The 922,746-nt window shown below is 71.6% G+C and carries 763 protein-coding genes, 12 tRNA genes, 18 pseudogenes and 3 riboswitches (2 of these 796 only partly in view); of the genes and pseudogenes, 398 read left to right on the top strand and 395 right to left on the bottom strand.

What is annotated here, in order from left to right; translation table 11 throughout:
- Positions 1-297 carry the beginning of an acyl-CoA dehydrogenase family protein gene (locus ACQPY0_RS41340; protein ID WP_432973810.1) on the bottom strand. It extends 852 nt beyond the left edge of the window, so only the first 297 of its 1,149 coding nucleotides appear in the window; the start codon lies at positions 295-297; its stop codon lies off the left edge, out of view.
- A gap of 39 nt (positions 298-336) precedes the next feature.
- Between ACQPY0_RS41340 and ACQPY0_RS41335 the strand changes: the two genes are divergently transcribed.
- From ACQPY0_RS41335 to ACQPY0_RS41275, 13 genes and pseudogenes are all read left to right on the top strand, one after another.
- Entirely contained in the window at positions 337-1,119 is a 783-nt protein-coding gene (locus ACQPY0_RS41335) for an SDR family oxidoreductase (protein ID WP_432973808.1), read from the top strand.
- Between the two features lie 80 nt (positions 1,120-1,199).
- Positions 1,200-2,702, top strand: a complete 1,503-nt coding sequence (locus ACQPY0_RS41330; RefSeq protein ID WP_432973806.1) for a class I adenylate-forming enzyme family protein — start codon at positions 1,200-1,202, stop codon at positions 2,700-2,702.
- Entirely contained in the window at positions 2,699-3,889 is a 1,191-nt protein-coding gene (locus ACQPY0_RS41325) for a thiolase family protein (protein WP_432973804.1), read from the top strand. The genes ACQPY0_RS41330 and ACQPY0_RS41325 overlap by 4 nt, the downstream gene beginning before the upstream one ends.
- Positions 3,886-4,365 carry a Zn-ribbon domain-containing OB-fold protein gene (locus ACQPY0_RS41320; protein WP_432973802.1) on the top strand — a complete coding sequence of 160 codons (480 nt, stop codon included), beginning with the start codon at positions 3,886-3,888 and terminating at the stop codon, positions 4,363-4,365. The genes ACQPY0_RS41325 and ACQPY0_RS41320 overlap by 4 nt, the downstream gene beginning before the upstream one ends.
- A 143-nt stretch (positions 4,366-4,508) precedes the next feature.
- Positions 4,509-5,570, top strand: a complete 1,062-nt coding sequence (locus ACQPY0_RS41315) for an alcohol dehydrogenase catalytic domain-containing protein (RefSeq protein ID WP_432973800.1) — start codon at positions 4,509-4,511, stop codon at positions 5,568-5,570.
- Positions 5,567-6,331 carry a crotonase/enoyl-CoA hydratase family protein gene (locus ACQPY0_RS41310; RefSeq protein WP_432973798.1) on the top strand — a complete coding sequence of 255 codons (765 nt, stop codon included), beginning with the start codon at positions 5,567-5,569 and terminating at the stop codon, positions 6,329-6,331. The genes ACQPY0_RS41315 and ACQPY0_RS41310 overlap by 4 nt, the downstream gene beginning before the upstream one ends.
- A gap of 28 nt (positions 6,332-6,359) precedes the next feature.
- On the top strand, positions 6,360-7,580 hold the full coding sequence (locus ACQPY0_RS41305) for a dihydrolipoamide acetyltransferase family protein (protein WP_432973796.1): 1,221 nt from the start codon (positions 6,360-6,362) through the stop codon (positions 7,578-7,580).
- Complete coding sequence (locus tag ACQPY0_RS41300) at positions 7,577-8,566, top strand: thiamine pyrophosphate-dependent dehydrogenase E1 component subunit alpha (RefSeq protein ID WP_432973794.1); 990 nt, start codon at positions 7,577-7,579, stop codon at positions 8,564-8,566. Before ACQPY0_RS41305 ends, ACQPY0_RS41300 begins: the two co-directional genes overlap by 4 nt.
- The gene (locus tag ACQPY0_RS41295; RefSeq protein WP_432973792.1) at positions 8,563-9,543 is read left to right on the top strand and encodes an alpha-ketoacid dehydrogenase subunit beta; all 981 of its coding nucleotides are present in this window, start codon (positions 8,563-8,565) and stop codon (positions 9,541-9,543) included. The genes ACQPY0_RS41300 and ACQPY0_RS41295 overlap by 4 nt, the downstream gene beginning before the upstream one ends.
- Positions 9,543-10,727: an NAD(P)/FAD-dependent oxidoreductase gene (locus ACQPY0_RS41290; protein ID WP_432973790.1), complete on the top strand. Its 1,185-nt coding sequence runs from the start codon at positions 9,543-9,545 to the stop codon at positions 10,725-10,727. Before ACQPY0_RS41295 ends, ACQPY0_RS41290 begins: the two co-directional genes overlap by 1 nt.
- Positions 10,724-11,475: pseudogene (locus tag ACQPY0_RS41285) on the top strand (2-oxoacid:acceptor oxidoreductase family protein); the annotation flags it as partial. The gene ACQPY0_RS41290 and the pseudogene ACQPY0_RS41285, both read left to right, overlap by 4 nt.
- 46 nt (positions 11,476-11,521) lie before the next feature.
- Positions 11,522-11,707, top strand: a complete 186-nt coding sequence (locus ACQPY0_RS41280; protein WP_432973788.1) for a hypothetical protein — start codon at positions 11,522-11,524, stop codon at positions 11,705-11,707.
- A gap of 776 nt (positions 11,708-12,483) precedes the next feature.
- Positions 12,484-13,140, top strand: coding sequence for a recombinase family protein (locus ACQPY0_RS41275; RefSeq protein WP_432973786.1), 657 nt, complete (start codon positions 12,484-12,486; stop codon positions 13,138-13,140).
- A gap of 10 nt (positions 13,141-13,150) precedes the next feature.
- On the opposite strand, the gene ACQPY0_RS41270 is transcribed toward ACQPY0_RS41275, so the two are convergent.
- The 8 genes from ACQPY0_RS41270 to ACQPY0_RS41235 form a co-directional block, all read right to left on the bottom strand.
- Positions 13,151-14,464 (bottom strand): erythromycin esterase family protein, encoded by a 1,314-nt coding sequence (locus ACQPY0_RS41270; protein ID WP_432973784.1) that lies wholly within the window; start codon positions 14,462-14,464, stop codon positions 13,151-13,153.
- Entirely contained in the window at positions 14,451-15,275 is an 825-nt protein-coding gene (locus ACQPY0_RS41265; protein WP_432973782.1) for a MerR family transcriptional regulator, read from the bottom strand. The genes ACQPY0_RS41270 and ACQPY0_RS41265 overlap by 14 nt, the downstream gene beginning before the upstream one ends.
- Positions 15,276-15,598: 323 nt before the next feature.
- The gene (locus ACQPY0_RS41260; RefSeq protein WP_432973780.1) at positions 15,599-15,874 is read right to left on the bottom strand and encodes an ATP-binding protein; all 276 of its coding nucleotides are present in this window, start codon (positions 15,872-15,874) and stop codon (positions 15,599-15,601) included.
- A 328-nt stretch (positions 15,875-16,202) separates the two neighbouring features.
- Positions 16,203-17,894: a tannase/feruloyl esterase family alpha/beta hydrolase gene (locus ACQPY0_RS41255; RefSeq protein ID WP_432973778.1), complete on the bottom strand. Its 1,692-nt coding sequence runs from the start codon at positions 17,892-17,894 to the stop codon at positions 16,203-16,205.
- A gap of 425 nt (positions 17,895-18,319) precedes the next feature.
- On the bottom strand, positions 18,320-18,820 hold the full coding sequence (locus ACQPY0_RS41250; RefSeq protein ID WP_432973776.1) for a hypothetical protein: 501 nt from the start codon (positions 18,818-18,820) through the stop codon (positions 18,320-18,322).
- Positions 18,801-20,042: a type IV secretory system conjugative DNA transfer family protein gene (locus tag ACQPY0_RS41245; protein WP_432973774.1), complete on the bottom strand. Its 1,242-nt coding sequence runs from the start codon at positions 20,040-20,042 to the stop codon at positions 18,801-18,803. The genes ACQPY0_RS41250 and ACQPY0_RS41245 overlap by 20 nt, the downstream gene beginning before the upstream one ends.
- Entirely contained in the window at positions 20,039-20,995 is a 957-nt protein-coding gene (locus ACQPY0_RS41240) for a M48 family metalloprotease (RefSeq protein WP_432973772.1), read from the bottom strand. Before ACQPY0_RS41240 ends, ACQPY0_RS41245 begins: the two co-directional genes overlap by 4 nt.
- Positions 20,996-21,277 carry a hypothetical protein gene (locus ACQPY0_RS41235; RefSeq protein WP_432995919.1) on the bottom strand — a complete coding sequence of 94 codons (282 nt, stop codon included), beginning with the start codon at positions 21,275-21,277 and terminating at the stop codon, positions 20,996-20,998. It lies immediately after the preceding gene.
- A gap of 193 nt (positions 21,278-21,470) precedes the next feature.
- On the opposite strand from ACQPY0_RS41235, the gene ACQPY0_RS41230 reads away from it, so the two are divergent.
- From ACQPY0_RS41230 to ACQPY0_RS41205, 6 genes are all read left to right on the top strand, one after another.
- Positions 21,471-21,764 carry a hypothetical protein gene (locus ACQPY0_RS41230; RefSeq protein ID WP_432973770.1) on the top strand — a complete coding sequence of 98 codons (294 nt, stop codon included), beginning with the start codon at positions 21,471-21,473 and terminating at the stop codon, positions 21,762-21,764.
- Positions 21,761-22,810 carry a zeta toxin family protein gene (locus ACQPY0_RS41225; RefSeq protein ID WP_432973768.1) on the top strand — a complete coding sequence of 350 codons (1,050 nt, stop codon included), beginning with the start codon at positions 21,761-21,763 and terminating at the stop codon, positions 22,808-22,810. Before ACQPY0_RS41230 ends, ACQPY0_RS41225 begins: the two co-directional genes overlap by 4 nt.
- Positions 22,811-23,217: 407 nt before the next feature.
- Positions 23,218-23,985 carry an IclR family transcriptional regulator gene (locus ACQPY0_RS41220; protein ID WP_432973766.1) on the top strand — a complete coding sequence of 256 codons (768 nt, stop codon included), beginning with the start codon at positions 23,218-23,220 and terminating at the stop codon, positions 23,983-23,985.
- A gap of 420 nt (positions 23,986-24,405) precedes the next feature.
- A complete protein-coding gene (locus ACQPY0_RS41215) occupies positions 24,406-25,839 on the top strand; it encodes an extracellular solute-binding protein (RefSeq protein ID WP_432973764.1) in 1,434 nt (477 codons plus the stop codon).
- Complete coding sequence (locus ACQPY0_RS41210) at positions 25,836-27,833, top strand: ABC transporter permease subunit (protein WP_432973762.1); 1,998 nt, start codon at positions 25,836-25,838, stop codon at positions 27,831-27,833. The genes ACQPY0_RS41215 and ACQPY0_RS41210 overlap by 4 nt, the downstream gene beginning before the upstream one ends.
- A 115-nt stretch (positions 27,834-27,948) precedes the next feature.
- The gene (locus ACQPY0_RS41205; RefSeq protein WP_432973760.1) at positions 27,949-28,818 is read left to right on the top strand and encodes a fumarylacetoacetate hydrolase family protein; all 870 of its coding nucleotides are present in this window, start codon (positions 27,949-27,951) and stop codon (positions 28,816-28,818) included.
- Here the strand turns inward: ACQPY0_RS41205 and ACQPY0_RS41200 are convergent.
- The 3 genes from ACQPY0_RS41200 to ACQPY0_RS41190 all read right to left on the bottom strand — a co-directional run bounded on the left by ACQPY0_RS41200 (position 28,800) and on the right by ACQPY0_RS41190 (position 33,535).
- On the bottom strand, positions 28,800-29,330 hold the full coding sequence (locus ACQPY0_RS41200; protein WP_432973758.1) for a hypothetical protein: 531 nt from the start codon (positions 29,328-29,330) through the stop codon (positions 28,800-28,802). The genes ACQPY0_RS41205 and ACQPY0_RS41200 overlap by 19 nt on opposite strands.
- Positions 29,331-29,942: 612 nt before the next feature.
- Complete coding sequence (locus tag ACQPY0_RS41195; protein ID WP_432973756.1) at positions 29,943-32,189, bottom strand: polysaccharide lyase 8 family protein; 2,247 nt, start codon at positions 32,187-32,189, stop codon at positions 29,943-29,945.
- A complete protein-coding gene (locus ACQPY0_RS41190) occupies positions 32,189-33,535 on the bottom strand; it encodes a LamG-like jellyroll fold domain-containing protein (RefSeq protein ID WP_432973754.1) in 1,347 nt (448 codons plus the stop codon). The genes ACQPY0_RS41195 and ACQPY0_RS41190 overlap by 1 nt, the downstream gene beginning before the upstream one ends.
- 169 nt (positions 33,536-33,704) lie before the next feature.
- Here ACQPY0_RS41190 and ACQPY0_RS41185 point away from each other — a divergent pair, with 169 nt between their 5' ends.
- From ACQPY0_RS41185 to ACQPY0_RS41120, 14 genes and pseudogenes are all read left to right on the top strand, one after another.
- On the top strand, positions 33,705-34,634 hold the full coding sequence (locus ACQPY0_RS41185) for a hypothetical protein (protein WP_432973752.1): 930 nt from the start codon (positions 33,705-33,707) through the stop codon (positions 34,632-34,634).
- Complete coding sequence (locus tag ACQPY0_RS41180; RefSeq protein ID WP_432973750.1) at positions 34,631-35,860, top strand: enolase C-terminal domain-like protein; 1,230 nt, start codon at positions 34,631-34,633, stop codon at positions 35,858-35,860. Before ACQPY0_RS41185 ends, ACQPY0_RS41180 begins: the two co-directional genes overlap by 4 nt.
- A gap of 153 nt (positions 35,861-36,013) precedes the next feature.
- On the top strand, positions 36,014-37,138 hold the full coding sequence (locus tag ACQPY0_RS41175; protein WP_432973748.1) for a GntR family transcriptional regulator: 1,125 nt from the start codon (positions 36,014-36,016) through the stop codon (positions 37,136-37,138).
- Positions 37,135-38,139: a Gfo/Idh/MocA family protein gene (locus ACQPY0_RS41170; protein WP_432973746.1), complete on the top strand. Its 1,005-nt coding sequence runs from the start codon at positions 37,135-37,137 to the stop codon at positions 38,137-38,139. The genes ACQPY0_RS41175 and ACQPY0_RS41170 overlap by 4 nt, the downstream gene beginning before the upstream one ends.
- A complete protein-coding gene (locus ACQPY0_RS41165) occupies positions 38,136-38,900 on the top strand; it encodes a sugar phosphate isomerase/epimerase family protein (RefSeq protein ID WP_432973744.1) in 765 nt (254 codons plus the stop codon). The genes ACQPY0_RS41170 and ACQPY0_RS41165 overlap by 4 nt, the downstream gene beginning before the upstream one ends.
- Entirely contained in the window at positions 38,897-39,913 is a 1,017-nt protein-coding gene (locus tag ACQPY0_RS41160) for an NAD-dependent epimerase/dehydratase family protein (protein ID WP_432973742.1), read from the top strand. The genes ACQPY0_RS41165 and ACQPY0_RS41160 overlap by 4 nt, the downstream gene beginning before the upstream one ends.
- Entirely contained in the window at positions 39,913-40,971 is a 1,059-nt protein-coding gene (locus tag ACQPY0_RS41155; RefSeq protein WP_432973740.1) for a dihydrodipicolinate synthase family protein, read from the top strand. Before ACQPY0_RS41160 ends, ACQPY0_RS41155 begins: the two co-directional genes overlap by 1 nt.
- Positions 40,950-41,981, top strand: a complete 1,032-nt coding sequence (locus tag ACQPY0_RS41150) for an acyltransferase domain-containing protein (protein WP_432973738.1) — start codon at positions 40,950-40,952, stop codon at positions 41,979-41,981. Before ACQPY0_RS41155 ends, ACQPY0_RS41150 begins: the two co-directional genes overlap by 22 nt.
- A gap of 46 nt (positions 41,982-42,027) precedes the next feature.
- Positions 42,028-43,515, top strand: coding sequence for an ABC transporter substrate-binding protein (locus ACQPY0_RS41145; protein WP_432973736.1), 1,488 nt, complete (start codon positions 42,028-42,030; stop codon positions 43,513-43,515).
- A gap of 62 nt (positions 43,516-43,577) precedes the next feature.
- Complete coding sequence (locus ACQPY0_RS41140) at positions 43,578-44,543, top strand: carbohydrate ABC transporter permease (RefSeq protein WP_432973734.1); 966 nt, start codon at positions 43,578-43,580, stop codon at positions 44,541-44,543.
- Between the two features lie 2 nt (positions 44,544-44,545).
- Positions 44,546-45,391: a carbohydrate ABC transporter permease gene (locus ACQPY0_RS41135; RefSeq protein WP_432973732.1), complete on the top strand. Its 846-nt coding sequence runs from the start codon at positions 44,546-44,548 to the stop codon at positions 45,389-45,391.
- A gap of 101 nt (positions 45,392-45,492) precedes the next feature.
- On the top strand, positions 45,493-47,049 hold the full coding sequence (locus ACQPY0_RS41130; protein ID WP_432973730.1) for a hypothetical protein: 1,557 nt from the start codon (positions 45,493-45,495) through the stop codon (positions 47,047-47,049).
- Between the two features lie 73 nt (positions 47,050-47,122).
- Positions 47,123-47,903 (top strand): annotated as a pseudogene (locus ACQPY0_RS41125) (L-serine ammonia-lyase, iron-sulfur-dependent, subunit alpha).
- Positions 47,904-47,965: 62 nt separating this feature from the next.
- Positions 47,966-49,198: a hypothetical protein gene (locus ACQPY0_RS41120; protein WP_432973728.1), complete on the top strand. Its 1,233-nt coding sequence runs from the start codon at positions 47,966-47,968 to the stop codon at positions 49,196-49,198.
- A 214-nt stretch (positions 49,199-49,412) separates the two neighbouring features.
- On the opposite strand, the gene ACQPY0_RS41115 is transcribed toward ACQPY0_RS41120, so the two are convergent.
- Positions 49,413-50,261 carry a hypothetical protein gene (locus ACQPY0_RS41115; protein WP_432973726.1) on the bottom strand — a complete coding sequence of 283 codons (849 nt, stop codon included), beginning with the start codon at positions 50,259-50,261 and terminating at the stop codon, positions 49,413-49,415.
- Positions 50,262-50,407: 146 nt separating this feature from the next.
- Positions 50,408-50,605 carry a hypothetical protein gene (locus ACQPY0_RS41110; protein ID WP_432973724.1) on the bottom strand — a complete coding sequence of 66 codons (198 nt, stop codon included), beginning with the start codon at positions 50,603-50,605 and terminating at the stop codon, positions 50,408-50,410.
- A gap of 126 nt (positions 50,606-50,731) precedes the next feature.
- Between ACQPY0_RS41110 and ACQPY0_RS41105 the strand changes: the two genes are divergently transcribed.
- The 12 genes from ACQPY0_RS41105 to ACQPY0_RS41050 all read left to right on the top strand — a co-directional run bounded on the left by ACQPY0_RS41105 (position 50,732) and on the right by ACQPY0_RS41050 (position 95,448).
- Positions 50,732-51,562, top strand: coding sequence for an ABC transporter ATP-binding protein (locus ACQPY0_RS41105; RefSeq protein ID WP_432973722.1), 831 nt, complete (start codon positions 50,732-50,734; stop codon positions 51,560-51,562).
- A gap of 77 nt (positions 51,563-51,639) precedes the next feature.
- The gene (locus ACQPY0_RS41100; RefSeq protein WP_432995576.1) at positions 51,640-52,596 is read left to right on the top strand and encodes a FecCD family ABC transporter permease; all 957 of its coding nucleotides are present in this window, start codon (positions 51,640-51,642) and stop codon (positions 52,594-52,596) included.
- 91 nt (positions 52,597-52,687) lie between these two features.
- Positions 52,688-53,713 carry a FecCD family ABC transporter permease gene (locus ACQPY0_RS41095; protein WP_432995574.1) on the top strand — a complete coding sequence of 342 codons (1,026 nt, stop codon included), beginning with the start codon at positions 52,688-52,690 and terminating at the stop codon, positions 53,711-53,713.
- Positions 53,714-53,841: 128 nt separating this feature from the next.
- A complete protein-coding gene (locus ACQPY0_RS41090) occupies positions 53,842-54,102 on the top strand; it encodes an MbtH family protein (RefSeq protein WP_432973720.1) in 261 nt (86 codons plus the stop codon).
- Positions 54,103-54,121: 19 nt separating this feature from the next.
- Positions 54,122-55,675, top strand: a complete 1,554-nt coding sequence (locus ACQPY0_RS41085) for an amino acid adenylation domain-containing protein (RefSeq protein ID WP_432973718.1) — start codon at positions 54,122-54,124, stop codon at positions 55,673-55,675.
- Positions 55,672-57,984: a phosphopantetheine-binding protein gene (locus ACQPY0_RS41080; protein WP_432973716.1), complete on the top strand. Its 2,313-nt coding sequence runs from the start codon at positions 55,672-55,674 to the stop codon at positions 57,982-57,984. The genes ACQPY0_RS41085 and ACQPY0_RS41080 overlap by 4 nt, the downstream gene beginning before the upstream one ends.
- On the top strand, positions 57,984-59,588 hold the full coding sequence (locus ACQPY0_RS41075) for a (2,3-dihydroxybenzoyl)adenylate synthase (RefSeq protein WP_432973714.1): 1,605 nt from the start codon (positions 57,984-57,986) through the stop codon (positions 59,586-59,588). Before ACQPY0_RS41080 ends, ACQPY0_RS41075 begins: the two co-directional genes overlap by 1 nt.
- 74 nt (positions 59,589-59,662) lie before the next feature.
- On the top strand, positions 59,663-60,685 hold the full coding sequence (locus ACQPY0_RS41070) for an iron-siderophore ABC transporter substrate-binding protein (RefSeq protein ID WP_432973712.1): 1,023 nt from the start codon (positions 59,663-59,665) through the stop codon (positions 60,683-60,685).
- A gap of 69 nt (positions 60,686-60,754) precedes the next feature.
- On the top strand, positions 60,755-79,096 hold the full coding sequence (locus ACQPY0_RS41065; RefSeq protein ID WP_432973710.1) for an amino acid adenylation domain-containing protein: 18,342 nt from the start codon (positions 60,755-60,757) through the stop codon (positions 79,094-79,096).
- On the top strand, positions 79,093-93,591 hold the full coding sequence (locus ACQPY0_RS41060; RefSeq protein WP_432973708.1) for an amino acid adenylation domain-containing protein: 14,499 nt from the start codon (positions 79,093-79,095) through the stop codon (positions 93,589-93,591). Before ACQPY0_RS41065 ends, ACQPY0_RS41060 begins: the two co-directional genes overlap by 4 nt.
- Positions 93,591-94,550, top strand: a complete 960-nt coding sequence (locus tag ACQPY0_RS41055) for a methionyl-tRNA formyltransferase (protein WP_432973706.1) — start codon at positions 93,591-93,593, stop codon at positions 94,548-94,550. The genes ACQPY0_RS41060 and ACQPY0_RS41055 overlap by 1 nt, the downstream gene beginning before the upstream one ends.
- 1 nt (position 94,551) lies before the next feature.
- Positions 94,552-95,448, top strand: a complete 897-nt coding sequence (locus ACQPY0_RS41050; RefSeq protein ID WP_432973704.1) for an alpha/beta fold hydrolase — start codon at positions 94,552-94,554, stop codon at positions 95,446-95,448.
- Here ACQPY0_RS41050 and ACQPY0_RS41045 read toward each other — a convergent pair.
- The 4 genes from ACQPY0_RS41045 to ACQPY0_RS41030 form a co-directional block, all read right to left on the bottom strand.
- Entirely contained in the window at positions 95,412-97,166 is a 1,755-nt protein-coding gene (locus ACQPY0_RS41045; RefSeq protein WP_432973702.1) for an ABC transporter ATP-binding protein, read from the bottom strand. The genes ACQPY0_RS41050 and ACQPY0_RS41045 overlap by 37 nt on opposite strands.
- On the bottom strand, positions 97,163-98,842 hold the full coding sequence (locus ACQPY0_RS41040; RefSeq protein WP_432973700.1) for an ABC transporter ATP-binding protein: 1,680 nt from the start codon (positions 98,840-98,842) through the stop codon (positions 97,163-97,165). The genes ACQPY0_RS41045 and ACQPY0_RS41040 overlap by 4 nt, the downstream gene beginning before the upstream one ends.
- 28 nt (positions 98,843-98,870) lie before the next feature.
- The gene (locus ACQPY0_RS41035) at positions 98,871-100,202 is read right to left on the bottom strand and encodes a salicylate synthase (RefSeq protein WP_432973698.1); all 1,332 of its coding nucleotides are present in this window, start codon (positions 100,200-100,202) and stop codon (positions 98,871-98,873) included.
- A gap of 74 nt (positions 100,203-100,276) precedes the next feature.
- Positions 100,277-101,647 carry a lysine N(6)-hydroxylase/L-ornithine N(5)-oxygenase family protein gene (locus ACQPY0_RS41030; protein ID WP_432973696.1) on the bottom strand — a complete coding sequence of 457 codons (1,371 nt, stop codon included), beginning with the start codon at positions 101,645-101,647 and terminating at the stop codon, positions 100,277-100,279.
- Between the two features lie 445 nt (positions 101,648-102,092).
- Between ACQPY0_RS41030 and ACQPY0_RS41025 the strand changes: the two genes are divergently transcribed.
- Positions 102,093-102,404 carry a hypothetical protein gene (locus ACQPY0_RS41025; RefSeq protein WP_432973694.1) on the top strand — a complete coding sequence of 104 codons (312 nt, stop codon included), beginning with the start codon at positions 102,093-102,095 and terminating at the stop codon, positions 102,402-102,404.
- Between the two features lie 524 nt (positions 102,405-102,928).
- Here the strand turns inward: ACQPY0_RS41025 and ACQPY0_RS41020 are convergent.
- Positions 102,929-104,959 (bottom strand): hypothetical protein, encoded by a 2,031-nt coding sequence (locus ACQPY0_RS41020; protein WP_432973692.1) that lies wholly within the window; start codon positions 104,957-104,959, stop codon positions 102,929-102,931.
- Between the two features lie 315 nt (positions 104,960-105,274).
- On the opposite strand from ACQPY0_RS41020, the gene ACQPY0_RS41015 reads away from it, so the two are divergent.
- Entirely contained in the window at positions 105,275-105,643 is a 369-nt protein-coding gene (locus ACQPY0_RS41015) for a hypothetical protein (protein ID WP_432973690.1), read from the top strand.
- Between the two features lie 442 nt (positions 105,644-106,085).
- Here ACQPY0_RS41015 and ACQPY0_RS41010 read toward each other — a convergent pair whose 3' ends face one another.
- Positions 106,086-106,772 (bottom strand): response regulator, encoded by a 687-nt coding sequence (locus ACQPY0_RS41010; protein WP_432973688.1) that lies wholly within the window; start codon positions 106,770-106,772, stop codon positions 106,086-106,088.
- Positions 106,773-106,800: 28 nt separating this feature from the next.
- A complete protein-coding gene (locus ACQPY0_RS41005; protein WP_432973686.1) occupies positions 106,801-108,027 on the bottom strand; it encodes a sensor histidine kinase in 1,227 nt (408 codons plus the stop codon).
- 275 nt (positions 108,028-108,302) lie between these two features.
- On the opposite strand from ACQPY0_RS41005, the gene ACQPY0_RS41000 reads away from it, so the two are divergent.
- Positions 108,303-108,749 carry a DUF6326 family protein gene (locus ACQPY0_RS41000; RefSeq protein WP_432973684.1) on the top strand — a complete coding sequence of 149 codons (447 nt, stop codon included), beginning with the start codon at positions 108,303-108,305 and terminating at the stop codon, positions 108,747-108,749.
- Positions 108,631-109,056, top strand: coding sequence for a DUF6326 family protein (locus ACQPY0_RS40995; protein ID WP_432995572.1), 426 nt, complete (start codon positions 108,631-108,633; stop codon positions 109,054-109,056). The genes ACQPY0_RS41000 and ACQPY0_RS40995 overlap by 119 nt, the downstream gene beginning before the upstream one ends.
- Before the next feature lie 602 nt (positions 109,057-109,658).
- Here the strand turns inward: ACQPY0_RS40995 and ACQPY0_RS40990 are convergent.
- Positions 109,659-110,366, bottom strand: a complete 708-nt coding sequence (locus tag ACQPY0_RS40990) for a TetR/AcrR family transcriptional regulator (protein ID WP_432973682.1) — start codon at positions 110,364-110,366, stop codon at positions 109,659-109,661.
- A gap of 50 nt (positions 110,367-110,416) precedes the next feature.
- On the opposite strand from ACQPY0_RS40990, the gene ACQPY0_RS40985 reads away from it, so the two are divergent.
- The 4 genes from ACQPY0_RS40985 (at position 110,417) to ACQPY0_RS40970 (ending at position 116,130) form a co-directional block, all read left to right on the top strand.
- Entirely contained in the window at positions 110,417-111,298 is an 882-nt protein-coding gene (locus ACQPY0_RS40985) for an NmrA family NAD(P)-binding protein (RefSeq protein ID WP_432973680.1), read from the top strand.
- Between the two features lie 403 nt (positions 111,299-111,701).
- The gene (locus tag ACQPY0_RS40980) at positions 111,702-114,500 is read left to right on the top strand and encodes a CHAT domain-containing protein (protein WP_432973678.1); all 2,799 of its coding nucleotides are present in this window, start codon (positions 111,702-111,704) and stop codon (positions 114,498-114,500) included.
- Between the two features lie 36 nt (positions 114,501-114,536).
- A complete protein-coding gene (locus tag ACQPY0_RS40975) occupies positions 114,537-114,857 on the top strand; it encodes a hypothetical protein (protein ID WP_432973676.1) in 321 nt (106 codons plus the stop codon).
- Positions 114,858-115,350: 493 nt separating this feature from the next.
- On the top strand, positions 115,351-116,130 hold the full coding sequence (locus ACQPY0_RS40970) for a glycosyltransferase family 2 protein (protein WP_432973674.1): 780 nt from the start codon (positions 115,351-115,353) through the stop codon (positions 116,128-116,130).
- Positions 116,131-116,432: 302 nt separating this feature from the next.
- Here ACQPY0_RS40970 and ACQPY0_RS40965 read toward each other — a convergent pair whose 3' ends face one another.
- A complete protein-coding gene (locus ACQPY0_RS40965) occupies positions 116,433-118,259 on the bottom strand; it encodes a hypothetical protein (protein ID WP_432973672.1) in 1,827 nt (608 codons plus the stop codon).
- 313 nt (positions 118,260-118,572) lie between these two features.
- On the opposite strand from ACQPY0_RS40965, the gene ACQPY0_RS40960 reads away from it, so the two are divergent.
- Positions 118,573-119,220: a TetR/AcrR family transcriptional regulator gene (locus ACQPY0_RS40960; RefSeq protein WP_432973670.1), complete on the top strand. Its 648-nt coding sequence runs from the start codon at positions 118,573-118,575 to the stop codon at positions 119,218-119,220.
- A 690-nt stretch (positions 119,221-119,910) separates the two neighbouring features.
- Here ACQPY0_RS40960 and ACQPY0_RS40955 read toward each other — a convergent pair.
- Positions 119,911-120,510, bottom strand: a complete 600-nt coding sequence (locus ACQPY0_RS40955) for a class I SAM-dependent methyltransferase (RefSeq protein WP_432973668.1) — start codon at positions 120,508-120,510, stop codon at positions 119,911-119,913.
- A 215-nt stretch (positions 120,511-120,725) separates the two neighbouring features.
- On the opposite strand from ACQPY0_RS40955, the gene ACQPY0_RS40950 reads away from it, so the two are divergent.
- Both ACQPY0_RS40950 and ACQPY0_RS40945 read left to right on the top strand, forming a co-directional pair.
- Positions 120,726-121,853, top strand: coding sequence for a sensor histidine kinase (locus tag ACQPY0_RS40950; protein ID WP_432973666.1), 1,128 nt, complete (start codon positions 120,726-120,728; stop codon positions 121,851-121,853).
- Positions 121,854-121,855: 2 nt separating this feature from the next.
- Positions 121,856-122,479: pseudogene (locus ACQPY0_RS40945) on the top strand (response regulator transcription factor); the annotation flags it as partial.
- Between the two features lie 574 nt (positions 122,480-123,053).
- Here the strand turns inward: ACQPY0_RS40945 and ACQPY0_RS40940 are convergent.
- Positions 123,054-123,650 carry a DUF4291 domain-containing protein gene (locus tag ACQPY0_RS40940; protein ID WP_432973664.1) on the bottom strand — a complete coding sequence of 199 codons (597 nt, stop codon included), beginning with the start codon at positions 123,648-123,650 and terminating at the stop codon, positions 123,054-123,056.
- Between the two features lie 757 nt (positions 123,651-124,407).
- Between ACQPY0_RS40940 and ACQPY0_RS40935 the strand changes: the two genes are divergently transcribed.
- From ACQPY0_RS40935 to ACQPY0_RS40925, 3 genes are all read left to right on the top strand, one after another.
- The gene (locus tag ACQPY0_RS40935) at positions 124,408-124,791 is read left to right on the top strand and encodes a hypothetical protein (protein ID WP_432973662.1); all 384 of its coding nucleotides are present in this window, start codon (positions 124,408-124,410) and stop codon (positions 124,789-124,791) included.
- A 290-nt stretch (positions 124,792-125,081) separates the two neighbouring features.
- A complete protein-coding gene (locus tag ACQPY0_RS40930; protein ID WP_432973660.1) occupies positions 125,082-125,357 on the top strand; it encodes a hypothetical protein in 276 nt (91 codons plus the stop codon).
- Positions 125,358-125,431: 74 nt separating this feature from the next.
- Entirely contained in the window at positions 125,432-125,938 is a 507-nt protein-coding gene (locus ACQPY0_RS40925; protein ID WP_432973658.1) for a GNAT family N-acetyltransferase, read from the top strand.
- A gap of 216 nt (positions 125,939-126,154) precedes the next feature.
- On the opposite strand, the gene ACQPY0_RS40920 is transcribed toward ACQPY0_RS40925, so the two are convergent.
- From ACQPY0_RS40920 to ACQPY0_RS40900, 5 genes are all read right to left on the bottom strand, one after another.
- On the bottom strand, positions 126,155-126,970 hold the full coding sequence (locus ACQPY0_RS40920) for an ATP-binding cassette domain-containing protein (RefSeq protein WP_432973656.1): 816 nt from the start codon (positions 126,968-126,970) through the stop codon (positions 126,155-126,157).
- Positions 126,963-127,976 (bottom strand): ABC transporter ATP-binding protein, encoded by a 1,014-nt coding sequence (locus ACQPY0_RS40915; protein WP_432973654.1) that lies wholly within the window; start codon positions 127,974-127,976, stop codon positions 126,963-126,965. Before ACQPY0_RS40915 ends, ACQPY0_RS40920 begins: the two co-directional genes overlap by 8 nt.
- Complete coding sequence (locus ACQPY0_RS40910) at positions 127,973-128,839, bottom strand: ABC transporter permease (RefSeq protein ID WP_432973651.1); 867 nt, start codon at positions 128,837-128,839, stop codon at positions 127,973-127,975. Before ACQPY0_RS40910 ends, ACQPY0_RS40915 begins: the two co-directional genes overlap by 4 nt.
- A 125-nt stretch (positions 128,840-128,964) precedes the next feature.
- Positions 128,965-129,906, bottom strand: a complete 942-nt coding sequence (locus ACQPY0_RS40905) for an ABC transporter permease (RefSeq protein WP_432973648.1) — start codon at positions 129,904-129,906, stop codon at positions 128,965-128,967.
- Between the two features lie 32 nt (positions 129,907-129,938).
- Positions 129,939-131,468, bottom strand: coding sequence for an ABC transporter substrate-binding protein (locus ACQPY0_RS40900; protein ID WP_432973645.1), 1,530 nt, complete (start codon positions 131,466-131,468; stop codon positions 129,939-129,941).
- Between the two features lie 263 nt (positions 131,469-131,731).
- Between ACQPY0_RS40900 and ACQPY0_RS40895 the strand changes: the two genes are divergently transcribed.
- From ACQPY0_RS40895 to ACQPY0_RS40885, 3 genes are read left to right on the top strand one after another with little or no spacing between them, the layout of a single operon-like run.
- Positions 131,732-132,895 carry a PrpF domain-containing protein gene (locus ACQPY0_RS40895; protein ID WP_432973642.1) on the top strand — a complete coding sequence of 388 codons (1,164 nt, stop codon included), beginning with the start codon at positions 131,732-131,734 and terminating at the stop codon, positions 132,893-132,895.
- Positions 132,896-132,906: 11 nt separating this feature from the next.
- The gene (locus ACQPY0_RS40890) at positions 132,907-134,028 is read left to right on the top strand and encodes a serine hydrolase domain-containing protein (RefSeq protein WP_432973639.1); all 1,122 of its coding nucleotides are present in this window, start codon (positions 132,907-132,909) and stop codon (positions 134,026-134,028) included.
- Positions 134,025-135,005 (top strand): serine hydrolase domain-containing protein, encoded by a 981-nt coding sequence (locus ACQPY0_RS40885; protein ID WP_432973636.1) that lies wholly within the window; start codon positions 134,025-134,027, stop codon positions 135,003-135,005. The genes ACQPY0_RS40890 and ACQPY0_RS40885 overlap by 4 nt, the downstream gene beginning before the upstream one ends.
- A gap of 10 nt (positions 135,006-135,015) precedes the next feature.
- On the opposite strand, the gene ACQPY0_RS40880 is transcribed toward ACQPY0_RS40885, so the two are convergent.
- A complete protein-coding gene (locus ACQPY0_RS40880) occupies positions 135,016-135,948 on the bottom strand; it encodes a LysR substrate-binding domain-containing protein (RefSeq protein ID WP_432973633.1) in 933 nt (310 codons plus the stop codon).
- A gap of 185 nt (positions 135,949-136,133) precedes the next feature.
- Between ACQPY0_RS40880 and ACQPY0_RS40875 the strand changes: the two genes are divergently transcribed.
- A complete protein-coding gene (locus tag ACQPY0_RS40875; protein ID WP_432973630.1) occupies positions 136,134-136,955 on the top strand; it encodes a DUF4158 domain-containing protein in 822 nt (273 codons plus the stop codon).
- On the opposite strand, the gene ACQPY0_RS40870 is transcribed toward ACQPY0_RS40875, so the two are convergent.
- The gene (locus ACQPY0_RS40870; protein ID WP_432995917.1) at positions 136,853-137,089 is read right to left on the bottom strand and encodes a hypothetical protein; all 237 of its coding nucleotides are present in this window, start codon (positions 137,087-137,089) and stop codon (positions 136,853-136,855) included. The genes ACQPY0_RS40875 and ACQPY0_RS40870 overlap by 103 nt on opposite strands.
- A gap of 306 nt (positions 137,090-137,395) precedes the next feature.
- On the opposite strand from ACQPY0_RS40870, the gene ACQPY0_RS40865 reads away from it, so the two are divergent.
- The gene (locus ACQPY0_RS40865) at positions 137,396-137,683 is read left to right on the top strand and encodes a hypothetical protein (protein WP_432973627.1); all 288 of its coding nucleotides are present in this window, start codon (positions 137,396-137,398) and stop codon (positions 137,681-137,683) included.
- On the opposite strand, the gene ACQPY0_RS40860 is transcribed toward ACQPY0_RS40865, so the two are convergent.
- Positions 137,671-138,003: a hypothetical protein gene (locus tag ACQPY0_RS40860; RefSeq protein WP_432973624.1), complete on the bottom strand. Its 333-nt coding sequence runs from the start codon at positions 138,001-138,003 to the stop codon at positions 137,671-137,673. The two genes, ACQPY0_RS40865 and ACQPY0_RS40860, sit on opposite strands and share 13 nt — an antisense overlap.
- Positions 138,004-138,344: 341 nt before the next feature.
- On the opposite strand from ACQPY0_RS40860, the gene ACQPY0_RS40855 reads away from it, so the two are divergent.
- Positions 138,345-140,705, top strand: coding sequence for a TOTE conflict system archaeo-eukaryotic primase domain-containing protein (locus tag ACQPY0_RS40855; protein ID WP_432973621.1), 2,361 nt, complete (start codon positions 138,345-138,347; stop codon positions 140,703-140,705).
- A 38-nt stretch (positions 140,706-140,743) separates the two neighbouring features.
- A complete protein-coding gene (locus ACQPY0_RS40850; RefSeq protein WP_432973618.1) occupies positions 140,744-141,310 on the top strand; it encodes a Uma2 family endonuclease in 567 nt (188 codons plus the stop codon).
- Positions 141,311-141,775: 465 nt separating this feature from the next.
- Here the strand turns inward: ACQPY0_RS40850 and ACQPY0_RS40845 are convergent, their stop codons facing one another.
- Together ACQPY0_RS40845 and ACQPY0_RS40840 are read right to left on the bottom strand one after the other, a co-directional pair.
- Positions 141,776-143,416, bottom strand: a complete 1,641-nt coding sequence (locus ACQPY0_RS40845) for an SWIM zinc finger family protein (RefSeq protein WP_432973615.1) — start codon at positions 143,414-143,416, stop codon at positions 141,776-141,778.
- A 227-nt stretch (positions 143,417-143,643) separates the two neighbouring features.
- Positions 143,644-144,018 (bottom strand): hypothetical protein, encoded by a 375-nt coding sequence (locus tag ACQPY0_RS40840; protein WP_432973612.1) that lies wholly within the window; start codon positions 144,016-144,018, stop codon positions 143,644-143,646.
- 129 nt (positions 144,019-144,147) lie between these two features.
- On the opposite strand from ACQPY0_RS40840, the gene ACQPY0_RS40835 reads away from it, so the two are divergent.
- Positions 144,148-144,983 (top strand): IS5 family transposase gene (locus tag ACQPY0_RS40835; protein ID WP_432995570.1). Its coding sequence is split into 2 segments (ribosomal slippage): positions 144,148-144,436 and positions 144,436-144,983, totalling 837 coding nucleotides; the frame shifts between segments, so codons are not numbered across the junction.
- Here ACQPY0_RS40835 and ACQPY0_RS40830 read toward each other — a convergent pair.
- The 3 genes from ACQPY0_RS40830 to ACQPY0_RS40820 all read right to left on the bottom strand — a co-directional run bounded on the left by ACQPY0_RS40830 (position 144,976) and on the right by ACQPY0_RS40820 (position 148,669).
- Positions 144,976-145,644 (bottom strand): zinc-ribbon domain-containing protein, encoded by a 669-nt coding sequence (locus ACQPY0_RS40830; RefSeq protein WP_432995568.1) that lies wholly within the window; start codon positions 145,642-145,644, stop codon positions 144,976-144,978. The two genes, ACQPY0_RS40835 and ACQPY0_RS40830, sit on opposite strands and share 8 nt — an antisense overlap.
- Before the next feature lie 213 nt (positions 145,645-145,857).
- Entirely contained in the window at positions 145,858-147,255 is a 1,398-nt protein-coding gene (locus ACQPY0_RS40825) for an IS1380 family transposase (protein ID WP_432971092.1), read from the bottom strand.
- 97 nt (positions 147,256-147,352) lie between these two features.
- Positions 147,353-148,669: a zinc-ribbon domain-containing protein gene (locus tag ACQPY0_RS40820; protein ID WP_432973609.1), complete on the bottom strand. Its 1,317-nt coding sequence runs from the start codon at positions 148,667-148,669 to the stop codon at positions 147,353-147,355.
- Positions 148,670-148,675: 6 nt separating this feature from the next.
- Here ACQPY0_RS40820 and ACQPY0_RS40815 point away from each other — a divergent pair, with 6 nt between their 5' ends.
- From ACQPY0_RS40815 to ACQPY0_RS40800, 4 genes are all read left to right on the top strand, one after another.
- Entirely contained in the window at positions 148,676-149,455 is a 780-nt protein-coding gene (locus ACQPY0_RS40815) for a hypothetical protein (RefSeq protein ID WP_432973606.1), read from the top strand.
- 169 nt (positions 149,456-149,624) lie between these two features.
- The gene (locus tag ACQPY0_RS40810; RefSeq protein ID WP_432973603.1) at positions 149,625-149,963 is read left to right on the top strand and encodes a hypothetical protein; all 339 of its coding nucleotides are present in this window, start codon (positions 149,625-149,627) and stop codon (positions 149,961-149,963) included.
- A gap of 164 nt (positions 149,964-150,127) precedes the next feature.
- Positions 150,128-151,024, top strand: a complete 897-nt coding sequence (locus tag ACQPY0_RS40805) for an abortive infection family protein (protein WP_432973600.1) — start codon at positions 150,128-150,130, stop codon at positions 151,022-151,024.
- Positions 151,021-151,674, top strand: a complete 654-nt coding sequence (locus ACQPY0_RS40800; protein ID WP_432973597.1) for a hypothetical protein — start codon at positions 151,021-151,023, stop codon at positions 151,672-151,674. The genes ACQPY0_RS40805 and ACQPY0_RS40800 overlap by 4 nt, the downstream gene beginning before the upstream one ends.
- A gap of 108 nt (positions 151,675-151,782) precedes the next feature.
- Here ACQPY0_RS40800 and ACQPY0_RS40795 read toward each other — a convergent pair whose 3' ends face one another.
- Positions 151,783-151,941, bottom strand: a complete 159-nt coding sequence (locus tag ACQPY0_RS40795; protein WP_432973595.1) for a hypothetical protein — start codon at positions 151,939-151,941, stop codon at positions 151,783-151,785.
- A 64-nt stretch (positions 151,942-152,005) separates the two neighbouring features.
- Here ACQPY0_RS40795 and ACQPY0_RS40790 point away from each other — a divergent pair, with 64 nt between their 5' ends.
- The 5 genes from ACQPY0_RS40790 (at position 152,006) to ACQPY0_RS40770 (ending at position 164,926) form a co-directional block, all read left to right on the top strand.
- A complete protein-coding gene (locus tag ACQPY0_RS40790) occupies positions 152,006-153,034 on the top strand; it encodes a DUF4238 domain-containing protein (RefSeq protein ID WP_432973592.1) in 1,029 nt (342 codons plus the stop codon).
- Between the two features lie 131 nt (positions 153,035-153,165).
- The gene (locus ACQPY0_RS40785) at positions 153,166-156,042 is read left to right on the top strand and encodes a protein kinase domain-containing protein (RefSeq protein ID WP_432973589.1); all 2,877 of its coding nucleotides are present in this window, start codon (positions 153,166-153,168) and stop codon (positions 156,040-156,042) included.
- Positions 156,043-156,103: 61 nt separating this feature from the next.
- Entirely contained in the window at positions 156,104-159,910 is a 3,807-nt protein-coding gene (locus tag ACQPY0_RS40780) for a hypothetical protein (protein ID WP_432973586.1), read from the top strand.
- 462 nt (positions 159,911-160,372) lie between these two features.
- Positions 160,373-163,720 (top strand): NERD domain-containing protein, encoded by a 3,348-nt coding sequence (locus ACQPY0_RS40775; protein WP_432973583.1) that lies wholly within the window; start codon positions 160,373-160,375, stop codon positions 163,718-163,720.
- Positions 163,721-163,765: 45 nt separating this feature from the next.
- A complete protein-coding gene (locus tag ACQPY0_RS40770) occupies positions 163,766-164,926 on the top strand; it encodes a hypothetical protein (RefSeq protein ID WP_432973580.1) in 1,161 nt (386 codons plus the stop codon).
- 117 nt (positions 164,927-165,043) lie between these two features.
- Here the strand turns inward: ACQPY0_RS40770 and ACQPY0_RS40765 are convergent, their stop codons facing one another.
- The 3 genes and pseudogenes from ACQPY0_RS40765 to ACQPY0_RS40755 all read right to left on the bottom strand — a co-directional run bounded on the left by ACQPY0_RS40765 (position 165,044) and on the right by ACQPY0_RS40755 (position 166,463).
- Positions 165,044-165,394, bottom strand: a complete 351-nt coding sequence (locus tag ACQPY0_RS40765) for a YaaC family protein (RefSeq protein ID WP_432973577.1) — start codon at positions 165,392-165,394, stop codon at positions 165,044-165,046.
- A gap of 284 nt (positions 165,395-165,678) precedes the next feature.
- Positions 165,679-165,933: pseudogene (locus ACQPY0_RS40760) on the bottom strand (YaaC family protein); the annotation flags it as partial.
- Between the two features lie 170 nt (positions 165,934-166,103).
- Positions 166,104-166,463: a hypothetical protein gene (locus ACQPY0_RS40755; RefSeq protein ID WP_432973574.1), complete on the bottom strand. Its 360-nt coding sequence runs from the start codon at positions 166,461-166,463 to the stop codon at positions 166,104-166,106.
- A 666-nt stretch (positions 166,464-167,129) separates the two neighbouring features.
- Between ACQPY0_RS40755 and ACQPY0_RS40750 the strand changes: the two genes are divergently transcribed.
- From ACQPY0_RS40750 to ACQPY0_RS40735, 4 genes are all read left to right on the top strand, one after another.
- Positions 167,130-167,591 (top strand): hypothetical protein, encoded by a 462-nt coding sequence (locus tag ACQPY0_RS40750; protein WP_432973571.1) that lies wholly within the window; start codon positions 167,130-167,132, stop codon positions 167,589-167,591.
- Between the two features lie 1,068 nt (positions 167,592-168,659).
- Positions 168,660-169,121 carry a MarR family winged helix-turn-helix transcriptional regulator gene (locus ACQPY0_RS40745; protein ID WP_432973568.1) on the top strand — a complete coding sequence of 154 codons (462 nt, stop codon included), beginning with the start codon at positions 168,660-168,662 and terminating at the stop codon, positions 169,119-169,121.
- Positions 169,118-170,398 (top strand): pyridoxal-dependent decarboxylase, encoded by a 1,281-nt coding sequence (locus tag ACQPY0_RS40740; protein WP_432973565.1) that lies wholly within the window; start codon positions 169,118-169,120, stop codon positions 170,396-170,398. The genes ACQPY0_RS40745 and ACQPY0_RS40740 overlap by 4 nt, the downstream gene beginning before the upstream one ends.
- 40 nt (positions 170,399-170,438) lie before the next feature.
- Positions 170,439-172,067 carry an amidase gene (locus ACQPY0_RS40735; RefSeq protein ID WP_432973562.1) on the top strand — a complete coding sequence of 543 codons (1,629 nt, stop codon included), beginning with the start codon at positions 170,439-170,441 and terminating at the stop codon, positions 172,065-172,067.
- A gap of 156 nt (positions 172,068-172,223) precedes the next feature.
- Here ACQPY0_RS40735 and ACQPY0_RS40730 read toward each other — a convergent pair whose 3' ends face one another.
- The gene (locus tag ACQPY0_RS40730) at positions 172,224-172,910 is read right to left on the bottom strand and encodes a MarR family winged helix-turn-helix transcriptional regulator (RefSeq protein ID WP_432973559.1); all 687 of its coding nucleotides are present in this window, start codon (positions 172,908-172,910) and stop codon (positions 172,224-172,226) included.
- Between the two features lie 315 nt (positions 172,911-173,225).
- The gene (locus ACQPY0_RS40725) at positions 173,226-173,795 is read right to left on the bottom strand and encodes a dihydrofolate reductase family protein (RefSeq protein WP_432973556.1); all 570 of its coding nucleotides are present in this window, start codon (positions 173,793-173,795) and stop codon (positions 173,226-173,228) included.
- Between the two features lie 509 nt (positions 173,796-174,304).
- Between ACQPY0_RS40725 and ACQPY0_RS40720 the strand changes: the two genes are divergently transcribed.
- The 4 genes from ACQPY0_RS40720 to ACQPY0_RS40705 all read left to right on the top strand — a co-directional run bounded on the left by ACQPY0_RS40720 (position 174,305) and on the right by ACQPY0_RS40705 (position 182,340).
- Positions 174,305-175,690 (top strand): IS1380 family transposase, encoded by a 1,386-nt coding sequence (locus tag ACQPY0_RS40720; RefSeq protein WP_432972463.1) that lies wholly within the window; start codon positions 174,305-174,307, stop codon positions 175,688-175,690.
- Between the two features lie 215 nt (positions 175,691-175,905).
- Positions 175,906-181,110: an RHS repeat-associated core domain-containing protein gene (locus ACQPY0_RS40715; protein WP_432973553.1), complete on the top strand. Its 5,205-nt coding sequence runs from the start codon at positions 175,906-175,908 to the stop codon at positions 181,108-181,110.
- Positions 181,107-181,622 (top strand): hypothetical protein, encoded by a 516-nt coding sequence (locus tag ACQPY0_RS40710; protein ID WP_432973550.1) that lies wholly within the window; start codon positions 181,107-181,109, stop codon positions 181,620-181,622. Before ACQPY0_RS40715 ends, ACQPY0_RS40710 begins: the two co-directional genes overlap by 4 nt.
- Positions 181,623-181,641: 19 nt before the next feature.
- Entirely contained in the window at positions 181,642-182,340 is a 699-nt protein-coding gene (locus ACQPY0_RS40705) for a hypothetical protein (RefSeq protein WP_432973547.1), read from the top strand.
- 639 nt (positions 182,341-182,979) lie between these two features.
- Here ACQPY0_RS40705 and ACQPY0_RS40700 read toward each other — a convergent pair.
- The 10 genes from ACQPY0_RS40700 to ACQPY0_RS40655 form a co-directional block, all read right to left on the bottom strand.
- Positions 182,980-184,014 (bottom strand): threonine aldolase family protein, encoded by a 1,035-nt coding sequence (locus ACQPY0_RS40700; RefSeq protein ID WP_432973545.1) that lies wholly within the window; start codon positions 184,012-184,014, stop codon positions 182,980-182,982.
- A complete protein-coding gene (locus tag ACQPY0_RS40695) occupies positions 184,011-184,913 on the bottom strand; it encodes an alpha/beta fold hydrolase (RefSeq protein WP_432973542.1) in 903 nt (300 codons plus the stop codon). Before ACQPY0_RS40695 ends, ACQPY0_RS40700 begins: the two co-directional genes overlap by 4 nt.
- Positions 184,910-186,676: a non-ribosomal peptide synthetase gene (locus tag ACQPY0_RS40690; RefSeq protein ID WP_432973539.1), complete on the bottom strand. Its 1,767-nt coding sequence runs from the start codon at positions 186,674-186,676 to the stop codon at positions 184,910-184,912. The genes ACQPY0_RS40695 and ACQPY0_RS40690 overlap by 4 nt, the downstream gene beginning before the upstream one ends.
- Positions 186,673-187,929, bottom strand: a complete 1,257-nt coding sequence (locus ACQPY0_RS40685) for a cytochrome P450 (protein ID WP_432973536.1) — start codon at positions 187,927-187,929, stop codon at positions 186,673-186,675. The genes ACQPY0_RS40690 and ACQPY0_RS40685 overlap by 4 nt, the downstream gene beginning before the upstream one ends.
- Positions 187,930-187,961: 32 nt before the next feature.
- Positions 187,962-189,173, bottom strand: coding sequence for a hypothetical protein (locus ACQPY0_RS40680; protein ID WP_432973533.1), 1,212 nt, complete (start codon positions 189,171-189,173; stop codon positions 187,962-187,964).
- A gap of 2 nt (positions 189,174-189,175) precedes the next feature.
- Positions 189,176-189,592, bottom strand: a complete 417-nt coding sequence (locus tag ACQPY0_RS40675; RefSeq protein WP_432973530.1) for a MarR family winged helix-turn-helix transcriptional regulator — start codon at positions 189,590-189,592, stop codon at positions 189,176-189,178.
- 653 nt (positions 189,593-190,245) lie between these two features.
- Positions 190,246-190,860: a hypothetical protein gene (locus ACQPY0_RS40670; protein ID WP_432973527.1), complete on the bottom strand. Its 615-nt coding sequence runs from the start codon at positions 190,858-190,860 to the stop codon at positions 190,246-190,248.
- Positions 190,857-192,260 carry a hypothetical protein gene (locus ACQPY0_RS40665; RefSeq protein WP_432973525.1) on the bottom strand — a complete coding sequence of 468 codons (1,404 nt, stop codon included), beginning with the start codon at positions 192,258-192,260 and terminating at the stop codon, positions 190,857-190,859. Before ACQPY0_RS40665 ends, ACQPY0_RS40670 begins: the two co-directional genes overlap by 4 nt.
- 757 nt (positions 192,261-193,017) lie before the next feature.
- Positions 193,018-194,076, bottom strand: coding sequence for a tyrosine-type recombinase/integrase (locus ACQPY0_RS40660; protein ID WP_432973523.1), 1,059 nt, complete (start codon positions 194,074-194,076; stop codon positions 193,018-193,020).
- The gene (locus tag ACQPY0_RS40655; RefSeq protein ID WP_432973521.1) at positions 194,073-194,540 is read right to left on the bottom strand and encodes a hypothetical protein; all 468 of its coding nucleotides are present in this window, start codon (positions 194,538-194,540) and stop codon (positions 194,073-194,075) included. The genes ACQPY0_RS40660 and ACQPY0_RS40655 overlap by 4 nt, the downstream gene beginning before the upstream one ends.
- Before the next feature lie 364 nt (positions 194,541-194,904).
- Between ACQPY0_RS40655 and ACQPY0_RS40650 the strand changes: the two genes are divergently transcribed.
- From ACQPY0_RS40650 to ACQPY0_RS40640, 3 genes are all read left to right on the top strand, one after another.
- Positions 194,905-197,940 (top strand): ATP-binding protein, encoded by a 3,036-nt coding sequence (locus tag ACQPY0_RS40650; RefSeq protein ID WP_432973519.1) that lies wholly within the window; start codon positions 194,905-194,907, stop codon positions 197,938-197,940.
- Positions 197,937-199,136: a response regulator transcription factor gene (locus tag ACQPY0_RS40645; RefSeq protein WP_432973517.1), complete on the top strand. Its 1,200-nt coding sequence runs from the start codon at positions 197,937-197,939 to the stop codon at positions 199,134-199,136. Before ACQPY0_RS40650 ends, ACQPY0_RS40645 begins: the two co-directional genes overlap by 4 nt.
- Before the next feature lie 493 nt (positions 199,137-199,629).
- Positions 199,630-200,616 (top strand): hypothetical protein, encoded by a 987-nt coding sequence (locus ACQPY0_RS40640; protein ID WP_432973515.1) that lies wholly within the window; start codon positions 199,630-199,632, stop codon positions 200,614-200,616.
- Positions 200,617-200,713: 97 nt separating this feature from the next.
- Here the strand turns inward: ACQPY0_RS40640 and ACQPY0_RS40635 are convergent, their stop codons facing one another.
- Positions 200,714-201,214, bottom strand: a complete 501-nt coding sequence (locus ACQPY0_RS40635) for a hypothetical protein (RefSeq protein WP_432973513.1) — start codon at positions 201,212-201,214, stop codon at positions 200,714-200,716.
- Positions 201,168-203,213: an NACHT domain-containing protein gene (locus ACQPY0_RS40630; RefSeq protein WP_432973511.1), complete on the bottom strand. Its 2,046-nt coding sequence runs from the start codon at positions 203,211-203,213 to the stop codon at positions 201,168-201,170. Before ACQPY0_RS40630 ends, ACQPY0_RS40635 begins: the two co-directional genes overlap by 47 nt.
- A gap of 416 nt (positions 203,214-203,629) precedes the next feature.
- Here ACQPY0_RS40630 and ACQPY0_RS40625 point away from each other — a divergent pair, with 416 nt between their 5' ends.
- Positions 203,630-203,788, top strand: a complete 159-nt coding sequence (locus ACQPY0_RS40625) for a hypothetical protein (protein WP_432973509.1) — start codon at positions 203,630-203,632, stop codon at positions 203,786-203,788.
- Positions 203,789-204,544: 756 nt separating this feature from the next.
- Positions 204,545-206,014, top strand: coding sequence for a restriction endonuclease (locus ACQPY0_RS40620; RefSeq protein ID WP_432973507.1), 1,470 nt, complete (start codon positions 204,545-204,547; stop codon positions 206,012-206,014).
- 367 nt (positions 206,015-206,381) lie between these two features.
- Here ACQPY0_RS40620 and ACQPY0_RS40615 read toward each other — a convergent pair whose 3' ends face one another.
- The 4 genes from ACQPY0_RS40615 to ACQPY0_RS40600 are packed head-to-tail and all read right to left on the bottom strand — an operon-like array spanning position 206,382 to position 212,858.
- Positions 206,382-206,504 (bottom strand): hypothetical protein, encoded by a 123-nt coding sequence (locus ACQPY0_RS40615; RefSeq protein WP_432973505.1) that lies wholly within the window; start codon positions 206,502-206,504, stop codon positions 206,382-206,384.
- Positions 206,505-206,560: 56 nt separating this feature from the next.
- A complete protein-coding gene (locus ACQPY0_RS40610; RefSeq protein WP_432973503.1) occupies positions 206,561-209,782 on the bottom strand; it encodes a helicase-related protein in 3,222 nt (1,073 codons plus the stop codon).
- Positions 209,779-211,590, bottom strand: a complete 1,812-nt coding sequence (locus tag ACQPY0_RS40605) for a phospholipase D family protein (RefSeq protein WP_432973501.1) — start codon at positions 211,588-211,590, stop codon at positions 209,779-209,781. Before ACQPY0_RS40605 ends, ACQPY0_RS40610 begins: the two co-directional genes overlap by 4 nt.
- A gap of 11 nt (positions 211,591-211,601) precedes the next feature.
- Positions 211,602-212,858 carry a DUF6361 family protein gene (locus tag ACQPY0_RS40600; protein WP_432973499.1) on the bottom strand — a complete coding sequence of 419 codons (1,257 nt, stop codon included), beginning with the start codon at positions 212,856-212,858 and terminating at the stop codon, positions 211,602-211,604.
- A gap of 155 nt (positions 212,859-213,013) precedes the next feature.
- Here ACQPY0_RS40600 and ACQPY0_RS40595 point away from each other — a divergent pair, with 155 nt between their 5' ends.
- From ACQPY0_RS40595 to ACQPY0_RS40580, 4 genes are all read left to right on the top strand, one after another.
- A complete protein-coding gene (locus ACQPY0_RS40595; protein ID WP_432973497.1) occupies positions 213,014-213,220 on the top strand; it encodes a DDE-type integrase/transposase/recombinase in 207 nt (68 codons plus the stop codon).
- A 220-nt stretch (positions 213,221-213,440) separates the two neighbouring features.
- Entirely contained in the window at positions 213,441-213,758 is a 318-nt protein-coding gene (locus tag ACQPY0_RS40590) for a hypothetical protein (protein WP_432973495.1), read from the top strand.
- A gap of 506 nt (positions 213,759-214,264) precedes the next feature.
- Positions 214,265-215,356, top strand: a complete 1,092-nt coding sequence (locus ACQPY0_RS40585) for a DUF5677 domain-containing protein (RefSeq protein WP_432973493.1) — start codon at positions 214,265-214,267, stop codon at positions 215,354-215,356.
- Positions 215,357-215,478: 122 nt separating this feature from the next.
- Complete coding sequence (locus ACQPY0_RS40580) at positions 215,479-215,610, top strand: hypothetical protein (protein WP_432973491.1); 132 nt, start codon at positions 215,479-215,481, stop codon at positions 215,608-215,610.
- Positions 215,611-215,688: 78 nt separating this feature from the next.
- Here the strand turns inward: ACQPY0_RS40580 and ACQPY0_RS40575 are convergent.
- Positions 215,689-215,944 (bottom strand): annotated as a pseudogene (locus tag ACQPY0_RS40575) (transposase); the annotation flags it as partial.
- A gap of 59 nt (positions 215,945-216,003) precedes the next feature.
- Complete coding sequence (locus ACQPY0_RS40570; RefSeq protein WP_432973489.1) at positions 216,004-216,894, bottom strand: hypothetical protein; 891 nt, start codon at positions 216,892-216,894, stop codon at positions 216,004-216,006.
- Positions 216,895-216,912: 18 nt separating this feature from the next.
- Between ACQPY0_RS40570 and ACQPY0_RS40565 the strand changes: the two are divergent.
- Positions 216,913-218,223: pseudogene (locus ACQPY0_RS40565) on the top strand (ISL3 family transposase).
- Here the strand turns inward: ACQPY0_RS40565 and ACQPY0_RS40560 are convergent.
- The 6 genes and pseudogenes from ACQPY0_RS40560 to ACQPY0_RS40535 all read right to left on the bottom strand — a co-directional run bounded on the left by ACQPY0_RS40560 (position 218,220) and on the right by ACQPY0_RS40535 (position 224,742).
- Positions 218,220-218,552 carry a hypothetical protein gene (locus ACQPY0_RS40560; RefSeq protein ID WP_432973487.1) on the bottom strand — a complete coding sequence of 111 codons (333 nt, stop codon included), beginning with the start codon at positions 218,550-218,552 and terminating at the stop codon, positions 218,220-218,222. The pseudogene ACQPY0_RS40565 and the gene ACQPY0_RS40560 overlap by 4 nt on opposite strands.
- Positions 218,553-218,714: 162 nt before the next feature.
- Positions 218,715-222,269, bottom strand: a complete 3,555-nt coding sequence (locus ACQPY0_RS40555; protein WP_432973485.1) for an NB-ARC domain-containing protein — start codon at positions 222,267-222,269, stop codon at positions 218,715-218,717.
- Between the two features lie 217 nt (positions 222,270-222,486).
- Entirely contained in the window at positions 222,487-222,645 is a 159-nt protein-coding gene (locus tag ACQPY0_RS40550; RefSeq protein ID WP_432973483.1) for a hypothetical protein, read from the bottom strand.
- Between the two features lie 206 nt (positions 222,646-222,851).
- Positions 222,852-223,945, bottom strand: a pseudogene (locus ACQPY0_RS40545) (IS110 family transposase).
- A gap of 244 nt (positions 223,946-224,189) precedes the next feature.
- Positions 224,190-224,393, bottom strand: coding sequence for a hypothetical protein (locus tag ACQPY0_RS40540; RefSeq protein WP_432973481.1), 204 nt, complete (start codon positions 224,391-224,393; stop codon positions 224,190-224,192).
- Between the two features lie 61 nt (positions 224,394-224,454).
- Entirely contained in the window at positions 224,455-224,742 is a 288-nt protein-coding gene (locus ACQPY0_RS40535) for a hypothetical protein (protein ID WP_432973479.1), read from the bottom strand.
- A 126-nt stretch (positions 224,743-224,868) separates the two neighbouring features.
- Between ACQPY0_RS40535 and ACQPY0_RS40530 the strand changes: the two genes are divergently transcribed.
- The gene (locus ACQPY0_RS40530) at positions 224,869-226,809 is read left to right on the top strand and encodes a hypothetical protein (RefSeq protein ID WP_432973477.1); all 1,941 of its coding nucleotides are present in this window, start codon (positions 224,869-224,871) and stop codon (positions 226,807-226,809) included.
- Between the two features lie 55 nt (positions 226,810-226,864).
- Here the strand turns inward: ACQPY0_RS40530 and ACQPY0_RS40525 are convergent, their stop codons facing one another.
- The gene (locus ACQPY0_RS40525) at positions 226,865-227,155 is read right to left on the bottom strand and encodes a hypothetical protein (protein WP_432973475.1); all 291 of its coding nucleotides are present in this window, start codon (positions 227,153-227,155) and stop codon (positions 226,865-226,867) included.
- A gap of 139 nt (positions 227,156-227,294) precedes the next feature.
- On the opposite strand from ACQPY0_RS40525, the gene ACQPY0_RS40520 reads away from it, so the two are divergent.
- Positions 227,295-227,924 (top strand): DNA-binding response regulator, encoded by a 630-nt coding sequence (locus ACQPY0_RS40520; protein ID WP_432973473.1) that lies wholly within the window; start codon positions 227,295-227,297, stop codon positions 227,922-227,924.
- Here ACQPY0_RS40520 and ACQPY0_RS40515 read toward each other — a convergent pair.
- On the bottom strand, positions 227,917-230,436 hold the full coding sequence (locus tag ACQPY0_RS40515) for a tetratricopeptide repeat protein (RefSeq protein WP_432973471.1): 2,520 nt from the start codon (positions 230,434-230,436) through the stop codon (positions 227,917-227,919). The two genes, ACQPY0_RS40520 and ACQPY0_RS40515, sit on opposite strands and share 8 nt — an antisense overlap.
- A gap of 310 nt (positions 230,437-230,746) precedes the next feature.
- Positions 230,747-234,625 (bottom strand): hypothetical protein, encoded by a 3,879-nt coding sequence (locus tag ACQPY0_RS40510; protein ID WP_432973469.1) that lies wholly within the window; start codon positions 234,623-234,625, stop codon positions 230,747-230,749.
- 941 nt (positions 234,626-235,566) lie between these two features.
- Between ACQPY0_RS40510 and ACQPY0_RS40505 the strand changes: the two genes are divergently transcribed.
- The gene (locus tag ACQPY0_RS40505; protein WP_432973467.1) at positions 235,567-237,651 is read left to right on the top strand and encodes a hypothetical protein; all 2,085 of its coding nucleotides are present in this window, start codon (positions 235,567-235,569) and stop codon (positions 237,649-237,651) included.
- A gap of 272 nt (positions 237,652-237,923) precedes the next feature.
- Here ACQPY0_RS40505 and ACQPY0_RS40500 read toward each other — a convergent pair whose 3' ends face one another.
- From ACQPY0_RS40500 to ACQPY0_RS40485, 4 genes are all read right to left on the bottom strand, one after another.
- Positions 237,924-238,811, bottom strand: a complete 888-nt coding sequence (locus tag ACQPY0_RS40500; RefSeq protein WP_432973465.1) for a tyrosine-type recombinase/integrase — start codon at positions 238,809-238,811, stop codon at positions 237,924-237,926.
- Entirely contained in the window at positions 238,801-239,286 is a 486-nt protein-coding gene (locus ACQPY0_RS40495; RefSeq protein ID WP_432973463.1) for a hypothetical protein, read from the bottom strand. The genes ACQPY0_RS40500 and ACQPY0_RS40495 overlap by 11 nt, the downstream gene beginning before the upstream one ends.
- A gap of 126 nt (positions 239,287-239,412) precedes the next feature.
- A tRNA-Leu gene (locus tag ACQPY0_RS40490) sits at positions 239,413-239,496 on the bottom strand.
- A 230-nt stretch (positions 239,497-239,726) separates the two neighbouring features.
- Entirely contained in the window at positions 239,727-240,323 is a 597-nt protein-coding gene (locus ACQPY0_RS40485; protein WP_432973461.1) for a hemerythrin domain-containing protein, read from the bottom strand.
- A 208-nt stretch (positions 240,324-240,531) separates the two neighbouring features.
- Between ACQPY0_RS40485 and ACQPY0_RS40480 the strand changes: the two genes are divergently transcribed.
- The 4 genes and pseudogenes from ACQPY0_RS40480 to ACQPY0_RS40465 all read left to right on the top strand — a co-directional run.
- Positions 240,532-240,816 carry a hypothetical protein gene (locus tag ACQPY0_RS40480; protein WP_432973458.1) on the top strand — a complete coding sequence of 95 codons (285 nt, stop codon included), beginning with the start codon at positions 240,532-240,534 and terminating at the stop codon, positions 240,814-240,816.
- A 74-nt stretch (positions 240,817-240,890) separates the two neighbouring features.
- Positions 240,891-242,204 (top strand): M20/M25/M40 family metallo-hydrolase, encoded by a 1,314-nt coding sequence (locus tag ACQPY0_RS40475; protein ID WP_432973455.1) that lies wholly within the window; start codon positions 240,891-240,893, stop codon positions 242,202-242,204.
- A gap of 62 nt (positions 242,205-242,266) precedes the next feature.
- The gene (locus ACQPY0_RS40470; RefSeq protein ID WP_432973452.1) at positions 242,267-242,977 is read left to right on the top strand and encodes a hypothetical protein; all 711 of its coding nucleotides are present in this window, start codon (positions 242,267-242,269) and stop codon (positions 242,975-242,977) included.
- A gap of 248 nt (positions 242,978-243,225) precedes the next feature.
- Positions 243,226-243,288, top strand: a pseudogene (locus ACQPY0_RS40465) (hypothetical protein); the annotation flags it as partial.
- A 132-nt stretch (positions 243,289-243,420) separates the two neighbouring features.
- Here the strand turns inward: ACQPY0_RS40465 and ACQPY0_RS40460 are convergent.
- Positions 243,421-244,560, bottom strand: coding sequence for a cellulose binding domain-containing protein (locus tag ACQPY0_RS40460; protein WP_432973449.1), 1,140 nt, complete (start codon positions 244,558-244,560; stop codon positions 243,421-243,423).
- Positions 244,561-244,703: 143 nt separating this feature from the next.
- On the bottom strand, positions 244,704-245,180 hold the full coding sequence (locus ACQPY0_RS40455; protein WP_432973446.1) for a hypothetical protein: 477 nt from the start codon (positions 245,178-245,180) through the stop codon (positions 244,704-244,706).
- A 184-nt stretch (positions 245,181-245,364) separates the two neighbouring features.
- Here ACQPY0_RS40455 and ACQPY0_RS40450 point away from each other — a divergent pair, with 184 nt between their 5' ends.
- Both ACQPY0_RS40450 and ACQPY0_RS40445 read left to right on the top strand, forming a co-directional pair.
- The gene (locus tag ACQPY0_RS40450) at positions 245,365-245,544 is read left to right on the top strand and encodes a hypothetical protein (protein WP_432973443.1); all 180 of its coding nucleotides are present in this window, start codon (positions 245,365-245,367) and stop codon (positions 245,542-245,544) included.
- A 315-nt stretch (positions 245,545-245,859) separates the two neighbouring features.
- On the top strand, positions 245,860-246,639 hold the full coding sequence (locus ACQPY0_RS40445) for a hypothetical protein (protein ID WP_432973440.1): 780 nt from the start codon (positions 245,860-245,862) through the stop codon (positions 246,637-246,639).
- Between the two features lie 15 nt (positions 246,640-246,654).
- Here the strand turns inward: ACQPY0_RS40445 and ACQPY0_RS40440 are convergent, their stop codons facing one another.
- From ACQPY0_RS40440 to ACQPY0_RS40425, 4 genes are all read right to left on the bottom strand, one after another.
- On the bottom strand, positions 246,655-249,198 hold the full coding sequence (locus ACQPY0_RS40440) for an EAL domain-containing protein (RefSeq protein WP_432973437.1): 2,544 nt from the start codon (positions 249,196-249,198) through the stop codon (positions 246,655-246,657).
- Between the two features lie 91 nt (positions 249,199-249,289).
- The gene (locus tag ACQPY0_RS40435; protein ID WP_432973434.1) at positions 249,290-249,481 is read right to left on the bottom strand and encodes a DUF5703 family protein; all 192 of its coding nucleotides are present in this window, start codon (positions 249,479-249,481) and stop codon (positions 249,290-249,292) included.
- A gap of 12 nt (positions 249,482-249,493) precedes the next feature.
- Complete coding sequence (locus ACQPY0_RS40430) at positions 249,494-250,585, bottom strand: YncE family protein (protein WP_432973431.1); 1,092 nt, start codon at positions 250,583-250,585, stop codon at positions 249,494-249,496.
- Between the two features lie 22 nt (positions 250,586-250,607).
- Entirely contained in the window at positions 250,608-251,579 is a 972-nt protein-coding gene (locus ACQPY0_RS40425; RefSeq protein ID WP_432973428.1) for an aldo/keto reductase, read from the bottom strand.
- Positions 251,580-251,697: 118 nt separating this feature from the next.
- Between ACQPY0_RS40425 and ACQPY0_RS40420 the strand changes: the two genes are divergently transcribed.
- The 4 genes from ACQPY0_RS40420 (at position 251,698) to ACQPY0_RS40405 (ending at position 254,947) form a co-directional block, all read left to right on the top strand.
- Complete coding sequence (locus ACQPY0_RS40420) at positions 251,698-252,744, top strand: LLM class F420-dependent oxidoreductase (protein WP_432973425.1); 1,047 nt, start codon at positions 251,698-251,700, stop codon at positions 252,742-252,744.
- A gap of 61 nt (positions 252,745-252,805) precedes the next feature.
- Positions 252,806-253,510 carry an MSMEG_4193 family putative phosphomutase gene (locus tag ACQPY0_RS40415; protein WP_432973422.1) on the top strand — a complete coding sequence of 235 codons (705 nt, stop codon included), beginning with the start codon at positions 252,806-252,808 and terminating at the stop codon, positions 253,508-253,510.
- Between the two features lie 51 nt (positions 253,511-253,561).
- Positions 253,562-254,137 (top strand): DUF3090 domain-containing protein, encoded by a 576-nt coding sequence (locus ACQPY0_RS40410; RefSeq protein ID WP_432973419.1) that lies wholly within the window; start codon positions 253,562-253,564, stop codon positions 254,135-254,137.
- A gap of 78 nt (positions 254,138-254,215) precedes the next feature.
- Positions 254,216-254,947: an SCO1664 family protein gene (locus ACQPY0_RS40405; RefSeq protein WP_432995566.1), complete on the top strand. Its 732-nt coding sequence runs from the start codon at positions 254,216-254,218 to the stop codon at positions 254,945-254,947.
- A gap of 209 nt (positions 254,948-255,156) precedes the next feature.
- Here ACQPY0_RS40405 and ACQPY0_RS40400 read toward each other — a convergent pair whose 3' ends face one another.
- The gene (locus ACQPY0_RS40400; RefSeq protein WP_432973416.1) at positions 255,157-255,522 is read right to left on the bottom strand and encodes a VOC family protein; all 366 of its coding nucleotides are present in this window, start codon (positions 255,520-255,522) and stop codon (positions 255,157-255,159) included.
- Positions 255,523-255,635: 113 nt separating this feature from the next.
- Positions 255,636-256,457: a MerR family transcriptional regulator gene (locus ACQPY0_RS40395; protein ID WP_432973413.1), complete on the bottom strand. Its 822-nt coding sequence runs from the start codon at positions 256,455-256,457 to the stop codon at positions 255,636-255,638.
- A 122-nt stretch (positions 256,458-256,579) separates the two neighbouring features.
- Here ACQPY0_RS40395 and mshC point away from each other — a divergent pair, with 122 nt between their 5' ends.
- Entirely contained in the window at positions 256,580-257,830 is a 1,251-nt protein-coding gene (gene mshC, locus ACQPY0_RS40390; RefSeq protein ID WP_432973410.1) for a cysteine--1-D-myo-inosityl 2-amino-2-deoxy-alpha-D-glucopyranoside ligase, read from the top strand.
- Positions 257,831-257,838: 8 nt separating this feature from the next.
- Here mshC and ACQPY0_RS40385 read toward each other — a convergent pair whose 3' ends face one another.
- The 3 genes from ACQPY0_RS40385 to ACQPY0_RS40375 all read right to left on the bottom strand — a co-directional run bounded on the left by ACQPY0_RS40385 (position 257,839) and on the right by ACQPY0_RS40375 (position 261,441).
- Entirely contained in the window at positions 257,839-258,720 is an 882-nt protein-coding gene (locus ACQPY0_RS40385) for a DUF6999 family protein (RefSeq protein ID WP_432973407.1), read from the bottom strand.
- Entirely contained in the window at positions 258,717-260,429 is a 1,713-nt protein-coding gene (locus ACQPY0_RS40380) for a 3-oxoacyl-[acyl-carrier-protein] synthase III C-terminal domain-containing protein (RefSeq protein ID WP_432973404.1), read from the bottom strand. The genes ACQPY0_RS40385 and ACQPY0_RS40380 overlap by 4 nt, the downstream gene beginning before the upstream one ends.
- Before the next feature lie 145 nt (positions 260,430-260,574).
- Positions 260,575-261,441: a LysR family transcriptional regulator gene (locus ACQPY0_RS40375; RefSeq protein ID WP_432973401.1), complete on the bottom strand. Its 867-nt coding sequence runs from the start codon at positions 261,439-261,441 to the stop codon at positions 260,575-260,577.
- A 74-nt stretch (positions 261,442-261,515) separates the two neighbouring features.
- On the opposite strand from ACQPY0_RS40375, the gene ACQPY0_RS40370 reads away from it, so the two are divergent.
- The 3 genes from ACQPY0_RS40370 (at position 261,516) to mctP (ending at position 264,440) form a co-directional block, all read left to right on the top strand.
- Positions 261,516-262,424: a threonine ammonia-lyase gene (locus tag ACQPY0_RS40370; RefSeq protein ID WP_432973398.1), complete on the top strand. Its 909-nt coding sequence runs from the start codon at positions 261,516-261,518 to the stop codon at positions 262,422-262,424.
- Between the two features lie 132 nt (positions 262,425-262,556).
- Entirely contained in the window at positions 262,557-262,778 is a 222-nt protein-coding gene (locus ACQPY0_RS40365) for a DUF3311 domain-containing protein (protein WP_432973395.1), read from the top strand.
- Positions 262,779-262,784: 6 nt separating this feature from the next.
- Positions 262,785-264,440 carry a monocarboxylate uptake permease MctP gene (gene mctP, locus ACQPY0_RS40360; protein WP_432973392.1) on the top strand — a complete coding sequence of 552 codons (1,656 nt, stop codon included), beginning with the start codon at positions 262,785-262,787 and terminating at the stop codon, positions 264,438-264,440.
- A gap of 1 nt (position 264,441) precedes the next feature.
- On the opposite strand, the gene ACQPY0_RS40355 is transcribed toward mctP, so the two are convergent.
- Positions 264,442-265,236, bottom strand: a complete 795-nt coding sequence (locus tag ACQPY0_RS40355; RefSeq protein WP_432973389.1) for a GntR family transcriptional regulator — start codon at positions 265,234-265,236, stop codon at positions 264,442-264,444.
- A gap of 136 nt (positions 265,237-265,372) precedes the next feature.
- Between ACQPY0_RS40355 and ACQPY0_RS40350 the strand changes: the two genes are divergently transcribed.
- On the top strand, positions 265,373-266,587 hold the full coding sequence (locus ACQPY0_RS40350; RefSeq protein WP_432973386.1) for a pyridoxal phosphate-dependent aminotransferase: 1,215 nt from the start codon (positions 265,373-265,375) through the stop codon (positions 266,585-266,587).
- Positions 266,588-266,634: 47 nt separating this feature from the next.
- Here the strand turns inward: ACQPY0_RS40350 and ACQPY0_RS40345 are convergent, their stop codons facing one another.
- Positions 266,635-267,516 (bottom strand): PAC2 family protein, encoded by an 882-nt coding sequence (locus ACQPY0_RS40345; protein ID WP_432973383.1) that lies wholly within the window; start codon positions 267,514-267,516, stop codon positions 266,635-266,637.
- Between the two features lie 147 nt (positions 267,517-267,663).
- On the opposite strand from ACQPY0_RS40345, the gene ACQPY0_RS40340 reads away from it, so the two are divergent.
- The 4 genes from ACQPY0_RS40340 to ACQPY0_RS40325 all read left to right on the top strand — a co-directional run bounded on the left by ACQPY0_RS40340 (position 267,664) and on the right by ACQPY0_RS40325 (position 274,119).
- Positions 267,664-269,316, top strand: a complete 1,653-nt coding sequence (locus ACQPY0_RS40340; protein ID WP_432973380.1) for a DUF2142 domain-containing protein — start codon at positions 267,664-267,666, stop codon at positions 269,314-269,316.
- Between the two features lie 9 nt (positions 269,317-269,325).
- On the top strand, positions 269,326-272,838 hold the full coding sequence (metH, locus tag ACQPY0_RS40335) for a methionine synthase (protein WP_432973377.1): 3,513 nt from the start codon (positions 269,326-269,328) through the stop codon (positions 272,836-272,838).
- A gap of 94 nt (positions 272,839-272,932) precedes the next feature.
- A complete protein-coding gene (locus ACQPY0_RS40330) occupies positions 272,933-273,304 on the top strand; it encodes a BlaI/MecI/CopY family transcriptional regulator (RefSeq protein WP_432973374.1) in 372 nt (123 codons plus the stop codon).
- Positions 273,301-274,119 (top strand): M48 family metalloprotease, encoded by an 819-nt coding sequence (locus tag ACQPY0_RS40325; RefSeq protein WP_432973371.1) that lies wholly within the window; start codon positions 273,301-273,303, stop codon positions 274,117-274,119. Before ACQPY0_RS40330 ends, ACQPY0_RS40325 begins: the two co-directional genes overlap by 4 nt.
- A gap of 55 nt (positions 274,120-274,174) precedes the next feature.
- Here the strand turns inward: ACQPY0_RS40325 and ACQPY0_RS40320 are convergent, their stop codons facing one another.
- Positions 274,175-274,759 carry a YczE/YyaS/YitT family protein gene (locus tag ACQPY0_RS40320; protein ID WP_432995564.1) on the bottom strand — a complete coding sequence of 195 codons (585 nt, stop codon included), beginning with the start codon at positions 274,757-274,759 and terminating at the stop codon, positions 274,175-274,177.
- 289 nt (positions 274,760-275,048) lie between these two features.
- Positions 275,049-275,435, bottom strand: coding sequence for a hypothetical protein (locus ACQPY0_RS40315; RefSeq protein ID WP_432973368.1), 387 nt, complete (start codon positions 275,433-275,435; stop codon positions 275,049-275,051).
- A gap of 147 nt (positions 275,436-275,582) precedes the next feature.
- Between ACQPY0_RS40315 and ACQPY0_RS40310 the strand changes: the two genes are divergently transcribed.
- Both ACQPY0_RS40310 and ACQPY0_RS40305 read left to right on the top strand, forming a co-directional pair.
- A complete protein-coding gene (locus tag ACQPY0_RS40310) occupies positions 275,583-276,548 on the top strand; it encodes a ketopantoate reductase family protein (protein ID WP_432973365.1) in 966 nt (321 codons plus the stop codon).
- Positions 276,549-277,090: 542 nt separating this feature from the next.
- Positions 277,091-277,729 carry an HAD family hydrolase gene (locus ACQPY0_RS40305; protein WP_432995562.1) on the top strand — a complete coding sequence of 213 codons (639 nt, stop codon included), beginning with the start codon at positions 277,091-277,093 and terminating at the stop codon, positions 277,727-277,729.
- Between the two features lie 55 nt (positions 277,730-277,784).
- On the opposite strand, the gene ACQPY0_RS40300 is transcribed toward ACQPY0_RS40305, so the two are convergent.
- The 7 genes from ACQPY0_RS40300 to ACQPY0_RS40270 all read right to left on the bottom strand — a co-directional run bounded on the left by ACQPY0_RS40300 (position 277,785) and on the right by ACQPY0_RS40270 (position 288,005).
- Positions 277,785-280,337: an ABC transporter permease gene (locus tag ACQPY0_RS40300; RefSeq protein ID WP_432973362.1), complete on the bottom strand. Its 2,553-nt coding sequence runs from the start codon at positions 280,335-280,337 to the stop codon at positions 277,785-277,787.
- A 6-nt stretch (positions 280,338-280,343) separates the two neighbouring features.
- Positions 280,344-281,111, bottom strand: coding sequence for an ABC transporter ATP-binding protein (locus ACQPY0_RS40295; protein ID WP_432973359.1), 768 nt, complete (start codon positions 281,109-281,111; stop codon positions 280,344-280,346).
- A gap of 218 nt (positions 281,112-281,329) precedes the next feature.
- Positions 281,330-283,882 carry an ABC transporter permease gene (locus tag ACQPY0_RS40290; protein ID WP_432973356.1) on the bottom strand — a complete coding sequence of 851 codons (2,553 nt, stop codon included), beginning with the start codon at positions 283,880-283,882 and terminating at the stop codon, positions 281,330-281,332.
- Positions 283,883-283,887: 5 nt separating this feature from the next.
- The gene (locus ACQPY0_RS40285) at positions 283,888-284,667 is read right to left on the bottom strand and encodes an ABC transporter ATP-binding protein (protein WP_432973353.1); all 780 of its coding nucleotides are present in this window, start codon (positions 284,665-284,667) and stop codon (positions 283,888-283,890) included.
- A 91-nt stretch (positions 284,668-284,758) separates the two neighbouring features.
- Positions 284,759-285,364 (bottom strand): LuxR C-terminal-related transcriptional regulator, encoded by a 606-nt coding sequence (locus tag ACQPY0_RS40280; protein WP_432995560.1) that lies wholly within the window; start codon positions 285,362-285,364, stop codon positions 284,759-284,761.
- Positions 285,365-285,429: 65 nt separating this feature from the next.
- Positions 285,430-286,641 (bottom strand): sensor histidine kinase, encoded by a 1,212-nt coding sequence (locus tag ACQPY0_RS40275; RefSeq protein ID WP_432973350.1) that lies wholly within the window; start codon positions 286,639-286,641, stop codon positions 285,430-285,432.
- A 917-nt stretch (positions 286,642-287,558) separates the two neighbouring features.
- The gene (locus ACQPY0_RS40270) at positions 287,559-288,005 is read right to left on the bottom strand and encodes a hypothetical protein (protein WP_432973343.1); all 447 of its coding nucleotides are present in this window, start codon (positions 288,003-288,005) and stop codon (positions 287,559-287,561) included.
- Positions 288,006-288,025: 20 nt separating this feature from the next.
- Here ACQPY0_RS40270 and ACQPY0_RS40265 point away from each other — a divergent pair, with 20 nt between their 5' ends.
- A complete protein-coding gene (locus ACQPY0_RS40265; RefSeq protein WP_432973340.1) occupies positions 288,026-288,511 on the top strand; it encodes a hypothetical protein in 486 nt (161 codons plus the stop codon).
- 396 nt (positions 288,512-288,907) lie between these two features.
- Here the strand turns inward: ACQPY0_RS40265 and ACQPY0_RS40260 are convergent, their stop codons facing one another.
- Positions 288,908-289,777, bottom strand: a complete 870-nt coding sequence (locus tag ACQPY0_RS40260) for a RecB family exonuclease (RefSeq protein ID WP_432973337.1) — start codon at positions 289,775-289,777, stop codon at positions 288,908-288,910.
- 160 nt (positions 289,778-289,937) lie between these two features.
- Here ACQPY0_RS40260 and ACQPY0_RS40255 point away from each other — a divergent pair, with 160 nt between their 5' ends.
- From ACQPY0_RS40255 to ACQPY0_RS40245, 3 genes are read left to right on the top strand one after another with little or no spacing between them, the layout of a single operon-like run.
- Positions 289,938-291,062, top strand: a complete 1,125-nt coding sequence (locus tag ACQPY0_RS40255; protein ID WP_432995558.1) for a M50 family metallopeptidase — start codon at positions 289,938-289,940, stop codon at positions 291,060-291,062.
- Positions 291,059-292,006 carry a tRNA (adenine-N1)-methyltransferase gene (locus ACQPY0_RS40250; RefSeq protein WP_432973334.1) on the top strand — a complete coding sequence of 316 codons (948 nt, stop codon included), beginning with the start codon at positions 291,059-291,061 and terminating at the stop codon, positions 292,004-292,006. The genes ACQPY0_RS40255 and ACQPY0_RS40250 overlap by 4 nt, the downstream gene beginning before the upstream one ends.
- Positions 291,984-292,553, top strand: coding sequence for a hypothetical protein (locus ACQPY0_RS40245; protein ID WP_432973331.1), 570 nt, complete (start codon positions 291,984-291,986; stop codon positions 292,551-292,553). The genes ACQPY0_RS40250 and ACQPY0_RS40245 overlap by 23 nt, the downstream gene beginning before the upstream one ends.
- Before the next feature lie 332 nt (positions 292,554-292,885).
- On the opposite strand, the gene ACQPY0_RS40240 is transcribed toward ACQPY0_RS40245, so the two are convergent.
- Positions 292,886-293,176 (bottom strand): ferredoxin, encoded by a 291-nt coding sequence (locus ACQPY0_RS40240; protein ID WP_432995556.1) that lies wholly within the window; start codon positions 293,174-293,176, stop codon positions 292,886-292,888.
- A 210-nt stretch (positions 293,177-293,386) separates the two neighbouring features.
- Here ACQPY0_RS40240 and arc point away from each other — a divergent pair, with 210 nt between their 5' ends.
- From arc to prcA, 5 genes are all read left to right on the top strand, one after another.
- Positions 293,387-295,153 carry a proteasome ATPase gene (gene arc / locus ACQPY0_RS40235; protein WP_432973328.1) on the top strand — a complete coding sequence of 589 codons (1,767 nt, stop codon included), beginning with the start codon at positions 293,387-293,389 and terminating at the stop codon, positions 295,151-295,153.
- A gap of 116 nt (positions 295,154-295,269) precedes the next feature.
- Positions 295,270-296,787 carry a depupylase/deamidase Dop gene (gene dop, locus ACQPY0_RS40230; RefSeq protein ID WP_432973325.1) on the top strand — a complete coding sequence of 506 codons (1,518 nt, stop codon included), beginning with the start codon at positions 295,270-295,272 and terminating at the stop codon, positions 296,785-296,787.
- A gap of 47 nt (positions 296,788-296,834) precedes the next feature.
- Positions 296,835-297,050 carry a ubiquitin-like protein Pup gene (locus tag ACQPY0_RS40225; RefSeq protein WP_392809369.1) on the top strand — a complete coding sequence of 72 codons (216 nt, stop codon included), beginning with the start codon at positions 296,835-296,837 and terminating at the stop codon, positions 297,048-297,050.
- Between the two features lie 892 nt (positions 297,051-297,942).
- Positions 297,943-298,782, top strand: coding sequence for a proteasome subunit beta (prcB, locus tag ACQPY0_RS40220; RefSeq protein ID WP_432973321.1), 840 nt, complete (start codon positions 297,943-297,945; stop codon positions 298,780-298,782).
- A gap of 46 nt (positions 298,783-298,828) precedes the next feature.
- The gene (prcA, locus tag ACQPY0_RS40215) at positions 298,829-299,662 is read left to right on the top strand and encodes a proteasome subunit alpha (RefSeq protein WP_432973318.1); all 834 of its coding nucleotides are present in this window, start codon (positions 298,829-298,831) and stop codon (positions 299,660-299,662) included.
- A 580-nt stretch (positions 299,663-300,242) separates the two neighbouring features.
- Here prcA and ACQPY0_RS40210 read toward each other — a convergent pair.
- From ACQPY0_RS40210 to rfbB, 5 genes are read right to left on the bottom strand one after another with little or no spacing between them, the layout of a single operon-like run.
- Positions 300,243-302,156, bottom strand: coding sequence for a hypothetical protein (locus ACQPY0_RS40210; RefSeq protein ID WP_432973316.1), 1,914 nt, complete (start codon positions 302,154-302,156; stop codon positions 300,243-300,245).
- A 4-nt stretch (positions 302,157-302,160) separates the two neighbouring features.
- On the bottom strand, positions 302,161-302,862 hold the full coding sequence (locus ACQPY0_RS40205) for a glycosyltransferase family 2 protein (RefSeq protein WP_432973313.1): 702 nt from the start codon (positions 302,860-302,862) through the stop codon (positions 302,161-302,163).
- Positions 302,849-303,262: a DUF2304 domain-containing protein gene (locus ACQPY0_RS40200; RefSeq protein ID WP_432973310.1), complete on the bottom strand. Its 414-nt coding sequence runs from the start codon at positions 303,260-303,262 to the stop codon at positions 302,849-302,851. The genes ACQPY0_RS40205 and ACQPY0_RS40200 overlap by 14 nt, the downstream gene beginning before the upstream one ends.
- Positions 303,259-304,137 carry a dTDP-4-dehydrorhamnose reductase gene (gene rfbD, locus ACQPY0_RS40195; RefSeq protein ID WP_432973307.1) on the bottom strand — a complete coding sequence of 293 codons (879 nt, stop codon included), beginning with the start codon at positions 304,135-304,137 and terminating at the stop codon, positions 303,259-303,261. The genes ACQPY0_RS40200 and rfbD overlap by 4 nt, the downstream gene beginning before the upstream one ends.
- Positions 304,134-305,126, bottom strand: coding sequence for a dTDP-glucose 4,6-dehydratase (rfbB, locus tag ACQPY0_RS40190; RefSeq protein ID WP_432973304.1), 993 nt, complete (start codon positions 305,124-305,126; stop codon positions 304,134-304,136). The genes rfbD and rfbB overlap by 4 nt, the downstream gene beginning before the upstream one ends.
- Before the next feature lie 73 nt (positions 305,127-305,199).
- Here rfbB and rfbA point away from each other — a divergent pair, with 73 nt between their 5' ends.
- The 5 genes from rfbA to ACQPY0_RS40165 are packed head-to-tail and all read left to right on the top strand — an operon-like array spanning position 305,200 to position 308,956.
- A complete protein-coding gene (gene rfbA, locus ACQPY0_RS40185; RefSeq protein WP_432973301.1) occupies positions 305,200-306,069 on the top strand; it encodes a glucose-1-phosphate thymidylyltransferase RfbA in 870 nt (289 codons plus the stop codon).
- 59 nt (positions 306,070-306,128) lie between these two features.
- Positions 306,129-306,728: a dTDP-4-dehydrorhamnose 3,5-epimerase family protein gene (locus ACQPY0_RS40180; protein ID WP_432973298.1), complete on the top strand. Its 600-nt coding sequence runs from the start codon at positions 306,129-306,131 to the stop codon at positions 306,726-306,728.
- 35 nt (positions 306,729-306,763) lie between these two features.
- The gene (gene pafA, locus ACQPY0_RS40175; RefSeq protein ID WP_432973295.1) at positions 306,764-308,122 is read left to right on the top strand and encodes a Pup--protein ligase; all 1,359 of its coding nucleotides are present in this window, start codon (positions 306,764-306,766) and stop codon (positions 308,120-308,122) included.
- A 34-nt stretch (positions 308,123-308,156) separates the two neighbouring features.
- On the top strand, positions 308,157-308,378 hold the full coding sequence (locus tag ACQPY0_RS40170) for a hypothetical protein (protein WP_432973292.1): 222 nt from the start codon (positions 308,157-308,159) through the stop codon (positions 308,376-308,378).
- Positions 308,375-308,956, top strand: coding sequence for a hypothetical protein (locus ACQPY0_RS40165; RefSeq protein WP_432973289.1), 582 nt, complete (start codon positions 308,375-308,377; stop codon positions 308,954-308,956). The genes ACQPY0_RS40170 and ACQPY0_RS40165 overlap by 4 nt, the downstream gene beginning before the upstream one ends.
- Before the next feature lies 1 nt (position 308,957).
- Here the strand turns inward: ACQPY0_RS40165 and ACQPY0_RS40160 are convergent, their stop codons facing one another.
- A complete protein-coding gene (locus ACQPY0_RS40160; RefSeq protein WP_432973286.1) occupies positions 308,958-310,043 on the bottom strand; it encodes a DUF3866 family protein in 1,086 nt (361 codons plus the stop codon).
- A 105-nt stretch (positions 310,044-310,148) separates the two neighbouring features.
- Between ACQPY0_RS40160 and ACQPY0_RS40155 the strand changes: the two genes are divergently transcribed.
- From ACQPY0_RS40155 to ACQPY0_RS40130, 6 genes are all read left to right on the top strand, one after another.
- A complete protein-coding gene (locus ACQPY0_RS40155; RefSeq protein WP_432973283.1) occupies positions 310,149-311,153 on the top strand; it encodes a helix-turn-helix transcriptional regulator in 1,005 nt (334 codons plus the stop codon).
- A complete protein-coding gene (locus ACQPY0_RS40150) occupies positions 311,150-312,097 on the top strand; it encodes a helix-turn-helix transcriptional regulator (protein ID WP_432973280.1) in 948 nt (315 codons plus the stop codon). The genes ACQPY0_RS40155 and ACQPY0_RS40150 overlap by 4 nt, the downstream gene beginning before the upstream one ends.
- A 10-nt stretch (positions 312,098-312,107) precedes the next feature.
- Positions 312,108-312,362: a hypothetical protein gene (locus ACQPY0_RS40145; protein WP_432973277.1), complete on the top strand. Its 255-nt coding sequence runs from the start codon at positions 312,108-312,110 to the stop codon at positions 312,360-312,362.
- A gap of 191 nt (positions 312,363-312,553) precedes the next feature.
- Positions 312,554-312,820: a Sec-independent protein translocase subunit TatA gene (gene tatA / locus ACQPY0_RS40140; protein WP_432973274.1), complete on the top strand. Its 267-nt coding sequence runs from the start codon at positions 312,554-312,556 to the stop codon at positions 312,818-312,820.
- Positions 312,821-312,900: 80 nt separating this feature from the next.
- The gene (gene tatC, locus ACQPY0_RS40135; protein WP_432995554.1) at positions 312,901-313,836 is read left to right on the top strand and encodes a twin-arginine translocase subunit TatC; all 936 of its coding nucleotides are present in this window, start codon (positions 312,901-312,903) and stop codon (positions 313,834-313,836) included.
- A 998-nt stretch (positions 313,837-314,834) separates the two neighbouring features.
- On the top strand, positions 314,835-315,725 hold the full coding sequence (locus tag ACQPY0_RS40130) for a diacylglycerol kinase (protein ID WP_432973271.1): 891 nt from the start codon (positions 314,835-314,837) through the stop codon (positions 315,723-315,725).
- Between the two features lie 234 nt (positions 315,726-315,959).
- Here ACQPY0_RS40130 and ACQPY0_RS40125 read toward each other — a convergent pair whose 3' ends face one another.
- Together ACQPY0_RS40125 and ACQPY0_RS40120 are read right to left on the bottom strand one after the other, a co-directional pair.
- The gene (locus tag ACQPY0_RS40125; protein ID WP_432973268.1) at positions 315,960-316,334 is read right to left on the bottom strand and encodes an Hsp20/alpha crystallin family protein; all 375 of its coding nucleotides are present in this window, start codon (positions 316,332-316,334) and stop codon (positions 315,960-315,962) included.
- A 123-nt stretch (positions 316,335-316,457) separates the two neighbouring features.
- The gene (locus ACQPY0_RS40120; RefSeq protein WP_432973266.1) at positions 316,458-317,198 is read right to left on the bottom strand and encodes an HAD family hydrolase; all 741 of its coding nucleotides are present in this window, start codon (positions 317,196-317,198) and stop codon (positions 316,458-316,460) included.
- A gap of 21 nt (positions 317,199-317,219) precedes the next feature.
- On the opposite strand from ACQPY0_RS40120, the pseudogene ACQPY0_RS40115 reads away from it, so the two are divergent.
- The 4 genes and pseudogenes from ACQPY0_RS40115 to ACQPY0_RS40100 form a co-directional block, all read left to right on the top strand.
- Positions 317,220-319,167 (top strand): annotated as a pseudogene (locus ACQPY0_RS40115) (DEAD/DEAH box helicase); the annotation flags it as partial.
- Between the two features lie 77 nt (positions 319,168-319,244).
- A pseudogene (locus ACQPY0_RS40110) lies at positions 319,245-319,985 on the top strand (DEAD/DEAH box helicase); the annotation flags it as partial.
- A gap of 100 nt (positions 319,986-320,085) precedes the next feature.
- A complete protein-coding gene (locus ACQPY0_RS40105; RefSeq protein ID WP_432973263.1) occupies positions 320,086-321,027 on the top strand; it encodes an MHYT domain-containing protein in 942 nt (313 codons plus the stop codon).
- A gap of 620 nt (positions 321,028-321,647) precedes the next feature.
- Complete coding sequence (locus ACQPY0_RS40100; RefSeq protein ID WP_432973260.1) at positions 321,648-324,128, top strand: glycogen/starch/alpha-glucan phosphorylase; 2,481 nt, start codon at positions 321,648-321,650, stop codon at positions 324,126-324,128.
- Between the two features lie 14 nt (positions 324,129-324,142).
- On the opposite strand, the gene ACQPY0_RS40095 is transcribed toward ACQPY0_RS40100, so the two are convergent.
- The gene (locus ACQPY0_RS40095) at positions 324,143-325,054 is read right to left on the bottom strand and encodes a 5'-3' exonuclease (protein WP_432973257.1); all 912 of its coding nucleotides are present in this window, start codon (positions 325,052-325,054) and stop codon (positions 324,143-324,145) included.
- Between the two features lie 13 nt (positions 325,055-325,067).
- Positions 325,068-326,015 (bottom strand): anti-sigma factor RsbA family regulatory protein, encoded by a 948-nt coding sequence (locus ACQPY0_RS40090; RefSeq protein WP_432973254.1) that lies wholly within the window; start codon positions 326,013-326,015, stop codon positions 325,068-325,070.
- 223 nt (positions 326,016-326,238) lie between these two features.
- Here ACQPY0_RS40090 and ACQPY0_RS40085 point away from each other — a divergent pair, with 223 nt between their 5' ends.
- From ACQPY0_RS40085 to ACQPY0_RS40075, 3 genes are all read left to right on the top strand, one after another.
- The gene (locus ACQPY0_RS40085; RefSeq protein WP_432973251.1) at positions 326,239-327,342 is read left to right on the top strand and encodes a M24 family metallopeptidase; all 1,104 of its coding nucleotides are present in this window, start codon (positions 326,239-326,241) and stop codon (positions 327,340-327,342) included.
- 175 nt (positions 327,343-327,517) lie between these two features.
- Positions 327,518-328,654: an acyl-CoA dehydrogenase family protein gene (locus tag ACQPY0_RS40080; RefSeq protein WP_432973248.1), complete on the top strand. Its 1,137-nt coding sequence runs from the start codon at positions 327,518-327,520 to the stop codon at positions 328,652-328,654.
- Between the two features lie 29 nt (positions 328,655-328,683).
- The gene (locus tag ACQPY0_RS40075; RefSeq protein WP_432973245.1) at positions 328,684-329,124 is read left to right on the top strand and encodes an Lrp/AsnC family transcriptional regulator; all 441 of its coding nucleotides are present in this window, start codon (positions 328,684-328,686) and stop codon (positions 329,122-329,124) included.
- A gap of 432 nt (positions 329,125-329,556) precedes the next feature.
- Here the strand turns inward: ACQPY0_RS40075 and ACQPY0_RS40070 are convergent, their stop codons facing one another.
- A complete protein-coding gene (locus ACQPY0_RS40070; RefSeq protein ID WP_432973242.1) occupies positions 329,557-331,236 on the bottom strand; it encodes a hypothetical protein in 1,680 nt (559 codons plus the stop codon).
- A gap of 258 nt (positions 331,237-331,494) precedes the next feature.
- Positions 331,495-332,184, bottom strand: a complete 690-nt coding sequence (locus ACQPY0_RS40065) for an HAD family hydrolase (RefSeq protein ID WP_432973239.1) — start codon at positions 332,182-332,184, stop codon at positions 331,495-331,497.
- A gap of 36 nt (positions 332,185-332,220) precedes the next feature.
- Here ACQPY0_RS40065 and ACQPY0_RS40060 point away from each other — a divergent pair, with 36 nt between their 5' ends.
- Positions 332,221-332,793 carry a histidine phosphatase family protein gene (locus ACQPY0_RS40060; RefSeq protein WP_432973236.1) on the top strand — a complete coding sequence of 191 codons (573 nt, stop codon included), beginning with the start codon at positions 332,221-332,223 and terminating at the stop codon, positions 332,791-332,793.
- A gap of 111 nt (positions 332,794-332,904) precedes the next feature.
- Here ACQPY0_RS40060 and ACQPY0_RS40055 read toward each other — a convergent pair.
- The 11 genes from ACQPY0_RS40055 to ACQPY0_RS40005 form a co-directional block, all read right to left on the bottom strand.
- A tRNA-Cys gene (locus ACQPY0_RS40055) sits at positions 332,905-332,975 on the bottom strand.
- A 15-nt stretch (positions 332,976-332,990) separates the two neighbouring features.
- Positions 332,991-333,063, bottom strand: a tRNA-Arg gene (locus ACQPY0_RS40050).
- A 1-nt stretch (position 333,064) separates the two neighbouring features.
- A tRNA-Tyr gene (locus ACQPY0_RS40045) sits at positions 333,065-333,145 on the bottom strand.
- A 55-nt stretch (positions 333,146-333,200) separates the two neighbouring features.
- Positions 333,201-333,273, bottom strand: a tRNA-Asn gene (locus ACQPY0_RS40040).
- Between the two features lie 11 nt (positions 333,274-333,284).
- A tRNA-Met gene (locus ACQPY0_RS40035) sits at positions 333,285-333,364 on the bottom strand.
- A 78-nt stretch (positions 333,365-333,442) separates the two neighbouring features.
- A tRNA-Glu gene (locus ACQPY0_RS40030) sits at positions 333,443-333,517 on the bottom strand.
- A gap of 16 nt (positions 333,518-333,533) precedes the next feature.
- A tRNA-Leu gene (locus tag ACQPY0_RS40025) sits at positions 333,534-333,606 on the bottom strand.
- Positions 333,607-333,617: 11 nt separating this feature from the next.
- A tRNA-Gly gene (locus tag ACQPY0_RS40020) sits at positions 333,618-333,692 on the bottom strand.
- A 20-nt stretch (positions 333,693-333,712) separates the two neighbouring features.
- Positions 333,713-333,784, bottom strand: a tRNA-Asp gene (locus ACQPY0_RS40015).
- A gap of 20 nt (positions 333,785-333,804) precedes the next feature.
- Positions 333,805-333,878, bottom strand: a tRNA-Glu gene (locus ACQPY0_RS40010).
- Between the two features lie 12 nt (positions 333,879-333,890).
- A tRNA-Ala gene (locus tag ACQPY0_RS40005) sits at positions 333,891-333,962 on the bottom strand.
- A gap of 439 nt (positions 333,963-334,401) precedes the next feature.
- On the opposite strand from ACQPY0_RS40005, the gene ACQPY0_RS40000 reads away from it, so the two are divergent.
- Positions 334,402-334,905, top strand: a complete 504-nt coding sequence (locus ACQPY0_RS40000) for a hypothetical protein (protein ID WP_432973233.1) — start codon at positions 334,402-334,404, stop codon at positions 334,903-334,905.
- A 52-nt stretch (positions 334,906-334,957) separates the two neighbouring features.
- Positions 334,958-336,544, top strand: coding sequence for an LLM class flavin-dependent oxidoreductase (locus ACQPY0_RS39995; RefSeq protein ID WP_432973230.1), 1,587 nt, complete (start codon positions 334,958-334,960; stop codon positions 336,542-336,544).
- Here ACQPY0_RS39995 and ACQPY0_RS39990 read toward each other — a convergent pair.
- Positions 336,541-337,464 carry an SDR family NAD(P)-dependent oxidoreductase gene (locus tag ACQPY0_RS39990; protein ID WP_432973227.1) on the bottom strand — a complete coding sequence of 308 codons (924 nt, stop codon included), beginning with the start codon at positions 337,462-337,464 and terminating at the stop codon, positions 336,541-336,543. The two genes, ACQPY0_RS39995 and ACQPY0_RS39990, sit on opposite strands and share 4 nt — an antisense overlap.
- 193 nt (positions 337,465-337,657) lie before the next feature.
- On the opposite strand from ACQPY0_RS39990, the gene ACQPY0_RS39985 reads away from it, so the two are divergent.
- Complete coding sequence (locus tag ACQPY0_RS39985) at positions 337,658-338,227, top strand: TetR/AcrR family transcriptional regulator (RefSeq protein ID WP_432973224.1); 570 nt, start codon at positions 337,658-337,660, stop codon at positions 338,225-338,227.
- Positions 338,228-338,497: 270 nt separating this feature from the next.
- On the opposite strand, the gene ACQPY0_RS39980 is transcribed toward ACQPY0_RS39985, so the two are convergent.
- From ACQPY0_RS39980 to ACQPY0_RS39940, 9 genes are all read right to left on the bottom strand, one after another.
- Entirely contained in the window at positions 338,498-338,989 is a 492-nt protein-coding gene (locus ACQPY0_RS39980) for an LURP-one-related/scramblase family protein (RefSeq protein WP_432973221.1), read from the bottom strand.
- A gap of 28 nt (positions 338,990-339,017) precedes the next feature.
- Positions 339,018-339,746: a class I SAM-dependent methyltransferase gene (locus ACQPY0_RS39975; RefSeq protein ID WP_432973218.1), complete on the bottom strand. Its 729-nt coding sequence runs from the start codon at positions 339,744-339,746 to the stop codon at positions 339,018-339,020.
- A gap of 61 nt (positions 339,747-339,807) precedes the next feature.
- The gene (locus ACQPY0_RS39970) at positions 339,808-342,228 is read right to left on the bottom strand and encodes a DUF4132 domain-containing protein (RefSeq protein WP_432973215.1); all 2,421 of its coding nucleotides are present in this window, start codon (positions 342,226-342,228) and stop codon (positions 339,808-339,810) included.
- 5 nt (positions 342,229-342,233) lie between these two features.
- Entirely contained in the window at positions 342,234-342,659 is a 426-nt protein-coding gene (locus ACQPY0_RS39965; RefSeq protein ID WP_432973212.1) for a hypothetical protein, read from the bottom strand.
- A gap of 29 nt (positions 342,660-342,688) precedes the next feature.
- Positions 342,689-343,387 carry an SDR family oxidoreductase gene (locus tag ACQPY0_RS39960; RefSeq protein WP_432973209.1) on the bottom strand — a complete coding sequence of 233 codons (699 nt, stop codon included), beginning with the start codon at positions 343,385-343,387 and terminating at the stop codon, positions 342,689-342,691.
- 307 nt (positions 343,388-343,694) lie between these two features.
- Positions 343,695-344,621, bottom strand: coding sequence for a superoxide dismutase (locus tag ACQPY0_RS39955; protein ID WP_432973206.1), 927 nt, complete (start codon positions 344,619-344,621; stop codon positions 343,695-343,697).
- A gap of 50 nt (positions 344,622-344,671) precedes the next feature.
- Complete coding sequence (locus tag ACQPY0_RS39950) at positions 344,672-346,726, bottom strand: methyl-accepting chemotaxis protein (protein ID WP_432973203.1); 2,055 nt, start codon at positions 346,724-346,726, stop codon at positions 344,672-344,674.
- A gap of 78 nt (positions 346,727-346,804) precedes the next feature.
- A complete protein-coding gene (locus ACQPY0_RS39945; RefSeq protein ID WP_432973200.1) occupies positions 346,805-347,281 on the bottom strand; it encodes a C40 family peptidase in 477 nt (158 codons plus the stop codon).
- A 614-nt stretch (positions 347,282-347,895) separates the two neighbouring features.
- Positions 347,896-348,420 (bottom strand): hypothetical protein, encoded by a 525-nt coding sequence (locus ACQPY0_RS39940; protein ID WP_432973197.1) that lies wholly within the window; start codon positions 348,418-348,420, stop codon positions 347,896-347,898.
- 24 nt (positions 348,421-348,444) lie between these two features.
- Between ACQPY0_RS39940 and ACQPY0_RS39935 the strand changes: the two genes are divergently transcribed.
- The gene (locus tag ACQPY0_RS39935; RefSeq protein ID WP_432973194.1) at positions 348,445-349,272 is read left to right on the top strand and encodes a serine hydrolase; all 828 of its coding nucleotides are present in this window, start codon (positions 348,445-348,447) and stop codon (positions 349,270-349,272) included.
- 9 nt (positions 349,273-349,281) lie between these two features.
- Positions 349,282-350,109, top strand: coding sequence for a transglutaminase domain-containing protein (locus ACQPY0_RS39930; protein WP_432973191.1), 828 nt, complete (start codon positions 349,282-349,284; stop codon positions 350,107-350,109).
- Positions 350,110-350,137: 28 nt separating this feature from the next.
- On the opposite strand, the gene ACQPY0_RS39925 is transcribed toward ACQPY0_RS39930, so the two are convergent.
- On the bottom strand, positions 350,138-354,298 hold the full coding sequence (locus ACQPY0_RS39925; RefSeq protein ID WP_432973188.1) for a hypothetical protein: 4,161 nt from the start codon (positions 354,296-354,298) through the stop codon (positions 350,138-350,140).
- Between the two features lie 18 nt (positions 354,299-354,316).
- Positions 354,317-355,153, bottom strand: coding sequence for an esterase/lipase family protein (locus tag ACQPY0_RS39920; protein ID WP_432973185.1), 837 nt, complete (start codon positions 355,151-355,153; stop codon positions 354,317-354,319).
- 137 nt (positions 355,154-355,290) lie between these two features.
- Here ACQPY0_RS39920 and ACQPY0_RS39915 point away from each other — a divergent pair, with 137 nt between their 5' ends.
- Complete coding sequence (locus tag ACQPY0_RS39915) at positions 355,291-356,088, top strand: sugar nucleotide-binding protein (protein ID WP_432973182.1); 798 nt, start codon at positions 355,291-355,293, stop codon at positions 356,086-356,088.
- 138 nt (positions 356,089-356,226) lie between these two features.
- The gene (locus ACQPY0_RS39910) at positions 356,227-356,571 is read left to right on the top strand and encodes a hypothetical protein (RefSeq protein WP_432973179.1); all 345 of its coding nucleotides are present in this window, start codon (positions 356,227-356,229) and stop codon (positions 356,569-356,571) included.
- 104 nt (positions 356,572-356,675) lie between these two features.
- Here ACQPY0_RS39910 and ACQPY0_RS39905 read toward each other — a convergent pair whose 3' ends face one another.
- From ACQPY0_RS39905 to ACQPY0_RS39890, 4 genes are all read right to left on the bottom strand, one after another.
- Positions 356,676-357,926: a hypothetical protein gene (locus ACQPY0_RS39905; RefSeq protein WP_432973176.1), complete on the bottom strand. Its 1,251-nt coding sequence runs from the start codon at positions 357,924-357,926 to the stop codon at positions 356,676-356,678.
- Between the two features lie 65 nt (positions 357,927-357,991).
- Positions 357,992-358,150, bottom strand: a complete 159-nt coding sequence (locus tag ACQPY0_RS39900; protein ID WP_432973173.1) for a hypothetical protein — start codon at positions 358,148-358,150, stop codon at positions 357,992-357,994.
- 344 nt (positions 358,151-358,494) lie between these two features.
- A complete protein-coding gene (locus ACQPY0_RS39895; protein WP_432973170.1) occupies positions 358,495-359,028 on the bottom strand; it encodes a hypothetical protein in 534 nt (177 codons plus the stop codon).
- The gene (locus tag ACQPY0_RS39890) at positions 359,006-359,620 is read right to left on the bottom strand and encodes a hypothetical protein (protein ID WP_432973167.1); all 615 of its coding nucleotides are present in this window, start codon (positions 359,618-359,620) and stop codon (positions 359,006-359,008) included. Before ACQPY0_RS39890 ends, ACQPY0_RS39895 begins: the two co-directional genes overlap by 23 nt.
- Positions 359,621-359,761: 141 nt before the next feature.
- Here ACQPY0_RS39890 and ACQPY0_RS39885 point away from each other — a divergent pair, with 141 nt between their 5' ends.
- Positions 359,762-361,432, top strand: a complete 1,671-nt coding sequence (locus ACQPY0_RS39885; RefSeq protein WP_432973164.1) for a hypothetical protein — start codon at positions 359,762-359,764, stop codon at positions 361,430-361,432.
- On the opposite strand, the gene ACQPY0_RS39880 is transcribed toward ACQPY0_RS39885, so the two are convergent.
- The 6 genes from ACQPY0_RS39880 to glgC are packed head-to-tail and all read right to left on the bottom strand — an operon-like array spanning position 361,420 to position 370,473.
- Positions 361,420-361,860 carry an SRPBCC family protein gene (locus ACQPY0_RS39880; RefSeq protein WP_432973161.1) on the bottom strand — a complete coding sequence of 147 codons (441 nt, stop codon included), beginning with the start codon at positions 361,858-361,860 and terminating at the stop codon, positions 361,420-361,422. The two genes, ACQPY0_RS39885 and ACQPY0_RS39880, sit on opposite strands and share 13 nt — an antisense overlap.
- 10 nt (positions 361,861-361,870) lie before the next feature.
- Complete coding sequence (gene glgB / locus ACQPY0_RS39875; RefSeq protein WP_432973158.1) at positions 361,871-363,979, bottom strand: 1,4-alpha-glucan branching protein GlgB; 2,109 nt, start codon at positions 363,977-363,979, stop codon at positions 361,871-361,873.
- A gap of 8 nt (positions 363,980-363,987) precedes the next feature.
- Complete coding sequence (locus ACQPY0_RS39870; protein ID WP_432973155.1) at positions 363,988-365,325, bottom strand: maltokinase N-terminal cap-like domain-containing protein; 1,338 nt, start codon at positions 365,323-365,325, stop codon at positions 363,988-363,990.
- A 9-nt stretch (positions 365,326-365,334) separates the two neighbouring features.
- On the bottom strand, positions 365,335-367,035 hold the full coding sequence (gene treS / locus ACQPY0_RS39865; protein WP_432973152.1) for a maltose alpha-D-glucosyltransferase: 1,701 nt from the start codon (positions 367,033-367,035) through the stop codon (positions 365,335-365,337).
- A 35-nt stretch (positions 367,036-367,070) separates the two neighbouring features.
- Positions 367,071-369,182 (bottom strand): maltotransferase domain-containing protein, encoded by a 2,112-nt coding sequence (locus tag ACQPY0_RS39860; RefSeq protein ID WP_432973149.1) that lies wholly within the window; start codon positions 369,180-369,182, stop codon positions 367,071-367,073.
- 55 nt (positions 369,183-369,237) lie between these two features.
- Positions 369,238-370,473, bottom strand: a complete 1,236-nt coding sequence (glgC, locus tag ACQPY0_RS39855) for a glucose-1-phosphate adenylyltransferase (RefSeq protein WP_432973146.1) — start codon at positions 370,471-370,473, stop codon at positions 369,238-369,240.
- A gap of 62 nt (positions 370,474-370,535) precedes the next feature.
- On the opposite strand from glgC, the gene glgA reads away from it, so the two are divergent.
- Entirely contained in the window at positions 370,536-371,729 is a 1,194-nt protein-coding gene (glgA, locus tag ACQPY0_RS39850) for a glycogen synthase (protein ID WP_432973143.1), read from the top strand.
- Here glgA and pcaD read toward each other — a convergent pair.
- On the bottom strand, positions 371,714-372,481 hold the full coding sequence (pcaD, locus tag ACQPY0_RS39845; RefSeq protein ID WP_432973140.1) for a 3-oxoadipate enol-lactonase: 768 nt from the start codon (positions 372,479-372,481) through the stop codon (positions 371,714-371,716). The genes glgA and pcaD overlap by 16 nt on opposite strands.
- Before the next feature lie 189 nt (positions 372,482-372,670).
- Between pcaD and ACQPY0_RS39840 the strand changes: the two are divergent.
- A pseudogene (locus tag ACQPY0_RS39840) lies at positions 372,671-374,503 on the top strand (ATP-dependent Clp protease ATP-binding subunit); the annotation flags it as partial.
- 96 nt (positions 374,504-374,599) lie between these two features.
- Positions 374,600-375,505 (top strand): hypothetical protein, encoded by a 906-nt coding sequence (locus ACQPY0_RS39835; RefSeq protein WP_432995552.1) that lies wholly within the window; start codon positions 374,600-374,602, stop codon positions 375,503-375,505.
- Positions 375,506-376,076: 571 nt separating this feature from the next.
- Here the strand turns inward: ACQPY0_RS39835 and ACQPY0_RS39830 are convergent.
- From ACQPY0_RS39830 to ACQPY0_RS39810, 5 genes are all read right to left on the bottom strand, one after another.
- A complete protein-coding gene (locus ACQPY0_RS39830; protein ID WP_432973138.1) occupies positions 376,077-376,955 on the bottom strand; it encodes a hypothetical protein in 879 nt (292 codons plus the stop codon).
- Positions 376,956-377,578: 623 nt separating this feature from the next.
- The gene (locus ACQPY0_RS39825; protein WP_432973135.1) at positions 377,579-378,886 is read right to left on the bottom strand and encodes a nickel/cobalt transporter; all 1,308 of its coding nucleotides are present in this window, start codon (positions 378,884-378,886) and stop codon (positions 377,579-377,581) included.
- Between the two features lie 32 nt (positions 378,887-378,918).
- Positions 378,919-380,196 carry a hypothetical protein gene (locus ACQPY0_RS39820; protein ID WP_432973132.1) on the bottom strand — a complete coding sequence of 426 codons (1,278 nt, stop codon included), beginning with the start codon at positions 380,194-380,196 and terminating at the stop codon, positions 378,919-378,921.
- 57 nt (positions 380,197-380,253) lie between these two features.
- Positions 380,254-381,870 (bottom strand): DUF4331 domain-containing protein, encoded by a 1,617-nt coding sequence (locus ACQPY0_RS39815; protein ID WP_432973129.1) that lies wholly within the window; start codon positions 381,868-381,870, stop codon positions 380,254-380,256.
- A gap of 635 nt (positions 381,871-382,505) precedes the next feature.
- A complete protein-coding gene (locus tag ACQPY0_RS39810; RefSeq protein WP_432973126.1) occupies positions 382,506-383,264 on the bottom strand; it encodes an SAM-dependent methyltransferase in 759 nt (252 codons plus the stop codon).
- A 315-nt stretch (positions 383,265-383,579) separates the two neighbouring features.
- Here ACQPY0_RS39810 and ACQPY0_RS39805 point away from each other — a divergent pair, with 315 nt between their 5' ends.
- The 4 genes from ACQPY0_RS39805 (at position 383,580) to ACQPY0_RS39790 (ending at position 385,800) form a co-directional block, all read left to right on the top strand.
- Positions 383,580-384,401, top strand: coding sequence for a SigB/SigF/SigG family RNA polymerase sigma factor (locus ACQPY0_RS39805; RefSeq protein WP_432973123.1), 822 nt, complete (start codon positions 383,580-383,582; stop codon positions 384,399-384,401).
- A gap of 109 nt (positions 384,402-384,510) precedes the next feature.
- On the top strand, positions 384,511-384,669 hold the full coding sequence (locus ACQPY0_RS39800; RefSeq protein ID WP_432973120.1) for a hypothetical protein: 159 nt from the start codon (positions 384,511-384,513) through the stop codon (positions 384,667-384,669).
- A 364-nt stretch (positions 384,670-385,033) separates the two neighbouring features.
- A complete protein-coding gene (locus ACQPY0_RS39795) occupies positions 385,034-385,555 on the top strand; it encodes a hypothetical protein (RefSeq protein WP_432973117.1) in 522 nt (173 codons plus the stop codon).
- Complete coding sequence (locus ACQPY0_RS39790) at positions 385,504-385,800, top strand: methylenetetrahydrofolate reductase (RefSeq protein ID WP_432973114.1); 297 nt, start codon at positions 385,504-385,506, stop codon at positions 385,798-385,800. Before ACQPY0_RS39795 ends, ACQPY0_RS39790 begins: the two co-directional genes overlap by 52 nt.
- 5 nt (positions 385,801-385,805) lie before the next feature.
- Here the strand turns inward: ACQPY0_RS39790 and ACQPY0_RS39785 are convergent, their stop codons facing one another.
- Positions 385,806-386,774, bottom strand: coding sequence for a GlxA family transcriptional regulator (locus ACQPY0_RS39785; protein ID WP_432973111.1), 969 nt, complete (start codon positions 386,772-386,774; stop codon positions 385,806-385,808).
- Between the two features lie 75 nt (positions 386,775-386,849).
- Here ACQPY0_RS39785 and ACQPY0_RS39780 point away from each other — a divergent pair, with 75 nt between their 5' ends.
- The 3 genes from ACQPY0_RS39780 to ACQPY0_RS39770 all read left to right on the top strand — a co-directional run bounded on the left by ACQPY0_RS39780 (position 386,850) and on the right by ACQPY0_RS39770 (position 389,768).
- Positions 386,850-388,118, top strand: a complete 1,269-nt coding sequence (locus ACQPY0_RS39780; protein WP_432973107.1) for an APC family permease — start codon at positions 386,850-386,852, stop codon at positions 388,116-388,118.
- A gap of 47 nt (positions 388,119-388,165) precedes the next feature.
- Positions 388,166-388,507, top strand: coding sequence for a YciI family protein (locus ACQPY0_RS39775; protein ID WP_432973104.1), 342 nt, complete (start codon positions 388,166-388,168; stop codon positions 388,505-388,507).
- Between the two features lie 85 nt (positions 388,508-388,592).
- Positions 388,593-389,768: an RNA polymerase sigma factor gene (locus ACQPY0_RS39770; RefSeq protein WP_432995550.1), complete on the top strand. Its 1,176-nt coding sequence runs from the start codon at positions 388,593-388,595 to the stop codon at positions 389,766-389,768.
- Between the two features lie 273 nt (positions 389,769-390,041).
- Here ACQPY0_RS39770 and ACQPY0_RS39765 read toward each other — a convergent pair whose 3' ends face one another.
- From ACQPY0_RS39765 to ACQPY0_RS39730, 8 genes are all read right to left on the bottom strand, one after another.
- Positions 390,042-391,793 carry an MFS transporter gene (locus ACQPY0_RS39765; RefSeq protein WP_432973101.1) on the bottom strand — a complete coding sequence of 584 codons (1,752 nt, stop codon included), beginning with the start codon at positions 391,791-391,793 and terminating at the stop codon, positions 390,042-390,044.
- Complete coding sequence (locus tag ACQPY0_RS39760) at positions 391,790-392,215, bottom strand: MarR family winged helix-turn-helix transcriptional regulator (protein WP_432973098.1); 426 nt, start codon at positions 392,213-392,215, stop codon at positions 391,790-391,792. Before ACQPY0_RS39760 ends, ACQPY0_RS39765 begins: the two co-directional genes overlap by 4 nt.
- A 138-nt stretch (positions 392,216-392,353) precedes the next feature.
- Complete coding sequence (locus tag ACQPY0_RS39755) at positions 392,354-393,070, bottom strand: hypothetical protein (protein ID WP_432973095.1); 717 nt, start codon at positions 393,068-393,070, stop codon at positions 392,354-392,356.
- A gap of 476 nt (positions 393,071-393,546) precedes the next feature.
- A complete protein-coding gene (locus ACQPY0_RS39750; RefSeq protein WP_432973092.1) occupies positions 393,547-393,693 on the bottom strand; it encodes a hypothetical protein in 147 nt (48 codons plus the stop codon).
- 33 nt (positions 393,694-393,726) lie between these two features.
- The gene (locus ACQPY0_RS39745; RefSeq protein ID WP_432973088.1) at positions 393,727-394,464 is read right to left on the bottom strand and encodes an IclR family transcriptional regulator; all 738 of its coding nucleotides are present in this window, start codon (positions 394,462-394,464) and stop codon (positions 393,727-393,729) included.
- A 131-nt stretch (positions 394,465-394,595) separates the two neighbouring features.
- Positions 394,596-397,808 (bottom strand): bifunctional lysylphosphatidylglycerol synthetase/lysine--tRNA ligase LysX, encoded by a 3,213-nt coding sequence (gene lysX / locus ACQPY0_RS39740; protein WP_432995548.1) that lies wholly within the window; start codon positions 397,806-397,808, stop codon positions 394,596-394,598.
- A gap of 76 nt (positions 397,809-397,884) precedes the next feature.
- Positions 397,885-398,391 carry a hemerythrin domain-containing protein gene (locus ACQPY0_RS39735; protein ID WP_432973085.1) on the bottom strand — a complete coding sequence of 169 codons (507 nt, stop codon included), beginning with the start codon at positions 398,389-398,391 and terminating at the stop codon, positions 397,885-397,887.
- Between the two features lie 44 nt (positions 398,392-398,435).
- A complete protein-coding gene (locus ACQPY0_RS39730) occupies positions 398,436-399,197 on the bottom strand; it encodes a polyphosphate kinase 2 family protein (protein WP_432973082.1) in 762 nt (253 codons plus the stop codon).
- 283 nt (positions 399,198-399,480) lie between these two features.
- Between ACQPY0_RS39730 and ACQPY0_RS39725 the strand changes: the two genes are divergently transcribed.
- From ACQPY0_RS39725 to ACQPY0_RS39715, 3 genes are read left to right on the top strand one after another with little or no spacing between them, the layout of a single operon-like run.
- The gene (locus tag ACQPY0_RS39725; protein WP_432973079.1) at positions 399,481-400,542 is read left to right on the top strand and encodes a lysylphosphatidylglycerol synthase transmembrane domain-containing protein; all 1,062 of its coding nucleotides are present in this window, start codon (positions 399,481-399,483) and stop codon (positions 400,540-400,542) included.
- A 55-nt stretch (positions 400,543-400,597) separates the two neighbouring features.
- Positions 400,598-401,374: a DeoR/GlpR family DNA-binding transcription regulator gene (locus tag ACQPY0_RS39720; RefSeq protein ID WP_432973076.1), complete on the top strand. Its 777-nt coding sequence runs from the start codon at positions 400,598-400,600 to the stop codon at positions 401,372-401,374.
- Positions 401,371-401,739, top strand: a complete 369-nt coding sequence (locus ACQPY0_RS39715; protein WP_432973073.1) for a DUF4406 domain-containing protein — start codon at positions 401,371-401,373, stop codon at positions 401,737-401,739. The genes ACQPY0_RS39720 and ACQPY0_RS39715 overlap by 4 nt, the downstream gene beginning before the upstream one ends.
- Positions 401,740-401,828: 89 nt before the next feature.
- Here ACQPY0_RS39715 and ACQPY0_RS39710 read toward each other — a convergent pair whose 3' ends face one another.
- The gene (locus tag ACQPY0_RS39710; RefSeq protein WP_432973070.1) at positions 401,829-403,436 is read right to left on the bottom strand and encodes a DHA2 family efflux MFS transporter permease subunit; all 1,608 of its coding nucleotides are present in this window, start codon (positions 403,434-403,436) and stop codon (positions 401,829-401,831) included.
- Positions 403,437-403,686: 250 nt separating this feature from the next.
- Between ACQPY0_RS39710 and ACQPY0_RS39705 the strand changes: the two genes are divergently transcribed.
- The gene (locus ACQPY0_RS39705; protein ID WP_432995546.1) at positions 403,687-404,034 is read left to right on the top strand and encodes a Fur family transcriptional regulator; all 348 of its coding nucleotides are present in this window, start codon (positions 403,687-403,689) and stop codon (positions 404,032-404,034) included.
- A gap of 230 nt (positions 404,035-404,264) precedes the next feature.
- Here the strand turns inward: ACQPY0_RS39705 and ACQPY0_RS39700 are convergent, their stop codons facing one another.
- The 3 genes from ACQPY0_RS39700 to ACQPY0_RS39690 form a co-directional block, all read right to left on the bottom strand.
- A complete protein-coding gene (locus tag ACQPY0_RS39700; protein WP_432973067.1) occupies positions 404,265-404,852 on the bottom strand; it encodes a TMEM165/GDT1 family protein in 588 nt (195 codons plus the stop codon).
- Positions 404,853-405,159: 307 nt separating this feature from the next.
- Positions 405,160-406,452 carry a serine--tRNA ligase gene (serS, locus tag ACQPY0_RS39695; protein ID WP_432973064.1) on the bottom strand — a complete coding sequence of 431 codons (1,293 nt, stop codon included), beginning with the start codon at positions 406,450-406,452 and terminating at the stop codon, positions 405,160-405,162.
- Between the two features lie 45 nt (positions 406,453-406,497).
- A complete protein-coding gene (locus ACQPY0_RS39690) occupies positions 406,498-407,208 on the bottom strand; it encodes a TetR/AcrR family transcriptional regulator (RefSeq protein ID WP_432973061.1) in 711 nt (236 codons plus the stop codon).
- A gap of 83 nt (positions 407,209-407,291) precedes the next feature.
- Between ACQPY0_RS39690 and ACQPY0_RS39685 the strand changes: the two genes are divergently transcribed.
- Complete coding sequence (locus tag ACQPY0_RS39685; protein ID WP_432973058.1) at positions 407,292-408,710, top strand: DHA2 family efflux MFS transporter permease subunit; 1,419 nt, start codon at positions 407,292-407,294, stop codon at positions 408,708-408,710.
- On the opposite strand, the gene ACQPY0_RS39680 is transcribed toward ACQPY0_RS39685, so the two are convergent.
- Both ACQPY0_RS39680 and ACQPY0_RS39675 read right to left on the bottom strand, forming a co-directional pair.
- Positions 408,652-410,214 carry an MFS transporter gene (locus ACQPY0_RS39680; RefSeq protein WP_432973055.1) on the bottom strand — a complete coding sequence of 521 codons (1,563 nt, stop codon included), beginning with the start codon at positions 410,212-410,214 and terminating at the stop codon, positions 408,652-408,654. The two genes, ACQPY0_RS39685 and ACQPY0_RS39680, sit on opposite strands and share 59 nt — an antisense overlap.
- Positions 410,215-410,246: 32 nt before the next feature.
- Positions 410,247-411,608, bottom strand: a complete 1,362-nt coding sequence (locus ACQPY0_RS39675) for a cytochrome P450 (RefSeq protein WP_432973052.1) — start codon at positions 411,606-411,608, stop codon at positions 410,247-410,249.
- A gap of 230 nt (positions 411,609-411,838) precedes the next feature.
- Here ACQPY0_RS39675 and ACQPY0_RS39670 point away from each other — a divergent pair, with 230 nt between their 5' ends.
- Positions 411,839-412,864, top strand: a complete 1,026-nt coding sequence (locus ACQPY0_RS39670) for an adenosine deaminase (protein WP_432973049.1) — start codon at positions 411,839-411,841, stop codon at positions 412,862-412,864.
- Positions 412,865-412,867: 3 nt separating this feature from the next.
- Here ACQPY0_RS39670 and ACQPY0_RS39665 read toward each other — a convergent pair whose 3' ends face one another.
- From ACQPY0_RS39665 to ACQPY0_RS39640, 6 genes are read right to left on the bottom strand one after another with little or no spacing between them, the layout of a single operon-like run.
- Positions 412,868-413,818 (bottom strand): class I mannose-6-phosphate isomerase, encoded by a 951-nt coding sequence (locus tag ACQPY0_RS39665; protein ID WP_432973045.1) that lies wholly within the window; start codon positions 413,816-413,818, stop codon positions 412,868-412,870.
- Complete coding sequence (locus tag ACQPY0_RS39660) at positions 413,815-415,011, bottom strand: ADP-dependent glucokinase/phosphofructokinase (RefSeq protein ID WP_432973042.1); 1,197 nt, start codon at positions 415,009-415,011, stop codon at positions 413,815-413,817. The genes ACQPY0_RS39665 and ACQPY0_RS39660 overlap by 4 nt, the downstream gene beginning before the upstream one ends.
- Before the next feature lies 1 nt (position 415,012).
- Complete coding sequence (locus tag ACQPY0_RS39655; protein ID WP_432973039.1) at positions 415,013-415,876, bottom strand: ketose-bisphosphate aldolase; 864 nt, start codon at positions 415,874-415,876, stop codon at positions 415,013-415,015.
- A gap of 35 nt (positions 415,877-415,911) precedes the next feature.
- Positions 415,912-416,757 (bottom strand): carbohydrate ABC transporter permease, encoded by an 846-nt coding sequence (locus ACQPY0_RS39650; RefSeq protein WP_432973036.1) that lies wholly within the window; start codon positions 416,755-416,757, stop codon positions 415,912-415,914.
- A 5-nt stretch (positions 416,758-416,762) separates the two neighbouring features.
- A complete protein-coding gene (locus ACQPY0_RS39645; RefSeq protein WP_432973033.1) occupies positions 416,763-417,704 on the bottom strand; it encodes a carbohydrate ABC transporter permease in 942 nt (313 codons plus the stop codon).
- A gap of 55 nt (positions 417,705-417,759) precedes the next feature.
- Positions 417,760-419,052 carry an ABC transporter substrate-binding protein gene (locus tag ACQPY0_RS39640; RefSeq protein WP_432973030.1) on the bottom strand — a complete coding sequence of 431 codons (1,293 nt, stop codon included), beginning with the start codon at positions 419,050-419,052 and terminating at the stop codon, positions 417,760-417,762.
- A gap of 285 nt (positions 419,053-419,337) precedes the next feature.
- Here ACQPY0_RS39640 and ACQPY0_RS39635 point away from each other — a divergent pair, with 285 nt between their 5' ends.
- From ACQPY0_RS39635 to ACQPY0_RS39620, 4 genes are all read left to right on the top strand, one after another.
- A complete protein-coding gene (locus ACQPY0_RS39635) occupies positions 419,338-420,171 on the top strand; it encodes a DeoR/GlpR family DNA-binding transcription regulator (RefSeq protein ID WP_432973027.1) in 834 nt (277 codons plus the stop codon).
- Positions 420,172-421,854: 1,683 nt separating this feature from the next.
- On the top strand, positions 421,855-422,127 hold the full coding sequence (locus ACQPY0_RS39630; protein WP_432973024.1) for a hypothetical protein: 273 nt from the start codon (positions 421,855-421,857) through the stop codon (positions 422,125-422,127).
- Positions 422,128-422,138: 11 nt separating this feature from the next.
- The gene (locus ACQPY0_RS39625) at positions 422,139-422,303 is read left to right on the top strand and encodes a hypothetical protein (RefSeq protein WP_432973021.1); all 165 of its coding nucleotides are present in this window, start codon (positions 422,139-422,141) and stop codon (positions 422,301-422,303) included.
- A gap of 1,003 nt (positions 422,304-423,306) precedes the next feature.
- Complete coding sequence (locus tag ACQPY0_RS39620) at positions 423,307-423,876, top strand: dihydrofolate reductase family protein (RefSeq protein WP_432973018.1); 570 nt, start codon at positions 423,307-423,309, stop codon at positions 423,874-423,876.
- A gap of 15 nt (positions 423,877-423,891) precedes the next feature.
- Here ACQPY0_RS39620 and ACQPY0_RS39615 read toward each other — a convergent pair whose 3' ends face one another.
- From ACQPY0_RS39615 to ACQPY0_RS39605, 3 genes are read right to left on the bottom strand one after another with little or no spacing between them, the layout of a single operon-like run.
- Entirely contained in the window at positions 423,892-427,074 is a 3,183-nt protein-coding gene (locus ACQPY0_RS39615) for a BTAD domain-containing putative transcriptional regulator (RefSeq protein WP_432973015.1), read from the bottom strand.
- 18 nt (positions 427,075-427,092) lie between these two features.
- Entirely contained in the window at positions 427,093-428,508 is a 1,416-nt protein-coding gene (locus ACQPY0_RS39610) for a M1 family metallopeptidase (RefSeq protein WP_432973012.1), read from the bottom strand.
- Between the two features lie 10 nt (positions 428,509-428,518).
- The gene (locus ACQPY0_RS39605; protein WP_432973009.1) at positions 428,519-429,379 is read right to left on the bottom strand and encodes a metal ABC transporter substrate-binding protein; all 861 of its coding nucleotides are present in this window, start codon (positions 429,377-429,379) and stop codon (positions 428,519-428,521) included.
- Between the two features lie 114 nt (positions 429,380-429,493).
- Here ACQPY0_RS39605 and ACQPY0_RS39600 point away from each other — a divergent pair, with 114 nt between their 5' ends.
- Positions 429,494-430,138 (top strand): dihydrofolate reductase family protein, encoded by a 645-nt coding sequence (locus ACQPY0_RS39600; RefSeq protein ID WP_432973006.1) that lies wholly within the window; start codon positions 429,494-429,496, stop codon positions 430,136-430,138.
- 15 nt (positions 430,139-430,153) lie between these two features.
- On the opposite strand, the gene ACQPY0_RS39595 is transcribed toward ACQPY0_RS39600, so the two are convergent.
- Complete coding sequence (locus tag ACQPY0_RS39595; protein ID WP_432973003.1) at positions 430,154-431,812, bottom strand: substrate-binding domain-containing protein; 1,659 nt, start codon at positions 431,810-431,812, stop codon at positions 430,154-430,156.
- Between the two features lie 366 nt (positions 431,813-432,178).
- On the opposite strand from ACQPY0_RS39595, the gene ACQPY0_RS39590 reads away from it, so the two are divergent.
- The 5 genes from ACQPY0_RS39590 (at position 432,179) to malQ (ending at position 438,523) form a co-directional block, all read left to right on the top strand.
- Positions 432,179-433,240: a hypothetical protein gene (locus ACQPY0_RS39590; RefSeq protein WP_432973000.1), complete on the top strand. Its 1,062-nt coding sequence runs from the start codon at positions 432,179-432,181 to the stop codon at positions 433,238-433,240.
- Positions 433,237-434,871, top strand: coding sequence for a VWA domain-containing protein (locus tag ACQPY0_RS39585; RefSeq protein WP_432972997.1), 1,635 nt, complete (start codon positions 433,237-433,239; stop codon positions 434,869-434,871). The genes ACQPY0_RS39590 and ACQPY0_RS39585 overlap by 4 nt, the downstream gene beginning before the upstream one ends.
- A 61-nt stretch (positions 434,872-434,932) precedes the next feature.
- On the top strand, positions 434,933-435,820 hold the full coding sequence (gene ppk2, locus ACQPY0_RS39580; RefSeq protein WP_432972994.1) for a polyphosphate kinase 2: 888 nt from the start codon (positions 434,933-434,935) through the stop codon (positions 435,818-435,820).
- 125 nt (positions 435,821-435,945) lie between these two features.
- Positions 435,946-436,770, top strand: a complete 825-nt coding sequence (locus ACQPY0_RS39575; RefSeq protein ID WP_432972991.1) for an MEDS domain-containing protein — start codon at positions 435,946-435,948, stop codon at positions 436,768-436,770.
- Positions 436,771-436,777: 7 nt separating this feature from the next.
- The gene (gene malQ / locus ACQPY0_RS39570) at positions 436,778-438,523 is read left to right on the top strand and encodes a 4-alpha-glucanotransferase (protein WP_432972988.1); all 1,746 of its coding nucleotides are present in this window, start codon (positions 436,778-436,780) and stop codon (positions 438,521-438,523) included.
- On the opposite strand, the gene ACQPY0_RS39565 is transcribed toward malQ, so the two are convergent.
- The 9 genes from ACQPY0_RS39565 to ACQPY0_RS39525 all read right to left on the bottom strand — a co-directional run bounded on the left by ACQPY0_RS39565 (position 438,520) and on the right by ACQPY0_RS39525 (position 448,458).
- Positions 438,520-440,166, bottom strand: coding sequence for a fucose isomerase (locus ACQPY0_RS39565; RefSeq protein ID WP_432972985.1), 1,647 nt, complete (start codon positions 440,164-440,166; stop codon positions 438,520-438,522). The genes malQ and ACQPY0_RS39565 overlap by 4 nt on opposite strands.
- Positions 440,167-440,185: 19 nt before the next feature.
- Positions 440,186-441,649 (bottom strand): FGGY-family carbohydrate kinase, encoded by a 1,464-nt coding sequence (locus ACQPY0_RS39560; protein ID WP_432972982.1) that lies wholly within the window; start codon positions 441,647-441,649, stop codon positions 440,186-440,188.
- Positions 441,646-442,620 carry a LacI family DNA-binding transcriptional regulator gene (locus ACQPY0_RS39555; protein ID WP_432972979.1) on the bottom strand — a complete coding sequence of 325 codons (975 nt, stop codon included), beginning with the start codon at positions 442,618-442,620 and terminating at the stop codon, positions 441,646-441,648. The genes ACQPY0_RS39560 and ACQPY0_RS39555 overlap by 4 nt, the downstream gene beginning before the upstream one ends.
- The gene (locus tag ACQPY0_RS39550; RefSeq protein WP_432972976.1) at positions 442,617-443,483 is read right to left on the bottom strand and encodes an alpha/beta hydrolase fold domain-containing protein; all 867 of its coding nucleotides are present in this window, start codon (positions 443,481-443,483) and stop codon (positions 442,617-442,619) included. Before ACQPY0_RS39550 ends, ACQPY0_RS39555 begins: the two co-directional genes overlap by 4 nt.
- Positions 443,480-444,229, bottom strand: a complete 750-nt coding sequence (locus ACQPY0_RS39545; protein ID WP_432972973.1) for a hypothetical protein — start codon at positions 444,227-444,229, stop codon at positions 443,480-443,482. The genes ACQPY0_RS39550 and ACQPY0_RS39545 overlap by 4 nt, the downstream gene beginning before the upstream one ends.
- Entirely contained in the window at positions 444,230-445,057 is an 828-nt protein-coding gene (locus ACQPY0_RS39540; protein WP_432972970.1) for a carbohydrate ABC transporter permease, read from the bottom strand. It abuts the gene before it with no gap.
- Positions 445,054-445,992 (bottom strand): carbohydrate ABC transporter permease, encoded by a 939-nt coding sequence (locus ACQPY0_RS39535; protein ID WP_432972967.1) that lies wholly within the window; start codon positions 445,990-445,992, stop codon positions 445,054-445,056. Before ACQPY0_RS39535 ends, ACQPY0_RS39540 begins: the two co-directional genes overlap by 4 nt.
- Before the next feature lie 13 nt (positions 445,993-446,005).
- On the bottom strand, positions 446,006-447,322 hold the full coding sequence (locus ACQPY0_RS39530; protein ID WP_432972964.1) for an ABC transporter substrate-binding protein: 1,317 nt from the start codon (positions 447,320-447,322) through the stop codon (positions 446,006-446,008).
- Positions 447,323-447,492: 170 nt separating this feature from the next.
- Complete coding sequence (locus tag ACQPY0_RS39525; protein ID WP_432972961.1) at positions 447,493-448,458, bottom strand: LacI family DNA-binding transcriptional regulator; 966 nt, start codon at positions 448,456-448,458, stop codon at positions 447,493-447,495.
- A 100-nt stretch (positions 448,459-448,558) separates the two neighbouring features.
- Between ACQPY0_RS39525 and ACQPY0_RS39520 the strand changes: the two genes are divergently transcribed.
- On the top strand, positions 448,559-450,973 hold the full coding sequence (locus ACQPY0_RS39520; RefSeq protein WP_432972958.1) for a GH116 family glycosyl hydrolase: 2,415 nt from the start codon (positions 448,559-448,561) through the stop codon (positions 450,971-450,973).
- On the opposite strand, the gene ACQPY0_RS39515 is transcribed toward ACQPY0_RS39520, so the two are convergent.
- Both ACQPY0_RS39515 and ACQPY0_RS39510 read right to left on the bottom strand, forming a co-directional pair.
- Positions 450,963-451,823, bottom strand: coding sequence for an SRPBCC domain-containing protein (locus tag ACQPY0_RS39515; RefSeq protein ID WP_432972955.1), 861 nt, complete (start codon positions 451,821-451,823; stop codon positions 450,963-450,965). The genes ACQPY0_RS39520 and ACQPY0_RS39515 overlap by 11 nt on opposite strands.
- A complete protein-coding gene (locus ACQPY0_RS39510; RefSeq protein ID WP_432972952.1) occupies positions 451,810-452,163 on the bottom strand; it encodes an ArsR/SmtB family transcription factor in 354 nt (117 codons plus the stop codon). Before ACQPY0_RS39510 ends, ACQPY0_RS39515 begins: the two co-directional genes overlap by 14 nt.
- Positions 452,164-452,258: 95 nt before the next feature.
- Here ACQPY0_RS39510 and ACQPY0_RS39505 point away from each other — a divergent pair, with 95 nt between their 5' ends.
- Complete coding sequence (locus ACQPY0_RS39505) at positions 452,259-453,143, top strand: WD40 repeat domain-containing protein (RefSeq protein WP_432972949.1); 885 nt, start codon at positions 452,259-452,261, stop codon at positions 453,141-453,143.
- 4 nt (positions 453,144-453,147) lie between these two features.
- Here ACQPY0_RS39505 and treZ read toward each other — a convergent pair whose 3' ends face one another.
- From treZ to glgX, 3 genes are all read right to left on the bottom strand, one after another.
- Positions 453,148-454,848, bottom strand: a complete 1,701-nt coding sequence (treZ, locus tag ACQPY0_RS39500; RefSeq protein WP_432972946.1) for a malto-oligosyltrehalose trehalohydrolase — start codon at positions 454,846-454,848, stop codon at positions 453,148-453,150.
- 3 nt (positions 454,849-454,851) lie between these two features.
- The gene (gene treY, locus ACQPY0_RS39495) at positions 454,852-457,086 is read right to left on the bottom strand and encodes a malto-oligosyltrehalose synthase (RefSeq protein ID WP_432972943.1); all 2,235 of its coding nucleotides are present in this window, start codon (positions 457,084-457,086) and stop codon (positions 454,852-454,854) included.
- Positions 457,087-457,217: 131 nt separating this feature from the next.
- Positions 457,218-459,323, bottom strand: a complete 2,106-nt coding sequence (gene glgX, locus ACQPY0_RS39490; RefSeq protein WP_432972940.1) for a glycogen debranching protein GlgX — start codon at positions 459,321-459,323, stop codon at positions 457,218-457,220.
- Positions 459,324-459,565: 242 nt separating this feature from the next.
- On the opposite strand from glgX, the gene ACQPY0_RS39485 reads away from it, so the two are divergent.
- A complete protein-coding gene (locus ACQPY0_RS39485; RefSeq protein ID WP_432972938.1) occupies positions 459,566-461,578 on the top strand; it encodes an amylo-alpha-1,6-glucosidase in 2,013 nt (670 codons plus the stop codon).
- 142 nt (positions 461,579-461,720) lie between these two features.
- Complete coding sequence (locus ACQPY0_RS39480; protein ID WP_432972935.1) at positions 461,721-463,085, top strand: glycosyltransferase family 4 protein; 1,365 nt, start codon at positions 461,721-461,723, stop codon at positions 463,083-463,085.
- 3 nt (positions 463,086-463,088) lie between these two features.
- Here ACQPY0_RS39480 and ACQPY0_RS39475 read toward each other — a convergent pair whose 3' ends face one another.
- From ACQPY0_RS39475 to ACQPY0_RS39430, 10 genes are all read right to left on the bottom strand, one after another.
- The gene (locus tag ACQPY0_RS39475) at positions 463,089-463,715 is read right to left on the bottom strand and encodes a DUF2461 domain-containing protein (protein WP_432972932.1); all 627 of its coding nucleotides are present in this window, start codon (positions 463,713-463,715) and stop codon (positions 463,089-463,091) included.
- Between the two features lie 271 nt (positions 463,716-463,986).
- A complete protein-coding gene (locus ACQPY0_RS39470; protein ID WP_432995544.1) occupies positions 463,987-464,544 on the bottom strand; it encodes a MerR family transcriptional regulator in 558 nt (185 codons plus the stop codon).
- 1,739 nt (positions 464,545-466,283) lie between these two features.
- Positions 466,284-466,748: a bifunctional nuclease family protein gene (locus ACQPY0_RS39465; RefSeq protein WP_223093836.1), complete on the bottom strand. Its 465-nt coding sequence runs from the start codon at positions 466,746-466,748 to the stop codon at positions 466,284-466,286.
- 238 nt (positions 466,749-466,986) lie between these two features.
- Entirely contained in the window at positions 466,987-467,703 is a 717-nt protein-coding gene (gene ftsR / locus ACQPY0_RS39460; protein ID WP_432972927.1) for a transcriptional regulator FtsR, read from the bottom strand.
- A 4-nt stretch (positions 467,704-467,707) separates the two neighbouring features.
- Positions 467,708-468,148: an oxoglutarate dehydrogenase inhibitor Odhl gene (odhI, locus tag ACQPY0_RS39455; RefSeq protein ID WP_350613525.1), complete on the bottom strand. Its 441-nt coding sequence runs from the start codon at positions 468,146-468,148 to the stop codon at positions 467,708-467,710.
- A gap of 140 nt (positions 468,149-468,288) precedes the next feature.
- Entirely contained in the window at positions 468,289-468,669 is a 381-nt protein-coding gene (gene gcvH, locus ACQPY0_RS39450) for a glycine cleavage system protein GcvH (protein ID WP_432972924.1), read from the bottom strand.
- A gap of 31 nt (positions 468,670-468,700) precedes the next feature.
- Complete coding sequence (locus tag ACQPY0_RS39445) at positions 468,701-469,393, bottom strand: DUF881 domain-containing protein (RefSeq protein ID WP_432972922.1); 693 nt, start codon at positions 469,391-469,393, stop codon at positions 468,701-468,703.
- A gap of 4 nt (positions 469,394-469,397) precedes the next feature.
- The gene (locus ACQPY0_RS39440; protein ID WP_432972919.1) at positions 469,398-469,730 is read right to left on the bottom strand and encodes a small basic family protein; all 333 of its coding nucleotides are present in this window, start codon (positions 469,728-469,730) and stop codon (positions 469,398-469,400) included.
- Positions 469,727-470,587 (bottom strand): DUF881 domain-containing protein, encoded by an 861-nt coding sequence (locus ACQPY0_RS39435; protein ID WP_432972916.1) that lies wholly within the window; start codon positions 470,585-470,587, stop codon positions 469,727-469,729. Before ACQPY0_RS39435 ends, ACQPY0_RS39440 begins: the two co-directional genes overlap by 4 nt.
- Positions 470,584-471,189, bottom strand: coding sequence for a CDP-alcohol phosphatidyltransferase family protein (locus ACQPY0_RS39430; protein ID WP_432972913.1), 606 nt, complete (start codon positions 471,187-471,189; stop codon positions 470,584-470,586). The genes ACQPY0_RS39435 and ACQPY0_RS39430 overlap by 4 nt, the downstream gene beginning before the upstream one ends.
- A 73-nt stretch (positions 471,190-471,262) precedes the next feature.
- Between ACQPY0_RS39430 and ACQPY0_RS39425 the strand changes: the two genes are divergently transcribed.
- Positions 471,263-472,273, top strand: coding sequence for a hypothetical protein (locus tag ACQPY0_RS39425; RefSeq protein WP_432972910.1), 1,011 nt, complete (start codon positions 471,263-471,265; stop codon positions 472,271-472,273).
- A gap of 3 nt (positions 472,274-472,276) precedes the next feature.
- On the opposite strand, the gene ACQPY0_RS39420 is transcribed toward ACQPY0_RS39425, so the two are convergent.
- From ACQPY0_RS39420 to ACQPY0_RS39410, 3 genes and pseudogenes are all read right to left on the bottom strand, one after another.
- Positions 472,277-472,870: a class I SAM-dependent methyltransferase gene (locus ACQPY0_RS39420; RefSeq protein WP_432972907.1), complete on the bottom strand. Its 594-nt coding sequence runs from the start codon at positions 472,868-472,870 to the stop codon at positions 472,277-472,279.
- 166 nt (positions 472,871-473,036) lie between these two features.
- Complete coding sequence (locus tag ACQPY0_RS39415) at positions 473,037-473,750, bottom strand: nucleotidyltransferase domain-containing protein (protein WP_432995542.1); 714 nt, start codon at positions 473,748-473,750, stop codon at positions 473,037-473,039.
- A 78-nt stretch (positions 473,751-473,828) separates the two neighbouring features.
- Positions 473,829-474,488: pseudogene (locus tag ACQPY0_RS39410) on the bottom strand (nucleotidyltransferase domain-containing protein); the annotation flags it as partial.
- A 33-nt stretch (positions 474,489-474,521) separates the two neighbouring features.
- Positions 474,522-474,619, top strand: a riboswitch (glycine riboswitch).
- A 77-nt stretch (positions 474,620-474,696) separates the two neighbouring features.
- Here ACQPY0_RS39410 and gcvP point away from each other — a divergent pair.
- The gene (gene gcvP, locus ACQPY0_RS39405) at positions 474,697-477,522 is read left to right on the top strand and encodes an aminomethyl-transferring glycine dehydrogenase (protein ID WP_432972904.1); all 2,826 of its coding nucleotides are present in this window, start codon (positions 474,697-474,699) and stop codon (positions 477,520-477,522) included.
- A gap of 26 nt (positions 477,523-477,548) precedes the next feature.
- Here gcvP and ACQPY0_RS39400 read toward each other — a convergent pair whose 3' ends face one another.
- Positions 477,549-477,758: a DUF5999 family protein gene (locus tag ACQPY0_RS39400; protein ID WP_432972901.1), complete on the bottom strand. Its 210-nt coding sequence runs from the start codon at positions 477,756-477,758 to the stop codon at positions 477,549-477,551.
- A gap of 880 nt (positions 477,759-478,638) precedes the next feature.
- Here ACQPY0_RS39400 and ACQPY0_RS39395 point away from each other — a divergent pair.
- A pseudogene (locus ACQPY0_RS39395) lies at positions 478,639-479,247 on the top strand (chorismate-binding protein); the annotation flags it as partial.
- 4 nt (positions 479,248-479,251) lie between these two features.
- Here the strand turns inward: ACQPY0_RS39395 and ACQPY0_RS39390 are convergent.
- Positions 479,252-479,917, bottom strand: a complete 666-nt coding sequence (locus ACQPY0_RS39390; protein ID WP_432972898.1) for a hypothetical protein — start codon at positions 479,915-479,917, stop codon at positions 479,252-479,254.
- A 120-nt stretch (positions 479,918-480,037) separates the two neighbouring features.
- Between ACQPY0_RS39390 and ACQPY0_RS39385 the strand changes: the two genes are divergently transcribed.
- Positions 480,038-481,333, top strand: coding sequence for an MFS transporter (locus ACQPY0_RS39385; protein WP_432972895.1), 1,296 nt, complete (start codon positions 480,038-480,040; stop codon positions 481,331-481,333).
- Here ACQPY0_RS39385 and ACQPY0_RS39380 read toward each other — a convergent pair.
- Positions 481,313-483,361 (bottom strand): prolyl oligopeptidase family serine peptidase, encoded by a 2,049-nt coding sequence (locus tag ACQPY0_RS39380; protein WP_432972892.1) that lies wholly within the window; start codon positions 483,359-483,361, stop codon positions 481,313-481,315. The two genes, ACQPY0_RS39385 and ACQPY0_RS39380, sit on opposite strands and share 21 nt — an antisense overlap.
- Positions 483,362-483,574: 213 nt before the next feature.
- On the opposite strand from ACQPY0_RS39380, the gene ACQPY0_RS39375 reads away from it, so the two are divergent.
- Positions 483,575-484,165 carry a TetR family transcriptional regulator gene (locus ACQPY0_RS39375; protein ID WP_432972889.1) on the top strand — a complete coding sequence of 197 codons (591 nt, stop codon included), beginning with the start codon at positions 483,575-483,577 and terminating at the stop codon, positions 484,163-484,165.
- A 93-nt stretch (positions 484,166-484,258) separates the two neighbouring features.
- Here ACQPY0_RS39375 and ACQPY0_RS39370 read toward each other — a convergent pair whose 3' ends face one another.
- Positions 484,259-485,194: an ArsR/SmtB family transcription factor gene (locus tag ACQPY0_RS39370; RefSeq protein WP_432972886.1), complete on the bottom strand. Its 936-nt coding sequence runs from the start codon at positions 485,192-485,194 to the stop codon at positions 484,259-484,261.
- Positions 485,195-485,258: 64 nt separating this feature from the next.
- Between ACQPY0_RS39370 and ACQPY0_RS39365 the strand changes: the two genes are divergently transcribed.
- Together ACQPY0_RS39365 and ACQPY0_RS39360 are read left to right on the top strand one after the other, a co-directional pair.
- Positions 485,259-486,239, top strand: coding sequence for an aldo/keto reductase (locus tag ACQPY0_RS39365; RefSeq protein WP_432972883.1), 981 nt, complete (start codon positions 485,259-485,261; stop codon positions 486,237-486,239).
- A gap of 178 nt (positions 486,240-486,417) precedes the next feature.
- Positions 486,418-488,334 (top strand): S8 family serine peptidase, encoded by a 1,917-nt coding sequence (locus ACQPY0_RS39360; RefSeq protein ID WP_432972880.1) that lies wholly within the window; start codon positions 486,418-486,420, stop codon positions 488,332-488,334.
- Between the two features lie 51 nt (positions 488,335-488,385).
- Here ACQPY0_RS39360 and ACQPY0_RS39355 read toward each other — a convergent pair whose 3' ends face one another.
- From ACQPY0_RS39355 to ACQPY0_RS39340, 4 genes are all read right to left on the bottom strand, one after another.
- A complete protein-coding gene (locus ACQPY0_RS39355; RefSeq protein ID WP_432972877.1) occupies positions 488,386-489,192 on the bottom strand; it encodes a serine hydrolase domain-containing protein in 807 nt (268 codons plus the stop codon).
- A 10-nt stretch (positions 489,193-489,202) separates the two neighbouring features.
- Positions 489,203-490,798 (bottom strand): chitinase, encoded by a 1,596-nt coding sequence (locus ACQPY0_RS39350; RefSeq protein WP_432972874.1) that lies wholly within the window; start codon positions 490,796-490,798, stop codon positions 489,203-489,205.
- Between the two features lie 197 nt (positions 490,799-490,995).
- Positions 490,996-493,179 carry an MMPL family transporter gene (locus ACQPY0_RS39345; protein ID WP_432972871.1) on the bottom strand — a complete coding sequence of 728 codons (2,184 nt, stop codon included), beginning with the start codon at positions 493,177-493,179 and terminating at the stop codon, positions 490,996-490,998.
- 21 nt (positions 493,180-493,200) lie between these two features.
- Positions 493,201-493,752 (bottom strand): TetR/AcrR family transcriptional regulator, encoded by a 552-nt coding sequence (locus ACQPY0_RS39340; RefSeq protein ID WP_432972868.1) that lies wholly within the window; start codon positions 493,750-493,752, stop codon positions 493,201-493,203.
- Between the two features lie 374 nt (positions 493,753-494,126).
- Between ACQPY0_RS39340 and ACQPY0_RS39335 the strand changes: the two genes are divergently transcribed.
- The gene (locus ACQPY0_RS39335) at positions 494,127-495,359 is read left to right on the top strand and encodes a hypothetical protein (RefSeq protein ID WP_432972865.1); all 1,233 of its coding nucleotides are present in this window, start codon (positions 494,127-494,129) and stop codon (positions 495,357-495,359) included.
- A gap of 56 nt (positions 495,360-495,415) precedes the next feature.
- On the opposite strand, the gene ACQPY0_RS39330 is transcribed toward ACQPY0_RS39335, so the two are convergent.
- From ACQPY0_RS39330 to ACQPY0_RS39300, 7 genes are all read right to left on the bottom strand, one after another.
- Positions 495,416-496,396 carry an N-acetylglucosamine kinase gene (locus ACQPY0_RS39330; RefSeq protein WP_432972862.1) on the bottom strand — a complete coding sequence of 327 codons (981 nt, stop codon included), beginning with the start codon at positions 496,394-496,396 and terminating at the stop codon, positions 495,416-495,418.
- Positions 496,393-497,634, bottom strand: a complete 1,242-nt coding sequence (locus ACQPY0_RS39325) for a 6-phospho-beta-glucosidase (RefSeq protein WP_432972859.1) — start codon at positions 497,632-497,634, stop codon at positions 496,393-496,395. The genes ACQPY0_RS39330 and ACQPY0_RS39325 overlap by 4 nt, the downstream gene beginning before the upstream one ends.
- Positions 497,631-498,452 carry a carbohydrate ABC transporter permease gene (locus ACQPY0_RS39320; RefSeq protein ID WP_432972856.1) on the bottom strand — a complete coding sequence of 274 codons (822 nt, stop codon included), beginning with the start codon at positions 498,450-498,452 and terminating at the stop codon, positions 497,631-497,633. The genes ACQPY0_RS39325 and ACQPY0_RS39320 overlap by 4 nt, the downstream gene beginning before the upstream one ends.
- Positions 498,449-499,369, bottom strand: coding sequence for a carbohydrate ABC transporter permease (locus tag ACQPY0_RS39315; protein WP_432972853.1), 921 nt, complete (start codon positions 499,367-499,369; stop codon positions 498,449-498,451). The genes ACQPY0_RS39320 and ACQPY0_RS39315 overlap by 4 nt, the downstream gene beginning before the upstream one ends.
- A 2-nt stretch (positions 499,370-499,371) precedes the next feature.
- Complete coding sequence (locus ACQPY0_RS39310) at positions 499,372-500,673, bottom strand: ABC transporter substrate-binding protein (RefSeq protein WP_432972850.1); 1,302 nt, start codon at positions 500,671-500,673, stop codon at positions 499,372-499,374.
- Between the two features lie 10 nt (positions 500,674-500,683).
- The gene (locus ACQPY0_RS39305; protein ID WP_432972847.1) at positions 500,684-501,787 is read right to left on the bottom strand and encodes an ROK family transcriptional regulator; all 1,104 of its coding nucleotides are present in this window, start codon (positions 501,785-501,787) and stop codon (positions 500,684-500,686) included.
- Between the two features lie 327 nt (positions 501,788-502,114).
- Complete coding sequence (locus tag ACQPY0_RS39300) at positions 502,115-502,498, bottom strand: DUF1992 domain-containing protein (RefSeq protein ID WP_432972844.1); 384 nt, start codon at positions 502,496-502,498, stop codon at positions 502,115-502,117.
- Between the two features lie 35 nt (positions 502,499-502,533).
- On the opposite strand from ACQPY0_RS39300, the gene ACQPY0_RS39295 reads away from it, so the two are divergent.
- Positions 502,534-503,100 (top strand): DedA family protein, encoded by a 567-nt coding sequence (locus tag ACQPY0_RS39295; RefSeq protein WP_432972841.1) that lies wholly within the window; start codon positions 502,534-502,536, stop codon positions 503,098-503,100.
- A 173-nt stretch (positions 503,101-503,273) separates the two neighbouring features.
- The gene (locus ACQPY0_RS39290; RefSeq protein ID WP_432972838.1) at positions 503,274-503,831 is read left to right on the top strand and encodes a chaplin family protein; all 558 of its coding nucleotides are present in this window, start codon (positions 503,274-503,276) and stop codon (positions 503,829-503,831) included.
- A 237-nt stretch (positions 503,832-504,068) separates the two neighbouring features.
- On the opposite strand, the gene ACQPY0_RS39285 is transcribed toward ACQPY0_RS39290, so the two are convergent.
- Entirely contained in the window at positions 504,069-504,893 is an 825-nt protein-coding gene (locus ACQPY0_RS39285; RefSeq protein WP_432972835.1) for a PhzF family phenazine biosynthesis protein, read from the bottom strand.
- Positions 504,894-504,998: 105 nt separating this feature from the next.
- Positions 504,999-505,424: a hypothetical protein gene (locus ACQPY0_RS39280; RefSeq protein ID WP_432972832.1), complete on the bottom strand. Its 426-nt coding sequence runs from the start codon at positions 505,422-505,424 to the stop codon at positions 504,999-505,001.
- A 268-nt stretch (positions 505,425-505,692) separates the two neighbouring features.
- Here ACQPY0_RS39280 and ACQPY0_RS39275 point away from each other — a divergent pair, with 268 nt between their 5' ends.
- Positions 505,693-506,607, top strand: coding sequence for an aminoglycoside phosphotransferase family protein (locus tag ACQPY0_RS39275; protein WP_432972829.1), 915 nt, complete (start codon positions 505,693-505,695; stop codon positions 506,605-506,607).
- Positions 506,608-506,669: 62 nt separating this feature from the next.
- On the opposite strand, the gene ACQPY0_RS39270 is transcribed toward ACQPY0_RS39275, so the two are convergent.
- Positions 506,670-507,542: a LysR substrate-binding domain-containing protein gene (locus ACQPY0_RS39270; protein ID WP_432972826.1), complete on the bottom strand. Its 873-nt coding sequence runs from the start codon at positions 507,540-507,542 to the stop codon at positions 506,670-506,672.
- Between the two features lie 71 nt (positions 507,543-507,613).
- On the opposite strand from ACQPY0_RS39270, the gene ACQPY0_RS39265 reads away from it, so the two are divergent.
- On the top strand, positions 507,614-508,489 hold the full coding sequence (locus tag ACQPY0_RS39265) for a 4-hydroxy-tetrahydrodipicolinate synthase family protein (RefSeq protein WP_432972823.1): 876 nt from the start codon (positions 507,614-507,616) through the stop codon (positions 508,487-508,489).
- 28 nt (positions 508,490-508,517) lie between these two features.
- On the opposite strand, the gene ACQPY0_RS39260 is transcribed toward ACQPY0_RS39265, so the two are convergent.
- The 3 genes from ACQPY0_RS39260 to ACQPY0_RS39250 all read right to left on the bottom strand — a co-directional run bounded on the left by ACQPY0_RS39260 (position 508,518) and on the right by ACQPY0_RS39250 (position 509,905).
- Positions 508,518-508,910: a hypothetical protein gene (locus tag ACQPY0_RS39260; RefSeq protein WP_432972820.1), complete on the bottom strand. Its 393-nt coding sequence runs from the start codon at positions 508,908-508,910 to the stop codon at positions 508,518-508,520.
- 87 nt (positions 508,911-508,997) lie between these two features.
- Positions 508,998-509,405: a PLD nuclease N-terminal domain-containing protein gene (locus ACQPY0_RS39255; protein ID WP_432972817.1), complete on the bottom strand. Its 408-nt coding sequence runs from the start codon at positions 509,403-509,405 to the stop codon at positions 508,998-509,000.
- Positions 509,406-509,482: 77 nt separating this feature from the next.
- Positions 509,483-509,905: a hypothetical protein gene (locus tag ACQPY0_RS39250; RefSeq protein ID WP_432972814.1), complete on the bottom strand. Its 423-nt coding sequence runs from the start codon at positions 509,903-509,905 to the stop codon at positions 509,483-509,485.
- A 90-nt stretch (positions 509,906-509,995) separates the two neighbouring features.
- Between ACQPY0_RS39250 and ACQPY0_RS39245 the strand changes: the two genes are divergently transcribed.
- Positions 509,996-510,601 (top strand): MBL fold metallo-hydrolase, encoded by a 606-nt coding sequence (locus ACQPY0_RS39245; RefSeq protein ID WP_432972811.1) that lies wholly within the window; start codon positions 509,996-509,998, stop codon positions 510,599-510,601.
- A gap of 9 nt (positions 510,602-510,610) precedes the next feature.
- Here ACQPY0_RS39245 and ACQPY0_RS39240 read toward each other — a convergent pair whose 3' ends face one another.
- Positions 510,611-511,045, bottom strand: coding sequence for a MarR family winged helix-turn-helix transcriptional regulator (locus ACQPY0_RS39240; protein WP_432972808.1), 435 nt, complete (start codon positions 511,043-511,045; stop codon positions 510,611-510,613).
- 56 nt (positions 511,046-511,101) lie between these two features.
- Between ACQPY0_RS39240 and ACQPY0_RS39235 the strand changes: the two genes are divergently transcribed.
- Positions 511,102-512,364: an FUSC family protein gene (locus ACQPY0_RS39235; RefSeq protein WP_432972805.1), complete on the top strand. Its 1,263-nt coding sequence runs from the start codon at positions 511,102-511,104 to the stop codon at positions 512,362-512,364.
- Between the two features lie 50 nt (positions 512,365-512,414).
- Complete coding sequence (locus ACQPY0_RS39230) at positions 512,415-512,939, top strand: hypothetical protein (protein ID WP_432972802.1); 525 nt, start codon at positions 512,415-512,417, stop codon at positions 512,937-512,939.
- 3 nt (positions 512,940-512,942) lie between these two features.
- On the opposite strand, the gene ACQPY0_RS39225 is transcribed toward ACQPY0_RS39230, so the two are convergent.
- The 4 genes and pseudogenes from ACQPY0_RS39225 to ACQPY0_RS39210 form a co-directional block, all read right to left on the bottom strand.
- Positions 512,943-513,290, bottom strand: coding sequence for an HD domain-containing protein (locus tag ACQPY0_RS39225; RefSeq protein WP_432972799.1), 348 nt, complete (start codon positions 513,288-513,290; stop codon positions 512,943-512,945).
- 169 nt (positions 513,291-513,459) lie between these two features.
- Positions 513,460-514,607, bottom strand: a pseudogene (locus ACQPY0_RS39220) (RNA polymerase sigma factor).
- A gap of 62 nt (positions 514,608-514,669) precedes the next feature.
- Positions 514,670-515,005, bottom strand: coding sequence for a YciI family protein (locus ACQPY0_RS39215; RefSeq protein ID WP_432972796.1), 336 nt, complete (start codon positions 515,003-515,005; stop codon positions 514,670-514,672).
- A 68-nt stretch (positions 515,006-515,073) separates the two neighbouring features.
- Complete coding sequence (locus ACQPY0_RS39210; RefSeq protein ID WP_432972793.1) at positions 515,074-516,360, bottom strand: DUF2252 domain-containing protein; 1,287 nt, start codon at positions 516,358-516,360, stop codon at positions 515,074-515,076.
- 78 nt (positions 516,361-516,438) lie between these two features.
- Here ACQPY0_RS39210 and ACQPY0_RS39205 point away from each other — a divergent pair, with 78 nt between their 5' ends.
- From ACQPY0_RS39205 to ACQPY0_RS39180, 6 genes are read left to right on the top strand one after another with little or no spacing between them, the layout of a single operon-like run.
- Complete coding sequence (locus ACQPY0_RS39205) at positions 516,439-517,053, top strand: DUF4178 domain-containing protein (protein ID WP_432972790.1); 615 nt, start codon at positions 516,439-516,441, stop codon at positions 517,051-517,053.
- 3 nt (positions 517,054-517,056) lie between these two features.
- Positions 517,057-517,509 (top strand): DUF2617 family protein, encoded by a 453-nt coding sequence (locus ACQPY0_RS39200; protein ID WP_432972787.1) that lies wholly within the window; start codon positions 517,057-517,059, stop codon positions 517,507-517,509.
- The gene (locus tag ACQPY0_RS39195; protein WP_432972784.1) at positions 517,506-517,934 is read left to right on the top strand and encodes a DUF4247 domain-containing protein; all 429 of its coding nucleotides are present in this window, start codon (positions 517,506-517,508) and stop codon (positions 517,932-517,934) included. Before ACQPY0_RS39200 ends, ACQPY0_RS39195 begins: the two co-directional genes overlap by 4 nt.
- A 21-nt stretch (positions 517,935-517,955) precedes the next feature.
- Positions 517,956-518,378 (top strand): DUF350 domain-containing protein, encoded by a 423-nt coding sequence (locus tag ACQPY0_RS39190; protein WP_432972781.1) that lies wholly within the window; start codon positions 517,956-517,958, stop codon positions 518,376-518,378.
- Positions 518,378-519,064: a hypothetical protein gene (locus ACQPY0_RS39185; RefSeq protein ID WP_432972778.1), complete on the top strand. Its 687-nt coding sequence runs from the start codon at positions 518,378-518,380 to the stop codon at positions 519,062-519,064. The genes ACQPY0_RS39190 and ACQPY0_RS39185 overlap by 1 nt, the downstream gene beginning before the upstream one ends.
- Positions 519,061-520,584, top strand: coding sequence for a polyamine aminopropyltransferase (locus tag ACQPY0_RS39180; protein ID WP_432972775.1), 1,524 nt, complete (start codon positions 519,061-519,063; stop codon positions 520,582-520,584). The genes ACQPY0_RS39185 and ACQPY0_RS39180 overlap by 4 nt, the downstream gene beginning before the upstream one ends.
- Before the next feature lie 22 nt (positions 520,585-520,606).
- On the opposite strand, the gene ACQPY0_RS39175 is transcribed toward ACQPY0_RS39180, so the two are convergent.
- Positions 520,607-521,014, bottom strand: a complete 408-nt coding sequence (locus ACQPY0_RS39175; RefSeq protein ID WP_432972772.1) for a (R)-mandelonitrile lyase — start codon at positions 521,012-521,014, stop codon at positions 520,607-520,609.
- Positions 521,015-521,138: 124 nt separating this feature from the next.
- Positions 521,139-521,681 (bottom strand): TetR/AcrR family transcriptional regulator, encoded by a 543-nt coding sequence (locus ACQPY0_RS39170; RefSeq protein WP_432972769.1) that lies wholly within the window; start codon positions 521,679-521,681, stop codon positions 521,139-521,141.
- Between the two features lie 315 nt (positions 521,682-521,996).
- Here ACQPY0_RS39170 and ACQPY0_RS39165 point away from each other — a divergent pair, with 315 nt between their 5' ends.
- Complete coding sequence (locus tag ACQPY0_RS39165; protein WP_432972766.1) at positions 521,997-522,734, top strand: hypothetical protein; 738 nt, start codon at positions 521,997-521,999, stop codon at positions 522,732-522,734.
- A 65-nt stretch (positions 522,735-522,799) separates the two neighbouring features.
- Positions 522,800-523,420, top strand: a complete 621-nt coding sequence (locus ACQPY0_RS39160) for an L-threonylcarbamoyladenylate synthase (protein ID WP_432972763.1) — start codon at positions 522,800-522,802, stop codon at positions 523,418-523,420.
- A 216-nt stretch (positions 523,421-523,636) separates the two neighbouring features.
- Here ACQPY0_RS39160 and ACQPY0_RS39155 read toward each other — a convergent pair whose 3' ends face one another.
- The 3 genes from ACQPY0_RS39155 to ACQPY0_RS39145 form a co-directional block, all read right to left on the bottom strand.
- Positions 523,637-524,680, bottom strand: coding sequence for a hypothetical protein (locus ACQPY0_RS39155; protein WP_432972760.1), 1,044 nt, complete (start codon positions 524,678-524,680; stop codon positions 523,637-523,639).
- 55 nt (positions 524,681-524,735) lie between these two features.
- The gene (locus ACQPY0_RS39150; protein ID WP_432972757.1) at positions 524,736-527,285 is read right to left on the bottom strand and encodes a glycoside hydrolase family 2 protein; all 2,550 of its coding nucleotides are present in this window, start codon (positions 527,283-527,285) and stop codon (positions 524,736-524,738) included.
- A gap of 129 nt (positions 527,286-527,414) precedes the next feature.
- Positions 527,415-528,566 (bottom strand): RNA-guided endonuclease InsQ/TnpB family protein, encoded by a 1,152-nt coding sequence (locus ACQPY0_RS39145; RefSeq protein WP_432972754.1) that lies wholly within the window; start codon positions 528,564-528,566, stop codon positions 527,415-527,417.
- Between the two features lie 23 nt (positions 528,567-528,589).
- Between ACQPY0_RS39145 and tnpA (ACQPY0_RS39140) the strand changes: the two genes are divergently transcribed.
- Entirely contained in the window at positions 528,590-529,021 is a 432-nt protein-coding gene (gene tnpA, locus ACQPY0_RS39140) for an IS200/IS605 family transposase (protein ID WP_432972640.1), read from the top strand.
- Between the two features lie 58 nt (positions 529,022-529,079).
- Here the strand turns inward: tnpA (ACQPY0_RS39140) and ACQPY0_RS39135 are convergent, their stop codons facing one another.
- The 3 genes from ACQPY0_RS39135 to ACQPY0_RS39125 form a co-directional block, all read right to left on the bottom strand.
- The gene (locus tag ACQPY0_RS39135) at positions 529,080-530,138 is read right to left on the bottom strand and encodes a LacI family DNA-binding transcriptional regulator (protein ID WP_432972751.1); all 1,059 of its coding nucleotides are present in this window, start codon (positions 530,136-530,138) and stop codon (positions 529,080-529,082) included.
- Between the two features lie 122 nt (positions 530,139-530,260).
- The gene (locus ACQPY0_RS39130) at positions 530,261-530,809 is read right to left on the bottom strand and encodes a phosphoribosyltransferase family protein (RefSeq protein WP_432972749.1); all 549 of its coding nucleotides are present in this window, start codon (positions 530,807-530,809) and stop codon (positions 530,261-530,263) included.
- A complete protein-coding gene (locus ACQPY0_RS39125; RefSeq protein WP_432972746.1) occupies positions 530,802-531,629 on the bottom strand; it encodes an ATP-grasp domain-containing protein in 828 nt (275 codons plus the stop codon). Before ACQPY0_RS39125 ends, ACQPY0_RS39130 begins: the two co-directional genes overlap by 8 nt.
- 160 nt (positions 531,630-531,789) lie before the next feature.
- Here ACQPY0_RS39125 and ACQPY0_RS39120 point away from each other — a divergent pair, with 160 nt between their 5' ends.
- Positions 531,790-533,487: a VanW family protein gene (locus tag ACQPY0_RS39120; protein WP_432972743.1), complete on the top strand. Its 1,698-nt coding sequence runs from the start codon at positions 531,790-531,792 to the stop codon at positions 533,485-533,487.
- Positions 533,488-533,507: 20 nt separating this feature from the next.
- Here the strand turns inward: ACQPY0_RS39120 and ACQPY0_RS39115 are convergent, their stop codons facing one another.
- A complete protein-coding gene (locus ACQPY0_RS39115; RefSeq protein WP_432972740.1) occupies positions 533,508-535,931 on the bottom strand; it encodes a GcvT family protein in 2,424 nt (807 codons plus the stop codon).
- Positions 535,932-536,285: 354 nt separating this feature from the next.
- Here ACQPY0_RS39115 and ACQPY0_RS39110 point away from each other — a divergent pair, with 354 nt between their 5' ends.
- On the top strand, positions 536,286-536,579 hold the full coding sequence (locus ACQPY0_RS39110) for a DUF4193 domain-containing protein (protein ID WP_432995540.1): 294 nt from the start codon (positions 536,286-536,288) through the stop codon (positions 536,577-536,579).
- 5 nt (positions 536,580-536,584) lie between these two features.
- On the opposite strand, the gene ACQPY0_RS39105 is transcribed toward ACQPY0_RS39110, so the two are convergent.
- The 3 genes from ACQPY0_RS39105 to ACQPY0_RS39095 form a co-directional block, all read right to left on the bottom strand.
- Positions 536,585-537,481, bottom strand: coding sequence for a ribonuclease Z (locus tag ACQPY0_RS39105; RefSeq protein ID WP_432972737.1), 897 nt, complete (start codon positions 537,479-537,481; stop codon positions 536,585-536,587).
- A gap of 75 nt (positions 537,482-537,556) precedes the next feature.
- Positions 537,557-538,189, bottom strand: a complete 633-nt coding sequence (locus tag ACQPY0_RS39100; protein ID WP_432972734.1) for an HNH endonuclease family protein — start codon at positions 538,187-538,189, stop codon at positions 537,557-537,559.
- Positions 538,190-538,375: 186 nt separating this feature from the next.
- Positions 538,376-539,212: a TrmH family RNA methyltransferase gene (locus ACQPY0_RS39095; RefSeq protein ID WP_432995538.1), complete on the bottom strand. Its 837-nt coding sequence runs from the start codon at positions 539,210-539,212 to the stop codon at positions 538,376-538,378.
- Between the two features lie 507 nt (positions 539,213-539,719).
- On the opposite strand from ACQPY0_RS39095, the gene ACQPY0_RS39090 reads away from it, so the two are divergent.
- The 3 genes from ACQPY0_RS39090 (at position 539,720) to ACQPY0_RS39080 (ending at position 542,201) form a co-directional block, all read left to right on the top strand.
- Positions 539,720-539,923 carry a hypothetical protein gene (locus ACQPY0_RS39090; protein ID WP_432972731.1) on the top strand — a complete coding sequence of 68 codons (204 nt, stop codon included), beginning with the start codon at positions 539,720-539,722 and terminating at the stop codon, positions 539,921-539,923.
- Between the two features lie 110 nt (positions 539,924-540,033).
- The gene (locus ACQPY0_RS39085) at positions 540,034-540,618 is read left to right on the top strand and encodes a DUF4241 domain-containing protein (protein WP_432972728.1); all 585 of its coding nucleotides are present in this window, start codon (positions 540,034-540,036) and stop codon (positions 540,616-540,618) included.
- Positions 540,619-541,052: 434 nt separating this feature from the next.
- On the top strand, positions 541,053-542,201 hold the full coding sequence (locus ACQPY0_RS39080) for a S8 family serine peptidase (protein WP_432972725.1): 1,149 nt from the start codon (positions 541,053-541,055) through the stop codon (positions 542,199-542,201).
- 147 nt (positions 542,202-542,348) lie between these two features.
- Here the strand turns inward: ACQPY0_RS39080 and ACQPY0_RS39075 are convergent, their stop codons facing one another.
- Positions 542,349-543,335: a phosphatase PAP2 family protein gene (locus ACQPY0_RS39075; RefSeq protein ID WP_432972722.1), complete on the bottom strand. Its 987-nt coding sequence runs from the start codon at positions 543,333-543,335 to the stop codon at positions 542,349-542,351.
- An 87-nt stretch (positions 543,336-543,422) separates the two neighbouring features.
- Here ACQPY0_RS39075 and ACQPY0_RS39070 point away from each other — a divergent pair, with 87 nt between their 5' ends.
- Both ACQPY0_RS39070 and ACQPY0_RS39065 read left to right on the top strand, forming a co-directional pair.
- Entirely contained in the window at positions 543,423-544,661 is a 1,239-nt protein-coding gene (locus tag ACQPY0_RS39070; RefSeq protein WP_432972719.1) for an MFS transporter, read from the top strand.
- 25 nt (positions 544,662-544,686) lie between these two features.
- Positions 544,687-544,890 (top strand): hypothetical protein, encoded by a 204-nt coding sequence (locus tag ACQPY0_RS39065; RefSeq protein ID WP_432972716.1) that lies wholly within the window; start codon positions 544,687-544,689, stop codon positions 544,888-544,890.
- 9 nt (positions 544,891-544,899) lie between these two features.
- Here ACQPY0_RS39065 and ACQPY0_RS39060 read toward each other — a convergent pair whose 3' ends face one another.
- The 5 genes from ACQPY0_RS39060 to ACQPY0_RS39040 form a co-directional block, all read right to left on the bottom strand.
- Entirely contained in the window at positions 544,900-546,150 is a 1,251-nt protein-coding gene (locus ACQPY0_RS39060; protein ID WP_432972713.1) for an EAL and HDOD domain-containing protein, read from the bottom strand.
- Between the two features lie 31 nt (positions 546,151-546,181).
- The gene (locus tag ACQPY0_RS39055) at positions 546,182-547,408 is read right to left on the bottom strand and encodes an EAL and HDOD domain-containing protein (RefSeq protein ID WP_432972710.1); all 1,227 of its coding nucleotides are present in this window, start codon (positions 547,406-547,408) and stop codon (positions 546,182-546,184) included.
- Between the two features lie 52 nt (positions 547,409-547,460).
- Positions 547,461-548,138, bottom strand: coding sequence for a GNAT family N-acetyltransferase (locus ACQPY0_RS39050; protein ID WP_432972707.1), 678 nt, complete (start codon positions 548,136-548,138; stop codon positions 547,461-547,463).
- Between the two features lie 9 nt (positions 548,139-548,147).
- Positions 548,148-548,744, bottom strand: a complete 597-nt coding sequence (locus ACQPY0_RS39045; RefSeq protein WP_432972704.1) for a hypothetical protein — start codon at positions 548,742-548,744, stop codon at positions 548,148-548,150.
- Between the two features lie 101 nt (positions 548,745-548,845).
- Entirely contained in the window at positions 548,846-549,505 is a 660-nt protein-coding gene (locus tag ACQPY0_RS39040; RefSeq protein ID WP_432972702.1) for a hypothetical protein, read from the bottom strand.
- A 20-nt stretch (positions 549,506-549,525) separates the two neighbouring features.
- On the opposite strand from ACQPY0_RS39040, the gene ACQPY0_RS39035 reads away from it, so the two are divergent.
- The 4 genes from ACQPY0_RS39035 to ACQPY0_RS39020 all read left to right on the top strand — a co-directional run bounded on the left by ACQPY0_RS39035 (position 549,526) and on the right by ACQPY0_RS39020 (position 553,327).
- Positions 549,526-549,717, top strand: a complete 192-nt coding sequence (locus ACQPY0_RS39035) for a hypothetical protein (protein WP_432972699.1) — start codon at positions 549,526-549,528, stop codon at positions 549,715-549,717.
- 20 nt (positions 549,718-549,737) lie between these two features.
- A complete protein-coding gene (gene serA / locus ACQPY0_RS39030) occupies positions 549,738-550,964 on the top strand; it encodes a phosphoglycerate dehydrogenase (RefSeq protein ID WP_432972697.1) in 1,227 nt (408 codons plus the stop codon).
- A 423-nt stretch (positions 550,965-551,387) separates the two neighbouring features.
- Positions 551,388-553,082 carry an ABC transporter substrate-binding protein gene (locus ACQPY0_RS39025; RefSeq protein WP_432972694.1) on the top strand — a complete coding sequence of 565 codons (1,695 nt, stop codon included), beginning with the start codon at positions 551,388-551,390 and terminating at the stop codon, positions 553,080-553,082.
- Between the two features lie 29 nt (positions 553,083-553,111).
- Positions 553,112-553,327, top strand: a complete 216-nt coding sequence (locus tag ACQPY0_RS39020) for a hypothetical protein (protein ID WP_432972691.1) — start codon at positions 553,112-553,114, stop codon at positions 553,325-553,327.
- A 301-nt stretch (positions 553,328-553,628) separates the two neighbouring features.
- On the opposite strand, the gene ACQPY0_RS39015 is transcribed toward ACQPY0_RS39020, so the two are convergent.
- Positions 553,629-554,453 carry a TetR/AcrR family transcriptional regulator gene (locus ACQPY0_RS39015; RefSeq protein WP_432972688.1) on the bottom strand — a complete coding sequence of 275 codons (825 nt, stop codon included), beginning with the start codon at positions 554,451-554,453 and terminating at the stop codon, positions 553,629-553,631.
- Between the two features lie 92 nt (positions 554,454-554,545).
- On the opposite strand from ACQPY0_RS39015, the gene ACQPY0_RS39010 reads away from it, so the two are divergent.
- The 3 genes from ACQPY0_RS39010 (at position 554,546) to ACQPY0_RS39000 (ending at position 556,994) form a co-directional block, all read left to right on the top strand.
- Positions 554,546-555,736, top strand: a complete 1,191-nt coding sequence (locus ACQPY0_RS39010) for an NADP-dependent oxidoreductase (RefSeq protein ID WP_432972685.1) — start codon at positions 554,546-554,548, stop codon at positions 555,734-555,736.
- On the top strand, positions 555,733-556,086 hold the full coding sequence (locus ACQPY0_RS39005; protein ID WP_432972682.1) for a DUF1304 domain-containing protein: 354 nt from the start codon (positions 555,733-555,735) through the stop codon (positions 556,084-556,086). The genes ACQPY0_RS39010 and ACQPY0_RS39005 overlap by 4 nt, the downstream gene beginning before the upstream one ends.
- A gap of 299 nt (positions 556,087-556,385) precedes the next feature.
- The gene (locus ACQPY0_RS39000; protein ID WP_432972679.1) at positions 556,386-556,994 is read left to right on the top strand and encodes a class I SAM-dependent methyltransferase; all 609 of its coding nucleotides are present in this window, start codon (positions 556,386-556,388) and stop codon (positions 556,992-556,994) included.
- A gap of 254 nt (positions 556,995-557,248) precedes the next feature.
- Here the strand turns inward: ACQPY0_RS39000 and ACQPY0_RS38995 are convergent, their stop codons facing one another.
- Positions 557,249-558,289 (bottom strand): hypothetical protein, encoded by a 1,041-nt coding sequence (locus ACQPY0_RS38995; RefSeq protein ID WP_432972676.1) that lies wholly within the window; start codon positions 558,287-558,289, stop codon positions 557,249-557,251.
- A gap of 136 nt (positions 558,290-558,425) precedes the next feature.
- Here ACQPY0_RS38995 and ACQPY0_RS38990 point away from each other — a divergent pair, with 136 nt between their 5' ends.
- The 4 genes from ACQPY0_RS38990 to ACQPY0_RS38975 all read left to right on the top strand — a co-directional run bounded on the left by ACQPY0_RS38990 (position 558,426) and on the right by ACQPY0_RS38975 (position 563,512).
- Positions 558,426-561,173 carry a cellulose binding domain-containing protein gene (locus ACQPY0_RS38990; protein ID WP_432972673.1) on the top strand — a complete coding sequence of 916 codons (2,748 nt, stop codon included), beginning with the start codon at positions 558,426-558,428 and terminating at the stop codon, positions 561,171-561,173.
- A gap of 71 nt (positions 561,174-561,244) precedes the next feature.
- Positions 561,245-561,976 (top strand): peptidylprolyl isomerase, encoded by a 732-nt coding sequence (locus ACQPY0_RS38985; protein ID WP_432972670.1) that lies wholly within the window; start codon positions 561,245-561,247, stop codon positions 561,974-561,976.
- A gap of 131 nt (positions 561,977-562,107) precedes the next feature.
- Positions 562,108-562,779, top strand: a complete 672-nt coding sequence (locus ACQPY0_RS38980) for a tyrosine-protein phosphatase (RefSeq protein ID WP_432972667.1) — start codon at positions 562,108-562,110, stop codon at positions 562,777-562,779.
- Positions 562,780-562,804: 25 nt separating this feature from the next.
- Positions 562,805-563,512: an HAD family hydrolase gene (locus tag ACQPY0_RS38975; RefSeq protein ID WP_432972664.1), complete on the top strand. Its 708-nt coding sequence runs from the start codon at positions 562,805-562,807 to the stop codon at positions 563,510-563,512.
- Here the strand turns inward: ACQPY0_RS38975 and ACQPY0_RS38970 are convergent.
- On the bottom strand, positions 563,504-564,391 hold the full coding sequence (locus ACQPY0_RS38970; protein ID WP_432995536.1) for a GIY-YIG nuclease family protein: 888 nt from the start codon (positions 564,389-564,391) through the stop codon (positions 563,504-563,506). The genes ACQPY0_RS38975 and ACQPY0_RS38970 overlap by 9 nt on opposite strands.
- Positions 564,392-564,516: 125 nt before the next feature.
- On the opposite strand from ACQPY0_RS38970, the gene ACQPY0_RS38965 reads away from it, so the two are divergent.
- Both ACQPY0_RS38965 and ACQPY0_RS38960 read left to right on the top strand, forming a co-directional pair.
- A complete protein-coding gene (locus ACQPY0_RS38965; protein ID WP_432972661.1) occupies positions 564,517-564,678 on the top strand; it encodes a hypothetical protein in 162 nt (53 codons plus the stop codon).
- A 20-nt stretch (positions 564,679-564,698) separates the two neighbouring features.
- A complete protein-coding gene (locus tag ACQPY0_RS38960) occupies positions 564,699-565,295 on the top strand; it encodes a hypothetical protein (RefSeq protein ID WP_432972658.1) in 597 nt (198 codons plus the stop codon).
- Positions 565,296-565,394: 99 nt separating this feature from the next.
- Here ACQPY0_RS38960 and ACQPY0_RS38955 read toward each other — a convergent pair whose 3' ends face one another.
- Both ACQPY0_RS38955 and ACQPY0_RS38950 read right to left on the bottom strand, forming a co-directional pair.
- Complete coding sequence (locus ACQPY0_RS38955) at positions 565,395-566,231, bottom strand: M15 family metallopeptidase (protein ID WP_432972655.1); 837 nt, start codon at positions 566,229-566,231, stop codon at positions 565,395-565,397.
- Between the two features lie 283 nt (positions 566,232-566,514).
- Positions 566,515-567,936: a WGR domain-containing protein gene (locus ACQPY0_RS38950; protein WP_432972652.1), complete on the bottom strand. Its 1,422-nt coding sequence runs from the start codon at positions 567,934-567,936 to the stop codon at positions 566,515-566,517.
- 170 nt (positions 567,937-568,106) lie between these two features.
- Here ACQPY0_RS38950 and ACQPY0_RS38945 point away from each other — a divergent pair, with 170 nt between their 5' ends.
- The 3 genes from ACQPY0_RS38945 to ACQPY0_RS38935 are packed head-to-tail and all read left to right on the top strand — an operon-like array spanning position 568,107 to position 571,781.
- Positions 568,107-569,849 (top strand): GTP-binding protein, encoded by a 1,743-nt coding sequence (locus tag ACQPY0_RS38945; RefSeq protein ID WP_432972649.1) that lies wholly within the window; start codon positions 568,107-568,109, stop codon positions 569,847-569,849.
- Positions 569,837-570,754: a DUF389 domain-containing protein gene (locus ACQPY0_RS38940; RefSeq protein WP_432972646.1), complete on the top strand. Its 918-nt coding sequence runs from the start codon at positions 569,837-569,839 to the stop codon at positions 570,752-570,754. Before ACQPY0_RS38945 ends, ACQPY0_RS38940 begins: the two co-directional genes overlap by 13 nt.
- Positions 570,747-571,781: a small ribosomal subunit Rsm22 family protein gene (locus tag ACQPY0_RS38935; RefSeq protein WP_432972643.1), complete on the top strand. Its 1,035-nt coding sequence runs from the start codon at positions 570,747-570,749 to the stop codon at positions 571,779-571,781. The genes ACQPY0_RS38940 and ACQPY0_RS38935 overlap by 8 nt, the downstream gene beginning before the upstream one ends.
- On the opposite strand, the gene tnpA (ACQPY0_RS38930) is transcribed toward ACQPY0_RS38935, so the two are convergent.
- On the bottom strand, positions 571,741-572,172 hold the full coding sequence (gene tnpA / locus ACQPY0_RS38930; RefSeq protein WP_432972640.1) for an IS200/IS605 family transposase: 432 nt from the start codon (positions 572,170-572,172) through the stop codon (positions 571,741-571,743). The two genes, ACQPY0_RS38935 and tnpA (ACQPY0_RS38930), sit on opposite strands and share 41 nt — an antisense overlap.
- 23 nt (positions 572,173-572,195) lie before the next feature.
- Between tnpA (ACQPY0_RS38930) and ACQPY0_RS38925 the strand changes: the two genes are divergently transcribed.
- Positions 572,196-573,347 carry an RNA-guided endonuclease InsQ/TnpB family protein gene (locus ACQPY0_RS38925; RefSeq protein ID WP_432972637.1) on the top strand — a complete coding sequence of 384 codons (1,152 nt, stop codon included), beginning with the start codon at positions 572,196-572,198 and terminating at the stop codon, positions 573,345-573,347.
- 40 nt (positions 573,348-573,387) lie between these two features.
- Here ACQPY0_RS38925 and ACQPY0_RS38920 read toward each other — a convergent pair whose 3' ends face one another.
- A complete protein-coding gene (locus ACQPY0_RS38920; protein ID WP_432972634.1) occupies positions 573,388-575,259 on the bottom strand; it encodes a glycoside hydrolase family 9 protein in 1,872 nt (623 codons plus the stop codon).
- Positions 575,260-575,474: 215 nt separating this feature from the next.
- Here ACQPY0_RS38920 and ACQPY0_RS38915 point away from each other — a divergent pair, with 215 nt between their 5' ends.
- The 5 genes from ACQPY0_RS38915 (at position 575,475) to ACQPY0_RS38895 (ending at position 579,927) form a co-directional block, all read left to right on the top strand.
- Entirely contained in the window at positions 575,475-575,993 is a 519-nt protein-coding gene (locus ACQPY0_RS38915; RefSeq protein WP_432972631.1) for an SRPBCC family protein, read from the top strand.
- Between the two features lie 72 nt (positions 575,994-576,065).
- Positions 576,066-576,590, top strand: a complete 525-nt coding sequence (locus ACQPY0_RS38910; RefSeq protein WP_432972628.1) for a PadR family transcriptional regulator — start codon at positions 576,066-576,068, stop codon at positions 576,588-576,590.
- Positions 576,587-577,264: an ABC transporter ATP-binding protein gene (locus ACQPY0_RS38905; RefSeq protein WP_432972625.1), complete on the top strand. Its 678-nt coding sequence runs from the start codon at positions 576,587-576,589 to the stop codon at positions 577,262-577,264. Before ACQPY0_RS38910 ends, ACQPY0_RS38905 begins: the two co-directional genes overlap by 4 nt.
- Positions 577,261-579,654 (top strand): FtsX-like permease family protein, encoded by a 2,394-nt coding sequence (locus tag ACQPY0_RS38900; RefSeq protein ID WP_432972622.1) that lies wholly within the window; start codon positions 577,261-577,263, stop codon positions 579,652-579,654. The genes ACQPY0_RS38905 and ACQPY0_RS38900 overlap by 4 nt, the downstream gene beginning before the upstream one ends.
- 75 nt (positions 579,655-579,729) lie before the next feature.
- Positions 579,730-579,927: a hypothetical protein gene (locus ACQPY0_RS38895; protein WP_432972619.1), complete on the top strand. Its 198-nt coding sequence runs from the start codon at positions 579,730-579,732 to the stop codon at positions 579,925-579,927.
- Positions 579,928-579,954: 27 nt separating this feature from the next.
- On the opposite strand, the gene ACQPY0_RS38890 is transcribed toward ACQPY0_RS38895, so the two are convergent.
- Positions 579,955-583,155, bottom strand: a complete 3,201-nt coding sequence (locus ACQPY0_RS38890; protein WP_432972616.1) for an AfsR/SARP family transcriptional regulator — start codon at positions 583,153-583,155, stop codon at positions 579,955-579,957.
- A gap of 141 nt (positions 583,156-583,296) precedes the next feature.
- Between ACQPY0_RS38890 and ACQPY0_RS38885 the strand changes: the two genes are divergently transcribed.
- The 9 genes from ACQPY0_RS38885 to ACQPY0_RS38845 are packed head-to-tail and all read left to right on the top strand — an operon-like array spanning position 583,297 to position 592,633.
- The gene (locus tag ACQPY0_RS38885; RefSeq protein ID WP_432972614.1) at positions 583,297-583,647 is read left to right on the top strand and encodes a cupin domain-containing protein; all 351 of its coding nucleotides are present in this window, start codon (positions 583,297-583,299) and stop codon (positions 583,645-583,647) included.
- Positions 583,640-585,004 (top strand): class I tRNA ligase family protein, encoded by a 1,365-nt coding sequence (locus ACQPY0_RS38880; protein ID WP_432972611.1) that lies wholly within the window; start codon positions 583,640-583,642, stop codon positions 585,002-585,004. The genes ACQPY0_RS38885 and ACQPY0_RS38880 overlap by 8 nt, the downstream gene beginning before the upstream one ends.
- Positions 585,004-586,017: an FAD-dependent oxidoreductase gene (locus ACQPY0_RS38875; protein WP_432972608.1), complete on the top strand. Its 1,014-nt coding sequence runs from the start codon at positions 585,004-585,006 to the stop codon at positions 586,015-586,017. The genes ACQPY0_RS38880 and ACQPY0_RS38875 overlap by 1 nt, the downstream gene beginning before the upstream one ends.
- Complete coding sequence (locus tag ACQPY0_RS38870; protein WP_432972605.1) at positions 586,004-587,290, top strand: SidA/IucD/PvdA family monooxygenase; 1,287 nt, start codon at positions 586,004-586,006, stop codon at positions 587,288-587,290. The genes ACQPY0_RS38875 and ACQPY0_RS38870 overlap by 14 nt, the downstream gene beginning before the upstream one ends.
- Positions 587,287-587,604, top strand: coding sequence for a hypothetical protein (locus ACQPY0_RS38865; protein WP_432972602.1), 318 nt, complete (start codon positions 587,287-587,289; stop codon positions 587,602-587,604). Before ACQPY0_RS38870 ends, ACQPY0_RS38865 begins: the two co-directional genes overlap by 4 nt.
- Complete coding sequence (locus ACQPY0_RS38860; protein WP_432972599.1) at positions 587,601-588,818, top strand: ATP-grasp domain-containing protein; 1,218 nt, start codon at positions 587,601-587,603, stop codon at positions 588,816-588,818. Before ACQPY0_RS38865 ends, ACQPY0_RS38860 begins: the two co-directional genes overlap by 4 nt.
- Positions 588,815-590,035: an MFS transporter gene (locus ACQPY0_RS38855; protein WP_432972596.1), complete on the top strand. Its 1,221-nt coding sequence runs from the start codon at positions 588,815-588,817 to the stop codon at positions 590,033-590,035. Before ACQPY0_RS38860 ends, ACQPY0_RS38855 begins: the two co-directional genes overlap by 4 nt.
- 16 nt (positions 590,036-590,051) lie before the next feature.
- Positions 590,052-591,305 carry an ATP-grasp domain-containing protein gene (locus tag ACQPY0_RS38850; protein WP_432972593.1) on the top strand — a complete coding sequence of 418 codons (1,254 nt, stop codon included), beginning with the start codon at positions 590,052-590,054 and terminating at the stop codon, positions 591,303-591,305.
- Positions 591,302-592,633 carry a hypothetical protein gene (locus tag ACQPY0_RS38845; protein WP_432972590.1) on the top strand — a complete coding sequence of 444 codons (1,332 nt, stop codon included), beginning with the start codon at positions 591,302-591,304 and terminating at the stop codon, positions 592,631-592,633. The genes ACQPY0_RS38850 and ACQPY0_RS38845 overlap by 4 nt, the downstream gene beginning before the upstream one ends.
- Here the strand turns inward: ACQPY0_RS38845 and ACQPY0_RS38840 are convergent.
- Together ACQPY0_RS38840 and ACQPY0_RS38835 are read right to left on the bottom strand one after the other, a co-directional pair.
- On the bottom strand, positions 592,588-593,769 hold the full coding sequence (locus ACQPY0_RS38840; protein ID WP_432972587.1) for an aromatic ring-hydroxylating oxygenase subunit alpha: 1,182 nt from the start codon (positions 593,767-593,769) through the stop codon (positions 592,588-592,590). The genes ACQPY0_RS38845 and ACQPY0_RS38840 overlap by 46 nt on opposite strands.
- Positions 593,770-593,786: 17 nt before the next feature.
- Positions 593,787-595,922, bottom strand: coding sequence for an MMPL family transporter (locus tag ACQPY0_RS38835; protein ID WP_432972584.1), 2,136 nt, complete (start codon positions 595,920-595,922; stop codon positions 593,787-593,789).
- Between the two features lie 95 nt (positions 595,923-596,017).
- Here ACQPY0_RS38835 and ACQPY0_RS38830 point away from each other — a divergent pair, with 95 nt between their 5' ends.
- Complete coding sequence (locus ACQPY0_RS38830) at positions 596,018-596,653, top strand: TetR/AcrR family transcriptional regulator (RefSeq protein ID WP_432972581.1); 636 nt, start codon at positions 596,018-596,020, stop codon at positions 596,651-596,653.
- A gap of 235 nt (positions 596,654-596,888) precedes the next feature.
- Here ACQPY0_RS38830 and ACQPY0_RS38825 read toward each other — a convergent pair whose 3' ends face one another.
- Complete coding sequence (locus tag ACQPY0_RS38825; protein WP_432972578.1) at positions 596,889-597,314, bottom strand: DUF2203 domain-containing protein; 426 nt, start codon at positions 597,312-597,314, stop codon at positions 596,889-596,891.
- 436 nt (positions 597,315-597,750) lie between these two features.
- Between ACQPY0_RS38825 and ACQPY0_RS38820 the strand changes: the two genes are divergently transcribed.
- The 5 genes from ACQPY0_RS38820 (at position 597,751) to ACQPY0_RS38800 (ending at position 600,653) form a co-directional block, all read left to right on the top strand.
- On the top strand, positions 597,751-598,950 hold the full coding sequence (locus tag ACQPY0_RS38820; RefSeq protein WP_432972575.1) for a hypothetical protein: 1,200 nt from the start codon (positions 597,751-597,753) through the stop codon (positions 598,948-598,950).
- Between the two features lie 372 nt (positions 598,951-599,322).
- Positions 599,323-599,649, top strand: a complete 327-nt coding sequence (locus ACQPY0_RS38815) for a hypothetical protein (protein WP_432972572.1) — start codon at positions 599,323-599,325, stop codon at positions 599,647-599,649.
- 33 nt (positions 599,650-599,682) lie between these two features.
- Positions 599,683-599,991, top strand: coding sequence for a hypothetical protein (locus tag ACQPY0_RS38810; RefSeq protein WP_432972569.1), 309 nt, complete (start codon positions 599,683-599,685; stop codon positions 599,989-599,991).
- Between the two features lie 79 nt (positions 599,992-600,070).
- On the top strand, positions 600,071-600,268 hold the full coding sequence (locus ACQPY0_RS38805; protein ID WP_432972566.1) for a hypothetical protein: 198 nt from the start codon (positions 600,071-600,073) through the stop codon (positions 600,266-600,268).
- A complete protein-coding gene (locus ACQPY0_RS38800; RefSeq protein WP_432972563.1) occupies positions 600,261-600,653 on the top strand; it encodes an ATP-binding protein in 393 nt (130 codons plus the stop codon). The genes ACQPY0_RS38805 and ACQPY0_RS38800 overlap by 8 nt, the downstream gene beginning before the upstream one ends.
- Positions 600,654-600,771: 118 nt before the next feature.
- On the opposite strand, the gene ACQPY0_RS38795 is transcribed toward ACQPY0_RS38800, so the two are convergent.
- The 5 genes from ACQPY0_RS38795 to ACQPY0_RS38775 all read right to left on the bottom strand — a co-directional run bounded on the left by ACQPY0_RS38795 (position 600,772) and on the right by ACQPY0_RS38775 (position 606,663).
- Positions 600,772-602,022, bottom strand: a complete 1,251-nt coding sequence (locus ACQPY0_RS38795; RefSeq protein WP_432972560.1) for an extracellular catalytic domain type 1 short-chain-length polyhydroxyalkanoate depolymerase — start codon at positions 602,020-602,022, stop codon at positions 600,772-600,774.
- A 1-nt stretch (position 602,023) separates the two neighbouring features.
- Positions 602,024-603,388, bottom strand: coding sequence for an endo-1,4-beta-xylanase (locus ACQPY0_RS38790; protein WP_432972557.1), 1,365 nt, complete (start codon positions 603,386-603,388; stop codon positions 602,024-602,026).
- A 164-nt stretch (positions 603,389-603,552) separates the two neighbouring features.
- The gene (locus tag ACQPY0_RS38785; RefSeq protein WP_432972554.1) at positions 603,553-604,365 is read right to left on the bottom strand and encodes a carbohydrate ABC transporter permease; all 813 of its coding nucleotides are present in this window, start codon (positions 604,363-604,365) and stop codon (positions 603,553-603,555) included.
- A gap of 4 nt (positions 604,366-604,369) precedes the next feature.
- Positions 604,370-605,350: a carbohydrate ABC transporter permease gene (locus ACQPY0_RS38780; protein ID WP_432972551.1), complete on the bottom strand. Its 981-nt coding sequence runs from the start codon at positions 605,348-605,350 to the stop codon at positions 604,370-604,372.
- Positions 605,347-606,663, bottom strand: a complete 1,317-nt coding sequence (locus tag ACQPY0_RS38775; protein ID WP_432972548.1) for an ABC transporter substrate-binding protein — start codon at positions 606,661-606,663, stop codon at positions 605,347-605,349. Before ACQPY0_RS38775 ends, ACQPY0_RS38780 begins: the two co-directional genes overlap by 4 nt.
- A gap of 120 nt (positions 606,664-606,783) precedes the next feature.
- Between ACQPY0_RS38775 and ACQPY0_RS38770 the strand changes: the two genes are divergently transcribed.
- Entirely contained in the window at positions 606,784-607,788 is a 1,005-nt protein-coding gene (locus tag ACQPY0_RS38770; RefSeq protein WP_432972545.1) for a LacI family DNA-binding transcriptional regulator, read from the top strand.
- Between the two features lie 22 nt (positions 607,789-607,810).
- Positions 607,811-610,114, top strand: a complete 2,304-nt coding sequence (locus ACQPY0_RS38765; protein WP_432972542.1) for a beta-glucosidase family protein — start codon at positions 607,811-607,813, stop codon at positions 610,112-610,114.
- Positions 610,115-610,398: 284 nt separating this feature from the next.
- On the opposite strand, the gene ACQPY0_RS38760 is transcribed toward ACQPY0_RS38765, so the two are convergent.
- Complete coding sequence (locus tag ACQPY0_RS38760) at positions 610,399-611,928, bottom strand: YbdK family carboxylate-amine ligase (protein WP_432972539.1); 1,530 nt, start codon at positions 611,926-611,928, stop codon at positions 610,399-610,401.
- Positions 611,929-612,667: 739 nt separating this feature from the next.
- Between ACQPY0_RS38760 and ACQPY0_RS38755 the strand changes: the two genes are divergently transcribed.
- Positions 612,668-613,561, top strand: coding sequence for a class II glutamine amidotransferase (locus tag ACQPY0_RS38755; protein ID WP_432972537.1), 894 nt, complete (start codon positions 612,668-612,670; stop codon positions 613,559-613,561).
- Positions 613,562-613,904: 343 nt separating this feature from the next.
- On the opposite strand, the gene ACQPY0_RS38750 is transcribed toward ACQPY0_RS38755, so the two are convergent.
- Entirely contained in the window at positions 613,905-614,879 is a 975-nt protein-coding gene (locus ACQPY0_RS38750) for a twin-arginine translocation signal domain-containing protein (protein ID WP_432972534.1), read from the bottom strand.
- Positions 614,880-615,027: 148 nt separating this feature from the next.
- Here ACQPY0_RS38750 and ACQPY0_RS38745 point away from each other — a divergent pair, with 148 nt between their 5' ends.
- From ACQPY0_RS38745 to ACQPY0_RS38705, 9 genes are all read left to right on the top strand, one after another.
- Entirely contained in the window at positions 615,028-616,134 is a 1,107-nt protein-coding gene (locus ACQPY0_RS38745; protein WP_432972531.1) for a LacI family DNA-binding transcriptional regulator, read from the top strand.
- Between the two features lie 16 nt (positions 616,135-616,150).
- The gene (locus tag ACQPY0_RS38740; protein WP_432972528.1) at positions 616,151-617,746 is read left to right on the top strand and encodes an FAD-dependent oxidoreductase; all 1,596 of its coding nucleotides are present in this window, start codon (positions 616,151-616,153) and stop codon (positions 617,744-617,746) included.
- Between the two features lie 21 nt (positions 617,747-617,767).
- The gene (locus ACQPY0_RS38735) at positions 617,768-619,036 is read left to right on the top strand and encodes an ABC transporter substrate-binding protein (RefSeq protein WP_432972525.1); all 1,269 of its coding nucleotides are present in this window, start codon (positions 617,768-617,770) and stop codon (positions 619,034-619,036) included.
- A gap of 1 nt (position 619,037) precedes the next feature.
- Positions 619,038-619,925 carry a carbohydrate ABC transporter permease gene (locus ACQPY0_RS38730; RefSeq protein WP_432972522.1) on the top strand — a complete coding sequence of 296 codons (888 nt, stop codon included), beginning with the start codon at positions 619,038-619,040 and terminating at the stop codon, positions 619,923-619,925.
- Positions 619,915-620,754, top strand: a complete 840-nt coding sequence (locus ACQPY0_RS38725) for a carbohydrate ABC transporter permease (protein WP_432972519.1) — start codon at positions 619,915-619,917, stop codon at positions 620,752-620,754. The genes ACQPY0_RS38730 and ACQPY0_RS38725 overlap by 11 nt, the downstream gene beginning before the upstream one ends.
- A 6-nt stretch (positions 620,755-620,760) precedes the next feature.
- Positions 620,761-621,735, top strand: coding sequence for an acetylxylan esterase (locus tag ACQPY0_RS38720; protein WP_432972516.1), 975 nt, complete (start codon positions 620,761-620,763; stop codon positions 621,733-621,735).
- A gap of 298 nt (positions 621,736-622,033) precedes the next feature.
- Positions 622,034-623,104 (top strand): amidohydrolase family protein, encoded by a 1,071-nt coding sequence (locus ACQPY0_RS38715; RefSeq protein ID WP_432972513.1) that lies wholly within the window; start codon positions 622,034-622,036, stop codon positions 623,102-623,104.
- A 97-nt stretch (positions 623,105-623,201) separates the two neighbouring features.
- Positions 623,202-624,392, top strand: a complete 1,191-nt coding sequence (locus ACQPY0_RS38710) for a HEAT repeat domain-containing protein (protein WP_432972510.1) — start codon at positions 623,202-623,204, stop codon at positions 624,390-624,392.
- Between the two features lie 1,463 nt (positions 624,393-625,855).
- Positions 625,856-626,119, top strand: a complete 264-nt coding sequence (locus tag ACQPY0_RS38705) for a hypothetical protein (protein WP_432972507.1) — start codon at positions 625,856-625,858, stop codon at positions 626,117-626,119.
- 152 nt (positions 626,120-626,271) lie between these two features.
- Here ACQPY0_RS38705 and ACQPY0_RS38700 read toward each other — a convergent pair whose 3' ends face one another.
- The 3 genes from ACQPY0_RS38700 to ACQPY0_RS38690 form a co-directional block, all read right to left on the bottom strand.
- Positions 626,272-626,718: a hypothetical protein gene (locus ACQPY0_RS38700; RefSeq protein WP_432972504.1), complete on the bottom strand. Its 447-nt coding sequence runs from the start codon at positions 626,716-626,718 to the stop codon at positions 626,272-626,274.
- Positions 626,715-628,109 (bottom strand): O-antigen ligase family protein, encoded by a 1,395-nt coding sequence (locus ACQPY0_RS38695; protein WP_432972501.1) that lies wholly within the window; start codon positions 628,107-628,109, stop codon positions 626,715-626,717. The genes ACQPY0_RS38700 and ACQPY0_RS38695 overlap by 4 nt, the downstream gene beginning before the upstream one ends.
- Positions 628,110-628,235: 126 nt before the next feature.
- On the bottom strand, positions 628,236-629,135 hold the full coding sequence (locus ACQPY0_RS38690) for a hypothetical protein (protein ID WP_432972498.1): 900 nt from the start codon (positions 629,133-629,135) through the stop codon (positions 628,236-628,238).
- Between the two features lie 195 nt (positions 629,136-629,330).
- On the opposite strand from ACQPY0_RS38690, the gene ACQPY0_RS38685 reads away from it, so the two are divergent.
- A complete protein-coding gene (locus tag ACQPY0_RS38685; RefSeq protein WP_432972495.1) occupies positions 629,331-630,974 on the top strand; it encodes a beta-1,3-glucanase family protein in 1,644 nt (547 codons plus the stop codon).
- 38 nt (positions 630,975-631,012) lie between these two features.
- On the opposite strand, the gene ACQPY0_RS38680 is transcribed toward ACQPY0_RS38685, so the two are convergent.
- The 3 genes from ACQPY0_RS38680 to ACQPY0_RS38670 form a co-directional block, all read right to left on the bottom strand.
- Entirely contained in the window at positions 631,013-632,212 is a 1,200-nt protein-coding gene (locus tag ACQPY0_RS38680) for a serpin family protein (protein ID WP_432972492.1), read from the bottom strand.
- Positions 632,213-632,253: 41 nt separating this feature from the next.
- Positions 632,254-633,483 (bottom strand): serpin family protein, encoded by a 1,230-nt coding sequence (locus ACQPY0_RS38675; RefSeq protein WP_432972489.1) that lies wholly within the window; start codon positions 633,481-633,483, stop codon positions 632,254-632,256.
- A 148-nt stretch (positions 633,484-633,631) separates the two neighbouring features.
- The gene (locus tag ACQPY0_RS38670) at positions 633,632-634,474 is read right to left on the bottom strand and encodes a tetratricopeptide repeat protein (RefSeq protein WP_432972486.1); all 843 of its coding nucleotides are present in this window, start codon (positions 634,472-634,474) and stop codon (positions 633,632-633,634) included.
- 34 nt (positions 634,475-634,508) lie between these two features.
- On the opposite strand from ACQPY0_RS38670, the gene ligA reads away from it, so the two are divergent.
- A complete protein-coding gene (ligA, locus tag ACQPY0_RS38665; protein ID WP_432972483.1) occupies positions 634,509-636,560 on the top strand; it encodes an NAD-dependent DNA ligase LigA in 2,052 nt (683 codons plus the stop codon).
- An 880-nt stretch (positions 636,561-637,440) separates the two neighbouring features.
- Entirely contained in the window at positions 637,441-637,830 is a 390-nt protein-coding gene (locus ACQPY0_RS38660) for a VOC family protein (protein ID WP_432972480.1), read from the top strand.
- A gap of 46 nt (positions 637,831-637,876) precedes the next feature.
- Here the strand turns inward: ACQPY0_RS38660 and ACQPY0_RS38655 are convergent, their stop codons facing one another.
- Complete coding sequence (locus ACQPY0_RS38655; protein ID WP_432972478.1) at positions 637,877-639,763, bottom strand: hypothetical protein; 1,887 nt, start codon at positions 639,761-639,763, stop codon at positions 637,877-637,879.
- Positions 639,764-639,947: 184 nt separating this feature from the next.
- Between ACQPY0_RS38655 and ACQPY0_RS38650 the strand changes: the two genes are divergently transcribed.
- The gene (locus tag ACQPY0_RS38650) at positions 639,948-640,607 is read left to right on the top strand and encodes a methyltransferase (RefSeq protein WP_432995534.1); all 660 of its coding nucleotides are present in this window, start codon (positions 639,948-639,950) and stop codon (positions 640,605-640,607) included.
- Positions 640,608-641,082: 475 nt separating this feature from the next.
- Positions 641,083-642,843 (top strand): hypothetical protein, encoded by a 1,761-nt coding sequence (locus ACQPY0_RS38645; RefSeq protein ID WP_432972475.1) that lies wholly within the window; start codon positions 641,083-641,085, stop codon positions 642,841-642,843.
- Here the strand turns inward: ACQPY0_RS38645 and ACQPY0_RS38640 are convergent.
- Positions 642,830-643,090, bottom strand: a complete 261-nt coding sequence (locus ACQPY0_RS38640; protein WP_432972472.1) for a hypothetical protein — start codon at positions 643,088-643,090, stop codon at positions 642,830-642,832. The two genes, ACQPY0_RS38645 and ACQPY0_RS38640, sit on opposite strands and share 14 nt — an antisense overlap.
- A 66-nt stretch (positions 643,091-643,156) precedes the next feature.
- On the opposite strand from ACQPY0_RS38640, the gene ACQPY0_RS38635 reads away from it, so the two are divergent.
- Entirely contained in the window at positions 643,157-643,852 is a 696-nt protein-coding gene (locus tag ACQPY0_RS38635; RefSeq protein ID WP_432972469.1) for a hypothetical protein, read from the top strand.
- Between the two features lie 136 nt (positions 643,853-643,988).
- On the opposite strand, the gene ACQPY0_RS38630 is transcribed toward ACQPY0_RS38635, so the two are convergent.
- Positions 643,989-645,020 carry an LLM class flavin-dependent oxidoreductase gene (locus ACQPY0_RS38630; protein WP_432972466.1) on the bottom strand — a complete coding sequence of 344 codons (1,032 nt, stop codon included), beginning with the start codon at positions 645,018-645,020 and terminating at the stop codon, positions 643,989-643,991.
- Positions 645,021-645,356: 336 nt separating this feature from the next.
- Here ACQPY0_RS38630 and ACQPY0_RS38625 point away from each other — a divergent pair, with 336 nt between their 5' ends.
- Positions 645,357-646,742: an IS1380 family transposase gene (locus tag ACQPY0_RS38625; RefSeq protein WP_432972463.1), complete on the top strand. Its 1,386-nt coding sequence runs from the start codon at positions 645,357-645,359 to the stop codon at positions 646,740-646,742.
- Between the two features lie 182 nt (positions 646,743-646,924).
- Here ACQPY0_RS38625 and ACQPY0_RS38620 read toward each other — a convergent pair whose 3' ends face one another.
- A complete protein-coding gene (locus ACQPY0_RS38620; RefSeq protein WP_432972460.1) occupies positions 646,925-647,293 on the bottom strand; it encodes a winged helix-turn-helix transcriptional regulator in 369 nt (122 codons plus the stop codon).
- A 51-nt stretch (positions 647,294-647,344) separates the two neighbouring features.
- Between ACQPY0_RS38620 and ACQPY0_RS38615 the strand changes: the two genes are divergently transcribed.
- The 3 genes from ACQPY0_RS38615 to ACQPY0_RS38605 all read left to right on the top strand — a co-directional run bounded on the left by ACQPY0_RS38615 (position 647,345) and on the right by ACQPY0_RS38605 (position 650,388).
- The gene (locus tag ACQPY0_RS38615) at positions 647,345-648,160 is read left to right on the top strand and encodes an NAD(P)H-binding protein (protein ID WP_432972457.1); all 816 of its coding nucleotides are present in this window, start codon (positions 647,345-647,347) and stop codon (positions 648,158-648,160) included.
- Between the two features lie 148 nt (positions 648,161-648,308).
- Positions 648,309-648,971 (top strand): zinc ribbon domain-containing protein, encoded by a 663-nt coding sequence (locus tag ACQPY0_RS38610; RefSeq protein WP_432972454.1) that lies wholly within the window; start codon positions 648,309-648,311, stop codon positions 648,969-648,971.
- A gap of 1 nt (position 648,972) precedes the next feature.
- Positions 648,973-650,388 carry a hypothetical protein gene (locus ACQPY0_RS38605; protein ID WP_432972451.1) on the top strand — a complete coding sequence of 472 codons (1,416 nt, stop codon included), beginning with the start codon at positions 648,973-648,975 and terminating at the stop codon, positions 650,386-650,388.
- A gap of 187 nt (positions 650,389-650,575) precedes the next feature.
- Here the strand turns inward: ACQPY0_RS38605 and ACQPY0_RS38600 are convergent, their stop codons facing one another.
- Positions 650,576-650,995, bottom strand: a complete 420-nt coding sequence (locus tag ACQPY0_RS38600; protein ID WP_432972448.1) for an HIT family protein — start codon at positions 650,993-650,995, stop codon at positions 650,576-650,578.
- An 89-nt stretch (positions 650,996-651,084) separates the two neighbouring features.
- Here ACQPY0_RS38600 and ACQPY0_RS38595 point away from each other — a divergent pair, with 89 nt between their 5' ends.
- Positions 651,085-653,040 (top strand): GPP34 family phosphoprotein, encoded by a 1,956-nt coding sequence (locus ACQPY0_RS38595; RefSeq protein ID WP_432972445.1) that lies wholly within the window; start codon positions 651,085-651,087, stop codon positions 653,038-653,040.
- 60 nt (positions 653,041-653,100) lie between these two features.
- On the opposite strand, the gene ACQPY0_RS38590 is transcribed toward ACQPY0_RS38595, so the two are convergent.
- Both ACQPY0_RS38590 and ACQPY0_RS38585 read right to left on the bottom strand, forming a co-directional pair.
- On the bottom strand, positions 653,101-653,391 hold the full coding sequence (locus tag ACQPY0_RS38590; protein WP_432972442.1) for a hypothetical protein: 291 nt from the start codon (positions 653,389-653,391) through the stop codon (positions 653,101-653,103).
- Between the two features lie 1,130 nt (positions 653,392-654,521).
- Positions 654,522-654,983: a hypothetical protein gene (locus ACQPY0_RS38585; protein WP_432972439.1), complete on the bottom strand. Its 462-nt coding sequence runs from the start codon at positions 654,981-654,983 to the stop codon at positions 654,522-654,524.
- 196 nt (positions 654,984-655,179) lie between these two features.
- Between ACQPY0_RS38585 and ACQPY0_RS38580 the strand changes: the two genes are divergently transcribed.
- On the top strand, positions 655,180-655,716 hold the full coding sequence (locus ACQPY0_RS38580; protein ID WP_432972436.1) for a DUF4232 domain-containing protein: 537 nt from the start codon (positions 655,180-655,182) through the stop codon (positions 655,714-655,716).
- 468 nt (positions 655,717-656,184) lie between these two features.
- On the opposite strand, the gene ACQPY0_RS38575 is transcribed toward ACQPY0_RS38580, so the two are convergent.
- Positions 656,185-658,101 (bottom strand): discoidin domain-containing protein, encoded by a 1,917-nt coding sequence (locus ACQPY0_RS38575; RefSeq protein WP_432972433.1) that lies wholly within the window; start codon positions 658,099-658,101, stop codon positions 656,185-656,187.
- Between the two features lie 151 nt (positions 658,102-658,252).
- On the opposite strand from ACQPY0_RS38575, the gene ACQPY0_RS38570 reads away from it, so the two are divergent.
- The 7 genes from ACQPY0_RS38570 to ACQPY0_RS38540 all read left to right on the top strand — a co-directional run bounded on the left by ACQPY0_RS38570 (position 658,253) and on the right by ACQPY0_RS38540 (position 664,691).
- Complete coding sequence (locus ACQPY0_RS38570) at positions 658,253-658,486, top strand: SCO4848 family membrane protein (RefSeq protein ID WP_432972430.1); 234 nt, start codon at positions 658,253-658,255, stop codon at positions 658,484-658,486.
- A gap of 87 nt (positions 658,487-658,573) precedes the next feature.
- On the top strand, positions 658,574-659,113 hold the full coding sequence (locus ACQPY0_RS38565; RefSeq protein WP_432972427.1) for a SigE family RNA polymerase sigma factor: 540 nt from the start codon (positions 658,574-658,576) through the stop codon (positions 659,111-659,113).
- Positions 659,113-660,309 (top strand): hypothetical protein, encoded by a 1,197-nt coding sequence (locus tag ACQPY0_RS38560; protein ID WP_432972424.1) that lies wholly within the window; start codon positions 659,113-659,115, stop codon positions 660,307-660,309. The genes ACQPY0_RS38565 and ACQPY0_RS38560 overlap by 1 nt, the downstream gene beginning before the upstream one ends.
- A gap of 414 nt (positions 660,310-660,723) precedes the next feature.
- Positions 660,724-662,136, top strand: coding sequence for a hypothetical protein (locus ACQPY0_RS38555; protein ID WP_432972421.1), 1,413 nt, complete (start codon positions 660,724-660,726; stop codon positions 662,134-662,136).
- On the top strand, positions 662,133-663,257 hold the full coding sequence (locus ACQPY0_RS38550; RefSeq protein WP_432972418.1) for an ARPP-2 domain-containing protein: 1,125 nt from the start codon (positions 662,133-662,135) through the stop codon (positions 663,255-663,257). The genes ACQPY0_RS38555 and ACQPY0_RS38550 overlap by 4 nt, the downstream gene beginning before the upstream one ends.
- Positions 663,258-663,752: 495 nt before the next feature.
- On the top strand, positions 663,753-664,031 hold the full coding sequence (locus ACQPY0_RS38545) for a GlsB/YeaQ/YmgE family stress response membrane protein (RefSeq protein WP_345127949.1): 279 nt from the start codon (positions 663,753-663,755) through the stop codon (positions 664,029-664,031).
- Positions 664,032-664,127: 96 nt separating this feature from the next.
- Complete coding sequence (locus tag ACQPY0_RS38540; protein ID WP_432972414.1) at positions 664,128-664,691, top strand: GNAT family N-acetyltransferase; 564 nt, start codon at positions 664,128-664,130, stop codon at positions 664,689-664,691.
- 9 nt (positions 664,692-664,700) lie between these two features.
- Here the strand turns inward: ACQPY0_RS38540 and ACQPY0_RS38535 are convergent, their stop codons facing one another.
- The 9 genes from ACQPY0_RS38535 to ACQPY0_RS38495 form a co-directional block, all read right to left on the bottom strand.
- Positions 664,701-666,167 carry a DNA polymerase ligase N-terminal domain-containing protein gene (locus ACQPY0_RS38535; protein ID WP_432972411.1) on the bottom strand — a complete coding sequence of 489 codons (1,467 nt, stop codon included), beginning with the start codon at positions 666,165-666,167 and terminating at the stop codon, positions 664,701-664,703.
- A gap of 356 nt (positions 666,168-666,523) precedes the next feature.
- Positions 666,524-667,660 (bottom strand): YunG family protein, encoded by a 1,137-nt coding sequence (locus ACQPY0_RS38530; RefSeq protein ID WP_432972408.1) that lies wholly within the window; start codon positions 667,658-667,660, stop codon positions 666,524-666,526.
- Positions 667,661-667,743: 83 nt separating this feature from the next.
- Positions 667,744-668,061, bottom strand: coding sequence for a hypothetical protein (locus tag ACQPY0_RS38525; RefSeq protein ID WP_432972405.1), 318 nt, complete (start codon positions 668,059-668,061; stop codon positions 667,744-667,746).
- 5 nt (positions 668,062-668,066) lie between these two features.
- Entirely contained in the window at positions 668,067-668,279 is a 213-nt protein-coding gene (locus ACQPY0_RS38520; RefSeq protein WP_432972402.1) for a PspC domain-containing protein, read from the bottom strand.
- 81 nt (positions 668,280-668,360) lie between these two features.
- On the bottom strand, positions 668,361-668,993 hold the full coding sequence (locus tag ACQPY0_RS38515) for a class I SAM-dependent methyltransferase (RefSeq protein ID WP_432972399.1): 633 nt from the start codon (positions 668,991-668,993) through the stop codon (positions 668,361-668,363).
- A gap of 34 nt (positions 668,994-669,027) precedes the next feature.
- Positions 669,028-670,065, bottom strand: coding sequence for a hypothetical protein (locus ACQPY0_RS38510; protein ID WP_432972396.1), 1,038 nt, complete (start codon positions 670,063-670,065; stop codon positions 669,028-669,030).
- Between the two features lie 62 nt (positions 670,066-670,127).
- Entirely contained in the window at positions 670,128-671,252 is a 1,125-nt protein-coding gene (locus tag ACQPY0_RS38505) for a hypothetical protein (protein ID WP_432972393.1), read from the bottom strand.
- On the bottom strand, positions 671,239-671,778 hold the full coding sequence (locus ACQPY0_RS38500) for a SigE family RNA polymerase sigma factor (protein ID WP_432972390.1): 540 nt from the start codon (positions 671,776-671,778) through the stop codon (positions 671,239-671,241). Before ACQPY0_RS38500 ends, ACQPY0_RS38505 begins: the two co-directional genes overlap by 14 nt.
- Before the next feature lie 91 nt (positions 671,779-671,869).
- Positions 671,870-672,601, bottom strand: coding sequence for an SDR family oxidoreductase (locus ACQPY0_RS38495; RefSeq protein ID WP_432972387.1), 732 nt, complete (start codon positions 672,599-672,601; stop codon positions 671,870-671,872).
- Between the two features lie 164 nt (positions 672,602-672,765).
- Here ACQPY0_RS38495 and ACQPY0_RS38490 point away from each other — a divergent pair.
- A pseudogene (locus tag ACQPY0_RS38490) lies at positions 672,766-673,073 on the top strand (heavy metal translocating P-type ATPase); the annotation flags it as partial.
- Positions 673,074-673,079: 6 nt separating this feature from the next.
- Complete coding sequence (locus tag ACQPY0_RS38485) at positions 673,080-674,354, top strand: hypothetical protein (RefSeq protein WP_432995533.1); 1,275 nt, start codon at positions 673,080-673,082, stop codon at positions 674,352-674,354.
- 142 nt (positions 674,355-674,496) lie between these two features.
- Here the strand turns inward: ACQPY0_RS38485 and ACQPY0_RS38480 are convergent, their stop codons facing one another.
- Both ACQPY0_RS38480 and ACQPY0_RS38475 read right to left on the bottom strand, forming a co-directional pair.
- Positions 674,497-675,198 (bottom strand): response regulator, encoded by a 702-nt coding sequence (locus ACQPY0_RS38480; RefSeq protein WP_432972384.1) that lies wholly within the window; start codon positions 675,196-675,198, stop codon positions 674,497-674,499.
- Entirely contained in the window at positions 675,195-676,409 is a 1,215-nt protein-coding gene (locus ACQPY0_RS38475; RefSeq protein ID WP_432972381.1) for a sensor histidine kinase, read from the bottom strand. Before ACQPY0_RS38475 ends, ACQPY0_RS38480 begins: the two co-directional genes overlap by 4 nt.
- 183 nt (positions 676,410-676,592) lie before the next feature.
- Here ACQPY0_RS38475 and ACQPY0_RS38470 point away from each other — a divergent pair, with 183 nt between their 5' ends.
- Positions 676,593-678,797: an MMPL family transporter gene (locus ACQPY0_RS38470; RefSeq protein WP_432972378.1), complete on the top strand. Its 2,205-nt coding sequence runs from the start codon at positions 676,593-676,595 to the stop codon at positions 678,795-678,797.
- Between the two features lie 259 nt (positions 678,798-679,056).
- Here the strand turns inward: ACQPY0_RS38470 and ACQPY0_RS38465 are convergent, their stop codons facing one another.
- The 3 genes from ACQPY0_RS38465 to ACQPY0_RS38455 form a co-directional block, all read right to left on the bottom strand.
- Positions 679,057-680,157 (bottom strand): hypothetical protein, encoded by a 1,101-nt coding sequence (locus tag ACQPY0_RS38465; RefSeq protein ID WP_432972375.1) that lies wholly within the window; start codon positions 680,155-680,157, stop codon positions 679,057-679,059.
- 28 nt (positions 680,158-680,185) lie between these two features.
- A complete protein-coding gene (locus tag ACQPY0_RS38460; protein WP_432972372.1) occupies positions 680,186-680,398 on the bottom strand; it encodes a hypothetical protein in 213 nt (70 codons plus the stop codon).
- A 108-nt stretch (positions 680,399-680,506) separates the two neighbouring features.
- Positions 680,507-681,745: an MFS transporter gene (locus ACQPY0_RS38455; RefSeq protein ID WP_432972369.1), complete on the bottom strand. Its 1,239-nt coding sequence runs from the start codon at positions 681,743-681,745 to the stop codon at positions 680,507-680,509.
- Positions 681,746-681,786: 41 nt separating this feature from the next.
- Here ACQPY0_RS38455 and ACQPY0_RS38450 point away from each other — a divergent pair, with 41 nt between their 5' ends.
- On the top strand, positions 681,787-682,893 hold the full coding sequence (locus ACQPY0_RS38450; RefSeq protein ID WP_432972366.1) for an ROK family protein: 1,107 nt from the start codon (positions 681,787-681,789) through the stop codon (positions 682,891-682,893).
- Here ACQPY0_RS38450 and ACQPY0_RS38445 read toward each other — a convergent pair.
- Both ACQPY0_RS38445 and ACQPY0_RS38440 read right to left on the bottom strand, forming a co-directional pair.
- The gene (locus ACQPY0_RS38445; RefSeq protein WP_432972363.1) at positions 682,867-683,196 is read right to left on the bottom strand and encodes an STAS domain-containing protein; all 330 of its coding nucleotides are present in this window, start codon (positions 683,194-683,196) and stop codon (positions 682,867-682,869) included. The genes ACQPY0_RS38450 and ACQPY0_RS38445 overlap by 27 nt on opposite strands.
- Before the next feature lie 99 nt (positions 683,197-683,295).
- The gene (locus tag ACQPY0_RS38440; protein ID WP_432972360.1) at positions 683,296-683,751 is read right to left on the bottom strand and encodes an ATP-binding protein; all 456 of its coding nucleotides are present in this window, start codon (positions 683,749-683,751) and stop codon (positions 683,296-683,298) included.
- A gap of 82 nt (positions 683,752-683,833) precedes the next feature.
- On the opposite strand from ACQPY0_RS38440, the gene ACQPY0_RS38435 reads away from it, so the two are divergent.
- Positions 683,834-684,373, top strand: coding sequence for a DUF6939 family protein (locus ACQPY0_RS38435; protein ID WP_432972357.1), 540 nt, complete (start codon positions 683,834-683,836; stop codon positions 684,371-684,373).
- 581 nt (positions 684,374-684,954) lie between these two features.
- On the opposite strand, the gene ACQPY0_RS38430 is transcribed toward ACQPY0_RS38435, so the two are convergent.
- Positions 684,955-685,524, bottom strand: a complete 570-nt coding sequence (locus ACQPY0_RS38430; protein ID WP_432972354.1) for a hypothetical protein — start codon at positions 685,522-685,524, stop codon at positions 684,955-684,957.
- A 478-nt stretch (positions 685,525-686,002) separates the two neighbouring features.
- On the opposite strand from ACQPY0_RS38430, the gene ACQPY0_RS38425 reads away from it, so the two are divergent.
- Both ACQPY0_RS38425 and ACQPY0_RS38420 read left to right on the top strand, forming a co-directional pair.
- Positions 686,003-686,929 (top strand): SDR family oxidoreductase, encoded by a 927-nt coding sequence (locus ACQPY0_RS38425; protein ID WP_432972351.1) that lies wholly within the window; start codon positions 686,003-686,005, stop codon positions 686,927-686,929.
- Positions 686,930-686,932: 3 nt separating this feature from the next.
- Positions 686,933-687,904, top strand: a complete 972-nt coding sequence (locus ACQPY0_RS38420) for a helix-turn-helix transcriptional regulator (protein WP_432972348.1) — start codon at positions 686,933-686,935, stop codon at positions 687,902-687,904.
- On the opposite strand, the gene ACQPY0_RS38415 is transcribed toward ACQPY0_RS38420, so the two are convergent.
- Together ACQPY0_RS38415 and ACQPY0_RS38410 are read right to left on the bottom strand one after the other, a co-directional pair.
- Positions 687,790-688,218 carry a hypothetical protein gene (locus ACQPY0_RS38415; RefSeq protein ID WP_432972345.1) on the bottom strand — a complete coding sequence of 143 codons (429 nt, stop codon included), beginning with the start codon at positions 688,216-688,218 and terminating at the stop codon, positions 687,790-687,792. The two genes, ACQPY0_RS38420 and ACQPY0_RS38415, sit on opposite strands and share 115 nt — an antisense overlap.
- A gap of 70 nt (positions 688,219-688,288) precedes the next feature.
- On the bottom strand, positions 688,289-688,795 hold the full coding sequence (locus tag ACQPY0_RS38410) for an FBP domain-containing protein (protein ID WP_432972342.1): 507 nt from the start codon (positions 688,793-688,795) through the stop codon (positions 688,289-688,291).
- 124 nt (positions 688,796-688,919) lie between these two features.
- Between ACQPY0_RS38410 and ACQPY0_RS38405 the strand changes: the two genes are divergently transcribed.
- From ACQPY0_RS38405 to ACQPY0_RS38395, 3 genes are read left to right on the top strand one after another with little or no spacing between them, the layout of a single operon-like run.
- On the top strand, positions 688,920-689,480 hold the full coding sequence (locus ACQPY0_RS38405) for a helix-turn-helix domain-containing protein (RefSeq protein ID WP_432972339.1): 561 nt from the start codon (positions 688,920-688,922) through the stop codon (positions 689,478-689,480).
- A gap of 9 nt (positions 689,481-689,489) precedes the next feature.
- Positions 689,490-690,011, top strand: a complete 522-nt coding sequence (locus ACQPY0_RS38400) for an N-acetyltransferase family protein (protein WP_432972336.1) — start codon at positions 689,490-689,492, stop codon at positions 690,009-690,011.
- 1 nt (position 690,012) lies between these two features.
- A complete protein-coding gene (locus tag ACQPY0_RS38395) occupies positions 690,013-690,657 on the top strand; it encodes a DUF1963 domain-containing protein (RefSeq protein WP_432972333.1) in 645 nt (214 codons plus the stop codon).
- Here ACQPY0_RS38395 and ACQPY0_RS38390 read toward each other — a convergent pair.
- The 4 genes from ACQPY0_RS38390 to ACQPY0_RS38375 all read right to left on the bottom strand — a co-directional run bounded on the left by ACQPY0_RS38390 (position 690,623) and on the right by ACQPY0_RS38375 (position 694,310).
- Positions 690,623-691,198, bottom strand: coding sequence for a hypothetical protein (locus tag ACQPY0_RS38390; protein WP_432972330.1), 576 nt, complete (start codon positions 691,196-691,198; stop codon positions 690,623-690,625). The genes ACQPY0_RS38395 and ACQPY0_RS38390 overlap by 35 nt on opposite strands.
- Before the next feature lie 148 nt (positions 691,199-691,346).
- Positions 691,347-692,273 carry a serine hydrolase domain-containing protein gene (locus ACQPY0_RS38385; RefSeq protein WP_432972327.1) on the bottom strand — a complete coding sequence of 309 codons (927 nt, stop codon included), beginning with the start codon at positions 692,271-692,273 and terminating at the stop codon, positions 691,347-691,349.
- Positions 692,260-693,048, bottom strand: coding sequence for a hypothetical protein (locus ACQPY0_RS38380; protein ID WP_432972324.1), 789 nt, complete (start codon positions 693,046-693,048; stop codon positions 692,260-692,262). Before ACQPY0_RS38380 ends, ACQPY0_RS38385 begins: the two co-directional genes overlap by 14 nt.
- Before the next feature lie 83 nt (positions 693,049-693,131).
- Complete coding sequence (locus ACQPY0_RS38375) at positions 693,132-694,310, bottom strand: FAD-dependent monooxygenase (protein ID WP_432972322.1); 1,179 nt, start codon at positions 694,308-694,310, stop codon at positions 693,132-693,134.
- A gap of 245 nt (positions 694,311-694,555) precedes the next feature.
- On the opposite strand from ACQPY0_RS38375, the pseudogene ACQPY0_RS38370 reads away from it, so the two are divergent.
- From ACQPY0_RS38370 to ACQPY0_RS38330, 9 genes and pseudogenes are all read left to right on the top strand, one after another.
- Positions 694,556-695,674 (top strand): annotated as a pseudogene (locus ACQPY0_RS38370) (lytic polysaccharide monooxygenase auxiliary activity family 9 protein); the annotation flags it as partial.
- Positions 695,657-696,451 (top strand): hypothetical protein, encoded by a 795-nt coding sequence (locus tag ACQPY0_RS38365; protein ID WP_432995531.1) that lies wholly within the window; start codon positions 695,657-695,659, stop codon positions 696,449-696,451. The pseudogene ACQPY0_RS38370 and the gene ACQPY0_RS38365, both read left to right, overlap by 18 nt.
- Positions 696,452-696,892: 441 nt before the next feature.
- Positions 696,893-697,177 carry a hypothetical protein gene (locus ACQPY0_RS38360; protein WP_432972319.1) on the top strand — a complete coding sequence of 95 codons (285 nt, stop codon included), beginning with the start codon at positions 696,893-696,895 and terminating at the stop codon, positions 697,175-697,177.
- Positions 697,178-697,458: 281 nt separating this feature from the next.
- The gene (locus ACQPY0_RS38355; RefSeq protein WP_432972316.1) at positions 697,459-697,785 is read left to right on the top strand and encodes a hypothetical protein; all 327 of its coding nucleotides are present in this window, start codon (positions 697,459-697,461) and stop codon (positions 697,783-697,785) included.
- Between the two features lie 36 nt (positions 697,786-697,821).
- Positions 697,822-698,445 (top strand): hypothetical protein, encoded by a 624-nt coding sequence (locus tag ACQPY0_RS38350; RefSeq protein ID WP_432972313.1) that lies wholly within the window; start codon positions 697,822-697,824, stop codon positions 698,443-698,445.
- 33 nt (positions 698,446-698,478) lie between these two features.
- Complete coding sequence (locus ACQPY0_RS38345) at positions 698,479-699,219, top strand: hypothetical protein (protein WP_432972309.1); 741 nt, start codon at positions 698,479-698,481, stop codon at positions 699,217-699,219.
- Positions 699,216-700,112 (top strand): hypothetical protein, encoded by an 897-nt coding sequence (locus tag ACQPY0_RS38340; protein WP_432972306.1) that lies wholly within the window; start codon positions 699,216-699,218, stop codon positions 700,110-700,112. The genes ACQPY0_RS38345 and ACQPY0_RS38340 overlap by 4 nt, the downstream gene beginning before the upstream one ends.
- A 54-nt stretch (positions 700,113-700,166) precedes the next feature.
- Entirely contained in the window at positions 700,167-701,834 is a 1,668-nt protein-coding gene (locus tag ACQPY0_RS38335; protein WP_432972303.1) for an AMP-binding protein, read from the top strand.
- Positions 701,834-702,304, top strand: coding sequence for a hypothetical protein (locus ACQPY0_RS38330; RefSeq protein ID WP_432972300.1), 471 nt, complete (start codon positions 701,834-701,836; stop codon positions 702,302-702,304). The genes ACQPY0_RS38335 and ACQPY0_RS38330 overlap by 1 nt, the downstream gene beginning before the upstream one ends.
- A 29-nt stretch (positions 702,305-702,333) precedes the next feature.
- Here ACQPY0_RS38330 and ACQPY0_RS38325 read toward each other — a convergent pair whose 3' ends face one another.
- Both ACQPY0_RS38325 and ACQPY0_RS38320 read right to left on the bottom strand, forming a co-directional pair.
- A complete protein-coding gene (locus ACQPY0_RS38325; RefSeq protein WP_432972297.1) occupies positions 702,334-702,909 on the bottom strand; it encodes a GNAT family N-acetyltransferase in 576 nt (191 codons plus the stop codon).
- Between the two features lie 18 nt (positions 702,910-702,927).
- Positions 702,928-703,455 (bottom strand): AAA family ATPase, encoded by a 528-nt coding sequence (locus tag ACQPY0_RS38320; protein WP_432972294.1) that lies wholly within the window; start codon positions 703,453-703,455, stop codon positions 702,928-702,930.
- Between the two features lie 34 nt (positions 703,456-703,489).
- Here ACQPY0_RS38320 and ACQPY0_RS38315 point away from each other — a divergent pair, with 34 nt between their 5' ends.
- Positions 703,490-704,371 carry a ketopantoate reductase family protein gene (locus ACQPY0_RS38315; RefSeq protein ID WP_432972291.1) on the top strand — a complete coding sequence of 294 codons (882 nt, stop codon included), beginning with the start codon at positions 703,490-703,492 and terminating at the stop codon, positions 704,369-704,371.
- Positions 704,372-704,526: 155 nt separating this feature from the next.
- Here the strand turns inward: ACQPY0_RS38315 and ACQPY0_RS38310 are convergent, their stop codons facing one another.
- Positions 704,527-705,729, bottom strand: coding sequence for an MFS transporter (locus ACQPY0_RS38310; protein WP_432972288.1), 1,203 nt, complete (start codon positions 705,727-705,729; stop codon positions 704,527-704,529).
- Between the two features lie 60 nt (positions 705,730-705,789).
- Between ACQPY0_RS38310 and ACQPY0_RS38305 the strand changes: the two genes are divergently transcribed.
- A complete protein-coding gene (locus ACQPY0_RS38305; protein ID WP_432972285.1) occupies positions 705,790-706,794 on the top strand; it encodes an ArsR/SmtB family transcription factor in 1,005 nt (334 codons plus the stop codon).
- On the opposite strand, the gene ACQPY0_RS38300 is transcribed toward ACQPY0_RS38305, so the two are convergent.
- From ACQPY0_RS38300 to ACQPY0_RS38290, 3 genes are all read right to left on the bottom strand, one after another.
- The gene (locus tag ACQPY0_RS38300; RefSeq protein WP_432972282.1) at positions 706,736-707,719 is read right to left on the bottom strand and encodes a magnesium transporter CorA family protein; all 984 of its coding nucleotides are present in this window, start codon (positions 707,717-707,719) and stop codon (positions 706,736-706,738) included. The genes ACQPY0_RS38305 and ACQPY0_RS38300 overlap by 59 nt on opposite strands.
- 327 nt (positions 707,720-708,046) lie before the next feature.
- Positions 708,047-709,954 carry a potassium transporter Kup gene (locus ACQPY0_RS38295; RefSeq protein WP_432972279.1) on the bottom strand — a complete coding sequence of 636 codons (1,908 nt, stop codon included), beginning with the start codon at positions 709,952-709,954 and terminating at the stop codon, positions 708,047-708,049.
- A gap of 154 nt (positions 709,955-710,108) precedes the next feature.
- Positions 710,109-710,408, bottom strand: coding sequence for an STAS domain-containing protein (locus tag ACQPY0_RS38290; RefSeq protein ID WP_432972276.1), 300 nt, complete (start codon positions 710,406-710,408; stop codon positions 710,109-710,111).
- 131 nt (positions 710,409-710,539) lie between these two features.
- Between ACQPY0_RS38290 and ACQPY0_RS38285 the strand changes: the two genes are divergently transcribed.
- From ACQPY0_RS38285 to ACQPY0_RS38275, 3 genes are read left to right on the top strand one after another with little or no spacing between them, the layout of a single operon-like run.
- Positions 710,540-711,211, top strand: coding sequence for a response regulator transcription factor (locus tag ACQPY0_RS38285; RefSeq protein ID WP_432972273.1), 672 nt, complete (start codon positions 710,540-710,542; stop codon positions 711,209-711,211).
- The gene (locus ACQPY0_RS38280) at positions 711,208-712,560 is read left to right on the top strand and encodes an ATP-binding protein (RefSeq protein WP_432972270.1); all 1,353 of its coding nucleotides are present in this window, start codon (positions 711,208-711,210) and stop codon (positions 712,558-712,560) included. The genes ACQPY0_RS38285 and ACQPY0_RS38280 overlap by 4 nt, the downstream gene beginning before the upstream one ends.
- Positions 712,557-713,117: a GerMN domain-containing protein gene (locus ACQPY0_RS38275; protein ID WP_432972267.1), complete on the top strand. Its 561-nt coding sequence runs from the start codon at positions 712,557-712,559 to the stop codon at positions 713,115-713,117. Before ACQPY0_RS38280 ends, ACQPY0_RS38275 begins: the two co-directional genes overlap by 4 nt.
- Here the strand turns inward: ACQPY0_RS38275 and ACQPY0_RS38270 are convergent.
- From ACQPY0_RS38270 to ACQPY0_RS38260, 3 genes are all read right to left on the bottom strand, one after another.
- Positions 713,093-713,539, bottom strand: a complete 447-nt coding sequence (locus ACQPY0_RS38270) for a response regulator (RefSeq protein WP_432972264.1) — start codon at positions 713,537-713,539, stop codon at positions 713,093-713,095. The genes ACQPY0_RS38275 and ACQPY0_RS38270 overlap by 25 nt on opposite strands.
- A gap of 349 nt (positions 713,540-713,888) precedes the next feature.
- Positions 713,889-714,239, bottom strand: a complete 351-nt coding sequence (locus ACQPY0_RS38265; protein WP_432972261.1) for a S24 family peptidase — start codon at positions 714,237-714,239, stop codon at positions 713,889-713,891.
- A gap of 45 nt (positions 714,240-714,284) precedes the next feature.
- Positions 714,285-715,745, bottom strand: a complete 1,461-nt coding sequence (locus ACQPY0_RS38260) for a benzoate/H(+) symporter BenE family transporter (protein ID WP_432972258.1) — start codon at positions 715,743-715,745, stop codon at positions 714,285-714,287.
- A gap of 48 nt (positions 715,746-715,793) precedes the next feature.
- Here ACQPY0_RS38260 and ACQPY0_RS38255 point away from each other — a divergent pair, with 48 nt between their 5' ends.
- Positions 715,794-716,357 carry a helix-turn-helix domain-containing protein gene (locus ACQPY0_RS38255; protein ID WP_432972255.1) on the top strand — a complete coding sequence of 188 codons (564 nt, stop codon included), beginning with the start codon at positions 715,794-715,796 and terminating at the stop codon, positions 716,355-716,357.
- Here the strand turns inward: ACQPY0_RS38255 and ACQPY0_RS38250 are convergent.
- The gene (locus ACQPY0_RS38250) at positions 716,329-716,796 is read right to left on the bottom strand and encodes an NUDIX hydrolase (RefSeq protein ID WP_432995529.1); all 468 of its coding nucleotides are present in this window, start codon (positions 716,794-716,796) and stop codon (positions 716,329-716,331) included. The genes ACQPY0_RS38255 and ACQPY0_RS38250 overlap by 29 nt on opposite strands.
- A gap of 308 nt (positions 716,797-717,104) precedes the next feature.
- Here ACQPY0_RS38250 and ACQPY0_RS38245 point away from each other — a divergent pair, with 308 nt between their 5' ends.
- Genes ACQPY0_RS38245 through ACQPY0_RS38215 form a run of 7 tightly spaced genes read left to right on the top strand, consistent with a single transcriptional unit; the run spans position 717,105 to position 726,507 of the window.
- Positions 717,105-717,545: a chemotaxis protein CheW gene (locus ACQPY0_RS38245; protein ID WP_432972252.1), complete on the top strand. Its 441-nt coding sequence runs from the start codon at positions 717,105-717,107 to the stop codon at positions 717,543-717,545.
- 32 nt (positions 717,546-717,577) lie between these two features.
- Positions 717,578-718,930, top strand: coding sequence for a CheR family methyltransferase (locus ACQPY0_RS38240; RefSeq protein WP_432972249.1), 1,353 nt, complete (start codon positions 717,578-717,580; stop codon positions 718,928-718,930).
- Positions 718,927-719,802 (top strand): chemotaxis protein CheW, encoded by an 876-nt coding sequence (locus tag ACQPY0_RS38235; protein WP_432972246.1) that lies wholly within the window; start codon positions 718,927-718,929, stop codon positions 719,800-719,802. Before ACQPY0_RS38240 ends, ACQPY0_RS38235 begins: the two co-directional genes overlap by 4 nt.
- A gap of 6 nt (positions 719,803-719,808) precedes the next feature.
- Entirely contained in the window at positions 719,809-721,284 is a 1,476-nt protein-coding gene (locus ACQPY0_RS38230; RefSeq protein WP_432972243.1) for a HAMP domain-containing methyl-accepting chemotaxis protein, read from the top strand.
- Positions 721,281-723,533, top strand: a complete 2,253-nt coding sequence (locus tag ACQPY0_RS38225; RefSeq protein ID WP_432972240.1) for a hybrid sensor histidine kinase/response regulator — start codon at positions 721,281-721,283, stop codon at positions 723,531-723,533. Before ACQPY0_RS38230 ends, ACQPY0_RS38225 begins: the two co-directional genes overlap by 4 nt.
- Positions 723,530-724,606, top strand: a complete 1,077-nt coding sequence (gene cheB / locus ACQPY0_RS38220; RefSeq protein WP_432972237.1) for a chemotaxis-specific protein-glutamate methyltransferase CheB — start codon at positions 723,530-723,532, stop codon at positions 724,604-724,606. Before ACQPY0_RS38225 ends, cheB begins: the two co-directional genes overlap by 4 nt.
- A complete protein-coding gene (locus ACQPY0_RS38215; RefSeq protein WP_432972234.1) occupies positions 724,588-726,507 on the top strand; it encodes a response regulator in 1,920 nt (639 codons plus the stop codon). The genes cheB and ACQPY0_RS38215 overlap by 19 nt, the downstream gene beginning before the upstream one ends.
- A 48-nt stretch (positions 726,508-726,555) precedes the next feature.
- On the opposite strand, the gene ACQPY0_RS38210 is transcribed toward ACQPY0_RS38215, so the two are convergent.
- The 3 genes from ACQPY0_RS38210 to ACQPY0_RS38200 all read right to left on the bottom strand — a co-directional run bounded on the left by ACQPY0_RS38210 (position 726,556) and on the right by ACQPY0_RS38200 (position 728,019).
- Positions 726,556-726,744 carry an antitoxin gene (locus ACQPY0_RS38210; RefSeq protein ID WP_432972231.1) on the bottom strand — a complete coding sequence of 63 codons (189 nt, stop codon included), beginning with the start codon at positions 726,742-726,744 and terminating at the stop codon, positions 726,556-726,558.
- A complete protein-coding gene (locus ACQPY0_RS38205; protein ID WP_432972228.1) occupies positions 726,741-727,322 on the bottom strand; it encodes a pyridoxamine 5'-phosphate oxidase family protein in 582 nt (193 codons plus the stop codon). Before ACQPY0_RS38205 ends, ACQPY0_RS38210 begins: the two co-directional genes overlap by 4 nt.
- 70 nt (positions 727,323-727,392) lie before the next feature.
- Complete coding sequence (locus ACQPY0_RS38200; protein ID WP_432972225.1) at positions 727,393-728,019, bottom strand: TetR/AcrR family transcriptional regulator; 627 nt, start codon at positions 728,017-728,019, stop codon at positions 727,393-727,395.
- Positions 728,020-728,095: 76 nt separating this feature from the next.
- On the opposite strand from ACQPY0_RS38200, the gene ACQPY0_RS38195 reads away from it, so the two are divergent.
- Complete coding sequence (locus ACQPY0_RS38195; RefSeq protein WP_432972222.1) at positions 728,096-729,208, top strand: FAD-dependent oxidoreductase; 1,113 nt, start codon at positions 728,096-728,098, stop codon at positions 729,206-729,208.
- 344 nt (positions 729,209-729,552) lie between these two features.
- Here ACQPY0_RS38195 and ACQPY0_RS38190 read toward each other — a convergent pair whose 3' ends face one another.
- A complete protein-coding gene (locus tag ACQPY0_RS38190; RefSeq protein ID WP_432972219.1) occupies positions 729,553-729,765 on the bottom strand; it encodes a hypothetical protein in 213 nt (70 codons plus the stop codon).
- Between the two features lie 692 nt (positions 729,766-730,457).
- Between ACQPY0_RS38190 and ACQPY0_RS38185 the strand changes: the two genes are divergently transcribed.
- Positions 730,458-731,012, top strand: a complete 555-nt coding sequence (locus ACQPY0_RS38185) for an SMI1/KNR4 family protein (RefSeq protein WP_432972216.1) — start codon at positions 730,458-730,460, stop codon at positions 731,010-731,012.
- Between the two features lie 139 nt (positions 731,013-731,151).
- Here ACQPY0_RS38185 and ACQPY0_RS38180 read toward each other — a convergent pair whose 3' ends face one another.
- Positions 731,152-732,192: an alpha/beta hydrolase gene (locus ACQPY0_RS38180; protein WP_432972213.1), complete on the bottom strand. Its 1,041-nt coding sequence runs from the start codon at positions 732,190-732,192 to the stop codon at positions 731,152-731,154.
- Between the two features lie 189 nt (positions 732,193-732,381).
- Positions 732,382-732,543, bottom strand: a riboswitch (cobalamin riboswitch).
- Positions 732,544-732,632: 89 nt separating this feature from the next.
- Positions 732,633-732,781: riboswitch (cobalamin riboswitch) on the top strand.
- Positions 732,782-732,869: 88 nt separating this feature from the next.
- Here ACQPY0_RS38180 and ACQPY0_RS38175 point away from each other — a divergent pair.
- From ACQPY0_RS38175 to ACQPY0_RS38145, 7 genes are all read left to right on the top strand, one after another.
- On the top strand, positions 732,870-733,925 hold the full coding sequence (locus ACQPY0_RS38175; RefSeq protein WP_432972210.1) for a peptidase: 1,056 nt from the start codon (positions 732,870-732,872) through the stop codon (positions 733,923-733,925).
- A gap of 26 nt (positions 733,926-733,951) precedes the next feature.
- Positions 733,952-734,428 carry a hypothetical protein gene (locus ACQPY0_RS38170; protein WP_432972207.1) on the top strand — a complete coding sequence of 159 codons (477 nt, stop codon included), beginning with the start codon at positions 733,952-733,954 and terminating at the stop codon, positions 734,426-734,428.
- Positions 734,429-734,495: 67 nt separating this feature from the next.
- Positions 734,496-735,878: a cell wall anchor protein gene (locus ACQPY0_RS38165; protein ID WP_432972204.1), complete on the top strand. Its 1,383-nt coding sequence runs from the start codon at positions 734,496-734,498 to the stop codon at positions 735,876-735,878.
- Positions 735,875-736,720, top strand: coding sequence for a hypothetical protein (locus ACQPY0_RS38160; protein WP_432972201.1), 846 nt, complete (start codon positions 735,875-735,877; stop codon positions 736,718-736,720). The genes ACQPY0_RS38165 and ACQPY0_RS38160 overlap by 4 nt, the downstream gene beginning before the upstream one ends.
- Positions 736,721-736,722: 2 nt before the next feature.
- Positions 736,723-737,844, top strand: a complete 1,122-nt coding sequence (locus ACQPY0_RS38155) for a CbiQ family ECF transporter T component (protein ID WP_432972198.1) — start codon at positions 736,723-736,725, stop codon at positions 737,842-737,844.
- Positions 737,841-739,445 carry an ABC transporter ATP-binding protein gene (locus ACQPY0_RS38150; protein ID WP_432972195.1) on the top strand — a complete coding sequence of 535 codons (1,605 nt, stop codon included), beginning with the start codon at positions 737,841-737,843 and terminating at the stop codon, positions 739,443-739,445. The genes ACQPY0_RS38155 and ACQPY0_RS38150 overlap by 4 nt, the downstream gene beginning before the upstream one ends.
- Complete coding sequence (locus ACQPY0_RS38145) at positions 739,442-740,284, top strand: ECF transporter S component (RefSeq protein WP_432972192.1); 843 nt, start codon at positions 739,442-739,444, stop codon at positions 740,282-740,284. Before ACQPY0_RS38150 ends, ACQPY0_RS38145 begins: the two co-directional genes overlap by 4 nt.
- A 382-nt stretch (positions 740,285-740,666) precedes the next feature.
- Here the strand turns inward: ACQPY0_RS38145 and ACQPY0_RS38140 are convergent, their stop codons facing one another.
- Both ACQPY0_RS38140 and ACQPY0_RS38135 read right to left on the bottom strand, forming a co-directional pair.
- Positions 740,667-742,622 (bottom strand): hypothetical protein, encoded by a 1,956-nt coding sequence (locus ACQPY0_RS38140; RefSeq protein WP_432972189.1) that lies wholly within the window; start codon positions 742,620-742,622, stop codon positions 740,667-740,669.
- A 235-nt stretch (positions 742,623-742,857) separates the two neighbouring features.
- On the bottom strand, positions 742,858-743,760 hold the full coding sequence (locus tag ACQPY0_RS38135; protein ID WP_432972186.1) for an aminoglycoside phosphotransferase family protein: 903 nt from the start codon (positions 743,758-743,760) through the stop codon (positions 742,858-742,860).
- 176 nt (positions 743,761-743,936) lie between these two features.
- Between ACQPY0_RS38135 and ACQPY0_RS38130 the strand changes: the two genes are divergently transcribed.
- The 3 genes from ACQPY0_RS38130 to ACQPY0_RS38120 are packed head-to-tail and all read left to right on the top strand — an operon-like array spanning position 743,937 to position 746,700.
- Positions 743,937-744,830, top strand: coding sequence for an ABC transporter ATP-binding protein (locus ACQPY0_RS38130; protein WP_432972183.1), 894 nt, complete (start codon positions 743,937-743,939; stop codon positions 744,828-744,830).
- Between the two features lie 2 nt (positions 744,831-744,832).
- A complete protein-coding gene (locus ACQPY0_RS38125; RefSeq protein WP_432972180.1) occupies positions 744,833-745,549 on the top strand; it encodes an ABC transporter permease in 717 nt (238 codons plus the stop codon).
- A gap of 11 nt (positions 745,550-745,560) precedes the next feature.
- Positions 745,561-746,700 carry a sensor histidine kinase gene (locus ACQPY0_RS38120; RefSeq protein WP_432972177.1) on the top strand — a complete coding sequence of 380 codons (1,140 nt, stop codon included), beginning with the start codon at positions 745,561-745,563 and terminating at the stop codon, positions 746,698-746,700.
- Between the two features lie 310 nt (positions 746,701-747,010).
- Here the strand turns inward: ACQPY0_RS38120 and ACQPY0_RS38115 are convergent, their stop codons facing one another.
- The gene (locus ACQPY0_RS38115) at positions 747,011-748,264 is read right to left on the bottom strand and encodes an MFS transporter (protein ID WP_432972174.1); all 1,254 of its coding nucleotides are present in this window, start codon (positions 748,262-748,264) and stop codon (positions 747,011-747,013) included.
- A 24-nt stretch (positions 748,265-748,288) separates the two neighbouring features.
- On the opposite strand from ACQPY0_RS38115, the gene ACQPY0_RS38110 reads away from it, so the two are divergent.
- Entirely contained in the window at positions 748,289-748,783 is a 495-nt protein-coding gene (locus ACQPY0_RS38110; protein WP_432972171.1) for an ArsR/SmtB family transcription factor, read from the top strand.
- A gap of 10 nt (positions 748,784-748,793) precedes the next feature.
- Here the strand turns inward: ACQPY0_RS38110 and ACQPY0_RS38105 are convergent, their stop codons facing one another.
- The 5 genes from ACQPY0_RS38105 to ACQPY0_RS38085 all read right to left on the bottom strand — a co-directional run bounded on the left by ACQPY0_RS38105 (position 748,794) and on the right by ACQPY0_RS38085 (position 751,575).
- A complete protein-coding gene (locus ACQPY0_RS38105; protein WP_432972168.1) occupies positions 748,794-749,414 on the bottom strand; it encodes a DUF998 domain-containing protein in 621 nt (206 codons plus the stop codon).
- A gap of 85 nt (positions 749,415-749,499) precedes the next feature.
- A complete protein-coding gene (locus ACQPY0_RS38100) occupies positions 749,500-750,021 on the bottom strand; it encodes a GNAT family N-acetyltransferase (RefSeq protein ID WP_432972165.1) in 522 nt (173 codons plus the stop codon).
- Complete coding sequence (locus tag ACQPY0_RS38095; RefSeq protein WP_432972162.1) at positions 750,018-750,704, bottom strand: hypothetical protein; 687 nt, start codon at positions 750,702-750,704, stop codon at positions 750,018-750,020. Before ACQPY0_RS38095 ends, ACQPY0_RS38100 begins: the two co-directional genes overlap by 4 nt.
- An 18-nt stretch (positions 750,705-750,722) precedes the next feature.
- Positions 750,723-751,136, bottom strand: a complete 414-nt coding sequence (locus ACQPY0_RS38090; protein WP_432972159.1) for a VOC family protein — start codon at positions 751,134-751,136, stop codon at positions 750,723-750,725.
- 10 nt (positions 751,137-751,146) lie between these two features.
- Positions 751,147-751,575, bottom strand: coding sequence for a helix-turn-helix transcriptional regulator (locus tag ACQPY0_RS38085; RefSeq protein WP_432972156.1), 429 nt, complete (start codon positions 751,573-751,575; stop codon positions 751,147-751,149).
- Between the two features lie 106 nt (positions 751,576-751,681).
- Between ACQPY0_RS38085 and ACQPY0_RS38080 the strand changes: the two genes are divergently transcribed.
- Positions 751,682-752,611, top strand: a complete 930-nt coding sequence (locus ACQPY0_RS38080) for a polysaccharide deacetylase family protein (RefSeq protein WP_432972153.1) — start codon at positions 751,682-751,684, stop codon at positions 752,609-752,611.
- A 129-nt stretch (positions 752,612-752,740) separates the two neighbouring features.
- On the opposite strand, the gene ACQPY0_RS38075 is transcribed toward ACQPY0_RS38080, so the two are convergent.
- Both ACQPY0_RS38075 and ACQPY0_RS38070 read right to left on the bottom strand, forming a co-directional pair.
- Complete coding sequence (locus ACQPY0_RS38075; protein ID WP_432972150.1) at positions 752,741-753,100, bottom strand: DUF4180 domain-containing protein; 360 nt, start codon at positions 753,098-753,100, stop codon at positions 752,741-752,743.
- A 10-nt stretch (positions 753,101-753,110) separates the two neighbouring features.
- Positions 753,111-753,608 (bottom strand): metallophosphoesterase family protein, encoded by a 498-nt coding sequence (locus ACQPY0_RS38070; RefSeq protein ID WP_432972147.1) that lies wholly within the window; start codon positions 753,606-753,608, stop codon positions 753,111-753,113.
- 79 nt (positions 753,609-753,687) lie between these two features.
- Here ACQPY0_RS38070 and fdh point away from each other — a divergent pair, with 79 nt between their 5' ends.
- The 4 genes from fdh to ACQPY0_RS38050 are packed head-to-tail and all read left to right on the top strand — an operon-like array spanning position 753,688 to position 758,931.
- Positions 753,688-756,876: a formate dehydrogenase gene (gene fdh, locus ACQPY0_RS38065; RefSeq protein ID WP_432972144.1), complete on the top strand. Its 3,189-nt coding sequence runs from the start codon at positions 753,688-753,690 to the stop codon at positions 756,874-756,876.
- Between the two features lie 8 nt (positions 756,877-756,884).
- The gene (locus ACQPY0_RS38060; RefSeq protein ID WP_432995527.1) at positions 756,885-757,634 is read left to right on the top strand and encodes a 4Fe-4S dicluster domain-containing protein; all 750 of its coding nucleotides are present in this window, start codon (positions 756,885-756,887) and stop codon (positions 757,632-757,634) included.
- The gene (gene nrfD / locus ACQPY0_RS38055; protein WP_432972141.1) at positions 757,631-758,587 is read left to right on the top strand and encodes an NrfD/PsrC family molybdoenzyme membrane anchor subunit; all 957 of its coding nucleotides are present in this window, start codon (positions 757,631-757,633) and stop codon (positions 758,585-758,587) included. The genes ACQPY0_RS38060 and nrfD overlap by 4 nt, the downstream gene beginning before the upstream one ends.
- A complete protein-coding gene (locus ACQPY0_RS38050; protein WP_432972138.1) occupies positions 758,584-758,931 on the top strand; it encodes a cyclic-phosphate processing receiver domain-containing protein in 348 nt (115 codons plus the stop codon). Before nrfD ends, ACQPY0_RS38050 begins: the two co-directional genes overlap by 4 nt.
- On the opposite strand, the gene ACQPY0_RS38045 is transcribed toward ACQPY0_RS38050, so the two are convergent.
- The gene (locus ACQPY0_RS38045; protein WP_432972135.1) at positions 758,858-759,205 is read right to left on the bottom strand and encodes a winged helix-turn-helix transcriptional regulator; all 348 of its coding nucleotides are present in this window, start codon (positions 759,203-759,205) and stop codon (positions 758,858-758,860) included. The two genes, ACQPY0_RS38050 and ACQPY0_RS38045, sit on opposite strands and share 74 nt — an antisense overlap.
- Before the next feature lie 137 nt (positions 759,206-759,342).
- Here ACQPY0_RS38045 and ACQPY0_RS38040 point away from each other — a divergent pair, with 137 nt between their 5' ends.
- Positions 759,343-760,212 carry an NAD(P)-dependent oxidoreductase gene (locus ACQPY0_RS38040; protein WP_432972132.1) on the top strand — a complete coding sequence of 290 codons (870 nt, stop codon included), beginning with the start codon at positions 759,343-759,345 and terminating at the stop codon, positions 760,210-760,212.
- Complete coding sequence (locus tag ACQPY0_RS38035; RefSeq protein ID WP_432972129.1) at positions 760,209-761,117, top strand: NAD(P)-dependent oxidoreductase; 909 nt, start codon at positions 760,209-760,211, stop codon at positions 761,115-761,117. Before ACQPY0_RS38040 ends, ACQPY0_RS38035 begins: the two co-directional genes overlap by 4 nt.
- A gap of 915 nt (positions 761,118-762,032) precedes the next feature.
- Here the strand turns inward: ACQPY0_RS38035 and selD are convergent.
- Positions 762,033-763,031 carry a selenide, water dikinase SelD gene (gene selD, locus ACQPY0_RS38030; protein WP_432972126.1) on the bottom strand — a complete coding sequence of 333 codons (999 nt, stop codon included), beginning with the start codon at positions 763,029-763,031 and terminating at the stop codon, positions 762,033-762,035.
- 197 nt (positions 763,032-763,228) lie between these two features.
- Here selD and ACQPY0_RS38025 point away from each other — a divergent pair, with 197 nt between their 5' ends.
- The gene (locus ACQPY0_RS38025; protein ID WP_432995525.1) at positions 763,229-763,339 is read left to right on the top strand and encodes a hypothetical protein; all 111 of its coding nucleotides are present in this window, start codon (positions 763,229-763,231) and stop codon (positions 763,337-763,339) included.
- Between the two features lie 105 nt (positions 763,340-763,444).
- On the opposite strand, the gene ACQPY0_RS38020 is transcribed toward ACQPY0_RS38025, so the two are convergent.
- Entirely contained in the window at positions 763,445-763,969 is a 525-nt protein-coding gene (locus tag ACQPY0_RS38020) for a helix-turn-helix domain-containing protein (protein WP_432972123.1), read from the bottom strand.
- Between the two features lie 36 nt (positions 763,970-764,005).
- Between ACQPY0_RS38020 and ACQPY0_RS38015 the strand changes: the two genes are divergently transcribed.
- On the top strand, positions 764,006-764,905 hold the full coding sequence (locus ACQPY0_RS38015; protein ID WP_432972120.1) for an alpha/beta fold hydrolase: 900 nt from the start codon (positions 764,006-764,008) through the stop codon (positions 764,903-764,905).
- Between the two features lie 220 nt (positions 764,906-765,125).
- Here ACQPY0_RS38015 and ACQPY0_RS38010 read toward each other — a convergent pair whose 3' ends face one another.
- From ACQPY0_RS38010 to ACQPY0_RS37995, 4 genes are read right to left on the bottom strand one after another with little or no spacing between them, the layout of a single operon-like run.
- Positions 765,126-766,361: a sugar efflux transporter gene (locus ACQPY0_RS38010; protein ID WP_432972117.1), complete on the bottom strand. Its 1,236-nt coding sequence runs from the start codon at positions 766,359-766,361 to the stop codon at positions 765,126-765,128.
- A 56-nt stretch (positions 766,362-766,417) separates the two neighbouring features.
- Positions 766,418-766,969, bottom strand: a complete 552-nt coding sequence (locus tag ACQPY0_RS38005; RefSeq protein WP_432972114.1) for a GrpB family protein — start codon at positions 766,967-766,969, stop codon at positions 766,418-766,420.
- Positions 766,969-767,925: a DNA polymerase domain-containing protein gene (locus ACQPY0_RS38000; RefSeq protein WP_432972111.1), complete on the bottom strand. Its 957-nt coding sequence runs from the start codon at positions 767,923-767,925 to the stop codon at positions 766,969-766,971. Before ACQPY0_RS38000 ends, ACQPY0_RS38005 begins: the two co-directional genes overlap by 1 nt.
- Positions 767,926-767,967: 42 nt before the next feature.
- Positions 767,968-768,846 (bottom strand): NAD(P)/FAD-dependent oxidoreductase, encoded by an 879-nt coding sequence (locus tag ACQPY0_RS37995; protein ID WP_432972108.1) that lies wholly within the window; start codon positions 768,844-768,846, stop codon positions 767,968-767,970.
- A gap of 66 nt (positions 768,847-768,912) precedes the next feature.
- On the opposite strand from ACQPY0_RS37995, the gene ACQPY0_RS37990 reads away from it, so the two are divergent.
- From ACQPY0_RS37990 to ACQPY0_RS37980, 3 genes are all read left to right on the top strand, one after another.
- The gene (locus ACQPY0_RS37990; RefSeq protein WP_432972105.1) at positions 768,913-769,473 is read left to right on the top strand and encodes a helix-turn-helix domain-containing protein; all 561 of its coding nucleotides are present in this window, start codon (positions 768,913-768,915) and stop codon (positions 769,471-769,473) included.
- 316 nt (positions 769,474-769,789) lie between these two features.
- A complete protein-coding gene (locus tag ACQPY0_RS37985) occupies positions 769,790-771,736 on the top strand; it encodes a glycosyltransferase family 39 protein (protein ID WP_432972102.1) in 1,947 nt (648 codons plus the stop codon).
- 514 nt (positions 771,737-772,250) lie between these two features.
- Positions 772,251-773,990, top strand: coding sequence for a hypothetical protein (locus tag ACQPY0_RS37980; protein WP_432972099.1), 1,740 nt, complete (start codon positions 772,251-772,253; stop codon positions 773,988-773,990).
- A 77-nt stretch (positions 773,991-774,067) separates the two neighbouring features.
- On the opposite strand, the gene ACQPY0_RS37975 is transcribed toward ACQPY0_RS37980, so the two are convergent.
- On the bottom strand, positions 774,068-775,588 hold the full coding sequence (locus tag ACQPY0_RS37975) for an MDR family MFS transporter (RefSeq protein WP_432972096.1): 1,521 nt from the start codon (positions 775,586-775,588) through the stop codon (positions 774,068-774,070).
- 364 nt (positions 775,589-775,952) lie between these two features.
- Here ACQPY0_RS37975 and ACQPY0_RS37970 point away from each other — a divergent pair.
- The 3 genes and pseudogenes from ACQPY0_RS37970 to ACQPY0_RS37960 form a co-directional block, all read left to right on the top strand.
- Positions 775,953-776,678: pseudogene (locus ACQPY0_RS37970) on the top strand (ribosomal RNA small subunit methyltransferase A); the annotation flags it as partial.
- Positions 776,587-785,406, top strand: a complete 8,820-nt coding sequence (locus ACQPY0_RS37965; RefSeq protein WP_432972093.1) for a DUF6531 domain-containing protein — start codon at positions 776,587-776,589, stop codon at positions 785,404-785,406. The pseudogene ACQPY0_RS37970 and the gene ACQPY0_RS37965, both read left to right, overlap by 92 nt.
- Positions 785,394-785,606 (top strand): hypothetical protein, encoded by a 213-nt coding sequence (locus ACQPY0_RS37960; protein ID WP_432972090.1) that lies wholly within the window; start codon positions 785,394-785,396, stop codon positions 785,604-785,606. Before ACQPY0_RS37965 ends, ACQPY0_RS37960 begins: the two co-directional genes overlap by 13 nt.
- Here ACQPY0_RS37960 and ACQPY0_RS37955 read toward each other — a convergent pair.
- From ACQPY0_RS37955 to ACQPY0_RS37940, 4 genes are all read right to left on the bottom strand, one after another.
- The gene (locus ACQPY0_RS37955) at positions 785,603-787,177 is read right to left on the bottom strand and encodes a hypothetical protein (RefSeq protein ID WP_432972087.1); all 1,575 of its coding nucleotides are present in this window, start codon (positions 787,175-787,177) and stop codon (positions 785,603-785,605) included. The two genes, ACQPY0_RS37960 and ACQPY0_RS37955, sit on opposite strands and share 4 nt — an antisense overlap.
- 117 nt (positions 787,178-787,294) lie before the next feature.
- Complete coding sequence (locus ACQPY0_RS37950) at positions 787,295-789,289, bottom strand: ABC transporter ATP-binding protein (protein WP_432972084.1); 1,995 nt, start codon at positions 789,287-789,289, stop codon at positions 787,295-787,297.
- 82 nt (positions 789,290-789,371) lie between these two features.
- Positions 789,372-791,108, bottom strand: a complete 1,737-nt coding sequence (locus ACQPY0_RS37945) for an ABC transporter ATP-binding protein (RefSeq protein WP_432972081.1) — start codon at positions 791,106-791,108, stop codon at positions 789,372-789,374.
- 4 nt (positions 791,109-791,112) lie between these two features.
- Complete coding sequence (locus ACQPY0_RS37940) at positions 791,113-791,739, bottom strand: TetR/AcrR family transcriptional regulator (protein ID WP_432972078.1); 627 nt, start codon at positions 791,737-791,739, stop codon at positions 791,113-791,115.
- A 143-nt stretch (positions 791,740-791,882) separates the two neighbouring features.
- Here ACQPY0_RS37940 and ACQPY0_RS37935 point away from each other — a divergent pair, with 143 nt between their 5' ends.
- The 3 genes from ACQPY0_RS37935 (at position 791,883) to ACQPY0_RS37925 (ending at position 795,232) form a co-directional block, all read left to right on the top strand.
- Positions 791,883-793,067, top strand: a complete 1,185-nt coding sequence (locus tag ACQPY0_RS37935) for a GAF domain-containing sensor histidine kinase (protein WP_432972075.1) — start codon at positions 791,883-791,885, stop codon at positions 793,065-793,067.
- Between the two features lie 149 nt (positions 793,068-793,216).
- Entirely contained in the window at positions 793,217-794,344 is a 1,128-nt protein-coding gene (locus ACQPY0_RS37930) for a lytic polysaccharide monooxygenase (protein ID WP_432972072.1), read from the top strand.
- A gap of 99 nt (positions 794,345-794,443) precedes the next feature.
- Positions 794,444-795,232: a hypothetical protein gene (locus ACQPY0_RS37925; RefSeq protein ID WP_432972068.1), complete on the top strand. Its 789-nt coding sequence runs from the start codon at positions 794,444-794,446 to the stop codon at positions 795,230-795,232.
- Here the strand turns inward: ACQPY0_RS37925 and ACQPY0_RS37920 are convergent.
- The 3 genes from ACQPY0_RS37920 to ACQPY0_RS37910 form a co-directional block, all read right to left on the bottom strand.
- Positions 795,229-795,828 (bottom strand): hypothetical protein, encoded by a 600-nt coding sequence (locus tag ACQPY0_RS37920; protein ID WP_432972065.1) that lies wholly within the window; start codon positions 795,826-795,828, stop codon positions 795,229-795,231. The two genes, ACQPY0_RS37925 and ACQPY0_RS37920, sit on opposite strands and share 4 nt — an antisense overlap.
- Positions 795,829-796,072: 244 nt before the next feature.
- Positions 796,073-797,707, bottom strand: coding sequence for a glucose-6-phosphate isomerase (pgi, locus tag ACQPY0_RS37915; protein ID WP_432972062.1), 1,635 nt, complete (start codon positions 797,705-797,707; stop codon positions 796,073-796,075).
- Positions 797,708-797,725: 18 nt separating this feature from the next.
- On the bottom strand, positions 797,726-798,655 hold the full coding sequence (locus ACQPY0_RS37910; protein WP_432972059.1) for a sulfite exporter TauE/SafE family protein: 930 nt from the start codon (positions 798,653-798,655) through the stop codon (positions 797,726-797,728).
- Positions 798,656-798,931: 276 nt separating this feature from the next.
- Between ACQPY0_RS37910 and ACQPY0_RS37905 the strand changes: the two genes are divergently transcribed.
- On the top strand, positions 798,932-799,597 hold the full coding sequence (locus ACQPY0_RS37905; protein ID WP_432972056.1) for a TVP38/TMEM64 family protein: 666 nt from the start codon (positions 798,932-798,934) through the stop codon (positions 799,595-799,597).
- Between the two features lie 33 nt (positions 799,598-799,630).
- Here ACQPY0_RS37905 and ACQPY0_RS37900 read toward each other — a convergent pair whose 3' ends face one another.
- The 8 genes from ACQPY0_RS37900 to ACQPY0_RS37865 all read right to left on the bottom strand — a co-directional run bounded on the left by ACQPY0_RS37900 (position 799,631) and on the right by ACQPY0_RS37865 (position 809,519).
- On the bottom strand, positions 799,631-799,858 hold the full coding sequence (locus ACQPY0_RS37900) for a hypothetical protein (RefSeq protein ID WP_432972053.1): 228 nt from the start codon (positions 799,856-799,858) through the stop codon (positions 799,631-799,633).
- Positions 799,859-799,960: 102 nt separating this feature from the next.
- Complete coding sequence (locus ACQPY0_RS37895) at positions 799,961-800,149, bottom strand: hypothetical protein (RefSeq protein WP_432972050.1); 189 nt, start codon at positions 800,147-800,149, stop codon at positions 799,961-799,963.
- 87 nt (positions 800,150-800,236) lie between these two features.
- Positions 800,237-802,723, bottom strand: a complete 2,487-nt coding sequence (locus ACQPY0_RS37890) for a DNA gyrase/topoisomerase IV subunit A (protein WP_432972047.1) — start codon at positions 802,721-802,723, stop codon at positions 800,237-800,239.
- A gap of 23 nt (positions 802,724-802,746) precedes the next feature.
- Complete coding sequence (locus ACQPY0_RS37885; RefSeq protein ID WP_432972044.1) at positions 802,747-804,804, bottom strand: DNA gyrase/topoisomerase IV subunit B; 2,058 nt, start codon at positions 804,802-804,804, stop codon at positions 802,747-802,749.
- Between the two features lie 212 nt (positions 804,805-805,016).
- The gene (locus tag ACQPY0_RS37880; protein ID WP_432972041.1) at positions 805,017-805,652 is read right to left on the bottom strand and encodes a hypothetical protein; all 636 of its coding nucleotides are present in this window, start codon (positions 805,650-805,652) and stop codon (positions 805,017-805,019) included.
- Positions 805,653-805,815: 163 nt separating this feature from the next.
- Entirely contained in the window at positions 805,816-806,370 is a 555-nt protein-coding gene (locus ACQPY0_RS37875) for a hypothetical protein (protein WP_432972038.1), read from the bottom strand.
- A gap of 62 nt (positions 806,371-806,432) precedes the next feature.
- Positions 806,433-808,406 carry an amino acid transporter gene (locus tag ACQPY0_RS37870; protein WP_432972035.1) on the bottom strand — a complete coding sequence of 658 codons (1,974 nt, stop codon included), beginning with the start codon at positions 808,404-808,406 and terminating at the stop codon, positions 806,433-806,435.
- A gap of 9 nt (positions 808,407-808,415) precedes the next feature.
- Positions 808,416-809,519, bottom strand: coding sequence for a magnesium and cobalt transport protein CorA (locus tag ACQPY0_RS37865; protein ID WP_432972032.1), 1,104 nt, complete (start codon positions 809,517-809,519; stop codon positions 808,416-808,418).
- A gap of 88 nt (positions 809,520-809,607) precedes the next feature.
- Between ACQPY0_RS37865 and ACQPY0_RS37860 the strand changes: the two genes are divergently transcribed.
- Both ACQPY0_RS37860 and ACQPY0_RS37855 read left to right on the top strand, forming a co-directional pair.
- A complete protein-coding gene (locus ACQPY0_RS37860; RefSeq protein ID WP_432972029.1) occupies positions 809,608-810,576 on the top strand; it encodes an ATP-binding cassette domain-containing protein in 969 nt (322 codons plus the stop codon).
- Positions 810,573-811,370, top strand: coding sequence for an ABC transporter permease (locus ACQPY0_RS37855; protein WP_432972026.1), 798 nt, complete (start codon positions 810,573-810,575; stop codon positions 811,368-811,370). Before ACQPY0_RS37860 ends, ACQPY0_RS37855 begins: the two co-directional genes overlap by 4 nt.
- On the opposite strand, the gene ACQPY0_RS37850 is transcribed toward ACQPY0_RS37855, so the two are convergent.
- From ACQPY0_RS37850 to ACQPY0_RS37825, 6 genes are all read right to left on the bottom strand, one after another.
- Positions 811,371-814,652, bottom strand: a complete 3,282-nt coding sequence (locus ACQPY0_RS37850; RefSeq protein WP_432972023.1) for a BTAD domain-containing putative transcriptional regulator — start codon at positions 814,650-814,652, stop codon at positions 811,371-811,373.
- A gap of 75 nt (positions 814,653-814,727) precedes the next feature.
- Positions 814,728-815,117: a hypothetical protein gene (locus tag ACQPY0_RS37845; protein WP_432972020.1), complete on the bottom strand. Its 390-nt coding sequence runs from the start codon at positions 815,115-815,117 to the stop codon at positions 814,728-814,730.
- A gap of 9 nt (positions 815,118-815,126) precedes the next feature.
- Positions 815,127-815,513, bottom strand: a complete 387-nt coding sequence (locus ACQPY0_RS37840; RefSeq protein ID WP_432972017.1) for a hypothetical protein — start codon at positions 815,511-815,513, stop codon at positions 815,127-815,129.
- A 67-nt stretch (positions 815,514-815,580) separates the two neighbouring features.
- Positions 815,581-817,467, bottom strand: a complete 1,887-nt coding sequence (locus ACQPY0_RS37835) for an Hsp70 family protein (RefSeq protein ID WP_432972015.1) — start codon at positions 817,465-817,467, stop codon at positions 815,581-815,583.
- Positions 817,468-817,528: 61 nt separating this feature from the next.
- The gene (locus tag ACQPY0_RS37830) at positions 817,529-818,536 is read right to left on the bottom strand and encodes a threonine aldolase family protein (RefSeq protein ID WP_432972012.1); all 1,008 of its coding nucleotides are present in this window, start codon (positions 818,534-818,536) and stop codon (positions 817,529-817,531) included.
- A gap of 9 nt (positions 818,537-818,545) precedes the next feature.
- Positions 818,546-819,211 (bottom strand): TetR/AcrR family transcriptional regulator, encoded by a 666-nt coding sequence (locus ACQPY0_RS37825; RefSeq protein ID WP_432972009.1) that lies wholly within the window; start codon positions 819,209-819,211, stop codon positions 818,546-818,548.
- Between the two features lie 101 nt (positions 819,212-819,312).
- On the opposite strand from ACQPY0_RS37825, the gene ACQPY0_RS37820 reads away from it, so the two are divergent.
- The 6 genes from ACQPY0_RS37820 to ACQPY0_RS37795 all read left to right on the top strand — a co-directional run bounded on the left by ACQPY0_RS37820 (position 819,313) and on the right by ACQPY0_RS37795 (position 826,083).
- Positions 819,313-819,759, top strand: a complete 447-nt coding sequence (locus ACQPY0_RS37820) for a hypothetical protein (protein WP_432972006.1) — start codon at positions 819,313-819,315, stop codon at positions 819,757-819,759.
- Between the two features lie 441 nt (positions 819,760-820,200).
- Positions 820,201-822,132 carry an asparagine synthase (glutamine-hydrolyzing) gene (gene asnB, locus ACQPY0_RS37815; RefSeq protein WP_432972003.1) on the top strand — a complete coding sequence of 644 codons (1,932 nt, stop codon included), beginning with the start codon at positions 820,201-820,203 and terminating at the stop codon, positions 822,130-822,132.
- Between the two features lie 13 nt (positions 822,133-822,145).
- Entirely contained in the window at positions 822,146-823,498 is a 1,353-nt protein-coding gene (locus ACQPY0_RS37810) for a DUF2314 domain-containing protein (protein ID WP_432972000.1), read from the top strand.
- A gap of 345 nt (positions 823,499-823,843) precedes the next feature.
- Positions 823,844-824,893, top strand: coding sequence for a pectinesterase family protein (locus tag ACQPY0_RS37805; RefSeq protein ID WP_432971997.1), 1,050 nt, complete (start codon positions 823,844-823,846; stop codon positions 824,891-824,893).
- 51 nt (positions 824,894-824,944) lie between these two features.
- The gene (locus tag ACQPY0_RS37800) at positions 824,945-825,418 is read left to right on the top strand and encodes a GNAT family N-acetyltransferase (RefSeq protein WP_432971994.1); all 474 of its coding nucleotides are present in this window, start codon (positions 824,945-824,947) and stop codon (positions 825,416-825,418) included.
- Between the two features lie 98 nt (positions 825,419-825,516).
- The gene (locus ACQPY0_RS37795) at positions 825,517-826,083 is read left to right on the top strand and encodes an aspartyl/asparaginyl beta-hydroxylase domain-containing protein (RefSeq protein WP_432971991.1); all 567 of its coding nucleotides are present in this window, start codon (positions 825,517-825,519) and stop codon (positions 826,081-826,083) included.
- A 98-nt stretch (positions 826,084-826,181) separates the two neighbouring features.
- Here the strand turns inward: ACQPY0_RS37795 and ACQPY0_RS37790 are convergent, their stop codons facing one another.
- Positions 826,182-827,216 (bottom strand): extracellular catalytic domain type 1 short-chain-length polyhydroxyalkanoate depolymerase, encoded by a 1,035-nt coding sequence (locus tag ACQPY0_RS37790; RefSeq protein ID WP_432971988.1) that lies wholly within the window; start codon positions 827,214-827,216, stop codon positions 826,182-826,184.
- Between the two features lie 82 nt (positions 827,217-827,298).
- Positions 827,299-829,020 (bottom strand): hypothetical protein, encoded by a 1,722-nt coding sequence (locus ACQPY0_RS37785; RefSeq protein WP_432971985.1) that lies wholly within the window; start codon positions 829,018-829,020, stop codon positions 827,299-827,301.
- A gap of 603 nt (positions 829,021-829,623) precedes the next feature.
- Between ACQPY0_RS37785 and ACQPY0_RS37780 the strand changes: the two genes are divergently transcribed.
- The 8 genes and pseudogenes from ACQPY0_RS37780 to ACQPY0_RS37745 all read left to right on the top strand — a co-directional run bounded on the left by ACQPY0_RS37780 (position 829,624) and on the right by ACQPY0_RS37745 (position 845,561).
- Positions 829,624-837,036 (top strand): SDR family NAD(P)-dependent oxidoreductase, encoded by a 7,413-nt coding sequence (locus ACQPY0_RS37780; RefSeq protein ID WP_432971982.1) that lies wholly within the window; start codon positions 829,624-829,626, stop codon positions 837,034-837,036.
- Between the two features lie 35 nt (positions 837,037-837,071).
- Positions 837,072-838,385 (top strand): annotated as a pseudogene (locus ACQPY0_RS37775) (polyketide synthase); the annotation flags it as partial.
- Positions 838,386-838,522: 137 nt separating this feature from the next.
- Entirely contained in the window at positions 838,523-841,666 is a 3,144-nt protein-coding gene (locus tag ACQPY0_RS37770; RefSeq protein ID WP_432971979.1) for an acyltransferase domain-containing protein, read from the top strand.
- 28 nt (positions 841,667-841,694) lie between these two features.
- Entirely contained in the window at positions 841,695-842,033 is a 339-nt protein-coding gene (locus ACQPY0_RS37765) for an acyl carrier protein (protein WP_432971976.1), read from the top strand.
- A complete protein-coding gene (locus ACQPY0_RS37760; RefSeq protein WP_432971973.1) occupies positions 842,030-842,869 on the top strand; it encodes an alpha/beta fold hydrolase in 840 nt (279 codons plus the stop codon). The genes ACQPY0_RS37765 and ACQPY0_RS37760 overlap by 4 nt, the downstream gene beginning before the upstream one ends.
- Before the next feature lie 8 nt (positions 842,870-842,877).
- Positions 842,878-843,867 (top strand): sulfotransferase domain-containing protein, encoded by a 990-nt coding sequence (locus ACQPY0_RS37755; protein ID WP_432971970.1) that lies wholly within the window; start codon positions 842,878-842,880, stop codon positions 843,865-843,867.
- Between the two features lie 12 nt (positions 843,868-843,879).
- Positions 843,880-844,623 carry an SDR family NAD(P)-dependent oxidoreductase gene (locus ACQPY0_RS37750; protein ID WP_432971967.1) on the top strand — a complete coding sequence of 248 codons (744 nt, stop codon included), beginning with the start codon at positions 843,880-843,882 and terminating at the stop codon, positions 844,621-844,623.
- A gap of 17 nt (positions 844,624-844,640) precedes the next feature.
- Positions 844,641-845,561 carry an alpha/beta hydrolase gene (locus ACQPY0_RS37745; RefSeq protein WP_432971964.1) on the top strand — a complete coding sequence of 307 codons (921 nt, stop codon included), beginning with the start codon at positions 844,641-844,643 and terminating at the stop codon, positions 845,559-845,561.
- Between the two features lie 15 nt (positions 845,562-845,576).
- Here ACQPY0_RS37745 and ACQPY0_RS37740 read toward each other — a convergent pair whose 3' ends face one another.
- From ACQPY0_RS37740 to ACQPY0_RS37730, 3 genes are all read right to left on the bottom strand, one after another.
- Complete coding sequence (locus ACQPY0_RS37740; protein WP_432971961.1) at positions 845,577-847,475, bottom strand: flavin-containing monooxygenase; 1,899 nt, start codon at positions 847,473-847,475, stop codon at positions 845,577-845,579.
- A gap of 385 nt (positions 847,476-847,860) precedes the next feature.
- Positions 847,861-848,475 carry a TMEM175 family protein gene (locus ACQPY0_RS37735; protein ID WP_432971958.1) on the bottom strand — a complete coding sequence of 205 codons (615 nt, stop codon included), beginning with the start codon at positions 848,473-848,475 and terminating at the stop codon, positions 847,861-847,863.
- Positions 848,472-848,906, bottom strand: coding sequence for a cupin domain-containing protein (locus tag ACQPY0_RS37730; RefSeq protein ID WP_432971955.1), 435 nt, complete (start codon positions 848,904-848,906; stop codon positions 848,472-848,474). The genes ACQPY0_RS37735 and ACQPY0_RS37730 overlap by 4 nt, the downstream gene beginning before the upstream one ends.
- Before the next feature lie 378 nt (positions 848,907-849,284).
- On the opposite strand from ACQPY0_RS37730, the gene ACQPY0_RS37725 reads away from it, so the two are divergent.
- Positions 849,285-849,941 carry a GntR family transcriptional regulator gene (locus ACQPY0_RS37725; RefSeq protein WP_432971952.1) on the top strand — a complete coding sequence of 219 codons (657 nt, stop codon included), beginning with the start codon at positions 849,285-849,287 and terminating at the stop codon, positions 849,939-849,941.
- Positions 849,942-850,058: 117 nt separating this feature from the next.
- Here ACQPY0_RS37725 and ACQPY0_RS37720 read toward each other — a convergent pair whose 3' ends face one another.
- Positions 850,059-850,868, bottom strand: coding sequence for a DUF2127 domain-containing protein (locus tag ACQPY0_RS37720; protein ID WP_432971949.1), 810 nt, complete (start codon positions 850,866-850,868; stop codon positions 850,059-850,061).
- Between the two features lie 18 nt (positions 850,869-850,886).
- The gene (locus ACQPY0_RS37715; protein WP_432971946.1) at positions 850,887-851,711 is read right to left on the bottom strand and encodes a phosphatase PAP2 family protein; all 825 of its coding nucleotides are present in this window, start codon (positions 851,709-851,711) and stop codon (positions 850,887-850,889) included.
- Positions 851,712-851,825: 114 nt separating this feature from the next.
- Between ACQPY0_RS37715 and ACQPY0_RS37710 the strand changes: the two genes are divergently transcribed.
- The gene (locus ACQPY0_RS37710) at positions 851,826-852,617 is read left to right on the top strand and encodes a maleylpyruvate isomerase family mycothiol-dependent enzyme (RefSeq protein WP_432971943.1); all 792 of its coding nucleotides are present in this window, start codon (positions 851,826-851,828) and stop codon (positions 852,615-852,617) included.
- Positions 852,618-852,678: 61 nt separating this feature from the next.
- On the opposite strand, the gene ACQPY0_RS37705 is transcribed toward ACQPY0_RS37710, so the two are convergent.
- Positions 852,679-853,116, bottom strand: a complete 438-nt coding sequence (locus ACQPY0_RS37705) for an LppU/SCO3897 family protein (protein ID WP_432971940.1) — start codon at positions 853,114-853,116, stop codon at positions 852,679-852,681.
- Between the two features lie 276 nt (positions 853,117-853,392).
- Between ACQPY0_RS37705 and ACQPY0_RS37700 the strand changes: the two genes are divergently transcribed.
- From ACQPY0_RS37700 to ACQPY0_RS37690, 3 genes are read left to right on the top strand one after another with little or no spacing between them, the layout of a single operon-like run.
- The gene (locus ACQPY0_RS37700; RefSeq protein WP_432971937.1) at positions 853,393-853,734 is read left to right on the top strand and encodes an ArsR/SmtB family transcription factor; all 342 of its coding nucleotides are present in this window, start codon (positions 853,393-853,395) and stop codon (positions 853,732-853,734) included.
- Between the two features lie 3 nt (positions 853,735-853,737).
- Positions 853,738-854,244, top strand: a complete 507-nt coding sequence (locus ACQPY0_RS37695; RefSeq protein ID WP_432971934.1) for an SRPBCC family protein — start codon at positions 853,738-853,740, stop codon at positions 854,242-854,244.
- Positions 854,244-854,909, top strand: coding sequence for a dihydrofolate reductase family protein (locus tag ACQPY0_RS37690; RefSeq protein ID WP_432971931.1), 666 nt, complete (start codon positions 854,244-854,246; stop codon positions 854,907-854,909). Before ACQPY0_RS37695 ends, ACQPY0_RS37690 begins: the two co-directional genes overlap by 1 nt.
- Positions 854,910-855,820: 911 nt before the next feature.
- Here ACQPY0_RS37690 and ACQPY0_RS37685 read toward each other — a convergent pair.
- On the bottom strand, positions 855,821-856,084 hold the full coding sequence (locus tag ACQPY0_RS37685; protein WP_432971928.1) for a hypothetical protein: 264 nt from the start codon (positions 856,082-856,084) through the stop codon (positions 855,821-855,823).
- Between the two features lie 66 nt (positions 856,085-856,150).
- Here ACQPY0_RS37685 and ACQPY0_RS37680 point away from each other — a divergent pair, with 66 nt between their 5' ends.
- Positions 856,151-856,591 carry a DUF309 domain-containing protein gene (locus ACQPY0_RS37680; protein WP_432971925.1) on the top strand — a complete coding sequence of 147 codons (441 nt, stop codon included), beginning with the start codon at positions 856,151-856,153 and terminating at the stop codon, positions 856,589-856,591.
- Here ACQPY0_RS37680 and ACQPY0_RS37675 read toward each other — a convergent pair.
- Genes ACQPY0_RS37675 through ACQPY0_RS37665 form a run of 3 tightly spaced genes read right to left on the bottom strand, consistent with a single transcriptional unit; the run spans position 856,581 to position 857,881 of the window.
- Positions 856,581-857,234, bottom strand: coding sequence for a DUF4386 domain-containing protein (locus tag ACQPY0_RS37675; protein WP_432971922.1), 654 nt, complete (start codon positions 857,232-857,234; stop codon positions 856,581-856,583). The two genes, ACQPY0_RS37680 and ACQPY0_RS37675, sit on opposite strands and share 11 nt — an antisense overlap.
- Positions 857,231-857,458, bottom strand: coding sequence for a helix-turn-helix transcriptional regulator (locus tag ACQPY0_RS37670; RefSeq protein WP_432971919.1), 228 nt, complete (start codon positions 857,456-857,458; stop codon positions 857,231-857,233). Before ACQPY0_RS37670 ends, ACQPY0_RS37675 begins: the two co-directional genes overlap by 4 nt.
- A 3-nt stretch (positions 857,459-857,461) precedes the next feature.
- Positions 857,462-857,881 (bottom strand): hypothetical protein, encoded by a 420-nt coding sequence (locus ACQPY0_RS37665; RefSeq protein WP_432971916.1) that lies wholly within the window; start codon positions 857,879-857,881, stop codon positions 857,462-857,464.
- Positions 857,882-858,378: 497 nt separating this feature from the next.
- Here ACQPY0_RS37665 and ACQPY0_RS37660 point away from each other — a divergent pair, with 497 nt between their 5' ends.
- Positions 858,379-858,708: an STAS domain-containing protein gene (locus tag ACQPY0_RS37660; RefSeq protein WP_432971913.1), complete on the top strand. Its 330-nt coding sequence runs from the start codon at positions 858,379-858,381 to the stop codon at positions 858,706-858,708.
- 188 nt (positions 858,709-858,896) lie between these two features.
- Here the strand turns inward: ACQPY0_RS37660 and ACQPY0_RS37655 are convergent, their stop codons facing one another.
- A complete protein-coding gene (locus tag ACQPY0_RS37655; protein ID WP_432971910.1) occupies positions 858,897-859,076 on the bottom strand; it encodes a hypothetical protein in 180 nt (59 codons plus the stop codon).
- 79 nt (positions 859,077-859,155) lie between these two features.
- On the opposite strand from ACQPY0_RS37655, the gene paaK reads away from it, so the two are divergent.
- Complete coding sequence (gene paaK, locus ACQPY0_RS37650) at positions 859,156-860,469, top strand: phenylacetate--CoA ligase PaaK (RefSeq protein WP_432971907.1); 1,314 nt, start codon at positions 859,156-859,158, stop codon at positions 860,467-860,469.
- On the opposite strand, the gene ACQPY0_RS37645 is transcribed toward paaK, so the two are convergent.
- A complete protein-coding gene (locus ACQPY0_RS37645) occupies positions 860,470-861,879 on the bottom strand; it encodes a GH1 family beta-glucosidase (protein WP_432971904.1) in 1,410 nt (469 codons plus the stop codon).
- Positions 861,880-862,151: 272 nt separating this feature from the next.
- Here ACQPY0_RS37645 and ACQPY0_RS37640 point away from each other — a divergent pair, with 272 nt between their 5' ends.
- Positions 862,152-865,607, top strand: coding sequence for a galactose-binding domain-containing protein (locus ACQPY0_RS37640; protein WP_432971901.1), 3,456 nt, complete (start codon positions 862,152-862,154; stop codon positions 865,605-865,607).
- A gap of 77 nt (positions 865,608-865,684) precedes the next feature.
- Positions 865,685-866,719 carry a LacI family DNA-binding transcriptional regulator gene (locus ACQPY0_RS37635; RefSeq protein ID WP_432971898.1) on the top strand — a complete coding sequence of 345 codons (1,035 nt, stop codon included), beginning with the start codon at positions 865,685-865,687 and terminating at the stop codon, positions 866,717-866,719.
- Here the strand turns inward: ACQPY0_RS37635 and ACQPY0_RS37630 are convergent.
- Complete coding sequence (locus ACQPY0_RS37630; RefSeq protein ID WP_432971895.1) at positions 866,707-867,519, bottom strand: phosphotransferase family protein; 813 nt, start codon at positions 867,517-867,519, stop codon at positions 866,707-866,709. The two genes, ACQPY0_RS37635 and ACQPY0_RS37630, sit on opposite strands and share 13 nt — an antisense overlap.
- Before the next feature lie 2,116 nt (positions 867,520-869,635).
- Between ACQPY0_RS37630 and ACQPY0_RS37625 the strand changes: the two genes are divergently transcribed.
- Together ACQPY0_RS37625 and ACQPY0_RS37620 are read left to right on the top strand one after the other, a co-directional pair.
- Positions 869,636-870,493: an aminoglycoside phosphotransferase family protein gene (locus tag ACQPY0_RS37625; RefSeq protein WP_432971892.1), complete on the top strand. Its 858-nt coding sequence runs from the start codon at positions 869,636-869,638 to the stop codon at positions 870,491-870,493.
- Between the two features lie 795 nt (positions 870,494-871,288).
- A complete protein-coding gene (locus ACQPY0_RS37620) occupies positions 871,289-871,900 on the top strand; it encodes a DUF305 domain-containing protein (RefSeq protein ID WP_432971889.1) in 612 nt (203 codons plus the stop codon).
- 84 nt (positions 871,901-871,984) lie between these two features.
- Here ACQPY0_RS37620 and ACQPY0_RS37615 read toward each other — a convergent pair whose 3' ends face one another.
- Positions 871,985-873,205, bottom strand: a complete 1,221-nt coding sequence (locus ACQPY0_RS37615) for an MFS transporter (RefSeq protein WP_432971886.1) — start codon at positions 873,203-873,205, stop codon at positions 871,985-871,987.
- An 82-nt stretch (positions 873,206-873,287) separates the two neighbouring features.
- Here ACQPY0_RS37615 and ACQPY0_RS37610 point away from each other — a divergent pair, with 82 nt between their 5' ends.
- On the top strand, positions 873,288-874,169 hold the full coding sequence (locus ACQPY0_RS37610; protein ID WP_432971883.1) for a LysR family transcriptional regulator: 882 nt from the start codon (positions 873,288-873,290) through the stop codon (positions 874,167-874,169).
- Between the two features lie 22 nt (positions 874,170-874,191).
- Here the strand turns inward: ACQPY0_RS37610 and ACQPY0_RS37605 are convergent, their stop codons facing one another.
- The gene (locus tag ACQPY0_RS37605; protein ID WP_432971880.1) at positions 874,192-874,590 is read right to left on the bottom strand and encodes a VOC family protein; all 399 of its coding nucleotides are present in this window, start codon (positions 874,588-874,590) and stop codon (positions 874,192-874,194) included.
- Between the two features lie 223 nt (positions 874,591-874,813).
- Between ACQPY0_RS37605 and ACQPY0_RS37600 the strand changes: the two genes are divergently transcribed.
- The gene (locus ACQPY0_RS37600) at positions 874,814-875,095 is read left to right on the top strand and encodes a hypothetical protein (RefSeq protein ID WP_432971878.1); all 282 of its coding nucleotides are present in this window, start codon (positions 874,814-874,816) and stop codon (positions 875,093-875,095) included.
- Between the two features lie 95 nt (positions 875,096-875,190).
- Here ACQPY0_RS37600 and ACQPY0_RS37595 read toward each other — a convergent pair whose 3' ends face one another.
- From ACQPY0_RS37595 to ACQPY0_RS37565, 7 genes are all read right to left on the bottom strand, one after another.
- On the bottom strand, positions 875,191-875,889 hold the full coding sequence (locus ACQPY0_RS37595) for a Clp protease N-terminal domain-containing protein (protein WP_432971875.1): 699 nt from the start codon (positions 875,887-875,889) through the stop codon (positions 875,191-875,193).
- Positions 875,890-876,422: 533 nt separating this feature from the next.
- Positions 876,423-880,016 (bottom strand): NACHT and WD repeat domain-containing protein, encoded by a 3,594-nt coding sequence (locus tag ACQPY0_RS37590; RefSeq protein WP_432971872.1) that lies wholly within the window; start codon positions 880,014-880,016, stop codon positions 876,423-876,425.
- 43 nt (positions 880,017-880,059) lie between these two features.
- The gene (locus ACQPY0_RS37585) at positions 880,060-880,392 is read right to left on the bottom strand and encodes a YnfA family protein (RefSeq protein ID WP_432971869.1); all 333 of its coding nucleotides are present in this window, start codon (positions 880,390-880,392) and stop codon (positions 880,060-880,062) included.
- On the bottom strand, positions 880,389-880,967 hold the full coding sequence (locus ACQPY0_RS37580) for a DinB family protein (RefSeq protein ID WP_432971866.1): 579 nt from the start codon (positions 880,965-880,967) through the stop codon (positions 880,389-880,391). The genes ACQPY0_RS37585 and ACQPY0_RS37580 overlap by 4 nt, the downstream gene beginning before the upstream one ends.
- Positions 880,964-881,950 carry an SDR family oxidoreductase gene (locus ACQPY0_RS37575; protein WP_432971863.1) on the bottom strand — a complete coding sequence of 329 codons (987 nt, stop codon included), beginning with the start codon at positions 881,948-881,950 and terminating at the stop codon, positions 880,964-880,966. The genes ACQPY0_RS37580 and ACQPY0_RS37575 overlap by 4 nt, the downstream gene beginning before the upstream one ends.
- Before the next feature lie 24 nt (positions 881,951-881,974).
- Positions 881,975-882,427: a cold-shock protein gene (locus tag ACQPY0_RS37570; RefSeq protein ID WP_432995523.1), complete on the bottom strand. Its 453-nt coding sequence runs from the start codon at positions 882,425-882,427 to the stop codon at positions 881,975-881,977.
- A gap of 54 nt (positions 882,428-882,481) precedes the next feature.
- Positions 882,482-883,879 carry an AMP-binding protein gene (locus tag ACQPY0_RS37565; RefSeq protein ID WP_432971860.1) on the bottom strand — a complete coding sequence of 466 codons (1,398 nt, stop codon included), beginning with the start codon at positions 883,877-883,879 and terminating at the stop codon, positions 882,482-882,484.
- A 200-nt stretch (positions 883,880-884,079) separates the two neighbouring features.
- Here ACQPY0_RS37565 and chvE point away from each other — a divergent pair, with 200 nt between their 5' ends.
- From chvE to mmsB, 3 genes are all read left to right on the top strand, one after another.
- Positions 884,080-885,213: a multiple monosaccharide ABC transporter substrate-binding protein gene (chvE, locus tag ACQPY0_RS37560; protein WP_432971857.1), complete on the top strand. Its 1,134-nt coding sequence runs from the start codon at positions 884,080-884,082 to the stop codon at positions 885,211-885,213.
- Positions 885,214-885,278: 65 nt separating this feature from the next.
- Positions 885,279-886,811 (top strand): multiple monosaccharide ABC transporter ATP-binding protein, encoded by a 1,533-nt coding sequence (gene mmsA / locus ACQPY0_RS37555; RefSeq protein ID WP_432971854.1) that lies wholly within the window; start codon positions 885,279-885,281, stop codon positions 886,809-886,811.
- 6 nt (positions 886,812-886,817) lie between these two features.
- On the top strand, positions 886,818-888,041 hold the full coding sequence (mmsB, locus tag ACQPY0_RS37550) for a multiple monosaccharide ABC transporter permease (protein WP_432971851.1): 1,224 nt from the start codon (positions 886,818-886,820) through the stop codon (positions 888,039-888,041).
- 99 nt (positions 888,042-888,140) lie between these two features.
- Here mmsB and ACQPY0_RS37545 read toward each other — a convergent pair whose 3' ends face one another.
- Together ACQPY0_RS37545 and ACQPY0_RS37540 are read right to left on the bottom strand one after the other, a co-directional pair.
- Positions 888,141-888,590 carry a hypothetical protein gene (locus tag ACQPY0_RS37545; RefSeq protein WP_432971848.1) on the bottom strand — a complete coding sequence of 150 codons (450 nt, stop codon included), beginning with the start codon at positions 888,588-888,590 and terminating at the stop codon, positions 888,141-888,143.
- Between the two features lie 38 nt (positions 888,591-888,628).
- Entirely contained in the window at positions 888,629-889,360 is a 732-nt protein-coding gene (locus tag ACQPY0_RS37540; protein WP_432971845.1) for an alpha/beta fold hydrolase, read from the bottom strand.
- 516 nt (positions 889,361-889,876) lie between these two features.
- Here ACQPY0_RS37540 and ACQPY0_RS37535 point away from each other — a divergent pair.
- On the top strand, positions 889,877-890,284 hold the full coding sequence (locus ACQPY0_RS37535) for a MarR family winged helix-turn-helix transcriptional regulator (protein ID WP_432971842.1): 408 nt from the start codon (positions 889,877-889,879) through the stop codon (positions 890,282-890,284).
- 123 nt (positions 890,285-890,407) lie between these two features.
- Here ACQPY0_RS37535 and ACQPY0_RS37530 read toward each other — a convergent pair whose 3' ends face one another.
- Together ACQPY0_RS37530 and ACQPY0_RS37525 are read right to left on the bottom strand one after the other, a co-directional pair.
- The gene (locus tag ACQPY0_RS37530) at positions 890,408-891,727 is read right to left on the bottom strand and encodes a HAMP domain-containing protein (RefSeq protein ID WP_432971839.1); all 1,320 of its coding nucleotides are present in this window, start codon (positions 891,725-891,727) and stop codon (positions 890,408-890,410) included.
- Entirely contained in the window at positions 891,724-892,431 is a 708-nt protein-coding gene (locus ACQPY0_RS37525; protein WP_432971836.1) for a response regulator transcription factor, read from the bottom strand. Before ACQPY0_RS37525 ends, ACQPY0_RS37530 begins: the two co-directional genes overlap by 4 nt.
- A gap of 63 nt (positions 892,432-892,494) precedes the next feature.
- Here ACQPY0_RS37525 and ACQPY0_RS37520 point away from each other — a divergent pair, with 63 nt between their 5' ends.
- The 4 genes from ACQPY0_RS37520 (at position 892,495) to ACQPY0_RS37505 (ending at position 896,285) form a co-directional block, all read left to right on the top strand.
- Positions 892,495-893,097, top strand: coding sequence for a hypothetical protein (locus ACQPY0_RS37520; protein ID WP_432971833.1), 603 nt, complete (start codon positions 892,495-892,497; stop codon positions 893,095-893,097).
- Positions 893,098-893,282: 185 nt separating this feature from the next.
- Entirely contained in the window at positions 893,283-893,948 is a 666-nt protein-coding gene (locus ACQPY0_RS37515; protein WP_432971830.1) for a DUF305 domain-containing protein, read from the top strand.
- A 95-nt stretch (positions 893,949-894,043) separates the two neighbouring features.
- The gene (locus ACQPY0_RS37510) at positions 894,044-895,645 is read left to right on the top strand and encodes a cellulase family glycosylhydrolase (RefSeq protein ID WP_432971827.1); all 1,602 of its coding nucleotides are present in this window, start codon (positions 894,044-894,046) and stop codon (positions 895,643-895,645) included.
- Between the two features lie 403 nt (positions 895,646-896,048).
- Positions 896,049-896,285 (top strand): hypothetical protein, encoded by a 237-nt coding sequence (locus tag ACQPY0_RS37505; protein WP_432971824.1) that lies wholly within the window; start codon positions 896,049-896,051, stop codon positions 896,283-896,285.
- A gap of 3 nt (positions 896,286-896,288) precedes the next feature.
- Here the strand turns inward: ACQPY0_RS37505 and ACQPY0_RS37500 are convergent, their stop codons facing one another.
- The 3 genes from ACQPY0_RS37500 to ACQPY0_RS37490 form a co-directional block, all read right to left on the bottom strand.
- On the bottom strand, positions 896,289-898,568 hold the full coding sequence (locus ACQPY0_RS37500; RefSeq protein ID WP_432971821.1) for a discoidin domain-containing protein: 2,280 nt from the start codon (positions 898,566-898,568) through the stop codon (positions 896,289-896,291).
- A 150-nt stretch (positions 898,569-898,718) separates the two neighbouring features.
- Positions 898,719-900,902, bottom strand: a complete 2,184-nt coding sequence (locus tag ACQPY0_RS37495; protein ID WP_432971818.1) for a cellulose binding domain-containing protein — start codon at positions 900,900-900,902, stop codon at positions 898,719-898,721.
- A 124-nt stretch (positions 900,903-901,026) separates the two neighbouring features.
- Complete coding sequence (locus ACQPY0_RS37490) at positions 901,027-902,307, bottom strand: ThuA domain-containing protein (protein ID WP_432971815.1); 1,281 nt, start codon at positions 902,305-902,307, stop codon at positions 901,027-901,029.
- Positions 902,308-902,566: 259 nt separating this feature from the next.
- Here ACQPY0_RS37490 and ACQPY0_RS37485 point away from each other — a divergent pair, with 259 nt between their 5' ends.
- On the top strand, positions 902,567-903,430 hold the full coding sequence (locus ACQPY0_RS37485) for an aminoglycoside phosphotransferase family protein (RefSeq protein WP_432995521.1): 864 nt from the start codon (positions 902,567-902,569) through the stop codon (positions 903,428-903,430).
- On the opposite strand, the gene ACQPY0_RS37480 is transcribed toward ACQPY0_RS37485, so the two are convergent.
- Positions 903,394-903,678, bottom strand: coding sequence for a hypothetical protein (locus tag ACQPY0_RS37480; protein WP_432971812.1), 285 nt, complete (start codon positions 903,676-903,678; stop codon positions 903,394-903,396). The two genes, ACQPY0_RS37485 and ACQPY0_RS37480, sit on opposite strands and share 37 nt — an antisense overlap.
- Before the next feature lie 103 nt (positions 903,679-903,781).
- Between ACQPY0_RS37480 and ACQPY0_RS37475 the strand changes: the two genes are divergently transcribed.
- From ACQPY0_RS37475 to ACQPY0_RS37460, 4 genes are all read left to right on the top strand, one after another.
- Positions 903,782-904,909 (top strand): serine hydrolase domain-containing protein, encoded by a 1,128-nt coding sequence (locus tag ACQPY0_RS37475; RefSeq protein WP_432971809.1) that lies wholly within the window; start codon positions 903,782-903,784, stop codon positions 904,907-904,909.
- Positions 904,910-905,084: 175 nt separating this feature from the next.
- Positions 905,085-905,471, top strand: coding sequence for a hypothetical protein (locus ACQPY0_RS37470; protein ID WP_432971806.1), 387 nt, complete (start codon positions 905,085-905,087; stop codon positions 905,469-905,471).
- Between the two features lie 228 nt (positions 905,472-905,699).
- Positions 905,700-906,053 carry a histone-like nucleoid-structuring protein Lsr2 gene (locus tag ACQPY0_RS37465; RefSeq protein WP_432971803.1) on the top strand — a complete coding sequence of 118 codons (354 nt, stop codon included), beginning with the start codon at positions 905,700-905,702 and terminating at the stop codon, positions 906,051-906,053.
- A 51-nt stretch (positions 906,054-906,104) separates the two neighbouring features.
- On the top strand, positions 906,105-907,325 hold the full coding sequence (locus ACQPY0_RS37460; protein ID WP_432971800.1) for a glycosyltransferase: 1,221 nt from the start codon (positions 906,105-906,107) through the stop codon (positions 907,323-907,325).
- Here the strand turns inward: ACQPY0_RS37460 and ACQPY0_RS37455 are convergent.
- The 4 genes from ACQPY0_RS37455 to ACQPY0_RS37440 are packed head-to-tail and all read right to left on the bottom strand — an operon-like array spanning position 907,322 to position 909,317.
- Complete coding sequence (locus ACQPY0_RS37455) at positions 907,322-907,579, bottom strand: hypothetical protein (protein ID WP_432971797.1); 258 nt, start codon at positions 907,577-907,579, stop codon at positions 907,322-907,324. The genes ACQPY0_RS37460 and ACQPY0_RS37455 overlap by 4 nt on opposite strands.
- Positions 907,580-907,609: 30 nt before the next feature.
- Entirely contained in the window at positions 907,610-908,029 is a 420-nt protein-coding gene (locus ACQPY0_RS37450) for a VOC family protein (protein WP_432971794.1), read from the bottom strand.
- On the bottom strand, positions 908,026-908,871 hold the full coding sequence (locus tag ACQPY0_RS37445; protein WP_432971791.1) for a helix-turn-helix domain-containing protein: 846 nt from the start codon (positions 908,869-908,871) through the stop codon (positions 908,026-908,028). Before ACQPY0_RS37445 ends, ACQPY0_RS37450 begins: the two co-directional genes overlap by 4 nt.
- Positions 908,872-908,894: 23 nt before the next feature.
- On the bottom strand, positions 908,895-909,317 hold the full coding sequence (locus ACQPY0_RS37440; RefSeq protein ID WP_432971788.1) for an STAS domain-containing protein: 423 nt from the start codon (positions 909,315-909,317) through the stop codon (positions 908,895-908,897).
- A 468-nt stretch (positions 909,318-909,785) separates the two neighbouring features.
- On the opposite strand from ACQPY0_RS37440, the gene ACQPY0_RS37435 reads away from it, so the two are divergent.
- The 4 genes from ACQPY0_RS37435 to ACQPY0_RS37420 all read left to right on the top strand — a co-directional run bounded on the left by ACQPY0_RS37435 (position 909,786) and on the right by ACQPY0_RS37420 (position 914,232).
- Positions 909,786-912,002, top strand: a complete 2,217-nt coding sequence (locus ACQPY0_RS37435; protein WP_432971785.1) for a choice-of-anchor J domain-containing protein — start codon at positions 909,786-909,788, stop codon at positions 912,000-912,002.
- Between the two features lie 66 nt (positions 912,003-912,068).
- Positions 912,069-912,596 carry a hypothetical protein gene (locus tag ACQPY0_RS37430; RefSeq protein WP_432971782.1) on the top strand — a complete coding sequence of 176 codons (528 nt, stop codon included), beginning with the start codon at positions 912,069-912,071 and terminating at the stop codon, positions 912,594-912,596.
- Positions 912,597-912,786: 190 nt separating this feature from the next.
- Positions 912,787-914,004 carry a cytochrome P450 gene (locus ACQPY0_RS37425; protein ID WP_432971779.1) on the top strand — a complete coding sequence of 406 codons (1,218 nt, stop codon included), beginning with the start codon at positions 912,787-912,789 and terminating at the stop codon, positions 914,002-914,004.
- Between the two features lie 33 nt (positions 914,005-914,037).
- Entirely contained in the window at positions 914,038-914,232 is a 195-nt protein-coding gene (locus ACQPY0_RS37420) for a ferredoxin (RefSeq protein ID WP_432995519.1), read from the top strand.
- An 89-nt stretch (positions 914,233-914,321) separates the two neighbouring features.
- Here the strand turns inward: ACQPY0_RS37420 and ACQPY0_RS37415 are convergent, their stop codons facing one another.
- Both ACQPY0_RS37415 and ACQPY0_RS37410 read right to left on the bottom strand, forming a co-directional pair.
- Positions 914,322-916,004 carry an MFS transporter gene (locus ACQPY0_RS37415; protein WP_432971776.1) on the bottom strand — a complete coding sequence of 561 codons (1,683 nt, stop codon included), beginning with the start codon at positions 916,002-916,004 and terminating at the stop codon, positions 914,322-914,324.
- A complete protein-coding gene (locus ACQPY0_RS37410) occupies positions 916,001-916,423 on the bottom strand; it encodes a MarR family winged helix-turn-helix transcriptional regulator (protein WP_432971773.1) in 423 nt (140 codons plus the stop codon). The genes ACQPY0_RS37415 and ACQPY0_RS37410 overlap by 4 nt, the downstream gene beginning before the upstream one ends.
- 256 nt (positions 916,424-916,679) lie before the next feature.
- On the opposite strand from ACQPY0_RS37410, the gene ACQPY0_RS37405 reads away from it, so the two are divergent.
- A complete protein-coding gene (locus ACQPY0_RS37405) occupies positions 916,680-918,134 on the top strand; it encodes an MFS transporter (protein ID WP_432971770.1) in 1,455 nt (484 codons plus the stop codon).
- Positions 918,135-918,192: 58 nt separating this feature from the next.
- Here the strand turns inward: ACQPY0_RS37405 and ACQPY0_RS37400 are convergent, their stop codons facing one another.
- Complete coding sequence (locus ACQPY0_RS37400) at positions 918,193-918,924, bottom strand: alpha/beta fold hydrolase (protein ID WP_432971767.1); 732 nt, start codon at positions 918,922-918,924, stop codon at positions 918,193-918,195.
- Between the two features lie 268 nt (positions 918,925-919,192).
- Between ACQPY0_RS37400 and ACQPY0_RS37395 the strand changes: the two genes are divergently transcribed.
- Entirely contained in the window at positions 919,193-920,359 is a 1,167-nt protein-coding gene (locus tag ACQPY0_RS37395) for an RNA-guided endonuclease InsQ/TnpB family protein (protein WP_432971764.1), read from the top strand.
- Between the two features lie 43 nt (positions 920,360-920,402).
- On the opposite strand, the gene ACQPY0_RS37390 is transcribed toward ACQPY0_RS37395, so the two are convergent.
- Entirely contained in the window at positions 920,403-920,996 is a 594-nt protein-coding gene (locus ACQPY0_RS37390) for a DUF6518 family protein (RefSeq protein WP_432971761.1), read from the bottom strand.
- Between the two features lie 91 nt (positions 920,997-921,087).
- Here ACQPY0_RS37390 and ACQPY0_RS37385 point away from each other — a divergent pair, with 91 nt between their 5' ends.
- Together ACQPY0_RS37385 and ACQPY0_RS37380 are read left to right on the top strand one after the other, a co-directional pair.
- On the top strand, positions 921,088-922,209 hold the full coding sequence (locus ACQPY0_RS37385; RefSeq protein WP_432971758.1) for a glycosyltransferase: 1,122 nt from the start codon (positions 921,088-921,090) through the stop codon (positions 922,207-922,209).
- An 86-nt stretch (positions 922,210-922,295) separates the two neighbouring features.
- Positions 922,296-922,746, top strand: the start of a protein-coding gene (locus ACQPY0_RS37380) for a metallophosphoesterase (RefSeq protein WP_432971756.1). The gene runs 737 nt beyond the window's last position; the window shows 451 of its 1,188 coding nt (coding positions 1-451); it begins with the start codon at positions 922,296-922,298; its stop codon lies beyond the right edge, outside the window.

Genomic DNA, 922,746 nt, shown 5'->3' with positions numbered 1-922,746 from the left:
CCGGACGAAGCGGGCGATCACCAGGTCCGCCTGGTGCAACACGGTCGCCGTGGTCGACAGGCACACCGCCGACATCTCCTCGGCCACGATGCACATCTCGACCAGGCCGAGGCCGACACCCCCGAGTTCGGCGGGCACGCACATCCCGAAGATATCCAGCTCGGCCGCCTCGGCCCAGCTCTCCCGGGGGAAGGTCGCGTCGATGTCGAGCTGCCGGGCGCGCGGCTGCACCTTCTTCCGCGACCAGTCGCGAATCAGCGCGCGCAGTTCGTCCTGGTCGGCAGTGAACTCGATCATGGCGGGTCCTTCCCCTGGGTTGGCTCGCAGTATACGGTATTGACCGTACGTACGGTTAAGGAGAGATTGCGCATGACGGAGCGCTCGGCACTGGTGACCGGTGCCTCCCGCGGCATCGGCTTCGCCATCGCGAAGGCCCTGGTTGCCGAGGGTTACGCATTGACCCTGGTGTCCAGGACCGGCGCGAATCTCGCCGACGCGGCGGAGCGGTTGGCGGGTCACGGTGTGCGGATCGTCACCCGTCCGGCGAACGTCGCCGACGATGCGGACCTGAGTGCAGTGGTCGATCTGCACCAGCAGGAGTTCGGCACGCTCGACGTGCTGGTGAACAACGCGGGGATGGGCATCAACGCTCCGCTGTCGGTCCTCGACCGACGTCAGGTCGACCTGCAGATCGCACTCAACCTGCGTTCGGTGATCAGCCTGACCCGATTGGCCCAGCCGATGCTGGAGAAGGCGGCACTAGCCTCCGGCCGCGCTCTCGTCGTCAACGTCGCGTCGATCTCGGGCAAGGTCGGCGCGCCCGGACTGTCTGTGTACGCCGCCGCGAAGCACGGTGTCGTCGGCTTCACCGACTCGATGAACCGCGAGCTTTACTCCACCGGCATCCGGTTCACCGCGCTCTGCCCCGGATTCGTCGACACCGCGTTGAGCGACTACGTCAAGGACCAGCTCAAGGCCGCGGACATGGTGCAGCCGGCCGACCTCGCCGAGGCAGTGCGGTTTCTGCTCCGGCTCTCGCCTGCGTGCCTGATCCCAGAGATGCTGTTCCTGGAGGCTGCATCACTCGGCATCGTCCCGACCGTAGGAGGACAGCAATGACGGACGCTTCGGCGTGGGCGTCGGGACGGCAGTCCTGGGACGCCGTCGGTGGGCGCACCTGGATCGGTAGCTTCCTGCGAATGGTCGAGGTGGACGGCGCCGCGGTGGCCGCCGAGGACGAGGCCGGCCGGTCGGTGACCCGCGCGGCACTGCTCGGCGCTGCCGTCGAGGCGGCCCTGGTGCTCCGCGCCGAACGAGCTTTGGCGCCCGGAGCGCACGTCGGCCTGCACCTGGAGAACACGCTCGAGAACGCCGCGCTGGTGATCGCGCTGGCCGGTTCCGGTCTCGTGGTCGCGCCGATCAGCACCAAGCTGACGGCTGCCGAGGTGCGCCGCCAGGTGAGTTCCAGCCGGCTCGCACTGGTGATCACCGACGGCGGCGAGGCCGACCTCGCCGCCGAGTGGGAACTCGGCATCCCGGTCCTCGACGCCGCTCACGTCGTTACCCTCGACGGCGGCCCGGTGGACCCGGCCGCGGTCGCCGAGTTCGTCGAGGCGGCGAAGCAGTGCCGGGTGACGGCCCCGGCGACCATCATCTGCACCTCCGGCTCGACCTCGCTGCCCAAGCCGATCGTGCTGTCCCACGGCAACCTGATGTTTGCGATCGTCAGTTGTCAGGAGTACTACGCGCTCAGCCCGCTCGACGTCGGCCTGACCTTCTTCCCCTGGTGTCACTCCAATGGGCACGTGAACCAACTGTTGTCCTGGCTCGCGCTCGGGGTGCGGATCGTGATCGCCGAGCGGTTCACCGCCAGCGGGTTCCCGGACCAACTGCGCAAGTACCGGCCGACCGTCGCCTTCCTCAACGGCACGCACGTGAAGATGGTGCTGGCCAACCTCGAGGGCGACGAGCCGATCGAGACCCCGCTGCGGATCGTGCCGACTGCGCTCGACCTGGACGCCGAGACCTGTGCGCGGTTCACCCGGATCTTCGGCGCGCTGCAGCGCAAGGTCTACTACCAGACCGAACTCTGCGCCCCGGTGGCGATCTGCGACCTGCACCCGGTCCGCTTCGAGTACAACAGCAACCCGATCGGTCACGTCGCGCTCTCGCACCGGATCCGCCTGGTCGACGCCGTGGGCAAGGACGTCAGTGTTGGAACGCCGGGCGAGATCTGGGTCCGCTCGGTCGTGCCTTACGGCGTCGCGCTCGGCCGGATCGACCACGAATCCGGGGACCTGGTCCGCTACGACCCCGATGACTGGTGGCGCACCGGCGACCTCGCCGTGGCCGACGGCGACGGCTACCTGTACTACGCCGGCCGGACCAGCGAGATGATCAAGCGGGCCGGGCACAACGTCGCCATCCCGGAGGTGGTCGACACCCTGCTCGAGCACCCGGCCGTGGACGAGGCCGCGGTGATCGGCGTCCCCGACGCGGTCCGCGAGGAGCAGATCGTCGCGTTCGTCGTCGGCGGAGCCGACCCGGACGAGGTGATCGCGTTTAGTGCCGAGCGCCTGGCGCCGTACAAGGTGCCGTCGGTCGTCATCGCCGTTGCGGAGCTCCCGCGGACCGACCTCGGCAAGCTCGACACCAAGGATCTGCGCCGGCAGTGGGACGAACGTGAGCAGGTGAACCGATGAGCAGCGCCGCCGTCACCGGGATCGCGGACAGCCGGCTCGGCAACGTCGCGCGCAGTCCGATCCAGACCTGCGTGGACGTGGCCGTGGAGGCCACCGCCGACGCCGGTGTCGGCCTGGACGAGATCGACGGCCTGATCAGCTTCGGGGTGCTCGCCGCGGAGAACGGGCGCGACGTGCACCGCCACCACATCCGCCTCGCCGAACAGTTGGGCCTGGGCCCGCTGCGCTGGACCGGGACCTCGAAGCTGGGGGGTGGTGCCGCCGGTCAGACCCTGCGCGAGGCGGCGCTGCTCGCCGCCGCCGGCAAGGTTCGGCACGCGCTGGTGGTCGCCGGTGACTCCTTCCGCACCGGGCTCGGCCGCGACAACGCCCAGGGCGCGTGGATGGACTTCCACGACCAGGAGCTCGAAGGGCCCTACGGACACACAGCTCCTGGCCAGTGGGCGATGGTGACCCAACGCTACGCGCACCGGCATGGCTGGAGCCGCGAGGAGCTGGACGAGGCGCTGGCCCAGGTGGCGGTCTCGGCCCGGCAGTGGGCGGTGCTCAACCCGGCGAGTGCGGCCACCGAGCAGCTCACCGTACCCGAGGTCCTCGCCTCGCCGCTGGTCGCCGACCCGATCCGGGTGCTGCACTGCTCGCGTTCGATCGACGGTGCCAGTGCGTTCGTGGTCTCGGCGACCTCGGCATTGACGTCGGCGCAGCGCGACCGGTCGGTGCCGGTGCTCGGCACCGGGACCCGGTACAGCCACTACTACATGGGCTCGTTCCCGGAGCTGGACGGCACCGTCACGGACCTGGCTCGGGCCAGCTTCAACGAAGCGTACGAGGAGGCCGGGCTCGGCCCGGATGACATCGACATCTTCTACCCCTACGACGGGTTCGCGTACATGCCGCTCTACCAGCTCGAGGCCGCCGGCTTCGCCGAGCCGGGCAGAGCCGTGCACCTGTACCGCGAGGGCGCGACCTCCCCGGGCGGGCGGCTGCCGTGCAACACCCATGGAGGTGCGCTGAACCACGGGCTCCCGGCGTTCCCCGCCGTGCTCTTCTTCCTCACCGAAGCGGTGCGTCAATTGCGCGGGGAGGCGGGGGAGCGTCAGGTGGACGGCGCCCGGCACGCGCTGCTGCACGGCCTGTCCGGTTGTGGCGGCATGAACGCCTCGTTCCTCCTCGGAGCTGCATCATGAGCACGTCCGTCGCGGGTTCCTCGATCCCGCCGCAGGAACCGATCGCGTTCCGCACGGTCCGGCCCACCGAACTCGGGGTCGAGTACTGGGAGCGCACCGCGCAGGGCGAACTGCCGCTTCGGGTCTGTTCGGACTGCGGCCAAGCGCGGATCTATCTGACCTCGGTGTGCCCGCAGTGCCACGGCCGGGACAGCACCTGGACGACGTCCGCGGGCGAGGGCACCGTGTTCGTCTCGACGGTCGTCCGCTACCGGCTCTCCCCGGAGTTCCCGGACAGCTACGTGTTCGCCTTGATCGACCTCGACGAGGGCGTGCGGATGATGGCCAACGTCCTTCAGGACGGCGAGCCAGAGCTGGTCCCGATCGGTAGCAGGGTCCGGCTGACCTTCGAGGAACTGCCGTCCGGTCAGCACCTCCCGCAGTTCGTCCTTGCTGATTCCGCAAACTCGCGTCGACCTGGTCGTCGCGACCACTGATCTGAGGGCGATGCCGAATCGCGCGTGAACGCGAGCGATGAGATCCCTTGCTGCGCGGGTTTCGGCATGTGCGAACGTCACGGGCGAAATCCGGGTCGTCCCGAGGTTGACTGACCGTTCGTACGGTCAGTACGATTTCCGTCATGCAAGCTCTGCGATGGCATGGCCGTGGCGACGTCCGGCTGGAGGAGATCGAACCGACCGGCCCCGTGGCTGCCGCCGAGGTCGAGATCGAGATCGCGCTCTGCGGCATCTGCGGCAGTGACCTTGCCGAGTACGCCGTCGGACCGGTCGCGATCCAGGACCGGCCACACGTGCTCACCGGCCACCGCCCGCCGGTCACCCTCGGTCACGAGTTCGCGGGCGTGGTCACCGCGGTCGGTGACGGCGTCCGAGGTGTCGAGGTCGGCGACCGGGTCGCGGCCGATGCGACCCTGCGCTGCGGCTCCTGTCACGAATGCCTGACCGGCCGCTACAACCACTGCGCACTCGGCGGCTCGATCGGGCTGGCCTGTGACGGCGGCTTCGCGGAGAGCGCGCGGATCCCGCAGGCTTGCGTGGTCCCGCTCCCCGACGGCGTCGACCTGGCCGCCGGTGCCCTGCTCGAACCGCTCGCGGTCGCCTACCACGCGCTGGTCCGGTCCGCTGTGACCGCCGGTGGCACAGCCGTGGTGATCGGCTACGGCCCGATCGGCGCCGCGGTCGCTCTGGTCGCGCGCTCGATGGGTGTCGCCGTGCTCGTCGTGGAACTCAACCCGCAGCGGGGTGCCCTGGCATCCCAGCACGGCCATGCGCTGTTCACGCCGACCGGTGAACGCCGCGACGACGCCCGCGCGATCCGCGGCCTCGCCGGCGGCGGTGCCAACGCCGTCATCGAGTGCAGCGGGAGCAAGGTCGGCCTGGAGTCGGCGCTGGAGCTGACCCGGCGGGGCGGCAACATCGTCGCGGTCGGGCTGTCCAAGGAGCCGGTCACCGTCGACGCCGCCCGGCTGGTGCTCTTCGAACGCGGCCTGCTCGGCGCACTCGGCTACCAGGGCGACCTCGCCACCGTCGCCGGCATGATCGCCGCCGGGGCACTCGACCCGGCGCCGCTGATCAGCAAGGTGATCCCGCTCGCCGAGGCGCCGGCCGAGCTCGCCCGGATGGCGGCGAACCCGGGCGCCGATCTCAAGGTGCTCATCAACCCGACGAGGGCAGCCTCGTGAGCAAACCGGCGGTGACCCTGACCGAGGACGACGGGGTCCTCGTGGTCGTCCTCGACCGGCCCGAAGCGCACAATGCGATCAACGCCGAGGTCGCCGAGGCCCTGGGCCGCGCGATGGACCTGCTCGACGCGCGCGAGGACCTGCGCGTGGGAGTGCTCACCGGCGCCGGTGGTGCGTTCAGCGCGGGCATGGACCTCAAGGCTTTCCTCGCCGGTGAGCAGGTGGTCCTCGACCGTGGCTTCGCTGGGATGTGCACCCGGCCCACCGCCAAACCGCTGCTCGCCGCGGTCGAGGGCTGGGCGCTCGCCGGCGGCTGCGAGATAGCACTCGCCTGCGACATCGTCGTCGCCGCCGAGGACGCGCGGTTCGGACTGCCGGAGACGCGACGCGGTCTCATCGCCGCGGCCGGCGGGCTGCTCCGGCTGCCCCGGCGGATCACTCCGGGTGCGGCCAAGCTGATGGCGCTCACCGGTGTCCCGGTCGCGGGCGTCGAGGCGCACCGCCTCGGCCTGGTCGACGTGCTCGTGGAACCCGGCACCGCCCTGGAGCGGGCCGTGGAGCTGGCCCGGGAGATCGCCGCTAACGCACCGCTCGCGGTCGTCGCCAGCAAGGACCTCATCGACAGTGCGGCCGACCGGCCGGTGGTGGACGGCTTCGCCCACCAGGCCGCGCTGGCCGACCGGATCGCCGCATCCGACGACGCCCGCGAGGGAGCGGAAGCCTTCGTGGCCAAGCGCGACCCCGCGTGGACCGGTCGCTGAACGACGACGAACCGAAGGAGTAGTCATCATGCAAGCGATCCGCCTGCCGCGGCTCGGCCAGACCATGGAGGCCGGGGTCATCCGGCACTGGTCCGTGGCCGAGGGCGACGCCTTCGCCGAGGGGGACGTGCTCTACGAGGTGGAGACCGAGAAGGCGAACATCGAGGTCGAGGCCAAGTCCGCCGGATTGCTCGCCCGGATCCTGGTGTCGCCGAGTGATCACGAAATCGCTGTCGGGACCACGTTGGCCGTGGTCGCCGACCCGGGCGAGGCCGTGGACGACGCCGCGGTGGCCCGCTTCTTCGGCGGCGACCAGCTGGCCGCGGCAGCAGTCGTATCGGCAGCAGTCGTACCGGAGGCCGCCGAGGCGGTCATCCCGGAGCCGTCCAGCGGCCGGGTGAAGGCGGTGCCCAAGGCCCGACGCGTCGCCCGCGACCTGGGTATCGACCTAGGTGCGCTCAGCCCCGCCGACGGCCGGGATTACATCCGGGTCGAGGACGTGATGGCGGCCCTCGCTCCCCCCGTTGCTGCCCCACAGGATGCGCTGGCGCCGTCCGCACCGCAACGCCCGATCGACGGCGTCGCCGTCGCCGCCCGGATCCCTTTGCAGGGCGTCGCCAAGGCGATGGCCGAGACGATGGCTCGCACCGCGCACGAGGTGCCGCAGTTCGTCCAGCAGGTCAGCGTCGACGCCGCGGCCCTGGCGGCCCGGCTCAAGCGGCTGCGCTACGAGGGGGTGCACGTCACCTACACCGACCTGCTCGTCTCCGCGCTCGCGCACAGTGCCGCCGAGGTGCCCGAGGTGAACTCCTCCTTCGGTGACGGAGAGATCGTGCGGTACGCCGACGTCAACGTCGCTGTGGCGATGGCCACCGACCGCGGCCTGGTGGTGCCGGTGGTCCGCCAGGTCACCGGGATGGACATCGCCGAGGTCGCCCGGACCACCAAGGAGCTCGCCGAGCAGGCCCGCGCCGGCCGGATCGGTCTCGATCGGCTCAGCGGCGGCACCATCAGCCTGTCGAACCTCGGCGCGTTCGGTATCGACACTGGCTTCCCGATCGTGAATGCCCCGCAGTGCGCGCTGGTCTTCGTCGGCAAGCTGGCGCAGGAGCCGGTGGTCGTCGACGGCCGGATCGAGATCGGCACCCGGATGCAGCTGGCGATCGCGTTCGACCACCGGGTCGTCGACGGGATGACCGCGGCCCGATTCACCCAGGCCTTCCGCGCCCGGATCGAGGCAGGCGGATGACCGTGCCCAGTACCGGAGGCGACAGCGTGCTCAACGGCGAGTCCAAGGTGGCGATCTACCGCACGATGTACCTCGCCCAGCAGTGGGAGCAGGAACTGCTCAGGATGCTGGACGAGGGACTGGTGTCCGGCTTCTACCACGCCGGCCGTGGCCACGAGGCGCTCGAAGTGGCATCGATGGCGATGCTCCGTGACGACGACTACCTGCTATACGACCACCGCGGTTGCGCGCACATGATCGCCAAGGGAATGAGGCTGGTCGAGCTCTTCGGCGACTTCCTGGCCAACGACAAGGGCTCCACCAAGGGCCTGGGTGCCGGCATCGTGCACATCGCCGACCCGGCGCACGGGGTGCTCGGCCAGTCCGGGACCCTGGGCGGCGGTCACGTCCTCGCCGCGGGTGTCGGGCTGTCGATCAAGCTCCGGAAGACCGACCAGGTGGTGGTCAACTTCTTCGGAGACGGCGCTGCGAACCGCGGCACGTTCCACGAGGCGGCGAACGTGGCCGGCGCCTGGAAGCTGCCGGTGATCTTCGTCGTCCAGAACAACGGGTGGGCGATCTCCACCCCGCAGCACGCGGTCACCGCGGTGGAGTCCTTCGCCGAGCGGGCCGCCGGGTACGGGATGCACGGTGTCTCGATCGACGGCACCGACCCGTGGCTGGTGCACGCCACCGTGACCGAGGCGGTGGAACGCGCCCGCCGCGGGGAGGGCCCGACACTGGTCGAGGGCACCGTCCCGCGGCAGCGCGGCCACTACGAGGGTGACCCGATGACCTACCGCAGCCCCGAGGAGCTGGAAGCCGCCCGCGTTGCCGACCCGGTGCTGGCTACCCGGGCCCGACTGCTGGCCGACGGGACCGCGACCGGGGACGCGCTCGTGGACCTTGAGAAGGACGTCGCCGCCGAGCTCGCGGCCGCCCGCGAGGAGGCCCTGACGGGAACCCTGCCGGGACGCGAACGGCTTGACGAAGGACTGTACGCATGACCCGGGTGATCAGCTACGCGCGCGCCATCAACGAGGCGCTGGCCGAAGAGCTCGCGCGGGACGAGCGGGTCTTCGTGATGGGTCAGGACGTGGGCGCCTTCGGCGGTGCGTTCGGCGTCACTCGCAAGCTCTTCGACCGGTTCGGCCCAGACCGGGTGATCGACACCCCGATCTCGGAGATGTTCCTGGTCGGTGGAGGCGTAGGCGCCGCGATCACCGGGCTACGCCCAGTCGTGGAGCTCCAGTACGCGGACTTCCTGTGGAACGCCGGCGACGAGATCGTCGGGAAGATGGCCAAGTGGCGCTACATGCACGGCGGACTGTTCACCGTGCCGATGGTGCTCCGATTGCCCGAAGGCGCTGCCGGCGGCGCCGGACCCGAACACTCCAGTTGCCCGGAGGCGGCGCTGCTGCCGGCGCTGGGCACGCACATCGTGATCCCGTCCACGCCGTACGACGCGAAGGGCCTGCTCAAGTCGGCGATCCGTGACGACAACCCAGTCGCGTTCTTCGAGCACAAGGGCATGTACGGCCTCAAGGGCGAGGTGCCCGAGGAAGAGTACACGATCCCGCTGGGCCAGGCCGACGTGAAGCGGGAGGGCCACGACATCTCCGTGATCGCCTGGGGCCGGATGGTGCACCGGGCGCTCGAGGCAGCCGAGTTAGCCGCCGCAGAGGGCATCTCGGTCGAGGTGCTCGACCCTCGCGGCCTGCGCCCCCTGGATACCGAGGCGATCGTGCGCACCGTCGAGAAGACCGGCCGGGTGATCATCACCCACGAGGCCGGCCGCACCGGCGGTGCCGGGGCCGAGATATCCGCGGTGATCGCGGAGACCTGCGTGACCAGCCTTGAGGCTCCGATCCGGCGGATCTGCGGTATCGAGACTCCGATCCCGCAGAGCGTGCACCTCGAGCAGTTCGCGATTCCGTCGGCCGAGGAGCTCCTGGCCGGCATCCGCGACGTGGCGTCGTTCTGATGGACGACCCGATCGTGGTGGTGGGCGCCGGCGTAGCCGGCGTCCGGGTCGTCCGACGCTTGCGACGCGGTGGCTACCGCGGGCCGCTGGTCCTGGTCGACGCACAGACCGAATGGCCCTACGACAGGCCGCCGCTGTCCAAGCAGGTCCTGCGCGGAGAGCGCGATCTGCCGGTCCTCCTCGACGAGGAGGCTTGCTTGGCGCTCGACGTGGACTGGCGCGGCGGCTCACGCGCCGTCGGTCTCGACGCGCACGCGCGGTTCCTCAGGCTCCACGACTTCGGTCTTGTCTACTCCACTCTCGTCATCGCCACCGGATCCCGTGCACGGCGGGTCCCAAGTCTCCAGGGGGCGGTGCTACGCAGCTATGCCGATGCTGTGTCGCTGCGCGCGGTCGCCCGACCCGATGCCACCGTGTTGGTCGTGGGCGCCGGGCTGATCGGCTGCGAGGTAGCGGCGAGCTGTCGTGCACGTGGAGCCGACGTCCACCTGGCAGATACCCTGCCGAGCCCGACCGCCCGCGTCACGGGTTCGATCCTCGGGGCCGAGGTCGCTGCTCTCCATCGTGAGCACGGCGTGGTGCTGCACCTGGAGACGACGGTGACGAGGACCGACGCCGACGGTGTGACGCTGTCCGACGGAACAGTCCTGCGGCCGGACCTGGTCCTTGAGGCGGTCGGTGCCGAGCCCGACCTGCGCTGGCTGGCCGGCTCCCGTCTCGTCCTCGCGGACGGCGTCGTCTGCGATGCCGAGCAGCGCACGAATCTGAAAGACGTCTATGTCGTCGGCGATGCTGCCGCTCCACTCGGCCGGCGGAGCGAACACTGGACGGCGGCGACCGAGCAGGCTGACCGTGCGGCTGCCTCGATCCTCGGTAAGCCCCGGCCTGCCGACCAACCGCCGTACTGGTGGAGCGATCAGTACGACCTGAAGATCCAAGGCCTCGGCTTGATCGACCTCGCCGACGAGGTCGTCATCGGCATGGCTGGTGGCGGCCGCCTCGGAGTGTTCGGAAGTAAAGGCACACTCGTCGGGGCCGTCGGCCTCGGCGCTTCGGCGGCACTGATGCGGCTGCGCGCGTCGATCGCCGAGGGGTCCCCGCTCGGCGACGCGGTGGCGACACTCGAGGACCCAGTAGCGCACCGGATCGAGGACGCTCGCCCCCTTGTCCGGGAGCGTGCATGATGCGCATCCAACAGCTCGGCCGGATGATCATCCGTTTCGCTGGTGACCCCGGCGATGGCATGCAGCTCACTGGTGACCGGTTCACCCAGGAGCCGGCCGCGTTCGGCAACCACCTGGCGACGTTCTCGAACTTCCCGGCCGAGATCCGGGCTCCTCAGGGCGCGCTGCCGGGCGTCTCGTCGTTCCAGGTGCACTTCGCCGACCACGACATCCTGACCGCAGGCGACGCTCCGGACGCGCTGGTGGCGATGAACCCCGCCGCGCTCACGGTGAACCAGTCGGACATGAAGCCCGGCTCCGCGATCATCGTGGACTCCCACGACTTCTCCTCACGGAACCTGCAGAAGGCGGGCTACGACGGCAACCCGCTCGAGGACGATTCGCTGGCGGGCTACGACCTGTCGGTGCAGGATCTGACCGGGATGACCGGTCGAGGCGGTCATGGAGTTCGGGCTGACCCACAAGGACGCCCGGGCGAAGAACATGTTCGCGCTCGGCCTGCTCTCCTGGATGTACGGACGGCCGACCGAGACCACCATCGGCTTCCTCAGCGCGCGGTTCGCCAAGGCTCCGGACATCCGGGACGCGAACATCACCGTGTTCAAGGCCGGCTGGACCTTCGGCGAGACCACCGAGCAATTCGTGGTCCAGTACTAGATCAAGCCGCCCGCGCTTCCCCAGGGGCACCTACCGGAACATCTCCGGCAACCTGGCGTTGGCTTACGGCCTGGTCGCCGGCGGCGTGCGCCCAGGCAGCGCTGTCGGCTGGTGCGCTGCGGTCGTCGAGGATTGAGGTGATCGGCAGCGGGCAGGGCTCGCTGACCGTACCGGAGATGGCCGCCGAGGCCCCGGCCGCCCTGGCCGAGATCACCCGCGGCACCTTCGCCGTGGCGACTGACCCGATCCCGCTATCCGATGTCGAACGCGCCTGGGCGCGACCGGTCGACAGCAGCAAACGCATCGTTCTGACCCGGCCCTGACCTGGCCACACGGACCCCGGGCAAGCATTGCGAACCGCGCTGCGAGGGTTGAATGTCCTTGCGCACCGCACGCTACGCTGAGCTCGATCCTCATCGCCGACGCCGGTAGCGGGATCATCCACCGACATCTGGCCGGCGTCTGCATGGACAGCCGCCTGACGTGTCGAGCGACAAGTTGATGGCAGTGGTTAGCAACAGCACTGCCATCAACCTCGATGCGCGAGCGCGGCGAGCCGGGACCACCCCGGAGGCTGGGCTCTGGATCACATTGAAGGATCATCGGCCGGTGCCATCGTCGGCGGGACGGCCGCGGTGGGCTACTTGTTCGGCCGGCTGGCGCGACTTCGTCCGCCCGCTCGACGAGGCCCTGCGCACCATCGCCGGGTTCTTCTTCATCCACGCCGCCGAGACCGCCGGCACCGCGGGCGAGGCCGCCGGCAGCGGCAGCTACGAGTTCCTGCACGCCACGTTCGGCGAGTACCTCATCGGTCGCTTGGGCCGGCCGGGAGCGGAGCCGTTCCCGTGCCCGCGCGTGCGCACGCGGCCTCCGCGGGCGGGGCGCCGTCAGCCGCTACAGCCGAGCGCCGGCCCGGGGTCTGCGCGCGTCTGCCGGTCACCGGCGCCGGAAGACCCCGGAAGGCGCAGCGGCCAGCAGCCGCTGCGCACGTCGCGGTCGGCACCGACACGCGCATCCTCGATCGCGCAACACGGGCGCGGGTACGTCGACGATCTCGTGCGCGTGCGTATCCCGTCACGATGTCGTTCGGCTCGGCAGCATGGTCACTGCGGTTGCTGCGGCCTCGAAACAGCGCTCCCGGCCGAACCCGCCGAAGCCCGCGCCAGCGGCCGGTCCGGCTGCCGGGCTGCTCGACGAACCCCTCACGCTTCGCTCCAGGCCGGCCGCAGGTGACCTCAACCTCGTCCGCTCCCTCGCCGAACGCGGCATCGGCGTCCGCTCCCTCGCCGACCCACTGCCCATCAACACTGCCGACGAGGGCATAGGCCGCATCGCGTTCCTGCTGCTGGCCCTGTTCGCAGAGATGGAACGCACCTTCACCGCCGAACGCGCCGCCAACGCCCGCGCCGTCGCCGAAGCCAACGGCCGCCACGTTGGCCGCCAAATCGCCCACCCACCCGAAAAGATCGAATACGCGCGGCTACTCAAGGCCCAAGGCCACAGCCTCGGCGCGATCACCGCCAAGACCAGCATCCCGAAGACCTGCACCGCTACCTCACCAACACCCCCGCAGGTCAGCCGTGAGTGGACATCCAGCGCAAACCCCCGCACGTCAGCCTTGCCAACGCAGCGTCACGCGACCTTCCCGACGTCCGAAACGCGCAGATCACCCAACGATGTCGTGAGGATGTGGCGCTGGCTCACGTTCCGCGTGGGGGTGATTGATGTTCCGTCCATAGGTCAGCGCGGTGGCTGAGTGAGTCCGTCTACGTTTGGTCGAGGAGATGCTGCCAGGGCGTGACCGTGTCCACGTAGACCACCGCGTCGAACGCCGCCACGGGGTTGACCGGCGTTGCCTGCCCGCCGGTCATCATCGAACTGGTGGTGGCGAACCGGGCAGCGATGGGTCCGCTGGCGGGGACCTTGCGCAGGTCGAGCAGGTAGCGCGGTGCCCCAGCGGTGGTGAGCAGCGCGTCGAGGCTGTCGGGGGCAAGCGGCGGCATGTCCTCGATGAACGTTTCGGTGTGACCTGGCGGCCCGTCTGGGATGGGCCGGTGCAGGAACAGGTCACCGCCGCCGAAGCTGGTGGCGATGACCACCATCTGGTCACCGAGTGACGCGGCCAGATGCTCACCGAGCATGGTGAGTTGGTCGTTGACGATCGGCGGTGCTGAGAATGGCCATCGTTGGACGTGTCCGTTGGCCGCGCCGATGACGATGCGGGCTTCGCGTTGCAGGATCCACTCGACGTTCTCGGCCATCATCGCGTCACGGATGTTGGCGCCTTCGTAGGTGCGTTCGGCGCCAAGGGCGACCGCCTGCAGGAAGGCGTCTGTGTGGCGGGCGGTGACCGCGCACCGGTATGCCAGTTCGAATGCTTCGTGGTTGGAGCGGCTGGTGTAGACCACCCGCATTGCCTGCATCCGCTCGGCCAACGCTCCGACGCGGGCGGTCATTTCGTTGCGGACGGCCGGTTCCAGCGCGATGTACGCATGCAACGCCGGGGCCGCCCAGGCAAGCCCGGTGCGGTCGGCGGGCAGGTACTCGAACAGCGGCAGCAGGCGACTTCGGACCGCTTCGGCGTAGGCTGGGTCGACCTTGTCGAGGTATTCCACGGCGATGTTGATCGACGGCATTGCCGACGCGCTGGAATCTGAAGGGTCCATGCCGTAGAAGCGGACCTGGCGGTCATGGGTGGCGTTGAAGGAGCGGAACCATTCCAGCTGGTCGCGCATCTCCACGCATCTGCCCATGTTGTAGGTGATCCCGTGGTGCAGCAGCTCATCAACGTCCCCCGGGCCTCCGGTGATCCACTCGTTGACCGACAGGCCCTCGGGGAAGCCAGATTCCATGACGAAGGCGGTGAACCCGAGCTCGCCGAGCAGGAATCGGGTCAGGCGGTGGCGTACCTGGTAGAACTCGTGAATCCGGTGCGTGCTTTCCCCGATCGCGACCACCCGCGCATCACCGACGATCTCGCGCAGCGGTTCCAGGTCGCTGAAGTCATCGTCGTCGGGATCGATGGTTCGCAGCACCGCGGCGTTGGCCCGCAGCCACGCCCCGACATCATCCGTGGTCACCGACAGTCCTTTCGTCGTATTCGCCGAGCTGGCGGGCCTGCTGGACGTATTCGACGACGGCGGCGACGTCGCCGGCGTCCAACCAGGCGACGCGGTCGGCCATCCCCTGATCGATCACGGTCCGGTTGTCGCGCCACATCGCGGCCAGCGCCGTGTTCAGGCGACCGTCGTCGCCGGTCGTGCCACGCAGCGCCGTACCGATCTCCGTCCACCGGCCGGCAAGGGCCCGTACGCGCGGGTCGCCTGCCGCTACGCCGTCGCGCAGGAGCGTGCGCAGTTGCTCCACCAGCCCTAGCCATTCCGCCTTCAGCACGGTGATTGTGTCGTCGCCCAGCTCCCGCGCGTGCTGGACAACCGCCTCCCGCTGCTGTGGGGTGAGGTAGGCGTTCGCGTGTACGAGTGGCACAGTCGCCTCCAGCACCGTCAGGAACGACCCGGAACCGGGCATGCCTGACCCGTCAACCTGCTCCAGCAATGCCTGGATCCGCCCCCGTAGCTCAGCGATGCCCGCCGCCCGGGCATCCAGATCCGCCAACTGCGCGACAAGGATCTGGCGCAACGCAGCCGAATCGTCGGCTGTGTTGAGCACCGTCCTGATCTCCTCCAGTGGCAAACCCAGCAAGTGCAGGGCCCGCAGCCGATACAGGCGACGCACGTCTGGGTCGGTGTAGCGGCGATGCCCAGCCGGGGTCCGCTCACTCGCCGACACCAGGCCGATCTCGCCGTAGTAGTGCAACGCCCGCACCGTCAAACCGCTGGCTCGGGCAAGCTCACCGACACTCCAGCGCCGCTTCCTCCCGACTACCTTCACAGGCTTGAGGCTAGAACCTCACGCGGCGGGAGGTTCAAGAGGCCGCGCTGATGGCTCTTCTCACAGCCACGCGCGTCATCGGCAGATCAGGATGGCGAGGCAGCTACCACCGGAGCCTCCCACCGTGACGCACTGGCATCGCCGGGCAGTGGGCTTCTGGTGCTCTTTTGAAAGGCATGCCGCACGCCAAAGTCGACACCGTCAGCCAGGACCGTCCCCAATCCCACACTGCCCGCCGCCCCGCCACACTTCATGTGCCAGAACCCGGAATTCCCCGGGGCTGCGCTCAGGTAATTCCCCAAGTAGTGGGCCTCGTTGTAGTTCTACTTGGTGGTGTTGGTGGTTGTCGAGCTGGCGCGGCCGGGTCGTTTGTTGGGTCGGTAGCTGGGGCCGTTCATGAAGACCTGGTGGCTGGTGTTGATGAGCCGGTCGAGGAGGGATTCGGCGACGACGGGGTTGGGGAACAGTGGGTACCAGTCGGTGGGTGACCGGTTCGAGGTGGCGATCAACGATCGTCCGGCCTGGGCGCGTTCGGAGATCAGTTCGTAGAGGTCGTCGGCTTGCTGGGCGGTGAGCTCGCGCATGGCGAAGTCGTCCACTTACTCCGAAGTGGGAGTAAGTGGACGACTTCGCACTCCACCGCAGCCCGGCGGCGGTGATCATGCGTGGGATCGGGCACCTGCCCGGATGTGGACCAGGAAGTACACCTGAACCAGACAGCCAACACCAAAACCGCCAAAAAGGATTAACAATAGGCTTACAGACACCCCTTTACCCGGTGCGCTTTGCGCGCGGCCGGTCCGGCGCCCTCGGTCGTGAGGGCGCTGCTTTTGCTGTAGTGCGGCACGGTGGAGCGCGAGCGGGGCGTTGACGCGGACCAAGTGGGTCCTTACCGCGGTTGGGGAGTAGGACGGCAAGCCGCCCAAGCTAGCTTGGTTGTGGCGCCGGGGTGCAGGACCAGCGGCCGTCGTGCCAGCCGCAGGTCTGCTCGTAGCCGGAGCGGAACGACCCGAGCCAGGGGATGTCGTCCTCGTAGCGCCTGGGTGGCGGTGTGGGTGCGAAGTTCGCCGCGTCGTCGGTGCTGCCGCTCCCGTCGTAGCGTGCGACGGTCGGATAGGGGTAGACCGGCCGGGTCCGTACGACGGTGTCGTCCTGGCGTTTCGTGGCGACGAGCCGGTCGGGTGCGACGCCGTTCTCGACCCAGGCGAGGGTGGGGGTGAGCGCGTCGATCGCGTCCGGTCCCTGTCCGTCACCGCAGTGGGCGACGCCCGGCAGCATGAACAGGCGGGCGAACCGCTGCGTGGCGTCCGTCCCGCCCATGCGCTCGGTGAGGGCGTGGTAGTAGGCGATCGTCCCGTACGGCGAGATCGCCTGGTCTGCCCAGCCGTGCCAGAGGAGGAGCTTCCCACCCGCGGCGCGGAAGGCCGTCAGGTCGGGGTCGGTCGCGTCATAGATAGCGGCCTGCTGGGCGATCTCGCGGAACGTCGCCGAGTCGTAGTGCAGGTCGTGCAGTGTCATCGACGGCCGGGCGGACGGGTAGGCGAGGTACTTCAGCGCGTTCGTCGCGTTGGCCTCGGCCACGGCCGGGTCGCCGGTGGCGGTCGGGGTGACCCAGCGGGCCCAGTTCGCTTCCGAGCCCACGGGCTCACCCCCCGGGTACATCCGCCGGCCCCGCTCGTCGCGTGGCCCGTCGTACAGCTTGCGTACGGCCTCGATCTGCACGTCGGTGAGGCAGTTCGCATTGTCGGTTCCCGTCGGGCAGCGCAGGCTCCGCGGATCGAACGCGCAGGCACGCGGGTCGTCGATCTGGCCGTCGGCCAGGCCGTCCCGTGCGTCGCACTCGCGCAGGACGGCGGCGTGCAGCGCGGGAAGCTTGGCGGCGGTCAGGATAGGTCGGCCCCGCGCGTCGGTGTTCGCCGTGGCGTGCCAGCCCGCGGACCACACGATGAGCGACGTGAGCAACGACGCCGGGGCTCCGGCGACGATGCCGTCGAAGTCATGCGGGTACCGCTGCGCCTCGGTCAAGCCCTGGTGGCCGCCCTGCGAGCAGCCGTCGAAGTATGAGTAGCGCGGGCCTTGTCCGTAGTAGAGCGCGATGAGCCGCTTGGCGACGAGCGCGACGACGTGGTCGGCCCGGTAGCCGAAGTCGACCCGCAGCTGCGGGTCGGCACCGAAGGTGGCGTCGAAGCCGGACACGCCGACGTGCCCTTCGTTGTTGGTGGCTACGACGAAGTCGCCGCGGGTCAGCGGTACGCACCCGTCCGTCGCGTCGGCGAAGAAGTCGACACTGCCGCAGAACGCCCCGCACCCGGTCTGCAGATACCGTTGCCGCCACGTCTTGGTGGGCAGGAGCACGTCGAACTGGATCTGCGGCGCCGCGATTCCCTTGACTTCGCAGGCCGCCCAGCCGCCCGGCGAGGTCGTCGCGGTCGCAGACCCGATGACCGCCGCAGCGCCGGGCGTCCCCGACAGGTCCTGCCCGACGAGAGCCGCGCAGTCGATCCTCGGCAGCACCACGGGAGGGCCGGAGGCCGAACCGTCCGCCTCGCCGGGCATCCCGGCCACGGCCGTACGGGGCGCGGCCTGGCCACCGCCGGCCAACACGAGGACGGCGAGCACGATCGGTAGCGCCCGGAATCTAGCGGTGCGGATGGCGCGTCCCGGCGTCCGGCCCCATTCACGAGCGCGCATACCTGTCCTCCGTTCCGCGGCGGACGCGTGCTCGCGGGATCTCGGCCACGCCTGCGACCCCACGACACGAGCACGGAAAGCTAAGTACGGCCGCGAACAGGTGTCAATACCGAACCGGACATCCGGAAATCGCGCCGGATCCCGGCGAAATCCGTCACGCCCTCTGACCAGTTTCCATTACCGCTGGTAATCATCGGTATTTGCTAGTTGAACGCGGACGCGTTGCGGGACTGAATCCGTGGCTACGCGCTGGCCGCGCTGGCGCACCCGGATGAGGCGCGCTGCGTGGCGGCGGGGTGCCTGCGGCGATCGAGATCCGCCCGGATCCCTTGCCGGACCGACCACCGCCCTGATCAAGCAGGCGTTGGGCTGACCGTCGGCGCGGGCGGGGCCGCCGGACCGAGATCGCGTGTGTGCACCCACCAGTGCGCGTAGGCCGCTGCGGCCTCGGGCTCGACGCGTGGGAGCCGGTCGTATGGGTGGTGTTCGTCGCGGAGGCGGTAGCCGGCGCCTGCGGTGCCGCGGTGCTCATCGAAGGTGCAGTTCTGGCCCGGGTACCGGCGAATGCGGCTCATGACGCCGGGCATGCGGCGTTCGTGCCAGTCGCCGACCGGGCCGGCGTCCGGGCCCTGGTAGGCGTCGGTCCAGGCGTCGCGGAGCCAGAGTAGTTCCTCGACGACTTCGCCGTGCAGCATCCAGCATGGCGGCAGGGCCTCGCGAGCCGCCGTGTATCTGACCAGGACGTCCGCGACCCACGCGGTCAGGTCGGTGAGCAGCGCGACCGCCTGGTCGGCGTCGGCTGTGCACCAGCTCGGCCGCGGTGGGCCGGTGGGCCTACCAGGGCCGGGCTCCATGAGGCCGGCGGGCCGGGTTTCGACCAGCAGCGGGGCGCGGGCCGCGCATCATGTCGGTGCGGGTGGTGCCGCTGGCGTAGTAGGTGACCTGCGGGTCGCGGGCTTCGCCGGCCCAGCTGGAGATGTTGCGCAGGTCCTCGCCGTTGCTCATGCCGCCGTAGATGAGCTTGGCGGTGGTTGCGGCGAGGATGGCCTGCTGCTCGTCGGCGCCGTAGCGGGCGCGCAGCTGGGCGAGGGACTGCACCGCCCACATCGTCACGACGCCCCGGCCACCGCCCTCGCTGACCAGGCTCGGCAGGCTGCGCAGCGGCGCGATGTTGGCGACCTCGTCGAGGGCGAGCAGCAGCGGGTCGGCGAGCCGGCCGCCGGGGGAGCGGGCGGCGAGCTCGGCCGCGTGCTGGGCGATCGAGTCGACCAGGCCGACGATGAGCGGTGCGATCGCGTCCTGGTGGTGTGACGGGCCGACGATGAACAGGGTCGAGCCGGTGCGCAGGAACTGGTCGAGGTCGAGGTCTGTGGCGGCGGTCGAGGCGAGTACCGTCGGCTCGGCTGTGGCGTCGAGGCAGTTGCGGGCCACGGAGAAGAAGCTGCCGCGTTCGCGGTCGCCGATGTGCTCGACCGCTTGGAGGTCGTCGGCCCAGCCGCGGGCCGCGGTCTCGCTGTGGCGGAGGATGTCGGCGGCGGTGCGCAGGTCCTGCTGGGCCAGCCAGCGGCGGACCTGGGTGAGGTCGGCCCCGGCCAGCGCCGCGGCGTGGAAGGCGCCGCGCAGCAGCATGGCGGCGCCGGCCCGCCAGTGCTCGCCGTCGGAGATGCCGCGCGCGGCGACCGCCGTCATCGCCGCGACGCGCCGGTAGCACACTGCCGGGTCGGCGCATCCGGCCAGCGGCGACCAGCGCAGGCCCGTGATCCCGGGCTCTGAGCCGAACGGGTCGTAGACGTGCACGCGGCCGCCGCGCCTGGCGGCGAGGTGCGCGCGCCAGCCCGCGCAGAAGCGCAGCAGGTCGCCGCGGGTCGACGTGGCGACGACGGGGCCGGCCCAGCTCATGAGGGCCGGGATGATGAGGCCGGAGGTCTTGCCGTAGCGGGGCGGGCCGACGATGCCGACCGAGTCCTCGGGGCCGGACCAGCAGCGGCGCAAACCGTCCGCGGGGTCCAGGCCGAGGTACACCTGGTGGCGCGGCTCGACCCGGAACGGCGGCAGCGGCTGGGTCACGGCGCTCACCGGTCCCGCTCGACGGTCGACACCGACGGCCGGGCCGGCATGGTGACGGGGGCGGGCCCGTCGTCGCGTAGCGGATAGGTCCGCCCTGGTTCCTCGATCGCTTCGAGCCGCAGCTCGGTTGGCGGGTGCGTAGCCAGGATCGCGGCGTCCCAGCCGGAGCGCTCGCCGTCGAAGGAGTGACGCAGATAGCTCAGGGCCTGGTGGAGCCCGGTGCGGTAGCCGGCCCGCGCGGCCGCCGTGTCGGCGCGGTATTCGGCGGAGCGCCAGGCCGCGGCCTGGATCGGGATGACGATGTACCGCACGGTGACGATCACCGACCAGAACACGAACCGGATCAGGTAGTGCAGCGGCCGGTTGTGCACCATCCGTGTGAGCCGGGTGGCGATCTCGTAGAGCAGGTACAGCGGCAGCGTCACGCCTTTGGCCCAGGCGAGTGCGATCGCGTCGCCGTCGCGCCAGTGCGCCAGTTCGTGTGCGATGACCGCGGACACCTGGCCCCGGTCGTGGTCGAGCTGTTCGAGCAGGCCCTGGTTGACGACGATGTGGCGGATGCCCGCGGACGCGTTTGCCTCCCGCCGGTCGTCGATGAGGATGTGCGGCAGCGAGCGCAGCCCGAGCCGGTCCGCGACCTCGTGCACCATCGGCATCAGCCATTCCGCCTCGCGCCGCGACAGCCGGCGGGCACCGGAGACGCGCAGCCGCAGCGGCTCGGTCGCGACCGACCACAGCGGGTAGAGCGCGCCGACGAACACCGCGACCACGACCTGGCCGATCGCGAACGACACCGGCCAGAGCGCGTCGGAGGTGTACATCCGCTTCCACGGCTCGGCGAAAGCCAGAAACCCCAAAGTCCAGGCGCCGTTGAGGCCGCCGACGATCGCCCCGACGATGCCGCCGATCTGGATGCTGGCGCTCGGCAGCAGCTCGCCGGCGCTGAACGGCAGCGGCAGCACCTACTGCAGCAGCCGATCGACGCGGGCGACGATCTGCGGGCCGAGGAACGAGCCGTGGAACAGACCCACCAACGCGCCGATCACGGCACCGGTCGCCGCCATCATGATGGTGAACGGCACGTTGAACCAGGCGCCGACGATGCCCGCCGCGGTGCCCCGCAGGTTGCGCAGCACGATCGCCCCGAGCCAGGCCCGGGCGCCCGGACCACGGCCGAGCCGGACGGCCGGCGGCACCAGGGCCCGCACCCACTCGCCCGCCGCCGGCGCCCGCTGGGCCGCCACAACGGGGACGGGCTCGACCGGCGCACCACAGCGGGGACAGGCCGCCGCCCCGGGCGGCAGCAACTGCCCGCACTGATCGCAGTACGTGTAGCCTCCCCGTCGGCGCGCACCGGCCTCGATACGGCAGGACGTCAGCCTAGCGGGAGGCGGCTAGGCTGGGCGGGCCCGTTCCGTTGGTAGAGGAGGCCGCCGGATGCCGCGCGACGCCGAAGAACGCAGGCTGGAACCGTTCGAATGGAACAGCCAGGAGTCGGTCCGCTACGAGGTCGCCATCGAAGTCATCGGCGAGGGGGTGGCGCATTACTCTGCGCTGCTCGACGCCGCCGAGGCGGCCGGCGACGAGCCGGAGGCCGAGCGTCTCCGCGCCGAGATGGCCGCCTGCGCCGAGGAACGCCGCCGGCTGCGCGCCACCGACCATGAGGGCGTCACCGAGGTGCTGCGTAAGTATCGCGAGCTGCTCCGCGCGCCCGGGGACCGCGACGCGTGACACAGCCCATCGACCCCCGGCGCTACCTGCTGTCCGACGAGCAATCGCAGCGCATCTTCAACACCCGCATCGTCCCGAATGAACTCGCGCGCGGCGTGCCGCAGGACGACCCGATCGTCGTCTTCGTCGCGGGCCAGCCCGGCGCCGGCAAGACCCGCACCACCCAGGCGGTGCAGGATCGTCTCGACGAGCGTGGTGGAGCCGTCGTCGTCAACTCCGACTTCTACAAGCCCTACCATCCGCAGTACGGGCGGCTGCTGGCGGAGGACGACCGTAACGCCGCCCCGTACACGAGCATGGACGGCCGCCGCTGGATGGCCGCGGCCGAGCGCCATCTCATCGAGCATCGCGTCGACACCATCATCGAGACCACAATGCGAGACCCTGGCGACTTTGTTGAGCCGGCACAGATGTTCCGTGACGCCGGCTACCGCGTCGAGGCCGTCATCATGGCGGTCCCCGAGCCGCTGAGCCGGCTCGGGATCGTCGACCGATACCACACGCAGGTCGCGGAGCAGGGACACGGCCGCCTCACCGCGCGGGAGAACCACGACGCCTCCTACCGCGGCGTGCTCGAGGCGGCCCGGGCGATCGACGAGGACCGGATCGTCGACGCGGTCGACGTCTACCGCCGTGGCGGCGACCGCCTGTATGGCAACGACCTGACGCCCGACGGCGAGTGGCGCGAGGCGCCGGCCGCGGCCGCCGCGATCGAGTCCGAGCGGGCCCGGCCGTGGACGCCCGCCGAGACGCAGCGTTTCGCCGGCGATGTCGAACGGGTCGCGGCCGGGGCCGGCCCGCAGTGGCGTCCGGAGCTGGCCGGCATCACCTCGCTGGCCGAGCCGCTCGCCAGTCCGGACGTGCCCCTGCCCGATCTGCGGGACGCGGCGAGTGAGCAGCCGTCGGCCCCGGAGGTCGACGCGGCGACGCTGGACGGCATCCGGCGCGCCGCGGCATCGCTGCACCACGCACGGCAGGAGGCCGACCGGCAGGCTCCCGCGTCCGAGCCGGAGGAGCCGCGGCCGGACCGCGACGTCGACCGCTGAGGCGACGCGGCGCACTCGCCGGCAGACTGGCCGGGTGCCGAATGTGAACCCCGACCGGTGTGGTTATCCCGAGCGTCGACGGCAAGACCAGCACTTCCGCGCTCGGACGCGCGTCGCGGCCGACGCGCTGCGCGGGTTCGATCCGGAAGGGCGCGTGGGGGCCGAGACGTCGACGGCCTGGCACCGCGCCGGTGGTGGTCGGGGTGGACCGAGACGCCGTGGACGTAGATGTCCGGAGCAGGCGGCGGTATCGGTTGGTGGATCTGCTGCGGTGCGGATTGGGCAGGCGTCTAGAGTCGTCGTGGCCGCACGGCCGGGGCAAGGTCCGGCCGTGCCGGTTGGCGCACCGTACCAGCGCTACCCTGTCGAAATATCGAACACGGTGCGGTATTTCGAAAGGACTATACATGCCCCGCGTGGTACCTGCGGTCATCCGCGCCCTCGACATCCTTGAACTCTTTCTGGACCAGCCCCTGCTGTCGGCCCGCGAGATCACCGAGCGGCTAGGCCTGCCTCGGACCACCGTCCACGAGTTGCTCGTCACGCTGGTCGCCCGCTCGTACCTGATCTCCGTGCCCGGCCAACCGGTCCAGTTCCGGCTTGGCATGCCACTGTTTCAACTTGGCGCCGCGTTCGCCGGCCAGCTGGACCTGGTCCGCGAGGCGCAGGACGTGGCGCAGGAGGTTGCTGCCGCCTGTGACGAGGCCGTGCACGTCGCCGTGCTCAACGGCGCTGACGTGATCTACCTGGTGAAGGTCGACAGCACGCACCCCGTCCGGATGGTGTCCGCGGTCGGCCGGCGGCTGCCCGCGCACTGCACGGCCGTCGGCAAGATACTGCTGGCCAGCCTCGACCCGATCGACCTCGACGCGCTCCTGCCGCCCGGCGACCTGCCCGTCATGACGCCGGACAGCATCACCAACCCGGAGCGGTTGCGCGCTGAACTCGATCGCATCCGCGCCGAGGACGTGGCGGTCGACGACGGCGAGTCCGACAGCGCGGTCCGCTGCGTCGGAGCGCCGGTCCGCGACCACACCGGCGTGACGGTCGCGGCGATGAGCGTCTCCGCGCCGATCATCCGCTGGACGCCCGCGGCGCACGCGGAGTGGACGCGGCTGGTCCGCGCGGGCGCCGCCGCGTTGTCGACCCGGCTGGGGTACCGCGCACCGCGCTGACCCGCCATCCGGCGCACGATGCCGGCAACTGGCCATCGACGTCATTGACACCTCACACACGGTCCTCTACCGTCGCGTCCAATCGAGATATCGAAATGTGTTCGAAATATCGAACGACGCCCTGCAGGGGTGCTCACAAGAACCTGCCGGAGTGGGTCGCAGTGTCCTGTATGGACTGACGATCCTCGCCATCCTGCTCGCCTACGGAAGGGGGCACCGCATCACCTGTCGAGCACCGGGCACCATCCGTGGATGTAGCTCTTCAAAGCGGTCGCCGAGCCTTCGGACCATGCATTGGCTTACTCGGAGTTCACGCCGCGGCGGTCGGCGGTTTTTGCAGGTGTCAACCGGAGGGGTGGCATGCCTCTCCGGCTGCCTTGAGCGTGCAGCGATGAGGCGAGACGAAGGAGGCAAACGGTCATGGAGGACAACCCGTTGTGGTCCCGGCGCGGCTTTCTGGGAATGGGCTTGGGAGTGCTCGGCGCGGCCGGTCTGGCCGCGTGCGGGGACAGCCCCTCGAAGTCGGCCCCCAAGGTGCAGCCGGAGGTTCCGCAGGAGCTCATCGACGCGGCGGGGCCGCTGAAGGGCTCCTCGATGGGCGTGTTGTCGCAGAAGCTGTACTCCACGGCGGCGAACGCGGCCCTCGACAGCTCGATCAAGACCTTCGCCGACACAACCGGGACGACGATCGAAAACAGTCTGGTCCAGGCGGACGCCGGCGACGTGGTGGCCAAGATCGACGCCGAGGTGAAGGGCGGCGTGGCCCGCGACCTGGCGTTCATGACGGACTCGCGGTTCGTCGCCCAGTTCCACGCGCTGGGCGATCTGGAGGACGTGAGCGACGTCGTCAAGGCCCTGACGGCCAAGTACGGCGAACCCACGGCGGAGTCGAAGAACTTCTGCGTCTTCGACGGCAAGTGGTACGCCATCCCCTACCACTTCATCGGGATCGGCTCGTTCCTGCGTAAAGACTGGATACAGGAGAAAGGCATCGCCCCCAAGGAGGTCTACACCTGGGAGGAGCTGCGCGACCTGTGCCTGGCGATCTCAGACCCGGGCAAGCGCCGCTACGGCTGGGGCATGACCGTGAACCGGTCCGGTGACGCCAACGGCATGATCGAGGCACTGATCAACGCCTACGGCGGCTCGATCGTGGACAACGACGGCCGGAAGGTCATCTTCGACTCCCCCGAGACCGTGCAGGCGGTGACCTTCCTCGGCGACATCTACACCAACCCCAAGTACGCACCCATGCTCCCGCCGGGCGTGGCGTCCTGGACCGACTCCAGCAACAACGAGAACTGGCTGGCCGGCATCCTCGGCTACACCCGCAACCAGTTCAGCGTCTACGCCGACTCCAAGACCAAGAAGAACCCCGTCTACGACAAGACCCACGTGTTCGCCGACTGCATCGGTCCGGCGACCGACACCCCCCTGCTGCTCGGTCAGTCCCAGGGTTTCGTCGTGTTCAAGAGCGCCAAGAACGCCGGGCTCGCCAAGCTGCTCGCGCAGTACCTGGTCAGCGCCAAGGCGCTGCTCGGGGTGGCGAAGGAGGCGCCCGGCCTGGCGCTGCCCGCCTGGGACAAGGTCTGGGACGCCGACCCGTTCTTCACCAGCGGTGACCCCGCGTTCCCCGTCCTGCGCAAGATCACCCAACTGCCGCTGCCGCTGAAGACGAAGACCGGCCTGGCCTTCCCGCAGAAGGCCAACGCGGGTCAGCAGGCCGCCGTCGGGGCCTACGTCCTCACCGACATGATGCAGCAGGTCGTCCAGGGTACGGCTCCCGCCAAGGCCGTCACCGCCGCCCACGCGAAGATGGTGCAGATCTTCAACCAGCAGGGGCTGCCGCAGTGAGCTCGGTCCGCACCACGCCGGCCCCGGCGGCGACGGCACCGCAGCCGGGGCGCGGCTCGCTCACCCCGGTCCAGCGCCGGCTGGGTCGCGACTGGCGGCTGGCCGCGCTGTTCCTGGCGCCCACGGCCGTGCTGGTCGGCGGGCTCGTGCTCGTGCCGATCGCCCGGTCGGTCGTCACCAGCACGACGGAACGGCACGGGCAGGACAGCGTGTTCGTCGGCCTGGACAACTACATCGCCCTCGCCGGCGACGAGCAGTTCCGCACCGGCGTGGTGAACTCGTTCGTGTTCACCGCGTACGCCGAGGTGTTCAAGGTAGTGCTGGGGCTGTCCGCGGCATTGCTGCTGCATCATCGCCGTCGCGGGCGGGCCGTGCTGGCCGGGCTGCTCCTGCTGCCGTGGGTAGTGCCGACGGTCGTGACCGCGTTCAGTTGGCGCGCACTGCTCGACCCGATCTTCGGCAGTGTCAACACACTGCTCACCGACTCACGGATCGGACCGCTGCTGGCCGGCGCGCACCTGGTGGACATCTGGCCCGCGGGCTGGCTGTCCGACGCGTCGCTGGCCATGCCGTCGGTGATCCTCGTCAATGTGTGGAAGGGGGTGCCGTTCTTCACCATCACGTTCCTCGCGGGGTTGAAGGCCATCCCGGCGGACCTGTACGAGGCGGCGACCATCGACGGCGCCTCGTCGTTGCGGCGGTTCACCCACGTGACCCTGCCCGGACTGCGTCACGTGATCACCGTGACGGTGACCCTGTCGTCGATCTGGACATTTAACAACTTCGACCTCATCTGGTTGCTGACACAGGGCGGCCCAGGCGACGCGACCGCGCCGTACGTGCTCGTCGCCTACTCGAAGGCGATCCTGCAACTCCAGTTCGGTGCGGGGGCGGCGGTCACACTCGTGATGCTGCCGATCATCGGCGGCCTGGTGTTCGCCCTGGTCCGGTTGATGCGCCGGAACGACGCCGACGCGCCTTCCCGACCGCCCGGGGCGGTGCGCAAGGCAATGCCATGGGCCGTGGCTGTGACGGTCGCCGGTCTGCTGGCCGGGGCGTCGCCACAGATCTTCTGGAAGGCGGCGCTGGTCCTCGCGGTGATCCTGCTGGTCGCGGCGGCGGTCGGCCGGATGGTCTCGGCGTTCCAGACCTGGGGGCATCGCCGGGCGTCGTCCCTCGTGTCGGGCCTGGGGTCTGGCGTCGCGCTGGCCGTGTTGCTCGTCTTCGTGCTGGGCCCGCTGTACTGGATCGTCGTCACGGCCTTCAAGTCCGAGGACCAGATCGTCATGCACTACAGCGACCTGTGGCCGACGCCGTGGACCCTGCAGCAGTTCGGTGACCTGTTCACGAACCAGCCCTTCGGCCGCTGGTACCTCAACACCGTCTTGGTGTCCCTGGCGTCGACCGTGGCGGCACTCGTCTGCGCCGCCCTGGCAGGCTACGCACTGGCCCGGCTGCGGTTCCGCGGGGCGCAGAGCTTTACCGTCACGGTGCTGCTCACCTACGTAATGCCGGGAGCGCTGCTGTTCATCCCGCTCTACCAGCTGCTCATCGGCGTGCGGCTCAACGACTCGTTGTGGTCGCTGGTGGTGACGTACCCGACCTTCACGCTTCCGTTCGCCACCTGGCTGCTGACGGGATACTTCTCCTCGATCCCCATCGAGCTCGAGGAGGCCGCGCTGGTCGACGGCTGCACCCGTCTCCAGGCGTTCCGCCGGGTGATGCTACCCCTCGCCAAGCCGGGCCTACTGGCAGTCGGACTGTTCACCCTCACCAATGCCTGGAACGAGTTCCTCTTCGCCTTCGTGTTCCTCACGAAGGACGAGTACAAGACGCTCCCCGTGGGAATGCAGGCGATGATCACCGGGGACGTCGTCCCGCAGGGGCAGCTCGCCGCGGCGTCGCTGCTCGTCAGCATCCCCGTCGTGCTGATGTACGCCTTCGGACAACGCTTCCTGACCGAAGGACTTACCGCGGGCGCGGTGAAGGGCTGACCTCCCGCCCGGCCGGCAACGCCGGTGGCCGGCTCCGCAGCCCCGGTCTCGGCATTGGCTTCGGCCTGGACCACCAGCTGGCGAAAAGCACGTACGACTTCAGAGAGTGCAGGCCTTGAACATCGTCAGGTACGAGTTGGACGGCGACGTCCATGTCGGGCTTCATACTGATGGCACGGTCACCGAGGTCGAGGGCGTATCGGCGCTGGCGCAGTTGTGGCAGCTGCCGGCCACGCAGTTGCGGACGCGGTTGTCCCGGTCCGGGTCGGGTCCTGTGGTGCCGCTGTCCAGGGTACGGTTGCTGGCCCCGGTCGACGCGTCGACCGAGGTGTGGGCGTGTGGTGTCACCTATCAGGTGTCGCGGGAGGCCCGAATCGAGGAGAGTGAGCGGGCCGCGGATGTGTATTCGCTGGTGTACGACGCGCAGCGGCCGGAGTTGTTTTTCAAATCGGTGCCGTGGCGGGTTCGCGGTCCTGGTGCGCCGATCGGTATCCGGGCTGATTCCGAGGTCGATGTTCCGGAGCCGGAGCTTGCTGTTGTGATCAATCGGTTCGGTGAGATCGTTGGTTACACGGTCTGCAACGACGTGTCGTCTCGCAGCATTGAGGGCGCGAATCCGTTGTATCTGCCGCAGGCGAAGACCTACTACGGGTCGTGTGCCCTCGGTCCGTGGATAACGCCTGCCTGGGATGTCAGCGATCCGTATGAACTCGCGATCGGCCTTGCGATCGAGCGGGACGGTCGCGAGCATTGGCGGGGCCGTACCAGCACGTCGTTGCTGCACCGGCGTTTGGATGAGTTGGTCGGTTACGTCATGCGTGGTGATGTTCATCCGGATGGCGCAGTGCTGTCCACTGGAACGGGTCTTGTGCCGTCGGCGCCGTTCACCCTGGCCGATGGTGACACGGTGCGGATCACCATCGACGCGATCGGTACTCTGACCAACCCGGTCCGGCGCGGAATCCCTCAGGAGTACACACCGTGATCGTCAGCATCGACCCAAGCACCGGCGCCACCACCGAGGTTCTCGACGTCCCCGCCGAGGACCTCGACCGGCTGGGCAAGCGCGCCCGCGCCGCACACCCGAACTCGAACGGGGCCGGGCGCTCCGGCCGGGCGGCGATGCTGCGGGCCATGGCGGCGGCGGTCGAGGGGCGCCGCACGGCGCTGGTGGCGGTGGCCGACCGTGAGACGGGCCTGGGCCCGCAGCGGCTGAACGCGGAACTGACCCGCACGGCGTACCAATTCGGGCTCTTCGCCGATGTGCTCGACGACGGCGCGTACCTCGAGGCGGCCATCGACCACGCCGGTTCGACCCCGATGGGTCTGCGCCCGGATCTGCGCCGGAGTAGGCGAGTTGATCGCGACGGCCAGGGGTGTCAGGTCGTCGGCGCCCAGCGCTCTGCGCCGATCGTCGAGCAGCGATTCGAACGCGGCGACGGCGACAATCGCATCCTCGGCATCTCCGCCACCGGGCGACGTACTGACGGACGTCAAGGGTGTCGGGGTGGTCCAGGCAGTGCTCGCGCAAACAGGCGTCCAGCAGCACCTCCAACGCGGCGGGCCACGAAGGTCCATGTGGGCCCTCCTGTTCTCCGCCGCGGCTCCGAAGCTCCGTACCGGCACACGCCATCGGCTGTACGGATGGTCCACTCCGGTTGCCGGGCCCCTAACCTGATTCGGTGACCGCGGGCGGCTATCGGCTGGGCATCGACTTCGGTACGTCCAACACTGTGGCCGCGCTAGCCGGGCCCGACGGGCGGTCCCGACGCCGACGATCCCGCCCCTCGGCACGCCGTGGGCGGCGCTCGACCCGGACCGCGACCCCGGCAGACCGGTCACCGCCGCACCACGGCCCGCCGCCGCACCGAAGAGCCTATGCGGACCGCCTCTTCCTACGTGGCATGGTCGAGGGCCCGCCCGCCGAGACGACCTGGCTGCGGCTGGCCCACACGACCGTCCGCGGCGAGCACCACATCCGGGCCGGCTGGAGCCGCGACGGCGTGCACTGGAACTGGGGCGGCACCTGGACCCTTCCGCCGGGCCCGGCGCCGCGCATCGGGCTGATGACACACGGCGGCAACGATCCCGGGCAACCGCTCAATTCGACTACTTCCGGGTGTACCGCAGCAGCTGACGACGAAGGACGACAGTGTGGCTTTTGCCATTGCTGCCTCCCACGTTGACGGCGATCGTGATACCGGCCAGTTCGATGGTGAGGGTGTCGGCCGTGCGGCTCGGGTCGGCGACGGCGAGTTCGATGCGGTCGTCGAGCTCCCGGATGACGATGGAGGCCGGCCCGCTGCTCGTGATGCCCGCGATCCGGCCGGCCGCAAAGAAGTTGGCGGCCGTGATGCGGGATCGCTCGTCGTGGACGGCCTGGACGGCGGCGGTGTTGGCGAGGATGGTGAGACCCGGCCGGTCGGCCCGGTCGGCGGTCTGTTGCAGGGTTGCGCCGGGCAGCACGGCGTAGGCATAGGTGTCGTGTGTGGGCTGAGTCCCGTGGCCGATCCAGATGGTGCAGTACGGGCGGGTGATGGGGTCGGACAGCGGGTCGGTGGGCCCGATGTCGCGGTAGGAACCGGTTCGGGCCTCGCCGGCGGCGTGCAGGGCTGCCGGGCTGAGCAGGAGGTATCCGGCGACTCCCGCGAGGTGTGCCCACCGTGGCCGCTCGAAGGCGCGTTGCCAGCCGGTGCCCGTGTGGCGGTGGGCGTCCACGGTGAGCTCGATGGGCCCGACGCCGTGCATGTTCCTGTTCTCAATGGTGGTGTGCATGGGGCGGACACCGACGGCGGTGATCGCGGCGCCGAGGGCGATGACGCTGTCGTCGAGGCAGAACCACGACTTGGTGGCGCGCAGCGACGAGGCTCCGCCGGCGGTGCCGAGGCCGTCGTACTGCATTCCGGCCGCTCCGTAGAGGCCGAGTGCTGCGCCGCCCGACCATGGGGAGCCGGTGCTCGAACGGTCACCGTCGCCGCCGGCCAGCGGCAGGGTGTCGATGGTGGTGCCGGGCAGCCGGTAGGGGTCAACGGTGGGCCAGAAGCCATCGGCGTAGTGGCCGGGGTCGCTGGCGAGATAGAGGTAGGTCATGCCGGCGCCGGTGTGCCAGCCGCGAAGGTTCTCGTTGTCGACGTACCCGCCTTCGTAGCGGCCGATGCGCGCCGAGCTCATGGCGATGACGAAGGCCCAGCCGGGCCGGCGATGGATCACGCGTTCCATGTCGGGGAACAGGCGGTGCCCGACAGGTTCCGGGGCCGCCTCGATGCTGTCGTCGCCGAGGACGGCCTTGGCCAGGGCGAGCTGCGGCAGGGTGGCGTGCTCGGCGAAGCGTTCGTAGGCAGTGCGCTGGATCCAGCCCTTCGCCGCCGCCCGATACCGGCCGGCGCCACCGGCGGTGGCGCTTTCGGCCAGGCGCAGCAGCGCGCCGATCGCCATGCGGCCGTCGCGGTGATCCGGGCGGTAGCTGCGTGCCACGGCGCGGCCGCGAACGGCGTCGAAGACGAGGCCGTTCCACACCACCGGCGCGTAATTGTTCAGTGCTGCGGTGTAGACGTTGCTGCTGTCCGGGTGGGTGATTTCCCACGGGGTCCCGGCGAGCAGGGCGAACAGGTTTGCCAGTCCCTCGAGCAGGATCAGCCCGTAGGTGCCGGTGTACGGGATGTTCTGATGCTGGATGAACGATCCGTCCGGGTGCAGGCCGTCACCCGTGACTGACCAGGCGAAGGTGTCGGCAAGGTGCTCACGGCCGAGGCTGATGCCGGAGGCGTCGCCGGCGAGGATGCCGGAGATCACGGCGATACGGCACATGTCGCTGCGGTTGGCGCCGGTGGAGACGCGAACTCCGGCCTGCTGCCGGGTGGGATCGGGCATGAAGCGGGCGACGGCAGCCAGCCAGCCGGCGAGCTGGTCTTCGCTGTAGTGGCCGTGCAGCAGCACGGCGGTGTCGGTGAGTGCTTGTGGTACGCCGATCTCCCAGTCCCACCAGTTGCCGGTGGGTGCCGCGCCCGCGTGGTAGGCGCGCTGATGCAGCCAGTCCAGGCCGTCGATGACGGCGTCGGCGATGGCGGCGTCGCCGTGCTGGGTCGTGCCGCGGGTGTGGTAGGCGATGGCCAGGGTGCGCAGCTGCTGATACGACTGCCGCATCCCGGCCGACGCCGCTGCGCCCGTGATGGGCAGGCCGGGCCACAGCACCGCACGGCCTTCGCCGGTGTCCATGGTGGACAGCAGCCGGCCGGCCTGCCCGGTGAGGTGGCTGAGGCCGTGCTGGAAGTAGGGGTCGGCAGTGTCGATGTCCTGCCCGGTAATGATTCCGGCCCACCGTTGCCGCAGCATCTCGAAGGTCTGCCGTGAGGCCATTACATCTCCGCTACGTGCGCCGCGAGGCGGGTGCTGGGTACTTCATAGTTGTAGATGGCGACTTTGCCGACGGCGCCTTCGAACCAGGAGGCGAAGTCGCGGGTGCCGATGCGCAGGGGTGCGGTGCCGTTGCCGGGCACGATGGTGTAGTCCTGCAGATTGTCCTGGTCGCGCAGGACCCCATTCTTGTACACCTTGGTGTATCCGGTGGGGTAGGCGGCGCTGGTGTCGACGGTGTTGATCACAAGGGTGTAGTGGATCCACTGCCCCGCGGTGACGGTGTCCTGGAAGTAGCTTCCGGCGCCGAGGCCGCCGCCGAGGTTGAACGAGTATCCGGAGATGCGGTTGGGCCGGCTTTCGTCGTTGATCAGGGAGTACATGCGGGCCACGTACTCGTGCTGGCCCGTTGTGCCCTTGCCGAGCCAATGCACGTAGCCGGTGCTTTCCTGCTGCGCGAACTGCAGGGTGTCCGGGCGCAGCCACGCCTCGACGGTGATGCGGCTGGTGGTGGGGACGCTCAGGTAATCGGCGTCGTCGATTTCGGCATACTGACTGGCCGCGTCGAATCGTGTGGCCGGGTCACCGTTGGGCATGGTGGTGACGGCCGGTGAGCCGACGTAGGTACCGGTGTGGCCGTTCCCGCTGCTGTCAGCGACGGTGCCGGCGGCATCGCCCAGGCGCCAGTAGGCCACGGGGGAGTCGGCGAGCACCGCCTTGTCGTAGGCGGACCCGACCGGCGGGGCGGCCAGGTCGGTGGCGGCGACGTTGTCGGTGCGGACGTCGCCGTTGAACGAGATGACGCCCACCTTGCCGGCGGCCAGGCCGGTGGCGGTGCCCGTGAGCTGCTGGACGCCGTTGACCCACAGGGTCAGCGTGTTGCCGGTGACGGTGCCTTTGAGGTTGTACCAGGTGCCGACGGCCATGGCGTAGGTCTTGCTGGCGACCGTGGTCAACGCTCCGCCGACCTTTGCGCGGATCTTCAGCTGGCCGTCCTCGAACACGAACAGGTAATAGTTGCTGGTGTTGCTGTAGCGGGCCATCAGCCCTGCGGTGCGGTCCCGGGCGGCCGACCATCCAGCAACCTTGATGTCAGCCTGGATCTGCACATCGGTCGACGCCGCGTCGCCGGCGACGGAGCGGGCGGTCGCCGAGGTCGTGCGGTAAACCTTGGAGCCGTCGGTGACGATCGAGTAGGAGCCGCTGAGCACCGAGAACCCATTTGCGACACTGTCCTCGAAGTCTTCGCTGACGGATGTAGCCGCCAGCGCCTGCTGCGGTGCCGCCAGCACCATTGCCAGCGCGGCACTTACCCCGGCCACACTGACCGATCTGCGCCAGATGCTCATGGCCGTCATACCTCCGCCAAAGTGATCAGGCAAGATAGATGGGCGTTCGGTCGCTCAGGCTAGCTGATCTCAATGGACGGACTCAACGGAATGACGTGCCACGACATCCGCGGGGACGGGCCGGACATTCCATTGAGTCCGTCCCCGGCCTGCGCATAACGTCGACCGGGTGGATCGTCAGCTCGACGGGTTCGGTATCGGCATGCTGCACCCGGCGGTGGGCAAGCAGTGGTGCTGCGCATGGGGCCAGGGTTCGCAGCGCACCTACGACGGCGTCTGCGATCTGGCCGCCGATCCGGAGCTGGTGATGTGCAACGGTGACTTCACCGCCGTGGTGTTCGGCGCCGGCGGGCCCCGGGCGGGGCAGATGCGCATCCACGGCCCGCATCCGCGGATCTACGTGCGCGGCAACGACTCCCGGGCGATACCGCCGGGCATTGCCGAGGCGGACAAGTGGCACAATGTGGAGATCACGTTCTATGCGTACAGCACCGCCGGGTCGCCGGTGGCGTGGGCCGGGCTGGAGGCCGTGGCGCGGACCAACCATTTCCCCGACGATTGGCAGTGCACGTCCGGCGGTTACGGGGCGCGGATGCTGTTCGACGGCCGCATCGACTTCGAGAAGGAGGTGTACCACGCGCCGAACACGAACTTCCAGACACCGGCGCTGACCGGCCGCTGGACCGACGCCCATGGCAGCGTCGCCGGGCGGCTGCCGCTGGGGCGCTGGATCGGGTTCAAGTTCGTGGTTCGCAACATCGACGCCGGCAATGACGGCGACTGGCGCAGCGATCGCGCGGTGCACCTCGAGCTGTACAGAGACCTGTCCATCGGGGACGTGACCAACCCGCTGCCGCCGGCCGACGGCGGCGACTGGGAGCTCGTCGCGGCCTACACCGATCTGGGCCGGCTCAGTTCGGGCACGCCCTGCACGCATCGGGTGTCACCCGACGATGATCCATACGGCTCGGCGAGCAAGCCGTTCCTGTGGCCGAACTACTCCGTCTACCTGCGTACCGACGGGTTGCCCGCCGCATTTCCGCAGTACTACAAATGGTTCAGCGTCCGCGAGATCGCTCCGGCGCCGGACCGGCCGTGACGCGCGGCAGCGACATCCGGGCCGTGGACGCCACGGTCACGTTCCGGTCGGTCACCTTCACCGCGCCCCTCAACCTCAGCAGCGGCAGCATCCGCGGTCTCACCGAGGCGACCGTGCAGGTCACCGCCGAAACCCGGCGCGGCCGGCGGGGCTGGGGCACCGGCGTCGTGCTGCTGTCGCACCCTTGGGCCTGCAAACCCCGTCCCGGCGTGAGCGGCGATGACCCGGCCGAGCTGGACCGGCGGATGCGTGCGCTCGTCACCGCCGCCGCCGCCGGGCTGGCCGGCGCGGGATATGGTGACCCGCTGCAGCTGGCCGCGCGCATGCGCCACGCCGCGACCGCACCCGGCCTGCCGGCGCTGGCCGCGCAGGTGTGCCTGGCACCAGTCGACGCCGCAGTGCATGACGCGTGGGCCATGGCCGCCGGTCGGTCCGCCTACCGCATGTATGACGCCGGGTGGCTGAACCAGGACCTCGGCGCCTACCTCGGCCCCGCCTTCCGCGGCCGGTATCCGGCGCACTACCTGCGCCGCCGGCCACACCGGCGGCTGCCCTACCAGCACGTGGTGGGGCTGGCCGACCCCGTGACGCGGCTGCGGCAGGAAGCCGGCGGGGCCCGCTGGTTCAAGGTGAAGATCAGCGGTGCCGGCGCCGCTGGGGACGCCGCCCGGATCGTGCAGGTGGCGCACGCGGCCGGCCCGGGCGCCCGGCTGTGCCTCGACCCCAACGAGGGTTTCGCGCACCCGTCGGGACTGCACGACGTGCTGGGCCGGCTGCCGGCGGCGGTACGGTCCAGGATCAGCTACGCCGAGCAGCCGATCGGCCGTGACGCACCCGGCGGGGCGGATCTGACCGCGCTGGCGACGCACCTGCCCATCCTCATCGACGAAGGATGTACCGACGCCGCCGACCTGGACCGCCACGCCGCGGACGGATGGTCCGGCGTGGCCGTCAAGACCGGCCGGGGCGGCCACAGCCAGGCCCTGCTCGGCTACTGCTGGGCGCGCCACCACGGCCGGTTCGTCACCGTGCAGGACCTCACCAGCACCGGCGGCGCGCTGACCCACATGGCAGCGCTTGCATCCTGGCTCGACTGCTCCGTGCCGTGCCTGGAGGCCAACAGCCTTCAGTACTGTCCGCACGCCAACACCGGTACCGCCGCAGCCCTGCGGGTCGAGGCGGGCATGATCAGCCTGGCCGCCCTGCCCCGCCGGGGCATCCGGTAGCCGTCCCTATTCGCCGAAGGAATCAATCGGGGGGATGACCTCGTACCTTCGGCCGACAGAGAATGAATTCATTCCGCGGTGGTACGTGCCAAGAGTGCTTCAACCTGCATCGTAACTGTTGACAGGGTCTCGAATTCGCTTACGCTTCACCGCATGGCGACCATAGATGGAATGAATTCATTCCATGGCGGGCTGAAATTCAGGGCCCTTGCGCATCATTTGCGTGAGCGAATCAGTGAGGGGCAATGGCCCGTGGGTTCGCGCCTGCCGACGGAGCGGGAGCTGGCGCACACGCATCAGGTAGGCGTCAACACGGTGCGGCGCGCGGTGAACGTGCTGGTCGATGAGCAGCTGGTGCAGCGCCGCCAGGGGTCGGGCACCTTCGTGATCGGCACTCCGGCCCGGTCCCGGCCGCAGCAGCAGCGGTTTGTCGGGGTACTGGTGCCGTCGACGTCCTACTTCTACCCGAAGGTCATCGATGGGATCGAGCGGGTGATGAGTACGGCCGGCGCGCGTGTGCTGCTGTCGAGCTCGGACTATGACGTCGGCCTGGAAATGGAGCAGACCCGGCAGCTTCTTGCCGCTCAGGTCAGTGGGCTGCTGCTGGTGCCGAATTTGCACGTGATGGACGATCCGCAGGGTTACGTCGACCAGATGCGCGCGTTTCCGGTGCCGTATGTGCTGGTGGAGCGGCGCCCGCCGCGGCCGGAGCCGGATGACCCGACCGCGTTCGTGTGCAGCAACCACCTTGCCGGCGGATACACGGCGGTGCGGCACCTGGTGGAACTCGGTCATGAGCGGCTGGGACACCTGGGCCGGCTGCTCACGGGAACGTCTGAGCCGGTCGCGCAGGCGTTCACCGCGGCGGTGGCCGCGTTCGGGCTTGAGGACGTTCCGCAGGCTGTGCAGCGGCGGGAGGAGTGGTCCACCGAGGAGATCGCCGCCTACGCGCGGATGTGCAAGGAAGAGGGCATCACGGGGGTGTTCTGTCTGGGCGACCGCGACGCGGCCCGGCTGGTAAAGCAGGCGCGGGCGATCGGTCTCGCTATTCCGCGCGATTTGTCGATCGTGGCCTACGACGACGAGACCGCCGATGTGGGGGAGGTTCCGTTGACGGCGATTTCGCCGCCGAAATCGGAGGTGGGCGCGCTGGCCGCCGAGCTGCTGCTACGCCGCATGGAGCGGGGGCCGCAGACCGCGGTTCCCCAGGTACAGCTGCAGCCGCGCCTGGTGGTGCGGGCGTCGACCGGCCGGGCTCTGGCGAGGGCCGGGAGATGACGTTGCGAATCGGGCTCGTGGGTGCCGGTGCGGTCGCCGGGCTCCATGTGCAGGCAGCGGCGCAGCTGCCCGGCATCGAAGTCGCCGCCGTGTGCGACATCAAACCAGAGGCCGCGCGGCGGCTCGCCGGTATGGCCGGGGCCGAGGCGTACACCGACGTGACACAGATGCTCGCCTCCGGCTTGGACGCGGTCATCATCATGGTGCCGCACGCACTGCACGCGCCGATGGCGCTGCAGGCCGCCGAGCACGGCGTGCACATCCTGATGGAGAAGCCCATGGCCACCGAGCTGGCCGACTGCCAGCGGATGATCGACGCGTGCGCCCGCAACCACGTGTGCCTGGCCGTCGGGCATGTGCAGCGGTACCTGCCGGATGTGCGCCTGGCGCAGGAGTTCCTTGCCTCCGGGCGCATCGGCGCGCCGGTGCTCATCCACAATCGCCGCAGTGTCCGCTACGAGAGCGGCACCCGGCCGGACTGGTTCTTCGACCCGGTGCTCGCCGGCGGTGGCGTCGTGATGAACATCGGCACCCACGCCATCGATCGCTCCCAGTTCCTGGCCGGCTCGCCTGCGCGCACGGTCCACGCGCGGACCTGGCGGCGCCCGGGCTTTGACGTGGAAACCGACATGACGGCGCTGATCCAGATGGCCAACGAGGTCACGGTCACGGTGACGGTCACCAGCACCGGCATGCCGCCGGGTGACGAAACACAGGTCATATGCGAGGACGGGGCACTGCGGATGTCGCACGACGACGGCCTGTGGTGGTACCAGCGCGGGCAGGCGAACCTCCTGCTCGCACCCGACGAAGCGCACCTGCGGGAAGCGTTCCGCCTGCAGCTCGCCGACTTCGCCGCCTGCTGCGCCGCCGGCATCGAACCGGCGAGCGGCGGAAGCTACGGCCAATCCGTGGTCGCCGCCGCCACTGCCATGTACCGGTCCGCGGCCACCGGTGAAACAGTTCCCGTGAGCATCTCGCCCTGGCAGGTGCCGGCATGAACCGGCTGGCCTTCAGCACACTCGGCTGCCCGGGCGAGCCCGTGGGCCACGTGACCAGGCTCGCCCGCCGGCACGGCTACGAGGGGGTCGAGCTGCGGTGCATGGACGGCGAGATTCTCACCCCGTCCGCCCGAGCCGCCGAGCTGGCCCGGGTCCGGGACCAGTTCAGCGCCGAGGGTGTCGGCATCGTCTGTGTCGCCTCCTACGTGCAGGTTGCCCAGCCGGACCCCGGCGCAGTCAATGACCTGCTCCGGCATGTGGTGATCGCCGAAGCCCTCGGCGCGCCGTTCGTGCGGGTGTTCGGCGGCGGCGCGCACGCGCCGGCGGTGGACCGGCTCGGCACCGTAGCGGCCAGGATTGCCGGCAGCCCGGTGACGGTACTGCTTGAAACCCATGACAGCTTCCTGACCGGCGCGGCGGTGGCCGCCATCTGTGCCGAGGTCGCCTCACCACAGGTGGGTGCCCTGTGGGACGTGGTCAACCCGTGGCGGGCCGGGGAAACCCCGCAGCAGACCGCCACCGCGCTGGGCGGCTGGCTGCGGCACGTGCAGCTCAAGGACGTCGCAGCCCCGTCCGAGCTGGCACCGGTGCTCCCGGGGCGCGGCGCGGTGCCGCTGCGGGGGGTGCTGCGCGAACTCGCCCGGGTGCACTACGGCGGCTGGTTGTCCCTGGAATGGGAACGCGCCTGGTACCCCGACGCCGCCCCGCTCGAACAACCCCTCGCCCAGCTGCGCTCCCTGCTCGAGGAAGACCTGACATGAAGAACCTCGACGACCTGTATGACGCCCTGTCCACACCCACCGCCGGCGCCGTCGACAGCCTGTCCCGGCTCGACGGCGACGTGCTGCTGCTCGGCGCCGCCGGCAAGCTCGGCCCGGAACTGGCCATCATGGCCCGCCGCGCCTTCGACCGCACGGGCCGGGCCAACCGGGTAATCGCCGCGGCCCGCACGTTCGAACCGGAGCTCGCCGCGCGGCTGGAGGCCGCCGGTGTGCGGCTGGCCACCGCGGACCTCCTCGACGACCGGATGCTGGCAGCGCTGCCGGACGCGGCGAACGTGATCTACCTGGCGGGCAAGAAGTTCGGTACCACCGGCGCTGAACACCACACCTGGGCACTCAACACGTTCCTGCCCGGCGTGGTCGCCTCCCGGTTCCGCGACTCGCGTTTCGTCGCGTTCTCCACCGGCAATGTCTATCCGCTGACCCCGGTCACCGGCGGCGGCGCCGACGAGACCACCCCGCCTGGCCCGGTCGGCGAATATGCCATGTCGTGCCTGGGTCGCGAACGCGTCTTCGAAACCTTCTCCCACCGCTACGGCATCCCGGTCGCGATCGTGCGGCTCAACTACGCCGTGGAGATGCGCTACGGGGTGCTGCTGGAGATCGCCCGCGCCGTGCACGCCGGCCGGCCGGTCGACCTGACGATGGGCAACGTCAACGTGATCTGGCAGGGCGACGTCAACGCGATGACCCTGCAACTGCTGGAGCACTGCAACACGCCGCCGCTGGTTATCAACATGGCGGGACCGGAAACCGTGTCGGTGCGATGGCTGGCCCACCGGTTCGGGCAGCTGCTCGGCCGGGACCCGGTCTTCACCGGCCAGGAGCAGCCCACCGCCCTGTTGAGCAACGCCGCCCGGGCCCACCGGCTGTTCGGCTACCCGTCGATGGCGCTGCCTGGCCTCATCGAGCACACCGCCGCCTGGGTCGCCAACGCCGGGCACATCCACGGCAAAGACACCCACTTCCAGCAACGGGACGGACAGTTCTGATGCCCGCGATCCTGCCCCACCCGATCGCCACGATGCTCCACGATGGGCAGCTCATCCCGGCGCATCCGCTGGCGCTGCACGACGATGGCACCCTCGACGAGCAGCGCCAGCGGGCACTGTCGCGCTACTACCTGGCCGCCGGGGCCGGCGGCCTGGCCGTCGCCGTGCACACCACCCAGTTCGGCATCCGGCTGGCGGGCCTGCTCGAGCCGGTGCTGCGCCTGGCGGCCGAGGAAGCCGCATCGGCCGCTCGGCCGGTGATCCTGATCGCCGGGGTGTCCGGCCCCGGCGAACAGGCGGTCGCCGAGGCCGAACTCGCCGCCGGCTACGGCTACCACCTGGCGATGGTGATCCTCCGCGGGCTCGACGACCTGTCCGAGGACGAGCTCGTCGACCACATCGCCGCCATCGGTGAGGTCATCCCGGTGTTCGGCTTCTACCTCCAGCCCGATGTCGGCGGCCGCCACCTCGGCCCCGACTTCTGGGCCCGCCTCGCACGGCTGCCCTGCGTGGCCGCGATCAAGATCGCCCCGTTCAGCCGGTACTACACGCAGGATGTCGTCCGGGCCGTGTGCGAATCTCCCCGGGCCGACCGGATCGCCCTGTACACCGGCAACGACGACGCGATCCTGCACGATCTGCTGACCCCGTTCACCTACCGCGTCGACGGGCGGCTGGTCACCAAGCGCATCACCGGCGCGTTGATCGGGCAGGCCGCGGTGTGGACCCACACGGCCGTGCAGCTGCTGCAGCAGGCCCACGCGGCCGTGCGGGCAGGCCGGGTTCCCACCGAACTGCTGACGGTGGCGTCGCAGTGGACCGACGCCAACGCGGCCCTGTTCGATCCCGTGCACCGCTTCGCCGGCAGCATCGCCGGGGTGCATGAAGTCCTGCGCCGGCAGGGTCTGCTCGCCAACCTGCGGCTGCTCGACCCGTGCGAAGGACTCTCGGAAGGCCAGGCGGCACAGATCGACCGGGTCACGGCCGCGTACCCGCATCTGCAGGACGACACGTTCGTCGCCGCGCAGCTGGATCAGTGGCTGCGGAACTCGCGCTGATGGACACCACCGTCGTGCGCGGCACGCTGGGGCTCGATGACACGTTCGGGCCGTGGCTACAGGCGTTGGAAGCCGTCGGCCCGGCCGGGCGTTTCGATGTCCCCGATGATGCCGAGCTGGTGGCGATGCTGGCCCGGCTCGACGTCTCCGCCCGGGAACACCCGGAGATCGCGGCCGCGCTGCAACGACTCCACGCGCCGGGGCCGTATCGGTGGCTGCTGCAGCGCCAGGCCGGTCGGCTGATCGCCTCGATGGGGGATCCGGCACCCTTCGATCCCGGTCCGTCCCTGCCCGGCGCCGGGCCGCAGGATCGCTGGTTCCACCTGGCCGCGTTTCTGGCCTGCTACCCGGCGATTCTCGGCTACCACTCCGAGCTGGGCATAGCCGCACAGGTGTCCCAGGCCAGCCTGGCTGACCTGGGCAACAAGACGGCCGTGCACCGCCGTATCCATGGCAGCGGCGGCATGGCCAAGCAATACATGGTGCAAATGTCATTTCGCGGCATCCTGTACCGGCTGGGACGGTTGCAGTACACAATCGTGCTGCCGGCCGCCGGGAGTGCCGGGCTGGAAATCCACATCCCCGAAGATGGGCCCCTGGCCCCGCAGGCGGTCGACGATTCGTTGCAGCATGCGACGAGGTTCTTCGCCCGTCACTTTCCCGGCGTGGCCGAAGGCGGGCTGCGCCTGGTGTGCAAGTCGTGGCTGTTGGATGCGCAGCTGGCCGAATATCTGCCCGCCGACAGCAACATCCTGCGGTTTCAGCGCCGCTTCACGGTCGACGACGCTGACGACGCTGACGACGCCGGATTGCGTGACGGCGCACAGCTGTCCGAGGCGGACCGTGACATCACCGAGTTCGTCTTCCGCAAGCAGATCACCTGTCACGCGCAAGCCGAAGCACTGCCGGCACGCACGACGCTGGAACGTGCCGTCGTCGCGCATCTGATGTCGGGGCGTCACTGGCGGGAGCCGCATGGCCTGCTGACGCCTCCGGCGGCCCGCGGCTGAAACGCCGCTCCGAACCACCACCTCTCAACATAACCGGAGTCCCGTTATGAATCGTACGACCACCAGATGGACGGCGGTGATCGCCGGGCTCGCCCTTGTCCTGGGGACGGCGGGCTGCTCGGACACGGCGCAGGACGGCGGTGCCGTCACGCTGAAATGGCAGACGTACAGCCAGGAGCGGCTCGAGTTCTACAAGCAGGCCGCGGCCGAGTTCAGGAAGGAGTTCCCGAACGTCACCGTCGTGCCGGAGACGCTGACGGAGGATGACTACAAACAGGCACTACCGCTGAGTTTCCGCAGCAAGACGTCGGCGGACATCTTCGTCTACACCTTCCCGACCGCCGGCGACTACTTCGAGCTCTCGGACGTGCTGGCCAACGGCTGGGCGCAGCCGCTCGACTCCACTGTGCTGCCGGCCGATTTCCGGTCGCGGTTCCGTGACACGTCGAACTTGATGGAACCGATCTACGGCAACAACGGCAAGATCTACACCGTGCCGCGGCCGCCGTCGACCGGTGCGATCGGCTACGGCTATATGTACTTCAACAAGGACGTCATCGCCAAGGCTGGGCTGGCGCAGAGCATTCCGCAGACCTGGGACGAGTTCACCGCGGCGTGTCAGGCGATCCGGGACAAGGCGGGGGCGTCCTGTTTCGCCCAGCCCATGCAGGGGCCGGATGAGATCGACCGGCTGCTGATCCCGTTCATGTCGGTGAACATGAAGGGATACAGCCCGGGCCGGCCGTCGCTGTCGTCGGGCCTGTTCACCCAGACGACCGATCCGCAGTTCGTCGCCGGGATCCGGTATCTGCGGTCGCTGTACGAGGCCAAGTTCGCGTTCCCGGGCCGCTACGACAAGACCGCGGCCCGGCAGGCGGTCGCCAACGGGCAGGCGGCGTTCTACTTCGACGGCGGCTGGATGTCGTCGGTGTTCCTGGGCACCTTCAAGTTCACCAACTTCGGTGTCGCGCTGCCGCCGGCGAAGTCCGCAAGCGCACCCGGCGGTTATCTGGGCCGAATCGGACAGGGGCCGCCGCTGCCCGAGACGTTCATCAGCGCCCAGAGCAAGCACCCCAAGGAAGCGACCCAGTTCCTGGAGTGGATGACTCGCCCGGACGGCTGGTACACGCAGCACTTCCACGAGAACGGATTCGACATCCTGCCGTGGGCGGACCCGGCGAAGGTCGCCAACTGGCTTCCGGCCGACAACCCGACCCGCGACCTGCTGCCGCTTGACCCGAAGGTGCACGTGCTGGCGCCGCAGCCGGCGCTCAAGTGCCCTGACCTGGCCAAGTCCGAGGCACTGACCAAAGTGGACAGCATTCAGGAGAACTGGGTGGCTTCCACGATCGGTCAGTACCTGACCAACGGCGGGGACTGGGTCGGTATGGCCAAACCGATTGAGGACAAGCAGAACCAGGTGTTCCAGGACGCGCTCAAAGCCGAGACCGGCAAGGGGCTGAAGGTGTCGGCGAGTTGTTTCGCGGAACCGTCGTGGGACGGCCTGACGGCGTTCGCGTACGCGGCCAAGTAGCGATGAACGGCGGCGGGGCACTCGGCCTGCCCCGCCACCCCGTGGGAGATAGAAGGTCAACGATGAAGCAGGTAAAACGCGGGCTCCTTCGCGTGCGCACCACAAGCACTGGAATGCTGATAGGGCCGTCCGAGGCCGGCTACGTATACCTGGCGATCCTTCCGTTCGCCCTGCTTTTCCTGGCCTTCACCGTCTGGCCGCTGGTCCGCACGGTGCAGTTCAGTTTCTACGAATACGGCGGCATAGGCCCGCTGAGTCAGGCGCCGTTCGTGGGGCTGGACAATTACACCGATGTCCTGGATGACCCGCTGTTCGGCCGGTCCTACGCCAATACGTGGGCGTTCACCGTCGGCCAAACCTTGATCAAGCTGCCGCTGTCGTTCCTGATCGCGCTGCTGCTGACCCGCAAATGGCTCAAATGGCCCACCCTGTTTCGTACTGTGTTCTTTCTGCCGTGGCTGATGCCGGCCTCCATCGTCGCCATGGTTTTCTATTATCTGCTCAACCCCGCCAACGGCGCCATCAACGAGGCCCTGCTGGACGCGCACCTGATCGGGGAGCCGGTCGACTTCCTCGCCAACGGGCCGATCGCGTTCGCCACCATCGCGGTCATCTCCGTCTGGCAGATCATGGGCCAGTACGTCATCTTCTGGATGGCCGCCCTGCAGTTGGTGCCGCCGAGCCTGTATGAGGCGGCCGAGGTGGATGGCGCCGGGGCGTGGCAGCGGCTGCGCCACGTCACCCTTCCGCTGGTGCGGCCGATGGCCGTCATCATTGCCTCGCTCGGGCTGATCTGGTCGCTGGGCATCTTCGACTGGGTGCAGATCCTGACCTCGGGCGGGCCCGGCACCGACACCTATGTCGTCAACTTCTACATCTACGAGAAGGCCTTCGCCAACGCCCGTGCGCAATACGGGATCGCCAGCGCGGCGGCGTTCATCTTCGGGATCACCGTCCTCATCGTCTATGCCGGCGTCGGGCATCTGGTCAACCGCGCACAAGCCAAACGCAAAGAATACGGAGTCTAGCCATGCGCACCTCAAGGCTGCGGCCCGGCCGATGGACGCCGGCATCCATCGTCGTCACCATCGTGCTGCTGGCGGTGTCGTTCCTGTGGCTCTATCCGTTCCTGTGGCCGGTGTTCTCGGCGTTCAAGAGTTCGCAGGAGATGTACAACGCGGGGTTTTCGCTATGGCCGCAGCAGTGGACCGGGGAGAACTTCGGCCGCGCCTGGTCCACCGCCAGCTTCAGCCGGTACCTGATCAACTCGGTGATCTACAGCGTGTCCAGCACCGCGCTGACCGTGGTGGCCGCCGCGCTGGCCGGCTATGCCCTGGCCAGATACCGATTCCCGGGCGGCCGGCTGCTCAACATCCTGATCCTCGGGTTTCTGTTCATGCCCACCGCGACCAGCATCCTGCCGGTGTTCGACCTCATCGACAGCATCGGACTGCTCAACACCATCTGGGGTGTCATTCTGGCCCTGACCAGCGGGGTCGGGTTCAGCACGCTGCTGTTCCGAGGCTACTTTGCCGCCATCCCGCAGGAACTGTTCGACGCCGCCGCCATCGACGGTGCCGGGTTCCTGCGCACCTTCCGGCACATCTTCCCGCTCACCCGACCCATCATCGCCACCACCGCGATCCTCGGGTTCACCTCGAGCTGGCAGGAGTACTTCGTGCCGCTCATCTTCACCCTGGGCAATCCCGAGCTGCGCACGGTGTCGGTCGGTCTGCGCGCGTTCACCCAGCAGTACAGCGTGGACATCTCCGGGTTCGCCGCCGCCGTCACCCTGTCGATGATCCCGATCGTGCTGGTGTTCGTGTTCTTCCAGCGTTACTTCGTCGAGGGCCTGGCCGGCGCCATCAAAGACTGACCATTACAGATTCATTCCGTTGATTTCTTCCATTTCATGAGCCTAACGTCGATATATCCGAGATGTGCATCTCCAACCGCTCGCAGAAGGTAGGGCAGCACATGCGACAAAAGGCAGGAAAGGCAGACAGGCGCGGCCGGACGGCCCGGTTTGCGGGTTTTGCGGCGGCCGCTGTTGCGGTTTCACTGCTGACGGCACCGGCCGCGGTCGCCGTCACCTCGGTCAACGAAAACTTCGAAGACGGCACGGCCGACGGTTTCACGGCCGCCACCGGGGCCTACTCGGTCGTGACCGACGGCACGAAGGTCTACAAGACGACCTCGGCCACGGCCCGCGCGGTGTTCGGTGACGCCGCCTCCACCAACACGGAGGTCCAGGCCGACGTCAAGGTGGCCACCTGGTCGACGAGCACCGACCGCACCGCGGGGCTCATGGCCCGCTACACCGACACCAACAACTACTACATGTTCATCTACGAAGACGGCCGGCTGAAGATCCGCAAGAAGATCGGCGGAACCATCACCGACGTCACCAGCAAGGCCTTCACCCTCAACACCGGCACCTGGTACACCTTCAAGGGCTCCGTCAGCGGCAGCGCAGCGACCATGTGGGTCAATGGAAGCCAGGAACTGACCGGTACCGTCAGTGGCCTGTCGGCGGGCAAGGCCGGGCTGTTGTCGTTCAACGGCGACGTCCGCTACGACAACGTCGTGGCCAACGACCTCGCCGGGCCACCAACCACGCTCGACGCCTTCGGTCTGAAGAAGCTCAACCCGTCCGTGGGCAAGGAATGGTTCAGTAACTGGCGCAACGGCAACGCCCGCACCTACAACGGCAACAGCAACCTGTCCGTGGACCCGGAACTGGTCATGTCCGGTGGGGAGTTCACCGCCGACATCTACGGCAGCAGCGGCACCCGCGCCGGACAGATGCGCGTGTACGGCGACTACCCGCGGGTGTATGTCCGCAAGAGCGACTCGACATCGGTCCCGCCGGGAATCCCGGCCACGGACAAGTGGAACAACGTCGAAATCACCTACTACGCCTACAGCACCGGCGACTCCGGAGTCGGCTGGGCCGGGCTCGAGGCGGTGGCCAAGACCAACCACTGGCCGGACTCGTGGCAGTGCACCTCCGGCGGGTACGGTGCCCGGATGCTGTTCGACGGCCGGGTCGACTTCGAGAAGGAGCTCTACCACGACCCGAACACCAACTTCCAGGCCGCAACCATCTCCAACTACTGGACGTCGGCGGAAGGGTCGGTCGGCGGCAAGCTGCCGCTCAACCGGTGGATCGGGTTCAAGTTCGTCGCCCGCAACATCGACGCCGGCAACGACGGCAACTGGCAGAACGACACCCAGGTGCGCCTCGAGCTGTACAAGGAAATGTCGATCGGCAACGTGACGAACCCCTCCGCTCCGGCCGGCGGCGGCAACTGGGTCCTGGTCAACTCCTACACCGACAACGGCAACCTCAGCTCCGGCACGCCGTGCACCAAGGTCACGTCACCCGACGATGACCCCTACGGAGCGGCCAGCAAGGCGTTCACCTGGCCGAACTACTCGGTCTACCTGCGCACCGACGGCCTCACCAGCTCCATTCCGCAGTACTACCAATGGTTCAGCGTCCGCGAAGTCGCACCCATCCCCGCGAGCTGAACCACCCCCTGTACGTGGGTGCCCGCCCCGGGGCGGGCACCCACGCCGGCGCGGACCCGACCCTGAAGGTTTCATGATCAGTGTTTTTGATCTATTCAAAATCGGCATCGGCCCGTCCAGTTCGCACACGGTCGGGCCGATGCGGGCCGCGAACAGGTTCGTCGCCGGGCTCAAAGCCGACGGGAAGCTGGCGGTGACGGCGAGGATCCGCGCCGGACTCTTCGGCTCACTCGGCGCCACCGGCCGCGGTCACGGCAGCGACAAGGCCGTCCTGCTCGGCCTGGCGGGGGAGGACCCGGAGCCGGTCGACCCCGCCACCGCGGACGTGCGCGTGGCGGCGATCAAGGCGGCCGGCGAGGTCGAGGGCTTCGCGTTCGACCTGGTCCTGCACCGCCGCCGCACCCTGCCCCACCACCCCAACGGCATGATCTTCACGGCGTTCGACCGCGGCGGCAACTGAGGAGAACGCCTCGATCTCCGGCGCCGAGGTGGGTTGCCAGGGCGAGGTCGGCTCGGCGTGCTCGATGGCCGCGGCCGGGCTGGCCGAGGTCCTCGGTGGCACGCTGCAACAGGTGGAAAACGCGGCCGAGATCGCCATGGAGCACAACCTCGGGCTGACCTGCGACCCGATCGGTGGCCTGGTGCAGATCCCGTGCATCGAGCGCAACGCGGTCGCGAGCATCAAGGCGATCACCGCCGCGCGGCTGGCCCTGCGCGGCGACGGCAACCACTTCGTCTCGCTCGACAAGGGCATCAAGACCATGCGGGAGACCGGCGCCGACATGAAGGTCAAGTACAAGGAGACCGCCCGCGGCGGGCTCGCCGTCAACGTCCCTCGACGCGCGACACGCTGATCGGGCTGGTCGATCGGGAGCTGGCGAAACTCGCGGACCGGCTCGGGATCCCGGCGGACCGAGTGCCGGAGGCCGAGCCGTTGTTCGCCGCGCCGGAGAGCCGGGGCATTGGGGCGACGACGCAGGCCCCGGGCGTCGGTGCCCTCACGCGGGAGCACGAGCGGCAGACGTTCGTGTGGATCGAAGAGCACGCGTCCGCCACCGATGGCCTCGGAATCAGCCCGGATGACTTCGCCGAAGCATCCTGGCTGGCGCAGGTGCGCGTCGGCCTGTCCGAGCCGGGGCAGAGCACGCCCGCCAACCTGTCGGTGTTCGCGTCGCAGGTGCCGGCAACGCCGAGACGGCTTCCCGAGGTCCTCATCGAGGCGGTCAAGCAACGCCCGCACCGGCAGTTCATCGTCCTCGACCGGGACGGGCAGGGTGCGCTGTCACCCCAGGACGTCAACCGGATCAACCTCACCCTCGAACAGTTCCGGACCGGGCGCAGTCCGCTGACGGTCATCGTCCGCGGCAGCCTCGATGCCGACATCAAGCGGGTGCTGCGCACCTACGGCAGCGGCACCGTCCTCGAGGTCGCGAGTGGTCTCGATACCGGTTTCGTCGCGGTCTCCGCCGCCGGCGACTTCAGCTTCCAGCCGGGCGAGGTGTCACCCCAGCTGGACGTCGCACTGCTGGACGCCGCGGCACGGCTGGACACACCGACGGTCGAGACCGCCCCGGTCGACGAGACACTCGGTGGCTGGCTCTTCACGATGCAGAACATCCAGGACCAGCACGCGGCGCTCCAGGATCAATGGCAGAAACTCGGCCAGGACGGGATCGCCAAGCGCGTCGACGCGATGATCGCCCGCGTCCCGGACGAACCGGCGGTGGCGGTGCTCAAACCGCTGCTGGCGTTCGGCCCCGACCACGACATCGTGCCCCGGTTCTGGACCGCGCCGGAGATGGACCGGCCCACCACGATCGTCCGCGAGTTCGCCACTGCACTCAAGACCGGAACCCCCGACACCGTCAGCTTCACCGCCTTGGCCGACGCGGTCACCCGGGGAACGGACCCGGAGACCCGGCACGGCTACGGCCCGCACGTCACCACGACGATGCTGGAATCCGTGGCCAGGGCCGCCACCGGACAGTTCGAAGACGCCAAATACTTCATCGACGTCATGAAACAGCAAGGAAACCTGACCCCAGACCAGAAGGTGGCATGGTCACAAGCCATCGACAGCCTCCGTGCCAGCATGCCGCAAGCCGTGACCCAGCTGACCACACTCCAAGCAGCGATCCTCGAATGCTGAAACACCCAACCCGCTGACCGGCACCGAGGAGACGGAGGGCCGCGAGTCCCACCCCGGTAGGTCCTACAAGGACGGCGTCCCTGCAAGAAACAGGGATGCATGCGTCTTATGCTATCGACACCGAGTCATTCCTCAAACGAGACCGTGACGTCGACGGTACGAGCGGCGGGCGCCAACAGGTGCGGCATGACGTTCTCCAGCAGGTGGGGGATGGTCAGCCGACGGATTCGGCGGAGGTTTCGGTGAGGTGGTCGTGCAGGCGCTGCCGCCGCGAGTCGTCATCGCGTAGCGGGCAGGTGGTGCAGTACGTCTCCTGCGGTGGGCCGGTCTCGGCGGCGCTGCGGTAGTACAGGCAGCAGGTGCCCCGGACCTGGAACAGCCGCCGCCCACCCGGGTACGCGACCGGGAACGGGCGCCCGGCGGCCAGGCGAACCGGGGCGTGCCGGGCGAGTGCGTCCACCAGGCGCCGGCCGTGCTGCCAGGCCGCTTCGGCGTCGCGGCCGGCCAGCTGCGCCACCCAGATGGCGGTGCCGGCGACCTCGTCGGCCACGCCGCCCCACAGGTTGCGCAGGCTGAACGGCACGCGGGCGCGGATCGCGGCGAGCAGTGGCGTCAGGGTGGTTGCGGCACGCTGCGCCCACCACTCGTCCAGCGCGGCCTCGTCGGCGACGACGACGCTGTGCGGGTCGGCCGCGGCCGGATCCGAGGGCAGGACGGCGACGGCCGGGGTGAGCACCGCCCGGCGTTCGAGGTACCCCTCGGCGTGCACCCGGACCGCGAGGTTGCCGACCGCAGGGTCCGGGCAGCGCCCATCGAGCACCATTGCGGCGACGGCCACCCCGGCGACGGCCTCCCCGAACTGCATGCCGAGCATGCTGCCGGCAACGCTGCGGCGGCCGTGCACGGTGTCGAGCTGCGTCAGCCAGGCGTTCACGTGCCCGCCGGCTTCGGCGCCGGCCAGCGGCACCCATCCGTCGTCGTCCGGGATGACCGCGAAACCCGCGTACGGGTCCAATGCGTCGAGCCTGGCGGCCGTCTGCGCGACGGGAGCCTCCACTTCCACGCGAACCCACCCTCCCGAGTCCCGTCGTGACGTTAAGTTAGGCTACCCTAAATGGCGTGTCAACATGCTGCGACCGGGCGGGCAGCGCCGGTGCCCCGAGCCGGTGCCCGGCGGCGGACCGGTGACCACCACGCCGAGACTCGGGCTCACGCCGTGGCGGCGGTGGTCGCGGCCACCGGCGTGCTCTGGCCGGCGTTGGCCGTCCTCGCCGTGCCCGGTGCCGCGGCGATGTGCCTGCCCCTTCTTGGCGCACCGGCGGCGTGCTGATGCACCCGCATGATGCTGGAGCCGACCTGCGCGTTCCAGCCCGGGTCACCGGCAGCGTCGGCCTGCAACTGCTGCACGATCCGGTCCAGATCCGCGCCGACATCGAGTCCACCATCTGCAGCCAGGGCGCCCGGGGCCGGGCATGCATGGTGCTCCGAGGATATTCGGTTAGCCTAACTTTACATAGAACGAGAGGAGTGGCGATGGGCGAGGTGGGTGGCGTGCGCCTGCGTGGGGAGAGCTTGACCCTCTCCTATGACGACCGCACAGTGGTCCAGGACCTGACCGTCGACATCCCGGACTCCGGGTTCACCGTGATCGTCGGGCCGAACGCCTGCGGGAAGTCCACCTTACTCAAGGCGTTGGCGCGAATCCTGAAGCCCAGTTCCGGAGCGGTCCACCTCGACCACACCCTGATCCAGCGCTACTCCACCAAGGAGGTGGCGCGTCGGCTCGGGCTGCTGCCCCAGACGTCGATCGCGCCGGGCGGGATCACCGTCAGCGGCCTGGTCGCCCGAGGGCGGTACCCCCACCAGTCGCTGCTGCGACAGTGGTCGCCGCGGGACGAGGCCGCCGTCGGTACCGCGCTTGAGCTGACCCGCACCGCGGAGCTCGCCGACCGCTTCGTCGACGAGTTGTCCGGCGGCCAGCGGCAGCGGGTGTGGCTCGCTGTCGTGCTCGCCCAGGAAACTCCGATCCTGCTGCTCGACGAGCCGACCACCTATCTCGACATCGCCCACCAGATCGAGGTCCTCGACCTGTGCGCGATGCTCCACCAGGACCGCGGGCACACCCTCGTCGCGGTGTTGCACGACCTCAACCAGGCATGCCGCTACGCCAGCACGCTCATCGTGATGCGGGAGGGCCGGATCATCGCACAGGGCGCGCCCTCGGCGATCGTGACCGCGGAGTTGGTTGAGGAGGCGTTCGGGGTGGCGTGCCGGGTGGTGCCGGATCCGGAGTCCGGCACACCGATGATCGTTCCCAGGTGGACGTCGCGGCGGCTCGTGCTGGCTGCCGAGGTGGCCCTGTGACAGTCGTCGAAGCGCGGGTCTCCGCACCACGCGCCCGCAACGGCCTCGCCACCAGGTCCGGTGGGCTGATCGTCGCCGTGGCCGTGCTGGTGGTGCTCTGCCTGCTCAGCCTGGCCGTCGGGGCGCAGTACATCCCACTCGGCACGGTGTGGCGCGCGCTGTGGCGTGACGACGGATCGGATGCGGCGTTCATTGTCGCGGACCTGCGGATCCCGCGGACCCTGCTCGGACTCGGTGTGGGGGCGGCGCTCGGGCTGGCCGGCGCGCTCATGCAGGCGCTCACCCGCAACCCCCTGGCCGATCCCGGGCTGCTCGGTGTGAACATCGGGTCGGCGGCCGCCGTGGTCGTGGCGATCGCGCTGTTCGGCGTGCGGACGCCCCTCGGGTACGTCTGGTTTGCGTTCCTCGGCGCCGGTGCGGCGTCGGTGCTGGTGTACCTGCTCGGCGCCACCGGCCGGGTCGTTTCGCCGGAACGGACGGTCCTCGCGGGCACCGCGGTCGGGGCCGCGCTCGGTGCTTTCATCCTCGCGGTGCTGCTGCTGTCCTCCGAGGCATTCGATTCGTTCCGGTTCTGGGCGCTTGGCTCGTTGGCGGGGCGGCGGATGGACGTCGTCGTCGCGCTGGCCCCGTTCATGTTGGCGGGGACCGTGCTCGCGCTCGCCCTGGCCCGGCCGCTCAACGCGCTCGCGCTCGGCGACCAGATCGGCGCTGCGCTGGGCCTGCGGCTCGGCCGTACCCGCCTGGCGACGGCGGTCGCGGTCACGCTGCTGTGCGGGGCGGCCACGGCAGCCGTGGGCCCGATCGGGTTCGTCGGCCTAGCCGTGCCGCACCTGGCCCGGATGATCGTCGGACCGGACCTGCGCTGGGTGCTGCCGTACTCGCTGGTCCTGGCGCCGATTCTGCTGCTCGCGGCGGACATCGTCGGGCGGGTGGTGCTGCCCTCCGGCGAGCTGGAGGTGGGCGTGGTCACCGCGTTCCTCGGCGCCCCGGCGTTCGTGGTGCTGTGCCGCAGGCGCCGGATTGCGCAGCTGTGAGCACGCAAGGGCGCAGCGTGCGGGCACCGCGGTCGCGAACCGGGGAGGTCCTGTGAGCAGCATCTCGACCCGGGCCCGGGCGGGGCGGCCGATGCGGGTGGCGCGGGCTTACGGCCTGTCGGTCCGCTGGGAGCGGCGCGCGGCCCGCGCCGCCGTCGGACTTTCCGTCGCGCTGGTGCTGCTCGGTTTCGCCGCGCTGCTGACCGGGGCCGTGGCGTTCCCGCCCGCGGACGTCCTGGCGAGTCTGGTCGGGGAGGGCAGCGCGGGCGCGAACTACTCGGTGCTCCGGCTGCGCCTGCCACGGCTGGCCACCGCGATCGCTGTCGGCGCCGCCCTCGGAATCGCCGGCGCGATCTTCCAGACGATCTCGCGGAACCCCCTCGGCAGCCCCGACATCATCGGTTTCACGACCGGGTCGGCCACCGGCGGGCTCGTCGCCATTCTGGTGCTGGGCGCGGGCGGGACCTCGACGGCGACGGCAGCCGTGGTCGGCGGGCTGATCACCGCCGTGGTGGTGTACCTCCTGGCCTACCGCCGGGGGGTCGACGGCTTCCGATTGATCCTCGTCGGCATCGGGATCAACGCGGTGCTCGTGGCGGCCAACAATTATCTGATCGCCCGGGCGAGGCTGTCGGCGGCGCAGGAGGCCCAGGTCTGGCTGATCGGCAGCCTCAACGGCCGCACCTGGTCGGATGCGCTGTCCGTCGCGGTGGCGCTCGCCGTGCTGCTGCCGGTGGCGCTGGTGTACGGGCGGCGGATGCCCGTGCTGGAGATGGGGCCCGACGCCGCGCGCGCCCGCGGCGTCCCGGTGGAGAGCACCACGCTGGCGCTGGTCGGCGTCGGCGTCGCCCTGACAGCGATGGCGACCGCGGCGGCCGGACCCGTGGCGTTCGTCGCGCTGGCCGCGCCCCAGCTTGCCCGCCGGCTGACCCGCACCGAGGGGGCAGGGCTGGTCACCGCCGCGCTGATGGGTGCTGTGGTGCTCGTCGCGAGCGATGTCCTGGCCCAGCGACTGGTCGAGTCGCGACCGCTGCCTGTCGGGATCGGAACGGGGCTGGTCGGCGGGGTTTACCTCGCCTGGCTGCTCGCCCGGGAGTGGCGGCGGGGCGCGGGGTGACGGCGCGACGCGGGGCTGTGGCAACTGTCGCAGTCGATCGTTGAGACAGGGCATTCCCGCGGCTCCGACGTTAGGTTAGGCTAACTTCACTTGCCTGCGGTGCCGGTACGGATACGAGGAGTGCCTTGATGTCCAGCAACCCCTTCGACGACGAGAACGGCGTGTTCTACGCCCTTGTGAATGACGAAGGTCAGTACTCCCTTTGGCCGACCTTCGCGGAGGTGCCTGCGGGTTGGACGATCGAGCACGGCCCGGAGTCCCGGTCGACCTGCCTGGAGTACATTGAGCGCACCTGGACGGACATGCGCCCGCGCAGCCTCGTCGAGCGCATGGAGCGCGACGAGAAGGCCCGAGCCGGGGCCCCCGCCGGCCCGGCGCACTCCGCGTAGGCCCGGCGAAGGGCTGATCGTGTCGGTGTCGTCCCTGACGCTGCCCGGCCTTTTCGGCGCGCAGCGCCGTCGTTCCCCGAAGGCGACCGCGGTCATCGCGGGCGGCGAGCGGCTGAGTTACGCCGACCTCGACGAGCGGGCGACGCGGCTGGCGCGCCGGCTCGTCGCGGCAGGCGCGGGTCCTGAGCGGATCGTCGCCGTCGCCGTGGGGCGCTCCGTCGACCTCGTCGTGGCCATGCTGGCCGTGGTCCGCTCCGGCGCGGCGTACCTACCGCTGGATCCCGCCTATCCGGCGGCCCGGACGGGGTTCATGCTGGCCGACGCGGCGCCGGTCGCCATCGTCGTGGACGGTGTCGGCACCCCGGCCGGCGCCGAGGACATCCCGCAGGTGCCGATGGAGGGCCCCGCAAGCGGGGCGGTGCTGCCGGAGATCGACCCGGCTTCACCGGCGTACGTGATCTACACGTCGGGCTCCACCGGGGTGCCGAAGGGTGTCCTCGTGCCCCATGCGAGCGTGGCGGCGCTGTTCGCCGCGACCGCGCAGGTGTTCGACGTGGGCCCGGCAGACGTGTGGTCCTGCTGCCACTCCGCGTCGTTCGACTTCTCGGTGTGGGAGATCTGGGGGCCGCTGGTCACCGGCGGCGCCACCGTGCTGATGCCCACCGAACTGGCCTGGTCGCCGCCCGATCTGCTCGCCGCGCTCGCCGCCCACGGCGTCACGGTGCTGAGTCAGACCCCGTCGTCGTTCGACCGGCTGGTGCAGGCCGAGCAGGCCCGGGAGGCGGCGGAGGAGCCACCCCTGCCGGTACGGACCGTCGTGTTCGGCGGTGAGGCGCTGGATCCCCGGCGGCTCACGAGCCGGCTGGCGACCGGACCGCGGCTGGTCAACATGTACGGCATCACCGAGACGACGGTGCATGTCACCCACGTCGACACTGGTCCCGGCCTGCCACCGTCCATCGGGCAGCCGCTCGCGGGGCTCGACGTCGGGCTGCGCGACGAGCGGCTGGCCGCCACGGAATCCGGTGAGATGTACGTAAGCGGGCCTCAACTGGCCCGGGGCTACCTGGGGCGGCCGGGGCTCACCGCCACCAGGTTCGTCGCCGATCCGGCGGGCGTGGGCACCCGCGTCTACCGCTCGGGCGACCTCGCTGCCCGGCACGACGGCGTGCTGACGTTCGCCGGCCGGTCGGACGCGCAGGTCAAGCTGCGGGGGTTCCGCATCGAACCGGGCGAGGTGGAGGCGGCCGTCGCCGCGCACCCGTGGGTCGCCGCGTGCGCGGTCGCCGTGGCGGACGGGCAGCGGCTCGTGGCCCACGTCGTCGCGGCCGGGGAGCCGTTGAACGAGCGCGGCCTCGCCGAGGTCCGCGCCCACGCCGCCGCGCGGCTGCCCGCACACATGGTGCCTGCGGTCGTCGTCGGGATCGCGGAACTCCCACTGACCCCCAATGGCAAGCTCGATCGGGCCGCGCTGCCCCGGCTGCCGATGCCCGCTGCGGCGACCTCCCCCCGTCCCGATCGGCGTGAGCTGCTGCGTCGCAGGCTCGCCGGAACCGCCCGAGGTGACCGATGAACGCTGTACCGATCTCCGTCGACGCGCTGCGCGCCACCCTGGCGGCGCTGCTCGAGGAGGAGCCGGAGGACCTGCACGACGAGACGAACCTTATCGAGTGCGGCCTCGACTCGATCATGCTGATGCGACTGGTCGCGGACTGGCGTCGCACCGGTTACGACGTCACCGTCGCCGCGCTGGCCGAGCGGCCCACACTGGGCGCGTGGAGCCGACTCCTCGCCGCGGCCCCCCCGGGGTCGGTGGCGGCCCCGCAGCCGGAACGAACGGCGGCGGCGGCCGATGCGGACCGGCCGCTCGGCTCGATGCAGCATGCCTTCTGGGTCGGCCGGACCGATGGACAGTACCTCGGCGGGGTCGCCGCGCACCTCTACACGGAGTTCGACGGGACCGACGTGGACCCCGTGGCCCTCACCCGCGCGCTGGCCCGGCTCGTCCGCCGCCACGATCTGCTGCGGTCGCGGATCACCCCGGAGGGCAGGCAGGTCGTCGCCCCGCCGCCCGAGCGGGTCGAGCCGGTGGTTCACGACCTGCGTGAACGCGCTGCCGACGAGGTCGAACGGGAGCTCGCCGCGCTGCGCGAGCGATACTCGCACCAGGTGCTCGACATCGAGGCGGGCGAGGTGTTCACCGTCGCGTTGAGCCTGTTGCCGGCCGGCCGGACCCGCCTGCACTTCGACGTGGACATGGTGGCCGCGGACGCAGTTTCGTACCGGATGCTGCTGGCCCAGCTCGCGTCCGATGTGGACAGTCCCGCGCCGGCCTACGACTACGGCCGTTACCTGGCCGACCGGGCCGCCCGGCCGCGGCCCGCAGGGCACCGGGAGTACTGGGAGGAACGGCTTGCTGGGTTGCCCGGCGCTCCGGCCCTGCCCACGGTCCTGGTGCCCGCCGGGACCCCGCCGCGGGTGGCCCGACGCCACGTCGTGCTCCCGCCTGAGCGGCGTTCCGCACTGGCCGCGGCTGCCGCCCGGCACGGGGTCACCACCGCCGCCGCCGTCGCCACCGCGTTCGCCGAGACGGTGGGGCACTGGAGCGCGGGCCCGCGCTTCGTGCTGAACGTGCCGCTGTTCGACCGCGAGCCGCTGCACCCGGCGGTGGGCGAGGTGGTCGGCGACTTCAGCAGCTCGGTGATGCTGGAGGTCGATCTCACGGATCCCGCGTCGTTCCTCGACCGGGCCCGTGGCGTCCAGCGTCGGCTCCACGCCGACGCCTCGCACGCCGGTTATCCCGGCCTCGACGTGCTGCGCGACATCACCCGGCTCGACGGCGAGCGCGCGCTCGCGACGGTGGTGTTCACCAGTGCGCTGAGCCTCGGTGACCTTTTCGCCCCGGAGGTCCTCGCGCGGTTCGGCGAGCCGGTGTGGATCGTCTCGCAGGGCCCGCAGGTGCTGCTCGACGCGCAGATCACCGAGTTCGGCGGCGGGGTGCTGATCAACTGGGACACCCGCGAGGAGATGTTCGCACCGGGTGTGCTCGACGCGATGTTCGACGCGTTCCACACGCTGCTCACCCGGCTCGCCGAGGACGGGGACGCGTGGGGGCGCCCGGCGCCGGCCGGCTTCGGCGGGGATGCGCGGGTGGTCGACGCCAACGGCTTCGGCCGGCCTGAGGGCGTCCTCGGCCGGGTCGCGGGCGACGACGGCCGACTGGGCATCCGCCGTGGCGACACGATCGAGATCCGCGGCGCCGTCTCCGATCAGGTCGTGGTCCGCGGGGTGCCGGTGCTGCCGGTCGACGTCGAGGAGGCCCTGCTGGCCGATCCCCGGGTCACCGCGGTGCGGGCGGTCCTGCGCCCCGGCCGCCCGGCTGCCGCGGTGGCCGTTGTCACCGGCGAACCGGCGGAGATCCTGGCCGACCTGCGCACCCGCGTGCCCGGCCAGCTCGTCCCGGCGGAGTTGCGCGCCGTCGCCGAGCTGCCCGACGTGGCCGGCGCGCGGGCACTGCTCGACCTCGCGGAGCCCTGCGCCGAAACGGTCGCGCCGCGTACCGCACTGGAGCGGGTGATCGCCCGGGTGTGGGCCGAGGTGCTGCCGGTCCCGGAGTTCGGTGTGTATGACGGGTTCATCGCGCTCGGCGGCGACTCGGTGCTGGCCGCATTCGTGGTGTCGCGGCTGCGCGAGGATCTCGACACGGACGCCGTGACGATCCGGGCGCTGTTCGCGGGTGAGACCGTCGCGGGGCTGGCGGCCCGGGTCGTCGAGGCTGCCGGTCCCGGGATCGAGCAGACCGCTGCGGTGGTCCTGGAGATCCTGACGGAGATCGACGAACTGTCCGACGAGGACGTCGCCGCCGCGCTGGGGAGCGAGTGATGACCGATCTGACGCCCTGGCCCGCGGACCTCCAGCAGCGGTACCTGCGGGAAGGCTACTGGGGCGCCGAGACGCTCGACGAGCTGTTCCGTGGATGGGCGGCGCGGTTCGGCCCCCGCACCGCGGTCGTCGCGGGGCAGCGGCGGTTGACCTACGCCGAACTCGACGCCGCGGCCGACCGGACCGCCGGCGGGCTGCGGGCGCTGGGCGTCGCGGCCGGTGACCGGGCGGTCGTGCAACTGCCGAACACCGCCGACGTGGTGATCGTCCTGCTCGGCATGCTCCGCGCCGGGATCGTGCCGGTGCTGGCACTGCCCGCCCACCGCCGTTCCGAGATCGAACATCTGGTCCGGCTCTCCGAGGCGGTGGTGTACGTCGGTCCGGACCTCCATGAGGGCTTCGACCACCGGGTGCTCGCCGCCGAGGTGGCCGACGCCTGCCCGACGCTGCGGCACGTGGTCGTTGCGGGCGATCCGGGGCGGTTCACCGCACTCCGGGACCTGCCGGATGGTGAGCCGGTCGGCGGCCGGGCCGATCCCGCGGGCATCGCGGTGCTGCTGGTCTCGGGCGGGACGACCGGGCGGCCCAAGCTCATCCCGCGCACCCACCGGGACTACGCCTACAACGCGTTCGCCAGTGCCGAAGTGTGCGGACTGTCCGCGGAGGACGTGTATCTGGTCTGCCTCCCCGCAGGGCACAACTTTCCGCTCGCCTGCCCCGGACTGCTGGGGACGTTCTCGGTCGGCGGCAAGGTCGTCCTCGCGCCCGCCGGCAGTCCCGACGTCGCGTTCGGACTGATCGAGGCCGAGCGGGTCACCGTCACCGCGCTGGTTCCCCCGCTCGCCCGGTTCTGGCTGGAGGCCGCGGAGTGGGACGGGCGCGACCGGTCGAGCCTGCGCCTGTTGCAGGTGGGCGGCGCCCGGCTCGACGCGGAGACCGCGGCGCGGGTGCGCCCGGAGCTGGGCTGTGCGTTGCAGCAGGTCTTCGGGATGGCCGAAGGGCTGCTGAACTACACGCGCCTCGATGACCCCGAGGAGTTGGTCCTCACCACGCAGGGCCTGCCGCTCTCGCCGGCGGACGAGATCCGGGTGATCGGCAAGGACGGCGTGGAGGTTCCCCCGGGCGAGGTCGGCGAACTGTGGACGCGGGGCCCGTACACGTTGCGCGGCTACTACCGCGCGCCCGAGCACAACCGGATCGTCTTCGCCGAGGGCGGCTGGTTCCGCACCGGCGACCTGGTGCGGGCCCTGCCCACCGGCCACCTGGTCGTCGAGGGGCGGGTGAAGGACGTGATCAACCGGGGCGGGGAGAACGTCTCGGCCACCGACCTGGAGGAGCACCTGCTCGCCCACCCGGCGGTGGCGCAGGCCGCGGTCGTCGGGTTGCCGGACCCCGCGCTCGGGGAGATCGCCTGTGCGGTCGTCACCCTCGTGCCGGGCAGCGAGCGGGCGCCGAAACTCAAGGAGATCAAGGCGTTTCTGGCCGAACAGGGCCTGGCCCGGTTCATGCACCCGGACCGGCTCGTGGTCATCGACGTGTTGCCGGTGACCGCTGTCGGGAAGATCAACAAGAGAGAGATCGTGGCACGCGTGACGATGCCTTGACGGCTTTGTTAGGTAAGCCTAAGTTAACTTCGAAATACTGCGCATTTTCGCCGACACACCACGGAGTGGACGAGATGAACCCGACAACGACCGGCGACACCCCGCGCACATTACGGTCCCGTGTGCGCCGCGGCGGAGTGCTGACGGCAATCGCGGCACTGCTGCTCTGCGCCGTCGCGGCCTGTGGCGACGACGGTGCCGACGACGACACCGGCGCCACTCCGGCCGCGGCCGCCGCCGATGCCTTCCCGCAGACCCTGAAGAGTCCGTTCGGTGAGACCATTCTGAAGGCCGCGCCGAAACGCGTACTGGCCCTCGGCGTCGCGGAGCGGGACACCGTCCTCGCGCTCGGCGTCACCCCGGTCGCCGCCGGCGGCTACGGCGAACTGGATTCCTGGTTCACCACCGCGCTCGGCGGCAAGAAGGTCGAGAACCTGGAGATCTCCGACGGCATCCCGTTCGAGAAGGTCGCCAGCTTCGGTCCGGACCTGATCATCACCGGCTGGGGCAAGGAACAGGACTACAAGCAGCTGTCGGCCATCGCGCCGGTGCTGTGGCAGGTCAGCGGCTCGTTCAGCACCAACTGGCGGGACCAGGTCACCACGATCGCCAAGGCGCTCGGCAAGTCCACCGAGGCACAGAAGCTGATCACGGAGACCGAGGCGAAGGTGAAGGCGGCGGCCACGGCCAACCCCGGCTTCGCCGGCAAGACCTTCACGTGGAGCACCTACGACCCCGGCCTGGTCAACACCGTCGACCTGCCGACCGCCCCGGTCACGCGCTTCCTCGGCGACCTCGGCCTCAAGCTCAAGCCCGAGCTGGCGAACCCGCAGAGCGAGTACTCCCGGGAGATCAGCCCCGAGCAGCTGACCCAGATCGACGCCAACGTGATCATCATTTACCCGAGTTCGGCCGAGGCCAAGGCGGACCTGGAGGGCCTGCGCACGTGGCAGAGCCTCGCCGGGGTGAAGGCTGGCGGCGCGGTCTTCCTCGACGACGCGCTGGCCAACGGCCTCAACTCACCGACGCTGCTGTCCATCCCGTTCGTGCTGGACAAGTTGACCCCGCTGCTGGCCAAGGTCACCAAGCAGGCCTGATCCGCCGTCCCCGCCCCGGCCGCACCGCACGAGGTCCGCGGCACCTTCGATCGAAAGAGGAACGGACCCGTGACCGAGCTGCACCCTGCCCGCGACCCCCGTGCCGCCGACCGCAGGCGGGCTCTGCTACGCCGACGGCTTGCGGAGGCGGGGGCCGCGGTCGGGGCGCCGGACCAGCGTCCTGAGCTGCGGGCGGCCGGGCGCCGGGAGGGCCCGCTCTCGCCGGCCCAGCTGCGCATGTGGTTCCAGCAGCAGTTGGACCCGGGGAGCGCGGCGTTCAACGTCACGCTGCGGATCGAACTTCGGGGGCCGCTGGACACCGCGGCCCTGGAGTGGGCCTATACGGCGCTGGTGGCGCGGCACGAGGTGCTGCGCACGACCTACGCGCCGGGCCCGGACGGGGCCCCCGTGCAGCGGGTCGGTCCGGCCGTCGCGGTGCCCGTACCGGTCGTCGACCTCGGCTCGGAGTCCGAGGTGGACGAGCGGGCGGGCGCCGCTGCGGCGGCACCGTTCGACCTGAGCCGCGATCCCGTGATCCGGCTCGCCCTGTACCGGCTCGGCCCGGAGCACCACGTCCTGGTGCAGGTCGTTCACCACATCGCCTGGGACGGCATGACGTGGAGCGCGCTCTCCCGCGACCTCGGCGCGCTGTACCGCTTGCGCGTCGATCCGGCCGCTCCGGCACCCGAGCCGCATCCGGTGCAGTACCTCGACTTCACCGCGTGGCAGGCCGAACAGCAGGACTCCACACGACTGACCGCCCAGCTCACCCACTGGCGGCGGGTCCTCGATCCGCTCCCCGAGCCGCTCGCACTGCCCGTGGACCGGCAGGTCGTGCCCGGTGCGCGGGGTGGACGGCGGGTGCGCGAGTTCGCCCCCGGATTCGCGGCCCTGATCGCCGGGTTCGCCCGCGCCGAGTCCGTCACGCCGTTCATGGTCGTGCACACCGGCCTCGCGGCCCTCCTGCACCGCCTCACCGGCGCGACCGACGTGCCGATCGGGTCGGCCGTCATGAACCGTGACCATCCGGACCTGGAACGGCTTGTCGGGGACTTCGGCAACACCCTGGTGCTGCGTGCCGACCTCGCCGGACGGCCGACCTTCCGCGAGGCGTTGCGTCGTTGCCGGGACGTGAGCCTGGACGCCTTCGCCCACCAGGACCTGCCCTTCGACCGGCTCGTCTCCGAACTGCGGCCGGACCGCGGCACGGGCGAGGCCGCGCTGTTCGACGTGCTGCTGGTCTTCCTGACCCAGGATCTGGGCGGCCCCCGGCTGCCCGGGATCGACCTGCGGTGGCGGACGGTGCACAACGGCGCCATGCAGTTCCCGCTCTCCCTCGAAACGTTCATGATCGGGGAGCGGTTCGAGATCGAGGCGACGTTCAGTGCCGACCTGTTCGACGACGCCACCGTGGACGCGATCCTGGCCCGGCTGGAGCGGTTGCTCACCACGGCCGTCGCGGGTCCGGACCGGGCGGTGGCGGACCTCCCGCTGCTCTGCGGCGACGAGCGCCGCGAACTCCTGCGCGGTGGCGAGGAGCGGGTCGAGGTGCCGCCCGGGTCGCTCGCCGAACTCGTCGAGGCGCAGATCCGACGCACACCGACGGCTCCCGCGGTGGTGGCCGGGGACCTCCGCCTGGACTACGCCGCACTCGACTCCCGCGCCGAACGGCTGGCCGACCGGCTCACCGCCGCCGGGGCCGGACCGGAGCGGATCGTCGCGCTCGTGCTGCCCCGCTCGCCCGAGCTGGTCGTCGCGATGCTGGCGGTGGCGAAGACGGGTGCGGCGTTCCTGCCCGTGGACCCGGCGTACCCCGCAGCCCGGATCGCCACGATTCTCGGCGACGCGCACCCGGTCGCACTGGTCACCACCCCGCACGGGCCCGCCGGTCCGAACCGGGTGCTGATCGGCGGGACTGACGAGGCCGGCGAAGCCGGCAGGGCTCCCCGCCGCACCCCTGTCCGGCCGGGCCCCGACCACCCGGCCTATGTGCTGTTCACCTCCGGCTCCACGGGCCGGCCCAAGGCCGTCGTCATGACCGGCCGAGGCCTCGTCAACCTCCTGACTTGGCACGCCGGTACCGCCGGCGGGTGCGGACCCGCGCTGCAGTTCACCAGCCCCGGGTTCGACGTGGCGACCCAGGAGATCTTCGCGACCCTGACCACGGGCGGGGCGCTGGTAGTGCCGGACGATGAGACCCGCGTCGACCCGGCGGCACTCGTCCGGCTGCTGCGGGAACGGTCGGTCGCCGACGTCTACGCGCCCAACCTGGTGCTCCAGGAACTTGCCCGGGCCGCAGCCGCCGAAGAGCTGCCCGCCCTGCGCCGGATCCACCAGGCCGGCGAGGCGCTCGTCGTCACGGACGCGCTGCGGGCGCTGCTGGACCGGCACCCCCACGTCGCGCTGCACAACCACTACGGCCCCACCGAGACCCACGTGGTCACCGCCCAGCACGTCACCGGGGATCCGGTGATCGGGCGTCCGGTGTGGAACACCCGGGCCCTCGTGCTCGACGCGGGCCTCCAGCCGGTTCCCGACGGCACCCTCGGCGAGCTGTACATCGGCGGAGCGCAGGTCGCGCGCGGCTACCTGGGACGCCCGGGGCTCACGGCCGAGCGGTTCGTCGCTGACCCCCACGGGCCGGCCGGAGCGCGGCTCTACCGCACCGGCGACCTGGTCCGGCGGCGGGCCGATGGCGCGCTGGAGTACCGCGGACGGGCCGACGACCAGGTCAAGGTACGCGGCGTGCGGGTCGAACCGGGCGAGGTCGAGGCGGTACTGCGAGCGCATCCCGCGGTCGAGGCGGCTGCGGTGCTCGTGCGGGCCGGCGCCTTGGTCGGGTACGTGGTGGGCAAGGCCGATCCCGCCGCGCTCCGGGCCCACGCGGCCACCCTGCTGCCCGACGCGATGGTCCCGGCGGCGGTCGTCGTGCTGGACGCGTTGCCGCTCACCCCAAACGGCAAGCTGGACCGCCGGGCCCTGCCCGCGCCGGTAGCCGCCCCCGCCGCCGCGGCCCCGGCAAGCGCGCTGGAGTCGGCCGTGCGCGACCTGGTGGCCGAGGTTTTGGGCATGCCGGTGGCTGGCGTCGATGACTCGTTCTTCGCGCTCGGCGGGCACTCCCTGCTCGCCGCCCGGCTGGTGACCCGGATCCGCGCCGAACTGGGCGCCGACCTGCCGATGCGGGCGGTCTTCGACGCCCCGACCGTGCGCGGGCTGGCCGCCCTCGTCGCTGCGGCCACCCCGGCCGCCCGGCGGGCCGCGCTCGTCGCCGCGGACCGCCCCGGGGAGATCCCGCTGTCCGCCGCCCAACGGCGGTTGTGGTTCCTGTGGCGGGTCGATCCGACGTCGGTGAGCTACCACATGCCGCTCGCGCTCCGGCTCGACGGCGCCCTCGACGTCGAGGCCCTGCGCGCCGCGCTCGCCGACGTCGTCGACCGGCACGAGAGCCTGCGGACGGTCTTCCCGGAGACTGACGGCCGGCCCCGCCAGGAGGTGCGCGACGCGGTTCGAGCGGCGCTCCCGGTCGCGGAGCTGACTCCCGGCGCGCTCACCGCGCACGCGAGCCTGCCGTTCGCGCTCGACCGCGAGATCCCGCTGCGCGCCGTGCTGTTCAAGGCCGGGACCGGACACCTCCTCTCGCTGGTCCTGCACCACATCGCCGGCGATGACTGGTCGACGGACGTGCTGCTGCGCGACCTCGGCTCGGCCTACACCGCCCGCAGTGCCGGCACCGCGCCGGCGTGGGAACCGCTGCCCGTCCAGTACGCCGACTATGCCCTGTGGGAGCCGGATTCCCCCATCGAGGACCTCGACTTCTGGCGGGAGCAGCTCGCGGGTGCCCCGGACGAGCTGGACCTGCCCCGGGACCGGCCACGCCCGGCCCGCCCGACGGGGGTTGGTGGGCGGATCCCGTTCACGGTCCCCGCGTCGGTTGTCGGGGGCCTACGGGCGCTGGCACTCGCCGAGGGCGCGAGCGACGTGATGGTGCTGCACGCCGCCGTCGCGGCGCTCCTGCACGCCCACGGCGCGGGCACCGACGTGCCGCTGGGGACCCCCGTCGCCGGGCGCCCGGACCCGGCGCTCGACGAGGTCGTCGGCTTCTTCGTCAACACCGTCGTCCTGCGCCACGACCTCGGCGGGGACCCCGCCCTGCGCGTGCTCGTGCGGCGGGCCCGGGAGACCGCGCTGGCGGCGTACTCGCGCCAGGACGTGCCGTTCGACCGGGTCGTCGACGCGCTCGTCCCGGACCGCTCGGCCGCCCGGAACCCGCTGTTCCAGACGCTCGTCACGTTCGGCACGAGCACCGGTTCCGTCGACGGGTTCGCCGGGTTGACCGTCCGGCGCGAGTGGGTCGCGCTGCCCGCGGTGAAGGTTGACCTGTCGGTCGACGTCGTCGAGGAGCGGGAAGAACTGGTCGGCGCGCTGGAGTACTCGGCGGACCTGTTCGACGCGGACACGGCCAGGGAGTTGGTCACCCGCCTGCAACGGATCCTGTCCACCATGGCGACGGCGCCGGACACCCGGCTCGGCGCGGTCCGGATCCTCGACGCGGACGAGCGGGCGGCGTTGGCCGCCGCCGGGACGGGACCGGCCGTCGATGCCGAGGGCACCGTCGTCGACGTGCTGGACGCCCTCGTGCGCGACCGTCCGCACCGCACCGCGCTCGTGGCGGCCGACGGCCGGCTCACCTTCGCCGAACTCGGCGCGCGGGTGGACCGGCTGGCCGGGGTGCTCGCCGCGCGCGGGGTCGGGCGCGGGTCGCGGGTGGCCGTCGTGCTGCCGCGGGTGCTCGACGGGCTGGTGGCCCCGCTCGCGGTGTGGCGGGCGGGCGCGACCAGCGTGCCCGTGGATCCGGACCACCCCACGGAGCGGATCGCGCACCTGCTCGACGAGGCCCGCCCGGAGGTCGTGCTGACCACGGCGGCCGTGGCGGACCGGGTGGCCGGGCGCCCGGGGGTGCTGCTGGTCGAACAGGAGGGCCCCCGCGCGGCGGTCACGGCACGGCCGGGCCCGGCCGACGCGATCTACGTGATCTACACGTCCGGCTCGACCGGGCGGCCCAAGGGCGTCGTCGCGACCCACGCCGGCGTGGTCAACCTGTTCGCCGCGCACCGGGCGCGCCTGTTCGGCGACGGGGGCCCCCGGCGGGTGCTGCACTCCATGTCGCTCGCCTTCGACGCCGCGGTGGACTCGCTGCTGTGGCTGCTCGACGGGCACGAGCTGCACCTGCTCCCCGAACGGCTGATGGGCGACGCGACCGGCATCGTCGACCTGGTGCGCGAGCGCCGCATCGACGTCCTGGACCTTCCGCCGTCGTTCCTGGAACCCGTGCTCGCCGCCGGACTGCTGAGCGGTGAGCACCGGCCCACGCGGGTCGTGACCGGGGTGGAGGCCGTCGGCGCGGCGCTGTGGGAGGCACTCGCCACCGCACCGGGACTGACGGCGCACAACCTGTACGGCCCCACCGAGACCACCGTCGACGCGCTGGGCGCCCGGATCACGCCGGGCGTGCCCCCACACATCGGCACCCCGGTCGGCGGCGCGCGCGTCGCCGTGCTGGACGCCGCGCTGCGGCCCGCCCCGGTCGGCGTGACCGGCGAGCTGTACGTCGGCGGCGCGGGCGTGGCGCGCGGGTACCTGGACCGGCCGGGCGCCACCGCCGAGCGGTTCGTCGCCGACCCCCGGGTGCCGGGCGGGCGGATGTACCGCACCGGCGACCTCGCGCGGTGGACACGGCGGGGCACTGTCGAGTTCGTCGGCCGGGACGACGCGCAGGTCAAGATCCGCGGCCATCGCGTCGAACTGGGCGAGATCGACGCCATCGTCGCCGCCGACCCGCGGGTCGCGCAGGTCGCGACGGTGGTCCGCGAGGACCGGCCGGGCCTGCGCACCCTCGTCTCCTATGTGGTGCCCGGCGCAGCGGTCACGGCCGAGGAGCTGCGCGCCCGGGCCGCGGTGGCGCTGCCCGGGCACCTGGTGCCAAGCGCGTTCGTGCTCATCGACGCCTTCCCCCGTACGCCGAACGGCAAGCTGGACCCGCGCGCCCTGCCCGCACCAGCCCGTCGGGAGACCGGCCGGGCGCCGTCCACCCCGACCGAGCAGCTGCTCGCCGGGATCGTGGCCGAGGTGCTGGGGCTGTCCACAGTGGACGTCGACGAGTCGTTCTTCGCCCTCGGCGGCGACAGCATCGTCTCCATCCAGGTTGTCGCGAAGGCCCGCACCGCCGGCCTGGCGGTGTCCCCGCGCGACGTGTTCGAACAGCGCACCGTCGCCCGCATCGCCGAACTCGCCGACCGCGCGCGGGCCACCCATGCGCCGGCGGACACCGTCGACCCGCTCGGCGAGGTGCCACCGACCCCGATCGCGGCTGGCGTGCTGGAGCGTGCGGCTCGGTACGGCGGGGCGATCGACCGCTTCGCCCAGTCCGTGTACCTCGCCGTCCCGGCCGGGACGCCCCGCACGACGGTGGAGGCCGCGCTCCAGGCGGTCCTCGACCGTCACGACATGCTGCGTGCCGAGCTGCATGGCACCGGGCTGCGGGTGCGGCCGGCCGGGTCCGTCCGGGCGAGCGACCTGCTCACCTGCGCAGACGGGATTGCGCCCGAGGCCGCGTACGCGTGGGCGGTCGGGCGGCTCGACCCGGGAGCGGGGGTGATGGTCGCGGCCGTCCTGGTCGACGGCGTGCGGCTGCTCGTGGCCGCCCACCACCTCGTGGTCGACGGCGTGTCCTGGCGAATCCTCGTCGAGGACCTCGCCACCGCGGCGGAGCAGGTCGCACGCGGGGAGGCCGCGGTGCTGCCGCCGGTCGGCACCTCCTTCCGCGCCTGGTCCCTCGCGCTCGCGGGGCGACCCGCCCCGGATGCCGGGCGCACGGTCGTGCGGGGCGGCCCGGCGGCGGCGCGCGAGTCCGCGCTGCTCGGCGCCCGGCTGCCCGATCCCGCCCGCGACCGCGCCGCCGACACCGCCGAACTCCGCGTCGAGCTGCCGCCGGCGCTCACCGAGGCAGTGCTCACCCGTACCGCGCCGGCGTTCCACGGACGCCCGGATGACGTCCTGCTCGCCGCCCTCGGGCTCGCGGCAGCCCGGATCGCGGGGCGGGCTGAGCCGCTGACGGTCGCCGTCGAGGGCCACGGTCGCGAGGAGGACGCGGTGCCCGGCGCCGACCTGTCCCGCACGGTCGGCTGGTTCACCACCGAGTTTCACGTGGTGCTCGACCCGTCCGGGGCTGCCGGCGGTGTGGTGAAGCGGGCCAAGGAGGCCCTGCGCGGCATCCCGGACCGTGGGCTCGGCGGCCTGCCCGCCGACGCGGTGAGCGAACTGGCCTTCAACTACCTGGGCCGCCTCAGCGCGGGCGCGCAGCGCCCCTGGCAGCCGGTCGCCGACGTGCTTCCGGTCGGCGGTGCGGACCCGGCGATGCCGGTCACGGCCACGATCGCCCTCGACGCGTTCGTCCAGGACGGCCCCGCGGGCCCGGTGCTGCGCGCGACCTGGACCTGGGCGACCGGGATCGTCGACGAACCGCGGGTCGCCGAACTCGCGCGGCGCTGGGCCGAGGCTGTCGACGAGATCGTCGGGGACACGACCGCGGCCGGGCACACCCCGTCCGACTTCCCGCTCGTGCGTTGCACGCAGGCCGACGTCGAACGCTGGGAGGCCGCCCACCCTGGCCTCACGGACGTCTGGCCCCTGTCGCCGCTGCAGGAGGGCCTGCTGTTCCACGCCCTGCTCGACCGGACCGGCACGGACGTGTACCTGGTGCAGACCGTGCTGGACCTCGCCGGCGCGATCGACCCGGAGCGGATCCGGGCCGGCGCGCAGGCCCTCCTCGACCGGCATCCCGCGCTGCGCGTCGCCTTCGCCCGGGACGCCGACGGCGCGCCGGTCCAGGTCGTCGCCGACGGGCTGCGGGTGCCGTTCACCCACGTCGACACCGCCGACCCCGCCGCGCTCGAACACCTGCTCGCCCGCGACCGGGCCGCCCGGATGGACCCCGACACCGGCCCGCTGATCCGGTTCCTGCTGGTCACCACCGGCCCGGACCGCGCCCGGCTGCTCATCTCCGCCCATCACCTGCTGCTCGACGGCTGGTCGACCCCGGTCGTGCTGCGTGATCTGGCCGCCCTGTGCGCCGACACCGCGCTCCCGCCGGCGCGTTCGTACCGTGAGTTCCTGGCCTGGCTCGCCGGGCGCGACGCGGACACGAGCCTGCGCGCCTGGTCGGCGGCGCTGGACGGCCTCGACGAGCCGACCCTGGTCGCCGGGCCCGCCGCCGCCCGCCCCGACGGCCTGCCGGACCGCGTCGAGGGCGCCCTCGGTGTCGAGGCCTGGACGGGCGTGTCCGCGCTCGCCCGCCGGGAGGGCGTCACCCCGAACACCGTTGTGCAGGTCGCCTGGGCACTGCTGCTCGCGGAGCTGACCGGCCGCCCCGACGTCGTGTTCGGCGCCACCGTCTCCGGCCGCCCGCCGGAGCTGCCCGGCGTCGAGGAGATGGTCGGCCTCTTCATCAACACGCTCCCTGTCCGCATCCGGCTGCGGCCCACGGAGACCCCGCGGGAACTGCTCCGCCGGGTACAGCGGGAGCAGACGGCGCTGCTCGACCACCAGCAGGCCGGCCTCGGCGCGATCCAGCGCGCCACCGGCGTCGATGAGCTGTTCGACACCCTGACCGTGTTCGAGAGCTACCCGGTGGGCGATGCCGGCGACGTCGGGGCCCTGTCGATGACGGACGTCTCCGCGGCCGACGCGACCCATTACCCGCTCACGCTCAGCGCCCGGGTCGGCGACACCCTCGAACTGGCCCTGGACCATCTCGGTGACGTCCTCGACGTGCACGGCGGCGCCGCGCTGGTTCTGGACCGCCTGTTGGCGACGGTCGGGCAGCTCGCGGCGCACCCGGACCGTCTGCTTGCGCACCTGGTCGTCCACCCGGCGCCCGCCCCGCTGACGGCCGCGCCGGCCCCGGACGCGCCCGGGCGCACGGTGCTCGACGCCTTCCGAGCCGCCGTCCTCGCCCGTCCGGACGGGCCGGCGCTCGTCGCCGGGGACACCACGCTGACCTTCGGCGAACTCGACCGCTGCGCCCGCCGGCTGGCCGTGCACCTGTGCGACCTCGGCGTCGGACCCGAGACGAGGGTCGGGCTCGTGCTGCCCCGCACCGCGGACATGGTCGTCGGGATGCTGGCGGTGTGGGCCGCGGGCGGAACGCACGTGCCCGTCGACCCCGCGCACCCCGCCGAGCGGATCGCGGGGGTCCTCGCCGACGCCGCTCCCGTCGTGGTCCTCACCCACGCGGCGGGCGCGGCCGGCCTGCCCGGCGCCGTCGTGGTCCTCGACGACCCGGCTACCGCCGCGGCGATCGCGGGCCGCGCCCCCGGGCCGGTGGCCGACCCGGATCCGCACGGCGCCGCGTACGTCGTCTACACGTCCGGCTCGACGGGCCGGCCCAAGGGCGTGACGATCGCCCACCGCGGCCTCGCGACGCTGGTCGCGGCGCACCGTGCCGCCGTGATGGAACCTGCCGCGCGGCGGCTCGGGCGGCCCCTGCACGTCCTCAACTCGCTGTCGTTCGCCTACGACGGCACCGTCGACCCGATCGCCTGGATGCTCGCCGGGCACACCATGCACGTGCTGCCGGACGCGCTGATGGGCGACGCCCGCGGCCTCGTCCGCTACGTCCGTGAGCACGGCGTGGACTTCGTCGACATCCCGCCGTCCTTCCTCGACCTCGTGCTGGAGGAGGGCCTGCTGGCCGGGGCGCACCGGCCGGCCGTCGTCGCGACCGGCGCCGAGGCGATCGGGCCCGGGCTGTGGGAGCGGCTGGCCGCGGAGGCGACGGCGCCGATCAACTTCTACGGCCCCACCGAATGCACGGTCGACGCCCTGTTCACGCCGATCGAGGCCGGCCGCGCCCCGCACATCGGCCGGCCAGTGGCGGGCACGACCGCGACCGTACTGGACGCCTTCCTGCGCCCCGTCGCCACTGGCGCGCCCGGGGAGCTGTACGTCGGCGGCGCCGGGCTGGCCCGTGGCTACCTGGACCGGCCCGGCCTCACCGCGGAACGGTTCGTGGCCGGGCCCGGGGGCGAGCGGCTATACCGCACCGGTGACCTGGCCCGCCCGCTCGCCGACGGCACGGTCGAGTACCTCGGCCGGGCGGACGACCAGGTCAAGATCCGCGGCTTCCGGGTGGAGCTCGGTGAGGTCGAGGCCGCGCTGGGCGTACATCCCGGGGTGCTCCAGGCCGTCGCGCTCGTCCGCGGCGGGCGGCTGGTCGGCTACGTCGTCGGCGAGGTGGACGCCGCATCGGTGCGGGAGACGGTCGCCGCGCGGCTGCCGGCGCACATGGTGCCCGCCGCCGTGGTCCGCCTCGACGCGCTGCCTATGACCCCCAACGGCAAACTCGACCGCCGGGCGCTGCCCGAGCCGGCGCGGGAGTCCGTGGGCCGGGCGGCGGGCACCCCGACCGAGCGCGTGCTGGCCCGGCTGTTCGCACACGTGCTCGGCACGGACGGGGTCGGTGCCGACGAGTCGTTCTTCGACCTCGGCGGCCACTCGCTCGTCGCCGTCCGCCTGGTCTCGCGAATCCGGGCCGAACTCGGCGCCGACCTCTCGGTGCGGGCGGTGTTCGACCATCCGAGCGTCGCGGAGCTGGCCGCCGTGGTCGACAAGGCGGGCGACGGGGCGGCCCGCGCCGCGCTGGTACCCCGCCCGCGGCCGGAGATCCTGCCGCTGTCGTTCGCGCAACAGCGGCTGTGGTTCCTCGACCAGATGGAGGGTCCGTCCGCGGCGTACGTGCTGCCGTTCGCGATCCGGCTGTCCGGTCCTGCGGATGTTGACGCGCTGCGGGCCGCCCTGGCCGACGTCGTCGGCCGCCACGAAAGCCTGCGGACGGTGTTCCCGTCCACGGACGGCACGCCGCGCCAGGAGATCCTGACGGACCCGGCCGTGCCCCTGCCCGTCGTCGACACCGACGACCTCGACGCGTCCCTCGCCGAGGACGCCCAGCACACCTTCGCGCTGGACCGGGACCTGCCGATCCGGCTGCGCCTGCTGCGCGACGGGGACGGCTGGGTGCTCTCCCTCGCGCTGCACCACATCGCGGCCGACGAGTGGTCCGGGGAGCGTCTGCTGGCCGACCTCGACGCGGCCTACACCGCGCGGGTCGCCGGTGAGGCGCCGAAGTGGGCGCCGCTGCCGGTGCAATACGCCGACTACACCCTCTGGCAACGGGAGCAACTCGGCGCGGAGGATGATCCGCGGTCGGTGCTGGCCCGCCAGGTCGCCTACTGGCGCGAGCGGCTGGCCGGGCTGCCGGAGGAGCAGGCCCTGCACACCGACCGCCCGCGCGGCGACACCCCCTCGCACCGCGGTTTCACGGTGGAGGCCACCGTCGCGGCGGCCGACGTCGCCGCCCTGGACCGGCTCGCCGTCGAGACCGGGACGACGCCGTTCATTGTCACGCAGGCCGCGGTCGCGCTGTGGCTGCACGCGCACGGCGTCGGCGACGACGTCGTCCTGGGCACGCCGGTGGCGGGCCGCACCGACGTCGCGCTCGATGATCTCGTCGGGTTCTTCGTGAATACGCTGGTGCTGCGCACGGACCTGTCGGGCGACCCGACCCTGCGCGCGGTGCTCGCCCGCGCCCGGGAGGCGGCGCTGGGCGCCTACGCCCACCAGGAACTGCCGTTCGAGCGCCTCGTCGAGCTGCTGAACCCGCCCCGCTCGGGCGGCCGGCACCCGCTGTTCCAGACGAGCGTGATCCACACCGCGGGGGCGGCGGACGGCATCCGGCTCGGCGGGCTGGAACTGACCGAGGTCCGTACGACCTGGGGCACCGCGCGTTTCGACCTGAGCGTCGACACCCTCGCCGGCTCTGCCGGAGAACCGCTGACCCTCGCCGTGACGTTCAGCGAGGACCTTTTCGACCGGGCGACCGGCGAGGCGATGACCGCACGGCTGGCCCGGGTCTTCGCGGCGCTGGCCGCCGACCCGGACGTGCGGGTCAGTGGGCTCGACGCCCGCACGGACGCGGAGCGGGTGCCCACCCCCCTGGCCGCCGCCCCGGCCGTGCCGGACCGGACGCTGTGGCAACTGTTCACCGCCACCGCCGCCGCCCAAGCCGACAACGCCGCGCTGACCGGCCCGGACGGCGTCTCGCTCAGCTACGGCGACCTGCGTGAGCGGGCCGAGCGCCTCGGCCGCAGGCTGGCGGCAGCCGGTGTCGGCCCGGGGTCACGGGTCGCCCTGCTGCTGCCCCGCACCGCCGACCTCGTCGTCGCCGTTCTCGCGGTGACGGCGGCGGGCGCGGCCTACGTGCCGATCGACCCGGCCTACCCCGCGGAGCGGATCGCGTTCATCCTCGGCGACGCCGCCCCCGCGGCGGTGCTGGTCACCGACGCGACCCGCGCCGTCGGCCCCGCCGACGCGATCGTCCTGGACAGGGGCGACGTCGCGGAGGCGGAGCTGCGCAAGGCCGACCCGGACAGCACCGCCTACGTGATCTACACGTCCGGTTCCACCGGCACGCCGAAGGGCGTCGAGGTGAGCCACCACAACGTGGTCGCGCTGCTGGCCGGCATCGAGAGCCTGTTCGACTTCACCGCCGACGACGTGTGGACGCTGTTCCACTCGGCCTCGTTCGATTTCTCGGTGTGGGAGATGTGGGGCCCGCTGACCACGGGCGGACGGCTCGTCGTCGTCGACCACGACGTTGCCCGCGATCCGTCGCGCTTCCTCGCGGTGCTCGACCGGGAGGGCGTCACGGTCCTCAACCAGACCCCCACGGCGTTCCGTTCGCTCGACGCGCTCGACGCGACCGGGGACCTCGCGCCCGCGCTGCGCTACGTGATCTTCGGCGGCGAGGCCCTTGACCCGTCCACCCTGGCCGGCTGGGAGCGGCGCAGGCCCGACGCGCGCGCCGTGAACATGTACGGGATCACCGAGACGACGGTGCACGTCACCTACCACGAGGTCAGGGCGGACGAAGGCGGCAGCCCGGTCGGGTCGGCCATCCCCGGCCTGCGCGTGCACCTGCTCGACGAGGCGTTGCGTGCGGTCCCGCCGGGCGTCCCCGGCGAGATCTACGTGTCCGGGCCGCAGCTCGCCCAGGGTTACCTATGGCGCGCCGGCCTCACCGCGGCCCGGTTCGTCGCCGGACCCGGCGGGGAGCGCCTCTACCGCTCCGGGGACCGCGGCCGGATCCGCCCCGACGGCGGGCTCGACCACCTCGGCCGGGCGGACGACCAGGTCAAGATCCGCGGGTTCCGGATCGAACCCGGCGAGATCGCGGCCGTGCTCGCCCAGCACCCCGGCGTGGCGCAGGCGGTGGTCGTCGCCGCACCCGATCCGGCCGGCGCGCTCCGGCTCGTCGGGTACGTCGTGCCGCGCGTCGAGCCGGACCCGGCCGGGCTGCGCGGCTGGGTCGCCGATCGGCTGCCGGCGCACATGGTGCCCGCCGCGTTCGTCACCCTGCCCGCGCTGCCGCTCACGTCGAACGGCAAGCTCGACCGCAGCGCCCTGCCCGAACCGGTGACGCAGTCCAGCGTGAGCCGGGCGCCCTCGTCGGCCACCGAGATCGCCGTGGCCGGATTGTTCGCGCAGTTGCTGGGAGCGGACGCGGTCGGGGCCGAGGACTCGTTCTTCGACCTCGGCGGGCACTCGCTCGTCGCCACCCGGCTGGTCTCGCGGATCCGCGCCGAACTCGGCGCCAACCTGTCCGTGCGCGCGGTCTTCGACACGCCGACGGTCCGCGGCCTCGCCGCACAGGTCGACGCCGGGTCGGGCGGCGCGCCCGGGGCGTTGACCCGCCGCGAGCGCCCGGCGACGGTGCCGCTGTCGTACGCCCAGCAGCGGCTGTGGTTCCTCGACCAGTTCGACGGCGCCTCGGCGGCCTACGTGCTGCCGTTCGCGATCCGGCTGACCGGCCCGGTCGACGTCGCGGCGCTGCGGGCCGCGGTGCGCGACGTGGTCGGCCGGCACGAGAGCCTGCGCACCGTCGTCCCCTCCACCGGCGGCGTCGCGCGCCAGGAGATCCTGCCGCCGGACGCAGTCTCCGTCCCGGTTGTCGATCTCGCCGACGAGGAGTTGGAGGCGGCACTGGTCGCGGCCTCCGGACACCACTTCGCGCTGGCCACCGAGCCGCCCGTGTGGCCGCAGGTGCTGCGCCTGCCGGGTGGCGACGTCGTGCTCTCCCTCGCGGTGCACCACATCGCGGCGGACGAGTGGTCGGGGGAGCGGCTGCTGGCGGACCTGGACACCGCCTACCGTGCGCGGACCGCCGGCGGGACTCCACAGTGGACACCGTTGCCCGTGCAGTACGCGGACTACACGCTCTGGCAACGCGAGCAGCTCGGGGCCGAGGACGATCCCGACTCGGCGCTGACCCGCCAGGTCGCCTACTGGCGCACGGCCCTCGCCGGGCTGCCCGACGAGGTGCCGCTGCCGACCGACCGCCCGCGGCCCCTGGTCGCCTCGCACCGCGGCACGACGGTCGCCTTCACGGTCGACCCGGTCGTGGCCGCGCCGCTGACCCGGTTGGCGCGGGAGGCGGGAGCTACGGCGTTCATGCTGACGCAGGCCGCGGTCGCGGTCTGGCTGAACGTCCACGGCGCCGGCCCTGACGTGCCGCTCGGGTCGCCGGTCGCGGGCCGGACGGACGTGGCGCTCGACGACCTCGTCGGGTTCTTCGTGAACACGCTGGTCCTGCGCACCGACCTGTCCGGCGACCCGACGCTGCGCGAGATCGTGGGCCGGGCGCGGGAGGCCGCGCTGGGCGCGTACGCCCACCAGGACCTGCCGTTCGAGCGGCTCGTCGAGATCCTCGACCCGCCGCGCGGGATCGACCGGCATCCGCTGTTCCAGACGAGCATCGTGCACCGCGCGGGCGGCGCGGCGGTGACCTCGCTGGGCGGGCGGCCCGCGCGGCAACTGCACGCGGAGCTGGACACCGCGAAGTTCGACGTCGCCGTGGACCTGGCCGAGAACGCCGCCGGTGGGCTCGACGGCGCCGTCACCTTCGCCGCGGACCTGTTCGACCGTGGCACCGCAGAGGCGATGACGGCCCGGCTCGCCCAGGTCTTCGTAATCCTCGCGGCGGACCCGGACCGACGCCTGAGCCGCGTCGACCTGCACGGCCCGGACTCACCGACCGCCGGTGGCCTGGCCGTGCCGAGTGCCGGCAGCCCGGTCGAGCCGGACGCCGGTGCCCTGGCCGTGCCGAGCGCCGGCAACCCGGCCCAGCCGGACGTCAGCGTCCCGGCCGTCCCGGCGTTGAGTCTCGTCGACCTGTTCCGCCGGGCGGCGGACGCACACCCCGACCGGGTCGCGGTCACCGGCCCCGACGGCCCGGCGCTGTCCTACGCCGATCTCCGCGACCGCGCCGACCGGCTCGCCCGTGTCCTGCGCTCGCGGGGGGTGCGGCCCGGGGACCGGGTCGCGCTGCTGCTCCCGCGCACCGCGGACCTGCTCGTCGCCGTCCTCGGGGTGGCCGCCGCAGGTGCGGCCTACGTGCCGATCGACCCGGACTACCCGGCCGAGCGGATCGCGTTCACCCTGACCGACGCCGCCCCCGCCGCGGTGCTGGCCACCGGGGAGACCCGTGCGGTCGCCCCTGCGGGCGCGTTCCTCCTCGACGGCTCCGACGCGCCGGGGGAGGAACTGCCCGCCGTCGACCCGCAATCCGCGGCGTACGTGATCTACACGTCCGGTTCGACCGGCACCCCGAAGGGCGTGGAGGTGAGCCACCGCAACGTCGTCGCGCTGCTGGCGGGCACTAAGGACCTGTTCGACTTCACCGCCGACGACGTGTGGACGCTGTTCCACTCGGCGGCGTTCGACTTCTCGGTGTGGGAGATGTGGGCGCCGCTCACGGCCGGCGGCCGGGTGGTCGTCGTCGGTCGCGAGGTCACCCGCGATCCGGAGCGGTTCGGCGCGCTGCTCGCCCGTGAGCGGGTCACCGTCCTCAACCAGACCCCGACGGCCTTCGCGGTCCTCGCCGCGACCGACGCCGCGCTGCCCACGCTCCGGTACGTGATCTTCGGCGGCGAGGCCCTCGACCCGCTGACGGTGCAGGGGTGGGCCCGGCGGCACCCGCAGGTCGTCCTCGTCAACATGTACGGGATCACCGAGACGACGGTGCACGTCACGCACCATCCCGTCGCGCCGGGCGCGTCCGGCAGCCCCATCGGCGGCCCGGTCCCGGGCCTGCGGGTCGAACTGCTCGACGAACTGCTCCGGCCGGTGCCGCCGGGCGTCCCCGGCGAGATGTACGTCTCCGGCCCGCAGGTCACCCGCGCCTACCACGGCCGGCCGGGCCTCACCGCGACCCGGTTCGTCGCGGGCCCGGACGGCGGGCGCCGGTATCGCTCCGGTGACCTCGCCCGGATGCGGGAGCACGGTCTCGACTACCTCGGCCGCGCGGACGACCAGGTCAAGATCCGCGGGTTCCGGATCGAGCCCGGCGAGATCGCCGCCGTGCTTGCCGGGCACCCCGCGGTGACGCAGGCGGCGGTGATCGTCCGCGAGGACACCCCGGGCGCCCGCCAGCTCGTCGGATACCTCGTCGGTGGCGCGGGGGAGGACCTGCGGGCCTGGGCCGCGGCCCGGCTGCCCGAGCACATGGTGCCCGCGGTGACGGTCCACCTCGACCGGCTGCCGCTGACCGCCAACGGCAAGCTCGACCGCCGTGCCCTGCCGGCCCCCGTGCGGGAGCGCACCGGCCGGGCCGCCGACACCCCTGTCGAGGAGCGGCTCGCCGCGATCTTCTGCGAGGTGCTGGGCCTGGCGGCGGTCGGGGCGGACGACTCGTTCTTCGAACTGGGCGGCGACTCGATCGTCTCCATCCAGCTCGTCGCGCAGGCCCGTGACCGGGGCATCGCGATCACCCCGCGGGACGTGTTCGAACGCCGTACCGTCGCCGCCCTCGCGCAGGTCGCCACCGTCGCCACCGGGACGGCCGAGCCGGAGGGCGCCGGTGTCGGCGCCGTCCCGGCGACGCCGATCATGCGCAGGTTCCTGGACGCGCCGGTGTCGGCGACGCGGTTCTGCCAGGCCGCCCTGCTCACGGCCCCGGCCGGCACCCGCCGCGAGGACGTGGTCGCCGCGGTGCAGGCCGTCGTCGACCGGCACGACCTGTTGCGGGCCCGCCTGGCCGGCGACGCCCTGGAGGTCCCGGCGCCGGGAGCCCCCGTCGGGCCGCTGGTACGCCGGGTCGCGCTCGACGGCGTTGCGGTGGGCACGCCCTGGACCGCGCAGCCGGTCTGGCCGCGCGTCGAGGCCGAACTGGAGGCCGCCGCAGACCGCCTCGACCCGGCCGCGGGCCGGATGGTCCAGGCCGTGTTCCTCGACGGTGGGGCCGCCGGCGGGCGCGTGCTGGTGGTCGTCCACCATCTCGTCGTCGACGGGGTGTCCTGGCGGATCCTGGTGCCGGACCTCGTCGCCGCGGCGGCGGGAGCGCTTCTCGCCCCGGTCGGGACGTCCTTCCGTACCTGGGCCCGAGGTCTCGCCGCGGCGGACCGGACGGCCGAACTGCCGTACTGGCGCGACGTGCTCGCCGACTCGGAGGAGCCGCTGGGGCGCCGGGCGTTCGACCCGGCGCGGGACACCGTCGCCACCACCCGCGACGTCGAGGTCCGGGTGCCGGTCGACGTCACCCGGGCCGTGCTGACAGCGGTACCGGAGGCGTTCTACGGCACCGTGGACGACGTCCTGCTGGCCGCGCTCGGCACCGCGGTCGCGCAGTGGCGGCCCGGCCGCGGGTCCGTGCTCGTCGAGCTGGAGGGCCACGGCCGGCAGGAGGAGGCCGTGCCCGGCGTCGAACTGTCCCGCACGGTCGGCTGGTTCACCACGGCCCATCCGGTCCGGCTGGACCTGGCCGACGTGGACCCGGTGGACGTCCTCGACGGCGGCGCCGGGGTCGGCCAGGTCGTGAAGCGCGTCAAGGAGGGTCTGCGGTCGGTCCCGGGCCACGGCCTGGGCTACGGGCTGCTGCGGCACGTGCACGGCGAACTCGACGGCCTCGCGGTCCCGCAGCTCGGGTTCAACTACCTCGGCCGCTTCGGCGCCGGGGAGGCGGCGGCACCGGAGGCCACCGGTTGGGCGGAGGCGCCGGAGCTGGCCGGCTTCGGCGGCACCACCGATCCGCGGCTGCCCGCGGCGAACGTCCTCGACGTCAACGCGGTCACTGAGGACGGGCCGGACGGCCCTGTGCTCTGCGCGACCTGGACCTATCCGACGGGCCTGCTCGACGACGACGGGGTGCGGACGCTTGCGCATCTGTGGGTGAGGGCACTGGTCGCGTTCGCCGCACACGTAGCGGCCGGGCACGGCGGCGGTCACACGCCGTCCGACATGGCGCTGGTCGACCTCGACCAGGCCGATCTCGACGAGCTGGAAGCAGAGTGGGGAACATCGTGAACGCACCGGTCCGGAAGTCCCGTATCGAGGAGGTCCTCCCGCTCTCCCCGCTGCAGGAAGGACTGCTCCACCACGCGCTGCGGGCCGCCGAGGACGGCACCGCCGACGTCTACACCGCCCAGCTCGTGCTGGACCTCGACGGTGCGGTCGACGCCGGGCGGCTGCGCCGGGCTGGGCAGGCGCTCCTGGAGCGGCACGCGAACCTGCGCACGGCGTTCACCCACCAGAAGTCGGGACCGGTGCAGATCGTCCTGCGCGAGCTCGCCCTGCCGTTCGCCGTCGTCGACGTGACGGGCGAGGCCGATCCCGAGGCGGCCTGCGCGCGGGCCCTCGACGCCGCCCGCGCCGAGCCGTTCGACCCGGCGCGCCCGCCCCTGATCCGGCTGCTGCTTGTGCGACTCGGCGCGGACCGACACCGGCTGGCGATCACCAACCACCACATCCTGCTCGACGGATGGTCGACGCCGCTGCTGGTCGGCGACCTCCTCGCGCTGTACGAGTCCGACGGCGACGCGGCCGGGCTGCCGCGCGTCCGCCCGTTCCGTGACTATCTGGCCTGGCTCGCGGGCCAGGACCGGGACGCGTCCCTGCGGGCCTGGGCCGGGGCGCTCGACGGCGTCGAGGCGTGCGTGGTCGCCTCCGTGCACCGCGACGGCGCGCCGGACCGGGCGGAGATCCCGCTGGCCCCGGGGACCGTCGCCGGGCTGCTCCGGCTCGCCTCGGCCACCGGCGTCACGCTCAACACCGTCGTCCAGGTGGCGTGGGCACTGCTGCTCGGCCACACCACCGGCCGCCGCGACGTGGTCTTCGGCGCGACGGTCTCCGGCCGCCCTCCGCAGGTTTCTGGCGTGGAGTCGATGGTCGGGCTATTCATCAACACCGTGCCGGTGCGGGTGGACCTGAACCCCGCGGAGCCGCTCGACGCGCTGCTGCGGCGGGTGCAGGTCGAACAGGTCGCCCTGCTCGACCACCACTATCTCAACCTCGCCGACGTGCAGCGCACCGCCGGCAAACGGGAGCTGTTCGACACCCTCGCCGTGTTCGAGTCCTACCCGGTCGACACCGGCGCGCTCGACGAGAGCCGCCTCGCCGTCCGCGCCGTCGAGGGCCGCGACGCCACGCACTACCCGCTCACCCTGCTCGCCCATCCCGACAACGGTCTGGAACTGGCGATCGCGCACCGCGTCCCGGACGCGACGATCGAGGGGCTGCGCCGCCGCTTCGGCCGGATCCTGCGCACCCTCGCCGAGGCCCCGGCCACGCGCGTCGGCAGCCTGCCGGTGCTCGACGGCGGCGAGCGTGCGGCCCTGCTCGACGTCCCGAACCGGACCGCGTCGGGAGAACCCGCGGGCACCCTCGCGGCAGCCCTGGAGGCCCACGACCAGGGGCGCACGGCCGTCGTCGCCGGGGACGTCCGGCTGACCTACGGCGAACTGGATGCGCGGGCCAACCGGCTCGCCCGGCTGCTCGTCGCGCGCGGGATCGGGCCCGAGGATCTCGTCGCCGTCGCCCTGCCGCGCACGCCCGAACTGGTCGTCGCCGTCCTCGCCGTGATCCGGGCCGGCGCCGCCTACCTGCCCGTCGACCCGCGCTACCCCGCGGACCGGATCCGGCTCGTCCTCGACCACGCCCGCCCGACGGCGGTGCTCACGCGCGCCGGGGTGGCGCTGCCCGTCCACGCGGCGTCGGTCGTCCGGCCCGACGACCCGGCCCTGGCCGGGCTCTCCGCGGAGCCGCTCACCGACGCCGACCGGGTGCGCCCGCTCGACCCCGCCCACCCGGCCTACGTCATCTTCACGTCCGGCTCGACGGGCGTGCCGAAGGGCGTGGTCATCCCGCAGGCCAACGTCGTGCGGCTGGTGGACTGGGCCGCCGCGCGGCTCGGTGCGGGGGCGCTGGAGCACACGGTGTTCTCGACGTCGCTGAGCTTCGACGTGTCGGTGTTCGAGCTGTTCGCGCCGCTGCGGGCCGGCGGCACCCTGGAGATCGTCGACGACGTGCTCGCCGCCCCGGACGTGGCGGACCCGTCCCTCGTCTCCGGCGTGCCGACCGCCGTCGAGACGCTGCTCATGGACGCCCAGCTGCGCGCGCGGAACGTTGTGCTGGCCGGCGAGGCGGCCCCCCGAGGGCTGGTCCACGCCCTGCAGCGCCACGCCGTGGTGCACAACTTCTACGGCCCCACCGAGACGACGGTGTACAGCACCGCGCACCGCACCCGGCCCGGGGACACCGGTCCGGTGCCGATCGGCACGCCGGCCTGCGACACCACCGCGTACGTCCTCGACGCCGCGCTGCGCCCGGTCCCGGCCGGCGTCGCGGGGGAACTCTATCTGGGCGGACTGCAGCTGGCCCGCGGCTACCTGCGCCGCCCCGGGCTGACCGCGGGCCGGTTCGTCGCGAACCCGTTCGGTGGCGGGCGCCTGTACCGCACCGGCGACCTCGCCCGCTGGCACGGCGGCGAACTGGAGTACCTGGGCCGCACCGACGACCAGGTGAAGGTGCGCGGCTTCCGCATCGAGCCCGGCGAGGTCACCGCCGCGTTGCTGGCCCGTGGCGCCACGGGCGCCGCGACGATCGTGCGCACGGACTCGCCGGGCGGCCCCGAGATCGTGTCCTATGTGGTGGGTCCGGCCGACGCCAGCCGGCTGCGCGCCGAACTCGCCGAGCGGCTGCCGGAACACATGGTGCCGGCCGCGGTCGTGGTGCTCGACGCCCTGCCGACGACGCCCAACGGCAAGCTCGACCGGGGCCGCCTGCCGGCCCCCGAGCGCGTCGGTGCGAGCGTCTCCCGCCGTCCCGCGACACCGCAGGAGCAGGCGCTCTGTGACCTGTTCGGCGAGACGCTCGGGACGCCGGTCAGCCTCGACGACTCCTTCTTCGCCCTCGGCGGCCATTCGCTGCTGGCGACGCGGCTGGTCGCCCGGATCCGGAAAGTTCTGGACCTCCGGATCCCCGTCCGTGCGGTGTTCGACGCCCCGACCCCGGCTCGCCTGGCCGCACTGATCTGCGCGACCGAACCCGTCGCCGCCCCCGCCACCTCCACCGGCGCGGTGCCGCCCGCTGCCCCGGCGACCTCCACCGACGTGTCGCGGCGGCTCCCGCTGGTCGCGCGGGAGCGGCCGGCCGAGCCGCCGCTGTCGTTCGCGCAGCAGCGGCTGTGGTTCCTCTACCGCCTGGAAGGGCCGGGCTCCACCTACTCGATCCCGTCCGCCGCGCGGCTGCCACGCGGCACGGACACCGCGGCGCTGGCCGCCGCCGTGCGCGACGTCGTCGACCGCCACGAGAGCCTCCGGACGGTCTTCCCGGACCGGGACGGCGTTGCCTACCAGCGCATCCTCCACGAGTGGACCCTCGACGTCCCGGTCGTCGACCTCCCGGCCGACGGGCTGGAGGCCGCTCTCGCCGAGGACGCCGACACCCCGTTCGCACTGGAACGGGACCTGCCGGTGCGGGCCCGGGTCCTGCGCCTGCCGGACGGGGAGTTGGTGCTGTCGATCGTCGTGCACCACATCGCCGGCGACGAGTGGTCCACCACCCCGCTGCTCGCCGACCTGGGCGAGGCGTACGCCGCGCGGGCCGGTGGTCGGGCGCCCGCGTGGGCCCCGCTGCCGGTGCAGTACGCGGACTACACGCTCTGGCAGCGCGACATCCTCGGCACCGAGGACGACCCGCGCAGCCTCGTCTCCCGCCAGCTCGCCCACTGGCGGACGGCCCTCGACGGGCTGCCCGTCGAGATCCCGGTCCCCCGGGACCGTCCCCGCCCGGCGGTGCCGACCGGTCGCGGCGGCACTGCGCCGTTCACCGTGTCCGAACCGGTCGCGCGGGCGTTGCGGGCGCTGGCCGCCGACGCCGGGGTGAGCCCGTTCATCCTGGCCCAGACCGCCGTCGCGGTCGTGCTGCACAAGCTCGGCGCCGGCCCGGACATCCCGCTGGGCACCCCGGTCGCGGGCCGCCCCGACGAGGCCCTCGACGACCTCGTCGGCTTCTTCGTCAACACCCTCGTGCTGCGCACCGACCTCTCCGGCGACCCGACTCTGCGCGAGGTGCTCGGCCGGGCCCGCGAGACGGCCCTTGCCGCCTACGCCCACCAGGACGTCCCGTTCGAGCGGGTGGTCGACGTCATGGCGCCGGAACGGGCGCTGAACCGGCACCCGCTGTTCCAGACCATGGTCACCTACCAGGTCGCCGAGAACCCGACCGCCGGCGCCCTCGACGCCGAGGCACTGAGCGTCGAACTGCGCACCTCGAAGTTCGACATGAGCGTGGACTTCGTCGAGGACGCGGGAACGGTCGGCGGCACCGTCAACTACGCCCTTGACCTCTTCGACGCGCAGACCGCGACCCGCTTCGCCGACCGGGTCGTGCGGGTGCTCACCGCCTTTGCCGAGCAGCCCGACGCGGCGCTGCGCACGGTCGAGGTGACCACTCCGGCAGAGCGGTACGAGGTGGTTCACGCGTGGAATGACACGGCGGTGGGGTGTGTGGGGGAGTCGTTGCCTGCGTTGGTGGGGGAGTGGGTGCGGCGGTGTCCGGGTGCGTTGGCGGTGGTGGATGGTGGGGTGCGGTTGAGTTTTGCGGAGTTGGATGTGCGGGCGGCGTCGGTGGCGTCGCGGTTGGTGGCGGTGGGTGTGGGGCCGGAGCAGGTGGTGGGGGTGTGTGTGGAGCGGTCGGCGGATTTGGTGGTGGCGTTGTTGGGGGTGTTGAAGGCGGGGGCGGCGTTTGTGCCGGTGGAGCCGTCGTGGCCGGTGGCGCGGCGGGTGCAGGTGTGTGGGTCGGCGGGTGTGGTGGCGGTGGTGGCTGCGGATCCGGTGGTGGGGGCGGATCTGGGGGTTGTGGTGGTGGCTGTGGATGGTCTGCCGGTGTCGGGGTGGGTGGATGTGCCGGTGGATGCTGAGGGTTTGGCGTATGTGATGTTCACGTCGGGTTCGACGGGTGTGCCGAAGGGGGCGATGATTCGGCATTCGGCTATTTGTGCGCGGTTGCGGTGGCAGCAGGGCGGGTCGATGTTGGGGTTCGGGCCGGGAGATGCGGCGTTGTTCAAGGCGCCGATGGGTTTCGACATTTCGGTGAACGAGATTTTCTTGCCGCTGGCCTCCGGTGGTGCGGTGGTGGTGGCGGAGCCGGGTGGTGAGCGGGACGCGGAGTATCTGCTTGATCTGGTGGTGCGTGAGCGGGTCACGTTCGTGTATGTGGTGTCGTCGATGTTGGACATGTGGTTGCAGATGCCGGCGGTGGGTGCGGCGGCGGCGGTGTTGAAGCACGTGTGGTGTGGTGGCGAGGTGCTGACGCCGGAGTTGTTCGATCGGTTCCGTGCGGTGTTCCCGGCGGTGATGTATCACGGCTATGGGCCGGCGGAGGCGACGATCGGGGTGTCGCACGTGTCGTATCGAGGTGGTCAGCGGCGGGATCGGATCTCGATCGGGGTGCCGAATCCGAACACGCGGATGTATGTGTTGGACGCGGGTTTGGTGCCGGTGCCGCCGGGTGTGGTGGGTGAGTTGTATTGCGGTGGTCTGCCGTTGGGTCGCGGTTATGTGAACGCGCCGGGATTGACGGCGTCGCGGTTTGTGGCTGACCCGTTCGGTGGTGGGCGGTTGTACCGCACCGGTGACCTGGCCCGGTGGACCAGTGATGGGCTGCTGGAGTTCGTCGGCCGGGCCGACTATCAGGTGAAGATCCGTGGGATGCGGGTGGAGTTGGAGGAGATCGAAGCCGTGCTGGCCCAGCACCCGGCGGTGCGTCAGGCGGTGGTGACCGTGCACGGCAATGCGGTGCATGCCTACACCGTCGGTGATCCTGTTGACGTGTCGGGTTGGGCCAGGCAGCGTTTGCCGGAGCACATGGTGCCGGCGTCGGTCACGGTGCTGGATGCGTTCCCGTTGATGGCCTCGGGCAAAGTCGACCGGAAGGCGCTCCCCGCCCCGGTCACCACCCCGGCCGGTGGCAGGGCCGCCGCGACCGTCACCGAGGTACTGGTCGCCGGGCTGGTGGGGCAGGTTCTCGGCCTTGACACGGTCGACACGGACGCGTCGTTCTTCGCCCTCGGCGGAGACTCCATCATCGTCATCCAACTCGTAGCCCGCGCGCGGGCAGCAGGCCTCATCCTGTCCCCACGCGATGTGTTCGACCACAAGACCGTCACCGCACTCGCCCGACTCCTCGACGAACGTGCCCCCGCCGCCGGGCCGACGACGCTCGCCCACCGGGAACTGGTCACGGTCGCTCCCGGTGACCTCGCCTGCTGGCGCCGCGCGTACCCGGGGCTCACCGAGGTGTGGCCGCTCTCCCCGCTCCAGCGTGGCCTGCACTTCCACGCGGCGCTGCACAGCGAGGACATCTACGTCGCGCAGACCGTTCTGGACCTCGAAGGCCCGCTCGACGCGCAGCGCCTGCGCACAGCGGCGACCCGACTCGTCGAGCGCCATCCCGTGCTGCGGACGGCCTTCGTCGAAAACGTGGACGGCACTCCCGTCCAACTCGTAATCGATGGCGTGGCGCCGGAGTTCACCGTCACGGACGATCCGGAGGCGGAGAACCGGGAACGGCTGCGCCCGTTCGACCTGGACGCGCCGCCGCTGGTCCGGTTCGTGCTGATCCGCCGCGCGGCCGGACCCCGCCTGGTGATCACCAACCACCACATCGTGCTCGACGGCTGGTCCACCCCGCTGCTGGTCCGTGACCTGCTGGACCTGTACGCGGGCGTGCCCGCCGCGGAGCCGCCGTCGTACCGCGGATACCTGGCGTGGCTCGCAGACCAGGACGTCGAGGCGTCCCGACAGGCGTGGCGGCACGCGTTGCGCACCGCGGAAGAGTCCACCCTGCTGCTGCCCGGGGCGGCCGAGCAGCCGACGGTGCCCGTCGGGGTGTCGGTCGACCTCGACGCCGCCCGTACCGCCACGCTCACCACGCTCGCCCGTGGCCGCGGCGTCACCCTCAGCACCGTTCTCCAGACCGCGTGGGCGGTCCTGCTCGGCGGGCTGACCGGTCGCACGGCGGTCACCTTCGGCACCACGGTCGCGGGCCGGCCCCCGGCGCTGCCCGGCGTCGAGGACATGATCGGGCTGTTCATCAACACCGTCCCCGTCCACGTCGCGCTCGCGCCCGCCGAGACCGTCGGTGCGCTCCTGGAGCGGGTGCAGACCGAGCAGGCCGCCCTGCTCGACCACCAGTACCTGGGTCTCGCCGACATCACCCGGGTGAGCCCGGTCGGCGGCGGCGAGCTGTTCGACACCCTCACCGTGGTCGAGTCGTACCCGCTCGATGAGGAGGCCATCGGGGCCGCCGAGAGCGCGTCCGGCCTGCGCCTGGCCGACGTGGAGGGGCGCGACGCCACCCACTACCCGGTCGTCCTGGTGATCCGGCCCGGCGAGCGGCTCGGCCTGGAGGTCAAATACCGGCCCGACGTGCTCTGCGCCGCCGACGCCCGCCTGCTGCTCACCCGCCTCGACCGCGTGCTCGCGACGATGACCGGGAAGCCGGAGTCCCCCGTCGGGCGCATCGACGTGCTGACCGCCGCCGAGCGCGAGTCAGTGGTTCACGCGTGGAATGACACGGCGGTGGGGTGTGTGGGGGAGTCGTTGCCTGCGTTGGTGGGGGAGTGGGTGCGGCGGTGTCCGGGTGCGTTGGCGGTGGTGGATGGTGGGGTGCGGTTGAGTTTTGCGGAGTTGGATGTGCGGGCGGCGTCGGTGGCGTCGCGGTTGGTGGCGGTGGGTGTGGGGCCGGAGCAGGTGGTGGGGGTGTGTGTGGAGCGGTCGGCGGATTTGGTGGTGGCGTTGTTGGGGGTGTTGAAGGCGGGGGCGGCGTTTGTGCCGGTGGAGCCGTCGTGGCCGGTGGCGCGGCGGGTGCAGGTGTGTGGGTCGGCGGGTGTGGTGGCGGTGGTGGCTGCGGATCCGGTGGTGGGGGCGGATCTGGGGGTTGTGGTGGTGGCTGTGGATGGTCTGCCGGTGTCGGGGTGGGTGGATGTGCCGGTGGATGCTGAGGGTTTGGCGTATGTGATGTTCACGTCGGGTTCGACGGGTGTGCCGAAGGGGGCGATGATTCGGCATTCGGCTATTTGTGCGCGGTTGCGGTGGCAGCAGGGCGGGTCGATGTTGGGGTTCGGGCCGGGAGATGCGGCGTTGTTCAAGGCGCCGATGGGTTTCGACATTTCGGTGAACGAGATTTTCTTGCCGCTGGCCTCCGGTGGTGCGGTGGTGGTGGCGGAGCCGGGTGGTGAGCGGGACGCGGAGTATCTGCTTGATCTGGTGGTGCGTGAGCGGGTCACGTTCGTGTATGTGGTGTCGTCGATGTTGGACATGTGGTTGCAGATGCCGGCGGTGGGTGCGGCGGCGGCGGTGTTGAAGCACGTGTGGTGTGGTGGCGAGGTGCTGACGCCGGAGTTGTTCGATCGGTTCCGTGCGGTGTTCCCGGCGGTGATGTATCACGGCTATGGGCCGGCGGAGGCGACGATCGGGGTGTCGCACGTGTCGTATCGAGGTGGTCAGCGGCGGGATCGGATCTCGATCGGGGTGCCGAATCCGAACACGCGGATGTATGTGTTGGACGCGGGTTTGGTGCCGGTGCCGCCGGGTGTGGTGGGTGAGTTGTATTGCGGTGGTCTGCCGTTGGGTCGCGGTTATGTGAACGCGCCGGGATTGACGGCGTCGCGGTTTGTGGCTGACCCGTTCGGTGGTGGGCGGTTGTACCGCACCGGTGACCTGGCCCGGTGGACCAGTGATGGGCTGCTGGAGTTCGTCGGCCGGGCCGACTATCAGGTGAAGATCCGTGGGATGCGGGTGGAGTTGGAGGAGATCGAAGCCGTGCTGGCCCAGCACCCGGCGGTGCGTCAGGCGGTGGTGACCGTGCACGGCAATGCGGTGCATGCCTACACCGTCGGTGATCCTGTTGACGTGTCGGGTTGGGCCAGGCAGCGTTTGCCGGAGCACATGGTGCCGGCGTCGGTCACGGTGCTGGATGCGTTCCCGTTGATGGCCTCGGGCAAAGTCGACCGGAAGGCGCTCCCCGCCCCGGTCACCACCCCGGCCGGTGGCAGGGCCGCCGCGACCGTCACCGAGGTACTGGTCGCCGGGCTGGTGGGGCAGGTTCTCGGCCTTGACACGGTCGACACGGACGCGTCGTTCTTCGCCCTCGGCGGAGACTCCATCATCGTCATCCAACTCGTAGCCCGCGCGCGGGCAGCAGGCCTCATCCTGTCCCCACGCGATGTGTTCGACCACAAGACCGTCACCGCACTCGCCCGACTCCTCGACGAACGTCCCACCCAGGCACCGGCCCGCGGCGCCGAGGTCGACGCGCCTGGCACCGGGCGGATCCCGATCACCCCGATCGTCGCCGAGATGGTCGGGCGCGGCACCGAGTTCCGGCGGTTCTCCCAGGCCGTGCTGCTCGCCACCCCGACCGGCACCACCCGCGCCCACGTCGCCGCCGCGCTCGGCGCCGTCATCGACCGGCACGACGTCCTCCGCGGCCGGCTGCGCCGCTCGGGCGACGAATGGGTCTTCACCGCCTCTGCGGCCGGAACCGTCTCCGCGGAATCGGTGCTGCGCCACGTGCCCGTGCCCGGCATCGAGGGTGAGGAGTTCCGCGCCACCGTCGCGGCCGAGTTCGACGCCGCCGCCGACCGCCTCGACCCGGCCGCCGGCACGGTCCTGCAAGCGGTCTGGTTCAACGGCCCCGACCGCGGCCGGCTCCTCATGCTCGCCCACCACCTCGTCGTCGACGGGGTCTCGTGGCGCATCCTCGTGCCCGACCTGATCGCCGCGGGGGAGCAGGCCCGGGCCGGGACCGCGCCGGACCTGGCGTCGGTGGGGACATCGTTCCGCGGCTGGGCCCTGGGACTCACCGCCGCCGACCGCGAGGCCGAACGGCCGTTCTGGGAACAGGTGCTCGCCGGGCCGGATCCGCTGCTCGGCGCGCGTCTGCTCGACCCCGCCCGTGACCTTGTCGGCACCGCCGAGGAGATTGAGGTGGCGTTGCCCACGGCGGTCACCGAGGCGGTCCTGACCCGGGTGCCGGCGGCCTTCCGCGCCGGCGTCGAGGACATCCTGCTGACCGCGCTCGGGCTCGCTGTCGTCGAGCACCGGGCCGCGGGCGGCACCCCGGCGCCGTCGGTGCTGGTCGGGCTGGAGGGGCACGGCCGCGAGGAGTCCGCCGTGCCGGGCGCCGACCTGTCCCGGACCGTCGGCTGGTTCACCACCGTGTACCCGGCCCGGCTCGACCTCGACGGGATCGACCCGACCGACGGGGCGGCGGCCGCCGCCCGGGTCAAGGAGCAGCTGCGTGCCGTCCCGGACCGCGGCATCGGGTTCGGGCTGCTGCGCCCGCCCCTGCACGCGGCCCCCCAGATCCGCTTCAACTACCTCGGGCGCTTCGACACCGCCGGCCACGCGGGCGGAGGGGACCGTTGGGACACCGCCGACGAGTTCGGCGCCCTCGGCGGCGCGGTCGACGACGGCACCCCGGTCTCCGCGGCACTCGACATCAACGCCATCGTGGAGGCCGGCCCTGACGGGCCCGTCCTGCGCGCCTCCTGGGCCTACGCCAGCGGCGTGCTCTCCGCGACCGAGGTGCAGGCGCTCGCCGACCGCTGGATCGCGGCGCTCACCCGGCTCGGCGGGATCACGCGGGGCCGGCTCACCCCGTCCGACGTGCTCGCCCCGGTCACCCAGGAGCAGCTCGACACCTGGCAGCGCGACCGGCCCGGCCTGGTTGACGTGTGGCCGCTGTCCCCGTTGCAGGAGGGTCTGCACTTCCACGCGACCTTCGACGGCGGCGGCACGGGCGAGGATGTCTACCTCGCCCAGACGGTCCTCGACATCGACGGCCCGCTCGACCCGGACCGGATGCGGGCCGCTGCCGAGGCGCTGCTGCGCAGACACCCCAACCTGGGCGCGGCGTTCGTGCACGGCCGCGACGGCCGTCCCGCACAACTCGTGCAGGACGATTTCCGGCCCGAGATCGTCGTCGTCGACCTGCGGGCGGACCCCGACGGCGCCGAGGAGCGGGTGCGCGAGGACCGGCGGCGGCCCTTCGACATGACCCAGGCCCCGCTGCTCCGGTTCACCCTGATGATCCTAGGTGGGGACCGGCACCGGCTGCTCGTCACCAACCACCACATCCTGCTCGACGGATGGTCGCTGCCACTGGTCGTGCGGGACCTGTTCGACCTCTACGCCGGCACCGCCGGCCCGCCGCCCCGGCCGTTCCGCGACCACCTCGCGCGGCTGGCCACGCTCGACCCGGCCGCCACCTACGCGGCCTGGGACGAGGCGCTCGACGGCTTCGACCACCCGACCCGGCTCGCGACGCCGGGCGGCGGCCCCGCCGAGTCGCTCACCGTCGAGCTGCCCGCCGGGCCGGTCACGGCGCTGGCCCGCGCCGAGGGTGTCACCCTCAACACGGTCGTGCAGCTCGCGTGGGGGTTGGTGCTCGGGGTCCACACGGGACGCGACGACGTCGTGTTCGGCACGACGGTGTCCGGCCGGCCGCCCGCGCTCACCGGCGCCGAGGAGATGATCGGACTCTTCATCAACACCGTCCCCGTGCGGGTCCGGTCCCGGGCCGGCGCGACCCTGCGGGAACTGCTGCGCAGGTTGCAGGCGGAGCAGGCCGCGCTGCTGGACCACCAGCACCTCGGCCTCGCGGAGATCACCGCCCGGACCGGGCACCCCGAGCTGTTCGACACGCTGCTGGTCTTCGAGTCGTACCCGGTCGACGGCGCGGACGTCACCCGGGCGCAGGAGGCCGGCGGGCTGTTGACGTCCGGGGTGGACGTGCGCGACGCCACCCATTACCCGTTGACGCTGGTGGTGACCCCGGTCGACGACGGCCTGCGGCTGGAGATGGTCCACCGGCCGGGCGTGCTCGGCGCCGGCACCGCGGCGGCGCTGCTGGGCCGGCTGCACCGGGCGCTCGACGCGCTGACCGACCCGGATTCGCCCGTCGCCGCGCTGGACCTGCTCGAACCGGAGGAGCGCCGCGCCCTCGCGGACACCGGCCACCGCACCGGCGCCGCGCCCGACACCCTTCCCGGCCTGGTCACCGCCCAGGCGGCCCGCACGCCCGACGCCGTCGCGGTGGTCGACGGCGGGCGGGAGGTCACCTACCGCGACCTGACTGCGAGCGCCCACCGCCTGGCCCGCCATCTCGCCGACGCCGGGATCGCAGCGGAGGACGTCGTCGGGCTCGCGCTCCCGCGGACCGCGGACCTCGTCGTCGCCGTCCTCGGCGTGCTGGCCAGCGGCGCGGCGTACCTGCCGATCGACCTGGCATACCCCCCGGACCGGATCGCTTTCGTGCTGGCCGACGCCCGGCCCTCGGCGGTGATCACCCTGTGCGGCACGGACACCGCGCTGCCCCAGGAGACCCGCCGGATCGTGCTCGACGATCCCGCGACAGCCGCGGCACTGGCCGCACGGGACGGCTCGCCGCTCACCGACATCGACCGGGCACGCAACCTCGACCCGGACCACCCCGCGTACGTGATCTACACGTCGGGCTCGACCGGAGTGCCCAAGGGCGTGCCCGTCCCGCACCGCGGCGCGGTCGGGCTGGTCCGGTGGACGGTCGCCGAGCTGGGCGCCGAACGCCTGCGCCGCACCGTGTTCTCCACGTCGCTCAACTTCGACGTCTCGGTGTTCGAACTGTTCGCCCCGCTCAGCACCGGCGGCGCGATCGGGATCGTCCCGGACGTGCTGCACGCCGCGACGGCCTTCGCCGACGGGGCGGCGACGCTGTTGTCGGGCGTGCCCTCCGCCGTCGACGCGCTGGTCGTCGACGGCGCGGACACCCTGCCGCCGACGCTGGTCCTGGCCGGCGAGGCGCTGCCGCGGGCGCTGGCCGACGCGCTGGGATCCCGTGCGGTCTTCAACCTGTACGGCCCCACCGAGGCCACCGTCTACGCCACGCACCACCGCGTGCGGGCCGGCGAGCGTGGGCCCGTCCCGATCGGGCGGCCGGGGGCGGACACGGACGCGCTCGTGCTCGACGCGGCCCTGCGCCGGACCCCGCCGGGCGCGGTCGGCGAGCTGTACCTCGCCGGTGACCAGTTGGCCCGCGGCTACCACGGGCGCGCCGGGCTCACGGCGGGCCGGTTCGTGGCGAATCCCTTCGGCTTGCCGGGGGAGCGGCTCTACCGCACCGGTGACCTGGCCCGCTGGACGCACGCGGGTGAGCTGGAGTACGTCGGGCGGGCCGACGACCAGGTCAAGGTCCGCGGCTACCGGATCGAGCCCGGCGAGATCGAGTCGACGCTGCGCGCCCATCCGGCGGTCTCCCGCGCCGTGGTGGTGATCGCCGAGCAGACCATCCTGGCATACGCGGTGGCGGCGGCGACCGGCGCCGAACTGCGGGCACACCTGGCGCGGACCCTGCCGGCCCACATGGTGCCCGCGCAGGTCGTCGTCCTCGACGCGTTCCCGTTGACCCCCAACGGAAAGCTCGACCGTCGCGCGCTTCCGGCTCCCGACCGGGTCAGCGGGACGGCGGCCCCGACGCCGGCCGAGCTCCCGCTGTGCGCGCTGTTCGCCGAGGTGCTGGGAGTCGCGCAGGTCGGCCCGGAGGACTCGTTCTTCGAGTTCGGCGGGCACTCGCTGCTGGCGGTGCGGCTCGCCGCCCGGCTGCGGGCGGAGACCGGCCGACAGGTCTCGGCGAAGGTGCTGTTCGAACACCCGACCCCGCGGGCGCTGCGGTCCCGCCTCGACGGTGGGGCGCCGCCAGGACTGGCACCGGTGCTGACCCTGCGTCGCGGGACCGGGCCGGCGTTGTTCTGCCTGCCCCCGGCAGTCGGCTTCGGCTGGACCTACGCCCGGCTGCTGCCACATCTGTCCACCGACATGCCGGTGCACGCGTTGCAGGACCCGGTCGGGCGTTCCGGCCGGACTGCCTGGGACAGCGCCGACAGCTACGCCGAGGAGATCCGCCGGATCCAGCCGCACGGCCCGTACCGGCTGCTCGGCTGGTCCTTCGGGGCCGCACTGGCCCACCTCGTGGCAGCGCGGCTGACCGAAGCGGGGGAGCGGGTGCCCGTCGTCGTCATGCTCGACGGTTACCCGTTGCCCGAGCGGCCCTCCGGCGCCGAGGAGCCGCTCAGCGAATCCGACGCGGTGTACGGCCTGCTGGCCTTCACCGGCCACGAGCCCCCCGAGCGGCCCACCGTCGACGACGCTCTGGCAGCGGCCGCAGCGGAGTCGAGTGTGCTGCACGGGCTGGGGCGCCACGAGATCGCCGCGCTCGTCGAGAGGCTGCGGACCCTCGGAGAGATCCCGCTGGGCGGCCCGCTTCCGCACGTCGACACGGCGGTGCTGTTCCTCGCCGCGACGGAGGGGGACCGGGACCCGCGCCACCGCGCGCAGGACTGGGCCCCGCTCGTCGCCGGCGCGGTGCGCGTGCGCGACATCCCCACCACCCACCTCGGTCTGCTGACCGAGGAGACCCTGCGCGCCACCGGCCCGCTGATCCGTGCCGCACTGGATGCGGCCGACACCGAGGAGAACTGATGCGAGTTGTGGCGTTCGGCTACATGACCTGGGGTCGCCGGACCATCGAGGCGGTCCTCGCCGCCGGGCACGAGGTGCCGCTGATCGTCACCCACCCGGACAGCGACAACGCCTACGAGAAGATCTTCAACGAGTCCGTGGCCGAACTCGCCGCGGACTACGGCATCCCCGTGCTGGTGCGCAACCGGGCCACCGACGACGAGGTCAAGGCCGCCATCGCCGCCGCCGAGGCCGACATCATGATCGTCTCCAACTGGCGGACCTGGCTGCCGCCGGAGGTCTACTCGATCCCGCGGCTGGGCACCCTGAACGTGCACGACGCACTGCTCCCGGCCTACGCGGGCTTTGCCCCGCTCAACTGGGCGCTGATCAACGACGAGCCCGAGGTCGGCGTCACCGCCCACATGATGAACTCGGAGTTCGACGCGGGGGACGTCGTCCTCCAGCGCTCCACGGCGATCACCGACGACGACACCATCGTCGAGCTGTTCGACCGCACCCTGGCGATGTTCGGCCCGATCACGGTCGACGCGCTGGCGCTCATCGACTCCGGTCGTCGGGACTGGGCGCCCCAGGACCGCCGCGCCGCCTCCTACTTCCACCGCCGCACCGAGGAGGAGAACCGGATCGACTTCACCTGGAGCGCCCGGGAGCTGTTCAACCTCGTCCGGGCGCAGGTGGACCCGTACCCGAACGCCTTCTGTTACCACGGCGCCACCCGGCTGCGTATCCTGGCCGCTCGCGAGACGGAGAAGACCTACGGCGGAACGCCCGGCCGCATCTTCATCCGGGACGGGTCCGGCGTCGTGATCGTGGTCGGGGCCGACGCCCGCCGGGGCCGCAACACCGGCCTGCGGATCGACCGGGTCCGCCTCGACGACGGTACCGAGCTCGACGCCGTCGAGTACTTCCCGCACATGGGTGGCTACCTCACCTCCCACCCCGTCGCGGGGGCCTGACGTGCCGTTGGTCGCGCTGAACGGCATCCGGATCCACCTTGACGTGGCCGGCCCCGACGACGGGCCCCTCGCCGTGCTTGTCATGGGCACCGGGAGCCGGGGGCGGGTGTGGTCGCTGCACCAGGTGCCTGCGCTCGTCGCCGCCGGCCACCGGGTCGCGACCTTTGACAACCGCGGCATCGCCCCGACGGACGAGTGCGCCGACGGGTTCACGATCGACGACATGGTCAGGGACACCGCGGCCGTGATCGAACACCTCGGCGGGGGCCCGGCCGCCGTGATCGGCACGTCGCTGGGCGCCCGGATCACCCAGGAGCTCGCGCTGGCCCGGCCCGATCTCGTCCGCTGCGCGGTCGCGCTCGCCGCGCACGCCCGGATCGACCCGGTCGGGCGCACCCTCTCGGCGGGGGAGCGGGCGCTGTACGACGCGGGCGTGGTGCTCCCGCCGCGGTACCACGCGGCTGTCACCGCGCACCTGAACCTGTCCCCGGCAACCATGCGCGACGAGGTCGCCGTGCAGGACTGGCTGGACCTGTACGAGCTGACGGGGTCGCGGGTGACGCCGGGGGTCCGGGCCCAGTTGGCGCTGGGCGAGGACGTGGACCGTCGCGTGGCCTACCCGGCGATCCGGGTGCCGCTGCTGGCGGTGGGGTTCGCCGACGACCGGCTGATCGCACCGCACCTCGCCGCGGAGGTGGCCGCGATCGTCCCGGGCGCGCGGCACGTTGAGATCGCGGACTGCGGGCACCTCGGGTACCTGGAGCGGCCGGAGGCCGTCAACGCGGTGATCCTGGATTTCCTCGCTCAGAGGGGGTCTGCCGGCCTCTGCTCGCCTCAGCCATTGGGCGGCTCCGGCTGCGCTCAGGCAGCGGTCCACGCCTCCCACAGCCGGGCGTAGTGCCCGCCCGCGGCGAGCAGTTCGTCGTGCGTGCCCCGCTCGACGATCCGGCCCTCGTGCATCACGACGACGGTGTCGGCGGTGGCCGCCTGGGTCAGCCGGTGCGCGATCACGATCCCGGTGCGGCCCTCCAGGGCCGCCCGGGCCGATCCCTCCAGCCGCCGCGCGCCCGCGCTGCCGGCCTCGGCCGTCGCCTCGTCGAGGATCGCGACGGGCGGATCGGCGAGCACGAGGCGGGCCAGGGCGAGCTGCTGGGCCTGCACCACGCTCAGTTCGTGCCCGCCCGCCCCGACGACGGTCTCCAGGCCCGCCGGAAGCTGCTCCGCCCAGCCCAGCGCGTCGACGGTCGCCAGCGCCGCCCGGAGTTCGGCGTCGGTGGCGGCGGGTGCGGCCAGCCGCAGGTCGTCGGCGAGGGTGCCGGCGAACACGTGCACCTCCTGCGTGACCAGCGCGATGGTCCGCCGTAGGTCGGCCTGGCCCTGGTCGGCGAGGGGAATCCCGCCGAGGTGCACGGCGCCCCGGGTCGCCGGGCGGATCCCGGCCAGGATCGCGGCCAGTGTGGTCTTCCCGGCGCCGCTCGCCCCGACGAGGGCGACGCGGGCGCCGTCCGGGACGTCGAGGTCGACGTCGTGCAGCACGTCGTGTCCGTCCACATAGGAGTGCCCGACGGCGACGGCCTTGACCGACCCGTCGGCGGCCCGCACCGGGTGGAGCGGCTCGGCCGGTGGCTCCAGGTCGACCACCCCGACGAGCCGGGCCAGCCCCGCCGTCGCGGACTGTACCCGGTCGAGCAGGAACAGCAGCGCGTTGATCGGGCCGAAGAGGTTCGCGAAATACAGTGCTGCGGCGCTGGCCGCACCGATCGTCGCGTCGCCCGACCGGACCAGCAGGAACCCCACCACCAGGACCGCGGAGAGTCCGATCAGCTCGGCGAGGTTGAGCCGGCCGAAGAAGCGGGTGTGCAGCCGGAGCAGCCGGACTGCGACGTCGATGGACGCGTCTACGCGGGCCCGGATCGCGGCCAGGTGCGGGTCGGCCAGGCGGAACGCCCGCACCGTGCGCGCACTACCGACGCTGTCGAGAAGCTGCTGCTGCTCCGCGCCGGTCACGACCCGCTCCTCGGCGTAGACCCGCCCGGAGCGGCCCACGTACCAGCGGGCGGTCCACGCCTGCACCGGGACGGCCAGCAGCGCGGCGGCCCCGAAGCGCCAGTCCAGCGCCGCGAGCCCGACCATGGTCAGTCCGATGACCAACGCCGACCGGGCGAAGTCGGGGAACGCCGAGCGGACGGCCTCGCTGACGGTGGAGACGTCGTGGGTGACGCGCGAGGTCAGGTCACCCGACCCGCCCTGCTCGATCCGGGCCAGAGGCAGGCGCAACGCGTGATCGACGAACTCCTCGCGTAGCGTGGCGAGCATCCGCTCACCCACCTTCGCCACCAGCACGAACCCGGCGACGGCGAGCGCTCCCTGCACGAGGGCGACCCCGGCCAGCGCCAGCACGGGGTAGGCGAGCGGGCCCGCGTTGCCCCCGGTGCGGGCCGTGACGGCGAGGTCGACGACCCGGCCGAGCAGCGGCGCCGTGAGCAGACTGACCGCGGCGGACCCGGCCAGGGTCAGCAGTGCGACAACCGCCGTCGTGCGGTGCGGCCGGATCAGCTCCCACATCGCCCGGCGCACGCGGGCCGGCGTGGCGACGGGAAGGATCTGGGGGTTCATGCGAGCACCGTAGCCCGGTAGTCGGCGTCGTCGCGCAGCAGCGCGGCGTGCGTGCCGGCCGCGGCCACCGCCCCGTCCCGCAGCACCAGGACCGTGTCGGCGGCGGCCAGCAGCGTCGGGCTGGTGGTCAGCAGCACGGTCGTGCGGCCGGCGCGCAGTGTCCGCAGGCCCTTGGCGATCCGGGCCTCGGTGACGGTGTCCACGGCGGTCGTCGGGTCGTGCAGGACCAGCACGGGGGCGTGGGCGGCGAGCGCGCGCGCCAGCGCCACCCGCTGGCGCTGGCCTCCGGACAGTGATGAGCCGCGCTCGGCCACCGTGGTGTCGTACCCGTCGGGCTGGGCGGCGGCCACGGTGTCCGCGGCAGCCGCCGCGATCGCGCCGGCAGGGTCGCCGACGGCTACCGCCGTCAGGTTCTCGTGGAGGGTGCCGGTGAACAGGTCGGCGTCGTGCGCCGAGACGAGCACCGCGCCCCGCAGCGCGTGCGGGTCCAGTTCGGTGAACGGGCGGCCGTCGAGCAGCAGCCGCCCGCGGTCCGGATCGCGTTCCCGGGCGAGCCAGGCCAGCAGCGTCGAGGCCATCGGCGGATCGGTGACCACCCCGAGCATGGTGCCCGGGAGGGCGACCAGGTCGACGCCGAGGCCGTCCGCGGATTCCGCGACCCCTTCCAGGCGCAGCTCGCCGCGCACGGGTGCGGTGGGCGTGGCCTCGCCGCCGGTCACCGCGCGCGGCGCGTCGAGCACGCCCGCGATCCGGTCCGCGGACGCGCGACCGACCGCGAACACCGCGGCCAGCTCACCCCCCACCTGCATCGGCCCGCCGAGGAACTGCGCGAGGCCGACGGCGGAGACGAGCCCGCCGACGGTGAGCGACCCGTTCACCGCCAACAGGCCGCCGACGAATGCGACCAAGGCGAGGAACAGGCCGTTCAACGCCAGCACGGCGCCCTCGTACCCGCCCTGGGCGCGGGCGGTGGCGACCGTGGCGCCCAGCGAGCGGTGGCTGACCCGACGGTAGCGCGCCAGGGCGTGCTCCTCCGCACCGATGCCCTTCAGCACCCGCACCCCGCGGACCAGGTCGGCCGCGACTCCCGCGGCATGGGCGGCCTCCTCCTGCTGGGTCGCGCTGCGCCGCTCGACGGGCCGGCTCACGAGCTGCACCAGGTACAGCAGCGGGGGTGTGCCGAGCAGGACCAGCAGCCCGAGCGGCACGGACATCGTCAGCAGCGCGGTGCCCGCGACCAGCAGCCCGACCACCGCGGCGATCCCGCGGGGAACCATGAACGCCACCTCGGACACCCGGCGGACGTCCGAGGTGGCGATGCTGATCACGGCCCCGGGCGGGCGGCCCGCCTCCGCGCCGCCGCGCGCGTCGAGGATCCGCCCGGCCAGCCGCATCCGCAGGTCGCGTTCGACGCCGGTCGCCGCATGGAGGGCCTGCCGGGCGCTGAACCGCCAGCACAGCGACAGGGTCAGGAAGGTCGCGGCGAGCACCGCCAGCCACCATGCGAGCCCGGCGGCGTCACCGCTCGCGATCCCCCGGTCGATCACGACGCCGATCAGCACCGGAACGAGTGCCTCGCCGGCCTGGTAGCCGGTGCCGAGCAGGGAACCCAGCACCACTGGGCGGCGACTGCGCCGGAGCGCGGCGCGCAGCAGGGAGCTGCCGGGCGACGGCACCGACGAATTCTGGCGAGGCTTGCCCGACCTAGGCAAGGCGGACGGTTGCTGCGGGCACCACGAACGGCGCGACCGAGCCCAGCTTCTCGCAGGTCTCCTCGAACTCCCGCTCCGGCGTCGAGTCGACCACGATCCCTGCTCCGGCGCGCAGCCACGCCTTGTCGTCCTCCTGGTACACCGCGCGCAGCACGAGGGCGGCGTCCAGCGAGCCGTCGGCGTCGATCGCGACGACCGCACCCGAGTAGAGGCCGCGACGGTCGTCCATGCGGGCGATCGCGTCCAGCGACTCACGTTTCGGGATGCCCGACGCGGTCACCGCCGGGAACACGGCCTCCAGCGCGTCCCACGCCGAGCGGTCCTCGGCGAGGTCGCCGTTGACGAACGAGGCGAGGTGCTGTACCGAACCCCGTTCCTTGACCCCCATGAATTCGCCGATGCGCACGGATCCCGGCGTGCAGATGCCGCGCAGCTCGTGCTGGGAGGTGCGCACGGAGACGGCGTGCTCGAAGACCTCCTTCGGGTCGTTCTCCAGCTCGCGACGCGCCGCCGCGTCCAGCGCGGCGCCCCGGCCGAACGCGCGGGTGCCCGCCAGCGGCTGCGTGACGACGTGGCCCGTCCGGTCGACCGACACGACGATCTCGGGGCTGAAGCCGGCCGCCTCCGCGCCGTCCAGGCGCAGCACGAACGACCGCGCGGGGGTGTTGCCGCGGCGGCCCCGCTCATAGGTGGACACGACGTCGACCGGGAAGGGGATGGGCACCGACCGGGACAGGATGACCTTCTGGTACTGACCCTGCCGGATCTCCTTGACCGCCTGCGCGACCCGCTCGCGGTAGTTGGCGCCGTCGGCGGTGATGTCGACGGCGGCGGCCGGCCCGACCTCCGGCGCGGTGTCGGCGGTCAGCAGGTCGCGCACCCGCGCGCGCGCCGCCGCGTCGACGCCGCGCACCACGGCCCGGCCCGCCTCCAGGGTCACCTCGACGCGCGGAACGATCAGCCGGACTGCCACGCCGTCGGGCTCGGCGGCACCGTTCAGGGCCAGTCCCGGCACCAGCGAGGCGAACCCGAAGTCGACCCGGCCGTACGCCCGCCAGCCCGCGATCGGCAGCCGCGACAGCGTCGTGTGCAACGCCTGAGCGGGGGAGCCCGACCACGACCGCTCGGTGACCTCGCCGCCGGACTCGACCCGTACCCGCCGCGCGTCGAGGGTCACCGTGGCGAGCGCGTCCCCGGCGAACGTCCACGTGCCCGCACGCTCGTAGACGACGTAGTCGTCGAATCCGGACCGCGCCAGCCGGGTTGCCAGGTTCAGCGGATCGGACGACCCTGTCGCGATCTCTTCACGGACGTACTCGGTCACACCATCTCCTTGTCGTCGGTGCGGCGGGTCGGTCAGCCCGCCGCCGAGCGGCTGGGGCGGCACCGTGTCGGTTGTCACGGCTGGCCGGCAGACGTCGCGACGTAGCCCGGTCGCGCGACCACCTCGGGGTCGCGGCGACGTAGCACCGACTGCAGGATGTCCCCGGACCGGACAGCTGTGTTGGACAGCAGCGACGACGTCAACCCGTGGGTGTGCTCGGTGCCGCCCTGGAGGTAGATACCGCACTCCATCGCGGTCGTGGTCTCCACCCGGTAGTCGCGGGCGACCCGTAGCCGCCCCTGCGGGTCGCGCAGGCAGAACCGGTCGGCGTCGTGGACGAGGCGCGTCGGGTCCGCCGGGCGGTATCCGGTCGCGTAGACCACCACGTCGGCGTCCAATGTGGTCGTCTCGCCCGTGGACAGCGAGTGGACCGCGACCCGGGTCCCGTCGGCGGTCTCCTCGATATCGGTGATCTGCGACAGGTTGAACCACCGCAGCCGTTCGACGCCGTGGACCTTCTCTTGGTACGACCGCCGGTACAGCTCCTCGATGAGGTCCAGGTCGACCACCGAGTAGTTCGTGTTGCGGTGGTAGTCCAGCAGGCGCTGCTTGACCGGGCCCGGGGCGACGAAGTAGTCGTCGACGGCGGCCGGATCGAAGATGCGGTTGGCGAACGGACTGTCGTCGGCAGGGCTGTACCCGTACCGGGAGAAGACCGCGCACACCTGGGCGGCCGGGAACCGGGTGTGGAGGAAGGCGACGACCTCGGCGGCGCTCTGGCCGGCGCCTACCACCACGAACCGGGTCGAGCCGCTGCGGGGCAGGTCGTCGACCCGGTGCAGCAATTCGTCGCTGTGCCAGACCTGGGCGGTGCTCGACCTGCCGTCGGGCAGGAACGGCTCCAGCCCCGGCGCCATGACGACGTTGCGGGCCCGGTAGACGACCGGGGCCTCACCGGGCGCGTCGGGCGCGGCGACGACATCGAGGAGCCTGACCACGCCGTCGCGCACCACCGGACGGATGTCGGCGACGGTGTGGCCGTAGGACACGAGGTCGTCGACCTTCTCCGCCGCCCACTCGAGGTAGTCGTGGAACTCGGCACGCAGGGGGAACAGCGTCTTGTGGTTGATGAAATCGACGAGCCGCCCCCGGTCGTGCAGGTACGACAGGAAGCTGTACCGGCTGGCGGGGTTGCGCAGGGAGACGAGGTCCTTGAGGAACGAGACCTGCATCGTCGCGTCCTCCAGCAGCATCCCGCGGTGCCAGCCGAAGCGCGGTTGTCGCTCCAGAAAGTGCGCGGTGACTGCCGCATCCCTGGACACCTGCGCGTTGTGTTCGCTCACCGCCACCGCCATCGCCAGATTCGACGGCCCGAAGCCGATCCCGATCAGGTCGAAGACGGGTAACGGGTCGGTCGATGTGTCCGCTGCGAGAGCCTGTGACATGTCGATCCCATCACTTGGGCTGGCCGCGTGACGCGGTTCAGCGAACGGGTCGGACGACGTGCGACATGGTGCCTCGTTGAACCGCACGCCCATCGGAGCCGGCGAGGTCCGATTTGGTTAGGCTAAGCTAACTTACGTGGCGTGTCGAGGGCTTGGTCGATGCTCTGCGAAGTGATATGAATCCACTCCGCAGCCGTTGCGCAATAAGGCAACGCCGCGCTCATGGCCCTATCCGCGTGGTGGCCACACGCGCCGCTCGGCGCTGTCGCGTCGGAGAGCGCCAGGATGGTCGGGTCGACGCCGAGGAGCCGTCAAGATCACCGTCGGGACGGGTGGAGCGGGTCCTCACCCGGTGGCGTCCAGGTCCTGGAGGCGCAGCCCCCGGGCGCCACCGCGCCGGCAGGCTGTTTCGGTGTGCAGGCGGAGCAGGAGCGCGTCGAGGACGGTGTCGTTGCCGGTGGTGCGGACGACCAGGTTGATCTCAGTCAGTTCGTCGGGTGTCAGTGCCCGTCGGGTGCTGGGCAGCCGCCGGGTTTGCGGACCGGTGGGCCGGGCTCTCCGTGGCCTGGATGAGTGCGTCGACGATGGCCTGGTTGTAGAAGGCGCGGGCGGCGGCGATGAGCAGCTCGCCGGCGTGGCGGCCGCCGCGGCTGTTGCGTCGGGCTGGCCGCTGCGGAGCGGTTTGGTCAGCCGCGCGATCAGGCATGGGCTCGTCGGCCCGGATGCGGTGAGCGCGTCGGCGGGCAACGGCGTGTGACTGCCGTGGTGCTCGAGGAGCGCCCGTGCCTGCTGCTGTTGCGTGTCGTCGCGCCAGGCGAGGTTGTCGGGGACGACGGCGACGAGCCAGCCGCCCGGACGCAGCAGGTGCCAGGCCAGCCGGACATGCTGAAGCCAGAGGTCCGGGCTACTGCCGGCGAGTCGTTTCGTGGTGAGTGTAAGTACGGCGCCTCGAGCTCGCCGGGGCGGGGCGTCGCCGAGGGTTGAGCGCAGGCGTCTCGCGTTGTACTAATCGACCCATCCGGCAGCGACCCATTCGACATCGTCGATTGTGCGCAGCCGTCCCGTACGGAACGGGGAGTCGTCGCGGATCGCTTCGTCCTTGAGCAGTCCGATCGTCGTGGCGGCGAGAGCGTTGCGTGTCCGCCACGACCCCGCCAGCCGACCCCAGGTCGACCACTGCCAAGACTTACGGCCGATTCACACTTCAGACCTCGTGACAAAGGGCCGACCCCAAGCAAGTGGGGTCGGCCCAACCGCTGCCGATTCAGTGGGATGACGGGCTCAGGGCTTGACCCGCAGCAGATGCCCGGCGTCGTTACCCCAGTACAACCGGCCTGAGGAGTCGAACGCCATTGTCCGGTAGTACCGGACACCGGGGCTGGCGACCGACTCGAACGAGTTGTCTGCGGGATTGAACCTGAAGATCGAGTTTGCGGAGCCTCCGTACAACATGCCGTCAGGTCCGGTAACGAGGTCGTACGTGGTGCCGAACGGCACCTGACCGGACGCGATGATGCTCGCGGTGGCCGGGTCGAAGCGGAACCATGCGCCATTATCTGTCGTCCCGACTACCGAACCGTCGGGAGCCGTGGCCAGTGCGAGGATCTGGTTGGCCCCGGGTACCGGAACGAGGGATGTCTCGACGGAGCCATCGACCTTCACAACGAGCAACTTTGCACTGCCGGGCAGGTGGGTGTCATCTCCGATAGTGCTGCCCCCGGCGACGAGGCGGTCGCCCGCTGAGGTCACCGACCAAAAGTGCTGATCACCCGCCAGACCTCGAAAGGACTGCACTTGAAACGTAGTCGGATCGATAGCAGTGAGTGCGCCGCGGGTCACGCCGTATGCGGCTCCAGAGGCGACCCAGATGCGGTGATCAGGGCCGACAGTCATGTCCCACGGACGGTACTGCTGGTCGCCGACCGATCCCAACTCGTAAGGATTACCGCCCAGGCTCGAACTGGGCGCCCACGCCTTAGTCGGGTCATACACGGTGATGACGTTGTACGTGTACGAGCCCATGAACAGCTTGCCCGCTGCGGAATGCATCGAGTAGATCGCTCCGGATCGACCCGGCGCGACGTTGCCGAGGACCTCCGTGTTGCCACTCTTCGGGTCGTAACAGAAGAGAGCGTTCGTCTCGTATGTACCTCCACACATCCTGCCGTCAGGAGCCTGGGCTAGCGAGGTGACATTGGTCGGGTTGCCCGGCAGGCTGAGTTGATAGGTCTTGAGTTCGCCAGTGTCGGGGTTCCATCGACCAACCTGTCCCGTCAGACCGACACTCGCGTACCATGTCTCGTCGCCGATCTTGATGGGCCACACCCGTGGCCCCGATGCCCACGTCGACGGGGTGTGCGTGGCGTCGATCCGGTAGCCGTCATGGCGAGGCCGGCCGGTATAGAAGACGGACGAGCCGGCATGATCCGGATCCGGGCCGACGGCGATGAAGCCGTTCCCCTGGTATGGCGCGAAGCCCATCCCTGTGATCGTCGGCACCTCATCGATGAAGGCAAGCGTTCGTGCGTCGAATCGGAGCACCTTGCTGTCCGGCGTCACAAGTTGGACATATATGGACTTTCCGATGCGGACGGCGTTGTATGCAAAGGAGTATTTCGCCGTATAGGTTTCCGGGAGAATACTCCGAGTCTTCCCCGTGACGAGATCCAGGACGAGCACCCGCGCTGGACTGGACTCGGCGATGAGAAGGTGCCGGTCGTCAAGCGCAAGTAATCCCTTCGGAAACGTCTCGGTTGCCAGGACGAAACGAAGGGCGCCGGTCGCCGGATCGTACTCGTAGATGCCCTTGCCGTAGGCGCCGCAATAAATCTTGCCGTTGGGTGAAGCCTCCATGCCGAAGCAGAACAGTCCGTCCGGTGCGGTGGCCGCGATACGGATCTTGTCCGTTTTCGGGTCGTATTCCCAGATCTCCGGTTTGCTTCGGGCATTCAGCGGGCCTAGATAGACGCGACCATTCGTCCCGAGGGTCACGTGATACCCCCCGTAGGCGCCAGGCATGACCAGTTTGGTTCGGATCTTGCCGGTGACGGGGTCAACCCCGAAGAAGGTCACGCCGTCGCTGGGAGTGTTGTAGGTACTTCCGTAGAGCGTCGGCCGTCCGGCTGCATCCTTGCCAAGGACGGAGTCGAGGATGAGGTAATTGCTGATCGGGACGCCAAGGTCCTCGACCGTTTGATCCTGGGCAGACGCCGCCGGCGCGACCATGAACGACGCAATGAACATCAGAACCGCGACCGCGATGCGTGGCGTGTTGAGACGGAATCGTGATCTTGTCTGTTTGGACGCATTCATAGGTGAACCCTTTGGGATCGCCGAGGCTCGCCACTCGAGTGTTGTTGAGGGCCTCGTGAATGGCCTGTCGTCGGTGACATTCGGCCCGTGTGGTTGAGACTAGGGGGCACACAGGGCCTCGGAAGCCGGCAATGTTGCGCTCACCACGCGGTTCTTGCGCTATTTGCATCCATCGGCCGGCATCACCCGACTGCCGCGAGGAGGTCAGACATACCATCGGTCAGAGCGGGTGACCGGGATGGGACGCATGCACACATTCGCGGTCGCGCCGGCTCACGTCGACTGCGGTGGCCGGGTTGTCGGTGTGACCGAAAGGTGAGTGCGGATGAGCGCGCGGGCGTTGACGCCAGCGCCGCCATCATCGCCCCGGCAGGATGGAAAGTCGAACAACAGCTGCTTCAACAGGACAACCGGCGCCTACGCGAAGAAGTCGACCGCCTCAAAGCCGCGGTCCGCCGCAACCTCGGCCAGCAACTCGACCAATTCGGCGCCGCCGACCTCGGCACTCGCGTCGATGAACTCACCGTGCTGAACCAGCGGCTCCAAAGCGATCTCGAAAGCGCGCAGGCGCTCATCACCGACCTGGCCGGGCAACTCAACGAAACACACGACGATCTAGCCGCAGCTCGGACCAGCATTCGCCAACTGATCCGAATCGAGAACACCGCCAGCGCCACGCCCTGAACGTTGGGCGGCCGGGCCACGCGCGGCCTGCTTTGAGCTAACGCGACTTCCGCGGGCGGGACCCCCACCGGCCAATTTGCCGACGGCGGATCCCGCCCTCGCCGTCGCCCGTACCAGCTGGCTGGCGCCCTGGTGTCGGCGTACGGGCTCAGTTGCACAGCCGCGTACGCCAACTCGTACAAAGCAATCATTGGCCTTGGTAACTGGGTGCGCGCGCTCGGCCGACGAGACGACTGCCTCACGCGAAGGTCACCGACTACGCGATGTGACGCGCAGGCGGGTCCAGCGGCGTCCGGAGCCGATGTGCGGAAGTTGGGCAATAGCAAGTGGTCGATGGCCCCGCCTGAGCTGTCTGGCGGTGAGGGGTTGGCCGGCTCGCCGGCCAGCGGGTCGGCTCGCCTGCCCACGCCGGGTGCGGGCGGGGGCCAGAAGGCTTCCGGTGTCAGTCGGTGAGGCCGGCGTCGTGGGCGAGTAGGGCGACCTGGGTACGGTTGTTGAGATCGAGTTTGGTGAGTAGGCGGGAAATGTGGGCTTTCACGGTGGCCACGCTCATGAACAGCTCGCCCGCGATCTCGGCGTTGGACTTGCCCCGCCCGACGGCGATGGCGACCTCGCGTTCGCGTTCGCTGAGCTGATGCAGCGCGGTGGTGGCGTGCTGTTGCCGGGCGGCGGCGCCGGTGTCGCTGAGGTGGGCGATGAGCCGTCGGGTGACGGTCGGCGACAGGATGGGTTCGCCGGCTGCAACCCGCGCGATGGCGCGCAGGATCTCGGCGGGTGGCGTGTGTTTGAGCAGGAAGCCGCTGGCCCCGGCGCGCAGGGCGCGCAGGACGTACTCGTCAGCGTCGAAGGTGGTCAGGACGATGACCTCGGGTGGGTCGGGTCGGGCGCGGAGTCGCTCGGTGGCGGCGAGGCCGTCGAGGGTGGGCATGCGGATGTCCATCAGCACCACGTCCGGGGCGTATGCGTCGACGGCGGCGGCTACTTCGCTTCCGTCGCCGGCCTCGCCCACCACGGCGATGTCCGGCGAGCCGCCGATGACCATGGTGAGGCCGGCCCGCACGAGCGGGTCGTCGTCGACGATGAGGACCCGCACCGGTGCGTTCACGTTGGGCTCCTTGTCCGTGCTCACCTGGGCCGGAGGCTGATTCCGACCGCGATCAGAGGGTAGGCCACGGTAGCCAGGCCCTGAGCCGGAAGTCACCGGCGGGGGTGGGGCCGTGTTCGAGGCGTCCGCCGGCGAGGGCGGCCCGTTCGGTGAGCCCGATGAGGCCGATGCCGGCGCCGGGGATGCCGGCAGGGCTGGTCTCGGCCGGGTACGGGTTGCGGATCTCGACGGTTACGCCGTCGCGCGGGGTTGCCCGGACGGTGACGGCCACCTCGCCGTCGGGGGCGTGCTTGCGGGCGTTGGTCAGCCCTTCCTGCACGATCCGGTACGCGCTGCGCCCCACACCAGCCGGTACGGCGGAAAGCGCGTCGGTCTGCCAGTCGAGCCGTACCCGCATCCCGGCGCGCCGCGATTGGTCGACGAGGTCAGGGAGGTCGGCCAGGGTGGGCTGCGGCCGTTCCGGCGTCTCGTCGGACCGGTCGACACCGGTACGGAGGACGCCGATCACCTCCCGAAGGTCCTCCAGCGCCTGGTAGGCGCTGTCGCGGATCACCCCGGCGGCACGGGCGACCTCCTCGGGCGCGGCGTCGGGGCGTAGCTCCAGCGCCCCGGCGTGCAGGCTCAGCAGGGACAGGCGGTGGGCGAGCACGTCGTGCATCTCCCGGGCGATCCGGTTGCGTTCGCCCTGGCGGGCTTCGGCGACGCGCAGTTCCTGTTCGGCCTCGACCCGCCCAGCCCGCTCCCGCAGCGACTGGCGTCGGGCCCGTACAAACATGCCCCAGGCGAGTACCGCGGCCGCGAAGACGACGCCCAGCACGATCTCCGACGGGGACCCGACTGGGACGTCGGGCCGAACCAGCAGCGTCAGGAACAGGACGAGCGCGTACCCAGCCACGATCGGGGCGACCACCGCGAAGCGCCGGTGCACCGCGACGGTGAACAGCGCGATGAGCGCCGCGCCCGCCGCCGACGTCGAGTAGACGCTGACCAGACCCGCGACCACGGCGAAGCCGACCGGCCAGCGCCGGCGCAGCCATACCCCGAGACAGCACAGCCCGCCGAGGATGAGGTCCACGGCGAGCGGCGCCGGTGCGATGTGTTGCGCGCGGCTGTCGAACAGGGTCTGCACCGTGACGCCGACGGCCAGCAGGAAACAAAGGGCGTCGACCAGCCGATCGCGCGCCGTGGGCCCGGCCGGGCGCACCGGGTCGTTGCCAGCACCGCTGATCACGCCCGCCGGTAGCGGGCTCCGATCCTGCGGGTCCGCCGGGGCCATCATGATCAAAGGGTACGGCCGGCCGGGCCCCACGGCATCCGACCAAAGTCGATCCCCAGGTGTAGACCTTCGGCCCACCACCATCGACCTTGGCTCGTAGCGGCGTATCCGGCCGCTCCAGCAATCTGTTCCACATCACCGGAACGGACAGCCAAAGAAGACTCCGAAACCAATTCCGACCATTCCTACGCCAACGAATGACGCGGAAAGGGAAATGAGACCCGATCAGCGACATCCGAACGAAAATCTCGACGCTGTGGATCGTCGTAGTGCTCACTATGATCTACACGGACATCGTCAGTTACCTGGACCCCGAACTCCTTCGGGGAATCATGTCCGGATACGCGGACGGCACCCGAATCACCCAAACCCTCCTGGTCGCGGCGGCGGTCACGGGCGAGATTCCGATCCTGATGGTGTTGCTGTCGCGGGTACTGAAGCCGACGGTGAGTCGGTGGGCCAACGTCGCGGCGATGCTCGTCCAGGTGGGCGCGGCCTCGGTACATCCCTGCCGCCACTCCGGCGGAGGGACCGCTCCTCTCGAAAGAAGAACCGATGACCATCCGAAGGAAAACCCCGAACCTGCTCGACAACCCGCCGATCCCCGTGCAGGCCAAGCTCGCCGCCGCATGGACCAGCTTCATGTTCCTCTACATCTACGTCGACTACTTCCACCTCTACAAGCCTGGCGTCATCGACAACATCCTGGCTGGCGTCGTCTTTGAGTTCGACATCAGCCCGACGTTGTTGACCATGATGCTCACGTCCGTGGCGATCCCGGCCCTGATGGTGATGCTCTCCATGACGCTGCCCGCCCGGGTGAACCGCGCCACGAACCTCGTCGTTGCATTGCTCTACATCCCCTACTCGGTGGTCAACGCGGTAGGGGAGTCCTGGGCCTGGGCCTCCTTCTACGGCCTCTCCATCGGAATCGAGGTGCTGCTCCTGGCCTTCATCCTGCGCTCCGCCTGGAAATGGCCTCGAACCCCCGCCGTCCCAGCCGGTCCCGCGACGACCGACCTTCGACAGTAGGTATCCGTGTAAGTCCTACGGCGTGAAGCCCGCCGCCGCGGCCGGGTGTGCCTTCTTTGCCGCCCGGATCAACGGCGTCTGTCCCCACGCGGTGCGCGCATCCGGATCGGCCCCCCGGTCGAGTAACTCACCGACGAGCCCAGTCGATGGCGCCGCCCTGGTCGAGGACCCCAGGGCCTTTGCAAGGTAGGTATTTGACCGGTTCGTCGGGTCCGGGATAGCCACGCCCGTTGCGGCAGGCTCACAGGACGAGCGCGGCCCTGTGGTGATCATGCAGTTGTCTACGCTGGATGATCAGAAGAAGGACCGCGCTCGTGGCTGCATCATCGCTGATTGATCGCCCCACCGCAGGCCACGACATCGTCATCGTCGCCGAACTCATGGGCCACAAACGCCTCGCCCCCGAACTGGTCGGTCCGGGAGTGACCTGGACACCCGAGTGGCTCCTCCGGACACCGGATACGCCCTCCTCTGTGTTTCGGTGTGGATTGCACGTAGGGCGCGCGGCCGTCGTTGTCGAACGGCTCGCCGAACACCACATCGGCATCCAGGGCTTTCTTCTACCGGCCGATACGCGTGCGGCGCAGAAGGGCGTTTCCGGATCAGCGCATGATGCGACGGCGGCGAGCGCGCTGGCGGCACGCGGGAGAGCAGTAGCGGGCTGGCCGTCCGGTGTTCTTGACGCGCAGCGGGCTGCCGCACTCGGCGCAGGAATCGGGACGCTCGTCGTCACGTAACTCGGCACCTTTCGTGACGCCGGGCCGCCGCAGGCTGTTGAGTAGCTGCCAGATGAGTCGCGTGCCGCCAGCTCGGCTCGGGTGGGCCGAACACAGCGTCGCGCCGCCGGCGATCAGCGCGTTCAAGTCTTCAATATGCAGCTTCGCATCGATCGTGCCAGCGCGCTTCGCGCTGTGCAGCAGGCGATCCAGCGCCTCACCGAACCTCCGGGCCGCCGCGGCGAAGGTTGCGTGCGGCCAGCTGCGGTCGGCCACCAGAGCGTCGCAGAGGTACTTGCCCCGGGCGCATTTCTCGATCACCTCGAACAGAAAGCCGAGCAATGCGTCGCCGGGCGTTGCCCGGGCGGCCCACCGGTCGGCTGCCGACACCAGGTCGTCGAGATGCTGCGCGAAGACCGCCTCGACCAGGATCGTCTTGCTCGGGAAATGCCGGTAGACCGTGCCCGCACCCACACCGGCGCGCTGGGCGACCCGGCCGAGCGGAACCTCCAGCCCCTCGGCGGCGAAGGCCTGGGCTGCGGCGCGCAGCACGAGCTTGCGGTTCCGGACGGCGTCGGCACGCATGGCGGTCATGTCACGCAACCCTTGCCGGCCGCTCGGAAACGGGTGGAGCATTCCGCATCATGACAGTATCCACCACAGTTCTGGTCACCGGCGCCACCGGCAAGCAAGGCGGCTCGGTCGCTCGGCGGCTGCTCGCCGAGGGGCGGTCGGTGCGCGTGCTCGTACGGAAAGAAGCGACGGCATCCGCCGCGGCACTCGCCGCGGCCGGCGCTGAGCTCGCGCAAGGCGATTTCGACGATCCGGCGAGCCTGCCGGCCGCCCTCAAGGACGTCGCCGCCGTGTTCGCCATGCAACCGACCGCCATCAGCCCTTCCGGGCCCGACACCGAACTCGAGGTCAGGCGCGGACGGGCGCTGATCGACGCCACAGCCACAGCCGGGGTCGAGCAGGTCGTCTTCAGCACCGTCGCGTCGGGATCGGCCGCAAAGGTACGTATCGAGCGACATCTTTTCGACACCATCGCGCTACCGACGGTTCTGCGGCCGGTGCGGTTCATGACCAACTACATCGGCACCGGGGTGCTGGGTCTCGACGGCATCTCCGGCGGAGTACACCGCCACCTCTTCCCGCCAAACGACCCCATGCAGGTCGTAGCGTTGGAAGACATCGCCGACTTCACGGCACTGGCATTCGCGGCGCCGGAACGGTTCGCCGGCCGCACGCTGGAACTGGCCGGCGACCAGCCAACTCCCGTCGAGGCGGCCGCGGCGATCAGCGAGGCCACCGGCATCCCGGTCCGCTACGAGCAGATTACCGACGACGAGGCCGAGGCGCTCGGGCCGGTCATCGCCGAGACCAGAAAGCGCTGGCAGGCCGGCCACCGCTGGCACGCCGACATCGAGGCGCTGCGCGTAATCCATCCCGGGCTGCGGACCTTCGCCGACTGGCTCAACGAGTCCGGCGCCGCGGCGATCCGCGCCCACCTCCTGGCTGCCGGCTGACACTCAGCCCAGCGTGGTGTTCTGCAGCGATGATCGCGCTGCCACGGGGGCGTCGCACGCACGTGCGACGCCCCCGTCGAAAGGACTATCCAACAAATGACGTACTCAATCCTCGCGATCCTGTTCGGCAGCGCGGATGCGTCGGGCGGTGGAGAGGAGCCCGGCGGTGCCGTGGAACAGGCTGCGGTCGCTGATCCGCCGGAACGGCGCCGGGTCGGTGATGCAGCTGTACGCACCCGGCGAGTCGTATAGCGGCTCGCCGATTCGTGGAGTAGAACGTGGACGCAGCTGGTGAATCGTCGAGCAGGAAGCGGGTTCACGTGGGCCACGATACGGAGATCGAGGGCTTCGTCGGTCTTGTCAGGTGTGCGCGACGTCGACCACGACGGCCGACAGTGTGGCTATGAAACGGACGATGATGACGACGCCCGACGATCAGATGGCACCGGAGTCACCGCTGCTTCCGTGGTTCTTCAACGAGCCGGAGCTGCGCCGAATCATCTCGTCCGATGGCCAGATCTATCTTCGCGATCCGCGCTCCGGCGAGGAGTGGCGACTGGAGTCGGTCGAGGGCATGCTGTTGCGCGGCGATGACTGGCTGGAGCCCGCGACTGGAAAGAAGAAGAAAGAGGAGACGGAGACCGAGGCCGAGGAGGACTGGCCGTTCGATGAAATGGTCATCGTCCGGCACCTGGATCGGGAGCGTTGGCGCTGCGCGGACTGTGCAACCGAGTCGACGATGGTGTACTTCAGCTGGATCGAGCGGAGATGCCCGTCGTGCTGGTCGTTCACGGTCGATGTGGTCGAGGCGGAGACGGTGCCGCCCCGGCCCGCGCAGTTCGGCAACATCGGCTTACCGCCTCTTGGTATCCACAACGTCTTGGAGAACTACGACCATGTGTGGGGAGCGTCGGCCAACGACGACGCCAAGATGCTGTGGAAGCTGTCCAACGCCTATGGGCGTGAACGGGGCGGCTACCCACACCTGTACCTGCTGATGCTGCTGGCCGAGTCATTGGTCGGTCTGCCGGCTCACCAAACGGACCCGTACCGGTTCAATCTCGTGCTCAACGTTGGCAATGTGGTCCAACGGTACTTCCGGGTTACCGGCTCCGCATACGCGGCGAGAGCGGCGCTGGACGCCTTCGAGCGGGCCGCCGGCGTGGACGAAGATTCGGTACCACGGTCATTGGCCCTGCACAGCTTCGCGATGGCGGTCGTCGCCATCCTCGACGTCTACGACGAGGATGAGGCTGGGCGGATAACGGACCGCCCGGACCTGCGCCGCCGGGCCATTGAAGCGGCCCGGGAGGCGGCTTCGCTCGCGGAGATGGTTGCCGAACGTGACCCGGAAGGCGCCGCCGCGCAGCTCTTCCGCATCAGGTACGCGCTGGCTGACCTGCTGCGTGGGGGGACGCCCTCTGATGCCGACCTCGACGCGGCGCTGGAACTCCTCGACGGACTCGACATGTCGCTGGCCGGTTCACTTGCAACGGACGTGACAGCGGCGCGGCTGGAAACGCGGCTGGCGCTTCGGCCACCGGCCGAGGCGAACGGCGACATCGACCCGGCCGACGGGAGCGAACAGATCCCCGACGAGGGACTTGAGCCCTGGATCGCGGCCGCGAACGAACTGCACAGGCTGGTCCTTGCCGGCGAGCCAGGCAAGATCGGCCACCGGTGGCGGTGGTCCCTGGCGATCGGCCGGTTCCTCACGCGGCTGGGTGCCATCGAAGAGGCACAGCCGCATCTCAAGTCCGCGGTCACATATGTCAAGAAGGACACCGCGTTCGAGGTCGACCCGGTCGCCCTGGCCGGCGACGCCGAACGTCTCTACCAGGCGTTCAACGTGCTCGCCACCAACTACACGAGCATCGGATGGGCGTTCGAGGGCCTGGCGCTGCTGGAAACGTACCGCGGGAAAGTCCTCGAAATGGCGTCCCTGACCGATGAGGGGCGCGCCGTGCGCATGATCGAGGCGGAGCGCGAGCGCGAGGAGCAGTACTTCGGCGGCATGTTCGGCCCGGACGACACACCGACCCTCCGCATGGTCGAGGAGCGGGCCGGCGAGGAGGTGACCGGCCGCCGGTTCGGGCAGTTCGACGACGACTACGCGCTGCCCGGTCTCGCCGAGCGTGTCGATGAGTTGCTGGCGCGGCTGGCGGACGAGCCGTCCGCTCTGATGTCGCTGTCAATGGACCGAGCCGGTGCCGAGGTGGGCGTACGGATGTCGGCGGTGGTGATCCGCCCGCCGGGGACGCCTGAGCCGCGCTTCGGGTCGCACACCTGGACGCTCGACGACGACCAGGTAGCGGCACTGCGTTCCCAGCTCTATCGGCGGCCGGGCTCGTTCCGTGAGAAGCGACTGCACGCCCTGGGCCGGACGATGTTCGACTGCCTCCTCGCGCCGCTGGCCGGGCAGCTGGACGGCTTCGGCTGCACGCGGGCGCTGGTCGTGATGCCCAGCGCGCTGAGCAACCTGCCGATCGAGGCGGCCCGACCGGCCGCAGGCACGGACGGCTCAGCGCCCGGTCCTACCATCCCCCACGTCGCCGTCATGCCGGCCTTCACGTTCGGCAGCGGCACCGCGGCGAAGGAACGGCACCCGGGCGAGGAGCGGCTGCTGATCATCGGGTACAACGGTGAGGATCTCCATTTCGTTGACGCGGAGGCTGCGGCATTGCGGGACCTCTTCGGCGACCGGGCGACCTACCTGCCGGGCGCCGAGTGCACGAAGCGGCTCGTCGTGGAGCACCTCAACGGCGGCTTCGATTTTGTCCACCTGATCTGTCACGGCACCTACGACGACCGGCATCCGCTCGAGTCCTCGCTGCACTTCAGCGTCCGGCGCGAGGTCGAGGCGTTCCGGTTACGCGCTCGCGAGATCGAGACCATGGTCCGGTTCCCCCGCCGCCCGGTGATCAGCCTGTCGGCATGTTCGACGGCACTGACAGCGGAGAGCCGCTCCAACACCTGGAATGGTCTGCCCGGTGCGCTCCTGCGCGCGGGCGCCCACGCGCTCATCGGTACGCGCTGGCCGATACGCGACGAGGCCGCGGCGGCGATGATGGTCGACTATTACCGCCGAGTGAGGCATTCTGGAGCGTCGGCTCTCCAGTGTTTCCTGGCGATGCAGGACGATGAACGCCGGCGTGGACGCGCCGAGGACTGGGCGAGCTTCGGTTACCTCGGCCAGCCCTGACTCCGAATCCCTGATCATGAAAGGACGGGACCACTGATGGCCGACGAGTTGCAGGTGGACGTCGTCGTCGAGAGCACCGACCCCGCAGCCCTGGCGACCGTCGAGAGCGGGCTTGCCGGGCTGGTGCCCGCCCGCGCGGACACCACCCGGGACGTGACGACGATCCTGACCGTCTCGGCCGCAGCCGTGGCGCTGGCGAAGGGGCTCGTCGAGCTGTGGCAGACACTACGGACGAAGCCCAATCAGCCGAAGGTCAGCATCGAGGTGGAGTCAGGCGCGACGCTGGTGCTCGGCGACGTCCAGTCAGTGGGGGAGATCGAGCAGTTCGTCGCCGTGCACTCGGCTGCCGGGAACTGAGAGTTTGGGCATCCGCGCAGTACGCGACGTCCGACACGGAACCCGGTGTCGTCGGCCGGTGCTGTTCCTTTCGTCGTTCGGCAAGATCGAGGCGGACATCCCATGAGGTTTGCTTGTCAAGCAGCACCTTGTCCGCCCCGGGTCGCGCCACCAGACCCGCCTGGCCGCGCCGACCAGCAGCTGCATCGCAAGGTCGATGTCGCGCCCGCCGGTGGCCTGCCGGGCCATGCCGACCTGGTGACGCACCTCGGCCGGCTCGCCCGAGGAACCGTTGTGGAAGACACCTCCAGCCACGTCAACCTCGACCGGTCCCGCGGCCGCAGCGCCATCCCCGCGACCTGCGCCTTAATTCGTTCGACCTGGCCGAACCGGCCCAGCTGAAAACCCAACTCCGCCGCGCCGAGCAGGCGGGCGGCCTGTGTCTGCGGGTCCGGACTCAGCGCCGCCGCCCGCTCCAACCACGCGGCAGCCGAGGCGATCGCACCGCGGCGACGTGGGCCGGCTGGATTACATTGACCAGATTCGGGATCTGCTGTACCACGCCAAGAGCGGCAAGGCGAAGCTCGACCAACTCGCGGAAGTGTCGCTCGATCGCGCCTACACCATGACCGGCGGCCTGCTCGCCCTGCGGGCGGACCAGCTGCGCGCCGTCGGCGGATACGACCCGTCGTTCCGCCGGTGCGCCTGTGACGACATCTACGTGCAGGTGCGGCTGCTCAACGCCGGTCACGTGTTCCGCTACGACCCGGCCATCACCGCGTACCACCTCCACCAGCACGCGAGCGTGCGGGAGTTCCTGTGGCGCGCCTACTCGGGTATTCCGCGCGGCCTCGCCCGGCTGCTGCAGCGCTGCGCCGAGTACGGGCTGCGGATGCCGTTCGAGGGATACGTCATGCACGTGCCCGTGCACACCACGGGGCTGCTGATCCTGGGCATCGTCGCCGCCGCTGCCGGCTGGCCGTTCGGCGTGGCACTCCTGGCGGCCGGGCTGGTGGCGCAGAGCGTGGAGGTCCGGCCGCTGTTCACCACGAGGCGCGGCGACTATCCGGTCGCGGTACGGCTCGGTGCGGTGGCGACCTATGAGCGCAAGGGAGCGTTGGCGGCTTCCGTGGCTCATCCACATCGGAGCCCCGACCGTGGCTGTGGCTGCCGTTCTCCGAAAGCCTGCGGTCAAGCTCGGAGACCGGCTCGCGGACACCGTCGGCGACATCGCCGACGACTGCCTGAGGCGCCTGTACGAAGCGCGGAAGGGCATATCAGGGAGCTGTCCTGATCGAGTCCTGATCGAGCAAGCTACGGGAATGCCCGAGGTGCTGCTCGACCGGGACTGCCGCCGGAAGCGTGGAGTCAGCTCGCAGGCATTGTTGATCGCGGCGCATTTGACGGGATCCCCGGTGACTGCGACCAGATCCGGTACGAGGATGGGGCCTGGCGCCGCCCTTGGTAGCGCGCCATCGCGACGTTGCGCAATCCACAGGCTGGAGGCGGACGCCTGGGCCATCGGCGCACGGGCGGGTTGCCCGGGGTCGGCACCGTCGCGGACGCCGGTGCCGACCCAGTGCTCGGGCCGCCTGGTCAGGCGAGTGAATCACTTTGGGCGAACATGGAGTTGCACGGGATGGATATTCCGTCGCAGAGCAGGCCGCCGCCGCCGCTTCCGCCGCCGGCGTCGTAGTACTGGTAGATCTCGGTCGGCCCGTATCCGAACGGGTTGTCGAAGCTGCCCTCCCAGTCGACCCCATACGCGCCGGGCATCCCGTATGGGTTCGGTGGGTAGTACGTGATGGAGCCGGCGACGACGGCGTCCTTGGGCAGCAGGGTGTACCGGTTGCCGGTGAGGTCGCCGCCGTACTCGACCATGACCCAGTCGCCGTTGTCGTCCTGGTAGAAGTAGACGCTCCGGCCACAGCAGGGGGTGAGCCAGTCCACCGGGTTATTGCCCCCTGGTGTGCTGGCGTCTCCGGTGCCCGTGGTCGTCGGGTCGCTGCTGCCGGTGACGGAACTCTCCGCGACCCACTGACCCAGCCACAGCTCGAAGATCGAGCTGCCCGGCGGCGGGTAGCTGATCCCGGGCGGCGCGGAACCGCCGCCCGAACTGGACGTCCGGCTGCAGTTCCAACGCCCGGAGTTGTCGCGGCAGGCGTCGTTCATCGTCTCGAAGACGGCGGCGTGCATCTGGTCCGGCGTGGGCTCGGCCCGGCCCTGCTGCGGCTTGGTGAGCACCTGGTTGAACGTCGGCGGCTTCGGCCACAGGCCTGGGCATTTCACCTGCAGCCAGGTCGAAAGCGCTCTGCCCAGCGCGATCGTACCGGCCCGGTTCGGGTGGTGGCTCTCCTGGAACGCATGCAGTTTTTCGCCTTTGGCCAGCAGTCCGAAGTCGGCCAGCCATGGGTTGAAGTACGAGTTCGGCTGGCCGGTCTCGTGGCCGGCGACCACGCTGGTGCCACCGGGTCCGGCGGTGTTCGGGTCGAAGATCTCGATCTTCGGCTGGTTCGGGTGGTTGGCGTTGAACTGGTTGACCGCTGCGCGGAGCGTGTCGTTCAGGGCGACGGCGTACCCGTACATCGCGTCCAGGGCCCCTCCGGTGAGGAACGGGGTGAACGGGTTGCCGCTCGCCTTGACCCCCACCGGGTAGAGGCTGACCACAATCAGCGCGCCCGGAGCGGCGGCGTGGGTGGTCGCCAGGGAGCCGTAGATCTGCTGCTGGACCTGGGGCAGGTTGGCCGTTTCCCGGGCGATCGCCCCCCGGACGTCTCTCTCCTGCCGGGCCATCCAGGGTCGGATCAGCTCGCCGCTCAGCAACGCCGAGGCAGCAGCCTTGATGTATGACGCGAGTGCGACCTCAAGGATGTCGGCGTAGTGGGCGTCGTTGCCGCCGAACCCGTAGAGCACGACGTTGGAGTCCTGCCGGATGCCGTCGGCCTGCGGCTGGTTGCGCGGCCCGCCGGTGTCCGGGTCGACCTGCGGCAGCACGAGGTGTTTGGTCTGCGCCCCGGAGGAGGCGAGGAAGGTGAGCCGGTCCGGCCCCCAGTCGGTCTCGATCTGCCCGTCAATCACCGAGATCGACGGAGCCAGTGGTCGGTTGGTGGTCTCCAGGTAGAGCCAGGCCATCGCCCCCGGGGCGTAGGGGGAGCGGTGGCGCCAGAACGTCGAGTAGCCCTCCCCCGCCTCGTACGCCCCAGTTCCCTCACCGGAGCTGAAGCTGTCGCCGACGACGCTCACCACGCGTGGGGTGGAGGCGGGCAACGCGGTGGACCCGGCGCCACCGCAGCCTGGAACGGTCGGTGGCGCGGCCAGGGCCGGCGGGGCGACCTCCGGCACGGCCAGGCTGCCGACGACAAGCGCCGCCGTCAGCAGGCTGGAGGTGATGGCACGGCGCCGCACCTGGGCAGCGAGCAGCATTTTGCCTCCTGTCGATGCGATTCATTGAACGGTCGGACAGTCAATGTGAGAAGTGTTCAGCTTTGATCGCCCGATGTCAATGGCGATTGGAGCGGCGTGCCACTGGGGCCGGCCCGGGTTCCCGCACTCGCGCGGACCGTCGTTGGCCGCAGTCCTCCACGCGCCGTGGTCCGGGACGACGCTTGGGCACCGGCAGCGCGGACACGAGGAGCTCACACCAGTTCCCACCTGATGCTCCAGTTCGCTGCCACGACAGCGCCGGCACCGGACAGGCCGTGGGCTAGAGTCAAGTTCCACACGTCAGGAGGCAGCTGTGTCGCCGCGATCCGCCAAGCTCAACCGTGAGCTTCGGGCGCGGTCCCAGGAGCGCATCCTGACGGCGGCCCTGGAGGTCTTCGCCGAGCACGGGTACGAGACCGCGACGATCTCCCAGGTCACCGAGCGGGCACAGGTGTCCAGGGGGCTGATCCCGTACTACTTCCGGACCAAAGAGGAACTCCTCGCCGCGATTCTGGACCGCTGGCTGGGCAGCGTCTTCACGCTGCTGGACGGGCTCGACACGGCGGCCACGCCCGACGAGCAGCTCCGCACGGTCATCGACCGAGTCCTGGTCACCGCCCGGGAGCGGCTGGACGAGCAGCGGCTGATGCTCTGCCTGATGGTGCAGCCCAGCACCCGCAAGGTGTACGCCCGGGTGGAGCGGACCCGGGTCGCGGAGGCGACGGCCTTCGAAGACGCGTTACGGGCGATCTTCACCGCCCGCGGCGCCGCGAACCCTGCCGTCGAGGAGGTCCTGTGGCGCAGCCTCATGGAGGGCGTCCTCTTCAAGCTCGTGGTGTACACCGACAGCTACCCGCTCGAGGCCATCCGCGCCCGGCTCTACGAGCTGTACGAGCTCGGTGAACCCAAGCCGCTCGGCTCCACAGGCGAGACCCCGACCATCCGGCTCCGGATACCGTAACGAGGACCGCCGACGCGGCGCCACGCTGTGGTTGACTCGGTCGTGTGTTGGCCTCCAGCCCGTACCATTCGGAGACTCGGTTTGGCTACGCCGTCCTGGGAGTGCTCGTTTGATCAGTCCATTGAGGACTTTGCGGCGGCGGACCCGGACCGTGGCGAGATCGGCGACCGGTGCCGGCGATGTCTGCACCGCTGGAGGGCGTTGGTCGCGTCCCTGATGTGGTCGGAGTTGGTTGTAATGCGCGACGTACTGCCCCAGCGTGGCGAGCAAGTGCTGGGCATCGTAGATCAGCATCCGGTCCAGATACTCCCGGTAGGAACCTTCCTCACGGACGGCCCCCGCACAGATCCAAGCGCGCGGAAGTACCGCACTGGGCTCCTGCCTTGAGTTGTGGCTGCGAAGCGCGCACCCGGGAAGGGATGCATCACCGGCGCAGCAGGCCCGCACGCCGCTGCCTTCGACCCAACGCCGAGGCTTCCCACGGTGCGTGGAATCGGTTATGCCCTGCATTGGCGGAAGTCAGGACGCCGATCAGCACACGAAGCACGGCTGGGGCGAGCATGCCATTCGCATGTGGCCGTCATTCCTGAGCCCGGGCCGAGCCGTGGGCCACTGGCAACCGCTGGCGCACCGGGCACACCCAGCTGACCGAACCCCTCGCGACTGCAGCACCGCAGCCTTCGTCGTCGTTCATCTCGTCCGTCGTGGCCTTCTGCAGATGTACGTCAGCGCGGGTGGTACGTTCCGCCAGACGCATCGGCTGGTGATGACCTCGTCGAAGGACTCGTCCAGTAGTTGGCGCAGTCGGCGGGCGCCCGATAACTGCAGTGCGTGCAGATATGCGAAGGTGGTGAAGGCGGCGTCCGGGGCCAGTAGCCGCCCGACGTCCGTGAGGATCCTGCCCTGGCGTGCCGGTGGGATCAGTGACCATGGCAGCCCGCTGACAACCGCATCGACCCGCTCGACACCCCGGGCTTCGAGGACGGCGCCGAGATCCGAGGCGTCGGCGGTGACGACCTCGAGGTGAGACCGGCTGTGGTGCAGTCGTGAGGCGAGACGTCTATCGATCTCAAGAGCGATGTGACGCGAGCCGGGCTGGAGGCGGCGGCTGATCGCGTCACTCACGGCTCCGGTGCCGGCGCCGAGTTCCACCACCGTCGACGGGCGTGTGCTCGGAACGATCTGGGCGAGGCGTCGGCAGAGCCTCGCGGCGCTCGGCGCGATCGCGCCCACGACGGTTGGATTGCGGGCTGCGGCGCTGAGGAAGGTAAGCAGGTCACTGGTTGTCATCGTCACGTCGATAGTTTGCTGACCCGCGTCAGGGTCCCACCTCGTCACCAGGACCTGTCCGCGCGGCCGATGGCAGGAGGGGCCTCCTCCCAAGGAACGATCCGGTTGGTTGGCGGGGACCCTACTGTCGGAGGGTGCCGTTCAGTTTCCGACGCCGTCCTCGGTCCTCGTACGTCCGGCTGCTACCCATCGTGTTCGCCGTGTGTTACTTGTCGATGGCCGACCAGCCGGGCAACCCGGTGGACGGCTGGTCGTGGGCGGTCGGACTGACAGCGGCCGCGCTGACCGTGCTCGGTCAAAGGACGCCAACCGTGGCGGTCTGCGGCCTCGCCGTGTTGCTTGTCATCACCGACCGAATCGGCACCCACGCGGACGTGGTTGTGCTGCTGGCCACAATGATCAGCCTGGTGGATCTGGCCCTGGTCCGGCGTGGTTGGCGCTTCACAGCCGGTGCCATATCGGCCGCGACGGCCATGTTCGTGACGTTCGTCGATGTGCCGTTCGCCCAGCTGCCATTGCCGTTCTATCCGATCATCGCCGCGGTGATCGGATGCCTTGTCGGCGCGCCGGTGCTGCTGGGTCTACGCCTGGGCGCCGCCCGCCAGACCGCGGCCGAGGCGACAGAACGAGCGGTGGAGTCGGAGCGGCAGCGCGAGGCGGAAATGGCTGCCGCACGGGCCATCGAACGAGCCGCGATCGCTCGCGAACTCCATGACATCGTCGTGCATCATGTGGCATCCATCGTGCTGCGTGTCGGAGTGGCGCGACACCTCGGCAGCGGAGGAGATGCCGATACCAAGGCGGTGTTCGACGACGTCCATGCCACCGGTACCGCGGTCCTGGAGGATCTGCGCCGGTTGGTGGCAGTGTTGCGGGAGCCGACCACTGCCGGCGACGACCCGCCCGCACCGGTGCTCGACCCGGCCGACCTGCCCGATGCCCTGGACCAAGCGGTCAACCGGATCCGTCAATCCGGGCTTCCAGTGACGGTCATCGTGGACTCCGCGATGTCTCAACTCGATGCCGTACGGGGTCTCGCGGTGCTTCGGGTCGTGCAGGAGGGCCTGATCAACGTGCTCAAACATGCCGGACCGGAGGCGACAGCCACATTGCGGGTAGTCGCGAGCACAAGCGGTGAGGTGTGCGTAGAGATCACCGATGACGGCGGCCCGACGAAGATGGCGCCGGTTCGTGGCGGAGGGCACGGTCTGATGGGTCTGCGCGAGCGAGTGACCCTGCTCGGCGGCCATCTCGAAACCGGCCCGGTCCCCACCGGCTGGCAGATTCGGGCTATCCTGCCCGCTGGCGCGGACGCCGGTGCCCGGCCGACGGTGGCGACGTGACCATCCGGGTACTCCTCGTCGACGACCAGCGTTTGGTGCGAGCCGGCTTGCGAGCATTGTGCGCGCCCGAGGATGACATCGACGTGGTGGGTGAGGCGGCCGACGGGCAGGAGGCCGTACGACTCGCCGATCGGCTCGCCCCCGATGTCGTGCTGATGGACCTGCGCATGCCGCGTATGGATGGCATCGCCGCGACAACGGCAATCCTGGCCCGCCGCCCGCGCACCAGGATCATGGTGCTGACCACATTCGATGACGACGATCACCTGTACCCGGCACTTGCTGTGGGCGCGTGCGGTTTCCTGGTGAAGGACGCGACACCATCGGAGTTGCTCGACGGTATCCGAAGGGCTGCTCGAGACGAGAATCCGTTTAGTCCTGACGTGCTACGCCGGGTGGTGAACCAGGCCATCTTGTCCCGGAAGAGTCCCCAGCCCACGCCTGCCGTGAGCCTGGTTGAGGTAACCGACCGAGAACGTGACGTACTCGCCCTGCTCGGCGCAGGCCTGTCCAACGCCGAGATCGGGGAGCGGCTCCGGCTTGCCGTAACCACCGTGAAAACCCACGTCGCGAACCTCATGACCAAGACTGGAAGCGCCAACCGGGTACAGCTGGCCGTACTCGCGGCACGGATCGGTCTGACGGAAGCGGCATCCCCCGATCACTATCAGCACGTCGAGGGTGTCCAGATGGGTAGGGGCGGTCCGCACGAGGCCGGCCTACCGCAATCCCAAGGCCCGCCATGACCCAGGGGGCGGGTCGAATGCGCCACCTGGCGGGTGAACCACGATTGCGTCGTTTCCATCGTGATCTTGCTGGTCACGATAGATCTGGGCGGGCCGGGGATCGATGGGTACGAGGCTTCAGGTATGACAGCAGTCGACCAAGACCCAAGCCCCGACCCGGAGCCTCGCCCGCCGAGCCGTCTTGCCCCTGCCCTTGCCGAGAATGCCATCCGGGCAGTTCAGGCCGCCTGTTCGTATTGGTGGAGGATGCCGCCGAGGTGATCGCGTCTTCGTATGTTCAGGCGGGCGATCTGCTGCGGATCGGCGGTTGGACCCACCGTTGACAGCGGCGTCCACGGTCGCCGCGGTGTAGACCGGTTTGAGGCCGTCGCGAGCCGTTGCGGTCGGTGTAGGAGGCATACCGCAGCAGCGACGGCTTGCTGATGACAGCGCGTCCGTATCACCTGCCTGGCGGTCAGGTGTCGGCCTGGACGCGCCAGGCGATGGCCGGGTCAAGAGGGTAGGGACGTTCCGGTGGCAGCAGCCGTCGAGCCTTGCCGGTCTGGCCGGCCCGGACAAGCACGGCGACCTTGTGAACGGTGGGGGTGAGGTCGGTCAGCCCGGCGACCCAGTCCTCGGCGTAGGTACGGATCAGCGCGCGGCCGACGCCGACCTGGATACTGTAATGGTTGAGTGCCGCGCCCCCCAGCGATCGTTCCGGATCCCATTGCACGTGCACACTTGCGTTGTTGAACGCCGCACTCCAGGCGGCGGTACTGCCATGGACGGCCGGTTCGGGTGAGGTGAGGACGGCTTGCGTCAGCGCCTCCTCCCAGCCGGCGCGGGTGATACGGACCGCCAGGATGCGCTCCTGGCCCGGCTTGCGGCCCCAGTTGCTGCGGTGCATCAGCCACAACAGTGACGGTTTGATCCAGGTCATGCGCGTGAACGAGAACGGCGCCACGAACCGTCCGGCGGCCAGCGCCGCGTCCGCTACGGCCGGCGGATATGCCTGGTACACCACAATCGTGCTGGTATCGAAGTCGGCGCGGATCTGGCGCTGCGTCGGCATCGGACGCCTCTCCCTTCGTCCGGCGATCTCATCGGTGCGACCCTGCCATGCCGCTCACCGGTCCGGCGAGCCGATTTCCGCCGACCCGCGAGGTGCGACGAGTTGTTTACATCGAATTTGACGATCGAGAATCGTCCCCGAGATGCCGTCGTCGAAGCGCGTTCAGTCTGGCCAATGTCAGTGCACCGTCCGGTGCGGGCTTCTACGGCCGACGAACGCTGGCAAGCGCTGGTCCGTAGTCCTCTGGTGGCCCATGGCCAGCACCGCCTGTAGCGGCCCACGGAAGAGCAGTAGTCGCGTAGGCAGACGTAGGCGCGGCAGCGCCCGCACCTGCGCGGACACTCCCGGCTACGGTGCGGGTGTCAGATCGTTGCGGCCGTCGTCAAGAGCGGAGCAGGCCTGCACACCGCTGCCTTCGACCCAGTTCCAGGCTTCGGCAGGACGCTCCCGTCAGCACCGTGATCACGCACCGCGAAAATGATCACCAATTGCGCAGCGGATGCAAAAAAGTCAAGCAGTGAGGTACAGAAGCCGAAGTCACCACAGCCGACGCAAGCGGACGCCATCACCCTGCTGACCTTGGACGCCTGAGGGGGCCGAGCAAGCCGACGCCGCGCAGCACTGATGCAGCAGTGCACTCGTACGGGACGGCGTCACGATACTGCACGGCCATGCGCAGTCGACCTTCGGTGGCGTCTCAGCTGGCATCGGCCCGCTTGCTTCGTTACTCGGGACCGAGACCGCAAGGCACGGGCTCATGCTCGCGTCGGCCCACAATCGTGCGAATGCCAGCATCGATGAGTGGGAAGAGATCGTTACTGACTACGGGTGCGAATACCTCACGACGCCTCCAACAGAGCTATTGCCGCGCCTCACCGCCGACGTCGTCGTCGTCCAGTTCGCCATGGCGCATGCCAACGACGATGCCGAGCGGAAGGAGCTTTCCCGAGTCGGAGCCATGTTGGCGGCGTTTACCGCGAAAACTACCTCCAACACGGTGACCTCCCCGGGGCTCGCCGATGGTGGCGCACCGCTCGCCGAATCGCTGACGAGTCCGGCGATCTCGCCACTATTCTTTGGGTGCGAGGCCAGGAGATTATTCGCGCGCTCTACGACCGGCGCGATATCGACGTCGTCCTGACGCTAATTGGTCAGGCTGAAGCCCTTGCCTCCCGTGCTAAGATCTCGATGCTCCCCTCGTTCCTCAGTGGCAAGGCCCAGGCCTTCGCAATGGCGGGCAGATCGACTGATGCTCGCGTAGCACTCCAACAGCTCGAACACATTTACGCCAGACTGCCGGATGAAGTGACGGCCGTACGGGGAGGGGAAACTGACCTGAAGTGGCCGGCAAGTAAGTATCTCTTTACGGCGAGCTATGTATATGCCCATTCGGGCGTGCTACCCGAAGCTGACAAGGCTCAGTAGCAGGCGTTGAAGCAGTACCTGCCCGGCCATGTTCGCGCTCCCGTGCAAATCAAACTGCATCGCGCGCTGCGCATGGTCACGGCCGGCGAAATTGCTGAAGGGCTACAATACGCTCGGACGACTATGACAGACCTTCCACATTCCCATTACGTTCGTCCGATCATCGACGGCGCCTACACGGTGCTGGCTTCGGTGCCGGTCGAGCAACACGGTCGGCCGGCATATGCCGACTTTGCAGACTACCTTGCCACCTCACAGTCATTGAGGTATGGCCAAGCTTGACGAGAGGCCGCTTGCATTCAATGGGCACTCGCGAACTCATTCTCCGGCACCACAATGCCTCCGCTACTCTTGAAATGCGCGGCAAGATTGAGCCGGTCTATGCGGCATCACATACGGACGTGATCGCGGTCGACCCGTTCTTTCATCCAGATCGCTTTTGGGAGCGCCTGGTTGATATGTACTCCCAAGCTCAGGGTTTCGAGCTGATAGGCGGCTATGTCGATGGTCAGATGATCGGCTACGGGTTCGGTTGCACACGCGCCGCCGATCGAGCGGGAAGCATCTGGGACGACGTTCGAAACACCATCCCAAATTTCGCCATTCCCGCCGAGCCGCAGCCGGTCTTTATCTTCAATGAGTTCGCCGTTCACCCTGACCATCAGAATCGAGGGTACGGCCGGAGGATTCTCGAAGCCCTCCTTGTGCGCCGCTCAGAAGCTATCGCCAATCTGTATGTCAGGCCGGACAACCCTGCCCGCGCTCATTATCTCGCCTGGGGTTGGCGCAAAATCGCGCAAAAGAAGCCTTTCGACGACTCTCCGACCTTTGACTCTCTGATCAAAGATCTCCGGGTGCTCTGATCCGGTGTAGCAATCCGCTGACCGATCGGCGCGGCACTTGTGATCCGTCTCGACGCCGAACGCTGCGCCCCGGTGCGACCGCGGAACCTGTGCGGCTGTGGTGGTCCGCAGACGCCGTCCATGACGGTCAGGTCCCGGACCCTGTGCTCCTGGCTGCGACGGAGATAGAACGCGCCGTCAGTGCTATGGCCTGCGTGGCATGTGCGGGCGCCGCCGTCACCGGACCCGGAGGGCGGGGACGGCTTCGAGCAGGCTCTTCGTATAGGGGTCTTTCGGGTCGGAGAGAACCTCGGCGGTGGTACCGGACTCCACGAGCCTGCCGTTATGCATCACTCCGACCTGGTGGGACATGTACGCGATGACGCTGATGTTGTGCGAGATGAACAGGTAGGCGAGCCCGAGTTCGGTCTGGAGCCTCCGGAGCAGGTTGAGGATGTTGGCCTGCACCGAAACGTCCAGGCTCGACGTCGGCTCGTCGCATACGACGAGCTTCGGGTCGCCCGCCAGGGCGCGGGCGACACAGATGCGCTGGCGTTGCCCACCGGACATCTCGTGCGGGAACCGTCGAGCGTGATCCGCCTTCAGGTCCACGAGCTCCAACAGTTCGACGACCCGGTCGCGTGCCTGACGTCGCGACTTCGCGAGTCCCTGGATCTGCAGCGTCTCCCCAAGCGTCGTGCCGATCGTGAAGCGGGGGTTGAGCGCGGAGTAGGGATCCTGGAAGACCATCTGGACGTCCCGCCGGAACTGACGCAGCTCGCGCGAGCTCGCCCGGGTCACGTCGCGCCCGTTGAGTTCGATGGTCCCTGCCGACGGCGGCAGTAGGCGCATCACCATGCGGCCCATCGTGGTTTTCCCCGAACCGGACTCGCCGACGATGCCGTAGGTCTGGCCGGCCTCGACACGCAGGTCGACGGAGTCCACGGCGGGCCGGGCGACCAGCCTCGTTCCCACCCGTTGCCTGAAGGTCTTGCTGAGCCCCCGCACGTCCAGCAGCGGACGTGGGACCGCGACGTTGCCCACCTCACCCACGGACGACCTCCTGCAGCTCGTCGGACTCCCCGCCAACAACCGCGTCGACGTTCCAGCAGCGGACCGCGTGCCCGCCGCGCTCCACCAGGTCTGGGCTCTCGACCCGGCAGCGCTCTGTGACGAAGCTGCAGCGGGTGCTGAACCGGCACCCGCGCGGGATCCGGTCCAGGGTCGGCACGGTGCCCGGCACCGAGAAGAGGTCCTGCGACGGGTCGGTCTGCAGGTCGGGTAGCGCCGCGATGAGCCCGCGCGTATACGGATGCAGCGGCTCGGTGAACAGGTCCCTCGCGGACGCGTCCTCGACGACCTCCCCCAGGTACATGACGAGCACCCGCGAGCAGAGCTCTGAGACGATGGCGAGATCGTGGCTGATGAAGACGATCGCGGTGCCCCGGCTCTCGTTCAGCTTCCGCAGCACGTCCAGGATCTGGGCCTGTACCCGCACATCCAGGGCGGTGGTGGGCTCGTCAGCGATCAGCAGCAGCGGGTTGCATGCGAGCGCCATCGCGATCATCACGCGCTGTCGCATCCCGCCCGAGAGCTGGTGCGGGTACTTGTGCACACACCCCTCTGCGTCGGGGATCCCGACGGACTCCAGCAGCTCGATCGACCGCCGCCGGGCACCCGCCTTGTCCATGTCGGTGTGCAGCAGCGACACCTCGTCGAGCTGGGCGCCCACTCGGGTGAGCGGGTTCAGCGAGCTCTGCGGGTCCTGGAAGATCATCGAGATGACCGAGCCGCGGATCCGGCGCATCTCCTCCTCGCCCAGCCCCAGCAGCTCCACGCCGTTGAGCCGGATCGAGCCGGCGTACGCCGTGGTCCGCTCGGGATGCAGCCGCATGAGCGACATGGCAAGAACGCTCTTCCCGCAGCCCGACTCGCCGACGATGCCTACGATCTCCCCTGGGGCGACATCGAAGGCGACCCCGTGACCCGCGGTCACCGGGCCGTACGGGGTGAGGAAGCTCGTGCTCAGGTCGCGCACGGACAGGACAGGTTCGTTCATGGCGCACTCACCTCTCGTCGCTGCACGAATTGGCGCCGGAACCGGCGGATCCCGCGGATGTGTGCGCTGCGCGGGTCCAACGTGTCCCGGAGGGCGTCGGCGAGCAGGTTGATCGCGATGACGACCACGACCAGCGCGAGGGACGGGAAGGCGACCGTCCACACCGCGCTGAAGAACACCTGCTTGCCCGCGAAGATGATGTTGCCGAGACTCGCGATCGGGGGCGAGACGCCCACACCGAGGAAGCTCAATGCGGCTTCGACGAGGATGGTCTCGGCGAAGACGAAGCTGAGCTGGACGACCAGGACGTTGATCGTGTTCGGGAAGATGTGCCGCAGCAGTATCCGCGGCGCGGAGGCGCCCTGTGCCCGGATCGCCTCGACGAAGAGCTCCTCCTTCACACTCAGCGTCCGCGAGCGGACGACGCGGGCGATTGACGGAGCGAAGACGGCGACCAGTGCGATCACCACGTTGCGCAGCCCCGGTCCGAAGGACGCGGCGAGCGCGAGCGCGAGCAAAATTCCCGGCACCGCCATGAACCCGTCGCAGGCACGCATGATCAGCTGGTCGAGTATGCGGAAGTATCCCGCGAGCAACCCCAGCACCGCGCCGATCAGCCCGGAGAAGAACGCGACGATGGCGCCGAGCAACAGCGAGGTGCGCAGACCGTAGATCACCCGGGTGAACACGTCGCGTCCGACGTCGTCGGTGCCGAAGGGGTGTGCGGCCGACGGGCCCTGCAACCGGTCGGCGACGTCCACGGCATATGGGCTCGAGTCTGAGAGCAGCGGGAACAGAGCGGCGATCAGGATTGCCGCCGCCAGCAGGGTGGCCCCGATCCAGAAGCGGGGATCGGTGGGCATCAGCCGATTGCGTAACCGTCTCACGGGCGGTTCCGGCGAGCCTTGGTCCCGGTTCCCCGCTGGTTTGGCGTCCGGCGAGCCGGTACGGCCAAGCGTCAGGTTCGACATGGGGAAGTTCACTCCTTTCAGTAGGAGATACGCGGGTCGATCACCGCGTAGAGGAGATCGACGGCAAGGTTGAGCAATGCATAGGTGATCGTGATCAGCAGGACGACGCCCTGGATGACCGGCAGATCACGGTGGCTGATGGACGTCACCATCAGCTGGCCGAGCCCGGGGATGTTGAACACGGTCTCGGTGACGAGTGCGCCTGCGACCAGGCTGCCGAAGCCGAGGCCGATCACGGTGAGGATGGGAATCGCCGCGTTCTTGAGCGCGTGCCGGTAGACGACCCGGCGTGCCGACGCCCCCTTCGCCCGCGCCGTGCGCACGTAGTCCTGCTGCAAGGAGTCGATCAGCGAGGCCCGCGTCATGCGGATGGTGAGCGCCGCGTGCACGATCGCCAGCGAGACGGCGGGCAGGACGAGCGTGTGCAGCCAGGGGCCGAGGCCCTCCGAGAACGGCTTGTAGCCCAGCACGGGAAACCACTTGAGGGTCACCCCGAAGAACACGGCGAACAGCAAGGCGATGACGAAGCTGGGGACCGCCATGCCCAGCAGCGTCACCCCCATGACCGCCGAGTCGACGGGGCCGTTGCGCCGCCGCGCCGCGGCGATGCCGAGCGGGATCGCCACCACAGCGGAGAGGATCTGCGCGAGGATGGCGAGCGAGACCGTCGGTGCGATGCGCGGCAGCAGGATGTCGCTGACCGGCTTGTCCTGGTAGTACGAAAAACCCAAGTCGCCGTGCAGGATGCCGCTCAGCCAGTGCAGGTACTGCATGGGCGCCGGATCGTCGAGCCCCATCGAGTTGCGCAGCGCGGCGAGGGCGTCGGGATCCGGGTTGTCGCCGAGCAGCACGGTGGCCGGGTCACCTCCGCTCAGCCGCAGGAGGGCGAACACGATGAGCGAGGCGACGAACAGGGTAGCCACCAGGCCCACCAGGCGCTTGAGCACGATGGGAAGCACGGGCGGGATCCTTTCACTGAGCCTGGGCGCGGTCATTTGATCGACCAGAGGATCGGGCCGTCCATCATGCGGACCTTGATGTCCCTGCTGACGGCGTACGGGCTGTTGTAGTCGCCGACCTTGGTCAGCGGCCGGTACTCCTCGAAGGCTGTGAGGATCGCGGAGTACTTCCGCGTGGCCTCGTCAAACGACGCACTGGCACGGTAATCCGAGATGGCGGCGTCGAGCTCGGGCGAGTTCGTCCAGCCCGCGTAGTCCTTGTTGAAAAAGATCATCGCCGAGGGCTCGGGCTTCGGCGTCTGCGCCGCGACCAGGATGTCCCACGCGGCCGGATTGTCCCGGGTGGCCAGGTAAGTGGTCGAGTCGAGGATCTGCAGCTTCGTGGCGAAGCCGGCGGCCTCGAGCTCCTGCTGAAGCACCGTCGCACCACGGTTGGAAGGGTCACCCTGCACACCGACAATGACGATCGGCCGCCCGTCGTAGGACGAGGACGCGAGGTACCGCCGGGCCAGCTCCAGGTTGTGCAGGTTGTAGGAGCGTTCGTCCGTCGTCGCGGTCCACTGCGGCTGGTTCCTCAGCATGATCCCCGGACGAAGGTCGTACAGCTCAGGCGCGGTGAAAGAGGCTCGCATGATCGCCTGGTTGTCGATCGCGGCGTTGACGGCCAGCCGGGCGTTGAGATCGGTGAACGGCCCCCTCCGCTTGTTGTAGTTGAGGTACAGCGACCCCTGGGGATCGGAGACCCCGTAGAGGTCTCGCGAGCCGGCCACCCGCGACCAGTCGTCCGGCGTGACGTTGGCGATGTCGTAGGCAGCGGTCTCGGCCCCCGCGAGCAGGCTCTGCAGGTCCGGGCTGCGCTGCACCTCGATGGTCTCGTAGGTCCCCGTGCGGTCGCCCGCGAGCCCGTCCGGCTCCTCGGCACGCGCCACATAGCGGTCGAAGCGGGTGAAGACGATCGACTGGTCCTTGTCGAACGAGGCCAGCTTGTACGGCCCTGTCCCCACGAAGGTCTTGAGTGGCTTACGCCCCGCCTTCTCGGCGATCTTCGCAGGCATCACGGCCGCCAGGTTGCCATCGTTGTAGCCCAGGATCTGTAACGCGACCACGTTGGGCTTACGCATCGTCAGTGTCACCGTGGTCGGTGAGTCGCTGCGCCACTGCGCCCCGGGGAACGCCGTGCGCCCCTGGGACGACAGGGTCGTCCACCGTCGCATCGAGGCTACGACGTCTTCGGCGGTGAGCTCGGAGCCGTCGTGGAACAACACTCCCTGGCGGAGATGGAAGACGATCTGCAGGCCGTCTGCGCTGACGTCCCACGAGTCCGCGAGCATGGGTCGGACGTTCCACTGCGAGTCCGTGGTCACCAACGACTCGAAGACGTTACGGGCGAGCACGGAGGCGGGGACGAGGGTGGTCAGTGACGTGTCCAGGGTCGGCGGAAGGCTGCTCAGACCGATCACCAGGCGCGAATTGGAGCGGCCGCCTGCCGAGCCCTCCGCGGCGCAGCCCGCCAGGCCGAGCAGCAGCGCACAGGCGACCACGAGTCTCAGGGACTTTTTCACGGAGCATTCTCCTACGCGAAGTCGCAGAGTTTGGGGGTGTGCTTACGGGGTGTCACCGCAGTCTGGCAGCCGCCGATGCGCAGGACAATCGGCGGAATGTTAACGCTACTTAAGCACGCATTAAGGCATGCATTCCCAACGGTGCGCGAATTCCCTAGAGAGGCTTCAGCTGTACTTAAGTATCGTTCACATTCTTGCGCAGGTGGTGAAGTTGATTCCCTTCTAGAGTCAGGTGCGTTCGCTGCCATGGAGGGACACCGAAGATGTCTGTACTAGAGGGCGCGCTCGTCCGCGGGGGGACGAGCAAGTGCTGGATCTTCTCCGTAGTCGCAATGGACCGGATAGCTGCCTCGTACGACGAAATCCTGGCGTTCACGTTCGGAGGGTCCGACGCCCACGAGCTCGACGGCGTCGGCGGTGGCACTTCGGTCAGCTCGAAGGCGGCGATCGTCGGGCGGTCGCCCGACGACGGCGCGGATGTAGAGTACCTCTTTGCGCAGGTCGGGCTCGGTACGGGCACCGTCGAGTGGGTGAGCAATTGCGGCAACTGCGCCACCGCGGTCGGCCTTTACGCGGTCGGCTCCGGTCTCGTGCCGATTCAGGGCGATGTCACGGTCGTGCGGTTGCGCAACCGGAACACCGGCGCGATCCTCGTGGCCGAGGTCGAAACCCCGCAGCGGCGGCTGCCCGACTTCGGCACCGCCCGGGTGCCGGGTGTGACCACCACGGGAGTGGGCGTCGGACTGCGATTCACCGATCCGGAGGGGAGCACGACCGGCGTGCTGTTGCCGACGGGCAGGCCCGTCCAGGTCCTCGATGCAGACGGCGCCCCTCGGGTGACGTTGATCGATGCAGGCACTCCATCGGCGCTGTTCGACGCGCGCGACTTCCCGCCGCTGGGCACCTCGCTGGACACCGAGTCCGCCAGCAGGCTCATCGCGCTGCGACCCGCCGCGGCGGTGGCGATGGGCCTGTCCGCCCCAGGGGTCCCCTCCCCGGACTCGATCCCGAAGGTCGGCGTCGTCGGCCCCCCGGTCGACTATGTCACCACGGCCGGGGAGGTGATCCCGGCGGAGGCATACGACATCCGGGCTTGGATGATCTCCATGCGCGCACCGCATCCGGCGATCGGGCTGACCGCCGCGGTCGCCGTCGCGACCGCGGCGGTTCTGCCGGGGTCGGTCTGCTCGTCCTGGGCGCGGTCGCAGGTGAACCCCCTCGACGTCCGCATCGGGACACCGTCCGGACTGGTGCGGGTGGCTCTGGACACCACCGGCGCCACGGGCGACCACGCGGTCGGGTTGGTTGCGGCGACCCTGCGCCGCGCGGCACGCGTGATCGCCAGGGCACAGATCCAGCTCCCCTATCCCACCCATTCCGATGCGCCGGCCAGGAAGGCCTTGTCGGCCGCACGGACCACCGCCTGAGAGAACGCGAAATGACATCACCGGCCGAAGGCCACACGTCTCCTGAGTTCGAACCGGTCCGCCAGGCGTTCGAGGCGCTGCTTCGCGACGACTCCGGCTACAGCGGCCAGTTGGCCGTCTACTGGCGGGACCGGCTCGTGGTCGACCTGACCGGCGGGCCCGAGCTCGCGCCGGACAGCGTCATCGGGGTGCACTCCGCCACCAAGGGCGTGGCCGCGCTGTGCCTCGCCCTCCTGGTCCAACGCGGACAGCTCGACCTCGACAAGCCGGTCTGCCACTACTGGCCCGAGTTCGGCCGGCACGGGAAGCAGGACATCTCGGTGCGGCAGCTGTTGTCCCACCAAGCCGGCCTGCTGGGCACGGCGGACGGACTGTCCACGGAGGACTTCTGCTCCCGGCGGGCGGCCGAGCTCTTGGCGGACGAACGGCCGGTGTGGCGCCCGGGCAGCGGATTCGGCTATCACCGCAGGACCATCGGCGCTCTGATGGAGGAACTGACCCTTCGCGCGACTGGCCGGACGCTGCAGGAGCTCTACGCGGCCGAGATCAGGGACCCGCGAGAGGTCGACTTCTACCTGGGGCTGCCGGCATCCGAGGAGCACCGGTTCGTGCCGACGCGTTATGCCCCGGCACCGCACGTCATGCCGCCCGCCGGGCATCCCGGCAGCCTCTGGGCGTTGGCGCTCGGCAAAGAGGACCGGATCCCGCCGAACATCGAGCGGCTACGCCGATACGGCCCGGTCGCCAACGGAGGCGTCGGCAGCGCCCGCGGGCTCGCCCGCGCCTATGCCTGTGCCACCGAGGACGTGGGTGGCGAACGACTGCTGACACCGCAGACCGTCGCCACCTTCGCGCAGCAGCAGGTGTTCGGTACCTGCCTGGTGACCCAGCGGCGGAGCGGATACGGCATCGTCTTCGAGCGTCCCCACCCCGACGACGCTTACGCCAGCTTCCAGGCGCTGGGCCACCGGGGTGCCAACGGGTCCCTCGGCTACGCGGACCCGATGTTCCGGGTCGCCGTCGGGTTCGTCCGCCAACCCGGAGTGGTCGGCGGGATGGCACCCGAGGTCAGGACTCTGACTACGCTGATCCGGGAGTGTGCCATCGCGGCCGAGGCGGGGGCATCGTCGTGACGGGTCGGCTCGCCGCGGCGCGGGAGGCGATCAGACAGCGTCTCGCAGGGGCACAGTCCACCGCGCTGCTCGTCCGACGGGCGGGCCGGGATCTCATCGTGGTCGGTGACGTCGCCGCCCCCAGCTACGTGGCGTCCGTGCGCAAGAGCATCCTCGCGCTGCTCTACGGCCCGCACGTGTCCGCTGGGCGCATCGACCTCGACGCAACCCTCGCCGACCTCGGCATCGTCGACCGGGAGCCGCTGAGCGACCTCGAGCGGACCGCAACCGTCCGCGACCTGCTCACCTCACGCTCCGGCGTGTACCACCCCGCCGCCAGTCCCGGTGGTGACGTCCCGCTCGCCCGCGGCAGCCACCGGCCCGGGACCCACTTCGTCTATAACAACTGGGACTTCAACACCCTCGAGGAGATCTTCCGCCTGCGGACCGGGTGCACGGTCCACGAGGCATTCGAGCAGCAGCTGGCCCGGCCGCTGGGACTCGCCGACCATGATCCGGCGGCGCACCGACCGCTTGGGGTGCCGCAGCGGTCGCGCCATCTTGCACACCATCATTTTCTGTCGGCGCGCGAGCTCGCCCGGCTCGGCGAGCTGGTGCTCCACGACGGCGTGCACGAGGGACGAAGCCTCGTGCCGGCGGCTTGGCTGGCCGCGGTCCTGCAGCCGCACGTCTTGGCGGACGCGATCGGGATGCCCTCGTTCGGGGACGCTGCCTTGGACTACGGCTACCTCTGGTGGCTGCCACGACGCCCGCCGGGCCATCCGTGGGCAGGCGCGGCCCTGGCCGCGGGCAACTACGGGCAGTACCTCCTCTGCCTCCCCGCGCTGGACACCGTGGTCGTCTACCGCGTCAGGGTGTCCGACGCCTTCGCTATCGCCCGCAACACCGGTGGGGACATCGCGACCGAGGAAACCACCGGGCTGGCGGTGCACGACTTCCTGACCCTGGCTGAGGACATCCTCGATGCGCTGAGCTGACCCATCCGCCTCAGGACCGGTCCCCGTGCTGCGCATCGAACGATGACTCGATCGCCCGGGCTTGCTGGAGGCACCGGGCCACCCCCTCTTGGGCGGCCGGGCTCAGCCGACGGTCGGCCAGGTGCGCCACAAGCACCCGCCGCTTGGCCGCCGCGTTGGCCACCGGGACCAGGGAGATGTTCGGCCGCACCGAGGTCATGGCCAGGCGGGGTGCGATCGCCACCCCCAGCCCCACCGCGACCATGGCCTGGACCTCGCCATAGTCGTTGGCCCGGAAACGGATCCGCGGCCGGAAGCCGGACGCCTCGCAGAGCCGCTCCAGCATCTCCGTTGCAGGATGGTCGGTGCGTGCTATCCAGTCGTCCTGCCGGAGCTCGGCGATGCTCACGCTGGACCGCCCGGCCAGTCGGTGCTGGTCTGACACGACGAGCATCGCGGGATCGTCCATGAGGTGCAGGTAGGTCAGCGATGAGTCATCGACCCGGGCCCAGTCGTAGTCCCACAGCAGCGCGATCTCGACCTCGCGCAGTTGCAGGGCCCGCACCAGATCGTCGAACCGGGCGCTGATGATCTTCAGCTCGATGTTCGGGAACTCCGCGAGAAAGTCCCGAACCAACAGCGGGATCAACGACGACCCCGCGGTCGGGAACGTCCCGATACGCAGGGCGCCCGCGTTCAGGTTGAGTAGCTCCGCCAGCTCAGCCTCCGTGGCCTGCAGCTGCATACGCAGCCGCTCGGCGTTGCGGGTGACGACTCGGCCCGCGTCGGTGAGGCTGACTCCGCGTGCCTCACGGACGAGAAGCTGCTGTCCGACGTCCCTCTCCAACTTGGAGATCTGTTGCGACACCGCCGAGACGGTGTAGCCCAGAGCAGCCGCCGCCGCGGTGATCGAGCCCAGCTCGGCGACACGCTCCAGCACGAGCATCCTCGTGACGTCTAGCATGGCAAATCTCTCGTCGGGCGCCGCGGGTCGCCGCGGACAGCGGATCTGATGGTCACGACCCTACCCGCCAAGCGGCCAGCCCTCCCGAGTGGTTCGCCGCGACGACCCACCAAGAGCGGACAGCAGCGCCGTGTGACTGCTGTGGTCGTCGTTTCCCTCGTCGGACGCCTCGTTGAGCTGAACGAGTGATTTCGAGCGGGGTGGAGGAGTGCGGGCGAGCAGGACTCGCAGCCGGAATACGTGATCGGCGTCTGGACGCTGCTCGAAGAGCACATGAAGCGGGTGCGGAACTCAAGTTCGGGGCGACCCGGCTCGGGTTCGCGTTGTTGCTGAAGTTTTTCGAGGTCGAGGCCCGGTTCCCGGAGTCGGTCAAGGAGGTGCCGGCCGCCGCGGTGGAGTACGTCGCCCAGCAGGTCAAGGCGCCTTCGGAGGCGTGGGCGGACTACGACTGGCAGAGCGAGGCGATCCAGCGGCATCGAGATCTCCAACAGCGGCACGATGATCCCGCCCGCCCAGGTCCCTCAGCACGACTCCTTGCCTCGAAAGCGTTCTGGCACCGCGCGTCCTCTCACCACGGCCGCCTCGTTCGCCGCGATCACGGACTGCCTGCACGACCGGATCTGGCATTACCGCTTCACGCCGTAGTGTTGCTGGTGGTCGGCGACGAACTGGAAGCGTTCACGCGGTCGCGAAGTAACGAGAATCCGGCGCCCATTTGCAGGTCTGCCGCAGTTCCCTCGGTACGCGGGATGTCGTTTTCTCAACATCGCGGAATTTCGTACCATCGAGCATCGTCGGCCGCTCTCACCCGGGGGCTGGAGCGCATCCCCCCGCCGAAGCGCTGGCGAGGATCAGGTCCGCGGCGCCGGAACTGCGCGGCGTGGCACGAAGGTCGCCGACATCGTCATGCAGCAACGGGCAGACCCGGCACCGACGCCTCAAACAGCCCGGGCGTCGTGCTGTTGCTCATGGCCAGTTCTCCGCTGGTGTTGTTGTCGCTGTGGTAGGTGAGGGTCACCTTCAGTTGCGTCGGCGGGTCTGTCGCATCGGTGACCTTCACCGAGAACCGGGAGACGGCCGAGGCACCACATCCCTGGTCCAACAGATAGTTGGGTTTCGCGCTGACCGGACCGACGATCACCGGTGGCGTGGCGTCGGCGCGGCGGGTTGCCGTCGCCGACGCACGGGGGCCGGCGGACTTCGTCGCAGGGGGCGTCGTGGTCGACGCGGGTCGGGTGGTGGACCGGTCGGACGGCGTGGATGACTGCGTCGGGTCCGGACCGGCCGGCGATGGCGAGAAAGCCGGCGTGACAGTCGCCGACGGAACTGGGGCTGGGGCTGATGCTGAGTTCGTCGGTGGGTTGGCCGTCCGTGATCGGCTGGGAGAACTCCCAGCGACTGGGAGTTTTTGTTCGGTCAGCTCCGTTCGACCCGGGCCTTGACCGACTTGACCGACTATCTGCACCGCGTCGGCGTTTCCACCGAACTGCTCGGCACGGAGCCGCAGCGATACTACGAGCTCGCAGCCGCGGACGCCGAGGCAGCAGCGCTGCCCACCACACCACAGCACGAGCGGTATGCCGGCCAGCGACACTCACTTCCGCTGCTGCCGGCCGCGCCGGCCGGCAGCGACGACAACAAGGCACAGTTGGCTCGACTGGCACATCCTTCTCGCGGTGCATTGCGTCGCCAAGAATGCCCGCTTGGTGTGCCGATCGTCCGTTACGCCCGATAATCTCGGCGGGGTACGCGAGCTGTCCCTCGCGCCGGAGCCCGGTCGCCGGCGCCGAGCCGGCACCAGTGCCGTGCCGCCGCCGGCAGCCGGACGTGGCCGAGGCTGCTGAGCCGGAAGATGCCGTGCTCGTCAGCAGCGACCACGATCAGGCCTGCGTACGCCTGCAGGTGCAGCCGGGTGGCGTCCGTCCAGCCGAGCGCCCGCATCAGGGCGGCGTCCGCGACCCGCCCGTTCGTGTCGACCGTCGCCAGCCCGAACCGCAGCGTGCCGGCCGGACGCTGGGTGAGCCGGGCAAGGGGGAGCGGTCCGCGCGGGCGCATCGAGCCGGTCGTGATCGGGGAACGCGACTGCGGCAGGACGGGCGGGGATCGGACCGGCGCTCATCGCAACCACCCCGCCCAAGCTGCGCCGGAGCGGCCAGGGACATGCGGCGGATACGCCGAAGCCGCGTGCTCGATTGCACTCGAACACGCGGCCCTCAGATACAGCATGTGTGCTGGGTTTTTGTGTCGAAGGGGGGATCCCAGCCCACGCTTTGTGGCAACCTGCACAACGCAGGTGTCCATACGAGAATCTTATAGCGTTGACCGCTGCGGCTTCAATGTGTCCTGTCGCCGCGGCCACGTGATGGTGCTTTTCGGAATTGTGGGACGATTTGGCGGTGAGCTCGCTCGACGATTCGGTGGATGGCGAGATCGGCCGGCTGCGCCGGGAACTGGAGCGGTTGCGAGCCGAGAATGCCAGGCTGGCTCGTCTGCTGCAGCTGCGTGGTCTGGACACCGCGCCAGCGCCGGAGCAGCTCGCGGCGCCGGTGGTAGCGCCGGGTCTGGTCACGATGTCGTCGCCGGTCAGGGACAAGCTCGCATTGTTTGCCGACCGGTTCCACGCTCGCACGGATGTGTACGCGCTGCGGTGGGAGAACGGCAGGACCGGCGCGCAGGGGTGGATGCCTGCGGTGGCCGGCGGGTGGCGCAAAGGCATGGATCGCCGTTCCGTGGCGTACTTGTCGCTGACGAATGAGGTGCTGGCGGACCATCTGGTCGGCAAATTGTTCCTCGGGCTATATCCGCTGTGGCGCGACAATACGTGCCGGTTCCTGGTGGCCGACTTCGACGGGCCTACCGCGATGCTCGACGGGCTGGCATATGTGAAGGCGGCTCGCGGTGCGGGCGTCCCGGCCGCGTTGGAGATCTCGCAGTCCGGGCGGGGTGCGCACGCGTGGGTCTTCTTCACCGATGCGGTCGCGGCCGCGGTGGCCCGTTCGGTGGGGACGGTGCTGGTCCACGAGGCGATGGTGCTGCGTGGCTCGATGGACCTGACGTCGTACGACCGGCTGTTTCCGAACCAGGACGTGCTGCCGGACGGCGGTTTCGGGAACCTGATCGCGGCGCCGCTGCACGGTGGGCGCCGCCGCGACGGCCTCACGGCGTTCCTTGATCCCGGCACGCTCGAGCCGTACGACGATCAGTGGGCGTTTCTGTCGACCCTGGACCGGCTCAGCCCCGGTGACGCGGCCCGGGTCGCGAAGCGGGCGACGCAGGCGGTGGTCGGCAACGCCGTGACGGCGGTACACCGGTCGGAGGTGACACGGGTGCAGCCCCGCTTGCCGGCGGTGGTCGCCGCGGAGCTCGGTGCCGGGCTGAGCCTGGACGCGTCGCAGCTCACGCCGGCGGCGTTGGCGACGTTCAAGCATGCCGCGTCAATGGCCAACCCGAAGTTCTACGAACTGCAGCGGCTGCGCAAGTCGACCTGGGACACGCCGAGGTTCCTCCGCGGCTATGACCTCACCCTCGACGACCGCCTGGTTCTGCCGCGCGGGCTGCGCCACACGGTTGGCCGCATGATTGAGCAGGCTGGCTCGAGGCTGGCCCTGACCGATATCCGAAATCCGGGCCGGGAGATCGAGGTTGCCTTCGCCGCGGAACTCACCGCCACGCAGACCTCGGCCGTGAGTGCCCTGCTCGCGCATGACGACGGTGTGCTGGTCGCGCCGCCGGGCTCGGGCAAGACGGTGATGGCCTGTGCGGTGATCGCCGAACGCGCCACGTCCACGCTCGTGCTGGTCGACCGCAAGGCCCTCGCCGAGCAGTGGCGGGCCCAGATCGAGCGGCTGCTCGGCGTGCGACCCGGTCAGCTGGGCGGCGGACGGACGAAGCTCAGCGGTGTCGTCGATGTGGTCATGCTGCCTTCGCTGGCTCGCCGCGCCGACGTCGCGGAGCTGACCGGCGGGTACGGTCACGTCGTTGTCGACGAGTGTCACCACCTGGCGGCGGCTGCCTACGACCATTCCGTGAAGCGGATCGGTGCGCAGTTCTGGCTGGGGCTCACCGCTACCCCGGATCGGCGCGACAAACTGGGCGAGCTCGTCACGTGGCAGCTCGGACCCGTCCGACACACCATCAAGCCTGGCCAGCCCGGAACGCTTGAGGAGGCGCTTGCCGATGTCGGCGGACCCCAGCGCCTGCTCCATGTGCACGAGACCGCATTCCGCCACGACGACCAGGAGCCGTCCGCTGCCGCCGTCCTCGCCGCCGCGCACCGGGCCCTTGTCGCCGACCCGGATCGCAACGCCCAGATCGTCCGCGACCTCACCGCCGCCCTCGGCCGCGGCCGGAACTGTCTCGTCCTGACCCGCCGCGTCGCCCACCTCGACGCCTTGACGTCGATGCTCGCCGAGCGCGGCCATCAGGCGCTGGTGCTGCAGGGTGGCATGTCCACCGCTGACCGGAAGGCTGCCGTCCGCCGCCTCGCCGATGCGAAGGCCGGTGACGGCGTCCTGGTCATCGGCACGACCCCGTTCATCGGTGAAGGCTTCGACGCTCCGGCCCTGGACACGCTCTTCCTCGCCGCGCCGATCTCCTTCGACGGTCTCCTCGTCCAATGCGCCGGCCGGGTCGTCCGGTCTGCCCCGGGTAAGGACACCGCCGAAGTGCACGACTACCACGACCCGGCCGTGCCGATCCTCGCCGTATCACTGCAGCGCAGGATGCCGGGCTACCGCGCGCTCGGCTTCCGCCCTTGAACGGCTCGGCGGCTGGGCCACCCCGTAGACTCTCCTGCATGAGCGCAGACGCTGTCGGCCGGCACATGCCGGCCATCGCCACGCTCGATGACCTCGCGGCGATGATGGCCGCGGACCCGCACGGGCACCGCTACGAGCTGAGCCCGGAGGGGGTTCTGTCGATCATGCCGCCGGCGGACGGTGAGCACGCACTTATTGCAACGCGAATCATGGCCTGGCTCCTTGCCGCCGGGTGGCCCGTCGACCAGATCGCGCAGGTGGTCGGGTTGGCTATCCCGGGCGCCGAGGGCGTCTCCGGCGGGCGCATTCCCGATCTCGTCGTCTGGGGACAGCCACCGGCGAATCCGCGGCAGGTGTGGCTGCCAGCGGCAAACGTGCTGCTCGTGGTCGAGATCGTGTCACGTGGCTCGGAAGCGGCCGACAAGGCGGCCAAGCCGCGGGAGTACGCCGGTGCGGGGATTCCGCAGTACTGGACGGTCGACCGGGACGCCGGCCAGACGGTCACGATGTACCGGCTGGTCGGCGATCGGTACGAGATGCGGGCGGCCACCCCGCTGGCGTGGGTGCTCAACACCTCGGTCACCGACCACCTGAGCCTCAACTGACCGCGGGTCGACCAGGCTCGGGGCCGCCATACCGAGACGACTCGAGCCGTTGATGGGCCTGACGCTGCCTGCAAGCGTCACCCGACGTGGTGGTCATGCGGAGCGGTTCAGCCCGCCGGGGGAGGTGATGGTGTGGCCGAGCGTCCGGAGCGCCTTTCGGAACTGTGACTCGTGTTCGACCGGTACGGCGAGGTGGCGGTCTCCGACCAGCGTGCACAGGGTGCGCAGTCATCTATCGAGGGCTTCGACCCACTTCCAGCACTGTCCGACTTGGACGGTATGCCCGTGTCGATCAAAAAACGTACGCCACCAGTTCGTCACGGCTCATCGTCCTGGGGTCCCGCTGCCCGGTTGTCGTGTTCGCTCCATCCACAGCTTGATCTTCTCGGGACTCGTGGTCGCGTAGCGAGGATCCCGGAGGTGTTGACCTCGCCGATCCGCTTGCGCAGTTCGCCGGGCCGGACGTCACAGTCCCCGCTGACGCAGCGCACCAAGGAAGTTGCGCTTCCGGCTGTGCACCGCCTTCAGCCGGGCCATCTCCGCCTCGAAGTCCCGCCCGGCCCGGGCGAACACGCCCCTGAGCGTGACCAACAGGTCGGCGGCCTGTTCGTACCCCATTGTGTTGGTCTGTGCCACGGCCGTCTCAATGATCGGAAGGTAGATCGCGAGGGCTTCGGCCGGATGGGTCGCCGACCGTCGGTCGGTGACCGCCAGCCGGGTCTGCTGATCGCAGCGGTACCGACCGACGGCCTCCCACGCAGCCTCGTCCTCGTCCTCCAGCAGCAGCACGCGCACGTACACGTCGCCAGCGCTCCAGAGGCTGGAGTCATCGGCTCTGTGCCGCAGCAGCGACCATGCCTGTTCACGCTGCTCCGGCCAGCGCCCGGGGTCGGCGGCGAGGATGGCCGCCCGCAGTACCCGGTAGGTCTCGACACTGCCCTCCGAATGGAACCGTGCCTGCCACAGCGCGATGACGTCGTCGGTGCGGCCAGCCTCGGTGTACAGCTCCACCAGCAGATCCGCGAGCCCGCTTGCGCGGTGATCCCAGCGGTCGACGCCGGCACGACCCCGTTCCAACCACTCGATGGCCTCGGCCGTCCGGCCGTCGTTCAGCAACAGTCGCGCGATGTCGACATAGCGTTGCGGGCTGGACAGGTCCTCGGCGTAGCAGGCCACCAACGCGTCGAGGTCCCCGGTCGCCCGGATGAGCTCCTCCCGCAGCATGCGTACCGTCCAGTCCGAGGGCTTGGTGGTCTTGGCGGTCTCCAGCACCGCCCAGTAGGCGTTGAGGCCCTCGACGCCCAGCAGGTCGGCGATGTCGGTGATGCTCACCTCCAGCCCATCGGGGGCACCCAGGCGAAACTCCGCGAACCACTCGCCCAGTTCCGCGGGATTCGGCGGATCGGTCTCACACGCCTGGAGGTAGGCGTCCCACGCGGCGCCAGCCGAGTCGATCGCGGCACCGCTGTGGTCCTCCGACCGCTGGGCGGCCTGGCAGACCAGGCAGAACGTTCGTCGCAGCAGGGGCTGCACCTCGGTGGCGCGGTCGGGAACCAGCGCGGCGAGGGCCTCGATGACCGCGTCGGCGCCCTCGGCGTACCCGTCCTCCTCGCCGTAGTTGATCCAGTCGATCTCCAGCCGCTCGACCTGTTCGGCCAGGAGGCCGAGGTCGACGGTCGCTGCGTTGGCCATCGCGCGTAGCAGCATCCGCTGGTACATGGCCGGGTCGTCGCTGGTTTGCTGCCATACCAGGTCGACCAGTTCGTCGTGCCCGAGTGACGCGATGAACGCGCGTACATCGATATCCGTCGCTGTGTTGGTCCGGACGTTGCCGGTGGCCCGTTCCCGGTCCAACAACCGCAGGCCAACGGCGACGCAGTGCTTGCAGAAGTTGCCCTCCTCGCCGTACGGGCAGTTGCACTCGCCGTCCAGCCCGCCGTCGGTGTCGTATAGCCGGACCTGGTAAGGGTCTGTGCCCCGTACGGTGGCGACCACGCCGTCGGGTAGGTCCCGTAGGTTGCTCACCGCCTCGACATACCCCTGGCCCCGGCTGAACGATCGTCCGCCGGCCAGATCTTCCAGATCGACTTCCGTGAACCAGGCCATGGCCGCACCGTACCCTCATCCGCAGCGAACCCATTCCCGGGTCACCGTAGGGTGGTGCCGACACCTGTCGCACCTTCTGTGAGCTGGGCGTCGGCTCCATCGCGTTGGGGCGGTCGAGGGTGAAGCCGTCGACGAACCGCAAGCAGCCCCGGTCGGACACCAACCGGCCTGGATCGAGGGCGTGTTCGATCTCAGCTTCCACGGGTCCGTGCGGTTGCTCGTGGTGCTCACCGGGGCCTCCATCGGGGACGTGTGCGGGTCAGCTGAGGCTCGGCATGGATCGCGTGGAAGCCCGAGTCGTCGCCGAGGTGGAAGAAGATGCGACCGTCGAGCGTGCCGTCCTCGGCGAGGGCCGCCCAGCCACGACCGGAGACCTGGTCGCCCTCGTCGCTACCCTCCCAGGTGAACTCGAAGCAGGGCCGCCCGTCGCGGGTCGCCTCGCGGCAGTCCATCCATCCGGCGACGGCGATGAACCCGAACTGCCCGGTCCCGTCGTGGTCGAACTCGATGAACCCGGGCTCCACGAGATCGATGGCGTCTGTGTCCCACAGCTCCATCGACGTGATCCGCCACCGTCCGGTGAAGTCTGCCTGGCTCGTCATTCGGGTCTCTCCACGTTCATGTATGTCGCCGCTAGGGCCTATCTGGCGGATCTTGGAGGGTTACAGTGTGGCGTGGCCAGTGATCTGTCCGATGTGGAATGGCAACGGCTCGCGCCGCTGCTTCCCAGCATGGTTCCACAGCGTGGTGGGCGGTGGCGTGACCACCGGCAGGTGATCAACGGCATTCTGTGGCGGATCGACAACGGTGCGAAGTGGCATCAGGTGCCGGAGCGGTACGGGCCGTGGAAGACCTGCTATCACCGGTTCTCGCACTGGGAGTCCGACGGGACTTGGGCACGGATCGAGCAGCGGCTGCAGGCCGATGCTGACGCTACCGGTGACCTGGACTGGCGCGGTCAGGCCGACGCGACGATCGTACGGGCGCATCAGCACGCGGCGGGTGCGCGAAAAGGGGGCTGAGCGCGGATGAATCACGTGCCGCGCAGGCGATCGGCCGGTCCCGGGGCGGGTTGACCACGAAGGTCCACCTCCTTGCCGAGGGTCGTGGCCGGGCTCTGGTCAAGCGGCTCACCGCGGGGCAGGCCGCCGACACGAAGGAGCTGGTGGCGTTGCTGGACGCGGTCGCTGTCCCACGCCCCGGTGGTGTGGGCCGGCACCGCAAGCGGCTGGACCATCTGACCGCGGACAAGGCATACGGGTCCAAGGCCAACCGGCGGTCGCTGCGCGCACGGGGCATCCCGCACACGATCCCGGAACGTGCTGATGTGCGGGCCAGCCGCGCCCGCAAGGGATCACGGGGTGGCCGACCCCCGAACTTCAACGCAGCACGGTACAAGGATCGCAACCAGGTCGAACGAGCATTCAACCGGCTCAAACAGTTCCGGGCTGTCGCGACGAGGTACGACAAGCTGAAATCTCGTTACGAGGCAACAGTCACCGTCGCCTCGATCGTGATCTGGCTCCGCGCCAGACCTGATCGCGCTACTTCAAGATCCGTCAGATAGGCCCTAGGCCGTCGTTCAGGGCTGGGTGCCACTCGGCGGCCAACTCGGGACGCACTGCCGCCAGGTTATTGACTGCGGTCACTACCTTATTCGCGCAGGCCGGGCAGCCACTGCCCTTAACGGTGCGGTTCTCGACCCTGGTGTGCCAATCGTGTCGGCAGGTGCCGCACCGCCACCACACCTTGACCTGGGCGCCCGGGTTGACGTCGTACGGCGTGACATCGCCGTTGCGCGTGGGGTGCCACTCGACCAGAAGGCCTGGGAATAGGTCCGCAAGGGACGTGCCGGGTTTGGGCGTGCTGCGGAACTCGCTGACGCGCCGGTCACCGCACCGGGGACAGCCTACGCCAAGCCGCGCCCGGTTACCGATCATCGCCTGCCACACATGGCTACAGGCGTCGGTGCGGCAGCGCCACCAGGCCATGAACTCCGATCCTGGGGTGAACTCGGTCGGCTGGAGGCCTTCGTTCCGGGTGGGGTGCCACTCGGCGGCGAGTTCGGGATGCAGTACCGCGATGTTGTAGGTGGCACGGGCGCGACTGTTCGTACAGTCTGGACACACCTTCTTTGCGGTGACCTGGTGAGCTACGGTGCGCTGCCACTCATGTCCGGCCTCGCACCGCCACCACCATTTGTCCTTGCTGTTGCCGACACTTACCATTGCCGCGGTCCGGCCGTTGCGCTCGGCGTCGAACAGCGAGGCGGTCGCAGGTTCCTGTTCAGACCCGGATCCGTGGATAGCGGCGGCGTGATTGACGCATATCACTGATGGGCGATGGGTGATGCGGTGTTTCTGCCGGTGGGTATGGTTGTGGCCCGGTGGCGCCGGGTTCGCTGGTCTCGGTGGGGTGTTCGGGCCGGTCGGGCCTGGTGGTCAGGTCCAGATCGGTAGTCGGCGCAGTCGGGGCAGCACTTCGGCGAGACCTTGTTGGTCTGGGGGTAGTCGCAGGGTGAGCTGCCCGGCGTGGCGGACCAGCCGGGCCGGGACCGTCAGCAGCCGATGCCGCAGGGTGCCCAGATGGGCCCGGCCGCGTCCGTCACCGCCGTCCAGACCGGCCAGTTCCTGCAGCCAGGCGGACAGGTTCACGGCCAGCAGCGCACCCCACATCCACACCGTGTTCGCTGCCCGGCTGGCTGAGGGCAGGTGCCGCAGCGCGGCGCCGTGCTTGGCGTCGCGGATGCGGTCTTCGATGTCGGTGCGCATCCGGTGCCACGCCTCGACCGCGACCGCCCTGGCTGGGGTGGACACGTCCAGGTTGGTGGCGATGAACGAGTACGCGTACACGTGGCCGACGAGGCCGTCCAGAGCCAGGGCGAGTTGGTCCTTGGGGATGGTGCGCCGGCGACGGGCCCGTGGATCGGTCGAGACGTCGGCGGCGCGGACCTTGACCCGCCGCACCACGCACGTGGTGCCCGGTGGCCACCCGGCCGGCGCGTAGTCGCAGACGGCAACCTGGGCACCCTTCATCCGCTTTGCCGTGTGCCACGCCGTGTCCGGGACCGCGGCGGCGGCCCGCCAGACCGCCGGGTTGCGGGTCACCCCCAGGGAGAAGTCGCAACCAGCCGCCACTGCGGCGGCCGCGATGTCCTTGGCGAAGTAGCCCACATCGCCGCGCACCTTCGGCCGCACGCTGACCCCGGCCACGCGCAGGGTGGCCACGCTGCGTTCGATCAGCGATCCCGCCCCCGGGCGCGGGTCCTCGTCCCCTGCGAGCAGGTCCGCCGCGGTGACCAGGCCGGCCTCCGCCCACGTGGCCACGTGCGGACGCCCGGCCCGGGCACCCTTGTAGCTGTAGGCGATCCCTTCCTTCTTGGCCCCGTAGCACTCCACATCGGTGCCGTCCAGGTCGATGGTGGCCCCACCCGTACGCAGCACCGCGCGCCGTCTGGCCGGCAGCAGTCCCACCACCCGGCCCACGATCTCCCCGATGCCTTCCTCTACCCCGGCCACCTGGGCCGGGCCGAACCGGTCAGCAAGCTGCACCGCGGTGGTCGAGGCCGGTGTGGCCACCGCCGACAGCGCCTCCCCGGCCGGATCGGCACGGCGGCGGTCCAGCCCGGTCCAGAACTGCGCACCGCACATCTGCGCCTGCGCCACCGCGACCAGGAATTGCCCCGCGGACAGGCCCCGGTCCCGCTGCTTGATCGCACCGACTGCGTCGTCCAACGCGGCGGTCACGCCCAACCGGCCGACCAACTCGGCCACCGCGACCACACCCGACACCGGCGTCAACGACGCGTCCGGTGCGCCGACACGCACCCGACCTGCCAAACCAGGTATCCTCTGCACCGAACGGGTGTCCTTCTCACAGCGACGGATTGGTCCCTAGACAAGTCCAATCATCCCTGCTGACAAGGCATCCGTTCATCTATGCCACGCCGTGTTGTATCCCTATCCACGGATCCGGGTCAGAGAGCGAGCGCCCGTGGGCCGGGACCTGTTTGGCCTGCGAGATCGCCCATCCTTTGCAGTGCCGGCAACCGTTTCCGTTCAGCGCCCGCGAGGCGATGGTGGCCTCCCACGCCTCGTCGCAACGGCGGCACAGCCACCATGCCTTGCGGTTGGAGCCCGCGACCACGTCCTGCGGTGTGATCGTGTTGAGGGTCGGGTGCCATTCTTCCGTGAGGTCCGGGTGCGTGGTGGCCATGCAGTTGGTCGAGTCCACCACCCGGTTGGCGCACCGCGGGCACCCTCGCCCGCCACCCGCGCGGTTGTCAGGGCTGGCCTGCCATCGGTATTCGCATGTGCGGCACACCCACCAGAACTTTGTCCGGGAGCGGAACGGCACGGTGTCGGCGGCCATGCCGTTTGTCTGGTGGTCCCACTCCTGGGTGAGCTCAGGGAAGTCGCCCAGTTTGATCCCGGACCGTCGTTGCGGCGTCACAGAGTCTGGCCTCTCCACTCGAAACACGCCGCGTTCGTCCTGCTCGAGGCCATCATACCGGGTTCTCATGACGCCCTTCGCAGCCAACTCGTTGACGGCTGTCAGCGTCGATGTCGTCGACCGGGATAGTTCCGGCTCGTGTATGTCGCCCGGGTGTGGTCCGGTTCTGCATAGACGATCATCCGTGCCGCCGGTCGCTGGGTGCGGCGTGGGGATGCCGTTCTGCTCGGTCACGTCTAGGCCGTGTCTCTTGGATCTCTGGTGGTGAGGTCGCGGAGCCAGATTTTGATGGTTGCGACGTCGATGGTGGCCAGGTACATGAAGGCACGCTTGTCGTAGCGCGTGGCCACGGCTCGGAACTGTTTGAGTTTTGCTGACCGCGCGTTCGACGGTGTTGCGTTCCTTGTACCGCTCGGCGTCGAACGCGGGTGGGCGTCCGCCGGCGGCGCCGTGTTTGCGGCGGTTGGCTTGCTGGTCGGCGCGTTCGGGGATGGTCGCGGCGATCCGGCGGCGGCGTAGGTCGGCGCGGATCGCGTTGATGGAGTACGCCTTGTCGCCCAGGATCCGGCCGGGGCGGGTCCTGGGCCTGCCACGGCGGCGGGGAACGCGGATGCCTGCCATGACCGCCGGGTAGCCGATACGGTCGACGGAACTCTCGACGCCGAAGCAGGCGCCATTGCCGCGATCGCGATGCTGAACCATTTGCCAGAGCAGGGCCTGCCACTCATCGTGGCAGCCCTTCGTCGGGCGCCGGCGGTCGGCAGAGAGGTCGCGCTGGCGCTCGGCCAACACTTCCGGCATCGAGCATTGACAGTCGTCGGCTGCGACGACGCCATCGCAGAGCTCTATGAGTGGCTCGCCGTACAGTTCCCACCGCAAGCCGACCCGGCGGACAGGGAGGCGCACTTCGTTTCGCCCCGGGAACAGCTGGGGTTCTGGAGAGACGAAGTGCTCCATGCCCTGGTGCAACGCGGCACCGAGAGCAGCCTCGCAGCGCTCGAACAACTGCAGCGTCGTCAACCTCAGCTGCCGCTGGACCGGGCCGTCCTGTTCGCGGGGGAAGTCACCCGCCAGCAGACATGGACCCCGCCGGCGCTCGACCACTTGGACCAACTGCTGCAAGACCGCCGGCGACGGCTGGTCACCGACGCAGCCGACCTGCAGGCGGCCGTCCTGGAGGCTTTGGAGACGATCGACGGGTGGCTTACCGGTGAAACTCCGCAGGCGTTCGCCCTGTGGAACGTCACCAAGATCCCCGGAGATCCCAAAGACGAGAACAGAATCTCCGACTGGTACTGCCACGGCCTGCGCCTGCTGCTGAAGTTCTCCGGCATCATCATCAACCGAGAAGTAGAGGTCCGCCGCAAGCCAGGAGCCGGCATCGGCGAGCGACACGACATCCGCGTGGACGCAACCGACAGCGCTGGCAACACGATCTGCGTCGTCATCGAGGTCAAGGGCTGCTGGAACGACTCCACCATGACCGCGTTGACCAAGCAACTCGTCGGGCAGTACCTCAAGCCGGCCCGGTCATACCCACGGCGTGTACCTCGTCGCCTGCTTTCCGCCCGAGCAGGTAGACGGTGACAAGCGCTCTAAAGTTGCGCGGCACACCCCTGCCGGATTGCTCGAAGACCTCGCAGGTCAAGCGCAGCAGCTTTCGCCGCAACTCAACGTTGCGGTCGTGGTGCACGACATCGCGCTTCCCAGGTAAAGCGCCCCAGTGCGCTGCGACAGCATGCGGAGCTGGCTTGCCATGCCTGAGATCATGGTGGTCGTGGTTGCTTTCGACGGTGAAAGCGACGCCCGGTGGTCGTACGATCCGGACAGCCGCATTGGAGACGACAGCGGCTTCGGGCAAGTCTTCCGAGGAACCGGCCCGGAAGACGAGGCCGTCGCTGTGAAGCTGGTCCAGCTGCGCTGGGACGTTGAAAGTGCGCGACGTCGGCGCGAGCGAGAAGTCGAGATCTGGAGCGCGGAGCCCGATGTCGGCCGTACGGACGGCCTGTGGCTGCAGGCGGGTCGAGTGGGCGAGGACCCCGTGTCGAGAAACGACCGATTTTCTGGACAGTGCCCGCGACATGACAGCCGGTGAGCCCCCCAATCCGGCGGGCTGAAGGTGTCTGAGAAACGTGTTGAGAATTTACGTCACCAAAAGTCCCCGCGAGGCTCCACAGTTGGAGAGCCGCAACTCGGCCGTGTCCGGCTTCGTCGATAAGGGCTGGAAACGGTCCGCGTGGCACAGATAGCCTCACTGCCATGCCTGACGGTGAGCGTGAGTTAATCAGTCGCCGTGCTCGAAGTGCGTTCCGAGACCTGGCCTCCGGGGTCTTCGTGAGCGCCCTCCACGAGTACTGGCGCGACGAGGGCTTCGCGCCATTCGCTGATCCTGGCGGGGATTCCGGCGTTCGCCGCCGCATCTTCGATGGCTACGCGGCGCAAGTGGACTGGCGAGACTATGGCCAGGTCGACCGTGCGCTGCGTGTGTTCGAGCACCTGCTACGGCATTTTCATCGTGAAGAGCGCTTCGAGGACTCCACCTTCGACGACGTCAGGGAGTACCTGGCCGATGACGGCTTCCGGCTCGATGAGCGGTACCGCATCCAGTGGATAAACCCGCCTGGCCTGGAGCAGCGGCTCCGGTCGATTACGGACCCCTCCGGTATCCGCATCGAACTTGAGCGAGCCAGACGCAGTGCATCGTCTGATCCCGCGCAGGCCATCGGCGCCGCCAAGCAGTTGATCGAGGCCACCGCGAGAGTGGTACTCCTCGCTCGGGGCGTGACGGTGGACCAGCACGCCACCGTCCCGGTCCTGGTGAAGAAGGCGCAGGAGGCGCTCCACCTCCATGTGTCACAGGTCGCGGCGGGAAGTCCTGACGGTGTCGACGCGCTGAAGAAGGTCCTCGGCGGGGTTTCAGCCATCGCGATCGGCATCGGCGAGCTGCGCAATCTGGGCTACGGCACCGGTCACGGGCAGCCGACCCTGCCGGCGGGTCTTGGCGAGCGTCATGCGCATCTGGCGGTCAACGCGGCCTCGACCTGGTGCCAACTGCTCCTCGACACCCTGGCGGACTCCAAAGCGCCCTGGCAGAGAGGAGCGCCGCCAACCGCGAGCGGCGCGCAGGTAGTAGCGGCCCCGGTCGTGACTCCATGACGTTCGCAAAGCCGATTGAGACCCACTACGCAGGCTGCCGTTTCCGCTCTCGCCTGGAGGCCAGGTGGGCGGTTTTTCTCGATCGTCTCGGGGTCGAGTGGGACTACGAACCGGAGGGGTACGAACTGCCCTCCGGGCGTTACTTGCCTGACTTCCTGCTGCACCTCCCGCAGCCGGTGTGGCTAGAGATTAAACCGGGGAGCGACAGTGTCCACCGCGGCGAACGGCGCTGGGCGGATCTGGTCCGCGGTACGGCCCGGCACCTACTGGTGGCCTACGGCACAGTCCGCGACGAAGACGCACTGGACCTCGGTGTTGGCATGGACATCTATTGCCCCGACAGCGCCAGCCCCAGCGTCGCCCTCGCCGCGGCTGTGGCAACGGCGGCACGGTTGGACTGGGAGGACACGGCCGCGGGCACGACCCTGGCGACGATCGCCGAGGCGTACGCGATGCCGAGCCATGATCCGACCTGCGGCTTCACCTACTGCGGCAACTGCGACGTCATCGCAATCCACTGCCCTTGCATGCGACGCGCGGTATGCCGGGTGACGGGCCTGCGTTGCGGCGACGCCGTGCACCCGCGCATCGTCGCCGCGCATCGGGCTGCCCGGTCTGCTCGGTTTGAATGGGGCGAGAGCGGCGCGTAGCGCGCCGACCCCGGCTCACGCCAGCGCGGGCCGAACACACCGGTCGGCCCCCCTGCCCGGTTTGAGCCGCCGATGGTCCAATAGGGGCGTCGGCGTGTATCCGCTGGCTCAGGCCACGTCCTGCTCGGTCGGCGGCCAGCCGGGCACGGGCAGCCGCGCGGCGGTGGCCGCGATGACCCACGCGTCGCCACCGATCAGCCGCGTGACGAACCGGTGGGCCAGGAGCGCAGTGTCAGCCTCGATCCGCCCGCCGTGCGCCGGGCTCACGAGCGTCACGGTCGTCGGCGCAAACGCGGATGCTCGATGCACCGGACCGTGCCACAGTTGACGCGTGTCATCACAGGTCAGTCGCGATCACCACACCGTCCCGAAGCTGTACCTCAAGGGCTTCTGCGGCACCAGGGGCGCGGACAAGGGAATCGTGCTGGCTCGCTACCGCGACGGTGGCGAGAAACGGTTGACCATCAAGGAGGCGACCGTCGAGCCGGACTTCTACGACACCGGCGACGGCTCGACTCCCGACGACTCGCTCGAGCGCTGGTTCGACCGTGCGGTCGAGAATCCGGTCGGCGAACTGATGGGTGCTATTCGCAACGGCACCCTGCCGACCGTGGAGTCCGACCGTGAGGCTGTGGCGCGGTTCGTGGCCGCGCAGATGGTGCGGACGATCGCGTTCCGCACGCGCATGGCCGACATGAGTTCCCACCTGGGCCCGTTGCTGTTCTCGATGGATGTGCTTCACCGGGCGATCGCCGAGGACCCGTCGCTCACGCAGGATGAGGCCGCGCTGACCAGCCTCCAGCGGCAGATCGCGGAGCGCGCGCCGGACGAGGTCCGCCACCCGGACCGGCAGGCGGCGATGCGGAACATGGTCCGCGAGGGTGACCGCCTCAAACCACTGCTCCTGTCGATGCGATGGCTGCTGACTTACTCGGACCGGCCGGTGCTGGTAACGGGCGACACCCCTGTGACGGCGGTAAGCGGTACGGGAGAGGTCTCGTTCCTGCCGATGCTGCTGCCCGAGCAGCACGAGGTCCAGATTCCCGTGACGCCGCACCGGCTTCTCACGATGACGCCGTTTCCCGCTCTGGGCGCCTCCTCGAACCTGTCGCGGGAACAGGCGATCCTGGTCAACGAGTCGATCGTGCGAGGCTGCTCGGCGATGGTGCTTCGCCGGCCCGACATGGCCTGGCCCTCCGACCTGGTGCTCCCGAGCGTCCGAGCGTCCCTCGCGCCGCCTCGGGTCACGGTATCGGCCGGGGCCGGCGGTGCGCCGACGGTGCCTGTGTGGCCCGTCGTGGTCGAGCGGGCGTTCAAGGAGGCGCTCGAACTGCTCGGCGGGGATCCGGACGTGGCGTAGGCGAATGAGGACCGAGATTGGGCCACCTGATTCGGTTGCCCAATCTCGGCTCGCGTAGCGCTTCTGCGAGTCGCGCGGTCGGTATAGTCGGGCGCGGTCCATCCATGTCCTCTGCAGCAAATGGGAGTCGTGTGACGACGGACATCGAAGCAGCCGACGACGATGGTTCAGTTGACCGGATCTCGCTGTACGGGTTGGTTCATGATGGCGAGGCGTCGGAGCGCGACAAGGTCATCCAGGTCGTTGCGCTCCTCACGACTGTGCTGCGCCATCACGGGATCGACGTCCGACCTGTAGCGTCCTCGGCCGGGCGGGCGTTGGTTGTGAACATGCCCGCTGGCCACGCCTCCGTCATTGAGGTGACCGTCTCAGCGCGGAACGATGTGCACGACGAAGTGCTCAGATTGCAGCGGGCAGCCGCTGCGGCGCCGCGGTTTCGACACGTCCTGCTGTCGATGGAGGGCTACACCGACGACGACATGCGTGTGCCGCATCCTGTTGATGCGGCGGGAGGCTTGATCCTGATCGACCGGACGCACTTCGAGGCGATCCTGTACGGACTGATCGACCCTGAGGTGCTGTTGGCAGAAGTCGCGCACCACGCGGACTTCGAGCAGCGACCCTGGACAAGCCTGACTGACCTCCTAGTCATGGAGCCGGCGTCCGATCCCGCACAATTCCAGCGGGCAGATCGACGGCCTGCGCCGTGGAACATTGTCGGTCAAGCGCACGCCCGGGTGCGCGTCCGACATGTGCTGACCGGTGACCGCGGTTGGGGTTCCCCACATGGGTTCACGGCGGCTGATGGCCAGCTCTTGCTTACCGTCGAGCACGGCATTGTGCAGGCAGACCTTGCCCGGGGGTCGGTTGGCTGGCTGCTGCCGCTCCTCGGCTGCCATGGTGCGCCGTTGGTTCGAGATGACGGCACCGTTCTGGTGCTGTGCCGCGACGGCGTGGTCGCCTGGAAGGACGGAGTTCTGACTCCGGTCGGTGGCGGCTTCACCAATGCTCGTGCGCTCATGGAGGGACCCGGCATGAGTGTCTGGGTCTTGGCCGGACACGGCACGTCGTTAGGTGACAGTGACGGCACGCTTGCTCTGACCAGGCTCGGCGACGGTCCTGGCAGGCAGCACACTCACCGGATCTACTTCAACGCCGATGTCCGTACCGCGGGCTGGCTGGAAGATCTGCGGTTCTTTCTCGCCGCGCCTGGGCACTCTGCGGTCATCGACCTCGCCCGTAGCAGTGAGGTTCGGCCCGAGGATCGGATCGAGTCTCCACACGACCGCCCCAACCACATCGTTGTGATCAACCCGCGGCGAGTGATCACCGCCGCAGCAAGCCCCAACGGCGTCCATGCCTCTGTCTACCGAACGGACATCGACACCGGCACCAGCACATTGATCGCGGAGTTGAACAGCAACCGCGTGGACGGCCTGGCCCGCAACACGGCTGGTGATCTGCTGCTCCTCGGCGACGTTCGCGGCAACGACGTCACCACGCCATGCCCGATTGTCGTTGCGATCAGTCCCGTGTCGGCCGGCGTCCCCGCTGCCGCTGCGAGCGGTCCGCCGCCCGAGGTGAAGGCACCGAACGTTCCGGTAGCGACGAACGGCGCTCACGGTCAACCTGACCTCGCCGAGCCGACCGGGCTGTCAGCAACGCCTGCCGAAGACCTCCGCCGCGTCAGCATCGAGGCTCGAGGCATGCGGAAAGACTACAAACTCGATCCGCGTCCACTTGTCCCTGCTGGCGGTCAAGGCACCGTGTTCGGAGCCGTCCACAAGCCGACAGGGCAACGAGTCGCGTTCAAGCGACTTAACCAGACGACGACCGCCTATCGGGCCCGGATGCGCCGTGAGATCGAAGCAGCGCAACGGTTCGGCTGGCACCAGAACGTCATGCCAGTGCTGGACTTCGACAGCGCTGCCGACTGGTTCGTCATGCCGATCGCCAGCCACAGCGCACAAGGCGTCGCCGCCGACCTCGCTGATGACGAGGCTCTTCGCAAACTGATTGCCGCGATCTGCGAGGCACTGCGGGAACCGCACCAAGCGGGCTGGATCCATCGTGACCTCAAGCCCGACAACGTTCTCTGGCTCGAGGACCGGTGGGTCGTCGCCGATTGGGGTCTGGGGCGTCGGCCGCGCGGCCAGACTACGGACCCGAACCGGACGCGCGCCGGGACTGAATTCGGTACGCCTGGATTCGCCGCGCCGGAGTTGTGGCGCGATGCGCACGCCGTAAGCGCTGCGGCCGATATTTACAGCATCGGTCAGATTATCGGTTGGGCGCTGACCGGCGCCTGGCCTGCGGTGAACGTGCCGCTGCTGCCGTCGACTGGTCCGTGGCGCAACGTCGTGAAGGCTGCGACGCAGGCTCTGCCGGAGCTTCGTCCCGCCACTGTCGATGACCTCCTGCTGCTGATTGCGGTCGAACTCGATCCGCCGGCCGAGTTGCCAATCAGCCGCGCTGAACACCTACTCGCTCGGGTGCGCGACGACGATGATGCAGCGCTGGATGAGCTTGTGCGGCTCATCGCCGGGCGCGCCGGCGACTACGAGCTCTACATGGACGTGCTGACCGAGCTTATAGACGAGCAGGTCCGGAAGGCTGTGACCGGAAACCCGTCCGCGTTCCGCGACATCGTTCAGGCAGTGCCGGACCTGCACAGCAACACTGGTGTCGTCCTCGAGTACGGCGACGTCGACCGCCTCGTCACATGGTTCCTCACAGTCGCTTATCAGGCTGAGAAGATCGAAGAATGGGATCTGATGGAGGACGTTGCCGACGCGATCCTCTACCTCGATCTCTGGGACCGCTGGAACGTGCAATCCGACATCCGCGCGTGGTTCGCGACGCGAACTGGGCACGCTGCGGCGGTTGTCGCAGCCGTCATTCGACGCAACCCGGACAACCACCGGCACTTTGTCGACCTGGTCGACGACCGTCAGGTGGACCACCGCATACGTGCCGCCCTTGTCTCCACGTCGGGTCGCGCCAGCTGAGTCGGTATCGTCGGGTTCCGCCGACGATCCGCGTTCGGCAGGCAGGGGTCAAAAGGGGGTGGTGATCATCGGCGAGATCGAGCGCCACGTCCAAGGCGCTGACCAGGAGCACGCACCGCTCGACCGAGACGGATTTCTCGACCTCGACGCCGCTGCCGGCATCATGTCGGCTGGGGACCTTGCCGGACGGCCGGGAAGCTTTGTCCTGCTCGCACCGGGCGGCGTCGGAAAGTCCGTCGTCTTGGATGAACTGCGGCGGCGGGAGGATGGCCTCAACGTCGATCTGGTCGGGCTTCGTGGCGCTGAAGTAAGCCGGGCGATCGGCGATGCGCTCGCGTTCGGGAAACCGATCTACCTCGACGCTCTGGACGAAGCTCTGCAGACCGAACGTGCCCTCGTCCGGCTGGTGAACCGCGCGATGTCCGGATCCGGAACTGACGGGATCAGATGGCGGCTTGCGTGCCGCCCGTCAGCATGGACCAGCGCATTTGTCGACGGTGCCGCGCCTGTCGAAAAGTTGCGCCTGCTGCCGATGACGCGTGAAGCAGCCCGCCGTCTGCTTGCCTCTCTCGATGTCGATGAGCGCTTCCTGGATGTGCTGGCCGTGGCGGGCCAGAGCCGGTTAAGCGCCTCGCTACTGCATTTCATAGCGGTGGCTCGGCAGTGGCAGCAGGACGGACATCTTCCCAGCCGGCGCGCAGACACCCTGGAATCTGAGGTCCAACGGCTGCTGACCGAGCGGGAGGACATCCGGCAGCCGTTGTTGGCAGGCGTGGACATCCGGCGCCGGACAGCCGGCCGTTTGGCTGCCTTCGCGGCGTTCGGCGGGATTGGCCGGTTCGCGTTCCGCACCGGCGCAGGTCAAGCGGCTGTTGCGATCGCCGAACTACCGACCGCACCTGAGCCCGACCGCCCAGATGCAACCATTGGGAGCGAGGTCTACGCAGAGGTACTGGGAAGCGCCCTGTTCGACACCGCGCCGGGCGATACCGTCGCCTTCCGGCACCGAGAGTATGTGGACTATCTCGCTGCGAGATACGTGATGGACCGGACGCCTGTGAGGTCTCAGGTCGCCGGCCTGCTCGGTCTGACCGACGGAGTGCTGCCCCGCTCGATGGTCGCAGTCGCGGCGTGGATGGTGGCGCTGCGCCCGGAGCTCGCCGACCTCGTGGCATCCGCCAACGCGATTGCCGTGATCGATGAGCCTGAGGTCGGCCTGCATCCCGCCGCGCAGGCGACGCTCGTAGACGCGCTGCTCGCGGATGCGCGGGAGAATGACGTGCCGCCGCGGTGGTCATTGGACCTGTCGGCTGTCGTCCATCCCGGGCTGGCGGGCCAGCTCACCGACCGGCTGAGGATCGGGGTTGGCTCACCGTACGAGGCGTGGTGGATATGCCGATTGGCCCTGGCCGGACAGGTCTCGGCAGTCACCTCCTCGGTGTTGGCGATTGCTCTCGACGGTCGTCACCCGTCCTGGGCCCGCCGGCCAGCGATCGCCGTAGTCGTTCAACTTGGCAATGAGCCCGAGCGGTCCGCCCTGCTCGAAGGTCTGAACCTCGATCCAGACGCGGATCCGGACGACGAACTGCGGGCCGGACTTCTTGACGGGCTCTACCCACGGCACATGACGACGACCCAGATGCTTCCGTTCGTCACACGGCCCCGACAGTTCAACGTCATCGGCGCCTACCAGCGGTTCCTTCTGGAATTTCCCGCCAGGGTTACGAACGATGATCTTCCTGAGGTCATTGCCTGGGCGCGTACGGTCCTGCGGTCGTCGATCTCCATCGAGTCCCGCCAGTGGGTGATCGGATTGTCGGTTCGGATCGCGGAGCAAGCCATTGCCGCATCCGATGACCCGGCAGTTTTGGTTCCGCTGTCCGAGCTTCTCGTCGACCTGCTCGGAGACAGACGCGTCAGCGCGCATTGGGCCGAGGACGCATCCCGGCGCCGACATCTGGCCGTCGCCGTCGCAGCGCAACTCGACGAACAGCGGTGGCCCGTCCTAATCCAACTCAGACTCGTCACCACCGCCGACGTCAACTGGCTTACCGACACCGTTCACCAGGAACGCAGCACCGGCTGCTGCCAAGTGCTCGCCCGATGCCTTCAGCATCTGACCGCCCCGCCCACACCAGCGGAAGACGATCAAGAAGCCGGTGAGCACGAAACCGGAAACCGTCTGGACCTGGCCAAGCTGCAAACGGCGATTGTGGCTGTCCGACAGACCCTCGCCGCGTGGGCCGACATCCCGGCCGCCCTGACACCGACTACAGAATTGGAACAGCTATTTTCGTGCGACCTTACGTCCAGGCCGGGCTGGTCGCTGCTGACCCCGGATGAGCAGCAGGAGATTCTCGACCGAGGCCTCGAGTACGTGTCCGGGCATACGCCGGACCCGGGCCTGTGGCTCGGCAAGGCGACAATCGGGCCCAACGTCATCCGCGACTGGTCCGGGGTGTACCTGCTGACGACGCTTGCTTACCACGCACCGGACCGCCTCAGCAGGCTCTCTCCGACGGTGTGGGCGCAGTGGGCGCCTGCGATCGCGAACGCCTGGGCCTACCGCAACGTGGACCTGCTCGGGGGGCTCGTCGACATTGCTCCAGGCGAGGCTCAGGCCGAGATCCGTAGTGCGGTGCAGGAGGCACTCGAAAGCCGGGCAGATTGGAAACGCGCACCGCTGTACAGGTACTTCGCCCAAGACCTGGCGCCTCAGCTGGCCGTCAGCGTGTCACGGCGCCGCTACTCCGACGACCAGGCCGCGGATGTTCTGGCCTTCCTGATCGAGCATGACCCGGAGCGTGCCGTCGCCGCGGCACGATCGGTAGCGAGCGGCGACGACTCGGAACTGTCCCGAGCCGCAAACCGATATCTCGCTCGGGTCGACAGCAGCGAGGCGATCAACCGCCTGCAAGGTGAACCGCTTCCATCCGGCACGTTCCTGGAACTCCTTGAGGGCCTCGACCTTACGACCGTCGACAACGACGGGCTGACCGCCCTGGCCTGCCTCCTCCTCAAACGGCTCCCGCTTGCCGAGAGCTCCCAAGACAGCGATGGCTGGCACGACAGTCCCGCACAGCGGGAGGCTCGGATGTGCTACCACGTGGTCGAGATGCTGGCCACGCGCGGCCTCGCCACAGAACTGAGGACGCTTGCGGACGGGCTGTCGCCGCAGGGGCAGGCGCTCATTCGCCATCATCTGCGTCAGGCCCGACAAGCCGCAGCTGACAATGCCCAGATCCACCTCGACCCGGCCGGCGTCCTCGCGCTCGTCGGCCGCTCTGATCTCCGGCTCATCCGCAACTCCGGCGACCTGATCGACGTCGTGATGGATCACCTCGATGAGTTGCAGCACGAACTCTCGCGCAAAAGCGGGTTCCGCGACCTATGGTCGCGAGATGGCAAGGACCTTGGCAGCGAGGATGACATCACCGACTGGGTGACGCGTCGGCTGAACGATCGGCTCGGCCGCGACCGCATTATCCTCACCCGGGAGCCCCAAGTCGAACGGCTCGCGGTTCAAGGCTCCGGAACACGCATCGATCTCGCGGTCGATGCTCCAACCAGCACAGCGCCTGTCGGGATCGCGAGCGCGACCATCGAGGCAAAACTGTTCAGCAACGCCAAACTCCACACCGCGCTACGCGACCAACTCGTCGGTCAATACCTTGCGGCCAAAGGCGAACGGCACGGCATCTACCTCGTGTACTGGATTCCACCCGAACAGCGAACCGACCGCTCGCAGAAGTACGCCGACAAACAGAAACTCCTCGACGACATGCAGCGCTGGGCAGCGGAGGTAGCCCCACAGTTCAGCGTGAGCGTCTACGTCCTCGACGTCAGCTGGCCGACCCGTGAACGTTGACGAGCATGGCTGCGCTACTCCGGTGACCTACCAGTGCCGGGGCCGGACTCAAGGTCCCGGCACCGATCGCCTCCTGCACGATGTACTGGTGGATCTCGCCGACGACTGTGCCGCACATGCAGCTTCCAGCCGGGTTCTGTCCAGCCGCGTCGTACGAATCATGCTGTGAACGGAGGGCACAGCCAGCCGGTGCTGGTCCTGGCCGGCCGGTTGAAGAGCGAGCAGCAATAGGCCGACCTCGAGCGGCACAGCTTGGATTACGCAGCGGCTTGGCGCCACACCATCGGAATGCCGCCGTCGTGCCACGTCGACACACGTCTGGACAGGTGCCAGTTGCTTCGGGCGCGGCAGCCGGAGTACGGAACTACCTTCTGCGGCCATGTCTCGCTACCGTCGCACTATGACAGGTCCCGGCGTCGTCCGTTACGCGCTTCTGTTTGCCGGAAGTCGTGTCGGCAGCAGGTGAGTGCACAGCTGTGTGAGGTCTTCCTCGGCGATCGCATCGACGACCAGAACGAGCGCCGGTTCCTTCAGCGGCTGCGAGTTGACCTTGAACGACGTGGTTGCCCCGCCCGCATCTACGCAAACTTCATCACCCGCAGCTATCAGCGCCAAGTGGACTTTCTCGTCAGCACCGCGCACCGACTTGTCCACGTCGAGCTGAAGACGGTCGATCAGCAGTTGCCGCTTGTCTCAGACCTCAACGGTGTGTGGGAGCAGCAACTGCCCGATGGGCGGCGGCGGCCTCTGGAACGAAACTTCTACCGGCAGGCCCAACAAACGACGCAGGCCATCAGCGACGACATGCACGCTCTTGTCGTCCGCGGCGAAGTCCCTCGTCCAGCCGGCAAGTTCTACAGCAGCATCCACACCGTCATCTGTACCTACCCGGACATCCCCAGCGGCTCCAGGCTGAGCAGGCATCGATACGTCGACATCGCCGGCTACGAACAACTTCTCGAACTGCTGTGCAATGACGGACCGCGGCCAGCATGGACCGATGAGCACTGGTCCGCGTTCGTCCGCTATCTGCAGCTTGTTGGCGAATCGTCCGACAGCGCTGAGGAGGTTGAGCGCTGGGCCAGCCTCGCCGCGTTGCAGGACTACTGTCGTCGCTTCCTAGCCGCACGCAGTCAGAATCTTCCGCCGCTGGTTCCGCTGCCGGCGCTCAGCGGGCAGGTGGCTGTTGCGAACCCACTCGAGTTCTTGATGGAAGCGGTAGCGACTCAGAGAACCGTCGTGTTCGTCGGGCCGAGCGGCGCCGGCAAGTCACATGCCGCTCGGCATGCCGCCGTCGCGGTTGCTGAGGCCGGCGGTGTTCCGCTCTGGGTCCGGTGCGGCGAGTACCAGCGTGGCCGATTCAGCCATGCGCTGTCTCGTGCAGTCGCTCCGTTCACGACGGAGGCGTGTATACCGCTGCTTCGTCGTGTCGCCGATACCGGCAGCGCGGCCGTCGTCATCCTCGATGGACTTAACGAGTGCGCGCCCGCCGACCGAGGCGAGCTCATTGAGGGTCTCAACGCACTGCATCTGCGCTGGCCGATGGCCACCATCATCACCTCGACGGAACCGGTCGAAAGGCCCGACGCGGAGGTCACCGTCCTTCATGCTCTGCTACCCGACGACAACGCACGCAGCACGCTGCTTTCCGCCTACGGCCGACCGGACGGACTGGTCGGCGCCGAAGCATTCCGGACCCCCATGGAACTCGCGATGGCAGTCGAATGCGGGGAGTCACTGCCCGCGGGCGCCACGTCCACTGAACTGTTCGATGCGTACGTCTCCCGGCTGTGCCCGACAGAGCAGACTCGTGCCGGGCTACGCCAGCTCGCGTTCGAGATGGGCCAGAGGATGCGAGGATCGTTGACCTTGCTGGAAGCCAGGGTCACGCTGCACCGTCGGGCCGGTGCAAGCGGCCAGGAGTCGGTCATCGACGCGGTGCTGAGTTCTCCGTTGCTCAGCCCGACGCAAGGCCACGTCGCGTTCCGCCACGAGACCCTGGCCCGGTTCCTCGCCGCGGAGCATCTTCTGCTCGACGCGGCCGACGGCCGTGCCCTCGCCGAGTCACTCCGCGATCCCCGAAACCTCGATCTGCACGATCACGTTGTCGCACTCGAACCTGATCCCGACCGCAAACGCGACGTCCTTCTTGAGATGGCTGATGTCGACTTGCTGTGCGCCGCGGTCCGCGGGGACTACGGAACCGCAACCGCGCAGGCCATCAGCATGGTTATCTCGGCAGCTCTCACGGAAGCTTGCGCCGCCCTTGACGAAGCCCGGTTGGTGCGGGAAGACGGCATGCCGGATGTCGACTGGAGCTACTGGACCGCTGACACGTCGCGAAGCATCGTGCAGCAGGCGCTGCTCGGGGCAGCGGGGGCGTGCCTTGCGGACGGCTACTTTCTCGACGAAGTCGGGACGCTCCTCGATCGCACCGACAACCGCTGCGCCGAGGAAATGCGCCGACTGCGAGCTGAAGGACACAGATCGGCGGTCAGCACCGTCGTCCATGCGACCTACGGCAGACTCCAGTACGGCAACGAACGCGAACGTCGCCGGTTGGCCGCGTCAGTGGTTGTCAACGGCTGCGAGCACCCCTGGAGGAGGCGACGACGGCTAGCAGGACACTCACCGACACGTACCCTGTGGGCATCGCCTGGCCAGCGTCGGTGGGGCCGGCTCACAGCAACGCTGCTGCTGATCGATGCCGAGGACCCTGCAGATCTGACGTTGCTGCCCGACTTGTTCTCCGCCGCCTGGAGGGCGGGCGGCTACCACATGCGCGTCGCAGCACTGACGGCTGCAGATCAAGCGGCGTACCGCGCGGACGAGGCTACCCGTCAGCGCATGCGAACCGCGCTGGACGAGTGCGGCGGAGAAAACATCCTGCTGAACGGCCTGCTGTTCGAGACGTTGGCGGCCTACGACGCCATCGAACCGCTGAACACCGAGGAGTCCATCCGGGCACAGATCGCCGGAATACTCGCCCGTCCAGCCGACCCTCAGGCGTGGCAGGACGCCCAGAGCATCATCGGTATGCACTTCGAGGACCAGCGGCTGCACGGACCCTACAGCGAGGTCATCTCGTCCCTCGGGGACGCGGAGTCACTGCGGCTGCATGTCATGGCCGCGCGCAGCAGCACGTTTCCTTACAACCGCGACTGGATCATGACGGAGATCGTCGAGCGCCTCGACCATGCCGACGCCGACACCCGTGAAGTGCTCCGCGACGCAGTCCTCTACATCGACTGGAGCCATCCCTTCAGGCAGGAGATCGTGTCCGCACACCTCATTGCCCTGCACGGGTGGGCGAAGCTCGCCGATCGCCTTCCTACGGCACCCCCGACCGATGACCAGCCCCCCAAGAGGGCGTGGCGCATCATCGACGAGCTGCTGTTCGCCGCGATCGTCGGCAGCTACGACGACGAGGAGGTGACGGCGCTGTGGACCGAACTGCGCGGGCCTCTCGCGGCGGCGGCCGCCGATGTACTCGCGCACCTGCAGTCCGTCAGCACCTGGAGAAGAGAGCTGCTGCAGCCATCACACTACGAACAATTGCTCACCACCTGGCCGGACCAATGCCGACAACTACTTGAATGGTGCATCCAAAGTCCGGACCGGATCACCGCAACCTTCAGCAACGGCCCTGCCCACAACGCCCGACAGTACCTCGTCGGCGCCCTCGCCCACGTCGGCACCCAGAGCACCGCTGAACTCCTCAAGCCGCACATCACCGACCCAGACATCGGAGCGGCAGTGGTCGCAACGATCCGCGCGATCGAACGCCGGCTAGAGATCTCAGGCAGGTAGAGCCAGCATTGTCTTGTCAGCACTTCGGAAGGGCGACATCCGACCATGACGGCCAGCGTCCCGTACCAGTCGCTGCGATACCTCATCCGCGCCACCGGTACACCCGAGGTGACCACCAACAACCTCCTGGAAGCGCTGCTCATAGCCGACCGTGCGATGTACCGGGCGTTCGTCGACGCCGTCGGCCACCTCACTGGCACCGATCTATCCGACACCCGGCTTAGCCGCGAGACCTACACCGTCGATGAGGTGACTGGCAAACAGTCCTTCCGAGACTTCACACTGGCCCGCGGCGAGGACACCTCGTGCATCATCGAGACCAAGGTGGACTCATCCCTGACATCCGCCGATCAGGCCACCCGGTATTTGCGCCAGTTGCCCGAGGGCGGCGCGCTCGTCCTGGTTACCAGGGCGCCGCTCGTCAGGGCACTGGCCGTCCAAGCTGGTCAACAGCTCGGCGTCGCGCTGCAGGAGCGCAGCGGCATTCACCGAGGCGAGGTTGATGATCGCAAGGTGGTCCTCTTGTCATGGACACACTTGCTGCACGCAGTCGTCGACCCAGCCGGCAAACCGTTCGACGAACTGCTCGCGTTGGATGCTGCGATTGAGGGCATCAGCGACTTCACGCCGTTCAGCGCGGCGGTCAACGACATAGCCGTCGCCAGAATGGTGAGCCAGGTCGCAGACGTCGCGGAGGAGGTCTGCACGAGCCTCGCCGGGCAACTGGCGGACGCTGGTGTCCTCGTTGACTGGGTGAGCGCCGTCAGAACGAACGGCCGGGCGGTATGGGTCACGGTGGCAGTGCTGCAGCACGAGTTCTGGGTGGGCTACGACGCGGACTACTGGGCGACTGTCCCCGGTGACCCGAATTCCGACCACTCCGGGCACCCCACCGCCACCCCACCCAGCCCGTTCTGGGCCGGCCGGTTCAACTACCGCGTACGGCGGGCAGTAGCGGCTGCCGTTGCCGAGCGCCGCGAACGGCTGGATCGGCTGGGTGTAACCCGGCCGCTGAGAGTCGCCCTGGGCGCGCCGTTCGACACGGTCGTCGCCATGCTGCTCGAACAGGCAGTCGCGCACGTCGACGCGATCAGCGCGGCCCTCCATGCAGACCCCGGCGTACCCCAGTCGCACACGCTTCCGTCAGAAGGGGAAGACGCCGAGATTCAGTACGAGACTGGCAGCGAGGTCGGCGATCAGGGCTAGTGCATCAGGTGAAGCGTTGCGGTTGCACTCATCCGCCGATGACAGCGCACCTCAGTAATCCGACTTCCGTTCTCGGCTCTTGCACGAAGGCACGTCGGCTCGGCGCCCTCCGATAGGTTACTGCGACACGTCCAAGATCGTTTGGAGGAGGAGTTCCGGCACAGCTGTCAGCGCCTCGGTCAGCAGGTGCTCGATCCGTACGGCGACCTTGCTGTTGTCCACGGCGATGTGGTCCGCCCAGGCCTCGGGGTGGTATCGGGCGAGCATGGACAACGCGAACAGGACGGCCCACCACGCCATGACCGGGTGAAGGGAGTCGGTGTTCGCGCCAACGGCTGGAAAGACATACCGGTCGTGCAAGCGGTAGCTGGTGGTGTGTGAGAGCGCGTCGGCGGTTCGCTCGTGGTATCCGGTGTGGCTGCAGGGGTACGCCAGGTGGACGGTACCGCCCTGCCCACCGGGATACACGCCCTGGGATACATCGCTGTGTGTCCGGCGAGCTTCGGGTACCGGTCAAGATGAGCCTCCAATGCTGGCGCGGCGCCCTGGTGCTGCGGGGGCGGCATGAGGCCGGACGCAATGCCTGTCACGATGAGCTGCACCGGCGGAGCCGTCGGGGCCTGAGAGAGCACGCTGAGCTCGTCGACGGTCACCGGAAGCGGTCCGGCGTCGTTCGGGTGGTCGAGCGGAAAGGCCTGGGCCTCGGGCAAGGTGTTCCACAACTCGCCGAGGGCTACCGGGGCGGTGTCGTCCCATACGGGAGAGCCGAGGATCTTCGACAGGCGCGTAAAACTGCCCGCGGCTGTGTTGTCGCAGTGGAACTGGACGTCGGCGAGGGCGCCGACGAGGGTGGACGTGTTGGCCTTGATGCCGTGCCCGATAAGCGGGTATTCGTTGTTGTGCACGTGCTTGGCGGCAGCAGCGATGGCCCGGCCTCCTTGTGACAAGCCGTAGAACAACAGCAGCGGGCGGGTCGCGACGCCCACGCTCGTGGCGGCGGTGAACATCTGCTGCGCCTGTTCGAGCGCGGCTGCGTAGGTCTTTCGGCGCCCTCCTCTAATGCCGGCGGGCGGCTCAGCCCGGGTTGACCGAAGCGCTGCCCAAACGAGATTAACGTCCGCCTTCGCTGTCACTTGACGATCGTCCGCTTACTAACCACGACGAGATGCCAGCGGATTCATCGACCCACAGGTGCTTTGGCCGCATACCAACTCCGACTTGTCCCAGCTCGCTGCCTTTGATCTTGGGTCGCAACCGCCGGCCTCCTTCGCTGCGTACGACCATATTTGTCGCGCTGGCGTAGCACTTCCGGATCGGCGTCCTCACTGACGCCCGCCGCCTTGGCCGCCGCGAAGTCCGCGTCGGTGACCTGTACCGGCCGCGCATTGACCTTGCCGACCAGCGTGTCCAGCGGCACCGGCAGACCGGCGTTCGCGAACGCCGCCGCCCGCTGCTCGGCTGCAGCATGGCCCGGTCCGTTCACGATCCGGTCGACCAGTGCCCGGTGTGCGGCTTGCTTCTCGTCCTCGCCCGGCACGACATGCTCTGCTGCGCAGCTCGGCTCGATCCTTCACACGTGGCCTCGGCCAGCCGCCGCTGTCCATCGCTTCAGGCCCAGGAATGGCAGCCATCTCACGTTGTGGCGAACATACCCTTATGTGACCTGTCGTTGCTCATCGGAGTGTTCAAGTCGGCAATTGACCACTCGGAACGTCGTCGACGGGGCGCATGAGCGGGTGCGGCTGCCCGGTCATCGCGGCGAGGGCGGTGGCGACGGTTTGAAGGTCGGCGCGGATGTAGGTGGTGGCTGCTGGTCCGGTGGTGTCGGTGTGGCCGGCGTAGGCCGAACTCGATCGGCATGTGGGGATCGTCTGGTACGCGGCCACCGTCGCCCGGAGATGGCGGGAGGGCGATGCGATTTCCGAGGAGGAGTTCCGGGCGATGGTGAGGCCACGCACGCGCGCGGACTCGGCAGCCGACGAGTAACAGCACCGGCCCGTAACGCCAGCACTACCAGGTCTGGGTGCCCGCGGGTGGACATCGCCAGCTACTTCGATCAATATCAGGGATGTTGGAACGGGGGTTTCGCATGGACCGCAGGTCAGCACCGCACGCAACCGGCTCGACAACATCTGCTGCACGGCCGGCCGCGCTTGCCGAGCACCTGGACTTGCGGTGTCCGAAGTGCCGGGGCATCGATAAGGTGGGCAAGGTAAGCGCGCAGTACGCGGGCAGTACGACCCGGACCACGATCCGGACGCAGCAGCAGTCGCTGACCGGAGAGTGGTACACGACAGAGGCGACGGCCATCACCCGGACCGACCTGGCCCGGCAGCTCGCGCCCCGGCGACAGCCCGCGTTGTACCTGCTGCCGGCTGCGGCCGCGGCGATCCTCACGGTCATGCTCCTGTGCAGCGTCGGGCTGATGGCCAACGACCCCGGCGGGCTGACCCCGACCGGGGCGCTCGGCGTCGTGATGGTGCTGTTGATCATGGCGGGTCTGCTCGCCGGCGCGATCGCGTTGACCGTCGTCTTGTGGCGGCGGCACCAGGCGCAGCTGCCGGACTTCCATCGCCGACTCCGGCACTGGCAGAGCCAGTTCTACTGCGCCCGGTGCGACATGACATTCGTACCGGCGGCTCGACGGCTGCCGACCGCCGACTGATCACGTTTCGCCCACCTTCGCCTCCGGTCATGGGGCGAGAGTCCCAGGGCGTGAGCTGCTGCAGTCCGAAGCTTCCGCGCGCACCGGGATAGCCGCGACGCATCCCGTCTGCTTTGCGACGATGCCGCGTGCCGGGCGTGCAGCGTCGCAGTGTGCCGCAGCCGTGGTCGCAACTCGCGTCGCTGCCCGGCAAGCGGCGGCAGACGGTGTCGCAGCGCGATCGCCGTGCTGACGCGTCGTCAGCGTGACTTGGAATAGCCGTCACGTCGGCGCGCTACTCATCCCGGCGGTCGACTATCAGGCAGCCAGTGCAGTGAGTCCTCGCCGGCACCATTGCGACACGGTCGCATCGTGAGCGCGGCCACGTCGCTACCGTTGCCTGCGTCGATAATCCGGAACTCGACGTTCCCCAGCCCGCCTCGAATCCGGCGAACGGTCGTGGGGATGCGGAGTCTTCGCTACAGGGCTGTGCCCTACGGGAGTATGGCCGCACCGTTCAGACCACGGCGTCATGCACCGGGCGATGCGACGCCGTGGCATCGGCACGGTGGCAAATGTCGCAGCGACCGTGGTGCACGTCGCAGGCATTGTTTGATGGTGCGACCTCGCTGGCCGGGGATGGTCGGTCGTTCGGGTTGCTGTCGTACAGCGCGTCCGCAGGGTCGACGCTGCGACGGCGGTGCTGCCGGCTGCGACCGTGTCGCATCAGGTCGCCGGGTGTCGCAGGAACTCGCACCGCGGTGACGTTCCCCCGCACACGTGCCCACACGTGCTGACGCGTTCCGGGCGGAGGTGCGTTGCGGGCAGGGTCAGATTCGTGCTCATCACGGTCATCGCCTGGTCGTTTCCGCGGCGGGTCGTGTGGTGTGCCGTACTCGACCGACACGGGGGAAGCATAGACAGCGACGATCGCACTGCGACGCAAGCACCGTCGCAACCGCCGCAGCCCGCTGCGACAGGCGACGGCAGCCGTCGCAGCGGCGGTGGCCGGCATCGCAGGAGCCGCCGGCCTGGCTGGTGGAGCGGCTGGCTGCGACGGCTGGGTCGGCCCAGCGGCAGGCATCGCGAATGACCACCGCCGTCCCGCCGGGCGCCGCGGCCGATGACGACACTGCTGTGCCGTTGGTCGTGGCGGTGTGGCACCTCGCTCGGAGGGTCCGGTCCAACGCCGAACGCGTGGTCCTGGCCGGATCCGGCCTGACCGTGCCCGACTTTGTCGTGCTCCACCTGATCTCCTCGCAGCCGCAGGTGCGGGTGCTGGACCTGTGCCGGCAGATCGCGGTGGCGAAAGCGACGCTGAGCGACATCCTGGCCAAGCTGTCGCGGCGCGGGTTCGTCAGCCGCGAGCGGCCGGCGACGGATCGGCGGACGGTGGTGCTGTCCTGTACCCCAGCTGGCCGTGCCCTGGTCGCCGAGATGGCCGAGTCCCTGCGCGTCGCCGACCGCACCTACGTGCGCGACAACGACGACCTCATCGTGCTGTGCGCCGCCTTGAGCGCGGGCATCGCCGAGCTGGACACGGCGGCGTGACCAACCGCCGTCCGCTCCCCGGCCCGATCGCGTCGCTGCTGGCCGCGCGGGACACACGCCGGATGACGGCGATCGGTGAGCCGTACGCAACAGATCTGGACCGGGCCGTCGCGGCCGTGCCGCTGCTGCGCCACGCGTTGCGCGCCGAGCAGGACACCGGCACAGGTCCGCCGGTCGGCTGGTTCACCGACCAGGTCGTCGGGCAGATCGCCGAGCTGCTGCGGGCACCGGCACAGGCGTGGCAGGGCGAGCTGTGTGGCAGCTTGACCGACGCGACGATCCGCACGCTGCTGCCGCTGCGGCACGCTCAACCGGGCACTGTGCTGTACCGGTCGACAGCCGCACATCCCCATGTCGCCGAGGCGGCGCACGTCCTCGGTCTGGACACCGTGGTCGTCGCGGCGGACCAGCGAGGCGTGCTCAACCCCTCGCAGCTGGTGGCGGAGATCCGGCAGCGTCGCCCATCAGCGGCGGTCGTCGTGGCCACCCTCGGCACGCCGGCGACCGGAGCTCACGATGACGTGGCAGCGATCCGGGCCGCAGCCGAAGGGCTGCCGATCCGGGTGCACCTGCATGTGGACGCACCGCTGGAAGGTTTGGCGCTCGCCGCGCGGGCTGCCCCGCAGACACCGGCCGGGTTTGACGCTGGCGCGGACAGCGTCGTCGTGGCCGGGGACCAGTTCCTGCCGGTGCCCCTGCCGTGCGCGGTGGCCGTGCGCCGCAGCCCCGGCCCGACGGCGGTTCGCGCACCCGTTCCGATCACACCCGTCATCCCGGCCTCGCCCGCGGATCCGGCAACCGGGCACAGGCGGTGGTCCGGCTGCGGGTCGGGGCACGCGGCGGTGTTGCTGTGGCAGACCCTGCAGGAGTACGGCGTCGACGGGCTGGCCCGGCGCGCCCGGCGCAGCGACGCGCTGGCCGGCTACACCCTGCGCCGGCTGCACGAGCTGCGCTGGCCGGGCTGGCGGCATCCGGGGTCGATGACCGTCCTGCTGCAGCCTTCGTCCGCGCTGCTGCTGCGGCGGTGGTCGCTGCCGGTCGAGGCGGGCTGGGCACGCATCGTGTGCGTGCCGGGGGTGACCGAGGCGCACATCGACCGGTTCATCACCGAGCTCAGTCACGAACCGCCGCCTGTCCCGGTCGCCGCCAGCGTCGCACTCACTCCAAGCCCGGACCGGGATCTGGACCACAACGAAGCTCGCCCGCCGGGAGTTGCCGCGGACACCGACGTTGTCGCGCCGATCGCCGTCGACCGCGCGCCGTCGCGGGCGGCATGACATTCATCGCCTGACCGTTTCTGGGAGGAATCGCGTGCACGTGTCCCGACGTACCCTGCTCACGGTCGCTGCAGGAGCGGCCGCGCTGATGCCCGCCCGCCCGGCTGTGGCCGTTCCACCGCCGCCCGGACCGCCGCTGCCGTACACAGGCACCGCCCCGACCGGCGAGGAACTGTGTTTCCTGCCCGCGACCGTGCAGCTGGAACTGCTGCGACGCCGGCAGATCTCCGCGGCCGAGCTGATCCGGGCGCACCTGGCCCGGATCCGCCGGATCAACCCGGCGATCAACGCCTTTGTGTACCTGCTGCCCGAGGAACAGATCCTCGCCGCGGCGCGGGAGGCCGACCGCCGGTACCAGGCCCGGACGAACCGGCCCTTGGAAGGGATGCTGCTGGCGGTCAATGACCTCTTCGACTACGTCAAAGGCGTCCCCAACACCTTCGGCTCCCGGCCGTTCCACCAGCTCGGGTTCACCGCCCCGTTCACGTCGGTCTACATCCAGCGGCTCATCGACGCGGGTGCGATCGTCGTGGGCAAGACGAACAGCGCTGAGCTCGGGCACAAGGGCACCACCGACAATCTCGTGTTCGGGTCGACGCGGACGCCGTTCGACCTTGACTACAACGCCGGCGGGTCCAGCGGCGGCGCCGCCGCCGCGGTCGCGGCGTTCCTGGTGCCGCTCGCGCAGGGCTCCGACGCCGGTGGCAGCGTCCGTATCCCGGCGGCGCTGTGCGGGGTCGTCGGGTTGAAACCGACCCAGGGCCGTATCCCGCAGGACGCGCCGCCGTTGCCACACACCCCGATGCTGACTCCCGGCCCGATCACCCGCACCGTCACCGATGCCGCGCTCCTCATGAACGTCATGAGCGGCCCGTCCCCGGTCGACATGTTCTCCCTCCTCGACACTCCGGCCAGCTACACGGGCAGGCTGTCCGGGCGGCTGCGCGGTGTGAAGGTCGCCTACAGCCCCGATTTGGACCTCTTCCCCGTCGATCCGGCCGTCGCCGCGACCGTCCCGGCCGGGCTCGCCGCGCTGCGCGCCGCCGGCGCCACAGTCACCACCGTGCGCCTGGGCCTGGACCAGATCCAGATCCACCCGCTGTGGTCCCCGGCTGGGCGGCCGGTCACGCAGGACGACCTGTCCGCGCTCTGGGTGACCCTGCAGTCGGTGCTGTACGCGCACGGCCGCGACCTGCTCCTCGTCGAAGGCGCCCCCGTCGACCTGCTCGACCCCGCCGTCACCGACCAACTGTCCCCGGACCTGGTCGACATGATCCGCCGCGGCGAAGCGACCAGCGCCGTGGAGTACCAGCACGCCGTGTTCCTGCGCGTCGCGGTCAACGCCGCCCTGGAGCGGGCCTTCGCCGGCTATGACCTCATCGCCTGCCCGACCCTCGCGGTTCCCGCCGTGCCGAACGGTCCTACTGGTTACACCGTCGGGCCGAGGTCGATCAACGGTGTTGGGGTCAACCCGCTCATCGGTTGGGCCTTGACGTATCTGACCAACTTCACCGGCCACCCGAGCCTCACCGTCCCGGCCGGCATGGCCGGCCGGTTCCCGATCGGCCTGCAGCTCATCGGACGCCGCGGCGCCGACGCCGCGGTGCTCAACGCCGGCTACGCCATCGAACGGCACCGGCCCTGGTACACCGATCTTCCCCGACACTGATCGGTGACTGGCGAACAACCCGCGCAGCCCGTGACGGCCAGCCGTCATGGGCTTCTCGCAACAGCCGCCCGACCGAAGGGCAGCTGCCACCACGTCCTGCGTCGAACGGCTGTCGGCGTGGGGTCGGCGCAACGAGCCGACGAATCGCGTCGCCGTTCAGGGACGGTCGAGCTCGATCGTGATGCGGTGGACCAGGGCCTCGAGAAGGCGCCGCCCACCGGCCAGCCCGATGAAACGATGTTCGGTCTCCACCACCTGCGGCGCGATACTGCGCCACAGGTGGGCGCCGTCGTCGGTGAGCTGTAGCAGCACCTGGCGACCGCTCTGCAACACTTCCAGCCGAGCCACGGCCCCCCGCCGGGTGAGCCGGCCGACGACCTCGCTGAGCGTTCCCCGGCTCATGCCCACCCGGTTGGCCGCGTCAACGCTGCGGATCTCCGGATTGCCGGCAACCATGCGCAAGACCTGGAACTCGCTCCAGGTAAGCCCGTTCGGTGCCAGGACCTCCGCCAGTACGGCGCCCTTGAACCGTTGCGCGACCAGGTCGAGCGCCGACACCAAATCCGGACTGCTGGGCCCGTGCGATGGCAGCGCCGGGTCCGCTGCTGCCTCGGCTCCCGGCCGGCGGCGCCTCGCCGGAAGCTGCGGGCTGGTGGCTTCTGCGACCGCAGTCATGAGCGATTGAGGCAGGCCGTCGTGCAGCACTGACCTTGCCGTGTCGGGCGAGTGGGCTACTTTCATCCGATCGTCGTTCGTGTTCAATGCGGGTCCCCGTTGGCTGTGGTAGGCCGAAGCGGTGTGCAGGCCGAAGACACCGCACTCGGAGACGACGGGCAGCGGCATCCATCGGTGTGGCCAGCCACCCACGAACGTCAACACATCGGCGTCACTCAGCGTGCGTTTGGCAACACGCCGACGATCGTACGCTGCAGCGGCAAAGTCCGATGTCCGTGGCCATCGACGATGATGACGATTCTCGACCGCACCCAGCCCGACTCGGCTCGGTTTGCCTGATGCTCGGTGTATCCGATTATGTCTCGAACGGGCAATCGTCGCCGCCCGTCGGGCGACCCGGCAGCGGCTACGACCCGCCAACCACATCAACGGCCGTAAACGCCGCATCGTGAGGCAGCGGCCAACGCACCAGGACAAATCACGTCAAGCCGTAACTCGCGCGGGCCGGTACCGCAGGGCGACCGCCCCCGACCGGAAATCCTGGCGCCTCACGAGCTTCAGCTCAAGCCGCTCGCCTAAGCCGGCGAGCAACGTCGGCCCGTGTCCGGCAAGGACCGGCTGCACAAGGAACTCGTACTCGTCGATCAGTCCCAGATCTGCCAACGCCAGGGGGAGCGTCACGCCACCCACCCACAAGCCCTCGCCTGGCTCCTGCTTGAGCCGCTGAAGCGCTTGCCCCAAGTCGCCTCGCACCAGCTCGGCATTCCAATCGACCCCGCTCAGCGTGCTCGACACGACGTACTTCTTCGCCCGGTCGATGGTCTCGGTGAACGGGATCTGCCACTCACCCATCCAGTCAGGCCACGTGCCCGTGGCCGGCTGCCGCCACGCCGACTCCATCATCTCGTAGGTCACCCGACCGAACAGCAGGGCATCGGCTCGCTCCATCTCAGCGGTCCAGTAGCGCATCGACTCCTCGTCCGGGGGGAGCCCTGCCTCGTGATGACAGCAGCCATCGAGCGTGACGTTGATCGAGTATCGAAGTGCTCTCATCTCGTTGCTCTCCCTTGATGCGCGCCCCGCGTTCATCGGACCCTACTTAGACGACCGCCGGGGCCATTTCTCATCGGTGCCCCGATCGCACTACATCAACGCCGCACCGCGCTGTCACAGAACGCGCGGTGCCCGGCCCAGCAATCGTTCCCACCAACGCCGGCTCAGAGTCACGCTCCGAACGTCGCAAACGTTGCCTGACGCGGCACTAGCTGTGGCGACAGGTGATCCTGTGGTCGGTGTCGCCTAGGCTTCGACTGTGCCGGCCTTCTCAACGCAGGACCATCCCGGCCTTCCTCGAATGGCAGGCCGGCCAGTTGTCCTTCAGTGCGCCGATGCGGGTGCCTCGCAGGCCGCAGCGAGCCTGCCTGACCTTAGCCTCGATCCGTGGACCGGATTGCTCCGCCGTGACCAGAACCGGTGTGGAGATGTGACGAGAGTGCCCTGCCAGCTGGGATGATCGGGTTTGTCTAGGACCCTGACCGGACCAGCGTGGAAGGACACTCTCGGTGCAAGCATCTCATGCCTGGCGCGGTGACAGCGCGGTGTTCGATGAGGGCAACCTCGTGTCGCACGCGGGCCTGGTGCCGCTGCTGGAACTGGCCGAGCAGACGGGACTGTCACAGCTGCTGGACGAGCACGTGCGGTTCGTCGACGAGCGGGTCAAGTCCGGGGCGGCCAACGCGACACCGAAGCTGACCTCGATCGTCGCTGGGATGGCCGCCGGCGCGGACAGCATCGACGACCTCGACGTCATCCGCGCCGGTGGGACGGGCAAGCTGTTCAGCGGCGTCTACGCCGCTGCGACGCTGGGGATTCTGCTGCGGGAGTTCACCCACGGCCACACCCGGCAACTGTCAGCGGTCCTGCGCCGGCACCTGCTCGCCCTCGCCGCGCGCACCCCGCTGCTGGCCGGCATCGACGAACGCGTGTTCATCGACATCGACTCGCTGCTGCGCCCGGTCTACGGCCACGCCAAGCACGGTGCGTCGTTCGGCCACACGAAGATCGCGGGCAAAACCGTGCTGCGCCGGGGCCTGTCCCCGCTCGCCGTCACCATCAGCACCCCGAACGCGGCGCCGGTCCTGGCCGCGGTCCGGCTACGAGCCGGACGCGCCGGCTCCGGCAGGGGCGCGGCGAGCATGGTCACCGAAGCCCTCAACACCGCCGTATCAGCCGGCGCGGACCCGGCGAACATCCTGGTCCGCGGCGACTCCGCATACTGCTCCGGCAAGAACGTCACCGCGGTCGTCAAAGCGGGAGCACAGTTCTCGTTCACGATCACCCGCAACCCCGCCGTTGACGCCGCCATCGCCACCATTCCCGATGAGCAGTACACACCCGTGCGCTACCCCGGCGCGGTCATCGACCCGGACACCGGGCAGCTGATCTCCGACGCCCAGGTCGCCGAAGTCCCGTACACCGCGTTCACCGGCACCCGCCACGAAACCACCGGCCGGCTCGTCGTGCGCCGCGTGCTCGACGCCAACACCCAGGACCCGCTGTTCCCGGTCTGGCGCTACCACCCGTTCTTCACCAACACCACCACACCGGTCACCGACGCCGACCTCACCCACCGCCAGCACGCCATCTGCGAAACCGTCTGGTCCGACCTCATCGACGGCCCCTGGGCCCACCAACCCTCCGGCTCCTTCCCCGCCAACGCCGCCTGGACCATCCTCGCCGCGATCTGCCACAACCTGCTCCGCGCCGCCAGCACGCTCACCGGCACCACCCGCTACACCAAAGCCCGAGGCGCCACCCTACGCACCCACCTGATCACCATCCCAGCCCGGCTCGCCCGCCCCCAACACCGCCCCACACTGCACCTACCCGCACACTGGCCCCGCGCCGCAGCCTGGCTCACCCTCTGGAACGCCGTCTTCGCCACCTGAGACAGACCACCCCCTGCCGCACGCACCACCACGCAACACCCCACCCGCAACCAACCCGACGGGCAGGAAACCGAGCACGCTGGACCGAGGGCCAGCAGCACAGCCACACCCTCAACCCAACAAGATCAATTCGATCTCATCCAAACACCCACGCAAGCGCCGATCCACGGATCGAGGCTAAGTCGGTCGACCCGGGGCCGGTCACCTCGCTGCAGGTGACGTACGACGACGCCTCCGGACGGGTCGCCACCATGCAGGACGGCGACGGCGCGGCGTGGACTGTCACCCAGCCCGTGTTGAGTAGTGGCAGCCGGATCGTCACCGTCGCCTCGACCGGGCGCGACTCGGTCACGTACGGCTACGACCCTGCTCGCGGCGACGCCCTGGTGAGCCGTAAGACCGGTGTCGGCACCGAGCATTGGGACTACGACGCCAACGGGTACGTCAACAACTACAAGGACGCGAACGGGCGCGAGCGGCAGATTGCCCGCGACGCTCGCGGCAATGTCGTGGCCGACAGTGTCTTCCGGTCCGGTATCTGGGCGATGAAGACGTACGGCTACTACTTCAACGCCGCGGATCCACTCGATCCGCGCAACGACCGGGTCGTGTGGAACTCCGGCGCCCGTAACGGCTGGGACATTGATCCGGCCAACCGCATCACGTACGAGCTGGACGTGGCCGGTCGCACGACGAAGATCGTCAACCCGTCACTGGCTGGCGCCGTGTCGCCCACGGAGACGATCGAGTACACCACCGGATCGGAGACGGCCGTCGGTGGCGGGACCGTCCCTGCGGGACTGGTGAAGCGATCGACGAACAAGCTCGGCGGCGCGACCACATACGAGTTCGACTCGCGCGGTAACCAGGTCCGCTCCACCGACCCGCTGGGCCTGAGCACGGCCTACGGCTACGACTTGCTCGGCCGGAACACCTCCCGCACCCAGAGCGCTGTCGTCGACGGTCAGACGGTGACGTACGGAACTTGGACCACCACCTACAACGCGGCCTCGCTCGTCGACAACGAGACCGCGCCCGGTGTTACGAACCCGGTCACCAACGTGACCCATGCCAGGACAACGTACACGTATGACGCCGGCGGGCACGTCACGACGACAGCCCTCGCCGACGCCACCGGCGGTGACGCCAACCGTATCTGGACCTACACCTACGACACACAGGGCCGGCGACGTACGTCCACAGGGCCCGACAACGGCACGACGACGCAGGAGTGGAACACAGCCGGCGACATCGCGAAGGTAACCGAGCCGAACGGGCTCGTGACCGAATACCGCTACGACGACCTCCGCCACCTCATCGAGACCACCGCCGTCGGGACGGGCGTCGATCCCGCGGACCCGAACGCCAACCGGCTCGTGCTGGAGTCGCGGGCGTACGACCCGGCCGGGCAGCTGGCCAGCGTCGTGGACCCGATGGGCCGGGAGACTGACTACACGTACTTCAGCGACGGCCTGCCCGAAACGGTGAACCTGGTCCGCCGCGACGGGCAGGGCAACATCACTTCCACCGAGCAGCTTGCCAAGTATGAGTACGACTATGGCGGCAACCTCACCCGGGTCATCGGCGCAGGCGGGGTCATACGCGACTACGACTACGACGACGGCGGCCTGCGCAACCGCGAAAGCATCGACCCGGCTGGCATCGCCCGCTCGACCATCTCCACGTTCAACGCGGCCGGGCAGGTCACCCCTCAGCGGCGGACCAACGGATTCACGTTCATGCCCAATCGCTCCGCCGAGACCCCCTACCTGTTTGACGCCGGTGGCTCCCAGGTGGACCCGGCCGGCGACCGGTACGCCGACGGCAACGTGACCTTCACGTACCGCTTCACATTGCCCGCCGACACAACGACTGCCACGCTCAACGTCGAGATCGACAACCAGTACGTGGTCCAGCTCAGCACCGACAACCAGCACTGGCGCGAGGTGCTGCGCGAGACGCGGGACGTCCGGAACGGCTCAAACCGAGCCCAATGGTTCCTCAACCTGGCCACCGAACTCGCCACCTCGAAGACGATTTACCTCAAGATCGGCGACAGCCAGCCCGCCAACGGCTGGGGCGGTGCGCTGTCACGCGTCGCCATGGAATACACGCGGGCCGGTGACAAGCCCTCACTGACCACCATGACGTACGACGTCAACGGCAACCAGACCGGCATCTCGATCGACAACACCGGCGGCAGCCCGGCGACGCTGACCAGCCAGATCCAGTACGATCCGCGCGGCCTGGTCCGGCGCATCATCGACCCCGCCGGCGCCACCACCGACCGCACGTATGACAGCAACGGCGAGCTACTGACCGAGACCCAGCCATCCCGGACCGTCTGGCGCAACGGCGTCTCCACGAACGCGGTCCGACCGGTCACCACCTACGGCCGCAACACCTTCGGCGACCCGACCAACCTGCGCGACGCCTACGGCAACCTCACCTCGGCCGAGTTCGACGGGCTCGGCCGGCCCACCCGGGCAACCCTCCCGCCGTACACGCCACCGGGCGGCACCGCGCTCACACCCACGGCCACGTCCAGCTACACCCTCGACGGCCAGCTCGCCCAGCAGACCGATCCCCTCGGCCGCACGACAACGTTCCAATACGACAAGTTCGGCCGGCTGACCCTGCGGACCGATCCCGACCCGGACGGCGACGGACCGCTCACCGCTCCCCAGTGGTCGAACGCATACGACCGCGCCGGCGAGACCACACAGACGATCGATCCGACCGGCGCGCAGACCACGGCCACATATGACGACCGCGGCCAGCAGATCACCACGACCGCCGCCGAGCGCGTCGCGGGCCAGACCCTCTACTACACAACCACCTACGGCTATGACGGCGCCGGCAACCGCACCAGCGTCAAGACGCCGCTGAACCACACCACGACCGCCGAATACAACGCCGCCGGTGAGGCCACCAAGGTCGTGAACCCGGCCGGCACAACGCAGGAAAGGCGCTACAACGCGATCGGCGGCGTCACGGCGCAGATCCTGGCCGGCACGCGGGCCACCAGCTACATCTACGACGCCGCCGGCCGGCAGACCGGGCGCGCCGACCACCTCGTCACCGGCGGCGTGCTGTCGGCACCGTTGCGCACCACCCAGACCACGTACGACGCGGCCGGACGCCCCCTGGTGATCACCAGCGCGGAAGGCCGCAAGACCGAGTACACCTACGACGGCGCCGGTCAGAACGTGGCCGTCACGCAGCTGCGGGACCCGCTCGATGCCGGGACCGCCGTCACAACGCAGCTCGGCTACGACGCACTCGGCCAGCTGACCCGGGTCGTCGACGGCAACGGTCACGCGACCGACACCGGCTACAACCCCTGGGGCCTGCCGACGGACCTCACCGAGGGCGGCAATGCCACCTGGACCACGGTCTACGACGCGGCGGGACAGGCGATCAACACCACGGCTCCCGGCGGCGTGTCGACTACCACCACCTACGATGCGCTCGGCCGGATCGTGGCCGAGAGCGGCAGCGGAGCGGAACAACCCACCATCACCCGTACGTACGGCTACGATGCCGCCGGGCGTTTGACCCTCGCCAGCAGCCCGACCGGCGACACGACCTACGTCTGGAACGACCGGGGTCTGCAGACCGGCACGTTCAGCACGGCCGGCGACGCGACGTTCGGTTACGACGGCGAAGGCAACCTCATCAGCCGTACGGATGCGTCCGGGTCGGGCGCGTTCGGCTACGACGCGGCGGGTCGCCTCACCACGATCACGGATGCGCTGACACCGCGGGTCGCCACGCTGACGTACGCGCCGACCGGCGAGTTGGCCGGCATGAGCTACGGCAGCGGCAAGCCGTCCCGGGCCATGACGTACGACGACCTCGGCCGGCTCAGCACCGACACGGTGAAAGATGCGCTGGGCGCCTCGGTCCTGTCCACGACCTACACCTACGACCGCGACGACCTACCGAAGACCCGCAACACCAACGGCTTCGCCGGCGGCGGGAACAACGCCTACGGCTACGACGGCCTCGGCCGCCTCACCACCTGGACCCGACCGGACGGTCAGCAGATCACCTACGGCTACGACGCCGCATCGAACCTGACCACGACTACCGGGCCTGGCGGAACCCGGACCAACACCTACGACGCGCGCAACCGCCTGCTGACCGCCACCGGCGGCGGCGAGCCCAACATCACCAGCACCTGGACCGCCCGCGGCACGCTCAGCACGAGGACCACCAACGGGAGCACGGTCCAATACGGCAACAACGCGTTCGACCAGCCGACGTCGGTCCAAGCAGCCGGCTTCACGGTCCAGTACACCTACGACGCCCTGGGCCGACTGGCCCAGCGCAATGGCACCAACCTGCTGTACGCCGACCTGACGAACAACGCCGTCCGCGCACCCACGGCGTTTGGCGATGCGCTGATCTTCCGCACGCCCGCCGGCACGGCATTCTCGGACAAGTACGGCACCGATCCCGGCCGACTTCTGGTCAACGACCAACAGCATGGCGACCAGCTCGGCGCGATCGGCAACCAGAGCGGCAACGTCCTGGCCTCCCGCAGCTACACGCCCTACGGGCAGACCACCGCCAGCAGCGGACCCTTCTCGACCGGCTTCCAAGGCGGGTACACCGACTTCAACACCGACCTGGTCAACGCGCACGCCCGCTGGTACGACCCGGCGACGGCAGGCTTCCTCGCGCGTGACCCGATCGACGTCTCCGTCGACCGTCAGTCGGCCACCAACCGCTACGCCTACGGCTACGGCAGCCCCCTGGCCAACGCCGACCCCACCGGCAACTGCCCCCCGTGCGGCGGTGTCGCGGCCGGCATCGCCGTCGGTGAAATCGTCGAGGGCCTGATCCTGTTCACCGTCCTTTACGCCGGGGTAACGGTGGCCGCCAACAACTACGCGAAGAACTGCGGCGGCACGGACGGCGGATGCTGGCCACAACAGCAGCAGTACAGCTCGTCCCAGTACATGGCCCCGTCCATGGACCAGATCCGTGGCCTCGTCTCGGCGATCGGCGACCTGAACCTCTACGCCGAGGTGAACCGGCAACTGGCCTGGAACGCGACACCTGCAGCCATTCTTGCCTACATCGAAGCGCACTACTTCACCGTGCCGGCGGTGAAGGCCTTCAACGAGGCCAACAACATTACCTTCGGTTCGTCCGGCACTGCGGCGGGTGTAACCACCGCGCCGTCGGACCCGGTGTCAGTGCCGATCACATCCGACCCGCCAATCGCCGCCCCGCCACCACCCATCACCCAGGCACCAGCGCTGGTCCAGCCACCCATCAACCTAGCCGGCGCCGGCGGCCAACTGATCACACTGTCGTCGCCGGCACAACCGCCGGCGCGACCGCCGCGAACCTGCCGAACGTTCTGGCGGCCAGCGCGAGCGACGCGGACGACCAGAACCCGCTGTTGATCCCCTCGACCGCGAACGCGATGGTTAACTGGTACGCCCAGCAGGCGATGGCAGACCTCACCGGCACGAAGGATCCGCAGTGCAACGACGACGAGACCAAGGCTTTCCTGCAGGGCATTGTTGAGTGGGCTGCCACCTTGGTGACCGACAGCTTCGGCCGCGGCGGCATCAACGGCAAGGTGTCAGCGGAACAGTGGCAGGCCGTCGAAAGAGGCAAAGGGTTCCCGAGCCCCGAGATGCAGCGCGGACAAGTCGTTCATGATCTGACGGCGGATATTCTTGAACTCATGTTTCCGGAACAATGGAAGTATCGCAGAGGCGGAACTGGGGACGCCAAGGGTCCCGATTATACTCACCGAAATACCGGCTATAGAGTTGAATTGAAGACTGGCGGCGGTGACCCGCACAAGCCCGGAGGCGAGTTCAAGAGGTTTGTGGTAAGGGGTCCGGAGAACCGTAAGGCGCTCTACCAGGATTGCGGCTGGGCGCAGTACCACATCCCCAGGGATTAAGGACGGAGACCGGTACGGGATGCAGCTGGTGAATGGATTTCTTACGGCGAATGCCGAACACGTTGTCGAGATCAATGCCCTCGAATTCGCCGCTGGGCGCCCGGTCGTGGACTTCTCTGCGTTGGATGCAACGTTCGAGCGTTGCTCGTTCCGGATGTTGCGGCTCGAGGAGTTCGTGGTGGGCTCCGGAAGCTCGGTATCCGAGTACGTCGACTGCGTCTTCGATGGGATGCAGGCGGATCTGCTGCGTGGGCGGGCGCGGTTCGTGCGTTGCTCGTTTCGTGACGTTGCGTTCGGTCGGGTGTCGGGTCGGTCGATTTCGCTGATCGATTGTGTGTTCACGGGAGTGCTGGAAGATGCGGAGTTCTGTGCCCGGGACGTCGGCGGCGACGGCGGGGAGAACGAGTTCCGCGGCAACGACTTCAGCGACGCTGACCTGCAGCAGGTCGGCTTCCGGTACGGAATCGACCTGTCCGCTCAGCGTCTGCCGGAGGGAGGCGACTATGTCTACGTTGCGGACCTCGATGCCGGGCTGGCGGCGGCGCGGGACGCGGTCCTCGGCTGGCCTGCGGCGCAGCGGGACAGTGCGCAGGAAAAGATCGGCATCTGGACGGCGGAACTCGAGTCAGGACAACGGCAGCTGCTGCTGCGCCGGTCATTGTGGGGAACCGACGAGGCGGGCCGTGGCCTGCTGGACCTGTTCGGTCGGCTTCGGTAGGTGCGGTACGGAATCGACGCGGAGAGTTGGCGGCGTGGAGTTTTGGGACAGATATCCGATCTCGATGATGATCGTCTAATCTGGCCAAAATCCCGCGGATCGTGGCAGTGAGGTCGACCCGGTTCGAGTGCGTGACGTCCGTCCGTTCATATCGATCGTCAGCGAAACTGGAACCACGGGGCGGGGCGTGTGGTGGTCTGGGCGACCGGCAACGGCCGCAGGTCTCTCATCCGCACGGCGTTGGCGGAGCGAATCGGAGCTTCACCCATATGCTGGACATGTCAGGTTCGGACGGCGACCTCCAACGGTTTAGGTGACGGCGTCGGCCGCCCAGTCTCCAGCGCCAAAACGCGGCCGCGGCCGGCTCGGCCGTGGGGGGCATTCATCAGGCCTTGTCGCCGAGCACCGCGAGCGGTGCGGGCCCCGTTGACGTAGATGGCGTCGGTCCATCGGCCGCGGGGTGTGTCCCGCCATCGGCGAAGTTCCGCGGCGAGGCGCTGGTCGATCCACCGTGCGATGGCGCCCTGCGCGGTCGTGCCGAACCAGCTGCCGAGGACAGCGGTGATGACGCTCATGCCTGCGATCATGGAGTCGGCCATTGCGGCGAGCACGGGTGCGGCTGGGGACGGTGCCGTGTCGTCAGAGGTGTTGCAGTACGTCGCTGGCGTGCATGATCTGCTCGTTGGTGACGTCGCGGTGGGTGACGGCCCGGACCTGCTGTGGGCCGACGGCGACGAGCAGGACGCCACGGCCACGGGCGGCCGCGGCGAATGCGGGGGCAGTCCAGCGGGTTTTGGTGAGGTCGAGTAGGACGATGTTGGTGTGGACCCGGCCGGGGTCGACAATGCCGCTGAAGGCCAGGGCGTTGGCGAGGTTGCGGGCGCGGTCGTGGTCGTCGGCGAGTTGTGCAAGGTGGTGGTCGAGTGCGTAGCGGCCGGCGGCGGCGAGGACGCCGGCTTGGCGCATGGCGCCGCCTGCTCGAAGCCGTAGCCGCCGCGCGTCGGTGATGAGGTCGTGTGACCCGGCGAGGACGGCTCCGGCCGGCGCACCGAGTCCTTTGGAGAGGCAGACTGCGACGGTGTCGAACTGCCGGCCGTAGGTGTCGAGTGCGGTGCCGGTCGTGATGTGGGCGTGCCAGAGACGGGCGCCGTCACAGTGCAGGGCGACGCCCGCGCGGCTGGCGACGGTGTGGAGGGCGGTGAGCCGGTCGAGCGGGTGGATGATGCCGCCGGGGAGGTTGGCGGTCTGTTCGATGGCGATCGCGCCGGTGCGCAGCGCGAAGCCGCCGCCGGTCCGGATCATGCCGGCGATGGTGGCGGGGTCGATGAACCCGTCGGGGCTGTGCCAGGTGCGGGTGGTGATGCCGCCGTGGACGGCGGCGGCGCCGCCTTCGTAGCTGACGACGTGGGCGTCGTCGGCGCAGAGGAGCTCGCCGCCGTGCGGTACCAGGGCTTGGACGGCGACTTGGTTGGCCATGGTCGCGGTCGGCAGGAACAGTCCGGCTTCGTGGCCCAACAGCCCGGCGACGCGATCCTCGAGCGCGCGGACGGTTGGGTCCTCGCCGTAGACGTCATCGCCGACGTCAGCGGCGGCCATGGCGGCACGCATCCCCTGGGTGGGCCGGGTGACGGTGTCACTGCGCAGGTCCACGACGCGTTGCTGGTGACTGCTCATGCGTCTACTCCGTGGTGAGCCGGGATGGTGTCGGCGAGGTGGGTGATGGAGGCTGCGACATGCTCAGGCTGTTCGAGCGGGAGGTCGTGGCCGCCGTCGACCCACCGCACGGGGACGATGCGGCCGGCTCGGTCGAAGGTGTGCAGGAGCGCCTGCAGGTGCGTAGCGGCCGCTGCGGGATCCCTGGGCCGGGCGAGGACCGCAACGGTCGGGGCGGCGGTCGCTGCGAGGGCCGCGGCCGGGTCGTGGCGCCAGAGGCTTCGGGCGGCTTGGATCTCGTGTTCGACGGCGAGCCGAAGCCCTACTGGTCCGGGATGATCCGGGGCGGTGGTGGGGTCGGGTTGGTAGTTGGCGAGCAAGGCGGGGACGGCGGCAGCGGGAAGTCCGTGGCCGCGGGCCCAGGCGGCGAGCATGGCGGGTGTTGGGGCGATGCGCCGGTTGAGCAGCATGCGGTACTGCGCCTCCCACCAGCTGGCCCCGAACAGGATCTGCGGGCTGTAGACGCCGCCGTCGACGAGGCACAGCCTGGCGACGAGGTCGGGTCGGCGGGCGGCGAGTTCGAGTGCGATGGTGGCGCCGAGGCTGTGCCCGGCGATGACGCATGGCCCGGTCGCCAGGGCGTCGAGCACCGCTGCGGCGTCGTTGGTGAAGGCGTCGACGGTGTAGCCGCTGGGTGGGGTGCTGGACTGGCCGTGACCGCGGTGGTCAAACCGGATCAGGCGCAGGCCGGGTAGCCGATCGGCGACAAGGTCCCACCAGCGGTGCGTGCTGGCCAGCCCGTGCAGCAGGACGACGGGCGGCCCGGCCGCGACAACAGTCCCGCAGGTGTCGTAGACGGCGAGGTTAACGCCTGCGGCGACGGTGACCACGCGGTACGGGTTCGCGAGGGTGACGTTCACACGGCGCTCCTCGATGCGATGGCCGGGCCGAGCGCCGGGGCGGGGGCGAGGTCGTCGATGGCGGCGGCGATGCCGGCCGGGGTGCGGTTGAGGGCCACCGCGACGTACGGGACTTCGAGGCCGAGGACTTCGCTCAGCGCGACGCAGAGCTGGGCGACGAGCAGCGAGTGCCCGCCCGCGTCGATGATGTCGGTGTCCGGGTGCACAGGTCGGTCGAGCGCGGCCGTTACGACATCGAGCACGGCGGCCAGCGACCCGCCTGGCAACAGATCTTCCCTGTCGTGCGTCGCCGGCGCTGCGGCTGTTGCTTGCGCTGCCCGGAGGGACTCGCGGTCGACCTTGCCGGCGGCGGTGAGCGGCAACGCCGCGACCACGTGGATGGCGGGCACCGCGTGCGGTGGCAGCAGTGCCGCGGCGTGCCCATACAGTGCGCCGGCGAGGTCGGCCTCGGGCAGCCCGCCGGTGTAGTCCGGATCGGCGGCAACATGCGCGATGAGCCGGCCGGCGACGGCGACGACCGCGCAGGCGCGCACGGCGGGGTGGGCGGTGAGGATGTGCTCGACCTCGCCGAGCGTGAGCCGGTGCCCGCGGATCTTGACCTGGTCGTCGGTGCGTCCCAGGTAGACGAGGACACCGTCGGCGCGCCGGGTGGCGAGGTCGCCGGTGTGGTACCAGCGGCGTCCGCCTGTGTCGGTGGTGAACCGGGCGGCGGTGGCAGCGGGGCTGGCCGCGTAGCCACGGGCGACCCCGATCCCGCCGACGACGATCTCACCGACCGCACCTGGCGGCTGAGGGCGGCCGTGCTCGTCGACAACCTGGACGGTTACGCCGGGCAGCGGCGTGCCGATGTGCACCTCCTGGCCGGGATGGAGCTCGCCAACGGTGACGGCCACGCTCGCCTCGGTCGGCCCGTAGCCGTTGAAAAACCGGCGTTGCGGGCTGGCCCAGCGTTCGACCAGACGCGGCGGGCATACCTCGCCGACTGCGACGACGGTGCGCAGGGCGGGCAGGTCGTCGGAGGGGAGGGCGGCGAGGACCGAGGGGGTGAGCGTGGCCACGTCGACGCGGTGTTCGCGTAATGTCCGGGCCAGGGTTGGTCCGCCCGTTCGCGCGGTGTCGGGGGCGAGCACGAGCGTGGCACCGGCGGTGAGGGTCATGAGGATCTCGGCCATCGCGGCGTCCCACGACCAGGCGGCGAACTGCAGCACCCGGGTCTCAGCGCTGACGGCGAACCGCCGCGAGAGGGCGGTGGCCATGTTGATGACGCCTGGGTGCTCGATCAGCACACCTTTCGGGGTACCGGTCGAGCCGGACGTGAACACCACGTAGCACAGCGGGCCCTGCACTGGCTCCAGGCCGACCGCTGTTGCTGCGGCTGCCGGCAGCAGCGGCGAAAGGTCCGGGATGGGGTCGGCGGCGCGGACGAGGCGGACGGCGGAGGTGGCGGCCATGTACTGCAGGCGCCGGGCTGGCCAGTCGGGGTCGAGGTAGAGCACGGCACCGCCGGCCCGCCAGACCCCGAGCACCTGGACAAGCCCGTCGACGGATCGCGGCCGCCAGACCCCAACCACCTCGTCCGTGACGACGCCAGCCGCGGCGAGCTGGGCCGCGACCGCGTCGGCCCGGCGAGCGAGCTCCTGGTAGGTCACTGCCGTGCCGGTCGCGTCGATGACCGCGACCGCGTCGGGCGCCGCTCCGGCCTGCTGCCAGATCAGATCCGCGACGGTGCCCATCGTGGCGATGCTGCCAATGCGCGGGCTCATCGGGCACCCGCCGTGTCGGTGCGGTCGAGCTGGACGGGCAGGTGTGCCAGGCCGCGGAGGTTGGCGTTGTGCCGCCAGCGGCGCCCCGGCCGGGGCCGCAGGCGCGTGTACCGGGCGGTGAGCATGCGCACGGCGGTGTCGACCTCGAGCCGAGCCAGCGGTGCGCCGAAGCAGGCGTGCGGGCCGTGGCCGAACGTCATCGGGCGGCCCGGCCGGTCCAGCCGGATCCGGTCCGGCTCGGGGAACACGGCCGGGTCGCGGTTGGCGGCGGCGAGCATCAGGACCGCGCTCGCCCCGGCCGGCAGCACCTGGCCGGTGGACAGGGTCACCGGCTGCAGGAGTCGCCGCGCGGTGTACTGCGTCGGCGGGTGCAGCCGGCCGAGCTCGGTGACGGCGTCGGGGACCTGCTGCGGGTCCTCTCGCAACACTGTCCAGAGGCGAGGTTCGTCAGCCAGGGCCATGAGGACGGCGGAGAGCAGGTTCGTGGTGGTCTCGTTCCCAGCGGTGATCAACATCATGAGGTTGGCGATCAGCGCGTCGCGGCTGATCGCGCCGTCGTGCATCGCCGCGACGAGCACATCGATCATCGCCGTGCCGGGCGCCTTCTCGCGGTCGGTGACGTGCTGGCGGAGAAACGCGGCGAGTTCCGCGACGGTGTGCAAGGTCGCCGCCCGGTTGGTGGTCGGCACGTGCCCGGGGGCGGCGACCACGTCACCCCAGGCCAGGGACCAGCGGCGGATCGTTGCGGTGCTGACGTCGGCCGGGATGGCGAGCAGCGCTCGGGTGACGTCGATCGGGATCCGGGCGGCAAACCCGGTCACCAAGTCAGGCATGGACTCGCCGGTCAGGTCATCGAGGGCTGCGGCGACCGCGTCCGTGACCAGGCTGGCGAGGCGGGTGCGCACGTGCCGGACCTGGACCGGTTCGGCCAGCACGCGGCGCAGCCGGCGATGCTGCTCGCCGTCGACGAACGACACGTGCAGGTCCAGCGCCGCGAACGCCTGCTCCAGACCGGCGCCCGGGAACCGCGCGAGCATGCCGGCGTGGTCCATCACGACCGACGCGGCCGGGTGCGCCAGCACCGCCCGGACGTCGGCGTGCCGTGGCACCAGCCATGCCCCGAGGACCGGATCGAGCACCGTGCCGGCGTCCAGGAGCCGATCGTAGAAGCCGCTCGGATCGGCGATGGTCTCCGGCAGCTGCAGCTGCAGCAGGCTCAGCCGGTCGAACTCGTGGGCGGCAACGGTGGACATGATGCTCCTTCAACCAAAGGGGGGTGGCGCGGTCACCGCACAACGCGTGCCGCGGTGGCCAGGGGGTCAGGCGGGCCGGTGAGACGCTGCGCAGCCGCGGCGAGCAGCCGATCGCCGGCCAGCCGGGCGAGGGTCATGCCGGCGCCATCCGGGTTGGCCGGTGCCAGCCAGCGCAGCGCGGCAAGTTGTGGCGGCTGCCGGTCGGCGTTCGGCGCGGCGCGGACAACGAGCAGGCATGGCACGTTGGCCGGGATACGGACGTGATGCAGCAGAACCGGCTGTGTGGTGACGCGAAGCCACCCGGCTACCGGCGGCGCGGGTGGCATGGCGGCGGCGATGAGGTCGGCCCGCTGCCCGGCGTCGGTGGCTAGGCCGGCGACCGCGGCCGGGTCGTGTGTGATGGTGACGCGCAGGGCGTCGATGAGGCGGGGCAGTAGCTCGGCGGTGGCGTCCCAGGCCGCGGCGAACAGCGCGCTGCACAGGGCGGTGATGTCGTCCAATGGCACGAGGTCGGCGCCCGCGCCCCGGCAGGCCAGCAGGTCGTCGACCACCGTATCTGCCTGGTTCGGGTGCAACACGCCCGTTGGTGCCGCCGCACGGTCACGCACGAGGCGGCCCACGATCTCGCGCAGCACCGCGAGCGGCAGCACCGCCTCCGTCACCGGTGCGATGCACGCATCCGCGAGCTGGTCACGGAGCGAGCGGACTCGGTTGATCGTGGTGGCGCAGACGCCGAAGATCGAGCTGACCACCGCGCGCACCAGCTGGTCGACCGGCGCACCGCCTCCAGCCGGCCACGAGGTCGCGCCGCCGGACATATCGGCGAGCGTTGCAGCGACCTGGTCGGCGTGGACCCGGACCCGGTGGCCCCAGACGAAGCCAGCCTGCACGGTCGCCGCCGGCCAGACGATCCGCAGCATCGCCCGCGCTCGCACATCCAGCGGTACCGCCGGCGCCCGGATCGGTGACCGGGCCAGCGCATCGCGCCAACCGTGCGAATCGTCGCCCAGCACGGCCGGCACGGGCACTTCGCCGAACGTCGCTGGATCGCAACACGCCTGGCCGACGACGGTGTCACCGGCGATCAGCCACAAACCGGAGGGTTCGTCGAAACCGACGTGCTCCCCTGCCGGCGCGCGGCGCGCGAGTGCTGCCGCGGTGGCGTTCGGGAGCGCCGCCAATGGGTCGAAGCGCAAGGTCTGGCTGGCGGCAGGCGTGGGCGCGGTGTGCTGCGGCGTGGTCACCGTCAAGCCCCCCGGCCCTGACGGCGACCACGCCGCGGATACGGCCGGACCCGTTCGGCCACGACCAACAGCACATGCCGCGTTCGCGGGTCCGGGATCAGCTGCTGCTCGACGGACGCGACCGCCGCACGCAGCTGCGCCGCACGCTGCCGCCCGGACTCGGTGGCCAGCAACTCAACCTGCCGGTGATCGCGACTCGGGGTACTCCGGCTGACCCACCCCAACCGCTCCAACCGGGCCACGGCGCTACGCGTCGTGCCCTGCGCCATCCCCGTCGCGGCAGCCACCACATGCATCCGCATGGCGTCCTGGCCGTCGATGATCGCGGTGAGCGCCGCGAACGCGGTCCAACTCACCCCGGCCGGCTCGAGCACCCGCCGTTCGACCTCACCACGCAGATGTGCGGCCACCCGCGCCACGGCGAGCACCGCCCCGGCCGGCGACGTTGCCGGCGCATGTGTCGGCCGTGCGCCGGACGGCCCGGACGTCGGCGCGGTCACCGGCTGCGGTTCCACAACCGATGGGCCGTCCAGCCCTTCGGCCGGTGCCGGCCTCGATACGGCGGCGCGAACCTCGCCGTCCAGCCCACGGCCAGCCGACGCCAGACGGGCGGTTTCCTCACCTGGTTGCTCGTCATCGAAAGGCCCCCGTCGGCGTCAACGCGCACACGCGCAGCAGTCAGACACGCGTCCCGGCTCCCAGACCCGAAGGTCGTCTGGAGGGGGAGACGCACGCCTCGACCTTGCCGGTCCCGCCGGTCCGGCGATAGTTGGCCAGGGTTAGCCAGTTTTCGATGCCGCCGGAAGATGCTGTGAGCGGCCGGTGCCACGATGCGCCGTGACCTCGATACGCCTGCCGCCGAGGCCGGCATACATCGCCGCCGCCAGACGAGTCCTCGATGCGGTCAACGTTGCGGCGCTCTGGTACCGAAGACCCGTGACGAGCTGGGCAGCACGGAGCGCGCGAACGCGGGACTTGGATGTTCGCCGTGGGGAGTCGTGCATCGGCGCAGCATGTGCGCCTGGGCGACTCGCGGGTTGGGCTGCGTTGCTGCGCAGCCCAACGGGCCGCGCTATTTCTGCGGGCGCGCCAGGTCGGCCTTGGCCCGGTGGAGCAGCACACGACCGAGCGCACGGTCGTGCCCGATCATGCGCCGGTCGCCCGGCACCCACGACGCGGCGCACTGCGTGCAGAACATCGCCCGCCGCCAGGCCGTTGCCGCCGCCGCGTGGGCCGCGCCAAACTGCTCGTGGGCCCGACGCCGGGCCAGCGCCTTCAGCCCGGACACCACAGCCACGACCACCGCGACCGTGCCGAACAACTTGAACGCGACGGCGTTTTCCTCAGACGGCGAAGCGGCGGTACCGAACGCCAAGAACGCGAACAACGCGACCGCGCCGACCGCCACGCGAACAGACCGCTGCCATGACGGCAACTGGGCCGGCGGCGCCAGCGCGGCGGACAGTCCCGTCTCGGCTCGCGCCTGACCCGTCGAGCGGCCGTGCACGCCACCCGGGCCGTGCCGGAGCGCGATGTCGATCTGCGCCCGGCCGGACTCGTACAGCATCGGGACCGCCACCGCGTGATGCTCACGATCACGCGGGCAGCGATGCGCCAGCGAGCGGCCCGACCTGGCGCCACCGGTCGCCGCAGTGCCCCCACGGGCGGTCATGTCGTTGTTGCTCATCCCGCGCCACCTACTCCCGCCATCGAAGAGATCGATACCCGCAATGCTGATTCGCCCCGTTTCTCCTGTCCACCCCCTTCGGACACGGCAGGCTCAACATCCGAAGCTCCGGCGGTGCCACGGCCTGCACGCGCGTCGTCGCGGTCCTGCTCGGTGATCAAGCCTGCCTCGACCCAACTCCGCATGACGCGGCTCGCGTAGTTGTTCGTACCGGCCACCCGATCCAGGTCTGCCCCGGTGACCGGAATCCCGGCGGCGCGGCACTGCTGGAAGTGGGACCACATCATGCTCTGCGCGTCGCCGTCAGCTGCCCGCGAACCGGCTGCCAGCGGCGCGACCGCGCGGTCCGGAGCGTCCTGGCCCCCTGGACCGTCGTCTCGTCTCGTCTCGTGACCGGCCGAGACTCCGTCCCGTCTCGTCTCGCCGCTCACGCGGTAGGCCGGTCTTGTGCGCTCGACTCTCGTCTCGTCTCGTCTCGACTCCAGTCTTGTCGGCAACGGCGTCTCGTTTTGCGAGACTGTCTCGCTCAAGTCGGCGGCGTCGACCAGCGCACTGGGCTGGCCGGCGAGAGTTCCGGCCAGAGTCTCGTCTCGCCCGGCTTGGCGAACCTTCTCGAGACCTGCGGCGGATTCCGGATCACGGGCGGGTGTCTGGTCTCCGTCGAGCCGACCGATTCCTGTCGAGGCCGTCGCGGTCGAGCCCGCAGCCGCTCCGAGAAAGGCCGGCTCCGAGGCAACCCCGCCATGGCCTTGGTCTCGCGCATCGTGCGTCGGCTGCTGTGCCGCGTTCCCGTCTCCGCCGAATGGCCCGGGCTGGGCCGGGACGACAGCGACGGTGCTGACGGCCCCTGCGGTGTCGATGGCCAGAGTGCTGCGCTGCCGATCGATCTCCGCCCGCAACTCTGTGACGACTTCAGCGAAGAGCCGCTGGAATGACCCGGCCGCCTCGGCGACTACCAGGATCAGCAGCGGCCCGCAGGCGTGGATGCCCAACCCGACCCAGTCCAGGCCCAGCACCGGGCCAGCGATGTTGAGCGCTAGCGTCATCGTTGCCGTGATCCACCGCAGCGCGGTTACCCACCCGGCCGTGCGGCCGTACTGGTGCATGATCCGGTCGCCCCACAGCCCGATGCACATCGCGAGGTCCACCATCAGCGGCAGACCCGGAGCAGTCCACCGCAGCACGCCGTGCTCGATGAGCAACGGCGTGACATTGACCGCTCCGTAGACCATCACGCCGAATGCGATGCCCCACACGGCGCGGTTGATCCACCCGCCGGTCCGCTCCACAACGGCGACATCGCGCTCCAGCCGACGTACCCGACGCTCACGCCAACCCGGATCGAGACGATCCTGATCGACGTCAGGTCCGGGGCGCGCACGTACGCTGCTCTTTGCCATCTCTCTTGCACTCCAAGTCGAAAGAGGGGTGGACGGCCTCAGCGGGCGGCAACCCGCCGAGGCCACCTTGATCAACTAGCGGTGTTGCCAGCCGGAGGGCCGCACACGGGGTGCTTGGCGAGGCTGGCCAACTACCGCAGGTCACGCAGACACGGCATCGTGTAGGCGACGTTCCGGACACGCCGACGGGGGACAGGAAGATGGACAGCACGGCTCGGACCATGACGGCCTGCGGGGCCGCGGCACTCGTAGGTCTCGGTGCCGGACTCGCACTGGCACGACAGCTCACGAAACCTGATCGCCTCAGCCCCTCGGCAACGGACCGCCGGATCGACCTGTCTCGGCCCAGCGTCGCCTACCTGGCCGGCTACATCCGCGGCTTCGAGGATGGCGATTCCCGAGCCGCCGCGTAGCTCCTACCGGCCCCAGCCGGACATCCCGCCGCCCACGATCGCCCCCTTGCTGGCTCACGCCAGCGAGGGGGCGATTCGCATCCGCGACACCACGCAACGACCGCCGCGCGATGCTCTCGACCGCCGTGGGTTAGCGTTCGCAGCGTGAAACCGGTAGCAAGATCGGTAGCGAAACCATGCCCGGATCCACCAGGTCCCACAAGGGCACAGAGGGTAATCGTTGCAGCTCAATACACCTGCTGTGACCGGCTATGATCTGCCAGATCCTCCCGAGGCGACACCTTGTAATCGGAAGGTTGGGGGTTCGGCCGGTGAGACCGTGCCCGGCTCGGTAAGCGCCATGGTTAGACCCGTTCTCGGACGCTGGCGGTATGGGCGATCAGGCCCGATGTCAATGCCGGGGCGAGGGGATGTGACTCGCCGGTGAGCGCTGCGAGCGCAGCGGCGACTTCGTGGAGTGTCGCCCGAACGTACGTGGCGGTGACGCTGGCGTCGCCGCTCATGTGACCGGCGTATGCCTGCGCGACTGCGTAGCCGAATTGGCGTTCGACCCATGTCAGCGTGGTGTGCCGCAGCCAGTGGGTGCTGATCTGCTGGGTGATCACCCAGGGGAGTGCGCGTCCGATCCGTTTCCAGAGGTGGTCGTATCGGCGCCGGGAGATTGGCCGTCCGTCACGGTAGCGGAGAACGGGAGTGCTAGGTGAGGCGTGGCGTTCCTCGATGTGTTGCAGCAGGTGACGCATCAGGGTGGGGGAGACCGGTTGCCACCGAACTGTCTCGCCCTTCTCCTTCAATAGGATGAGGCACTGCTCCGAGTCAAGGTCCGACGGCAACAGCGCGAGCGCGCCGCCTCGGCGGCACGCAGTCTCGGTGTGCAGGCGCAACAGCAGGGTGTCCAGATTTGGATCGTCGCCCGTGGCGCTCGCGACCTGGTTGATCTCTGCCAAGCGGGTGTCAGCGATCGCCCGGCGGGTGCTGGGCAGCCGGCGGGGTTTCTCCACTTTCTGGGCAGGGTCATCCGCGGCGGTCAGGTACCCGTCCGCGACGGCCCGCTTGTAGAGGCAGCGCAATGCGGCGATGAACAGCTCCGCGGCGCTGCGGCCTCCGCGTGCGTTGCGCCGCGGCACGACGTTCGCCTTGATTTGCTGAGCCAGGCGTTCGATCTCGGACGGGGTCACCTCGTCTAGACGCCGGTCTCCCCAAGCATCCACCAGCCGCTTCCAGTACGAGCTGTAGGCGCGGCGGCTGCCGCTCCCCACGGCGTCAGCTACGACGGGGACGTACTCAGTGAATGTGGGTATCTGCCGACGGTCGCGTGCGGCCTGGTGCAGGTCGGCGGGGGAGACGCCGAGACGGTCCAGCAACAGCAGGGCGGCGTCGAGGTCCGCACGTGCGGCGGTCATGTGGCGTCACCGCCAAGCACAGCGCGGTGACGATCGGCGATCATTGCGTCAATGGCGGCCGGTGGATGAATCACGAGCCGCCGCTCGGCTGGCTCTGCGGCGATGAGCAGCCGATCGGCCGGCGAGATCGCACAACGGCGCCGCACGACGGCCGGAATGTACAGGTGACCCTGCCGGCTGACTGTGAATACTCCCCGTGGGCTGGCGTCGACGAGCAGCAGCCCATCGTGCTCCTGGATCGCGTACCGGGTGCCGGGCTTCCAGCCCATGACCCGGACGATGGCCTGATCGGCGAGCCTGCCGTTGCAGTCGATCGCCGGCAGGGCGTAGACCGTCCGGCGGGTCCGCCGATCGGTGAAGGTCGGCAACGGCAGCGGACCACGGACGGGTCGTCTCGTCGCTGCGTGGCCGCTCGTCGTGTTCGCGAGGGAAGCCGGGACGACTGCGGGCACGATGCTGGTCATGGACGGCACCGCCGTGCGGCCGAATCCAGCACAGATGCGTTGGTGGAGTGTTCGAACGCGCTCGAACACGGCTGCGTCAAACAACGCAGGGATGCTATGGGTTGGTGTCGAAGGGGGGAATTGAACCCCCACACCCAGCACACACGCCGAAAACGTGTGTGCATGCGGATAGCGTAGCCAGCCCGGTACAACGGTTCAACTCGGAACTGAGCGGACGATCCGCATAGCGGGATCGACGCACGTGTTGATGGTCTCGGTCTACGCCACGTGCGGTACGCGGAGCCGTGCGGTTTCGGGGCGTAGCGGCACCTTGCACGGCTGCGGTCCTTTCTGCCGTGTACCGTGCCGTGTCGTGGACGGCGGCATGAGCGCAGCGGTGACCGGACGAAATGACGCGCTCGGCGTGCTCGCGGACCAGCGGGACCCGGGCGACCGGATCGCGCCGGCGCTGGAGCACCTGCGCGGCATCGGCCTGTCCGCGCCCAGCGCGGAGCTTGCTGGCGCTATCGGCGTGGCACTCAGCCACCGGAGCCATCTCCACGAGCACACCGCCGACCTGCCCGGGGTGACGGCCGGCCTGCTGGACGGCCTTCGGGGACTCGGCCAGACGTTCGTCCGCCGCCAGGCCGGGGTCGAGTCCTACCGCCGGATCCCCGGCGCGTCCGCTGGCGCGCTCAGCGAAGCCGTCTCGAACATCGTGAGCAATCTGCCCGGCTGGACGGCCACGCAGCCGTGGCTGCTGCGGTCGGCGGCGCTCGGGCAGAGCCTCGTCGGTGGCCAGGTCCCGGCGAAGGTCCCGGCCGACCTCTGCCGGCAGCTGATCGCGGTACTCTGCCTGGCTGGCCGCTTGGACGTCGCGGCGGACCTGCTGCGCGACGTCATGGCGATGGACGGCCGGGATGTCAGCCCGGCCGCCCGCGACCCGAAGTCGTTTCTGGACGCGAGGTTCGGCATGAACGGCCTGACGACAACGGTCGAGCCCCAGGGGGCCGATCACAACTCCGGGTATCGTGCGCGGGTCACGGACCCGCGGGGGCGCAGCGGCAGCGGTGGCGCACCGGGCAAGAAGTCGGCGCTTCAGGCTGCCTACCTGGACTATCTTCGGCGGCACATGCCGGAGGCGCTGCTCGCCGCGCCGAAGGCTCCCCCGACGCGGACGGCGCCGAAGATGCTGACCGGCATCGCCAGTGCCGCCGGGTGGCCGCATACCGCCCAGGTCCGCCGCTTGCTGCAGCTCTTCGGGCTGCCGCACGGCACGGCTGGCCTCGTGTCCCAGGCGTTCGTCCACTCGTCCTGGGCCTTCGAACACCGCACGGAGCTGCAGGCGGCCGACCAACGGGACAACACCGCGCTGGCGTTCGTAGGCTCCTGCGTCGCGATGTACGAGCACGCACTGGTGTCGGTCCGGCACGTCGTCGCCGAGCCGCCCGCCGAGTACACGTTCCGCAACCTCGACAACGACGGATACGCGGTACTGTTCGACCGGACGGGCATCGGCCCCGGCCTACTGCTTGGCACCGGGCAGGCGGCCGTCGGCATCTCGCCGGAGATGGCCGCCACCGCCTTCCAGGCGATGATCGGCGCAGTCTTCGTCGGCACCGGCTACCCGCGCAGCCTTGCGCAGGTCTGGCCGGCGAAATGGGACGCCGTCCTCGCGGAGATGGTCCCGGCCGCCCCGCACGACGCTGATCCGACGACAATCCTGGAGCAGCACACCAACGCCCTGCGCCTGCGGGTGGAGCGCGAGTACCACGTCTCGGGCCCAGATCACGCCACGACCTACGTCACCACCACCACGCTCATCAGCGACGTGCTCGGCGCCCAGACCATCCTGCAGGGGCCATCGGCCACCTCGAAGGGGCGCTCAAAGCACGACGCCTCCGGCGTGATCCTCGGCGTTCTCGACCTCCTCGCCGAGCCCGACTTCCCGGACCGGCTCCGGGACAGTTTCGCCGACGACCGCACGCTCGCAGACTTCCTGCTCGCCCACCAGGCCGCCGTGCTGGTCGACACCCCGGTCGCGGCGACGACCTGGAGCCGGTTCCGCTTGTTCGGCACCCACCTTGCCGCCTCCCTGGAGCGGTTGACGCGCTGGGCACGCAACGCGGACGCGGCGCTTCGGAGTCCGGAACCCATGGGCGGCAGCCAGCCACGGCTCGAGGAGCTCTTCCGCGCCGTACTCGAACGCGACTTCCGGTCGGGCGAGGCGCTCGACGCGCGGCTCACGGAGGCGCTGCACACCATCGAGCAGATCGCGCGCCCGACGGGCGTCAAGCCGAGCCACGTCAACGAGCTGATCCAGCTGTGCAACGTCTACCGCTGCCTCGGCGCGGACGATCCGGGCGGCGACCTGGGTGAGGCCGCCGACGAGTGGCGCCTGCTGTACCGCGGCCGCCTGCTCGCCGCGGAGATGTCCGGCACCGTCGTCGACGGGCGGGAGCGGGCGGTGCTCGACGCGGCCGTCGCGACCGTGCTCGGTCGGAAGGCCACCGCGGCGGTGTCGCTGGCGCACGGCGACCCGGTTCGCATCCTGGTCCGCCTCGTCGACGGACCCCGCCCACACCCGGCCAAGGTCGAGCGGGTGTGCGAGCTGTGGTCCGAGGTCACCCCAATGGTGATGCTGGCACCGGTGCACGACGGCATCGAAATGACCGTCACCCGGGCTGCCCCGGAATCGGCGCCAGGGCCCATCCTGGCCGCCGTCCTCGCCGCGACCCGGCCGAAGGCCGAGCCGTACCGGGCCGGGATCGCGGACCTCCTGCACGATCTCAAGAACCAGATGACGGCGGCCAGGCACGCCGTCGCGGACCTGTCCAACGATCCTGTTGCGCGCCTTGAGCAGCGGCTCGCTGGCGAGCGGCACCTCACGGCGGCCAAGGTCATCGCGCTCAGCGTCCGAGCGGCCGCCTCCCTCCTGGCGCCGGCGCCCATCGACGACGGCCGCACGGAGCTCGGCAGCTACCTGCGCCGGTACGGAACGGCCGCCATCGGATGGCTTCCCGCCGACGTCGCGCTGCGGGTACCGCCGGCCGGCCGCGCAATCGACGTCGCGGTCGACGGCCGGACGCTCACCGCGGTGCTGGACAACCTGATGCGCAACGCGGTCGAGGCATTGCCCGGCGGCGGCGCGATCTCGCTCGACTGGACGGCCGACCGGTACGAGGCGACGATCGAGCTGCACGACAACGGTCCGGGGTTGCCGCCCGAGGTGGTGCAGGCGCTCGACGCCGGCCGGCGCGTGCGTAGCACCAAGCCAGGCGGCAACGGGCTCGGCCTCCTGGGGGTCAGATCGCTGCTCCGGCGCGTCGGCGGGCGGCTCACCGCCGTCCCGACGCCCGCCGGTACCACCTGGCACATCACGCTGCCGCTCGCGCCCACCGTCACGCCGGAGGACCCGTGACCGACCACCTCGACGGGACGCTCGTCCTCGTCGCCGACGACCAGCCCGACGTGGCCCGATCGATCTGCAGGCCGCTGGAGAAGGCGGGCGCCCGCCTACGCTTCGTACCCGATGGGGAGGCGGCGCTGGCCGCTGTCGCCGACCGGCCGGTGGACCTACTCCTGGTGGACATGAAGATGCCACCAGACCACTGGGGCGGACTCTGGCTGCTGGAGGAGCTGCGGCGCGGCGGCTGGAGGATCCCCGCGCTTGCCCTCTCCGGCGAAGGCGCGGCGCAGCAGATTACCCGGGCGGTGCGGCTCGGCGCGCGCGACTGGGTGGACAAGGACAACGCGGGCGCAGAGCTCGTCGAGCGCTGCGTCCTGGCCGTCGGCGACCAGCGGGCCGACGCCCTGGACCGGGCCGCGCGGCAGCTGCCCACCCCGATGGCGTACCGCTTCGACCGGTACGTGCGCACCACTGATCCCGAGAAGCGGCTCCTCGAAGGGCTGCACACCCTGGAGTCCGTGTTCCGGTTCGCGTCGGTCGTGGGGCTGGCCGGAACGCCGCCGACCCTCCTCCGCGGCGTACGCGCGCAGCAATTCGGCGCGCCGAGCATGGGAACCTGGCTCAACGTCTGCGTCGCGCTGGACGACCTGCCGAACGCGGGGCCGGACTTCAAGCGCCTGTGGTCGTACCTCGCCCCGGACCGGGGCGGCCGGCAGGCGCTGCAGCAGTTCGTCGCCGTGCGCAACGGCTTCGCGCACGGCCGCGTCGTGGACGGCGCCGACCACGGCCAGGGCCTGGACACGCTCCTGCGCCGGTTCGCGCAACGGGCCCTGTCCGCGTGGCGGGCCGAGATCGCTCTCCCGCTGTCGATGACCTACGACGGCGAGCGGTTCGCGGTCGAGGTGCTGAAGGCGCGCGGCGCGGGGCACCCCGCCCCGGACGTGCTGAACACCAGCTTGCCGCTGGTCAGCAACGCGCCGGTCCTGACCCACCCGGACCGGCCGCCGCTTCCCCTAGCGCCGTGGATGGCGGTCCGGATGCCGGGCGGTCCGGAGACCGCGCGTTGCCTGCTGTTCGACGGCGCCCAGCGCACGTCCGGCGGCCCGGCGCTCGATACACCACTGCGCTACTCGGCCGGCGACGGTGACGGCGGGGCGGTGACCGCCGCGGGGAGGTGGGCGTCCGTGCTGCTCTGGGCTGCTCCGTAAGTCGTAGCGCTGAGGGCTGCGGCCCGGAGGGTGTCGGAGGCGAGACCGCTCGAACCCTGATGTCGGTACTACGCGAAGGTGCGATTGGCGTTGGGCGTCGCCAAGCGGAACAAAACGGAGCCGCGCATTCGGCTGGCAGGTGCTGTCCTTCCAGTCGAGCAACGAGCTGACCCTGAGGTTTGGGAACCGTCGTGCCGCCAAGGCCGTTCAAGCCTTGGCGGCGGGACAAGTCGAATGCCGGCTGTGAACGGCGTCGGTGAGTCGTGCGCGGGAGAACCGCATGCACGGTTCGATGCGGCGGGAGCTCGAAACGGAGCACCATGGCCACGGTCACGGCAGTGGGACAACCGGCGGGAAACCACCGGAACGCGAAGGCTGCCGGTTCTACCGCCATACCACCGCGCCAGCTCCGACCCTGCAATCTCTCTGTAGCCGGGCGGCGTGTGGTGTTTGATGCGAGATGCTGAAACCCTGTTCCTGTTATGATATCCGTATGAGTAACCCGCCCCTCGGCTACTTTGAATCACTCATCAACTTCCGCGACAGGCGCTTCACCTTTGACGCCGATTGCGTGGGAGCCGAGGTGCGGTTCTCGTACAAGGGGCAATATTTCCTGATTTGCTTCCCCTATTTTGATTTCTCAGACAGGGGCGGGTTTGGGCACCCTAAGCCTACATTCCAAGGAACGCGGCTGACCATGAAATGGCTCATCAGAGAGAGCGATCGCGATTCGTTCGGCCGAGCGAACTCATGGAATGACAACAGTCAGGAAGTACGCAACTTTACATGTAACCAGTTTGTCGTCCGCTCCAGGGGGAGGATGACTGCCGCAGAAGCGCGAGTGGCCAAGAAGCACCTGGTGTCATGGAGGGAGAGCTTTGCGAAGTGGTTTGAAGTCCTAGAGTATGAGGACCTGACAAACGACGGATCCAAAGTTCGGCAAGCGGAGAGTCTAGAGTCGTTCTTTATACCCGCGGACAAGTCGAAGACAGAAAGAAGGATAAAGAGCGTCATCGAACGGCAACCCGTTGCCATTACTGTCGTCCTCACTGATGGCGTCCCAAGGGCAAGCCTCAAGCGCGTCCTGCGGCTCAGTGCTTCCGGCTTGTATCCGCCCGGCTATTACGCGCAACTAATTAGCGCCCTAAAGTACTTCAATCGAGAGGAATACCGCCAGAGCATCCTTGATTCGGCTACGGCGTTTGAAACGTCCCTCATTAAGCTGCTCGATGATCGTCTGGCGACGGCTGCAGCCGGTCAGAGAAAGCTCATTGAGGACAAGTATGGTCAAATCGTCAATCTCTCGATTGCTTTACGTGCGCTGGGTGAAGCGTTGCCGCCACAAAACGACATCCAAACAAAGATAGCACAGCCGCGGAACCGGGCCATACACCAGGGTGTAGAGCCGTCCGAAAGTCAGGCAAAGGACGCGCTTCTGTTCGCAAAGAGCTTTATTTATTCCAAGTTTCCCCTTCGTTGATGGCGGAACCGGTACACCAGCGGTCTGCGCCGCCGTGATCGCGGTGGCAGCAGACAGTGTTTGGGCTCGTCGACAATCTATTGGCTGCCTTATCTTCCTAAATCTCGCCGAACAGCTCGAGCTCCTCGCGGGCTTGGGCTCTGGTGCCAGCTGACAGCTCGGCGTCCGTGGACAGTCGGCGAAGCATGTTCTCGGCTTCAAGTTGGCGCCGTTCCAGCAGTTCGCCGAGCGAGGTGATGAGACGTTCGATCGGCATTGACGACTTGGCCGCCGTATAGGCGAACGGGTCACCGGAGTCAAGCAGCGTGCCCCCTGCGAGGGCACGCAGCGAATCCGGAAGGTACTGGTTGTCGATCAGCGCATGCAGGCCGGCGGCGTCAAGTCGATCGCTTCGTGGCATGGTGGTGAGCAGTGTGCTGATGTCGACGTAGTAACGGGTTCCGAGGTCGTCTCCGCCTGTCAACAGCATCAGCATTCTGATGGCGTTGCCTGCAGTGGGGCCAGCGGCGCACAGTTCTTGTATCGCGGTCAGCCGATCGGCATCTTCCTGGTCAGGATCGACGGATAGCGCGAGTAACAGCTTGACACCTCGCAGCATCGATCTGGGCGATGGTGGACGCTGCGAGAAGCCGCTCGGGACTCCCGGTGCGCCAGTTCTTGACAGCGTCGACAAGGATGGCGACCGTCGTGTTGCCAACATGCAGCCCGTCAGCGATGAAACGCTGCACCAGGCGCAGCACGTCCTCATCGGGGTACTCGCCAAGCAAAGCGGCTATCAGCGGATCGGGATCCTCACCCTGGTCCTGCCAGATAGTGCCGAAAAATCGTAGCATCTCGAAGTTGTAGGCGATTTCATCGGTGAAACGAGCGACCATCGACGCACGGTCCTTGGCATCAACAGATGACATCACCTCGGCCAGTCGCCAAGCGGCGAGATATTCCTGCATCGTCTGGTGGACGAAGGTAAAGTGCCCGTCCGGGCCGGCGGTGACGATGCCCGTACGGTACAGCGCGTCGTGAACCGCTCGCCGCCACCGTCTCGGTTCGTGCGTGAAGCCTCGGATACCTCGCTCGGCCGCGTCTGCAAGAGCTAGATCGAGAATGGGCGTATCGCCATACTCGCACTGTAACGCGTAAGCGGCCGTCGACAGCAGCGGAATACCGTACTGCTGGAGTTCTTGTAGATGACCGGATGCGCCGTCCTCGGATGGTCGCTGGAGTAGTTCGACGTAGTCGCGGTACAACAGCGCCAGATTCCGGGGGAGTGTCCGATGCGGGCTCTCGCAGATCAGGTTGCACAGCATCTCGGTGACCAGCGCCGGGTGCCCATGACGTCGTCCTACGATCGACGAACCGACGGCCAGCACCTGATGGGCAAGGCGATCCGGATCCGGCAGGCCGTAATGCTCGAACCACCTAACGGCGAAGCGGAGAACGGTCGAACTATCGAACGGCAGCAGCGTCGCGAACCCGCAGTCGGATTGGAGCGGAGCCAGATCGTCATCTGGCAGCGGGCGGGTGGCGACGACGAACCGCCACGGCCAATGATTGAGACCATCGGCAACCGCATCGATCGCGATCTTCCGTCGCTCGATCTCTTGGATCTCGTCCAAGCCGTCCACCAACACCAGCCATCGACCGCCCGGCTCCGGCGCCGTGCCGAACAAGGAGGCAGGTACACCGTGGACGAGCTTGCTGCTCAACTCGGCGACCGCACCGTCACGGATTGCCTCCGCGAGTGGCTTTCCCGCAGCCAGATGCCGGGCATGGATCCGGACCGGCAGGTACGAGACCGGACTGGCGTTCATCCATGCGGTGACGGCATCGGTCATGAGGTTCGTCAGCAAGCTCGATTTGCCGACGCCGGGCGCGGCGTACACGACGAGGTGCTGATGCCGCTCCAGCAGCGCTCCAACCGTCTCGAGCGGTAATGATGAGTGGTCGACGTCAGTCGGCTTCCGAGCGTCTTCTGACAGTCTGGGAGGTTGGTAGACCTGAGCTGGTGCGGGGTACCGGGAACTTCGAGGACGAGTCTTGGCCGCCCGCATTGTTGCGTCGAGGAAGCGACGGAGATCTTCCCTTGCGGTCGACTTTGGCGGTAGCCGTAAGAAGCGCTCGGCGATCCAGCGGAGGTCGGGCGCGGCGAGCTGGGTAGCCAAGGCATTGCCGTCGATGACCTCCAACCGCACGTTGTGCGTCGACCAGGCCCAGCCTTGAAGCTTCTGCTGGCGTCCTTTCGCGAGATCAGCTTCGCAGAGCGCATAGATCGCGTGGACCGGTCCGCCTGAGATCACCTTTGCGACATCAGTTTTGATCTTTGTTTCTAGGTCGTCGACCTGCAACGTGCAGACGCCCACCGCGATCCCACTGGCCTCGTCTGCGGCCGCGTCGATGTATGAGCGGAAGGTCTCGAAGTCGCGGCCACCGTCGCCTCCCGCAGACACAGGCCCAGTTGAGGGCATGATCCGACGACTGATCCTGGCCTGCGCGAAGTGTCGGCAGATCTCCTCAAAAAGATGGTGGGCGTTCTGAGCCCGCAGCTTGGCCAGAAAGAATCGGATCTGCGCCTCATCGGTGTCGCGCGTCGGCTCAGCCACGACACCAAGGTAATTGTATCCATGTCCCCATGCCAGGAAGCTCGAGCTGGGCGACGACCGACTGCTGATACTCGGCCTCGTCTTCGGGGCGCAAGTGCCCGGGCGCTGTCGGCGACCCTCAGTTGCATCGCCGGGATTTTGCTGGGCATGACTGTGTCGACTCGCCGGCCGCGCAAGACTGCCACTATGGGCTGCCAGTAGCTGCCGTAGGCGCGTTGGGCGCCGGGCCCGCTGCGGCGACGACTTGCGGCACGTACTCGTCAACGGTGGGACGTGGTGGCTGCGCGTCGTGCTGGAGGTCGGCGAGGGTGACGTCGAGTTGTGCGAGCGCCGCCCATGCTGATGTGAGCCGGTCTGGTCAGCTGCCATGTTCGGCTCGAACAGTGCCGCGAGCAGACGGGCATGGCGCGCGCCGGGTGGACAACGAGAAGATCACGGCCGAGGTCGGCGACGAGGACGACGGCTTCACCCGACGTGATGGCGCACAGCGGCCGGGCGGCGATCGGGATGGCGAGTTTGCGGCTGGCGCCGACCAGGTGGCGGCCGGTGATGCGGAGGTGACCTTGATGGTCTGATCGGTGACGTCGAGTCGTACCTGGAGGCCGGGGTGCCAGCCGAGCCGGTGCAGCAAGGTGCAGGCGCAGATCCGGGCCGGATAGGTCGAGTCGGGCGATGTCGAGGTCCGGGCTGTTCGGCGGCGTGGGTGTGGTAGGCGGCGGTGGGCTGGGCGGGGCGGTGGCGCTGGGAGGGACCGGGGGAGCGGCGCAGGGATGCGCGTGGCGATCATGTGTTCGTTCACGGCCGGGACGCTGCGCTTCATGGCGGTCATCGTTCTCACCAACCGATGACCGGACGCACACAGACCCGACTGTGGGTCGCCTGCTCGGGTCAGCCAGCGTGCCTGCCGACGCGCGTGCCGGAAGGTGATGTTGGTGAAAGCGCACCAAGATCGGGCGAAGGGCGATCGGGTTAGAAGTCCAGCACACACAACGGAAAGGCGTGTGCATGCCGATGGCGTAGCGAGACGCGCCGACTGGATCAAACGGTCGGGGCAGGCAGGGCGCGAGGCCAAGGAGTCGCTCGGCTTCAGTGCTGAGCCACAGTGGACGGTGCTGCGCCGCCTCCGCCTCCGCGGATCGTGGTTCGGGTGCCGTAGCGAGCCGCTGGCGCAACGCCGCAGTGCTCGCCAGCGCCGGCTCGTTCGATGGGACGGTCGCCGAGGCGGTGTTGTTCCGTTCGGTGCGGCGCAGCAGGCCGCCGAGCTCTCGGGCGGTAGGATTCGTGGCCGCGATCAGCGCGGTCAGGGTCTACCGCCGACACGGGAAGTTCGCATGCGTGACAACGACGTGGGTATATTGCTGCAGGCGGCGCAGGAGATGCCAGACGCTGCGCGACGGGGGCGAGAGCTGGAAGCCATCACCGCGGACCTCTTCCGTCGCGATCACTTCCGAGTCCAGCTCAACCCCGGTGCGGCTCGGCCACGACAGACCGACCTCATCGCGATCAAAGTCACCGACATCTTCCTCGTCGAATGCAAATGGCGAAGCGATAAAGCTAACATCGACGATATCGACTCCCTGCGCTCGCGGCTCCGACGGGCTGACACGCACGCCATCGGCATTTTGCTCAGCTACCAAGGTTTCACCGAGCCGGTGCTGGCCGAAGTCTTGGCCAACCGTGCCCAGCCGATGCTTCTCCTGTCGGGCCGCGAGCTGGAGCAGGTTGCGACTGGATTCTTCACACTTTCGGACCTGTTGTGGCGCAAACGCCAAGCCCTGCTCGTCAACGGCGAAGTCCTGCTTGACGAACCAGCAGAGCGGCGCGCGGAACGCCTTGTCCGGCTACCCGAGACGGAATACGAACTGCTCTGGCCAGACGGCACGCAAACACGTTCACTAGACTGCGCCGGCGACTTTGGGCAATTCGTGTTCACCCACGACCTTGCCGACATCGACTGGGTTCCCGCCTCCGGTGTGGGAGTCACCCTCGACATCCAGCCCCGGGCGTACCACGCGGGACAGCTCGTCGAGTTGCTCAACACCATGGCCAACCTCGGCTGGGTGACATCCCACGCCCGCTGGAGTATCCAGCAGTCCCGCCGCAACTGGCATGGATGGGGACCGCACGAGTTCGTGGCCGAGCTGGAGAGATGGGAGGAGCGGGCGAAGACCGAAGACGCACACCACAGCGAAGAGGTCTTTTACACCGACGTTTGCGACGGCGGCTTCTACACCATCGCCGCCACGATTTCCGCATCTACTTCACGCCAGATGTGGAACCTCAACATATCGTTCCAGCTTCAAGGCCACCCGCTGGACACGCGACCGCTCCTCGAACTATGCCACACGCTTGGCGTACACGAGAACCTCTACCTGCGGCCACGAGATGCGGAGTCCGTTCAGCGAATCCATCTGCGCCATCGAGCTATCGGCATTGGTGGAATAAGAGCACTGGTGACCGCGCCTGAGCCAGATACAGGAATGGGATTTAGTCGCTGGGTCACCGGAGTGGTGATCGATAACCCATTCATCGCCGGTCACGATCACCTCGAAGACGACGAGGCGCTCGATCTGAGCATATTCCATGACTGCGAGCTCCTGGTCTGCGACCTCGGCGAACACCATCCACTTGATGGACGGCAGTACGGCTACCACCTCAAGCGGGTTGAATACGCCCGGACCACCGATGGTCCGGCGATCAGAGTCGTGGCCAATTGGAGCTATGTCGACAGCTCTGCCATCACGGCTGGGCCCGCCGGGGCGCAGGCGATAGAAGATCAACTGCATACTGCCGATGCGTAGTCCCCTATGGCCGTTCCAGGTGAGTCCTCAGCCCCCCGTGAGCCCACCTATTTTCTAAGCGAGACCATGGGGCTGCGGCCACTGGGACGCTGCGGGGATGCAAAATAGAGGATCTTGAAATCGTCCGCGCGGAGTCCTCTGGACGCGAACAACTCAAGTTGCTTTGAGCGGCCGGAGGATGACGTTGACAGTGTCGAAGCGCCGGCGTCAGGGATCGCCGGGTAGTTCGGGCGGCGATTCGGTCGGTGTTCACTCGAGTCTGGTGCTGTCGATGGGGATCAGGTGGTCGTGGGAGACCGCCACGATACAGCCCAGCCCGAGCACGGCCACGTCGGCCCGGAATGCGCCGTTGTCGCCGCAGTCATAGTCATATCCAGGGGCCCAGTTCGGCCTCGGTGACGAACTCGATGTGCTCGGGGATGCCGGCGGCCGCGCAGCGCTGCGGCTGGGCGGTCCACGAGCGTGGCAGATAGACGCGCCAATCGACCAACGATAAGGATAACATTGACATTAGGCGATGCGCTGGCCGAGCAGCATAGGCTTGGTTCATCCGTCGAGCGCTGGTGGCCGTAGGTCCACCTGGATGTCCCGCAACGTCTTGCGGTGTTCGTCAGACAGCTGCCGCATCAGCCCATCGATGAGCTCTTCCTGTCGGGGCTGGCCAAATGCAAGCCGGTAGAGCGCGGTCGACGCGAGCAGCCGGGACAGGCTCGAGGCGTCGCGGGTGTACGGTGGCACAAACAAGTGTCGTTCGATTTGTGCATCTCCTGGAAAGACCCAGTACGGCATGATTTCGGTCTCGCCGGATGGCCGTAGCCGAGCCGCCTCCTCAAACATCGCCTGCCACGGGTCGCCGTCGGTCGATACCGGCAGTCCGCATTGGGCGGCCACGTTCTTGCGTACCGCATGGTTCTTGTACCGGTGTACCCGTCCTTCGCGCTGTTCCAGATCGACCGGGTTCCGTGGCAGATTCCAGTGGACGACGGCGTGACAGTACAGGTGAAAATCGAGTCCCTCCTGGCCAATAGAGGTAGTGGCGAGGACGAACGGCCAGAACGGGGAGTTGAAGGCCTGCATGACATGTTCCGTGCGGACAGCGGCCTGCTCCTCGTCGCGGCCTTGGTCGAACCTTGTCGCGTAGCGCCCGCGCATCGACCGGCCTACCAGACGCCCGCCGTCGACGGCGTCGACGTGGTAGCTCGCAGTGCGAAGTGTCAGTGCGGTGGCCATGTGCTTGGAGAGGTCTGGGATGTTGTCGGCGTCGTAGCGCTGGGACTCGGCGAGGACGTGGACGTACTCGTCGAGCATGGCCTGCAGATTGCCGTCCACGCCGTATCGCAGGCAGGCACGCCAGAATGTCTGGTCGTCGCCGCGGCGCAGGATCGCGGTCGCTTCAGCGCCGTTGAACATCGACCGGAACGCCCAAGCGATCTCGGCGGCGGCCCGGAGCACGTCCAGCGGATCCGCGTCCGGGATGACCCGTCGGATCGCGCGGATCGCAGTGATCGCCGGCGACCCCATAGCGAGCTCGGCCAGGACCTGAAGGAGGTCCGGCGGTGGTGCGCCGATCTCCGCAGGAGTCGCGTCCTCAGCGACGTTCAACCCATAGTCCAGGTGCTGCCAGAACAGCCGCCGGTCCTCTTCCGATTGGTCGGCGTCCTGCCCATCAAGCCAGAAAGCAGTAGGTACCTCCTGCTCGTCGAGCTTCAAGTCGAGCATCATCAGCGCGAGCCAGTACCACGATGGGTCCGTCGTCCCCTCCCGGTACCCGAACGTGATGGCGTCGACGGCAGGGCGCAGTCGGTCGGCGACTGCGGCGAGCACCGCGTCCGAGGTGGCGCTCACGCCCGACGCCCGTAATTCGTGAGCGATTGCGAGCGGGTCGAAGGCGTCGGCGAGCGCAACGCTCGGGTGCAGTACCAGGTATGAGGTCATAGTGGTGGGCTTGCCGTCTTGTACGGCGAAGCGCAGCGGTCGGGGAGCGCGGCGGTTCGCGTCCGCGCCGTACCGCATCGCGTCGTTGCTGCCGACGGTTTGGCGCTCCACCTCGTAACTGGTGAGGGCACTGATCGCTGTTGGCGCGGCGTTCCAGGCGGAGAAGACGAGGCGTTTGGTCAGCGCCCGGGCCTCGGCGGGGGCGAAGTCGCCGGACGGCTCGTAGTACGGCGCGGCGGGCGGTACCCACAGCAGCCGGTGCGCGGCTGGCCTGGCGATGTCGGCGAGCAGGCGGCGGAGCCGGGCGTTGCCGACGTCGACCTGACGGTAGCGATCGATGTCCTTCCAGCGCAGTGCGGCGGGGTTGGCCGGGAGCTGCCGAGTCAGCCGGGCTGCGCGCGCTGGATCTTCCAGCGCCTCGACGACGTTCCGCTTGACCTTGTAGTTTTCCTGGCCGAGGAAGCTGAGCAGGTACGGCGTCGACTTCCACAGCTCGACCAGCGCATGGTCGTGCGCCGCACTATCATGGGCGGCGTCCGCGGCGAGGCGCGCTGCCGCCACGAACGCGCGGATGTCCTGTGCCGACGGCGCGGTGACGGCGCCGGTCGCCGTTGCCAGCATGCCGTTCCGGTCGTCAGTGCTCGCTAGCCGTTCGGTGCGAACCATCACCTTGCGTAGCCGCGCAGATATCTCGGCGGCGGCTTCCCGTGCCGGTTCGGGGCCGTCGGACGGGATCCGCGTCAAACACTGTCGGAGGCGCCGCAGGTCCGCGGTGAGGCCGGGCGCGCCGGGCTCGCCGGTGAGGAATTCTATGGTTCTGAGCAGGTCCCGGTAGTGCTCTTCTTCTCCGCTGGCTCGCTCGACGTCCGTGGTATGCATGCGGTACGGCGTCGCGGACAGCAAGAGCGTCCGGGTGGCCTCCATGTTGCCGCGGGCGTGCCCCTCGATGAGGCGTTCGACGAGCACTCGCGTGTCGGTGTCCGTATCGTGCAGCAGATCGGCGAAGCGCTGGAACTCATCGAAGATGACGAGGCTCGGCCGCAGGAGCGCCGCGCCGGTCGCCGCGAGCGCATGGCGGATGTTGCCGACGAACATCTTGCGCACGACAGCGGTCTCCGGGGCTCGCCTGGCGTGGCCTTTCCGGTACTGGGCGGCGAGCCACTCCAGGCATTGCTGGAGGGACTCGTCCGTCTCCGCGCGGAAGCGGCGGTCCACCGCCTTCAGCTCGGCCGTGAACAGGCCCTTGGTGCCGTGGGCCACCGCCAGGTTGCGCCGGTTGAGCTCGGTGGCGAACCGCTGCCGGAGATCAGTGAGCTTGCCGTCTTTGCCGCCGATCTCGCCGGCGAAGACCCGGTAGGTCCCGACGTCCTCGACCAGGTCAGATCCCCACGCGAGGGATAGGAACCGGTGCGCGAGTGCCCGTTCTCGGAGCTGTCCGAGACCCGTGCGGTGCTGCAGGGACGTGGTGGGGGTGAGGGCGACGATGTTCACTCCGTGCTTGAGGTGCCCCTGCTGGCCGGGCAGTAGGGATAGGCGGCCACCGGTCTTCACCTCGAGACCACTCGGCGCGAGCTTGCGGGCGTTCTGTTCGGCAATCGCGCTGTTGGAGCAGACGTACACGATGTCGATGCGGCGGTCGCCACGACGGTGCAGATGGGCTACCGCTTGCGCGATCACCGCGCGAGCGACCAAGGTCTTGCCCAGGCCGACCTCGTCGGCGACAAGGAACCGTGTCGTTGCGTCCTTGTCCATGTACATGCGGCGAAAGGTGTAGACAGCGGTAGCACGCTGGAAGTCCTTGAGCATCGCGAGCTCGGTCTTCGGATCGATCACCGTGCGCCTCTGTTGCGTTGCTCCTGCGCGACTTGCCAGACCGCGTCCCACAGCGCCGTGAGCTCGGGCGGCAGCGGTTGCTGACCTGCCTCGCGCATCGCGGTCAGAAGCTCGGCGACCTCGGCGAGTTGCGCCGGCTCGCGTGCGGCCGCTCGGACCATCAGTTCCGTCAGCGGCATCCGGTCGTATCCGGTGTCTGACCAGTCCTGGCTGACGGCGCGCTCGATGTCCTCGCCGCTGATCAGCAGCTCTTCGTCGGTGAGGAGGGCGATGAGGTACCGCAGCAGCCGCTCGTTGTCACCGAGCATTTCGGCCAGGATGCGTTGCTGCCGGTTGGCGGGTGAGTCGACCAGATGGCAGCGCACCGCGAACACGGTGCGGCAGTCGCCGACAGTCAGTTCGACCGCCAGGAACGGGGTCAAGGTACGCACCGTTGCGGGGTACCGGCACTCCAGCCGACCGTCGTCGCGCGAAACTGCCGGGCGGTCGGGTTTGGCAACGGTGACCGGCCAGCAGCGGATCTCGACATCGGCAGGCAAGAACAGTGGATCGTCGGAGGTGTAGGTGACCTCGTACTCGTCCGATTCGCGCTCGGCCACCACTGCGGTGAACGGCACGTCGGCCACAGCCCGTCGGATGTGGTCGAGCACGTCGACCTCCGGTGGAGTCGTGTCCTCGCCCTCCGGCGGCATCCACTCCAGCAGCAGGTCACGAAACGACTTGCCGGCGGAATCGTCGTCGCCTGTCTGGCGGAGCAGCGCGTTGACCCCGTGGCGACCAGGAGAGCCCGCCATTTCCAGCAGCACCTCGACGTTGCGGGAGAACGCCGGCTCGGTGGCGTTGGCGCTGCCCGTCCACCATGTCGTGCCGCGGTCGGCGTCGATGACATACAGCTTGACGTGCAACCCGTTGAGAACACGACCCGGGTCGCCGACGCTGCCGGCCGAGGTGTCGATGTCCTGATCGAGGACCACAGGGTTGAGGGTGAAGCAGGTGTACGGCGCGGTGGCCTGGCCGGCGCCGGACAGCGCCTCCGGACGCGACACGAGGACTCGTCGCAGCCGTGCCTCCGGCATCCGGTCTAGCGTCTGTGCGCTGAGAAAGGGGGAGACGACCAGGAGGCGGTCGCACCGGTCAGGAAACGGCCATGGTGAGGCGTGCATCCCGAACGAATGCAGCGTTGCCTTGGTGAATCCGTCGGGCAGCGTGAATCGTGCCCGGTCGAGCTCAGACGCCAGTGTCGAGACGGCGACGACACCAGCCGGGGGAGGGCCCACCAGCGCCATGCCCGGTAAAGCACGGAGAAAGTCGCCGACCCCGGCGATCGGCTGCCCCTCGGGGTCGCTGTCGAGCACAGTCATCGTGTCCCAGGATCGATCGAACGTCAGGTTCCGGGTGCCGATCAGGAGCCGATAGGCGTACGAGCCGTCGCTGTCGACGTAGCGCAGCGCCCAGAGCTTCGGATGGAAGACACCACCGCCGGGCGCCCGTACCGGCACGACCGCGTCCTCGACGAAGCCGAGCAGAGTCCGGCGGGCGAGCACCGGCGGCGCGATCTGCGCGGCATCGCAGAACACAGTGACGCGACCGGCGGTACGGCGCAGCGCGTCGAGCAGACCGATCGGGGTCGGCTTGGACTCGTCGCCGCCGTCGCTGTCGCCAATGGCGAACAGCGCGTACGCGGTCGGCACCACCAGGAGGGCCGACAGGTTCAGCGTGTACGTCGTTCCGACGGCGACGTCGAGTGTGAAGCCGGGTGGCGGGCGCAGACTGTCGAGGAGGGTAAGCCGCTGGTCAGGTGCAAGCATTTCGAACCTTCCTACGCCAGGCCGTCACGTAGATCGGCCAGAAGACGGCGGACGGTCGGCCAGCGATACGTCTGCCGTGCCGCGCCCAACGGCTCGCCACGCCAAGACTGCAGAGCGGACATGTCACTCAGCCGTGCGTAGCGGCCCTTGAGGGACTGCTCTTGCGCCACCAGCGCGGCAGCGAGGCTACGGTTCGTCGTCGCGTCGCGAGGACTGCGGATCGCCGAGGTGATCCACTGATGGAGGAACCGTTGGGTGACCGGCCGGACCCGGGCGCCGGCCATCGGCACCACATCCCAGAACTCGTTCGGCTGGGACCACCAATCAGCGAGTTCACCCTTGGATGCCGTCATCGCCGTCACCCAGTCGGCGAGTTGGTCGTGTAACCATGTCGCGAGATCGTCGCTGTCGACACCGCACCGCCGCTCGGCCTCCGCGCAGAGCAGCACGTTGTAGAGCAGCTGAGCGCCGAAAGTGACAAGGGAGAAGAGCTGCCCGTGTCGCAGAAGGTCACCCACCGACTGAGGAAGGCCGAGTATCGGACCTTCCCATGGCGCCCATGCCTGCAGCCAGCGGTCAGGGTCAAGAGCGATGATCGCCAGAAGAGATGGTTGTTCCTCGCCGCCAGTCAGGTCAAGTCTGGTCTGCGCCATCCGGTCCTGGAGATATTGAGCCTCCTTGCGGGTGACCTGCAGGTCAACGCCTTCGTCAGGGAATCCAGGTGGGGCGTCCGGCAGGCCCGGGTCCCACATGAGCTGGGGCGCAACCGCCAGCTCAGGGTCCCGATCACGTGCGGAAACAGTGCCGCGCCGAGTGAGGGCATCACGGTACTGGCTGAGGCTTAGCCGGGCGTCACGGCGGATCCCCCATGAGCCGAGCCCGTACCAGTAGATCGACGAGGGAAGACGGGACACCCGCTGGCGGGCGCGGTATCCGATGACGCCCACCCCGCGGCCTTCCGAGTTACGCAGCGACTCGATGAGCCGCAACTCCCGACTGCGCAACTGGTGCTCGAATCGTCGTCTGTCAGGCCGGGCAACCTCCAGATCCTGAAGAATCCACGGCACGAACAGGAAGTATCGCAGTCGCGTCTGGATCGTCGAAGTCCCGGGGAAGAGCCGTTCGGCGAAGGCATCCCGGATCCCACCGAGCCCGAGCGGGTCTAGTGCCTCCTTGTCGTCCAAACCTGCGATCGCCGCCCGCACCTGTCGCGTCTGCTGGTCGTCGGTGTCCAGCCAGCCGATGGTGGATACGCCCCGGTATGTCATCTACACCTCGGTCAATCGGGAGCGAGCTTCCAAGACGTCACGCAACAGACGCCAAGGGCGCGAGAGTTCCCTAAACTACAGCGTTTGGTCGCCATGCTCAGCCCGCCGCGACGGCGCTGCGGCCCGCGCATCTCGCCCGCCGGGCCTTGTCGACATTGAAGCTGACGCCCATCGAGGTCGTCATCGACGGTGCTGCGATGTACCCGGGCGTGTTCGACGAGCTGATCCCGTCCGCGTGGCACCACGTCGAGCAGTACGCCAACAATCCGATCGAGCCCGATCACAGCAGGCTTCGGGGGGCTGAGCCGGGCGGCGTCCGCCTGTTCAGACTGCGCATGACCGCCAGGAGCACGGCTTTGTAAAGCTCCGGCCAACGCTTGTCGCGGACCACCCCCGCGTGCCAACCATGCAGTTTCAACCTCAACCTCGCTTACCGAGTGTAGGCAAGCCGGCGCTGGCAGCCCGTACCGACGTCGAGGCAGAGCCATCGCGACACAAGTCGCACAAACGGCTCTGCGGCTCCACAAGCCTGCGGCGGAATGATTTTCCACAACGGACGCATGTTGCGGTTGCCCACTTCGCATGGCACTCGGAACAACGAAAACGGCCGGACTTGTCAGTCAGCACCGCGCCTTCTCCGCTTATTCCGCAATTCACGCAATGCGCGGAGCGCCGCGCCTCTTCGCGCCTTCTAGTCGCAGCCGCCTTCAAAGCCTGCTTCTGTCGCTCACGCTCGTCGGCATCCTGCGCCATTTTCACGCGGTGGCGTTGCACCTCGATGAGGTCGTTCATCTGTTTCCGCACATGACGACCGGGGTAGGCAACAGCAGCACGTGCGCCTTGCTCAAGCAAATCAAGTGCCTGGGAGAAGTCGGCGGCGCGGATGGACACGTCCACTGACACCAGGAGCGAGATCAAGACGTCCTCAGGGGCCGCTGACGACGCTTGTACATCCCTTGGTCCACGCTCTCTCACAAGAGATATTGTGTGAGGCGCCAGGCCGGTAAGCATCCGCCTTTCGGCGGGCAAGACGCTGGGCCAGCATCCCGGCAGGATCTGTCACCCCTCAAGGAGTGGGACCGTGCCAACTTGTTGATAAGTACTGGTTGTGACCGTTTATACCGTTCCTGGCTCGGTGCGGGCGAGCGCTGGTAAGGGTCAAGGTCGGTCAAAGGTCCGATCCGCGAAGCGGGCCTAGGTCTTGCCGCCCCTCCTATACCGCGTACGAGCGCTGGCGACACCCACCGACTGGCCGTGGCCAGCTCCGGACGAGAGCCGCGGCGCCGCGCTGCTGGTCGAGCGAGGCCCGCCGCCAGCGCCGAGGCGATCACCGTCGCCGTAAAGGTGTTGCGTCCTGCTTGAACTGTCGCGAGCATCGATCTCAGGTTCCTGCAAACAGAAGGGCGATGTCCGCCGTGGACGGGACACAGGCGCTTGACGACGACCGGCAAAGACCCGATGGCGTTGCGTTTCGGCTTCTCATGGATCTCGCTGAGAACGCCCTCGAGCGTGGGCTGGCGCAGGAGGAAGCGGTTCGCGTGGCGACCACCGCGTTCGTCGAATCGTTGCCGACCTTCGCCGGCATCATGACGACCTCGCTGCATCGCAGGAAGGCCGATCTCATCGCTGACCGCGCGCGAGAGCGTGCGGCGCTCGCCGAGCGCATCGACGAGCTATGGGGAACCGCTCTGTCGACATACGAAGCCGTCGCACAGGTCGCCGCCGAGATCAACGCTAGGGTGTACAACGCCTACGTCGAGGACAACGATAATTCGTCCGACGTGACGGCCGAGGTCGCTTTTGTGCTGCATGCACGAGCGTGCACCACAGCGGCGGAGGTGCTGTGCCTCATGCGGTCGGGCCTCGCTGACGGGGCGGCTGCTCGACGGAGAACCATCCATGAGCTGTCGGTCGTCTTGAACCTGGTCGTTGACCACCAGCAGCTCGACCTCGCGCAGCGCTACGTCGACTACGCCATTGTGGAACGCTGGGGCGACATCGAGCAGCATCAGTTGCATGCGGCCGCGCTGGGCTACGCGCCGATTCTCGCGCCAGTCGTCGCCGAAGCCGAGCAGCAATACCAGGACATGCTTCGCAAGTACGGAGATAGCTTCCGCAAGCGGAACCGGTGGGCGGCTCCGTTGTTCGCCGCGGAACGCGACGTTCAGTTTGTCGAGCTGGAACGGCTCGCGGGTCTGGAACGCTGGCGTCCGCTGTACCGGGAGTCCAACCACCACGTCCATGCTGGACCCTTCGCAGCCGAGCGCAGCATCCAGCTTCTACCCGTGGGTCAGACCATCCGCATCGGCGCTCACGACGAACACGATGTTTCCGAAGTCGGCACGAGTGCTCTGATTAGCCTGCTGCAGTGCACCGCTGCGTTGGGTGGACTTGCCGACGTCGGTGAGGATCCCGAGTACCTCATGATGTTGATGTGCATGCATGAACTCGTCGACCACGCGGGCCTAGCGTTCGAGCGCATCGCCAGCCGACTGTAGCCGACGCGGCGGGCGTGTAATGCGCATGCGCTCGCCGGCAACGGTCACGCGGGCCAGGCCGTCCGTCGGTGGTGAACCACAGAATGCTGGCAATTGTCCCGTGATCTCTGCATCAGTCGCCCGTGGCACTCGCACCGACGACCGTCATATGGGCGAACGCGGCGAAGTTCATGGTCGAGGGCGCCGTCGACATCACCGGCGCCGTCATCTGCCTCATCGGCGTCGCCGTCATCATGTACGCGCCACGCCACTGACCCGCTGGACCCTCGGCCTCTCACCGCGGTCACGCCGCCAGGTGCTGTCGCTCGGCGTCGACAAGAGTGCGCGGAACACCGGGTTCCGTTCCGGACGTCCCGGGCTCCGACGCCCGCCGGATCGTGACTTTCGTGGCCAAGGTGCTCGATCATCTCCTCGTTGAGCGCGGTCTCCGATACCGTCTTCGTCAGGTGCTTGAGCAGCCCGTCCCGGCCCAGTCAGCGATAACCCTGCTCCTTTGGCCAACCGAACCAGCTCCGCTGCGGCCCGCTCCTCAGCTGAAGGCTCAGGGTTCCTCTTCCGCGCGGTCACATCATCCAGGGTCGCGGTCATCACGGCACCCTCCTCACCAGGCATGACGCCCGGTAGGTCAGGCCGGAAACACCGACTTGCTAACCACAGTCCCGCGGAAGGGGGCACGTGCGGGCGGCAGTGTCGTTGAGGGCACTCCCCGTCGCTGCATCTGCGTCGATCCGATCAGCGATCACCTCGACCAGGTTCCGCGCAAACTGACTCGCGTCGCCTGCCGCACGGCCGACCGATAGACCGACGCGTGCGGCCTGCACCCATGTGAGAAGGCTTTCCCGTGCCTCGCGAGCGACGTGGGAGAGGATCGTCAGTAGTGTCTCGGTCGCCTCCGCTGGGTTCGTCCATGCGTCTGCTCGGCTGGAGTACAGCGCGACCGAACGAGCAGCCCATCCTCGCGATTCTGCGAGATCGCAGAGTTCCTGTGGCGTCAGGACAAGGTCGACCACGTTGGTGCCTGCCAGAATGAGGGCATCCTGGCGCAACGCGTCCACACTTAGCTCGGCGTCGATCAGCGCGGTGATGAGCGCGAAGGTTCCGAAGGCCTCGACATCTTGGGCGGCGGCAAATGCCCGGATCGCGATGTTATCGCTCCACAACGGCAGGCTGCGCTGTTCGGCTACCGCAATTGGCGCGTACCAGAGCCCCGCGTCGGCCGGGGCGGAAGCCGCAGCAAGATCCACGATCGTCAGGTCGCGAGCCGGCTCATCGAGAGCGATCGCGCATTGGCGGAGCTGTTGATGTTCGGCCGACGTCGGCTCGTGGCGTACCAGTACGTCGTTTGCCGCGTCATAGGCAACGGTGTAGAACGAGCCCGGTGAGCGGACAAACTCGCGGCGCCCGGCGTCGATGTCGGCGAGCGCGACTCGGGGCAGCAACACCTCGGCGAACGCGGACCGCAGTGCCGGCGACCGATCAGGAATGCGCGTCGCAACGTAGATGGCACTGGTCTCGATGACCGTAGGCAAGATGATCACAACAGAAGAGCTACGGGCGTGGTTAACGATACGACGCGGCTGCTGGGCCTTGACGGCCTGGCCGTGGTCGGGGTCGCCAGCGACCCCGACGTGCCGGTGGTGCACCTGGTCACCGCCGATGAGCAGGCACGACACTGCCCGGACTGCGGCACCGGGCACGGCGGTCCAAGGCCGCCGGTTGACCCGGCCGCGTGACCTGCCGATCGGCGGCCGCCGACCACAACTGGTGTGGACCAAACGCCGCTGGCGCTGCGACGAGCCGGCGTGCCGACGGCGCACGTTCACCGAGTCGGTGCCGGCCGTGCCACCACGCAAGCGGCTGACCAGCCGGCTACGGGCCTCGGCCGGAGCCGCGGTCGCCGATGCCGGGCGCACCGTGGTCCAGGCGGCCCGCGACCATGCGGTGTCCTGGCCGGTCGTCGCGGCGGCGTTCACCGACCACGCCCGGGCGGTGCTGCCAGCCCAGCCCGAGCCGGTGCAGGTGCTGGGTATCGACGAGCCCCGCCGAGGCCGGTCGAGATGGGTCCTCGACGAAGCCACCGGCGTCTGGCAGACCACGGTGGATCGCTGGCACGTCGGGTTCGTCGACCTGTCCGGCCGGCAGGGCCTGCTCGGACAGGTCGAAGGCCGCACCGCCCAGACGGTCATCGACTGGCTCGACGGCCGCGACCAGGCCTGGCGCGACGCGGTGGCGTTCGTCGCGATCGACATGTGCACGATCTTCAAGTCCGCGGTCCGCCGGGCCCTGCCGCAGGCCACCCTGATCGTGGACCATTTCCACCTGGTCCAGCTGGCGAACCAGACCCTCACCGAGGTCCGCCGCCGCGTCACCGTGCGCCATCGGGGCCGGCGCGGACGCAAAGGCAACCGCGAGTGGGAACTACGCAACCGGCTCACCCGCTGCGCCGCCCGGATGCGTGGCGAACACGTCGACGCCCTCCTCGACGAACTCGCCGCCCTGCCCACAGCGATCGGCGCACCGATCACCGCCGCGTGGCACGCCAAGGAAGACCTCCTCGACCTGCTCGCCACCGCCCGCACCCACCCGGACCGCGAACAGGTCCGCGACCTGCTTACCGGTTCTACCGCCGCTGCGCCGACGCCGGCCTTCCCGAACTGGAACGCCTGGCCACGACCGTCCAGACGTGGTGGCCGGAAATCCTGGCGTTCCTGCACACCGGGATCACCAACGCCGGGTCCGAGGGCACCAACCGGGTCATCAAGACCGTCGCCCGCGACGCCTACGGCTTCCGAAACCCCGTCAACCAGCGCCTACGAACCCGAACCGCCACCACCCGCAAAGCCCGCGGGCATCTCGACCCCCGCTAACTTCGAAGAGCCAGCAAATGCCGACCGAACAACGAGTTGACGAACGACGACTTGCCGACGGACACCTGCCCGATGACCGTCAGCGTCGCGGTCGCACCGATACGGCTCCGAAGACGGTCGACGAACCCGGCGTCAGTCAGCACCGTCCGGCCCGCCATGTCGAGATTCGCCGCGGCCGCGAGATCGCCGACGCGGGCAGTCACCACCGCGAGCCGGTCGACCTCCGGGCTGGCACTGAGTTCATCCCATGTCCACATCAGCCATCCCATTTCTGAACGCGAATCTTGCTCGTGGCCGCCACGGACGCCATTGAAGCACTTGCGTTCCATCTGTGCCGCCGCCGAACAGTCGATACGCCGCTCGTTGTTTGGGCATATCCGGCAACCGTTTCTCCGAACGAATCCGGGAAGGGACCCTGTGGAAGGAAGACGCCGTGCAGGGTTGCCGCCCGGACGGCCGGTCACCGGGCGTGCCTACGGCCCGGGCCGACGCTATGCGGGCAGTTCGTCGGCGCCGGCCGGCCGGAACTCGAAGAGGTAGACGCCCGCCGATCCAGGTACGGCGATCGTGGAGGAGCCCGGAAGCCACACCGGCTTGCCAACCGAGCCGTCGACCCGCATGATCGTCGCCCTCGTGCCCGACGCGACGTCCCAGACCTCGATCGCACCGGTGGACTGAGCAGGTCCCGTCCCGGCGATCCAGGCACCGTCAGGAGAGATCGCCAGTTCGTGCATGCCTCTTTCTTCCGCATCGAGAGTACGGACGTGAACCCAATCGGCGGTGTCCCAGATCTCGACGCTGCCGTAGTTGACGGCCGCGAGCCACGCGCCGTCAGGTGCGACATCCAACGACCAGACCGAACTGTCTCCGTCAGCGAAATTTGCGATTTTGGTCCAGGTCCTGGTGTCCCAGATGCGAATGCTGCTGTGCCAACTCGACACGGCGAGCCACGCGCCGTCGGGAGCGAACGCCATGTCGGTGATATTTTCGGCGACGCCCGGCAGCCGGGCGTGCTCAACCCAACCGGCTGCCTTCCAGATCAGGACTGTGCCGACCTGGTCGCACGTCGTGGCGATCCATACCCCGTCGGGTGAGACCGCCAGCTTTGGCGACGGTCCAAATGAATCCGCATCGCGGATTTTCGTTTCCGTCCATTCCCACGTCGAAGTGTTCCAGGCCACAACGCTGCCTTCGTGCCCGAGCCCGACAAGACCACCTCCGTCCGGACTGGCCGCGAGGGCTCGAACGGTCAGGGTCGCCTCCAGCGTCAATCGGGGCTCGGCGCCGGTCGCGTCCCAGATCCGCATGCTGTGCCTGGAAGGTTCTGGCTTGCCGAATCCCCAAGTTCGCCCGTTGCCTGTCGCTACCGCGGCGATGTGGGAACCGTCTCGGGTCACCACGAGATGGTGTACCCGATCAGTGCGGGCGGTTGTAGCTTCCGCGACACCACCCGATGCTGCATCCCAGAAGAAGACCGCCCCGTACGGATCGCCGGTGGCAACCCACCGTCCATCAGTCGCGATTGTCATTGAGACGACGTCCATGCGTGTGGCGAAGCGAGCCCGCTCCCTCCAGGTTGCAACGTCCCAGACGATTGTCATGCGTCGTCCCGCGCCCGCGAGCCACGAGCCGTCCGGTGCGACGGCAAGGTGGCTCGCGGGACTGTCCAGGCGGGCAGTCTCGGTCCACGTCGTGGTGTCCCAGATCCGGCTCGTTTCGTCGTCGCCTGTCGCCAACCACGTGTCGTCCGGCGAGATCGCCAGCGCTCGCACCGCGCCGTTTCCGAGCGAGAGGTGGGTAGACTCGGTCCATCTCGCCGTATCCCAGATCTTGACTATCCCGTTCCGGCCGCCGCTGGCGAGCCAGGTACCGTCACCGGATACCGCGAGCGAAAATACATCGAGCTTGTGCCCAGCGAGTTCTGTCAGCTTCTTGTCGGCTGCGAGGTCCCAAACGTGGATGGTGCCGCGACCGTCACCGACGGCGAGCCAGCGACCGTCGGGGCTGGCGGCAAGCGACCTCACACCCAGGTATTGCCCGCTGAGGCGACGAGACTCGGTCGCGGTGACCATGTCCCAGAGCAGGACATCATTGCCACCGATGGCGAGCCAGCTGCCGTCCCCGGCGACCGCCAGGGCGTGCACGCCCTGCTCGCGCACCGGCAGTCGTCCCCGCTCGCTGCCGGTGGCCGGGTCGTAAAACCGCACGGCTTGTTCCAGCGAGTCCGCGACGAGCAGAACGTTGTCGGCCGGATTCACGGCGAGCGCGGCGACCATGCCGTTGCCCGGTATGATGCGTAGCAAGGCATCATTCGGCGCGTCCGGCAGCGGCCATCGATTGACCAGCATCGCATCGGTAGCCGCGGCCTCGGCGCGGACCACCCGGTCGTGCCAGGCTGGGTCGTCGCGCAACCGGCTCAGCAGGATGTGGAACACCGCGTGCTCCGGATTTGTCGGTCCGAGCAGGTGCGCCATGCGCGACAGGGTTCGGGAAAAGGTCGCCGTATCGGGGGTACGGACCGCCGCGAGGTCGGCGGTCAGGCTGGCCGGGCCAAACCTCGGCAGGCGAATCGCATGCCACCGCAGATCGAGCGCCAAGGCTTCAGCTTCGCCATGACGAGCCGCTGCCACCAGGTGACCCACGAGGTTGTCCCACTGATATCGGTCATCGGCCCGCATCTGCCACCAGGCGATGCCCGGCAGTTGGTGGCCTGCAGCAGTTCTGGGAAGGTCGGCGGCGATGGCGTCGACGAGGGTGGCATTCAGTCGGCCGAGCGCATCGGGGCCGATCTCGTTGCGCAGGAAGGCGCGAATGATGTCGTGGAGTCCGATGGTCGGGCCACCGTTCGGCAACGTGGTCAGCGTTACGAGGGAGAGCCGCCCGAGCCGAGCACACAGTCCGGCGCTCTCACCGAACGCCATCCCCGATGTCGCAGCCCACAGACGGGCTACCAGCTCCACCGGTATCTGTTCGTCCTCGGCAAATATCCCCAGCTCGAGCAGACGGGCCCGGGCCTCGTCGTGCAGCAGTCCGGTGCTCGCCTCCACTGTGGCCCGCACTGCGCGGGCGCGCTGCGTGGGAATGTGGAGGTTCAGCTCGACAGGATCGGTGCGCATGCTGTCGACGGCCGCCGGCCCCGCCTCGTGGAGCTTGGCCAACAGCTCCCGGGCCGCCGCGGTGATGTCGACGCCCGCTTCGAGCCGGTCGGCGAGGACCCGGTTGGACAACCGGAGCAGTAGTGGCCACCGGCCGGTCGCGTCGAGCATACCTTTGGTCAGCATCGGTGGTAGGCCGGGAAGGCCGAACGTCAGCACCTGTCGTGCCTGTTTGCGCGACATCTGATCGACGAGAACAGCATGCGCGCCCGGCGGCAGCGCGGACGGGATCCTGGTGGTGACGAGCCGGACCGTCTTCGGGCCACCGTGCAGAAACGGCACCAGCTGATCCGCTTCCCAGACGTCGTCGAGCACCACCAGCCGGCTCGGACCGTGGTCCAGCACGCGACTCAGATGCTGACCTGCCGCCTGGGGATCCACGTATCCTGGACGTACCCCGGTGATCAGTTCCGCGAGCTCGTTCACTTTGGAGGCGATCAGGATGGGGGTTCTGGCTTCGGATCCGATGGTGATCTGGTAGATATGGCCGCGAAACTGCCTCCGCACCTGGCTGCTGTCGCAGACCATCGCCGCGAGCGTCGTCTTGCCGAATCCGCCTGCCCCGTGCAGGGCCGTCGTGATGCCGACTTCGCGTCGGCCACGACGCAGCGCACGAATGACGTCGTCGAGCTCTCGCTGGCGGGGCACGACCCAGTTCGCCACCGGAACGGCCGCCGGCGGCGCGGGCAGTTCGTTGTCGATCCGCCCACGCCACCACTCACTCACCGACGGCCCGAACGCCCCCACCACGGCCGCCACCGACGCGGCCACCACCGTCCAACCCTTCTTTCCATCAGCCAGCGCCGCCCACGCCCCACCACCGGCCACACCGGCAGCCACCGCCGCCCACGCCAACCGTCGAGGCACGCCCCCAGCCCAGCGCCGAATCACGCTGACACGGTACTCAACCTCATCGACAACGTCCCTCGGCCGGACGTACCGACAGCGCACCCCGACTCAGCAGTAGCTCGGCAGGTGGGCGGCGGCCCGGAAGTGGGTCTAACGAACCGACGGCGATGTTGCTCGGGGTTACCACGAGTACCACACGGAAGAACCGGGAGGGACACGGACATGACACACCGCCGCGACACCAACTGGGCAAGCCCGTTCAGGCCCGCAGGGTCAGCGCGCTGATCCGCTGCCGCAGCCAGCGCGCCTCGGTGGCCTCCTCGTCGCGATCGGCGTCGCCGAGCACTGCTGCGGCGCTGACCGCGGCCCGCATAGCGCCGTGCCGGTCGCCGAGGCGCAGCCACAGCTCGCCCAGCACGACCAGAGCGGCCGCCTGCTGGCCGGCCGCGCCGACGGCGCCGAAGGTGCAGGCCGCGGCGTCCAGGGACTGCTCGGCCCGCAGGGCTCGTCCCGCTCGACGCCCAGCAGGCCCAGCGCCAGCCGGGCATGGGCCTCCACCACCCGGTCGCCGAGTTCCTCGGCCAGCTGCAGCACCTGCGACGGCTCCGATGCCCCATATATTTGTCAAGCGGTTCGTGGGGTTTGGCCTGCGGGGTTGAGCTGTTGGATGAGCTGGTAGATCTCACGGGCGATGTAGCGCTTGAGGCAGCGGATGGCTTCGCGGCGGGTGCGGCCTTGGGCGGTGCGGCGGTCGAGGGAGTCGCGGGTGCGTTGGTCGGTGCGGGCTCTGGCGAGCGCGATTCGGTAGAGGGCGGCGTTGGCGCGGCGATCGGCGCCGCGGTTGAGCCGTCGTCGGCGGGTTTTGCCGGAGGAGAATTCGACGAGGCTGACGCCGCAGAGCGCGGCGAAGGAAGCTTCGGTGTGCATCCGGTCGGGGTTGTCGCCGGCTGCGACGAGAAGAGCGGAGGCACTGTCTGGGCCGATCCCCTTGCGTTGCAACAGATGCGGGGCGTGGGTGTCCAGTACTGCGGTGATCTGCCGCTGGAGTTCGCGTTCCTCGGCGGTGAGGGTTTGGATGCGTCGGGCAAGACGGCGCAGCGTGTATCGGGTGGCGGTGGCGACGTTGGTGGGGGTGGTGTCTGGTAGGTCGGCGCAGCGGCGGATCAGGGCGGCGTTGGTGCAGCCGGCGAGCTGGTCGCGCAGGCCCGGGTCGGCGCTGATGATGACGGCCTTGAGTTGGTTGATCGTTTGGGTGCGGGACTTCACCGCGGAAGCTCGGGCGAGGCGGAGCAGGCGCAGGATCTCCACCGGTCCGTCGGCGGTCTTGGCGGTGGTCGTGGCCCGCTGGACAGCACGGCGTGCGCAGCGGCGACAGCGTCGACGGTGTCGGTCTTGCCGTGGCGGCGGCGGGCGGCGCGGTCGGGGCGGTTGACTTCGATCACGGTGATGTGGTGGCGGTGCAGGAAACGGCTCAGTGCGGCGCCGTAGGAGCCGGTGCCTTCCACGCCGGCATACTCCAGGATGCCGAAGCTGCGGGCCCAGGTCAGCAGCTGGCGGTAGCCGGTGGCGGTGGTGGGGAAGGTCGCATCGCCGAGCTGGACGCCGAGCGTGGTGATGACCGCGGCAACGTGGACGTCTTTGTGCGTGTCGACGCCGAGAATCACCTGGTTCAGGTCCCGGGTCGGGCTGACCGGCTGGGTGCCTGGCCGGACCTGGATGGGGCATCCTGGGCATGGCGTGTTCGTCCTTCCGATGGCTCGTGGGGCGGATAGCCATCGCCGGACCGGTGGGGCGGTCAGAACTGTGACGGTGCGCTTGTTCGCAGCAAGGCCCCTATCGGGACACGCTCTACCGGTCCGGTGACAGCATGCGCTCCCACTGCCGACGGCCGACAGATCGGCGCCAAGGCATCGAATGAGCCAGTTGCGTTACGGGTCAGACCGCAGCAGCCGGAGCACGGCTTCAGACTCTCAAAGCCGCAAACCGAGACTCACAGTATGCGTTACGCGTGCCGGGTGTCACGGCCTCCGCGACCCGGTCGATGTAGTCGGCGAATGTCGGCATCTCGCGAGGCGCGGGGTTGCTGAGCAGTTCCTCGGGCGTGATCCCCAACTGCGTCAGCAGGACCCGCACCGTGTCCAGCTCGGCGCGTTTGCGTGCGGTCATCCGCGGTCACCGTCACCGGGAAGAAGGTCGTGCCGCCGCAGCATTGCGTCGACTACGGGGATCAGCGCGATACGCACAGAACTCTCCCGGTCGCCCGCCACCCCCAATGCGACGCACGAGGCTCGCCGACGGTTCCATCACCATGCGGGCTCCACCGCACGACGTTGGTGAAGGCCGGGGCGACCGGCTCGATGATCTCCCACCCCTCGGCGATCAGCCCGTCACCCCCGATCCGCCAGATGTTGACGACCGCGAACTCCGGCCCTCCGCTGGGAAGCCAGCGCCGCGAGTGCACCACCTCACGATGGCCGTACAGCGGAAGGATGCCCGGCGCGATCCTGTACAACACCACGAGATCCAAGCGGGTGCGAGTACCAGTTCAGGTGGGCGGCTACCCACTCTTCCAGGGCCTGCACCCATGGGGGCAACCTCGGCACTGATCCGTATGTTCCCGAAGGGGTCCTACAGTGGATTCGTGAGTGGTGATGGGCGGCGGCAGCCGCCGGCCGTCGATCCATGGGGTGAGGACTACGGCGATGTGCCGGAGATGCTCGCAGGTGCGGAGTCTGCGTCCGTAGAGGAGGCGGACACCGCCTGGGAGCGCATCTTTCAGCGTCTGTTCGGTGTGAACGGTCGCTACCCGTCGTTGGACCGCCTTGCGCCGGTGATTGCAGCGGCAGTGCCGCATTTCGTGGCGCTGGCCCGGTCGGCGCCGCATGGGCGGGCCACGGCGCTGTCCGCGGCCGGGCGGGCGGCGGACTCGGAGCGGTCGTTCCGACCGTCGTCGGAGGAGCGCGGCGCGCTGCAGGCGCTGGCGCCGAGAATGGTGCCGTTGCTTGATGATCCGGATGCGGCGGTGCGCGCCTCGGCGGTGTACGCGTTGTCCCAGGCCGGCGTCGATGCGGGTCCGCTGCGGCATCGGCTGGCGGTGGAGGCGGAGCCGGATGTCCGGGCGGCGTTGCTGCTGGCGCTCGGGGCGGAAGCGGTCGGGACGCTGGAGTTGGAGGGTACGGTTGCGGTCGCGGCAGCGTTGGTGAGCGTCCGGGCCGGGTTGCCGTTGCCGCCCAACACGGCGGCGGCGGTGTTGTCCGGTGCGGAGGCGCCGGCCGACTGGCGGCGTCGCGAGTTGACGCTGGCGGACCTGCTGTGCGCGACCGATGGTGCACTGCTCGACGCGTTGCCGTCGACGGTGCCGGTGCTGCGGGCGGTCGAGGACTGCTGCCGCTGGCATCGCCTGGCGCGGGCGTGGGCGGCGCAGTGGGCCGGGCGGCTGCTCCTCGACGACGACCCGTCGCTGCGGGCGGCGGCCGTCGACGCCGTGGCCGCGACGGGAGCGGCGGCGGCGCCGTGGGCCGACGACTTGGCCCGGGCCGCAACCCTCGCGGACACGCCGGCCGACGCGCGTGAGAAGGCGATCTGGGTGCTGGGCCGGCTCGGCGACCCGCGTTGGGTGCAGTTCGGCGGGTGGACGGCCTGCGGTTGGCCCGTGCTGAGCGCGACACAGGTCGACGCGGTGGGCGCGCTGCTGGGGCGGGCGTCCGCGGCCGGTAATGCCGAGGTCGTGGTGACGCTGGCCGATCAGTTGCAGAGGCTGGGTGCGCGAGCATCCGCGCTGGCGCCGCAGCTACGGGCGGCCCGTGCGCTGGCACCTCGGGAGGTGGCGTGGGCGCTGGCCCGGATGGACGCGGCCGAGCCGGCGGATTTGCCGGCGCTGCGTTCGCTGCCCAGCGAGGGCTTCGCCGAGCTGGCGTTCGCGTGCCGGCGGTTGACCGGTGACCGGTCGGTGGTCGTCGAGGCGATCCGGCAGGCGATCGACGCCTCGGAGCTGCCGCAGGTCGCCCTTGGGCTGACGATGGCCGTCGACGCGGGCCTGAAGTTGCCGGGGCTGCTGGAGACATTGCGGAAGTGGCAGCGGCCCGGCGATGCGCCGCCGAGGGTCCACCGCGCGCAGCTGGCCGCGGCCCGGGTCCTGGTCGCCGCCGGTGAGCCCGTGGACAAGATCCTGGCAACCGTTCGTTCGATCGCGGGCCAGGGCGGGCTGAGCGCCGGACTCTCCGCGTCGCTCGCCGCCGATCTCGGCTGGACCGAGCTGATCGACGACCTGCTTGTCGCCCTCGATTCGACCACGGACCCGGCTCCAGTCGCCGAGGCGTTGTGGCGGCTGGGCGTGCCCGCCGACGATCTGACGCCGAGACTGCTGGCCGCCGTCGAGGACGGCCTCCGGTCGGCCGAGGCGGTGCAGGCCTTGGTGACGATCGCCGCGACGAAGGCGGCCCCGCGGCTGGATCGGCTCGCTGAGCGCGACCGGTCCGTCGTCTACGACCACCGCCCGCACATCATGGTGTGGTGTGACGACCACCTCAGGTCCGACCTGCGAGCGGCGGCCGCCACACTCGGCGATCGATGCGGGCCGTGACCTCCGCCAAACTCCAAAGCTGGCTGCAGCTACTGGGCAAGCCAGGCGCCGACTGTCAGTGGACAGCCTGCTTGTATCGCCAGCTTGCCATGACGAGTAGCACGGGGAGCCGCCACTCGGCCGCATTCAACTTGTGTTTGATGGCGAGGGTAGCGAGGACGTCGTTTTCGTGGTCCTCGTCAGTGTCCGGTGCGGTCGCTGCGGCGGCCTGCACCACGCTGAGGATAAAGGCGAGGTTCTCGGGTGATATCCAGATCTGCGCGAGAAGAGCCTCTCGGCGGATCTGCTCGTCCCTTTCGCTGATCGGTACGAACGGACCGATGCCAAAGTCGCTGTCGTTGCCCATATCGTCACCCCCTGCCGTAGCTGCGTCACTCAACGCTATGGCCGGTCCATCGGGCATGACCATGACAGGTAGGTGGAAGTCCCTGACATGCTTGGCGGGGTTGCGCCTGTCCAGCGGCCGAATGCCTACGCTCATCGCCATGCGGCTCGCGGTCATTGATCCACTACCGATGTACCGCCAAGGCGTCGTCTCCGTTCTGTCTGCAGCCGGCCACGTCGTAGAGACGCCAGACGATCTTCTGGCGTGGTTACGCCGCGGGCATGACGGCTTGGTGCTGCTGACCCTCGACACCAGCACGAGTTGGGACGCGCTCGGGCGTCTGCGGGCCGCTACGAACGAGTACCCAGTCATCGCGATGCTCGCCGAGGAGTCGGCCGCCGCGGGCGCGAAGGCCGTGCGAGCCGGTGCACGCTCTGTTCTGCCCCGGGGCACGAGCGCAGCAGTGTTGACCCGTACCGTGGAGGCGACGGCCGGGGGGCAGGCCGTGCTGCCGGCAGAGGTGGTGGCTGCCCTGCTGTCCGGGGTGGCATCCACCGACCGTGGCGAGAGCATGCTGACGGCCGAGCAGCGGGTGTGGTTGCGCTACCTCGCCGATGGGATGACGGTCGCCCGGCTTGCCGAGCAGGTCGGATACTCCGAGCGGGCCATGTTTCGACTGCTTCAAACGCTGTATCGCCGGCTCGGTGCCCGCACCCGCATCCAGGCGATCGTCCGCGCTCAGGAGCAGGGCTGGCTGGTTCAGGACGTCACTGACCCGGGGCTCACCTAGCCGACGGCTGGACCAGATCCCGTTCAAGAATGGCCAGCACCGGGCGCAGTCGCTCGCGTTCGGCTCGATCGACGGCAGTCTCGTAGACCAGGAACGTCATGAACTTCGCATGGCCGGGTGCCGCCTGGGCCGTGTTGGGCCGGGATTTGTTGATCGCGTCGACGGCCTCGTGGATGGCCGGTCCGCCAGCCTCCAGGTGCAGGCCGCACAGTGCCAGCCCCGCGAGCTCCCACGCGGCGAAGTCCTGGCCGTCGTTGCCCGTACGCTTACGTGCCATCATGAGCAGGCTCTCGAAGGCGGCGCGAGCTTCGTTTCGACGCCTCAGCCGGCGAGCGGCCACCGCTCGTATGGCGATCACGATCAACGATCGCTCCGCATCGCGGTAGCGCTCAGCGAGCGCAGCCTCGCGTCGGGCGCGGCGAAAATCTTTCGTCCTCAGCCGCACCGCGCAGATCGTCAGACGGGCCTGGAGCCCGGTGAACGAGTCGTGGTTGCGCAGCGCCAGTTCAAGGGCCTGCCGGGCATACGAGAGCGCCTCGTCGTCGCGGTCCTGCGCGAGCCGCACGTCCGCCAGCGCGTCTAGACACAGCGCACGTAGTGATTCGTCCGGATGGCGGTGCTCAATCTCGCGAGCCTCCTCGACGACGCGTTCCGCGTCGTCGTTGCGCTGCACGTCCAGGTAGAGCCGGGCGAGCCGGACGGCCACGCGAACCCGCTGCGGCGAGCCCGCGTCCGTCGTTTTGTGCGCTCGCTCCATCAACTCGACGGCGTCGGTAAAGCGGACCTCCCGCCGGCTGGCGCGCGCCAAGCCCTCAAGGGCGCTGGCTCTCACCATCGATGCGCCGGGCGCCAGGCGGAGGGCCTCTTCGAACTCCTCGTGTGCTTTCCCGGCATCGCCGCGCGACCAGTGGAGCCAGCCCAAATGCAGCCTGGCCGTCGCTTGGATCCCAGGGACCCCGCCGTCCAGGTCGAGCACCTGCCGGAACGCCTCCTCGGCTCCATCGAAATTTTCGCCGCGGTGGAACAGGTAGCCGAGAACGTTGTAGTTCGCAGGTTGGAGATCAGGGCTGATCTGCTCAGAGATCTTCTCGCGGCGCGCTCGTAGGCGGAGGTCGGGCCGGCCTGGACCGGCGGTGTCGATAGCGATCATTGATTTATACGCCTCGATGGGTAGATCGGCCCGTAAGAAGGCATCGATCTCCGGAAAGTAGGCCGAGCGCCCTGCCTGGTGCGGCTCGGCAGACGAGACGCGCTTCAACTTGAGCCGAAGGGCGGCGGTGCGCAGCAGCCACCGCATTCGCTGTGCCTCGGCCTCCGGAACGTCACTCCAGTCCAGGGCGCGCTGCGCCTCCCGGATCGGCAGAAAGTACAACCCGTCGACGTTCCGCACTACGTAACGGCTCAGCTCGCCAAGCTCCTGCTGGATGTCCTCGAGGCTTATCTCCGGCTCAGCTCCACTATTTACGACAGAGGTGACGTCGTCGGCGTTGACAGGAGCGGCGAAGGCGGCAAGGGCCTCATACACCCTTTTACCCTCCGGCGAGAGCGTCTCCATAAGTCGGCCGATCAGGCGTTTGCGGATGTACCCGACGTCATCGGACTGTCGGACCCAGGCGCGCACCTTAGCCGCTAGATCCGCCGCCGGTGGACTCTTCCGTCGTTCGGTAATGGCGTCGAAGAGCTCCGCGAGCCGCAGCTGGCCCCCGAGGTCGCGCCACAAGCGCCGCAGCGTCTCGTCGTCGAGGAAGGCAGCCGTCCGTGAGCGGCTGTCGCGTCTTTCGCCGACGACGCTCTTGAAGTAGCCGAACGGCAGCCCGCGTACGGTGATGGGCCTTCTCGGCAGCCACCTCTCGTGCGAATCGGAGCGCTGCGGCAGCACATTCGTCACGAGGATGACCCGCACGCGGTGCCGGGCAATGGCGAGCGCCTGGAACGCCTCGTCGAGCGCGAGATCGGTGAGGTGTCCGTCCTGGTCCAGCAGGAGCTCCGCGTTGTCGATGACAATGACTACGCGCTCGGAATGGTACCGGGCGAGCGCCCTCTCCAGACGACCCAGCATGGACTCGTCGAACGGGGGGCCGGAAAGATCGGTCGAGTCGCCGCCTGCGGCGAGGTCTCGCACGAGGGTGTCCGCCGAAGGGTGGTCGGTCGGAGTGACCTGGTGCGTGTGGTAGGGGACGTTCAGCTCCTTGACGACCCGCGTGACGAGCTCCGTCTTGCCGACTCCCTCATCCCCCTGGACGACGATCACGCGGGTCCACCGACTTCGCAACGCCCACCGGAGTCGCGAACGTTCGCTGTTCCGATCTACGAACAGCGGGGCTGCGTCGCGCCGGTAAAAGGATGGCGGTGGATCCTTCCGTTGCGGTCGCATCAGGGCGTATACGGCAATAGCGGTCGTGATAATTCCGCCGAGCTTGTCGCCGACGTCCAAGGCGTTCTGCGGGCCGTTCAGCTGGTTGTTGGTGACCAGCCCGGCGAGCGCGGAGAGAGCGCCGGTCCAGAACGCCACCGCGATGATCAGGCAGGCAACGCCGACTCCGACCCGTGCCCTGTTTCGCCTAACCCATCCCACTCCGTCATCATGCCGTTACCTTCTGCCAGAATGAATAGCCCTACCGGACGATGGCATCGCCGCCCTTGATTGCGTCGCCGCCGCGACGGCACCGGCTCCGGATGTCGAGAGATCCCCCACCCGTCGTCCGACCGTCAGGTCTCCCCGAACAGCGTCAAGAGGGTGGAAATGTTCTAGATCGGTAGATCGGCTGACCGATCTCGATCGGCGCTATGGATGTTCCGATCGGCGTCTTGACGCGGCGACACTAGCCTTCGGCTTCGGCCTGGTCGGCCTTGAGATCTCGGTCGATGATGCGTTGCAGTTCGGCGTGCAGATCGCGGTAGAGCTGGCGGGCCTCGTCGCTGAGCGTGTCGTCATCGGCAAGCGTCTGTGCGCGGTCGCGGTTGTCGATGTTCTGCTGTGCCGGCTGTCCGGGTGTCCAGGATGCGCGGGGCACTCCGGAGACGAGCAGCTCGCCGTAGATCTGGTTGCGGTTGATGTTGGGGTGGCGGTCGAGGGCTTCGACGAGCTCGGCGACGAGTACCGGCTCGTCGAGGACGAAGTTCGGGCAGTGGGCCAGCGACTCGGCGAGGAACAGCAACTCGTCGTCGGTGCCCTGCGCAGCGATGGTCGTGATGGCGGTTGTGGCGCCGGCGGTGGGTCGAATACCGGCGATGGCTGGCCAGATCTTGCTCCGCTGGAGCCGCCGCATGCCGGCGGTTTCCGCGGAGCGCTCGACCCAGGTGACCAGCGCACTGGGATAGTCGGCGAAAGGACGTTCGAGTCCCCATCCGGGTCGCAGCAGCTGCGATCCGCCACGCTCGGCGTGGAGGGCGAGGACGTCGAGGACGTCGCCGGGCAGCGCGTCGGCGAGCGCCATGAGGGTGCCGCGATTTGCGGTCTGCAGCTTCGGCAGCGCGCGAAACAGGTCGAGGATGGCGCGCCGTTCAGTGTCGCTCATGGCCGCCACCCACGTCTCCGGGTCGGTGCCCTCCGCGATCCAGATGGCGGACACGACTGCGTCCGGCGCGGTGGGGACGAACGTGAGCAGCAGCGGGACGGTGCCGAGTGGGTCTGCGCGGAGCAGCGCGCCAGTGCTTTGGACCGCGGTGTACTGGATCGCCGGGTCGGGGTGTGTCGTGGCGTCGGTGATCACGATCGCGGCGTCGGCTGCCACTGCGCTCCAGCCGCCCCGGAAGAAGCCCTGCAGCGCGCCGGTGAAGACCGTGGACCGGCTGGTAACCGCGACCTGCAGCGCCTGCAGGAACTCGGTCCGGTCGTCCAGGAGGGTGTCGAGCACGACAGCGACGGCGGCGTCGAGCGGGCTTGGCGGCGCCGCGACGATCGCGTCGAACACGGCCCGCCGGTGCTCTGGCCGCTCGTTAAGGACAGTCCGAAGCGTCTGTTCCAGCCCTGCGACAGGCCCGGTCTGGGTTGCGGCGATGACGGTGACGCGTTCGGCGAGCCGCTCGACCAGCGCACGGGCGTCGAGGGCGTCCTGCCAGAGCCGGACAGCGAGCTGTTGGCGAGCTTGTTCACGCCGCGCAACGGTCCGTTCGTAGTGGTCGACGGCGCTCTGACCGTCGCCGGGCGTCTTGCCGTCCGTGTCGGGGTCGGGGGCGAGGTCTGCGAGGGCGAGGCTGTCGTGGTCGGCGGTCGCGAGGAGGTCGGTGAGCTCGTCCTCGTGGTGCGCCTCGATGGCGGCCAACAGCGTTCGGCTGCCGTGGCGGATGGAGGCTGAGGTCGCGTGTTCGGCGGTCCAGGTGACGGCGGCTCGGATACGGCAGCGGATGAGCGGTTCGGTGGTGTCTGCGGCCGCGGTGGACAGCACGGCGAGGGTCTGCAGGTCGTCGTCCTCCCAGGCGAGGATCGTCTCCTCCGGCATCGTCTGACCGAAGTAGGCGACCGGCTCGCCGAGCGCGGCGCCGAGCAGGCTCGCAGCCTCGACGGCCGGTGCGGCGTCGGCGCCGGCCAGGACTGGGGCGAGCAGCTGACGAATACGGTCGCGAAGTGCCCGGACAGAGGCCGGTGCGACGGTGTAGGGCCGGAACTCGATGGCATTGAGCTGCCAGTGCTGCGTGGTGCCGGACTTGGCCAGCAGCGGCTCGATCACCGACAGCGGGCTGCGGCACCATGAGGCGTCGGTCGGCTCGGCGAGCCAGGCGGCGACCCGATCCACCAGTACGTCGGCGGTGGCGACGCCCGCTGGGGCGCCGAGTTCGGCGAGCTGCTCGATCACGCGGACCGGATGGTCGGGGTCCTGGTGGGGCGGGCTGGCGTCGGTCCGGGCGAGCCCCCAGAGCAGGTCGAAGCCGTCGGCCAGCAGCGCGGCGTCGGTGCGAGCGCAGATGCCGGCCAAGCGGGCGCAGCGTCGGCGTACGTCGTTGTGGGTCAGCCAGCCGCGTGGGACGTTCGGGCCCGAACTCGTGATCGCGTCTCGGAGTAGCGGCAGCACACTGGCGCCCTGCGTCGCAGCGACGGCGGTCAGCGCGTCGAGCGCCTCGCAGCGCACCGCGTGGTCAGCGGTCGTGAAGCGGGCCCGGAAGTCGGTCCAGCTGGAGCTGAACAGATCCGGTGCAGATGCGGCACCGGGTTCGACGTGGTCCAGGCGCCAGTCCAGGTTGGCGAAACTGGTCAGCAGCATGAGCTGCTGGTCCGGGAACGCTTGCCAGAGCTGATCGACGAAGCCGCTGTCCTGGCCCATCATGACGGCCTGTTCGGCGAGCAGGTGATCGCCGAGGAGGTCCGGGACGACCCCGACGAGGCCGTCACGGTTGAGCAGTACGCCGTGGCCGTTCAACGCTTCGATCACCTGCAGCAACTCGCCGCGGCCGATGCCGAGGAAGCTGGCGAGCGCGTCGAGCAGTGGCAGGTCGGCGAGGCGGATCTGGGTTAGGGCGGCGATCGTGGCCAGGATCTTCCTGGTTTGCGAGCCAGTGGCGCCGGGGACGCCGTCGGTGACGGCCTCACCGTAGCGGGTCATGATCTCGTGTTTCAGGTCGGCGTTGACGGCCAGCGGGGTGGTGAGCTCGTTGCGTCGGATCAACTCGATCGCCAGGACCGCGAGTAGCGGCGTGGCGCGGGCCGCCTGGGCGAGGCCCTCGGCGAACGGCGCGGTGAGATGCACCTCCTCCTGCAGGGCGGCGACGAGTTGTCTGGCGGCGGACGCGGTCAGCGGCGTGACCTCGTGGACCGTGAGGTCGGGCAGGCCGAACTTGGCCGCCACGAGCGCCCGCTCGCAGAGCACCCGCCCGCCCGGCCGGCCGGTGAGCACGACCCGCACCCCGCTGGTGTTACGCGCGTACCGCAGCAACCCGTCGAGGCCCGCCGGGTCGCGGTGGATGTCCTCGACGAGGACGATCGCCGGCGCCACGGGCAGTTCACCAAACGCGTCCTGGTCCAACGTGCAGCCGTCGGCGCGGGCGAGCACCGGCACCGTCTCAAGCTCGTCCCGGACCTGGCTGAGGGCCGCCAGCGCTAGACGAGACTTCCCGCGGCCGGCGGGTCCCTCGATGAACGTGACCCGCGGACCGGCGGGATCGCGCAGCGCGGCGACGATCGCGGCGACGTCGGGGTCGCGGCCGACGAGTGCCGCGCGATGGTGGAATCGGTCCTTCGGGTCCAGCAGCGGCGCGAAGTACGCGTCGAGGAACACGAACGCGTCGGTGCCCGGGTCCGCCAGGAACTTCCGGCGCTCTGTTTCGCCGAAATGCGTGTCGAGTAGTGCGCGCGCGTCCTGGACCAGCAGGGACCGGACGTGATCGCCGAGGTCCTCCTGGTCCCAGATGTCCCAATCGGGGAGTTTATCGATCCTGGCTCGGACGTCCGCGCCGGCCTTTCGCGAGTAGACGATGATCCGCCGGTCGGCGGTTTCGCCCGCCTCCGACATCTCGTCCATGACCTTGTCGATGGTGGCGTCGGTGAGTTTGGTTAGGTCTTTGCAGCTCCAGGCGCCGTGGGTTCCGTCCGAGTAGGTGCCGCGATGGTCGACGCCGCCCTGCTTCTGCCCGGTTGTGCCGTTCCGCGATGAACTCACCAGGCGCGGGTCCGCGCCCGGGATGCGGGCCATGCGTTTGAGCAGGTCGCCGAGAAACTCCTCCAGGGCATATCCGCCCATACCAGACGTCGGGAGGAGTTCGCTCATCTCCCCACACTATCGGGGTGCGGTCGATGTACCGGTGTGCGACATAGTGCTGTGTGCGGGAGCGCCGGAACCGGAAGCCTGAGCCGGCGACTGCAGCACGAGTCGAACTCGCCGATCCGACACAACCGGTCATAGGCTCCGGACCACGCAGCCCGCGCGCGGAGAGGGCGTCGGTGTTCAGCTGGTAGGTTTCGGGGTCTCCCGGCCATGCCACGCGATCAGCGCACCCCCGCGACCTCCCGAAGTCGCGGAACGTTGAGCGTTCATCGTTCACTGTGACCGAGATGGGGCCGGAATCGCGCGACGCTTCAGGGCCGGGTCCGATCAGAGACACACCTCGTCTCGCTGTTCTCGGGCGGCGCGGTGCCAGCCTGGTCCGCGGTGTCCGTCCCTGGACCGAACATGTGCGCGATCGGCATCCAGCCCTCGCCCAGATCCTGCCCAGGGGCGGCGCGGTCACCAGGTCGTCGCCTGCGAGGCTCACCCAGGTAAACCCGGCCTTCGTGGCGGAAGGTGGTGTCGAAGACGACCACGGACGTATCGAACACCTCGTCCTCGACGGGGAGCCAGCCCTTGGTGTGCAGGTCGTGTCCACGCTGGGTCGGGATGCTTCGGCGACGCCATGCCGCAGTGCTGCGACGCAGGGGTGTTCAAAGCTGCATTAGACCACTCGGTGGCCGTCGATGGGCTGTGCGGGCGGGTGCGGTTGGCCGGTCATGGCGGCGAGGGCGTGGCGACGGCTTGGAGGTCGGCGCGGATATAGGTGGTGGTAGCTGGTCCGGTGGTGTCGGTGTGGCCGGCGTACGCGCGGGCGGTGCCGTGTCGAAGGGGGGGACCCCAACTCATAGCAGCCCTGCATGAAACAGGGATGCAATCTTGCAGCGTGTGCCCGTCTGGTGACCGGCGAAGGGCCTCTGGGAACGGGCCTCTATATTGGCGCGATGCTCGTGGGACTCGATGAGATCGACTGGTCGGCGTACGAGGGGGCCTACGGCCCGGCCACGGAGGCGCCGGACATTCTGCGGGCGATGGCCGACCCCGATCCGGAGGCCGCCAGCGAGGGCCGGTACGGTTTCTACTCGTCGATCTGGCATCAGGGCAGCGTTTACCCGGTGACCGTGGTCGCCGTACCGTTCCTGGTCGAGCTGGCGACCACACCCGGCGTACACGAGCGGGAAGACCTCCTCGTCACCCTCGGCATGCTCACCGATCCGGAACAGAGCAACGGCCCCGACCTGCCGGCGGTCCGGGACGCGATCGCAGCCCGCAGCGGCGCCCTGGTGCCGCAGCTCGCCGATGCGGACCCGGAGGTCCGAGCGGGCGCAGCCTACGCGTTGACCCGCTGCGGGCCGTACACCTTGGAGGCGCTGCGTGGCCGGTGGGCGGTCGAGTCCGAGCCCGTGGTCCGGGCCGCGCTGCTGCTGGGCATCGCGCACCACGAGGGTCCCGCGTGCGCCGATCTGCTGTGCACGGCGGCCACCGACGAGGCGGCTCCGGTCCCGGCGGCGGCCGCGCTCGCGTACGCGAAAGCCGGGCTCGCGCTGCCGCCGCAGACCGTGGCCGCGATGGCGGCGGCCTTCGCCGCCGAGGAATGGCGCACTCCCTGGGCCGGGGGAGGCGTGCTGGACGAGGCGCTGGAGCGGCTCGACGCCGAGTCGGCCGATGCGCTCGCGGTGGCGTTGCTGGATGGCGGAGGTGCGCCCGCTGGACGCGTCCGACTGGCAGGAGCCTTGCGTTCCCGGTTCCGGGCAAAACGGTCTGCGCCGTCGGCGCTGATGCCCCGGCTACGCGCGCTGCTGACCGACCCGGACGAGAAGGTGGTAAGCGCGGCGGTGGATGCGGCCCTGCATGCCGGCACAGCCGCGTCGGCGGTCGCCGACGAGTTGGCCCGCATCGCCGCCGGTGGCCTCGCGGCCGTCCCGGAGCGGACGGATGACCCGTTTTCCCGGTCCACGACAGGTGGCCTGGCGGTGTACCCGGAACCGGCGAATACCGCGCTGACCGTTCTGGTCCGGCTCGGTGACCGGCGCTGGCGGGAGCCCATGCTCGCCGCGTGGGCGGCCGGCTGCTGGACCTCCGCCGACCGGCTGCTCGACGACTATGTGCCGCAGTTCGATCCGGTCGCCCTGGACGGGGTGCGCCGCCGGATCACCGCGCTGCTCGGCGCCCGGGTGCCCGGCAATCCGATCATCGAGGCGGTGACGTCGCTCGTGGGATGGGGTCCGGACGCGGCCCCGGCGGTTCCGGAGCTCATCGCCGCGCTGCCCGCCGCCAGTGCCGCCGCCCCGCTGGCGCTGGCCGCGATCGGACCTGCCGCGCACGAGGCCCTACCAGCCCTGCGCCGGGCCGGCGACACCCGGGCCGGGCACGCCGTGTGGCGGCTCACCGGCGATCCCGGGCTGCTGGTAACCGCTGCGGCCGAGATGCTGGAGCGCGTGCCGCCGCACGGCATGGACTACGAGTTGAAGCTTGTCGCTGACACCGGTCCGGCGGCCGTGCCCTTGGTGCCTCGGCTTCGCCCGATGTTGACCGGCACGGCCGAGCGGACCATCCCGGCCCGTCAAGCGCAGATGGCTGCTGCGCGAGTGGTGTGGGCGGCCACCGGTGACGCGGCCGCGGTGTTGCCGACCGTCGAGGCCGTGCTGCGCGCCGGAGACGTATCGGCCCGAGAGGCCGCCCACCTGGCCGGCGACCTGGCACCCGCCGCTGCCGGCTTGCGGCCGCTGCTGTACGAGGCGTTGGACAACCGGTGGGCCCGGGTCGATGCCGCCTGGGCGCTGTGGCGGCACGGCGTGGACCCGGTCGAGCTGGTGGATCCGCTGCTGACCGACGCCGCAGACCCGTACGGCGGCTCGGAGGCGGTGGCGCTGCTGGTGGAGATGGGCGCGACCACGGCCGTGCCCGGGCTCACCGAGCTCGCCGAGCGCGACGAGCGGGTGATTCTTTACGGCACCTGGGACGACACCGTCTGGGAGGACGACAAACTGCGCCGGGAGCTTCGGGCAGCGGTGACCGCGCTGAACTGATCGACTCTTCGCCTGAGTGGAGCGGCTACGTACCGCTTACCGTGGCCGTACTTGAACCGTGAGGACTACGCCGAATTCGGGACGGCTCGGGGTCGCTCATGCCGGATGTCGGTGTTCAAGCGAGCGGAGCGTTAGACCACCCGGAGGTCGTCGATGGGCTGTGCGAGTGGGTGTGGGTGGCCGGTCATGGCGGCGAGTGCGGTGGCGACGGCTTGGAGGTCGGCGCGGATGTAGGTGGTGGTTGCTGGTCCGGTGGTGTCGGTGTGGCCGGCCTAGGCGCGGGCGGTGCCGTAGCCGAAGTGTCGTTCGACCCAGGTGAGGGTGGTGTGCCGCAGCCAATGCATGCTGATGCCTTGGGCGGCGACCCACGGCAGGTGCTGGCCGATGCGGTGCCAGAGGTAGTCGTAGCGGCGGCTGGTCAGGGCGGCGCCGTTGCGGTACCGCAGCAAAGCGTCGGTGGGCAGGAGCGCGCCGCGGACGGCGGCGTGCTGGGCAAGGCTGGCGGCGAGGTCGAGGCTGATTGGTTGCCAGCGGACGGTGCCGCCCTTCTCGCGCAGCAGGAGCAGGCCCTGCTCGGCGTCGAGGTCCTGCAGCCGCAGCCCGAGACCGCCGCCTCGACGGCAGGCCGTTTCGGTGTGGAGGCGGAGCAGCAGCGCGTCGAGGATGGTGTCGTTGCCGGTGGTGCGGGCGACCAGGTTGATCTCGGTCAGTTCGTCGAGCGTCAGGGCCCGTCGGGTGCTGGGCAGCCGTCGTGGTTTGCCGACCCGGTGGGCCGGGCTGTCCGTGGTCTGGATGAGTCCGTCGGCGATGGCCCGGTTGTAGAAGGCGCGGGCGGCGGCGATGAACAGTTCGCCGGCGTGGCGTCCGCCGCGGCTGTTGCGGCGGGCCTGGGCGCTGCCGGTGACGTGTTGCCGCATCGCCTGCAGGTCGCTGGCGGTGACGCTGTCGATCGCCTGGTTTCCCCAGGCTCTGGTCATGCGCTGCCAGTAGCTGCGGTAGGCACGTAAGGCGCCGGGACCGGCCGCGGCCAGGACTTGGGGGAGGTAGTCGTCGAATGTCGGCAGTGCTGGTCGGGCGTCGTGCTGCAGGTCGGCGAGGGTGACGCCGAGCTCGGCCAGGTATGCCCAGGCGGCCGCGAGTTTCGCCGGATCAGCGGCCATGGCCATCTGCGATCAGCCGCACGTGCAGGTCCGCGAGGAGTCGCGCCACGGTGTCCTCGGGGTGAACGACGAGCAGACCGCGATCGAGGTCAGCGGCGAGGACGACGAGGTCGCCAATCGCGATGGCGCACATCTGCCGTACCGCGGCCGGCAGGGTCAGGTCGCCGCGGGCACCGACCAGCGGGGCACCTGCGTGATCCGGCCAGATCAGGATCGCGGGATCGGCCACGTCGGTGCGCAGCCGCTGGCCGGGACGCCAGCCAAGCCGCTCGAGGAGCAGCCGGGCCGATACCCGCCCGGACCGGTCCAGCCGGGCGATGTCGAGCTCCGGGAGAGCCTGCGGGGGAGAGGTGCGCGGGGACGGCAGGCTCGGCAGCGGCGGAGGCTGCGGCCTGGGCCGGGGGAGTGGAGCGGGTATGAGCGCCGCGATCATCTGCTCGGCTGCGGCCGGGATGGTGCGCCTCGCGCCGGTCATCGTCGTCGCCCGAAAGTGGCGCTGACATACACATACCCGACCGGGTTGTTACCCGCTCGGGTCGGCCGGCGTGCCCACCAGCGATGATGCAAGGATGCTACGTTGGTGAATTGCCACCAAGATCTGTGTCGAAGGGGGGACTTGAACCCCCACGCCCTATACGGGCACTAGCACCTCAAGCTAGCGCGTCTGCCATTCCGCCACTTCGACCGGCTGAACCATTGTACTCGGTGTCTTCCGACCCCGTGCCAACGGCCACGCGAGACATTACACGGTCCTGGGCGATCTTGACGAATCGGGGGGTCGACACGCGGAGACCCCCGGCGCGAGGGTGCCGGGGGTCTCGGCGTGCCGGGGTGGCCGGAGGGGGGAGCCGGCCGCCCCGTGTCTTGGTTCCGGTTTGGTGGTTGCCGGGGCTGATGATCGATAAACGTGATTCGTCAAAGATCTTCTTCCCAGGTCGTACGGCGGGAGAGGGCGTCCCGTACCTTGTCCACGACGCCTAGGGCCGGGTCGACGACCTTGTTGAGCGGCGGGGTCGACGGGGTTGCGGGGTGGGGTCTGGTCGGGGCGGCCGAGCGGGCGATCTCGACGCGGTTGCCGAGGCGGACGAGTTCGGGGCCGGTGCAGCGCTCGCGCAGGGCCGGGAAGAGCTCGGTGCCGGTGCGGCGGGCGTGGGCGCGGACGTGTTCGGTGACCGTCGCCAGGGCTGCCTCGTCCGTGGCGTCGTGCAGGCGGCGGAGGGCCACGAGGAGTTCGGTGTCGGCGGCGAGTTCGCGTTCGGCGAGTTGGGGGCCCTCGGGCAGTACCGATGCGACTGTTGGATAAAGGTATTGCTCCTCGGTGCTGATGTGCCGGGCCAGCGTCGCCACGAGGACGTCGGACGCCGCGGGCTCCGTCGCGGCACGCAAGCACAGGCGGCCGAGCCGGCGGTGCTCCTCCTCCAGCAGTTCGATCATGCTGGGGCCGGCGGGCTCCAATTCGTCGTCGGGCACACCCGGCACGGGTGGCAGTGGGGGCAGTGGGGCCGCACTCACGGGGGTACCTCCTCGCATCACTGGTGGTGACGGGCGGGTACCCGGGCGGGCATTTCTTGAAACGGCAGGTTACTCGCCAGTATCGTCATCTGGCATGCATAATCTTCAGTAAGGGGAGGCCTCGCGGCTTCTTCGCCTCAATGAGCGACTCGATTGGGTACGTCGACTGCCCCGGCCGCTCCTTCAGTGCGGGCGTTCGGAGGCCTCGATGGCCGGCGTCGCGGCGTTCGCTCCTCGCTTGACGCGGCGCTGGCCCGCTGAAGTCGGGGCTGTCGGACGTGAAGATCCGGCTGGGCTGAAGCGGCTGTGGCAGGTGGGCGGCGCGGCCTCGTCCGCCGAGGCGGGCCGGCACGACCGGGTCCGGCAGTGCTTGATCGAGTTCAACGGCCATCTCGCCGTGGCCGGGAGCCGCGTACGGGGTCGTCTTCGGGTCTCCACCTGGGATTATTTCCGCCCCGACGTTTCGGGCCGGGGTGTCGGCGGCGGCTGGTGAATCACAGGGTGATCCCCTGGCGACACAGTGTAGCCGCTGCCGGACCACCCGGAAAACTGTCGGAGGAGCCTGATATGACTTCACCCATGGACGCCACCGACGAGGTCATCGAAATCTGCCGCGACCTGCTGCGCATCGACACCACCAACACCGGCGACCTCGACACGAGTGCCGGGGAACGGGTCGCCGCCGAGTATGTGGCGGAGAAGCTCTCCGAGGTCGGCTTCCAGCCCGCGATCCACGAGAGCGCGCCGGGGCGTGCCAGCGTCGTGGCCCGGTTCGAGGGCGAGGACCCCTCGCGCGACGCGCTGCTGATCCACGGCCACCTCGACGTCGTGCCCGCCGACGCCTCCGAGTGGTCCGTCGACCCGTTCGGGGGCGAGATCAAGGACGGCTACCTGTGGGGCCGCGGCGCGGTGGACATGAAGGACTTCGACGCGATGGTGCTCGCGCTGGTCCGGCAGATGAAGCGCGAGGGCCGCAAGCCGCCGCGGGATGTCGTGCTGGCGTTCGTGGCCGACGAGGAGGCGGGCAGCACCTACGGTGCGCAGTATCTGGTGGACGAGCACCCCGGCTACTTCGAGGGCGCGACCGAGGCGATCGGCGAGGTCGGCGGCTTCTCGGTGAGCGTGGGCGGGGACCAGCGGCTCTATCTGATCGAGACCGCCCAGAAGGGCATCGACTGGCTGCGGCTGCACGCCAAGGGCCGGCCCGGCCACGGCTCGATGATCAACGACGACAACGCGGTCACGGCCCTGGCCGAGGCGGTCGCCCGGGTCGGGCGGTACAAGTTCCCGGTCGTACTCACGCCGACCGTGCGGGCGTTCCTGGAGCAGGTCTCGCAGATCCTCGGCATCGAGTTCGACCTCGACGACCCGGAGCAGGCCGTCGGCAAGATCGGGCCGATCGCGATGATCATCGGCGCGACACTGCGCAACACCGCCAACCCGACGCGGCTTGCCGCGGGGTACAAGGACAACGTGATCCCCGGGCGTGCCTCGGCCACCATCGACTGCCGCACGCTGCCCGGGCAGTCCGAGATCTTCGAGGAGGAGCTGCGGCGCATCGTCGGGCCGGACATCGAGCTGGAATACATCCAACGCCAGCCGGCGCTGGAGACCACGTTCGACGGGGCGCTGGTCGAGGCCATGAGGGCGGCGCTGCGGGCCGAGGACCCGGGGGCGCTGCCGGTGCCGTACATGCTCAGCGGGGGCACCGACGCCAAGCAGTTCGCCAAGCTCGGCATCCGGTGCTTCGGCTTCGCGCCGATGCTGCTGCCGGCGGACCTGAACTTCGGCGCGTTGTTCCACGGCATTGACGAGCGCGTTCCCGTTGAGGGACTACAGTTCGGCGTGCGAGTTCTCGACCGGTTCCTGCAGCAGTCCTGATAGACAGTGATCACAGTCAGTGATTCGACCAGAGCTTCATCGATCTCAGGGGGAGTCCCATCATGACCGACCGGCACGCGGAGCTTGACGCCGCGATCGAGCGCGTGATCGCGGCGGCGCGCGAGCATCTTGCCGCGGTCAAGGCCGCCAACGGGCGGGCCGACGACGACGAGGTGTGGCGCGCCTACGTCGAGCTCAACAACGCCTCCAACAGCTACGACGAACTGCTCCTCGACGAGTTCGGCGAGGTCACCCCGTGGGACGTCGAGGCGATCGACCCGGAGGAGGCCGACCGCCAGTTCGGCGTCGGCATCGTCGACGGCGCCGAGGCCGAGGACCCGCACCCGCGGGTGATCTCGGTCCGCCAGCGCCGCGACTACCGCGTCCCGAGCGTCGGCGCCCTGCTCGCCGTGGCCGAAGCCGCCCGCCGCGCCAACCCCGGCGACGGCGACAGCGCCGCCGTGGAGACTGTCGGTGAGGCCGTCCTGGAGCTGATGCAGGCCGGCGACGGCTCGCTCGGCGCCCTGGACATCCCGGAGCTCGAGTCCCTCGACGGCGTGGTCATCGTCGCCGAGGTCGAGACCCCGCTCGACCCGGAGACCTACGAGGACAACGACGGCGCCGGGCCGTTCGCCCTGTCCGCCGCCGACCGCGTCGTCGACCGCCTCGACGAGCACGCCTTCGTCGACGTCGACGACGAACTGGCCGAAGGCGAGGACGAGGACGAGGTATCCGGGCAGGCCGCCGCGGACGAGGCCGCCGACCGCCGCTGACCGTTGCGCACCGCACCGCCCCGCGTCACGGCGCACCGCCCCGCGTCACGGCGCACCGCCCCGCGTCACGGCGCACCGCCCCGCGTCACGGCGCACCGCCCCGCGTCACGGCGCACTGCGGTCCGGCGCGTCACGGCGTGATACGCCGGACGCCGCCGGCCGTGCCGCGGGGCGGGCTCGGGGCCGCGTCCCGGCACCCGCCGCTGCAGCGTGTCGGTGAGCCGGGAGGCGATGGGACCTCCGGCGTGATGTCGGCCGGGCACGACAGCGGGCGGCGCATCGTGCGCATCCCGCACACGAGGAAGGCCGGCCTGACCGACGCGGATGAGGCGAACATGCGCAAGGTCGTGGAGTACGTGCACCGGCAGCCGGTGGCGCCACTCGCTGAAGCGGTGAGCCGGGCGGGGTGGCTGCGCGCAACCGCCCCGCCCGGGAAAGCCGAATCAGCTGTAGTCGAGCGTGAAGTTGTTGCAGACGAAGTTCGACTTGCCCGCCGTACCGCTCAATTCGAAGCCGAACTGGATCTGCCCTACGGTGACGTCACCCCACCAGCCGTTGGTGCGCAGCCAGTTCATCACGGCCAGCACGTCGACCGAGCCCGAGTTGGTGCTCGACGTGCGCACGAACGAGAATACGGCGTTGGCGCCGTTCGAACCACGGTACACGTTCCAGGTGTGCCCGCCGGCGCTGACGTTGCGGGCGCTGGGGACCGCGCCGCCCGAGTCGTAGGACTCCGCGATCGGGCCCACGGCGCCGCGCTGGTTGGTCCAGATCATGACCTCGTACGCGTTGTTGTTCGCCCAGATGTCGTACGCGGTCTCGTAGTCGCCGTCGGCGGGGACGGAGACGTTGAACGTGCTGCGCACCGAGCCGAGGGAGCTCAGCGTGCGGTTGAGGGTCTTGCCCGTGTGCGGGTAGCTTTTCACGCCGCTGGTGCGCGGGTGCTCGGCGACCACGCCCCAGTTCATGCCGGTGCGCGCCCAGATCGTCTGGGGGCCGGCGCCGCCGCCCCATACGTCGTTGATCACGGTGTACCCGTTGTTCGTCCACTGGTCCCACGCGCCCGTCGCCACCCAGGCGGCGTCGGACGGCACGCCGCCGGGGGTGCCCGACGTCTGCGACGGTGTCGGGGACGCGCTGGTTCGCGACGGGGTCGGCGTCGGGGAGTTCGTGACGGTACCGGTGCAGGCCGTCCCGTTCAGCGTGAAGCTCGCCGGCACCGGGTTGCTGCCGTTCCACGAGCCGTTGAAGCCGAACGAGGCGCTCGCGCCGGTGGCGACCGAGCCGTTGTACCCGACGTTCTTCGCCGTCACCGTGGAGCCGCTCTGCGTGACGGTGGCGTTCCAGGCCTGGGTCACCGTCTGGCCGGCCGAGTACGACCACACGAGCGTCCAGCTCGAGATCGGATCGCCGAGGTTGGTGATCGTGACGTTGGTTCCGAACCCGCCGGGCCACTCGTTGGTGATCTGGTACCCGACCCGGCACCCGGCCGCGGCGGAGGCGGGCAGGGCGATGGCCACGGCCCCGGCCGCGCTGAGGGCGACCACGGCCCCGAGGGAGAGCGCAAGAGTACGACTTCGCATGGCGGTACGACCTTTCTCACTGACCGTTGTCGATGCGCTTCGACACGGCAAGCTAGACCCGCTCACGAAGCCGGTCAATGCGAACGAATCACCCGGCGCCGCGAGCGCGGGCGGGGCCGTGAAAATTACCGGCGGGCCGGGCGCTACCCCCGCCGTCCATGACGGGTCAGTCGCCACGGCTCGGCATCGACGAGGGGGGTGCTGCTCGCCGGCGCCAAGGTGGCGTCGAGGACCTCGTGGCCGCGGTGCTGACCCGGATCATGGCCGGGGCCACCCGCGTCGCGGGGCCCGCCGACGCCGATCCGTAGTGCCGTGCTCACGCATCCGGCGAACTGGGGGCCGCCCCGCCGGGCGCTGCTGGTCGAGGCGGCGCGCCTGGCCGGGCTCGCCGACGTCGAGCTCGTCGCCGAACCGTACGCGGCGGTCGCCGCCTCCGCCGCGCACCACGGCGGGGTGCTGCCGGCCGGCACCTGCTCGTCTACGACCTCGGCGGCATCTGCGACGTCACGCTGCTGCGCCGCGACCCCGACGGATTCCGCTCGGCCGGCTCCGACGGCCTCGACGACATCGGCAGCCTCGGCATCGACACGGCGATCGTGGCCTCCCTGCAGCGGTTGCATGGTCCACTGTGGACGAATTCGGCGGACCGGCGGCAGCTGTGGGGCGACGTGCGCCCGGCCAAAGAGATGCTGTCGCGCTCAAGCGGCACCATCATCATGATCCCGGCGCTGCGGCCGGGAGGCGCCGCTGGGCCGCGAGCAGCTGGAGGAGCTGGCCCCACCCGGCCCTGCGCCCGGCGTGGTGATGACCCGCCTGCTGCCGGTCGGTGCGCGCGTGCACCCGGCGGAGGTCGGCGGCCTGTTCCTGGTCGGCGGCGGCAGCCGGGTGCCGCTGGTGGCGACCATGCTGCACGAGGCGCTGGGCGTCGCCCCGACCTGGCCGGGCAGCCCGAGCTCGTCGTTGCCGTTGGCGCTCTGCGCCTAGCAGCCCCGCCGGAGCTGCCGACGCCGGCTCCGGCGACGTTGTCACGAGAGTCCGGGTCGCCGGGACAGTCGCCAGACGCAGAAGAGAAGCCGGCCCTGGGCGGCGCGGGTTCACATGGACCGCCTACGGCCGGTTGCTGCACCTCGGCCGCGGCCGCGCGACGGCGCACGTAACGGCAGGTAGCTTCAGTATCACCACCGAGGGCTGGATCTGCTTCTCGTACGCCCCGATGGCCTGGCAGGACATCTACTAGCGGCCGATTGGTCCGGCCTGCGGTGTGTGCGCGGGCCGGACCACGTGAGAAGGGTGCCCGGCATGGAGTTTGTGCCCCCGCACGAACGGGCGACGGTGCTGGCGCGGCTGCGGGCCGCTGGGGACGAGACGCGCCGGGCGGTGCTCGCAGCGGGCCTGCCCGTGGCCGGGATCGTGGACGCCGGGCGCGCCGACGGTGGGCCCGGCCTCGAACGGTTCGGTGGGTCGGAGGGCGCCGACGGGCGGGTGACCGTCGTACGGATCGCGTACGGCGGCGTCGGGCCCGGCGCGCCGCGGGCGCTGGTGCAGACCGCGCGCTGGGACGCAACCCGCGTCGAGTCCGGGCCGCTGCGCTGGATGGTCGAACACCACCTGCGCCACGACGGAGAGCGGCTGTCGGCCGTCGCGTGGCACCAGGCCGACACCGAGATGGTCGTCGACGGGCGGGCCGTGTCCGCGAGCCTGGTGCGGGCCGGGGAGTGCTGGGCCACGCGGTGCGAGACCGGCGGGGCCGAGCTCACAGTCGTGGCGCGCGGCTGGCGGCCCGACCCGGTCCGGCTCGTCACCATCGGCGACCTTGCCGCGGTCTTCGACGCGCCGCGGCCGCGGCCCGAGCTGCTGCGGCGCGAGCCCGAGCCGATCCTGCCGGAGCTTGCGCGGGAGCCGTACCGCAGCCTGGTGGAGACGGTCCTGGCCCACCAGCGGCGCCACCGGGAGTGGCTTGCCGACGGCGGCCTGGTGCCCGAGTTGCCCGCCTACTGGTCGACGCTGCGCGCCGACGGCTCCCGCGACGAGTGGCTCGCGGCCTGGGCGGCCTGGGCCCGGACCGCGCAGGCCGGGTAGGCTGCCCGGCCGCGCTTAGAAGGCGGCCCGCTGCGTGTCGAGGTACGCCTCGAGGCGCTCCGGCACCGAGGCGCCGCAGAACAGCGTGCCCTGGGCCAGCCGGCACCCGGCGGCGGTGAGCGTGCGCAGCTCCTCGTCGTCGCGGACGCCGTCCACGGCCACGTCGATGCCGAGCTGGCGGGCGAGGTTCACCACCGCGGCGACGACCGGGGTCTCGGCGCCGGCGAAGGTGCCGCGGTCGACCCGGACCAGATCGAGAGGGAGGCGGCGCAGCAGGCTCAGCGAGGTGGCCTGGACGCCGAAGCCGTCCAGGGCCGTGCGGGCGCCGAGGGCGCGCAGCGCGGCGAGCCGGTCGACGAGGTCCGGCGGCTGCGGGTCGGGGACCGTGAACTGCACGACGAGGCGGGACGGCGGGAAGCCGGTCGCGGCGACCAGGTCCACGAAGGCGTCGTGGGCCAGCAGCGCGGGGGAGACGGTGACGGCCAGCCACAGCGGTCCGGAGGCCGGGGGGACGGCCCACGCGGACAGCTGGCGGCCGGCCGCGGCCAGCAGCCAGGCGCCGATCTCGTGGTGCAGGCCGAGCTGGTCGGCGACGGGCAGGAACTCGGTGTCGGCGACCGCTCCGAGGCCGGTGCGGCGCCAGCGGGGGCGGGCCTCGACGCCGGCGACGCGACCGGAGCGCAGCTCGATCACGGGCTGGAAGAGCAGGTCGAGCTCGCCGCGGCCGAGGGCGCCGGGCAGGTCCTGCTCGATGGTGAGGCGGCGGCGCAGCAGGGTGGCGGTGGCCTCGTCGTACCACTGCGGCGGCTGGGCCGGGCCGAGCTGGCGGGCCCGCTGCAGTGCCAGCTCCGCCCGGCTCAGCGCCCGGTCGCCGTGCTCGGTGCCCGGGCTGCCGGGGACGTGCTCGGCCAGGCCCGCGGAGGCGGAGAGGTGGGAGGCGACGCCGAGGACCGGGTACGGGTCCGACAGCAGCGTCAGCAGGCGGCTCGCGGTCATCTGAGCGTGCACGGCTCCGCCGGCGGTGAGCACGGCGAACTGCTCGCCGGTGAGGCGGGCGGCGGCCTCGCCCGGGCCGATGGCGGTGCGCAGCCGGCGGGCCGCCTCGACCAGGACCGCGTCGCCGATCTCGTGGCCGCGCAGCTGGTTGACGCTGGTGAGGCCGTCGAGACCGAGGACGATGAGCACGCCGGGCGCGGTGCGCTCGGCCAGCAGGCGGCGCAGCTCGGCGCGGTTGGCCAGACCCGTGAGCTGGTCGGTGCGGGCGGCCTGGTGCAGGGCGTGCTCGAGCTGGCGGCGCCGGCTGATGTCGCGCACGTGGACGACGACCGCGCGCACCGACGGGTCGTCGCGCTGGTCGCTGACGCTCCACTCGGTCTCGCGCCACAGGCCGAAGCCGTCGCCGAGGCGGGCCTCGACGAGCGTGTCGCCGCAGCGCAGGGCTGCGGCGACCGCGTCGACGTCGTCGGGGTGGACGCGGTCGAGCAGCGGGCGGCCGACGACGTCGCGGTCGGCCAGGCCGAGGCGGCGGTCGGCGGCGGGGGACTGCCACCGCACGACGAGGGCGTCGTCGAGCATCATCGTGACGTCGGCGGAGCCGGCGACCAGGGCCCGGAAGCGCGCCTCACGCTCGGTGATCCAGCGGGTGTACTGCCGCACGTCGGCGACCCCGAGCGCCTCCCGGATCGCGATGATGAGCACGCCGACGATCGCCAGCACCGCCGAGATCGGGTCGAACCGCCCGGCGACGACCAGGTGGTAGGCGGCGGCGACGAGCGCGCCGGCGAGGGGGAGGGCCAGCAGCGGGTAGCGCGCGAAGCTCCCGTCGGGGCTCGGCACCGCCGCGGCCTCGGCGGGCCCGCCGGGCGGCAGCGCGCGGCCGGCCAGCAGCGGGCCGGCGACCAGCGGCACGCCGACGGCGAGGACCCAGCCGCCGCCGAGGTGGTAGTCGAAGATCAGTACGAGCGCGGTCTGGGCGATGATCGTGACGAGTACCCCGAGGCCGCGTACGAACGCGCCCGGCTGCATCGGGGCGGCCCGCATGGTGCCGACCACGGCGGAGCCGACCGCGACGGCGGCGACCAGCACCGCGGTGAGGCCGGCGCCCTTGAGCCCGGCGGCCTCGAAGACCACGAGCCAGGCGATGAAGAACAGGATGACGCCGGTGCCGACGCCGTCGAGCAGGCGCCGCGCCCGCCCGAGGTAGGTGGCGGCCTGCCCGGGCAGGTGGAACAGGCCGATGAGCAGCGTGCCGGCGACGAGGAACAGGCCGATCAGCGGCAGCTCGGCCGCCAGCGGCACGTCGGGGAACAGCACGTGCGGCGCGACGACGGAGGAGACCCCGGCGGCGGCGATGGACAGCCCGCACAGGGCGAGGCCCGCGCTGACCGGGCGGTGCCAGCCGGCGTCGCGGTCGCGGCGGCTGCGCACGAACAGGCTGGTGGCGCGCGCGGCGGCGACCAGTCCCGCGACGGCGAGAGCGAACCCGGCCGGGATGAGCCCGGCGAGAGCCGCGGCCAGTGCGGCGGCGCTGAGCGTGACCGATACCGAGACCAGCAACACGCCGCTGAGTGTGGCGTACGCCGCACAGCGCAGCAAGGATCGGCGATGTTACGTTGTGCGACCGTCGCGGCGTCCGGATCGGGCGCTCGGGCTACGTGCTGAGGCCGGGCAGCGAATCGTTGGTCACGCGGCGGCGGAGCATCACCTGGCGGGTGCCGTCCGGGTAGAGCCGCACGCGGGCCAGCTCCCAGCCGCCGTACTCGGCCTGAATCGTCAGCTGTGCGTTAGCGGTCATCCGGTCGACATTCGACGGTAACCGCAGCGGCACATACTCGTAGTCCATGCACCGATACTGCTACGCCGCAATGCGCTGCACCAGCCCTTCCGCGCCGGTGGCATCCGACCCGGCGACGGCCAGGTCCCCGCTCGCCTCGTCGACGGCGACGGCCAGCGGCAGCCGGACCGTGCGGTGCCGGGCCACCTCCCGGGGCGTCCCGCCGCTCACGTCGTAGCCCACCACCTCGTTGCGTTGCGTGACGGTGACCCACAGCACGCGCCGCCGCGGGTCGGACGCCACGCCCCAGGCGCCGCCCGGCACGGGGTAGCGCTGGCGCAGCAGCAGCGGCCCGGTGTCGTAGATGAGCAGCTCACCGTCGCGCGCGTCGATCACCGCGAACCGGCTCGGCCCGCCCGGCGCGCCCACGGCGGCGACACTCACCGCCCCGTCCCCGGCCCGCAGCGCCTCCTGGCGGGCTCCGGTCGCCGCGTCGTACACGGTCAGTGACGACTGTCCGGCGTCGATGACCGCGATGCGCTCGTCGTCGGCGGCGAGCGCCGCGGGGCGGCCGCCGGTGTGAATGGTCCGGACCGGTTGCCCGCCGGACGAGAGGATGATCACGTCTCCCTGCGCCGGCAGCGCGACGGCGGTCCAGTCGGCACTGCGGGGCACGGCGATCGCCCCGCCCTCACCCGGCAGCGGCCACAACCGCCCCGCGGCGATCCCGGTCCCGCCCGCGCCGGGTGCCGGCGTGCCGCCAGGGGTGGTGCCGGTCCCGCCCGGGCCGGACCCCGGGGTGGTGCCGGTTGGGCCGGGTGGCAGGTCGAGCACGGCCGAGCCGACCACGGCCCGGAATCCGCCGCCCGGGACCGCGACCACGCTGCGGGGTTTCGCGGTGACCGTCAGCTCTGTGAACGACGTCGCAGGCTCGTGGCGTACAAATGCTGATTTGTCCGAAATTGCCACCAGATCGGTGGACAGGGCGACGCCGATCGGGACCTCCGGCAGCCGCGCCGCTGTGCCGTCCGGGTCGGCGGAGGGGGTGGGTGCCCAGGTCGGGGTGGGCATCGTCGCGTCGGGATGGCTGCTGGACGGGGCGCCGGCGTCACACGCGGTGAGCAGCAGCGCGCCGGCCAGCACGATGGGTGGGGGAAGCAAACGGCGCAGCATGATCCGCCAAGCGTAAGCGGGCCTACGTCTGGCGCTCCGGGTAGCCCGACGTGGGCGCCGAGACGTCGTCGAGCGCGGCGCGGATCTCGCGCGGGAGCACGATCTCCTCGGTCTGCAGCGCGCCGAGCAGCTGGCCGACCGTGCGGGCGCCCAGCACGGGGGCGACCACGCCGGGGCGGTCGCGGACCCAGGCCAGCGAGACCTCCAGCGGCGACACGCCGAGGCCGCCGGCCGCCGTGGCGACCGCCTCGACGATGCCGGCGCAGCGGTCGTCGAGGTACGGGGCCACGAACCGCTCGAAGTGCGGCGACGCGGCGCGGGAGTCGGCGGGCACGCCGGTGCGGTACTTGCCGGTCAGCACCCCGCGGCCCAGCGGCGACCAGGGCAGGATGCCGATGCCCAGGGCGGTGCAGGCCGGGATCACCTCGCGCTCGATGCCGCGCTCCAGCAGGGAGTACTCCACCTGCGTGGAGACCAGCGGCGCGCGGGCGGGCCAGGCGGCCTGCCAGGTCGCGGCGCGGGCCGTCTGCCAGCCGGAGAAGTTCGACACACCCGCGTAACGGGCGCGTCCGCTGCTCACGGCGGTGTCGATCGCCGAGAGGGTCTCCTCCAGCGGCGTGTCGGGGTCGTACCCGTGCACCTGCCACAGGTCGACGTGGTCGGTTCCCAGCCGCTGCAGGGACGTGTCCAGGGCGCGCAGGAGGTGCCCCCGGGAGCCGTCGCGGCGGCGGGCCATGCCCGGGCGCAGGCCCGCCTTCGTGGCGATGACCAGCTCATCCCTGGGCACGAGGCGCCCCACCAAGGCGCCGATGACGGACTCGGCCTCGCCGTCGGCGTAGACGTCGGCGGTGTCCAGCAGCGTCCCGCCGGCGTCGCGGAACGTCTTGAGCTGGGCCGCCGCGTCGTCGGCGTCGGTGTCACGGCCCCACGTCATCGTGCCGAGGGCCAGCCGGGATACCGCCAGCCCGCTACGGCCGAGCGGTCGCTGCTGCATGCATGGAACGATACGGCCGGATGGCGCCTTCGTACGGTAGGCGGGCCCCGGGCTACCCTGGTGCCGCCCGCGCAGGGATCGCGCGGGGGCCTTTTCCTCAAGGGCACTGGAGGCAGTTGTGCGGCTTGCGTTGAACCTCGGTTACCTGTCGTCGTGGAACGACCCGGCCGGTCACCTGGCCGTCGCGCAGGAGGCCGACCGTCTCGGTTTTTCCTGCGTATGGGTGGCCGAGGCGTACGGTTCCGACGCGCCGAGCATGCTGTCGTGGATCGCCGGGCAGACCGAGCGGATCGAGCTGGGCTCCGCCGTGTTCCAGATCCCGGCCCGCACGCCCGCGATGACGGCCATGACCGCCGCCACGATCGACAAGCTCTCCGGCGGCCGTTTCCGCCTCGGCCTCGGCGTGTCGGGGCCGCAGGTGTCGGAGGGCTGGCACGGCGTGCGGTTCGCCAAGCCCCTCAAGCGCACCCGGGAGTACGTCGACATCGTCAACCTGGCGCTGACCCGCAAGGTCGTGCAGTACGACGGCGAGTTCTACACGCTGCCCCTGCCCGACGGCCCCGGCAAGGCGCTCAAGCTCATCCTGCACCCCGTGCGCGAGCACGTGCCGGTCTACCTCGCCGCGGTCGGGCCCAAGAACCTCGAGCTCGCCGGCGAGATCGCCGACGGCTGGCTGGCGATCTTCTTCTCCCCGGAGTACGCGGGTGAGTCGCTGGCCTCGATCGGCGCCGGGCGGGCCAAGGCCGGCAAGACGCTGGACGGCTTCGAGGTGGCCGCGAGCGTGCCCGTCGTGTTCGGCGACGACGTCGCGATGTGCGCCGAGCTGGTGCGCGCCTACGCGGCGCTCTACGTCGGCGGCATGGGCTCGCGCGAGCAGAACTTCTACAACGCGCTGGCCACCCGGATGGGTTACGGCGAGGCGGCGCGGGAGGTCCAGGACCTTTACCTCGCCAAGCGCCACCGGGACGCCGCGGCCGCCGTACCGTTGGAGTTCATCGACCGCACCTCGCTGCTCGGCCCGGTCGAGCGGGTGGCCGAGCGGCTGCAGGCGTACAAGGAGGCCGGCGTGACGGAGATCTCCACGCTCGTGTTCGGCGACGCGGACTACTCCATCGGCGTGATCCGCCAGCTCGCCGACGCGTGGGAGAAAGCGGGCCTGGCGTGACCGGTCCGCAGCAAGGGGCCCGGCGTCGGCCCGCGGCCGGCGAGCGCGGCGAGGAGGCGGCATGACGACCGTACTGCTGCTGCGCCACGGCCGGACCGCGACCAACGCGACCGGCATCCTCGCCGGCCACCAGCCCGTCGGGCTCGACGAGGTCGGCCGGGCCCAAGCGGTCGCCGTCGGCGAGCGGCTCGCCGCGGCCAAGCTGCCGCTGGCGGCCGTGGTGAGCAGCCCGCTGCCGCGCTGCCGGGAGACGCTCTCGCTCGCCCTGCCGGTCGTGACCGACGTCATCGAGGACGACGGCATCGTCGAGTGCCGCTACGGCGACTGGACCGGCCGCCCGCTCAAGGAGCTGGCCAAGGACCCGCTGTGGGCGACCGTGCAGGCACACCCGTCGGCGGCCCGCTTCCCGGGCGAGGACGGCGAGTCGATGGCCGAGATGTCGGCCCGCTCGATCGCCACCATCCGGGGCTGGGACGCGCGGATCGCCGCGTCACACGGGCCCGAGGCGGTCTGGCTGGCGTGCAGCCACGGCGACATCATCAAGGCGGTCGTCGCGGACGCCCTCGGCATGCACCTGGACATGTTCCAGCGCATCGCGGTCGAGCCGGCCTCGGTCACCGTCATCCGCTACACCCCGCTGCGCTCGTTCGTGCTGCGCCTCAACGACACCGGCGGCGATCTGTCCGGGTTCCAGCCACCGGAGAAGTCCGAGGGTGAACCGTCGTCGGATGCCGCCGTCGGTGGCGGTTCGGGCGGTTCGGTGTGATCTTGTGTCCGACTGCGGCACACGCCGCGCTGAGTGGATAGAGTTCTGAGCATGAGCCACCACGTGTACGCATTCGAGCCGCCGGAGCGGTTCGTTGCCGGCACCGTAGGTGCGCCGGGGGAGCGGACCTTCTTCTTGCAGGCGCGCGGCGGCGGTCGGCTGATCAGCGTCGCCCTCGAGAAGGTGCAGGTCTCCCTGCTGGCCGAGAAGCTCGAGGAGTTGCTGCAGGAGGCCCATCGCCGCTTCGGCGTCGACCTCACCGCGGAGACGGTCACCGAGACCACCGACAACGAACCCCTGGACACGCCGCTCGACGAGGAGTTCCGGGTCGGCACGCTCGGCCTGCAGTTCGACGTCGACACCGCCACGGTGGTCATCGAGGCGATCGCGGTCGGCGAGGAGGAGACCGAGGAGCGCGAGGGCGAGCTCGAGGAAGACGAGGACGACGAGCTGATCACCGCCGACCGGGACCGCCTGCGGGTCCGGCTCACCCCGGCGGCCACCCGCGCCTTCATCGAGCGGGCCAAGCGGGTCGTGGCCTCCGGGCGTCCACCGTGCCCGCTGTGCGGCCAGCCCCTCGACGCGCGCGGTCACCTCTGCCCGCGGCACAACGGCTACCGCCGGTAGCCCCGCGTGCCGGCCCTGCCCGAGGACGAGGCGCTCGAGCTGCTGCACCACGGCGAGCTGGAGATCGAAGGCCGGCTCATGGACGCGTCCAACGCCACCCTGCGCTGCGTCGTCACGCGCGGCGACACGGTGGCGCGGTGCGTGTACAAGCCGGTCAGCGGCGAGCGGCCGCTGTGGGACTTCCCCGACGGCACGCTCGCCGGCCGGGAACACTGCGCCTGGCTGCTGTCGGAGGCGACCGGCTGGGGCATCGTCCCGCCGACCGTCCTGCGCGACGGCCCGCTCGGCCCCGGCATGTGCCAGCTGTGGATCGACGAGGAGCTGCAGTCCGACGACCTGCTGCTCGGGTTCGTCCCGGCGAACAAGGTGCCCCGCAGCTGGCGGCGGATCATGTCGGCCCGCGACGAGCGCGGCCGCCCCTACGTCCTGGCCCACGCCGACGACCAGCGCCTGGCCCGCCTGGCCATCTTCGACGCGATCGCGAACAACGCCGACCGCAAGGGCGGCCACGTGATCGACACCGTGGACGGCCGCGTCCACGGTGTCGACCACGGCATCTGCTTCCACGCCGAGGACAAGCTGCGCACGATCATCTGGGGCTGGGCCGGCGAGCCGATCCCGGACGACGGGATCGAGGTGCTGGAGAAGCTGCGCGCGCAATACTCCGCCGGCCTCGCCGAGGCCCTCTCGCAGCACCTGACCCCGGCCGAGGTGGGCATGGTCTCGGTGCGCATCGGCGCGCTGCTCTCGCGCCGGACCTTCCCCGAGCCCGACGAGGACCGCCACGCGATCCCCTGGCCGCCGATCTAAAGAGCTGGAGCTACAAAACAGTCCGGGTGTACGCCTCGTCGCTGCGATGTGGTCTGACACAGTGGCTGTGCCGGGCTCGTCCCGGGGTTATCGAGGGCACCATTCCTGCGCGGACCGGCATCGTGATGGTGTCGATTGACTCGCCATCACACGGCCATGTGGCCTCACGTGCGAGCGGGCCGCGAATCCGATGGCGCATCGCCGCATCGTCAGCTCTTGGTCGGGCCCCCGATGTCGAAGAGGTTGCCCTCCGGGTCGGCCAGGGTCGCCCAGGCCGTGCCGTACTCGTCGAAGTCGCCGACGTGCTTGGCGCCCAGCGCGACCGCGCGCTCGACCGCGGCCGGGATGTCCTCGGTGTGCAGGTCCAGGTGCACGCTGTTCTTGCCGGGGGTGCGGTCGGGGACGCGGATGAACATGAGCACGGGCGTCTCGCGGGCCGCGCGGCCCGCCGTCGCGAAGAACTCCGACGCACCCGGGTCGACCTCCCGGCCGAGCAGGTTCGCGTAGAACCCGGCCAGCTCGGCGGCGCTGCCGGCGCAGTCCACGGTCACGTTGGCGAGCTTGATTTCGGACATTTCGTGTTCTCCTCCTTGTTGTGGCGTTATGTCGGGCGCTCCGCGCCGCGACATAACGGATTTTTCGCCTGTCGGGTTATATGTCCGATAAGTCGTGGCGCGGAGCGCCCGACTTATCGAGCTTCTGGGCGTGACGACGCGACCGGCCAGCAGACCTCGGTGCGGAAGCGTTCGGCGTCGTCGGTGTGCTGCGGCCCGACCAGGTACTGCTCCAGGATCGGCTCCGCCAGCGCCGTGTCGTGGGCCGCGACGTGGGCGCCCAGCGCACCGTAGGTGAGGTCGCAGTCCGCGTACGGCCCGGCGTGTACCGCCACGGCGTAGCGGCGCGACGGCAGGACCGACCGGCGCGGATCGCCGTCGAAGGGGCCGGGCAGGACGGGTACGAACGCGACCACCTCACCCTCGTCCTGCTCGAAGAACTCGCCCGAGTAGGTGCAGCCCGCCAGGCCGGCCGGATCGGCACCCCGGCCGGCGAGGGCGGCGAACAGCGCGCCGAAGGAGTCGCGGCACCAGGCGGCCACGTCGGGGCGGGCGACGCGGCCGGCGAGCCGCAGGACGGTGGCGGGGGCGTGGGTGCGGTACAGCACCGTGACCGGCGGCGCCGCGTCCAGCAGGCGGCGCAGGGACGCGACCACCTCCCGGGTCCGGGCCAGCTCGCCCTCCATGCGCGAAAGGTGCCGGGCCAGGGCGTCGGCCCGCGGCCGCTCGCCCGGGGCGGCCAGCAGCCCGCGGATCTCGGCCAGCGGCATGTCCAGGCCGCGCAGGCGCCGGATGAGGTGGGCGTCGACGACCTGCTCCGGCTGGTAGCGCCGGTGCCCGGTCTCCGCGTCGACCTCGGCCGGCACCAGCAGCCCGATGTCGTGGTAGTAGCGCAGGGTCTTCGCGGACAGGTGGCACAGCCGCGAGAACTCCCCGATCGCAACGCCCGTCGTCATGCGAACAGTCAAACCCTTCCAGCGACGGGAAGTGCAAGGGGCGTGCGTACCCGAAACGCCTGGCCGCAACGGCAACCATCGTCACATCCTTATCCGGGGCGCTCGCGGATACCCTGTTGGTCATGGAGTCATGGATCGCACCGGCGCTGCCGAGGCTGCCCCGTCCCGGAGCCGGCGTCGCGCCGCTCGCCCTGTTCGACTCGGCGCGCCGGGAGATCGCGCCGGTCGAGATCGACGGGCGTCCCGCGACCATGTACGTCTGCGGCATCACCCCCTACGACGCCACCCACCTCGGCCACGCCGCCACGATGATCGCGTTCGACCTGGCCAACCGGGTGTGGCGCGACGCCGGGCACGAGGTCGACTACGTGCAGAACGTCACCGACATCGACGATCCGCTGCTGGAGCGGGCCGCCCGCGACGGCGAGGACTGGGTGGTGCTCGCGATGCGCGAAACGGCGCTGTTCCGCGAGGACATGGAGGCACTGCGGATCATCCCCCCGAAGCGTTACGTCGGGGCGGTCGAGTCCATCCCGCAGATCGCCCGCAAGGTGTCGTCCCTGATCGCCTCCGGGCACGCGTACACGCTCGAGGACGGCACCGGCGACGTGTATTTCTCCGTCGCCACCGCGCCCGAGTTCGGCTACGAGTCCAACCTCTCCCGCACCGAGATGCTGCGCCTGGCGGCCGAGCGCGGCGGCGACCCGCAGCGGCCCGGCAAGCGCGACCCGCTCGACCCGCTGCTGTGGCGCGGCCTGCGCGAGGGCGAGCCGGCGTGGGACGGCCGGGAGCTCGGCCCGGGCCGGCCCGGCTGGCACATCGAGTGCGCGGTCATCGCCCAGAGCCTGCTCGGCGACACCGTCGACGTGCAGGGCGGCGGCAACGACCTGCTCTTCCCGCACCACGAGTGTTCGGCGGCGCACGCCGAGGCACTGTCGGGCAAGGCGCCGTTCGCCACCCACTACGTGCACGCCGGCATGATCGGCCTCGACGGCGAGAAGATGTCCAAGAGCCAGGGCAACCTCGTCTTCGTGTCCCGGCTGCGCGGCGACGGCGTCGACCCGATGGCGGTCCGCCTGGCGCTGCTGGCCGACCACTACCGCAACGACCGGATGTGGACCGACGACGTGCTCAAGACCGGCGAGCAGCGGCTCTCGCGCTGGCGGGCGGCGGCCCGGGCGGGCATCGGCCCGTCGGGGGCGGAACTCGTCGCCCAGGTGCGCGAGCGCCTCGCCGACGACCTCGACGCGCCGGGCGCCCTGGCCGCCGTCGACGCCTGGGTCGACGCGACCCTGGCCGACGCGGGCGACGACCGCGAAGCCCCGGCGATGATGGCCACCGCGGTCGACGCCCTGCTCGGCATCAAGCTGTAGTTCGCTCGTTACACCGGTTGGGACTCTTCGACGCCGGCCACTCGTCGGACGGTGGCCGGCGACGGAGTCCCGCGCAGCAGCCGCTCGTGGGCGTACTCGCAGAAGACCGCGTGCTCGTAGACCGCCCGCGGCACCTCCAGGCGGCTGTCGACCCGCACCGCGACGCCCGGCGGTGACCAGGTGCGGAACACCGGGTCGCCGGTCAGGTCGGACAGCACCGCCATGAGGTGGGTGTCCAGGCGCAGCGAGTGCACGGCGCGGCGGTACTGCGCCGCGGACAGGCACAGCGCGAACGGGATGTTCATCAGGCACAGCGCCGACTGGATGTCCAGCCGCAGCAGGCGCCGGGTGCCGGGCTCGGCGTCGACGGGGCCGACCGTGAGCATGGTGGTGTCGAGGGCTTCGGGCCGTACCGGCGAGAACTCCCGGCGGCCGAGGGCGCCCAGGACCTCGTAGACGTTCACGTCGTGCTCGATGACCGCGCGGTCGCCGAGGCGGCGCAGCCCGGCGGGGCGCAGCGTCACCTCGGGGACCCCGGGCAGGCCCGTGTTGCGGGCGACGAAGACGAGCAGGTTCGTCTCCACGACGAAGTGCCGCACGAGCAGTTCGCCCGCGACCGGGCTGACGCAGCGGCGCAGAAACCACACGCACAGCGCGTCCATGAGCCCGTGCGCGGTGAGCCGCCCGGGCACGAGCCGCCGTGCCACGACGGCCAGGGCCACGAGGGCGTTGCAGACCGGGCGCAGCACGGGGTACAGCCAGCGGCGCGACGCGGAGCGCTGGTCGGCCAGCACCAGGCGCAGGGTCGCCGGGTCGATCGGCTCCCGCGCGGCGAGCTCGTCCCAGATCCCGTCGGTCGCTGGATCTCCTCCAACTGCCGGACATTTCACCGGATCTCCTCCAGTTGCAGGACGTAGAGCCGGGCGACGATCCGCGCGGTGCGCACGATGCGGGCGCACGCCCTCGGGTCGGCCATGACCGGTGCCAGGAGCCGGTGGAGCTCGCCGATGTGATCGTCGTCGTGCTCGCCGTGGTACCGCAGAAAGCTCACCTGCTCGTCGGTGAGCCCCAGGGTGTCCTTGAGCCGCCGCGCCCAGCCGAGGGCCTTGGCGGTGCCGAGCCCCTCGATGACGAACATGGCCCCGAGCAGGTCGACCGGGTCCGGCTGGGAGGCCTGCTGGAGGATGAACGCCGACAGCGCCTCCGAGCCCGCGTTCTTCTGCGCCGAGCGGATCGCCGCCGGGTCGCCGCCGACCGCGACGAAGTCGCGCTCCAGCAGCAGGAAGTCGCGGTGCTCCGCGGCGGCGTGGCGGATCGCGGAGCTGCGCAGCTCGAAGCGTTCCGCGGAGAAGTTCGACGCGGCCCGGGAGATCCAGCGGCCGCCCTCGACGACCTGCTGGCGCAGGTTGAGCAGCAGCGCGCGGTAGTCCTCGACGGTGGCGGTGCCGTCCTCGACGCGGCGGACGATCGGCACCCGCGCGAGGCGCGTCTCCAGCTCGGCCCACACCTCGGCGAGCTCGTCGAGCAGCTGGCCGGGGGAGACGCAGGTGAGCAGCGCGAACGCGATGGTGAAGCGGCCGGACTCGGGCACGGCGAGCAGGATCCGGTCGCCGGGCGCGAACCGGCCGGTCCGCCAGGCCTCCTCGAGCATGACGAAAATGCTGGCGGCGCCGGTGTTGCCGCAGGTTTCGAGGTTGGAAAACGACTTTTCCGACATTTCCGGAATATGATGAAAAATCTGGTTTCTGAAGGTGTTCGCGCTGTAGTGGCACAGCACGTGGTCGATCGAGTCGAGGTCCACGAGGTCGCGCACGCGGTCGACGCCGAGGCGGACCAGGCCGGGCAGCGCGGACACGTCCTGGCGCAGCCGCAGCAGGCCGGCGGCCTCGGCGGCGGCTGCGGTCCGCGCGTCGAGCCAGCCCGCGCCCGCCTGCATGCCGGCGGGGTGCTCGTGCGCGTAGGAGACGCTGCGCACCCACTCGACGCGCAGGCTGGGCCGGTCGGCCCGCGGCCGGTTCTGCAGCACCACCGCGCCCGCGCCGTCCGACAGCGTCCAGCGCAGGAACTCCGCGTCCGGTGTCGGCCGGCCGCCGGCCGCGAAGCGCCGCTGCGCGAGGACCCGGCTGACCAGCTCCGAGCCGACCACGGCGGCGGTCGCGTGCTCGCCGAGCGCCACCGCCGACGCGGCCGCCTTCAGTGCGGCCAGCGACGACGCGCAGACGCCGCCGGCGCTGAGCAGCTCCATCGGGCCGGTGCCGGCGCGGCCGTGGACCATCGCCGCGAAGCCGGGCACGAGCTGGTCGCCCATGGTCGTGCCGGTGGCGAGCATGGTGACGTCGGCCATGGTCAGGCCGCCGTCCTTCACCGCGCGCTCGAGGGCCTCGGCGGCCAGCTCCTCGTTGCTCGGGCCCGGCTCGCCGTCGTCGCCGACCGCGTAGTGGCGCGTCCGGATGCCGTTCGCCGCGAGCACCCGGGCCCGGCGGCGGGCCGTGGCCGGGTCGGTGCCGCCGAGGCGGGCCGCGATCCCGTCGTTGCCGACCGGCTCGCCCGGCAGGTACGCCCCGCACCCCGTGATGTACACCGCTGACGTCTGTCCCATGGGGACCATTCAGCCGCGGGCGGGGGCCCTGGCGGATCCGTCCGGCGACTCAGCCGGGCTGGGTATCGCTACCTGAGTAACCCGGCCCGGTGCCGCACAGCTTGAACACACCGTAACATTGTGAGGAAAATTCACATAATCTCCGCTACGAGCCGTTACCGGTGGCCACCAGAATGTCGAGCAGGCGAGCCGTCGCGGGCGGGTCCGGGGGGACACCGTACGCCGCCACGCCGACGTGGCGTTCGCCGCCGTGCAGCGGCACCGTCTGCACGTCCGGTGAGCGGTGGGCGCGCAGTGCCAGCTCCGGCAGGATCGTCACCCCGAGCCCGGCCGCGACCAGGGCCTGCACCGCCACGTAGTCGTCGGTGGTGAACGCGATGTCGGGCGCGAACCCGGCCGTCGCGCACCGGCGCACCAGGCTCTCCCGGCACCGCTCACATCCGGCGATCCAGCGCGCCCGGGCGAAGTCGGCCAGTTCGCCCGAGCGTCCGGGCCGCGTGACCAGGTGCAACGCCTCGGTGAACAGCGGCGTGACCCGAAGGCCGTCGTTCGATTTGTCCGAAAAATCGAAAATAACCGACAAATCCACCTCGCCCGATCGCAGCAGCCGCAGCGCCAGCGGCGGCTCCGCCTCCACGAACTGCAGCGTCACGTCCGGATGGGCCTCGGCGAACCGCGCGGCGGCCAGCGGCACGAACGAGCCCAGCGCCGACGGGAACGCCGCCAGGCGCACCCACCCCGCGCGCAGCCCGCTGTGCTCGGCCAGCTCCGCCTCGGCGGAGGAAAGCCGGCCCAGGATCTCCTCGCCGCGCTCGGCCAGCAGCCGCCCGGCCGGGGTCAGCCGCACCCCGCGCCCGACCCGCTGCACCAGCTGCGCGCCGGTCTCGGCCTCGAGGCGGGCCAGGTGGTGGCTGACCGACGGCTGCGCATAGTGCAGGGCCTCGGCCGCGGCGGTCACCGATCCGTGCCGCGCCACCGCCACGAGCACCCGCAGTCGCGTCACATCAAGCATGCATCAATCGTGTCTATGATTTTCGGCCTTAACAAGCATTGGATTTATCGTTCGTACCGCGCGAGCCTCATCCCATGCTCACGATGCGCGACGTGCTCGCCGCCCGCCGGGTCATCGCCGGCCACCTGCAGCCGACCCCGTCTTGGTCCTACCCGCTGCTCGACGAGGCCGCCGGCCGCCGCCTCGTGGTCAAGCACGAGAACGCCCAGCCCACCGGCGCCTTCAAGGTCCGCGGCGCCCTGAACCTGCTCGCCACGCTCGACGACGACGTCGTCACGTACTCCACCGGCAACCACGCCCGCGCGATCGCCTACGCCGCCCGGGAGTACGGCCGCGCGGCCACCGTCGTGATGCCCGAGCACGCGAGCGAGCTGCGGGTCCGGGCGGTGGAGGCGCTCGGCGCCCGCGTGGTGCGGCACGGGGCGAACATGGCCGACGCGGAGGAGCGCGCCGCGACGCTGCCGGGCCGGCTGGTCAGCCCCGGCGACGAGCCTGCCCTGATCGCCGGGGTCGCGACGCTGTACCTGGAGCTGTTCGAGCGCCACCCGGGCCTCGACACCGTCGTCGTGCCGGTCGGCTCCGGCACCGGCGCGGCGGCCGCGTGCCTGGTCGCCGCCGCGGTGGCGCCCGGCTGCCGGGTCATCGGCGTGCAGTCGGCGGCGGCGCCGGCCGCGCACGACTCGTGGACGGCGGGGCGGTGCGTGCACCGCGGCAACCACACCCGCGTCGACGGCCTCGCCACCGGCCGCGGCTTCGCCGCCCCCCAGGCCGTCCTGCGCGAGCACCTCGCCGGCTTCGTGCTGGTCGGCGACGACGAGATCGACGCCGCCCGGCGCCTGCTGGCCACCCGCGCCGGCACCCAGGCCGAGGGCGCGGGTGCGGCGGCCCTCGCCGCGGTGCTCGCCCGGCCCGACCTCATGGGCGCCGCCGTGGCGGTGGTGGTGTCCGGAGCCAACGCCACCGAATTGGAGCTTGCCCGTTAGGCGCATCGTTCGTACCGTTCGCCGATTCGCGGCCCGGCGGGCCCGGCGCGCGGCGGGGGATCAGGTTACGTCGATCAATACGGACCTGCCGCCCAGGTTCGGATACCCCCGTCGAAGGAGAGGTCTGTCATCATGACCGGTCCTGAAGAGCGCAAAGCCCCGCCGGCGGGTGACCGCAGCCCGTGGAACTGGCTGCTGATCATCCCGATCGCCGTACCGCTGCTGACCGTCCTGTTCAACGCCGACAGCCCCCGCCTGCTCGGCTTCCCGCGCTTCTACTGGCTGCAGCTGGCCTTCATCGTCCTGGGCGTGGGCACCACCACGCTCGTCTACCGGATGACGAAGAGGAGGTGAGCGGCCGTGTGGCGTGAGCACGAGCTCGAGATCGGCATCTTCGTCTTCCTGTTCCTGGCCGTGAGCGCCATCGGCTTCGTCGCCGCCCGCTGGCGCCGCCCGGACACCCTGGCCCACCTCGACGAGTGGGGCCTGGGCGGGCGCAGCTTCGGCGGCTGGATCACCTGGTTCCTCGTCGGCGGCGACCTCTACACCGCGTACACGTTCGTCGCCGTGCCGGCGCTGCTGTTCGCCTCCGGCGCGGCCGGGTTCTTCGCGGTGCCGTACACCGTCATCGTCTACCCGCTGGTGTTCCTGGTCCTGGCCCGGCTCTGGTCGGTGTCGCACCGGCACGGCTTCGTCACCCCCGCCGACTTCGTGCGGTCGCGGTTCCAGTCGCCGACCCTGGCGCTGCTGGTCGCGATCACCGGGATCGTGGCGACGATGCCGTACATCGCCCTGCAGCTCGTCGGCATCGAGTCGGTGCTCAAGACCATGGGCGTCACCGGCTCCGGCACCCTGGCCCGGCACCTGCCGATCATCGTCGCCTTCGCGATCCTGGCCGCCTACACGTACTCCAGCGGCCTGCGCGCCCCGGCGCTCATCGCGTTCGTGAAGGACATCCTCATCTACGTGGTCATCCTCGTCGCGGTGTTCTACCTGCCGGCGAAGCTCGGTGGCTGGGGCGCCATCTTCGACGCCGCCGACGCGAAGTTCGACAAGACCCCGGCGCTCGCCGACGGCGTCCTGCTCAATGCCGACAACCAGGTCCAGTACTTCACGCTCGCCCTGGGCTCGGCGCTGGCCCTGTTCCTGTACCCGCACAGCATCACCGGCGTGCTGGCGAGCCGGAACCGGGACGTGATCAAGCGGAACATGTCGGCGCTGCCGGCGTACAGCTTCCTGCTGGGCCTCATCGCCCTGCTCGGCTTCGCCGCCATCGCCGCGGGCGTCACGCCGTTGAAGAACCCCAACGGCACCAACGACAACAACACCGTGGTGCCGCTGCTGTTCGACAAGATCTTCCCGGACTGGTTCGCGGGCGTCGCCTACGCCGCCGTCGGCATCGGGGCCCTGGTCCCGGCGGCCATCATGTCGATCGCCGCCGCGAACCTGTTCACCCGCAACATCTACCGGGAGTACCTCAAGCGCGACGCCACCCCCGCCCAGGAGGCCACGGTCTCGAAGGTGATGTCACTGCTGGTGAAGTTCGGCGCGCTGCTCTTCGTCGTCTTCGTCGACCCGCAGTTCTCCATCGACCTGCAGCTCATCGGCGGCGTCGTCATCCTGCAGACCCTGCCCGCGGTGGGCCTGGGCCTGTTCACCCGCTGGTTCCACCGGGGCGCCCTGGTGGCCGGCTGGGTCGCCGGTATGGGCCTGGGCCTGTGGATGCTGTATCAGGTCGTGAACCCGGCCACGAAGCGGCACTTCGCCGGTTCGGCGTTCCCGCTGAGCGAATGGGGCCTGGACACGAAGAAGACCATCTACGTCGGCTTCGTGGCCGTGATCGTCAACCTGCTGGTGGCCGCGATCCTGACGCTGGTCCTGCGGGCCGCGTCGGTGCGCGACGGCGGCGACGACACGCGGCGCGAGGACTACTTCGCCGAGGCGGGCGACCCGCGCGTCCCGGCCCCGGCGTCCCCGGCCCCGGCCCCGGCGGTCGCGCCCGACCCCATCACCTGACCTACCCGAGCGCCAGCCCGGGCTCGTCGTCGGGGAGCCCGGGCCGCGGCGCCGGAATGCGGTACTCCTCCGTGAGCTGCGTCATCGGCCCCGGCCAGGCCGCCTGCGCGACCTCGATCGGCTTGTGGTCCTCGTCGAAGGCCACGTGCAGCAGCACCAGCACCGGCGTGTCGGGCCGGATCTGCAGCAGCTCGGCCTCCTCGCGGGTGGGCAGCCGGGCGCTGACCTGGTCGCGGGCGGACGCGTAACGCCGGCCGAGCTCCTCCTCGACCTCCTGGTAGAGCGGCCGGTCGAACACGTCCGGCCGCTCGATCGAGGTCCCCCGCACGTCGTTCGGCCGGAACCACGACGCCCCGACCTCGACCGGCGAGTCCCCGGTCCGCACGATGTGCCGCCGCACGAGCAGCGGCGCCCCCGCCTGCAGCCCGAACGCCTCGGCGACGTCCGCGGGCGCCGGCATCTGCGCCACGATCATGAGATGCTGCCGGTATCGCGCCGCGAGCTCGGCGTGGTATCCGCGCTGGGAGCCGTATCGTCCGCGGGAGAGCCGGTTCATCCGCCGCTTGGTCCCGCGCACGAACGTCCCCGACCCGGGCCGGGTGATGAGCAGCCCCTCGATCCGCAGCTGGTCGATGGTTCGCTGCACGGTCTGCTTGGCGACCCCGTACTGCGCGGCGAGCGCCGGAATGGACGGCAGTCGCTCCCCGGGCGCCCAGTCCCCGCGCTGGATCTGCGCCCGGATCTGCGCCCCGATCTGCCGATGCGGAAACTCCGCGGCCCCCGGATTGATCGTCATGCGTCTCAACCTAGCCTCCTAGGATGCAATACGCAACGTGTTCGAGCACATTCGCCGAGCGGAAGCCGTTGCGGGCGGAGCCACATTCTGAGAAGTGGTTACCGCGGCCGTTGACGGCAGGCCGTAGGGTGCCTGCATGCAGGTGACTCAGTCCGCGAAGCTGGCCAACGTCTGTTACGACATCCGCGGACCGGTCATGGCCGCCGCCAAGCGCATGGAGGCCGACGGCCACCACATCCTCAAGCTCAACATCGGCAACCCGGCGCCGTTCGGCTTCGAGGCGCCGGAGGAGATTCTGCAGGACGTCATCCTCAACCTGCCGGCCGCGCACGGCTACGGCGACTCGAAGGGCCTGCTGTCGGCGCGGCGGGCAGTGGTGCAGCACTACCAGCAGAAGGACGTCCACGGCGTCGACATCGAGGACGTGTATCTGGGCAACGGCGTCTCCGAGCTGATCGTCATGTCGCTGCAGGCGCTGCTGGACAACGGTGACGAGGTGCTCATCCCGTCGCCGGACTACCCGCTGTGGACGGCGTCGGTGTCGCTGTGCGGGGGCCGGCCGGTGCACTACCTGTGCGACGAGTCCAACGAGTGGATGCCCGACGTCGAGGACATCGCGGCGAAGGTGACGCCGCGCACCAAGGCGATCGTCGTGATCAACCCGAACAACCCGACCGGTGCGGTGTACAGCCGCGAGCTGCTGGAGCGCATCGCCGAGGTCGCCCGCCGGCACGACCTGCTGATCTTCTCCGACGAGATCTACGACAAGATCCTCTTCGACGAGGCGGAGCACGTCTCCACCGCCGCCGTCGCGCCGGACCTGCTGACGATCACGTTCAACGGCCTGTCGAAGGCGTACCGGGTGGCGGGTTTCCGCACCGGCTGGATGGTGCTGTCCGGCCCGAAGGCGCACGCGACGAGCTACATCGAGGGCCTCGACGTACTGGCCAACATGCGCCTGTGCCCGAACGTGCCGACGCAGCACGCGGTCCAGACGGCGCTGGGCGGCTACCAGAGCATCAACGACCTGATCCTGCCGGGTGGCCGCCTGCTGGAGCAGCGCGACATCGCGTGGAAGATGCTCAACGAGATCCCGGGCGTGTCGTGCGTGAAGCCCAAGGGCGCGCTGTACATGTTCCCGCGTCTGGACCCCGAGGTGTATCCGATCAAGGACGACCTGCGCTTCGCCCTGGACTTCCTGAAGGCGGAGAAGGTCCTGATCGTGCAGGGCACGGGCTTCAACTGGCACCAGCCGGACCACTTCCGCATCGTCACGCTCCCGCGCGTGGCGGACCTGGAGACCGCGGTCACGAGGCTGGGCCGCTTCCTGACGACCTACGTCCAGGACTGACCGAGCCCCTGGCGCCCTGCTCGCGGGGCGCCCGGGGCTCGCAGGCGTTACCAGGCGCCGGTGGCCGACGGGCCGGCCTGGCCGCCGCGGCGGCGCAGGTACTTCTCGAACTCCTGGGCGATCTCGTCGCCCGACAGCGGCTGCAGGCCGGCGTCCCCCGCGCGTTCCTCCAGCTCGCGGACGTATTCGGCCAGTTCCGCGTCCTGCTCGGCGGCCTGCTTGAGCCGCTCCTCCCACTCCGCGGACTGCTTGGCCAGGTCGCCGGTGGGCACCGGCAGGTCGAGGATCTCCTCGAGGCGGTGCAGCAGGGCGAGGGTGGCCTTCGGGCACGGCGGGTTGTTGGCGTAGTGCGGCACGTGCACCCAGAAGGACACGGCCTCGAGGTCGGCGCGCACGCAGGCGTCGTGCAGTATCCCGACGATGCCGGTCGGGCCCTCGTAGCGGGTCGGGATGAGGCCCAGGCGCTCCACCGTCTCGCTCGAGGCGCCGGTCGGGGCCGAGCCGCTGACCGGCAGGGCGCGGGTGTAGGGCACGTCGGCGAGCAGGGCGCCGAGCAGCACGACGCGGCTGACCTCGAGGGAGTGGCAGACCTCGAGGACCTCCTCGCAGAAGGTGCGCCAGCGCATGCTCGGCTCGATGCCGCGGATCAGCACGATGTCGCGCTCGGCGTCGGGCGGGCTGGCCACCGCGAAGCGGGTCGTCGGCCACTCGATGCGCCTGGTCTCGCCCTCGGACATCAGGACCGTCGGCCGGTTGACCTGGAAGTCGTAGAAGTCCTCGGGGTCGAGCGAGGCGATGGTCTCCGCACCCCACTCCTGCTCGAGATGCTCGACGACGGCGGTCGACGCGTCGGCAGCGTCGTTCCACCCTTCGAACGCGGCAATCGCGACAGGGGAGCGCAACACGGGCAGGCCGTCGAACTCGGTCACGGTCCCAGCCTACGTGGAGCGCCGCGAGATGGCTTGTCGGCCGCGCGGGGACGATCCAGATCGGGGTGAATGCCCTGGGCGACGAGCGCCGGGGTGAGATGTCACGCCCGGTACGATGGCCACAAGATCTCTCGGTACGCTCCGGGAATGCGAAACGGTCGCAGGTCCTGGCTGGTCGCCTTCGTCGCGTTTTTCCTGGTCTTCGGGGCGTGGTGCTTCGCCGCGCCGTTCGACGGGCCGGCGGACGAGGTCCAGCACTCCATCCGGGCGGCCGGGGTCGCCTCGTTCGACCCGGGGCAGATCTTCGCGCGGCCGGCCGTGGTGCCCGACGCGTTCGGCAAGCCCGGGATGGGGGCCTACCAGCGGGTACCGGTCGGGATGGACGCCCACGCGGTCTGTTTCGGGTTCAAGCCGCACGTCTCCGCCGCCTGCGCCACCGGGCTCTCCGGCGGGCCGGTCGGCGAGGTGAGCACCAGCGCGGGGCGGTACAACCCGCTGTACTACTTCGCCGTCGGCGTGCCGCTGCGGCTGTGGCCGAACTGGGGTGGCCTGCTCGTCGCCCGGCTGATCAGCTCGGCGATCTGCGCGGCCCTGCTGGCCTCGGCGTTCGTGTCGCTGCTGCGCTGGTCGCGGTTCGGGCTCACCGCGGCGACGCTGCTCGCGGTGGCCACCCCGATGCTCGCGCACCTGGCCGGCGGGGTGAACCCGAACTCGGTGGAGATCGCGGCCGGGATCGCGTTCTTCGCCGCCGGCATCCCGTTGCTGCTGGAGCCGCCCGATCCGGTGGCCAAGCGCTCGCTGGTCACGCTGCTGGGCATCAGCGCGGTGCTGCTGCTGACGCTGCGCTCGGCGGGGCCCGCCTGGTTCGCGTTCGCGCTGTTCGCGCTGGCGGTGCCGGTGCGGTGGCGGTGGCTTATGGAGTACTGGCGGCTGACGCGGGTGAAGCTGTGGACCGGCGGGGTGCTGCTGGCCGCAGTGCTGTCCGCCGCCTGGATCGTCGGCATGAGGACCGGTGAGCTGGTGCCGCCGACGCCGGGGGAGTACAGCTTCAAGACCGGTGAGGCGATCGCCATCTACGCCGACAGCTGGTGGGTCTACGTCGAGGGTCTCATCGGCGTCGCCGGCTGGTTCGACGTGATCATGTGGACGCCGTTCTACCTGGTGTGGGCGGTGCTCGTGGGCGGGCTGGTGGTCATGGGCGGGGTGCTGGGCGACTGGACGATGCGCTGGCGGTATCTCGTCGTGCTGCTCGGCGGTGTCGCGCTGCCCGGGTTCCTGCAGGTCAGCCAGGCCAACATGACCGGTTTCATCATCAACGGCCGGTACATGCTGCCGCTGCTTTCGGGGCTGCCGCTGCTGGCGGCGTGGACGCTGGAGCGGCGGCTGTTCGACGCGCGCCAGTCGCGCACGATGACGCGCACGATGATCATTTTCCTGTTGCCGGTACACCTGGTGCTGCTCGTGTGGGCGATGGTGCGCTGGCAGCGGGGCATGCCGACGCACGCCGGCGTCGGCTTCTTCAACCCGCTGGTCGGCAGCTGGCATCCCCCGACCGGATCGCTCACGCCCCTGGTGATCATGATCGCCGGGCTGCTGTTCACCGCCGTGGTCTTCTGGCGCGTCCCGCACGACGAGCCGGCCCCCGTCCTGCCCGGCCCCGGGGAGGCGCCGGCCGACGAGCCGGCCGCCAAAAGCGACGGTGTGAGCGAGCCCGGGCTTCCCACCCAGCGGGAGCTGGCGTCCGATACGTGGCGGGAATCGCGCCTGCCCTGGGCGGATTCCTCGCCGGGCGACCGATAGCCTTTGGGTATGGCGGACCTACTGAAGACGCTCGCGGAGCGGGTGCTGCTGGCCGACGGCGCGATGGGCACCATGCTGCAGGCGGCCGAGCTCACCCTCGATGACTTCGAGGGGCACGAGGGCTGCAACGAGGTGCTCAACGTGACGCGCCCGGACGTGGTCCGCGGCGTGCACGAGGAGTACTTCGCGGCCGGTTCCGACGCCGTGGAGACGAACACGTTCGGCGCGAACCTGGCCAACCTCGGTGAGTACGGCATCGAGTCGCGCATCCGCGAGCTGTCGCAGGCCGGTGCGCGCCTGGCCCGGGAGGCCGCCGACGCGCACAGCACCCCCGAGCGGCCCCGGTTCGTCCTGGGCTCGATCGGGCCCGGCACCAAGCTGCCCACGCTCGGGCACGCCCCGTTCGCGGCGCTGCGTGACGCGTACTTCGAAAACGCCGGCGGCCTCATCGAGGGCGGCGCCGACGCGCTGATCATCGAGACCTGCCAGGACCTGCTGCAGACGAAGTCGGCGATCATCGGGGCGCAGCGGGCCTTCGCCGCCACCGGCCGCACGCTGCCGATCATCTGCCACGTCACCGTCGAGACGACCGGCACGATGCTGCTGGGCTCGGAGATCGGCGCCGCGCTGACCGCCCTGGAGCCGCTCGGCATCGACCTCATCGGCCTCAACTGCGCCACCGGCCCCGCCGAGATGAGCGAGCATCTGCGGTATCTCGCCCAGCACGCGAGGATCCCGGTCTCGGTCATGCCCAACGCGGGCCTGCCCCAGCTCACCGCCGACGGGGCGTACTACCCGCTGCAGCCCGACGAGCTCGCCGATGCGCTGCAGCGCTTCGTGCTCGAATACGGCACCGGGCTGGTGGGCGGCTGCTGCGGTACGACGCCGGCCCATATCAATGCCGTGGCGCGCAAGCTCGGCGCCACCGCGCCGGTCGCCCGCCGGCCCCAGGTCGAGCCCGGCATCGCGAGCATCTACCACCACGTGCCCTTCCACCAGGACGCGAGCGTCCTCATGGTCGGCGAGCGCACCAACGCCAACGGCTCGAAGGCGTTCCGCGAGGCGATGCTCGCCGCCGACTACCAGACCTGCCTGGAGATCGCCCGCCAGCAGGCCCGCGACGGCTCGCACATGCTCGACCTCAACGTCGACTACGTCGGCCGCGACGGCGCCCAGGACATGCGCGAGCTGGCCGGCCGCTTCGCCACCGCCTCCACCCTGCCGATCATGCTCGACTCGACCGAGCCCGAGGTCATCGCGGCCGGTCTGGAGATGCTCGGCGGGCGGTGCATCGTCAACTCCGTCAACTTCGAGGACGGCGACGGCCCCGGCTCCCGCTACGCGCGGATGATGCCGCTGGTCAAGGAGCACGGCGCCGCGGTCGTCGCGCTGACCATCGACGAGGAGGGCCAGGCCCGCACCGCCGAGTGGAAGGTCCGCGTCGCCGCCCGCCTCATCGACGACCTCACCACCAACTGGGGCATGCACGTCGAGGACATTCTGGTCGACTGCCTGACCTTCCCGATCACCACCGGGCAGGAGGAGGTCCGCCGCGACGGCATCGAGACGATCGAGGCGATCCGGGAGATCACCCGGCTGTACCCGGGGATCAACTTCACCCTGGGCATCTCCAACGTCTCCTTCGGCATCAACCCGGCCGCGCGCCAGGTGCTCAACTCGGTCTTCCTGCACGAGTGCCAGCAGGCCGGGCTGACCAGCGCCATCGTGCACGCCTCGAAGATCCTGCCGATGAGCCGCATCCCCGACGAGCAGCGGCAGGTCGCCCTCGACCTCGTCTACGACCGCCGGGCCGAGGGCTACGACCCGCTGCAGAAGTTCATCGCGCTGTTCGAGGGCGTCGACGTCGCCTCCGCCCGCGCCTCCCGCGCCGAGGAGCTCGCCGCGCTGCCGCTGTCCGAGCGGCTCAAGCGCCGCATCATCGACGGCGAGCGGGCGGGTCTGGAGGCCGACCTCGACGAGGCCCTCACGGGCATGCCGGCGCTGACGATCATCAACGACGTGCTGCTGGACGGCATGAAGACCGTCGGCGAGCTGTTCGGCTCCGGGCAGATGCAGCTGCCGTTCGTGCTGCAGTCCGCCGAGGTGATGAAGGCCGCGGTCGCCTACCTCGAGCCGCACATGGAGAAGTCCGACGACGACGCCGGCAAGGGCCGCATCGTGCTGGCCACCGTCAAGGGCGACGTGCACGACATCGGCAAGAACCTCGTCGACATCATCCTGTCCAACAACGGCTACGAGGTCGTCAACATCGGCATCAAGCAGCCGATCTCGGCGATCATCGACGCCGCCGAGGAGCGGCGGGCCGACGCGATCGGCATGTCCGGCCTGCTCGTCAAGTCCACGGTGATCATGAAGGAGAACCTGGAGGAGATGAACGCCCGCGGCGTGGCGCAGCGCTGGCCGGTGCTGCTCGGCGGCGCCGCCCTGACCCGCGCCTACGTCGAGGACGACCTGCGCGCCCTGTATCACGGCGACGTCCACTACGCCCGCGACGCCTTCGAGGGCCTGGCCCTGATGGACCGGGTCATGACCGCCAAGCGCGGCGGCGCCCCGGTCGTCGACCCCGAGCGTGAGGCCGCCCTGGCCGCCCGCCGCGAGCGCCGCGCCCGCACGGTCGAGGTCCGCGAGGACCTGCCGGCGCTGGACGACGCCTCGGTGCGCTCCGACATCGACTACGCCGCGCCCGTACCGAAGGCGCCGTTCCACGGCACCCGCGTCGTGAAGGGCATCCCGCTGGCCGACTACGCGGCCCTGCTCGACGAGCGGGCCACGTTCCTGGGCCAGTGGGGCCTGCGTGGTGCCCGCGGCGGCACCGGCCCCTCCTACGAGGAGCTGGTGGAGACCGAGGGCCGGCCGCGGCTGCGGTACTGGATGGACCGCCTCGCCTCCGACCGGATCCTCGAGGCCGCCGTCGTCTACGGATACTTCCCGTGCTATTCCGAGGGCAACGACCTCGTCGTGCTCGACGAGAACGGGCACAGCGAGCGGGCCCGCTTCTCCTTCCCGCGCCAGCGCCGCGACCGCCGCCTGTGCATCGCGGACTTCTTCAAGCCCCGCGACGCGGGCGAGCTCGACGTGATCGGCATGCAGCTGGTCACCGTCGGCCAGCCGGTGTCGGACTACACCGCGAAGCTCTTCGCCGAGAACGCCTACCGCGACTACCTGGAGGTCCACGGGCTGTCGGTGCAGCTGACCGAGGCCCTGGCCGAGTACTGGCACCGCCGCGTCCGCGAGGAGCTGGTCCTGCCCGACGGCCGGGCGCTGGCCGACGAGGACCCGAAGGACCTCGACGGCCTGCTGCGCATTGAGTTCCGCGGTTGCCGCTACAGCTTCGGCTACCCGGCCTGCCCGGACCTGGAGGACCGGGCCAAGACGGTCGCCCTGCTGCGCCCGGACCGCATCGGCGTGAGCTTGTCCGAGGAGTTCCAGCTGGTGCCGGAGCAGGCCACCGACGCGATCATCGTCCACCACCCCGACGCGTCCTACTTCAACGCCAAGTGAGGTTCCCGACGCTTCGGCCGACCCGCTCGCGAGCCCCGGCCCGATACGATCCTCGCTAGTTTTGGCGAGGGTCGCAGGGCCGGGGGAGGCGTCGGTGCAGGGGTTCGGGGATCTGGAAGCGGCGCTCATGGAGCTGCTGTGGCGCCGTGAGTGCCCCACCACCGTGCGCGAGGCCCTGACCGAGCTCACCTGGCACCGGGAGCTGGCCTACACCACGGTGATGACCGTCATGGACACGCTGCACCGCAAGGGCTGGCTCACCCGCGAGCCCGCCGGGCGCGCCTACCGCTACTCCCCGGCGCTCACCCGTGACGAGTACGTCGCCCGGACCATGCACGAGGCCCTCGTCGACAGCGGCGACCGCCTCGAGGCCCTCACCCAGTTCGTCGGGCGCATGACGCTGGACGAGGCGGCGGCGCTGCGGGAGGCGCTGAGCACGTACGAGCGCCGGATCGCCGGCCGGTGAGCCCGCTGCTGCTCGTCGTCGGCCGCCACGACCACCGGGCCCGCGCCTTCGCCGTCGCCGGCCTCACCGCCCTGGCCCTGCTCGGCACGCGGCTGCTGCTCAGCGCCGGCCGGCTGTACCAGACCCACCGCTGCCTGCGCAGCCGCCTGCGCCTGCTGGTGCGGCTGGCCGGCACCCCGGCACCGGTCCCCGGCGCCACCGTCGTGCCCCACCCCGAGCCGGCCGCCTACCTCATGCCGGGCCCCCGCCTGCCCGGCCGCGCCGCCGATATCGTGATCACCTCGGCGGCGGTGGACCGGCTGGCGGCCCCCGAGCTCTCGGCGGTCCTCGCCCACGAACGCGGCCACCACACGGGCCGGCACTTCGAGGCGACCCGCTGGATGCGGATGCTGGCCCAGGCGTTCCCGTGGGCGGCCTGCTTCCGCCTCGGCCACCGCGAGGTCGACCGCCTGGTCGAACTGTGCGCGGACGACACCGCGGCCCGCAGCGCCGACCGCCTGGACCTGGCCCGAGCCCTGGTCGCCCTGGCCCCGGCCGGTCCGGCAGGCTCGGCTGGTCCGGCGGGCTCGGCGGGCTCGGCCGGTCCGGCGGGCTCGGCTGGTCCGGCGGCTCCGGCTCGTCCGGCAGGCCTGGCAGGCCCGGCCCCGGACCTGGCCCTGCACGGCGGTGACGCCCTGGAGCGGGTCCACCGCCTGCTCGACCCGCCGCGACCGCTGGGCGCCCTGTCCCGCGCGGGCGTCTCGGCGGGCTGCACGGCCCTGCTAGTAACGCCCCCGGTGCTGGCGGTGCTGGAGCGCTCGATCGCCGCCTGGTGACCGCCCGGGCGATCGGCCGAGGGTGTTGTGCCGGCTGCCGACGTTGCCGGCGCGATCAGAGCCGGTCGCCGGCAGGGGGGACAGCGGGTACGCCGGGCCTCAGGAGCGGAATGGTGATGTGCGTGAGCGGCCCGATTGCCGCAGCGTACAGGAGGGTCCCGACCCCGACCGACCCGCCGAGCAGCCAGCCGACGGCCAGGACGGCGATTTCGATGACGGTGCGGACGAGCCGGATCGAATGTCCCCTGGCCGCGAACGCGGTCGTCAACCCGTCTCGGGGCCCCGGCCCGAAGCCTGCACCGATGTACAGGCCCGTGGCGAAGGCGTTGAGCAGGATGCCGGTCATGAGCAGGAGCGCCTGCAGGGCAAGGCTGTGCGGCACTGGTACCAGCCAGACCGTGACGTTGATGCACAGTCCCACCAGCACAGCGTTCGCGAGCGTGCCGACGCCGAAGCGTGCACGCAGCGGCAGCCACAGCAGCAGGACGACGACGCTGGCGAGGATCGCCCAGGTGCCGACCTGTCCTCGGAACGTACGGGCCAGGCCTTGGTGCAGGACATCCCACGGGTCCACACCCAGGCCGGCCTGCAGGATCAGCCCGCTGCTCAACCCGTAGAGCGCCAATCCGCACAGCAGCATGGTCCAGCGCAGCACCACACGGTCGGTCGGCAGCGGTAGAAGCAGGCGCACGGCCCTAAGACTGGCCGAGTTGGTCCGGCATCGCCAAGACCAATTCAGGGTTGGTGGTATGGCCGAGCTCGAGCGGCGTTCGGCGCACCTGGATCTCGCAGGACGCCCTACCCATACCTTGGCGGGCGAAAATCCGGCAAGGTGCGGCGGCCGCGCCGGAGTCCGACCAAGGGAATGGGTATCCGTTCCGGCGCGGCCGCCGCACACTCTACTACTAGTGTGTTTCGTAGAGGTTCCGTCAGTTCGACCCGATCGACAGGCCCGGTCCGCCGTCCGTGATCTGGGTGCCCTGGGCGAAGTTCGACTCGAACTGCGCGCGTAGCGCGTCGAGCTCGGAGAACTCGGCGCTGTGCATCGACTCGCTGCCCTGCGCCACGAACACCGAGTCCGACTCCTCGGTGTCGTGGGAGTAGTTGGTGAAGTCGGTCGACTCGAAGTGCGACCCGTCGGCACCGGTGTACTCCACGTGGCGGCCCGTCTCGAAGTCGGTCGACTCCGACGCGCTGTGGTCCTGCGCGAACACGCCGAACTGCGACTGGTAGTCCTGCTCGCTGCCGGAGGCCTGGTGCAGCTGCTCCAGCTCGCCCGACTCGTGGCCCATCTCGAACTCGCCGTACTCGCTCATCTGCGGAATTCCTTTCTCGGGGAAGATGCTTGGAACACTACTAGCGGACGTCGTAGGTTGATTCCCCCATTCGTGCCAGCAAGGGCCGCCGCTACGACCGGACGTCGTACGTGGTTTTCGGAGCGTTCGTTGGGTACCGTCGTCGCCGTGCGATTTGTGATCATCGGAGCGGGCGCGGTCGGCGGCGTGGTCGCGGGCCGGCTCGCGGGGGCCGGCGCGGACGTGGCGGTCGTCGCGCGCGGCGCCCACCTGGAGGCCATCCGCCGCGACGGGCTGCTGCTGCGCCAGGCCGGCGGCGACTCCGTCCACCGGCTGCCCGCCTACGCGACCCCGGACGAGGTGGACTGGCGCGCCGGCGACGTGGCCGTCCTCGGCGTCAAGAGCAACGACACCCAGGGCGTGCTGCAGCGCCTGCCCCGCGACGTGCCGGTCGTGTGCCTGCAGAACGGCGTCGCCAACGAGCGCGCCGCCCTGCGCCTCTTCCCGCAGGTGTACGGCGTGTGCGTCATGCTCCCGTCCGGACACCTCAGCCCCGGCGTGGTGCTCGCCCAGTGCGACCCGGTCCCGGGGATTCTCGACATCGGCCGCATTCCGCACGGTACCGACGAGATCTGCGATGCGATCGCGGCTCAGCTGCGGGCGGCCGGCTTCCACAGCGAGCCGCGCGAGGACATCATGCGCCGCAAGTACGCGAAGCTGCTCATGAACCTCGCCAACGCGGTCGAGGCCCTGTGCGGCCGCGTCGAGGCACTGGACGAGGCCGCCGAACCGCTCCGGGCCGAGGGCGAACGCGTGCTGCAGGCCGCCGGCATCGCGTACACGAGCGCCGCGGAGGACGCCGAGCGCCGCGGCGACATTCTGCGGATGGTCCCGGTCGCCGGCGAGGAGCGCGGCGGCGGCTCGACCTGGCAGAGTCTCGCCCGCGGCACCGGCGCCGTCGAGGCGGACTACCTCAACGGCGAGATCGTGCTGCTGGGCCGGCTGCACGGGGTCCCCACGCCGGTCAACGAGACGGCCCGCCGCCTGGTCGTCGAGGCCGCCCGCCGCGGCACGGCCCCCGGCTCGATGACCGCGGCCGAGTTCCTGGCCGCGATCGCGCTCGCTCGGGCATAGCACGGGACACGGCGCTCGGGCTGGGGCGAGTGGCGCCTGGGCCAGGGCGCGCGGTGGCCGGGACAGGCCGAGTTCCTGGCCGCGATCGCACTCGCGCGGGCGTAGCGCGGGACACGGCGCTCGGGCTGGGGCGAGTGGCGCCTGGGCCAGGGCGCGCGGTGGCCGGGACGGGCGCGATGATGGGCCGAGGCCGGATCGGAGCGAACGCGGCGATCGGGGTGAGGCGGTGCGGCAGTGCATCTACGCCGACGCACCCACGTAGCGCAGCCGGGCCAGGCCGTCCCTCGTCACGGCCGGGGCGGTGAGGGCGCCCCGGTCACCGGCGCGAGGGGGCGCAGGTTCGCCTGGCCAGGCGATGTCCTCCTCGGCCGTCTACTCGACCTTCCCCATGGTCCAGCGCAGGAGCGGCGGCGCCATGAGCCAGGTGATGATCGCGACGGGCACGACGATGGTGGCGGTCGTGAGTTTGCGCACGGAAGCGCCGTGCAAGGCCCGGTCGGCAACCCGGGCTTGGCAGGATCCGATCCGTGGCGATGCAGGCGGTGCTCTTCGACATGGACGGGACCCTCGTGGACAGCGAGAAGATCTGGGAGGTGGGGCTCAATGAGCTTGCCGCCCACCACGGCCGGGCGCTGTCCGCGCAGGCGCGGCGCGACATGATCGGCACCAACATGGCCGACTCGATGCGCATCCTGCACGAGGACCTCGGGCTGCCGATGACCCGGGCGGCGATGGACGGCAGTGTCGTGTGGCTGGAGGAGCGCGTCAAGGAGCTGCTTGGCGCCGGGGTGCTGTGGCGGCCGGGGGCCAAGGAGCTGCTCGCCGCGCTCAAGGCCGAGGGGGTACCGCTGGCGCTGGTCACCGCGACCCACCGGCACCTCGTGGACGTGGCGCTGCTGACCATCGGGGCCGGCAACTTCGACGCCGTCGTCGCCGGGGACGAGGTGGACCAGACCAAGCCGCACCCGGAGCCGTACCTGACCGCGGCGCGGCTCGTCGGGGCCGAGGCCGGCAACTGCGTGGCCGTCGAGGACTCGCCCAACGGTATCCGCAGCGCGCGGGCGGCCGGGTGCGCCGTCCTCGCCGTACCATGTGAAATTGATCTTGATCCCGAGGGCGTGACCCTCATCGGATCGCTGCTCGACGTGGACATCGACTACCTGCGCAAGCTCGTCGGATAAACCGGACGCCCGCGGCCCGAAAAGAGGCCGCGGGCGCCCACCCCCGAGCGAAGTGTCAGTCGTGTGCGATGGCCTGCAGGACGTTGACGCGGGCGGCGCGGATCGACGGCAGCACCGCTGCGATCACGCCGACCAGGGCGGCCAGCACCAGGTACGTGCCCATCTGCGTCCACGGGAACGCCATCGTCGTGAAGCCCTCGTCCTTGAGCGCCCGCACCACGGCCGAGCCGAGGCCGACGCCGACCCCGAGGCCGAGCAGCGCGCCGAAGACCGAGATGACGACCGCCTCGACGGTGACCATCCGCATGGTCTGCGCCCGGCGCATGCCGATCGCCCGCAGCAGGCCCAGCTCCCGGGTCCGCTCCAGCACCGACAGTGCCAGGGTGTTGACGATGCCGAGGACCGCGATGAGGATCGCCAGCGCCAGCAGGACCTGGATCATCGTGAGCAGCTGGTCGAACTGCGCCGACTGCCCCGCCACGTACTCGGCGCGGTTGGCGACCGAGACCTCCGGGTTGTCCTTGAGCAGGGTGTCGACCTGCCGCTGGACGTCGGCGACCGAGGTGCCGGAGGCGATCTTGAGGTACCCCCACGAAGGCTGCTGGATGCGGAAGTCCGCGATGACGTCGGGCGAGACCACGATGCCGGCGGTGGTGTTGCTCTTGGCGTAGATGCCCACGATCGTCACGTGGTGCACGTCGCCCCGGCTGAACTGCATGTCGACGCGCTGCCCGACGGCGAGGTTGCGCCGCTTGGCGGTGTCCGGGTCGAGGATCGCCTGGTCCTTGCCGGTGAACTGCAGCACGCCCTGCTCGGCCTTGAGCTTGAACATGCCCGCCCACGCGGCCGCGTCCGGCACCGCCGAGACCGAGCCGAGATCGGCGCCGATCTGGCCGTGCTCCCAGTACTCCGACGCGGCGCTGGACACGCCCGGGATCTTCGCCGCCGCGTTCATCACCGCCGGGTCGAACGTCGCCGGCCCGTTCTGGTCCCCGTCGCCGGAGATGATCAGGTCGACGGTCACGTCCTTCTCGGCCTGCTGCGACAGGCTCTGCTTGGCCGAGGCAAGGATGACGTTGACGCCGGTGATGAGGGCCAGGCCGACCATGAGCGCGGCCGCGGTGATCGCCGTGCGGCGCGGGTTGCGCCCCGAGTTGAGCCGGCCCAGCTTGCCCGGCACCGACCAGGAGAACAGCCGGCCGAGCAGGCTGACCACCGGGCGGGCCAGCAGCGGCGTGAGCAGCGCGATGCCGATGAACGTGATCAGCACGCCGCCGAGGATCAGCCACAGCGTGGTGTTGCCGCTGCCCTTGCCGGCCAGGCCCAGGCCCAGCAGGGTACCGCCGGCCGCGCCGACGAGCGCGCCGCTGACCGTGAGCTTCGTCAGCGGCCGGTCGGGCGTGGCCACCTCCTGCAGCGCGGCGATCGGCGGGATGCGGCTGGCGCGCAGGGCCGGTAGCACCGCGGCGACGACCGTCACGACCAGGCCGACCACGAAGGCGCTGATCACCGCGGTGAGCGGCACGCCGACGGAGGCCAGGGCGACGCCCGTGAGGTTGCCGAACAGCCACGCGAGCAGGACCCCGACCCCGATGCCGGCCGCGAGCCCGAGCACGGACGCGAGCAGCCCGATGGCGACCGCCTCGGTGAGCACCGAGCCGAGCGTCTGGCCGCGGCTGCCGCCGAGCGCCCGCATCAGCGCGAGCTCCCGGGTGCGCTGGGCGACGATGATCGAGAACGTGTTGAGGATCAGGAAGGTACCGACGAACAGCGCCACGCCGGCGAAGCCGACGAGGACGTTGTTGAAGAAGCCCAGGCCTTGCTTGAAGTCCTTGACGGTGGCGTCCTGCAGCTCCTTGCCGGTCTTGACCTGGTAGTCGGCGCCGAGCGCGGCCGCGACCCGGTCGCGCAGCGCCTCGTGCGTGACACCCGGCGCGGCCTTGACGTCGATGCTGCTGAAGACGCCCTTCTCGCCCAGCATCAGCTCCTGGGCGACCGGCGTGGTGAACATGACCTCGAGCGAGCCGCCGATGGAGTCGCGGTCGCCGCTGTACCCGAAGATGCCCACCAGCTTGAAGGTCTTCTTCGGCTGCAGGGTGAGCACCCCGACCTCGTCGCCGACCTTGATCCCGGCCGCCTTGGCCGTGGTGACGTTGACGGCGATCTCGTTGTCGGCGCTGGGCCCGCGGCCCTCGCGCAGCTTCAGCAGGTCGCTCTCGCCGGTCCAGTTCTCGCCCAGGCGCGGCGGGCCGAACGTGGTGACGACCTTGCCGTTGCTGCCGATGACCCGGGCACCGTCGGCGGCCGCCTGCGCGCTCACGCCGGCCACGCCCGGCACGGCCTCGATCTTGCTCACCTGGTCGGCGGTGATGCCGCTCTGCTGCTGCTGCGGGCCGTCGAAGCCGGCGTCGGCGAGCTTCGGCTTCTTCGTGACCTGCACGTCGGTGCCGGAGTACACCGAGGCGAAGAGGCTGTCGAACGAGCGGCCGAGCGTGTCGGTGAGCACGAACGCGCCCGACACGAACATCACGCCGAGCACGACCGCGAGCCCGGACAGGATGAGCCGCAGCTTGCGCGACAGCAGGCTCTTGAGGGTGGCCTTCAACATGAGTCTTCAGCCCACCTTGGCAGCGACATTGTCGAGGCGCTTCAGGCGGTCCAGGACGGCGTCGGCGGTCGGCGCGTACAGATCGTCGACGATCTGGCCGTCGGCGAGGAAGACCACGCGGTCGGCGTAGGAGGCCGCGACCGGGTCGTGGGTCACCATGACGATCGTCTGGCCGAAGTCGCGCACGGAGTTGCGCAGGAACGACAGCACCTCGGCGCCGGAGCGGGAGTCGAGGTTGCCGGTGGGCTCGTCGGCGAAGATGACCTCCGGCCGCGAGACCAGCGCGCGGGCGCACGCGACGCGCTGCTGCTGGCCGCCGGAGAGCTGGCTCGGGCGGTGCGAGAGCCGGTCGCGCAGGCCGACCGTGTCGATGACGGTGTCGTACCAGGCCGGGTCCGCCTTACGCCCGCCGATGGACAGCGGCAGCAGGATGTTCTCCTGCGCCGTCAGCGTCGGCAGCAGGTTGAACTGCTGGAAGATGAAGCCGACCTTGTTGCGCCGCAGGTTCGTCAGCCCCCGGTCCGACAGGTCGGTGATCTTGGTGTCGCCGACGTACACCTGCCCCCGCGTCACGGCGTCGAGCCCGGCGAGGCAGTGCATGAGCGTGGACTTGCCCGAGCCGGACGGGCCCATGATGGCCGTGAACCGGCCCTTCTCCAGCTCCACCGACACCCCCGCGAGGGCGTTGACCTGCGCCTCGCCGGAGCCGTAGACCTTCCACACGTCGACCGCCCGCGCGGCCACCTCGGTGCGCGTCGCAACCGATGCAGTCATGATTCCCCCTGGTAAATGGTGTGGACTCATACTCGCCGCGGCCATTGGCGAAAACGTCAGTCCGCAGGCCTAGCCCGCCACGGATATTGCGGTGGGGGAGCGTCCCGAGCCGGCCTCAGGGTCTTCCCCGACCCGGTTCGGCAGCGCTTTGTCAGATACGCGCAAAGAGCAGGGCCGCGGCCACCCGGAGGCGGCCACGGCCCTGTTCAACCATGGTTCTACTCGTACGCGATGGCACCCAGGACGTTGAGGCGAACCGCTCGCAGCGACGGGATGAAGCCCGCGACGCCGCCGACGACGGCGGAGGCGATGAAGTACACCACCATGAGCCCCCACGGCAGGGTGACCGCTCCGAAGCCGAGCGCGTCCTTGAGGGCCGTCACGATCGCCGCGCCCAGCCCCGCGCCGACGACCAGCCCCAGCACCGTGCCGAAGACGGTGATCACGATGGACTCCGTCGTCACCATCAGCCAGGTCTGCCCGCGCCGCAGCCCGACCGCCCGCAGCATGCCCAGCTCCCGGGTGCGCTCGATGACCGACAGCAGCAGGGTGTTGATGACCCCGAGCACCGAGATCGCGAGGGCCACCAGCAGCAGCACCTGGACGATCACCAGGGCGATGTCGAAGGTCTGCTGGTTGGTCTTGACGTACTCGTCCTTCGTGTACGCCTGCACCTGCGGGTTGTCCTTGAGCACGTCGTTGACGGCGTCCTTGAGCCCGGTGGCCGAGGCCCCGCTCCTGGCCTCGACGAACACCTGCCACGGCTGCGGGAAGGAGAAGCCCGCCTTCGCGTCGTCGTAGTCCACGACGATGCCGCCGGCGACGTTCGTCTCGCCGGTGATGCCGACGAGCTTCAGGCTCTTGGTCTGGCCCTTGGCGAACGTCACGCTGATGGTGTCGCCGAGCTTGAACTTGCGGTTGTCGGCGGTCTTGCGGTCCACCATGAACTCGCCCGGGCCGAGCTTGTCGATGCGGCCCTCGTCGGGCTTGAGCTTGAGCACGGTCACGGCGGCCGCCGGGTCGAGGTAGGAGGTGACGTACTGCTGCTGCCCGTCGATCTCCACGGCGTCGGCGGTGAAGGCCGCCACCGTCAGCGCGTCCGGCAGGTCGGTGATGCGCTGCAGCTCGGCCGGGGTGACCACCGGCGGGATCTCGCTGGTCTGCTGGCCGAGCACGACCACGTCGGCCTGCAGGTCCTTGTCGAGGGTGTCGCCCAGCGCCGTGGACAGCGAGCTGAAGATGGTGCTGATCGCCGTCACGATCGCGATGCCGATCATCACCGCGCCGGCGGTGATGGCCGTGCGGCGCGGGTTGCGCGAGGAGTTGCGCCGGCCGAGCTTGCCCGGCACCGACCAGGACAGCACCGAGCCGAGCGCGGCGACCAGCGGCCGGCTGATGATCGGGGTCAGCAGCGCCACGCCGATGAGCAGGCCGAGCACGCCGCCGAAGACCAGCGCCAGGGTCGCGCCGCCGGCACCGGCCAGGCCCCAGCTCAGCGACCCGATCGCCAGCGCGCTGACGATCGTGCCGGAGACCGTGAGCTTGGTCAGCGGCCGGTCGGGGGTGGCCGACTCGCGCATCGCCGCGATCGGGGCGACCCGGGAGGCCTTCAGCGCCGGCATGAGCGCCGCGACGATCGTCACGCCGATGCCGATCGCGAACGAGGCGATGACGGCCGAGATCGGGAACCCGAGCCCGGCGACCTGGGCGCCGTCGGCGAGCCCGACGAACGCGTACGCGCCCGCCGCACCCAGGCCGAGACCCACGAGGAAGCCGAACACCGAGCCGACGATGCCGATCAGCAGCGCCTCCAGCAGTACCGAACGCAGAATCTGACCCCGCGCGGCCCCCATCGCCCGCAGCAGCGCCAGCTCCTGCGTGCGCTGCGCCACGATGATCGAGAACGTGTTGAGGATGAGGAACACGCCCACGAGCAGCGCCACGGCGCCGAAGCCCAGCAGCAGGTAGTTGAAGTACTTCAGGAAGCCCTTGATCGCCTCCGAGGACTGCTTCGACAGCTCCTGGCCGGTCTGCACCACGAAGTCGTCGCCGAGCCCGGCCTTGACGGTGTCGCGCAGCTGCTCGTCGCTCACCCCGCTCGCGGCCTTCACGTCGATGACGTTGTACTCCCCGAGCGCCCCGAGCATCGCCTGCTGCGCCTTGGCGGTGGTGAAGAAGACGGTGCTCTCGCCCGCCATCGAGTCCCGCCCGCCGGCGTACTGCATCAGCCCCACGATCGTGTACGTCGCCCGCTGCTGGTCGCGGGTGACGACGTCGATCGGGTCGCCGAGCTTGTAGTCGGCCGTCTCGGCGAGGCCCTTGTTGATGACGACCTCGTTGTCGGCCTGCGGCCCGTGGCCCTCGGTGAGGTGCACGAGCTCGTCCTCGCCGGTCCAGTTCCCGCCGTACTGCTGCCCGGTCTGGTTGACCACGACCTTGTTGTTGCTCCCGATCGGCACGGCGCCGTTGAGGAACACCTGGCCGGTGGCCTTGGCCACGCCGTCCATCTTCGCCACCCGGTCGACCGTGGAGGCCGGGAACGGGGTGTTGTCCGAGTTTCCGCCGCCCTGCTGCTGGACCGGGGACTTCGCCGAGACCTGCACGTCGGTGTACGTGTAGATGTTGGCGAACAGGTTGTCGAAGGTGCGCCCGAGCGTGTCGGTGAGCACGAGCGAGCCGGACACGAACATGACCGACAGCACGACCGCCAGGGTCGACAGCGTCAGCCGCAGCTTGCGCGCCAGCAGGCTCTTCAGCGTCGCCTTGAGCATGGCGGTCAGGCCACCTCGTCGGCGAGCCGGCCGGCGGCGCTGTCGAGACCCTTGAGCTTGTCCAGCACCGCATCGGCGGTCGGCTCGCGCAGCTCGTCGACGATCCGGCCGTCGGCCAGGAAGATGACGCGGTCGGCGTACGAGGCCGCGTTGGGGTCGTGGGTCACCATGACGATCGTCTGGCCGTACTCGCGCACGGAGTTGCGCAGGAACGACAGCACCTCGGCGCCGGAGCGGGAGTCGAGGTTGCCGGTGGGCTCGTCGGCGAAGATGACCTCCGGCCGCGAGACCAGCGCGCGGGCGCAGGCGACGCGCTGCTGCTGGCCGCCGGAGAGCTGGCTGGGCCGGTGCCCGAGCCGGTCGACGAGCCCGACCGTCTTGATGACGGTGTCGTACCACGCCGGGTCCGCCTTACGCCCAGCGATGGACAGCGGCAGCAGGATGTTCTCCTGCGCCGTCAGCGTCGGCAGCAGGTTGAACTGCTGGAAGATGAACCCGACCTTGGTCCGCCGCAGGTCGGTGAGCGCCCGGTCCGACATTCCCGTCAGCCGGGTGTCACCGACGAAGATCTCCCCCCGCGTGACCGAGTCGAGCCCCGCGAGCGTGTGCATCAGCGTCGACTTGCCGGACCCCGACGGCCCCATGATCGCGGTGAAGTGGCCACGCTCGAGCTCGACGCTCACCCCGTGCAGCGCGATGACCTGAGCCTCGCCGCTGCCGTACACCTTCCACACGTCAACCGCGCGGGCGGCGACGCCGTCCCCGGTCGTGACAGTCGTGGTCACGCTCAGTCCCCCTCGGAAATGGACACACTCTTGCTTGTCCACCTCACGCTAAGGGACGCCGGCCAGCCGTCCCTCGTTCCCGAGAACGAGGTCAGGAGCCGGGGCGGACCAGCCCGGTCTCGTACGCGAGAACGACGGCCTGCACCCGGTCGCGCAGCCCGAGCTTCGTCAGCACGTGCCCGACGTGGGTCTTGACGGTCGTTTCGCTCACGGACAGTGCCCGGGCGATCTCCGCATTGGACAGACCCTTCGCCAGCTGTACCAGCACCTCGCGCTCCCGGTCCGTGAGGCTCCGCAGGTCCTGCGGCGGCGCCGCGTTCGGGTCCGGCAGCGCGTCGGCGAACTTGTCCAGCAGCCGCTTGAGAATCCGCGGCGCCACGACGGCCTCGCCCGCGGCGACGGTGCGGATGGCGATGACGAGATCGTCGGCCGGCACGTCCTTGGCCAGGAACCCGCTGGCCCCGGCCCGCAGCGCCCCGACGACGTACTCATCCAGGTCGAACGTCGTGAGAATCAGTACCCGGACCGGCAGCTTGGCCTCGACGATCATCCGCGTGGCCGCGACCCCGTCCATCCGCGGCATCCGGATGTCCATCAGCACCACGTCGGGCAGCAGGCGCCGGGCCAGCTCGACGGCCTCGACCCCGTCCCCGGCCTCCGCCACGATGTCCAGGTCGGGCTCCCCGCCGAGCACCATGCGGAACCCGGTGCGCAGCAGCGGCTGGTCGTCGGCGAGCAGCAGCCGGATCGGACGCGCCTCGCTCAACTCGCCAACTGCCTCTCTGCCGGTGCCTCGATCGGAATCCTCGCGTGCACACGGTATCCGCCCCCGGGTCGCGGCCCGGTCCGCAGGGTCCCGCCGTAGAGCATCACCCGCTCCCGCATGCCGAGCAGCCCGTGCCCGACCGCCGCGGTCCCCAGCTGCGGCCCCCGCCCGGTGTCACAGATCTCCACGGTGACGTCGCTGGCGCTGAACGACAGCCGGACCTCGACCGAGGCCGCGCCCGCGTGCTTGAGCGCGTTGGTGAGCGCCTCCTGCACGATGCGGTACACCGTGAGCGAGATCCCCGGCTCGACCACTTCGGGCTCCCCGTCCACCCGCAGCACCGCCGGCACTCCCGCCTCCCGGATCTGCTCGACCAGCCCCTCGATCCCGGCCAGCCCCGGCTGGGGAGCGAGCTCGCCGGCGGGCTCGGCCTCGGTCCGCAGCACGCTGAGCAGCCGCCGCATCTCCCGCAGCGCGGTCCGCCCGGTCTCCTCGATGGTGGCCAGGGCCTCGTCGGCCGCGGCGGGATCGCGGGCCAGCATGCGCCGGGACCCGGTGGCCAGCACCCCCATGACGCTGACGTGATGCGCGACGACGTCGTGCAGCTCCCGGGCGATCCGCCGCCGCTCCTCGGCCACGGCCTTCTCGGTGAGCGCCCGCTGACTGGTCTCGGCGGTGCGGGCCCGGTCCTCCAGCGCCGCGATGTACGCCCGCCGGGTCGCGACCGTCCGCCCGACCGTGAAGCACACCAGGGCCGACATGCAGTTGAATGTCAGGGCAAGCTTGATGTCGGGGTAGAACTGGCTCTGCGCGGTCTGCCCGACGAGCGAGACCAGCACGATCCCCGGCACCCACATGGCCACCGCCGCGGCGAGCGCGCGCCGCACCGGGAGGTAGGCGGCCGCCGTGTACGTCATGACGATGACCCCGAGCCCGCCGTCGACCAGGTGCAGCCCGCCGAGGAAGGGCACCACGGCGTACAGTGACGTCCAGGCCACGGCGAACCAGAGTGCCCGCCGCCGGACGGCGACGACGGCCAGCCCGAGGACGTCGTACACCAGCTGCGCCTCAAGATTCCGAATCCCGATCGCCCGATGAGCGACGGACTCGACGGCAACGGTGACAGCCGCGAGCATGATCGTGAGCGCCACGTCCTGAACGAGCGGCGGCACCCCACGCCACCCCAGCACTTCCTTGACGCTTCGCACCCTGTCGACGGTATCGGCCCCGAACGCCCACCCATTCATCGCCGCATACGACAGGCCCTCCTCCCAAGGGATGACCCGTCCCACCGCGAGGATGACTCGTCTTTCCCCGCGATCCGCCAATCACGACAAATCCCTCTTGTATCACGTTGACCGAAAAGTCCGACAAATCCGGGCGCAAGCCCGCCCCGGGCCCCGCCGACCAGCCGAGCCAAGGCGTGACGGCCTTCAACCCCGGCGCCGCGAATGATCGCCCGCTACCGCAGGCCGGCCCCCGCCAGAGCGGACCACAGCGGCGCGCACCGCCCACGAACCACGACAGCGGCGACAAGGCGGGGCACAACGGCCCGGACCACGGCAGCGCCCCGCAGGTCCGACCCGGCGCAGCGAGACTGCTTCGACCACGACGGCGCACGTCGCCGCCCGAGCCCGCGGTTCCGGCGCGGCGCAGCGCGGCGCGGCGGTTTCGACCAGGACGGCGCATGTCGCCGGTTCGATGAGGCCCGCCACGGCGGGGTATCGGCGTTGCCGAGCCGTCTTGTCGTCGCCTTCGGTCCAGCCAGCTACCGTCACGTTGGGTAGCATGCCTCAACGCGGCGTGTGCGTGCACCATTTGACATTTCCGCCAGCCGTGTGGGGCAGCGGGTCCGGCTGGATTCTGGGAAAATGAATACATGGGGCAGCTGCAATTGTTTAGCAAGTCTGAATTGGCTGCCATGCGTGACCGGACCAGGTCGCGTCGTTATTCCGCGGCGAATGAGGAGTTCCGCCGGGAACATGCCCGGCATCGCGCGTGGGGCCTCGCTCAACGACATGCCGAGAAACTCCGCCGAATACGCGCGAGCACCCCATCGGCAAGCGTGGCTGCCGATGGCCGGGAAGGCTCAGTGAACGAACCAGCCCCGGCCCCCGCCCCGACCTCAGCGCCACATACGACCCCGGCATGGCCGAGCCGAAACCCCGGCACCGCGCACGGCCACGGCCACGGCCACGGCGCGGCCGCCAGCCACGACCACGACCACGACCGCGACCTCGGCGCGGCTGCCGGCCAAGGCCCCAGCCAGGACCTCGGCACCGCCAGCCAAGGACAGGGCCTCGGCACGCCGCTGGCCGAAGCGCCGCCGCCGGCCGAAGCGCCGCCGCTGGCCGAAGCGCCGCCGCTGGCCGAAGCGCCGCCGCTGGCCGAAACGCCGCCAGTGGCCGAAACGCCGCCAGTGGCCGAAACGCCGCCAGTGGCCGAAACGCCGCCAGTGGCCGAAACGCCGCCAGTGGCCGAAACGCCGCCAGTGGCCGAAACGCCGCCAGTGGCCGAAACGCCCGCGCGGCCCGGACCACCCCGGGATCGATACCGGCTCGGACGACCACACCGCAGTGCCGCACCCGATGCATGGCGCCGATCAACCCGGCTGCGCCTCGCAGCGCCGGGCCGCACCCACTGCATCAGCGCCATCCCGCCGGCCCGTCGGCGCGGCGCGGGCACGCCCGCGAGAATCCGCGCCGGCCCGCCGACACGACACCGCGAAGCAATACCGGCGAGCATCAGCGCCGGCCAGCACATGAGAGCTTTTCCCGGGAAATGTCACGCACGAAATCCGTCCAACCCTATCCCAACGGACCACCGGCCAGCATTTCCGAGCGCCTCAAGAACGACGACGACGCACGAGGCACGTGCGTCGACCGTTTCCTTCACAATGGGTGGCGTGAAGCTGCGTCGGCGCAAGAAGCTGCAGCAGTGCGTTGCGGCTGCGCTCGTCTCAATCTAACGCTACAGCACGCCACCAAATCATCGACACCTCACGCTGCGCAGCGTGACATTCCGACCACCGAAGGCGGCCTGGGCGAACGGCAGGCAGGCATTGACAGCGACATGTGACCGCACTTGCCCCCCCATCGGGGTTCCGGCCCGGCGCGACGCGACGGCTCAACCACAGTGGCGCCCCACAGTTCCGACCCGCAGGAGCACGACGGCCTCCACCACAGCGGCCCACCACAGTTTCGACCAGGCGCAGCGCGACAGCCCGGACCGCGGCGGCGCGAGCGTCCCGCAGGTTTGACCCGGCCCAGCGAGGCGGCTTCGACCACAGCGGCGCATGTCGCCGCTCGCTACCGCGGTTCCGGCCCGGCGCGGCGGCTTCGACCACGACGCTGTGTACCGCCGGACCGCCACGACAGTACCAACCGGCCCCAGCGCGACGGCCTGAACCACGGCAGGCACCCACCACCGACGAACCCAACTGCCTCCCCGGAAAGGGATCCTCAAACCCCGCGATCAGTCCCGCTCGACAACCAACTCACCCGAAGACGAGGCCAACCCGGGAAACGCCGGCGGCGTCCCCCCATAGGCCGGGCAAAGCGCCTGATGGGCACACCACCCACACAGCCGGCTGGGCTTCGCCCGGAAGTCCTGGTTCACGGTCGCCAGCTCGATCGCCTGCCACAGCGCCAGCAGCGTGCGCTCGAATCGTGCCAGGTCGTCCGCGTCCGGCGCGAAGTCGCAGACCTCCTGATCGCGCAGATACATCAGCCGCAGGACCCGCGGCACCACGCCCCGGGTCCGCCACAGCACCAGCGCGTAGAACTTGAGCTGGAACATCGCCCGGGCCTCGAACGCCTCCCGGGGCGCCCCGCCGGTCTTGTAGTCGACCACCCGCACGTCGCCGGCCGGGGAGACGTCCAGCCGGTCGATGATCCCGCGGATGACCAGGCGCCCGTCGACCTCCGCCTCGACGTAGGACTCGCGGGAGGCCGGCTCCAGCCGGTTGGGGTCCTCGAGCGCGAAATATCCCCCGAGCAGGTCCCGGGCCTCGGCCAGGAACTGCTCGACGGTCAGCTCGGTGCCCGAGAAGATCTCGGCCAGCTCCGGCTCCTGCTCCACCAGCCGCGCCCACTGCGGCGCGGCCAGCTCGGCGGCCCGCTCCGGCGTGCGCTCGCCGGCCGGCGCGTCGAACAGCACCTCCAGCACCGCGTGGACCAGGGTGCCGCGGGCCTGGTCGGGCGTGGCGCGCTCGGGGAGGCGGTCGATGCTTCGGAACCGGTAGAGCAGGGGGCAGGTCTTGAAGTCCGCGGCGCGCGACGGCGACAGGGTAGGCAGCGCGGGGGCGCTGTCGGCAGTGGTGGCGGAGGTAACGGGCACCGTCATGCCCAAGAGGGTAAACGGGGGGTACGACGAAAACTGGTTTCGAACCCGCCAGCCCGTAGCATCGGGGACGATGGACGAACACCGCACGGCATCCGCGCCGGCGTCGCCGGCTGTCCGCCCGCAGCCCCGGGAGCGCGGGGCGGGGATCCCGCTGGGCCGGCTGGCCGGCGTGCCGATCTACCTCGCCCCGTCCTGGCTGCTGCTGGCGGTGCTGATCACGGTCACCTACGGGCAGTACATGACCAGCCGGTCGGAGACGATCCCGTTCACGACGGGGCTCGCGGTCGGGTTCGGGTTCGTGGTGTGCCTGCTGGTCTCAGTACTGCTGCACGAGCTCGGGCATGCGGTGACGAGCCGGCGCAGCGGGATCGGTGTGCGGGGGATCACCCTGGAGATGCTCGGCGGCTACACGGAGATGGAGCGCGAGGCGCCGCGGCCGGGCGTGGAGCTCTACGTCTCGCTCGCAGGCCCCGTCGTCTCCCTCGTGCTCGGCCTGCTCGCGGCGGCGGCCGCCGCGGTCCTGCCGCGCGGCGGGATCGCCGAGACGTTCGCGTTCCAGCTGGCCCTGTCCAACATCGTCGTGGCGGTCTTCAACGCGCTGCCGGGGCTGCCGCTGGACGGTGGCCGGGCGCTGCAGGCCCTCGTGTGGAAAGCCACCGGCGACGCCAACACCGGGCGGATCGCCGCCGGCTGGGTGGGGCGGCTGCTGGCCCTCGCGACCGCCGGCGTGGCCCTGCTGCTGCTGGGGTCCCCGCTCGTCAAGGGGTACTTCGGCACCCTGTTCACCCTGCTCGTGGCCCTGACCATGTGGGTCGGGGCCGGCCAGGCGATCCGCCACGCCAAGGCGACCGCCCGCCTGCCCCCGTTCAGCGCGCGGGAGCTCGCCCGGCCGGTCGTGGCGGTGACGGCCGACACGCCGCTGTCGGAGGTCGACCGGATCGCCGCGCTCGGCGGCGACGAACGCCGGCCCGTGGTCGCGGTGGTCGACGGCGGCGGGAGCCTGGTCGGGTTCGTGCACGGGGCGTCGGCGCGGGCCGTACCAGCCGAGCGGCGGCCCTGGGTGCCGATCGGCGACGTGACCCGGCGTATCGACCGCGATCACGTGCTCGCCGGGGACCTGCGCGGCGCGGAGCTGCTGCAGGCCATCAGGGACGACCCGGGCGGAGACTACCTGGTGGTCACCGGAGAGGATGTGCACGGCGTCCTGCGCGGCGCCGAGCTCGTCTCCCTCGTGGCCCCGACCCGGCGGCCGCGCAGGCCGACCGTCCGGAGGAACAGCACGTGACCGTGGAGAGCCCCGTCGAGAACCCGTCCGCCGTCCGGAGGGGGCCCTTCCGCCCCGGCGACCGGGTCCAGCTCACCGACCCCAAGGGCCGGATGCACACCATCGTGCTGGAGGCGGGCAAGGAGTTCCACACCCACCGCGGCCGGCTGGCCCACGACGAGCTGATCGGCCTCGCGGACGGCAGCGTGGTGACCTCGACCGGCGGCACGCAGTACCTGGCCCTGCGCCCCCTGCTGAGCGACTACGTGCTGTCCATGCCCCGCGGCGCCCAGGTGATCTACCCCAAGGACGCCGCCCAGATCGTCGCGATGGGCGACATCTTCCCCGGCGCCCGGGTGCTGGAGGCCGGGGCCGGCTCCGGCGCGCTCACCTGCTCGCTCCTGCGGGCCGTGGGGCCAACGGGGAGCGTGACGTCGTACGAGATGCGGGAGGATTTCGCCGAGATCGCCAGGCGCAACGTCGAGGCCTTCTTAGGCCCGCAACCAGGCTGGACCCTGCGGGTCGGGGACGTGGCCGGCTGCGAAGATGCCGGGTTTGATCGGATAATTCTGGACATGCTCACCCCCTGGGAGATCCTTCCGCTCGTGTCGAGGGCGCTGATCCCCGGCGGGGTGTTCATCGGCTACGTGGCAACTACGCCCCAACTGTCGGAGTTGGTGGAGGCCTTGCGCGAGGATGGTGGGTACACGGAACCTCGTGCGTGGGAGAGCCTGGTGCGCGACTGGCATGTCGAGGGTCTGGCCGTGCGGCCCGACCACCGGATGATCGCGCACACGGCGTTCCTGGTCAGCGCCCGGAAGCTCGCTCCGGGCGTGACCGCGCCGCCGCGGCGGCGCAAGCCGAGCAAGGGGGCCGAGGCGTACGCGGCGCGGCGGTTGGCGGCCGCCGCGGCCGCACGGGCAGACGAGGAGGCCGAAGGGCATGAGCCGACCGAGCTTCAGTGACCTACCCGCGGTCTTTCCCGACTGGTCGCCGTACCCGGATCTGGAGTCGGCGGCCCGGGCATACCTGCGCGATCCGGACATCGCGCTCGACGCGCTCGCGGGGGTGCTACGGGGCCAGAGCGTCCTGGGCTTCACCCTGGAGCGGTTCGTCAACGACGTCAACGGCGTCTGGCAGGAGGTCGTGGTCTGCGACGGCAACCGGCTGATCCTCTGGCACGGCGAGGACATCCCGCCGGAGGAGGCGCCGCCGGGCTCGATGACCTCGTCGCTGCGGGTGGTGGCCCTCTCCGCGGTGACCGAGGTCGGCTGCCGCCGGCGGATCAGCCGCAACCCGAACGGCACCTACCGGGTCGACAGCGTCGACGTGTACCTGCTGCTCACGTCGCTGGACGAGGCCAACGTGGCGGCGGAGGAGGCCGGTTCGGTGATCCGCCACGACGCGCTGCGCTTCGGCAAGACCCTCGACGACGGCGGCGCCGGGCAGATCGCCCGCCTCGAGGAGTTCGCCCGCCTGGTGAGCTCCCTGGTCGGGAAGCCGATGCTCTAGCTTTCAAAGATTTTTTCCGGGCTCGGGCCGCGTCACTTGCAGACCGCTGCTCCCGCCAGACACCGGGCCGGGGCCCAGCTTCGCTGGCCCTGGCCCTGCCAGGTCCGCGTGGCCACGTGCAAAAGCAGCGCTACCTGCGCAAACGCGTCAGCCCTCAGTGCCCGGCGTCCGGGCGGCTCGGTCGTCGGCGGCGGCCCTACCTGCGCAAACGCGTCAGCCCTCAGTATCCGGCGTTCGGGCGGCTCGGTCGTCGGCGGCGGCGCTACCTGCGCAAACGCGTCATGCCTCGGCGTGCGGGCCGCTCGGTCGTCGGCGTCCGGCGCTCGGGCCGCTCAGTCCTCGGCGTTGGGTCCGGCGACGGGCACGTCGTCGGCCTGACGGTGCACGTGGATACACTCCCCGGGGCACTCCTTGGCCGCGTCGATGACCTCCAGGCGCAGGTGGGAGGGCACGTCCACCCGGCTGCCGGGCGCCAGTCGCAGTTCGCCGTCCGGCCCCTTGACGTAGGCCAGCCCGTCGACGTCGAACTCGAAGACCTCCGGTGCGTATTGCACGCACAGCCCGTCGCCGGTGCACAGGTCCTGGTCGACCCACACCTGCAGCGTTTCCTGGGCAGTCTGCACGCTCACGCCCCTGACGCTACCCGAAGCCCCCGAAACCGTGCAGGGGGCCGTGACACACGCCGCAACGGGTTCGGAAAGGGTGGTGGATAGGGGCCGGTGAGCATCCCGGATTTGTAAACACCCGGTGGCGCACGTGTTCGAGGGGGCCTGAACCGGCGATCAGCAGTTAGTGTTAGAGCACAACGTTCAAAGCCCCCGGGGAGGTGGGACGTGGCACGCAGCGACGACGCGGAGACGCGCGCCGCACGATGGGAGAAGGACGCCCACGATCTCTCCACGCAGGTCGCGTTTCTTCAGGAGGAACTCGCCCTGGTGCGGCGCAAGCTGACGGAGACCCCGCGACACGTGCGACAGCTCGAGGAGCGGCTCGCGGCAGCGCAGGCGCAGATTGCCCGGCTGACGGAAAACAATGAGCGGCTCGTGGCCACCCTCAAGGAGGCCCGGGCCCAGATTGTGACGCTGAAGGAGGAGGTTGACCGCCTGGCACAGCCGCCGAGCGGTTACGGCGTCTTCCTCGCCCGCCACGACGACGGCACCGTCGACGTGTTCACCGGCGGGCGCAAGCTGCGCGTGGCAGTGTCCCCGGCGATCGAGACCGAGGAACTGCGCCGAGGCCAGGAGGTCCTGCTCAACGACGCCCTCAACATCGTCGACGCGCTCGGGTTCGAGCGGGCCGGTGAGGTCGTCATGCTGAAGGAGGTCCTCGAGGGCGGCGACCGTGCCCTCGTCATCTCGCACGCCGACGAGGAACGGATCGTCCACCTGGCGCACACCCTCGCCGACGCGCCCCTGCGCGCCGGCGACTCGCTCATGATCGAGCCCCGCTCGGCGTATGCCTACGAGCGGATCCCGAAGAGTGAGGTCGAGGAGCTCGTCCTGGAGGAGGTGCCCGACGTCAACTACGAGGACATCGGCGGCCTGTCTCCGCAGATCGAGCAGATCCGCGACGCGGTGGAGCTGCCCTTCCTGCACGCCGACCTGTTCCGGGAGCACAAGCTGCGCCCGCCGAAGGGCGTGCTGCTCTACGGCCCGCCCGGCTGTGGCAAGACCCTCATCGCCAAGGCGGTGGCCAACTCGCTGGCCAAGAAGATCGCCGAGCAGCGCGGGGAGGAGCGGCAGACCAGCTACTTCCTCAACATCAAGGGTCCCGAGCTGCTCAACAAGTATGTCGGCGAGACCGAGCGGCACATCCGGCTGATCTTCCAGCGGGCCCGTGAGAAGGCCAGCGAGGGCACGCCGGTGATCGTGTTCTTCGACGAGATGGACTCCGTGTTCCGCACCCGCGGCTCCGGCGTCTCCTCCGACGTGGAGAACACGATCGTCCCCCAGCTGCTCAGCGAGATCGACGGCGTGGAGGGCCTGGAGAACGTCATCGTCATCGGCGCGTCGAACCGGGAAGACATGATCGACCCGGCGATCCTGCGCCCCGGCCGGCTCGACGTGAAGATCAAGATCGAGCGGCCGGACGCCGAGGCGGCGAAGGACATCTTCTCGAAGTACATCCTGACCGACGTGCCGCTGCACCGGGACGACGTCACCGAGCACGGCGACTCGGCCGAGGCGACGGTGGCCGCCATGATCGACGCGGTCGTCCTGCGGATGTACTCCGAGACCGAGGAGAACCGCTTCCTCGAGGTGACCTACGCCAACGGCGACAAGGAGGTCCTGTACTTCAAGGACTTCAACTCCGGCGCGATGATCCAGAACATCGTCGACCGGGCGAAGAAGATGGCGATCAAGGACTTCCTGTCCAGCGGCCAGAAGGGCGTGCGCCTCCAGCACCTGCTGGACTCGTGCGTCGACGAGTTCCGCGAGAACGAGGATCTCCCCAACACCACCAACCCCGACGACTGGGCCCGCATCTCCGGCAAGAAGGGCGAGCGGATCGTGTACATCCGCACGCTCGTCTCCGGCGGCAAGGGCGCGGAGGCCGGCCGGTCCATCGAGACCGCCACCAACACCGGCCAATACCTGTAACGGGTGAGCACGCGATGAGCGGGCGGCGACCTCAGGGTCACCGCCCGCTTACGCTTGGAACAATCTGGCCCGTCCGGTGTGGGCAGGGCGGCGGTCTCTACGACTAGGGTTGTGGCATGAGTGTGCGGCGCGTGATGGGCACCGAGGTCGAGTACGGCGTTTCCGTGCCCGGCCAGCCGGGTGCGAACCCGATGGTCACGTCCTCCCAGGTGGTCAACGCCTACGGGGCGCGGCCGGAGCTCACCAAGGGCGGCCGGGCCCGGTGGGACTACGAGGAGGAGTCGCCGCTGCGCGACGCCCGGGGATTCACCTATTCGGGTGCACTTTACGACCCCGCGGAGGCGCTCGCCGACGAGGACCTCGGCCTGGCCAACGTGATACTGACCAATGGCGCCCGGCTCTACGTCGACCACGCCCACCCGGAGTATTCGACGCCCGAGGTGACCAACCCCCGCGACATCGTGCTGTGGGACAAGGCCGGCGAGCGGGTCATGGCCGAGGCCGCCCGGCGCGCCGCGACCATCCCGGGCACGCTGCCGATCCACCTGTACAAGAACAACACCGACAACAAGGGTGCCAGCTACGGCGCCCACGAGAACTACCTGATGCGCCGGCAGACGCCGTTCGCCGACATCGTCATGCACCTCACCCCGTTCTTCGTCACCCGGCAGATCGTCTGCGGCGCCGGCCGGGTCGGCATCGGCCAGGACGGGTCGGGCCCGGGCTTCCAGATCTCCCAGCGCGCCGACTTCTTCGAGGTCGAGGTCGGGCTGGAGACCACGCTCAAGCGGCCGATCATCAACACGCGCGACGAGCCGCACGCCGACGCGGACAAGTACCGCCGCCTGCACGTGATCATCGGCGACGCCAACCTGTCGGAGATCTCGACCTACCTCAAGGTCGGCACCACGTCGCTGATCCTCGCCATGATCGAGGAGAAGGTCCTCTCCGGCGACCTGGGCATCGCGGACCCGGTCACCGAGCTCAAGTCGGTCAGCCACGACCCGTCGCTCAAGCACCTCATCCGCATGCGGGACGGCCGCCGCCTGACCGCCCTGGACATCCAGTGGGCGTTCTACGAGCGCGCCCGCGCCTTCGTCGAGGGCCGGCAGGGCGACGATGCCGACGAGATCACCCTCGACGTGCTCGACCGCTGGGAGGACGCGCTGGACAAGCTCGGGCGCGACCCGATGCTGTGCGCCGGCGAGCTGGACTGGGTGGCCAAGCTGCGGCTGCTGGAGGGCTACCGGGAGCGCGAGTCGCTCGGCTGGAGCTCGCACAAGCTGCAACTGGTCGATCTGCAATACTCCGACGTCCGCCCCGAGAAGGGTCTCTACCAGCGCCTGGTCGCCCGCGGCTCGATGGCGACCCTGTTTTCCGAGGAGGAGATCCAGCGCGCGATCGTCGAGCCGCCGGACGACACCCGGGCCTACTTCCGGGGTCGCTGCCTGGCCAAATACCCGGCCGAGGTGGTGGCGGCGAGCTGGGACTCCGTCATCTTCGACGTGGGCCGCGAGTCCCTCGTCCGGGTGCCGATGATGGAGCCCGAGCGGGGGACGAAGAAACACGTCGGGGCGCTGTTCGACAAGTGCCCGAGCGCAAAGGATCTGCTCGAAGCGATCACTTCCGGGTAAGTTCGATGCAGCGGTTCGTTTGGTGGTCCCCCCGAGGAGGATGAATCATGGCTACGAGGGATACGGGCGGACAGTCCCAATCCGGCCGGTCGCGCCGCGACGAGGAAGAGGACGTCGCCGCGCCTGAGGTCAACCCGGAGACAGCCGAGCGGGTCGAACAGCTGGGAGAGGACGTCGACGACCTGCTGGACGAGATCGACTCCGTGCTCGAGGAGAACGCCGAAGAGTTCGTCCGCGGATACGTGCAAAAGGGCGGCGAGTAGCCGCCACCACAGGCCGCCCGTCCGGTCACCCGGGCGGGCGTACCTGTCCGCTCCACCCAGCCCAGACGGCGCCCGTCCGCTCTACCTGGGACGGCCAGTGCCCGTTCGCTCCACCAAGTCCAGGCGGTGCTCTTCTGCTCCACCAGGTTCGAGGGGTGCCCGTTCGCTCTGCCTGGGGCGGGCGGTGCCCGTTCGCTCCACCCGGTTCGAGCGGTGCCCGTTCGCTCTGCCTGGGACGGCCGGTGCTCGTTCGCTCCACCAAGTCCAGGCGGTGCTCTTCTGCTCCACCAGGTTCGAGGGGTGCCTGTTCGCTCTGCCTGGGACGAGCGGTGCCCGTTCGTCCGGCCGGACGGCGGCCGTCCGCTCGCCCGGCACGCAGGGCGTCACCGGCCGACCGGCACGGGGGCGTTACCATTTCGCCGGCCCCGGGCTGGCGGTGCCTGTTCGCTCCCTCTCGGTCGTCGGCCGGCCCGCACGGGGCGTGACCGGTTCACCGGCCCGGACGGACGGTGCCGGTTCGCTCCATCTCGGTTCCTCGCTCCATCTCGGTTCGCTCTACCTCGGTTCGTCGGTTCGCTCTACCTCGGTTCGCTTCATCCCGGTTCGCTCCACCCCGGGCGGCAGCCGTGGCTCGCCCCACGCGGGTGGCTGCGTCGGCTCACCCGACCTGGGCGGCGGACGGTCGGCTCGCTCGACTTGGGCGGCTGTCGGTTCGCTCGACCTGGGCGGCGGCCGCCGGTCGCTCCGTCGGGGCGGGCGGTGCCCGTCGGCTCCACGCGGGTGGCGGCGCCTGTTCGCCCACAGCGTGGTGGCGCGCCGCGCACAGGCGGCGTCCGGGCGTATTGTTGGCCCACCACAGTCGATCACTCCACCCGCACCAAGGAGGGCTCCGTTGCCGTCGGGTCTTGACCACTCAGGGCGCCCGCCCGCCGCGTTTCACGCCACCGGGACCTCGTCGTTCACCGAGTTCCTGACGAGCGTGGCGCCGGAGATGCTCCCGGGGCGGCGGCCGCTGCCGCCGGGGATGGCGGCCGACGTGAGCGCACACGCCACCACGATCGTCGCGATCGCCTGCTCCGACGGCGTCCTCATGGGCGGCGACCGGCGCGCGACCATGGGCAACCTCATCGCCCAGCGCGACATTGAGAAGGTCTTCGCGGCCGACGCGTATTCGCTGGTCGGCATGGCCGGCACCGCGGGCTTCGGCCTGGAGATGATCCGGCTGTTCCAGGTCGAGCTGGAGCACTACGAGAAGATCGAGAGCAGCATGCTCTCGCTGGTGGGCAAGGCTAACCGCCTGGCCAGCATGGTGCGCAACAATCTCGGCGCCGCGATGCAGGGCCTGGCGGTCGTGCCGCTGTTCGCGGGCTTCGACCTCGACGCCAAGAGCGCCGACAAGGCCGCGCGCATCTTCAGCTTCGACGTGGCCGGCGGGGTCTACGAGGAGCGCGGCTACGACTCGATCGGCTCCGGCTCGCTGTTCGCGAAGGGCTCGCTCAAGAAGCGCTACCGGCCCGGCGTGACCACCGAGGACGCTGTGAAGCTCGCGATCGAGGCGCTCTACGACGCCGCCGACGACGACACCGCGACCGGCGGCCCCGACCTGCTGCGGGGCATCTTCCCGGTGATCATGACCGCCACGGTCGAGGGCACCCGCCGGCTCAGCGACGACGAGACCCGGGCCGTCGCCGAGCAGATCATCGCCGAGCGCTCCGAGAACCCCGGCCACTAAGTCCCCAGCCCTCAGCCCTCCACCAGCAGAAGGAGAACTCGCCACCGTGGCCATGCAGTTCTACGCCTCGCCCGAGCAGATCATGCGGGACCGCTCGGAATACGCGCGCAAGGGCATCGCCCGGGGGCGCAGCGTCATGGTGCTCAGCTACGAGGGCGGCGTGCTGTTCGTGGCCGAGAACCTGTCGACCGCGCTGCACAAGGTCAGCGAGATCTACGACCGCATCGGCTTCGCCGCCGTCGGCCGCTACCCGGAGTTCGAGGCGCTGCGCGCCGCCGGGGTCCGCCTGGCCGACCTGCACGGCTACTCCTACGCCCGCGGCGACGTCACCGGCCGGCAGATCGCCAACTTCTACGCCCGCAACCTCGGCGCGATCTTCACCCAGGAGCAGAAGCCCTACGAGGTCGAGATCTGCGTCGCCGAGGCCGGCACGACCGCGGACGACGACGAGCTCTACCGCATCACCTACGACGGCTCCGTCCAGGACGAGCAGGGCATGGTCACCATGGGCGGCCAGTCCGACGCCATCGCCAGCGCCGTGAAGAGCCGCCTGCGACCCGACCAGACGCTCGCTGAGGCCCTGAAACTGGCGGTCGAGGGTCTGGGCAGCGTCGGCGGCGAGGGCGGCCAGCCACGCAAGCTGGCGGCCAACCAGCTCGAGGTCGCGGTCCTGGACCGCAACCGCCCCGGCCGCACCTTCCGCCGCCTGACCGGCCTCGCCCTGACCGCCATCCTCGAGGACACCACGACGCCCCCGAAGGACGCCGACGTCGAGGAGGCCCTGGAGGACCGCCCCCAGCCGCCCTCCTCCCCGAGCACCCCCGCCGACAACGCCTCCGGCCCGTCCCCCTCCGAGGACGACTCGTCCGAGGACGAGTAACCCTCGCCGGGACAGCGAGCCACCAGTTGGGGGAGGCAGTCCCCGGCGGGGGAGCGTCCGTCACCGTGATCACGTTCAGCCGACGGCAGTCCTCACCAACTGGGGAAGGCAGGCCGGTGAAGGCGCGTCCGTCGCCGGAATTTGCGCTCGGCTGACGGCGATCCTCGTCGGCTGGGGAAGGGCGTCGGTGGGGGCCGTCCGTTGCCGGGATCGCGCACGGCTGACGGCAGTCCTCACCCGCTGGGGAGGCAGTCCCGGTGGAGGGGAGCGTCCGTTGCCGGGATTGCGCACGGCTGACGGCGATCCTCGCTGGCTGGGGGAGGCAGCCCCCTGGTGGAGGGGAGCGTCCGTCGCCGGGATTGCGTTCGGCCCACGGCAGTCCTCGCCGGGAGCGCTCGCACGAGGCCGTCCCTCGCCGGAGGAGCGCCGTCGCCGCGCCCAGTACGAGGCCATCCCTCGCCCGGGCAGCGCCCGTCCCCCCTGCTCGCACGGGGCCGGTTTTTCGCCGGAGGCGTCCATCGCTGCGGCGGTAGCCCACGCCGGGGCAAGCGGCCCCGGACCGCGGCCGGCCGGTCGGTTGTCAGTCCGTCCAGAGGGGCGCGACGATGATCGGCCGGTACTGTCCGGATTGCGGCAGCGGCACCCGCTCGATCGCGCCCGTCGTCACGTCCAGGCGGACCAGCGGCACCCCCAGGTCGTTGGTCCCGTGCCGCGCCGGCACCAGCACGTGCGTGGCGTCCTCCCACACCGGCCCGCTCAGCAGGGCGTCCGTCTGGCTGCCGCCCGGCAGTTGCAGGCCCCGGCCCTCGGTTGTTACCGGGTACGGCAGTTCGTGCAGCATCAGCATCGGCGGGTTGTAGACCCACTGCTGCAACCATCGCCCGCCGGGTGCGAGGGTGGCGAGCGGGTCGACCTCCAGCGGCACGAGATTGTCGCGCGAACGCACGAGCAGTGTCGGGTGCCCGCGGTCGCGGGCCAGCATGACACCGCTGTACGGGTCGATCTGGCGCAGGTCGAACGGCAGCGGCTCCGGGTCCTCGCCGGGCCGCCAGCGCACGGGGCTGCGGCCGTCGTGCGCGTAGACGAAGCCGCCATGGATGCCGTACACGCCGGCGTTCATGTCCTCGAACCGCCCCGGCGGCATGACGTGGTCGGTGCCGTCGCCCAGCGTGAAGCAATGTACCCGCGACCAGGCCCGCCGGCCCAGATGATGCTCGGCGGCGGCGAAGTGCTCCCCGTCCGCGTCGACCCGCCCGCCTCCGATCAGCCCGGTGCCGAGCAGCACGAACTCGCCGTCCGGGCGGACCAGCGCCGCCTGCGTCGAGGCCAGCAGGACCGTGCCGTGCCGGGTCTGCATCGCCCGCGTGACCTGAGCCCTCGGCCAGGTCGCGAGCACGATGGGCGCCCCGTCGCGCCACACCACCAGCTCGCCGTTGGATCCGACAAATCCCGCTTTAGGGGGCGGCCCCTCCGGGACGTTCGGCTTCGGCGGCGACGCGCGGCTCGTCGACACCCACTGCAGGCGCGCCCCGTGGTGCATCCGGTGCGAGGCCGGGAAACCCCCCAAATCGTACGCAACTGCCGAAGCGACTTCCGGCGCCGGACCAGCCGCCGGGCGGCGTGCGACTGGCGAGGCCGCCGGGTCCGATGCGGTCGCCACGTCCGTTGGGGTCGCCAGGTGCGGGGCGGTCGCCGGGTGCGCGACGGGCGGCCGGGCGGGACCAGCCGCCGAGGCCGGAACCGGTCTCGAGCCCGGCGCCGCACCGGGCCCCCGCTGCTTGGCATGAACCGTCGGCGACAGCGGCGCGTCATCGGCGCCGTCGTCGGAGTATCCGGACATCACCCCGTCCGCGACGGCCCGGGACAGCACCGCCCGCGCCTGCGCGACCGAACACAGCATTCGATCCGCGATCCCGGCCACGGTGAGCGCCGCTCCCGCCTCGCCCGCCCACAGCACCAGCATGACCAGGTCCGCGACGCCGTACCGGAACCCGTCGCCGCCGCGCTGGCTGCCGCCGAGCAGGGCAGCGGACCGGGCGATCCACCGCGGCGGCTCGACGGGCGCGTCCACGGGCCAGAACCGCACCAGGTACTCGGAGGACTCGCCGCCGGGGCGACGGCAGAACCGCATCCGGTACAGCCCGGGCTCCCCGAGCCGGAACGAATCCCGGGCGCCGCCGGTCACCATGCTCAGCCCGACCACCCCGCCGGTGCAGAACGGCGACTCGACGATCTCGGGCCAGTCGTCGTCGGCCGGCGGGGGCTCGTCGTGGACCTCGAGCCGCACGTAGTGGTATTGCCCGTGCCCCCGCCCGTCGACCCACCCGTCGCCGGCCCGGGCGATCGACCCGCACGGCTGCGTGTCCACGCCGTACTGGCCCAGCCGCTCGTCGACCCGGACCCGGGCCGGCGACTCGGGGCCGCTGTCGACGATCAGGAAGGTGCTGTACTCCGGCCAGTACTCGTGGTCCTCGAACGCCCGCAGCACCCCCACGCCGCTACGCCCGGATCATCGCCAGGAGCAGGACCACGAACGCCCGGCCCAGGTAGATGGTGGCCTTGACGGGGGAGTTGCTCGGCGTCCCGGCCATCCGCGGGCGCATCGCGACCGGAATCTGGGTGATCCTGTACTTGTTGCGGGCCAGCCGCACCAGAACCTCGATGGTGTCGCCGAGATACTCCGCCGGGTACCAGTGCGCGAAGAACTCGATCGTCCGCCGGTTGCACGCCCGGTGCCCCGACGTCGTGTCGGTCAGCCGGGTGCGGGCCAGCCGCGAAAGTACGGCGGAGAGCATCTTCATCGCCCACCTGCGCGGCCCCGTGACGCTGTAGCCGCCTTCTCCGGCGAAGCGCGCCCCGATGACGAGGTCGTGATCGTCGAGGGCGTCCACGAGCTTGGGGATGTACCGCGGGTCGTGCTGCCCGTCCGCGTCGACCTGGATCGCCACGTCGTAGCCGTGGTCGCGGGCGTAGCGGTACCCGGTGCGCATCGCCCCGCCGACGCCCAGGTTGAACGGCAGCTTCGCGACGATCGCCCCCGCCTCGGCGGCCCGCACGGCGGTGTCGTCGGCCGAGCCGTCGTCGACCACGATGACGTCGACCGACGGCAGTTCGCCACGGACCTCGCGTACGACATCGGCGATGGACGCGGACTCGTTCCACGCCGGGATGATGATCAGGACGCGCTTACCGTTGATCATCGGAGAGCTCCCGCGCCAGGTCCGGCGTCAATCCCTGCTCGGCGTGTGACGTCCCGTCCTGCGGCCGCGGCCGCCCCAGCTCGCTTCTGAGCAGCGCCAGGTCCTCGGCCAGGGTCCGGGTCTCCTCCTCCAGCCGGCTGACCTCCCAGCTCAGGTGCACCGTGACCAGGAGCAGGAACACGATGCCGAGGAAGAGCACCAGGCTCACGCCGGAGGCGATGCCCAGCAGCTTCGCCGTGCGGTCGGTGATGAACGGGAAGAAGGCCAGTGGCAGCATCACGATGCTGACGGCCAGCCAGAGGATGGCGTACTTCTCCTGCAGCTGCCGCCGCCGCAGCAGCTCGACCATGAACGCGAGGACGGCCAGTGCGGTCAGTCCGGTGACGATGGTGAGCTTCAACGCGGGTCTCCCGCCGTGTGTACCGCGAACGCCGGGTCGGCGAGCGCTGCGGTCAGCATGGCATGCCAGGGCCGCATCGGCTCCAGCCCGGCCGCGGCCCAGCGCCCGTGGCCCAGGACGCTGTACGACGGGCGCTTCGCCGGGCGCACGTAGGCCGCGCTCGTGGTCCGCCGCACCCGGGCCGGGTCGTGCCCGGCCGCGGCGAAGACCGCCTGCGCCAGGCCGTGCCAGGAGGTCTGGCCGGAGGCGGTGCCGTGGTACACCCCGGCCGGGGCGCCCGCGTCGGCCAGGGCGACCAGCCGCTCGGCCAGGTCCCGCGACCACGTCGGCTGCCCGACCTGGTCGTCGACGACCTCGACGAAGTCGCGCTCGCGGGCCAGGCGCAGCATCGTGCGCACGAAGTTGCCGCCGTGGGCGCCGTAGAGCCATGCGGTACGCACCACGTAACCGGTGCCGGGCAGCGTTTCGAGCACGGCGCGCTCGCCGGCGAGCTTGCTGCGGCCGTACGCGTTGATCGGCGCCGTCGGCGCGTCCTCGGTGTAGGGCTCGCTCGCGTCACCGGCGAAGACGTAGTCGGTGGAGACGTGCACCATCCGGGCGCCGGCGGCGGCGCAGGCGGCGGCGAGGGCGGCCACGGCGGTGCCGTTGACCGCGGTGGCGCCGGCCTCGTCCGCCTCGGCGCCGTCGACGTCGGTCCAGGCCGCGGCGTTGAGCACCACGTCGTGGCCCTCGACGAGATCGCGGACCTTGGCCGGGTCCGTGACGTCGAGCTCGGCCCGGGTCGCGGCGGTCACGTCCCGCCCGGCCGCGGTGAGGACCGCGCGCAGGTCGTGGCCGAGCTGACCGCCGGCCCCGGTCACCAGGTAGCGGCTCATGCGCCCAGCGCCGCCCGCGCCTTGAGCGGCTCCCACCACGCCCGGTTCTCCTTGTACCAGGCCACCGTCGCGGCGATGCCCTGCTCGAAGGTGACCTGGGGGGTGTAGCCGAGCTCGCCCTGGATCTTCTCGATCGACAGTGAGTATCGCCGGTCGTGGCCCTTGCGGTCGGGCACGTAACGCACCGCGGAGTCCCAGTCCCGCCCGGTCGCGGCCAGCAGCACCTCGGTCAGCTCGCGGTTGGTGAGCTCCCGCCCGCCGCCGATGTTGTACACCTCGCCGGGGCGGCCCTTCTCCAGGGCGAGCTGGATGCCGGCGCAGTGGTCGGACACGTGCAGCCAGTCGCGGATGTTGCCGCCGTCGCCGTACAGCGGGACGGTGCCACCGTCGATGAGGTTCGTGACGAACAGCGGGATCACCTTCTCCGGGAACTGGTAGTGCCCGTAGTTGTTCGAGCACCGGGTGAGCACCACCTCCATCCCGTGGGTGCGGTGGTAGGCCAGGGCCAGCAGGTCGGAGCCGGCCTTGGAGGCCGAGTAGGGCGAGTTCGGGGCGAGGGGCCACTCCTCCGTCCAGGAGCCCTCCGCGATCGAGCCGTACACCTCGTCGGTCGACACGTGCAGGAAGCGCCCGACCCCGGCCGAGCGGGCCGCGTCGAGCAGCACCTGGGTGCCGAGCACGTTGGTGGTCACGAACGGGCCGGCGCCCAGGATCGAGCGGTCGACGTGGGACTCGGCGGCGAAGTGCACGACGGCGTCGTGGCCGGGCATCAGCTCGCCGACGAGCGCGGCGTCGCAGATGTCGCCCTCCACGAACGTGAGCGCGGCGTCACCGTCGACCGGGGCGAGATTGCTGCGATTACCCGAATAGGTGAGCTTGTCCAGCACGGTCACGGCCGCGCCGGCGTACGCGGGATAACCCCCGCTGAGCAGGGTGCGCACGTAATGCGAGCCGATGAAACCGGCGCCGCCGGTGACGAGGATTCTCACGGGTTCGGGAGTCTAGTCCAATACCCAGATGTCAGAGTCGACCCCGGCCGTGTGCAGCCCGTAAGGTGGCCGGGTGCGTGGCATCATCCTCGCCGGTGGGACCGGCTCGCGTCTGTGGCCCCTGACCAAGGCCGTGTCGAAGCAGCTGATGCCGGTCTTCGACAAGCCGATGATCTACTACCCGCTCACCACCCTCGTCATGGCGGGCATCCGGGAGATCCTCGTGATCACCACGCCCGAGGACTCCGAGCAGTTCCGCCGGCTGCTCGGCGACGGCTCGCAATGGGGCCTCGACCTGCAGTACGCCGAACAGCCCCGCCCGGAGGGCCTGGCCCAGGCCTTCGTCATCGGCGCCGACTTCATCGGCGACGACAGCGTCGCGCTGGTGCTCGGCGACAACATCTTCCACGGCGCCGCCCTCGGCCAGCGCCTGTCCGACAACGCCGACGTCAAGGGCGGCCGGGTCTTCGCCTACCCGGTGGCCAACCCGCAGGACTACGGCGTCGTCGAGTTCGCCCCCGACGGGCGGGTCCTGTCGATCGAGGAGAAGCCGGCCCGGCCCAAGTCGCGTTACGCCGTCCCCGGCCTGTACTTCTACGACAACCGGGTGGTGCAGATCGCCCGCGACCTCAAACCCAGCGACCGGGGTGAGCTGGAGATCACCGCGGTGAACGCGGCCTACCTCGAGCGGGGTGAGCTGCACGTCGCCGTGCTCGATCGCGGTACGGCGTGGTTGGACACGGGTACCTTCAACACGATGGTGCAGGCCGCCGAGTTCGTGCGGGTCATCGAGGAGCGGCAGGGCTTCAAGATCGGCTGCGTCGAGGAGGTCTGCTGGCGGGCCGGGCTGATCGACGACGAGCGGCTGCGGGACCTCGCCGAGCCGTTGCGCAAGAGCGGATACGGCGAGTATCTGCTCCATCTGCTGGATTGGAAGAACTGACCGGCGCGACGCACAATCTCAGGCGCCTACCCCGACCGACACGCTACGGAGCCGCGCACGTGAAGATCCGACAGCTCTCGATCGACGGCGCCTGGGAGATCACGCCCGTGCTGCACGGGGACCCTCGCGGCCTGTTCACCGAGTTCTACCGCTTCGACCACCTCGCCGCCGAGGTCGGGCACCCGCTGCGCCTGGCCCAGGGCAACCTGTCGGTGTCCTCGCGCGGCGTGGTGCGCGGCATCCACTTCGCCGACGTGCCGCCGGGGCAGGCCAAGTACCTCACCTGCACCCGCGGGGCGGTCCTGGACGTCGTGGTGGACATCCGCGTCGGATCCCCGACATTCGGGCGCTGGGAGGGCGTGCAGCTCGACGACGTCGAGCGCAAGGCGGTGTACGTCGCGGAGGGCCTCGGTCACGGATTCTGCGCGCTCACGGATGACGCCACCCTCACCTACATGGTGTCGGAGACCTTCAACCCGACCGGCGAGCACGGCATTCACCCCCTCGACCCGGACCTGGCCATCGTCTGGCCGGCGGACGAGCCGCAGCTGTCCGCCCGCGACGCCGCGGCGCCCTCGCTGGCCCAGCTGCTCGACTCGGGCGCTCTGCCCGACTTCGCCACCTGCCAGGGGTATACGGAAAGTCTCCGCTCCCAATAGGTTCGAATCGGCGTTCAGGCGGCTAATGTCTGTACATGGACCGGCGAATTTTCGGCCTTGAGACCGAATACGGGGTCACGTGCACCTACCGGGGACAGCGCCGCCTGTCGCCGGACGAGGTCGCCCGCTATCTGTTCCGGCGCGTCGTGTCGTGGGGCCGTTCCAGCAACGTCTTCCTGCGCAATGGCGCGCGCCTCTACCTGGATGTGGGCTCCCACCCGGAATACGCGACGCCCGAATGCGACTCGGTGCCCGACCTGGTCGTCCACGACCGGGCCGGCGAGCGCATCCTCGAAGGGCTGCTGGTCGACGCCGAGCGCCGGCTGCACGACGAGGGCATCGCGGGCGAGATCTACCTGTTCAAGAACAACACCGACTCCGCCGGCAACTCGTACGGCTGCCACGAGAACTACCTGGTCAGCCGGCACGGCGAGTTCGGCCGCCTCGCCGACATCCTGATCCCGTTCCTCGTCACCCGCCAGCTCATCTGCGGCGCGGGCAAGGTGCTGCAGACCCCGCGCGGCGCCGTGTACTGCCTCTCCCAGCGCGCGGAGCACATCTGGGAGGGTGTGAGCTCGGCGACCACGCGGTCCCGCCCGATCATCAACACCCGCGACGAGCCGCACGCCGACGCCGAGCGCTACCGCCGCCTGCACGTCATCGTCGGCGACTCGAACATGAACGAGGTCACGACGCTGCTCAAGGTCGGCACCGCCGACATCGTGCTGCGCATGATCGAGGCCGGCGTCGCCATGCGCGACCTCACCCTGGAGAACCCGATCCGGGCGATCCGCGAGGTCTCGCACGACATCACCGGCCGCCGCCGCGTCCGGCTGGCCAACGGCAAGGAGATCTCGGCGCTGGAGATCCAGCAGGAGTACTTCGACAAGGCCACCGAGTTCCTGGACCGCCGGGGCGCCGACGCGGCCACCAAGCGGGTCATGGACCTGTGGGGCCGGGTGCTCAATGCCGTGGAGACCGGCAACCACAAGGACGTCGAGCGCGAGGTCGACTGGGTCACGAAGCTGGGCCTCATCGAGCGATACCAGGCCAAGCACGACCTGCCCCTGTCCCACCCCCGGGTGGCGCAGATGGACCTCGCCTACCACGACCTGCGCCGCGGCCGCGGCCTCTACGGCCTGCTGGAGAAGCGCGGCTCCGTCGACCGCGTCGCCACCGACCTGGAGATCTTCGAGGCCAAGGAGACCCCGCCGCAGACCACGCGGGCCCGCCTGCGCGGCGAGTTCATCCGCCACGCCCAGGAGCGCCGCCGGGACTTCACCGTCGACTGGGTCCACCTGAAGCTCAACGACCAGGCGCAGCGCACCGTCCTGTGCAAGGACCCGTTCCGCGCCTACGACGAGCGCGTCGATCGGCTCATCGCCAGCATGTGACGTGCGGGCCCCGGGGGATTACGCTGGCCGCGCTATGGATGAGTTGCCGGACCAGCCGCCCCCGAGGCCGAAGAAGCTCGAAGCCGACTTCAACCCGGACCGCCCGGCCACCAACCGGTTCGGCCGGCGGCTGCAGCGCATCCGCGAGGAGGTCGAGCGCAACCGGACCGTCGGCCCGAAGTATCCCACCTGGCTGCTGGCCACGATCCTGATCGTCATCATCGCGGCGTTCGTCCTGATCGTGATCTACGCGTGAGGCGGTTGGGCCTGCTCGCGGCCGCGGCTGTGGTGCTGTTGCCGGCCTGCACCGACGACGGCGCCAAGCGCAACCCGCTCCCGGCCGGCCCGACCACGGCCCCGGAGGCGTCGCCGCAGCCGCTGCCGTCCCCGAGCCTGCCGCCGCTCGTCAACTCCGACGGCTGCCAGGGCCTCATCGCGCCCGCCCAGATCCAGCAGGCGACCGGCCTGCCGGTCACCGCGAGCCAGGGCGACGGGGCCGCGGCGGTCGCCCAGTACGGCCAGGCGGTGCAGACCCTCGGGCTGAACGCCCACGCGCGCATGTGCCCGTTCGGCAGCGCGGCGGGCGACCAGGTGACGGTGGTCGCGCTGACCTTCCCCGACGCGGGCCAGGCCCAGAAGCTGTGGACGACGATCGCGTCGCTGGAGACGGTCGGGGGCGTGGGCGAGGCGGCGCTGAGCGACCGGTCGAAGACGCTGCTGACCCGGCGGGGCAAGGCCATCGTGGCCGTGTACCTGGTGGTGGCCGCGGCCCCGGAGGCCGACCACCTGCCGCAGCTGCGCTCGGTGGCGAACACGGCCCTGGCCAGGGCGTGATCTATCGGCCGGCGATCCCGGCGGCCCGGCGGCCCGCGGCGGCGGCCGACAGGAAGTAGGCGCGGTCCTCGGTGAAGCCCCGGCCCATCGTCGACAGTTTCACCGGCAGCGCCATCAGTGCGGGCTCCAGATCGGCCGACGGGACCTCGACCAGGGTGTGGGGCGGGCACAGGGCGGCGAGCGCCGTGCGGACCCCCTCGGCGAGATCCGCCGGCAGGTCCGCGGGCATGACCAGCTCCGCCGGGGCCAGGGCGACCCGGCCGAACGCCGTCACACTGTGGTGGGACACGCCCCGGTGGCGGGGGCGGGGGTCGGCGTCCGAGATGCGCGGGGCCGCGACCGGGTGGCCGCCCAGGGCCGCGACCGCGTTCACCGCCTCGCCGGCCGCCACACCCGAGAAGCCCCAGCTCGTACCGGTGCCGAGATTCCCCGGGCCCTGCGTCACCACCGCCAGGTCCGCCCGCAGGCCGTGGCGGGCCGCCAGCAGGCCGCTGTGCACATTCGTGGACTCCAGGTCGCCGCCGAACGCCTGGCCCGTCGTCACCGTCCCCGCGAGCAGCGGGTCCAGGGCGTCCAGGGTGCGGGAGAACCAGGCCGGCAGCGCCCCGCCGTCGCTCATCACGTACGCCACGCGCAGGTCGGGCGACACCGCCAGCGCGCCCGCCAGGATCGCCGGCAGCGCCGAGTGCAGGTCCGCGACCACGACCGGCATGCCGCCCAGATCGGTGGCGCCGGCCAGAGCCGCGCGCAGGGGAGAGGCCTCCTCGTCGGCGGCCAGGACGATGGACTGCAGCGGGGTGTACCTCGCCTTGACCACGTGCCCGGGGACGTCCACGTCCTCGGGCAGCCGGTCCGGTACGGCCACGACGAGCGCGTATCCGCCCGTGCCGAGGCCGAGGGCGAGCGCGTTGAGGTTGAGCAGGACGCGGTCGCCCGGCCGCGGGGCGCCCACCAGCGCGGGGTAGGCCAGTGCGCGTACGAAATCCGGATCTTCCGCCCTTCGCCGCTCGACGGTGACGTCGAGCTCGACGCAGCCGCGCCACTCGCGGCGGACGGCTTCGACGGTTCCCCAGCGCCAGCGGATCACGGCGCACACAGTAACGCAGCGACACAGCGCGCTGCCGTGGTGACGGTGTGAACGCTCACCGCGTGGATGGCGCAGAACAGGCGTTCGGGCTGGTAGGTTCGCTCCGTGTCGCGGATTCGAACCGAGCGCCTGGTGAATTTGGTGATCTGCCTGCTCGCTACGCGCCGTTTCCTGACCGCCGAGCAGATCGCCGCGATCGTCCCCGGCTACGAGCACGATCCCAACGACGAGCGCGACCACGAGGCGTTCCAGCGCAAGTTCGAGCGCGACAAGGCGGAGCTGCGCGAGCTCGGCGTGCCGCTGGAGATGGGCACCGCCAGCATCTTCGACAACGAGCAGGGCTACCGCATCGCCCGGCGGGAGTATGCGCTGCCCGACATCCCGCTCGCCCCCGACGAGGCGGCGGCCGTCGGCATCGCGGCGCGGCTGTGGCAGCAGACCGGGCTGGCCGCGGCGGCGTCGTCGGGGCTGGCGAAGCTGCGCGCGGGCGGCATCGACGTCGACCCGCACGCGACGCTCGGGGTCGAGGCGGTGGTGACCGTGGACCCGGCGTTCGAGCCGCTCACGGCGGCGGTGCGCGACCGGCAGGCGGTGACGTTCTCCTACGAGGTGCCCGAGCGCGACAGCGCCGGGGTGCGGCGGCTGCAGCCGTGGGGCGTGGTGTGCTGGCGCGGCCGGTGGTATGTGGTCGGCCACGATCTCGACCGCCGCGCCGAGCGCTGCTTCCGGCTCTCCCGGATCGTCAGCGGGGTGCGGCGCAGCGGTCGCCGCGGGGCGTATGAGCCGCCGAAGACGGACCTGATCGCCAAGGTCGCGCGCTCCAGCGGGCCGGTGGAGCGGACCGGGCGCGCGACGGTGCTGGTGAAGAAGGGCAAGGTCGCGGGAGTACGGCGCTGGGCCGAGCAGTGCGTGCCGGGGCCCGACGGCGACCGGCTCACGCTGAGCTACTCCGACGCGGAGCTGTTCGCGAGCTGGCTGGTGGGGTACGGAGCGGATCTGCTCGTCCTCGACCCGCCCGAGGTGCGCGACGAGGTCGTGCGCCGGCTGCGGGCCATCGCGGCCGCCTACGATCCGGCGGGCGCCCGGGCGCAGATCGGGGTGCCGGCGTGACGAACTCCGCGGACCGGCTGGGCCGCCTGCTCAACCTGGTGCCCTATCTGCAGGCCCGCCCCGGCATCACCATCGCCGAGGCCGCCGCCGATCAGGGCATCACCGGCCGGCAGCTGCGCGAGGACCTCGAGCTGCTGTGGCTGTGCGGCCTGCCGGGATACGGCCCAGGCGACCTCATCGACATGGCGTTCGTGGGCGACAGCGTGACGCTGACCTACGACGCCGGGATCGACCGTCCGCTGCGCCTCACGCCCGACGAGGCGCTCGCGCTCATCGTGGCGCTGCGGATGCTCGCCGAGACCCCGGGCGTGACCGCCGGCGACGGCGTCCACCGGGCCCTGGCCAAGATCGAGCACGCGGCCGGCGACCTGGCCGACGCGCCCGTGGCGGTCCACCGGCCCGGCGACACCGACCGCCTGGAGGAGCTGCGCGGCGCCGTCGACCGGCGCCGGGCCCTGCGGATCACGTATTACACGGCCACCCGCGACGAGACCACCGAGCGCATCGTCGACCCGATGCGCATGCTCGTCGTGGGCCGCTGGGCGTATCTGGAGGCGTGGTGCCGCCGCGCGCAGGCGGTCCGGCTCTTCCGCGTCGACCGCATCGACGCCTCCACCGAGCTCGACGAGCCCGCGCAGGTGCCCCGGCAGGCGCGCCCCACCGACACGCGCACCGGCAGCCTGTTCACCCCGACGCCGGATCTGCCGCTGGTGACCCTGCGGGTCGGGCGGGGCGCGCGGTGGATCACCGAGCAGTATCCGTGCGAGACGGTCGAGCGCGGCCCCGGCGAGCACTGGACGGTCTCCCTGCGCGCGTCCGATCTGGACTGGGCCCGGCGGTTCGTGCTGGGCCTCGGCGCCGAGGTCACCGTGGTCGCCCCGGCGCAACTCGCCGAGGCGGTCGCGGCCGAGGCGAACGCGGCGCTCGCCGCCTACGTGCATTAAGGTCGATCACGTGCTGTGGTGGATCTCGGGCGGTCTCGTCGTGCTCGCGCTCATCGTCCTGGTCGTCGTCGCGCTGAGCGTCATGAGCCGGCTGCGCGAGTTCGACAACGCCGCGCGGGCGATGCAGGCGCGCCTGGAGGACGGGCAGCGCCGGGTCGAACCGCGTCTGGCCGCCCTGCAGCACACGGTCGAGCAGATGATTCCGCAGCTCGAGGCGATGCAGGCCGCGCAGTCGTCCCGCCAGCCGTCCGTAGAGAACAGTTAACCAACTTTGCGGATTAACCAGGGCAAACCGCACCTTTGTCCGCTCAGGTGGTTGACGATCAGGTGGACGAGCGTCAACACTCGTCAAGACTTCAGCGGTTGGACCCTTTTCAGCTAACCCGGCCTCTGCCCTCACCCGTCAACGGTCAGTACGATGGGCGAGGCAGCTCGAATACAGTGAGGTGGCTTCACATGGGTGCAGTTAGGCCGTGGCACATCATCGTTCTGGTGGTGGTGCTGATCCTGCTGTTCGGCGCGAAGCGCCTGCCCGACGCGGCGCGTTCGCTCGGCCGCTCGATGCGGATCATCAAGGCCGAGACCAAGGGTCTCGCGGACGACGACGTCGACGCCAAGGCCGAGGCGCAGTCGGGCCGTCAGCCGCTGCAGGGCGAGATCGCGGACAACCAGCCGTCGCCGTCCCCGCGCGTCGACCCGGTTGACCACGCTCGCGAGCGCTGAGGCGCGCTCGGGTCGTGAGCATCCTCGCACGGCGGCGGGACAAGCAGCCGTCGAACTTCGAGCGCGCCGCAGAGGGTTCCATGACCCTCTTGGAGCATCTGCGGGAGCTCCGGACCAGGCTCTTCCGGGCGTCCATCGCGATCGTCCTCGGCCTCATCGTCGGCTACCTGCTGCACACTTACATCCTGCACATCCTGCAGGATCCGTATTGTTTGCTGTCCGAGAAGCAGGTCCGCCAGGCCAACAACGGCGACCTGCCCGCGGGCTGGCAATGTCAGTTCGTCGCGCTCAAGGTGACGGACCCGCTGCTGCTGACACTGAAGATTTCGCTGTACGCCGGCTTGATCCTGTCCTCGCCGTTCTGGATGTACCAGCTGTGGGCGTTCGTCGCCCCCGGCCTGCACCGCAGCGAGCGTAAGTGGGCCTACGTGTTCGCCGGCCTCGCCGCCCCGCTCTTCGCGGCCGGCGCGGTGCTGGCGTTCATCGTGGTCTCGAAGGGCCTGGAGTTTCTCATCAACTTCATGCCACCGTCGACGTCGCTTTTGCTGGAGGCGATGGCGTACGTCGACTTCGTCACCGGCATGATGCTCGTCTTCGGCGTCGCCTTCGAGTTCCCATTGGGCATCATGCTGGCCAATATCGCCGGCATCGCCACGGGTAAGCGGCTGCTGGGCTGGTGGCGCATCGCGGTGTTCGTCTTCTTCGTGTTCGCCGCCGTCGCCACCCCGACGGCCGACCCGTTCGGCATGACGTTCCTGGCCCTGTGCATGTCGGTGCTGTACTTCGGGGCGGTCATCTTCGCCCTGGTCAACGACAAGCGCCGGAACCGCAACCGCCCGTCCTACGCGGGCATCGGCGACGACGAGGTCTCCTCGCTGGACTACGATGTCGAGCCGGTCGAGGGGGCGAGCCCGATCGAGGGCTACGACCCGGTCGACGCCCCGACCCCGGTGGCGTCTCCGACCCCGGTGGAGCGCCCGCGCCCGCTGGACAGCCGCTTCGACGACATCACGTAAGCACGGTCCGCGTTGATCCGGCGCCCCTGGCCTCGCAGGCCAGGGGCGCCGGCCCGTTCCCGGCCTCCAGGTCCGACCACTCCGTGCCCGGCCATAGCGCACCCAACCGCACCGACCTCGCGCGCCACGCCCCCGTGCGCGGCAGGTCCAACTGTGCCTGTCCACCTGTCGCACGCCCGCGGCCCGGCAGGTCCAAGCGTCGAGACGCGATCTTGACGCTGCCGATCTCTCTTGGGAAGCCCGCCTGTGTCGGCCGGCCTGCCTGTGTCGGCCGGCCTGCCTGTCCCGGTCTCCTGGTCCGACCACTCCGTGTCCGGACCTGGAGCGCCCAACTGCACCGACCTCGCGGGCCGCGCCCCCGTGCGCGGCAGGTCCAACTGTGCCTGTCCACCTGTCGCACGCCCGCGGCCCGGCAGGTCCAAGCGTCGAGACGCGATCTTGACGCTGTCGATCTCTCTTGGGAAGCCCCCTGTGTCGGTCGGCCCGCCTGGCGTGACCGGCCCTGACCCTGCCCGCGCCCGTCTGCCTGGCGCGACCCGCCCCTGCGCCGGCCCGCCTCTGCGCCGGCCCGCCTCTGCGCCGGCCCGCCTCTGCGCCGGCCCGCCTCTGCGCCGGCCCGCCTCTGCGCCGGCCCGCCTCTGCGCCGGCCCGCCTCTGCCCCGGCCCGCCCCTGCGCCGGCCCGCCCGCGGCGCGGCAGGTCCGAACGCCAGAGTGCCGCCGCGTCGAGGCGAGATCTTGATCTGCCGTTCTTCTCGTATCGGATTTATATCGCGCCAGGAGATAAATCCGACATGCGAAGTATCGCCCGCTGGCCGGGATCATCGCCACGCGTGCCGGCGTCACGGGCTTCACCTTCGACGCCGGGGACGCCCGGCGGTATCGCTGATGGCCACGTCTGTGTCGACGGCCGCTTCGGGCTGTGGTGCGAGCGCCCGGCTTGTCGCGTCGGGGCGCGGCTGGTCGCTCACGGCATGGTTGAACGTTTACAGTCTGCGCCGTGAACATCGCGCTGCTCGCCAATCCCGCTGCCGGCAAGGGGCGGCGCGCCGCGTTGCTGCCCGCGGTCGTGGAGCGGCTGCGCGCCGACGGGGCCGTCGTCGAGGTGCTCGGCGGGGACAGCGCGGGCGAGGTGCGGCAGCGGGCGCACGCCGCGGTCCGGGACGGGTGCGGGGCGATTGTGGCCATGGGCGGGGACGGGACCGTACACCTCGGGCTGCAGGCCGTCGCCGGGACCGGGGTGCCGTTCGGGATCGTGCCGGCCGGGACCGGCAACGACTTCGCGGTGCGGCTCGGGCTGCCCGGCTCGCCCGTGGCCGCAGCCGGTGTGGTGGCCGACGCGCTGCGCGACGGGCGCCGGCGCGCGATCGACCTCGCCCGGCTCGAGGGCGGCGACGGCACGAGCGCATGGTTCGGGGCGGTGCTGGCGGCCGGGTTCGACGCCTTCGTCAACGAGCGGGCCAACCGGATACGGTGGCCGCGGGGTCCGCAACGGTACAACCGCGCGATCGTCGAGGAACTCCTGGCGCTCAAGCCGCGGCGATACCGGATGACCCTCGACGGCACCGCCACCGAGTTCGACTCCGTGCTCGTCGCGGTCGGCAACACCGAGAGCTACGGCGGCGGTTTCCGGATTGTTCCAGGTGCCGACCCGACAGATGGCCTCCTCGACGTTGTCGTGGCCGAGCCGCTCGGCCGCCTCACCCTCATGCGGCTGCGCCCGAAGGTGCTCAAGGGCACGCACGTGTACGACCGCCGCGTCACCACCCACCGCGCCAAGGTCGTGGAGCTGGCCGGCGCCGGCGTCACCGCGTACGCCGACGGCGAGCGGATCTGCCCGCTCCCGGTGACGATCACCTGCGTCCCGGCCGCCCTCACCCTGGCGGCCTAACCGGCGGCGCCCGCCCGTCCTCGATCGGCTCGTGCTTACACGTACTGCGGCACTTGCGCGTTTCGCCTCGCCGGACGCTCGCGGCATTTGCGGAGCTTGCGGCGTTCTCATGAGCTGGCGGGCGTCGGGGAGCGGAAGCGTAATGCGTCCCCGACGCCTGAATTGCCCGGAAACAATGTATAAGTCGGATAAGTCGTGACTCCGTCAGGAGTCGTGACTTATCCGCGCGGAAACCTAGGCGGCGTTGCGGATGCGGACCTTCACGCCGTTGGCCGAGGGCTCGGTCGAAATGTCGGACTGCTCCACGCCGTCCGGGATCGAGAAGCTGCGGCTGAACGAGGACGAGCTGGACGACGAGGACGAGAAGTGCGCGCCGGCCGCGTCGTGGCTTTCCGAGGTGCTGCCGCCGCTCGCGCCCTTGATGGTGAGGCGGCCGCCGCCGACCTGGACGTGCACGTGCGAGGGGTCGACGCCCTCGACCGTGATGACCAGGTCGTCGCCGTCGGTCGCGGTGCTCAGCCGGGCGGAGTGGGCGTGGTGCGCGGCGTTGCTCATGTCCTGCTCCAGTCGGGCCAGAGCGCTCGTGGGGTCCCAGCGGTTCAACGGCATGACGTACCTCCGCAAGAATAGCTTTGTCGTTTCCTTGCACTGTCGTCGCGGGGGAACGGCGCGACAAGCGCAGAGCCGGTGTTGCGACACTGTTTCCCGATGCGGGGGGAATCCAACCGTGTCTCAAAGCAGACGCAGGATGCCCCCGAGGCCATGTACCTTGCCCGGTTCACTCTCCGGGAGGACAAGGACACTGCAGCCGGCCGCCGCCGCGCCCGCGTCCGCGGGGGTGTCGCCGACCATGAGGGCGCGCTCCGGGTCGACGCGCAGGGCCGCGCACGCCTTCCAGAAGATCGCCGGGTCCGGCTTGGTGCGCCCGAACTCGTAGGACAGGACGAACTCGTCGACCAGGTCGGCGAAGCCCAGGTCGGCGGCGAGGGCGCGCAGGTCGAAGCCGATGTTGCTCACCACCGCCACCGGCACGCCGGCCGCGCGCAGGGCCCGCAGCGTGGGGACCGTGTCGGCGTAGAGCTCCCAGCCGTCGGCGACCAGCAGCCGGTCGTACAGCGCCGTGGCCAGCGATTCGTCGACCGTGGCGGCGAGGCCGGTGTAGCAGGCGCGGTGGGCGTCGGCCGAGAGGTCCCGGTCGGCCCACACCTCGGCCAGGTGGGCCGGCACCCGGTGCGGCTTCGGCCCACCGGCCCGGCCGGCCGTGGTGAGCCGGTCGGCGAGGACGGTCGCCCGGCCCCGGTCGAGGGTCGTGCCGATGCTCTGCGCGGCCAGGGTCACCCAGCGGACCGGGTCCTCGACCTGCGCAAGTGTCCCGTGGAAGTCCAGCAGCACCGCCTCGATCGTCCGTCGGGAGGTGAGTGACTCATCGCTTTCCGGCACGCCAGCACGATACCCATGAGCGGATCCGGGCATCTTTCGCCTAGCCTTGGGAGCGTGAGCGGTACCGAGGAGTTTGGATCCAGCCCCGCCGACCGCTACGCGGCGGCCCGTGAGCGGGCCGACAGCGCCTCGAAGCACCCGGCGCTCACCGATTTCGCCGACGGGCTCGAGTTCGACCTCGACCCGTTCCAGGCCGAGGCCTGCGCGGCCCTGGAGCGCGGCACGGGCGTGCTGGTGTGCGCCCCGACCGGCGCGGGCAAGACCGTCGTCGGTGAGTTCGCGGTGCACCTGGCGCTGGAGCAGGGGCGCAAGTGCTTCTACACGACGCCGATCAAGGCGCTGTCCAACCAGAAGTACAACGACCTCGTCCAGCGCCACGGCGTCGAGCGGGTCGGGCTGCTCACCGGGGACAACGCGATCAACGGCGACGCGCCCGTGGTGGTGATGACCACCGAGGTGCTGCGCAACATGCTCTACGCCGGCTCCGCGACCCTGCACGGCCTGTCGTATGTCGTGATGGACGAGGTGCACTACCTCGCCGACCGGTTCCGTGGCGCGGTCTGGGAAGAGGTGATCATCCACCTGCCCGAGTCGGTGACGCTCGTGTCGCTCTCGGCGACCGTCTCCAACGCCGAGGAGTTCGCTGACTGGCTCGTCACCGTGCGGGGCGAGACGTCGGTCGTGGTGAGCGAGCACCGGCCGGTGCCGCTGTGGCAGCACATGCTCGTCGGCAAGCGGATGTTCGACCTGTTCCACGACGCGGAGGCGGCGCAGAAGCACGACGTGCATCCGGAGCTGCTGCGGTACCACCGCGAGATGCTGCGGCGCGTCGAGCTGGCCGGCGGCGACCTGCGCCGCGGCAAACGCGGCCGCTGGAGCGGGCCCTACCGCCCGGAGATCGTCGAGCGGCTCGACCGTGAGGGGCTGCTGCCGGCGATCCTGTTCATCTTCAGCCGGGCCGGCTGCGACGCCGCCGTCCAGCAGTGCCTCGCCGCCGGGCTGCGGCTGACCGGCCCCGACGAGCGCGCGGAGATCCGCACCATCGTCGAGGAGCGCACCAAGCACATCCCGAGCGAGGATCTGCAGGTCCTGGGATACTGGGAGTGGCTCGACGGCCTCGAGCGCGGCCTCGCGGCCCACCACGCCGGCATGCTGCCCGCGTTCAAGGAGGTCGTCGAGGAGCTGTTCGTGCGCGGGCTGGTCAAGGCCGTGTTCGCGACCGAGACCCTGGCGCTGGGCATCAACATGCCGGCCCGCTGCGTGGTGCTGGAGCGGCTGGTCAAGTTCAACGGCGAGGCCCACGTCGACCTGACCCCGGGGGAGTACACGCAGCTGACGGGCCGGGCCGGCCGGCGCGGCATCGACGTGGAGGGCCACGCCGTCGTGGTGTGGGCGCCGGAGGTCGACCCGCGGCACGTCGCCGGGCTCGCCTCCACCCGCACGTATCCGCTGAAGTCGAGCTTCCGCCCGTCGTACAACATGGCCGTCAACCTCGTCGGCAGCGTCGGCTTCGCGGAAGCGCGCGAGCTGCTGGAGAGCTCGTTCGCGCAGTTCCAGGCGGACCGCTCGGTGGTCGGCCTGGCCCGGCAGGTGCAGCGCAACACCGAGACCATGGACACCTACGCCGGGGAGATGGCCTGCCACCTCGGCGACTTCGAGCAGTACTTCTCCATCCGGGTCGCCATCGCCGAGCGTGAGAAGGCCATCGCCCGCCAGGGCGTCCAGCAGCGCCGCGCGGCGGCCCTGGAGTCCCTGGAGCGCCTGCGCGCGGGCGACGTCATCCGCGTCCCCGCGGGGCGCCGCTCGGGCCTGGCGATCGTCATCGACCCCGGCACCGGCGGCTTCGGCGAGCCGCGCCCGCTGGTGCTCACCGAGGACCGCTGGGCCGGGCGCATCTCCGGCGCCGACTTCACCGCCCCCGTCGAGCCGCTCGGCCGGGTCCGGGTGCCGCGCCAGTTCAACTACCGCTCCGCCCAGGACCGCCGCGACCTCGCCGCCCAGCTGCGCCGGGTCGAGTTCGCCCCACCCGAGCGCGGCCAGGCCGGCCGGGCCCGCAACAGTGCCGCCGCCGACGACCACGAGCTGGACTCGCTGCGCGCGTCGCTGCGCCGCCACCCCTGCCACCGCTGCCCCGAGCGCGAGGAGCACGCCCGCTGGGCCGAGCGGCGCTGGCGCCTGGAGCGCGACACCGAGGGCCTGCGGGGCAAGGTCGCGAGCCGCACGGGCTCCCTCGCGCGCACCTTCGACCGCGTCTGCGGGCTGCTCACCGACCGCGGATACCTCACCGAGGCCGGCGGGGTCAGCGACGCGGGCCGCATGCTCGCCCGGATCTGGTCCGAGACCGACCTGCTCGTCGCCGAGTGCCTGCGCCGCGGGCTGTGGGACAAGCTCGGCCCGGCGGAGCTCGCCGCCGCGGCCAGCGTTCTGGTCTACGAGGCGAGGCGAGAAGCGGAAGACCGGGCGTCCGTACCCCGGGGAGAGATCAACGACGCGATCGACGCGACCCTCAAGCTGTGGGCCGACCTGCGCGAGGACGAGGACTCGCGCGGCCTGTCGCTGACCCGTGAGCTAGATCTCGGCTTCGTCTGGCCGATGTACCGCTGGGCCCGCGGCGAGTCGCTCACCAAGGTGCTCGGCAGCGTCCACGGCCTTGAGGGCGACATGCCCGCCGGCGACTTCGTGCGCTGGTCACGCCAGGTCCTCGACCTGCTCGGCCAGCTCGCCGACGCCGCCGGCGCGCCCGAACCGGTCCGCCGCACCGCCCGCCAGGCGATGACCGCCGTGACACGCGGCGTCCTGGCATACAGCGTCATGGGATGACTACCGAGCGATTTTTCCGTTCCCGCGGGTGATGCGGATTAGAAAAAAACGTTCGGATCCGCAATGATGCTTTTCGCCGTGGCACCGGTTGGAGGGCACAGTGGGTCAGCTGCACCATTTCACGTACGGCGCGATCACACCGATCTTCGCCTTCGCCATGTCATTCCTGGGCTCCCTGCTGGGACTGGTGAGCACGGCCCGGGCCCGCATCGCCACGGACACCCGCCGCCGCGCCTGGCTGCTGGTGCTGGCCGCCTGGTCGATCGGCGGCACCGGCATCTGGGTCATGCATTTCATGGCCATGGTCGGCTTCAGCGTCCAGGACAGCCCGCTGCGCTTCGACGTGCCGATCACCATCGCGAGCTTCTTCATCGCCGTCATCACCGTCGGCGTGGGCCTGTTCATCGTGGGCCTGGGCCAGCCGAAGCTGTGGAAGGTCCTCGTCGGCGGTCCGATCACCGGCGTGTCGGTCGCGTTCATGCACTACACGGGCATGAACGCGATGAACGTCAACGGCACGTTCGAGTACAAGACCAACCTCTACATCGCCTCGTACGTCATCGCGATCGTCGCCGCCACCGTCGCCCTGTGGTTCACCCTGGTCGTGCGCGGCATGATCGCCACGGTCGCCGCCGCGGCGGTCATGGGCGTCGCGGTCTGCGGCATGCACTACACCGGCATGTACGCGATGGAGGTCCACCTCGGCCACACCGGCGAGGCCGTCCACGGCGTCGACGTGAACTGGTTCCTGGCCCCGATCGTGCTGTTCGTCCTGGTCGTGGTGATCGCCCTGGCCAGCGCCGTGATGGCGGTCCCGTCGGAGCGCGAACAGGCCGAGGCGGCCGCCGTCCGCGACAAGATCGCCGCCGGCCAGGCCATCCGCGCCGCGTCGGGCCCGGTCTTCGGCGGCGGCTCGGCCGCGAGTGGCGGCACGCTGGGTGGCGGCTCCCCGACGCAGGGCGGCAAGGCGCCGGGCCAGGCCTTCGCGGCCCGCGCGGCCAACGGCATCGCCGACGCCCGCCGCATGCGCAACAACAAGTAGCCCCCGCGGCGGCCTCGCCGCCATGTGCGTCCTACGCGACCGGTACCCGATGTTTCGGGACCGGTCGCTGGTCGTTTCGGGCTTGTCCGATATGCCGGGCGCTTCGCGCCGCTTCGCTGCCGGCATATCGGATTTTTCGCCTGTCGGGGTATGAAATACGGTAAGGGATATTGGCGAGCCGAGTTATGGTCCCGCGGTCATTTCCGTCATTTCAGTATTGGCGCGATATGTAGGACGTGCCACGGTGCCGTAAATGTCGGACTATTCGTTGGGCGGGGCCGAGAGCATGCGTGGGTGCGTGGCGGGGCTTTCCGTGCGCGCCTGTCGCCGTGGTGGGCCGGCATGGGTGGGTATCGAGCCCGTTGCGGCCCGGCGATTGCCGTTCCGGGCGGCGGCGCGAACGCTTGCGTCGCCGGGCGATGCGTGCTTGCCGCCGTGGTGGGCCGGCGTCGACCGGTCAGCGCTCCAGGTGGCGGTACGAAGCCCGGCTTCGCGGGGCGGCGCCGGACAGGGATCGGCGGGCCGGCCGAACTCTGGTGAAACGCCGGTTGCCCGGCTGGACAGCTGACAGAGCGGGTGAATTCACGCGATCGGGTGCTGGGGCGCGGGATACTTGGTCGGTGACCGAAGACGCCCGGCCTCGCCCCAGGATGCGCTCCGTTGGTAGCACGCTCGAGGAGTTCGAACAGGATCTCATCAGCAACCTGTACTTCCAACGCGGCACGACCCTGGAGTCGGCCAGCGGCTCCGACGGATACCAGACGCTCGCGCTCACCGTGCGGGACCGGCTCGTCGAACGCTATGCCCGCACGGCCGCCGCGCACTACGAGGCCAACCCCCGGTTCGTGTACTACCTCTCGGCCGAGTACCTGTTCGGGCGGCAGCTGCGGCAGAACCTGCTCTACACCGACACCGAGCGGTTCGCGCGGCCGATCGCGCAGCGGCTCGGGGCCGGCCTGGAGGACCTGGAGGCGTTCGACGTCGAGCCGGGGCTGGGCAACGGCGGGCTCGGGCGGCTCGCCGCGTGCCTGCTCGACTCCATGGCCACGCTGGACATTCCGGCGGTCGGTTACGGCATCCGGTACGAGTTCGGGATCTTCAAGCAGGCGTTCCGCGACGGGGCGCAGGTCGAGCGGCCCGACGACTGGACGTTCTACGGCAACCCGTGGGAGTTCCCGGCGCCGGACGATCGGCAGGTGATCGGGTTCTACGGCACCACCGCGCCCGCGCTCGACGACCCCAGCGGGCTGCGGCGGCAGTGGACGCCCGGCGAGACGGTGCGGGGGGAGCCCAGCCACATGCTCGTGCCGGGATACGGCACGCAGACCGTCAACATCGTCCGCCTGTGGCAGGCGCGGGCCAGCCGCGAGTCGTTCGACCTGTCGCGCTTCGGTGCCGGGCAGTACAAGGAGGCCGTCGAGGACATCACGGCCGCCGAGAACATCTCCAAGGTGCTGTATCCCGACGACAGCACCGAGCAGGGGCGTGAGCTGCGCCTGAAGCAGCAGTACTTCCTCGTCGCGTGCTCCCTGCGCGACATCATCCGCCGATACCGCCTGCGCAACTCCGGCTGGGACGCGTTCCCGGCGAAGGTCGTGATCCAGCTCAACGACACGCACCCGGTCATGGCCGTCACCGAGCTGATGCGGCTGCTGGTCGACGAGTACCGGCTGGACTGGGACCTGGCGTGGTCGATCACCCGGCGCACGTTCAACTACACCTGCCACACGCTGCTGCCCGAGGCGCTGGAGACCTGGCCGGTGGCGCTGCTGGAGCGGCTGCTGCCCCGGCACATGGAGATCATCTACGCGATCAACTACTTCTTCCTGCAGGAGGTCGCGGCGACGTACCCGGGCGACCCGGACCGCCTCCGCCGGCTGTCGATCATCCAGGAGGAGCCGGAGAAGCGGGTGCGGATGGCGCACCTGGCGGTCGTCGGCTCCACCGCCGTCAACGGCGTCGCCGAACTGCACACGAAGCTGCTCACCGAGACGACGCTGCACGACTTCGCCGAGCTGTGGCCGCAGAAGTTCCACAACGTCACCAACGGCGTCACGCCCCGGCGGTTCGTGCGCATGGCCAACCCGCGCCTGTCCGGCCTCATCAGCGAGCGGCTCGGCGACGAGCGGTGGCTCACCGACCTCGACCGGCTCGACGGGCTCGTGAACGCGGCCGACGACCCGGGGTTCCTGGGGCGGTGGCGCGAGGTGAAGCGGGCCAACAAGACCGACCTCGCGGCGCTGGTGGAGAAGTCGACCGGGGTGGTGATCGACCCCGGCGCGCTGTGCGACGTGATGATCAAGCGCTTCCACGAGTACAAACGGCAGCATTTGAAGCTGCTGCACGTCATCACGCTGTTCAACCGGATCCGGGACAACCCGGACCTCGACGTCGTGCCCCGCACGGTGCTGTTCGGCGGCAAGGCGGCGCCGGGGTACCACGCGATGAAGCTGCTGATCCGGCTCGTCAACGCCGTCGCGGACGCGGTCAACACCGACCCGGTGGTCTCACGGCACCTCAAGGTCGTGCTCCTGCCGGACTACAACGTCACCCGGGCGCAGGTGATCATCCCGGCCGCCGACGTGTCCGAGCAGATCTCCCTCGCCGGCAAGGAGGCGTCGGGCACCGGCAACATGAAGCTCGCGCTCAACGGGGCGGTCACGATCGGCACCCTCGACGGGGCGAACATCGAGATCCGCGAGCGGGTGGGGCCGGAGAACTTCTTCCTGTTCGGCCTCGACGCGCGGCAGGCCACCGACTTGCGCCAGCACTACAACCCGCGGTCGTACTACGAGAGCGACCCCGAGCTGCGCGCGGCCATCGACACGATCGCGCACGGCGTCTTCGCCAAGGGCGACCGGACCCTGTTCGCGCCCGTGGTCGAGGCGATGCTCGGCCGCGACGAGTACCTCGCGCTCGCCGACTACCGGTCGTATCTGCAGTGCCAGGAGCGCGTCGAGCAGGCGTGGCGGGACCAGGACGCCTGGGCGCGCATGTCGATGCTGAACGCGGCCCGGTGCGGCTTCTTCTCCTCCGACCGGACCGTCCGCGACTACTGCGACCTGATCTGGCGCGTCGACCCCGTGCGGGTCTCGGGCTGAGGGGCGTTCGCGACTCAGTTCGCGGCCAGTGCGTCGATGATCCGCTTCGTGGCGCCGGCCAGGCCCCAGCGCTCCGCCAGGGCGATGAGCGCGTCGGGGTCGGCCGGCGCGGACGGCAGCTTGGTCTCCAGATTCGCCAGCGGCACGGCGCGGGAGACGGCGACGACCTCGCGGGCGCGGGCGAGGTATTCCCGGCCGGCGATCAGCTTCGCCCGCAGGCCCGGCGCGAAGCCCGACGCCGGGTCGTCCAGCGCGGCCAGGATCGCGTCGAGGCCGCCGTAGCGGTCCACGAGCCGGGCTGCGGTCTTCTCCCCGACGCCGGCGACGCCGGGCAGGCCGTCGCTCGGGTCGCCGCGCAGGGCCGCGAGGTCCGCGTAGCCGGCCGCCGGCACGCCGTACTTCCCGTGCAGCCCGGCGTCGTCGAGCACCTCGAGCTTGGCGACGCCGCGCCCGCAGTAGAGCACCCGCACGGGCTTGGCGTCGTCGATGACCTGGAACAGGTCCCGGTCACCGGTGGCCACCTCGACCGGGCCGGGCTCGCGGTAGGCGAGGGTGCCGATGACGTCGTCGGCCTCGAAGTCGGGCGCGCCGACCGCGGTGATGCCGAGCGCGGCGAGGAACTCGAGGATCACCGGCACCTGCGCCGCGAGCGCGTCGGGCACCTCCTCGCCGCCGGCCGGGGTGAGGCGGTGCGCCTTGTACGACGGCAGCAGCGCCACCCGCCACGCCGGGCGCCAGCTCTCGTCGAGGCAGCAGACCATCCGATCCGGGCGCCGGCCACGGATGAGGGTCGAGAGCATGTCCAGGAAGCCGCGCACGGCGTTGACCGGCGTGCCGGCCGGGGCCTTCGCGGCGGCCTCGGGCACGCCGAAGTACGCGCGGAAGTAGAGGCTGGCGGAGTCGATCAGCAGCAGGGGGCGGTCCACCGGCCCAGATTACTCAGCGCAGCACGTGTATGCGTGCCGTGGTGCCGGTCGGGCTGGCGTGTCGCTGCACGAGGTCGGCCAGGTAGTGCACCATCACCAGGCCGCGGCCCCGGCCGTGCGGCGGGCGGAGGCGGCCGATCATCACGTCGGTGAAGTGGCCGAAGTCGCGGACCTCGCAGACCACGCGGGTCGTGTCGTGCCAGGTGCGCAGGGTCCCTGACCCGCCACCGTGCTGGATGCTGTTGGTGGCCAGCTCGTTGACGGCGCTCTGCAGGTCGACGATCCGCTCCGGCGGCAGGCCGGCGTCGAGCCCGGCCTCGGCGACCCGGCGGCGCACCTCGACCAGGCTCTCCAGCTCGAAGCGCAGCGTGGTGGCCCCGGCCGGCGGCTCGGAGAGGGGCACGTTGGCGTCGTCGTTGGCGCCGTAGGGGTCGTAGGTCCCGCTCGGGTAGCGCCCGTTGTCGTCGAGCATGACCGGGTGGGTGCGGTGCGCGTCGTCGATCGTGCGCCGGTCGAGGCGGGCGAGATCGTACGCGCACAGGATGGTCGCATCGCGCCCGGCCAGCGCCACGTTGATCATCGCCTCGTGCTGCACGCAGGCCGGATACTCCTCGGCGGTGCGGCCCGGCCACATCGGCTGGCCGATGATGCGGACCCGGCGGCCGGGGTGCTCGTCCATGAACCGGCAGATCACCCACGGGATGATCCGGCCCGGGTTGCGCCCGGACCTGGTCAGGTCGAGGAACTCGACGCCCTCGGCGAACGCGCCGAGCCGCTCCCGCAGCAGGGTCACGTTGCGTGGCGTGGCGGCGACGACGGTCGGCTCGTCGAGGGAGAATCCCTCGTAGATGAACTTCATCGTGCCGTCGAGGAAGCCCACGATGCCCTCATAGAGCAACGCCTCGTGGACGAACGGGTCGGCGACCCGTTCGCTCGGCGTCGGCGCGCTGGGGCGGCTCATGAGGAAGCGTGGCTCATCTCGGTTCGGCGACAGCCTCGATGCGGCCTTGTTCGAGGGGGTGTTGTTGAAGTCGTTCTCTACTTACTCAACTGACAGCTTACTTACTCAACTATCGCCCTCAGACTACGCCATGATCCGCTGTCGGACACCCATCCGGTGGCCCGTGCCCCGCACACGGGCCCCGTGGGGCACGCAAAACAAAACGACCGTTAAGATTGTGTGTGTGGAGTTGTACTCTCCGGACCGCCTCGAGGCCGCCCGGCGGGCCGCCGCCGAGGCCGGCCTCGACGCCCTGCTCATCTCGCCCAGCGCCGACCTGCGCTACCTGACCGGCTACGACGCGCACGCGCTGGAGCGGCTCACGCTGCTTGTGCTGCCGGCCGACGGCGAGGCGACCCTCATCGTCCCGCGGCTGGAGCGCCCCGCGGCTGAGGCCTCACCCGCGGAGTCCGTCGGAGTCCGGCTGGTCGACCACGCGGACGGCACGGACCCGTTTGGCATCGTCCGCGACCTGCTCGGCGGCCGGGTCAAGACCGTCGGGCTCGGCGACCGCATGTGGGCCGAGCAGGTGCTCGCCCTGCGCGACGCGCTGCCGGAGGCCGAGCAGGCCCTGGCCGGGGCGGTGCTGCGCGGCCTGCGGCTGCGCAAGAGCCCGGCCGAGATCGAGGCGCTACGCCGGGCCGGCCGGGCCATCGACGCCGTGCACGAGCGGATGGGGGAGTGGCTGCGGCCGGGGCGGACCGAGGCGGAGGTGGCCGCGGACATCGCCGCCGGCATCCGCGAGGCCGGGCACGCCACGGTCGAGTTCACCATCGTCGCCGCCGGGCCCAACGGCGCCAGCCCGCACCACGGCGTCTCCGACCGGGTGATCCGCGCGGGTGAGCCGGTCGTGGTCGACATCGGCGGGAAGATGCCCGACGGCTACTGCTCCGACTCCACCCGCGTCTACTGCGTCGGCGAGCCGCCCGCGGACTTCGCCGCCTACTACGCCGTGCTGCACGAGGCCCAGCGCGCCGCGGTCGCGGCCGTGCGCCCCGGCGTCACCTGCGAGTCCGTCGACGCCGCCGCCCGCGACCGCATCGCCGGGGCCGGGCACGGCGAGCACTTCCTGCACCGCACCGGCCACGGCATCGGCCTCGACGGGCACGAGGACCCCTACATCGTGACCGGCAACGACACCCCGCTCGAGCCCGGCATGGCCTTCTCCATCGAGCCCGGCATCTACCTCGCCGGCCGCCACGGCGCCCGGATCGAGGACATCGTCGTGTGCACCACCAGCGGCGCCGAGCGGCTCAACACCATCGACACCGAGCTGGTGATCCTATGAGCGGTACGGAGCGGAGCGGAGTGGCCGCTCATCGGAAGTGCAGGGGTTTCAGGCCTGTCCCGGAGCGGAGCGGAGGGGCTGGTCTGAGCGGTACGGAGCGGAGCGGAGTGGCCGCTCATCGGAAGTGCAGGGGTTTCAGGCCTGTCCCGGAGCGGAGCGGAGGGGAGGGGCTGGCATGAGCGTCGACCGTCCGTTCCTGAGCGAGGAGGGCGCCGCCCTCGTCGGGCTGGTACGCGAGATCGCCGACGGGGAGCTGGCGCCGCGCGTGGACGATTACGAGGCGCAGCGGCGCTTCCCCCGCGAGCTGTTCAAGCTCCTCGGCCGCGCCGGGCTGCTCGGCCTGCCCTACTCCGAGGAGTTCGGCGGCGGCGGGGTGCCGTATGAGCTCTACCTGCAGGTCCTCGAGGAGATCGCGGCGCGCTGGCTCGCGGTCGCCGAGGGCGTCTCCGTGCACAGCCTCGCCTGCTACCCGCTGGCCGCCCACGGCACCGACGTGCAGCGCAAGAAGCACCTGCCCGACATGCTCGGTGGCGAGCTGCTCGGCGCCTACTGCCTCTCCGAGCCGCACAGCGGCTCCGACGCGGCCGCCCTGAAGACCCGCGCCGAGCTCGGCCCGGCCGGCTACGTCGTCACCGGCACCAAGGCGTGGATCACCCATGCCGGCCAGGCCGACTTCTACGACGTCTTCGTGCGCACCGGCGGGCCGGGCGCGTCGGGCATCTCGTGCTTGCTCGCCGACGCGGCCACCCCTGGCATCGCGGCGCAGACCCCGGAGAAGACCATGGGCCTGCGCTCCTCGACCGTCGCCCAGGTCGCGTTCGACGGCGCGGTCGTCGGCGCCGACCGGCTCATCGGCGAGCCCGGGTCCGGGTTCAGGATCGCGTTGAACGCCCTGGACGGCGGCCGGCTCGGCATCGCCGCCTGCGCGGTCGGGCTGTCCCAGGCCGCGCTGGACTACGCGGCCGCCTACGCCCGCGAGCGCGAGCAGTTCGGCCGGCCCATCGCCGAGTTCCAGGGCGTCGGGTTCATGCTCGCCGACATGGCCACCCAGATCGCCGCCGCCCGGGCGCTGTATCTTTCCGCCGCCCGCCTGCGCGACGCCGGCCGGCCGCACACCGCGGAGGCGGCCAAGGCCAAGCTGTTCTGCACCGACACCGCCATGCGGGTCACCACCGACGCCGTGCAGGTTCTGGGCGGCGCCGGCTACGTGTCCGACCACCCCGTGGAGCGCTACATGCGCGAGGCGAAGGTGCTGCAGATCTTCGAGGGTACCAACCAGATCCAGCGCCTCGTGATCTCCCGATCCCTGTAACCGGTTGCGGGGCACGCTAGGGTTCGATCGTGGAAGAGACCGATCGCGCGATCGTGGCGGCGCTGGCCGCCGACGGCCGCCTGTCCTACACCGACCTGGCCGAGCGGGTCGGGCTGTCGGTGTCGGCGGTGCACCAGCGGGTGCGCCGGCTCGAGCAGCGCGGCGTAATCAAGGGCTACACCGCGCGGGTCGACCACGACGCGCTCGGCCTGTCGATGACCGCCTTCGTCGCGATCCGCCCCCTCGACCCGTCGCAGCCCGACGACGCCCCCGATCGGCTGGCGAAGCTGCCGCAGATCGAGTCGTGCTACTCGGTGGCCGGCGAGGACTTCTACATGCTGCTGGTGCGCGTGGCGAACCCGCTCGCCCTGGAGCGGCTGCTGCAGGAGATCCGCTCCGCCGCCAACGTCACCACCCGCACCACCGTCGTGCTCTCCACCCCCTACGAGCACCGGCCTAGTGTCGCGTGATCCTGGTTGTGTTATGCCGGGTCGGTCGTTGATCCTGGCGCCATGCTGACCGACGCCCGGACCGCGGAGCTGCGGGGCAGTGATCAACAGCCGGGATGTATCGGCTGGCCTGGAAGACGGCTTCCCATGCCGCGCCCCGCGAACAGGTCCCGGCCGCGGTCCGAGCCCGGATCCCGGCGTTGACCCGGGCCACGCGGTCGGGTGGAGACCGGACTGTCGCATTGGTCGAGCCTGCAGCGTCCACATATCCCAAACGCACCGAGAGCCCGTCGCCGACCGGCAGAAGCTGGCTGAACATGATCGAGATCTGGTCCGGGATGACACCGGAGGCCGTATGGCCCTATATTGGTCGACGTGACGGCAGCAGGATCGGTGCGGCGGCACGGCCCGAACAAGGTGATGCCATGGCGGTATGAGGGTCCAATGTCAGTGTTACGGCTGCCGCTGGATGTCCATGATCCGGGGGTGCGGCGGCATGTGGAGCGGGTGTTCGCGGCGGTGTTCGCGGTGCGGCGGGCAGTCCAGCGCGACGCCCGCGCCAAGGTAGATGCGTACTGGGCAGCGCACCGCGCGCGAGCCGTTGCCAGTCCGGCTGCGGTGCGGGATCGGCTGGGGTTGACCCGGACGGGACTGGAGTATGCCGCGTACCGACACCTGGACCGTGCCCCGCACCTGCGCCGCTACTGCACGAAAGCCGTGGCGATGCATGTCGCTGACGGTGTGTGGCAGGCCGTGGACCGGCACCTGTTCCCCGACGCGGCCGGGCGCCGGCACGGCCGGCCGAAGGTCGGTGGCTGGTGGGCGTTCGGGCGTATTCCGGGGCGGGCGCGTTCGCATACCAGGGCGCGGAAGTGGGAGACGTTCCGTCTGGCCGGGACCTTGGTGGGGCATGACGCGGTGTTCGACCGGGCCGGGCGGTTGTGGCAGCCACGGCGGATGCCCGCCGTCACCCCCACCGCCGGCGGACAGCCGGTGCGGTCGTGGTGGGACCACGACGGCCCCCTCGCCGTCGTGCTGACCGGCACCGGCGCCCGGGACCTGGCGCTGCCGGTCCGCCTCCCGCAGGGTCCGGGCCGCCGGCCGGTACTCGAGCACTACCTCGCCGACCCGCGCCGCTGGCACAAGATCGACCTGGTCCGGTATCGCGACCCGGGCGCACTGGGTGGGTGGCGCTACGAGGCGCACCTGATGATCCTCGCCCCCGGCTACACCTCCCCGACCGTCGTGGCCCGCCGGCAGGCGGCCGCGGCCCTGCACCGGCGCGGCGGCGTCGATGTCAACGTGTCCAACCTGGCCGTCGTCTCCGTCCCGGTCGACGGTGGTGGCGGGGTGCGCGCCACACAGATCACGAAGACTGGCGCCGATGCGGACCGTCTCGCGGCGGAACGGTTGCGGCAGCGGCGGCGTGACCGCGCCCTGCAACGCTCCCGCCGCGCCACCAACCCCACCCAATACCGGCTCTCGCCCCGGCAACAGCAACGGGCGCAGCGCCGCAACGCTGCCGGCCTGCCTCCCGTGCAGGTGCCAGTGCCGGGCGGCGCCCGTGTCGCCAACACGGCGGGTATCCCGGTGCAGGCGTACCACCGCGACCAACTCTCGGCTGGTTATCAGCGGTTGCGTGCCCAGGCCGCCGCCGACGGAGCCGCCCGCACTCAAGCCGGACACGCCCGCGCCCGGACCGCCGCCGCCAGCATCGTGGCTACCCACGGCGCGAACCTGGTCGCCGAGGCCGGTGACCTGCGGGTGTGGGCACGGCGGTGGGGCCGCGGCATCCACGCCTTCACCCCCGGCACGCTGCTGGCCGCCGTCGACCGGGAAGCTGCCAAGGTCGCGGCCCTGGCCGATGGCGGGCTGGTCCGGGCCGCCACCCGGCACACCGCCTGGACCCAACGCTGCCTGTGCGCCGCCCGCGTCCCCAAACAGCTGCATCACCGCCGTCACACCTGCCCACAGTGTGGCCTGACCGGCGACCGGGACCTCGTCGCCGCCCTCGTCGGCGCGCACACCGTGCTCACCGACCCAGCCGTGCCCGGCACCGCCCGGGTGGATTGGGTCGCCGCGCAGACCACCCTCGCCGCCCACGGAGTGGATGCCATCAACGAAGGGCTGCAAGGAGCCCTGCTCGAGTCAAGCGGACACCACCGCCCCGACCGGCACCCAACCGGTGCCCGGCCGCGGCGGCCGCAGCGCAGCACCAGCCACCCCACCCAGGATGGACGGTGCCGGCGTGCTCGGCGAACTACCGGAACGACGCCCTCGACAACCCCGGACCAGACCTGCACCCCAAGATGCGGGACCACACCGGAACGACGAGACGCACAACCCGGACTGTTCCACAACCCGGACACCAAACCCGAGTATGAACAGGCCTTAGCCTGCGGCCGTCCTGATCGCCTCCCGGACCCGGGCGGTGTCGGCGAGGTCGTCGAGGGCCACGTGGGCGCCGGCCGCCTCCAGGGTCGCGCGGGTGTACCGCCCGGTGGCCACGCCGACCACGCCGACCCCGGCCGCCAGCGCCGCGCCCACGTCTTCGGGCGTGTCGCCGACGAGCACGATCCGGTCGAAGTGCCGGTTGTGCCGGGCGTGGCTGTTGCGCCGGGCGATCGCCACCAACTCGGCCCGCACCTCGTGGCTCCAGCCGTAGGCGCCGGCCTCGAGGTCGAGATAGCCGGTCAGCCCGAACGGCCCGAGCTTCACCTCGGCGATGCGCCGCACGTTGCCGGTCAGCAGCGACTGCACGGTCTCGGCCGCCACGGCGGCGAGCGCGTCGGCGGCCCCGGCCAGCGCCCGCCCGCGCGCGGGCAGCAGGTGCGCGAGCGCGTCGAAGGCGATCTCGGCGCCTTCGCGCAGGTCCTCCAGGTGCGGCTCGGTCACCGGCACCCCGTTGAGGCGCAGCATGTCGGCCGCGATGGCCCGGTCGGTCCGCCCGGCCATCGGCGGCTGATGCACCACCGGGGTGCCGAAACGCCGCAGGAACGCCAGGTCGTACGCCTCCCGCCCCAGCCCGTCCACGTCGACCAGCGTGTGGTCCACATCCCAGAGCACCAGAACCCCGTCCACTCGGTGCAGCGTAGTCGCAACGGGCACAATGTGGTGATGGGTGAGATCGTGGTCGTACGGCACGGGCAGACCGAGTGGAGCGCCGCCGGCCGGCACACCTCCACGACCGACGTGGACCTCACGCCCGAGGGCGAGGAGGGGGCGCGGGTGCTGAGCCGGGCCCTGGCGCACCGCTCGTTCGTCGCGGTCGTGAGCAGCCCCCGGCGGCGTGCGCTGCGCACCGCGGAGCTCGCCGGCCTCGTCGTCACCGAGGTCGACAACGATGCCGTGGAGTGGGACTACGGGGCGTACGAGGGGCGCACCTCGGCCGAGATCCAGGCGGAGGCGCCGGGCTGGAGCCTGTGGTCGGACGGCTGCCCGGACGGGGAATCGCCGGAGCAGGTCACGGACCGGCTCGACCGGTTCATCGCGAAGCTGCGCCCGATGCTGGCGCTCGGCGACGTGGCGGTGGTGGGCCACGGGCACGCGTCGCGCTCGCTGGCGGCCCGGTGGCTGGTGCAGCCGGTCGCGTTCGGCGCGCACCTGACCCTGGGCACGTCGACCGTCTCGGTGCTCGGCCACGAGCACGACATCCCGTCGCTGCGGATGTGGAACTCGCCGCCTGTCTGAAGCGTCGCAGGCCCCGGTGTCGATCCGGGCACTCCGCCCTTATGAGGGGCGGCCGAGCAGCCGACGCTCAGCCTGCGGTGTGGACAGTCCACAGTGGATGGCACGATTGCGAGACCGCAGCCGGATTCGAACCGGCGTACACCGCTTTGCAGGCGGCTCCCTCACCGCTCGGGCATACGGTCGCGGCGGAGCTGACGCGCCCCCGGCTGGACTCGAACCAGCGGCCTCCAGGTTCGGAACCTGGTGCTCTGTCCGCTGAGCTACGAAGGCGTGCGGGCGGAGGGATTCGAACCCCCTCAGCGAAGCAACTGGTTTACAGCCAGCCCCGACTCTCCAGCGTCGGCGCGCCCGCGTGCGGGACCGGCCGGCCCCCGTAAGAACGCGGCCGGTCCCTGATGGTGTTACGGCTCCGGTGCCCGGATTCGAACCGGGACCTTGACGGTTAACAGCCGTCTGCCCTGCCGGTTGGGCGACACCGGAACGTCGTGACGTGGTGGCAGGGGCGGGATTTGAACCACGCGATCTCCGGCTTATGAGGCCGGCGAGGACGACCGATCTCCTCTACCCTGCAAGTGCGCCACCGGGGAGTCGAACCCCGAACTCACCGACGAAGAGTCGGTCGCTCTACCGTTGAGCCAGCGGCACATCGAAGCGCGGACGGGACTCGAACCCGCACTGTTCCTGGGTGAAAACCAGGTGACTCTCCCAATTCGTCCACCGCGCCAGGCTGTGATCGTGCGTGCCCCCGGCGCGATTCGAACGCACACCGTCGGCGTCCTCAACGCCGTGCCTCTGCCGTTGGGCTACGAGGGCATGTTGATACGAGCGGCAGCCGGGACTCGAACCCGGGACCTTCGCCATGGCGAGGCGATGCTCTGGCCTGACTGAGCTACAACCGCGTGGGTGGTTCCATCGTGCGCACCGCCGACCGGAATCGAACCGGCGACCTCGACCTCGACAGGGTCTTGCTCTTCCGCTGAGCTACGACGGCATGTCCGTGCTGGTGCTGCGTCGCCCGTCCGGGGGTTGAACCCGGTCTGCCGGAGTGAGAATCCGGAGGTCTACCTGCCGCAACCTCACGGGCGCCCGAAACTGCGTGGACCTGAGCGGATTCGAACCGCTGACCCTCGGTCTGCCAGACCGATGCGCTACCACTGCGCCACAAGCCCATCATTTCTTGTGCCATCCATTGTGAACTTGTCAATGTTCGATCCCACGCGGGGATTGTTTTTCGGGCACGGCGAAATTGCCATTTCCGCCGTCGTGAAATGGTGGTTCGTGGTACGAAAAAGCCGCCCTGTCCCCGGTGCGGGGCGGGCGGCGGAGGCGATGCCAGCGGGCTGCTAGCTTCTCCACCGACCCCGGATGTCATTGCAGTTGAGCAGGGCATAGCCGTTCTCGGCCCCCGCGCCGAGCGACATGAGCCGCATGGCTTCCATCTCGGGGTGCCGCTTCATGGCCATCTCCTTCTCCGTGATTCTGGTCCGTGGGTGCTTCTCGGTGCTGATGAATACACTACGCATTCCCGCGCCCCGGCACAATGCATTTATCGCGCCGGCGTCAATTTCGCCGATAGGCGATGGCGGGCGCAGGCGGTACCTTGCCCTCATGTCGCAGGTGAGCCCCGGTGAGCCACCCGTTTGGCTGCTGGACGTCGACGGGGTCATCAACGCCAAGCGGCCGGGGTGGGGCGCGGTGCCGTTCCAGGGGCGGGCGTACGCGCTCGGTGCCGAGTGGAAGCTGCGCTGGGCGCCGGCGCTGACCGCCCGGATCCTGCGTCTGCACCGCGACGGCTTGGTCGAGGTGCGCTGGTGCTCGACCTGGTGTGCTTGGCCGGGCGAGCTCGACCGGGTGCTGCGCATGCCGGGCCTGGACCGCGCGTTCGGGGAGGTGCCGGACTTCGCGATCGCGAAGCTGGCCGCGGCCCGGGCGGTCCTGCGCGGCGGGCGCCGGCTCGTGTGGACCGACGACACCGAGGTTCCCGAGTCCGGGCCGCTCTACGACGAGCTGACCTGCGGCGGCCGTGCACTGCTGGTCCGGCCCGACGAGCGGCGCGGCCTGCAGCCCGCGCACCTGGATCGGATCGAGGCCTTCCTTCGCGGTACAACATGAGGGTGAGGGCGAGCACTTTGCAAGTGAACGTTCTGCGTGGAATATTATCTGCATGACCGACTATGGCCACGACCTGCGATTCGGGACCTTTCTGCCCGCCGAGGCCGCCGACGCCACCGAGGCGCTGCGGCTCGCGGTGCGCACCGAGGAGCTCGGCCTGGACATGACGAGCCTCCAGGACCACCCGTACCAGGCCCGCTTCCTCGACGCCTGGACGCAGCTGTCGGTGATCGCCGCGCACACCGAGCGCATCTCCGTCTTCCCCAACGTCGCCAACCTGCCGCTGCGCCCGCCGGCCGTGCTCGCCCGGGCCGCGGCCAGCCTCGATCTGCTCACCGGAGGCCGGGTCGAGCTCGGCCTCGGCGCCGGCGGGTTCTGGGACGCCATCGATGGGATGGGCGGCCCCCGGCGCGGCCCGGCCGAGGCGGTCAAGGCCCTGGAGGAGGGGATCGCGGTCATCCGGGCGCTGTGGAGCGAGGAGCGCTCGGCGCGCGTCGACGGGGAGTTCTACCAGCTGCGGGGCGCGCACCCCGGGCCCGGCGCCGCGCACGACATCGGGATCTGGGTCGGCGCGATCAAGCCGAAGATGCTGGCCCTGACCGGGCGGCTCGCCGACGGGTGGCTGCCGAGCTCGCCCTACGTCCCGCCTGCGGTGCTCGCCGAGTCCAACCGGCGCATCGACGAGGCCGCGGTCGCGGCCGGGCGCCGGCCCGAGGACGTGCGGCGGCTGTACAACATCGCCGGGACCTTCCACGGCGACGGCCGCGAGTTCCTGCAGGGGCCGCCGAAGGTGTGGGTGGAGCAGCTCGCCGAGCTGGCCGTCACGGAGGGCATGAGCGCGTTCATCATCATGGTGCAGGCAGGCGGCGACAACGACCTGGAGCGCTTCGCCATGGAGGTGGTCCCGGCGGTCCGCGAGCTGGTCGCGGCGGAGCGGACCCGGCCGGGGCCGGGCGGCATCGAGGCGGAGGAGCCGGAGACGTCCGAGCCTTCGGAACAGATCGTGGTCGCGCCGGCGAAGTCTGGCGATCGGCCTCGCAACGCCACGCTCGCGACCCCGACGCCCGATGACGGGACCCGGCTGTCGAGCGTGCGGCTGTGGAACGAGTCCGAGCGCCCGGCCGGCCCGGACAGCGACCTCGCGGTGCAGTACAGCACCCGGCAGCGCGCATCGGGCCAGCACCTCGTCGACGTGCACAACCACCTGCGCCAGGAGCTGACCCAGCTGCGCGACCTCGTCGACCAGGTGGCGGCCGGGGCGATGGACCTGGGCCGGGCCCGCTCGATGATCAACACGATGGCGATGCGGCAGAACAACTGGACCCTGGGCACCTACTGCGAGAGCTACTGCCGGGTCGTCACCACCCATCACACGATCGAGGACGTGAGCCTGTTCCCGCGCCTGCGGGCGGCCGACCCCCAGCTCGTGCCGGTGGTCGACCGCCTGGAGGCGGAGCACCACGTGATCGCCGACGTGCTGGAGCGGGTCGACCGGGCCCTGGTGGCGATGGTCGCCGAGCCCGAGGGCATCGGCGAGGTGCGGGCAGCGGTCGACCTGCTGACCGACACCCTCCTGTCGCACCTGTCCTACGAGGAGCGCGAGCTGATCGAGCCCCTGAGCCGGCTCAACATCCTCTAAATCCGCGTGCTCTGCCGGGAGATGTCCCAGAGCCGGGCGGCCGCCTCGGGCTCGAGCGCGTACGCGGCGACGCCGGAGCGGGTGCCCGGCCGGTTCGGGGCGGCTTCGGCGCAGTCCTCGTAGTACTTGCCACCGACCCCGTCGGCCAGCGGCGAGCCGGCCAGCAGCGCCGAGGTCGCCGCGCCCTGCTCCGGGGTCTTCCAGCGGATCGGCACCCCGCCGTTGGCGGCGGTCGCGCTGCGCACCAGCTCGTCGACGTCCACGTGCCGCTGCAGGTTGGTGCGGATGCCGCCGGGGTTGAGGGCGTTGACCCGGATCCCGTCGCCGGCCCACCGGCGGTCGGCCTCGACGGCGAAGAGCACGTTAGCCGTCTTCGACTGGCCGTAGGCGAGCCACGGGTCGTACTCCCGGCGCTCAAAATGAATGTCGTCGAAGACGACGGGGGAGCGCAGGTGCGCGGTCGAGCTGACCGCCACCACACGCGCGCCGCCCGCGGCCCGAAGCGCCGGCAGGAGCCGGTTCACGAGCGCGAAGTGACCGAGGTGATTGGTGGCGAACTGCAGCTCCCAGCCCTCGGCCGTGCGACCCGGCGGCGAGGCCATCACGCCCGCGTTGTTGACCAGGATGTGCAGGGGACCCGCCCAGGCCTCGGCGAACTTCTCGACCGAGGCCTGGTCAGCCAGGTCCAGAGCCTGCACGTGTACGGCCTGGTTGCCGGTCGTCGCCGTGACGTCCGCGGCGGTGCGCTCGCCCGCCTCGACGTTGCGCACGGCCAGGGTGACCTCGGCGCCGGCGCCGGCCAGCGCCCGAGCTGTTTCGACGCCGATGCCCGAGGCGCCGCCGGTGACGATCGCGCGCCGGCCGGACAGGTCGACGCCCGCCAGGACCTCGGCCGCGGTGGACTCGAATCCGAAGCTCACTGCTGTACCTCCTGCTCTGAGCCGACCCAGAGGCGAGCGGCCGCCTGCGGGTCGAGGGCGTAGGGCTCCACGCCGGTGCGGGCCGGCCTCGGCGCGGTCCTCCTCGCCGGCGGTAACATCTCAATCGGAGGAGCCTCCAGATGTCCTAACCGTAACCGGAGGTGCCTCCGATTGCCCCACTCTGGAGTGTGACGTGACCCACCCCGCCCGTCCGCTGCGCGCCGACGCCCGCCGCAACCGCGAGCGCCTGCTGGAGGCCGCCCTGAAGGCGTTCTCCGCCGAGCCGGCCGGCGAGGTGTCCCTGGAGCGGTTGGCGCGCGACGCGGGCGTGGGCATCGGGACGCTCTACCGGCACTTCCCGACCCGGGAAGCGCTGATCGAGGAGGTGTACCGCGCGGAGCTCGCCCGCATCTGCGACGCCGCCCCGCGCCTGCTGACCGAGCACCCGCCCGCGGAGGCCCTGCGCACGTGGATGGACGGCTACATCGACTACCTGGCGGCGAAGCGCGGCCTGGCGGAGGCCCTGCAGGCCGTGATCGCGGCCGGCGGCACGCCGTTCGCCCACAGCCGCGACCGACTGGTGGGCGCGGTGACCCAGTTCCTGCGGGCCGGCGCGGGCGCGGGCCTGCGCACTGACGTCGACCCGCTGGACGTGCTGACCGCGCTGAGCGGCATCTCGCTCAGCGCCGGCGCCCCGCAGCAGCGCACCCAGGCCGGCCGCCTCCTGGACCTACTCGTGGACGGCCTGCGCTACGGCGGCTGAGTCGCCCTTGCACGATCGCCATCCATGAGTGGGCCGGAGCCGTGCCGCCTGGACCCCCGCCCGAGCCTCCGGCGAGGGCGAGGGCGAGGGCGAGGACGGCGTGCTCGCGGGCCGACCTGACGTGGATGCCGGACGCCTTCCGGCCGCCGGATCGACGCGGCGCCGTTGCGAGGTTCCGTGCGCCGTGGCCCGTTCCGATCTCCACACGGTACAGCATCCCAAAAAGTTGGATCTATCCTCGCGACGCACTGTGACCCGGCCGTCACGAACTTACCCGTTCTCGTCCTTCTCGCGCTGGATGGCCAGCTCCAGGGCGAGCACGGCGCACAGGATCAGCAGGTGGTTCTCGCCGTCGGCGATGTTGACGGCGTAGCTGTCGCGGATGCTCAGCCAGCGCTTCGACACGCTGGCGACGTCGCGGCCGCCCCGCTCGACCGTGAACTCGTGGTCGAAGAGGTCTCCGGACATCTCCAGGTCGTCCGGGCCCGGCACGTCGATGGTGAACTTCTCGCGGAACGGCGTGAACAGCTTCTTGCGCACGTCGGCCGCCTCCTCGCCGCCGATCTCGATGCGGTACGTCGGCCGCAGCGCGATGAGCTTGCGATACACGGACGCTACCTCGTTGCCGGACGGGTCCTCGATGACGAGCCGGTCCCGCAGGCTCAGCACCTTCCCGTCCACGTGCAGCACCTTGCGCCCATGGTCGTCGGTGACGTCGAAGTCGTCGCCGATGTCGAAGAAGCGCTCCTTGATGACATACATGCCCTCGATTGTCGGCCCGCCCCGCCACTTACGCCCGCCGGGCCAGCGTGAGCGTGGCCCGCAGGTCCAATACCGTCCCGCCGCCGAGGCGCTGCAGGGTCGCCGCGAGCACGCCCAGGGTCCGCTCCTGCTCGGGCGCGCTCTTGGCCCGGAACGGCCCGAAGGTGCGGACCAGCCGCAGGTACGCGTCGGCGTCCAGCGCCAGGTGCCGGCTCGACCGCTCGGCCCGCACGTCCGCCCACAACCCGGACGCGAGCACGTCGTCGTGCGGCTCCGCCCGTGGCTGCGCCGGCCGCGGGTCGACGCTGGCGAAGGCCTCGTCGAACGCCCGCTCGTGGCCGGGGTCGGCGTAGGCGTACCGATGCCCGAAGATCGCCAGCGTGCCGCCGGGCCGCAGCGCGTCGAACGCGAGCCGGTTGCGCCGTCCGGGGTTCAGCCAGTGCCAGGCCAGCGCGCACCCGAGCACGTCGGCCGGGCCGGCCCCGCCGTCCTCGAACCGCCGCACCAGCACGGCCACGTCCGGGAACCGCGCCCGCAGGAGCGCGGCCATGCGCTCGTCGGGCTCGATGCAGGTCAGCCGGCCACCGAGGGCCCGCAGCACCTCGGTGCCCTTCCCGGTGCCGGCCCCGACCTCCACGACGTCCGCGGGTGCCGAGCCGTGGTATCGGGCGATCGCGCCGGCCAGCTCCGGCGAGTAACCCGGCCGGACCTCGTCGTAGACCTCGGCCACCTCACCGAAGCGGATGCCATCGCTCACCGCCCGATGATAGAAACTCCGAGCCGCATGAGCCGCCTCGGCAGTCGCACCGCAATCCAGACTACTGCGGCACTCGCGGAAGCTGGGAGAGGATCGACTCGTCGGTGATGGATTCGTCCTCGGACAGGAGCAGGATCTTGCTCAGCACGACGCTCGTCATCGGGTCCTCGTCGGCGAACGGGAGGAACAGCCGCGTGTGGGGTTTCGTGCCGAAGGCCGCCGGGACCACGCACAGGTGGCCTGCCGGGTCCAAGTGGATGCTGCCGCTGTTGAGGTGGACCTGGTACGTGGCCCGGGAACCGCGCACCACCGCCGTCGTCCCCTCGATCGTGACCCGGGTCAGGTTCAGGTCGCGGATCAGGGCCGCCAGCAGCTGGGCCCGGCTCTGCGCGGCCAGGGGAGAGGCGTAGGCGTCGGGATCGGTGCCGGCCACCGAGACTACCAGGTCCAGGTCGCGCATCACCTCCGAGAAGGCAACGGGATCCACGGACTCCAGCGGTACCGCCGTGGCGCCGTCCAACATGGACAGTTCGCCCAGGACCACGTCGTCCAGGCCGAAGTAGCCGTGGAACTCGCAGCGCAGGGCCGCCGTCAGGCCGCCCGGGACCGGCCTCGTGGCCGGATGCTCGTCGTGCTCGTGCCCCACCCGCCAGCCTCGCGCGGACAGGAGTTGGCCGGCCACCTTGCCGTTCACCCGGTGGTTCGCGAAGCGCGTCGAGTGGTCGCGGGTTTCGCGTTCGGCCGGCGTGAGCAGGTACAGCTCCCGGAACGCCTGCCGAACCGGCTGCTTGACGCGACTCGCCACGATCTGTGACTGCCAGTGGGAGAGGGTGCCGCGCTCGTACAGATGCCAGGGGTGCACGGCCGTCAGCGGGTGGCCGGTGTCCACATCGGACAGGAGGCCGATGGTGCCGGCCGCGTCCAGCCACAGCAGCGACGGCAGCATCGCCGCGCCCGCCGGGAGGCGACGCAGGCGCTCCAGCTCGTCCGGGGTCACCGTGCCGGCCGTGGCGACCAGGCGCTCCAGCAGGCCGGTGCGCATGCGGCGGGCCTGGTCGCGGAGGCGGTCCTGGTGCTCGCGCAGCGCCGGATAGCCGGGGTGTTTGCGGATCTCCTGCGGCACCGAACGCAGGCGCTTGCCGGCCCTGTCGACCTCGATGGCCGCGTCGGTGCCGTCGGCGTGCACGGTGGCCGTGTAGTCGCCGTGGTGCAGCACCGCCGGGGTCTGGGCGATCTCGGCCTCGCAGTGCCACTCCAGCCGCGCCGCGTCCGGGAAGCCGGCCACCTGCGCCAGGTGCACGAGGGCCAGGTCGACGGCGGCGGCGTGGGAGTGGCGGCGGTTCGGGCCGAGCTTCGGGCCGCGCTTGGCGACCTCCCGCAGGAAGGTGTACCGCGACAGCGCCGTCTCGCCCGGTTCCAGCGGCAGCAGACCGTACGCCGCGATGCCCTCCAGGGCGTTGTGCCTGACCCGCTTCTCGACCGCCCCGCGGTTGCGACCGAGCGCGGCCTCGACCGCCTCGCTCGGGCACAGCCCCAGGATCCGGGTCGTGTCCTGCTCGCCGGCCTCGGCCGCCGCCGCCTGGATCTCGGCGAGGTCGTACGGTTCGGTGCCGTCGCGGCACAGGAGGTACAACTTCAGGCCTTGCGTGAGGCCGCGCACCGGCAGCAGCGCGTCGGCGTCGCCCGCCAGGCTCCGCAGCTCGAACGCGCGCTCGACGTCGGTCGGCGGGCGGGTCGCCAGCCACTCGACCAGCTCGGCGCGCTCGGCGTCGGTGAGGTCGGCGGTGCCGAGGACGTCGGCGTGCGGCGGGTTGCCGACGATGGCGCGGCGTACGAACCTCAGGCCGCGCGGGCGCAGGTGCTTCGGCGTCGCGCCGCGCCAGAACAGCTCGTCGGCGACGTCCCGCACGAATGGGCGGCACGCGGCCTGCGCGTCCTCCAGGGCCTTCCACAGGTGCGGATACGCGGCGAACGTGCGCTCCACAGTGGACTCATCCAGCTCGCCCAGCGCCTGCAGCGCGTCGAGGGCGCGGGCGACGGCGGGCGGGCGCGGCGCGCCGAAGCGGCCCAGCAGCAGCAGGTGCAGCAGCCGCGCGTCGCCGCGCTCGATCGCCGCGTCGACCAGGGGTTCGGGGCGGAACCAGCGCTCCCCGACGAGCATCGCCAGGCGTTCCGCGCGGCTTCTCGTCGGCCACGGTACGTCGAGCAGCCCCGCCGCGTCCCGCCGGTCGAGGACCGGGAACGCCCGGTCGAACGCGGCGTCGAGCGCGGTCACGACGTCGGCGATGTTGCCCCGCAGGTGGCCGCCGCTGCGGGGGATCTCCTCGCCGGACTCGATCCGGGCACGCACCTCGTCGGCGAGCGCCGTCAGCGCGTCCCGGTCGCCCGCCGCGGCCAGCTCCCCGGCCCGCCGCGCCAGCTCCCACAGCGCCGCGCGCTCCTCGGCGACGATCTCGCGGTACACCTGCGGAATCTCGACCATCACCGTCACCCGCCCACGAGCGGCACGAGGCGCAGGAACAGGATCGGCTCGCCGGCGCCGACCTCGACGCGCTCGTCGAGGCGCTCCAGGCGGCGGCCACCGGCGAACACCACGAACGCGCCCCGCTCGAACGCGCGCCGCGCCCGCTCCGCCTCGGCGGCGGCGTCGGGCGCGGCCCGTCCGGCGGCGGGCGGCGCGGGCAGGCGCACGACACCGGTGGGCGCCTGGGCCGCGACGTCCTCGGGGGTGAGGTACTGCCGGTCGAGCACCCGCCGCCCGCGCGCCCGATCCTCGGCGAGCAGCCGCACCTGCTCCGCGACCGCCCGGTCGATCAGCTGCGCGACCGTCGTCGCCGCGTCGGCCTCGACGCGGGCGACCGGCATCTCGTCCCGGTCGCGCCCCGGCACCCGGCTGCGCACCTCGACCAGCATCGGCGCTCACCTCCCCGCCGGGCATCCTGTCATGCCAGCTGCGGATAGACCGTCCTGAGGTCGGCCGCGAGGCCCGCCTTCGCGTAGGTCGCCGCGTCGTCGACGAGGATCTCCAGGTCGCCGCGCTCGATGCCGTCCGCGACCGCGCTGGCCACGAACGCGGGCTCCAGCTTCGGCACGTCCCACTGGCGCATCATGTCGGTGTCGGCCGCACCGAGGTGCACGGCGGTGACGACGGTGCCCTGCGTGGCGAGTTCCAGGCGCACGCCGTTGGTGAGGCTCCACTCGGCGGCCTTGGCGGCGCTGTACGACGTGGCGTTGAGGTACGTCACCCAGGACAGTGCCGAGAGCAGGTTGACGATCGCGCCGCCGCCGTTGCCCTTGAGGATCGGCGCGAACGCCCGGACCATCCGCAGCGTGCCGAAGTAGTGGGTCTCCATCTCCAGCCGGATGTCGTCGAGCCCGCCGTCGACGAGGTTCGCGAACGTGGCCAGGCCGGCGTTGTTGACCAGCAGCGTCACGTCGCCCGCGGCGGCCGCCGCCGCGTCCACCTGCTGCTGGTCGGTGACGTCCAGGCGCAGGACCGTGGCGCCGGGGATGTCGACGGCGCCGGGGTCGCGCGCCCCCGCGTAGACCTTGGCCCCGCGTCCGGCCAGCTCGCGCGCGATGTACAGGCCGAGCCCGCGGCCGGCTCCGGTGACGAGCGCGACGGCGCCGTTCAGCTCCATTTGGTTACCCTCCTGAGATGTTGCGGTCACGCTAAGGCAGCCTGTCCGGCGCGTCTTCCGCCGTCCGTCCGGAAGCGCCCACCCGTTCCGACGCTCGGTGAACCGGCGTTCCGGGACAATCGGATATGTCCGCGCAATGGCCCGCCACCCGCGTCCGATGCGGCTTCGCGCGACAAGTCGGGCGGCTTCTCGCACGGCGGCCCGCCGCGACGCCCGGCCTCGGCGATCTCCTTGGGCAGGTGCAGCGGCAGCGAGACGCCGCCGGCCGCGGGCGGAAACCGGCCCGCGGACGGCGGCGTCGAGCTGCTCAGAAGGCGTTGACGGCGACCGCGGTGTAGGCCGTGTCCGCGGCCGGTGGCGTGGTGAAGCGGGCGTTGGGCAGGTACAGCCGGTGTCCGAACTGCGCGATCGTCGTCGGCACGTCGAAGCGCGGATCGGTGCGTTCGGCGCGCACGGAGCCCGAGGTGCCGGCCTTGGACAGCTGCACGGCCACCACCTTGTTGTCGCGGTTCTGCACCACGTAGAGCGTGCGGCCCGACAGCCACAGCCCGTCACCATTGACGAACGTGCGCTCGCCGGTGTCGACGCGCTTCGTGGCGCCCGTGCGCGGGTCGATGCGGAACAGCAACCCGGTGTTGGACTGCACCGCGATCAGCGCCCGGCCGTCGGGCGTGGCGGCGATGCCGTTGAGGTTGTTGACGCCGGGGGTGAGGACGAAGTCGCCGGTGAGGGGCAGCTTCGTGGACGAGTCCGGCAGCTTGCCGTGCCGGCCGGTCGTCACCTTGTACAGCACCGCCTGGCGCGAGTCGGTGAAGTACGCGGTGTCGTCCAGCAGCACGACGTCGTTGACGAACGTGGTGTCGGTGGTGAACTTGTAGGAGGCCAGCACGGCGCCCGTGCGCGTGTCGACCACGCGCGCGTCGCCGCCGCCACCGCCCGCGACGAACAGGCGGCCCCGGGCGTCGATCTTCATGCCCAGGGAGGCGGTGCCGGCCGGCGGGCTGAGCTGCGCGCCGGCGCCGCTGACGAGGTTGACCCGGTAGATGCGCCCGTCGGCGCGGGAGCCGAAGTACGCGAACGCGCCCGGGCCGATCGCGATGCCCTCGGGCTGGAAGCCGTCGGGCAGGTCGAGGGTCGTCGGCAGCGGGCGGCCCGCCCCCGAGGCGTTGGCCTGGGCCGGTCCGGCCAGCAAGGCGGCCGTGATCGCGGCGGTGATGGTCAGGATGACGGTCACGCGTCGATATACGGTCATGTGCGGGAGTACCCCCGGCTCGCTCGGACGGTTCAGGCCGCCGCGTCGACGAAGCGCCGGATGCGCTCGACCACGTCCGGCGGCGGGGCGAGGAACTGCAGGCCAACCTCGCTCTGGGCGCCCTGCCGCACGCAGTGCATGACCCGGGCGTGGGCCCGCACCGGGGCGCCGTCGAGGGCCAGCTCGACCGTGACGGTGTCGCCGGAGCGCACGGGTACCTCAGCCGCCGTCTCGCACCGCAGGCCGCCGATGCTCAGGTCCACGAGCTGGCCCGACACCGTCTCGGTGCCGCCGTCGACGCCGAAGCGGACCGACCCGCTCGCGGCGATGCGCTCGGCGTGGCGGCGCTCGAGGCGCTCGGCCAGGGCCGACATGCCGTCGATGCGCTCGCGGGTCTCGTTGACCCGGCCGGTGAGACGCTCGACGGTGGCGTGCTGGTCCTGGGCGACATTGTGCAGTACCGCCGTCGCCTCCCCGATCCCGTTCACCCCCGTGACCATCGCGCGGATCGTGTCGGTCATCCGCGCCGCCGTGCGCTCCAGCTCCGTGATGGTCGCGGCGATGCGCTCCGTGGACTCGGCGGTGCTGCCGGCCAGGTCCTTGACCTCGTTGGCGACGACCGTGAAGCCCCGCCCGGCTTCCCCGGCCCGGGCCGCCTCGATCGTCGCGTTGAGCGCCAGCAGCCGGGTCTGCGCCGCGATGCCGGCGATGAGCTGGGTGGTGCCGTCGACGTGGCGCAGGCTCTCGCCGAGCGCGGCGACGACCCGCTCGGCCTCCCCGGCCCGCTCGATCACCGACGCGGTGGCCCGGTCTGCTGCGGTGACCCGCTCCTCGATGGTGCGGGCGGCCGCGCGGACCTCGTCGACCTGCGCCACGACGTCGACGAGCTCGGCCGAGATCGCCCCGACCGACTCGTCCACGACGCCCTGCGCCCGCTCGCGCAGCTGCCGCTGCCCCTCGCGCTGCTGCTCGTAGCTCGCGCGCAGCTGCTCCTCGCGCACCTGCTGGACCTCGCGCAGCTGCTCGTCCTGCTCGGCCAGCCGCTGCCGCGAGCGCTCCAGGGCCCGGCCGATGTCGCCGAGCTCGTCCTGGCCCGCGGGGACCTCGCGGGCCGACAGGTCACCCTCGGCGGTCGCGGTGACCGCGGCGACGGCGAGCCTGACGTCGTGGCGGGTCCGCCACCACACGGAGGCCGCGAACCAGATCGCGGCGATCGCGGTGACGGCGGTGACGGTGAGGTTGACGGTACGGTTGCGCGCCAGGTGGTCGTACCGCGTGCTCAGCAGCCGCCGCAGCGCCGCCGTCGCCGGCCCGATCGCCGCGTGCACCCGGGCGGCGGCCGTGCTCGCGTCGGCCGGGCCGGGGGAGGACAGCCCGGTGGCCAGCGTGGCGGAGAGCGCGGCGAGGGCGTCCGCGGCGGCGTCGAGCGGGCCCAGGTCCGCGGTGAGGCCGCCGTCCGCGGTGTGGGCGGTGGCGGTTTTCGTATCCGTACGAAGCGTGCTGGCCGCCCCGTCCAGCGCGCCCGCGGCGACGGCCTGCGCGGCGACCCGGTCCGTGAGGGGTCTGGTGGCGTCGGGGGCGGCCGCCTCCGATGCGGCCGCCAGCGCCCTGGGCAGCTCGACGACGAGCGCGTCCATGACGTAGAAGCTGTCGAGGTCCGGATCGAGGATGAGGCCCGAGTTGTCGCCGATGCGGGTGACCAGGTCCGCCAGGGCCGACGCGGCCGCGGGGCCACCGGCGGCGGGGACCGCCGCGATCCGGTCGTCGAGGCCGAGCCAGGGGTGCTCGCCGGCCTTGGCCCGCAGGTCCGTCAGGTCCGGCGTCCTGCCCGCGGCGATGTCGGTCAGCGCGGTCAGCGCCGGGAGCACGACCGCGCTGCCGTCGCGCTCCTTGGAGATGAAGTCGAGCTGGCCGCTGACCGAGGTGCTGTACGCGTACGTCGTGCCGAGGCCGGGCACCAGCAGTACGACCATGAGAACCGCCAGCCGGGTGCTGGTGCGGACCCGGTCCGACAGCCACAGGACCGGTACCAGGAACGTGGGCCGGCCGCGGCGGGCACTGGCGCGAGTCGCGCCGGAACTGCTCATGCCGGGCTGATCGGCCCGGGCGGGCACGCGGATGAGACAAATGCCCCGCCCGGACCGTCGCTGTTACAAGAGGCGTCGTTACAGGAAGCGGTACGCCGTGCCGCCACGCACCGGCGCGACGCGGACGCCCGCCGACGGGTTGGCCGCTTCGACCATCTTGCCGTTGCCGATGTAGATGGCCACGTGGCCCGGCAGGTGGATGACGTCGCCCGGCATCCACTGCCCGGAGGGCACCTGGCGGCCACGGGCGGCGATCTGCTCGCTCTGGTGCGGCAGCTTGATGCCGACCCGGGCGTAGGCGGCCATCACCAGGCCGCTGCAGTCGTAGGCCTCGGGGCCCGCCTTGGCGTACACGTACGGCTTCCCGACCTGCGCGAGCGCGAAGTTCACCACCGTGCCCGCGGCCCCGGACGGGGGAGCGACGGACGTCGTCGTGCTCTTCTTCGTGGTGCTCTTGCTCGGTGACTTCGTGGTGTTCTTGCTCGGCGACTTCGTGGTCGTCCTGGTCGTCGTCTTGTTCTGCGTGGTCTTCTTCTGGGTCGTCTTGACCGGCACCGGCGCGGGCGGGGCCGGGGGGACCGCCGCGTCGCGCTGGGAGGCGGCGAGGACCGTCAGGTGCTCGCGATGGGCCTTGTCGATGCGCTCGTAGGCGGCGAGCAGGGTCTCCTGCTCGGCGAGCGTCGGGGCCGGGGAGCCGGACGCGCCGGTCCCGGCGGTTGCGGCGGACCCGGCGGTCTGGGCGGAGTCCGTTCGAGCGGGTGGTTGGGCCGCGGCGGCGGAGGGGCCGAGCCAGACGGCGGAAAGGGCTAGGGCAGCGGTACCCGCCGCAATGCGGTGCAGCGGCTGTCGTGCGTTCAGGTCGGCTCCATGGTCGGCCCGGTGCTCTCACGCGTGTCTCGGGCGGGAGCGCCGCGCGTGGTGGCCGGCGCTGACCCGAAGTACCGGGCGGAAAGGGATGGATCGATAGCCCGACCCCCAAGGGGGCCGTCGGCGACGCTAAGCCAGGAACACGACGGTTGCGGAAGGTCGTGACGTTCCTCACCGGCTATCTCACCCGCTGTTGTCCGGGTTTCGGGATACTTGTCCGTACCGACCGGACAACCTTTTCCGGCCGTTAGGACGTCCGGATCGCGCATTCGACGGCTGCGCGTTTTGGGCGATTTATTGGCTTACTCCGGATCCGGGGTGAGCGCCATGGGTTCGGGTCTGTACTCGCCCACCGCCTCGGTGTGCGCCGGCGCGGGCCGATCCGTGTTCGCCGCGTGCGAATGCACCCGCGAACCCGACGACCCGCGGCGCGAGATCACCGCGAACGCGACCAGGCGGACCGGGGACGGCGGCGGGGCCAGGCGCCCCGCACCCCAGCGGACCCACAGCGCGACCCGCCCCGCCGCGGCCTCCGCGACCAGCTTGTCCAGCGTGCGGCGCCGGTCGGCGTGGTCCACCTCGACGACGACGGGGGCGGCACCGCCGGGCCGGGCGATGCCGACGTCGACGACGGAGAACTGCTTGTCGTACGGCGGCGGCAGCGGCACCACGCTCGCGGCCCGGCGGTACGCGCGCCACCCCTGGGCGACCGCCCACTCCACGGTGGCGGCGACGAGCAACTCGGTGACCTCGTCGGTGCCGCGATCGGCGAACGTGAGCCGGCCCAGGTGCGCGCCCAGGGATGCGGCAACCCGCTCACCATCCATGCCGAGCACCCTAGACTGCCCCTGGTGAGCGCGAAGCTGCCGCCCGTCACGCGCCTGCGCCGGGCCTACGCACGGGCGACCCGCCGCGCGGGCGGCGACTGGGCGGCGCTGGTCACCCTGGACGGGCGCGTCGCGGTCGACGACCGCGCGGACCGCAAGCTCAAGGCGTACAGCATCCAGAAAATGGCGATCGCGGCCGCCCTGCTGGCCAAGGTCGACCGGGGCGGTCTCGGTCTCGGCCAGAAGATCCGGCTCGGCCCGGCCGACGTGCTGGGCGGCAGCGGCCTGTATCACCTGCAGCCCGTCCACGGCGACGACCTCACCGTCGCCGGGGTCCTCACCGCCCTGCTGACGTTGTCGGACAACACCGCCGTGCGCCTGTGCGGCCGGCTCGTGCCCGGCCCGGAGATCAACGACGTCCTGTCCGGCCTCGGCCTGACCCACACGCGCGTCGAGCCCACGGCCGACCCGGCGCGGTTCTTCCTGGGCGACACGACCCCGCGGGAGACCCACGACCTGCTGGCCCGCCTGACGGCGGGCACCCTCCTGGCCAGGGAAACCACCGCGTTCCTGCTGGGCGCGTTACGCTCCGCGGCGGGTTATCACGATGGCGTACGCCACGAGCTCCCCGGCCCCGGCCGCGCCCGCGTCGCCACGAAGCACGGCGCCGACCGCGACGAGCGCGGAGCGGCCCGCCACGAGGCCGGCGTGATCTTCACCGCCGACGACCGCCCGGCCCTGATCTACGCACTCTTCGCCGACGCCCTCGGCACCGCCGCGGATTACGGCCCCACCCACCCCGCCGTCGCCGCCCACGCCGACTTGGGGCGGGTCATGCTCGAATGTTGCTAGGTTCGATGGATGACGCAGCGGTACCGCGAGCAGTCGCGCTTCAGCGACCCCGGCCGGTTCGGTGAGCTCCTCGACGAGCTGCCGGAGGACCTTGCGGAGTTGATGGCGGTGGTGCGCAACGTGGTCGTGCACTACCGGGCCGCCGGCATCGCGTTCACCGGGCCCCGGCTGGCCGAGATCGACTCCCGCTGGGTCGCGAAGATGCTGGAGCTGGACCAGCAGCGCTTCCCCGGCCCGCTGCGTGAACCCCGCCCCGAGGCGGAGCGGGTGGTCGGCTGCTGCCGGGACTTCGCGCTGCTCACGATCGCCGCGCTGCGCCGCCGCGGGGTGCCGGCCCGCAGCCGGGTCGGGTTCTCGCCGTACTTCGCCGAGGACTGGAACTACGATCACGTCGTCGCCGAGTACTGGAACGGCCGCCGCTGGGTGCTCGCCGACCCGCAGCTCGACCCGGCGGCCTACCCGTTCGACACCGCCGACGTGCCCCTGTTCATCACCGCCGCCCAGGCCTGGACCGCGCACCGGCGCGGCCTGATCGACGCCGACCGTTACGGTGTCGACCCGGCCCTGCCGTTCCGCGGCCACCAGTTCCTGCTGGACAACGTCCTGCTGGAGGTCGCCCACCGCCAAGGCGACGAGGCCCTGCTGTGGGACCAGTGGGGCGCCATCACCGACCGCACCGCCGACGAGCTCGCCGAGCTGCTGCTCTTCGCCGACCGCGGCGACACCGACGCCGAGCGGTCGCTGGCCAAGCGCTACGCGAGCGACCCGTCGCTGCACCTGACCAACCGTGTCCACTGCGCGTCCCCGAGCGGCTTCGACGGCTGGGTCTCGATCTAGTGCGCTGACCAGGCTGATCACTCTGGCCCTATACGCTGCCGGGGGAGTGCTCCGCCCCGGCCGTCATGGCGTCGATGAGGGCCACCACGAAGAGCTGGTAGAGGCCAAACTCGGTCGTGCGCACCTCGAGATACGCCCGCGCCCACGCGAGCAACCGGTCGGTGAGGTCGGCGCGGGCGAGCTGCCGCAGGGCGTAGCCCAGCGGGAACACGATGTGCAGCTCCGGCGGCCGGTGCTGCTCGACGTACTCCAGCTCCCGCTGCGCGACCGAGGCGAGTTCGGCGTCGTCGCGCGCGGCGAGCACCAGCAGCCACACGCCGCGGCCCATGGCGGTGTCGCCCTCGTGGTACCGGTCGATCCAGCGGTGCAGCATGTCGACCATGTGGGCCCGCTCCGGCGCCGGAAACTCGATGGGCGCCGAGAGGGCCAGCAGCATGCCGCCCCGGGTGCCCCAGTTCGCGACCAGTCGCGCCTCGAGCCACTCGAACGCGGCGGGCACGATTCGCAGCGCTTCGTCGGCCAGGTACGGCGACCGGCTGAGCAGCGCCAGCAGCGTCGACCAGACGCCCTCGTTGCTCTCCGGGCGGGACAGGAGCCGTTCGTACACCACCGGCAGCATCGCCCGCGCCTGCCGCTCCACCTCCGGCGACCGGCCCGGCAACTCCAGCAGCGCCGCCCAGATGCCCTCGTTGTTCTCGTCCCGCCCGAGCAGCCACGAAAGGACCTTCGGCAGGATCTGCGGGGCCTCGTCCGCCAGATCGGCTGAGCGGCCCAGCAGCCCCAGCAGCGTCGCCCAGATCGGCTCGTTGCTCTCGGGCCGGGAGAGCAGCCGCTCGACAACGCTCCGCACGATCTGCCGCGCCTCGTCGGCCAGCTCCGGCGACGATCCGACCACGGAGAGCAGCGTGCTCCACGCGCTCACGTTGCCCTCGTCCCGCCCGCTCAGCCAGGTGAACGCGCCCAGCGCGATCCGGCGCCGCTGCCCCACGAGGGCCGGCGACCGGCCGAGCAGCCCCAGCAGCGCGGCCCAGACTCCCTCATTGCTCTCCGGACGGGCGAGCAGCCGCTCGAACGCGACCGGCACGATCCGCCGCGCCTCGTCCGCGAGGTCCGGCGAGCGGCCCAGCAGCCGTAGCAGGGCGGCCCACACGGTCTCGTTGCTCTCGGGGCGGGCGAGAAGTCGTTCGAAGACGATCGGCACGATCCGGCGGGCCTCGCCGGCCAGGTCGGGGTGCGAGCCGAGGAGCGTGAGCAGCCCGCTCCACGCGCTCTCGTTGCCCTCCGGTCGTTGCCGCAGCCATTCCAGCAGCTGCGGCACGATCCGCCGCGCCTCGTCCGCGAGGTCCGGTGACCGGCCCAGCAGCCCCAGCAGGGACGCCCACACGCCCTCGTTGTTCTCGGGGCGGGCGAGGAGTCGTTCGAAGACGATCGGCACGATCCGGCGGGCCTCGCCGGCCAGGTCGGGGCTGGAGCCGAGGAGCGTGAGCAGCCCGCTCCACGCGCTCTCGTTGCTCTCCGGCCGGTCCTGCAGCCACTGGAAGACCTGCGGCACGCTGCGCCGGGCCTCCTCCGCGAGGTCCGGCAAGCGGCCCAGCAGCCCCAGCAGCGTCGACCACGCGCCCTCGTTGCTCTCGGGGCGGGCGAGGAGCCGTTCGAAGACGATCGGCACGATCCGGCGGGCCTCGCCGGCCAGGTCGGGGCTGGAGCCGAGGAGTGTCAGCAGCCCGCTCCACGCGCTCTCGTTGCTCTCCGGCCGGTCCTGCAGCCACTGGAAGACCTGTGGCACGATCCCTGCGGCCTCGCCCGCCAGGACGGGCGAGGAACCCAGCAGCGTCAGCGCCCCGGTCCAGACGCTCTCGTTGCTCTCCGGCCGCTCCTGCAGCCACTCGATGACCTGCGGCACGATCCGCCGGGTCTCCTGCGCCAGGCCGGCCGAGCGGCCCAGCAGCCCCAGCAGGGCCGCCCACACGCTCTCGTTGCTCTCGGGGCGGTCGAGGAGTCGTTCGAACAGCGCCGGCACGATCCGCCGGGTCTCCTGCGCCAGGCCGGGCGAGCGGCTGAGCAGCCGCAGCAGGGCCGCCCACGCGACCTCGTTGTTCTCCGGCAGCTCGAGCAGCAGGTCCGCCACCCGCGACACGTTCGCCGCCGCCACCGGGTCCCCGGAGCGCACACCGTCCTCGGTGGCCGCGAGGATCCGGGTGATGATCCGGGCGTCCACGTGTTCGGTGGTCATCAGCCAGTCCGTGACGGCGCCGGAGATCCGCTCCCGGGCCGCCGTGTCGATCTCCGCCCGGCCCAGCAGCTCGACCAGCGCGGCGACCGCCTGGCCGTCGGGCGTGCGCCCGGCCGTCGGCGCCTCGACGAGACCGTCCTCGAGCCAGTCGCAGACGTGTTGCAGCAGATCAACGGCCTTGGGCGCCGGAAGGCTGCCGATCAGCCAGGCGACCTGGTGGGCGTCCGCGCGCCAGTCCAGCTCGCCGCGCAGGGCGCTGATCAGCCGGTCGACGACGATGTGCCGGATCTCGCCGCCCATCCGCTCGGCGATCTCGACCGCCTCGACCGGCCCCTTGGAGAAGTCGGCGTGCCGCAGCGTCCAGGGAAGGTTGACCTTCACCAGGAAGTCGCGCTCCTGCGGATGCGTCGCGGCGGAGGCCATGTGGTACAGCTGCCAGGCGGCGAGCCAGCTCTGGCTGTCCTGCGCGGTCAGGCACTTGCGCAGCACCGGGCGGAAGTTCAGCCGGGCGGTGCGCGAGGGCCGCAGGTGCCGTACGAGTGCGCACACGGCGTGCGTCTCGATCGCGCCCTGCTCCACGGCCCGGCTCCAGCGCACCGCGAACCGGTTGACCAGCGCGCGCTCGCGCTTGCGGGGCGAGGACAGCACGGCCAGGATCAGCTCGGCCACCTGGGCGGTGGTCTGCGGCACCCGCACCGAGACGTCGACGACGAGCCGCTCCACGTCGAGGTTGCGCAGCGGCAGGTGGTTCCACGCCTCCCGGGCCACCCGGGCGTGCGTGGAGCCGATGAGCCGCAGCACGCCGGACGACGGCTCGCCGTCGCCCCGGACGGAGAAGATGTGCCACCCCTCCCGGGTCACCAGATCCTGCAGCTCCTGCGTCAGGTAGCTCGGCGGCGTGTCGACGAGCGTCTGCAGCAGCAGCTCGCGCAGCAGCGGCTCGGGGCACATCACGTAGTTGCGGTGGAAGTAGCACGCGACCGCGAAGGCGACGACCTGCCACGGCAGCCCGCGGTGGTCGGCGGCCGGGTCCAGGGGGACGCCGCCGTTCAGCGTCGTCCAGATCCGCTGGATGATCGTGCCGAACGACTCGCCCGCCGCCGCCTCCATCGCGATGACGAGCAGGTCCTCGTCGGAGGCCAGGGCGGCGGCGGGCTCCCGGTCGTAGAGCAGGGCGAGGCTGCGGCGCTCCTCGTTCGACGGCCGGGAGACGTCGATGGTGCGCCCCACGACCCGGCGGCCGAACAGCCAGTGCGCGAAGCGCTGGAACAGGAAGTCCGGGCTGGCGCTGAGCACCGCGATCCCGTGGTGCTGGGGCCGGCTCAGCGCGTTGAGGAAGTCGACCCAGCCGGAGTTGGCGAAGAACGGGTCGTCGAGCAGCACCAGCACCGGCAGGCCGTTCCCGGCGAGCTTGTCGAGCGCGCCGATGTACGCCGCGGTGTCCTGCGGCGAGACGCTGCGGGTGCTGATGCCGAAGTCGGCGACGACGCACTCGCCCGCCAGCACGAGCAGCGCGGCGACGCGACGCACGAGCGTGCTCTTGCCCGCGCCCGGCGCCCCCTGCACGACGATCGCGTGCAGGCGGGAGTCGGTGCCCCGCACGCACGGCTCCAGCAGCTCCGCGCGGACGGTCGCCAGCAGCTCGTCGGTCTGGTCCCGCTCGATGAACCGCAGCTGCTCGTCGAAGCCGTGCACGACGTCGGCCCAGTCCGGCGCGCGGGCGACGAAGACCCGCTTCTGCTTGCGGGACTGCTCCTGCAGGTAGTCCCGGTCGACGGTCAGGAACGGCGCGGGGTCGTCGCGGCCGCTGCGCCCACCCACGAAGACGATGTCGTGGCCGGCGACGTACGTCCCCTCCAGGCGAACGTCGCCTTCCCTGGCCACCGGGCCTTCGACGTGCAGCCGCTGCGCGCTCGCCGCGGTGTCGGCGGCCGGATTCGGCGTCCGATCGGGCACGGATCGCTTGCCTCCCAATCAGCCGAAGGTGATGTCGTGGCCGGCGACGTAGGTGCCGTTGAGCGTCACGTCGCCGTTCGCGGCCACCGGCCCCTCGACCGTCGTGGAGCCGTGCGACTCGCCCGCGCTGTCCGTCCGGGCCGCCGCCGCCACGAGGTCCGCCAGGATGTGGTGGCGCACCACGTCGGCGGTGGTGTTGCCCGGCGCCGCCGGGTCGAGGATCGACGAATGGCTGCCGGCGATCGTCGACGCGCCCGGAAACGCGGCCTGGGCCGAGGCCGGCAGGACGATCCGGTCACTGTCGCCGGCATAGACGTGCAGCGGTATGCGACATTGGTGCTCGTCGGTGCGCTCGGCGTTGACGACCCCCCGCAGCACCGTGCGCTGGGTGTCCATCACCTGCTTGTTGAGCATCTCGAGGCTGCCCGCCTGCGGATGCCGCCGGTAGCCCAGCACGTGCCGCAGCGACCGGACGTAGTCCGAGCCGTTGTTGGGGCAGGCGAGCATGACCACCGACACGATCCGGTCCAGCTCGCGGCCCCGGCCCTGCTGCAGCATCCAGGCGAGGAACCGCTGCACGATCAGGCCGCCCTGGCTGTGCGTGACGATCGCGACCGCCGCTGCCTCGCCGAGCGCGACGGTGTATCGGCTGGCCAGGGTCTGCGCGATGTCGTCGTAGTCCGGGATCCGGCTCGGGGCGAACGGCAGCCGCGGCCGCTTCGGCGAACGGTATCCGAACGGGTGAATGTCCAGGCCCGCCAGGCGCTCGTCCGCCGACCAGGACGCGGTGAGCCGATCCCAGGTCTGGGGCGAGGACCAGAAGCCGTGGACCGTCACGAGGGTCAGATTGATCATCGGCTGTACCTCCAGGTGCCGCTGGGCCCGTGCGGGACGCTGTGTAACGTTGAGCCTACAAAGGCATCTGGGCTCCGGCATCCACCGAACCGGCCGCCGGGCGGCAGTATCGGCCGAGGGACTCCGGGGTGGCGACGATGAATCTCCTGGTGATCGGCGGTAGTGGTCGGCTCGGCCGGGCGCTGCTGGGCAAGGGCACCGCCGCGACCTACCACCGGCGCCCGGCGGACGTGCCCGGCGTCAGGTGGTACAGCCTGGATATCCGCAACCGCGACGATACCCTGACCCTGCTGCGGCGCCTGCGCCCCGCGGTGGTCGTCAATGCCGCCTTTGCGCAGCACGACTGGGCCACCACCGCCGACGGCGCGACGCATGTCGCCGCCGCGGTCGCGGACGTCGGCGCGCGCCTCGTGCACGTGTCGAGCGACGCGGTGTTCGGGGGCCGGGCGGAGCCCTACGACGAGCGATGCTCACCGGACCCGGCGACACCGTACGGCGCGGCGAAGGCGGCGGCCGAGACCGCGGTCAAGGGCCTGGTCCCGGCGGTCGTCATCGCCCGGACGTCACTCATCGTCGGCGGCGGCGACTCGGTGCACGAGCGCAGGGTGCACGACCTGGTGTCCGGGGCCGTGGACGGTGCACTGTTCACCGACGACGTGCGGTGCCCGGTCCACGTCACCGACCTGGCCGCGGCCCTGCTGGAGCTGGCCACGTCCCCGTTCTCGGGCATCCACCACGTGGCGGGCCCGGACGCGCTCAGCCGCCACGAGCTGGGTGTACTGATCGCGCGCCGCGACGGCCTGGACCCCACTCGCCTGCGGGCGGCGCGGCGGGCCGAGGCCGGCCCGCCCGGCCCCCTCGTCGTGAAGCTCGACTGCGCCATGACCCGGACCCGGCTGAGCACTCGCCTGCGCGGCGCCCGCGAGTTTCTGTGACCGTGGGCCGGATTCAGCTTCATCCGCGGCGAGTGGCGCACGACGGCCACGCACCCGTACGTCCCCGGCACGACCTTCCACGGCCGCGCGAGCTTCGCCTGGCACGAGGACGGCGCCTTCGTCATCATGCGCTCGGCGATGGACGAGCCCGAGATCCCCGGCGGCCTGGCCGTCTTCGGCGGCGACGACGCCGCGGGCACCCACTTCATGCTGACGTTCGACGAGCGCGGCGTCTCGCGCAAGTACGACGTCACGATGTCGGCGGGCGAGATGACCTGGGCCCGCGACGAGGCCGGCTTCGCCCAGCGCAACGTGATCACGATCGCCGCGGACGGCGCCGGCATGACCGGTTCCGGAGCGAAGCGGAGGAGGCCGGTCATCATGGGCTCAGTTCAGATGGCATGCGGCCGGAGCGAAGCGGCGCCTTGTCTGGGTCGATCACCGCGAAGCCTCATCGAGCCAGACTGGGCGGAGGACGCATGACGGGCCAGGGCCGGATGTCCCGCGACGGCGGCGCCTGGGAGGACGACCTGGCCGTGCGATACGAGCGGGTGCGCTGATCCCGCACGACCCGGCGCGGGCCCGGGCTACTGCTCGGTGAGGTATCGGGCGAGGCGCCCGGCATTGTGCGCCCGCACGGCGTCGTCGACCGCGTCCCGGTCGGACAGGTCGACGCCGCCGGCGGCCAGCTCCACGGCGATCTGCTTGGCCGGCCCCCACGCGGCGGTGTCGTCGAAGGCCTCGGTGAACGCGGGAACGAACGCGTCGATGGCCTGGACCACCGGATCGATCCACTTGGGCGGGACACCGCGGCGGTCCAGGGCGAAGCGAACCCACCGGCGCAGCGCCTCCGGCAGCGCGGCCCGCTGCTCGGCGTCCAGGACCGCCTTGCGGGGCAGCCAGTCGGCGAGGAACAGCCCGACCGAGCCGGGGCTCCAGCACAACGGGCCGCTGACCAGGTAGCCCTCGCCGTAGTCGAGGAACAGCTCGGCCAGCGACCGCACGGCCGAATCGTCAACCGGTCCGTCGGCCGGCCGGGCCATGAAGTCGTCCAGGAGCCGGTCGCGCTCGGCGTCACCCGATGGTGTGTGCTCGGGCCAGCCGGGAAGGTGCGACCGGCACCGTGCCCAGGCCAGCGCCCGCAGGTCGACGAAGTCCTCGTCGTCCTGCCGGGGCAGGGTCATGTCCGTCGTGCGCAGGGCGTCGGCCAATTCCGCGAGCACCTCACCGACCGGGCTCTCGACGAGCGGCATCGGCGCCTCGCCGGGCTCCCGGAGCTCTTCCCAGGACGCGGCGGCGCGCGGATCGAGCAGTGCGAGGCACTCGACCAGCACACCCCCGGCGAGCGGGATCTGCGCCATCAGCGTGTGCGGAACCGGACCGGCATACTCGACGAACAGCACGTGTTCGCTGTCCCAGACGTCCACCGCCCGCCACGCCCTCAACGGCTCGACCGCGGGCTCGTCGAACCACGGCGGCACCGGATGGTGAGCCGACAGGGTCTCGATGGTGCCGTCGAGCAGCGACCACTCGTCCGGTGGCGCGACGCGTCGCAGCGCCGCCACCGCGGCCAGGCCGTGCGCCGACGGCCGGCCCGACACCCGGCCGACGACCTCCAGGCAGAGCTGGTGCTCCGGCGCCCGCTCGCCGAGTCCGGCGGCCAGCCACGCCTGACCGAGCCAGCCGCTGGCCCACCGGTCGACCTCGAGCACACGCTCCTCGTGCCCGATCGAGGCGGCGTCGCGCAGCAGGCGATCCGACAACCGCAGTTCCCGGACCTCGCGCTGCGGGCGTTTCGCCCGGCCCCGTCCGGCTGGGCGTCCACGGCTCTTCGGCATACCCCAGTCCACCACACCGCCCCGCCCGATCGGCACCGGGTGCGGTCTCGACGCGCCGCCAATGCTCAGGACGGAGGCTGGGCGGCGACCAGCTTCTCGAAGATGGGCATCGGGTCCAGCGAGGCGTAGGAGGCGAGGTTCTCCGTCACGTGCAGCGCGGCGCAGTTGCGGTCGATCACCACGACCAGGGGGCGGCGCCGCGTCGCCGGGTCGAAGGTCACCACGAAGCTGAGCTGGTCCGGGAACCAGACCCCGCAGGCAGGCCCGGTCCGGCCGCGGCACGGGCAGGCTGTTGAGCAGCCGGACGAAGCTCTGCACGTCCTTCGTCAGCACCTGCGGCGGGGCGATCGTCGGGGCTGGCGTCAGTGATGGCGTTCACGCCGAACGGGATCAGCTCGCCGCCCACGTCGGCCGGCAGGAAGCCCATGTCGTAGCGCGGAATCGTCGCGCAGTTCACCGCCTGGGCGCCCGGCCCGAAGGCCACCGGGGACGGGGGCGCCGAGCCGGTCGCCAGCGGGCCGACCGGGGACAGGCCCGCAGCGGGTACGCGAGGTGATTTCTGTATCACTCAGTGTAGCGAGAGCCAGTATCTCGCGTCCCGCAGGCGGGCCAGGGCTCGGCGATCATGCTCCGGGTCGACCGCCGCGATCAATATGTCGAGGACCGTCAGGTGGTCGGCCTCCGTGCGGGCCGGGTGGTGCAGGCGGCGCAGTTCGCGGCGCCGGCGAATCCGCTGGAGCACCGGTTGGCCGATATAAAAGACCGGCGTCGCCACCACGTTGGCGATCAGCAGGGCCGTCGCGCCGCGGCCGAGGATCAGCAGAGCGGCGGTCAGCGTGATCAGGTAGACGCCCGTCAGGTACACGCTGCGGCGACCGGTGCCGGTGCCGAAGCGGCGATCGATGTGGTCGCCGCAGGCGATGACCGCCTCGTGCAGGTAGGCGCCGGCGTTGCCCAGGGCGTTGGGGCGGTCGTCGAACGCCTCGGGCGTCCGGGACGTCCAGCGGGCCAGCTGCACCTCGCGGATCGTCCCCGCCACCTCGTCGTTCAGCCGGACGATGAGGTGGGCCAGGGGACCGCTAGACAGATGCTGCCGGCGCATCGGGTTCCTCCGTGAGGGGCGTGCGGGTCAGGAACACCCCGGTGGTGAGCAGGGTGATGTCGGCGTGGCTGATCAGGGCCGCCTGCCAATGCGTGGACCCGGCCCAGCGGAACCGCACCGCCGGTGGCAGCGTCGGCGGGGACGGGTGCTGCCGGAGGAAGGCCAGGGCCGCCGCGGCGGTCTCGCGGCGGGCGGCGGCCAGGAGCTCGGGGATCGTGCCCTCGAGGTCGGCCGGGTCGCAGCCGGGCCCGGATTCGGCGCGAAGCTTCGACACGACGCCGGGGACGCCGACGAGGATGATCACGATCAGTGCCGCCAGGATCTGCAGCGGCAGGGTCAGCGTCACCCACATCGACACCAGTGCGCCCAGGGCCCACGTGGTCAGGACCGACACCGTGAACCAGGCCGGGTCGCGCCAGGGCGGGTGGGGGCGGAACCGGGCGGCGCGGGCCAGGGCCCGGTCCGCGTTCTCGGCGCAGGTGCGCAGGTCGGCCACGCCCGGGAGGTCCGGGTCCAGGGCTCGCACGCGCCGGTGCAGCGTCGCCGCGGTGCGGGACGCCGTTGCCAGATGGTCGCGGAAGGCGGGCTGCATCGATGCCCAGGGTCGCAGCGGCGGGTGAACCGTAGCGGTACCGACGTCTCAAGAGTTGCTCAAGGTTGCCTTGGAGTCGGTTCTGTCGCGGATCGGACTGTGACGAATGCCCGACTGTGGATGTGCCCCAGAATGGCGCGGGTGAGTCCGACGCCGAGCGCCGCCGAACTGACGAACACAGCGACCGCCGTCATTTCCCCGCAGCGGGCCGCGCCAGGCACGACCGTCGCCCCGCCGCGGGGGCGGGGGCGGGTCGCCACCGCCGGGCTGGTGGTCACCGGGCTCGCCGTGATGCTGCTGGGTTACCTGCGCATGGCCCGCGGCAACGGCACCAACGCGGACGGGTCGGCGAACGCGCTGCAGGCGTGGGACATGCTGCACGGCAACGTGGGACTGTCCGGCTGGACGCTCAGCGACGTGTCGTTCTACCCGACGGAGCTGGTGCAGTACGCGCTGATCGAGCTCTTCTACGGCCTGAACCACGACGTCGTGCACGTCGCGGCGGCCATCACCTACGTGCTGCTCATCGTCTTCGCGGCGCTCGTGGCGCGCGGGGACGCGACCGGGCGGGCGGCCTGGGTCCGGGTCGGGATCGTCGTGGCGGTCATGCTCGTGCCCGAGCCGCACGCCGGGTGGGCGATCGTGCTCAACGTCCCCGACCACACCGGCACCGGGGTTCCGCTGCTGCTCACCGCGCTGCTCATCGACCGCCGCGCGGCGCTGCGCCGGTGGTGGCCCGTGGCCGTGACCGCGGTGCTCGCGGTGGCGCAGCTCGGCGACCCGCTCGCGATGTACATCGGCGCGCTGCCCCTGGCCACGCTCGCGATAGTCCGGCTCATCGCGGCCTATGTGCGGAAGTCCGAAAAGTCGGGCATCGACGCGCACCTGCTGGTCGCCGCCGTGGCGTCGGTCGCGATCTCGCACGCGGCGGTCCGCCTGATCGGATTCTTCGGCGGATACCGGGTACACCAGCCGATCGCCGAGTTCACCACGCTCGCCGAGGTCCCCGGCCACCTGCTCATGCTGGCCCGCACGACGGCGGTCGACTACGGCGCCTACTTCCCCTTCCTCAACGACCACGGCGCGGCGCTCACGGCGGTCAACTACGCCGCCGGCGCGGTGAACCTGCTGCTGATGCTGGTGGCGCTGGCCGCGACGATCGTCACGATCACCCGGATCTTCACCGGGACCGGCCCGGACGACCGGGTCGCGCAGTGGCTGGCCATCGGCGTCGCCGTGAACGCGGCCGCGTTCGTCGCCTCGACCCAGGCCGCCGACATGGCCAGCGCCCGCCAGGTGGTCGCGGTGCTGCCGTTCGGCGCGGTGCTGGCCGCGCGGGTCTTCGGCGACCGGGCCGCGCTCGACCGCAGCCGGGCCCGCAAGGCGGTCGCGGCGGTGCTGGCCGCGGTGCTGGTGACGGGGTTCACGGTCCAGGCCGCGACGGCCCGGCCCGCCCCGGCCGAGGCGACCGAGGCGGCGCACTGGCTGGAGGCGCACGGGCTGAAGTACGGCCTCGGCGCCTACTGGGCCTCCCACACCGTGACCGTGGTGACCGACGGCCGGGTCACGGTCGCCCCGGTCGTCGACCAGGTCCCGCGGGCCTTCCACTGGGAGTCGCGCGCGGACTCGTTCGACCCGCGCCGCCACGACGCCCGGTTCATCATCGTCGACCGGAGCCTGGAGGTGTACGGCACGCTCAGCGGGGTCGTGCTGCGCTTCGGCGCCCCGATCCAGCAGGTGGACCTGCAGCGGTGGACGATCCTGGTGTACGACTACAACCTGCTGCTGAACCTGCCGCGTCACCGCTCCTGAGCGCGCGCCTCCGCGGCCGTGCGCAGGCCCTCGGCCTCCATGCGGATGTAGGCGCGGATCAGCTTCGAGTAGAACAGGGTGATCACGCGGGCCAGCGGGCCGGCGAAGGACAGGGTCAGCTCGGCCGTGCACGTGCCGTCACCGTTGTCGATCGCCCAGTGCCCGCCCACGTTGCGCACGCCCGGCACCGACGCGGAGGCCCACTCGAAGCCGTGCGCGTCGACCTTCGTGACGGTCCAGGTCGCGGGGCGCAGCTTGGGCTGCTCGACGACGACGGTCTCGCCGACGGCCAGCGGGCCCGTGCCCGGGCGCTCCACCCGGGACACCGAGGCGGTCCAGGAGGGCCACTCCTGAACCGCCTTCATGATCTCGCCGGCCACGGTGGCCGGAGCCCCGATGGTGATGGTGTCGCGGAAGTCGACGCTCATGAAAGAGAAGTTAGCCGAGCTTCAACCACAGCGCGCCGAGGGGTGGGACCCGCAGCACGACGGAGGCCGGCAGGCCGTTGTGCGGCTGGCCCGTGGCCTCGACCGCGCCCATGTTCCCCACACCCGACCCGCCGTAGACGTCGGCGTCGGTGTTGAGGATCTCCGACCAGTGCCCGGTGAAGGGCAGGCCGATGCGGTACCCCTCGTGCGGGTGCGCCGCGAAGTTCACGACGACCGCGACGACCGACCCGTCGGTGCCCCAGCGCAGGTAGGAGAAGACGTTGCCGCCGGAGTCCTCGTTGTTGATCCAGCGGAACCCGTCCGGCGTGATGTCCTGGCTCCACAGGGCCGGGGTCTGCCGGTAGGTGGCGTTGAGGTCCCGCACGAGCCGGGACAGGCCGGCGCGCATCGGGTCCTGCAGCAGGCCCCAGTTCAGGCCCCGCTCCTCGCTCCACTCCTGCTCGTCGCCGAGCTCACAGCCCATGAACAGCAGCTGCTTGCCGGGGAAGGACCACATGTAGGCCAGCAGCGCCCGCGCGTTGGCGACCTTCTTCCACAGGTCGCCCGGCATCTTGCCGACCAGCGAGCCCTTGCCGTGCACGACCTCGTCGTGGCTGATCGGCAGGACGTAGTTCTCGCTCCACGCGTAGACCGTGGCGAACGTCATCTGGTTGTGGTGGTACTGGCGGTAGATCGGGTCCTTGCCGACGTACGTCAGCGTGTCGTGCATCCAGCCCATGTTCCACTTGAAGCCGAAGCCCAGGCCGCCGGAGTCGGTCGGGCGGGTCACGCCCAGCCAGGCGGTCGACTCCTCGGCGATCATCATGATGCCGGGGTGGTGCTTGTAGACGGTCGCGTTCGCCTCCTGCAGGAAGGAGATCGCGTCGAGGTTCTCCCGGCCGCCGTACTGGTTCGGCGCCCACTGCCCGTGCTCGCGGGAGTAGTCGAGGTACAGCATCGAGGCGACCGCGTCCACCCGCAGTGCGTCGGCGTGGAACTCCTCGCACCAGTACAGCGCGTTGGCGACCAGGAAGTTGCGCACCTCCTTGCGGCCGAAGTCGAAGATGAGCGTGCCCCAGTCCGGGTGCTCGCCGCGGCGCCAGTCGCCGTGCTCGTACAGCGGCGTGCCGTCGAAGCGCGCCAGCGCCCAGGAGTCCTTCGGGAAGTGCGCCGGCACCCAGTCCAGGATCACGCCGATGCCGGCCTGGTGGAGCCGGTCGACGAGGTGGCGGAACTCGTCCGGCGAGCCGAAGCGCGCGGTCGGGGCGTAGTAGCCGGTGACCTGGTAGCCCCACGAGCCGCCGAACGGGTGCTCCATCACCGGCAGGAACTCCACGTGGGTGAAGCCGAGGTCGGTGACGTACTCGGTCAGCTGGTCGGCGAGCTCCGCATAGGACAGCCCGGGCCGCCACGAGCCGAGGTGCACCTCGTAGATGCTGACCGGCTCCTGGTGCCTGCGCCGCTCGGCCCGGGCCGCGACCCAGTCGCCGTCCTTCCATTCGTAGCCGGAGCGGTAGATGACGCTCGCGGTGGCCGGCGGGGTCTCGGTGTGCTGGGCCAGCGGGTCGGCCTTCTCGACCCAGTCGCTGTCCGGGGTCAGCAGGCGGAACTTGTACTTCTGCCCGGCCTTCGCCCCCGGCACGTACAGCTCCCACACGCCGCTGCCGCCCAGCGAGCGCATCGGCAGCCCGTCGTGCGCGTCCCAGCCGGTGAAGTCACCGACGACCCGCACGCCCCGGGCGTTGGGCGCCCACACGGCGAACGCGACGCCGTCCTCGCGGACCTGGGCGCCGAGGACGCTCCAGAGCCGCTCGTGGCGCCCCTCCTGGATGAGGTGCAGGTCGAGCTCGCCGAGGGTCGGCAGGTGCCGGTAGGGGTCGTCGGCGAGCGTGCCGTCGGTGTCGAGGCGGTAGTCGTGGACGATCCCGGGCACCTCGGCCTCGAACACGCCGTCGCCGTGCACCTGGTTCATCGGGTAACGGTCGCCGTCGACGATCACCGCCACCTCGCCGGCACCGCGGCGCAGCGCCCGGATGACGGTGGTGTCCGTGCCGGGGTGGGCGCCGAGGATGCCGTGCGGGTCGTGGGCCCGTCCGGCGATGAGGTCGTCGAGATTCATAGAGGTGCTCACCTTGTCGTCAGGTCGGAACCGTTCACCATGCGCTCGATCGACTGCAGCGGGATCTGCAGCCAGCCCGGCCGGTACCGCGCCTCGTACGCGCTCTCGTAGACCGCCTTGTCCAGCTCGTAGGCGCGCAGCAGCGCGGTGTCGTCGCGCGGGTCGTATCCGGCGGCGGCAGCATAGCCGTCGCAGAATGCGTTGCGGTTACGGTCCACCCACTGCCGGGCCCGGCGCACGAGCTGCTCGTCGTCGGCCTGGCCGAGCAGCAGCTGGTAGGCGGCGTACTCGTACGAGCGCAGCATGCCGGCGACGTCACGCAGTACGGAATCCGGCTTCCTTCGCTCCTGCACCGGCACGCCGGGCTCGCCCTCGAAGTCGATGAGCAGCCACGACTCGGGCGTGCGCAGCACCTGCCCGAGGTGCAGGTCCCCGTGGATGCGCTGGGTGCGCACCGGCTGCCCGCCCACCGCCCGCAACATCACCGCGATCTCGCCGGCCATCCCGGCGAGGTCGGGGACGATCCGCACGGCGCTGTCGAGGCGGGCCAGCATCGCCTCGGTCGGCGGGGGAGTGGCCTGCGTGCCCAGCTCCGCGGCGAGGGTGCGGTGCACGTGCGCGACCGCCTCGCCCAGCCGCGCGGACTCGCTGGCGAAGTCCCCGCCGACCTCGTCGGGGTTGAGGTCGTGTTCGGCGAACAGGTCGCGAGCGCTGGTGGCGGCCATCGCCCAGCCCTCGGCGGAGTTCTGCGCGTACTCGGTCACCATCGCCAGCGCCAGGTGCTCGCCGTCGGCGGTGTCGCTCTCGATCGCGCCGAGCAGCCGGGCCACGTTGGGGCAGCCGGCGCGGGCCAGGACCCGGTTGAGCTCCAGGTCCGGGTTGACGCCGGCGGTGACGCGGCGGAACACCTTGAGGATCGCGGCGCTGTCGAAGACCACGCTGGTGTTGCTCTGCTCGGCGCCGCCGATGCGGGCGGGCGCGTCCACCGGCAGCGCCACCCCGGGCTCGGGCACGAACCGGACCCCGTCGACGACGGCGCCGGTGTCGATGAGCGCGAGGATCCGCTGCGCGGAGTGCTCGTCGTAGAGGGCGTCGGAGGCGGTGCGGTCGCCCACGGCGCCGATCAGGGCGGCCGCGGACAGCTCCGCGGCCACGTCGAGGTTCCAGCCGACGAAGACCTGGTACCGCTCCGAGTCACCGTCTTCGAAGTGTGCGTCCAGTAACACGTGGTCGAGCCCGTCGGGCAGGTGTGTGACGCCGGCGGTCTCGACCCCGTTGAGGGTGCGGGTCCGCCCCGCGTACCACCGCTGATGCGGCAGCCAGTCCTGGTACGGCAGAGAAGTCATGGCTCTCCTCTAACTCTGCTCTACCGGCGCGCTCAGCCCGAACCAGTAGAAACCGTGCCCCGGCAGGGTCAGCAGATACGGCAGCTGGCCGATGGCCGGGAACTGGACGTGCCCGGTGAGCTCGATCGGCGTGTACCCGGCCCAGTTCTGCAGGTTCAGCTCGATCGGCTGCGGGAAGCGGGACAGGTTGTTGACACACAGCACGACGTCGTCGCCGTGCACGCGTACGAACGCCAGGATGGACGGGTTCGAGCCGCCCAGCTCGCGGAACTCGCCGGCGGCGAAAGCCTCGTGGCGGCGGCGGACCTGCAGCATGGTGCGGGTCCAGTTCAGCACCGAGGTCGAGCTCTCCTTCTGCGCCTCCACGTTGACCGCCTGGTAGCCGTAGACGTGGTCCTGGATCACCGGCAGGTAGAGCCGGCCCGGGTTGGCCTGGGAGAAGCCCGCGTTGCGGTCCGGCGTCCACTGCATCGGGGTGCGTACCCCGTCGCGGTCGCCGAGCCAGATGTTGTCGCCCATGGCGATCTCGTCGCCGTAGTACAGCACCGGCGAGCCCGGCAGCGACAGCAGCAGCGCGGTGAACAGCTCGATCTGGTTGCGGTCGTTCTCCAGCAGCGGGGCGAGCCGGCGCCGGATGCCCACGTTGGCGCGCATCCGCGGGTCCTTGGCGTACTCCGCGTACATGTAGTCGCGCTCCTCGTCGGTGACCATCTCCAGGGTCAGCTCGTCGTGGTTGCGCAGGAAGATGCCCCACTGGCAGTTGGCCGGGATCTGCGGGGTGTGCGCCAGGATCTCCGAGATCGGGAAGCGTGACTCGCGGCGCACGGCCATGAAGATGCGCGGCATCAGCGGGAAGTGGAAGGCCATGTGGCACTCGTCGCCCTCGCCGAAGTACTCCACGACGTCGGCCGGCCACTGGTTGGCCTCGGCGAGCAGGACCCGGCCCGGGTACTCGTCGTCGACGACCTTGCGGCAGCGGCGCAGGAACTCGTGGGTCTCGGGCAGGTTCTCGCAGTTGGTGCCCTCGGACTCGAACAGGTACGGCACCGCGTCGAGCCGGAACCCGTCGATGCCCAGGTCCAGCCAGAACCGCAGCACGTCGATCATCTCGCGCTGGACCTCGGGGTTGGCGTAGTTGAGGTCCGGCTGGTGGGAGAAGAACCGGTGCCAGAAGAACTGCCGCCGCACCGGGTCGAAGGTCCAGTTCGACTCCTCGGTGTCGACGAAGATGATCCGGGCGTCGCTGTAGGCCTTGTCGGTGTCGGACCAGACGTAGTAGTCGCCGTACGGGCCGCCGGGGTCGCGCCGCGACTCCTGGAACCACTGGTGGGAGTCGGAGGTGTGGTTCATGACCAGGTCGGTGATGACCCGGATGCCGCGCTTGTGCGCCGCGTCGAGCAGGTCGACGAAGTCCTCGACGGTGCCGAACTCCGGCAGGACCTTGTAGAAGTCACGGATGTCGTACCCGCCGTCGCGCAGCGGCGAGTCGTAGAAGGGGGGCAGCCACAGGCAGTCGACGCCGAGCCACTGCAGATAGTCGAGCTGGCCGATGAGCCCCTTGAGGTCACCGCCGCCGTCCGCGTTGGAGTCGGCGAAGGCGCGGACCAGCACCTCGTAGAACACGGCCCGCTGAAACCAGCGCTCCTCCGCGGGCAGCACCCGCGCCTGGCCGAAGTCGCTCGACGACGGGTGCTCGACTGCGTCGCTCATGCTCTACCCACCTGCCTGCCTTGCCACCACCACCGTCACCGGTGGCGATGCACCGTGAACACGTGTGCCGGCTCGTAGTAGGGGTCGAGCCGGACCGCGTTGTGCTGTCCCCAGTCGAACGTCGCGCCGGTCATCTCGTCGCGCACCGTGAAGCGCTCATGCCAGTCGAAGCCCAGCGCGGGCATGTCCAGGGTCGTGTTACCCCACTGCACGTTGTGCGAATCCAGGGACACGACGACCAGCACGGTGTCGTCGGTCTCCGGGTCGCGCTTGGACCAGCACAGGACCTGGTCGTTGTCGATGCCGTGGAAGACCGTGTTGCGCAGCCGCTGCAGCGCCCGGTGCTCCCGCCGCACGGTGTTGAGCCGGCGCAGGTAGGGCGCGAGCGACTCGCCGTCCAGCTCGGCGGTGGCCCAGTCGCGCGGGCGCAGCTGGTACTTCTCGTTGTCCAGGTACTCCTCGGCGCCCGGCCGCGGCAGGTGCTCGAAGAGCTCGAAGCCCGCGTACATGCCCCAGGACGGGCTCAGCAGGGCGGCGAGCACCGCGCGGATCTTGAACATCGGCGGGCCGCCGTGCTGCAGGTGCTCCGGCAGGATGTCCGGCGTGTTCGGCCAGAAGTTGGGCCGCATGTAGTCCGCGGCGGCGATGAGCTGCTGGACGTACTCGCGGATCTCCCAGCCCTGCACGCGCCAGGTGAAGTAGGTGTACGACTGCGTGAACCCGATCTTGCCCAGCCCGTGCATCATCGCCGGCCGGGTGAACGCCTCGGCCAGGAACAGCACGTCGGGGTCGACCGCCTTGACCTCGCCGATGAGCCAGTGCCAGAAGCCCACCGGCTTCGTGTGCGGGTTGTCGACCCGGAAGATCCTGACGCCCTGTGCGACCCAGTGCAGGACCACCCGCAGCACCTCGGCCCGGATGCCCTCGGGGTCGTTGTCGAAGTTCAGCGGATAGATGTCCTGGTACTTCTTGGGCGGGTTCTCCGCGTAGGCGACGCTGCCGTCGGCGCGCGTGGTGAACCACTCCGGATGCTCCTTGACCCACGGGTGGTCCGGCGCGCACTGCAGCGCCAGGTCCAGGGCGATCTCGACGCCGGCCCGGTGCGCCTCGGCGACGAACGCGCGGAAGTCCGAAAGTGTCCCCAGGTCCGGGTGGATGGCGTCGTGGCCGCCCTCCTGCGCGCCGATCGCCCACGGCGAGCCGACGTCGTCGGGGCCGGCGACCAGGGTGTTGTTCGGGCCCTTGCGGTTGATCCGGCCGATGGGGTGGATCGGCGGAAGGTACACCACGTCGAAGCCCATCTCCGCGACCTGGGCCAGGCGCGGGGTGGCGGAGGCGAACGTGCCGTGCTCGACCGGCTTGCCGTGCTCGTCGACGACGGCGCCCTCGGAGCGCGGGAAGAACTCGTACCACGCCGAGAACAGCGCCCGCTCCCGGTCGCACCACAGCGGCAGCGCCTCGCCGCGGGTCACCTGCTGGCGCAGCGGGTGCCGCCAGAGCACGTCGCCCAGGTCCAGCCCCGGGGAGACCCGCGCGAAGAGCGGGATGCCGGCGTCGTCGAGCGCGCCGGCCGCGCCGAGCGCCCGGCCGCGCTCGTGCTCCGGCATGCCCTCGGCGGCCTCGCGCAGCAGCGCGGCGCCCTCGGCCAGGTCGTTGGCGAGGTCCTCCAGTCCCTGGCCGGCCGCGATCTTCTTCGACACGGTGCTGTGCCAGGTCAGATACGGGTCGCTGAACGCCTCGACGGCGAAGCGCCAGGCGCCCACGGCGTCCGGCCGGATCTCGCCGAGCCAGGTGTCGGAGCCGGGCGGCCCGGGCCGCAGCCGGTTGAACGGCCGCTCCTGCCCGTCCGGGGCGATGAGCACCACGTTGCAGCCCATCATCGCGTGGCCCTCACGGTAGGACACCGCGGAGACCGGCACCGCCTCGCCGACGACGGCCTTGGCCGCGAAGCGGCCGCCCTCGATCTGCGGGGTCACCTGCTCGATGGGGAACCGCTGGCCGACGCCGACCGCGGGGGCGTGGAAGGAAGCCGCCGGCGACTCGGCCGTCTCCTGGGGCGCGACCGGCTCCTCGGACAGGGCGATCTCTGTCTCGGTCGGCTGGGTCGTCGCGATCTCGGTCTTGAGCGCCTCGGGGGGATTGCCCATGATCCTCACCGTATCGAATTCGTCCGGCGGCTGCAGGGTGAAGCGGTGCCAGTCCTCAGGGCTCGACGCGCTGCCCCTTGCCGACCACGATGATGCCGCCTTCGGAGACGGTGAAGCGCTGCCGGTCACGCTCGAGGTCAACGCCGATCTCGGCGCCCTCGGGCACGACGACGTTCTTGTCCAGGATGGCGTTGCGGACGACGGCGTGCCGGCCGATGTCCACGCCCTCCATGAGCACCGAGCCCTCGACGTGGGCCCATGAGTGCACCTTGACGTTGGGGGAGACGACCGAGTTCTCCACCAGCGAGCCGGAGATGACCGCGCCGGGCGAGATCACCGAGCCGATCGCCCGGCCGACCCGCTCGCCCCAGCCGTGCACGAACTTCGCCGGCGGCCAGGGGCTGTTGCCGGTGTAGATGGGCCAGTCGAAGTTGTACAGGTTGAAGACCGGCTGCACCGCGATGAGGTCCATGTTGGCCTCGTAGTACGAGTCCAGCGTCCCGACGTCGCGCCAGTAGCCGCGGTCGCGTTCCGAGCTGCCCGGGACCACGTTGGTGCTGAAGTCGTACACCGCGGCGTCGTTCTTCTCCACGAAGTACGGGATGATGTTGCCGCCCATGTCGTGCTTGCTGGACGGGTCCTGCGCGTCGCGGGTCACGGCGTCGATGAGCGCGTCGGTGGTGAACACGTAGTTGCCCATCGAGGCGAAGATCTCGCCGGGGGAGTCCGGCAGCCCCCGGGCGTCCTTGGGCTTCTCCCGGAACGCGCTGATCTCCCGCCCGCCCGGGCCGACCTCGATCACGCCGAACTGGTCGGCGCTGGACAGCGGCTGGCGGATGCCGGCGACGGTGGCCAACGCGCCCGTCTCGATGTGCTGGCGCACCATCTGCTCGGGGTCCATGCGGTAGATGTGGTCGGCGCCGAAGACGATGACGTAGTCGGGACGCTCGTCGTTGATGAGGTTCAGGCTCTGGTAGATGGCGTCGGCGGACCCGGCGAACCAGCGCGGCCCGAGGCGCTGCTGCGCGGGCACCGGCGTGACGTAGTTGCCCAGCAGCGTCGACATCCGCCACGTCTTCGTCACGTGCCGGTCCAGCGAGTGCGACTTGTACTGCGTGAGCACGACCATCTTGAGATAGCCGCCGTTGGCCAGGTTGGACAGCACGAAGTCGATCAGGCGGTAGATGCCGCCGAACGGCACCGCGGGCTTGGCCCGGTCCGTGGTCAAGGGCATCAGCCGCTTGCCCTCGCCTCCGGCGAGGACGATCGCGAGGACGTTCTTGGCAGCCATGGGCCAGACGCTAAACGTGTCCGGCGTGTTGCGCCAGACGATCAGCAATTACTGTTTGGGGCGTGCGAGTAGATCTGCTCACTCGAGAGTACCCGCCGGATGTGTACGGCGGCGCCGGCGTGCATCTGGAGTACCTCGCCCGCGAGTTGCGCAACCTGCGATCCGCGGCGCTCGACGTGCGTGTGCACTGTTTCGGGGCGCCGCGCGGCGAGGCCGGCGTGACCGGTTACGCCGATCCGGCCGGGCTCGCCGGGGCCAACGCCGCCCTGCGCACCATGGGCGTCGACCTGGAGATGGCCGCCGGCTGTGCGGGGACCGACATCGTGCACAGCCACACGTGGTATGCCAACCTCGCCGGCCACGTCGCGAAGCTGCTGCACGGCGTGCCGCACGTGGTCACCACGCACAGCCTCGAGCCGCTGCGGCCGTGGAAGGCCGAGCAGCTCGGCGGCGGCTACGCGCTCTCGTCCTGGTGCGAGCGGACCGCGATCGAGGCCGCCGACGCCGTCATCGCCGTCTCGGCCGGGATGAAGGCCGACGTGCTGCGCGCCTACCCGTCCGTCGACCCCGACAAGGTGCACGTCGTCTACAACGGCATCGACACCGAGCAGTACTCGCCCGACCCCGCCACCGACGTGCTGGAGCGCCTCGGCGTCGACCCGCTGCGCCCCAGCGTCGTCTACGTCGGGCGGATCACGCGGCAGAAGGGGTTGCCGTACCTGCTCAGGGCCGCCCGCTCCCTGCCGCAGGACACGCAGTTGGTCCTGCTGGCCGGCGCCCCCGACACCCCCGAGATCGCCGCCGAGGTCACCGCGCTCGCCGACGAGCTGCGGGCGACCCGCACCGGCGTGGTCTGGGTGCAGGAGATGCTGCCCAAGCGCGAGGTCATCCAGGTGCTGACCCACGCCACCCTCTTCGTCTGCCCGTCGATCTACGAGCCGATGGGCATCGTCAACCTCGAGGCGATGGCGTGCCAGACCGCGGTCGTGGCGACCGCGACCGGCGGCATCCCCGAGGTCGTCGCCGACCACGAGACCGGGCTGCTCGTGCCGATCGAGCAGATCGGCGACGGCTCCGGCACTCCGCTGGACCCGGACCGGTTCGTCGCCGACCTCGCCGGCGCGATGCGGACCCTGCTGGAGGACCCGGCCCGGGCGGCGGCGCTGGGCCGCGCCGGGCGGCAGCGGGCCGTGGATCACTTCTCGTGGGCGGCGATCGCCGACCGGACCCTGGCGGTGTATCAGTCCGTCACGTGATCGCTGATCAGCTGGCTGATCGTGTCCGGCTGCTCGACGTTGGCCAGATGGGCGGCGTTCGGCACCACGACCAGCCGGCTGTTCCTGATCCTGCGATGGATCAGCTCGCCGTGCTCCGGCGGGGTGGCCGGATCGTCGGCCCCGGCGATGACCAGCGTCGGGGCGGCGATGCGGGCCAGGTCCTCGCGCAGGTCCATCGCCGCGATCGCCTCGCATCCGGCCGCGTAGCCCTCGGCCGGGCAGGCCGCGATCATCGCTCGGTACGAGGTCATCCTCGTCGGAAGCGCGGCCCGGTAGCGCGGGGTGAACCAGCGGCCGAGCACCGCGTCGGCGACCGGCTGCATCCCGCCCGCGCGCACCTGCCGGGCCCGGTCCAGCCAGCCGTCGGAGGGCGGCAGGTGGGCCGAGGTGCAGATGAGCACCAGGCGCTCGATGCGCTGCGGCGCGTTCGCCGCCAGCCACATGCCGACCATGCCGCCCAGGGACAGGCCGCAGTACGAGGTCCGCTCGATGCCGAGGCGGTCGAGCAGGGCGAGCACGTCGCGGCCGAGGTCCTCGATGCGGTACGGGCCCTGCGGGACCGGGGAGGCGCCGTGGCCACGGTGGTCGAAGCGGACCACCCGCAGGCGGTCGCCGAAGCGGGGCAGCTGGGGGCGCCACATGTCGAGGTTGCTGCCCAGCGAGCCGCCGAGCAGCAGGAAGGGCGCACCGAGGGGGCCCGCGGTGCGCTGGAACAGCGTCGTTGCCGTCACCGCCTTCTTGTACCACCTCGCTTCGCTCTCGGCGGAATGGTGTGGGCGTGCGTGTGCGATATCTTCGTTCTCGGGCAGTGCGCCTGCCCGCGTCACCGCTGGTGACCAAGAGGCCTCGACTCAGCGCATCCTCCCTTCACCGCGAGGGCGGGTGCTGGGCTGGCGCCCGCCGGAAGGCGTCGATGCCCCATGTTCGAGCGTTTCACGGACCGTGCCCGCCGCGTCGTCGTGCTGGCCCAGGAGTCCGCCCGCACCCTCAACCACAACTACCTCGGCTCCGAGCACCTGCTGCTCGGCCTGCTGATGGAGGGTGAGGGCGTGGCCGGCGCCGCCCTGCGCGTCCTCGGCGTGACCCTCGACGCCGCCCGCCGCGAGGTCGAGGACATCGTCGGCGTCGGCGCCCACGCCCCGACCGGCCACATCCCGTTCACCCCGCGCGCCAAGAAGATCCTCGAGCTGGCCCTGCGCGAGTCGCTGCGCCTGGGCCACAACCACGTCTGCACCGAGCACGTGCTGCTGGGCCTGATCCGCGAGGGCGAGGGCACCGCCGCGCAGATCCTCCTCCGCCTGGGCGCCTCGCCCAACGCCATGCGCGCCCAGATCATGGACGCCCTGACCGGCCACCCGTCGGCCCTCGCCGAAGCCCCGCAGGGCAGCGTTGTCCTGGACCAGTTCGGCCACAACATCACCGAGGCGGCCCGCACCGGCGCCCTGGACCCGGTCATCGGCCGCGACCGCGAGATCGAGCGGGTCGTGCAGATCCTGTCCTGCCGCCGCAAGAACAACCCGATCCTGACCGGCGAGCCCGGCGTCGGCAAGACCGCCGTCGTCGAGGGCCTGGCCCAGCGCATCGTGGCCGGGTCGGTGCCCGCCGCGCTGGCCGGCCGCCAGCTCTACTCGCTCGACCTCGGCGCCCTGGTCGCGGGCTCGCGCTACCGCGGCGACTTCGAGGAGCGCCTCCGCAAGGTCCTCAAGGAGATCCGCACCCGCGGCGACGTCATCGTCTTCATCGACGAGATCCACACCCTGATCGGCGCCGGCGCCGCCGAGGGCGCGATCGACGCGGCCAGCCTGCTCAAGCCGCTGCTGGCCCGCGGCGAGCTGCGGACCATCGGCGCCACGACGACGGAGGAGTATCGCCGCTACATCAGCCGCGACGGCGCGCTGGACCGCCGCTTCCAGCCGGTCGTGGTCGAGCCGCCGTCGCCGGAGGAGACCCTCGCCATCCTGCGGGGCCTGCGCGCCGGCTACGAGTCCCACCACGGCGTGACCTACACCGAGGCGGCGCTGCGGGCCGCGGTCACCCTGTCGGACCGTTACGTCCCGGACCGCCGCCTGCCCGACAAGGCGATCGACCTGCTGGACGAGTCCGGCGCCCGCACCGCCCTCGCGTCCCCCTCCGCCGTTGCCTCCTCCTCCTCTTCCTCCTCCTCCCCGGCCGCCGTTGTCGACCGGGACCGCATCGCCGAGGTGCTGGCCGCCTGGACCGGCATCCCGGTCGGCACCCTGTCGGCGGACGAGGCCGAGCGGCTGCTGGCTCTGGAGGAGTCCCTGCACCGCCGCGTGGTCGGCCAGCACCACGCGGTCCGCGCGGTGGCCGAGGCGATCCGCCGCTCCCGCACCGGCCTGTCCGACCCCAGGCGCCCCACGGCGTCGTTCATCTTCGCGGGCCCGTCGGGCGTCGGAAAGTCCTCGCTGGCCAAGGCCCTGGCCGAGCACCTGTTCGGCACCGAGGAGGCCCTGATCCAGCTCGACATGTCGGAGTATCACGACCACCACACGGTCTCCCGCCTGGTCGGCGCCCCACCCGGCTACGTCGGCCACGACGACGGCGGCCAGCTGACCGAACGCGTCCGCCGCCGCCCGTTCTCGGTCATCCTCTTCGACGAGATCGAAAAAGCCCACCCAGACGTCTTCAACGCCCTGCTACAGATCCTGGAAGACGGCCACCTGACCGACGCCCAGGGCCGCCGCGCCGACTTCCGCCACACAATCCTGATCCTGACAACAAACCTGGGCACCCCCACTTCCCCAGCCGGCTTCACCGCCCCACCCCCACCGTCCCCCTCGTTCCCCCCACCCCCCACCCTCACCGCCACCCCGCCCTCTCCCACCCCCATGCCTCCCAAGCCCACGTCTGCGAGCTCCGACCCTCCTCCCCCCGCGTCGGGTTCTGCTGTGCCCGTGTCTCCCGCGTCGGGTTCTGCTGTGCCCGTGTCTCCCGCGTCGGGTTCTGCTGTGCCCGTGTCTCCCGCGTCGGGTTCTACTGTGCCTGCCTCTCCCACGTCGGGGCTTCCTGCGCCTACGTCTCCCACCCCCGGCTCTCCCACGCCCAGCTCTTCCGCCTCCGGGCCTGCCGCGCACGGCTCTTCTTCGTCCAGGTCTGCTGCGTCCGGCTCTTCCTCCTCCGGGTCTGCTGCGTCCGGCTCTTCCTCCTCGTCTGGGCCTGCTGCGTCGGGCTCTTCCTCGTCTGGGTCTGCTGCGTCCGGCTCTTCCTCCTCCGGGTCTGCTGCGTTCGGGTCGCAAGGGCCGAGATCTCTCATGCCGGGGTCTCCCGATCCCGCCTACGCTCGGGACCTGCGACGCCATTTCCGCCCCGAGTTCCTCAACCGCATCGACGAGGTCCTGGTCTTTCACCCGCTGACCACCCCCGACCTCCTGGAGATCGTCGACCACCACCTGACCCGCCTGATCGCGGAGCTACAGTCCCGAGGCATAACGCTCACGGTCACCGCCTCGGCCCGCCACCACCTGGCCGCCGCCGGCGCCGACCCGACTCTGGGCGCACGCCCGGTCCGCCGAGCCATCCAACGCGAACTGGAGACCGAACTCTCCACCCAACTGCTCCGCTCCACCCTGCCCCCGGCCGCCACCATCACCGTCGACACCCCGCCCCACCCCCAGCCCGCGGGCCCAGCCATCACCGACCGCCACCTGACGTTCACCATCACAGCCACCCCCGTCCCACCACCGCCCGCCACCTCCACCCAGCCCTGCGAACCCGACCGAGTCCAAACGCCCTGACCCCGTCGCTGGAGCAGCGGTCCGTGCCTTGGTGCCGTGGCCGCTGACGGTGCCGGTCGGGCGATGCCGATGCTGTCCGCCCTCTACGGCCGGGATCTGCACGCCCCCGACGACCCGCCTGCCCGCAGCTGCGGCTCGTGTCCGGCCTGACCGCCGGCGGATACGTCGATGAGGCCGCCGATCCCGGCCCCTCCGGCGGCCGCGGGCTCTCGACGGCGGGTTTCCAGCCGCGGGCTCTCGGCGGCGAGCCCTCGGCGGCATGCCGTGCAGGCTGGCCCCGACGTCCGCGGCGCTCGGTGGCGCCTCGTGCCGGGTGCGGCTCACGGTGGCCGGTCTGCTCCTTGCGGCCTCCGAATGTTGTCGTGCAGGCCGACGCCGCCGCCCCACTCGCATCCTCGCGTCGGGCGTCGCTTGCTGTCGCCCGTTGGCGGCTCTCCTGCGGCGACGAGCTCAGGGCGCAGCGGTGCGGAGGCCGTTGACGCAGCCCTTCGGGCGCGCGCCCGGCCTCCTGCGGGGCGTCCGTGGTCACCGCCCGCAGGCCTGGGTCGCGGAACGTGGGCATCAGGTCGGGTCAGTAGGTCAGGGCGGGAGCGTCGGACTCCTGGGTCGGGAGAACGACGATCTCCGAGGGGAGCACCGTGCGGGTCGAGGGGTCGTCGTCGAGCCTGATGTCGTACGCGATCGGGCCGCCGGTGGTGAACCAGTGAGCGCCCAGGACCGTGCCCTCGCGGCGGGGGCCCTTGCCCGGCTGGCGCACCCGTGTGCCGGGGGCATGGCCGTCCTCGGCGATGACGAGCAGGGCGTCGAGGGTTTGGCGTACGCCCGGCCAGGGGGCCGGCGGAATCCGTGGGTCGCCGGCCGGGTCCTCCGTCGGGGTGCACAAGCGGCGGTGGGCCAGGGTCAGCAGGTCGGCGGCGTGGCGGGTGGCCGGCTCGGGATGGTGCTGGGCCGCGGCCAGGGCGGCGTCGATGCGGTGCCAGCGGGCGGCGGCCCGGGCCGTGAGGAACGTGCGGGCGGCTCGGTCGACGTCGGCGCAGGTGGTGTCGACGGCCGTCTCCTCGCCCAGCTCGGCGGTCCAGGCCAGGTCCAGCGGGGCGGGGATCAGGCCGGGGGCCTCGTGGGCCACGACCAGGTACACCATCGCGAGGAGCTCCGGGCGTAGGTCGCCGCCGTAGAAGTCCAGCTCCTTGAACTCGCCGGGCGGGAAGCGGTCGGTCAGATGGCGGGCGCGGCCGGCGGGGAGGCGGGCGGCCGTGCGGGTGGCGGCCAGCTTGTCCTCCGGCGTGCGCTCTTCGCGGCCGAGGATGCTCCAGCGGCCCCGGGCGAGGGCCACCGGATACACGGTGCGGCCGGTGTTGGCCAAGGTCTCGCCGGGGGAGAGGCCGGCGGCCGCCAGTTGGCGGGCCGCGATCGAGTACGGGACGCCGGTCTGGGCGGCGTGGGCTCGCACGGCTCGGCGCCGGGCGCGGTCGCGGCCGGAGCGCGACCGGGAGCGGGAACGCTGGGCGGGGGCAGGGGCAGGATCACCGGCCGGCGGCTCTACGGACGCAGGCGATGCCAGGCCGTCGGGTGCGGTTGATGTGGGGCTGTCGGATCCGGCGGACGTCGAGGTGTCGGGTGCGGAGGACGGCTGGCCTCCGGACGCGAGCGATGCAGGGTCGTCGGGTGTGGGTGACGTCGGGCTGTCGGATGCACCGGGCGTTGAGGCGTCGGGTGCGGGGGACGCCTGAGCGCTGAGCGTAGGGGACTCCGGGTTCTCGGATGCGGGGAGTGCCGGGCCGTCAGACGTGGCGGATGTCGAGGCGGCGGCGTCGTGAGGTGCGGGAACCGGGGTCGTGGGGTGCTGGGTGTGGTCCTGGTCGGCCATGTCGAGTCCTCCGGCGTCGACCCACGCTCGCACCGATCGGACGGCGAATGCATCCGCCGGGCAGCATCGAGCGTGCCCAGACCGGTGCGCTGAGTCGGAGCCTCTTGGCCTCGGGCCCGGTCGGCGTGGGCGGCCGGGCAAGGCTCGGGCAGGCGCACTGCCCACCCACACAATACCGCCCGCCGCCCATCGCCGCCTGCCCCCGTTCACAGCGCCGCGAAGGAGCGCACGGCCAGGGCCGAGCCGACCAGGAGTACCAGTGCGGCGGTCCCGGTCGGGGCGAACCGGGCCAGCCTCGGGCCGGGGCGCAAGCGGGTCGGCCAGCTGTCGCGGACGCGGATGAGCACCAGGCCTGCGGCGGTCAGTACGGCGGCCATGCCGGCGCCGTACGACAGGACGAGCAGCACACCGAACCACGTCCGGCCCAGGGCGATCGCGCCCAGGAGGACCACCAGGGCGGACGGGCTGGGGACCAGGCCCCCGGCCACGCCCATGCCGATGATCGACCAGCGGCTCGGGCCCGCCGGATGGGCGTGGCCGGCGTGGTGATGGTCGTGCGAGTGGGAGTGCGGATGAGTGCGGCGGCGGAGCATCGTCGCTCCGATGAGCGCCACCAGCAGGCCGCTCACCACGCCCAGCCAGCCCAGGACCGTCTCGCCCGCCAGGCCGGCGACCGACGTGAGCAGCAGGCCGAGCGCGAGTACCCCGCCCGTGTGCGTGAGCGTGACGGTCGCCCCGACCGCGAGGGCGTCCCGCGGCCGGCCCCGGCGCCCGGCGAGGTACGCCGCCATCACCGTCTTGCCGTGGCCCGGCAGGGCGGCGTGCGCCCCGCCGAGCAGGAGCGCCAGCAGTACGGCCAGAATCCCGGCGAACGGCGTGAGCTCCCGGCTCGCCGCCCAGCCCCGCAGGCGCTCCTCGGCGGCGGAAAGCCATGACGGCAGCGGCGACGGCCCGGGCGGCGGTGACGAGGCCACCGTGGAACCGCCGGGCTCGACGGCCAGGCGGGCCGAGCGGACGTCGGGCGGGGAGCTGAGCAGGTCCTCGGGGTAGGTGCGCAGACCGTCGGTCCGGCTGGCGGTCGGCAGCGGTGACGACACGAGGTGTACGCCCTCGGCGACCGCGGTCAGCTCGCGCCATCCGACACGATCGTCGCGGTAGCGGCTGGTCACCTCGGCGACGGCGGACCTGGACAGGTCGGCCGGTGCGGACAGTGTGCACTCCAGACGGCTGGTCCGCAGCCCGGCCGCGCCGTCGGAGTAGGAGACGGACGACGCGTCGACGGTGAATCGGAGCGGCCCGCCGGCGATGCGGACGGCGAAGGCGGCGTTGAAGGCGGCGCACTCCGTGGCGGCGTCCAGCGACGGCTGCTGCAGGGTGGGCAGCTCGGCGAAGTCGACGGTGACGGCGGCGCCGACCCGGGACGGGGTGAACGTCAGCGCGGTGAGCTGGTTGACGGAGAAGTTCCCGAGCGGATGTGCGCTCGCGGCGGCAGGGGACAGAACCAAAACCGCCACCAGAAACGCCATAACAAGTGAGACCCGCCGCATCACGGCTCCAGGGAGGACAGGGCCCGCAGCGCGGCCGGGGCGTCGATGGGGGAGAAATGCGGGTTGAGCGAGAGCGCCAGCTGCAGCTGCAGCTTCGCGGTGACGCGGTCGCCGGTGCCGAGCGCGATCATGCCGTGGTGATAGGCGATGGTCGGGTCGAGCCGGCCGAGCGCCTCGGCCCGCTGGATGAACGGCAGCGCCTCCGCTGGGCGGCCGGCGGCGTTGCGGCTCCAGGCCACGGCGTCGGCGACCTCGGCGAACTGGCGGCGGTCCCACTCCCGCTCGGCCATCGCCACCGCCTCGGCGGGGCGCCCGGCGGCCATGGCGAGCGCGGAGGCGCCCAGGTCGTCGGTGCCGCCGTTGGCGACGAAGAGCTGGTGGGCGGCCTCGGCGAGCTTGAGCGCCGGGGCCGGGTCGCGGCCGGCGGCGGTCAGCATTCGGGCCTGCTCGACGAGGGCGTCGACGGTCGGGGCGCGGGCGACGACCTTGTCGAGATCCGCGAGCGCCCGGTCCAGGTCGCCGGAGGCGGCATCGACGCGGGCCTTGAGCTGCCACAGGCCGACGACGCCGTCGTCGGCCGCCAGTCCCAGCGACACCTCCCGCGCCGCGGTCGCCACGTCGCCCGCGGCCCAGGCCAGCGCGGCCAGGTGCTGGTGGCAGAACGCGATGTCGGCAGGCTCGGTGGCGGCCGCGAGCGCGCGCCGCATGAGCTCGGCCGCGTCGGTGCGCCGCCCGTGCTGCTCCAGGTCGTAGGAGGCTCGGGTGTAGGAGGCGAGACCCGGCTTGAGGTCGAGCATGTGCTGCACGGCGTCGGTGGCCTCGGCCGGGTGCCCGAGCTGCGTCTCGGCGTCAGCCAGCACGCCGTAGGCGGTGTCGGAGAACGCGTCGGCGGACAGCGCCTGCTGCGCCAACGACCTGGCCCCGGCGAAGTCGTGCCGGGCGTTGGCCAGGGCGCCGAGGCCGGCGAGGGCGAGCGCGTTGCCGGCCCGCACCTGCAGGGACTTGCGCAGCGCGCCCTCGGCCTTGGGGTAGTAGGACGGGTCCGCGGCGGCCCGGGCCTGCTCCAGATAGGCGGAGCCAAGGGCCGCCCAGGTCGTCCAGTCGCCGGGGACCTCCCGCAGCCGCTGCTGGTAGGCGGCGATCGTCGCCGGGAGCTTCGCCTCGGGCGGGGCCGCGGTGAAGGACGTGGACACGGCGGTGGGGCGCCCCGCGACCGCGCCCAGCCCGAAGAGCAGCGCGGCGGCCAGCGTCACCGTCAGGATCGTGCGGAGTCGCATCGCTTGCCTCCTTGGCAGGTGCCGGGGCGGGCCCGCGGGCCCGCCCCGGGGAACGGGTCAGGACAGCGGGGAGCGGCGCCGCCGCCACCAGCCGAGGAACAGGGCGGCGCCGAGCCCGGTGGCCAGCGCGGAGGTCCCGACGGTCACCGCGGTCATCGCGGTGCCGGACTCGAAGGCCGACGGCGTCGGGTTGAGGGCTTCGGCGGCCTGGGACGCGCTCGGGGACACGGACGAGGACGCGGAGGAGGCCGGCGCGGACGAGGCACGACTGCTGTTGGGCAGCGCGACGTAGGGGAACGAGCCGGAGAAGGCGTTGTCGTTCGCGTCGACCTTGTCGCCGGCGGCGAGGGCGTCGACGAGCCTGCCGGTCACCGCGGCCCCCTCGACCGCCTGCAGCGAGATGTCCACGACGTCGTCGGTGAGCCGGCGGCCGTTCGGGTAACCCTGCAGGTCACCGCCGAGCACCCCGAGCCGGTTCGGCTGCGCGGTGACCGGGACGCCGAGGTTGAGCCGCAGCATCTCCGACGGCCGGAAGTTCGCCGGATCGACGTCGGCGTTGTTCAGCTGCGAGTTGAGATCCGCCTTGATCGGGCCGCCGGCCTTCGTGGTGATGCCCGTCAGGAAGATCTCGCTGAGGTCGGTGCGCGGGGTCGCCGGGGCCGGCACCTTGTAGATGCCCTCGATGAGCTTCGGCAGTTCCGGATCGTTGACCCGCTGCACGACGGCGGGGATGCAGGCGTCCTGGTCCGGGCCGATGGCGTTGAACGCGTCCTTGAGCCCGGCCGGCACGACCACCTCGTTGACCAGCGGGTTGCCCAGCCGCGAGACCTGGACGCGCTCCGCGGTGCGGATGTCGCCGGACGCGGACGGGCCGCTGAGCCTGGTCCTGGCGCGCTCGGTGGTGCTCCACACGCCGATGACCGGGTTGCGCTTCGGGTCGCCCTTCAGCGCCACGTCGGTGAAGGGCACCTGCAGGGCGATGGTGTTGACGTTGTATCCCGCGAGCGTGTCCCGGCCGACCTCGCTCAGATCCCCGCCGTAGAGCAGGTCGAACACCCGCAGGTCGAGGTAGAACGGATCGTCGGCCTGCCCGGCGAAGACGTTCCAGCCACCCGGCAGGCGCTTGTCGGCATCGGCGCGCAGCTTCGCGTAGTCGGGCATCGTCGCGCGTCCGACCCGCGACGGGGCGACCGGGGCGCCCGAGACCCGGGTCTTGAACGGCTCGCCGTGGAAGGACGACTCGAGGGTGTAGGTCTGGCGGAAGAGCAGGTTCTCGTCGTCGAGCGAGGTGACCGGCCCGTTGGCGTAGAGGAAGGTGTTGCCGCCGCGCTTGTCGACATTGCTGAACGTCCAGCGGAACACCGCGTCGGGCTTGGCGTCGCCGTCGTTGTCGACGTTGATGAGATACACGGCGTCGGTGGCGAAGGGGTAGAAGTTCGGGCCGCCGTCCGGGTCGGAGAACGGCTGCCAGTTGGCGACGAACGTGACGTAGCCGGCGCGCTCGGGACTGACGAACGCGTAGAGGTCGGTGTTGTCGACCGCCGGGTCGGCGGCGATGAGCGGCGCCTCCCGGTGGCTCGACGCGGCCGAGGAAACCGGCCCCAGGCCGGCCAGCGCGACGCCGGCGGCCACCAGCGTGGCGGCCCCGGCCCGCAGGACGGAAACGATTCGCATCTGCGTGGTCCTCCCACATCCGTGGCGGTCCGAGCTGTCGAACCGCCTGCGGGAGGACTTCGGAGCAGTGCGCGCAGCCGGTTGGCCGCTGTCCGGTTGTGGTCAGCGACCCATCCGGGCCGTGGGCTGGGAACGAATGCCGGGGATCAGCGTTTGACGCGAACGCCGGGGATCAGTGCTTGACGGCGGCGAAGGCGACGGCGGTGGCGGCGCCGCTCGAACGGCGACGACGGTGCGGGAGGGGCCGGGGACGAGAGCCAGGGATCAGCGCCGACGCCGAGTGGGCCGTGGCTGTGGGCCGGGGACGAGCGCTGAGGATCAGTGCTTGACGCCAACGCCGACGCCGACGCGGGACGGGGGCCGGGAACGAGTGCCGGGGGATCAGCGCTCACGCCGACGACGACGGGGGAGGGGCCGGGGAGGAGTACTGGGATCAGCGTTTGACGCCGACGCCGACGACGGTGCGCGAGTGGCCGGGACGAGTGCTGGGGATCAGCGTTTGACGCGGACGCCGACGTAGGCCGCGTCCGGGGTTGAGCGTTTTACGCCGACGCCGACGCCGACGCCGACGCCGACGCGACGCGACGCGACGCCTTTGCCGTTGCGGGAGGTGAGCCGGGGACGAGTGCCTGGGGTCAGTGCTTGACGCCGACGCCGCCGTAGCCGTGTGACGTGGTGTCTTCGCCTGGCGCTGGGCGCCACTGGCCGGCCCAGACCAGGCCGGGGTTGAGCATCTCGTAGCCGTCGAAGAAGCGTTGGATCTGGGCGTGCGTGCGCGGGACTATCGGGGCGTTCGACGTGCGGTAGACCTGCGTTCCCTGTTCGGCCGGCGCCGCGTCGACTCCGTCCAGTGTCAGGTGCGAGACCACCAGGTGGCTGCCCGGGGCTGTTGCGTCGTGCAGACGGGCGATCAGGCTCCACGGGTCAGCCTCGTCGGGCACGAAGTGCATGATCGACACCAGCATGATCGCCACCGGCTCGGCGAGGTCCAGGTGGCCGCAGACGTGGGGGTCGGCCAGCAGTGCCTCCGGCTCGCGCAGGTCGGCCAGGGCGACCGAGACCCGCTCGTCGTCCTTGACCAGTGTGCGGGCCTGTGCGACGGCGACCGGGTCGTTGTCGACGTAGACCACCCGGCCGTCGGTGTGCTCGTGCACGTTGCCCTGCGTGGGCAGGCCGGCGCCGATGTCCAGGAACTGGCGTACGCCGGCCGCCTGGGTGAGGTGTCGCACGGCGCGCTGCATGAACCGCCGGTTCGTGTGCGCGGCCGCCGGCGTGTCGGGGAAGATCGCCAGGATCTTCTCGGCAGCCTCCCGGTCGGCGGCGAAATTGTGGTAGCCGCCGAGGTAGTAGTCGTACATCCGCGCGACGTTCGGGACCGTGGCATCGATCGACATGAGCGCAACAATATGGGGTGCCGGGTGCGAACGCGCCCCTCGTCTTATGCCGTGCGGCAAGTTCTTGTAAGGTGGAGGCGTCCCGCCTCGCCTGGGTGACATATCCCCATGCGGCCGGGTCCGTCCAGAAAGCGGCGGCCCCGGAGGGCTGCGCCGGCGCTCAAGACATGGGCGCTGTGAGCGTCACTCGATCGGATTTCGGGCGCGCCTGCCTGCAACCGCAGGGTTTCCCGCTCGTACCCCACGCAAACCCGACCGTTTCGGAGTGCCGTGGCGCCGGTCGTGCGGTACCGGATGGAAAGGCTGAACCCTGTCATGAGTTCTGACGTCCTGAGCGGCGACGTGCAACAACACGAGACCCGAACCCGCGCCAACCGCGAAACCGACGCCCGGGCCAAGGCGCTGCTGTCGCTGCTCGCCGACCTTCCGGCGGGCACCGACCGCGACCGCGTCCGCGCCCGGCTGATCGAACTGTACATCCCGCTCGCCGAGTATCTGGCCCGCCGCTTCCGCAACCGTGGCGAGCACCTCGAGGACCTCGTCCAGGTCGCGAACCTCGGGCTGATCAAGTCCGTGGACGGCTTCGACCCCGGCCGCGGCGCGGCGTTCACCAGCTACGCGATCCCGATGATCGTCGGTGAGCTCAAGCGCCACTTCCGCGACAAGGGCTGGGACGTGCGCGTCCCGCGCCGGCTGCAGGAGCTGCGCCTGGAGATCGGCAAGGTCTCCGGTGACCTGGCCCAGGACCTCGGCCGCTCGCCGACGGTCGCCGACCTCGCCGCCCGGCTGGGCGTGAGCGAGGAGGAGATCATCGAGGGGCTGGACTGCGGGCAGGCGTACCGCGCGCTGTCGCTGGACGCCCCGGTCGGCGACGCTGGCGACGGCGGGGCCTACGGCCTCGGCGACCTGCTCGGCGGCGACGACCCCGACATCCGCAACGTGGAGAATCGCGAGGCCCTGCGCCCGCTGCTGGCCAGGCTGCCGGTGCGGGAACGGAAGATCATCGCGATGCGCTTCCACGGCAACCTCACCCAGTCGCAGATCGCCGCGGAGCTGGGCATCTCCCAGATGCACGTCTCCCGGCTGCTGGCCGGCGCGCTGCGCGGCCTGCGCGAGCAGCTCACCCGCGAGGACTGAGATTTTTCGCGACCCGCCTGGCGTGCTTGGCGTGCCGGGCGGGTCGCAGCCCGTACCGTAGGTCGCCGAGGGGGTGGGCGAAATGGGTAAATCGGGTAAATCGCCGGAATTGAAGTGGGTGCTTCGGCCCAACCACGCGGAGCTGGCCGAGCACGACGGCAAGGAGATCTACGCGTTCGGCGACACCGACGCCGTGGGCCGGGTCGAGGTCACCCTCACGGACGGCACCCGCGTGCGAGTCCGCCGTACCGAGCTCATCCCGTGCTGAACGGCTAGGTTCTGTTCGTGAATGCGTAGCGACGGGTTGCTCGTAAGGCCACATGGCCGTATGCTGGTGTTGCTTGACGCACTGCCCGGGGCCGCAAGGGGCCCTGCCGAGTCAACCGGACACCACCGTCCCGGCACCGCATCATCCAGATGCCGATCCGCGACGGCCGCAGCGCAGCCCCAGCCACGTCGGCTGGGGCTGGCGTGCTCGGCGAAGTATCGGAACGATGCCCTCGACAACCCCGGGATGAGACCGGCACAGTCGCTGTGCCGGACCACACCGGAACGACGAGGCGCAAACACCGGACTGCTTCATAGCTCGGGGCACCAACCATCAGTTATGGACAGGCCTTAGGTTTTCGGGGATGGGCAACAACAACGCGTTCGAGATCGTCTGCGAGATCGAGCCGCCGACGCGGCCGGACATCCGCCACGTGCGGCACCAGATCGGGGTGCTCGCCCCGGTCGCGCACGCGTTCCTCATCCCCGACAACCACATCGGCCGGGCCACGGTCTCCAGCATCGCCGTGGCGCACGAGGTGGCCGCGATGGGCGGGCGCAGCATCGCCTGCCTCAACTCCCGTGACCGCAACCTGCTGGGCTTCCACCGCGACCTGCTCACCGCCGCGGCGTACGGCGTCGACGAGTTCCTCTTCGTGCACGGCGACAAGCCGGCCGCCGGTCTGCGCTCCGGCGACCTGACCGTCCGCACCATGATCGCCGAGGCCCGCGCGATGGGGGAGCGCCCGGGCTTCACCCGCCGCACATCGGCGTCGCGGCGGCCCTGCGCCGGGTGCCGGCCTGGAAGCGCGAGGCCGACGTGGTCTTCGCGCAGATGTGCTTCGACACGGACGCGCTCCTGCGCTGGCGCGAGGAGCAGCGACTGACCCAGAAGGTGTACGCCGGGGTGCTCGTCCTGACCAGCGCCGCCATGGCCCGTCGCCTGGCCGCCATGATCCCCGACATCGACATCCCGCCCGCGCTCGTCGAGCGTGTCCAGGCCGACCCGCGCGCCGGCGTCGCGGCCGCCTGCGAGCAGGTCGAGGCACTGCGCGCAAGCGGCGCCTTCGACGGTGTGCACCTGGTGACCGTGTCCCGCTACCGCGAGGTGGCGCTGGCCCTGCAGGGCTGACCCGGTCAGCGGTGAAAGACCTGGCGGTACGTCGTCGGGGTCACGCTCGTCTGCCGGGCGAAGTGGATGCGCAGGTTCGCCGGCGTGCCGAAGCCGGTCCGGCGCGCGATCCGTTCGATGGAGTCGTCGGTGGTCTCCAGCAGCTCCTGCGCCAGCCGGACCCGCTGCCCGACCAGCCACTGCAGCGGGCTCGTGCCCACGCTCCGGCGGAACCGCCGGGCGAACGTGCGCGGGCTCAGCCGCGCCTCCCGCGCCAGGTCCGCCACCGTCAGCGGCTGGTCGAGGCGCTGCCGGGCCCACTCCAGCGCCCCGCCGAGGCCGTCGTGCACCCACGGGCGCGGCGGCGGCGCGGCGAACTGCGACTGCCCGCCGTCGCGGTGCGGCGGCACCACCATCCGCCGGGCCACCTCGTTGGCGACCGCGGCGCCGTGGTCGAGCCGGACCAGGTGCAGGCACAGGTCGATCGCCGCGCCCGTGCCGGCCGAGGTGAAGACGTCGCCCTCCTCGGTGTAGAGCACGTCCGGGTCGAACGTCACGCGCGGGTAGCGCTGCGCGAAGTCGAACGCGTTCATCCAGTGCGTGGTCGCGCGGCGCCCGTCGAGCAGCCCGGCCGCCGCCAGCACGTACGCCCCCGTGCAGATCGCCACGATCCGCCGTCCGCGATCGTGCGCCTCCCGCACCGCCGCGACCAGGTCGTCCGGCGGCTCGACCTGCCGGGCCCGGGCGAACGCGGGCAGGATCACCGTGTCCGCCTCCGGCAGCGCCGACAGCGGGTGCGGCGCGTCGACGCTCAGCCCCGAACGCGCCGGGTGCCGGCCCGGGGCTGAAGCGCAGAACCGCAGCTCGTACCACGGATCGGCGAGGTCGGCGCGGTCGATGCCGAACACCTCGCAGGGCACCGCCAGCTCGAAGACGGGCATGCTCTCGGTGACGGCGACGCCGACGACGTGCCGGCGGCCGGGCTCCCGCGTCATGGCAGGAATCTATCGCAGAACGACATTCCTGCCACTCGCCGCTTCCCGCGGTACGGCATGAGGATCTTTGTCGTGATGACCGTTCCGCAGGGCGCGGCCCTGTCCATCGGCGCCGTGCTCGGCACCGGCGTGATCGCCCTGCCGGCGCTGGCCGCCCAGATCGCCGGCCCCGCGTCGCTGCTCGCCTGGGCCGCCCTGGTCGTGCTGTCCGTGCCGCTCGCCGCCACCTTCGCCGCGCTCGGCGCCCGCTACCCCGACGCCGGTGGCGTCGCCACCTACGCGCGCACCGCGTTCGGCCGTCGCGCCGCCGCCGTCGTGGGCTGGTCGTTCTACTTCGCCGTCCCGGTCGGCGCCCCGGCCGCGGCGCTGTTCGGCGGCGCGTACGTCGCCGCGGCCCTCGGCGGCGGCACCCGCACGACCCTGCTCACCGCAGCCGGGCTGATGCTCACCGTGACCATCGGCAACCTCGGCGGTGTGCGCGTCTCCGGCCGCCTCCAGCTCGGCCTCGCCGCCCTGCTCGTCGCGCTGCTGCTCACCGCGACCCTGACCGCGTGGCCGCACGCGAGGGCCGCCAACCTGCACCCGTTCGCCCCGCACGGCTGGTGGGCGATCGGACCCGCCGCCGCGGTGCTGGTCTGGGGCTTCGCCGGCTGGGAGGCGGTCACGTCGCTGGCCGCCGACTTCCGCCGGCCCGGCCGCGACCTGCCCCGGGCCACCGCGATCGCCCTGGTCGTGGTCGCGGTGCTGTACCTCGGGATCGCCGCCGCCAGCATCGCCGTGCTCGGCCCGGCCATGACCGCCGGGTCCGGCGGGGCCCCGCTGGCCGAGCTGCTCGCGATCGGCGTCGGCGGCAAGGTCCGGACCATCGCCGCCGGCGCCGCGGTGCTGCTCACGCTGGGCACCATGAACGCGTACTACGCCGGCGCCGCGAAACTGGGCGCCGCGCTCGGCCGCGACGGTGCGCTGCCGGCCTGGTTTGCCCGCGGAGCCGCCCCCGGCGCGGTGCCCCGCCGCAGCCTGCTGGTCGTCGCGCTGCTCGGCGCCGTATCGCTCGCGGTCGTCGCCGCGACCGGGACCGGCACCCGTGCGCTCGTGCTGCTCACCAGCGGGTGCTTCGTTCTGGTGTACCTCATGGGCTCCGCCGCCGCCGTCAAGCTCCTGCCTCGCAGCTCCGCCGCCCGCCGGTGCGCGCTCGCGGCCCTGGTCGCGTCCGTGGGCCTGATGATCGTCACCGGCTGGTACGTGCTCGGGACGCTGGTGATCGCGGCCGGCGCGCTGTTGTACACCCGCCGGAGTCCTTCCGAAGAAAAATCCGGCCGCGTTGTCGATTCCGTGGCGGCCTGATTGACGTAGGAGTGTCAGGAGACAACTTCGTCATTGAGGAGCCCGTGATGGCCCAGTACCTGATTCTGATCTACGAGGACGAGGCCGGCTACGCCGAGGCGGACCCGGGCCTGCTCCAGGAGGTCATGGACGCCCACAACCGCTTCGCCGGGCAGGTCGGCGAGCTCGGCGGCACCCTCGTCGGCGGCAACGCGCTGCGGGAGACCACGACGGCGACGTCGATCCGCGGCGACGTGGTCACCGACGGGCCGTTCGTGGAGACCAAGGAGGTGCTCGGCGGGTACTACCTGATCGACGCCAAGGACCTCGATCACGCGCTGGAGATCGCCAAGCTCTGCCCGGCCCGCTTCGGCGGCGTCGAGGTACGTCCGGTGATGATCTTCGAGTAGAGCGGGTGACATGAACGCCGCCGGTGCGAATGCGGACGGGGTCCGGTCGGCGATCGCCGACGCGCACCGTCGCGAGTGGGCCCGCGTGCTCGCCGCGACGGTGCGCGTCGCGCGCGACCTGGACCTGGCCGAGGAGTGCGTGCAGGACGCGTACGTCTCGGCCATGGACGCCTGGCTGCGTCAGGGCGTGCCGGCCAACCCCGGCGCCTGGCTGACCACGGCGGCCCAGCGTCGCGCCCTCAACGCCCACCGGCGGGCGGCGACATTGCGCTCGAAACTGCCGCTACTGGTCGTACCGGATGCGCCGGATACGCCGCAGAGCGACGATCCGTTCCCCGACGACCGCCTCCGCCTGGTCTTCACCTGCTGCCACCCGGCGCTGGCCCGCGAGGCCCAGATCGCCCTGACGCTGCGCCTGGTCTGCGGCCTCACCACCGCCGAGATCGCCCACGCCTTCCTCGTCAGCGAGCCGACCATGGCCGCCCGCGTCACCAGGGCCAAGAAGAAGATCGCCGCGGCCCGGATCCCGTACCGCGTGCCGGAGTCCGGCGAGCTTCCCGACCGCCTCGACGCCGTCCTGACCGTGGTCCACCTGGTCTTCACCACCGGCCACACGGCCCCGACCGGCGACGCGCTGCTCCGCCACGACCTCGTCGACCGCGCCCTGGAGCTGGCCCGGACCCTCTGCGCCCTGATGCCCGACGAGCGTGAGGCCGTGGGCCTGCTCGCGCTACTGCTCCTGCACGACGCCCGGCGGGCGACGCGGGTCGCGCCGGACGGCCGGATGCTGCTGCTGCCGGAGCAGGACCGCGGCCGGTGGGACGCCGACCGGATCGCCGAGGGCCTGCGGCTGGTCCGGGCCTGCCTGCGCGGCGGCCGCCCGGGCCGCTTCGCGCTGCAGGCGACGATCGCCGCCCTGTACACCGAGGCCCCGACCTACGCCGAGACCGACTGGAGCCAGCTGCGCGCCGTGTACGACCTGCTGCTGGCGGCCTGGCCCTCGCCGGTGGTGGCCCTGAACCGGGCCGTGGTGATCGCGATGCTCGACGGGCCGGCGGCGGCCCTGCCCCTGCTCGACGCGCTGGAGGAGGACCCCCGCCTGGCGGCCTACCACTACCTGCCGGCCGCCCGCGCCGACCTGCTGCGCCGGCTCGGCGACACCGAGGCCGCCCGCGCCGCCTACGAGCGCGCCCTGTCCCTCTGCGACAACGCGGTCGAGCAGGCCTTCCTCCGCCGTCAGCGGGACGGGCTGGATGGTTGAAGCGGCGCCAGGCCCACCCCAGTCGCTTCTGTCGGATTTATGACCTGCCAGGCGAAAAATCCGACATGTCGCCCGGAGCCGGTCACGAATCGGGCCGGGCACCCGGGAAGGGTGTCCGGCCCGTCCGCAGCGCCGCGCGGTCCGTGGCAGTACCGTGCGGCGCCTCCCACAGGAGGGGCTAGAGGGCCAGATGCCGGGGCCGCGGCGGCCGCAGCGTGGCCCCAGTCACCGGGCTGGGGCCGGCGTGCTCGGCGAAGTGCCGAGACGATGCCCTTAGGGGGCGGCCGGAGTCTGGGGCGCGGTCTCGCCGATCTGGTGCTTGGCCGGCTTGATCAGGGAGGCCAGGCCGCCGATCAGGGACATGCCGATCGCCAGCCAGAAGACGATCACCAGGCCGTCGTGGAACGGGCCCGAGACCAGGTGCGGGAAGAACTCCCGGCCGGTCAGGGTGGCCGCGTTCGCCGCCGGGAGCTGGTTCAGCAGCTGGGGGCCGAGCAGGGACTGGATCGGGTTGTACCCCAGGAACGCCGCGAACAGCGTGCCCACCGGTGGCAGGTTCGCGATCGTGCCCGCCGCGTCGGCCGGGACGCCCTGGGCGGTCAGGCCGCTGCTGAGCGAGCCGGGCAGCGAGCCGGACAGGCCCGCGATCATCAGCGAGAAGAATACGCCGATGGACAGGACCATGCCGGCGTTCTGGAACGTGGCGCGCATGCCCGACGCGGCGCCGCGCAGGTGGGCCGGGACGCTGGACATGATCAGCGACGTGTTCGGCGCGGCGAAGAGGCCGCCGCCGAGGCCGTTGAGGAAGACCAGCAGGGCGAAGGCCCAGTAGGAGAAGTCGGTGGGCAGGATGAGCAGGCCGCCGAAGGACAGGGCCATGATGATCAGGCCGGAGGCGGCGAAGAGCCGCGGGCCGTACTTGTCCGACAGGTGCCCCGAGATCGGGCCCGCGGCCAGGAAGCCCACGGTCAGGGGCAGCAGGTAGATGCCGGCCCACAGGGGCGTGGACTCGTAGGAGTACCCGTGCAGCGGCAGCCAGATGCCCTGCAGCCAGATGATGAGCATGAACTGCAGGCCGCCGCGGGCGATCGAGGCGAGCAGGCCCGCGACGTTGCCGGAGGCGAACGCGCGGATCCTGAACAGGCCGAGCGGGAACATCGGCTCGGACACGTGGCGCTCGATCCAGGTGAAGATCGCCAGCACCACCACGCCGCCGATCAGGCCGGTCAGCACCCACGGGTTGGTCCAGCCCTGGCTGTGCCCGCCGTACGGCTGGATGCCGTAGGTGATCCCGGCCAGCAGTGCCGTCAGGCCGAGCGCGAACGTGACGTTGCCCCACCAGTCGACGCGCCCGGGCCGGCGCAGTCCGGTGTCGTGCAGGCTGCGGTACGCCCACACGGTCCCGATCAGGCCGATCGGCACGTTGACCCAGAAGATCGCGCGCCAGTTCCACTCGGCCAGCAGGCCGCCGAGGACCAGGCCGATGAACGAGCCCGCGATGCCGGCGACGATGTTGACGCCCAGGGCCATGCCGCGCTGGGCGGCCGGGAACGCGTCGGTGAGGATCGCGGCCGAGTTCGCCATGAGCATCGCGCCGCCGACGGCCTGCAGCACCCGCCAGCCGATGAGCCACAGCGCCCCGCCGGCGCCGTCGAACGGGTCGAGCGACAGCGCGATCGAGGTGATGGTGAACAGGGCGAAGCCGAGGTTGTAGATGCGCACCCGGCCGTACATGTCGCCCAGCCGGCCCAGGGTCACCACGAGCACGGCGCTGACGAGCATGTACCCCATCAGCATCCACAGCAGGTAGGAGACGTTGCCGGGGCTGAGCGGGTTGAGATGGATGCCGTTGAAGATGGCCGGCAGCGAGATCAGCACGATCGAGGAGTTGATCGTCGCGATCAGCATGCCGAGGGTGGTGTTGGACAGCGCCACCCACTTGTAGTGCGGGTGGTCCTTGCCGCCCGACAATGCGCCCCGGAAGCCGGACTTGCTGGCGCCGGACGCTTCAAGAGTGTCGGTCACTTGGCGAGCCTCTCCAGCGCTGGCAGCGCAGCCGCGATCAGCGCCTCTTCTTCTTCCGACAGGTCCACGAGCAGGGCGGCGACGTGTTCGGCGCGCACCGCGCGGCGCCGGTCGAGCAGCTCGACCCCGGCCGGCGTGACCCGGACGAGCACGACCCGCCCGTCGGCGGGGTCGGCGGCCCGCTCGGCCAGCCCCTCTCGCTCGAGGCGCTGGACGAGCTGGGTCATCGCGGGCTGGGTGACGCCCTCCGCGGCGGCGAGCTCGGTGAGCCGCCGCGGTCCTTCGCGCTCCAGTCGCCGCAGCGTCGAGGCGGCCGTGAGGCTGATGTCGTTCGGAGGGTTGCCCTGCCGCAGGAGGCTGAAGAGCCGTTCGACGGCGACCGTCAGGCGCGCAGGATCCAATGCGGTACGAGCAGCGGGCATACTCAATTCGTATCACGTGCTTATAGAAGTGTCTTATGTAGTGCGAGCAAGTTCACCCACCCTTGACGCCCCTGACACAAAGCACGACGCCGGCCGGAGCGTGGGCTCCGACCGGCGTCATGCGGTACCGCTGCGAAATTACATGCAGTTCGGGCTCTCGGTGATCGTCAGCCCGTCGACCAGGTTGCCGTAGCCCTCGTCGGTCGAGGCGCTGTCGATCGCGGTCAGCGTGACCCGGGTCGAGGTCTGCATCGGCCCGGTCTTGTACCACCCGTAGAGCCGCTTCCAGCGCGCGTCGTCGGACGAGTTGGAGTAGGCGTACGCCGAGCCGACGCCGTTGACCTGGCCGTCGTTGCGCGGGGTGCGGCCGAAGTGGATCTGCGTGGCGTCGACGTCCTTGCCGCCGGAGCTGTCCCGGGCCCGGATCCAGAACGACCAGTAGATCTTCGTGTTCGGCTTGGTCTTGATGTCCTGGTAGATCGAGTTGCCCTGGCCGGTCGCGTTGATCTCGGCGAACTGCTTGCCGAACCGGGGAGCGACGCCCATGTTGCCGCCCCAGATTTCGATCTTGCCGGCCGGGTCGTCGGTGCGCCAGCCCGGCACGTCGTCCTCGTCGAACTGCATGTAGTCCTTGCCGCCGAGCCGCGGCGACTCGAAGCCGCCGTTGACGGTCAGCTCCCGGCAGGGCAGCGCGGCGGGCTTGCCCTTGGTGGGCTTCGCCGGGCTGAAGGTCGCGCCGCCGTTGCCGCCACCCGGGCCGTGGCCCGAGTCCGCGGCGTGGGCGGGCGCGCCGATGAGCGTCGCCAGGAGCGAGGCCGCGCCGATCACGGGCAGCATCCGCTTGTGGTTGAGCATGGTGATCCCCCGTCGTCCGCCACGGCTGCGCTGCCGTGGCACCTCCGACGTGAGCCAAACACGCTGGTCTGCGCAAATCCGGGCAGATGAGGGAAATTCCGTATTTCGGGCATATTTCCCAGCCGTTCGGTCGGCCGGGAGCGCCCTACGCCGCGGGTTTCGTGCGCCGGCGGGCCAGCGGCCGCGCCAGGGGCTCCGCGGCGCGGGCCGTGATGGGGCCCAGGACCGCCAGCATGAGCACGTACGCGGCGGCGAGCGGCCCGACTCGCCCCGCGGCAGCAGGGCCGCCCGGCGCGTACCCGCCCGGGCAGCGCCACCCCGGCCCGCCGCGCCGCGATCCATCCGGTCGTGAGCTTCGACAGCACCCCGCACAGCGCGAGCACCGCGGCGATGCCGAGCATCGGCGGCGGCGCGCGGGTCGGTCCGCAGGCCGAAGAAGACGAAGAAGACCGCCGCGAACAGGTCCCGCAGCGGGGTCAGCAGCTGCCGGGCGGTGTGCGCCAGCGGCCGGGCAGCGCGATGCCGAGCGGGAACGCGCCGACCGCGGCCGAGACCTGCAGCAGCATCTCGTCGCTCTCGCCGGCCACGAAGCGCTCCACGATCCCGCCGAAGCGCAGCGCCACGAGCGGGACGAAACTGATCGTCGCCGCGGGCGTTCAGCCGTGCTGGGCCCCGGCCAGCTCGGCGGCGGCGCGCACCAGACCGGCGGCGACGTCCTCGGCGTGCTCGTCGGTCAGGCGTGACAGCGGCATCCCGCAGCTGATCGAGTCCGTCACCGGCAGCCCGCCCGCCCGGACCGCGACCGCGATGCAGCCGATGCCGGGCACCAGCTCGCCGCGCTCGTACGCCCAGCCGCGCGCCCGGCAGTCGGCGAGCGCCGCATCCAGCTCGGCGCGCTCCACCACCGAGTCCGCGGTCCGCGCCTCGACGCCCGCGTCCACGATCGCCTCGACCTCGGCGGTGTCGCGGCAGGCCAGGATCGCCCGGCCGCTCGCCGCGGAGATGGCCGGAAACCGCCGCCCCACCAGGGAGCCGGCCAGGTCGTGCGAGGCCTCGCGGCTGGCGAGGCAGACGATCGCCGTGCCGTCGAGGCGGACCAGCCGCACCGACTCGTCGAGCTGGTCGCGCAGCCGGGACAGGATCGGCCCGGCGAGCCGCGCGGTGCGGTCACCCCACAGATACGCGCTGCCGGGCCGCAGCGCCCCCACGCCGATGCCGAACGACGCTCCGTCGGCGTCCGTCTCGACCCAGCCCCGCGCGACCAGCTGCGCCAGCCGCCCGCGCAACACGCTCTCGGGCAGCCCGAGCTGCCGGCACAGGGCCTCGAACGTCATCCGATCGGGAGCGGCGGCCAGCCGCTCGAGCAGATCGAGGGTGGGGCTCTCATCGGCCATTCGCGGTCTTTTTCCTATCCGCCGCGCGCTAAACAACCTTGACTGATTCAAGTCTAGCCATGCCCCGCCACGGCCAAGCCGTGACGGATCGACTACCCTCAGTGAAGCGCTCCAGCTCCCAGCCGGCCCCGCTAGCGGGCGCGACCGGGCTTGACCAGGGGGAACGGCAGGGTCTCGCGGATCGTCCGGCCCGTCAGCAGCATCACCAGGCGGTCCACGCCCAGCCCCAGCCCGCCGCTGGGCGGCATCGCGAACTCGAAGGCGTCCAGGAAGTCCTCGTCGAGCTCCATCGCCTCCGGGTCGCCCGCCGCCGCCCGCAGCGACTGCGCCGTCAGCCGCGCGCGCAGCTCCACGGGGTCGACCAGCTCGGTGTACGCGGTGCCGAGCTCCATGCCGAACGCCACCAGGTCCCACCGCTCGGCCAGGCGCGGGTCGTCGCGGTGCTGGCGGGTCAGCGGGGAGACGTCGACCGGAAAGTCGGTGTAGAAGGTCGGACGGACCGTGGCGCCCTCCACCAGGTGCTCGTACAACTCGAGCACCAGCTGCCCGTGCGTCCAGGTGTCCTGCCAGGCGACGTGCAGCTTGTCGGCGAGCGTGCGCAGCTCGGGGACGGTCGCGTCCGGGGTCACGTCGGTGCCCGCGGCGCTCGACACCGCGGTGTAGACGGGCACCACCGGCCACTCGTCGCGCAGGTCGACGACCTGCTCGGCCCCGGCGAAGTCCCGGCGCAGCACCGGTTCGTCGCCCGCGGCCGCCAGGATCAGCTCGCGGACCAGGCCCCGCATGCTCGTGTAGTCGCCGTACGCCTGGTAGGCCTCCAGCATCGTGAACTCGGGGTTGTGGGTCGCGTCCACGCCCTCGTTGCGGAAGTTGCGCCCGATCTCGAAGACGCGCTCGACACCGCCCACCGCCAGGCGCTTGAGGTACAGCTCCGGCGCGATGCGCAGGTAGAGCCGCATGTCGTAGGCGTTGCTGTGGGTGATGAACGGGCGCGCGTTCGCCCCGCCGTGGATGGGCTGCAGGACGGGGGTCTCGACCTCGACGTACGCGTGGCCGTGCAGGGCCTTGCGTAGGGCGAAGGTGACCGCCGAGCGCGTGCGCACCATGTCGCGGGCGGGCTGGTTGACGATCAGGTCGACGTGGCGACGACGGACCATCGCCTCCGGGTCGGCCATGCCCTTGTGCTTGTCCGGCAGCGGCTGCAGGCACTTCGCGGTCAGCTCCCAGGCCTCGGCGAACACCGACAGCTCGCCGCGTCTGGTCGTGCCGACCTCGCCGGCGACGCCCACGTGGTCGCCGAGGTCGACCGTCGCGGCGAACTCAGGCCGGCCGGCCAGGACCACCTGCAGGTCGCCGGTCCAGTCGCGCAGCGTCGCGAAGCACAGGCCGCCGTGGTCGCGCAGCCGCACGACCCGGCCGGCGAGCGCGACCCGCTCGCCGGTGCGCCGGTCGGGGGCGAGGTCCGGGTGGGCGGCGCGGACCTGGGTGACGCTGTGGGTGCGGGGGAAGCCCGGCGGGTACGGCTCGATCCCCGCCGCCCGCAGCGCGTCGAGCTTCGCCAGCCGGATCCGCACCTGCTCGGGGCGCTTGCGGGTGTCGATGACCGGGGGAGGGGTGAGCTCCTCCCCGGTGATGATCAGCTCGCGGCGGTCGGCGGCCAGGGGCACGGCCGAGCCGCGGCGCAGGAGGGTGCGCAGCCGCGGTACGACCACGAAACCCTCGGCGAGGCCGGAGGCCAGCCCGACCTTCGGCAGGTCCCGCACGTCCTCGAAGCACAGGAAGCGCGGCACCCACTGCGGGTTGTACTTCACGTTCGAGCGATACAGCGACTCCAGCTGGAACCAGCGCGACGCCACCAGCAGCATCGCCCGCCACAGCCGCAGCACCGGCCCCGCCCCGATCCGCGCGCCCTCCTCGAACACGGCGCGGAACACCGCGAAGTTCAGCGACACCCGGTGCACGCCGATGCGCTGCGCCTGGCGCATGAGGGTCGCCACCATGTACTCGATCAGCCCGTTGTCGGATTGCCGGTCGCGGCGCATGAGGTCCAGCGACAGCCCGCCCGCGCCCCACGGGGTGAAGGACAGCACCGCGACCTCGCGCCCGTTCGCGTCGTAGGCCTCGACCAGCACGCAGCGGCCGTCGTTGGGGTCGCCCAGGCGGCCCAGTGCCATCGAGAAGCCGCGCTCGGTCTCCGTGTCCCGCCAGCGCGTCACCAGCTCGATGATCCGGGCCATCTCGTCCGCGGGGATCTCCGCGTGGCGGCGGATCCGCACGGTGTACCCCGCCCGCTCGACCCGGTGCACCGCCTGGCGCACCTGCCGCAGCCGGGGCGATTCGAGGTCGAAGTCGCGCACGTACAGGACCGCCTCGTCGCCGAGCTCGATGACCCGCAGGCCGGCCCGGGCGTACGCGGTCGCGCCCTCCTCGCCGGCGCCCATCACGGCCGGCGTCCAGGCGTACTCCCGCGCCTCGCGCAGCCACGCCTCGATCGCGGGCGTCCACGAGTCCGGGTCGCCCAGCGGGTCACCACTGGCCAGCGAGACGCCGAAGACGACCCGGTAGGTCACCGCCGAGCGGCCCGACGGCGACAGGATGACCTCCTTGTCGCGGCGGGTGGCGAAGTACCCCAGCGAGTCCCGCTCCCCGTGCTCGGCCAGCAGCCGGCGCACCGTGCGCTCCTCGTCCGGGTCCAGCGAGGCGATCATCCGCTGCGAGCGCAGCAGGGCGAAGAGGGCGGCGAACAGCGCGATCGCGCCGAAGGTGCCCAGGACCAGGTTGATCCAGCCGGGGGCGCGCCCGTGCCGGTCCACGTCGAAGGCGAACGCGCCGCCCAGCACGGTCCGGCCGCTGTACTCCAGCCGCTGCACGCCGGGCCCGATCGAGCCCGGGAACAGCTCGACCAGGCCCCAGCCGAGCAAGGTGGACACGACGAGCAGGACGCCGAGGGTGGCCAGCGCCTTGGGCAGGCTCGCCCGCTGGACCCGGGCGCGGAACTCGCCGCGCGCCAGCCACAGCAGGCCCAGCAGCGCCGCGGTCACCACCAGGTTGGTCGCCGCGGCCGCCACGCCGTGGAAGGGCAGTCGCAGCTCGTGCGCCTCGGAGCCGCGCTCGCCGACGTCGGACAGGACGAAGGCGTCGTAGAGCCCCTGCACCGCGAACACCGCCGCCAGCAGCCAGAACGTGATCCGCTTCCGGTTGTGCACGCCGGCGGCGAGGGTGATGAGGAAGGCGGCGTACCCGACGTTCGCGGGGGCCGGCACCAGCAGCGCGTCGATGCTCGCGCGCACCGGGTGGACGCGCGACCCGAGCGCGACGCTCACCGCGGCGACCGCGCACAGCACGGCGACGACCAGCAGGCCGGCCGCGAACCAGTCGGGAATACGCTCTCGCTTCACCGGGACATCATGCCCCTGACACTCAACTGTTCTCCTGGATGTACCGCTTCGGGTCCTTGTCGGTGAAGGTGAGGCCCCTGCCGCTGGGATGCTCGCCGTAGAAGGTGAGCCACTGCTCACCCAGCTCGATGCGCAGCTTCATCCCGGCGAGCTTGCGGAAGTCGGGCAGCACCTCGTCCTCCTCCTCGGTGAGGTGCTCGCTGTTCTCCTTGCGCGCGTCCCACACCGCCTCCCACCACTCCTGCGAGCCGACGGCGTGGCGCTCGGCGGCGTCGATCGCGTCGCGGATCTTGTTGTGGTCGCGGATGGCGTCGTCGGTCTCCTCCTCGGCGTCGCCGCTGTGCCGGCGCAGCAGGCGGGGGTACAGGATCCGCTCCTCCGCCTCGGCGTGGATCCGCAGGTGCAGCGCGAGCGCGTCCCACACGGCGGTGAGCTGCTCCTCGCCCTCGCCCTCGGCGTCGTCGAGGCGGGCGAAGCCGCGGCGGAAGGCGGCGTGGTCGTCGAGGATGAGCGCGGTGATGTCGTCCATGCGGAGGTTCATCACCTCAGCCGGACGATTTCAAACCACCCGTTTCAGTCGGCGTCGTGGAGGTTGTAGCCGCGTTTGGTGAGCTTGGTCTCGATGGTGTGGCACACGTGTTCGAGGACGGCGACGCGGGCGTATCGCTTGCTGTCGCCGGCGACGACGTGCCAGCGGGCGCGGGGCCGGTCGGTCCTGTCGAGCACGTCCTCGACCGCGGCTTCGTAGTCGGCCCGGCGTTCACGGTTGCGCCAGTCCTCGTCGGTGAGCTTCCAGGATCGCAGCGGATCGTTGGCCCGGTCCTCGAAGCGACGCAGCTGCTCCTCGGCGGACACGTGCATCCAGAACTTGATGAGGATCATGCCTTCGGCGGTCAGGGTGCGCTCGAACTCGACGATCTCGTCGTAGGCCCGCCGCCATTGCTTGGGGGTGGCGAATCCCTCGACGCGTTCGACGAGCACGCGTCCGTACCAGGAGCGGTCGAGCACCGCCATGCCGCCCCGGCCGGGCAGCACGGCCCAGAATCGCTGAAGAAAGTGGTGCCGCTTCTCGTCGTAGGTGGGAGCGGCGAACTGCGCGACCCGGACGTGGCGGGGATCGAGCGGAGCGACGAGGCGTTTGATCGTCCCGCCCTTGCCGGAGGCATCCCAGCCCTCGAAGAGGACGCACAGGGGCGGCCCGATCTTGTGGTCGCCGAGCTGGCCGCCCAGGAGCAGGCGCAGCCGGAGAAGACGTTGCTGCGCCGCCTCGAGCCGCCGCTCGGCCTCGTCTCGCGGAAGATCCGCTGAAAGATCGACTTCGGAGAGCCGGGTCATGCTGCCGTACCAGCCTCTGGTCCGGGATGTTCGCGGGGTGTCCGACTGCTGTTTGCCTTCACGATCCGAGCCTGTCACAGGCGCGACGCGTCGGCACAGCCGGTCCGGCAGGACGCGTGCCCACGTCCGAGAGCAGCTCGGTTGCGGCCGGATGGCGCGATCGCGGCGGGTACTCCCCGCGGCGATGAGGGCGCCACCGAGCCGGCGCGAGCGTGATGCGCGCAACTGAGCTGGGGCTGAGGATCTTCGCCGTTTCGCTACCTGACGGTGGGATCGTGATCGCGTGAGCACGTCACGCAAGACGGCACTGCGGGTCACCGGCCTGCTGCTGGTGCTCGTCGTGGCCGGGCTCACGCTGCGCACGAACCTGCCCGACCTCGGCCAGACGCTCGACGTGCTGGGCTCCGCGCACCCGTGGTGGCTGGTGCTCGCCGCCTGCGCGGAGATGACCTCCCTGCGGCACTTCGCCCTGCAGCAGCGGCGGCTGCTGGCCGGGTTCGGGGTCCGGATGTCGGTGCCGCGCGCCATCGCCGTCACCTTCACCCGCTCGGCGATCTCGTTCAGCCTGCCCGCCGGCTCCGCGGTCTCGGCCGGCTTCGCCTTCCGCCAGTTCCGCACCGCGGGCGCCACCCGGCGTGCGGCCGGCGCGGTCGCCGTGCTCTCCGCCGTGCTGTCCGGCGTGGCGCTGCTGCTCATGTACGGCGCGGTCGTGCTCATCCCGCGCGGTGGCGCCACCGGCAACACCGACACCCTGGTCACGGTCGTGGCGATGCTGGTCCTCGCCGGCCTGGTGTTCCTGCTGGACTTCCTGCTCTCCCCGCGCCGCCCCGGCCCGCCGCCCGACTTCGGCGAGCGGCTCGTCGCGCACCGTGAAGCGCAGGAGCCAGGCCGGGCGCCCGGCGGCTGGCTCGCCCGGTCGCGGGGTGCCATGCGGCGCACCCGGGACGACCTGCGCCGGCTGCCGCGCCGCTCCTGGGTGCTCTCCCTCGTGCACGCCACGGTCAACTGGGGCCTGGACTTCGGCTGTCTGGCCGCGACCGCCGCCGCGTTCGACATCGACGTGAGCCTGGTGCGGCTGGCCACCGTGTATCTCACGGTGCAGCTGGTGCGCCAGGTGCCGCTGAGCCCGGGCGGCATCGGCGTGGTCGAGGTCGCGCTGCTGGCCGGGCTCGTCTCCGCCGGCGCCGGGCACAGCCCGGCGGCGGCCGCGATGCTGGTGTACCGCCTGCTGTCCTGCTGGCTGATCATCCCGCTCGGCCTGCTCGCCTACACCACCCTGCGCCGCGCCCCCAAGATCCCGGACGCGCCGGCGGTCCAGCCGCCCGCGCTCGCAAGCCGACGTTAGGACCGACTTCACAACAATCTTTCAAATCTCACAGGGATTCTGTTAGATTCGGCGCGTGCCCGTGCCGGACCGCCTCGACCTGACCCTCCGCCTCGTCCGTGGCAGCGGCCGCCTGAGCCTGGCCGAGCTCGCCGAGCGCCTCGGCGTGTCCGAGATGACCGTCCGGCGCGACCTCGACGCGCTGCAGGAGCAGGGGCTGGTCCGCCGGGTCCGCGGCGGTGCCGTCGCGCTCGACGTGCCGGTCGAGCGGGCCGGGTTCGCGGTCCGGGAGCGCTGGTCGGCCCCGGTGAAGGCGCGGCTCGGCCGCGCCGCGGCGGAGCTGATCGAGCCGGGCGGCACGGTGCTGCTCGACGCCGGCACCACCACCGCCGAGCTGGCCGCGCACCTGCCGGCCCGGGCGCCGCTGACCGTGGCGGTGCTGAGCCTGCAGGCCGCCGCGCGCCTCGCCGACCAGCCCGGCATCCGGCTGCTGGTCATCGGCGGCGAGTCCCGCGCGGGGGAGCGCAGCCTGGTCGGCCCGCTCGCCCTCGCCGCCCTGGACCAGCTGCGCTTCGACACGTTCGTGATGTCGATCGGCGCCGTGCACCGCGACCTCGGCTGGTCCGAGTTCGACCTCGACGACGCCGCCGTGAAGCGGGCCGCGCTGCGCCGCGCCGGGCGCACGATCGTCGTCGCCGACGCCACCAAGCTCGGCGTCCAGGCCTTCGCCCGGGTCGCCCCGCTGGAGGCCGTGGACGCGCTGGTCACCGACGCCGAACCGGAGAACGAGACCCTCGCCGCCGTGCGCGACGCCGGCGTGCGGACCGTGTTGTCAGAAGGAGACGCCTCATGATGATCCTCGTGGCCGGCCCCTACCGTTCCGGCACCGGCGACGACCCCGCCCGGCTGCGGGCCAACGTCGAGGCCATGAACGACGCCGCCGTCACCCTCTTCCGCGCCGGCCACCTGCCCGTCACCGGCGAGGCCCTGGCCCTGCCCCTCATAGAACAGGCTCAGTTCCTTGGTCGTGGACCGGTCGGCGCCGTCGACACCGTCTTCGACGAGATCTTCCACCCGATCTCGTCGCGCCTGCTGGAGCGCTGCGACGCCGTCCTGCGCATCGGCGGCCCGTCCGCGGGCGCGGACGAGATGGTCGCCCAGGCCCGCGCCGGGGGCAAGGCCGTCTTCGCGTCGCTCTCCGAGGTCCCGCCCGCGTGATGGATGTCGTACCAGCTGTGTACTTCAGCAAGCGCACGACGGCCCCGTGACCGTATCGGTCACGGGGCCGCCCGCGCGAGTCGCCGGACTCAGTGCATGATCACCGGGGCCGGGGCGCCCGCGCCCTCGTCGTCGTTGAGGTGCGAGACCTCCCGCTTGCGGGGCAGGAACGCCAGCGGGACGAACGTCGCCAGCACCAGGATGAAGCCGACCCAGTAGGTCGAGGCGAACGCGTCCGCGACGAACTCGAGGCCCTTGCGGATCGTGTCGGCCCCGAACGCCTGGATGATCTGCGGGCCCTGGACCTTGTCGTGCGAGCCGATCGCCGCGTCGGCCAGCGTCAGGGGCCCGCCGGTCTGCGGGTTGGTCGCCCCCGGGATCGCCGGCGCGTCGTTGAGCCTGCTGGTCAGGATCACCGACATCACGGCGCCGCCGACCGAGCCGCCGATCTGCTGCAGGATGTTCACCAGCGTCGAGCCGCGGGCCACCTCGTGGTTGGTCAGCGTCTTGAGCGCCGAGGTCATGATCGGCATCATCGTGCCGCCCATGCCCAAGCCCATCACGAACAGCGAGCCGCACAGCAGCAGGTACGACGTGTCGGCACCGACCTGCGTGAACGTGAAGAACCCGGCCGCGATGAGCACCATCGCGAACGGCACCGTTCGCCCGACCGGGATCCGGTCCGCCAGCGTGCCGGCGATCGGCATGGTCAGGATCGCGCCGATGCCCTGCGGGGCCATGAGCAGGCCGGCGTCCAGCGTCGACTCGCCACGCACCTGCAGGAAGTAGCTCGGGAAGAGCAGACCGGCGCCCATGAACGCGATGACGAAGACGAACAGCGAGACCGCCGCGACCGTCAGTCGCCGGTTGCGGAACAGCCGCAGGTCCAGCAGCGGGTGCTTGGGCTTGAACGAGTAGAACACGAAGCCGATGACGAGCAGGCCGCCGATGAGCATCGGCATCCACACCTTGTTCGCCGAGATCGTGCCGGCCTCGGGCCACGAGGACACGCCGAAGAGGAGCAGCGCCAGGCCCGGCGAGAGCATCAGCATGCCGAGGAAGTCGAAGGACTCCGAGGGCTCGGTGTGGTCCTTGGGCAGCGCGAAGGCCGCGTAGACCAGCGCGATCGCGCCGATCGGCAGGTTGATCAGGAAGATCCAGTGCCAGCTCGCCGTGTCGATGAGCCAGCCGCCGAGGATCGGGCCGCCGATCGGCCCGAGCAGCATCGGGATGCCCAGCACGGCCATGAGCCGGCCGATACGCTGCGGCCCGGCCGCGCGGGTCATGATCGTCATGCCGAGCGGCATGAGCATGCCGCCGCCGAGGCCCTGCAGCACGCGATACGCGATGAGCTGGTCGATCGAGTCGGCGGTCGCGCACAGGCCCGAGCCGACCGTGAACAGGAACAGCGCCAGCATGTAGAGCCGCTTGGTGCCGAACCGGTCCGCGGCCCAGCCGGACAGCGGGATGACGGTCGCCAGGGCGAGCGTGTAGCCCGTCATGGTCCAGGCGACACGCGCATACGTCGCGTCGAACTCGCGCATGAACGTCGGCAGGGCCACACTGACGACGGTCACGTCGAGAATCGACATGATCGCGCCCAGCACGATCACGCCCGCGATCTTGAAGACGGCGGCGTCGAGTTTCTCCGGCGCCGCGCCGCCGCTCGAGGCGACGGCGGCTTCCTGTTGGACCACGTGCTTGCTCCCCCCAGCGTGTGCAACTCACACGTACAAGTGTTTGGTTTCGCTGGACAGCGTACGCGTCACGCATTTGGGGCTGCGACCGAGATCCGCAGGCTGCGCCACAGGTGCAACCGCCGCAACCTCGCTCGCCCGGCCGAGGTCCAACCGACTAAGGCTACGCTAAGCTCGACGAGTGAACGCCGCCGACCACGACCTGGACGCGCACCCCGTCCGCCGCAACACCAAGCAGCGCGACGCCGTGATGTCGCTGCTCAGCGACGTCGACGGCTTCTACAGCGCCCAGGAGCTGCACGTGATGCTCCGCGAGCGCGGCGCCAACGTGGGCCTCACGACCGTCTATCGCACCCTGCAGTTGCTCGCCGACTCCAACGAGATCGACATCATGCAGGTCCCGGGCAGTGACGCGCGTTACCGCCGCTGCAGTGACCGTCATCACCACCACCTGGTCTGCCGAGGCTGTGGCCGCACGGTCGAGGTCCTGGGCCCGGCGGTCGAACGCTGGGCGGACCGCATCGGCGAGGAGCACGGCTTCACCGACGTGAGCCACACCCTGGAGATCTTCGGCACCTGTTCCAACTGCAAGCACTGACCCCGCGCCCACCGGCGGCTTACGCCGTGCGGGCCGCCGCGCACCGGCGGCCAGGACCTCCCCGCCGGCGCGAGCCCGCCGTGGACGGGCCCGGTTCCTCGCGGTGTCGCTCGAGGCCGGCATCGCGCGATCGCGGCGGTCGTGACGCTCGCCATGGCGCACGCGGAGCTCGACGCGATCATTCGAGACCCGCGTGCGGCACGACGTCGAGCTGCCGGGCGTCCGGCGGGTCAGAGCAGCTCGTGGAGGGCCTCGAACAGTAGCCAGGCGCCGAAGATGGCGAACAGGGCCGCGGCGCCGTACTTGATGGCCTTCTCCGGCAGGTGGCGGCCCAGCTGGCGGCCGATGACGATGGCCAGGGCGTCCGCGGCGACCATGCCGACCGTGGAGCCGATCCACGTGCCGAGCCAGCCGTGCTGGGTGGCCAGCGTGATGGTCGCCAGCATCGTCTTGTCGCCGAGCTCGGCCAGGAAGAACGAGACGCCCACCGCCAGGATGGCCGAGCGGGTGGTGCGCTCGGCCTTGCCGCGCTCCTCGTCGGTCAGGGTGTCGCCGCGCAGGGTCCAGGCGCCGAAGCCGAAGAAGGCGATCGCGGCGACCAGCGAGATCCAGCCGGTCGGCAGGGCCGCGCCGAGGCCGTAGCCGACGGCGACGGAGACCAGGTGCACGATCGCGGTGGCGACGGTGATGCCGATGAGGACCGGCACGGTGCGGAAGCGGGTGGCGAACGTCAGCGCCATGAGCTGGGACTTGTCGCCGAGCTCGGCGACGAAGATGACGCCGAAGCTGATGGCCACGGCGGCGAGGAACGCGCTCAAGTGGAACCTTTCCCGGGGCGGCCGGGAGGTGAGGCTGGACGACCTCGACCCGGCCGTCCAGCTTGTTGAAGAACACAGCCGACAGCGAGGCCGAAAGTCTCGTCCGCTTCCGGGGGCCGGAAGCCGCGCGGCCGGGTGCCGCAAGCGGCGCCAGTATGTCGACCGGGCAGTTGAGGACTACTCCCCTTCGTGCAGGTACACCATAGCTGATCTCGGTCGCGGCGGGCACGACGGGAACGGTGAGCCGCGTCGCAGCCCGGATGCCGTGCCCATCGGTGCGGCATCCGGGCCGTTCGCGCCGGGTGGGTTACCTGCGCTTGCCGGGCTTCGTGATGCGGTCGGTGCCGACCTTGTCGCGCAGCACCTCCGGGACCAGCACCGAGCCGTCGGCCTGCTGGAACTGCTCCAGGATCGCCGGGAAGATGCGGCTGGTCGCCAGGGCGGAGCCGTTGAGCGTGTGGACGAACTTGTTGGTCTTCGAGCCCGGCACCCGGTAGCGGATCCCGGCCCGGCGGGCCTGATAGTCCCCGGCCCAGGAGACCGACGAGACCTCCTTGTACTTGCCGGTGCTGGGCATCCACACCTCGATGTCGATCGTCTTGCGCATCGAGGCGCTGGCGTCGCCGGCGGCCAGCAGCGAGCGGCGGAAGTGCAGGCCGAGGTCGTTCACGAGGCCCTCGGCGTAGTCGACCATCTCCTCGAGGGTCTTCTCGCCGTCCTCCTGGGTGGTGAACTGGAAGATCTCCACCTTGTTGAACTGGTGGCCGCGCACGGTGCCGCGCTCGTCGGAGTGCGAGCCGGCCTTCTCGCTGCGGTAGCAGGGCGTGTACGCATACGCCCGGTGCGGCAGGTCCCCGGTTTCGAAGATCTCGTTCTGGTAGGCGCCCAGGATCGCCGTCTCCGACGTCGGCAGCAGGAACCGGCCCCGCTCGTCCTCCCCGGTGGCGATGTGGAACACCTCGTCGTAGAACTTCGGGAACTGCCCGGCGGCGTAGCCGGCCGAGTCCAGCAGCAGGTGCGGCGGGAGCATGAACTGGTAGCCGGCCGCGAAGTGCCGGTCGATGAACCAGTTGACCAGCGCCCACTCCAGCCGCGCGCCCCAGCCGGTGTAGATCCAGAAGCCGGAGCCGCCGAGCTTCACGCCGCGGTCGAAGTCGACCAGGCCCAGGTCACTGGCGAGCTGGACGTGGTCGCGGACGTTGTCGATCTGCGGCGGCTCGCCGTAGACCCGCACGACCTGGTTGGCCTCCTTGCCACCGGCGACCACGTCGTCGGCGGGCAGGTTCGGCAGCTCGCTCATGGTGGTGTCGAGGTCGCGCTGGGTCTGGGCCAGGCGGTCCTCGAGCTCCTGCAGGGCGGCCTTGGCGTCGCGGGCGGTCGGCTCGACGGCCTGGCCGGCGGCCTTGGCCGCGGCGAACGCGCGCGCCTCCTCCTTGCGCCGGGCCCGCTCGGCGTCGATCTCGCCGATCAGCTCGCGCCGGCGCTTGTCCAGCTCGGCGATGGAACTCAGCGCGCGGGACACCTCGGACGCATCAAGCCTCTTGGACAGTCCGGCCTCGACCGAGGCCCGGTCCTTGCGAATCAACTCGATGTCGAGCATGCTGCCGCGCACCTTCGCTTGAGTAAAGGGAGAAAACCCGGACGCTCAGGATGCTACCGGGCGGCCCGCAGCCATTTTCTCCACCGCGCCCATCACGAGGTCGATGCCGAAGGCGAAGTACTGGTCCAGGTCGGGCGGGGACTGGTAGGTCTCGGCGAGGCGGACCATCTGCGGATAGCGCTCGGCCGACAGGCTCTGCAGCTGGATGCGCTGCTGGCGCAGCCACTCGCCGACCTGCTCGGGCGGCACGGAGAGCGGGCAGCCGGGCTGGGCGTGGACCAGCCCGATCGTGGCGTGCAGCAGGTAGGAGGCGACCCAGTAGCCCTCCTCGAGCGTGAACCCGGCCCGCTCCAGCAGCGCCAGCGCGTCGTCGGTGGCGCGCGTGAAACTCTCCACGGCCTTCTTGTCGCTCGCGTGCAGCAGGTCAGGCAGGCACGGGTGGGCACGCATGGCCCGCACGAGCGCCTCCACCATCGCGCGCAGTTGCACCGGCCAGGGGTCCGCGATCTGCATCGCCCCCCGCGGAGCGGTGGCGGCGCGGTCGGCGCGCACGTCGGCCAGGACGTGGTCGATGAGGCCGAGCAGCAGCTCGTCCTTGTTCTTGAAGTGCCAGTACAGCGCCATCGGGGTGACCCCGAGCTCCTGGGCGAGCCGGCGGATGGTGATCGCGTCCAGCCCCTCGCGGTCGCCGATGAGCAGGGCTCGCTCGGCGACGGCGGTGCGGGTGAGGCGCTCGGCGGAGGTCTTGGGCGGCACTTGACAACTGTACAACGTATGGGTTCTCCTCTACAACGTACATGTACGACGTACAGGTACACCGTATAGGGGGAGCATTCACAATGAGAAACCGCTGGCTGGCCCTGGTCGCCGTCGCCCTGGGCACCTTCATGACCTACCTGGACAACAACGTCGTCAACGTGGCGCTGCCGTCGATCCAGCGCGACCTGCAGCTGAGCATCTCCGGGCTGGAGTGGATCGCGAGCTCGTACATCCTGGTCTTCGCCGGCCTGCTGCTGGTCGGCGGACGCCTCGCCGACGTCTTCGGCATGCGCGGCATGTTCTTCGCCGGCCTCGGCATCTTCACCGTCGCATCCGTCGCCGCCGGCCTGGCCGGCAGCCAGGAGGTGCTCATCGGGGCGCGGGCGCTGCAGGGCGTCGGCGCGGCGCTGCTCACCCCGACGGCCCTGGCCCTGCTCACCGAGCTCTTCCCGGACCCACGGGAGCGCGGCGCGGCGGTGGGCATCTGGGGTGCCGTCGGTGCGCTCGCCCTCGCGATCGGGCCGCTGACCGGCGGGTACCTGAGCCAGCACGCCTCCTGGGGCTGGATCTTCCTGATCAACGCCCCGATCGGCCTGGCCACCGCGATCCTCGGCGCCCTGACGCTGCCCGCCGGCCGGCGCAGCCGCAACCGCAGCCTCGACCTGCCGGGCCTGCTCACCAGCGCCCTGACCCTGTTCGCCCTGACCTTCGCGCTCATCGAGGGCGAGTCGCGCGGCTGGACCTCCGGCGTCATCCTCGGCGCGTTCGCCCTGGCCGCCTTCGCCGCGATCGGTTTCGTCGTCATCGAGCTGCGCACCGAGCACCCGATGGTCGACCTGGCCTTCTTCCGCCTGCGGGTGTTCAGCGGGGGCCTCGCGACCATGGGCCTGTGGGCCTTCGGCGTCTTCGGCATCTACTTCTTCACCGCCATCTTCCTGCAGAACGTCCTGGGCTTCTCCCCGACGGAGGCGGGCTCGGCGTTCATCCCGATGGCGCTGCTCATGGCGGTCATGGCCACGCTCGCGCCGCGGCTGGAGGCGCGCTTCGGCGCCGGGCGCACGGTCGCGGCCGGCATGGCGCTGATGGCCGCCGGCGTCGGCGGGCTCGCGAGCGTCGGCGAGGGCTCCGGGTACACCGACCTGCTGCCCTGGTTCGCGATCTTCGGCCTCGGTGGCGGCCTGCTCGTCCCGCTCAACAACGTGGTCCTCGGCGCCCTGCCGCAGGCCCGCGCCGGCATCGCCTCGGGCATGCTCAACGTCTCCCGCGAGGTCTTCGGCCTGCTCGGCATCACGATCCTCGGCGCGATCCTGTCCAACCGGCAGAACGCGGCGAGCGGCGCGCCGCTGCACCGGTTCCTGCAGGGGTACGAGTTCTCGCTGGTGGTGGCGGCCTCGCTGGTCGCGCTCGGCGTCCCGATCGCCCTGGTGGCGCTGCGGCGGCTCAGGACGCCGGAGGCGCCGGCGATCGCCGAGCGCGAGCCGGAGCTGCAGTCGGCATGACCGCCGGGGGAGCGTCCACGGCGCAGTGCGACCAGGGCTTCTCCTCCACCATCACCGCGCGGCCGCCGGCGCCCTCCGCCGGCGGCAGCGCCTTGATGTTGCGGATCGTCACCGCGGCCAGCAGCCCGCCGAGCGCGCACAGCGCGGCGCAGATGAGCACCGCCCGGTGGAACCCGGCCGACAGCAGCGCGGGGGAGTCGTAGGCGGCGCTGGTGATCCCGGCGGCGGCCGGCAGCACCGCGACGGCGACGAGCCCGGCCGCCCGGGCCACGTCGTTGTTCACCGCCGAGGCCATCCCGGCGTGGGTGGCCGGGGCCGCGGACAGCGCGGTCGAGGTCAGCGGCGCGACGGTGATGGCCAGGCCCAAACCCAGCACCAGTACCGCGGGCAGGACCTCGGAGGCGTAGCCGCCGGTGCCGTCGATCCGCGCGTACAACGCCATCCCGGCCCCGGCGACGAGCGGCCCGACGCTCATCTGCAACCGTGGCCCGATCCGCGCGGCCAGCGCCCCCGAGCGCGCGGACAGCAGCAGCATCACGATCGTCACGGGCAGCAGCGAGACGCCGGCCTGCAGCGGGGAGTACCCGGACACCTGCTGCAGCTGGATCGGCAGCAGGAACAGGGCGCCGCCGAGCGCGCCGTAGATGATGAACGTGACCACGTTCGTGGCGCTGAACTGCGCCGAGGCGAACAGGCCCAGCGGCAGCATCGGGTGGCGCAGGTGCGCCTGGCGCCACAGGAAGGCGGCGATGAGCAGCGCCCCGGCGGCGAGCGCGCCGAGCACGGGCGCGCTGGTCCAGCCGAGGGCCTGGCCCTCGATGAGACCGTACGTCACCCCGATCAGCCCGGCCGTGACCAGCGCCCCGGAGACCAGGTCGACCCGGCCGCTCGCCTCCTCGTCGCGGGACTCGGGGACGTGGCGCCAGGTGAGATACACCACCGCCGCCGCGATCGGCACGTTGATGGCGAAGATCAGTCGCCACGACGACGCGCCGAGGCCGACCAGCCATCCGCCGAGGAACGGCCCGATCGCGGTGGCGACGCCGCCGAGCCCCGACCACGCGCCGATCGCCTTGCTGCGGTCCTCCTGCCGGAACGACGCCTGCAGGATCGCGAGGCTGCCGGGCGTGAGCAGCGCCGCGCCGACGCCCTGCAGCGCCCGGGCGGCGACCAGCGTCCAGCCGCTCGGCGCGACGCCGCACAGCACGGAGGCGAGCGCGAACCAGACCACGCCGGCGGCGAAGACCCGGCGGCGGCCGTATCGGTCGCCGAGCGCCCCGGCGAGCAGCAGCAGCCCGGCGAGCGTGAGCGTGTAGGCGGTGACGACCCATTGCAGCACCTGCAGGTCGGTGCCGAACGAGCGCCCGATCGCCGGCAGCGCGATGCCGACGACGGTCGCGTCGATGGAGGCGATGCCGGAGCCGAGGATGGTGGCGGTGAGCACCCAGCGGCCCGTGGCGCTGGAGAACGCGAGGCGGCCGGGTGCGTCCGCGGCGGAGGTCATGCCCACAACCTAGTCCGGTTCGAGTGAGGTCCTCAGTTGCGCAGGCCCTTCACCCGCACCTTGAACGACATCGCCGGGCCCGGGGTCGGGGCGGTCTTCGTCGCCAGGGTGTAGTCCGGGCTCTCGAGCTCCAGGTCGAGGCGGTGCAACAGCCGGGCCATCGACAGCGCCATCTGCACGTCGGCGAAGCTCTTGCCGAGGCAGGTGTGGGGCCCGCGGCCGTACGGCGAATACGCCCCCGGCTGCAGATGCTCCGCGCGCGGCTTCTCGTAGCGCGTGATGTCGAACTTCGCCGGCTCGGGGAAGTACTCCTGCATGAAGTGCGGGACGGTGGTGCCGATGTACACCATCTCGCCCTGCTTGATCGTGTGCCCGGCGAAGGTGAAGTCGCGGGTCGCCGTGCGGATCAGGGCCACCGCCACCGGGTACAGCCGCATGGTCTCCATCAGCGCGTAGCGCGTCGCCGGCAGCCGGCGCACGTCGTCGTCGCTGATCGGCCCGCCCGAGAACACGGCGTCGGCCTCCGCCCGGATCCGCGCCAGCACCTCGGGGTGCTTGAGCACGGCGTAGAGGAACGCGGCGGTGGTGTTGGCGACGGTGTCCAGGCCGGCGACATACGGCCCGGTGAGCGTCATCACCAGGTCCTCCTGCGGGACCAGCCCGGGCCGGTTGAGGTGGGCGTCGATGAGGTCCTCGACGAGGATGCGCCGCTCCGGCGGGGTCTGTCCCGCCCGCGCCTTGAGCTCGGCCGCCATCCGCTCGCCGAGCTCGAAGACCCGCGCCTTGGCCCGCTTGTACCTCGGGTTCGCAAGCAGCACCCGCGGCCGCTGCCGGGTGACGAGCACGTTGAGCACGTAGAGCGTCAGCAGCCGGATGTCGGGCACGTGCTCCCGCGGGGCGTTGCCGGTGAGCAGCTCGCCGAGCTGCTCGGTGACGAGGTACTGCATCGCCTGCACCACCGGGACCGTGGAGCCGGCCTTCCAGTCGCGCTCCAGCACCCGGTCGGTGATCTCGATCAGCTCCGGCCCGCGCCCCTTGATCGCGTCGCGGGAGTAGCCGCGGCGCATCAGCTCGCGCAGCTCCCGGTGGCTCTCGCCGTCCTCGCCGGTCAGGGTGCGGGTCGCGCCGTACTCGTCGACCATGCCCTGCCAGAACTCCTTGGAGCGCAGGCACTCCCGGCCCTCGCGGGAGTTCATGAAGTTGGCCGCGTCGGCGCCGGCGATGACGGTGCAGGTCTTGTTGAGCAGCTTCATCCGGAAGACCGGGCCGTGCTCGCGATAGGCCTTCACCAGGAACGCCGCCGGGTCACGGCCCATCTCCAGCGCGCTGCCCAGGACCGGCAGGCCCTTGACCGCCGGCGTCGTGCGAGCCGGTGCCTCATCCGTGACCGTCACGTGCACCCCCTTTGTTCACGTGCACGAGGGTATCGAACTCGATCGCTTTTAGGTGCCCGGCACGTTACCGGTCGGTGACAAGCTGCAACCAGGCCCGACTGTTTGCGGTGTAACATCCTTTTGCTACGGTCGCACCGCGGACCCGAGAGGCGCTGCGACGGATACTCCTTTCCGCCACGCTCGGTCCGCCGTCAGAAACGAAGGGCGCCTCCGACACGGAGGGCGAAACGTTGCGCACCATCGCCGAATTCGTCGCCGGCCTGCCGAAGGTCGAGCTGCACGTCCACCACGTCGGCTCGGCGACCCCGGCCACGGTGGCCCGCCTGGCCGAACGCCACGCCGGCGCGACCCCCGTTCCCGCCGACCCGCAGCGGCTGGCCGAATACTTCACGTTCACGGACTTCGCCCACTTCATCGAGGTGTACCTCTCCGTCGTGGACCTGATCCGCGACGCGCAGGACGTGGCGACCCTGACCTACGACATCGGCGCGGGCCTCGCCGGGCAGAACGTGCGATACGCGGAGCTGACCCTGACGCCGTATTCGTCGATCGCCCGCGGCATCCCCGCCGAGGCCTACTGCGAGGCCGTCGAGGACGCCCGTGCCCGCGTCCTGCGCGACCACGGCACCGAGCTGCGCTGGTGCTTCGACATCCCCGGCGAGGCCGGGATTCCGTCCGCCGACGTGACCCTGGAGACGGCCCTCAAGCAGCGCCCGGACGGCCTGGTGAGCTTCGGCCTCGGCGGCCCGGAGAGGGGCGTGCCCCGCGAGTGGTTCGCCCCGCACTTCGCCCAGGCCCGGGCGGCGGGCCTGCGCAGCGCCCCGCACGCGGGCGAGTCGACGGGCCCGGAGACGATCTGGGACGCCCTGCGCCACCTGGGCGCCGAGCGCATCGGCCACGGCATCGCCGCCGCCCGAGACCCGGACCTGCTCGCCCACCTGCGCGAGCACGACATCGCCCTGGAGGTCTGCCCGACCTCCAACGTCTGCACCCGCTCGGTGCCGTCGCTGGCCGAGCACCCGCTGCCCGCCCTGGTCGCGGCGGGTGTGCCCGTGACCATCAACTCCGACGACCCGCCGATGTTCTCGACCACGCTCAACGAGGAGTACGTCGTGGCCGCGCAACTGCTGGGCCTGGACCACGCGGGCGTGGCGGAACTGGCCCGCCAGGGTGTGCGCTACGCCTTCCTCGACGAGCCCCGCAAGGCGGCGCTGCTGGCCGAGATCGACGCCTACACCGCGGCGGCGACCGCCTAGCCCTCAGGCGGACGCCGAGAGACGGATCACCTCGACCTCGCCGTCCAGCCGGAGCGCTCCGGCGGCGTACGGGACCAGCAGCGTGTCGCCCCGCCGGACCGGCAGGTCGTCGTGTTCGCCGGTCAGCCGGCCCGCGCCGGCCACCACGACCAGGACGCTGCAGCCGCGCTCCACGCGGTCGCCGCCGTGCAGGCGGCGGGCGGCGAAGAAGCCGTCCGCGGCCTCGGGCAGCAGGCGGGCCGGGGTGCCGCGCAGCCCGTCGAGGCGTGACGGCGTCCAGGCGCCGCGGTCGACGCACTGCAGGGCCAGGTCGTAGCCGAGGCCCAGGTGGCCGTCGGCGAGGCCGAAGCCCTCGTACTCCAGCAGCACGGAGAAGTCGGTCGGCTCCTGGACCTCGACCAGCAGGATGCCGTCGCCGATCGCGTGCGGCAGGCCGGCCGGGCAGAGGATCGCGTCGCCGGCCGCGACCGGGACCTTGTTGGTGGCGGCGAGCATCGCCTCGGTCTTCTGCCCGGCCACCCAGCCGGCCAGCTCGGCGGCCGCCACGTCACGGGCGAAGCCCAGATGGACGTACGCGCCGGGCCGCGCGGCGACGATCACCCACGCCTCGGTCTTGCCGTACGGCGAGGCGAGGTGCGCGGTGGCGAAGCGGCGGTCCGGGTGCACGTGCAGCGGCAGCCGCTGACCGGCGTCGAGCAGCTTCACCAGCATGCCGGTGTCGGCGCGGTCCGGGCCGAGCCACCAGCGCGGGTCCGCGGCGATCGCCTCGGCCAGCACGCGGCCGTCGGCCAGGGTGGACAGCCCGGCCGGGGCGAGCCCGAACCGGCTGGTCACCGAGCCCACCCAGTCCTCGGGGCGGTCGGGCAGCGCCGGGCCGTTGCGGAACTCGGCGATCCGGCCGGCGCCACGGTAGAACGTCTCGGGCTGGTTGGCGGGCAGTACCTCGATGGTCATCGGTCTCCCTTCAGGGCCAGCTCGGCGAGGAAGCCGCCGACGAACGTGTCGCCGAGCCCGACGGTGGTGGGGTTCGCGACGTCGAGCGCGAAGCCGGGGACGCACTCGACCCGCTCGCCCAGGCGCGCGCGCAGCGCCGCCGCGAAGGCGACGGACTCGGGCCGCCGCGGCAGCCGGCGCAGGCGCTCGACGTCCTCGTCGGTGAAGTCGTCGCCGTGGCAGTAGCGGGTGGCGGCCATGACGGTGCCGGTGTCGAGGGCGCCGGCGTAACCGCCCGCGCCGAGTGCCAGGGCCCAGTACTTCGTGTGCAGCACCAGCGTAGGCACCGGGATGAGCGCGTGCACCGCCGTGAGCGCCGCCGCGACCTCCTCGGCCGAGAGCAGGTCGACCGGGTGCCCGAGGTACGACTGCAGCTCGTCCTCGTTCAGCCCGTACACGTCGATCTCGCTCAGCAGCGCTTCCCGGACCCGGCGGCTGAAGGCAGGCTCGTGGTACGCCGCGTCCTCGAAGTAGGTCACCGCCCCGGCCGGCAGCTGCCGCATGTGCGCCTTGAGGGAGGCGAGCCGCTCGTCGAGCTCCGCCTCGTCGAGCATGGCGTTGAATCCGGAGATCAGGAAGACGTCCGCCTTGGCCAGCCGGTCGCCGAGGTCGGCGGTGAGCAGCATGGCGCCGTTGGCCGGGTCGTTGACGTAGATCAGGCGGTTCGGGAACGGCGCGGTGATGTCGATGTCGCCCGCCCGGACCCGCAGGCCCTGGTCGTACTGGACGATCAGGTGCGGGTAGAAGGTTTCCCCGGAGCCGCTGTTGGTGTACTCGCTGCCCGCCGGCAGCAGCCGGCGGAAGGTGTCGTTGACGCTGACCAGGTGCAGTGTCGACGGCACGCCGAGCCGGCTCATCAGGATTCCGGCCCGGACCGAGGTGCCGCCCAGCGTCTCCCGGTGCGGGAACCGGTTCGCGAAGGCCGACAGCGCCGGGGCGGCGGCGACGAAGTGCTCGCCGCCCCCGCCCCGGGCCACGTATCCGAGGATCGACACCACGAGGTCCCGCTCGCTGGTCACCCGGGCCGGCGACGTCAGTTCCGCGGCGACGATGCCGTGCTCGGCGACAAGCTGTTCCAGGACACCGGCGGTCAGCTTCAACTCGTAGTCGACGCAACCGCCGAGGCCCAGGACTACACGGGACGCGTCGGGCATGTCAGTAGAGCGAAGCCTTGCCGGCGGCGCCGAACAGCTCGATCTTCTGCGCGGCGACCACCTTCATGGCCTCGATGCAGGCGGGCTGGATGGCGTTGGGCTCGCGCACCTTCTGGTCGCTGCCCAGCACCTCGCGCATCTTGTTGTGGTAGGCGATCTTGATATCGGTGGAGATGTTGATCTTGTTGATTCCGATCCGCGCGGCCTCGCGGATCTCGTCGTCCGGGTTGCCGGAGCCGCCGTGCAGCACCAGCGGGATCTGCACCCGGCTCTTGATCTCCTTGAGCAGGTCGAGCTTCAGCTCCGGCTTGAGGTGGGCCGGGTAGAGGCCGTGGAACGTGCCGATCGCCACGGCGAGGCTGTCCACGCCGGTCTGCTCGACGAACGTGACCGCGTCGTCGGGGTCGGTGTAGATGATCTCGGCGGCACCCGCCTCGGCGTAGGTGTCGTTCCCGCCGATCGTGCCGAGCTCGCCCTCCACCGACACGCCGAGCACGTGCGCGGAGTCGGTGACCTTCTTGGTGATCGCGATGTTCTCCTCGAACGGCTTCAGCGAGCCGTCGATCATCACGGAGGTGAAGCCGTACTGGATCGCCTGCAGGATCTGCTCGTAGGTGGCGCCGTGGTCCCAGTGGATCGCGATCGGGACGCTCGAGTTGTGCGCCCGCTCGACGATGCCGGCGATCATCTCGCGGCCGATGTGCCGGACCTCGTCGGGGTGGATCCCGATGATCAGGGGGGCGTTGGTCTCCTCGCTGATCTCCACGATCCCCCTGAGCATCGCCCAGTCGCTGATGTTGAAGGCGGGCACGGCGAAGCTGTGCTCGTTGGCGACGTCCAGGATCGCCTTGCCGGTCGTCAGCATGTTCTGTGCTTCTCCTTTTTTGCGTGCGATTGCTGTCAGGCCTTGACGGCGCCGGCGGTGAGCCCGCCGATGAACCGCCGCTGGAACAGCAGGAAGAGGACGAGGACCGGAATGGACCCGAGGATGCTCATCGCCATCATCTGGTTCCACTCGTACGAGTGCTGGCCCATGAGCATCTGGATGCCGATCGGCACGGTGCGCATGTCGTTGGTGCGGGTCAGCGTGAGCGCGAACAGGTACTCGTTCCACGAGATCATGAACGTGTAGACCCCGACCGCGATCAGGCCGGGCACCGAGATCGGCACCAGGATCCGCCACAGCGCGGTCCAGCTGGTGCCGCCGTCGACCTTGACGGACTCGTCCAGCGCCCGGGGCAGCGTGTTGAAATACGCGGTGATCATGATGACCGCGTACGGGAGGGTGAACACCATGTGCGTGAGGATCAGACCGGGATAGGTGTTGTACAGCCCGAGCGCGACGACGAGCCCGAAGTACGGAATGACGAGCGTGATCGGCGGCACGGCCTGGACGCTGACGATCACGGCGTTGATGGTCTTGGAGAACGGGAACGTGTAGCGGCTGAACGCGAATCCGGCCAGCACTGCCACCAGCAGCGTCAGGATCGTCACCGCGAGGGCGACGATGTAGCTGTTGAGGAAGAACCGCAGCTGCTCGCCGCTGCCCAGGATCTCCTTGTAGGCGTCGAGCGAGAAGCTCTTGGTGATCAGCTCCGGCGGATTTCCGAACACCTCCCCGTTGGCCTTGAACGAGGTGGACAGCATCCACAGCACCGGCAGGCCGGCGAACAGCCCGCCGATGACGAGCCCGGTGATGACGCCGGCCTTGGCGAGGGTGCGACGGGTCTTGACGTTGATGGCCATGCGTCTCACCGCTCCCGTTGCTGGCGCACGTAGAAGAAGGCCAGGACCATCGTCAGCAGCAGCACGATCACGGCGGCGGCGGACGCGGTCGCGAACTCGTACTCGCTGAAGGCCTGCTTGTAGGTGTAGGTGCTGAGCATCTCGGTGGCGTTCAGCGGCCCGCCGCCGGTCATCATCCAGATCAGCGCGAACTGCTGCGACGTCCAGATCAGGTCGAGCACCGCCATGCTGATGATCACCGGGCGCAGCTGGGGCAGCGTCACGTGCACGAACCGCTGCAACCAGTTGGTGCCGTCCACGGCAGCCGCCTCGTACAGGTCGTTGGGGATACCCTGCAGCCCGGCGAGCAGGCTGATCATGAAGAACGGGTAGCCGGACCAGATGTTGACGAACGTGACCGCCCACAGCGCCTTGGCCGGGTCGCCGAGCCAGTCCACACCGTGCTGGATGACGCCCAGCGTGTGCAGCACGTAGTTGACCACGCCGGACGGGTCGAGCAGCAGCCGCCAGATGACGGCGATCACCGCGATCGTGAACAGCCAGGGCAGGATGTAGACGATCCGGAAGATGGCCTTGGTGACCCCGCCCAGCAGCTGGGTGTTGAGCATCATCGCGAAGCCCAGGCCGAGGACCAGGTGGGCCACGGTGCTGACCGAGATGAAGATGGTGGTGTTCTTCAGCGCGGCCAGGAAGTCCGGGTCGGTGAGCACCTTGGTGTAGTTGGCGAACCCGGTGAACACCGAGTTCTCCTGGATGATCACGTTGTCCCGGAACGAGTAGCTGATCACCATGACGATGGGGACCACCATCAGGACCACGATCAACAGCACCGTGGGGGACAGATAGCCGTACGGGATCAGGCGCTGGGCCAGGCTGGAGCGGGACCGGCCGGGCGTGGCCTGCTCCTCGGCGGGCGCCGCGGTTTTCGGTGCCGTCATGGATGTCATGGCTGTCTCCTAGATCGGGCGCCGTGCCGGCGGACCGGCACGGCGCCCGGGCGGGCTACTCGATCACCGACGACCAGGACTGCTGCGACTTGGCGAGGGCGTCCTTGACAGTCGTCTTGCCGGTGAGCACGAGCTGGAGCTGCTCGTCGAAGCTGCGCATCAGGTCTTCGGACTTGGGCAGGCCGACGAACTCGTTGGCCGGGTAGCCCTGCTGGTAGATGTCGAAGGCGGTCTTGAACATCGGGTCGCTGTTGCTGAAGTCGGGCTTGGCGTTCTTGTTGCCCGGGAAGCCGTTCGCGATCGTGCTCAGCTTGGCGTTGGTCTCCTGGCTGAGCAGGTAGGACACGAACTTGAACGCCTCGGCCTTGTGCTTGGTGGAGTTGGAGATGCCGATGCCCCAGGACGCGTACGGGATGCCGCGCTTGCCCGTGAAGCCGTCCTCGGCCGGCAGGGCCGCCACCTCGAACTTCAGGTCCGGCTTGTTCTTCTTGATCAGGTTGATGTGCGCGAGCGAGTCGATCATCATCCCGACCTGGCCGTTGGTGAACTTCTCGACCTTGTCCTGTTCCTTCATGGTGAGCGCGCCGGGGGCGATGACGCCCGCGTCGTTCAGGCTCTTCACGAAGTTGACCGCGCTCTCGACCGGCGCGCTGGTGAGGTTGGGCTTGCCGTCGTCGGTCAGCATGCTGCCGCCGGAGGCCCAGAGCCAGGACATGACGTCGTTCTGGACGCCGTTGGGCACAGCGGTGTCGAGCGGGAGCGCCCAGCCCTTCACGTCACTGCCGGTCGCGCTGATCTTCTTGGCCGCGTCGAGGAACTGGGTGCGCGTGGCGGGCACGTCGGCGACGCCGGCCTTGGTGAGCAGGTCCTTGTTGACGAAGAGCGGGTAGACGAAGTTGACCACCGGGATCATGTAGGTCTTGCCCTTGACCTGCACCTGGCTGGCGAGCTGGCTGGAGTCGTAGTTCGCGTCGCTCATCAGCTTGGACAGATCGGTGATCGCGCCCTGCTTGGCGAAGTCGTTGACCCAGGCACCGTCGAGGCCCACCACGTCGGGCAGCGTCTTCGACGCGGCCCCGGTGATCAGCTGCTGCTTGGTCGAGGCGTACGGGGCGCTCAGCAGCTTGATCTTGATGTTCGGGTTCTGTGCCGTGAAGTCGTTGACGATCTTGTCGAACTCCCCGGCCGGAAGCTCGGCCCCCCACCACTGGGCGAACTCCAGCGTCACGTTGCCGCCCGAGGCGGTGTCGCTGGAGGCGCTCGAGCCGCACGCCGCCACGAACGCGATCGTCGCAGCCGCCGTCACCGCCCCTATCACTCGCTTCAGCCGGGTTGCACGAACGGTCATGGCGGGCTCCTTGTATATCGAGATCTTTCTGTTCTGTGCTGTGTTGGCGTCACGTTAGCAGCGTGTTACGGATCTGGACAAGAGAAGAACGGCAGAAAACTGCGAAGTACGGCATACTGTTGCGCGAAGGGGTAGAGACGACAGCCGTGCTAGCTGTAGTTTGCCTGGTCGGGGCCGCCTTTGCGCGGGTCCTGCCCGACCTTGCGGCATCGCGCGGCTCTACGCGGCAATGTGCGCGGTGCACCCGGATTTGTGGCATACTGCCGCACTGACAAGGAGGAAACAGTGAGCGTTGGCAGGGACGAGCGGCAGCGCCACCTACCTGCCGGACGCAAGGCCCAGCTGGCTGCGTATGTCGCCGACACCGGCCAGGTCACGGTGGGCGAGCTGGCCGAGCGTTTCCGTGTCTCCATCGACACCGTGCGGCGCGATCTCGATCAGCTGGCCGCCGACGGCATCCTCGTGCGCACCTACGGCGGGGCCGTCAGCCTGTCGACGGTCTTCCGCACCGACCGCGCCGTCGACCAGCGGCTCTCGGTGCAGGAGCAGGAGAAGGAGAAAATCGCGGCGCTGGCCGCGGCCCTGGTCCAGGACGGCTCGACCATCATGATCAACGGCGGGACGACCACCCTCGCGCTCGCCCGCAACCTCGGCCAGCACCGCGACCTCACGGTGGCGACCAACAACCTGCTGGTGCCGGGCGCGCTCCCGCCCACGGCCATCCGCGACATCTACGTCTTCGGCGGCGCGGTGCGCTCGCTCACCCTCGCCACGATCGGCCCGGTCAGCTTCCGCGCCAACACCGGCGCCGAGCTGGACATCAGCTGCGACCTGGCGCTGATCGGCGTCGGCGCGCTCGCCGCCGACGCCGGCTACACGACGAGCAACCTCGCCGAGGCCGCGATGATGCAGGAGATGATCTCCCGGGCGGCCCGCGTGGCGATCCTCGCCGACTCCTCCAAGTTCGGCCGCCGCCTGTTCGCCCAGGTGTCGGAGCTCAGCGCCGCCGACTACCTGATCACCGACACCGCGCCGCCACCGGACCTGCGCGACGCCCTCAAGTCCAGCGGCGTGGAGCTGATCACCCCGGCCAAGGCCCTGGCCCCACGACAGGCGTGACCCTGGCGCCGCTACTCGCCGCGCCGCCGCTCAACTCCCGGTCCAGGGTCTCCCGCGCGTCACGCATCGCCTAGGCGTACGCCGGTTCGCCGAGCCGCCGCGATCGATGCGCTGCCGCGGCGAACGCGGCTTCGCACTCCTCACCACCCGCTGGCACGCCCTGCAACACACCTCCGCCAGCCCAACCAGAATCGGCGACTTCGTCAAAGCGGCACTCATGCTCACCCAATTCGAGCACCGCTACCTGCCGGCTTCTTATTGAGATCACCTCATTGCGAAGGAAACGGTCGACGCGCGTGCGTCGTCGTCGTTATTGAGGCGCTCGGAATTGTGGTCGGTGGTCCGTGGGGATAGCGCTTGACGGGTTTCGTGCGTGATATTTCCCGGGAACAGCTCTCATGTGCTGGCCGGCGCTGATTCTGGCCAGTATTTCTTCGCGGTGCCGTGTCAGCGGGCCGGCGCGGATTCTCGCGGGTGCGCCCGCGCCGCGCCGGCGGGTCGGCGGGATGGCGCTAATGCACGGGATGGCGCCAATGCAGTGGGTGCGGCGGGCGCCGCGAGGCGGAGCCGGGTTGATCGGCGCCATGCGGCCGGGTGCGGCACTCCGGCGTGGTCGTCCAGGCCGGTATCGATCGCGGGGTCGTCCGGGCTGCGCGTGTGCTTCGGCCGCGGGTGGTGCTTCGGCCGCGGGTGGTGCTTCGGCCGCGGGTGGTGCTTCGGCCGCGGGTGGTGCTTCGGCCGCGGGTGGTGCTTCGGCCGCGGGTGGTGCTTCGGCCGCGGGTGGTGCTTCGGCCGCGGGTGGTGCTTCGGCCGCGGGTGGTGCTTCGGCCGCGGGTGGTGCTTCGGCCGCGGGTGTGTCGAAGCCCTGTCCTTGGCCGGCGGTGCCGAGGTCCTGGCTGGGGCCTTGGCTGGCGGTCGCGCCGTGGTCGTGGTCGTGGCTGGCGGTCGCGTTGAGGTCGTGGCTGGCGGTCGCGTCGAGGTCGTGGCTGGCGGTCGCGTCGAGGTCGTGGCTGGCGGCCGCGCCGTGGCCGTGGCTGGCGGTCGCGCCGTGGCCGTGCGCGGTGCCGGGGTTATGGCTGGGCCATGCCGTGGTCGTGCGTGGCGCCGAGGTCGTGGTCGTGCGTGGCGCCGAGGTCGTGGTCGTGCGTGGCGCCGAGGTCGTGGCCGTGCGTGGCGCCGGAGTCGAGGTCGAAGTCGCGGGTGGGGCCGGAGCCGGGGGCGGAGTCGAGAGCGGGGCCGGTTCGTTCACTGAGCCTTTCCGGCCGTCGGCAGCCACGCTTGCCAGCGGGGTGCTCGCGCGTATTCGGCGGAGTTTCTCGGCGTGTCGTTGGGTGAGGCCCCACGCGCGATGCCGAGCATGTTCCCGGCGGAACTCCTCATTCGCCGCGGAATAACGACGCGACCTGGTCCGGTCACGCATGGCAGCCAATTCAGACTTGCTAAACAATTGTAGCTGCCCCATGGATTCATTTTCCCATAATCCAGCCGGACCCGCTGCCCCACACGGCCGGCGGTAATGTCAAATGGTGCACGCACATGCCGCGCTGAGGTTTGCTGCTCAACCTGACGGAGGCTGGGCCGTCGGCCACAAACATGCCGAATGCCGTGCACCCGATCATGGCGCCAGGTCACTCCGGTACTTCGCCCCGGCGTCTTGGTGCTTGATGCAGGCAGGATGGACCGATGGCGACGACAAGACGGCCCGACAACGTCGACGCCCCCACCGTGGCGGGCCTCATTGAACGCTGCCTGCGCGAGGGCAACAGTCGCGACGATCCGAGCAGCGAGGTCATCGAGCGGATGTACGACCACTGCACCGAACAACGCATCAAGGAGCCCGCCACGCAACGGCAGATGTTCGTCGCCGGCGCAAACGGGATCGCCGGCACGGTCTCCGGCGACCGCAACCAGGTCTACACCATGTTCGTGCACCCCGGGCTGCCGGTCGCGGCATAGGACGGCTCCTCATGCGCCACATCGAGGCGCTGGCCCTGATCGACGGCTACGACCACAGGGAAACCGGCGCGAGCATCACAGCGCATGACTTCTACCGCCGGCTCGGCTGCATCGACGCCCGCTCCACCGGGACAGCGTTCGGCTTCAACTCCATCCTGCGCCGCGATCTGCCCTGACGGAAACAGCTACCGAGCCGGACGGCAGCTGCACGCTCATGCCGCAATCCACGCATATGTAGCGCCGCCGCCGGTTCGCGCGGCGTCACTGTCTGCCACCAGCTCGGCGCGACCCGGGACCGGGTTGTAAAAGGATGGTTGCGTGCGAGCGGCGCTGGCCGCTCCCCGTGGCTTGGTGACGGGTTCGCGCATCTGCCGGGGATGTCGAGGCTGCGGTCTGCCCGGAGGTACGAGTTCTGGTCCTCCGTGGGTTGAGGGCCCGGTATCGAGGGTGTCGGACGGCGCGGCCGGCGAGCAGGCCGATGCCGTCGGCAGGTGGCAGTGCTGATCGCGTCGGCGAAGGCGAGCCCGGCACAGGTCAGGTCGGTGCGTGGGAACGCCGGCACGAGGGTGGCCTGGCTGGGTGGGGTCAAGCGTGCGCCACCGGGAGCGGATCTTCCATCGGCCGTACGGTGATCTTGTTGGCCAGCCAGCCACGGGTGGCGGCCGAGACCGCGACAGCGGCGGCGAACGTCAGCCAACGGCCGGTCGATGGCCGGTGTCGTGGGCTGGTATGAAGACCCGGCGTGGCCGCCGGTCCGAGGTCGTTTTTGGTCGAACCCATCGAAGTGCGGGGGCCTCGCCCGGCCGTCTCGTCGTGGTCGGTGCCGATCGTTTCGTGTTTCGGATCGTGATCTTCTCGACCGGGAGTCCGGTTCCAGGCCGGCCAACTCGGTGATCAAGCGGCAGGCCTGCAGCAATGCGGAATCCGCAGTCCTGTCAGATCAAGGGATGACCCGCGACAACCCCACGATGCAACGGGCTCAATCGGTTCACACCCGGGCGCCGGGTGAGGCTTCGCCTTCGGGGCGGCGAAGTTGGCACGACCGCATATCTGCGGGCGACCGGCCGCGGGGCCGGGCCGTAGGGCGATCTGAAGGAAACCGTAAGGGCGCTTCGGCATAGTCGTTGTCACAAGGGCGGGCGGCACGGGGCCGCCGCCACGGATCGACAGGAGCTGGCAGTGCGCAAGATCATCGAGTCGACGTTCGTGTCCATGGACGGGATCATCGACGACACGCGGCCGTCCACGGCCTCTCGCGCGGAGCCGCAGCACTGGGGCCAGCCGTACTGGGACGAAGAGCACATCAGCTACACCATGAAGCTGATGGCCGGCGTGGACGCCATGCTGCTGGGCCGGGTGACCTTCGAGGCCTTCGCCGAGGCGTGGTCGGGCCGCGACGACGAGGGTGCCCAGTTCATGAACGGCCTGCCCAAGTATGTGGCCTCGCGGACGCTGACCGCGGTCACGAGCTGGAACGCCACCCTCATCGAGGGCGACGTGGCCGAGGAGGTCGCGAAACTCAAGGAGCAGCCCGGCGGGAACATTCTGAAGTACGGCACCGGCGAGCTGGACCGTACCCTGGTCGAGCACGGCCTCGTCGACGAGTTCCACTTCTGGTACTTCCCGGTCATCGTCGGCGCCGGCAAGCACCTGTTCGAGGGTGCCGGGTTCGACACCACCCATCTGAAGCTGGCGGACGTGCACCAGTTCGGCTCCGGGATCGTCGTCCACGTCTACGCGCCGAAGTAGCCGCGACGGCGAAGGTCAGGCCCGGTCCCCGTCCAGCAGGGACCGGGCCGCTTCGGGCGTCAGCTCGCCGCCGCGGGCGAACAGGGCGGCGAAGTCCGGCTCGGCGGCCCGGACCGCGGCCGTGATCCGGTCGATCTCGTCCCGATCCGGCGCGGGCCCGGGCTGCTCGTGCCGCCGCCGGGTGGCGTCGGCGGCCCCGAGCAGTTGCGCGGCCAGGCCGGGGCGACCGTCCAGCACCAGGGCGTCGGCCATGCCCACGAGCGCCCACGCCATGCCGGCCGCGGAGCCCTGCCCGCCACAGATGTCGAAGGTTTCCCGGTGCCAGGCCAGTGCCGCCGCCGGATCGTTGCGCTGCCCGGCCAGGAGCCCCAGCTCGGCCAGCACCATCGACAGGTAGGGCGGAGGGCTGCCGGCGCTCTGCTGCTGCCGGGCGGCGGCCAGCAGCCACCGCAGGTGTTCCTCGGCCAGCTCCAGCCGCCCGGACCGGCGGGCGGCGAACGCCAGGCTGATGGTGGCGAACACCTCGCCGGCCCGCTGCTCCTGCTCGGCGGCGAGCCGCCGCGCCCGCTCCCCGTGCTCGCAGGCGCTCGCGTAGTCGCCGGTCTGCACCGAGATCCAGGCCAGCCAGCCCAGCCGGCCGGCCACATCGGACCACAGCCCCAGATCCTCGGCGATCCGCAGGCCCTCCCGGCTCAGTCGGCCCGCCTCGGCGTGGTCGCCGGTCATGTCGGCCAGGCCGATCAGCCAGCCGGTCGCCTGGAGCACGCCCCAGTCGTCACCCAGCGCGCCGAACAGCTCGGCACTGCGCCGCGCGTCGTGCTCGAGCGATTCCGCATCGCCCCGCATGTGCGCGAGCATCGCCCGGGTGCCCAGCACGGCCGCCTCGCCCCAGCGGTCCCCGCTCGCGTGGAACGTCTCCAGTGCCCGCTCCAGCAGCTCGCTGGTGGCCGTCGTGTCGCCGAAGTCGATGATCGAGCTCGCGAGGAACCACTCGGCCCGGGCCCGCTTCGCCGGATCGGCCGCCGGGTCGTACCGCTGTAGCACCTCAACCGCGCGCTCCGGCCCGGCCTGCCCCTGCCGGATCGCCAGGCCCGCCTCCCAGGCCTCGGCGGCCGAACGCGGCGCGGCCGATGCCTCGCCCGGCCCGGCCAGCGCACCGGCCAGCTCCCGGCGCGCCTCGGTGAGGCGGCCACGCAGGAACCAGTACCAGATCAGCGCCTCCGCCAGCCGCAGCGCCGGCCCGGTCGCGCCCTCGCGGCGGAACGTCTCCGCGGCCACCCGCAGGTTCGCGGCCTCGGCGTCGAGCCGGTGCAGCCACTCCCGCTGGCCGGGCCCGCGCAGCTGCGGCTCGGCCTGTTCCGCCAGGGCCAGGTAGTGCTCGGCGTGGCGGCGCCGCAGCGCGGCCTCCTCCCCGGCTTCCCGCAGGCGCTCCAGGCAGTACGCGGACACCGACTCCAGCAGCCGGAACCGGGGCCCCTCGGTGCGTGTCACGAGTGAGCGGTCCACCAGCCCGGTGACTAGATCGAGGACCTCGCCGCCGCCCACCGCCTCGGCCGAGGCCAGTGTGCAGCCGCCGGCGTGGACGGCCAGCCGGCGCAGCACGATCCGCTCCGGCTCGGCCAGCAGCTGCCAGCTCCAGTCGATCACCGCCGCCAGGGTGCGCTGCCGCTGCGGTGCGTCGCGCGGTCCGTGACGCAGCAGCCCGAACCGGTCCCGCGGCACACGCAGCCGGGCGGCCAGCTCGGTGACGCCCAGCGCGGGCACCCGGGTCGCGGCCAGCTCCAGGGCCAGCGGGATGCCGTCGAGCCGCCGGCAGATCTCGGCGACGACGCCGAGGCCGGCGCTCTGCGGTTCGACGGCAAGCCCGGCACGCGTCAGAAAGAGCTGGACCGCGGGGGAGCGGGCCAGCCGACCGGGGTCGTCGGTGTCCGGAATGTCCAGCGGTGGCAGCTCCCAGCGCGCCTCGCCGCGCAGCCGCAGCGGCTCCCGGCTCGTGGCCAGCACCCGCAGGCCGGATGCGGCCGGCAGCAGTGCACCCAGCAGCCCGGCCACCTGTTCCACCACGTGCTCGCAGTTGTCCAGCACCAGCAGCGCCCGCCGGTCTCGCAGGGCGGCGGCCAGACGGTCGCCGGCCGGCGCCGAACCGCCAGGTGGGTCCGGGATGGACAACGCGGACAGGACCGGCTCGGCCGGGTCGCCCCGCCCGTCCCAGGTGGTCAGGTCGACCAGCCAGGCGCCGCCGGGGTAGGTCTCGGCCACGGCCCGGCCGACCGCCACGGCCACGCTGGTCTTGCCGACCCCGCCCGGGCCGGTGAGCGTCACCAACCGGCCCGACCCCAGCAGCTCCCGCACCCGCTGGACCGCCTGGTCCCGGCCGATCAGCTCGGTGACCGGTGCCGGCAGGTTGGTGGCGGGCCGCGGGTTCGCCGCCGCCGGTCGCGGCGGGTCCTCGGCCGGGTCTCCGGACAGGAGGGCGCGCTGCAGCGCGGTGACCTCCGGGCCGGGGTCGAGGCCGAGCTCGTCGGCGAGTTGCTGCCGCAGCCGCTGGAAGCTCTCGAGGGCCTCGTGCGTCCGGCCGGCGCGGTGCAGGGCCCGCATGTGGGCGGCCCGCAGCCGCTCCCGGTACGGATGCCGGGTCACCAGCTCGCCCAGCTCGCCGACGAGTTCGCGGTGCCGGCCGAGGTCGAGCCGGGCCTCGGCGGAGGCCTCGACGGCGCTCAGCCGCTGCTCCTCCCAGCGGGCCGCCGCCGCCCGGGCGAAATCCTCGTCGGCGAAGTCGGCCAGGGCCGGTCCACGCCACAGGCCCAGCGCCTCGGCCAGCAGCCCGGCGCGGGTGCGGGGATCGCCGGCCGTCTGCGCCGCCTCGTGCAGCAGCGCGGTGAACCGTGCGGCGTCCACGGCGTCGGGTGTGGCCCGCAGCGCGTAGCCGGGGGGCTGGGACACCACGCAGTCCCGGCCGCCCGGCTCGGCTCCTTCCAGGGCGCGTCGCAGCTGCGAGACGCGCACGTGCAGCGCGGCGCCCGGATCGGCCGGTGCCGCCTCACCCCAGAGCGACTCCACCAGCCCGTCCACGGACACCGCACGACCCTCGTGGAGCAGCAGCGCGGCGAGCAGGGCCCGGACCTTGCGACCGGGAATCGTGACCGGTTCCCCCTTGTCGGTCCACACGGCCAGCGGTCCCAGCACCCCGAAATGCACGGCACCAGGCTACCGACCTCAGGACGGGGTGGTGGGGGAGTCCAGCCAGGCGTCGATCAGGGACGTGAAGTCGCGGCCGGTCCGGTGGTTGACGAAGGTGACGAAGGCCGCCCGGTCCTGGGCGGTGCCGGTGTGGGCCGCCGACCAGGCCCGGCCCAGGGCGAAGAACTCCCGGTCGCCCAGGGCCTTGCGCAGCTGGTGGAGCATCAGGGCCGGGCAGAGGTACACGTTGTTCTCGGCGAAGCTGTCCGCCTTCGGGTGGCCGGGCGGGCCCAGGCGGTGGCGCAGGTCGGCGTCGGCGGAGCGGGCCGCGCGCTCCCAGCGGTCCATGGCCGCCGGGTCGCTGCCGGCGCGGTGCAGCTGCTCGAGGTAGGTGGCCCAGCCCTCGTTCAGCCACACGTCCTGCCAGGTCGACGGGCCGACCGCGTCGCCGAACCACTGGTGGGCCAGCTCGTGCAGCAGCACGTCGGAGGCGGTGGCGGAGTCCTTGAGGACGGGGGCGCCGATGGTCATCATCTGCTGGGTCTCCATCGCCGAGGCGGACGGGACCAGCACGGCGCCGGTCGAGGGGAACGGGTAGGGGCCGAAGCGATCCTCCAGCCACTGGACGTACTCCGGAAGACGCCCGAGCGAATCCAGCGTCGCGGCGTCGGAGGCCGTGCGCGTCCACAGCGTGATCGGCAGGCCGTGCGGGCCCGTGAGCTCGGTCTTCGTGTAGCGGCCGACGGCGAGCGTGGTCAGGTAGGAGGCGACCGGATATGTCGACGAGTAGTGGAACGTGCCGCCCGAGGCCGGGCCGGGGGTGCCGCTCGCGATCGCCGACCAGCCGTCCGGGACCGTCACCGCGATGTCGTACAGCGCCTTGTCCGAGGGCTGGTCGTTGGCCGGGTACCAGGTCGAGGCCCCGTAGGGCTCCTGCATCGTCCACAGGTCGCCGTCAGGGGTGACGGTCAGGCCGAGCGGCTCGACGTCGCCGCGGTGGGACGGCATCGGCACGGTGGCCGGGGTGCCCGCGTAGGACACGCCCAGCGTGGTCACGGCGCCGGCCGCGAGCGGGTGGTCGACGACGAGGTCGCCGTCGGTGATGCGGCCGGTGGCGGCGGCGCCGTCGACGCTTAGGCTCTGGATGCCGTACGCCGCCGAGAAGTCGAGCCGGATCTGCGGCACGGCGCTGACCGCGCGGAGGCGGATCGTGGCGGTTCCGGTCAGCGTGCGCGGCTGCGGCGCCCAGGTCAGGGCCAGGCCGTAGTGCAGGACGTCGAGGGACGGGTTGCCGTACGCCGGATAGATCGGATCCGCGACCGGCGCCGAGGTGCCGTCGGAGTTGGTGCGGTCCTGCACCGTGACGGCGGGCAGAGGGCGCGACTCGACCGGGGCGGGCGTGCACCCGGCGAGCAGCAGCACGGTGACCATCGTGGCCAGGGCGCGTCGCATCGGCCCAAGGTTAACGGCAGCCCAGCGCATCGCGGAGGGCCGCGAGGTTCGCGCGCATCGTCGTGAAGTACGTCTCCCCGTCCTCGACGCCCTCGATCGGGTCCAGCACCGCGGCCTTGGCGCCGACCTCACGGGCGACGGTCTCCGAGAGCTTGGGGCTGACCAGCGACTCGAAGAAGATCGTGGTGACGCCGCGCTCCTTGGCCAGGCGCGCCACGTCGCGCACGCGCTGCGGTCCGGGCTCCTCGTCCGGGTTGAGGCCGGTGACCGGGACCTGGACCAGATGGTAGCGGGCGGCGAGGTAACCGAACGCCTCATGACTGGTGACCAGGTCGTGCCGGGCGCAGTCGCTCAGGCCGCGCTCGTACTCCCCGTCGAGCTCGTGCAGCCGGGCGGCGAGGTCGTCGGCGCGGGACCGGTATCCGCCCGCGTTCGCGGGGTCGGCGGCGTCGGCGGCGGCGAGGCGGCCGGCGACCTGCTCGGCGATCGCCGCCAGCCGCACCGGGTCGAGCCACACGTGCGGGTCGGCGTCGTGCAGCGGCTCGACCCCGGACACGTCGAACGTGCGGTCCTTGTCCTGCAGGTCCACGGCCTCGTCGACGGCGGGCTGGAAACCGCGCAGGTAGAGCACCAGGCCGGCGTCCTCGAGCGCGGCCAGCTGGCTGGGCTGCAGCTCCAGGTCGTGCGGCTCGGCGCCGCCGCGGGTGAGGTTCTGCACGGCGACCCGGTCGCCACCGATCTGCTCGGCGACGAACTGCAGCGGGTAGAACCCGGCCACGACCCGGACCCGCCCGTCGTCCGGCTGTCGGTGCACCGCGCAGCCGCCCAGGGTGAGCAGGACCGCGACGAGTGCCGCTGCCCTCCACCGCATGCCGCCCAGTCTCGCCGCTGATGACAATCATTGTCAAAAACGCATGCGTGTCGAGAACCGCGGCGCGGCGCCGACCGTTGGGCGAGACTGACCCGCGAGGAAGGGACGAGACCGATGCCACAGCTGCGCGTACACAACTTCTGCATCTCGCTCGACGGCTTCGGGGCCGGCCCGGACCAGAGTCCGGACGACCCGATCGGGGCCGGCGGCGAGCGGCTGCACGAGTGGATCTTCCAGACCCGCGCCGGCCGGGCCATGGGCGGCCGGGAGGGCGGCTCGACCGGCCTCGACGACGAGTTCGTGCGCGCCGGCGTGGAGGGGATCGGCGCCACGATCATGGGGCGCAACATGTTCGGCCCGGTGCGCGGCCCCTGGTCGAGCGACCCGGAGTGGTCGGGGTGGTGGGGGCCGAACCCGCCGTTCCACCACCCGGTCTTCGTCCTGTGCCGCGAGCCCCGGCAGAGCATCGCGATGCGGGGCGGCACGGTCTTCCACTTCGTCACCGACGGTATCGAGAAGGCCCTGGAGCGGGCGTTCGACGCGGCCGGCGGGGCGGACGTGCGGCTGGCGGGCGGGGTGGCGACGATCCGGCAGTACCTGCGCGCCGGCCTCGTCGACTCGCTGCACCTGCCGATCATCCCGATCCTGCTCGGCCGCGGTGAGCGCCTGCTGGACGACGGCCTGACCGGCTACGAGGCGACGACGTTCACCGCCTCCGACGCGGCGGCCCACGTCGTGCTCACCCGCACGCGACCGTGAGGCGGCCGGGCCGGGCTACTCGTGCAGGCCGCCCGCCACGACGTGGATGAAGGCGGCCTGCACGTCGTCGACGCTGACCGCGTTGTCGACGTACGCCCCCAGGGGCTGCAGGGCCGTCTTGAGCCGGTCCGCCGCGTCCTTGCGGCCCAGGACCACCACGCTGATCGTGACCGGCCGCTGCGGGTCCTTCAGCGCCGTGAGCTGCTGCACGGCCGCCGCGACCGCCTGGGCGTTGGCGCTGTCCTTGTTCGCGTCGTCGGTGAGGATGAGGACCTGGTTGAACATGTCGTCGTGCCAGTCGTCGCGCACGGACCGGTAGGAGGCGACGATCGTGTCCAGCAGGCCCGCGCCCGCCTTGTGCGTGCTCAGCGAGTTCACCGAGCGGGTGAAGGCGGCCCGGGACGTGTCGTCGAGGCGGTCGGTGGGCAGCAGCTTGCGGTAGCCGCCGGGCTGGCCGGGGCTGATCTCCCACAGGCCGAGGCGGGAGCCGACCGGCATGAGGTCGCCGACCACGCGGCAGCCGGCCTTGAGCACGTCGAGCGCGGACTGCTTGCCGCCGGCCGGGGCGTTGGTGACGGCGGCGGGGCCGGAGCCCGCGATGTCCACGGCGATGAGCAGGTTGCCGCGGCGGTCCTCCGGGTCCCAGGTGGCGAAGACGTGCTGCACGTGGTGGGCGGCGAGGACGTCGAACGGCGGGGCGGTGGGCTCGGGCAGGGCCGAGCCGCCGTCGAAGGGCGGCCGGGTCTGGCCCGGGCCGCGCAGGCCGGCGGCCGAGATCGCCGCGCGGGCCTCGGTGGTGGTGAAGGCGGCCAGGAGCTTCTTGAGGGCCGCGGCCCGCTGCGGGTCGCGGACCGCCGCGGCCGCCGGGAGCCAGGTGTACCGCATGATCGCCGTGTGATCCGTGCCGGGGAGGTAGACGCGGCCCGGCGGCGCCAGGCCGATGGTCGGCAGCAGCGCGTACTCGGGGACGAGGCCGACCTCGCCGGCCTCGTTCGGGGTGGCGGCCAGGTCGTGGTTGACCGTGCGGGTCACGGCCAGGGCGGTGTTGAGCGCCAGCGAGGAGGCGTCCATGCCCTCGGAGAGCCAGACCGCCTCGCCCACGGCCCCGGCCGCGACCAGGCCGTCGCCGGACAGCGTCGGGTCGCGCACCACAAGGCGGACGCCGGCGCTCTTGGCGTCCAGGAGGTTGGCCAGGGCCAGCCAGCCGTTGCCGGCGTTGCGGATCCGGTCGGCGGTGGCGCCGTCGGTGACCATGAAGATCGGCGTGGTGGCCAGGGTCTGCCCGGCGGAGCTGGCGCGCTCGCCGACGTCGTCCTTGTCGGTGGCGACCAGGAACCCGGGCGGGGCGACGGCGGCCCAGGCGGCGTCGTCGGGAATCCACACGTCGGCGTTGACCTGGGCGAGTTCGCCGGCGGCGGGGCGGCCGTCGGCGCTGGTGGTGTCGACGAGCACGCAGTCGGGGCCGGCGCGCAGGGAGCGGGCGGCGGCCGAGACGACGGTGGAGAACGACGACGCGGTGACCACCCGCAGTGTGGTCGGGCAGTCGGTGCCGTCCACGGCGTTGCCCCGCCCGTCGTGCAGCACGAACCAGCCGGCGCCCGCGACGAGGCCGACGGCGAGGAGGAGCACCAGCCCGCGCGTCAGCGCGCCGATGCCCGCCTGATGCTTGCCCATGTCTGCAACCGTCCGCGGTCGAAAAGGGTGTGCACTGCGGCCTGACCGCGGCAAAGTATGACATTGAGCGACGCGGATTCCGGCCGCCGTCCACTGGTCGGCGGGCAGCATCGGCCGTTCGGATGGGGCATTCTGGGCAGATCCGGCCGATCCATGGACGTACGGTGACGCCGCCGACACGGTGGCGTCGGAAATCCGGCAATTGGCCAATCCTGGCGGTTGGCGCGGCGGGTCGGCCGCGGGCGAGGAGCTGTACGCGGGGGCGGGTGGGAGCGTGGCGAACGATCATCCACTGTGGACGAGGTGAACGGCACCTGAACGGCGGATTGATGATCAGGACTTGCCCCGATAGAGCAGAATCGGAGCGTGAAGCGGACCGGACCCCTGATCGTCCTCGTGCTGGTGCTCGTGGTGATCGGTGCGGTCGTCGGCAACCTGCTCGGCCGCGGCGCCGGGCCGGGCGGCGGCGATCTCAAGCAGATCAAGGCGATCATCGGCTCCGAGAAGGAACGCTTCTTCGCCGACCCCGAGGTCAAGGCGGCGCTGGCCAAACATGGGTTCGCGGTGCGGGCCGACGCGGCCGGGTCCCGGCAGATGCCGACCCGGACCTCGGGCTACGACTTCGCGTTCCCCAGCAGCAAGGCGGCCGCCGAGGAGGTCCGCGCGCACGGCGACCCCAAGGGCGACAACGTGGTCGTGTTCTCCTCGCCGCTGGCGGTGGCGACCTTCAAACCGATCGCCGACCTGCTGCAGACCGCCCACCTGGCCGCCCCGGATCCCGCCACCGGGGTCTGGCGGCTGGACCTCAAGGCCCTGGCCGCGGCGAACCGCAGCAACCTCAAGTGGACCGACATCCCGGGCAACATCACCCGGCCCGTCGCGCAGAACGTGCTGGTCGCCACCACCCGGCCGCAGGACTCCAACTCCGCGGCGATGTTCGCGGTGCTGCTCGACCAGGCCACCGGGGGCGACCTCGCCGCCGTGGCCAAGCTCTTCACCGACCAGGGCGCGGTCGACACGACCAGCGAGGAGCCGTTCGAGGCGTACCTGCGAAGCGGCGGCAACTCCGCGCCGATGGTGCTCGTCTACGAGGCCCAGTTCGTCGACCACGTGGTCAACGACAAGAACGCCGACCAGCAGGAGACGCTGATCTACCCCAGCCCGACGCTCGTGTGCGAGCACACCATCGTGCCGCTGAGCGCCGACGGCGTGGCGGTCGCCAAGCTGCTGGCCACCGACCCCGAGCTGCAGAAGCTCGCCGCGAAGCACGGCTTCCGCACCGCCGACACCGCGCTCACCGCGCCGGTCTTCGCCAAGGTCCGCCCCGGCGGCGCCGCGCTGCCGGCCACGATCGACGGTGCCGTGCCCAACCCTGATTTCAATACCCAGCAGGCGTTGCTGACGAGGCTTGAGGAGAAGATGAAATGAGGCGGTTCGGCGTCGCGCTGCTGGCGGCGGCGTTCATGCTCGCCGCGTGCACGGAGTCGGGCGCCAAGGGCGGCGCCACCAAGCCGGCCGGGAGCGAGGAGCCCTACCTGAAGGGCTCCGGCACCCTGCGCGTGCTGGCCGGAAGCGAGCTCACCGACCTGCAGCCGATCCTCGACCAGGCCAAGCAGGCCACCGGGGTCGAGGTCAAGCTGCAGGCGACCGGCACCCTCGACGGCATCGAGAACGTGGTGTCGGGCAACGCCGCCAAGAACTACGACGCGATCTGGTTCGCCAGCAACCGCTACCTCCAGCTGCACCCCGGCGCCGGCGACAAGATCGGCACCGCGACGAAGGTCGCCACCTCGCCGGTCGTGCTCGGCCTGCGCGCCTCGGTCGCGCAGCAGCTCGGCTGGAGCAACCGCCGGCCCACCTGGTCGGAGATCGCGGTGGCGGCGGGCGAGCACAAGTTCACGTACGGCATGACCAACCCGGCCAGCTCCAACTCCGGCTTCTCGGCCCTGGTCGGGGTCGCCGCCGCGCTCGCCGGCACCGGCGCCGCCCTCAACGCCGAGCAGATCGCCCCGCTCACCCCGCGCCTGCGGGCGTTCTTCGCCGGCCAGAACCTCACCGCCGGCTCCTCGGGCTGGCTCGCCGACGCGTTCACCAAGAACGCGATCGAGAAGAACGGCCACGCCGTGGACGGGCTCGTCAACTACGAGTCGGTGATCCTGTCGCTCAACGCCTCCGGCAAGCTGCCGGAGAAGCTCACGGTGGTGTACCCCTCCGACGGCGTCGTCACCGCGGACTACCCGCTGACCCTGCTGGCCGGCGTCTCCGAGCAGACGAAGACCAACTACGCGGCGGTCGCCGACTACCTGCGCCGCCCCAGCGTCCAGCAGCAGATCATGGCCAGGACCTGGCGGCGCCCGGCGGTGCCGAACCTGAGCCTGAGCCCGGAGTTCGGGCCCCAGGACAACACGCTGCCCGAGCTGCCGTTCCCCGGCAAGCTCGACGCGGCCAACGCCCTCATCGGCGCGTTCGGCGACGACCTGCGCAAGCCCGCCCGCACCATCTACGTGCTGGACCTGTCCGGCTCGATGAAGGGCGAGCGCATCCAGGGCCTCAAGAACGCGCTCGTCGGGCTCACCGGCGCCGACACCAGCCTGTCCGGGCAGTTCACCCGGTTCAACGGCCGCGAGCAGGTGCTCATGGTGCCGTTCAGCTCCAAGCCCGGCCAGGTGCGCCGCTTCGACGTGCCCGAGGACAACTTCCAGCCGACGCTGGACGAGATCCGCGGATACGCGGGCGGCCTGAACATCGGCGGGGACACCGCGATCTACGACGCCCTGCTCGTCGCCTACGACCAGGCGGCCGCCCTGGCCAAGGACGACCCTGACCGGTTCACGTCGATCGTGCTGCTCACCGATGGCGAGGTGACGGCCGGGTCGCGGCTGGACGCCTTCCGGGCCCGGGTGCCGCAGCTGGCGAAGATCCCGGTCTTCACGATCCTCTTCGGCGAGGGCAACGTGGGGGAGATGCAGCAGATCGCCGACCTGACCGGCGGCAAGTCGTTCGACGCGCGGACCGGGTCGCTGCCGGCGGCGTTCAAGGAGATCCGCGGGTACCAGTGAGTCAGCAAGAGTTCAAGCCCCGGGAGTGGTGAACGCCCGGGGCTTGGGGTAGATCAGGAGCATGACGGAACTCTCGCTCGACGACTACGTGGTCGAGGACGACGATGACGACGACCCGGTGCTGCTGCGCAAGGACGGCCAGCCGGTCGACACGTGGCGGGAGGACTACCCCTACGACGCGCGTATGACGCGCGCGGAGTACGACCGCACGAAGCGCCTGCTGCAGATCGAGCTGCTCAAGCTGCAGAACACGATCAAGGACCGCGGCGAGCGGCTGGTCGTGCTCTTCGAGGGGCGCGACGCGGCCGGCAAGGGCGGCACGATCAAGCGCTTCATGGAGCACCTCAACCCGAGGGGCGCCCGGGTCGTCGCGCTGGAGAAGCCCAGCGAGCGGGAGTCCACGCAGTGGTACTTCCAGCGCTACATCCACCACCTGCCGGCCGCCGGCGAGATCGTGCTGTTCGACCGGTCCTGGTACAACCGGGCCGGCGTCGAGCGGGTCATGGGCTTCTGCAACCGGGCCGAGTATCTCGAGTTCATGCGCCAGGCCCCGGAGCTGGAGCGCATGCTGGTCCGCTCCGGCATCCGCCTGGTCAAGTTCTGGTTCTCGGTTTCGCGAAATGAACAGCGAACTCGTTTTCTGATCCGTCAGGTCGACCCGGTCCGCCAATGGAAACTGTCGCCCATGGATCTGGCCTCGCTGGACAAGTGGGACGACTACACCGAGGCCAAGGAGGCGATGTTCTTCTATACGGACACCGCCGACGCGCCCTGGACCGTGGTGAAGAGCAACGACAAGAAGCGCGCCCGGCTCGAGGCGATGCGGCACGTGCTCACCCGTTTCGACTACACGGGCAAGGACTTCGAGCTCGTCGGCACGCCCGACCCGCTCATCCTGGGCCCCGCCGCACTCGCCGACGACGCGACGGACGACGCGCCGCGCCTGTAGGAAATGGCGAAACAATTGATCGGCGATTGCGTCGGTAATGACCCGCCGGGCGGTTGAGCAGTTGGCTGTGTCAAGGCCCACCCCGGGCGTTCACGACACGCTTGTTCACGTCGTAATGTGTAGCGGTGCGGGAGCTCGGGGCGGCGTTGTTCGGTAAGCACGTCATGCGCGCTTACACAAATGACGACGAGATCCGTGACCTGCTTTCGGACTTCGTCGGGCGGGTCGTGGCCGCCGGGCACCGCACGGTGATCTTCTTGGACGCCGACTCGGACGACCTCGCGGCCGCGCTGGCCCGGGCGGCGGCCGGCGCGGCTCCCGGGCAATATTCGGCGCTCTACTTCGGCACCAGTCAAACCGGTTCCTTCGGCGGGCCGCTGTTCAGTGTGGACGACAAGCTCGCCGCGCTCGGCGGGATCGCCGCGGACGCGCTCGCCGCGGGCTGGCCCGCGGTGTCGGTCGCCGGCGAGATGGTGTGGACCCGGCGGGCGGGGTGGACGCCGAGCGACCTGCTGGCGTACGAGACCCGGGTGAACCGGCTCTTCGGCGACCCGCGCGTCACCAGCCTGTGCCTCTACGACCGCCGCGCCTTCGGCAAGGAGCTGCTCCTGCGCGTCGGCGCCGTCCACCCCGGCCCGCTGCTGGGCTTCACGCTCGGCGGCTGGGGCGCCCACCTGCGCCTGTCGGGCGAGCTGGACGCGTCCAACGCCGGCTCCCTGCCCTCGATCCTCGACCTGGTCGCCGACGCCGACTCGGTGGTCCTGCTCGACGCGAGCGACCTGGACTTCGTCGACGCCGCCGGGGCCGGCACGATCGTGCGCTTCGCCGCGTCCCGCCCGAGCCGCCACACGGTGGTCCGCTGCGGCCGCGGCGTCCGTCAGGCCCTGCAGCTCGTCGGCGCGGAGTCCGTGCCGAGCCTCGTGCTTCGCGATCGCGTCCCCGGGGTATGACGGGCCCGTGACCGCTTCCCCGCCCGTGTCTGCCTCCTCTGAAGGCCCCCTCGTCGCGGCGGCCGCCGCGCGGGGCGTCGCCACCTGGTACGAGACCACCGGCCGTCGCCGCGTCGACATCGACCCCGAGGTCGTGCGGGCCGTGGTCGCGCTGCTGGAACCCCGCACCGCCGGGGCCGCCCCGGTGGCCCCGCGCGTCGCGCTGCCCGAGGTGCCCCGCACCTGGGGCTGGATGATCCAGCTGTACGGCGTGCGCTCGGCCGCCTCCTGGGGCGTCGGCGACTTCGCGGACCTGGCCGCGTTCGCCCGCTGGGCGGCGCAGACCGGGGCCGGGGCGGTGCTGGTCAATCCCCTGCACGCGGTCGCGCCGGTCGGTGCGATGCCGGCCTCGCCGTACTCGCCGTCGTCGCGCCGCTTCGTCAACCCGCTCTACCTGCGGATCGCGGACCTGCCGGAGTACAGGTCCGCGGATGCCGATGTGCAGGCCCGCGTCGACGCCCTGCGCCCGCCATCGGGCCCGCCGGACGCGCTCATCGACTACGACACGGTGTGGCGGGCCAAGCGTGCGGCCCTGGAACTGCTGTTCACCGATGTTCCGGAGCCGTTCGAGCCGGCCGAGCCGGCCCTGCGCGACTTCGCCACCTACACCGCGCTGGCCGAGGCCCACGGCGTCGACTGGCGCACCTGGCCGGAGGACCTGCGCCGCCCCGGCCCGGCCGCGTACGCCGCCGCCGACCCGCAGCGGGTCGCCTTCCACGCCCGGCTCCAGCGCCGCTGCGCCGAGCAGCTGGCCGCCGCCAACGCCGCCGCGGCCGGGATGGCGGTCGGCATCGTCCACGACCTGGCGGTCGGCATCGACCCGGCCGGCGCCGACGCCTGGACCCTGCAGGACGTCATCGCGGCCGGCGCCCGGGTCGGCGCCCCGCCGGACGCCTTCAACCAGCAGGGCCAGGACTGGGGCCTGGCGACGTGGCGCCCGGACCGCCTGGCCGCCACGAACTACGCGGCGTACCGTAGCCTGCTGCGCGGCATCTTCGCCCACGCCGGCGGCCTGCGCGTCGACCACGTGGCCGGCCTGTGGCGCCTGTGGTGGATCCCGCCGGGCCACGGCGCGGCCCAGGGCGCCTACGTCCACTACGACGACGAGGCCATGCTGGGCGTGCTGCTCGAGGAGGCGATCCGGGCCGGTGCCGTGGTCGTCGGCGAGGACCTGGGCACGGTCGAGCCGGTGGTCACGCGGACCCTGCAGGAGCGCAACATCCTCGGCTCGGCGGTGCTGTGGTTCACCCGGGACGACGACGGCGCCTTCGTCCCGCCCTCGCGGTGGCCGCCCAACGCCGTGGCGAGCATCTCGACGCACGACCTGCCCACGGCGACGGGCTTCCTGACGGGCGAGCACGTCCGGGCCAGAGACGCGGCGGGCGTGCTGACCCGGCCGGTGGGGCAGGAGCAGGCGGCGGCCGAGCAGGACCGGGCGGCCCTGCTGGCCCTGCTGGCGGCCGAGGGCCTGGCGACCCGCGACAGCACGGACGCCGAGATCGTCGTGGCCATGCACCGCCTGCTGACCCGCACCCCGTGCCGGATCCTGCTGGCCTCCCCGTACGACGTGCTGGGCGAGCCGCGCCAGCCCAACCTGCCGGGGACGACGGCCCAGTACCCCAACTGGCGCATCCCGCTCCCGCTGCACCTGGAGGACCTGACCGCCGACCCGCGCATGCGGCAGATCGCCGAACTGCTGCGCGACGAGTCCTAACCGGGCAGGTTCACCTCGCCGCAGAGGTGGACCCGAACGCCTAGCTCCGCCAGCATCGCGGCCTTCACCAGCAGCGCCTTGTCCGCCGTCGCGGCGTCCGGGGCGTAGGCGACGTTGAGGTGGTTGGCCTTGTGCCGGGCCATGAACTGGTCCCGGCCCACGCCGTGCAGCACCGCGTGCATGATCGGCCAGGCCGGCGTCGTGGCCTTCGAGCGGCGCTCGGACTCCTCCGCCGGCAGGGACACGGCCGAGGCGCGGCCCAGATCGGCGTGCAGGGCGCCGCCCTGGACGAAGACGCGGCTCCACACGACCTCGCCCGGCTTGCAGATGCCCTTGATCGTCGAGCCGCCGAGCGGGAAGTACACGGGGTCCTGCCGCCAGCCGACGGCCTCCGCGTAGCCGGTCGCGAAGTGCGACGGCGGGACGGAGCCGGAGATCTCCCAGACCCACACGAACCGCCCGTCGTACTCCTCGCCCCACCGCACGTCGTGCAGCGTCGTGGCCGGGTCCAGGCCCATCGCGGTCCAGATCCGGTTGGTGACCAGCGCGTCCACCGCCACGCCCTCGTCGGCCTCGTTGAAGTGCGGCAGCGGGCGGCCCTCCCACAGCACCCGGGAGCCGTCGCGGGACGTGACCGGCGGGCGGTCGGCGTTGTTGAGCAGGCCCTCGGCCAGGTCGGAGGCGGGGCAGAGGTCCTTGAGACCCTGCTGGTACTGGATGCCGGCCGCGTCGAGGCCGAAGTCGTCGCTGATGCGCAGCGCCGCGATGTACATCTTGTACTGCCACGAAAGCTGCGCCTCGGTCAGCTCCGTCGCCTCGTCGGTGCCCAGCCGGAAGGTCATGCCCGCGGCCGCGAGCCACGCGCCGACCGCGTCGGCCTCGGCGTCGGGGACCCGCTGCATCTCGGCCCACAGGGCGCTCTGCGACAGCCGCTCCTTGTAGATGCCGATCGGGTTGAGCAGCTCGTCGTCGATGATGGCGTTGTACATCCCCATGCACCCCTCGTCGAAGACGCCGATGATCGCCTTGTCGGCGAGCAGCTGCGCGGCGAGGGCCCGGCCCAGCTCGGTCTCGGCGTTGCCGGGCAGCGTCTCGGGCAGGTCGGCGACGTGGGACGCGTCGTGGGCGATCGTCCCGGTCTCGACCCAGCTGCGGATACCGGCCTTGAACCAGTCGTCGGTGAAGTCGACCGACCAGATCGTGGAGTACGCGACCCCCATCTTCGCCATGCCGGCGTTGACGCCGAGCAGGCCGACGAGGCCGGGCCAGTCCCCGGCGAAGTTCGCCACCGTCAGGATCGGCCCGCGGTGGGTGCGCAGGCCGGCCAGGACATGGTGGCTGTACTGCCACACCGCCTCCGCCACGATCAGCGGCGCGTCCGGCGGGATCGTCCGGAACACCTCCAGCCCCATCCGCTGGCTGGAGATGAACCCGTGCCCGGCCTCGGGGTCGTAGTCGTGCGCCCGCTTGACGGCCCACCCGAGCTCGGCGAACGCGGCGGTGACGGCGGCCTCCATCGCCTCCTGGGTGGGCCAGCCGGCCCGGTTCGCGGCGGGGCGCAGGTCGCCGCTGGCGACGAGGTACGCGGTGCGCGGCTCGGCGGCCGGGCGGGAGGGTGCGGCGGGGAGGGCGTAGGTGCTCATGGGGTTCCTCCGGGAGATGTCACGCGAGCAGCCGCTGGCGGGCCGCGAGCGTGTGGGCGATGGTGCGGGTGGCCGGGTAGAGGTCGCGGTACAGCGCGTAGAGCTCGTCGTACCCGGCGCGGGCGGCCGGGTCCGGCTCGACGGTCTCGGCGGCGGGGTTCCAGGCGTCGATGTCGGCGGGGCCGTGCGCGGCGGCGGCGAGGAAGGCGGCGCCGTACGCCGCGCCGATCGTCACCCGCGGCACGACCTGCGGCAGGCCGGTCACGTCGGAGACGATCCGGGTCCACAGGCCGCCCCGGGTGCCGCCGCCGACCGCGACGACCCGGCGGATCGGGGCGCCGGCCGCCCGCAGCGCCTCGACGTTGTGCCGCACGCCGAGCGCGGTCGCCTCCAGCGCGGCCCGGTAGAGGTCGCCGCGCGTGTGGGAGAGGGTCAGCCCGGCGACGATCCCGCGGGCGTCGGGGTCCATGATCGGCGTTCGCTCGCCGGCGAGGTACGGCAGCATCAGCAGCCCCCGCGCCCCCGCACCCGACGCCTCCGCCTCGGCCAGCAGCGCCGGGTACTCCGCGCCGGTCAGCTCGCGCAGCCACGCCGTCACCGCGCCGGAGGTCGCCATGCCCCCGGCGAGGCTGCGGGTGCCGGGCAACGCCCCGACCGTGCCCCACATCGCCGGGGTCGCGACCGGCCGGTCGACGGTCGCGATCAGGAACATCGTCGTGCCGTACATCAGCATCAGATCGCCGGGCCGCTGCGCCCCGACGCTGACGGCCTCGGTCCACGCGTCGATGGTGCCCGCGACGACCGGCGTGCCCGCCGGGATGCCGCCGATGCGCTCGCGCGTGTGCCCGGCGACGTCACCCGGCCAGACCAGCGGCGGCAGCTCCAGACCCGGCGCGATCGGCTCGGCCCAGGGCCGGTGCCAGTCCAGCGCGTGCGTGTCGAACAGCGGAGTGCACTGGCTGGCCGAGTGAAAGTCGAGAACGTAGGAGCCCGTCAGCCGGTACGCCAGCCACGACGCCGGCATGAACAGCCGCCGCGCCCGGGCGAACATCTCCGGCTCGTGCTCGGCCAGCCAGGCCAGCTTCGGCCCGACCGCCTGCGAGGACAGCACGGACCCGCAGCGGGCGAGGATCGCGTCCGGCCCGCCGAGCCTCGTCGTGAGCGCCGCGATCTGCTCGGTGGCGCGCGTGTCGACACCGTAGAGCACGGCCGGGCGCAGCGGGACGCCGTCCGCGCCGGTGAGCAGGGTGCACGGCCCCATGCCGCTCACCCCGACCCCGGCGATCTCGACACCGCCGGTGAGTTCTTCGATCAGGCTCCGGGTTTCGTACCACCACAGCTCCCCGTCCATCTCGACGTGCCCCGGCCGCGGGCGGTCGACGGAGTGCTCGCGTACGGCGGAGCGCAGGACCGTGCCCGCCCCGTCGACGACGACGGCCTTGCTGCTGGACGTGCCGATGTCGACGCCGAAGTAGTACGTCATGGGTGCTCCCGGGTCCGCAGGACGACGGTCTTGGCCGGGCCGGCGTCGCCGCCGATCCGTTCCAGCAGCAGGTTCGCGGCCGCCTCGCCCAGCTCGCGGGCGGGCACGTCGACGACCCGGATGCCGCGCCGGCCGAACGAGGCGAACGGCAGATCGCCGAAGACGGCCAGGCCGAAGCCCGGCGGGGCGAGCCCGGCGTCGTGCAGGGCGTCGAGCGCGCCGGCGGCCATGAGATTGTTGGCGACAACCGCGGCGTCCGGCGGGCGGGGCAGCGCGAGCAGGTCGGCCATCGCCTGCCGCCCGCCGTCCACGCGATAGTCGGCGTAGCGCAGCAGCTCCTCCAGGTCCCCGGCCCCGGGCCCCGCGTGCCGGGCCGCCGCCTGCCGCCAGCCCGCCATCCGCAGCTGCGCGGTCTCCACCGAGCTGGGCCCGGTGATGCAGGCGACCCGGGTGAACCCGGCCGCGAAGAGCGACTCGGCGGCCGAGCGCCCGCCGGCCCGGTTGTCGACGGTGACCGCGTCGACGTCGGCCCGGGCCAGGCTGCGGTCGACGGCGACGACGGGCCGCCGGTGCGCGACCAGCCGGCTCACGTCGGAGGCGTCGTCCGCCGGGGCGAGGATCACGCCGGCCATGTGCTCGGCGAGGGCGATGTCGATGTACGTCGCCTCGCGGTCCGGGTCCTCGTCGGTGTTGCACAGCACGACCGAGTACCCGGCGGCCCGGGCCCGGTTCTCCACCCCGCGGGCGAGCGCGGTGAAGAACGGGTTCTCGATGTCGGGGATGATCAGGCCGATGACGGCCGAGTGCTGCCCCCGCAACCGCCGGGCGGTCCGGTTGGGCGTGAACGCGAGCTCCGCGGCCGCGGCCCGCACGAGCCGCTCCGACTCCGGCGACACCCGCGCCCCGTTCATGACCCGGCTGACGGTGGCGGGCGAGACTCCCGCCCGGGCGGCGACTTCGTAAATGGTCACCACGAGCGGAAACCCTCGTCCAGAGACCGCCGCAGCGCCCCGATCCGCCGCTCGCGGCTGGCAACACTGACGGCGGCATCGGGCTCGAAGACCTCGAACGCGTGCACCCCGCCCGGCACCAGCTCGAACACGGTCGGCACGCCGGCCGCGGCGAGCCGCCGCGCATACAGGTCGTCCTCGTCCCGGAACAGGTCCCGGTCCCCGGTGTCGATATAGGTAGGCGGCAACTCGCCCAGATCGACGGCCCGAGCCGGCGCGGCCAGCGCATCGGCGGCGCGTCCGCCGAGGTAGGCCGCCCAGGCAACGTCGGCGAGCCGCCGATTCCACACCGGCGTGTCGGCCGGCTCGTGCGCACTGGGGGTTTCATGCCGGTCGTCGAGCATCGGGTAGTAGAGATGCGCGGCCGCGATCTTCGCTCCGCCCTCATCCCGGTTCAGCAGACACAGCGCGGCGGCCAGCCCACCACCGGCGCTACCCCCGGCCACGACGACCCGGGCAAACCGATCCGCACACCAGGCAAGCGCCGTGCGGCAGTCGTACAGCGCAGCGGGATGCGGATACTCAGGCGCCAGCCGATAGTCAACGGCCACGACCGCGGCTTTGACTTGGGCGGCCAGATCGCAGCAGAAGGCATCGTCATACTCGGCGGCCCCGAGAAACATGCCGCCACCGTGAATCCACAGCACACAAGCCTCTCCTGCACCGTGCAACCGCAGCCGCACGCCATCGGCCTCGACGACCGTCGGCGGCACGGCGGGTCGCGGCGGCGGGTTCAGCTCACGCAGCCGGTCGTCGACGGCGCGAACGATCGCCACGTCGAGCGGCCCGTCGGGCAGGTGCGCGGTGAGCGGTTCGGGCTTCACCGGGCGCCGCCCTGCAGGGCGTCGATCTGCGACAGCAGCGCCGACGTCTGGCGCGCCGCGATCGTCAGCAGCAGCGGGGCCACCGCCAGGGCGAGCACGCCGGCCGAGGCGGCGGCGATGAAGGCTCCGATCACCGTGAGGCCGGTGAGGGTGAGGGCCCAGGCGGGGCGATACGCGGCGAGGATGACCCCGCCGCGCAGCGCCGCCAGGCCGCGCTTGCCCCGAACCGCACCGTAGGCGAGCGCGTAGGGCCCGACGAGCAGGGCGGCCGCGGCCGGCACTACGCCCCAGGGGGCGATCAGCGCCAGGCCGGCGACCGACAACAGCAGAGCGAGAACCGGGTCCACCCGCCGCAGCGCCGCCAGCCGCGGCCCGTCGACTCGCCCGGCGTTGGCCTTCGCGTGCGGCCCGTCGACTCGCCTGGCGTCAGCGTCCGTGTGCGGCCCGTCGACCCGGTCGGTGGCGGGGGTCGAGTGCCGTCCGGTGGACCGGTCGGCCGTGGGCGCGGGCGGCGGGGTGTCGGCCCGGGACACGTCGGCCGTCAGGGCCGCCAGGCCGGTCAGGGTCAGCGTCAGCGGCAGGGTCGCGGTGGCCGCCAGCCAGCCGGGGGCGCCGGTGAGCAGGGCCGTGGCCAGGGGAGCCGCGGACAGGACCGTCACGGCGCCGGCGGCCAGGGTGCGGGGCAGCTCGTGCCACCAGGCGGTGGCTCCGGACCAGGTCAGCACGGGCAGGGTGGTGGTTTGCATTTACAGCTTCAATCCGCTCGATGCGATGGACTGCACGATGTAGCGCTGGGCCACGACGAACACGACCAGGACGGGGACGATCGCCATCGCGATGCCGGCGGCGATGGTGCCCAGCGAGCCGGTGGAGAAGCGGCCGGCCAGCAGGACCAGGCCCACGGGCAGGGTCTGGCGGTCCGTGTCGCTGATCATGACCAGCGGCAGGAGCAGGTCGTTCCACCAGTACGTGAAGCACAGGATGCCCAGCGTCGCGATCGACGGGCCGGACAGCGGCAGGATGACCCGGGCGAAGGTGCGCAGGTGCCCGGCGCCGTCGAGCTTGGCCGCCTCCTCCAGCGCGTAGGGCAGCGCCAGGAAGTGCTGGCGCAGCAGGAAGATGCCGAACGCGCTGAAGATGCCCGGCAGGATCAGCGCCCACAGCGTGTTGGTCAGCTGCAGCTTCGACATGACCAGGAACAGCGGCACGATCGTGACCTGGATCGGGATCATCAGCGAGCCGATGACGACCGCGAAGAGCACGCCCTTGCCACGGAACCGCAGCCGGGCGAACGCGTAGGCGGCCGTGGAGCAGGTGACGACCTGGGCGAGCGTGATCGTGGTGGACACGACGATCGAGTTGAGGAAGAACCGGAAGTACGGCACCTGTTCGGTGACCTTGCCGAAGTTCGCCGCGGTCACGTTGTCCGGATCGAACGACGGCGGAAGCCGGTACAGCTCCGCGTCCGAGCCCGAGAACGCGCCCCGGAAGATCCACAGAAACGGCGCGGTGATGGCGATGGCGGCGAGGATGAGGATCAGAAACGTCGCCGTCCGGGACAGAATTCGGCTCATTCGTAGAACGTCCATCTGCGGGAGAGCCGGAACTGGATCGCGGTGAGCACGATGAGTACCAGCATGAACGTGATGCCGATGGCGGAGGCGTAGCCGAGGTCGAAGTCGCCGAACGCGCGGTCGTAGAGGTACTCCACGATCGTGCGGCTGGCGTCGCCCGGACCGCCCTGGGTGAGCACCCGCGGCTCGGCGAAGATCTGGAACGAGTTGATGGTGTTGATGACGACGAGGAAGAAGATCGTCGGTGACAGCATCGGGAAGGTGATGCGCCAGAACCGGGTCCAGGCGTTGGCCCCGTCGACGATCGCGGCCTCCTTGAGCTGGTCCGGGATCGCCTGCAGGCCGGCGATGTAGACGAGGATCGAGAACCCGATCGTCTTCCACGAGTTCACGACGATCACCGACACCGGCGCGAACGCCGAGGAGCCCAGCCAGTCGATGCGGTCGATGCCGACCAGGCCGAGGGCGTAGTTGACCAGGCCGAGGTCCTTGTTGAGCAGGAACCGCCAGATCAGCGCGACCGCCGAGGCCGACACCACGAACGGGAACAGGAACGACAGCCGGAAGAACGCGCGCAGCCAGCGGGGCATGCGCGTCTCCAGCAGCACGGCGAGCAGCAGGCCGAAGACGACGTTCACGGCCAGGATGGCCAGGGCCATGTAGGTCGTGGAGCCGTACACCCCCAGCAGCCGCTCGTCGTGGACCAGGCGGTCGAAGTTGGCCAGGCCCACGAACTCGCCGTCGCTGAGCAGGTTCCAGTCGTAGAAGCTCAGGTACAGCACGCCCGCCGTCGGGGCGAGCACGAAAACCAGGAAGGTCACGATCGACGGGGACAGGAACCCCAGGGCCGCGAGCCCGTCGCCGCGCCGCCGGCGGGGTGCCCCCCGGCCGGGGTCGGCGACGACCGCGGCCGGAGGGATGGTGCCAGATTCCATGAGGTCAGCCATTTCAGCAGGTGACGATGCTGCTCAGCTCGCCCTGCATGTTCTTGAGGCCGTCGGAGACGCTCGCCTCGCCGGCGAAGATGAGCTGCAGGTGGCGCAGGACGGTCGACTCGAAGGCGCTGTACTTCGCCGGCGCCGGGTACGGCACGAGCGTCGGGTACTTGTCGATGCTGTCGTAGTAGAGGTCGGAGTTCGCGGGCGGCACGCCGACCTTGGCGATGGTCTGGGCGAGCGAGCGGCGCGACGGGATCGAGTCGCCGGGCTTGTCGGGGGTGCCGACGTACTGCTTCTCGATCTCCTCGCTGACCGTGAACTTCTGGTATTCCCACGCCAGGTCCGGGTTCTTGGACGACTTGAGGATCGGGTAGCCGGCGCCGCCGAAGACCGTCTTGTAGGTGTCGCCCTTGGGGTACAGCTGGATGTTGAAGGCCTTGAACCCGGCGGGCAGGAACGTCGCGATCGGCCAGCGTCCGGCGCCGAACATGGCGACCTGGCCGTTCTGGAAGCGGGTGAACACGTCGCTCATCGGCATCGGCGCCGGGGCGACGCCCTGCTTGATGAGGTTGGACAGGAACGACACGGCCTTGTTGACCTGCGGGGTGTCGGCGGTCGCCTTGCACACGTCGTCGCTGGTCAGGTTGCCGCCGGCGTTGGCCACCCAGGGCATGATGCCGGGGAAGATCTCGTTGCTGGCCCAGGTGAAGCCGTACCGGTCCGGCTTGCCGTCGCCGTTGGTGTCCGCGGTGAGCTTCTTGGCCGTGGCCTCGAAGTCGGCCCACGTCCAGTCGGCCTTCGGCGGCTCGACCCCGGCGGCCTTGAACACGTCGGTGTTGTAGTAGACGACCATGTCGTTCCAGCCGTACGTCAGCGTGACGACGTCGCCCTTGACCGTGAAGCCGTCGATGAGGCCCTTGGCGATGTCGCCGGTGAGCGTCTTGGCCTCGGCGTCCTTGTCCAGGTACTTGTTGATCGGCAGCACGAGGTTGTTGGCGTGCACGAACTGCGCGCCCTCGCCGGAGATGACCATGAGGTCGGGGTGCTTGCCGGAGGCGATGAGCGTCGCCACGTTGGCGTAGTAGGTGCCCCAGTTCTCGCCGGTGACGGGGGTGAGCGTCACCTTGGTGCCGGCGTGGGCGGCCGTGAAGGCGTCGGCCGTGGCCTTGTTGCCGGCCTCGGCGGCCGGTCCGTAGTTCCAGTAGACGATCTCGAGCGACTTGTCGCCGGAGGAGGACCCGGAGTCGTTCGAGCAGCCCGCCAAGGGTGAGACCGCGAGCGCGGCGGTCGCGCACAGCAGCGCGAGCTTGCGTAACGGGGTGTTCATGAGCCTGCGTCCCTCTCGGATTGGGAGGCGGTTGGGAGGCGGTGCGGTGGGCACAGTGAAGTCCAAGAAATCGATTTCGTCAAGGACCCCTCCCGAGGCTTTGTATGTTGGCCCTGATCAGGCAATATCTCTTGTGGTATCGATTGCAGTAGCGGGCCGACAGCGGCCGGTTACGGCGCCAGTTCGGCGCGCAGCACGACCGTGCGGGGCGGCTGGGCGTCGCCGGCGATGCGCTCCAGCAGCATCGTCGCCGCGGTGGTCCCCAGGTGTCGGGCGGGCAGCCGGACCTGCACGACGGCCGGTGGGGTCAGGAACATGAACGGCAGTTCGCCGACGACCGCCAGGCCGAACCGCGCGGGGTTGACGCCGGCCTCGAGGATCGCCTGCAGTGCGCCCACGCCCATGAGGTTGTTCGTGGTCAGCACCGCGTCGGGCGGCTCGGGCAGCGCGAGCAGGGCCCGCATGGCCGCGTGCCCGCCGTCGGCGCGGAAGTTGGCGTGCTGCAGGAAGCCGTCCGGGACGGGGGCCCGCCGCGCGGTCATGACCTGCCGCCAGCCCAGGAACCGGTCCTCGGTCGCCTCGATGCCGACCGGGCCGGCGATGCACGCGATGCGGCGGTACCCGGCGTCGAAGAGCGCCGACGTGGCCGCGATGCCGGCGGCGCGGTTGTCGACCTTGACGGCGTCGACCGGGTACGGCGTGGTGCGGTCCACGGCCACGACCGGCCGCCCGAGCGAGGCGATCGCGCCCAGGTCGGCCTCGTCGGAGGCGGGCGCCAGGATCACCCCGGCCATCTGCTCGGAGGCGGCGATCTGCAGGTAGCGCAGCTCCTTGCCCGGGTCGTCGTCGGTGTTGCACAGCACCACGGAGAAGCCCGACTCCTGGGCCCGGTCCTCCACCCCGCGGGCCAGCGCCGTGAAGAACGGGTTCTCGATGTCGGGGATGAGCAGGGCGACGACCTCGGAGCTCTGCTTGCGCAGGCGGCGGGCGGTCTTGTTGGGCGTGAAGGCCAGCTTGGCGGCGGCCTCGCGCACGGCCCGCTGCTTCTCCGGCGACACGGTGTTGCCGTTGAAGACGCGCGAGACGGTCGCGGGCGAGACACCCGCGAGCGCCGCTACCTCGTAGATCGTGGCCATGGAACGCCACTCTAAGGCGTCTTGACAGGCGCGGGGTGAGGATCTACCTTGCGTGAAATCGATTTCACACACGCGGTTTCATGGTTCATGGAGGTCGGTTGTGGCGCTGTACACCGCAGACGCGCGCCGTGCGGTGGCGTTCCCGCTCGGCGGGCTCGGCACCGGGCACGTGGCGCTGTGCGGCGACGGCGCGCTGCGGCAGTGGCAGCTGGGCGGCCCGCCCAACCACGCCGGCCTGCTGCCGGACAGCTTCTTCGCGCTGCGGGTCTCCTCCCTCGAACCGCCGGACGACGTCGTGCGCCTGCTGCGGGCCGCGCCGCTGCCGCCGCACCCGCGCCCGGCCGCGAACGTCTCCGACGCCGACGTGCCCGACGCGGACGTGACCTGGCGCTGGCCGTTCGTGGCCGACACGACCTTCGAGGCCGCGTACCCGTTCGCCCGCGTCACGTACCACGACCCGGCGCTGCCGGTCGCCGTGGCGCTCGAGGCGCACACCCCGTTCGTGCCGCTGGACGCCGAGGCGAGCGCGCTTCCGCTGGTGCGGTACCGCTTCACGATCCGCAACGCGAGCGCCGGGTTCCGCCACGGCTTCCTGCTCGGCGCCCTGCAGAACGCGGCCGGCTGGGACGGCGTCACGCCCATCCGTGGCACGCGCGGGGCCGGCTACGGCGGCAACGTCAACCGGCTCCTGCGCCGGCCCGGCCAGAGCGGGGTGCTCATGGACCACCCGGGCCTGGCCGAGGACGACCCGGCCGCCGGCGAGTTGCTGCTGTGGACCGATGCCCCCGCGGCGGTACTGCCCCGGGCCCACGACGCCGACGCCCTGCTGCGCTTCGTGGAGACCGTCCGCCTGGTGACTCCGACCCAGCTCGGCGACTACTCCGCGGCCGCCCTGCGCTCCGCCCTCGCCTACGGGGCCGCGCCGCTGCGCGCGCCGAGCGGGCCGAGCCCGGCCGGGCACACCTGGGACGCCGGGGTCGCGGCCGCCTTCGCCCTCGCCCCGGGGCAGTCCACGACGATCGACATCGTCCACGCCTGGTGGTTCCCGAACCGCTACGCCGACCTCGACCGCTTCGGCCCGCAGCACCGGTACGGCCCGACGCGCTTCTGGGTCGGCAACCACTACGCGACCCGGTTCGGCGGCGCCCTCGACGTGCTCGACGCGTACCTCGCCGACGCGGACCGGCTCGACGCCGCCTCGCGGGCCTGGGCCGACGCCGTCGCCGCCAGCGACCTTCCGGAGCCGCTGCGGGAGACCATCGCCGCGCAGGGGACGCTCGTGCGCTCGCCGAGCGTCTTCCGCACCGCCGACGGCCGGACGTTCGCGTTCGAGGGGGCGCTGGGCGCCTCGACCCGCAACTGGAACGGCGACGCGGGCGGATCGTGCCCGCTCAACTGCAACCACGTCCTCAACTACGAGCAGGCCCTGGCCCGGCTGTTCCCGTCCGTGGGCCGGGACATGCGCGAGACGGAGTTCGCCGTGCAGGCCCCCGACGGGTCGATCCCGCACCGGGTCGTGCTGCCGCTGTACCTGCCGCAGCTGCACGGGGTGCCGATCGGCGGGCCGGAGCGCCCAGCCCTCGACGGGATGCTCGGCGCGGTGCTGAAGACCTACCGCTCGGTGCTGGACGGCGCGGGGGTCCCGTGGCTGCGGTCGCACTGGGCGTCGCTGACCTCCCTCATGTCGTACATCTCCGAAAAATGGGATCGATCGGGCGACGGTGTGCTCCGCGGCGACCAGCCCTGCACCTACGACATCTCGCTGCACGGCCCGAACATGTTCGTCGGCGGGCTGTGGCTGGCCGCGCTGCGGGCGATGGAGGAGATGTCCGAACTCGTCGGGGCGGAAGGGGCATACCGCGAGACGTTCGAGAAGGCGGCCATCGCCTACGACGCCGAACTGTGGAACGGCGAGTTCTACGCACAGCCGAGCACGGGGCAGGAGTACGACTTCGGCGCCGGCTGCCTCTCGGACCAGCTGCTCGGCCAGTGGTGGGCGCACGAGCTCGGCCTCGGCCACATCCTGCCCGCCGACCGGGTGCGCACGGCGCTGCGCTCGATCGTGCGGTACAACCTCCGGACGCACTTCGAGCCGCACGGGTATCGCGAGTTCGCCGACGGCGACGAGACCGGGCTCGTGGTCTGCTCCTGGCCGCACGGCGGGCGCCCGGCCGTCCCGCTGCGCTACTGCGACGAGGTGTGGACCGGCGTGGAGTACCAGGTCGCCGCGCACTGCCTCTACGAGGGCCTCGACGAGGAGGCGCTGGCGATCGTCCGCGGCGTGCGGGCCCGCTACGACGGCACCCGCCGCAACCCGTTCAACGAGATCGAGTGCGGCGACCACTACGTGCGCGCCATGGCGGGCTGGTCGCTGCTGACGGCCTGGAGCGGGGTCCGCCACGACGCGACGGCCGGCACGCACACCCGCGGGGCGCGCGCCGGCCGCTTCCCCTACGTCGCCGGGACCGCCTGGGGCACCCTGACGGTCGCCGAGGACGGCTCGGTCACGCTGTAGCCGGGATCTGCTGCAGCATCCAGGTGTTGCCGTCGGGGTCGGCGAACGGGACGTACAGGATGCCGCCGAGGTCCATGACCTCGCCGGCGTCCACGCCCCGCTTGAGCAGCGCCTCGCGGGCCTGGGCGGCGTCGTCGACGACGAGGTGCAGGCCGCGCAGGGTGCCGGGGGTCTGGTCCAGGCCGGGCAGGTCGCGGTAGAGCAGGATGGAGCACGCCGACCCGGGCGGGGTGAGCTGCGTGACCCGGGAGCCGTTGCCGGGCTGGATGTCGTGGTCGACGTGGAAGCCGAGCCGGTCGGCGTAGAAGCTCAGGGCCGCGTCGACGTCGGTGACCGGCACCGGCACCAGCTCCAGGCGCATCGTGAACTGCCCGGCCAGGTAGGCGTCGAGGTTGGCGTATCCGGCGTCCAGGCCCTCCTGCATCCCGGAGCGCAGCGCGTCGTCGCGCAGCTGAGCCGATTCGTAGAGCACGTACGTGGTGATCCGGGTCCGCCCGCCGAGGTCGGTGAACGTGACCGTGTTGCGGGTCGGCGCCCAGCCGCCGCTCCACGCCTCGGTGCTGACCAGCCGCGCCGGCCGCTCGATCGCCAGGAACGTGCCCGTGATCGCGAGCTCCTCGCCGGTCCCGCAGCGCCACAGGTAACGGAACGCGCCGCCCGGCCGCAGGTCGATCTCGCAGACCGGCATCGTCCACCCGGGCGGCCCGACCATCCAGTTCGGCAGGTGCCGCGGGCTGGTGTGCACCTCGAACACCAGCGCCGGCGGCGCCGCCACGACCCGGGTGATGCGCACCCCGGCCTCGCCGTCCAGCTCGAAATCGGTCACGCCCAGCGGGTCACTGCTGCTCATCGTCCGGCTCCTTGACGTCGTCCTGGAGAAACTGCAGATAGGCGTCCAGGCGCGAGTAGCTTTCGTCCCAGAAGCGCCGGTACTGCTCGGCGAACACGGCCACCTCCCGCAGCGGCCCGGCCTCCAGCCGGCAGGGCCGCCACTGCGCCTCGCGCCCGCGCGAGATCAGCCCCGCCTGCTCCAGCACCCGCAGGTGCTTGGAGATCGCGGGCCCGCTCATCGCGAACGGCGCCGACAGCTCCTTCACGGTGGCTTCGCCCTCGCTGAGCCGGGCCAGGATGGCCCGCCGGGTCGGGTCGGCCAGCGCCGCGAAGGTGATACTCAAGCGATCAGTGGTCATGTCGATCAGTGGTCATGTTGTACCTAACCAAGTGGTTACCTAACCTATCGGTTATTTAAGCAGCTCATCGCGCTTATCGTCAAGAGGAGTCCTCCGTGCGGATCGACGCCGCCCGCCCCATGGCCGCCTGGGTGGCCGTCCTGGCGACCCCGGACGGCCCGCTGCTGGCCCCGCACGGCGACGGCGGCACCCGCCTGTTCGACGCCCGCACCAAGACCTCACGCGGCACCTGGCCGGCGCTGCCGCGGGCGGCCGCGTCGCTGCCCGGCGGCCGGACGCTGCTGCTGGCTGCCGGCCTGGCCGGCCCGCGCCGCCTGGACCTTGCGACCGGCGTCGAGCTGCCGCCGGTCGACGACCCGGCCGAGGTGTGGGACGTGGCGGTGGCCCCGCTGCCCGGCGGCCGGATCGTCGCCGCCGGCGCCGGCCCGGGCGGCCTGCACCGCTGGGACGCCGCGACCGGCGAACGACTCGCCGCGGCCCCGCTGCTGGGGCCGCCCCTGCGCGCGGTGGTGGCGGCGCTGCGCCCCGGCGGTGCGACGCTGATCGCCGCCGACGACACCGCGCTGTACCGCTGGGACGCCGCGACCGGCGAGCCCCTCCGCCCGCCGCAGTACACGGCCGCCGCCGACCTGCAGGGCCTGGCCCTGGCCCCGACGGGCCGCGAGATGCTGGTCGGCTGCGACTGGGGCGGCGCGGTGCGCCGCTGGGACCCGCACACCGGCCAGCCGATCGGCGAGCCGGTCCCCGTGCCCTCCCCGGCCCGCCTGGCCGGCTGTTTCCCCGGCCCCCGCGACCGCCCGTGCGCCCTGCTGCTGGCCGCCGACGCCCGCTTCGACACGGCCGTGGCCTGCGACCTGGAGCGCGGCGAGCGCATCGCGATCCCGGCGCGGACGCGGGCGGTCTACACCCTCGACGGCCGCACCCTGGCGGTGCTGGTCCACCCCGGCGGGCAGCTGACGGTCGAGCCCCTCTACGGCTGAGCGTTCACACGATGGCGGCCGACTCGCCGGGCAGCGTGAGCCGGTCGGACTGCAGCACCACCGCGTCGTCGGTCGCGAAGTGCACGCACTCGGCGACCAGCGGTACGGTCCGCGGCTCCCCGGTCACGTTGGCTACCACGGTGTGCTCGCCGCGGCGGATCAGCAGGACGCCGTCGTCGTGGACCACCCGGACGCGGTCCAGGCGCGGGTCCGACAGGCCCGGCAGGCGCTTGCGCAGGGCGATCAGGCGGCGGTACAGCGCCAGCCTGTCCTGATCCATCGCCGCCCAGTCCAGGTGGGAGCGGGCGAACGTCTCCGGGTCCTGCGGGTCGGGCACGTCGCCGGGCGGCCAGCCGTGGGCGGCGAACTCCTCGCGGCGGCCGTTCGCCACCGCGGCGGCCAGGGCCGGCTCCGGGTGGCTGGTGAAGAACTGCCACGGGGTGCGGGCCGCGAACTCCTCGCCCATGAACAGCATCGGCGTGAACGGCGAGGTCAGCAGCAGGGTGGCGGCGACGCGCAGCAGGCCGAAGGAGAGGCTCGCGGTCAGCCGGTCGCCGGTGGCGCGGTTGCCGATCTGGTCGTGGTTCTGCAGGCACACGACGAAGCGGTGACCGGGGATGCGGGCCCGGTCGACCGGGCGGCCGTGGACGCGGCGGCGGAAGGAGCTCCAGGTGCCGGCGTGGAAGAACGCCGACTGCCACACCGTCGCGAAGCACTCGGGGCTGCCGAAGTCGCCGTAGTACCCCTGCCGCTCCCCGGTCAGCATCGCGTGCAGGGCGTGGTGGACGTCGTCGTCCCACTGGGCGTGCAGCCCGTAGCCGCCGCCCTCCCGCGCGGTGACGAGCCGCGGGTCGTTGAGGTCGGACTCGGCGATGAGCGTCAGCGGCCGGCCCACCGCCGTGGACAGCGCGTCGACCTCGGCGGCGAGCTCCTCCAGCAGGTGCGTGGCGCCGCGGTCGACGAGCGCGTGCACGGCGTCGAGGCGCAGGCCGTCGGCGTGGTAGTCGCGCAGCCACTGCAGGGCGCTGTCGATGATGAACCGGCGGACCTCGCCACTGTCGGCCTCGTCGAGGTTCAGCGAGCGGCCCCAGGTGTTGGCGCCGGCGGACAGGTACGGGCCGAACTGCGGGGTGTACGCGCCGGACGGGCCGAAGTGGTTGTAGACGGCGTCGATGATCACGCCGATCCCGGCCTGGTGGGCCGCGTCGACGAACCGCTTCAGCCCGTCGGGCCCGCCGTAGGACTCCTGCACCGCGTGCCAGCCGACCCCGTCGTAGCCCCAGTTGTACTCGCCGTTGAATGCGTTCACCGGCAGCAGTTCGACCAGGTCGACGCCCAGCTCGGCCAGGTACGGCAGCCGCTCGATCGCCCCGTCGAACGTCCCCGACGGCGTGAACGTGCCCACGTGCAGCTCGTAGATGACGCTGCCGGCCAGCTGCCGCCCGGTCCAGGCCGCGTCGCCCCACGAGTAACGGGCGTGGTCGTAGACCCGGCTGCGGCCGTGGACGCCGCCGGGCTGCCGGCGCGAGCGCGGGTCGGGCAGCACCCGCTCGTCGTCGTCGAGCGCGAAGCCGTAGTCGGTGCCGTGGCCCGCGGCCGGGTCCCGCGCGGTCCACCACTGCCCGTCGGCGGTCATGGGGATGGCCTCGGTGCCGCTGTGCAGCACGACCCGGTGCGCCGCCGGCGCCCAGACGCGAAATTCCATGGTTCAGCCCTTCACCAGCAGCGCGACCGGGTACGTGGCGAGCAGGTCGCCGAGCGCCGGGGACGTGACCGGGCGCCCGGTGAGCGCGTCGGTCCACTCGCCGCCCGGCAGCTTGAGCTCGGTGTCGCCCCACCCGCCGGCCGCGGCCAGCCCGACCGGCAGCCGGGTCGCGACGCCCAACGCCCCGCCGCGGTCGAAGGCGACGACGTGCCGGTCCGCGGGGCCGATCGCGGCGACCGGCCGGTAGCCGGTGAACAGCTCGGGGCGGCCCCGGCGCAGCCGCAGCGCGCGGCTGACCACGAGCAGCTTCGCGGCGCCGGAGACGTCGACCGGCGGCAGCGCGCGGCCGTCGGCGACGGCCGCGTCGAGCGCGGCGAGCAGGTCGGCCCGCTCGGCGAAGTCGACCGGGCGGCGGTTGTCGGGGTCGACGAGGGAGTTCTCCCACAGCTCGGTGCCCTGGTACACGTCCGGCACGCCCGGCATCGTCAGCTGCACGAGCTTCTGGCCCAGCGAGTTGCTCCAGCCGGGCGGCGTGATCCGGGTGGCGAAGTCGTGCACCTCGCGGCGCAGGCCCTCGTCGTGGAAGACCTGGGCGAGGGCGGCGTTCACGGCCGCCTCGAACGCCTCGTGCGGGTCCGACCACGACGTGGAGCGGTTCGCCTCCCGGGCCGCCTTCAGGAAGTACTGCCGCAGCCGCTCCTGCGAGATCGGCCAGGCGCCGACGATCGTCGGCCAGAACAGGTCCTCGAACGACGGGTCGGGCAGCGGCGCGGCGGCCCGCCAGCGCTGCCCGAGCTCGGCCCACTCGGCGGGGACCTCGCTGAGCACGGCGAGGCGGGCCCGCACGTCCTCGTCGCGCTTCGTGTCGTGCGTGGACAGCGTCGTCATGCCCCTCGGCCAGTCGCGCTGCCGGCGCGCCTGGGCCTCGTGGAACTCCTGCGGCCCGACCCCGAAGCGGCTGGGGTCGCCGCCGACCTCGTTGAGGGCGACGAAGCGGTTCCAGCGGTACATCGCGGTGTCCTCGACGCCCTTGGCCATGACGGCCCCGGTGAACTGCTGGAACCGCAGCGCCAGCTCGTCCTGCGGGTCGTGCAGCCGCGCCGCCGTGGCGTCGATGCGGTCCTCGAGCTCCGGCCGCTGCTGCCGCGTGCGGGCGACGGCCTCGTCGAGGTGCTCGACGGCGTCCGGCAGATACGTCCGGTACACCCGGAAATTCGCCGCGATGCGCGCGAGGACCTCCGGATCCCCGCCGAGGCGGGCCATCCGGTTCAGCTCGGCGGTGAACAGCCGCCTGGTCACCTCCAGCTTCTGGGTGTGCGCCGCGTCCTGCCACGATTCTTCGGAGAGGTCCGCAGAATCGGGATCGATGAACAGCCCGCACACCTCGGCCAGCGCGTCGTAGCCGGTCGTGCCGTCGACGGGCCACCGCGCCGGCAGCGCCTCCCCGCGCTCGAGGATCTTCTCCACGACGAGCCAGGCGGCCGGGGCGTGCTCGCGGAGCCGGGCCAGGTAGGCGCCGGGGTCGCGCAGGCCGTCGGGGTGGTCGACCCGGATGCCGTCGGCGAGCCCCTCGCGCACCCAGCGCAGGATCTCCGCGTGCGTGGCCGCGAAGACGGCCGGGTCCTCGACGCGCACCCCGGCGAGCTCGGTGACGGCGAAGAACCGCCGGTAGTTCAGCCGCTCGTTGCCCTCCCGCCAGTACACGAGCCGGTAGTGCTGCCGCTCGTGCACCTCCTGCGCGGTGCCGTCCCCGGTGCCCTCGGCGATGGGGAAGCGGTGCTCGTGGTACCGCAGCTGCCCGCCGTGGATCGTCAGCTCGGATAGCGACGGCGAGCCGAGGACCGCCACCACGACCGGGCCCGCGTCCCAGTCGATGTCGAACCAGTCCGCGTACTGGCTCGCCCGCCCCTTGGCCAGCACGTCCCACCACATCGGGTTCGCGGCCGGGGAGAACAGGCCCATGTGGTTGGGCACGATGTCGACGACCAGCCCGAGCCCCTCGGCCCGCAGCGCCGCGACGAGCCGGTCCAGCGCCGCCGCGCCGCCGAGCTGCGGGTTGACGACGCGGGGGTCGACGACGTCGTAGCCGTGCGGCGAGCCGGGCGTCGCGGCCAGCAGCGGCGCCGAGTACAGGTGGCTCGCGCCGAGGTCGCGCAGGTAGCCGGCGAGGCCCGCGGTCGTGTCCAGCCCGAAGTCCGGGCGCACCTGCACGCGGTAGGTGCCGCTCGGGACGCTCATGCGACCTCCGCTTCGCTCCGGCCGCACGAGCGAAGAGCTGTGTTCATGATGAGCGGCCCCTCCGCCCAGTCTGGCTCGATGATGCTCCGCGCCGATCGACCCAGACCAGGCGCCGCTTCGCTCCGGACCGCTCATACCGTGCGGTCCAGCACGACGAGGGAGCGGTCCGGCACCGTGATCGTCCCGCCGGCGGGGTAGCTCACGCCGTCGCGGGCCGGGCCCGTCGCGGTGGCGATGACCAGCTCCCACTCCTTGCCGTACTCCTGCGTGGGAACGACGAAGTCGAGCGGCTCGTAGTGGGCGTTGAAGCACAGCAGGAACGAGTCGTCGACGTGGCGCTCCCCGTGCGAGCCGCGCTCGGTGATGCTCTCGCCGTTGACGAAGAGCATCAGCGCCTTGCCGAACTGGTTGTCCCAGTCCTCGCCGGTCATCTGCCGCCCGTCGGTGGCGAACCAGGCGACGTCGGGGATCCCGGCGCTTTCGGCGCGGGCGACCGGGCGGCCGGTGAAGAACCGGCGCCGGCGGAAGACCCGGTGCCGCTCGCGGAACAGCGCCAGGCCGCGCGCGAAGGCCAGCAGCTGCTCGTCGACGTCCTCCCAGTCGACCCAGCTGATCTCGTTGTCCTGGCAGTACGCGTTGTTGTTGCCGTGCTGGGTGCGCCCCAGCTCGTCGCCGGCGCAGATCATCGGCACGCCCTGGCTGAGCATGAGCGTGGTGAGGAAGTTGCGCCGCTGCTTGGCCCGCAGCGCGTTGATCGCCGGGTCGTCGCTCGGGCCCTCCGCCCCGCAGTTCCAGGAGCGGTTGTGGTTCTCGCCGTCGCGGTTGTCCTCGGTGTTGGCCTCGTTGTGCTTGTCGTTGTACGACACCAGGTCGTTGAGCGTGAAGCCGTCGTGGCAGGTCACGAAGTTGATGCTGGCGAAGGGCAGCCGGCCGTCGTCCTGGTACAGGTCGGCCGAGCCGGTGATGCGGGAGGCGAACTCGCCCAGCGTCGCGGGCTCGCCGCGCCAGAAGTCGCGCACGGTGTCGCGGAAGCGGCCGTTCCACTCCGTCCACAGCGGCGGGAAGTTGCCGACCTGGTAGCCGCCCGGGCCGACGTCCCACGGCTCGGCGATGAGCTTCACCTGGTTGACGACCGGGTCCTGCTGCACGACCTCGAAGAACGTCGAGAGGCGGTCGACGTCGTAGAACTCGCGGGCCAGCGTCGAGGCGAGATCGAAGCGGAACCCGTCGACGCGCATCTCGGTGACCCAGTAGCGCAGCGAGTCCATGATCAGCTGCAGGGTGTGCGGGTTGCGCACGTTGAGGCTGTTGCCGGTGCCCGTGTAGTCGGTGTAGCGCCGGTTGTCCTCGTCGTCGAGCTTGTAGTAGTGCCCGTTGTCCAGGCCCTTGAACGACAGCGTCGGTCCGAGGTGGTTGCCCTCGGCCGTGTGGTTGTAGACCACGTCGAGGATGACCTCGATGCCGGCCGAGTGCAGTGCTTTGACCATGCCGCGGAACTCCTGCACCTGCTGGCCGCGGTGCCGGCGGGCGTAGCCGTGGTACGGGGCGAAGAAGCCGATCGTGTTGTAGCCCCAGTAGTTGGACAGCCCCAGCTCCACCAGCCGCTGGTCGTGCACGAAGTGGTGGACCGGCAGCAGCTCCAGCGCCGTGATACCCAGCCGCTTGAGGTGCTCCACGATCGCCGGGTGGCCGATGCCCGCGTACGTGCCGCGCAGCTCCGGGGGCACGTCCGGGTGGCGCATCGTGAGCCCGCGCACGTGGGCCTCGTAGACCACGGTGTGGTGGTACGGCACGCGCGGGGCGGCGTCGTTGCCCCAGTCGAAGTACGGGTTCACCACGACCGCCTTGGGCATGAACGGCGCCGAGTCGGCCTCCGACATCCGCTCGGGGTCGGTGAAGTCGTAGCCGTACACCGCCGGATCCCAGGCGATGTCGCCGTCGATGGCCTTCGCGTAGGGGTCCAGCAGCAGCTTGTGCGGGTTGCACCGCAGGCCCCGGGCCGGGTCGTAGGGCCCGTGGACCCGGAAGCCGTAGCGCTGCCCCGGCTCGACGCCCGGCAGGTACGCGTGCCACGCGAACGCGTCCTTCTCGACCAGCCTGATGCGCTCCTCGGCGTCGTGGTCGTCGAAGAGGCACAGCTCGACGGAGTCGGCCACCTCGCTGAAGATGGCGAAGTTGGTGCCCTGTCCGTCGTAGGTCGCGCCCAACGGGTACCGGTGGCCCGGCCAGACCTGCATGCTCGCTCCTGCTCTATCGCTCGGCACCGCTGTCCAGCGCAGCCGTTGTCGCCACAGTGTTACGTGTGTCGAAAGTTCACGCGCGGGTACGCGCGAAGCTGGCTGGGATATGCCCCACGAGCCCAATAATGAATCGTGCCCGGCCGCCGGTCGGATTCCCGACACGGTTGCCGGATGAATCTCCGGCGAATTCCGCCGTGGCGCACGTTTGAAGCGAGGGGGTACGGATCATAGTTGGGCACATGCCCCCCGGATCGGTGATGACCTTCGGCCCGCATGCCTGCGCAACCCCCGCGGGATTCGAATCCGAATGGCTGGTCACCGACGGCCTCGGGGGATACGCGACCGGCACCGTGGCGGGGCTGCGCACCCGCCGCTACCACGCCCTGCTCGTCACGCCGCAGCGCCGGGTCGCGCTCGCGGCCCTGGACCCGCTCCTGCGCCTGCCCGGCGGCGCCGAGCACCGCCTCGCGGTGCACGAGTGGGGCTCCGGCGCGCTCGACCCGGTCGGCCACCACCTCCTCGAGTCGTTCGAGATCATCGATGCCGTGCCCCGCTGGCGCTGGCGGATCGGCGAGTACGTGCTGGAGCGCGAGGTCGCCATGGCGTACGGCCGCAACACCGTCGCCGTCGTGCACCGCCTCGTCGCCGCCCCGCCCGGCGCCCAGGTCCGGCTGACGCTCGGCGCGCTGTGCACCTGGCGCGACGCGGACGCCGAGCGCTTCCGCGACGGCCCCGAACTCGTCGTCGGGCGCACCGAGGACGGCGGGGTGCTCGTCGAGGACGGCGCGTACCGGCTGGACGGCCCGGGCTGGGTGCCCGGCGGGGAGTGGTACCTCGACGCGTACCACCGCGAGGAGAGCGCCCGCGGCCTGAACCCCCTCGAGGACCTCTGGTTCGCCGGCACCTTCACCGCGACCCTGCGGGCCGGCGAGACCCTCACCGTCATCGCCCGCTCGGACGAGATCGACGCGCCCGCGCCCGACGGCCCGGCCGTCGTCGGCGAGGCCCGCCGCCGCGCCCGCAAGCTCGTGCGCCAGGCCGCCGCCCGCGGCGCCGCCGACCGGCGGCTCGTCCTGGCCGCCGACCAGTTCGTCATCACCCGCGACGGGGTGCCGGCCGTCGTCGCCGGCTACCCGTGGTTCGGCAGCTACCTGCGCGACACGATGACCGCCTACGAGGGCCTGTTCCTGCACACCGGCCGCGCCGCCGAGGGGCGCCGGCTCCTGCAGTCCCACGCCGATCTCGGCGCCCGGATGCGCACCGAGGAGCTCGGCGACGCCGACGGCCCGCTGTGGTACGTCCACGCCGTCGAGCGGCACGTCACGCGTACCGGCGACGACGCCCTGGGCGCCGAGCTGCTGCCGGCGATCGAGGCGATCGTCGCCGCCTACACCAAGGGCACCCGCGACGGCGTCACCGTCGACCCGCTCGACGGCCTGCTCGCCCTCGACGCCGAGCACGCCGGGCTCACGTGGATGAACGCGCGCCTGCCGCGGGGCCCGGTGACGCCCCGCGACGGCAAGCCGGTCGAGCTCAACGCATTGTGGGCCAACGCCCTCGGCGCCCTGGCGGCGCTGCGCGAGCGCTGCGGCCGCGACGCCTCGGTGGTGCACACCCGCCGCGACGCCGTGCGCGCCCAGTTCGTGAAGCGCTTCCGCGCCCCCGACGGCTGGCTGTTCGACATCGTCGACGCCGGCCCGGCGCCCTATCCGAAGGGCGGCTCCGGCGTCCACGACGACTCGGTGCTGCGCCCCAACCAGCTGCTGGCCTTCAGCCTTCCGTACGCTCCCGGCGCCGACGAGCCCCAGCTGCGCGACAACGTCCTGCGCGCCGTCGGCGAGGAACTGCTGACACCGCTCGGCCTGCGCACGCTTGCGCCGGGCGAATACGGGTACGCGGGTGTCCACCGGGGCGGCGTGGTCGCCCGGGACGCCGCGTACCATCAGGGAACCGTGTGGCCGTGGTGGCTCGGTCCGTACGTCGACGCGCTGTGCGCCGCCGGCCGCCCGGTGGACGCGCTGCCCGCCGCGGTTGAGGCACATTTGGGCGAGTGCGGTCTCGGGTCGGTCAGTGAGATCGCGGAGAGTGACGCACCACACCGCCCGACGGGTGCGCCGTTCTCGGCCCGCTCGGTCGCCGCGGTGCTGCACGCACGCGTAACCATCAGGCAAAACTGCAACTTGCAGATCTCCGAAAAAACGAAATTGGCCCGCGAAGCCAGACCGCGAACCCGTCGGAACGCGCTACGGTGACAGTCGGCGACGAGAGGTATCCGCTATGCGCGTATTGATGATCGCCTGGGAATTTCCGTCGAGTGAAGAGTTAACCGCCCGCACCGGCCGGGTCGCGCCGCTGTCGGCCGCCCTGGTGGCGGCCGGTCACGAGGTCACGGTCGTGAGCCGCCACCGCCCCGGCGCACCCGCCAACGAGACGTTCGGCGGTGTCCGGGTGGTCCGCGCCAGCGCCCTGCCCCCGTTCGACGACACCGACCTCGGCCACACGATGGCGGTGAACCACCTGCTGGCCGAGGCCGCGATCCGCACCGCACCCGCCGGCGGCTACGAGATCATCCACGCCCAGGGCTGGCTGGTGACCCACGCCGCGATCACGCTCAAGGAGCACTTCGGCATCCCGTTCGTGGCCACCCTGCAGGCCACCGAGGCGGGCCGCCACCAGGGCTACCTGCCGGGCGACACCAGCCGCTGCGTGCACTCCGTGGAGTGGTGGCTGGGCTCCGAGGCCTGCCGGGTCATGGTCCCGACCGAATACCTGCGCTGGGAGGTCCAGCACCTCTTCGACGTCCCCGCCGAGCGCGTCGACGTCGTGCCCAACGGCATCGACCCCGACATGTGGACCGCCGAGCCCCGCGCCGTGCTGCAGGCCCGGCTACGCTTCGCCGGCGAGGGCCCGCTGCTGGTCCACGCGGGCCGGCTCATCGCCGAGAAGGGCGTGCAGGACCTGCTGGAGGCGATGCCCGCGATCCGTGAGCGCCATCCCGGCACCCGCGCGGTCGTCGTCGGCGACGGCTCCTACCGGGGCACCCTGATCGAGCAGTCCCGCCGCCTCAAGCTGCACCGCGCGGTCTCCTTCCCCGGCACCCTGGACCAGCCGACCCTGGCCGCCGTGCTCGCCGCCGCGGACGCGTTCGTCGTGCCCAGCCGCTACGAGCCCACCGGCACCGTGGCCCTGGAGGCCGCCGCCTCCGGCGCCGCCATGGTGGTCGCCTCGACCGGCGGCCTCGCCTCGATCGTCGAGCACGGCGTCACCGGCATCCGCTTCCCCGTCGGCGACCCCGACGGCCTCGCCGACGCGGTCGCGGCGCTGCTGCAGGACCCGATGTTCGCCCAGACCCTGGCGTCGCGGGCCCGATCCATGGTCCGCGAGCGCCACTCGTGGCACGCGATCGCCGCCCGCACCGCCGCCGTCTACGGCGCCGCCGTCGAGCAGTCCCCGGCCTTCGAGGCCCGGCGCGCCGCGGCCAGCGGCAACGGCCTGCCGGTCGTCGTCGTGCCGCCGGGCAACCTGCTGGCCGACCCGCCCCGGGTCCCGGTCGGCGAGCGCCCGGCCAGCCTGATCCGCGCCGCCGCCGACGAGGCCGCCTGGCAGGCCGGCGCCGACGCGGCCCGGGCCGCGCTGGCCGCCGAGTCGGGCCTGTGGGACGACGCGCCGGCCGCCCGCGAGGCCGCCGGCCGCGACGCCGCCGCCCGGGCGGCCGCGGCCCCGTTCGACGTGGTCATGGCCGCCGTCGAGCGGAGGTGATCCTCACGGCTGGCGCGCGTGCGTTTCCAGCCACTCCTGCAAGGGCCGGCACCCACGGAGGAACACCTCGACGTGGGTGCGGGCCTTGGCGGTGCCCAGCCAGGGCTTCAGCGGGAACTGGTGCCAGGCGATGAGACCCTTGTGCCGCAGCAGGTCCGCCCGCGGGTGCTCCTTGTCGAACCCGCGCGGGACCGTCTTGAGCTGCTCGTGGGACGTCACCGACCAGCCCTTCGCCGCCAGGTCCGCGACGATGCCCGCGAGCCGCTCTCCCGTGAGGTCGTCGGCGACCGCCTCCCGGTAGCGGGCGAGCCGGGCCGAATCCATCATGTACGCCCCGGCGCCCGCGGCCAGGCCCGCCGCGGTCAGCTGGAGGTAGCCGCCCCGCTCGAACGAGGCCGAGCACTGGGTCTTGTACGGGGACTTGTCGGTGCTGAAGCGGACATCCCGATACGGGCGGAAGATCTTCGCCGGGCCGAACTCCGCCTCGAGCTCGGCGAGCAGCTCCGTCATCGGGGCGCGGACCTTCTCCTCGTACGTGGCCTTGTGCGCGGTCCAGTACGTCTTGGAGTTGTCCGCCTCCAGACCGTCGTAAAACTCGAGCGCCTCGGCGGGCCAGCCACGGAACGTCACGCCTCGCAGCTTACGACGTGACGCCTCGCCGCTACGACGTGACGAGGAGGTGGCGGTTTTCGTGGCGGAACTCCGCATGCCATGACGGTTCCGCGGATTTTGTCGTACCCGTGTTCTAAGGTGTTCCTACGACCCGAGGGGGTGACCGATGACCTGGACGGCAGCCGTGTTTGCCCTGATCAGCCTCGTGCCGGGGCCGAGCCGGTTCGTCGGGCGCCAGTTCTTCCGGTCGTGGTGCCGTGGGTTCCGGTCGTGGCGCCCTGGGTTCCGGTCAGCCGGCCCGGCGGCGGGCGCGGCGCATGGCGAGCTCGTCCCCGGCGGCGAACGGGTCCTCGGTGCTGCTGCTGCTGACGGCGGCGGCCGGCACGGCGGGGATCTCCTCGCCGGTGGCGGCGGCCTCGGCGGGCAGGTGCGACAGGGTGCCGGCGATCTCCTTGAACGCGCCGGAGATCGCGATGCCGAAGACGCCCTGACCGCCCTGGAGGAGGTCGACGACCTCTTCGGGGGAGCGGCACTCGTAGACGGTCGTGCCGTCGGAGATGAGGGTGATGCCGGCGAGGTCGCCGACGCCGCGGGAGCGGAGGGTGTCGATCGCCTTGCGGATGTTCTGCAGCGAGACCCCGGCGTCGAGGAGGCGCTTGACGACCTTGAGCACGACGATGTCGCGGAACGAGTAGAGGCGCTGGCTGCCGGAGCCGGTCGCGTCCCGCACGGAGGGGACGACGAGCCCGGTGCGCGCCCAGTAGTCGAGCTGGCGGTAGCTGATCCCCGCGGCGTGGCAGGCAGTCGGCCCGCGATATCCGACGTCGTCGGCGTCCGCGATCGAGATGCCGGTGGCCCCGAGGTCCGCGCTGGTCCCGCTGCTCGCCGGGGCGCCGTAGCCAGCGGTTTGGTCGGCGGGCGTGCGGGAACCGAGGTTCGAGGGGTTCACCTGAGCGTGCTCAGTGGCATGACCGGATATCCCGGGATCGGGCGGCTGTTGCATTGCGACCCACCTCCAGCGTCAACACCCGCAACCCTATAGCGCACCTTGAGGGTCTGCGGGGAGGTAACGCCGCGACACGCCGCGTGTCGGGGCGCGAATGCTTGCGCGCGCCCCACCCGGGCGACTGATATGTGTCGGCGACGCACCCCGACGGTGCGGTTGACCCATGCCCGACGCTACCCGCCACCGAGCTTTCGACAAGCACGTTCACCGAACTGCGCAGCAGAATCCGCCCTCGTCACCCGCCCGGGTGCCCCCGGATTCCGCCCCTCCGCCCCTACCTCACCCACCGGTCGAATCCGGAGACGGATACCGCTCACATACCGCTCACATGCCGCCCAGCACCCGCGAACTCGGAACCATCCCGCGAAGACGACAATTCACCCATCCGGTGTGCCCAGGTCCTCGCCCGGCCCGGCCCGGCCAGATTGCCATGCCGTCCGTCACCCCCGCGGCTCACCCGCTGCGTGATCCCAGTCCCGCCGCCTCCGGTATGACGACTCGGTCCTCGGCCGCGCGAAGGCCGGGCGTCGGGGGGCTTGTCAACGCGCTGACCGCCCGCCGGTTCGCCGCCTGGCCGCCTTCCGCAGCGGGGCGGGAGCCTGGCCGGCAGAAGCTCGCCTTGGGGGCGCACCCGCCACCGGAGGCACGGCCGGGAACGGTTGCGTGGCGAGTGATGGTGTCTCCATGCGTGCGTACGGCCTGACGCAGGGTGGGCGGCCGCTCACCGCGGCGTGGCCAACGGCGACGGCGGCACGGCGGGGAGCGACGTTTCCGCCGAAGGAACGTAAGGCCATAGGTTCAACGGCGCACAAGGGTGCGGCGGGCGAGAGCCCGGCGGGTAGAAGCTCGCCCTGAGAGGGGCGCCCGTTATCGAAGGCACGGCCGGGAACGGCTGCGTGGCGAGCGATGGTGTGTCCATGCGTGCATACGGCCTGACGCAGGGTGGGTAACCGCTCATTGCGGCGTGGCCAACGGCGGCGGCGCGGCGGGGAGCGACGTTCCGCGGTGCGGCGGGCGAGAGCCTGGCCGGTAGAAGCTCGCCTTGAGAGGCGCACCCGCCACCGAAGGCGCTGCCGGGAACGGCTGCGTGGCGAGTGACGGTGTGTCCATGCGTGCGTACGGCCTGACGCAGGGTGGGTAGCCGCTCATTGCGGCGTGGCCAACGGCGGCGGCGCGGCGGGGAGCGACGTTCCGCGGTGCGGCGGGCGAGAGCCTGGCCGGTGGAAGCTCGCCTTGAGAGGCGCACCCGCCACCGAAGGCACGGCGGAATGGTTGTGTGGTGAGCCTGTCTCCATGCGTGCGTACGGCCTGACGCCGGTGGGCAAAAGGTCGGCCGCTCACTGCGGCGTGGCCAACAGCGGGAACGACGTTACGTCCAAGGAACGTAAGGCCAGAAGTCGCAACGGCCCCAGCAGCTTGCCTGGTTTGTCCCGTTTCTGCCGCTCGCTCCGGTGCCGAGGCTACGCCAGCCGGGCTTGTGCCGCCCCTGGCGTCCGTGTCGCGGCATCCCGGGGCGGGTTGGCCTGCCCGGCCCCTCCTCCTCCCGCCCGTGGCCGTAGCGCGGCGGGGCGGGAGGGGTGTCAGCCGGCGAAGTCCTCCGGGCGGACCTGCTCCAGGAACTCGCGGAACTTTTCGACCTCGTCCTCCTGCTCGTCCGGGATGACGATGGCGGCCTCGGTCAGGACCTGGTCGGCGCAGCGGATCGGTGCTCCGACGCGTAGGGCCAGGGCGATCGAGTCGCTCGGACGGGCGGAGACGCGGACGTTGTCGCCGATGACCAGCTCGGCGTAGAAGATGTTGTCGCGCATCTCGACGATCTCGACGGCGTGCAGGGGGGCCTTCAACGCCGCCAGCATGTCACGCATCAGGTCGTGGGTGAGTGGGCGGGCCGGCTTGACGCCCTGCTGCTCGTAGGCGATCGCGGTGGCCTCTACCGCGCCGATCCAGATCGGCAGGTAGCGGTCGCCATCGACCTCCTTGAGCAACACGATGGGCTGATTGGTAGGCAGCTCCACGCGAACCCCGACCACATTCAGCTCTCGCACTGCCGCCTCCGTGTCGACTTGCCTCTCCCTGCACGTTACACGGCCTCCACCGCACTCGTGCCACCCGCGAGGCCCGTGTGATGTGCCGAGTGGCGAAGATCGCCCAGGGAGAGCCGCGGACGAAATGTGCCGTTTACCTAAGATTCTCCCGCAAGGCGGAGGCCGCCGCACCACAATGTGGGGGCCGCGACCGGACCGCGATCGGCGGACGAACGCCGGCGGGCCGGGCGCGCGAGGGCTACTTGCCCAGGATCTCGCGCAGGCCGGCGCGGACCAGGGCGGCGTGGACCCGCTGGGTCAGGGCCGCCAGCTCGTGCACGGTGTCGGCGGCGCGGGCGCGGCCGGCCGGGCTGTTCTGCCTGGTCAGCGGGGTCACCAGCTGGCTGAACAGGCCGATCTCGCGATCGGCCGCGGCCCGGTAGGCCCGCAAGTGCCGCGGCTCCAGCCCGAACTCGGCCAGGCGGAGGGCGGCGGTGGCGACCTCGAGGGCGTCGGCGTCGTAGCCGGCGCCGGGGCGCGGCTTGAGCAGGCCGTGGTCCTCGAGAGCCTTCAGCGCGGCGTCGGTCAGGCCGGTCTTGGTGAGCAGCTCCTCGCGGGTGAGGCGGGTCTCGGCGGGCGCCTCCTGCGGTGCCGCCGTGGACACCTCGGTCAGCGGCTCCCGCATGGTCGCGAGGTGCTCGCGGATCACCCGCAGCGGCAGGTACTGGTCGCGCTGGGCGGTCAGCACGTAGCGCAGCCGGGCGACGTCCGTCCACGTGTACTTGCGGTAGCCCGCAGGGGTGCGCCGCGGCTCGACCAGGCCCTCGGTCTCCAGGAACCGGAGCTTGGAGATGGTGACGTCGGGGAAGTCGCCGCGCAGGTGCGCGAGGACCTCGCCGATGCTCATGAGACGCTCACCCCGGGTGAGCTCGTCACCCGGGGTGGGGGAGTTCCAGGCGGCCGCGGACGCCGTCATGGCCTCAGCTCTCGTCGGGGCGCGGTCCTGCCACGAACACGAGGCGGAACTTGCCGATCTGGACCTCGTCGCCGTTGCTCAGTGTGGCGGCCTCGACACGCTCGCGGTTGACGTACGTGCCATTGAGGCTGCCGACGTCGCGAACCGTGAAGGTGCCGCCCTCGCGGTGGAACTCGGCGTGGCGGCGGGAGACCGTCACGTCGTCGAGGAAGATGTCACTGTCGGGGTGCCGGCCGCTCGTGGTCACGTCGTGGTCGAGCAGGAAGCGCGCGCCGGCGTTCGGGCCGCGGCGCACCGCGAGCAGGGCCGTGCCTGGTGGCAGGGAACCCGACATGCGGGTGGGCACCATGTCGTTGTCCGGCCCCTCGATGGCATCCTCAATGGCGCCAAGGTTGAGCGTGGACGTGACGTCGAGCGGGGGGAACTCGTCGTCTGGGCGCGTCATCGAACCACCTCACGGTCGTATGTCGGGGTCAGCCGGATGCACCGAATCACCTTGGGCGCATACGGTTGACTGAGCGAGCCTAGTCACGCGCGAAATCGCCGGTCAACCGGACGCGCGGCAGGGCGGTGAGTGAAAAACTGTCAGGCGACGGTCAGTTCGCCATAGGCCTTGGCGTCGAGCAGGTCACCGACGGCGGCGGGGTCGGTCGCCTTCAGCTCGACCAGCCAGCCCGCGCCGTACGGATCGGAGTTGATGAGTTCCGGCGCGCTCTCGAGTGCGGAGTTCACCGCGACGACCTCGCCGGAGACCGGCGCGTAGATCTCCGAGACGCTCTTGGTCGACTCGACCTCGCCGAGCGCCGCCCCGGCCTCGAAGGAGGCGCCGGCCTCGGGGAGCTGGACGAAGACGATGTCGCCCAAGGAGTCCTGCGCGAAGTGCGTGATACCGATCCTGAACGTGCCCTCACCGGCCGGGGCGAGCCATTCGTGTTCGGCGGTGTACCGCAGATCCTCGGGAATCACGTCAAGTCCTTCGGGGTCGTCTCGGCAGGGCTCAGGCGGGCTTGGCGTAACGCAGCGCACCGGCAGTGTGCAACGCGTTCACGTGCACCGGATCCGATTCGCGCACGGAAACCGTACCGCCGTGCTGCCGGACGCTGTCCACGACCCCTCCCGGGATGTTCAGCGCCGTCCGCATGGTGTCCGGTCCTCCGATGACCGTGATCGTATAGGGCGCGGCGATCGTCGTCCCGTCGACCACCAGCCTGCCCCCAACCGGAGCGTCCACGAAGTACGTCGAGGCGACGACGCGGACCGCGGGCCCACCGGCGCCGGCGATCTGCATGGCCTCGGCCCCGGCACCGCGCAGCTCCTCGACCGCATCGAGCACGGTTTCGGATTTTATGGCTTCCGTACCCTGTGCGAGCTCGATCTGCAACCCCGGCCCCTCGGCGGGTAGCGTCCCGGCGAGGATCCCCAGCTCGTCGGCGCGCTTGCGGGCCTCGGCCAGCGCCGCGTCGCGGCCCTGGGCGCCGGAGTCGAGCTGCCGCTGGGTGTCCTCGAGGTCGCTGATCTCGCCGCGCAGCCGCTCCTGCTGGGCGTCGAGATCGGAGAGGATCCGCACGAGGTCCTCCGGCCGGGCGGAGGAGAGCCCGGCATCGGTACCGCCGGCCTTGAACTGGACCGCGACGGCGAAGCCGAGCAGGGCCAGCAGCACCGCGATGATCAGGTTGGCGGGCTTCTTCACCGCGTCACGCCCGGAACAGGTGCCGGCGGATCGCCGCCACGTTGCCGAAGATGCGCACCCCGAGGACGACCACCACGCCGGTGGACAGCTGCCCGCCGACGCCGAGCTTGTCGCCCAGATACACGATCAGGCCGGCGACCAGCACGTTCGACACGAACGAGATGACGAACTGCTTGTCGTCGAAGATGCCGTCGAGCTTGGCCCGCACCCCGCCGAAGACCGCGTCGAGCGCGGCGACGACGGCGATCGGCAGGTACGGCTGCAGCCCGAGCGGCACCGTGGGCTCGAGGAAGATGCCGGCCGCAACCCCGATGGCCAGGGCGATCACGGCGATCATCGCGTGGGACCTCCAGAGGGAGCCGCCGACGCGGGGGCCGGCGTGGTCGGTGCGGGAGTTCTGGCGTACTTCAGCGGCGGCTCGGCCGCGCCGGCGAGGGTCAGGTTCGTGCGCTTCTTCACGCTGAACTGCATGCGGTACTGCTCGATGTACCGCTTGAACCGCTTGGCCGTCGCGGAGTCGCCGAACGTGCCGGCGATGTCCGCCGGCCCGATCGCGGTCACCTCGTAGGGGCTGGTCACCGGCCGGAAGTCGACCAGGATGACCCCGCCCGCGGCCCGGATCGTGCTGGTGGCCGTGAGTCGCTGGCCGTTGACGGCGATCGCCTCGGCGCCGGCCTGCCACAGGCCGTTGGCGATGTCCTGCAGGTCGCGGTCGAGGACCAGGCCGAGGTTCTCCTGCTCGGTCCGGCCGGTGACCGGGTCGACCTGCGGCGGCGCGTCGACGATGCGCACCGCGACCCCGTCCCCGGTGACCTTGCCGGTGCCGTTGCCCGCCGCGAGGTTCTTCAGGCGGGTCGCGCTGTCGCTGTCGGCGAGCGCGTCGTCGCGGGCCCGGTCGACCTGGGCGCGCAGCTCGGCCTCGCGCCGCTGCAGGTCGTCGGAGGTGCGCTGGCGCGCCCGGACGTCGGCGACGAGGTCGTCGCGGGCCTTCGAGGCGCTCGGCTCGCCCGCCACGGCCTGGTGGTAGGCGACCGCGAGCAGGAACCCGATGGCCAGCATCGCGACGGCGCTCACCCAGCGGCCCCACCTCGGCGGGGGCGCGTCGCCGCGCCGCTTCGCCGCCGCGGCGTAGCCGGGGTCGAGCGGGTTGCGGAACAGCTCGCCCAGCAGGTCGTCGCGGCGCGGCGAGCTCACGAGGAGTCGGCGGCCTTGAACTGCACGGCCCGGCCCGCGCGGACGTGAACGGCCGCCTGGATGACGTAGAAGACAGCGGCGACCCAGTACAGCACGATGCCCCACCACAGCAGCGCCCACCCGGACGGCTGCGCCCAGGAGCGCGCCCCCTCGCTGAAGTGCGCGAGCAGCATCATCGGGAAGCCCATGAGCAGGATCGCGGTGGCGGTCTTGCCCACGTAGTGCACCGGCGGCGGCCCCTGGCCGAGGATCCGCAGCACCAGGAGCACGATGACCATCACGGCCTCGCGGGCGATCAGCGCGATCGTGAACCACCACGGCACGACGTCGCGAAACGTCAGCGCGAAGAGCGTGGCCAGGATGTAGAGCCGGTCGGCCAGCGGGTCGAGCAGCTCGCCGAGCCGGCTGACCTGCTTGAGCCTGCGCGCCGCGAAGCCGTCGACCCAGTCGCTGAGCCCGCCGACGGCGAGCACGGTGACCGCCCAGCCGGTGGCGTCGGTGGCGAGGAAGAGATACAGGAACAATGGCACGCCGAGCAGGCGCAAGAAGCTGATGAGGTTCGGGACGGTGAGCACCGGCCCGAGACCCTGCCGGTCTGCCACGCCGGGAATGCTAACAGCCCGCACGGGTGACCTTGTGGAGGCGCTCGCGCCCCGGCGGGTAGCCTCCGGCGGCATGAGGCGGACGATTGCCGTTTTCCTTGTGCTCGTACTGCAGGGATGTTCGCATTCCGCGCCCCGGCCCCCGGCCACGCCGCCTCCGGCGGACGCGTCGGCCCTCCCGGCGGCGCAGGGTGCGGTGGGCGCGGCCCCGTCCGCCTCGGCGAGCGCCGCCGCAGGGTGCACCATCTTCCCCGCCGACAACGTCTGGCACGCCGACGTCTCCAAGCTGCCGGTCCATCGCGACTCGGCCGCCTGGGTCGCGAGCATCGGCGCCGCCGCCCGCGCCCACCCCGACTTCGGCGCCGGGTTCGGCATCCCGGTCACGCCGGTCCCGGCCGGCCAGGCGAAGGTCAAGGTGACGTTCACCTACGCCGGGGAGAGCGACCCGGGCCCGTACCCGATCCCGAAGACCGCCCGCGTCGAGGGCGGCCCGGACGCCGGCGGCGACCGCCACGTGATCGTGCACGACAGCGCGGCGTGCAAGGCGTACGAGCTCTACGACGCCCACCCCAATGCGGACGGCAGCTGGCGGGCGGGCTCGGGCGCGGTGTACGACCTGCGCGGCAACGCCCTGCGCAAGGCCGGCTGGACCTCGGCCGACGCCGCGGGCCTGCCGATCCTGCCCGGGCTGCCGCGCGCCGACGAGGCCGCGGCCGGCCGGATCGACCACGCGATCCGCTTCACCGCCCCGAAGACCCGCGACGCCTTCGTCTGGCCGGCCCGCCACGCCGCCTCGTCCGCCTCCGACGCGGCCCTGCCGCCGATGGGCGCCCGCTTCCGGCTCAAGGCGTCGGTGGACATCTCGAAGTATCCGCCCCAGGCCCGGGCCGTCGCCCAGGCGCTGAAGACGTACGGCGCGATCCTGGCCGACAACGGCTCCCCGTGGTTCTTCTCCGGCACCGACGACAGCAAATGGAGCAACACCCAGCTCGATGCCCTGAAGGCGTTGAAGGGCAGCGACTTCGAGGCCGTCGACTCGTCGCTGCTCATGGTCGAGGTGAACTCGGCCCGCTGCCGCCCCTGACGCCTACTTGAACAGCGCGACCGTGAAGTCCGCGCCCTGCGGGTGGTAGGCGTGGTCGATGCGCCAGCGGTCGGTGAGCGCGGCGGCGAAGCGGGACAGGACGGCCGGATCGGCGTAGAGCTCGCCGGCGGCGCGGGCCGTGTCCGGGCGGTTGGCGCTGAGGAAGTTCGCGGCGACCGCCCGCCCGGCGATGTCGTACGCCTGTTCCAGGATGGCGAGGTAGTAGAGGGGGTCCGCCGGGTCCTCGAACTGGAAGATGCCGCTGGCGAAGACGTAGTCGTGGCGGCCGCCGGGGGCATCGCCGGCCGAGACGCCGGGGACGCCCCGGGACTCGGCCAGCGCGACCATGCGCGGGTCGAGGTCGATGCCGCTGTAGTGCAGCGGGAGGTCCGTGTCGCGGAGGTGGAAGTAGAGGTCGCCGGGGCCGCAGCCCCAGTCCAGGACGGTGCCGCCGCGGTAGTCGGCGTTGCGGACCAGGGCGTCGAAGCGGGCGCGCTGCAGCTGCTCGCTGCCCCAGCCGGCGACCCGCCAGGTCGGGCCGGCGAAGCCGAGCGCGTCATGGAACGAGCGGATGGCCGCCGGCCGTGGCGGTGCCACCGAACGGTCCCCGGAACCGGCCGGCTCGGAATGGGGCAGGTTGAACGGCGACGGTCGCGGGGACGGTTGGTCGATCATCGGGAACCTTCGATCGGACGGTCGGGCCGGCGTCCGGCGGTTTCTCTCAAGCAGCCGAAGGCTGTCCCACCCGGCCCGGCCGTAAACATCAGCGACCGAGCCGGACGCGGACGAGGAGATCGTTGAGGGCCGGGGCGGCGGAGGGGGAGGGCGGGAGCTTCGAGGCGCCCCGGGCCGACTCCAGCTCGGCGGTCAGGCGGGCCACGTCGGACTCGAGGCGCTCGGGGGAGACGAGGGCCGCGGGCAGCCGGTCGTGCTCGCCGGCCCGCTTCGCCTCGATGAGGTCGGGAACGTAGGGCAGGGTGTTCAGCACGCGCAGGTCGGCCTGGATCTCGCCGGTGCGCATCAGGTGGATGCCGGTGTGCAGGACGCGCAGGGTGTAGAGGGCCGGCTTCAGCTCGCCGGTCTTCGTGAACAGCTGCCACTGGCCCGCGGCGAAGCCCAGGTAGTGCCGGGCGTGCTCGGGGGTCAGGCAGTGCGGGGCCAGGGACTTGAGCTCCGCGTGCAGCGCGCCGGTGCGGATCACCAGCGGCGAGAGGAGCTGCTCCAGGACGTAGCCGTTGGGCTTGAGCAGCAGGCGGATGAACTTGGCCAGCTCCTGGCTGACCACGTCCAGCTCCATGCCCTCGCGCACGCCGCCGGACTCGACCGTCTCCGGGCCGGTCATCACGCCCACGACCGCGTCGAGAGGCAGGACGTGACAGGCGCGCAGGTCCAGGTCCGAGTCGAGAGAGGCGAAGCCGTAGAGGTGTGCGCCGCTCACGGTGGCGAAGATCAGCGGGTACGGGTGCTCGTCGGCCACCTCGCCGGCCCACGCCGGGACGTCGTCCGGGACCGCGGGCTGGGCGGCGGCGGATGGCCGTGCGGCGGCCGGTGTCGCCCCGGTCCGCAGCTCGACCAGGAAGCGCTCCACGGCGGCGCGGTCGGGCTCCTCCGGCAGCTTCGACTCGGCCTCGGCGGCGGCCAGGCCGGCCGAGAGCGACGCGGCCAGGGACTGGAACTCGTCCCAGGACAGCTCGCCGCGGCGGATCGCCAGCAGCTCGTCGCGCATGGCGGACACGTCGACCAGGACCTCGCCGGTGCGCAGCACGTGCGCGCCCGCGCGCAGCAGGCGGGCCATGTGCATCGCCTGCTTCCAGCGCACCTCGCCCGTGCGGGCCCGGACGCTGGTGAGTTTGCCCAGCTGGTCGCGGGCGTAGTCGCCGTAGGTGCGGGCGGCCCGGCGGGACAGGAACGCCGGGCGCAGCTCCAGCAGGGCCCGGCCGGCGTCCGTGACGTGCTCAACCAGGGGCGAGGACAGGCACTCCCACACGGTCGGGTTCGCGGCCAGGGCGAGGGTGCAGGCCCGCTCGACCTCCCACGAGAACTGCTCCGGCAGCGGGCCCTCGACGTGCGTGGGTGGCTTGTCGAGTGACCAGAACGCGACGCTCGGGGCCTGGAACACGCCCCGGCGGTCGGTGTCCGAGGCGGGGCCGGCCAGGCCGTACGCGCGGGAGCCGACGATCGCCGAGTAGATGGTGTGCTTCGCCACGATGGTCAAGTCCTGCACAGTTGGTAGGGTAGGCGTGCCGGCAACACCCGCGTGGGAGAGACCGCTCGCACCACCGCAAGCGGCGCCGAAGGGGCAAATCCTCCCCGGAACCTCTCAGGCAAAAGGACCGCGACGGGTTGGCACCTCTGGAGTCTGCGACAGAGGGGGAGGGAGCGCATCCGATCGCCCTGTCCCCACAAATCCAGAGAGTGTGGCTATGACGAGTTTTGCCGCGCGGCATATCGGCCCCTCCACCGACGAACAGGCCCGCATGCTCAAGACCGTCGGGTATTCCTCGGTCGAGGAGCTCATGACCGCCGCGATTCCCGGCTCGATCCGCTGGCACCAGCCGCTCGAGCTGCCGCCGGCGGCCTCCGAGGCCGAGGTGCTCGCCGAGCTGCGGGCGCTCGCGGCGGCGAACCGGACGCTGGTGTCGATGATCGGGCTCGGCTACTACGGCACCCACACGCCGCCGGTGATCCTGCGCAACGTGCTCGAGGACCCGTCGTGGTACACGGCCTACACGCCGTACCAGCCGGAGATCAGCCAGGGGCGCCTCGAGGCGCTGCTGAACTTCCAGACCGTCGTGGCCGACCTGACCGGGCTGCCGGTCGCCGGGGCGTCGCTGCTGGACGAGGCGACCGCGGCGGCCGAGGCGATGACGCTCGCGCGCCGCTCGTCGAAGGTCAAGTCCGAGGTGTACGTCGTGGACGCCGACGTGCTGCCGCAGACCCTCGCCGTCATCCGGACCCGCGCCGAACCGCTCGGCATCGAGGTGCGCGTGCTCGACCTGGCCGTCGAGGAGCTGCCGGCGGAGTTCTTCGGCCTGCACCTGCAGTACCCGGGCGCCTCGGGGGCCGTGCGCGACCACGAGGCGCTGGTGTCGCGGGCCCACGAGCGGGGCGCGATCGTCACCGTCGCCGCCGACCTGCTCGCCCTGTGCCTGCTGCGCGAGCCCGGCGCGATCGGCGCCGACGTCGCGGTCGGCAGCGCCCAGCGCCTCGGCGTGCCGATGGGCTTCGGCGGCCCGCACGCCGGCTACATCTCCGTCCGCCAGGGCCTGGAGCGCACCCTGCCCGGCCGGCTCGTCGGGGTGTCCAAGGACGCCGGCGGCGCCCCCGCGTACCGGCTCGCGCTGCAGACCCGCGAGCAGCACATCCGCCGCGAGAAGGCGACCAGCAACATCTGCACCGCGCAGGTGCTGCTGGCGGTGACCGCGAGCATGTACGCGGTGTACCACGGCCCGGACGGGCTGCGCGCGATCGCCGCCCGCACCCACGACATGGCGGTCCGCCTCGCCGCGGGCCTGCGCTCCGGCGGGGTCACCACGCAACATCCGGCGTTCTTCGACACCGTCACCGCGCTCGTGCCGGGCCGGGCCGATCAGGTCGTCGAGGCCGCCGCCGCGCGCGGGATCAACCTGCGCCGCGTCGACGCCGACCGGGTCGGCATCGCCTGCGACGAGACCACGACCTTCGGGCACCTGCGCGACGTGCTCGCCGCGTTCGGCCTGTCGCACGTCGACGTCACCGCGCTGGACAGCGCCGACGCGGTCCCGGCGGGGCTGCGCCGCGCCTCGGAGTACCTCACGCACCCGGTCTTCGCGAGCCACCGCTCGGAGACGGCGATGCTGCGATACCTGCGCCGGCTCTCCGACAAGGACTACGCGCTGGACCGCGGCATGATCCCGCTCGGCTCGTGCACCATGAAGCTCAACGCGACCACCGAGATGGAGCCGATCACCTGGCCGGAGTTCGCCAACGTGCACCCGTTCGCGCCGGCGGCGCAGACCCAGGGGTACCACCGCCTGATCGGCGATCTGGAGCGCTGGCTCGCCGAGGTCACCGGCTACGACGCGGTGAGCCTGCAGCCCAACGCCGGCTCGCAGGGTGAGCTGGCCGGGCTGCTGGCGATCCGGGCCTACCACCGCGACCGCGGCGACACCCAGCGCGACGTGTGCCTGATCCCGTCCAGCGCGCACGGCACCAACGCCGCCAGCGCGGTCATGGCCGGCATGCGGGTCGCCGTCGTGGCCTGCGACGAGCTCGGCAACGTCGACCTGGCCGACCTCGGCCGGAAGATCGAGCAGCACCGGGAGCGGCTCGCGGCGATCATGGTGACGTATCCGTCGACGCACGGGGTGTACGAGACCGGCATCGCCGAGCTGTGCGCCCGGGTGCACGAGGCCGGCGGGCAGGTGTACGTCGACGGCGCCAACCTCAACGCGCTGCTGGGCTTCGCCAAGCCCGGCAAGTTCGGCGCGGACGTGTCGCACCTCAACCTGCACAAGACCTTCTGCATCCCGCACGGCGGCGGCGGCCCCGGCGTCGGGCCGGTCGCGGTCCGCGCCCACCTGGCGAAGTTCCTGCCCTCCCACCCGTTCCTGGCCGCGGACGCGCCGGTCGGGCCGGTGTCGGCGGCGCCGTTCGGCTCGGCGGGGATTCTGCCGATCCCGTGGGCGTACCTGCGGCTGATGGGCCCGGACGGGCTGAGCCGGGCGACGGCGACGGCGGTGCTGGCGGCCAACTACGTGGCGGCCCGGCTGCGCAAGCACTACCCGGTCCTCTACACCGGCGCCGAGCAGCTCGTCGCGCACGAGTGCATCCTGGACCTGCGCGGGATCACCCGGGCCGGCGGCGTGACGGTCGCCGACGTGGCGAAGCGGCTCATCGACTACGGCTTCCACGCCCCGACGATGTCGTTCCCGGTGAGCGGGACACTCATGGTCGAGCCGACCGAGAGCGAGGATCTGGGGGAGCTGGACCGCTTCTGCGACGCGATGATCGCGATCAAGGCGGAGATCGACCGGGTCGCGGCGGGCGAGTGGCCCGCCGGCGACAATCCGCTCGTGAACGCGCCGCACACGGCGGCGGTCGTGACGGCGGACGAGTGGGAACACGCGTACTCGCGGTCGGTGGCGGCCTACCCGAGCGCCGCGGCGCGCGAGGCGAAGTACTGGCCGCCGGTGCGCAGGATCGACGACAGCTACGGCGACCGCAACCTGGTCTGCTCGTGCCCGCCGACCTTCGCTTACGAAGAGTGATTCCTCGTAACTACGGAACGTTACGGTTACGCGGCGCCCACGAGGCTGTGCGGCGCCGGGCCTCGGTGCGGCTCGATCACGGAGCAATCGGGCAGAAGCTCGCCGGTGTCCTCGAAAATGATCACGCCGTTGCAGAGCAGGCTCCAGCCCTGCTCCGGGTGGCTCGCGGCGACCCGGGCGGCCTCGCGGTCGGTGTCTTCGGCGGTGGGACAAGGGGGCTGGTGCTGGCAGAGCATCGGGGGTCTCCGATTTGAGAGGTTCTTTTGAAGCCTGTGCGGTTGTTCACATGACCAGTGATGCACGCTACTACGGCCAACGACACTATTCCGAACATGTGACGGCACAACTTGGGGATAATCCACCCTTCGTATGAGCACACTACGGCCGGTTGTCGGGTATGGACCCGGGACAGTGGATCTTCACCCGCCCGGGCTACCCGACGCTTGCCGTGCCCATATTTGGGAGCGCTCCCGGCTCGAATGGTACGCAATCGACGGTGGAGACCCACTTCGATTACTGAGCGAATTCGCAGCATCGCACGGCGTACCCCTGCATGACATTTCCGGCTCACCCACTGTCACCAATTCGTTCACCTGTGGGATTTCGGTCCTGCTGTCGCCACCCTCGGTAACCCCCTCACCGGCACCCTCCGTGCCCGATCTGGTCGCTGTCGCCTATACCCACGGCCCGCCCCGCGACCGTGTTCCGGGGGCGAAGCCGGGAACTGTCGGAATGTGGACACCGTCGTGGAGCGAGGCGGAGCACGCCGCGGCGGTGGAGTCGGTCCGCCGCGCGATCGCCCGCGGCGACGTGTACGTGGTCAACCTCGTCGGCCACGCGAGCGCCCCGTTCACGGGTGATCCGTCCGCGGCCCTCGCCCGCGTCGCGTCGCTGCCCGGCGCGCGTTATGGCGGCGTCCTCTCCGGTGCGGTGCGCAGCGATTCCGCCCCCGCCCCGGACGCCGGCCGGAATGGTCCGAGCGATTTCACCGATTCGGGCGGCGTAACCCTTCGTGGTGATTCGCGCAACATGACCGATTTCGTCCGTTCGCACGGTTTCGATGATTCGGGCGATTTCACCGGATCCGGCGATGCGAAACGTTCCTGGGATAGGCGCTGGTGGATCGCGTCCGCCTCGCCCGAGACGCTCGTCGAGGTCCGCGGGGGCCGCGCGATCACCCGCCCCATCAAGGGAACCCGCCCCGCCACCGCCGACGGCCGCGCCGAGCTGCTCGCCTCCGCCAAGGAGCGCGCCGAGCACGTGATGATCGTCGATCTGGAGCGCAACGACCTGAGCCGCGTCGGCGAGGTCGGCTCGGTCCGTGTCGACGAGCTGTTCGCGCTGCGCCGCTGGTCGGGCCTGTGGCAGGCCGAGTCGACGGTCAGCGCCCGCCTGGCCCCCGGCGCCGGCCTCGCCGACCTGCTGGCGGCCGTCTGGCCGGGGGGCTCGGTGACCGGCGCGCCGAAGCGGGCCGCGATCGCCGTCGCCACCGAGCTGGAGCCGGTCGGCCGGGGCCCGAGCATGGGCGCGTGCGGCTGGATCGGCCACGACCGGCACGGCCGGCTGAGCGTCGACCTCGGCCTGACCATCCGCACGGTGGCGATCGCCGGCGGCCGCGCCCACCTGTGGGCCGGCGGCGGCATCGTGTGGGACAGCGACCCGGACGCCGAGGTCGCCGAGGCCGCGGCGAAGACGGCCCCGATCCGGGCGGCGCTGCGCGGCTAGCGCGTCAGTGGTGGTCGCGGCGCAGGGACACCTCGAAGGCCCGCGCCGACGGCTCCGGTGCCTCGCGGAAGGACGCGAACAACGTGCACGACAGCGGGGCCTCCGGGGAGGTGACCCGGTGGGCCGTCAGGTGCGGCGAGTCCCAATGCACCCGCGGCAGGTTCTGGCTCGGGCCGAAGCAGGCGTCCAGCTCCGCCCGCGTCAGGGCCGGCTCCGTGAAGCGGATCTCCACCGAGGCCAGGCCCGCCCGGTCGTTCATGAACAGCTGCAACCACGCCGTGCCCGGCGGGCTGGGCTGGACGAACAGGCGCCCGAAGTCGTCCTGGGTCGGGGCCGGCAGGCCGAGCAGGGCCGCGACCTCGGCCGCGTGCTCCGTCGTCACGCCGCAGACGCGCCGCGCCCACGTCCACAGCAGATCCGTGGTCACCGGGCGGGCCACGAGGTCCAGCAGGTGGCTCGGGGTCGGCGGGCGCCGCCACGCCCGCGGCCAGTCGTCGAGGCCGGCGAGCTCGGCACCGTCGACGATGAGGGTGTACAGCGGCTCCGCCGGGAAGTCGTTGACCCGGACGGTCAGCGTGCGGCCGTCGACCTTCGCGTGATACGGGAACTCGCCGTCGCCCGAGTGCTCCCAGGCGATCGGGCGCTCAGTCAGGGCGGTCAGTTCGGTCATGACGGTCCTCAGGACGGCAAAGCAGACCCCGACAGCGTAGGCGGTGTCTGCAAACCCACAGTTGAGGCGGGTCACAGTCACCCCTTTCCCGCCTCGGCGACGGATAGCGTCGAGATCGTTATGCGCCGCTACCTCATGTGGAGCATCGGGCTCCTCGCGTACATCGTCGCCGTCTTCCACCGCTCCTCCCTCGGCGTGGCCGGGGTCGCCGCCGCCGAGCGCCTCGGCGTCGGCACCGCGCTGCTCTCGACGCTCTCCATGGCGCAGCTCGCCGTCTACGCGGCCATGCAGATCCCGGCCGGCGTCCTGCTGGACCGCTTCGGCTCCCGGCGCCTGCTCGTCGCCGGCGGCGTGCTGATGGTCGCCGGCCAGCTCGTCTTCGCCTTCGCCGGGGACATCGGCACCGCGATCGCGGCCCGCGTCCTCATCGGTGTCGGCGACGCGATGACGTTCATCAGCGTGCTGCGGATCGTCGCGATGTGGTTCCCGCCGCGCCGCAACCCCCTGCTGGTCCAGGCCACCGGCGTGGTGGGCCAGCTCGGGGCGCTCTGCTCGGCCGTACCCCTGGTGCTCCTGCTGCGCCACGCCGGCTGGACGACCTCCTTCCTGATCGCCGCCGGCCTCAGCGCCGTGGCGGCCGTGCTGGTCCTGACCTGGCTGCGCGACCAGCCGCGCCGCGCCGCGATCCGGACCGCCGGCGCGCCCGCGGTGCCGGACGTGCGCGGCGAGGTCGTCCGCGAGACCGTGCGGCGGGAGCTGGGGCTCAAGCGCTCGTGGGCGCACCCCGGCACGCGGCTGGGGCTGTGGACGCACTTCGTCACGCAGTTCTCGGGGTCGGTGTTCGCGCTGCTGTGGGGCTACCCGTTTCTGACCCAGGGCGAGGGCCTCGCCCCGGACACCGCCGCGCTGCTGCTGTCCCTGCTCACCGTCGGCGGCCTGGTCATGGGGCCGGCCATCGGGCACTTCTGCGGGCGGCTGCCGTACCACCGCTCGAGCCTCGTCCTCGGCATCGTCGGCGCGACCGCCCTGGCCTGGACCGCGGTCCTGGCCTGGCCCGGCCGCGCCCCGCTGTGGCTGCTGATCGTGCTGGTGCTGGTCCTGACGGTCAACGGCCCCGCCTCGATGATCGGCTTCGACTACGCCCGCTCGTTCAACCCGGCCGACCGCATCGGCGGCGCGACCGGGATCGTGAACGTCGGCGGGTTCACGGCCTCCATCGTGCTCATCGTCGCCGTCGGCGTGCTGCTGGACCTGCAGACCGCGCCCGGCGCCGAGCACCCGTCGCTCGCCGCGTTCCGCTGGGCGTTCGCCGTGCAGTACCTCCTGTGGGCCTTCGGCGCCGCCCAGGTGTACCGCTACCGGCGAACCACCCGCCGCCGCGTCGCCGCCGATGACCTAGCCCTGGCCGCCGCTTAGGGTCCGCCACAGGAACTCGAAGGCGAGTGCCCACTTGAAGGCCAGCTGCGCGTTGTCGGCCGCGCCGCCGTGGCCGCCCTCGATGTTCTCGTAGTAGGTCACGTCCTTGCCGTGCTCGCGTAGCAAGGCCACCATCTTGCGGGCGTGGCCGGGGTGGACGCGGTCGTCGCGGGTCGAGGTGGTGATGAGCGTCGGCGGGTACGGCACGGCGTCGCGCACGTTCTGGTACGGCGAGAACAGCGACAGGTACGCCCAGTCCTCGGGGTCGTCCGGGTCGCCGTACTCGGCCATCCACGACGCGCCCGCGAGCAGCAGGTGGTAGCGGCGCATGTCCAGCAGCGGCACCGCGCAGACGATCGCGCCGAAGAGCTCCGGGTAGCGGGTCAGCATCACGCCCATGAGCAGGCCACCGTTGGAGCCACCCTCGGCGCCGAGCCGCTCGCGGGTGGTGACGCCGCGCTCGACGAGGTCCGCGGCGACGGCGGCGAAGTCCTCGTAGGCGCGCGGGCGCTTCTCCCGCAGGGCGGCCCGGTGCCAGGCCGGGCCGTACTCGCCGCCGCCGCGGATGTTCGCCACCACGTAGGTGCCGCCGCGGGCGAGCCAGCCGCGCCCGACGATCGAGTTGTACGCCGGCACGCGCGAGACCTCGAAGCCGCCGTATCCGGACAGCAGCGTCGGGCTTGGGCCGGCGTCGGGGCGGCCGACCACGAAGTACGGGATCTGGGTCCCGTCGGCGGAGGTCGCGAAGAACTGGCGGGTCTCGATGCCCTCGGCCGGGAAGTACGCCGGGCCCTGCTTGAGGATCGTGGGCGGCTGCGCGGGGGCGGCGAGGTCGCCGTGGCGCAGCGTCGGCGGGAGCGTGAAGCCGCTGGACAGCAGCAGGTACTGCTCATCGCTGTCCTTGTTCGTGTGCCACACGTCGGTCTGGCCGAGCTCGCTGCCCAGCACCGTGCGGTGCCATTCGCCGCCGGAGTGCGACAGCAGCTCCAGGCGGCTGCGCACGTCGGCCAGCAGCACCAGGATCAGCCCGGTGCGGGTCCACTCCGCGTAGCTCAGCGACGTGTGCGGGTCGGGGCTGAACAGCACCGTGAGGTCGCGCTCGCCGGCGAGGTACGACTCCAGCGGCGCGATCAGCAGCGAACCGGCCGGGTGCGTGGACCCGCCCACCTCCCAGTCGGTGCGCACCCGCACCAGCAGCCACTCGCGGTGCACGGAGACGCCGGCGTCGTGGGGGACGTCGAGCTCGGTGAGCGCGTCGCCGGTGCGCAGGTGGCGCCGCCAGTGGAAGAAGTCCGTGGCCTGCCGGACGATCGCGCGGTGGCCCGGCCCGGACGGGTCGGTGGTGATGCTCACCGACACGTCGTCGGGGGAGCCGGAGAACACGACCGGGGCGTCGGCGACCGGGGTGCCGCGCCGCCACACGCGCACCTGGCGCGGGTAGCCGGACGTGGTCATGGAGCCGGGGCCGGTGTCGGTGCCGACGTAGACCGAGTCGGCGTCGATCCAGCTCACGCTGCTCTTCGCCTCGGGCAGGGTGAAGCCGTCCTTGACGAACTCGCCCGCGTCGAGGTCGAATTCGCGCACCACGGCCGCGTCGGCGCCACCGCGGGAGAGCGAGACCAGGCAGCGGTGCTCGCCGGCCAGCGGTCCGGTGCGCAGGAACGTCGCGCCCTGCCACACCCAGTTCTCCCCCTCGGCCTCGGCGAGCGCGTCGAGGTCCAGCACGCTCTGCCAGTCCGGCTGCCCGGTGCGGTACGACTCCAGGGTCGTGCGCCGCCACAGGCCCCGCTTGTGCTCGCCGTCCTTCCACAGGTTGTAGACCCGCTCGCCGTGCCAGGCGATCATCGGGATGCGGTCGTCGGCGTCGAGGACGGCGCGGATGCCCTCGTCGAGCTCGGTGAAGCGATCATTGCCGGTCAGCGCCGCGACCGTCTCGGCGTTGCGCTCGCGGACCCAGTCGAGCGCCCGTTCGCCCTCGACGTCCTCCAGCCACAGGCGCGCGTCGTCCGGGGTGATCGGTTCCGTCATCGGATCAGTCTGACCGAACAGCCGCCGGTTCGCCCAGCCGCCCGCGCTCGCGTTCCCCCCGCGGGATCGCGCGGGGCAGGGCGGCGGTGGTGAATGCCAGGCTCACCCCGAGCGGGACGGTGACGACGTCCAGCAGCGGGTATCCACCTTGGGGAAGTTTGTTGCGTGTTGCGCAAGCTTGCTGAACACGCACTTTTTGCTATCGTGGGAGACATGGAACCGGGCCTGCGTGAACGCAAGAAACAGGCGACCCGGCGGGCGCTGGCGCTGGCCGCCCTGCGGCTGACCGTGGAGCGCGGCTTCGACGGCGTGCTCGTCGAGGACATCGCGGCCGAGGTGGGCGTGTCGCCCCGGACGTTCAACAACTACTTCTCCAGCAAGGCCGAGGCGATCTGCGCCCTGCCGGTCGACCGCGCCCAGCGGGCGGGGGCGGCGCTGCGGGCCCGGCCGCCGGAGGAGCCGCTGCGCGAGGCGATCGAGGCGGCGATCCTGGCGGAGTTCGCGGGCGGCCAGGCGCCGGAGTACGTGCCGGACCGGGTCTGGTTCGCGGGCCTGCGCACGGTGCTGGCGACGCCGGCGATCCAGGGCGAGTACCTGCGCGTGCGCCTGGCGATGGCGACGGCGCTGTCGTCCGCGATCGCCGAGCGCCTGGGCACGCCGCCCGACTCGCTGATGCCGGACGTGATCGGCGGGGCGGTGGCCACGGCGTGCGATGTGGCCACCGGCCGCTGGCTGCGCGCCGACCCGCCGGTGCCGCTGCTCGGGCTGCTCCAGGCGGCCCTGCGCCACCTGGCCGACTACTGACCCGGCCGCCGGGTTCGCTGCGGCCCTCCGGCAGGTCCTGGCCTAGTTTCCTAGGACGTCTTACGCGCGGTGGCTAGGGGGCCGGGGCACGCGTCAGCCCAGGGTTACCAGGCGGTCGCCGAGATCGGTGCGGCGGTAGTTCACCCGCCGGCCCGCCCGTGCGGCGACGATCAGGCCCGCGTCACGCAGCGCCGTCAGGTGGTGGGAAGCGGTCGCCGGGGCCAGCCCCAGCCGTTCGGCGACGTCTCCCGTGCTCGACGGGGTCGTCAGCAGTGTCAGGACCGCCGCCCTGGTGCCGCCCAGCAGCGCCGCCAGCGGCCGCGGCGGGGGTGGTGTCGCCGCGGCGAACAGGGCGCCGACCGCGCGCGGCGGATACCACACCGCGCGGCCCCGCCCCGATTCGAGAATCCATGCGGCGGTGCCCGTGAACGCGGTCGGCAGCACCAGGAGCGGGTTGCCTCCGAGCGTCCACGGCGGGTGTTCGGTGTCCTTGAGGTAGTCCAGCTGCAGCGCGTCGGGGTTCCAGCGCAGCCGCGGATGCAGGTCGGCCAGCAGCGCGCCGGGGCCCGGGAAGGCGGCCGTGGCCGTGCGGTGGGCGATGTCGTTGTCCGCGGCGGCGCGCAGGCGGGGCCACAGGTCGGCCAGCGCGACGCGGAAGTACTGCCGGATCTGCGGGATCAGCCGCGCCAGCAGGGCCGCGGGGTCCTCGGCGGGCAGGCCGGCGGCGGCGAGCTCGGCGGCGATCCGGTCGGGCGGGGTCGCGGCGACGGCGGTGAGCTCGGCCTCGAGGGTGGGGCGGGCGGTCTGCGGTACCGGCGTCAGGAAGTCGGGGATCGCGCCGGTCGGCGGGGCGAGGACCCGCCAGAGGTCGTCGAGGCCGGCGACGGCCGGGGCGACGCGGGCGCGCCAGCGGGCGTGCTGCCACGAGGTGCCGCGCAGGGCCATGGTGCTGGTGACGACCTCGGTCATCGGGGAGTGGGCGAAGCGCAGGCGGAGCAGGTCGTCGGGGGTGAGCTCCAGGCGTTTCACGGTTTCATTCGAGCACGGTCGAACGGCTTCGGCGAAGTCGGGCGGGCGGCCTAGCTTCGCCGGCATGCGGTACACGAACTTGGGGCGCTCGGGGCTGAAGGTGAGCCGGCTGTGCCTGGGGACCATGAACTTCGGGTGGCAGCTCGGCGAGGCCGACAGCCACGCGATCCTGGACCGGGCGCTGGCGGACGGGATCAACTTCGTCGACACGGCGGACATGTACGGGGCGCGGGACTTCGAGGGCACGAGCGAGTCGTACATCGGGTCGTGGTTCGCCCGGACCGGCCGGCGTGACGAGGTGGTGCTGGCGACGAAGGTGTACCAGCCGATGGGGGAGGGGCCCAACGACCGGGGGCTCTCGGCGCGGCACATCGTCGCGGCGTGCGAGGCTTCGCTGCGGCGGCTGGGGACCGATCGCATCGATCTGTATCAGATGCACCACGTGGACCGCTCGACCCCGTGGGAGGAGATCTGGCAGGCGATGGACGTTCTGGTGGCGCAGGGCAAGGTGTTGTACGTCGGCAGCTCCAACTTCGCCGGCTGGCATCTGGCGGCGGCGCAGGCGGCGGCGATCCGGCGGCACACGCTCGGGCTGGTGTCGGAGCAGCTGAAGTACAGCCTGCTGACCCGGCATGTGGAGCTGGAGGTGGTGCCGGCCGCGCAGGCGCTGGGGATCGGGCTGCTGCCGTGGTCGCCGCTGGCGCAGGGGGTGTTGTCGGGGGCGCTGCGCAAGCACCGGGACGGGGTGGCCGGGCGGACGACGTCGCACGCGGCGGCGCGGGTCGAGCAGCACCGGGCGGTGCTGGAGGTGTACGAGGCGTTCTGTGCCGAGCTGGGGCTGGATCCGGCGGCGGTGGCGCTGGCGTGGGTGCTGTCGCGGCCGGGTGTGACGGCGCCGATCGTCGGGCCGCGCACCCCGCGGCAGCTCGACCTGGCGCTGGTGGCGCTGGAGTCGTCGCTGGGCGATGACGCTGTGGCCCGGCTGAACGAGATCTTCCCGCCGGTCGGCAACGGGGGGCCAGGGCCGGAGGCGTGGGCCTGGTAGGTGTCGGGCGGTTCGGGGGCGGGGTCGCCGGGGTGGACGACAGCGCCGCGGAGATCCTGTCGGGTGATCGGTGCGAAGTCGTCACGGGGCAGTGACTTTCGGTTAGTGGCAGCTCATCGTGGTCTTTCGGATGCATGCAGTGAGTGCGTTCCGTGCTCCATGGATGGGGAGATGGTCGATGAGGAAACCGAGAGCGGGCCGGCGATGGGGCCGGGGCGTGGTGGCCGCCGCGGTGGCGCTGGGGGTGCTCGGCGCGGGTGTTCCGGCCGCGGCGGCCCGCGCGGCGGACCCGGTCACCGGGGCGAAGGCGGGCGGCGGCTTCCTGGCCGGAGAGTGGCCGGCCGGGGCGGGTACGACGCTGAAGAGCGTCCGGTCGATCGTGCGGGCCGACACCGGCTCGGCGGCGTCGCTGACCGGGCAGGGGGTGGGCATCGCGCTGATCGACACCGGCATCGCACCGGTCACCGGGCTGCCGGCCGGGCAGGTCGTCAACGGGCCGGACCTGTCGTTCGAGTCGCAGTCGGCCCAGCTGCGTTACCTGGACACGTTCGGCCACGGCACGCACATGGCCGGCATCATGGTCGGTAACGACACCGCGGGCGGCACCGTGGGCCTCGCGCCGAAGGCCAAGGTCACCTCGGTGAAGGTCGGCACGGCGACGGGGGCGGCCGACGTCACGCAGATCATCGCGGCGATCGACTGGGTGGTGCAGAACCGCAACTACGACCCGGCGAACCCGATCCGGGTGATCAACCTGTCGTACGGCACGGCGGGCATGTCGGCGCAGAGCGTCGACCCGCTGATGTACGCGGTCGAGCAGGCCTGGCAGGCCGGGATCACGGTCGTCATCGCGGCCGGCAACGACGGTAATGCCACGACGGCGCTGACGAACCCGGCGATGGACCCGTTCGTGGTCGCGGTCGGCGCGTCGACGACGAAGCAGACGACCACGACCGGCGACGACGAGCTGGCGACGTTCACCAACGGCTCGACCGCGGCGCGCAAGGTGGATCTGCTGGCGCCGGGCATGTCGATCGTGTCGCTGCGGGACGTCAACTCCTACGTCGACGCGACGTACCCGAACGCCCGGGTCGGCGACACCGGCTTCAAGGGTTCGGGCACCTCGCAGGCGGCCGCGGTGGTGTCCTCGGCGGCGGCGCTGCTGCTGCAGCAGCGGCCGGGTCTGGCCCCGGATCAGGTCAAGGCGCTGCTGGTGGGCGGCGCGACGACCCTGACCGCGGGGAACACGGCGGGCAAGGGGCTCAAGGAGCTCAACGTGGCCCGGTCGGCGGCGCTTTCGACGCCGGCGGCGACGCAGAGCTTCGCGCGGGGCACCGGGACCGGTTCGGTGGAGACGGCCCGCGGCGGCAATCACCTGACCGCGGACGGTGTCGCGCTGACCGGCGAGATGACGCTCTTCGGCCCGTTCAACAACGCGGCGTGGGCGTCGCTTTCGGCGCAGAAGACGTCGTGGAACGGCGGCGTGTGGATGGGCTACCGGATGGCCGGCGACACCTGGACGGGGGTCGGCGGCGACGGCGGTACCGGGCAGATCGCGGGGTTCGCCGGCAAGTGTGTCGACGTCATGAACCGGCTCAGCAACAACGGCACGCCGATCCAGCTGTACGACTGCAACAACACGCCGGCGCAGTACTGGCAGCTGCGGTCCGACGGCTCGGTGCGGGCGCTGGGCAAGTGCATGGACGTGACGGCGGCGGCGAACCAGAACGGGACGAAGATCCAGCTGTACGACTGCAACGGCACTGCGGCGCAGCAGTGGCGGGTCACCGCGGCCCGGCAGCTGGTCAACGTGGGCTCGGGCCGGTGCCTGGACGTCGCCGGCTGGAGTTCGGCCAACGGCAACCAGCTGCAGCTCTGGGACTGCCTGGACCAGGACAACCAGCGCTGGGTGCCGCCGTACACGTCGCGGACCTGGTCGGCGGCGACCTGGGGCGGCACGCCGTGGACAGGTGTGGGCACCTGGAGTGATCCGGAGTGGTCCGGGCAGTACTGGACCGGCCACTACTGGTCGGGTCACTACTGGTCCGGGCACTACTGGTCGGCCGACGACTGGTCGACGGCGGGCTGGTACTGATTGTCGCAATTGTCGGAGATGCCGGGTGCGCCCGGCATCTCCGACATTCGGCTATCCGGCGTGCTCGGCCAGGACCGCGTCCGACAGCGCCGGCCACGCCTCGGCTGCCCACTCGCCGAAGTCGCGGTCGGTGAGGCAGGCCAGGGCGAGACCGGCGGCCGGGTCGACCCACAGGAACGTGCCGGTCTTGCCGAAGTGGCCGAACGTGCGCGGCGAGTTGTTCGCGCCGGTCCAGTGCGGGGACTTGTGGTCGCGCAGCTCGAAGCCCAGCCCCCAGTCGTTGGGGTCCTGGCGGCCGAAGCCGGGCAGCACGCCGGTGACGCCCGGGTATTGCACCGTGACCGCCTCCGGCATGAGGTCGGGCACCAGTGACGGGTCGAGCAGTTCCTGGCCCAGCAGGGCGAGGTCGCAGACCGGTCCGACGGCGCCGGCGGCGGGGGAGCCGTCCAGGCGGGTGCCGCCCATGCCGAGCGGGCGCAGTACCGACTCGGTCATCAGCTCGGCGAACGTGCCGCCGGTGCGGGTCAGCACGAACTCGGCGAGCAGTTCGAAGCCGCGGTTGGAGTAGATGCGCTTGCGGCCGGGGGCGGCCAGGATCGACCCCTCGTCGAAGGCGACGCCGGAGGTGTGGGCGAGCAGGTGGCGGACGGTGGCGCCGTCGGGCCCGGCGGGCTCGTCCAGCAGTAGGTCACCCTTGTCCACCGCCACGAGGACCGTCAGGGCGGTGAGCAGCTTCGTCACCGACGCCCACGGCAGGGCGTCGTCGGGGCCGTGGCGGTCGCGGACACCCTTGGCGTCCACGACCGCCACCGCCGCGGTCTGTACGGGCCAGCTGTTCACCAGGTTCAGTGCGCTCACCCGGTTGAACCTACGGCAAGCCGTTGAGGAACGGGCGCTGGGCGTTCTGGAACTCCCAGTTGTAGTACCGGTCCCAGTTGATCGACCAGGTCATGAGGCCGCGGAAGGCGGGCGAGGTGCCGCCGCGCAGGGTGTACCCGCCGCAGCCGGAGCCGCTCACGAGGCAGTTGACCGCGGTCTGGACCACGGCCGGGGCGACGTAGCCGTTGCCGGCGCTCACCGCGGCCGGCACGCCGATCGCGATCTGGTCGGGGCGCAGGCCGGGGAAGGTCTGGCCGGTGTTGGCGACCGGGAAGCCGGCCTTGAGCATGTCGGTCATGGCGATGTGGAAGTCGGCGCCGCCCATGGTGTGGTACTGGTTGTCCAGGCCCCAGATCGGGCCGGAGTTGTAGTCCTGGACGTGCAGGATCGTCAGCGAGTCGCGCAGCGCGTGGATGACGGGCAGGTAGGAGCCGGCCCGGTTGTCGCCGGCGCTGGTGCCGCCGTAGAACTGGTAGCCCAGCTGGACGAAGAACGTCTCGGGCGCCATGGTGAGCACGAACTTGGTGCCGTACTTGGCCTTGAGCGACTTCAGGGCGCTGATCAGGTTGACCACGACCGGGGTGGTCGGGTTGCGGAAGTCGCTGTCGCCGGCGTTGAGGTACAGCGAGTGGCCCTCGAAGTCGATGTCGAGCCCGTCGAGGCCCCAGCGGTCGATGATCGCGCTGACCGAGCTGACGAAGGCGTCGCGCGCCGCGGTCGTGGTCAGCTGGACCTGGCCGTTCTGGCCGCCGATGGAGATGAGCACCTTCTTGCCCTGGGCCTGCTTGGCCTTGATCGCGGCGAGGAACTCGGCGTCGGACTCGACGTTCGGGCACTCCGCGGCCGGGCAGCGGTTGAAGCGGATGTCGCCGGAGGTGACGCTGGTCGGCTCGCCGAAGGCGAGGTCGATGACGTCCCAGGCGGCCGGGATGTCGGCCATCCGGACGTATCCGGAGCCGTTGGCGAAGCTGGCGTGCAGGTAGCCGATGAGCGCGTGCTTGGGGATGCCGGTCACCGGGGTGGTCGGGCTGGTGCTGGGGCTCTTGGACGGGCTCGGGCTCGCCGACGGGCTCTTGGAGGGGGAGGAGGAGGTGGGTGGCGTGGTGGTGGGCGGCGTGCCCGGGCCGTCGAGGGCGATGTCGTCGGCGTTGTACGCGCCGGTGCCGTACCAGCCGTGCAGGTACACCTGGACGGAGGTCTGCCCGGCGGCGGTGGTGAACGGGAGCGTGAGCTTGGTGTAGGCGGTGGCCGAGGTCCAGGTCGACGCGCCGCCGGTCACGCCGAGGTAGACGTAGCTGCCGCGGACCCACGCGGAGAGGGTGTAGGCGGTGCTCGGCTGGACGGTGACGGTCTGGGTGCACTGGGCGTTGTCGGAGGCGGTGGCGTTGCCGTTGAGCGCGTAGGAGCCGGAGTGCACGGGTGTGGTGACGGCGGCGGACCCGGAGCCGGTGCACGACCAGCCCGACAGGTTGCCGCTTTCGAAGCCGGGGTTGGACAACAGGTTGGCCGCATACGCGTTGGTGGCCACGAACAGGCCGGTGACCAGCAGGCATGCGGCGCCGAGTATGAGCGCGATGCGCTTCATGGGCGACCTCCATCGACGGTGGTCGCCATTATTAGGTTTGTTAACTGTTCATGTCCAGAGGTCTTAACCCGCCCTTCATGATGGCGGCGATCCGGCACCGGGCCGCGGGCTGCGCTTGACGTCGGCCGGCGACCCTGCTTCGCGCTCGGCCGGGAAGTCCGGCGCCAGGGCACCGGACTTCCCGGACATTTCACGATTTATACGCGTACGGGTGTTTCGGTGGCCGGCTCCTGGGACAGGTGGTGGCGCAGCTTCTCGCCCTCGATGTCCACGTTCGGCAGGATCCGGTTCAGCCAGCGCGGCAGCCACCACGCGGCCCGGCCGAGCAGCGACACCACCGCCGGCACGATCGTCATCCGCACGATGAACGCGTCGATCGCCACGCCGATCGCCAGCGCGAAGCCCATCGACTTGATGATCGGGTCCTCGACCAGGATGAAGCCCGCGAACACCGCCGCCATGATGAACGCCGCCGCGGTCACCACCCGGGCGCCGTGCCCCATGCCGTTGATCGTCGCCTGCTGCGGCGTGTCGCCGTGCACGAAGTCCTCGCGCATCCGTGACACCAGGAATACCTCGTAGTCCATCGCCAGGCCGAACAGGATGCCGATGAGCAGGATCGGCAGGAAGCTCACCAGCGGCCCGGGATGGTCCAGCCCGATCAGGTCGCCGAGGTGGCCGTCCTGGAACACCAGCACCGTGATGCCGAAGGTCGCCCCGACGGTGAGCAGGAACCCGGCCGCCGCCTTGAGTGGCACCAGCAGCGAGCGGAAGACGAGCATCAGCAGCAGTACCGACAGACCCACCACGAGCAGCAGATACTCCGGCATGGCGGCGGACAGCTTCTCCGACACGTCGATGCCGAGGGCCGTCTGGCCGGTGACCGCGAAGTCGGCCCCGCCGATCGTCTTGAGCTTGTCGCGTACGGCGTGGACGAGGTCCTCGGTTGCCGTGTCCGTCGGCCCGGTCTTCGGGATCAGCGCCACCAGGGCGGTCTTGCCGTCGCGGCTGAAGTTCGGCGCGGTGGCGGCCAGCAGGTCGGGGGTGCCGGTGAGGCTCTGTATCGCCTCCCCGACCTTGGCCTTTGTCGTGTCCGGCGAGTCGCTGGCCACCACCAGCGCCAGGCGCCCGTTGAAGCCCGGCCCGAAGCCCTGGTCGATGAGGTCCGCGGCCTTGCGCGCCGGCGTGTCCTGCGGCCCTTCGCTCGCCCCCGGTAGCGCGATGCGCATGTGCGAGGCGGGGATGGCCAGCGCCGCGAGCCCCAGCACGCCGACGAGGATCACCGGCACCCGCAGCCGGATCATCCACCGCGCCCAGCGGAACCCGAAGCTCTCCGGGTGGTGTGCCGCCGCGCCCTCGGCCAGGGTCTTGCGCTGCTTGCGGGCCAGGATCCTCGTCCCGGCGAAGGCCAGCAGCGCCGGCTGCAGCGTGATCGCCACGAGCACCGCGACGGCCACGGTGCCGGCCGCCGCCAGGCCCATCACCGTCAGGAACGGGACGTTCACCACCGCCAGGCCGGCCAGCGCGATGACGACGGTCGCACCCGCGAACACGACCGCCGACCCGGCCGTGCCGACCGCCCGCCCGGCCGCCTCCTGCGGTGCCAGGCCGTCGCTGAGGTTCTGCCGGTGCCGCGAGGAGATGAACAGCGAGTAGTCGATGCCGACCGCGAGCCCGAGCATCAGCGCCAGCACCGGCGCCGTGCTCGTCAGGTGCACCACGCCCGACAGTGCGAAGAGCGCGGCCATGCCCGCGCCGACGCCGAGCAGCGCGTTGAGCATCGTCATCCCGGCCGCGACCAGCGACCCGAACGTCACCAGCAGCACCACGAGCGCGATGACGACGCCGATGCCCTCCTTGCCGCCGACCTCCGGCTCCTGGTTCATGACCTCGCCGCCGTGCTCGACGCGCAGCCCGGCCTGCTCGGCCGCCTTGCCCGTCTGCTCGTACTCGGCCCGCTGGTCCTTGGTGACCTTGTCCGCCCGGTCGGCGAACTGCACGGTGATCAGCGCGTAACGCTCGTCGGGGGACAGGGCCTTGGTGGTGTACGGGTCCAGCGCCCCGACCACGCCGGGCAGCTTGTTCGCCTCCCCGACGAGCCCCATCACCGCGGCCTTGTTCTGGTCCGTGACGAGCTTCGCGCCCTCGGGCGCGGCGATGACGATCGTGCCGGTGGCCCCGCTGGCCTCCGGGAACTGCGTCGTGAGCGCGTCGATCGCGCGCTGCGACTCCGTGCCGGGCATGGTGAAGTCGCTGGAGGTCGGCCCCTTGAACGCGAGGGCCGCGCCGCCGAGCGCGCCGAGCACCACGACCCACAGGATGAGCACCAGCCAGCGATGCCGGAACGAGGCCCGGCCGAGCCGGTAGAGCAGAGTAGCCATGACGTTGGCGTCCTAACGGTTTCAGGTGAGCGGTGCGAGAGCGCGCGTCGCGGCCTCGATCAGCGCGGCGCGCAGGTCTTCGTCGGAGTACCGCTGGTCTTCGTACTCGATGCCGAACGCGATCGCCGGAATCCCGGCGAGCACCAGCTTCGCGGCGATGACGGTCCCGGGCGAGTCGCACGGCCCCGCGAGGACCTCCCAGATCCGCCTGGTCATCCCGTGGACGTTGCGCAGGCCCGGCTGCCGCAGCAGACTCGGCAGGTCCCCGTAGATGATCTGGATCTCCTTGCGGAATCGCATCGACAGATCCACGAACCCCTCGATCGCCGCCGCCCGCGCCGCAGCGCCCTCAAGCCGCTCGAGCCGTTCGCAGAGCTGCTCGAGCTCCGCGATCGCCGGCGCGCACAGCTCGGTGAAAATCGCTTCCTTGCTGTCGAAGTGGTACAGCAGCGCCGCCTTGGAGCACCCGACATCGACCGCGATGTCATGCAGCGAGGTCCCCTTGTACCCGGCCGCCGCGAACTGGCGCGCCGCCGCGGCCAGAATCTCATCACGCGTGTTGCTACGAACCACGACTCACCTCCACCGCGCCGCCCGACGACCTGTCCGATCGGTCAGTTCCCTCGCCCGCCAGCATGCCTGGCCGATCGGTCAGACTCTGACCGATCGGACAGTTTTGAGAGCCACCTCACAGCCCTCCGCCTTTTTTGGGGACCCTGTAGGCGATTCGGTGATCTGGTCGGCATGGCCGTGGGGCAGAGGCGCCGGTCGATCAATATCGGGCAAGGATCTCAGCCGGTGTCGGGCCGGGCCGGTCGCTGGTTCCTCACCCGGGGCCACCGGGACGGTGGGTCGAACGCGTGCCTGGCCGCAGGCACGGACCGTACGCCGAGCGCCGGATCGCTACGATGGCTGCCCACGGTGACGGTACGCGCAAAGGAGCGCCGGTGACCCGACAGACCTGGCGGTCGGTGCTGGACGGCCGCCTCGACCACGCGGTGTCGGCCATGGCCGAGCTCGCCGACTCGCGGCCCGGCAACCCGAAGGCCCAAGCCCTGTTCGACCAGTTCGCGGCGGCCGATCCCCGCGCAGTCCGGCGGGCGGGAAGCCTCATCACCAGGCCCCTTCCGGTGCGTCACCCCGACAGCCTGGCGTTCGCCCCGGATCTCTGCGAGTTCGCAGTGCTCGGACGGTTGGGCCAACGCAATCGTGTGGAGATGTTCGACCTGCCCACCGGCGAGCCGCGGGACAGTTTCCTCCTGCGCCCGGATCGAGAGGGGGATCCGCTCTACCGCGATGTGGTGCATCTAGGCGACGCCATCGTCGTGACCGAGTCGTACAACGGGCCGCGGAACCACCTTTCGATCGTCCGGTATCGTCGTCCCGGTTGGGTCCGGGAGGTCATTGCCGAGCCGACCTCGTGGTTCTATCCGGGCATGGCCGCCGTCCCGGGCGGCTTCATCGTGGGCGGGGCCGGCGAGTTTCTGATCGGCAGCGGGGACGGCCCGATCCGGCAGGCGCCGGCCGATGGCGACGTCACGGTGTTGGCCGGCGACCCGATCAGCGGCCGGGTGGCGGTCACCATCCGCCCCACGTTTCCCGAGCCGCCGTCGTTCGCCGTCCTCGACCCCGATCTGCGGGTTGTGGCCCGCCACACGGCCCGGTCGGAGACCGACGAGGTCGCGATCGCCTGGTTCTGCGGGCCTGATCGCGTGCTGACCTGCGGGATGTGGAAATACCTGCGCGCTTGGGAGGCCGTCGGTGGGGAGCTGGTGCAACAGGGCGGCGAGTACCTGCCGAAGTACGAGTTGCAGTTCCCCACGCATCAGTTCCCGCTCGGGCTCACCTACGTGCCCGGCCACGACCTGGTCGCACTGGAGTTCCCGGCCGCGCCGCCGCGCTGGTACGACCCGGCCCGCCTCGACCGGGTCGAGGCGCCGGATCCGTTCGGCAAGCAGGGGTTCCCGCTGTGGATCTCACCCGGCGGTGAGTACGCGCTCCTCGAGGACCACGACGGCGTTCTGGAACTGGCCGACCTGCGGCTGGCGAACCTCGTCACCCGACCCATGGCGGGGCTGGGGCCGGCGGACCTCGAGCCACTCGCCCGGCGTGAGGGACAACTCGACGACGACGCGAAGCTGGTGCTGAGCCTCCTGCGGGCCCGCTTGGCATACGTGTGACCGTCGCCGAGCATCGCATCGAGCCGCGGTGACGTCCTGCGATGCACGGGGGCGGGTCAGAGCGTTGCGCGGACCGCGGTTTCCAGTGGGGGAGGACAGGTGCCGCCGTGGAGGGCGTCCAGGGCCAGCAGGGCGGCGCCCACCACCGGAGGTTGGGTCAGGACCGTGACCTCGGCGTTCGGGGACAGGGCCGACACGCGGGCCAGGAGGTCGTCGTGGAGCTGAGCGTGGCGGGCTGTGAGAACGCCACCGCCCAGGACGATGGTGTACGGCGCGGTGAGCAGGTCGAGGCGGGCGGCCGAGACCCGGATCAGGGACTCGATCTCGTCGGCCAGGCGGGTCACCACGCCGGTGGCGATCTCGTCGCCCTCGGCGGCCACCTCGAACAGCACCTCGCACAGTTCGTCCAGGCGGGACATGGGCAGGTCGCCCAGGTGGAAGGCGATCGTCACCGCCTCCACCGTCGGCCGCCCGAAGTGGGTGCTGACCGCGGCTTGCAGGGCCGACGCCCGGCCGCGGCCGTCCTCGGAGCGGTTGGCGTGATACAGGGCCAGGGCCGCCAGGTGGTGGCCGCCGCCCCAGTCGCCGGAGAGCTGGCCCAGGGCTGGGAAGCGAGACGTGGCGCCGTCGGATCTCCGGCCGGCCGCGTTGATGCCGGCGCCGCAGACCACGCCCACCGCGTCGGGGTCGGCGGTCCCGGCGCGCAGCAGAGCGAACAGGTCGTTGTCGACCGTCGAGGCGGTGGCCAGCGCCAGGGCGGCCACTGCGGTGTTGAGGCGTTCCACCTCGACGGGGAGGTCGGCGCCGGCGACGTAGACGCAGAGCTGGTCGAGCTCGATCGACGCGGGCAGGGACGCCTTCGCGCGGGCCTCGGCGACCAGGGCCGCGAGCTGGGAAAGGGCCCCTTCCAGGCCCAGGACGTGCGGGGAGGTGGTCGGGCCGGTCACGCGGGACAGGATGCGGCCGTCGGAGTCGCCCAGGACCACGTCGGTCTTGGAGTTGCCGCCGTCCGCCGCGGCGTAGAGCCGTGCGGTCACGACAGCCAGGCCAGGTGGGCGCGGTTGGCGGACAGCAGCTCGTCGGTCAGGCGGGAGGCCTTGGCATGCTGAGCGACCAGCGGGTGGGCCAGCAGCGCCCGATACACGCGGTCGCGGCCGCCCCGCAGGGCCGCGTCGACGGCCAGTTCCTCGTAGGCGGAGACCGCCGCGACCAGGCCGGCCAGCTCGGGGATCAGCGGCGGGGCGGGCAGCGGGGTCGCGCCGCCGGAGCCGACGCGGCAGGTGGCCTCGATGACGGCCTCGTCGGGCAGGAACGGCAGGAAGCCCCGGTTGCGGACGTTGACCGCGTGCCGGGCGCCGTCGTCGCCGTGCAGGGACGCGATCAGGCCCACCGCGGCCTCGGAGTAGAAGGCGCCGCCGCGCTGGCCCAGCAGGTCGGGTTTGGTGGTCAGGGATGCATCGGCGTACAACTGCAGCAGCTGTTCCTCGATCTCGGCCACGCGCTGGCCGCGGGTGGGCCGGCCGCGCTCCTCGGCCACCACCTCGTCGTGGCAGTAGAAGTAGCGCAGGTAGTACGACGGGACGCAGCGCAGCGACGCGAGCACCTCGGCCGGCAGCTGCAGGCCCCCGGCGATCTCGTCGAGGCCCTTGTCCAGCAGCTCGGGCAGACGGTCGACGCCGTCGACGTAGGCGGCGCGCTCCCAGGTCAGGTGGTTGAGGCCCACGTGGTCCAGGGTCACCGCCGCCGGGTCGACGCCCAGGGCGGCGGCCCAGCGGCGCTGAAAGCCGATGGCGACGTTGCACAGGCCGGCGGCGCGGTGACCGTCGTCGAGCAGGGCGCGGGTGACGATGCCGACCGGGTTGGTGAAGTTGACGATCCATGCGCCCGGATCGGCGCGGCGGGCGATGTCCAGCACGACCGGCACAGTGCGCAGGGCCTTCGCGAAGCCGCCGGCACCCGTGGTCTCCTGGCCCACGCAGTCGCAGGCCAGGGGGAACGTCTCGTCGCTGATGCGGGCCTGCTGGCCGCCGACGCGCAGCTGGATGACCACAGTGGACGCACCGGCCAGGGCGTCGTCCACATCGGACGTCCAGCGCAGCCGCGTGTCGCTGCCGTGGTGGCGCAGGAGGCGCTGGGCGAACGGGCCCACGACGGACAGGCGCTGCTGGTGGGGGTCCAGCAGTACGATCTCCGAAACGAACGGCGCCAGCCGGGCGAACCCGTCGACGAGCTCCGGGGTGTAGGTGGACCCGCCACCGACGACGGCGATCTTCAACCCTTGACTCCTGTCAGTGTCACGCCCTGCACGAAGGCGCGTTGCGCGAAGAAGAACAGCGCCACGACCGGCACCATCGTCAGGATGGTCGCCGCGCTCACCAGGTTCCACTGCACGTGGTGCAGGGTGCGGAAGGAGGCCAGGCCCAGCGAGAGCGTCCAGTTGTTCTCGTTCTCGCTGGTGTACAGCAGCGGACCGTAGTAGTCGTTCCAAGCGTAGAAGAACTGGAACAACGCCGCGGCCGCAATGCCCGGCCGGGCCATCGGCAGGACGACCCGCAGCAGCGTGCGCCACTCGCCGCAGCCGTCGACGCGGGCCGCGTCCAGGTATTCGCCGGGGATGGTGACCAGGAACTGGCGCAGCAGGAAGATGGAGAACGCGTCGCCGAACAGCATCGGCAGCACCAGCGGCCACAGGGTGCCGGTGAGGCCGTAGCCGGCCCACAGGAGGTACAGCGGAACGGTTGTCACCTGCGGCGGGATCATCATCATGCACACGATGACCACCAGGACGGCGCCACGGCCGCGCCAGCGCAGCTTCGCCAGGGCGTAGGCGGCCGGCACACTGGACAGCAGCATGAACGCCGTCGCGAGCACGGCGTACAGGACCGTGTTGAGCAGATACCGGGGCATCGGCGTGCGCGCGAAGACGTGCGCGTAGTTCTCCGGATGCCAGGACGTCGGCCAGTACTGCGAGGTCAGCGCCTGCGCGTCGGACATGAAGGAGGTCAGCAGCAGGAAACCGACCGGCGCGACGAACATGACGCACAGCGCTATCGCGAGGCTGTGCCGGGCGATCCAGACGAGCTTGCCGTTCACGAGGCGGTCTCCGGGTCGACGGTACGGCGCAGCAGCAGCAACGACACCCCGAGCGCGACCACGAACAGCACCACGGCCAGGGCGTTGGCGTAGCCGAGCGCCCCGTAGCGGAACCCGACCACGTACAGCCACAGCGGGTAGGTGAACGTGGAGCCCTCCGGGTAGCCGAACGTGGAGGAGATCCCGGCGCCGGTGGTGGCCTGGCCGCTGGCCGCGCTCGCGGCGACGGCGGCCTGCGTGAAGTACTGCAGCGTTTGGATCACCCCGATGACCGCGGTGAAAATCACGACCGGCCGGATGTGTGGCAGCGTCACGTGCCGGAACCGCTGCCACGCGTTGGCGCCGTCCAGCGCCGCCGCCTCGTGCTGCGCGACCGGCACGTCGAGCAGGGCGGCGAGGTAGAGCACCATGACGTCGCCGAGGCCCCACACGCACAGCAGGACCAGCGACGGCTTGGACCAGTCGGGGGAGTTGAACCACAGCGGCGGGTCGAGCCCGAGGTGCGCCAGCGCCGTGTTCACCGGGCCGACGCCGGGCTTGAGCAGGTACACGAACGCCAGCGTCGCCGCGACCGGCGGGGCGAGCGCGGGCAGGTAGAAAATGGTGCGGTACCACCCGCTGCCCCGCTTCAGCTTCGTGAGCAGCATCGCGCTGGCCAGGCCCGTGAGCATCCGCGCCGGGACCATGACGATCACGCACCACAGGGTGTTGCGCGCCGCGGTGGCCAGGAACGAGTCGGCGAACATGTGCCGGTAGTTGCGCAGGCCCACCCACTCCGGCGTGCTCAGCAGGTCGAACTTCGTGAACGAGAAGTAGACCGCGGACACCAGCGGGTACAGGAAGAAGACCACGATGCCGACCGTCGCCGGCGCCATGAAGGAGGCGACGGTCAGCGCGTGGCGCAGCTTGTGGTGCACCCTCAGCCGCCCAGTTGCAGCAGCGAGTTGATCTGCTTGTCGGTGTCGGCGAGTCCGGCCTTGAGGTCGGTGGCCTTGCCGCTCTGCCAGCTGTCGCAGAAGGTCTGGAACGTCTCCTGGTAGGCCGGGCCGGCCGAGGACGGCGGGGTGGTCGTGGTCTTCGGGTTGTTGAAGATGTCGATGAACGTCTTGAACTCGGCGTCGAGCTTCAGCTCCGGCGAGGCAAGGGCGTCCTTTGTGGACGGAATGTTCTTGAGACTGTTGGCCAGCTTGACGATCGCCTTGGTGTCGGTGGTGAGGTACTTGATGAGCTCCCACGCCGCCTCAGGGTTCTTGGCGGTCCTGGAGATGCCGATGACGTTGCCGGTCACGTAGCCGGCGCCATAACGCTCCGATGTGGACGCCGGCATCGGCGCCACCCCGAAGTCGAGGTCCGGGGCCTGGTCCTTGGCGAACGCGATGCGGTACTCCCCGTCGATCGCCATCGCGATCTGGCCCTTCTGGAAGGCGTTGGCGTCGGAGTACTCGTCGCCGAGCCCGGCCCGGAACGCCTCGAGCTTGTCGTAGCCGAACCAGTCCACGAGGCTCTTCTGCCACTGCAGCAGCTGCGGCCAGCCGGCGTCGCCGCCGATCGCCGAGGAGCCGTCGCCCTTGAGCCACTGGGCGCCGACCATCGGCCCGAGGTGGCTCGGCGTGTTCTCGTAGAAGCCGAACAGCGGCAGGAACCCGGCGGTGGTGATGGTGCCGTCGGCCGAGCGCTTCGTGAGCTTCTTCGCGTCCTCGGCGAACTCCTCGAGCGTTCTGGGCGGGCCGGCGATCCCGGCCTCGGCGAAGAGCTTCTTGTTGTAGTACAGGCCGTACGCGTCGGCGAGGACCGGCATCGCGCAGCGCTTGCCCTTGTACTCGGTGTACTGCTTCACGGTCTGCGGGAAGGCGTCCATCGAGACCTTGTCGCGACCGATGTACGGCGCCAGGTCCAGCCACGCGCCGGATGAGCAGAACTGCCCGACGATGTCGGTGGAGTACGACAGGCCCACGTCCGGGCCCTGGCCGCCACCGATCGCCTGGGTCATCTTCGAGTCGTCCTGCCCGGACTTGACGACGACCTTGATCTTCGGGTGACTCGCTTGGAAGTCGGTGACGACCGAGTCGATCGCCTCCGCCTCCCGGTCGGTGAAGAAGTGCCAGAACTCGACGGTGCCGGAGACTTCCGCGCCAGGCTCGGCGATCGGCTTGTCCTTCGGCCCCGGGGTGCAGGCGGCCGTCAGCGCGACGGCCGCGGCGAGCACGACGAGACGACGCACGGGGTACTCCTCACTGGGGGGTGGGTTGGCGCAGGGCGGCGAGGAGGTTCTCCCGCACCGCGTTCACCGCCGCGTCGCCCGCGCCCAGCAGCGGCGCGTCGCCGTCGACGGTGCTCACCGCGATCGCCGTCGGCAGCGGCGCGGCGTGGGACATGGCCTCGGTGACGGCGTCGCCGAGCGGATCGCCGTAGACGCGCGCGAGCTCGCCGCCGATGACGACGAGCGGCGGGTCGAGGACGGCGACCACGGCGGCGAGGCCGAGCACGATGCGGGCGGCGAGCACTTCGAGGAGCTCGCTTCTGCTGCGGTACTGTGCTGAGAGAGCCCGAACCGCGTCCGGCCCGACGAGGTCGTGGAAGTCCCCGTCACCGACCGGGATGTAGCCGATCTCCCCGGCCCCGCCCCGGGCACCCCGCAGGATCTGCTTGTTGCCGAGATCGATGGCCAGACCGAGGCCACTGTCGCCGAGCCACAGCAGCACGAACCCGTCAGCGCCCTGCGCCGCGCCGTGGGCCCGCTCGGCGAGCGCGGCGAGGTTGACGTCGTTGTCGACGCCGACGCCGGTGCGCAGCCGCGCGCCGAGCTCGTCGACCAGCCCCGGCCGGCTCCACCCCGGCACGTCGACGTGGTGGATGACCCGGTCCCGGGGGTCGAACGATCCGGCCACGGCCAGTTGCACGTGTGCGACCCGTCGCGGGTCGGCGTCGCCGGCCGCGCACAGTGCCGCCACGGTGTCCTCGATCGCCGTCGCCGGATCTGTTCTCGCGAAATCAACCGGTACTTCCTGTTGCGCCCGCTTCGCGCCACGCAGGTCGTAGAGCGCGGCGGTGAGCGCGGGGGCGTGGTCGCGCACGGACATCGCCACCGCGTACGCCGCGTCGGCGTTCACGGCGTAGACCTCCGCGTTCGGCCCCGGCCGCCCGGTCTCGTGCCCGACCCCGACGACGAGCCCGGCCTCGGCGAGGCGGCGGATCGCCTCGGAGACGGTGGGCTTGGACCGGCCGGTGAGCCGGCGCAGCTCGGTGCGGGTGAGCTCGCCGTGGTCGAGCAGGTGGCCGAGCGCGGCGGACTCGTTGAGGGCCTTGAGCAGCTTGGAGGATCCCCCGAGGGCCACGGTCCCTCCTCGCAACTAATAGACAGATTGACTAACAGTTGCAGGCAAAGGTAAGCGCCGTCACATGCCGCTGTCAATGCCCTGCTGGCCGGCCACCCGACTGCCTTGGGTGGCCAGGGTGTCACGCTGCGCAGCGTGAGGTGCCGACGATTTGGTGGCGTGCTGTAGCGTTAATTTTGAGAGCGGAGCCGCGACGCACTGGGCTATGTGTTCGATTGCCGCGCACTCGGTTACGTGTTCGCTTCCCGCGCGCTGGCCTATGTGTTCGGTTCCCGCTCTCGCGAACTGGCGGACGTGGTTGCCGCCGCTGCGTGGCGGTCGACCGGGTCAGCCGCGGCGGGCGTGCCAGGTGGCGATGAGCTCGTCCGCGTCCAGGGGGCGTAGGATGGTGGGCGGGCCTTCGATGAGGCCGCGTTTGGCGCGCTCGATGCGCACGTTCAGCTCGGCGACGGCCCGGCGCAGGGACTCCTCGGTGCGGAATCGGCCCAGCTCCTCCGGCAGGTCCTCCACCTCCCGGCGCAGGCGCAGCGTCGGCGGGATGCCGCCCGGCAGGCGCTCGCGGCGGGCCAGGTCCTTGACCCACCAGTCCTCGTCGTAGAGTTCGCCGTGGTCGGGCAGCGGGCGGCCCGCGCCGGGCAGGTCGTCGAAGTCGCCGCGCTCCTGGGCCTCGCGGATCTGCCGGTCGATGTGGGACTCATACCAACTGGTCATTGCCGCCCAGTCTACCCGTGGCAGGATCTTGGTCGATGGAGCATGTCGAGCGGTACGGTTACCCGGCGCTGGCGCTCCTGGTGCTGCTGGAAGGGCTCGGCATCCCGACCCCCGCGGTGACCGCCATCGTCACGGCCTCGGCACTCGCCGCGCACGGGCAGCTCTCCCTGCCGGTCGTCGCGGTTGTGACGTACGCGGCCGCCGTGGCGGGGGACAACCTCGGGTACCTGCTCGGCCGGCGCGCCGGGCGGCCGGCGGTGCTGCGGTTCGGGCGGCGGGTCGGGCTCACCGAGGAGCGCTTCGCGCGGGCCGAGCGGTTCATCGCCACGCGCGGGAAGAACATCATCGTGATCGCGCGGTTCGTGGACGGGCTGCGCCAGAGCAACGGGATCATCGCGGGCGCCACGGCGCTGGCCTGGCACGCCTACGCGATCCGGGACGCGATCGGCGGGGTGCTGTGGACGGCACTCTGGGTGAGCGTCGGGGCCGTGGCGGGGAACAACCTGCACACTCTGCAGCGGTATCGCCTGTGGGTGCTCGTCGTCGTCGGCGTCTTCGCGGTTGTGGCCGTGGTGCGATACCTGATCAAGCGGCGCCGCTGACCCGCCGGGCCGAACGGGCTAGTTGAGGGTGCCAAGAAAGACTACTTTATGTCACCGCATGGGTGCATTGCGTGACGGGATTTCGTGAAATATCCGTCCGGACCTCGCATTTCGGGTTAGGTGGAGGGCGCGACGGACGTTCCCCGTCGATCACTCGTCGAAAGGTCGTCATCATGAAACGCTGGCTCATCCGGTCGGTGCAGGTCGCCGCGCTGGCCATGGGTGGCCTCGCGCTCACCGGGACCGCCGCCCACGCCGACTGGGACAGCGGGCCCAACGTTGGGTTCTTCAACGGCAACCAGAGCTCCACCACCATTCAGACGCCGGTCAACATCTGCGGCAACTCGCTGGCGATCATCGGGTTCGCGAGCGCGAACTGCAACGGTGGCGCGGTGGCCTACAACGGCGACGGCGGCGCGTTCAGCGGTGCCGGCGGCTCCAACGGCTACGGCAACAGCAACGGTTACGGCAACAGCAACAACTACGGCGCGAACAGCTACCACAAGAAGCACAAGAAGCACCGCAACGGCGGCGCGGCCAACGTCAACTCGGCCGACGACCGCGGCGGCCGCAACGGCGGCGGGGCGCTGGCCTACAACAGCAACGGCAACTGGACCACCGGCTACAACGTCGGCCTCGGCAACGGCAACCAGTCGTCGTTGACGGTGCAGGCGCCGTTCAACGTGTCGTGCAACTCGGTCGCGCTGATCGGCTTCGCATCCAGTTGCTGAGCGAAGCCGGCTGAGCCGGCCTCGGCTGCGGGAAGCCGGCTGAGCCGGCCTCGGCTGAGGACGCCAACCTCAGCTCAGCATGCCTCAGCTGAGCAGCGAACGTCAGCTGAGACGCTGAGCAGCCAACGGCCGACCGACGTAGCGGGGCACCGCCTGCCCCGGCCACGTGGAGCGTTGACCGATGCCCGCAGGAACAGCCCTTCCGCGGTACGGCATCGGTCAACGCTCTTGCGTTCTTCAGGGGATCGGCACGGCACGGCCGGTGACGGACACCCCGCTGGCGGGATCGGCGTCGAGGCCCACCCGCAGCAGGCTCGGGCGGCCCAGGTCGTGGCCCTGGTGGACCGTCACGGTGGCGGGGACGGGCACCAGGCCCAGCTCGCGCAGGTATCCGCCGAACGCCGCGGCCGCCGCGCCCGTCGCCGGATCCTCGTAGACGCCGCCGGGCGGGAACGGGTTGCGGGCGTGGAAGACGAACTCGGACTCGCGCCACACCAGGTCGACGGTCGTCCAGTCGTGCTCGGCCATGAGGTCGCGCAGCGCCGGCTCGTCGTAGTCGAGGTCGGCCAGCCGCTCGCGGGTGGCGACGGCGACGACCGGATGCCAGGCGCCGGCGAACGCGGCCCGCAGCGGCAGCGCCGGGTCCAGCTCGCCCGGCTCGTACCGCAGCGCCGCCAGCAGCCGTTCGCGCACGTCGCCGGGGATCGGGGCGCTGGACGGGGCGACGCTGCGCAGGGTCGCGCTGTTGCCTTCGGTGTCCACGGCGATCTCGCCGACGCTCGCGGCGAGGCGCAGCGGGCCGGGGCCGAAACGCTCGGCGAACGCGACCGCGGCGGCGATCGTCGCGTGGCCGCAGAAGGGGACCTCCGCGAGGGGGCTGAAGTAGCGTACGGCCGCGCCGCGTTCGCCCGCCGGGGTCAGGAACGCGGTCTCGGAGTATCCGACCTCGGCCGCGATGCGTTGCATGCGCACGTCGTCGAGGCCGGTCGCGTCGAGCACGACCCCGGCCGGGTTGCCGCCGCCGGGATTGTCGGTGAAGGCGGCGTATCGCAGGATCTCCATGCGGTCGACGGTAGGCCGCGGCCGTCACGACGGCGGATGCCAATCGGCCGGCGGTGGCATGTCGCCGACCGCCGGCCGAGGGGCGTTCCCAACGTGGAGCGAGTGTTACTTGTCGGCGACGCCGAGGTGCGGCTCGCCGCCGCCCGAGTGGAGCTCGGTGCCCTCGGTGAACGCGGCGTCGAAGCGCGACTGGAGCGCGTCGAGCTCGCCGAACTCGGCCTGGTGCGAGCTCTCGGAGCCCTCGGCGGCGAAGGTGTGGTCGTCGACGGAGGCGTCGTGGCTGTAGTTGGTGTAGTCGTCCGACTCGAAGTGGACCGCGGCGGGCTGGTCGTACTCGACGTGGTGACCCTGCGAGAAGTCCGTCGACTCCTGGGCGTGGTGGTCGTTCTCGTACACGCCGAACTGCGAGTGCGCGTCCGCCTCCGAGCCGTGCGCCTGGTGCAGCTGGTCGAGGGCGTCGTGCTCCTGACCCGCCTCGTAGTGGCCGTAGTCGACGTCGTGGCCAGTGTCGCCGGCGTCGAAGTCGCTCATGGAGAGTTCCCCCTCGTTTGCTAACAGACTGCGATGTCACCGACGTTACGGACTGTGCGGCATTCCGGAATCCCCCAAACGTGCCACGCGTCACATCCTGTCAGCCGTCCGGGCGGGGGACATCCGGCCTCACGTGCTCGTATTCACGTCCAGCTGTATCCGGCGACCATCGACAGATCAACGACACAGCAGCGGACCGTGTGCAAGCCGTGACGGCGCGCCGCGAAAACGACTGGGCCGCAGGAAGCGCCTCTGCGAGCATCGGCGGATGGTGCGGGCATCGGGGGTACGTATCAGCTGGGCGCAGTTGCCGCCCACGGTCCGCGGCGCGGTGGAGGACATCGTGGGGGAGCCGGTCGTCGAGGCGGTTTCGCAGCGCGGCGGGTTCTCGCCGGGCACCGCCGACCGGGTCGTCACCGCGGGCGGCCGGCGCGCGTTCGTCAAGGCGGTCGGGTCCGTGCTCAACCCGCGGACGCCGGCGATGCACCGGGCCGAGGCCCGGGTCGCCGCGCGGCTGCCGGAGGGGACCGCCACCCCGCGGCTGCTCGGGCTCCACGACGACGGCGACTGGGTCGCCCTGGTCTACGAGGACGTCGAGGGCCGGCACCCGCACACGCCGTGGCGGCCGGACGAGATCGACGCGGTCCTCGCCGCGCTGCGGAAGCTCGCCGTGCCGGTGACCGGGCTGCCGTCGCTGCGGGAGGAGTCGGTGCCCGGCTTCGCCGGCTGGCACAACCTCGCCGCCGACCCGCCGCCGCGCCTCGACCCGTGGGCCGCCGCGAACCTCGGCCGGCTCGCCGACCTCGCCGACGAGGGGCTGGCGGCGCTGGACGGCGACCGGCTCGTCCACGGCGACGTGCGGGCCGACAGCCTGCTCATCCGGCCTGACGGCTCCGTGGCCGTCGTCGACTGGCCGTTCGGCTGCGCGGGCCCGGCCTGGTTCGACACGCTGACCCTCGTGCTCAACGTCCGGCTGTACGGCGGTGAGCTCGCCGACGACGTCATCGACGCCGACGAGGCCGCGATCACCGGCTGCCTGGCCGGGCTGGCCGGCATGTTCACCGACCTGGCCCGGCATCCGGCGCCGCCCGGCCTGCCGACGCTGCGCAAGTTCCAGCAGGACCAGGCCGACGTGATGCTGCCGTGGCTGCGGCAACGGCTTGCCGCGCGGCGAGCAGGTTGAGCGGGGCCGCCGTGGCGAAGGTCAGGAGAGTGGCGAAGCCGTCGCACCGAACACCGCGCGTATCAGATCGACGCGGCCGCGGGGATGCCGAGGGCCGTGGCGAAGGCGAGGACCGCCGGATGTGACGCCGCGCCCGCGCGGTAGGCCAGACGGGTGCGGCGGCGGGTCGGCAGCGGGGTCAGCGTCACGCCGGCGGGGGCGTCCCGGGCGGCCAGCTCCGGAATCAGGGCCACGCCCTGGCCGGCGGCGACGAACGTCAGGACGGTGACGAAGTCGTCGGCGTGGTGGCGTACGCGCGGGGTGAAGCCCGCCGCCTCGCACGCCCGCACGGTCATCGTGTGGCACAGCGTGCCCTGGCTGGCGAGGATCCACGGCTCGTCGCGGCACTCGGGCAGTGCGAGCGGGGCCCGCGCGGCCAGGTAGATGGTCTCGTCGAGCAGGGCGGTGGTGCGCAGGGCCGGGTCCGGCTCGATCGGGACCAGGTCGTAGTCGTGGACCAGGGCCACGTCCAGCCGGCCGTCGCGCAGCAATTGTGGTACGACCGCCGGGTCCAGCTCCTGAACGCTCAGCTCGAGCGCCGGATGCGCGCCGCCCAGCGCGACCAGGGCCGGCGGCAGCAGGGTGCGCATCGCGGTCGGGAACGCGCCGATGCGCAGCGGACCCGACAGGCCGGTGCGACCGGCGGCCAGGGCGGCGTCGGCGCGTTCGAGGGCGGCCAGAACCTCCTCGGCGTGGGCGACCAGCGTGCGGCCGGCCGGCGTGAGCGTGACCCGGCGGCCGGTGCGCGAAAGCAGCGCCACCCCGGCCTCCCGCTCCAGCGCGGCGAGCTGCTGCGACACGGCCGACGGGGTGTACGTGTGCGCGGCCGCGACCGCCGCGATCGTCCCGTGCTGGGCGAGGTCGCGCAGCAGGCGCAGCCGCCGGACGTCGAGCATCAGCTCAGCTTACGCTCGCCGCCACGAACGTGAACTGGTTCTGGCGCTCGTGACCGGCGAGGCTGGACCGCATGGACCTGAACGGGATCTTCGTGCCGCTCGTCACGCCCTTCGACGCGGACGGCGCGGTGGATCGAGGGGCGCTTCGCGCATTGGCCGAAGGTGTACTCGCTGAGGGCGCCGCCGGCCTCGTCGCGCTCGGCACGACCGGCGAGCCCGCCACGCTCTCGGCGCGCGAGAAGGCGATCGTCGTCGAGACCGCCGCGGCGACCGGCGCGCCGCTGCTCGTCGGGGTCGGCGGCAGCTCGACCGCGGCCGGTGTCGAGCAGGTGCGCGCCCTGCCGCCGGGGACGGCCGCGTTGGTGCTCGTCCCGCCGTACACGCGACCGGGTGAGGCGGGCGTTGTCGCCCACTTCCGCGCCGTCGCCGGGGCCGCGTCCGGGCCCGTCGTCGTCTACCACGTGCCGTACCGCACGGGTCAGCCGCTGTCCGTGGACACCCTGCTGGAGTTGGCGGCGATCCCCGGCGTGGCCGGCATGAAACTCTCCGACGGCGCGATCACCGCCGACACCGTCGCCCTGTTCGCCGCCGCCCCGGAGCACTTCGCGATCCTCGGCGGCGACGACGCCGTCATCTCGCCGTTGCTGGCGATCGGCGCGAGCGGCGGCATCCTGGCCTCGGCGCACGTGGCCACCGCGCGGTACACGGCCCTGTGCGACGCCTGGCGCAGCGGCGACGCGGCGACCGCCCGCGCCCTGGGCCCGGGCCTGGCCGAGCTGTCGGCGGCGCTGTTCGCGGAGCCGAACCCGGCGGTGGTCAAGGCCGTCCTGCACCACCAGGGCCGGATCCCGACCCCGGCGGTCCGGCTGCCGCTGTTGCCGGCGACCGCGGCCGCCCGCGACCGGGCGCTGCTGCACATGGCGAAGGCCGGCCACCACAACGGGTGACCGGCCTTGAGCCAGGGGTGATGGAACGTCAGTTGGCCGCGACGCCGAACTGGCCCTCGCCGCCGTGGACCTGGGTGCCCTCGGCGAACGCCGAGTCGAAGCGCGACTGCAGGGCGTCGAGCTCACCGAACTCGGCCTGGTGCGCGTTCTCCGAGCCCTCGGCCACGAACACGTGGTCGTCGACCGACGCGTCGTGCGAGTAGTTCGTGAAGTCGTCCGACTCGAAGTGCACGGCCGCCGGCTGGTCGTACTCGACGTGGTGACCCTGCGAGAAGTCCGTGGACTCCTGGGCGTGGTGGTCGTTCTCGTACACGCCGAACTGGTTGTTGTAGTCGGCCTCCGAACCCTGCGCCTGGTGCAGCTGGTCGAGGCCCTCGTGCTCCTGGCCCGCCTCGTAGTGCCCGTAGTCCATGTCGCTCATCTGTATCCCCCTGGGGAAGTCGTTGTCGCTGTTGAGGAGAACGTTAGGGGTACGGCGAGCGGGTTTGCTCCCGGAAACGTGCCAGCGCTACCGCTGCGGGCCGTCCTCGCGCTTGCGCAGCTCCTCCTCGCGCCGGCGCAGGTCCGCCTCCCACTTGGAGAACATCTCCTCGTCCGCGCGGCGGTTGCGGGCCAGATCGCGCAGGAACTCGGGGTCGTCGTCCGGGGCCACCTGCCGGGCCCGGGGCCGCTGGTCCTCCGGGAACCCGTTCCCGGGCCGCCACTGCGCCCCGGCGCCGGCCCGGGCGGGCTGCTGCGGGCGGCCGGCGACGAACCAGGCGATCCAGCCGACCGGCGAGAACAGCAGGATGATGAACACCCACGCGACCTTCGGCAGGTTTCGCACCAGCACCTCGTCCGTCGACAGGCAGTCGATCAGCGCGACCACGAGCACGACGAGGTCGATCAGGAACAGCAGTCCATAGAGGCGAATCACGCGGGACATCATGCCGCTGCGGGCCGCCGCTGTCCGCCCCGTGACCGGACTGCAATGATCGCGGCCCCCGACCGGCGCTATGGGGTGATCCGGACGCGGAGGTATCCGAGGTCGAGCTCGCAGCGGCGCAGCCGGTCCAGGGTGGTGCGGCCGGCGTCGAGCGGGATCAGCAGGGCGTGGCCGGTCCGCTCGGGGCGGAGGTCGCCGCGGCGCTTCGGCGCTTCGGCGGCGGGCGGGCGGGCGTGGTGCCGCTCGGGGCGGCCCGGGCCGAGGCGCTGCCGGACGTCGGACCAGCGCCCGGCCGGAAACCGCAGGCCCTCGTCGGCCAGCACCAGGTCCACCGGGATGCCGCGCTCGTCGCGCAGCGGGAACGCGACCAGGGTCCGCTCCCCGGTCAGCTCGGCCAGGGCCAGCATCCGTAGCGCGGTGCGGCGGGTGACGTGCAGCTCGCCGGCGCGGGTGAGCACGGCGGCGCACAGCGGCCGGGCCGGGCGCAGCACACGGTACTCGTACGGGCCGACCCGGACATCGTCGCGGCGCGCGGGGCGCAGGCGGGCGCCGGCGGGTGGTACCGCATAGGGTTGGACCTCATGGTGCGCATCGAACGACTGGTCACGTCGGGCACGTTCTCGCTGGACGGCGAGACCTTCGACGTCGACAACAACGTGTGGATCGTCGGTGACGACGAGGAGGCCCTGATCATCGACGCGGCCCATGACGCCGGGGCGATCGTGGACGCGCTGGGCGGCCGTCGCGCCGTCGCGATCGTGTGCACGCACGGTCACGACGACCACATCGATGCCGCACCCGAGGTGGCGCTGCGCACGGGCGCGCCGATCCTGCTGCACCCGGAAGATCTGCCGCTGTGGCACATGAGGCACCCCGCTCTCCAACCGACCACGCACCTTACCGACGGGCAGGCGATCGCGGTGGCCGGTGCCGAGCTGACCGTCCTGCACACACCCGGCCACAGCCCCGGCGCGGTGTGCCTGCACCTGCCGTCGGAGGGCGTGGTCTTCTCCGGCGACACGCTGTTCGAGGGCGGCCCGGGCGCGACCGGCCGATCGTTTTCGGACAAGCCGACGATCCTCAGGTCGATCACCGAGCGCCTCATGACCCTGCCGCCGGCCACCGTCGTGCACACCGGCCACGGCCCCGACACGACCATCGGCGCGGAGGCCGGCAACATCAAGTAGCGTCCGGCATCACGGCGACTCCGCGATCCTTTCGAGGATCGCGGCCGCACGCAGCACCGCGTCCCGCTCGCCGGTGGTGAGCTGCGCGGCCATCACCGACGCCAGCCACTCGTCGCGGATACGCATGTCCTCGCGCAGCGCCGCCCGCCCGGCGTCGGTGATCGAGAACACCCGCTGCCGCTTGTCGGCCGGGTTCGCCAGCCGGACGGTGTGCCCGTCGTCCTCCAGTTCGGCGAGCACCCGCGTCACCGACTGCGGCTGCAGCCGGTCCGCCGCCGCGAGTGCCCCCGCGGCCATCGGCCCCTTCCGCGCGAGGTGGCCGAGCAGGCTGATCTTCGTGAGGCTGAGCCCGTCGGCGGACCGCTGCAGCTGCAGCCGCCGCGAGAGCCGCTGGGTCGCGCGCCGGACCGTGCGGGCGGCGCTCAGATCGGGGTCGGGCTCCACGGGCTGCCTCTTCTTGGACGGTTGCGCTCACGCTACGCGACTGAGATATTCAGCAGGTGCGTAATATCTGGTCGGCGGCCGCCGGGTTCGCCCCGGTGCTCGCCACCGTCGCGACCCTGATCCCGGTCGCCGGCGCCGCGCACACCGGCATCGGCGTCGTCGTGCTCGGCGCCGCCGTCAGCCTCATGGCCGGCCGGTCGGCGGGGCGTCACGGCCCGTGGCGGCTGCTGCTGGTACCGGCCGGGGCCCTGATCATCGCCGCCTTCGCGGTGCTCTTCCACGCCGCCCACGCCTACGGCGACGCGTTCTTCGTCCTCACCGTGGCCGCCGCGACCGCCGCGCGCGCGTTCGGCCCCGTCGCCGGCCGCCTCGGCCGCGCCCTGGTCCTGCCGCTCATCGGGATGCTGATCGCCCCGGTGAACCCCGGCGGCCATCCGCTGCGCACCCTGGCCTGGGCGACGCTGGCGGTCTTCGTCGCCGAGGCGTACGTGCTGGCGGCCCGGCTGATCCGCCGTACCGAGGCCGAGGACGAGTTGCCGAGCACCGCTTCCGCTCGCATCCACGTGTGGCGCGGCGTGCAGTCGGCGCTCGCCCTGACCCTGGCGTTCACGGTCGGGCAGGCGGTGTTCGGCGAGCACTGGGCCTGGACGGTCATCAGCGCGTACACGGTCGGCGCCGCGGCCCGCTCCCGCGGCGACGCGCTGCTCAAGGGCGCCCATCGCACCCTCGGCGCGCTCGGCGGCACCGCGCTCGCCACGGTCCTGGCCCTCGCCGTCGGCGACCACCGGCGGGTCGCGGTCGCGCTTCTGCTGGCGGTCCTCGCCGCGGGCTACTCTCTGCGCCAGTACGGCTACGCCTGGTGGGCCGCGAGTGTCACCGCCGCCCTGGCGCTGCTCTACAGCCTCCTCGGCATGTCCGGTACGGCGGCGCTGCCCCTGCTGGGAACCCGCCTGGTCGCGGTGGTCGCCGGCGCCGTGTGCGCGATCCTGCCCGCTGCCCTGATCGCTCCCATCCGCACCGGCGCGGTCGTGCGCAAGCGCACGGGGGAGTGCCTGCGCACCATCCGCGACGGCGACCACGCCCTGGCCCTGCGCCGCCTGACGGCCCTGCGCGAGGCGGCCGCGCCGCTGTACGCCGTCCGGCGTTTCCACCGCCGCCGCGAGCTCGCCTGGGTCGAGGCCCTGCGGGCGCTGGAGCCGGACCTGCGCACCCTGACCGAGCACCCGGACGACCCGGAGGCGGCGAGCCGCGTCCGCCGCGCCCTGGGCCCGGTGGCCGAGGACCTGCGAGCCGCGGCCGCGGTCTTAAGTCCTGCTTAGATGCCGGGTCCGGGGCGGCGAGGCGAGAATTTTCCACATACAGTTCGCGCATGGGTGTGCTGCGCGAACTGGTCGTGATCGGCCTGCTGTGCTTCGTGGTGGCCGCCGCGATCCGCTTCGCCAGGGCAGGCCGCATCGGCGACCGCCTGGACCCCGGCCGCCTGCTGACGACGGCGGTCTCCGCGGGCGTCCTCGGCGCGGTCCTGGTGACCCTGACGGCCGCGGTGCTGCTGGCCATGCACCGGGCCGACGAACGCGGCGGCGACGCCGGCGAACTGCGCGGTGCGGTGCTGCTGACCGTAGGCTGCGCGGTGGCGCTGCCGGCCGCCACCTGGCTGACGCTACGCCTGATGGGCATCCGCCCGGCGTGGTTCGCCGCCCTGGGCGCCTGGTCCCTGCTGGGCCTGTGCAGCGGGGTGGCCCAGGCCTACCTCCCGGGCGGCGCGCTCCAGCCGGCCTGGTTCTACGGCCTGCTGGCGGTGCTGCCCTTCGCCACGGGCGCCCTGGCCGCCGACCCGGCCCTGTCCCACACCCGCCCCCCGATCCACGACGACGTCACGACCCCGGTCCGCTGAACCTCACCGGTCCCGCCAGGACAGCGGAGAGACGCTGGTCGCCGCCTCGGCGATCCGGCGGCCGGTCTCGGTCTTCAGGCCCTCGCGGGCCGAGTCGATCCATCCGTCGTGCCGCGCTTCGTACTCCTCAACGGCGCCCTGGACCATCTCGCGGCTGCGGTCGGGCAGGTGCTCGGTCTGATCGGCGGTGATCCGGCGCGGCGCGGGCTTGGTCAGGTAGGCGGTGGCCGTGTGCGGCAGGTCTCCGGTCCGCGTCTCCTGGCTGTCGTGCCACAAGGCCAGCAACGCCGCACGGGCCGGGTCCGCCCCTTCTTCGGCCGCGATCATCGCCGCCAACTGTGCGACCCTCATCGTGTGCTCGGCGACGGGTCGCGCACACCCACATGCCACCATCCGGATCGCCTGATGCGTTTCAACAACCCCAGTTCGTACCCGAATGCGGCAATCGCATCGGCGTCACCCGGCACGTCGGGTCTTTGGCTGGACAGCCCGGACGCGGTGCTGTGGGAGGACGCCCCGTCTATCCGGTGAGTTCCTGGTCGGCTCGTTCCAGGAGGGCATCGCGCTCCGCCGGGCTCGACGTCAGCGCCGCGGCCTCGCGGAAGAGTTTCGCGGCCAGGTCGTGGTTGCCCGACCTTGCGGTCAGGTCCGCCTCGGCGGCTGTCGCGTGGGGGTAGTCGTCCAGTGCGCCGCCGGCCCGGGCCTCGGCCAGCAGGTGCAGGCCGGTCGCCGGGCCGTGGGCGTAGCCGTGGGCCACCGCGCGGTTGAGGGCGATCACCGGGGTCGGCTGCCGGGACCACAGTGCGTCGTAACACTCCGCGATGCCCGGCCAGTTGGTCGCCCCGGCCGATGGGGCCGTCGCGTGGTACGCCGCGATCCGGGCCTGCAGCGCGTACGGGCCCGACCCCGCCGACTCCAGCAGCGCCACGCCCTCCGCGATCGCCTCGCGGTCCCACAGCGTGCGGTCCTGCTGCTGCAGGGTCAGCAGGCGGCCGTCCCCGGAGCGTCTGGCGGCTCGGCGCGAGTGCTGGAGGAGGAACAGCGCGAGCAGTCCGGAATTTCGGACACGTCGCCGGGCAGCAGCGACAGCAGCAGGCGGGTCAGGCGGATCGCCTCGTCGGCGAAGGCCGGGGAACCGTCCGGGTTGTAGCCGTTGGTGAACAGGACGTACAGCACGCCCAGGACTCCTGGCAGGCGTTCGGCCAGGGCGGGGCCCTCCGGCACGCGGTACGGTATCCGGGCCTGCGTGATCTTCGCCTTGGCGCGGGTCAGCCTTCTCGTCATCGTCGCCTCGGTCACCAGGAAGGCGCGGGCGATGTCGGCCGTGCGGACCCCGCAGATCGTGCGCAGAGTCAACGCCACCCGGGCCTCCAGCGGCAGGGCCGGGTGGCAGCAGGTGAAGATCAGGCGCAGGCGGTCGTCCGGGAAGGCGTCCGGCGGCTCGGCGGGCGCGGACAGCAGGGCGGCCTCGCGCAGCTTCACGCGCTCGACGCTCGCCCGGCGCAGGACGTCGATCGCCCGGTTGCGGGCCGTCGTCATCAGCCACGCGGCCGGGTTGCCGGGAATGCCCGCCGACGGCCAGCGCTGCACGGCCGACGCCAGGGCCTCCTGGGCGCAGTCCTCGGCCAGGTCCCAGTCGCCGGTCAGCCGGATCAGGGCCGCCACGATGCGCGGATAGGCCTCGGCCGCCGCGAGCGCGACGGCCGAGGCCGGGTCCGAAGGGGGCGACGTCACTGCTCGAGGTCGGCGAACGGGCGGATCTCGATGCGGCCGGCGTAGGCCATGGGGTGGGTGCGGGCGACCTCGAGGGCCTCGTCCAGGTCGGCGCACTCGAGCAGGTCGAAGCCGACGATGACCTCCTTCGTCTCGGCGAACGGACCGTCGGTGACGAGCAGTTCGCCGTCGCGCACGCGCACGGTGGTCGCGGCCGACGGCGGGGCCAGGACGCTGCCCTGCAGACGGCGGCCGGCCCCGTCGTTGGTGCGCACCCACTCGTTGATGTCGGGCGCGGCCGACGGGTCGGTGTCCGGCTCCGGGTCGCTGCAGACGAACATCATGTACTTCATCAGGGGTTTCCTCTCCCACGAAGAACGATTCCAGCCTAGTGACGAACGGGCCGGGCGGATCCGGACAGCTATCGCAGCGGAAACCGGTCGTTGCGGAAGAGGTCGACGAAGATCTGGTGGTCGGTGCGGGCGCGGTCGCCGTAGGAGTGGGCGAAGTCGACCAGCATCGCCACGAAGCCGGGCTCGTCGCGGTCCACGGCGGCGACGATCGCCTCCTCGGTGGAGAAGTCGACCAGGTCGTGCGCGGACTCGTCGTCGGCCACGGAGTGCATCCGGGCGGTGGCGCGGCCGAGGTACGCCATGACGCCGGAGAGTTCGGTGAGCTCGTTGACGTCGCTCCAGTCGAGGTCGGTCGCGTACGGTGACACCTCCGCCACCAGTTGCCCGACCCCGCGCAGCACCGTGTGCCCGGCCCAGGTGTCCGCGTGCGCCTGCAGGGCGCGCTGCGACTCCGACGTGCGGTGCCCCTGATGGCGGAAGTAGTCGCGGACCCGTGGATCGGTGATCCAGCGTGACACGGCCGGCGTCTGGCCCTGCTTCATGTACAGGATCACGTCGTTCTCCAGCGCCTGCGTGTGCCCCTCCAGCAACAGGTTGTAGCTGGGCAGGCCGGCCGAGCCGATGCCGACGCCCTTGCGCAGGACGATGTCCTTGATCCGGTACTGCTCCGGCCGGGTCGAGTCCCAGGCCGGCAGCGTCGGCAGGTAGGCGTCGAAGGCGGCGACGACCTCGGCGCGCAGGTCGTCCCCGACCGGATGGACGCCGTCGGCCGTCGTGAAGCGGCGCTCGTAATCCTCGATGACCGTCTGCGAGTCCAGCAGCGCCACACGCGTGTTGAGCCGGGCCCGCTGCAGCACGTCGTGCAGCACACCGTCCGTGGTGTCGAGGGTCAGCGAGCCGATCGCCCCGCCACCGGCGATCCCGCGCAGCTCGGCGAGGTAGGCGCGCGCGTAGCCGGAGACCAGCTCGCCGATCGCGGCGTCGGAGATCGCCTTGGAGTATCCGATCAGCGCCACGCTCGCCGCGAAGCGCTTCAGGTCCCAGGTGAAGGGCCCGACGTACGCCTCGTCGAAGTCGTTGACGTTGAACACCAGCGTGCCGGCGGAGTTCATGTACGTGCCGAAGTTCTCCGCGTGCAGGTCGCCGTGGATCCACACGGCGGAGGTGCGCTCGTCGAGGAACTCGTCGCGGGTGCCCTGCACGTCGGCGTAGAAGACGCAGGCGCTGCCGCGGTAGAACGCGAACGGGGAGGCGGCCATCTTGCGGAACTTGCGGCGGAACGCGGCCGGGTCGAGGGCCATCAGGTCCCCGAACTCGGTCACGAACACGTTCATCAGGGCTTCGGCGCGATCCATCGCCCGAAGATACAAAGCCGGTGCAGCCCCGGCTTGCTACATTGATCAACCAGTCGAACCCCCAGCGAAGGACCCCCGTTGACCGGCCTGGTGCTCATCGTCATCGCCCTGCTCGTCGTCGTGGTCGTGCTGCTCGTGCTGCTGCTGCGCCGCCGGCCGGCCCCCACGGGCGCCGCCGCGGCGCGGGATCCCTTCCGCGACACCGGCGAGGACGCGTTGCGCGGCGATCCGCGCACGCTCAAGGCCGGCGACCTGGTGGAGATCCGCGGCACGACGTACACGGTGCGTGGCACGCTGGTCTACACCGAGCAGTCGTGGAGCTGGGCCGAGCACATGCTCGATGACAGCACCGGCGGGCCGAAGGTGTGGCTGAGCGTCGAGGAGGACCCCGACCTGGAGCTGTCGCTGTGGCACGAGGTGCCCGGCGCGACCGTGAGCCCGGGGCCGCAGTCGCTGGACTTCGACGGCCGCCGCTACGCCAAGGACGAATCCGGCAAGGCCAGGTTCACCTCGAACGGCACCACGGGCCTGTCGGCCTCGGGCACGGCGAAATACGTGGACTACGAGGCGAAGGACGGCGCGCTGCTGTCGTTCGAGTCGTACGCGGGGCCGGGCGAGGCCGACCGGTGGGAGGTCGGGCGCGGCGAGACCCTGCTGCGCGGCGAGGTCCGCGTCTGGTCGCAGGGCGGCTGATCGGTGCTCGTCACGCTCGAGGTGCCCTACGCCGACACGACCGCCGCCGACCTGCGCTTCGCCCTGGACATGCCCTCGCAGCCGGCCCTGCGGGTGCTGCGCGTCGGCCCGGTGACCCTGCGCCTGCTGGGCGCGTCCCACCAGATCCACTGCGGCCCGATCAGCGAGACCGTCGCCTACCTGCCGGCCGCCGGCACCGCCGTGCCCGAGCGGTTCGACCGGCCCGGATATCGGTTCCGGGCCGAGATCCGCCGCCTGGGACCCGAGGCGTTCGCGGCCGAGTGCGCCGAACTGCGGGCGAGGGCGCTGGCCAAGCAGGCCCTGGGCGGCGTCTTCGGCGGCGCCCGGGACGCCCTGACCGTGCTGGCCGCGACCCCGGACGGCTGGTGGACCGCGCACGCCTACCCGCAGACGGGGGAACTGGTCCTGACGGAAACGAAGGTGACGCTCCCATGAGACGGATCTGGTACCTCGTGGCCGGCTGCCTGGGCGCGGTCGGCCTGCTCATCGGCGGCATCACCGTGTTCTCGGGCAGCTTCAGCCCGCGATCGTACGTGTCGCAGCACTACCAGCGGGCGGCGGTGCGCGACATCGGCACCGAGGCGCGCGCCTACACCAGCACGAAGTCCCCGACCCGGGTCGCCGACGAGATCTCCCGGGCCTGGTCGCCCGCGGGCCGCTATGCCGACGGCACCGGCGTCTACCTGCGGTACTCCGAGGACTCCATCGTGCTCAAGCCCAGCGGCACCGGCACGCTGATCCTGGTCGAGGCGCTGCGGACCGCGTACCGCCGCTACTCCGGCACGGTCGGCGGCAGCGGCTGGGTCGGGCGCGGCGACGGCATCAGCAGCCGCGGCGGCGGCCCCGGCAGCGGCAAATAACCGCGGAAAGTAGCGATCAGCATGCTCGAACTCGTCACCGACCTCGCGGTCACGCTCGGCTACGCCGGGGTCGGCATCCTGCTCATGGGCATCGGCGCGGTGCTCGTCGACGTCGCCACGCCCGGCTCGCTGCGGCACCTGATCTGGGTCGAGCGCAACGCCAACGCCGCGGTCCTGCTCGCCTCCAACCTGGTTGCCGTCGGGGTCATCGCCACGACCGCGATCGTGGCCAGCGACGGGCACTTCGCGCAGGGGATCGCCGCGACGGTCGGGTACGGCCTCATCGGCCTGCTCGTGATGACCGTCGCGTTCGTCGTCGTCGACATGCTGACCCCGGGCCGGCTCGGCGAGCTGCTCGTGCACCCGCAGCCGCACCCGGCCGTGTGGATCACCGCGGCGGTGCACCTGGCGGTCGGTGCGATCATCGCCGCGGCGATCCTCTGATGTCGAAGAAGCTCATCGACGGCATCTGGGTCGGGGTCGTCGTCGTGGTGATGCTGTGCGTGTTCGGGTACTGCTCGACGAGGAGCGACGACGGGGACTCCTCCGTGGCCGTCCCCGCGCAGGACGCGCAGTCGGTCGCCGACGACCTGGCCCGGGCCGCGAAGGCGCACGAGGTCTGCTACGGCTGGCAGCTGCTGGACTCCACGACGCCGGTGAGCTCCGGCTCCAACCTGGGGCCGGGCGTCAAGGTGTCCGACCGGGCCGACGAGTGCCCGCGATACATCGAGGTGCGCGGCACGTACCACTGGTACCCGGACAGCAGCGAGTCGGAGGACTACGCGCGGTACAGCATCGTCAGCAACGTCACCGGGGGCCGTGACATCGACCCGGCCGGACTCGACCGGCTCGGCGCCGGCCCGAGCCGGCTGCTCGACGACCCGGCGGCGGCGATCCTGGACGCGGCGGAGGCGTTGCCGCTGCTGGCCCAGGAGGCGGGGGCGGTCAGCGGTACCGTGGCCGAGCCCTCCCTCTCCGCGAGCCCCGCGCCGCTGTCCTCCGGCGGCAGCGACTTCTGGCGGGACCGCTGGGTGCTGGTGGTGATCAGCGGCTCGTTCCTGCTGGCTGCCGTGGTGACAGCCGTCCTGGGCTTCGCGATCAATCGCCGTCAGTCGGAAAATCCCGAATGAGCCGGTTCCGCCGGACCGCGGTCCTGGCCGCGGTCTTCGTCTGCGCCGCCTGCGGGCTGGTGTACGAGCTGGCCCTGGTCGCCCTCGGCAGCTACCTCATCGGCGACACCGCCGCCCAGGCCTCGATCGTCCTCGGCGTCATGGTGTTCGCGATGGGCCTCGGCGCGCTCGCCGCCAAACCGCTGCAGAAGCGCGCCCTCGCCGCGTTCGCCTGGATCGAGCTCGCCCTCGCGCTCTTCGGCGGGCTCTCGGTGCTCGCGCTGTACGCCGCGTTCGCCTACCTCGACCTGTACGCCCCCGCGCTCGTGGCCATGGCCCTGCTGCTCGGCGCGCTCATCGGCGCCGAGATCCCGCTGCTGATGGTCCTGCTGCAGCGCATCCGCGCCCAGGACGCGGGCAGCGCCGTCGCCGACCTGTTCGCCGCGGACTACGTCGGCGCCCTGCTCGGCGGCCTCGCCTTCCCGTTCCTGCTGCTGCCCGTCTTCGGCCAGCTGCGCGGGGCGCTCATCGTCGGCGCGGTCAACGCCGTCGTCGGCCTCACCGTCGTCGTCGCCGTGTTCCGCCGGGACCTCGCCCGCCGCGGCGGCACCGCGCTGGCCGCCGGCGCGCTCGCGGTCCTGGCCGTGCTCGGCACCTGCTACTACTACTCGACGAAGTTCGAGGTCACGGCCCGTCAGCAGCTGTACGCCGACCCGGTGGTCTTCGCCGAGCGCAGCCGCTACCAGCAGATCGTGCTCACCCAGTCCCTCGACGGCTCCGACGTGCGCCTGTTCCTCAACGGCGACCTCCAGTTCGCATCAATCGACGAATACCGATACCACGAGGCCCTCGTGCACCCGCTGCTGGCCGGCGCCCGCGGGAGCGTGCTGATCCTCGGCGGAGGCGACGGCCTGGCCCTGCGCGAGGTCCTCAAGTACCCCGACGTCACCGCCGTCACCGAGGTCGAGCTCGATCCGGCGGTCATCCGGCTCGCCCGCACCGACCCGCGGCTGCACGCGCTGAACCGGAACGCGTTCGCCGACGCGCGGGTACACCTGCTGAACCTCGACGCGTTCGCCTGGCTGCGCGAGCAGAGCGCCCGCTTCGACGCGATCGTCGTCGACATGCCCGACCCGGACGAGACCGCGACCGCCAAGCTGTACTCGGTCGAGTTCTACGCGATGGTCCGCCGGGCCCTCGCACCCGGCGGCCGGATGGTGGTCCAGTCCGGGTCGCCGTACTTCGCGCCGCGCGAGTACTGGTGCGTGGCCGCGACCCTCGCGGCGGCCGGTCTGGCGGCGGTGCCGTACCACGTCGACGTTCCGTCCTTCGGCGACTGGGGCTTCTTCCTCGCCGCCGAGGGCGCCCCGCCCGCGCTGACCCTGCGCCCGCCACCCGAGCCGCTGCGCTTCCTCGACGCGGACGTCCTGCGCGCGGCGTCGGTCTTCCCGGCCGACCGCCGCCGCGTCGACGTCCCGCCGTCGACGCTCATGGACCCGAAGATCATGGAGTACGCCCGCCAGGAGTGGAAGGGCTACTGACCCCGCCGTCGGTCGGGCCGGCTCAGCGCTGGTTCGCCTCCTGATACTCCTCGCCGGGGACGGGTTCGAGCCACGTGGTGGGGTCGGCGCCGCCGGGTTCGGCCTCGAGCATCGCGAGGTGGCTCATGAAGGTGCCGGCGGCGGCGCCGTGCCAGTGGTCCTCGCCCGGCGGGCAGATGACGGTGTCGCCGGCCCGGATGCGCAGCACGGTGCCGTCGCGGGTGCCGACCAGGCCGACGCCCTCGGTGACGTGGAGGGTCTGGCCGACGGCGTGGGCGTGCCAGTTGGTGCGGGCGCCGGGGGTGAAGCGCACGAGGGCGACGGTCATCCGCGACGGGCCGGTGCCGTTGTAGATCGGGGTCAGGTAGACGTCGCCGGTGAAGTTGCGCGCGGGCGTCTTGACGGTGGGGCTGACGGGCTTGAGTTCCATGTGCCGGTCCTTCCGCAGGTCAGCGGGGGCCGCGGGCGGGCGCGATCCGCAGCTCGTCGGCGGCGCCGATCCGCTATCGCACTTCCCGCGGTCGCGGCGTTGAACCAGACGGGCCAGCTGCCGGTCAGCGCGGGGTCAGGCCGTCGGCGACGAGCCGCAGGCCGCGGCCCTTGGCGGACGCCGGGAGGCGCTGCTCCATCACCAGGGTGCCCGCGATGACCGCATGCAGCTCCGCCGTCGTCAGGTCGGCGCGGACGGCGCCCGCCTCCTGGGCCCGGCGCAGCAGCACCGCCAGCGCCGCCTCCAGGCCCGCACCCGCCTCCAGGATCGCGGCGCCCACCTGGGACGGCTCGGTCAGCGCGGCCGACAGCGCCAGGTTCTGGCCGGCCTCCGTTGCCAGGCGGCGGAAGAACTCGTAGAACGCTGCGCCCGGGTCCGGGGCGTCGGCGAGGGACCCGGCGGCCGCGGTCAGCTCGGTCAGGCGGTCGGCGACCACCGCCGCGAACAGGGCGTCCTTCCTCGGGAAGTGGCGGTGGACCGTGCCGGGGCCCACGCCCGCGCGGCGGGCCAGGTCGTCGAGGCTCACGGCCGGGCCTTCGTCCGCGAAGGCCGTCCTGGCCGCGGTCAGGATGCGCTGGCGGTTGCGTACGGCGTCGGCGCGAGGCATGGCGGCACCACCCCTGGAAAGCGGGGCGAGCGCCCCGATCGTTCGGGAAAGGACGGACCGCATGATTATCGTGACCGGCGCGTACGGGCCGTACGGGCGGCTCGTCGTTCAGCACCTCCTCGAGCTCGTCGCGCCCGGGACCGCGTTCGCGAGCGCGGTCGAGGGCTGGGCGCGGGGATGACGATGAGCGGTGCGTGAGCGAAGCTGTGCCGAGCGTGGGACAGCAGGTGAATCCGAGCCGAACAGCTGGGTGGTTCGGCCGTTCCGGGGCAGGCGATGCCGGGTCCGGGCGGCTAAGCTGCGGATCTTGTGTCGATGTCTTGCGTGACGTGTGGAGCCCCCGGGCACGACACCGACGGTCGATACCTCTGCGTGCGCCACGGTGGCGTGCCGTCCGCGGCCTTCCTCGCCGCCCTCGTCGGCGAGGGCGAAACCACCACCCGCCCGGCCCCCGAGGTCGCGCCCGAGGAGACGGCGGAGCACGAGGACGAGATCCTGCAGGACCGGCCGCCGGCGGCGATGCGGGCGTACACCTGGCTGTTCCTCGCCGTGACCGCCGTGCACGCCGTGCTGCTCGTCGTCGACGTGCTCGTGCTGCGCCGGGAGGACAAGGCGCTGCGGCAGTACGCCGTCGAGCAGGACTACCTGCAGGCCACCAGCGCCCAGGCGGTGTTCGCGCTCGTGGACCGGGTCGGGGCCGCGGTCAGCGTGGCGCTGTGGGTGACGCTGCTGATGTTCGCCGTCTGGTTCGGCCTCGCCGGGCGGGTCGTCGACCGGATGGGGCGGGACCGGCGCACGGTGCTGCGGCACTGGACGTACCTCGGCTGGCGTCTCGCCCTCGTCCCGCTCGTCGTGTATCTCTTCGCCGAGGCCGCCCGCGACGAGATGCGCCCGGCGGAGCGGTTCGCCTTCGTGGAGGAGGCGCTGTCGGTCAACCACACGGCGATCATGTTCGTGTCGTTACGCATCGTGATGCTGGCGATGCTCGCCGGATTCGTCGTCGTGGTCTGGCGCCGGCTCAGCCCGCAGAAGCCGGACGCGCTGCCGTTCTGAGCGGTCTCGGCCGGGTCGTGGCCTCCAGATCCGTCACGCGCTATTCCTACACGTAGGCTGGAGTCGTGGCGAGGTACTTCGACGTGCATCCGGACAATCCGCAGCCGCGGCTGCTGCAGCAGATCGTGACGCTCCTGCGTGAGGACGGCCTGATCGCCTACCCGACCGACTCCTGCTACGCGCTGGGCTGCCAGCTCGGCAGCCACCCCGGCCTCGCGCGCATCCGCGACATCCGCCGCCTCGACGACCGGCACCACTTCACCCTCATGTGCCGCGACTTCGCCCAGCTCGGGCAGTTCGTGAAGATCTCCAACGCGGTGTTCCGGCTGGTCAAGGCCGCGACTCCGGGCAGCTACACGTTCATCCTGCCGGCCAGCCCCGAGGTGCCGCGACGGCTGCTGCACCCGAAGAAGCGCACGGTCGGCGTGCGCATCCCGCAGCACACGGTGACCCAGGCGCTGCTGGCCGAGCTCGGCGAGCCGCTGCTGTCCAGCACCCTGCTGCTGCCCGGCGAGCACGAGCCGATGACGCAGGGCTGGCAGATCAAGGAGGCGCTCGACCACCAGCTCGACGCGGTCGTCGACGGCGAGTGCGGCACCGAGCCGACCACCGTCGTGGACCTGTCGGAGGACGAGCCCGAGATCCTGCGGGTCGGCGCCGGTGACCCGGGCCGGTTCGAGCAGTAAAGAACCCAAGTGCGTGCTGCCGGACGAGCTGTTGCGGACCCGCCCGATACGGAACCTGGACAACGCGGCGGCCGTCTACGCCTGCTTCGTAGTGGCACCGTGACACTGACTGTTACCACGAGGACGTCCTGCGCGGCACCCGCACGCCGGGCGAGCCGCCGGACCGGCTGCGCGCCGGCCACCTGACCGGGGGCCGGCGCTGGTCGGCGCCCGGGGTCAGCGGGCGCGGAAGGGCCACCAGCGGCGGGTGGCCGGGCGGTCGGACAGCACCGACCTCGCCTTGGCGCGGTCGCTCGCCGTGCAGCCGGGGGTCACCAGCATCAGCTGGGCCAGGGACGCCTCGATCGTCACCTGGCGCGGGGCGGCCACGGCCGCGTCCAGGCGGGCCCGCACCAGGTCGCGGACCTCGCGGCGGTGGGCGGGCACGCGGAACGCGAGCGTCACCAGGGCGAACAGGGCCGCGTCACTGACCCAGTCCTCGACGCCGAAGGCCAGGTCCAGCAGCACCTGGCGGCGGGTGGAGGCGGCCCACGGCTCGTCCGGCGCGTGGTGGAGCAGGCCTAGGCAGACCCAGGGCTGCATGAGGCGGTACCAGTACGTCGGCGTCGAGCGGGCCAGGTGCGCCCAGCGCGGGGTCGCCGGCGGCTCCGGCAGGTGCGACAGCAGGCCCAGCAGGTCGTCCAGTCGGAGCTTGCCGAGCGGGGCGGCCTGCAGGTAGCCCGACAGCATCGACGGCCAGGCCTCGCCGCCGACCTCGTGCAGGGTCGCCACCGCGGCCGCCGACGGGGCCGGAACCGCCGGGACCGGGTGGACGCCGTCGTAGCGCCAGAGCGCGGACCGGGCCGGGCGGCGCAGCGCGACGCGGATGTCCGGCGGCGGGAACGCACTGATGTGCAGGTCGAGCGGGCCGATGACCCGGCGGGCGGCGACCTGCGCGCTCGGGGGCTCGGCCGCGGTCAGGGTCATGCGCTGGACGTTGACCTGATCGCCCTGGGCGCGGCGGGCGGCGATCTGGTTCGCGGCCAGGCAGATCGCCTCGGTGGGCATCGGCACCCAGTTGAGCCACGGGCGCGCCGAGCCGGCCAGGGCGAACACGATCTCGGTCGTCCCGCACGGGTGCGGGTCGTCCCGGACGGCGACCAGGTCGGCGACGTCGCCCTTGGCGCGGAAGCGCAGGGCGTGGCGGGCGGCGTCGCGGTGGGGGAACTTCGGGTCGCCCGCGAGGCGCCGCAGCTCGCCGTCGGGATCGTCCGGGATCATGGCGCGCAGGATAGCAACGCCGTCGATGCCGCCGTCGGCCCCACGGCGGCCGCGTCTAGCGGGTGACGAGGTCGTTCGCCGTGCGCAGCACCGGGGCCGCCGACCACACCGCCGGGTCGGTCACGTCCGTGCCGCGCACGCGCAGGGTGACCGACTCGCCGGGGAGCAGGGTGAGCAGCTGGCGGTCGACGGTGGCGGCCGGGTCGACGCGGTCCGGGAACACCGCGAGGTCGCGCAGCAGGGTGCGGGCCGTGACCACGAGCTCGACGCCGCCGTCGGCCCGGCGGGCGGTCACCTCGGCCTCGGGGCGCGGGTAGGCCAGGTCGACGTCCTCGGCGAAGCACCACAGGGCGCGCTCGCCGTCGCCGTCGGCCACGATCAGCTCGGCCGCGGGGTGCTCCGGCGTGGCCAGCTCGGGCGGCAGCGGCACGGTCGCGGCGCCCCCGGCGGGGACGGCCAGCTCGATCACCGCCTTGGCGCGCCGGGCACCGTCGAAGGTGAGGCGGCGGACCTCCAGCCGGGCCGTCCACGGCCGGTCGGTGTCGTTGACGGCGACGATCGCCGGGGCGCCGTCGCGCGGCTGGATGGTGACCAGGCGCTCGGAGTACACCCGGCGCAGGGCGAACCACAGCGGCTTGCGGCGGCCGTCGCCGTCGACCGCCGCCCACGACGTGACCGGCCAGTTGTCGTTGAGCTGCCACACGATCGTGCCCATGCACAGTGGCTTGAGCGAGCGGAAGTGCTCGATGCCGAAGGCGATCGCACGGGCCTGGTTGAGCTGCGTGGCCCAGTGCCAGTCATCGAACGAGTCCGGCGCCGGGAAGTGACCCTGCAGGCCGCGGGCAAGCTTGTCGTTGCCGCCGATGGCCTTCTGGTGGTGCGCGACGCCGGGGGAGTGGGGCGTGAGCGGCTCGTCGCTGACCGCGCGGCGCAGGGTCGCGAAGGCGGGCGGGGCCTGGAAGCCGAACTCGGCGACGAACCGTGGCCGGTAGGTGCCGTAGTGGCGGTAGTCGTGGGTGTTCCAGACGTCCCAGATGTGCATGGTGCCGTGCGCGGGGTCGTTCGGGTGCAGCGTCGCGTCCCCGGAGTAGGGGCTGCCCGGCCAGTACGGGCGGGTCGGGTCGAGGTCGGCGACGATCCGCGGCAGGAGGCGCAGGTAGTAGCCCTCGCCCCAGGTGCGGCCCTGCAGCTGCTCGGGCCAGCCCCAGTCGTGGAAGCCCCAGATGTTCTCGTTGTTGCCGACCCACATGACCAGGCTGGGGTGCGGCATGAGGCGGACGACCTGCTCGCGGGCCTCGGCGGCGACCTCGCCGGCGATCGGCTCCTCCTCGGGGTAGGCCGCGCAGGCGAACGGGAAGTCCTGCCCGACGAGCACGCCGAGGGAGTCGGCGAGGTCGTAGAAGTCCTCGCTCTCGTATCGCCCGCCGCCCCACACCCGCAGGTAGTTCACGCCCGCGGCGACCGCCTGGCCGATCCGGGCCGCGTAGCGCTCCCGGTCGACCCGGGTGACGAACGCGTCGTCGGGGATCCAGTTGACCCCGCGCACGAAGACCGGCTCGCCGTTGACGCGCAGCACGAACCGCGACCCGTCCGCGTCGGCGGCGGTGTCCAGCTCGACCGTCCGGAACCCGATCTGCCGAGTCCATTGATCGAGTTTGCCTGCCCCATACAGCGTTACCGACAACTCGTAGCGATGCGGCTCGCCGTGGCCCCGCGGCCACCAGCGACGCGCGCCGGGCACCTCGACGGTGACGACGACCGAGGTCGCGCCGGGGAGAACCTCGACCGAGGCAGCCACGCCGGCGACCGACACGGTGACCGTCAGCGGTCGGTCGGCGGTGCGGTGTGGGTCGGCCGGAAACTCAGTGCGGTGTGGGTCGGCCAGGAATTCAGTGCGGTGTGGGTCGGCCAGAAGCTCAGTGCGGTGTGGGTCGGCCGGAAACTCGGTGCGGTGTGGGTCGGCCAGAAGCTCAGTGCGCTCCAGGTCCACGTGGACCTCGACCCGGTCGGCGGAGACCAGGGGCCGGACCCGGGCCAGGCGGGCGGTGGACCAGGCGTGCAGGCCGATCGGCTGCCAGATCCCGGCGGTGACGACCGTCGGGCCCCAGTCCCAGCCGAAGTTGCAGGCCATCTTCCGGATGTACTGAAACGGTTCAGGGTAGGCGTTGGGGCGCGGGCCGACCGCGTCGCGGACCGCCTCCGCGTAGTCGTACGCCGAGTCGAACCGCACGCTGAGCGTGTTGCCGGCCGGGCGGATCAGGCCGGTGACGTCGAAGCGGTATCCGCGGTGCATGTTCGCGGTGCGCCCGACCTCGGTGCCGTTGAGCGTGACGGTCGAGACGGTGTCCAGGCCCTCGGCGACGAGGTCGATGCGGTCCCCGGCGAGCCCGTCGGCGTCGAAGGCCGTCTCGTAGACCCACGCGGTGCGCCCGATCCAGTGCAGCCGCTCCTCGTTGTCGTCCAGGAACGGGTCGGGGATCGCGCCCGCGGCGAGCAGGTCCGTGTGCACGCACCCCGGCACGTTGGCGGCGAGGGGGCCGTCGATGGGTGCGGGGTCGGCGGCGCGGACGGTCCAGCCGGAGTGCAGCGGACGCAGAACTGGCATGTAGTGCTCCCGACTGAACCGGATAAGTAATCGAGTCCAAACCCTAGGTTTGCCCGAGAAGCGGTGTCAAGTCAACTACCCGCCCATGAATGGGCGGGCTTGCGGATCACTGCCTTGCTGGCTGCAAGGTCAGGCCGCGTGTGGGCGATTGACTGCGCCCCAGCCCACGACACCGCGTGCAGCGATGTTGAGGGCCGCATTGTGATCGGCGTGGGCAACGACCCCGCACGATCGACAGTTGAACGCTTCCTGGTCAGGGCGGTTCCGTTTGTCCCGATACCCGCAGGCTGCGCAGGTCTGGGAGGTGTACCGGGGGTCGACTTCGACCAGCGGTACACCCGCCCGGCGGGCCTTGTAGACAAGGAACTCGCCGAGTTGGTGGAACGCCCACGAGTGCAGCGTGACCCGTTGGGGCTTTTTCAGCCGGACCCGGTCGCGGATCCCCGTCAGCTTCTCGACGGCGATCCCGCGGCCGGTGCGTGCAGCCTCGGTCACGATGCGCTTGGCGATGCGATGATTGACGTTCGCGGCGTGCCGCGCTTCCTTCTTGCGGCGGCGGGTCAGCAGCCGCTTCGCCGACTTGGTGTCCTTGGCCTGCAACCGCGTCCTGAGCCGCTGCTGACGGCGACGGTAGCCGTTGAGCTTCGTGCCTGCGTAGCGGGTGCCGTCGGAGTCGTAGGCGATGTTGACGATGCCCATGTCAACACCGAGGAACCCGGTCGGGTCGAGCAGCTCCGGGTCGGGGATCTCGACGGTGGCGTAGAGGAACCACATGCCGTCGCGGTGCACAAGGTCGGACTCACCGATCGGGTGGGCGGCGACCGCCTTGACCTGGTTCGGGGAGCCGGTGAACGCCATCGTCTTGAGTCGCCCGTTGATGGTCCAGATGGAGACGGTGCGGGCGTCGTGCTGCCACGACAGCATCCGCGCGTCGTACGGCTGCGCGGCATCCCAGCGGAAGCTGATCGGGTTCGACTCGGCGGCACGGCGGCGCTTCGACCCGGGCTTGCCGAGGTTCCCCGCCTTGATGTTCGCCGCGAGGGTCTTGTAGGCGTCGGCGACCTTCTTGATGACGTGCTGGGCGGCCTGCGCACCGAGCGCATAGCCGTCCTTGACGTCGTGGTAGGTGTGCCGCCGCAGGTTGTAGTTGCGGTAGCAGCGAACGTCCCGCGCCAGCACGGCCACGTCCGAGGCTGCGGCGTTGCAGGCGCGCAGGCTCGTCTCCAGCGCCGCCGCCTGTTCAGACGTCGGCAGGAGCTTCACCTGTACGACCAGCTTCACACCACCATCGTACCATTTGGTCTATGTCACCTCGATGGACCCCAGACCCGGATGTGCGTCGGGGTCGCTCAGTCGTGCACAACCTGCATGCGCACTTGGTCTTCACCACGAAGTACCGGCGCGGCGCACTCACCGACCCGATCCTCACCCGCTGCCAGGAGATCATGGCCGACGTCTGCCGCGACTTCGGCGCCGAACTGCGCGAGTTCAACGGCGAAGACGACCACGTCCACCTGCTGGTCCACTACCCGCCGAGCGTCGCCCTGTCAAAGCTCGTCAACTCCCTCAAAGGCGTGTCCTCCCGCTACCTGCGGCAGGAGTTCGCCGGACACCTGCGCAAGTACCTGTGGGGCGAACACCTGTGGTCGCCGTCGTACTTCGCCGGGTCATGCGGCGGCGCGCCCCTCGCAGTGGTCAAGGAGTACATCGAAAACCAGAAACGTCCCGGTCCGTGACGGCGTTCCTCCCGGCCCTGAAGGGCCGGGGTTCCCGCCGTACCAACTGCTGAACCGTTCAGCGGGTGCGCGGCGGGCGCGTCGACTGGCGGGCGGTCAGCGTGCCGGGCGGCAGGGTCAGCCGCGTCTCCCCGCCGCCGCCGATCGCGGTCAGCAGCGCCCGCGCGGTCAGCTCGGCCTGCAGCGCCGGCACCTGCACGACCGCCGTGATCTCGGGGACGGTGATCTGGCACAGGTCGGAGTCGTCCCAGGCGACGACGGAGAAGTCGGCGGGGACGGTGAGCCCCATCTCGTGCGCCACCTTCAGCGCCGCGGCGGCCATGACGTCGTTGTCGAAGACCAGCGCGGTCGGCGGGTCGGCCAGGCTCAGCAGCTCGCGGGTGGCGCGCATGCCGTCGGCGGCGCTGTAGTTGGTGTAGACGGCCCGGTAGTCGATGTCGCCGGCCGCGGCGACCGCGGCCGTGTAGGCGGCGTCGCGCCGGGCCGTGTGCAGCAGCTCGCGCGGGCCCGCGACCCGGAAGACCGAGCGGTGCCGCAGGGCCCGCAGGTAGCTCACGATGCTCTGCGCGGTGCCGGCGGTGTCGGCGTCGACGGAGCTCAGCCCGGCCAGGTCGAAGCCGTCGAGCTCGGAGTCGCCGCCGCCGATCACCGCCGCCGGCAGGCCGATCTCGCGCAGCGCGGCCGGGCGCGGGTCGCCGTGGCGCAGGTCGGTCAGGATGACGCCGTCGACGTGGCGGCCGGCGTACCATCGGCGGTACACCTCGATGGTGTCGGCGAATTCGTCGACCAGATGCAGCACGAGCGCCACGTCGTTGCGGTTGAGCTCCGCCTCGACGCCGCTGAGCATCTGGGTGAAGAACGAGTCGACGACCATGACCCGCGGCGGGCGGACCAGCACCATGCCGACGGCGTTGGCCCGGGCGGTGCCGAGCGAGCGGGCGGCGATGTTCGGCGCCCAGCCGAGCTCGCGGGCGGCGGCCAGGACCCGCGCCCGGGTCTGCTCGGAGACGCCGGGGCGGCCGTTGAGGGCGTAGGACACGGCGGCCTCGGACACGCCGGCGTGCACGGCCACCTGCCGGATCGTGACCCGTCCCTGCTGCTCACCCGATGCTGTCATCGCTCGGCACCCTACACGCTCACTTCGCCGCGCCGGCGGTGAAGCCGTTGCGGACGGCGATGCCCTTGATGATCACCACCGTGGCGTGCCGAACTTCTGGCGAGCGGCGTTGGTTACCCGCTTCAGTCGTCAAGCAGCTCGTCGGCGGTCATCAGTGCCCGGACCCCGAGCCGCCCGCGGATCTCGTCGCGCTCGCCCAGGTCCTCCACGACGCAGGCGAGGCCGAGCCAGGCGGCGCCGATCTCGGTCACCATCTCCCGGATGGCCAGGGCCTGCCCGCCGCTCTCGACCCAGTCGTCCACGCACAGGACCCGGTCGTGCGGGCGGACCAGGGCGCGGCGGAAGCTCAGCCGGGCGCCGCCCTCGTGATATCCGGCGGGCAGCCGCCGGGACGCGTAGAGCCGCGGCCCGTGCTCGGCGACGCGGTCGTTCTTGCGCACCTCGACCAGCCCGACGCCGAGGTGGGCGGCGACGAGCGCGCCGAGCAGCGTCCCGCGCGACGCTGGGCCGAGCACCACCGTCGGCTCGCCCGGGATCAGCGCGCTCAGGGCCGCGGGCAGATCCCGCAGGACGACCGGATCGCGCCACCACTCGGTGATGTCGGCGAACACCACGTCCGGGCCGCCGCGCCAGTGGAAGCCGACGCGCAGCCGGGTCCGCAGGTCAGGCACCGAGAGCCGGCGCCGGCTGCCAGCGCCACTTCGGGTGGCAGTCGGGGTCGTTGGCGGCCAGCACGGCGCGCAGGACGCCGTCGGGGTCGCAGCTGTAGAGCCCGGAGCTCCACACGTTGTTGACCTCGAGCACCGCGAACTCGCCGGTCTCGGTGCGCCCGACGTCGATGACGGCGGTCGGCGGCACGTCCTGCGCCGGCAGGTCGGCGAGCATGAGCGCGACGAACGCCGCGGCCTCGTCGTGCCAGGAGGCGCGGTGGGTGCGCAGCGACGGGCTCCACTCCTCGCCCTCGACGAGATACGGCGACCACGCCACCGGCTGCCGCCCGATGGTGAAGACGCGATACTCCGAGGCGAGGTCGAGCCAGTGGTCCATGATGATCAGGGTGCTGTCGGCCCGCAGCCGGGCCGTGCGCAGCCGGTTGCGCAGGTCGTCGGCGTTGCGCACCCAGGCCGCGGAGAAGGCCGGGTGCTTCTCGTCGGCGAGCTTGGCCACCGCCGGCTTCGGCCCCACGAAGTCCGGCGCCTCGCCGACGCTGACGAGCCGGATGTCGCGCCCGGTCACGTCCTTGGGCAGCGAGGCGAACCAGGACGGCGAGGCACCGTAGAGGCAGATGTCGGCGCCGCCCGCGATGAGCGTGGTGAGGTAGCCGCCGGCCGCGCGCCACGCCACCCCGTCGGCCGAGTGCAGCCCGTGGACCTCGGCCGGGTCGCCCGGCAGCTGCGCGACCGGCAGGCCGATGCGCTGGGCGGCATGCGTCAGCGCCGCGCTCGCCTCGGGGGAGCGCACGCGCATTGCCAGGGTCCGGAACTGACGCACCCTCACATCCTGCCAGCGAGCCTCGCCAGTGTCGTTACCGGAGGCCACAGACGGCACACCCGGCCGTCAAACGCTCACCGAGGGCAGTCGTGGTGACACTTTCGGGGGCATCAAGGTCGACTTTTAGCATGAAAGGTAACAAATCAGGCACGGTGTCAGCATGGCAACCGAGCTTCGGACGCGGCCCGTCGTACCGCCGCTGGTCCGCCGCCGCCAGGCGGTGCGTCGCCGCCGGCTGGTGATCGCCGTCACGCTCCTCGTCGTCGCGCCCGGCCTCGCGGCCCTGCGCACCTACGCCCACGACGTCGACCGCGGCGTCCGCGTCCTCGGCGTCGACCTCGGCGGCCGCTCCCGCGACGACGCGCGCCGGGTCCTGGCCGCCGCCCTTGCGGCCCGGGTCCGCCAGCCGGTCGCCGTGCGGGTCGGCACCGAGCCCGCCGTCGTCGACCCCGCCGCGGTCGGCCTCGCGGTCGACGTCGACGCCACCCTCGAGCGCGCCGGGCAGGCCTCGCCGCTGCCGTTCGCCCACGAGGACGTCGACCCGGTCGTGCGCGTCGACGGCGACCGGCTCTTCGCCGCGCTCATGGACCACCTCGGGGCGCAGGGCGACGCGCCGGTCATGCCCGCGGTGCGCTTCGACGGGCTGCGCCCGGTGCCGGTGTACCCGGAGCCGGGGCGCGGGCTCGACCGGTCCGCGGTCGCCCGGATCGCCGCGGCCGGTTGGCTGCGCCGGCCGGTGCTCGAGTTCCCCGTGGTCTCGCTGGTACCGCGCAGCGCCCGCGCCGACGTCGACCGGATGGTCCGCGACCTGGCGAGCCCCGCCGTGGCCGCCCCGCTCGTGCTGGCCACCCCGCGCGGGGAGGTCAACGTGCCGGCCGCCGGGATCGCCGCCGCGCTGCGGATCGAGTCGGACGCCTCGGGCACGCTCGTGCCGTCCCTGGACGCGGCCGCCCTGCGCAAGTCCGCGGCCACGGCCCTCGCCCGCGTCGAGATTCCCGCCACCGACGCCCGCTTCGAGGTCACCGCCGGCCGCCCGGTCATCCGCGGCGAGACCGACGGCCGCCGGGTCGACCTGGACTCGCCGGCGATCCTGCGGGCGCTGCGCTCCACCGCGACCCCACGCCGGGTCGAGGTGCCGATGACGACGGCCTCGGCCGGCACCACGGCGGCGAGCCTGGCCAAGCTGGGCGTGACGGCCCCGGTCGGCGCGTTCACGACCCGCTTCGAGCCCGGCCAGCCCCGGGTGGTGAACATCCGGACCATGGCCGAGGCGCTGCGCGGCATGCTGATCCGGCCGGGGGAGACGTTCAGCCTCAACGAGCGCGTCGGCGACCGTACCCACGCGAAAGGCTACGTCGACGCGCCCGGCATCGAGGACGGAAAGATCAAGAACACGCCGGGCGGTGGCGTCTCCCAGGTCGCCACGACACTGTTCAACGCGGCGTACCTGGCCGGCCTGGCCGACGTCGAGCACCACCCGCACACCTACTACTTCGACCGGTATCCGGCGGTGATCGAGGCGACGGTGGTCTTCGGGTCGCTGGACCTGCGGTTCCGCAACGACGGCCCGAGCGGCATCCTGATCGACACGGCGACCGGCGACGACTCGGTGACCGTGACCCTCTACGGCACCAGGCGATACGACGTCTCCACCGTGTACGGCCCCCGCACGAAGATCGTCCAGCCGAAGACGGTGTACCTGCAGGAGTCCGACTGCAACGCGACGGCGGGCGCGCCCGGGTTCACGCAGGAGGCGTACCGGGTCTTCAGCCGCGACGGCAAGGAGCTCCGGCGGGAGCGCTTCGCCTGGCGTTACGACGCCGAGCCGAACTTCATCTGCGGCTCGCCGCCGGCCTGACCTGCGCCGACCGCCTGCGATCAAACCCGCACGCGCTCGCCCGCCGGGTCGTACAGGGGGCGCAGGGAGGCGCGGATCGGGTACGCGGACCCGGCGATCTCCACGGTCAGCTCGCCGCCGTCGAGCCACGCCTGGTCGAGCGGCTCCTCGCCGGCGTCGAGCATCGCCAGGCCCACGGCGCCGCCGAGGGTGTGGCCGTAGGAGGCGGCCCGCACGTATCCGGCGTCGCGCCCGTCGCGGCGCACCACCTCGGCGTGGAACAGCAGCGCCTTCGGGTCGGTGACGAGGACCTGGACCAGCCGCCGGGTGAGCGGCCCGCGGGCCTTGCGGGCCAGCACGGCGTCGCGGCCGATGAAGTGCTCCTTGTCCAGGGCCACGGCGAAGCCCAGCCCGGCCTCCAGCACGTCGTCGGTGTTGTCGATGTCGTGGCCGTAGTCGCGGTACCCCTTCTCCATGCGCAGGCTGGCGAGGGCCTTGAGCCCGGCGTGGCGCAGCCCCCGCCCGGCGCCGGCGGCGACCAGGCGGTCGTACACGTGCACCGCCTGTTCGGCCGGGACGTACAGCTCGTAGCCGAGCTCCCCGACGTAGGTGATGCGCAGGCACAGCACCCCCGCGTAGCCGATCTCGAGCTCGGCCGCCCCGCGGAACGGCAGCCCGACCGGCCCGCCGGCGGCCGCCTCGAGGATCTCGCGGGAGCGGGGGCCCTGGACGTTGAGCTGTGCCCAGCCGGAGGTCACGTCGGTGGCGAACGCGTGGCGGTCGCGCAGGTGGCGGCGCAGGCGGGCGTGCACGTGCCGGTGCGCGGTGTCGGAGGCGACGACCCAGAACCGGTCCTCGTCGAGCTGGGTCACGGTCAGGTCGGCCTCGATCGTGCCGCCCTCGTTGAGCCACTGCGTGTAGGTCACCCGCCCCGGATGGCCGATCCGGTTCGCCGAGAGCTCCTCCAGCACCGCCCCGGCCTCGCGCCCCTGGACCAGGAACTTCGCCATGAACGACATGTCCATGACGATCGCGTCCTCGCGTGCCGCCCGGTGCTCGGCCGCCCACTGCGGGAACCAGTCGGGCCTGCCCCAGGATAGGGTGAAACTTCCGGAATATCCGTAAAAATCGGGCATCTCCCAGCCGGACACGTCCCGCCGGTACGGGCGCAGCGGCTCCAGCCGGTCGTGCAGCGGCGAGCGGCGGGCCCCCCGCGCCGAGGCGAAGGCCTTGTCCGGGAAGTGGGTCGCGTACACCTGGCCGAGCGCCTCGGCCGTCCGTTCCGCCCGGTAGGCGCGGTTGCGCTGGTACGGCTGCAGCCGGTCGATGTGCATCCCGGTCACGTCGACGTCGGGCCGCCCGTCGGCGATCCAGGTCGCGAGCGCCCGCCCGATCCCGCCGCCGGTCAGGATGCCGATCGAGTTGAGCCCGGCCGCGACGAAGTAGTTGCGCAGCTCCGGCGACTCGCCGAAGACCGGCGCGAGGTCGGGCGTGAAGCTCTCCGGGCCGCAGAAGAACGTCCGGATCCCGGCGGTCGCGGTGACCGGGATGCGGGCCATCGCCTTCTCCAGGTAGGGCGCCATGCGGTCCCAGTCCGGCGGCAGCGTGCCGAAGGAGAAGCCGTCGGGCACCCGCTCGACGCTCCACGGGGCGGCGGTGCCCTCGAACAGCCCGACCATCAGGCCGCCGGTCTCCTCGCGGTAGTACCCGTACGACCCCGGGTCCTCCAGCACCGGCAGCTGCGCCGTGACGCCCTCGATCGGCTCGGTGATGAGGTAATAGTGCTCGGCGGCCTGCAGGGGCACGCTGACCCCGGCCTCCTCGCCCAGCTGCCGGGCCCACATCCCGGCGCAGTTGACCACGACCTCCGCCTCGACGTCGCCGAAGGGCGTGCGGACCCCGGCCACCGTGTCCCCGCGGCGAAGGGTCCCGGTGACGGGTACGCCCTCCCGGATCCTGACGCCCCGCTGCCGTGCGCCCTTGGCGAGCGACATGGTCACGTCCACCGGGTTGGCCCGCCCGTCCTCCGCCACGTAGAACCCGGCCAGGACGTCGTCGGTGCGCGCGAGCGGGAACAGCTCGCGGACCTCGGCGGGGGAGATCTCGTGGACGTCCACGCCGAGGTGCCGGTTGAAGGCGGCGACGCGGCGGTACTCCTCCAGCCGCCCCTCGTCCGCCGCGAGCTCGATGAACCCGCACTGCCGCAGGCCGGTCGACAGCCCGGTCTCGGCCTCCAGGCTCGCGTACAGGTCGCGGGTGTACTGCCGCATCCGCGTCGAGGTCTCCGACAGCGAGCCGAACGTGACGATCAGCCCAGCGGCGTGCCACGTGGTTCCGGCGGTCAGCCGGTCCCGCTCCAGCAGCAGTACGTCGGTGACGCCCGCCTTCGCCAGGTGGTACGCCACGGACGTGCCGATCACGCCGCCGCCGACGACGACCACGCGGGCCCGTTCTGGGAGGTCCATGCGTGCACTCTAGTGCCGCAGGGGCGCCCGGGCGCCTCCGCCGAGTTCGCCCGAACGGCCACCCGGCGGTCCTGACCTGGGCTTTTCGGTGACGGCCGGGAACATGTGAGCCGAGAATCGCAAAAGTCCGCGAACGAGCGATCCGGCGAGGTAGCCTCGTTGGCGCTGCCGCTGATGATATGTCCACAGTGGACCGAATCGGCGCCGGATCCCCGTGAACCGGCGTGAGCCGGGACACAGCTGGATTCATTCACGTCGGTCGTGAAGTTCATCCATCGTCGGCCGGGAACACATCCCGGACCGGCGGCGTTCGTTACACAACCAAGTCACCAAGAGAGGGTGAACGCCATGGCCATCAGCACCGACTACGACGCGCCACGCCACCCGGCCGGCAACGACCTCGCCGAGGACAGCCTCGAGGAGCTCACCGCCCGCCGGACCAACGGGCAGTCGGCCGCGGTCGACGTCGACGAGAACGAGGCCGGCTTCGAGCTGCCCGGCGCCGAGCTGACCGACGAGGAGCTGACCGTTCCCGTCGTGCCGATGCGCGGTGACGAGTTCCGCTGCTCGAGCTGCTTCCTCGTCCACCACCGCAGCCAGCTGTCGCGGGAGAAGAACGGCGCGCCGATCTGCACCGAGTGTGACTGAGCCCCTCAGCCGCGGATTCTGACCCTGGTCAGATCCTCGGCGACGACAACCTCGCCGTCGAAGACCGCTTCCGCCTCCCGCCGGAAGCGCGACGGGTCGTCGTAGCGCTGCGAGAAGTGGGTGAGCACGAGCGTGCGGACCCCGCTTTCCGCGGCCACCCGAGCCGCCTGCCCGGCGGTGAGGTGCCCGTGCGCGACGGCCAGTCCCTCGTCCTCGGCGAGGTAGGTCGACTCGATCACCAGCACGTCGGCCCCGTCGGCGAGCCTCAGCACGCCCTCGCACAGCCGCGTGTCCATCACGAACGCGAACCGCTGCCCCCGCCGCGGCTCGCTCACCTCCGAAAGCCGCACTCCGCGCAGCTGCCCGACGCGCTGCAGCACGGCGATCTCCGGCCCGGCGATGCCCCGCTCCCGCAGCCGGTCCGGCAGCATGCGCCGCCCGTCGGGCTCCACCAGGCGGTAGCCGAACGCGTCGATGCCGTGGTCGAGCCGGAACGCCTCGAGCCGGAACTTCGCCGTCTCGGCGAGCACCCCGTCGCCCGTGACCGGATGCTTGGTGATCCGGGCGGTGTCGTAGAACGGGGTGGCGTTTCGCAGGCGGTCGAAGTACACCTCCCCGCTGCCCGGAAAGTAGGCCTGCACGTCGTGGGGCGAGCCGTCCAGCGAGATGCGCTGGATGACCCCCGGCAGGCCGAGGCAGTGATCGCCGTGGAAGTGTGTGAGACAGATGCGGGTCACGTCGCTCGCGGCCACGCCGGCGTGGACCATCTGCCGCTGCGTGCCGTCGCCCGGGTCGAACAGGATGCCCTCGCCGTCCCACGTCAGGAAGTACCCGTTGTGGTTGCGCAGCCGGGTCGGCACCTGGCTGGCGGTCCCCAGCACGACGAGCTCACGAGGCGACATTCCGCGGACTGTACCGCCGCGAGTGCCGCCCGCCGCCGGGTGGACGGCGCGCGGGCGTACTCTCGCGGGCTCCGGTCAGCAGGCGTTGAGCATCGACTGCAGCGCCGTCTTCTCCGACGACTGCAGCTTGAGGCTGTAGGTGTACTTGACGCGGATCCACATGCGCGCGTACGTGCAGCGGTACGACGTCAGCGGGGGCTGCCACGTCGACGGGTCCTGGTCGCCCTTGGACTGGTTGACGTTGTCCGTCACCGCGATGAGCTGCGGGTGCGTCAGGTCGTTGGCGAACGCCTGGCGCTGGGCCGTCGTCCACGAGCTCGCACCCGAGCGCCACGCCTCGGCCAGCGGGACCACGTGGTCGATGTCCACGTCGGAGCTCGCGGTCCAGGTCGCGCCGTCGTAGGGGCTGTACCAGCGGCCGGACGTCGCCGAGCACGAGCTGTTGGTCACCACCGACGTGCCGTCGCGCTTGAGCACGGTCTCGCGCGTGTCGCACGAGCCGGAGATCGTGATCCAGTGCGGGAACTTGTCCCGGCTGTACCCGCTCATCGACCCCTCGCTCGCCACGGTGAGCGCGTTGAGCTCCGACTGGGCCGTAGTCTTGGACGGGATCCCGGGCGGCGTGGCGCCGGCCGGGCCGGCGAGTCCGGCGACGATCCCGGCGCCGGCCACGACGACGACCGCGACCGCCCTGGCAACCTTCGACATGGGCAACTCCCTTCACTGCCTGCTGACAGGGAGCAACCTTTCGTTCGGCCGTGAACGAGGCTCGTCCCCGGCGTGACATCGGATCTAAGGATGCCAATACTTCGGTTGATGTTGAACCCGTGAGGACGGCGTGCGGGGTCCCGGCCGCGGCGATCGTTCGATCGTGGCGAAGAAGCCGGGGTCACGTCAGCGGGACAGCCTGCTCCGGGCGATGCGCTGGCGGGCGGCCTCGTAGAGCACCGCGGTCGCGGCATTGGCGGCGTTGAGCGAGCTGGCGCTGCCGGCCATGGGGATGCTGACGGTCTGATCGGCCAGCTCGCGCCAGGAGGAGCTCAGTCCCTTGGTCTCGTTGCCGATGAGCAGCAGCGTAGGGCCGGTCAGATCGAAGTCGAAGATATCGACGTCGCCGTGCTCATCCGTGCCGACGAGCTGAACCGGCGTTCCGGCGGCCCGGTGCGTGTCGAGCCAGGCCATGACCTCGTGCGCTGAGGGCACCCGGACGGTCGGCAGCGCGAACAGCGATCCGGTGCTCGCCCGTACGGACTTGCTGTCGTAGACGTCGGCGGCATGACCGGTCACGATGACACCGTCGGCCGCGAAGGCGTCCGCCGAGCGGATGATGGCCCCGATGTTGCCCGGGGTCGTCGGGCGGTCGAACAGCACGCCGAGGAAGTCGCCGGACACCTTGATGCGGTCGAGGTCGTCGTCCGGAATCTCCATCACCGCGATCAGCTCGGGTGCCTCCTCGTGCTTCTCGCCCAGTTCGGCGAGAAGTTCTGAAGCCATGGCCACCTGCTCGGCGAACGTCGTACGGAGCAGATCCTGGGCCCAGCCCGAGAGCTGGTGCTGCATGTCGAAGATCAGGGTCCGGATCGGCCAGCCTTGCTCGACGGCGACGTTGATCGGCCGTACGCCCTGGACGAGGAACTCGCGTGAACGCTGCCGCTTGCTCCGGTTCGTCAGCAGCGCCTGCCATTGCTGGAAGCGGGCGTTCCTGGTGGTGATCCGCTGCGTGGGTGCCACCCGTTCCTCCAGGCCATGATCACTGAGCATCGTCGTTCGGGCGGCCACGACCGCTCTCCCCGTGCGTCCTAACGTTACCGAGCGGCGCCGGCCAATCCGCCGGGGTGGCCGCCCGGCGGACCGTCAGTGTCCTTCGCCGAAGTCTGCGAATGTCAGACTTAGGTTGCGAGGCTGGCGCCGACGCCGATGGAGCAGCAGCTGTTGTCCGGTCTTGGTCAGGTTGGCGGATTCTCAGGCAGTCGGCAGCCTTTCCGACGGATTCTCGTGCAGCGTGGCGACGGGGCCCGATATGTACATCTATGTGGGGAAGAGCGTCTCAGGCAATTTGGCGATTCTCAGTGGATCAATGGCGTCCGGACGGGCTTGACGTGCTCGCGGGAAGTGCAGGCGGGCGTGCTGCGTCCTTGCCAGTTTGGTGACGCTGCGCAGTGGCACAGGTGATCGACCGCAAGTGCCGCGCATCCGAATTTGCTTGATATGCGTGCACCCGGGAACGGCTGCGCGTTTGTGGAGCTGGCCCAGTACGGTCGGGTTGCGTCTTTGGTTGATCTGCACCGCGGCTTCCGCGACGAGGAGCGGCGCCATTCGGCCCAGGCGGTCGTCATGCAGTACCTGGCGGACGACCCGCTCATGCCGATGTCAGAGCGCTGTTTCGTCGCTGTCATAGAGGTCGAAATCGAGAGGCACGTCCACCTTGGCGGACCGGTGTAGAAGCCGCCCTGGCCCGCTGTGCTCATCCGCGTTGAGGAATTCGGGAGTCGGGTTGTCGCCTCCGCCGGGGCAGGCATCGAACTGGACCAGACTGTGTCACGATTCCGGTTATGAATCCCGACTTCAACATGGCACTGATGGACGTGGATGTCATCGTCGCCGATCCGTTGAGACTGCCCAGTGGCCGTTTGGTCGCTGCTGAGCCGCCCGGTCTCTTCCCGGCCGGGGAGGTTGCCCGTTGGGCATTCGCCGAGACGATCGCCCCGGGCGAGTATCCCGTGGAGGTACTGCGCGAGCGCGGCTGGGTGATCGCCGCGCGGGTCATCGTTTGCCCCGGGCCTGTGCACGAGTGGCGGCCGGCTAAGGTGGCCGGACGGCCGGATTGGGAACATTGCTTCTTCCCGGTCGACGGCGCCACAGGGTCGTTCGGATCGGTCGAGGTGTTCGAGACGCTGACCGATCCCGAGGCCAGGGAGGACCTCATCGCCGACCTCTCCTTCGGCTCCGGCGAGCCCTACATCACTTATGTCGACGAAGACACGGGTCTCAATCTGATCAGCTTCGCCCTTGGCGGCGACGGGAAGTTCGAGACCTGGGTCGGCTATACCGCGGCCGGCGACGCGGCGTGTTTCCTGACCGATTACGGCGATCTGTGCGGCCGGGACGATCGGCGAGGCGCACGCTCACGTCACTGATGGCGTGCGATGGCAGCCGGCGGACCGCATGCTCAGGTGCGCGGACATGCCGCGATGGGATCGCCGCCACCTTGCGAGAGACATACCAACAGTTACCCACGGTCACGGCGGTGTGGAAGGTTGATCTCCGGGGAAACTAGTCTAGTCACATCCATCACAGCCGCTTGACCTACCGAATCCGCCACCATCGTTGAGAATCCTCGCCGGCTCAGTCTCGCCATACCTGTCGCAGTCCAGCTCACGGATACATGCCGATGACATGATTCTTGGGACATCGAAGCGCAGCCCCTGCATGCTCATGCCGAAAGTCGGGTCCGGAGCGTCGGGATCGTCTCAAGCTATATGTCGAATGCCAGCTTGGTGTCATGATCATTCGACATGATTGTTGAGACCGGACAGCTGTTCGGCGCGCCCCCGATAGCGATGGGAGATCGATGATGCGCGTGCTGCGCCCGGTGGCATTGGCCGCGGCCCTCGCTGTGATGGCGGCGACCCCGGTGGTGGCCGCGCCGGCGGCCTCCGCGCAGACCATGCGGGACCGCCAGTGGTACCTCACCACGCTGGACGTCGCCGCCGCGCAGAAGATCACTCAGGGCGAGGGCGTCGTCGTGGCCGTCCTCGACAGCGGCATCGGCAAGCACCCCGACCTCGACGGGCAGGTGCTCGCCGGCATCTCCTACCTCGGCGACGACAACAGCCTGGCCGACGACTCGGGCCACGGCTCGGGCATGGCCGGTCTCATCGTCGCCGAGGGGGGCAACGCCGACCATCTGCTCGGCATCGCGCCCGAGGCCAAGGTCCTCTCGGTGCGCATCATGACCGGCAGCGCCCCGGCCCCGGGCACCTGGACGCGCATCCCGGATGCCATCCGGTGGGCCGTTGACCACGGCGCAAAGGTGATCAATATCTCGGCGGGCGGCCAGGTTGAGGCCGGCGGCCTGGAGGCCGTGCAGTACGCGCTGGACCACGACGTGCTCGTCGTGGCCCTGACCGGCAACGCCAAGGAGTTCCCCGGCCGCACCGCCGTCCTCGAGCCGGCCAGCTTCCCGGGCGTGCTGGCGGTCACCGCCGTGGACCGCGACAGCAAGGTGTGGGACGGGGCGCTGCACGGGCCGCAGACGGTGCTCGCCGCACCGGGTGTGGACATCCCGATGGTCTCCGCCGCCGGCGGCGGCCGCGTCGTCGGCTACTACGAGTCCACCAACGGCACCAGCAACGCGACCGCGATCGTGTCCGGGGCGGCGGCGCTGATCCGGGCGAAGTACCCGCAGCTTCCGGTGAAGGACGTCGTGCAGCGGCTCATCGCCACGGCCGACGACGCGGGTGCGCCCGGGCGCGACCCCGAGTACGGGTACGGCCGGCTGAACCTGGTCAAGGCGCTCACCGCCGACGTGGCGCCGGTCGCCGCCAACCCGCTGCTCTCGGGCGTGCAGGGGGCTCCCGACGTCGAGGCGGGCAGCCACACGTTCCCCAACGCCCTCGGCGATGCGATGATCCAAATGCTGATCATCGGCGCGGTCTGCGTCGGGGTGCTGCTGCTGGCCGGGCTGATCCTGCTGCTGACCCGGCGCCGCCGGACCTGAGCGCGCTCAGCCCTCGCGGATCGTGCGATCCAGTCGTGCACCACCGTCGTGGCCCCGCCCACGACCATGATCCGCGGAGTCCGCAAGGTAAGTCTGACCATATGCCCGCCCGCCCGCGCAGACCTACCTTGCGAGCTATTGCTCAGACTAGGGGTTGAGCGGGACGGTCTTGGGCTCCTCGCTCAGGCGCACCGTGCGCTCCGGGTCGAAGGGCGCGGCCGGGGCCGGGGGCTCGTCGTCGAACTCGTCCTCGGCGGGCGGGACCCATTGCGGTACGACTCGATGGACCGTGGCCAGGACGCCCGCGATGACCAGGCCAGCGGTGCCGGCGATGCCCAGCGCGCCGCCCGCGTAGGCGGCGAAGAGGCGGCGGCGGCTCAGGTCGTCGACGGCCTGGGAGATGACGTCGTCGGTGAGGTACAGGGAGAGGGCGGCCCCCGCCAGCAGGCCGGCGGCGATGAGCGCCAGGAAGGTCGTCGTGTAGGTGCTCGCCGGGCCGTAGGTGACCCCGCCGTGGCGGCGCTGGGCGACGACGATGAACACGGCCGCCACCGCGGCCCAGGCTCCGACGACCAGCAGGGCCGCGACCGCGTCGCTCGGGCGGTGCCAGCCCGCCGAGAGCGTGGCCACGCCGACCAGCGCGGCCAGGGCGGCGCCGACGAGCGCGACCGGGCCGCGGGCCTTCGGGGGCACGACCAGCAGCAGCGCGACCACGACCGAGGCGGCGACCGTGGTGTGGCCGCTGGGCAGGCTGTTGCCGGCGGCGACCCGGTCCACGTCGACGCCCAGGTGCGGGCGGTAGATGAGGTCCTTGAACACCTGCGTGGTGGCGTTCGCGCCGCCGATGAGCAGCACCACGCCGACGGCCAGGGCGAGGCGGCGGCGGGCCAGGGCGATGAAACCGATGGCGATCGTGGCGACGGCCAGCGACACGACCGAGATCGTGCTCAGGGTGTCGTGGACGAACAGCGTGATGTGGGACCGGCCGATGCTGTTGCCGGAGATGGCGACGTAGTCCAGGCGCTGGCCGTGTTCGCTGTGCACGAAGAACCGCCAGACCGCGACGAAACCGGCCGCCTGGACGGCCGCCGCCACCAGCAGCCACCCCGCGAGCCCGACAGGCCACCCACGCATGGGTGGCAAGATAGCCCAACTACGCCACTTTGCGCTCATCGCGGATTTTCTTGCCACGGGCGTACCCCATGGGATCGGCTGTCACCCATGCGCTCGACGCCCTACTGGCCGGTCCTCACCCACCCCGTCCTGCGGCGCGTGCTGCCCGGCATCGGTGTGTCCGCGCTCGGTGACGGCATGTCGCTGGTCGCGATCAGCTGGCTCGCCCTGCAACTGGCCCCCTCCGGCGCGCGGGGCGCCTGGGTGGCGGCGGCGGTCGCGGCCTACTCGCTGCCCAGTGCCCTCGGCGGCGCGCTGCTCGGGCGGTACCTGCGCCATCGCCCCGGCGCCCAGCTCGCCGGCTGGAACGCGATCCTGCGCGCGAGCGCCCTCGCCGCGATCGTGCTCGTGCACGCGGCCGGGGCCCTGCGGCCGTGGCTGTACGTCGCGCTGCTCGCGGCCTCGTCGCTGCTCGCGGCGTGGGGCTCGGCGGGGCGGTACACCCTGATCGCCGAGACGCTCCCGCCCGAGCATCACCTCGCCGCGAACGGGGTCCTCGGCGCGATCGGCGAATGCGCCACGATTGTCGGCCCGCCCCTGGCCGGCCTGCTCATCGGCTGGACGGGCGCGGCCGCGGTGCTGGCGCTGGACGCCGCGAGCTTCGCGGTGCTGGCGCTGACCTTCAGGGCGGCGGTCGTACCACGCAAACCCGACGCGACCGGCCCCGCGCCCGGCCTCGGCGGGCGCACCCAGCGCGGCCTGATCGCCCTGTCACTGCTGTTCTTCCTGTTCTTCGGCCCGTTCTACGTCGCGCTGCCGCTGCACGTCGCCGACGACCTGCACGCGTCGGCGACCCTGCTCGGGGCCTACTACACCGCGTTCGGCATCGGCGCCGTCGCCGGCGGGCTGGCCACCGCGTACCTGCGCCGGCTGTCGCTGTGGCCGGCGACGATCGGCATCGTGCTCGCGTTCGGCGCGGCCTTGCTGCCGCTGGGCCTCGGCGCGCCCGCGGCGGTGAGCCTGCCGGCGTTCGCGCTGGGCGGGCTGTGCTGGGCACCGTACCTGCCGACCGTGCTGGCCCTCTTCCAGCGCACCACCGCGCCGGCGCACCTGCCGCAGGTGCTCGCCGCGTTCGGGTCGGTCGCCGCGATCGCGATCCCGCTCGGCACGGCGGCCGGCGGCCCGCTGGTGACCGCCCTCGGCGCCGAGCACACGCTGCTGGCGAGCGCGATCGCCACGATGCTGCTCGGCGTCGCGGCGGCAGCTGTCATGATCGTCGGGTCATTGCGGGAGAAGTCAGGTCATTTGCGCGAGAAAACGCACCCCGGTGGGTATACGGAACGTTGACCGGGGCGAGGAGGCCGTTACGGACATGGTGCTCGTGGGCTACACGGTCGAGGCGACCGACGGCGAGGTCGGCGCGATCGACCGCAGGACGTACGAGGGACGGCAGGTGCTGGTCACCCGCGCCGACGGGGCCCTGCTGAAGGTGGACGTGAACACGGTCGAGCGGATCGATCACCGCGACCACAAGGTCTACCTCGGCGTGAGCCGCCGCGAGCTCACGCCCCGCTGACCCGGCCGTTCAGCGGTTGGCGGGCTCGGGCTCGCCCAGCGAGGCGTTGGTCCAGCGCAGCGCCGCGAGCAGGTCCCCGGACAGGTCTGAAACCGGATCGGCGACGTCGGTGGTCGTGCCCTGGTACTGCCGCACGTCGCGGAGAACCTCGCCCAGTTCGCCGCGGCCGTGGACCGCGTCCACGACCTCGGCGGTCAGCGGGAGCTGGTCGGTCAGGCCGCCGGCCGTGGCGCCCAGCAGGTCCGCGATCGCGGAGAGCAGGCCGACGGTGAACGCGGCCGGGCCCGCGCCGGCGCCGCGGCGCTGCGCCACCGTCTGGCACATACGGGCGCGGACCACCGCGCCGGTGAGGACGGATTCGTCGCCGTCGGCCAGGTCGGCGACCACCATCAGCGTCGCCCACTGGCGGACCTGGGGGATGCCCACCAGGACGACGGCCTGGAAGATCGACGAGACCGGCTGCTTGAGGCCGTTCGCGGCCGCGTTCACGCCGCGCAGGATGCGCACGGCCAGCGCCGGGTCACGCTCGATCGTCGCCACCGCGCGGTCCAGGTCGACGTCCTCGGCCGCGAGCTCGGCCAGCAGGCGGACGCGGGCCACCCGGGTGGGGTTCAGGGCGTGGGTGGTGACCAGGTGCGGGCGGCTCAGCGCGTGGCCCTGGAAGAGTTCGAAGCGGTGCCGGATCGCCAGCTCCAGCAGTTCGGGGGTTTCGATGCGCTGGGCGATCAGGCGGATGCGCGGGGCGCGCCGGCACTGCTTGACGAGCCGGGCGATCCGGTGCCGGTCGCCGGCCAGCATGTCGATCTTGACGTAGTGCACGTGCGGCAGCAGGCGGGCCGTGGCCGGGTCGCCGTCGAAGCCGTCGATCGCCAGGCGGTGGCCCTGCCCGGTCAGCGCGGCCGCCGCCGCCACGACCTCGTCGTCGACCTCGATGCCGGCCGTCAGCTCCAGGCCCACGCGGCCCGGCGGGAACGGCAGGGGCAGCTCGCCGACCAGGAACTCGCGGGTCAGGTTGACGAAGCACGTCTTGTCGCCGACCAGCTCCTCGATGCCGAACGCGGTGAACGCCTCGACGATGACCCGGCTCGTGGCGGCACTGTCGCGCACGGTCGCGTGGTGCACGTGCGGGCCGTCGCGAAACAGCAGCTCGTACGCCGCGACCTGACCGCTCGCGTCGTAGAGGGCCTGGCGACCGATGTGCACGGGGCGGGTACGCTCCACGCCGATACATCGGCCGGAAGCGGGCGAAATGTAGATCATGCGGCGAATCAGGACCGGCCGGGACCGCGGATCACGAGGCGGGGCGGGATCTCGGGGCGATGATCTGGCCGGTGTAGGCGACCGCGTCGAGGTACGCGCGGGCCGTATCCTCCACCGGCAGCGGCGCCGCCAGCAACATCGGCAGGTCGGAGGCCTCGTACGCGGCGACCAGCGACAGCAGCTCGCCGAGCGGGCCGGCGCCGGCCACCAGCGCCTCGGTCACCTCCTGGCTCAGCGACAACCGCACCGCCAGCTCGGCCGCGGGCTGGCCCAGCAGCTCGGCGACCGCGGAGACCAGCCCGACGGTGAACGCGGCCTCGGGCGGCAGGTCCATGCGCCCGGCGATGTTCTGGCACATCCGGGCCCGGGTGATCGCCGCCGACAGCTGGTGCGTGCCGGGGTCGTCGAGGTCGCTGACCAGCATGAGCGTGGCCCAGTCGCGCAGCCGGTCCACGCCGAGCAGCAGCACCGCCTCGTGGACGGAGGAGACCTTGACCGGCAGGCCCAGCGAGTCGGCGTTGGCGGCGGCCGTCAGGCGCAGGCTCAGGGCCGGGTCGCTGGTGACGAGGCCGACGACGCGGGCCAGGGGGATGCCGGGGCCGACGAGGAGGCTCAGCAGCTCGACCCGGGCCAGTCGCGACGGCGAGAGGGCCGCGGCGCTGACGACCTGGGGGCGGCCCAGGACGTACCCCTGGAAATAGTCAAACCCGAGCGCCCGCGCGAGATCGAGCTGCTCCGGTGTCTCCAGCCGCTCCGCGACCAGCTTCACGCCGGCGTACTTGCGGCAGCGCTCCACCGTCGCGTCCAGCTTCTCCGGCGGCGTCTCGAGCACGTCGATCTTCACGTACGCGGCCAGCTCCAGCAGCGGCTCGTGCCCCAGGCCGAAGACGTAGTCGTCGAGCGCGATGCGGAACCCCTGCCGGACCAGCCCCGCGACCGCGGCCACGACGGCGTCGTCGATCTCGACGGTCTCGAGGATCTCGAGCACGACCTGCTCGGCGTCGAAGGGCAGCGGCAGTTCCCCGACGAGAAACTCCCGGGTCAGGTTCACGAAGCACAGCCCGCGCCCGCACAGCGGCTCGATGCCGATCTCGGTGAACGCGGTGATCAGCACCCGGCTGGTGGCGTAGGCGCCGCGCTCGTCGGCACCGACGGCCCCGGCGTCGCCGCGGAACAGCAGCTCATAGCCGTGGACGTCGCCGTCCCGGTCGAAGATCGGCTGGCGGCCGACGTGCACGGCACCGGAAGCGGGGAACATACCGCACTCATCGTCCCGGCCGGCGGGGATCTGCGGATTTCCGGCGGTTCCGTTATGCGGCCGCGCCGGCCAGGGCGTGGACCTTCCAGCCCAGGTCGGCAAAGCCCGAGGCCACCGCCACGTGCGCGCTCGCGGTGTTCGCGGGATCGTGCAGATATATCGGTACGGCACGATCCGCCACGATCCGCCGCGCCGCCCGGGCCACGAGCCGTCTGGCCAGGCCCTGCCCGCGGGCCCGCTCCTCGGTGCCGACGGAGATCTCGATCCCGGTGGCGTCGTGCGGCTTGAGCCCGACGCCGGCGAGATAGTCCCCTGAGCCCGGCTCCCGCGCCACCAGCACCTCGCCCGGGAACGGCCGCAGCCAGTCGGGCAGGCCGGGGGAGTCCGAGGGCTCCCACTTCCCCGCGTCCGGCAGCGCCGCCGGCGCCTCGCTCCAGCGGAACACCCCGGTGAAGAAGTGCTGCCCGGGCCGGTCGACGAGGGCCGGCAGCCGCTCGGCGAGGACCGCCTCGAGCTCGCCCGGCGTGGTCGCGGCGACCAGTTCGGCGACCGCGTCGCGGCTGGCGGGCGGCACGCAGAGCACGCCGCGGCCGTCCGCGTCGGTCACGCCGAGCGCGCGCTGCTCGCCGCCGTCCCAGCGCGGCTGCTCCCGCAGCGGGCTGCCGACCACGACCAGCCCTCCGGTGGACGGCCAGCTTCCGAGCCACGCGCGCAGGAACCGATCAAGCACCCAAGCATCTTAGGGTTGCTGACGGTACTGCGCGTTCATCACCTCGGCCACGCGCCGCGTCCAGTCCGCGGGCCCCTCGACGGTCCAGTTCTCCCCCAGCGCCATGAACAGCGGCCGGCCGCCGTCGGCCAGGCTCGACCACTGGGCCTCGACGTCGCTGTGGATCGCGTACACCCCGACGCCGACCTCCTGCCCGGCGGCCTCGCAGCGCCCGCGCCCCAGCGCCGCCGAGGCGTCCACCGGCTCGTAGCCGGTGCACGGCAGGCCGCGGCGGTCGAGGTACTCCACCAGCGCCTGCGGCGAGGCGAACCGCTGCGGCGCCGTCTCGGCGGCCTCGGCGGGCTTGCGGTCGATGCGCCCGATGAGCATGACCAGCACCGCCCCGGCGATCACGACACCGACGGCGAGCGCGGCGATCAGCCCGGCGGGCGGCCGGTGGATCGGGTGCTGGCGCGGGGGTGGCGGCGGCAGCGGCTGGGTGGCGTCGTCCGGGTCCGGCGGGACCGGCATCGGCGACGGCAACGGCTGGGTGGCCGCGGTGTCCGGGTCGGGGCTCGACGAGGGCGGATCCAGGTGGTCGAGGGGCTGGAGGGGCTGCTCGGTCACGCGAGAAAGCTACCCTGGCCCGTTGCCAGACTGAGCATGTCCGAACGTACAGATCTGCTCAGGGACTTATGGGCATCCGCACACCGCCACCTCGGCCCGGGTCAGGCGGCCGGCAGCGACACGGCGATCTCCTCGCCGAGCCGGGCGCCGCCGGTCAGCTCCAGGTCGTCACCGCTCCAGAATTTGCCCGGGTCGTACCAGTTCGCGCGCTTCTTCTTCGCCAGCAGCCCCATCTCCTCGTACGTCACGGCGACGACCTCGGCGCAGTACGCGGTTTCGAGGGATTCAGCTTGGTAGGGGCCGGCCAGAGATACCGCTCCGCTGGTGGCCTCGCGCAGGTGGGGCAGGCGGCCCTTGAGCCAGCGCCCGGCCAGGCGCGCGGTGGACGGGAACGGGGTGCCGTCGAGGCGGGCGACGGTCCGCAGCACCGCCTCCTCCATCGCCGGGCCGACCTCCGGGAACAGCTGGCGCAGCCAGGCCCGCTGGCCGTAGCGGCGGCCCCAGACGAGGACCGCGTCGCGCAGGTCGTGCAGCTGCACCCCGCGCTGGCGGTGACCGGTCCACATGTCGGGCAGCGACCGGCCCATCTCCGCGTGCCACATCAGCGGCGGCATGTCGTCGAGGACGACCGCCATGCCCACGTGGTTGACCGGGCTGTTGGTCAGGGTCTGGATGGCGCGGTCCGCGGTCGTGCGGCCGCGGAACACCCACAGGTCACCCGTGCGCGTCATCCGCACGGCCTCGTCGAGATCGACCATCACTGGTACTACCCTAGGGCCTCATGCGGATCAAATGGTGGAAGGTCGTCGGCCTCGCTGGTGTCGTCGGCGTGGCGGCGACGGGGGTCATCGTGGCGCGGGCCGAGCGCAAGCGCCGCGCGTACACGCCGGAGGAGATCCGGGAGAAGCTGCGCACCCGGCACGCGATCGCACAGGACCCGACGAGTCGCGGCTCACGTAGTAGTGACTCCTGAGGTCACATAGGGTAGGTGATGTGCAGCCACTGACTTCCCAGGCCGACCCCGTGCGGGTCCTGTTCCTCGAAAACATCCACCCGATCGCGGTCGAGCGGATGCGCTCCGAGGGCTACGAGGTCGACACCGTCGGGCGCGCGCTCGACGAGGACGAGCTGATCGCGAAGCTCGACGGGGTACACCTGCTGGGCATCCGCTCCAAGACCCAGGTCAACGCCGACGTTCTGGCCTCCGCCCCGCAGCTGCGCGCGATCGGCGCCTTCTGCATCGGAACCGACCAGATCGACCTGCGCGGCGCGGCGGAGTCCGGCATCGCGGTCTTCAACGCCCCGTTCTCCAACACCCGCAGCGTGGTGGAGCTGGCGATCGCCGAGATCATCGCGCTGACCCGCCGGCTCACCGACAAGAACGCCGACATGCACAACGGCGTGTGGAACAAGGACGCCGAGGGTTCCCACGAGATCCGCGGCCGCGCCATCGGCATCGTCGGCTACGGCAACATCGGCACGCAGCTGTCGGTGCTCGCCGAGAACCTCGGCCTGCGCGTGTACTTCTACGACACCTCCGAGAAGCTGGCGCTGGGCAACGCCGTGCGCTGCAACTCCCTCGACGAGCTGCTCGAGGTCGCCGACATCGTCACCCTCCACGTCGACGGCCGCCCCGGCAACAGCGGCTTCTTCGGCGAGGAGCAGTTCGCCAGGATGCGCCCCCACAGCATCTTCCTGAACCTCAGCCGCGGCTTCGTCATCGACCACGACGCCCTGCGCCGCCACCTCGACAACGGCCACCTCGCCGGCGCCGCGGTCGACGTGTTCCCGAAGGAGCCCAAGGCCAAGGGCGACGAGTTCGTCTCGGCCCTGCGCGGCCTGCCCAACGTGATCCTGACCCCGCACATCGGCGGCTCGACCGAGGAGGCGCAGTCGGACATCGGCTCGTTCGTGGCCGAGAAGCTGCACAAGTACATCGCCGAGGGCTCCACCACCCTGAGCGTGAACCTGCCGTCGCTGAACCTGCAGCAGCTGCCGGACACGCACCGCATCGCCCTGCTGCACCACAACGTGCCGGGCGTGCTGGCCGACGTGAACAGCATCTTCGCCGGCCACAAGGTCAACGTGGAGGGCCAGATCCTGGCGACCCGCGGGGAATACGGCTATCTGCTCTCGGACATCGCGGTCAACTACCCGCAGGAGATCCTGACCCAGCTGGCCGGCATGGCCACGACGGTCCAGCTCCGCGTCCTGTCCTGACCTGACCGACCACCGCCGGGCGGGTCGTCGCCTCCAGAGCGACGGCCCGCCCGGCGTCCGGGCCGATCACCGGCATCCGCCACGCCCGCTACCGCGGCATCGCGAAAACCCACCTCCAACACGTATTCTCCGCCGTCGCCCTCAACCGCGAGGTTCGGCGCTGACCGGTGCCTCCCCGATCACCACGGCGCTCATCGCCGCGTCGTTCCGCTCGCCCCGGGCCGCCGACGCGCTGCGCGAGTTCTGGCGGGACCGCTTCACGCGCTGTGCCGGGATCGTCGCGCGGGAGTTACTGGTCGCGGCGACGGCCCCGCTGTACTTCCGGATCGTCCTGATGCGGGAGGAGGCCGACCCCGACGCGTGGGCCGACCGTGCGACGATTGGGTTACTCTCAGTTGCATGATGGCTACTTGGCGTGTCGGCTTGCTCGCGATCGTCCTGGTGCTCGGCGGGTGCGGCGGCCAGCACGACTCCGGCGAGGAGGGCTCCGCCGTGGCCGGGTTCGACGCCGGGATCACCGGGATCGTCAACCCGTCGGACACCCCCGGCGGCACGCTGCGGCTGGCCAGCGCCAACGACGTCGACTCGTGGGACCCGGCGCGGTCGTACATCAACGCCGTCTACAACCTGCAGCGGCTCTACGTGCGCACGCTGCTGACCCCGGCGGCCGAGCCGGGGACCGTCGCCCTGGTGCCGGACCTGGCGAAGGGCCAGCCGGAGGTGTCGGCCGACGGCCTGACGTACACCTTCCGGCTCCGCGACGGCGTGCGCTTCGAGGACGGCAGCCCGATCCGGGCGCAGGACGTGAAGTACGGCATCGAGCGCCTCTTCGACCAGGACACGCTGTCCGGCGGCCCGACCTACCTCATCGACCAGCTCGACCAGGGCCAGCACTACCCCGGGCCGTACTCGGCGACCGGGGACCTCAAGTCCGTCACCACGCCCGACGACCGCACGATCGTCTTCCACCTCGCGGAGCCGTTCGCCGACTTCCCCTACCTGCTGGCCATGGGCGTCGCCGCGCCCGTGCCGCAGGCGGCCGACACCGGCGAGCGCTACGGCGACAAGCCCGTGAGCTCGGGGCCGTACCGCTTCGAGAGCATCGACGCGGGCCGCAAGGTCGTCTGGGTGCGCAACGCGGCGTGGGACCCGGCGACGGACCCGGTCCGCAAGGCCCTGCCGGAGCGCATCGAGCTCACCATCGGCACCGAGCCGACCGAGATCGACCAGCAGCTGCTCGACGGCACCCTCGACGCCGACGCCGGCCAGGGCGGCGTGCAGCCCCCGACGCAGGCGAAGATCCTGCTCGACCCGGCCCTCAAGGCCCGCACCGACCGGCCGACGAACGGCTTCGTGCAGTACGCGGCGATGAGCACCCGGGTGGCGCCGTTCGACAACGTGCACTGCCGGCGCGCGGTGCAGTACGCGGTCGACAAGAGCGCCGTGCAGACCGCGCGCGGCGGCGGCCAGATCGCCGGGGGCATGCTCCCGCCCGGCATTCCCGGCTACGACGAGAGCCTCGACCCGTACCAGACCCTCGGCGGCAAGCCCCAGCCGGACAAGGCCCGCACCGAGCTGACCCGGTGCGGAAAGCCCGACGGCTTCTCGACCGTCATCGCCACCACCAGCAGCCCGCGCTCGATGAAGACCGCCGAGGCCGTGCAGTCCGCGCTCGCGCAGGTCGGCATCCAGGCGCGCATCGACCCGTCCGACCCGTCGCTCTACGCCCGTTCCGTCGTCGGCAGCCCGGAGAACGTGCACAAGAAGGGGTACGGCATCATCCTGTCGGCCTGGAGCGCCGACTTCCCGACCGGCTCCGGCTTCTACCCCACCCTCATCGGCGGCCGGGAGATCCTGCCCAGCGGCAACAACAACTACGCCGAGCTCGACGACCCGCTCATCAACAACCAGCTCGACGACGTGCGCACCATCACCGACCAGGTGCGCGCGGCCGGCGTCTGGCAGCAGATCAACGCCGCGGTCATGGACAACGCCTCGATGCTGCCGCTCACCTACGACCAGGTGCTCAACTACCGCAACCCGCGCCTGACGAACGTGTTCGTGAACCAGTACTACGGCACCTGGGACGTCACCGCACTGGGCGTCGCCAAGGTTTGACCGGAACCGTCCCGGGATATCCGAACCTTATGGCTAGGATTGATCACGCCAAGACTGATCACACCGGTGTTCCACGGGTCGACGAGGCCATCGACCTCGACACCATCCGGGACGAGGCCGAGCAGATCGCCGTGCCGGCGTTCGACTACATCGCGCAGCCGATCGACGCGGTCGTCGACGGCGTCCTCGGCCACGCGCACGAGGAGGACAGGGACTCCGAGAATACCCAGGTCCCGGAGGAGTAGCGCCCCGTCATGGGGCGCAGCTCGCCACGCGGCGCCAGCCCGACGAACGCCTCGAGGTAGGCGTCGCGGTCCGTCCGGCGCAACGAGCATCGGGCGAAAGGGCGGCCGACGCCGTGGACCCAGGCGGTGCGGCAGCGGTAAATCGCGCTCTTGAACGCGGTGCCAGCAGCTTGAGCCCCACGCTGCCGTGGTCCTGCGAGCGAACCCGTGCTCTACGGCCCTCTCCTGAGCACCGTGACCCCCCTCCCGGCGTCGCCCAGCCGTTCGTCGATCCACGCGACGATCTCGTCGTCGGTCTCGCTCATCGCGCGCCCTCATCAGCCGCAGCGTGCACCGCGCCGGCTCGCGTGCCCGGTTTCTGAGCCGGCCCCGCGCCGGCTCCCTGAGCGGTTCGCGCGTCGGGCCGTTCGGTTGTTTGCGCACCCGGCCCCTCGGTGGTTCGCGCGTCCGGTCCCTGGGCTGCTCGCGCGTCGGGCCGTTCGGTTGTTTGCGCACCCGGCCCCTCGGTGGTTCGCGCGTCCGGTCCCTGGGCTGCTCGCGCGTCCGGCGCCGGGTGGGGGAGCGGGTGGGCGCCCTGCGGCCGGAGCCCGTCGAAGATGATCGCCAGGTAGCGGCGCCACAGGTCCGGCGGTGCGCCGGGATGGTGACCGGCGACGTGGTTCGGCGCGCACATCAGCAGGAACAGGTCCGTGCCCGTCACGTCGTCGCGCAGCGCCCCTTCCTCGCGAGCCCGGTCGGCGAGCGCGTCGATGGTCTGCCGCAGCCGCTCCTGGACCCGTGACACCTCCGCGTTGCCCTCGTTCGCCCGGTGCAGGAACGACAGGTCGCGCTGCTGCCGCTGCTCGGCCGCCACCGTCATGAACTCCAGGAGCGCCGCGCCCGGATCCTCGGCCTCGCGCAGGTGGTCGCCCGCCTCGACAAGCACCTCGACCCGGTCGAGCACGATCGCCGCGATCAGGTCCTCCTTCGTTGCGAAGTGCCGGAACACCGTCCCCTTGCCGATCCCCGCCCGCCGCGCGATGTCCGCGATCGACGCCTCCAGGCCGCGCTCGGCGAACTCGTCGGCGGCGGCCGCGAGCAGCAGTCGTCGGTTCCGAGCGGCGTCGGCTCGCAGCGGTCGGCTCATGACCCCACCCTAGCACAACGCGACCGCTCGGTCCGGTTAATGTTGACCGGGCGGTCCGGATGGGATAACGTGACCGCATGGTCCGTTTGAACATGCAAGCTGTCGTTGCTCGCCGGTACGGCCCACCCGAGGACTACGAACTCGCCGAGATCCCGATCCCGCAGCCCGGCCCGGGCCAGATCCAGGTCCGCATAGACGCCGTGTCGCTGAACCCGGCCGACGTGCGCCTGGCCGCCGGCGACTTCCGGGCGACGGTGCACCTGCCGTTCCCGCACGTCCCGGGCAACGACTTCGCCGGCACCGTGACCGCCGTGGGTGAAGGCGTGACCGCCTTCACGGAGGGCGACGAGATCTTCGGTTTCGCCACTCCCCGCGCGCTGCGCCACATGGGCAGCTCGTCGCTGAGCACTGGCACGCTCGCCGAATACGCGGTCTTCGAGGCCGACACCCCGTTCCTCGCCCGGCGCCCCGCAGTCATCGACCCGTCTCAGGCGGCCGCCCTGCCAACGGTCGGCCTGGCGGCCCGCGCTCTGATGGCCACCGCGTCCACCGCCCCCGGCGACCACACCGATCCCAAACCGGGCGATCGCAAGCCAGGCACTGGCCGCGGACCCTCTACCGATGCCCGATCGGCCGTCGATCCCGGGTCCTCCACCAATCCCGGACCGAGCACTGATAGCGGACGCTCCATCGATTCTGGTCCGGCCACTGATCTCGGCCCCTCCACTGCTCTCGGACCCTCCACTGCTCTCGGACCCTCCACCCATCTCACGCCATCCACCTATCTCGGGCCGGGCACCCGTGTCCTGGTCGCCGGCGCCACCGGCGGCGTCGGCACCACGCTGCTGCCGCTCCTGGCGCGCACCGGCGCTCACGTCGTGGCGACCGCCCGCGACGGCGACGCCGACCTCGTGCGCGAGCTCGGCGCGTCCGAGGTGGTCGGCTATGACAGCTACCCGAGCGATGTCGACCTCGCCGTCAACCTGGTCCTGCCCGGCGACCGTCTGGATCCGCTGATCGCGGCCGTGCGCCCCGGTGGACGCCTGCTCACCATCACCTTTCCGCCGCCGCCCCCGCATGACAAGGTCGACGTCCGTCTGGTGCTCGACATGGAGGCCCGGTTCGGCGGGATGGCCGAGGTCGCGGCGGACGCCGAGGCGGGGCTGTTGCGGGCCCGGATCGCCGCGGAATACGAGTTCCCCGACGCCGTCCGCGCCCTCACGCATTTCGCGAGAAGGCACAAGAACGGGAAGCTGGTGGTGCGAGTACGCTCTCGCACGTGAAGATCGCCGCTGAAGTCCTGATCGGAGTCGTGGCCGCCCTGCACCTCTACTTCCTGGTGCTGGAGATGTTCCTCTGGACGGCCCCGCGCACCCGGGCGGCGTTCGGCACGACGGAGGAGTTCGCCAAGGCCAGCAAGGCACTGGCCGCGAACCAGGGCCTGTACAACGGCTTCCTGGTCGCCGGCCTCGTCTACGGCCTGATCGCCGACAGCCTCGCCTTCAAGGTGTTCTTCCTGATCTGCGTCATCGTCGCCGGCCTGTACGGCGCCGCGACCGCCAGCCGCCGGATCCTGCTGGTGCAGGCACTCCCCGGCGCCCTGGCCCTGGCCGCGGTTCTTCTGGCCCGCTGAGTAAGGCGGTCTGCCTGGCCTGCTGAGCCCGACCGGCCCCTGCCGGCAGGCTCGGCCCGCCTGACCGCCCAGGTTTAGACCAGCCGCGGGCGGTGGCGCGCTCGCCGTGGAACGCGAGGCCCGGTCCGGAAGCGACACGGGTTCGCGGATGTGCCGCGGCCCGCGGTTGCGTGCGCCGCGGCCCCGGCGGCGTGCTGGTCGGCGTGGTCGAGGTGTTGGCCGCGACGCCAGCCGACGCGCTTCCCGTGTTGGTCTTCGGGCCTGCTCTTGCCCAATCCGATCGGTCATATCATCCTGCGATGCAGATCGAGCAGGTTCGGCAGGCGTATGCGTCCGTCTCGGAGCTCTACATCGAGTTGTTCGGTTCGAGCCAGAAGGTCCACGCCGGCGATCTGGGCTTCATTGGACGGCATCTGGCGGGCCGGCCTGGCCCGGTGCTCGATTTGGGCTGTGGGCCCGGCCATATCACCGGGCACCTTCGCTCGCTAGGCGTCGATGCGACGGGAATCGACATGGTCCCCGAGTTCATCGCGCATGCGCGGGCGGCCCATCCGGACGGTAGGTACCAACTCGGGTCGATGGAAGACCTCGATGTTGCCGACCACTCGATCGCCGGCATTCTGGCCTGGTTCTCGTTGATCCATCTACCGCCGCAAAGGATCGACGGCGTGCTCGCCAAGTTTCGGCGGGCAATGGCCCCGGCCGGAATGCTGGTGCTCGGTGTCTTCGACGGTGACGAGGTGGCTGCCTTCGACCACAAGGTCGTGACCGCCTATCGCTGGCCCGTGGACGAGCTCGTCGAGCGGCTGGCGCTCGCCGGATTCGCGGAGGTCGAGCGTCTGCGGCGGCCCAGCGAGGGCACGCACCGGCCGTACGCCGCCGTCGCGGCAATTGCCGTCGAAGCATGAGTTGAGCCGCGGCGGGCGGCTTGTGATGGTGTGGTGAAGAGGGGCCGCCGGGGCGGGCCTATATTGACGCGCGTGCGGCTTCTCGTGGCGGGGGCCTGTTCGGTGGATGTGTTCGAGCCGGGCGTTCCCGACGTGAAGTCCGCGCATGTCGATCCCATGGTGGACGTTGTGGCGCACGTCTGGGCTGGGCACGTCGGCGGGGCCACGTTCCCGTTCGCCGAGGGCGGGCCTGCCGGGCGGTCACCGAGGACTATCTATCGAAGGTCGACTGAGCGCCATGTGCCGTTCTCGGCCCACCAGACCACCCCGGCCTTGACGGCGCAGACGCCGGCGTTGGGGGTCAGGGTCTGGTCGGTGGAGGTCTGCAGGTCGTACGCGATGAGGGCCGTCTTGTCGTCGCGGTATGCGGTGAAGAGCTCGTAGCGGCCGGCCACGGCGTTGTCGACGGTCACCGCGACCAGGTCGCCCGGGATGCGGCGGCGGGCCGTGCCGTCGGGGTGGCGGGCGTCGAAGAGGAACTTCTCGCCGGCGGTCACCATCGAGCGGCACCAGGCCGGCGTGCAGACCACCGACTCGGCGGCGGCCTTCGTGACCGTGCGACGCTCGCCGGTCTGCGGGTTGGCCAGGACCAGCGGCGCGGCGTCGTCGACGCTGAGCAGCCACGGCCACGTCGTGTGGCGGAAGCGGCCCTCGAACGGGACCGTGGTGACCGGGCCGCCGGTGACGGCGACGCTGCGCAGCTCGGTGCGCGGGGCGTCGTCGGGGGTGGCGGCGATCCAGTGGACGCGGCCGTCGGCGACCACGAGGTCGTACTCCGAGTCGAAGAACACGGCGGCGCCGGTGTCGGCGGTGAGCGAGGCGGGCGGGGCGCTGCCGTCCAGCGGGGTGCGCCACAGCCGGGTCTCGTAGGCGCCGTCCGGTAACGCCGCGGACTCGGCCCAGTAGGCGAAGCCGCCGGCCGCGGTGAAGCCCAGGAACTGCGCGTAGCTGGACTTCGGCAGCCGGCTCAGCTCGCGGTCGCCGGACGGGGAGCGCAACAGCAGGCGGTCCGCGGAGTCGTCCGGCGTCGGCGCGGTACCGATGGAGAGGGAAGCATCGGCGAAGAACAACGGGGTGTAGTCGGACCCGTCGGCCAGCTTGGCGCTCACCGACGCCGCCGCGGCGAGCGACGGGGCGGCGGCCGGCGCCGGCGCGGAGGACGGCGGGGGAGCCGGGGCGCGGTGGACGGTCGCCAGCAGGACGCCGCCGGCGGTCAGGGCAACCCCGAGGGCGATGAGCGGGCGCACGTTCTTCACCGCCGCACCGTAACGGGTGTTGAATACGATTTTCAAAACGCAGCGCCGTGAGAGTTTCACACTGTCGAAGCGCTTGACCTGCCGCCGACCTGGGGTGGCGTTGACCCCGGACAGTGACCGATCACACCATCCGCGCATGCGAAACAGATCGAAGAGGCTCAGCGCCTGTGCCGTGGCGGCCGTGGCGGTCGCGGCCATCGGCGTCGCCGTCCAGACCGCCGTGCGGCCCGCGGAGGCCGCTGCCGCCGACCCGTACGCGTTCAAGAACGTGCAGATCGAGGGTGGCGGCTTCGTGCCGGGCATCATCTTCAACCAGTCGCAGTCCGGGCTGGTGTACGCCCGGACCGACATCGGCGGGGCCTACCGCCTCGACACCTCCACCAACCGCTGGGTCCCGCTGCTCGACTGGGTCGGGCAGGACAACTGGGGCTACAACGGCGTCGCCAGCCTCGCCACCGACTCCGTCGACCCCAACAAGGTGTACGTGGCCGCCGGCATGTACACCAACAGCTGGGACCCGAACAACGGCGCGATCCTGCGCTCGTCGGACAAGGGCGCCACCTGGCAGACCAGCCCGCTGCCGTTCAAGATCGGCGGTAACATGCCCGGCCGGGGCATGGGTGAGCGCCTGGCCATCGACCCGAACAAGAACTCGATCCTGTACCTCGGCGCGCCCAGCGGCAACGGGCTGTGGCGCAGCACCGACTCCGGCGTCACCTGGTCCAAGGTCACCGCCTTCCCGAACCCGGGCAACTACGCGCAGGACCCGAGCGACCCCAACGGGTACCTGACCGACAACCAGGGCGTCATCTGGGTGACGTTCGACAAGCGCACGGGCACGGCCGGCAACACCACGCAGACCATCTACGTCGGCGTGGCCGACAAGCAGAACACGGTGTACCGCAGCACCGACGGCGGCACCACGTGGTCGCGGCTGGCCGGGCAGCCGACCGGGTACATCGCCCACAAGGGCGTGCTCGACACCTCCGGCGGTTACCTGTACCTCGCCACGAGCGACACCGGCGGCCCGTACGACGGCGGCAAGGGCGACGTGTGGAAGTACAACACCGCCACCGGCGCCTGGACGCAGATCAGCCCGATCCTGTCCAGCAGCACCGACGACTACTTCGGCTACAGCGGCCTGACCATCGACCGCCAGCACCCGAACACCATCATGGTCGGCACGCAGGTGTCGTGGTGGCCGGACGCCATCTTCTTCCGCAGCACCGACGGCGGCGCGACCTGGACCCGGATCTGGGACTGGACGAGCTACCCGAGCCGCAGCTTCCGGTACAAGATGGACATCACCCGCTCGCCGTGGCTCGACTTCGGCACCAACCCCCAGCCGCCGGAGGTCACCCCGAAACTCGGCTGGATGAACGAGTCGATCGAGATCGACCCGTTCAACTCGAACCGTTTCATGTACGGCACCGGCGCCACGATCTACGGCAGCACGGACCTGACCACCTGGGACACCGGCGGCCAGATCACCATCAAGCCGATGGCCCCGGGCCTGGAGGAGACCGCCGTCCTCGACCTGATCAGCCCGCCGACGGGCGCCCCGCTGATCTCGGCGCTCGGCGACATCGGCGGATTCCGCCACACCAACCTCGATGCCGTACCGCCGGCGATGTTCAAGTCCCCGACGTTCACGTCCACGACGAGCCTGGACTACGCCGAGCTCAACCCGAGCGTCATCGTCCGCGCGGGCAACTTCACCGACTCGGACCGCCCCAGCGACAGCCACGCGGCGTTCTCCACCGACGGCGGCGCGAACTGGTTCCAGGGCAACGAGCCGGGCGGCATCAACGAGGGCGGCACCATCGCGGCGAACGCCGACGGCTCCCGGTTCCTGTGGGCGCCGAAGAACAGCGCCGTGGTGTACTCCGTCGGCTACGGCAACAGCTGGACGCAGTCCAGCGGCATCCCGCAGAACGCGATCGTCGAGTCCGACCGGGTCGACCCGAACACGTTCTACGGGTACTCCGGCGGCTCGTTCTACGTCAGCCACAACGGCGGCGCCAGCTTCACCACCGCCGCGACCGGCCTGCCGAGCACCGCGAAGTTCAAGGCCGTGGCCGGCGCGACCGGCGAGATCTGGCTGGCCGGCGACACCGGCGGCCTCTTCCGCTCGACCAACGGCGGCACGTCGTTCACCAAGCTCACCACGGCGACGGCGGCCAAGGCGGTCGGCTTCGGCAAGGCGGCCCCGGGCCGTACCAACCCGGCGGTGTTCATCGTCGGGCAGGTCGACGGCAAGAACGGCGTCTTCCGCTCCGACGACGCCGGCGCCAGCTGGCTGCGGGTGAACGACGACGCGCACCAGTACGGCAACATCGGCGAGACCATCACCGGTGACCCGAGGATCTTCGGCCGCGTCTACCTGGGCACCAACGGCCGCGGCATCATCTACGGCGACCGGACCGGCCCGCAGCCCTCGTACTCGGTGTCGCCGTCGGCGTCCGGCTCCCGTTCGCCGTCCGCCTCCGCTTCTGCCTCTGCCTCCGCCTCGCCCTCGCGGTCGGCGTCGGCCTCCGCGTCGCCGTCGGCTCCGGCCGGGGCATGCAACGTGGCGTACAGCGTGACGGGTTCATGGGGCGGCGGCTTCCAGGCCGCGGTGAAGATCACCAACAACTCGTCCACCGCCGTCAACGGCTGGACGCTGAAGTGGACCTTCGCCAACGGCCAGACGATCACCCAGATCTGGGGCGGCGTGAACTCCCAGTCCGGGGCGAACGTGACCGTCACCAACGCCGACTACACCAAGACCATCGCCGCGAACGGCGGATCGGTGGACTTCGGCTTCCTCGGCAGCTGGAACAACTCGACGAACGCGAAGCCGACCGCGTTCACACTCAACACGACCACCTGCTCGGTAAGCTGATTCTCCGAAACGCCGGCCCCTGCGACGCCAACCGCAGGGGCCGGCGTTTCACTCTGCCGTAGGGTGTGGTCGTGACTTTCCGCCGCGCCACCGTTACTCTCTCGGCCCTCGTCCTGCTCCTTGCCGGCTGCTCCGCCAGCAAGAGCGTCACCACCACACCCCTGCATGGCCGGGCCCTTGGCGCCTCGTCCGCCTCGTCCTCGTCCTCGTCGTCCTCGTCCGGCCGCTGCGCGTACACCCCGCCCGCAGCCGACGCGAACGCCGGCGCGGCCACGAAGGACGTCGGAACCCCGCCGGCGGCGGCGCGCGCGGCCAAGGCGACGATGCGGATCACCACCAACCTCGGCCCGATCGAGATCGCCCTGGACGGGGTCAAGGCGCCCTGCGCGACGGGAAGCTTCGCGTTCCTCGCCGGAAAGCACTTCTTCGACAACAGCAAGTGCCACCGGCTCACCACGTCCGGAATCTGGGTCCTGCAGTGCGGCGACCCGTCCGGCACCGGGTACGGCGGCCCGTCGTACCGTTACGACACCGAGAACACGGGCGCGCCGTACAGCCGCGGCACGGTCGCCGTCGCCAACGCGGGCACGCCGAGCACGAGCGGCAGCCAGTTCTTCTTCAACTACAAGGACAACCCGCAGATCTCGCCGGACTACACGATGCTCGGCACGGTGACGACGGGCATGGACGTCGTCGACAAGGTGGCCGCGGGCGGCATCACGGCCGACGACCCGAACGGCGCCGGCGGCGGCCCCCCGAAGACGGAGATCGTTCTACAGTCCGTCACGGTTTCTTACTCGTAGTGAGCTGGCGCGCTGAGATTTGGACGCGTCGGGTAAGGTAGTGAGTCTAGAACGGCACGGCCCACGGACACCCGTGCCGCTCTGGCCCCGCGTTCGTTGGCGTGGTGGCCGCGGTCGATAGGCTGGCGGCCATGGGTTCTCCCGAGCGCCGCCGGCTGGACTGGCCCGACCTGCGCAACGCACGCGACGCGGGCGGCCTGCCCACGACCGGCGGCGGCACGATCCGGGCGCGGGCGCTCGTGCGGTCCGACTCGACGCACCGGCTCGCCGCCGAAGGGCTCGCCGCGCTGCGCGAGCACGGCGTGCGCCGCGTCATCGACCTGCGCGGCGCGGACGAGGTCGCGTTCTGGCCCAGCGTGCTGGCCGACGACGAGGCCTATCGGCTGCTGCCCTTCGTCGATCCCGTCGATGACCCCGCCAAGGACCTGCCGGACCTGGCGCCGATGGCCGAGATGTACGGGCTCAGCATCATCGGCAACGCTCCGCACGTCGCCGCCGCGATCGCCGCCGTCGCCGATGCGCCGGACGGGGCGGTGCTCGTACACTGCGCCGCCGGGCAGGACCGGACCGGGATGCTCGTCGCGCTGCTACTGCGGGTCGCGGGCGTGCCCGACGAGCTGATCGCCGAGGACTACGCGTACTCGGCCGTGTGCTGGCAGCGGCCGGGGGAGTGCGAGCCGGCCTCGATTCTCGCCGCGCTGGAGCTCCTCGACGAGCGGTTCGGCGGCGTCGAGGCGTACCTGCGCGCGCACGGCGTCACGGAGGCGCAGCTCGACGCCCTGCGTGCGCGGCTGGTCGCGTGACGCGGCCGGAGCCGGTGGCCGGCTGATGCGCGCGGTCGTCTTCGACTTCTTCGGCACGCTCACCGATCCCGGCATCGAGGGCGGTCGGCGCGACGCGGCCGCCGTCACCGCCGCCGCGCTCGGGGTGCCCGCCGCGGCGTTCTGGGCGGCGATGGTCGCCTCGTTCACCGAGCGCATCACCGGCGTACACGGCGGCACCCGCGACGTGCTGCGCGAGATGGCCCGCCGCTGCGGCGTCGAGCCGGGCGAAGTGCGCCTCGACGCCGCCGTCGAGGCGCACCACCACGGTTCGGTGCCGCTGTGGAAGCCCCGCCCCGGCGCGCTCGAGCTGCTCGCGGCGCTGCGCGGGCGCGGGCTGCGCCTCGCGGTGCTCAGCGACTGCGGCGCCGAGCTGTGCCAGGGCTGGGCCGGCACGCCGTACGCCCCGCTCGTCGATGCGACCGTCTTCTCGTGGCAGGAGGGAACCCGCAAGCCCGACCCGCGGCTGTACGCGGCGGCCGCCGAACGGCTGCGGACCGCTGCGGACGAGTGCTGGTACGTCGGGGACGGCGGCAGCCGCGAGCACCAGGGCGCGCTCGCCGCCGGCATGCGGCCCGTGCTGGTCACCAACGCCGGGTATCCGGGCGCGGGCCGGCACCGCGACGACCCGGACCCGTACGTCCCCGCGGACCTGATCGACGATCTCCCGCAGCTGCTGGCGCTGACGAACGCCTGGGACCGCCGCCTACAGTAGGCCGGCGGCCAGCCGCGCGTTGCGTTCGGCGAACTCGCGCCAATCGGCCGGGGTCGCGGCCAGGTAACGCTTCGCGCGCTCCGGCGGGCACGGGCGCTGCGTCCACTCGTCGAGGTGGCCGTCGCGCACCCGGAACAGCACCAGTACCCCGTCCGCCCAGCCGGCCGCGCGCAGGTCGGCCGGCTCCAGGGCCGCGACCCGCTGCGGGCTCGCGATCCAGTCCAGCGCCTCGAGCTCCTCCTGGATCTGGGCGGCCAGCTCGAACGAGAGGTTCTCCGACGCCCGGTCCCGCAGCGCGACGAGATCGGCCCGGGCCGCGGCGAGGGCGTCGGGGTCGCGGCCCAGGATCGCCGCCACGGACGCGGACAGCGCCTCGCGGTCGTCCGGCGTGATGCCACGCTTGGCCGCCATCTCGCGCTCCGCGCCGGTCAGCCGGGCCGCGGTGTAGGCCAGGGGGCGGATGCGGTGCAGGCCGGAGAGGGCGGCGCGGCCGCGGGTGCCGCCGAGGTACGGGCCGAAGCAGCCGGGCATCGGGGAGTACGACAACCGCAGCCCCGGCGTGTCCGGCCCCGGGTCGAGTCCGATGTGGACGACCGACTCCTGGCCGTCGCGGGCGCGGTTCCAGCGGGGTTTGCGCCGCTTGAGCAGGTTGCGCTCCAGCCACGCGGCCTCGTGCACCGACTCGCAGGCCACCGCCTCGACCGTGTGCACGAGCGGCATCATCCGGCGCAGCCGCGGCCGGTCGCGCAGATCGGACCAGTATGACGCCACCCGCGCCCGCAGCTGCGAGGCCCGGCCGATGTAGAGGATGCGGCCCTCGGCATCGCGGAAGCGGTACACGCCAGGCGTGTACGGCAGGCGGCGGGCACCCTCGGGCATGGACACGCTTTGTAGTATGCGCCGCCCGCGGTCCTCGCCGTTTCGGCCTCTGGGCCGCCCCGGTGGGGCTACTTTGGTGTTGGAGTACACCAATGCAACACGCGGGGGCAAGGTCAACTACATCAATGACGCTGAAAAAGACTCTGCAGTACGGCATCATCGCCTTCCTCATCTGGTTCGTCGCGTTCCGCCCGGACGCCGCGGCGCGGGTCGCCCGCGAGATCGTCACCTTCATCGCTCAGCTCGGCGTCGGTTTCGGCGACTTCTTCACCAAGGTGATCAGCTGACCCGGCGGTAGGGTCGGGGAGTGCACTTCTGCCAGCGCTGCGACGACCCGATCGTCATGGCACCGCGCGGCGACGAGGCCGTGTGCCCGGACTGCGGTCACGCCGAGCCGGCCCGCCGCCTGCCGCTGTTCGTCGTCACCGGCGCGGCCGGCTCCGGCAAGACCACGATCTTCCCGTACCTGGTCGCGGCGCTGCCGGACTGCCTCGTCTTCGACGCCGACTGGCTGATCGGCCCGTTCGAGCGCGCCTGCGAGTTCGGCGAGGTCGACTGGCCCGCCCTGCGCGACGCCTGGCTGAGCGTCGCGCACGGCGCGGCCCAGAGCGGCCGGCACACGGTACTGCTGGCACCCTTCACCCCGGACCAGCTCGACGAGCTCGCCGGCCGGCGCTGGATCGACGGCGCGCACTTCGCCGTGCTCGACTGCGCCGACGACGTGCGCACCGCCCGGCTCGAGGCCCGCTCCCGGTGGCGCGAGCGGGCGATCGAGCGCCACCTGGCCTTCGCCGCCCACCTGCGCGCCACCATCGACCCGGTGGTGCGCACCGACGACGCCGACCCGGCCGAGTCGGCCGCCCGCGTCGCGGCCTGGGTCAGCAGCCGTGCCGTGCCAAGCTGAGGACAGCGGCACGAGGCTGGGGCGTCGGAGCGTCCTGGGCCCGGTCACACGACGGGGACGGTGCGGCGCATCGGCCCGAGGTGCGGCGGCCGCCGTACGTCAGGCGACCGGGAAGTTGTAGTACGTGTCCGGGAACGGCTCGTGGTCGAGGGTGTAGTGCCACCACTCCTTCGGGTAGTTCGTGAAGCCGCCGGCGGACATGAGGCCGGTAAGTAGCGCCCGGTTGTCGCGCTGTGCCGCGCTCACGCCCGTCGCCGCCGTGTGCGCCAGCGGGTCGAAGCAGTCGAAGCCGGTACCCATATCGATGGTGTTGTCCGGGAACCGCCGGCCCGCCGGGGCGGTGCACGACACCAGCGGGTCGTCCGCGCGATACGCCGGCTGCGTGCGTGCCGGCATCGCCACCAGCGTCAGGTCGAGCGTGCTGCCCCGGCTGTGCGCGGTGGGCCCGCCGATGTAGCCGTCGTCGAAGAGCGCGGACTTGTCGACCTGCGGGTAGAACTCGTCCTTCATGCGCTGATCGGCGTCGCCGGACCAGCGGATGAAGTCGTCGACCGCCTGCTGGGGACGGTAGCAGTCGTACACCTTGAGGCTGTACCCGCGCGCCAGGGCGCTCTGCTGCACGCGGTGCAGCGCCTCGGCCGCCTGGCGGGTGAGCAGGCAGCGCGGCCGCAGGTATCCGGTGACCGGCCGGCCGACGAAGTTGTGCGGGGTGGCGTACCGGATGTCGGACAGGATGCTACTGTCCACATCGGACAGTGTCACGAAGCCGGCCGGAAGCGGCGCGAGCGACGCGGACGGGCTCGGTGCCGGCACCGGCGACGACGATCCCGCGGCGGCGGGGGCCGTGGCGGAGGCGGACGGCGGTGGCGCGGACCGAGCCGGGCCACCACACGCGGCCAGCAGCAGGCAGGCCATCACGGCGATCAGCAGGCGCACGCCCGGATTATTCGGCGTGCGCGCCGGTCGATGCGGTGCCGGGCGCCGCGCGTGCCACCCGGCGGACGGCCAGGCCCGCCACCTGGGTCCTTCACCCGGCCCGGCGGGCCGCCCCCTTCGCCGCTCGCGAAGGCCTCGACGATCCCGTCGGACGCGGTCGCGCTGTCGAAACCTGCAGCGGCATCACGAGCCGCTGGCCGCGGCCGCGCGTCAGCATGCCGGGACCGTGCGGGGCTTGCGGGGCCGGGGAAGGAGATGCCCCGGCCCCGGAAGGGAGCGGAGCTCAGGCCAGGCGGCGGATGTCGCCCAGCGCGCGGTAGAAGCCGCCGCGGGAGGCCTCGCGGATCTCCGAGACCAGGTAGCGGGCGTTGGGCTCGCGGATGCCCTTCGGGAACTGGACCTGCCAGTCCTGGTGGTAGCCCTCGCTCACCACGCGGATGCGCAGCCGGGAGCCTTCCTGCACGCACTCGACCACGATGCCGTCGGTCGCGTCGTGGGCGACCTCGACCGTCGTCGACGGGGCCACGCGGCTCATCTGGGCGGGGGCCTTCACGTCGACGAAGTCGGGCACGACGCCCTGCTCGGCGGCGCGGACCGCCTCCTCGCTCGCGTCGATGCACGCCAGGGAGCCGTCGGTGGTGACGATGTAGAGCTTCTCGTCGTGATACTGCATCGAGTAGGCGCTGCCGCAGCCGGTGCCGAGCTTCCACAGGCGGGTGCCGTCGGCGGCGAAGCAGTAGACCGACGAGCGGTGGTCGCCGGCGAAGACGTAGCGGCCGTCGGAAGAGGTGGCGTTGGAGAAGATGGTGTCGTCGCAGCGGTAGGTGATGCCCTTGGCGCCGGACTTCGTGAACTGCTGGACCGCGTTGGAGGACAGGCCCGCGTAGACGGAGTCGGACTCCTGCCAGCCGAAGAGGACCGCACCAGTGGTCGGCTGGTGCCACAGCTCGGCGCCGGTGCGCCAGTCGTAGCTGGTCACGCCCCGGTAGTGGCCCTGGTAGACGGCGGTGGCGTCGCAGCGGACCATCCAGCCGGCGGCGCCGCGGCCCTGCTTGCGCCAGAGGAACTCGTCCTCGTGGTCGATGCTGCACACGCCGCCCTGGGCGTCGGAGACGCCGAGGATGCCGTCGTGGATGTCCAGCCAGTAGATGTCGATGTCGGGCGCGATCGCGTAGGCCAGGCGCGGAACCTTGCCGGACAGGTCGTAGACGTTGCCGTCGTCGCAGCCGGCGTAGATCCAGGCGTCGTCGGCGACGATGCACTTCACGCCGTCGGGGAGCTGGAACTGCCGCTCGACCGTGGCGTCGTGGCGCAGGACGGTGATCGCGCCGCTCTCGTTGCCGACCATGCACACGTCGTTGTCGACGAAGATGCCGTAGGCGGGCGCGCCCGAGCGGTATTTCCACAGCACCGGCGCGGTCTTCGCGGTCGAGCGCTGGCTCACCATCTGGCGGCGGGTCACCGAGCGCGCCGCCCGCTGGCCGGCGACCGCCGGGGCGTAGCCCTTACGGACCTTCTCGCCGATCTTCTTCGCGGCGTCGGCCTGGGCCTTCGCCTCGTCGGCGTAGGTCTTCGTCTGGGTCTGCCCGGCGTCGCCGATGCGTCCGTATCGGACCGACATCTGGTTGCCGTCGACGGTGACCTCGTAGAACTTGTGCGCGCTCCCGGTGTCCTCGGACAGCTCCAGATACGTCGTCTGCGACATCGCGCGAACCTTTCTCGTCTTGAGGGGGTCGGCGTCAGCGTAGCGACGGGGTACGACAGAAAATTCAGGTACATTCGCATCGTCAGGTCATCGAGCACGAGGAGGGGTCATGCGAGTTCGTGTCACGTCCCGGCCGCTGTCCACCTCGCCTCTGAAGGACCTGACCCGTCTTGAGCATCCTCAACCTCGGCATCGTCGCGCACGTCGACGCCGGTAAGACCAGCCTGACCGAGCGCCTCCTGTTCGACGCCGGCGCGATCGAGCGCCTCGGCAGCGTCGATGCCGGCAGCACCCAGACCGACACGCTGGAGCAGGAGCGCCGCCGCGGCATCACCATCAAGACCGCCGTCGCCACGTTCGGCATCGGTACGCTCACCGTCAACCTCATCGACACGCCCGGCCACCCCGACTTCATCGCCGAGGTGGAGCGGGCCCTGCGCGTGCTCGACGGCGCCGTGCTCGTCGTCTCGGCCGTCGAGGGCGTGCAGGCCCAGACCCGGTTGCTGCTGCGCACGCTGCGCCGCCTGCGGGTGCCGACGCTCGTGTTCGTCAACAAGACCGACCGGGCCGGAGCCGACCCCGACCGCGTGATCGGGCAGATCGGCGACGCCGTGCCGATGTGGCGCGACTGCGCGGAGGCCCTGGCCGACCACGACGGCGCGGCCTTGGCCGCATACATCAATAATCGGGCATATCCCGAAAAAACTGTAAGGAATCTCACGGCAAAGAACGTCATCCTGCCCGCGTACAAGGGCTCCGCCATCACCGGCGAAGGCATGGCCGAACTCACGCGAGGCATCGCCGAGAACCTGCCGAAGGCGAAGCGCAACGCCGGCGCAGCCCTCCGCGCCACCGTATTCAAGGTCGACCGGGATCACGCCGCTTACGTCCGCGTATTCGAGGGCACACTGCGGGTCCGCCACCGAATCGGCGAGGAGAAGGTGACGGCGATCGACGACGGTCGAAGGGAACACATCGGACCGGGCGAGATCGGCAAGGTGTACGGCCTGAGAGCGGTACGAATCGGCGACACGCTCGGAACCGGCAAACGCGTCGAACCGGTCTTCGCCCCGCCGACCATGCAGGCCACGGTCGAGCCGGTGGACCGCGGACAACGCAGCGACCTGCACCGGGCCCTGACCCGCCTGGCGGAACAGGACCCGCTGATCAACCTCCGCCTCGACGAGGAGCGCCAGGAGCTCAAGGTCTCGCTGTACGGCGAGGTCCAGAAGGAGGTCATCCGCGACACGCTCAAGGAGGAGTACGACCTCGAGGTCACCTTCGGCGAGACCGTCACGCTGCTGCTGGAACGCCCCGCCGGCACGGCGCGGGCCGGCGCGGTCCGGGGCCGCGACGGCAACCCCCACCTGGCGACCCTGGAACTGCGGGTCGAACCCGGCGAGGGCATCGACGTGCGGGTCGCGGTGCCGCTGGAGCACATCCCGATGTACGTGTACAAGACCGCCCAGGCCTTCCGCGACGCGATCGAGCGCTACGTCCGCGACGCCTTCGCCCGCGGCGGCCTGCACGGCTGGGACGTCAGCGACGCCCGGGTCACGGTCACGCGGTGCGGGTACCAATCCCCGGTCACCACCGCCGCGGACTACCGCCGCCTCGTCCCCGAGCTGCTCGGACGGGCCCTGCGCGAGGCCGGCACGGTGGTGTGCGAGCCGGTGCGGCGCTTCGCGATCGAGGGCCCGGCGGACGCGCTCACGGCCACGCTCGGCGCGTTGCCGAGGTTCGGCGCGGTCCCGGAGCCGCCGGACGTCGCCGGGGCGAGGTTCACCGTCGGCGGCACGGTCCCGGCGGCCCGCCTGGCCGAGCTGGAGCGGGCGCTGCCGGGCCTGACCCACGGGGAGGGCACGGTGGAGGCCGGGTTCGATGGGTACAAAATGATCGGGTGCTGCACTTGAGGTTGATCAGCCCGCCCGCCGATACCGAGCGCGTCGTCGGGCTGCTGAAGGACGAGGCCGGGGCCACCAACGTCGTCGTGCTGGCGGGCGCGGCGCGGCAACCGGCCGGCGATGTCGTGCTCGCCGACGTGGTGCGCGAGGCCGGCAGCCCGGTCCTCGCCGCGCTGCGCGGCCTCGGCCTCCACGAGCGCGGCTCGATCGCCATCGAGCACGTCGACGTGGCCCTGTCCCGCACCGCCGAGCGCGCCGCCGACGCCGTGCCGGGCCTGGGCGGGGACGCGGTGGTGTGGGACGAGATCGAGCACAAGACCGGCGAGGAGACCGAGCTGTCGGGCACGTTCCTGGCGATGCTCGCGATCGCCACCGTCATCGCCGGCATCGGGGTCCTGCTCGACCAGCCGATCCTCATCGTCGGCGCGATGGTCGTCGGTCCCGAGTTCGGGCCGCTGGCGGCGCTGTGCGTCGGGATCGTGCGCGGCCGCGGCCGCTCGATCCGCCGGGCGCTGCTCGCGCTCGGCGTCGGCTTCCCGGTCGGGATCGTGCTGACCATCCTCACCACGCTCGGGCTGGACGCGCTCGGCCTGGTCGACGAGGGGATGCTGCTGCGGGAGCGGCCGCTGACCGACTTCATCTGGCGGCCCGACGCGCTGTCGTGGGTGGTCGGGTTCTTCGCCGGCATCGCCGGGATGCTGTCGCTGACCTCGGCGAAGGCCGGGCCGCTGATCGGCGTGCTGATCTCGGTGACGACCGTGCCGGCGGCGGCCAACATCGCGGTCGCGCTGGCCTACGGGGTGCCGCACGAGGCCGGCGGCTCCGCCCTGCAGCTGCTGATCAACCTGGCCGCGATCGTCGTCGCCGGCGTCGCGACGCTGCTCGTGCTGCGACGGTTGTGGCGGCATGCCTGAGCTGCGGGAGGCGCTCGACGAGGCGCTGGCGGATGTGCCGCCGGCCCGGCTGGCGGAGTCGGTGCAGCGGCTCATCGCCGACTACCGCGGCGGCCGCCCCGCCGACGAGCCGCTGCTGCGCGGCATGGTGGACGCGACGGCCTACGCGGCGTACCGCATGCCGGCCACCCACGCCGCGGTGACCGCCGCGCTCGGGCAGCTGTCGCCGATCGCCCCGCGCAGCCACACCGATCTCGGCGGCGGCACCGGCGCGGCGGCCTGGGCGGTCCGCGACGTCTACGGCCCGATCCCGGCCACGGTGCTGGACCAGGTGCCGGAGGTGCTCAAGCTCGGCGAGCGCATCGCCAGGCGCGAGGGGTTCCGGTGGCAGCCGTGGCGGCTCGGCGAGCCGGTGCCCGCCGCCGACCTCGTCACCGCCTCCTACATCCTGACCGAGCTGGACGAGCAGCGGCAGCGGGAGCTGGTGGCCGCGGCGAGCGAGGCGGCGGCCGTGGCCGTGGTGCTGATCGAGCCCGGGACGCCGCCGGGGTACCGCCGGATGCTCGCCGCCCGCGACCAGCTGATCGAGGCCGGCTGGCACATCGCCGCCCCGTGCCCGCACCAGCTGGGGTGCGGGATGCGGGGCCGGGACTGGTGCCACTTCGCCGCCCGGGTCAACCGCTCGGCGCTGCACCGGCGCCTCAAGGACGCGAGCCTGGGCTACGAGGACGAGAAGTACACCTTCGTCGCCGCGGTCCGCGACGCCGCGCCGGCGCCGGGCCGGATCGTGCGGCATCCCGCGTTCCGCAAGGGGCTCGTCACCCTGCAGGTCTGCCACGGCGACACCGGCGTCGGGCCGGTGCTGGTGTCCAAGCGGGAGGGGCCGCGCTACAAGGCGGCCCGGGACGCGGAATGGGGCGACGGATGGCCGCCGCCCCACTCCACTGTGGATTTTCAGCAGTTGGTACGGCGGGAACCCCGGCCCTTCAGGGCCGGGAGGAACGCCGTCACGGACCGGGACGTTTCTGGTTTTCGATGTACTCCTTGACCACTGCGAGGGGCGCGCCGCCGCATGACCCGGCGAAGTACGACGGCGACCACAGGTGTTCGCCCCACAGGTACTTGCGCAGGTGTCCGGCGAACTCCTGCCGCAGGTAGCGGGAGGACACGCCTTTGAGGGAGTTGACGAGCTTTGACAGGGCGACGCTCGGCGGGTAGTGGACCAGCAGGTGGACGTGGTCGTCTTCGCCGTTGAACTCGCGCAGTTCGGCGCCGAAGTCGCGGCAGACGTCGGCCATGATCTCCTGGCAGCGGGTGAGGATCGGGTCGGTGAGTGCGCCGCGCCGGTACTTCGTGGTGAAGACCAAGTGCGCATGCAGGTTGTGCACGACCGAGCGACCCCGACGCACATCCGGGTCTGGGGTCCATCGAGGTGACATAGACCAAATGGTACGATGGTGGTGTGAAGCTGGTCGTACAGGTGAAGCTCCTGCCGACGTCTGAACAGGCGGCGGCGCTGGAGACGAGCCTGCGCGCCTGCAACGCCGCAGCCTCGGACGTGGCCGTGCTGGCGCGGGACGTTCGCTGCTACCGCAACTACGACCTGCGGCGGCACACCTACCACGACGTCAAGGACGGCTATGCGCTCGGTGCGCAGGCCGCCCAGCACGTCATCAAGAAGGTCGCCGACGCCTACAAGACCCTCGCGGCGAACATCAAGGCGGGGAACCTCGGCAAGCCCGGGTCGAAGCGCCGCCGTGCCGCCGAGTCGAACCCGATCAGCTTCCGCTGGGATGCCGCGCAGCCGTACGACGCGCGGATGCTGTCGTGGCAGCACGACGCCCGCACCGTCTCCATCTGGACCATCAACGGGCGACTCAAGACGATGGCGTTCACCGGCTCCCCGAACCAGGTCAAGGCGGTCGCCGCCCACCCGATCGGTGAGTCCGACCTTGTGCACCGCGACGGCATGTGGTTCCTCTACGCCACCGTCGAGATCCCCGACCCGGAGCTGCTCGACCCGACCGGGTTCCTCGGTGTTGACATGGGCATCGTCAACATCGCCTACGACTCCGACGGCACCCGCTACGCAGGCACGAAGCTCAACGGCTACCGTCGCCGTCAGCAGCGGCTCAGGACGCGGTTGCAGGCCAAGGACACCAAGTCGGCGAAGCGGCTGCTGACCCGCCGCCGCAAGAAGGAAGCGCGGCACGCCGCGAACGTCAATCATCGCATCGCCAAGCGCATCGTGACCGAGGCTGCACGCACCGGCCGCGGGATCGCCGTCGAGAAGCTGACGGGGATCCGCGACCGGGTCCGGCTGAAAAAGCCCCAACGGGTCACGCTGCACTCGTGGGCGTTCCACCAACTCGGCGAGTTCCTTGTCTACAAGGCCCGCCGGGCGGGTGTACCGCTGGTCGAAGTCGACCCCCGGTACACCTCCCAGACCTGCGCAGCCTGCGGGTATCGGGACAAACGGAACCGCCCTGACCAGGAAGCGTTCAACTGTCGATCGTGCGGGGTCGTTGCCCACGCCGATCACAATGCGGCCCTCAACATCGCTGCACGCGGTGTCGTGGGCTGGGGCGCAGTCAATCGCCCACACGCGGCCTGACCTTGCAGCCAGCAAGGCAGTGATCCGCAAGCCCGCCCATTCATGGGCGGGTAGTTGACGTCTGATCGGCCACGAACGACGAGATCCACGCCAGGGAGGCGTTCCAGTTGATGGTCAGCTCGTTGGTCGACCAGGACTGGATGTCGTCCATGTAGCACAGCTGCGGCTTGCAGCCCTTCAGGGCGGCGCTGGCGACCTCGTCCTGCAGGTTCGAGTTCGGGCCGCCGGCGAGGGTGCCGCGCGGCGGGTTCGGCAGCTTCGGGTCGAGCTGGTGGGCGTACCAGCGGCTGTGCTGGTTCTTGGACGCCTTCTCGCCGTAGCCGGTGACGTAGGACTGGTTCAGCGCGTTGCGGCCGAGGATGTAGTCCATGCCCGACTCCACGCCGTCGCGGTACTTCGCCTTGCCGGTGAGGTCGAACGCGGTGGCGACCACGGCGAGGTTGTTGAGGATCATGCTGTTGGAGGCCCAGTCGTAGCCGGCGTTCGGCGCGTACGGCTGGCCGTACGCCTGGCCGTCCATGGTCTTGAGGTACCGCTCGGCGCCGTCGACGACGGACTGCCGCACCCGGTCGCGGTCCGTGAGCTTGCTGTCGACCGTGGCGAGGTCGAGCCGGCCCAGGGCCGCCGTGTTCTGCCAGTCGAACGGCGCGGCGAAGACGTCGGCCTTGTGCAGCGGGGAGCTCGTGACGGCCGTGGCGTACTGCTGCTCGCCGGTGGTGAGGAACAGCTCCGCGGCGGCCCAGTAGAACTCGTCGGTGACGTTGGTGTCGCCGTAGGCGCCGCCGCCGGTGGAGTCGGAGTCCGGCGCGTACATGCTCGGGTGCGCGAGCGCCGCCGCGTACGCGGTCTTCGCGACGTTGAGCAGCTTCTGCGCGTACGCCTTGTCGTAGGATTCGAACACGCGGGCGCCCTGGGCCGCCGCGGCGGCCAGGTTCAGGGTCGCGGCGGTCGACGGGGCGTGCAGCTGCCGCTGCTGGGTGTCGGCGGCCGGGTCGGTCGGCAGCCCGGTCCAGCCGGCGTCGTGCACCTTGTGGTGGGCCATGCCGGCCAGCGGCTGCCCGGCCGGGACCTGCATCTTCGTGAGGAAGTCGAGCTCCCAGCGGGCCTCGTCGAGCACGTCAGGAGTCTTGCCGCCCTGCTCGGGCAGGCGCAGGGCGCGGGCCTGCGACGCCTTCGGGGAGCGCTCGTAGATGCTCATGAGCTGGGCGACGGAGATGCCGCCGTTGACGACGTACTTGCCCTGGTCGCCGGCGTCGTACCAGCCGCCGGTGACGTCGAGGGTGTAGTCGCAGGCGCCGTTGACGCACGGGACCTTGCTGTCGCCGCCGCCCGGTGTGTCGGCGGTGTGACCGGCCTTGCGCCCGTAGCCGGGTGCGATGTTGTTGTCGATGGCGATGCCGCTGCGCTGGAGGTAGAAGAACGACAGCGAGTCGACGCTGAGCTGGCGGTACGCCAACGGATCGAGGTCGAAGGGGACGCTGGCCTTGCCGTCGACCTCGAGGGTGTAGGTGTGGCCCGTGCCGTGGTAGGAGCTGAAGTCCACGACGTGCGTGTTCTGCCCGGAGCTCGGGTCCATGCCCCGGGGCTGGGACTCGCCCGCGGCGACGACCTTGCCGGCGTTGTCCTTGAGCTGCCACGGCAGCGGCGTCGTCGAGTCGGAGATGACGGTGGCACGCTTCGGGCCGTCGGGCAGGTAGCCGACCTGGTTCACGCGCACCGGCGTGTCGGGGATGTGGTCCGGGGTGGCCGGGAAGGCGTACGCGCTGTCGGCGCCGCCGGTGCCGGGCACGCCGGGCACGTGGCCGTCACGGCCCGAGAAGACGATCGGCAGCGTGATGGCGGGCACGGCAATGATCGCCGCCACGGCCGCCAGGCGGGCGCGCCGGGAGAACGGGAGGGCAGGCAGGCGCACGAGGCTCCTTCCGGTCGGGGCAAAAGGGGGGAATACGGGGTGATTGCGGTGTGTTCCGGCGAACCTAGCGGCCGACAAGCCGCGTGAAAAGGACATAACGTCCCTGATGTGACCTGGGCCACACTGGAGGGCGCGGGTTGGCACAAACGCTCCTACGACTGGCGTACGCCATCGGTGCCGTATATTCCTTGGCAGGCATATAGCGAGGAGGGGACATGTTTGATCCCGGTCCGGCCGCCGAGGTCGCCTACACCGCCGCAAAGGACGGTCGCTGGACGCTGCGCTTCGTCCGCGATCTGCGACACCCGCCGGAGCGCGTCTGGCGGATGCTGACCGAGCCCGAGGCGCTCGCGCGCTGGGCGCCCTACACCGCCGACCGCCCGCTGGAGCGGACCGGGCCCGCGGTGCTGTCGATGATCGACGGGGAGACCCCGCATCCGCTGCCCGCCGAGATCCTTGCGGTGCGGCCGCCGAGGCTGCTGGAGTACACCTGGGGAGAAGATCGTCTTCGCTGGGAGCTGGAGCCCAGTGGCGACGCGACCCGCCTGACGCTGTGGCACACGCTCGCCGACCGCGACTTCGTGCCCAAGGTCGCCGCCGGCTGGCACCAGTGCGTGCGGGTCATGCAGCTCGACCTCGACGGCACGCCGCACCCGCCGGTCCGCGGTCAGGGCGCGCTCGCCTACGGATGGGCGGAGCTGGAGGAGTCGTACCGCAAGACGCTCGACCTGTAGCGACGCCGCAGCTCAGACGCTCTACACGACAGGTATACACGGCATGTATACCTGTCGTGTAGAGTGCTTGGCATGTCCATCGGTCAAGCGTTCCTGGGGCTGCTCGAGGCCCGGCCCCGCCACGGCTACGACCTGAAGCGGGCCTATGACGAGCGCTTCGGCGCCGATCGCCCGCTCGCCTACGGTCAGGTCTACGCGACCCTGTCCCGGCTGCTCAAGCACGGCCTGGTCACCGTCGACAGCGTCGAGTCGGGCGAGGGCCCCGACCGCAAGCGCTACGCGATCACCGACGCGGGGGTCGCCGACGTCGAGCACTGGCTCGCCCAGCCGGAGAAGCCCGAGCCGTATCTGCAGAGCACCCTCTACATGAAGGTCGTGCTCGCCCTGTTTACTGGCCGCGCGGCCGCCGACGTGCTCGACACCCAGCGGGCCGAGCACCTGCGGCTGATGCGCGAGCTGACCCGCCGCAAGGCCGCCGGCGACCTGTCCGACCAGCTCATCTGCGACCACGCCCTGTTCCACCTCGAGGCCGACCTGCGCTGGCTGGAACTCACCGCCGCGCGCCTCGACGACCTGGCGAAGGACGTCCGGCGATGACCGCATTGCTTGCTGCCGAGGACCTGCACAAGACGTTCGGGTCGACGCCCGCGCTGGCCGGGGCCTCGATGTCGGTCGCGGCCGGCGAGGTTGTCGCGGTGATGGGGCCCTCGGGCTCGGGCAAGTCCACGATGCTGCACTGCCTCGCCGGGATCATCCGGCCCGACTCCGGCCGGGTGCTGTATCGCGACCAGGAGCTCTCCGCCCTCTCCGACGCCCGCCGCAGCGCCCTGCGCCGGGGCGAGTTCGGCTTCGTGTTCCAGTTCGGCCAGCTCGTGCCGGAGCTCACCTGCCTGGAGAACGTCGCCCTGCCGCTGCGCCTGGACGGCGTGCGCCGCCGCGACGCCGAGCAGCGCGCCCGCGACTGGCTCGACCGGCTGGAGATCGACGACGTGGCCCAGAAGCGCCCCGGCGAGGTCTCCGGCGGCCAGGGCCAGCGGGTCGCGGTCGCTCGCGCGCTGGTCACCGGCGCCCGCGTGGTCTTCGCCGACGAGCCGACCGGCGCGCTCGACTCGCTCAACGGCGAGCGGGTCATGCGCCTGTTCACCGCCGCGGCCCGGGAGAGCGGCGCCGCCGTCGTGCTCGTCACCCACGAGCCCCGCGTCGCCGCCTACTCCGACCGCGAGATCGTCGTGCGCGACGGCCGCGCCCTGGACCTGGAGCGGGCCCGATGACCTCGCCCCGCGCCCACGGCCGCCCAGGCCCGCTGCGCCGCTGGCTGTCGGAGGTCGGCCTCGGCGCGCGGCTCGCGCTCGGCGGCGGCCGGGAGGGGCTGCTGCGCACCGCGCTGACCGCGCTGGGCGTCGGCCTGGGGGTGGCGGTCCTACTGCTGTCGGTCTCCGTCCCCAGCATCCTCGACGGCCGCCACCACCGCACCGACGGCCGCGACGACCTGCACTTCACCGGCGACACGCCACCGAGGACCGAATCGACCCTTCTCATGCTGCGGGTCGACGACGTCTACCGCGACCGCTCGGTGACCGGCCGGTTCCTGCACGCCGAGGGCGCCCGCCCGATCCTGCCGCCGGGAGTGTCCGCGCTGCCGCCGGACGGCTCGATCGTCGTCTCCCCGGCGCTGCGGGACCTGTTCGCCACGCCCGGGGGCGCCCTGCTGCGGCAGCGATACCCGCAGCCGATCGCCGGCACCATCGCCAAGGCGGGCCTGTCCGGCCCCAACGAGCTGTATTTCTACGGCACCCGCGACGACCTGACAGAGTCCGACTCGAGGGTGCAGCGGCTGTCCTACTACGGCTCGGCGAGCAGGGACGATCCGCTCCCGCCGATCCTGCTGCTGCTCGTCGTGGTCATCTTCGTCGTCCTGCTCATGCCGGTGGCCATGTTCGTCGCGGCCGCCACCCGCTTCGGCGGCGAGCAGCGCGACCGGCGGCTCGCCGCGGTCCGGCTCGTCGGCGCCGACACGTGGATGACCCGCCGGATCGCCGCCGGCGAGGCGGTGGTCAGCGCGGCGCTCGGCGTGCTCCTCGGCCTCGCGGTCTTCTACGCGGGTCGCGGCTTCGCCGAGCGGTTCGAGCTGTCGGACATCAGTGTGTACGCCTCCGACATCCACCCCGCCCCGGCACTTGCGGCCCTCATCGTCGTCGCCGTGCCCCTCGCGGCGCTGCTCATGACCCTGCTGGCCCTGCGCCGGGTCGTCGTCGAGCCGCTCGGCGTGGTCCGCCGGGCCACCGCGCGGGCCAAGCGGCGCATCTGGTGGCGCGTCCTGCTGCCGCTCGTCGGCGCCGCCCTGATCGTGCCGCTCATCGGCGACAAGGCGCACCGCTTCAACGTGTGGCAGGCCGCCGCCGGCATGATCCTGCTCCTGCTCGGCGTCGCGACCCTGGTGCCCTGGCTCTTCGACCGCCTGGTCGCCCGCCTCGGCGCCGGTGGCCCGGTCGCCTGGCAGATCGCGGTGCGCCGCCTGCAGCTCACCGGCGACAGCGCCCTGCGGGCCGTCAACGCGGTCGCCGTCGCCGCGGCCGGCACGATCGCGCTGCAGATGCTCTTCGCCGCCGCCCTGGCCGAGAACACCACCGCGACGAAGCAGGACGTCGCCGAGGCCCAGGCCATGGTCATGGTCAACCAGAGCCGGCTGAGCCCGGTGCAGGGCCCGGCCGACATCGCCGCGGAGCTCGCCAAGACGTCCGGGGTGACGGCGGTGCACACGTATCGCCAGAACTACGCCCGCGTGGACGACGGCCCTCTCGATCCCGGCTCCGGAGCCGACTTCTTCGAGATCGTCGTGGCCGACTGCGAGACGCTGCGGATGCTGGCGACCCTGCCCGGCTGCGCCGACGGCGACGCGTTCGCGGTCGACCCGGCCTCGTTCGCCCAGCCGAACATGGCCGGCCCGGACACCACGGCCCTCGCCGGCAAGCCGATCGTCATCGACAAGGGCTCCGGCGGGGACGAGGGCGACCCGGGCCTGCGCTGGACCGTGCCTGGGCAGCTCAAGACGGCCAGGGAGCACCGCGACGCGTACGGCATGGACCACGACGGCCTGCTGCTGACCCCGTCCGCGGCCCCGCCGTCGTGGACGGCCGGGGTCTACCTCACCCTCGTGGGCCTGGACCCGGGCAACCCGGACGCGGCCGAGCATCTGCGCAACGCGGCCATGCGCATCGGCCCGACGACGAACGTGAGCATCCTGGCCTCGCACGCGACCGACAAGACCTTCGCGAGCATCCGCCGGGGCCTGTTCGCGGGCGCGACGGTCGTGCTGGTCCTGGTCGGCCTGAGCCTGCTGGTCGGCACGGTCGAGCAGCTGCGCGAACGCCGGCGGACGCTGGCCGCGCTGGTGGCCTTCGGCACCCGCCGCGCCACGATGGCGTGGTCGATCCTGTGGCAGACGGCCCTGCCCGTGCTGCTGGGCCTGGTCGTCGCCGCGGCGATGGGCGTCGCGCTGGGCGCGGCGTTGCTGCGCATCGTGGCGGTCGAGGTCCGCCTGGACTGGCCGGGCGTGGGGATCGTCGCCGCCATCTCGGCGGCGGTCGTCCTGCTGGTGACGGCCGCGAGCCTGCCGCCGCTGTTCCGCCTGATGCGCCCGGAGGGCCTGCGCTTCGAATAGACCCGCGGCCGCCCCGGCCGAGCCCGCCGCGCCGCGGGCCCGGCCGGGGTTGCGCCCGGGTGGTGTACTGGTCCCGTGATGACGTGGGCGCGGCCGACCGGGATCGGCTTCCTCGTGCTTGCCGTGCTGGCCGGGATCGCCGTGCGGGTCGAGATCGGGCACGAGCCGACCTCCTGGATGCTCACGGCCGTCTACGCCGTCCTGGGGGTCGTCGCGGCGGTCATCGGGGCGGCGCTCATGGTGCTCGGACAGCGGGCCAGCAACCGGCGCTGAGGGGGTCCAGGGGGAGGACTCCACGCGTCAGGGGGAGGACTCCACTACCTGGGCGCGGGCCAGCGCGGTCTGGGTCCGGATCTCGGCGGTGCGGCTGCCGCTGGCGTGGTGGGCCTGCGCCGCCTGGCGGGCCGCCCGCAGCGCGCGCGGGCGGTCGCCCCGGGTCAGGTGGATCTCGGCGATCGTCGTCAGGGCCTGGCTCTGCAGCAGCCGGAAGCCGCTGCGCTCGGTCAGGCGTAGTGCCCGCTGCGCGTGCTCCAGCGCCGTGTCCAGCCGGTCCAGGTCGTGCAGGGCGCCCGCCAGGCCGATCGACGCGGCGGCGCGGTGGTATGCCGTTCCCACGTCGCTGAGCAGGGCGCTCGCCTCGCCGTACAGCTCGGCCGCGCGGTGGGGCCGGCCCACGCCGCGGCTCGCGTCGGCCAGGGCGATCAGGGCCTGGGCCGTGCCGTAGCTGCCCTCCAGGTCCCGCGCCGCGGCCACCGCCGTCGTGGCCAGGTCCAGGGCGTGGTCGTGGTGGCCCAGGTCGTTGTGGATGGCGGCCAGCAGCGACAGGATCGTCGTCTCGTGGAAGCGGTTGCCGACCTCGCGGCACAGGGTCAGGGCCTGCTCCGCGCGGGTGAGGGCATCCTGGAGGCGGCCCATCGCGTGGTACGTGCCGGCCAGGGACTCCAGCAGGTAGGCGGTCGTGCGGGCCGCCTCGCCCAGCGGCTTGGCCATGCGCAGGCTCTCGTCGAAGCACCGCATCGCCTCGACCAGGCGGCCGGTCACGTGATGGTGGTGGCCGAGGGAGTCCAGGAACGCGACCAGCAGGTGGGTCGAGCCGTGCTCGCGGGCCAGGGCGATCGCCTTCGTGTGCTGCTCCAGGGCGTCGTCCGGGCGGCCCAGCTCGTCGTAGAAGATCCCGAGGTTGTTGCGGGCGCAGGCCAGGCCCTCGAACCAGCCGCCGGCCCCGGCCAGGCGGATGGCCGAGCGCAGCGACTCCACGGCCTCGTCGTGGCGGCACAGCCACTGGTTGGCGTGCGCGAGGCCGATGAGCATCGCGGCCTGGCCGTTGACGTCGGCGTACATCTCCGCGGCGGCCAGGCCCGCGCGGCTGACCGCCTGCCAGGCGAACAGGTGACCGCCCTGCGACAGGAAACCGCGCAGGGCGTCGGCCAGGCGCCAGGCCATCTCCGGGTAGCCGTCGGCGACCGCCTGGCGGACCATGGCGACCAGGTTCTGGCGCTCGGCGTCCAGCCAGGCGCGGGCCTGGGCGGTGCCGCAGAACTCGCCGGCGGCGGAGCTTTCGCCGTACGGCAGGCGAACCAGCTGCGGATAGAGCTGCCGCGCGGCGGCGTCGACGCTGCCGAGGTACCAGTCGTAGATGCGCCGCAGCGCCGTCTCGCGCTCCTGCGCCGGGTCGTCGCCGGTGCTGCGGGCGCGGGCGTAGGAGCGCAGCAGGTCGTGGAACGTGAAGCGGTCCGGCGCGGACTCGACGACCAGGTGGGCGGCGGCCAGGCGGTCCAGCAGCGCTTCCGCCTCGGCGCTCGGCCGGCCCGCCAGCGCGCCGGCCGCGGCCGCGGTGAAGTCGGTGCCGGGGGCCACGCCCAGCAGGCGGAAGAGGCGCTGGGCGTCGGCGGGCACGGAGCGGTAGGAGACCTCCAGCGCGCTGAGCACGGCCCGCTCGCCGTCGACGGCCAGGGCCGTGAGCGGGTCGGCGGCGCGCAGCTGGGCGACGTGGGCGGCGAGGCCGCGGTGGGGGTGGTTGGTGAGGTCGGCGGCGCTGATGCGCAGGGCCAGCGGCAGGTAGGCGCAGGCGGCGGCGAGCTCGGCGGCGGCCTCCGGCTCGGCGGCGACCCGGTCCGCGCCGAGCATGTCGCTCAGCAGGGCTCGCGCCTGCTCCGGCGGGAGGATGTCGAGCGTGATGCGGCGGGCGCCGTCGTGCGCGACCAGGCCGGTCAGCCGGTCCCGGCTGGTGACGACGACGAGGCAGCCCTGGCCGCCGGGCAGCAGCGGGCGGACCTGCTCGACCGAGCGGGCGTTGTCGAGGAAGAGCAGGACGCGGCGGCTGGCCAGCATCGAGCGGTACAGCGCGGAGGCCGCGTCCAGGTCGTCCGGCACCCGGTCCTCGCGCAGCCCCAGCGAGCGCAGCAGCCCGCCGAGGGCCTCGATCGGCGGGACCGGCCGGTCGAAGGAGGCGTAGCCGTGCAGGTTCACGTAGAGCTGGCCGTCGGGGAACCGGGCGGCGACCCGGTGGGCCCAGTGCACGGCGAGGGCGGTCTTGCCGACGCCGGCGGTGCCTGCGATCGCGGTGATGACGACCGGCCCGCCGCCGGACGCGGCCTCGGGCAGCATCGCGTCGAGCCGGGCCAGCTCCTCGTCGCGCCCGACGAAGCCGGGCACGTCCGCGGGCAGCTCGGCCGGGGTGGGCGGGCGCGCGGACAGGGCCATCGGCGGCTGCGGCACGGCCACCGGGGGCACCGGATCGCGGGGCGCGGCCTCGGTCTGCGGGTCGGAGCGCAGGATCTGGCCGTGCAGCTCGCGCAGCTGGGCGCCGGGCTCCAGGCCGAACGACTCGCGCAGGGTGCGGCGCAGCTGCTCGTAGGAGTCGAGGGCGGCGACCCGGCGGCCCTCGCGGTGCAGGGCGATCATGAGCTGGCCCCGCAGGCGCTCCCGCAGCGGGTGCTCGGCGACGAGCTGCGTCAGCTCGGCGATGCGCTCGTGGTGGCGCCCGGCGGCCAGCTCCACGTCCATGAGCTCCTCGGTGGCGGCCAGGCGCAGCTCGTCGAGCGGGTCGGTGACCCGCCGGCGTAACCAGGGGCCGGCCACGTCGGCCAGGGCCGGGCCACGCCACAGCCGCAGGGCGGTGCGCAGGAAGGCGGCGGCACGGTCGGGGTGCTCGCTGGTGCGGGCCCGGGCCACCAGCATCCTGAACCGGGCCACGTCGACCTGCTCCGGCGCGACCTCCAGGGCGTAGCTGTCGCCCTTGGTCACCAGGCGCACCCCGTGCCCGGCCGCGTCGGCGGCGTTGAGGTGTCCGCGCAGCCGGGCCACGACCACCTGCAGGGCCGCCCGCGGGTCCGGGGGCGGCTCGCCCTCCCAGATCAGCTCGGCGAGCCGCTCGTTGTGGATCGGGCGGCCGCCCTCGAGCAGGAGCAGGGCGAGCAGGCAGCGCTCCTGCCGCCAGCCGAGCTTGATCGGGCGGCCGGCGACGTCGGCCTCGACTGCGCCGAGTAATCGAAACTGCACGATCGAACACTATCGCTGAAACGCAACGTCGTTCGGTAACGGATTATTCGAGCCTGATAAATGGGGCCGCAAGCGAACCGCAAGCGGGCGCGGCATCGCGCCGCAACCGGTGCGCAGGGGCCGGGCCCGATAGTGACCGCCATGCGGACGTATCAACTGGGCCGCGGGCCGAACCAGCCCGTCGGCGACGTGGACGTGTTCCGGTGGGACGGCTACGAGGGCGTGGGTGCGATGCCGTTCCGCGCGATGTGGTACCAGGTGCCGGCGGGCGGCAGCAGCCCCGCCGACCAGCACCCGGAGCTGGAGTTGTCGATCGTGGTGGCGGGCGCCGGCGCGGTCGAGGTCGACGGGCGGGCGCCGGTGGAGGTGCGCACCGGCGACGCGTTCCTGCTGGAGACCGAGGAGCGGCACGTCGTGCACAACCGCCGCCCCGACGAGCCCCTGGTCGTGTTCTCCGCCTACTGGTTCGCGAAGGAGGCCGGCAATGGCTGAGCAGGAGCCGCTCGTCGACGTCGTGTCGATCCCGCCGCCGACCGCCAACGGGCCGCTGCACGTCGGGCACCTCTCCGGGCCGTACCTCGCCGCCGACTTCGCCGCCCGCGCCGCCCGGGCCCGCGGCGAGCACGTGCTGGCCATGGCCGGCGTCGACGTGCACCAGAACTACGTGCTGACCCGGGCCGAGCTCGACGGCGTCGACGTGGACAAGATGGTCGAGGGCTACCGCGACGACATCGTGGAGGCGTTCCGCCGGGCCCGCATCTCCTACGACCACTTCGTCGACCCCCGCTCGCCCGGCTACGCCGAGGCGATGGCCGCGATGGTCGGCCGGCTGGTGGAGCGGGGCACGCTGCCGCTGCGGGAGCTGGAGCTGCACCGCTGCGCCGGCTGCGCCCGGACCCTGCACCACTCCTACGTCGAGGGCCTCTGCGGCGCCTGCGGCCACGAGGCCTGCGGCGGCGGCTGCGAGGGCTGCGGCGGCTTCACCTGCGCCCAGACGATGGTCGAGGTCCGCTGCGCCCGCTGCGGCGGCACCCCGGTGCCGTTCACCGCGACCGTGCCGGTGCTCGACCTGCAGGCGCACCGCGCGGCGCTGCAGTCGCTGTGGCTGCGCGCCGAGCTGCCCGTCGACGTGCGCGCGCTGATCGACACCGCGCTGCGCCGCCCGCTGCCGGCGATCCCGGCGGCGTACCCGACCGACTGGGGCGTGGCCCTGACCGGCCCGCTGACCGGAATGCGCGTCGACGTGTACGTCGAGGTCTGCCTGAACTTCGTGCGCGGCGTCGCCCAGGCCCTGCGCCCCGGCGTGCCCGAGGACCCGGCCGCGTTCGCCGACGTGTGGCGGCGGCGGGTCCGTGGTATGTGGAACTTCTACGGCATCGACAACGCGTACTTCTACGGCATCATGTGGCCGGCCCTGCTCGCCACCGCCGGCGTCGACCTCGGCCGCCTCGCCGGGATGAGCGTGGTGAACCGGTTCTTCACCCTCGACGGGTTCAAGTTCTCCACCAGCCGCAACCACGCCATCTGGGCCAACGAGCTGCTCGCCGAGGCCGACCCGGCGATCGTGCGGCTGTTCCTGGCGTTCAACCGGCCCGACCGGGTCGGCAGCGACTTCACCCGGGAGGCCTTCGAGGCGTTCGCCGCCCACGTCCGGCCGCTGCTCGACGGCGCCACCAGCGCGGACCCGCTGCCGCCGCAGCTGCTGGCGGCCGAGCGGCAGCGCGGCGAGCTCGCGCTGCGCTACGCCGGCTTCGACGCCCCGCTCGCCGCCCGCTCCCTGCTGGCCCTGCTCGCCGCGGGCAGCGACGACGCCGCGACCTTACGGTCCGTGCTCACCGGCGGCCGCTGATGCGGGTCGGCATCGTCGGGGCCGGGATCGCCGGGTCGCTGCTGGCCTGGCGGCTGGCGCGGGCCGGGGCGCAGGTCGAGCTCGCCACCGGCCCGGCGGGGCTGCGCGACGCCACTGCCGCGTCCGGCGGCGCGGTGCGCGGCTACGAGCCGCTGGCCGAGCAGCGCGAGCTGGCCAGCGCCAGCCTGGCCGAGCTGCGCGCCGACGCCACCCTGCGGCGCTGGGCCGGCTTCCGGCCGCTGCCGACGGTGATCGTCGGAACGGCCGAGGACGAGGCGCTGGCCGGGCTCGACGCCCGCCGCATCGGCGAACGGGAGCTGGCCGCGCTCGGCTGGGCCAACCTCGCGCCCGGCACCACCGCGGTGCTCGACGACGGCGGCGGGCGCATCGACCCGGGCGCGCTGCGCGACGCGGTGCTCGCCGACCTCGCCGATCGCGCCACCGCCCGCGTCGCGCCCCGGCTCGCCGGCGAGCCCGACGTGCTCGTGTACGCCGCCGGGGCGTGGACGCCGGGGCTGCTCGCCCGGGCCGGGCTGCCCACGCTCGGGCTGCGGGTGAAGGCGATCCGGTACACCGTGCACCGCTGCCGCGGCCCGCTGCCACCGATCTTCTCCGACGGCCCGCTGTACGGCATCCCGCTCGACGACGGCCACCTCCTCGCCGGCGTCGCCGCCGAGGAGTGGGGCGTCACCCCGGGCGCCCCGCCACCCCGCCCGCCGGCCGACGTCGCCGCCATGCTGCGCCGCCGCCTGCCGGGCCTGCGCCTCGGCCCGCCCGTGCGGCGGGCCGACGCCACCGACTGCTACGCCGACCCGCCGGTGCTGCGCCTGCGGGAGGTGCCCGGCACCGGTGGCCGGGTCCGGGCCTTCACGGGCGGCTCCGGCGGCGCGGCCAAGACCGCGCTCGCGGCCAGCGCCAAGGCGGCCGAGCAGATCCTGGCCGAGGTGCGGCACGACCGTGCCCCGGCCGACCACCCCCACCACACCCAGGAGGAATCGCGTGCCCACCCCTGATGCGCTGCCGTCCTATCAAGTGGCCGGCATCGGCGCCGGCCCGGCCAACCTCAGCCTCGCCGCCCTGTTCCCGGCGGCGAACCTCGGCAGCGGAGCCGCTTCGATCGCGCTGTTCGACAGCCAGCCGGGCCCGGCCTGGCACCCGGCGCTGCTGAGCCCGGGCGTGCGGATGCAGACGTCGTGGATGAAGGACCTCGTCTCGCTCGTCGACCCGCGCCACCCGCTGACGTTCATGAACTACCTGGTCACCTCGGGCCGGCTGTTCGCGCTGCTCAACGCCCAGTTCGACACGATCCCGCGGCTGGAGTACGTGCGCTACCTGACCTGGGCCGCCCGCCGCATCGAGGGCATCCACTACGACACCACGATCGAGCGGATCAGCTACACCGGCGACGGGTTCCTGCTGCACGCCGGCGGCCGCCCGGTCGCCCGCGCCGAGCACGTGTCGATCGGCGTCGGCACCCGGGCCACCCGCCCGGCCTGGATGGAAGGGCTGCCCGGCACGGCGTTCATCGCCGACGACCTCGGCCGGCGCATCGACGGCCTCTGCGCCGACCTCGCCGCCCCGATCGCCGTCGTCGGCGGCGGGCAGACCGGCCTGGAGTGCGTGCTGAAGCTCATCAACGCGGGCTTCACCGACATCCGCTGGCTCGGCCGGCGCCAGTGGTTCCAGACCATCGACGACTCGCCGGTCGCCAACGAGTTCTACCGCCCGGCGCACCAGCAGTTCCTGCAGCAGCTCTCCCGCGGCACCCGGCGCCGGCTCGTGGTCGAGCAGGGCCCGACCGGCGACGCGCTGACGCCGGGCGCGCTGCGGGTGCTGTACCAGTCCAACTACGACCGCATGCTGGACCTGGACCGGTTCCCGGCGGTGCTGTACCCGGGCCGCGACGTCGTGTCGGTCGCGGCCGACGGCGGGGACCTCGTCATGCGCTGCGACACCCCCGGCGGGCGCGAGGAGCACCGGGCCCGGCACATCGTCGTCGCGGTCGGGCGCGAGGCGAGCCCGGTGCCGTTCGACGACGACCTGGCCGAGCGGGTCGAGTACGACGACGACGGCGACATGCTCATCGAGCCCGACTACTCGCTGCGCTGGAAGGGCATGAACGGGCACCGCATCTTCGTGCTCAACCGGGCCCGGTACAGCCACGGCGTCCCCGACGCGAACCTCACCCTGCTGCCGGTACGCGCCGCGACGGTGATCAACGCGATGGCCGGCCGGCCGGTGTTCAACGTCGTCGACGACCTCTGCCCGGTGCGGTGGATCGCATGAGTACCTACGAGGGACTGATCGTGCGGCCCGAGCGCCCGAACGGGGCCGTCGGGCACTACCACCAGGACGGCTCGCTGGTCTGGGCCGAGTTCTCCGGCGGCCCGGTGCGCTCCGGCCGGCTGGTCGGCACCTGCGGCGCCGACGGGGTCATCAGCGCCGCCTACTGCCAGGTCATGGCCGACGGGGCGGTGGTCGCCGGCACCTGCGTGAGCACCCCCGACCGGCTCGCCGACGGCCGGCTGCGGCTCACCGAGCGCTGGCGGCGCGCCGACGGTTCCGTGGGCGTCTCGCGGATCGAGGAGGTGCGGGGATGACGGGCCGGCCGCGGGTGCTGCTGGTCGGCACCGGACATCGGGAGTACCGCGGCTATCTGCTGGAGCAGATCGCGCCGCAGTATCGCCTGCACCTGCTCAGCCCCGGCGAGCCCACGTGGGAGGCGCCGTACCTGTCCGGCTCGACCCGCACCCCGGATCTCAGCGACGTCGACGCGATGACGGTCACGGCCAAGGACCTCGGCGACGTTGCCGGGGTGCTGTGCTGGGACGAGGCGTTCGTGCTGCCCGTGGCCCGGCTCGCCGAGGCCCTCGGCCTGCCGGGCCCGGGATCGGCGGCCGTGGCCGCGTGCCGCGACAAGCACCTGACCCGCACCGCACTCGCCGCGGCCGGGGTGCCGCAGCCCGAGTCGGTCCTCGTGGCCTCGGTCGAGCAGGCCCTGGCGGCGGCCGCCCGGATCGGCTACCCGGTCGTGCTCAAGCCGCGCGCCCTGGCCGCGAGCCTCGGTGTCGTGCGCGCCGACGCGCCGGCGGACGTCGCGGCGCACTTCGCCTTCGCCCGCGACACCACGGTGCCGGGCGCGCCCGCCTACGAGGTGTCGGTGCTCGTGGAGAGCTACGCCGACGGGCCCGAGATCAGCGTCGACGCGGTCGTGCACGGCGGGCGGGTCACGCCGATGGTGCTGGCCCGCAAGCGGCTGGGCTACCCGCCGTTCTTCGAGGAGCTCGGGCACCTCGTCGACGCCGCCGATCCGCTGCTGCGCGACGAGGCGGTGCTGACGGTGCTGCGGCGGACCCACGACGCCCTGCGCTACCGCGACGGCGTCACGCACACCGAGCTGCGCCTCACCGCCGCCGGGCCGGTCGTCATCGAGGTCAACGCGCGCCTCGGCGGCGACCTGATCCCGTACATCGGCGGGCGCGCCACCGGCGTCGCCCCGGGCCTGGCCGCCGCCGCGGTGGCCTGTGGACGCTCGCCCGGCGTCGGCTGCGACCGGAGCATCGTCGCCGGGGTGCGGTTCCTCTACGCCGCGGCCGACGACACCCACATCGAGACCATCGGCTTCGAACGCGAAGGGCTGCCGGACGCCGTCGACCGGACCGTCGCGATCGCCAAGCCCGGAACCGTGGCCTCGCCGCCGCCGAAGGGCACCACGTTCGAGCGGCTCGGGTTCGTCACCGCGGTCGCGCCCACGGCGGCGCAGGTGTCGGCCGCACTCGACGCGGCCTCGGGTGCCCTGCGGGTGACGTCGTGACCGAGGTGCTGCAGGAACACGAGCGGCAACAGCGGGGCGATGCCGGCGTCCTGGCCACGCTGCGGGCGACGCCGGCGCCGGTCCGGGCGCTGCTCGCCGGCGTGCTGGTCAACCAGCTGGGGACGTTCTTCCAGGCGTACCTCGTGCTGTTCCTCACCGCCCGCGGCTTCACCTCGGCGCAGGCCGGCTGGGCCCTCGGCGTGTACGGCGCCGGGCTCATCGCGGGCCTGCTGACCGGCGGCTCGCTCGGCGACCGGATCGGGCCGCGCCCGACCACGCTGCTGAGCATGGCCGGGTCCGCGGTGCTGCTGCCGACGGTGCTGTACCTGCACCAGTACGCCGCCGTGCTCGTCGTCGTCGCGCTCGTCGGCGCCACCACGCAGCTGTTCCGCCCGGCGGCCGCGGCGATGCTCGCCACGCACACGGCCAAGCATCGCCGCGTGATGATCTTCGCGCTGTACCGCCTCGTGCAGAACATCGGCGCCACCACCGCGCCCCTGCTCGGCGCGGTCCTCGTCGCGGTCTCCTACGACCTGCTGTTCTGGGTCGAGGCGGCCTCCACGGCGGCGTTCGCGGCCCTCGCGATCTTCCTGTTCCCCCGCGGCGCGAAGGAGCAGGCCGAGGCCGGGCCGCGCGGCGGCTACGGGGCGCTGCTGCGCGACCGGCGCTACGTGCTGTTCCTGCTCGCCATGTTCCTCAACGTCTTCGTCTACGTGCAGTACGTCGCCGTGCTGCCGCTGGCGATGCGCGCCGAGGGCCTGGCGACCGGCTGGTACGCGGCGATGCTGTCGCTCAACGGGTTCATGGTGGTCGCCTTCGAGCTGCTCATGACCAAGGTGACCCAGCGCCGGCCGCCGCGCTGGGTGGCCGTGGCCGGGTTCGCGCTGCTGGGGCTGGGGCACTCGCTGTACGGCTTCCAATGGGGCCTGGCCGCCTTCGTCGCCGGCACTGTCGTGTGGTCCCTGGCCGAGCTGATCGGCGGCCCGACCATGTTCGCCTATCCGGCGCTCGCCGCGCCCGAGGAGCTGCTGGCCCGCTACCAGGGCGCCGCGCAGGCCATGTACGGCCTGGGCGCCGTCCTCGGCCCGGTCTGCGGCGTCGCGCTGTGGCTCGCGCTCGGCCCGCCGGTCTGGTGGGTCTTCGGCCTGGTCAGCCTGGCCGGGCTGGCCGCCGCCTGGACCGGGATGCGCCACGCCGGCGCCGCCCACGAGTCGTAGGAAGGACGTCGAAGCGATGGAGGACAAGCAGTACGCGGTCATCGTCGAGCCGGTCTCGACGGGCCACGAGTACGCGGGCGCCTTCCGCGCCGAGGGGCTCGAACCCGTCGCGGTGATGGTGGCGCCCGACGCGGTCGACGCGGTGCACGACACCTGGCACCCGGAGAACTTCGCGGCCGTCCACGTGCTCGGCGACCGCGGCGTCGCCGAGCTGGCGGAGGAGCTGCGCCGGTACGGTCCACAGTGGCTGGTCGCCGGCTCGGAGATGGGCGTGGAGCTGTGCGACGCGCTGACGGCGATCCTGTGCCCGGGCACCGGCAACGACCCGGCGTCCACACTGGAGCGCCGCGACAAGTGGCACATGGCCCGGGCCCTCGCCCGGGCCGGGCTGGCGCACCTGCGTCAGCGCTGCTCGGCCGACCGCGACGAGCTCGACGCGTGGATCGCCGAGCAGGGGCTTTCGGGGGAGCGGTTCGTGGTGAAGCCGCCGAAGTCCGGGGCCACCGACGACGTGCACCTGATCCGGCCCGGCCAGGACTGGCACCCGGTCTTCGACGCCATCCTCGGCAAGATCAACTATACCGGGATTCGCAACGAGGCCGTGCTGGTGCAGGAGTTCGCCGAGGGCACCGAGTACCTCGTCGACACCTACTCCGTCGACGGCCGGCACGGGCTGGTGGACGTGTGCCGATACGCGAAGAGCCGCCGCGACGACCGGATCGGCATCTACGAGCGGGTCCAGTTCCTGCCGCCGGACGACCCGGACGTGGCCGAGATCCGCCCGTACGTCTTCGCCGTCCTCGACGCGCTGGGCATCCGCAACGGCTGCGGCCACAGCGAGGTCATGCTCACCAAGCACGGGCCGCGGCTGATGGAGACGGCGGCCCGCCCGGCCGGCGGCGGCCACCAGATGATCACCCGGATGTCCACAGGGGACAGTCAGATCGCCCGGACGGTCGCGCACCGGCTACGGGGGGAGTTCAAGGCGTCCTACACCCTCGGGCAGCACCTCTCGGCGGTCTTCATCTCCTCGCCGGCGGCCGGGATCTGGCGCAACGGCGACATCTTCGACGGCGTCGACGCGCTGCCGACCTTTGTGGACAAACACTTCCCGTACGGCACCGGCGACCTGGTCCCGGCCAGCGACGACCTCGTCACCTACCTCGCGTGGGTCATCCTCGCCGGTCCCGACCCGGCCCAGATCGAGGCCGACTACTCCCACATCAAGGCCATCGAGGGCCGCATCGAGATCGAGAAGGTACGTTCATGAGCCGCAACGCCGTCACCGAGGCGTACCTGGCCGCGGTCGCCGCCGGGCGGATGCCGGCCGACGAGCTGGCCAAGGCGGTGCGCGCCTGCGGGCTCAACGACGCCTACTACGAACACGGCCACCTGTCCCGGCCGCTGCTGCTGAGCCGGGCCGAGCGGGAGCGCCTCGACGCCGACCTGCGGTGCCTGCACGCGGCCCTGGCGAGCCTGCCGGACCGGCTCTTCGGCGGCGACGCGGGCGCGTTCGCGGCCGCCGCCGGAGCGCAGGGCCCGCAGACCGACGCGGCCCGGACAGCGAAGGGGCAGGTGACCAGGCTGTCGCGGGCGGACCTGTACACCGACGCCGAGGGCTTCAAGCTGCTGGAGCTCAACGTCAGCGGCGCCGTCGGCGGGCTGGAGAACGCCGGGCTCAACACCGCCTACCTGAGCAGCCCGCACTTCGCCGAGTTCGCCGCCGGACACGGCCTCGAACACATCGACACGATGGCGGCACTGTGCCGGACGCTGCGCGAGGAGACCGGCATCGCCGACGGGCGGCCGGTGGTGGCGATCGTCGACTGGCCGGAGAGCTTCCCGCAGCTCGAGACGGTGCTGCGCGCCAACGCCGAGCGGATGGGCCGCTACGGCATCGACGCGCTGGCCTGCCACGCGGGCCAGGTGCGCTGCCGCGACGGCGGCGTGTTCGTCGACGGCCGCCGCATCGACGTGGTGTACCGCCTGTTCCTGCTCGAGGACCTGCTGCGCCCCGACGGCCCGGCGCTGCTGAACCCGTTGCTGGACGCGGCGGCCCGCGGCGAGGTGGCGATGTTCACCCCGATCGCCTCGGAGCTGTACGGCAGCAAGGCCGCCCTGGCCCTGCTCTCCGACGAACGCAACCGCGACTCGTTCGACCCGGCCGAGCTGGAGGTCATCGACCGGGTGCTGCCGTGGACGCGGATGCTGCGGCCGGGCCCGGTCACCGTCGACGGCGAGCGCGCCGACCTGCTCGCCTACGCCCGGTCGAACCGGGAGCGGCTGGTGCTCAAGGCGACCATGCTGCACGCCGGCGCCGGCTTCGTCGCCGGGTGGCGGTCCACTTCGGACGAATGGGACCGCGAGCTGTGCCGCGCCGAGGGTGGCCCGTACGTGCTGCAGCGCCGGGTCGTGCCCGAACCGGAGCTGATGCCGGAGCCGGACGGCACCCTGCGGCCGTGGGTGGCCACGTGGGGCGCGTTCCTGACCACCCGCGGCTACGCGGGCACGTTCGTGCGCGCCTCGGCCGACCTTTCCGCGGGCGCGATCGGCTACACCTCCGGCGCGCTCGCCGGCTGCGTGTTCCACGAGCACTGAGCGGCGATCGCGCCGGCCGGGTCGAGGTAGCTGGCGGCGACGAGGGCGATCCACTGGTACACCGCGTCCTCGTTGTCCGCCAGCGGCCCCGGCACGTAATGCGGCGAGGTCAGGCCGCGCTGCACCGACTCGCACGCGGCCCAGTCCTGGCGGTTGGTGAGGTCCCAGAAGCCGACCGCGTAGGCGGTCTCGGTGACGCCCGCGGGGAACAACCAGCTGCACTCGATCTCGGTCCGGCCCGGGGCGAGCGGCGTGAGCCGGTGCGTCATCACGTAGTCCGGGTGGGCCGAGATCAGCAGGTTGGGGAAGAGCGCGACGTAGAGGATCGTGCGGCTCGGCGCCCCCTCGATGAACACGCCCTCGCTGCGCCCGTCGAAGGACATGGTCTCGGCGTGCTCGCGCAGGTCCATGGTGCCGCCGACCCAGGCGCCCGGCAGCGTCCAGTTGTCGCCGGAGGTCGGCGGGGAGACGCGGCACAGCTCGGGGTGGATCAGCGGGCAGTGGTAGCACTCCTGGTAGTTCTCGACGATCGCCTTCCAGTTGGCCTCGACCACATAGGTGTGCCGGGCGCCGGCTTTCAGGCCCTGGATGTCGTACGGCATGAGCAGACCGGAAAGCGCCCCGGTGTACGCGGCCACAGGTGGTGCCTTCGCGGCCGCGTTCACCAGCAGCCAGCCGTGCCAGACGGCCACCGGCAGCTCGACGAGGCCCAGCTCCGCCGGGTCGAACGCGGCCGTGCCGGCCATGTGCGGGGCGCTCGCCAGCGAGCCGTCGAGGCGGAACGCCCAGCCGTGGTACGGGCACACCGCCGCCGGCCGGTCCGCGCTGTCGCCCTCGGCGAGCAGCTCGTGCCCGCGGTGGCGGCAGACGTTTGCGAACGCCCGGGCGTTGTCACCCTCGAAGGTGAGCAGCACGCCGACGTCCCCGGCGCTCACCGCCCGCTGAGTGCAGCCCTCCGACAGCTCGTCGAGCCGGCCGAGGCACGTCCAGGCGCCCGCGAAGAGGTGGCGCCGCTCCCAGGCCAGGACGGCCGGGTCGGTGTACGCCTGGGCGGGCAGGGTCCGTGAGGAGCCGAACGGTCGCAGCGCCGGCTCGATCCCGGCCGGATCGAGCGGCGCCGCGGAAATCTCCGTCATGCCTTCATATCGTGCCTCTACGCCTCGCTCAACGCCACCTTCGCGTGGAGCGTGCGCAGCGGCCCGGGGGAGTACCAGTTGAGCCGGCCCAGCGCCCGCACGATCGCCGGGACCAGGACGCCGCGGATCAGCGTCGCGTCCACGATGATCGCCAGCCCGCAGCCGATGCCGAACATCTGCAGGAAGCTCACGGTGCTGGTGCCGAAGGCGAAGAAGCTCACCGCCAGCAGCGCCGCCGCGGCCGACACGAGCCGCCCGGTGCGCGCCAGTCCGGTCCGCACCGCCTCCTCGGTCGGCACCCCGCGCCCGTGCAGCTCGGCGATGCGGCCGATGAGGAACACCTCGTAGTCCATCGACAGGCCGAAGACGATGCAGAACATCAGCACCGTCATCGCGGTGTCCATCGGCCGGGGCGTGAACCGCAGCCAGGAGGCGAGGTGGCCGTCCTGGAAGATCCAGGTGAGCACGCCCATCGTCGCCGACAGCCCGAGCACGTTGAGCACCAGCGCCCGCAGCGGCTGGATCACGCTGCCGGTGAACAGGAACAGCAGCGCGAAGGTGGCCAGCACGACGATCGCGATGCCCAGCGGCAGCCGGGTGCTGATCGCGTGCGTGGTGTCGATGAGCCGGGCGTCGGTGCCGCCGACGTACGCGGTGACCGGGGCGGGCACGTCCCGGGCCGCGCGCACCAGCGCCTGGGCCGCGTCCGACTTGGCGGCCAGTCTGCTCGCGAGCACCAGCCGCTCCCCGTCGGGCCGGCTCAGCGCCGGGTTGCCCTCGCTCACCCTGATACCGCCCGCGAACGTCCCCGCACTGCTCGTCACCCGGGCCGCGTTGTCCAACCTGGACAGCGCCGTCGAGTAGGTGGTGAGCGCGTCCCTCGGCACGGCCCCGTCCAGCACCACGTCGACGCCGGCCGGCTGGTTGCTCGGGAACCCGGTGGCGAGCCGGTCGGCGACCAGCCGGCCGTCGCTGCCCGGGCGCAGCACGCCCTCGTCCGGGGTGCCGAAGTTGACCCCCGCCAGCGGGCTGGCGGCGAGCAGCAGGCCCGCGACGACCGGCAGTGCCGCCAGGGCCGGGCGGCGCATGACCGCACCCGCGAGCCGGCCCCAGAACGGCGAGTCGGCTCGCGGATCGGTGTTCTTGCGCAGGCGTCCGGCCTCGACCCGATGCCCGAGGACCGCCAGCAGCGCGGGCGCCACCACCAGGGCACCGAATGCGGCGATGACGACGACGCCGATGCCGGCGTAGGCGAAGGAGCGCAGGAAGTACAGCGGGAAGACGAGCAGCGCCGTGAGCGCGGTGGCCACCGTCGCCGCGGCGAAGAGGATGGTCCGCCCGGCCGTCGCGACCGTTCGCGCGAGGGCCCGCTCGGCGTCGCGATGCCGCTCCTCGCGGTAGCGGCTCACCATGAGCAGCGCGTAGTCGATGCCGAGGCCGAGCCCGAGCGCGGTGGTGAGGTTGATGGCGAACACGGACACGTCGGTGACGGCGGACAGCGCGGACAGTTCGGCGAAGGTGCCGACGATCGCGACGCCGCCGATGGCCAGCGGGAGCAGGGCCGAGACCACGCTGCCGAAGACGAGGATGAGCAGCAGCAGCGTCAGCGGCACGGCGATGGCCTCCGCGATCGCGAGGCTGCGCGCGACCTGGGCGTTGACGTCGACGTTCACGGCCGCCTCCCCGCCGGCCCGCACGCTGAGCGCGTCATGCTCCCGCGCGTAGCGCTCGATCAGCGCCCCGGCCCGCTCGCGCCGCTCGGTCTCGTCGCCGTCGACGTGCGCGAGGATCAGCGCCTCGGTGCCGTCGGACGAGCGCAGCTCGGGGATGCCGGCGCTCCAGTACGACACCACGTCCCGCACGCCCGGCTCCTGCTGGAGCCTGGTTGTGAGCTCTTGCCCGGCGGCCCTGGCCTCGTCGACGTCGCCGCTGTTCGCGTGGGCCAGCAGGACGAGGTTGGACGAGTCGCCGAAGCGCTCGTCGATGAGCCGCTGTGCCCGCGACGACTCCGACGCCGGGTCGTCGAACCCGCCCCCTTGCAGTCGCCCGAACACCCCCGCGCCGGCGATTCCAGCGACGACGAGCAGCAGTAACGCGACAACCAGGACAGTTCGGGCGTGCCGCTGGATGAATGAGCCGTACCGGTACAACACCAGGTCCCCCTACGGGATGTTGACGGCGTAAACTTAACGGTGTCAACATCGGACCATATAGTGTTAACGCTGTCAACATCCGGCAGGATGGGAACGTGCCTTCCAGCAAGATCAGCCGCCATTCGTACCATCACGGCGACCTCGCCAACGCCCTGACCGGCGCGGCGCTGGAGCTCGCCCGTGCGGGCGGCCCGGACGCCGTGGTGCTGCGCGAGGCGGCCCGCCAGATCGGCGTCTCCGCCACTGCCGCGTATCGGCACTTCAGCTCCCGCGGCGACCTGATGCACGCGGTGAAGGACTGCGCCCTGGCCGAGCTGGCGCAGCGGATGGAGCAGGAGCTGGCTCGCGTCCCCACGACCGGCGACACGGTCACCCAGCTGCGCGCCCGGATGCGCGCGCTGGGCGCCGGTTACATCGGCTTCGCCCTGGAGAAGCCGGGCCTGTTCCGCACCGCCTTCCACCACAGCGAGCCGATGACGGGCCGCCACGGCATCGACCCCCTGCAGACGGCCCCGTTCAAAATGGTGATCGCGACCCTGGACGACCTGGTGGAGTCGGGCGTACTGTCCCCGCGGCGCCGCCCGTTCCTGGAACTGGCGGCCTGGGCAACCGTCCACGGCCTGGCGGAGCTGATCCTCGACGGCCCGATGCGCCACCTGTCCCCGGAGATGCAACAAGCCGCAGTGGAGCGAGGCTTGGACATGGTGATCGACGGAATTACAGCGGGTTAGCACTGGTCGCGGAGCGTGACGCGATTTTTCGGAGGATGGTACGGTCTGGAAAGCGGAACGCCGGACCCGAGGTCGCCCGCCGTGCAGGTGCCCGCCCGCCAAACGGTCGCCGCCCGCGACGCGGTCATCGTCCGGCCTGATGAGCCTCGGCCTCCTCGACGCCTGCGGCGCGGCCGAGGGCGAGGGCGAGGGAGTTCGCGGTCTGGGTGGGGTGAGGTGGTTTGCTACCTGGGGGTTAGGACGGGAGCCGCCGGCGCCCGGCGAAGCCGAGGTCGACGCGGTGATACCAGTCGAGCTCCCGATCGCCCTCCAACCAGCACAGCAGGACGTCGTCCCCGTCGAGCCGGGCCGGAAAGTCCAGCAGCAGCGGCGCCAGACCCTTGAGGTGCGCGCCGGTCTCCTGTACCGCCGTGATCAGCTCGTCCAGCAACGCCTCGGCCGCCTTGAGTTCGGGCATCCCGCCCAGGTCCGTCGGCCGCCCGCCCGGGCTGAGCGCCGCGGCCAGCTCGGCGGCATCGGCGCGCACCGCGACGAGCCGGTCGAGCGTCGGTCGAATCCGAGCCAGTTCCGCGCGGGCCTCGGTCACCGTGAACAGCGCCATGGCCCACACCATGCCACCGCCGCCCCCGGCCCCCACGACCGGGTCCACATCGCCCCTCACCCAGGCCGCCGCGCCGCCGGACCTGACGGAATCCGCGCGGCGAGGTCTGACGGGGTCGGCGGCGGGTCCGGTGGAGTCGGCGGCGGGTCTGACGGGGTCGGCGGCGGGGTCCGGTGGAGTTGGGGGCGGGTCTGACGGGGTCGGCGGTGGGGTCCGGTGGAGTCGGTGGGCCGGCCAGTTCCACGGTCACATCCGCGGCGCACCGACGGTGTCGGGGACGGACAGCGGGGTCGGGCCGGACGGGGCCGACGACGGCGGGATCTTCTCAACGGGTCTTGGTCGAGCCGGGGGTGCGAGGGTGGGGCGTTCGGGCGTGCGGGCCGAGGGACGCCGGCGTTCGGGTGCGCAGGTCCCGGGTGGGGGAGTCGGGGTGTGCGGTGGTCCAGCCGTGCAGTGGTGCGGCTCCGAGGGGCGGGGGCGGGGGTAGCCTCCGATTGTGGACGAATTCGCCCGGGTGGCGGAGGGGCTGGAGGCGGCCTGGGCCGCGGGCACCGATGATGAGCGGAAGCGGCTCGGGCCGCGGCTGGACTCGGCGCTCGTCGGTGCGGCCGGGCTCGACGGTGGCGCCGCGGTGCTGGCTCGGCGGGCGCGGCTGGCCGATCTGCTCGCCGAGATCGACGGGTGCCGGGATCGGGCGGCCGGGCACCTTCGCGGGATTCTCGACTCGCAGGTGCGGCTGCTCGACGCCGGGCACCCCGATCTGGTGTTCAGCCGGGCCGCCCTGGCCGGTGCCGACCCGGGCGGGAAGGGCGTTGAGGTGCTGGAAGGGCTCCTCGGCGAGATTGGCGCCCGGCATGCGGTTGGCGCGTACGTGCGGTTGCGGCTCGGGCAGGCCTACGACCGGGGCGGTGACGTGCACACCGCGCGGCGGGTGCTGCGGCGGGCCGTTCCGGACGCGGTTCGGGTCGCGGGGGCGGATCATCCCTACACGCTGGGGCTGCGGTTTGCCCTGATCGACGTGTACGAGCGGGACACGGTGCGATACGCCGGGCTGCATCGCGGTGCGCTGCGGGCCTTCCGGAGTCTTGTGGGGGCGCAGCGGCAGTATCACCGGGCCATCGAGAGTCTTGAGCGCCTCCACGGGTCCGGGGCGCCTGTCGTGCTGGTCAATCTCGAGCGGCTGGCCGATCTCTACGAGCGGATGGGGACGCTCGGGGCGGCCACGGCGCAGTACGAGTATGCGCTGCAATGGCACGAGTTCCGGCACGGGGCCGACGCGCCGCAGACCCGGGCCGCCCGGGACACGCTGGCCCGGGTCTACCTTCGCGGCCGGCACCCCGAGCGGGCGGTTCCGCTCTACGCGGCCGGCGGCGAGGAGGAGGCCGGGGACGCGCTGGACGATCTGGCCGAGGCCCACCTCGCGGCCGGGGACGACGCCGCGGCGCATGACGTGTACGAGCGGCTGCTCGTCCTGCTGGCCGCGCGGGACGGGGCCGACGCGCCGGAGACCGTGCGGTACATGGCCGAGGTGGGCGAGGCTTTCGACGAGGCGGGGCGGCCGGCGCGGGCCGTCGTCTGGCACGAGCGCGTGGTCGAGTCGTTGACGCGGGCTGAGCCGCGGGACGAGCGGGCGCTGGCGGTGGCCCAGGAACACCTCGCGGCCGCCCGGGCCGGGCTGGCCCAGAGCGGCACGTAGGCCCCGCCGGAGAAGGAGCGAATCAGCGCAGCCCAGGGCGCGCGCCCGGGTTCGAACCCGCCAGTCCGGGCGACGCGCCGGTCACCCGATCGAGGGTGGTGGGCGCGACACGGAAGCGCCAGGCACCGCACGGTACCGATAAATCGGGCATTTTGCTTTTATCGTCTCTTTGGGTCGTCGTTGGCGGTCCGTTCGGATGATGCGGGTGCAGGGGCTTCGGATGGTATTGCGCGGCTTGGCGGGCATTCGGCGGCTGGTGGGGCCGGCCGTTGGGGGCATGATCGGGGTCGTGGCGTTCGCGCCCGGCGCCCACGCCGAGGTGGTCCGGCCGCGCGTGCCGATGCCGGCACCTCAGCCTCTGCATCCGCGTCCGTGAACGTCCCGGCCGCGTCCGCCTGGCCGTCGCCCGCGCCTTCGGGTTCGGCCTCGGCGGGCGCGGCCGGGCGGCCACGGGCCATGGCGGCGGCGCCGTCGACCTCCGCCGCGCCGGGCGGCGTCAACGCGGCCGCGGCCGCCGTCACCGTGCGCGGGCGGGCCTGGAACGACCGGGACCGCGACGGGATTCGCGACGCCGGGGGAGCCGGGCAGCCGGTCGCCGTCTTCGCGTCCGGGGAGCTCACCGGCGAGTCCAAGACCGACCTCACGCGGCAGCTCGTCGACCGGATGCGCGGGCGCGACGCCGGTGACGGCTACTCGTAGCAGACGGTGACCGGGCGCGACGGAACGTACGCGGTGACGGGGACCGTCATCGTGCTCATCGGGGCCGGGCCGGTCGATCGCGACGGGAACATCACGAGTGTCGAGTGGGCGTTCACGCGGTACGCGGCCGGGAACGGCCACAGCCATCGCGTCGGAGACCCCGGACACGACCGGCTGCCCCGGCTCGGCGAACGGGACGAAGTCCGAGCCCGCGCACCGCGGGATCACCGGCGGCCGATGCTCGCCGTGACCGGCCCGAACGTGGTGGCCGTCGGCGGTGTCGGGGCGGCCCCGGTGTGTGCCGGGTTTGTCCTGGTCCGGGCCGCGCGGCGGCGCGCCTGAGCCCTTCGGGCGCGCGGGGGCAGGGGTTGTTGAGCATCCGCGGCGGTCAACGACCGCCGCGGATGCCATGATGTTTGCTGTGGCGCGGTTCGGGGCGGTGTCGTCGGTCGACGGGCAGCGGGCGGCCGTGGAGCGGGGCGGGCGGCTCAGCGTCGTCAACGCGAGCGGGATGGTCGCGCACGTGCTGGACATCACCGGCGTCGGCGGGCTGCTGCGCCCGGGCAGTGCCGGCCGTCACGGGCTTCGTCCGCGGATGGGCGGCGGCCGCGATGGGTGAGCACCAGCCCGGGCCGGGGGAGTCGATCGGATACAAGCTGGTGTCGGACCTCGCGGCGGTGCGCGCGTTCGTGACCGACCGGGCGCTCGCGCTCGGGTTGTCGCGCGACCGGGCCGACCTGCTGACGCTCGCCGTCAACGAGCTGGCCACGAATACGCTGCAATACACGCACGAGGGCGGCGAGGTCCAGCTCTGGGCGGAGTCCGGCGACGTGTACTGCGATGTCGTCGACCAGGGCCCGCTGCGCGTGTTCGGCGCCGAGATGCCGCCGGCCGAAGCGGTCCGCGGGCGCGGTCTGGCGATCGTCGAGATGGTCTGCGACCACGTCGCCGCGTTCACCGGCGCCCACGGCACGGTGGTCCGGATGCGGCTCGGCCTGGCCTGACTACGCCGCGCGAGCGGGCCGTTCGATGATCTGGCGGGCCGTCCCGCACGACCGCCGCGATCGCGTCGGCGCCCTCTGCCATGCCGCAGCCGGGCGGCCGCGGCGGCCGTGCGGTGGGTCAGCTCGCCGAGCAGGCCGGCGTCAGGGTGCCGGCGGTGCCGGTGCCCTGGAAGCCGAACTCGGTGTACTGGCCCGCGTTCACGTGCCCGTTGTACGACACGTTGCTCCAGCTGTTCCCGGACCGCGTGACGTTCCAGGAGTTGGTGACCGTCGCCCCGGCGGGCAGCGTGAGCCCGACCGCCCAGCTGTTGATGGCGGCCGGCCCGGCGGTGACGCGCACGGTGACCACGAAGCCACCCTGCCACTGGTTGACCGAGGTGGTCGCGGTGCAACCGCCAGAGGACGGAGGCGACGACGGGCGCGCCGACGAGGACGACGCGCCCGGCGTGGGCCCGGAGCCGTTGAGCCCCATGAACTCGATCGCCATCGCGGCCTGGCCGGCCATCGGCAGGGAGTGTCCGACGCCGGCGATGCTGATCCCCTCGACCGGCGGCGCGACGCCGGCCCGCCCGTAGCGGGTGCGGGTCCAGCCCGGCTGCGGGGTGTCCGTCGAGACCGGGGTCTGGCTGACCCCGAGCACGTTGGTCCACTGCTTGATCTCCTCGCCGAAGTTCGGGTAGGCGAGGGTCGTGTCGGTGGTTCCGTGCCAGACCTGCATCCGCGGCCGCGGCCCGGAGTAGCCCGGGTAGGCGTTGCGGACCATGTCGCCCCACTGCTGCGGCGTGTAGCTGCGCTGGCCGCTGGAGCACTGGCTGTTCCACGACGAGCCGTCGGTGGTGGCGAAGCAGCCGAACGGCACGCCCATGAACGCCGCCCCCGCCTTGAACACGTCGGGGTAGTCGCCGAGCAGGACGTTGGTCATCATGCCGCCCGAGGAGGCGCCGGTGACGTACACCTGGTTCGGGTCGCCGTTGTAGTGCTGCTCGGCGTAGGTGACCATCGACATGATGCCCACCGGGTCGCTGCCCCCGTTGCGCGTGAGTGCCTGCGGCGACGAGACGTCGAAGCAGTTGCCGCTGCGGGTGGCGGAGGGGTAGATGACGATGAAGCCGTACTGCGAGGCGAGGTTCGCGAACTCGGTGCCCGAGTAGAACGCCGGGCCCGAGCCGGTGCAGTAGTGCACGGCGACCAGGATCGGCGGCTTGGCCTGGACCCGGTCGGGCACGAAGATGTGCATTCGCAGGTTCGTCGGGTTGGTGCCGAAGTTGGTCACCTCGGCCAGCGTCGCGGCCTGCGCGGGCTGGGCGACGATGAAGATGCCGACGAGCGCGGTGGCCACCGTGGCCGCGATGGCGAGCAGACGGCGCATGTCAGCTCCCCGAGCACGTGGGTGTCAGCGCGCCCGCGGTGCCGGTGCCCTGGAAGCCGAACTCGGTGTACTGCCCGGCGTTGACGTGCCCGTTGTACGACACGTTGCTCCAGTTGTTGCCCGACCGCGTGACGTTCCACGAGTTGGTGACCGTGGTGCCCGAGGGCAGCGCGAGCCCGACCGTCCAGCTGTTGATCGCCGACGATCCCGCGGTGACGCGCACGGTGACCACGAAGCCGCCCTGCCACTGGTTGACCGAAGTCGTTGCCGTGCAACCGTTTCCGGTGCCGCCGGGGTTCGACGGAGAGACGGAGGGCGACGGGGAAGCGCTCTGGGAGACCGGCGGCGGCGACGAGGTTCCCCCGGCGTTGAGGGCGTCCAATGTGGAGTTGTACGCGGCCTTCTTGTTGCCGTTGTTGTCGAACAGCAGCGGGGTGTCGCCGCTGCGCCACGAGTCGCTGTCGCGGATGCCCCACACCGTGATGCCGGTGCAGCGGGAGACGGCCAGGCAGGCCTTGACCACGCTGGCGTACGAGTTGGCCTGGGCGGTGCCGGAGCCGGCGATGTCCAGCTCGGTGATCTGCACGTCGACGCCGAGGTTGGCGAAGCGCTGCAGGTTGGCCTGGTAGTCCGAGGGCAGCGGGGAGCCGGAGTTGATGTGCGACTGGAAGCCGACGCAGTCGATCGGCACGCCGCGGGCCTTGAAGTCCTGGACCATCGCGTAGACCGCGTTGCTCTTGGCGTTCTGCCCGTCGGTGTTGTAGTCGTTGTAGCACAGCTTCGCGCCCGGGTCGGCGGCCCGCGCGGTGCGGAAGGCGACCTCGATCCAGTCGTCGCCGGTGCGCTGCAGGTTCGAGTCGCGCCGGGCGCCGTTGCCGCCGTCGGCGAAGGCCTCGTTCACCACGTCCCAGGCGTAGATCTTGCCCTTGTAGTGGGTGGCGACGTTGGTGATGTGGTTGACCAGCGCGTTGCGCAGCGCCGTGCCGGACATGTTCTGCGCCCACGACGGCTGCTGCTGGTGCCAGGCCAGGGCGTGGCCGCGCATCCGCTGCCCGTGCGCGTTGGCGTGCGCGACGATCTGGTCGGCGCTGCCGTAGCTGAACTGCCCCTGGGTGGGCTCGGTCGCGTCCCACTTCATTTCGTTCTCGGGCGTGATCATGTTGAACTCGCGGTCGAGAATGCCGCTGTAGGTGGCGTCGCTGAGCTTGTAGGCGGCGACGGCGGTGCCGAAGTACCGCCCCTTCTCCGCGGCCGAGGCACCCAATGTCGTGGCGGCCTGGGCGCTACTCGCGAGGCCCACGACGACGGCGATCGCGGCCGCACCACCGGCCAGCACGATCGCGCCCCGGGTCCTTGCTCTGTTCATGGCGGGAGACCTCCGAACGTATTCTTGCCCGTTGATTCGCGGGCCGTCTCCAGCATTCCCGGGAATGCGCGGAAAAGATACGTCACGGAGGGTCTCACCAGGTCGAAGGCGTTATCGATAATGCAATTCGTGAAACTTACAAGTCCATGATTATCGCCAATGTTTCAACCCTTTACTGAGCCGGTTAGGCCGCCCACGATACGCCGTTCGGCGAACACGAAGAAACCGATCGCGGGGATCATCGAGGCCGCCGTGTAGGCCAGGATGCGGGCGGTGTCCTGGGAGTATTGCGTCTGGAATGCCGCCACCCCGAGCGGCAGCGTGAAGTCCGTCGGGTCGGACAGTACGAGCATCGGCAGCAGGTAGGCGTTCCAGCTGGTCACGAACGCGAGGATGGCCACGGTGGTGAGCGCCGGGCGGCTCAGCGGCAGCAGGATCCGCCAGAAGAAGCCGAGCCGGCCGGCGCCGTCCATGGCCGCCGCGTCCTCGAGCTCGCCCGGGATCGCGTGCATGAACGGGCGCAGGATCACGATGGTGATCGGCAGCGAGAACGCCGCCTCCGGCAGGGCCACGCCGAGCGGGTGCTCGAGCAGATTGAGCTGGCGCAGCAGGAGGTACAGCGGAAGCGCCGCCGCCGTCACCGGGAACAGCAGGCCGATGGTGAACAGCGTGTACAGCCCCTCGCGGCCCTTGAACGTGTACCGCGAAAGAGCGAACGCCGCCATCGCCCCCGTGGCGACCGCGAGGAGCGTGGCGATCGCGGCGATGAACGCGCTGTTGCCCATCGCGCGCCAGAACACGCTCGAGGAGAGTACGTCGGTGAAGTTGCTCAGCACCCACGGGTGCGGCCAGCCGGCCGGGGACGTGTTGATCTGGGCGTTGGTGCGGAAACCGCCGAGAATGGTGAACAGCAGCGGGACCACCGTGATCCCGACGACGACCACGGCCGCCAGGTAGGTGAGTGTGCGCTTGGCCATGCGTTCACTCCACGATGCGGGTCAGGGCGCCCTCGGTGTCGCGGCGCAGGGCGAAGCGCTGGTAGATCAGCGCGAAGATGAAGCACACGACGAACAGCACGACGGCGATCGCGCTGCCGTAGCCGAACTCGTAGCGGCTGAAGCCGTGGTCGAGCAGGTAGGTCGCCATGGTGCTGGAGGCGTTCGCGGGGCCGCCCAGCGTCATGATCCAGACCAGGTCGAACAGCTGCAGCGAGCCGATGATGGACAGGAAGATCCAGATCCGGATCGTCGGGCCGAGCAGCGGCAGTACGATCCGGCGGGTCGCCTGCCACGCCGTGGCGCCGTCGGTCGAGGCCGCCTCGCGCAGCTCCGGCGGGATGCTCTGCAGGCCGGCCAGCAGCAGGATGATGCCGAAGCCGAGGTACTTCCACGTGATCACGACGAACAGCGTGTAGAGGACCAGGTCGCCGTTGGCGAGCCAGTCCTGGATCAGCCCGCCGAGGCCGACCGCCTTGAAGATCTGGTCGACCAGCCCGTCCGGCTGCAGCATGAGCAGCCAGACCACCGCGGTGATCGCCTCGGAGAGCACGTACGGCGCGAACACGATCAGCCGCAGCGCCGCCCGCCCCTTGATCCGCCCGTTGAGCAGCAGCGCGATGGCGATCGACAGCGGCAGCTGGATGACGACCGAGAGCACCGCGATGATGACGTTGTGCAGCAGGGAGTGCAGGAAGACCTCGTCCTCCAGCACCCGCGAGTAGTTGCCCAGCCCGAACCACGTGCGCGGGCTGAAGCCGGTCCACTTGTAGAAGCTGTAGTAGACCGCCGCCGCGATCGGCAGCAGCACGAAACCGACGAACAGCACCAGCGCCGGGGTCAGCAGCAGCGTGAGCTCGAGCCGTTTGGCCCGGCGCCCGCCCGGCCGACGGGCCGGTCGCGACGCCCCGCGACCGGCCCTGGCCGGTGGTGCCGCCGCCACGGCGATACCACCCGATTGCGTCACTTGTTCGCGACCGCCTTGGTGAATGCGTCGACGATGCCCTGCGGCGAGCCCTTGCCGGCGAAGAAGTCCGCGATCGCGTCGTTCAGCGCCGACCCGACGCTGGTCGGCAGGGCCTGGTCGAAGTACGTCTGGATGTAGGGCGCGCCGTTGAGGTACTCCTGGACCGTCTTGAGCGACGGGTCCTGGATCGCCGAGATCGCCTTCGGGTTCGACGGCAGCGTCGCGGTGTTCGTCTGCACGAGCTTGGTCTGCACGTCGGTGCTGGCGATGTACTTCAGGAAGTCCGCGCACGCCGGTCCGGCCTTGACCGCGCAGGAGAAGCCGTCGCCGCCGCCGAGTGCGGTGCCCGGGGTGCCCTTGCCGCCCTCGATGGTCGGGAACGCGAACCAGCCGAGCTTCTGGGCGTAGTTCTTGTCCTCAGTCAGCGGGATCATGGTCGGCAGCTCCCAGTCGCCCTGCAGTTCCATCGCGGCCTTGCCGTTGGCGACGAGGCCGGCCGAGCTGCCCGCGCCCTGCTGGGCCGGGGTGCCCAGGAACGCGTTCTGGAACGGGTTGGTGGCCAGGAACGCCTTGAGGTCCTCGCCGGCCTTGACCCAGCACGGGTCGTCCATCTTGAGGTTCTTCACCGTGGCCTTGACGGTGTCGGTGGAGCACTCGCGGATGGCGAAGTACGACCACCAGAACGCGTCCGGCCACTTGTCCTTGCCGCCGAGCGCGATCGGCGCGATGTTCTTGGCCTTGAGCTTGGTGACGGCGTCGTTGAGCTCCGTCATCGTCTTGGGCGCCGCGGTGATGCCGGCCTGCTCGAAGAGGTCCTTGCGGTACCAGAAGCCGACCACGTGCAGGTCGTAGGGGATGCCGTACTGCTTACCCTCCACCGCCCAGCCGTTCGCGGCCGCGCCGAGCTCGCCGATCCACGGCTTGACCAGCTCGGTCATGTCCAGGATCTTGCCGGACTCGACCTGCGTGGCCAGCGCGCCACCACCCCACTGCTGGAAGATGCTGGGCGGGTTCGGCGACTGCAGCGCCACCGAGATCTTCGTCTTCAGCGCCTCGTTCTGGGCCGGCTCCACCTTGAACGTCACGTTCGGGTGGTCCTTGTGGTATTGGTCGGCAATCGACTGCCATACGCCGAGGCCCGGTTCCTGGTTGGCGTTGTGCCACCAGGTGAGCGTCACCGGGGCGTTCGCGTCCGTCGGTGCGTCCTTGCTGTCGTCTCCGCAGGCGGTGAGGGAGGGGAGCGCCACCGAAAGCGCGATGGCGATCGCGGCCAGCCTCCGTGGGGTGCTCAGGCGGACGTTCAAATTGATCATCTCCTGACGGGGGCGTGGGCGAGCTTCAGGGCTCGGCCCTCGATGACCGCAGAGTCTGCGCCTCTGTTACGAGCGTTGTCAATCGTTGTCGATAACGTTATCGGACGTTATTGTGCCCTCGTGAAGCCCAGTTCCCGAGTCACGATCCGTGATGTGGCGGCCACCGCCGGCGTCTCGGTCGCCACGGTGTCCAAGGTCCTCAACGCCCGTTACGGCGTCTCCGCGGCGACGAGCGCGCACGTCCAGGCCGTGATCCGCGAGCTGGGTTACGAGGCGAGCCTGGTCGCGCAGAGCCTGCGCAACCACAAGACCAACGTGATCGGAATCCTGGTCGCCGACCTGGAGCCGTTCTCGACGGAGCTGCTCAAGGGCGCGGCCAAGGCGATCAAGGGAACCGGATACGAGCTGGTCGTCTACTCGGCCGGCGGGCGCTCGGTCGACCACGCCGGATGGGAGCAGCGATACCTCTCCCGCCTCTCCGGCACCCTCGTCGACGGCGCCGTGCTGGTCACCCCGACCGTGGTCGAGGTCGACTTCGGCCAGGCCGTGGTCGCCGTCGACCCGCACACCGGCCCGACCGGACTGCCCACAGTGGACTCCGACAGCCTGCTCGGGGCGCGCACCGGCGTACGGCATCTCATCGATCTCGGGCACCGGCGCATCGCGCTCATCGGCGGCCGGACGGACCTCGAGTCCGCGAAGCTGCGCGAGCAGGGCTACCGCGAGGAACTGGCCGCGGCCGGTATCGAGGCCGACCCCGCGCTCATCCAGCCCGGCAACTACGACGCCGACGACTCCGCGGCCGCCGCCCGGCGGTTGCTGGAGCTGCCCGACCGCCCGACGGCGCTCTTCGCCGCGAACGACACCTCGGCCATCGCGGCGATCGAGGTCGCGGTCGCGATGGGGCTGCGGGTGCCGGAGGACCTCTCGGTCGTCGGCTTCGACAACGTCCCCGAGGCGGCCCTGGCCACCCCGTCGCTGACCACCGTGGAGCAGCCCATCCACGAGATGGGGCACCGGGCGATCGACCTGCTCATCCAGCTCATGAACGGCGAGACCGTCGAGAACACCCATGTGCGGCTGGCCACGCGCCTTGTGGTGCGGCAGTCGACCGCCGCCCTCTGATCGTCTGAACGGAGCAAAAAGCGTGACTGACAGCGCGTGGCGGGACACCACGCTGCCCATTGCCCAGCGGGTGGCGGACCTGATGGCCCGGATGTCGCTGCGCGAGAAGGTGGCGCAGATGTACGGGGCCTGGCTCAACGTCGGCGAGACCCCCGGCGAGGTGGCCCCGCACCAGAACGACCAGGCCCCGGACCCGATCGACTGGCCCGAGCTCATCCGGCACGGGCTGGGCCAGATGACCCGGCTGTACGGCTCCGCGCCGGTCGAGCCGCTCGCCGGCGCCCGGCACGTGGCCGACCTGCAGCGCCAGATCATCGACGCCGGCCGCTTCGGCATCCCGGCGATCGTGCACGAGGAGTGCCTCACCGGCCTCGCCGCCTGGAAGGCGCCCATCTTCCCGACCCCACTCGCCTGGGGCGCGAGCTTCGACCCGGCGCTGGTCGAGGCGATGGCCGCGCACATCGGCGCCACCATGCGCCGCCTCGGCATCCACCAGGGCCTCGCCCCGGTCGTCGACGTGGCCCGCGACCTGCGCTGGGGCCGCGTCGAGGAGACCATCGGCGAGGACCCGCACCTGGTCGGCACCATCGGCGCGGCCTACGTGCGCGGCCTGCAGTCCGCCGGGATCGTCGCCACCCTCAAGCACTTCGTCGGCTACTCGGCATCCCGGGCCGGGCGCAATCTCGCCCCGGTCTCGATCGGCCCCCGCGAGCTCGCCGACGTGCTGCTGCCCCCGTTCGAGATGGCCCTGCGCGCCGGGGCGGGCTCGGTGCTGAACAACTACACCGACATCGACGGCGTTCCCGTGGCCGCCGACCCGTCCCTGCTCACGGCGCTGCTCCGGGACCGGTTGGGCTTCGACGGTACGGTCGTGAGCGACTACTTCGCCATCGCGTTCCTGGAGAGCCTGCACGGCGTCGCCGCCGACCGCGCCGAGGCGGCCGCCGCCGCACTGCGGGCCGGCATCGACGTCGAGCTGCCCGGCGTCAACTGCTACGGCGGTCCGCTGCTCAAGGCCCTCGAGGCCGGCGACGTCGACGAGGCCCTGATCGACCGGGCCGTGGAGCGCATCCTGCGCCAGAAGTGCGAGCTCGGCCTGCTCGACCCCGGCTTCCGCCCCGAGCCGGACTACCTCGCCGACCCCGCCGACCTCGACGACCCCGAGGCGCGCACCATCGCCCGCCGCCTCGCCGAGCGCTCGATCGTCCTGCTGCGCAACGACTCCGGCGTCCTGCCGCTGCGCCCCGGCACGCGCCTGGCCGTCGTCGGCCCTGGCGCGCACCGCCCCGACGCGCTGTTCGGCTGCTACTCGTTCCCGCGCCACGTGGGCGTGCACCATCCGGGCCTGGAGCTGGGCGTCGAGACACCCGCCATCGTCGATGCCCTCGGCACCGCCTTCCCGGTGTCGTACTCCCTGGGCTGCCCCTTCCTCGGTGGCTCCGACGAGGACATCGCCGCCGCCGCGCAGGCCGCCGCCGCGGCCGACGTGTGCGTGGCGGTGCTCGGCGACCTGGCCGGGCTCTTCGGCACCGGCACCTCGGGGGAGGGCTGCGACGCCCCGGACCTGCGGCTGCCCGGCCGCCAGGAGGAGCTGCTCGAGGCGCTGCTGGCCACCGGCACCCCGGTCGTGCTCGTCGTCCTCGCCGGCCGCCCCTACGAGCTGTCCCGCCAGGTCGACCGCCTCGCCGCCGTGGCGTGCACGTTCTTTCCCGGCGAGGAGGGCGCCGCCGCCCTGGCCGGCGTGCTGTCCGGCGCGGTCAACCCGTCCGGGCGCCTCCCGGTCGGCTTCCCCGGCGCCGGCGCGTCCCAGCCCTCGACGTACCTGGCCGCCCGGCTCGGCCGCCGCAGCGACGTGTCCACAGTGGATCCGAGCCCACTCTTCCCGTTCGGTCACGGCCTCGCCTACGCCGACGCGCAGTGGGGCCCGGCGGCGCTGAACCCCGCGGACGGCTGGGCCACCGACGGGGAGATCGAGCTGACGGTACCGCTGCGCAACCCGCACGACCGCGAGGTCAGCACGGTCGTGCAGGTCTACGCCCACGATCCGGTGGCCTCGGTGGCCAGGCCGGTGCGGCAGCTGCTGGCGGCCCCGCGGGTGGACCTGGCGCCGGGCGAGTCGCGGACCCTGATCGTGACGCTGCACGCGGACCTGCTGTCGTACACGGGCCGCGACGGCCGGCGGATCGTCGAGCCCGGCGACGTGGAGCTGTTCGTGGCGCGCTCCAGCACCGACGTCCACACCGAGTTCCGGGTTCCGATGGTCGGGCCACCGCGCGAGGCCGGCACGGCCCGTCGCCTGCACCCCGGAATCATCCTGCTGCCCTGACGTTGCTCCCGGGGTGACGGCGCGCCGCCTCTGCTCGGGCGGCGCGCCGTTTTATGCACCGAACTTTTGTTGCGCCCACGTGAATCTTGCTTCGATCCGCCTGGCCGTCTGGACCCCTGTCCGCGCTACGGTCCGTGACCAACGACCAATTGCCGATTACCGGATTGCTGATATTCGGTAATCAATAATCCAGCCCGGCGTCGCCGGGACCCCGGCCTGCAGCGGCGGCCACGCCACGTTCCCCGCCCGGCCGGCTGACCTGGTCCTATGTCGCTGACCTGGTCCTATGTTGTGGTCAGGGTCTGACTGGACCGGGTTGCCGTCGCGCCGGGGTCGGTCGTGCCCGGTGCGGTGCATTCTGCCATCGTCGCGACGAACGCGTCCGGGCGCGAATCGAACCCGAGCAGCTCGCGCTGCCGGTCGGCGCCGGTGCCGTGCATCAGTAGCCGGCCCAACTCGCTGCGAACAGCGAAGGCGTCACCCGCCTCGGTCAGCGCGGGCGTTGCCTTTCGCAGCAATGCCCGAAGGCGGTCACCGACCGAGCTCGTACTCGTCAGGTGCGGGTAGGGCGGCCGTGTCTGCAGGAATTCGCTCTCGCCCGGTGGGTAGCTGCGATCGCCCGGCGGGTAGGGGCTCCCGGCCGGTAGACGGTGGCTCTCGGTCAGTGGCGGGTAGTGGCCCTCGGCCGGTGGGCAGCGGCCGTCGGTGGGCGAGACGGAGCCCTCGGTCGATGGGTAGCTGTGATCGGTCGGTGCGAAAACGCTGTCACTAGGCGGATAGTGGTCGTCGCCCGGTGGAAAACGGTTCTCGCTTGGTGGCTGGTGGCCCTCGGTCGGTGGGAAAGGGCTCTCGGTTGGCAGGTGGTGGCCCTCGGCACACGAGAAAGGGTCTTCGGTTTGTAGGTGGTGGCCTTCGACCCAGGGGACGCGGCCTTCGGTTGGCGGGTAGTGGCCTTCGGCGCGGGGGAGACGGCTTTCATTTGGCGGGTGGTGGCCCTCGGTCAGTGGGCAGTGGCGGTCGGTCGCCAGGCCGTTCCGCGCGGCCGCGGCCAGGGCGACCTCGAGTTCTCCGGCGGTCGGGGTCTCGGACTCGCGGTGGTGGCGGGCGTCGTCGATGAGAGCGGCGACCAGTGCGCGGACGAGGCCGGCGAACATTACGGTGTCGGACGTGTCGAGGCAGGTGTCGGCGATTCGCACCTCGATCGTGGGGTAGCGGCTGGAGAGCCTCGCCAGCAGGTGCACCCCGCCGGCGTCGAGGGCGGAGCCATCGGCGATCAGGGCGGCGACCGCGCGGTCGTACTCGGCGGCGCAGGTCCACGCCCCCGGCGCGCGAAACGTCGGCCAGCGGCGGCGGGCTTCGTAGCGGCGGCTGCTGTATCCGCAGTCCATCCCCTCCGCGAGCGGTGAGTTTCCGGTCACGGCCAGTAGCGCGGGTAGCCATGGTCGCAGGCGGGTCAGCACGTCGACGGCCAGGTCGCGGTCGGCTATGCCGATGTGCACATGGCATCCGCAGGTGCCGGCGGCTGCTGTGGTTGCCTCGGGATAGCGGTCGGCCAGGCGGCGGTACCGTGCGTCATCGGTCAGCGACCCCAACGGCCCACGCCGAAACGGCGGCGCGCCCGTCGCCACCAGCCGCGCCCCGAACCGCAGCGCGGCCCGCGCAGCGAGCAGCCGAAGCTCGGCCAGTTCGTCGTACAGCCGATCGAGCCGAGTATGCACGCTGGTCACGGTCTCCAGCTGATACGCCGTGTACTCGTGCCGAAACCGTCCGTCGCCATCCGTGATTCCGAGTATGCCGGCCGCCACCGGCGCCACTGCGCCGTCGGGCTCCAGCAGGAGGAATTCTTCCTCGACTCCAACGGTGAGCATCGTGGCCTCCCCTCGGCGAACCGGGCCGCCGCGGGTGAAGCGTCACCCCGCCCGGCTGCCCCGCGCGTCATCCCGCAGGGGTGAGCGGGTGGGGAGATTTGCGCCCTCGCGGTGAGTGAGTGCCGCCGCGTCCGTCGGGCGAAATCGTTTACCGTAGGCATGCGCTACGCTGAGTAGTCAAATAAGCATTTCAGGGTGATCACTGCTGCGCTCGCTCAGCGGCGCCGGCCGCGGGGCCGCGTCCGCGCCGCTGCAGCATGAGGATCTCTGCTTCGCGCGGCCGGCCATCCTGCGGCGGTGAGCGGATGGCGCCTCACGGTGGGCGTGGCGGTGTCGTTGACGCTGGCGGCCGGGTCCAGGGTTCAGGTGGCAAGTTTCGCTTCGTGGCGGTGAGCGGATGGCGTCTCACGTGAGCGTGGCGGTGTCGTTGAGGCTGGCGGCCGGGTCCAGGTGGCGAGTTTCGCTCCGCGACGGTGGGTTCCGCTCCGTGGCCGTGACGACTCGGTGTGCAGGAGGACCACTTTGGTGCCGTAGAACCGGGCCGCGGTTGGCGTCTCACGGTGGGTGTCGCTCGGCGAATTCAGTCGCCGGGGGTGAGGCATCGCCCGTGGATGGCCCCGCCTCATCCCCGGCGGGTGAGTGGTAGGCGGGCCCCCGCGCAGACGATCGGGTGAGGAGGTGCGAGATGTGCCGATGGCTGGCGTACTCGGGATCGCCGATCCTGCTGGAAGAGCTGTTGTACAAGCCCGAGCACTCGCTGATTGACCAGAGCATGCACGCCAAGCTCGGAGTGGGGACCACGAACGGTGACGGGTTCGGGGTCGGGTGGTACACGCCGGGTGGGCGGCCCGAGCCGACGCTGTTCCGCGGGATCGGGCCGGCCTGGGGGGACGATAACCTGCGCGAGCTCGCCCGGTCGGTCGAGTCTGGCTTGTTCCTGGCGCACATCCGGGCCAGTACCGGGACCGCAGTGCAGCAGAGCAATTGTCACCCGTTCCGCTACGGACGGTGGCTGTGGCTGCACAATGGGCGGATCCGCGGGTACCAGGAGCTGAAGCGGTCGCTCGTCATGGCCGTCGATCCCGATCTGTACCCGCACATCGGCGGGTCCACCGACTCCGAGCTGATGTTCTACCTCGCGCTCACGTTCGGCCTGGAGCGCGAGCCCGTCGGTGCCGTCGAGCGGATGGTCGCCTGGATCGAGGACGCCGGGCGGCACAACGGTATCGAGTATCCGATGCAGATGACCGTCGCGACCACGGACGGCGAGCGGCTGTGGGCGTTTCGCTACTCAAGCGAGCACAGCAGCCGGTCGCTGTACTGCAGCACCGCCATCGAGACACTGCGGCTCATGTACCCGGACAACCCGGCGCTGCAAACGGTGTCGGCGCAGACCCGCATCGTGGTGTCGGAGCCGATCGGTACGCTGGTGGGGGCCTGGCAGCCGGTGGCGGAGTCGAGCTACGAGCTGGTGAGGCCGGGCGTGGACGTGACCGGCCCGTTCCGGCCGGAACTCCCCGCGACGGCCGATCCGGAGCGCGGTGCGCAGTTGGTCGCCGGCCAGGTCACAGAGCTGTAGAGCCAGCGCGGCAGTGCCAGCGAAGCAGGGCCAGCGCAGCAGAGATAGCGCAGCCGAGCCAGCGTGGCAGTGCCAGAGCTGTAGAGCCAGCGCAGCCGAGCCGGTGCTGCAGTGCCAGCGCAGCAGTGCCAGCGGACGACGCTGCGAAGATAGCGCTGCAGAGACAGATCTACGCGGTGCGCATGGTGCTGGAGGGGCTGGTCGCCGCGCGGGCCGCCAGCGCTGCAGAAGCCGGAGACAGCACTGTAGAAGGCCTTAGGTTAGAGCCGGCGCGGCGGACCGGTGGTCGCTCGCCCGGCCGCCACGCGGTGGGAGCCGGGCGGGCGAATCGAACAATGGACCGTCAGACGGCCCGGGCCACCGCGATCGTCGCGGACAGTCGCGGGCCGGCCTCGTAGAACATGTACTCCACGCCGCCGTCGGTGCCGAACGACGGCGCGGCGCTGCGACCGCTGTCCGGGGCCGCCGACCGCGCGGAGTGGAACACGCCCAGGTGTACCTGGCGGTCGAAGGCGTTGCCGACCTCGGTGAGGAACATGTTGCCGCCGTTGCCGTGGTACACCACGTACGCGGTGCCGTTGCGCTTGAGCAGGTGCGCCCCGGAGATGTCGGTCTGGCCGTCGGCGCCGGGCGTGACGAGCGGGGTGGGGTCGAACTTCCAGGATTTCGCGTCGCTGGACCAGCCCCAGAAGATCTTCCTGGTGCCGCTGGTGACGCCCATGAACAGCATGACGTACTTGTTCCCCAGGCCCGTCACGGTGTGCTCGAAGACGCGGGCGTACGAGGTCTCGGTGGTGCCGGGGACCATCGACGTGTTCAGGACGACCCCGAAGTACGTGTAATGGATTCCGTCCGTCGACCAGGCCATGCGGGTCGTGTTGTTCTCGCCGTGGAAGTAGAGATAGAACTTCTTGTTCGACGCGCTCCACAGCACGTGCGGTGACGAGACGTGGCTGACGGAGTAGTACGGCGACCACGTGTTGGAGACGATCGGGTTGGCCGGGTATTCCGTGAACGGCCCGGCCAGGGAGTTGCCGTAGGCCAGGCAGATGCCGCCGGGCGCGTTGTGCGGGGCGTAGTAGAGGTAGTAGCGGCCGAGGCCGCCGCTGATCTTGTCGTACACACCCCGGATGCACGGGAAGATCAGCTCGTTCGTGGGGCTGTAGCGCAGTGCCGACTTGGTGAACGGCACGCCGATGTACTGGTAGTTCGGGAATCCGGCCGGCGCGGCGGACGCCGGCGAGGGGAGCTGGAGTGCGCCGATGGCGGCGGCGCCTCCTGACAATGCGGCTCCCCTGAGCAGCTGGCGGCGATTCATGGATGGGAGTGTGTTCCCGGCCGAACGCCCCGGTCAAGGTGCTAATACGAATTATCAGCGGCAACCGGGGACTTGACGAACCCGGGTCGATGGGTTCAGGATGGCGACCCATCAAGTGGTAATGCGCATTAGCAGGACGGAAGCCATCGTGACCGGAACCCCCCGCCGCCTGACGCAACGGGACATCGCCCGGATGACGGGCGTCAGTCAGGCGACCGTGTCGCTCGTGCTCAACGGGCGTTCGGACGGCGACGTGCGCATCGCGCCGGAGACGCGTGAGCGGGTGCTGCAGGCGATCCGCGACAGCGGTTACGTCGCGGACCCGATCGCCCGCCGGCTCGCCGCGCGGGACAACCGGATCATCGGCGTGTTCACCTACGAGCCGGTGTTCCCGGCCGGCAACAGCGACTTTTACCACCCGTTCCTGGTCGGCATCGAGGAGCGGGCCGAGGCCCTGGGCAGCGACCTGCTGCTGCTGACCAGTGCCCCGGTGGTCGACGGGCGGCGGCGCATCTTCCACGAGGGCAACCGGCTGCGCCTGGCCGACGGCTGCGTCCTGCTCGGTCGCTCGCTCGACCGCGAGGAGCTGGCCCGGCTGGTGGCGGACGGGTTCCCGTTCGTCTCCGTCGGCCGGCGCGACGACGCCGGTGGTCCCGTGCCGTACGTCGGCGCGGACTACGCCGGCGCGACGGTGACCCTGGTGCGGCGGGCGGTCGCGCTCGGGCACACCCGGCTGCTGTACATGGGGCAGGGGGAGGGGCCGGAGTCACACGCCGACCGTAAGGCCGGCTTCGACCGCGGCGTCGCCGAGGCGGGCGTGACCGGCCTGCACCTGCCGGCTGGCGACCTCGACGCGGTCCTGGACAGCGGCGCGACGGCGGTCTTCGCCGAGGAGCACAGCGAGGGCGTGGCCCTGGCGGCGCGATCGGCGGAGATCGCAGAGAAACGGACGAATACCCCGTCAGGCGAAAAATCCGATAAGTCGCGGCGCGGAGCGCCCGACTTATCGCCCAGCCGCGCCGGCCGCCCGGTAGGACCGGCGGCCGAGCTGTCCATCGTCACCCTCGGCCAGCCGACCAGGAACGTCACGGACCCGACCGGCACGGAGTTCACCGGTTTCAAGATCCCGAGGCGCGAGATGGGCGCCCAGGCCCTCGAGGTGCTCACGGCCCTGATCGACGGCAAGAAGACCCAGCGCCAGCGGGTGCTGACGTGCGAGCTCATCCCCGGAACAACCCTCAACGAAAGACGATAAATCGTAAATGTCCGAAATGCAGACTGACGTGCTCGTGGTCGGGGCCGGCCTCGGCGGCGTCGCCGCGGCGCTCGCCGCGCTCAGGGCGGGCCGCAGCGTCGTGCTCACGGAGGAGTACGACTGGATCGGCGGCCAGCTCACCAGCCAGGCGGTGCCGCCCGACGAGCATAGCTGGGTGGAGCAGTTCGGCGTCACGGCCAGCTATCGCCGGCTCCGTGACGGCATCCGCGAGTACTACCGGCGTCACTATCCGCTGACGGCCGCCGCGCGGGCGTGGCGCGACCTGAACCCGGGCGCGGGCCACGTGAGCCGGCTCTGCCACGAGCCGCGGGTCGCGGTCGCCGTGCTGGAGGCGATGCTCTCGCCGTACCGATCCAGTGGGAAGCTCAGGGTGCTGCAGCCGTTCGTCCCCGCGGCCGCGACCACCGACGGTGACCGGGTGACCGCGGTGGCGCTGCGCCACCGCGACACCGGCGAGACGGTGCACGTCACGGCACCCTACGTGCTGGACGCGACCGAGACGGGCGAGCTGCTGCCGCTGGCCGGCGTCGAGTACGTCACCGGTTTCGAGTCCCAGGCCGACACCGGCGAGCCGAGCGCGCCCGCCGCCGCCCAACCGGCCAACATGCAGGCGGTCTCGGTGTGCTTCGCGGTCGACCACGTCGACGGCGACCACACCATCGACCGCCCGGCGCGTTACGACTTCTGGCGCGAGTACACCCCGCCGTTCTGGGGCGGCCCGCTGCTGTCGTTCCGCGCGCCGAGCCCCCGCACGCTGCTGCCCACCGAGCGGGTGTTCGACCCCAACCCCGGCGACGACCCGCTCGCCGTCGACGCCGACCAGCGGCGCAACCCCGGCGACCACAACCTGTGGACGTTCCGGCGGATCGCGGCGCGGCGGCTGTTCACCGACGGCGCGTACGACAGCGACATCTGCCTGGTGAACTGGCCGATGCTCGACTACTTCGAGCACCCGGTCATCGACGTGCCCGACCCGGCCGTGCACCTCGCCGCGGCCCGGGAGCAGGCCCGCTCGGTGCTGTACTGGCTGCAGACCGAGGCGCCGCGCCCCGACGGCGGCACCGGGTTCCCGGGGCTGCGGCTGCGCGGCGACGTCACCGGCAGCGCCGACGGGCTCGCCCAGGCGCCGTACATCCGCGAGTCCCGGCGCATCCTCGCCGAGTACACGGTCGTCGAGCAGGACCTGGCGCTGGCCGTGCGTGGCGACAAGGGCGCGGTGAGCTACCACGACTCGGTCGGCGTGGGGATGTACCGCATCGACCTGCACCCCTCCACCGGCGGCGACCACTACATCGACGTCGGCTGCTGCCCCTTCCAGATCCCGCTCGGCGCGCTGATCCCGCGCCGGGTGGACAACCTCCTGCCCGCCGGCAAGAACATCGGCACCACCCACGTCACCAACGGCGCCTACCGCCTGCACCCCGTCGAGTGGAACGCCGGCGAGGCCGCGGGCGCGCTGGCCGCGTTCTGCCTGGACCGCGCGTGCACCCCGCGCGCGGTGCGCAACAACCCCGTCCTGCTGGCCGAGTTCCAGGCCCGCCTGGACAACGACGGCGTCGAGCGGCAGTGGCCCGACGTCGCCGGTTACTGACACCCCCGAGGAGTACCGCAGATGAAGTTCCGTTTCGCAGCAGCCGCCCTGTCGGCCGTTTCCATACTCGCCCTCGCCGCGTGCGGCGACGACAAGGGCAGCACCCCCGCCGCCGCCGAGACCGGCCCGGTCGAGCTGCGCATGACCGTCTGGTCGGCCAACGAGGCCCACCTGAAGATGTTCAACGACATCGCCGCCGAGTACAAGACGGCGCACCCGAACGTGAGCGTCAAGTTCGACCCGCTGCCGTTCGAGCAGTACACGACCACGATCACCACCCAGATCGCCGGCGGCAACGGCCCGGACCTGGCCTGGATCCTCGAGGACTCCGCGCCGGACTTCGTCGGATCCGGTGCGCTGGTGCCGCTGGAAAAGCTGGAGAACCCCGACGATCTGGCGCCGGCGGCGACCAAGCTGTGGCAGAACGGCGGGAAGCTGTACGCGTACCCGTTCTCCACGTCCCCGTTCGGCGTGTTCGTCAACACCGACCTGCTCAAGCAGGCGGGCCAGGACAACCCGGCCGACCTCGTCACCGCCGGCAACTGGACCTGGGACAAGGCGTTCGCGATGGGCGCGGCGGTCAACGCCAAGACCGGCACCGCCGGCATGGTCGTGCGCGACTTCGACTACAAGACCTGGAGCAACCTCTCCGCGGTCTGGACCGGCTGGGGCGCCCAGGCCTGGAGCGCCGACGGCAAGACGTGCGGGTTCAACGCCCCGGAGATGGTCGAGGCGATGACCGCGCTGCACAAGGCCATCTTCACCGACAAGGCGCTGCCCGGCCCGGGCGTGTCCGCCGACTTCTTCACCGGCCAGTCCGCGATGACCATCACCCAGATCTCGCGGGCGTCGCTGCTCAAGGACGCCAAGTTCGGCTGGGATCTGGTGCCGCTGCCGGCCGGGCCGAAGGGCAAGTACGCCGTGGTCGGCCAGGCCGGTCTGGGCGTGCTGAAGAAGGGCAAGCACGCCGGTACGGCCGCGGACTTCCTGGCGTTCTTCACCAACCCCGCCAACAGCGCCAAGCTCGCGCAGTACTTCCCGCCGGCCCGCAAGAGCCAGCTCAACGCCGAGACCTTGGCCAAGACCAACCCGCTGCTCAAGCCCGCGCAGCTGCAGTCGGTCGTCATCGACGGCATCTCCACCGGCGTCGTCAAGCCCAGCCACACCAGCTCGGCCGAGATCGCGCAGAACGTCCGCGCCTCGCTGGACCCGCTGTGGAAGCCCGACGCCGACGTGAAGTCCGTGCTCGACACCGTGTGCACCGGCCTGAAGCCGCTGCTGGCCAAGTGACATGAAGTACTGGACCGCGCGCCGGCGCGACCACCTGGCCGGCTACCTGTTCATCGCGCCGCAGCTCGCGGGCACGATCCTCTTCGTGCTCGTCCCGCTGGTGCTGGTCGCGTGGTACAGCCTGCACGAGTGGAACGTCCTCGCCGACGAGTTCACCTTCGTCGGCGGGGACAACTACAAGCAGCTGGCGGACGATCCGAACCTGCCGAAGGTGCTCGCCGCCACCGGCCTGTTCTCCGCCGGGCTGCTCGTGCTCAACCTGAGCCTCGCCCTGCTGCTGGCCGTGCTGCTCAACCAGAAGCTGCGCGGCACGGTCGTGTTCCGCACGCTGTTCTTCTCGCCGGTCGTCGTGTCCATGGTGGCGTGGACGATCGTGTGGGGGTTCCTGTTGCAGGACAACGGCGGCGTCAACGGCGTCCTGGATTCGGCCGGCATCCACGGACCGAACTGGCTGCGGGGCGAGACCACCGCGATGATCTCGGTGATCGTCGTGCAGGTGGTCAAGAACGTCGGGCTGAACATGGTGCTGTTCCTCGCCGCGCTGCAGGGCGTGCCGTCGGGCCTGTACGAGGCCGCGCGGCTGGACGGGGCGAGCGCCTGGCGGGCCTTCCGCAGCATCACCCTGCCGATGATCAGCCCGACGATCCTGCTCACGTCGATCATCACCGTGGTCGGCTCGCTGCAGGTCTTCGCCCAGATCGCCGTGCTCACCCAGGGCGGGCCCGGCACCTCGACGACCGTGCTCGTCTACTACCTCTACCAGCAGGCCTTCCAGTTCCATCACTTCGGCTACGGCGCCACGCTCTCGCTGGTGCTGTTCGCCATCGTCCTGATCCTGACCACCGTGCAGTGGCAGCTGCGCAAGCGATGGGTGTTCCATGAGTCCTAAGTCCCGTCGGGCCAAGACGGCGCTCTACGGTCTGCTGTGCGTCCTGGCCATTCCCTTCGTCTTCCCGACGTGGTGGATGGCGACCTCCTCCGTGAAGCCGGTGAGCGAGGTCTTCCGGTTCCCGCCGTCGCTGATCCCGTCCCACGTGGACTTCTCGGCGTACAAGCACGTGTTCCAGGCGCAGCCGTTCGCGCAGCAGTACCTCAACAGCATGTACATCGCCATCGTGTGCACGATCGGCACGCTGGTGGTGTCGTCGCTGGCCGGGTACGCCTTCGCCAGGATTCGCTTCCGCGGCCAGAACGCGCTGTTCCTGCTGGTCCTCACCGGCCTGCTGGTGCCCAGCGAGGTGACGATCGTGCCGCTGTTCCAGATGTTCCAGCGCTGGAACATGATCGACACCCACTGGCCGCTCATCCTCGTGCCGATCTTCGGCGCGCCGAGCGTCCTGGCCACGTTCATCATGCGGCAGTTCTTCATCGCGCTGCCGGCGGAGCTCGAGGAGGCCGGGCGCATCGACGGCCTGACCCGGTTCGGCCTGTTCCGGCAGGTCGCCCTGCCGCTGGCCCGCCCGGCCCTCGGCGCGGTGTCGATCTTCACCTTCCTGCACAGCTGGAACCTGTATCTTGAGCCGATCGTGTTCCTGTCCACCCCCTCGAAGTTCACGCTGCCGCAGGCGCTCACCCAGTTCGTCGACGTCTATGGCGGGCCGGCGTGGAACGTGCAGCTGTCGGCGGCGACGCTGACCGCCATCCCGGTCCTCGCCGTCTTCGTCATCGCCCAGCGCCAGTTCATCGAGGGCCTCGCCCACACAGGACTGAAAGGCTGAGCCGCCGTGCCGCTGTCCGACTTGACCCACGAGCAGTGCCTCGCCTACCGCAGCTCGGCGCCGGAGCCGCCCGGCTTCGACGAGTTCTGGGCCGGGGTGCTCGCCCAGGCCGAGGCGGACGGTGGCCCGGCCGTTTTCGAGCCGGTGCCGACAAGCCTCAAAACGCTGCAGGTGTACGACGTGAGCTTCCCCGGCCACGCCGGCCAGCCGGTCAAGGGCTGGTTCGTCGTCCCGGCCGGCGCCGAGGGTCCCCTGCCGTGCGTGGTGGAGTTCCCGGGGTACAACGGCGGCCGAGGGCTGCCGGAGGACTGCCTGCTCTACGCCTCGGCCGGCTACGCCCACCTCTTCATCGACGTGCGCGGCCAGGGCAGTGGCTGGCGGCGCGGCGACACCGGCGACGCCGAGCCGGAGGGCACCGGCCCGCAGCACCCGGGCTTCATGACCCGCGGCATCCTCGACCCGGCCAAGCACTTCTACCGCCGGGTCGTCACCGACGCGGTGCGGGCCGTGCACGCGGCCCGCAGCCACCCGCTCGTGGACCCGGCCCGGGTCGCGGCGACCGGGGTCAGCCAGGGCGGCGGGCTCACCCTCGCCGTCGCCGGGCTGGTCCCGGACCTGGCCGCGGTCGCCGCGGACGTGCCGTTCCTGTGCGACATGCGCCGCGGCGCCGAGCGCGCCTCGACCGGCCCGTACATCGAGGTCGCCGGCTACCTCAAGGTCCACCGCGACCGGGTCAGCACCGTCTTCGACACCCTCGCCCACTTCGACGGCGTGCACTTCGCCAGGCGTGCGAACGCCCCGGCGCTGTTCAGCGTCGCGATGATGGACACCACGTGCCCGCCCTCGACGGTCTTCGGCGCCTACCACAACTACGCGGGCCCAAAGGCGATCGAGGTGTACCACTTCAACGGCCACGAGGGCGGCGAGACCGTCCAGCACGCGGCCCGCCTGCGCTTCCTGAGCGACCTCCTGCAACCTTGAGCAACGCGCAATCGGCACCGGCCTCATCATCGGCTGCCCGAGGCGTGGCCACTGATTTTGCGCGCGGTGGCGTGGGTCGCACCGCGACGTAGCACGATGGTCTCCGGCGTCGGCTCAGGCTTGTCCCTGCTCTGGCCGGCGGCAGCGCGGGCTTACCCGGGGAGTCGCCCGGATGTCCCGGGAATCCGTGCTACGACAAAAGCGGATGGTGGTTTGCCCGATAAGTCGGGCGCTCCGCGCCGCGACTTATCGGATTTTTCGCCTGACGGGTCATAAGTCCGATTAAGGAGGTTATGGCATGACTGAGCGCACCGCGATCACCAATGTCCGGATCTTCGACGGCGAACGGCTGACCGAGCCGCGAACCGTCCTGATCGAGGGCGGCCTCATCGCCGCCGGGACCGGCCCGGCCGGCGCGCGGATCGTCGACGCGGCGGGGGCGGTGCTGCTGCCCGGCCTGATCGACGCCCACGTACACCTGCACGGCCGCCAGACCCTCGAACAGTTCGCTGAGTACGGCGTGACGACGGCCCTCGACATGGCGGCCTGGCCGCCGGACCTGGTCCGCGACCTGCGCGGCATCCCGGGCCTGACTGACATCCGTAGCGCCGTCACCCCGGCGATCGGCCCCGGCGGCATGCACGCCCGCATGCCCGGCATGCCCGCCGAGGCCATCCTGCGCGATCCTGCCGACGCCGAGCAGGCGGTGGCCAACCGGATCGCGGAGGGCTCCGACCACCTGAAGATCGTGCTGGAGGAGCCGGGCGCCGGCGGCCCGTCCGAAGGGGCCGCAGCCGCGTTCGTGGCCGCCGGCCACGCCGAGGGCCGCCGTGTGGTGGCGCATGCCACGTCGCCGGGGGCGTACGCGCTGGCCCTGCGCATCGGCGCGGACTTCCTCACCCACGTCCCGCTCGGCCCACCCCTGGAGGCCGGTACGGTCGCGAGAATGGCCGCGGACCACCGGGTTGCCATCCCGACGCTGAGCATGATGGAGGCCATCGCGGGGGCATCCGGCCACCCGGAGACCTTCGCGGGCGCCCTGCGCAGCGTGGCGCTGATGCATGCGGCCGGCATCCCGGTCCTGTCCGGCACCGACGCCAACGCCACGCCGGGCGGCCCGTGTCCGATCCGCCACGGCGAGAGCCTGCACCACGAACTGGACCTCCTGGTCCGGGTGGGCCTGACCCCAGCCGAGGCCCTACGCGCGGCCACGAGCGGGCCCGCCGAACACTTCGGCCTGCTGGACCGCGGCACCGTGGAGCCGGGCAAGCGGGCCGACCTGCTCCTGGTCGGCGGCGATCCACTGACGGACATCACCGCAACCCGCAAGATCATGCACGTCTGGTGCGGCGGCATACAGCGGGTCTGACCCCGACTTTCCGCCCGCCATGGAAGGAGACGGCACGGGTCCGATCGATCACCTGAGTTGTCCAGGTCCCGTGCCCGTAGCGGTAGGCTCCCCGGTCGTGGCGGACGACACCGCGGTTCGGCTGGCGGGTGTGGCGGAGAGGCTGGCGGCGTTGGGCGGCCGGGATGACCTGGCTGGTGAGTACGGCGTGGCGAGCCATCATTTCCGGCTCCAGCGGCCCGCGGCAGAGTCGGCCGTCGCCGAGTTCGAGACGAGTCACGGAGTCCGGCTGCCTGAGCATTACCGGCGCTTCGTGATCGAGGTCGGCGACGGCGGGGCGGGGCCCGGAACCGGGTTGTTGCCGCTCGCCGACGTCTGCACGGTCGAAGGCCGGCCGGGCTGCTGGCCGGGGCATTTGACGCGTGCGTGTCCGTATCTGCCGGGCCCGCGATACCCCGGGTGGTCGGAGGAGCTCTACGAGGACCCACCGGGGTCCGACCAGGTGTGGCTGCCGGGCACACTGCTGGTGTGCGGCGGGCAGCTGCAGACCCGCCTGATCGTGACCGGGCCGGCCTGCGGGCGGCTGTTCAACGTCGATGCCGACCACGAAATCGTACCGTACGTCGTCGAAGACCCGGACTTCCTGTGCTGGTACGAGCGGTGGCTGGACGAGGTCGACGAGGGCATCCACGGCTACTGGTTCGGCGAGAAGCCGCCCGGCGGTGAGGCCGAACTCGTGGCGATCCTCGACCGCGACCCGGCGGCGCACCGACGGGCCCGAGCAGCGCATTGGCTGTGGGAGTTGCCGTCCCTCGGCTTCGCCGGGCGGGACGCACTGCGACACGCCGCCGCAAGCGACCCGGACGCGAATGTCCGCGCAACCATCGTTGCGGCCGCCCAGGGAAGGGTGAACCGCCACGGCCTGCGTACCGCCTCACCCGACGACGTGGCTCGGTACGCCCGGTCGAACGAAGGCATCGCGGTCGAAGCTCTGGCCGAGCTCGACCGGCTCACCCTCGATGACCTCGAACCGGACCTGCACGGCACGGATGTCGAGCGGCGCCGCACGGCGGCGACCCTGCTCGCGTTTCACCTTCGCGGCGCCCCGGCCGACCGGTGCCAGGCGGCGATCACGCGGCTGCTCGACGACCCGGACAAGGTTGTCCGCTCCCGCGCCGTGCTGGCGGTTCGCACCTTCGGGCTCACCCACCTGCATCCGATCCTCGAGGCCATGCTGACGACTGAGCCCGAGCCATGGAATCGGCACCACCTGCGGTGGACGCTCACCGGACCTACCTTCGGCATCTGATCGTACGACGAGCTGAAGCGCGAGGCTGACCGACGGGACCCAGACGCCGGAATCGCTTGATCACGTACGCACTCATGCCGCCGTTGGTGCGCGGCGGCCAGCTGGCGCACATTGCAGCGAGTAATCGGCCCGGTAAGGCCAGGACTTCCTGTCGTGCCGATGAGCGCGCGTGTTTCGTGCGTCGTCGTCATTGTTGTGGCGCTCGGAATTTCTGGTCGGTGGTCCGTTGGGATAGGGTTTGACGGATTGGGTGCGTGGCATTTTCCGGGTACAGCTCTGGAGTGTTTGCCGGTATTTCTTCGTGGTGCCGTGTCGGCGGGCCGGCGCGGATTCTCGCTGGTGTGTCGGCGCTGTGCCGACGGGCCGGTGGGATGGCGCTGATGCGGTGGGTGCGGGCCGGCGCTGGGTTGGTCGGTGCCATGCGTCGGGTGCGGCACTGTGGCGTGGTCGTCCGGGCCGGTATCGGTCGCGGGGTCGCCCGGGCCGCGCAGGTGCTTCGCCTGGTGGCGGTGCTTCGCCTGGTGGCGGTGCTTCGCCTGGTGGCGGTGCTTCGGCCGGTGGCGGCGCCGAGGCCCTGTCTTTGGTCGGCGGTGCCGAGGCCCTGGCTGGGGCCTCAGCCGGCCGCGCCGTAGCCGTGGCCATGGCCGGTGGCGGCGCCGAGGCCCTGTCTTTGGTCGGCGGTGCCGAGGCCCTGGCTGGGGCCTCAGCCGGCCGCGCCGTAGCCGTGGCCATGGCCGGTGGCGGCGCCGAGGCCCTGTCTTTGGTCGGCGGTGCCGAGGCCCTGGCTGGGGCCTCAGCCGGCCGCGCCGTAGCCGTGGCCATGGCCGGTGGCGGTGCCGAGGTCGTGGCTGGGGCCTCGGGCGGTCGCGTCGCGGCCGTGTCCGGCCGCCGCGCCGAGGTCGTGGTCGTGGCCGTGCCCGGTGCCGGGGTTGTGGCTTGGCTATGCCGGATCGTGCGCGGTGCCGAGGTCGTGGCCGTGCGTGGCGCCGAGGTCGTGGCGGTGGCCTTGGCCGGTGGCGTGGCCGGGGCCGGGGCCGGGGGCGGTTCGTTCGCTGAGCCTTCCTGGCCGTCGGCAGTGATGCTTGCCGACGGGGTGCTTGCGCGTATTCGGCGGAGTTTCTCGGCGTGTCGCTGGGCGAGGCCCCACGCGCGATGCCGGGCGTGTTCCCGGCGGAACTCCTCATTCGCCGCGGAATAACGACGCGACCTGGTCCGGTCACGCATGGCAGCCAATTCAGACTTGCTCAGCAATTGCAGCTGCCCCATGAGTTCATTTTCCCAGAATCCAGCCGGACCCGCTGCCCCGCACGGCTGGCCATAATGTCAAATGGTGCACGCACATGCCGCCGTGAGCGCACGGCGGCCGGCCAGTGCTCGTCACAGACGGTGACTGGCTCGGCGAGGCCAAGGCTTCCTGTCCCGCGACGCGGGCGCGCGGGTGGCCAGGTCCTGGGTGCTCGGACGTGGCGATCCGCCGGTGGGTCAAGGTGTGGGCGGCCGACGGGCTCGAACAGGTTCATGCCCTGGTCCTGGCCGTGTCCGATCGGATGATCGGGCTGCGGCTGGGTGGCCTGGCCGTCGATGGCTGTGCGGAGCTGTGGGAGGAGACCGACGGCTACTCCAGCGCGCCTGCGACCGCCTGCTGGAGCCTTGACGGCGGTCGGCGGTGGCGCGCACGTTGGCCCGTCGCCGGTCCGACGGGGCAAAGGTGGCCTGCCGTGAGCTAACTGTCGGGCGGCTCTCGGGCGCGGCGCGGAGCGGTCGACTTGTCGAAAACGCGCCGTGATGCCTGGGTGGCATCACGACGCGGGGTTGGGTAGGCGCCCGGGCGAGCAGCCGCGCGGCGAGGCCGGGGACCGCACACCGGGCTGGGGGTGGGTCAGCTCGCGACGTTGACGATCTCGCGGCCGGTGTTGAGGGTTACGTAGGCGTTCTGGCCGTAGACGTCGAGGTGGCCCACCGCGTAGGCCACGCCTGACTTGAACGGGGCGCCCTGTGACGTGACGGGGACCTTGACCTTCTCCGTCGCGCCGGTGCAGGCCTGGTTGTTGAGGTAGCCGCTGCCGTGCGTGGTGCTGGTCGGGCTGACCGTCTGGGTCACGTCGACCTGGAGTTGGTAGTGGGCCCCGGCCGGGCAGGTGACGTTGACCGTGACGATCGTGGCCGCGCCGTTCGCCTTGAGCTTGGCCGTCTTGACGATTTTGACGGCCGAGCCGCCGCTGGACTCGGATTGCAGGTTGACCGCCGCGCCGGCCGGCACGGCGAACGCGAGCACCGCGCCGAGGGCGAGAGCACCGGTGCCGAGGTGGGACTTCTTGAGCTTCACTGCGATTCCTCCCCGTTCGTTGATGGTGCGGACTCTTCACTGGGGCGCGGGGCGGCCATGCCGGCGAGTACGCCGAACAGCAGTGGCACGACCGCCAGCTCCCACAGGAAGTCGAAGGCGCTGTGCACGGCGAGGGCGGCGATCGCCGCCACCGCGCCCGCCCACAGCGGATTGGTGCCCCGGCCCCGCCACAGCAGGACGACCGCGGCGACGCCGAGGGCGGCCAGCGCGGCGAGGCCGACGGCGCCGAGGTCGACGAGCCACTGCAGGTACTCGTTGTGCACCCACCGGCTCACCACGAGCGTGCCGTGGACGTCGAACCAGAAGTACCGCGCGCGGCCGGGCCCGGTGCCCAGCAGCGGGTGCGCGCCGGCCTGCTCCAGCGCCGAGCGCAGCGAGCCCGAGCGCCCCTGCGAGGCGAGCGTGAACCGCCGGTTCAGCACGGCGTCCACTGTGGACGGCATGGGCCGCGTCGCGGTGACGGCGAGAGCGGCGGCGGCGCCCGCGCCGAGCAGGGTCCAGGCCGCCGCCAGCGCTCCGCCGTGCAGTTTTGGCAGCAGTACCGCGAGCAGGCCCCCGAACACCAGCCCTCCGGCGGCCAGCAACGGCCGGGGCGACGCGTCGGCCGGGAACGACGGCACCAGGGCGGCCAGGGCGATCGCCGCGCCGACGAGCGCCGGCAGGAGATGGCGGAGCACAGGACGTACTGATGCGAGGAAAGCCAGACAGAGCACGCCCGCGGCGAAGGCCAGCCAGCCCGCCCGGCTCAGCGTGGCGGCCAGCCCGGCCAGGATCGCGTACAACATGACGGCCCAAACCAATGATCCCGGCTCGGCGAGCAGCAGCGCGAGCGCGATCAGCCCGGCGGCGGCCAGCACCGCCGCGGCGGCGTTGGGGTAGGTGAGCGTCGACGCGCCCCGCCATAGCGTCGACTCGACCAGCACCGACCAGCGCTCGACCCGCCACGCCACCCCCGCCCAGGCGGTGATCGCGACCAGCGCGCCGAGCCCGGCGAGCCCGGCCGCCAGATCCCGCGGTCGCGCCCGGCGCCCCGCGACGACGCCCGCCAGCAGCGTCGCGAGGGCGAGGACGATGCCGGCCGCGGTCGTGAACCCGCCGGCCGTGGCCGCCCGGACCAGCGCCCACCCGGCGATCGCGGCGGTGGCGATGGCGAGCCACCGCAGGTCCCGGTCGAGCCGCCGGTTCCGCGCGAGGGTCAGGCCGAGCGCGACGAGGGCCAGGGCGCTCACCAGGATGCGGCCGGGCAGGTAGAACCCGCCCTGCGCGACGACGCCGGCGGTGACCGCGGCCAGCAGCGCCAGCGTCGGCGCCGGCCAGCCGCCGACCGACTCCGATCGCGCCGGAATCGCTTGCAGCGCAGGCGAATCCACCAGAACCACCCTCCCCGTCAGAGCGTCTGCCGCGACCGACTATAGCGATTGCTGACGATGCGTGAGGGTATGGTTTCTGACTGCAACCTTTCGGGCCGCCAAAGCGTGTGGTTCTGCCGGGCGGCCTCAGCAGGTCACGTCGACGTCGAGCACGGCCACCTCCTGCGGGCCGATGAGCACGACGGTGCCGGGCATCGGCTCCTCGTCGTCGTCCTGGTCCCAGTCGACCGGCAGGAACCCGGTGCCGTGCAGCCGCGTGGGCCGGACGCGCTCGAGCAGGGTGTCGAGCAGGTCGTGGCTGAGGTACGCGGCGACGTGGTCCTCCGGCAGCCGCGGATACTCGCCGGTGCCGTCCCAGTCCGCGCCGAGGTCGTTGAGCCCGCCCCGGGCCACGTTCAGCAGTGCGGCGCGCAGCTCGTCGGGGGTGAGGGGTGCGAACCGCGGCTCGTCGCCCTCCGCGGCCAGGTCCTCGTGGGTGCGCGCCCACCAGGCGAACGGCGTCTCGTCGTCACGCGGGCCGAAGTGCACCCGGAAGGTCACCGGGTTGTTGTTGTTCACCCACAGCAGGTCCATGAGCAGCGTCAGCAGGCAGGGCAGCCGGGTGCCGGCCGGCGGCGGCTCGACCGCGGGCGCGGCCGCCAGCGTGATGCGCAGGACGGTGTCGTTCCAGCCCCGCATGAGCAGCACGAGGTCGTCGCCGGGGAGGCGGCGCAGGCTGACGTACTTGCTGGCGAGTTCGCTCGCGAGGTGTCGCCGCAGGGCCTCGCTCTTCGCGCCGGTCACCGGGAGCCGCTCGGCCAGCAGTGCCGTGACCTCCTCGAGGTCCGTGATCTCCTCGCCGTCGCTCCACTCGGCCCGGGGCTGCAACTCGACGCGCCAGCCGGGCGTGGCGCCGCGGGTCGAGGCGGCGAGCAGCCACAGGGCCGAGACGGCGACGGCGTGCGGGTCGTTGAGTGCCATGCCCGCGAACGGGGCGGGCGGCGGGTGGCGTTGCCAGGCGTCGGTATAGCTGGTGATCTGCTCCACGGAGGTGATCGAAGCACACGCGGTACACCTCCATTGACAAGAATCTTTACTGATCGATATGGTGAGAGCGCTCTCAAGGTCCAGCCCAGCTATCCTTGCGACAGCCGCGAGAGCGCTTTCTCATGCCCTGCCCCGGCCGCCGCCACCGGGTGCCCGGTCGGTGCGGGACCACCGTCCGCGATGGAGGACACCGCCATGCTCCTCAAACGAAGAGTGCTCGGGCTCCTCGGCGCCCTGGCCCTGGCCGGACCGGCCGCTGCCGTCGTCTCGGCCCCGGCCGCGCACGCCGTCGGGCCCAGCATCCTGCCCGTCACCGTGACCAACTCCACCGGCCGCGGCGACGCGGTCTATCTGTACGTTCTCGGCGTCCAGCTCAGCAGCGGCCGCCTCGGCTACGTCAACTCCGCCGGCACGTTCACGGCGTGGAGCGGCGGGCAGATCCCGCCCTCGCCGGCCCCGGACGTCTCCATCGCCGGCCCCGGCAACGGCGGCTCGACCACGATCCGCTTCCCGCGCGGCTTCTCCGGCCGGGTGTACTTCTCCCTCGGCGAGAAGCTCAAGTTCTTCCTGACCCCGGACGGTCTCGTGCAGCCCGCTCCCTGGGCCGCCGGCGATGCGAACCAGAACATCCTGTTCGACTGGAGCGAGTTCACGTACAACGACGACGGCCTGTGGCTCAACAGCTCGCAGGTCGACATGTTCGCCATTCCGCACGCCGTGACGGTCACCGGGGCCAGCGGCGCCACCCAGCGCACCGGCGACCTGGTCAACGACGGCCGCAACGCGGTCATCAACCAGATCAAGGCGCAGGCGGGCTGGGCGAACACCGTCTACACGCGCTCGGACGGCACCGCGCTGCGCGTCCTGTCGCCGGGCAAGGCCGCCGGCGCCGGGCTGCTCAGCGCCACGCTCATGGACTCGTACATCAACAGCGCCTGGAACGCCTACACATCCAAGACGCTGACCGTCGTGCCGTTCGCCGACCAGCCCAACACCAAGTACTTCGGCCGGACCAGCGGCAACGTCATGACGTTCACCAACACCTCGGGCGCCGTGGTGGCCTCGTTCAACCGGCCCGGCAGCGCCGACGTGTGGGGCTGCGCGGGCAACCTGCCGGCCCCGAACGACCAGGTCGTCGGCCCGATCTCCCGGACGCTGTGCGCCGCCCTGAACCGGGGCACCCTCGGCACCGTCGACACCCAGCCGGACCTCAACTCGGCCGGCTTCTACAAGAACAGCCCGACCAACCAGTACGCGCGCATCATCCACGCGAACATGTCCGACGGGCGGGCGTACGCCTTCCCGTTCGACGACGTCGGGCACTTCGAGTCCCTCGTCACCGACTCCGACCCGCGCTCGGCCTCGATCATCCTGAGCCCGTTCGGCGCGGGCGGCGGCGGCACCGGCCCGATCTCGTCGACGACCTGGTACAGCGCGGTGAACAAGAACAGCAACAAGTGCGTGGACGCGCGTTCGTCGGGCACCGCGAACGGCACGGCGATCCAGCAGTACACCTGCAACAGCACGTTCGCGCAGCAGTACCAGTTCGTGCCGACCAGCGACGGGTACGTGCGCATCAACAACCGCAACAACGCCGCCCAGGTCCTCGACGTCAACGGCGTGTCGACCGCGGACGGCGCGACGGTGCACCTGTGGGCGTACGGCGGCGGCAGCAACCAGCAGTGGCTGCCGGTCTCCGAGGGCGGCGGCTACTACCACTTCGTGAGCCGCAACAGCGGCAAGTGCCTGGACGTGCCGAACGCGTCGACGGCCGACAGCGTGCAGCTGCAGCAGTGGACGTGCAACGGCACGGGCGCCCAGTCCTTCCGCCTGGCCTGACATTTCCGTTGGGGCCCTGGGGTTTCCCAGGGCCCCGTTCAACATTGGTACGGCTCGGGCTCGGCCACCCAGCCGGCGACGAGCACCAGCCCCGTGTCGCGGTGCACGGCCGCGAACCCGAACGGCCGGTCGAAGCGCACGTTCATGTAGCGCACGCGGTAGTACTGCTCGGGCTCCTCGAAGCCCGCGCCGACCATGTCGGACGCGGTGACGGCCGCCGCCTTGAACCCCGCGGCGCTGAACTCGGCGACCGCGTCCTGCTTGGCTTGGGAGACCGCCATCGGCTCCGGGCTGATCCCGGGAAAGTGCCCGCGGGACGTGTCGGTGGCCGCGGCGAGCCCGAAGATCTCGGCGTGCTCGAGCAGGTCGTGCGAGCCCGCGACCCGGAACCGAACGGTGTCCATCGACAGCCCGGGCGTGTCCTCGAACATCGAGATGTGCTCGCGCACCGTGACCCCGGGCGCGACGGTCACCGTCCAGTCGTCGTCTCCCTCCCGGTCGGGACGCGCGTCCCTCCGCAGAGCGGAGCCGTCCTTGCCCGGCTTGTCGTCACTCATGGCGTCGATCGCCGCGGGCAGCACGGCGGACGTGGGCCGGGTCTCCTCCCCGAGGATCAGCACCACGTCGACGTCCTCGCGCCCCTCGACGGTGAGGAGCGTGATCACCCCGGCCTCGGTGTCCACGGCCCGCAGCGTGCGCAGCCCCTCGACGCCGTCCAGGTATCGGTACAGCAACGCCACGTCCTGCCCGGCCCAGGGTCCGCGCATGATCGACGCGGGGTCTTCCTCGAACCGCTCCACCCACGTGGTCCGCACCGACAGCGCGCTGGCCAGCACCATGAACGAGTCCTCGGAGACCTCGATCGGCATCGCCGCGATCTCCCCGTCCGTCTGTGCGGCCGCCCAGGCGTCGAGCACGGGCTGATCCTTGGCCGGGTCGCCGGTGAGCGTGCCCCGCCGCCGCTCGGGCACGGCCGCCGTCCACGCCTCGGTCAGCGGCAACGTGTCGCGCGCCCAGACCCCGGTGGCCATCCGCGTGGAGGGCGACTCGGGCAGCTCGAACCCCTCGGGCGCGACGCCCATGAGCTCATCGCGGGCCGCCCCACCGGCGAACGGCGCGAGGAGCGCGAGCAGGACGTGCACCCCCGCTCCGGACAGCACCGTCCCCTGTCCGTCCAGTGTGGACGCCCACCGGGCCGTGAGCGCGTTGGCGTCGGCGATGGCCTTACTCGTCGTCATGCGCGGCACCCTATGCGTCTGCCGCCGCCGGGGCTGCCCCGCTATCCTTCGAACGGCTCCGGGTCGCTCACCCATCCGGCCACGAGCGCCAGTCCGGTCGGCCGGTGCACGGCCACGAAACCGAACGGCCGGTCGAAGTCGACGATCGCGATGCGCTTGCGGTAGGTGACTTGCTGGAAGTACGCACCGGCAAGCGTGGCGAACGCGGTGACGGCCGCCGCCTTGAACCCCTCGGCGGTGAACTCGGCGACCGCGTCCTGCCTGGCCTGGGAGATCGCCATCGGCATCGGGCTGATCCCGGGAAAGTGCCCGCGGGACGCGTCGGTGGCCCCGGCGAGCCCGAAGATCTCGGCGTGCTCAAGCAGGTCGTGCGAGCCGGTGACCCGGAACCGGACGGTGTGCACGTGCAGCTCGGGCTGGTCGTCGCTCGCCTGGCACTCCCGCACGCTGACCCCGGGCGCTCCGGCGACGGGTGTCTGCCCGCTGCCGCCGATCTCCGGTTGGCGAATTGTCGCACGTTCCAGAAGTGTGTCACCATATGTCACATTTCGTGGCGATTTGGTAGCATCGCCCGATCCCGGCGGTACGGCGGCGTCGATCGCGGCGGGCAGCACGACAGCGGGTGGCGCGCCGGCCTCCCCGAGGGCCAGCACCACGTCCACGTCGTCCGCGCCCACGACGGTGACCAGCGTGAGCGCCCCGGCCGCGGTCTCCACGACCCGCAGCGCCTGCAGTGCCCCGGCCCCCTTCGTCATGCGGTGCAGCCCGGCCTGCTGCCGTCCGGCCCATGCCCCGTCCTCGGACTCCTGGAGGTCGTCGGTGAACGGCTCCGCCCACGTGGTCCGCACCGACAACGCGCTGGCCAGCACCATGAGCGTCCCGTCGGTGACCTGGACCGGCATCGCCGCGATCTCGCCGTCGGTCTGGCGGGCCGCCCACGCGTCGAGCACGGGCTGATCGACGGCGGGGTCGCCGGTCAGCGCGCCGCGCAGCGGCTCGGGCACGGCGGCCTTCCAGTCCTCCGTCAGCGGCACCTCGGCCCGCGTCCAGACGCCGGTCGCCATCCGCGTGGCCGGCGAATCGGGCAGGTCCAGCTGCTCGGGCGCGATGGCCAGCAGGTCGTCGCGGACTCGCCCGCCCGCGAACGGTGCGAGCAGCGCGAGCAGGACGTGCACGCCCGCCCCGGACAGGACCGTGCCGCTATTGTCCAATGTGGACGCCCAGCGGCTCGTGAGCGCGTTGGCGTCGGCGATCGCCCGTCCCGTCGTCATACCCCGCAGCCTAATGCGCCGGTCACGCCAACCGCCGCCCCGCGCCGGCCGACCCGCCACGCCCTGCGGTGCGTGCGCGCGGCCTTACAGAGGCGGCTTGTTGCTGGGGACCAATACGCTGACAGTTGGTGCTTGAAAGTGGGATCGTTCACGGGCGGTCGAGGCTCAGCTGGTCCAGCCAGTCGTCGACCGGGTGCCCGAGCTCCTCGGCGAGGTCGAGCCACTGCCCGGCCCGCGCGGGGTCCCGGGCGACGCCGTCGCCCATGAGGTGCATGACGCCCAGTGTCGCCGCGGCCCGCGGGTTGCCGGCCCGCGCGGCGCGCTCGTAGTAGCCGACTGCGAGTGCCGTGTCCTTCGGCGCGCCGTTGCCGGTCGCGTGGGCGGCGCCCATGTTGTACAGGGCCCGGTGCTGGCCCAGCTCGGCGGCGCGGTGCAGCCAGCGGGCCGCCTCGGCGTCGTCGCGCTCCACGCCGGTGGCGGTGGAGAACAGGACGTACAACTCGAAGGCCGCGTCGGCGTTGCTCTGCCCGGCCGCGCGCAGGTGGTGCTCGACGGCCGCGCCCGCGTTGCCCAGCCACTGTTCTATTAGGCCGTACTGGTAGCCGGCCGCGCCGTCGCCGCGGGCGTGCGGGCGCAGCAGGTCCCGGGCGAGGTGCTGGGCCTGCGGCGACGCGTCGCGGGACCACCGGGCGAACAGCATCGCCCCGTCGCGGTCGCCCAGCGTCGCGGCCTCGGCGAAGCAGCGCAGCGCCCGGCCGGCCGGATGCTCCGCCGGGTCCGCGAACGGCAGGTCGGTCCGCCACTGCGCCGGTGGCAGCCGATCGCCGTCGGTGCCCAGATAGCACAGGCCCAGCTCCCGCCACGCCCGCGCGCTGCCCGCCGCGGACAGCCCGCGCACGACCTCCTCCGCCGCCTGCAGCGGCAGCAGGCCGATCATGAGATCCCCGCGGGCGATCCGGTGGGCCAGCTCCACGTAGTCGTCCTCGTTCACGATTTCTGTCGTACCCCCTGGTTAGGCTGCGGGTATGGCCGAAGCATTCGACTCCCTTGAGCAGTACCACACCGCGATCGCGCAGATCCGCGACGCCGCCGCCGCGTATTACAGCGGCCCCGACCTCGCGATGGACGACGCGGACTACGACGCGCTCATGCAGCGGGTCGCGGCCACCGAGCAGCTGCACCCCGAGTGGAAGCCCGAGGACTCGCCGACCGAGGTCGTCGCGGCCGGCGAGGGCGTCGTCGGCGACGTGGTGCACAGCGAGCCGATGCTCAGCCTCGACAACGTGTTCGACGAGGACTCGCTGCACAAATGGGCGGCCCGGCTGGACCGTGTCCTCGGCCGCCCCGCCGCCGGCTACACCGTCGAGCCGAAGATCGACGGTCTGGCGATCGCGGCCCGCTACGAGCAGGGCCGGCTCGTGCAGGTCGCCACCCGCGGCGACGGGCGGGCCGGCGAGGACGTCACCGGCCAGGCCAAACGGGCCGCGGGCCTGCCCGAGCGGCTCGCCGAGCCGGTCACGATCGAGGTCCGCGGCGAGGTGTTCATGACCGACGCCGACTTCGAGGTCGCCAACGGCATGCGCACGGCCACCGGGGAGCCGCCGTTCGCCCATCCGCGCAGCGCCGCGGCCGGCACCCTGCGCGCCCAGGACCGCACCTATGACGCGCCGATGTCCTTCCTGGCCTATGGCGTGAAGGGCCTCGGCGACGGCCCGCACTCGGCGGCGATGGCCGAGCTGCGCCGGCTCGGCGTCGCCTCGACCGCCGGCATGCCGGTCTGCGCGAGCATCGAGGAGATCCTCGTCGCCGTCAAGGAGCTCAGCGAGAACCGCGCCGCCCTCGGCTACGGCATCGACGGCGCCGTCATCAAGGCCGACCAGCCCGCCGACCGTGACCTCGCGGGCTCCTCCAGCCGCGCCCCGCGCTGGGGCATCGCCTACAAGTTCCCGCCCGACACCCGCACCACCCGCCTCAAGGCCATCGAGGTCCAGATCGGCCGCACCGGCGTCATCACCCCGGTCGCCGTCCTCGAGCCGGTCCAGATCAGCGGCGTCATCGTCACCTCGGCCACCCTGCACAACTTCGACGACCTGGTGCGGCGCAACGTCCGCCCGGGCGACACCGTCTTCGTCCGCCGCGCCGGCGACGTGATTCCCGAGATCACCGGCGCCAAGCTCGACGAGCGCCCCGCCGACTCCGTGCCGTTCGAGCCCCCGGCGGTCTGCCCCCGCTGCGGCGGCGAGATCGACCGCACCCAGAAGCGCTGGCGCTGCACCACGGGCCGCGCCTGCGGCGCCCGCGAGGCCCTGTCGTACTACGCCAGCCGCGACTGCATGGACATCGAGGGCCTCGGCGGCAAGATCATCGACATGCTCATCGCCGCCGGCCGCGTCGCCGACCCGGCCGATCTCTACGACCTCGACGTGCCGACGCTGGCCGCCTTCGACCGCATGGGCGAGACCTCCGCCACCAAGCTCGTCAACGCCATCCAGGCCTCGACGTCGCAGCCGCTGGGCCGGGTGCTGACGGCGCTGGGTGTGCGCATGACGGGCCGCTCGATGTCCCGCCGCCTGGCCGCCCACTTCGGCACCATGGACGCGCTACTGGCCGCGACCCCGCTGGACCTGCAGGAGGTCGAGGCCGTCGGCCCGGAGCGCGCGGTGACGATCGCCGCGGAGCTGGTCGAGCTCCGCCCGACGATCGACCGCCTCGCGGCCCGCGGCGTCAACCTGACCGAGCCCAACTTCCGCCCCCGCCCCGCCGCCCCCGGCACCGACGGTGCCCTCGCCGAGTCCCCTTCGGCCGCCGACCCCGACACGCGCCTGCCCCTGCAGAAGGAGGACGGCACCCCGATGACGGTCGTGGTGACCGGCTCGGTGCCGGGCCTGACCCGCAACGAGGGCAACGAGGCGGTCGAACGCCTGGGCGGCCGCTCCTCCGGCTCGGTGTCAAAGAAGACGGACCTGGTCGTGGTCGGCGAGGGCGCCGGCTCCAAGGCCGCCAAGGCGGAGGAACTAGGCGTCCGCATCATGCCCGCCGAGGAATTCGCCGACCTCCTGCGCACCACGACCACCTAACGCGCCGCCGGGTCGCGCCGCCGGGTCGCGTCGTGCCGGTCGGGTCGCCGGGTCGCGTCGTGCCGGTCGGGTCGCGCCGTGCCGTGCCGTTGCGGTGCGGCTGGGTTCGCCGTGCGGCCTGCTCACCGTGTGGTTGGGTTCGCCGTACGGTTGAGTTTGCGCACGGTCGGTCCGCTGAGCGGCTGATTCTCCGTGCGGTTGGGTTCGCTGTGCGACGGCTGCGTTCGCCGCGCGGTCGGCTCGTTGTGCGATTGGCTTGCCGCGGGGTCGGCCCGCTGCGCGCTTGAATTGGCCGCGCGGTCGGCCGCCCGCGTGGGTCGGCTTGCGCTGCGCGATCGGCCGGCTGTGCGGCTGGTTCGCCCCGCGGCTGGCCCACTGTGCGGCCGTGCGATCGGCCCGCTCGACAAGGGGTTCGCCGGGCGGTTGGCCCGCTGTCCGGTCGATCCGCTCTGTGGCTGGTTCTCCTGGCGGTCGGGTTGCGGTGTCTTTGGTTTGCGGCTTGGTTGGTTCGCTGCATCGCCGCCCGGCTCGTGGTGTGTTTCCGGCACATGGTTCGGTTTGCCGCATGCGTCGTCCGGTCGGTATCGGTGGGGCGGTGGTGTTCTGGTCGTGAGCTTGAGCGAGGAAGGCTGCGGCCGGCGCCTGGTTGTGATGGCCGTGGCAGACGGCCAGATCGCGGGCAGCCCTGATGCCATAGTCCCGTCACACCGGCCGGGGGAGCGGCGTCCGCGAAGCGCTCCAGGGTTCAGCACAGGGAGCCGCGATGGCCCCACTGTTTGCCCGATATTTCGGATATATGAGCCTTTAGTGGTGACTGGGCGGTTGTCGAAAGGAGGTGTAACTCTATACAGTGTAGAGAAATCTGCTACCGGGAGGTTTCGTGCGGGTCAGTTCGTCTGCGGTATCGCTCAACGTTTCGGATGTGGCGGCTTCCAGCTGGTTCTTGCGGGAGCACTTCGGGTTTCACGAGGAGATGGCGGCCGACGGGTTCGCGTCGCTGACCAGGGAGGACGTCGGGGCCAACGTGATCTTTCTGCGGCGCGGGCTGGCCACGTTGCCGGACGATCAGCGGGACGTCCACGCGGCCGGGGTCATTCTCGCGTTCGTGGTCGATGACCTCGAGGGGGAGCTTCGGCGGCTGCAGGAGGCGGGGGTGGCGATCACCATGCCGCTGACGGTGGAGGAGTGGGGGGAGCGGGCGTTTCAGGTACGCGATCCCAATGGCGTGATCGTCCAGCTCGTCGACTGGAACGGGGGCGCCGCCGCCTGAACGGGCCGCGGCCCCCGGCCGGTGGAGGCGGGGGCCGCGGCGGGCGTCAGTGGGCGACCTTCCAGAGCCAGACGTCGTTGACGTGATCGCCGGGGCCGAAGAGCTGGTCGGCGACCTGCCGTATGGCCTCGCTGTTGCCGTGCTGGTCCGCCAGCACCAGGTAGTCGGCCTTCCAGAAAGCCAGGTCGGTCTTGGCCTGGGCGAGCTGGTCGGGCGTGATCTGCTGGACGGTGCCGTGGTCCCCGGCGGTCTTGAGGATCTCCATCGTCGGGCGGCCCGGGGCGTAGAACATGGCGGCCTTGTTCGGGTCGTCCGGGTTCGGGATCAGGAAATAGCCGCCGGCGATCTTGAAATCCAGGTCCGCCGTCGTGGCCCAGCGCATCGCGTCCATGGACTCGTACCAGCCCAGCGGGATGGCGACGACCGTCGAGTTCTCCGGGATCGTCCGGCGCCACTCGCCCGTGCTGAAGAACGCCGGGATCGGGGCGTGCGGGGAGGCCGGCTGCGGGGTCGGGATGAGGGGTACCAGGGCGACCGTCAGAGCGACCGCCCACAGCCAGCGGGCCGCGGGCGTGGTCACCTCCGGTGCGGGGCGGACGGCTGTTCTGACGCCTACCGCCCCTTGAGACCTTTCGGGCGCCAGAGAGTCGGCGGCGTCGGGGTCGGCGGCGGGGCGCTCGCCGGCGACGACTGGCGTTTCGTCGTCGGCCGCCCTGCCGTCGGGGGCGGGGTTGACGCCCATGATGTATCGGTCGACGAGCATCGCCAGTACCACGCCCACCAGTGGGGCGATCACCAGGCTGAGGCGGGTGGGCACGACCGAGTCGAACAGCGGCAGCTGGTGCACCCACTCCCAGGGCCCGTGGTAGCCGGTCTCTTCGCCCTTGTACCGCACCACCGTGCCCAGCGACAGCGCCGCGAACACCACCGCCGTGATGATCAGCGCGCGGGCCGCCTTCTGCCGCCACAGGGCCACCGCCGCGGCCGCCAGCAGGCCCAGCAGCGGCCAGCCGAAGAAGGTGTTCTCCTCGGTCGGGCCGCCCATCTTGTCGAACACCGACAGGTCGTCCGGCGCGAAGATCGAGCGCTGGCTGAACCCGCCGAAGGATGCCAGGTCGGAGCTGAATCCGTGCACGAACTCGGGCAGCCCGTGGTAGGCCTGCGGGCCGAAGAACTGGTGGTACAGCGGATAGGCGAGGAGTACTCCCGCGAACGCCGCCCCGATGGCGACGGCGGGCAGCGCCGCGCGGATCGACGGCAGGTAGTCGCGCGGGCGGAGGTACGTCAGGAGGAACACCAGCATGGCGACGGCCGTGAAGAACAGGATCTCCTCGTTGATGAAGCACTGGTACACCACCAGAGCGCCCAGCACCAGGCCCCGGCGCAGCGTCGGGCCCGGCTGGCGCAGGCGGAACACGTTCCACACGATGAACGGGATGAGGAACTGCCCCGCGATGTTCGGGTGCCCGGTGCTCTGCGAGATCATCGAGGGGGCGAAGCCGCAGAATAGCCCGCCGACCCATGCGGCGGTGCGGGTCGAGACGACATGCCGGGAAAGAATGTAGTACCACGCGGCCGCGGTGCCGGCGAGGGCGATGGTGTCGATGAGAACGAGAGTGACGCCCGCACCGAACAGTAACGTGATCGGAGCCAGGGGTAGCGCCAGCCCGAGAACGGATGTATTCGCCATGAGATTGACGCCCAGTGGCGCATTCAGTTGATCGGTGAAGAACGGGTTGTCACCGTGAGTGAACAGGCGTGCCGCGTGCGTCAGGACCCACTCGAAGAAGATGTGGTCCTGCTCGTTGTCGGCGAATATCCGGCCCTGTGGATCTGCCCAGAGGTGCTGCAGCACCAGCACGGCACACGCGACATAACTGAGCAGCGCTGCCGCCGCAACCCGGACCGTGCGGGTTCTCTCCCGGACATTCACGGTGCCACCATAGTTGCCGCCCAAGGTGCGCCGCAGGGGCTGGTGGGGGACTATCAACGCCGATACACTACGCCCGTTCCGCCAGATATGATCATGATTCACGTAGGGGTGCAGAGTGCCGAAGTCGGACGCGGCAATCCTCGGCGACCAGGCGATCCAGTCGGAGGTGCTCGAGGGCCTGGCGATGGCGAAGAACCATCGCAAATGGTTCGTGGCATTCGCGACGCCGTACCTCGGTGACCACCCGATCGAGGTCAGCGCCGGTCTTGGGGACTACGCGGCGGAGTGGCTCGAACACGCCTCGAAGATGACGCTGACCGAGGCCGACTCGGGCCGCATCGTCGCCCTGAAGGAGCGCTTCGCCGACCACCCGGGCGTCAGCGTCCGCGAGCTCCTGCTGCCCAGCGAGGTCACCGCGGACCACAGCGCGGCGATCTCGTACAACGTGCTCGAGCACATCGACGACGACATCGGCGGCCTGCGCACCATGCGCTCGCTCGTCCGCCCGGGCGGCTACGTCATCATCGTCGTCCCGGCCTTCCCGTTCGCCATGGGCCCGGCCGACATCGCCACCGGCCACGTGCGCCGCTACACCAAGAAGACGATGCGCGCGGCCCTCGACGCGGCCGACCTGAAGATCGTGAAGCTGCACTACGCCAACTCGCTCGGCCTCATCGGGTACTACGTGTCGACCTGCCTGCTCAAGCAGATGCCCGGCCCCGGCCCGATGGTCAAGTTCTACGACACCACGGTCGCCCCGCTGACCCGCCTCATGGAGCGCGGCATCCGCCCGCCCTTCGGCCAGTCGGTCATCGCGATCTCCCGCCGCCCGCTGGATAGCTGAGCGCCGCAGCACAACCTTCCGCAAGTACCCGCGCCGCGAGTGGCCCGCCACATCGCGGCGCTTTGCGCTTCGGTGCCGATTTCCGGAAACGGACGAGGTCCGCCGTTTCATCGCCGAGCGCCTGGAATGTGTGACAGCGCCACCGGGAGGTGCTCGGCGCCGGCCCGTGCCTTCGGGGCCCCTCGCTGTGACTGGCGGGGAAGTGGCGCTGCTCGGGTGACCGATCCAGAACATGGCGCCGAGGGCCGGCCTCGGCGCGGACACCGCTCCGCCGGGCGCGACCCGGACCGCGGCCGGGCGGACCGGTCTGAAGCCGATGGGCCGCGCGTTCGTGGTGAGTCGGGGCGTGTGTCGGAGTTGCCGGTCCAGGGAGAGCAGGCGTTGGGCTCTCTGCGGCTGCGGGGCCTGGAGGGTGCGGCTCGGGGTGGCCGGGCGGTGTGGGAGTGTTCGTGTCCGGGCAGGGTAGAGCCAGCGGATGAGTGGAGCTGACTGCAAGCCGGGCGAGGACCGCCGGCATCGGGTCGTCGTGGCGGCGCAGGCGGAGCCGGACCGTTGCTGGTTCGGGTTCGGGCGGCCGACCGAGCAGGTCGGGGCCGACGGCCGTTGCCGCGAGGGCGGCATTCTGCAGACCACGCAACAGTACATCTGGGCGTTCACCGCCGACGACCGGAACCGGGCCGTCTGGTGGGGTACCGTCGCCAACACCACGGCCGGCGGGCTCGCCGCGGTCGGGCCCGACTTCACGGCCGCCGGGGCCGGGGAGCTCACGCAGCCGTTCCACGACCCGGACAACGTCACCGTCGAGTTTGAGGGCTCCTACAACGCCGTGCACCACGTCGGGCCCGTGCTCGGGGCCGTGGGGGACGCGATGCCGGTGCAGGTCTGGCAGTACGACATCGACAGCGGTGAGGCGATCAACCGCACGCCCGCCCGCGAGCATTTTCCCGCGATCGACGACGTCGTCGGGCTGCGGGCGGCCGGGTCGCTCGGCGACGTGGTGTTCATCGGGGGCATCGAGACGGCGCTCGACCAGGGCGCGCAGGCCGGCGGGACCGTGGTGCTGCTGGCCTACCGCGCCAGCGACGCGACGTTCCTCGGCTGGCGGCGGTACCCGGCGTGGAACAACGTCAAGAACTTCATCGTGGCCGACGGGCGGCTGTACTTCGGCGTCGGGCTCGCCGAGCCGGGCCGGCCCGGCAGCGGCTCCGGGCCCAACCGGCCCACCGGCGCGGTGCAGCGCTGGACCGGCGACGTGCGGGACCCGTTCCGGTTCGAGGAGGTCGGGCGGCTGGGCAACCAGCCCGCGTACTTCACCGTCCACCATGGACGGATCGTCACCGGCACGTGGCCGGGGACCGGCAGCGAAGAGCACGCCGGCGTGTACGTCAGCCCGCCGCTCGACACACTGTCCATATCGGACAGCGACCGGTGGACGCCGGTGTTCTCCACGGCCGGGTTCTTCCCGGACCCGGTGACCGCGCGCAGCATGGTGTCGTTCGCGGTCACGTCGTTCGAGGGCTGGGTGTACGCCACGTTCGGCATCCCCAGCGTGGAGCCCTCGATGACGCACCACCTGGCCGCGTATCCAGGGATTCCCCGGCACACGGTGCCGCACCTGGCGCTGGCGTACCTCAAGAGCTCACCCGCGGGCGTCGTGTATCGCATCAAGGACCCGGGCGAGGCGAACCAGCAGGTCGAGCTGCTCTACGGGGAGCGCAAGTACTGGGTGTACGACCCGGACGCGGACGCCGAGGGCACGTGGACGCGGCAGGACAACCTGCTGCACCAGGACCCGAAGTTCGGCGGCGGCGGGTTCGACGACCGGTGGAACGAGTATGTCGGGTGGGGCGCGAACGTGTTCCGCGGCAAGCTGTACATGGGAACCTTCCACACCGGCAAGGTGCTGCGCGACCTGACCCTCAACCCGCGCACCGGCCTGCTCGCCGGGGTCCTCGGCCACCGGGTCAGCGAGGTGGAGCTGCGGCTGCTGCGCCGGCTGGCGTTCCCGGACCGGCGCACCGCGGGGCAGGTGTGGGTGTTCGACGACGCCGACAGCCCCGCCCGCCCGCTCACCACGACCGGGTTCAACAATGCCTGCAACTGGGGTGTGCGCGGCGTACTGCCCGTCGGTGACGAGCATCTGTTCTTCGGCACCAATCAGGGGTGGCAGTACCCGACCGAGCCCCGCGACAACCCGCCGCGCCGCGCGGGCTGGCAGCTGCTCAAGATGAGCTGAGCCGCCACAGCCCGGCGAGGCCCGGGTGGGCCGGGCGCGGGGCGGCGCCGACGTGCGCGAGCGCGGCGACCGTGTTCCAGGACGAGCCACCCAGCACCACGGCGGCGGGCTCGACGCGGGCGAGGACGCCCCGCAGCGGCTCGGCGTCGATCGCAGCCCCGCCGCCCCAGGGACCGCACCGCCGAGGGGGGTCCGCGCGGCGGCGTCGCTCCGACCCCGGCGACGTCGAGACGGGGCATGGCCGCATTCTCGGATCACACGGGCGCCGTGCACGCAACCGCGCGGGGAGGCGGGACACGATACCGTCGGGCGGGTGTGGAGACGCCTGCTTCCCCCGGTGTGCTGTGCCGGCGTGGGGCTGCTCGCGATCTGGCTCGGCGGCGCCGAGGCCGGGCGGCCGGACGCGCGGGTGGCGGGCTTCGTGCGATCCGGCGGCGTCGTGGTCCTGGTCATGTCCCTGCTGGCGGTCGGCTGGGTATTGCTCGCCCCGCACCTGCCCGGCGCGCACGGGGCCGGGGTCGGCCGCGAGGACCTGCGCCGGCTCGCCCCGACCCGGGCGGAGCTCGCCGCGCGGCTCGGCTGGGAGGTGCGCAACACCGACCCGCGCCTGCTGGCCTGGGCCCGGACCGGCATCCTCGCCGAGGGCACCGAGCGGCGCGCCAACCACGTGCTGACCGGGCTCATCGACGGGTGGCGGTTCGCGGTGTTCGAGTACATCCGCCGGATGCCCGGCGCCGACGAGCCGATCGGCACCACGGTGTGGATGGTGATGCTGCCCGCGCCGGCGCCGCCGTTCGAGGTCTCGGTCGAGGAGGTAGACCCGCCGGTGCGGGACCTCATGCGCGCGGGCGGGCTCGTGCGGCTGCAGGCGGAGGGGGCGACGCTGCTGACGTACCACCCGGGCTTCGCCTCCGGCGGCGGCCCGCAGGCGATCGTGGTCGCCCGGGCCGAGGCGCTCGTCGCGCTCGCCCGGGCGCTCAGCGCACCAGGCGCCACGAGCACTCGGTGAACGGGCCGGGCCGGTCAGCTCGTCGTCGGCGTTGACGTGGAACGGGTCGCCGGCGATGTGGACCTCGCGGGCCCTGAGGCGCACGACCTCCCCGCCGACGACCACGAGCCGCCGGTCGCCGCGCCCGCCGAGGCGCTCAGCTCGCGGGGCTCCAGCCGAGCGCCGGGCCGAGGCGGGTCGCGATGTCGGTCAGGATCTGCACGTAGTCCTCGTGCTCGAACGTGAACGGCAGCGCGAACGCGACCTCGTCGATCTCCCGGAACGCGGCGTGCGCATGGAGCCGCTCGGCGATCTGCTCGGCCGGGCCGACGAGGTCCGGGGCGAACATCATCCGGGCCGGCCCCTGCGGAGTGGCGGTGCGCGGCAGGCGCTGGGCGGCGTACTCGGCGTACTTCTGCCGCTGCGAAGGCGTCGCGCCGTCGGTCGGGATGACGACGAGCCCCTGCGAGACGCGGGCGCGGGAGCCGTCGGGGTGGGCGGAGCGGAACGCGCGGACGTGGGCGAGCTGGATCGCGGCGAAGTCCGGCGCCGGGTCGTCGGGGTCCTCGGCCTTCACCACACTGCTGGTGAGCAGGTTCAGACCTTGTTCGCCGGCCCACTGCGCGGAGCGCACGCTGCCCCCGCCGTACCACATCCGGGAGCGCAGGCCGGGGGAGTGCGGCTCGACCCGCTCCGAGAACACCTCGAAGCCCTCGGTGCCGGAGAAGTCGCTGGCCCGCTCCCCGGCGACGAAGGCCAGCAGGCGCTCGACCCGGGCGTAGCTGAAGTCCTCGGCGTCGGCGGTGTCCGGGTAGAGCGCGGCGCGGACCCGCTCGTAGTGCATCGGCGGCCCGACGCTCACGCCGGGGTTGAGCCGCCCGCCGGACAGCAGGTCCACGGTCGCCAGGTCCTCGGCCAGGCGCAGCGGGTTCTCCCAGCCCAGCGGCATCACCGCGGTGCCCAGCTCGATCCGGCTCGTGCGCTGCGACGCGGCCGCGATCACGGTCAGGGGCGAGCTGATGCCGTGTTGCAGGTGCCGGTGCCGCAGCCAGGCGCTGTCGAAGCCGAGGCGTTCGCCCAGCGCGATGACCTCCAGCGTCGCGTTGTGCCCGGCGGCCGGGTCGGCGGGGTCGAACAGGCCGATGGTGAGGAAGCCCAGCTTCCGCAGGGGCTCGCCGGGTGCCGGCATGGGTGCGCTCCTCGGTGGTTCAGGTGGACGGTGATCTGGGAATGGATCGACCGGTCCGAACCCCCTTCCGGAGGCGGTCACTGTCGGCACAGGCCGTCCTGTATCGCATCGCCATTGTCCTGCTTGTCGTCGCCGCGCTGCCGGTGCCGGCGCGTGGCGTAAATCTCGCCTACCTGGCGTGCTCCTCACGCCACTCAACTCTTAGCCTCGATCCGTGGACCGGATTGCTCCGCCGTGACCAGAACCGGTGTGGAGATGTGACGAGAGTGCCCTGCCAGCTGGGATGATCGGGTTTGTCTAGGACCCTGACCGGACCAGCGTGGAAGGACACTCTCGGTGCAAGCATCTCATGCCTGGCGCGGTGACAGCGCGGTGTTCGATGAGGGCAACCTCGTGTCGCACGCGGGCCTGGTGCCGCTGCTGGAACTGGCCGAGCAGACGGGACTGTCACAGCTGCTGGACGAGCACGTGCGGTTCGTCGACGAGCGGGTCAAGTCCGGGGCGGCCAACGCGACACCGAAGCTGACCTCGATCGTCGCTGGGATGGCCGCCGGCGCGGACAGCATCGACGACCTCGACGTCATCCGCGCCGGTGGGACGGGCAAGCTGTTCAGCGGCGTCTACGCCGCTGCGACGCTGGGGATTCTGCTGCGGGAGTTCACCCACGGCCACACCCGGCAACTGTCAGCGGTCCTGCGCCGGCACCTGCTCGCCCTCGCCGCGCGCACCCCGCTGCTGGCCGGCATCGACGAACGCGTGTTCATCGACATCGACTCGCTGCTGCGCCCGGTCTACGGCCACGCCAAGCACGGTGCGTCGTTCGGCCACACGAAGATCGCGGGCAAAACCGTCCTGCGCCGCGGCCTGTCCCCACTCGCCGTCACCATCAGCACCCCGAACGCGGCGCCGGTCCTGGCCGCGGTCCGGCTACGAGCCGGACGCGCCGGCTCCGGCAGGGGCGCGGCGAGCATGGTCACCGAAGCCCTCAACACCGCCGTATCAGCCGGCGCGGACCCGGCGAACATCCTGGTCCGCGGCGACTCCGCATACTGCTCCGGCAAGAACGTCACCGCGGTCGTCAAAGCGGGAGCACAGTTCTCGTTCACGATCACCCGCAACCCCGCCGTTGACGCCGCCATCGCCACCATTCCCGATGAGCAGTACACACCCGTGCGCTACCCCGGCGCGGTCATCGACCCGGACACCGGGCAGCTGATCTCCGACGCCCAGGTCGCCGAAGTCCCGTACACCGCGTTCACCGGCACCCGCCACGAAACCACCGGCCGGCTCGTCGTGCGCCGCGTGCTCGACGCCAACACCCAAGACCCGCTGTTCCCGGTCTGGCGCTACCACCCGTTCTTCACCAACACCACCACACCGGTCACCGACGCCGACCTCACCCACCGCCAGCACGCCATCTGCGAAACCGTCTGGTCCGACCTCATCGACGGCCCCTGGGCCCACCAACCCTCCGGCTCCTTCCCCGCCAACGCCGCCTGGACCATCCTCGCCGCGATCTGCCACAACCTGCTCCGCGCCGCCAGCACGCTCACCGGCACCACCCGCTACACCAAAGCCCGAGGCGCCACCCTACGCACCCACCTGATCACCATCCCAGCCCGGCTCGCCCGCCCCCAACACCGCCCCACACTGCACCTACCCGCACACTGGCCCCGCGCCGCAGCCTGGCTCACCCTCTGGAACGCCGTCTTCGCCACCTGAGACAGACCACCCCCTGCCGCACGCACCACCACGCAACACCCCACCCGCAACCAACCCGACGGGCAGGAAACCGAGCACGCTGGACCGAGGGCCAGCAGCACAGCCACACCCTCAACCCAACAAGATCAATTCGATCTCATCCAAACACCCACGCAAGCGCCGATCCACGGATCGAGGCTTAGTTAGGGGCGGTCCCGCCGGTCGTAGCCGGTGCGCGCCTCGGCCACGGCCGGCAGGTTGCTCGCCGCCCACTCGGCCAGGTGCTGGAACAGCGGTCCGAGGCTGCGGCCCAGATCGCTGATCTCGTACTCCACCCGCGGCGGAATCTCCGGGGTGTAGGTGCGCACCACCAGCCCGTCGCGCTCCAGCTGCCGCAGCCGCTGGGTGAGCACCTTGGCGGTGATCGTGCCGATGCGCCGCTCCAGCTCGCTGAAGCGCTGCCGGCCGTGCTGGTTCAGCGACCACAGGATCGGCGTGGTCCACCGGCTGAACACGAGGTCGACGACGGGCGTGATCGGGCACGCCAGCTCCGGGATGGTGTCCTCGTTCATAGTCACTTTCCTCTAGGTACCTACTATCTTCGTGATGCTAGCTTTCCGCTCATGATCGTGGTTACCGGAGCTACCGGAAATGTCGGACAACCCCTGGCGGCGGCCCTGAGCTCGGCCGGCGTGCAGTTCACGATGGTGTCGCGAAACGCGCCGTCGGTCGTACCCCCTGGTGCCCGCCATGTCCCGGCGGACCTGGCCGCCCTCGGGCCGGCCCTGCGCGGCGCGGATGCCCTGTTCCTGCTCGTGCCGCCCGCCGGCGTGGACGGCGCCGCGGTGCTCGCCTCGGCCCGGGCGGCCGGGGTCTCGCGCATCGTGCTGCTGTCCTCCCACGCCGCCGGGCTGCGTTCCTCGCACGCGGCCCTCCTGGAGCTCGAGGAGCTGGTCAAGGCGTCCGGTCTGGCCTGGACCGTGCTGCGGCCCGGCGGCTTCGCCAGCAACGCCTTCGCCTGGGCGGCGTCGATCCGGGCCGAGCGGCGGGCCTTCGCGCCGTTCGGTGACGTCGCCCTGCCGGTCGTCGATCCGGCCGACATCGCGGCGGTGGCGGCGGCCGCGCTGCTGGACGATCGCCATGCCGGGCAGACGTACGTGCTCACCGGGCCGGAGCCGACCACCCCGCGCGAACGTGTGCGGGCGATCGCCTCGGCGTTGGGGGCGCCCGTCGCGTTCGTCGAGCAGACCGCCGAGCAGGCGCGGGCGGAGATGGTGCGGGTCATGCCCGCCTCGATCGCGGACGGGACGCTGGGCATTCTCGGGCAGCCGTTGCCTGCCGAGGTGGCTGTGAGCCCCGATGTGTCGCGGGTGCTGGGGCGCCCGGCGGCCCCGTTCGCCGCGTGGGCCGAGCGGAACGTCATGGCGTTTCAGGGGTGAGCTGCGACCGTTCAGTGGCGCGTGATGGTCTGGCTGGTCAGGCCGCCGATCAGGCGATGTCGTAAGACCGACTTGCCGATCATGTCCCGGCGCGCAGCAGGTACAACAGGGAGGAAGGCCGGTTGCTGCGAACTAGGGGTTTGTGCCGATGGCTGGCATGGTGCCGTTCACCAACAATTACTCGGACCACTCCACGCGCGAGGGGTACCAGTTCGAGTTCAACTGCATGCGCTGCGGGAACGGGTACTCCTCCTCGTTCCAGCACTCCGTCACCGGCTTCGGCGGGAAGCTGCTGCGCATGGGCGGGGACCTGCTCGGGGGCGAGATCGGCTCCAAGGCGTCGCAGATCGGCTGGGACGCCCAGTGGATGCGTGACGGCGTGCGCGGGTCGACCCGCGACAAGGCGCTCGCCAAGGCCGCCGAGGAGATGCAGGTCCACTTCAACCAGTGCCACCGGTGCGGGCAGTGGGTCTGCGAGCAGGTCTGCTGGAACAACGAGCGCGGGCTGTGCACCAGCTGTGCGCCGCGCCTGGACCAGGAGATCGCCGGGATGCAGGCGGCCGCGCAGGTCAACCAGCTGCACGAGAAGATCCAGCAGGTCGACTGGACCCGCGACGTCAACTATCGCGACCAGGCCGTCGGGCGCTGCCCGTCCTGCATGAACGAGACCGGCGGCGGCAAGTTCTGCCAGCACTGCGGCACACCGCTGGCCGCGGCGCCGCCGCAGCAGAAGCGGTTCTGCGGCAACTGCGGCACGCCGTCGCAGCCCGGGGCGATGTTCTGCGCCGAGTGCGGCTCGTCGACGGCCTGACATGCACTACCGCCTCATCGCCGACGGCGGTGCCCTGCTCGACGAGGGCGAAGGCACCGCCGAGATGGCCGGCGGTGCCCTGGTCGTGACCCCCGAGTCGGGCCCGGTCCTGCGGGTCGCGCCCGCGGACGTCGTCGAGATCGGGGAGCCGCAGCCGTACGTCATCGGCCTCGCCCTCGCCGACGGCGCCCGCCTCGAGCTCAGCCGCCTCGGCGTCATGCGCACCCAACTGCTCGCCGAGATCGGCGAGGCCCGGGTCGCCGACACCGAGCAGGTCCTGCTGCTCGACGGGGTCGGCACGGCCGAGGCATTCCCGGGCTGGGCCGACGGCTCCCCGGCCGAGCTGCGCCTCTACGACGACGCGCTCGTGATCGTCCCCGACGGCGGGCTCGCCGAGAAGGTCCCCTACGCGTTCATCAAGTCGGTCTCGACCGACAGCACCGGGTACACGATCGGCATCGAGGTCCCCGGGCGCCCGCCGATCGCGGTCGGGCGCCTGGCCCGGCGTACCGGCGAATTCTTGGAACTGCTGCGGGCCCGCACCTCCGCCGCGGCCGGGCGCACCTCGCACTTCCTCGCGGCGCTGCTGCCGGGCCTCGGCCCGGTCGCCCTGCGCTCGGTCGCCGCGCTGCTGCGCGACGGTCTCGCCGCCGCCCGCACCGACCTCGAGGCGGTCGAGCCGACCGTCTTCCCCGCCCTGCTGGACGCCGCCTGTGCGCCCGACCGGGCCGCGGGCGCCCGCGACCTGCTCGCCCGGGGCCAGGCGTTCCTCGGTTTCAAACAGACGGTGTCAGTACAGCGTGAGGGCTCCGGCGCCGCCCCCTGGCGCGACTCCGCGCGCCCGCCCGTGCTCGACCACGACGGCCGGGCCGGCTACTTCGCCGCCGGGCTGCCGGGCATGTTCGCGGCCGGCATGACGGCGAGCCTCGGCTTCGACGGCCCGTTCGACGCCTACGGCCCTCCGCTCGCCTACGGCCTGCTCGGCACGATGGGCGGCTTCCAGAACGCGTACGCCGGCGGCCCCCACCTGCCCCGCGACGTCTTCCCGCACGAGCGGGTGACCCCCGCGCACACGGACTACGCGGCGCTGGCCGACCCGGTCGACCCGGCGGTGCTCGCGTTCCTGCTGTGCCTGACCCCGTCCGGGCACCTGGTGTACGAGGTCCTCAACGCCGCCGACCACGCCACGTACGTCTTCACCTGCCGCGACACGGACCAGGCCGCCCAGCTCAACCGCGCCCTGGACCTGCTCGGCTTCCGCGTCGAGGGTATCCACTCCGACGCGACCTCGGCCGCCTCCCGCTACCGCAAGGCCGCCCAGCGCCTGCCCGCCCTGCGCGTGCTCCGCGAGCGCTTCGTGGGCCGGGCCATCCACACCGAGGGCTGGTCAGGGCAGCTGCGAAACCTGCTCGGCTGAGCGCTGCCATTTCTGGTCCGGCGGGCCGCGGCCCACATCGTCCAGGTGTCGGCCTCACCGCGCCGGTCGTCGAACTACACCTGGAAGTCCTCGATGTCGACGAGCCGTAGCCCGGCGCGGCGCGGCGCGGCGTGACCCAGCATGCTCATCGATCCGACCAAATCCTCGCCGCCGAAAACGCGGAGCGTTACGATCCGCTCACGTGTCCGAGTTCACCCAATGCGGTGCGGATCCGCGCGGCGGCGTCGTCCAGGGCGGCGGGGTCCGGGTTCTGGTCGACGCGGGCGAAGTCGAAGTCGCCCATGCCCCAGGTCGGGAACACGTGCAGGTGCATGTGCGGCACCTCGAAGCCGGCCACGATCAGCCCGGCCCGCGGCGCGTCCCACGCCCGCTGCACCGCCTGCCCGATGCGCTGCGCCACCTGCGCGCACTTGGTGAACAGCCCGTTCTCCGCGGCCGTCCACTGGTCCACCTCCTGGCGCGGCACGACGAGCGTGTGCCCGGGCCGCAGCGGCGCGATGCTGAGGAACGCCGCCACGTCGTCGTCCTGCCACACGAACCGCCCCGGCAGCTCGCCGGCGAGAATCTTCGAAAAGACGCTGCTCATGGATTCTGACCCTATGATGAGTCCGCTGCGGCCCGGCAGTCACCCCGGCACGTGTACTTCAGGTGGCGCGCCGATGGCACTCTGAGGCCGTGCACGGGGTCAATCTTCGGGCGTTGCTGGCCGTGGTGATGCTCGGCGGCTTCTACGTGCTCGGCGCGGCGCTGTTCGGGGCGCTGGCCTGGCTGGCCGTGTGGACCATCGTGGCCTTCCCCGGCTCGGCGGACGCGCATGCGGTGACCGCACTCGCCTTCGCCGCGGCCGGAGGCCTGATCATTCCCGCGGTACAGCTGCTGCGATCCGCTCCCGAGGCGCTCGACGTCGGGCATGTCGTGGGCGAGGACGAGGCCCCCGGCCTGTGGCGGGAGGTCCGGGACCTGGCCGCGCTGGTCGGGACCCGGCCGCCGGACGAGATCCGGCTCGTCGCGGAGCCCGCCGCGTTCGTCTGGCAGGACACCGGCGCCCTGGGACTGCGCGGCGGGCGGCGGTACCTCTGCATCGGCGTCCAGCTCCTGCAGGCCTGGCCGGTCGCGCGGGTGCGCGGGGTGCTCGCCCACGAGCTCGGGCACTACGCGGGCCGGCACACCGGCCTCGCCGTGACCACCTATCGCGGGATGCAGGCGATGTCCCGCACCGTCGAGCGGTCCGGCGAGTACAGCCCGGCCGGCATCATCCTCGCGTTCTACCTCGGCATCTACGCCGCCGTCGCCTCGGCCGTGAACCGCCGCACCGAGTTGGAGGCCGACGACGTCGCGGCCCGGGTCGCGGGCGGCGACGAGCTGGCGGCCGCCCTGCAGGATCTCGGCACCCTGTCCGAGACGTGGGACCTGGTGGTGGCCAGCTACACGCGCTGGGCCCGCACCGGCGGGTACGAGCCCGGCGAGCTGCTGGAGCGCTTCGCCCAAGACCCACGGTACGTCCCCGGCCTGCGCCCCCCGCCGCCCGGACCGTTCGACAGCCACCCGCCGCTCGCCGACCGTGTCGCCCGCCTGACCGGGCGCCCCGCCGACGGCCCGGTGGACCTGTCGCCGGCGACGAGTCTGGTGGCCGGGCCGGACGTACTGGCCGCCGCGCTGCGCACCCGCGACTTCCACGACCGCGTCGAGGCGGCGGCGCGGCACGAGGCGAAGCTCGACGCGAAGCGGCTGGAGCGGGCCGGCGGGCTCGACGTGGCGCTGGCGCTGCTCGGCGCCGGGCGGGCCGGCGAGCTGGAGCGGCGGCTCGGGGAGAGCCCCGGGCAGTACGTCGTCGCCGCCGCGGTCGCGGCCGGCCCGGCGCGCTGGCTGCACGACTGGTCGCGGGCCCTGCGGGTCGATCCGCCGCGCCTCGGCGAGGCCGTGGCTGCGGCCTGCGCGGACCCGGCGGCCGTTCCCGCACTCGTCGCCGTCCTGGCCGACCTGGGCGTACTCAAGCGCCGCAACGCGCCGCTGCCGCTCGGGGCCCTGTCCGGGGCCGGGCGCCTCGCGGACGAGCTGTTCACGCTGAGCTTCGGCCCCGACGGCCGCCGCCGGGTCGACCTGCGCACGTTCCCGGCCGCGCTCGCCGCGGCGGCCCTGACCGACCTGCGGCTGCGCGGCTGCGTCACCGTCGACGGCACCCTCACCGCGACCGGCGAGCCGGCCGGCGACCCGTTCCTGGATGCGGTACTGGAGCGGGTCGCGGCCAGCCGGTCGCGCCCCGTCCACGCGTGGCTGGAGGAGCTGGGCCCGGACGTCGTGGAGACGGTCGCGGCGCGGCAGCGTCTGCTGGGCCGCTACCAGGAGCGCTCCGGCACCCACGCCCACAACGACCGCGTGGACCGAGCGGCGGCCCCGGCGGCCCGCGAGCGCATCCTGACGGCCCTGGACGCGGGCGAGCTGGACGGCCCCGACGTTGCCCTGGGGGTGCTGCTCTGGGCGGCGGAGCTGACCGGCCCGGTGCTGGGCGTGCGAGCGGCCCAGGCACGCTGGCTCCTCGGCCGGTTCGGCACCCAGGACCCAATCGCCCGCGCGGTACGAACCGTGACCGGCCTCGACACGAAGCTGCCGACAACCTCGGAAGGTCCCTGATGAATATCGGACTTATGTCCTGAAAGCCGAAAATTCCGATAAGGGCGACCCGCCGGGTGGTCAGGATCGCGCTGTCGCCCGTTGGGTCACCTGTTTCCGCTGCTCAGCGGTTTTTGTCGTACCCCTGTTCTCTAGGTTCTTGTCATGGGTGAGGTGCTGGTCGGGATCGCCGAGTCGGAGTGGTGTGGTCGGTTGGATGCGATGTTGGCTGAGCAGCGTCGTCGTGTGGCTCGTCGTCGTGCGGTCCGTGCCGAGTTCGCTGAGGCTCGCCGTCGTGGTTTGGAGGCGCGTCATGCTGAACGTCTGGCCCGCTTGGACGCCGAGGCTCGCACCGCTGAGATTGCGGCTCATTGGGCTGAGCAGGATGCCCGAGCGGCTCGTCGCCGTGCTGTGGCGGCCCAGCCCAGCCCGGGCTGTCCGCCGACTCGGCCCGATTCCGGCGGTCCGGTTCCTTCGCCAGAATCCTGTGGTCCGGGTCCCCAGCCCGACTCCCGTCGTCCGGCCGTTCAGTCCGATCGTCGCTGTCCGTCGGATCAGCGCAAGCCGGGTTGTCTGCCGGCCCAGCCCGCCTCCCGCGGTCCGGGGCTCCAGTCCGACTCCCGCCGTCCGGCCGCCCAGCCCAACCCTCGCTATGAACCGTCCGTGCCCGCGCGGCCAGGGCCGTCTCGCCCTCGCGACCTTGCCGGCGCACCATCGCAGTCATTGCCGCCGCCGACATCTCGTGCGCAGTCGCCAAGGCTATCGTCGCCGCCGACGTCCCGTGCGCCATCGCCAAAGCCTTCGCCGTCACCACGTTCCCAGGCTGCACCGACGTCACCGCGCCCCCGACAGGTCCAGTCGCCGCGTTCTCGACCGTTCGAGTCGCCGTGTTCCCGGCCTGTGCAGTCGTCGTGCTGTCAATCCGTGGCGTCACCTTCGCCCCACCGGCTTGGCCGTTGCGGCGATGCTGTGTCACCGTTGCTGCCGCAGCCACGGCCGAGCGGTTCCGGCGACGCCGTGCCGACGCCGATCTTCCCGGCACCCGCTACCGGTCGGGCCGCCGCCGCAAGGGCGCATCCCTATGCCACCGCTGAGCTCCGCTGTGGCCACGCCGCCACGTGCTACTCCCAGGCCGCGTCCACCTCGTCATCCGCGCATCCGATCTCGCCGGCTGTCGCCTTGGACCGTCTGGGGGTGTGGAGGCGGTCGCTGGGCGCGCGGTTCGAAGACATCACCATGGCCGGTCCTGGGCCGGTCGCTTTCCGCGTCCGCCGACTCGGGTGGTAGGGGTCGAGCTGGAGCGCGGTCGCCGCCGGCGTGGCCGTGGTGTCGTCACCGGGCGGGGTCGAGGCTCCGCTGTTGCCGAGCCGGCCACCGGGCGTCACCGGCCGACGCGAGCCCTGGCCGTGCGGTGTGCGGCTCGAGCTGTCGCGACGCGGGCGGGTAGGCGCATGAAGAAGCTTGTTCGTCGAGCTCCGAGTCGCGACGCGGAGTGGCCGAACTTATCGCTGACGGCGAGTGAGCTCCGTGGACAGGACGCGGCGGAGGGAGTCGACGACCTGGGCTGGGGTGAAGCGGGTCAGGGCGGCCGTCTCCGCGCGGCGCAGCGTCGAGCCCAGAGACGCGTCGGGGGTGTCTCGCACGACCGCGATCAGCCATGCCTCCAGCAGGGTTGGGTCGTCGGGCAGCTCCAGGTCGGTCTCGCGCGGGGGTGGGGGTGGGGCTTCGCCGGTCGGGAGGGGAGCGCCGCAGGACGCGTAGAGGGCCGGCGGGATGCCGACGCGGAATGGGTGGACGCACGTCGGGGTGCCGGTCGCGGCGTTGACCCGGTGGCCGCGGGACGGGTCGTACGGGTGGGCCGGGCCGGGGCGGTCGGCGACGTCGAACGCGCCGAGCGGCAGTGACTGGCCGGGGCACGCGACGCAGGTCGCGTCGCGCAGGTCGTCCGGGGTCGGCAGGGCCACCCGTCGAAGGGTACCGTTCCGCGGCGTGACAACTCCCCGCATCGGTCCTGGACGCGCCCGGCAGGGCATCATCTATCGGCAGGGGGCGCTCGGGCGGGGTCCGGCAGGTGATCGAGAACGTGGTCGCGGAGCTGGACCTGAGGATGGGGCTGGCCGGCGCGGCGAGCGTGGCCGAGGTGACGCCGGAGCGGCTGGCATGAGGAGGCGATTGGCAGTACCGCTGCTGGTTTGTGCCCTGCTCGCGGCGTGCGCGAAGCCCGCGCCGCCGGGAACGGTGCTGCCCACCACCGCGTGGAAGGCCGCGCCGAGCCCGACCCAGGAGGCGACCGGCTGCCCCGAGGGCGGCCTGCGGATCGTCGCGGACCGGGGCGACGCTGCGGCCGGATACCGGGAGATGTCGCTGCACCTGACCAACTGTGGCGACACCGCCGTGACCGTGAACGGCCGGCCCGAGATCGTCGTGCTCGGCGAGGACAAGTCGATCCAGGAGATCTCCGTCGTGCCGAGCCAGCACTGGAGCCAGTCCCCGCACCCGGTCGCCCTCGCCCCGGGCCAGAGTACGACCGCGGTGCTGGCGTGGCGCAACACGTACACGGCCTCGGACGAGCCCCCGGTCAGCGGCGTCTACCTGTCGGTCGCCGCGACCCCGGGCGGGCCGCGCCAGCTGGTGAAGCCGCCGGTTCCGCTGGACCTGGGCAACACCGGCCGCCTGGAAGTCAGCGTCTGGCTGTAGCCAGCAGCGTCCGGGCGGCGGTGCGGGCCGACTCCGCCGCCCGCCGGTCGCCGTGGTGGTCGGCCCGGGCCGTGGGCCCCCGAGACCAGCGTGAGCAGGTGGCGGCCGGCCTCGGCCGGGTCGGCGGCGTCCGCGGCCCCGGCGATGCCGGTCAGCAGCGAAAGGCGCCGGTCGAGATGGCGGGCGGCGACCGCGCGGGCCGGCCGCGTACGGCGCCGTGTTCATGGCCGTCACCGCGATCGCCCGGCAGGCGGCCGGACCGCGCCCGCAGGCGCCCTGGCGTGGGCCACCGCGCGGTGCGGCGGCCCACGCGCGGCTACCCGAGACCCGGCGGAACGTCCGGGCCGGTCCGCCGGCGCAGGACCACTGCCGCAGCTGCGCGCCGCCGGCGGCGCCCCAGCCGGTGTCGTCGAGGCACTTGCCGCTGTGCTGACGGTGCCGCCCCGCCACGTGAACGTCTCATCTCTGTCAGGCGTACAGGCGGATGTCGGCGACGCTCCACCAGTTGCCGGTCGATGCGGTCGAGGTGACCCGCAGGTACCGGGCGCGGGTGGGGCGGATGTCCACATTGGTCAGCTGACCGGTGCCCGTGCCCTGGGCGAGCGTCGTCCAGTGGGCGCCGTCGTCGCTGCCGGACAGCCGCCAGCCGCGGGCGTAGTCGCCGGTACTCGCGCCGCTGTCGATCGCGACCCGGCGGAAGGTGCGCGCCGAGCCGAGGTCGACCTGGAGGTACTGCCCCGGCTCCTGCGCCGTGCCGCTGGACCAGCGGGTCGTGGCGTCCTCGTCGACGGCGAGGGCGGCGTCGGGGCTCGCGGGTGACGACGTCGCTGTCGCGCCGGCGATCGGCAGCAGTCGCCGGCCGTCCTCGAGCACCTTGCTCTTCGGCCAGGTGAACGTGGCGAGCGAGCCGCCGGGCAGGGTGTAGTCGAACGAGTGGCCGCCGACCGCGACGGTGAAGGTCCGCGGCGCGTCGTTCTCGTTGTGGGCCACCAGGACCGTGGAGCCGTCCGGGTTGCGGAAGGCCACGTCGGTGACCTCGCCGTTCCAGCCGGTCGTGCCGAAGCTGGTGCTGGCGATGCGGACGGCGCCGGGCTTCACGAACTTGGACAGGTGCCCGATCGTGTAGTACTCGGCGTCGGTGGTGAAGGTCCCGTCGTCGCTGACCGTGATCAGGCCGGTGCAGGTGCCGCAGCCGCCGAGGTGCGGGCCGCCGGCCGGGTCCAGCGCGAGGTTCCAGGTGACCGCCGACTTGGCCCAGTTGCGGGTGACGCCGACGGTGATGGTGCGGGCGTGCCACTTGAGGGTGTCGGTGAAGTACTGCGCCGGGGTGTCGTTCGCGCCGTGCGAGCCGGAGCACTCGGTGAACCAGATGCCCTTGCCGGGGTACGCGTCGTGCAGGGCGGTCTGCGCGCTCGGGTCGCCGTAGTAGCAGTGGTAGGCGGTGCCGGCGACCCAGCCGGCGGCCGGGTTCTGCAGCAGCTTGTACGGGTAGTTCGCCTCCGGGTCCTGCCCGGGCGGGGTGTTGGCGATGTCGTTCGGATGCGTCTGCCAGTTGTGGTCGTAGCCGAGGATCTTCGTGCGCGGGCTCACGAGCCGCAGCAGTGGGCCGAGGATCTCGATGACCTTTCCGGCCTGCGTGGTGCTGAGCCCCATCACCGGCCCGCCGCCCGCGTCGCGGTTCTGCGGCTCGTTCTGCACCGTGATGTAGTCCACCGGCACGCCGGCCGCGGTGTAGGCGAGCACGAACCGGGTCAGGTAGAGGGCGTAGGCGGCGTACACCTTCGGGTCGTCCTTGAGCTCCCCGCTGGCGAGGGAGTCGCCGGTCTTCATCCACGCCGGCGGGCTCCACGGCGTGGCCATGACCTTCAGCTGCGGGTTGAGCCGCCTGGCCTCCCGCAGCAGCGGCAGGATCTGCGCCTGGTCGTGCGCGATGCTGAAGCGGGTGAGCGGGAAGTCCGTCTGGCCCGGGGGCATGTCGTCGTACGTGTAGTGCTCGGGCTGCGCCGTGAAGTCCGACGCCCCGATCGGCTGGCGCAGGAAGCTCACGCCGACCCCGCGCTCGGGGTCGAACAGCGCCCGCATCGCCTCGGCCCGTTTGGCGGGCGAGAGCCGGTAGAGCACGCTCGCCGACGAGTCGGTGATCGACGCGCCGAAGCCGTCCATGCTCTGATACGTCCGGCTCGGGTCGAGCGTGATCGTCGTGAGCCCGCTCGCCGTGGTGCCGAACGGCACGGAGGCCCGCTCGTGCATCAGCTCCGACCGATCGATCGTGGTCACGAACACCCGCGCCGAGGGCGCCGCGCTCGCCTGCGCCGCGGTGGCCCCGGTGAGCCCGGCGGCGACCGCGGCTGACGCCATCACCAGGGATAACACCTTCTGCTGCATCGCATCTCTCCCAGCGGGGTGGCCATCTGAAACAAATGAAACACAAATGTAACGAAGTGCAAGCAAGCACAGCATCGGCCCCGACCAATTGTCAAGAGCGCGAATTTTCGCCTGTTTCATTCGTTCCACCGTGATCGGGCATACTCGGCGGGTGGTGTTGTCGCGGCGCTGGTCGGTGTTCCTGGTCCTGGTGGGCGTGTGGAGCTGGGTCATCTGGCCCCGGTTCCTGCTGGCCATCTGGAAGGACGACCGGGCCTGGGACGCCGCCGGGCACCCGACCGGCTTCTTCTGGATCCACGCGGTGCTGATCGCCGTGTCGCTCGCCATCGGCACCGCCGTCGCGGTGCTGGGCATCCGCGGCTGGCGGCACTCCCGGCGTTCCTGAAGAAATCCCCGTCGATTCGCGGAACCTTTTCGAGGCCTGCGCAGTAGGGAGGGCGAAGGGGCCACGACGGGGAGGAGCGACCGACAGATGCGAAGTTCCACCGAAGACCCGCCCGGTGAGCGCGACGCGCAGTTCCAGGCGTTCATGGCGGCATCGACACAGCGGCTGTACCGCGTCGCGATCCTGCTCACCGGGGACGCGAGCGAGGCCGAGGAGCTGACCCAGAACACGCTCGTGCGCACGTACACGGCGTGGGATCGGCTCGAGGGCGGGGACGCCTACGCGTACGCCCGCCGCATCCTGGTCAACCTGCACAGCGACTGGTGGCGGCGCCGAAGGCGGCGCGAGCGGCCCGTGCCGCAGGTGCCCGACCGGGCCGCGGCCGGCGCTGACCCGGCCGAGGCGGCGGCCGACCGGGCCGGCCTCGCCCGGGCGCTGCGGCAGCTGTCGCGGCGGGAGCGGGCGGTGATCGTCTGCCGGTTCTACCTCGACCTGACCGAGCAGCAGACGGCCACCGAGCTCGGGGTCGCGCTCGGCACGGTGAAGAGCACCACCGCGCGGGCGCTGCGCAAGCTGCGCGTCGACCCGCAGGTCAGCCCGCTCGCACACCACCAGGAGGCGAACTGATGCACACGATCGACGACCTGCGCCGCGCCCTGGCCGAGCGGACCGAGCACCAGAGCACCCGCCTCAACTTCGCCGACGTCAAGCGCGCGGCCGGGAAGCGGCGGTTCCGCACCCTCTTCGCGGGCATCGCCGTGGCCCTGACCCCGATCCTCGCCGCCGGCGGCGCCATCGCACTCAGCCCGGCCGGCCCGTCGCCGCGGCCCAGCCACAACGCGTCCACCGCCACGGCCGCCCCGCAGGCGTTCGGCAGCACGATCATGCCGCCGTCGGCGGTGTCCTCGTTCCCGCCGCCGGCCGGCCCGTACACCCAGACCGGACTGCGCTTCGGCGACGCCGAGGAGGTGGTGCTGTGGAACGTTGCGGACTACGGCCCCCACGTCGGCCTGCGCCACGACACGACCGGCGCGATCCGGGACCTGGGCTCGCTCGGCACCCCGGACAACACGGACAACAACACCTTCTCCTCAACGATCGCGGAGGTGCTCGACCGGCATGGCAGCATCATCGACGTCGGCCTCTTCCACGCCGCCGGCGTGAAGGTCAAGGTCACCGCCGGCGGGCACACGGTCGAGGCCACCACCGCGCCGGCGCCGGGCTACCCGAACGCGACGGTGTTCTGGGTCCGCCGGGGCGGCGTCGCGGCCGCCGAGACCAGCGACCCCAACGGTTCGACGCCGGACGCGGTGTTCACCGCCTACAGCGCCAACGGCACCGCGCTGGGCACCACGTCCTTCGTCCAGCGGGTCGACAGCGCCGTCAACCGCGACGACCGTTCCACACTGCTCGGCGACCGCATCCGCACCGGCGTCACCCTGGCCGACGGCGGCGAGCTGATGTTCTGGTTCGACGGCGACGACCGCTCGGCGATGGTGCACGCCGGCAGTGACCGTGGCCAGGGCACCATCCAGGAGCTGACCATTCTCAGCTCGCTGCAGCGCCCGCCGTCCGCACCCGGCTTCTACCTCGGCATCCACGAGTTCCCGGTGCCCGGCGGGAAGGTCGTGCAGGTCGGCATCTACGTCGGCCCCGCGGCGAAGGTCGAGATGGCCGGCGACGGGGGCGCCCCGCGCGGCTCCGGCGCGTGGAGCGCGCACCCCGAGCTGCGGGTGCTCTGGGGGGTCGGCAGCGGCCGCCCGTCCGCGATCGCCTGGAACGCCGACGGCTCGATCAAGGAGGTAACCGACTTCCGTAACTGACCCCATAGGCCGGCCGCGGCGGCTGGACATCGAGATCGGGGGATCGCATGGCTCGCGACATCCGCAGCGTCGAGGACGTCCTGAGGCTCCTCGACGGGCTGTTCGAGCCCGATGCGAACCGATGGTCCGCCGCCGCGGCCGAGTGGTGGGGCGGCTTCCGCGCCGACCACGACGCGGAGCTGTGCCGCACCGGTCGCCTCGAGAACGGCCTTCGGCGCGGACTTCCGGTGCACCGCCCTGTTCCGCCGCGACCGGGAATATCGGGGGCGGCGTTTCGCGGGGCGGCGGTACGCTGGCCGGGCCGGTCGCGGGACTGTCCGCGCGACTTCCGGAACCCGCCTCTGAAGCGATGCTTCGCAGCTCGCACGTCGAACTCCCCGACCGGCACTCAGACATCGCGCCGAGGGGGAGGCTGTGGAGCTGTCGGAACTGACGGCGTGCGAGGACGTGGTGATGTTCGTCAACGCCGCCGTCGCCGCGACCGGGCAGCGGGAGTTCTACGGCGACCTCGGGCAGCAGCGGCTGTCGCTGGCCTTCCTGCACGACTACGTGCGCGTCAACTACCGCGAGATCTACGCCGCCACGCTCGCGCTGGACATCAACGACTTGAACGCCGCCACGATCGTGCTCGGGCTGCTGCGCACCGCCCAGGAGGCGCCGCTGCCGCAGCGCAAGCTCGAGGGGCGCCTCATCGCCGCACGGCTGTCGCGGCTGCCTCCCCAGCGGGTGTACCGCGTGCTACGCACCCTGCGCGCCGAGGGCATCAACAACCGGCGCACGCGGGCCATCGTGCGGGACTGGGTCGCGGCCCGGCCCGACGTGGCGTTCGACGCGGTGAAGTATCGCCGCGCCCTCGCCGCCGTGGCCGGCCACGCGCACCTGAAGCTGCCCGGCGAGGTCGGCACGATGCTGTTCGACTGGCGGCGCCCGGCCCGCTACGCCACGCCGATCCTGGAGTCGTGGCGCCGCGCGCACTACGACAAGCAGGCGCTGTTCGACCTGCCCTACACGGTCGCCGAGGGCCTCGCCTCGAGCCGCCGCCGCGGCATCGGCCGAGCCGAGTTCCTGCGCGCGATCGCGCCGCGCCTGAGCGAGCTGGAGCGGCTGCGGCTGCAGCGTTCGGGCGCCGCGGTCGAGGGCGTCGCGGGAATCGCGCTGGACCGCCAGCCGCTGACCCGCCTGGCGCTCTACGTGCTGTCCCTGCCCCGTCCCGAGCGGGCCCGCCGCCGCGACGAGCTCACCGCGGCCCTGCGCACCGCCGCCCGCCGCGCGGCCGGGCGCCAGGCCGGCACCTGGGGCGACGTCGTCGCCGTGCTCGACGACAGCTACTCGGCGTCGGGGTCCGCGGTGAAGCGCCGCCGCCCGCTCGCCGTGGCGCTGGCCGCGCACTACCTGCTGGAGGCGCTTTCGCAGCGGTACCATCCGATCTGGCTCAACCACACCGGCGATCCGCTGCTGGTCCACCCGGCCGGCGCCACGCCGCTGGGGGAGCGGCTGCTCGACGGCCTCGCGCGGCGGCCGGAGCGGCTCGTCGTGGTCTCCGACGGCTGGGACAACGCGCCGCCGGGGCTGGCCGCGGAGGTGCTGCGGGTGTGGCGGCAGCGCCTCGACCCGGACGGGCGCACGTCGATCGTGCACCTCAACCCGGTGTACGACGGCGATGCCTTCGACGTGCGCCGCCTCTCACCCACCGTGGCGAGCGTCGGCGTGCGCGACGCCGAGGACGCGGCGGCGCTGGTCGAGCTGGCGCGCTTCGCCACCGGCACGGCGACCTTCGCCGAACTGCGCGCCCACCTGGACGAGCGAGTGGAAGGCTTCCTGCGATGATCCCCGGCCTGCGCACCGGCCCCGCCCAGACGTGGGGCGCGGTGCGGATCGTGCCGCTGCTGCGCGACGCGCCGGTCGCCGGGCTGCGCCTGCACGCGCGGCTGCACGCCGACGAGCTGTCCATTGTGGAGCTCGGCCCGCGCGAGGCGTACGTCGCCTACGTCCCGCACGCGTTCGTGGCCACGTGGACCGCGGACGGCTCGCCCGCGGCCGCGTTCGGCACGCAGCTGCTCGACCCGCACGAGCCCGGCCTGCCGCGCGTGGCCGGCCTGCGCTTCCGCCGCCGCATGACCCGCCGCGAGGACCGTGGCCGCCTGCGCTTCCTGCCGCTGCACCTGGCCCTGGAGGGCTACCTCGGCCTGCAGTTCGACGGCCCGCCGGTCGCCTGGCAGGAGTGGACCCGCGCGGCCGTCACGCGGGGCCTCTCCCCGCGCGTCGAGGAGTCGTACCGCGGCGCCGCCGTCGCGGGCCTCGACGACGCCCTGCGCGTCTTCGAGATCCACCCGGGCCAGTGCGGCGTCGCGCTCTACCTCGCCGATGCCCTCGCGAGCGTGTTCGTCGTGCCCCACCCGGACGACTACCGGGCCCTGCACCCGACCCTGCTGCAGGACTTCTACGGCGAGCTGCTCTACCACTACACGCAGCTGTACCCGCACCTCGACGGCTTCCACCAGCCCCTGGACGCCGGCCGGGTGCACACGGTGGACGACCTGCGCGACGAGCTCGCCCGGGTCCGCGCCGAGTGGGACACGTTCCACAACGAGGTGATGTTCTCGGTCCAGGCCCTGACGACCGCGGCCGTGTACCGCCTGGGCCGCTTCACCCTGTCCCGCTTCCTGCCGCCGTTCGACCCGGTGCTGGACAACCACATCGGCGAGACGATCACCGACCAGGATGGCACCGTGGCGTATCTCAAGACGTTCCGCCTGTCGGCCGCCCAGGCCCGCCGCGGCCACCTGCTGTCGAAGCTGGCGGCCCACGACTGGAACCTGGACGCCACGGCCGCGGCCCTGTCCACCGACCGCGCCGGGCTGGTCCTGCGCCTGGACCGCGCGGGCTTCGGCCACCTGCTGCGCCCGGACATCCTCGACGCCTGCCGCGCGGCCGCCCGCCCCCGCTGAGCGCACGGTGCCGGGGCGGCTCGAACGGGTCGCGGATGGGTCCGCCGTTTCCGCGACGGGCCGCGCGGCCGCCCGTCGCCGTCCAGCGGGGTCGTGGATAAGTCCGCCGCTTCGCGACTGACTTATCCGATATTTCATGAAATACCGTCCGATCTGCCGAGGTGGTCATCGTCGGCGACAAATCGGATCTGTCGCTCGGCTCGGCGTGGACGTGGCAGTGCTCGGTTCGGGCATGGCGCCGGTCGCGGGCCGTGGATGCGGCCGGCGCCATACCGCCCTGTCGTGCCGTCCCCCCGCGGCCACCGGGGGAGGTCACCTGGCTGCCGGTGAGCTTGTGCGATCGCGTGCTTCGCTTCCGGTACCACCAGTTTCGGCAGCTCCCCGCCCACCCACCGGCACTTTCGCGCGAAGCCACCCGATCGATGTCGTGTTTGGCCCCGCGCCCGCAGGGGCATCAATCCCTCGACCGGAAAACGAGCTTTTCGAGGAGGAGCAGTGACTGTCACCGGAATCATCACGGCGCTCATCGTCGGTCTGATCGTCGGTGCGCTGGGTCGGCTGGTGGTTCCCGGCCGGCAGAGCATGTCGATCCTGGTCACGATGGTGGTTGGCGTCATCGCCGCCCTGCTGGGCACCGTCCTGGCCAACGCGATCGGCATCTCCACCGACACCCCGGGTGTCGACTGGGGCGAGCTGCTGGTCCAGGTGCTGCTCGCGGCCGTCGGCGTGGCACTGGTCGCCGGCCTGAGCGGCCGTGGCCGCCGCGCCCTCTGACCGGCGCGGGCCAGCTGAACAACACCACCGACGCGCGGAACCCCGGCCAACGGCAGCCGGGGTTCCGCGCGTTCGGGGCCGCGTACAGTCCGGGCAATGGTCTCGATCCCGCCCCGGCTCGTTCCCGTCGAACTCGGCGACCTGGTGCTGCGCGCGCCGGTCGCGTCCGACGCCGCGGCCGTGCAGGCGGCCTTCGCCGACCCGGAGCTGCTGCGGTGGAGCCCGCTGTCGTCCGAGCTGCCGGACGATCCGCGCACGGCCGCCCTGGAGTGGATCGAGGACCGGGCCGACTGGTCGCCGGGCACGCGGCTGGGCTGGGCGGTCTCCGACGCGACCAGCGGGCCGCTGCTGGGCACGGTGTCCGTGCGCGTCATCGACGCCCGGGCCGGAAACGGCATGATCGGCTACTGGACGGTCCCGGCCGCGCGGGGCCGCGGGATCGCCACCCGGGCGGTGCGGGCCGCCGCGCGGTTCGCGTTCGACGTGGCCGGACTGCACCGCATCGAGCTCGCTCACGCGGTCGGCAACCCCTCGTCGTGCCGGGTCGCGCAGGGCGCCGGGTTCGCGCTGGAGGGAACACTGCGGGAGTCGTACGCGTACGGCGACGGCCAGCACCACGACGAGCACCTGCACGCCAAGCTCCGCACCGACCCGAACTGAGAGGCGGGTTCAGGACAGCGGCGGCAGCCGTTGCGGGTTGCTCAGGACGCCCGCGAACAGCTCGCCGCGCTCGGCCAGCCGCTCGCCGATAGTACGGATCGTGAACCCGTCCGGCCGCAACGCCGGGTCGTCGAGCTCGTCCCACGCGATCGGCGCCGAGACCGGCGCGCCGGGGGCCGGGCGCGGGCTGTACGGCGCGACGAGCGTCTTGTTCACCGCGTTCTGCGTGAAGTCCAGCCGGGCCCGGCCCTCCCGCCCCGCGCGCTCCCACGCGAAGCTGACGAGATCCGGCACCACCGCGCCGATCGAGCGCGACAGCTCCTCCACCCACGCCCGCGTCTCGGCGAACGACGGCCCGGGTCGCACCGGCACCCAGATCTGGATGCCGCGCCGCCCGCTGACCTTCGGGTACGCGGCGACGCCGAGGTGCTCGAACGCCGTGCGGTGCAGGCGCGCCAGCACCAGCAGGTCCGCCCAGGCCGTGCCCGGCCCGGGGTCGAGGTCGACGAGCGCGTACGACGGCAGGTCCGGCCGGTCCGTCGGCGAGGTCCACGGGTGCCACTCGAGGCCGCCGAAGTTCGCCGCCCAGACCAGCGCCGCGGGCTCCCCGGCCACGAGATACTCGGTGCCGGACGACGGCTCCCGCCAGCGCGGCAGCCAGTCCGGGGCGCGCCCCGGCAGCGCCTTCTGCCAGAAGCCCTTCGTGTCCGAACCACCTGGGAACCGGTGCAGGTTCAGGGCCCGCCCGGCGAGATAGGGCACGACAGTGCAGGCGATCGCCGAGGTGTACCGCAGCAGCTCCCGCTTCGTCACCGCCGGCTCGCCGCCCCGCCCGGGAAACAGCACCTTCGACAGGTTCGTCACCCGCAGCCGCCGCCCGAACACCTCCCAGGTCCCCGCCTCCCCGAGCCCGTCCAACGCGGCCAGCTCCTCGTCGCTCACAGCACCCCGGACGGGCACCGCGGCCCGATCGGCGGGCAGCTCGGAGCGCCACTGCCAGTGCGGGTCGGCCTTCACCTCGTCGCTGGATCGTCCACTGAGGACGGAGCGCGGAAACGCCGCCGGGTCCCAGCCGTCCACGGCGTGCTCGTCGCGCTTGTGCATGAGCAGCCACTCGTCCCCGCGCGTGCGCACGATGACGAACTTCCCGCGCAGCTTCTGCCCGTGCAGCTCGATGTGCAGCTCCCCACGCTCCAGCGCCGCCCGCGGGTCCGGGTCCTTGTACGGCACCCACGCCCCCGTGTCCCACACGATCACGTCCCCGCCGCCGTACGTGCCGGCCGGGATGACCCCCTCGAAGGCGACATACTCCAGCGGGTGGTCGTCGACATGAAACGCGGCCCGGCGCACCTTGGGGTCGAGCGAGGGCCCCTTCGGCACCGCCCAGCTCACGAGCACCCCGCCGACCTCGATCCGGAAGTCGTAGTGCAGCCTGCGCGCCCGGTGCAGCTGCACGACGAACCGCAATTCGCCCACGTACTCCAGTGTCCCGCGTCCCACTCCTCCGGAATGCGGGTAGTCCGCACATATCGGACGACTGGGGCGGGTGATGAGGCGCTGGGCGGTGCTCGCGTCGGTGTCGTTCGCTCTGGCCGGAGCCACCCGGCAGACCCGTCGACCGTCCGCGCTGCCGTCCGCGCCGGCCCGGCGTTCCTGGCGATGCTGCGAGGCCTGGCGGTGGTCGGCCGGCGTGCCACTGCGCGCGAGTCCAACGCCCCGGCGCGGTCCCGGTCAGCCCGGTCCCGGCAGTGGACGCGCGCCCACATGCCAGCGGATGGTCGGGCTGACGCCAGGCAGTGGCGCGAGGGCCAAGGCCCCACGGCCCGGACACGTCAGGCCGAGCCGGCGCGGCGGGCGGCGGTCTCGGCGCGGACGGGGCTCGCGCGGCTGCTGCGGATCAGCGCCTGCAGAGCCACCGCCGCCGTGGGGGCCAGGTCGGTGGCGGACAGGTCGTCGGCCAGGATGCCCGAGTCGCCAAGGTCGTAGGCGCCCGCCAGGATCGTCAGCTCGACGCGCGGGGTGCGGCCGGTCACGTCGGGCAGGGTGCCGTTCCAGTGGTGGTGCAGGCGGGCCGTGAACTCGATGCCCGCCTCCTCGGCCAGGGCTCGGCGGGCGGCCTCCTCCGCCAGGCCGCGCCGTGCCGTGTCCGTCAGGGGCTCGCTCGCCGGCTGCAGGCGGGCGGCCGGCAGGGCCCACTGGCCGGGCTCGAAGAAGGCGGTGGGGGAGCGGCGCCGCAGCAGCACCGCGCCGCCCGGGTCCACCAGCAGGGCCAGGGCCAGCCTCAGGGGCGGGGTGGACGGGTCGGGGACGGGCACCTGGGCGAGGGTCGGGCGCAGGGATCGTGCGGATGGATCGAGGCCTGGGCGCGGGTAGCGCGCAGACGCCTCAGCCGCCCGCAGCGACGAGCGCGTGGACGCCTCGGCCGCCCCGTGCGAAGCGAGCGCGGACGCCTCAGCCGCCCGCAGCGACGAGCGCGCGGACACCTCAGTCGCCCCGTGCGAAGCGAGCGCGGATGGCTCGGAGGCCGGGTGCCCGGAGCGTTGGGACGGAACGAGGCCGGGGCGAGGGAAACCCGCGGCGAGCGCGGACGGGCCCGGGGCAGGGGCGGCTCGGCTCAGGGCGGTCAGGACGCGGTGGCGCAGGATCGCGTGCTGGCCGCGGCAGCGGGTCGGCGGGCCCTCCGGTGGGCACACCAGCTCGGCGCCCAGCACCAGCTCGCCGGGGCGGAACTGGTCGCGGGTCAGGTCCAGGTCGGTGCCGTCGGGCAGGCGATTCCACCAGTGGTCGCCGGCCGGCTCCCCGCCCGCGGTGACCCGGCCGCGGATCAGGTCGCCGCCGAGGACTTCGCGGACCACGAGGGCGGTCGGGCCGCCCTGGCCGCGGGACGGGTTGCCGGGGTGCCAGTCGGCCAGGTCGGACGGGTCACATGTCTCGGGACCCCAGGAGCGTCGCAAAAGGGGGAGCAACATGGTCGCATCATGCCCCAGGGGTACGACAAAAACGCGTCGCCACAGGTCACGGCCGCGAACCGGCGAACAAAACCGGTCACGGCTCAACCCTCGGCGTGCCACTGGCGGAACAGGGCCAGCTTCTGGCGGGCCCGGTCGTCCACCTCGGCGCTCAGGCCGTTGGTCTCGGTGAAGAAGGCGATCGCCGCGGTCAGGTCGCCGCACTCCTCGATGAGGCGGGCGCGCAGGTCGGTGCCGTCGTAGTACCGCTCCCGGCCGGAGGCGCCGACGAGCTTGGCCAGGATCTGGATGAGCTCGCCGGCCTCCTCGGCGAGCTTCGCCAGGCCGGGCCACGTCTCGGAGCCGATCTCATACGGCCCGGCCTTGCCGAATTCGAAATCATCCAGGGAGTGCTCATCCAAAGGGCTCAGGCCTCCGACGGCATCAGGATCCACAGGATCGGGTACACCAGGATCTGGCTGCCGGGGATGATCAGCAGCGCGAGCACGAACAGCAGCCGTGCCATCCAGGGGTCGAGCCCGAAGCGCTGCCCGAGCCCCGCGCACACGCCGCCCAGGACCCGGCCGTGCACCGGCCGGACCAGACCCTGCCGCCGCATCGAGCCGTACACGCTGTCCATCGCGGTTCTCCAATCTGACGTTCACGACCCTTTCAGCATGGGCGCCGGGGCACCCGAGCGGCATCAGGGAAGGGCCCTGGGCTAGCCCTGACCCGGGACCCTGGCCGCGATCCGCTCGATGATGCCGAGGTTGAACCGCTCGTGCTCGAGCACCTCGAGGCCGAGCGACTGCGCCCACAGCAGCGGCCGCCGGCGGAAATGCTCGCCCTGCAGCGGCACCGTGACCGCGTCGGCCAGCGCCTGCAGGGCACGCACGGGCAGTACTGAGGAAGCCACATGGTCGGCGAGCAACAGCCGGCCCCCGGGGCGCAGGACCCGCACCATCTCGGCGAACGCGGCGCGGCCGTCGGGGATGGCGCAGAGGCCGAACGTGCACACGGCGGTGTCGAAGGACGCGTCGGGCAGGTCGAGGGCCTGCGCGTCGCCGAGGCGCAGGTCGGCCTCGACGCCGAGGCCGGCGGCGCGGCGGCGGGCCACGTCGAGCATCGCCGGGCTCCACTCGACCGCCGTCAGGCGCACGCCGGGCGGGTAGTGGGGCAGGTTGAGCCCGGTGCCGAGGGCGACCTCGAGGGTGTCGCCGGTGGCCCGGCCGGCGATCCAGGGGCGGGTGTCGCGGAAGTATCGCCGCTCCGTGAGGCTCATCCGCCGGTCGTAGTCCCCCGCGTGCTTGTCCCAGAACCGCCGCAACCGCAGCTGCCTTCCCGTATCCGGCACCCGCCCAGGGTATCGGCCCTTGTCGAGGGGCCGCTCAGCTTCCGAGGACCCGCAGGGTCACCGCGGCCAGACCGGCGAGGATCTCGGCGAAGTGGCCGGAGTTCAGGCCCGCCGACTGCACCACGACGTCGTGCGCGCGGCCGCCCGCCGCGAGCGCGCCGCCGTCGTGATAGGTCTCGTACGGCGAGTCGCGCACCTGCTGGATCGCGAACGAGAACAGGTTCTCGTGCCGCTCCTCGGACTCGGTGCGGTTGTACTGCCGCCGGAACCGCTCCCGCATCGCCTGGAAGCCGGTGCCGTCGCCGCCGTGCGGCTGGGGCACCACGGAGGCGTACGTGTCGCCCGCGAACCGCACCGTCCATCCCGACGCCTGGTGCTCGGCCGCCTTCGCCGCCACCGCCGCCTGGATGCGGCGGATCTCCTCCTCCGGCACGCCCTGCGCCCGCAGCCGGGCGATCCGGGCCGCGTTCTGGCCCGCGACGAGTTCGCCGGGCTCGAGGCCGGGACCGCCGACGCCGCGCTCGCGCAGCCGCCGCCGCACGGCGTTGCCGACGAGCCCGGTCGCCTCCGGGCCGAGCATGTCCAGCGGCCCGACCGAGTCGACGGGGTGGCGCAGGTACGCGCCCAGCAGGTCGGCCGGCACGGCGGCCAGCCCCTGCGGGTGCCCCACGGGCACCGGGGGCAGCGCGAACAGGTCGGGCGGCCCGTCGAAGTCACCGGGCTGCTGCCGGAAGCGTCCGAACATGAGCCCATGATGGGGCCGGCTCCGCTCGGCGTCCGTTGACTGACGCACGCCTGACAGGACGGCTGCCTGGACGCCGACCCACTGCGCTGCGCCGTCGACCAGGCGGCCTTCATCCTGCTCGTCGCCGAGGGCCGAGGCCTGCCGCTGCTGCCCGGCGCCCGGTACCTGCTCGCGAGCGCCGGCACGCCCGCCCTCGTCGTCGGCCGGGCACCACACGCGCCCGAGGCCACCCCCGGCCGGGCGGGCCTGCACCCAGACCGTCGAGCTCGCCTCTGCCGTCCCGGCGACGCCCCCGCGCCCGGAGGAGCCCGCGAAACTGTCCATCATGGACAGTCCCAGCGCCACCCTGATCTTGTCGGGCCGATCGGCCGAGGGTTTACGGCCCTGGCCTACCTTGGCCGGCCCAGCAGACCGTCGAGGATGCTGTCGAGTGCGGCGGACGGTGGGGCACCGTCGAAGTCGAACGTCACTACCGCGCAGGTGTCGCGGGTGACCCGCACCTCGCGGGTCTCTCCGACCACGTCGCGCAGCATCAGCACGTCCACAGTCCTCGGCTCGGACGAACAGCCCAGGTACGGGACCTCGCCCGCGGCCGTCTTCGCCGCCGCCTCCACCGCCGTCGCGGTGTCGCGGGCGACGCCGCGGTCGAGGACCTGGCGGGTGCGGTCCCAGTTGCCGTCGGGCCCGCGCACGTACCGGCACGCCGTGACGACCGCGAGAGGCACCGGCAGATAGCGGTAGTCCTGCCCGTAGGTGTGGATCCAGACGTCGAAGGCCGGATCCGGGCTGTACCTGCCGTCGGCCGGTCCGCTCGTGAGCCGCTGGACGCAGCCGGCCGGGTGCACGTCGGCCGGCCTGGCCACGGCGAGCTCCTGCGCCGTGAACCTGGTGTCGAACGCCTCCACCGCGTCGCCGTCCTGATAGCGGGTGATCGCACCGCGCCGGACGAACCCGCAGGCGGTGGCGAGTTCGACGGTCGCCTTCGCGCCGTCGCCGTACTCCAGGGTGAGGTATCCGCCGCCGTCGCCGGCGATGAAGCAGGGGTCGCCGCCGGATTTGGCCGGGAGCCCGTTCAGCACAGTGACCAGGCCGGCGACATCGCGGGTGAGGACGAGCCGCCGCGGCGGGCCGGGGCGGCGCAGATGCAGCTCGGGCACCGGGTTGTAGCGGCACAAGACGGCCCGGACCGCGCCGGGCGGCGCCAGGTCGCCGGGCGCGGTGGACGGCAGTTCGCCGTTTCCGTACGGGAACTGCGGCGGCGTCGCCGGGCAGTCGCCGGCGACCGGGCGTTGCGGACCGGCCGTTTCGCTCGTGTCCGGGTGGGCGTTGGCGACCGCGACCGCCCCGCCGAGCAGGACGAGGACGACGCACGCTGCGGCCAGGACGTCGGTGCGCAGCTGCCGGCGACGCACCCGGCGGCCGACCGCGGCCAGCCGGTCGGGCGGCGCCGCGAGGTCGGGCACCAGCGTGTCGAGGATCCGGCCGATGTCACGGCCGCCGTCAGGATGCGTCATGGTGCTCGACTCCCTCGTCGGTGAGCAGCGATCGCACGGCGGCGTCCGCGCGCAGCCTCTCCAGGCCGCGGAAGGCCAGGGTTTTCACGGTGCCGGCCGAGCAGCCCAGCAGCTCGGCCGTCTCGGCGACCGTGCGGTCCTCTACGTATCGCAGGACGATCACCGCTCGCTGACGGCTGGTCAGGCGAGCCAGCGCGCGGCGCAGCCCGTCGCGGGCGGCCGACTCGGCGGCGACGTCTTCGGCGCCGGCCCGGTCGGGCGGCGCCGCGCTCGGCAGTTCCCCGCGCCACTGTCGCCGCCACCAGCTCAGGTACGTGTTGTAGAGCACCCGCCGCACGTACCCCTCGGGATTGCCGCCCTCGGCGATCCTGTCCCAGTGCTGCCAACTGCGGGCAAGCGCGGTTTGCAGCAGGTCCTCGGCGCGCCCGGAGTCGCCGGTCAGCAGCCACGCCGCGCGCAGCAGCACGTGGGAGCGCGCGGCCACGAACTCGGCGAAGCCTTCGGGTGGTGCAGGTGCTCGGGTCATCCGGGTCCTCCTGCCGGTACAACCGCGTGGGAGCCGCCTGCGGTTGACAGGTCATGGCGGACAACAGGCAGGGCGCACAAGCATCAAGCCCTCACCAGGCGACGATGCCGTTTTCGTCGAAGAAGCCGCCGGTCGGGCCGTCGGCGGGGAGGGTGGCGAGCCGAACCGGGGCGATCGCTCCCTGCTCCACGGTGCGGTCGCCGTCCGGAGACATGTCGGTACGGACGTAGCCGGGATTGACCGCGTTGACCTTGATCGGAGTGGACCGTAACTCGGCGGCGAAATGCACCGTGATGGCGTTGACCGCTGATTTCGACGAGTTGTACGCCAGCGTGTTCCACTCCGCTCGCCAGTCCGGGCCGCTGGTGAGCGTGAGCGACCCCGCACCGGAGGACATGTTCACGATCCGGCCGGCGTCCGCCTTGTGCAGCAACGGCAGCATCGCCCGGGTGACCGCGAAGACACCGAACACATTGGTCTCGTACGTGCGACGGAGGACGGCGACGTCCAGACCGCTGGGCGGCGCATCGTCCAGGGCGATGGCCGCATTGTTGACCAGCACGTCGAGCCGGCCGAAGCGCTCTTCGACGGCATGCACCGCCGCATCGATGCTCGGCTGATCGGTGACATCCAGCGGTAGGAACACCGCATCCAGTCCCTGCGCCTGAAGTTGCCGAACCGCCGCTTGGCCGCGCGTGGTGTCGCGCGCTCCGACCAATGCCGTATGGCCCAGCATGGCCAGCTGTCGCGCAATCTCCAACCCGATGCCCTTGTTGGCCCCGGTCACGAGACCGACCTTCCTGGCAGCCTTGTCGGTTGTCATCCATCCCCTCCGCATCCCGCCCCAACGTTCGATACGTCCCACTGGGTTGGAACATCGTCTCAACCGGGACCGCAGTGAGAGCAGGGTCCCTCTGGTCCTCGTGGGGTGCCAACCACCGGCCGCCTCACGCTGTGCGCCGTCGAGCCTGTCGCCGGGCCGAGGGCAAGGTCGCGGCGGTCCGCAAGCTCCAGAAGCGCGGCCGGGCCGTGGCGATTTTGGGCGACGACGTCAACGACGCCGCGATCGAGGCCGCCGACCTGCGCCCGTCGACGCCATCCGGCTGTCGCGGGCCACGCTCGGTACGATCCGCGGGAATCTGTTCTGGGCCTTCGCCTACGACGTCGTGGGACTGCCGGGCCTGCGCAGCCCGATGGTGGCGGGCGCGGCGATGGCGCTGTCGTCGGCGTTCGTCGTGGCCAACAGCCTGCGGCTGCAGGGGCTTCCGGTTTTTGTCGTACCCCGCGGCTATGGTGCCCGCATGACTCGCTTCCTCGACGTCACCGTGCCGGTCCGCCCGCTGGCCGAGGCCGCCGCGCTGGCCGTTCGCCTGCTCACCGCGCGCTCGCCGCAGCCGGTCCACGCCGCTGTCCTGCTGCGGGCCGAGGACGACACGGTGACCCTGTCCGCCACCGACGGCGCCCTGACCGTCCGCCTGCGGGTCCCGGCGACGGTCCACACCCCCGGCGAGTCCCTGGTGTCCCGCCGCGGGCTGGCCGACACCCTGACGGCGCTGCAGGCCCCGCAGGCCCGGCTCCTGGCCGAGGGCAGCCGCCTGGCCGTCAAGGTCCCCGGCGCCCGCTTCGCCCTGCCGGTCCTGGCCGACGACTGGCCCGCGGTCCCCGCCCTGCCGCCGCAGACCACCCGCGCCGAGGGCCCGGTACTGCGCACGGCCACGGCCGCGGTGTCCGGCGCCGCCTCCCGCGAGCACGCCCTGCCCATCTTCACCGGCGTGCGCCTCCGCGCGATCGGCGGCACCCTGTCCCTGCTCGCCACCGACCGCTACCGCCTCGCCGCCGCGACGCTCCCCATCACAGCCCCGGCCGCCGCTTCGCCTGCCCCAGCGGCCGATCCCGACACCGCGCTGGGCCTAGGCTCGTCCGGCCGCGATTCGCACAGCGGTGGCTCGGTTGGCGGGCGCTCGGCCGGCGGCAGTGCGGCCGACGGCGGTGCGGCCGACGGTGGTCCGGCGGCGGCGATCGGCCCGGTGGCGCAGTTCGAGGCCCTGGTCCCGGCCGGGCTGCTGACCCGCATCGCGCCGGTCCTGGGCCGCGCGGAGACCGTCGGCCTGCACGTCGCCGGCGAGCTGTTCGGGTTGTCCTGGCCGGGCGGCAGCGTGGTCACCCCGACCCTCGGCGACTCCTACCCGGACGCCCAGTTCGACCGGCTCCTCGCCGTGGAGCCCGAGTGCGTCGTCGAGCTCGAGGCCAACGCGCTGGCCGCCGCCGTCGAGCGGGCGGCCGCCTACGCGGGCCAGCATGGCCGGGTGACGCTGCAGTCCATCGAGGGCGCGCTGCTGGTGCGGGCCGCCGACCCGCTGCGCGGCGAGTCCGAGGAGACCGTCAAGGCCGTCGTGCGCTCCGGCCAGGCCACCCGCGCCTACCAGGCCCGCCTCCTGACCGACGCCTTGCACGCCTTCCCGGGCGAAACGGTTGCCCTGCGCATCCAGCCGGCCCTGCGCGCCACGGAGGTGACCACGCCCACCGCGGACCTGCGCTACCTCATCGTCCCCATGCGCCCCGACGACCAGCCCTGACGGAAGCCGACCGGCAGGCCGCCGGGTCGTGCCCGACCGGAACTTCGCCAGGGCCGGGCCGCCCACCACGGCCATGCCCACCACGGCCACGCTCGCCGCAGCGGGGTCCTCGGCGACGTTGCCGCGTCGGTGCGACGGGTGGTCAGATCGCGCCGCGGCGAGGGTCGTCGGGCAGCCGGTCGCCCGGGCGGACCAGGCCGTTCTGGTAGGCCAGCACCACCAGCTGCGCGCGGTCCCGGACGGCGAGTTTGGTCATGGCCCGGTTCACGTGGGTCTTCGCGGTCAGCGGCGACAGGAACAGCCGGGCGGCGATCTCCTCGTTGGACAGCCCGTGCGCGGCCAGGACCATGATCTCCCGCTCCCGGTCGGTGAGCTGGTCCAGGCCGGCCGACACCTGCGGCGCGGGCGGTCGGAGGTTGGCCAGGAACCGGGCGACGAGCCCGCGGGTCGCGGCGGGGGACAGCAGCGCGTCACCGGCGGCGACCACCCGGATCGCGGCGAGGAGATCGTCCGGTGCCACGCTCTTGCCCAGGAAGCCGCTCGCGCCCGCCTGCAGTGCGAGGACCACGTTGTCGTCGTCCTCGAACGTGGTCAGCACCAGCACCCGCACCCCGGCCAGGCCGTCGTCGGCGCAGATGCGCCGGGTCGCCTCCAGCCCGTCGACGCCCGGCATCCGGATGTCCATGAGCACCACGTCGGCGCGCTGGCTGCGGGCGAGGTCGACGGCCTCCCGGCCGTCGGACGCCTCGGCGACGACCTGCATCCCGTCCTCGGCATCGATGATCATTTTGAAGCCGGCGCGGATGAGCGCCTGGTCGTCGGCGAGCAACAAACGGATCGTCACGGCTGCTGGTCTCCTTCCCCACCGGTGCCGGTGGTGTCGTCGAGGTACCCGATGCCCGGGTCGTGGACCGGCAGGGTCGCCCGGACCCGGAACCGGCCGTCGGGGGCGAGGCCGGTGGTGACGGTACCGCGCGCGACGGCGGCCCGTTCCCGCATGCCGATCAGCCCGAACCCGGAGCCGCCCGCTCCGGCGGGCCAGGACCGGCCGATCCGGTTGGTCACCTCGACCGTGACCGTCTCGGCGGTCCAGGCGATCGTCAGTTCGGCGGCGCCGTCGCCGTAGCGGTGGGCGTTGGTCAGCGCCTCCTGCACGATGCGGTACGCGGCCAGGTCCACGATCGCCGGCAACGGCCGTGCGTCGCCGGCGGTGCGGGCGGCGACCGCGAAACCGGTCGCGGTCAGGTTGGCCATCAGGTCCGGGACGCGGTCCAGGCCCGGGGTCGGCTCGGTGCTGTCAGTCTCACCGGGCTCACGCAGCACCCCGATCACGGACCTGATCTCGCGCAACACGGTGTCGGAGGCCTGCCGGATGTGCTCCAGCACCGGCCACACCAGGTCCGGGTCCTTGCGCAGCACGTGCCCGGCCGCGCCGGCCTGCACGTTGATGACCGCGATGTGGTGTGCGACCACGTCGTGCAGTTCGCGGGCGATCCGCAGCCGCTCGTCCATCACCCGCCGGCGGGCCTCGTCCTCACGGGTCTGCTCGGCCTGCTGGGCCCGCTCGGTCACCTCCGCGATGTAGGCGCGCCGGTTGCGCGCCGCGTCTCCGACCGCGGCGCCGCCGTAGATCCACGCGAGCAGCCCGAACGTGTCCAGCCGCCACCAGTCCCGGGCGTCGACCAGCATTCCCGCGACGAACAGGGCGCCGGCGACACCGAGCGCGAGTGCCCACGACCGGACCCAGTCGGTGTCGCGGACGACGGCGTATATCAACACGCCGAGCGTGAGCGTCAGCGTCGCGGCCGGCGCCCTGGCGATGATGGCGGCCAGCGTCACGGCGGTCCCGACCAGCAGCGCCGGGATCGGCCACCGCCGCCGCGCCAGCACGCACGCGACGCTCACCACGGCGGCCGCGACCGCCCGGGCGTGGCTGACCGGCCACTCGACCTGCGCCACCACCGATGCGATCAAGCCCACGAACAGCAGGTCCACCAGCCACTGCTGAACGCGGGCCAGCCGGTTGCGGTTCGGGTAGGACGCGTTTGATCGCATCTTCACGACGGTAGGCCAGACCTGTGCGGTGTGCCGTCGTACGCCCGCAGTAGCGAGGCGGCGGCGCGGTTACTGCGACCGTGGTAGCCGGTGCCTGCGTGCGGACGACGATCCGCGCTGCGATCACGGCGATCGTGGAGCCCGTACTCGTTGCATCCGACGATCATGCGAAGGACTGCTCCTGTGGCGACCTTGTTGTACCGGCTCGGCCGGTTCTCGTTCCGGCAGCGCCGCCTGGTGGCCGTGCTGTGGCTCGCCTTGCTCATCGCGTTCGGCGTCGGCGCCGCGAAGCTCTCCGGGCCGCTGAGCGACACGCTGTCCATCCCCGGCACCGAGTCGTTGCAGGCGATGGACGTCATCAAGTCGAAGATGGGCGGCGACTCCGGCGACGGCGCCACCGCGAAGGTTGTGTTCACCGTCTCCGGCGACGCGAAGCTCACCGACCCCGCCCAGCAGGCGGCGGTCGAGCGGGCCGTCGCCGAGCTGGCCAAGGCGCCGAAGGTCACCGGGGTCGTCGACCCGTTCCAGGCCAAGACCGTCTCCCAGGACGCACGAACCGCATACGCCACCGTCGCCTACGACGTGAAGCTCGACGATGTCGGCACCGCCGACCGCGACGCACTCATCGCGGCCGGCCGCACCGGCCAGACCGACGGCGTCCAGGTGGAGTTCAGCGGTGCGGTCACCCAGGGGACCGCCGAGGGCGGCGGCACCGAGTTGCTCGGCGTGGCCATCGCCGCGCTCGTGCTCGCCATCACCTTCGGCGCCATGGTCGCCGCCGGCCTGCCGCTGCTCACCGCAGTGCTCGGCGTCGCCGTCGGCATGCTCGGCATCCAGATCGCCACCGGCTTCTTCGACCTCAACGCCTCCACCTCGGCGCTGACCACGATGCTCGGCCTCGCCGTCGGCATCGACTACGCCCTGTTCGTCGTCTCCCGTTACCGCCACGAGCTGGCCGCCGGCCGCGACGGCGAGGAAGCCGCCGGCCGCGCCGTGGGCACCGCCGGTTCCGCGGTCGTCTTCGCCGGCCTCACGGTGATCATCGCCCTGGCCGCGCTGTCCGTCGTCGGCATCCCGTTCCTGACCTCCATGGGCATCGCCGCCGCCGGCACCGTCGCCGTCGCCGTGCTCATCACCCTGTCGCTGCTGCCCGCCCTGCTCGGCTTCGCCGGCCGGCGCATCCTCACCAAGCGCCAGCGCGCCGCAGCCGCCAGCCACGCGCGGTCGGCCAAGACCCCGTTCGGTGAGCGGTGGGGCCGCCTCGTGCTCCGCCACCGCATCCCCGTGCTCGTACTGTCCCTCGGCGCCGCGCTGCTCATCGCCGTGCCCGCCATGAGCCTGAAGCTCTCGCTGCCCGACGACAGCACCGCCAGCCCCACCAGCACCCAGCGCAAGGCGTACGACCAGCTCGCCGCGGGCTTCGGGCCCGGCTTCCAGGGCCCGCTGGTCATCGTCGTGGAAGCCGGCGCGGGGAAGGCGCAGGCCGCCGCCGCCCAGGCGGGGCAGACCATCGCCAAACTCGACGGCGTCGTCGCGGTCACCCCGCCGAACGTCAACCAGGCCGGTGACACCGCCATCCTCACCGTCATCCCCGCCAGCGCCCCCACCGCGGACGCCACCAAGGACCTCGTCGCCGCCATCCGCGACCACGAGGCACAGATCAGGACCGACACCGGCGCCACCATCGCCGTCACCGGCACCACCGCGCTGAACATCGACGTGTCCAACAAGCTCGTCGGCGCGGTCGCGCCCTACCTCGCCGTCGTCGTCGGGCTCGCGTTCATCCTGCTCCTGCTCGTCTTCCGCAGCATCCTCGTGCCGCTGAAGGCTACCCTCGGGTTCCTGCTGTCCGTCGCCGCGACGTTCGGCGCTCTCGTCGCGGTCTTCCAGTGGGGCTGGCTCGCCGACGTCTTCGGTCTCACCAGCACCGGCCCGATCATGTCCCTGATGCCGATCTTCCTCGTCGGCATCCTCTTCGGGCTCGCCATGGACTACGAGGTCTTCCTCGTCACCCGCACCCGCGAGGAGTACGTCCACGGCGCCGCGCCGGACGACGCGATCGTCACCGGCATGCGGCACGGCGCCCGCGTCGTCACCGCCGCCGCGCTCATCATGATCTCGGTCTTCGCCGGGTTCATCTTCACCGACCAGGACATCATCAAGTCCCTCGGCTTCGGGCTCGCCTTCGGCGTGGCCATCGACGCCTTCCTCGTCCGCATGACCATCGTTCCCGCGGTCCTGTCGCTGCTGGGCCGCTCCGCCTGGTGGCTGCCCCGCTGGCTCAACCGGCTCCTGCCCAACGTCGACGTCGAGGGCGAGGGCCTCACCCGCAAACTCGCCGCCGAGCACACCGACCAGACCGACCCGCGACAGCCCGTGAACGTCTGACCCGGCACGGGCCCGGCCACCTGGCCCGGGATGCGCACAATGCGCATCCCGGGCCTGGCCGGCTCCGCCCTCGACGTAGATCTCCGCGCCGGTGATGCAGGTGCTCGCGTCGGAGGCCAGGAAGACCACGCCGTCGGCGGCGACGACGGCCGGACCGCTACGTCATGGTGGTCAGCGAGGGCAACGCCGTGCACGCGGCGGCCGGCCTGGACCGGCCCACCCTGCGGGCCGTCCCGAACCGGCCTTGAGCCGCGGGCGGTCAGACGGTGTAACGGACTCGCCGGGTCGGGCGGAAGGGGCCCATGACCAGGCCCCTCTCGGCGCCGCCGCGGACCGCGAACTGCATGCCGGCCCGCAGCGGGACACCGTAGATGCGCACCGTGCGGCGGGCCTCGTAGAGCGGGGAGAACGGGGGCTCGTAGTAGCAGGTGTCGCCGTGGCGGGGGACGTGGTACCACAGGTCGCCGGTCTGCAGGCAGGTGTCGATCTGGGCCTGGATCGCCAGCGTCGCGGCCGGGTTGGGGTCGCGACGCCACATGTCGGCCACCGCCTGGCAGGCGTGCGGGTCCCGCTTCCAGCGGCTCAGGGTGATGCGGTCCGTCATGCACCAGATGTCGAAGCGGGGGCCGGCCAGTAACGCGGGCATCGCGGCCAGCTGGCCGACGCGGAACCACAGCTCCAGGGCCCGCTTGAGGTTCTGCTCGATGAGCTCGTGCAGGCCCGCGTGGTGGCGGCCGGTGCGCAGGCCGGCCGCGTAGTCCACGGCGGCGGCCGCGGCGGCCGTGTCCTGGTGCAGGCGGTTGACCGCGGATTCGTACTGCGGCGGCACGCCGGGGCGGACCAGGGCGTGCAGGGCCACCTCGACGTGCTCGCGCACCGGGGTCACCGCGGCCTGCAGGGCCGTCAGGTGCTCCGGCGGGCAGATCGCCACCTCCGCCCACGCCGGCAGGGGCGCGGGCAGGGCGGTGTGCATCGCGATGTCGTACTCCGGGTTGGCCCGCGCCTGCCGCGCCCGCGACACCCAGTCGCCGACCGCGGTCAGCCAGGCCGCGGCCTGGTCGAACGTGACCGGGGGGACATAGCCGGCGGTGCCCGGTCGCGCGGCGTAGTCGGCGTCCAGGAACGTCTCGCCGAGGGTCTGCAGGACGAACGCGTTCCACGCCGCGAGCAGCTGGCTCGCCGCGGCCGGGGGCGCGCTCCACAGGGTCGGCAGGCGCTCGCGCAGCTCGTCGGCGGCCAGGATCTCGTCATACGCCGCCCGGCCGGCCGAGCGCAGCGCCTCCAGGTAGACCGTGTCCCGCTCCCCGGCCAGGCCCGCGCGCAGACGCGTCAGGAAGCTGGGCTGGTGGGGTTCGGACATCCCCACAAGGTAATGGGTGGAATCCAGATCAGCTGGCCTGCGCGGACGGGGTGTCGACCTCGGCGAGCTCGCTCATGTCGACGCCGGCCTGCGCCAGCAGCTCGGCGACCCGGCCGATCGTCAGAAAGTCGACGACGTTCTCGCCGTGGATCAGCCGGTACCACCGGGAGCCGCTCGGGTGCCGCACGACCTCGACCCGCCAGTCGCCGCCGGGTGTCTGCATCGCGCCGATGACCTTCACGCAGCGAGGCTACTTGCCCCGCTGAGCAGTACAAAGGCTAGATCCACAAGTACACCCGGGTAATTTGGCGGTGTGGAAGGGCCGTGACGGGTTCGAGGGCGCGCAGGCTCAGGCGACGGAGGTCAGGGTCGCTTCCCGCCCGGGCTCGCGGACCTTGCGGGCGTCCAGCGCGAAGCTCAGCCCGGCCAGCGCGAAGCCGATCACGCCGAGCGCGACGCCCACCCAGCTCGGCGCGATGTAGCCCCAGCCGGCCGCGATGACCAGGCCACCCAGCGCCGCGCCGAGGCTGTTGGCGATGTTCATCGCCGACTGGTTCACCGCCGCGCCCATGAGCTGGGCGCCCGGTGCGACCCCGATCAGGCGGGACTGCATCGCGGGGCCGAGGAACAGCCCGGCGGCGCCGATGAGGAAGGCGCCCGCGAACAGCGTGTAGCGGTTGTGGGCCAGCACCGCGAAGGCGGCCATGCTGACGATGAAGATCACGAAGCCGGTGAGCAGGCTGCGGCGCAGGTTGCGGTCGGAGGCCCAGCCGCCCAGGGCGTTGCCGACCGTCATGCCGAGCCCGACCGCGACCAGCACCCACGGCACGGCGCCCTCGGACAGGCCGGCGACGTGCGTGGTCACGGGGGCGATGTAGCTGTCGATGGCGAAGAAGCCGCCGAAGCCGGCCGCGGCCGTGACGGCCACCAGCCAGACCTGCGGCTTGCGGAACGCGCGCAGTTCGGCCCGCGGTGAGCCGGCCGGGTCGGCGGGGGTGGCCGGGACGGTCATCGCGACGAAGACGAGGGTGAGGGCGAACATCGCGGCGATCGCGAGGTACGCCGGCCGCCAGCCCGCCGCCTGGCCCAGCCGCGTGATGACGGGCACGCCGACGACGTTGGCGGCGGTCAGGCCGCCCAGCACCGCGGCGAAGCCCTTGGCCTGGCTGCCGGGGCCGAGGATCGAGGCCGCGAGGAGGCCGGCGGCGCCGAAGTAGGCGCCGTGGGGCAGGGCGGCCACGAAGCGCGCGACGAGGACCAGCCAGAACCCGGGGGCGAGCGCGGAGGCGACGGTGCCGAAGGTGAAGAGCCCGAGCAGCCCCACGACCAGTGTCTTGCGGGGCAGGCGGGCGGTCAGCGCCGCGATCGTGGGCGCCCCTACGACCACGCCCAGCGCGTAGGCGGTGATCATCCAGCCACCGTGCGCCACGGCCCGGGCGGGCGATTCGGAGTACAGCTGCGGAAGAAGATCCTGCGAGATGTCCGGGAGCAGCCCCATGGCCACGAACTCGGTCAGGCCGATGCCGAACCCGCCCAGCGACAGGGCCAGCAGCGCGGTCCAGCGGCGGACCGCGGTCAGGTTCTCCATGGCGGCAGTTTAGCAACAGTGTTGCGTTATAGGATGTGGTCATGGACACGCCCGGCGCCGGCCTCGGCTATCTGCGCGAGTACAACGACGCGCTCGTCGTCGGGCTGGCCCGCACGACGCCGCAGTTCGACCGGGCGTCGATCGCCGAGGCGACCGGGCTCACCCCGCAGGCCGTGTCGAAGGTCCTCGCCCGGTTGACCGGTGACGGGCTGATCGAGCCCGCGGGCGTGCGCCGCCGCGGCGTCGGCAAGCCGGCGACGATCTACCGGATCGTGCCGTCGAGCCGATACGCGATCGGCGTGCACGTGGCCCGCACCCGCGTCCGGCTCGTCCTCACCGACCTGCTCGGCACGGTGGTGGCCGGGGCCGGGGCGCCGCTGCCCGCCGACTTCACCCCGGACGAGCTGCTCGACGCCGTCGATGGGGCGCGGGCCGAGCTGCTGCGGCGCCGGCCCGTCGACAAGGCGCGGATCCTCGGGCTCGGGCTCGGCATGGTCGGGCCGCTGGATCACGCCAACGGCATCGTCCGCGACGCCCACCGGCTGCGGCACTGGCACGACGTTGCGCTGCGGGAGATCGCGGAGCGGCGGCTGGCTCTGGCCGTACACCTTGACAAAGACGTGACCGCGGGCGTCACGGCGGAGGCCTGGCGGCGGGGGCGCGAGTTCCGTGACGGCGTGCTCATCATGGTGGAGTCCGGGATCGGTGCCGGCCTGTGGCTCGGCGGGGCCGCCTATCGCGGGGCGCACACCAACGCGGGCGAGTTCGGGCACACCGTGGTGCAGTTCGGCGGGCCCCGGTGCGTGTGCGGGCGGGACGGTTGCCTCGAGGTCCTGCACGACCGGGCGGTGGCCGCCGGCGACGTCCCGCTGGCGGCCCGGCTGCTCGGCGTCGGGGTGGTCAACCTGCTGCAGACCACCGACGTCGGCCACGTCGTGCTGGCGGGCGCGGACCTGCTGCGGCACCGCGAGGTCTACGTGGATGCGGTGGCTTCGGCAGTACGTCATGAGGTGCCCCGCGCCGACTGGCTCACGGTCGACGTGTCCGTGTCGGCGCTGGGCGGCGACGTCATCGCGGCCGGGGCGGCGACGCAGGTGCTCAACGCCGCCTACGGCCCGCCGTCACTGGGCGGCGGCGCCGGCCAGTGAGCTGTGGATCGTGAAGACCAGGTCGAGGCCGGTGATCTGGAAGATCCGCAGCAGCCGCGCGTGCGGGATGACCAGCTCGACCACGCCGGCCGTCTCCGCGAGCCGCTTGTGCACGCTGATCAGCACGCCCAGGGTCGTCGAGTCGAGGAACCCGACGTCGCTCAAGTCCACGACGAGGGTGGACGCGCCGTTGTCGACCAGCTTGTGCAGGTAGGCGCGCAACTGCGGGGCGGTGGCGACGTCCAGCTCACCGCTCGCCGTGACCACGGCGCGCGGCCCGTCGACCGTCGAGGTGACCTCCATCGGCGTTCCGCCCCCTTCGTCGCATGCCGGAGTTTCCGGCATGTCCGTTCGTGCGCTGTTCGTACTTTCGTCCGGGCAAGCATACGTCCGAACGGCCGATTACTCTCGTCCGTACGGGTCCCATGTCAGGTGCTTGCTGAAGCGGACCAGCGTGCCGGTGTCCTCGACCGACACGACGTCGAGCCGCTCCACGACCGCGGCCAGCACGTGCAGGCCACGCCCGTTCTCCTTCAGCCGCGCGGGCTCCCCGTCCGGCTCGGCCGGTTCGACCGCCGCCACCCGCGCGAGGTCGAATCCACCGCCGTCGTCGGTGACCTCGATCACGCACTCGCTGTCGTCAACCGTGACGTCGATGTGGTATGCGCTGGCGAGGCTCGCGTGCGACACCACGTTGCCGCACGCCTCGGTGAGGGCGAGCCGGATGTCGTCGCGGCAGTCCTGGGTCACGCCGGCGCCCGCGAGGGCCCCGTCGAGCGTGCGCCGGGCGTCGCGGACCAGGGCGGCGTCGCGGGGCAGTTCGAGCGAGAACCGCAGGCGCATGTCATGCTCCGGCACGTCTTCCTCCTTCGTTCGCGTCCACGGCGTACCCATCACACGCACACCGAAAACTGTCGTACCCATCGGGCAGGATGCGGGCATGGAGATCCGGGTCGCGCACCACCGCACGAAGACCGCCGCCGCAACCGCCACCGTCGTCGACGTGACCTCCCGCGGCCCCCACCCCTGGGTGCGCTTCAGCCCCTTCTATCCCCACGGCGGCATCCCCGTCCCGCTGAGCCCGGGCGCGACCGGCACCTCGGTCGAGGCGATCTGGCAGGCCCTGAAGGTCTTCGAGACGGCCGACGTCGACCGCGCCCTGCTCACCGCGACCCGCATGACGGGCCTGAAGCGCACAGTCCGCCGGCACGGCCCGGTCCGCGGCCACCGCGCCGGCCTCGACTCACCCGACCTGCTGGACTATGAGACGGCGCGGCGCCGCATCTACCTGCCGGCCTACCGCCACGTCCTCGACCACCACCTGACCGACGAGCTCGCCCGCCTCCGCAAGCTCGCCGAGTCCGGCCCGGTCGCCCTGCTGGACTACACGACCAACGGCGACGTGAGCGACCTGTCAAAGCCCCTGTCCCACGCGGCCCTGATCCGCCTGCACCTGCTGAACGAGTGGCCCACCGGGTGACTGCGGCCCGGCCCGACCTGAGGAGCGGCTCGATCGCCGCCGATGACAGCCCCAAGCCCGGCCCCGCCGCGCCCGATCGTTCCACGGCAAGTTCCCGCGGCGGACGGTCGTGTGGCCGCCGCGAACGCTGCCCGGCGGCGCCCGCCTTCCCCTACCGACTGGTCGGGCGGCGAGGCGGACCGTGCCCGCCGAGCGCAGCGGCGACAAGGCCACCAGGGACCGCCTTCGTCTGGGGCCGGTTGGGTGGCCGCCGCGAACGCTGCCCGCCGCGAACGATGGCAACCGCGGCCAGCGGCGCCCACCAGCCACGTGTTGTCACGGAGTGCTGGCCGTGTGACCCTCTGTGGGCGTCGTGTTGTTCTCGCGGCTCGGTGCCTGATGTTCGCTGGTCGGCCCCGCCTCGCTATCGACCGCGATGCGCGGCGGCTGCTGGTACGTGTTGTCGTGGTGTGCTGGCCGCGTGACCCTCAGTTGGCGTCGCGTCGTTCTCCGCGCTCGGTGCCTCATGTTCGCTGGTCGGCCCCGCCCTGCCGGCGACCGAGCGCTGGCGGACATCAGCCAACGGCCATCGATTGGCGGGATCAGTTGGCGGTGCTGGTGCGGGTGCCGGTATTGGCACGGGTGCCGGTGCCGCGGGGGCAGGGGCCGTAGCTGATCACGGTGTTCGTGGTGGCGTCCAGGATGACGTACGTGTCGTTCCGGACGATGTTCAGGCGACCGCCGGGGATGGGAGTGCCGGTGCAGTAGCTGGGAAGCGGGACGGGACGGCCCTCGCTGAGCGGTTTCGGCGCCGCCGGGGGGAACGCGGCGGCCAGCCCGAGGGCGAGCAGGACCGCGGCGCGGGTGCCTGGGGCGAGACGGCTCAGTCGCGGCCCCACCCGGCCGCGTGCCTGCGTGCCCGCCGGGAATCCGCCCGTGCCGGCCGCGGATGTGGCCGCCACCAGCAGGCTCGCGACGCCGGTGGCAATCGGACCCGCGGTAGGGGAGTGCTGGCCCGCGGCGGCGTCCGTGCGAGGTTCACCCGCTGGAGGCGGGAACACGGCGAGACGGCCGAGGTCGATGACCGGTCCCGACGGGGCGTCGACGTCCGCGGTCGCGGGATCGGCCTGGGTCAGGTCGAGTGGGTGGTGGCCGTCGCGCATCGGGTCCATTGTTCTTCACGGTAACGCCGCGCCACGCACCACGCTCGATCCGTTCGCCGGGCCGGTCACTGGGAGAACTCGCAGATCACGGCGGCCGGGGTGGCTGTGTATGTGTCCTGGGCGGCCGGTGAGCAAAAGGCCTGGGGCCCGGCGGGGCTCGTGCAAGCCTTGGAGTGTCAGGCCCGCCTTCAGGGCGGCCGTCGGGTGTCACGACGCCGGCCGCGCCGCCAAGATGCTGTGACATGGCCGTCGTAGGTCGTGGACCAGATGCGGTAGCCCGAGACCGTGTCGATGTCGGCCGGTGGCTCGCCCGGGTGGGAGGTCCGCGTCCAGGATCGTGCCGGTCTCGCTCAGGCGGGCCCTGACGTTCGGCTCGGTGAAGCTGGGGTCGGCGGAGGCGCGTAGGAGGGCGGCGCCGGTACGCCATGCGGGGACGGTACGGAAAGACCGACACAAGGTGTCAGGGTTTCGTGGCAGTGTCCCGGGCATGCAGACAGCAGCGAAGAACAGCATGGCGGGGAAGGTGGCGCTCGTCGCGGGGGCGACCCGGGGGGCCGGGCGGCAGATCGCGGTACAGCTCGGGGCGCTCGGGGCGACCGTGTACGCGACCGGGCGGACCACTCGCGCGCAGGCCTCGGAGATCGGGCGGCCCGAGACGATCGAGGAGACCGCCGACCTGGTCACGGCGGCGGGCGGCACGGGGATCGCGATCCAGGCCGACCACCTCGACCCGGAGCGGGTGCGCGAGGTCGTGGCGCGCATCGACGGCGAGCACGGGCGGCTCGACATTCTCGTGAACGACATCTGGGGCGCCGAGGGGATGTTCGCCTGGGACAAGAAGCTGTGGGACGACGACCTGGAGCGCGGGCGGCGGCTGTTGCGGCTCGCCGTCGACACGCACATCAACACCAGTCACGCCGCGCTGCCGCTGCTGGTGCGCAAGCCCGGCGGGCTGGTCGTCGAGGTGAGCGACGGGACCGCGGACTACAACCGGGACCGGTACCGGGTGTCGTTCTTCTACGACCTGGCCAAGGCGAGCGTGACGCGGATGGCGTTCGCGCTGTCGCAGGAGCTGCCGGAGTTCGGCGGCACGGCCGTGTCGGTCACGCCGGGGTTCCTGCGCTCGGAGCTGATGCTCGACCACTTCGGGGTCACCGAGGCGACCTGGCGCGACGGGATCGCCAAGGACCCACACTTCGCGATGTCCGAGACGCCGGTGTACCTCGGGCGGGGCGTCGCGGCCCTCGCCGCCGACCCGGACCGGGCGCGCTTCAACGGGCGGTCGCTGTCCAGTGCCGACCTGGCCGCGCAGTACGGGGTCACGGACGCCGACGGCAGCCGGCCGGACTTCTGGCGGTACGAGACCGACGTCATCGGCGCCGGGAAGGACGCGCCCGCCGAGGACTACCGTTAGGCGGTGCGCGCGTCCCGGCTGATCTCCATCGTGCTGCTGCTGCAGGCCGGCGGATCGCGGACCGCGGCGGAGCTGGCCGAGGCCCTCGAGGTCTCCGAGCGCACGATCTACCGCGACATCCTCGCGCTGTCGGCCGCGGGCGTGCCGGTCTACGCCGAGCAGGGGCGGGCCGGCGGCTACCGGCTGCTGGACGGATACCGCACGAAGCTCAACGGCCTCAGCCCGGCCGAGGCGGAGGCGCTGTTCCTGTCCGGGCTGCCGGGGCCGGCCCGCGACATGGGGCTCGGGGAGGCGCTCGCCGCCGCGCAGCTGAAGGTCGCGGCGGCGCTGCCCGAGTCGCTGCGGGCGGCCTCGGCGCGGGCGCGGCAGCGCTTCCACCTCGACGCGCCGGGGTGGTTCCGCGACGCCGAGCCGCCGCCGCTGCTGGGGGAGCTGGCACGGGCCGTGTGGGAGGACCGGATGGTCGCGCTGACCTACGCCCGGGGCGGCACCGAGGTGACGCGACACGTGGCGCCGCTCGGGCTCGTGCTCAAGAACGGGGTCTGGTACCTCGTGGGCCGCGTCGGCGACGCCCCGCGCACCTACCGCGTGGACCGGGTGCGGGCCGCCGCGGTCGGCGACGAGCGGTTCGGCCGCGACGAGGGGTTCGACCTGCCGTCGTTCTGGGCGCAGCGGGCCGCGGAGTTCGAGCGGGCGGTCCTGCGGGAGAGCGTCACCGTGCGGCTCAGCCCGCAGGGGCTGGGGACGCTGCGGTACCACGTCGAGGCGGTCGCCTACCGGGCCGCCCTCGACGGGGCCGGCCCGCCCGGCGCCGACGGCTGGGTGACCGTCGCGCTGCCGGTCGAGTCGGTCCCCGTCGCCTACACCCAGCTGCTCGCGCTGGGCCCGGACGCCGAGGTGATCGCCCCGGCCGAGCTGCGGGAGCTGATCGTCGGGGCGGCCGAGCGGACCGCGGCGCTGTACCGGCGCCGGTAGGAGGCCGCGGCGACGAGCAGCGCCCAGCCGTAGCCGCCGGCCGCGAGCGCTCCCGGGCTCACGGTGCCCAGCAGCAGGAGCGTGCCCGTGCCGTACACCGTGAGCAGCCCCGCCGCGGCCCACACCCCGGCCAGGGGGATCCCCACCGGCGCGGGCCGGATGAGTCTCAGCATCAGCGACCAGGCGGCCAGGGCCGCGCCGAGCACGACCGCCAAGCCGTACCACGGCAGCCGGAACCCGTCCACGAGGAACGGCACCACCGCAAGGCAGCCCGCGTACGCGTACCACCGTACAACCTTCGATGCACCCGCCATGGTGACCAGGGTCCCGCCGGTCGATGAGACCAGGCTGAGCGAACCTGTGGATCACTCAGCTTCCTGTCCATCACTCAGATTGGGCGTCGATGATGCGGTCGAGAAACGCGTCGAGCTTGCCGCCCAGCCGGGCGGTCTGCTCCTCGACGCTGAGCGTCTCGTCCAGCCTTCCGCCCGTGCTCGGGCGCCGTAGCCCGCGCACGTACAGCGAGCAGCCCAGGTCGGAGCAGAGGTAGACGCCCACGGAGTCGCCGTTGCGCCCCGCCTTGCCGGTGCGCCGCCCGGTCATCAGGGAGACACCGCTGCCCGGATGCACCGTCAGGCACAGGGAGCACATGCCGCGGTGCAGGTATCGCCGTTGCTGCTGCGCCACCCGCAGCGACAGCGCGACGAGCCGTCCGCCATGCTGGGTGGCGACGTAGGCGCGGTCGGGGGCGCCCGGGTCGCGCCAGCCCAGGAAGTCCAGGTCGGCCCAGGGGCGCTCGGCCAGGTCGCGGGGGACGTGGGCGCGCTGGGCCTCGCCCTTGGAGCAGTTGACGAAGGCGGCCCGGATCTCGGGTTCGGTCAATGGTCGCACGCCACCGACGGTACGGCTCCCTAATGCTATTAGGCAAAGCATTAACTGGCTTAGGCTGCCGGCGGCCTCCGTGTGACGACCGCCACGGCTCTGATCGTCCCTGATCCGGGATATTGTCCCGGATATGGGAGACGACCTCGAGGTCCGGCTCGCCGGGCGCCTCGCCGAGCTGCGCACCGAGCGCGGCTGGTCGCTCGACGAGCTGGCCCGGCGCGCGGACGTGAGCCGCTCGACGCTGTCGCGGCTGGAGCGCGGGGAGATCAGCCCGACCGCGGCGCTGCTGGGGCGGCTCTGCGCCGCCTACGGCCGGCCGATGTCCCGGCTGCTGGCGGAGGTCGAGCCGGAGCCGCCGCAGCTGGTGCGGGCCGGGCAGCAGCCGGTGTGGCGGGACCGGGAGACCGGGTTCACCCGCCGCTCGGTGTCCCCGCCCCACCCCGGGCTGCGCGGCGAGGTCGTCGAGGCGCGGCTGGCGCCCGGCGCCGACATCGCCTACGACGAGCCGCCGGTCGCCGGGCTGGAGCACCACCTGTGGGTCATCGGCGGCGGGCTGGAGCTCACCGTCGAGGGCACCACGCACGTGCTCGGGGTCGGTGACTGTCTGCGATACCGGCTGTGGGGCCCCAGCCGCTTCGTCAACCCCGGCCCGGAGGCGGCCCACTACGTCCTGCTCATCGTGCTGCCCTGAGGAGCCGCGTTGCCCACGATCACCAGGCTCACCCCGCGGTCGTACCCCGGCCACGTCGACCGCCTCGCCGACGTCCTCGCCGACGTGGTCGCGCACGGTGCCTCCGTTGGCTTCCGCGCCCCGTTCGGCCCCGGCGACGCCGCCGCGTGGTGGCGCAACCGCGAATCCGCCGTGCGTGACGGCAGCCTCAACGTCTGGGTCGCCGAGGACGGCGGGGACCTCCTCGGCACCGTGAGCCTCGCGCTGGAGGCCAAGCCCAACGGCCGCCACCGCGCCGAGGTCCTCAAGCTCATGGTGCACAGCCGGGCCCGCGGCCGCGGCGTGGGCCGGGCGCTGCTGGGCACGGCCGAGGTGGCCGCCGCCGGCGCCGGGGCGACGCTGCTGCTGCTCGACACCGCCACCGGCAGCCCGGCCGAGCGGCTCTACGAGACGGCGGGTTGGATACGCTACGGCATCGTGCCCGACTACGCCGCCGACCCGGACGGAACCCTCGAGGACTGCAGCTTCTTCTACAAGCGCCTGGAGCCGTGACATGGAGGTCGACGAGACCGTTCTGGCCGGCCCGCCGCTGGGAGGAACGCAGCTGTGGCAGGCGCTGGTGGACCATGCGCGGCCGTCGCTGCGCCTCACGCCCGGCCCCGGCCCGTCCTGGCTCGGCGGTGAGCCGCGCACCGGTCCCGGCTTCGCCTGGCCGCACACCCCCGACGGCCGGCCGCTGCGGTTCCTCGCAGGCATCGCCGCCGACGAGCTCGCCCCGGACACGGTGCTGAACTTCTTCTACGACGTCGATGGGCTCGACCCGCACTGGCACGTGCATCCCGGCCCGCCGGGTCCAGGCACCGGAATCCCGCACGCCGCGACCCGGGTGCTCACGGTGCCGGAGCGCTGGGAGGAGCCGGTCCACGCGCTGTGGCAGGCCCGGCCGGGCGAGGCCAACCAGGTGTACCGCCGGATCGCCCGCCGCACCGACGGCCCCCTGCACCGGGTCCTCGGCTGGTCGGACCCGCTGCAGGAGCCGATGCACGAGCCCGGCTGGCAGCTGCTGCTCCAGCTCGACAGCGACCCCGGGGCCGGCTGGGAGTTCGCCGACGCCGGGACCCTGTACTTCTGGATCCGCGACGAGGACCTCGCCGCCCGCGACTTCAGCCGCGTGCGAGCCGAGGGCCAGAGCCACTGAGCCCGGCGCCGCGGCCCCGCAGCGGCAGCAGGCCGGCGAGGAGCAGGGCGGCGGCGACCGGGATCAGATCGAGCGTCACGGCGATCATGAGGAACGCGAACAGCACCGCGACCGGGCTCCAGGCCGGCAGCCGGTGCGCGCGGACCAGCTGGACCAGCAGCGTCAGCAGGCCGAGCTGAAACACGGCCGGGCCGAGCACCTGAAGCGGGCCCGCCAGCGGCGCCGCGTCGGCGAACGACGGCGCCAGGTCCCCCGCGATGACCCACAGGAACGACACCATCCCCGCGAGGGTGCCGATCACGGCCAGGTTCGCCGCGAGCCGGTTGCGGAAGTCGCGGAACGGCAGCATCCTGCGGCCGCCGACGGCGAGCCCGCCCAGCAGCAGCATCGCGGCGAAGAACATGACGTGGCCCGTGTTCCACATCCAGGCGCCCTTGTCGTGGCGGCCGTCGAGGCCGTCGATGAGCCGCAGCGCGCCGTAGCCGAACAGCAGCACCGGCGCCGCGAGGGCGCTGGTGCGCACGAGAGGCGAAGAGGTCATGCCACGAGCGTCGTCGCCGGCGCCGATGCGGACATCCGGGCAGAACCCCGGCCGTACCCGGAGGTCCGCCCCAGCCGGAACCCCGAGCGCGCCGCGATCCCGGCCCACGCGAGGACCACGCCGGGAGCGCGAAGACGCGAGCGTGTCTTCACCCACGCGTCGAAGACGGCCGGCCGAATTCGACGGCGATCTCGTGGAGAAGCTGGTCGCACCAGGCGGCGAACGGGGCCCGGTCGCCGCGGACGGGGTGAACGCGGTTGCTCAGCACCACGACTCCGTACCCGCGGCCCGGTTCGAACCAGATGCGGTTGCCGACGAACCCGGAGGCGCCGTAACCGTCGTGGCCGGCCTGCGGGCCGCCGATCCCGCGGGCCGGGTGCAGCCACCAGCCGGCCGCGAACCGCTCGTTGCCGCTCTCGGCCAGACACGGCGGCGCCGGGCCGAACTGGGCCCGGGCCTTCGCCACGACCAGGTCGAGGGTGCCGAACGCGCCCGCGTGCCCGCCGTAACCGCCCATCGCCGCCGCGTTCTCGTCGTGCACCTCGCCGCAGATCAGGCGGCCGCGCCACGGGCAGTCCTCGGTCGCCACCGCCGGCGCGACCGGCCCGCCCATCCGCAGCCCGCCGCCGTCGAGCGGCCGGCCGGTGAGGTCCTCGACCATCGCGCCGAGGATGATGTACCCGAGGTCGCTGTACACCGGCCGCGGGTGCGAGGGCACCGTGTCCAGGGCCGCGTCCACGATCGCCGCTGCGCGCAGCGTCTCGTAGAACCTCGCCGTGGCCGGCAGCCCCGAGCGGTGCGCGAGCAGGTCGTCGATGCTCGCGCCGCCGGCCGCCCGCCCGGCCGCCCGCGCCCACAGCCGAGCGATCGGGCGGTCCCTGGGCAACCCGAGGCCGAGGACGTTCGGCAGCGTCACCAGTACCTTCGTGAGACTGGCGAGGTCCCACCAGCACTCGTCGGTGACCGGCCGTCCGGTCGTCAGGTCGGCGACGCCGTGCACCTGCCGGGCCAGGACCCGCTCCCGGTCGAAGACGGCCACCGCGACCGCCGGCATCGGGGCGCTATCGAGGCGCATGGCCGGTGACCGCTTCGTGCAGGGCCCGGGCCGCCCGGATCGCCGAACGGATCTCCTGCAGATAGCGGTCGGCGCCGGACGCCCCGGGCGGCTGGGGTGTCGTGGCCCGTCGCGGATCGAACCCGACGGTGTCGATGCCGCAGCGGTACCGCAAAGCCAGGATCCGGATCGCGTCGCAGTGCTGGAACGGCACGTAGATCGGCGAGGTCACCACCAGGATGCGCTCGTCCGGCCGCGGGTTGGCGCGGGCCGCCCAGTGCTCATAGGTGTCCGCGGTGTTCGCCCGCGGCGCCCCGGGATCCCGCGGCGGAGCGACCGACACGTCCGGCTCCAGGCCCTGCAGTCGCAGGCCCGCGGCCAGGGCGTCGGCCTCCGTGGCGCAGCCCTCGACGCCCGGCACCACGCGCTCCTCGGGCCCCAGCGGGCGCAGGCTGCCCAGCGCCGTGATCGTGCCGAACGCCCGGGTCGCGGCCAGGTGTGCGGCGTGCTCGGTGCGCTGCAGGCAGGCGCGGGCCATGCCGCCGAGGACGAGCACGTGCGCGTACTGCTCCTGCGGCGGGTCGATCGCGCCGGTCAACCCGAGGTCCCCGGCGGCGGCGAGGGCCGCGGCGGCCAGGCGCGGCGGCAGGTCGACCCGCACCCGGTCCCGCTCGGCGCCGCCGAGGCGGCCGCGGAAGTTCCAGTGCGTGTCGGAGAAGTCGTCGAGCCAGGCCAGCAGCGGGCCGGCCGCGATGTCGGGCTGGTCGCCGCCGAACGCGGCGACCAGCCCACGCATCGCGGGCGAGCCCGCCCAGCGCAGCAGCCGGGCGGGGAGCAGGCCGGGGTCGAGCCCCGGCGGGCAGCCGGCGAGCAGCGGGTCTACTTCTCTTCCTGCAGGTCCGCGTAGACGTTGTAACCGTGGATCCAGGCTACGTTGTCCGCCAGCGAGACCAGGCGCGCATTGCGCTCGTCGGCCGGCGGCCCGTCCGGCAGCTGGAAGCAGGCGGCGTTACCGCGCGAGCCCATCTGGATCTGCCGGGTGCGGGCCTTGCGCAGCTGCTCGTACTTCTGCAGCGCCTCCGCCGTGGCCAGCCCGTCGGCGGACAGGTAGTGCGCGAGCGCGGCGACGTCCTCGATGGCCTGGTTGCTGCCCTGCCCGGCGTGCGGGAGCATCGGGTGCGCGGCGTCGCCGAGCAGGGTGACCCGCTCGGTGCTCCACTTGCGCAGCGGCTCCCGGTCGTACAGCGCCCAGCGCCCGACCTCCTCGACGTTGGACAGCATCGACACGACGGTGTCGTTCCAGCCGTCGAACGCCGCGACCGCCTCGGCCGGCTCGCTCTTCGACGACCACGACTCGAGGGTCCACTCGGGGTCCGGCACGTACGCCACGAAGTTGATCAGCTCGCCGCCGCGGACCGGATAGATCACCAGGTGCCGGCCGGGGCCGAGCATGAAGGTCAGGCCCATCGTGTCGGCGCCGGGGACCTTCTGGGCCGGCACGAGCCCGCGGAAGCAGCTCATCGCCGAGAACACCGGCTCGTCGGGGCCGGTGACGTGATGGCGGATCACGGAGCGCAGCCCGTCGGCGCCGATCACGACGTCGGCCTGGACCTTGCTGCCGTCGGCGAACTCGACCTCGGCGCCGTCCGGCGACTCGTGCACGGCGGCGGCCCGGCGCCCGAGCTGCGGCTCGCCGTCGAAGGCGTCCAGGAGCACCTGGTGCATGTCCCCGCGGTGGATGCCCAGGAACGGGCCGCCGAAGCGCTCGTCGTACCAGTCGCCCATCGGGTGCTCGTAGAAGATGTCGCCGGACTGCCAGTGGTGGAACTGGATGCGCGGGAGATTGCTGGCCGCGGCGCGCACCGCCGGCCCGAGGCCGAGCTCGTCGAGCACGCGCACGCCGTTGCCGCCGAGCGCGATGCCGGCGCCGATCGCGCTCAGCTCGCTCGCCTGGTCGTAGACGTCGACCTGGAAACCCTTGGCCTGCAGGGCGATCGCGGCGGTGAGGCCGCCGATGCCCGATCCGATGACGGCGATGTGCAGCGGTGACGAACCCATCCGGTACTCCACGTATGCGAGGGATGACACAACGAGACGGACAAATGGCCCATGGGGCGACGGAAGCCTATCCATCCCTCACCTGGGCTTTCCAGCGTCCGGTGATGAATCTTTCATCGCATTTGCCAGGACGCGCGCCCGAAACCTGTTTCGGAATTGTCAATGCGCTGGTCAGCGGCCTTCAATCCGACCCAGTGGACATCGCATCGAGGAAAGTCCATTTGATCGAACACGGAAGGCTGAGCATGACACGACGAAGAAGGCTCGCGCTGTGGTTCGCCGCGGCCCTGGCCGGAACCGGCGCGGTCGCGGTGGTCGCGACCCCGGCATCCGCGCACGGCGCGATGATGCAGCCGGGTAGCCGCACGTACCTGTGCTGGAAGGACGGCCTGTCCGCCACCGGCCAGATCCAGCCGAAGAACCCCGCCTGTGCCGCGGCCGTCGCGCAGAGCGGCCCGAACTCGCTGTACAACTGGTTCGCCCTGCTGCGCTCCGACGGGGCCGGGCGCACCGCCGGGTTCATCCCCGACGGCAAGCTGTGCAGCGCCGCCGCCACGGTGTACGACTTCTCCGGCTTCGACCTGGCCCGCAGCGACTGGCCGCTGACGCACCTGACCGCCGGCGCGACGATGGAGTTCGACTACAGCAACTGGGCGGCCCACCCGGGCACGTTCTCGCTGTACGTCACCAAGGACGGCTTCGACCCGGCCAAGCCGCTGGCCTGGTCGGACCTCGAGTCGACCCCGTTCCTGCAGGTCACCAACCCGCCGCAGGTCGGCTCGCCGGGCACGGCCGACGGGCACTACTACTGGACCGGGAAGCTGCCGACGGCCAAGTCCGGCCGGCACCTGATCTACTCGGTCTGGGCCCGCTCGGACAGTCAGGAGACCTTCTACGGCTGCTCCGACGTCACCTTCGACGGCGGCAACGGCCAGGTCACCGGGGTCGGCGACGGCACCGGCGGCGGGCCCACCGGCGGCCCGAGCGCAAGCTCCACCTCGAAGCCGCCGTCCAACCCGTCGAGCCCGTCCGCGTCCGCGTCGACCCCGGGCAACCCGGGCGGCACCGGCGGCTGCACGGCGACGTACACCGTGACCAGCAGCTGGCAGGGCGGCTTCCAGGCCGACGTGAAGGTGTCCAACCCCGGCAGCGCGCCCATCTCCGCGTGGAAGGTCGGCTGGAACTACACCGGCGGCCAGACCGTCGCCCAGGGCTGGAACGCCACCGTCACCCAGTCCGGGACCGCGGTCACCGCCACGAACGTGGCCTGGAACGGCACCATCCCGGCCGGCGGCAGCACCAGCTTCGGTCTGCTCGGCAACGGCACCACGGGCACCGCGCCCACGGTGTCCTGCGCGGCGAACGGCGGCAGCCCGACGTCGCCGAGCCCGTCCGGCACCCCGAACACCAGCCCCAGCCCGAGCACCAGCACCAGCCCGGGCGGCGGCACCTCGACCGGCTGCGGCGCCGCCGCGTTCTGCGACGGCTTCGAGAGCCAGACCGGCAGCGCGGTGTCCGGCGCGTGGACGACCTCGTTCACCAACTGCCAGGGCTCCGGCACCGCCACGGTCGACTCGACGGTCTCGCACAGCGGCGGCAAGTCGGTGCGCATCAACGGCGCGGCCGGCTACTGCAACCACGTCATGGTCAAGCCGACCAAGGACCTCAGCGGCCTCGGCTCGGTGTGGTACGGCCGGTTCTACGTCCGCCACACCACCGCCCTGCCGTCCCAGCACGTCGCGTTCGCGGCGCTGAAGGACAACGGCGACGGCGGGAAGGACCTGCGCATGGGCGGGCAGAACGGCGCCCTGCAGTGGAACCGCGAGTCCGACGACGCGACCCTGCCGGCACAGAGCCCGGCCGGCGTCGCGCAGAGCCGCCCGCTGCCCACGAACTCCTGGAACTGCGTGGAGTTCATGGTCAACGGCAGCGGCACCCTGTCGACGTGGCTCGACGGGACGGCCATCCCCGGCCTGACCGTGGACGGCACGCCGACGGCGGACATCGACCAGCAGTGGCTGGCCCGCTCGTGGAAGCCGGCGGTGACCGACCTCCGGCTGGGCTGGGAGGCCTACGGCGACGGCGCCGACACCCTCTGGTACGACGACGTGGCGATCGGCGCCTCCCGCATCGGCTGCTGATCCCCGCGTCACTCCCGGCGCCGGTGCCCTCAAGGGCATCGGCGCCGGATCCTTGTCGCAGATATGTCGGGCCGTCGCGGAACAGCAGCGCAACCGCCGACTCGACGACCTCCAGGTGCTGGGTATCCCCGTCGATCCGGGTCTGAAGGCAAGGCCGAGCCCGAGCACGGAGCGCGCGGTGCCCAGGAGCGCGGCGATCTGCTCGGCCGCCCCCGTCCGTCGTCGGACCACGCACGCACATCGGCCTCGGCGCGGTCGCCGGAGGACTCGGCGGCCGCGGCTGCCCGGCGTCGAGGCAGAGCCGCAGGCCCGCCCGCCGCCGCCGAAGCTGAGGCCCGCCGCGGCCGCGACCTCGATCATGCGGCCCGGGTGGCGGCGGCTCATGCGCCCGGCGGGGACGGTTGCCCCGTAACCGAGCCGCCCCGACCAAGGGAGAACTCCGTGACCAGTGCGACCGCCCAGCGCCAGGAATCGCCGATGATGGAGCACGGGGCGGGCATCGAGCACCCGCTCATGCTCGCCGCCATGATGTCCCGCCGCCAGGAGAGCGGCAGCGTCTTCGAGCACCCGCTCATGCTCGCCGCCATGGCTGGCCGCCACGGGCGGCCCGGACTGGGCATCGACCACCCGCTGATCCTGGCGATGCTCATGCGCCGCCGCGACGAGGACGGCGGCTCCATGATGGAGCACCCGCTCATGCTCGCGGCACTGCTCTCGCACCACTGACCCCGCCCCGTCCCGACGTCCCGACCCCCGGCCCGGCCGCGTCCGCCGGGCCGGGCCGCCCCGACCCCAACTCGGTCGCATCTGCCCAAGCCGGGGCGGGCCCATTCCGATTCCAGCCCGCTCGTGTCTTGCCGGGCAGGGCCGTCCTGATTCTGGCTCGGTCGTGTGTGCGAGGCCGTGCCGTCCTGATTCCCGGCTCGGTCGTGTCTTGCCGGTCTGAGCCGTCCTGATTCTGGCTCGGTCGTGTCCGCCGGGCCGGGCTGTCCCGAAGGAGCCTGCCGATGCCGGATGAGGAGCCCGTCGACGCCCTCATCGACGACCTGATCCGAGAGATCCTCGACGAAGCCAGCCGCAGCGGCGGCGCCCGGCCGGTCGGCGGCGTCCTCGAATCCGTCATGTCCCTCACGTCCCGCCTCGCGCCGGGCCGCCCGTCGCCGCTGCTGGAGCACATCTTGCTCGTCGAGGCCCTGGCCGGCTCGTTCGCCGACGCCCTGGCGCCCGCCCTGGCCGACGCTCTGGCGCCACGGATCGTCCAACTCCTGGAAGGCGGCGAGCACGCCACCATTCGGCGGTCCGGATCCCGCCCGCGCAAGTCCGACGCCAAGTAGCCGAAACGCCGGAGCCCGCCGCTCGGTTGAACGACCGTGCCGTCTTTCGCCCGGGCGTCGCTCGCCGTGCAGCTGGCCGGCGCGGCGCTGCTCGCCGGGCGGGCATGGTGGCCGGAACCGGGCCAGGAGCCGGCGTCGGCCCGGGACCGCCTGCTGCTCATCGCCGCGGCCGCGGGGAGGGTGGCGGGGGATGCGAGCACCGGACCGTACAGCCGGATCCACCTGGTCAGATGGGTGCGCACCGGCGCCGGTGCGATCCGCTTCGACAGCGAGCGGTGGCGCGCCGCCGACGGCTCCGGCCGCCTCGTCGAGCGCCGTCTCGACGCGCCCGGTGCCCCCGCGGTCCGCACCGACTACCCACCGGGCAGTCTGCTGCTGCGCACCGCCGACCCGGCGGACGGCCCGACGGCGGTCGCGACGTCCCTGCTCGACATGATCGGAATTCGGTACCTCGACCGCCCGGCCCGCGCCGCCGCCCTGCGCACCCTGGCGTCTCTGCCCGGCCTGGCCGGCACCGGTCCGGCGTTCACCCTGACCGCCGGTGCGAACCGTCTGACGATCGTCGTCGACCCCGCGACGGCCGAGCTGACCGGCTGGCAGTACGACGATGGCGAGCGCGTCGAGATTCTCTCGCGCACCCGGGTGCCCGGGTTCGCCTGACCCGTGCGGCCCCCGCCGGGTTAACCTCTGCGGATGCTCGACGGGGACTTCGAGATCCACCTGACGCTCGCCTTCGACCCGCGCCTGGAGGCGTTCGCGGCCGGGCACGGCATGAAGTACGCCCGGATCGTCCTCGACCGCGGCACCACCCCCGACCAACCGATGCTCACGCTGCGCTGCCGCGGCACCCTCGCGGACGCCGCCAGTGCCGGCCGGGACTGGGCCGCGCGCCTGGCCGCCGGCGGATACGCGGTGCGCCGCCTCAAGGTCGAGGCCTCGCCCTTCAACCGCGGCATCCCGCAGTCCGCGACCGATCTGCCACCCGGCCATTACTTCGAACACCACGTCAAGCTGGTCCTCGCCTCCGCCGACGCGCCCGGCCGTGCCGCCGCCGGGTTGTCCGCCGACCAGGCCGCTGCCCGGTTGTCCGCCGAGCGGACCACCGGCGGGTCGCCCGGCGACCGTGCGGCCGGTGGACCGTCCGACGGCCAGATCGTCGGCGGTGCGTCCGGCGATTTGGCCGTCGCGGAGCGCATCGGCCTCGCGCACGGCGCCCGGCTGTCGCGCAACGCGCGTCGCGACGCCGGCGGCGGGCGCCACGAGCGGTTCCTGACCCAGCGGTGCCGCGACTGCGGGCAGCCGGAGGCCCGCGAGCGCCTGGCCGCGCTCGTGGCCGACCTGCGCGGAGCCGGGCTGGTCGTTGCCGAGGTCGAGGAGGAATACGTCGCCGTGGATACCGACCCGTCGGTCGACGCCGGCTGGCTCGCCGCGTGAACCCGCGGCGCTCGGCGATCGACCACATCCTGACGCTGGTGGGCCAGTCCGCCCTGGCCGACTCGCTCGTGCTGCGCGGCAGCGTCACGATGCTGGCCTGGGCCGGATCGGCCGCCCGCGAACCGGGCGACATCGACTGGGTCACCCGGCCGGTCGCGGTGCTGCCGCAGGAGCGATTCTGGCCTTACCCGTATGTCGACGGCCCCCACCGCATGCGCACGGACCCGGAGACGGTGCACATCCGCCCGCGTGACGAGCTGTGGGCGCCGGACGAGCTCGACGCCGAGGGCTTCCGGCCCCGGCTGCCGCCGGAAGGCCTGCACTGGCTGCGCCAGGAGGAGATCGAAGCTGACGGGGTCCACTGGGACGTGGTCGCCCTGATCGCGGCCAGCCCGCAGACGCCCGACGGTGTGCGACTCGATGCGGAGAACGTTCAAGTCGGCAACCTCTCCTCCTACTATGCCTACTCCTACGGCGAGGACGGTGGCGGCGGCGTGCGGGTCACCGTGCCCTTCGAGGGCTGCTCGGTGCAGCTCGACTTCGCCTACGACGAGGCGCTGCCGGAGCCGCCCGTGGCCACCGCGATTCCGCGGGCTGACGGCAGCCTCGGGGCGCACTGGACCGCGTCGCCCGCGCTGTCGCTGGCCTGGAAACTGCAGTGGCTCGCCGCCGAGGGGCGGGACAAGGACCTTTACGACGCCGTGTTGCTGGCGGAACTGCCCGGCCTGCAGCTCTCGCCGCGGCTTCGCCGGCTCTCCGGGATTGCCGGTGTGACCCCGGATGAGATTCGGCAGTGGCCGATCACTGACGACACCGTACTCCCCGGCGGCGCCGCCCGCTGGCTCGAACGTCTCGCCGTGGCTCTCGGTAGATCCATCATCGACTCACCGTGATGTCGGCGGCGGCGGGCTCCCATCGATGCGCCCGGCGGACGTAGGCTGGCCGGCATGTCGTACTCGTCGTTCAAAGAGGCCCGTGACCTGCTGCTGGCCACTCGGGAGGACTATTCCGCCGCGGTGGAGCAGTTCCGCTGGCCCGAGCTCGGCGAGTTCAACTGGGCGCTGGACTGGTTCGACGCCGTGGCGGCCGGAAACGACGCGCCCGCGCTGTGGATCGTCGAGGAGGACGGGCGCGAGCAGCGGTTCTCCTACGCGGAGATGTCCGCCCGCTCCAACCGCCTCGCCAACTGGCTACGGGAGCAGGGCGTGGGCCGCGGCGACCGGCTCGTGCTCATGCTTGGCAACCAGGTCGAGCTGTGGGACACGATTCTGGCCGCGATGAAGCTCGGCGCGGTCATCATCCCCGCCACGCCGCTGCTCGGCCCGGCCGACGCCCGCGACCGGGTGCTGCGCGGCGGCGCCGGGCATGTCATCGCCACGGCGGCCGCGGCGCCGAAGTTCTCGGGCGTCGACCCGGCGGTGACCCGGATCGCCGTCGGCGGCGAGGTCGAGGGCTGGCTGCCCTACACGCTGGCCGACGACGCCACGTTCACCCCGGACGGGCCGACGCGGGCCTCGGACACGCTGCTGCTCTACTTCACCTCCGGCACCACCGCCCGGCCGAAGCTGGTCGAGCACACGCACGCGTCCTATCCGGTCGGACACCTCTCCACGATGTACTGGATCGGGTTGCAGCCCGGCGACGTGCACCTCAACATCTCCTCGCCCGGCTGGGCCAAGCACGCCTGGAGCAACGTCTTCGCCCCGTGGAACGCGCAGGCGTGCGTGTTCATCTACAACTACACGCGCTTCGACGCGGCGGGCCTGATGCGCGAGATGCAGCGCTGCGGCGTGACGAGCTTCTGCGCCCCGCCGACGGTGTGGCGGATGCTCATCCAGTCCGACCTCGCGCAGCTGGCAACCCCGCCCCGCCTGGTCGTCGGGGCCGGCGAGCCGCTCAACCCGGAGGTCATCGAGCAGGTCCAGAAGGCGTGGGGCGTGACGATCCGCGACGGCTTCGGCCAGACCGAGACGACGGTGCAGATCGCCAACCCGCCCAACCAGCCGGTGAAGCCGGGCTCGATGGGCCGCCCGGTCCCCGGATACACGGTCGCGCTCATCGACCCCGTCACCGGCGACCCCGCCGACGAGGGCGAGATCTGCCTGGGCCTGTCCCGGCGCCCGCTGGGCCTCATGAACGGCTATCACGGCGACCCTGCCCGCACCGACGAGGCGATGGCCGGCGGCTACTACCACACCGGCGACATCGGCTCCCGCGACGCCGACGGCTACATCACCTACGTGGGCCGCGCCGACGACGTGTTCAAGGCCTCCGACTACCGCATCTCCCCGTTCGAGCTGGAGAGCGTCCTGATCGAGCACGACGCCGTGGTCGAGGCCGCGGTCGTCCCGTCGCCCGACCCGGTCCGCCTGGCCGTGCCGAAGGCGTATGTGGTGCTCGCGGCCGGCTGGGAGCCCAGCGAGGAGACGGCCCGCAAGATCTTCGAGCACTGCCGCGCTCACCTGTCGCCGTTCCAGCGCATCCGCCGCATCGAGTTCGCCGAGCTGCCGAAGACCATCTCGGGCAAGATCCGCCGGGTCGAGCTGCGCGGCCAGGAGGAAGCCAAGCATCCGGATCCGGCGAGCCGGCCAGCGGGGGAGTTCTGGGAGGTCTGATGGAGCTGCGAGCGGAGTTGTGCGCGGTCGAGGTGCCGCCGGAGCGTTACGCGGAGCTGACCGCGGCCGCGGAGGACATCGTCGACCGGATCGCGGACGGGGAGGACGTCGGGGCGGCGATCGAGGCGTTCAACGCGGCGACCGGGCATCAGTATGACGCGGAGAGCTTCCGCCTGCGCTGCTCCGACGTCGACGAACTGGTTCGGGAGGCGGCGCAGCCGGTGCCGGTCCGCGTGCCCGGCGTGAGCCGGGAGGAGCTGGCCGAGGTCGTCCGCCGGATCCGCGCCGTGGAGGGCGACACCGATTACTACCTGGGGGTGCTGGAGGCCAACGTGCTCGATCCCCGCGTCAGCAACCTCATCTTCTGGCCGAAACCGGGGTTCGAGAACGCCACCGACCTGCAGATCGTCGACGAGGCGCTGCGCTACCGGCCGTTCGTGGCCGGGGCGGACGGGACCGTCACGCGGTGAGACGGTAAGAGGGACGAGCGCTGGAATCTTCAGGCGAGGTCGGCGGGGATGAGGCTGTACACCGCCATGTCCGCGCGGGTGCCGGCGCGATTTGGTGCGAGGCTTCGCAGTACGCCCTCGAAATGGAAGCCCGCGGCCTGCGCGGTCCGTCGCGACGCCGTGTTGGCGGTGTCGGCCTGCAGGTGGACGCGCTCCATCCCGCGCTCCGTCAGCGCCCACCGCGCCACCTCCGCCGCCGCCTCGGCGGCGTAGCGCCGCCCGCGCGCCCACGGCGCGGTCCAGTAGTGCATCTCCGCGGTGCGGGCGGACCAGTCGGTGTTGAACAGCGACACGTGCCCGGCCAGCCGGCCGCCGGCGCGGGGCTCCACCGCGAAGCCGATCCCGCGGCCGTCCTGGCGCTGCCGCTCGATGGCGGCTGTGCACCAGGCGACGGCGGTGGGCAGGTCGGCGCCCGCGTACGGATACCCGACGGGCGCGTTGCCGACGAACGCCGGGTCCTGCCAGGCGGCGTGCACGTCCGGGGCGTCCGACGCGGTGAGCGGGCGCAGGACCAGCCGTTCGGTGGTGAGCACCGCGAGCGGGAAGACCTCGGCAGCGTGCAGCATTCCCGAAACATAGCCCGCTCAGCCGGATCCGGCGATGACGCGGGCGACGAGCTCGACGCGCTCGGGCAGCGGCGCGGGCGGGACCTCGACGAGCTCGTAGCCCAGCCCGCGGTACACCTCCTCGTGGATGCGCTCGAAGCGCTGCGACTCGCGCAGGTCGATCCGCCGCGCCGCCGTCGGCACGATGAAGCCCATCAGGCGCACGAAGAGGACGCGGCGTTCGTACGTCTTGTCGCGCTCGATCCGCGTGGCCTCCGCGGCCAGCGCCGCCGTCGGGATGAGGTTGCTGTACGCGGCGAGCGCGAGGGTGCACACGGGCGAGCGGTCGAACACCTGGATCGGCCCGCGCGCCGCGAGCTGCCGCGCCCGCTGCACGGCGACGATCCGGTCGAGGAACGCCGGCCCGTCGGCCTCCAGCTCCGGCGTCGCGCCGATGACGTCGGTCGCGGCCTCGTCGATCACCGGGTATCCGCGTTCGCGCAGCGCGCGGGCGATCGTGGTCTTGCCGGCGCCGGGCGCTCCGGTCAGCACATACCTGCGGGTCATGGCGGCCTCCAGGGGTCGGGTTAGGTTGGATGGCATGGCGAACGTCGCGATCGTGGGCCCGGGTGGCGTCGGTGGGCTGGTCGGCGCGCTGCTGGCCCGCGCCGGCCACGACGTGCTCTACGTGGCCCGTCCCGAGACCGCGGCCCGGCTGAACGCGGGCGGCATCGAGGTGCACAGCGTGCGGTTCGGGAATTTCACCGTCCCGGCAGCGGCCGTCGAGGCGCTGGGGTCGCCGGTGGACCTGTGCGTGGTGGCGACCAAGGCCACGACGCTGCCCGATGCGCTGCAGCGCGTCCCGGCGGGCGGTGCGGACCTCATTCTGCCACTGCTCAACGGCGTCGACCACATGGGCGTCCTGCGCGAGCGTTACCCGGCCGCGCGGGTCGTCGCCGGCTCCATCCGCGTCGAGAGCACCCGGACCGCGCCCGGCCGCATCGAGCACACCAGCCAGTTCTGCCTGGTCGAGGTCGCGGGCGACGGCGCCGAAACCGTCGCGGCGCTGCTCGGCGGGGCGGGCCTCGACGTCGCGGTCCGCGACAGCGAGTCCGAGCTGCTGTGGGACAAGCTGTCGATGCTGGCCCCGCTCGCCCTGATCACGACCGCGGCCCGGGCCGGCGTCGGCACCGCCCGCGAGATGCGCCGCGACGACCTCGTCGACATCGTCGCGGAGGTCGCCGCGCTCGCCCGGGCCAACGGCTGCCGGACCGACCAGGAGGCGGTGCTCGGCCTCGTCGACCAGATCCCGGCGCCGATGAAGTCCTCGATGCTGCGCGACGCGGAGGCGGGCCGGCCCCTGGAGCTCGACGCGATCGGCGGCGCGATCCTGCGTGCGGGCAAGACGCTGGGCATCCCGACCCCGGCGACCGAGCGGGTGGTGACCGAGCTGCGACAGCGCGACAACGCCGCGTCACATTGAGAGATCCAAGTTTTCCGGGGATGGTAGGGTCTGGAAAGCGGAGTGGGACCCGGGTCACCCATGCCGCTGGTAATGCCGGGCGACCGCGTGAAACGCCTCCTTGGGCCGCCACGGCTCGCCGGGGATCGTGCTCACCAGCCGGACTCCGCGTCGGTTCATGCCCGCACGGTGACCCCTGCCGTAGCGTGAAGGTCAACCGGCGCCGGCCGGCGATACGCGCGGGCCAGCAGCGCCGAGACGGCGATCGAGGCGACCGCCATGACCGCCATCGCCCGCCCGGCCGGCATCGTCTGGGCCACGGCGCCGGCCAGCGTCGCACCGACCGCCTGCATCGTGACCATGCCCGAAGTGTGCAGGCCCAGGGAGTGACCGCGCAGCTGCGCCGGGGTCAGTTCGACGAGACGGTCCTGCAGCAGGAGGCTGCCGCAGTACCCCACCGAGGCGATCACCACGAGCGGCAGCGCGACGGCCAGGGGCGGGGCGGCGGCGAAGGCGAGGTAGGGCACGGCGAGCAGCAGCTGGACGGGGGTCGTCAGCGGGCGGCGTAGCCGGGCCGGCAGGAACCGCCCGGCCAGCATGTCCCCGGCGAGCATGCCGAGGGCGGCGGCGACGAACAGGGCGCCGGCGGAGCCTGGCGAGTACGGGACGAAGAGGGCCTCGCAGCCGACGATCAGGCCGTTGGGGATCCACAGGCCCAGGTAGACGGCCCGGCGCGCGGGCGAGGACAGCAGCTCCCGGTTGCCCCGCCAGGTCGCCCGGATCGAGGCCCGCCCGGTGGTGCGGGGCGCGCGGGCGGACAGGCCCAGGCGGGCGACCAGGGCCGCCAGCAGGCTCAGGGCGGAGCTTGTCAGCAGTACCGCCGCGGGATCGAGGGTCGCGAGCAGCAGCCCGCCCGTGGCGAACCCGGCGATCTGCATCGCGCCGACCGACATGTTGAGCAGCGAGCGCCCCAGCAGGTAGCCCTCGTCGGGAACGATCTCCGCCAGCAGGCCGAAGCGGACGCCGCCGCCGATCGACGCGCCCAGCCCCTGCAGCAGCACCACGCCCAGCACCGCGCCGATCGGCAGCCCCGGGATCGCCAGGACCGCGGTCGTCAGCGCGGTGAACGCGGCCAGGCCCGCCAGGGCGGCGCGCGGCGGCAGCCGGTCGGCGGCCGACAGCAGCGTCGCGGCCCCGACGACCTGGGCGAACGACGAGCCGAACATGCTCAGGGCGGACAGCAGCGGGGAGCCGGTCGCGCCGTAAACGAGCGTGGCGAGGGCGATGCCGGCCACCGTCTGGGCCGCGACCTGGGCCGAGACCGTGGCGAACAGGGCCCGGAACTCGGCGGCGGCGAAGAGTTCGCGGTACGTGCGCATGATCGGCAGTCTGGGGCCCGCATCGACGGCCACGGTAGAGTTTCGGTTGGAGGCGAAACCATGGGGTTCTGGCGGATCTCGGCCGACGTGCTGGCCGGCAGCCGGTTCGTGGTCTCGCCGATGGTGGAGACGGTCGGCTGCCTGGCCGCGCTCAACGGCCAGCACCGGGTCTCGGCGAGCCAGCGCGACTGGCTCACGACGGCGCTGCCCGCGTTCCGGGCCCGCTGGGCCGGCGACCCGTTCGCCCTGCCGTTCCTGCGCGACGCGATCCGGCCGGGCTGGCTCGCCGACTTCCTGGTGAAGCCGCCGCGGAGCGAGTCGTTCGAAGCCGAGCTCGCCCGGCTGGCCGACACCACCGACGAGCAGGCCCGGCAGGACATCGCCGAGACGCTGGACCGGCCGCTGGCGCCGGTGCTGCACGAGCCGGGCGTGGTGGGACGGGCCGCGGCGCTGGTGGAGTGGGTCTGGCGGCATACGGTACGGCCGAGCTGGGACCGTCGCCGCCGCGTCTTCGAGGCCGACATCGTGTCGCGGACCGAGCGGCTGGGCACCGGCGGCTGGACGGCCGTCCTCGACGGCATGCGCCCGGGAATGCGCTGGCTGGGCGACGGCCGGCTGCAGATCAACACCTACGACTACCCGCCCCGCGACATCACCGGCAGCCGCCTGCTGTTCGTCCCGACGACCGCGCACCGCGGCTGGGTCAGCTGGGAGGAGCCGGCGGACGTGCACGCGGTCGTCTACCCGTGCACGGGATGGCTGGCGCAGGGACCGGATACCGTACCGCCGGAGGCGCTCGCCCGCCTGATCGGCCCGGCCCGGGCGTGCATCCTGATGCTGCTGGACGCCCCGAAGAGCACGACCCAGCTGGTCGCCCTGACGAGCCAGCCGTTGGGATCGGTCGGCGGCCACCTGCGGGTCCTGCTGGACGCGGGCCTGACCGACCGCCGCCGGGCGGGCCGCTCGGTTCTGTACTACCGAACGTCCCTGGGCAACGCGCTGGCGGCTACCACCAGCCCTGGCGGCGGGCCCAGCCGAGCAGGGTCGCCGACATCACGGCCATGATGACCAGGACCGCGACCAGGTGGGAGGTCTGGGTGTGGTCGTTGACGATGAGGTTCATGCCGTACACCGATGACAGTGCCGTGATCGGCAGCGTGATGGCGGCGATGACCGCCAGGCGTTCGGCCGCGATCGTCATCTTCGTGTCGGTGCGGGCCTTGTAGAACTCGATGACGCCCTGCAGATACTCTCGCTCGCCGTCGGCCACCGTGCGGACCCGGGCGAACTGGTCGACGACGTCGGCGACCAGGTGCTGCGCGTCGGCGGGGACCGCCCGGGGCAGGCCGGCCAGGCGGCCGTAGATCGCGCCGCCGAGCGCGGCCATCGTGCGCACGGCCAGCAGACCGTGCCGGGCCTGGAAGAGTTCTTCGAGGAACTGCTCGGGGTTGCCGAGGTGGCCGGCGGTGACCCGCTGCTCCAGCCGCCACACCTCGCCGGTGACGTCCTCCACCATCGTCTCCTGCAGCCGGCTGATCGCCGAGACGATCGCGTAGGACAGCTCGAACGCCGAGGCGGGCGAGAACCGGCCCGACTCGATGCGGCGCAGCACGTCGCGGGTCTGGCGCAGCGGCACGTCCGGCGGGACGGCGGGGTTCACCGGGCCGTGGATCGTCACGAGGTATCGCGGCCCGATGAACTGGTCGAGCTCGACGTAGTGCACGTGCCCGCGGGCGCCGGAGTGCGGCGCGTGCAGGATCACGAAGACGTGGTCCGTGTACGGGTGGACCTTCGGCACGCGGTTGCGTACGGCGGCGTCGCGCAGGGCGAGCGGATGGAAGCCGAACGCGTCGCCCAGGGTCGTCGCGGCCTCGGGGTCGCAGGTGGCGACGTCGACCCAGACGATGCCGTCCTCGCGCGTGAGCAGCGCCGGCAGCTCGTCCGCGGTGTGGGTGGTGACCCCGCCGGGCAGGATGAGCCGGACGTCCATGCGGCGAAGCATGCCAGCCCGCCCCGCCGCCCGCCAGGCGGGGAACCGTGAACTTTCTCAGCGCGTCGCGGCCGGTGACGCGGCGATAGCACCGTCCAGATCTTGCGGCAGCGGCCTGGGCCTCCCCACCGCCCGGCGGATCGTGCTCGATCACGCGGGCGCGATCGAGGTGGCCAGTGCGGTCGACGAGGGCAGCACATTCCGGGTCGAGCTACCGCTGAGACCCGCTAGGGAAGCCGGTCGGTGGCGTGCGTTCCTTCGATGTCCTGAGCTTAGCCGACACCTCCAAATCCAGCCCCAGCCGCGTAACTGGACCATCACCTTCCGTCAGACCTCGATGTGGGAGCCCATGATGACCGTGCGGTCGCGGGGCAGGTAGAAGTGCTCGGCGGCGTCCGCGGTGATGTAGGACGTGGCGATGAACAGGCGTTTGCGCCAGTCGGCCATGGTGGGCGAGTCGCCCCGGCGTAGCTCGATCTTCGACAGGAAGTATGACGCCTGGTCCAGTTGCGGCGCGCCCTCGGTCGTGCCCGGGTCGAGCAGGCGCAGCGCGACCGGGAGGTTCTGGGTGTCCATGTAGCCGAAGCGGACCGTCACGTGGACGATCCCGTCGTCGGCGTAGCCGAGGTCGTCGACGGTGATGCGCTGCTCGTCGGGCACGCGCGGCACCGGCTGGGTCTCGATCGACAGGATCAGCACGTGTTCGTGGCGGACGTGGTTGTGCTCGACGTTGGCCCGCATCGCCAGCGGCGTGGTCTCCTTGCCGCGGTTGAGGAACACCGACGTGCCCGGCACCACGCGGGTCAGCGACGGGTCGGTGCGCAGCCGGTTGATGAACTCCCGCAGCGGGCCCTCCTGCCGTTTGCGCTCGGCGGTGACGATCTCCCGGCCGCGCCGCCACGTGGTCATCACCGTGAACGCGGTCAGGGCGATGAGCAGCGGCAGCCAGGCGCCGTGGACGAGCTTGGTGAGGTTCGCGCCGACGAAGAGCAGGTCGACCAGCAGCAGCACGGCCCCGCCGCCGATGAGCACCCAGCGCGGGGTACGCCACTTGCGCCGGGCGATGTAGAAGAACATCAGCGTGGTGATGGTGATGGTGCCGGTGACCGCCATGCCGAAGGCGAACGCCAGCGCCGCCGAGCTGCGAAACGCGAAGACCAGCGTCAGCACGGAGACCATGAGCAGCCAGTTGATCCACGGTACGTAGATCTGCCCGATCTGCTCCGCGGACGTGTGCGCCACCCGTAGCCGTGGCAGGTAGCCCAGCTGCGCGGCCTGCGAGGCGACCGAGTACGCCCCGGTGATGACCGCCTGCGAGGCGATGACCGTCGCCACGGTCGCGAGCAGCACCAGCGGCAGCCGCAGCCAGGACGGCGCCAGCAGGAAGAACGGGCTGGCGACGTGCGCGGGGTTCTGCAGCACCAGCGCGCCCTGCCCCAGGTAGCTCAGGATGCACGCCGGGAACACCAGCAGCAGCCAGCCGCGCGTGATGGCCCGGCGGCCGAAGTGGCCCATGTCGGCGTACAGCGCCTCCGCCCCCGTCACCGCGAGCACGACGGCGGCGAGCGAGAAGAACGCGATGTCGAAGTGCCCGGCGAGGAACCCGACCGCGTAGGTCGGGGAGAGCGCCTTGAGGATCGCCGGGTGCCGGGTGATGCCGTCGATGCCGAGCCCGCCGATGGTCACGAACCACAGGATCATCACCGGGCCGAACACCTTGCCGACCGCCGCGGTGCCGCGCCGCTGCACCAGGAACAGCGCCACGATGATGACCGCGGTGATGGGCACGATCAGCTCCGCCAGCGAGGGCTGGACCACCTTGAGGCCCTCGACCGCGGACAGCACCGAGATCGCCGGGGTGATCATGCTGTCGCCGAAGAACAGCGCCGCGCCGAAGATGCCGAGCCCGGCGAGGAAGGCGGCGGTCCGCCGGCCCCGGGTCTGCCCGCCGAGGCGCCGCGCCAGCGTGATGAGGGCCATGATGCCGCCCTCGCCGTCGTTGTCGGCGCGCATGGCCAGCAGCACGTACGTCACCGTCACGATGATCGTCACGGACCAGAAGATCAGCGACACGACGCCGTACACGTGTTCGGCGCTCACCGGGACCGGGTGCGGGTCCTCGGGGTTGAACACCGTCTGCAGCGTGTAGATGGGGCTCGTGCCGATGTCGCCGAACACCACGCCGAGCGCGCCGACGACCAGCCCGACACTCACGCTCTGCTGTCGTCCGCTCACGGCATGAACCCCCTTGAGCCCGGTACTGCCCTTCGCGCGGACAGTACAGGGCCCAAGGGTCGTGCGCCCCCGTTAGCTGGATACGAACGAGCGCACCTCGGCCAGGATCGTGCGAGTAACGGCGGGGGAAGGCGCGCGGGAAGGTGGCTGCGGGCTACTGCACGTGCAGGACGTGCTCGACGCGGGCCAGTTCCAGGGTGCGCGTGACCCGCGGGCCGGGGGAGCGCAGGGTCAGCCGGCCACCCTCGGTCCACAGGCGGCGGTGAACGTCCAGGAGCATGCCGATGCCGGCGGCGTCGATGAACGGGCACTCCGCGAGATCGACCACCAGGCGGGCCGGGCGGAGGTCGACGGCCTCGTGCAGCAGAGCGGAGAAGCGGGGTACCGATGCGGCGTCCAGCTCCTCGGTGATCACCACCTCGATTATCGGGGTCGTGGGGTCGGCGATGTGCATCTCCCCAGCGTTCGGCGTCGATGTGGAGAACCTTTCCCGGAACTGTGACGGTTGTATGACTTCGCATCCGCCGAGGTCACGGGGGTGGGGCCAGGTGGTGGGTGAGGCCCCGCGGACGGCATGATTCCTCTATGGCAGGCGTGCTGGTGATCGAGGACGACGACCGGATCCGGCTCTCGCTGTCGCTGGCGCTGGAGGACGAGGGATACACCGTCCGCGGCGCGGCGAGCGCGGAGGAGGGGCTGGTCGCACAGCGTGAGGAGGCCGCCGACACGGTGCTCGTCGACCTGATGCTGCCCGGCGTCGACGGGTTCGAGTGCATCCGGCAGCTGCGGCGCAGCGACGACGTGCCGATCGTCGTCATCAGCGCACGCGACGACACCCACGACATCGTGGCGGCGCTGGAGGCCGGGGCCGATGACTATCTGATCAAGCCGGTCGCGGTGAAGGAGCTCTCGGCCCGGCTGCGGGCCCTGCGCCGGCGCGGGCGCACGGTGCAGGCGATGTCCAGCCTGCACTTCGGGGACATGGAGATCCAGCCGGAGGCGGGGGAGGTGCGCATCGGCGGCGAGGCGGTCGCGGTCACCCGCACCGAGTTCCGCCTGCTCTGCGAGCTCGCCGAGCACCCCGGGCAGGTGCTGAGCCGCCAGCAGCTGCTGCAGCGCGTGTGGGAGTACGAGATCGGCGACGAGCGGCTCGTGGACGTGCACGTCGGGCGCCTGCGGCAGAAGATCGAGAAGGACTCCAAGCAGCCGCGGTACCTTGTGACCGTGCGCGGCATGGGGTACAAGCTGCAGCGATGAGCAGGTGGCGCGCGGGGCTGCGCACACGGGTGGTGGCCGGGTTCGCGGCCGGGGCGCTGACGCTGTCGGCGTCGATGGCGCTGGTGTCGTACGAGGTGACGCGCAGTGCCCTGATCGGCGGCCGGGAGCGCTCCGCGGTGCGCTCGGCGACCTTCGACGCGCGGGTCGTCGCGGCCGGGCTCAACACCGACCGGCCCGACATCGCCGCGATGCTGCGCTCGCTGGACACCGGCGGCAACCGGCGGGTCCTGGTGTTCCACCTCGGGCACTGGTACGCGCGCAACGCCGACAGCGGCGCCGCGACCGCCGTGCCGCAGAGCCTGCAGCGCATGGTCAGCGACAGCGGCCAGGGCATCCAGCGGCTGCGCGTCGACGGGGTGCCGGTCGTGGTCGTGGGCATCCTGCTGACGCCGGCGACCGCGCTGTACGAGATCGACTACCTGCGCGAGCTCGACCAGACGCTGCGGACCCTCGGCTGGGTCCTCACGCTCGTCGCCTCGGCGGTCGCCGTCGGCGGCGCGGGCCTCGGCTGGTACGCCACCCGCTACGTCCTGCGCCCCCTGCGCTCGGTCGCCGACGCCGCCCAGGGCATCACCGCCGGTGACCTCAGCGCCCGGCTCGACCCCGCCACCGACCCGGACCTGGAGCGCCTGTCGACGTCGTTCAACGAGATGGTCGACCAGCTCTCCCGGCGTATCGAGCGCGACCGCCGCTTCGCCGCCGACGTCAGCCACGAGCTGCGCTCCCCGCTGCAGACGCTGGCCGCCTCGGCGAGCGTGCTGGAGCGCCGCCGCGACCAGCTCGACGAGCGCACCGCCACCGCCGCCGGCCTGGTCGTGGCCGAGCTCGACCGGTTCCAGTCGCTCGTCGACGACCTGCTGGAGCTCTCCCGCGGCGACCTGCCGGCCCAGCTCGCCCCGGTCGACATCGGTGAGCTGGCCCGCCGGGCCGTCCAGCGCCGCGGCCTGGACCCGGCGATCGTCCAGTGCGCCGAGACCGTGCGCTGGACCGTCGACCGGCGGCGCATCGAGCAGGTGCTGGTCAACCTGCTCGACAACGCGGTCACCCACGGCGGTGGGCCGGTCGCCGTGCGCGTGGCGGGTCGCGGGCGCGATGGCAGCATCGAGGTCGACGACGAGGGCCCCGGCGTCAATCCGGCCGAGCGCGACGTCATCTTCGACCGGTTCGTCCGCGGCCGCTCCTCCGGCGCCCGCGGCAACGACGCCGGCACCGGCCTGGGGCTGTCCCTGGTCGCCCAGCATGTCGCCGCGCACGGGGGCCGGGTCGCCGTGCTGGACCGGCCCGGCGGCGGCGCCCGCTTCCGCATCGAGCTGCCGGGGGCGCGGTGAGGCCGCGTCGCTGCGCTGCGGCCGTCGCCGCGGTCCTCGCGCTGGGCGGCTGCGGGGTGCCCACCGACAGCGAGCCGCGCCCGATCGAGCCGTCGGTGACCATCGGCTCCTACGAGGGCCCGATGGGCGGGCCCGTCGTCTCGCCCGGCACGGTGGTGGAGCGGCTGTTCCTGGTCCGCGACAACCAACTCGTCGCCGTCGACCGGCGGGTCGAGTCCGTTCCGAGCCCGCAGCAGCAGATCGAGGACCTGGTCACCGGCCCGACCCCGCAGGAACGCGACGCCGGGCTCGACAGCGCGCTGGCCGGGACCGACATCATCACCGGCGTACAGCTGCGAAACGGCACCGCCGTCGTCGGGCTGTCGGCGGACAACCCGATCCGCAACGACGAGATCCTCGCCTACGGTCAGATCGTCTGCACCCTGTCGGCCCGCGCCGACATCGTGGCCGTGCGGTTCACGCAGGAGGGCCGCACGATGGAGGTACCGGGGGCCGACGGCGCCCTCACCCGGGAGCCGCTGACCGAGGACGACTACGCGAGCCTGATCTCGCGCTGACCACCGGGCCGCTCCACGACGAGGCTGAACTGGTCCACGCTGCGGATGAGGGCGGCGAGCTGCGTGAAGTCGACGGGCTTGCGGAAGTAGAACTCCGAGGGCACCCCGAAGTCGCGCAGCAGCTGCTCCTCCAGCGGCGAGCTGGTGAGCACCACGACAGTCAGGTCGGCCAGGCGCGGGTTGCCCAGCACCCGGTCGAGCACCACGCGCCCGTCGACGCCGGGCAGGTTGAGGTCCAGCAGCAGGATGTCCGGGGTGGGCGCCTCGGCGTACGCGCCGCGCCGCTCGAGGTAGTCGATGGCCTCGAGGCCGTCGCCGAGCACGGTCAGCGGGTTGCGCAGCCGGTGCTCGCGGAACTCGTCGACCGTATACGCGACATCGCCCGCGTCGTCCTCGACCAGCAGGATGTGCGCGAGGTCCATTGGCTCCTCATATTTTATTGCAACTGTGCAATATTCCGCTCTTACGATAATGCACCTGCCTGGCCCGGATCCACCCGGCGGGCACTGTCGACACTGACCCGGATGTGCGACCCGCTGCGCAGGTCGCTGGTACACCGCCGCTTGATCTGGCTGGGGGCTGACGCCGGCGGATGGTCATGTGGGTGCGGCGCGGGGAGCTGATCGTACGGTCGATGGGGTCTCGGCTTCCGGGCGGGAGCTGGGGCTGCCCGACGAGGGGTGGTGGCGGTCGTGGGAGACCTCCGCCGATCCGGTGGGCGGCGCCCGGTCGATGTACCACGGCCGCCTGACCGGCGGTGCCCGCGTCTGATCAGCGCCGGTCTCGCCGCTTGCCGGCGGTGCGGGGACGGGGGGCGTCGTCGACGGCGGTGCAGAGGCCGAAGACGCGGGCGTGGTTGGTCCAGCCGTTGACCCGGCCGTGGTTGTTGCTGATCTGGACTCGCCTGGCCGCGTGGTCGACGGCGGAGACCAGGTGGATGTACACGGTGCCGGCGACCTTGGCCAGAACGATGTCGCCGGGCTCGACGCGGGCGGGGTCGACCGGTTCGACGGTGACCAGGGCGCGGCTGCGGATCAGGGGCGTCATCGAGTTGCCGGTCGGGCGGAAGCGGACCGTTTCGCCGGCGGCCACCCGGGCGGCCATGAGGTCGAGCATTCCCATCGTGACCACAGCGTCGCGGCGAACTGGCCCCGCCGCGACCGATTTTTACGGGCGGGCCGGCTCGCGGGTGCTGCCGTCGCCAGCACATGCGTCGCCCATGCCGGAAGCCGCGTCGCGACCGAGCGGCGCAGCGGTGTCCGCGGTGAACGTCGTGCTGCGCGCGGGTGCTGGTTCGTTGCCCGCGGTGGAAGGCGTGTTGTGGTCCGGCGGCGCCGTGACGTCTGCGGTGGGAGCCGTGTTGCGCGCGGGTGCTGGTTCGTTGCCCGCGGTGGTTGGCGTGTTGGCGGAGTGCGGCTCGGGTGCGTTTGCCGTGGAAGGCGGGGTGCTCGAGGCCGTCGCGGCGGGGGCCGGGCGGCGGCGGTGCAGGAGCAGCGCGGTCAGCCCGCCTGCCAGCAGGCCCCAGAACGCCGAGCCGATGCCCAGGATCGTGGTGCCCGACGCCGTCACCACGAACGTGACGACAGCGGCCTCGCGGCCCTCCGGCTGGGTCACGGCCGAGGCCAGCGACGAGCCCAGCGCCGGCAGCAGCGCCAGGCCGGCCACCGCCACCACCAGGATCGGCGGGGACAGCAGGACCAGCGCCATCGCCAGGGACGCGCCCAAACCCAGGGCCAGCTGGCCGCCGCCCATCGCGACGGTCGCGACCCAGCGGCGGCGCGGGTCCGGGTGGGTGTCGGGGCCGGCGGTCAGGGCGGCGGTGATCGCGGCCAGGTTCACCGCGTGGCCGCCGAACGGGGCGACCGCCGCGTTCGCCACGCCGGTGACGACCAGCAGCGGGCGCAGCGGCGGCGTGTAGCCGTTGGCCGCCATGACCGCCATTCCCGGTACGTTCTGGGCCGCCATCGTCACCAGGAACAGCGGGATCGCGATGCTCACCACGACCGAGAGATTGAGCGTGGGCGCGCTCAGCACCGGGTGCGGGCTGAGCGACGCGCCGGCCAGGGTGCCGCCGGTTCCGTGCACGGCGATGGCGGCCACGGCGGCCAGCAGCGCGCCCGGCACCGCCCACTGGCGGGCGAAGCGGAACAGTACCGCCCAGGTCAGCACGACCGGGGTGGCCAGCAGCGGCAGGTCGATCATGGCCCGGACGGGGGCCGTGCACAGGCTCAGGATCACGCCCGCGAGCATGGCGCCGGCGATCGGTGCCGGGATCGCCGCGATCGCCCGGGTCAGCCAGGGCGACAGGCCGGCGAGGACCATGAGCGCGGCGGCGACCAGGAAGGCGCCGACGGCGGCGGCGAAGCCGCCCGGGACCGGGCCGGTGGCGGCCAGCAGCGCGGCGCCGGGGGTGGACCAGGCGATGGCGATCGGCATCCGGTACCGCACGCTGAGCCCGATCGCCGTCGCCCCGATCGCCAGGCACACCGCGAGCAGGCCCGAGGCGGCCTGGGCCGGGGTGGCGCCGACCGCGCGCAGGCCGGCCAGCACGACGGTGAACGAGCTGGCGTAGCCGACGAGGGCGCTGACCAGGCCGGCCAGGATGGTGGGGAGGATGCCGTGCCGCATGTGGGTCCTTCGCCGATCGTTCCGTAAACGGAACGCAACAATAGCGGCATGGACGTTGGCGGGACAACCCGGATCGATCCGGCCGTGGGTGAGCGGCTGCGCCGGATGCGCGAGGCGCGCGGGGTCTCGCTCTCCGCCCTGGCGCGGGCGGCCGGCATCGGCAAGGCGACGCTGTCGGGGCTGGAGCACGGGACCCGCAACCCCACGCTGGAGACGCTCTATGCGGTGGCGGGGGCACTCGGGGTACCGCTGACGGCTCTTGTTCTTGGACCGGGGGAGCTGCCCGCGTCGGCCGTGGACGTGCGCGGCGCGGCCGTCACCGCGACGCTGCTGGAGGTCTTCGAGGAGCCGGGCGCCACGTTCGAGCTGTTCTGGATGCGGGTGCGCCCCGGGGTGGCACAGCGCTCGCCGGCGCACGCGACCGGGGTGACCGAGCACATCACGGTGTACCAGGGGATGCTGCGGGCCGGGCCCGAGGGCGCGCCGCTGGCCGCCGGGGCGGGTGAGCACGTGACCTTCCGCGCGGACGTGCCGCACGTCTACCTGGCGGCCGGTCCTGAGGAGGTCGTCGCCAACCTGCTGATCAGGTCGCCCACGGCCCTGGGCCGGTGAGCCGCGCGATCACCTGGCGCAGTTGCGGCGGCTCGAGGTGCTCGTCCAGCGCCGCGAGGCCGGCCGGGTCGAGCCAGGCGTGACCGTGGAGGCTCTGCTGCTCGTCGGGGAGCAGCCCGGTCCGCACCAGCGCGGGCCGCTCGGCGGCGAAGCGCGCGAGGAAGAACTGCTCGACGGCGACGTTGCGCACCCTGTTCCAGACCGTGTCCCGCTCGACGTCGACCCACCGGTCCAGCACCGCCCCGGCATCGAGCCCGGTCTCCTCGACCAGCTCCCGCCGGGCCGCCTGCAGCGGCGACTCGCCCGGATCGATCCCGCCACCGGGCGGCTCCCACAGCCAAGAGCCATCGGCGGGATCTTTCCAACGCAGCAGCAGTACCCGCTGTGCCCCGTCCAGGCACACCACCCGCGCCGCCGGCCGGCTCCGAGTCTCCACGATCCGACCCTATCGGTTTCGGTGAACCCGCGTACGCCCGCGAAGGCGGCACTCGGGTCGCCCGCGTCCGCTTCGGGTCTCCGCCGGCGCCTTGCCGTGACGCTTCCCCCGGTGCCGTTCCGCGGCCGCCTTCGGGCCACTTCGACCGTTTCTGATCGCCATGTGCGCCTGCTGCTCGTCGTTTGTGCCTGGTGCTCGCCGCACGCGCCGCGGCTCGTGTGGCGGCGGTTGGCGTAAAGCGATCATCAGCCGCGTCCGGCGACATATCCTGTGCCCAGCGCGGTGATCAACGGCGGGGCGGGGGGACGGCGATGCGCGACCAGCTGATCTTCGGTGTGGGCCGGGTGCTGTGCGCGCTGCCGCTCGCCGACGTCGTCGAGACCGTACGGCCGCTGCCCGTGCAACCCCTCGCCGCCGGCGGGGGCGTCGTGCTCGGGGTTGCCGTCATCCGGGGCGCCGCGGTGCCGGTCGTCGACACCGCGGCGCTGCTCGGCGATCCCGGGGCCGAGCCGGTCCGATTCATCACGGTTCAGACGCCGGGCGGGGTCGTCGCCTTCGCCACCGGCGCCGTGGTCGGGGTGCGGGCGATCGCCCCGCCGTCGAACGGAGCGCCACCGGGCGGTGGGGCGCTGGTCGAGGCGGTCGGCGTGCTCGACGGGCAGCCGCTGCTCTTCCTGCGCCCGGAGGTGGCCCTCGAGCACGCCGGCCACCTGCTGGACGGGCTCGGAGGTGGCTTCCGTGCCGTCGCGTGACCTCGGGGCGTCGGCGGGCGTGGGTGAGCTTCGTGCCGCCGCGTGATGGCGGGGCGCTCGTCGAGCGGCTGCGGCGACTGCTCGCCGAGCGGCTCGGGATGGCCTTCGACGACAAGAAGGACGCGCTGCTCGCCGAGATCCTGCAGCAGCGGGCCACGCAGCACGGGCTCACCGATCGCGGGTACCTCGACCGGCTCGCCAGCGCCTGGAGCGCCGAACTGTCGGCGCTGGCCGAGGCGCTGACGGTCAACGAGACCTACTTCTTCCGCAATGTCGAGCAGTTCCGGGCGCTCGCCGAGGTGGCACTGCCGGCCCGGATCCGGGCCGCCGGGGACCGGCGGCGCCTCGCGCTGCTCTCCGTCGGATGCTCGACCGGCGAGGAGGCGTACAGCCTGGCGATGGTCACGGCCGCTCAGGTCCCCGAGGCGTGGGAAGTCGGGATCGTCGGGCTCGACGTGAACCGCGGGGCGCTGCGCAAGGCGATGGCCGGGCGCTACTCGCTGTGGTCGCTGCGCGAGGCACCCGAGAGCGCGCGCCAGCGGTGGTTCCGGCCGGCCGCCGACGGCGTCGAGATCGACTCACGGCTGCGGGGCCGGGTGCGATTCGTGGAGCACAACGTGGCGCGGGACGATCCGGTGTTGTTCGCGTACGGGGCGTACGACATCGTGTTCTGCCGCAATCTGCTCATGTACCTCACGCCCGACACGGCCGCCGCGGTGGTCGAGCGCATCACGCGCGCGCTGGCGCCCGGCGGCTTCCTGTTCCTCGGGCACACCGACACGCTCGGGCGGCGGCCGGCGGGACTGACCGTGCACCATTCGCACGGGGCGTTCTACTACGAGCGCGAAACGGCCCCGGCGCGCACGGCCGAGCCGGTGGCCGACGTCCGCCCGCGCCCCCGGGAGCGGGCCCTGCGGCTGCTGGGGGAGGAGCGCTTCGCCGAGGGGCTGCGGGCGCTCGACTCGATTACGGGCGCCGAGGCCGACCGCCCCGAGACGTGGCTGCTGCGCGGGTGCCTGCTGGCCCACCTCGGCGACACCGGCCGGGCCGCGGACCTGTGCCGGCGCCTGCTGGAGCGCGACGCGCTCTTCGCCGACGCCCACCAGCTGCTCGCCGACTGCTACGAAGGCGACGAGCGCCACGATGAGGCCCGGCGGCACCATCGGATCGCCTCGCAGCTCGACGCCGGGTTCGCGATGCCGCGACTGCGGCTTGGCCTGCTGGCGCGGCGGGCCGGGGATCGGCGCAGCGCGGAGGAGGAGCTCGACCGGGCCGTGCGCCTGCTGCGCGAGGAGACCGATGAGCGGATCGCGCTGTTCGGGGGCGGGTTCGGGCGCACGGCGCTGATCGCCCTCTGCCGGGCCGAACTGGCGGCCGTCTCGTGAGCGCCCCGACCGCGCCGCCCGGCCCGCCGCCCGAGGAGCCGCAGGAGGCTGTCCACGGCCGTGTCGCAGCCGGCGCGCCACCGCAAGCCGAGTTGCACGTGGGCGGTGTCGAGGGCGCCGGGCCCCAAGGGACGCCGCCTGAGGATCGGCTGGCGCGGCAGTTGGCGGGGCTGCGCGCGGAGTTCGATCGCTCGTTCGCTGATCCGCCGCGTACCGAGGTCGCCGGGCACGACGATCTGCTCGCGATCCGGGCCGGTGGGGTGCGGTACGCGCTGCGGCTGCGCCAGGCCGCCGGGCTCTTCCCGGACCGGCCGGTGACCCGGTTGCCGGGGCCGCTCGGCGCGCTGCTCGGGGTCGCGGGCTTCCGCGGGGCGATCGTGCCCGTCTACGACCTGGCCGCGGTGCTGGGAACGCGGGGTACGCCCGCCGGGGACGACCTGCCGCGGTGGCTCGTGCTCGCCGCCGGGTCGCCGCCGGTGGCCCTGGCGTTCGAGGCGCTCGACGGGCACCTGCGGATCCCCAGTGAGGGGCTCGTCGAGGAGACCGAGGGGCACGGGCCGCACGGCTGCCTGCGCGGGATCGTGCCGCTGCCCGACGGCGCCCGGCCGATCATCGACGTGCCGGCGGTGCGGACCGCCATCGAGGCCGCGGCCGGGCGTTCGGCCGCGCCGCCACCGACGCCCGTGACCGGGCCGGATGCCGCGCAACCGTTCGGTGTCGCGACCGCGCCGACCGGTGTCGCGGCCGGACCGGACCCCGTCCCGTTGGTCAGCGCTGCGGCCGCGCAAGCAGCGTTCCCGCCGGATGCCGTTTCGCGAAGCGGCGGCTCGGCCGGGCACGGCATTGCTTCAACCTCGACTACCGATAGGTAAGTGTAGATGGCACGACAGTGGACGTATGGGCAGCGGCTGGGCTTCGGGTTCATCGTCACGGCGGTGTTGACGCTCGTCACCGGGGCGGTCACCGTCTGGGCGCTCAACACGGTGGTCGCCGGCAAGGACCAGGTCATCGACGTCGGCGTCAAGGGGCTCGCGGCCGCCCAGGAGCTGCGGGTCGCCGTCGAGGCCAAGAGCAGTGCGGCGCGGGCGTACCTGCTCACCGGCGACCAGCGGTACGCCCAGCAGATCACCGCCGCCCGGGCCCAGTTCAGCGCCGCGGCCGAGCGGATTCGCGAGGTGCTGGACACCACCGAGGAGCGGGACCTGCTCGACCAGGCGGCGGCGGGTGAGCAGCGCCACCAGGAGGTGCTGCAATCGGTCATCTCCCGGCGCGATGCCCCGGGGGCGAACCTCGACGCGGTCAGCTCGGCGTTCGAGAGCGACGTCGTGCCGCAGCGCGATGCCCTCGACCGCAGGATCACCGCGCTCGTCACGCTGCTCGACCGGGACCTGCACACGTCGCAGGACGCGGCTTCGCGGCGGGCCACGGTATCCATCGTCGTCGTGGTCTCGATCGCGGTGCTCTCCGTCGGGTTCGGCATCGTCAGCGGGCTCACGCTCAGCCGGGCCCTGACCCGTCAGGTCGCCGGTACCGTCGGGCACATCCGCAGTTCGTCGGCGCAGCTGGAGGCCTCCGCCGGGCAGCAGGCCACCGGGGCGCGGGAGCAGGCCACCGCGATGAGTGAGATCACCACGACGATCGAGGAGCTGCTCATCACCTCCCGGCAGATCGCCGAGGGCGCGCAGCGGGTCGCGAAGATCGCCGAGGAGACCGCGGCCGCGGCCGGCGCGGGGGACTCGACGATCGAGGAGGCCCGCGCGTCCATCGCCGCGATCCGCCGGCAGGTCGACCTCATCGTGCAGCACATGCTCGAGCTCGGGCAGCGTTCGCAGCAGATCGGCGGGGTGGTCGAGCTGGTGTCGGAGCTGGCCGAGCAGACGAACATCCTGGCCATCAACGCGACCATCGAGGCCTCGGGGGCGGGGGAGTGGGGGCGCCGCTTCGCGGTGGTGGCCGACGAGATCCGCAAGCTCGCCGACCGTACCGCCGGAAGCGCCAAGGAGATCCGCGCGCTCATCGAGGACGTGCGCGGGGCGGTCAACACCACCGTCATGGCCACCGAGACCGGGGCCAAGGCGGTCGACGCCGGCACCCGGCAGTTCAACGCGGTCACCGACTCGTTCCAGCAGATCGCCGACCTCGTCGCGTCGACGACCGAGTCGGCCCGCGAGATCGAGCTGTCGACCAAGCAGCAGACGACGGCCGTCGAGCAGGTCAACGTGGCGGTCACCGACACCGCACGGGTGACCCAGGAAAGTGAGACGAGCGCCGTGCAGACCCGGCAGACCGCCGCGCACCTGACCGGCCTGTCCACCACCCTGCTGCGCCTGGTCTCGGCGGACACGTCGACATGAGCGAGGCGAAGGACCCGCTGCGGTACTTCCGGATCGAGGCCCGCGAGCTCGTCGACCAGCTCGGTCAGGGCGTACTCGACCTGCAGGCCGGCGACGATCCGGAGCCCGTCGCCCGGTTGCTGCGCCACGCCCACACCCTCAAGGGGGCCGCCCGCGTGGTGCGCCAGGGTGACCTCGCCGACGCGGCCCACGCTCTGGAGGAGATCCTCGTACCCTTCCGCGACGCCGCCTCGCCGGTCCCCCCGCCCGTCGTCGGCGAGCTGCTGTCGCTGACCGACGCGATGTCCGCGATGGTCACCGCACTGTCGGCGCCCGGCCAATCTGATGTGAGCGAAAAATCCGAGGTGCCGGACGCGGTGGCGGCCACGCCGGCCGCGGCAACGGCGGCCACCGCGACGCCGGAGCCCGAGCGCGGCGCGGGAGCCGACGTGGACGAACTGCTGGAGGCCGTCGACGAGGCGCACGCGAGGTTCGCGCCGCTGCGCAGCCAGCTGGCCACGCTCGAACGGGCAAGGCGCACCGCCGAGGGTCTCGCCGAGCGGCTGCGCGCCGCGGCCCTCGCCGGCGCGGGCGGCGGCTGGGAACGAGACATCGGCGCGAGCGTGAGCGGCCCGGGAGCCGGCGCAGGCGGTGGGCGGAAACGGGGTGTGGGCGCGGGCCTGAGCGGCCCGGGAGCCGGCGCGGGCGGTGGATGGGAACTGGGCGTGAGCGGCTTTGGAGCCGGTGACCGCGGTGCCGCCCTGGCCGGCGCGCTGGCCGCCGATCTCACCGCGCTCGGCCGTCGCCTCGCCGAGACCGTCGAGCAGGTCCAGCGCGAGCTCGACGACATCCGCGGCCGTGCCGAGCGGCTGCGGCTCGTTCCCGCCGCCACCGTGCTGAGCACCCTGCACCGGGCCGTGTACGACGTGGCCGGCGCCGAGGGCAAGTCGGTGCTGTTCGACAGCCGCGGTGGCGACCTGCGCCTCGACCCGCACGTGCTCGCCCAGGCCGGCAACGCCCTGCTCCACGTGGTCCGCAACGCGGTCAGCCACGGCGTGGAGCCCGAGGCCGAGCGCGTCGCCGCCGGCAAGGAGCCGCAGGGCCGCGTCAGCATCGACGTGCGCCGCCGGGGGCGGTTCGCCGCGTTCCGCTGCCGCGACGACGGCCGCGGCTTCGACCTCGACGCGGTTCGCCGTCAGGCCGAGCGCCGCGGCCTGCTGCGATCCGGCGCCGAGGCCGACGTGCGCGAGCTGATGCGCCTGCTCATGCACGGCGGAATCTCCACCTCCGAGCAGGTCACCGGCGTCTCCGGCCGCGGCATCGGCCTCGACGCCGTGCGCGACGTCGCCGAGCGCCTCGGCGGCGAGGTGTCGTTGAGCACCGAGCCGGGCCGCGGCACCACCGTCGAGCTCGTCGTGCCGCTCGCGCTGGTGTCACTGTCCGGCCTGGCGGTGCGGGCCGGCGGGGTCCTGGCCGCGCTGCCGCTGGACGCGGTGCGCACCTGCGTGCTGCTGCCCGCGGTCGAGGCGGCCGCCGCGACCGCGGCCGGCGCGCTCGCCCACGACGGGCGGGTGCTGCCGTTCCTGCCGCTCGCCCGGGTGCTCGCGGACAGCGGGGCCACGGCCGGCGACGGCAGCGGGCGCGGGGTCGCGGTGGTGCTGAGCGTCGGGGAGCGGGTCTTCGCCGTCGGCGCCGACCGGCTGCTGGGCACCTCGACGCTGGTCGTACGGCCGCTGCCGGACCTCGCCCCGGCCGCGGCGGTCGTCAGCGGCGTCTCGCTCGACGCGGAGGGCAACCCGCGGATCGTTCTGGACCCGGCCGGGCTCGCCGCGTTCGCGGGCACCGGTGCCGCCCCCGGGCCGCCCGCGGCCGGGCCGGACGAGCCGCGGCCCGAGCCGGCCCCGATCCTCGTCGTCGACGACTCGCTCACCACCCGCATGCTGGAGCGCAGCATCCTGGAATCGGCCGGCTACCGCGTCGAGCTCGCCGCGTCCGCCGAGGAGGCGCTGGAGCGGGCCAGGCAGCGACAGTACGCCCTCTTCCTGGTCGACATCGACATGCCCGGCCTGGACGGGTTCGCGTTCGTCGAGCTGACCCGGGCCGACCCGCAGCAGCGCGACGTGCCCGCGATCCTGGTCAGCTCGCGCGCCTCGGCCGAGGACCGCCGTCGCGGGCTCGCGGCGGGCGCGGCCGCCTACATGGTCAAGAACGAGTTCGATCAGGAGCGGCTGCTCGGCCACATCCGCGACCTGGCGGGGCCGCCGGCATGATCAGGGTGCTCATCGTCGAGGATTCCGCCACGGTACGGCAGTGCCTGCGCGAGGCCCTGACACCCGCGGCGGGCTTCGAGATCGTGGGCGAGGCGACCGACGGCGCGGAGGCGGTCGAGCTGTGCCGGCGGCTGCGCCCCGACGTCATCACGATGGACGTGGTGCTGCCGGTGATGACCGGGCTGGCGGCCACCGAGCAGATCATGGCGCTCGCCCCGACGCCGATCCTGGTGGTCTGCTCGGCGGACCGGCGGGAGCTGTTCACCACGTACGACGCCCTCGCCGCCGGCGCCGTCGACGTGCTGGAGAAGCCGCGCGGCGACGCATCCGACGACACCTGGGCGCAGCGGCTGCGTACCGCGGTCAAGGTCGTCTCCCGCATCCGGGTGGTCACCCGGCGCCTGCCGGTCCCGCCGCCCGCCCCGGCCGCCGTGGCGGCGCCGGCCGCGGCCGCGATCCGGGCGGTCGTCGTCGGCGCGTCCACCGGCGGCCCCGGCGCGATCGTCCGGCTGCTGCGCGCCCTGCCGCCCGGGTTCGCGGTGCCGGTGCTGTACGTGCAGCACCTGGCGGCCAACGAGTCCTTCGCGCAGGCGTTCACCGGGTGGCTCGCCGAGCAGACCGGGCACCTGGTCGGGTACGCGCGCGGCGGCGAGGCCCTGTCGTCGCTCGGCGGCCGGGTCACGATGGCCCCGCCGGACCTGCACCTGCTGATGCGCGGCGGGCACCTGCACCTGTCCGCCGCGCCGCCGCGGCACTCGTGCCGCCCGTCGGTCGACACGCTGTTCGAGTCGGCCGCCGCGGACCTCGGGCGGCAGGCGGCCGGCTGCCTGCTCACCGGGATGGGGCGCGACGGCGCCGGCGGGCTGCTGGCGATGCGCCGGGCCGGGGCGGTCACGTTCGCGCAGGACGCGGCGAGCTGCGTGGTGTACGGCATGCCGCGGGAGGCCGCCGCGCTCGGCGCCGCCGAGGAGAGCCTGCCCCCGGAGCAGATCGGCGCCCGCCTCGCGGCGATGGCCGGCGCGGCGGCGACCGGATCGGGCGAGGGGAGGGTCGCGTGGCGAATACCGTCCTGATCGTCGACGACAGCCTCACCGTCCGCATGGACCTGGGCGAGGCGTTCGAGGACGGCGGCTTCCGCACCGTGCTGTGCCGCGGGCTCGGCGACGCGCTGGCGGCCTTCGAGTCCGAGCAGTTCGACGTCGCCGTCCTCGACGTGCGCCTGCCCGACGGCGACGGCGTCGATCTGCTGCGCCGCCTGCGGGCCCACCCCCGCCACGGCAGCGCGGTGGTGCTGCTGCTGTCCACCGAGGCCGAGGTCCACGAGCGGCTGCGCGGCCTGCGTACCGGCGCCGACGACTACGTCGGCAAGCCCTACGACGCCGCCGTGGTTGTCGCCCGCGCCCGGGACCTGCTGCGCCACGCCCCCGCCGACGGCGACCGCAGGCACGTGCTCGTCATCGACGACAGCCGTACCTTCCGCGAGCTGCTGCGCCAGCATCTGCTCGACGGCGGCTACGAGGTGACGGCCGCGGCCAGCGGCGAGGAGGGGCTGCGCCTGGCCGGGGCCCGCCCGCCGGACGCGATCATCGTCGACGGGGTGCTGCCCGGCATCGACGGAGCCACCGTCATCCGCCGCGTGCGGCTCGACGCGAACCTGCGCAACGTGCCGTGCCTGCTGCTGACCGCCTCCGACGACTACACCACCGAGCTGCAGATCCTGGAGGCGGGCGCGGACGCGTTCGTGCGCAAGCAGGAGAACCTGGCCGTGGTGCTGGCCAAGCTCACCGCGGTGCTGCGCAAGAGCGCCGCCGCGCTGCCGCTGCCCGACGCCGGTGGCGCGCGGCCGGCCCGGGTGCTGGTGGTGGACGCCGACAGCCAGTACCTGGAGTCGATGATCGGCTTCATGCACGAGGACGGCTACGAGGCGGTGCTGGCCCGCTGCGCCGACGACGCCCTCGCGATGCTCGCCGTGCAGCCCGCCGACTGTACCGTCATCGACCTGCACCTGCCCGAGATCGACGGCCGCGAGCTGTGCGAGCGCATCCGGGCCGTGCCGGGCCTGCTCGACATGCCGATCATCATCGTCGGCCACGACGACGTACTGCTGGAGTCCCTCGCCGCGGGCGCCGACGACTACGTGCGCCGCGCCGACGGCACCGGCACCCTGCGCGCCCACGTCCGCGCCCACCTGCGCCGCCAGCACCTGCACGAGCAGAACCGCCGCATCCGCGACGAGCTCATGCGCCGCGAGATGGAGGCGGCCGAGGAGCGCGCCGCCCGCCGCTTCGCCGAGGCCCGCGCCGAGCTGGTCGAGGAGCTGGAGTGGCGCAACCGGGAGCTGGAGGCGTTCAGCGGCTCGGTCTCGCACGACCTGCGCTCGCCGCTGCAGTCGATCCTCAGCTACAGCGAGCTGCTCGCGGAGGACGCCGACGGCGAGACCGCCCGGCACCTGGGCCGCATCCACGCCGCCGCCACCCGGATGAACGCCCTCATCGAGAGCCTGCTGCAGCTGGCCCAGGCCAACCGCGGCCAGATCCGCCGCGGCACCGTCGACCTCACCGCCCTCGCCGAGGACGTCGTGGAGGAGCTGCGCCAGCGCGACCCCGACCGCAGGGTCCGCGTCACGGTCACCGCGCGCATGTCCGCCGCCTGCGACGGCGAACTGGTCCGTGCCGTCTACACCAACCTCGTCGGCAACGCCTGGAAGTTCACGTCACGCACCCTGAACCCGGCCATCGACATCGGCTGCGACGGCCCGGCGTTCTTCGTCCGCGACAACGGCGCCGGCTTCCCGGCCGAGCGCGCCGAGGAGCTGTTCCGCCCGTTCGGCCGCCTCCACGACACCGCCGACTACCCGGGCACCGGCATCGGCCTGACGACGGTCCAGCGCATCATCGACCGCCACGGCGGCCGCGTCTGGGCCGAGAGCGAGCCCGGCCGCGGCGCCACGTTCTCGTTCACCCTCGCCGTGTGAAAAGCCTCGTCAGGGCCTCGGCGATCCGGTTGCCGAGGCCCTGACGGGTCAGGAGGAGCTGCGGGTGTCGCCCTCGCCGGTGTGCTCGGCGGCCATGTCGACGCCCTTGTCGATGTGCTCGCTGTACTTCCCGCCGGTCTTGTCGTCGGCGAAGTCACCGGCCTTCTCCAGAGCCTCGTCGACCTTCTCGTCGTGCTCGTCCGCGAGTTTCTTGACCTTGTCGAAGAAGCTGTTCATCGTGCCACCCTACCCAACCCGTCCGCCGCCACACCGAAGAAGTCGCCACCCTTGCGCCTGACGTCGTCGGTGCCCCAGGCGCGCTCCTCGGCGCTGACCTTCCGCAGGTGCGGGATGTGCTTGGCGCAGTGGATGTAGGCCTCCTCGACGTACACGTTCACCCAGCGCTCCGCCCGCCGCCCCGGCACCGGGTCGACCGGCAGGTGCGGGAAGTCCCGGCGCATCTGCTCGTCCGGTGCGACGGTCGCGTGGCCGTTGACGTGCAGGCCGATCACGTCGCGGAAGAAGTCCACGAACAGCAGCCCGACGTTGGGGTTCTCGACCAGGTTGCCCACGCTGGCCATGACGCCGTTGCCGCGGTACTCCGGCCACGCCAGCCGCCCCGGCGCCAGCACGGCCACGAACCCGGGCGGCCCGGCCCGCAACGTGCAGTCGCAGTTGCCCAGCGCGTCCGCGGTCGAGACGAACATCATCTCCTGCCGCCCGACGAACTCGATCATCCGCTCGTTCAGCGCCGGCAGGACCTGCTGGCGGTAGAAGCGCTCGGCCCGTTCGACGGTCCCCGCCCGCTTCTGCATGAGTCGCTCCCCGGCCGAGCCGGCTGCCTGATGCCCGATGACTGCGTCAACGCCTCCCATCGCAGCAGCGTCACACGTTCCCGGCCCCCGCCTGTCGCACATCGTGTGCGAGCCAGGGGCGCAGCGCCACCGCGGTGGCGCGCTCGACGGCCCGCTGTACCGCGGCCGGGTCCGGCGCGGGCCCGTCGCCGAGCAGCGCCTGCAGCGCACTGGTGACCGCGCCGACGAACGCCCCGACCAGCGCCGCTGCCGTCACCACGTCCAGCTCGCCGGGGAACGCGGCGGCGAGGCGCCGGGCGAGCTCCTGCTGCATGTCCAGCTGCAGCTGCAGGCTGCGCCCGCGCACGGCCGGGATCTCCTGGATGAACCGCAGCCGCAGCGCCCCGAGCCGGCCGGTCAGGTCGTCGCTGGCCGCGCCGACCAGGCTCAGGGCCCGCAGCAACACCTGTGCGGGCGTGTCGTGCGGCCCGCGGTGCTCGATCGCCTCCACGGCGGCCCGCAGGCGCCCGTCGGTCTCCGGGAAGAGCAGGTCCTCCTTGCTGGCGAAGTATCCGAAGAAGGTCCGCGTCCCGATCTCCGCCGCGGCGGCGATGTCGGCGATGGTCGTCTGCTCGTATCCGTTGCGCTCGAACAGCTCCACGGCCGCGCTGACGAGGGCCTGGCGGGTCCGGGCGCGCTTGATCTCCCGCAACGACATGCCGTACAGCATATCGCACTCGATGTTAATTGGCACTCATTGCAAACTTGCACTGAGTGCGGATACCGTGGAGTGCATGACGCCTTCGGTCCTCATCTCCGGCGCCGGCGTGGCCGGCACCACCGCCGCCTACTGGCTCGCGCGGCACGGCTGGCGGGTCACCGTCGTGGAGCGCTCCGCCGGGCAGCGCTCCAGCGGCAACCCCGTCGACGTGCGCGGCCCGGCCTGGCCGGTCGCCCGCGACATGGGCGTGCTGCCGGTGCTTCGCGAGCGCGCCACGCACGCCGACGGCGTGCGCGTCGTCGACACCGCCGGCCGCGCGATCGCCCGCCTGCCCATGCAGACCTCGCCGGACGCGCTGGAGATCCCGCGCGCCGACCTGGCCGCGGTGCTGCACCGCGCCGCGAGCTCCCACGCCGACTTCCGCTACGACGACTCGATCGTCGCGATGACCCCGGACGCCTCCGGCGTGGACGTGGTCTTCGACTGCGCCACCCCGCAGCGCTTCGACTTGGTCGTCGGCGCCGACGGCCTGCACTCGGCGGTCCGCCGCCTCGAGTTCGGCCCCGAGTCCGAGCTGGTCGGCCACCTGGGCGTGTGGGTCGCGACCCTGCCGCTGGGCTCGGCGGCCGACGATCCGCGCAACGTGCTGATGTACAACGAGCCGGGCCGCCTGGTCTCGCTCCACCCGTCGAGCGGCAAGGCGCTGGTGGCCTTCATCTTCCGCGGCCCGGCGATCCCCGGCCTGGATCACCGCGACGCCGAGCGGCACCGGGCGATCGTCACGCGGGCCTACGCCGGGGCGGGCTGGCGGGTGCCGGAGCTGCTGGAGCGGCTGCCCGAAGCCGACCTGTACTTCGACAGCGTCAGCCGAGTCGCCCTGCCGACCTGGACCCACGGCCGCGTCACCCTGCTCGGCGACGCCGCGTCGTGCGTCTCCCTGTTCGGCGAGGGCTCGAGCCTGGCGATGGCGGGCGCCCACACCCTGGCCTCCAGCCTCGCCACCGCCGGCTCCGACGTCGCCGCGGGGCTGCGCCGCTACGAGGCAACCCACCGGGCACTGACGGACGCGAAGATCCGCCACGCCGGCCGCGCGGCCGCCCTGGTGGTCCCCAAGACCCGCCTCGGCTTGGCCGCCCGCAACGCGACGGCCCGAGTGCTGAGCCGCCGCCCGGCAGCAGCCGCGTAGCGGCCGCGTTGCGAAGCGGGATTCCCCGATCCCACCACGGCCGGTCGACGGCCAGGGTGCGCCGGCTTGACGGAGCCGCGGCGGCCGGCGCGGTCAGTGCGGCAGCGCCCGGGGCGGCAGCCGCAGCAGGCACGGACCTGAGGCTGCTCGGCGATCCGTCGCCAGGCGGCCAGGGCTTCACCGACCGCGCCGGGCCACAGGCCGTGCGATGCCCAGTCCGCGGCCGTCTTCCACTCGATCCAGCTGATCTCGTGCTGACCGCGCCGGTCGAGTCCGCGCACATAGGGTACGTCACGACAGAGCGCCTCGTAGCGGCCAGCCGCTGCGATCGGCGGGCAGGGACTTCAACTTGCTACAGCGACGCTATGGGCGTCGACCGGGTCGGTCTTGCGACCCTGCCCGGTGCCGAACGCCCGCACCCGGGCGGACAGCTTGGCCGGCACGTCGATGACGGTCTCGCCGTCGGCGACCAGACGCTGGGCGACGTGCCGGCCGATCCCGGCGCAGCCCTCCACCGCCCATGTCCGGTCGGAGAACCGGCGGCCCGTGGCAAGCATCCGCGCGTGGCCGCACTGTGGACGATCGGCGAGGAGGGCAACGCCACTTCGAGCTGGGCATACCCCTCTTGAGCCACTCCCGGCCACGGTGACCAGCGGGCGCAGGCCAAATGAGAGTCACACCCATATGCTGTGGACAGCCGATGATGAGAGCCACCCGCTGGTCACCTCGACCCAGCCTGGCCGGGCTGGGTCGTACATCAAGTGAAACAAGTAGCCGATTTCCGCGAACCGCAGCCGGCGCGGTTTCTTGAACCGTTCCTCAACCGCGGACGGCGACCATCGAGTGCATCAAACGGGTCGCGCTCGTAGACTCTTGGAAATCGCTCAAATCTATTGCTTTTCCTCCCTCAAATTTAAATGTTTTCGGCTCTTGGTTTCAGCTTGCATCCGTAAGAGTGCTGGCTGCAATGATCGGGGATCATGATTCCGATCGCGGCCGGGACTCACGGCAGCCATCAGGTCCAAGCCAAAAGTAAAAAACAAAGAGCATTTCAAATTTCAGGAGGAAGGGCAATAGATTTGGGCTGTCCCCGAAGAGTTTACGAGCGCGACCCGTTTGATGCACTCGGTTGTCACCGTCCGCCGTTGAGGCACGCTTTGAGCATCGGCGGTGGCGGCGAGCGTCGAGTGCGCGGTCGGCTGTGCCGATTCGGCGCCGTCGGGCACCGGCGCGGGGTGATCATGGAGGGGTGACGCTCGACGCCCTGCTGGTTGAGGTGGAGGCCTGGCTGCGCCGGCATGCGCCGGCCACGGCCGCCCAGCTTGCCCCGCCGGCCACCGATGAGGACATCGCGCGATTGGAGGCCGCGGTCGGTTTCCGGCTCCTGCCCGAGGTGGTCACGCTGCTGCAATGGCACAACGGTGCGGGCGATCAGGACGGGGCCTTCACCCTCGGGCCGCTCCACAGCATGCTCAGCGCCGACGCGATCGCGAAGACCGCGCACATGCTCATCAAAATCAATGACAAGTCGCGGCTGGAGATGCCCGACTACCACTGGTGGAGGCGTACCTGGATCCCCGTAACGTCGGACTGGTGCGGGGCACACCATGTCGTGGACCACGGTCCCGACACGCCCGGCCGCGTCCTGTACTGGGATCACGAGACCGGCGAAGAACTGCTCGGCCCCTACCATCCGAGCCTGACGGCGTTCGTTGCCGAGTTGCTCGACGCGTTGCGGCACGGCACACCGATCGGCGACCTGCGCCCGATCGTCACCGCCGACGGCGAGTTGGACTGGGACTGACGCCGGCATTCGGTTCTCGTCCCACAGAACCTCGAGCGACTCGCCCGCCTCGATCGCCCGTTCATACATCACTTGAAGTAATCGCTACCCACAGACAGTCCTTCCCGGGACCAGCATCCGATCTGCAGCACCGAGACTGCTATGCGCGCAGCAGGTTTGCACGCAGGAACTCGTCAGTGAGGCGCTCGGTCTCGGGGCCGTTCTCGGGCAGCGCCGCGCCGTGGCACTGGGGCAGCCGACGCACGGTCACCGTGACGCCGTCGTCGGCCAGGCGGCGAGCGTAGGCCATGCCCTCGTCCCGCAGGACGTCGTAGTCGCCGAGTACGACCAGGGCCGGGGGAAGGCCGCGGAGGTCACGCGCGTGCATGGGAGACGCGTACGGTTCGTACGCGTCGGCCGGTGAGGCCAGGTACATATCCCACATCTCGATGGCGTTCTGGCGAGTCATGACGTATCCCTCAGCGAAGAGGCGCAGGGACTCGCTGTCGCAGCTGCTGTCGGTGACCGGAATATTGAGCACCTGTCCACGCAGTGGCGTCTCGCCCCGGTCTCGGCTCATCAGCGCGACCGCCGCCGCCAGGTTACCGCCGGCGCTGCCGCCGCCGACCGCGATCCGGTTCGCGTCGACGCCGAGCTCCCCAGCTTGGGCGGCGACCCAGGTCAGAGCTGCGTAGCAGTCCTCGACCGGGATCGGAAATTTGTGATCCGGTGACATCCGATAGTCGACGTCGACGACGACGACCCCGAGTTCACGAGCGCGCTCGGCGTGCACAGCGCCGCCGGCTCGCAGCACCTTGACCCCGCCATTGACCCAGAAGCCGCCACCGTGGAAGTGCAGATAGGCCGGCACATCGGTCGCGCCGTCCGGGCGGTACACGATCGCCGCGATCGACCTGGCCGAACACTGCGCGCAGCCCGACCAACCGCACGAACCGGTGACCGGGATGCGTACCTCCGACACGTCGACGCCCTCGAACATCGGAGGGGTGGTCCCGAACACGCCCAGGTCAAACAGCCGCGTGTGCTGGATCTCCCGCAGCCGAGCGATCTCGGCGAACCACAGGTCACGGGCGACCGGGTCGGCCGGGGGCTGCCGCTCGGCGGGAGCCCGGCCATCATCCAGCAGCGGCGTGACCTGTTCGATGATCTCGCGAAGTCGGGGTTGGGTCACCAGGTCCATGCGCCGGGACGATACGGTGCGCCCTGCTCGCCGTACAGCGAATCGGACCGCCCTGCGGAACGTCACGAAAGCTCGACCGGCAGGGGTGTGCACGTCGACGCCAACCAGCACGCCACTGTGGGGATCGCGTCTCACCCTCGTCGCCCGTTGACCAACACCTCGGGCGCGCAGGGGCCGACGCCACCAGGCCGCGACATCAGGCCGCCGGCCGGTGCCGGTATGGTCCAGTGCTTCGTTGACGGCTTTCGTTCCCACTCACCGCTGCGGGGCAGTCCCGGACTTCCACCGGGTTCCCTCTTGCTACGCCCACCCCTGGCAAGGGTGAGCGAACCAGGCGCGGCAACACCGCATATGAGAGTCATCGAGAAGGCGAAACACCAGATGTCGTATCGGCATGTCGCGAACGCCACAACCTGCCGCCGGGGATTGACGCCGCCGCGACCTATCGACAGACTGACGGTCACAACTGCATAGCCGTGCGTTGATGGGGGAAGTCCGGTTGAAGTCCGGCGCTGGCCCGCAACGGTAGACGACGAACACCGACGTGTTGGTCGTGAGCCCGAATACCCGTCTTCGCGCGTGGTTTCTGCACCTCCCTACCCGTCGTGGCCCACGGGTCGGAGCCACCGGGCGTGCCCGGTTTCTCTCGACTGCCAGGGCCGGAGAGGCACCGCCCGATGGCTGTCCGCCGGCACCGCGCACGCACCCTGATCACCGGGGTGCTCGCCGCGCTCGCCCTGTCCACCGTCCTGCTCAGCGTCGAGGCCGGCCCGGCCGCGGCGACCGCCCCGCCCACGGTCAACCGGCCCGACGCCGCCGCCGGGTGGCTGGCCCGCCAACTCGTCGACGGCGAACGGTTCGAGGTCGTCTTCGACGGCGTCGCCTACCCCGACCAGGGCCTGACGATCGACGGGATCTTCGCGTTCGCCGCGGCGAAGGTCGCCGACACCAACGCCGCCAAGGCCACCGCCTGGCTCGCCCGCCCGGAGATCCTGACCGGGTACATCGGCGACGGCACCGAGGCGTACGCCGGGGCCACCGCCAAGCTCGCCCTCGCCGTACAGGTCCGCGGCGGCAACCCGGCCGCGTTCGGCGGCGTCGACCTCATCGCCCGGCTCCGCGGCCTGCAGAGCGCGTCGGGCCGGTTCTCCGACCGCTCAGCGTTCGGCGACTACAGCAACCAGTTCACCCAGGCCCTCGCCCTGATCACCCTCAGCCGCACAGCTGGCGGGGCGCCCGCGTCGGGCGCGGCGTACCTGGCCGGCGCGCGCTGCGCCGACGGCGGGTACCCGCTCTATTTCGGCCAGCCGGCCTGCGTCAGCGACGTCGACGCCACCGCCCTCGCCGTGCAGGCCCTGCTCGCCGCACATCGGCCCAGCGACGCTGCGCCTGCGATCGCCTGGCTGATCTCGGTCCAGCACGCCGACGGCTCGTTCGCCGACGGCTCCGGCACCGTGAACGCCAACAGCACCGGCCTGGCCGCGCAGGCCCTCGCCGCGGCCGGCCGCCCCCTGGTGTGGCTGAAGGCCCGCAGCTTCCTGCTCACGCTGCAGGTGCGCTGCGCCGGCCCGGCCACCAACCGTGGCGCGATCGCCTACACCTCGGCCGGCTTCGACCCGGCGACGGCGGTCCGGGCCACTGCACAGGCGGTTCCTGGCCTGACCGGCGGCGGTCTGGCCACGCTGTCCGCCGCCGGATCGAAGCCCGCCGCGCCCGTACTGGCCTGCCCATGACCACCGCCGTCCACAGTGGAGGAACGATGACGTCCACCCTGCGCCGCGCCATGTCCACCGCCGCAGCCGCCCTCGTCGCCACCGGCGCGCTCGTCCTGGCCGAACCGGCGCCCCTCGCTGCCAACGCGTCGGCCTGCTCGCCGGGCACGGGCGTATCGGTGGTGGTTGACTTCGGGTCGCTCGGCGGCGGCGTGGTCACCGGCTGCTACGCCGGCGACCCGGCCACCGGAGTGGCCGCGCTGACCGGGTCCGGGTTCACCGTCACCGGCACCCAACGCTGGGGCCTGGCGTTGGTGTGCCGGATCAACGGCCAGCCGACCGCGGCGACCGAGCCGTGCGTGAACACCCCGCCCGCGTCGGCGTACTGGTCGTACTGGCACGCCACCCCAGGCGGCGCCTGGACCTACAGCACACTCGGCGCCTCCTCGTACAACCCGGCGATCGGCACCGTCGAAGGCTGGCGTTTCGGCTCCGGCCAGCAGCCCTCGATCACCGCCCCCTGACCCTCGACCCGGCGCGGTGTCACGCCTGCGTGGCACCGCGCCAGGTCGCCTCCGGAAGGTCCCCCGCATGCGCCCCCGCCCGTACCGCGCCGCCGCCGCCGCGCTCGCCGCCCTCGCCGTGACCGGCGTCGCCGCCGCGACCGCGCTCGCCGCCCCGAGCCTCGCCCACCAGGCCGCGGGTCGCGACGCTGCGACGTGGCTCACCACGCAGCTCGAGGATGGGGTGCTGACCAACTTCGGCATGCCCGACATCGGCCTGACCATCGACGCTCTCCTCGCCCTGCGCGCGACCGGTGTCGCCCCGGCCACCGCGAACACCGTCACCGACCGGGTCGCGGCGAACGCGGCCACGTTCAGCTACTACGAGATCGACTACGACTCCGACGGCGACCTCGACCGGATCACCGACGCCGGCTCCACCGCGAAACTCCTCGTCGCCGCCGTCGCCGCCGGCCGGGACCCGAAGCACTTCGGCGGCCTCGACCTCGACGCCCAGACCCGCGCCCTCATCGCCACCAGCGGCCCGCACGAGGGCCGGGTCCGCGACACCACCCCCGAGATCTACGGCGGCGACGCGAGCAACACCTTCGACCAGTCCCTCGCCGTGCTCGGCCTGACCCGCTCCGGCGGCGCCCCGGACGACACGGTCGCCTTCCTGATCCGCCAGCAGTGCCCGGCCGGCGGGTTCCGGCTCAACCCCGACCCGGGCGGCGCCGCCTGTGCCGACGACGGTGTCCCCGACGTCGACTCGACCGCGCTGGCTGTCCAGGCGCTCCTGGCCGCCGGTCTCGCCCCTGGCGCGGCCGGCGCGGCGGCGAAGGGCGTCGCCTGGCTCAAGACGAAGCAGGCCGCCGACGGGTCGTTCCGCAACGGCCCGCAGCAGCCGGACCCGAACCTGCCGGCCGTCGCCAACAGCAACAGCACCGGCCTCGCCGGTCAGGCCCTCGCCGCCGCCGGTGCGACCGGCGAGGCCGACAAGGCGGCCGCCTGGGTCGCCGGGCTCCAACTGGCCGGCAGCGCCGACCAGGGTGCACTCGCGTACAGCGCGGACGCGTTTGCCACCGGCTCGATCGACGACATGGTGCGTGATCAGTGGCGCCGCGCCACGGCCCAGGCCCTCCTCGCCCTCGCCCAGGTCCCCCTCGGCGACATCGGCCAGCCGACCGCCGGGTCGCCCTCGGCCTCCGCCCCGCCGTCCGCGTCGGCTTCGGCGTCGCCGTCCCGATCCGCGTCCGCCAGCCCGTCGGCGAGCGACTCCGCCAGCGCATCGGCCAGCGCCTCCGCGTCGGCCTCCGCGAGCGCGTCGCCGACCACGGCCGCGCCCACGACGCCCGGCGGCGCCCTGCCGATCACGGGCGACCCGATTGTGCGCATCGCCGCCCTCGCGGCCGTGCTCATGGGCGTCGGCGCGGTGCTGCTCGTCGTCGCGCGGCGACCCCGGACACCATGAGCGTCCGGCTCGTTCGGGCGGCGGCCGCCGTGCTCGTCGCGGCCACCGCCGCGGTCGCGGTGCCGGCCCCGGCCGCCGCGGCCGGCACCGCCGGGTATTGCCCCGATGCCACCGGGGTCACCGTCGTCGTCGACTTCCACGAGCTCGGCGGCGGCGTGGTCATCCGCTGCGCGCCCGGCGCGCAGGGCAGCGGTCTGACCGTGCTGCAGAACGCCGGGTTCACCGTCGCCGGCACCAACCGGTGGGGCCTGGCGTTCATCTGCCGCATCGAGGGCAAGCCGACCGCGGCGACCGAGCCGTGCGTCGACACCCCACCGGCGACGGCGTACTGGTCGTACTGGTACGCCGCGAACGGCGGCTCATGGACGTACAGCGACAGGGGCGTCAAGAACCGCACCCCACCCCAGGGCAGCTTCGACGGCTGGTCATTCTCCAAGAACCACACCGGAGGCACCGCACCGAAACCCGGCGCTGCACCGTCCCGACCGGCCCCGCCAACACCACCGCCCGCCACCGGCCAGCCGGCCCCCGGTGCAGCCCGCACCACCGCCGCAGCCCCGGGCACCACCGCGCCCACCCCGAGCACGGCTCCGGCGAGCACGTCCGCGCCGGCCGCGGCCGACGCGGCCGGATCACCGGTGCCGAACCCGTCAGCCACGGCGAGCGACGAACCGTCCACGACCTGGATGCCGTCCAGCACGGCGCCGACGGCGGACGTCGAAGCGACCCGAACGGCGTCCGGCGTGCCGATCGGCACGCTCGCGGGCGTGGCCGTCCTCGTGGTGCTCGCGGCCGCCGCCGGGGTGGTCGCCTGGCGGCGCCGCCAGGCGAGGGACTCCTGACGGTGGGACGGCTGCCGCGGGCGGTGCATCCAGGGGCATGGTGGCTGTGGGCCCTCGGCCTGGCCACCGCGGCCAGCCGCACCACCAACCCGATCGTCCTCGCGCTGATCATGGCCGCTGCCGGGTACGTCGTCGCCCGCCGCCGCTCCGACGCGCCGTGGGCCCTGGCCTTCCGGCTGTACCTGCTCCTCGGCGCGTTGATCGTGGCCAGCCGGCTGCTGTTCCGGATCATCTTCGGCGGCGGAGGCGGCACCCACGTGCTCGTCACACTGCCGGAAATCCCGCTCCCCGCGTGGGCTGCCGGCATCCGGGTGTTCGGGCCGGTCGCCGCCGAAGAACTCCTCGGCGGCCTCTACGACGGACTCAGGCTGGCCGCGATGCTCGTCTGCCTCGGCGCCGCCAACGCCCTCGCCAACCCCAAACGGCTGCTGAAACTCGTCCCCGCCACGCTGTACGAGGCCGGCACGGCGGTCATCGTCGCGCTGTCCGTCGCCCCGCAACTCGCCGAGAGCGTCCTGCGGGTCCGCCGGGCCCGCCGGCTGCGCGGCGGCGCCGGCAAAGGTGCGCGGGCGCTGCGCGCGATCCTGCTGCCCGTCCTCGCCGACGCCCTCGACCGGTCGCTGACCCTGGCCGCCGCCATGGACTCCCGCGGCTACGCGCGCGCCGGCACCACCCCACGCCCGGTCCGCGTCGCCACCGGCGTACTCGTCGTCGCGGGGCTGCTCGGCGTCTGCATCGGCGTCTACGGGCTCCTCGACGCCACCACCCCGCGCGCGCTCGGGCTGCCCGTCCTCGCCGCCGGCGGCGCGGTGGCGGCGGCCGGGCTGCTGCTCGGCGGGCGGCGGGTGCAGCGCACCCGGTACCGGCCCGACCCGTGGCGGTGGCCCGAGACCCTCACCGCCCTCGCCGGCGTCGGCGCCGGGGCGCTGCTGTTCGCCTCCGCCGCCGTCGACCCGGCCAACCTGTACCCGTCGCTGAGCCCGCTCACCTGGCCACAGCTCGGCCTCCTGCCCGCGCTCGCCGTCGCGGTCGCGGCCGGACCGGCCTGGCTCACGCCACCGCCGCCAACGAGCGCGCCCACTGAGCCCCCGCCCCACGCCGAGCCCGTCGAGGTGACCGCATGATCGAATTCGACCGGGTCACGGTCACCTACGCCGGCGCCGCCGCCCCGGCGCTCCGCGACGTCACCCTCACCCTCGGCGAAGGCGAACTGTGCCTCGTCGCCGGGCACACCGGCACCGGCAAGTCGACGCTGCTGCGGGCGGTCAACGGCCTCGTCCCGCACTTCACCGGAGGTACCCTCGCCGGCCGGGTCGTCGTCGACGGTCGCGACACCCGGACCCACCCGCCGCGCGAGCTCGCCGACGTCATCGGGTACGTCGGTCAGGACCCGCTGCACGGGTTCGTCACCGACACCGTCGAGGAAGAGCTCGCCTACGGCCTCGAGCAGCTCGCCTTCCCGGCCGCGACGATGCGCAAGCGCGTCGAGGAGACCCTGGACCTGCTCGGCATCGCCGAGCTGCGGGACCGGCCGCTGCGCGCGCTTTCGGGCGGGCAGCAGCAGCGGGTCGCGATCGGCGCCGTCCTCGCCGCCCACCCGCGGATCGTCGTCCTCGACGAGCCGACCTCCGCGCTCGACCCGACCGCCGCCGAGGACGTCCTGGCCGCCATCACGCGGCTCGTGTACGACCTCGGCATCACCGTCCTCGTTGCCGAACACCGCCTCGAACGCGTCGCCCACTACGCCGACCGGCTGCTCTACCTGCCCGGCGACGGCACCGTCACCGACGGGGCGCCCGCCGAGGTCCTTGCTGGCGCGGCGGTCGCGCCGCCGATCGTCGAGCTGGGCCGCCTGGCTGGCTGGGATCCGCTTCCGCTGTCGGTCCGTGACGCCCGCCGCCGCGCCGCCGGACTGCGCGAGCGGCTCGCCGGCCTCGAGCCGCCCGCCCGCGGTGCCGAGGCCGGCGACCGGCCGGCGGCCCTGCGCGCGGAGGGCGTCGTCGTGCGGTACGGCCGCCACGTCGCGGTCGCCGGCGTCGACCTCGACTTGGCCGCCGGGTCGGTTGTGGCGCTCATGGGCCGCAATGGCTCCGGCAAGTCCTCCCTGCTGTGGGCGCTGCAGGGCTCCGGGCTCCGCCAGCGCGGGACTGTCACGGCCGGCGGCGCCGACCCGGCGCGGCTGTCCCCGGCCGAGGGCCGCCGCCACGTCGGGCTGGTGCCCCAGACCCCGGCCGACCTGTTGTACCTCGACACGGTCGACGCCGAGTGCGCCGCCGCCGACCACGAGGCCGGCACGGCCCAGGGCACCGCCCGCGCGCTGCTCGACGAGCTCGCCCCCGGCATCCCTGGCGACCGGCACCCCCGCGACCTGTCCGAGGGCCAGCGTCTCACCCTTGTCCTCGCGATCCAGGTCGTCGCCGCGCCGCCGGTGCTGCTGCTCGACGAGCCCACCCGGGGCCTGGACTACACCGCCAAGCGCCGGTTCACCGCGATCGTCCGCGGTCTCGCCCGGAGCGGCACCGCGGTCGTCGTCGCCACCCACGACGTCGAGCTCGTGGCGGCCCTCGCTGACCGGGTCGTGGTCATGGCCCAGGGTGAGATCGTCGCCGACGGCCCCACCGCCGACATCGTCGTCGCCTCGCCCACCTTCGCCCCGCAGGTCGCCAAGATCCTGCACCCGCAGCCGTGGCTCACCGTCGCCGACGTCGCCGAGGCCCTGCAGTGAGCCGCCCCGTCCGCGTCCGGCCGCGCGCCGCGCTCGTCCTGGTGCTCGCCTCGGCGGCCGGGCTGGCCGCGTTCTTCTGGCCGCTGTTCGTGCCGGCTCAGCCGGAGGCGGTCGCGCGCACCGCCGACGCGCCGCTGATCTTCGTCGGGCTGTTGCCGGTCCTGGTCGCCGTCATGGTTGCCGAGCTGACCGGCGGCGGCCTGGACACCAAGGCCGTCGCCATGCTCGGCGTGCTCTCGGCGATCAACGCCGCGCTGCGGCCGCTCGGCGCCGGCACCGCCGGCATCGAAACCGTCTTCTTCCTGCTCGTCCTCGCCGGGCGGGTGTTCGGACCCGGGTTCGGGTTCCTGCTCGGCTCGACCTCGCTGTTCGCCTCCGCGCTACTCACCGCCGGCGTCGGCCCCTGGCTGCCGTTCCAGATGCTCGCCGCGTCCTGGGTCGGCCTCGGCGCCGGCCTGCTCCCGCGCCGCCCCCGCGGCCGCCTCGAGGTGGCGATGCTCGCCGGATACGCCGCGGTCAGCGCCTACGCCTACGGGTTCTGCATGAACATGTGGTTCTGGCCGTTCAGCCCCGCCGCCGACACCCAGCTCTCCTACGTCCCCGGCGCCCCCCTCGCCGAGAACCTGCACCGGTTCGTGCTGTTCACCGCCACGACCTCGTCACTGGGCTGGGACACCGGCCGCGCCGTCACCAACGGCGCCGCCGTCGCCGTCCTCGGCGCCGCGGTCCTCGCCACGCTGCGGCGGGCGGCGCGCCGGGCCGCGTTCGACGCGCCCGTCGACTTCACCACCGACCCCATGCACATTCGCACGCCTCGACCGAGCCCGCCGGCGCCCTGACGGCCCTGCTCGTCCAGGCCGCCGCCACCGCCGGGTTCGTCCTGGCCCACGACTTCTGGCCGTTTGTCGCCGCAGTCAGCATCGCTGCCGGCGCGAAAGCCGCCGGCGTCGCCGCCCGCAGCCCGCTCATCCGCCGCCACGGCGGCGACCGGCCCCAGCAGTTCCCGCCTATCTCCGCGCCGTCACCAACATCGGCGTCTCGGTCGGCGCACTCTTCGCCGGCTGGGCCGTCCAGGCCGGCACCGTGAGCGCGTACAACCTGATGGTGTTCGCGATCGCGCTCACCGCGGCCTCAGCGGCCTTCCTCGCCGTCCTTCCCCCGACGCCGGCCGCTGGTGGGTCGGTGGACGGCAACCAAGATCTACTAATCTGGCGGACCGGGCTATCCGCCGCTGGGTTCGTGCTGCTCGTTGCGGCGGGTGGGCTGTTCCGGCACGGGCCGGGGCGTGGTGTCGCTCAGCAGGGCGTGGCGGGTGGCCAGGGCTCGCAGCAGGTGGGCGATCTCCGCCTGCGGGACGCCGGCCCGCGCGCAGGCTCGGCGGAGCCGGTTGTCCAGGGCGTAGCGGCCCGGTTCGATCGGGACAAGGCGGCGGCCGGCCAGGTCGAGGACGCCGGCCAGGACGTGTTCGCGCAGGACCGGGGCCGGGGCCTCGCCCGCGCCCGGCAGGGCGGTGTTCCAGCGGCGCAGGCGGCGGGTCAGGGTCAGCGTGGACACCGTGAGGCCGGCGATCACCGCGGCGGTCGCGATCAGCGGGGTGACGTGGTCGTCGGCGAGGCGCCCGCAGGCCAGGACCGTCAGCGCGGCCAGGGCGGCACCGGCCGCGGCGCCCGGCAGGGCCGCCATGGCGACCGGGACGGGGGTGGCCGGCGGCCGGACCTTCGACAGCGTCGCCAGCAGGGGCGCGGTGTGCACCGGCCAGGTCCAGGGGCGATCGAGGACGTCGTCGAGCAGCCGGCCGTACGCGGTGCCGCGCGTCACCCGGAACGCCTGCCACCGCCCCGCCACGATCGGGCCGGTGTCGTGGTCGCGGCCGGCCAGCAGGGCGGTGGCGAGGCCGCGGTCGAGCTGGGCGCGGTGGACGAGCGAGGTCGGCCAGCCGGGGTGGTCGGGGCAGCGGGCGAGGACGGCGCGCAGCACGGCCGGCTCGTCCGAGGCGCGGGTGACCGCGTCGAGGGCGAGCGGGTCGCCGGACGCCTCGGCCGCGGCGATCGCCGCCATGGGGTCGCGCCGCGCGAGCAGGGTGAGCGGGGCCGAGCCGGGCCGGCCGGTCGCCGCCAGCCGGGTCAGCACCGCGTCCGCCGGCGGCGCATCGTTGACGGCGGCCGTGGCCTCGTCGCCCGGCGTGGTGGGCGAGGCCTGCGCGTGCGCGCCGGCGTCGAGCGCGGGGAGCAGCGTCAGCAACCGCGAGAGCCACAGCGGGTCGCGGGCCGCCGGGGCGGTGCCGGCGAGGGACTCGATCTCGGTGCGGGCGGCGCGGCGTACGCCGTCGTCGTCGCACGCCCTCGCGGCCAGCGCGGCCCGGAACAGCAGGCGGCGGTCGGGCAGCGCCGACAGGTCGTCGATGATGCGCCACCGCAGCTGCTCACCCGCCTCCGCGCACGCGCCGACCACCCGCGTGAGCAGCCCGGCGGACCAGGGCCGCTGGGTGCGCAGCCGATCCGCGAGGGTCTCCCAACCGCCGGGGGTGAGCACCGTTGCGGTGTCCGGGGCGGGCGGCTGCGCGGCGGATGCGCGCTGGGGTGGCGGGGGAGCGTCGAGCACCGGTGACGTCGGGGTGGGAGCGGTGAAGGGCGGGGCCTCAGGGAGTACCACCGCGGGAATGTGGAAACCGGGGACCGGCTCGGCGTGGGAGAGGGCCACCACCGTCGATGCCGGGGATGTGCGCGCCAGCGGGCCCGGGAGGCCGGCGACCGCCGCGCGGACCGCGCCGCCCGCCTGGTCCAGGCCGTCCAGCAGCACCAGGTAGCCGTGCGGGGTCGCCGCCTCGGCGGTGACGGCGCGCAGGATCACGTCCGCCGTCACCGGGGCGTCCGCGGCCAGGTGGGCCAGGTCGACAAGGACCGGGCGCTGGGCGACGGACGGGTCGGCGGCGGCGCGGCGCCAGGCGGCTCGCAGCAGCCACGGCAGCGGGCGGGAGCCGGCCGCGCCCGGTGCCGTCAGCAGCCACAGCCGCTCGCCGCGCCGGCCGAGCAGCGCGGCCGGGTCGATGCGCTCGCCGGCCGGGCCCAGCAGGGCCGGGGCCTCGGCCCGGTCGAGCGGGCCGATCTCCAGGTGGTGGGTGGCGTGCCGGCGTAGCGTTCGCTCCGCCGCGCGCCAATGCAGCCGGTTCGAGGACATCGGCGTCGAGGCTCCGAGCGGTGGGCAACGATGGCAGCACAATCGTGTCGCCCGCCGTCACTGCCTGTAGCCGATTCGGCCCCGGATCCTCCGATCGGGGGTCGCCCGTCGGTGGCCCTACCGGGCCGCGGCCCGCAACGACTGCGGCGTTCGGCCGGTTCTGGGCCGCGCCGGAAGGGTGCTTCGCGCACTGCCGCATCGATGCGGACGGTGGGCGCGCCTGAAGCAGGCCCGATCAAACGAAATCGCGCGCGATGCGGTCCGCGGCGGCCAGCATGTCGCGCGCCACCGGTAGCAGGCCGAGTTCGGTCAGCAGCAGGCCGGTCGACACGCGCTCGGCGTTGCCCCACTGCCAGATCGCCGTCTCGTCGCGGCCGGTCCGGGCGGCCAGCCACCGGGCGCGGGCGCGCGGGTCGGGGGCGGCCAGCAGGTCCTCGGGGTCCTCGCGCATGAGCACGCCGAGGTCGTACTCCGCGTCCGCGAGCAGCCCGTCAGGGTCGACGAGCTTGAAGGTGCCGTCGGCGGCCCGCAGGGCGTTCCACTGGTGCACGTCGCCGTGTACGAGCACCGCCCGCTCGTCGTCGTGGGCGGCCGCGCGCCGCTCGCAGCAGTCCAGGGCGTGCGCGACGGTCCGCTCGGCGCACGGCCGGCCGGTGCGCTCCCAGGTCGCGGCGATGAACTCGGCGAGCCAGCGGGCCTTGGAAAGCCCGGTCGGCAGGCCGGACTCCGGGGCCGGGCGCCAGATCCGGGCGGCCGCGTCCGTCAGGATCTCCAGGCGTCGCGGCAACGGCAGGTTCAGGTCGCTCAGCGCCGGCCCGAGGCGCTCCATCAGCAGCGCCGAGCGCGCGAAGTCGGCCCGCAGCAGACGCGCGCAGCCTTCCCCGCCGGCCAGGCGCAGGACGGTGGCCTCGTGCCGGGCGTGGTCGCCGGGGCGCTGGACGAGCAGCTTCAGCACCGCCGGGGTGTCGTCGTCCAGCAAGGCGTCCACGACGAGGGCCTCCGTGCCTGCGTCGTACACCTTCCCCAGGCGCAGCCCCCACCGCCGCTGCAGGTCCGCGAGCAGCGACGGGACGCGGGCCGGCCAGTCCGGCGCGCCGGCCGCGACCGCCTTGGCCCGCACGATCTCCGGGATCTCCATCAGCTGCGCACCCTCTCAGCCATGGCGACACTCTGACACCCGCCCGCGAACTTCCCGGCCGCCGTCCCCACGACGCCCCCGGCCGACGAGGGCGGCGCTGCGCATGACAGATGTCATGGGAGGGCGGGTGACGCGATGCAGTCTCATCCGGATCGATCCGCGGCCATGCTGAGGGCATGACGAACGAAGCGGTACAGCTGGCCGGCCTGACGAAACGGTTCGGGCCGGTCACCGCCGTCGACGGCCTGGACCTCACGATCCGCCGAGGTGAGGTCGTCGCGCTGCTCGGCCCGAACGGCGCGGGCAAGTCAACCACCATCGACATGCTGCTCGGGCTGCTGCGCCCCGACTCCGGCGACGTGCGCCTCTACGGCGAGGCCCCGGCCAAGGCGATCGCCCGCGGCGCCGTCGGCGCGCTGATGCAGACCGGCGGCCTGCTGCCGGACCTGACCGCCGAGGAGACCGTACGCCTCGCCGCCGCCCTGCAGCGCGACCCGCGCGACGTCGCCGAGGTCATCGAGCGCGCCGGCGTCGCCGAGTTCGCCAAGCAGCGCGTCGGCGGCCTCTCCGGCGGCCAGCAGCAGCGCATCCGCTTCGCCATGGCCCTGGTGAGCAACCCCGACCTGCTCGTGCTCGACGAGCCCACGACCGGCATGGACGTCGAGACGCGCCGCGCCTTCTGGGCCTCGATGCGCGAGGAGACCGCCCGGGGCCGCACGGTCCTGTTCGCCACGCACTACCTCGAGGAGGCCGACGACTACGCCGACCGCATCGTGCTGCTGCGCGCCGGCCGGGTCGTCGCCGACGGTACCGCCGCCCAGATCAAGGCCGCCGTCTCCGGCCGCACCATCCGTGCCACCGTTCCCGGCGCGGACCTCGCCGGCCTCGCCGGCCTGCCGGGCGTCGAGCGGGTCGAGACGCGCGGCGACGCGGTGCTGCTGCACTGCGACGACTCCGACGCGGCCCTGCGCGCGCTGCTGAACGCCACCGCCGCGCACGACATCGAGGTCACCAGCCGCAACCTCGAAGACGCCTTCATCGCCCTCACCGTCGCCGGGAGCACCCAGTGAACATGACCTACCTCCGCCTGGAGACCATGCGGCTGTACCGCAACAAGCGCCTGGTCATCTTCTCCACCCTGATGCCGGCCCTGCTGCTGCTCATCATCGGTGGCGTGTCGGTCGGCGGCGACGCGGACGCCCGCAAGTACGTCATGGTGAGCATGGCCCTCTTCGGCGCCATGACGGCCGCCATCTCCAGCGGCGGCACCATCGCGGTGGAGCGTGGCCTCGGCTGGAACCGCACGCTGCGGCTCACCCCGCTCTCGCCCGGCGCCTACGTGCTCAACAAGGTGTTCCTGGCCCTGCTCGTCGGCGTGCCGCCGGTCATCGTGACGTTCCTCATCGGCGCGCTGGGCCTGCACGTGCGCCTGAGCGCGGCGGAGTGGATCCTCTGCGCCGCGGGCTCGTGGCTGTCGTCGCTGCCGTTCGCCGCGCTGGGAGTCGTGATCGGCTACCTCGCCAAGCCCGACAGCGTCCAGCAGGTCTCCGCGCTCATCAACCTGACGCTCGCCGCCTTCGGTGGCCTGTGGGTGCCCGTCAACCTCATGCCGGACGCGCTGCGGTACATCGCGAAGCTCACCCCCTCGTACTGGACCGGCCAGGTCGCCCGCAGCCCCCTGGACCACGGCCACATCGACGGACAGGCGATCGTCGTGCTGCTCGGCTGGACGGTGGTCCTGGCGCTCATCGCCCTGCGCCGGTTCCGCGTGGATACGGCCCGCGCTTAGGCTTCCCTACCGTGACCGGCATCCCGACCAACCAGCTCGTCCGCCGCCCCGCGGCCAGGTTCTTCTGGCTGTGGGCGGCGGTCTGGCTGTTCTACATGGCCGGCCCGGTCATCGACGCGTGGCACCGGCCCGAGGTCTGGGAACGGGCCGTGGGCCTCGCGGCCGGGCTCGGCTTCTGCGTGCTGTACCTCGCGGGCTTCATGTGGGCGCGCCGCGAGATGCGCGAGACCGGCCGCCCGCCGTCGCTGGCCCAGGCCACGCTGCGTCTTGCGGGCCTCGTCGCCCTCGCCACGATCCTGACCCTCCTCGTCGGCGAGTCCGGCCTCACCGCCCTGGTGTACGTCGCCGTCACCGCCGTCTTCTCCTTCCCGCCCCGCGCCGCGTGGAGCGTGGTCTTCGCCTCCGCGATCGTCGCCGGCGCCCTGCCGCGGGTCGTCCCCGGCTGGGACCGCTCCGTTGACCTGACCTTCGCGGTGATGGTCGCGGCGCTGGCCGTGTGGGGCGTGACCCGCGTCGTGCAGCGCAACGCCCAGCTCGCCGAGGCCCGCGAGGAGATCACCCGCCTGGCGATCGCCGCCGAGCGCAACCGCTTCGCCCGTGACCTGCACGACCTGCTCGGCCACTCGCTGACCGTCGTGTCGGTCAAGAGCGAGCTCGCCGCCCGCCTGGTCCAGCTCGCCCCCGAGCGCGCCGAGGCCGAACTGGGGGACATCCAGCGCCTCGTGCGCGAGGCCCTCGGCGACGTCCGCGCCGCCGTCGCCGGCTACCGCGAGATGTCCCTGGCCACCGAGCTCGCCTCGGCCCGCAGCGCCCTCGACGCGGCCGGCATCGAGGCCGACGTCCCCGTCACCGGCGAGGAGGTCGAGCCGGAGCGGCGGGAGCTGTTCGCGTGGGTGGTCCGCGAGGGCGTCACCAACGTCGTACGCCACTCCGAGGCCAAGCACTGCTGGATCCGCCTGGGCCGCTCCACCGTCGAGATCAGCGACGACGGCCGCGGCCCCAAGGGCCCCGAGCTCGCCGCCGACCCTGCCGCCGGCCCCGCCGGCCACGGCCTCAACGGGCTGCGCGAGCGCCTCGGCGCCGCGGGCTGCGCCCTGAGCATCGGCCGGCGCGACGGCGGCGGCTTCACCCTGCGCGCCTCGGCGGCGTGACGGCTATCGTGTCGGCGGACCAGGGTCCGGAGGCGGTCAGGTTTTCCGGCGCAGGACGCGACCAACGTCCGTGATGCGCTGCGCGCGGCGATCCTGGCCGGCGAGTCGTCGAGGCGCAGCTGAGCGACCGCTTCCGGGGCGAGCCGGTTCAACGTCCGCGTCGCCCTGCAGGACCTGGCCGGCGAAGGCCTGATCGAGATCCAGCGCAACCGCGGTGCCCAGGTCCGCAAGGTCTCCCTGGACGACGACCTCGGCTGACCCGGGTGTCCGGCCGGATATGCCGGGCGCTGCACGGCCCGGCATATCCCGGTTATGTTGTGCGCCGGCCGGCCTTTCGGTTCCTTCGCCGCTGCGCGAACGGCAACGAGTGCCCGGCGGGAGCCCTCGGGCGGGCCGGCGGCGGCGTCGACGAGGGGGATCGGCCAAGGCGCAGCGTCCAGACGGCGGTCGCGGCCAGGGCGGCGGCGGCCACCGTCTGGACGCGGTAGTCGAGCGAGGCCGCCATGGCGCCGCCGAGGAGGAGGGCCGGGCCGGTCGGTGCGAACATCAGGGAGTTGGCGGTGGCGGCCGCGCGGCCCAGGAGGCGCTCCGGGATCAGGCGCTGCAGGGCCGTCACCGCGGCGATCAGCGGCGCCGGCAGGCCGAGGCCGATCAGGACACTGCCGGCGACCGCCGGCCACGTCCAGAACGTGACGCGGCACAGGGCGCCGGCGGTGAAGAGCAGCAGGCCCAAAGCCGAGTAGCCGCGCTCGCCCAGCCTGCGCATCAGGGTGCCCGCCAGGAGGCCGCCGGCGACCGAGCCGAGGCCCTGGGCGGCGGTCAGGACGCCGGCGAAGGCCGGCGGGCGGTGCAGGGCGTCGAGCAGGGCGAACGTGGCGCTGCTGGACAGGCTGGACGCGATCATCGCGGCCGCGGCCACCAGGATCAGGGCGCGCAGTTCGCGGTTGCCCAGGACCGGCGCGGTGGCGGCCGGGGCCGGATCCGCGGCCTCGGGCCGGGGTGGGTGGGGGCGGAGCCGGGCGAAGGCCACGGCGGCGGCCGCGAAGGTCGCGGCGTTGAGCAGGGCCACCGACGGGCCGCCCAGCCAGGTGAACATCGATGCGCCCACCGCCGGGGCGACGAGCTTCATGCCTTCGGTCACCGTGCGGGTCAGGCCGTTGAAGTCGCCGCGCAGGCCGGCGGGGACCACGGCCGGGAGCAGGGCCGCCTCCGCCGCCCCGATCAGGACCGCGCCGGCGCCGACCAGGGCCAGGGCCGCGAAGACGAGCCAGACGTGCCCGGTGGCCGCCGCGGCCATGACGGCGGCCAGGGCCAGGTTGACCCCGACCAGCAGGCGGCGCCGGTCGACCCGGTCCGCGACGCCGCCGAGCGGCGGGCCCAGCAGCAGGGCCAGCCACATGCCCGCGGCGACGGTGCCGGCCAGGGCGTCCGAGCCGGTGCGGGTCTTCACCCATACGCCGGCGGCCAGGGAGAACGCCGAGTCCCCGAACCCGGAGACGAGCACGCCCGCGAGGTACAGCCGTGCGTTGGGGTCCCCGAGGACCCGTGCCGTCGACCAGGCCATACCCCCAATAATATGCTTGGGGGTATGGCGGACGATGTCCTGCGCGCGCTGGCCCACCCGCTGCGGCTGCGCATGCTGAACCTGATGTGGCCGGGCCCGATGTCGGCGGCGGAGCTGGCCCGGGAGCTGTCGGTCTCGCACGCCCTGGCCAGCGAGCACCTGCGCCGCCTGGCCGCGGCGGGCCTGGTGGAGCTCGCCGAGGAGCGCGACCGGCGCGGCGGGCGAGAGCGGCGGTACCGTACCGTCCACGGATCTCCGCTCTCCGACCAGCGCGAGGGCACCGCGTTCCTGGCCGAGACCCTCGCCCACGGGCTGCGCGAGCGCGCCGCCCGCCGCGACCCGGCGAATCCGGGTGTGACCACGGACGGCGAGCTGTGGGTGGCGCCGGAGGCCTGGGAGGCGTACCGCACCGGCCTGCAGGCCCTCGGCGACGCCCTGCACGAGGCCGCCCGCCCGATTCGAACCCCCGGCACGGTCCCGATCGCCGTGACCGTGCACGCGTTCCGGCTCCGGCCGTGAGCGGCGCTGGCTACTCGCCGGGCAGGGTGCGGTACAGCCGGATCGACACCACGGCGAGCCACGTGAAGATGATGGCCACCCCGGCCACGAAGCCGAGCGTGAATCCTGGTGCGCTGCTGCTCGAGGCGATGCCCGCGAACGCGAGCAGGAACGCGGTGCCGGAGAGCCGGGAGTACAGCGCCGCGCCGCGGTCCTGGTGGCGGGCCAGCACCCAGGCGGCGGCGACCGCGCACAGGAAGCCGATCGCGCCCGCCACCAGGTGGGCGACGCCGTGCCAGGTCACCGTGCCGGGGCCGTCCGGCGTGCCGGCCGGGAAGCCCATCGCCGGGTCCGCGCGCAGGAGGCCGGCGGCGATCAGGCTCGCGCCGAAGACGGCGACCAGGCGGGCCGTCCAGCGGCTCTGCGGCACGGCCCGGGCCAGGCCGGCCGCCGCGGCCAGGACCATCAGGCCGGTGGCGACGAAGTTGGTGACCTGGATCCAGCCGAGGTCGCCGTTGCTGAGCAGGCTCCAGGCGTGCCGGGTCACGTCGAAGCCGTCCCGGGTGAACGCCTGGGCCAGGCTGACGATGACGTAGACGGGACCGGCCAGCACTGCGTAGCCGAGCAGCGAGCGGGTGACACGGGCGCTCATCGCGGGTTCCTCTCTCGGGCGGGTGACTTCACCCCTCCCTCGAACAGGAGCGCCCGGGATCCGACATCGGGTCCCAAGATCTTTTCTACCAGACGTCGCCGGCCCGGAAGTCGCAGGTCAGGACGCCCTGCAGCGGGATCGCGGCGACCGGCAGGACGTACGTGCTGTCGTCGTCGTCCGGGGTGGCGGCCGGGCCGCGCGGGGAGAGCACTGCCGTCGTGCCGGGCCACAGCGTCCAGCCGCGGCGGGCATAGAGGCCGGTGGCGGCCGCGGAGGCCGACAGGGCGCCGATGTCGTAGGCCGCCCGGATGATGCGCTCGGCCTCGTCGAGCACGGCGGTGGCGTAGCCGAGCTTCTGGTGGTCGGGGTGGACCGCCACGGCCTCCAGATATCCGGCGCGCAGCGGGACGCCGTCGGCGAGCAGCGCCCGCTGCACGACCGCGGCGTGGGCGACGATCCGGCCGCCCGCCTCGGCGAGCACGTGCAGCCCGCCCAGGGCGTGGGCCCAGTCGTGGTCGTCGAAGCCGCCGTCGAAGGCCGCGTCGAGCACGGTCCGCAGCTGGGCGCGCTCCCCGGCGGTCAGGTCGGCGGTGTGTACGGTCCTCATCGCATCCGGGCCTTCTTCCGGTTCTCGGTGACGATCCACGCGATGTCGCGGTCGGCCGACGCGGCGTAGCGCTCGAAGACCGGCAGGCCGGCGGGCCGGTCGGCGGCGACGGCGACGCTCCAGCAGTACCCGAGGGCCTTGCGCAGCGTCCGGACGTCCTCGTCGGCGCGCGTGGCCGCGGGGCGGGCGGCCAGGGAGTCGGTGACCGCGCGGCACACCGCGACGGCGCGGGCGGCGGCGCCGGGAGCCTTGAGCAGGCGGGGCTCGCACAGGCCGGCGACCGCGGCCCGCTGCACGAGCGGGTGGGGGTCGCCGGCCCAGTCGTCGGCCAGCTCGAACAAGCGCGGCGGGTCGACGTCGCCGAGGCGCTGCAGGGCCATGGCGACGCCCTCGCGCACGCGCCAGCGCCCGTCGGCCGCGTGCCGGCGCAGGCGGGCGGGCACGTCCGGTGCCGACGAAACCAGCAGAGGACCGAGGGACACCACACCGCAGAGGACGAGGTATTCGTCGCCGCCGGCGATGAACGCGTCGATCTGCGCCGGCTCGGCCGTGTCCGCGACGGCCTGCGCGAGCTCGAGGTTGGCCCGTGGTCCCGGCAGGCCGCCGTGTTCGCGCAGGAAGTCCGGCCACGTCGCGGCGGGCAGCTCCCGCAGTCGCGCCGCGAACTGCTCACGACGGCCCATGCGGGTAACGCTAACGCCTCAGCCGGCGAACTCGCGCGGCTCGACCATGACCAGCCAGTTGCCGCTGTCGTCGCGGAAGACGGCCTCGACGCCGTACGGGCGGTCCTCCGGCTCCTGGATGAATTCGACGCCCTTGGCGACCAACTCGGCGTGGGTCTTGCGGCAGTCGTCGACGCGCAGGCCGAGCCCGCCCATGCCGCCCTTCTCCAGCTGGCGGCGCACGAACGCGGCCGCCTCGTCGTCCAGCGGCGGGCCGGGCGTCATGAGCGTCACCTGGAGCTCCGGCTGGTTCGGATGGTTGACCGTGACCCACCGGAACTCACCCATGGTGATGTCGGTGTTGGCCGTGAAGCCGAGTGTGTTGACGTAGAAGTCGCGGGCCTTGTCCTGGTCGAGGACGTACACGGTGACGAGCGAAATGTTCGTAATCATGAGACGGAGGTTACTCGCCGTGACCGGAGGCGCCTTCTCGAAAATTGCGGACCACCCCGGCCATGAACAGCCAGCATCCCGGGATGTGCGGCGCGCCGGCGGCGGCCCAGCGGTCGCGGTAGGCGATCGGGCTCTCCCCGACCACCCGGGTGAACTTCGCCGAGAACGAGCCGAGGCTGGTGAATCCGACGGTCATGCACACCTCGGTGACCGTCAGGTTGGCACCGCGCAGCAGATCTTGAGCGCGCTCGATGCGCCGCCGGGTCAGGTAACGCATCGGCGTCTCGCCGTAGGCCCGCCCGAAACAGCGGATGAAGTGGTACTTCGAGACGCCGGCGACCGCCGCGACCCCGTCCAGGTCGAGGTGTTCGCGGTAGTTGCGGTCGATATGGTCGCGGGCGCGGCGCAGGTGCGGCAGCAGGTCGACCGGCACGATCACCCCGCCACTCTATGATCATCACCCTGGGTGAGTTCTTCATATACCGAACGTCATCAACGTCTCCGTGGGGCTGCGCGAGCCACGCGCCGTCCGTTAGCGTGGCCGGGTGCTCGGCAACAAGAGGTCTCGATATGTTCTGACCGCCGCGGCCGCTGTGGTGCTGCTAGGGGTGCTCGTCGGCGTCGTCGCGTGCGGCGGCGACAGCAAACCGAAGTCCGACGCCCAGCCGGGCGTCACCGCCGGCAGCCACTCCAGCGTCGAGGCGTCGCCGTCGCTGGAGCCGCCGGTGATCCCGACCTCCGCGGCCCCGCCCTCGCCGAGCCCCACCGACGCGCAACCGTCCCCGTCGAATCCGGCGTCGAGGGCGGCCGAGGACGGGTTCAACGTCCGCCCGCCCGGCACCGGCCACGGCCCGGCCGACTCGCTGTTGCGCACCGCCGGCACCAACGTCGCCCTGACCTTCGACGACGGCCCCGACCCGGTGAACACGCCCGCGATCCTCAAGGTGCTCAAGGACAACGGCGTCAAGGCGACCTTCTGCATGGTCGGCTTCCGGGTCCGCGACCATCCCGAACTGGTGCGCCAGATCTACGCCGACGGCCACACCCTGTGCAACCACTCGTGGCAGCACCTGCTCAACCTGGGCAAGCGCGACCCGTCCTACATCGAATGGGACCTGCGCCACACCAACGACATGATCCACGCCGCGGTCGGCAACGACGCCCCGATCAAGTACTTCCGCGCGCCGGGCGGCAACTTCACCCCGAGCCTGGTCGCCAAGGCCAAGGAGCTCGGGATGACCTCGATCTACTGGGACGTCGACCCGCAGGACTGGAACCACCGGCCCGACAGGAACGACCAGACCCACATCGACCGGGTGATCGCCCAGGTGAAGAGCCACGTCCGCCAGGGCTCGATCATCCTGTCGCACGACAACGGCCAGCCGGACACCATCGTGGCCTACCGCACGCTCATCCCCTGGCTGAAACGCTACTTCGTCCTGGAGGGCCTGCCCACCGGACCCGGCGCGGGATAGGCAGCGCGCGCCGCAGGTTAGCGAGACCGGCAACTGGTCAAGAGGCGGGCGCCTCACCCCTGGACCTGCCGCGCCGCGGGCGCACGGCGCGCGGGGAGATGCAGGCAGGGCGCCTGTTGCCGGTCGCGCTCAAGCGAGGCGGGCGTCGAGGGCGGCGCGGTCCGGCAGGAACCAGGCGTCGCGGCCGCGGTTGGACTCGCGGATCAGGTCGCGCAGGGCGGTGCTCGCCTCGACGTGGGCGGTGATGTCGCCGATGACGGCCAGGCGAAGGCGGTAGTTCACCAGTTTCTGCAGGATCTCGCCGGCCACGCCGGTGCGCAGGTTGTAGAAGTCGTCGGCCAGGCGCGGCGCGGGGACGACCAGCAGCTCCGCGTCGTGGCTGAGCGCCTCGCCGACCAGGTCCGCCGCGCTGAGCTCGGCGCCGTAGCGGGGGCCTTCCGCGGCGAGGACGAGGGCGCTGATGCCGTTGATCGTCTCCTGCTCGGTCACGGCACGCACGCTACCGGGGGAGCCGGTGCAGCAGCACGTCGTTTACGCTGCCGGCGGCGAAGGTCACGGTGAGGTAGGTGCAGTGCGGCTGGCGGCGGCGGTCCGTTGGCGAGCCCGGGTTGAGCAGGCGCAGGCCGCCCGGGGCGACGCTGTCCCACGGGATGTGGGAGTGGCCGAAGACGAGCAGGTCGCGGCCAGGATACGCGGCGGCGCAGCGGGTCTCGCGGCCGGACGCGGGGCCGGTCTCGTGCACGACGGCGAGGCGCACGCCCTCGAGCTCGGCCTCGGCGACCTCGGGCAGGCGGGCGCGCAGCGGCGGGCCGTCATTGTTGCCGTACACCCCGATGAGCCGCGCCGCCCGCGCCTGCAGGGCGTCCAGGAGCGCGACGTCCACCCAGTCGCCCGCGTGGATGACGACGTCGGCGGCCTCCACGGCCGCCCACACCGGCGCGGGCAGGTCGCGGGCCCGCTTGGGCACGTGGGTGTCGGCGAGCATGAGCACCTGCATCGCCTGCCACCCTACGGCGCCCGGCGATCCGGTGCCGCCCGGCGAGCACGCTCCCCGGGTCGTGGCATAGAGTCGGGGCGTGGAGTGGCTGCGGAGATGGCCGGTGTACCGGCAGCTCACCGGTCCCGATCCGACGGGCCGGGGCGATGCCGTGCGCTCAGCGCGCACCGACGCCGTCACCGCCCGCACCACCCAGGCCGACTCGGTCGCCAAATCTGTCTGCCCCTACTGCGCGGTCGGCTGCGGCCAGAAAGTGTTCGTCAAGGACGGCCGGGTCATCCAGATCGAGGGTGACCCCGACAGCCCGATCTCGCGCGGCCGGCTGTGCCCGAAGGGCTCGGCCAGCAAGAGCCTGGTGACCAGCCCGCTGCGGGCGACGCGGGTGAAGTACCGGCGGCCCTATGCCACCGAGTGGGAGGAGCTCGACCTCGCCACGGCGATGGAGATGATCGCCGACCGGGTCGTGGCCGCCCGCGAGCAGACCTGGCAGGACACCGACGACGAGGGCCGGCCGCTCAACCGCACGCTCGGCATCGCCAGCCTCGGCGGCGCGACCCTGGACAACGAAGAGAACTACCTCATCAAGAAGCTCTTCACCGCGATCGGCGCCCTGCAGATCGAGAACCAGGCCCGCATTTGACACTCCGCCACCGTCCCCGGTCTGGGGACCAGTTTCGGTCGCGGCGGTGCCACGGGCTCCCAGCAGGACCTGGCCAACGCTGACTGCATCGTGATCCAGGGCTCGAACATGGCCGAGGCCCACCCGGTCGGCTTCCAGTGGGTGATGGAGGCCAAGGCCCGCGGGGCGAAGGTCATCCACATCGACCCCCGGTTCACGCGCACCAGCGCCGTCGCCGACATGTTCGTGCCGATCCGGGCCGGGTCGGACATCGCGTTCCTCGGGGGCGTGGTCAACCACATCCTGAGCAACGAGCTGGATTTCCGGGAGTACGTCGTGGCGTACACCAACGCCGCCACGATCGTCGGCGAGGACTTCCGCGACACCGAGGACCTCGACGGGCTGTTCTCCGGCTTCGACCCGCAGACCCAGGCCTACGACCCGTCGTCGTGGCAGTACGAGGGCCACCTTGGGCAGCACGAGCCCGAGCACGGCCACGTCACAAGGGAGAGCGCCGGAGGGTTGCGGCACGAGTCGCACGGCCCGCCGGTGCCCGCCGACGCCCAGCGGGACGAGACGCTGCAGCACCCGCGCTGCGTGTACCAGATCCTCAAGCGGCACTTCTCGCGATACACGCCGGAGGTCGTCGAGCAGGTGTGCGGCATTTCGCCCGAGGACTTCGCCGCCGTGTGCGAGGCCTGGACGCGCAACTCCGGGCGCGAGCGCACCACCGCGCTGGTCTACTCCGTCGGCTGGACGCAGCACTCGGTCGGGGTGCAGTACATCCGCACCGGCGCGATCATCCAGCTGCTGCTGGGCAACATGGGCCGGCCCGGCGGCGGCATCATGGCGCTGCGCGGGCACGCGAGCATCCAGGGCTCCACCGACATCCCGACCCTGTTCAACCTGCTGCCGGGCTACCTGCCGATGCCCAGCGCCGGCCGGCACGACACGTTCGAGGAGTGGGTCGAGGCGATCCGGCACCCGGGGCAGAAGGGCTTCTGGGGCAACGCGCGCGCCTTCGCGGTCAGCCTGCTCAAGGCGTACTTCGGCGACGCCGCCACCGCCGAGAACGACTACTGCTACGGGCACCTGCCGCGGATGACCGGCGACCACGGCACCTACCAGCAGGTGCTGTCGATGCTCGACGGCAAGATCAAGGGGTACTTCCTGCTGGGTCAGAACCCGGCGGTCGGCTCGGCGCACGGGCGCGCCCAGCGCCTCGGCATGGCGCAGCTGGACTGGCTCGTCGTGCGGGACCTGTACGAGATCGAGAGCGCCACGTTCTGGCGCGACTCCCCCGAGGTCGAGACCGGCGAGATCGTGCCCGGGGAGTGCAAGACCGAGGTGTTCCTGCTGCCGGCCGCCTCCCACGTGGAGAAGGAGGGCACGTTCACCCAGACCCAGCGGCTGCTGCAGTGGCGCCAGAAGGCGCTCGACCCGCCGGGCGACTGCCGCTCCGAGCTGTGGTTCTTCTACCACCTCGGCCGCATGGTCAGGGCCCGGCTGGCGGGGTCGAAGCTGGAGCGCGACCGGCCGGTGCACGACCTGGCCTGGAGCTACCCCACCCACGGGCCGCACGAGGAGCCCTCCGCCGAAGCCGTCCTGCGCGAGATCAACGGCTACGACACGGCCACCGGCGCCGTGCTGTCCGGCTTCAACGAGCTCAAGGACGACGGGTCCACGGCCTGCGGCTGCTGGATCTACTCCGGCGTCTACGCGGGCGGCGTCAACCAGGCTGCCCGGCGCAACCCGGCCACGCCCGACGACCCGATCGGCCTGCGGTGGGGCTGGGCCTGGCCGATGAACCGGCGGATCATGTACAACCGCGCCTCCGCCGACCCCGACGGCCGCCCGTGGAGCGCACGCAAGGCCTACGTCTACTGGGACGAGGCGAAGGGCGAGTGGACGGGCCCGGACGTTCCCGACTTCGAGAAGACCAAGCCGCCGTCGTACCGCCCCGAGCCCGGCGCGTCCGGATCCGCCGCCATCGCCGGCAACGACCCGTTCGTCATGCAGGGCGACGGCAAGGGCTGGCTGTTCGTGCCCAGCGGCCTGGTGGACGGGCCGATGCCGACGCACTACGAGCCGGCCGAGTCGCCGGTGGACAACCCGCTGTACACGCAGCAGGCGAACCCGACCCGCAAGCGCTACCAGCGCTCCGAGAACCCGATACACCCCGCGCACAGCCAGGTGTTCCCGTTCGTGTTCACCACCAGCCGGCTCACCGAGCACCACACCGCCGGCGGGATGAGCCGCACCCTGGACTACCTCGCAGAGCTGCAGCCGGCGATGTTCGTCGAGGTCTCGCCCGCGCTCGCCGCCGAGCGGGGCCTGACGCACATGGGCTGGGCGCACGTCATCACCAGCCGCTCGGCGATCGAGGCCCGGGTCATGGTCACCACGCGGCTGCGGCCGTTGCGCATCGACGGCCGGCCGGTGCATCAGATCTGGCTGCCGTACCACTGGGGCAACTCCGGCCTCACCACCGGCGACTCCGCCAACGACCTCATCGGCATCGTGCTCGACCCCAACGTGCTGATCCAGGAGAGCAAGGTGGGCACCTGCGACGTGCGCCCCGGCCGCCGTCCGCGCGGCGCCGCGCTGCGCGCCCTCGTCGAGGACTACAACCGGAGGGCCGGCCTGTGACACAGCGGATGGGATTCTTCACCGACACCAGCGTCTGCATCGGCTGCAAGGCGTGCGAGGTGGCCTGCAAGGAGTGGAACGCCGTCCCCGCCGACGGCCTCGACCTGCTCGGCATGTCCTTCGACAACACCGGCCAGCTCGACGCGAACTCGTGGCGGCACGTCGCCTTCATCGAGCAGCCCGCGCCCGGCGACTCCCAGGACATGCGCTGGCTGATGATGTCCGACGTGTGCAAGCACTGCACGCACGCGGCCTGCCTCGACGTGTGCCCGACCGGCTCGCTGCTGCGCACCGAGTTCGACACCGTTGTGGTGCAGGCCGACATCTGCAACGGCTGCGGCTACTGCGTCTCCGCCTGCCCGTACGGCGTGATCGCCCGCCGCGAGGGCGACGGCCGCGCCTGGAAGTGCACGCTGTGCTACGACCGCATCGGCGACGGCCTGCAGCCGGCCTGCGCGACGGCCTGCCCGACCCAGTCCATCCAGTACGGCCCCCTCGACGAGCTGCGCGAGCGCGCCGAGGCCCGGCTTTCGCAGCTGGACCGGCCCGAGGCGCGGCTCTACGGCCACGACCCGGGCGACGGGGTCGGCGGGCAGGGGGCGTTCTTCCTGCTGCTGGACGAGCCGGAGGTGTACGGGCTGCCGCCCGCCCCGGTCGCCAGCACGCGTAACCTGCCCCGCATGTGGAAGCGGGCGGGGCTGGCCGCGCTGACGATGGCCGCGGCCGTGGCGGTGTCGTTCCTGGGGCGGCGGCCATGACACGAGCGGGGCGGGACCGGCGGCCACAGGGCCGCCGCGAGCACGGCGGCGAGGACGTCCAGGTCCCCCGGGCCGACTTCCGGTCGTACTACGGGCGGCCGATCCTCAAGGCGCCGGTGTGGGAGCACGACGTTCCGGCGTACTTCTTCACCGGCGGGCTCGCCGCCGGCAGCGCACTGCTCGCCGCGGGCGCCGACCTGACCGGGCGGCCGAGGACCAGGCGGGCCGCGCGGCTGGCGGCGCTCGGCGCGCTCGGCGTCAGCACGTACTTCCTCATCAACGACCTCGGCCGGCCCGAGCGCTTCCACCACATGCTGCGCGTGGCCAAGCCGACCTCGCCGATGTCCGTGGGCACGTGGATCCTCAGCGCGTTCGGCGGGGCCGCGGGCCTGGCCGCCACCACCGAGGCGCGCCCGCGCGGGATCGTCGGCGCGGCCGGGCGGGCCGCCGGGATCGGGGCGGCCGCGCTGGCGCCGGCGCTGGCCACGTACACCGCCGTCCTGGTCACCGACACCGCCGCCCCGTCGTGGCACGCCGCCCGCGACGACCTGCCGTTCACCTTCGCCGGCAGCGCCCTGGCCAGCGGAGCCGCGGTCGGCCTCATCGCCGCGCCGCCGGACGAGGGCGGCCCGGCCCGCGCGCTCGCGGTCGCCGGGGTCGGCCTCGAGCTGGCCGCCACGCACCGCATCGAGCACGGACTGGGGCTGCTCAGCGAGCCGTACCGCACGGGCAAGGCCGGCCGGCTGCTGCGCGCGGCCCGGGCCCTGAACATCGCCGGCGCGGCCGGGGCGCTCCTCGGGCGGCGCAGCCGGGTGCTGTCGGCGCTGTCCGGGGCGGCCCTGCTGGCGGGCTCGCTCGCCACCCGCTTCGGCGTGTTCGAGGCCGGGGTGGCATCGACGAAGGACCCGAAGTACGTCGTGGAGCCCCAGAAGGCCGCAGAGTCCGGAGCGTGAGGCTGCTCGTCGACGACCTGCGCGACTTCCTCGACTCCGCACCCGCGCACGTGGCGCGCACCAGCGCCGCGGGGATCGAGGTGCTGCGACGGCACCGCCACGAGCGCATCGACGAACTCTGGCTGGACCACGACCTCGGCGACGACCCGTCAACGAGAGCCAGCACCCCGGTAACCAAGAAAGCCCCAAAGAGGATTTTTAGATCCTTCGGGCGGCGTCCCGTCTCCGTCTGGTTCAGATGTTCCCCGACTGTCAAGGGATCGCGCAACGTCAGTTGCGTTCGGCGGCGAGGCGCTCGCATCGTTGGGTGCCCCATGCACCCAGCGAGCGGAGGGCTTCGTTGAGTGAGATGCCGTGCTCGGTGAGGGAGTACTCCACTCTGGGTGGGACCTCGCGGTAGACCTCGCGGTGGATGAGCCCGTCCTCCTCCATCTCACGCAGGTGCTGGATGAGCATTTTCTCGCTGACGCCGATGAGGCCGCGTCTGAGTTCACCGAAGCGGCGGGTGCCGTAGTTGTTCAGCTCCCACAGGATCAGCGACTTCCACTTCCCCGACACCACGTCCATCGCGGCGTCGATGCCGCAGATGTAGGGGCCGCGCCTAGCGTTCGATCTCATCGAGTTCTCCCTGCGCTCGATACTTACCAACACGTAAGTATTGAACAAATTAGTGGGTACTAGCCAACACGAAGGTACCCGCAGACGATGGTGATCGGCGCGCCGTCATGTCACCGAGCGGAACGAAGGAACATCTGATGACCACCAGCACCACGTTCCTGGGATTGGGGGCGATGGGCAGTGCCCTCGCCGGAGCGGCCCTCGACGCCGGCCGACCCACGGTCGTGTGGAACCGCAGCCCGCGTCGGGCGCAGGCCCTCGGCGGGCGCGGCGCCGTCGTGGCCGGCAATGTGAAGGAGGCGGTAGCTGGCGACGGAGTGATTGTCGTCTGCCTGTTCGACCACCAGTCCGTGCATAGCGTGCTCGATCCGGTCGGCGCCGGCCTGTCTGGGCGCACGGTGATCAATCTGACCACCACGACGCCGAACGAGTCGCGCGAGCTCGCGGCGTGGGCCGCCAAGCGCGGCATTGTCTACCTCGATGGTGCGATCATGGCTGTCCCGCAGATGATCGGCGGCCCGGGTTCGGCGATCCTGTACAGCGGCTCGGTCGCCGCCTTTGAGCAGCACCGGCCGCTGCTGGACCGGTGGGGTGCCAGCAGCTTCTTCGGGCCGGACGCTGGTATGGCCTCGCTCTACGACATGGCGATGTTGACCGGCATGTACACGATGTTCGCCAGCTTTCTGCACGGCGCGGCGATGGTTGGCGCCGCGGGTGTGTCGGCGACCGAGTTCGCCGAGGTGCAGGTGCCGTTCCTGGCCGCGATGACTGGCCGGCTGGCTGGCTTCGCCGCGACGGTCGACGCCAAGGACTACACCGGGGAGGGCCAGCAGAGCCTGCAGTTCACCGAAACGGCGCTGGCCACGTTACTGCGGGCCACCGCCGAACAAGGCGTCGCCGTCGAGGTACTCCGGCCGGTGCACGACATCGTGCAACGCCAGATCACCGCCGGATTCGGCGACCACGGCACCGCCCGCATCTTCGAGGAACTGAAAGGCGCGCGATGAGCCGCACCGGCACACCAGCCCCGGTCACCGTGATCGGCCTCGGCCCGATGGGCCGGGCGATGGGCACTACCCTGATACAGGCCGGGCATCCGGTCACCGTGTGGAACCGTACGCCCGGCCGGGCCGACGACCTCATCTCCGCCGGGGCCGCGCTGGCACCCACACCCGCCGACGCCATCGCCGCCAGCGGCCTGACCGTCATCAGCCTCACCGACTATCAGGCGATGTACGACATCCTCGCCCCGGTGGTCGATGACGAGCGGCGGCCTGCCGCACTGGGAGGCAAGGTTCTGGTCAACCTCAGCTCCGACACGCCGGATGCGTCGCGGCGGGCTGCGGCATGGGCGACAGAACACGGTGCGAGTTTCATCACCGGCGGAGTCATGGTGCCTGCTCCCGCGATTGGGAACCGCGGCGCGTACGCGTTCTACAGCGGGCCGAAGGACGCCTTCGACACGCATGAACCGGTATTGAGGGTGATCGGCGAGCCGAAGTACCTCGGCAGCGATCCCGGCCTGGCCCAGCTGTTCTACCAGGCCCACCTCGACGTGTTCCTAACCGCCTTGTCGAGCCTCCTGCACGCCACGGCTCTTGTCACCGCCGCGGGCGTCCCGGCGGCGGACTTTCTGCCCGGCGTGCTGAGCACCCTCACGGGCATTCCGGCGATGATCGGCGATGGCGCGCAGCTGGCTCAACAACTGGAGGCCGGCGAGCACCCCGGCGACCTCAGCACAGCCCTGATGATGGGCGCCACAGCCGACCACATCGTGCGGACCAGCGAGACCTTCGGCGTCGACGTTGCATTGCCGAAGGCGGTCAAGGCGCACTACGACCGGGCGATCGCCGCTGGCCACGCAACCAAGAGCTGGACGGCACTCTACGAGGTGATCAAAGCCGACAGCTGACGGAAGCACTCATGCCGGCGCGGATGGTGGTGTCCAACGCCCTCCGCGCCGGCCCTGACGACCAGTCGGCGGCTATCGGTTGCGGAGGCTCGTGTACTCGCCGCGTGCTGCACCGGTGGCCTTCGACCAGAGCGAAGCAGGGGACAGGAACAGGCCGATCTGGTCGGCGAGGAGCGCTGGCGGTAGCTGCGATGCGAGCGCGGCACGTGCGCCGTTGCGGGCGGGCAGGATCCGGTGCAGCCCGAGGTGGGTGATGCGCTCGCGGAGGCGTTCGGCGGATAGGGCCGGTTGCCTTGGCTCCTGGGAAACAGCCACTGTGTGCCGGTGGAGCGAGTCCCGCGAGTGGCTCGCGGAGTCGTATCGGGGTGTCGGACAGCGCCAACGTGAACGGTGCGTTCGCGCAATAGGTGCCGTGCCGGCTGGAGACGTTCGTCGTCGTCCATGCCGGTACGCAGTTCACGGCTGCTGGCCGCGGGGACATCGAGGTCGGGATGCAGGCAGCGGTGCTGACGGCCCGCTGCACGAACGCGCGCAGCGCGGGGCGGTGACTGGGTAGCTCGCCCACCCAGGCGTCCAGCTGTGATTGGCTGACGTCCGAGAGGTGGCCGCCTGCGGTGGCTACGGCGGTGGCGAACTGCGCGGCGACTCGGGCTCGGGTCAGTGGCCAGTCGACAAGTTGTGGGCTTACGGTGACGCCGGAGTCGACTTTCTGCTGCAGCGGGCGAGTGACGGCCCACCGGACGTAGCGGCGCACCATGGCCCGCAGCGGCTCGGGCACCGCGCCCACCAGTGTGTCGATCCGCTGGTGGTAGCTGTCCAGAGTCGGTGCTTGCGGCGGCAGCAGCCCGGCGACGACCAACGCGATGCGCAGGCGCCGTCGCACTGATCACCCGCCGGGTGTCGGTGGGCGGCACGTCACCGGACGCGGAGGGTGTGGCCGTCGTAGGGGATCAGCTCGCCGACGACGGGGTAGCCGGGGATCTCGCCCGCGATCAGGAGGCCGCCTGAGGTCTGGGCGTCGGCCAGCAGCAGTAGCTCGTTTTCGTCCACCGGGCCGGAAGCCAGGTGGGGGCGGACCCAGTCGAGGTTTCGGCGGGTGCCGCCGCTGACGAAGCCGTCGTGCAGGGCCTCGCGGGCGCCGTCCAGGTACGGTACGGCCGCGGAGTCCACGATCGCCGTCACGCCGCTGGCGCGGGCCAGCTTGTGCAGGTGGCCCAGCAGGCCGAAGCCGGTCACGTCCGTCGCGCACTCGGCGCCGGCGGCCAGGGCGGCCTCCGAGGCGGCGCGGTTCAGGGTGGTCATCGCCTCGACCGCGTGCGGGAACGGCTCGCCGGTGGCCTTGTGGCGGCTGTTCAGCACGCCGATGCCCAGCGGCTTGGTCAGGGTCAGCGGCAGGCCGGGGCGGCCGCGGTCGTTGCGCAGCAGGCGGGTGGGGTCGGCGAGGCCGGTGACCGCCATGCCGTACTTCGGCTCGGGGTCGTCCACCGAGTGCCCGCCCGCCACGTGGCAGCCGGCCTCGCGGGCGATGTCGAGGCCTCCGCGCAGTACGGACGCGGCCAGATCCATCGGGAGCACCTCCCGCGGCCAGGCCAGCAGGTTCACCGCCACGACCGGGCGGCCGCCCATCGCGTAGACGTCGGACAGGGCGTTGGCGGCGGCGATGCGGCCCCAGTCGTAGGGGTCGTCGACGACGGGCGTGAAGAAGTCGGCGGTCGCCACGATCGCGGTGCCGCCCTCGATCGACACGACGGCCGCGTCGTCGCCGTCGTCGAGCCCGACGAGCAGCTCGCCGGGGCCCTGGGGCGCCTGGTCGCCGACGAGGCCCGCGACCACCGCCTCCAGCTCGCCGGGCGGGATCTTGCAGGCACAGCCGCCGCCGTGCGCGTAACCGGTCAGCCGGATCGTCGCCGTCACGCCGGCCAGTCTATGCCCGCGCGCCCGGCGGTGATTGTCAACGATCCCGCCAGCGCTCTCAGTAGCGGGCAGACTTTGGCCGTTTCCGCCGAGCACCCTCACCCGGCCCCGTCCGCGCCGGCCCGGGAGGCGCTGCGGGAGGCGATCCAACACGGTGACTACCTGCCCCGCGAGCGGCTCCGCCGCAGCACGAGCGGATCATCGCCGCGATCCGCCAGCGCGACCCCACGGCGGCCGAGCCGGCGATGCGCGCGCACGTCGCCGGCGTCATCGAGCATCTGCGCGGCATCGAGGTGGCCCGGCCGTGAGCGCTACCCCGGTGGTCGCGGTGCTCGGCCTGGGATAGGCCGGCGGCGGTTCGCGATCGACCTCGTCCCGGCCGAGCTGCGCGGGGCCCCGGCGACTGGAAAAGCTCAGCCCAGGGGGAACAGGATCGGGCTGAGTAGGTGCTGGGTGCGCCCCGGGGCCGGCTCGTTGGCCAGGTGCGGCACGATCGCGGCACGCATGCCCGCGATGAGCTCGGCGCGCTCGGCCTCGCTCAGCCAGATCGCGTGCTGGCGGTAGCCGACCTGGTCCGCCGCCGGATCGGCGCCCGGGTCGTCGAGGTAGGCCTGATATTCGGCCAGCAGCGCGGCCATCGAGGCGGCGAAGGCCCGGCGATGCTCGTCCACGGTCGCCGCGGCGGCGCGCTCAGCGGTGACGGCGGCGCGGGCGGGCTGCAGGCGGTAGTGGCGCTCGACGAAGCCGCGGACCCGCTGCTGGCCGGACTCCTCCAGGATGCCGGCCTCGGCGAGCAGGGCGACGTGGCGATACACGGTCGCCTTCGACGCGTCCGCGATGCGCTCGCACAGCTGCTGCGTGGTGAGGCTGCGGCCGCCGGAGAGGGCGTGGACGATGCGCAGCCGCACGGGGTGCAGCAGCAACTCGACGGGGTCCATTGGCTTATGTTCGCACACCTGATAATGTTCGCATCCATGCGAACAATGCCACGGGGTGAGCTCGTCGCGGCCGGTGGGCGCAGGATCGCGCTGTACCGCGCGGGGTCGGGCGCGCCGCCGGTCGTGCTGCTGCCGGGGGCCGGGCTCGTCGGGCTGGAGTACGACAACCTGCTGCAGGGCGCGGCCCGGCTGACGACGGCGGTCACCTACGACCGGGCCGGCACCGGCTGGAGCGACGACGCCGAGCTGCCCCGCCCGGCCGCCGACGTGGCCGGCGAACTGCGCGACGTGCTGGCCGCCGCCGGGATTCCGGGGCCGTACGTGCTCGCCGGGCACTCGATGGGGGCCGTCTACGCGCGCCGGTTCGCGCAGCTCTTCCCGGACGACGTCGCCGGGCTGCTGTTCATCGACCCGGGGCACGAGGACATCCTGAAGTTCCTGCCGCCCGAGGTGGTGGCGCTCAACGAGGAGATGAAGCCGGCCTGGGACGACCTGCCCGACCTCACGCCCGAGCAGGTCTCGGCCGCCGGGGCCGCGCTGCGGGCGCTCTACGCCCAGTGGCCCGACGACGTCCGCGAGCCGCTCGTCGAGCACCGCCTCGCGCACTGGCGGACCGGACTGCGCGAGGGCCGCAACCTCGAGACCGACGTCTACGCGGAGCTCGCCGCCGGCGGCCCCCTGCCCGACGTGCCGCTCATCGTGCTGACCGCGGCCGACGTGAACCCGGTGTGGGCCCAGCACATGCCGCCGGAGCTGCTCGCGCGCGCCCACGACGGGGTCCGTGCGCTGCACGCGGCCGTCGCCGCGTCGGTTCCGCGGGGCGAACAGCGCCTGGTCGAGGGCGCGTCGCACCAGTATCTGCACGTGCAACGGCCCGCCGCGGTTCTCGCCGCCCTGCAGGATCTCCTCGGGATGTACCGGTTGAACCGGCGTTGAACCTGGGCTGTCCGGATGGCCGATCTCTTCCGCCGGGGCGCTGGGGGAGAAGGGCGAGCTGCGGTGGTACGCCAACGATCCCGTCACCGGCACCCTCGGCCTCATCGCCCGCGACCTGGTGACGCCGACCCCCGGGTGCGACGCGCTGTTCCCGGACGCCTCGCGCTGCTCGATGGACAGCTGCGGCAACCGTGCCAAGCAGCAGCGCCGCCGCGGCTGATCAGCCGGGCTGCCCGGCGGGCACGGCCGCGGGCGCCGGGGCCGCGGAGGGGTGACTGCGGGCCGTGGCCAGCAGCAGCAGGAAGCCGGCCGAGCACAGCAGTGCGCCCGCCACGTAGGCGTAGCGGTACCCCAGGTCCGCCGACAGCCCCAGCAGCGGCCCCGCCAGGATCGCCGCGATCGGGTACGCGTTGCCCGCCAGGGTCGCGGCGCGGCCGGGCTCGCCGGGCAGGAGCTCCTGGGCGTAGGAGATGCCGAGCCCCTGCACGGCGGCGATGAAGCTCGCGTTGAGCGCCTGTAGCGCCGCGACCTGCCAGCTGTGCGCGGCCAGGGCGACCAGCGCGTGGTACAGCACCCCGAACCCGCTGCCGAGGATGATGAGGCGGCCGAGCGGGTAGCGGGTCGACAGCGCGCCGAAGCCCAGCATCAGCGGGATCTCCAGCGCGGCGCACAGGCCGAGGACCAGGCCGGCGTCGCGGACCTGGGCGTGCAGGGTGTGGCTGAGGTACAGCGACATCGCCTGCACCCCCAGCACCCCGGCGGCCTGCATGAGCGCGAACGCGGCGACCGTCGTCCACACGGCCGGTCCCGCGCGGCCTGCGGGCGGGCGCTCGACGTGCGCGGGCGGGGACGCCTCCTCCAGTCGCAGCAGCACCACGGCGGCGGCGACGAGGTACATCGCGGTCGCGGTGAGGTACAGCGCCCGGAAACCACCGGCCTGCAGCAGGAACGCGGCCACGGGCGGGCCCGCCACCCAGGAGACCGAGAACACCATCCGCAGGGTGCTGATCGCCATCGCCGCGTGGGTCGAGCCGCGCTGCTGCAGCACCTCGCGGGCGTAGGCGAACGACTGCGGGAACAGCGCACCGCTGAGCGCCGTGAGGGTCATGGTCAGCGCGAGCAGCAGCCAGTACTCGCGCACGAACGCCGTCGCCGCCGAGCCCGCGGCGCCGGCCAGCGCCGCGGACAGCAGCAGCCGGCGGCGGATCGGGCGGCGGTCGGAGAGGCGGCCGAGCAGCGACGAGGAGACGATCCCGGCGACGGGTCCCGCGACGAGGAACGCCCCGACGTACGCCGGCCCCGCGCGCACCTCGGTGCTGAGGAACAGCGACATGAACGGCCCGACGACCGCCGTCGACAACCCGACGAAGAAGAACATGACGCCGAGCGGGACCAGGGTCCGCCCGGCCCGTCCGGCGACGCCCGCGGGCGAGTCGACGCTAATCCCCGAAACCACCTCCGCACCTTACGCGAAGGCGGGGGAGCGCTCTCCCGAATATTTCCTGGATCACGTCAGGGCTCCCAGCCGGTCGTGGCTGCCCACACCTCGGCGGCCACGATGACCAGGTCGACCACCGGGTCCTTGACGTCCGCGTACTCGCCGACGTCGTCGAGCCGCGCGGCCAGCGCGACCTTGAACGCGGCGTACGCGTCCACCGCCGCCGGGTGCGCCCGCAGCCAGTCGCGAAACAGCAGCGCGACCCGCTCGTTCGGCGAGCCGGCCACCCGCACGTGCAGGTTGATCAGCTCCGGCTCGTCGCGGGTGTAGAACAGCTTGCGCCAGCGCTCGGGGTCGTCGCCGCGGCCCGCGGGCACGTGGTCGTGCTCGTAGGCGCGGCGGGTGAAGCCGATCGCGGCCAGCGGCGCGTCCAGCGTGCCCCGGTCGAGCGCGGCGACGCTCATCTGCAGGTCGTACACCGGCTTGGCGGCCATGCCCGGGATCGACGTGCTGCCGATGTGCTCGACGCGCAGCGCGTGCGGCGCGGCGGCCGAGTGCACCTCGGCGGCGAGCTCGCGCCCCCGCCCGGCCCACGCCTCGTCGGCCGGGGCGATGTGGACCGGCATCAGGCCTCCGCCTGGCGGCGGGCCTTCGCGCGGCGCTTGCCCTCGTGCATGGCCTGGACCCGGGGGACCGGGATGGTGTGGCCCTCCGCGACGAGGTCGGCGGGGACCTCCTGCGGCTGGGGCATCTGCGCGGCCCACGGGTCGGCGTCGCCGAGCAGCCCCGGCGCGGTGTGCACGGTGAAGTCGCGCGGGTCGACGCCGTCGAGGTCGCCCCAGCCCAGCGGGTACGACACCGGGCAACCGGGCCGCAACCGCGGGCTGTACGCGCACACGACCGTCGCCCCGCCGACCCGGGTCGGGTCCACGAACACCTTGCCGTGGCGGTCCTCGCGGATGAACGCGGTGGTCGCCAGGGCCGGGTCGGTCCGCTCGGCCCGCGCCGCGATCGCCCGGGTCGCCGCGGCCACGTCCTCCATCGGCGTGGGCACGATCGGTACGAAGATGTGCAGCCCCTTCGCGCCGCTGGTCTTCACCGCCCCGGCGAGCCCGGCCGCGGCGAGCGTCTCGCGCACCAGCCCGGCGGCCCGCACGACCAGCCCGAAGTCGTCACCCTCCGGCGGGTCGAGGTCGAGCACCAGGTGCGTGGTGTGCGCCCAGTCGTCGGCGCGCACCAGCGTCGGGTGATACTCCACCGCCCGCTGGTTGGCGAACCACAGCAGCGTCCGCCGGTCGTCGCACAGCGCATACGCGACGTCGCGCTTGGACGTCTCGGCCCACATGTGCACGGTCCGGACCCAGTCCGGCGTGTACTTCGGCACGTTCTTCTGCATGAACTTGTCCTGGCCGCGCATGATCCGCACCACGGACAGCGGCCGGCCGCGCAGCACCGGGATGATCCGGTCCCGCACGGCGTCGAGGTAGTCGACGAGGTCACGCTTGCTCGCGCCGGCCCCCTCGAAGATCGGCTGGTCGAGGTTGGTCAGCGCGACCCCGTCGCGTTCCTCGGCGGTGCTCACCGTCACACCGTATCGGTTCACGGCCCCGCCGCCGGATTTCGGCTACAGCAGCAGGTCCATGTTGATGACGCTCGCCGCCTTCATCCCGCCGGCCGCCGCCACGATGACCTGGGACATGGGGTCCGTGACGTTGCCCGCGACCCACACGCCCGGCACGGCGGTCTTGCCCATGGCGTCGGCTGGCACATAGGTGGCGACCGGCACCCCCTGCATCTCGAGCACCTCGGTCTTCAGCCCGAGATCGTCGAGGAACCCGGCCCGGGCGGCCAGCGTGGTCTGCACGACGATGGCGGCGCGCTCGACGAACTGTCCGCCCGCCACGTGTACTCCCTGTGCGTCGACCTTCTCCACCGCTCCTTCGACGATCCGCACGCTCGCCGGCACGCCCGGGACCTCGTGGTTGTTGGTGAACAGGACGAGGTCGGCGGTCCACTGCGTCCACAGCAGCGCCGCGTGCGCGACCAGCGGGCTCGTGGCGATGATCCCGATGGGCTGGTCGCGGACCTCCCACCCGTGGCAGTACGGGCAGTGCAGCACCCAATGCCCCCAGCCCTCGGCGAGGCCGGGGATGTCCGGCAGTTCGTCGACCACCCCGGTGGTGACCAGCAGTCGCCGCGCCGTGAAGCTCGAGCCGCCGGCCAGTTCGACCCGGAAGTCCTCGCCGTCGCGGTGCGCGCGCTCGACGGTGTCCTCGACGATCTCCACGCCGTAGGACCGGGCCTCCTCGCGGCCGATCCGCAGCAGCTCGCCGGGCGGCGTGTTCTCCCGCCCCAGGTAGTTGTGCACGCCCTCGGCGGGCGCGTTGCGCGGCTGCCCGCCGTCGACGACCAGCACCCGCCGGCGGGCCCGGCCCAGGGTCAGCGCCCCGCTCAGCCCGGCGGCCCCGCCGCCGATGACGATTACGTCGTATCGCTCGCTCATGCCCTCGACCATCCCTCGCGTCCGCGATTCTGGCAAAGATCTTTGCTGGAATGGCAAACTGGAGTCGTGGACGAACACATCGGCCCGCGGCTGCGCGCCCTGCGCGAGCGGCGAGACGTGACCCTGACCGCGCTGTCGGCCGAGACCGGTATCTCGGTGAGCACCCTGTCCCGCCTCGAGTCGGGCGGCCGCCGCCCCACGCTCGAGCTCCTGCTGCCCCTGGCCCGCGCGCACGGCGTGACCCTGGACCACCTGGCCGGCACCGATTCCCCGGACGACCCGCGCGTGCCGACCCGCGCGATCGTGAGCCACGGCGTGACCCACTACCCGCTGAGCCGCCGCCCGGGCGCACCCCATGCCTTCAAGCTCGTCTTCCCGCCCCGCACCCCGGCCGACGGCGTCCCGCAGCCGAAGACCCACGAGGGCTACGAGTGGCTCTACGTCCTCTCTGGCCGCCTGCGCATGGTCCTCGGCAACCACGACCTGATGCTGAACTCCGGCGAGGCGGCCGAGTTCGACACCCGGGTCCCGCACTGGTTCGGCAACCCGACGGACCACGCCACCGAGGTCCTGAGCATCTTCGGCCCCCAGGGCGAACGCGTCCACCTCCGCGCCCGCCCGACCTGACGAGCGCCCCGACCTCCCCGGCCCTGCCCGGCCCTGCCCGGCCCTGCCCGGCCCTGCCCGGCCCTGCCCGGCCCTGCCCGGCCCTGCCCGGCCCTGCCCGGCCCTGCCCGGCCCTGCCCGGCCCTGCCCGGCCCTGCCCGGCCCTGCCCGGCCCTGCCCGGCCCTGCCCGGCCCTGCCCGGCCCTGCCCGGCCCTGCCCGGCCCTGCCCGGCCCGGCCTCCCCGGCCCCGCGTGGGACGCGGAGCCCGGGCGGTTCACAGGTGGCGCACAGCGTCTTGGCAAGCTTGGGACAGGCCCGGCCGGAAAAGTCGGCGCCATGACCACGACGACGCTGCCCAGCCCACCGCGGCCCGCCGCCGGGCCCGGCCCCCGCCACGAGGCCAAGGCGGGCCGCCCGGCCTGGCAACGCCCGGCGCTCGCCGGGCTGCTGCTGCTCACCGCGGTGCTCTATCTCTGGCGCCTCGGCGAGTCCGGCACCGCCAACGGCTTCTACGCCGCCGCGGTCCAGGCCGGCACCCAGAGCTGGAAGGCGCTGCTGTTCGGCTCCCTGGACGCCGGCAACGTCATCACGGTCGACAAGCCGCCCGCCTCCTTGTGGGTGATGGGCCTCTCGGGCCGGATCTTCGGCTTCAACTCCTGGAGCCTGCTGGTGCCCCAGGCCCTGGAGGGCGTGGCGGCGGTGGCGCTGCTGTATGCCACCGTCAAGCGCCACTTCGGCGCCGCCGCGGGCCTCGTCGCCGGCGCCGCCCTGGCCCTGACCCCGGTCGCGGTCCTCATGTTCCGCTTCGACAACCCCGACGCCCTGCTGACGCTGCTGCTCGTCGCCGGCGCGTATTGCACCACCCGGGCCGTCGAGAAGGCCTCGCCCGGCTGGCTGGCGCTGGCCGCCGCCGCCCTGGGCTTCGCGTTCCTCACCAAGATGCTGCAGGGCCTGCTGGTCCTGCCCGGGTTCGCCCTGGCCTACCTGATCGCGGCCCCCACGGGTCTCGGCCGCCGCTTCGTGCACCTGCTCACCGCCGGGGCGACCCTGGTCGTCTCGGCCGGCTGGTTCGTCGCCCTGGTCGCCCTGTGGCCGGCCGGCTCCCGCCCATACATCGGCGGCTCCACCGACAACAGCCTGCTGGAGCTCGCCCTCGGCTACAACGGCCTGGGCCGCATCCTCGGCGGCAACGGCAACCGGGGCGGCGGTGGCGGTGGTGGCGGCATGCAGAATGTCGGCTTCGGCGGCGCCACCGGCATCACCCGCCTCTTCGGCGACAGCATGGGCACCGAGATCAGCTGGCTGCTGCCGGCCGCCCTCATCGCCCTCGTCGCCGGCCTGTGGTTCACCCGCCGGGCGCCGCGCACCGACGCCACCCGCGCGGCGCTGGCCATCTGGGGCGGCTGGCTGGTCGTCTCCGGCCTGGTCTTCAGCTACATGTCCGGCACCATCCACCCCTACTACACCGTCGCGCTGGCCCCGGCGATCGCCGCCCTGGTCGCCATCGCCGGCCGGGAGCTGTGGCGGGCCCGCGCCGCGACCCCGACCCGCCTGGTCCTGGCCGCCATGGTCTTCGTGACCGCCGCGTGGGACTTCACCCTGCTCTCCCGCGACGCCACCTGGCTGCCGTGGCTGCGCTGGGCGGTGCTGATCGTCGGCGGCGCCGCGGCGGTCGCCATCGCCGCGTTCGCCGGCCAGGCCACGCCGTCCGCGGCCCCCGCCGCCTCCCGGACCGCCCGCCGCCTGGCCGTGGTCGTGGCCCTGACCGCGGTGCTGGCCGGTTTCGGCGGCACGACCGCCTGGGCCGTCGCCACCGCGGGCCAGCCCCACGCCGGCTCGATCCCGGTGTCCGGCCCGACCGCACGTGGCACGGGCGGCTTCGGCGGCCGCCTGGGCGGCGGCAACGGCTTCCCGGGCGGCGCGCAGAGCAGCGGCGGCAACGGCTTTCCGGGCGGCGCACAGAGCAGCGGCAGCGAGCTGACGAACCTGCTCAAGGCCACGACGACGAAGTGGGCGGCGGCCACCTCCGGCGACCAGTCGGCCGCCGAGCTGGAGCTGGCCACCGGCAAGCCGGTCATCGCCATCGGCGGCTGGGACGGCAGCGACCCGGCCCCCACCCTGGAGCAGTTCAAGACCTGGGTCGCCAAGGGGCAGGTCGCCTACTACGTCTCCGGCGGCCGGGGCGGCATGGGCGGCGGCAACAGCGAGATCGCGACCTGGGTGGCCGCGAACCACACCGCCCAGACGGTCGGCAGCACCACCGTCTACAAGCTCACCTCCTGACCCGCCAACGCGCGCGGCGCGCGCCCGGACGGCCACGCCCGGGCGCGCGCCGCGTCTTCGCCCGTTCACCGGCGCCCCGGCGGGAACGCATGCCGCGTTGCCACGACACCGGCACGACGAAAGCTCCACGGGCCACACGCTAACGCCGATTTTCGCGGCTGGGCTTTTCCGGGGCTGGGGAGAGTCGAGGACGTGGTCCGGGGATGGTGTCGGGTCGTTACGGCGTTGCCAGGTAAGGAAGCCGTAGGCCCGAGGTCGTTCACACACGTATCATCGAGTGAGGGGTACTCGCTGACTGATCGACCTGGTTCCTAGTGGTGTTTCGGCGGCGACGATCCCGATACGGGCGAACCGGCGGCGGTACCCCTGAGGCAAACCCTTGTAGTTTGAGGACTTGTAGGGCCTGGAAGCATCGAAACGGCCGACGTGCCCAGCCTTGACTCTGGACCGGCCGCGAGCGGTGTGGTTGACTACCGGCATTGACCAGTCAGCGAATAAACCTCAGCCCATCGCGATGCCCGGACGACCCGCCCGTGCCGGTGGGGAGTTCTTCACCGATCCTGCGCCCGGTCCGCAGCGCCGGTACGAGGCGTTGCGCGCCTACCTGCTCGACGGCGAGCCCGCACACAGCGTCGCGGCCCGGTTCGGGTACACCGTCGCCGGACTGCACTCGGCGGTGGCCGACTTCCGCGCCGGGGCACGGGACTTCTTCGCCCCGGCGCGGCCCGGCCCCAAACGCGCTCCGGGCAAGGACGCCGCCCGGGAACGGATCATCGCGTTGCGCGCGGAGGGCTACTCCATCGACGAGATCGGCCCGGTACTGGCCCGCGAGGGCATCGGGTTGAACCGGACCGGGATCAGCGAGGTGATCACCGAAGCCGGACTGCCACGGATCTGGCGGCGCCCGGACGCCCAGCGCGGCGGACCCCGCCGCGACGACCTGCCCCGCGCCCGTGCTCTGCAACCTGACGACTACCACGCCCTGGCCACCGGCACACCGACCCGCCTGGCCGGACTGCTCCTGACCATCCCGGACCTGCTGGCCCTGGACCTGCCCGACATCGTGGGCCGCGCCGCCTACCCCGGCACCCGTGACATCCCAGCCCTGAGCTACGTGCTGAGCCTGCTGGCGCTGAAGCTGACCGCCACCCGACGCGTCTCACACGTGCACGACATCGCCGCAGACCCGGCCACGGCCGTGTTCACCGGCCTGACCGCGCTGCCAAAGACCACCGCCCTGACCAGTTACTCCTACCGGCTCGCCCACGCCAAGCAGGCCGCGTTCCTGACCGCACTCGACAGATCCATCATCCACAATGGACTAGCAGTCGGCGAGGTCGTCAACCTCGACTTCCACGCCGTCATGCACTGGGGTCAAGACCCGGCGTTGGAGAAACACTACGTACCCTCCCGCTCCCAACGCACCCGCAGCGTGCTGACCTTCTTCGCCGAAGACGCCCACAGCCACGCCCTGCTCTACGCCAACGCCGACCTGTCCAAAACCACCCAAGCCGGCGAAGTCATGGCGTTCGTCGAGCACTGGCACGCCACCACCGGCCACGACCCCGATCTACTCGTCATGGACTCCAAAGTCACCACCCAGGACCAACTCTGGGCCCTGACCCAACGCGGGATCGGGTTCATCACGCTCCGCGCCCGCACCGCCAAACTCACCGCCGCGCTGCATGCCCTACCTGCCAAGGCATGGACACCGATGACCGTCGACCGTGCCGGCGGCAAGACCCGCACCGTCCGCGTCATCGACAACCCCACCACACGCCTGAGCAAATACCCAGACACGCTGCGGCAGTTGGCCGTCGCCGGACTCGGCCACGACGAACCCACCCTGCTCATCACCAACCGCGAACACCTACCCGCCAAACAGATGATCGAGACCTACGCCCGCCGAATGAACATCGAGCAACGCCTCGCCGAGGCCATCCGCTCCTTCAGCCTGGACGCCCTAGCCGGCGCCGTCACCCTCAACATCGACCTCGACGTCGTCCTGTCCGTCCTCGCCCACGCCGTCTGCGCGGCACTGCGCCGCCGCCTGCCCGGCTACGCCACCGCAACCCCCGACACCCTGCAACGACGCTTCCTGTCCACCGGCGGACACATCCTCACCCGCAACAACCAGATCATCGTGCGCCTCGACCGCCGCGCCTACTCACCCGTCCTCCGCCAAGCCGACCTCCCACAACACGTCACGGTTCCCTGGCTCAACGGCCGCACCCTGCGCTACGAGTACACCTGACCAACCCGCAAGTGAGGGCCAATTCGCTGCGTGAAAATCGGCGCTAACGCGACCCACCGACACTTTTGTGCCGCGTGCTACGCCGGGGGCAGTTCCTTGGTGTGCCGGGGGATCAGCAGCAGGACCGCCACGCCGCACACCCCCACGACGAGCAGCCCGATGAAGACGTTGTGCGTGGCCGCGTACAGGCTCGCGCGCACGTAATCGGCGACGTGCTCCGGCATCTGGCCGGCCTTGAGCACGATGTTCGTCGCGTCGGAGCCCTCGCCCAGCGACGGCTTCACGTCCGGCGGCGCGGCGGCGAAGCGCCGCTCCAGCGTCGTGTTCGCGATCGCGCCGAACACGGCCGCGCCGACCGCGCTGCCGATCGAGCGCGCGAACATGTTGGTGCCGGTGACCACACCGCGGCGGTCCCAGCCCACCACCGACTGCACGGCGACCAGCGTCGGCGCCGACGCCAGGCCCAGCCCGACGCCGATGACGAAGCAGACCGCGGACATCATGGCGACGGTGGTCCGCTCGGTCAACAGCGCGCACATGGCCGAGCCGGCGAGGGTCACCAGGCCGCCGATCAGCGCCGTATTGCGAAAGCCGATGCGCAGGTACATACGCCCGGACAACGTCGCGGCGATCGGCCAGCCCAGCGTCATCGCCGCGAGCACGAACCCGGCGACGAGGGCGCCCGTGCCGAGTACACCCTGCGAGAAGTTGGGCACGTAGGAGCTCAGTCCGATGACCGTCGCGCCGACCGCGATCGACGCCAGGTTGCCGCCGACGAGCGTGCGGTGCCGGAACACCCACAGCGGCAGCACCGGCTCCTCGGCGCGCCGCTCGACGAACACGAACGCGGTCACCATCGCCGCGCCCAGCACGAAGATGACGACGCTCGGGGCGGACAGCCACGCCCAGGTGATGCCGCCCTCGAGCGTGCCGAGGATGAGCAGGGTGCAGCCGCCGATGAGCAGCGCCGCGCCGAGATAGTCGATGCGGTGGGCGCGCCGGGCGACGTTCTCCTTGAGGTGCCGCGCGAGCATCCACGCGGCCACGAGGCCCAGCGGCAGATTGACGAAGAAGATCCACCGCCACGACAGGTACTCCGCGAAGACCCCGCCCAGCGTCGGCCCGACCACGGACGCCACGCCCCACACGCCGGCGAGGTAGCCCTGCACCCGGGCGCGCTCCTGCACCGAGTACAGATCGCCGATGATCGTCATGCTGATCGGCTGGATCGCGCCCGCGCCGATGCCCTGCACCGCCCGGAAGATGATCAGCGTCAGCATGCTCCACGCGGCGCCGCACAGCAGCGAGCCGACCAGGAACACGGCGATGCCGAAGAACATGACGGGCTTGCGGCCCAGCACGTCGGCGAGCTTGCCGTAGAGCGGCGTGGTGACCGCCGCGGTCAGCAGATAGATCGAGAAGAGCCATGGGAAGTGCGCGAAGCCGCCGAGGTCGCGCACCACCGACGGTACGGCCGTCGCGATGATCGTGCTGTCCAGCGCGACGAGGCCGGTGGCCAGCATGACCGAGCCCAGCACCGGTCCGCGCTCCGAGCGCAGGCCCACCCCGGCCCGCTTGGTGAAAGTGGCCTCCTGCATTGCCACACCTTACGACGGCGGCGCGGCCGGGTGTGCGGGGCGCCGTTGTGGTATTTCAGACTGGGTCACGGTCGAGCCGAAATGCCCGCGCGGCGGGATCGGTGGCTCTGGTACGGTCCGGGGATGACCACCACGACGCACGCCCTGATCGTGTCGGCCGTGATGCCGGCCGGGCGCCTGCGCCCCCGGCGTCGTGCCCTGGTCTGCCAGGCCTGACGCCCGCATCCTCGAGCTTCGGCTGATCCCCGCACCGCCGCGGTCCTTTCCCGCGTGCGGCTGATCAGCCGGTCGGGCTGAATTCCGCACCGCAGCACCGGGGCCCTTCCGCGTCCGCATCCGTCGCGCACGACAGGGAACCTGGTCGATGTCTTCTCGTTTCCGTTCCGCACATCCGCGCGCCCGTCGCGTCTACGGGCAGAACTTTCTCGCCGATCCGGCCGCGCTCCGCCGGGTCGCCGACGCCGCCGGCCTCACCGGGCACCAGGTCGTCGTCGAGGTCGGCGCCGGCCGGGGCAGTCTCACCGCCGAGCTGCTGCGCCGGGCCGGGCGGGTGATCGCCTACGAGGTCGACCCCGCCATGGCGGCCACGCTGCCGCGCCGGGCCGGGCTCACCGTGCGTACCGGCGACTTCCTGGCCGCCGAGCCGCCGGCCGGGCCGTTCGCCGTGGTGGGCAACATTCCGTACGCGCTCACCTCCGCCGTCGTCGCCTGGTGCCTGGCCGCGCCGGGGCTGACGTCGGCGACGCTGCTCACCCAGCTGGAGTACGCGCGCAATCGCACCGGGGACTACGGGCGCTGGTCCCGCCTGACGATCGAGACGTGGCCGCGTTTCGAGTGGAGCCTCGCCGGGCGGGTGCCCCGCGCCGCGTTCCGGCCCGTGCCCCGCGTTGACGGCGGCATCCTCCGCCTCACCCGGCGGCCGGAGCCGCTCATGGCGGCGGGGAGTCTGCGGGTGTACCGCGAAATCGTGCATCTGGGCTTCAGCGGTGTCGGTGGATATGGCGCTCGTGCTGCTGGTCTCGATGTTCGTGGCGATGGAGGTCGCTGCCTACATCGACGCACTGCCCGACGGTGCGACGAAGGACCGCCCAGGCCAGGCGCCCGGCAGCGCGGCCGGCCAGCCGCACAATGTGGACTCCGCCGCGACCCGGACTCCTGGCGCGGCCGCGGCGTCAGGCAACGCCCCGCACGTGCCGGGCTCGGTCGGCCCCGAGGCCCGCTTCGCCGACGTCGCGCTGCCGCTCGCGAAGCCGGCCGGCAACGGCGACCTGAAGCTCTCGTCGGCGTTGGCCACGTCCACCGGGGTGGTCGCGGGCTCGGTCGAGCTCACCGGCGAACGGACCGCACGCTCCACGGTGTACCAGAACCCCGACGGCACCAAGACCCTGCGCACGTACGAGTCCGACACGTTCGTGGCGCTGCCCGACGGCACGTTCCAGACTCTCGACCCGAACCTGCACGCCCGCCCCGACTGGCGGCTGGCCCCGAAGATGGCGGCCGCGGCGTCCTTCGCCCCGACCGCCTCCGGCACGCTGGCCACGCTCGACCTCGGTGGAGCGCGCGTCGGGTTCGGCCTCGCCGGTGCCGCGGCCGTCAAGGGCAAGGTGAACGGCGATACCGTCGCGTACCAGTCGGTGCGGCCGTTCGCCGACATCGAGCTGAGCACGTCGGTGGCCCAGGTGAAGGAGGACCTGGTCCTGCACGGCCCGCAGGCGCCGACGAGTTGGCTGTTCCCGCTGCAGCTGAGCGGGGTGACCGCGGAGCTGGACCCGGACTCGGGCGAGGTCCTGTTCCGCGATCCGGCGGGCAAGGTCCGCGGCGCGGTACCGCCCGGCTGGATGGTCGACGCCAACATTGGCCCGAGCGGCGAGGGTGCCGTTTCCACCGGGGTGCGATACAGCCTGGAGGAGTACGGCACCGGCATCGCCCTGCGCGTGGACCTCGACGCCGAGTGGCTGTCCGACCCGGCCCGCAAGTTCCCGGTCCGGGTCGACCCGACGGTGCGCTACGGGCCGACCGACGACACATTCGTGTCTTCGCACGACTACGCCAACACCAACAACGGCAGCATGGACAACCTGCGCGTCGGCACCTACAACGGCGGCACCGAGAAGTCCGCGGCCTACCTTGCCTTCGACACCGCGATGGCCGCGTTGCGCCCGAAGTACGTGCTCGGCGCCTCGCTGAACCTGTACAACTACTGGTCCTACTCGTGTCAGCCGCGGCCGGTGACGGTGTACCCGGTGCTGCAGACCTGGGGCGCCGCGACCGCGAAAACGTGGCCCGGGCCATCGTACGCCGCCGACCGGCCGCTGGTGACCAAGTCGTTCGCGCATGGCTACACCGGCTGCTCCAGCGGTGCTTGGGAGAGCCTGCAGATCCCGGCCGACCGGATGACCGACATCCTGCACTGGCGGGAGGCGGCCTGGGGCTTCACCGTACGCGCCTCCGAGACCGACAGCTACGGCTGGAAGCGGTTCAACTCCGGCAACAACGCCAACGCCTCGAGCCGGCCCTTCCTCGACGTCAACTACGCCGACCAGGGTGTGTCGTTCCAGCTGCTGACCAACTACTTCGACCCCGCGGTCACGGTCGCCAGCGGCAGCACCCTCAAGGTCCGGGTCACCAACCAGGGCTCGGTCACCTGGACCCCAGGCGGGCCGGAGGCGCTGAGCTACCGCATCTTCAACAGCGCGGGCCAGCAGGTGTACATTCATCCGAATATATCGGTACCATTCAATGTATCGCCGGGTGCGTCGTACGACCAGGTGCTCACTGTCCCGGCTGCCCCCGCCCTCGGCACGTACACCATGAAGATCGACATGGCGAGCGCGGGTGGCTGGATGCACGACGTGTTCGGCTCGCCGAGCGGCGACCTGACCTATGCCGTGGCGAACTCGGCCCCGACCATCAAGGGCAACTCGCCGCCGAACAACGGCTACGTCTACGCACTGCGCCCAACGCTCTCGGTGGACTACTACGACCCGGACAACACACCGAACGCCCGCAGCATCCTGTTCAAGATCTGCAACGGTACCCCCGCCGCGCCGGTCGGCTGCCGGGACTCGGGCTGGACCAACGCGAACCGGTGGATCGTGCCCGACGGCGTGCTGAGCTGGGGCAAGTCATCGTTCTGGTACGTGACCGTCTCCGACACCCAGCTCACTAGCCCGCAGATCGGCCCCTTCCAGCTGACCCCGAAGGTGTCGCAGCCGGCCATCACCAGTCATCTGTCGACCGCACCGGCCGACGCCGACATCTCTGGCGTCGACCCGCAGGTCGGCAACTACTCCGGCACCGTCACCGATGCCAGCGTCGATGTGCCCGGCCCGCAACTGGCCGTGGTGCGCACGTACAACTCCCAGGACCCGCGCCGCACCGGCGCGTTCGGCTCGGGCTGGACCACGTCGCTGGACCAGCGGCTCACCACCGAGCCCGACGGCAACGTCGTGGTGACGCTGGCCAGTGGCCTCACGGTCCGCTTCGGCCGCAACGCCGACGGTAGCTACGCCGCGCCGGAGGGCCGCAACCTGACCCTGATCCGGACCGCTGCGGCCGGCTCGTCCCCGGAGCGCTGGACGCTGCGCGACTCGGCCGGCGCCCGGCGCGGATTCGACGCCGGCGGGCGGCTCACCGACGTCACCGACGCCGACGGCCGCGTGCAGACGATGACCTACGACTCGAGCGGGAAGCTCGTCGTGGTCATCGACGTGACCAGCGGCCGGAAGCTGATGATCACCTGGGCCGCCGACCACGTCATCGCGGTCGCCGCCGACCCGCCGGCGGCTGGTCAACCGGCCCCGACTTGGACCTACGTGTACACGGGGGCCGACCTGACGCAGGTCTGCTCGCCGCTGTCCGCGCAGTCGTGCGTGTCGTACGAGTACACGGCCTCCTCGCACTACCGCTCGCTCGTCCTCGACGACGGCGCGACCGGCTACTGGCCGCTCGGCGAGGCGGAAGGGGCCGTCGCGGCCAACGCCGCCGCCCGGCGGGCCGGCGAGTGGGACGCCACCTACACCTACCCCAGCTCGGTCAACCGCGGGCTGAACGGCGCCTTGGCCGGCAGCACGGACAAGGCGGCCGGCTTCGCGAACAACACCCTCCCCCGGGTCCAGCTGCCCAACGGTGTGCTCAGCAGCGCGCGGTCGTTCACGATCGAGCTGTGGTACTCCATTCAGAACGCGGGACCGATTCTGTGGCAGGCGAACGACGAGCAGGCCCCGGACGGCTCATCGGGCGGCGCGGTGCTCACGGCGCTCTCCGATGGATCGCTGCGGGCCGGGCTGCGCTACATCGACGGCAGTGGCACCGTGACCCGGGCCCAGATCACGTCCGCGCCGGCCGGGTTCCCCATCTGGCGCCACGCGGTGCTGACCGGGACCGACAGCCGGCAGGAGCTTTACGTCGACGGTGCCTTCGTCGGCGCGGTCGACGGGCCGCTGGTGAACTTCTCGCCCGCGGGCCAACTGCTCGTCGGGGGCAGCCCGGGGACGCTCGCGTTCACCGGGAAGGTCGACGAGGTCGCGTACTACCAGCGCCCCCTCAGCGCCGCCGCGATCAAGGCCCACTACGACGCGCGGGTGCAGACCAGCCGCCTCACGAAGATCACCGAACCCGGCCCGTTTGTCGCCGAGCAGATGGCGTACGACCCGGCATCCGGACGGCTGACCACGCTGACCGACCGGAACGGCACCACGTGGACGCTGTCGGCGCCCACACTCGCCGAAGACAAGGCGAAGGTCACCATCACCTCGACCGGCCGCTCCGCGATCACGTACGCCTATGACCCGTTCCGCGGCAACCGGCTTGTCGAGCGCCGCACCGAGGACGGCACGCGGCAGTGGCAGTACAACGACGCCGGATTCGTCTCCGCAACCGTCGACGAGAACGGCCACGCCACGACCTACGACACGGACTCCCGCGGCAACGTCGTCGGCGTCACGACCTTCCGCGGCGGGTACCACACCAAGCGCTTCGGCTACTACCTCAACGCCGCCGACCCGCTCGACCCGCGCAACGACGCGATGATCTGGCAGGCTGACGCCCGCTCCGCGTCGGAGACCGACACCACCTACCGGACCTCGTACGACCTGGACAGCGCGGGGCGGGTCACCGGCGTGACGTACCCGATCCCCGCCGGGCAGAGCACGCACCCGGTGGAGACCTTCCAGTACTCCGTCGCGGGCGCGCCGGCGGAGGGCGGCGGCACCCTGCCGGCGGGCCTGCTGACCGGGTCGGCCGGCCGCAACGACACCTGGACCTACTTCTACTACAACAGCAAGGGCGACCTGGTCCGCACCACCACCCCGGGCGGCCTGGAGACCCGCTTCACGCGCGACACCCTGGGCCGGCGCAAGTCGGAGGTGAGTAACCCGGGCTGGGGTGAGTACGCCACCACGACGTACACCTACACGCCGACCGGCCTCATCGCCACCGAGACCCGTTCCGGCATCACGGACGTGACCAACACGACGCTCGTGCACACCCGCCGCACGACGAACACCTACGACGCGCTGGGCCGGCGGACCAGCGCCGCCGTGTCCGACCTGACTGGCGGCTACGCGACCCGCACCACGACGTGGGGTTACGACCCGGCCGGCCGGCTGACCTCCACGCAGGACCCGACGGGCGCGATGACCACCCAGGAATGGGGACTGCTCGGCGACGTCACCAAGCAGACCCTGCCCAGTGGGCTGGTGCTCGAGCACGTCTACAACGACGACCACCAGCTGGCCGAGACCGCGGCCACCGGCAGCGGCGTCAACCCGGCCGACCCGGTCGCCACCCGGCTCGTCCTCGAGGCCCGCGCTTACGACCCGGCCGGCCGCCTCGCCACGGTGACCGACGCCGCCGGGCGGCAGACCACCTACAAGTACGCCGATGACGACCTGCTCACCGAGGTCTGGCGGGCCCGCACACCGGTCAGCGGGGGCGAGGGCGAGGCGCCGCCGGCCGACCTGACGCTCATCGGCAGCCGGACCTACGACAACGCGGGCCACGCGACCAGCGTCACCGACGCCGGGCGAACGGTCGCGACCACGTACGACGCGGCCGGGTACGTCGCGCAGCAGACCATCCCCGTTAGCACGCCGGCCCGCGTGGTGCAGTACACCTACAACCTCGACGGCACCCGGCACACCGCCAAGATCGACAGCCCGTCCGGGGTGCGCATGTTCCTCGGGTACAGCTACAACGCGATGGGCCAGCTGATCCAGGTCCTGGACTACTACGCCGGCTACGAGTACCCGTCGATGGGCCGGCCGGTTGAGTACTACGACCGTGACCCGCGCGGCCTGGTCACCATGTCTTCCCTGGACGGCGTCACGACGATGTACCAGTACGACGCGGCCGGCCAGCTTATCCAGGCCGAAGGGCTCACGGTGCCGGTATGGACCGGCGGTGTCTCGTCCTTGGCGAAGCGGACCACAACGTACACGCGAAACACGTTCGGCGAGGCGACCGCCGAGGTCGATGCCGGGCTGCGCACCGAGACGACCTACGACGCGGCGGGCCGGCCCACGAAGGTGAAGCTGCCGGCGTACACCCAGCCGGGGACGCTGACCACGCTCCAGCCGACGGTAAAGCTCGAGTACGACCCGTCCGGCAACCTGACGACGCTCACCGATCCGCTCAACCGGGTCACGACGGCCGGCTACGACAAGTACGGCCGGCAGGTGAGCGTCACCCAGCCGGACCCGGACGGTACCGGACCCAAGACAGCCCCGGTCACCACGACGAAGTACACGGTGACCGGCGAGGAGAGCGAAGTCACCGACGCAACCGGGGCCCGGCGGCTGACCACCTGGGACGCATTCGGCCGGATGGCGAGCGTCGGTGCTGCCGAGCGTAATGGGTCATCGACGCTGTACTACACCACGGCCCTCGGCTACGAGGACAGCCCGTACCGGCCGCTGCCGACGACCGTCACGAGTCCTGTCGGCGGGGTCACGAAGCTCGCGTACACCCCGGCTGGGGAGCCCTCCCGCATCACCGACCCCACCGGCCGATTCGCCGAGTTCGCCTACGACGAGGCGGGGCGGGTGGTACGGCAGCGGCAGGGCCTGCATTCCGGCACCACCGACACGTACATGACGACGGTGATCGCCTTCGCCTACGACACCATGGGTCGCGAGACGGCGACCGCCATGTGCGCAACGGCCGACGACAGCACCTGCCTGACCACGCCGTACAGCAAGACGACCACGACGTACAACTGGGATGGCTTCCCGCAGACGCAGACGAGCGGCGAGGGCCGGGTGACCCGGTTCGAGTACGACAACGCCACCCGGCTCACGTCGGTCACGCAGCTGAAGAACGCGGCCGACGAGGCCTCGGCGGTCACCGTCCAGCTCGGCTACGACGTCCACGGGCGCCGCACTCGGGTGGTGGACGGCAACGGCAACGCGACCGACTACACATTCAACTCGCTCGGCCTGCCGGAGTCGACGGTCGAGCCGGCGACCGCGGCCCACCCGGGGGCCGCCGACCGCACCTGGACGACGGTGTACGACGCGGCCGGCCAGCCGGTGACGCGAAAGCTGCCTGGCAACGTCAGCCGGAGCCGGACCTTCGACGCGCTCGGCCGGCTGACCACGGAGACAGGCACCGGGGCCGAGGCCGTCACCGCGACGCGGACGCTGGACTACGACGCCGACGGCCGGATCGTGCACATGGGCGGCCCAACCGGCGACACGACATACACCTGGAACGACCGCGGCCTGCTGACCCAGTCCGCGGGCGCGGCCGGCAACGCGACCTTCGCATACGACGGCGACGGGCGGATGACGAGCCGGACCGATGTCGCCGGCACGTCTGCCATGACGTACGACGGGGCCGGGCGCATCCTCACCGCCACGGACCCGCTGACCGGAACCACGCAGAACTTCACCTACGAGACTGTCAGCGGGCGGCTGTTCAAGGTGCAGTACGGCACCGGCGCCTCGGAGGTCTACACCTACGACTCGCAGGACCGGCAGATCTCCACCGAGGCATGGCGCGCGCCCGATGGCACGGTGCTGCGCAGTATCGCCTACGACCGCGACCGCGACGGCCTGCTGACCTACAAGCGCACCGGCGCGCAGACGACCCAGAACCCGGGCACCACCTACGCCTACGACGGTCTCGGCCGGCTCACCAGCGCCACCACGGGCACAGCGGTGGACGCGTACGCGTACGACGACGCGTCCAATCTGGTCTCCTCGACCGTGCAGGGCACGACCCGCACCGCCACCTACGACCAGCGCAACCGGCTGCTGTCGGCGACGTCGACCGGCGCCGCCCCCGGCAGCGAGACCTACTCTTGGAGCGCCCGCGGCGCCCTGGCCACGGCGAACGTCAACGGCGCCGCCAGCACCTACACGTTCGACGCGTTCGAGCGCCTCATCCGGGCCGTCACCACCGGTCAAACCCTTGACTACACGTACGACAGCCTGGACCGCCTGGCCCAGCGCAACACCTTCAACACCGTCTACGACGACCTGACCAACAACGCCGTGGAGGGCGCCACCTCCGGCCAGGAGGCGACGCTGTTCCGTCTGCCGGACGGCCTCGTCACCTCCTCGAAGGTTGGCACCGGCCCCGGCCAGGCCCTGCTCACCGACCGTCAGCACGGCGACGGCATCGCGACCGCCGACCCGGCGACCGGCACCGTCACCGGCACCGCCGACTACAGCCCGACCGGAACCCGCACCGCCACCGGCGCCACCGTCCCAGTCGGCTTCCAGGGCGGCGCGACCGACACCGGCACCGGCATGACGAACGCGGCCGCCCGCTGGTATTCCCCCGGTTTGCGCGGCTTCGCCTCCCGCGACACGATGACGCTCGACCCGCAGCCGGTTTCCCAGATCAATCGCTACCTGTACGGCAACGGTGCCCCGACGACGAACGCTGACCGCGACGGCCACAACTGCAACCCCTGTAGCCCGAAGCCGCCGGACGGCCCGGACCGCAACCCGCCGGGGTCGGGCGACGACGGCGGCGGCAACTGTGCCGTGTCGTACGGCAGCAACTGCTCCGACGATGGCTCGGGCCCGTGCTACCTGCTGGTGCGCACCGGCTCGACCTGCTCCGACGAGGGAAACGCCGCCATCGGCGAGGCCCCGAAGACCCCGGGCGGCGGGGGCGGAGGCGGCGGGGGTGGCAGCAAGAAGAAGAAGTCCGGCAAGCCCAAGGGACACCCAAAACCCCCGGTACCGCCGCGCAAGCCGATCGGCTCGGAACCCAACCAGCGCCCGTCGAGCGTGGACCTCAACGGCGGCCACCCGATCGGCAACGAGAACACGATCGTGACCCCGCCGACGGTGACGCAGTGCCTGGACGACTGCGCCAACGGGCCGAATATCGTCCCGGCCTATGTCCCCACGCACGATCCCAGCCCGTCCGGCTGTCCGGGTGCGGGCTGCCCACTCAATCCCGACGGTCGGCCGAACCACAACTACTGCAATTTTCCAGGGATGGATACCTTCTGCCAGGCTATCGACTCGTTCTGGGGTCTCCTCGACTGGTTCCATACCTGGGCACAGCGGATCTGTAAGGCGATCTGCGACATCCTCCTAGTGATTTTTGGCGCCGTGATGGCCGAGATCTGCGCGCTTTCAGGCGTTTGCATCTTCGTATTCAGTGTAATAATCGGCCTGATCGCGTTCGGAATGTGTTGGCTCAAAGATGATCCCCAGGACGGCTGGAGCGAATTCGGGTGTGTGATGGCCGGGATTCTCGAGGGCAAAGGCGGGGAGAAGGTGTCCGAATACGGGAAGCGGGCCATTCCGCTGATCAAGCGAGTGTGGGAGGAGCGTAAGAAGCTGTGGCCATGGTGACGAAGCGACGGCTGCTGCGCGCCGGCAGTATCGCGTTCTGGGTCGGCGGTTCGCTGTCGATCGCGCTGACGCTCGGCATAGCTCGCCTGCTGACCACGTACGCCTTGATCGGCGCCGTGTTCATCGTCGGCATCGTTGTCCACCTTCTGCGCGCCCGGAAACGGCCCGACAACACCGGCAACGGTCCAGGTGCTGGTTAGGGCCGCACGACCGTGGTGAAGCCGCCCGCCGGGATCAGGACCCGGATTCGGCCCGCGGTCGTCGTGTAGTGCTCCATCTCCTCACCCGCCGGGTCGTTGACGCTCACCGTCGCCGGGGCCTCGCCCGGCACCACCACGTCGGCGGCGCGCGTGCTCGTGGCCAGGCTGCGCAGCAGTGACAGGTGCGCTCCCGTCGACGGGTCCGACAGGGCCACCGAGTGCAGCTCCGCTCCCTCCACGCGCATGGACGTCTCGGCGATGCGGGCGACCGCGGCCATGTGCGGGTCGCCGTCCAGGGCCAGCATCGCCAGCAGGCCGTGGATCGTGGACTCGGCGCCGGCGTCGCGGTGCACGACGCCGGTGTTGTGGCGCTCGGGGCGGTCGATGCCGTCGTAGGTGACGCCGGTCGCCGGGTCGTACATCGGGGCGCCCGCCGGGTTGTTGCCGAAGAACCACGAGCCCGCCACGCCGGCGAGGGTCCGCAGGGCCGGGCGGCCGGTCGCGGCGGCGGTGGCCAGCAGCGACTCGACCCGGGAGTGGGCGCCGTAGGCGAGCTGGACGCCGTCGAGGGTGAGCGCCTCGCGGGCGCCGGGCAGGCCCGCGCGGAGGTTGTCGGGGCCGCCGCCGACGAGCAGGTACGGCGTGAACGAGGCCGCGTCGGCCAGCGCCGCGTCGCGGGCCGCGAGGTCTCCGCCGAGCGCGTAGACTCCGGCGAGGGCGGCGGGGGCCAGGCCGGCCCAGCCGTGCCACTCGGTGCGCGAGCGGCCGAACGGCAGGACCGCGCCGAACGGCCACGTCCACGGGGTGCCGGTGCGCATCGCGGCGACCGCCTCGGCCAGCTGCTCGAGGACCTTGCGGGCGTCCTCGTCGCCGGTGCTCGCGGTATACGCGCACAGGCCCAGCAGCGCCTCGCCGGTGAGGTCGGCGCCGTCGGCGATGAGCCAGGCGGGCGTGGGGGTGTCGTCGACGAGGCGCCACTGGCCGTACCGGCTGAGCACCTGCCGCCGGATCGCGCCCACGGCCAGGCGCAGCCGCGAGCGCAGGAACATCGCGAACGGCGGATCGTCGCCGTCGAACGCGGCGAAGCCCTCGCCGAGCGCCCAGACGGTGCGGGCCAGCCACGCCGACTCGCCGGCGTCGGACGGGTCCGGGGTCTCGACCGGCTCGGCGCTCGGGTTGAGCCGGCCGTCGAGCTGTTGCCACAGCACCACGTTGCCGGCCCGCGGGTCCGTGTCGTCATCGGGCGCGGTCTGCAGGTAGCACAGGCCGCGCAGCAGCTGCCGGGCCGCCGAGCGGCTGGCCGTCGCGCCGGTCGCCCGCCAGTGCCGGATGTAGACGACGGCCGCGCGGGCGATGTCGTCGGCGTTGAAGGCGCCCTGGGTGTACCCGCCGTCGCCGATCCGCTCGCCCCCGCCGGCCGGCAGGTAGCCGCCGTCGGGCAGGCGCTCGGCGTAGGTCCACAGGACCTCGACCGCGGGCTCCTCGCCGAGCCGGTACGTGGTATGCCCGGGCGCCGGCGGCGGCGTGATGCGGACCCGCAGCGAGTCCAGGTGAGCCAGGTTCGTCAGCACGGCCGCGGCTCTACCCCCGGCTCAGCCGGCAAACGCCCACCCCCGGGCGATCGCGTCGCGAACGCCGGCGCCGGCCCGCGCTCAGGGGAGCGGCGGGCCGGCGCCGGGCCGGACCGGTCAGTCGACCTCGACGGCCGCGGCCGCGAACTGGGCCGAGTACAGCCGCGCGTACGCGCCGCCCACGGCCAGCAGCGACTCGTGCGTGCCCTGCTCCACGATGCTGCCGTGCTCCATCACGAGGATCAGGTCCGCGTCGCGGATCGTGGACAGGCGGTGGGCGATCACGAAGCTCGTGCGGCCCGCGCGCAGCGTGCTCATCGCGCGCTGGATCAGCACCTCCGTGCGGGTGTCGACCGAGCTCGTCGCCTCGTCCAGGATCAGGATCGTCGGCTCGGCCAGGAACGCGCGGGCGATCGTGATGAGCTGCTTCTCACCCGCCGAGACTCCCGCGCCCTCCTCGTCGATGACCGTCTCGTAGCCCTCCGGCAGGGTGCGCACGAACCGGTCGGCGTGGGCGGCCTCGGCCGCGGCCGTGATCTTCTCCTGGGTCGGGTGGTCGGCGCCGTACGCGAGGTTCTCGGCGATGGTGCCCTGGAACAGCCAGGTGTCCTGCAGCACCATGCCGATCTGCTCGCGCAGCTCGTCGCGGGACATCGTGGCGATGTCGACGTCGTCGAGCAGGATGCGCCCGCCGGTCAGGTCGTAGAAGCGCATGATCAGGTTGACCAGCGTCGTCTTGCCGGCACCGGTCGGGCCGACGATCGCGACGGTCTGGCCCGGCGCGACGGTCAGCGACAGGTCCTCGATGAGCGGCTCGTCGGTCTTGTACCGGAACGACACGTGCTCGAAGGTGACCTTGCCGTGCACCTGCTCCGGGCGCGCCGGGGCGGCCGGCTCCGGGGTCTGCTCGGCCGCGTCGAGCAGAGCGAAGACCCGCTCGGCCGAGGCGACGCCGGACTGGATCAGGTTCGCCATGCTCGCGACCTGGGTCAGGGGCTGGGAGAACTGCCGGGAGTACTGCACGAACGCCTGCACGTCGCCCAGCGTCATCGTGCCCGAGGCCACCCGCAGGCCGCCGACCACGGCGACGAGAACGTAGTTGAGGTTGCCGATGAACATCATCGCCGGCTGGATGAGGCCGGAGATGAACTGGGCCCGGAACGAGGAGGCGTACAGCGCCTCGTTGTGCTCCTGGAAGGTCTGGGCCGCCTCCTCCTGCCGGCCGAAGATCTTCACCACCGAGTGGCCGGTGAACATCTCCTCGATGTGGCCGTTGAGCCGGCCGGTGGTCGCCCACTGCTTGACGAACTCCGGCTGCGACTTCTTGCCGATGCGCGCCGTGATGAACACCGACACCGGCACGGTGACCAGGGCGATGACGGCCAGCAGCGGGGAGATCCAGAACATCATGCCGAGCACGGCGATGATCGTCAGCAGCGAGGTCATGAGCATGCTCAGCGACTGCTGCAGGGTCATCGCGATGTTGTCGGTGTCGTTGGTGGCCCGGCTGAGCACCTCGCCGCGGGGCTGCTGGTCGAAGTAGCTCAGTGGCAGCCGGGCGAGCTTGGCCTGCACCTGCTCGCGCAGCCGGTACACCGTGCGCTGCACCACGACCGTCGTCAGCCGCGCCTGCAGCAGGCCGAAGATCCAGGCGAAGACGTACACCACGGCGACCCACAGCAGCACGCGCTCCAGGCGGCCGAAGTCGATGCCCTGCCCGGGCACCAGGTGGCTCATGCCGCTGAGCAGGTCGGCGAAGCGGTCGTTGCCCTGCGCCCGCAGCGCCTCGATCGCCTGCTCCTTCGTGGCGCCGGCCGGGATGCGCTTGCTGACGATGCCCTCGAAGATGACGTCGGTGGCGTGGCCAAGCAGCCGCGGGCCGAGCACCGACAGCACGACGCTGGCGATGCCGAAGACCAGGATCGCGGTGACCAGCAGCCGGTCCGGGGCGAGCATCTTCAGCAGCCGCTTGGTCGAGCCCTTGAAGTCCTCGAGCTTCGCCGGCGGCCCGCCGGCGCCCATCATCATCCGGCCCGGGCCGAACCCGCCGCCGGGCCGAGCAGCGCCTGCGGCGCCGCCCGCGCCGCCCGCGGGACGATTCGGTGCACTCATGCCAGCCCCTCCGCTTCGCTCCGGGACAGGCCTGAAACCCTGACCCTCTGATGAGCGGCCACTCCGCTTCGCTCCGTACCGCTCATGCCGCCGCCTCCTGCTCGGTGAGCTGGGACAGGACGATCTCGCGGTAGGTTTCGTTGTCGTCCATGAGTTCCCGATGGGTTCCGGTGCCCACGACGCGGCCCTCGTCGAGCACGATGATGCGGTCGGCGTCGCGGATCGTGCTGACTCGCTGGGCGACGATGACGACCGTCGCGCCGGCGATCTCGGCCCGCAGCGCCTCGCGCAGTGCCGCGTCGGTGGCGTAGTCCAGGGCGGAGAAGGAGTCGTCGAAGAGGTACACCTCCGGGCGCGCCACCAGCGTGCGGGCGATCGCCAGCCGCTGCCGCTGCCCGCCGGAGACGTTCGTGCCGCCCTGCGCGATCGGCGCGTCGAGCCCGTCGGGCATCGCCCGCACGAACTCGGTGGCCTGCGCGACATCCAGGGCCTGCCACAGTTCCTCGTCGGTGGCGTCGGGCCGGCCGTAACGCAGGTTGGTGGCGACCGTGCCGGAGAACAGGTACGGCTTCTGCGGCACCATGCTCACCGTCCGCGCCAGCAGCGCCGGGTCGAGCCGGCGCACGTCCACGCCGTCGACCAGGACGGTGCCGCCGGTGGCGTCGAACAGCCGCGGCACCAGGTTGAGCAGGGTCGTCTTGCCGGCACCGGTGCTGCCGATGATGGCGGTGGTCTGGCCCGGGTGGGCGACGAGGTTCACCCCCGCCAGGACCGGGGCCTCGGCGCCGGGGTAGTGGAAGGAGACGTCGCGCAGTTCCAGTTCGCCGTGCACGTCGATGCCGGTGACCGGGTCGGCGGGCGGTTCGACGCTGGACTCGGCCTCCAGGACCTCCTGGATGCGCTCGGCGCAGACCTCGGCGCGGGGGATGAGCACGAACATGAACGTCGCCATCATCACGGACATGAGGATCTGCATGAGGTAGCTCAGGAACGCCGTGAGCGCCCCGATCTCCATGTCGCCGGTGTCGATGCGGTGCGCGCCGAACCACAGCACGGCGATGCTGGAGACGTTCACCACGAGCATCACGGTGGGGAACATCAGCGACATGAGCCGGCCGGCGGCCAGGGACACGTCGCGCAGCTCGGCGTTGGTCTCGGCGAAGCGGACCCGCTCGTGCTCGTCGCGGACGAACGCGCGGATCACCCGGATGCCGGTGATCTGCTCGCGGATGACCCGGTTGACCAGGTCGATGCGGACCTGCATGAGGCGGAACAGCGGCCGCATCCGGACCACGATCACCGCGATCAGCCCGATGAGGATCGGTACGACGACGAGCAGCAGGCCCGACAGCGGCACGTCCTGCTTGAGCGCCAGGATGACGCCGCCGAAGCACATGATCGGCGCGGACACCATGAGCGTGAACGTCATCAGGACCAGCATCTGGACCTGCTGGATGTCGTTGGTGGTCCGGGTGATCAGCGACGGGGCGCCGAAGTGCCCGACCTCCCGCGCGGAGAGCTGCTGGACCTTCACGAACAGCCCGGCCCGCACGTCGCGGCCGAGCGCCATCGCGGTGCGGGCGCCGTAGAACACCGCGGCGGCCGAGCACACGATCTGCACCAGCGTCACGGCGAGCATGAAGCCGCCGATGCGCAGGATGTAGCCGGCGTCGCCGTTGACGACGCCGCTGTCGATGATGTCGGCGTTGAGCGTCGGCAGGTAGAGCGTGGCGAGCGTCTGCACCAGCTGCAGCACCACCACCAGGGTGATCGGCCCGCGGTAGGGCCGCAGGTACGTTCGCAGCAGACGTATCAGCATTGTCTCAGTGGTCTCCCCGGTTTGGTGGTGCGGTGGGTTGCTGCAGCAGACCGTCGAGCAGGACCGCGACGATCTCGTCCGGCGCGAAGTCCTCGCCGGGCAGATCGCTGCGGACCGCGCTGACGACCAGGGCGAACAGCAGGCGGGCGGTGGTCTGCGGGCTTCGGCGCAGCAGCGCCTTGTCCGGTTCGATGAGGGCGGCGACGGCCTCGGTGAGGCGGCGCCGGCCCTCCATGAGCGCCGCGAACGGCGACGCGTCGGGCGGGAACGGCGTGGTGCGAGCGAGCATCATCAGCGATACCGAACCCTCGACCCGGCGGATCAGGATCGCCGCCGCGTCGCTGAGCCGCTGGCGCAGGGGGGCCTCGGGGTCGATCGCCGACAGTGCGCGCAGCACCGGCCCGGCCTCGAAGGCGCTGCACAGCGCCGCCGAGATGAGCGAGGCCTTGTCGGGGAAGACGCCGAAGATGGTGCCCTCGGCAACCCCGGCGGCCTCGGCGATCTGCCGGGTGGTGACCGCCGCGCCGTGGGTGCGCAGCAGCGGCAGCGTGGCGGCGATGAGCGCCGCGCGCCGTTCGTCGGGGGCCAGCGCTGGTACGCGCCGCCGCCGGGCCTGCTGTTCCGCGTTCACGGCAGCACTCTATGAGCGAGCACTCACTCAGACAACCGATTTCTTCGAACCGGAACCTGCAACCGCACCGCAACGCTGTGTCGCGAGGTTCGGCGCCCGGATCGGGGAACGATGATCACGGACCCGTGGAGAGGAGGGCCGCCATGAGCGACGTCGACGAGGAAGCACGGCTGTCGGCCCTGTACAGCTACGGCGTGCTCGACGCGCCCCGCCCGAAGGCGCTCGACGAGCTTACCCAACTGGCCGCGTCCGTGTTCGACACCGCCATGTCCACGGTCACCCTCGTCGACCGTGAGCGGCAGTGGTTCGCCGGCAAGACCGGCATCACCCCCGACGAGACGCCCCGGGAGATCTCCTTCTGCGCCGAGACCATCCCGACCCGCCGCCCGCTCGTCGTGCCCGACGCCCGCGCCGACGAGCGCTTCCACCGCTACCCCAACGTCACCGGGGATCCGTTCATCCGCTTCTACGCCGGCGCCCCGCTCATCGAGGAGGACGGGCACGTGCTCGGCGCGCTCTGCGTCAAGGACAGCCGGCCCGGCGACTTCGGCCCCCGTCAGCGCGACACCCTCGACACCCTCGCCCGCCAGGCCGCCGGCCACCTCTCGCTGATGCGCAGCCGCCTCATGCTCGCCGAGCTCGGCGACGAGCTCGTCCGCGCCACCCAGCGCGAGGAGGACCTGATCGCGACGATCTCGCACGAGCTGCGCACGCCCGTCACGGCGATCCAGGGGTACCTCGAGCTGCTCGCCGAGGACGAGCGCCTGCAGGAGTACACCCGCTTCGTCGAGCCCATCTACCGCAACGGCCAGCGCCTCGTCGGCATGGTCGAGCACCTGCTGACCGGCACCCGCCCGGCCGGCGCGCCGCTGCTGCTGCACCGCAGCCCGGTCGAGCTGCACATGGTCCTGTCCGCCGCCGTGCAGGCCTGCGCCGCGGCCGCCGAGCCCCGCGGCGTCGAGCTCGTCGTGCAGACCCCGACCGAGGCCTCGGTCGTCTCCGCCGACGTGGTGCGGCTGACCCAGGCGGTGCAGCAGCTGGTCCGCAACGCGATCCTGTTCAGCCCGCCCGGCGGCAAGGTCATCGTCCGCGCCGCCTACGAGCCCACCCCGGCCATCGAGATCACCGACACGGGCGTCGGCATCCCGCCGGACGAGCTGCCGTACGTCTTTCAGCGCTTCTTCCGCGGCCGCCACGCCCGCAGCCAGGCCGTCCCGGGCGTCGGCCTGGGCCTGCACATCGCCCAGGAGGCCGTGGGCGCCCACGGTGGCCGCCTGACCCTGACCTCGGCCGGGGCCGGCACGACCGCCCGTATCACCCTGCCCTGAGGCTCAGCGAGTAAGTTTCACGCCCCGAACGCTCATCACCATGGATGTCTCCCGGGTTCGTTGCCAGCCCGGGGTGACGCCGACCACACTGCGCCTACCTCGTGGGAGCCGAGCAACTCTGCCGCGCCCCGGACTCGAGGAGGTACCCCTTGGCAACACTCGCCAGACGCGCGCTGTGGCCCGCCGTAGCCGCCGCCGCGTCACTCATCGCGGCCGTGCTGGTCGCACCCGCCCCCGCGCACGCACACGGCGTCGCGCTCGTCCCCGGCAGCCGGACGTACCTGTGCTACGTCGACGGCCTGCAGGCCAACGGTCAGATCATCCCCAGCAACCCCGCCTGCGCCGCCGCCGTGGCCCAGGGCGGCCAGCAGCCGCTCTACGACTGGTTCGGCGTGCTGCGCCCCGACGCCGCCGGCCGCACCACCGGCTACATCCCCGACGGTGAGATCTGCGGCGGCGGCACCACGAAGTACGCCGCCTACAACGCCGCCCGCGCCGACTGGCCCACCACGCACCTGACCGCCGGCTCCACGATCCAGCTGCACTACAGCAACTGGGCCGCCCACCCCGGCACGTTCCACATGTACATCACGAAGGACGGCTACGACCCGACCAAGCCGCTGGCCTGGTCCGACCTGCAGTCGTTCTGGAGCGTCACGGACCCGCCGCAGTCCGGCGGCCCGGGCGGCTTCAACTACTACTACTGGGACACGACGCTGCCGGCCGGCAAGACCGGGCGGCACATCCTGTACATCCAGTGGGTCCGCTCGGACAGCCAGGAGAACTTCTTCAGCTGCTCCGACGTCGTCTTCGACGGCGGGCACGGCGAGGTCACCGGGGTCGGCGGCAGCCAGCCCTCCGGCTCCCCGTCGGCGTCGCGGTCCGCCTCGGCGTCACCCTCAGTGTCGCCGTCGGCGTCGCGCTCGGCCTCGGCCTCGGCGTCCCCGTCGTCCCCGGCCGGCGGCGGCAGCGGGTGTACGGCGACGTGGGCGCTGCAGCCCAGCCAGTGGGCCGGGCACTTCCAGGTCAACGTGACCGTCAAGAACAACGGCTCGTCGACGCTCAACGGGTGGACGGTCCGGTGGACGTACACCGGCGGTCAGGGCTTCGAGGGGGCGCCCTGGAACGGCACCCTCACCGGCCAGCCACCCAACGTCGCGGTGACGAACGTCGACTGGAACAAGGTCCTCGGGCCCAACGCCAGCACGTCGTTCGGGTTCAACGCCACGGGCACCGCACCCGCGAGCGCCCCGGCGCTGACCTGCACCAGCCCGTAACCCCCCGCTGCTGACGGCGGCGCCGGCACCGACTCGGTGCGGGCGCCGCCCCGACCCTTGAGGCTTCCCGTGACCCACTCGTCTTCCAGCGGTACCCGCATGCAGCGCCCGGCCGTCCCCGCCCACCGGCCGCCGGAGCCCGAACCGCCCCGGCGCCGCGGCGTGCCGCCCCTGTGGCGCTACGTCATCGGCTTCGCCGCGATCGCCGCCATCCTCGCCGCCGTCGTGTTCGTCACGCAGAAGTCCGACCCGCCCCCGCCGCCGGCCGAGACCGTCCACAGCGTCGAGGGCGCGCTGGGCAACCGGCAGGCGGCGACGCTGGAGGTGTCCAGCGGCGCCGAGTCGGTCATCATCCACGCCGAGCCCCTCGACGCACTGCTGTACCGCGCGTCGACACTGCCCGGCAGCAAGGTCGAGCCGGTCGCGGAGGAGGCCGGCGACAACGTGCGCCTGCGCCTCAACGGCACTGAGATCGCCGGGCAGGCCACGGTGCACGTGTACCTCAACGACAAGGTCCGCTGGCAGCTCACCCTGGCCGGCGGCGGCCTGCGCCAGGTCGTCGACTTCGGCGGCGGCCGCCTGTCGGGCATCGAGGTCCAGTCCGGCGTGCAGGAGCTCGACGTGACGGTACCCAAGCCCGAGGGCACGATGCCGATCCACGTCGGCGGCGTCGGGCGCCTGGCCGTCCACGCCCCGGCCGGCGTGCCCGCGCAGGTGAAGCTGGGCGACAACGGGACCATCGGCGAAGTACGCCTCGACGACCAGGTCACCAAGAACGTCTCCGGCGCCAGGACCCTGACCGGCCAGGGCTGGGACACCGCCACCGACCGCTACGCCCTGCAGGTCGACACCGCGGCCGCCGCCGTCTCCGTGGACCGCCGCCCCTAAACCCGCGTCACCTCCGCCTCGGGCTGCCGCCCACGCCGCGGCGGCACCCCGAGCAGCGGCATCCTCCACAGCGTCACCTCGGGCGACTGGCCCGAGAGGATCAGCAGCCGCCGCATGCTGATCCGCACCAGGTGGTGCGCCACGAAGAACAGCCACACGGCCAGTGGCACCTCGATGGCCAGCGCGGTGGCGAGGCTCACCCACCGGTCCGGTCCGGACGCGGTGAGGATGTCGAACCACGCGTCACACGACAGCAGGGTCCCGCTCACCAGCGCCCACAGCACCACGACCTGCCGCCGCCGCAGCGCCGCCAGCGCGGTGCACGTGAGCGTGATCCCGAGCGCGACGTCGAACCCGACCCAGGTGGCCCGCCAGTGCCCGGCGAGGTATCGCGGGGGCAGTCGGAACGCCAGCGTGATCACCCACGGAATCATCAGCACGCTGGCTACCCCGACGACGATGACGAACTGCCGCCGCACCCGCTCGGCGGCGGCCACGGACCGCCGCGCGACCCGAGGCGCGAGCGCGGCCAGCCGCCGCGCGAGGTCGGCCCGCTCCTCAGCGGTCATCGAACGCAGCTCGGCGTCCCCGATCACTCATCGACCATACGTTCCCACAGGCTTCGACGACCCGCCGGGAGCGCCACCCACAGCCACCTCACAGCCACGTCCGGCCACCCCGCACTCGGCCTCCTGTATCTGCGCGATGCGAGGTCGTCCAGCCCTCGCATCGGGTTGCTGCCGGGCGGTGCGGCCGCGACCCACCCCGCAACCCCCGGAAACGGGAACGGGCGACAAACCCGAAAAATCCGGATTTGTCGCCCGCTGGACGGCAAGCGGCTCAGCGGCCGCGCACGGTGCGGTAGCGGCTCACCAGGCCCGCCGTCGAGGAGTCCAGCGCCGACAGGTCCGGGCTGTCCGAGGTCAGCGCCGGCTCGATGCGCTTGGCCAGGACCTTGCCCAGCTCCACGCCCCACTGGTCGAAGGAGTCGATGTCCCAGATCGCGCCCTGGACGAAGACCTTGTGCTCGTACAGCGCGATCAGCTGCCCCAGCACCGCCGGCGTCAGCTCGTCGGCCAGGATCGTCGTGGTCGGGTGGTTGCCGTGGAACGTGCGGTGCGGCACCTCCGCCTCGGCCACGCCCTCGGCGGCCACCTGCTCCGACGGCTTGCCGAACGCCAGCGCCTGGCCCTGCGCGAAGAGGTTGGCCATGAGCAGGTCGTGCTGGCCGCCCAGCGCGCCGAGCTCGGCGACCGGCTTGGAGAAGCCCAGCAGGTCGGCCGGGATGAGCGCGGTGCCCTGGTGGATCAGCTGGTAGTACGCGTGCTGCCCGTTCGTGCCCGGCGTGCCCCACACGATCGGGCCGGTGGCCCACTCGACCGGCTTGCCCTCGTGGTCGACGGACTTGCCGTTGGACTCCATGTCCAGCTGCTGCAGGTACGCCGTGAACCGCGAAAGGTAGTGGCTGTACGGCAGCACCGCATGCGTCTGCGCGTCGTGGAAGTCGCGGTACCAGATGCCGAGCAGCCCCAGCAGCAGCGGCGCGTTCACCTCCGGCGGGGCGGTGCGGAAGTGCTGGTCCATCTGGTGGAAGCCGTCGAGCATGGCGCGGAAGCCGTCCGGGCCGAGCGCGATCATGAGCGACAGGCCGATCGCGGAGTCGTAGGAGTAGCGGCCGCCGACCCAGTCCCAGAACTCGAACATGTTGGTCGTGTCGATGCCGAACCTGGCGACCTCGGTCGCGTTGGTCGACACGGCCACGAAGTGCTTGGCCACGGCCGCGTCGTCACCGAGGGCGTCGAGCAGCCACGTGCGCGCGGCGGTGGCGTTGGTGATCGTCTCGATCGTCGTGAACGTCTTGGACGACACGATGAACAGCGTCCGGGCCGGGTCCGCGTCCCGCACGGCCTCGTGCAGGTCGGCGCCGTCGACGTTGGAGACGAACTTGAAGGTCAGGGACCGGTCGGTGTACGCGCGCAGCGCCTCGTACGCCATGGCCGGCCCGAGGTCGGATCCGCCGATGCCGATGTTGACGACGGTGGTGATGCGCTCGCCGGTGTACCCCGTCCACTCACCCGAGCGGATGCGGTCGGCGAACGCGGCCATGCGGTCGAGCACCGCGTGCACCTTCGGGACCACGTTCTCGCCGTCGACGAAGATCTCGGCGTCGCGCGGCGCCCGCAGCGCGGTGTGCAACACCGCCCGGTGCTCGGTGAAGTTGATCTTCTCCCCGCTGAACATGGCGTCGCGCAGCGCGAAGACCCCGCGGGCTGCCGCCAGGTCCAGCAGCAGCCGCAGGGTCTCGTCGGTCACGAGGTGCTTGCCGTAGTCGATGTACAGGTCGCCGGTCGCCACCGAGTACCGGCTGCCCCGGTCGGGGTCTTCGGCGAACAGGTCGCGCAGGTGGACCTCTGCGAGCTCCGCGCGGTGCTTGGCCAGCGCGGCCCACTCGGGCAGATGGTTGAGCCGAGGCATCAGGAAACTCCTAGCGAGTCAGCGTGGTACTCCACTCGCTGATTCTGCCCCTTTCGCGTTCGTCTCGTCGCGGCTGTCCCGATCATGCGAAGCCCCCGTCCGCGGGCCCCGCCGGCGCAGTCCCTCCAGGATCGCGGCCCCGGTCGCGACGGCGACAACCAGAAGGACACTGCCCGTCGGTACGTCGAACAGCTTCAGCGCGCTCGCGATGAGCACGATGATCAGGGCCGCCCGGACCACCCCCGCCGGCGCGCGGGACGACAGCCGCGCCCCGATCAGCACGCCCGGGACCGACCCGATGAGCACCGCGGCCGCGAGGTCGAGCTTGAGGTCGCCGAACAGTGCGTGCCCGAGGGCCGCGGAGATCACCAGCGGAATCGCCTGCACCAGGTCAGTGCCCACCAGGTCGCGGGGCCGCAGTGCCGGGTACAGCGCCAGCAGGATCACGATGATCAGCGAGCCGGACCCGACCGAGGTCATCCCGACCACGAGCCCGCCCACCGCTCCCAGCAGCACCGTCGGCACGGGCCGCACCGTGATCGGCTTCGCCGGCCCCGAGTCGTCGCCCGAGTTCTTCCGGTACGTCTTGATCAGCAGCCCGACCACGGCCAGCAGCAGCGCCCCGCCGAGCGCCAGCTTGACGACGTCCTGGACCCCGTCGCCGCCCCCGATGGCCCGCATGAGCAGCACGCCGAGGAACGCGCTGGGCACGCTGCCCAGGCACAGCCACCGCACGAGCGACCAGTTGACGGTCCCGCGCCGGGCGTGGACCCACCCGCCGAACGGCTTCATCACCGCGGACGCGGCCAGATCGCTGGACACGGCGGCGAGCGGCGGCACCCCGAAGAACAGCACCAGGATCGGCGTCATGAGCGCACCGCCACCCATCCCGGTGAGCCCGACGATGACCCCGACCCCGAACCCGGCGAAGGCGAGCAGTGGATCCATGCCGAGAAGTCTGCCCACGAAACCCGATGTTGTCCACTAATTAGGTCGACAAAGGTGAGAAGTCCAACCCCCGGGAGACGCCCCAGCGTGGCCAGGGTCAGGAGGGGACCGCGTAGCGGTTGAGTTCGATGACCGTCACCGACCCCGAGCTCGAGTGCGGCCACCAACGGCCGGAGCCGCCCCCGCCCGCGCCGGGCTGCTACCGTCTGACGGGTCCGGGCGCACTTGTAGCGGCCCCGGCAGGCACGGGCCCGCGGGCGGCGGCATGATGGGATCATGACCGTTCGTGCCGGCCTGCTGCGGGTTTCCGGCCTTGTCCTGCTGGTCGCGATGGTCGTGGTGGCCGCGGTGCTCGTCGGGGTGCCCGACCCGCAGCAGCTGCGCAGCAACGTGGTGGCGCTCGGCTGGTGGGCTCCGGTGGCGTTCGGGGCCCTGTATGCCGTGGTGTCGCTCTCGCCGCTGCCGAAGACGGTCTTCACGCTGGCCGCCGGGGCGCTGTTCGGGCTGGTGGCCGGGGTCGTGGTCGTCGTGACCGGGGCGATGCTCGGGGCCGTCGCGGCGTTCTACCTCGGGCGGCTGCTCGGCCGCGACACGCTGCGGTGGCTCACCGGTGGGCGCCTCGACCGGCTCGACACCCGGCTGGCGGGGCACGGGCTGCGCACGATCGTGCTGGCCCGGCTGATTCCGATCGTGCCGTTCACCGCGGTCAACTACCTCGCCGGGCTCACGTCCGTCCGGCTGCGGGACTTCACCCTGGGCACGGTGGTGGGCATCCTGCCGGCCACCACCGCCTACGTCACGGTCGGCGCCTACGGCTGGCAGCCGGGGGCGTGGCCGATGTGGGCGGCGCTGGGCACGCTGGTGGTGCTCACCGTCGGCGGGCTGGCCCTCGAGCGCCACCGGCGCCGTCGTGACCGGGCCGTCGTGACCGGGCCGTCGTGACCGGGCCGTCGTGACCGGGCCGTCGTGAAGGACTCAGGAGTGTAGCGGCCAGCCGGCCTTGGCGATGACCTCTTGGGCGGACTGGTCGACGGACCGGTCGTGGGTGGAGACCTGGAGGTCCCGGATCGCCGCGAGGTCGGTGCGCCCGTGGTACAGGTCGACGAACGCCCGCAGCTGGGCGCGCCAGTATTCGTTGGGCTCCCGGGCGGTCACCCGGTCCTTGAGCACGGCCTCGGGGGCGGTCAGCTCGCAGACGGCCACGCGGGCGTCCGGCACGGCCGGGCGCAGGCGCAGCAGCTCGTCGTGGTCCGCGATGACCGTGGGGATGACGAGGTGGCGGCCGGGGATCGTGGCGTAGTTCGGTCAGATCGCCCGGAGGTTGTCCAGGGTGAAGGTCCGCCCGGGGCTGGGGTGGACCAGGCTGATCTTGTCCAGGTCGATCACGCCCCAGGCCACGTCGGCCTCCCGCAGCAGCTCGGCGACGGCCCGCGCCGGCGTGGTCTTGCCCGAGCCCGGCGATCCGTGCAGGGCGAGGACATCGACAGGACGCACACCCGGAAGGTATTGCGGCGGCGGGCGCACCCGGTTTTCCCCGCGGTCGGCGCGCCTGCGGGAGGCGCGCCGACCGCGGAAACGCCGTCAGCCGCGCTCGACCAGGTGACCGACCAGGTCCGGGGCGCGCAGCTGGGCGCCGGAGCCGTCGCGGCGGGAGTCGGGCGCCGGCAGGTCGCGGGGGTCGCCCTTGGTGTTGGCCGCGACCGGGCGGGGGCCGATCCAGGCCCGGACCAGGTGGGACTCGCCCTTGAGGAAGCGCTGGGCGCGGACGCCGCCGGTGGCGCGGCCCTTGGCCGGGTAGAGGCGCAACGGGGTGACCTTCGCGTTGCCCATCGTCGCGGTGACGACCATCGGCTCGCCGTGCTCGGCGTCGGCGGTGACGATCGCGCCGAAGAAGAGCGCCTGGACGCCGTCGGCCAGGCTGATGCCGGCCATGCCGCCGCCCTTGAGGCCCTGCGGGCGCACCAGCGAGGCCGGGAACCGCAGCAGCGAGGCGTCGGAGCTGACGAAGGCGAGGGTCTCGGAGCCGTCGGTGAGCCAGGTGGCGCCGATGACCTCGTCGCCGTCGCGCAGGCCGATGACCTCGAACTCGTCGGAGCGCACCGGCCACTCGGGGGCGCAGATCTTCACCATGCCGTTGCGGGTGCCCAGCGCCAGGCCGGGGGAGCCGGAGTCGCGCTCGGCCAGCGGGGCGATGCCGACGACCGTCTCGCCGGACTCCAGCGGGACCAGCTCGGCGGTGGACATGCCGCCGCGCAGGGAGACGGTGCCGGGCTGCTCGGGCAGGACCGGCAGCGGCAGGACGTCGACCTTGAAGGCACGGCCACGGCTCGTGACGAGCAGGACCTGGCCGCGGGCGGTGGTGTGCACGACCGCGCGGACCGCGTCGTGCTTGTCGCGTCCGGCCTTGCGGCTGCCCTCGGGGGCCTCCTCGGACTCGGCGGCGGTGCGGGCGACGAGGCCGGTCGCGGAGAGCAGGACCTGGCACGGGTCGTCGCTGACCTCGAGCGGTCCGGCCGGCACCGAGGCGGCCAGCACCTCCTTGAGGTCGCCGTCGATGAGGGTGGTGCGTCGGGGCGTGGGGTGCTCCTTGACCACGGCGGCCAGCTCGTCGGAGACGACCTTCTTGAGGACCTTCTCGTCGTCGAGGATCTGGCTCAGCGCGGCGATCTCCTCGTTGAGCCGCTGCTGCTCGGCCTCCAGCTCGATGCGGTCGTAGCGGGTGAGCCGGCGCAGCGGGGTGTCGAGGATGTAGGTGGCCTGGATGTCGGTGAGCCCGAACTCGCTCATGAGCCCAGCCTTGGCCGCGGCCGCGTTGTCGCTGTCGCGGATGAGCGCGATCACGCGGTCGATGTCCAGCAGGGCGATGAGCAGGCCGTCGACGAGGTGCAGGCGGTCCTGGCGCTTCTTGCGGCGGAACTCGGTGCGCCGGGTCACCACCTCGTAGCGGTGGTTGAGGAACACCTCCAGCAGCGCCTTGAGCCCGAGCGTCCGCGGCTGGCCGTCGACGAGGACGAGGTTGTTGACGCCGAAGGACTGCTCCAGCGGGGTGAGCCGGTAAAGGTCGGCCAGCAGCGCCTGCGGGTTGACGCCGACCTTGCACTCGATGACCAGGCGGGTGCCGTTCTCCCGGTCAGTGAGGTCCTTGACGTCGGCGATGCCCTGCAGCCGCTTGGTCTTGTTCACCTCGTCGGTGATCTTCTCGATCACCTTCTCGGCACCGATGCCGTAGGGCAGCTCGGTGACCGTGATCGCCTGCCGGCCGCGGCTGCCCTCCAGCAGGCCGATCTCCACCCGGCCGCGCATGCGCACCACGCCGCGGCCGGTCTCGTAGGCCCTGCGCACCTCGTCCAGGCCGAGCAGCAGCCCGCCGGTGGGCAGGTCGGGGCCGGGGACGAACTCCATGAGCTTGTCCAGCGACGCGTTGGGGTGGTTGATCAGCCAGCGGGTCGCGGAGACGATCTCGGCGAGGTTGTGCGGGATCATGTTGGTCGCCATCCCGACCGCGATCCCGGACGAGCCGTTGACCAGCAGGTTGGGGAACGCGGCGGGCAGCACCGAGGGCTCCTCGAGCGAGCCGTCGTAGTTGGGCCGGAAGTCGACGGTGCCCTCGTCGAGCTCGCCGACGAGCAGCATCGCCTCCCGGGACATGCGCGCCTCGGTGTATCGCGAGGCGGCGGGCCCGTCGTCGGGGGAGCCGAAGTTGCCGTGGCCGTCGATGAGCGGCACGTTGAGCGAGAAGTCCTGCGCCATGCGGACCATGGCGTCGTAGATCGCGCTGTCGCCGTGCGGGTGGTACTTACCCATGACGTCACCGACGACCCGGGAGGACTTCACGTGCCCCCGGTCGGGGCGGTGCCCCTGCTCGTTCATCGAGAAGAGGATCCGCCGGTGCACGGGCTTGAGCCCGTCGCGGGCGTCGGGCAGCGCCCGGGAGTGGATGACCGAGTAGGCATACTCCAGGTAGGAGTCCTCCACCTCGGTGGTGAGCGGGTTGTTCAGCACCCGCGCGCCCGCCTGATCGAACGCGGACAGGTCGGCCTTGACCGCCTTGGTGCTCTTGCGTGCCATCGTGAAGTGTCGGCCTTCCGGTCTCAGGCGTCGATCGTCTCTTGGTCGACCCGCGCCGCGGAGTCGATCAGCCAATTGCGGCGGGGCTCGACCCGCTCGCCCATGAGCAGCTCGAGGACCTCCTCGGCCCGCTCGACATCGTCGAGGGTGATGCGCCGCACGGCCCGGGTCGCCGGGTTCATCGTGGTCTCCCACAGCTCGTCGGCGTCCATCTCGCCCAGACCCTTGAACCGCGGGATCGGCGTCACGACCTGCTTGCCGGCCTTCTCCAGCCGGGCCACGGTCGAGGTCATCTCCTGCTGCGTGTAGGTGTAGATCGTCTCCGGGTTGCGCCCCTTCGTGACGATCTTGTGCAGCGGCGGCACGGCCGCGTAAAGGCGCCCGTCGGCGATGGCCGGCCGCATGTACTTGGCGAACAGCGTGATGAGCAGCGTGCGGATGTGCGAGCCGTCGACGTCGGCGTCGGCCATGATCAGAATCCGCCCGTAGCGCATCGTGTCGAGGTCGAAGGTGCGCCCGGAGCCGGCCCCGAGCACCTGCACGATGGCCGAGCACTCCTGGTTGTCCAGGACCTGCTGGATGTTGGCCTTCTGCACGTTGAGGATCTTGCCGCGGATCGGCAGGAGTGCCTGATACTCCGAGGAGCGCGCCATGCGGGCCGTGCCCAGGGCGCTGTCACCCTCGACGATGAACAGCTCGCTGCGCTGCACACCGGTGGAGCGGCAGTCGACGAGCTTCGCCGGCATCGACGCGCCCTCCAGCGCCGTCTTGCGCCGGGCCGCGTCCTTCTGCTGCTTCTGGGTGAGCCGGACCCGGGCCGCGTCGACGATCTTCTGCAGCACCGTGCGCGCCTCGACCTTGGTCTTGCGCGCCTCGATCCAGGCCTTGACGTGCTGCTCGACGACCTGCTGCACGACCCGGGTCACCGGGGCGGTGGACAGCTCGTCCTTGGTCTGCGAGGTGAACTGCGGCTCGGGGATGCGCACGTGGATGACCGCGGTCATGCCCTCCAGCACGTCGTCGAGCGTCGGCAGGTCCTCCTTGGGGCGCAGCAGGCCGCGGGTGTTGCGGATCGCGTCCGTCAACGCGCGGACCGCGCCGCGCTCGAAGCCGCGCCGGTGCGTGCCGCCGTGCATGTTGCGGATGGTGTTGGTGAACGACTCGACGACCCGGTCGTAGCCGGTGCCCCAGCGCAGCGCGATCTCGACCTCGGCGCGCCGCTCGACGTTGGCCTTCATCACGCCGTTCTCGTCGGCGGCGTTCTCCTTGTAGGTGCCCTCGCCGACGATCAGCAGCGTGCCGCAGACCGGCTTGTCCCCGCCCGGGGCGAGGAACTCCACCATGTCCGCCAGGCCGTTGGGGTAGTGATACGTCTCTGTGGTGATCGAGCCCTGGGTGGCGTCCTTGAGCACATAGGTCACGCCCGGCACCAGGAACGCCGTGTTGCGCAGCTTCGCGCGGACCGCCTCGGGGTCCAGCGCCGCGCCGTTCTCGAAGTAGCGCGGGTCGTGCCAGTAACGGGTCGAGGTGCCGGTGGACGAGCCGCGCTTCATCCGCCCCTGCACGCTCAGCCCGCCGCGGCGGGTGAACTTCGCGCCGGCTCCGGTCCCGTCGAACTCGCCCGGCACGCCGTGCTGGAACGACATGTGGTGCACCTTGCCGTCGCGGCGCACGGTCACGTCGTAGCGGGTGGACAGGGCGTTGACCGCGGAGGCGCCGACGCCGTGCAGGCCGCCGGAGGTCTTGTACCCCGCCCCGCCGAACTTCCCGCCCGCGTGCAGCCGCGTGAGCACCAGCTCGACGCCGGACATGCCCGACTTGGCGTGCACGCCCACGGGGATGCCGCGCCCGTCGTCGTCGACCTGCACCGATCCGTCGGCGTGCAGCGTCACCTCGATCCGGGTGGCGTGCCCGGCGATGCCCTCGTCGGTGCAGTTGTCCACGATCTCGTTGAACAGATGGGCGACGCCCCGGCTGTCGGTCGAGCCGATGTACATGCCCGGGCGCTTGCGGACGGCGTCCAGCCCTTCGAGGAGCGTGAGGTCGTCGGCCCCGTAGAAGGTCTCGGGTTGTGCGGTCAACTCGGCTCTCTCCAATGGTCCTGGTCTCTGTGCTGCCCGCAGCGTAGACCTAGGGTCTGACACTTTTTCGGCACCCTGGCGGCGTGTGGCCCCCGACGCCCCGTTCTCCGGATCGGCGCAGGGCGAAACCACGGCGCTTCGCGCTACAGGCCGCGACCATGCATGATACTGCGCGCCGCGGCCGGACCGGCCGCGGCGCGCAGTGCGGGGGACTAGAGTTCGATGAGCGTGCGACCGGCGCTGTACTGGCGTACCGCCGCCAGGATCTCGTCCTCGGAGCGGTCGGAGAAGTTCAGCGTGGCGGTCAAGCCGGAGCCGTAGAACAGCTTGAGCATCGCCGAGTCGACCGCCGTGAACGCGCCGAGGCTGCCCTCCACGCGCGGGTCGCGGGGCTTGACCACGAGCATCTTCTCCAGCGCCCAGCGCCGCCGCCGGATCCGCTCGATGCCCTCCCACGGCAGCCAGATCGCCTGCCCGCGGGTCGGCCGGGTCTTGATCCACATCCCGGCCGGGCCCATGGCGAGCACCGGGCCGCCCGAGGTGAGCAGGAAGACCTGCAGCGCGATCGCGGCGAACATGACGAACGCCCCGCAGCCCATCAGGGCGACCAGCGCGACGATGTCGCCGCTGGTGTGGTTCGGGTCGTCGGCGGTCAGGACCATGCCGAAGGGGCACCCGATGAGCAGGAGCAGCATGACGGCGATCGGGACCATGATGACGAGGCGCCGCACCGCGCTGGGGCGCGCGACGAACGGCAGGTTCTCGGGGATGCGCCGGGTCACGGGGGACTGGGGGCCGGGCGGGACCCGGTAGCCGCCGGGCGGCAGCAGCTCGCCGGAGATCGGCACGTTGGCCGGGGGCCGTGGTGGCGCGGGAGGTGGAGGAGGCGGCTGGGGCCGGTTCCAGGCCGGCGGCCTTGGTCCTGACGTGGGCCCGGACGCGGGGCCGGAGGGGGACGACGGCTCGGGCGGCTCGCTCACGGCGCCACCTTAGCGCCGCCGCCCACGCCCGTCACGGGCCGCCCGTGCGCTCCACCCAGGACCGGTACGGTCGCTTCGGGTCATCGCCCGCATCCATGTAGTGCTCCCGCAGATCGGTGCGGGTCATGAACACCGCCGTGAAGATCAGCAGGGCGACCGCGAGCAGCCCGGCCGTGCCGTGGGGCCACACGTACCAGGCCGGGACGACCTGCGCATACTCCTCGCGCAGCAGCTCGGGTTCCGCGCCGGTCGGCTCGACCGCCCACTCCGGCCCGCCGACGAGGAAGCACAGCGTCGTGAGTGAGACGAGCGGCGCCACGATCCAGACCGCGACCCGGACCTTGCCCGACGGGCGGCGCATGAACACGGCGACGGCCGCCACCATGACGACCGTGACGGACGCCGTCTCCAGGGCGCTGGTCAGGTCGGCGCGCACCTGCGCCACCTGGGCGGCGGAGACCATCCGCAGGTGCAGGGTGCCCAGATGGATCAGGGCGGCGGCGGACAGCGCGGCCGAGACGGCCAGCAGCAGCGTCGCCGCCGTCATCGACCACTGGACGAGCCGGACCTGCGTGGACACTCGCATCGACGAAGCCTCCCCCGAAGTCGCGTCCACCGTAGTACGTGTGCGCGCCGCCGTGGGGTATTTCAGCCGCCGACGTGAATGCCGGGGCGCCGCGCCGGGTCCGGCTCGGACGAGCGGATGATCTCGCGGACCACCGGGGCCGTGTCGCCGCGGCCCAGGATGAGGTACCGGAACAGGTGGACCAGCGGGCTGCCCTCGGCCCACTCGAAGTACGCGTGCGGCCGCACCCCGGTGGCGTCGCGCAGGGCCAGCAGGATCGCGGCGATCGCGTTGGGTGCCGCCGGGCTCTCGGTGCGCAGCACCCGGTAGCCCTCGACGTCCACGCCGCGCACGGTCAGCGTGCCGGCGAACGCCGACGGGTCGACGACGGAGACCTCCAGGAACAGGATGTCGGCGCGGCCCGGGACCGGGTTGATGCCGCGCTGCTCGGCCTCCTTGCCCGCGTACTCCGCCCGGTCCCCGGCCTGCCGGCGGTTCGCCACGATGTTGAGCTCGCCGTCGTGCTCGATCGACTCGGTGACGAAGCGGCGGGCTTCGTCGTCGAACTCGATCGCGTCGGCGCGCAGCTCCGTGGTGCGGCTGACCCGGGAGACGAGCGACACGACGATGATGCCGGCGATGAAGACGGCGGAGATGACGATGCCGTCGGGCTTCTCGATGACGTTGGCGCCCAGCGCGTACAGCAGGATGAGCGTCAGCACCGTGAACGCCGAGCCCGCCAGGCGCTGACCGGCCCGCAGCGCCGAGATCGTGACCGCGACGGCGCCGGAGACCATCATGGCCAGGATGCCGGTGGCGTACGCGCCGGCCTGCGCGTTGACGTCGGCGCCGAAGGCGATCGTGATGCCGATGCTGATCGCGGTGTAGACCAGCACGATCGGGCGCACGGCGCGGCCCCACTCGGGCGCCATGCCGTAGGCGGGCAGGTACCGCGGGATGATGTTGATCAGGCCGGCCATCGCCGACGCGCCCGCGAACCACAGGATGAGCACGCTGCTGATGTCGTAGACGGTGCCGAACGCCTCGCCGATCTTCTCGTGCGCGAGATACGCCAGGGCGCGTCCGGCCGCCGCGCCCCCGGCCTCGAACTCCCGCTCCGGGATCAGCACGGTGGTGATGAAGCTGGTCGCCACGAGGTACACCGACATGATCGCCGCCGCCACGGTCAGCAGCTTCTTCGTGTTGCGCAGCCGCGACGCGCGCCGCTGCTCGGGGCTGCGGCCGTCGGCCGCCACCAGCGGCATCATGCTGACGCCGGTCTCGAAGCCGGACAGGCCCAGCACCAGCGACGGGAACGCGACCAGCGCCGGCACCAGGAGCCCGAACCCGCCGCCGTGCCCGGCGTTCAGCGCGTGCGTCCAGTTCGACAGCGCCCCGGCGGTGGTGAACACCTCGACGAGGCCGACCACCACGATGACGGCGTTGAGCAGCAGGAAGATCCCGACGAGCGGGATCGCCACGGCGACGGCCTCGCTGAAGCCGAGCAGGAACACCCCGCCGAGGATCAGCAGCAGGATGACGGTGATGAGCACCTCGTGGCCGTGCAGGAAGTGCGGGAAGACCGGGTTCTCGATCATGTGTACCGAGGCGTCGGCGGCCGACAGCGTGATCGTGATGATCCACGACGTGGCGACGAAGCCCAGCAGCACCAGGACGAAGATCTTGCCCCGCCAGAACGGCAGCAGGTGCTCCAGCATCGCCACGGAGCCCTGCCCGTGCGGGCTCTCCTTGGCCACCCGCCGGTACATCGGCAGCATCCCCAGCAGCGTCAGCGCCACGATCAGCAGCGTCGCCAGCGGCGAGAGGGCCCCGGCGGCGAGCGCGGCGATGCCCGGCAGGTAGGACAGCGTCGAGAAGTAGTCGACGCCGGTCAGCGACATGACCTTCCACCAGGCCTGCGGCTTGGCGTGGGCCTCGTCGCTCTCCGGCCCGACCGGCGCGACGCGGTGCTGCAGCAGCCAGCGGCCGATCGGGCCGCCCGGGCGCCGCCCGGGCTCGGGGCGCTCGACGCGGGCGGGCAGCAGGAGCTCGGTCATTGTTCCCTCTTACAGCCAGCCGGACTTGCGGAACAATCGGTGCAGGAAGAACATGCCGAGCCCCATCACCAGGACCGTCGCCCCGAAACCATAGCCCCAGTGGGTGCCGGGCATGTGATCGAAGTTCATGCCGTAGACCCCGGCGAGCGCGGTCGGCACGGCGGCGATCGCGGCCCACGCGGCGATCTTGCGCATGTCGTTGTTCTGCTCGAGCGACACCTGGGCCAGGCGGGCCTGCAGGATCGAGTCGAGCAGTTCGTTGTACGACCCGACCCGCTCCACGACCTGGTTGAGCCGGCCGAGGACGTCGATGAAGTACTGCCTGAGCCCCATCGGCAGCTCCGGCGACGTGTCGGTCAGCAGCCGCAGCGGCGCCTGCAGCGGCACCACCGCCCGCTTGAACTCCACCAGCTCCCGCTTGAGCTGGTAGATCTGCTGCACGTCGCAGCCGCCGTGGCGCAGGAACGCCGTCTCCTCGAGCTTCTCGACGTCCTGCTCGACCCGGGTCGCGACGTCGTGGTACACCTCGATCATCCGCTCCGCGACCGCCAGGCCGACCGACCACGGCCCCTGCCCCAGCAGGCCCGGGCGGCGCTGCAGCCCCTCCCGCACGTCCGCCAGCGCACCGGCCCCGCCGTGGCGCACCGACACCACGAAGTGCGCGCCGATGAGCAGCGACACCGCGCCCGTGTCGACGACCTCGGAGGTCTCGGTCAGCTCGCCGTGCTCGACGTATCGCGCCGTGCGCAGCGTGAGCACCGTCACGTCGCCGCGCCGCTCGATCGCCGGGCGCCGGTCGACGGCCAGGATCTGCTCCACGGTCGCCTCGTCGACCCCGACGAGCTCGGCGACCGCGGTGAACTGCGCCCAGCTCGGCTCGAACAGCCCCAGCCACACGAACCCGCCCCGGCGGCGGCGCGCGGCGGCGTAGGCGTCGGCGAACGGGGGGTGGCCCGGCTGGCGGCTGCCGCGCACGTACAGCGCGCAGTCCATGATCGCCGCGTCCTCCTCGGGGCGCGGCAGCAGCTGCGGCAGCCGCTCGGGTGGCTGGAGGCCCTGCAGCACCCGGCCGATCAGCCGGCCGACGCGCCGGCCGACCCTGGTATCGCTCATGAGGCGACACGGTACCGCCGCCACGCACGTCGGGCTCGTGTCGGGCCGTGTCGGTCCCGTGTCGGCGGCGCGGTGGACCGTTCTCGACATGGCGAACGATCCGATGGTCGAGGCCGCGGGCCTCGTCAAGCACTTCGGCCGGACGAAGGCGCTGCAGGGCGTCGACCTGGTCATCCCGCGCGGGACCGTGCACGGCGTGCTCGGCCCGAACGGCGCCGGTAAGACCACTGCCGTGCGCATCCTGTCCACGCTGATCAGGCCCGACGCCGGCACCGCCCGCATCGGCGGGCACGACGTGGTGCACGAGGCCGAGAAGGTCCGCTCGGCGATCGGGCTCACCGGGCAGTACGCCTCCGTCGACGAGGACCTCACCGGCCGGCAGAACCTGGTGCTCTTCGGCGTCCTGCTCGACCTGGGCCGCCGCAGCGCCCGGGCGCGGGCCGCCGAGCTGCTGTCGTGGTTCGACCTCACCGAGGCGGCGGACCGGCCCGCCAAGACGTACTCCGGGGGCATGCGCCGCCGCCTGGACCTCGCCGCGAGCCTGGTCGGACGCCCCGACGTGATCTTCCTCGACGAGCCGACGACCGGCCTGGACCCGGCCAAGCGCGAGGACATGTGGGACGTGGTGCGCTCCCTGGTGCGCGACGGGTCCACGGTGCTGCTCACGACGCAGTACCTCGAGGAGGCCGAAGCCCTCGCCGACGAGATCACGGTCATCGACCACGGCCGGGTCATCGCCAACGACACCCCGGAGCGGCTCAAGCGCATCGTCGGCGGCCAGACCCTCGAGGTCCGCCCGTCCGACGCCCGCGACCTGCCCCGGGCCGCCGAGATCCTCTCCCGGGTCTCCGCCGGTGCCGCCGCCGAGCAGATCCGCGCCGGCGTGCTGGCCGTCCCCGTCGACGGCGACGCCGCCATGGCCGAGGCCGTCGCCCGGCTCACCGCCGAGGGCATCACGGTCACCGAACTCTCGCTGCACCTGCCCTCGCTCGACGAGGTCTTCCTCACCCTCACGTCCGCCGGTAGCAGCAAGGTCCCCTCGGAGGTCTCGGCATGAGCACCATCACCCTCGACCGGCCCGCGCCGAAGCCCTTCAAGCTGCTGCGGCACTCGCTCGAGCTCACCAGGCGCAGCCTCATCAAGACCATGCGCACGCCGGAGGCGCTCCTCGACGTCACCGTGCAGCCCGGCCTGCTCATGCTGATCTTCGTCTACGTCTTCGGCGGCGCGGTCTCCGGATCCACCCACGCCTACCTGCAGTACCTGATGCCGGGCATCCTCGCCCAGACCATCGGCATGGGCGCGATCTCGATCGGCGTCAACCTCAACACCGACATCGAGAAGGGCATCTTCGACCGGTTCCGGTCGCTGCCGATCCCACGCTCGGCCCCGCTGATCGGCGCGGTCCTCGGCGACGTCGTGCGCTACGTCCTGGTGTCGATCTCCACCTTCGCGTTCGCCTACCTGATGGGCTTCCGCCTCGGCACCGACCCGCTGCACGCGGTCGCCGGCTGCCTGCTCGCGGTGATCTTCGGCCTCGGCCTGAGCTGGGCGCCCGTCTTCGTCGGCATGATCGCCCGGACCTCGGGCGCCGTGCAGGGCATCGGCTTCCTGGTCGTCCTGCCCCTGACCTTCGCCTCGAACGTGTTCGTCGGCACCGGGACCCTGCCGGGCTGGATGCAGGGCTTCGTGCGCAACAACCCGCTGACCCACCTGGTCGAGGCGATGCGCGGGCTGTTCCTGGGCACGCCCGGCTACGGTGTGCACGTGTGGTGGACGCTGGGCTGGTCCGCGGTCCTCACGGCGGTCTTCATGCCGCTGGCGCTGGCCGCTTACCGCCGCAAGGTCTGACTACCGCAGTTGTACGTCCACGAGCTCGCGGATGCGGTCGGTGACCTCGGTCATCGGCCGCTCGCACCACGCCGCCAGCCGATCGGCCCGCGCCGCCGCGTCGCCCAGCACGGCATCGACGACCGGGTCGGCGCCGTCGGAGAACAGCTGCGACGCGTTGGCCGCGCACCGCTCCGCCAGCGCCCACAGCTCCTGCGCCGCCGCCGCTGCACCGCGGTGCGCCGCGAGCGCCGAACCGCCCATCGCCCACGAGCCGAGCCCGGGGACGTCCAGGACGCTCAGCGCCTCCTCGCGCGCGTGCTCCAGCAGTTGTACCGCACGAGCCGCGCCCTGCCCGCCGTACGCCCGCAGGTTCAGCACCGCCGCCGCGACCGCGAAGACCACCCGGATCTGCGGCACCGGCACGCCCAGTCCGTCGGCGATCGCCGAAGCCCGCTCGGCGTGCGCGACGGCCTCGTCGCGGCGCCCCTGGACCCACGCGTGCAGCCCCAGCCCGAGGTGCGCCTGGGCGGCGTCCATGACCTGCAGGCCCATCATCGCCGGCTCGGCCGCCGGGGCGTCGGCGGCCTCGCGCAGCCGCTGCGCCGCCGCGTCGTCGCCGTGCCCGGCCAGCTGGACGTCGAGCATGATTCGGATCGAGCCGGCGTCGTCGGCGGCGCCGAGCAGCTCCATGTGGTGCGCGCTGCGGCGCAGCCACTCCCCGGCGCCGGACTGGGTGCCGATCGCCTGGGCGGCCATGCCCATGCCCCAGTGGTCCCCGACGAGCTCGAAGTTGCGGTAGGCCCGCTCGACGTCGGCCGTACGGTCGGCGACGTGGACGAAGTCGCCGCGGTTCTCCCGGATCGCGGAGCGCATGAGCAGGCCGAAGCCCTGTGTGTACGGGTCCGGGTGGACGATGAGCCGCTCGGCCGCCGCCAGCCCTTTGTCCGGATCGGGCTCCGCGAGCGCCGGCATCAGGTTCGCCAGCGCGCTGACCCGCGGCGAGATCTCCGCGCCCCGCCGCGCGACGAGTCGCCGCAGCATCCGCATCGGGAGGGTGAACGCCCGGCGCGAGTCGGCGGCGAACGCGTTGAGCCCGGCGAGCAGCCCGATCCACGCGAGCCGCTCCGCGTCGGCGGTCTCGATCAGCACGCCGGCCCGCCGCTTGCCGGGGTCGTCGGCGCTGAGCAGCCGCATGGCCCAGGGGACGACCTCGAAGTACAGCCCCCGGATCGTCCACAGATGAAACAGCGCCACCGCGATGTCCACGGCCGCGGGCTCGTCCCGCCCGGCCGCCCACCGCAGCGCCGCGACCAGGTTGTCCTGCCCGTCGCAGCAGCGCGCGAACGCCCCGAGCTGCCCCGGCCCGAGAAACTCGGCGTGCAGGCGCGGCGCGGCCTCCCGCGCCCAGGCGACGAGCCCGTCCATGGCCGCGTCCCGCCCGCCGGCCGCGGTGAGCCGCGCCTCGCCGTACTCCCGCACGGTCTCCAGCATCCGGTACCGGCTGCCGTCCTCGAGCACGAGCAGCGACTGCTCCACCAGGGCCGCGAGGTGTACGGCGAGCCAGCGCCCCGGCAGCCCCGACACCGCCTCGGCCACCTCCCGGGTGAACGGCGCGGGGATCACCGCGAGCCGCTCCAGCAGCCGCCGCTGGTCGTCCTTGAGCAGCTCGCGGCTCCAGTCGACCATCGCCCACAGGCTGGCGTGCCGCTCGGGCAGCCCGCGCAGCGCGTCGTCGAGCAGCCCGAACCGGTCGTCGAGCCCGGCCAGGACGTCCTCGATGGGCATGTGCCGCAGCCGCGCCGCGGCCAGCTCCAGCGCCAGGGGAAGATTGTCGAGCCGCCGGCACAACCGCACGGCAGCCTGTGTCCGCGTCGTGAGCTCGGCGTCTTCTGGCCCGCTCGCGGTGCTGCGTCCGCCGTGGTTCGCGTCGCGGGCGCCGTTTCGGCCGGACCGTGCACCCGAACCGGTGCCCGGGCTGCCACCGGCCGGGACCTTTGCCGGATTTTTCCCGATATCTGGCGCTTTTTCCGCCCAGGTGATCTCGGCACCGCCGGCGCGGGCCCGGGCGGTCAGCAGGGCGAGGGCCGTTGCGTCGTCGAGGGCGTGGAGGCGGTGCACGATCTCGCCCGGAAGTCCGAGCGGGGCCCGGCTCGTGGCCAGCACCGCGACGTCGGGCGCGGCGGCGAGCACCTCGGCCACGGCGTCGGCGGCGCCGTCGAGGATGTGCTCGCAGTTGTCGAGTACGAGCAGCCCGGACAGCTCATGCAGCCGCTCGTCGGTCTCGGCGGCCTTGCCCGGCGTGGGGTCGGCGGCGGCGAGGACGGCGGGCAGCACCCCGGCCGGGGAGCGCACGCCGGCCAGTTCGACGACGTGGACGGCCCCGCCCTCGGCCGCGGCGCGCCGGGCGACCTCGGCCGCGAGCCTCGTCTTCCCGGCGCCGCCGACGGCCACGACGGTGACGAGCGGCGCCTGGCCGAGCGCCTCGCGCACGGCGGCGACATCGTCCTCGCGGCCGACCATCGCGGTGGCGGCTCGCCGCCAGGCCGGCGGCAGCCCGCGCGCGGGCCGAGGGTTTCCCGGGGGATGCTGCGCAGTCGTGGTGGTGGCCGGTTTCGCATCCAGCTCGCCGAGCAGGAGGGCGAGGTGGGTGTCGGTGACGAGCGGCGACGGGTCCGTGCCGTAGAGCTCGGCGAGCGTCTCCCGCAGCCGTTCCACCACGGCCAGGGCCTCGGCTTGGCGGCCCTGCGCGGCGAGCACGCGGATCAGCAGCGCGGCGGACGGCTCGTGCGGCGGGGTTCGCTCGATCAACCGGGTGAGGTCGGCGATCAGGTTGCCGGCGCGGCCGGTGTCGACGACGGCCTCGGCCTGGATGGCCACCACGTCGGCGAAGAGGGTGACCGTCGCGTTGCCGGTCAGGTCGGGCGAGCGCGGGAAGAGTTCCCGGGCCGCGCCGGCGTGGGCGGCGGCGCCGGTGGGGTCCTGACGGCGCAGCGCGGCGCGGGCGGTGTCGAGGCGGGCCTTGACGAGTACGGTATCCGGCTCCACCGCATCGGCGGCCACCCGGTAGCCGCCGGCCACGGCGTCCACCGGCAGCCCGAGCCGCCGGGCGCGGGCGATCAGCGCGTGCACGGCCCCCGCGGTGTCCGCAGGCGGCGCGCCGCCCCACACCGACTCGGCCAGCGCGGCCGGCGTGACGGTGCGGCCCCGGGCCTCGACGAGCGCGCGCACGACGGCGGCGAGCCGCTCACCCCGCACCGGGCGGCCGTCGACGGCCAGCTCGCCGAGGGTGGTGATCCGCACTGGGCAAGCATGCCACCGCGCCGCGGGCCGGTCGCGCCGTAGTGCCCCGGCGGGCGTCGTTGTCTGGGACGCGGCTCAGTGGGTGGCGGGCAGCTGGGTGTCGTCGAGCAGGGCGTAGAGGAGGGTGCCGAGGACCACCAGGGTGCCGGCGAAGACGGCCCAGCCCAGGGCGATCCCGGCGATGACGACGACCACGGACTGGATGACCAGCGCCGTCACGGCCATCGCCCTGGCGTGGCGGTTGCGGGCCGCCGCCGCGGCCAGTCCGGCGGCGAGGACGACGAGGAGCACGGCGAGTACGACCCCCGTGATCTTGGCTGCCGCCTGGGCCAGCGACGGGTCGGTGCCGTTGAGTGACATGGAGTACGCGTCGATGACCCCGCCCAGCGCGACCAGCACGACGCCGATGACCAGGCCCTCCAGGAGGATTCCGACGGCCGCGATGAGCAACGCCAGCGTTCGCATCCGGCCAAGTTACTCCCTGGTAGGGGTTGGTTCAAGGGTATCGATGCCCAGGTGTGCCGGGGACTGCGCGTCCGGGATCAGCGGCGTCGCGGCGCCGCTGCCGTCCGCGGGGGCGGACCACACGTCGGCGTGGTCGCGGCCGCGGGACGGCGCGTACATGACGGTGCGCTCGTCGAGCCAGGCGATCTGGTCGTCGACCGAGCGGGTCTCGGCCAGCATGGCCGGGCGCAGGGTGGCGAGGTCGAGCACGGCCGGGCGCCAGCTCTTCGTGGCGTCGCCGCCGACGGCCTGCTTGAATGCGAACAGCGACGGGCACTCGACGTTCTCGGCCAGGGTGCGCACGGTGCGGGCGGCGAGGTCGCCCCGCACGAGGTACCGGTGCCCGTCCGCCGACATGGTGGCGTAGAACGTGCGGTCGTCGGCGGCGAACGTGACGCCCGAGAAGTTGACGTCGGCGACCCGATCAGGATGCGCGCGCGTTGACGCTCCACAGGCGGACCGCGCCGTCCGCGCCGGCGGAGGCGAGCACGGCTCCGTCGGGAGTGAAGGCCAGTGCGAGCACCGCGCCGTCGTGCCCGTCGAGTGTGTGCAGGTGCGCGCCGGTCGCCGGGTCCCACAGCCGGATCGTCGTGTCCAGGCCGGCCGAGGCGAGCAGGGTGCCGGCGGCGTTGAACGCGACGGCGGTGACGGGCTCGGTGTGGCCGGCGAGGAGCGTGTGCTGCCCGCCGGTCGCCGGGTCCCACAGCCGCACGGTCGCGTCGGCGCCGGCGCTGGCCAGCAGCGTGTCGCGGGGGCCGCCGAACGCGACGCCGAGCACCGCGCCCTGGTGGCCGTGCAGCGCCGCGCCGCCGTGGCGGGGCAGCGGGTCGCCGTGGTGCAGGGCGATTCGGGCGCCGTCGTCGCCGGTGGCGAGCACCGCGCCGTCGCGGCTGAAGGCCAGGGCGTGGATCGCGTCGCCGCCGGGTGGGCGGTGCGGGTACGGGCGGCCCTCGGCGAGGTCGAACAGCCTGATGGCCCCGTCGCGGCCCGCGGCGGCCAGGACCCGCCCGCCCGGGTGGAACACGACCGAGGACGCGCCGCCCGGGTCGGTGTCGAAGACGTCGCGGCGGCGCCCGTCGGCGGCCAGCCACACCCGCAGCGTCTTCGCCGGCCGGCGCGGGTTGCCGCCGGCGGAGGCCAGCAGCATGCCGTCGGGGCTGAACGCGACCGCGCGGACCGGGCCGTCGTGGTCGGCGAGGGTGTGGCGGACCTGGCCGCCGGCGAGATCCCAGACCCGGACCCGGCGATCGTCGCCACCCGCGGCCAGCAGCCGGCCGTCGGGGCTGATCGCCACGGTGTTGACCGGCGGGGCGCCGCGCACGATCCCGCCGAGGGAGAGGGTGCGCAGCAGGGCGGGCCGGATGCGCGGGCGCGCGGCCGACGCCGGGGCGAGCGCCGGCCCGGAGCGGGCCGTGGGCTGCACGCTGCCGCAGGCGACGGCGACGTCGGGGTGCTCGGCGGTCAGCGGCGCGATGCGCAGCGCCCGGTGCAGCACGTCGGCGACGAGCGGCGTGCGGCTCACCCCGCCGGCCAGGAACACCCCGGCGACGTCCTGCGGGGCGACGAGCGCCTCGCGCAGCACCGCGACGGTCTGCTCAATCGTGCGCTCGACCAGCGGGGCGGCGGCCCGCTCGAACTCGTCGCGGTGGATCGGCAGCGCGCCGAGCAGCGGGACGTACAGCTCGGCGACCGACGCCGCGGAGAGCTCCTCGCGGGCGACCCGGGCGCCGTGCCACAGCCGCAGCCGGGCCGCCGCCTCCTCCGGGTTACGCGGCCGGTCGAGGCGGTCCCAGGCCGGGTCGGCGCCGGTGCGGGCGCGGGCCAGCCGCACCACGGCGGCGTCCAGGTCGACCCCGCCCGCGTCGAGCAGTCCGCCCGCGGCGGCGATCGTGAGCCCGTCGGCGGCCTGGCGGACCACGGTGACGTCGAAGGTGGCGGCGCCGAGATCGTAGACGACGAGGCAGCCGCCGTCGGGGACGCGGTGGCCCAGGACGCTCGTGCAGTATCGCGCGGCGGCGATCGGCTCCGCGACCAGCTCGGGCGCGTCGAACCCGGCCAGGCGGGCCGCGTCCGCGAGCAGCCGGCGCCGGTCCGGGCGCCACGCGGCCGGGTGGGTGAGCACGAGCGGCCCGGACCACGACGGGGCCGCGGCGGACACGACCCGCTTGAGCAGCGAGGCGTACGCCTGCGGCTCGGCCGCCGAGTCGGCTTCCGAGCGCCACGGCCGGATCGTGCCGTCGGGCGCGGCCAGTGCCGCGACGGCGGTGGCCGCGCCGATGTCGATGCCGAGGCGGTGCCCCGCGAACGTCACGCACCCATTGTCGGAAACGCCGCTCGCCGCCGGGCATCGGCCGCTCGGACCGATCGTCATATCAACGGATGAACGCTGCCTTAAGCGCACGGGCGAACCGCTCGGTGTCCGCCTCCGTGGTGTCGTACGCGGCCATGTACCGCCGCATCGGCCCGCCGGCCCACCGCGAGCCGTAACGGCCCAGCTCCGCATCGTCGTGCGGCGGCAGCGTGGCGAAGACGGCGTTGGTCTGCGCCGCGAGGCCCACCGCCGCCCCCGGCACGGCCGCGACCGCCTCGGCGATGCGGGCCGCCGCGGCGTTGGCGCGCTGCGCGTTGGTACGCCACAGATCCCCGCTCAGCAGCGCCACGAACTGGGCCGCCGTGAACCGGGCCTTGGACAGCAGCTGCATGGCCTGCTTCTGCACCAGCCGCCGCGAGCCGGCGAGGCCGGGGTCGAGGAACACCACGGCGTCGGCGGCGAGCGCCCCGTTCTTGGTGCCGCCGAACGACACCACGTCCGCGCCGGTCGCCGCCTCGGCCAGGCCGGTGCCCAGCGCTGCGGCCGCGTTGGCCAGCCGGGCGCCGTCGACGTGCAGCCGCAGCCCGTGCGCGTGCGTGGCGGCGGCGACGGCGGAGAGCTCCGCGACCGAGTACACGGTGCCGAGCTCGGTGGGCTGGGCGAGCGACACCGCGCGCGGCAGCGGGGTGTGGGGCGGGTCGCCGGCCCGGGCGAACGCGGTCACCTGCTCCGGGGTGAGCTTGCCGTCCGGGGTCGCCACGGCGGTGAGGCGGGCGCCGGTGAAGCGCTCCGGCGCCGCGCACTCGTCGGTGACGATGTGCGCGGAGGCGGCGCAGAGCGCGGTCTCGTACGGCCGCAGCAGCGACGCGAGCGCGATGACGTTGGCGGCGGTCCCGGTGACGGCGAACACCGTCTCGGCGTGGGCCCCGAAGTGCGCGCGGAACAGCTCGCCCGCGCGGGCGGTCACCGGGTCCTCGCCGTAGGAGGGCGCGTGGCCGGTGTTGGCCGCCGCGATCGCCGCGAATATCTCGGGGTGTACGCCCGCCGTGTTGTCGCTGATCAGGAACATGCCCGCAGGTTAGTGATCGCGTCGTCCGGCCGCACCCCCGGCGATGCCGACCAGGACCGCTTCCAGCATCCGCTCGAACTCGGCCTCACTTCCGAACCCGGCTTGCAGGGCAGCCAGGGCGGTCAGGGTCGGATACCGGGCCGGATCGAACGCCGGTGGGGCCGTGCCCGTTGCGGGGTCGCCGCTCCCGTCGGGATCCGTGCTCAAGATGGCGAGCAGGTACCCGTTGAGGAATCCGAAGAGAACCATGGGGGCGTCAGAGATCGTCTGGTCCGCGATCTCGGCGCGACGCATCGCGGCGGCCAGCCGCTCCAGCGCCTCAAGGGCCACCGCCGAGGTCTGCGCTCGGGTCGTCAGCAACGGGAAGATTCGGGGATGGCGTATCGCCATGTCACGGTATCCGCGGGCCATCGCGCGCGCGACGTCCGTCCACTCGTCCGGCCACTGCGCGGCGGTGGCCGAGACCTCGGTCAGGACGGCTTCGGAGACGGCGTCCAGCAGCGCGGCCTTGCCCTTGATGTGGTTGTAGATCGACATCGGATCGACGCCGAGCTCGGATGCCAGTCGCCGTACCCCGAACGATTCCAGACCCTGACGGTCGACGAGCTCCACCGCCGCGGCGGCGATCCGCTCGCGGCTCAGCCCGGCCGGTTTGCCTTGTGTGCGCTTCGCCACTCGTCGCCCTTTCGCCTTTGCTCAACCTACACTGTAGGTTATTTGTAGGTACGTTCCTCCAGGAGGCCGGTCGCGACCATCGGAGCGAAGGAGACAGTTCGATGACCAAGACCCGTCACGGGCGATCAGCCATCGGCGCGATGTACGCGGGCCTCGGGCTCACCGTCGTCGCGATGATCGTCCCGTACGTCGACCGGGCGACCGGCAACGTGCTGGCCGGCCACATCCGGGCCGGCTATCCCGCCTACACGCCGCAGCGCGTCGACGCCGCGATGATGACGTACCTTGTCTATCTGTCGGTTCTCGGAGCACTCGGCATCGTGTGCTGGTTCTGGACCATCCGGGCGGTCAGGACGAGCAAGCGGTGGACCCGCGGTGTCGCGACCCTGTTGCTCGCGCTCGGCGTGAGCATCGCCCTGTTCAACCTGCTCGTGCGGGACACTTCTGGGGACACGGGCCTGCCGCCGTTGCTGGGTTGGGTCGGGATGCTGCCGTGCCTGGCCGGACTCCTGGCGGTCACGCTGCTGTGGAAGAGATCGCAGGCGTGACCGAATGCCTACCTGCGCGCACCTCGGTGCGCTCAAGCGCGAGCTGTACGAAGGCGGCGGCCGGCCGGGGCGTTCATGCCGCGATATGCGGTCGCCTGGCCGCACCGCGGTCTCCGTGCGGGCAGCGCCGGGGTCTGCGTGGTCGTGCGGTCGGAGGCTTCTGGTGCCGGGTTGTTCCCCGTTCATAGCTGTATTGTCCGATGTGGACCGTGCGGTCCGGGAAGGACGTGTCCGGGGTATACCGCGTCGTTCGCGGCGGTGATCCGGGTTCGTGCGGTTGGCCGCCCACGGCCCGAGGAACGTGGCTTGACGTTGACGTGAACACGGCGCCCTCGCGCGCTTCGGCGCCTGCGAGGTGTGCCCGCACGCCGCGCGCATCCGGGAACGGCTCGGGCGGAACGGGGTCGCGAAAACACACTGCGTGCCCTTAGCCTCGCACCCATGTGCGGGATCTGCGGGGTGGTTCAGGTCGACGGCGCGCCGCGCCAAGTGGTCCTGCCGGATTTGCTCGACCGTATGACGGACGCCATGGCGCACCGCGGGCCCGACGACCGCGGCACCTTCCAGGCCGACGGGGTGGCCTTCGGGGTGCGGCGCCTGAGCGTCGTCGACGTCGAGGGCGGGCGCCAGCCGTTCGCGAGCGAGGATGGCCGGGTCGTGGCGATGCAGAACGGGGAGCTGTACAACCACGAGGCCCTGCGCGCCGGGCTGCGCCGCGACGGCCATCGCCTCGTCAGTCGCTGCGACACCGAGATCCTGCCGCACCTGTACGAGCGCGACGGCCCCGGCTTCCCGGCGCGCCTGCGCGGCATGTGGGGCCTGGCCGTGTGGGACGGCGCTCGCCGGCGCGCGGTGGTGTCCCGCGACCGGCTGGGCATCAAGCCGGTGTACTACGCCCGCGCCGGGGACCTGCTGTTGTTCGGCTCGGAGCTCAAGTGCCTGCTGGCCAGCGGGCTCGTCAGCACCGAGCTGGACTACGAGGCGATCGACGTGTATCTCGCGCTGGGCTTCTTCGCCGGCCCCGGCACGCCGCTGCGGGCGGTGCGGAAGCTGCCGCCCGGCTGCACCCTGGTCGTGGAGGACGGGGACGTGCGCGTCGAGCCGTACTGGCACTACCCTGAGCCCACTCCCGACCACGCGATGACCCTCGACGACGCGGCCGCCGGGCTGCTGGAGCGCCTCGACGACGCCGTGCGGATGCGCCTGATGAGCGACGTGCCGCTGGGCGCGATGCTCAGCGGCGGCCTCGACTCCAGCCTCATCACTGCGCTCATGGCCCGGCACCACAGCGAGCCGGTCAAGACGTTCTCGATCGGCTTCCGCGAGGACGGCGCCGCGAACGAGCTGGCCGACGCGCGCTTCGTCGCGGGCGTGCTCGGCGCCGAGCACCACGACGTCGAACTGTCCTACGTGGACGATCAGGTCGACCTCGAGGACCTGGTGTGGCATCTTGACGAGCCGGTGGCCGACCTGTCGGCGCTGGGGTTCCTGGCCGTGTCCCAGCTCGCGGCGCGGCACGTGACCGTCGCGCTGTCCGGGCAGGGCGCCGACGAGCTGCTCGGCGGCTACACCAAGCACCGCGCGGCCCGGATCGCGGGCGCGTGGCGGCGCCTGCCCCGCGGCCTCGACGGCCTGCCCGCGCTCGTCGCGCGCCACGGCCCCCACCGCACCCGGCGCGCCGCGGCCACCCTCGCCGCCCGCACCCCGGCCGAGCGGCTGCTCGCCGCGAGTGGCCGCGTCGACGAGCGGCTGCGCGGCGAGCTGTTCCGGGGCCCGCTGGGTGGCCCGCCGAGTGGCGCCGCCGCCCGGGCCGTGGCCGCGCTCACCGCCGATCTGACCGCGGACCACGACGGCGATCCGCTGGCGACGGCGCTGTATCTCGACGGGCGGCTCGCGCTCGTCGACGACATGCTGCAGTACTTCGACCGCACCTCGATGGCGCACTCGCTGGAGGTGCGGGTGCCGTTCCTGGACCATCACGTCGTCGAGTTCTGCGCGACGATCCCGAGCCGGCTCAAGGTTAGCGCCCGCCTGGAGACCAAGCACGTGCTCAAGCACGCGGCGCGGGGGCTGGTGCCGGACCGGATCGTCGACAAGCGCAAGCTGGGGTTCCTGCGCTCCGCGTCGACGGGCTGGCTGCGCGCCCAGCTCGGCGCGGCCTCGTCGGACTTCCTGCTCGGCCCCGATCCCCGCTACGGGGAGTTCCTGGATCGGGCCGTGGTCGAGCGGATGGCCCGCGCGCACCGCGACGGCGCCCGCTCCGGCGACGTCCACCTCCTGCTGGCGATCCTGATGCTCGAGGTCTGGCTCTCCTCCTATGTCCCGCGGGCGGTGAGCGCAACGGGCCTCAGCGGTGCCGCTCCGCTCTCTTAAGCACCCTAACGTAGTGAAACAAATTCACGTTTCCGTCGTCTCGCTGCGTGGTCAGACGGTAACCAGGTTCACCGGCGTCGACCCGATGCGCCAGGATAGCGCGGTGGAGATCGTGCTCAGCGTGCCCGAGACCGTGCTCGCCACCTACGTCGTCGCGACCACCAGTCCGCCCGCCGACCCCGCCGCCGCGGCGCGCCGGGCCGCCGAGCGGATCACCGAGCCGCTGCGCGGGGCCGTGCTCAGCATGCTCGGCGGGCCGCTCATGACGGTCAGCGTTGTGCCGGTCGGGGAGGCGCCGCCGCTGCCGATCGAGCACCTGCGCGTCTTCGGCGCCCCGCCGCAGCGCCTGCGGGCCGTCGCCGCCGCCACCCACTTCGTCGTCTGCCGGGCCGTCTTCCAGGCCGGCTGGCCGCCCGCGCACGAGTGGCACGCCCGGGCGGTCGCCGCCGGCATCGCGCTGGATGCCGGTGGGGAGATCGTCGACCTGTTCACCCCGCAGCTGCTCGACCCGGACGCCGCGCTCGCCTCGCTGCCCGGACCGGACGGGCGCACGGCGCTGTCGCGCTGGGTCGTCGTGCCGCAGTCCGCCGGCGACCGCGGGCTGTGGATGACCACCCGGGGCCTGGGGCGCTTCGGCCTGCCGGAGCTGCAGGTGATCGACGCCCCGCCGGCCCTGGCCCGGCCCTGGACCAGCGCGCTGACCGGCATCGCCCGGGCCCTGACCGTGCGCTGGGCCCAGGCGATCGACCGGGTGCGGGGGGAGGCGTTCGTGCGCATCCCGAAAGACCTGACCATCAGCGCCGCCGATGCCGTCTGGGCCTACGGCGACGAGCCGGGCCCCGAGGCCCCGCGGCGCACCGCTGCCGTCCAGCTGCGCCTCGACCCGGCCGAGCACCCCGACCAGGACAGCTTCCTCACCGTCGTACCGCCGGACGAGTACCCGTCCTCGGCCGGGGAGTTCTTCGCCGGGGTCGTGGCCGACCTCTTCGGCGCCGAGCCCACCACGGTGCGCTACGCGCCGGCCGACGAGCGCATGGAGGCGGCCGTCGCCACCGCCCGCGAGGCGCTGCCGTCCGCCCGGAGCCGGTTCCTCGCGGGGGAGTTCGGCGGCGAGCGCCACCTGATCGTCAAGCACCGGCTCCAGCGCGGCGAGGACACCGAGCTGGTCTGGTCGACCGTCACCGCCTGGCCCGACCCGCGCCGGCTGCACGGGGTGAGCATGTCCGACGCGCGGATCGACCCCGGCGTGCGCACGGGCCGGCCCGTCGTGGTCCGCGGGCCCGCGATCGTGGACTGGGGCGTGTGGATCGACGGGGAGGGGATCGTGGAGGGCGGCTGGACGAACCGGCTGCTCACGCAGGACTGACTCGCTCCGGTCGGGCCGGACGGCACCGTGCGGGGCTCGACGCCGCGCTCGCTGGGCTGACCGTGGCACTCCTGGTGATGCGGCAGATCACCACGGTTTCCGCAACGGCCGTCGGCACCGGCCTGGACCTGGCCTGCGCCTGGGCGAGGACGAGATGCGGCTGCGGGCCGGGTCGTGCGGCACATCGAGACCGACAAGATCGGCGTGGAGTCGCACACCGTCGCGCGGCTCGGCAACTACATTCGGGCGCATCCTGCAACCGGCTGCAACAAGGTTTTCATTGACCGTGGTCGTTGTGAGCCTCTAGGGTGCCTAGGAAAGCGCATTCCCGAGGAGGGTACCGCTATGCGACGCAGATCCGTGCTGCTCGCGGGCGCGCTGGCCGGCATCGCGGGCACGGTCGCGGCCGCCCGGGAGGCGTCGGCCTGGCCCGGCCCGTACATCACCGTCGCCGCCGACGGATCCGGCGACGTGAGCACCATCCAGGCGGCCGTCGACGCGGTGCCGCCGGGCAACGCCGAGCCGTTCACGGTGAAGATCAGGCCCGGGACGTACGAGGGCCAGGTCGTCATCCCCGCCGACAAGCCGCACATCGTCCTGCGGGGTCAGGGCCCCGACCCGACCGCGGTCGTCATCAGCGACAACCGGGCCAACGGCACCCCCAAGCCCGACGGCACCACCTGGGGCACGTCCGGCAGCGCCTCGGTCACCATCTCCGGCAGCGACTTCAGCGCCCGCAACCTGACGTTCGCCAACACCTTCGACGAGGCCGCTCACCCCGAGATCACCAACCGCCAGGCCGTCGCGGTGCTCACTCGCGCCGACCGCATCGTCTTCGACAACGTGCGCTTCCTGGCAAACCAGGACACGCTGTACCTCAACAGCCCCGACGCCGCCGTCGTCAGCCGCGTGTACCTGCGCAAGTGCCACATCGAGGGCGACGTCGACTTCATCTTCGGCCGGGCCACCGCCGTGCTGGACCGCTGCGCGATCCACTCGCTCGAGCGCGGGTCGGCCACCAACAACGGCTACGTGACCGCCGCCAGCACGAGCCTGCCGAATCCGTACGGCTTCCTGCTCAGCGAGTGCCGGCTGACCTCGGACGCCCCGCCCGGCACCGTCGCCCTGGGCCGCCCCTGGCACCCCAGCAACGACCCGGACGCGGTCGCCGAGGTGACGATCCGCGACTCGGTCCTCGGCGCGCACATCGCCACGACCCCCTGGACGGACTTCGGCACCTGGCCGTGGCGGGACGCGCGCTACGCGGAGTACCACAACCGCGGCCCCGGCGCCGCCGTCACCCCTGATCGCCCGCAGCTGACCCGGGAGCAGGCCGTGACCCGTACGATCGCCGCCTACCTGTCCGGTTCCGACGGCTGGGACCCGGTCCGCTGATCCTCAGGTGGCCCGCGACGAGGGGCCGCGACGGTGGGTAGTCTCCGCCGCGTGAACGAACGCGCCCGTGACGGATACCTGCTGAGCACCGACCCCGCCCGCGTCGACAGGTCCACCGTGCACCGGTGGCTCGCCGAGGACTCCTACTGGGCCGCCGGGCGCGAGTTCGAGGTGGTCTCCCGCTCGATCGACGGCTCCGTGCCATATTCGATCCTGCACGACGGCGCCCAGGTCGCCTTCGCCCGCGCGGTGACCGACCGCGCCACCTTCGCCTGGATCTGCGACGTGTACGTCGACCCGGCGCACCGCGGCCGGGGCCTCGGCGTCTGGCTGGTCGACGCGATGGTCGAGGACCTCACGGCGGCGGGCGTGCTGCGGCTACTGCTGGCCACGCGCGACGCCCACGAGGTGTACCGCCGCAGCGGTTTCGAGCCGGTCGCCGGCCCGCAGCGATTCATGGAGATCGACCGCCGCCCGACCCGGGCCGCGATCCTCGCCCACCTGGCCGACGGCCCGGCCCGCTGAGTGTCGACCCCATCCTTTGCCGGACTGAGCGCCGGTAAACTTCACGGTCGCCGGAAGATCTGCGCCGCCACGCACCGCTGACGTACGGAGGCTGCGGTTTGTTCGTCGACGAGGGACCGTTCCCGTTCCTGGCGGAGCTGCGCGGGGCGTGGCGGGACATCCGGGCCGAGTGCCTGGCGCTGCCTCCGGACGCCTACGAGCCGTGGGTACAGCGCGAGATGTACGGCGAGGGCTGGAACATCTACGGTCTGATCGCGTTCGGCACGCCCATCGACGAGGCCCTCGCGGAGTGCCCTCGCACGGCCGCCGCCCTGGCCCGCATCCCGGGCCTGACGACCGCCGGCTTCTCCCGTATGGTCCCCGGCACCCACATCCGTCCGCACGAGGGCTGGGTGACGACGGTCTATCGGGCCCATCTGGGTCTGGTCGTACCCCAGGGAGATTGCGCCCTGCGCGTCGGCTCGCAGACCCACGCCTGGGAAGAGGGCGCCACCTTCGTCTTCGATGACACCGTCGACCACGAGGCCTGGAACTACGCAGACGGCCCGCGAATCGTGCTGCTGTTCGACTTCCTGCGCCCCGGCCACACGATGGACGAGGTCGGCGACGACGAGATGCCGCCCGAGGTTGCCGCCGCTCTGCATCGCCGGACCCGGACAAGGTGATCACCGCCCCGAGCCGTGGTGGTCGAACACGTACGGTTCGCGCGCGCGGGAAGGGGCGCCGGCCGGTCGGCGCGCGTCGCGGTGACCGGCCGGCCACCTCAGGCTTTGCGGGGGTGGGTGCTGAAGAACTGCCAGATCGAGTCGGTGGCGTCCAGCGCCTTTGACGGCGGGGGCAGGTTGAGCAGGCGCTCCACCGTCGGCATCGACACGCCTCCCGGCCACTGGTGGCCGGCGTCGGCGATGGCGATGAGCTCGACGTCGCGTCCGTCGGGGCAGTGGGCCACGGACGTGGTGACCGAGCCTGCGGCACGCGTCTGCGCAGCGGAGCACCGGTCGGTCTTGCGCCAGCTGGTGATCTGGTCAGGCACGGATCCGACGTCGATTTTGACCGGGATCAGCCCCTTGCCGTCGTTGTTCATCTTTCCCGGGCGGCCGTCGTACGGAACGATGTCGTCGCCGGTGCCGTGGACGTGGATCACGGAGATCGGTGCCGGCGACTTGCATTGCCCGAGCAGCTTCCCCGCCACCACCCCGATCGCGGCGAACGTGTCGGTGTCGCAGGCCAGGCGGTAGGACAGCATCCCGCCGTTGGATATCCCGGTGGCGTAGACCCGGGCCGGATCGATCGGCAGCCCGTCCGAGACGGCGGCCACCATGGCGCGGATGAACGCCACGTCGTCGACGCCGTCGTGGGCCCCGGGGCCGCAGCAGTCGGGGCTCACGACCCAGGATCGCAGCAGACCGTCCGGATACGCGACCACGAACCCCCGGCGGTCGGCCTCGGCGTCCCAGCCGTACGCCATCTCCGCCTGGCGGCCGTCGCCCAGGGCGCCGTGTAGCATCACCACCAGCGGCACCGGCTTGGACATCGACAGGTTCGCCGGCCGGTACACATGGTACGTACGCTTGCGGCCGCCGACGGTGATGCTGTGATCGGACGACCCCGTGACAACGGCCGGGCTCACGGGCTTCGGTGCGCCCGCCGCTGATTTGGCCGAAGCGGTCGGCGTGGCCGTCCCCCGCTCGGGCGAGCGGGCCGCGTCGCAGCCGATCAGCACGATGAGCACGGCCACGGCCGCGACCGTCCACACGGTACGCCGCACGGACGCCGCGTTTCCGGTTCGTCGGTTCATGATGCCTCCGCCTCTCAACTCCTCGCTGGTGACCGCCGGCCGGTCGGCGCACGGCACCGACCGGCCGGAGGAGGTGCTTGGGTTACTTCGTGGCGGAGGTTGGCAGCCGCAGCAGCTCCCAGCCGCCCTCCGGGACGTCGTCACCCGTGTTCGTGCGCAGGTTCATCGGGTTGGCCATGCCGAGGTAGATGCCCGATCCGTCGGCCACCATCGTGCGGATGCCGTAGTTGAGATAGTTGCCGAGTCCGGTGGTGTCCACCGCCTTCGCCGGTTCCTGCGGGCTGTCGAACGCCCACAGGTCGGCGCCGTAGGACTTGGCGTCCTGGGTGCCCAGGGCGGCCGCGATCCCGGGCAGGGCCCCCGCCGGCGAGTACTTGCTGATGTAGCCCCAGTCCATGGTGCCGACGTACAGCTTGCCCCCGGTCACCACCATCGACCAGGTGTAGTTGTTGTACGGGTTGCCGAAGCCCGACGCACCGTACTTGGGCTTGTACCCGGTCGAGGCGAGCGACCAGGCGCCCGTGCCGTTGTTGCCCTTCGGGTCGTACTTGGGCAGCTGCGACTCGCCGTAGAGCAGGTCGACCGCGGGGCGGCTCGTGTCGACGCCACCGGCGCGGAAGATGCTCACCGTGCGCTGGGTGTTCTTCACCGCGAGGCCGGCCTGCTGGCCGTCGGTGATCTTGTAGTTGCTGATCAACGCCTGCGTGGACTTCAGCGGCACGTGCATCGTGCCCCAGTACAGGTACCCGCCGTAGGAGGCGAGCGCGCCGAGGCCGTACGTCCGGGCCACGACCGGGTCCGGCTCGTAGCTGTTGACGCTCCACACCTGCTTCCAGCTCCTGGCGTCGTCCGTGGTCAGGCCGGGTCGCCCGTCCGCGAGGCGCGGGCTGATCCACACGGCGGCCGAGTTGGCCCTGGTGTACCCGCCGAGGCTGGGCCAGGTGGTGGCGGCGATGCGGCCCTGGTGCACGACGATGTCCGCGACCTGCGCCGGCAGGTTGGCCACCACCGTGTACTTGAACGGGTTGGACCGGTCGCCGGAGAAGCGCAGCACCGCGCCGCCGCCCGCGCCGTCGGGCCCGATGCCGACGCCGGCGTAGAGCGCGCCGTCGGCCACCACGAAGTGCCGGATGTTGCCGTACGTGTTGAGGCTGGTCGAACCGAGGTAGCGGCCCGAGTTGCTGTCGAAGGCGAAGAGGTTGATGCCGAACAGGCTCGGGCCGCCCATCAGCACGATGCCGTTGTTCGAGCCGGCGGCGCGGATGCCGACGGTCGTGTTGATCCGCTGGCTGTCGTCGCTGGACTTGCGGGTGATGTCGCCGGTCTTGTCGGTCAGCTTCTTCGACGACGTCTCGTACAGGTACACCTTCGGGGGCCGCCAGTCACCCAGCGCCCCCGCCAGGCCCCGCGTCTGCTTGCCCAGCTGGCTGGAGCCGTACTCGCACACGTAGTCGTCGTTCTTGACCGGCGTTTTCTGCGAGAGGCTCGTACCCAGCGTGAGGCACTGGACGTTGGCACCCGTGCCGAACCAGACCCGGTCACCCGACTTGGTGAGGCCCCACACGTACGACTGGTTCACCTTCGGCTGCCCGCTCTCGCACGGCGGCCCCGCTGGGTACGGCTCGCCGACCCCGGCGAAGCACTCGTCCGGTGTGGCCTTCGCCAGCACTTCCGGTCCCGAGGTCACCTTGGTCGTGTCGGCTTGGACGGCGCCGCTGGCGGCCGGGGTGGCGGCGAACACCGGAATGGCCGCCAGAACGGCGGCAGGGAGCAGAGATCGGGCGAAGAACCGGATCCTGTGCATGCTTGTCCTCTCTTCAGGTACTGGCTCGTCGGCGGCAGTCGCCGCGGACGTCGGGAAAGGCGGGATGAACAGACGAGGGGCCCGGGCCCACTGAAGGGCGGGATGTGCGCAGGCTCGTACCGTGACGGGTACGGCGAAGACAGCTGTGCCCGCACGCTGGGTGGAGCGGGCGGCCGAGCCTGCCGAATACGCCTTCACAGGTGAGCGGGTCCGGGCTGGAAGGGCCAGCGAACCGGACGGCCTGCGGCATGCGTGCATCAGCCCGAGGCGTCTACATCCAGGTTTGTATCAGACGGCCGGCGCGGGAACGGGACGATCGGCGAAGAGAGTTCTGAATTTCCGGGGACGGACGCCTCTGCCGTGTTGTACGAATGATGGGTCGCGGCCATCGCGTGCTGGAAGGCGCCGCGGACGGGCCGGCTGTGGACGCCGGCGGCGCGCACGCCGGACGTGAGCATGTCTGTCCGGCCCGACGGCCGGAATTTCGCTTTGCCGGAGCACCCAACTGACTCGGCGCACAGGGCTGCGTCGTCGGACCGGTGTGCGCGCCTGCGCCATCCAACCAAGCTTCCGGCACACCTGACCGAAACCAACGGGAGCCTGATGAGTACTGCAATCGGCGGCAACGAACTGGTTGTCGCCATCAATCCGTGTGGCGCGGTGGAGCCTGGTCCGCGGATCGTGGCGGCCGCCGGTGCCGGTGGCGGGCTCGGGGTCTTCGACCTGGCCGGCGGCGATCGCCAGGCGTTGCGAGCGCTGGAGAAGGCGGCGTCGTGGTCGCAGGTGCCGATCGGGGTGCGGGTGCCGGCGGGCTGCTCCGCCACGCCGGCCGACGTTGAGCGGGCCGCGAACGGCCGGGTGAGCCTGGTGGTTCTGCCGGCCGGCGGCGGGTGGCCGGTGAGTGAGACGGCGCGGCGGCATCGGGTGCTTGTGGAGGTGACCAGCCGTACCGAGGCGCATGCGGCGGCTGCGGCCGGCGCCCACGGGTTGATCGCGCGCGGCTGCGAGTCGGGCGGCCGATGCGGCGAGCTGAGCACGTTCGTGTTGCTGCAGCAGTTGCTGGCCGACGAGGCACTGGCCCTGCCGGTGTGGGCGGCCGGGGGCATCGGGCCGCGCACGGCGGCCGCGTGCGTGGTCGGCGGGGCGGCCGGCGTGGTGCTGGACAGTCAGCTGGCGCTGATGCCGGAGTCGGACCTGCCCGACGACGTGCGGGCCGTGATCGGGCGGATGGACGGCTCGGAGACGGTACTGGGCGAGGGCGGGCGCGGCCTGCGCCGCGACGGCCGGCCGGACGGCACCGGCGAGCTGCTGGCGGTGGGTCAGGACGGCTGGATGGCGGCGGTGTTCCGCAAACGGTGGGGGAGCACGGCCCGGGCGGTGCGCGGCATCCGCGCGGCGATCGAGGCCGCGGCCAGGGACGCCGCCGCGGGCGGGACGCTGGCGCCCGGCGCGGCGCTGGCCCGGGCGCTGGGCGTGCGGATCCCGGTGGCGCAGGGGCCGATGACGCGGGTCAGCGATGTGGCCGGCTTCGCCGATGCGGTGGCCGGCGACGGCGCGCTGCCGTTCATCGCGCTCGCGCTGGCCACCGGCGAACAGTCCCGGCGGATGCTGCGGGAGACCGCGCAGCAGCTGGGCGAGCGCCCGTGGGGCGTGGGCGTGCTCGGCTTCGCCCCGGAGGACGTGCGGGCGGCGCAGCTCGCGGCGGTGATGGAGGTCCGGCCCCAGGTCGTGATCATCGCCGGCGGCCGGCCGGCGCAGGCGAAGGCCCTCGAAGCCGACGGCATCAGCGCGTTCCTGCACGTGCCGTCGCCGGGGCTGCTGCGGCAGTTCCTGCGGGCCGGCGCGCGGCGGTTCGTCTTCGAGGGCGCCGAGTGCGGCGGGCACGTCGGGCCGCGCACGAGCTTCGGACTGTGGGAGGCGCAGGCGCTGGAGCTGGAGGAGTTCCTCGATGACGCGCCGGCCGGGACCGCCGAGCAGGTGCAGGTGTTCTTCGCCGGTGGTGTCCACGACGCGCGTTCGGCGGCGATGGTGGCGGCCATGGCCGGGCCGCTGACGCGCCGGGGCGTGCAGGTCGGCGTGTTGATGGGCACCGCGTACCTGTTCACACGCGAGGCGGTCGAGCGGGGGGCGATCCAGCCGCTGTTCCAGCGCGAGGCGCTGGAGGCGACGGTCACCGCCCTGCTGGAGACGGCACCGGGGCACGTGACGAGGTGCCTGCACACGCCGTACGTCGACGACTTCCACCGGATGCGCCAGGAGCTGGTCGCGGCCGGGGCGCAGAGCCGGCAGGTGTGGGAGCAGCTGGAGATGCTCAACGTCGGCCGGCTCCGGATCGCCAGCAAGGGCAAGCGCCGCCAGGCCGACGAGCTGGTCTCCGTGGACGAGGCGGGGCAGCGCGGCGAGGGACTGTTCATGGCGGGCCAGGTCGCCGTGCTGCGCGACACGCAGACGACCGTGGCCGCCCTGCACGCCGACGTGACCACGGGCGCGCGCAGCTTCCACGCCGGCCGGATCGCCGCCCTGACGCAGACGTTCGGGCCGGACGCCGCGGCGGCCGAACGGGAGCCGGCGCGGCCCCTGGACGTCGCCGTCGTCGGCATGTCGTGCGTCTTCCCGGGCTCGCCGGACCTGGCCACCTTCTGGCAGACGATCCTCGGCGGCCGTGACGCGATCACCGAGGTGCCCGCCCAGCGCTGGCCGGCGGACACCTACTATGCGCCCGAGGCGGAGCCGGGGCAGGCGGGCCGGATCAGCGTGTCGAAGTGGGGCGGCTTCATCGAGCCGGTGCCGTTCGACGCGATCGGGTACGGCATTCCCCCGGCGGCGCTGGCCAGCATCGACCCGGCCCAGCTGCTGGCCCTGGAAGCGGCCCGGCAGGCGCTGGCCGACGCCGGCTACGACCCCGGCTCGCCCGCGGCCGACCACTCGCGCACCGGGGTCGTCTTCGGCGCCGAGGCGGGCAGCGACCTGGCCAACGGAAAGATTCTGCGTACGTCGCTGCCCGCCTATTTCGGTGAGGTGCCGGCCGAGCTGGCGCAGCAGCTGCCCACGGTCACCGAGGACTCGTTCCCCGGCGTGCTGACGAACGTGATCGCCGGGCGGGTGGCGAACCGGCTGGATCTGGGCGGGCCCAACTTCGCCGTGGACGCCGCCTGCGCCTCCTCGCTGGCCGCGATGGACGCCGCCTGCAAGGAGCTGACCACAGGCGGCAGTGACCTGATGATCTGCGGCGCGGTGGACCTGCACAACGGCATCCACGACTACCTCATGTTCAGCTCGGCGCACGCGCTGTCGCCGACCGGGCGGTGCCGCACCTTCGACTCCACCGGCGACGGGATCGCGCTGGGGGAGGGGGTCGCGTGCGTCGTGCTCAAGCGGCTCGCCGACGCGCAACGCGACGGCGACCGCGTCTACGCGGTAGTCAAGGGGCTGGGCGCGGCCAGCGACGGGCGGGCGCTCGGGCTGACCGCGCCGCGAGCCGATGGCCAGCGCCGGGCGCTGGACCGGGCGTACGCGCAGAGCGGCGTCTCACCGCGACAGGTCGGCCTGCTCGAGGGGCACGGCACCGGCACCGTGGTCGGCGACCGCACCGAGCTGCAGACGTTGACCCGGTTGTTCGTCGAGTCCGGCGCGCGGCCGGGCAGCTGCGCGCTCGGCTCCGTGAAGTCGCAGATCGGGCACACCAAGTGCGCGGCCGGTCTCGCCGGGGTGATCAAGGCCGCGCTGGCGCTGTACACCGGCGTCCGTCCGCCGACGATCAACCTGACCCGCCCGAATCCGGTCTGGGACGCGCGGACCAGCCCCTTCGCCTTCTACACCGAGGCTCGCCCGTGGGCGGAACCGGCGCAGCGGCGCATCGCCGGGGTGAGCGCGTTCGGCTTCGGCGGCACCAACTTCCACGTGGTGCTCGCCGCGCACCCGCACACGCCCGAACCGCGCCACGCTCGCGACGAATGGCCGGCGGAGCTGTTCTGCTTCCGCGGCCGGGACCGGGCGGCCGCGCACCAGGCGGCCGACCGGCTCGCCGGGCTGCTGCGCGGCGCCGGCCGGTTCGGCCGGCCCTGGCGGCTGCGGGACCTGGCCGCCACCGCCGCCGCGCAGTCCGACCCGCGCTCCGGCCCCGTCCAGGTCGCGATCGTCGCCCGCGACGTCGCCGAGCTCGACCGGCTGCTGCGCCGCGTGCTCGCCGGCGAGCACGACCCCGGACAAGGGCTCGTCCAGCCCCCGCCCGGCGCGGACACCGGCAAGCTGGCGCTGCTGTTCCCGGGCCAGGGCAGCCAGCGCCCGGGGGCCCTGGCCGAGCTGTTCGTCAGCTTCCCGGAGCTGCGGGAGTACCTCGAGCTCGGGGCGCAGTGGGCGGAGCTGCTGTTCCCGCCCACCGCCTTCGACCCGGCCGACGAACGCGACCAGCAGCGGCGGCTCCTCGACACCCGGGTGGCCCAGCCCGTGCTCGGCATCGGCGGGCTCGCCGTCGGTCACCTGCTGCGCCGGCTCAACGTCCGTCCCGACCTCGCCGCCGGGCACAGCTACGGCGAGCTCGTCGCGCTGTGCGTGGCCGGCGCCTACGAACCCTCGACGCTGCTGCGGCTCAGCCGGCAGCGGGCCGAGGCGATCCTCGACTCCGCCGGCGACGATCCGGGCACCATGGCCGCGGTCAGCGCCACCGCCGAGCGGATCGTCGCGGTCCTGGCCGACGCCGGCCTCGCCGACCAGGTCGTCCTGGCCAACCGCAACGCCCCGGCCCAGCAGGTGATCTCCGGTCCCACCCCCGCGGTGGAGTCGGCCGTCGCCGCGTTGAAGGCCGCCGGCCTGACGACGCACCGGCTCAACGTCGCCTGCGCCTTCCACAGCCCGCTCGTCGCCGGAGCCGTGGAGCGCTTCGCGGAAGTGCTCGCCGCCGAACCGGTCGCGGCCCCGGGCATCGCGGTCTGGTCCAACCGCACCGCCGCCGCCTACCGCGCGGACGCCGACGAGGTGCGGCGCGAGCTCGCCGCCCAGATCGGCGCGCCGGTCCGCTTCGCCGAGCAGATCGAGGCCATGTACGCGGCCGGCGCCCGGACCTTCGTCGAGACCGGCCCCGGGTCGGTGCTCACCCGTCTCGTCCAGACCGTCCTCGGCGATCGGCCGCACCTGGCGATCGCCTGCGACCGCGGCACCGGCGAAGGCCTTCGCGACCTGCTCACCGCAGTGGCGCAGCTGGCCTGCGCCGGCGTGCCGGTGCAGACCAACTGGCTGTTCCACGGCCGCGACACCGCCGAGGCCACCCCGGCCGAGCCGGACGACCGTCCTTTTTGGACAGTGGACGGCCAGCTCGTCCGCGACCGCGACGGCAACAGCATCCCCGGTGGCATGACGCCCCCACGACGCATCAAGGAGTTGTCCATGACCGCAACTATCGAACCCCCCACCGGCGGACGCGGCAACCGGTCCGGGCGCCAGCCCCAGGACGAGATGCTCGCCGAGTTCCTGCGCACGCACCGCGAGCTGATCGCCTCCCAGCGCGACGTCGTGCTCGCCTACCTCGGCAGCGACATCGGAGGTGGAAACGTGCCGGTCTCACCGGCGCCGGCAGCGGCACCGGCGAGTCAGCCCGTGCCGGTGTCCCCGGCCCCGATGCCGGCTGCGGCGCCGGTCCCAGTGCCGGCCGTGATGCCGGCTGTGGCGCCGGTCCCAGTGCCGGCCGCGATGCCGGCTGTGGCGCCGGTCCCAGTGCCGGCCGCGATGCCGGCCGTGATGCCGGTTGCGGCGCCGGCGTTCACGCCGTCCCTCGACGCGAGCCCGGTCGCGACCGCGGTCGCGCAGTCGCCGGGGCTCGACTTCCAGGGTGTGGTGCTGACGGTGCTCAGCGAGCGCACGGGCTACCCGGTCGACCTGATCGACCTGGACCTCGACGTGGAGGCCGACCTCAGCATCGACTCCATCAAGCGGGCCGAGGTGGCCGGGGAGGTGGTGGCCCGGCTCGGGTTGTCCGCCGAGGGCGACGAGTCGGAGCTGGAGGACCTCGTCCGGGCCCGGTCCGTGCGGGCTATGGTCGGCTGGCTGACCGCCCGGCTGGACGTCGCGCCGGCCGCGGCGGGCGTGCCGCTTCCCCGCATCGGCACCCCGGCATCGGCGGCGCCGGCCGCCGCCGTGCCGGACGCGTCGGGGTTCCAGGGTTCGGTGCTGGCGGTACTCAGCGAGCGCACGGGCTACCCGGTCGACCTGATCGACCTGGACCTGGACCTTGAGGCCGACCTCAGCATCGACTCCATCAAGCGGGCCGAGGTCGCCGGAGAGGTGGTGGCCCGGCTCGGGCTGTCCTCCGACGGCGACGAGTCGGAGCTGGAGGACCTCGTCCGGGCCCGCTCCGTGCGCGCCATGGTCGGCTGGCTCACGACCCGGGTGAACGCCGCCGTGGCGGAAATGGCGCCGGCGACAGCCCATGCCCCGGCGACAGCCCACGCCCCGGCGTCGGCCCACGCCCCGGCAACGTCTCACGCCCCGGCGATACCCGTGCAGAGCCGGACCGCGCCGGTCGCGAGCGGCGGCGAGGCACCGTCCGGCGGTGACCCGCGGCCGGGTGTCGCGCCGACGCGCATGATCCCCACCCTCGTTCCCGTCGCGGACCCGCCGAGCCAACCGGCGACGGCGCTCGCGGGTGCCACGCTGCTGGTCCTCGGGTCCGGCCCGGCGGCCGAAGGGGTGGCCGGGCTGCTGAGCCGGCACGGGGCGAGCGTACGCACCGGCACGCTCGCCGAGCCCGGCCCGGTCGAGGGGGCGGACGGGCTGATCCTGCTCGACGGGCTGAGCGCGGGCCGGGCTGCGCTGCTGCCCGGCGCGTTCGAGCTGATCAAGCGGGTCCTGGCGGGCGGGCCGCGCTGGGTGCTGGCGGCCGCCGACGCGAACGCCGGTGCCGGCGCGGACGGGCTGCGCGGCCTGCTGCGCACCGTCGCCCTGGAGTATCCATCGACCACCGCGCGGGTGGCCGTCGTGGACGTCACACAGCCCGCGGACCGCCTCGCCGCGCAGATCGTCGAGGAGCTGCTCACCGGCGGCGACGCGGCCGTGGTGGACCGCAGCGGTGGCCCGCGCCGCGTGTACGAGCCGGCGCCGGCGAGCCTCGGGCCGCTCGCGGCCGGTGGCGCCGGCCCCGCCGGGGACGGTGTGGCGGAGGCCCGGGCGGCCGGTCTGGACCGTGACTCGGTGGTGGTGCTGGTGGGCGGCGCGCGGGGCATCACGCCCTGGTTCGCCCGGGCCCTCGCCGCGGCCACCGGGTGCCGCATCGAGCTGGTCGGCCGCACCCCGCGGCCGGAGGGCCCGCAGGATCCGGTGCTGGCGGCCGCCACGGACGAGGTCTCGCTGCGCTCGGCGCTCGCCCGCCAGGGCATCGCCTCGCCGGCGGAGATCGCCCGCCGGGCCCAGACGATCATGGCCGGCCGGGAGGTCGACGCCACGCTGCGGGAGCTGACCGAGCTGGGGGCCCAGGTGCGCTACCACAGCCTCGACGTACGCGACGCGCAGGCGACCGACCGGCTCATCGCGGCGATCCACGGCGAGTACGGCCGCATCGACGGGCTGGTGTACGCCGCCGGGGTGATCGAGGACAAGCTGATCGCCGACAAGGACCCGCAGTCCTTCGCCCGGGTCTTCGACACCAAGGTGGCGGGCGCCCGGGCGGTCCTGGACGCGCTGGACGGCCGGCACTGCGCGCCGCGGTTCGTGGTGTTCTTCGGCAGCGTCGCGGCGACGCACGGCAACCGCGGCCAGGCCGACTACGCGGCGGCCAACGACGCCCTGGAGTCGATCGGCGCCCGCTGGGCAGCCCGCACCGGCAACCGCTGCCTGACCGTCCACTGGGGACCGTGGGCGCCGGCCGAGGGCCACGGCGGCATGGTCACCGCGGAGCTGGGCCGGGAGTACGCCCGGCGCGGCATCGCGCTCATCGACCCCGAGGAGGGGGCGCTGAGCCTGCTGGGCGAGCTGGCCTGGGGCGATCCGGCGCTCACCTCCGTCGTCTACACCGCGTCGGGACGGTGACGGCGTTGCACGGCGACCAGACGGCCATCGTGGGCATGGCGGCGCTGCTGCCCGGCGCGGGCGACCTGGACGACTACTGGCGCAACCTGGTCGAGGGGGCCGACGCGATCAGGGAGATGCCGTCGAACCGGGTGGACCCGCAGTTCTACGACCCGGCGCAGCCGCACCGCCCGGACCGGCTCTACTGCCGGCGGGGCGGGTTCGTGGACGACCTGGCCACGTTCGAGCCGGTGAAGTTCGGCATCATGCCGGCGTCGATCGCCGACATCGAACCCGACCAGCTCATCGCGCTGCGGGTGGCCGCGGCCGCCATCGACGACGCGGGTGGCATGGACCGGCTGCCGGCCGGCGACCGGGTCGGCGTGATCCTCGGCCGGGGCGGGTTCCTCAGCCCGGGCCAGGTCCGGTACTACCAGCGGATCCGGATGTCCAACCAGGTGATCCAGGTGCTCCGCGACCTGCTCCCGGACCTGCCGGAGAGCCGGCTGGAGGTGGTCCGGCAGCGGTTCGTCGAGCAGCTCGGCGAGCATCATCCGGAGGGCGCGATCGGGGTGGTGCCGAACCTGGCCGCCTCCCGGGTCGCCAACCGGCTCGACCTGCGCGGCCCCGCGTACACGGTGGACGCCGCCTGCGCCTCGTCGCTGGTCGCGGTGGACCAGGCGATCGCCGAGCTGCACCGGGGCCGCCTCGACGCGGTGCTCGCCGGGGGCGTCCACCACGTGCACGACGTCGGCTTCTGGGCGGTCTTCAGCCAGCTCGGGGCGCTGTCCCGGCGGGGGGAGATCCGGCCGTTCGACAGCGCGGCGGACGGGCTGCTGATCGGCGAGGGCACCGGGATCGTCGTGCTCAAGCGGATGGCCGACGCGGTGCGCGACGGCGACCGGATCTACGCGGTGATCCGCGGCAGCGGGGTGTCCAGCGACGGGCGCTCCACGAGCATGGTCAACCCGGCCACCGCCGGGCAGACGCTGGCGATCCGCCGGGCCTGGGCGGCCGCCGGCCTCGACCCGGCCGCCCCGGACGCGCTGGGCATGCTGGAGGCGCACGGCACCGCCACGCCGACCGGCGACGCCGCCGAGCTGGACACGCTCGCCGAGGTGTTCGGCCCGCACGCCGGGGGCCCGAAGCCGGTGCTCGGCTCGGTCAAGTCGATGATCGGCCACGCCATGCCCGCGGCCGGCGTCGCCGGGCTGATCAAGGCGGCCCTGGCCGTGTACCGCGGCGTGCTGCTGCCCACCCTGCACTGCGACGACCCGCGCCCGGAGCTGGCGCGGACCCGGTTCGCCCCGATCGGCTCCGCCCGGCCGTGGGAGAGCGACGGGCCGCGCCGCGCCGGCGTCAACGCGTTCGGCTTCGGGGGCATCAACGCCCACGTGATCCTGGAGGAGACGCCGGACGCGGTGGCGGCCCGCCGTGGCGGCACCGGCCCGAGCGGGCCGGTGCCCGGGCTCGCGGCGGCCGGCGTCGAGCAGCCCGACGAGGTGCTGTGGCTGGCCGCGCCCGACCCGGCCGCGCTGGCGCGCCTGCTCGACGCGGACGACAGCACGGTCCGCACCCTCGGCACCGCCAGGGCGCGGCAGGCCGGCGGCGCCGCGGCGGGGAGGAGCGCTGCCGGATCGGCATCGTCGGCCCCGACGCCAAGCGCCTCGCCACCGCGCGCCTCGCCGTCGCCCGCGGGCAGTCCTGGCGCGGCGCCCGTGACATCTGGTTCAGCCCGGCCCCGCTGCTGGCCGGCGCGGCGCCCGGCCGGCTCGCGTTCGTGTTCCCCGGCATCGAGGCCGGGTTCAGCCCGCGCACCGCGGACGTCGCGGCGCACTTCGGCCTGCCCGACCGGCAGTGGTCGGCCGCCGACCTGGGCCGGCACGGCGGCGGCCTGGTCGAGGTGGGCAAGCTGCTCGACGACGCCCTGCGCCGCGTCGGGATCACCCCGGACGCGCTCGCCGGGTACAGCCTCGGCGAGTGGACCGCCGGGGTCACCGGCGGGCTGTTCGGCGAGCTGTCCAGCGACGAGGTCGTCGCCGAGCTCAACTCGGCCTCGGTCGAGGTGCCCGGCCACGCGTTCGCCGTCGTCGGCTGCTCCGCCCAGCGGATCACCCCGCGGCTCGCGGGCTACCCGGGGGTGGTCCTGTCCCACGACAACGCGCCCGAGCAGTGCATCGTCAACGGACCCGAGGGCGACATCGACCGGCTCGTCGAAGCATTCCGCGGCGACGGCCTCGTGTGCCAGAAGCTTCCGTTCCGCTCGGCCTTCCACACCCCCCTGTTCGCATCCGGGCTGGAATCGATCGGCGCCGCCCTGCGCCGGTGGGAGGTGCACCAGCCGCGGGTGCCGGTCTGGTCGAGCACCATCACGGCGCCCTTCCCCGCCGATGCGGACAGCGTCCGGGAGATCTCGGTCCGGCACATGCTCGAACCGGTCCGGTTCCGCGAGACCGTCCAGGCCATGTACGACGCCGGGTTCCGGGTGTTCCTGCAGGTCGGCATCGGGCAGCTCGCCTCGGTCATCGACGACAACCTGCAGGGCCGCGACCACCTCGCCATGCCGGTCAACGTCGCCCACCGCGGCGGCCTGAACCAGCTGCGCCGCGTCGCCACGGCCCTGTGGGTCGAGGGCGCCGCGCCTGACCTGCGCGTCCTCGACTCGAAGGACACGGGCCACGCGCGAGCCGCGGCGCCCGCCACCGACCGGCCCGCCCGCCGCGGGCCGCTCACGAGGCTCGAGCTCGGCGTTCCGCTGATCAGCCTCGGCGACGGGGCCGGCGAGCTGCTCGGCATCCTCGCGCCCGCCGCCGGGCCGGCGATTGCCCGGGACGGCGCGATGGCGACCGCCGTGGCGACGCCGGCCGTCGTGCCGGCGCAGGCCGTCGTGGCGACGCAGGCCGCGGTGCCGGCGCCGAGAGAGCCGGCCCTGGCGGCGCTGCACAAGCTCGCCGGGCAGTCCAGCGCCGCGGCGGAGCTCGCCTCGCTGCTCAGCGGCGCGACCGGCGGCGTGGGTACTGGCGGCGCGGTCACCGGCGCCGTCGGTACCAGCGGCGGGAACGGCCACACCTCGCCGGTGCCGCCCACGGACGTCCACCGAACGGTCCTGCGGGTCGCCCTCGACACGATGCCGTACCTGCGCGACCACTGCTTCTTCGACCAGCCCGACGACTGGCCCCAGCCCGACGACCGATGGCCCGTGGTCCCGGCCACCACCGTCATGCAGCACATGATGGACGCGGCCCAGCAGGCGGCCCCCGGCGCGCGAGTGGTCGCCGTCCGCGACGCCCGGTTCAACCGCTGGTGCGTAGCGTCGCCGCCGCAGGACGTCGAGATCACCGTCAAGCCCACCGGACCCGGCCGGCTGTCGGTGACCTTCGGTGGCTACGCCCGCTCCACGGTCGAGGTGGCCGCCGACTACCCGGCCGAGCGTCCGGAGGTGTGGCGGCACGACCCGGCCACGGAACGGCCCCCGCGGATCAGCGCCGAGCAGATGTACACCGAACGGATCGTCTTCCACGGTCCCCTGTTCCGGGGCGTGACCCAGGTCCACGCCGTCGGTGACGCGCACGTCCGGGGCGTCCTGACCGCTACGCACCCGCCCGGCGCGCTGCTGGACAACGCCTCGCAGCTCATGGGCAACTGGCTCTTCACGGCGCAGGAGTTCGGGGCGCTGCCGGTGGGGATCGGGCACGCGCGGTTCTTCGGACCGGAACCGGCCCCGGGCACGGCGGTCGACTGCGTCGTGCGGATTCGCTCGCTGGAGGCCGCGCGACTCGTCTTCGAGTCCCAGCTCTCCATCGACGGCAGGGTCTGGGCGCAGCTCGAGGGATGCGTCCACCGGCGGTTCTTCAGCCACCCCGCGATGCGGCCGGCCGAGCGCATGCCGCAGCGCCATCCGATGTCGCTGCGGCAGCCGGAGGGGTGGACCGTGGCGTTCGACCGCTGGCCCGATCTGGTCTCGCGCGGCCTGGCCGCGCGCGGCATCCTCGGCGCCCGCGGCGGGGCCGAGTACGAACAGCGGCCGGCCGGCTCGCGCAAGCAGTGGCTGCTGGGGCGGATCGCGGCCAACGACGCCGTGCGCTTCCAGCTGTGGGACGACGGCCACACCGACGTCTACCCGATCGAACTGACGATCAGCAACGACCCGAACGGGCGGCCCCGGGTCCACGCGCGCCCGGGCCGCGGCTACCGGGAGTGCGACGTCTCGATCGCCCACCTCGCCGAGGTCGCCGTCGCGATCGCCAGGCCCCGCACATCCGGCGCGCCGGCGGACGCGCCCGGCGTGGGCATCGACGTCGCCGAGATCACCGACCATCCGGACAGCACGATCGCGTTCGCGCTGTCCGACCCCGAACGGCGGCTGTTCGAGGAGCAGGTGACCGCCGGCGAGGACCGGCGCCTGTGGTTCGCCCGATTCTGGGCGGCGAAGGAGGCCGCCGCCAAGGCGGAGGGCACCGGCCTGGAAGGCGACCCCCGGCGGTTCCGGGTGGTGGCCGCCGCCCCGGCCGCGCTGAGCGTGGCGGTCGCCGACCGTGTCTACCTGGTCGCCCATCGAGAACTGTCCAACCCCGAGGACCTGCCCCCACGACGCTACGTCGTCGGCTGGACCTGGGGACCCGAGCCCGTCCATCCAACCGGCCGCCCGTAGCGGCACGTACAACGAGAGAGGACAGCACATGCACGCTGACCGAGCCACGATCCTCGCCGAGGTCGCGGAGATGCTGCACGCGATCCGCGACCACGCCGGAGTCGACGGCGAGATCACGATGTCGACCAGGTTCGACAGCGACCTGGAGATGGAGAGCATCGACGTGGTCTCCCTCGCCGGCCGCCTGCAGGTCCGCTACGGCGACACGGTCAACTTCGCCCAGTTCATCGCGGGCCTCGACCTGGACTCGGTACGGGACCTGAGCGTCGGCCGGCTCGTGGACTACATCGCCGACGAGCTCGACAGCGTCGCGGCCGCCGCCGGCGACACCGGCGGCGGGCTCGGCAAGGTGGGTACGCCGGCATGAGCATGGTGCTGGCCAACGACCTGTCCATCCATGTGGAGCAGCTCGCCCCGCCTGAATCGGCGTCCGGCGCCCACGGCGTCGCCCCGACCGCCGTGCTGATCCACGGTCTGGCCCTGGACACGCTGGCCAGCTGGTACCTCACCCTGGCCCACCCGCTCGCGGCCGCCGGCTTCCACGTGGTCATGTACGACCTGCGCGGACACGGGCACACCGAACGCCCGCCGGAGGGTTACACGCTGGACGACTTCGTCGACGACCTGGCGGCGCTGCTGGCCGCGCTCGGCATCACCGGCCCGGTGCACCTGCTCGGCAACTCGTTCGGCGGCACGATCGCGTTCGGCTACGCGGCGCGCCACCCCGAGCGGGTCGCCGCCATCGCCAACGTCGAGTCCGTGCCGCCCACGGCGGCGTGGCTCGAGCGGATTCCCGGGTGGCTCGACCGGGCGGCCCCGTACCTGCCGGGCGGTCACGGTCTCGCCGAGGTCAACGCCGAACCGGGGAAGCGCGGCGGCCGTCTGGCCCGGGCCGTTCGTGAGGTGTTCGGCTCGACGAGCCTCCGGCGTGACGTGCCGGCCAGCCGGCTGCCGGCCGAGGAGCGCATCGCCGCGATCGGGTGCCCGGTCCTGTGCGTGTACGGGGGCGAGTCGCGCTTGGGTGCGCTGGCCCCCGACGTGCTCCGGCTGCTGCCGCAGGCCCGGATCGTCACCGTGCCCGGCCAGCGGCACACCGTCCTGGTCGATCGGCCGAACTCCGTCCGCGACATCGTCCTGCCGTGGCTGCATCAGGCCCGCGGCCTCCACCGCGACGAACACCAACTCGTATGCATAGACCAATAGGAATATCCATGGATGCAGAGACCCATGACCACGCCATCATCATCAACACCGGCCGGTGCGGATCGACGCTGCTGTCCGACCTCATCGCCGAGCAGCGCGACACCCTCTCCGTCCAGGAGTTCTTCGGATGGGTGGCGCCGCGGGCCGCCGCTTCGCAGGTGCTGACCGGCGCGGAGTACTGGTCGACACTGAGCAGCCCCAGCCCGCACCTCGCGGCCCTGTTCCGGGTCGGGCTCACGCCGCCGGAGGTGCGCTACCCGGCGGACGGCCGCTTCGCCTTCAACATGGTCGACCTGCCGCAGATCCTCGCGGCCACGCTGCCGAAGATCTCGCCGGACCCCGACCGCCTCTTCGACACCCTCGCCGGGCTGGTGCCCGGGTTTCCGGCCCAGCCGCTGGCCCGGCACCATCGGATGCTGCTGGACCTGCTCACCTCGCTCACCGGCCGGCGGCGCTGGGTCGAACGCTCCGGCGGCTCCAGCAACGTCGCCCCGTACCTGCTGAAGAACTTCCCCGACGCGAAGATCGTCTATCTGACGCGGGACTGGGCGGACACCGCACAATCGATGAGCCGGCACTCCTGCTTCCAGCTCATGCAGCTGTGCGTGGAGTCCATCGGCCTGTACGGGCTCGACCCGTTCCGGGTCATCCCCGGCCAGCGCGTGCCGGAGGGGGCGGAGCGCTACCTGCCCGGGCGGCTGAGCGCCGAGATGCTTCGCGAACGAGGCCGGGACGTGCGGCGCTACCGGGGACTGTGCGCGTTCCTCGCCAGCCAGGCCGAGCAGGCCATCGCCGACGCGCGGCCGCGGGAGCTGCTGACGATGGCGTACGAGGACCTCGTGGACGATCCGCTGACGCAGCTCGGGCGGCTGGGTGAGTTCCTGGGCTTCGAGGACTGGCAGTCGTGGGCGCACCGGGTGGCCGGGGCGGTGCGGACGCGCCCGGCAGAGCGCGAGGCGCCGGCCTTCGCCGGGTCGCATCCGATCGCCGTGCACTAATACCACGATTGGATGAACATGATCGATTTGGACTTCGCGGACAGGGTCGCGCTGGTCACGGGGGCCGGCTCGGGCATCGGCGAGGCCTGCGCGTCGCTGCTTTCGAGCCGGGGCGCCGGTGTTCTGGTCGCCGATGTCGACCTCGAGTCGGCCACGCGGGTCGCCAAGGCCATCGGCGATTCGGCCCGGCCCCACCAGGTGGACGTGACCGACCCGCGAGCGTGCGAGGCGATGGTCGCCGCCGCGGTGGAGGCGTTCGGCCGTCTCGACGTGGCCGTGAACAACGCCGGCATCAGCGGCCCGCGGGCGCTCACCGTCGACTACCCGCTCGACGGCTGGGCGTCCGTGATCGCGGCCAACCTCAGCGGGGTGTTCTACTCGATGCGGGCGGAGATCCCGGCCATGCTCGGCAACGGCCGTGGGTCGATCGTCAACATGGCCTCGATCATGGGATCGGTCGGCTTCGCCCGGCAGGTCGCCTACGTGGCGGCCAAGCACGGCGTCGTCGGCATGACCAAGACGGCCGCCCTGGAGTACGCCCGGAGGGGAATCCGGGTCAACAGCGTCGGACCGGGCTTCGTCCAGGCGCCGATGCTGACCCAGGAGAGCGCCGCCGGCGCGGCCTTCCTGCACCCCACCTGCCGGCTGGGCCGCCCCGAGGAGGTCGCCGAGCTGGTCGCCTTCCTCGCCTCCGACCGCGCCTCCAACACCACCGGCTCGTACTTCCTCACCGACGGCGGCTTCACGGCGCAATAGGACCTGGACGGCAGAGTATGACGACGACACACCCGGACCTGCTCGTGTCCGATCCACCGTCGGCGAACGCGGCACTGGTGCGGGCCGTGCTGAGGCGGGCGGCATCCGCGCGCCACGACCCGGTCCCGCAGCGGCGGATCACCTACGAACGGGCGGCCGAGACGTTCGGTGCCGCGCCGGCCGACGCCGAAACGGTGCCCGCCGGGGCGGCGTCCGGGACCTGGATCCGCCCTCCCGCCGCGGGCCGGCCCGTCCTGCTCTACCTGCACGGCGGCTTCTACTGCATCGGCTCGGCCCGGACGCATCGGCACCTCGCGGGCCGGCTGGCCGACCTCGCCGGGGCTGCCTGCCTCGTCCTGGACTACCGCCGGGCTCCCGAGCACCCCTTCCCCGCCGCCGTCACCGACGCCCTCGCCGCGGTGGAGACGGTCCGGGCCGCGGCGCCGGACGCCCCGATCGTCATCGCCGGGGACTCCGCGGGGGCGGGCCTGGCCGTGTCGGTGGCGACGCGCCTGCGCGACGACGGGGCCCGCCCGCCCGACCTGCTGGTCCTGTTCTCGCCCTGGGCCGACCTGACCTGCTCCTTCGGCAGCCACCGGGAGCTGGCGGCGGCGGATCCGGTGCTGGACACCGAGGATCTGCTGGCGATGGCCGCGCGATACGCCGGCGGCGCCGATCGGCGGCGGCCGGAGCTCTCGCCCGTCCTCGGTGACCTCGCCGGCCTGCCACCGGTGCTGGTCCAGGTCGGCGGCCAGGAGGTGCTGCTCGACGACGCGCTGACGCTCGTCGAGGGCGTCCGCGGCGCCGGCGGGCGCGCCGTGCTGCACCACTGGCCGCACATGTTCCACGTCTGGCAGTGGTACCACCCGATCCTGCCCGAGGGTGCCCGGGCGCTGCACGACGCCGGCGAGGTCATCCGGGCCGCCACCGCGGTGTGACGGCCCGCCGGGCGGCTACCGCAGGTGCAGGTACTGCGCCGGGTCGAAGCGACGGGTGCGCCGCCAGTACTCCTGCGCCGGGAACGGCCAGTTCTGCGCCGAGCGGCCCGCGGCGTTGACGAACCAGCCGCCGACCTTCGAGAAGCCCCAGGCACGCTCCGCGTTGGCCGCGTCGACCTCCGCGTTGAAGGCGTCGCAGACCTCGCGGCGCACCTCGACCGCCCGGTGCGGTGCCCCGAGCAGGTGGCGGACCGCGTCGAGCAGGTAGGTGACGCCGCATTCGGACATGTAGATGATGCTGCCGCCGTGCCCGGCGAGGTTGGTGTTGGGCCCGTAGAGGCAGAACAGGTTGGGGAAGCCCGGCACGGTGAGGCCGAGATACGCGCGGGCGTCGCCGTTCCAGGTCCGGTGCAGGTCGACGTCGCCGCGGCCGGTGACCGTCATCGGGGCGAGAAACTCCGACGCGGCGAAGCCGGTGCCGTAGACGATCACGTCGGCGCGATGCTCCACGCCGTCCGCGGTCCGGACCCCGGCCGGCGTGATCCGCTCGATCCGCTCGCTCACCAGCCGGACGTTGTCGCGCCTGAGCGTGGCGATCCAGGTGCCGTTGTCGCGCAGGACCCGCCTGGCGCCGACGGGGTAGGCGGGTATCACCAACGGCTCCAGGTCGGGGCGCCCGGCGAGCTGGCCCCGCAGGTAGCCGGTCAGGGCCGTGCGCAGGCCGTCGTTGACCGCCGAGACCGCCCGCTCCGTGGGCGGGTGGTCCCAGTCGACGACCCAGCCGTCGAGCACGCGGTGCAGCCCCGGTGCCAGCAGCCAGAAGCGGTACCAGGCCGCGTAGTACGGCAGGTGCTGGTGCAGCCAGCGCAGCCCGCTCGCGACCGGCTGGTGGTAGTTCGGGGTGGGCCGCAGCCAGGGCGGCGTGCGCTGGAACACGCGCACCTCGCCCGCCGTCCTCGCGATCTCCGGGATGAACTGCACCGCACTCGCGCCGGTGCCGATGACCGCGACCCGCCGTCCGGCGAGGTTCACGCCGTGGTCCCAGCGGGCGGAGTGGAACGCCGGGCCGGCGAACTCGTCGCGGCCCGGGATGTCGGGCACGTGCGGCCGGTTGAGCTGCCCGACGGCGGTGACCAGCACAGTGCTGGTGGCCGTGCGCACACCGTCGGGCGTGTCCAGGGTCAGCCGCCAGCGGCCCGCGGCCTCGTCCCAGGCGGCGGCGCGCACCCCGGTCTCGAAGCGGATGTGTTCGTACAGGCCGTTCTGCTTGGCGAAGTCCGCGAAGTACTGCCGCAGATTCTCCTGGGTGCCGAAGTGGTACGGCCAGTCCGCGCGCTGCGCGAACGAGTAGCTGTACAGGTGGCCGGCCACGTCGACCCGGCACCCCGGGTAGGTGTTCTCCAGCCAGGTGCCGCCGACGTCGCCGTTCTTCTCGTAGACGACGACCGGCACGCCGGCCTGCTTGAGCCGGTGGGCGGCGAGCAGCCCGCTCATGCCGGCACCGACGACGGCCACCTCGACGTCGCGCGCGCCGGGCAGGTCGTCGCGGTTCCAGCCGGGTGCCTTGGGGTCCGCGCCGGGCGGCACGATCTCCTCGGCCAGCAGCGGTACCAGGTCCGCGGTGTCCATGCCCAGCGCCCAGCTGGTGATCCGGTGCAGGGTCCGCGCGTCCAGCGGCGGCACCGGCGCGCCGTCGCGCAACCGCGCCAGCAGGCCGGCCGCGAGCGCCCGGGCCTCCTCCCGCCGCCGGGCGGTGAGCCCGCCCTGCGGCAGGAACAGCCAGCCCTCGCAGCGCAGGTCGTCACGCAGGATCGAGGTGTCGCCGGTCAGGTGCGCCACCGTCATCAGCAGGGCGGGCACCTCGGCGTCGCGAAGATGTCGGCGCAGTTGCGCATCGTCGGCATTGATCATCATTGGCAGGTCTCCGGTCGAGTCGGCGCGGCGCCTGGTCTGAGTCGATCGGCGCGAAGCTTCATCGAGCCAGACTGGGCGGTCGCCCGGACAGAGCCGTGTGGAAGCCACCGGCCGCAGCCGGCCGACCAGGCACGCGCGGGTTGTCGTCGGCGATGAGGGCCGATCGACGCCGTTGCTGATGATGAGCGCGGGGACTGGCGGCGGATCGACCGTGCGGGCGGCACTCGATCGCGGCAGGACCTCGCCGGAGCACCGTCGGCTGGTCAGCGGCAGGATGGCAAACGCTGGCGGCCTCGGCGCGCGCCGAGCGTAGCACGCCCGTCACGCCGGCCGCGGGCGAAGACCGGGAAGAAGAAACCCGGGTGGAGGCGGCGGTCGGGCCGCCTCAGTCCTGGGCCTCGTACTGGCGGAACACCCGGTCGATGCGGCGGTCCGGGATGATCCACATGATCGCCACGCCGACGTAGCACGCCAGGGCGATCCCGACTCCGGCCCAGCCACTGCGGTCGATCATCAGGGCGCTGAGGATCCCGGCGAGGTAGAACGGCGGGGAGATCTTGCCCTTGACGTCGATGCCGACGGCCTGCCGCAGCGGCGACTCCGGTCCCTGCTGCCGGATGATCACCGTCTGGAGCACGAAGTACGCGACGGCCGCGCTGAGCAGGTTCACGCCGTAGATGACGACCGGGGTCGGCTCGAACCTCGAATCGTTCATCCAGGCCGTCGTGAACGGGAACAGCGACAGGCAGAACAGCAGCGCCAGGTTCGCCCACAACACCCCGCCACGGATCCGGCGTACCAGATGGAACATGTGGTGGTGGTTGTTCCAGTAGATGCCGACGTAGACGAAGCTGAGCAGGTACGTCAGCAGCCCGACGCCGGTCGTGTGGACGAGGTCGGTGAGGCGGTGGCCGGCCGGCACCTTCAGCTCCAGCACCATGATCGTGATGATGATGGCCAGTACCCCGTCGCTGAACGCCTCCAGCCGGCTCGTCCTCACCGCGCCGAGACTCGGCGGTCCCTCCGCTGGACGAGCTCGTCCTCGTCCACCAGGGTGAGCATCGGCTTGCCCGGTTCGCAGAGCATGCTGACGGTGAAGCGCACCGGGATGTCGTCGCGGTTGTTGCCGTCCTGGTAGTGGATGACGTCGCCGCCCGGCTCCCAGAACACCTCGCCGGCCCGCACGACGCGTGGCGGCTCACCTTCGAGCTCGAACACCATCTCGCCGTACAGCACGTAGCCGAAGGCCGGTCCGGGGTGCCGATGCGCAGGGGTGCCGGGGTCGCCCGGCGGATGCTCGACGACGATGGTCATGGCGTGCGCACCCGCCGGGATGAACGGCGGCTGCACCTCCTGCAAGACGGTGACCGCCGAGCGCCACGCGTCCGATCGCGGCTTGGGCCCGGCGGCGCTCGATTCGACGTCCGGCATGCAAGGACCTCCCTGGCTGGAGAATGACTTCGGGGGCCGCTCGCCCGTGGAATCCGGCGAGAGGCCGCTGACGCCAGGCTGCGTCCTTCGGGGCGGTGTGCGGCTCGCCCGCTGCGGGCGAGATGACGAGCCGGGCGCCGGATTCGATCCCTGGTGAACGCCCGGACGGCCGTGACGGGCAAGGTCCGCGAGGTCGAGATGCGGGAGGTCTCGGCCGCGGAGCTGGGTCCTACCATCAACGACTCGTGGCCGGTCCGCCGTCCATGGTGCGGCCGCCCCCGTCCGCATCGGCCGCACCACCGATGGCGGGCCGGCCACCGACCTGATCGTATATGATTGTGGCCCCGGCGGGCCTCTGTCCAAGAGCGGATGTGGCCAGTGCACGCAGAGCCGTCCAAGCACGAGCTCGCCTACCGCGAGATCCGCGAACGCATCATCGACGGCCGATACCGGCCCGGGCACCGGCTCGTGCTGAGCAGTCTGGCCCGGGAGCTGGACATCAGCCCGGTGCCGGTGCGCGAGGCGATCCGGCGGCTGGAGGCCGAGGGCCTGGTGGACTTCGAGCGCAACGTCGGCGCCCGGGTGGCGACGCTGCAGGACGACGAGTGGGAGCAACTCGTCGAGATGCTGGCGCTGCTGGACGGGTTCGCGTTCGCGGCCGCCGCGGCGCGGGTGACCCCGCAGGACATCGCGGAGGCGCGGCAGTACAACGCGCAGCTGCGCGCGGCCGCCGCGGCGGAGCGGATCGACCACGGGGCGGTGATGCTGCTGCACCGGCGGTTCCATCGGGTGCTGTACCGCTGCTGCGGCAACCGCTACGTGATCGAGTCGCTGGACGGGATCTGGGACCGCATCGACGCGTCCCGGGTGCTGATGACGCTGTATCCGGCGCTGCGCCTGTCGACGGCCGTGGACGAGCACGACGGGCTGCTGGACCGGCTGGAGCGGGGCGAGGACGACGCGGCCGTGCTGGAGTGCTGCGCGCGTGAGCACAACCTCAACGCGATTCGCACGATCCGCAAGAACGTAGCTTGAACTCAATTGAGAAGACCGGCATCCACGGGGGAAGATGCCGGTCTCGCTTTCAACTATACGACGCGCTCACGTGTCCCGCCAGTGGCAGTTCCATGACGGTTTCGTCATCAAGATCCGTTACGGCCGCGCCGCACCGACCGGGACCTTGGGTGTGCGCAGGCCCCTGGGCAGCGTGGGCTCGTTGGCGGCGAGCTCGACCTCGATGAAGCTGGTCTCGTGCCGCTCGGCCTCGTGGGCGGCGTGGCCGCCGCGCAGGCCGAAGAGGCGCTTGGAGAGCAGGATGTACAGCACCGCGACGATGTTGATCACGAGTGCGCCGACGCGGGTGAACGTGATCTTCTCGGTGAGCTCGTAGATCTCGATCGGCAGGCCGAGTGAGGTGGCGACGACGGCGAAGTACTCACCCCAGCGCTTGAGCATCCACAGGCCGATGCCCTCGATGAGCTGCAGGGTGCCGTAGAGCGCGAGACCGGCCGCGACCCACAGCAGCGTCTTGGACTCGGCCTCGATGACCGTCCGGATGGTGTGGATCATCGCGGAGTCCTCGAACTTCCAGCCGATCTTGTCCATGAACGGCCGGAGCAGCGGCAGGTCCTCGTTGAATGCGCGCTCGACGCCGTCGCGGTGGCTGCGGAAGTGGAACACGCCGTAGGCGGCGGCGAGGACGAGCAGACCCTTGATGAACCGCTCCAGCGACAGCAGGCGCAGGATGAGCGCGTCGCGCAGGGCGCGCCCGCGCAGCACGATCGGTGCCTGCTCGGCGGGGCCGCTCTGGTGCGGCTGGCCGATGACGAAGTCCCCGCACCGCAGGCAGCGCCACGCGGGGCCGACCGGGGTGGCGGCGTGCAGCCTCTCCCGGAACTCGTCCTCGTTCGGGGCGTAGGTCACGTGTCCGCGCCGCGCGCAGGTGCGTAGGTTCCAGTCCACGCGACCTTGATACAGCATTTATGGCAGATGTGTGACGTTCATGTCGGCTTGACGCCTCGTATCGCTTGTCTGGTGTCGCTCGGCCTGCTCGCGGCCGACCTGCACCGGCACGCGCGGCGACGCGTGCTCGTGGCGGCTGGTGGCGACCAGCAGGAGCCCGACGAGGATCGCCGCGACGATGCCGTCGAGCCAGTAGTGGTTGGCGGTGCCGGCGACGACGAGCAGGGTCAGCGCCGGGTGGGCGAGCCACATCCAGCGCCACTTCGTGCTCGTGGCGTGGATCAGGCCGGCCGCCACGACGAGCGCCCAGCCGACGTGCAGGGAGGGCATGGCCGCGTACTGGTTGCTCAGGGTGTCGGCCTGCGGCGGCCCGTAAACCGAGGGGCCGTAGACGGCCGCGGTGTCGAGCATCCCGAGCCCGCTGAGCATCCGCGGCGGGGCGAGCGGAAAGATGAAGTGGATCACGAGCCCGGCCGCGGTCAGCCACGCCAGGATGCGCCGGAACCGCAGGTAGTGTTCGGGGCGGAAGAAGTACATGAAGAGCAGGAACGCGATCGTGGCGGGGAAGTGCACCACCGCGTACAACACGTTGGCCGTCCGGACCAGGGCCTCGGCGCTGAGCAGCAGGTGCTGGACGCCGGCCTCGTCGGGCAGGCGTAGCGCGCGCTCCAGGCGCCAGACCAGGTTCGCGTCGGCGTAGGCGGCGCTCACCCGCCCGTCGACGGCCAGCCGGCCGACCTTGTATGCCAGGAACAGGCCCAGGACCAGCAGAAGCTCGGTCCAGGCCCGGGGACGTAACCGTGTGGTGCGCTCTCGTTCACCTACTCCAGCCCCCGTGTTCATCATGAGAAGCTACCTGATGTTGCGGTTGACGCAATATTCCTGATCCGGCACCCAGTTCGTGTTGTGCGTCACGACTTTGTTTATGCTTCAAATTTTTAGGGGGTTAGGGGTTACATGAGCACTCAGGCAGATCAGGCGATCGCCGCCCTCCGCAAGGGCCATGAGGACCTGTCCGCGCTGGTCGCGGGGCTCACGGCCGAGCAGCTGACCGGCCCGTCGGCGGCCGACGAGTGGGACGTGTCGCAGGTCGTCAGCCACCTGGGCAGCGGCGCCGAGATCAATCTGGAGGCCGTGCAGGCCTCCCTCGAGGGCCGGCCCGCCCCCGAGTTCGAGTTCAACAAGGGCGTCTGGGCGCGCTGGGACGGCATGACCCCGCAGGAGCGCCAGGCGGCGTTCCCGGTGGCGAACCAGAAGCTCGTCGAGGCGTACGAGGCCTTCACGCCCGAGCAGCGCGAGTCGCACAAGATCGACGTCGGGTGGATGCCGGAGCCGGTCGACGTGGCCACCTCGGCGCTGCTGCGGCTGAACGAGTTCGGCTACCACGACTGGGACGTGCGCGCCGGCCTCGACCCGTCGGCCGCGCTCGCGCCGGAGGCGGCCGCGCTGATCAGCGACCGGGTCGAGGGCCTGTTCGGCTGGATCGCCAAGCCCGCCAACCTCGACGGGCGCACCGCGAACCTCCTCGTGCGCCTCACCGACACCGGCGAGGTCCTGGGCCTGCAGCTGGCCGACCCGGTGAAGCTCGGCGCCGCGCCGGATTCGCCGGACGGCGAGCTGTCGCTCACGCTGGAGGCCTGGCTGCGGCTGGCCGCGGGCCGGCTCAAGGCGCAGTACACGCCCGCGGACGTGCGGATCACCGGCCCGATCAGCCTCGACGACCTGCGGGCGGTCTTCCCCGGCTACTGAGCGGCGCATCCGGCACCGCGGGCCGCGCGACGCGGCCCGCGGTGCTCTCGGTCGAAGCGGATTACTTCTTCGCCTTCAGGCAGAGCACGTCGCCGTTCTTGCCCTCCTCGCCCTGCCAGAACGAGTTCGTCGCGTCCGGCCACCGGTCGCAGACCGAGCTGAACGGGGTGGTCCTGGGCTGGTCGACGACCTTGCCGAGCACCTCGTACTCGGCGTCCGCGCTGTCGCACTTGACGATCTTCAGGTTGTCGTCGCCCGGGTTGTGCAGGCAGTCGCCGATGTTCGCGTTCATGGCGGCATCGCGGTTGAAGAACCAGGCGAGGCCGAGCAGGACGCCCAGCACGACGACCAGGGTGACCAGAATCGTGACCTGCCGGCGCTTGCCACCGCCCTTGACCTGCGGCTGCGCCTCCGGCGGAAGGCCCGGCTGGGTCCCGGGCTGAGGCGGGATCGCCGGCTGAGGCTGGGGCTGCGGCTCGGGCTGCGCGGGATTGGCCATGGTGGAGCCTCCAGGGTCGGATGGGGTACCGGCCAGGCCTACCGGCTGCGGGTCACGTTGGCCCGAAACTGTCCGTATTCCGACTTGAGTCCGCGCCGCGGTGTCCGGCCGCGGGTCGCGGGATCATCGCGACGTGATCGTCGAGGCATGGGTCTCACATGTCGATCGTGGAGGTGCCAGGCCGCAGCTCTGGCAGCGCCATTCCAGCTGTTCGGGTCCGCGACTTCACCCATCTCGGCTTGACGTTTTCCCATATGGGAAAATAAGGTGGCTGCCGTGGCACGAGCAGCGACGACGTCGGACGCGTTCAACGCGATCGCCGAGCCGCAGCGCCGGGACATCCTGGCGCTGCTGCGGGCGGGTGAGCGGCCGGTGACCGACCTGGCCCAGGAGCTGGGGATGAGCTTGCCGGGCGCGTCCAAGCACCTGCGGGTGCTCCGCGAGGTGGGGCTGGTGCGGGTCCGCGGGGCGGGCAAGCAGCGCCTCTACGGCCTGGACGCCCGCGGGCTGCGGCCGGTCCACGAATGGGTCGGCGGGTTCGAGCGGTTCTGGAACGAGAGTTTCGACCGGCTGGACGCCTACGTGCAGGACCTCAAGCAGACACGGCAGGAGGAATGACCGATGGCAGCGGCACGGCGAGAAACGCGGGCGGAGCCGGCGACGGCCGACCGGGAGATCGTGATCTCCCGGGTCATCGACGCCCCGCGGGAGCTGGTGTTCGAGGCGTTCACCGAGGTGCGGCACCTGTCGCGGTGGTGGGGTCCGGAGAGGTTCACCACGACCACGCGGTCGTTCGAGTTCCGCGAGGGCGGAGTCTGGGACTTCGTGATGCACGGGCCGGACGGGACGGACTACTCCGAGTGGATCACCTGGACCGAGATCGCCCCGCCGGAGCGGATCGCGCTGCTGCACGGTGAGTCCCGCGGCGACCCGAACGCCTTCGAGTCGGTCCTGACGTTCGAGCCGGACGGTGCGGCGACCCGGATCGTGATGCGCACGGTGTTCCCCACCAGGGAACTGCGCGACGAGGCGGTCGAGAAGTACCACGCGATCGAGGGCGGCCGGCAGACCCTGAGCAACCTGGCCGTCTACATCACCGAGATCGTTCGGAAGGGAGCGGAGGGCTGATGGCCGGGAAAGTGTTCTTCAGCGTGACGATGTCGCTCGACGGCTTCATGGCGCCGGAGGCCGTGCCCGTCGAGGACGTCTTCTCGCCCGAAGGCCAGAACGACCCGAGGGTCCAGCGCTGGATGGCGCAGTGGTCGCAGCTGCAGGCGTGGGCGTTCCCGCAGCGGTGGTTCCGGGAGAACCTCAAGCTCGGCGAGGGCGGCGAGGAAGGACTCGACAACGACATCGCACGGGCGACGCACGAGCGCACCGGCGCCAGCGTCATGGGCAAGCGCATGTTCGACGCCGGCGAGCTGGCGTGGCCGGAGGAGGCGCCGTTCCACACCCCGGTCTTCGTCGTGACGCACACCAGGCGTGACCCCTGGGAGCGGCCGGGCGGGACCACGTTCCACTTCGTCAACGACGGCATCGAGCCCGCGCTCGACCGGGCCCGCGAGGCCGCCGGCGACCGCGACGTCCGCATCGCCGGCGGCGCCGAGACGATCCTTGCGTACGTGAACGCCGGCCTGATCGACGAGTTCTCGATCACGCTGTCGCCCGTGCTGTTCGGCTCCGGAATCCGCCTGTTCGAGGGCGTGGACGCGGCCCGCGTGGCCCTGGAGCCGGTCCGCGCGGAGCCCTCCCCGAGGGTGACGCACCTGACCTACGCCGTGCACCCACGGTAGCCGCGCCACCACTCCACCCCTGGCGACCACGGCCAACTGCGAATAGCGACCTTGCCGTTCGGGGCCGCCGACGATGACGGCTGCCGACCCGGGAGTCGGCCGGCACCGCTCCCTCAAGATCATCGCTTTCTTGCGGCGAGTGGTGAAGCGGCGTGGATCGTCGGGGCGCCATCCGGGTAGTGGTCTTGCGTATTGGGCGACGCGTGGCTGCTGGAGCAGCACGACAAGGGCTTGGCCGGGTTCGGTGGGGTCATCGGGCGGCAGGGCCTAAACCGCCATCGGCGATGAGGAACTACACGAGGGTGCTCGCGGTGGCGATCGCGGCGCTCGCGTGACGGCGGAGCGTGCGGTGCGGCTCGCCGGGGCGGTCCTGGAGCAGGACCTGCCAGCCGCCGTGCGGGCCGGGCCCGCCGGGGCCAGGTCGGCGTCGAGGCTGAGCGGCACGCCGGTGCCGAGGCGCTCGGCGACCAGGCGGGCGCGGCGGTCCGCCGCCCCGGCCCGCGCCGTCGCGGTGAAGTCGCGGCGCAGGCCTGGCGGGAGCGTGAGCCTCCGGCCGCCGAGGCGGGCGTGGCGCCAAGCTCGTCGCTCGAATACGCCATTGACTCGCCGCTGCCGCCGTCATCGCAGGCCCGTCGCGGTCGCGTGGACTACCGGGAGGCAGTGGTGGACAGGGCCAGGCGAGGCCAGGACAGCCGTCGCCAGCCGGGCCGCTCGTCGTCGCGGCGGCCTGGCCGGACGCCGCGACGAGGGTGGTCTCCTCGGATCGCGCGGCGTGGGGCGCGCCGGTGGCGGTCAGGGAGGCCACCACGCCGAGCGGATCTTGCCCTCCCCGGGCGAGCCGTTGCCGTCGAGTTTCGAGACGGTGGCTGCACGGGGAGGGGCGGGGGGCTGTGACCGGCCTGGGAGGCCTGTCAGCGCTCGACGACGCGGCGCAGGGAGTACGTCACCGCGTGCAGTCGGGCCGGCTGGCCGATGATCATCGCGGCGCGGTCGTACGCCTGCCAGCCCTCGGCGCCGGCGCGATTGAGGTGGCGCAGGTCGTTGAACCGCTCGTCCGTGCCCCACCGCTGGACGCCACCGGGGTGGTGAAACACGGCGTCCCAGTCCTCGAACTTGTCCGTGCCCAGCGTGCCGGCCGCACGGTACTCCAGTCGCGCATATTCCCATTGCGTCACGCGGTACATCATGCCCGACATCGAGCTTCTCCACGCTCACGCATCCACGCGAAGTACTGTCGGTGGGTGGAGCGAGAACGAGACCGCGACGAGACCGGGCGGGCCCGCAACGCCCGGCCCCGCGACGAGCTCGGCCGTCCGCTGCCGCACGGGGCGCCGGGCGTGCCGACGATGCCCGAGGACCTGTCGCTCGGCCCCGCCGACGCGCTGCGGGAGGCGCAGCGGCTGCTCGACGCCGGCCGGCCCTTCCACGCGCACGAGGTTCTCGAGGCCGCCTGGAAGGCCGCGCCCGAGGCGGAGCGGGAACTCTGGCGCGGCCTGGCCCAGCTCGCCGTCGGCCTCACGCACGCCCGGCGCGGCAACGCGCAGGGCGCCGCCCGGCTGCTGGACCGGGCGGCGCTGCGAATCGCCGGCTATGCGGCCGATCCGCCGCACGGCGTCGACGTGAACGGCCTCGTGGAGTTCGTCCGCGCGGGCGGCAGCGGGGTGCCCCGCCTCAGGTCGTGAGCGCCGGGGCCGGGTCCGTCGTGCGGATGCGGCCGGCGAGCAGCCACAGGACCAGGGCCACCTCGCCGACGACGGGCAGGACGAGCAGGACCGGCGAGGCCGGGGTGCGTAGCAGGTCGCCGAGGTAGCCGACGCAGCCGAGCATGACCAGCACGCCGAGCGCCCTGGGCATCAGGCCGGAGCGGTAGATGACCAGGCCGAGGGGGAGCAGCCACAGGCCGAAGAAGATCTGGCCGACGAGGTACCCCTGGGCGAACACGTCCATGTAGAAGCCGGCGAGCCGCTCGTCGGGCCCGCGCGTGGCGGCGACGAGCGCGGCGTAGTGGTTGAGCACGTTGACGGCCATCACCGCGACGGAGACCGCGTTGCACACCAGCGCGGACATGGCCAGCCAGCGCGAGACGGGGGAGAGCAGGGCGTACAGCACGAGGGCCACGGCCAGGAAGCAGCCGACGTTGACGAGGTCGCTGACCAGGCCGGCCCGGAACAGGTCGGCGTGCTGGCGGATGTGCGCCGCGGTGGCCGCCGCGTCGCCGGCCACGACGAGCCGGCCGCGCACGAAGAACTGGCTGAACCCTCCGCACACGGCCACGATGAGGTAGAGCGCGCCCGCGATCCGGGCCAGGCCCTGCTGGGACTTCATGATTGCTGCTCCTCGGGATAGTGAAAGACCGCTTCGAGTGGTACGCCGAGCACGCGGGCGATCTGGAACGCCGTCTCGAGCGTGGGGGAGTACTTGCCCTGCTCGATCGCGATGACCGTCTGCCGCGTGACCCCGATCCGCTCGGCCAGGTCCGCCTGGGTCATCTCCCCGTTGGCGAAGCGCAGCGCGCGGATCGAGTTGGTGACCCGGGTCGGCTTGCCCACGCCTTACATCCCCCGCCGATACGCTACGATCTTGACGACGGACGACACCGCCGCCGCGAGCGCGAACGACAGGTACAAAGAGTTGGCGATCCAGAAGTACGGCGCCTCGCGCATCGCCAGCACCAGCGGCACGATCGCCCCGACGCTCATGACGTAGAAGCCGACGAACTCGCCGCGCCGCCCGATCTGCCGGTCCCGCTCGTCGCCGCCCTTCTCCGCCTTGGCCGCCCCGCCGGCCGCGAACGCCTCGACGACGATGTTGAGCACGATCGCCCCGCCGATCGCCACGAGCATCGGCACCACGTAGTGACTGGCGGCCAGCCCCGCGGCGGGCGCCCGCACGAGCAGCGTCACCGTGTAGGCCACGGGCACGACCACGGCGACGACCGCGTAGATCCAGGCTCGCTTCTCCTGATAGGACATCGCGCTCTCCGGTCTGCGTGTAAAGCATCTTTGACACGATCGAAGGTAAAGTAGACCGGACACCCTGTCAAGAATTCTTTACACGCGCTCGGTCGCCATGCGCCGGGCCCGGCCGTGAGAGCCGTCCTGGCCGGCGGCAGTGGCCTGCTCGCCGCGGTCGCGGGCGGCCCGGCGCTGATCGTGCTCGTCCTAACGCTGCTGGCTCTGACCGGCTGGGTCCTTGCCGCCGCGGCCGCACCGAGAACGCCGTCGAGATCATCACCGCCGTCCGCGCCGGAGACGTTGGCACCCGGGCCGGGGCTGTCAGCCGGGGAGCGTTCGACGCTGATGTGGAAGGCCTCGAGGCGGCGCACGACGCGCATCAGGCCGGTGAAGTCGACCGGCTTGGCGATCCCCTTTCCGGCGACTGGTGCGCCCCGGCCAGGTCACCGCGGGTGCGGCCCGTGAATCTCCGGCCCCGCCCCATGGGGGTGACCGGTTGCCGCTACCTTCTACGCGTGGCGTTCACGATCGGCACGATCGGCGGGCACGGTGTCGTGCACGCCGAGGGCGAACTCGACGTCGGCAACGCGCCTCAGCTCCGGGAGGCGGTCAACGCTGCCCTCGACGCCCAGCCGACGCTCGTGGTCGACCTGTCCAACGTCAGCTTCATGGACTCGGTGACGCTCGGTGTGCTGATCGGGGCGTTCAATCGCAGTCGCGAGGCCGGCGGCGGGCTCGCCGTGGTGTGCACCGACGAGCGGGTCCGCCGGATCTTCCGCATCACCGGGCTGGACATGGTTTTCGCGCTGCACGGCACCGTCGAGAGCGCGGTCGCGGCGCTCTAACCGGGCTCGGGCATGGACAGTAGCGCTCGGTGGCGCCGGGAACCGCCGGTGAGGCGGTGGTCCACAGGGCGATGCGGACGACCTCCCAGCGATACGCGTCGAAGGCTACCGCCGTCGTGCGCAGCTCGGGGTGCGACACCAGGGCGGGCACTCCTCGCCCCCCGTACGTGCCAGTAGGTACGGCCCCTTCAGCCCTTCCGGAGCAGGGCGTCGATCTCGGCGATCTCCTCCTCCGTGTGCCGGCCGAGGATGAGGTCGAGCTCGAGGCGCTCGGCCGGGGTGCGGTAGGCCGCGATCTCCCGGGCGAGCTGACGGCGGGCCTTGCGGGCCGCGACGGCGGTGCGAATGCGCTGTGCGGTGGTCTCCATGAGCTCGACTGTATCGATTCAGAAAGATCATCTCGTGTAAATATCGCGTGACGGCGAGCACGCACGGGGTGAGCTGCGGGTGCAGGATGTTGATGTGCGCGACGTCACCCCCGCCCCGGGCACCCTGGAACCGATCGAGACCGCCTCACGCGACGAGCTGGCCGCCCTGCAGCTCGCCCGCCTGCGGCACACGCTCCGGCACGCCCACGAGCACGTGCCGCACTACAAGGCCGCCTTCGCCAAGAGCGGCATCCACCCGTCTGACGTAACTGACATTTCCGATTTGTCAAAGTTTCCGTTCACGACCAAGGAAGACCTCAGGGCGAACTACCCGTTCGGCATGTTCGCCGTGCCGCGCGAACGAATCGCCCGCATCCACGCCTCGTCCGGCACCACCGGCCGGGCCACCGTCGTCGGCTACACGAAGGCCGACATCGACACCTGGGCCGACCTGATGGCGAGATCGATCCGCGCCTCGGGCGGCCGGCCGGGCGACATCGTGCACGTGGCGTACGGCTACGGCCTGTTCACCGGCGGGCTGGGCGCCCACTACGGGGCCGAGCGCCTCGGCTGCACCGTCGTGCCGGTCTCCGGCGGCATGACCGAGCGGCAGGTGACCCTGATCCGCGACTTCCGGCCCGACGTCATCATGGTCACGCCGTCCTACCTGCTCGCGATCGTCGACGAGATGGTCCGCCAGGGCCTGGACCCGCGCGAGTCCTCGCTGCAGGTCGGGATCCTCGGCGCCGAGCCGTGGACCGAGGACCTGCGCGGCGAGCTGGAGCGGCGCCTGGACATGCACGCCGTCGACGTCTACGGGCTCTCGGAGGTGATGGGCCCGGGCGTGGCCAACGAGTGCGCCGAGACCAAGGACGGCCTCACGATCTGGGAGGACCACTTCTATCCGGAGATCATCGACCCGCGGACCGGGGAGGTCCGGCCCGAGGGCGAATACGGCGAGCTGGTGCTCACGTCGCTGACGAAAGAGGCGATGCCCGTCATCCGGTACCGCACCAGAGACCTCACCCGCCTGCTCCCCGGCACCGCACGGACCATGCGGCGGATGGAGAGGATCACCGGTCGCAGCGACGACATGATGATCGTGCGCGGCGTGAACGTCTTCCCGACCCAGATCGAGGAGCTGTTGCTGCGCCAGGCCGCGCTGGCCCCGCACTTCCAGTGCGTGCTGTCCCGCGCCGAGCGCCTGGACGTGTTGACGATACGCACGGAGCGCCGCCCCGACGCCACCCCCGAGGACGCCGCCGCGGCGGCGACCGCCCTGGAGCAGACCGTGAAGGGTTCGATCGGCGTCACGGTCCGCGTCCAGTTGCTCGCCCCGGGCGAGGTCGAGCGGTCGGCCGGCAAGATGCGCCGGGTGGTCGACCAGCGCTGATCAGGACAGGGGAGCGTCGATGGCGTTGCGGGCGATGGCCTCGCAGTACCACCGTCCGCTCGCCTTGATCGTGCGCTCCAGCGTCGCGTAGTCGACCCGGATCAGCCCGAACCGCCGGCTGAACCCGAACGCCCACTCGAAGTTGTCCAGCAGTGACCACACGAAGTACCCGCGCAGGTCCACGCCGGCCGCGATCGCCTCGTGCACGGCGGCGAGGTGCCCGCGCAGGTAGTCGATGCGCTCCGGGTCGTCGACGCCGCCGTCGGAGTCGGGGCGGTCGTCGTACGCGGCCCCGTTCTCGGTCACGTAGATCGGGCGGTCGCCGTAGTCGCGGTTGATGCGCAGCAGCAGGTCCCGCAGGCCGGTCGGGTCGACGGACCAGCCCATGTGCGTGACCGGCCCCGGCGTCGGATGAAACCGTACGCCCTGGGCGGTCGGGTAGGGCGTGTTGTGGTCCAGCACCCCGTCCGGCGCCGCGCTGACCAGGTCCGGCTGGTAGTAGTTCACGCAGATCGCGTCGACCGGGGCCGAGATCGCCGCCAGGTCGCCGGGGTGCACGAAGTGCCAGTCGGTCAGCTCGCGGGTGTCCTCGACGGTGTCGGCCGGGTACGACCCCTTGAGAACCGGGTCGAAGAAGATCCGGTTGAGCAGGCCGTCGATGCGCCGCGCCGCGTCCGCGTCGGCCGGGCTGTCCGTCAGCGGCCGTACCGCCCCGGCGTTGAGCGCCACCGACACCTGCCCGGCCACGCCGGCCGAGCGCAGCGCGGCGACGCCGAGGCCGTGCGCGAGCAGCAGGTGGTGGGTCGCGGTCAGCGCGCCGACGTGACCGCGGCGGCCGGGCGCGTGCCCGCCGGTGCCGTAGCCGAGGAACGCCGAGCACCACGGCTCGTTGAGGGTGTTCCACATCGCCACCCGGTCACCGAGGCGCGCGCCGGCGGCGGCCGCGTAGTCGGCGAAGCGCAGCGCGGTGTCCCGGCTGGTCCAGCCGCCGGTGTCCTCGAGCTCCTGGGGCAGGTCCCAGTGGTAGAGGGTCGCGACCGGGCGCACGCCCGCGGCGAGCAGCTCGTCGACGAGCCGGTCGTAGAAGTCCAGGCCGGCCTCGTTGACGCCGGCGCCCCCGGCCGGGCGGATGCGCGGCCAGGCGATCGAGAACCGGTACGCCGACAGCCCGAGCTCGGCCATCAGCCGCACGTCCTCGCGATACTTCACGTAGTGCCCGGTCGACGTCGCGCCCGTGTCGCCGTTGTCGATGCGGCCGGGCTGGGCCGAGAACGTGTCCCAGATCGACGGGGTGCGGCCGTCGGCGCCCACGGACCCCTCGATCTGGTAGGCGGCCGTGGCGGCGCCCCACCAGAAGGTCGAAGGGAAGGTCAGCCGGCCCTGCGCGGCCTGGACCGCCGTCGTGCTCACACGTATCACCCCGTGTCGAAGTCGTCGCTGTGCGGGAGGTGCTTGGAGAGCGCTCTCCAAGTCGCGTGACCAGACTGCGACCGCCTGTGGGCGGGTGTCAAGGTCCCCAAGGGCGCCGATCCCGACGTACGGCCGCAAATGCGTTGAAAAGATCTTGACGATCGACCGGCAACTCTTGACACGGCCGAAACGCCGGGACAACACTGCGTGCAATCGGAGAGCGCTCTCCAAACCGCCGCCGCGCTCCCCACACACCCCGCAAGGAGCCCCTCGTGCATCCGGCGCACCCCACCGCCCCTGCCTGGCGGAAACTGCTCACCTCGCGATGGCGCATAGCCCTGGTGCTCGCCGTCGTCGCCGCCGTCGCCGTCGTGGTCGCGCCGTTCGCGCGCGCCGCCGACGGCCTGATCTCGCAAGGCAAGCCCGTCACGGCCTCGTCGACGCAGTCCGACGACGTGGCGCCCAGCTTCGTCAACGACGGCAACGCGGGCACCCGCTGGGGCAGCCAGTGGAGCGACCCGCAGTGGATCCGCATCGACCTCGGCGGGACCGCCACGATCAGCCAGGTGAAGCTGTCCTGGGAGGGCGCCTACGGCAAGGCCTTCCAGATCCAGACCTCGGCCGATGACCAGAACTGGACCGACATCTACAGCACCACCACCGGCACCGGCGGGGACCAGACGCTCAACGTGACGGGCACCGGCCGGTACATCCGCATGTACGGCACCGTGCGCGGGTCGGGCTACGGCTACTCGCTGTACGAGTTCGGTGTCTACGGCACCATCGGGGGCACCACGAACCCGACCGGCGGCGCCTGCGGTACCACCGACGTCGCCCAGGGCAAGACGGCCACGGCCTCGTCGTCGGAGGGCGCGGCCAACGGCCCGCAGTACGCCTTCGACGGTGACGCGGGCACCCGCTGGAGCAGCCAGTTCAGCGACCCGCAGTGGATCCAGGTGGACCTGGGCTCGACCCAGTCGATCTGCCAGGTGGTCCTTTCGTGGGAGGCGGCCTACGGCAAGGCATTCGCGATCCAGACGTCGGCCAGCGGCACGTCCTGGACCGACATCTACTCCACCAGCACCGGCACCGGCGGCACGCAGACCATCCCGGTGACCGGCTCCGGCCGCTACGTGCGCATGTACGGCACCGCGCGCCCGGGCGGCTACGGCTACTCGCTGTGGGACTTCAAGGTCTTCGTGGGCGGCGGTACGAGCACCCCGTCGCCGACCCCGTCGACCTCGCCGACCCAGGAGCCCGGCTGGACCACGGTCTGGCAGGACACCTTCGACGGCGCGGCCAACACCTCGCCCGCGGCGGCCAACTGGCTCATGCGCACCGGCACCCAGTTCCCCGGCGGCGCCGCGAACTGGGGCACCGGTGAGGTCGAGACCGCGAGCAACAGCACGGCGAACGTGTACCTCGACGGCGCCGGCAAGCTCAACATCAAGGCGATCCGCGACGGGGCCGGCAACTGGACCTCCGGCCGCCTGGAGACCCAGCGCACCGACTTCCAGGCCGCCCCGGGCGAACAGGTGAGGTTCACCGCGCTCGTCAAGCAGCCCGACGTGGCCAACGCCGCCGGCTACTGGCCCGGCTTCCGGGCGACCGGCGCGGCGTACCGCGGCAACTACAACAACTGGCCCGGCGTCGGCGAGACCGACATCATGACCGACGTCAACGGCCGCAGCCAGCTCGCGCAGACCCTGCACTGCGGCACCGCCCCGGACGGGGTGTGCGGCGAGTACAACGGCCGCTCCTCGGGCCTCGCGTCCTGCGTCGGCTGCCAGAGCGGCTACCACGAGTACACCCAGGTCATCGACCGCACGAAGACCGACGAGGAGATCCGCTTCTACCTCGACGGCAAGCAGTCCTGGATCGTGCGGGAGAGCCAGGTCGGCGTGACGGCGTGGAGCAACGCCGTGCACCACGGCTTCTACCTGCGCTTCGACCTGTCGATCGGCGGCTCGCTGCCCAACGCGATCGCCGGCTTCACCACCCCGACGCCGAGCACCACCTCCGGCGGCATCCTCTCCGTCGACTCGGTGACGGTCTCCAAGGCCACCGGCACCGTCCCGGCCGCCATGACCGACCCGGCCACGCCGGCCGGCCCGAGCGTGGTCAAGGTGACCGGCAGCCAGGGCAACTGGCAGCTGCAGGTCAACGGCCAGCCGTGGGAGGTCAAGGGCCTCACCTACGGCCCGCCGCAGGGCGCCGCCGACGGGTACCTGCGCGACCTCAAGAACATGGGCGTCAACACGGTCCGGACCTGGGGCGTCGACGACGCACAGACCCCGGAGCTGCTCAACCGGGCCGCCCAGCAGGGCATGAAGGTCGTCGTCGGGCACTGGCTCAACCAGGGCGCGGACTACGTCAACGACACCACGTACAAGAACAACACCAAGACCGAGATCGTCAACCGGGTCAACGCCCTGAAGAACAACCCGGGCGTGCTCCTGTGGGACGTCGGCAACGAGGTCATCCTCACCATGCAGGACCACGGCCTGTCCGCCGCCGACGTGGAGGCGCGCCGCGTGGCGTACGCCAAGTTCGTCGACGAGCTCGCCGTGGCCATCCACGCCGCCGACCCGAACCACCCGGTCACCTCGACCGACGCGTACACCGGCGCGTGGCCGTACTACAAGGCCAACTCGCCGCACCTGGACCTGCTGGCCGTGAACTCCTACGGCGCGATCGGCAACATCAAGCAGGACTGGATCAACGGTGGGTACACCAAGCCGTACATCGTCACCGAGGGCGGGCCGTCCGGCGAGTGGGAGGTTCCCAACGACGTCAACGGGGTGCCTACCGAGCCGACCGACCTGCAGAAGCGCGACGGCTACACGGCCAGCTGGAACGCCATCAAGTCCCACCCGGGCGTGGCCCTGGGCGCGACCGAGTTCCACTACGGCCTGGAGAACGACTTCGGCGGCGTGTGGCTCAACACCTATCCGGGCGGCTGGCGCCGGCTCGGCTACGGGGCGCTCAAGCAGGCCTACAGCGGCACGCCGCTTTCCAACACGGCCCCGCAGATCACCTCGATGACGCTCAGCAACTCCACCGCCGTCCCGGCGGGCGGCCAGTTCACGGTGAACGTCGCCGCGAGCGACCCCAACGGCGACACGATCCGCTACAACCTGATGGCCAGCGACAAGTACATCACCGGCGGCACCGGCTTGCGCAACGTGAACTTCACGCAGAACGGCAGCACGTTCACGGTGACCGCGCCGGAGAAGATGGGCGTCTGGAAGATCTACGTGTACGCCTTCGACGGCCAGGGCAACGTCGGCATCGAGACCCGCTCGTTCAGGGTGGTCGCGCCCAGCATCCCGGGAACGAACATCGCGCTGAACAAGACGGCCACGGCGTCGAGCTACCAGCCCACCGGCACGAACGGCCCGCAGCTGCCCTCCTACGCGGTGGACGGCAACTACGGCACCCGCTGGGCCAGTGAGTGGCTCGACACGGCCTGGATCACCGTCGACCTCGGGTCCAAGCAGACCTTCAACAAGGTGTTCCTGGCCTGGGAGGACGCGTACGCGAAGACGTACCAGATCCAGACCTCCGACGACAACGCGAACTGGACGACGATCTACTCGACCGCGGCCGGCGACGGCGGGTTCGACGACGTCAACGTCAACGGCAACGCGCGCTACGTCCGGGTGAACGGCCAGGTCCGGGCTACGGCGTACGGTTACTCGCTCTGGGAGTTCGGTGTGTATCGGTAAGTGATATGCGGTGAAAGCGCTCTCTGGGCAGAATGCCTGGAGAGCGCTTTCCCTGTGTCGTGCTATAAAAGCGCGTGATGAGCGAGAAACGGCGACCCACCCTGGAAGACGTGGCCGAGGCCGCGGGCGTCTCGCGGGCCACCGTCTCGCGGGTCATCAACGGCGTGCGCAACGTCGACCCGAAGCTGCACGAGATCGTGTGGCAGGCCGTGGACGCCACCGGCTACGTGCCGAACCGGGCCGCGCGCTCGCTGGTCACCCGCCGCAGCGGCACGGTCGCGCTGGTCGTCTCCGACGCCGTCTCCCACGACGACGACCCGTTCATGAAGCGCTTCTTCGCCGACCCGTTCTTCGGCCGGATCGTCGGCGGCGTGATGAGCGTGCTGCGGCCGAAAGGAATCCAGCTCGCCCTGCAGATCGTCGGCACCCAGGAGGCCCGCACGCGGCTCGTGGGGGACCTGGGGCAGGGCCAGGCCGACGGCGCCGTCGTCCTGTCGCTGCACCCCGACGACACGCTGCCGCAGCAGCTGTGCGAGGCCGGCATCGCGGCCGCGCTCGTCGGGCGGCCGGCGCAGCCGGTCCCGATCTCGTACGTCGACCTGGCCAACGACGCCGGCGGCTCGCTCGCCGCCGAGCGGCTGCTGGAGCGCGGCTGCACGCGGCTGGGCATGATCACCGGGCCGGCGCACGTGCCGGCCTCCCAGGACCGGCTGACCGGGTTCCGCCAGACCCTCGCCCGGCACGGCCACGCGTGGTTCCCGACCGTGGAGGGCGGCTTCACCTACGAGTCCGGGGAATTGGCGATGCTGACGCTGATGAAGCAGTTCCCCGGTCTCGACGGCGTCTTCGTCGCCAACGACCTCATGGCGCAGGGTGCGCTCATGGCGCTGCGGACCCTCGACCGGCGGGTGCCCGAGGACGTGGCCGTCATCGGGTTCGACGACAGCAGCGCGGCGCTGGACGCCCGGCCGCAGCTGACCACGGTCCGGCATCCGCTGGAGGACATGGCCGCGGAGACGACCCGGCTGGTCCTGGCCCGCATCGACGATCCTTCCCTGCGCGTCGAGTCCGTCATCTTCGACCCGAAACTCGTCGTGCGTCAGTCGGCGTGAAACAGCGTCTTCGCCCGGTCTCGGCTCTTCCGCACGTAGGTTGACCGGTGCGGGTCCGGATTCGCCGGATCCTCGCCGTAGGCCAGATCCTCGATCAGCCCGGCGCGGGCGTAGAACAGCGCACGTTCCCGCAGCGGCGGGGGCGGCGCCGGGGCCTGTGGACCGAGGTCGCGCAGCAGCAGCCCGTAGTCGTACGCCGGGTCACATAAAGCGGCGTCGCTCCAGTCGATGATGCCCGTGACCCGCCAAGTTTCCGGATCGACAAGCACGTGCTCGGCACCCAGGTCGTTGTGCGAGAACACCAGCGTCGTCGCGGGCGCCGGCGGTGCGGCCTCGAGGAACGCCACGGCCTCCGGAAGGTCCACGGTCATCCCCCGCAGCTCGTCCAGCCAGGTAGACGGCGGATCGGCGTCCTCACTCACCAGCCCGGCGAACCGCGCCGGCGATTGCGCGTGCAGAGCCGTGAGCACCGAGGCGAGCGTGTCCGCGATCGCCGTGAGGTCGGGCGGTTGCAGCAGCATCAGCGGTACGCCGGGAAGCAGCGCATACCCCATCGCCCCATCGGCCACGAACGCCGGCTCGGGCACGGCGACAATGCCGTCGAGGACGCCCGCGATCTCGCGCAGCAGCCGCGCCTCCCGCTCCACGTCAAGCGCCTCAGGATCGCCCGGAAACCGAACCACCCAAGCGCCATCCACCAGGTACGCGGTGTTGTCCAGCCCCCGCCCCAGCGGCTCGACCAGGTCGCCGGCAACCCCCGAAAGATTGCGCCGCACCACACCACGCACGTCGTGCTCCATGCCTGGCATGCTACGGGCGGTTCGCAACGTACACTGGTGCTGGATAAGTCGCTTCCCCCACGTAGAGTCTCCGACAATTGGTCCCCTCGGAGGCGCCGTGCGGTCAGCCGCGCGGGCCGGGTGGAAGCCGCCACGACGGTGCATCAACACGCCGACTTCCAGCCAGATCGGTTCCAGCTCACCGTCGGGCCCTCTGAATCTGTGCACGCACTGAACCAGGCCGATTCGCCTCGCGACTTCGAGCTCGACGAACAGGATCCTGCATGCGTTGCCCCGCCCGCCAGTGCGCCCGCGCCGCGGCAGTTCACGCCGCTCAGCATGGTCTGGCTCGCATCGGTCGGTGATGCCGGGTGGCCAGTTCGCCGACCAGGCAGACAGCGGAGCCCCGACTCCGCCTGGTAACGACATCACGGTCACGTCGGGGGCGACCGTGCTCCCGCTCGTGCGCGACCCCCACCACCCGAGGCGCCGAACCCGGGAAGTGACCGCCCCCGCGTCGTCGGCCATGGTGATGTCGTCGAGCCGCGCGCCCAGCGACTGCCTTCAGGTCTTCGTCTGGTGGTCCAAGGCGATAGCCGGTGAGATCGGGCGCGCTGGTGGCGCGGCGGACGCGGCCCGGGTGGAGCACATGACGGCCGGGCTGCAGCGGGGCTCACCGGCGGCGAGCGATGCGCCGGTGGGGCGGCGGGCCGACGGGTGGCGGTTGCCGGGGCCGGGCAGGTAGGCGGTGGCGCGGCGTCGCCGGCACTGCTCGGCCGTCGCGGCGGTGGCGATACAGCATCGCCACCGCAACGGCCTCGCTGCTGCGGCGGTGGCGGTGACGCGACGGATCGACAGCACGACGACTGGACAGGTCGGGAGCGCGGTGACCGGACCGGCCGTGGGTGCGGCGACACCGGTGCATCCTGCGAACGCGGCGACTGGACCGGCCGTGGGTGCGGTGACGCCGGTGCAGCCTGCGAACGCGGCGACGGCGAAGGCTCTGGCGAAGGTGCACGGGACACCGGCCGCGACGGCTCCGGCGATGGTGCAGGAGACGTCGGCTCCGACGGCTGCGTACGAGATGTCGGCGGCGCGGAGGGCTGCGCCGGTGGGGCGGCGAGGTCGCGGGGGCGAGGTGGTCCGGGCGGGGCGGGCACGGACGGATCGGAGCGAGGGTTGGGCTGGGTGGCCGGACAGCGGGAGTCGGGCTGAGTCACCGGACCGCCGGAGTCGGACCGGGTTAGTGGACAGCCCGGGTCAGGCTGGGCCGACGGACGGCGGGGACTGGGCTGGGTCGGCGGACGGCCCGGGGTGGGTTGAGTCGACGGACGGCCTGGGTTGGGCTGGGTTGGCGGGCGGCGGGTGTCGGGCTGACTCCCTGGACGGCGGGGGTCGGACTGGGTTGGCGGACGGCCCGGGGTGGGTTGAGTCGACGGACGGCTTGTTACCGGACGGTGAGAGTCGGATTGAGTTGGCGGGCGGCGGGTGTCGTGCTGACTCGCTGGACCGCGGGTGTCGTGCTGGGTTGGCGCACGGCCCGGGGTGGGTTGAGTCGACGGATGGCGGGGGTTGGGCTGGGTTACCGGACGGCGGGAATCGGATTGGGTTGGCGGGCGGCGAGTGTCGTGCTGACTCGCTGGACCGCGGGATTCGGGCTGGGTTATCGGACGGCCCGGGTTGGGCTGGGCCGACGGATGGCCTGGGTTGGGCTGGGTCGCCAGAGAGCGGCGGCGGGCTGCTCGGGCATCCTGTTCGGCCCAGTGGGCGGTGATTTCGGCGGTGCGGGCCTCGGCGTCCAGGCGGGCCAGGCGCTCGGCGTGGCGGGCCTCCAAGCCGCGGCGGCGGGCCTCGGCGAACTCGGCGCGGACCGCACGGCGTTGGGCCACCCGGCGGCGGTTCTCGGCCAGCATCGCGTCCAAACGGCTACGCCACTCCAAATCGGCGGCTCCGGTCAGCACCTCGCTCATGGGAAGAACATAGAACAGGGGTACGACAAAACCCGCTGACCAGGGAAAACCGCGGCCCGGCCGCCGCCGAGGGGTGATAGTGCGATTTTGCTTGCGGTCGTATTTGTCCGATTTGTAATATCCCAAGTGAAATAGAGAAGGAGCGGGGACTCCGGCATGCTGTTCGGGTGGACGCCGACATCGCCGTGGACGAACGTCTGGTGCGCAGCCTCGTGCGGGCGCAGCATCCCGACCTGGAAGGACCGGTGTGGTCGGTGGCGGCGGGCTGGGACAACGCCGTCTATCGGCTCGGTGAGCGGCTGGCGGTCCGTCTGCCGCGCCGCAAGGTCGCCGCCGAGCTGGTGCGCAACGAGCAGCGGTGGCTTCCCGGCCTCGCCGCGTCCCTGCCGGTGCCGATCCCCGCCCCGGTCCGCGTGGGGTGCCCCACCGAGGCGTACCCATGGCCGTGGAGCATCACGCCCTGGCTGCACGGCACGGTGGTCGCCGCGACCCCGGTGCCGTCGCGGATGGCGTTCGCCGAGCAACTGGCCGCGTTCGTGAACGCCCTGCACGTGCCCGCGCCGCCCGGCGCCCCCGCCAACCCGGTGCGCGGCGTGCCGTTGCCGACCCGCGCCGGGGCGATGGCCGAGCGCTTCGCCTCCGGGCGCGTGCCGCTGGATTTGCGGCCGCTGTGGGAAGACCTCGCCGCCGTACCCTTCTGGGCCGGCCCGCCCCTGTGGGTCCACGGCGACCCGCATCCGGGGAACCTGTTGACCGGCCTCGACGGCCGCCTGTCCGCGGTGCTGGACTTCGGCGACCTCACCGCCGGCGATCCGGCGACCGACCTGGCCGCGGCGTGGCTGGTCTTCGACGCCCCGGCGCGAGCGGTGTTCCGGGCGGCGCTCGCGGGCGTCGACGAGAACACGTGGCAGCGCGGGCGCGGGTGGGCCCTGAACATCGGCGCGGCGGTGGCGGCCGACCCGACCGGTACCCGCGAAATGCACGCGGTCGGCGCCCACGCCCTGCGGCAGGTCCGCCTGGGCTGACAGTCCGACGGCCTGGAGAGCGCTCTCCCGCGCGGAAGTGCGCGACCCTGGCCACTACGTGCGACGCTGCCGAGCTGGCCGGGCGACCAGCGCGCCGGGCCGCCTGTGGGGGGCGGCGGCTGGAGTGCCGGGGCGGCCCGAATCGGGCATTCTCGCTGTTGACACCGGTCCGGGCGGCCGGGAAACTGGATGATGTACGGAGAGCGCTCTCCAAAGGATCGGGTGCCGGCGGAGTGCGCTGTCCGGGGCGGCCAGTGCAGCGGGTCAGCGGGCCCGACGGGGGCTGGCTGGGTCGCCCGGCCGGTTGCGTACGGGCGACGGGAGTTCGGGTGGTCATCCAGGCGGGGGCTGCCCGAGCGGTTCCGGGGTCTTCAGGCGGAGACGCCCGCGCGCCGGTCGGCGACGTCGTCCGGTCGGGTGCCGGGCGTTCCGCACAGCCGTCGTGGCGGTGACCGGGTTGGGGTCCCCGCCACCGGGGTGCGTCCGCGCGAGCGGCCGCACCCACGCCGACCTTGCGGTTGCGGCGGTCCGTAACGGGCTCTGGGCGCCCGGGGCCGGTCGCAACCGCAGGCTCGGCCGAAGGGCGGGGCCCACGCCCCGCCGAGACCGGGTTGACACTTCGTTCGAGAGGCGAAGAAACTCGGATCAGGCGCGATCGCGAGGCCGGACCGGGCGCGCCCGGACGGTGTGCCGATGGCGCGACCACGCCCGGATCGACGTCCGGCCGCCGACCGGCGGGCGGGCACAGGACCGCCGCCGCCGAGGCGGCCGGGCCGACAAGGAGGCCCAACCGACATGCGACGCCGACCGCCGCCACGGCCGACCGCGCTCATCCCGACCGTTTCGATCGTCCTGCTCCTGGCCGCCGCGCTCGCCGCGTGCGGCGACGCCGCGCCGACCTCGCAGCCCGCGTCGGGCGCGGGCGCCGCGCAGTCCGCGTCGGGCGCGGGCGCCGCGCCGGCCGCGAGCGAGTTCGGCGGAACCGACCTGGCCTGGGTCGAGCTCATGATCCCCATGGACGAGCAGCTGCTGCCGGTGCTGGACCTGGTGCGCAGCAAGGCATCCGACCCGTCGCTGGTCGCGCTCGCGGGCGAGCTGCGCGGGGTGTACGACACTGAGCTGCCGCGGCTCAGGGCGCTCTCCGACCAGGCCGGCCTGCCCAGGGATAACCCGCACAAGGGTCACAAGATGCCGGGCCTGGTCGATGCGGACCGGCTCGCCGTGCTGCGGGCGGGCGCGGGCGCGGACTTCGAGCGGCAGGCCGTCGACTGCCTGCGCGAGCATCTCGACCAGCTGGCGCGGCTCGCCAACTCCGAGATGACCAACGGCACCAGCCCCACGGTGAAGGCCCTGGCCCAGCAGGTCGCCCAGTCCCGCAGCGGCGCCAGCGCCCGCCTCCCGAAGTAGCTCGAACCGCGCGTATGCGAAATGTCGGATATGTCGCGGCGCGAGGCGCCCGACATATCCGACAAGAGCCGGCGGTGCGACGCGTCAGGGCCGTAGCAGGGGGCGGGCCACCGCCGCGACCAGGGCCGTGATCGCCGCCGCGAACCCCAGCAGCGCCACCGGCGCGCTCACCAGCTGGGTCAGGATGCCCAGGCCCAGGACCGGCACCGCCAGGCCAAGGTAGCCGCCGAGGAACAGCCCGGCCAGGGCCTCTCCGCGGATCGACGGCGGGGCCAGGTCCGCCACGGTCGAGATCGCGCCCTTGAGCAGAGCGCCCGCTCCGGCGCCGGCCGCGATGCCGCCCGCCAGGAAGGCCGGCAGGGACTCGGCCCAGACCGCGGCGGTCACCGTGGCCAGGCCGAGGACGATCAGGGCCAGGCCGGTCGCGAGCTGGTCGTGCAGCGGGCGGCGGCGCAGCAGTACCTGCGTGATCGCCCCGCTGCCGAAGACCAGCGACGCCACCGCGCCGGCCAGGGCGCGGGACGGGTGGTGCAGGGTGCCGGCCACGAAGGCGGGCGCCAGGGACGTGAACAGGCCCAGGACCGACAGGGAGGCGAAGGCGCCCGTCGCCGCCGCGAAGTAGCGCGGGCGGGCGGCGGCCGGCACGCCGACGCGCTGCGGGCGGTAGCGGCGCGGTTGCGCGCGGACGGTCTCCGGCACCAGGGCGACCGCCGGCGCGGCGACGAGCAGCAGGCCGAGGAAGACCAGGTACGGCGTGCGCAGCGGCGACGATACGTACTGCGCGAGCACGCCGGAGACGATCGGGCCGATGGCGAAGCCGCCCAGGTTGGCCACCGTGGCGACCAGGTCGCCACGGGCGCGGCCGGCGTCCGGGCGGGCCTTGGCGTGCAACTCCGACAGGTGGGCGGTAGCCGTGGCGGTGATCATGCCGATGCCCAGGCCCGACAGGACCCGGGCGGCGATCACCACGCCGAACGCGGTCGAGGTGGACAACAGCGTCGCGGCCACGGCCTCCAGCAGGACGGCGGGCAGCAGCACGCGGCGGCGGCCCAGCCAGTCCGAGACGTGGCCGGCGAGGAAGAGGCTGATGATGACGCCGAACGCGTAGGCGGCGAAGGCGACCGTCACGGCGATCGTGGAGTACCCGTCGTGCCGCTGGTAGAGCGCCCACAGCGGCGTCGGCACCACGGTGAAGGCGAGCGAGACGGCGAAGGCGAACGCGATCGCCCAGAAGCCCTGCTCGTGGCTGAGGCGACGGTCGCGGGCGGTCTCGGGCGCCGCCGGGCGGGTCAGGACGGTGGTCATTGGCACACTGTCGCTCAGCAGTAGTAGCACCGCCAACGAATGTTCGTGCTGGGCAGCATCACCAGATGCGATGATGTCGCTCGTGGAGCTGCGGCATCTGGTGTACTTCGTGAGCGTCGCCGAGGAGCGCAGCTTCACGCGCGCGGCCCAGCGCCTGCGCGTCGTGCAGTCCGGGGTCTCCGCGGCGGTGCGCGCGCTGGAGCGGGAGCTCGGCGCGCGGCTGTTCGAGCGCAGCTCGCAGCGCGTGGAGCTGACCGACGCCGGGGCCGCGCTGCTGCCGGCCGCGCGGGCCACCATCGACGCGGCCCAGGCCGCCCGGGACGTGGTCGCCGAGGTCCGCGGCGGCCTGCGCGGCACGCTGCGCATCGGCACCCTGATCTCGGTCGGCTTCGTGGACCTGCCGGGGCTGCTGGGCCGGTTCCGCGCCGAGCATCCGGGCGTCGACCTGCGCCTGCGCGCCGCCCCGACCGGCTCCGCGGGCCTGGCCGGCAGCCTGCTGGACGGCGAGCTCGACGTGGCGTTCCTGTCGCTGTCCGGCCGCGCTCCGGGCGGGCTGTCGGTGCGCACGCTGGCCGCCGAGCCGATCGTCGCCGCGCTGCCCGCCGCCCACCCCCTGGCCGCGGCAACGGTGCTCACACTGGCCGACCTCGCCGACGAGCCCTTCGTCGACTCCCCGCCGGGCTACGGCAACCGCGCCGAGGTCGACCGGGGCTTCGCGGCCGCCGGGCTGCGCCGCCGGGTGGCCCTGGAGGTGGCGGATATCGCGACGGTCCGGCAGTACGTCCGCGAGGGCCTCGGCGTCGCCCTCATCCCGCGCTTCTCCGCCCCGGACGAGCCCGGCCTGCGCGTGGTGCCGATCGCCACGCCGCTGGAGTGGACGTTCGCGGTCGCCACCGCCTCGGCCCGCCGGCCGAGTGCCGCCGTCCGCGCGCTGCTGGGCCTGGTCGACGCCTACCGGACCTGAGCGGCGGCGGTGGTGGGCGGGCTCAGTGCAGGGTGAGCTCCTGGGCCAGCTGCACGGGGTTGCCGTCCGGGTCGGCGACCCAGGCGACGAGCAGCCGGCCACGCCACTCGCGCGGCGGGCGCAGGCCGGGCGCGCCGCGCACGGTCAGGTCCGCGTAGGCGCCGGGGACGTCGTCGGTCCACAGCACCACGGCGGCGCGCTGCCCCGCGTCGAGCGGGTCGAGGCCGTGGTCGTCGCGGGTCGAGCGGGACGAGGCGATGCCGAGCCGGCAGTCGTCGAGCATCAGGTCGACGTGGATCGGCTCGCCGTGGTCCGGGGTCCGGAAGACCTCGGTGAACCCGAGCGAGCTGTAGAAGGCGGCGGTTCGGGCCAGGTCGGCGCTGAACAACACCACCTGCGGGGCGCGGTAGGTCGGTGGCACGCCGCAGATCCTAAGCCAGCGGCCCGGTTCGCCAGAGTCGGTGGCGGCGTCGTCGCGGTAAGTGCTCTACTGGAGGGTGGCGCCCAGTCTGGCACGGCTGGGCTCCGCGCTGGTCTACCCAGACCAGGCGACCCAGGTCTGGCGTGCTCCCCGCCGACCGGGTCCGCGCACACCGTCGTCGCACGGCCGTGCGCAGGGTGAACGTTCCTGGGAGGTGCGAGAAATGCCCGACGTGTTGGCGAACGCGCGTGCCGAAGCGCTGTTCGTCTCTACTGTGCAGTCGTCGGAGGCGCCGGGGCCGGTCGACGTGCGCAGGGCCGTGGCCGAGTCCTTCGCGCGGCTCGGCAGCCGCGGTTGCGCGGCCGGCGTGGCCGGCGAGTTCGGCGACCATCCCGAGGTCGCGGTCCAGCGGATGCGCTGGGCGATCGCGACCGTGAGCACGGTCTTCCGGCGCCGCCGGCCGACCTGCGGCCGGGCCAAGACCCCCGCCGCCTGCAGCCGCTGATCCCGCGCCCGCCGACGCGCCCCGCTCAACCTGGCGGCAGGTCCAGCAGCAGTGGCAGGACCAGCGCCACGTAGAGCAGGGCCGCGGCGAGCGCTTCAGCCGTTCGCCGCGCGGGCATGGGCGAGGCCTGCCACCGCCGCGACGACCGCCGCCCGAGCCGCCGGCAGGCCGGCGCCCCGGGCGCGCAGGGCCCGGCCCGCGGCACCGTCCGGACCGGCGTGCCCGGTCTGGGCCGAAACCCGCGAAGCCGCATCGGGCCAGACCGGATGCAGCAGGCCCAGCAGCAGGTGCTCGCACCCGATGTAGTTGTGGTGCAGGTCCATCGCCTCGCTCGCGGCCAGCTCCAGCGCGGCCACGGCCGGGCCCGAGAAGCGCGGGGCGTCGCCCTCCGCGGCGAGGGCGGCTGGGGTGTCGTCCTCCCCGGCCGGGGCGGCGGCGAGGTCCGCGGCGAGGGCGGCCGGGTCGACGCCGAGGGCCGGCAGGAGCCGTACGGCCAAATTGCTCCCCTCGGCCAGAATCCCGCCCAGCAGCCCGGCGCTCGTGACCGCACCGCCGGGGCCGGCCTGGTCCAGGGCCAGGCGCAGCGCGGCGCGGGCGCGAGCCGTGTAGTGCGGCAGGCGGGCGGTCAGGGCGGCCTCGTCCATAGCTCGCAGATCATCGGCACGCAGGGCGTTGGCGCGCCGCACCGCCTGCTCCAGGGCTCGCTGGCAGATGGTCGAGGCCGGGATGCCGCCGCGCTCCACGGCCGCGGCCAGCTCGTCGGGCAGGTCAACGTCGATCTGGATGACGGTCATACCCCCTGTATACCCCCACTGGGGTTAGATTGGCAACGACCGGGTGGTGCGCTTCGCGCTCGGCTTGCATCCGGCGCACCCGCTGGACTGGAGATGTGCCTGACCGCCGTCGCGTTCACGGGGCTGATCCAGTTCCTCGGCCCCGCCGGCCGGCGGACTCCGCGTCGACGCCGCCGGAGCAGGCGGTGGCGCTGATCCGGGCGGAGCCACGGCGACGGCCCGCTGCGCCTGCGCGTGCCGGGGCCGCGGTTGCCGGCCACCCGGACGCGGCGGAGGCGGACCGCCGAGGCGGTGACCGGCAGGCCGGGGCGTACATCCAGCGGCACCGCTCCTTCGCCCAGGCGCACCAACCACGAGTGGCACCAGACTCTGCACCTGCTCGCGCGACGAGGCGGAGGGCTACTGCGAGCCGGCCCTCGACGTGCGCATGGTCGCGGTCGACTGGCTGGTCTTCGAGTCCGACCGCATCCTGGAGCCGGTCCAGGACTCGCTGATCGCGGTCATCCGCGCCCGCGTCGGCATCTGAGCGCGGCTCACGCCGAGAGGCCGTACCGTGCGAGCACCGCCCCGGGCAACGGCGCCCCGAACCCGTCGGCCTGCCCCAGGGCACTGCCGACGTCAACCGGTAGCCGCCAGGTCAGCACCCGGCCACTGCCGAGCGCGCACAACAGCCGATCGGGGCCGTCGAGCCAGCGTAACTCGAGGACGTCGGGCCGCTCCTGATGGCCCTCGTCGGGGAGGTCGAGCTCGGCCACCGCAACCCCGTCCGCCGTGCGCCACAGCTGAACGACCCGCCGTTCGCCGCGGGGACTGGGCACCGCCACGGCGAGCAGCCGGCCGTGCGGATGCCAGGCCAGCACCGCGATCGGGCCGGCCCCGCACATGCACTGCGCCACCGTCGTGCCGTCGCGCGGGTCGACGATGTCGATCCGGCCCGCCGCGGTGCCGATCGCCAGCAGCGTCGATCCCGGCGACCACGCCACGACGCTCGCGTCGGCGGGTCCGAACGGGCCCGCGCCGGTCCCGTCACGGACGTCGACGGTCCGCACGCCGCGGCCGTCCTCCTTGATGGCCAGGCGGCTCCCGTCGGGCGCGAGGACCAGCGGCGCTCGCCCGATCTCGGTGTCCTCGAGCGTGCGAAGGCGCTCCCCGCGCTTCGGGTCGAACAACTCCAGCGCTGTCGTCCTGCCGCGGTCGACGCGCAGCAGCAGTGCGCCATCCGGCGTCCAGGTCATGGCGCGGGCGTCCAGGCCCGGCACGTCGTGCAGGACGCCCCGGGTGAGCGCACCGGCGTCCAGCACGGCGAATCCTCGCCAACCGGCGGCCGCTACCCGGTCGCCCTCCGGTGACCAGGAACAGCTCACGATCTGCTCCCCGGTCGCGGAATCGACGCCGAGCGCCAGCGCCGATCCGTCGTCCAGGTCGATGATGTCGATGCCGCTGGGGGTCACCGAGGCGACCTGGCTCCAGTCCGGTGACCAGTAGGACCGCCTGGACAGGTCGAAATGGGAGAGGAGAACCCAGCGCTCGGCGGTGAGGTCGAACATCGCCGCACCGCTGCTGCCGATCACGGCGATCTTTCCGGCCGGATGCGCCACGACCGGCGAGGCGGTGCCGATCGACCAGGAACGCAGCGCCGGGCCGGTGTCGCGAGAGGGCCAGGGCACCACTTCGCGCCGGACCGTCCGTCCGGCGTCGTCGAGGAACCACAGCTCCGACCGCCGGTCGTCGATGGTCGCATGGACGACGAGACGGTACGGCGGCGCGAGCCAGGCCACGCCGACGATGTCTTCGACGCCGGCCCGGTCGCCGAGCGCGAGCCGCTGGTAGTGCTCGCCGGTGTCGGCCCGCCACACGTCGAGGTTCGAGCGGCTGCCGTCGAGCGTTGCGAGCAGGGCACCGTCCGGCGACCACGCGACGCCCCGCACCCTACCGGCGGGCACCGTGAACGTGATCCCGCCGCCGGAATCGGCGATCGTGAACAGCGTGATCGCCGAACCGTCGACGAGCGCGATCGTGGTGGCGGTGGGGGACCAGATCGGGACGGCGCCGTACGGAACCGGACGCTCGTGCGTGCTGCGGGGCGGCGAGGCGTGATCGTCCGAGGCGTAGAAGGTCAGCGTGTCGCCGGCGACCTGGGCGTGGCGGGTGCCGTCCGGGCCGAACCCGAGCCCGCGGGTGCCGAAACCGTAGGCGAGGTCCCGGTGACCGACGAGCCGGAAGGGAGCGGTGGTGTAGAGCGCGAGGCGGTTCTCCTCGTTCACCGCGAGCATCCGCCCGTCCGGGCTGAGGACGGGGTCGCGGCCCGGGTCGACGAGGTCGCAGCGCAGCAGGCGCCCGTCCGGGGACCACCGGCTCAGGGCCCCGGCATCACCGATGGTCACCAGCTCGGTGCCGTCCCACGCGAGGGCGCGGATGTCGTCGGCGTACGGTGCCGCGGCGGGCGACACCTCGGGCCGGGTGGTCAGCGCCCACAGGGTCAGCACGGCCGGGGCCGCCGGGTCGGCGTCGAGCTGCGTGGCCGCCGCGTGGGCGAGGGCGATCGCCTGGCTCCGGTCGGTCCGGCGCATCTGCTGGGCGGCGGCCGCGGCCGCCGCCGCGCGGCCCGCGGCATCGCGCCGCTCGCCGAGGTCCGAGGCGGTGATGAGGTCGGTCAGGTTCGGCGAGGCCCCCAGGCGGGTCGCGATCTGCCCGGCCTCGCGCAGGGCTCCGCCGCGCAGCAGGAGGTCCGGGCCGCGGCCCGTCTCGGCCCAGCGGGCCGCGGTCGACTCCAGATCGCCGCGGGAGCGCAGCAGCGCGGTGTGCGCGTCGGTCAGGGCGGCGAGCCGGTCCCAGCGGCGCAGCAGGACCTCGTGGACCAGGACGAGTGACCGGCCGGCATTCGCGTCGACCAGGAGACGAGCGTCGCGCAGGTCGGCGGCGGCCGCCCGTTCGGTCTCCGGCAGTTCCTGGACCGGTGCCGCGCGCAGGGTCGGGCGGTGGCCGTCCCAGCCGGCGAGGCGCAGCAGGAGGGCGTCGAGGTGGGCGGCGCCGTGCCGGTCGGCCGCGGCGCGGTAGGCGCGGTCGGCGTGCTGGGTCAGCGAGCCCTCGATCCGGTTCACGCGGTCGTAGGCGTCCGTGCCGATGACCGAGCCGGCGTGCGGCCAGATCGCCAGCATCAGCTGGTTGACCAGCGGCAGGGCGTCGCCGCCGGCGGCCTCGGCGACGATCTGGTCGAGCAGGCCGGGTTCGAACGTCACCCCGGCGGCGCGTGTCGTGCGGTCGAGCATCGTGCGCAGCCGGGCCGAGTCCAGGCCGTCCAGCGGGATCGGCACCGGCCGCGGCGCCCCGCTGGCCTGCTGCAGCTCGTGCAGCGACTCCGGCCGGACCGCCGCCACGAGCCAGACGCTGCGGTCGGCGGCCAGCAGCCGTTGCAGGTATTGCCACAGCAGCCGCCCCTCGCCGGCCGCCGGACCCGTGAACAGCTCCTCCGCCTGGTCGACCACGATGACCCGGCGCGGGCGGCGGCCCGGGATCTGCCGCAGCGCGGCGAGTAGCCGCTCCGGCGTCCGCTGGGGGGTCTCGGCCTCCCGGCGCAGTTCGGCCGCGAGGTCGGCCAGGCCGGAGCTGCCGGCCCCGGCGGCGTCCAGCAGCGCCTCGGCCAGGCCGTTGAACGGGTCGGCGCCGGGCCTGATCGGACCGGCGACGAGCCGCGTGGCGGCCAGCGCCGGGATCAGGCCGGCCTGCAGCAGCGAGGACTTGCCGACGCCCGACGGGCCCACGATCGGCACCGTGCGCTGGGCCGGGGTGCCGCCCGGGCCGTCGAGGCGCTTCACGGCGGCGCGGACGTCCTCGTCGCGGCCGAAGAAGACCGCGGCCCGTTCGGCGGTATACGCCTCGAGGCCGGGGAACGGGCTCTCCTCGAGCCGCCAGGTCACCCGGCGCCGCAGCAGCCCCCGCCGGCCCAGCTCCCAGACCAGGATCGCGACCGCGACGCCGGGCAGCCACCAGGCGGCCCCGGAGGCGAGCCAGTGCAGCGGCGGCCACCACGTCGCGACGTCGGCGGTGATGAGGTTGGTGCCCAGGCCGATGATCGCCCCGAGGAACAGCGAGGCGAGATCCAGTGATCGCGGCGAATCGGAGCGCACCCCTCCATAGTGACGTGCGCGGGCGAGGGCCGCAGTGGTGCGGTCAGTGGCGCGGGGCGTACATGATGACGGCCACGCCCGCCAGGCAGATCACGGCGCCGAGCACGTCGTAGCGGTCCGGGCGGAACTTGTCGACGACCATCGCCCAGGCCAGGGAGCCCGCGACGAACACGCCGCCGTACGCGGCCAGGATGCGGCCGAAGTTGGCGTCCGACTGCAGCGTGGCGACGAAGCCGTAGGCGCCCAGCGCCGCGACGCCCGCGCCGATCCACAGCAGGCCGCGGTGCTCCCGCACGCCCTGCCAGATCAGCCAGGCGCCGCCGATCTCGGCCAGCGCCGCGACGAGGAACAGCAGGATGGAGCGGGCGAGCGTCACGGCCGGCCGGCCTCGCGGGCGGCCCGCTCGACAGTCGCGTGGAAGGCGGCGAACTCCTCGGCGGTGCCGAAGGCGAGGCTGTCCTTGCCCGGGCGCCAGCCCGTCGCGCCGTCGATGAGCTCGCGCAGGATGTCGGCGTGGCCGCCGTGGCGGTCGGTCTCGGCGATCAGGTGGATCAGGATCTGGTGCAGGGTCACGTCCGCGGTCTCCGGGCGCCACCACGGCACCCGGCCGGGGGCGTCGAGGTCCAGGGCCTCGATCGTGGTGTCCGAGTGCGCCCACACGCGGCGATACAGCCCGACGATGTCCTCGCGGGACTCGTCGGGGGTGACCCACATGTCGGCGTTGGTCTCGGCGCACTCGTCGAACCACGGCAGGGGCTCGGGGAAGCGGCGGCCGAAGGTGTCGCCGAGGTAGCCGGCCTCGACCGACGCCACGTGCTTGACCAGGCCGAGCAGGTTGGTGCCGGTGGGCACGATCGGGCGGCGGGCGTCGTACTCGCTCAGGCCCTCGAGCTTCCACAGCAGGTTGTCGCGGCCCAGCTGCAGGTATCGCCGCAGGTGCTCCTTGCTCATGAGGCGATCCGGTAGCGCGCGACGAGGTCGTCCATCACCTTGTCGAGGCGTTCGTCGACGACCTGGCGGGCCGGGTCCTCGTCGAACCAGGCGGCGATCTCGCGGGCGCCCCGGTGGAACGGGATCGTGGCGGCGTAGTCCGGCACGAGCGAGCGCACCTTGGAGTTGTCGAAGACCATCGAGTGGGACTTGTCGCCCAGCAGGCCGGCGCCCCACTGCGGGTCGGCGGCGGCGATGGCCGCGGACGGGACGTGGACGATCCGCGCGGTGGTGCCCAGGGCCGCGGCGAGCTGCTCGGCGATCTGGTTCCAGGTCAGCACGTCGTCGCCGGTGATGCCGAAGACATCGCCGATCGCACGCGGGTGGCCCAGCAGCGGCACGAACGCGCGGGCGAAGTCCTCGTGGTGGGTCAACGTCCACAGCGAGGTGCCGTCGCCGTGCACGACGATCTCCTTGCCGGCGCGCATGCGGGCCGGGACCGTCCAGCCGCCGTCGAAGGGCACGAGGGTGCGGTCGTAGGTGTGCGAGGGGCGCACGATCGTGGCCGGGAAGCCCTTGTCGCGGTACACCTGCACGAGCAGGTCCTCGCAGGCGATCTTGTCGCGGCTGTATTGCCAGAAGGGGTTGCGCAGCGGCGAGGACTCCACGATCGGCAGGCGGGCCGGCGGGGTCTGGTAGGCCGAGGCCGAGCTGATGAAGACGTATTGCCCGGTGCGGCCCCGGAACAGCTCGATGTCCGCGCGCACGTCGTCGGGCGTGAAGGCGACCCAGTCCACGACCGCGTCGAACGTGTGCCCGGCGATCGCCTCGCGCACGGCCGCCGGGTCGTGGATGTCGGCCCGCAGCACCGTGGCCGGCTCGGGCAGGGGCCGGTGCCGGGACTCGCCGCGATTGAGCACGTAGAGGTCGATGCCGCGCTCGACGGCGAGCCGCGAGCAGGCCGAGCTGATGATCCCGCTGCCACCGATGAACAGAACCTTCACGATGGCCACCCTACCGAAACGGGCTCAGCTCTCCACCCAGCCGTGACTGCGGGCGAAGCTCACGAGGTGCTGGCGGGCCTGGGCGATCTGGCTGCCGGTCAGCGACGGCACGTGCTGGATCAGCAGCTCGGTCACCTCGGCGGCGAACTCGCGGCTGGACAGCACGTCGCACAGCCCGTCGTCGTCCCCGCCCGCCGCCGCCGGGCCGCTGACCGGCGTGAACGGCGCCGCGGCGGTCGCGGTCGTGCGGCTGGGCTCGCGGCGCGGCGGCGGCGTGTCGAGGATGCGCACGGTGGCGACCTTCAGGCCCCGCTCGCCCTCCTCGACCTCGTACTCCACCCGCATGCCCGGATGGACCAGGTGCCGCTGGTCGCCGAAGTCGTTGGCGTGGACGAACACGTCCTCACCGCCGGCGTTCGGGGCGATGAACCCATAGCCGCGCACCTCGTCGAACCGCAGAATCCTGCCCGTCTCCACCGCAACCACCACCCACCAATGAAAAGCCGCCACCACCAGGAAGCGAAGTCCGGCCTACAGCATAGGACCCGTCAGGCGCTTCTTCTGCACCTTACCCATCGCGTTGCGGGGCAGCGCGTCTACGAAGTGTACGGCCCGGGGGCGTTTGTGGGCGTTGAGGTGCGCCGCGACGAAGTCGATGAGGTCCCGCTCGCCGACCGCGGACGAGGTCACGACGAACGCGGTGACGGTCTCGCCGAGGTCCTCGTGGGGCACGCCGACGACCGCGGCCTCGCGCACCGCCGGGTGGGCCAGCAGCGCGTCCTCGACCTCGCCGGCGCCGATGCGGTACCCGCCGCTCTTGATGAGGTCGGTGGAGGCGCGCCCGACGATGCGATGCCAGCCGTCGGGGGCGATGCGGGCCAGGTCGCCGGTGCGGAACCAGCCGTCCGGGGTACGGGCGGCCGCGGCGGGCTGCCCGCGGTACTGCCGAAGCAGCATCGGGCCGTCGACCCACAGCTCGCCGATCGTCTCGCCGTCGTGCGGGGCGTCGGAGCCGTCCTCGGCGACGATGCGGGTGCGCACGCCGGCGACGGGGACCCCGACCTGTCCCGGGCGCCGGTCGCCGTCGGCGCGGCTGGAGATGGTGATGAGCGTCTCCGTCATGCCGTAGCGCTCGACGGGGCGGTGCCCGGTGAGCGCGTGCAGCCGCTCGAAGACGGGGACGGGCAGCGGCGCGCTGCCGGAGACCAGCAGCCGGGCCGGGCGCAGGGCGCGGGCCGCGGCGGGCTCCGCGCAGACCCGCGACCAGACGGTGGGGACGCCGAAGTAGAGGGTGCCGCGGGCGGCGGCGTAGGCGGCGGGGGACGGGCGGCCCGTGTGGGTCAGCGGCGAGCCGTGCCGCAGGGCGCCGAGCACGCCGAGGATCAGGCCGTGGACGTGGAACAGCGGCAGGCCGTGGACGAGCCGGTCGCCGGGGGTCCAGTCCCACGCGTCGGCGAGCGCGTCGAGGCCGGCCTCCACGGCGCCGTGGGTGAGCTCGACGCCCTTGGGGCTTCCGGTGGTACCGCTGGTGTACATCACGAGCGCGACGTCGTCCGCGGCCGGCGGGGCGAACGCCGGGCCGGAGAAGTCCCGGAACACCTCGACGGGCACCGCGTCCGGGAAGCGGTCGGGGCGGTTGCCGAGCGTGACCGCCGCGCCGGAGTCGCGCAGGATGTGCTCGCGCTCGGCCGGTCCGGCGTCGGCGGGGACCGGCACCACGGCGGCGCCGCCGATCAGGGCGCCGGTGACCGCGACGACGGTCTCCAGGCTCGCGGTGGCGTCGACGGCGAGGGTGGCGGCGCCGGCTACCTGGGCGGCGACGGCGTGGGCGGCGTTGAGTAACCGTTCCGCGGACAGGCCGCGACCGTTCACACTGACAGCGGGTTGCGGGTCGGTACCGTGGGCGTGCAGACCCTTCAGCAGGCGCATGGCCTCCATCGTCACACGAGCGTGGCGCGGGGAAACGGCCGGATCACGATCCTATCCATCATCTTGACACTCCTCTTTGTGAGCGTTAACACTGTGGCGGCAACGCCCCAGCAACAAATTCGAGATCGCGCCGGTGGCAGCGTTCACACCCTTGACGCCCCGCCCGCCGGTCGCTGCACGCTGCCTCCTGAGGGGGAGAAGTGAAGTTCACACGCATCGCCGCGTCCGCCGTAGGACTCGCGGTCGCCTTCAGCGTCACCGCCTGTGGATCTTCCGAGAAGACCGCGGACAAGGAGGCCAACGCCCCCGCCGGCGCCGGCGCCGGCGCCCTCGTCGGCGTCACGATGCCGACCAAGTCTTCGGAGCGGTGGATCGCCGACGGCAACAACGTCAAGGCCGCGCTGGAGAAGCTCGGCTACAAGGTCGACCTGCAGTACGCCGAGAACGACATCCCGACCCAGGTCAACCAGATCGAGAACCAGATCACCAAGGGCGCGAAGCTGCTCGTCATCGCCTCGATCGACGGCACCGCCATCACCTCGCAGCTGCAGCAGGCGGCCGACAAGAAGATCCCGGTCATCGCCTACGACCGGCTGATCCGCAACTCGCCCAACGTCGACTACTACGCCACGTTCGACAACTACAAGGTCGGCGTGCAGCAGGCGACCTCGCTGCTGGTGGGCCTGGGCCTGAAGAAGGAGGACGGCTCGGACGGCACCGCCCAGGGGCCGTTCAACATCGAGCTGTTCGCCGGTTCGCCGGACGACAACAACGCGACCTTCTTCTTCAACGGTGCGATGGACACCCTCAAGCCGTACATCGACAAGGGCACGCTCGTGGTCAAGAGCGGCCAGACCGACTTCAAGACGGTGGCGATCCTGCGCTGGGACCCGGCGACGGCCCAGAAGCGCATGGAGGACCTGATCACCAAGACGTACAACGGCGGCACCAAGGTACAGGGCGTGCTCTCGCCCTACGACGGCCTGTCGATCGGCATCCTCTCGGCGCTCAAGAGCGCGGGCTACGGCACCGCCGGCCAGGCGTACCCGATCGTCACCGGCCAGGACGCCGAGGTCGCCTCGGTCAAGTCGATCATCGCGGGCGAGCAGTACGCGACGATCTACAAGGACACCCGCAAGCTCGCCGACGTCACCGTCAAGATGGGTGACGCGGTGCTCAAGGGCGGCAAGCCCGAGGTGAACAACACCAAGGACTACGACAACGGCAAGAAGGTCGTGCCCTCCTACCTGCTCGACCCGGTCGTGGTGTACAAGTCCAACTACAAGACCGTGCTCGTGGACTCCGGCTACTACACCGAGGACCAGCTCAAGTAGCTTGCCCCGCCGAAGGCCCGGGCACGATCGCCGCCCGGGCCCTCGGCGGTTACGAGGGAGACAGCATGACCGAGGCGCTCCTGCAGATGCGGGGCATCACCAAGACGTTCCCGGGCGTGAAGGCCCTGGACGACGTCAACCTGACCGTGCGCCGGGGCGAGATCCACGCCATCTGCGGCGAGAACGGCGCCGGCAAGTCGACCCTGATGAAGGTCCTGTCGGGGGTCTACGGCCACGGGACGTACGAGGGCGAGATCCTCTTCGAGGGCGAGCCCTGCCATTTCAGCGGCATCCGCGACTCCGAGCGGCGCGGGATCGTCATCGTCCACCAGGAACTGGCGCTGATCCCGTACCTGTCGATCGCGGAGAACATCTTCCTGGGCAACGAGCGGGCCGGCCGCGGTCTCATCGACTGGAACCGCACCAACGCCGACGCCGCGCAGCTGCTGGACCGGGTCGGGCTGCACGAGAACCCGGTCACCCCGGCCATGGACATCGGCGTCGGCAAGCAGCAGCTGGTCGAGATCGCCAAGGCGCTGTCCAAGCAGGTGCGCCTGCTGATCCTGGACGAGCCGACCGCGGCGCTCAACGACGAGGACTCCGCGCACCTGCTGGGCCTGCTGCGCGGCCTGCGCGAGCAGGGCGTCACCTGCGTGATCATCTCGCACAAGCTCAACGAGATCGAGGCGATCGCCGACTCCACGACGATCCTGCGCGACGGGCGGACCATCGAGACCCTCGACATGCACGTGCCGGGCGGGGTGAGCGAGGACCGCATCATCGCCGGCATGGTCGGCCGTGACCTCGAGCACCGGTTCCCGCCGCACACCCCGCACATCGGCGCGGAGATGCTGCGGATCGAGAACTGGACCGTGCACTCCCCGACGCAGCATGGCCGCAAGGTCGTCGACAACGCCTCGCTGACGCTGCGCGCCGGTGAGATCGTCGGGCTGGCCGGGTTGATGGGCGCCGGGCGCACGGAGCTCGCGATGAGCGTCTTCGGGCGCAGCTACGGCGTCGACATCAGCGGCCAGGTGTACAAGCACGGGCAGCCGATCAACGTGCGCTCCGTGCAGGAGGCCATCGCGCACGGCATCGCCTACGCGACCGAGGACCGCAAGCGCTACGGGCTCAACCTCATCGAGGACATCCAGCGCAACGTCTCCGGCGCCGCCCTGGGCAAGCTGTCCCGGGGCGGATGGGTCGACGACAACCGGGAGTTCCAGGTCGCCGAAGCGTACCGCGGCAGCCTCAACATCAAGGCCAAGGGCGTCAGCACCGTCGCCGGCACGCTGTCCGGCGGCAACCAGCAGAAGGTCGTGCTGGCCAAGTGGATCTTCGCGGACCCCGACGTGCTGATCCTCGACGAGCCGACCCGCGGCATCGACGTCGGCGCGAAGTACGAGATATACACGATCATCAACCAGCTCGCCGACCAGGGCAAGGCGATCCTCGTCATCTCCTCCGAGCTGCCCGAGCTGCTCGGCATCTGCGACCGGATCTACGCCCTCTCCGCCGGCCGCATCACCGGCTCGGTGGAGCGTGCCGAGTTCTCCCCGGAGCGGCTGATGCGCCTCATGACCAGGATCAAGGAGTAACCCGCAATGACCACAGTGGTCGAACCCGCGGTCGAGCCGGCCGTGACCCCACCGACGCGGTTCTCGGTGAACCTGCGTCAGAGCGGCATCTACATCGCCTTCGCCGCGATCGTGGTGTTCTTCGCGATCCTGACCGACGGCTCGCTGCTGGAGCCGCAGAACATCTCGAACATGGTCATCCAGAACTCGTACATCCTGATCCTCGCGATCGGGATGATCCTCATCATCATCGCCGGGCACATCGACCTGTCCGCGGGCTCGGTCGTCGCCGTCACCGGCGCGCTCGCCGCCGTGCTGATGGTGAAGGCGCACCTGCCCTGGCCGCTGGCCATCGTGGTCACGCTGCTGGCGGGCGCGGCGATCGGGGCGTGGCAGGGCTTCTGGATCGCGTACTTCGGGATCCCGGCCTTCATCGTCACGCTCGCCGGCATGCTCGTCTTCCGCGCCCTCACCATGACGACGCTGGGCAACCAGGGCATCGGCCCCTTCGCCGACGACGTGCGCACCCTGTCCAACGGCTTCATCCCGGGCTTCCTGCACAACGTCGGCCTGGGCCCGCTCGGCGGGGCCGACCTGTTCACGCTGCTCGTCGGCGTCGCCACGGTCGTCGGCATCGCCGCGGTGCAGTGGCGGGCCCGCCGCGGCCGTATCGGCTACGGCCAGGCCGTCGACTCGCTGCCGGTCTTCTGGGTCAAGCTCGCCGGCGCCTCGCTCGTGCTCATGTTCGTCATCGTGCAGCTGGCCCGGTTCAAGAACCTGCCGTGGGTGCTCGTCCTGCTGGCGGTGCTCGTGCTGACGTACACCCTCATCTCCCAGCGCACCGTCTTCGGCCGGCACATCTACGCCGTCGGCGGCAACCTGCAGGCGGCGAGCCTCTCCGGCGTCAAGGTCAAGCAGGTCACGTTCTGGATCTTCGTCAACATGGGCATCCTGGCGGCGATCGCCGGCATCATCTTCGCCGGCCGGCTCAACCTGGCCGGCCCCACCGCCGGCAACGCCTTCGAGCTCGACGCGATCGCGGCCGCGTTCATCGGCGGCGCGGCGGTGCAGGGCGGTGTCGGCAAGGTCGTCGGCGCCATCACCGGCGGCCTCATCATGGCCGTCATCAGCAACGGCATGTCCCTCAACGGCGAGCCGCCGGAGCGCGTGATGCTCGTCAAGGGCATCGTGCTGCTCGCGGCCGTCGCCTTCGACGTGTGGGCCAAGCGCCGGGCCGGCCGCTCCCGCTGATCGTTGTTCGGGTGTCCGGTGGGAAGGGAGGGATGGACCGCCTTCGGGGCGTCGGCGGTCCATCCCTCGCCGGCCGGGTTTACCCCTCGCCGGCCACAGCTACATGTTCGCGAGCGCGACCGCGAACACGGCCGCGGAGGCCGCCAGCATGCCACCCAGCGCACCGCCCATGGCCAGCATCGCCGTGCGGGGCCGCAGCCACCGGCGCAGCACCAGATAGACGCCGGCCGCGCCGATCAGGGCCATCACGGCGAGGTACGACACGAAGAGGAAGCTCGCCCCGATCAGCAGCCCCGCGGCCACCGAGACCAGGGCGTTGCCCGGCCGGCCGAGATCGCGGGCCAGCGTCAGCCAGGTCACGCCCCCGGCGAACAGGGCGGCCACCGCGACCGAGCCCGGGTACCACACGTAGGCCAGGCCCAGCATCAGCGCGAACACGGCGATGACGCCGCCCGCCGCCATCAACGCGCGGCTCGGGCGAACCACCACGGCGACCCCGCCGGCGTAGGCGGCGGTCAGTCCGATGAGTATCACCAGTGAGATATCCACGGTCGCGATGGTATCGCCGGGCCGCTACCCCGCCGGGCTCACGCGATGAACCTCCACAATTCCTCCGCGAGCGCCTCCGGGCGCTCCAGCTGCGGCAGGTGGCCGGTCCGCTCCAGCAGCACGAACCGCGCCCCCGGGATCGCCTCGGCGAAGGCGCGGCCGTAGCCGGCGTCCGCGATGCCGTCACTGTCGCCCCACAGCACAAGGGCCGGCAGCCGTACCGCGCCGAGCCTGGCCCGCAGCGTGGGGTCGACCATGTCGCCGGCGAGGGCCTCGAGCGTCGCCCGGTTCGCGGCCATCACGGCCCGGGCCGCCTCCGGCATGGATGTCGGGTCGATGACGCGCCCGGTGGGGTCGTAGTAGCTGGCCCGCGCGATCTGCTCGAAGGTGAGCGAGAAGAAGTCGACGACCGGGTGCCCGGGCACCTCGATCCCGACCCCGTCGACGACGACCAGCCGTGCGACCCGGGGACTGCCGAGCAGGGCCAGCTCGGCCGCGACCCACCCGCCGATCGAGTTGCCGACGACGGTGACGTCGGCGAGGTCCAGCTCGTCCAGCAGTCCCTTGTAGACGGTCGCGAGCTCGCGGACGCTGCCGACGTCCGCCGGGCGCTCGGTGCCGTCGAAGCCGGGGTGGGTCGGGGTGATGACGCGCACCGGCCGCTCGGCGGCGAGGCGGTCGGCGAATCCGGCGACGGACGTGGGTCCGGCGCCGCCGTGCAGGAGCAGGATCGCGCGGCCCGCGCCGCGCTCGGTGTAGGTGACGGTCATGAGGTCCTCCTGAGGTAGACGAGTCCGGTGGCGATGCAGGCGGTCGGGATCAGTGCGGTCGTGAGCACCTCGTCGATGCCGGCCCCCGCCCCGGCCCGCTCGGCGGGGATGCCGCCCAGGACGGCCGGGCCGAGCGTGGCGCCGATCTGCCGCAGCGCGTTGTTCGCGGCCCTGGCCGGTCCCGGCGAACTTCGCCGGGACCGACTGCAAGCTCCGGTCGATGACGCCTCTCGGCGCCATCGAGGCCGCGGCGGCCGCGGCGCGCGACGGCGGAGGCGGTGGCCATGACGAGCCCGGGCGCGGCGAGCCGCCAGGTCAGCCCGTCGCCGCCGGCGGTCAGCAGCGACGCGGCCCCGGCCCCGGTGGCCGCGGCGATGGCGCTGAGAGCGCCGTTGACCGCGTATCGCCGCGCAGGCGAACGCCACGGTCCGGTTGCATCAGCTGTCACGGCAGCGACCTCATGTAAGGAAGCTTATATCAGCATGTTGATATCAACAAGCTGATAAAGTTGGCCGCATGACGAGGGCGATTTCGGAGATCGGGCTGTCGGTGAAGCGGCTGCAGATGCGCCACCACCGCGAGGGGAACGCGGCGCTGGCCCCGCTGGGCGTGAGCCTGGTGCAGTGGGACGCGCTGCGCCACCTGCACCGCAATCCGGAGGCGTCACTGCACGACCTGGCCCAGCTGACCTTCCAGACCGACCAGTCCTTCGGCACCCTGGCCACGCGCATGATCGACCGCGGTCTGATCGAGCGACTGCCGGGGCCCGGCCGCGCGATCCGCCACCGCCTGACGGACAAGGGCGAGGCCATCCGCGAGCAGGGCCAGCGAGTCCTGGAGGGGGTCCTGGAGCGCTCGTTCGCACCGCTGACCCCGCAGCAGCTGGCGATCTTCGACGACCTGCTGCAACGCCTCCTGGCGTGACGGCGCCCCCGCCCGGCGGCGGGCGACGGTGAGCCGGTACGACCCGAGCCGGCTCGACGAGATCCGGGCCAGCTGACGTGCTCGAGCAACACCTGCCGTCCCGCTATCCCGGGAAAGCCGGGATCAGCGGACGATCCGGCGGGCCGGGCGTGGGGGTGCGGCGGTCTCCGCGGCGAACGGGTCCAGCTCGATGGCGATCCGTGCGCCGCGCAGCGAACTGCGCTCGATCACCAGGCGGCCGCCGGCCGCCTCGGCCACCCGGCGGACGATGTCCAGGCCCAGGCCCGTCGAGCCGGCGCCGCTCGCGCCGCGGCGCAGGGCGTGGTCCGGGTCGGCGATGCCGGGGCCGGCGTCGTCGACGATCAGGCCGCGGGCCGAGACGTGGACCTCGAAGCCGGTGCCCTCCGACGTGTGCTGGAAGACGTTGCCGAGCAGGCAGTCGACGGCGGAGACCAGGTCGGACTCGGCGACGGGGAGGTAGACGGGCTCCTGGCCGCCGGTGACGCGCCACGGGCGGTTCTGGTCCTCGGCCAGCACCGACCAGAACGCCAGCCGGTCCGCGACGACCTCCACGAGGTCCGTCGTCTCGGGAACGCGGTCGGCGGCGGAGCGGCGGGCCTGGGTGATGATCTGCTCGATCTCGTCGTCGAGGGCGTCGAACGCCTGCCGCATCCGCTCGCCGATCGGGCCGGGCGGCATCGCGTCGGCGTCCAGGCGCAGGGCGGTCAGCGGGGTGCGCAGCCGGTGGGAGAGGTCCGCGGCCAGCTCACGCTCGGCGTCGGCGAAGGCGACCATCTGCTCGGCCATGCGGTTGAAGCTGCGGGCCGCGTCGCGCAGCTCCGGCGGGCCGTCGGGCTCGACCCGGGCGTGCAGGTCGCCGTCGCCGAACGCGCGGGCGCCCTCGGCGAGCTTGCGGGTGGCGCGCACGATCTGGGCGCCGAGCCGGTCGGCGACGAGCGTGGAGCCGGCGACGAGGACCACGGCGAGGCCGGCCAGGGCGAGCCACGCGGCGCCGACGCCCTGGCTGAGCTCGCCGTCGGAGACGTACACCTCCACGACCGCCGTCCGGTCCCCGTCGAGCACGACGGTCTGCAGATACGCAACCCCGCCGGGCGCGTCGGCGGTCAGGGAGCGGCGCTGGTGCGCGGCCCGGTCCACGTCGGCGGGGTTGGCGTGGCTGGTGCCCACGGTCGCGTCCCCGACGAGGTGTACCGCCAGCCGCCCCGACTGCCCCGCCGGAACGGTCGCCACCGCGCGGATGAGCGACCCGGAGCCGTCCGGCGCCGAGGCGAGCGCGGCCACCATGGCGTCGGCCTGGTATCGCGCATCGGCGAGCGCCCGGTCGTGGGCGATCTGCTTGGTGACGTACGCCAGGGGCACGAGGAACGCCAGCGCGATCATCGAGGTGATCGCGAGCGACAGCCGCATCAGCGCGCTTCTCATGCCGGCGGCTGCGCCGGGTCGACGAGCATCACCCCCACGCCGCGGAAGGTGCGCAGGTAGCGGGGCTGGGTGGCGCTCTCGCCGAGCTTGCGCCGCAGCCACGACACGTGCACGTCGATCGTCTGGTCCTCGCCGGAGCGGTCCGGGCGCTGCCACACCTCGGTGAGCAGCTCGCGGCGGCTCACCACCCGGCCGGCCCGCTGGGCGAGGTAGGACAGCAGGTCGAACTCCTTCTTCGTCAGCTGCAGCGGCCGCCCGTCCAGCGCCGCCGAGCGCTGCTGCGGGTTGACGTGCAGCCCGCCGACGGTGACGCCGGCCGGTGGCTGGGCCGGGCCCGGGGTGCCCTGCCCGCGGCGCAGCACCGCGTTGATCCGCGCCGACATCTGGGCGCTGGAGAACGGCTTGGTCACGTAGTCGTCGGCGCCGGCGTCGAGCAGCCGGATGATGTCGCGCTCGGAGCGGCGGGCGGTCGCCACGATCACCGGCGCGTTGGAGATGCCGCGCAGCATGCGCAGCACGTCGAGGCCGTCCATGTCGGGCAGGCCCAGGTCGAGGATGACCAGGTCCGGCGGGTCGGTGGCGATGACCCGCAGGGCCGACCCGGCGTTGCCGACGGGGCGCACGACGTGCCCCGCGTCGGTCAGCGCCCGGGACAGGGCGCCCGACACGGCGACGTCGTCCTCGACGAGCAGGATGAGCGGCATGGCGCACAACCTATCGCCACCTGGCTTGGCGCCAATAGCTGGGCCGCGTGCGAGAATCCTGCGATGCGGGTTCAACGAGGCGCGGTGCCGGTGCTGCTGTGGTGCCTGGCCACCACCGCGAGTATCGGGGTGGCGTCGCTGGCGCTGCGCCCGGTCCTGCGCACCGCCGTGCCCCAGGACTCGGTGCCGGTCGCGGCCGGCGATGAGCACGGCGACCGCCGGGTCGCGACCCAGACCCTGCCACCGCCGTCGGTAGCCGGCTCCGAGCCGGCGACGGTCATCGTGTCCGACCCGCCGTCGGCGCTCACACCGCGGCCCGTCACCAGCAGTACACCGCAGAAGAGCCCGACCACGACGCCGCCCCGGACGACCGCGGCGGCCCGGGTCGTCGACGGCTGGACGGTGACGACCGGCTCGGACGGCGTGGACGTGTATCTGAAGTCGTTCCGCTCCGACGGCGGCGACGCGGTCATGCGCATCCGCGGCGGGGTCGTCTCGCTCGTCACGGCCACGCCCCGCGACGGCTACTCCGTGTCGCAGGCGCAGACCGAGCCCAGCCGGCTGGTCGTGCAGTTCATCGCGGCCCGCAACGACGTGGCGTACCTCGTCGACTGCCTGTGGTGGCAGAACGGCCCGCACGGCACGGTGACCCGGGTCGGCAACTGAGCCTGACGATCAGGAGCCGCTTCACCCGGTCATTATCCTTCCTTATATCCACGTTAAATGCGTTATTCGTGACCGCCGAAAATCATCGGGACAACTTAATGCGCACCTAATAGAATCGGCCCCGGGCCGGGACTTACCTTCAAGCGGTGACCCCCGATGGTGAGGAACCCATCAACGGTGCCAGTGTGGCTCTCTCGACGCAGGAGCCGCCACCGCCGGCCGAGGAAACGACGCCCGAGCCCGAGCCCGAGGTCGTCGCGGAGGAAGTCGCGCGGCGCGACCTCTGGCGCCGCGCGCTCGCGGTCGTCGTGGTGCTCGTCGCGGCCTTCGCTGTCGTCGTGCTCTGGGCCCGCCCCGCGCACGAGCCCGGCGCGCCCCCGCTGCAGCCGCCGAGCGACGAGGCGTACATCTCCGGGTCGCTCAACCCCACCGACCTCGCGTTCCTGCAGCTGATGATCTCGCTGGACAACAGCGCCCTGCCGCTGTTCGACCTGATCAAGGACGAGCCGAAGCTGCAGGCGATGGCCGGGCCCGCCGCGGCCGGCCACCGCGACGAGCTCGTCGCGCTGCGGGCCGCGCTCGCCGCCGGCGGGGGCATCGAGAACCCCACCGAGCACGCCGGGCACGACCTGCCGGGCATGGTGCTCGACGACGACCTCGCCGCCGTGCGCGACGCGCCCGCCGACCAGCGCCCGGCCCGGGCCGTCGCGGTGCTGCGCGAGCACCTCACCGGCACGACGAGGCTGGCCACCTCGGAGGGCACGGCCGGCTCCGACCCGGCCACGAAGGCCGCCGCGGCGCGGGTCCTCGACGCGCACAACAAGCTCCTGGCGGCGTTGCCGACGGTGTAAGTTTCCGTCCGCTGTGCCGCTCTGAGCTGCTAAAACGCGCCGCTGTCCGGTCACCGGCGGTGCGCGAGGCCGTCGAGGTCCTTTAGAACAACGGCATGAGGAGACTCTGGGCCGCCGTCGCGGCCAGCAGCATGGCCCTCGTCGGGGCCGTCGCCGTGATCGGGTTGAACAGCACCGCGTCGGCGGCCACCGGCGGCACCGGCACCGGGTACCTGAGCACGCAGGGCGCCCAGCTCATCGACGCCACGGGCACCAAGGTCCGGCTCACCGGCCTCAACTGGTTCGGCATGGAGACCGACAACAAGACGTTCCACGGCCTGTGGGCCCGGCCGTGGAAGGACCACATCGACCAGATGGCGAGCCTCGGGTACAACACGATCCGGGTGCCGTACTCCGAGGACGCCCTCAAGCCGGGCGCGCAGGCCAACAGCGTCGACGGGTACAGCAACCCCGACCTGGTCGGCCTGACCCCGTTGCAGATCCTCGACAAGGTCGTGGACTACGCGGGCAGCAAGGGCATGCGCATCCTGCTCGACCGGCACCGCCCGACGAGCGCGGGGCAGAGCGCCCTGTGGTACGTCGCCGCGGCGCCCGAGTCGACGTGGATCAGCAACTGGCAGATGCTCGCCCGCCACTACGCGAACAACCCGACCGTCATCGGCGCCGACCTGCACAACGAGCCGCACGCCGACGGCACCGACCCGAACGGCACCGGCGCCTGCTGGGGCTGCGGCGACGTTAACCGCGACTGGCGCCTCGCCGCCGAGCGGGCCGGCAACGCGGTCCTGGAGGCCAACCCGAACTGGCTCATCGTCGTCGAGGGCGTCAGCTGCCCCAGCGGCGGCAACGCCAACGCCTGGGACAACATCCCCGACGAGCCGTGCGGCTGGTGGGGCGGCAACCTGTCCAAGGCCGGGCAGTACCCGGTGCGGCTCAACAAGCCCAACAAGCTCGTGTACTCCGCCCACGAGTACGCCAACTCCGTCTACCATCAGGCCTGGTTCGACGACCCGAGCTTCCCGGACAACCTGCCGGGCATCTGGGACCAGTTCTGGGGCTACCTGCAGAAGCAGAACGTCGCCCCGGTCCTCGTCGGCGAGTTCGGCAGCACGCTGCAGAACCCGCAGGACGCCGTGTGGCTGCAGAAGCTCATGCAGTACATGGGCACCGGCGTCACCGGCATGAACTTCACCTACTGGTCGTGGAACCCCAACTCCGGCGACACCGGCGGCATCGTCGGCGACGACTGGAAGACGGTCAACCAGCAGAAGCAGTCCATCCTGCAGCCGTACCTCATCCCGCCCGTCGGAGGCGGCACCGGCCCCACCGGGTCGGCGAGCGCGTCGGTCAGCCCGTCCGGCTCCCCGTCGGCCCCGCCGCCGAGCGGCGGCTGCACCGCCACCGTCAAGATTGACAACGCGTGGCAGGGCGGCTTCCAGGCCAGCGTCACCGTCAAGAACACCGGCACCGCGGCCGTCAACCCATGGACCGCCACCTTCACCGTCCCGTCCGGCGTGACGCTGCAGAGCGGCTGGAACGCCACCGTCACCCAGTCCGGCACCACGTTCACGGCCGCGGCCCCGAGCTGGGCGCCGTCCCTGGCCGCGGGCGCGTCGGTCACGATCGGCTTCACCGCCAACGGCCCGTCGAGCCCGGCCCCGTCCGGGGTCAAGCTCAACGGCGCCACCTGCTCGTAACGCTGGGGATGAAACGCGGCCCGGGGAGGGATTCGGCGCCTTCCCCGGGCCGCACCCGCTTTTCCGCCCGCCCGGAAGGCAGCATCGGGCCGCGCCGCGGGGGATCGTGTTCGGGTGACCCAGCCCGACGCCGCCGCCCGGAGCCGGACCGTGCCGCACGCCGTCGACGGCGACGAGCACCCGGACGACCGGACCTGCGACCGCCGCACCGCCAGGGCCACCGACGCCGACGCCGGACGGGCCCGCGCCGCGCTGGTCGCCCACGGCTTCGACGGCGCCGTGCCCGGCCTCCCTGTTCGCGCCGCGGGAGTGGACACCGCAGGAACTGCTGGACGCCCGGGCCCGGTACATCCGCCAGACCGTCCGCTTCGCCCTGCCGTGCTACCCCAGGCCGGCCGGGGACGTGTCCCGGTGCCCGCCGGAGACCCAGCGGGTCGCCCTCGAGCTGCGCATGGAGGGCTATCCGGACACGACCGTCCGGCTCGCCCGCGCCGGCGATCCGGCCCCGCGCGGGAACCTGCTCTACGCGGTGCGCCTCGGCGGCCGGTGCGTCATCGGGCACTTCAACCACGCCACCCCGCGGCAGGGCGCCCAGTGGATCACCGAGGCGGGGCCGTCCGAGCTGTGCGTCCCCGGGTGAGGCTCAGGCGCGATACAGCTCCAGTGACGACAGCTGACCCGCCGGCTGGACGCTGTTGGCGGTGAAGACCAACCGGACGTAACGCCACTGCGAGCCCGGCAGCGCGATCGTCGCGCGCTGCCCCGAGGCGGGGTCGAAGCTGTACGGCGCGGCGGCCACCAGCGTCGAGAAGGTCTTGTCGTCGTTGCTGACCCGGACCTCGATCTTCTGCGTGCGGGCCGGCCACGGGCCCAGGGGCGGCAGCTGCAGCACGGCCCGGCGCAGCTGCGCCGGCGCGCCCAGGTCGACCTGCACCCACTGCGGGAACGCGTTGTGGCTCTCCCAGTAGCTCATCGGGTCGAGGTCGGTGACGTTGCCCGAGCCGTAGACCCCCGCGTGCCCGCTGTCGCGCGTGCTCTTGCCGGCCGCGAGGTTGACCAGGCCGTCGGTGAGACCGGGCGGCGCCTGGCTCGACGGGTCCGCCGACGGGCCGGCGGAGGCCGCGGACGTGCCGGGCTCCGCGGCCGAGGCGCTCGACGGCGCCGAGGCCCGTGCCGAAGCGGTGGGCGAGCCGCTCACGGACGGATCCGGCTCCGAGGAGCCGGCGGCTCCGGGCGCCAGGCCCGGCGCGGTGCGCTGCTCGCCGGTCGCGCTGCCACTGTCGAGCGGAGCGGAACCGTCCGGCCACACGGCGACCACGCCGGCCCCGAGCGCGACCGTGGCCACGGCGGCCGCGCCCGCCAGCACGAGCCGGCGCCGCCCGCGACGGACCCCGGCCCCGGCGACCGGCGACTCGGCCGCGGGGGCGGCATGGACCAGCGGCAGCACCTCGGCGCGCGCATACGGCTTGGCGGCGGCCCCGGTGCCGGTGACGCCGGGGTGGCGCTCGGCGAGCTCCCGCGCCGCGGCGAGACCCCACTCGGTGGCGGTCCCGGCCACCTCGAGGTCGACGGCGGCGGGCACGTCGGTGAGGGCGGCGGTGAACAGCGTGGACAGCGGCGGCCAGAGCAGGTCGTTGACGTCCAGCCCGGCGGTGCCGACGACCACCCGATATCGCCCGCCCTCCACCGGCACGACGTCGGCGTCGGTGTAGGTGCTCTGGACAGCCTCGGGCTCGGTGAGCAGGACGCGCGGCGAGAGCACGGCGGGTGCCGGCGAGGCCGGGTCGGCGATCAGCCGGCGGGGCGAGAGCACGACCGGCGGCGGGACGGCGTTGCCGGCCGACGGTGGCGGCTCCACCGCGGTCGCGACCCCGGCGCGGCCGACGGGCGGCGGGAGCGGGCCGGACGGCATCGCGTGCAGGCCGTCGCCGGCGACCCGGACGATCCAGCCGAGGTCCAGCACGTAGGTGGATTCGTCGATCGCCAGCAGGCCCGGCTGGGGCGCGGACGAGGCGGCGACCTCCTCGACGCCGCCGGGGTGGCAGCGCAGCAGCCAGGCCGGCTCGGCCCAGGTCGGGTGGAAGGCCGCGTCGAGGGCGTAGGCCACGATGTCGCCGGACGGGGTGTGCAGGGGCAGGCCGTTGAGCAGGGTGACCGGCTCGCCGAGCGCGGCCGCGGCGGCGAAGGCGGGGGCGCGGCCGGCGCCCTGGCCGGGGGCGATCGCCGCGACGTCGACCGTGGCCCGGACCGCCGGCGGCAGGGTGCGCAGGGCCGCGGCCAGGGCGGGGCCGTTCACGGTGGAGTCGAACAGCAGCCGTGGGCGGCCGGGGTCGACGGCAACCGAGTCCGCCAGCCGCGCCACGCTCACCGCGTCGGGCAGCCGGACGGTGTCCTCGTCCGGCTCGGCGGCGTCGGGGACGGTCGACAACAGCCAGCCGGCGGGGACCGCACGGGCGGTCAGCGGCCACGCGGTCGACTCGGGGATGAGGGCCTGCCAGGCCGGGGCCGGCCAGCGCAGCCCGGCGACGGCGCGGCCGCCGTCCGCAGTGTGGCGCCACCATCCGGACGCGGTGAACAGGGTCCCGCCCGCGGACGCTGCGACCGGGCCGTCGCCGGGCGCGACCACGGGCAGGTCGAGCACCGTGGCCAGGGCCGATGCGGCGTCGCCGGCGGCCCCGAGCAGCACCACGCCCTTCAGCGCTTCGCCGGCCGGGGGCGCCGGCGCGAGGCCGGGATCGTCGGCCGGTGGTGGTGGTGGTGCGATCGCGGCCCGGACCGCCGCGACGAGCTGGGACGAGGGGAGACCAGCGGGCGCGACCACCGCGAGCCAGCCCGTGGGGACGGTCACGGTGGCCGTGGCCTCGCCGAGCAGCAGGCACCGATCCGTCCGGCGGGCGGTCACCTGGTTGGGCTGCGAAGTCACCCCGGCACCCTACCGCGCCCCACCGACACGTACCGCCCGGCATGAATCCCGCCGGAACGCTCGGTGACGATGAACGTCTCCGCCGTGACGACGACCCGCCACCATCGGGCGATGGTGGCGGGCCGGAAAAGCGGAATTAACACAACGGTGTCAGCGGACGTAGATGACCGGCTGCTTCGGCGCCGCCATGCCGCTGCCGATGAAGTACGACGGGTGCGGCGGCTGGTTGTACGCGGTGTTCTGCCACGCGATCGCCTCGCGGTACTGGCTGTCGTGCATCAGCGTGTACAACTTCGTCGTGGTGGGCGTCGGCGTGCTGTAGATGCGCAGCGCCGTGTTGTTCGTCGTCGGCCAGATGACCTCCTCGCGCCAGTCGCCGAACAGGTCGGCCGACAGCGACGGCGTGGACTTCGTGCCGTTGTTGGAGTGCACGTCGGCGCCGGTCAGCAGGCGGGTGTCGCCGCTGGTGCCGTACTTGTCGATGTGCGTGCCGTCCAGCAGCTCGCGCGTGGTGTCACCGTCCCACCAGATCACGAAGTTCGTCGAGCCGGGCTTGCGCGAGGACACCACCGCGCCGCTGGGGGAGCGCAGGCCGTCGGCGGCCGCGGACCACGACTCGGCGCCGGGGCTGCCCGCCCAGATGTCGTCGCAGACGCCCCGGCCGTTGTCGCCGTTGGCCGGCGTGGTCCACAGGACCTGGCCGGTGCGGGCGTCGGCGAAGTACGATGAGGGCTTCGAGCCGTCCTCGTCGACCTTGAACTCCTCCAGGCCGGGGCGGGACGGGTCCAGGTCGCCCACGTGCATCGCGTCGCCGTGGCCGTTGTTCGTGTTCCACAGCTTGGCGCCGTTGTCGTCGATGGCCATCGCGCCGTACACGATCTCGTCCCTGCCGTCCTGGTCGACGTCGGCGATCGCCAGCTGGTGGTTGCCCTGCCCGGCGTAGGAGCTGTTGCCGGAGCCGTTGCTGTCGAACGTCCAACGCCTGGTCAGGGCCCCGCCGCGGAAGTCCCACGCGGCGATGACCGTGCGCGTGTAGTAGCCGCGGGCCATGATCAGCGACGGGCGCTTCCCGTCCAGGTACGCGGTGCCGGCGAGGAACCGGTCGACGCGGTTGCCGTACGAGTCGCCCCAGGAGGAGACCGTGCCGCGCGGCGGGTCGTAGTTCACCGTCGACATCGCCGCGCCGGTCTGGCCGTTGAACATGGTCAGGAACTCGGGGCCGGACAGGATGTACCCGCTGGAGTTACGGTAGTCCGCGTTCGCGTCGCCGATGACCCGCCCGGTGCCGTCCGTGGTGCCGTCGGCGGTCTTCATCGCGACCTCGGCCTTGCCGTCGCCGTCGTAGTCGTAGACCTGGAACTGCGTGTAGTGCGCCCCGGCGCGGATGTTGCGGCCGAGGTTGATCCGCCACAGCCGCTGGCCGTTGAGGCGGTACGCGTCGACGTAGACGTTGCTCGTCACGCCCGACTGCGAGTTGTCCTTCGCGTCGGCCGGGTCCCACTTCAGGACGATCTCGTACTGCCCGTCGCCGTCGAGGTCGCCGACGGAGGCGTCGTTGGCGCTGTACGTCGAGCCCGGCGGCGAGATCGGCACGTCCAGGTAGCCGCCGCCGGTGAAGCGCAGCGAGGCCGGCGAGGCGGCCTGCTCCACGCCGCCCACGACCGCGCGTACGGTGTAGGAGGCGTCGGCGGCCGCCCCGCTGTCGAGGTAGTTCGTGGAGTTGGTGACGGTCGCCACGCGCGTGCCGGCGCGGTAGACGTTGAACGACGTGTCGAACGCCTCGGTGCCCAGCAGCCGCCACGACACCAGGTTCCCGCTGCCGGAGCGGACCGAGATCAGGCCCCGGTCGAGGTCCTCCATCTGCCGCCCGTTCTCACCCTGCGGCGGCGTCGGCGACGGCGAGGTGGGCGGCGTGGAGGTCGGCGTCGTGGTGGCGCCGGTGCAGGCGACGCCGTTCAACGCGAACGACGACGGCACCGGGTTCGCCGACGTCCAGGCGCCGTTGAAGCCGAACGAGACCGTCGCGCCGGTGGCGATCGCCGCGTTGTAGCCCGCGTCCACCGCCTTCACCGTCGTGCCGCTCTGCGTCACGGTCGCGCTCCACGCCTGCGTCACCGACTGCCCGCTCGCGAACGACCAGGTGAGGCTCCAGCCGCTGATCGCGTCGCCCAGGTTGGTGATGTCGACGTTCGCGCCGAAGCCGCCCTGCCACTGGTTCGTCACGGTGTACTGCACCCGGCAGCCGGCGGCCGCGGCGCTGGCGATGTGCACCGCCAAGGTGGCGCCGGCTCCGGCCGCCAGGATCGCCGCCGAGGCGGCCACTGCTCTTCGCACGTCTGCTCCTCTTCCGCGGGGCCGTTTCGGCGGACGGTAGACCTGCGGGGAAGCGCTTCGAAAGCGGTCGATCCCGGGACCGCGTGCGACGGTCCCGGGATCGTGAAACTTACCCGGAAAGCGCTTACCCCAGGCGGAACGACTGGGCTGCCGTTGCGTTGCAGGCGTACTGCACCAGCTGCACGCTGTCGGCCGTGGACGCCGCCGGGGTGTCCAGGCACTTGCCCGAGGCGCGGTTGACGAAGTGGTAGTAGCCGCCGCTCTCGGCGACCGGCAGCCACTGCTGGTTCGTCCCGCTGCTGTACGCCCACAGCTGGATCGGGGCGTTGTCCGAAGTGGACTTGTTCGTCACGTCCAGCGACTGGGCGGAGTCGCCGCGGTTGTCGATGCGCACGTACCCGTCGCCGGTGGGCTGGAACCGGTACTGCTGCGCGTTGGTGCCGTTGCAGGTGTACTGCTGGATCGCCGTGCCGTTCGCGGTGCCGGCCGCCCGGGCGTCCACGCACTTGCCGCTGTTCTTGTTGACGACCTGGTACCAGGTCCCCGGCTGGATCGGCCCGGACGACGGCGAGGCGGGCGGGGTGGACGTGGGCGGCGTCGAGGCCTGTCCGGCCAGCCACAGGATGCCCTGGACGATCCAGCGGTTCTGGTTCGCGCTGTCGAACGTCGAGGACGTGCGCGTGTTCGTGCTGTAGTTCATGCCGTTGTGGCCGAAGTTGGCGTACAGCATCCGGTAGTTGCGGTTGGTCCACAGGATCGGGTAATAGCCGCTGTACCACGACTGGTTCGGGTCGGTGCCGACCGGGAAGCTGCTGGGATCGACGGACGCGAGAATGTCGATGTTCGGGTTCTGCCGCAGGTCGTTGCTCCACGAGTACCACTCCGACACCGCGGAGGTGAACGTCGCCGGCAGTCCGGCCGTCGACGGGTGGTTGCGGTCCTCGACCTTGTACGTGATGCGGGTCGGGCCCCACGTGTTGGTCTGGAACGCGCCGGAGCCGAGGAACGTGTTGTAGTACCAGCTCCACGAGTTCGGGTCGGTGGTGAAGGCGCTCACGTGGAAGCCCATCCACGCGCCGCCGTTCTGCATGTACTGCTGAAAGGCGGCCCGCTGCCCGGAGGGCGGCGCGTTGTCCAGGAACATGATGACCTTGTACTGCGCGAGGCTGCCGGTGTTGAGCCGGCTCCAGTCGGTCGTGGCTTCCCAGGTGAAACCGTTGGCGGCCCCCTGGGCGGGGAACCAGTCCTTGGCCTCTTTGTCGAAGTCGATGTGGGCGGCGTCCCAGGTGCCGTTGTAGAACGCGAGCACCTTGAACGGGGTGGCGGCGAGGGCAGGGCGGATCACGAGACCCACCCCCACCGCCGTCAACAGGGCGAGCGCTGCCAGCGCCAGCTTTCTGCGCACGGTTGGGGGTTCCTTCGGGTGAAGTCGGGTGGAGGGATGGGCGGATCCGCTCTGTCGCATCATCGGGCATCGATGACACCCGGCACAAGGTAAAGAGCCCTAATAGTTAAAGTAAGTCGCCAATTAAGTTCTTCGGGCAGGTCAGAGCCGGTGGACTCGACTGCGTCGGCGCGGGCGCGCTGCCGGTACGGCGTTACCGTGCAAGTGTGCGAAAAACGGGTCGTCGGGAAGTCGGCGGCGCTGCGATGATCGGGCGGTGATGCACGAGGGGGAGGCGCACACCGACGCCGAGCTGGTCCGGGGTCTCGTCGCGGCGCAGTTCCCGCGATGGGCCGGGCTGCGCGTCACGCCCCTGCCGTCGTACGGCACCGACAACGCGATCTACCGGCTGGGCGACGCCTACAGTGTCCGGCTGCCGCGCATCCCGGCGGCGCTGGGGCAGGTCGAGCTGGAGCGGCGCTGGCTGCCCGTGCTCGCCCCGCACCTGCCCGCCGAGGTGCCCGAGCCGGTCGCGGTCGGGGCACCGGCGCTGGAGTATCCGCACCCGTGGGCGGTGTACCGCTGGATCGAGGGCACCAACCCCGTGACGCCCGACGGCCTCGCCGCGCCCCTGGCCGCCTTCGTCGCCGCGCTGCGGCGCATCGACACCGCCGGCGGCCCGCCCGCCGGCCCCGGCGGGCGGGGCGGGAGCCTGCGCGGGCGCGACATGACGGGCTGGATCGCCCAGCTGGCCGGCGAGTACGACCCGGCCCTGCTGAGCGCCGTCTACGAGGCCGACCGCTCGGCGCCTGCGTGGGACGGCCCGCCGGTGTGGGTCCACGGCGACCTGCACGCCGGGAACCTGCTGGTCCGCGACGGCGGGCTCGCCGCGGTGCTCGACTGGAGCTGCCTCGCCGTCGGTGACCCCGCGGTGGACCTGCTCCCGGCCTGGCTGCTGCTGGACGCCGCCGGGCGCGCCGAGTTCCGCGAGCGCCTCGACCCGGACGAGGCGAGCTGGCGGCGCGGCCGGGCGTGGGCGTTCGCGATGGGCCTCGCCGCGCTGCCGTACTACCGCGACACGAACCCGTTCCTGGCGAACCTCGGCCGCTACGCGATCACCGAGGTCCTGGCCGAGGTCGGTTGACACGGGCCCGGGCGCCCCGCGGCTCGATGCTCAGGCGTAGGTGTTGAGCAGGTCGCCGCTGTCCAGCACCGTGCTGAGCTGATGCAGCTTCTCTTGCCGTTCTTGAGCTGGCTCTTGAGCTCGTCGGTGGACAGGCTCAGCGCCTTGGACACCGAGGCCGGCGGGTCCTGTCCGTCCTTGGGCCGGTGCGAGGCCAGCTCGATGGTGTACGAGCTCCAGATCGCGCTGATGCCGCTGATGGAGGTCACGTCTGCTCCGTCCGTGGTGCCGTACTGCCGGATCATGCTTCGCCCTCGCCGAGCCTTTGCCAGCCGGACGGGTGGTTACCGGCTCGCCGGGTAGGTTGGTGCCGTGCTCGACTGGGGCGAACGCGACACCGCAGACATCGACCGCGACTGGCTGGAGGCCGCGGCCGGTCTCGCTCGGGCGCGCGGCGGCGCCGCCCAGCTCTGCGTGGTCCGCGACGGGACGGTGGTGCTCGACCGCGCCTATGGCTGCGGGCCCGGCGCGCTGTTCTGGATCTTCTCGACCAGCAAGCCGTTCGCGGCCCTGCTCGTGCACCGGCTCGTCGAGCGCGGCGCCCTCGGCCTGGACGACCCACTCGCCACGCACTGGCCGGAGTTCGCGGCGCGGGGCAAGGAGCGCATCACGGTGCGCCACGTGCTCCAGCACCGCTCCGGCCTGCCCGTCGCCCGCTCCTCGCTGCTCGACGCGCTGGCGATGACCGACTGGGACGCGTCCGTGCGGGCGGTCGAGCGGGCCCGCCCGCGGTTCGCGGCCGGGGAGGGGCCCGCGTACCAGTACGTCAGCTACGGCTTCCTGCTCGGCGAGCTCCTGCGCCGCGTCACCGGCGATCCGGTCCGTGAGCTGCTGGCCGCGGAGATCCTGCACCCGCTGGAGATGCGCGACACGTACCTCGGGCTGCCGGACGAGCACTGGGGCCGGCACGTGCCGATCCACGGGCGCGCAACGGGGCCGCAGGTCGCCGCCGCGTATCTCAACCGCCGCTCCACCCGCCGGGCCGTCATCCCGGCCGCCGGGGTCTCGACCACGGCCCGCGACCTCGCGGTGCTCTACGCGCAGCTGGTCGCCGGCGGTGGGCGGCTGCTGAGCCCGGCGACGCTCGCGGTCGCGACCACGCCCACCAGCGACGGCACCGTCGACGGGCTCATCCGCCTGCCGATCCGCTGGTCACACGGGTTCCAGCTGGGCGGCCCCGGCCTGGATGCGGACCGGCCGCGCCCGTTCGGCCGCACGTCGAGCCCGCTCACCTTCGGCCACAACGGCAGCAACGTCTGTGTGGCGTGGGCGGACCCGACGCGCCGGCTCGTGATGGTGTATCTCACGAACCTCCTCGAGCCCCGCCACGACGGCGCCGCCGCCCAGAATGCGGTCAGCGAGGCCGTCCTGGCCGCCTGCCCGCCGGTGCCGCCCAATCCGCCGAACCCCGCGAATCGGGACGGTCACATCCGGCCGTAAAGGTCGCGGAGCAGGCCGATCTCGCCGCCGTGGTGCATCGTTTCGCGGTTCACGTGCGCGATCAGGCCGCCGCCATCGGATCGGCGGAGAAATAGGCGCCCCGGCGTCCCAGCGGGGTCCGCATCGCCTCGTCGTCGAGGGCCGCGATGCGATCGCGTCATTGCCGGTAACTGTCGTGCAGCATCGCCGGGCCGCCGGCCGCGTCGTGCGGGAGATCCCCGGGAACGTGGCCCGGGTCGAACATGTCGGGGTCGCCGGGCTCGCCGGCGGCCAGGAACGCGGCGCGGCCGGTCCCGGTCGGCGGGCCGGGAACGCGGCGCGGCCGGTGCCGGGCGGCGGGAAGAACGCGCTCGTCCGCGTGGTGAAACAGCCGACGGCGAGGTGCATCATGCGCCAGGCGATCGTGGTCGGCGGCGGCGGCGTGGCGCGGGTGGCGGCGCCGTCGACGCGGAATCGGCCGTCGTCACCGGCCCGCACGCTCCAGCAGCCGGCGACCGGCTCCCAGAAGTATTCGGGGTCCGTGCGGCCTTTCAGGCGCGGCCACAGGTGGGCGTCCCAGTAGAACTCCAGCTACGCGACGAGCAGGCGGGCCCCAGTCCGGCGGCGGTGCGCTCACGCGGTTAGCCTAGACCGGTCAAGGCGGCGGTGCCGACCTTGTAATTGAACCGACACGATCGGTGAAGAACTGATTTCCCCGGCTATCTGGCGGGAAATCAATCTATTGGCGATACTGTTTTCCACCGGGCTCCTTTTCCTAAGTGGTCCCAGTCACCCATGGGAGGTCGGCCGTATGGCCAAGCGTGTTATCCAGGAACTGATCGACGATCTGGACGGTAAGCCCGCGGATGAGAGTCTGACGTTCGGCCTCGACGGCGTGCAGTATTCGATCGACCTGTCCAAGAAGAACGCCGAGAAACTGCGCGCGGCGCTCAAGCCCTACATTTCCGCGGGCACCAAGGTTGGGCGCAGCGCGACCGTTGGGGCCCGAACCGCCTCCGGCCGGGGGCGCGGCACCACGCGCGGGGACCGTGACCAGAACCGGGCCATCCGGGAATGGGCCCAGGGTGCCGGATTCCAGGTTTCCGACCGCGGCCGCATCAAGCAGGAGATCGTCGACCAGTATCACGCCGCCAGCGGCCGTTAATAGCGGCCCGTTCCTTCTCAAGGCCGGGCGGGCGGCGCCGATCGGGCAGGGGTGAACCTGGTCGCGGTGCTCATCGTCCGCAACGAGGCGGCGAATCTCCCCGGTTGCCTGTCGTCGCTGGGCGGTGTCGTCGACGGCGTGCACGTCCACGACACCGGCTCGGCCGACGCCACCGTCGCGCTGGCCCGCTCCCTCGGCGCCACCGTCAGCACGGGGCAGTGGCGTGACGACTTCGCCGCCGCGCGCAACGAGGCCGTCGCGGCGGCCGGGCACCCGGACTGGGTGCTCAGCATCGACGCGGACGACCGGGCGGTCGCGGCCCCGCGGCGGCTGCGCGCCGTCCTGCGGGGTGCCCGGGCCGGTGCGCTGCTGGTGCGGATCGACAACCGGCACGACGATCTGCCGTACACCCACAGCGCGCCCCGCCTCTTCCGCCCCGCCGCCGTGCACTGGGAGGGCCGCGTCCACGAGCGGCTTCTGCCCGGCGACGGAGCCTGGCCCTCCGTCCCGCGTGAGGCGCTGCACATCGTGCACCACGGCTACGAGAACCCCGAACTCCGCCGCCGCAAGGCCGAGCGCAACATCGCCATCGCCGAGCGGGTCCTGGCCGAGTTGGGCGATAAATCGGAAATGTCGGAAATGGCCGCGACGGAGAGCGGGGGCGGCGCCGGCGGCCATGCGGCGAGTGGTGGTGGGTCTGCTGGGAGTGAGGGTGGTGCCGGTGGGCGTGCGGTGAGTGGTGGTGTCGGCAGGCGTGTGGCGAGTGGGGGTGGGTCTGCTGGGAGTGAGGGCGGCGCTGGCGGGCGTGTGGTGAGTGGTGGTGTCGACGGGCGTGCGGGATGTGAGGGCGGGGCGGGGCGTGATGAGCTGGTGGCGATCACGCTGCTTGACCTTGGGCGCAGTTACGTCGGGGCGGGGAGGCTGCAGGAGGCCGTCGACGCGTTCGAGCGGCTCCGCGGGCGGACGGCCCTGGGCGACCGGCAGTGGGTGCTCGGCACCGACGCGCTGGCCCGTCTGCTGCTGGGGGCCGGGCACGACGACGTCGTGGTGTTCCTCGCCCGGCAGTTGCGGGAGCAGGGCGTCGATCGGCAGTACTGTGACTGGCTCGAGGCCCAGGCGCTCGCCCAGCTCGGGCACGCCGACGAGGCGTGGCGACTCCTGCGCGGCGTCCGCCAGGTGATGGACCCGGCCGGCCGCGTCTACCCCCCGTCCCACCTGGCGGCGCTCAAGCGCCTCCTCGGCGAGCTCGTCGCCGTCCGGCCGCGCGGTTAAAGGTCCGGACCGAGGCGCTCGCTCATGAGCGGCCGGATCGACACCGGCCCGCCGGTGCCCGCGGCGATCTCCACCGCGCGCTCCAGCGAGTCGACGTCGATCAGCCAGTACGACATGAAACTCCCCGGGCCCGTGCCGCCCCGGACCGCCACCGTCAGGCCCGGGTCGGTCATCCAGCCGCAGTCGAGCAGCTCACCGGCCAGGTCGGCGGGCGGCGCCGCCCCCTCGGCGTGCAACAGCAGGAACCTCGTCATGCCCAGAGGTCGGAGCCGGGGCGCGGAACACTACACGGCGGCGCGGGGCTCGCCGTGGTACGTGCCGAAGGACCACAGGTTGCCCTCCGGGTCGCGCACCGCGAACTCGCGCGAGCCGTAGTCGGTGTCGTTGAGCTCCCGCAGCACCGTCGCGCCGGCGGCGGTCGCGCGGCGGTAGAGGGCGTCGGGGTCGCGGCACACGACGTAGCAGCCGGCCATCCCCGGCGTGAGCTTCCAGGGCGAGGCGCCGGCGTCGCGGTCGCTGCCCAGCATGACGCCGCCGCCCTCGGGCCAGCTCAGCTGGGCGTGCTCGACGAGGTCGCCCTCGCCGTACACGGCGGTCTCCTCGAAGCCGAACGCGTCGACCAGGAATCGGATCAGGGCGCGGGCGTCGCGCGCCCGCAGCGTGGGCCACACCTGCGGCGGCGGGGTCTTGTCGTCATCACTCATACAGCCGAGTCTGCCGCGGCCAGGTCCACCGGCGATTGCACGTTTCGGAACTCCGCCGCCCACCAGCGCGCCGGCGGCAGGCCGGCCAGGGCGGCGAACTCGCGGGTGAGGTGGGCCTGGTCGTAGTACCCGCAGGCCACGGCCAGCTCGGCGAGCGGGTACGCGCCGGCCGCGTCCTGCAGCAGCCGCCGGGCCCGGTCGAAGCGGGCCACCCGGGCGGCGACCTTCGGCGACAGGCCGATCTCGACGCCGAAGCGGCGGGCCAGGTAGCGCCCGCTCCACCCCGTCTGCGCGGCCAGCTCCGCCGGGCTCACCGCCCCGCCGGTCGCGCACAGCCGCCGCCAGGCGAACGCCACCTCGGGCGCGGGTGCCCCGCCGGCGTCGGCGCGCCGGGTCAGCAGCTCGTCGACGACGCGGAAGCGGTCCGGCCAGCTCGCGGCCAGCGCGGCGCGCTCGCGCAGCTCGGCCGCGAGCGGCCCGAGCACGTCGGCGCCGTCGAGGTCGGCCCCGGCCAGCTCGCCGGCGGGCAGGCCGAGCAGCGCCCGGGCGCCCAGCGGCGACAGGGCGATCTGGATGCCGGAGCTGGTGCCCTCCTGCTCGATGAGGGCCGGGGTGGTGTGCAGGCCGCCGACCAGGGTGTCGTACACCCCGGGCGGTGCCGCCGGGTCGGGGTGCGCGGCGACCCGCAGCGGCTCGTCGAGCGTGATGACGAGCGTGAGGTACGGCGAGGGCAGGCCCCGGTGCCGGCCCGGCGGAAGCCCGCGTTGCGCGTAGCCGGTGTAGAAGGCCGCGTGCGGGCGGACCGCCGGGGCGGGCCGCCAGCGAACGTGCGCCGACTCCATGCGCCCCAGCCTAAGCCCGGCGCTCAGGCGGTGCGGCGGTCCGAGCGGTTCATCGGCCAGGTCGTCGTGGGCGGGGCCAGGTCCGGCTCGGTGATCTGCTCGGTGGCGTCGTCGGCGAGGGCGGCCTGCACCGTGCGATACGTCGGGATGGTGCTCAGCGTCCCGCCCTCACGCAGCGTGTGCACGACCTGCGCGTTCGGCGCGGCCAGGACCAGCGAGCCGCCCTGCTCGGCGGCGATGCCCGCGGTCACGCGCAGCATCGTCACGCCGGTGCCGTCAATCGTGGCGACGGCCGCCAGATCGACGACGATGCGCAGCTCCGGTCGCAGCAGCGCCTGGGACAGTGCCGTCTCCAGCTGCATCGCGCTGGCCGCCACCAGCGCCCCGTGACAGGACAACACCGTGGCGGCAGCGAGTCGTTCCACCGCGAGGGTCAGTGCTGCCATGATGCGACGATACGGATTGCGGTGACGTTGGGTGAACCGCTGTCCAGCCGGTAACCCCGGCCGTCCGGCCGGTGCCCGCACCACCGGACGTCGCGGTGGGTGATCGTCTGGACGGCGGCGACCGTCGCCCGGCCGGATGATTCCGGCGCGATTTCGCCCCGGTGTGCAACCCGATGACCGGTTCGCGCGTCACGGTTTCGAGCTACCGCGATCCGACCGTCACGCTGAGTGATCGACCTTCATGGATGACCCCGGCCGTGCTCGCCTGCCGTGCGATATTGACGATAATCACGGTTCTGTGGCAATCGGCAAGAGTGCCAACCCCTTGCGAAAACCCTTCGGCCTTCGGCGTGGCGCCCACCGGTATGGACGGCGACGATAGTGTGCGTTGTCAATACGATCTCGAACCCGGCGCCCGGGGCCAGCGGTGAACCCGCTCGGTTCCGCGTGTCGTCGTAAGGAGGTTTCATGGTGAGAAAAGGCCTGGCCACGACCGCGGCTGTCGCCTTGGCCATCCCGGTGCTCGTCGCGTTGCCGGCCGCGCCGGCGCTGGCGGCCCCGGCGAAGGCCCCGGAGAAGGCGTCCGCGGGCGTGTCCGACGTGCGGGAGATGACCCGCACGAACTTCACGCTGGACGGCAAGGTCGTCGACACGTCGAAGATGGCGAGCACGAAGGCGCAGCAGCGCTCGACGCTCGCCGCCGCCGGCACGCCGGCGGTCGGCACCGTTCGTCAGTGGCTGGGTTCGGACGACTTCAACGGCACGCTGTACCGCAAGGACTACGTCCTTCGCGGTGTCGGCGAGCACATTGAGGTCTGGGTCGCCGTCGACACCTCGTTCCCGGCCAGCGACTGCCGCAACCAGGTGGCGAACACCACCACGGTGACCGACGCCCAGGTGGCGAACTTCATCAAGGAGTTCGACACCAACATGTACCCGAAGGAGACCGCCGCCTTCGCCACCCCGCCGGACCGGGACGGCAGCAACGCACTGCTCGGCCCGGACAGCAGCGGCAACGGTGGCGTCTACACCGGCGCCGGCAACAAGACGGTGACGCTGGTCGACAACGTCCGGGACGACAACTACTACAACTTCCCGGCCGCGCCGACCTACATCGCCGGCTTCTTCTCCTCGCAGTTCAACGAGCTGTTCGACCGCAACGTCATGACGATCGACGCCTACGACTGGGAGCACCGCACCGGTGCCAACCCGGTGGACGCGCCGACGTCGGACCTGTGCACCAGCCGCCCGGCCCGCCCGCGCCTCTACGAGGGTACGTTCGCGCACGAGTGGCAGCACCTGGTCGAGTACTACTCGGACCCGAACGAGACGACCTGGATGAACGAGGGCCTGTCGGACTTCGCGCAGACGCTCACCGGGTACGTCGACGGGACCAAGACGGTCTTCGACAAGGGCGGCGACAGCCACCTGTACTGCTTCCAGGGCTTCGGTGGCGTCCAGACGCCGTACAACCCGAACCCGCGCGACTGCAACGGTGCCCAGAACTCGCTCAACCTCTGGGGTGAAGGTACCAACGGCAACGGCGTGCTCGCCGACTACGGCAACGCCTACGAGCTGATGCTGTACCTCTACGACCGCTTCGGTCAGGACATCATCGAGCGGCTCCACCGCGACGGTGATCTGCAGGGCCTGGCGAGCCTCGACGCCGCCGTGAAGGCGGAGGGCGCCAAGGACGTCTACTCGGTCCTGCATGACTACCAGAGCATGGTGCTGCTCGACAAGATTGTCGGCGACTCGCAGTGGGGCATCGTCCTGGGCGCCGACAAGAAGAAGGTCACGTCCAAGAGCCTGCGCTCCACGGTCAACCTGGACAACCCGCACTCCAACGACAAGCCCGGTGCGGCCCCGAACGGTGCGGACTACGTCCTGTTGCAGAAGAACGGCAAGGCGCTGGCCGGCAAGGACCTGCGTTCGCTGAAGTTCAGTGGCGCCACGTCCCTGCCGACCCTGCCGCTGGCCTGGACGCTGGTCAACAACGACCCCGACCGCTCCGGCAACTCGGTGCTGTTCTCCGGCAACGCGAACAACACCGACGCATCCGCGGTCCTGTCGGTGACCGTGCCGACCACCAACCCGACGCTGTCCTTCCTCGCGAAGTACGGCGCCGAGCTCGGCTACGACTACGGCTACGTGCAGGTGTCGACCGACGGTGGCAGCACGTACACCTCGATCCCGGGTGACAAGACCGTCGACGCGCCGCTCGGCCCCGGCCTGAACGGCACGACGACCGGGTTCGAGCCGCACAACTTCGACCTGTCGGCGTACGCCGGCAAGTCGATCCTCGTGGCCTTCCGTTACGTCAGTGACGGCGGCGTCAACGAGGGCGGCCTCCTGCTCGACGACATCAAGCTCGGCGGCACGCTGCTGAGCGACGGCTCCAGCCTGGCGCCGTTCAAGTCGCCGACGCAGATCAAGCCGACCACGGTCAAGAACTGGAACGTCAAGCTCGTCGGCATCGACGAGGCCCACGCCTTCGCGTGGCAGTTCGAGTTCAACGGCCAGAACAACCTGCAGCTCAACTGGATCCAGCTGGCGCTGCTGTCGCTGTTCCCGAAGGTCGTGGCCATCGTGGTCTACGACGAGCCGACGGAGCAGGTGCAGCAGTACGCGCCGTACACCCTCACGGTGAACGGCGTCGTCCAGCCGGGCGGCGGCGGAGCCTGACGGTTGGTGTTCTGAAGGCGGCCCCATCGTCCACCGCGGACGGTGGGGCCGCTTTAGGATTCGGCGGTGCCGCAGACGCCGAAGCCACCGCTGGAAATGCCGCTCGTCCGCGTGCGGTGCGAGGGGGAGTGGCACGAGCTCCGCTTCGCCGGCGGCCGGCTCACCGCGGTGGACCGCCCCGGCCACGTCGAGCGCGAACTGGCCCTGCACGCACTGGGCGGCGATCCGCCGGGCGGCTGCGCCGGCGCGGCGCTGGCCTGGCGCACCGGTTCCCGCCGCACCCTGCCGCGCGCCCTGCGCGCCTTCCGGGCCGAGCTGCAGCACCATATCGAGGCGGGCGACGCCGGCACGGTGGAGGCGCTGCTGGACGCCGGGATGGATCCCCGCGTGACGTTCCCGGACGGCCTGACGCTGCTGCACCTGCTGCCGTGGCTGGCGCCCGGCCCCGCGCGGCTGCGGCTGCTGGACCGGCTGCTCGCGGCGGGCCTGGACCCGCGGGCCCGTTCGGCGCGCGGCTACACGGTGCGTGCCATCGTCGCGCACCGGGAGGCCGGTGCGGAGCTGCTCGACGCCCTCACCCGGGCGGGTGGCTGACAACTCACCCCGGCGGCGCACGCCGCGGCCCGCTTGAATCCCGCCCTCCGGGGCATGAGCGGCGTGGGTGGCGGTCCTTTTGTCAGCAACTGCGAATACCGGCAGGGAGATACGCTAGGCCAGAGGTGCGTGACGCGTGGTAGTGTTTCATCGATCAATATCGATGATTGCTGTTCATCGGGAGAACCTCATGACCGCTACGACGGAGGCGGCCCTGCGGCTGCCGTTCGACCGGCCCAACGTCCTGCAGATCGCCCCGCTCTACGACGTGCTGCGCCGCGAGGCGCCGATCACGCTGGTGACCACGCCCGCCGGGGACCCGGCGTGGCTCGTGACCGCCTACGCCGAGGCGCGGCAGATCTTCGGGGACAAGCGGTTCGGGCGCTCGCACCCGGAGCCCGAGCGGGCCTCGCGTATCACCCACGCCGCGCTGCAGGAGGGGCCGACCGGGGACTACGAGACCGAGGAGCGCGAGCACACCCGGATGCGGCGCATGCTCGCGCCCGCGTTCTCCGCGGCCCGGATGCGCCGGCTCGGCGCGCACATCGAAGAGCTTACCCAGCGCTGCCTCGACGACATGCAGGCCGCCCGGGATGCGCACCCCGACGAGCCGGTGAACCTGCACGAGCTGCTGTCGTTCCCGCTGCCGGTGCTGGTGATCTGCGAGCTGCTCGGGGTGCCCTACGAGGACCGGGGACACTTCCGGCGGCTGTCGGAGCGGGTCGGGCTCATCGACGGCGGCGCGGACGCGCAGGCGGCGATGGCGGAGTTCAGGGAGTACACCTCCGGGCTGGCGGACCTCAAGCGCGCGGACCCGCAGCCCGACGTCATCTCCGACCTCGTCGCGGCACAGGCCGACGACCCGACGCTCGCCGACGACGAGGTGGCGCGGCTCGCGGCCGGGCTGATCTTCGCGGGGCACGAGACCACGTCGACCCGCATCGATCTCGGCACGCTGCTGCTGCTCGCGGACCTGCGCCGGCGCGACCGGTTCCTCGCCGACCCCGACGGCGAGGTCGCGGCGACCGTCGAGGAGATCCTGCGCATCACCGCGCCCGGCGGTCTCGGGCTGCTGCGTTACGCCCATGACGACGTCGAGGTCGGCGGCGTCACGATCGCCCGCGGCGACGCGGTCATCATCTCCAGCAATGCCGCCAACCGCGACGCGAGCGTCTTCGCCGACCCGGCCGAGTTCGACGTGGACCGCCGGCCCAACGTGCACCTCGCGTTCGGCCACGGCGCGCACGTCTGCATCGGCGCCAACCTCGCCCGCACCGAGCTGCGCACCGTGTTCCCGGCGCTGCTGCGCCGCTTCCCGGGCCTGCGGCTGGCCGTGGACGTCGACGAGATCGAGGTCCACAACAACCGGCTCACGGGCGCGGTCGACCGGGTCCCAGTGGTGTGGTGATGAAGGCGGCGTGGTGATGGAGGTGGTGTGGTGATGAAGGTCCGGGCCGACACCTCGGTGTGCGTGGCCTCGGGCATGTGCGTGCTCAACGTGCCCGACGTCTTCGACCAGCGCGAGGAGGACGGGCTCGTCGAACTCCTCGACGAGCAGCCGCCGCAGGAGCGGCACGAGGCGGTCCGCATGGCCGTGCTCGGGTGCCCCTCCGGCGCGCTCAGCGTCGAGGAGTAACGTGGGGTCCACGCTCGGCAAGGTTCGCGGTCACGATTTGGACGCGTGTATTACGGTTGAGGAGCCAAACGGACGCCGCGACGCCGCAGTCACACCTGCTTGACGTGCCGGCCGCGGGAGGCGGATGCCACCGCGGCCAGCAGCGTCATCAGCGTCGCCGCGCCGAACACCACCACCAGGCCGTCGTGGAACGGCTGCGCGATGAGGTTCGGGAAGAACTCGTGGCCGGTCAGCGTCGCGGTGTTCGCGGGCGGCAGGGTCGGCAGCACGCCGCTGGGCGCCAGCAGGTGCTCGACCGGGTTGCTGCCCAGGAACGCCGCGAAGAGGGTGCTCACCGGCGGCAGGGCGGCCACCGAAGCGGCCACGTCGTGCGGCACGCCCTGGGCGGACAGGCCCGTCGTGAGCGTCTGCGGCAGCGTGCTCGCCAGGCCGGCCACCATCAGCGAGAAGAACACGCCGATGGACAGTGACGTGCCGGCGTTCTGGAACGTGGCGCGCATGCCGGAGGCGACGCCGCGCTGCCCGGGCGGGACGCTGCTCATGATCGCCGAGGTGTTCGGCGCGGAGAACATGCCCTGGCCCAGGCCGCTGAGCAGCAGCAGGCCGGCGAAGAGCGGATACGGGAAGTCGATCGGGATCAGCAGCAGCCCGGCGAAGGAGGCCGCCACCAGCAGCAGGCCGGTGGTGGAGAACAGGCGGGCGCCGAAGCGGTCGGAGAGGTAGCCGCAGATCGGGCCGGCGACGAGGAAGCCGGCGGTCAGCGGCAGCATGAAGATGCCGGCCCACAGCGGGGTGTCCTCGAACTGGTAGCCGTGCAGCGGCAGCCAGATGCCCTGCAGCCAGATGATGAGCATGAACTGCATGCCGCCGCGGGCGACGGCGACCAGCAGCGCGGCCAGGTTGCCCGCGGCGAACGCGCGGACCCGGAACAGCGCCAGGCGGAACATCGGGTGCGCCACGCGCGACTCGATGACCACGAACGCGATCAGCAGCAGCACGCCCAGGCCGATGCCGCCGAGCACGCGGGGGCTGGTCCAGCCGGTGGGGTGGCCGCCGTAGGGCTGGATGCCGTACGTCATCGAGGCGAGGATCAGCGCGGTGCCCGCGGCGAAGGTGAGGTTGCCGGCCCAGTCCACGCTCGCGCGGTGGCGCTCACCGGTCTCGCGCAGGCTGCGGTACGACCAGATCGTCCCGACGACCCCGACCGGCACGCTGACCCAGAACACGGCCCGCCAGTCGATCGTGGCCAGCACCCCGCCGAGCAGCAGGCCCAGGAACTGCCCGGCGAGCGCGGTGATCTGGTTGACGCCCAGCGCCATGCCGCGCTGGCGCGCCGGGAACGCGTCGGTGAGGATCGCCGCCGAGTTGGCCGTGAGCATCGCCCCGCCGAACGCCTGCACGATGCGCCAGCAGATGAGCCACATCGCCCCGGCGCCGGCGCGGAACGGGTCGAAGGAGAGCGCGACCGAGGCGATGGCGAAGATCAGGAAGCCGAGGTTGTACATCCGGACGCGGCCGAACATGTCCCCGAGGCGCCCGAGCGCGACGACCAGCACCGCGGAGACGAGCAGGTACCCCATGATCATCCACAGCAGGTAGCCGATGTTGCCCGGCGCGAGGGGGTCCAGCCCGATGCCGCGGAAGATGGCCGGCAGCGAGATGATGACGATCGAGGAGTCGATGGTCGCCATGAGCATGCCGAGCGTGGTGTTCGACAGTGCGATCCACTTGTACCGGTCGGGCCGGGTCTCGGTGAGCGTCGCGATGCTCACAGCTCCTCCGCCAGGCGGTCCAGGAGGCGGGCGGCCTCGACCAGGGACGCCTGCTCGGCGGCGCTGAGGTGGCCGATCGCCTCGGCCAGGGCCTGGGTCTTGAGCGAGCGGCGGTCGGTGATGAGCCGGCGGCCCTCGTCGGTGATGCTCATGAGGACGCGGCGCCCGTCGCTGGGGTCGGGGGAGCGGCTCACCAGGCCGCGCTGCTCGAGGGCCTGCAGCGTGGTGCCCATCGCCTGCGGCTTGACCCGCTCGTGGCCGGCGAGTTCCCCGGGCGCGGCCGGGCCGACGCGGTCCAGCCGCGACAGCACCGAGGCCTCCGACAGCGTCAGATCGCCCGGCACATGCGTCTGCCGTAACCGCCTGACCAGCCGCCCGACGGCGATCTGCAGCGCGGCGGCGGTGCTCTCGATCTCCATATACTAAATGTAGACTGATAAACCTGGACTGACGAATTGGCGTGGCGCCCCCTCCGGATCGTCGTCCAGGAGGTGCCGTTGGCCGAGACCTTGGGTGGCGGTGTCACCGGCGACCGCGCGGTTCCGTCAAGTGGCGGGTTTTGATGTCTGACGCTTCGGGCACGTGCTGTCACAGATGGGCACGTCGTCGTGTCCGCAGGCGCCTGGGAGGTGCACGTTGGCTGACACACAATCCGCATCGGCCCCGACCGGCGGAGTGATCCGAAGTCTGATCCCCGCCCGGATCGACCGCCTGACGTGGGCGCCCTTCCACACCCGGATGGTGATCGCGCTGGGCGCGGCCTGGGTGCTCGACGGCCTCGAGATCACCATCGCCAGCGCCGTCGGGGCCGTGCTCAACAAGCAGGAGACCCTCGGACTGTCCAGCACGCAGGTCGGTGCGATCGCCACCGTCTACCTGCTCGGCGAGGTCTTCGGCGCTTTGTTCTTCGGCCGCCTCTCCGACGCCCTCGGCCGGCGCAACCTGTTCATCGTCACCCTCGGCGTCTACCTCGCCGGCAACGCACTGACCGCGCTGACCTGGGGCAACGACGTCGCCGGGATCATCTTCCTGTACCTGACGAGATTCATCGCCGGCGCCGGCATCGGCGGCGAGTACGCCGCCATCAACTCCGCCATCGACGAGATGATGCCCGCGAGGTATCGCGGCCGCGTCGACATCGGCGTCAACGGCACCTACTGGGGCGGCGCGATCGTCGGCACGCTCGGCACGTACGTGCTGCTCAACCACATCTCGCTGAACATCTCCTGGCGCCTGGGCTTCCTGATCGGCCCGATCATCGGCCTGCTGATCTGGAACCTGCGCCGCCACCTGCCGGAGAGCCCGCGCTGGCTGATCATGCACGGCCGCGAGCAGGAGGCCGAGGAGGCTCTAGCCCAGATCGAGCGCGACGTGGAGCGCTCCGGCCAGCGCCTGGGCCCGGTCGACGAGAACCACGCCCTGCAGGTCAAGCCCGCCGCCGGGCACGGCTACCTGGCGCTGATCAAGGTCCTGTTCACGCGGCTGCCGGCCCGCTCGACGCTGTCGGCAACCCTGATGATCACGCAGTCGTTCCTGTACAACGCGATCTTCTTCACCTACACCCTGGTGCTGTCGAAGTTCTACCACGTCGATGCCGAGAAGACCCCGATCTACCTGATCGCCTTCGCCGTGGGCAACCTGGCCGGCCCGCTGCTGCTCGGCCACCTCTTCGACACCCTGGGCCGGCGCAGGATGATCGCCGGCACCTACATCCTCTCCGGCGTCCTGCTGGCCGTCTCGGCCTGGATGTTCGACGCCGGCATCCTCAACGCGTTCACGCAGACGCTCGCCTGGTGCGTCATCTTCTTCTTCGCCTCGGCGGGCGCCAGCTCCGCGTACCTCACCGTCTCGGAGATCTTCCCGCTGGAGATCCGCGCCCAGGCGATCGCGGTGTTCTTCGCCATCGCCCAGTGCTTCGGCGCGATCGGCCCGATCTTCTACGGCTGGCTGATCGGCGAGGGCACCGACCCGGGCAAGCTGTTCATCGGCTATCTGATCGGCGCCGCGGTGATGATCATCGGCGGCGTGGTGGAGACGTTCCTGGGCGTCGATGCCGAGGGTCGGTCGCTGGAGCACGTCGCGACGCCGCTGACCGCGGTCTCGGTCGGCGGCACCCGCATGGACGAGTAACGGCTCGGCATCGCTGCGTTGCGGTTGAGCGGCACCCGGTTCCCCGGTCGCCGCTCGCTCAGGACGGTTCCCGTGTCGTCCATTCCAGCAGTGACCGCCAGTCGGCGGGGGAGGGCCGGTGATCCGCGTCCTCGCCGATGCGGACCTCGGCGCGCGGCAGCCGGGCGGCGATGAGCGGGGCGTCGGGGACCGCGCGGCCGGGGTCGTGGCGCCCGGCCCAGACCAGGACCCGGCAGGCCACGTCGCGCAGGCGGAAACTCCAGCGGTGGATGTCGGTGGCGAGCCAGTCGCCGGCCACGCCCCGGTGAACGTCATCCCGGGCGTACCCGGCGGCGGCGCGGGTCACGTAGCGCCGGCCCAGCCCCGGGACGTGCCGCAGCGCCCAGACCTGCCGGCGCTCCCGCCCGTGCACGGTGTGCAGTTCGCGGTCCGGGCCGGTGAACGCGGCGACGACCACGCCGGTGAGCCGGTGCGGGAAACGGGCCCCGCAGGCCACCGCGTACGGCGCGCCACCGGAGAACCCGGCGACGCCGAAGCACTCGATGCCCAGCGTGCGCATCAGAACCTCGACGTCGCCGGCGACGCCGAGCAGGGTCGGGCGCCGCGCCGGGGTGGAGCGGCCGTACCCGGGCCGGTCGACGGCGATGAGGCGGATGCCGGCCAGGGCGTTGCCGTCCGGGCGGTCGGCCGGGGAGCCGGGCGTGCCGGGCAGGAACACCACCGGCGCGCCGGCCGGGTCGCCGTGCTCCGCCCAGCTCAGGCGCCGCCCGTCGGGCAACGTGAGGTCCATCAGATGCCTCCAAGGGGACCGTCGCCTTGAGGCGATGGGTGCATTGGACCTCCCGCGGAGCGGGGCAGGGGTAGGCGACACGAACGTGTAGCCGTCACCTGCAGCTGGATGTTGGCGGTGTGTATTATTGCCATATGGCTCCTGGGTGCAGTGCAGGTTTCCGCCGGGGCGGCGTACGACCTCGGATACCCCACATTGTGTGGTGCCCGAAGTACCGCCGCCCAGTGCTGACCGGCACGATCGAGCCGTGGCGTAAGGAACGTGCCCGGTGAGGCGCGCGTACAAGTTCCGGCTGCGCCCGACCAGCAAACAGGCCGACGCGCTCACGGCGTGCGTGGAGGACCACCGGCAGCTCTACAACGCCGCGCTGCAGGAACGCCGGGATGCCTACCGGGCGGCGGGTGTCTCGATCCGCTACGGTGAGCAGTCCGCTCAGCTCAAGGACATCCGTCGCGCCGACCCGGACCAGGGCCGCTGGTCGTTCTCGTCCCAGCAGGCCACCCTCCGCCGCCTCGACAAAGCCTTCGCCGCGTTCTTCCGCCGCGTCAGGACTGGTCAGGCGCCCGGCTACCCTCGATTCAAGGGGGTTGGCTGGTTCGACACCGTCGAGTGGCCGAAGGACCGTGACGGGTGCCGCTGGGACTCCACCCCCGATTCGGGCCAGACCCGCGTCTACCTGCAGGGCGTCGGGCACGTGCGGGTGCACGCGCACCGCACGGTGGAAGGCGCTGTCAAGACGATCTCGGTCAAGCGGGAGGGTCGCCGCTGGTTCGTGGTGCTGTCGTGCGATGAGGTTCCCGCTAAACGACTGCCCGAGACCGGCAGCGCAGTCGGAGTTGATGTGGGTGTCGCGTCGTTCCTGATGACCTCCGACGGTGCGCAGATCCCCAACCCGCACCACGGCCGTCGCAACGCCGGACGTCTTGCTGCCGCACAGCGTGACCTCGCCCGTAAGAAGCGTGGCTCGAACCGCCGGCGGAAAGCCCGTGAACGGGTTGCCGCACATCACGCGCGGGTGCGTCGGCAGCGGCTTGACCACGCCCACAAGACGGCGTTGTGGCTGGTCCGTCACCACGATGTGATCGCGCACGAAGACCTGCGGATCGCCAACATGACCCGTTCTGCGTCCGGCACCGTCGAGAAGCCGGGCGTGCATGTCACCCAGAAGTCCGGGCTCAACCGATCGATCCTTGACGCGGGTTGGGGGGTGTTCCTCAACGTGTTGCACGCCAAGGCTGAAAGTGCCGGACGTGTTGTCGTTGCGGTGAACCCGGCCAACACCTCTCGCACGTGCCCGGAATGCGGGCATTGCGCGCGGGAGAACCGTGTCACCCAAGCTGGCTTCGCCTGCGTCTCCTGCGGATTCGCCGCGCACGCGGACGTGGTCGGCGCCACGAACGTACTCAGGGCCGGACTGGTCCTTCTGTCCGCCTGAGCGGGCGAGAAGCCGCCCCGTTCACGGGGGCGGAGGAGTCACGTCAGCCGGTGAACGCCACGTCCATGAGCTGGTCGAGGGCCAGGTAGCCCACGAAGCCCAGCACCGCGGCCGGGACCAGCGCGACCAGCGTCAGCAGGCGCTCCGCGACACCACAGCCGAGGGCCGCCGGGATGGCCAGGCCGATCGCGGCGACCACCGCCGCCTCGCCTGCCGGGCGCGCGGTCGCCAGCAGATAGGCCGCCTCGGCCAGGAACACCCCGCCCAGCGCGCACACCGACACGACCCGCCGGCCCCGCCGCTCGTCCCGCCACCACGCGCCGGCCGTCGCGAACACCGGCCCGGCCAGCAGCCCCACCGCGGCCCACTGGGCCGGCCCGGTGGGCACGGCGCCGCCGATCGGCCGGTGCTCGAGGACCGCCAGGCCGCCGTAGTACCCCGCGACCGCCCCGACGAGGAGCGCGGTCCCCGCCAGCCAGGTCCGCCACCGCCCGTCGCGCAGGATCGCCCCGGCCGCGAACGCCCCGGCCGCCCACACGGCGCCGGAGTTCACCAGCCGGTCGGACCCGCCGGGCAGCAGCCCGTTGAGCAGCAGCGTCGCCACACCGAGCGCGACGCAGGCGAGGACGGCTCGCATAGGCGCTCATCATCGCAGCCCCGGGCGGGGGGTCCGCAGCCCCGTGCCGCCGGGTGGACGGCCGGGGCGGCGACCCGCATAATGCGGCGGCATGCGCGTGCTGTTCACCGCAGTACCCATTTACGGCCATCTGCTGCCGTTGCTCCCGCTCGCCGAGGCCGTCGTCGCGGCCGGTGACGAGGCGGCGTTCGCGGCGCCCGCGTCGATGGCGCCGCTGGCCGGCGAGATTCCGGTGCACCCGGCCGGGCCGGAGATCGAGCAGTTGCTGGCCGAGAACGACCGGCGCACCGGCGGGGCCGACATGTTCGACCACGGGGATGTCTCGCCGGTCGCCGCGCTGTTCGCCGGCACCCGCGTGGACCTCGCGTTCGACGAGACCCTGGCGCGGGCCCGCGAGTTCGGCGCCGGCGCGGTCGTCGCCGACGAGTACGACGCCGTCGGGCCGATGGTCGCCGCCGCGCTGCGGATCCCGCTGGTCCAGCACGCGATCGGGCTGCCGGTCGCGCCGCCGCCGCTGGTGCCCGCGATGGCGGCCCTGCTCGCGCCGCGCTACGCCGGGCGCGGCCTGCGCCACACCGCCCGGGTGGCCCTCGTCGACCCGTGGCCGCCGGCGCTGCAGGAGCCGGGGTGGGTGCCGCCGGCCGACCGGCTGCCGATCCGGCCGCGCCCGTACGCGGGGTCCGCCCCGGCCGGGCTGCCGCCGTTCGCCACCGAAGGGCCGCGCCGGCGCGTGCTCGTCACGCTCGGGACCGTGCTGCTCGACGCGGGGATGCTTGATGCCCTCGTCAACGCCGTCGCGGCGCTGGACGGCGTCGACGTACTGGCCGTGGTGCCGCCGGGCGTCGCGCGTTCACTCACCGACCATCGGAGCAATGTCAGATTTGTCGGTTTTGTCCCCATGGCGCAGCTGCTCGCGGGCGGCGTTGAGGTCATGGTGGCCGCGGGCGGCGCCGGGACCGTGCTGGCCGCCATGAGCCGAGGCATCCCGATGGTGCTGTGGCCCAAGGGCGCCGAGAAGCCGATGAACGCCGAGCGCGTCGCCGCGGCCGGCGCCGGCATCGTGATCGACGACCCGGCCCGCGCCGCCGAGGCCGTCCTCAAGATCCTGGATCAGCGGTCGTACTCCATGAGCGCCGCCGCCGTCGCCGAGCAGATCGCCAGCACCCCGCCCCCCGCCGCGGTCTGGTCCGCCCTGCGGGACCGGCTGGACTGAGGGACCGGCTGGGCCACGCCCGAGGTGCACCCCGAATCACAGCCCGGTCTCAGGCGGTGGCTGGCACTGCGTGTCATCATTGGCCGATGGCGACTACTGAGGCGGTTCCCGGCGCGGCGGCACGGCGGCGGTCCCTGCTGCGGCCACTGGCGTTCGCGGCGACGTTGGGGTTCGTGCTGGCGTTGCTGTTCGGGGTGCCCTGGTGGTCGCTCGTCATGGCCGGCAACGACTGGCCCGCCGCCGTGCAGGTGGGCGGGACCCTCGTGTTCGCCCTCGCGCTGGTGATGTTTCCCGTCACCATGTTCCTCGGGCACGGGCGGCGGGTCGACTGGGCCGCGCGGATCGGTGACACCATCCTCGGGGCCGTCTGGATCCTCTTCGTCTGGGCCGTGATCGGCGACGTGCTGCGGCTCGGGATGCTCGTCGGCGGGGTCGACGACCCGGTGCGCTCGCGCGTCGCGGCCGGGTTCACCGCCGTGGTGGCGCTGGGGCTGGGCGTCTGGGGATATCGCGAGGCCATGCGCGTTCCCCGCGTGC

The sequence above is a fragment of the Dactylosporangium sp. CA-233914 genome (assembly GCF_050942935.1).
Classification (GTDB): domain Bacteria; phylum Actinomycetota; class Actinomycetes; order Mycobacteriales; family Micromonosporaceae; genus Dactylosporangium.
Note: the sequence above shows the minus strand (reverse complement) of the source record. Positions and strands in the feature narration are given on the sequence as shown.

Excerpts from the sequence above, each read along its gene's own strand:
- ACQPY0_RS40965 (WP_432973672.1), bottom strand. The coding sequence starts at position 118,259 with ATGCTGCTCGCTGCCCAGGTGCGGCGCCGTGCCATCACCTCCAGCCTG.
- ACQPY0_RS40265 (WP_432973340.1), top strand. The coding sequence starts at position 288,026 with ATGGCGCCGATCAACCCGGCTGCGCCTCGCAGCGCCGGGCCGCACCCA.
- ACQPY0_RS40405 (WP_432995566.1), top strand. The coding sequence starts at position 254,216 with ATGGACGCGTCCAACGCCACCCTGCGCTGCGTCGTCACGCGCGGCGAC.
- ACQPY0_RS39960 (WP_432973209.1), bottom strand. The coding sequence starts at position 343,387 with ATGGAGCTGAACGGCGCCGTCGCGCTCGTCACCGGAGCCGGCCGCGGG.
- ACQPY0_RS38795 (WP_432972560.1), bottom strand. The coding sequence starts at position 602,022 with ATGCGCCGTCTGCTCGCCATCGCGGCCACGGTGGCCACCGCGCTCGTC.
- ACQPY0_RS40295 (WP_432973359.1), bottom strand. The coding sequence starts at position 281,111 with ATGACTGCATCGGTTGCGACGCGCACCGAGGTGGCCGCGCGGGCGGTC.
- ACQPY0_RS39735 (WP_432973085.1), bottom strand. The coding sequence starts at position 398,391 with ATGGACGACATCACCGCGCTCATCCTCGACGACCACGCCGCCTTCCGC.
- ACQPY0_RS37675 (WP_432971922.1), bottom strand. The coding sequence starts at position 857,234 with ATGAAGTCCCAGCAGGGCCTGGCCCGGATCGCGGGCGCGCTCTACCTC.
- ACQPY0_RS40700 (WP_432973545.1), bottom strand. The coding sequence starts at position 184,014 with ATGAGCAGTCACCAGCAACGCGTCGTGGACCTGCGCAGTGACACCGTC.
- ACQPY0_RS41215 (WP_432973764.1), top strand. The coding sequence starts at position 24,406 with ATGGAGGACAACCCGTTGTGGTCCCGGCGCGGCTTTCTGGGAATGGGC.
- ACQPY0_RS39640 (WP_432973030.1), bottom strand. The coding sequence starts at position 419,052 with ATGACCGTTCGTGCAACCCGGCTGAAGCGAGTGATAGGGGCGGTGACG.
- ACQPY0_RS41070 (WP_432973712.1), top strand. The coding sequence starts at position 59,663 with ATGAACCCGACAACGACCGGCGACACCCCGCGCACATTACGGTCCCGT.
- ACQPY0_RS37765 (WP_432971976.1), top strand. The coding sequence starts at position 841,695 with ATGCACGCTGACCGAGCCACGATCCTCGCCGAGGTCGCGGAGATGCTG.
- ACQPY0_RS41045 (WP_432973702.1), bottom strand. The coding sequence starts at position 97,166 with ATGAACCCCCAGATCCTTCCCGTCGCCACGCCGGCCCGCGTGCGCCGG.
- ACQPY0_RS38095 (WP_432972162.1), bottom strand. The coding sequence starts at position 750,704 with ATGGGCCGTCGTGAGCAGTTCGCGGCGCGACTGCGGGAGCTGCCCGCC.
- ACQPY0_RS38875 (WP_432972608.1), top strand. The coding sequence starts at position 585,004 with ATGCGGGTCGGCATCGTCGGGGCCGGGATCGCCGGGTCGCTGCTGGCC.
- ACQPY0_RS39705 (WP_432995546.1), top strand. The coding sequence starts at position 403,687 with ATGTCGCTGCTCAGCGACGTCGACGGCTTCTACAGCGCCCAGGAGCTG.
- ACQPY0_RS37465 (WP_432971803.1), top strand. The coding sequence starts at position 905,700 with ATGGCCAAGCGTGTTATCCAGGAACTGATCGACGATCTGGACGGTAAG.
- ACQPY0_RS38910 (WP_432972628.1), top strand. The coding sequence starts at position 576,066 with ATGTCCATCGGTCAAGCGTTCCTGGGGCTGCTCGAGGCCCGGCCCCGC.
- ACQPY0_RS38225 (WP_432972240.1), top strand. The coding sequence starts at position 721,281 with ATGAGCGAGGCGAAGGACCCGCTGCGGTACTTCCGGATCGAGGCCCGC.
- ACQPY0_RS38100 (WP_432972165.1), bottom strand. The coding sequence starts at position 750,021 with ATGAGGACCGTACACACCGCCGACCTGACCGCCGGGGAGCGCGCCCAG.
- mshC (WP_432973410.1), top strand. The coding sequence starts at position 256,580 with ATGGAGTCATGGATCGCACCGGCGCTGCCGAGGCTGCCCCGTCCCGGA.
- ACQPY0_RS38175 (WP_432972210.1), top strand. The coding sequence starts at position 732,870 with ATGGCTGTCCGCCGGCACCGCGCACGCACCCTGATCACCGGGGTGCTC.
- ACQPY0_RS41190 (WP_432973754.1), bottom strand. The coding sequence starts at position 33,535 with ATGAGCATCTGGCGCAGATCGGTCAGTGTGGCCGGGGTAAGTGCCGCG.
- ACQPY0_RS38520 (WP_432972402.1), bottom strand. The coding sequence starts at position 668,279 with ATGGACAGCGTGTACGGCTCGATGCGGCGGCAGGGTCTGGTCCGGCCG.
- ACQPY0_RS39225 (WP_432972799.1), bottom strand. The coding sequence starts at position 513,290 with ATGAGGGTCGCACAGTTGGCGGCGATGATCGCGGCCGAAGAAGGGGCG.
- ACQPY0_RS39655 (WP_432973039.1), bottom strand. The coding sequence starts at position 415,876 with ATGCTGACGACCGGCAAGGCGATCCTGGACGTCGCCAACGAGCACAGC.
- ACQPY0_RS38975 (WP_432972664.1), top strand. The coding sequence starts at position 562,805 with ATGCGCGCGGTCGTCTTCGACTTCTTCGGCACGCTCACCGATCCCGGC.
- ACQPY0_RS38935 (WP_432972643.1), top strand. The coding sequence starts at position 570,747 with ATGCCTGAGCTGCGGGAGGCGCTCGACGAGGCGCTGGCGGATGTGCCG.
- ACQPY0_RS40475 (WP_432973455.1), top strand. The coding sequence starts at position 240,891 with ATGACTTCACCCATGGACGCCACCGACGAGGTCATCGAAATCTGCCGC.
- ACQPY0_RS37425 (WP_432971779.1), top strand. The coding sequence starts at position 912,787 with ATGACCGCTACGACGGAGGCGGCCCTGCGGCTGCCGTTCGACCGGCCC.
- ACQPY0_RS39775 (WP_432973104.1), top strand. The coding sequence starts at position 388,166 with ATGGCCCAGTACCTGATTCTGATCTACGAGGACGAGGCCGGCTACGCC.
- ACQPY0_RS38465 (WP_432972375.1), bottom strand. The coding sequence starts at position 680,157 with ATGTCCGAACCCCACCAGCCCAGCTTCCTGACGCGTCTGCGCGCGGGC.
- treZ (WP_432972946.1), bottom strand. The coding sequence starts at position 454,848 with ATGGAATTTCGCGTCTGGGCGCCGGCGGCGCACCGGGTCGTGCTGCAC.
- ACQPY0_RS40125 (WP_432973268.1), bottom strand. The coding sequence starts at position 316,334 with ATGCCGTTGAACCGCTGGGACCCCACGAGCGCTCTGGCCCGACTGGAG.
- ACQPY0_RS40280 (WP_432995560.1), bottom strand. The coding sequence starts at position 285,364 with ATGGTGCTCGGCGGGGAGCCCGACCTGGACATCGTGGCGGAGGCCGGG.
- ACQPY0_RS39535 (WP_432972967.1), bottom strand. The coding sequence starts at position 445,992 with ATGGAATCTGGCACCATCCCTCCGGCCGCGGTCGTCGCCGACCCCGGC.
- ACQPY0_RS39730 (WP_432973082.1), bottom strand. The coding sequence starts at position 399,197 with ATGACCCGGCTCTCCGAAGTCGATCTTTCAGCGGATCTTCCGCGAGAC.
- ACQPY0_RS38335 (WP_432972303.1), top strand. The coding sequence starts at position 700,167 with ATGTCGTACTCGTCGTTCAAAGAGGCCCGTGACCTGCTGCTGGCCACT.
- ACQPY0_RS37910 (WP_432972059.1), bottom strand. The coding sequence starts at position 798,655 with ATGGATCCACTGCTCGCCTTCGCCGGGTTCGGGGTCGGGGTCATCGTC.
- tatC (WP_432995554.1), top strand. The coding sequence starts at position 312,901 with ATGACCCTCTTGGAGCATCTGCGGGAGCTCCGGACCAGGCTCTTCCGG.
- ACQPY0_RS38205 (WP_432972228.1), bottom strand. The coding sequence starts at position 727,322 with ATGCAGAAGCGGGCGGGGACCGTCGAACGGGCCGAGCGCTTCTACCGC.
- ACQPY0_RS40320 (WP_432995564.1), bottom strand. The coding sequence starts at position 274,759 with ATGCTGCTGTGCGGATTGGCGCTCTACGGGTTGAGCAGCGGGCTGATC.
- ACQPY0_RS38640 (WP_432972472.1), bottom strand. The coding sequence starts at position 643,090 with ATGCGGCCATGCCCCGTCTCGACGTCGCCGGGGTCGGAGCGACGCCGC.
- ACQPY0_RS40525 (WP_432973475.1), bottom strand. The coding sequence starts at position 227,155 with ATGGGCAACGACAGCGACTTTGGCATCGGTCCGTTCGTACCGATCAGC.
- ACQPY0_RS40810 (WP_432973603.1), top strand. The coding sequence starts at position 149,625 with ATGCCTGAGATCATGGTGGTCGTGGTTGCTTTCGACGGTGAAAGCGAC.
- ACQPY0_RS41295 (WP_432973792.1), top strand. The coding sequence starts at position 8,563 with ATGACCCGGGTGATCAGCTACGCGCGCGCCATCAACGAGGCGCTGGCC.
- ACQPY0_RS37525 (WP_432971836.1), bottom strand. The coding sequence starts at position 892,431 with ATGCCGCTCATCCTGCTCGTCGAGGACGACGTCGCCGTGTCGGGCGCC.
- ACQPY0_RS39910 (WP_432973179.1), top strand. The coding sequence starts at position 356,227 with ATGGACGAGCCCGAGATCCCCGGCGGCCTGGCCGTCTTCGGCGGCGAC.
- ACQPY0_RS39105 (WP_432972737.1), bottom strand. The coding sequence starts at position 537,481 with ATGTCGCCTCGTGAGCTCGTCGTGCTGGGGACCGCCAGCCAGGTGCCG.
- ACQPY0_RS37630 (WP_432971895.1), bottom strand. The coding sequence starts at position 867,519 with ATGGAGCACGACGTGCGTGGTGTGGTGCGGCGCAATCTTTCGGGGGTT.
- ACQPY0_RS39055 (WP_432972710.1), bottom strand. The coding sequence starts at position 547,408 with ATGTTCCCCGCTTCCGGTGCCGTGCACGTCGGCCGCCAGCCGATCTTC.
- ACQPY0_RS39660 (WP_432973042.1), bottom strand. The coding sequence starts at position 415,011 with ATGCCCGACGCGTCCCGTGTAGTCCTGGGCCTCGGCGGTTGCGTCGAC.
- ACQPY0_RS40380 (WP_432973404.1), bottom strand. The coding sequence starts at position 260,429 with ATGGGACAGACGTCAGCGGTGTACATCACGGGGTGCGGGGCGTACCTG.
- treY (WP_432972943.1), bottom strand. The coding sequence starts at position 457,086 with ATGAGCGTCCCGAGCGGCACCTACCGCGTGCAGGTGCGCCCGGACTTC.
- ACQPY0_RS37615 (WP_432971886.1), bottom strand. The coding sequence starts at position 873,205 with ATGACCACCGTCCTGACCCGCCCGGCGGCGCCCGAGACCGCCCGCGAC.
- ACQPY0_RS41170 (WP_432973746.1), top strand. The coding sequence starts at position 37,135 with ATGACGTTGCGAATCGGGCTCGTGGGTGCCGGTGCGGTCGCCGGGCTC.
- ACQPY0_RS37890 (WP_432972047.1), bottom strand. The coding sequence starts at position 802,723 with ATGGCACGCAAGAGCACCAAGGCGGTCAAGGCCGACCTGTCCGCGTTC.
- ACQPY0_RS39215 (WP_432972796.1), bottom strand. The coding sequence starts at position 515,005 with ATGAAGTACATGATGTTCGTCTGCAGCGACCCGGAGCCGGACACCGAC.
- ACQPY0_RS39760 (WP_432973098.1), bottom strand. The coding sequence starts at position 392,215 with ATGCCCGCTGCTCGTACCGCATTGGATCCTGCGCGCCTGACGGTCGCC.
- ACQPY0_RS39155 (WP_432972760.1), bottom strand. The coding sequence starts at position 524,680 with ATGATCCCGGACGATCCCGACGGCGAGCTGCGGCGCCTCGCGGGCGAC.
- ACQPY0_RS37745 (WP_432971964.1), top strand. The coding sequence starts at position 844,641 with ATGACGACGACACACCCGGACCTGCTCGTGTCCGATCCACCGTCGGCG.
- ACQPY0_RS39510 (WP_432972952.1), bottom strand. The coding sequence starts at position 452,163 with ATGACCACTGATCGCTTGAGTATCACCTTCGCGGCGCTGGCCGACCCG.
- ACQPY0_RS38195 (WP_432972222.1), top strand. The coding sequence starts at position 728,096 with ATGACGCCTTCGGTCCTCATCTCCGGCGCCGGCGTGGCCGGCACCACC.
- ACQPY0_RS41080 (WP_432973716.1), top strand. The coding sequence starts at position 55,672 with ATGAACGCTGTACCGATCTCCGTCGACGCGCTGCGCGCCACCCTGGCG.
- ACQPY0_RS37750 (WP_432971967.1), top strand. The coding sequence starts at position 843,880 with ATGAACATGATCGATTTGGACTTCGCGGACAGGGTCGCGCTGGTCACG.
- ACQPY0_RS39780 (WP_432973107.1), top strand. The coding sequence starts at position 386,850 with ATGACCGTTCCGCAGGGCGCGGCCCTGTCCATCGGCGCCGTGCTCGGC.
- ACQPY0_RS37440 (WP_432971788.1), bottom strand. The coding sequence starts at position 909,317 with ATGGCAGCACTGACCCTCGCGGTGGAACGACTCGCTGCCGCCACGGTG.
- ACQPY0_RS38110 (WP_432972171.1), top strand. The coding sequence starts at position 748,289 with ATGGCGGACGATGTCCTGCGCGCGCTGGCCCACCCGCTGCGGCTGCGC.
- ACQPY0_RS40805 (WP_432973600.1), top strand. The coding sequence starts at position 150,128 with ATGCCTGACGGTGAGCGTGAGTTAATCAGTCGCCGTGCTCGAAGTGCG.
- ACQPY0_RS39920 (WP_432973185.1), bottom strand. The coding sequence starts at position 355,153 with ATGATCAATCTGACCCTCGTGACGGTCCACGGCTTCTGGTCCTCGCCC.
- ACQPY0_RS39905 (WP_432973176.1), bottom strand. The coding sequence starts at position 357,926 with ATGCCGAAGAGCCGTGGACGCCCAGCCGGACGGGGCCGGGCGAAACGC.
- ACQPY0_RS40170 (WP_432973292.1), top strand. The coding sequence starts at position 308,157 with ATGGATGAGTTGCCGGACCAGCCGCCCCCGAGGCCGAAGAAGCTCGAA.
- ACQPY0_RS40800 (WP_432973597.1), top strand. The coding sequence starts at position 151,021 with ATGACGTTCGCAAAGCCGATTGAGACCCACTACGCAGGCTGCCGTTTC.
- ligA (WP_432972483.1), top strand. The coding sequence starts at position 634,509 with ATGGCCGAAGCATTCGACTCCCTTGAGCAGTACCACACCGCGATCGCG.
- ACQPY0_RS38845 (WP_432972590.1), top strand. The coding sequence starts at position 591,302 with ATGAGCCGCAACGCCGTCACCGAGGCGTACCTGGCCGCGGTCGCCGCC.
- ACQPY0_RS39190 (WP_432972781.1), top strand. The coding sequence starts at position 517,956 with ATGCTCGAACTCGTCACCGACCTCGCGGTCACGCTCGGCTACGCCGGG.
- ACQPY0_RS37780 (WP_432971982.1), top strand. The coding sequence starts at position 829,624 with ATGAGTACTGCAATCGGCGGCAACGAACTGGTTGTCGCCATCAATCCG.
- ACQPY0_RS38445 (WP_432972363.1), bottom strand. The coding sequence starts at position 683,196 with ATGGAGGTCACCTCGACGGTCGACGGGCCGCGCGCCGTGGTCACGGCG.
- ACQPY0_RS39210 (WP_432972793.1), bottom strand. The coding sequence starts at position 516,360 with ATGGATCGCGCCGAAGCCCTGATGAACGTGTTCGTGACCGAGTTCGGG.
- ACQPY0_RS40480 (WP_432973458.1), top strand. The coding sequence starts at position 240,532 with ATGGCCGGCGTCGCGGCGTTCGCTCCTCGCTTGACGCGGCGCTGGCCC.
- ACQPY0_RS39995 (WP_432973230.1), top strand. The coding sequence starts at position 334,958 with ATGACCGACTATGGCCACGACCTGCGATTCGGGACCTTTCTGCCCGCC.
- ACQPY0_RS40980 (WP_432973678.1), top strand. The coding sequence starts at position 111,702 with ATGAAACGGACGATGATGACGACGCCCGACGATCAGATGGCACCGGAG.
- ACQPY0_RS38140 (WP_432972189.1), bottom strand. The coding sequence starts at position 742,622 with ATGTCCTCGAACCGGCTGCATTGGCGCGCGGCGGAGCGAACGCTACGC.
- ACQPY0_RS38605 (WP_432972451.1), top strand. The coding sequence starts at position 648,973 with ATGCACTACCGCCTCATCGCCGACGGCGGTGCCCTGCTCGACGAGGGC.
- ACQPY0_RS40840 (WP_432973612.1), bottom strand. The coding sequence starts at position 144,018 with ATGACGAGCCAGGCAGACTTCACCGGACGGTGGCGGATCACGTCGATG.
- ACQPY0_RS37840 (WP_432972017.1), bottom strand. The coding sequence starts at position 815,513 with ATGTCGGCGGACGGGCACCGGTACCTCGTGCGGGGCGACCTCGCCGCC.
- ACQPY0_RS37865 (WP_432972032.1), bottom strand. The coding sequence starts at position 809,519 with ATGAGCGATACCAGGGTCGGCCGGCGCGTCGGCCGGCTGATCGGCCGG.
- ACQPY0_RS37385 (WP_432971758.1), top strand. The coding sequence starts at position 921,088 with ATGCGCGTGCTGTTCACCGCAGTACCCATTTACGGCCATCTGCTGCCG.
- ACQPY0_RS40685 (WP_432973536.1), bottom strand. The coding sequence starts at position 187,929 with ATGTCCACCGTTGCCGCCCACGAGTTCGACCGGCTGAGCCTGCTGCAG.
- ACQPY0_RS38455 (WP_432972369.1), bottom strand. The coding sequence starts at position 681,745 with ATGGAGAACCTGACCGCGGTCCGCCGCTGGACCGCGCTGCTGGCCCTG.
- ACQPY0_RS39015 (WP_432972688.1), bottom strand. The coding sequence starts at position 554,453 with ATGAGCCGACCGCTGCGAGCCGACGCCGCTCGGAACCGACGACTGCTG.
- ACQPY0_RS38285 (WP_432972273.1), top strand. The coding sequence starts at position 710,540 with ATGGCAGGCGTGCTGGTGATCGAGGACGACGACCGGATCCGGCTCTCG.
- ACQPY0_RS39650 (WP_432973036.1), bottom strand. The coding sequence starts at position 416,757 with ATGGCCATCAACGTCAAGACCCGTCGCACCCTCGCCAAGGCCGGCGTC.
- ACQPY0_RS40935 (WP_432973662.1), top strand. The coding sequence starts at position 124,408 with ATGCTCGCGTCGGCCCACAATCGTGCGAATGCCAGCATCGATGAGTGG.
- ACQPY0_RS37925 (WP_432972068.1), top strand. The coding sequence starts at position 794,444 with ATGCAGCGCCCGGCCGTCCCCGCCCACCGGCCGCCGGAGCCCGAACCG.
- ACQPY0_RS40395 (WP_432973413.1), bottom strand. The coding sequence starts at position 256,457 with ATGACGACGGGCGTTGCGATCGGGGAGTTCTCGCGGCTGTGCCACCTG.
- ACQPY0_RS39565 (WP_432972985.1), bottom strand. The coding sequence starts at position 440,166 with ATGAGCACCTACGCCCTCCCCGCCGCACCCTCCCGCCCGGCCGCCGAG.
- ACQPY0_RS37985 (WP_432972102.1), top strand. The coding sequence starts at position 769,790 with ATGACCACGACGACGCTGCCCAGCCCACCGCGGCCCGCCGCCGGGCCC.
- ACQPY0_RS39515 (WP_432972955.1), bottom strand. The coding sequence starts at position 451,823 with ATGAGCAGCAGTGACCCGCTGGGCGTGACCGATTTCGAGCTGGACGGC.
- ACQPY0_RS40455 (WP_432973446.1), bottom strand. The coding sequence starts at position 245,180 with ATGCAACCGCTGCAGGGAGGCCACGATCGCCGTGTCGATGCCGAGGCT.
- ACQPY0_RS38115 (WP_432972174.1), bottom strand. The coding sequence starts at position 748,264 with ATGGCCTGGTCGACGGCACGGGTCCTCGGGGACCCCAACGCACGGCTG.
- ACQPY0_RS39280 (WP_432972832.1), bottom strand. The coding sequence starts at position 505,424 with ATGAGCGACTTCGACGCCGGCGACACTGGCCACGACGTCGACTACGGC.
- ACQPY0_RS38865 (WP_432972602.1), top strand. The coding sequence starts at position 587,287 with ATGAGTACCTACGAGGGACTGATCGTGCGGCCCGAGCGCCCGAACGGG.
- ACQPY0_RS38170 (WP_432972207.1), top strand. The coding sequence starts at position 733,952 with ATGACGTCCACCCTGCGCCGCGCCATGTCCACCGCCGCAGCCGCCCTC.
- ACQPY0_RS38685 (WP_432972495.1), top strand. The coding sequence starts at position 629,331 with ATGCTCCTCAAACGAAGAGTGCTCGGGCTCCTCGGCGCCCTGGCCCTG.
- ACQPY0_RS39185 (WP_432972778.1), top strand. The coding sequence starts at position 518,378 with ATGTCGAAGAAGCTCATCGACGGCATCTGGGTCGGGGTCGTCGTCGTG.
- ACQPY0_RS37705 (WP_432971940.1), bottom strand. The coding sequence starts at position 853,116 with ATGGCCAATCCCGCGCAGCCCGAGCCGCAGCCCCAGCCTCAGCCGGCG.
- ACQPY0_RS41250 (WP_432973776.1), bottom strand. The coding sequence starts at position 18,820 with ATGGAGCCCGGCCCTGGTAGGCCCACCGGCCCACCGCGGCCGAGCTGG.
- ACQPY0_RS37485 (WP_432995521.1), top strand. The coding sequence starts at position 902,567 with ATGCACGAGGGGGAGGCGCACACCGACGCCGAGCTGGTCCGGGGTCTC.
- ACQPY0_RS41145 (WP_432973736.1), top strand. The coding sequence starts at position 42,028 with ATGAATCGTACGACCACCAGATGGACGGCGGTGATCGCCGGGCTCGCC.
- ACQPY0_RS39545 (WP_432972973.1), bottom strand. The coding sequence starts at position 444,229 with ATGCAAACCACCACCCTGCCCGTGCTGACCTGGTCCGGAGCCACCGCC.
- ACQPY0_RS39010 (WP_432972685.1), top strand. The coding sequence starts at position 554,546 with ATGCAAGCTGTCGTTGCTCGCCGGTACGGCCCACCCGAGGACTACGAA.
- ACQPY0_RS38580 (WP_432972436.1), top strand. The coding sequence starts at position 655,180 with ATGAGGAGGCGATTGGCAGTACCGCTGCTGGTTTGTGCCCTGCTCGCG.
- ACQPY0_RS41230 (WP_432973770.1), top strand. The coding sequence starts at position 21,471 with ATGCCGCGCGACGCCGAAGAACGCAGGCTGGAACCGTTCGAATGGAAC.
- ACQPY0_RS39425 (WP_432972910.1), top strand. The coding sequence starts at position 471,263 with ATGAGGCGGACGATTGCCGTTTTCCTTGTGCTCGTACTGCAGGGATGT.
- ACQPY0_RS40435 (WP_432973434.1), bottom strand. The coding sequence starts at position 249,481 with ATGGACTACGAGTATGTGCCGCTGCGGTTACCGTCGAATGTCGACCGG.
- ACQPY0_RS39970 (WP_432973215.1), bottom strand. The coding sequence starts at position 342,228 with ATGGTCGAGATTCCGCAGGTGTACCGCGAGATCGTCGCCGAGGAGCGC.
- ACQPY0_RS38035 (WP_432972129.1), top strand. The coding sequence starts at position 760,209 with ATGAGCCGCACCGGCACACCAGCCCCGGTCACCGTGATCGGCCTCGGC.
- ACQPY0_RS39195 (WP_432972784.1), top strand. The coding sequence starts at position 517,506 with ATGAGACGGATCTGGTACCTCGTGGCCGGCTGCCTGGGCGCGGTCGGC.
- ACQPY0_RS38190 (WP_432972219.1), bottom strand. The coding sequence starts at position 729,765 with ATGCTTGCCACGGGCCGCCGGTTCTCCGACCGGACATGGGCGGTGGAG.
- ACQPY0_RS38540 (WP_432972414.1), top strand. The coding sequence starts at position 664,128 with ATGGTCTCGATCCCGCCCCGGCTCGTTCCCGTCGAACTCGGCGACCTG.
- ACQPY0_RS37805 (WP_432971997.1), top strand. The coding sequence starts at position 823,844 with ATGCGACGCAGATCCGTGCTGCTCGCGGGCGCGCTGGCCGGCATCGCG.
- ACQPY0_RS39685 (WP_432973058.1), top strand. The coding sequence starts at position 407,292 with ATGAGAAACCGCTGGCTGGCCCTGGTCGCCGTCGCCCTGGGCACCTTC.
- ACQPY0_RS40940 (WP_432973664.1), bottom strand. The coding sequence starts at position 123,650 with ATGCCGACGCAGCGCCAGATCCGCGCCGACTTCGATACCAGCACGATT.
- ACQPY0_RS40365 (WP_432973395.1), top strand. The coding sequence starts at position 262,557 with ATGACCGGTCCTGAAGAGCGCAAAGCCCCGCCGGCGGGTGACCGCAGC.
- ACQPY0_RS39000 (WP_432972679.1), top strand. The coding sequence starts at position 556,386 with ATGCAGATCGAGCAGGTTCGGCAGGCGTATGCGTCCGTCTCGGAGCTC.
- ACQPY0_RS40600 (WP_432973499.1), bottom strand. The coding sequence starts at position 212,858 with ATGACATACCGGGGCGTATCCACCATCGGCTGGCTGGACACCGACGAC.
- ACQPY0_RS37845 (WP_432972020.1), bottom strand. The coding sequence starts at position 815,117 with ATGCGAACGCTGGCGTTGCTCATCGCGGCCGTCGGAATCCTCCTGGAG.
- ACQPY0_RS39020 (WP_432972691.1), top strand. The coding sequence starts at position 553,112 with ATGGCTAGGATTGATCACGCCAAGACTGATCACACCGGTGTTCCACGG.
- ACQPY0_RS41000 (WP_432973684.1), top strand. The coding sequence starts at position 108,303 with ATGATCTACACGGACATCGTCAGTTACCTGGACCCCGAACTCCTTCGG.
- ACQPY0_RS40910 (WP_432973651.1), bottom strand. The coding sequence starts at position 128,839 with ATGCCCACCGATCCCCGCTTCTGGATCGGGGCCACCCTGCTGGCGGCG.
- ACQPY0_RS39085 (WP_432972728.1), top strand. The coding sequence starts at position 540,034 with ATGAATCCCGACTTCAACATGGCACTGATGGACGTGGATGTCATCGTC.
- ACQPY0_RS37870 (WP_432972035.1), bottom strand. The coding sequence starts at position 808,406 with ATGACCGAGCTCCTGCTGCCCGCCCGCGTCGAGCGCCCCGAGCCCGGG.
- ACQPY0_RS40290 (WP_432973356.1), bottom strand. The coding sequence starts at position 283,882 with ATGCTCAAGGCGACGCTGAAGAGCCTGCTGGCGCGCAAGCTGCGGCTG.
- ACQPY0_RS37520 (WP_432971833.1), top strand. The coding sequence starts at position 892,495 with ATGCGGGTTCAACGAGGCGCGGTGCCGGTGCTGCTGTGGTGCCTGGCC.
- ACQPY0_RS37715 (WP_432971946.1), bottom strand. The coding sequence starts at position 851,711 with ATGAACACGGGGGCTGGAGTAGGTGAACGAGAGCGCACCACACGGTTA.
- ACQPY0_RS38105 (WP_432972168.1), bottom strand. The coding sequence starts at position 749,414 with ATGAGCGCCCGTGTCACCCGCTCGCTGCTCGGCTACGCAGTGCTGGCC.
- ACQPY0_RS41300 (WP_432973794.1), top strand. The coding sequence starts at position 7,577 with ATGACCGTGCCCAGTACCGGAGGCGACAGCGTGCTCAACGGCGAGTCC.
- ACQPY0_RS37620 (WP_432971889.1), top strand. The coding sequence starts at position 871,289 with ATGCGACGCCGACCGCCGCCACGGCCGACCGCGCTCATCCCGACCGTT.
- ACQPY0_RS37635 (WP_432971898.1), top strand. The coding sequence starts at position 865,685 with ATGAGCGAGAAACGGCGACCCACCCTGGAAGACGTGGCCGAGGCCGCG.
- ACQPY0_RS40415 (WP_432973422.1), top strand. The coding sequence starts at position 252,806 with ATGACGACCGTACTGCTGCTGCGCCACGGCCGGACCGCGACCAACGCG.
- gcvP (WP_432972904.1), top strand. The coding sequence starts at position 474,697 with ATGACGAGTTTTGCCGCGCGGCATATCGGCCCCTCCACCGACGAACAG.
- ACQPY0_RS40880 (WP_432973633.1), bottom strand. The coding sequence starts at position 135,948 with ATGCTAGACGTCACGAGGATGCTCGTGCTGGAGCGTGTCGCCGAGCTG.
- ACQPY0_RS40315 (WP_432973368.1), bottom strand. The coding sequence starts at position 275,435 with ATGAGCGAGTACGGCGAGTTCGAGATGGGCCACGAGTCGGGCGAGCTG.
- ACQPY0_RS38015 (WP_432972120.1), top strand. The coding sequence starts at position 764,006 with ATGCGAACAATGCCACGGGGTGAGCTCGTCGCGGCCGGTGGGCGCAGG.
- ACQPY0_RS39170 (WP_432972769.1), bottom strand. The coding sequence starts at position 521,681 with ATGCCTCGCGCCGACGCCGTACGCAACCGCCAGCGCATCCTGACCGCG.
- ACQPY0_RS40850 (WP_432973618.1), top strand. The coding sequence starts at position 140,744 with ATGAGCGCAGACGCTGTCGGCCGGCACATGCCGGCCATCGCCACGCTC.
- ACQPY0_RS38265 (WP_432972261.1), bottom strand. The coding sequence starts at position 714,239 with ATGGGAATGCTCGACCTCATGGCCGCCCGGGTGGCCGCCGGCGAAACG.
- ACQPY0_RS38755 (WP_432972537.1), top strand. The coding sequence starts at position 612,668 with ATGTGCCGATGGCTGGCGTACTCGGGATCGCCGATCCTGCTGGAAGAG.
- ACQPY0_RS38850 (WP_432972593.1), top strand. The coding sequence starts at position 590,052 with ATGGAGGACAAGCAGTACGCGGTCATCGTCGAGCCGGTCTCGACGGGC.
- ACQPY0_RS38165 (WP_432972204.1), top strand. The coding sequence starts at position 734,496 with ATGCGCCCCCGCCCGTACCGCGCCGCCGCCGCCGCGCTCGCCGCCCTC.
- ACQPY0_RS38150 (WP_432972195.1), top strand. The coding sequence starts at position 737,841 with ATGATCGAATTCGACCGGGTCACGGTCACCTACGCCGGCGCCGCCGCC.
- ACQPY0_RS38740 (WP_432972528.1), top strand. The coding sequence starts at position 616,151 with ATGCAGACTGACGTGCTCGTGGTCGGGGCCGGCCTCGGCGGCGTCGCC.
- ACQPY0_RS38380 (WP_432972324.1), bottom strand. The coding sequence starts at position 693,048 with ATGCGTGGGCTGGTCGCCGCGTTCGGCGGCGACCAGCCCGACATCGCG.
- ACQPY0_RS38775 (WP_432972548.1), bottom strand. The coding sequence starts at position 606,663 with ATGATCAATTTGAACGTCCGCCTGAGCACCCCACGGAGGCTGGCCGCG.
- ACQPY0_RS38385 (WP_432972327.1), bottom strand. The coding sequence starts at position 692,273 with ATGCGCCTCGATAGCGCCCCGATGCCGGCGGTCGCGGTGGCCGTCTTC.
- ACQPY0_RS40560 (WP_432973487.1), bottom strand. The coding sequence starts at position 218,552 with ATGGAACGCAAGTGCTTCAATGGCGTCCGTGGCGGCCACGAGCAAGAT.
- glgC (WP_432973146.1), bottom strand. The coding sequence starts at position 370,473 with ATGGCTGCCAAGAACGTCCTCGCGATCGTCCTCGCCGGAGGCGAGGGC.
- ACQPY0_RS39835 (WP_432995552.1), top strand. The coding sequence starts at position 374,600 with ATGCCTCCCAAGCCCACGTCTGCGAGCTCCGACCCTCCTCCCCCCGCG.
- ACQPY0_RS38180 (WP_432972213.1), bottom strand. The coding sequence starts at position 732,192 with ATGGACCTGGTGACCCAACCCCGACTTCGCGAGATCATCGAACAGGTC.
- ACQPY0_RS37600 (WP_432971878.1), top strand. The coding sequence starts at position 874,814 with ATGCCCGACGTGTTGGCGAACGCGCGTGCCGAAGCGCTGTTCGTCTCT.
- ACQPY0_RS39115 (WP_432972740.1), bottom strand. The coding sequence starts at position 535,931 with ATGGACCTCCCAGAACGGGCCCGCGTGGTCGTCGTCGGCGGCGGCGTG.
- ACQPY0_RS39295 (WP_432972841.1), top strand. The coding sequence starts at position 502,534 with ATGGAGCATGTCGAGCGGTACGGTTACCCGGCGCTGGCGCTCCTGGTG.
- ACQPY0_RS39375 (WP_432972889.1), top strand. The coding sequence starts at position 483,575 with ATGGAACCGGGCCTGCGTGAACGCAAGAAACAGGCGACCCGGCGGGCG.
- ACQPY0_RS37790 (WP_432971988.1), bottom strand. The coding sequence starts at position 827,216 with ATGAACCGACGAACCGGAAACGCGGCGTCCGTGCGGCGTACCGTGTGG.
- ACQPY0_RS38725 (WP_432972519.1), top strand. The coding sequence starts at position 619,915 with ATGAGTCCTAAGTCCCGTCGGGCCAAGACGGCGCTCTACGGTCTGCTG.
- ACQPY0_RS41135 (WP_432973732.1), top strand. The coding sequence starts at position 44,546 with ATGCGCACCTCAAGGCTGCGGCCCGGCCGATGGACGCCGGCATCCATC.
- ACQPY0_RS39625 (WP_432973021.1), top strand. The coding sequence starts at position 422,139 with ATGCGCCACATCGAGGCGCTGGCCCTGATCGACGGCTACGACCACAGG.
- ACQPY0_RS37580 (WP_432971866.1), bottom strand. The coding sequence starts at position 880,967 with ATGAGCAAGGAGCACCTGCGGCGATACCTGCAGCTGGGCCGCGACAAC.
- ACQPY0_RS38905 (WP_432972625.1), top strand. The coding sequence starts at position 576,587 with ATGACCGCATTGCTTGCTGCCGAGGACCTGCACAAGACGTTCGGGTCG.
- ACQPY0_RS38425 (WP_432972351.1), top strand. The coding sequence starts at position 686,003 with ATGCAGACAGCAGCGAAGAACAGCATGGCGGGGAAGGTGGCGCTCGTC.
- ACQPY0_RS37695 (WP_432971934.1), top strand. The coding sequence starts at position 853,738 with ATGGCAGCGGCACGGCGAGAAACGCGGGCGGAGCCGGCGACGGCCGAC.
- ACQPY0_RS38305 (WP_432972285.1), top strand. The coding sequence starts at position 705,790 with ATGGGGTTCTGGCGGATCTCGGCCGACGTGCTGGCCGGCAGCCGGTTC.
- ACQPY0_RS37740 (WP_432971961.1), bottom strand. The coding sequence starts at position 847,475 with ATGATGATCAATGCCGACGATGCGCAACTGCGCCGACATCTTCGCGAC.
- ACQPY0_RS38565 (WP_432972427.1), top strand. The coding sequence starts at position 658,574 with ATGCGAAGTTCCACCGAAGACCCGCCCGGTGAGCGCGACGCGCAGTTC.
- ACQPY0_RS38500 (WP_432972390.1), bottom strand. The coding sequence starts at position 671,778 with ATGACCCGAGCACCTGCACCACCCGAAGGCTTCGCCGAGTTCGTGGCC.
- cheB (WP_432972237.1), top strand. The coding sequence starts at position 723,530 with ATGATCAGGGTGCTCATCGTCGAGGATTCCGCCACGGTACGGCAGTGC.
- ACQPY0_RS37980 (WP_432972099.1), top strand. The coding sequence starts at position 772,251 with ATGCCCGGACGACCCGCCCGTGCCGGTGGGGAGTTCTTCACCGATCCT.
- ACQPY0_RS37965 (WP_432972093.1), top strand. The coding sequence starts at position 776,587 with ATGGCGCTCGTGCTGCTGGTCTCGATGTTCGTGGCGATGGAGGTCGCT.
- ACQPY0_RS40410 (WP_432973419.1), top strand. The coding sequence starts at position 253,562 with ATGAGCCACCACGTGTACGCATTCGAGCCGCCGGAGCGGTTCGTTGCC.
- ACQPY0_RS40540 (WP_432973481.1), bottom strand. The coding sequence starts at position 224,393 with ATGACCGCACGCAAACGCGCCGAGCTGGACACGGTGCGGGTCCTGCTG.
- ACQPY0_RS37995 (WP_432972108.1), bottom strand. The coding sequence starts at position 768,846 with ATGAGCGAGCGATACGACGTAATCGTCATCGGCGGCGGGGCCGCCGGG.
- ACQPY0_RS38915 (WP_432972631.1), top strand. The coding sequence starts at position 575,475 with ATGTTTGATCCCGGTCCGGCCGCCGAGGTCGCCTACACCGCCGCAAAG.
- ACQPY0_RS38980 (WP_432972667.1), top strand. The coding sequence starts at position 562,108 with ATGGGTTCTCCCGAGCGCCGCCGGCTGGACTGGCCCGACCTGCGCAAC.
- ACQPY0_RS38900 (WP_432972622.1), top strand. The coding sequence starts at position 577,261 with ATGACCTCGCCCCGCGCCCACGGCCGCCCAGGCCCGCTGCGCCGCTGG.
- ACQPY0_RS39965 (WP_432973212.1), bottom strand. The coding sequence starts at position 342,659 with ATGCTGGTCGAGGTGCGCAGCCGGGTGCCGGGGCGCGACCGGGACGAG.
- ACQPY0_RS40745 (WP_432973568.1), top strand. The coding sequence starts at position 168,660 with ATGACCACCGCCGTCCCGCCGGGCGCCGCGGCCGATGACGACACTGCT.
- ACQPY0_RS37785 (WP_432971985.1), bottom strand. The coding sequence starts at position 829,020 with ATGCACAGGATCCGGTTCTTCGCCCGATCTCTGCTCCCTGCCGCCGTT.
- ACQPY0_RS37975 (WP_432972096.1), bottom strand. The coding sequence starts at position 775,588 with ATGCAGGAGGCCACTTTCACCAAGCGGGCCGGGGTGGGCCTGCGCTCG.
- ACQPY0_RS37565 (WP_432971860.1), bottom strand. The coding sequence starts at position 883,879 with ATGCGCCTGCTGAAGGGTCTGCACGCCCACGGTACCGACCCGCAACCC.
- ACQPY0_RS39895 (WP_432973170.1), bottom strand. The coding sequence starts at position 359,028 with ATGCGCCGGCAGCATCTGTCTAGCGGTCCCCTGGCCCACCTCATCGTC.
- pgi (WP_432972062.1), bottom strand. The coding sequence starts at position 797,707 with ATGCCTCGGCTCAACCATCTGCCCGAGTGGGCCGCGCTGGCCAAGCAC.
- ACQPY0_RS39350 (WP_432972874.1), bottom strand. The coding sequence starts at position 490,798 with ATGAAGCGCATCGCGCTCATACTCGGCGCCGCATGCCTGCTGGTCACC.
- ACQPY0_RS40650 (WP_432973519.1), top strand. The coding sequence starts at position 194,905 with ATGAGCGCAGCGGTGACCGGACGAAATGACGCGCTCGGCGTGCTCGCG.
- ACQPY0_RS39595 (WP_432973003.1), bottom strand. The coding sequence starts at position 431,812 with ATGGGCAAGCATCAGGCGGGCATCGGCGCGCTGACGCGCGGGCTGGTG.
- ACQPY0_RS38125 (WP_432972180.1), top strand. The coding sequence starts at position 744,833 with ATGACCTACCTCCGCCTGGAGACCATGCGGCTGTACCGCAACAAGCGC.
- ACQPY0_RS38885 (WP_432972614.1), top strand. The coding sequence starts at position 583,297 with ATGCGGACGTATCAACTGGGCCGCGGGCCGAACCAGCCCGTCGGCGAC.
- rfbD (WP_432973307.1), bottom strand. The coding sequence starts at position 304,137 with ATGAGCCGCTACCTGGTGACCGGGGCCGGCGGTCAGCTCGGCCACGAC.
- ACQPY0_RS39525 (WP_432972961.1), bottom strand. The coding sequence starts at position 448,458 with ATGGCCACGATCTACGAGGTAGCGGCGCTCGCGGGTGTCTCGCCCGCG.
- ACQPY0_RS39275 (WP_432972829.1), top strand. The coding sequence starts at position 505,693 with ATGGTGCGGGCATCGGGGGTACGTATCAGCTGGGCGCAGTTGCCGCCC.
- ACQPY0_RS41320 (WP_432973802.1), top strand. The coding sequence starts at position 3,886 with ATGAGCACGTCCGTCGCGGGTTCCTCGATCCCGCCGCAGGAACCGATC.
- ACQPY0_RS38615 (WP_432972457.1), top strand. The coding sequence starts at position 647,345 with ATGATCGTGGTTACCGGAGCTACCGGAAATGTCGGACAACCCCTGGCG.
- ACQPY0_RS39065 (WP_432972716.1), top strand. The coding sequence starts at position 544,687 with ATGGTGCTCGTGGGCTACACGGTCGAGGCGACCGACGGCGAGGTCGGC.
- ACQPY0_RS41130 (WP_432973730.1), top strand. The coding sequence starts at position 45,493 with ATGCGACAAAAGGCAGGAAAGGCAGACAGGCGCGGCCGGACGGCCCGG.
- glgX (WP_432972940.1), bottom strand. The coding sequence starts at position 459,323 with ATGCAGGTCTGGCCGGGCCACCGGTACCCGTTGGGCGCGACCTACGAC.
- ACQPY0_RS37875 (WP_432972038.1), bottom strand. The coding sequence starts at position 806,370 with ATGCGAGTGTCCACGCAGGTCCGGCTCGTCCAGTGGTCGATGACGGCG.
- ACQPY0_RS41105 (WP_432973722.1), top strand. The coding sequence starts at position 50,732 with ATGGGCGAGGTGGGTGGCGTGCGCCTGCGTGGGGAGAGCTTGACCCTC.
- ACQPY0_RS38495 (WP_432972387.1), bottom strand. The coding sequence starts at position 672,601 with ATGACAACCGACAAGGCTGCCAGGAAGGTCGGTCTCGTGACCGGGGCC.
- ACQPY0_RS37540 (WP_432971845.1), bottom strand. The coding sequence starts at position 889,360 with ATGACCGTCACCTACACCGAGCGCGGCGCGGGCCGCGCGATCCTGCTC.
- ACQPY0_RS39485 (WP_432972938.1), top strand. The coding sequence starts at position 459,566 with ATGCCCCCCGGATCGGTGATGACCTTCGGCCCGCATGCCTGCGCAACC.
- ACQPY0_RS40500 (WP_432973465.1), bottom strand. The coding sequence starts at position 238,811 with ATGGCCGCTGATCCGGCGAAACTCGCGGCCGCCTGGGCATACCTGGCC.
- ACQPY0_RS41305 (WP_432973796.1), top strand. The coding sequence starts at position 6,360 with ATGCAAGCGATCCGCCTGCCGCGGCTCGGCCAGACCATGGAGGCCGGG.
- ACQPY0_RS39940 (WP_432973197.1), bottom strand. The coding sequence starts at position 348,420 with ATGGATGGTGAGCGGGTTGCCGCATCCCTGGGCGCGCACCTGGGCCGG.
- ACQPY0_RS40090 (WP_432973254.1), bottom strand. The coding sequence starts at position 326,015 with ATGAGCCGCCCCAGCGCGCCGACGCCGAGCGAACGGGTCGCCGACCCG.
- ACQPY0_RS39230 (WP_432972802.1), top strand. The coding sequence starts at position 512,415 with ATGGGTGTGCTGCGCGAACTGGTCGTGATCGGCCTGCTGTGCTTCGTG.
- ACQPY0_RS38395 (WP_432972333.1), top strand. The coding sequence starts at position 690,013 with ATGGAGGTCGACGAGACCGTTCTGGCCGGCCCGCCGCTGGGAGGAACG.
- ACQPY0_RS39440 (WP_432972919.1), bottom strand. The coding sequence starts at position 469,730 with ATGATCGCCGTGATCGCCCTGGCCATCGGGGTTGCGGCCGGCATCTTC.
- ACQPY0_RS37760 (WP_432971973.1), top strand. The coding sequence starts at position 842,030 with ATGAGCATGGTGCTGGCCAACGACCTGTCCATCCATGTGGAGCAGCTC.
- ACQPY0_RS37820 (WP_432972006.1), top strand. The coding sequence starts at position 819,313 with ATGACCAAGACCCGTCACGGGCGATCAGCCATCGGCGCGATGTACGCG.
- ACQPY0_RS40860 (WP_432973624.1), bottom strand. The coding sequence starts at position 138,003 with ATGCGCCCGCGCGGACCGCTCCCCCTTGCCCGGCTCACCCAGCGTCCG.
- ACQPY0_RS40985 (WP_432973680.1), top strand. The coding sequence starts at position 110,417 with ATGACAGTATCCACCACAGTTCTGGTCACCGGCGCCACCGGCAAGCAA.
- ACQPY0_RS40205 (WP_432973313.1), bottom strand. The coding sequence starts at position 302,862 with ATGATCAACGGTAAGCGCGTCCTGATCATCATCCCGGCGTGGAACGAG.
- metH (WP_432973377.1), top strand. The coding sequence starts at position 269,326 with ATGGCGGACCTACTGAAGACGCTCGCGGAGCGGGTGCTGCTGGCCGAC.
- ACQPY0_RS39150 (WP_432972757.1), bottom strand. The coding sequence starts at position 527,285 with ATGCCAGTTCTGCGTCCGCTGCACTCCGGCTGGACCGTCCGCGCCGCC.
- ACQPY0_RS37420 (WP_432995519.1), top strand. The coding sequence starts at position 914,038 with ATGAAGGTCCGGGCCGACACCTCGGTGTGCGTGGCCTCGGGCATGTGC.
- ACQPY0_RS39600 (WP_432973006.1), top strand. The coding sequence starts at position 429,494 with ATGCCACAGCTGCGCGTACACAACTTCTGCATCTCGCTCGACGGCTTC.
- ACQPY0_RS40955 (WP_432973668.1), bottom strand. The coding sequence starts at position 120,510 with ATGACAACCAGTGACCTGCTTACCTTCCTCAGCGCCGCAGCCCGCAAT.
- ACQPY0_RS41315 (WP_432973800.1), top strand. The coding sequence starts at position 4,509 with ATGCAAGCTCTGCGATGGCATGGCCGTGGCGACGTCCGGCTGGAGGAG.
- ACQPY0_RS38200 (WP_432972225.1), bottom strand. The coding sequence starts at position 728,019 with ATGTCGTTGCGGGAGATCAAGCGCGCCCGGACCCGCCAGGCCCTCGTC.
- ACQPY0_RS39285 (WP_432972835.1), bottom strand. The coding sequence starts at position 504,893 with ATGGAGATCCTGCGATACGCCGCCTTCACCGACAATCCCGGCGGCGGC.
- ACQPY0_RS37435 (WP_432971785.1), top strand. The coding sequence starts at position 909,786 with ATGGTGAGAAAAGGCCTGGCCACGACCGCGGCTGTCGCCTTGGCCATC.
- ACQPY0_RS40670 (WP_432973527.1), bottom strand. The coding sequence starts at position 190,860 with ATGAGCAACAACGACATGACCGCCCGTGGGGGCACTGCGGCGACCGGT.
- ACQPY0_RS40425 (WP_432973428.1), bottom strand. The coding sequence starts at position 251,579 with ATGCAGCAGCGACCGCTCGGCCGTAGCGGGCTGGCGGTATCCCGGCTG.
- ACQPY0_RS40915 (WP_432973654.1), bottom strand. The coding sequence starts at position 127,976 with ATGAACGAACCTGTCCTGTCCGTGCGCGACCTGAGCACGAGCTTCCTC.
- ACQPY0_RS38270 (WP_432972264.1), bottom strand. The coding sequence starts at position 713,539 with ATGGACCTCGCGCACATCCTGCTGGTCGAGGACGACGCGGGCGATGTC.
- ACQPY0_RS41275 (WP_432973786.1), top strand. The coding sequence starts at position 12,484 with ATGGTCACTGCGGTTGCTGCGGCCTCGAAACAGCGCTCCCGGCCGAAC.
- ppk2 (WP_432972994.1), top strand. The coding sequence starts at position 434,933 with ATGACGGAACTCTCGCTCGACGACTACGTGGTCGAGGACGACGATGAC.
- ACQPY0_RS39585 (WP_432972997.1), top strand. The coding sequence starts at position 433,237 with ATGAGGCGGTTCGGCGTCGCGCTGCTGGCGGCGGCGTTCATGCTCGCC.
- ACQPY0_RS38630 (WP_432972466.1), bottom strand. The coding sequence starts at position 645,020 with ATGCCGGCACCCGGCGAGCCCCTGCGGAAGCTGGGCTTCCTCACCATC.
- ACQPY0_RS38020 (WP_432972123.1), bottom strand. The coding sequence starts at position 763,969 with ATGGACCCCGTCGAGTTGCTGCTGCACCCCGTGCGGCTGCGCATCGTC.
- ACQPY0_RS40300 (WP_432973362.1), bottom strand. The coding sequence starts at position 280,337 with ATGTTGAAGGCCACCCTCAAGAGCCTGCTGTCGCGCAAGCTGCGGCTC.
- ACQPY0_RS39870 (WP_432973155.1), bottom strand. The coding sequence starts at position 365,325 with ATGACTTCTCTGCCGTACCAGGACTGGCTGCCGCATCAGCGGTGGTAC.
- ACQPY0_RS39755 (WP_432973095.1), bottom strand. The coding sequence starts at position 393,070 with ATGCTCAACCACAAGCGGATGCTGCCCGTGATCGGCGCGGCCTCGCTC.
- ACQPY0_RS41140 (WP_432973734.1), top strand. The coding sequence starts at position 43,578 with ATGAAGCAGGTAAAACGCGGGCTCCTTCGCGTGCGCACCACAAGCACT.
- ACQPY0_RS38315 (WP_432972291.1), top strand. The coding sequence starts at position 703,490 with ATGGCGAACGTCGCGATCGTGGGCCCGGGTGGCGTCGGTGGGCTGGTC.
- ACQPY0_RS37830 (WP_432972012.1), bottom strand. The coding sequence starts at position 818,536 with ATGTTCCTGATCAGCGACAACACGGCGGGCGTACACCCCGAGATATTC.
- ACQPY0_RS39560 (WP_432972982.1), bottom strand. The coding sequence starts at position 441,649 with ATGACGTACTACTTCGGCGTCGACATCGGCACGTCCAGCAGCAAGGCC.
- ACQPY0_RS40510 (WP_432973469.1), bottom strand. The coding sequence starts at position 234,625 with ATGAGCGAACTCCTCCCGACGTCTGGTATGGGCGGATATGCCCTGGAG.
- ACQPY0_RS38650 (WP_432995534.1), top strand. The coding sequence starts at position 639,948 with ATGGCGAAGAACCATCGCAAATGGTTCGTGGCATTCGCGACGCCGTAC.
- ACQPY0_RS38160 (WP_432972201.1), top strand. The coding sequence starts at position 735,875 with ATGAGCGTCCGGCTCGTTCGGGCGGCGGCCGCCGTGCTCGTCGCGGCC.
- ACQPY0_RS38130 (WP_432972183.1), top strand. The coding sequence starts at position 743,937 with ATGACGAACGAAGCGGTACAGCTGGCCGGCCTGACGAAACGGTTCGGG.
- ACQPY0_RS38280 (WP_432972270.1), top strand. The coding sequence starts at position 711,208 with ATGAGCAGGTGGCGCGCGGGGCTGCGCACACGGGTGGTGGCCGGGTTC.
- ACQPY0_RS40725 (WP_432973556.1), bottom strand. The coding sequence starts at position 173,795 with ATGAGAGCACTTCGATACTCGATCAACGTCACGCTCGATGGCTGCTGT.
- ACQPY0_RS37400 (WP_432971767.1), bottom strand. The coding sequence starts at position 918,924 with ATGGACCTCACGTTGCCCGACGGGCGGCGCCTGAGCTGGGCGGAGCAC.
- ACQPY0_RS40620 (WP_432973507.1), top strand. The coding sequence starts at position 204,545 with ATGCGTGACAACGACGTGGGTATATTGCTGCAGGCGGCGCAGGAGATG.
- ACQPY0_RS40585 (WP_432973493.1), top strand. The coding sequence starts at position 214,265 with ATGTCCGCCGTGGACGGGACACAGGCGCTTGACGACGACCGGCAAAGA.
- ACQPY0_RS38880 (WP_432972611.1), top strand. The coding sequence starts at position 583,640 with ATGGCTGAGCAGGAGCCGCTCGTCGACGTCGTGTCGATCCCGCCGCCG.
- ACQPY0_RS39815 (WP_432973129.1), bottom strand. The coding sequence starts at position 381,870 with ATGCGAATCGTTTCCGTCCTGCGGGCCGGGGCCGCCACGCTGGTGGCC.
- ACQPY0_RS41055 (WP_432973706.1), top strand. The coding sequence starts at position 93,591 with ATGCGAGTTGTGGCGTTCGGCTACATGACCTGGGGTCGCCGGACCATC.
- ACQPY0_RS38645 (WP_432972475.1), top strand. The coding sequence starts at position 641,083 with ATGAGTGGAGCTGACTGCAAGCCGGGCGAGGACCGCCGGCATCGGGTC.
- ACQPY0_RS40120 (WP_432973266.1), bottom strand. The coding sequence starts at position 317,198 with ATGCCCGGATCCGCTCATGGGTATCGTGCTGGCGTGCCGGAAAGCGAT.
- ACQPY0_RS39060 (WP_432972713.1), bottom strand. The coding sequence starts at position 546,150 with ATGATCTACATTTCGCCCGCTTCCGGCCGATGTATCGGCGTGGAGCGT.
- ACQPY0_RS39530 (WP_432972964.1), bottom strand. The coding sequence starts at position 447,322 with ATGAACACCCCGTTACGCAAGCTCGCGCTGCTGTGCGCGACCGCCGCG.
- ACQPY0_RS39165 (WP_432972766.1), top strand. The coding sequence starts at position 521,997 with ATGTCTTGCGTGACGTGTGGAGCCCCCGGGCACGACACCGACGGTCGA.
- ACQPY0_RS38320 (WP_432972294.1), bottom strand. The coding sequence starts at position 703,455 with ATGACCCGCAGGTATGTGCTGACCGGAGCGCCCGGCGCCGGCAAGACC.
- ACQPY0_RS37905 (WP_432972056.1), top strand. The coding sequence starts at position 798,932 with ATGACCGTTCGTGCCGGCCTGCTGCGGGTTTCCGGCCTTGTCCTGCTG.
- ACQPY0_RS39810 (WP_432973126.1), bottom strand. The coding sequence starts at position 383,264 with ATGTCGATCGATGCCACGGTCCCGAACGTCGCGCGGATGTACGACTAC.
- ACQPY0_RS38550 (WP_432972418.1), top strand. The coding sequence starts at position 662,133 with ATGATCCCCGGCCTGCGCACCGGCCCCGCCCAGACGTGGGGCGCGGTG.
- ACQPY0_RS39260 (WP_432972820.1), bottom strand. The coding sequence starts at position 508,910 with ATGAGCGACATGGACTACGGGCACTACGAGGCGGGCCAGGAGCACGAG.
- ACQPY0_RS38260 (WP_432972258.1), bottom strand. The coding sequence starts at position 715,745 with ATGCGGCACGGCATCCTCCCCACCATCCTGGCCGGCCTGGTCAGCGCC.
- ACQPY0_RS40505 (WP_432973467.1), top strand. The coding sequence starts at position 235,567 with ATGCTCGTGGGACTCGATGAGATCGACTGGTCGGCGTACGAGGGGGCC.
- ACQPY0_RS39175 (WP_432972772.1), bottom strand. The coding sequence starts at position 521,014 with ATGGAACTCAAGCCCGTCAGCCCCACCGTCAAGACGCCCGCGCGCAAC.
- ACQPY0_RS41095 (WP_432995574.1), top strand. The coding sequence starts at position 52,688 with ATGCGGGTGGCGCGGGCTTACGGCCTGTCGGTCCGCTGGGAGCGGCGC.
- ACQPY0_RS40520 (WP_432973473.1), top strand. The coding sequence starts at position 227,295 with ATGCGGCTCGCGGTCATTGATCCACTACCGATGTACCGCCAAGGCGTC.
- ACQPY0_RS39080 (WP_432972725.1), top strand. The coding sequence starts at position 541,053 with ATGATGCGCGTGCTGCGCCCGGTGGCATTGGCCGCGGCCCTCGCTGTG.
- ACQPY0_RS40655 (WP_432973521.1), bottom strand. The coding sequence starts at position 194,540 with ATGACCAGCATCGTGCCCGCAGTCGTCCCGGCTTCCCTCGCGAACACG.
- ACQPY0_RS39805 (WP_432973123.1), top strand. The coding sequence starts at position 383,580 with ATGAGTTCTGACGTCCTGAGCGGCGACGTGCAACAACACGAGACCCGA.
- ACQPY0_RS39665 (WP_432973045.1), bottom strand. The coding sequence starts at position 413,818 with ATGACCATCGAGGTACTGCCCGCCAACCAGCCCGAGACGTTCTACCGT.
- ACQPY0_RS37935 (WP_432972075.1), top strand. The coding sequence starts at position 791,883 with ATGAGCGACGTCGACGAGGAAGCACGGCTGTCGGCCCTGTACAGCTAC.
- asnB (WP_432972003.1), top strand. The coding sequence starts at position 820,201 with ATGTGCGGGATCTGCGGGGTGGTTCAGGTCGACGGCGCGCCGCGCCAA.
- ACQPY0_RS38210 (WP_432972231.1), bottom strand. The coding sequence starts at position 726,744 with ATGAACAGCTTCTTCGACAAGGTCAAGAAACTCGCGGACGAGCACGAC.
- ACQPY0_RS39715 (WP_432973073.1), top strand. The coding sequence starts at position 401,371 with ATGATGATCCTCGTGGCCGGCCCCTACCGTTCCGGCACCGGCGACGAC.
- ACQPY0_RS37390 (WP_432971761.1), bottom strand. The coding sequence starts at position 920,996 with ATGCGAGCCGTCCTCGCCTGCGTCGCGCTCGGTGTGGCGACGCTGCTG.
- ACQPY0_RS38620 (WP_432972460.1), bottom strand. The coding sequence starts at position 647,293 with ATGAACGAGGACACCATCCCGGAGCTGGCGTGCCCGATCACGCCCGTC.
- ACQPY0_RS37755 (WP_432971970.1), top strand. The coding sequence starts at position 842,878 with ATGGATGCAGAGACCCATGACCACGCCATCATCATCAACACCGGCCGG.
- ACQPY0_RS41220 (WP_432973766.1), top strand. The coding sequence starts at position 23,218 with ATGCCCCGCGTGGTACCTGCGGTCATCCGCGCCCTCGACATCCTTGAA.
- ACQPY0_RS40660 (WP_432973523.1), bottom strand. The coding sequence starts at position 194,076 with ATGACCGCCGCACGTGCGGACCTCGACGCCGCCCTGCTGTTGCTGGAC.
- ACQPY0_RS38610 (WP_432972454.1), top strand. The coding sequence starts at position 648,309 with ATGGCTGGCATGGTGCCGTTCACCAACAATTACTCGGACCACTCCACG.
- ACQPY0_RS39070 (WP_432972719.1), top strand. The coding sequence starts at position 543,423 with ATGCGCTCGACGCCCTACTGGCCGGTCCTCACCCACCCCGTCCTGCGG.
- ACQPY0_RS37860 (WP_432972029.1), top strand. The coding sequence starts at position 809,608 with ATGGCGAACGATCCGATGGTCGAGGCCGCGGGCCTCGTCAAGCACTTC.
- ACQPY0_RS39860 (WP_432973149.1), bottom strand. The coding sequence starts at position 369,182 with ATGGGCAATCCCCCCGAGGCGCTCAAGACCGAGATCGCGACGACCCAG.
- ACQPY0_RS40400 (WP_432973416.1), bottom strand. The coding sequence starts at position 255,522 with ATGTCCGAAATCAAGCTCGCCAACGTGACCGTGGACTGCGCCGGCAGC.
- ACQPY0_RS38415 (WP_432972345.1), bottom strand. The coding sequence starts at position 688,218 with ATGGCGGGTGCATCGAAGGTTGTACGGTGGTACGCGTACGCGGGCTGC.
- ACQPY0_RS39345 (WP_432972871.1), bottom strand. The coding sequence starts at position 493,179 with ATGGCTACTCTGCTCTACCGGCTCGGCCGGGCCTCGTTCCGGCATCGC.
- ACQPY0_RS39980 (WP_432973221.1), bottom strand. The coding sequence starts at position 338,989 with ATGTATGTCATCAAGGAGCGCTTCTTCGACATCGGCGACGACTTCGAC.
- ACQPY0_RS38135 (WP_432972186.1), bottom strand. The coding sequence starts at position 743,760 with ATGGAGATCCCGGAGATCGTGCGGGCCAAGGCGGTCGCGGCCGGCGCG.
- ACQPY0_RS37535 (WP_432971842.1), top strand. The coding sequence starts at position 889,877 with ATGACGAGGGCGATTTCGGAGATCGGGCTGTCGGTGAAGCGGCTGCAG.
- ACQPY0_RS38450 (WP_432972366.1), top strand. The coding sequence starts at position 681,787 with ATGGACACGCCCGGCGCCGGCCTCGGCTATCTGCGCGAGTACAACGAC.
- ACQPY0_RS39270 (WP_432972826.1), bottom strand. The coding sequence starts at position 507,542 with ATGCTCGACGTCCGGCGGCTGCGCCTGCTGCGCGACCTCGCCCAGCAC.
- ACQPY0_RS40845 (WP_432973615.1), bottom strand. The coding sequence starts at position 143,416 with ATGGCCTGGTTCACGGAAGTCGATCTGGAAGATCTGGCCGGCGGACGA.
- ACQPY0_RS38375 (WP_432972322.1), bottom strand. The coding sequence starts at position 694,310 with ATGGGTTCGTCACCGCTGCACATCGCCGTCATCGGATCGGGCATCGGC.
- ACQPY0_RS40770 (WP_432973580.1), top strand. The coding sequence starts at position 163,766 with ATGACGGCCAGCGTCCCGTACCAGTCGCTGCGATACCTCATCCGCGCC.
- mmsB (WP_432971851.1), top strand. The coding sequence starts at position 886,818 with ATGACCACAGTGGTCGAACCCGCGGTCGAGCCGGCCGTGACCCCACCG.
- ACQPY0_RS38430 (WP_432972354.1), bottom strand. The coding sequence starts at position 685,524 with ATGGACCCGATGCGCGACGGCCACCACCCACTCGACCTGACCCAGGCC.
- ACQPY0_RS38600 (WP_432972448.1), bottom strand. The coding sequence starts at position 650,995 with ATGAGCAGCGTCTTTTCGAAGATTCTCGCCGGCGAGCTGCCGGGGCGG.
- ACQPY0_RS40640 (WP_432973515.1), top strand. The coding sequence starts at position 199,630 with ATGAGTAACCCGCCCCTCGGCTACTTTGAATCACTCATCAACTTCCGC.
- ACQPY0_RS39820 (WP_432973132.1), bottom strand. The coding sequence starts at position 380,196 with ATGCGACTCCGCACGATCCTGACGGTGACGCTGGCCGCCGCGCTGCTC.
- ACQPY0_RS38405 (WP_432972339.1), top strand. The coding sequence starts at position 688,920 with ATGGGAGACGACCTCGAGGTCCGGCTCGCCGGGCGCCTCGCCGAGCTG.
- dop (WP_432973325.1), top strand. The coding sequence starts at position 295,270 with ATGAGTGTGCGGCGCGTGATGGGCACCGAGGTCGAGTACGGCGTTTCC.
- ACQPY0_RS39915 (WP_432973182.1), top strand. The coding sequence starts at position 355,291 with ATGAATCTCCTGGTGATCGGCGGTAGTGGTCGGCTCGGCCGGGCGCTG.
- ACQPY0_RS38965 (WP_432972661.1), top strand. The coding sequence starts at position 564,517 with ATGACGCTGAAAAAGACTCTGCAGTACGGCATCATCGCCTTCCTCATC.
- ACQPY0_RS39745 (WP_432973088.1), bottom strand. The coding sequence starts at position 394,464 with ATGGCCGATGAGAGCCCCACCCTCGATCTGCTCGAGCGGCTGGCCGCC.
- ACQPY0_RS39135 (WP_432972751.1), bottom strand. The coding sequence starts at position 530,138 with ATGACAGCATCGGGTGAGCAGCAGGGACGGGTCACGATCCGGCAGGTG.
- ACQPY0_RS40060 (WP_432973236.1), top strand. The coding sequence starts at position 332,221 with ATGGGTGAGATCGTGGTCGTACGGCACGGGCAGACCGAGTGGAGCGCC.
- ACQPY0_RS38355 (WP_432972316.1), top strand. The coding sequence starts at position 697,459 with ATGCCGGATGAGGAGCCCGTCGACGCCCTCATCGACGACCTGATCCGA.
- ACQPY0_RS38840 (WP_432972587.1), bottom strand. The coding sequence starts at position 593,769 with ATGACGGAGATTTCCGCGGCGCCGCTCGATCCGGCCGGGATCGAGCCG.
- ACQPY0_RS40430 (WP_432973431.1), bottom strand. The coding sequence starts at position 250,585 with ATGCTGCGCCGTTTGCTTCCCCCACCCATCGTGCTGGCCGGCGCGCTG.
- tatA (WP_432973274.1), top strand. The coding sequence starts at position 312,554 with ATGGGTGCAGTTAGGCCGTGGCACATCATCGTTCTGGTGGTGGTGCTG.
- ACQPY0_RS40355 (WP_432973389.1), bottom strand. The coding sequence starts at position 265,236 with ATGACGATCAATCCGGGGGCCGCGGAGTTTCCGCATCGGCAGATCGGG.
- ACQPY0_RS40350 (WP_432973386.1), top strand. The coding sequence starts at position 265,373 with ATGCAGGTGACTCAGTCCGCGAAGCTGGCCAACGTCTGTTACGACATC.
- ACQPY0_RS41325 (WP_432973804.1), top strand. The coding sequence starts at position 2,699 with ATGAGCAGCGCCGCCGTCACCGGGATCGCGGACAGCCGGCTCGGCAAC.
- ACQPY0_RS41155 (WP_432973740.1), top strand. The coding sequence starts at position 39,913 with ATGCCCGCGATCCTGCCCCACCCGATCGCCACGATGCTCCACGATGGG.
- ACQPY0_RS40820 (WP_432973609.1), bottom strand. The coding sequence starts at position 148,669 with ATGCCGGAAGTGTTGGCCGAGCGCCAGCGCGACCTCTCTGCCGACCGC.
- ACQPY0_RS37595 (WP_432971875.1), bottom strand. The coding sequence starts at position 875,889 with ATGACCGTCATCCAGATCGACGTTGACCTGCCCGACGAGCTGGCCGCG.
- ACQPY0_RS37665 (WP_432971916.1), bottom strand. The coding sequence starts at position 857,881 with ATGTCCTATCAGGAGAAGCGAGCCTGGATCTACGCGGTCGTCGCCGTG.
- mmsA (WP_432971854.1), top strand. The coding sequence starts at position 885,279 with ATGACCGAGGCGCTCCTGCAGATGCGGGGCATCACCAAGACGTTCCCG.
- ACQPY0_RS40450 (WP_432973443.1), top strand. The coding sequence starts at position 245,365 with ATGACCCGCCTGCTGCCGGTCGGTGCGCGCGTGCACCCGGCGGAGGTC.
- ACQPY0_RS37730 (WP_432971955.1), bottom strand. The coding sequence starts at position 848,906 with ATGCCGGACGTCGAATCGAGCGCCGCCGGGCCCAAGCCGCGATCGGAC.
- ACQPY0_RS38475 (WP_432972381.1), bottom strand. The coding sequence starts at position 676,409 with ATGCGATCAAACGCGTCCTACCCGAACCGCAACCGGCTGGCCCGCGTT.
- ACQPY0_RS38715 (WP_432972513.1), top strand. The coding sequence starts at position 622,034 with ATGACTGAGCGCACCGCGATCACCAATGTCCGGATCTTCGACGGCGAA.
- ACQPY0_RS38330 (WP_432972300.1), top strand. The coding sequence starts at position 701,834 with ATGGAGCTGCGAGCGGAGTTGTGCGCGGTCGAGGTGCCGCCGGAGCGT.
- ACQPY0_RS39930 (WP_432973191.1), top strand. The coding sequence starts at position 349,282 with ATGACGCAGCGGTACCGCGAGCAGTCGCGCTTCAGCGACCCCGGCCGG.
- ACQPY0_RS39950 (WP_432973203.1), bottom strand. The coding sequence starts at position 346,726 with ATGAGCAGTTCCGGCGCGACTCGCGCCAGTGCCCGCCGCGGCCGGCCC.
- ACQPY0_RS37455 (WP_432971797.1), bottom strand. The coding sequence starts at position 907,579 with ATGACGAGGTTCCTGCTGTTGCACGCCGAGGGGGCGGCGCCGCCCGCC.
- ACQPY0_RS40925 (WP_432973658.1), top strand. The coding sequence starts at position 125,432 with ATGCGCGGCAAGATTGAGCCGGTCTATGCGGCATCACATACGGACGTG.
- ACQPY0_RS41290 (WP_432973790.1), top strand. The coding sequence starts at position 9,543 with ATGGACGACCCGATCGTGGTGGTGGGCGCCGGCGTAGCCGGCGTCCGG.
- ACQPY0_RS39300 (WP_432972844.1), bottom strand. The coding sequence starts at position 502,498 with ATGACCAGTTGGTATGAGTCCCACATCGACCGGCAGATCCGCGAGGCC.
- ACQPY0_RS38045 (WP_432972135.1), bottom strand. The coding sequence starts at position 759,205 with ATGAGATCGAACGCTAGGCGCGGCCCCTACATCTGCGGCATCGACGCC.
- ACQPY0_RS38485 (WP_432995533.1), top strand. The coding sequence starts at position 673,080 with ATGACTCGCTTCCTCGACGTCACCGTGCCGGTCCGCCCGCTGGCCGAG.
- ACQPY0_RS38530 (WP_432972408.1), bottom strand. The coding sequence starts at position 667,660 with ATGTTGCTCCCCCTTTTGCGACGCTCCTGGGGTCCCGAGACATGTGAC.
- ACQPY0_RS38970 (WP_432995536.1), bottom strand. The coding sequence starts at position 564,391 with ATGCCCGAGGGTGCCCGCCGCCTGCCGTACACGCCTGGCGTGTACCGC.
- ACQPY0_RS41020 (WP_432973692.1), bottom strand. The coding sequence starts at position 104,959 with ATGAATGCGTCCAAACAGACAAGATCACGATTCCGTCTCAACACGCCA.
- ACQPY0_RS37950 (WP_432972084.1), bottom strand. The coding sequence starts at position 789,289 with ATGAGTGCACCGAATCGTCCCGCGGGCGGCGCGGGCGGCGCCGCAGGC.
- ACQPY0_RS40460 (WP_432973449.1), bottom strand. The coding sequence starts at position 244,560 with ATGCGAAGTCGTACTCTTGCGCTCTCCCTCGGGGCCGTGGTCGCCCTC.
- ACQPY0_RS38090 (WP_432972159.1), bottom strand. The coding sequence starts at position 751,136 with ATGATTACGAACATTTCGCTCGTCACCGTGTACGTCCTCGACCAGGAC.
- ACQPY0_RS38560 (WP_432972424.1), top strand. The coding sequence starts at position 659,113 with ATGCACACGATCGACGACCTGCGCCGCGCCCTGGCCGAGCGGACCGAG.
- ACQPY0_RS37690 (WP_432971931.1), top strand. The coding sequence starts at position 854,244 with ATGGCCGGGAAAGTGTTCTTCAGCGTGACGATGTCGCTCGACGGCTTC.
- glgB (WP_432973158.1), bottom strand. The coding sequence starts at position 363,979 with ATGAATCTCGACGACCTCATCGCCGGACGGGCCCACGACCCGCACGGC.
- ACQPY0_RS41175 (WP_432973748.1), top strand. The coding sequence starts at position 36,014 with ATGGCGACCATAGATGGAATGAATTCATTCCATGGCGGGCTGAAATTC.
- ACQPY0_RS38040 (WP_432972132.1), top strand. The coding sequence starts at position 759,343 with ATGACCACCAGCACCACGTTCCTGGGATTGGGGGCGATGGGCAGTGCC.
- ACQPY0_RS38310 (WP_432972288.1), bottom strand. The coding sequence starts at position 705,729 with ATGCGCACGTACCGCGAACTCTTCGCCGCCGCCGAGTTCCGGGCCCTG.
- ACQPY0_RS39540 (WP_432972970.1), bottom strand. The coding sequence starts at position 445,057 with ATGAGCCGAATTCTGTCCCGGACGGCGACGTTTCTGATCCTCATCCTC.
- ACQPY0_RS40495 (WP_432973463.1), bottom strand. The coding sequence starts at position 239,286 with ATGACCGGCGCGAGGCGCACCATCCCGGCCGCAGCCGAGCAGATGATC.
- ACQPY0_RS39180 (WP_432972775.1), top strand. The coding sequence starts at position 519,061 with ATGAGCCGGTTCCGCCGGACCGCGGTCCTGGCCGCGGTCTTCGTCTGC.
- ACQPY0_RS39785 (WP_432973111.1), bottom strand. The coding sequence starts at position 386,774 with ATGACGCGGGAGCCCGGCCGCCGGCACGTCGTCGGCGTCGCCGTCACC.
- ACQPY0_RS38255 (WP_432972255.1), top strand. The coding sequence starts at position 715,794 with ATGGACGTTGGCGGGACAACCCGGATCGATCCGGCCGTGGGTGAGCGG.
- ACQPY0_RS40705 (WP_432973547.1), top strand. The coding sequence starts at position 181,642 with ATGCAGCTGGTGAATGGATTTCTTACGGCGAATGCCGAACACGTTGTC.
- ACQPY0_RS38785 (WP_432972554.1), bottom strand. The coding sequence starts at position 604,365 with ATGGCCAAGCGCACACTCACCTACCTGGCGGCCGTGGTCGTCGTCGGG.
- ACQPY0_RS38060 (WP_432995527.1), top strand. The coding sequence starts at position 756,885 with ATGGGATTCTTCACCGACACCAGCGTCTGCATCGGCTGCAAGGCGTGC.
- ACQPY0_RS40895 (WP_432973642.1), top strand. The coding sequence starts at position 131,732 with ATGTCTGTACTAGAGGGCGCGCTCGTCCGCGGGGGGACGAGCAAGTGC.
- ACQPY0_RS37945 (WP_432972081.1), bottom strand. The coding sequence starts at position 791,108 with ATGCTGATACGTCTGCTGCGAACGTACCTGCGGCCCTACCGCGGGCCG.
- ACQPY0_RS38860 (WP_432972599.1), top strand. The coding sequence starts at position 587,601 with ATGACGGGCCGGCCGCGGGTGCTGCTGGTCGGCACCGGACATCGGGAG.
- ACQPY0_RS39365 (WP_432972883.1), top strand. The coding sequence starts at position 485,259 with ATGCGGTACACGAACTTGGGGCGCTCGGGGCTGAAGGTGAGCCGGCTG.
- ACQPY0_RS38435 (WP_432972357.1), top strand. The coding sequence starts at position 683,834 with ATGGAGATCCGGGTCGCGCACCACCGCACGAAGACCGCCGCCGCAACC.
- ACQPY0_RS39380 (WP_432972892.1), bottom strand. The coding sequence starts at position 483,361 with ATGACGGAACCGATCACCCCGGACGACGCGCGCCTGTGGCTGGAGGAC.
- nrfD (WP_432972141.1), top strand. The coding sequence starts at position 757,631 with ATGACACGAGCGGGGCGGGACCGGCGGCCACAGGGCCGCCGCGAGCAC.
- ACQPY0_RS41330 (WP_432973806.1), top strand. The coding sequence starts at position 1,200 with ATGGTCGAGGTGGACGGCGCCGCGGTGGCCGCCGAGGACGAGGCCGGC.
- ACQPY0_RS40950 (WP_432973666.1), top strand. The coding sequence starts at position 120,726 with ATGGCCGACCAGCCGGGCAACCCGGTGGACGGCTGGTCGTGGGCGGTC.
- ACQPY0_RS39605 (WP_432973009.1), bottom strand. The coding sequence starts at position 429,379 with ATGCGGTGGAGGGCAGCGGCACTCGTCGCGGTCCTGCTCACCCTGGGC.
- ACQPY0_RS38750 (WP_432972534.1), bottom strand. The coding sequence starts at position 614,879 with ATGAATCGCCGCCAGCTGCTCAGGGGAGCCGCATTGTCAGGAGGCGCC.
- ACQPY0_RS39290 (WP_432972838.1), top strand. The coding sequence starts at position 503,274 with ATGAAACGCTGGCTCATCCGGTCGGTGCAGGTCGCCGCGCTGGCCATG.
- ACQPY0_RS38070 (WP_432972147.1), bottom strand. The coding sequence starts at position 753,608 with ATGCAGGTGCTCATGCTCGCCGACACCCACGTGCCCAAGCGGGCCCGC.
- ACQPY0_RS39630 (WP_432973024.1), top strand. The coding sequence starts at position 421,855 with ATGGCGACGACAAGACGGCCCGACAACGTCGACGCCCCCACCGTGGCG.
- ACQPY0_RS40635 (WP_432973513.1), bottom strand. The coding sequence starts at position 201,214 with ATGCTGCGAGGTGTCAAGCTGTTACTCGCGCTATCCGTCGATCCTGAC.
- ACQPY0_RS41030 (WP_432973696.1), bottom strand. The coding sequence starts at position 101,647 with ATGTCACAGGCTCTCGCAGCGGACACATCGACCGACCCGTTACCCGTC.
- ACQPY0_RS38575 (WP_432972433.1), bottom strand. The coding sequence starts at position 658,101 with ATGCAGCAGAAGGTGTTATCCCTGGTGATGGCGTCAGCCGCGGTCGCC.
- ACQPY0_RS38300 (WP_432972282.1), bottom strand. The coding sequence starts at position 707,719 with ATGGACGTCCGGCTCATCCTGCCCGGCGGGGTCACCACCCACACCGCG.
- ACQPY0_RS38800 (WP_432972563.1), top strand. The coding sequence starts at position 600,261 with ATGGGTGAGCACCAGCCCGGGCCGGGGGAGTCGATCGGATACAAGCTG.
- ACQPY0_RS40375 (WP_432973401.1), bottom strand. The coding sequence starts at position 261,441 with ATGCTTGATGTGACGCGACTGCGGGTGCTCGTGGCGGTGGCGCGGCAC.
- ACQPY0_RS40830 (WP_432995568.1), bottom strand. The coding sequence starts at position 145,644 with ATGGTAAGTGTCGGCAACAGCAAGGACAAATGGTGGTGGCGGTGCGAG.
- ACQPY0_RS38730 (WP_432972522.1), top strand. The coding sequence starts at position 619,038 with ATGAAGTACTGGACCGCGCGCCGGCGCGACCACCTGGCCGGCTACCTG.
- ACQPY0_RS39245 (WP_432972811.1), top strand. The coding sequence starts at position 509,996 with ATGGTGCGCATCGAACGACTGGTCACGTCGGGCACGTTCTCGCTGGAC.
- ACQPY0_RS38245 (WP_432972252.1), top strand. The coding sequence starts at position 717,105 with ATGCGCGACCAGCTGATCTTCGGTGTGGGCCGGGTGCTGTGCGCGCTG.
- ACQPY0_RS39100 (WP_432972734.1), bottom strand. The coding sequence starts at position 538,189 with ATGTCGAAGGTTGCCAGGGCGGTCGCGGTCGTCGTCGTGGCCGGCGCC.
- ACQPY0_RS40225 (WP_392809369.1), top strand. The coding sequence starts at position 296,835 with ATGGCTACGAGGGATACGGGCGGACAGTCCCAATCCGGCCGGTCGCGC.
- ACQPY0_RS40340 (WP_432973380.1), top strand. The coding sequence starts at position 267,664 with ATGCGAAACGGTCGCAGGTCCTGGCTGGTCGCCTTCGTCGCGTTTTTC.
- ACQPY0_RS40990 (WP_432973682.1), bottom strand. The coding sequence starts at position 110,366 with ATGACCGCCATGCGTGCCGACGCCGTCCGGAACCGCAAGCTCGTGCTG.
- ACQPY0_RS38590 (WP_432972442.1), bottom strand. The coding sequence starts at position 653,391 with ATGAGCCGCAATCTCAGCGGTGCGAGCCTCGGCGTCCAAGCGGGCCAG.
- ACQPY0_RS37410 (WP_432971773.1), bottom strand. The coding sequence starts at position 916,423 with ATGGAGATCGAGAGCACCGCCGCCGCGCTGCAGATCGCCGTCGGGCGG.
- ACQPY0_RS40000 (WP_432973233.1), top strand. The coding sequence starts at position 334,402 with ATGTCGCAGGTGAGCCCCGGTGAGCCACCCGTTTGGCTGCTGGACGTC.
- ACQPY0_RS39610 (WP_432973012.1), bottom strand. The coding sequence starts at position 428,508 with ATGCGACGCGCCCTGGCCACGATGGTCACCGTGCTGCTGCTCGCCGGG.
- ACQPY0_RS39890 (WP_432973167.1), bottom strand. The coding sequence starts at position 359,620 with ATGCAGCCCGCCTTCCGCGACCATCTGGCAACGGCGTCCCGCACCGCG.
- treS (WP_432973152.1), bottom strand. The coding sequence starts at position 367,035 with ATGAGCGACGCAGTCGAGCACCCGTCGTCGAGCGACTTCGGCCAGGCG.
- ACQPY0_RS38005 (WP_432972114.1), bottom strand. The coding sequence starts at position 766,969 with ATGCCGGTCCACATCGCCCCGGCCGACGAGGCGTGGGCCGGGCGGGGG.
- ACQPY0_RS38790 (WP_432972557.1), bottom strand. The coding sequence starts at position 603,388 with ATGAACAGAGCAAGGACCCGGGGCGCGATCGTGCTGGCCGGTGGTGCG.
- ACQPY0_RS38345 (WP_432972309.1), top strand. The coding sequence starts at position 698,479 with ATGCTCGACGGGGACTTCGAGATCCACCTGACGCTCGCCTTCGACCCG.
- ACQPY0_RS41090 (WP_432973720.1), top strand. The coding sequence starts at position 53,842 with ATGTCCAGCAACCCCTTCGACGACGAGAACGGCGTGTTCTACGCCCTT.
- ACQPY0_RS38510 (WP_432972396.1), bottom strand. The coding sequence starts at position 670,065 with ATGATGGACAGTTTCGCGGGCTCCTCCGGGCGCGGGGGCGTCGCCGGG.
- ACQPY0_RS39075 (WP_432972722.1), bottom strand. The coding sequence starts at position 543,335 with ATGCGTGGGTGGCCTGTCGGGCTCGCGGGGTGGCTGCTGGTGGCGGCG.
- tnpA (WP_432972640.1), bottom strand. The coding sequence starts at position 572,172 with ATGTCACCTCGATGGACCCCAGACCCGGATGTGCGTCGGGGTCGCTCG.
- ACQPY0_RS38505 (WP_432972393.1), bottom strand. The coding sequence starts at position 671,252 with ATGACGCATCCTGACGGCGGCCGTGACATCGGCCGGATCCTCGACACG.
- ACQPY0_RS37510 (WP_432971827.1), top strand. The coding sequence starts at position 894,044 with ATGAGGAGACTCTGGGCCGCCGTCGCGGCCAGCAGCATGGCCCTCGTC.
- ACQPY0_RS39120 (WP_432972743.1), top strand. The coding sequence starts at position 531,790 with ATGGCAACCGAGCTTCGGACGCGGCCCGTCGTACCGCCGCTGGTCCGC.
- ACQPY0_RS39645 (WP_432973033.1), bottom strand. The coding sequence starts at position 417,704 with ATGACATCCATGACGGCACCGAAAACCGCGGCGCCCGCCGAGGAGCAG.
- ACQPY0_RS40665 (WP_432973525.1), bottom strand. The coding sequence starts at position 192,260 with ATGGCAAAGAGCAGCGTACGTGCGCGCCCCGGACCTGACGTCGATCAG.
- odhI (WP_350613525.1), bottom strand. The coding sequence starts at position 468,148 with ATGACGCGCCCAGACGACGAGTTCCCCCCGCTCGACGTCACGTCCACG.
- ACQPY0_RS40080 (WP_432973248.1), top strand. The coding sequence starts at position 327,518 with ATGAGCGTCGACCGTCCGTTCCTGAGCGAGGAGGGCGCCGCCCTCGTC.
- ACQPY0_RS37710 (WP_432971943.1), top strand. The coding sequence starts at position 851,826 with ATGAGCACTCAGGCAGATCAGGCGATCGCCGCCCTCCGCAAGGGCCAT.
- ACQPY0_RS39265 (WP_432972823.1), top strand. The coding sequence starts at position 507,614 with ATGGACCTGAACGGGATCTTCGTGCCGCTCGTCACGCCCTTCGACGCG.
- ACQPY0_RS39795 (WP_432973117.1), top strand. The coding sequence starts at position 385,034 with ATGGGCAACAACAACGCGTTCGAGATCGTCTGCGAGATCGAGCCGCCG.
- ACQPY0_RS41005 (WP_432973686.1), bottom strand. The coding sequence starts at position 108,027 with ATGATGGCCCCGGCGGACCCGCAGGATCGGAGCCCGCTACCGGCGGGC.
- ACQPY0_RS41195 (WP_432973756.1), bottom strand. The coding sequence starts at position 32,189 with ATGGCCTCACGGCAGACCTTCGAGATGCTGCGGCAACGGTGGGCCGGA.
- ACQPY0_RS39880 (WP_432973161.1), bottom strand. The coding sequence starts at position 361,860 with ATGAGCGTCGACTTCCGCGACACCATCACCATCGGGGCTCCGGCCACC.
- ACQPY0_RS38990 (WP_432972673.1), top strand. The coding sequence starts at position 558,426 with ATGCGAAACAGATCGAAGAGGCTCAGCGCCTGTGCCGTGGCGGCCGTG.
- ACQPY0_RS38325 (WP_432972297.1), bottom strand. The coding sequence starts at position 702,909 with ATGCTGCACGCTGCCGAGGTCTTCCCGCTCGCGGTGCTCACCACCGAA.
- ACQPY0_RS40730 (WP_432973559.1), bottom strand. The coding sequence starts at position 172,910 with ATGCCGCTGCCCGTCGTCTCCGAGTGCGGTGTCTTCGGCCTGCACACC.
- ACQPY0_RS38230 (WP_432972243.1), top strand. The coding sequence starts at position 719,809 with ATGGCACGACAGTGGACGTATGGGCAGCGGCTGGGCTTCGGGTTCATC.
- ACQPY0_RS40445 (WP_432973440.1), top strand. The coding sequence starts at position 245,860 with ATGGAGTTTGTGCCCCCGCACGAACGGGCGACGGTGCTGGCGCGGCTG.
- ACQPY0_RS38735 (WP_432972525.1), top strand. The coding sequence starts at position 617,768 with ATGAAGTTCCGTTTCGCAGCAGCCGCCCTGTCGGCCGTTTCCATACTC.
- ACQPY0_RS40690 (WP_432973539.1), bottom strand. The coding sequence starts at position 186,676 with ATGAGCCCGCGCATTGGCAGCATCGCCACGATGGGCACCGTCGCGGAT.
- ACQPY0_RS39035 (WP_432972699.1), top strand. The coding sequence starts at position 549,526 with ATGCGGATCAAATGGTGGAAGGTCGTCGGCCTCGCTGGTGTCGTCGGC.
- ACQPY0_RS38950 (WP_432972652.1), bottom strand. The coding sequence starts at position 567,936 with ATGTCGCAGACGACGTATCTGGAGCTGTCCGAGGACACCGGGAGCGCG.
- ACQPY0_RS37855 (WP_432972026.1), top strand. The coding sequence starts at position 810,573 with ATGAGCACCATCACCCTCGACCGGCCCGCGCCGAAGCCCTTCAAGCTG.
- ACQPY0_RS37655 (WP_432971910.1), bottom strand. The coding sequence starts at position 859,076 with ATGGAGACCACCGCACAGCGCATTCGCACCGCCGTCGCGGCCCGCAAG.
- ACQPY0_RS41160 (WP_432973742.1), top strand. The coding sequence starts at position 38,897 with ATGAAGAACCTCGACGACCTGTATGACGCCCTGTCCACACCCACCGCC.
- ACQPY0_RS40260 (WP_432973337.1), bottom strand. The coding sequence starts at position 289,777 with ATGACGGTGCCCGTTACCTCCGCCACCACTGCCGACAGCGCCCCCGCG.
- ACQPY0_RS38290 (WP_432972276.1), bottom strand. The coding sequence starts at position 710,408 with ATGCACATCGCCGACCCCACGACCCCGATAATCGAGGTGGTGATCACC.
- ACQPY0_RS37445 (WP_432971791.1), bottom strand. The coding sequence starts at position 908,871 with ATGGAGTCGGCGCACGTTCGCTGGCGGCCCGCCCCGGCGGTCCGCCCG.
- ACQPY0_RS40470 (WP_432973452.1), top strand. The coding sequence starts at position 242,267 with ATGACCGACCGGCACGCGGAGCTTGACGCCGCGATCGAGCGCGTGATC.
- pafA (WP_432973295.1), top strand. The coding sequence starts at position 306,764 with ATGGACCGGCGAATTTTCGGCCTTGAGACCGAATACGGGGTCACGTGC.
- ACQPY0_RS40975 (WP_432973676.1), top strand. The coding sequence starts at position 114,537 with ATGGCCGACGAGTTGCAGGTGGACGTCGTCGTCGAGAGCACCGACCCC.
- ACQPY0_RS40370 (WP_432973398.1), top strand. The coding sequence starts at position 261,516 with ATGCTCACGATGCGCGACGTGCTCGCCGCCCGCCGGGTCATCGCCGGC.
- ACQPY0_RS38680 (WP_432972492.1), bottom strand. The coding sequence starts at position 632,212 with ATGACGACGAGTAAGGCCATCGCCGACGCCAACGCGCTCACGGCCCGG.
- ACQPY0_RS37450 (WP_432971794.1), bottom strand. The coding sequence starts at position 908,029 with ATGAGTGATGACGACAAGACCCCGCCGCCGCAGGTGTGGCCCACGCTG.
- ACQPY0_RS39360 (WP_432972880.1), top strand. The coding sequence starts at position 486,418 with ATGAGGAAACCGAGAGCGGGCCGGCGATGGGGCCGGGGCGTGGTGGCC.
- ftsR (WP_432972927.1), bottom strand. The coding sequence starts at position 467,703 with ATGACGGCGTCCGCGGCCGCCTGGAACTCCCCCACCCCGGGTGACGAG.
- ACQPY0_RS40590 (WP_432973495.1), top strand. The coding sequence starts at position 213,441 with ATGGCACTCGGAACAACGAAAACGGCCGGACTTGTCAGTCAGCACCGC.
- ACQPY0_RS40890 (WP_432973639.1), top strand. The coding sequence starts at position 132,907 with ATGACATCACCGGCCGAAGGCCACACGTCTCCTGAGTTCGAACCGGTC.
- ACQPY0_RS40245 (WP_432973331.1), top strand. The coding sequence starts at position 291,984 with ATGAGCCGACCGAGCTTCAGTGACCTACCCGCGGTCTTTCCCGACTGG.
- ACQPY0_RS38675 (WP_432972489.1), bottom strand. The coding sequence starts at position 633,483 with ATGACGACGGGACGGGCGATCGCCGACGCCAACGCGCTCACGAGCCGC.
- serS (WP_432973064.1), bottom strand. The coding sequence starts at position 406,452 with ATGCTCGACATCGAGTTGATTCGCAAGGACCGGGCCTCGGTCGAGGCC.
- ACQPY0_RS39400 (WP_432972901.1), bottom strand. The coding sequence starts at position 477,758 with ATGCTCTGCCAGCACCAGCCCCCTTGTCCCACCGCCGAAGACACCGAC.
- tnpA (WP_432972640.1), top strand. The coding sequence starts at position 528,590 with ATGTCACCTCGATGGACCCCAGACCCGGATGTGCGTCGGGGTCGCTCA.
- ACQPY0_RS39680 (WP_432973055.1), bottom strand. The coding sequence starts at position 410,214 with ATGACCTCCGCCGCGGACGCACCCGGCCGCCTCGCGTTCTCCAGCGCC.
- ACQPY0_RS40605 (WP_432973501.1), bottom strand. The coding sequence starts at position 211,590 with ATGCTTGCACCTGACCAGCGGCTTACCCTCCTCGACAGTCTGCGCCCG.
- ACQPY0_RS39790 (WP_432973114.1), top strand. The coding sequence starts at position 385,504 with ATGTGCTTCGACACGGACGCGCTCCTGCGCTGGCGCGAGGAGCAGCGA.
- ACQPY0_RS39385 (WP_432972895.1), top strand. The coding sequence starts at position 480,038 with ATGCGCCGCTACCTCATGTGGAGCATCGGGCTCCTCGCGTACATCGTC.
- ACQPY0_RS37530 (WP_432971839.1), bottom strand. The coding sequence starts at position 891,727 with ATGAGAAGCGCGCTGATGCGGCTGTCGCTCGCGATCACCTCGATGATC.
- ACQPY0_RS39390 (WP_432972898.1), bottom strand. The coding sequence starts at position 479,917 with ATGACCGAACTGACCGCCCTGACTGAGCGCCCGATCGCCTGGGAGCAC.
- ACQPY0_RS41165 (WP_432973744.1), top strand. The coding sequence starts at position 38,136 with ATGAACCGGCTGGCCTTCAGCACACTCGGCTGCCCGGGCGAGCCCGTG.
- ACQPY0_RS38390 (WP_432972330.1), bottom strand. The coding sequence starts at position 691,198 with ATGACCTCTTCGCCTCTCGTGCGCACCAGCGCCCTCGCGGCGCCGGTG.
- ACQPY0_RS41075 (WP_432973714.1), top strand. The coding sequence starts at position 57,984 with ATGACCGATCTGACGCCCTGGCCCGCGGACCTCCAGCAGCGGTACCTG.